We start from the raw sequence: 922,746 nt of genomic DNA, 5'->3' as shown, positions 1-922,746 counted from the left end.
GCAGCGCGCGGATGAACGTTTCCGCACCGCCTACAACATAGCCGAGGCTTTTCAAAGAAGTATGGACGATTAAGGTCTGTCCTGCTGACACCCCGCACCGTCCAAGCTGTTCGATAAGGTCTTGCTTCGTTAAAATCATTCTCGGCTGTTTTGCCTGCTCCTCCATGTGATCCCCTCCCGAAATGACAACATAAAAAAACAACCCCGCTGCATGAGCGGGGTTGTTGCTGGCTGCTCGCCAGAAAAGCATAGCCCTTATGTTGTAGAATAAAGTTCCTCCCCGAATTATACATAGAAGGTCTGAAAAGTACAAATAAGTCCTATGGAAACGTATTTGAACCAATATTGGGAAGAGTACAGGAACTGAATTAACAAAAATGGGCCGTCCCGTAAGGAGTGGCCCTTTTTTATATGAGGGGACAGAATGGGCAAGCTCTTCACACAGCCGGTTGAGAGGAGTATTCAACCGATCATTAAGCTGATGGATAATCCTCCATCCCAGCCCCTCATCGCCTGGGACCGAACCAAGCCCGTTGATCTCGATCTCCCGACGCTTAGCAAGAAGGACGCACTAAAATTATATCAGTTGACCAAGCATATTCTTTAACATTTAGCCGAAATTGATGTTGGATAGGCCGCTATTGATATCTATTTGAAATACAAAGAATGAATGATGAATTGACAGGTGAATAATTGCAACAGTCAGACCTTACATATTAGGTCTGACTGTTTTTTTCTGTGTAAAGCGAATAGCCGAAAAAGTTAATAATGAGCTTCTCGGAGATTGTCGTTGTTGATTATGAGGATGAGACGATATTGCTTAGCCATGACGGGCCGTTTCATGGGACGGCAGACTTAAGCTGATCATCAGTGAAGTAATATCGACCGAAGGCCCCATTATGCGGATCGGCAATACTCAGACCCCCGTTAAGTTCAGGCAGCATCCGGATGGCTATATGGCCAGCTGGTTAGCTGAGGCCCCGATGTCGAGACGCTCCCGTATACGGGCTGCATTAATAGAACGAGCTATAGTGATGGAAGCGGAGCAACTCTGCGTTACCCTACTATGAGACCATTGTGGCGTAATATGCCAAGGATGTGGAGAGAAGACAGGGCAAATAAGAAGTCTGATGGATGGAATCGGCCTGTGTTACTCGCCTATGACTCTTATCGATGGGGTAGTATTGACCGGGCTCAAGGTGTGACGACCATTCGCTTTGGAGTCTTGAAAACCCTTGTTGTACTTGAATCTTAAGTATATTCTTGAATAAGGGAGGTGGCCAGATGGAGAAGAAACGTTCCACCAAATATAACACACCAAAGGATTCACGTTTGCTTGAATCAGACAAAGAAATTCGTTTCGAGCTTCCTTACGAGACCGAATTTGAAAATTTATCTTATATCGGAGTCGTTTTATACGAAACATGGCATGTGCCCGGTCACCATCATGAACATTTTGAACTGTGTTATGTAGAAAGTGGGCAAGGGTGGTTTACGATAGACGGATCTTACTACACGGTTAGTCAGGGAGATCTTTTTATAACGAAACCAGGCGAAAGTCATCAGGGAGCTGCCGCTGGAGACTTGCCGTTTAGGTTGTATTACCTTGGCTTTAATCTCGAGCAGATGAGAAGCTTGGAAGTGGAATATTACAAAATCGGTTTTAATCGGGTGGAGAAGGACGAAAATGGTCTCATAAAAAGCATATTCGATAACATTTTTGATGAACTGCGCATGAAAATCTTTTTAAGTAAAACGATGGTACAAGGATTGTTTATCCAATTGCTTGTCTCCATAGTACGAATCTATAAGGCCTCATCGCAAGAAAGAAATCATGGAGCGAAAAAACTGCCTTCGGACATTATCGAAGTATTAAACTACTTGCATGCTGAAATTCGTGCCGATCTTACAATCAATGACCTTGCGCATCAGTTCCATATCAGTCGTTCACATCTGGCCCGGGAATTTAAAGAGCATTTGGGGGTAACCATCGGGGAGTATATTCGTTCACTCTGTTTGGACAAGGCGAAGCACTTGCTGCTTGAAACCGGCGAATCGGTAAGTTCCATCGCCGTGAAGCTGCATTTCACATCGATCCATACGTTCAGCATATTCTTTAAGCGGCACAGTGGAAAATCCCCCCTCGAGTTCCGAAATCACAATACCTCTCGTTGACCGGTCCATCCTGCGCAGTGCAAGACGCAGAAGAGAGTTTAATTGGTGAAAATGTTTAAATTTAAAGCAATTATTTAAAAATACATTCCGCAGTATCACAAGTATAATTACAGCAGATTCAAAAAAAGTTAGGATGAGGTGTTGACAGATGGTAAATCATCATGATGTACGTGTGAATTGTCTTCCATCGGAGCGGGATGTTGCTTTTTTTGACGAGAATGGTTATTGGATGTCTCCGGTCATCTTCTCGCAGGAAGAGCTTGCTCAGATTAAGGAACATCAAGACAAGATGTACAAAGGTGAATACGAGACGGGGAGAGAACCGGTATGCAATTGGTTGGAAGGTCAGAATAACCCGAAAGCGTTGCGGAAAACGGATAACTCTCATTGGTCCGACAGGACGCTTCGTCAGGTTGCGACCGACCCTACCATCGGAGCCATTGCCGCCAAACTGATGCATGCCGATGCGATTCGGCTGTTTCACGACCAACTGCTTTATAAACCGGGCAGAGGTAATGGTACAGAAACGGCTAATGTGGGCTGGCACCAAGATTATTCGTATTGGCAATGCTGTAAGGAGCCGTCGCTCATTACTGCGTGGGTGGCATTTACCGATGTGGACTTGTCCAATGGGTGTATGCAAATGGTGCCGCGAAGTCATAAATGGGGGCTTCTGAACGTGAGTGATTTCTTCGAGCAAAACATGGAGAAGCAGCAGGAAACGATGGATATTCCGGAAAATGAAAGCTTCACTACAGTTCCGATGGTGATGAAAGCCGGTCAGGTAAGCTTCCACCACGCGCTGACCATTCACGGCAGCGGACCTAACATAACCGAAGGCGCTCGCCGCTCGATGGCTGTACATTTGATGACGGGGAAGACGAGATACACCTACACTCCAAGAGGAGATGGCCATTTTAATGCGCAAATGATGGCAGGTAAAGATGGAGAGCTATTCGAAGGTGAAGCCTGGCCTGTGCTTTATGAGGCCAAGTTCTAATGAAGGTCGCGATATATAAGGCTTTGTGGGGCATGACCGGCAGTTGGGAAGAAAGCTTCAAGCAAATCGCTGAAGCGGGATAAGATGGGGTTGAAGCTGGCCTTCCCGGCCCGCAGGATCAACAGCGATTTATGGATTTGCTGGAACAGTACCAGTTAAAGTTTATTGCTCAAATTTATACCCATGGTAATCATAGTGTTTCATTTGAAGAGCAGTTACTGCGAGCGAAACATTTTTCCCCAGTAAAAATTGTTTCGCACAGTGCGCAAGACTGCATGCCGTTCCGAGATCAGCTGCGGTTCTTTGGCAGAGCCGTAATGCTGGAAGCCGAGCTGGGTGTCCAGGTCGCTCACGAAACCCATCGAGGGCGGGCCATGTTCACACCCTGGAATACGGCTAGATTGCTGCAGCATTTTCCGCAATTAAAGCTTACAGCAGATTTCAGTCACTGGTGTGCTGTGTGTGAATCGCTTCTCGAAAACCAGGTGTACAATGTAAAGCTCGCGATCTCAAGGTCCGTCCATATTCATGCCCGTGTCGGCTATGCGCAAGGACCGCAAGTTCCGCATCCGGCCGCTCCCGAATACCAGCAGGAACTCTTAACTCATACCCGTTGGTGGCACGAGATTTATCAACATCGTAGTAAAGAGGGAGCAGAGTGCTTGTCGGTTACGACCGAATTCGGCCCGCCAAATTATTTGCACACATTGCCTTTCAGCAATGAACCTGTGGCGAATTTACGGGAGGTGTGCGACTGGATGAGACAATTTATCGCTGCTGAGATTGCACGCGAATCCTTCAATGAGTAACGATCAGCCGACATCATGTTCAAGCGTATTCTCTATTACAACGAGAATGCGCTTTATTTGTGCTTCCGTACCATAAGTAACTTTTGTTCAACTAATAGGCAGGATAGTCAAATATCCAGATGTGTTGATGGTATCCTTATCGACGATCCGACGATCCGACGATCCGACGATCATTACCTTACTGGCGGTCCAAACGATACTATTGATCCGCGTTAATTATGAGCTGACATTTTGTTCTAGCAAAATGGTAGTTGTTGGGAAGAAGATATGAATGATACACCAATGCATAAGCAGTATATTATCATTTCATTAATCTTACTTACACCAGTCTTACTCGCAATTTGGCTTTTAGATCGAAGCCAACCACAACTCTTAATTGCACTTCTGTTGGCAATACCCTTTTTTTATCGTGGTTACATGGAGTGGAAGTATGTTAAAGAAACGAAACGACATAGAGTATCATTTATATTGGCATTCACACTACTCTTTGAGGTAATAGTAGTGAATAATAAAAGTTATTCTCGGTCCCAGTTGTAGTCCTTAGTATTTCGTTGGTAATGGGGCGGGCTTACGCTTTTGGGTCTGGGAAAATTGATATTATCAATTACGATAAGCTAGATTTATGTATAAGCCATCCTTTTTTTCAAATTCTAAAATTCGATCGAGCCTGTTGATCTTGTTACCAATTATTACATACCTTATAATTTCATTATGTGACAATGCGTGCACAGTAAGAAAAAGAACAAATTCAAAAAGATAGGAAATCACCCATGAGAAAATTGCTAGTATGCACGTTAGCTATCATGCTAAGTTTAGCTGCGTTTAGCCCCGCTATTTACGCTTCTGAAGTCCAAGTATCCGTGGATGGGCGTGATGTACATTTCCCGGATGAGCACCCATATGTCGATCAGAGATCCAACCTTACGATGGTTCCACTTGCTTTTTTATCCGACAAGCTTGGAGCTGCTACGAAATGGGACTCAAAATTAAAACAAATCACGATCACGCTTAACCGTGACACTGTTATTTTGGTGATTGGCGATCACCATGCACTGGTGAACGGTAAAAGAGTAGACTTTGAAGGGTCGGCAGTGCTCAAAAACGGCCGCACGATGGTTCCGTTGCGTTTTATAAGTGAAGCCCTGCATGCTAATGTGGAGTGGCAGCCCACGCGCAATCTGGTGAGCATTATGACCTCCGTGGCCAATGTTCCGAAAGGAACATGGATATGGGACAGTCACATCATCAAACAAGATCAAGAGAAAATTATAAGCTTCGCAAAAATGAAGGGTGTGACATCTATTTACCTTCAGGTGAATAGAGATATCGATCCAGCGATATATGAAGGTTTTATACGAAAAGCCAAAAGCGAAGGAATTCAAGTGGAAGCACTTGAGGGGCGTCCCGAATGGGTCTATAAGTCTAAGCAGGAGGATATTCGAAAATTCATCACGTGGGTTAAAACCTATAATTCCTTTGTTGGCCCGGAAGCAAGCTTTACAGGACTGCATTTCGATATTGAACCTTATGCGCTAAGCGAATGGACAAAGGACAACAAGGCGATTATTGAAAGCTGGATGGACAATTTGAGACTGATCGAGAAAGAAACCAGAGGGAGCGGCTTGAAAATTGCTATCGATGTTCCGTATTGGCTGAATACGATTAATGTTCCGGGGAAGGATTACAGTATGAGCGCATGGTTGCTCGAGAAGTTCGATTGCCTCGTCATAATGAATTATCGGAATCATGCATTAGGCAGCAATGGAATTGTGGAAAATGCGCAGGCCATGCTGAGAGAAGCATCCACTCTGAAGAAGAAAGTGGTTGTTGCTGTAGAAACGGTCAAAAGCACAGAGGGTCCGCGGGTCTCATTCTTTTCCATGAGCAATGAAGTGATGGAAAAGGAGCTTCAATCTGCCCATAATCAATTGGCTCGCTACGCAAGCTATGCCGGCTTTGCCGTTCACGATTTTAAAAGCTGGCAGGACATGAAATAAGCAGCTGGTGTTTATCTAATTGTCTGACGTTTAAGTCGAAGGGCATTAAAACGGCTTGCAGCTCGGGGAGAATCGAAGCGAATGTATTTCCGCATCGCTTTTAACATACTTATGCTTGCCAGCTACTAGATAACGGTGCCCCCTGGATTTCATCCAAGGTATGTTGGGTCATGAAAAAGCATTAGCCACACATATATATGCTTAGCTCCGTGGCGAAAGCCGGAGGGAACTTTACCGCATTTGCCATAGCTCATAGCACCCCCAAATAATGAAGCTAACGGAAACAATTTATTCAATACAAGATAAGATGGCAGCCGTAAGCGAGATCGGCTGCCTTTCTTAAACTAACAGTCAGGATAGCGTAGCCCCTCACAAACGCTATAAAATGGACGTTTCGTTTTAACATTAGAAGCCGCTAATTATGCGGCTTTTTATATTTATGTTATCAAGTTCTTGTCAATACACAATGACAAGAACTTGATAACATTCCAGACTGATGACAAGAACATGGTTACATTCCGGATTTGATTTCACCCCGCACACGTTCTCAAAGAGGTCCAATGCCGCAACAGGGAACATGGTCCGATTACCGATTAGATAAATATATAACTATGTTTCCATGCAATTTTATTAAGTTACGAGAAGTTTAACAAAACAAATTTATTCCAGGTTCGTCTAAAAAGTAGGTTGGATTTTGCGAAGAGGAGTTGAAATGTTGAGAACGTTAGTTTTAGGAGCAGCTTTAGTACTTGCCGTAATGAAATCCGATCCCCCGCAAATTATAGCTGGTCAGATAGAAAGACTTAAAGATTGATGAGATTATTGTAACGACTAAACAATATTTTATTACTGATCTGTCGATAAATCGTCAGTCCAGGCCTTGAGCCGTTTATTTATGACGGTATCAAGATGGATATGGTACGAGGCATGCGTGCATGAAGGGAATCTAATGGGCAATGGAGCGACCAGCGCTGAGGTTGATTACCGGTATACGCCGGCCAACTATGTGGATGTAATGACGTTCCATATCAAAGATGCAAAGATTGACCGTATTCGCATAAACACGCTTTTGGACTGAGTAATTCAATTCACATAAGAGCGTCATTTAAGAAAGGTATCTTAAGGTTCAACCTAGCTGGAAGAGGGTTGGACTAGTAGATGGATTTTTCCCACCTCCAACGTCACTTTAACCTTGAGATCAGATGGAGGACCGAGGCTCACAGATATACAGAAACAGGACGCTAAAAGGGAAACGGGGGCATTACAGTTGGCGAGGTATAACATTCAGGGTCCTCAACAAGGATGAACTTTTCAAGGAATGTCCATGATCAAAGAACGATGATTAGGTGGATGTTTGATCGACACCAAGCTAATCGTTGTTGAGTATATATTCGATTGACCAAGACATGAGTGTATGGAGCGAATTGGATGTTAAAGCATATTCACCGTTTCCAACTAGAAAGCGCCATGCAAGATAAACTTTCAAATAGGGGACCGCAAAATTTTGAACGGATGGGCCCGTTTACACTCAGACGCATCCTTGGATTTGCTACGTTGATTTTGTCAAATGTTGTATCGAAGCCGCAGATCGCGCTAAAATGGCTTTAAATGTAACGCTCAAAAAAACGGGGGCTTCGCCGTGACGATGAAATGGATCGACTTGTCCAGGAATGCGATAGACTTATACGAGCAGAAACATAGGGGCGGGCATCACGTGTCCGAGCACTATCATCAGACGCACCAGCTGCTATTTGTGCTGGAAGGGGAAGGCACGATCCGGCTAGGGGGTGAGGTTCGGAAGCTGACGGTCGACGATACGGCGCTGATCGTTCCGTATTCCGTCCACTCCGTCATGTCCGACTTCAGGCTGACCTTGTTAGTGTTGGCGTTTGACGAGGCAGTGCTCGATCCGGATATGAGGGAGCAGCTGCTCCACGCCTACTTTCCGGCCTCCTGCCTGATGAAGCCGGGATTGTTTGCTGCGAGCGAACTGCGTCAGCTGCTGAGGAAAATGCTGTTCGAGCAGTCCAGGGAGCTGTCGCCGCTCGTCCGGCTTTCGCTCAAAGTCCAGCTGTCCCAGTTGCTGCTCTTGCTGGTTCGATCGTCCGGAACGGAGGCCGCCGGAGCGGGCTCCGGCTCCAACAAGCTGCGCGCCGAGAAAATTCGCAGCTATATCGATTCGAAGTATTTTGATCCTCTGACCGCGGGGGACATCGCCTCCAAGCTGGACATCAGCACGCGGCACGTGAACAACATCTTCAAGGAACGGTACAACATGACACCGATGCAATATTTGACCGAGGTACGCATCCGCGTCGCCCAGAAGTTGCTGGTGGAAACGGGTAAGGACATTATTTCGATCTGCTTCGAGGTCGGCTACGATTCCGTGTCTACGTTTTACCGGTCGTTCAAAGCTGTCGCCAAGCTGTCGCCAAAAACGTACCGGGAGCTGAACGCGCCCGAGCATGCTGAGTAGGCAGGGATCCTTCCGTCAAATGGACAGCGAGTGCACAATGTGCGATCAAAGGAACAAGATAACGATCAAAGGACGTCCGGCCGATTGATTGAAACATATTTTTCCCTTCATCCCCCATCGGCTAAACGTCGGCGGGGATTTTGTTTTTCGCTCGAATAATTCGCTTCCAAAATTGAGAATCGTGTTCCCGTAATCGTAAGAAAAGCGGTTTCGCATCGACTACAATACGGTTATACGAAGCGAAGGGAGCGATGAATGTGGCAGTTCGCAACATCGGCATTATTATGAACGGCGTTACCGGACGGATGGGAACCAACCAGCATTTGGTCCGTTCGATTCTTGCGATTCGAAAGCAAGGGGGCGTCGCGCTACCGGACGGAGACGTCATCATGCCCGACCCGATTCTGATCGGACGGCAGGAGAGCAAGCTGCAGGCGCTGGCCGCCGCCCACGGCGTCGAACGTTGGAGTACCGATCTTGAAGCATGCCTCGCCGATCCGTACTACGAAATTTATTTCGACAGCCAGACGACGGTGCGCCGCGCCGAAAGCATCAAGCAGGCGATCGCCGCGGGAAAGCATATTTATTGCGAGAAGCCGACGGCCGTCGATTTGGAAGGGGCGCTTGAACTGGCCCGCATCGCCGCTGAGGCCGGGGTGAGAAACGGCGTCGTGCAAGACAAGCTGTTTTTGCCAGGATTGCTCAAGCTGAAACGCTTAAACGACTCTGGCTTCTTCGGGCGTATCCTGTCCGTGCGGATGGAATTCGGCTATTGGGTGTTCGAGGGCGACTGGCAGCAGGGTCAGAGGCCATCGTGGAACTACCGCAAGGAAGACGGCGGCGGCATTATCGTCGACATGTTTGCACACTGGCGCTATGTTCTCGAGAATTTGTTCGGGGAAGTGAAGGCTGTTTCCTGTCTTGCCGCTACGCATATTCCGAAACGTCTGGATGAACAGGGCGTTCCGTACGATTGCACGGCGGACGATGCGGCGTACGCCATATTTGAACTGGAAGGCGGCATTATCGTGCAGGCCAACTCGTCCTGGGCGGTGCGCGTAGACCGCGACGATCTGCTCACGGTTACGGTCGACGGCACCGAAGGCAGCGCCGTGGCGGGTTTGCGGGACTGCAAGACGCAGCATCGGGTCAATACGCCGAAGCCGGTATGGAATCCGGACATTCCGAACCCGTTCCAGTTCCGTGACCAATGGGTGGAGGTGCCGGACAACGCATCATACGACAACGCGTTCAAGGTGCAATGGGAACTTTTCTTGAAGCATGTCGTCATCGGCACGCCGTTTCCGTGGGATTTGCTCGAAGGCGCGAAGGGCACCCAGCTTGCCGATCTCAGCTTGCAGTCGTGGCAGGAACGCCGCTGGATCGACGTGCCGAAGCTGAGCCTGTAAAAATAAATACTAAAAAAATCGGCTTTTCAGCACCGAGAAGGTTGGATGAAGCTAGGGACTGAGCAACGCAGCGTAGGTGGGCCTACGTGAGTAGCGGAAGGCCCGGCTGAATTCAAGATTCGACGTCGAGTAAGCTTCATAGCTATACTTCGTGATCAAAAGCCGATTTTTTAATTACCTCTTAAGGAGGGGAATACAGATGGCCAAATCGTTGCTCCTCCCCCGCGCAGGGGGAGCGTTGTATGAATATACTCCGGGCAAAGCAGGCTCGTTCTCCGTGCCGGCCAAGCCGTTTACGGGCCGCATCGCCTTCTCGGCCGCCCATGTCGTCTGCGATCCGTTTGCGGACGCAGATCCGCTGCATCAATCGCAGATTGATTGGAACTTGACGCTCTCCTACCGGCACCATCTGTGGTCGCTCGGTCTGGCCGTGGCGGAAGCGATGGATACCGCCCAACGCGGCATGGGCCTCGACTGGAACCGCTCGAAGGAGCTTATCCGCGCTTCGATCGCGGAAGCGCGCTCGGTCGGTGGCAAAATCGCCTGCGGCGCGGGAACCGATCATCTGTTTCCGGGACCGTCGATTACGATCGCCGACGTGGAAGCCGCCTATGAAGAGCAAGTCGGCTTCATCGAAGGCGAGGGCGGTCAAGTCATTCTGATGGCGAGCCGCGCGCTTGCCGCCTGCGCGAAAGGGCCCGAGGATTACCAGCGGGTGTATGGGCGCATTTTGGGACAGGTGAAACAGCCGGTCATTCTGCATTGGCTCGGCGACATGTTCGATCCCGCTCTGGCCGGCTATTGGGGATGCAAGGACGATCTGGACGAGGCGATGGACGTTTGTTTGCGCGTCATTCGGGCAAACACAGAGAAGGTCGACGGGATTAAAATCTCGCTGCTCGATGCCGGCAAAGAAATCAAGATGCGCCGGCTGCTGCCGGAAGGCGTCAAGATGTACACCGGCGACGACTTCAACTACCCGGAACTGATCAAGGGTGATGAGCAGGGCTACAGCCATGCGCTGCTCGGCATATTCGACGCGATCGCGCCGGCCGCCGCCCAGGCGCTTCATGCGCTAGACGCAGGGGATCTGGTCAGTTATGAGGCGATTATGGAGCCTACCGTTGCCTTGTCGCGTCATATTTTCCAGAAGCCGACGTACGCCTACAAGACGGGAATTGTGTTCATGGCCTACTTGAACGGCCGCCAACCGCATTTCCGCATGATCGGGGGAGCGGAGGGATCGCGCTCGATCGTCCATTTGGCCGAGCTGTTCGTGCTTGCCGACAGGGCCGGGCTATTGGCCGATCCGGAGCTTGCCGCCGAACGGATGAAGCCTGTCTTGGCGCTGGCGGGTATTCGGCCGTAATCATGTATAGAGATGTTTGAAATCCGGGAGGGATCAGTATGGAACCGCTTCGTTCCATAGACAGACTCAGCTTGAACCAGATTACGACCGATCGGCTGAATATGCGTGAGGCCGTGGAAGCATGCGTTCGCGCCGAAGTGCCTTGGATCGCGCTGTGGCGGCATAAAGTGGCCGAGACCGGCCTGGCCGAGAGCAAGCGGCTTGTGCGGGACGCGGGCCTGCGCGTCTCCAGCCTGTGCCGTGGGGGTTATTTTCCGGCGGCCACCGCGCCTGCGCGCAAAGAGCGGATGGACGACAATCGCCGCGCTGTCGAGGAAGCGGCCGAGCTCGGCACCGATGTGCTCGTGCTCGTTTGCGGACCGGCGCCAGACCGGGATATCGATTTCGCCCGCAAGACGGTCGAAGAAGCGATCGCGGAACTTGTGCCGTTCGCCCGCTCGCACGGAGTCAAGCTCGGCATCGAGCCTTTGCACCCGATGTACGCCGCTGAACGCTCCGTCATCAATACGCTGGCGCAAGCCAACACGCTCGCGGAGCAGCACGACCCGCAAGACGTCGGCGTCGTCGTCGATGCGTTCCACGTCTGGTGGGACCCCGAGCTGTACGCGCAAATTGAGCGGGCCAGGGGGCGTATACTCGGCTTCCACGTCTCCGATTGGATCTTGCCGGTACCCGACCTGCTGATGGGCAGAGGGATGATGGGGGACGGCGTTATCGAGTTGCGCCGGATGCGTCATGCCGTTGAAGCGGCCGGTTACGTGGGGGCGATCGAGGTGGAAATCTTCAACCGGCAGGTATGGGATATGCCGGGAGACGAGGCGCTCACGCTCATCAAGGAACGTTATTTGCAGCATGTATGAATTATAAATTTGCAGCTTTGGCGGGCCGGGAGAATCGTTTCCGGCTCGTCAAGGCATAGCTTTGGAGGGAAGGAATGTGAAGATTTGTCGCACCGCGCTGATCGGGATCGGGGGATTCGGCGCTGAACATGTGAAAGTCATGCAGAAGCTGGTCGAAGAGGGTAGCCTGCAGGTTGCTGCTTTTGCGGAGCCGAATGTCGGCGCTCATCAGGAGTCTTACGGCAAGCTGACCGCGCTTGGGGCCGTCCATTATATAGACTACGTGCAGATGCTCACGCTGCATCCGGATATCGATTTCGTCGTCCTCGTCACGCCGATCTCCTCCCACAAGCCGATGTGCATCCAGGTGATGCGGATGGGCTTTCACGTGCTGGTGGAGAAGCCCCCGGCGGTAACGATTCAGGACTTGGACGAGATGATCGCGGTGCAGAGGGAGACCGGGCGCTTGTGCCAGGTGAACTTCCAGAATACGTCGGGCCAGGCATTCCGAACGCTGCTGGAAAGGATCGGCTCCGGTGTGCTCGGGCAGGTGGAGCATGTGGTCGGCATTGGCATGTGGAAACGGCTTCGCTCTTACTACGATCGAACCCGCTGGGCCGGCAAACTGGTCAGCGACGGCCAGTATGTGCTGGACGGGACGTTCAACAATCCGTTCGCTCACTTGCTGCACCATAGTTTGCTGGCGGCCGGAGGAGGCGCCGCAGACTTGTACCCGGAATCGGTGCAGGCCGAGCTTTACCACGTCAATGGCATCGATGGGGACGATGTCTCCTGTATTCGCGCCGTTATGGCTAACGGTGTGAGCGTTCATTTTTACGCCATGCTTTGTCACGAAGTCAGCGAAGTGCCTTCGATTGCCGTGTACGGAACGCGAGGGGAAGCGCATTGGAATTACCAGAACAAGTTGACCATTCGCGCACAGGACGCCGAAGAGGATTTGGCGTTTGGTCCGACTGATTTGATGTGCAGCATGTATCTGAACCTAATGGAAGCGATCGAAACCCCAGGGAAACCACTCTTCTCGCCGCTCAAGGCAAGCCGAGGCTTCGTGCTGGTATCCAACGGCGCCTTTGAGTCGGCTCGCGCCGTTCGTGCCATTCCCGGCCGATTCGTGACCGAGCGGGAGGATGGAGATTCCACGGTGCGCCTGCTGCCCAGCTTGTCCGAGAAGATGAGAGACGCGGCAGCGAAGCGGCAACTGTACAGTGAATATCCGCTTCCTTGGGCGACGCCGACCCGGCTGTTCCGGATGGAGGGCTACAACCGATTCGAGCTGCCTGCCACTATGCGCACAAATAACGGTAGACCGACCAATTAGAGGTGTTCCTTCAGGGCTCTTCTTTTTACAATGTCGAGGTTTAACCTAATGTATTTTTGGAGGCATGTTACCTATTTAAATGAATCAGGACCAAGTGGTCTCTGGTTCTTTATTTTTTTCCTAACTAATTCCTCACTCTTCAGTTTACATACAACTACCTTTTTAAGTTATTACCAAATTGATTTAAGGGAGTACATTTTTTTATTTCATCCTGAAGGTAGAATGATAAACATGAGAGCTCTTTATTACAGTCGGAGGGATGGGGAAAATGAAAGCGGTTTTAGACAGCTCCCGAAAGTACGGCGCAACAAAAAGGAAAAAAAACTTTCTGTACTACATCAAAAGAGACGGTCTGTTATATTTTCTTTTGTTGCTGCCTATGGCCTATATCCTGATTTTCAAGTATGCTCCCATCTATGGCCTTGTGATGGCATTCCAAGATTACAACATTTTTGAAGGAATTGGAGGGAGCGAATGGGTAGGACTGGATGTGTTCCGTTTTATTTTTGAGCAGGACAGCTTCTACCGTGCATTGAAGAATACGCTGGTCCTGAATGTTCTGGACTTGATCGCGGGTTTTCCAGCGCCCATTCTTCTGGCGATTTTGCTCAATGAAGTAAGACAAGCAAATTTCAAGAAAATGACCCAGACCGTGTTGTATCTGCCCCATTTTTTGTCCTGGGTTATTATTGGCGGTATGGTCTATCTGATGTTTTCTAACGGCGGCATGATCAACAATTTCCTGTCGAGCTTTGGTTTGGAGAAGATCGAGTTTCTGTCGCAGAAAACACCTTGGTTGATTACTTATATTGCCGTTGGCGTATGGCAAAATATCGGATGGGGCACCATCATTTATTTGGCGGCCATAACCGGAATCAATAGGGAGTTGTATGAGGCCTCCGATATTGATGGCTGCAGCAGGCTTCGCAAAATGTGGCATATTACACTGCCTGGCATTAAGTCAACCATCAATATTTTGTTGATTCTCCAAATAGGAAGAATGGTTTCTATCGGATTTGACCGTCCCTTTGTGATGGGGAATTCACTGGTTAGCGATTACTCTGATGTTATCAGTACTTTCGTGTATAGAGTTGGTATTAGTTCGGGTGATTTCTCCCAGGCAACGGCGGTAGGATTGTTCCAATCCGTGGTCGGCCTGATCCTGCTGTTATCTGCAAACTTTGTTGCGAAAAAATTAGGCGAGGATGGGATATGGTGAGGGTGGCGAGCAATAAGCGCAAGATGAAAAAAATGACTGTAGCGGATATGGCCATCATTGTATTTATCGTGGCATTGTCCTTCACATGTATCGTACCGTTCCTGTACATGATTGCGCTTTCTTTCAGTTCCAACGAAGCGATTATTTCTCAAAAGGTAGGACTGTGGCCAGTAGACTTCACAGCAGAAACGTACAAAACCATATTGAGCGATATGGATATGCTATATACGCTTGGATACAGTATTGTGCTTACGATATTCTACACTTTGGTATGCATGTTCCTGACCATATGTGCAGCGTATCCGTTAACGAAGAAGCGGCTGAAGGGAAGAAACTTTATTTTGACGGCGTTGGTCTTCACCATGTATTTCAGCGGCGGTTTAATTCCCTCCTATATTCTGGTTAAAAACCTGGGCATGATGAATTCGGTCTGGAGCCTGGTTTTGCCGGGTGCCATGAGCGTGTTTAATATGATCATCCTGAAAACCTTCTTCAGCAATCTTCCGGAGAGCCTGGAGGAATCGGCAGCCATTGATGGGTGTTCGGATCTGGGCATTCTCATCAAGATTGTGCTCCCCCTTTCGTTGCCATCGATCGCCACATTAAGCCTTTTCTATGCGGTGGACAGATGGAATGGATTCCAGGATGCGCTGTTCTACATAACGAAAAAAGAGCTGTACCCTATGCAGATGAAGCTATACCAGATCATTTCGGCCAATCAGCAGTTGGATAGCCAACAAGGAGGGGAAGGAAGTGTCGGCTCCTATATTGTCCCTGAGTCTTTGAAAGCGGCCAGTGTCATGTTTACAACGATTCCGATTTTGCTGATCTATCCTAAACTGCAGAAGTATTTCGTGGATGGTGTGATGACTGGGGCTATCAAGGGGTGATGGGGAAACAGATTATGATGAAGGGGGGATCCCGGCTCGCGGATGATTTAAGAGAATCAATCACAAGAACGAAAGGGTGGTTAACGTGTATAAGGGCTTAAAGAAGAAAGCAGCAATTCTATTTAGCACAGTGCTTCTAGCCGTAGGAGTGGCAGGCTGTGGTGGCGCAGGCAATAACAATGGGGAGACGGTATCAAAAGGGTCCAACGCATCGGAAACGGGCTCCGGTTCCCCAGTAACCTTGACAGTGGAAGTGTTTGACAGAGGTATTCAGGGACAACCGGACTTGAACAACAACACGTGGACCAAATATGTCAATGAAAAATTCGGAAAGTCTAATAACGCCATTGTAAAATTTGTTCCTGTCCCCCGTTCCCAAGAAGTCGACAAGCTGAATGTGTTGATGGCTGCCAACGAAGCTCCTGATATTTCCTTCACCTATGACGGGAATACCGTAACCCGTTTCGCAAAAAGCGGTGGCCTCTATACACTGGATGAATTGTTGGAGAAGCACGGCCAGCAATTAAAGTCTTATCTGGGCGAGAACGTTCTTTCCTACGGGAAATATGAGGGCAAACAAATCTCGATCCCAGGCAAGCGGACTCTGATCGCTTGGAACGGCATGTTTATCCGCAAGGATTGGCTGGATAAGCTGGGAATGCCTGTTCCAACGAATCGGGATGAATTATATAATACCCTCGTTGCTTTCCGTGACAAGAACCCGGGTAATGTGGATGGCGTCATTCCGTGGGCAACTGCTGCTTCCGGCATGAACTACACCTTTGGCAACCTGATTCCTTCGTTCTGGGGTCCGATGTCGGAGGAGGAATTCGTTACCACCACCAATTGGCTGAAGCCCGGCACCAAGGATGCGTATAAATGGCTGAACAAACTGTACAATGAAAAGCTGATCAGCCCCGACTTTGCGCTGGATAAAACAACCAAACAAGCGGATGCCGATGTGACCAACGGCAAGGTAGGCTTCTACGCCGCCAACTGGGATTATCCACTATCACAAAAAATTCGTGAACCCCTAAAACAAAATGCACCTGATGCCAACTATGTTGCTGTAGATACCTTCAAAAACGATGAGGGGAAATACCTGAAAGAGATGTACAACGAAAACGGGATTTTCTCCTTCATCCCGAAAAGCAGCAAGAATGCGGAGCTGGCCATAAAGTATCTGAACTGGATGGCTGATCCGGAGGTGATGTTCTTCCTTCAGTTTGGCGAAGAAGGCGTCAACCATAACCTTGTAAACGGCATCCCGCAAGGGATTGCGCAAACCGGCGAAAATATGCAAACGAGCAATCTGAATATGGATTATACTCTAATTGTAAACGGTGCAGAGCTGGGCGATACCGAAAAGAATGTCCGAACGTACGCAGCAGCCTTAGCAGCCGGAGATCAGAGCTATGAAAAACTGGCTGTCGATTCATACAAGATCAATACGACGGATGGTTATACAGGCTTCTATTACGGCGTCTCGAACGAAGCTAGTATCAAGTACGGCAAAACGTTGGGTGACATGAACAAGCAAATGAGTGATAGGCTGGTCGTTGCCAAGCCGGCAGAGTTCGACGCCTTGTATGACAAGCTGGTGAAGGAATATATGGACGCCGGCGGTCAGGCTGTTCAGGATGAGAATATTAAGAACTACAGAGAAATCAAAGCACAGAGCAAGTAATCCATGGCATAAGGATAAACCAGTCCGTGGTTTATCCTTATTTCGTTGCTGTCCCCGAATAATTTTGCTATTTATTCGGGGAAATCCATATGTTCAGGAGGATACCCATGTACAAGGTCATGATTGTAGATGATGAGCCGTGGGCAATTAAAGGAATCCGCAACGCCTTCGATTGGGATAAATATGGATTTGAAATTATCGGGCAATTTAAAAGCGCTTACAAAGCATGGGATGCCATAAAAGCGGATAAACCAGATTTGGTATTTACGGACATCCGTATGCCTGAGATATCCGGACTGGAACTGATGAAGAGGGCCAAAGTAGAAGGGCTGGACATTGAGTTTGTCATCGTAAGCGGATATGCGGAATTTGAATACGCCCAGAAAGCGTTGCGCTACGGCGCGCTGGATTATTTCCTGAAGCCTCTGGATATCGATAAGGCTGACCCCTTCATTGCGAAGCTGGCCATGCATTTCTCCCGAAGAAGCACCGCACGGAACCAACTCCTTCTGGATGCGCTGACCTCGGCGAATGAGGACGCGATAAAGAGCTTACTACCGCTTCCCGATGATGCAGCTGTGTATTATTATCAGGTGTTGACCATCTATTTCGAGGGAGAACATAAAAATATAAGGAACATGCTTTCTTTGGAGGGAAAGCCTGTTCATGTTGTGGAAGTTGAAGCTGGAGCCCGAAAAATGCTGGTTGTCCTGATGACGGAGCATAGGGACTATCTGGAAGGACATTCGGATAAGTGGGCTCTGAATAAGACGGGCATCCATGTTATGGGCGTCAGCAGCATCTCTAATCAACTAAAGCACATGAGCAAGCTGATTAAAGAAGCAGACCTGTCCGCTTCCCAGGTTTTTCTTGAAGAAGCTGGGGGCGTCGTTCACTACGAGCCGAAGCTTCATCTGGTGAAGCCATGTATCGATGAAATCCACCACATCCTACAGGGAAATCAATTTGACGATGTGGATGCGTACATTAAAGGGCTGCAGGCATATTTCAGGGATCATCATCTGGGCATGTCTGAGGTTGTTTACCTGTGGAATCAAGCCGTCGGGATCCTTATAAAAGCATATTCTGAGGAATTGAAGGATATGGAACTGGAATTCCTGAATTATTCCGAGATCAAGGAACGATTTGAACACTTTGAGTCGCTATGCAGCTTTTTACATGAGGTTCTCGACTCCATCAGGATAGGAAACAGCCGCTCTTTGCAGGAAGGGGACATCCAGTCCTGCTTCAACAGGATGATAAATTATATCAACCATCATTTTGAGCAGAAATTGTATTTGAAGGATTTATCTGCCCAGTTCTTCATTAACCAGGTGTATTGCTGTCAATTATTCAGAAAAAATCTGGGCAAAACCTTCTCTGAATATGTGTCGGAGCTGAGAATCAAGAAAGCCCGTGAGCTCCTGAAGCGTACGGATCTATCCATTGAAGAAGTGGCCATAAAGGCCGGGTATGTCGATTATTATTATTTCAATAAAGTGTTCAAGAAGCATTGCGGGATGACCCCCGCCAAATTCAGAAAAAGTTGATATGAACGGAGCGGCGGGCCATGAAGATCAGTAGACTGAAATTGAAGCATCAGATATGGCTTATCTTTTTTTTCTCCATCATCATTTTTACTGTCATGGAATTTTATTATTATTATAGTTTCTCTAATTTGACCCAGAAGAGAGCCGCCCATTACAGTAACCAGATGATAGAACAAACACGCCGCAAAATTGATTCTGCATTTAGTGATATCAGGGTCAGCACCAGCATTGCGGTCAATAGCAGACGGGTTCAGGAATTTTCTGTAGTGGATGATGATTACCAAAGGGCGTTTAATAGCGGTCCAAATGCATTGGATCTCATGGAATATATGAGATCCTTTAATTCGTATGTGGACGGAATTGTAATTAATGATATTCGGGGAAGACGGCTTTACAGTTTGGCATCAGCAAGCGGAGATATTTTTTTTCTCAATCGTTACGATACCTTTATCCAGAAGTATAAGGAAGATCCCTCACTGCGGGACAAGGGGATGTTCACCTCGATTCTAAAAGACGACAGAACAGGAACGGAACAGTTCTTTTATATAGCGCCGATTGTGGAGGCCATCGGGGGAATCTATTTCTCCCAAATTACGGGTTACTGTACCGTTTTGGTCAATATGGACAAAATGCAAGGGCTTGTAGAAAATACGGAATTAACGCCCAACTCTACCTTATACATTCTGAATAGCCGGGATGAGGTGATTGCTTCCACCAATTCCAATGCCCGAGGTGCGTTATTCAGAGATGTTCTGTCTATGGATAAGGGCCTCCTGCTTAAAGGGGTCAAAACAACGATCGATGGGGAGGATATTCTTGTCCAGGTTAAGGGTTTGGAGCAGGCAGACGGGTGGCGGGTAGTGAGTATGATTCCAGTGCAAGAGCTTACCGCAGACATGAACCCTATACGGAAAATCAGCATTATCGTGGGGATTGGGATGATTCTAAGCATGCTTATCATGGGCAGTTTCTTTATGAACAATCTGATGCGTCCGGTGATGGGACTTGTTCTGGATATGAAGAGAGTGGGGAGCCGGGACATGGGCTTCCGCATTAAAGTCCGGTCTACCAATGAAGTAGGCATGCTGGCCTGCGACATTAACCGGGTAATCAATGAAAGGGAAGAGATGGCAAGAGATATGATCAATACCCAAGCCAGATTATATGAATCTGAGCTGAGTCAAAAACAGGCGGAGTTTGCTGCCCTGCAAAGCCAGATCAACCCCCATTTTCTCTATAATACGCTCAATTGCATCAGCAGCATCGGATTGGAATACGGAAGCAGGGAGATCGCGCAAATTGCATCTTGCATGTCCAAAATATTCCGGTACAGTATAAGAAAAGATGATCTTGTACGGATAAAGGAAGAGCTGGACTGTATTCAGGCTTATATGAACATTATCGCCATCCGGTACGAGAATAAATTTATCATCGACATCGATGTGGACGAGGGACTCCTGGAGATGCAAACCCCCAAGATGATTCTCCAACCCATTGTGGAGAATGCGGTCTATCATGGGCTGGAGCGGATGGATCAAGGGGGCCGGCTTCAAGTTACCGGGAGCATTGATGCGCATGGGGACGTGTGCTTCCAAATCACGGATACCGGGAAGGGAATGGACCCGGAGCAATTGGCTTCCCTTCAGGCTAAGCTGGGCATGGCATCCCCGGAACCTGCACCAGATGGCCAACCTGCTACAAGCATCGGACTTTCCAATATCCATAACAGGCTTCGGCTATTGTTCGGAGAGGGTTACGGGATCGCTATAGAAAGCCAGCTCGGCCATGGGACGACCGTGACCGTGAGGATTCCAAAGCTGTTAAACAACCGCAAACATTCGGAAGAGTAAGGTTATGTCGATACGTCGGACACACTACCTACAATGTAATGTTTTTCTTCAGGACACATCCCTTAATTGGGGATTGTGTCCTTTTTTTTTTCGGATTCCCGGCGATAACAATCAGACGTTGAGAGGGTTAAGTACAATCCGAAGGTAAAGACACCTTTTCTAAAACGGTTACCAAAACAATTTAAGATAGTACATTTTTTAAATTTTCTCTGCAAGTAGAATGAGGACATGGCTGAAAAAATCAATGACAGGGGGATGGATGAGGTTGAAAGCGGTTTTATGGGATAGGAAAAGATTCAGGTATTTGCTGTTTTGTCTCGCAGTGCTGCTGATGCTGCCGCAATGGAACGGAGCGGCTATGGCGGCAGGGGAACCGCCAGATAGGGCGGTTTTGGCATCCCGACAGGAGGGAAAGGATATGTCTGATTTCTACAATGTTATCATGCAGACAGGGGCCGACCCTTGGGTTTACAAGCATACGGACGGCTACTACTACAATGTGTTTGTCAATGCCAGCGGCATCATGATCCGCAGAGCGAAGACGATTACCGGCATTGATGCGGGCGAGAGAAGCTTAGCCTGGACACCGGTTAAAGGTACCATGTACAGTTCCAATGTTTGGGCGCCTGAGATGCACTATCTCAAAGATAGCGATGGCCTATTCAAATGGTATATCTACTTTGCAGCCGACGACGGAACCAATGCAAACCACCGCATGTACGTGCTGGAGAACGCCAGTGATAATCCGATGACGGGAACCTGGGAGTTCAAAGGGAAAATTACCGATTCCACCGACCGTTGGGCAATTGACGGCACTGTGCTGACTTTAAATGAGGATCACTATTTTATTTGGTCCGGCTGGGAGGAAACCGACGGAAGCTTTCAAAATTTATATATCGCAAAGCTGAGCGATCCACGGACCATCAGTTCGGAACGGGTCCTGATTTCAACGCCTGAATATGACTGGGAAACTTCCCCGGGGAGGATCAATGAAGGGCCCGAGGTCACTGTAAAGGGTGACACGATCAATCTGATCTATTCGGCCAATGGAAGCTGGACAGACAGTTACTCCCTCGGGTTGATCACGGCCAAGATTAGCGACGATTTAATGAACCCTGGCTCCTGGGTAAAGCGGGATAAGCCGATCTTTTCTAGCGCCAATGGTGTTTACGGCCCTGGCCACCATAGTATCGTCTCGTCTCCTGATGGTGTGGAGGACTGGATCATTTACCATGCTGCCCGCTGGCCGGGGTCAGGCTGGACCCGCAAAGTCTACGCACAGAAATTCACTTGGAATGACGACAATACGCCGAACCTGGGAGAGCCGGTAGATCCGAACATACCGATTGCCATACCTTCCGGCGAGCCGATGCGGAAGCGCTATGAAGCGGAACATGCGTTGCTGGTGAAGGATCCGATTGGAGAAACTTCTCCGGCTGTCCGGCGGGAAAGCACGGCATCAGGCGGGATGAAAGTCGCGAGAATTAAGAACGCTAATGATTATGCCCAGTTTACAGTAAATGTGCCGGAGGCGGGATTCTATAACCTGTCCGTGCGCAATGCCAACGGCTCCCCCAATGCGGCGGATGCCTCCCATATATTGTCGGTGAACGGCAGCTCCGGTGCCAAATTGAACATCGTCTATTCTGGTCCGAATCGTTGGGGAGCCTCCACGGCGAAAGTCTTCCTTAAGGAAGGCGACAACATCATCCGCTTCTCGAAAGGGAGCAATCTGGCCGAGATCGACAGTATGGATCTATTTAAGCTGGATACATCGGATATTTTATTTGAATCCCCGGGATTCACCCTGGGGTTGAACGAAACCCGCCGTTTGCCCCTGTATACGGTAACGGGCGCTACCTATACCGCTATCGATACAGGTGCTGCCTTCAGTTCTTCCGACACGAAGGTAGCCATTATTGATGAAGGGGATCAGATTAAAGCTGTCGGGGCGGGCAGTACGACAATTACCGCGACTTATAATGGGAAAACAACAACGGCCGCGGTAACCGTAGTCGCAGAGCCCAGATCAGTGCAGTCTTTTGACATGAGCGGATTGGACAGCGTCCTGACCAGCGGACAGCGAAGCCTCCCATTACAGGTAACTGCTCGCTATAACAATTATGAAATGAAGAATGTGACAGCTGATGCTCAGTATACCAGCAGCGATCCCGGGGTGGCCCGGATTGATACTGTCTCGGTCACCCCTTCGGTATACGCAGATAAACCGGGTACAGCTCTTATTACAGCCGAATACAACGGCAGCAAAACGGCAATCCATTTGACGGTAATCAAGGCTTCTGACGCGGTTCAGGTGGTTTCCGAATTGAGGACTCCTTCCGGAGTGACTCCTGATTCGCCCAGCGTTGTGGATGTTGTATACAATAGCGAGTTGATGACGGCGGAAGTTGTCAGCTGGAAGCCGGAGGGAATGGACTTCAGCTCTCTTGGTACGGTTCAGGTGCCAGTCATTCTGAAGGTGGATGGCCGAGATATTCCTTCCACTGTATCCGTAGTAGTTGTTGCAGGATGGGGCCTTGATGACATTGTGGACCAGCTCCGCAATAGACTGGCGAATTTCTCTTATCCGTTGGGCACTGGGTTAGGCAACTATAGCCAATCCAAGTATGACGCTTTTGTGTCCGAGGTGGATAAAGCGGAGGAGATGGCCTCCAACCCGGATCTGAGCAAAGAGCAGTTTGACGGGCAGCTGGATAATCTCGCTCAAGCGGAAGAGGCTCTGTTAGCTTCACTTAACCTCGTACAGGATGGCGTTGCCTATAACGCTTACCGGGATTTCTCCGGCGATACGGTAGGCAAATACCCTTACGGTATCACCACCGAAGATCTGACCAATGGAGCTACCGCAACGGTAAAGGAAGAGGATGGGAATAAATTTCTTCGACTGACCACGACCGCTACCTCGGGCAAGGCAAACCTGTTCCTGCCATATACAGGGGAGGTAAAAGCGGAGGGGGATCAGCGCATCGTCATCGAATATCGCGCCAGATTAAACAGCAGCTTCCAATACGCGAATGGCGCCATGATGAGAAACGACAGCGGTACCGGCAATTATTCGATGGTCACTGCTTTTGATACCGGTAAGTTTATTGTACAGAACGGCGGATCCAAGAAAGCAGTCCAAAACGTGTCCTACAATACATGGTACAAAATCAAAATGGTGGCCAACTGGGATAACAAAACCTACAACGTCTACCTCGACGATGTTCCGGTAGCTACGGATTACAATTTCCGCCATACAGGCGGTGACAAGCTGATCGGACAACGGTTCGGGATCGACGGATACGCCAATGCCTCCATCGATTTTGATGATTTCAAAGCTATGGTCATCTTCCCATTCGATGGGCCCATGCCTATTCAGGAAGAAAGGTAAATGTTTTAGTTGTCATGTATACACAAAAATAAATTTAATGCAAAGGAGAAGCTTTGGTTTGTAATCTCAATGTCTGTTAGAATTCAGCCAATTACTAACATCTTCAAGTGTGTTTTTCAACGCTGAAAACACCGCTTACCATCTCAAGTAGAAAACAATCCCTGAAATATGAGAGAGCCGATAACCGCGTAATAGGGTTATCGGCTCTCAGTCTGTACGACTAGCTCTTTGACATGCGTTTATCAGCGACCTCTTGATTATGTCACTTGTTGCTGGTCTTCTTGATCAAGTCCACGCCATCGTATGCCAGACTTTCCACGCTTGCAGCATTCTGCAGTATGTAATGATCAAAAAAGTTCTTCGTGTAGTCTGTAACAAGATTTCGCATCTCCATAGCATCCCGTTCGCCTCTGAGTTCCTCATTAACACTGGTAAACACGATGTCGCAGTAATCTAAATGCGCAACACGATCAACAGAGAAATAATAGGTTTCCATGCTATTGTTAGCGCCAATTATCGCATTCATGTTATAGTTAGGTTCGCAAAACAGTAGCAAGAAGGGTTTCTTAAGGTCGCTGCCCTGAAGGCCGAACGCACCGCTATCCAAGCCAATCCCGCAGGCGAACCGGTCGTCGTCCCGGCAAACCATCGCCGTCGTAGGCCCTCCATAAGAATGTCCGACTATGCCCATGCCGATGTCAAGCAACAATCTGCCCTTAAAGATGGAATTCAGCTCTCCAGAGTCCAGTTTATAAAGATAATCGGCTATATACCTTACATCTTCTGCCTGTAATTCGCTATACTCTGTTAACTTGGCAAGTATCGGCAGTGTAAGCACGTTTTGGCACATCTCAATGGCTGTTTCATCGTCAGGCCGCATCTTCATCTTACCAGCCAACGCCATCATCTCTGGATCTTCAGAAAACGCCATAATGACATCCGAAAAATCCTTTGATACATTAAACAGGCGCCCATCTTTACGCTTATACATCGTGCTATTCGGATGCCCGATGCTTACCACAACATATCCCATGCTTGCCAAGTCAGTACAGATCACGGTACCCCATTCTGGAGAACCGCCCCCGCCGCAAACATAGAATAATACCGGATAGCGCTTTTCCTTCCCGGAGAGAGCAAGATCGTCGTAACACTGGGTCTTGATATCTATAGAGTAAGCATCCTTCAACGGAGCGAGAAGTGGCTGCTCATCAAGCATTTCGTAGACTTCAGGAAACATGTACGTTGATGTAGTCTTACCTTCGCTACTGTCGGACGGATAGTACACAAACGCCGTCAGTTCTCTTTTTGAATGATCTGATGCCGTATACTCAAAATCCATCTGGGTTCGACCGACAGCATAGCTGCCGATTGGTTCCGGAAATGCGTCAAAAGTTTTCATTTTCTTGTTCCCCCCTAATACTAAAAGTGGCGAATGTGAAATACATACATTGCGCTATGAGCGCTTTTCAAAACTGTGAAACGATTACATCCAATCCTCAGTGAATCTTATCTACTCCTTGGCTTTCTTGAGATCGCTAACCATTTCAGTATATTTATGATCTTCAAGCAGCCCATGACTCATAAAGTCAGCAAAATACTTGCTAATCTTATGTTGCAGCTTAGAGTCCTTAATATCGAATTCCCTAAAAAACATGACTAAATTAAACTGCATCGACTCAAACATAAAAGAAATCAGGTCGTCGTCAATATCAGGTCGGAGATATCCATCAACCCTCATTCGGCGTAAAATATCCTTGATTAAGGGGAATGACTCCCCCTTTAGCACATTCAGATATATTTTAAGCAAAATGTTCTCAGGAATGTATAAAAGTGTTTCAGTGAGTTTGATTTCCAACTCATTCAGTGGCTCGGTCACAATGCCATTAACGTTACCAAATAAGCCAGTAAGGAAAAACTGGAGGAGGGAATCTTCATTACTGTTATTAAAAAACGCAGCTCTTTTCTGGGTCACATTACGTATTAAGAGACAATATAGGTCATCTTTGTCTTCAAAATACCGATAAAATGTTCCGGGATGCATGGACATACGATCCAAAACCATCTTCATAGTTATATCCTCGTAAAGATGATCAACAAAAAGATGCATAGCGCTATTAGATATTTCCTCGCGCCTTGCTTCATCTAAACGAAAGAAAGTACTTTTTGGCATAGATAACTCCTTTATGTGGGGTGTGAATTGATTCACACTATAACGGTAATTCATTCACGTGTCAAGCAGTGTTGCGAAATATTAATATCATAATAAAAGATTTATATGGTGTGAAAAGGACGGGACGAACGGTTACAGAGTAAAGTGTTCATCTTATGACCTGGCAGCATCTTTATAAAAAATATCTAATGAACGACGGTATCGGTTTCCGCCTCTTTTTTGTTAACGTCTTCGGAAATGGTACGCCGCGTGCTAGAGCGAAGAAGATGAGCAGGGCAATAATCGAGCCAACGATGGCTGGAATAATATGAAATCCGCCAATCACCAGCCCCTTGATCCCAGCAATTCTGTTCCTAACCAGGAACCGATAAAACCCGCAATCATGTTCCCAAGTACACCGCTCGGTACGTCCCGCCCAAACAAGTTGCCGCTTAACCAGCCAATAAGTCACCAACAATGAGTACCCAGAGCAGATCCATGGATTGTTCTCCATTCTTCGGGTTTACTTACTAGTTATGTTGAGCTCAGTGGAAAATACCTCATCTTCCAGTTGGTGGAGGAATCTAAAGTGTCTGTGCTAAGATGAGGGTAAATGATGATTCAAGCTGGGGAACAAGGCTAGAAGGGGTGCACATTGAAGAAAATACTTGTCATTGACGATGAAGCCGCAATCAGGGATTTAATTGAGCTCGTACTGAGAAGAGAAAACTACGTCGTTCAAACGGCTGAAAACGGAAAAATAGCCCTGCAGCTGCTGGATGCTTTTGGACCGGACCTGGTGGTGCTTGACTTGATGCTGCCTGACTGCTCCGGATATGACCTGTGCAAGGAAATCACCGGGAAACGTGCCGTTCCTGTGATCATGCTCTCTGCCAAAAATGAGGTGATCGATAAGGTGCTGGGACTAGAGCTAGGGGCGGAAGATTACATGACCAAACCCTTTGACAATCGTGAATTGCTCGCTCGGATCAAGGTGATTCTGAGAAGAAACGAGAGCAAGGAGGAATCAAGTGAAGGAACAGAAGTGAAATCTACACGCATCATTCATGAAGAGCTGACATTTGATCTGGAAAGCCGAAGGGTGCTGAAAAACGGTGTACCCGTGTCTTTAACGGCCAAAGAGTTTAAAATTCTGGAAACGTTACTCAAAAGGCCGGACAAAATCTTTACCCGGGATGAGCTGCTGCAGATCGGATGGGGATATGACTTTATGGGAGACAGTCGCAGTGTGGATATGACCATCATGCGATTACGGAAGAAGCTGGAGGATAACGCGGACGAACCGAAGTATGTCAGGACGATCTATGGATTTGGCTATCAACTTGGAGGTGGCGAGGCCTGAAGTATGCAACCCGGTTACTGCTGAATTATTTATTTTTCTCCGTGCTGTCCTTTGGCATCATCATTTTTGCGGTGAATAAAGCCATCGATCACTACAGCTTCATTACCATTGAAAAACAGATGATGGAGAAGGCGGATCTGTCCGAGTTGTCGTTCCGTGAGGTGTTGGCACAGCATAGATCATCGACAGGAGAACCGCAGACAGAAGAAATCGTCAGACTTGCTCTGGAGAAGCTGAAAGCTTCAGGCAAGGAAGTACGCATCTATGATAGCTCCAAGCAGCTGCTGGGCTTGGCTGTGGATGGCATCATCATTAATGATGGCAAACCTCTTATTTTTGAAAAGAATATCGAGAAAGCCCTGAGCGGCAGTTACGCCTACACCGTAACGGAAGATCATCTGCTTTATTTTGCCACTCCCATTCAGGATCAATACTACCAAAACGCTTATGTGTATGAGTTCGTGGAGGACATTTCCTACTTTTATGCGATTATGGATCAAATCCGTTATGTCCTATTTGCGGGTGCAGGCGGATTTATTGTACTGATTACGTTATCCAGTCTGTGGATTGCCCGCAACACAACCAAGCCGATTAAGCTGTTGCTTGGCGCTGCGCAAAGTTTCTCTAGACAGGAGTTTCGGAGAGTTCATCTAAACCGGAAGGATGAGCTGGGCATGCTGGCGGATGGGCTGGATTCCATGGGGCGGCAGCTTCATGATTACATTCAGTACCAGAAACAATTTGTCTCGAACGTATCTCACGAGCTAAAAACACCATTGGCTGCCATTCGTGGTTTCTCTCAATACTTGGTTGAAGGGGAGAACGAGAACAAGGAGCTGCAAAAAGTCTATGCTCATCTGCTGCAGGAATCGGATCGGCTGACGCGCTTGATTAATGAACTGTTGTTGCTATCCCGATTCGACAAGGCTGGTTCTAACGAACTGGAAGTAGAGAAGACGGAAATGAACGAACTGATTCAGCAAGTCGCAACGAGTCTGGGTGCCAAGGCCAAAGAGAAAGGAATCGAGATTATGTTCAGGGAGGCGGAGGCGGAAGCGGAACCGGAGGATAAGCTTCTGACGAGAGTCCACGCCAACGTGAATCCAATGCTGATGTCCCATGCGATCGCCAACCTTGTGGACAATGCCATCAAATATTCAGGCAGTCCATCGCTAATCGAATTGAAGCTTACACATACGCCAAGCGAGGTCGTTATACGAATACGTGATCAAGGTATCGGTATCGCGGGCGATGAGCTGGAGAGAGTGCAGGAACGCTTTTACCGGGCGAAAAATGCAAGCACAGCGAACGGTTCAGGTCTTGGACTTTCGATTTGCAAAGAGATTGTAGAGCGGTTTAATGGATATATCGACATGGAAAGCCAAATCGGGGAAGGAACGACCGTTACGATCGTGTTACCCCGTGCGTAAACACGCGCGAAAATAGTTAACGTTACAAGATTGATACAATTCTGTTATGAGACTAAAAAATGCTTTTTTTATAATCACTTCATAAGAAGAAATCACACATTTATGGAGGGATCATGATGAAATTGATAAACAAAGCTACAGCTGTTATCCTGCTGAGTATTTTGCTAACGATGGCGATGACGGGCTGTTTGTCCAATGGGGCCAAGTCGCCAGAAGCGGTGCAGAACTCGGCTGAAAAAAACACGCCCGACGAACAGGCCAAAGGCGAAGGAGCATCCAATTCTACTGCGCCTGCTTCAGAAAATTCGGAAGGACAAAGTGCTGAAGCTATTAAGGAAGGTTCCATGGAGAAGGAAGGCAATGTGGTGCTGAAGGAGCTTGCTTTTGTCTATAATGAGCACACCATTGCGATTTCGGATACAGCCAATGAAGATCAGATGGAACAGATGCTGGGCAAACCGGAAAACCTGAAATCTCATACGTACCGTGCCGGCGATGGAACAAACATGGATACGTTAATCGGTTTTACAGAAAAGGTTTATACGTATCCTGGTCTGGAGATTAAAACAATCAGTATACCGGAGGGGAAACAAGACTCCATCTTTCATATCGAAATTACAGATCCTAAGTACGCGACAGTGCGAAACATTAAAACAGGAGATAGCCTGGATACACTCAAAAACGCCTACCCTGAGGGGAAACTGCTTGGTGATGGAGCCCCTAATGAGGAGGATGACTTCCGTTACGAGCCATCCAATTATGTGGATGTGATGTCGTTTCATATCAAAGATGGCAAGGTGGAGAGCATTCAGATCTACAGCCTCCTGGACTAATATTTAGTGATCGATGTTGGTAAGCCATTCATACGATTCACCTTTAATACCTGCCCGGGAGAGGGGCAGGTATTTTCACGTTTATTGTCGGTAGACAAGAATATAGACCCATTGAAAGTCGCTTTATTAGCGGCTTTTTTGTATTATCGGTACAAGTTCTTGTCCCGAGCCAAGGACAAGAACTTGTACCGATTGCCGAAAAGGACAAGAACATGAGCCAATTACCGATTAGACTATGTTTCCATGCAAACTCATTAAGCTAACGGGCAGGATAATTGAAGTTCAAACACATTGAGCCTTACCACAAGTGACGGTGAAATTTTTGGCTTCACCGTGTATAAAAAGGCAGGAGGTGCCCTTATCCTGCCTTCTTGCGTGTTTTAGATTTTGGTTTCTACTGTACTAAATTATCAAAATCCGGCTGCAATTTGTTCCGCAAAACATACAGCATGATGGCACCGACAAGGAATGCGACGACATCCGCAATGACGAGCGACCAGATCACCCCGTGAAAGCCGTTCATCCAATTGGCGATATAGAGCACAGGAATCAGAGTAACTCCTTGAATAATGGACATAATAAACGCGGCCGTTCCTTGCGCTGTTGCTTGGAAAATCCCCGTAAATAACGTGGTCATTCCTGTAATGAACAAGGATAAGAATGTCACATGCAAAATGTAGCTGCCCATTTCAATTAATTGCGGGTCATTCGTAAATAAACCGATTAAGTGGTCGGAAATCAGATAGACGATGACACCGAATACGACGGCTAACGCCACAATCGTTTTGATCGTAAATCCAATGGTTTGCTTCATCCGTAATTTATTCGCTGTAAAAGAAAAGGCAATGAGCGGTACGACTCCCTCGCATAAGCCCATCAGAATAAACTCAGGAAATTGCAATAAACGTGATGAAATTCCGTAAGCCGCTACGGCTGGATCTCCATATTCAATAAGAAAACGATTTAAGATGAGCGACATTGCACCCAAAAAGATACTCATAATAAAGACGGGAACTCCGATTTTGAATACATTGCTCAGAATCTCCTTGGAAGCCTTGAACCATTTTACGGAGACGGTTAAGAATTGGCTCTTGTATCCAATATGGAAGGCGTAGAATACACTAGCAACCAAGTTGGAAATGACCGTAGCAGACGCTACACCAATCACATCCCAATGAAAAACGAAGATGACGAACGAATCGAGAATAATATTGACGACCACACTGAGAATCATACCGATCATCGATGTGATGGCTGCACCCTCCGAGCGCACGATATTCTCCAGCGTGAAGAATAATACGATGATTGGTGAACCGATAAGCATAATCGTGACATAGTCCTTCGTGAATCCGAAGGAGTCAGGCGTTGCCCCCAGACCATAAACGATGGGATCGATCAACGGAAGACCGATGGCCATCACAATCAGACCGAGAACCAAACTGCTGTAAAAAGCGAATGAAGATACATGCTTTACATCATCATATTTTTTCTCACCCAGCAAACGGGAGATGAATGTACCGCTACCCATGCCAATCAAGTTGCCTAGCGCCATAATAATTGCGAATAACGGCAAGGTTAATGCGAGTGCGGTTAACATGGCGGTATTGTCAAGTGTACCAAGGAAATAGGCATTCAAGATGGAATAGATGACACTCATTGACGTGCCTAGCATCATAGGTACAGCGAAGTGAGCTACGGCTTTTGCGACCGGGGCTTTTTCAAAGTAATGGAGGTTTTCTGCATCCATGCGGGTCACTACTTTCTTTATTTATTCTAGGTCCACTCTTACAGTGTTAGATTGAACCTTACAGTGTTAGATGATATCATGAACCTATGAACCTGTAAAGAATAAACTTACACTGTTAGATAAAAGGACGGAGAACGATGAAAAAACAGCAACCTCAGATTTCGGAGGATAGGATTTTGGAAGCCTCGTGGGAGTTACTTGGTGAGGAGGGGATCGAGAAATTCAGCATGAGACGATTGGCCGTTAGGCTAGGGATTCAGGCTCCCTCTATATACTGGTATTTTAAGAGCAAGCAGAATCTCTACCAGCGTCTGGCCAACCAGGTATCGAAAATCATTCTGGAGGAGTACCACTCCGAGGGGGACTGGAAGGAGCAGCTGAAGGGACTTGCGGTAACGGTCCGAAGCGTGCTCAGCCGGTATCCTTGCTCCACGCAGCTCATGATGTCGACGCTGCCCCACGAACCGGACATCATCCGGTTCACCAACCGTATGCTGCTCTGCGTGGAATCGACGCCGCTTGAGCAAGAGCAAAAAATACAAACGGTTCTTACGATTATGAATTATGTCTTCAACTTCGTTCTGGATGATTATGAGCACCAGCGCAATGTCTCCGCGATTCTTAAGGACCATGGAGCGGGAGCGCTTCCGGGTGAGGAAATGACTCGCCTTCTGGATTCCATGAGCGAGACGGATGCGGGACTGTTCCGGAGAATGTTCACGAACGGGCTGTTCGAACTAATGGGTACCGACAAGGCGTTCGAATTCGGCTTGAAGCTGATTCTGCTCGGGATTGAGCAGGTGATAAAGGAGCAAGAGAAGTAGGAAGTAAGAAACGCCCATCCGGTGATCGGATGGGCGGTTTTGAATAGGCTTACCATTTAGTCGCACCAAAATTCGCGCTCTAGATGATACGTTGAACCGTATCATAAGTAAGGGCAAGTTTTTTGCGGAATTTCTAGGAAGCTATGGATTTGTATATATGTGTGCAGGTTCCGGAATATGGTAACGTTTGAAAAGGTACATAGGGTTATCGTATTTTGGAGCATCCTCGTTACATCGCATTAGGGCCTTTTGTGATTAGAGCCATCACAGTGATGTTCATCTGAATTTTAGAAATTAAAAGATAGGTGGATTAATGAATCTTTGGAGGTTCAGACTTCATCGTATCGTTAAGGTGGGTCACAAAAACACCTTCGTTCGGGCCAGGGTTATTTCGAAACATTTTCGCTTCTTCGACCAGAACTTCGTCTGTATCCATACCAAGTACTTTTATCGTCGCATCAATGAATGACGAAAGTGGCATCGCACGCGGTTCATCGTTGTTGCTCTGAACCCACGGTGGCACAACTTCTATCACTTTTACCGAAGTGTCTTTGAGCATGTATCTTTGAGACAGCGTATAGTTATGAAGCGCTGCCTTTGTTGCGGAATATACAGCAGTTGCGGCTAATGGTACAAAACCAAGGATCGAAGTCGTGTTGATGACAAAGGCTTCTTTTTTGGACTTCAAATGGTCGATTAATACAGAAGTTAACCGAATCGGACCTAAGATCCCCGAGGCTCACAAATACGCAGAAACAGGACGCAAAAAGGGAAATGTGGCCATTACAGTAGGCGAGTGTCGGGTGACAAAAACATAGTAACATTTGAAGCCGCATAATCAGCGGCTTTTTATACACCATTTAAACTAACGGGCAGGATTACGTAACACCAGTATGAAATATAAATGGACTTGATAACGGATTAAGGACTTTAAATTTGATGAGACAAGGAGGATGAATATGGGGAGCTACGATAGTTATGCTGAGCAATATAACGGTATGGTGAGCTCGGGGGGGCCAGAGGGTTCCTACAGATATATTTGACAACAACTAAAGAATCTATCTGTTCTGGCCGACCTAAGAATTTGTGACATCGGTTGTGGTCAGGGTGAATTAGCCTACCGTTTATCCGAGCTTGGAACAAAAGTAACTGGAGTCGATTTGAGTGAAAATCTTTTAGTGTACGCCCGAAACCATCGGAAGGCTTCTTTATATTTCTTTTGCATATTCAGTATTTTCAAATGCCATCGTAAGATGCGGCAAAGGTATGCCTAACTTTTTTGCTTCTCTCACAACTTCAAGTACCGCAAAACCTGCTTTACTGTTGTTGTATTCGACGAAAAGTCGCGGTAAGCTGCCCTTTGCAAAAATAACCTTGTTAAAAAGCGGGCCGAGAAGTGCCGGTGGAATCTTGGTCAGCAGTAGAGTAATCGCGTCCATCTTTGCGCCTCTTGCTTTAAGTATGGGCATCATTTCCCTCATATGCTTACCAACATTTGCGAAGGAGTCACTATGATTCATAAGTGCTGGAAAGCTTCCGCGTTTTAACACCTCGGCCTCCATCGCCGCATTCATGGCAAAGTGATTCCATAGCCAGCTTTGCATATCCTTGATCCAACTGATTTTAAAATGGGCACTTTCAAATAGTTCTTTGATCTGGTTGTTCATCTGTTCCGTGCCTGCCCGTGGTTTCTCCAGAAATATCATTTTCAAAAAGCCGCCTCTAAGCTTATTGTCCGTGATGCCGCCCCCTGCTCCTGGAAATCCAAAGACCACCTTGTTCATAGACAATGGCGAGATCGCTGATTTTAAGTCTTGCCAAAGATTATTGAAGATGAGGATCGGGGTGTTCCCGGCGGCAGTCGATAGGAGCTGTGCTGCTGATGGAAGTTGCTCCGTGTTGACACTCGCAATAATGAGATCGTAATTTGGCCATATCTCCTCATGTAGTGTGACGTTCCAGTTTTCATTTATGAGCTGTTTCCCTTTTCGTGCGTCCCACATTTCAAGCGCGATATGGCTTCCGAAGGTTTCTTTTCTCCCTTTTCTAACGTAAAACTCAACGGTATGCCCTGCCTTTTCGAATGCCCAAGCATATTGGGTAGATATGACGCCTCGACCGAAGAATAAAATTCTCATGTTAGCCTCCCTAAAATAGTTGATAATCCTTGTTGATCATCCAACAACGTGTTGTATAATGTTATTGTATAGATTCACTATAGGGTCATCAACCATCAGATTTTTAAGATCTGTCGCATAATCGATGAAACAGAACATGGAGGCCAATCATGAATAAGCAACCTGAAATGACGGACAAAACGAGGCAAACCTTTATTAATGTATTCTGCGATTTGTATTGCCACAAACCAATTGAAAAAATATCCGTTCAAGAGATTGCCAAGCAATCAGGATATAATCGCAGCACCTTTTATCAATACTTTACGGATATTTATGCGTTGTTGGATTTCGTTGAAGAGCGTGTCTTAAAATCCATTCACGAGGAAATGGCAAGCAGGGAGCTTTCTACGCATACTTTACAAGATGCGCTTCAATGCTTGGAAAGTACAGAAGATATTTCTGTCCTAAAAGCTCTCCTCGGTGACTATGGTTCTGTTCATTTTGTTGAACGCCTGAAAAGAGAAATTCCCTTTGAAAAATTGATTGCAGACTTCCCAACAAATGATGTCTTAGCGCCATACCTGGTTGAGTTTTACATATCAACATTACTATCTTTGTTTCGCCTTTGGATACGCAACGGAAAAGATTTATCGTCGGAAGAATTGGTCAAGCTAATCGATAGCCTATTTGCAAATGGGATAAAACCGTATTACATCTTTGGCACGGTCAATGAAGGGTAAACGCGGATCAAAATGGTATTCTATACTCTATAACATGTGGCAATCAAAGGTGAGGTTTATGTTATGCCAAGTTTTTTCATAGACTGCGAAGCACGATTTTTATCGGGTGGACCTTCTCCTTCAGCACAAGAAAACAGAAGAAGTTATGACCTACTTCCGCAAGAGTACAATGTAGATAATAAGAAAGAATTTATTGAGGTTGTCAATCAACACAGTCTTTCAAAATAGCTAATTTAAGATAGCAGATGATACTTTGAAAGTCGCATAATATGCGGCTATTTTGTTTAGGCTTTAGCCAGTTGAGTGCGTGATGATCAGGGCATAGAGAAAGTAAGCACAAGGTTTACACTTCCACAAAGAGCCTATAGAAAAGGGTACACTCCAGATCATTTTTCCGTTCAAAAAGCATGGAAAGATATGTTCTTCAATGAAATCGTTCTGAATCATAGTATGGCAATTGCGTTTCTCCTTGAAGAAGGGGGATCATGAATTATTTGCAACAATCCAAAACAAAAGAATCTGTAAATTTTTTGATAATTATGATGAAGCATTTATTGGGTTGAATGAATATCCGATTAAGACCCTTATGGAACTCAGTTGTACTCAATCAACCAACTGGTGTCTGGTGGGTGCTGCCAATGGAAATCCTGCCTATCAAAAAATGGTTGAGGAAGGGCAATTGGCCCACTATGAGCGTGAGATTAAATTTCTAAATGATAATTTTGAAGACTGGATGTAGAACTAATCAATAGATGAGTTTCTTGGATAGCAAACAAGAATTCAAAAGGACTTGGAGATTGCAGTATTTTGGGAAGATAGAGTTTCTAACATTGTTTTAATGTTAGCTGCGGGCTGAAGGATATTTGAAGTGTATATATTCATGTCAAGGTTAGCAATCTCATCGATTTCCTGCCATTAGTTAGTCAAAGGGGGTATTAAAACTAAAATAATGAGCAATGTGACAATAATGTAATACTAAATTGAATATTGTTATGTTATTCGATGGGAATACATAGATGTCTCCCTTATACTGGAAATTATTAAACGAGGTGTAGTTTATTGCCACCAACCAAATTTCCAAAAGGGGTATCCACAGATGACTGAGGTAATTAAAGCAATAATACTTGGCATAATAGAGGGGTTAACAGAATTTTTACCAGTATCGTCTACTGGACATCTTATTTTAGCAGGCAATTTACTTAACTTTGAGGGAGACGCCGCAATAACTTTTAAAATCGTTATACAATTGGGTGCGGTGATGGCAGTTCTAATTCTTTATTGGAAAAGATATTTGGAGATTGGTACTAATCTGATTAGATTGGATTTTTCCCCAAGTAAAGGCTTAAATGTAGTTCATATGATTTTGGCTATGTTACCAGCATTAATTATATATCTTCTCTTCAAGGACACGATAAAAAGCCAATTATTCGGCCCAACCCCCGTCTTGATAGGTCTAGTTGCAGGTGGCTTGTTGATGATCATCGCTGCACGCAGTAGTAGAACTGAAAGCGCTGATACGATGGATGGGATAAATTATAGACAAGCTTTCGGGATTGGACTGTTCCAATGTTTGGCTTTGTGGCCGGGATTCTCGAGATCGGGTTCAACGATTTCAGGTGGTCTTTTGCTTGGTACTAGCCAAAAAGCCGCCGCAGATTTTACGTTCCTTATTTCCGTGCCTGTTATGTTTGGTGCAAGCTTGTTGGATTTGTACGATAGTAGCGATTTGCTGAATTCTGAGGATTTCTATCTAATGATAATTGGCTTTACGACATCCTTTCTTGTGGCAATGATTGCAGTAGTGACGTTCATCAAACTGATTAAGCGACTTCGATTGGAATGGTTTGCTCTATACCGTTTTGTCTTAGCAGCGCTCTTCTATTTAATCGTCATACAGTAACCATATTTTTGTATTTGATTATTCAAGCAATCTACCACAAGGAAACGTTAGTTTAATTGTGGGCATGGGGAAGAAGGATAAGATGAAACTTAGAAAAGTCCATTAAATGGGCTTCTTCTCACAGGTAACAAAAAACTTGGTGTTATGGGTGAGATGGGTAGCTATTAAGCTAACAGGAAATGATTCGTTGTCATAAGATGGTTAAAAGAGAGAAATGAGAGGATTAAACGATGTTCGTAGATAAGACGTTATATGTAACTTCTGATGAGCATATTTAAGAGCGATTAGGACTTGAAGATCGAATGAGATCTTCTGAAATGCGAACTTTACAAACCGATGGTCGGTTTTTATAATATGTATATTGATTTTATCGTGTCAAAGGAGGGACGGATTTTAAAGCAAGTGGAACGCAGGTACCTAGGTCAGTTGCTGGTAACGACCAAAGCGTTCATAGTGGAAAGGAATTTCGGTCTATCACAAAACAGTTGATTATGGAGGTAATGCGATGGAACCCCTAATTGTGCTCATCGTTGTCACCCTTGCCGTTTTCGTTGCGGGAGCGGCGGGAATACGACGTTTACGTTCTTGGCCGGTTGCACTTCGGGCGGGAGTTTCCGCCATGTTTGTGCTGACCGGTACGGTTCATTTTGTTTGGATGCGGGAGGAACTTATAAGTATGGTGCCGTCCAGCTTGCCCTATCCCGGCCTAATCGTTACGATCACGGGGATATTGGAGTTGACAGGAGCTATCGGATTGTTGTGGCGCGCAACTGCGCCATGGGCAGCTGGAGGGCTCTCGCTACTATTGATCTGCATGTTCCCCGCAAATGTTCATTATGCCCTATCAGGACTCGCGACTAAACCGGAAGATGCTTTAATTCCCCGCACCCTGATGCAAATCGTCTTTCTGTCCGCGCCCCTTGCCATCATGATATCTTACTTCCGTCGTCGTCCTGTGCGGCGAAACCTAACATAGAAGGAAAGAGTCATATCAAAATTATTGATCATGATTTAATATTAAAGAAGGGGCCGTCTTGCAAAGGACGGCCTATCGCTTACCGTTGCAGCCGCGCGGTGAGCCGTATCCCATGTAAGGTCAAGTACACAGATCATCGCCCAGGAGGGGAAACACGGTTATTCAACGGTGTTTTTCTTGGCCTTATACATATTATCTGTGTATTCGTCGATTTCATCTCGTGACATGCGCAAGCGGGCTACAGAAGAACCATATCCAATTTCCTGTTTGCCATTTGCTAATTCGTTGAAGATAGCATCCGTAAAGGCATCCAATGGTTCGCCATGCGTATGCAATCCCGCACCGCCTAAATCTGTATTAACTGCCGGAGGAGCAACTTCTATGACTTCAACGGACGTATCCGAAAGCTGATGTCTTAGACTCATCGTAAACGAATGAAGTGCCGCTTTCGTTGCTGAATAGATCGGAGCCATCGCAAATGGTGTAAAAGCTAACCCAGATGTTACGTTAAGGATCGTCGCCGATTCTTTTGTTGCAAAAAACGGAGCGAACAACATAGAGAGATGGAGAGGTGCTTCAAGGTTCGTTATGATTTCTTTATTGAAATAGCTCCAATTGTTCTTCGCATCTGCTTTCAACACGTTAAAACGTTGTTGGATCCCTGCATTATTAACTAACACACTCACTTCTGGATAGTTCGCTGTTACCCAATCAAACAATGCTGTACGCTCGGATTCCTTATTTAAATCACTTACATGAGTTACAAGACTTGGAAGTTTTTCTTTCGCATGTTGAAGTACATTTTCTCGCCGTCCAGTAACGATGACTTTATTACTTGCATTTATAAACCTTTCTGCAAAAGCTAATCCGATTCCAGCACTTCCACCTGTAATAAGTATTGTATTCCCTGAAAGATTCATGATCGTTCCTCCCCAACCCGATTAGTGTAGCGCTTTATTTTTTCATCGATACCTTGCAAAGAATCTGTCATTAATGAAATCTCATCCAGCACGGCCTGTTTGTGTTTCTTCATCATTTCAAGTCGGCGTTCAATTGTGGTGTCTCCTTCTTGGATCCAATCCATATACTGCCTAATGTCCCTTATTGGCATTCGAGTATTTTTTAAGCAAATTACGGTTTGAAGAAGCGCCATTTGAACTTCTGAAAATAACCGCCTGCCTGCTTCATCACGCTCAACTAGCGGCAGCAGTCCTTTTTTTTCGTAATAACGCAACGTTGATTCTGGAATATTGTACATGTCTGAAACTTCGCTAATAGAAAAATACTTCATTTGGAGGCCTCCAAATCTTACATTTCAATGTCGACATGAATAGGATAAGACTTAAACCATGGTTTAAGTCAACTTTTATTTTCTCCGTTACAGACAGGCGGTGAACCGTATCATAAGTAGCGGCAATTTTTCCCCTATATGCCGATTCTAAGTCATGGCAAATACTTCTATAACTATTCTTACACACACTAACAACAAGTGGGCATGCCAATTATATAACTATACCAAACACCTTTAGCTATTGTGACTAAGCTAACGGGAAACGATAGTTGAATAAACGACCATGATGAAGCTGCCGGTACTGATCGGCAGCTTCGTTAATCTAACGGGCAGTATAGTGAGAGAAAATTGACCTGGTTATTGTTGCAATCTTATACAATCAACCTATGTGAAGAACGGCTTTGCCGGAGAATTTCCGTTCCATCATATTACGGGCAACGATATCAATTTCGGTCCAAAGCGCCTCCACTTCGATCCGGGGGATTAACCGCTTATCTGTGACCAGCCGGGCTAGCAAACTCAGATCGTCCGCGGCTGATTGACGAGTGAGTTCCTCGCCTAGAAAGAAGCCGTACAAGGTTCTTCCTCCGCTGGTCACCAGATTCATCATATCGATCGTTGCGGTATTTGAAGAAGAAAATCCTACCGCAACGCAAATCCCTTGGGGCGCTAGCTGCGGCAGCAACACCGACAGTGTATTGCCGCCTACTGAATCGATAATCAGGTCGTACGGCCCGAATTTCCGGGCTGATGAAATTGCGGAATATCCAATGATTACTTCGTCGGATCCTGCCTCCCTAACAAGATCGGCCTTCTCTTCCGTGCTTGCCGTACCTACAACGAATGCGCCGGATTGGGCCGCAAGCTGATGAGCGAATAGCCCAACCCCGCCGGTAGAGCCTGTAATGAAAATGCGTTTGCCAAGCAGCATGCCTCCTTTGCGGAGTGCATAAAGCGCTGTGAGTCCTGCTACGGGGAGGGTCGCCGCCTCCGTAAAAGTTAGCTTTTCCGGGATTTCGGCAAGCATCGATACGGGGGCGGCAACTTGCTCGCTCCAAGCTCCCATCGGGAGTAAACCAACAACCCTGGCCCCTTTTTGGGGACCTTCGCCGCTCTTGGCCGGCTCGATGACATTTCCCGCGAAATCCCAGCCGGGGCGGCTGGAAGCTTCCTGATCCTTAGCGTCTTTCACTTCACCACGATTGAGAGAGACGGTCTTCACTTGCACGAGCGCTTCCCAAGGCTTAGCCTGCGGGGCATCAACTTCCTTGAACGCTAAATATGACGGAGCAAGCGGATCAACTACAATGGTACGAATCATATGGTTTCTCCTCCATGTATGGTTGTATGTCATTAGATGACTTTCAATTTCAATGAGGAGTATACTTTAAATAAATGTTCGGCCCAAGTGTAGAACTACACTTCATAATAGGAGGGAAGAGAAGATGGATATAGATACGGAGAAGTCCAGACATAGAATCGTAATGGGAGAAATTGAAGCACTGCGGATGAAACGACAGCAACAGCTAGCAGACCGACCTCACCCGTCCTTGAAAAGATTTACTCAACAAGAGCTGAACGACGAGGCTTTTACTTCTTATAAAAATCTGCTGGTTGGACGTACCCGCCGCATACCGGATCGTCAGACGATTATAAATATTGCAGAATATCTTGAGTGTACATCCGACGAGCGTAACGATTTGCTTTTGGCTGCTGGTTATCTTCCGATCCAGACCGAATTGGAGGGGAGGGCGTTGGAGCGTGCATTGGAGTGGGCTCAGCAAACGATGAGGAGCATTCCTTTTCCCGCCATGATCGTAACACACACACAGGACATCAAGGGGGTTAACGAGCCGTTTCGTCATTTGTTCGATATCCCTCTCGACCGTTCATATGACGGTTTAATGAATAGGATCGATTTTCATTTTAATTCCGATTTGCCTATCCGGCCTCGCTCCACTTTCGACAACGTGTCGTTTGAGCAGTGGAAGGTGCACGCGATAAACGGGATACACGCCTTCAAGAGGGAGCACATGCTCTCGCGTTATGATGCGTGGTATCAAAAATTGTTTGATAGAGTTCAGAAAGAGGACGAATATCTTAATGAACCTGCTTCAAGTGCAAATGCTGATCAGACACAAACCATATTAGCCAGAATGGAAAGCGACGGCGAGCTTGTTCCCATTCGGTACAGACAGGTTTCGATTTCCGCGGGCAGCCGGGTATATCCGCAAGTTGAGGTTTTCCTGCCGGTAGATTCTGCCGCTCGTACAGTTTTCGAGAACCTGGGATGTCCAGCTGATTGTGCATTCTTCTAATCCGCTCATGACAGATTGGATGCGGGGAAATGCCACTGGGGATGCATTGATCCGTGCAGGTGCACCAACAGGCTGGGAAGTCGATGATAAGAGCGGGGCAGGAAGCTATGGAACGCCAAATGACATTGCGATTTCAAACTTAGGTTTTTAAGCCCCAAAAAACAAAATGGACAAGAAATTGGTACTATTGCCGATACTGACCAACGGGATTAAAAGCGATGATGGGGGGGCGAAAAGAGCAAGTCTCAAGGCTGCTGGGCAGCAGTTACAATATTTTAATGATCCCAACTGTTGTCGGGGGACAAGATTATGGTCCCATTGAAAGTCGCTAACTTAACGGCTTTATTGTTTTATCGGTACAAGTTCTTGTCCCGAGTCGAGGACAAGAACTTGTACCGATTGCCGTAATGGACAAGAACATGAGCCGATTACCGATTAGATAAGTATCTAACTATGTTTCCATGCAATTCATTAAGCTAACGGGCAGGTTGTGGAACAAGTTGTATAAAACTCTTTTTCACACTAAAGCTTAGAACTGCGGTATAATGCGGTAAAGTATTAAATGAATGGGTGAGTAACTTGATCCTAAAGCAAAGGGGAAAGTGGTTGGGGTGATCGGTAGCCCGTAAAGCTAACGGGAAACGTTAGTTCATTACAAACACAGCGATTGAAATTTGCTATTAAATGAGCTGAAAGTGAAATTTTGAAAAGCAAACCTGCGGAAGATCGCTCTAAATAAAGATAAAGATTATTTTATTGAAATATTTTCTAGGGTATGTCGATTTTTTTATATACCGTTCGTCAATCAAATAGAAGCAAGAAAGAATGCTTCAAACTCACACGTTAAAGGAGAAATGAAATGAAATTTCTGTGCTTGGGTTACTTGGAGTCAGATAAAATGGATGCCCGCCCAAAGGATGAGATTGATGCTATAATGAACGAATGTCCGCCCCACCTAGAAAATTTCTACAAGAGCGGCCAAGTGATTATCGATGCTGGTCTCGCATCCGAAACGAAATGCTTACGGCGGGCGAATGGGAAAGTGAAGGTTATGGACGGTCCTTTTATCGAAACGAAGGAGATGATCGGTAGTGCTTTTCTCATAGAAGCACGGGACATGGAGGAAGCTATCCGGATTGCTTCCTTACATCCAACTGTACAAGTGGCATCAGGCGAGCAGTTTGGATGGGGGATTGAGATCCGGCCGATCAATTACTTTGAATCGAGAGACTAGAATCAACTGTTTCTACGGAAACGATCGTTCAAGTAAGGGCCATTCCGCAAGGAGTGGCCTTAAAAAGTTGCCGTTACAGTCAGTGCGGAGATCCCATCCATAAATGAGCTTGTAACTTATTGGTGTCTAATGACACAAAAGTGAATACATTTATGATCTGAGAAAAGCTTGATTTATCAGGCTTTTTTTGTTTTATATAGAATAATTTGTGTCATCAAAAAATGCACAAAAGTGGCCACATTGTAGGATTTTGACTCAAATGTGACTACATTATCGGGCAGCCTCAATCAAACATTTGCTCAATTTCTCTATTAGACTCTATCTCACTGGTTTGAGCAAGTGTATCATCCAATTTCTGTACTCTTGAAACAAAACCAGTTCGAATTAACCTCAACTTCTTTTTTACTGATTAAGTTTTCATTTAAAATAAAAGTTGAAGCATTAATCAATAAAACGACAATGACTAGAATATTTTATCTTCGTCATTAATTCAACGTGTGGTTCAGTTTAATTAACCTTATGTGGAACTTACAATATTCTGTCATGTTGCTTTAATGGACACATGTGTGATGCACGATATATAAGCTATCGGGAAACGAAAGTGCAATAACTAGGGAGCAGAACGCCGCTCGGCAGGCTGCTCCCTGTTTTCATAGATTCTCTGGGCACCCTATTCCCAAATGTCAATATATCTCTATCTTAGTAGCGAGCTAATCCGTTACGCTTTGCTTATCAAGGAACGCACACCATTAACGATTAAGGCGATGGAGAACACAATCACAGATATGATGCCTGCTGTGTCAAGTACAGGTTCCAGGCTTGGCAGTAATTCCGAAACTGGGACGTAAATCAGGCCGAAACCACCAATGACTCCGCCGAGATAGCTGAGAAACTTAGACATAGCGTCTTCACCTCCTCTATTAATAATACTTAGCTTATGCATGCAAGATCGGTAATGCGATAGACATATGAATGTTTAATATTCTAGAACGCGATAGGAGCCCTACAATCTAAAACGAATAAATGGTTCACGAGCGTTATTGCTAACCAGCAGGGAAGCCAATACAATGAGGTTGTGAACAACCGACAAGTGGGTGGAACCATGAGATCCTTTTCGCTAAGCAAAAAGATTATCGTTATGTTTGTCATTCTATGCATACTGCTGACAGGGGTGGGATTTTACTGGTATCGCATGACCACGCTGACGATTCAGGACAACACAATAAAATTGAGCCGACAAATTACGAATCAAATGAGCAGCCGCGTGGATACATATTTTATGGAAATGGTTAAACTGACGCTGCCCATGACAGCCCAAAGCGCATCTGCCCAATTTTTGGACAAGTCTGGCGAAGGGCCGTATGAGCGACTGCTCTATTCAAGACCGGTCAACAAAATGATCTACAATGTCATGGTTGGTCGGCCGGATATTTACGGAATATCGATCGTATCACAGGAAGGGGTTGCTACTTCAAGCTACAGCAATTTATTCGCGCAGAAACGGTTTCCGCAAATTGTTCAGAGATTGGAACAACCGGGGAATTTCGAGATCGTGGGCATGGAACAATATAACGATGTCAGGCTGCTAACGATGGCCGTGAAATTTTTCAGCCCGGGTACACAGCATTGGGGTGTTCTCATTGTGGATCTCAGCCTGAACAATATAAGCAGCATTGCAGAAGACGTGACTTTAGGCGACACAGGTTTTGTATGGATTGCAGATCGCGAGGGGCGGTACTTGTATTATCCCGACCATCGCAAATGGAGAGAAAACATCCCTGAGTCATATTGGAAGCGTATTCAAAACAGCAGTGAAGGCGGTGATATTGAGCATGCCACAGGTGAAGAAATGCTTGTTACCTACGGCAGGTCCGAATTAACCGGCTTCATATTCTTCTCGGAAACGCCTCTGGCCGAGGTGAACCGTGATTTGGTCAAGCTTAGGAATACGACCATTATCATTGGGTCTGTCGCCCTCACAGTGGGGATTGTGGTTGCGTTATCGGTTTCCTTTTCATTATCGAGGTCTATTATTGTACTGCAGAGGCTCATGAAGCAGGTGGAGATTGGGAATATTGACGTCCACGCTCCTGAGAATAAAAGAGGGGAGATCGGATATTTATACCGCCGATTTAATGCGATGGTGAACGAAATCAACAATTTGATTCTCACGGTAACTGCTTTACAGGTGAAGGAGAAGGAAATGGAGCTCAAACAGCTGGATTCCAAAATGCAAGCACTCCAGTACCAGATCAATCCTCACTTTTTATACAACACACTCGAAATTGTGAATTCTTACGCGATCGTTGAAAATATTCCGGTGATTAGCCGGGTCGTGCATTCTTTGGCGCGAATCTTCCGTTATAGTGTAGAAAACCATGCCAAAACCGTCCCACTGTCCGTAGAGCTGTCTCATATTAATGACTATCTAGATATTCAAATGGAGCGTTTTGAAAACCTGCGGGTCCATATTGAAATGGATGAAAGCTTAGTAAGCCGGATCATGGCTGTACCAATGATGCTTCAGCCCTTGTTGGAAAATGCATTCAGGCACGGCTATCAGAAACATAAGTTGGAACCCGGATCCTTGCATATTCGTGCTGAACGGCACCTTGAGCTCTTTATTATTGATGTGGCGGATAACGGCCATGGGATGGAAACAGAGGTCAGGGATTATTATAATCGTCTGTTTCAAGGTGGGATTGAACATGAAACATTGGATGGAGCACGCTTAGGCCTATGGAATGTCCACAGCAGAATCCAACTGTTTTATGGACACGCCTGCGGACTGCATATTGTCCGTTCGGATATGAATGGTACAGTGATCCGTATTACGCTACCCCTTTAAGTAAGTGTTCAAAAAGGTCGGTTTTCAGCACCGAGAAGGTTGATTGAAGCTAGGGACTGAGGAGCGGAGCGTACGCCTTAGTACGTGAGCACCAGAAGGCCCGGCTGAATTCAAGATTCGATGTCGAACCCGCTTCCTGATTCACTTCGTGATCAAAAGCGGACTTTTTGAACAACCTCTTGAGTTCAATCTAGGATCGGAGTGAGGCATATGTTCAATATCATCACAGTTGACGATGAAAAAATGATCAAACGGAGCCTGCGGGCTTTGATCGAGCGTGCGGGTACAACTTACAGCGTCATCGGTGAAGCCACCAATGGGAGAGAAGCGCTGGAGCTGATACATTATCATCCCCCTCATCTTCTTATCACGGACATATGCATGCCGGAAATGGACGGGCTGGAGCTCATTGCTGAAGTCAAACAGCGTTATCAGCAGATGGAGATTATCGTCATATCAGGCTACGGGGAATTCAGCTATGCACAGCAGGCGCTCCGTCACAATGTCACTGATTATTTACTGAAGCCGATCCATCCGGACGAGTTTCTGTCAACGCTGCAGCGAATCTATGAAAGGCATGAGAGAGACGCTCAGCGATTAGCAGGCCGCAGCCAACAGATGTGGAGTTTCTTGGCTCATACAGAACAAATCATCCAATCAATATGGACTGTGCAAGAGAAGGGACTCCATGAAGAACTCGAACAATTCCGTCTTAAGGTAGAAGCATCCGGTATGGATGCTGTTTTGGCTAAACAGATTTATGTCGATCAGCTGGTTTATATATCGCAGAAGGTATCGGAAATGAGCGGCCTGTCTTTGAAGCCGGCTTCAGCCATGGAGCCCGAGCAGCACCATTCATTGGAGAAGCTATACGAGAAATTCCAAACCGCATGTTTGGGTATGCTCACGGAGGTTATTCAACTCCGGAACCTGGGGCAGTCTCTACAAATCCGGAAGGCGATCCGATATATTAATGCGAACTTTCAGAACAGTGACTTGTCCCTCGTAAGTGCAGCAGACAGCGTCTCGATGTCGGTTACGTATTTCTGCCGTTTTTTTAAAGAGGAAACAGGAATGAGCTTCATGAAGTACGTGACGGGTCTTCGCATGGAAAAAGCCAAGCAGCTGCTAACAAATCCGGAGAATAGGGTTCACATTGTGGCGGAACGGATTGGCTATTCGGATTATCATCATTTTGCCAAGGCATTTAAAAAAAATACCGGCATGACACCGAGCGAGTTCAGAAACACACACGTATTCATGGATATATAAAAGGGAGCGAGTTTTCGACTTTTTTGACTCCTTTTATAGAAACCATGAAAAAAGCCCCACGATTGTGGGGTTATTTTGTGCAAGAAATGATACATGACGTTAAGAATTGCCATATACGCTGAAAAAGCCCTCATGTACCATGAACGTATCATTGATAATTCTAGGAGGTGCGGTATGAAGAAGGGTATGATCTTGGTGCTGGTATGTGCTCTGGTATGGACGATGCTGTCCGGATGCTCCAAAAGCAATAACGAGGGGGAATCGGCTGTAGATCCAGGCCAACCTGCAGCTGAAACCGGCGGTGAAGAAAAGACAAACGAATATGGCTGGAAAGTTCCGAACAAGGCCTTGGAGATCAATTTTTATGCGGGGCAGGATAATCCGGAAACGGTAAAAGAGAACAGTGTAATGATGCAAAAGTTCCTTCTGGAGAAGTTTAACGTGAAGCTGAATAAAATTGTTTACGACGTAGATATGAACGAGAAGCTGAATCTAATGCTTGCCTCAGGTGATTATCCCGAAGTCATTACAGGCCTAAGTGACGAGCAGGCTGCCAAGTGGATCGCACAGGGCAAGGCGGTTGAACTCAGCCAGTATGTTGATAAAGCTGCGCCTAATATAAAAAGTCAGCTGGGCGATCTATATAAGACTTTTCTTAATTCGAAAGGTGAATTGTATGCGCTTCCAAGTTATTGGGGCATCCTGCCGATACCAGGCGCGTCAGCCCATATCCGCTATGATTGGTGGAAGGAAATGGGGTCGCCTGATTTTAGTACACCGGAGGAGTATTATCAGGTTCTGAAAAAGATGCAGGAGGCGCATCCGAAGAACAGTAAGGGTGAAAAAACGTATGCTTTATCCGGATACTCTCCGATGTATACGACAGTGGTTCCGACCCTGGCTGGAATGTGGGGGTTGAAAGCCGGCTATAAAATTGCGGAAGACGGTACCAATACGCACTGGGTCAACACGTCAGAGGGGCTTGAATTCACCAAGTTCATGAATCAGATTTATCGTGACGGGATGCTTGACCCGGATAGCTTTATCAATACTTTCGATGATTGGAAGGCGAAGTTTTCGGCTGAACGGATCATGGGTCATATCGGTTCTTGGTGGGTGTCATGGAATGCCGGTCATGAGGTATGGCAGAAGGCGAATAAAGATTGGACCGATGAGCAGCGTTTCATTCAAGTGAAAGCAAAAGCAGCGTCCGCAGCATCAGCGAACCTGACTGCCCTGAATGGCAGAGGTTCTTATCGTACAATCATTACGGACAAAGCGAAAAACCCGGAAGACATCATGAAGTGGTTCAACTTCTCGATCACGGATCTTGGAACCCGAATTATAGGGTGGGGAGTTCCGAATATAGAACAGTCGGTATGGACCTACAAGGACGGAAAAATCGAATGGGTAGATGCCATGAAGAAGCGCATAATTGATGGCACTTATGATTTTAAAAATAGCGACCTGGTTGGACAAGGGGTCTTCACGCTGGTTGAAGGCATTGGGACGATGAAGGATGACGGAAAAAGCACCTATTGGTTTGACCAGAACTTTAACAACGAGGCGAAGTGGAAGAAGCTGATGAACGATAATTTAAAAGATACGATTTATGATAATACGATGGGCGTGATCCAGATTCCAGGTAACGATCCCCTTGCTGTGACCAACACGCAGATCGATGAGCTGCTGGAGACGCTTTGGGCAAAGTCGGTTATGGCGACTAGCGAGGCTGATGCCGAAGCCAAGTTCACCGAGATGCGCGATAAGCTGAATAATGCGGGTCTGCATGATATCGAGGGGTACCGTACCAAGGAATATCAGAGACGAATGAAGGAATGGAAGTAGTACGGAGGCAAATTTGAGGGAGGAGGCTCTAGGAATGAATGATCCAATGCTTAGACACACCCCCGAGACTGGAGTTCGCTCAGCGAAATGGGCATCTTGGAAGAGAACATTGTACCGGGAGCGAAATCTGTGGCTCATTTGCCTTCCGTTGATCGCATGGGTCATCCTGTTTAATTATGCACCGATGTACGGGATACTCATGGCTTTTGTTGACTATATACCGGGCAAATCTATTTTATCGAGCGATTGGGTGGGACTTAAGCATTTTAAAGCATTTTTTGATTCTCCCGATTTTGGTTATGTTCTGCGCAATACGCTGGCCATTAGCGGATTAAATATCCTGTTCGGATTTCCTGCACCCATTATATTGGCTCTTCTGCTCAATGAGCTGCGCAAAAAAAGGTTCAAGCAAGTGGTTCAAACCATATCCTACCTGCCGCACTTTATATCCTGGGTCGTCGTAGCCAGTGTTTTATTTACACTTCTCGGCAACGAAGGCATTCTAAATGATATTCTGCTCCGTTTGGGATGGATCGACAAGCCGGTCTCTTTTCTGGGGGAAGGAAAATACTTCTGGGCGATTATCACGTCTGCAAACATATGGAAGGACGTCGGATGGTCAACGATCATTTATCTGTCTGCCATGGCTGGTGTGGACTCAGAGGTTTATGAAGCCGGCAGGGTGGACGGATTAGGGCGCCTGGGGGCGATGTGGCATATTACGCTGCCTGGCATTCGAACGACGATTGTATTGCTGTGGATTTTGGGAATCGGCGGCATTTTGAATGCGGGATTTGAACAACAGCTGTTGATCGGTAACGCACAAACCCGCGAATACTATGAAGTCATTGATACGTATGTCTACAAATACGGTATCCAGCTGGGCAACTATTCCTACGGGGCCGCCGTAGGACTGATGAAAGCCGTTATTGGCGTAAGCCTGGTGTTCGGTGCGAACCGAATTTCTAAGAAGGTGCTCGATACTTCAATATTTTGAGGAGGGAGAGGAATTGGAGCAATCGTTCTTGAAGCCCAGCCTCAGGAGCAGGGTATTCGACCTATGCAATGTGGTTTTTATGCTTGCTTTGTCTTTTTTGATGGTATACCCGTTTATCAACCTGCTGGCCCTATCTTTAAACGACGGGGCTGATGCGGCGCGAGGGGGCATTTATTTCATTCCCCGCCAGTTTTCGCTGGACTCCTATATGCTGCTGTTTCAAAATACACAACTGCTCTCGGGATTAGGCATTTCCATTCTCAGGGTTGTTGTCGGAACAACGACCTGTGTATTTACGACCGGCTTGCTGGCTTATATCGTAACGATCCGTGGTTTTTCAGGGCGAAGAATGATGCGACTGTTGTTTTTATTCACGATGTATTTTGGCGGGGGGCTCATTCCGACTTACATGCTGATGATGAAGCTGGGCTTGATTAACACATTTCAAGTCTACTGGATTCCAAGCCTGTTAAACGCTTATTACATGCTTATTATGGCGTCCTATATGCAGAATTTGCCGGAGTCGCTTTCTGAATCAGCACGAATCGATGGGGCAGGGGAACTTCTCATTTATTTTCGCATTATCTTTCCGGTCTCTCTTCCGGTATTCGCCTCCATTGCCGTGTTCAGCTCGGTGGGACATTGGAATGCCTGGTTTGACGTGATTTTGTACAATTCGAACGGAAACTGGGATACGCTGCAGGTTTACCTTCGCAGGCTACTGCTTGAGGTCGAGGCTTTGCAGCAGGTTGCCGACCAGCAGCTTGCGTACAGCAAGTACCGTAATATTTCTCCACTGACGCTGCGTGCGGCAACCTCTATGGTGGTGACGCTGCCCATTGTGTTCGTCTATCCATTTTTTCAAAAGTACTTTGTTGGGGGCATTACGCTTGGTGCGGTAAAGGGATGACTTGATTGAAGCCAAGGTGGGTGCTACTTAAATGTGCGAGTTTAAAAAGGTCGGTTTTGATCATGAAGTGAATCAGGAAGCGGGCTTTTTAGACAACCTCTTAAAAAATGAAGGAGGCTGTAAATAAATTATGAAATTGCAGTATAAGCTTGATTCTGTCGAGCCGCCATGCGGTCAGGCCAACCATTTCCTGGACGAGGGAACGAACCAGTTGAAGTATGAATACAATGGGCTAACGATCATTTCAATTCAGCTTCCCGGCGAGGGCAACCAATATTACCGCCGTGTTTCGGATGGGAATCTACAGACCCATCCTTTCATTCAACAGTTGTATCTGGCCTTTGATGAGCCACAGACTGTACGCGTGCGATTCGAACTTAGCCGTGATGCATTAAACATGCGGCCCCGGCGTGCGGGAGATGGAGAAGCGATACTTGGGCAGAGTGGGAGGCCGACCCTATACGGCGCCAATGGATTGTACGATGTGCTGCAGGATTTGTTGATCGACTGGCACGGCGGCGAATGGCAATGGGTTCATGACCGGATTCAAAGTACGGAGGACGGGAATTCCTTTGCTGAAATCGATGTTAAAGTCGGCACCACGCCGTGGGTCATCAATCTGCGCATGCAATATTACCGTAAGCATCTGAATTTCACTTACCATAAGCCATGGGAATGGCGGCCAGACTTAAAACCTGTGGCAGGATGGTGCTCATGGGAAGCATATCGCTTTGACATTCGGGAGGAACATGTTATAGATGCAGCCCGCTTTGTCAGTGAGCACTTCAAGGCTTATGGGCTTGAATACGTGCAGTTGGATGACGGCTACCAGCTTCCTCTGGTTCCGCCTGAAGCCACTGGTATTGTTGCTGATTCGTGGCTGACAACCAATGAAAAGTTCCCCTCGGGACACGCAGGCTTGGTATCTGGGATTAAAGCCTATGGACTGCAGGCGGGGATTTGGACGAATGCGGTTGTGACCAATCCGGACTTTGCATCTTTAGGGAATGCTTGCATCAAGGATGCAGATGGAAGACCGATTAAGGGCAAGTGGATTCAGTATGTGCTGGATTGCTCTCCCGAAACACTGGCCAAGCATGTGGCTCCTTATTATAGAGGTTTGAGGGATGCCGGGTACACTTACTTTAAAACCGATGCTATTCGTCACTTGATATTTGACGGACTGCATGAAGCGGTTCGGGCTGGACTGATTACAAACGATGAGGCGCAGGCGAAATTCAGAGCTTTTCTGGAATGCGCGAAGGAGCATATTGGCGAGGATGCATATCTGCTCTCCTGCTGGGGTGTGCTTAGCGAGGCCGTGGGTCTTGCCGACGCCTGCCGTGTAGCTACGGACTCAAGTCCGAGCTGGCCGGCAATCCGGATGCAGCTGGTGGAAACGGCGCGCTGGTTCCATACGCATCGGATCCTCTATCTGAATGATCCGGACCATGTCTGCGTCCGGGCACCGCTGGAATGGGCCAAGTCGGTTATATCCCTCGTTTCGCTGACGGGAGGCCTGCTGATGATCAGCGACAAGCCGGAACATTATAATGATGAGAGAATCAACATGATCCAGCGCAATCTTCCTCCGCTTCAAACGGTTACCGCGGAGACGGGAGCGCTCGATCTGAGCATTCCCGCTTTTGCCTGGACACGTGATAAGGGCGATGGAGATAATCTGAATAAAGCGGAAATTCATCCATTTAATACCTTGTGGGCTATTCATATGCAAACGAATGACAGAAGCTGGTGTGTAGCCGGTCGATTTGCTACAGAGGCTCTACAGGCCTCATCTGTGGAAATGGAGAAGCTGGGACTCGAACCGGACCGGGAGTATGCGGTATTCGATTTTTGGCAGAAGCAGTACCTGGGCAGGTATACCGCTTCAATTCCGTGTCGAGAACTTGAGATAGGCAGCTGCCAGTTGCTGGCTGTCCGCCCGGTGATCAGGCATCCGATGTTGATTGCATCTTCGCGTCATGTAAGTATGGATGCGGTCAGTGTAGAAGCGGAGCAATGGCAGCACGGAGAGTTGACACTAAAACTGAAGGGCGTGACCGGTACAGCAGAGCAATATTGGATCTATGTCCCTGATCATTTTGCAGTTGCCGATCAAAGCGTCACAGGAGCCCGTTGCCAGATAACGCCAGAGGGGGAAACCTTAAGGATCACCGTTCATTTTGACCAGGAAAAGGTTGATGTGACGCTTGCATTCACAGAGCCCACTGCCTAATTGACTTCGGGATCAAAAGCGGAATTCTTCTAACGTTTCTTACATTTACATGAGGGATTTAGGTAAAGCCTTGGATTCATCTGATACGAAAAACCGTATACAAAGAATAGTTGCCGATGTAAAGAGGTACGCACATCGAAAGCTGATCAAGATCATCATCGGTGTCGTGATGCATATGTGCAGTAGACTCTCAAGAGAAGTCGCAATGGGAACTCCCTGTTGGGGTGTACCGCGCCAAAGAAATCGTCCGCGAAACATGTGTTTTACTCGAGGCGGTTTGCTTACAGCTTGGAGACTCTGCAGCCGCTGATTCGCTGCTAAGGAATCTCCAATCCAGCTTAGGAGTTTCCGGAAGGTAAGCCGTGCTGCCGTTGGCCTTAATCGCCTCGGGAAATGAAACGAAACGACGGTTCCTCGATCAGGCCCAAAAAATCGGAAACACGTTGTCAATCTGGGCTCGAGAATATTATTCAAGATAGCTCAATAAAAACAAGAAGGCAGCCGATCAACGTGAGCGGTTGCTTTTGTACGTATTTCTCCGCCGATACGGGAAAAACATCGAGAAACCAATTTGTTCTCCATGCTACAATGAACGTCATGGAGGGGTAATACCAGCGTAGCTGACACCACCTGCAAACACATGGATAAAAATGTAGGAACCCTTCACGTTAGCTGAATGACCTGTCTGTAAACTATGGTACGGTTCACCGTACCGCTAAAGCCGCGATATCCCTGAAACCTCAAAGAACGCAGTAGGAGATTTGTTTTCTTTGTTCCAATTTGTGCTGCTAATATTTCGTTCAAACTGTATTTGAGAAATCTTTTATTATTCACCCTTTGGATTTCCTGTAAGATGATGATATGAGAAAAATATTATCTTTCATGGATTGGGGTATATTCGCTCTTCGTTTATACCATTATATTTTGCTGCTGTCCCGGGTTTTGGCAGTAAATGAGTTTTCGAACCGAACGGTATTAAACGTAATCTGGCTGAGCATAGCTCTTGTCGTCCCGTTGCTGTTTTGGTTTCCTGGGCGCCGGATGAACAAAGTCTGGTTTTGCATATTGGAGCTATTGCTTGGCGGTTCTTATTATGTGAATTCTGTCATTCATCCGGATCTGACTTCAAAAGCGGACTATTTACTGCCGAGTCTTACAATGGGGTACTTATTGACTAAGCAAACCCTTTGGATCATTCCCGTAGTTGTTTTCATTCCTTTTTCCTTTCAGTCTTACCTAAGGTTATCTTGGGAGCAAACCCTAAGCATCGGAGCAGACAATCTGCTGTTCTGCTTCATCGGCATGTGGGCAAGCTTCGTCGCCAATGCATATGATCAGAAGAATAAACTGGTAGCCGAAGTGGAGCAGCAAAATAAGTTGTTAACTCACTACACGGCCGAGATCGAGAAAATGACTTTGCTTGAAGAGCGCAACCGCATGTCCAAGGAGCTTCATGATACACTGGGGCATTCCTTTATCTCACTTATTCTGAGCCTTGATGCTTCTATTGCCCTTATGGATAGCAAGCCTGCCGAGGCCAAAGATCGGTTATTTCGCTTAAGAACATTGGCTGAGAAAAATCTCGACGAAATGAGAAACATCGTACACGAGATGGGGGAAGAAGAGGAATCAAGTCTGATCCGACAGGTTGAATCCCTTGCGGTCCGTTTCCGGGAGCACACGGGTACGGCCCTGACTTTGAGTCTGCCGGAGACAGAGCGGTCCATACGTTTTGAGGTACGGCAAGCGGTCCTTCGGGTCATCCAGGAATCCTTTACAAACGCACTGAAACATGGAAAAGCATCTCAACTGCATCTGGAGCTTAGATTATCTGAGAGCAATCTGCAATTGTCCGTTCGAAATGACGGCAAACCGATCGACAAGCTAAATTATGGCTTCGGCTTGACCACGATGCATCACCGGGTCGAGCGGTTGGGAGGCAGCCTACACCTAACATCTGGAGAGGGAACTCCAGCGATAACCGAAGTCAGATGCGAAATCCCGCTGAAGGGAGTGATTCCACATGGTAAAAATTAAAGTGCTACTTGCAGATGATCAAGAGTTAATTCTCGAGAGCTTACATATCGTCCTGTCCATGGAAGAGGATTTGGAAATTGTCGGTTTAGCCAAGAATGGGGAAGAAGCATTGAAGGGCTGCGAGCAGTTTATGCCGGATATTGTGTTGATGGATATCAATATGCCAGTCATGGACGGCGTTGCCGCAACGGCCTTGATTAAAGAACGAATACCTGCAACCAAAATCATCATGCTGACTTCCTATAAGGAAGTAGAATATGTGTTAGCCGCGTTAAGCTATGGAGCAGAAGGATATCTGCTCAAAGCCCTTCATCCCAAAGACCTGGCTGCAGGCATACGGGTGGTTCAGGCGGGAGGGACTTTAATCTCGCAGGAAATGGCGAGTAAAATGATCAAGAGCATCAACAATACCACCTCTACGAAAAATAATGAATTCGGGCTTACTGCCCGTGAAATAGAAGTGCTGCATAAGCTGGCTTCTGGCCTGCGTAATCAAGACATTGCCGAGGCGCTGTATCTTAGTGAAGGGACGGTTAAAAATTATATCTCAACGATTTATTCGAAGCTGAATGTGAAAGGAAGGCGGGAGGCCGCCCGTAAAGCCCGAGATTCGGGAATTATGGATCATTAAAAAGCCGATCCCCAAGAAGCTGGTAACTTATTAGGGTTGCCGGCTTTTTTTGAATATAGCCATAGAATAAATTATGACAAAAGCGCACTGTCTCTTTATGACTTTTTCAGCCTATACTCATAGCATCAAACAACAGAGGAGGCGATACAAGACATGAAGAAAAAAATGTCTGAAAATAAAGGGATGCTGCAGAATGGCAGGAATTTAAGGGCTCGGAGTTCATTTTGGCGCTTTCCAATCGTCTGGATGATTGCGGGGGCTATCGGCATTATTCTCATCGATACGTTATTCAGGCAGCTGTCAGCGCGAGTAGAGGGGACAGTTTCCCTTGTTTGCACACTAGTGATGGGATCTCTAGCCATCTTAGTTTATAAGCTCACGCTGACATACCTGGCGCGGCGGTCCACTCCAGAGATATCCAGACAGCGCGCAGGGATGGAAACGGTTTTGGGCGTACTAACCGGGGCGATTTTTATCACAGGGTCCGTTTTTATTATTATGGCTCTGGGAGGGTACTCCTTTCAGTGGGCAAGTTCTGCGGATACGAGTTCTGTTCTAATCTCCTCCCTTGAAGCAGCCTTAGGGGCAGCCATTGTCGAGGAACTTATCTTTCGTGGACTTATGTTTCAAGCCATTGTTCAATTGGGGGGAAGACCGCTCGCGCTTGCTGTGACCTCTCTATTCTTTGGAGTTGCCCATCTTGGAAATCCAGGGGCAACATTATGGAGCGCGTTCGCCATAGTCTTGGAAGCGGGTGTTCTGCTCGGGGCCGCCTTCTTGTGGCGGCGGAACTTGTGGTTTACCATGGGACTGCATTTTGCATGGAACGCTATTGAAGGCTTGCTTGGCATTCCTGTTTCCGGACACCCTGCTGCCGGTCTCTTTACTGTAAAGGTGAATGGTGCCGCACTTCTCACAGGGGGCCACTTTGGACTCGAGGGCTCTATTGTTCCGGTTGTAGTCAGTCTTCTGATTTCCATCCCTATGCTAATTGGGACTGCACGGAAACGAGGGGATGTGGCCCGGAACCTTCCTGTATCAAAGTAAACGACAGATGAATGAATGCAAACATCATTGCGGTTGATTGATTGGTGATTTTCGGGTAGATGCCTGAACCTGTCTATACGAAAGTGATGTTGGACTTTGTCTGTAAGCCCGTTGGTGGGCATTTATGTACATCCGAAGAGACAGCGGATTGCCATTGGGTTGGGCAACAACGCGCTTATCATGCCGATCACTGTCGGGGGGACAAGATTATGGTCCCGTTGAAAGTCGCTAAAGGTAGACAGCTTCCATATTGAAAAGATGTTATACGAGCGGTGGAAACCCCAATGGCAAGCTGCTAAGGGGAACGAACAGTTTAGAGCCACCTTCGGAGAATACATACCCAATGGGTTCGTTACTTAGCTGAAAACGGTGTTCGCACCTCATTGCCAATTCAAACAATAGAAGGCAACATGACGAAAGTATGCATAGATCGTGAAGAATGTTTTATTGCCGTCGTTTTTGAGGGGATTCCTGGAAAGTTCTTTGATAGTGAACCAGAATTATGGGGTTCACGTTTGTTTAGTAAATGGGGCGCGACTATGGGGGCCATCCATAGTTTATCAAGATCATATGATGTCGGAGTACAAAAACATAGTCCCATTGAAAGTCGCTATTATAGCGGCTTTTTTGTTTTATCGGTACAAGTTCTTGTCCTGAGTCCAGGACAAGAACTTGTACCGATTGCAAATTAGATAAGCATCTAACTATGTTTCCATGCAATTTCATTAAGTTAACGGACCAGGTTAGTGTAACGGTTAACAATTTATCAAGATCTACTGTACTTAGGAAAGCGGAGATTAGGAGGTGATGGTATCGCAGTTTCGAAGAAACCAATTGGAGCAGCTAGTCAGCTATAAAACATGCTACTCAAATAACAACAATTCGAAAGTTATTATTATTTGAAATACAGAAAAAGAGCCGCAACCGCGGCTCAAATAGATTAGAAATTAAGATGTAGTAATGGCTTAATATGATCAGCAGCAGCACTAAACTGATCAGAAAATGCCTTAGAATGCTCGTATTCTTTTGGCAAGTTATTCAGGAATAATTTGATCTGTTTAACCACTTTTATGTGTACATCGGAATCTACACGATTACCTTCTAATTGATCTTTTACAAGATAACCATATTCATCTCTAAATATTAAAAAGTCATTGATGAGAACATTTATATCAGGGAAACTTTTAGTGTTTTCTTTAAGAAGAGTTAGTCGGTCATTCACTAAAATAATGGAAGTATACACATCAAACATTTGCTCAATTTCTCTATTAGACTCTATCTCACTGGTTTGAGCAAGTGTATCATCCAATTTCTGTACTCTTGAAACAAAACCAGTGTAGTAACTCGAATTAACCTCAGCTTCTTTCTTACTGATTGAGTTTTCAATTAAAATAATAGTTGACGCAATAATCAATAAAACGACAATGACTATGATGATTTTAGAATATTTTTTCTTCGTCATTAGTTCAACGTGTGGTTCACATACGCATAATTTGACCACAATTTAATAGGAACTATGGTGTTGGCTGTATATAATCCGTACTGTACTCGAGCTTGAGGTGCAACGTTAATTTGATTTCCATCAGCCACAGTGAAGTGAAATTCAGCAGCTGCCCCAGAATTATTTTTGGAGCCTATAACTTTATTAGCATCCTTCCAACTAATATTGTTTGATAAACTAGCGTTAGTAGGGTTTAAAAAAGTTAAGGTACCATTTTTGGGATTTGATAAATTTTGTTCTGTACCAGAAGTAAAACCATTCGCATAGTTTTCAGCTAGTTTGCCAACCAAACTCACCCCAGGAATTTTATAATCAATTAAATCAAAAATAAATGTATCCACCGAATGTTTCTTAACGTTATGACCTGGATTAGTTTGGATTAAATAAAAGTCTCTATCGCTATTTGTTGTAGTTGTTTTCATCTTGGTCTCTATGGCTGCAACTGCTGGCGCATAATAAGGACTATATTGAGCTTTAAGTGTATCAAGTCTTGCCCAGGCTTGAATCGATGTGTACCCTAGACTGCCCTGACTAGCCATTCTTGATGAAGTAGCCATAACGACGGTACTCCAGCCATTTATAGCTTGATTTCCACTGTCGTAATAACTGCTATAAGCATTCCCTTTGTGATAATATTGCCCCATATTTTGGGCATGGGCAGGTGTTGAAGAGACAATAAAAATCATTATTGCTAAAACAAATACGATATTAAACTTGTTCTTACCATTCATTAGAGAACGTCCTCCTCAATGTTGGCTTGCTCTCTGATTATGTCACGAATTTCTTGCGTCGCGAAATTATCATCGCCAAAGATTAGTACTACTGGTCCCTCCTCAATGGTACCCATAGTTACGCTGTAAATTCCTTCACCGGTTTCGACTATACTTGTGAAACTAACAGTAGAAGGAACTAAAGTACCACTATCTTGTTGGATTTCAGTTTCGAAACTACCAGTCAATAGATGATTACCATTTTTTAATTAAAATGAGAGACCAAAGAACTCAGGATTGGTAAGTTATGCTTCTTTCCCTCAATGCTAAGTTCTATACTACCGCCGTTGCCAATTAGATAGTCTCCATCATTTCTAAGTTCTTGATTTACAGTTATTGAATCTTTATTAAGTGGAGATCTCAATTTTTCATTAAAGGTAGAATCTTCACTTTGTGCTGTCATAACATTGATGCCTAATTTTTTGCCGGTTTCAACATTTTTTTTCTTATCAAAGCCAGGCGGAATTTTTTTGGCATTGTAGTTTTTCTTCATATTAAATGTAATCGGAGTTGAAGCATCAAATGTAACAGTTTGTTTAGAAGCAGCTTCCGCCCCTGCAAATAAACTAAAGCTTGCAACGAGAACTAATAGCCCTCCCAATAAAATTAAAATTTTCGTTTTCTGCAATTAAGTATCCCCAAAATGTTTTTGTTTGCTATGTACACAACATTAGGTATATTATCAGAATAAACGGGAATAGATCTATCTGTACAATTTACCAATTATGTGGAACTTAATTACATACTCTATCATTTTGCTGTAATGACATAGTTGTGAAGCTCGATATATATCTATAAAGACCAACAGGCCATCTTAAAAACTAACGCGAGAAATTATAAAAGGTTTACTCTTCAAGAAGCGAATGGAGCATACGGAAGCAGCTTCGGGTTACTGTTGATGTAACCAATACCGGAACTTGTACAGCTCAGGAAATCGTGCAGGAGTATGTTCGGGACAAGGAGAGCCTCATGATCCGGTCAGATAAGGAATTAAAGAGAGTAATATGATGACTATGTTATTAATAGAGGAACCGGGAGCACACTTACATCCCCATCATCAGTATAGAAGTTATAAATAGAAGAGGGCGGCGAAATTGTGTCAATCTGTCGGGGGACAAAAGCATGGGAACAAATCACGCCTGAGGCGATTCAATCGAAGCTAGAATATTTATTAGCTTGGTCATCTCATTCTTCATTTGTCGGGTGACAAAAACATAGTAACATTAGAAGCCGCATAATTGGTATTATCCCCTTTTAGTAGACAAGAGAAAAAAGACATCTGTTAAGATGGACTTAATCTTGCCTAACGAAGGGGATTTTTTCATGGCTAAAAAAGGACAAACTTACCAACGGTACTCCTTGGAATTAAAATTGGAGGCGGCCCGACTGGTCAATGAAGAACATATGAGTATTCGTGAAGTAGCAAAACGTTTAGGTATTCAAAATAAATCTCAAGTACAAGTATGGGCGGCGAAAACGAAACGTGGAATGAGCCTAGAACCTGCCACATCCAAACGGGGACGCCCCAGAACGAAGTTTTCCAGTATGGAAGAAGAGATGGCATACTTGCGAGCGGAGATTGAATATTTAAAAAAGCAGTATCCAAATCTGCACAAGGAGTGACGAGTAAAGCTGCTAGATTTCAGATCATAGAGGACTTGCGAGTACGCCATCGTCTTGTTTGGCTCTTGAAGTTAGCCGCGGTTTCCCGTTCAGGCTATTACAAGTGGAGAAAGAGCTTGCAAGCGGCAAAAGAACGTAGACAAAAGCAGCATGAATTGGAATCCCATCTGCTTGCCATCCATCGCATTCATCCCTACTTTGGTTATCTTCGAATGACGGTAGCTTTACGGAGGGAAGGCATTAGGGTCAACCACAAAAAGGTGTATCGATTAATGAAACAATTAGAAATCTGTTCTGTCATTCGGAAGAAGCGTCGATTCTTTGGAAAACAAGCTTCCGTGGTGAATCCGAATCGGCTTCAACGCCAGTTTAAGGCGGATACGCCACGAACTAAACTGGTCACAGATATTACCTATATTCGTGCTGGAGAACAATTTGTGTACCTGTCTGTGATTCAGGATTTATACAATAACGAGATTGTAGCTTGGCATTTATCGGAACGAAATGACCTCGCTTTGGTTCATGAAACGCTGGATAGACTCCGTCAGCACGTGGATGTGAGTGGGGTAATCCTACACTCAGATCAAGGATTTCAATACACGTCAAAACCATTTAACCGTAAACTGAAACAACTCGGCATGCTAGGCAGTCACTCTAGGCGAGGAAATTGCCTGGACAATGCCTGTATCGAGTCTTTCTTCTCTCATTTGAAGAGCGAGAAAATATACTTGAATGAGGCAGCAAACAAAGCTGAGGTTGAACAGCAAGTGAGTGAATACATTCTGTTCTATAACCAGAACCGATTCCAGAAAAAATTAAACGACCGTTCCCCGGTAGAATACCGGGAAACGGCCGCAGCTTAAATCTTGTCTTTTTTGTACTGTCTACTTGACAGGGTTATGACCAAATCAGCGGCTTTTTATATTTATGTTATCAAGTTCTTGTCAAAACACAATGACAAGAACTTGATAGCATTCCAGACTAATGACAAGAACATGGTTACATTCCCGATAAGATTTCATCGATGGCAGCAGACACCCTTTTATTAAACTAACGGGCAGGATTACGTAACACCAGAATGGAATATAAATGGACTTGATAATGGATTAAGGAATTTAAATTTGATGAGAAAAGGAGGATGAATATGGGGAGCTACGATAGTTATATTGGGTAAGATGCTGCACTTTTTATATAGTAGATTCCCAACTCCTTGAATTAAATTTATGAAAATTTCCAAATATTATCCAACTTTTTTAGACTCTGTGGTGAATATATAAATGAGAAACAAAATACTTAACTAAAGGAGGAATCTTTCAATCAAGACAATTATCTCTGAGTGTTAGGGAAAGAGTAGTCGCATCGACTCAATTCTTTGTCGAATAATAGGACAATTTATCACAAAATTTGATTAGTGTTATGAATTACATTAACATATATATTATGGTAAATAACCCATAATCAAGGAGGTTGGTTGAGCTTTTCAAAGTAGAGAGGGTTTGACTTCTGATGGGGTGGTAGGATCAGGAAGTTTGAACGCAATGAATAAATATGTTACCACTGTTGTGACTGATTACGAGTTTTATTTTTGGGGACCTCATAGTACAACCTATTATGTAAGCTATGTTCATCCTGGTGGTAATACTTCAACTTTAAATTACTACCTGCAGTATAAAAGCAATTCTAGTACCGTAAACTCTGGAAGAGTTTATTAAAGGAGGATTTCTTATGAAAAAACAATTAGCTATTACGGCCTTAGCGAGCGCACTGGTTCTTGGCGGTGGCGGTTTTGCTTACTATTCATATGCTTCTGGAGCGGAGCAAGAAGTACAAAAAGATGCTGTTGAAGCGTCCTCACCGTTGGAGCAAACCACTAACAGCTCAGTTGGGGATGATTCTGTATCTACAGGCCAAGAAACAATTGAAACTAAACCTGAAACAACAGTTGGTCCTGGGATACCGCATGAAGGGTTGGTTGATATTACAGAAATACCAGCAGAGGATATACACATTCCGCTTTCAGGCGATATAGCATCACTCCAATCTACAGGATTGACTCAAGAGAATGTCCAAGCATTTCAGAATGAGTACGGACTTCATATTATGTCCTTATTCAGATCTGCAGATGGAGACGAAATACTTGTAAACCAAACTGATACGACAAAAGATATCCCATATGTCATTGAGAGCTTAAAAGATGATTACTCCCTTGAAACAGTTGAAACAACCGAAGTTAATGGCATATCAACGCTGTATGTCGACGGGGAAGCTAGAAAAGTTGTGCATCTGATTACGAATGACCACCTGTTCAGTATAATTTCCAACACTGCCACAATTGATGAACTGATGGATATCGCAAAACAAATACATGAATAAGCACTCTTAATCGGGCTGCTTTTTAATGACTTCGCTGTTAATAAGGGGAAGTTTATGTCAATTAACAATTCAAGTTTGCATACATAGTTGTCGAGCGATAAGAACATGATCCCATATAAAGTCGCGCTAATTCAGCGGCTTTTTTGTTTTATCGGTACAAGTTCTTGTCCCGAGTCGAGGACAAGAACATGAGCCGATTACCGATTAGATAAGTATCTAACTATGTTCCCATGCATTTTCATTAAGCTAACGGGCAGTTTAGCGTAACTATTGCAACTTCTAGACCGCAAAGGTTTAGTAGCGTGCTAAATTGATATTCAAAAAGAGAAAAATGTTTAAGTATCGTATCCAAATATTCGGGAATAGCAATCCATGAGAAATCTGTTCACATGTCTCAAGCTAAAATATATTTCGTGAACAACGAAAAATGCAAGTGCGGAAGGATTAACCAAGTCGTGGAAATAAAAAAAATGGGACTTATCTTCGCGGGACTGATGCTGGGCTTGTTTATTGCGACAATACCTGGTACAAATCAGCATTACTCGTGCTATCGTACAATCAGACAGACGGATAGTATTGATAAAAAAGGAGAATGAAAATGAGAAAAGTAGTTGTATCTGAGTTTGTATCGCTGGATGGCGTCATGGAGAATCCGCAGTGGACGATCCAATTCCGTAGTGAGGAAACAAAGCAATTCAAGTTCGATGAACTGAAAGCAAGCGACGCTCTTCTGCTTGGACGCGAAACGTATGTTAATTTTGCAGCGGCTTGGCCTAATTTGATCGAGCAGGAAGGGGAATATGGCCGGATGATGAACGGTTACCCCAAGCACGTGATTTCAACAACTCTGGAAAAAGTGGAATGGAACAATTCTTCGCTGATCAAGGGCAATATCACGGAGGAAATATCCAAGCTGAAACAGCAGCCTGGTAAGGATATCTTGGTATTTGGCAGCTGCGCGCTCGTTCAAACGCTGATGCAGCTTGACCTCATCGACGAATATCGGCTCATGGTTTTCCCAGTTGTGCTTGGAAACGGAAAACGTCTCTTTGGAGAAGGGATCGATAAGAAAGTGCTGAAACTGGCGGAAACAAAGACATTCGGTTCAGGTGTCGTTGTTCTGACTTATCTTCCGGCAAGATAAGATTGATCAGGAAAACAACTACGAGCTTGCGGAAAAACCATCTTTCGGCAACATGGCGTGATGCTGACGGACTGAAAACTAATTACCAGTTACTGACTTGAACTGCGTAGGTCATGATAAGAATACCCTCAGGGAATTTTGCTCTGACTTTCCTTTTGAGGATATCCGAAACACTGTATTCGTACCCATGCACTCCTTTCTAAACCTCCGGGTACATTTCTCCTCCACACTGTTCACATGAGAATTTAGGTGGGACACCTGGGTCTCCTCCATCCATACGGTCAAAATCCTGCTTATTTCTCCACCGATACCTTCACCTACAGCGATCTGAACGCAAAGGTTTAGTAGCGGTGCTAACTTGATATTTTTATATCAATACTTATCGTTATTGTCGCGGGCTTGGTGGCGGCTATCTTGTTTAGAAAAAACTTAACAGATAGAAAAATCATGGTTCATTGGTTTTGAATTTATTTTGCTTGGATTTATCTTTTCAATGATTGTAGATTTTCAATGTCATTATCCAAGCTTATCTAACATTACAATTCTCCTTGGAATGGTTATAAGCTTAATTAGATTAATAAAGAAAGGGTTAGCACAAGATAATTATCATGGAGGAGTGGCTTCGTATGGCGACTTCTCTTTAGTTTATTGAACTAACGGGACACGATAGTTGAATAAAGAAGAGGAGGCAGCTGGTCAGAGCGATCAGGTGCCTTTTTAAGCTAACGGGCAGGATAGTTGTAAACAAAAACAGCATTGATTGGTGTTTTAAGCTTTAACTAGACTAGCAAGCAAGGAATCATTGTTTTAACGAAGACGGCAGCGGTTGAGTGCTGCATCAAAGGGATACGCGTTAATGCCGTTTGTACAGGTACAATACATACGGATTGGTTGGAAGAGTCACTGATAAATTAAATAAAGCCCATCCAATCGGGAGGTCGAAGCAAATAAAGCTTACTATGTAGAAGGACTGCGAAGAGCAGCTAACAATAGGTGATTAAACTAACGGGAAACAATAAATCATCTTTCCAACCACTGGTGTCGGGGGACAAGAACATGGTCCCATTGAAAGTCGCTAATTTAGCGGCTTTTTTGTTTTATCGGTACAGTTCTTGTCCGAGTCGAGGACAAGAACTTGTACCGATTGCCGTAAAGGACAAAAACATGTTCCGATTACCGATTAGGTATAAATCCAATCGGTTTCCACCCGCTATTCATTAAGCTACGGGCAGAATAGTCATTCAGTATCTCGAACACCTCAACTCGAATCCAGAATTGTTGATGTCTCAACCATTTCTCAATCGTCCACCCCCTACTGCAGTACTTTTAATCGATATGCAAAATTTGCACTTCTCCTTCAGTGAATGTTTTATCGGCATAACCGTCACCCCATTGACAAAGCGCTCTTAGAATCGGTTCAAGCGATTGCCCAAGCTCTGTGGTCGAATATTCGACCTTCGGAGGGACCTGATTAAACATTTTTCTGCTTACAAGTCCATCAGCTTCCAATTCTCTAAGGGTTTGGATAAGCATTTTTTGAGAAATATTATGCACAAGCCGCTTTAACTCACTCGTTCGTTTTGGACCATGTATCAAATAATATAAAACTAGTCCTTTCCATTTCCCTCCAATTACCTCCAACGTAACTTCAAGGTTACAGTAATAAACTTTCATTTAGTAATCTCCTCCAGCGTCAATTATTACTTTTTAGTTACTATATCACAAAAAAGTGGGTACTTCTATTATTGTTACTTTTGATACATAATTTAATTTGTGGGATCCGCTTATCTTGTCATCAGCACAACAGAGGTGTTAGCCACAAATCGACGCAAGAAGGGAGAAGTTTACTATGCAAAACAAATCTGTTGCCTTAGTCACCGGGGCTAATCAAGGAATTGGTCTTCAGATCGCAAAGGATCTCGTGGCACACGGCTTCACTGTACTGGTCGGGTCGCGCAATATAGAACGCGGCGAGGCTGCGGCCAAGGAGGTTGGGCCGGATGCACACGCGCTCCAGCTCGACGTGACGGATCAGGCTTCGATCGCCGCAGCGGCGGAGCGCATCCGGAGCGAAATCGGACGTCTCGACGTGCTCATCAACAACGCGGCCATCTCGCACGCGGGCAAGCCGGGCAGATCGCCCGAGGAGATCACGAAGTCGAGCCTCCCGAGCAACGTGTCTCTCGATGAAGTGCGTGCGGTGTGGGAGACCAACGTATTCGGCGTCCTCGCCGTTACCCAGGCGATGCTACCGCTCCTACGCGAGGCGCCAGCAGCCCGCATTGTCAACGTGTCGAGCGGCGTTGGCTCGCTGACGTTGAATTCGGACCCGTCGTTCCCCTTTCGTTCGCACTTCAGCCCTGTCTACCCTGCGTCCAAGACAGCTCTCAACGCTATGACGCTCGCCATGGCTATCGAGCTGGAGCCGACTGGAATCAAGGTCAACGCCGTCTCCCCGGGCTACACCAAGACGAAATTCAACAACTATACGGGCACGGAGACTGTCGAGGAGGGCGCCAGCGAGGCGGTTCGCGTTGCGCTCCTTGGCTCGGAAGGCCCGACAGGTACGTTCACGCACGCAAACGGAACGTACCCGTGGTAATGTAGTCTCAAGGCGCTACACAACTGCTCTACAGGCGGACACTCATAATGTGTTCGCTTTTTTATTGAACAAAGCGATATCAAAGTAAAGGCCACACCTCAGGGGTGGCCTTAAAACTGTACGCTCATGTCCTGGCGCAAAGGACACTTAGAGCTAATGCAGAAGACACGTGCAGAATTGTCGAGGGACAAGAACATGGTCCCATTGAAAGTCGCTATTTGAGCGGCTTTTTTATGTTATCGGTACAAGTTCTTGTCCCGAGCCAAGGACAAGAACTTGTACCGATTGCCGTAATGGACAAGAACATGAGCCGATTCCCGATTAGATAATCATCTAACTATGTTTTAGATGCGGTTTCTTTAGTATTACCGGGGACTCGAGACCTGCTTAAAATCGCAGAACATCCTTAATTCATAAGATTGCGGTACTGAATAGGCGTCAGACCTTCATTTCGTTTGAATTTACGAATAAAGTTAGTGGAATCAATATAACCAACCTCGTAGAGAATATCTTTCAGCGTAAGGTCAGTTGTTTTTAACAACTGCTTAGCCTCCTGCATTCGCAAGCAATCAATATAACGCATTAGGGGTTCACCGGTCTGGTTTTTGAAGAATCGAGTAGCATAAGAAGCCGATATGCCGAACTGGTCAGCAATGCATTTTAGAGAGAGTGAGTGGTCTTTGTAGTTTTCCTCAATATATGCTTTAATCTCATCAAGCAGTTCTGTATTCCCGCTTTCTTTCTTACTGCTGGTGGTAATGCAGACTCGAAGGCAGATGTCAGTGATTAATCGCTCCAACTCCTCAATCGTTTCCAGATGGGGAACGAATAGTTTACCTAATGTCTCGTTGGTTGCTTCATCAAGTTCGATCTCCAACTCCATGAGCGTTTTGGCCACATTATTAACGATATCAAAGCAGATAAACAAAGCGACTTCCACACTCATGTTCTGATCACGGATGTATGTCATGGCTTTTTGAACCGCATCTATCACCGCCAGTTGATCGCCCTGTCGAATGGATTTTACCAACTGATCCAAAATCTCAACAGGATAAGACCGCTTGGTTACATGGTTTTGGTCAATGTCAGGGTAATAAATGATCCGACAGCCGCCATGCATCAGCCGATAGCGCGCAGCATGGTTTGCTTCGATAAAGGACTGTGAAATCTGATTAACCTCCGGATAAGTGCATCCAACACCAATTGTGACGGTAAATCGGAAATAATGCCGGATGAGAGACATAACTTGTTCGGCGTATTCACGCAGAATAGCTTCTGTATCCTGGCCGTCTTTCAAATTCAATACGAAGACCATGCTGCGTCCGTCTAAGAGCTCTGCGCCGCAGCCTTGACCGATACCGTCGTCCCCTTCCTCCAGGACCTTTATGAGGCTGTCTTTAAGATGGCTTTGCATAGTGTCTGAATATTCTGCACGGAATGATTCATAATCATCGATATATAACAAAAAGACGGCAAAGAATGGATCATACATCGGCAGGTTTGCGGAATGCAGGTAGCTATTAATTTCTTCTCTAGTCTTGTATTTTCCCCGGATCAAAGAGAGTACGAATTGTTCCCGGAGTGAAATAGCTTGATGATGCAGCTGGTGGATCATCCCTTCATTTTCGCGGATCATATTTGCGACAGCGGTTGAGATAACATCCAGTTCGTCCTTTTTGCCTGACGGTGTAGGCAGCTGTGAAGCCGGATTTTGGGCAGCAATCACACCCATAAGCTTCTGAAGTGGTTTATAATTCCGAACCGATAGGGCAGTGGCTAAAGCCACACCGAAAATAAAGATGCCAAATACCGTCAGGTTATAAATGTCTTTTACTTGATCCACTTTATACATAATCTGATCCGATGGAAGGGCTGCGAGGTAGCGGTAGTTCCTTGCTGTGGAATCCTTTTTGGTAACCGTGTACTCCTGATTCTGGTAATGTATATGATTAATGCTCCAGGGGTTTTGGGTTCCGGGCATCATACCTGTTAAAGTATTCATCAGGCCGGCATCAGCTGTGCCGCGGTTATAGGTATAGAGATTCTGGCCCTGGTCACCCAAAATATACACGGAACCGTTATAATCGCCAAGGACATTAGCGGCAAGCTGGTTAAAAGATTTTTCAGGAATAAGAAACATGACTGTACCGTAAGGAGTATCGGCACTGGCTACCAATGGGACCGAATAAACGACATAGTTCTGTTCTGCAACCTGATTTACGAGCAATGCATCCATTGGACGCATGACTGGCGATAATATGGAAGCGCTATCAATTAGAAATTGATTTTGGTCCCAATTTTTAAAACGAAAGATATCGTTGAAAAAATGGTTAATATCATAGGTCCCGCTGGCGGCATAGAGGGTGTCTACTTTGCGGCTGTTATAATGGATGACAATATCCGAAATAAAACGGTTGGTGGTGAGGAACTGTTTCAATTCATCGATCGCTAGGTAGGCGCCGTAGCCTGTTGACGTTGTTTTAAACGGAGTGAGATCTGTATGCTTCGAAATCTGATGCGCCATCCGGTCCATTTCTTGGATCCTCTGATCCAGGGCATTCCGGAACTGATCGAGTGAATTTATCATGGCGTGGCGGACTTCATCACGCATAGAACTTAATACCAGGTTGTATACTACACCGCTCATGATCGACAGAGAAATTACCGTTATTAATATGTATGACAAAAAATATCGGTAGAATCGCTGGCTTTTGATCATGCGCATCACAGCCTCCCGTCATAATAGATGAGGATACGGCAACGATCGGGAAGAGAGAGGCATCCCGATCGTCAGCTGTACCGTATAATTAATCCTGTTTATAACGATTATACGCATTCTTGTAAATTTCCATATAGCGCTCTAGGCCCATTTGGTTTATAGTGCTTACGTAGTTATCCCACTCATCGAAGGAGGCGCTGCCGGAAACAAATTTGGCTCTCATCTCTGTTACGTAGCTGTTGATGTCTGCTCCCAGCGTGCCCATATCCTCATTTTCCTCGGCTGTAAAAGAGAAGGCGGGCCATACTTCTTCAGGAACATATGGATCGTATTTTTCAGCGGTTTCAACTGCTTCCGGCCGGCTCTCCGCACCCTTGAAAAATTTCTCTTGGACAACATTCGGATAACCGCCGCCCGGCCATACAACATACTTAATCAATGCTTGCTCGAATGTAAGTCCGCTCGGGTTCTTGGTGATTTCATCCGTATATTCAAACTGTCCGTCTGCCGTGACATTATAAGATTTTCCTTCAAAGCCCATGAAGAACATTTTGCTGCCATCTTCACCGTACAGGTAGTCAATCCAGCGAACCGTTTCAATCGGGTTTGGATTTTTGTCGGTAATGACAAAAGCACCAGGAGTAGCAAGGGGTGAACCGATTGCAGCCCAGATTTGGTCGCCGTGCGGCCCTTTTAATGCGGTGGCTCCAATATAATCATCCTGGTTCATCAAAGTATAAGGACTCGTCGTTATGGTTGCTCCATAAACACCTTCCGCACCCTTAGCATAATATTGATTAGCTTGGACAGTAAAAACGTCCTCTCCGATCAATTTTTCCTTATACAGCTTGTTCATGTACTCCAACATTTCTTTATATTTCGGGTCGGTTGGAATAAAGCGGAGTTCTTCGGTTCCCGGCTGGAGATCTACATTGGCATTACGGATTCCGTGATTGCTGAGGCCCCAAGAGCCCTTTAAATAGTTCATCAGGCTATCGACGCCGACACCCATGTAAGGAATTTCGTCCTGTTGTCCGTTTTTGTTCGGATCCTTTTCTTTAAAAGCTTTCAGCATGTTGTAAAAATCATCCGTCGTTTGAGGCTCCTTCAGGCCAAGTTCATCCAGCCAGCTTTGTTTGACCCACATTTTTGCAGAAGAGAGCACAGATTTAAATTCGGGGTCGTAAACGCCAGGGAAGGAGTAGATGTTGCCGTCCGGCATCGTAAGTCCTTTTTTTACGTCAGGGTATTTTTCTAAAAGCGCTTTCAAATTTGGTGCATGTTGATCGATTAAATCATTGAGTTTGATGAAAATGCCCTGTTGACCATATTTCTGAAGATCAGCCAGCGGAATGCCTGCCGTGAAAAAGGCGTGCGGATAATCGCCGCCAGCAAGCAAAATGTTACGCTTTTCCGTCATCGTGTCATTCGGAACCATTTCCCATTCGACTTTGATGTTGGTCATTTTATCATATTCCTGCCATAGCATTGTCGTGTTCCAGTCGGGTGCCGTGGTCGGCGCCTTGCCGGCAATCATCTTCAACGTGACGGGTTCCTTAACAATCGGCAGACCCGTTGGGTTAAAGTTGTTTGAAGCTTCTGGAGCTTCTCCCTCCGCAGGTCCATCAGAACCTCCGCCGCTGCAGCCCGCCAGGATGGAAAAAGACATGATGGCAGCCAGCGTTACTTTGAGACCGGATTGAAACAGATTCATGGACTTTCTCATAATATGCCCCCTTAATATATGAATAAAGATTGAATAAAGGTTTAACCTTTGATAGCTCCGATGACCATGCCTTTAACAAAATAGCGCTGAAGAAATGGATACAGTAGTAAAATGGGCAGATTGGCCACAATGACAAGTGCGTATTTGATCGACTCCGCCTCCATAATCGTTTTGGCTAGCGACTCCTCACTAGTCTGAATCATATCTTGCATATTGCTCTGAATTAGAATTTCTCTAAGAAAAAGCTGAAGCGGGTATTTGTCCCTCTCTGTCAGATAGATTAATGCACTGAAGAAGGAGTTCCAGTGAGCAACACTGTAAAAAAGGGTCATGACAGCCAAAATCGGCATCGAGAGAGGTAGGATGATTCTCAGCAAAATTTTGAAGTTACCGCAGCCGTCAATTTGGGCCGATTCCTGAATTTCAAATGGAATGCTCTGCTGGAAGAAGGTGCGCATAATAATTATATTCCAGACAGCCACCGCATTAGGGATAATCAGTGCCCACATCGTGTTGGTCATCCCGAGGTCCTTAACGATCAGATAAGTTGGAATTAAACCGCCGCTAAAGAACATGGTGAAAACAAAAAGCGCAGTGAAGATATTCCGCCCGCGAAAATCTTTTCGCGACAGGGGATAGGCAGCCAATATGGTCATCCCAACATTCACGATCGTGCCTGCAACGGTATAGAGAATTGTGTTCATATAACCGTTCAGAATTTCCTTGTTCGCAAATACTTTTTCATAACCCGTGAAATTTATTTCCTTGGGCAGAAGCCATACCTCTCCTTTCACAACGGCAGCCGGGTTGCTGATAGACGCAACGGCCACAAAGATGAGAGGGTACAGAACAATGATCAGTACGATGGCCAGAAGAATATAGTTGATGATGTCAAAGAGGCGGTCGCCCGCAGATTCCTTTACCATAGGCTTGTTTGTCCCACCTTTTTGGATATGAAGTTGACCGTAACGAGCAAAATGAAGTTTATAATCGAATTAAACAGTCCGATGGCAGCAGAGAAGCTGTACTGGGCGCCTAAAATCCCGCTTCGGTACACATATGTCGCGATAACATCTGAGCTGTCCCGGTTAAGATCATTTTGCATAAGGAAGACTTTCTCAAACCCTATAGCCATAATGGAGCCGACATTCATAATAAGCAAAATGATAATAGTTGGCATAATGCCAGGCAGATTGATGTGCCATATTCGTTTTAAACGAGAGGCGCCGTCCACCTTGGCTGCTTCATGAAGCTGCGGATCGATGCCGGTTAGGGCGGCTAAATAAATGATGGAACTCCAGCCCATGGATTGCCAGACACCTGAAAAGACATAAATGGTCTTGAACCATCCGGGTTGAGTCATGAAGGCAACCGGGTCACCGCCAAACAATCGGATGATCGTATTGATCATACCGGAATTCGGATCCAGGAAGATGAATAGCATACCGACAAGCACGACAGTAGACAAAAAGTGGGGGGCATAGGTTACCGTTTGAATGGTCTTTTTAAAGCGCTTACTTCTTACCTCGTTGATCATGAGTGCCAGCAGAATAGGGACAGGGAAGCCCACCGCTAGCTCATAAAGTCCAATCTCCAGGGTGTTCATAATCAATCTCTCAAAATAGTAGCTGTCAAAAAAGCGTTCAAAATGTTTAAAGCCTACCCAAGGACTGTCGGTAATCCCTTTTGATGCGATGAAGTCTTTAAAGGCGATCTGCACTCCATACATGGGTACATAATGAAAAATAATGTAATATACCACAACAGGAAGGATGAGCAGATACAGCTCCCAGTTCTTCCAGAGCGTTCTGGCACGGGAGAGGGAACGGGCGGCAGCCGGCTTTTCTTGGTGTGGTTGTTGCACTTCAGTTTTAATCAAAAACCTCATCACCTCCTACTCCTGGTTTCAAAATGTGTCGAGTTATTGAAAATTAATGTACAGGAGAATGTTTTTTTTGTACATCTGCAGTAATTTCGGTATCGGCTTTTCTTTACAACTGACATGAATTTATGGTGAAAAACAAAAAAATAAGGTCATGTTGAATGAAAGTGATCATATTCAAAAAAAGTTGTTGACCTTAGTTTGACCAGTGTGATTATCGACTGATTCGCCGCTGAGATATGGTGAACAAAATAAAGTATCCAACAAATTGTTTGTGAAGTGCCGATTACCAGATAAGTGTAGATGAGCAAGAGAATATTCTCTTAGTTAAACTCGTGATGGCGGGTACCGTAAAGGAGAAGACTTGTCCATGAAAAACTCAAAGATTTAAAATACGTACCGGAGTATAACCCTGACGGCGAAAAAGAGAATAATAATTGAAAGGAGTCGTAGCGAAGATGGGCGAGAAGTAAGTATGATGAGGAAGCCAAACTCATCGGGGAAGCAGAAGTCTCCGGAAGCAATATTACCCTTACCTATGCCTATGTCTATGACCTGTACGGTCAGTTAACGGCAAGGCAGGACCGTGCCACCGGGAAACTGCAGTACTACCAATTCAACGGTCACGGCGATGTTGTCGGTCTGGTGGATGAGCAGGGTAAGCAGCTAAACAGTTATTCTTACGATATTTGGGGTGGGTCCGGTTGAAACCGAAGAAACCGTCCCGAACGTAATGCGCTTTGCCGGCGAGTATTGGGATGAAACGACGGGCCTAGGGTAATGCAGGATACAAAGATAAAAGGTTATAAGGTGAGCATGGATGTAGAAAGGGGAGGTTCAGGTTTAGTAAACATTCATGTGAAAGTAGATAATACAAAATATTTTTATAACGCTGGTAAGGGTATGTTCCTTGATGAGTATGGAAAAAAGTTACCTAACTCTTTGCGTGGGAATCAAATGATTGTCTATGCTCTCAAAAAAGAAAAAAAAATATGAGAAATTGATTGTGTTAAATTTTTTAAGTATAGTCAAGATGATATTTTAGAAATTTTGACGGAGTACATCGCAAAAGAGCATGGCTATGGAACATTTTATTCTAAAGCTGAAATAAAAGGTTCAGTGGGAAAGGATCTACGGCTGTTAATGGTAGTTGGCACACTAGATGAGGATGAAAGAGTTGAGAATGTAATGACTTGCTCTTTCTTGTTAAGCTAACGGGAAACGTTAGTTCAATACAAGACAAGAAGGCAGCCGTTAACGAGATCGACTGCCTTTGTTCAACTAACGGGCAGTTTAGTGTGAATTGGTGTTGATGCATACAGCGAGGAAGAGTATGGTAGTCACTTTCTCATCGATAGACAGCATATCTTACCTTTGAGGAAATCGAACTCTTATCCTCAAGATGAGTTCATACGAAAGGGGACGAGTTACGATAAATTCTTAATCGGATATAGTTCATTTTACTTTTAAAGCAAATTTTGACGGATACTTTCATACTGTTAGTCATTCATTGAACTAACGGGAAACACTTACCTACATATGTACAAAATACGAGTTTTGTGAAACAGATGACAAGAAAAGAATCGCTACAGCTGATTTTCATTTAGATTCGTATGAGTCTGCTTATAGTTTTTGCTTTCTGTTAAGCCGTTATAATCCTTTTTTCTTGCGCATCTTCTTTTTATCAAACAACAACTTTAACTGTTTTCAATTGGATTCTTTCTTCATTTAGATTCTTGATTCATTCGTTTGAATTACAATTCATCTAATCTAAGGCTTTAATTAAACTTCAATTAATGTCGTCCAATATCGTCATTAAACGATTATTTGTACAAAATCATCGAATTTTGGTTATTTCATTATTATTACGATTTCGCTTAACACATTTTAGCTGAATTTCCCTACTGAGATATTTTAACCTTTCGTTGTGGTTCTTAATCGTTTTGATTTTTGCTTGCTTGTTATCATCCTTCTTCCTAATTTTTTTAACCCTCCCCTCTCTACACCTTTATGATTTACCATTATATGTTATTTTATGTACCTTGGAATATAAAAAAAAACCGGCCATATTCGGTCGGTTTTTCTCCCGCATCATCGGGACAATGCACGATTTACTTAATATTGGAATATATTGTGCTGTTCGGCTCATATACTCATCATGATTAGCCCGTCTCTTCAAAGTCAGGGACAACGTGTAAGTCAACCACGCTTATCAAACCCATGCACCTGTGCAGTCCCCTCCTGTTTTTACTTCAGATTCGCAGACCACTTCTCGGCACGAGCCTGCAGATCATCCAGAAACTTCTGAATATCCGGAGCATTACCGGACGCCGCCTGGCTGATAAATCCGTTTATGGCTGGAGCGATGTCGCTCATATAGAACGGATTGGCTTCATCCATGAGCTCCGAGTGGCCAACATCTGCGATTTCGAGAGCTTTTTTCACAAACTTATCCTCCGGAGTTACGAAATCAGCGTTTTTAAGTGTCGGGGTACTGGAGAAGTTCTCATACATGTATTTTTGCGTCATGTAGCTGGTCAAGAACTTTAATACTTCCCATGATGCATCCACATCTTTGGCGTTCTTTGCCATGATGAACGGGTCAACCGCCACCCAGCCTTCGCCTTTAGGACCCATGTTCAGCACAGGTTCAAAACGGTCCAGCAGCTCCTTGTTCTGCTTCGACCGGTATTCACTCATCGTGGAGCCGCCGGTGGAATCCAGCGCGATGGCAATATTGTTTTTCTCGAGCCCGAAATTCTCGGCACCCTGGGCATTCACGAACCCGGCCGGTGGCAGCTGTGCGGCCTCCTTCAGCCATTCCAGCACTTTGACCATTTCCGGAGAATTCAGGTGCCACTTGATGTTCTTGATATCCTTCAGTGACCCTTCCGCTCCTTTGGCGCCATATGCAAGGGTTAATGCAACAAAGGTAGATCCGTTTAATGAGTTGCCGCTCCAATACAAACCGAAATTGTCTTCACCGGTTTTCGGGTTTTTGCCGGTCATCTGCTTGGCTTTCTCCAGAATTTCATCCGGTCCCGGCTGTGCCGAGAGTGTTTCAACGCCCCAGTCTTCAAACAGCTTCTTATCATAAATCGTCATCCGGCGGCCAAGAACGGCAGGAATTCCAAATTGTTTGCTTCCGTCCGGCGACTTGGTGCTGTAGGAATTATTCATAATGCCTTCCAAATAGATGCTTGGGTCAAACGAAGTATCTTTTGCAATCAAGTCGTCCAGGTCACGCAGCAGCCCTTCTTGGTACCATTGCGATGCAAAGGCTCCCCCGGTATACAAGACATCCGCATCGCCGGAGAGCAGCATGGCCGTTTGTTTGGCTTTTACGTTCTCCCAAGGGATTTGATAAACCTCCAGTTTGATGTTCGGATACATTTTTTTGAACGTTTTATCCAAATATTCGTTGAGTCCGATGGTCGGGTTGCCTGTCAGCGCATCGATCCCGTTATCCAGCTGCCAGCCTGCCAGCGCAACGCGAACCGTTCCTTCCATATCCGATACTTTTTCAATTGTAACGCCGCCTGTCACATCTTTACCTGAACTGCCTGAACAAGCCGCCAATGTAAACACCAGCACGAATGACAGGATCAGCAGCACAGCTTTTTTCATCACATCAACACCCCCGCATAATTTTAGCTTTACTTTCTGAATTACTGCTTGATACCGGACAGCGCAATGCTTTCGATAATATAGCGCTGCAGGAACATATAGACGACGATAACCGGAATGAGACTCGTGGTTGTGGCCGCCATAATAATGGATGGCTGTTGGTTAATACCGTTGTTGTACGTAAACATGGCTAAACCGATCTGGATCGTGTACTTGGCAGCCGATTTCAAGATCAGCAGCGGCCACAGCATATCGTTCCATACGCCCAAGAACAGCAGAATGATCATGGTGGCGATAATCGGCGTACACAGCGGCAGATAAACCCGGCTGAATACCGTAATTTCCTTAGCTCCATCCAGTACGGCCGCTTCCCTTAAACTGCTGGGCAATTGATCAAAGAACGCTTTGGCTAAAAAAGTACCGAACGCATAGTTCATGGCCGGCAAATAAAATGCCAGATAATTGTCGACCAACCCAAGTTTACTGAACAAAAGATACTGCGGAATCATGGTCATTTCGAACGGAATCATCATCGTACTTAACGCCAGCAGCAGTACGAAATTAGCTCCTTTGAAGCGAAGCTTGGATAAGGCATAACCGGATAATAGTGCGGACAACGAGCTGATGATAATGACCCCTGCGCTGACAAGCGTGGAATTGCCGATATATCGAAACATATTGATGTTGGTGAAAGCGGCTTCATAGGTTCGGATCGAAGGCTCCTCCGGCCATATTTTCGGTGGAAACGAAATGTTTAATCGTGCAGCCCAATCGAAGCTCGTTACCAGCATCCATAAGAATGGCACTATCATGATGAATGAACCTACCAACAGAACCAGTGTCAGGATCAGCTGTTGAGGTGTGATACGTTTACGGCGCACATGCTCCTTGGGCAAGGCTGAACTGCTCATAGTTACCCTCCTGTCTTCTGGAATAAGGTTCCCCCTACGGATCCGAGAATAGATAATGGGATTAATCCAAGCTGTCTTTACGTCGGTTGAGCAGCATGAGGAACACGGTTAAGATGAGTATGATGACGAATAACAGATAGGATACGGCCGTAGCCAGCCCCATCTGCGAAGAGAGAAATGCATTTCGGTAAATATACAGCACCACGGTCATCAAGCTTCCCCCAGGATTACCTGCGGTTCCGCCGATTAACCATACATCCGTAAACCGCTTCATTCCGCCGATGGTTCCCATGATGAGCATGAACACAAAGATCGGACGCAAGTATGGAATCGTTATATACCACCATTTCCGGTACGTGCCTGCACCGTCGACCTCGGCTGCCTCATAGAGATCCCGCGGGACGCTTTGCAAACCGGCCAGAAAAATAATGGTGTTATACCCTAGTGCACCCCACAAGCTCATCAGCACGATACTGTAACGCGCAACTTCCGGGTTCGTGAACCAGCCGACCGGATCGATGCCGAACAATCCAATCACGAAGTTGATCAGCCCTTCCTTGGAGGGGAAAAACAAGAAGGAGAACAACAAGCTTGTAGCAACGCCGGACACGACGTTGGGCAGAAAATAGACCGCTTTGAAAAAATTGCGTCCCAGATGCCATTTCAGATTATTAATCAGGCTTGCCAGAACAAACGAAAGCGCGATCCCTAGCAATACGGACCATATCCCCATGACGAACGTATTTGTAAGCGCTTGCCAAAATAAGGAATCCTCTAATGCGTAACGATAGTTGCTCAGGCCCACCCAGTTCCCGGATAAATTGAGCCCGGATGTCTGATGAAAACTCATAAACAGTGCGGCAAACATGGGATAAATGGCAAATACGATGACGCCGATAATCAGAGGGGCGCTGAATAGATAGCCCATCCAGTCATTGCGCGTAAATCTGAACTTTCGTTTTGCCCATTTTCCATGTTCCGCAGTCCATTTCCCTTCTGGGGTGGATGACAAACCGATCCTCCTCCTTTCGTTAGTAACCGGATCCATTCCGGCAATCGGACAAGACGTTCATGTCCATTCTGTACATGGTTATGTGGATGAATCCGGATTATGTGTTATTCTTTTTTTCACAGACGTGAATGAAAGATCAACACCTTAAAGCGATTCTTTATCGGCAGTGTATGCAGCTGCCCGCTTCCGGGTGTATGCCTAGGTTGAACCCCATATCGATACGCATAAAACAAGCACAGCCTCCAATAGGCTGTGCTTTATATATTCAAAGGGCTTAAACTTCGATAATGATGGGCAGAATCATCGGCCGTCTCTTGGTCTCACTGTATATGAATTTGCCGACATGATCCTTCAAGGTTTGCTTGATCAGATTCCATTGGGTGGATCCGGTTTCAGTCAAATCCTTCATTGAAGACGAGACGATATCGTGGATCTGACCCATGAATTCCTCCGAATCTTTCACGAAGATAAAACCCCGGGATATAAGCTCGGGCTTGGCCACCATCTGCTTTTCCGTTTTGCTGAGCGTGGTGACGATAATGAGCATCCCGTCGGAGGACAGCTGCCTGCGGTCCCGCAAAACGATATTGCCTACGTTGCCGATCATCAATCCGTCCACTAGGCTGTTGCCTGAAGGGATTTTAGGACCTAACGATGCCATTCCCTGCTGGATTTGTATCGTATCGCCATTCTGAACGATAAACACGTTCTCATTCGGGATCCCCACGGACTCTGCCAGCTGACGATGCTGATAGAGCATTCGGAATTCACCGTGAACGGGGAGCAAATAGTCCGGTTTCATTAAGGTGAGCATCAACTTCAATTCTTCTTGGCTGCCATGTCCGGATACATGCATCCCAGAAGTTACACCCGATCCATAAATGACCTGGGCTCCCAGCACATATAAATTATCGATGACATGAGCCAGATTCCGCTCATTACCCGGTATCGCCCCTGCCGCAATAATGACGGTATCGCCCGGCAGAATTTCGATATGGGGATGCTTGGAGTTGGCTAGCCGCGATAAGGCTGCCATAGGCTCCCCTTGGCTTCCCGTGCATAACACTGCGATTTGGTCCGGCGGATAACGCTCGCTGTCTCCAGCATCGATCAGCAAATCATCGGGCATGTTGAGATACCCGTGCTCCTTGGCCACCGCAACGACATTAACCATGCTCCGGCCGAGCAGAATCAATTTCCGTTCCGTTTCTACCGCGGCATCGATGATCTGCTGGACACGGTTGACGTTCGAAGCAAATGTGGAGATGAATACCTGCTGTTTGGCCTGGGCGAAAGCCTCCAGGATATGACCGCCAACCAAGCGTTCCGAAGGGGTAAACCCGGGTCTTTCGGCGTTTGTGCTTTCCGATAGCAGCACCTTCACGCCCTGCTTGCCGATTTCTGCCATTCGGTGCAGGTCAGGATAAGGTCCCTTCACAGGAGACATGTCGAATTTAAAATCTCCCGTGTGGACGACATTGCCTTCCGGAGTTTGAAAAACGATGCCCACGCAATCCGGAATGCTGTGACTGGTCGAAAAAAAAGAGGCATGGATGGCACCCGCTTGAATAGTGGAATTCGCATCGATCGTGTGGAGCTCGGAATTACGCAGAATACGATGCTCTTTAAGCTTGATTTTAATCAGCTCAATCGTAAGCTTCGTCCCATACACCGGGATCGGCAGCTGCTTCAGTAAATAGGGAATTCCACCAATATGGTCTTCATGTCCATGAGTGACGACAAGGGCTCTGACTTTATCCGCGTTGTCCAGCAAATAGGTGAAGTCGGGTACAATCAAGTCGATGCCGGGCAGGTTTTCGTCAGGGAATTTCGAGCCGCAATCAATCACCACAATATCTTGATCGTACTGTATGAAGTACATGTTTTTGCCAATTTCATTCACACCGCCAAGCGCGGCGACCAGCAGTTTCTTTTCAGCTATATTCATGGCTAGGTTGCCTCCTTGTCTCTACTCGCCTAGGTCCATATCTTTCGATGCATGTTGTTCCTCCTATATTATTGAAGTTCTCGCAAAACTTATACACCGTGGGTAACAATGGCTTCGCCAGTCGTGATGCGAAGTAACGACAGAAAACCCGCCAATCTGAAACGGTATGCCATTTGTCTTTAGCGATTTCAGTTGCAGCCAGTTAGGAAATCAGACCTCATGCTTCTTTATAAGTAGAAAAAAATGAAAAAAAGACTGCCGGACAATCGGCAGTCTTCTGAATATAGCGCAAGTCGCGTCTTACGAATGCTTCGCCAGTTGTTTAGGAGCTTTAACCGGCTTATCGTCAACGCTGACAAAGATCGGATTAGAATAAAACCACAGGTCGCTGTAATTCCGTTTATTTATTTCCGCAAATCGCTGCTCGTTGTCTTCAATGTCCGTTTTCGGATCCATGAGCGGATCGCCATGGCTGGTTTCACCGGCAACATTCACGCCAAGGTTCGTTCCTCTTAACCGGAAATATTGGTCCTTTGTAGCTTTCGTCCGATATGTGATCACGTTGTATCCATCCCGATCGGTTGTCCAATCCTTGCTCGTAAACCGTTTCACCACTTTGGTCGAATCGTTGGTGCTCTTGCTGTATGCCGCCGTACCTGGTTGTGCTTTACCGGTGACATCACCCGAGATCAAATCGACATGATCCACGGCTACGGGGTCGCCGTTGTTATTTTGTTTCGGGCTTTTGAATCGGATCGTAATTTCGATAGGATTCCCTTGTTTCACTTGAAGTTTACTCCCCATCTCGGCCTGCTTATTTCCATGGCGAACGCGGAAATCCAAGGCGTTGATTAAATCGCCGTGCACGGAGAACGATTTGCCTGAACGCATGCCGTTCAGCACGCTTTGCATATCCTTTCCGTTCACCCATGTGTAATTCTTGGCGTATTGTCCGGGCCAATAACCGCTGGAGTATAAACGGTTATCACTTATCTCAAAATGAGAATCCGAGTTCGCAAAGTTCCAAAATTCGCGTCCTTCGCCGAGCAGCGCATCCCATACGCCGCCAACTTTGGCAATCATGTAATCAGCGCCACCATAGGTTCTGTTTTCCGGCGTAGTTAAATTTAGCCCCCCACGATCAGGTTCCATCTGATTCCCGGGCATTCCCTCCATCCCGAATACGACATTCGGCGCGATGTTGTTGAAATCCCGTATGTCAGCGATCGTATAAACGGTTTTTCTGGAAGGATGGTTGAGCAATGCATAACTGCTGTTGGCGTAGTTTTTTTGGAGCCAGGCCAGTGCCGTTCGGGCATCTTCGGACGTCGTAGAAGCCCGGCTGCCTGTTTTTTTCCAATCGGCGACGTCTTTGGGATCAAACATCGCTTCATCCCGATCCGTAAATAGATACTCGAACTGACGGGCTGCCTTAAGGCTCGACTCTGAACCCAATGCGCCTGCTATAATGCCGACTCCCACATGTTCGTATGTAGGCATGTCCCATTCAAAACCCGAAAAGATAATGTTGTTCTTGTATTTCCCTGCTATCTGAAGCTGCTGGATCTTGGGAATCTGGTACAGTGCCATTCCTTGGGAGAACGGAACAGGTCCGGCGGCAAGAGGATTTCCTTCATCATCCCGTTTAGAAACTCTAAGATGGTCCGAAACGGCGATCCAATCCAGGCCGTACTTATCGAACCCGTTGTCCAGCAATTCCTGCAAGGATTGACTGGCATCATCGGATTGATACGTATGCGCGTGATACTCCCCTGTCATCCATTTGCCGTTGCTTTCCGGCTTAAACTTAGACCCATCCGCCTTCGCATGAACAACCATGCCTTGCGAAAGGATGGACAAGCTGAGCGCCAAAACCATGATGGTTTTCTTCTTTAGCTGCATTTCATGGCACCTCCGAGTTGATATCAATCGTAAAACTACTTAAGTGTAAGCCTTCTTGATTAAGAGAATGTTATGATAAATCGATACATTTGTAAGAATGGTCCTCGTTATTCTCTATGTCCAATAGAATAAATAAGCTGGCGTCTTTGTAACTCGAAATAAGCAGCTCTTTACCCATTAGGTTACATATATTATATTATGTAAACCATTAATAAACAGAATGACTACAACCTGCATTCGTTGTAGTCATTTCGATGAACTTCCTCTAAGATTACATTTCTTTGGATAAAGTTCGACGTACCAGCTTCACCTGTCCATTCACCCCTGAAGGCAAAGCATTCTTGCCATACAGGTTCTCCAGCGTATTGGCTGCACGTATGGTAAGCTGATGGAGCCCCTGTTCCACATACGGCGTGATGTTCCAATGATACGGAGGCCACAGCCGGATGCCAGCGTTTGTATCATTCACATATAGGCAAGCCGTCTCCCTAATATCTTCGGCTTCCAGCCACAACTCCTCGTCCGGAGCTAAGCTGACCTCCGTCAGGTCTACCTGCTGAGAGTAATCACCCGCCCCCGCAAAATAAGGATAGCCGGCAGAAGCCCAAGAACCAAACATATGTTCCGAACATGCGTTTAACCTCACCCCATCTTCTATTTCAAACGGCCCAATCAAATAGGCTGGGAATGAAATTGCCGGCATCGGCTCCAATAAGGAAACCGTCAATATCTCGAGCTCGTTCTCGCCCGCCACCAAATGAGCCGTGATATCCAGGCAAGCATAGTTTGAATCCTGCCAATCGGATGGCTTCAGTGCATTCTGCCTGACCCCATTCACGAAGATTTCAACATTGCGCCTGCGCTGCAGGAAGCCGATATGGGCCGGTATTTTCTGATCCACATCGTCCAGAATCAACTCAAGCCTCGGCAATGGACGGACATCTGGTGAATTAGAACGATCTCGTCCACTCGGTGATAGCAATTGTTCGATCAATGCCTGCGTCACGGTAAACGTGGTACGGTATGTGTTCACTTGCCCAGGCATCGTGGCATTCATCCTGGAGTTTCGGTCATTCAGCGTGACCTGCCACTGGTCCAGTAATAAAACGTTAGGTTCAAGTGATTGGAAACGCCACTTATCTTCGAGAACGATAATATCCTCGGTTTTTTGCACCTCTGCGAACATTTGTTCCGTATCACTAACCGGTCTCACCTCAGGATCGACCGATAGAACTCGCAGTTCTCCAGGTGCAAAGGTAAGAACGGAATCTCTGGCTAACTGGTGTATGTTCCCGCTTTCCAGGTCCCACTCTTCAATAAGGTGCCCGGTTTCTCCTGCGTCAAGCTTCATGGCAACGCCATGCTCCGTCCAGTTCATAAACCATACAAATACACGGTTACCGAACACGCGTTCTACATAGATCAAATCCTCATATTGTCCTTCAAGCAGCTTCCATCGTAAGGCAGAAGCTTTCATTAATAACCTGCTTACCGTTTCACACAAGGGCTCGAGCAGATCTGGAGCTTGCTCCTTTATACGGCCTCCGGACATCTCTGGATCGGCAAGTATCCGCTTTTCTCCGGGATCGAGATGATCCTCGATCCATGTGTCTTCGTGGTCCGTTTCCTCCAACGAATAAAATAAAGCATACCCTTTGCCAACGGGGCGTAAAACCCCATGCTGAGGATTCGGGCTAAAAAGCTCATGCATTTGCTTTGCCAGCTCCGGGTCCTGACGCACGGTCTCGCTATGCCGCGGAATTGCTCCTACGGCAACCAGCGTACCGCCTTGCTTAGCATAGGCAACCAGTAGAACGGCAATGTCCCTCGACATGACTTCCACCTCGGGCATAACCAAAACCGAATATACGTTCCCATCGTTGCTAAATCGAATCCCTTCCCCATCAACAAGGTCCGCATCGCGAAGCTGACACTCATCAACATAGTCATAATCAATGGAATGGCGCAGCATGCGATCCGACAAAAGCGAGAACAAGGTATCGGATGAAGGAAACCGGTTAGATTGTCCAGATGCGAACATATTTTCGCACACCGTATGAATAGGCGATAATAGAAGAACCTCCGGTGTACGTTTACCGCTCGTGCCCAGCAGACTCAATCGACCGATATAATCGGCAAAAGCGCGATAATGCGGCCAATGCGGCGCATGTTTGAACTCTGTTGGAGGAAAATCGGTTTTCCGATACCCCGCAAACGAATAATAGAACGCATGCGGGATAAACAGATTAACGCCCAGGAAAGCCATGAAATTGGCATCGAGCCGCCTTTGACGCATGGAATAGCCGTGACCGCTGGCGCCAAAGGCCTCGCAGATCACGCGTTCTTTATTATCCAGCCCGGCTACGGAAGCCGCCGTCTTCACGGACACGATCCGATGAGGATTCTCTTTGGTGCCGATGCCGGGTGTTAAATAATCCACGCCTGCATAGTGAAACTGCTGCAGGACGCGCGTCTGGTTGCCCTGCGACCTGGCTTGCCCCCAGACCGGCTCCTCCAGCGTATGGCCGATGTACAGCAGTCCATGCCCTTCGCACCATGAGGAAATCGCTTGATGATAGCCCTCCACATACCAGCGCGTAATCGTATCATAATATTGCTGTTTCGTTGCCCGGCTGCCGTCTGCCATGTTATATAGCAAAGCGCCTAATCGTGGGATAAGATCATACCCGTTCTCTTGCCGGTACCGCTCACCCATTCCTTCAGACCAAGCAAAAACCATGCCAGGCAGGGTAGCGCCTACATCGTGAACAGCCGTCCGGATCGCTTCCACACCGAAGAAACCATCGTGGATCATGAGCCCCGGCTCGTCGGTAAAAACGCCTTGTATCGTCGTTCCGAAATATTTCTGCAAAGACAGAAACGGTTCATAGGACATCTGGATGAACGCCTGGACCGCCTCCGGATTCAACGTATCCAAGTAGTACCCATTGGCAAACGTAATGCCTTCCGCAATTTCACAGGACCAGCAGGCCAGCACGACATAAGAGTCTTCCGCATTCGGCGGCGTCCAATCCCGTCCCCATTCATGCGTGAGATCCTCGGATGCTTCATGGAGCAGCCATTCCCCGTCAGACTCGACGGCACGATAGGCCAAAATGGCAATCAGCTCATTGTTCTCATAGCGTGCAAAATCCAGCTTCAAGCTTTCTTGCCCGGAACCGCCGATATATCTCTTTTCCTCGACTCGTAAGTAACGCATGCGAAATTCCGGATGCTGGCGAGTCAGCTTGCCGCCCACCGTCCCGCTTGGCCAATTATCCTCATCGTACAGCCAGACGACCATATTGCGTTTTTGGCATTCCACGGTGCAGAATTCCAAAGCTTCCATAAAGGCCTGCGACAGGTATGAGGCTTGCATTCCATGGCGCGCATGCAGAACAACGCCTCCGACGCCCGCTTCAAACATCGATTGAATCTGACTTTCCAGCTCCGCTTCCTTGAGCTCATGATTCAGAAACCAGAAAGGCTGCGGGCGGTACGTTGCGTCCGGATTCTGGAATTGCTGCTTCAACCGCATGAGATCCATTTCGATTTCTTCCTTAACATGAAGGCTGTTCACACACATCACCTGTCTTTGTTCTAATTTGATCTGGATCCTGACATGAGTAATCGAATGAAGAATCCCCCGACGACGGAGCGATTCTGGAAGTTCATTTGCTTGCCGCTGATGGTGTCATACCAATCGGTCACCGGAACACGCGCGGAGGTTTCATTCATGAAATCCCATAGGGGCGCGATCATGGACTCAAACCCGGCCTGCGTGGTGCACATGGCTGCACACCATACCAGCCAATCGGATTTCGTATACGTATCGCGGCTGTCCAGGGGAAGGCCGTAACGATTCTGATGATGCTGGTAATACTCCAGCTCCCGTGCAGCCACTTCTGTTGGAAACAGGTTGAACGCCAGCAGCCGATCCCACACCAGATTGTATTTCATGCTCCAGGAATCGTCGGCGCTGTCGAACGTAAGCTTATAATGGTCGCCAGCATCAGCCATGGACATCCATTCATTGGCCATGTTCCGTGCAGCTTCGAGATAAGCTGCGCCTTCCTCTAGACCGAGTCGATCGCACATGTAGGAGTAAGCGGCAATGCCCAAGATCGCCTTGATGGACAGATTGGCATTATGCGCCAAATGTCCGGCGAAGTCATCCGTGCACAGCTGATTGTCCGGATCGAGTCCATTCTTCAGCAAATACCCTGCCCATGCGGTAAGTGGCTCCCAGTGCTCCCTGGCAAAATCCGCATTGCCTTCATACTTGCATACCGCAGCCGCCATCAGGAGCATATTACCGCATTCCTCAATCGGCATCTGATACTCGAGCTTGTTCTCGCCATACACCTGACCGTTGGCTTTCGGGTACGTGCCCACGTCATGAGGCGCAAAATCGAACGTCCAATCCTCGCTCATCGCATACTTAAAAATGGGACGCATCATGCCCTTGATCAGTTCAGGGTTATATCTCAGGAACAATGGAATCGACGGGTAGCTGACATCGACCGTCGCGATGCATCCGTTGCTGAAATTCTCCTTGGAAAAGAACAACACACGTCCCGCTTCGTCGGCAACCAGTTTATGCGCGGCAATCGCCTGCCGATAGGTCAGCGCCAAAATATCCCGGTACCGATTGCCTCCTGCGGCTTGGCTCTCCGTCATGAGCTCCCGGTTAAATCTCTCGCATCGCTGCATGATCGTTTCATACTGATCGGCTGCCGCTATCAGCATGTCATGAAAAGTCCATCCGTTTCGCTTCCAATAAGCATCCAAAGGCTTGCGGAAATATTCGATCGCATGGATATCGTCATACGCTAGCATCAGATATTCGGATACCCATTCATCCCCGACGGTCCCGCATTCGAATTCGGCTGCCAAGACGGGAACGTTATCGGAGACGGGGCGCGGCTTCTGCGAATCATCTTGGGCAGGTAATTGACCTGTCCTAACATACTGCTCCCGGGTCGTTGCCGAATGAATCACCGTCTGTATCCGCGATGAACGCGGCACCGCCAGCACCATATACCCCCAATCGATTCGTGTGTCATCGCCGGCAAGCTGCAGGATCGGCTGTTCGACTGTACCCATCGACATCGTATTCAATCGTCCGTCGATCACGCGGTGCTCCCAGCTCACCTGCTGATCCAGCGTATTGACGCACCATTCGCCCGTTACATCGATGTAAATCTTTACGTTATGCCCTTGCCCATCCAATGAACGAACGTGAAAGGTCAGATAGGTGACGGGCCGGGATAACAGATCGAGATCATCCAGCAAGAGCGGGGTGGTAAACTGAACTTGAAGTTCAATGCCTCCCCCTTGAAACGTATACCGGGTCGTTACGGGCTCAACCGTCAGATCGGTTTGCTCAAGCGCTTCAGGCTCAAGTCCTTCGGACGGCTCCTCCGTGTGTGTGATAACTTTTCCCATAAATCGCCGCGGCGCGCCATCAATGATGGCCACTCCCGTCATGCCCTGAATATTGTTCGTCCAATGCCGGGTATGGTCATCATATAGACGGTCTGCAGCGGACCATACACTGAAATAAGGATCTACGGTAACCAGCGGCACGGATGGAGGTCTGAAATTCGTTGTCATCTAACGTCAACTCCTTCATGTTTTCTTTATTCTTCAAGCTGCCTGAATCTCCTTGCGGTTTGGAAATATAGATTCGAAAAATAGCGAAGGCTTCGCCCCCTTGGATGACAAGGTCATGCGAAGCCTTCCTAATTAACGGGCTCCCTTTAACATGGATATGATTAGTTCGGCATTTGAACGGTCACGACGTCTTTCCCTTTCAGATTTTCGTTCGTGAACTGCATCGCCTTATCGTATCCGGTCTTTCGGAGCTGTTCCCGCAGTTCGTTGATAATGCTCATGGCGGCTTCATCCGATTTGCCAAAAACCGCTTCCTTCCACGCATCGCCCATCCGATCCATCGAAGGCTTCAGCATTTCCCATTCCGGCGCTTTGGTGATGACATCGCCGGGGTTGTACGCCGTAATGACCTGAATGCCGTTCGGACGAAGGATTTTGCGAGCATTCTCCATCGCGTCCAGCCTTTCTTGTTCCGCCCAGATGTCTCCTCCCGCAGCGGAATTGATGCGGTCAAGCCCTGTCAGCGATTCCAGGCCGATACTGATGCCTTCATTCTTGCGCAGCTTCATGTTGGTATCCGTGCTGAATTTGTCAAACCATTCCTGATTCGCAACAGGCTTGCCGTCCTTCATGTCCCAGTGAACCCCCTGCACCCCGTACCTAGCCAGCATGAAGCCTTCATCGGAAGCCATGAAATCCAGGAATTTCAGCGCAGCATCGACGCAAGCCCCTTTACAGTTCTTGGTGATCGCCGTCACGTTGTTGCCCTGAATTCCGAGATCCACGGGCCTGTCCGGTTCAACGTCAGCGCGCTCCAGAGGGCCGAGCGGAATGTAGTCGCTGCCCGGATGCGAAGAGACATACTCCTTGGAAGCATCCAGGATCGCCGGATAGTGCGCGGCCAGGATGGCGATGCGGCCTTGATTGATTTTTTCCTTGGCGATCGGGTCCGTCTGGGTGAAGGCTTCAGGATCCATCAGCCCCTCTTCAACCAATTTCCGGTAGAACAGCGTATATTCTTCGTAGCCCTTCGTGAAGAAGTTATGCTCAAGCGTGCCGTCGCCTTTGTCGACGTAACTCGCTCCGGAATAAAACATGGTGTTGCCGATGCCGACGGCCCAGCCGTTGCTGAAACCGCCCAGCGGAAAGACCGGCTGGCCGTTCTCCTGCAGATTGGCATCCTTGATTTTTTTGAGGAAATTATAGAAATCGTCCTTCGTCACGACGGATTGCGGATCTACGCCAACCTTCTCGGCGATGTCTTTGCGCACATAGAAGCCGTAGAGCCAGTCCATCCCGTCTTCGTTGGTCGCCGGCTGATTTTGCAGCAGCAGATACTTTTTGCCGTCGTAAGCGTTAATCGCTTTTTCATACAATGCCGGCGGCACATTTTCTTCCGCGATGGATTTGGACAAGTTCGGATAATCCTTCAATTTGTCGGAGATATCGACCAATTGTCCTTCTTTGGCCGCCTTGATGATCCCGTCCAGCTCCCCGCCCCAGGCAGGTCCGGTATAGATATCGGGCAGATCCTGGGTCGCGAAGATCTGATTGACCTTCTCCGTCTCGCTGCCCTTGGTATATTCCCACTCCAGCGTAACGCCCGTCTTCTCTTTGATGACTTCCTCCACCGGCGTGATGGCATCGGAACCGTTTGAGCCGTTCCAATTGTGCAATATTTTGAGTTTGTATGAATTCTCTCCTTCTGCGCCTTCCCCGTTATCTCCGTTCCCTGATGAATTCGTGCAGCTGATCAGCAAACCTCCAACCATGATGGACACGAGCAATGCGGATACGCCTTTCGACCAAATCCTCTTCAAACCAATCGCCTCCTGGAATATGGATATCAATGATCTTGGTAAACCTTTTGACAAATTCCGGGTCAGGATGACCTAACCTTTAACCGAACCGATCATAACCCCCTTTACGAAATATCGCTGCAGGAACGGATAAATGCACAGGATCGGGAAGACCGTGATGACAAGCAAGGCCATGCGAAGCGATTCGGGCGTCGCGCCTGCCCCGCTGGTTCCGCCCACCGTCTGACCACCTTGCTGCGCTGCGCGCTGCATCGAATTGGATAATGCTTCTGCTTCGGTCAGCATTTCTTGCAATAAGGTCTGCACCGGGATCAAGTCTTTGTTGGATACGTAGTATGCGCCCGAGAACCAATCATTCCAATGGGCCACCCCGATGAAGAGGGAGATGGTTGCCAGCACCGGTCCCGAGAGCGGCAGAATGATCCGAGCGAAGATTTGAAAATCGCCGTAACCGTCAATGCGGGCGGATTCCTCCAGCTCCTCGGGTATGCCTTGCAGGAACGTGCGGATGATCACGATGTGCATGAAATTGAACAGCATCGGCAGCACGTACACCCAGAAGGTGTTGATCAGATGCAGCTTCTGCAGCGTAATGAAGAACGGGATGAACCCGGCGCTGAAAATCGTCGGCAAAAAGATGTAGAAAGTGAAAAAGGAACGGCCGGGCAGCGTCTTCTTGGAAAGCGCATAGGCCATGAGCGTACACAGCACCACATGCAGGAAGGTTCCGAGCACGGTGCGCATAAGCGTAATTTGGTATGCCTTCCATATGCGGGCGTTATCGAACACCTGAGCATAATTCTCCAGCGTGAATTTACGGGGAAGGAAATAGATGGCCCCCATCATCGAATCTTTCCCGTCATTCAAGGAATATGCCAAAATGTAAATGAACGGGTAGATCATGGAGAAGCCGATCAAAGCGAGAAACGTGTAGTTAAACACCGAGAAGAAAGACCACTTTCGATTCATTACGTCACCTCCTTAGAACAGGGATACATCGCTGACTTTGCGGGCGATCCGATTGACCGTCAGAACCAGGATGAGCCCGATGATGCTTTGGAATAGCCCGACGGCCGCGGCATAGCTGAGGCGTCCTTCCCGGATACCGGAATTGATGGCGTGCACGTCCAGAACGCTGCCCATGCTGGCAGTCGCCGGTCCGTTCAGGAGCAGGAGCTGTTCATACCCCGCGCTCATCAGATTGCCCACCGCGAGAATGAACAAGATGATGGCCACATTGCGGATACCTGGAAGCGTCACGTGCCACATCTGCTTGAAGCGCCCCGCGCCATCCATCTTGGCAGCTTCGTAAAGCTGCTGGTCGATGCCCGCAATGGCGGCCATAAAGATAATCGAATTCCAGCCGATGTTCTTCCAGATATCGGAACCTACAATCATCTGGTAGAACCAGGTTGGATTGTTTAGGAACTGGATCGATTCGGCCCCGAATGACCCCAAGAGGTCATTGACCGGACCGCCGTATGGGGTCAGCAGCCGCTGCATCAAGGTGACGACCACGATCCAGGAAACGAAATAAGGCAAGTAAGACAGGGTCTGAATCGTCTTCTTGAATTTCATCTTCCGCACTTCATTCAGCAGGAGCGCAAGAATGATCGGCATCGGAAATCCGATCAGCAGCTTCATGAGGCTGATGATGACCGTGTTGCGGATGATGTCCCCGGACTGATAATAATTGAAGAATTGTTCGAAGTACTTGAACCCGGCCCAAGGGCTGCCTGTAAATCCGCCTATGAAGGTGTAGTCCCTGAAGGCAACTTGAATTCCGTATAAGGGCACATAGGAAAATAGAAAAAACCAGACGATGCCGGGCAGCATGAACAAGTAAAAGAGCTTGTGCTGCCAAATTCGTTTGAATATTCGGTTGCTTGTCCAACGTGACTTGTTCACATTCCCACCTCTCCTTTCTAACATGGGGCGGCGATGCCGCCCCGTCCTCTATAGTTCTGGTACATTCAGGCGCAGCGTGATGATTTCAAACGGCGTGAACGATAGCGTGACCTCGGACGGATCGTTCATCGGCAGCTGCGTAAGGCAGTTTTCCATCAGATCAGCGATCCAGGCCTCGGCGGCTTCAAACCCAAGCCGAAGCGACGTGTTCGCGTGCGTTCCTGAAGCTTCATACAGACGAACGATGACATCGTCGCCATCCTCGGCTTTTTTGACGGACTCTACCATGATGTGCGGATGATCAGGCCAGATAAACGATTGTGATGGAGGCAGCTTTGTTGTCACCTGATCCGATACCTCAGGCAAGGACATCGTGCGAAGCGGGACGTTCAGTTCATGGCCTCTTCGGTAGATTTCGGCTTGCACATGATTCCCTTGGTGCGGATACAACGAATACGTGAAACGATGCTCCGCGCGATCTGCCTCCGGATCGGGATAAGAGCTGCTGCGGAGCAGATGGAGATCCAGCACGTTATCGATGGCGCGATGGCCATACTTGCAATCATTGAGCAGCGCGACGCCGTAATCCGGCTCCGATAAGTCCACCCATTGATGTGCGCAGATCTCATCCTTCGCAAAATCCCACAACGTATTGCGGTGGGTCGGTCTGCTCAGGCTGCCGAACTGGATTTCGCAGTGAACCTGGTCCGTGCGTACATTCACGGGGAACGACGTTCTTAACATCTTGCCGTTCTCCCTCCAATCGACGTCCGTCTCGAAATCGATTCGCCGGCTGCCCGCCGTTAGCACGACGGTCTGGGTCAGCGAGGACTCCCCGTAACCGTACTCGAAGACAAGCCCGATTCTCGGACCGTCCCGAAGCTCCCGCATGCTCAGCAGGTGTAACGGTGTACCCGGATTCGCCGCATAGTCATGGCGGAAATCCCATGCGTCCCCGACGTCATGATATACGCGAAGATCGTTGCCTAATCGTCCCTGCTGGATGACTTCGCGGTTATCCGCTATATCCAGAACCGATAGAATTGCTCCGTTCGGGTCGAATGTCACGATGACCTTGTCGTTCTCCAGGCTTCGTCCTTCAGCCGCAGCGTCTGCGTCCGCCCCTGGCGTTTTAGTCAAGATTTCTGAGGAGGATGCGGCTTCTTCTTCCGTTTCCAGGCCGGCGTCATTCGATAAAACGGCGTATCCCATCGATGGAACCTGCACGTGATGCCAGCGTCCGTTCATGCGCAGCCACTCTCGTCGCTCCCAAGGCAGCGAATTGAAGATGACGGTTTGCGCGGAAGCCGTTTCATTGTGTGCTATATGATTAGCTAAATAGCTGTAGGTATCGGCAATCATGGTCTCCGTATGCCCAAGCAGCTCTTCATACCGCACCAGCGATTCATCGTATACCCGCTTGATCGAAGATCCCGGAAGAATATCGTGGAACTGATACAGGAGGACTTCCTTCCAGATCGTCTCCAGCGTCTCGGATGGATAAGCCCGCCCCAGCCGGGCTGCCAGCACGGAAGCAAACTCCAGCTCGCGCAGCGCTTTCTCCATCTTCCGGTTGTAACGCTTGCTCCGCGCCTGACTGGTCAAGGTTCCTTGATGCTTCTCCAGGTAGAGCTCCCCGCGCCATGTCTGGAACGACTCCCGCTCTTCATTCAACCGTTCGAAGAACTTCCACGAAGGCTCTTGCTGGACGGGAGACAAACCGAGCAGGTTTTTCTCGCGAGCCAGCCGTTCCAAATGCTCTTCGCCCGGACCTCCGCCGCCGTCTCCAATGCCGAAGAGCATCAAGGCATGGCCGGATACGTTCTTATCCAAATACTCCCGCTCTGCCTTGGCGATGGAACGTGGGGCTGCCGGACTGTTGTACGTATCTTCAGGAGGCATATGGGTCAGAACGGCGGAGCCGTCGATGCCTTCCCAGAGGAAGGAATGGTGAGGGTGCCGATTGTACTCGCTCCAAGAGAGCTTCTGGGTCATCATGTAATCCACGCCGGACTTCTTGAGCAGCTGCGGCAGGCTGGCGGAGTAACCGAACACGTCCGGCATCCAGAGCGATTTCATCTCCAACCCGAATTCTTGTTGAAAATATCGCTTGCCGTACAAGATCTGACGAACCAGTGATTCCCCGCCCGGCACATTGGTATCCGATTCTACCCACATGGCTCCCTGCGGTTCCCATCTTCCTTCACGCACCCGTTCCTTGATCTGTTCATACAGTGCCGGATAATGCTGCTTCATCCAATCATATAGCTGGGGCTGGCTTGCGCCGAACACGTAGTCCGGGTAGCGTTCCATCATGCGAAGCACGGTCGAGAACGTTCTGGCGCCTTTCCGGATCGTTTCGCGGATCGGCCACAGCCAGGCCAAATCGATATGCGCGTGACCCACGGCGCTGATTGTTAAGACAGGATCGCCGCCCTTCAGGCTCAATGGTTCAGCCAGCTTCTTCTTCGCCTTCGCGATGCGCTCCGGCGAGAAATCCGTGAGCCGCAGCGAAACGTCATACAGCGCCTGATAGATTCTCTCTTTGCGCGCGGATCCCGTCGGGAGGTGCTCGGCAGCTTCCAAGAGTACCTCGACATCGTAATATAGGCTCCGGATATCTTCCCGGCAGATGGCGATGACAGCTTCTTTCAAAGTTCCTCCCTGGTATTTGCCAAAGAGATCGTTATTGCCCGCATCGGCCCATACTTCAATATCGGATCCGGTCAAGAACATGTCATGAAGCCGGACGACACGCTTGCCGGGGAGCCCTAAGGAAAAATCGAATTCCGAATTCACGGTGGTCAATCCCTGTACTGGCGATCCGTTCGGATCCGCCAAACACAACTCGCCGTTGATGTCCAGCAGGAGGACGAGGTCCTCCTTCCGGCTATGCTCCGGAACGCTGCCGGCAAAACGGAACCAGGCACAGTCCCACAAGCTGCCCCATCGCTGGCCATGGACAAGCGTCATTTTCGTTCCTGTCTTGCGATCCATGTACGATACAGGCTCAGGCGTAACCCATGCCGTCACGTCCAACTCGGCAACCGGCTCATATATGGCTTCCCGGAGTTTGTTTAGCATTTGTTTTAACGGCTCAGGCCTTATAGGTTCGTATGGCATGATGATTCGCTCCTCTCTATTGCCTCAGTCGGCTGCAGGTTCCGGCACGGATTGGGTATTCCAATCAACCTGAATCACGGCCTGGTTCGCGGCGCCATGTTCGTACTGCAGCAGGACGGTTAACGACTCCGTATCCCATACCCAGACGGCAGGCATCGTTTGATTCCCGATGACGTACTGAACGGATGCCGGCTCGGTCGGACAATACAGCCTCGCGCTGGCCTGCATATTGGCCGGTCCCTTGGCCGTGAATCGGAACCCGGCGTCCGATTGTTCAAGCTCCTCGATTCTGGAAGAGGCTGCGATGACGGAAACCTTGCCTCCGGAAGGACGTCCGGCTTCAACATCATAGAGAAGCGCTTGTTTCCCGGGGCTTATCGTAATCTGATCATGGACGGAGAGTTTCGAATCGAACAAGTCCACGACAGGACCTGAGATCGTCAGTTCTTCATCGGTGACCGACTCCTCCAGAACCGAAGCGATGATATAAGGACCGCGCAACAGCTTGAAATAATGCTTGGAATGCCACCGCGATTCCGTGCCGAGAAGTGCCTCCATCGTGGCCTGAACGGAGCGGCGCAGCCGGTCTGCCCCTTCCTTCGACAAGGTCAGGTCGGCCGGATGCTGATTCAGCCAGCATACGACGCCTTTTCCTGCCTGATGGATACCTTCCGCTGCTTCCTTCAGGTCAAGCTGCTCAAACAGATGCTCCCGCGGGGAATTATACTTCGAGCTGAATGATCCGCCCCCGAGCTCCTTGTTCCACCAAGCGCGTACTTTATGGTACGGGTCGCTGTCATCGCCGACATAGATTAGGGCGCCGCCGTCCCGCACCCACTGCGCGAGAGCATTATGAAGGTCTGGATATTCCGGCTTGAAGAATTCATAGCTCAATACGAGGACGCGGTAAGGAGCCAAATAACCCGGATATCGCCTTACGTTATCAAGCTGAAGCGGGCGCACCGGGATGCCATGCTTCAACAGCGGCAGCGACAGACCGTAAAAAGGAGAGAAATCGAGAAGCTCCGTGTCCCCCGATTCCTGAAATCCTTCGGGGTCCGTGCCGTCATATTTCCCGGCATCTGGCGCCTCCGGCTCAGGCTTCATTCGTTGAAACATGGCCGAGTCTGCGATGAGAACGCCGACTTGCAAGGCGTCTTCCTCCGGTTCGTTCACTTTCTGGTCCATATTGCCGAGCGTATGCATGACCTGGATCAGCGTCGTTGCATAGTCGGACGGGATGGACTCTTTGCCAGAGCCGTCCTCGGAAGGGTAAGTCCCTTTAAAGATTCGCCGCGGCCATGGCGAGACTTCATAATGGGAGACCCCGGGATGCAGCAATGAAGCGACCACGGTTTTTAGATAGTTCTGCTTGTAATCCGCCCACGTGTGGTTCGGATTGTCTTCGATCGGATCATGCAGGAACCACATGCGTCTGTCCGTTCCCCGAACCAGCTCCTGCATCACGCCGTATTCGAGGTAAGCGGTTTCAAACGTACGTTCCTTGCGCAGCCCTTCATATACATTCGGCGTCCGGGAGGTCCCCGTCCAGATCTGAGCAATGTACCCGTCTATGGACGGTAGCTCCACGAGCGCCGATTGCGGACTGACGATCCGCCATTGGGTATAGTTGATCAGACTATGGGTCGGAACATAAAAGCGAAGAATCCGATCATAGCGCTTTAACGCGTAATCCTTCATCTCTGCGCATAACCGGTCGAGCACGCGAGCATATAAATACGCTTTCAATTTGGAAGCCCGGTATTGTGCGTCCGGTGAAGCATGTGGCGGAATCCATGGCTCCTTGTAATACAGCTGCCATTCCCGCTTGAACGCTTCCGAATAACCTCCGTTCACCCAAAATTCTGGCTCTTCCAGATGAATGGCCTCCACGCCCGCATCCACCGCGATGCGTATTCGGTCCGCGATAAAGCGGCCAAAGGAAATCGTAGGCACCATGTAAGGAATGACCGGTTGCTTGCCATGCAGGATCATTTCCCCATGGCGATCCATCTGGGCTTCATCCCAATGGGCTGCGCCGTCTACCTCCCCATCCAGGTAGCTGTTGTATTGCCCCCATGCGACTCCGGTCATGAGATGGACGACGTAACCTTTCTCTTTCCATTTCCGAATCCGCTCAGGCATGGTTTCGTCAATCCCGTAAACCATCACGAAGTCTGTCTGAAGATCATAGTCGGGGTGATACGGCGCAGACTCTTGAAACCCGGTTCGTTCTTCCCTGCGATCTCTCGGCACGTTTTTTATACCTCCCTGCTCAAGTTACATGTACTTGCACATCAAGAAGCTCCATCATTTTCTAGAATATAATATATAATATAAATATATTCAATATGTTTTTTGGACAAACCAAAAAAGCCTTCTCCGTTGAATGACGGAAAAGGCTTATTCTTGGCGTGTATTTTAAGTTCGTGGAACTTGGCCGGAAGTTTGGCGGATCACAAGCTCGGGCTCAATCAGCAATTTGCTGTAACTCTTGGCTTCACCTGAGCCGCGCAGCACTTCCAGAAGCTTTCCGGCGGCTTGATATCCCATATCCCGCTCAAACTGCTTGACATGGGTAAAAATGCTGAATTCCTCCACGATGGAAGTCGGATCGTCAAAGCTGACGATCGATACGTCCTCAGGCACCTTGAGCCCCGCTTGCTTTGCCATCTGATAGATCTGCACGCCCAGTCTCCCGTTAAGCGAAATATAGGCGGTTACCATGCGATTTCGGATGTAACGGTATAACGGGTGGGCTTCCGCATCCTTAAGCACGTTCAGCGGTTTGAAATCCGTAATCATATGCGCCGGATTGATGAGCGCGCCTTTGTCCTTCAATGCATCGATATACCCTTCGATCCGCTCCTGAACCGTAACGGTCTGAAGTGGAGAATCCGAGCAGATGGCGATATCCCGGTGCCCAAGCTCCCATAAATGCTCAACGGCGAGCCTGGTGCCCCGCCTTCCATCGGCGGCAATATAATGGGTCTCGACACCAGGCAAATAGCGGTCGATCAACACAAAAGGAAAACCGGACAGCTTCATGCCCAGTATCTCCTCGTTGTAGTTCTCCTCGTCGATCGGGAAAATCAGCAGGCCTTCGGCTCCGAGAGCCTTCAGATCCTTGATGGCGTCTTTTTCCTTGTCGAGTTTGCCGTCGGTCAGCATGATCATGCTGCGGTAACCTTCGTCACTCAGAGCCTGCTCGATCCCCTCAATGAGTCTCATGGCAAAGTAATCATGAATGGTGGGCATAATCACGCCAATCATGCCCGTTGCCAGCGTCCTCTCTCTTCCCTTGTGTGACGAAGCCGACGGCTGCGCTCCGGGTAAGAAGTCCGCCTCTTCTGCAACAAAACTTCCTTTGCCCGGCACGCGGGCAATCAATTTCTCATTCGCTAATCCCGTCAGTGCATTGGCAACCGTGATCTTGCTGACATGAAACTGGTCCATCAGCTCCTTCTCTGTCGGAATGCGATCACCGGGCTTCATATTTTCTGATGCTATGACGTGTCGGATATAGTCCTGGATTTGCTGATACAACGGAATTCGATCATTTGTACTCATTCTAATCACATCACCAATTCATTCATGATATTTGAAATATATAATATATCCTTACACATACAAGCGCAATAAACAAGCATGAGCTGACAACGACTGTGACGACAACACCCTTGATGCGATAGCGTTTAACATGCCTGATTTGCAAGAATTATAGGAAGTTTTGTCGAACCTCTTGTAAAGGGATATTTGAATATATTAAATATGTGTTGGTAAGCAGTGTGCTGCACGGTATGGTACCGAAAAAAGGAGGTTGGATGTTTACGGATTAGCACGCGCTTCCAGTTGACAACAGAACATAACAAGGAGTGAATTCGCCATGGCCCGTAGATTCACGATTCTCTGTTTAGCCATCCTTTGTGCTTTTTCATTAAGCGGCGGCGCAGCTTATGCTTCGGGAACGGATGCACGGCCAGCCAAACCCGACGGCTCCAATAACCGCGAGCTGCCAAGTTTCAAGAAACCGAAGCATTTGGATGCCGCAGATATTTATGATGCTCCAGGTGACATTAAATTGCTGTTAGGGACCTTGCAGGGAATCGTTAACAGGGAACAGCCCCGAATCTATTTGATTGAGTCCCAGGAAGAAGGGAAAATGACCTGGCTTGAAGATATAAACGTGCCTTATACGCTTCATGAAGATTATTGGGACGTATTCGCTGCTTATCAAGGCGAAGCCAAAGGCATGATTGTTTATGATCCGGAAGTTCCCGACACGATTAATGTCGCCACCACCCTCGCAGGACTGAAAAAGGCTGTCGTTGCCAGCCCGGAGCTGGCCGCCAAATTGTCCAAAGCCCCTTATAACTTGAAGACGCTGGACGATCTGCGCGGCAAATTCGATAACCGGCTCGAAGCTTACACCTGGCAGTACGAGAATCTGTGGAAACAGACGAATCATCAGATGTTAGTCGGACTGGATCCGGATACGGCGATCCGAATTCCTTCGGGTCTGCCGGAATCGTTCGTGACGATTGCAGAGGAGAAGGAGCAGATTCGCGATGCAAGCAATCGTGATGCTTACCAGCTTGATTTATCCTCCCTCTTGGGAAAATCAGAGGTATATCTTCGGTTCGACGATGCTTTCACCCAAGATGGCTGGGGCCCTGCCGTACACGAAGTAACGGTTAAGGCCGACGGCAACGTGATTGCGAGTTTCATCGCAGGTACACCGGAAGAAGAGACCTATCTATATGATCGGCAAAATTCCAAGTTCAGTGAAGGACAGGGCGGTCACCGCTTCGCCGATAACGGCAGTTATTTTGTGTACGAATTCACCCCTCCTGCCGGAACCAAGAACCTGACCGCCGAAGTGGATATGTGGAACCAGTATAAGGTTTCAGCTGGAAATATCCGTCCGCTATCCGCTGAGCAGCAGGAACCTTATGGTTACTTAAGAGATTACGCCGTAGCCAACAAAGCGATGGTCTTCTGGCTGGATTCCAATGTGCCTGAGCAAAAAGCGCTGTTCGAAAAAATCCTGTCTGATGTGAAGCCGGGAACCCCGTATCTCGGCTGGTTCAGCAACGATGTGGAAGGCGAGTTCAGTTCCGTCGAGATCGCTTCCCGTTATGGCGTTTATGTTCTGGCGGCCGACTGGTTCAGCAATCTGACCGTCTTTTCGGGAACCAAGCCGAATTTCAAACTGGCGAAAACACCTCCACAGCCGGACCTGGAGAACAAGATTTACGTAACGTATACTTTTACGGAAGGCGACAACTTCCAATACAATCAGCATCGCATGCGCGTCATGTGGGATGACCCGGCTCGCGGCAAAGTTCCGATCAACTGGACCTCCAGCCCGCTGCTCTATGAAGGTGCTCCAGCGATATTGAATTATTATCTCAACTCGGCAACAGAGAACGATTTGCTGATTGCCGGGCCGTCCGGTGCAGGATATTTTTACCCAAGCCCTTGGCCGGATGCAAGCTTTCAGCAGTTCTTGCGGTCTACCGAGAAATACCTGAAAAAGACGGGAATGACGATTCCTTATGTTCTGAATCGAGTCGACAGTCAGAATGTGCCGTTATCTCCGTTTAAAGCAAAAGCATATGAGGAGGAATATAACGTACCCGGTTTATTTATTAGCTATGAAGACAGATACGGGGTTGAAATCGTTGGCGACAGCCTGCCCGTGTCAACGATCCGCGGGATCAGCACCGTGCAGGACGGATTGCAGGTCCTGAATGAGGCCAAAGCGAATTGGGACGGCAAGTCACCGCTCTTCGTTTCCCTCGGCATGCTTGCCTGGAGTATGACTCCATCGGATGCGCTGGCTCTAACCGAACAGCTTGGAGCAGACTTCAAAGTTGTACGCGCCGATCACTATTTCTCTTTGATCCGTGAAAGCTACGGCTTGCCGGCAAGCAAGAAATAATGATTTCTGGTTAAACAACCGCCTATTTCTTAAGGCAGCTCAGGCCCCATCCAATGGGGTCTGAGCTGCCTGTTTTATTATCGCTTCTCCCCGGGTCTGTCGATATATTTCACAGCATTCACTATATATAGTTAATATCATTAATTAAATATAATTAATTCCATGAATTAATTGATTAATTAATGTTGTTAATTAATGAGTCCATTTGTCTTTCATGCAATCTGAGCTGTGCCTCCTATAATATCCTACTGCCTTCAGAAAGTACTCTGTCTCTCCCCGCACCATTTCATCTCTTCACCTCTTAAAAGGAAAAAATGATGCCTTTCCTGCTCGGAGCCTGGAAATAGGATAAATTATTTCTTGGGTAATCGCAAAAACCACATCGTTTCGACAGCCGATCTGATGTCCGATTCGCTTCCCTACTCTATTGCAGTCGACAATCACATGGTGATAAGATCCTCTCCCCCATACGATTCGCATGCATATTACGGCTGTGCTTCCTCGCTCCATACATAAAATACGGCAAATGGTGAATACTCACTGTATCGAATTAGCATGTATTCCCTCATATGGAGATTAGTATTATGGCCGCTACTAAAAAGATTTCCCTGCTCGACGTTTACTTCATCATGCTGCTGTCCCTGGGCATCACCAATCACGTTGTCCTGATCCCGCTTCTTCTGCAGAAAGCGGGCCGGGACGCATGGATGGGCACACTGCTAACTATAATCCTGCATATTGGCTGGGTGTACATCTTGTTTTTCATTATGAAGCGGACCCGTCAACAATCCATTTTCGCATGGTTCAAAGACAGCTTCGGGCCCGTGATTGGCTGGATCTTCGTTAGCATAACAACGCTCTATTTTTTCTGGATGACCATGGTCATCATAAGAGAAACGACGACATGGATTCGGGTCACCTATCTGCCGTCAACGCCCAAAACCGTCATTTCGCTCACCATTATGCTGCTGTGCGTTTATGTAGCGAACAACGGTATTCGCTCGATCGCCATCATCTCCGGAATCCTGCTTCCGATTGTATGGGTATTGGGGCATTTTGTGGCCTTGTCGAATCTGGAATATAAGGACTATTCATTGTTGACCCCCCTATTCCTGGAAGGTTATACGCCCATGCTCAAGAGCATGCTCGTGGCCGGCGGCGGATTCATGGAGATGATTGTGCTGATCTATCTTCAGCATCACATGAAACGAAGAATGAAATATCTCTCGATCGTCATATTGTCTATTTTGCTGGGAGGGCTCACCCTCGGACCGTTGATGGGAGCTATCGCCGCATTCGGGCCAATTCCCGCGATGGAATCCCGCTATCCTGCCTACGAGCAGTGGATGCTGGTCACCATTACGAAATATATAACCCATGTCGATTTTCTGGCTTTGTACCAATGGATATCGGGGACATTAATCCGTATTTCGCTGTTCCTGTTTATCATGGCGGACGGTATTCCCTTTAAAAAACCCAAACGGCGCTTGTGGTATGTGTTAGGGATGGGTGTTGCCATATCTATCATCTCGTTGATCCCGGTTATCGATCGGCAAATCGAATTATTCGTGTTGGGCAAATATTCGCCGTCCTATCTGGTCTTCCTCTCCGCACTGACGCTGTTGATTGCCATTGCTGTCACATTTCGAGCAAATACCAAAGGTGGGTAGAAGATGTCAAACTACAGAACTCGAAATAGCATGTTCCGCCGAAAAAAGAAACAACCCCCGTTCGACGTGGACCGTGAGCCCGCATCCGACGCTTTGGATGAGGAAGCCCTGCGATCCATGTTTGCCAATTCCGCGGATGTCATCATCAAATCTTTCCCGGGAAAGCATGAAGATGCTATCCCCGTAGTGCTGCTGTATAGCGAAGGAATGGTTGATGCCATGGTGATGACCCAATATGTGCTGCCGGATCTGGAAGAAAAACTGGAACACTTCAGGGATTGGGAGCCTTTAGCCAGAGAACTGGATAAATCGATGGAATGGAGCAAATTGAAGCAGCCTGCCGATGTCGTTAAGCTCCTGTTCGCGGGACGTATGATCCTATTTTTTTCACGAGAGAAATGCTTTTATTCCATCGATATCGCCTCGCTTCCCAATAGACAACCAGAAGAGTCCAATACGGAGGTCTCCATTAAAGGGGCTCGAGATGCATTTACGGAAGATATATACATGAATGTGGCACTCGTACGAAAAAGATTGCGAACGGCTACGCTCCACAATGAGCAAATGATGATCGGCGATCGCAGCCAGACCCGGGTAGCCCTTCTGTATATTTCCGATATCATACGACCCGAAGTCATCAACGAGGCAAAAATGCGCTTAAAAGGCATCCAAGTCGATGCGCTAGTAACCAGCGGTCAGCTGGAGGAGGCACTTTCCGATTCGACCCTCTCCCTGTTTCCGCTCATGGATTACATTGGAAGGCCGGATTTTGTCGTGGAATGCTTGCTTAGAGGTCGTTTTGTCATCCTTGTGGACGGGTCGCCGATGGCATTGATTGCGCCTTGCAACTTGCTGGAGTTGTTAAAATCGCCGGAAGACTCCTATTTTCCTTACCACTTTGTGGTATTTGAACGGCTTCTAAGGTTATTAGGCTTATCTCTCGCCATTATGCTGCCGGGATTTTGGGTTGCGCTGACAAGCTACAACATGGATCAGCTCCCATTTCTGCTGCTGGCAACCGTTACCGTTTCCCGTTTCGGGCTCCCATTGTCCGGTCCGATGGAAATCTTATTGATGCTGGGCATGTTCGAATTATTTAGGGAAGCCGGGGTCAGGCTGCCTAAAGCCGTTGGTCAAACCATTGCAGTATTAGGAGGTCTCATTATCGGGGATGCTGCCATACGTGCGGGTCTGACATCGCCGACCATGCTCGTAGTCTCCGCGACGACGGCAGTTGCAACCTTTACTTTGGTCAATCAGACGCTGAGCGGAACGGTCAGCATTATTCGGCTGTATGTGCTGATATGGTCTTCCTTGCTCGGCATGCTCGGATTCTTTATTGGACTGTTCAGTCTCCTTGCATACCTCTCCGTATTGGAATCCTTCGGACTTCCGTATCTTGCACCTCTATCGCCGCTGACCTTCAAGGATTTGATGAATTCCCTCTTGAAAAAACCGTGGGCTTTCAACAAAAAACGACCGGAAATGCTGAACAATATTGATAACACTTCTGAAGAAAGGGAACCTACGTGAGATGAAAAACTGGATCAATATCCTAAAATTAATATGGTTAACGGTTATGCTCAATATGTTAACGGGCTGCTGGGACATCAAGGAGATACAAGACATGAATTACATCACCGCCATCGGCATCGATCAAGAAGACGGTGATTTTGTTGTTTACACCCAGATGATGGATTTTACGTCCGTAGCCAAAAGCGAAACGGGAAAGTCGGAAAAGCCACCGCAAGTATGGACTTCCAAAACTAGGGGCAAAACCTTTGACATGGCGGTCAATGCCATCTATGATTCAGCGCAGATGCGTACAAGCTGGAGCCATATCTCTTGTATTATCATCAGTGACACCGTCTTGAAATCGAAAGTTCTAACCAAATTGGATACGATCGGCCGATATCAGGAAATTCGTATGACGCCCTGGGTATTTGGAACAAAAGACTCCATCGAACAATTATTTAATGTTCCTGCTTTCTTCAATCTCTCCCCGTTAAATACGTTAGCTCATGAACCTTCGGAAGAGTATAGACAGAAATCCTATATCGTACCGATTCGATATTTTGATTTCATGGCGCTGATCACCGAACCGGCCAGCACGGTACTCCTTCCTAATCTATCGATCGATAAAGGGACCTGGAGCCTGAAACAAAAAGAAAATCCGAAACTTGTGATTAACGGAGTATACGCTATATCCGAGGTCGTATCGAAAGGTTTTTTTACCAGCGACAAGCTCACCGGTCTACGCTGGATGGAAACCGATACGAAACGCTCCCACGTCATGATTACAAATAAGAGCGGTGAGTACGCAGGGATCGTCGTTTTGTCGAATCCTAAAATTCGCAAGAAAATGAACATTGTCAACGGAATGCCTCAATTCCGCATCAACGTGAAGTTAAATGGTAACGTGGTAGAAGCGCTCGACGACATGAATAAGACCGAAATGGAAAAAAGGGCGGCCGCGGAAGTACGGGAGGAGATTATATCTACGTTTAAGAATGGAATTGCTTCAAAAACAGATCTGTACAGCTTGGAGCACGTGTTGTTTAAGAAAGACACCCGACTTTGGAAAAAAATTCATCAGTCGTCTCTCCCATCGATGGATGCAGGTTCTTTGGAAACGGTACATGTCGAAGTCCATCTGGATCATACCGGCATGAAACTGCTCCCCCATCAAGATGGCCCCACTGCGCCTACGACCAAAATAGAGGCTGACTCCTGACGATCTGCCGGTTAAATGAACCCATAATTAAGGCAGCCGGTTCTTGGAAACAAGAACGGCTGCCTTTGGTTTGAAGCAGATAGTATTTCTATGTCATATATGATAAAGATGAAATTAACGTTGTTTAAAAAATTGTTCCTACGCGATTGGCTACACGATAATTTCCACACCTTCATCCTCAAACAAGTCATCATAAGCAACGTAGAGGCCTATGGCTGAGGCGATTAATACCAATATGGCTGCGATAAACGCCAATTGTTTAACCGTAGCTTTGTTGGATTTTCCTTGCTGTCTTCGTTTGCGTTGCACTCCTCGGCCCATACTGCATACCTCCCGCTTTCATGCCGTTACCATAAAATATGATTCGGACATGAAAATGTTGTTAGGCAAAGCACGCTTATTAAAGCGTATGGATGATAGAGGATGCTTGTAAACCGTTATGATTGGCGGTGAAGCATGCTGAAAAACGCTCTTATATCCTTAACGAGTGACTCCGGATCGGACATGGCAACCATATGGCTGCCGCTTTCCAGATTCGACCAATGCACGATATTGTTTTTGGCTTCGGCAATGCGCCGGAAGATTGAACCTCCTCCGTGGGAAACCCCTGTCGGTACCTTTGTTTGATCTGTCGGCATCCCGGCTGCCCCATCATAATACGTCCAAGACGAGGAGGCTGCAGTCTCCGTCAACCAATATATGGTGGCGTTTGTAAGGAGCAAATCTGCAGGGATAGGTTCCCGGGGGATAACATCCTTGTTTTTGGGCCATCCGTCAAATTCCTTATAGCGCTCGGCAAGATATGCAAGCGCAGCGACCGGGGAATCGTGAAATCCGTAACTGAGCGTCTGCGGCCGATTGGACAGATAAGGGGCATAACCACTACCTCCTGCAAACAGCTCAGCCAAATGAGTCACTTCCGCTAGCTCTTCTTCACTAGCTCCTTCCAGTTCGCTCGGATCTCCCATGGGGATGCCCAGACCTCCTGTAATATGTACACCGATCATGTGTTCAGCATCCAGGATAGCCAGCTCCGGAGAGACTAAGGCACCGGCATCGTTACCGTGCGCACCATAAACATCATACCCTAGTCTGTGCATCAACTCGGCCCATATGCCGGCAACACGTTTGATGCTCCACGGTGATTGATCGGCCCCTTGCGGAAAAGGTGAAAAGGCAAACCCGGGGATTGAAGGTGCCACGATATGAAATGCCATCTTCGGATCTTCTCCATACGCACTTGGATTGCTCAGAGGACCGATGATATTCATGAATTCAGCAACGGTGTTCGGCCAGCTGTGCGTCATGATCAATGGCAAGGCATCTGGCTCAGGGGAACGTACGTGTAGAAAATGGATCGGCTGTCCATCAATGTCCGTCATAAATTGCGGGAACGCATTTAATTTCTGCTCATATTCGCGCCAGTCATATTCCTTAAGCCAATAATCCGCGAGCTCCTTAAGATACGCAACCGGAATCCCTCGCTTCCAGTCGCCTCCAGGTAACTGGGATGGCCAACGCGTATTCGCAATACGTGCCCGCAAATCGTCGATATCCTTTTGAGGGAAGTGTACGTGGAAGGGACGAACGGAAGCTTCAGAACGCGGATACCCGCTTACATCTTGATGGTTAGGCATTTCATATTACCTCGCTCTTCTGTTTTTACTTTATAATAAAAACGAAACACTGACGACTTTATGTCAGTGTTTCGGGGTTTCTTTTAATATAAATGCAAGAGCATGCTTTATGGACCAACTATAGGTCGTTAAAATGAAGCACCATGCCCGTCTTGTCATCGGATTTCTTGAATCTTGCATGGGTTAAGCACTCCGGGTCAGCCTCTTCGATATCCTGTAATTCATGCGTATACTGTTCAAGGCCGTTTAAGAGTATACGCTGCGCGATGTAGTCCCAATAGGGTCGATCGCTCGGCACATCGTTCACAGGCCAGAATAAACCATCCGTTAATAGAATTAGATGGGCTAATCGGGATCTATTGATTTTTCCGTATTCGAGAAAATCAACGGCACGGGGTTCCCCGTTCAAGACGCCGTAGCCTCCATTCACGTTGCTCTTAAAGCGGTTCTCCCTAATGATATCTATTACCGTGCCATGGAGTTCTTGTTGACGGGTCAGTCCCTGATTCACGCCTTCCTCCCATTTCGCGATGGCTGGAGTTTCCAAATGAGCCACTTGTCTCCAGGTTAACGGCCGAACCTCCCCGTCCTGGTAAACGGCAAGGATCATGCAGTCACCGGTCTGCAGAAATTCTACGCGTTCCTCCTGAATTCGTACGAGAGCAAGAGCCGTTCCCCAGAGCCCGTCTTTTTTCTCCATATCGACATGGGCTTGCTGCATGAGTTCTCTTAACTTATCGTTTGCTGCCGCAGTATGCTCCGCAAGCTGTTCCACTTGATCCAATGATTCAAAATAGTTCTTCACTGCTTGAGCAGCAAGGTACCCTCCCGTTTCCTTCTTGTCGCTGAGGTAAGGAACTATGGAGGATACCCCGTCTAACACGCCATACAATCCCGCCTGCTCATGAATCATAAGTGCATCTTCATTTAAGAAATGGATCCCCTTAAGGGTGTACTGCTCAATGGTTACCATAATGGCCCCCTCCTACACAATGAATTCTGGTTAATTTGCTGGATTCGTTATTTTCGCCTGGCCGTATTCCAAAATAGGAGACAAGTTACAAGCAGTGCGATCAGAAAGCTGCTAATGGCCGGGACGACAAGCTGCAATACAAAAGACAGCCCCTCCCCTCCGGCAACCGTCATCATGGCTGTGAACATCACGAGGATATAGACCGCAACGAATACGCACCAAAAGGTTTTAACCGGATTCGCATGGGCTCTTTTCGTGGGCGATACGTACAAATGACGGTGAACCCACCATGCGGTCAGGACCAAGCCTAATAGGGTGCTGCCGTGCTGGCCTAATTTATACACCGGAATTTGTACGGTACCGATATGCAGCATTTCCGTGAGGAGCGGAATCTGATTGACGATCCATGCTCCCTTGTGCGTGAACTGATCCCAGAGCAGATGAGTGCCAACGCCTGCCAGTCCTAAGAGGATTACGGCCATCCACCCAGTTGGAGAGGCTGGAAGCTTGCCATCCCGCTGCCAGCGGTACGGGAACCATGAAGGTAAATAGACGTGCAGAACCGGACGTATGACCTTCTCAAACACAACGTACAGCAGCAATATCAAGGGGAGATTGAATAAAAGAATACCCGGACCCTCATGTCCCCACACGCCGGCCGCCCGAAAGCGGATGAAATATTCAAAATCCGGCGCCATGCACCCGATAATGAGTGCGGACACCGGTAACGACTTCTTCTTCCACCACGGCATCGTGATGACGGAATGCGCGAATGTAAAAGGCATAATTACTCCTAACTGCTGATTTTATGTATAAACGATTTTTTACTATTCTAGCATCAACACGCATCTAAGGGATACGATATTTTCGTCAATCGAAAAAGGACAGGCTTCCGCCTGCCCTCTCAAAACCATGATTTACAGCAGTTCACGTGCGAGCAGGCGATACACCTCCAGCCGCTTTTCCTGCGAATGCGGAATGCTGCATATCATCGCTTCCTGGAATCCGTAGTGCGCTTGCTCTTCCTGTAAGCGGGCCGCGATGTCTTTTACCGCTCCCACCAGATGAATTTTGCGCCCTTCCTGGATCGCCATCCGGTCAATTTCCGTTAAAGATACATTCTGAGCCTCTTCGGGTGTCATCAGCTGCGTAATCCGGCCCTTGCTCATCATCAGCCGGAAAATATCCTGCGGCAGCGCTTCATACTCCGCTTCTTCCTTTGTTTCCGCTGTTGTCACCATATAGGATACGTTAATTTCAGGCTCCTCCATGAACGGGGATGGTTGGAAGTTATCTCGGTAATGGTCCAATATGTCTATGCTCATCGCTCCGTTGAAGAATTGTGCGAAGGAGTAACCGATCCCCATCTGTGCCGCTTGCAGCGCACTGTTGCCGCTGGAGCCGAGCAGCCACACTTCGGGCAGGGCGACTCCCGTAGGCGCGGCGGCATTCGTGGCATACAGTTCATCTTCCGGCACCTGGTCGCGAAGAAGCTGCATGGTGACGGAGAGCTTGTCATACATGTTATGAAGCATCAGCTGCCGCCCTTCGGACAGAGCGTACATGGCACTCGTATCGCCGCCTGGCGCTCGCCCTACGCCGAAATCAATCCTTCCGGGCGTAAATGCGCTTAACGTCTTAAATACTTCCGCGAGCTTCAGCGGCGAATAATGCATCATCATGACGCCGCCGGTGCCGATGCGTATCCGCTCGGTTTTTGCCGCAAGCCGGGCGGCCGTCACTTCTGGTGCGGAGCTGGCAAACGTATGTCCTCCATGATGCTCGGCCATCCACATTCTGCTGTATCCCAATCCATCGGCCAGAACAGCCAGCTCTTCGGCTTTCATCAATGCGCTTTCCGCCGTGTTGCCGCTGGTGACGGGAGCTTGATCCAGTACGCTTAATCTCATATGATATCTTCCCTTCTTCGATTCGATTAGATGACCATTTTGCTGCCGATCCATTCCTCCAAGGCGCTAACCTTGTCCTTAAAGCGTTCTCCGCGCATTTCCTCCGACAACGAAGCAATAGTCTCTCGCTTTAATACAGCTTTCCAGGAAGACTCGGCTTCTTCCATCAAATCGGATAGCAGGCAGCAGCTCTCTTCTTTTTGCAAGTCGAGCATGTCCACGAGAATTCCGTGGGACGAGTATAGGGACTGCTGTCCTTCCACCGCGAGGTAAACGTCGTATACTCGGATATCCTCAGGTTTCTTCTTTAATCTGAAACCGCCCTTGATGCCGGGAACGGACGTGATCAGATCAGCGGTTACCAGCTTTCTCAACAATTTCTGAAAATAGGTCACGGAAGTTCCCAGCTGCTGGCTTATCGCTTCCCCGGGCAACACCGCTCTGTCTGGCAGCATGTTGAGCAGAACCAGGGCATATACGGACTGTTCCACGCCGGTTTTCATATGCATAAACAGCACCTCGTTTTACGATATGGATTTGGTTTAAAATGTTATTCATTTTTAAAGCGGATAATCAATATCCACGTTATATCATATATCAGCCGGGTTCAAATGTAAAACCTAACGTTTGCGTTCATCTCATATAAAATGCTGAACGGGAGCGTGCTGATGGCATGACCTAGTTCAGCCGCGTTTGGATATGACCGAATCATGACTAAAGCATGACAGGTGTATGGCTTTTATATGACAGAAGTAACTGTTTCGAAAGACCGCCAAACCCTATACTCATAGAAACACATGACAAAAAAACACCGCTTTCATTGAAAGCGGTGTTCTTGCCTTAATCAATCCGGATCCCTAAGTGCCTGCTTGAGCAGCGGAATAGCCTTGGTCCGGTCATTCATGCCGATTTTCTCATAGATGACGCTGATGTAGTTACGAACCGTACCTTCCGTGATATATAACATATCGGCGATTTCGCGGTTGTTCTTATATTCCGTCATCAGCTTTGCAATTTGCAATTCCCTGGGGGTCAGATTATAGTTCTGCACTGGAATCTGTGGAACTCCGGTCGTTCTTAACCGGGCCGCCAACTTTGCAGCCACCTTCGAAGGGAGCATCAGCTCGCCACGAATCGCCTCGCGGATCGAGGCGATGATTTTATGGGACGTAAAGTCCTTAAGCAAATATCCGGATGCTCCTTTAGCGAGTGCCTCTATAATGAAATCCTCTTCGGTGAACGTCGTGAGGATCAGCACGATCGTGTCCGGATTGGACTGCTTAATCTGGTGCGTTGCCGCAATTCCGTTCATAACCGGCATTTCGATGTCCATTAACACAAGCTGAGGACGCAACTGCTCCACCAGCTCGCAAGCGGTCTGCCCATTGTCCGTCGTAGCAACGACCTCCATTTCGGGCTCCATATTGATAATGGTCTCTAGGCCTTCACGGACAATGGTCTGATCCTCTGCAATGAGTATGCTTATGCTTGACATTTCTGATCACTCCTTAAGCGCGGAGCGGGGCATGGTGAGTAATAACACACAGCCTGCTCCATCCTTCGTGCTGACCTGGAAGGTGCCGCCCCTTCGCCGGGTCGTTTGCCGCATCATGGTCAATCCGAATCCAAGCCGTTCGGACGTAAAGGGCAGCCCGTTATTTTCGAGCGTAAACTGGATAGCGTCTTCTGTCTCGATCAACTCAAACCGGAAGAACGTGCATTGACCGTGACGAATACCGTTCGTGATCCCCTCCTGCAAGGCATGGCGGATCAACTTCTCGGCCTCCGGCTCAAGACTGCCGTCGGAGACTTCAATTCTATGCTCTATGTTGACTTCAGCATATTGCCGGGAGTCGTTAATGATTTGCAGCAAGGAGTCCCGGAACGTTGCAGAACCAGCCGCTTCCTCGGCAAGCATATGCACGGATTTCCGCATTTCATGAAGCCCTTTGCGGAGCAGATCGGACGCGTGCTTCAATTTCTCCGTCGATTCCGGTGCGTTTTGGGAAGACATTTTCAGACCGAGCTCTAACTGAACGACGCTGGCTGTTAGAATATGTCCTACGTGATCGTGAATATCGCCGGCAATTCGGTTCCGCTCGGCGAGCACGGATATCTCCGACAATGCTCTGGCCCGTTCTTCCAAAGAATGCTCAAGTTCAATGGTCCTCGCCTCCACTTCGCGTTCCAGCGTTGCATTCCAGCGTGCCAGCTGGAGATGCAGTTCAAGGCGTGCCAACAGCTCCTGCTTGTCGACAGGTTTCGCAAGATAGTCATTACCGCCGTGTTCGAAACCGGCAATCAGATCCGTCATTTGACTTTTTGCGCTGAGGAAGATGACTGGCAATTCCCCTGAATTGTAATGCCTGCGTATTTCTTCTCCTAACTGAAGTCCGGATACGTACGGCATCATGACATCCAGAAGCGCGATGTCCGGTTTGTATCCATTCTGGATCCATTCCAGGGCTTCTTGCCCGCTGCATGTCGACCTGAGTGAATACTTTCCTGCCAGGAACTGCAAGAGTACCTGGACGTTAATCGGATCGTCATCCACGATGAGCACAGAAGGCAGTTGTTTATTGGAGTGGGCTGCCTCCCGCTCAGGCTCAACAATCTCCCAATGTGAGAATGACTCTGTCGGAATGTAATCTGCGACAGGCAGAGGAGGGCTCTTCGGCTTTCCTTCGCCAGCCATAGGAAGCGTAAAGCTGAACGTCGAGCCTTCGCCAAGACCGGAGGTTACTCCAATCCTTCCGTCATGCAGTTCGACTAGCTTCTTAGTAATCGAGAGCCCAATCCCCGTACCGCCTTGTTGAGATCGATCCAGAGGATTAATCTGCTCGAATGATTCAAAAATACGGTCCAGATCAGCTTCTGCGATGCCGATTCCGCTATCGGTTATCTGAATCGAAACTTGTCCTTGCAGCCTCTTTGCCGTGACGGTAACCGCCCCGGTTTCCGTGTAAGCGATCGCATTGCCAATTAAATTATGCAATATTTGCTGCAATCGATTCTCGTCTGCCATCACGTACATATCGTCCGGCAATTGATGGGATAGCTGGAGCCCTTTCTTCTCGGCCAATGGGTTGAGCACTTGAAGGGTCAGCTCGACGGCCAGACGCAAGTTAACCGTCACGAGGACCAAACCGATCTCCTGGTGCTTGAGCTTTGAGAAATCCAATATATCGTTTACCAAATGGGCAAGCCGCTGGCCGCTGACCTTCATGAGCCGCAAAAGATCGATGACAGGCGATGGCAGTTTGCCGGAGCTTCCGTCGATCAAGGCATCGGCCAGACCGATAATGCCATGCAGCGGAGTACGCAGCTCATGCGAGGTTTTCGCCAAAAATTCATCCTTCAGTTTGTCTAATGTCAACAAACGCTCCGATAATCGCTCCACTTGGAAAAATGCCCGGGAGGATTTCATGGACAGCAATAATGCCTGCAAAAATACAAATCCGAGCACACCGAACTGCAGCAACGCTGGCGTAGTAAAGACTCCTTTACGGTTTAAGGTATCATTGACCGCTGTCAGGAAAATCAGGCTGAATCCGAGGATGAGGAGGACAGCCCCTTCTTGTCTTTGCCTTGCTAACCGAATGGATGCATAGACGGCATAGAGAACAAGCCCGATGGAATAGATCTGAAATGGGATCAGTGAATAATCATACACCCGGATATCTGTTGTAAGCACCAGTAAGGTCAAAGATATCGTGAAAAACTGCGTCAAACGCCATACCTTGCGGGATAGAAATTGGGGAAACAAGTGATATATATATGAGATCAAAAATAATTCGCCGACGTAAATCGTTAAATACGATACTTTTGCAAACCAAACCCATGAGAACGCTGGGAATATTTCCAGTATAAATCTTGAACCCACCAGCATCGTTCGAACGGCAATGCACATACAGAACAATCCGAAATACAGCGGAGTTACGTCGTTGCGCCTGAGCACGTACAAGATAATATGATACACACCGATCACCAGCAGTGAACCGATCACAAGACTGTCTCTTACAAGCTCTACCGACTTCTCCTGCTGCAGCTGCTTGGCATCTCCAAGCTCAATAGCGTTATTAATCCCGCCTTTGGGATACGTATAATTGGCGACCTGAACCAGAAGCGTCAATCGTCCGTCCGAGTCCGGCTTAACGGGTACGACTACAGACGGACCATATTTCGGAATGGATGCCTCGTGCGTAGTTTCAGGTTTACCGGCCGATGCCGCCAGGGTATCGTTGACCCATAGGGCGTATGACGAATAGATGTTTCTCAGTTTGAGTGCAATCGGCTCTTCAGAATCAAGCCCGCTAATCGTCAAACGATACGTTGCATATCCGTCGGCTGGAAGCTTTCTGCCGTTCAATGTATAATTCGTCCAATACTCGGGCATATCGACGTATGCGCTTACGGCAGGAGAAGCCCCCTGTTTCAGATCGTCCGGATCCAGCAGTTGGTTCCAATAAAATGCCCACTTTCCGTTCAGCGAAATGGATCCGTCTGTGCCGAAATCCCACCCTTCAAGCTGAAGCTCACCGTTCTGCACGCTCACGGACGACTTCGCAATAGCAATCTCCGAATGGCCTGCTAAAGATAGGATTAGGTAAAAAAAAACAGGGCAACCGCGTGTTTACGCCATCTCATGCGAGAATGGACGCAACATCGATATAAATTTCATCGCCTAACCGGGCATTCCCCAGCAAGCGAAGATGTCGCTTGGATGTAAAATCTTTGGGTTCGTAACTGTTGGGTGCTTTAGCGGGGGACAACAGCTTTAGTTGGATATAGGTTTCCGCTACAAGCTTGCTGCAGAAGAAGTCGCGGAACGAAGTAGTGATGCCGAACTTGCCTTCGATGATCTCCCAATACATCTGTTTTTTATCCGGAAACACGGCATCATGCACCTGCTCGATAAAATGATCCAGCAGCTCGTACATTTCGGGTGTTCGATCTGCATGCAGATGACGGATCGCAAACATCGTATCGTAATGGTTGCTGACATCGGTTGACAATCGATCGCGTAACTTCACGAGCTGAGGACCTGATTTCTTGATATGTAACCACGTATCCTCCAGATTATCGAGCGACGTGGATTCCCATAACAGCACTTCATCGTTCGGAGCGCGTACGACCATTGCAACATGTGACCACGGACAATGTTCCAGTGCTTCAATTCGAAGACTTCCCTTGGCTACCCCATGAGCGAGCAGAATATCTCCGGTCTGCAGCTTAGGTTCAATCTCGTTATAAGGAACGGTAGTTTGGTTCATATTATCCCCCTTGGCTGGTGAAATTCACCATGAATTTAGTCCTTCAGTTTAATACTAAACGCAACCCATAAATTGTCAATCACTGAAATTGGGCTCTGACACCAGCTTTGTCCCTTCCCGAATCCATTTTTAGTAGATATAGGTGATTATCGGTTCGTACAGAGCTGCTTTCGGTTGTCGGTTTGCGCAAACAGGCCTGCCCGGATTTGCTCCACGGCAGGCCTGTATATTTTATTTGTTTTCGTTTATATATTCTAGCGGTTCTCCTGTCACGCTTCCTCCCATAACCGCTTCAGATTGTCCAAACCCAATCGGGTTCCTTCCCTGCACTCCTCCATGCCCTCGAATTCCAGCGTAATATCCCCGTCATAACCGGATTCTTTAATGAGTCGAAGGATTCGCCGCACATCCAGATCCCCCTGCCCGAAGATGGAGCCTCGTAGGTAATTGCCATGGGAGGTTCTGAACCAATTCCCCCCGCCCGGATCCTGATCAAACGGACGATAATAGAAGTCTTTCACGTGGACGAGCGAGGCCAGCGGCAAGTTGCGTTTCACGCCGACGAGCGGCTCCTCGTCAACGCATAGAAAATTGCCGATATCCAAGGTCGTCTTGAAGTTCGGACGATCGACTGCCTGCAGCACGCGCTGTACCCGGTCGCTTGCCTGCACGCTCACGCCATGGTTCTCGATTGTGGTCGTGATGCCGAACCGGGCAGCGTAATCCGCGATTTGACGGCAGCCTTCCACGATCATGTCCAAATGGGTTTCCACGTAATCGATGCCCATCTTCTCCGGCGGCAGCGTGAACGCTGTTACGTCATGCCGCATATGCTTCATTCCCAGCCGGCTGACCGTATCCACGTGGCGCTTGATCCGTTCGACTTCCGCATTGAAGTCGTCCCTGTTCTCCTGGACGAAATTAGCGGGCATGGAATAATTGGATAATGCGATGCCGGCTTCGGCCGCCCGTTCACGCACGGCATCGGCAAGTCCGGGATTGTCCTCCAGCGTAAAACCATAGGGCACGATCTCCATGTGCTGTCCGCCGTTCTCCGCGATCCAATCCACCACATCCAGCACCGTCATCTCGCCTGCACGGATAGCCGGCAGCAAGCTGTAGGTGCTCACACCAACCCTCATTGAATGATACCTCCTTTATTTGCTTCTTCCATCGTAAGCTTCCTGGTAGATTTCCAGATAGCGGGCCACATTCATGGCCTCCAGCTGCTTCACGTAGCTGTCCCAGTCTTTATCCAGATCGGCATCGCCAATCACGAAGCGTGCCATCATTTCATCCACGTAATCGTTGATCGTTTTGGACAGATCCGCTACCTCGGACGCCTGCTCGTTTGTCAAAAACAACGGCGGAACGGTGCTGACATCGGTTGGTTTGTAAGGTTCGTATTTATTTTTCGTCTCGTTGTACAATACGACTTCCAGATCGTCGTCTCCTTTGGCAACGGCGCTCAGGCGGAAATCATTTGTCCGCAAACTCGGGCCGGTTTGAATCCAGGCAATATTTTGCACCGTACCGTATGATTTTAGCTCAGACCAGACCGCAGGCTCCCCGTTGATGCCGACCTCTCCGTCCTTTGCTTCCCTCCATTCCTGGTCCGGACGGCCATAGACGCTGCGCAGCGTATGTTCCCGTTCGTACAGGCCATCTGCCCAGCGCAGGGCAAGCTCAGGATGCTTGGCCTTTTTCGTGATGACGAACGCACCCGGGTTTAATCCGGTGGAATCGAGAGCCGCATAGCGAACGCCGTTCGGTCCTTTGAGCGGCGGCACCGTCTTATATTCCAACCATCTGCCGCTTTCGCCGAGGAGTTGGGTAAATATACCCTGGTGGCCGCCGGTTGAAGCACCCAGAATGACCGTATCGGGATTCTCTCCGATCTGGATCAGCTGATTGTCATCCTGCGTGAATGACTCCGGAGCGAGCAGTCCCTCGGCATACAGCTTGTTCATATACCGCAACCCTTCCCTCCACTCCGGTTTGTTGAAGGCGACGTCGAGCTTGTCGTCTTTTATGAATATATGCTTGTAACTTGAACCGTAAACCGGATTATAAATGAAAGAATTCAACAGGAACGCATCGATGGAGGAGCTCCAGGATTTCGGTGAGATCGACAGCGGAATCTCATCCTGGATTCCGTTTCCGTTCGGGTCCTGTTCTTTGAAGGCCTTCAGCACCTCGTACAGCTCATCGGTGGTTTCCGGCATCTTCAGATTGAGTTTCTTCAGCCAAGGCTCATAAATCCACATTTTCTGGCTCATGGAGCAGTGGTAGCATTCATTCACTTCCGGAAGCGCATAGATATTGCCGTCCAGCGCGGTAATCGTGGATTGGATCTCCGGATTATCCTGGAACAATTTCTTGGTGTTCGGACCTTGCTTCTCGATCAAATCATTCAACGGAAGAAAGGCGCCCTGCGAGCCGTAAATCATCTGCTGCGCCGGCGATATGTTCAATCCCAGGATGACATCGGGATAGTCCTCGCTGGCAAGAACGAGATTCAGCTTTTCCTGCATGCTCTGCTCCGGAACGACCTCCCACTCGATGTGCACATTCGTTTTTTCTTCGTACCATTTAGTGAAATCGTTCGTTTCGAAATTCTCGACCAGCGGATTTCCCCGCACCATCACCTTCAAAGTGGTTTTCTCTTGAACCAGCGGATAGGTTCCCGGTTCGGACAATGCGATTGTATCGGTACCCGTATTTTGTGCTTCATCCGCGCCTTTCGGGCCCTGTGTCCCGGTACAGCCTGCAAGAAGGATACTGAATGCGGTGATAGCACCCATAATAACCCGCGTTCTTTTTCTCATAACGTCCCGCCCTCCTGAAATAATGGATGTATTATCCTTTTAACGAACCGATCATGACCCCTTTGACAAAAAACTTCTGCAGGAACGGATAAACGATCAGCAGCGGAACCGATGTCACCACGATCAGCGAATATTTCAGCAGCTCCCGCAGCCCTTGCCGGGCCGCCGCGGTTTTGGCGTCTCCGAGCATTTCGATATTGACCTCGTTCTGCACCAGAATGTCGCGGAGCACCAGCTGCAGCGGGTACAAATCCGCGCTTTTTAAATAGATCATGGCGTTGAAATATTGGTTCCAGTGGCCGACGGCATAGAATAAAGCGATAACGGCCAGGATGGGACCCGAAAGCGGCAGCACGATGCGCCACAGGAACCGGAAATCCGTACAGCCGTCCAGCTGCGAAGCCTCCAGCAATTCCGTAGGGATTGTCGTCTGGAAGTAGGTCCGCATGATGATGACGTTCCACACCGACAGCGCGCCGGGAATGAGCATCGACCATACCGTGTCAATCATGCCGAGATCCTTCACCAGCAGGTAGGTCGGTATCAGTCCCCCATTAAACAGCATCGTGAACACAAACAGCAGCATGAACAGGCCGCGCCCCCGAAAATCTTTGCGTGATAGCGGGTAAGCCGCCATGACGGACAGAATGAGATTAATCGAGGTGCCTGCCAGCGTATAGAACAGCGTGTTCATGAAGCCTTTGGCGACCATCGTGTTTTTGAACACCGCACGGTACCCCTCGAGCGTCGGTTCGACGGGCCACAGCCATACCTTTCCCGACAAAACCGCGCTGCTGGAACTGAACGAAGCACTGACGACATAAATCAACGGATATAACACAACGATTAAGAAAACGGATAAAATGACGTAGTTCACCACCGTAAAAACGCGGTCCGAGCCGGATTCCTTCATGGCAGGTGATTGCATACATGTTCCCCCTTCCTTACCAAAGACTTTCCTGCTTCAGCTTTTTGGCCGTCTGATTCACGATCAGCAGCAGCACGAAGCCGATGATCGCTTTAAACAAGCCAATCGCCGTGGCATAAGAGAAATTCATCGCTTGGGATACCAGCCCAACCTTGTACACATACGTGTCGATGACCTCGGATGATCGCAAATTCAGCGCATTCTGCATTAACAGGATTTTCTCGAAGCCGGTTTCCAGCATTTGACCCGTATTCAAAATGAGCAGAATGATGGCGATGGGCATAATGCCCGGCAGGTCAATATGGCGCATCCGCTGCATCTTCGAAGCGCCGTCTATGACGGCTGCTTCATGGAGTGCCGGATCAATGCCTGAAAGCGTTGCCAAAAAGATGATGCAGGAAAACCCGACGTTCTGCCAAATATGGGACCACACGTAGATCGACTGAAACCAGGAGGCCTCCGCCATGAAATGATACGGACCTGCGCCGATCCAACCGAGCATCGTATTGATGAGTCCCGTTCTCGGGTCCATAAACTGCAGCATCAAACCCACCAATACGACCAGAGAGATGAAATAAGGCGCGTATGTAACCATCTGGACGGTGTTCTTGAAACGCCGGTTTCTTACATAATTCAAACCAAGCGCGAGCAGAATGGGAAACGGAAAACTGGCTATCAGCGTGTATAAGCTGATCGAGAACGTATTCTTAAGCAAACGCCAAAATTCATGCGATTGGAAGAAACGTTCGAACTGGGCAAATCCGACCCATGGGCTGCCGTTGATTCCTTTCGTGACGTTGAACTCTTTAAACGCAATCTGCGCGCCGTACATCGGCACATACTTGAATATGATGATGTACAATAACGGGAGCAAAAAAAGCGCGTACAATTGCCAGCTGCGGACGATACTCTTCCAGCCACTCAGCAGTTACCACTCCAATCTTCAATGGGATTCGTCCCGATCCGGTCCGTGATTGGAGTATATACAGCCGGCTTGATCGCGTAAATCTTCATGTTTCCGGTCGACTATTCAGAATTTTAGAATGGGCTGTTATTCATCAATCCGGTAGTACGCATTTCTTTAGATTAAGCATAATCTCCGGCCCGGTGAAGGCGTCTGTACTCGGTGGCGCTTATCCCGTTTACGCGTTTAAACGCCCGGCTGAAGGTGTTGAGCGACAAATAGCCGCAAGCTGCAGCGATGTCGCTGACCGGCTTGTCGCTTGTCGCCAACTCCCGTTTTGCCTCATCCATTCGGAGCTTCTCAAGATACTCCGAGAAATTCAAACCCGTCTGCTCCTTGAAGAAGTACGATACATAAGCTTCGGAAGTGTGGGTTTCCCGGGCGAGCGCGGATAAACTCAGATCGCTCTCCCCATAGTGCTTCTCGATATAGCTCAGCAGCCGGTTCGTTAAATGAGCATTATGGCTCTTCTTCCTCTCCTCGTTCTTCTGACAGAGGCGAACGAAAGCGGCATAGAGAATATTCATGGCTTCAGCAGGGGATAACTCGGGATTTAACGCTCGGATGACGGCATCCGTTTCCTCCGTTCTGTGGCTTCCAGCATTCCCTGTCTGTTCGTTGCACTTCATCAGGGTACCGCTAAGCTCCTGGACAAGGAGCTTCTCGACGGCCATAGGCATTTGCCGATCCGACTTGTTCTTCTCTTTGATCTGCCGAAAAAGCTGCCTTGTCTCATCCAGATTGCCGGCCTTCACAAGCTGGATTAACCGCATCTCTTCGTCTGCCGGGTAATAATAGGAAAAGGCCGGCATTTCCATCTCGGCATGAAAAAAGATAGGAGACTTCTCGCTCCATCCCGCATGATGCAGAACAAACTTGGCCTCTCCGTAGGAACGATACAGCTCGGCAATATTGGACCGGAACTCGCCTACGGCCATGTACAGGCCCGTGCCGGAAATTCCAATCAAATGTTCATAAATCGACTGTAGATGTGCACGCATTTTTATCGTGAATTCCGCTTTGTCCGCTGCCGTTCCCGACAGGACCAGAACCAATTGATTTTCTCCAAAGTCATGCAGCAGCGCCCCTTCTCCGCATAATGATTGAATCCGGTCGCGGATGTTGATTTTGACAATATCGAGCTCCATCAGCATCTCTTCCATGAATGGCTCATGGTAACCTCGAATATGAAGCAGCGCCACCGCATGGTGTGATCCCCGGAGCTGGACCTGCGCGTGATCCATGGCAGCCTCCAGCTCCTGCATCGACGTGAAGCCCCCTTTCAGAAGACGGTCTACCAGAACGTTTCGCAGCATCGGAATCTGCTCTTCCAACCGCTCCTTCAGCGAATCATGGCTTTCAACCAGCTCGGAAACGGAATGGCCGATATAATCAACGGCGTTACGCGAAGCAGCGTGAGCTGTTTCGGATCGGGTTGAAGGCAGCAGCTGAAGGATTTTGAGGAACGGCCTGCTGCTTCGATATGCCAAATAACCGGCCACGCCTAACCCCAGCAGCAGAGCTGTAACGAAGATGGTTAACGTCAGCTGCTTGATATAATATACCTTTTGGAGCACCACGGATTTAGGCTGGGCGGATACATAGCTCCATCCGTTGTACTCGGATGTGGATTGCGTCACAAGCATCTCCTGTTCATCCCATCGGATATGGGTATCGCCACTTTTTATGGGAAGCGCTTTCATAAAATCCTGTTCTTTCAAACCGATGGAGCTGATCAGGTTTCCATTAGGATCGGCTATATAGGCAAAGCCCTCTTGTTCCGGATCGACTTTGCGGAGCATGTCCTGGATCTGCCTATTGTTAATCAGGACCGTAACGACCCCGCTGCTGCTTTTGTTCCCGAAGGATTGCATATAACTCACGACGGAGTATGGTTTGCCTTCATAAACAACCGAATGTCCCGGCATATACGTTTTATAATGATACTGCCCGAACAATGCTTGCCTCCATTCGCTTAACGATTGGCCTTCATAACGCAGCAGCAAACGATAATACTGGTCTGACGTATACACCTTGCGGGGAGAGATGACCATGCTGCTGTTCTTGTACGCGATGTAATAATCCACGATGAAATGATTAAACAGTTTGTAATTAAACAAGCTCTTCTCCAAATCCCACAGACGGTATGGGCCTGTGCCGGCAAATGGTTCTTTCTCGAATTGAAAGGATTGGATCTTGGATTCGCTCGACATCTGCCGTGCGATGTTCTCGATTTCGGCAAATCGCTGATCCAGCGCTTCCTGAATTTGCTGCAGTGCCGCAGAAGTGCTCTTTACCGTCTCGTTTTCAATCAGCTCCGAGGTTTTCCCATAAGCAAACCATCCAACCAATAGGGAGCCTACCAGAATGACGGCATACGGTATAAAAAATCGAAACAACAGCCCTGCCTTCTCTCCCGAAACGGATTTCACCGGCATTTTCCCCCTTTCTTCCCTTCAGATATGATCCAATATATCAAAGATTGATGCGCGTAGTCAGTAGACCAAAAGGCACTGATTTCCCCCCTTATTAAGCGTCCGTAAACGCAAAAAGACCCGCGCGTGCAGATCCGATTTCTCCATTCGGGTTTACCCCGTACTTCCTAGCTTCGGCATATCCTATACCCGGCATATACGCAAGGGAAAGGGCATCCCGCTGCTGCATAAGCACAGCGGGATGCCCCTCTTCAGACTATTCTCCATGAACCCAAATTTCGACGATGCTGTTCCAGGTGTTGATCTCATTCCCTTGACCGACATAACGAATGTATTTCGCCTGAACCGGCGCAAAGGCAAAGGTTTCGTATGTTGCCTGTTTCTTGCTGGAAACGCTGCTGAGCACCTTCTGGTAGTTGACTCCGTCGGTTGATACTTCGAGATCAAAAGCATTCGATCGCGTATGCCCATTGTAGAACAGAATGCTGACCTGATCCACCAGCGTTGGCTGCTCCAGCTCCAACTGCAGATATTGCCCTTTGCCATCCGCGGACCACCTGGAATCCGGGTCGCGGTCCAGCGTGTGAATCGGCAGGTTGCCGTCGTCAGCGCTAGCGGTTACCTTTGCTACGGCGGCCAATGGTCCCTCCGGTTCCACCATCGGTTCTTTGACTTCGAATCGTTCACGTGCTTCAACCGTCACGCCTTGAAAAACGCATCTCGCAATGATGTCGACCATGCCTGCTTTCGTTGCGTGGAATGTATTCCCTTCCATATGTCCGATCGTTTCATCACTTGATGTGTACGTTACGGGAATGTTCAAATCCGAGATTTGGACCACTTCCCCGTTATCAAGCGTGAGATAGGATGCCAGTTCACCGCTCCGCCCGGCACTAATTGCATTTCCGGCGACTCTCCACCCCGGAACGGCTTTGTTCGGTGTAATCGAGATATTCTCCGGCAAGACCGGCGTCGCCGCTACATTAAAATTCACCTTTACTTTCCGGGTATGCCCGCGATACGTTATGATAATCTCGCCTGTGCCGTCAGCTCCGCGCGGCTGCCTAATGCTGATTTTAGCATCCTTGGAAAAAGGCGTTGCTGCAATGACGGGAGGCTCCGTTGTTCCATATGGCAGCGTATGCGCATACTCCGTTCTTAAGAACTGCATGCCTGGTATGGCCTCTCCATCAATCAGCAGGGACTGCAAGCCCAGGTTGATCTGATCCATTCGATTCTTCGATTGGTCTTGATATAAGCTCTGTGGCGACAGACGTGTTCCTTCGCCGATTCCCTCAGCCATATCAAACGGCTGCGTGTTAGCATCCGGAATGGAACCGACAATATGGACGTTCACGCCTGTGACGCTGCCTTTGGTTCCGATCACGTATCCGTTACCGAATTGCTCTGATTCTACGATGACGCCGGGTTTGCTCCGGTGCGCCGCCTGGCCGGTCGTATTCCAGAATACGCTCTCTGTGGTAACGACACCATGTCGGTTGGTCTCCGATGAGCCGTAGTCTCGTGTTATCGCCGATATCGCATCACCGTTTACGACCAGATTATCAATGAGATTCGCCATGCTGAGATACATGTGGAAATCGGTCAGCAGCGAAGGATTTTCGGAGTACGCACCCTGCAGCACATTCCCGTTCGCGGAGAAGTTGGCATACGTGAAGCTGTGCCTGGCTCCAACCGCTTTGCTGTTTTTGATGAGATTATCATTGCCGATGAACTGATATAAGTAACCGTTCCCGTTTGCCCCCCGGTACTGCGGGTACTGCATCGTCACATTATCGACGGTGACATTTTTGGTTCGGTCCAGTATGATCCCTTTGGACAGTATATGATAGTCTGTATTGCCGGAGGGCTTATAGGTGCTGATATTCCGAATCCAGCTGTTGGCCGCAGCCACGACATTAATTGCTTTGGCATTGTCGCTTTCATATCCGGCCGTTCCGATGACCTTGAAATCATCCTCGCCAAGCCCCGGCTTGGGATTCTGAACGTTGGCTATCGAGAAATCCTCCAAGCCGATTTCGGCGATCGGATCTTCCGTCCGGCTAATGGTAATATGGTCTCGGAGTTTCAACGGATACCGGGTAGGAATATCCAGGGTTAGGGTTTTATTCGAGGAATCCACGGCAACGATTTGCCTGTAGAATAACGGCTCTACCTTGCCGAGACGGGAAGACCATTTGTTCTGCATGCCGAGTTCAGACAAGAAACCCGGGGTCGTTTCGAACGTGATCACCACGTAATCGTTCACCGCGAACCCGCTGGTATCCTCAACGGGCAAGAGCGCGGTGGGATCGGTAAGGGATTTTCGAAGCTTCGTGGCAGCCCCTGTTTTCTTCCAATCTCCGCTGCTGACACGGATGATATCCTTGTTCTTCATGTTTTCCTGCGCATTATAGATATGGGTCTTGTTCATGCCGTCGCCTTTCAAGACAACATGGCTTGCCGATATGTTCAATGCATAATCTTTACCGGGCTGCGGCGCCACCCGATAAGTGCCTTTTGGAAGATACACGACACCTCCACCAAGCGCTGAAGCGTCATCGATCGCTTTTTGAATAGCCGCCGTCGCATCGCTGCCGCCGGACGAATCCGCATGATACGGCGCTTTTGTCACATCGATCCGCTTGTTCTTTTTCGTTCTTGGAATCTCTTCTTCCCCGCGCCGATAACCGGCATAGGAAAAGTCATGCAAAAATCTTCCCTGCTCATCTCGATATCCCGGATACCAGTTCTTAGGATAGAGTCGGCTTCTGCCATCCTTGTCCAATGACATCCCCTCACTTGCGCTCCCTTGCGATGGTTGTTGAGCCTTCATCGATGCCTGAACCTCATTCGTTGCCGGTACGGACATTCCAACAGCTAACGTCAGCGCCAACACTAGGAAGGGCCATTTTCTTCTCATTGCCTCATTCTCCTCCTTGATTACGATTTATTCGGATGTGAACGGTTACAACAACCTGTGTTTTGCACCTCCCATCGCTGCTCAGCAGATTCACGGCAAAGCCATGTCGGTATTTCACCATTGATTGTAGGGCATGGACGAATCGGGTCCTATGATCAAAAACTACATTCCGATGCCCATTTCCTCCACTGACGGGCTTTACCTGGCAGAAACGGCCTGATTATAGCGATCTAAAGCCTGCTGCTGGATCTGTATGGCGCGATCGATTTGGAGCGACTTCATCTGTTCCACGAACATATCAAAGGATTCGACCGGTTCCGTGCCAAAAATAATCTTCAGCGACATCTCATCCACAACCTTGTTCACTTCCTGCATGATGACCGACATCTCCGTGTTTTCCTTCTCGGTTTTGGGCAGTGTTGGCAAGCTATGCAGCGCCGCATCTGTGCTGGACCATAATCGAACCGCCTCCTTCTGCTCCGGCAAATTATAGTACTGTTCCATGTAACGCGTATCTTGCACAAACGGGCCGAAGTAGCTGGCTCTGGTATACATCGCGAGAGCTTGGGCAGGCGCCAGCTTATCGGGATTCTTCAAGATGGTGTCGGTATACGCGGGATAGCCGTCCTTCATCACATAACTGACTCCCTCGATGCCGAAATTAAACAGCAAATGACCCTCCGGCCCATAACCGTAATCCAGCATGCGAGCCGCCTCCTCGACGTGCTGGCTGTTGCTGGAGATTGCGACTCCCCCGCTGGAGCCTATAGCTGGGGCGAGCTGGCCGAATTTCGGTCGGTCACCTTTATTCAGGACAGGATAAGGCGCCGCAACGAGCTCCGCCGATGGGTCGTTTCCTTGCAGAATAGGCAGCCAGGTGCCGATGCCTGCGCCTGCATTCCATATGCTTGCACCGCTGCGGCCGATGATCATGCTCATATCCTGCGTTTCGGAATCGACCGCAGCCAGATTTTTATCGATGAGGCCTTCCGCATACCAATCGCGGAACAACGTCAGAAATTCCTTATATTCCGGTTCTTGGGCTCCGAATTTAATCTTGCCGTCCTCGTGGTAAAACCCTTTCTTGATACCGTAAGCTCCGATAAAGCCGCCGCCTTCGATGCCGAACAGCGGATTCGGTACGCCCAGGAAAGTCAGCGGTGCTTCAGCACCCTTCCGTTCCTTGAAAGCGGTCAAGACCGTATGCCATTCGTCGATCGTCGTTGGCACTTTAAGTCCAAGCTCGTCCAGCCAATCCTTACGGATGATCGGGCCTTGGTAGGTACGCAGCTCGTCGTCTCCTTGAATGAACGGAAAAGCGTAATAACTCCCGTTAGCCGTCCGGATCTGCATGTCGATATCCGGATGCTCGTTCAGGTACTGCTTCAGATGGGGTGCGTATTGATCGATAATGTCGTTGAGCCGCAAAATATAGCCGTCATTGATCGCTTTCTCCGGCCCGCCCGGGTAGTTGATCCATTCGTATTCAATCATGTCCGGCAGCTCTCCGGAAGTAAGCAGGACGTTGATCGCTTCTTTCGCTTGGTTGGTCGGCGGCTGGATGAAATGAAGCTTGATTCCGGTTCGGTGCTGCCACTCCTGAAAGAAAGGCACTTCGTTGAAGCTGGACTTGATGCTTGCGGCATTCCCGTTCAGCTCTGCCCAGTACGTTAATGTCAACTGTTCATTCATAGCAGGAATGTGGGGCGCTTGCTGTTTAGAAGGAGCCGATCGGTTACTGGTCTTATCGACCGAATCCGTTCCTGACTGTTCGCATGCCGTCAACAGGCTGGTGAGCGCAATGAATACAACCATCAATGCTATCCGTGAGCATTCTCTCTGCAGCTTCATACGCATGCCTTCTCCCTTCATTAATGGATCTCTTTGTATTTGCCGGGCGTAATGCCCTCGTATTTCTTGAATACCCGGATAAAAGTCGCCGCATCGTTATAACCGACCAAGCGGGATATTTCGTTGATCGATTCCTGCTTGTGCCGGATCATTTCTTTGGCTTGTTGGATCCGACATTTATGAATGCAGTCGAGCAGGCCTTCGCCTGTTTGATTCTTAAAGAGCTTGGACAAATAACTGCCCTTCAGTTCAAAATGCTCGCCGATCGCGTTGACGTTCAAATTCGCATCATCATAATTGCACGCAATGTATGACGTAACCTGCTCGACGAGATGGCGGATGGCGTCCTCCCGCTCTTGGGATACGTTGTTTACGCGCTTCTTTGCGGCGTAAGCGCAAACTTCCTCAAGCAGAGCCTGCAAGGCTGTCTGCATTTCCTGAATGGTGTCACAAGCTAGGATGTCGTCAATCCGCTGCGAATAGTTGGCCAATGTACTGTTCTCGCTGTCGCCCAGCTCATTCATGGTCTTGATCATCGTGCCGACGAGATTAAATATAAGACATCTCGCCAACGTCAGCGACATCACCGGCTTATCGAAATTTCGCTGCGTGATCTCTTGCATGTAGGCGCTAGCCTGGCCGATGTCTCCGGCCTTAATGAAGTTAATCAACTGCTGCTCCACCTGAAGGGGATAATCGTACCCGAACGAATCTTCTTCTAATGCATCGCTTCGAATGTCTTTATAGGTAATGATACCTTTCTTGCCGAGCACCATTTTATATTCCATCGCATCGACGGCTTCTTGATAGGCCTCCGCAATGCCGATCCATGACGAATGTAGTCCGCTGATGGAGACCGTCAATTCCATGTCATACCGGTCCAAGAAACGCTGGGCTTCCGCCGCAATGGTATGCAAATCGTGATGCCTGTCGGGAGAATCCGCTTTCAAATTCACCAGGCAGACCATCATATCGTCTACTTCGGCTACGTACCCGGCATGGCCCTGCTGAAGGGATAACTCCTCCACAACGTTGGAGATGATGAGGTAGATCAATTTATTTCTTTCATTGATATCAATGCCCGGCAGCTTTGCATACAGATTCTCCTCATTCTCGATCACGAACAGAATGACGGCGAATTCGCTGGAATGGAGCGGCATTTGAAAGGATCGGAAGGCTTCTTCGTAAGGAACCAGCGTGTCCTGCTTTCCTTTTAACAGCCGGTTGATCATATTGGACCGGAGCACATGCTGATGTTTTTGCAGCTGCTGGGCAATTTCGTTATTCTCCGATCTCGTGTTCATGATGACCTTCTGAATAAACCGAAGCTCGTTGCGTTCAGCGGGCACGTTCTGCGTGCCCTTGTCCTTCAACGATTCCACGAGCTGCTGGATCGGCGAATAATTCCGACGCATGAAGAACCAGGTCAGCACGCCGGCGCCGATCAGGCTTACCAATATGCTGATATAGGTGAAATTTCGGACATAGACGGCTTTTTCCCAGTACAATCCGCTGGGGATGATTAAGGCATACTTCAAATCCGACACCGAGGAGTCCATGTAAAACAGCTCTGATTCGCCGGCCCTCGATTGATCCAGCAGAACCCGGCTTCCGTCCATAAAGGGCATCATCTCCTCCGATCCCGGTCGATTGCTCATCAGTATCTCGTTGTGCTGATTCAGGATCATCAGCGTCCCGCCGCTAAAACCCGATATGCTCTCAATCGCTTCCTGAAACCGGCCGGTATCCGCCATTACCACGACCGTTCCGGTCTCCTGTCCATTCAGATCGTGCGGCAGCTGAGTAACGTAAGCGATGGAAGATTCGGCCGGAGCCGCATTCAGATGCGGCAGGAGCATAAATTGATTCGTTCCCGCGCCGAGGATCCGTTCCCTCCATGCGTCATAAGCTAGCGCTCCCGTATTATGTATCGTATGGAATGCCGTTTTCATATCCCGGATATTGCCTGAACGTAGAACGGAGTTGTCTTTTTTCCACACCACATAGAATTCGTCGATGGATGCGTAAGACGTTTTATATAAGCGAAACTCCTTGACCAATTGGTAAGCGGTATAGGGGGCTTCCTTAGCCGGTTGATTGGAATACATCAGCGTTTGAAGTGTCGGGCTCCACGTCATCTCCATGTTGAGCCGCTTCATGAGATCGATCTGCGTATCGATGGTGTATCGCATCTGCTTCAGCAAGGAATCGTTAGCCCGATGAATTTCGCTCTTCAGCGTATCGTTTGCCTGCGCGTAAATGACCAGGCTGATCAGAATCGGGACAAACAAAACGGCACTGTACGATACGAGCCAGGTCACGATAATGCTTTCCCGTTTCTGCCATAAATATTGAATGCTCAGCAACAGCTCATCACCCATATCCTCGTATATTGTCTGTGTGTAGATCAGGTGTTTATTATACGGCAAGAGCTTGCTTTGGCATATAGATAAAAAGTTCAATTCGATTGACAAAAAGACGATCCGTCAATCGGATGTGCCACAGCCACAGCACAAATAGCCCGGATAGACGGCGAACGCCTAACGGGCTTCCTATGCTCACCGGCAGGGATTCATTCAGGTGCCATGCGTGATTAGAATATTCGATGCTGCCAGCCGTTTAATTTCGCAACAGCTTCCACGTAAAAATAGTCGCCGTAAATGAGGGACACGTTCACGTTCTGCCCTGCCGGTTTATGGCCGGTGCCTTCGCGCAGAATGCCTTCATGCTTAGGGTCGTTCCAAGTTCCGTAACATTCGTGCAGCATTGATAAGATGCGTCTTGCTGCAGCCCCGTACAGCCCTCCTTCCGGTTCATGCAGTGCGTGCGCAAGTTCCAGCAGTCCCGATGCGGCGATTGCGCCGGCCGAACTGTCCCGTGGAATCTCCTCTTCTCCTTCTTGCCCCGCCCGAAAATCCCAAGGAGGCACGACATGGTCGGACAGGCTGGAAATGAAGAAGTCAGCGACGCGCTGCGCGGCTCCCAGATAGGCCGGGTCTCCCGTATATCTATACGTATTCGTTAAACCGTATAGGGCCCATGCCGCACCCCGACTCCAAGCGGAATCCGGCGCTGCCCCCTGTCCTCCGATGGCTTCTGCTCGTTCACCGGTCACCGGGTCAAACCGGATGATATGATGGACGGAACCGTCTTCCCTTATGAATTGTTTCATCACCATATCCGCATGGGCTCTTGCGATATGAGCGAACCGGGGATCGCCGCTTTCCTCCGATGCCCAGAACAGCAAGGACAGGTTCATCATGGTATCGATGATCGACCAGCCGTGCTTATCGCCGTTCCACGCCCGAATGAAACTGCCTTGGGCATTGAACCGGCCCGCCAGAAAATTGGCTGCGAACAAAGCGCGCCGGGCGGCATCCGCATCTCCCGTCAGCTTGTATTTGATCGCTGCGGTCGGCAGGAATTGAAAGCCTACATCATGGTCGAAATAGTGATTCTCAAGGAAGCGCTCCGACAGTCGTGCATCCCAATCCCAAGCTGCATTCTTGTATCTCTCATCGCCGGTCATATCGTATACGATCCATAGAATTCCCGGCCAGAAACCCGATGTCCACCAATCTAGCCTCATGTCGTCGTAGATGCCGTTCGCGCCGGTTGCGTGCGGAGATTTGTTCCCGATCGCTTCCATCATTCGATCCGTTTTGCTCTTGATCTGGTTCCAAACTTCCTGCCTATTCACCATTACCTTATTCATTTATGCTAAACCTCCTCACCCTTCATGCGATTTAAACGATTCACGGGATTAACCTTTCAATGATCCGACCATGACGCCTTTGACGAAATATCGCTGCAAGAACGGGTAAATGCACAGAATCGGTATTGTAGCTACCATAATGGTTGCATACTTAATGGTTTCCCCGATCTGGAACCGATCCCCCGCCGATGCGCCGGCCGACATGCTCTCCGTGGAATTGGCGATCAGGATTTCGCGCAGCACCAATTGAAGCGGAAACAACTCGCGGCTCTTGATAAACACCGATGCGTAGAACCAGCCGTTCCACTTATCCACCGCATAATACAGAATCATCACGGCAATGACAGGCATGGATAACGGAATAATGATTCGGAACAGAATCGTGAAGTGATTGGCTCCGTCAATCTTGGCCGATTCCTCCAAGCTGTCCGGGATGCCCATGAAGGACGTTCGCATGATGATCAGATTGAACGTGCTGATGGCGAACGGCAGAATCGTTGACCACAAGGAATCCAGCAGGCCGACTCCTTTTACGATTAAATACAACGGAATCAGCCCGCCGCCGAAAAACATCGTGAATACGATAAAGAACATGAACACTTTGTTCCACATCACGTTTTTGCGGGACAGCACATAAGCTCCAAGAGCCGTCATGAAGAGGTTGACGATGACGCCGAACACCACGATGAACAACGTGTTCCGAAAGCCGATGCCGATACCGGGATTCGCAAGGACGCTCTTGTAGGCATCCAGGCTGAAGCCGACCGGTTTCCATAATAACCCTTTGTTGGCCAACAGCTGTGACGAGTCGCTGAATGACGCAAACAATACATAGAGCAGCGGATACAACGTGGCAATGACAAGCAAAATCAGAAATGTATAATTAACGACATTAAATATCCGATCGAACCAACCGCTTTCCTTCTTCAAAATTACCACCTCACCATAAGCTGTTTTGACTCACCCTGCGGCTGATGTAATTCGCCGAAATGAGGAGCACCAGATTGATAACCGAGTTGAACAAACCGACCGCGGAGCTGTAGCTCCATCCGAATTCCAGCAATCCCTTGCGGTACACGAAGGAAGAGATGACATCAGCCGTTTCATACGTGACCGGATTATAGAGGAGAATGATTTTCTCGAATCCGACGTTCAGCATATTGCCCATCCGAAGTATGAACATGATGGTAATGACGGGCAAGAGACCTGGAAGCGTGATGTAAAACATCTGCTTGATGCGGCTCGCTCCATCCATGCGAGCGGCCTCATACTGCTCCAAGTCGATGCTCATCAAGGCGGCGATATAGATGATGGATTCCCAACCGATTCGCTGCCATATTTCGGACAGGACGTAGATGGGCCTGAACAGCTCCGGCTTTTGCAGCATGGCTTGACCGTCGTATCCCAGCAACATGAACAGCCGGTTGATTAATCCGTCGGCGTTCGTGAAGTCCGTAATAATGCCGCAGATTACGACCAGTGATATGAAATAAGGCATATAGGTTATCGTCTGGACGACCCGTTTGAACTTCTTCTTGCGCACTTCATTGATCAACAGCGCCAGAATGATCGGTGCCGGGAATTCGAAGACCAGCGTATACAGGCTGATGAGAATGGTGTTCTTTAAGACGCGCAGAAAATAATAGCTGTTGAAGAATTCCTCGAAGTGCTTGAGTCCGACCCAATCGCTTTCCAGAATCCCCTTCATCGGAGAATAGTCTTTGAAGGCAATGATCGCGCCGTACATCGGACCGTAATGGAAAATAAGGTAATAGCCGATGACGGGAATCATCATGATGTACAAATACTTGTTCATCACGAAGTCCCGGATGAACCGGCTCTTGAAGGACTGACGATCGTTCATGATGTAGGGTTTCACCTCGTTTCAAATGGGGAGGGTAGGAGCGCCCTCCCCTTGTATTGTTTACCGGTTGTTGTAACGCTCCAGCGCTGCGGCCTGAATCTCGATGGCACGATCGAGATTCAGCGACTTCATTTTGGCCACATAGCCTTCGAATTCATCCACCGATTCGTTCCCCAGAATGATCTTGATGGTCATCTCGTCCACGAGCGTGTTGATGTCGTTCATAATCGTTGCGTACTCGGAACTCTCTTCCGGCGTCGGCGTAATCGGCGGCAGGCTGTATTTGGCTGCATCCGTATTCTTCCACACTTCAATCGCGTCCCGCTGGGTTTGCAAGGCAAAGAACTGCTCCGCGTAACGCTTGTCCTGAACGAACGGTCCGTTATAGCTGCTGCGGGCATACAGCGATATCGCTTGCGCCGGAGCCAGTTTATCCGGGTTCTTCATTAACAGATCCGTGAATTTCGGATCGTCGCCTTCCAGATTGTAGCTGACGCCCTCTTCTCCGAAGTTGAAGAACATATGTCCTTCCTCACTGTAGCCGTAATCCAGCATGCGAACGGCAAGCTCCGGATCCTCCGCCGCGGTCGTGATAGCGACCGTCCCCTCCGAGGCATAGCCTTGGTTGCGTTGGCCGAATTTCGGCACGTCGCCCTTATTCAGCACCGGGTACGGGGCTGCTACTAGGACCGCATCCGGATCGTTTGCCTCTACCAGCGGCTGCCACTTCCCGATGCCTCCCCCGGCGTTCCCGACGGTAGCCCCGGTAGCGCCGGACGCCATGTTTCCATCAACGGCTTTGGTATCGGCTGTTGCGATGTTTTTGTCAATGAGTCCTTCCTTGTACCAATCCTGGAACAGTTTCAAATACTCTTTGAACCCGGCCTCCGAAGGGCCGAATTTGATCTGCCCGTCTTCCTGGTAGAAACCGCGATTCACGCCGAACGCTCCAATAAAAGCGCCATTCCCGGAATCGTTGAAAAATCTTGGCTTGCTCACCACCGAGAACGGAGCGGCTGCCCCTTTCTTCTCTTTGAACGCCCGTAAGGTTGTCGTCCACTCATCTATCGTTTCCGGAACCGGAAGTCCCAGCTCGTCAAGCCAATCCTTGCGGATGATCGGTCCCTGGAAGACGCGAAGGTACTCATCCCCGCGGATGAACGGGAATACATAATAGCTGCCGCTGTCGGTTTTGACCATTTTGTCGATATCCGGGTTCTCCTCCAGGTACTTTTTCAAGTTGGGCGCATATTTGTCGATCAGATCGTTCAGCTTGAGGATGTACCCGTCATTAATGGCTTTTTCCGGCCCCCCCGGAAAGTCTCCAATGAAGTTGTACTCAATCATGTCCGGCAAATCCCCGGAAGCGAGCATGACGTTCAGGGATTCCCGGACCTGACCCGTAGGCGGAGCTGTGAATTCCAGCGGAACCCCGGTTTTCTCCTGCCATTTTTGAAAAAACGGAATTTCGCTGTGCGAATTTTTGACCCCGATCAGATTGCCGTTAATCTCGCCCCAATACGTAAGCTTCTTATCCGTTTGGATCGGATAAGTTGCTGCCTCCGCTTCGGTTGTACCGCTAGGGTTCGTTCCCGCAGCTCCCTCTCCCTTATTGGTTTCGCCCGCATTGCCGCCTCCGGACGAACAAGCCATGAGCATCGTGCCTAATAACAAAATGATCAAACTCGTGGATAGCGTTCTTCTTCTCATTGACCTTACCCTCCAACCTTTCGAATGTTTGTGTCTATCTCAGATTAATGGAGGACCCGCTGGGGTGATATTCGCAAAACATACAACGGCATGTTGATTTCTTCTTAAGCAAATGATGATTTATACAATGCGATTGGCAATTTGCAAAAAGGCTTGGACAAGAGAGCTCCCTGATTCCACGACAGGTGGCATGTAAACCAGCAAATTAAACAGACCATGCGGGAATCACATGATCTGTTTATGGGCAACATGCACGGCTACACCGGAACGACGAATGGATTGAAGGAACTGGGGACTGTCGTCAATTCAACCGTAAATTGGTTATCCTTATCGCTATCCCTTATACTGGATAAGAAACTATCATTTTCGAGAGGAGACCATACCGATGAATGTGAACGAATCTCTGAAAAATGCGTTGTTTACCAAGGAATTTACCCATAATCCTTATCCGGTGTACGAGAAATTGAGGCAAAGCGATCCCATTATGAATCTGCAATTTCCGGATGGTCGTCATGGGTGGCTGATCAGCAGTTACGCTGAAGCCGTCGAAGCGCTCAAGGATGGCCGGTTCAGCAAGGACGTCACGAAGGCAATGGGCGCGGAACAGACCAGCGTATTCAGCACGAACATGCTGTTCTCCGATCCGCCGGATCACAAACGGCTTCGCGGATTGGTCCAGAAGGGTTTCACGCCGCAGAGAATCGCGGATATGCGTAGCCATATTCAAGAGATCGCGGACGGCCTGTTGGATGCCGTCTCCTCCAAAGACACCATGAATCTTATTGACGAATATGCCTTTAAGCTTCCCATTATAGTAATCAGCGAGATTCTCGGCGTACCTGCCGAGGATCAGGACAAGTTCCGGGTATGGTCCAATTCCATCATCGGCGCTTCCAATCAGGAAATGAACGAGCAGGTCGTCCAGCATATGAACGAATTCATCGCTTATTTGAGGGACTGGTTCGCCAAGGTTCGCGAACAGCCCGGCGACGATATGATCAGTCAGCTGGTCATTGCCGAGAACCAAGGCGACCGCTTATCCGAACAGGAGTTATACGGCGTCGTTACCCTGATGATCATAGCCGGTCATGAAACGACGGTGAACCTGATCGGCAATGGCGTGCTTGCATTATTGGAGCATCCCGAGCAGCGGAAGCTACTGCAGGAACAACCGGAACGGATTCATGGCGCCATTGAGGAAATGCTTCGCTACAACGGTCCCGTTGAATTCAGCACTTCCCGATGGGCCGCGGAGGACTTGGAATTTCACGGCGTCCATATGAAAAAAGGCGACTTGGTTGTCATCGCCCTAAATTCCGCTAATCGCGATTCCGCACAATTCGAGGATCCCGATCTGTTCGATATCACCCGGGAGAAGAGCCAGCACTTAGCCTTCGGCAAGGGAATACACCTCTGCCTCGGAGCACCGCTCGCCAGGCTGGAAGGTGAAATCGCGATTAACACGCTCCTTCGCCGCTTTCCCGATTTCGAGCTTCAGGGCAATTTCGACGAGCTGGAATGGAGGCCGGGTATGATCGTGCGCGGCGTGAAGGAAATCCCCATTTCACTTCGTCCTTAAAAACCAGCAGAATATATTTACACCTAGTAAAAAGGCGAACCCTAAAAGTGGTTCGCCTTTTGTTTGTGGATATTTTAAATAAGGTTAACATATAAAACATTATGTAAACTATTAAACTGATGAACAACCAGCTTTAGTCATTTACCGAAGCGAATAACATATATATCACTCGTTTTATCCACCCGGTGTTCAAGTTATTGATATGGTAATAATGGGTAAACTTAGAAAGTATCACTCTGTAAAACGATGGACTGCGGAATTTTATAACGGAAGAGGATGAGACGAATGAAGTCTTCTAAAACCCATAAAAATCAAACACAGCGCTCAAACTACGCCGAACGCAACCTGTGGGCCGGCATCTTGTTCGGGTTAGGGCTGGTCGGATTCATCGATGAGGTGGTATTTCACCAATTGCTGCATTGGCATCATTTCTACGATAAGTCTACGAGCGATATCGGCCTTGTCTCTGATGGTCTGTTTCACGCGTTCAGCTGGTTTGCTACCATCGGCTCCTCGTTCCTGATTGCCGATCTGCACCGAAGGAATGCGTTTTGGGCTAAACGATGGATTGGAGGCATTCTGTTAGGCGGTGGCGCTTTCCAGCTGTACGACGGCATCATCCAGCACAAGTGGATGCGACTGCATCAGATTCGTTATTACGTCGATATAAGACCCTACGACTGGGTCTGGAACCTGATTGCTGCCGGCATGATCATCGCTGGCATCATACTCATTGTACGAACTCGAAACCGCGTTCCTTCCCGGAAGGCCGCATCCTAAGATGAGTAACCATTCGATTCATCATCATGGTGCCGGAATATTCGAAGGCGCTGCTGTGTGGCACCCTTGGGAATGGATTTTGAGTTTCTTCCTCGCTGGCCTAATTCTGCTCTATTGGACAGCTGCTGCGGTTTCCAATCGACGCCACCGCATATGGCCTGCCCATCGTTATGTTTGCTGGATTGCGGGATTGACCTGCATAGGTTTGTCGCTGGCAGGCCCGTTGGCCCGGCTTGCCCCTGCGAATTTCCCGGTGCATATGCTTGGGCATTTGCTGCTCGGCATGCTCGGGCCCCTGCTGATTGCGTTTTCTGCTCCAATGACGCTTCTGCTTCGGTCAATCAGCGTGCTGTTCGCTAGAAGGATAAGCCGATTGCTTAAGAGCAAGCCCGTCCATTTTATCGCACATCCGTTGGTGGCAACCTTGTTGAATATCGGCGGATTATGGACCCTCTATACCACCGGGTTGTTCACGGCCATGCATCAAAATTTAATTCTTCATATAGCCGTTCATTTTCATGTGTTTGCAGCCGGATATCTATTTACGGTTTCTTTGATGTACGTGGATGTGGTTCCCCACCGTCGAAGCTTTCGGATTCGTGCGTTCATCCTGATCATTGCCATGGCGGGACACGGGATACTCTCCAAATACTTATATGCCCATCCGCCCGACGGCGTCCCTTCAGAGCAGGCAAAGCTTGGTGGAATGCTGATGTATTACGGCGGCGATGCCGTTGATCTCGTTCTCGTGTCGTGGTTGTGCATGCAATGGTATAGGTCGTCCCGTCCGCGGCCGGCATCGTTTCATCCAATCTCGGATTAATCGCCGCCGCTTACCGGATTATGCTTGGTGTCACTGGTCTCCTCCGGCAGGCTGTTGGATATGCTCGGTACATTGCGCGGCTTATATTCAATGAGTTCCGAAGAGTATATGGCTACGGTCATTCTTCCCCCGTTCCCGAATGCCCGAATGAGGATGGGTTGATTATAGGCGTTCTCAAAGACAAAATCCGGGCCTCCCCAGCTTACCGTAGCGTCTCGGCCAGGCAGCACGTAAGGGACGTTCCGGCTGTGAGAGTAGCGCTTCACAATCTGCAAACCTGCACGGTCAATCGCATTATACAGAGTCGAAGAAACCTGACAGATTCCGCCCCCCACTCCTTCGGACAATTCGCCTCTTACGATAACGCCGGCACGTTTGTACCCCCTATCCACCGTTCTCATGCCGACGACCTGATTGAACGAGAACGTTTCTCCGGGGAATACGACTGCGCTGTCAATCGCTTGAGCAGCCAACGCGATGTTATGGGAACGATTTTTGTTATTGGAATTAAAATAGGTTACATAGTAGCCGATCGGCTTGACGCGAATGGAAGCCAGAAGCTCGGTATCCACCTTCGGGTATATTGGATACCTCGGCGCTTCGAAGGAAACAGCCCCTGTGCCGTACCAATACGAGTAGTATTGTTCCAATAGCTTGCGTCGGTCCAGTCGATGGCCGTTCTGACCAGGAATTATCTGTCCGCTGCTGCCAATCTTGGCATTTCGGGCTTCCATATAGGTCTTGCGATCAAGTTTATCCACCCATTGATCGTATTTGTCCATATCCAGCAGCGGGAACACATCAAGCGCATGTTCGCTTCGATTCACGCTTTCCATGACTTTGCCTTCCTGGGTAATCGTTAAATTGTCGTTCTCCGGTTCAGTCCCTTGCAGGAGCATGAACAGTAGGCTTATGACCGACATCCATTTCAAGTGGGTTCACCTGCTTTATCTTTGTGTTTTCCTCGTCTTCGTGCGTTTTTCCTGCTTTGCCCGTTTACACATCTCTTTGGTATTATGATTGCATTCTAGGTAATTCATTCAGAATTGTTTTCTTAACCCAAAAGAAAGAAGCCCGCACATTCATCGTGCGGGCTTCTTTGCAAAAGTACCATTTTATAAAGAGACTTGTGTCTCTTTCCTGCGGCTAATAGGCATGACGAGAAACAGAAACGAACTGACGGCCAGCAATTCCGCAATCCCGATGACGGTGCCCATAGGAGCTGCCGTCGTTCCGTCTCCAAGCCCGACAAGAGGGCTGGCAGCGGCGCCTAATAGCAAAGGCAGCAAGCCGAGTAATGCGGATGCACTGCCTGAGGTATGGGCTTCCTGCTTCTGCATCGCCAGTGATGTTGTCGTTGCGCTAACCATCCCTACGGCTGAGACGATCAGGAACAGCATCGGTGCTATGAGAAACAGTCCGCCGCCAAGCCATGTAATGGCAAACAGCGATGTGCCGCCAAAGGCTGCAATAAGAAGTCCCGTCGTCAGAAGTTTGGTTTCTCCTGTGCGGGAAGCCAATCTGCCGGTAATTTGGGAGAATAGTACGATACCAACCCCGTTAACGGCAAAGAATAGGCTGTACGTTTGAGGAGACACCCCGAAGATATCCTGCAGCACGAAGGGCGATCCCGAGATATACGCGAACATCGCGGCCGATACGAACGCTTGGGAGAGCGCATATCCGATAAACACGCGATCCCGAACCAGCGTTCCGAAGGTTTGAAAGGTTTGCCTGATCCCGCCGCTGGCTCTATTCTCCTTGTTCAACGTTTCCGGAAGACCAAACCATACGGCAAGCAGCATCAGCAATCCAATCAGAAACAGGACGACGAATACGCCGCGCCAAGATACAAAATTCAGGATAAAGGCTCCGAATACAGGAGCGATAATTGGAGCCAATCCGTTGATCAGCATCAGCAATGTGAAAAATTTGGTCAGCTCCGAGCCGGTGTACAAATCCCGCACAACCGCCCTGGATATGACGATGCCGGCTGCTCCGCTTGCTCCCTGCACGAATCGAAGCGCAACCAGAACCCAAATCGTCGGTGCAAATGCGCACAGTAAGGAGGTTACCGAATAAATAATCAGGGATATGATCAGCGGTGCTTTTCGCCCCCGTATATCGCTGAGCGGTCCGGCTACGAGTTGTCCAAGCGCCAGGCCGAGCAAAAATGCCGTTAAGCTTAATTGGGCTAACGATGCCGGCGACCCTAAACTTTCCGAAAGTTTAGGCAGTGCAGGCAAATACATGTCAACAGAGAGCGGTCCAAATGCCGAGAGGGATCCGAGAATCAAGGCAAACTGGAGCCTCTTTCCGCGAGTCAGGACCATGGCTGAACCGGTTTCTTTGGTGGAAATCGACATACTGACAGATACTTCCTTTCTCTTGCAACACATTGATGCATGGTTGATATGCTGCTGGCAATCCTACTTGACCGCCAAGCAACTATCCTATCATAGGTTATTTTTTTGTATATTACCATCCATTTTTACGAGGCTAGCGGGATGCGCAAAGTAAACGTTGTGCCAATGCCCAGTTCGCTATGCACCGTAATTCTTCCGCCATGATCTTCTACAATTTTCTGACACAGGGACAACCCGAGCCCCGTCCCTTCTTCCTTGGTCGTATAGAACGGATCGAAAATTTTGGCTAGATTTTCGTCGGCAATTCCTTTGCCAGTATCCTCGATCTGAACAACGGCCATCCCCTCATCTGCTTTAAGCGAGATTCGAACGGAACCGGTATTTTCCATCGCCTGGAAGGAATTACGAATCAGATTGATCAGTACCTGGATGATCTTGTCCCGGTCCATCACGATATGGATCGGCTCATCGCTTAAATCGAGCAGAAACACATGTCCGTGCGAGGCCGCTTCGGATTCACATAAGGAGTAAACGCGCGTCATGCAATCCGTTAGGGACTCAACTCTCATATTGCTGGCATGCGGCTTTGAAAAATGTAAAAATTCAGCCGTCAGCTCCCCTACCCGCGTGATTTCCCCCATGATAACCTCATACCAGGGCTGTATATTATAACTTTGGTTTTTGGAAAGCTGTATAAAGCCTTTAATCGAAGTCAGCGGATTGCGTATCTCGTGGGCCATTCCGGCAGCGAGCTCCCCCACCATCTTCATTTTTTCCGTTCGGATCATCTCCTCCTGGCTTCTCATCCAGGAATTGCGGCGCATTTGAAAAATCCGGTCCTCCGCCGTGCTGATGATCTCCTGATACGTTAATGCTTCATGCGGGTAGCAAGTAATGCTATACGTCACCTGTACGCCGATATGCTCAAAATTGAACATGGTGCTGTCGATGTTGACATGCTCCGGAAGCAGTACGGCGAAGCGGTCTCCTGCATAGCGCGAGGCGGCCAGCATATCGTTCAGGAACAATCTCCGCAGAGCACGCGAGAATCTGATCAGTATCTCATTTGCGGTGGAAATGTCCTTCGCATTTAACGATTTAAAGTTGTTGATATCGAGAAGCACCAGCTGAAACGGCTTGTTCACCTCAATGAGCTGCTGGACTTTATTCAAATACCCGTCATAATTCAAAAGACCGGTTAATGCATCATGGTACGTTAAGTAATCGTTCTGCTTATATAATTTCTTCTTCTCCGATTCCAGAAAGTTTACAAAGTGGAATGAAATCACAATCACAAAGGAAGCCAAACAATCAAACACAGAGACCAGAACATTGTATTTCGTAAACGGCACGTAAGTCAGACGGATTAAGGAATACTGAAGAATGATCAGGAAGCACAGCGGCATCGTTTCCTTAAATCGTTCCTTTTTATGAATGGTATTAATGATCAGTATGTAATACAGGAGGATACACCAGTTTAATTGACTTACATAGTGAAACGCCCCAAGAAACAGAAAATGAACATAACGAAGCCATTCGTACTTACGATCAAAAACAACGGAAACGTACAACAAAGTTGCCGTGAGCAGCATCATAGGAATGGACGTGTGATAACCGAGATAAACCGACGATACCATAATAAAAATCGATATCAAGGGAACAAATAGGAGCTTAAGGACTAAAAACGACAAAGCGAATCACTCCTAAATCGCTATTACTGGCGCATAATGTAGAAATCAACGAGGCAAGTTCCACCAAATATGGTACACCATATACATGCGTCTGAACAGCAGGAAAACATCACTTTCAACAAAGCCGCCCTCTATTTTTTCCTGAAAATGGCGTTATTCCTGCCGTCAATTGCTATTTTCAGCTAAATTTCCTCATAACGTATCGATAGAATCTGATCGGTTCCCGGATGATATGAAATCGTGACATACACGCCGAATTCAACATTCCCTTTCTTAAGCCACAGCTTGAACTTCTCCTCCGCCAAAACGCTGGATATCTTGGTTCTGCCCATATACAGGTAGTCCACGACGTCCATATTATATTTACGCTTCGTTTCGGTCACGGCTAAGGTTCCCCACTTGGCGTAGGCAGGCTCTCTTCTGTTCACGGCATGAATCAAAGACTGCGCAATTTCGGTCAGTTCACGCTGTCCGATTTCCGTGGAAGCTCGATTGGCTGTAGTTAAGAGATATTGCCAATCCGCCTTTTCAAAAACCAACAGCTGCAGCGTATTGAACGGACCCTTGTAGAATTTAGCGGCTGTCTGCTCCGTCAATTCTAATGCTTGAAACGATAGGTGCTCCAGCTGCTGTCTATTCTCAAGGGGATATAACTCGATCCTGTAGTCGTTCTCGGGTTTGAATTCGTTTCGATAATGGATCTCCAAATGCTCGTCAAGTCCGGCATGCGTGCCATAACAACGACCATATTGATGCGTAAAAGCTACGGCGGGCACTTGCGGCGGGAGCTGGATTTCTCTGCCGAAACGCTTCTCGCAAGCCCTTATCGCCTCCTCTACAAGCTCGGCACCGCTTTCAAAAATGGCCTGCTGAAACGAAAACTCCGAAGATTCCATAGTCGCCTGATCATTAATGGGTGTAACCCCGAGCGACAGTATGCTAGCGAATAAAAGGGTGCCCAGCATGTTATTCCTCCTCCAAGAAATTGGCAGACTTGCCTGAGCCTAAGATTCCCGCGGACGCTCTTCTTATTCCTGACTTGGGATTCGTTGGATAATTCCTTTGAAAAATACACACACTGTGACGGACTATGCATGAATCCGAGGTGAGTACGCGTGGGGATGAAACAGATATTAAAATCTATTTTTGTGGTCACTCATGAGCATTCTGAAACCGGCCCATCGCTATATAATCAACAGGATCCCAACCCCCAGGAAGAAGTTTCGCTGACGCTGAAGCATGTCGCGGATCAGTTTGACGATTCGGCCGACTTTGTCCATAAGATCTATCTTCATGGGCGCCTTCATGTTATGTATTTCAGCCATTTGGTCAATGAGGATCGGCTGGAACGGGATCTGCTTCCTCCCATTTTGAATTCCGAAAACCCGCTCGATTTGTTGACGGAGCAATCCCAGTATGAGCTTGTAACGGATTCGAAAACCTATGTGGAAGGTATTCTTAGCGGTATGGCCGCTTTTTATTATGAAGATCAAGCTTTCATGATCGATGTTATTTTCCCGACATCCCGGACGGTGGCTGAATCCGAAACGGAATCCATCATTATCGGACCGCACGAGGCGTTTACCGAACAAGCCTATACGAATCTGTCCTTGATCCGGAAGAGAGTGCAAAGTTCTCATCTCAAGGTCATCAAACTATCCGTCGGCGAGGTTACGAAGTCGGATATCTATGTTCTGTATATCCAAGACATCGCGAACGAGAGATATGTCAAAGAAGTCATTAAACGGATCGAGGATATTGAGATTGACGCCATACACGATACAAACATGCTGATTCAATGCATTGACGATAATCCGTATTCGATTTTCGCGCAATTTTTAACCTCTGAGCGGCCGGATACCATCGCCTCCAAGCTGGTTTCCGGTCGAACCGTAGGTATTATGGACGGGAGTCCCACCGCTTTCAGCGCGCCCGCCAACTTTTTTGAATTTTTCTCGTCATCCGACGATTATTACCAGAGGTGGAGCATTGGTACGGCGACCTTGTTCTTGAGGTTTGCAGCCCTCATCATCACGGTGACACTGACGGCCCTTTACGTTTCGGTTACCTCTTTCCACTATGAGATGATTCCGGAGAATCTAATTCTGACGCTGACGGAGTCCAGAAGCAAAGTGCCGTTTCCCCCCATTTTTGAAGCGCTGCTTATGGAGACTACGATTGAGCTGCTGCGGGAGGCTGGAGCCAGGCTGCCTACCAAGATTGGACAAACGATCGGTATCGTAGGCGGTATCGTCATCGGGCAGGCGGCGGTTCAAGCGGGATTAACCAGTAATATTCTGATCATCTCCGTCGCCTCCTCGGCTATTGCTTCCTTCGTCATTCCAAACTATGTCATGAGCGCGTCCTTTCGCCTGTTCCGATTTGGACTCATCGTTATGGCCGGTTTATGGGGGAATCTGGGATTGGCCCTTGGCTTGGCCTATATGGTCATTCACTTAAGCGGCTTGACAAGTGTCGGCTCCTCTTATTTATCACCTATCGCTCCATACGAGCCCTATGATTGGAAAGACGCATTTCTAAGACTTCCCTTTTCCACGTTGGCCAAGCGGCCAACCCAAGTCAAAGCCAGAAACAAGGTCAAATTAAAAATGAAAAGGTGAGGCAACTTGAAGGAAAAACTATCCCAATTTCATACCGCGATCCTCATCTACATGATTCAAACGGGTGTCTATGTATTCAGTATTACGCAGGTGGAGGCCCAATATTTTGGCACAAACGGATGGCTCATTACGATCCCGGCTTCGATTCTGGTCTGCCTTAACATTTATCAGATATATTGGGTGTACCGGTTGGGCGAAGGGCAGTCGATATTCGACATATTGGAGAAAAGCATCCCCAAATTCATACTGGCCCCCTTCTATCTGGCGATCAGTACGGTATGGGCTTTAATCGGCTGTCTCGTTGCCAAGCAGTACGTGCTGATCTTTCAGATGTTTGCGTTCCCGACAACAAACCCAATGGTATTTAAGATAGCGATTGATATCCTTGCTTTCATGCTGCTGACCAAGGGATTGTACAATATCTCCAAAGCTTCCACGGTCTTTTTTTGGTGTACCATTTGGATGAGTTTGCTTCTGCTGTATTATGCAGGGGAGTTTCGAATCGAGAGATTAACGCCCTATATATTTAAAGACAGTTCCAACATGTTGGAAGGATTCTTTCAAATCTATTTGGCTTACTTGGGTTATGAGTTATGCTTACTCTTGTTTCCCTATACCGATAAGAAAACCAAATTGTTCAGGGCTGTAATCTATGGGAATTTGATACGTACGGTATCCTATACCATTCTGGGTTTTGTTTCGTTCGGCGTCGTTGGCAGCGATATGTTGAAAGTCATGCTATTCCCGTTACTGGATTTGCTGGCGTATATCAAACTTCCGTTTATCGAGCGAATCGAGAATCTATTCTACGGTTTCTTCCTGTTTACGACCCTCATTACGCTGGTGCTTTATTTCTGGGCAGCGGGCGAAAGCACCCAAAGAGTCTTTCCGAAAATCAAGATCAATGTCCACTATTTCTTCATCATACTGGTAGCCCTGCTGATATCCTACATTCCCACCGTATTGAACCGCATCCGGGAGTGGCTTCTGTTTCTGGGGTACATCCAAATCGGGTTTGCTTATATCATGCCGTTTATACTCATTGCGCTGCTGCTTTGGCAGCGCAGAAAAAGGCAGCGTGATGCACAATGTTAAAAAAATATGCATGCTTGCTCCTGCTCTTGTGCCTCCTTCCTCTGGCGGGTTGCGGTGATCAACGCATTTTGGAAGATCTGGGGTTCATTCAGACGACCAGCTATGACATGCTGCCGGATGGCAACTTAGCCATTTCGGTCTCCATTCCGCAAGCGGATCCGGAAACTTCCGCTAAACGGGAAGTGCTGACGGCAACGGCCAAGAGCAGCAAAGAAGCAAAGATGGTTATGTCCAGACAAACCGGCATGCTGCTGGTCAGCGGGCAATTGCGCAACGTGCTGTTCGGGCGTTCGATGGCGGAACACGGGCTGCACGGACATCTGGATACCTTGTACAGGGATCCTGCCATATCGTCTCAGGTAAAAATAAGCGTGGTTGAAGGCAATGCCGGCGAACTGTTAATAGACGATTACAAGCAGCATCCGCGAACAGGACGGTATATCGATATGCTGCTTGAAAAGGAAGCGCTCGGCCAGACCATTCCCAAGGTCACGCTGTTCAACTTTGCCAGGGATTATTTCGATCAGGGCGTTGATCCGGTTGCCCCGATGATTAAGAAGCATGACAAGAACTACATTACGACGAATGGAATTGCGTTATTTAAAGATGATCGCTATGTAGCTAAGATCGAGCCGCAGGATGCATTGATTTTCTCCTTTCTGAAGGGCAAGTTCAGAGAAGGTCAACTTAACATTGATCTGTCGGATGGGGATAAGAATGAAGTCGTCATGTTCAGTTCATTGATCAGCTCTAGAAAAGTCAAGGTTGTACGTGGAGACCGAGGCATTGACAAAGTGATATTTAATGTTAAGGTTTCCGGGTCCGTTCTGGAATACATCGGCGATGCCAGGTTAAGCAATGACCGCGAACGGCATGAGCTGGAGCAGCGAATCAGCCAGTATATATCGAAAAAAGCCGATGCCATGGTCTCGCTCATGAAACAGCATCAGATTGACAACCTCGGAATCGGCAGGTACGTCCGTAACCGGATTGGCTATGAGCAATGGAAGAGGATGGACTGGCGGCAAGAATTGCAAAAGCTGCAGGTCGAATGCTTAATTGACGTTCACATCAAAGAATACGGAAAATTTAGATAAAACTTGGATAGACCCCAATCGGGGTCTTTTTTTGTTGCCATTTAAAATATCGATTTCGTTATGAGGCTCAGAGAACTGCGAGTTTTGTGTTATGTTATGTTATGTTTAATGACATTGATATTGACTATTTCTTTGTCTAATGCTACATTTATCCAAAATAAACACCATCACGCAGCATGTCAGTCGATACCTAGCCTCGTTTATGTTATGAATATTAACACATCTGAATGCAAAAGGAGTGGCTAAAATGCATTTAACCTACCAGGAGAGAGACAAATTAATGCTTTTTCTGGCAATGGAATTAGCACAAAAACGATTAGACCGAGGGTTGAAGTTAAACTACCCGGAAGCGGCCGCACTCATTTCGGGTTTTGTTGTCGAAGGTGCTCGTGATGGTAAGTCCGTAGCCGAATTAATGAAGGAAGCCCGTCATGTGCTGTCGGCGGATCAAGTGATGGACGGCGTCGCCCATCTCCTCAGGGAAGTTCAAGTCGAAGCTACCTTTGTGGATGGCACCAAGCTGGTCAGCGTTCATGACCCGATTCAAGGCGCTCCGTCCTCTTCCGGCATTGTTGCAGGTGAATACGACCTGCGAGACGAGCCGATTCAGCTTGTGCCGGACCGGCCCCGCATTACGCGTGAGGTTACAAATAGCGGCGACCGTCCGATTCAAGTAGGATCGCACTTCCATTTTTACGAATGCAATTCCGCTTTATTATTCGAACGAAACGGAACGCAAGGATACAGGCTCGATATCGCCTCCGGTTTGTCGGCAAGATTCGAGCCGGGAGACACCTCGAAGGTGACGCTTGTTCAAATTGGCGGGAGCCAGGAAATTCATGGTTTTGCAGGTCTGACGAACGGAAAAACCAATGGGATGGTGAGCTTATGACAACAATCGACCGCGCGACCTATGCCAGCATGTATGGACCTACGACAGGGGATCGGGTCAGGCTTGCCGACACCTCCCTCTGGCTTGAGATTGAGAAGGATTATACCGTTTATGGGGATGAATGCGTCTTCGGCGGCGGTAAAGTGATACGTGACGGCATGGGACAGCATCCGCTCGCGACCCGCGCGGAAGGGGCGCTGGATCTGGTCATAACGAATGCCATCATTGTGGATACCTGGGGAATTGTGAAAGCGGACATCGGGATTAAGGACGGGTGCATCAGCGGCATCGGAAAAGCAGGAAATCCGCTGATGATGGATGGTGTCACCGATGGCATGATCATCGGTGTGGGCACGGAAGTCATCTCCGGAGAGAACTTGATCGTAACGGCCGGCGGCGTGGATTCGCATGTGCATTTCATCAGTCCGCAGCAAGTCGAAATCGCGCTCCAAAGCGGGATCACTACATTCGTTGGCGGAGGCACCGGTCCCGCAACGGGCACCTTGGCAACCAATTGTACGTCGGGGGTATGGAATTTGCAGCGAATGCTGCAAGCGACCGATGCACTGCCGATCAATATGGTTCTTCTGGGACGAGGAAACAGCAGTCGTCCTGAAGCGCTGGCCGAACAAGTCCATGCCGGGGCGGCTGGACTCAAAATCCACGAAGACTGGGGCAGCACGCCCTACGTCATCGACAAATGCCTGAGCGTTGCCGAAGAACTGGATGTGCAGGTCAACATCCATACCGACACATTGAACGAAGCCGGTTATGTTGAAGACAGTCTGCGCTCCTTTAATGACCGGGCGATTCATACCTACCATACCGAAGGTGCGGGAGGCGGTCATGCGCCGGATCTGCTGCGGGTTGCCTCCATGCCGAATGTCCTCCCCTCCTCGACCAGTCCGACCATGCCATATACGGTGAATACGGTTGACGAGCATCTGGATATGCTGATGATCTGCCATCATCTGGATCCGCGTATACCCGAGGATGTTGCCTTCGCCGCGTCACGGATTCGTGCGGAGACGATCGGAGCGGAAGATATTTTGCATGACATCGGGGCGATCAGCATGACCAGTTCCGATTCGCAGGCAATGGGGCGGGTTGGTGAGGTCGCTATCCGTACATGGCAAACGGCCGACAAAATGAAACAGCAGCGCGGCCCGCTCGGGCCGGATTCCAAGTCGGACAATTTCCGCATCAAACGATATATTGCCAAATATACCATTAACCCGGCCATGACCCATGGGATATCCGATTATGTCGGTTCCGTCGAGGTAGGAAAAATGGCTGATCTCGTACTTTGGAAACCCGCCTTCTTCGGAGCTAAACCGGAGATCGTGCTGAAGAGCGGCATGATTGTCCACGCCGTCATGGGAGATCCCAACGCTTCCATCGCTACACCGCAGCCGTATATGTATCGGCCGATGTTCGGCAGCTATGGCGGCGCTCAGGCAGCGCTAAGCGCCACCTTCGTATCCCAAGCTTCCCTGCAATTAGGGACGCTGGATCCACTGGGATTGCGTAAACAGCTCCTGCCTGTAAGGAACTGCCGAACCGTGAGAAAGGCGGATCTTGTTCACAATGGGGAGACGCCGGAAATCATGGTTGATCCGGCGACCTATGCCGTAACCGTTAACGGCGAGAAGCTGACAAGCGCCCCATCGTCTCATTTGCCGTTATCCCAACGCTATTTCCTGGTATAATGGTCAAAGGTCCATGCAATCGTAATTAATAATCCCTGCTATAATCCACATATAAACAACAACCATGAGCAGCTCGTTTGCCGCTCATGGTTGTTTGTTTATTCATAGGTTCTCAGCAGCGCATGCGAGCAGGCCGTCTGTAGGTCCCTCCAGCAGCGATTGATTTCGGCATCTTCCATCGCAGCAGATAAACCGAACAGCGGAAACAGCTGCTGGCCGCAGAATAACGCAGCTTGGGCTGTTTCGATGCTTTGGGCCGTAACCTGTGCCTCCGTGGCATCCGATAAGGCACCGTTCGCCATCAGCTCTGCCCACGACGCTTCTACCCTCTTATAAAAATCAGCAATCGATAGATGCAATGCCGCTTGATATTCATTCAGCTTCCCGAACACATAGGAAGAACTTCCCCGCTTAACCGCGAGCGATTCCGCAGCTTCAAGGAAATGCTCCGCGATCCCGACTGCAACACCGGCAAAGGATACTTGAGCAAACGGAAGGAATGGATAGCGATAAATCGGCTCGTTCTCATACCCTTTCGTTTCCGTAAGCGAGAATGTCATCTCATCCGGAACGAATGCCTCAACAGCGGATATGGTGTGGCTCCCTGTTGCCCGAAGGCCAAAGGCATTCCAATCCTGCTGGATTTCGATCTGGTCAGGATTCATGATAAATGACCGGATCTCGGGTTCGCCCTGATCCGCAGTCGGCTCGCCAGGGGCATCTTGTAGCGTTGAACCCTGTTCAACAACTGCGTTGGCCGTAAAGGTCGTAGCATAGGTAGACCCGCTGCAATACTTCCAGCTGCCAGTCACGATATAACCGCCGTCCACCTGTCTGGCGGTACCTGTCGGCATGCCGCTGCCCGCAATCACCGCTTCGCGGCGCGCAAACACCCTTCGGCTGATATCTGGACTCATCAGTGCGGCAAAGAATCCTCCGCCTGCTCCTATCGTAACCAGCCATCCCAGGTTGCCGTCGATGCGGGCACTTTCTTGGAAGAAACGCGTTGCATCCGGCAGAGGGGTCATCCTTCCTTCCAGCTCGTCGGGAACAAACAGGTGAAACAAACGATGATCATATATGGTTTTCAGCACGTCGGGAGTTACTTGTCTATGCTTGTCCATCCCAAGCGCTTGTTCTCTTATGGTTTGAATCTCTTGCTCCGTAAATAACATGTCTCCACCGCTTTCCGTGATCAATTCTCTTTCAAAATGATAGTCCGCTCTTTATGAAATCATAATCTATGAATTTATTAATCTATTCTTTAGGAGCCGTTTCATCGATTTGGATTAACGCCTTTTCCAGGGAGCGCATCAAAGACACTCGTTGTATTCTATGATCCTCATAAGTGCTCAACAGGTAATCGATTTCAGTTTGCATGCTGCCCGTTAAGGCTTCCGAGCCGGAGAATTCAGATAATCCTAGGCTTTCTGCATCTAGCTGCCGCAATTCCTCCATAATGCCTGTCTCCGCAAGATTCATTTCCATCATCTCACTTAGCAGCGACTTCAGCTTCGCAGCCTTAGCCAGGCGTTGTTCATGACTCCACTGCTCCTTTGGACTCGATGCATCCACAAGCGAGACGCTGTAGTACCGCATGGCATCCAGCTCGCCGGAGTAAGTTAAAGCACCTGTCTGAATCAGATGACGAATGCGGTACTCGATGAAAAAGTCGGAAACGGTTAATTCCCCCTGTCCGATGACCTCGCCAATAACCCGAGCGGATTTCTTGAAGAATCCATGCCTGGCTTCAAGGCGGTATACGGTTTTCAGAATTTCTTCATCGTAGTAAGATTCTGGAACGGTGCACAGCATATCACCTTGAAGCACCCGAAGGAACCCGTCTTCGCTCAAAAGGCGCTCCCAGTCTGCGCGATAGCCCGCCTGCGCTTGCGGCGACAATGGAACCGGCTCAGCTGCATCCAGAACGTGCTGCAGCTGGTTCGCGTTCATTTCAAATGTTCCTTTGAACCGCTGATTTGGATTTTGCTGATGAAGCACGCTTGTCGCATTCACCAATCTTACCTCGGAATGATCCGTCATTAAGGACAGCAATCTTCGCAGGCCCAGCTGTTCCGCCGCGGAATCGCCGGCCCATATCAGGCATGGCATTTCTTTTATCTGCTGAGGGCAGGTCAGCCACGCGAACGCTGCCTGCAGCATCGTTAATTTTCTGTCTTCCGTATACGCGGTGCTATATCGTTCCTCAAACCACTGCTTTCGGGTGGAGAACGAACGGGCGAAATCATGATCGTTCGGAAGCGGTCCGGCCATAAGATTATCGCCTAATGTCACTACGATTTCACCGGGTTTCGACAGCAGCATGATCTTGAGCGATCCTGCCGTCGACTCATCAAAGGCAATATGGATTCGCGATACGTTCCCGCGATGAATCGGCGATTCCCGCAGGTAGGCTTCATTCCCCATCGCCCATTCTTTATCGTACGCCTCGAGGAAGAGCTCAAGGCTTTGATGCTTACCATCTGCAAGCAGCTTGGCCGATTCGGTATTCATCCGGTCCTTCAGCTTCAGGAGCTTTTCAGAGAAATGATTAATGGCCGTGCTCTTTCCTTTTCGATATTCCTCCAGGGTCATATGCTCGCGGAGTGGAACAGACGGATCGTACATACTCTGTCCTTTCCATCCGGAATATGCGAAAGTACGAGCGATTCCGATAACCCCCATCGCATCAAGCCGATCCGCATCCTGGACAATTTGGCCTTCCAGCGTTTGCATAGTACTCCCTGTTCCGCCTGAGAAAGACATCGTACCGATGATCCCCAGCACATGCTCCTGATCAGATGCTTCTACGCCGGCTTGTTTCAACCAATGGCGAACCCGCTCGTAACCTGCTTCTTTTGATTCGTTTAATTTCTCGTCGGCTACGTCATGGAGGACTGCCGATAACTCACATATGTATACGTTGGCGCCTTCAAGATGAGCCAGTATTCGGGCGATGCGGGTGACACGCTGAACGTGCCACCAGTCGTGGCCGCTTGCATCCCCTTCGTGTACGGCGCGAGCAAAGTCTTGGGCTTGCCGAATGATATGACTCTGAGTCGATTTCATTTGATCCTACCTCTCCTGTCCAGGGTTCCGGTCTATATGCTCTATTATTCCCGATTTACCTATACGCCGCAACATGGAGTAAGTTATCGGCATTTGTATCCCCCATGAGAATGGGGGCATATGATAAACAGAATCGTGCTGATGATCCATTACATCCGTTTAGAATCACCTTCGGTTAGGATACAGAAAGGAACATGACGGCCATGCTGGTGTTTATTCTACCTGGATTAAATCCTCATTTAAGCGAAAACACCGTATCCACGGTTTTGCGCGTTTTTTCAAATGCCTGTCCTATCGTGATTCAAAACGAACAGGAGTCTGCAGCAACAATGAACGATGCGCTGTCCGATAACCTGTATTCGCCATGGTTCATGACGCTCTATGCCGGAGATACTGTACAGCCTAAGGCGGAGAAAGAAATCGAACGATGGCTGCAAACTTACGCTGACAGCTCCGCTGGCTTTATACTGACTTCCGTAACCAAAACAGACCCGCCAGCTGTATTTCCCAAAAGACCTGTTCCAACCTTTACTACTCCCCGCGGCCCCCTGTTATGGCGTACGAACATCGTGATGAATGGACAGAAACCGGGTTTTACCAGTAATGATCAGCTGCCGTTTCAGAAATATGTGTTGATCGATAAACAGATCCAGCTATCAAGCCACTATGAATGGACGGAAGTAGATTCTGACGGGATCTCATACCATCATCGCGCTGCTCCTCCCTGGATGAAGGAAGCAGAGGAATGGAACGCAATCTCTCCGCTTCTTCACGCTCCATCCCGCGTTCAGACTATCAATGAAAAACAAAGCTCTCCTATAGTTACCATTGCGCTGTGCACATTTAACGATGGTGAATACTTGCCGTGGGCTATTCGCTCCGTATTGTCACAGACGATCACAGATTGGGAGCTGATCATAGTTGATGATCATTCAAGTGATGATACTCCAAGCATCCTGGCGGGATTACCGATAGATAAGCGTATAAATAAAGTGAGCCTACATCAAAATCTGGGTAAGGCTCATGCCCTGAACATAGCGCTTCAAATGGCCAGGGGGGCCTGGTTTCTTGAGCTGGATGCCGATGATTGGCTGTCACCAGATATTCTGGAAGTTCTTCTACAAGAAGCTAAGAGGGAGCCGAATGTTGGTGTACTGTATGCGAATCATTTTGAATGGGTCGAGCGTTTGAATAAACAGCTCCTTTACCAGGGGGTCCGAACCGGGCCTTCCCATTTGTCCGCGGAGCGACTCCTGGCAGAAGCTATGGCAGTAGCCCCAAGAATGTTCAATGTCTCTGTAATTGAGCAGCTAGGAGGATGGAACACCTCGGTTCCATTCGAAGGACGTCTATACGAAGATATCGAGATGTTATCCAAGGTTTCAAGCTTCCATCCAGTTTACATTCCTCAACCGCTATATCATAGAAGAATTAGGAGCTCAAGCATGACGCATCGGCATCTTAATCACTATGAGAAATGGAAGAACTCGATGAGCGATATTTTGAAATAGTTATGGCAAAGTTCCTCATCTCAAATAAAGACTAAGGAAGTATGCGAACTAATGAAATATTATCATTGATGATGGTGACCTGCCTTGAGGATGGCAAATAGTTTGAGCTTACAACCTGAACTGTGATCAACCCGCCTGCTGCCGATAATAGCTGTCCTTGAAGGAACTGATTGGCCTGGATAACCTCTACTGTCCGTCCGAGGAAAGTTGCCAGTATCTCCGAAAAATCCATCCATTCTTACCTCCCTGATCCACATTATTCAATAGATAAAACACTGCTCAACGGTATTATGGCAATACTTCCGTTAGGCTCCGAGATTTGAATATAATTTTCCCCAATGGACACCAATGAACCGAAAATCGAACCTGCCGGAGTTTCGATGGTTATTCGAGTATTCAGACGCGAACTTAAATAAGCAATGACATTATTCCAATCCGCATAGCCATAATCCTCCACTTGCTTCTGAAGAGCGTTTACCCGTATGGTAAGTCGTCTGATCTGTAATTTGATTTGAGATATGCTATGAATCAATCTCCGGCGCAACCGATTTAGCTTGCTCAGAACCGTTATCGGCTTTTTAGCACGCTTATGTTTTCTCTTGCCAACAATGAATTTGCAATCTTTTGGTTGGCTTCGGTTCCAGTATCTCCTCACACTAGCTGCCTCCCTCCGTATAGTCACTGGTACAATATGTATAAATCCGTCCAATGGAAACCGGAATAGCTAAAGATAAGAAAAGGGCCTACAACTAGAAGTCCGTTTGAATTGTTGCAAGATCATTCAACGCGTAAACCATACATACCCAATTTGATAATTCGAATGCCGGATGGTGTTCTACCCATACAGATACATGGGGTGATACATACTTTGTTAAAGAGACAATCACACACGAGAGAGGAGGCTACTCTTGAATAAAATCACGAACAACCGGCGCAGATCTTCTACGAATCGCACGAGTCCCCGTCAGATAAAGCTTCGGAAATCGAACTATAAATGGATCAAAAAGAAACGGTCAGTTCAGCCGGTACCTCCGATTTCCCTATCACATACAACTCACCAACAATCCGTCACCCCTTTTGAATACGAAGCTGCCCCTGCCCCTGCTGCGCCCCAGGTAACGGGGATTATCGCACCCGGGATAGCGCCGTTATACGACATTATTCGTTTTCCCGTCATTGATTGGCAATTCAGATGGCAGCGGCCGCAGCAATTATCCGAACAGTTCGCTCAACAGGGGCATCGTGTCTTCTATGTAACGACGGAGATCACCGGTTTGCGCAAGGAAGAGGCTTCCAAAGAAGAGGTAGGACGTTTTGTCTCCATCAAGAACATCGATCGAAACGTTTGGCTCGTTACTTTGTGCGCGCATAAACCTCTAAATCTATATAAAGATGAGATGAGCAGCTGGGATATCCAGTACCTAAAATGGTCCATAGAGCACGTACGAGACAAATTCGGGATATCCCAAGCGGTATCGATTGTCGATTTACCGTTCTGGACTCCTCTTGTCACGGCCATGGAGCAACATCATATCGTGTATGATTGCATGGATCATCATGCGGGTTTCTCGACAAATGATCCTGCCATGCTCCATCAGGAGGAACGCCTGCTTCGGGAGGCCGGGCTTGTCGTAACGTCCTCACAGCATTTGTACGATTGGGCTATTGAGTATAATCCATCTACGGTCCTTATCCGCAATGCCGCTGATATCTCTCATTTCTTAAAGCCGCCTGAACAATCGTTGACGGAGCTGAACTCCATAAAGCAGCCGATTATCGGTTATTACGGGGCGATATCCGACTGGTTCGATATACGCCTGATCGAAACAGTGGCCCGAAACAGACCCGAATGGGCATTCGTTCTGATCGGACACACCTTTGGTTGTGATACCACTGACGTCGAGAAGCTGGACAACGTCATACTTTTGGGCGAGAAGCCCTATCACGAGCTGCCTATCTATTTACATCGATTCCAGGTTGCGTTAATTCCTTTCATGAAGAATATGCTCACCAAGGCTACAAATCCTGTCAAACTATACGAATATCTTGCAGCTGGAAAACCAGTCGTATCTACCGACCTGCCAGAGGTTGAAGCCGTCGCTTCCGATATGGTCTCCATTGCAGATACGCCGGATAAATTCGAACAGGCGATTCTTGAAGCACTTCAGGAATCCGGTACCGAGCAGATCAAACGAAGGCAAGAATTCGCCCGTCATAATAACTGGGTCCAAAGATACCAGGTTCTGAACGACTACATCACCCAGCATCTGTTCCCTAAGGTTAGCGTCATTATCGTCGTTCACAATAAATGGTCTTACACCGAGCAATGTCTCCGCAGTTTGCTGCAAAAGGGACATTATCCAAACCTGGAAGTTGTTATCGTCGATAATGCCTCGACGGATCAAACTTCTTTCCACCTTAAAGCTCTTAACAACCCGCTAGTTAAAGTTATTTCGTCTCCGGAAAATCTTGGTTTCTCCGCAGGGAACACACTCGGATGCCTGGAGTCAACAGGTGAGTATATGATCCTGCTTAACAACGATACGCTTGTACCTGATGGCAGCTGGATTACCCGATTGCTCCGGCCATTTCACGAAGACCCGCAAATCGGAATGACGGGCCCGATGTCCAATTATGTGGGTAATGATCAAGCACTGGATCATTTCATCGGCGACGCGGTATACGGTGCCGATGTTCGTTGGTTGCATGATTTCTATGAGCTGTACCATCAGAATATCAGATATACCGATTTGCTTGGATTTTTCTGTGTAGCCATGAAGCGCAGTGTATGGGATAAGGTTGGCTCCCTTGATCCGGCCTACGGAATTGGCATGTTCGAGGATGATGATTACTGTGAACGGGTACGCAATGCAGGTTACCGTCTGGCTATCGTCGAGGATGCTTTTGTATATCATTACGGCAGCGCCACCATTAAAGAGCTGAAGCCCCAGGCATACGATTCGTTGTGGGAAAAGAACAAGGCATACTACGAGCAGAAATGGAACAAATCCTGGAGATTACCGAAAGGTCCTCACAGCCTGTTTCATTTGGCGGATCATCCGCAGGAAATCGCCAATCGGATTCATGTGACAGGGAAGAAGTTCGCTTTGGTTCTGGGTGATAAAGTATGGGATACCCATTCCAGACGCTGGCAGAAAATCGTCATGGGATTGACGGAGGATGAGAACTTGTATGTCATCGTATATGCGCATGAATACCATGGCAATCCGATCATCGGAACTCGCAAGGTGGGTCCAAGACTGTATTTCACAAACCGGATCGATTTATTCTCACAAGTCACATTTGATCATGTAATATACTGCGGTTCAACCGATGTTTACCCCTACCTGCGTTCCGACCATTTTGTAGCGGATTCGCTTTGTTATCATGATCATCGGCTCAAAGCTCTTCTATCCAACTTACCCAATATCAAGGTGTTGGGAGATGCTCTCGTGACTCACACCGTACGTAATGTCATGTCTCTTACAAAGGATATATCGACCGTATAGTTAAAAAGGAGCTAGCTATAAAACTTGGGATATAAAAGCCCATCCATGCTTCTGAATTTCGTTCAGAAGCATGGTCAGGGCGTTTAATTTGAATGAGGCTCTTTTTCCATTTTCTTTAAGTAACGCCGAATGACTTCTGGATGACGACCTTGAAAGGGAGTTGTGGCTATCTCGTATTCCGAATGCTTAAAACTCCAATCGGGCACGCCTTCATTTTCAAGTAAATTAACGTCTTTTCTCCGGTTGTCATTAAATTTGATCTTACGTCCCAAAGCATAATGATAATGGTATATATTCACATCGCTTCGCCCTCTTGGAATACTCCATATGCTCTGCCCCTCTGCCGCTTCAAGCGTGCAATGATGCTTCTCATCACGATAACGAATCCCTTTATTCGCCCTCCACATTCTCGTTATATCATTGGACCATCGCTCATCCCCTGGGCTATTCACTCGAATTGTCCACGGATCTCCCCAAAAATTGACGAACGGGAACTGATATATATCCACGTCAGCGTTGGCCATAAGCTCCGGCAGCGCTTCTTGAAAACGATCATCCATCAATTCATCGATATCCAGATTCATAATCCAGTCTCCTTGAGCTTGATCGATCAGGAAATTGCGTACTTGGGATTCATTCCAATCATCGGTGTAAGGCATTCCATTCTGCTGCAAACGAAACAACCGGATTGAATAACGATCCTGCAGGCGCTCAATATGCCTCAAAGTGTCATCTGTGCTTCCTCCATCTACAATAATGATTTCATGAGCAAAACGACTCGCGCTTTCGATATATAAGGGAACGAACGTTTCTTCATTCAAAACCGGTACAATGACCGACAGCTTCATAGAATATCCTCTCCTTCCTGTTCTGGCCCTTACGCTTAACCTCTACCGATCAGTTTGCGCATAGACTGAACATCCCCCCTTGCCTCCTTGTATTGTTTGTATAAGGCATAGTTGGTTTCATAATGGGGATTGCCTTCTGGTCCAACAAATGGGTGCCAGAAATGCACCATTTCTCCGTCCAATCGAACGTGGGTACCGATAAGGGTGTCCATTGCGTATGCGAAGGCCTCATCCTCCCCGCCCCAGCCGATAAACCGTTCATCATATCCCCCCACCGCATCAAACGCATTTCGTTTTAATGCATTCAACCCTCCCAGATAATAAGCGCTGTTCTCATCTCTATTTCCCAGTATCGTAGGGATCGGCCAATCCGCTGTTTGAGACAGGATCATATGCGAGATGTCCTCCGGCAGTCGTAAAATACGACTGAACGGGATAACCCATTGACGGTCATTCACGTAAGATATCGTTTCCAGCACGAGGTTGGGATCATATACGATATCACAGTCAGCAATCATGAATACATCCCTGGTTGCTTGGCGGGCTGCGCGGTTAATGGCTTTCGACCTGCTGAATGGATAACCGGAGACTTCACCGATACATACTTCTATGCCCGGCATCGTCCGTGAGTAGAAATCCAGCGCCCACTTGAGCGCAGCATCCCTCGGCCCGCCATGATCCGACTGGTAGGGAATCAGAACGGAAACTTGGTCAAACATCTTCTCTTCCTCCTCACCTGCAGAGCTTGACTAAATTTGGAACAAAACGCGGAGCCATCGGCTCATCGCATGTTCAATCCTCCAACCTGACTCTATATGGCTCCTGCACCTTAACCCGATTTCTCGAAGCTCATCCGTCCGATTTCTCCAATAGTTAATCTTGTGTATAAAATCTTCGGGAGAGTCGCTATCCAGAATCAGTCCATGGGCAGCCGGGTGAGCTGCATCTTTTGCATTCCCGACATTCGTGGAAAGAACGGGGACCCCGCAAGCATACGCTTCCAGCACAGTAGCCCCGCTTCCTTCATTGGCTCCCGTGTTCAACAACAAGTTCAACTTATGATAAAAACCCGGCATGCTTTCATAAGCGTAAGCTCCAGAAGTTTCGATAAAAGCGATTCCTTCGTCACTCTTGAAATGCTCTTTAATTCGCATATACAAAGTATTGTAGTTTTTAGAGGTTTTCGAGGGATCTCCGGCCCATCCGATCACGAATGGAGCATTGTCTATTCGAGCTAGAGGCAATGGCTGAAACAATTGGTCATCCACGAAATGACCGATATACTCCACAGATGCGCTTGGTGCTAAGGCCTGCAAGATTGAAGCCAGTCTCCGATTGATAGCGCCTAGCTTTCCGATTCTAGGAATAACCAGCCTGAGAAAGTCAGGATCGGGAACGAGTTCATCCTTCCATTCCCTATAGGTTTCATAGTGCTTACTGAAGTAATAATAGGAGACGGCTGCCGCTGAATCGATGCGGATATTCTTGAAAACGCAATAAGCCGCAATGCCAAGACACATGGCGGATATGTGATCATATTGGCGATTCAACTCTCCACTGCTTTTGTGTCCAAGATAGAGATCCAATTCGCTCATAGACATGAGGTCCAACGATGGATGATATTGCTGAATAATTTTGGCATTCTTGCCCAGGATCCACCAGGGCACGTCATAGATCAGCAAGTGCCTTCCCATAATGTCGACCTCCTTATCCGCTCGTAATAGAGTATATTCGACTCCTCCTCGACAAGTTTGCAAGACCATGCAAAATGATGAATACGTCCATCATGAACAATAAAAAGCTGCCCATGGCGTAGAATGATACCTACACTAAAGGCAGCCGTACATTTCAAATGATTTTGACTGATAACTAAACCTTTTTATCGAATATGTGTGTTGGCTTGGATCTCTTGGATTTCTTTTCTCAACGCTCTCATCTCTTGAAGCATGGCATCCATTCTAACGATGAAAATCTCAACAAAATCCATTTAGTCAAAAACCTCCGTATTATGATGGCTGAATAAATCCCTTAAGCAAGCCCTGCATCATGGCAAAAATCAGTTCGGAATCCTGCAGCTTATTCTCCTTTATCCCGCGCCAGCAGTCCGTGACGCTCATTCGTACCACGTCAATGCGCTCGTATCCCTCGAGCTGTTGGCCCGATTGGCTTATTACCTCATCGGTATAATAGACATGCGCGATCTCGTTGCACCTCCAGGACGCCGGGTACAGCTTGCCTAGGTAGTGAAGCTTACCGCAGATGAAGCCTGTTTCCTCCAGCATTTCACGTCGAGCTGCCGATTCCAGTTCCTCTTCCTCGCCTATTCCGCCGCCAGGTAGCTGAATAACATAATCATCCACGGCCGCTCGGTATTGACGGATCAGCAGCAGTTGATCGCCATCCTTTGCCAGAACAACAACGGACACATAATTTTCCTTGGTATAATACACTTTGCCTGACGTTTCCTCGTAAATCGATATTCCGTTATGGCGGATCAATAACTCGCTATTTACCATACGGGCACATACTCCTTTCCAAGACGGTCGGTCATTTTCTGTCGTCGAATTCTTCTTTCAGGATGGAGAATAAATAGGAATCATGATAACGGCCTTTAAACCATAAGTGCTGCCGTAGATGCCCCTCCTGCTTCATCCCGATGTGACGCATGACGCTAGCAGACCCGACGTTTCCCGGCCGACAGGTGGCATAGATCCGGTTGACTCCCAGTTCCTCGAAGCCGAAGCGACACATGACCCTAGCGGCCTCGGTAGCATAACCCTGCCGCCAATAAGCGGGATTCAGACAGTATCCAAGCTCGGCATTCGTATCGGATCGATGAAGCCCTACGCCACCGATCAACGAACCGCCATCCTTTAATACGATCGCCAGCTCGTAGCTATCACGGGGGCTCTGCTCTATCATTTGGCGGATTTCCCCTATATATTTCCATGTATCTTCTTCCGTATTGGGTCCCCACATCGTATACTCGGTCACTCTTGGATCTGAAGCATAGGCATGAATACTCGCAAAATCCTCTTCCCGGAAATCGCGGATCGTCAGTCTAGGGGACTCTAACTGCATATGTACCTCACTCCTTCATGAAGCCTCCAGCACAGGGGGAGGCGATTTTTTCCAATTATACCACGCTGTATGTCGCAAAATAAAAAAAGAAGCCGGGCTGCCTATCACCCAAGCTTCTTTCAATATCTCACATTAAGAAATTCCATCCAGTTTCTCTTCCCTGTCATGCGTTTTGAACTTATGAATATAACGGGAAAGCACGCCATGTCGCGGAGATGACAGAAAGCTGATGATAAATACGATTCCGGTTGCGAATGCCATGGATCCCGAAATGGAGGTGTCCAGCCATACCGCGATATAATAGCCCATGAATGCCGATATGACGCCAAAGGCCCCGCTTAGCACCAGCATGATGGAGAGTTTATCGGTCCACAGATAAGCAGCTGCGGCAGGTGTTATTAGCATAGCCACCACCATGATCGCCCCTACGGCATCAAAAGATGCCACAGTTGTGATGGAGACGAGCGACATGAACACATAATGCATGAGCACGACGGGAATGCCGATGCTGGCCGCAAGTGCCGGATCAAAGGAGGTGATCTTCCATTCCTTATAGAATACCAGAATCACGATAAGCACGACCAAGAGAACGGCTGCCAGCATGAAGGTCGCTTTCGGTACCTCGCCTAGAAGCGGAACGTGCATCACGTCCCATGGCACAAACGTGATTTCGCCCATGAGCGCATGCTTTGTATCTAGATGGGCGTTGCCAACCTGTGTCGCAATTAGAATGACGCCAATGGCAAACAAGGTTGTAAAAACAACGCCGATGGATGCGTCCTGCTGCACGCCCCTGGAATGAAACCATTGAACAAGTACCGCCGTCAGCAGGCCGGCTATGATCGCACCGATCAGCATATGCGGACCGCTGAGTTCTCGGGTAACGATAAACGCCGTTACGATGCCGAGCAGCACGGTGTGGCTGATGGCATCGGCCATCATTGCCATTCTGCGCAGAATCAGGAACGCGCCGACGATGCCGCAGGACAATCCGACGAGTGAGGCTGTGAGTAAGATCCATGCGGTATACGTCATTGATTGCTCCCCCTCTCGGATATCCGGGAACTTATAACGGCTTGACTACCCGCTTCGACATGCTGTTTTTTCTGGGAGCGGAGCTGTAGAGCCTGAAGCAGCAGACCCTTCTCTGCCCCGAAGACCAGAGAGATCGTGAACAACACGGAGGATGCTACAACGATGAACGGCCCTGTAGGCCATCCCTTTCCCAGAGTGCTTGCGAGCGTACCGACAAACCCGGCGCCGCCTCCAAATACAGCCGACAGAATGACCATCATTTTGAAGGATTGAGTCCAATATCTTGCGCTGACAGCCGGAATGATCAGCATGGCCGCCATCAATATAACACCGACGGCCTGAATGCCGATGACGATGACAAGTACGAGCACCCCCATATAGAAGGAATTCATCAGGCGGCTGTTCATCCCTAACCCCCGGGCAAAATCGGGATCAAACAGAAATAGCTTCCATTCTTTAAAACCAATCGAGACAACGAGAATGACCAGAACAGCCAGGATTAACATCGTGAATACATCCTTGCGAACCATGGATGCTGCCTGACCGAATATAAAGTTATCCAGTCCGCTTTGATTCCCGCCGGCCGTACGGTTCACGATCGTCAGCAGCATAATGCCCAAACCGAAAAACACGGATAGAATCATGCCCATCGCCGTATCCTCTTTAATGCGGCTGGAGGTCCGAATCCACTGGATCATCCAGGCCCCGATTAATGCGCTGGCGGCTGCCCCGATAATCATGACCAGCAGGTTCTTGCTTCCCGTCAAAGCAAATGCGATTACCACACCCGGCAGCGCCGCGTGAGACAATGCATCGCTCATCAAGCTCTGCCGCTTCCAATAGGCAAGACAGCCGATCATGCCGGCTGCCATGCCGAGAATTAACGTGCTTAACAATACCCACTGCGTATTCGGCGATAATAATGATTGGAGCATGCTCTACGCCTCCTTCATCCAGCGAAGTGAACCGCCGTATGCGCGGTAAACTTGATCCTTCGTGAAGACGTCTTCCGTCTTCCCGTGCGCAATGACCGTACGGTTCAACAACAGCACATGGTCGAAATAATCTTCAACCGTCTGCAGATCATGATGGACCACCATCACGGTTTTGCCCGCCGTTTTCAGATCCTTCAGGGTTGTCATAATTGCCCGCTCGGTTGCGGCATCGACTCCAGCTAACGGCTCATCCATGAAATAGAGATCGGCATCCTGAACGAGCGCCCTTGCGAGAAATACGCGCTGCTGCTGTCCGCCGGAGAGCTGACTGATCTGCCGGTCGGCAAAGTCTGCCATGCCCATCTGATCAAGCGATGCCATCGCTTTTTCCTTATGACTCTTGTTTGGCCGTTTCAGCCACCCCACCCGTCCGTATAACCCCATCATGACGACATCCAGCGCATCGGTCGGGAAATCCCAGTCCACGGATCCCCGCTGCGGCACATAGCCGACGCGAGTTTTCGTTTTGCTTAAGCTGGACCCGAAGAAGGAAACATTCCCCGACAGCTTCGGATGAAGCTCCAGCATGACCTTCAGCAAGGTGGATTTGCCGGCGCCGTTCGGCCCGACGATACTGGTTAACGAGCCCTGCTCCACGTTGAAGGACACGTCGTGAAGCACTTTATTTTTTCGATACGATGCATGGAGATCTTGAACTTCAAGTACAGACATCTTATTCACCACTTCCTGTTAGCGCATGATAGATTGTTTCGACATTATGACGGTACATTCCGATATAAGTGCCTTCCGTCGTTCCCGTCTCGCCCATGGCATCGGAGAAGAGCTCGCCTCCAAGCTTAATGTCTAGCCCTTTCTTGGCAGCTCCTTCAATGACGGCATTGATCGATGCCGGGTTGACGCTGGATTCGACGAACACGGCGGGCACCTTGTGCTCCAGCAGTAGGTCGATCGTGCCGTTAATATCCGAGAGGCCGATTTCATCCTCGGTGCTCAGGCCTTGAAGACCAACGACTTCCAGACCATGCATACGGCCAAAATACCCAAAGGCATCATGAGCGGTAACCATGACCCGCTGCTCTTCCGGTATTTGCCCCAGCTTATCCTTCGCCTCCGCCTTCAGCTCATCCAATTGCGCAAAATACTTCTGCTTGTTCTCTTCAAAATAGTCGGCATCGGCGGGAGACAGCGACTTTAGCTCTTCCACTGCAGAGTCCAAGGAGGTCTTCCATAGATCGATATCAAACCATACGTGAGGATCGGTCGCCTGCGTGTCATCCTGAAGCAACTGATCCTTCGGAATGGCGTCCGCTATCGCGAGCACGGGTTTGTTTTTTCCGATCTGTTCGAAGATTTCCGTCATATTGCCTTCCAGATGAAGACCGCTATAGAAAATAACGTCCCCGCTATCCAGCTTCTTGATATCGCCTTGAGTGGCATTATATAAATGCGGATCGACGCCAGGTCCCATCAAGCTCAGCACCTCCACCCGATCTCCTCCGATAACGGAGATGGGTTCCGCAATTTGTCCAATGGTTGTCACCACGCGTATTTTCTTATCTTGCTGCTCGCTTGCCGCGCCGTCCTGCTTCGCTTCTCCCGATGCGCATGCGGATAATACCAGCAATATACCCAGAATGGCTGCCCCCATGAATATCCTGCCTCTACTAGTCCTCTTGTTCTTCATCTTTTTTTCTCCTCCACTCCAAATAAATAATGAGTCGACCATTCTAATGTAAATGATAACCTCGTCCTGCCGTCATCCAATTATTTTGCTTTAGTGCAACTTTAATTCCTATGTACAAAAAATAATCCATCTTTAGGTTTTTGTCAATGTTATTTTATAAATTCGTACACGCCGTATTTCAATCCACTTCTTCAAAAGCTTGATTTAATCCATAATATCCATATCATCAGCATATGTTTTTCGCATAGGCAAACTATTTAGCTATAATCAAATATTTTAATAGGTCAGGTTCCACTCATATTCCATGCACAAAAAAAGACGACCTCTCATGAAGAGAAATCGCCTTCTTTTCTTATTGTTTGATCAATCACAACCCTTTGCTTACCCGAAAAACCGAATGTGCGCAAACTTGGTTTTTAAACGGTCGAATTTCTTCCGGCTATTGCTGCGGTTATCGGGCAATAACTTCACATCGGCCAAAGCACCGATGGTTTCTACCACCTCGTCGATTGACAGATGATCGGTATCGATATGACGCTGGAACACTTCATTCGAGAATCCGCTCATGCACCGATCGATTTGCTGCGCTGCCCACGAATTCGCACCTTCCCCTCGGCTCCGCAATCGTCTTAGCAGGACTTCCTTGGAAGCACACAACGTGAAATGCTGGACAACCACGCCGTCCCGTCTCAGGTTCCCAACGATTTCATCGAAATATGCCGCGTTTGATATGGTCATCGGAGCAATGATCAATTGTTCGGATTCCTGGTCCATATGCTTAAACATGGAGTAATTAAACTCCCTCCACATCGGATAATGCTGAAAATCATCGCGTGTGGCATCCTTCGGAAGATTATCGCGAATGAAATAACCTGCATTTTCCGGATCGTACACGTACGAGTTCGGTATTCTTCGCTGCAGCTCATGCGCAGCCTGGGTTTTACCCGAGCCGAATGCGCCGTTCACCCAAATAATCATAGATGAAAGAACCCCTTCCTTAACAGGGCTTTGCTTGTATCAAATGTCGTCCCTTATGTAAAATTAAGCTTTTCTCAGAAAGTCCGGCAATCGAGTCAATGTTTTTCCATGATCGCGGACAAATCCATATTGTTCGTATAGGCCATGAGCATCCCGGGTCGACAAGATGCCGAATAAATTTCGGTAGTCATCGCTGGTGGTAATCGTTTCGATTAACTTCTTTCCTATGCCATGCCCACGGTAAGACTCATCCACAAACACATCGCATAACCAATACACGGTTGCGTCGTCGGTCACGACCCTTGCAAATCCGATCTGCCGGTTGTCGAGATAGGCTCCAAAGCATGTTGAGCCTTCTAGCGATTTCTTGATTTTCTCATCGGAGCGTTCGTTAGCCCAATAGCTTTGACGCAAAAATTGTACAATGACGTCCATATTCAGGAGGGAAGGGTCGCTGCTAATCAAAACCTGCTTTGTATCGATGTCCATCTTCACACCTTCAATTCCTTTTACCGGAGCCAAAAGCAATCACGTAATTATCCGGATCTTTGATCGCAAAATCCTTCCACACGCCCCAATCTGCTTCCATGAGCACAGGCTCCTGTACCACTTCGGCCCCGCTGGAGGTCAATTCTTCATATAATTCATCTAATTCTTGGTGCGTATCCACATAAGCGTATGTATCCCATGGCGTCTGTTGGTCCTTGCCTGCCGGATTCGGGTTAACGTCCGTAATCGCTGCCGCCTGAATCAGTTTGAAACCGAGCGCAAAATTATCCCTGACCGCCCAAACATCGTTCACTTCACAACCGAGCACCTCTTCATAAAACTGCTTGGATCGGGAAATATCGGATACCAATCGAACTTGTGCTGAGAATTGAATCTTGCTCATAAGATCATCTCCGGCTACTTTTCCTTCCATAATACAATCGTCCGATACGCTTAACAAGAACTTTTCGTAAGAGCTGGCACTAGGAATAAAATTCGATGGCAGGGTTGCCTGCATACGTGGTTTCCGAATATTCGCCCGCCTTATATTCCGAGATGATCGTTGTCCAGAAGTTTTGCGCCGGCAGATTTTTTTCCAACCAAGCGATGCTCCACTTCCCCCTGAACCACTCGAATACTTGGAAAGCCGCCTGTTTGCCGATAGCCTGCTTGCGGTATTTCTTAAGAATAAAAAATTCTGCCATGGAGTAACCGGGATCTGAAAGATCTGAGGCTTCGATTTCCCTCACCAACACAAATCCGGCAAGCTTCCCGGATACTTTGACAAAGTAAGGGTGGCGTCCCTCTTCGGTCCAGTAATGGTCTAAATACTTATAATCGTAAAGACCGTGCTCGTTAACGTCATTATCGCTGTCATCCTCATACGGACTCATATCGTATTGATATAACTCCATGAGGCTGCGCAATACGCTCTTCTGTTCATATGAAATCCTTGCAAGTTTCACATTCTCACCTCTCATGACAACTCAGCCATTTTTAATTTTAACGAAACACCCTATTCCACATTCTATGTAACCAACCTGCTAGTTATATGTGAAGAAGGCAATGGTCATACCATCTTCTGGTCATAAACTAGCAATTTCCATCTATTGCTGAGCCATTCAATAGCTTGTAAAATATAACAGTTAATATATCACACATATTTAAGGAGAGAAACCCATGACGACAGTCCAACAGCAAGCAGCCAAGCGAGCCATGATCGAATGGCTGGCTAATGAACGAGAGCTTGGACATAAGCCCAGCAAAATCGAATTAGCAGGAGAATTCAATCTCCATGGCATGCATTACTACATATTCAAATATAAGAAGACCATGCTTGGTAAATGGCTGGTTGGCGTGTGCGGCGGTTATGAACATGCCTCGGACACCGAGCATTGCGGTCATGTATTCAGTGAGATGCAGCCTTATTATCCTGCTACCGCGGAGGAGCAAGCGATATCCATGGTCAATATGATCCGGGAGTATTGGATGCAGCAGGCGGCGCAGTATGAATCGGCGGAGAATCCAGAGGATAACGCGACAGATAACCAAACGTCATCCGGCATATTCAACGGCTTCGTGCTGTTGAACTCGCCCGAATGCGATCTGGAGCAGATCAGAGCTAATCTACTGCGCGATTGGAGCATCTCCTGCTCCCCCGAAAACAGCAGCGCCGAAGAGGAGAAGGAAGGAATGCTGGTCTTTGAGGCGGAGGGCTGCATGATTGCAGTCAGCTTCGTCGATGCCCCGGTGCCGGATGGCGAGGCCGAGCATTACGCTCAAGGGAACTACCTGTGGCCCGAGGCTGCCGAGGTCACCCAAACCCATGTCGCCCAGCTTATTCTGGCCGTGCTTAAGCGCTCCGCGTCTCCGCTGGATAGCGGCAAAGTGTTCGCCAAACTGGCGGCCAGCTGTCTGAAGCTGCCGAATGCCGTCGGGCTCTATTCGTCCGGCACCGTATTTCAGCCTGAGTTCTATATCGAGATGGCCGAGACGATGAAGACCGAGGATCTGTTTCCCCTGTTAAATCTCGTATATTTTGGTCTAGTTGGCACCGAAACCGGAATTAACGGATATACCTATGGGCTCAGAGCCTTCGGCAAGGACGAGATCGAGGTGCTGGACAGCCAGGCTACCCCTGCCGAGCTCCGTGAATTCCTGATGGACATTGCTTTATACATCGTGGAGCAGGACGTCACGCTAAGGGACGGGGAAACCATCGGCTTCTCCGCGGAACAGAAGCTTCCGATTACCCGCTCCGAGGGCGTGTATATTCCTGATGATACTCTTAAAATCAAGTATTGAATTTAACGAATCAACTCTCCAACAAAGCATGCCAAGTCATCGATATGGACTTGGCGTGCTTTTTATATATATCCCACGAAATGCGCCTTTCTTAACGGCTTCCATTCCATGACGGAGCTTGCAACAGGCATACGCTGGCAGCCGCTATCATTTTGCCAAATTGCTCGATTTTGCTATAATATAAATTGCATTAAATCTATATTTAATGCAATTTCTGTTCTAAACGATTGGACGGGTGTGAAGCGATGTACTATACCGAAGTTTTTGAGCACTATGAGCGGGAAATGAAGCTGTTTCTCTCCTATATGAAGGATCGCGAATACGCCAAGGATACACAACAAGCCTATCTTCATGATATCAAGCACTTCCTGAACAGCCTTGAGGGGAAACCCATCACGGAAGTCACGGACATTGATGTGATGTATTATCTGACGCAGGTGCGGGAAAGCGGTGCCGGCGCGCGATATCGAAATCGCTGCCAGTCCGCCATCCGTCTCTTCTATAAAGTCATGATCCGTTTCAAATTGGCGAGCATCAATCCTGCCATGGATATCGAAAAAGCCAAGGTGGAGAAGAACCGTCAGCCTACCTATCTTCAAAAGCCGATTCTGGATGCTTGCCTGAATGGAATTGAAGGAAGATATAAAATCCGCGACGTGACCATCATCGCGCTTATGGCTTATGCGGGTCTTCGGGTTAGCGAGATCGTGAAGCTGAACCTATCGGACTTTGATATGGAGAACTCCAGCATCGCAGTGCTGGGTAAGGGCAATAAATGGAGATACATCCCCCTCCCCGCCGAATTGAACAAGCTGCTGCATATGTACCTCGAAGAACGGATGGTTCCCAGAAGCACAAAGGATAACGCCTTCTTCGTATCGCAGTTTCGGCGCAGAATCAGTAAACGCATGGTGCAGACGATAGCCGAGAAGACGTTTGAGGCGATGACCGAGCAGTTTCCGCAGTTATCCGGTCAATCTCTATCCGCTCATAAGTTAAGACACTCCTTTGCCACCGAGCTGCTGCGCAACGGGGCTGATCTGCGTGCTGTGCAGGAGCTCCTCGGACACGAGGATATATCCACCACGCAGATTTATACCCATGTGCTGGATGAGACAAAAGAACGCGCCATGAACAAAATCCGCCCGGCGATCCCCCTTCTCTTCTCGACTAAGCCGTAAAGGAGTTGCACAAATTCTTGTTTAACCGTGGTTACCGCTCCACATTCTACCTGCACATGAATATAGCAGCCACCATGGTGACTCTACAATTTCCGATTCCCAGTACCGTATGCAAACAAGCAAGCAAAAAGTCTCCTATCCTAGGGGGCTTTTTTGCGGGAGGGAAAGATTCAACAAAAAAAGCCGCGAAATTCGCGACTTCATTTGCTTGAACAATGGCGAGTTTTACAAGCTCGTACACGTTCACAGCGGCGGGTGTTCCACTCCCATTTGTATCCACCCTTCCTTAGAAGGGCCATATACCGCCGGGATATTCAAACCCGCTTGTCGCATCAGAACGGTAACCTGTCCCCGATGGTGGACAATATGCTTGATCAATCCCATGAAGATGGTAGCATTGGATTCCTGACGACCGAAAGCATTCTGTACCTGCGTTAACGTCTCATCCGTCCATTGTTCTTCAACTGCTTTTGCTGCGTCGGAACTTAGAAGCTTAAACGTCTCCGAGATTTGCTTCGCTGCAGGTACTTCTGCTGAATTTGGTACCTGATCGATGACAAGGCCAAATTCAGACAAGTATTCAGGAATATTCGTTACGAAGTGCCATGCAATCCTTCCGAGCGTCCTCCCTTCAGGATATACTTGCTGCTGTAAGGATTCATCCGTCAAACTGTCTAAAATCCTTTGCGTTAGAGCGGCTTCGTTCTTCCATTCCGTGATGAAATCGGCAACGGTTCTATACATGATAACCCCTTCCCTCCTTGAGAAACTCGTTCTCTGCTTGGTAAAATCAGTTACACGTTCCTTCCCCCCGAGAGAGGAAGTCGGATGACGTGCTCAATCCAATCATAATCGCTAATAGTGACAAGTATTGTCATCAATACAAGATTTTATTTGCGATCTTTGGAAGCGGGGCATTGGCTTCAACGACCACTTTCCAATTGTGATTGCATGAAGCCGTTATGAACCCACGTCCCGATATATACTCCTCCACTAACTCTGCGGTATCGATGAGAATTTCGCGAATCACTCTCTTGCCCCGGAACATCACGTAGTCTCCTCCTCCGCTAGCCCGGTAGCTGTTCATGACCACATCCAGCTCCTTCTCGTCCGGGAGATCCACTCCGTTGTATTTCAGATTGATCACCCTGGATCCCGGGGGCTCCGCAATGTTTAGCGTATATTCAATGCCTTCCCACATGTCATAGTTATAATGCTGGGGTTTCGGCTCCAAATATGCCGGATTTACGGCAGGGCTCCCGTTCGGGCCGACCACGAAATAGCAGGCCGCCTGCTCCAGCGCGGCCCGGATGTCTTTGCCGGTCAGGCGCAGCACGACCAGGGTATTCGGAAACATGAAGTTCGTAAGAATATCCCGCCTCGTAATGATCTCTCCGAAGCCCTTGGAAGTTTCGCTTAGTAAAGCCGCGCAGGAAACGTTAACCCCTGCAAATTCAAGCTGCACGCGATGAATGAACTCGATAAAAGGATGCTCCGCAAGCCGGCAGGCTGCCGGATCGCTCAGGCTCATGCTGCCGTGAACGCGTCCAATCGTTTCGTTGAGCCATGCCTGCGTCCGGTCTTCGAGGTCCCCGCTGGAAGAAAGCACGGTCTTATCGGCCGCCGTCCCGTGCTCCGGTCGCAGCAGCTCGGCTCGTTTCTCCACGATGGCCCAGCGTTCTTGTTCCCGAACGAGATCAACGCTGATCTTGCCGATAGCCTGGCCGTTGCAGCCTGGCTGAACGACCGCCACCCCATGCAAATGCGTACCCAGCAGGCGATGTTGGTGCCCGGTGATCAGCACATCGATGCCCTCCACCTCAGCACACATCGCATAGGCCTGATTTTCTCCCGTCAGATTTTCCGTCGGCTCCCCCGTCTTCATATCACGCTCGAATCCGCCGTGGTATGCCACAACCATCACATCGGGCCGTTCTTCCCTTCGGATGCGCGGCACCCATTCCTTGACGGTTTCCAATGCATCATGGAATTCCAGACCCTGGATGTGAAACGGGTTTTCCCATTTCGGAATATAGTGCGTCGTCACGCCTAGAACCGCCACCTTGATGCCGTTCAGATCCTTGATCAGGTAAGGCCGTCCGAAAGCCGGCTTCTTGCTGCCCTGCAGTCGGATGCCTGCTGACAGCCAAGGGAACACGGAACTTCGCACGACGTTGTCCACGGTTCCCATACCATAATTGAATTCGTGGTTTCCCAGCACCGCCGCATCATAACCCAGTCCATTCATAGCCGCAATCATGGGGTGTATCTCGGCATTGTTTTTTAATGCATAGGCAGCCAGCGGGGATCCCTGAATCACATCTCCGTTATCAATCAGCAGCAAGTCCGGATGTCTGCGCCGTTCATCACGGATCAGGGACGCCAGCTTGCCGAGTCCGATATCCCGTTCGTCCCGGGTTCGGTAATCGGTTGGATACAGATGCCCATGCAGGTCGCTGGTAGCCAGCACGGCGATCGTTCTTGTGATCGTCGATTTCATGCCATCCCTCCTGTTCGTACCTTCTCCTTGCTATTCTATCAACCGAAATGCAGCTTTATATTAAAATTCCAAAACTTTACAAAGAGTTATCAATTCATTGACAGACCATTAACACTCCGTCCTTATAGTGAAGCAGGTAAGACAAAATATGATATCTAGAAAACGGAGGTCATTGCTTTGAAAAAATGGATGAAATTCACGATGCCCCTGCTCTTATCCGTCGCTGTCTTCAGCGGATGCGGAGGGAATGCCGACACCGGCGGCAAAGCCGCTGCCAACGCGAGCCAGGAGAAATCGCAAGGTACGAATGCGGACAGCAGCCCAGCATCGGAACCGACCGGATACGTCCCTGAAAAATTGACGGTGCAATTCGTCCCTTCCCAGAATGCGGACACGCTTGAGGCCAAAGCTAAACCGCTCGAGAAGCTATTGTCCGATAAAGTCGGCATCCCGGTAGAGGTTAGCGTATCGACCGACTATAACACCATCGTAGAAGCAATGGCTTCCAAGAAAGTGGACGTCGGCTTTCTGCCGCCCACCGCCTATGTATTAGCCAAAGAGAAAGGCGCTGCCGAAGTCATTCTTCAGGCCCAGCGTTTCGGCGTTAAGGATGAAACCGGCGAACCGACGGAAGAGCTTGTTGATTTTTATAAGGCGATGCTGATCGTGAAAAAAGACGCTGCCATTCAATCCGTGGCTGATCTGAAGGGAAAGAAAATCGCCTACCAGAACGTCTCGTCTTCTGCCGGCTATGTATGGCCGGCTGCGGTCTTGATGGATAACGGAATGGATCCGCTGAAGGATGTTCAGCCGGTTACGGTCAAAGGTCATGACCAGGCAGTGCTTGCCGTGCTGAACGGCGATGTCGACGCGGCAGCCATCTTCCAGGATGCCCGCAATGTCGTCAAGGGGGATTACCCGACCGTGTTTGAAGATACGCGTGTGCTGACCTATACCGAGAAGATTCCGAACGATACGATCAGCGTGCGTTCCGATATGAACCCCGAATGGGTGGAGAAGCTGCAAAACGCGTTTATCGAGATCGGACAAGACGAGGAAGGCCACAAAATCATTTCCGAAATTTACACGCATGAAGGTTATGTCAAATCGGACGACACTCAATTTGAGATTGTCCGGGAATATGGCGAAAAGGTAAAGACCGAGTAAAAGATAAGGGACTGAAAGCCATGATTGAAATTCGCAATGTTTCAAAAACATACGCTAATGGAACCAAGGGATTACATCATATAAATCTGACGATCGGCCGCGGCGAGTTCGTGGCGATCGTCGGGTTGTCCGGTGCCGGTAAGTCGACCCTGCTGCGGTCGATGAATCGGCTTCATGACATTAACGAGGGTGAAATCGTGATCGGCGGCCAATCGATAACATCGGCCAAGGGCAAGGAGCTGCGCCGCATCCGTCGGGATATCGGGATGATCTTTCAGAGCTTCAACCTGGTGAAGCGCTCTTCCGTGCTTCGCAATGTGCTGGCCGGACGCGTCGGCTACCATTCCACCCTGCGCACCCTATTGGGCCGTTTTCCCAAGCCCGATATGGACTTGGCCTTTCAAGCGCTGGATCGGGTAGGCATTGTCCAAAAGGCGTATGCCCGCGCGGACGAGCTGTCCGGCGGACAGCAGCAGCGGGTTGCAATCGCCCGCGTGCTGGCGCAGGAGGCCAAGATCATTCTGGCGGACGAGCCGGTGGCTTCCCTGGATCCTTTAACCACAAAGCAGGTCATGGATGATCTGAAACGGATTAACGCGGAATCCGATATTACGACCATCGTGAATCTGCATTCGATCGATCTGGCTAGGCAGTACGCTACGCGGATTATCGGTATGCGCGCCGGAGAAATTGTTTTTGACGGCCCCGTGTCGGACGCGACGGACGAGCGATTTACGGAAATATACGGACGGCCATTCGGCAAGGATGGAATATTGGAGGAAACGGCGGTATGAAGATGGAACTCGATACGGCGCCATTCGAGCAACCGGGGCAGCCTCCCCTGCTCCGTCCGAAACCACCGGGCAAACTAAAGCATTACTTAACGGCGGCTTTCCTGCTGCTTCTGGTATGGGGCAGTTCGCTTCAGACGGATGCTACCTTCAAGGAGCTTGTGGAAGGTCTGCCGAACATGCTCGACCTGCTGCGGGAAATGTTCCCGCCGAGGTGGAGCTATCTCGACAACATCTGGCAGGCGATGCTGGAGACGATACGCATGGCGCTGATCGGGACCACGCTTGGCGCCTTTTTGGCGGTTCCGGTGGCGCTGCTATGTGCAGGCAATCTGATCAAGAGCCGCTGGATCACTTATCCGATCCGCTTTTTGCTGAACTTGGTCCGTACGATTCCGGACCTGCTGCTCGCCGCTTTTTTTGTCGCGATACTGGGACTCGGTCCACTGCCGGGAATCTTTGCCCTATCCGTTTTTTCGCTGGGCTTGATCGCGAAGCTCACCTATGAAGCGCTGGAAGCAATAGATCCCGGTCCTCTGGAGGCCATGACTGCAGTCGGTGCAAATCTGGCACAGTTGATCGTGTATGGCGTCTTCCCGCAAATTCGGGCGCATTTCGCTTCCTTCACCTTGTACACGTTCGAAATCAACATCCGTGCCGCTGCCGTACTCGGTCTGGTAGGGGCCGGCGGTATCGGTCATTATTATGAAGTGACGCTCGGCTTCTTCGAATATGACAAAACATGCATGATCATCATCTTCACCCTGGTTATGGTCTTACTGATCGATTACCTTAGTACGAAATTGCGGGAGAAATGGATATGAGCAAATCATGGAACGACGTCGTTCCCCAACCGAAAAAAAGCCGCCTCCGCTTACTGATCTACGCCCTGCTTGCCGTTGTTTATATCTGGGCCTTTGCGGGCATTCCGTTCTCCGGGATCAAGGAGACCGCCGGTCAGGTGACGAAGGCCATATTCTCCGGTTTGTTTTCGCCGGATTGGGATTTTGTCTACTTGCCAGGCGGAGAAGATCTGCTTCGGGGCTTGCTTGATACGCTGGCCATTTCCATATTGGGGACGGTCATGTCGGCATTGATCTGCATCCCGTTCGCTTTCTGGGCCGCAGCTAACATGAGCCGGACGGTATTCGCTTCCGGCTCCGGCAAAACGCTGCTCAGCTTGATCCGCGTTTTTCCCGAAATCGTGATGGCGCTGCTGTTTATCAAGGCGGTCGGGCCCGGATCTTTTGCCGGCGTACTCGCATTAGGTCTGCATTCCGTCGGCATGCTAGGCAAGCTGTTCTCCGAAGAGGTGGAGCAGATTGATACGGGTCCGACCGAGGCACTGATCGCCGCGGGGGCGACGCGGCTGCAAATGGTGCGATTCGCCGTGCTGCCGCAGGTGCTGCCGGGTTTTCTCTCGTATATCCTTTACCGTTTCGAGATTAACCTCCGCTCCGCCACCATCCTCGGGGTCATCGGCGCAGGCGGCATCGGCACACCGCTCATTTTTGCGCTGAGCTCACGGAACTGGGACCGCGTCGGCATCATTTTGCTCGGCATCATCGTGATGATCACCGTGGTCGATTTCATTTCGGGATCGCTCCGGAAAAAGCTGGTTTAACCAAACCGTGAATAACTTTGGAAGCATCCTCCATACTAGGGAAGAACAACATATTTGAACCTAGGAGGAACCCTAATGCTCGACAACTTGGAAAGCGACTACGACTGCTCCAAAGCCGGCGACGATCTCCATCAACTTAAGCAAGAGCTTGCTGCGTTGCGGGGACAAGGCACTGGAGACTCGGAAACGCAGGAACGATTGAACCGATTGGAGAATCAAATCTCCTTCATCATGAACAAGTGCGACATTCATCATTAACGTGCAACCTCCCTCTTATATTCGAGATCTGTTATGATCTTGCCAATAACAATGTCACACCATTGATTGGCATGGATCTTCAAATCCCCTCCATGATTAAAAAAACCTCGTATCCGTGAAGGATACGAGGTTTTTAAGTTATTCCTTGTTGACCAGCAGATAGAGTATCGTCTACTTTTCCACGTATTCCGTAGTAAATGCACATCCCGCGCTTCTATAATAGAGACTGCCGAGTCATCATTTTATCAACCAATGTTATTTCCTTTCCTCCAGCTTACATCGGCTATAATCCAAAGTAACATAGCGATCGTTTAAGAAAAAAAATATACAAGAACCCGAACCTTTTTTCGATACAGAGACAATATAGGGTGTAAGCTGCTTACCCAGGAGGGCCCTCTGAATGCAAAGTGAATATATGTTCCAATTACTCAAACAAATGAAAGACGGTGATCAACTGGCATTTCATACGATGTATGATGCCACCTATCAGGACGTCTACCGGACCGTTTCCTTTCTGGTGGATCATCCGCAGGACCGGGAAGATGTCATGAATGAGATTTATATGCAAATGTGGACGTCGCTGGCCAATTACGATACGAACCGACCTTTCCATTTCTGGCTGCATGGCCTCGTCATCCGTCAAGTACAAAGATTTCGAGTCAAGCGCTGGCGGAGATTCCGAATCTTCGAGCGCATTCGTGCCTTCTCCCGGGAAGAGTCGCATTGGGATCAACCTTCGGTGTTGATGGACGGGACGAACCAAATGATATCGCAGGCCATTCACAAACTGACGGATAAACAGCGAACGGTCATTATCCTCCGCTTTTTTCACGACTATACGCTGGAGGAGATTGCGACCCTACTCGATATTCCGCTGGGTACCGTCAAGTCCAGATATCATGCGGGCATCCAGGCGCTTCGAAAAAACATATGGAATCTCCCCCCGGAAAGGATGGAAAAGATCAATGACTATTGAACGCAAAATCCGAGAGCATCTGCGCAAAGAAGCAGAAACGTTGGATTGCCCTCAAGCCATTACCCACCGAATCGAACAATCCTATACACAATATTTGCAAAGACAAAGGAGTGGAAAAACCATGAAAAAACGTTTTATAGCTGGAATAGTAGCAACGGCGATTTTGATTCCAACCGCAGCATTTGCTGCACCTACCCTGATTGAAATGCTGACCAGAACGCCGATGACCATTGAACAAGTCAAGACGGATGAGATTGGCAAAGCTACCCTTGAGAAGCTGTACCGCGCATTTCCCGAAACCAAAAAGTTTGAGATCATCGATGCAAGCACCGTTCAAGGTGTCCAAACCAGCATCATCCTCCAGGAAAAAGGAGGAACCGGCAAAAAGATAGCCCTTCATACCAACAGTATGACGGGTGAGATCGAACACGTGATTCAAGAGAATTGGGAGCCTAAGGAGAAGCCGCTCACGGCTTTAACCGAACAGGAAATCAAGTCGAAGGTCGATCATCTGATCCATGCGTTATACGGCAGCATCAAAGCGTATGAGTTTGCTATGGAGCCAATGGAGAACCCGGATCAGAAAACGTTGATGCTGAATTACACCCAAAAGGGATCAACAGTCCCCTTCTACCAGGTACTGGTTCAGGACCAATCCATCAGTCTTTCGCTGATTGGAGGTGAAACGTCGTCATCAGACGATAAAGTAGAAGGTTTCTTCACTACGAATGGCAAGCCTGATTATTTTGCAGATGCCTTTTTGAATGACGACAAACTTTTTTCCTTACTAAACATGAGCCCAATTGAATTAAAACAAGAATTAGCTAAAGGTAAATCCGTAGTGGAGATTGCAGCATCCAAAAATGTCTCGAAGCAGCAGGTTGTGGATGTCATTGCACAATCACAGGTTGATTTGCAAATCCAAAGCGAAGCGAATGGCGAACCTCCTGCCAACAACCTTTCAAATGATCAAATGTTAAAAGCTATTGAACCGAAAGTATTGCAAGTTATTGAATACAAAACGGTAACGCCATCGAAGAAATAACTCATTGATTCAACAAAAAGCCGGATTCCTTCATGAAGGAAAACCCGGCTTTTTCATTTGAATCCATTCTATACATACATTTTCGTTAAAGGGCTGGCCCCCCTTTTACTTCTTTGATAAATTCGCTAAAGGTTTCTGCAATGTCCTTGTACTTGGTATGATGCAGATAATGTTCTCCTTCAAGGGGTATTACTTTTCCGTGGTCAGAATCCTTTACCTGCTCTTCATGTAATGGAATCCAGGTTGGAAAGTCCGGATTATCCGCTTGTACAAAGAGAAGAAGCGGAAGATCTTTAGGGAAGGTTAAATCTTGTGCCCCTTTAAAATTAGAGGGAATATGCTCCATCTCGTTAAATATCGTGGCGGTTAACGCGTTTTTATTCGTAATCAATCTCATTTGTTCTTTGGTATGATCATCAAATGCTAGAGCAGCATAGGGATCGGGACCGAGTTTCATCATCAATCGCATAAGACCTGATTGTTTAAGAAACGCAAACTTTTTCATTGGGAATGTAACGTCCATGCCTGGTTGTGTCGGAACACTGCTATCAATGCCGACAAAAGCTATTACCTCGTTTGGATATTTGCTCACATAATCAATTCCGTAAATGCCTGCAATGGAATGGCCCATGAGCGTATAACGGTTAATATTAAGCTGCTGCAGAGCTTCATGGACTTCACTTACGATGTTATCCGCGGTTCGTTCTTTATCGGTTCCATCACTTAAGCCATAACCAAAAGGCTCAATGGCAACAACTCTATAAAATGGAGATAATTCATCGATCAGCAGCTTAAAATCAAGAGCGGGTGCTGCTGTTCCGGCACCTGGAAGGAGTACAATCGTTTCTTCGCCTGCTCCTTGAACATATACATTCATATTTTTGCCATCGACAGATACCTGTTGGCCATAGGGCTCTATTCGCTTCGCTTCGGAATGGCTGCTGATCACATTGCTGATATAAACAATGCCCAGAAAAAGAATGATGGCAATAACGATTGCTGCAATGATTTTAAGCACTATACTTCGTGCTTTCTTGGATTTCGTCCCGTTCCTCGTATTCATTTTCTCAGTTTGTGCCACGCTCATCTTCTCCTGTCCTGATCGGTTGGTTAGGCTTCCTCCATGTGCCGCTAATGAAATCTTAACCAATGAAGATGTACTCCCCGTAACGACAATATGAACGGAGTATGAACTGGCATAAAAAACTACGGTCTCACATGCAAGGAAGTTTGCGCATGAGCCGTAGCTTTGAGAATAATGGAATTTTAGGCTATGAATCTAATGAGTCCGTCAGCATGATATTGGTATTTATGACGGCGAATAAATAATCTGCTATGGATTATGGAGCGTTGCTGCATCACATATCAAATATTCCGCAATCTCGGTGGAGATAAACTTCCCTTTTTGTGCATGTACTTCTGAAATGAAACTGCTCAGGTTTTGTTTTTGCAATTTTTTCAGCAGACTGTTAGCAATCCCTTTGTTGTTGATTGTTCCCTCGTCTGCGAAACGTTGAACCAGTTCCTCAAGAGAGGCATAACTTGTTTTCACTTGGAAGTCTACGGATTGTGTAGATGCATTCCCTGCTAAGTCCATAGCCTTTATCGTAAATGTATGTGTACCCAGCTCAAATTTATATAAAGCTATATCCATTAGATCCGTTATGACCTTCCCATCCAGCATGACTTCGGTTTTTGCTTGGTCGATACCCGACAGCGTGTCGGCCATTTCAAATTCGGGTTGAAACGCACCCGTGTTGAATTCGGAGGATGCGACTTGGTTTATCGTAATCTCCGGAGCCGTCCAATCCACCGTAATATGGCTGGAAGCTTGAAAATCACCGTCGTCCGTCGTGGCCGTGATGATAGCCCTTCCTTCCCCTTCTGCAGTCACGATGCCATGATCGTCTACCGTTGCCACCCGCTCTTGATTCGTGCTCCATGTCATATTCTTATTGGTTGCATGATCCGGCAAAACCGTTGCTTGGAGCTCTACGCTTCGTCCGGAAGAGGAATTAAACACGAGCTCCGGTTTGTCCAACGTAATGCCTATAACGGGGACGTTATTAGAGGTATGCTCAACAATGAGTTCATTTAATGCAATGTTCCCCCATATCCGATTCCCGTCATTCACCTTTAGTCGAAGTTTATAGGCGTTTACCGTTGGAAAAGAAACGCTCTGGTGCTCTTTGGTGCTGTCATTAAACTCCCATTCGATCGATGCGTCAGATAAAGCCGTTACCCAGCGGCTACCGTCGAAATACTCCACGTCAAAATTAGTTATGCCTTGGCCGATTCCAAAAAACGTAACTAACGTAACCTTGTTGACCGGTACGCTATGATTGCCGTAGTCAAGGGTAATATAACCTGGGAAGGTAATATCACCGGTACTTCCCCATGCAGAGTTCAAATTGTTGTCGATGATGCTGGTAATGGTGCCTGCCCCCGTAGCAAAGGTTGTGGTGACCATATCTTTGGAAAGTTCAGGATTGTTATACAATTCAAGCTCGTTCAGTGCGATTCGCCCCGATTGGTTAGCACCGTCATGAACCTTCAACCTGATTTTAGAGAATCGAGTAAGTGGAAATTCCACGGATTTGATCTCGTTTGCCCCCGTGTTCAGATCCCAATTCAGATTAATATTTGTACGCAGGGGAATCCATCCCGAACCATTGTTGTATTCAAGATCAAAGTTCGTGATTCCCCATTCTTGCCCGTATCTAGTATTTAACTTCAATTGGTTGGCCATCAGCGTTTGCACGCCGAAATCGAGCGTGATATGGTTCGGAAATGAAGGCGTAATGCCGGTTTCCCATGCCGTGTCGTATTCATTATCGATGATATGTTCGATCGGACCTGAAGAGGACGATTCAAATGTCGTACTAGCAGCTGCCTGCGTAGCCAGATTGTCAACAGGTGTGCTGGCTGGACGTTTCGGAACGATGACGATCGGATCAGGCATGTTCCCGGCTGGTGGCACACTGCCCTCGTATTCGTGGGCACCGATATCGGGAGCGCCATTATATATCGGGTTGCCGAAATAATCCCGCCCTCCGTTATCGCTTACGCGAATGCCTGCTCCAATGAGTGGCGAATTCGCTTGCAATTGGTACCCATGTACTGTATCCATGCCATTCCCGCCGCTACCGGGATCAACGAATCTTGGATCGTCCGTTATCTTATGGGCATCGGCCTGCACCAGTGTGTTCCCTCCGTAATATGCGTTGTAGTCAAACGTCTGGCCCGTCAAGTCCCATCCCTTATCGCCGACGCTGTAGTACACATTATTATAGTTATGAATGTTGCGCGGAGCACCCGATGCCTTGGTGAAGTAATCGCTCATGACCGGGTTGCCGGATGATTTCCCTACGTATATCGTATTATTGTAGTTATAGACGTTATCAATGGAACCGCTGTATCGGAATATGCTTTTTCTGTCGTTTTGGCTAATGTTGTATCTAACGATGGTATTGATTGTGTAGTACGTGTCGTTTACGAACAGCATAAAGCCGCCAGCGTTATCATGACTGTAATTGTACTGAACCAACGAATTGATGTTTCCTGCATCCACGTCGAAGCCATGCCCGTCTTCCGCACCGTTCACGCTGGCAAACGATTCGTTGAATTGAACGAGATTATTGTCCGCATACGCCCACCAAATGGAAGCGTTGGTTGCCAAATACGTAGCTTGTTGGACGGTGTTGCGCTCGACTACCGCTCCATCGGTGACATTCCACGCGATGCCGCCCGTTGCTGCTCTGATGACCGTATTATTGGATATTTTCACTTGAGTAGACGGCGTCCAAGGCCCGTATGGTTTAGGTACCCAAGGCCATAAATCGCCCATTCCGTAGCGCAAGATACAATTGGAGCCAATGTATATGCCATAGGCATCCACGTCCGTCAGTATATTTCCGTCAATGAGAACATCGTTAAAAGCACTGGGTGTCATCGACCCAACCGAATCGAAAATAATCCCCCCGGAGCGTGTGGTATACGATCCATCGACATCATGGATGTTCATGTTTTTGATATAGATGTGATTTAATAAACCAGCTTCCTCATTCAAGATATAAACACCGCGCCTTTGGCCCCGCGGATTCTCCCAATCTCGATCAAAAGGCAGCGGCGAGCTGTTTGTTACCTCTAGGTTGTTGATTTCCCAGTACTCCTGGTTTTTCAAAAATACGGCTTCCAGTTCGGACGTAATTCCTGCGATTAATGGTTTGCTTCCGGAACCGTACATATCGATAATGATCGGATTTCCGCTTGAACCTGAACCTTTAGGCCACAGTCTGCCGTTCCAACTCTCCCCGGCTTTGAACAAGATTTTGTCGCCTGGGGCAAAGGTAGTCGCGTTCACTTTATCCAACGATCTCCATGCAGAGTCTTGACTTGTGCCATTATTCCCATCATCTCCCCCTGTGTTGTCCACATAATAAGTGGTTCCCGCAGCTAAAGCGGTCGACGGTGAAACGGTAACCCAATTGCAAACGAAAGAAAAAATCGAAACCATACAGATAAGCTTTTTGAAAAACGATTGGCTCAATCCTCTTCATTCCTTTCATTGTTATATATGTAATGCCAAATCGGCGATTACATCAGGAATTTTCTGTACAACTCCTCATTCAATACAACCTTCGCATCGGTTAACCGCTGACGTACGTACTCCTCATATTGGTTATCGATATAGTCCTTTAACACTTGTTCTCTTATACCGTCAAATCCCAGATACTTGGAACCTAACTGATCTTTCTCCATGCACAGCATGAGATAGAAGCTGCCGTTCTCTTCAATAATTTCGCTTACCTCTCCTGGAAGAAGGTCAGCCGAAGCTTGGGCTACCGGACTTCTGACATTGTGTCTGTAACTATCCAAGTTATAGACCTGCTCCGTAACCCGGTCATCTTGTTTAATGTCCTTTACGGCTTGCTCAAAAGAAACCCCGGATGAGATTTTCTCCCTAGCCGTCTCGATCTTCCGTTTCTCCTGCGTTTTGAGAAGTGTATCGACATTCCGATTGGCATCCAGAAAAGATAACGATAATTGTCGTACCTTCACCGTTGCGGGTGCATGGTACAACCTTCTCTTGTTCGCCTCGTAAAACGTGATCAGCTGTTGTTCACTCGGCTTCCAGTCATGTTCCATCAGATGGTTCTTGACCGATAAGACCGTGTTCGCCATCACGTATTCATAATAGGCTTCCTCCGTATATTGAGCAGGACCGAAAATTACCTGATGATTCTTGATGGCTTGTTGCCTTCTCTGATTTTCAAGGTTGAAATTTTGCATAAAACCGGCGTAACTGATATCGGGGAGCACTCCCTGCTCTTTGGCAAGGATCTGTCGAATTTTTTGATTGATGCTATCTTCGAGCGCCTTCTTTTTGATCAACTCGAGCGGAATCTCGTTACCTCCGTATGGCGTAGTCCAAAAAGCTGCCGACGGTGCAGCATCATATTTTTCATGGAAATACTTGATGATACCGGCTCGATTGGCATCGATGGCTCTTTGAAATTCGCTTACATGAATCTCTACTCCGTCAACTGTCGCGATATAATCGTCTTCATGATGTGTTTGTGTAAATGCAGGCTTTGCGATTAAAAGGATCGTCACCACGATCAAGACGAAGAATCCGGCTATGAACAGCCATTTCAGACTGCAAAATTTATGTACGATCAAACCCATCAGCACCCTCGTCATTAGATTTTTAATGAAGACGATCTACCAAGGCATCTCCAAAATATGTATAATTCATTATAATTTCCATAAGTAAGCGCTATCAATTTCTCCTTTATTACATTCCTTTCACTTTCTTTACTTGTTCCCACGCATAAAAAAGCGGCAGAGGATTCTTTCCTCTGCCGCCTTCTCTTCTAAATTAGGTTTTCTTGTTTGCAGCCATGCGGCTCGCAACCGGATAATGACACCATATCCAGCTTGTCCGATTACCGTGAAGTTGAAGCCCTTCATCCTTCCGTTATCCGACTCTGCTCTCTTTTTTGAATTTCATGATGGACCAAACAACCAGTAGCAGCAGTACGGCCAGACATACGCTGATGCTGACCCGGTTCTGACCGTCAATCAGAAACAGGACCGCGATCACTGACAAGCAGAGGGCAGTTACCCCGGTAATGTAGGGGAACCCCCATACCTTAAAGCTGGGCTGCTTCGGATAAGCTTTGCGGAGTTTCAGCTGCGAGAAACAAATGCAGATCCATACCAGCACAACGACGAAGCCTGGGACCGCCATCAAAACCCGGAACAGCTGGTCTTGCGCGATCAATCCAAGCAAGGAACCTGCTAATAGTATGATCGCGCAGAGTTTCAGCGTATTAAGCGGTATGCCTTTGTTCGTGGTTTTAGCCAGGCTCTTGGGCGCCTCTCCGGCGGCTGCCATGGAATAAATCATGCGCGTCGCGCCATAGATGCCGGAATTGGCTGCCGACAGCACGGCCGTCACGAGAATAAAATTCATGATGTGGGCCGTACCCTGAAGCCCGGTAGCCGACAGCACTTGAACAAAAGGACTCGTCTCTCCGCCGAGCTGGTTCCACGGAATCAATCCGCATATAATCAGAATCGGCAGCGTGAAGAACAAAATCACCCGTAAAATAAAATTGCGCACGACTTTCGGCAGGATTTTGTCCGCATGCTCGGTTTCGGTCAATGTGAGTCCGATCAGCTCGGAGCCGCCGTACGAAAAGGTAACGACCAGCAAGGCGGAAAAGATGGCGAACCATCCGTTTGGCAGGAACCCGCCGTGCGCTGTGAAATTGTGAAGGTACGGGGGAGCGGAGCTCGGAATCACTCCGAACATTAGTAAGCTCCCGAGCACGATAAAGATAATAATCATGGCGATTTTGATGCCAGCAAGCCAGAACTCTACTTCGCCAAAGCTTCCGACGCTCATCATATTGATGAGAATAATGAGCGCTGCGCTTGCCAGGCTCAGCATCCACAGCGGTACGTCGGGAAACCAGTACTGCAGAAAGCTGCCTGCCGCAATCACTTCGATCACGCAAACCGACAGCCACATAAAACAATACATCCAGCCCATGACAAAGGATACCCGCTCTCCGAACGCTTGCCGAACAAAGTCCTTCATGTTTCGACCCGGATATACCGTAGCCATCTCCGTCATGGCACCCATCACGACCAACAGCAGCAGTCCCGCAAAGATATAAGAGAAAATCACCCCAGGTCCGGCGAGACCGATCGTCTCGGCGCTTCCCTTAAATATGCCGGTGCCGATGACGCCGCCCATAGCCATAAAGCTGATATGCCTTGGCCTCAATTTCTTCTGTAGTGAATCTCCATCTTGTATTGCCATATGCATATCCTCCTGATGACGATCGTATAAACCCAATGATTAGTATAACCTTTTCGGTAAAGGAAGCAAAAGAAATTATTAGTTTACATAATATTTATTACGGTAACTATTCATTCTCTGAGTCCAATTCATGGATTTTGGAGACCAGGTCTTCCGAATTGGTACGGAACGTTTGGTTCGAATCGGTCCAGGCCGATTTCAGAAAATAGGACGCATGAAACCGCCATCCTTGATGATTCGGATTAAAATCCAATTGAATCTCGCGCCCCGGCCTTCCCCGGTACACTCTCGAACCGGGTTTGCGCCAGCTGCCGATTTGGGTGATCCTGTCCGTTTTCTGGCCCGTGATATATGTAAACCGGTTATTGTAGGGGATATCCTTCAAATAGAATTTGGGACACCCCACGGCAAACACCTGAACTTCCTGCAATCCAAACTTCTCTTTCATATATAATCCTGTCCGGTAGGCAACTACGCCTCCAGCACTGTGCCCAATCAGGATCAGGCGGTCGCAGCCTGCGGCATGGTCGCGGAGGATCTCCGCAGCGTTGATTACTCGAAGGGAGCACTCACGCGCCAGATCATAGCCGACTTGAGTAAGCTGCCGGGCCAACAGACGGAATAAAGCGGCCCCCTCCCTGCCGTTGGCCATCCCGTAAGGAAAGATCATCACAATTTTGGCATTTGGGTATCTTCGGGCTATCTCGCTGGCTGCGTCTTCAAAGTTATTCCGATAGGTCAGAACACCGGCAAAAAAACAAACGACCGAACTGCAATCCAGGGAACAGGTACTATAGGGGGATACAAATGCTTCTGTCATATTTCTCAAAGCCCCTCCTAGATCGTTTCAAAATTCCTTGTACAATATAATAAACCCTCATGATTACAATGCATCCGTATCTGCATTGTATCATGAGGGTCCTGCTTTCTTTCAATCGGTTCGTCTTATTTTTTGGCAGCCAACCATTGGGACAGTACATTAATTTCGTCTTCCGTCAGCTTGCCTTGGAATGCCGGCATTCCATTGCGCCCATTCGTGATGATGCCGGCAATTTGGCTGGCATCATATTTGGATCCTACGTTTTGCAGGCTGGGAAAGCTTCCGCCTCCGCCTAAATCGGTAGCATGGCAAGCCATGCAGTTGGCATTGTACAGTGACATGGCTTCATCGTTGGTGGCATCCCCGCCGGTTGCTCCTTCCGGAGCTTGCCCGCCGTTTTCTGCAGGAGCTGGAGCAGGCTCGGATGTATTATTGCCGCCGCATGCTACCGCTGCAAAAGCAAAAGTTGTCAATAGCAGTACAAACAGTAACCCTTTTTTGAACATTTCTGAAACTGCCTCCTTTTGTATAATGCAAGCTATACTAACAGCCCGCCTTTTTTGCTGTATTCCACAATTCCCTCCGCTGTGCGATAAGCAAGAGCCCCGACCGTCCCGGTCGGATTATAGCCGCTATTATGCGGGAAAGCGGATGCGCCTACCACAAATAAATTTTCCATATCCCACATTTGCATGTAGTTGTTGACGGCCGAATTGCCAGGGTTCTCTCCCATAATGACCCCGCCGGTATTATGAGTCGATTGGTATGTCGTAATTTCGTAAGGTCCCAGTTCCTTCAATTTCATAATGTTCTGGCCTCCCATCTCCTGCACAATCTCCGCGCAGCGATCGGAAAGGTACCTGGCCAACTGGCGGTCCTGCTCTTCGAAATCAAACGTGATTCGAATCAACGGGTCTCCGAATGCGTCCTTATAGGTTGGATCCAAATCCAGATAGTGATGCCGGAAAGGCATTGATGAGCCCTGAGAGCCTACGGACAGCACGCTGTTTGCATACTTCAAGGAATTCGCCTTAAACTCTTTTCCCCAGCGCGGTGATTCTTCCGGAACCGGATTGTTTTGAATGGGTCTTTGTCCGGTTATGGTGTGGGCAATGTTCCCCCCATGAATGAACTTCAAGTCCGAGTGATCGAAATTGTCGCCGTTAAAATCGTCCAGACCCATACCTAGGCTTCCCGCACCGGCAAACAGATTGAATTTATCCTCAAAAAATCCGGCGGCATTCCCCTTGATCACCTGATAGGCATAGTTTTTGCCAATCACGCCCGTCCCGCTGGACGAGTCGTATGGTTTGCCGATTTTAGAGAGGAGCATCAAACGGGTATTGTTAAATACGTATCCCGTGGATACTACGATATCCGCCGGTTGTTCGATTTCCTCTCCGGTCGTGAGGTCCGTGTACATGACGCCCGTTGCCTTTCCGCCCTTATGCAGAATTCTTCTAACATAAGAATGGGTTCGGATTTCGAACTTTCCGGTTTTTTTCGCAACAGGAATTACGGTAACGACAGGATCCGCTTTCGCTCCGTATTCGCAGCCAAACCGCTCGCAGTATCCGCAATACTGGCATGCGGCTCTTGATATGCCATCCGGATTCGTGTAGCTTTCTGACAGATTGGCAGAAGGAACCGTATACGGATTGAGCTTCAGGTTTTTCGCAGCATCCGCAAACATCTTCATGGATGGCGTGTGGAGCATGGGCGGCGTAGGGTACGGATTCGAACGTTTCCCTGCCAAGGGGTTTTCCTCGCCCGAGATGCCGGTCGTCTTCTCGAACTTATCAAAATACGGCTCGAGCTGATCGTAGGTGATGCCCCAGTCCTGGATCGTCATTTCCGGCGGTATTTTATCTTTCCCATAACGCTCTTCCGTCATGCTCCGGATTTTAAAATCGTAGGGCAGGAAACGGAACGTTTGCCCGTTCCAGTGCACGCCGGCTCCTCCCAGTCCCTCCCCTAACAGAAACGACCCGTACTGCCTCATCGGCAGTGCACGTATTTTTTCGGTGCTGCGAAAGGTAATCGTTTCTTTGGAAAGGTCCTGCATTAAATCGTACCGAAGCGCGTAACGGAGCTCATCGTGAGCCATGTAGTAGTCTTCCGTTACCCTTTCTTTGCCTCTTTCCAAACCGACGACGGATAAACCCTTCTTGGTCAATTCCGAGGCGATAATCCCGCCAGCCCAGCCGACGCCGATAATGACAACATCCGTTTTCGGTAATTTTTTGGCCATTTGCGTACTCCTTTCGCTATAGATGAGCTGTTATAGGTGGTCCTTTAAACTCTTCGGCGGGATGACGGTGAAATTCTTCTCAATAATATTCGTGTAAGCCATTTGGTTACCCGGATATTGGCGCATCGTCCAGCCCTGCATATTTTTATTGCCACCGTATAGGGGATCGCTGTAGACTCCTTCCAATGTGCTGCTGCGAAGCAGGTTGAAGAACCCGCTGGCCGAGATTGTTGTCAATTTGACCTCGTCGTTCTGAAAGGCAGTTAACACGGCATCCTGTTCCTCCGGCGCCAGGCTCGGGAAGTCTTTTTGATACTTTTTCTGACTGTAGTTTTGAATCTCGCGGAGACCGATGTAGAATATCTCTCGCCGTCTTAATCGGCCCTGATAGCCTTGCGTTTTCTCTCCAACATAGAAAGGGGGCTGCATATAATCTCTTGCATTGAAACCCCAATCACCGGCCAGCTGGTGGTCGATGAAAAATGCAGCGCCCAGCTCTTTGGCTCCAGGACCATTGTCATCCGCCGGAAAAATGCGCTCTACGGCTACCTCCGTGATCCTATATTGTTCTTGGTTAAAGAACATTAACGCTTGGTTGTAGTTGTTTTCATTCTGCGCAGGCGCCGGTGCTGCAGGCGGAGTTTTCTGCTTTGGCAGAAGATATCCGAGTACACCGCCCAGCACGACACCTCCCACGGCATAACCGGAGTTTCTCAGGAACTTCCGCCGTGACATCGTCTGCGAGCCGTCAGGCTTCGCTGGTTTGGTTTGTTGTTGGTCTTGTTCGCTCAAACTTTCAGCACCCCTACTCTTCATCATTTTGAATAATGGGTATTGTCCCCATCAAAATTTCATTCATACATTATTCTCCAACCGGGCATGATAAAATTACTACCGATATGGAGGCGAATGCTCATGAAACCATTTTGGAGCAGGTGGAAAGGTCCCCTCTTGGGATCCGTACTGCTTCTTTCATTAACAGCCTGCTTGAATCAAACAGATAATCAACAAAATGCGCAGTCCACCCAGCCAGGTAATGCCGACTCCGTTCACCTGCACAGTGCCGATGTGATTCCGAGCTATCATGGGCCGAAAACCGAAACAACCAACGTCCAAGGCAAAACCACAAGCGGTATGGGCATGTCCGTGTACAGCATGATCGGTTCATCCAGCCTGCATGAAGGCGGCGTCTCTTCCCATGTACAGTCACGACTTGCAGGTCAAGGCATTGACGGAGTGAAAGCTTTTGTCCTGAATGACACGATTGTCCTGGCACGCGCAGAATCAAAGGTTTCTTCCAACCACTATGACAGCATGCAGAAGAAGGTGTTAAGTCAGACGGAAGGAATGTCGGGCAAAGGTGAGCCGAACGAAGGTGTAATGGGAGTCAAGGCCGTGGACAACGATAATATGTCGCAAGCCAAAGAGCAAGTGAAGAAGATGTTTAATGAAGAAGTGCAAATTCTAACGGTGACCAATCCGCAAGCACCTGCGCTGATTGACCGCATTGCCACGAAGCTGCATGATTCACCGCGCGACGAGTCGATAGCCAGGGATATTTCGGAGCTGCTTCGGATGGCTTCGGATAAAAAATAGCTAAAGGAGTTGATCATATGCCTCTAGGAAACATCGGCGTGACAGGATTGATTCTCATCTTGTTGATCGCCTTGATTATCTTCGGCCCTTCGAAGCTGCCTGAACTAGGACGGGCCTTCGGCCGAACGCTCAGCGAATTCAAGAACTCCACGCGGGAACTGGTTTCAGCGGAAGATATCCAAGACGGAGACAAATTGAAATGACCGAGCAGGGACAGGAGCAGGAGCTGCATCTATTAGAGCACTTAACGGAGCTCCGTAAGCGGATCCTCATCACATTGGGCACCTTCTTGGTGGCCCTTTGTGCCGCTTTTCTATATGTGGAACCGCTGTACGAAATGCTGACTCGCGACGTTGAAGGGCAGCTCCAAGTGCTGGGACCGACGGATGTGATATGGGTATACTTCATGATTGCCGGCGTGATCGCCCTTGCGGTGACGATGCCGGTAGCCGGTTTTCAAGTATGGCGATTTGTCGTCCCCGGTCTGAGCACCGTGGAACGCCGGGCTTCCTTGGCGTATATCCCCGCAATCGGGGGACTCTTTCTCGCAGGCCTGGCCTTTGGCTACTTTATCGTATACCCTATGGTCCTGTCCTTCCTGGATTCGCTCTCGAATCATTTCATTACGGCCTATACCGCCGAAAAATACTTCCGCTTCATGATCAATATGACCGTACCGTTCGGCGTTCTGTTCGAAATGCCGGTTGTCATCATGTTCTTAACGTCGATCGGCATTCTGAATCCGCTGCGATTATCGAAAATGCGGAAAATTGCCTATTTGCTGCTGACGATTGCAGCCGTCACCATAACGCCGCCGGATTTTGTGTCGGATATTCTCGTCATCGTGCCGCTGTTCCTCTTATATGAGATCAGCATCGGACTGTCTCGCATGGTGTACCACAAAAGGCTGAACAAGCTGGAGCTGATAAGCGAGTAACACCCATCATTACAGCAAAACAACAAAAAAGCTTGGAGATCTCAAATTGGGATCCCAAGCTTTTGTTGTTTGAAGCCAACATTGTTATTTCATGAACGTTAGAAAATGGTCGGAACCATTCCCCCATCCATACGAATAGGAGAACCTTTAAACGCAGAAGCATAGGGACTGCATAGAAATGTTGCCAGTCTACCAATCTCAACAGGCCTAATGAATCGTTGAATTTCAGATTGAGGCAGGTTCGCAGCCATGAATGCCTTCTCTTTTTCCGAAAAGGTCATATCTTCATTCGCGTATATACCTTCGATAATATGCTGCACGTTCTCGGAGAGAGTCGGTCCCGGCATGATCGTATTGACGGTAACTTCAGTTCCTCTCGTTAATTTGGACAAGCTTTTGGCCAAGGATAACAGCATGGATTTTGTCATGCAGTACTGCGGCATTTGTCCGGAAGGCATCACGGCTTCTTCACTCGCCATAAAGATAATGCGGCCAAAATCATTCTTCAGCATGCCAGGCAAATAAAATTTGGTTAATCCGTTTGCAGCAAGCACGTTGGTGCGGAAGTATGTCTCCCATACTTCATCGTCAACGTCCTCGTACGACATGATTTCGTATATCCCCATATTGTTAACCAGAATATCAACATGAGGGTATTTTTCGAATAGAGCCTCTCGTTGACCGATATCCACCAAATCGGCGGTTGCCTTTTGCGGAGAGGTATTCGGAAATTTCGATTTTATTTCATGTACGGTTCGTTCAACCTCTTCATCATTTCGTCCGTTAATGAGAACATGGACTCCCTCTCTGGCAAGTTCAATGGCAATCGCCTTGCCTATTCCTTTTGTAGAGCCTGTAACCAACGCTGTTTTATTGTTTAATTCCATATCCATAATATAAACATTTCTCCTTTGTAATTTGGATCATGATTATATTACCTTGTATGGATAGACGGGTAACTAGCCCATGGCGCCAAAGTTCTTGCTTCTCGCGCCACACTTGGAATCTTTGGAATCTGGTTGGAAATCTTCATTCCTGAAGATTCGGAAATTCAGGCCGAATAGCTGCCATCGAGCGGGTATCCATGTTGGCAGCGCGCCAATTCGAAGGGGTATCGCCTTCCCACATGCGGAACGCGCGGTAGAATGAGTTCTGGTCTGCATAACCAATCATAAACGCCACTTCTTTAATATCGATAGAAGGGTCTGCCAAATACTCGATCGCCTGCTCATGTCTGGCTTGTGTCAACAGCTGCTTGTAGCTCGTGTTTTCATCTGTCAGCTTGCGCTGCAGGGTACGGTCGCTCATTCCCATTTCTTTCGCGACAACGTGAATGTCGGGACGCCCTCCGATGAGGCAGCGTTTCAAGAACCATTTGACCACATCGGAAACGGAACGACTGTTCCGCCGTTCATCAAGCGATCGGTCCAGGGCGGGAGTCAGAATCTCCAGCAGTTCTTCATTGTAAGAGATAAAGGGACGATCCAGATCTTGTCGAAGCAGCGAGAGCCGATTGCGTGCTGCGCCGAACCGGATTCGGCAGCCAAAAAAAGCTTCAAGAGTCTCTACATCGCCCATAGGCTCGGAAAATTCCACGAGTCGTGCCCTCAACGGTTGACCTGTCCCCCGGCGTCCGAGCTCAAGCAGATATGCCAGCGTGATTCCGACCAGCATCGGCGGACCGGTCTGCAGGCTGTTCCCCCACTCCAGATCAATCGTGCAGAGCTCGCCCTCCTCGGTGATACGCAAACCTTCAGGGGGGCAAAGCTGTTTGTACCGGGACATTCGATATAAAGCCTCGCGATAGTCACGAGCGTGGTAAGTCGCTAAGACGGTTGGCGGGTACTTCGCCGTTTCAAAAACGGTTGCAAGCTCGACGATGCCTTTGGCCAGATCACCCACGAGATCGGAATACGCCTGCCAAATCGCGAAGTATTGGGCGGTGGTGACTTCCGCTCCAGTGATGATCGTAAGCGGCAAGCGCGCTTTGCGGGCCACGTCCTCAGCGGCAATCCCCATTTGTCTTAATCCTGTCCAAAATCCCGGAGGGAGTTTAATCCGGTCGGATACATGAGACTTCATATCTATAGAACTCCTATTCATCATCGGATAGCCAAGTCACTTTGCTGGACGGTCTTTAGCCACTCCCTGGCCAACAACTGGTGTCCCGCTGCCGTAGGATGAACACCGTCCCATAACCAGTATTCCGCCGCAACGTTTTGGGCTGCTTGGTTGAATACTTCCTGCAATGGAACAAAAAGCGTGTGATATTCCTCTGCCAGCTGCCGTACGATTGAACCGTATTCATCGATCTTGCTGCGCCATTGATCCCATCCATTCGCGGTAGCCGCCGTTTGCAAAACAAAAGGCTCGCACAGCACCAGGCCGGTTTCCGGGAGAACTTCCCTTGTTTCGCTCAACAGCTGGCGATAGATTCGTTCGAAACGGTCTGTTGCTCCTTGGGGCTGACCTTGAAGGATACAGCCTGCATCGTTCACACCTGCCAGAATACTGATGAGATCAGGCTTCAAGCTAAAGGCATCTTCGTTCCATCTAGCATATAAATCCGATACGCGGTTGCCGCTGACCCCGCGATTTATAAATAGCGGCTGTCTCTGGGCGAATTCCAATCCGAGCTGCGCTGCTATGAGATAGACGTAGCCGTGTCCCAAAATATGATTAGGGTCCTGATTTCTTCCCCAATTGCCGTCGGTTATCGAATCACCCTGAAATAATATGATTTTTCTCTGATTCTCCATAGTCGCTGTCTCCGATCTTAAATAGTGAGAATGTATAGCTATTGTACCTAAATTCCCTCTACCTTGACCAGTGTATCGAAAGCTGGTTCCTGGATTTTACAACTGAGTTTGGATTTTTATACATTATCGTTAGTAATTTGAATAACTCACTTAAGAGAGCTCCAAGAGGTTTCGCTTCTCGACATCTCATTAAGAAGAACCTCCAATTATAAAAGCAAATAAAGAAGTCGCCGATTCTGGTATTATCCCCTTTTAGTAGACAAGAGAAAAAAGACATCTGTTAAGATGGACTTAATCTTGCCTAACGAAGGGGATTTTTTCATGGCTAAAAAAGGACAAACTTACCAACGGTACTCCTTGGAATTAAAATTGGAGGCGGCCCGACTGGTCAATGAAGAACATATGAGTATTCGTGAAGTAGCAAAACGTTTAGGTATTCAAAATAAATCTCAAGTACAAGTATGGGCGGCGAAAACGAAACGTGGAATGAGCCTAGAACCTGCCACATCCAAACGGGGACGCCCCAGAACGAAGTTTTCCAGTATGGAAGAAGAGATGGCATACTTGCGAGCGGAGATTGAATATTTAAAAAAGCAGTATCCAAATCTGCACAAGGAGTGACGAGTAAAGCTGCTAGATTTCAGATCATAGAGGACTTGCGAGTACGCCATCGTCTTGTTTGGCTCTTGAAGTTAGCCGCGGTTTCCCGTTCAGGCTATTACAAGTGGAGAAAGAGCTTGCAAGCGGCAAAAGAACGTAGACAAAAGCAGCATGAATTGGAATCCCATCTGCTTGCCATCCATCGCATTCATCCCTACTTTGGTTATCTTCGAATGACGGTAGCTTTACGGAGGGAAGGCATTAGGGTCAACCACAAAAAGGTGTATCGATTAATGAAACAATTAGAAATCTGTTCTGTCATTCGGAAGAAGCGTCGATTCTTTGGAAAACAAGCTTCCGTGGTGAATCCGAATCGGCTTCAACGCCAGTTTAAGGCGGATACGCCACGAACTAAACTGGTCACAGATATTACCTATATTCGTGCTGGAGAACAATTTGTGTACCTGTCTGTGATTCAGGATTTATACAATAACGAGATTGTAGCTTGGCATTTATCGGAACGAAATGACCTCGCTTTGGTTCATGAAACGCTGGATAGACTCCGTCAGCACGTGGATGTGAGTGGGGTAATCCTACACTCAGATCAAGGATTTCAATACACGTCAAAACCATTTAACCGTAAACTGAAACAACTCGGCATGCTAGGCAGTCACTCTAGGCGAGGAAATTGCCTGGACAATGCCTGTATCGAGTCTTTCTTCTCTCATTTGAAGAGCGAGAAAATATACTTGAATGAGGCAGCAAACAAAGCTGAGGTTGAACAGCAAGTGAGTGAATACATTCTGTTCTATAACCAGAACCGATTCCAGAAAAAATTAAACGACCGTTCCCCGGTAGAATACCGGGAAACGGCCGCAGCTTAAATCTTGTCTTTTTTGTACTGTCTACTTGACAGGGTTATGACCAATTCTGGCGACTTCTTTCGTAATATGATATAGGGATACAGGAATGACTATGGCAGCTGCCGATATTCTTCCTCCAGAATCGACATTACAATCATATCATGGAATGTTCCGTCCCAATATAGCGAGTCTCGCAGGGTACCTTCCCGTACGAAGCCAAGCTTCTCGTAGACATGGATGGCCCGCGGATTAAACGCATATACGCCTAACTCGATACGGTGCAGACGTAAACTTTCGAAACCATAACGCAGCATAAGCTTCAAGGCCTCCGTGCCGTATCCTTTATTGCTGTGCCGACCGGAGATCGATATGCGGATATTGCCGCTGCGATTGTTGAGGTTGATTTCGTTCAGGACCACTTCTCCGATTAATTCGTCCGTTTCCTTCTCCGCAATCATCATATCCAGGCGATCCTCATGGGCGTAGCCGATGTTATGAATCCAAGCCGCAATCGAATCCTTGGTGAACGTCTGCTGCGTTCCCGTTAATCGGTTAGACTCCGCATCCTGCAATAATTCGAAGTATACATCGAATTCATCTTCCCTTACGGGACGGAGCACAATGCAGTCCCCTTCTATCCGTGTTTCAAGCCTTTTTTTCATTACCCTAAGCCTCCAAGTTTTTTTCCACTTATTCGAGAGATCCAAGCTAACTCTAAAATACCATTGATTCGCCGATCTGTGCAGACGAAAAAACACTTATAGTTAAACTAACCTGCCTCGCAAATTCACAAAAGCGATGAGATCAGACGGGTTAACGGTTTCCGAGAAGTGAGACGATAACCGGTTCGATCTCGAGCGGTTCGCCCAAAGAATATTAAACCAGAATTAGGGAACTTTAGATCGTATGAATCTTGTCAAAGCGAGCTGATCCCGTGGCCTTTTTTAAACGAACAAAGCAACCCCCATCGAATACGGCCCTGCTTCATCCTAACGAGCAAACGAAGCAATCCGCCGAAGCCTCTCGTCTATCCGACCGCTTGGATCAGAATTTACATAGAATCCGGGAACAAACCGGCCATAGCCGGGATATCATCATTCGCACCCTAAGTCATATGCTTGGAAGCGAACATACCCTGGCCGTTATTTATATCGATGGATTGGTTGATACGCTCACCATCAATCACTCGATCATGCAATCCTTAACCTCAAAGGATTACGACGAAGAACTGCATACCTCTGACCCTGCAGAAATCTTGTCCATTATCAAAAACCGTTTCTTATCCATTGGCAGCATCAGCGATTTGGAGCATATGGAGCCATTGATCTCTGCCCTCCTTGAAGGCAATACTGTCATTCTCATCGACGGATCCTCTCATGGCGTTATCGCCAGCTCTATCGGAGGAGAAGAACGCGGAGTAGAAGAGCCTCAATCCCAGACCGTCGTTCGCGGCCCGAAGGAAGGCTTCACCGAAAATATCCGCACGAATACCGCCTTGATCCGTCGGAAGATTAAAAGCCCAAACCTCTGGATCGTGGATCGCAAGATTGGCCGCGTCACCCAAACGGATGTTGCCGTTATGTATTTGAATGGCATCGCCAATGATAAGATCGTACAAGAAATATTGAATCGTTTAGACCGGATCGATACCGACAGCATTCTGGAGAGCGGGTATATCGAAGAGTTTATACAAGATACAACATTCACCCCCTTTCCGACCATCACCAATACGGAGCGACCCGATGCTATCGCCGGTGCGATCCTGGAAGGGAAAATCGCCATTTTGGTTGATGGGACACCGTTTGCGCTGATTGCTCCCATCACCATATTCAAATTGTTTCAATCGAGCGAAGACTACTACCAAAAGTTCGATATCGCCACTTTTTTGCGCCTGTTGCGCATCATTTCCTTTGTGGTGTCGATGCTTCTTCCTTCGCTTTATATTGCCATCTCCACGTTCCATCAAGAAATGCTGCCAACGACCCTGCTAATCAGCCTTGCAGCACAGCGGGAAGGCATCCCTTTTCCCGCCGTTGTCGAGGCCTTGGCCATGGAAATTACGTTCGAAGTATTAAGGGAAGCCGGTGTGCGCATGCCCAGGGCGATGGGTTCTGCGATATCCATCGTAGGCGCATTAGTACTGGGTCAAGCCGCTGTACAGGCAGGTTTAGTGTCTGCTGCCATGGTGATCATCGTTGCATTTACCGCCATCGCGAGCTTTGTTGCGCCTTCCGTGAGCATAGCCAACTCCGCCAGACTGCTTCGATTCGGTTTTATGATATTGGCGGCAACTTTAGGGCTCTTTGGGATTATGGCAGGATTACTTGCCATGCTGATCCACCTAGCCGGCTTGCGATCATTCGGTTTGCCGTATCTTACGCCGTTCGCTCCATTTATCCCGTTAGACCAAAAAGACGTGCTGGTGCGAGTTCCATGGTGGGCGATGGTGACAAGACCCACCTTAATCAATCGTAAAAACGTGAAACGGCAAAAAATGAACCAGCGTCCATCGCCTTCCGATGGTAACAAGTAGTATACAAATGGTATAAATCGGAGGTGAAGAACAGATGAACCGGAAGCTAAAACTCCTGATTCTCATGATGACCGCCTCGTTGCTTCTCAACGGTTGCTGGGACAGTAAAGAGTTAAACTCGCTTAGCATTGTCTCGGCGACGTCCATAGACCGCAGCGAAGACGAATGGATCATCTCCTTCCAAGTCGTCATTCCGCAGTCCATCGCCACTCAGACCGGGGGTGGATCCGGGGGAAGTCAATCTCCGATCACCATCTTCTCCACCAGGGGCAAGACCATTCGCGAAGCCATGCAGAATGCGAATTTAGAAGCGCCGCGCGCGTTGTTTTTCGCCCATAACTCCATATTGATTATCAATGAACAAGTCGTTCGGAACGCAGGCGTACAACAAATCCTTGATTTTTTCCTCCGCCCCATGGAAAGCCGGGAAACCATGTCGGTTCTGCTGACCAAGGACAAAGCCTCCAATCTGTTGGAAGTGCTTATTCCTTTGGAGAAAATATCGGGCAATGCGATTCAACGGGTCATTACGCAAGGGCAAGAAAATCTGTCCCAGGTGAAAAATATTAAATTGATCGATTTTGCATCCATGGTCGCCAATCCGTACCAAAGCGCCATGGCACCCGAGTTGAGAGTGTCCGGCAATCAAGAGGAGCAATCCACCTTGGATGCATTAAAGTCGACCCGCAATCAAGCGGTACTCAAACTTGGGGATTTGGGCGTATTTCGGGGAGACAGACTGGTCGGATGGATGAAGCGAAGAGAAAGCAGAGGCGTCGCTTGGCTTTCGAACAGCGTCAAAAACCTGATCATTGTTACCCCATGCAGCGATCAAGACGCTACCCGGTTATCGAGTTACCGCGTCACCCATTCCTCGACCCGGGTAGACCCCAAAATGGTCAACGGTTCTGTCAACATGTTGGTCCATATTCAAACCAAGGGGGCTCTTGATGAAACCAGCTGTACGATGGATTTGACGAAACCGGAAGTCATTTCGAAACTCGAGGAAGCGATAGCCGAGCAGATCAAGGAAGAAGTCTTGACTACATGGAAAAGGATGAAGGATTTGAATGTGGATGTGGTTGGTTTTTTGGACATGATTCACAGAAGATATCCGGCAGCCAGCAAACGCCTTTCAAAGTTGGAACAGCCGCTTCAGGAGCTGGAACTCGACCTGAATATTGAAGTCAACGTGGAGCACACGAATATGATCAATAAACCCTTCTCGAATCTGATTGAACCCAATGAATAGACCGCAATCGATACCTACAACAAGGAGGTCCCCAATGGAGAAGATCGGTAAATACCAAATCATAGCCATGACCATCTTGTTTATGATCGGCAGCACCCCATTGTATGAGCTGGGGATTGAAGCTAAACAAGATGCTTGGTTGGTCGTGCTGGTTGCCATGCTCGCGGGATTGCTGCTGTTGTGCGTCTACCTCTATATCCAGAACAAAAATTCGGAGCATGGACTTCCCCAAATTCTAAATCGGCATTTCGGGAAATATTTGGGCTCCCTTATTACTGCAGCCTATATTGTTTATTTTGCATATGAATCCATGCGAAATACCCGCGAGTTCGCGGACATCATCAATATCTCCTTTCTCCCCAGCACGCCGCTGTTCATCCTGATTCTCTTGATGGTCTTGCTGTCCGGTTATGCCGTTTGGAAAGGCATTGAGGTATTCTTTCGCGTCACCGAGTTTCTGCTTCCTTTTACGATAATCGGATATATCTTGATCGTTCTCATGTTCATCGGTTCGAAGATCATTCACCTTGAGCGCCTTATGCCCATGCTTGAAAACGGAATCCGGCCGGTGCTGCAAGCAGCTTTGCCGGAGGTGGTTAGTTTTCCGTTCGGTCAAATCGTGGTCTTTCTCATGTTTTGGAATCATCTCGATGACAAGAAAACGCTGTCCAAGACATCCTTGTCTTCCTACATATTCGTAGGCATCTTTTTAATGATATTCAACATATTAAATCTTGCGATACTGGACCCCTCCATAACGAGCATATCGACTTTTCCGCTGCTCCGGTCGGTTCGTCTCATCGAAATCGCCGATTTTCTGGAGCGTTTGGACCCGTTGATCATCTTACTGATCTATATCGGCATTTTCGTAAAAATGACCGCATTCTACCTTGGTGCCGTACTCGGTCTCTCCAGCCTGATCAAAATCAGCCATAAAAAAACCACCGTGATCGTGGGTGCTTTCATTTTTACCATATCGTTCGCTTCGCCGAACTTTATTTATCATATCTGGATCGGGTTCGCTCAAAATTTGAAATACCACTTTCCCATCTTTCAGATCGGACTGCCATTGCTTCTTGCTTTGATTATATTAATCAAAGGAGGTCGTTCATCCAAATCCGGCTGATCGGTGGATTGAGTCCATATGGATGTTCATCATAAAACAGCCGCGATTATTCGCGGCTGTTTAAGCGTGTAAGTGAGAGGAATAAGTCTAACAACCATCCATATCCTATTGTTCGGAGGTTGCGGCAGGTAACCATCCTTCCAGCAGCGCTCCTCCCTCCGGATGGTTGCTGACGGTTATTTCACCTCCGTGCCGCCTTATGATTCTTTGTGAAATGGTCAACCCTAAACCGCTGCCTCCAGTTGATCGGCTTCGAGACGCTTCCCCACGGTACAAGGGTTCAAAAACGCGCTCCAGCTCTTCCCCGGAGAAGCCCGGTCCGGTATCGCGTATCGTAAACCTGATCCGGTTGCCGTCCTTGCAGCATCGCACAGCAATTTCACCATCCAAGGGTGTATGTCTGACGGCATTGTCCATGAGATTATTCATGGCGCGCTCCAATAAATGCGCATCGCCGCTTAGGAGACAATCGCCCATGGATTGTTCAGCAATGGTAATTTGTTTGTCAGCCGCCAGCGGCCGCAGGCTGTCCATCGAATTCTGGATAACATCTTTCAAATCAACGATGCTGCCGCTAAGTTCCGCCTCCAAATATTCCATCCTCGTAAATGTGAAAAGATCCTCCACGAGACGATCCAACTGCACCGATTTTTCCTTGCATACCGCTACGTATTTGGCGACCATCTGCGGGGATTGAGCGATTCCTTGTTCCAAGCCGTCCAAATAACCCCGCAACGCAAACAACGGCGTCCGCAAATCATGCGCAACGGCAGCAATCACGAATCGGCGTTCCTGTTCCAATTCGGCTTGTTTTTGATAGGATTTCTCAAGCCCCTTCACCATCACTTCGAATCCATCGCGTACTTCGGCGATTTCGGCGACCCTGGATGAGGGCAACCGCGCGTTCCAATCGCCTGTCGCGATTTGCCTGGCTGCATTCCCCATCTTCTCAAGCGGTTTGAGCACGAACCGTCTCATTCCCATTCCGACAATCAAGATAGCAAGCAGCAGTCCCGCAAATGCCGACATGACCTGTTTTTCATTGGTTCTTGGCAAATACAGAGTTACCCTACCCAGCAATTGACCATCCTTGATGACGGAGAATCGTTCCGTTGACAAAGACGTACCGCTGCGTTCCGGATTAGAACGATACAGCTCCCGCTCTTCCGCGGATTGAATAAGAGCATCCATTTTCGCTTCATGCAGCGCCGTTTTCAATTGATTTTGCCAAGTCGGTTCCGTCCATTGGCCGGAGCCTGCTTCAATGAAGTGTATTATTTCCGATAAATTACTTTGCAGCGTCTCATTTTGCAGACGCCCTTTTTCGAAGCTGAGTGTCTTGGTCTCCATGAAATGGACAGTGACAAAAAAGATCCACGGTAACAGAAGGATAAAGAAAAAGCAAAGCATGGTAAAGGTACGAATGCGCAGCGTCTTCATGTCAACCACCCTCAAAGCGATAGCCTACTCCCCACACGTTCACGAGGAATTGCGGCTGGTTCGGATCGGCTTCGATTTTTTCGCGTAGCCGGCTGAGATGGACGCGGATCGTATGCCTGTCGCCCACCCCGTCCCAAAATTTCGCAAGCAGCTGGTCATAGGTGAAAACATGTCTAGGATGCTCGGCGAATAATCGCAGCAGTTCGAACTCCTTCGGCGTGAGCACGACGTTATTGCCTTCCACGACCACTTCTCTTGTGGACAAATTCAACCGGAGGCGGCCGTAATCCAACACCCTGCCCTCCACTGGCTGCCGGGTCGCGGAGCGCCGCAGTACGGCTTTCACGCGGGCAACGATCTCCCCGGGCGAAGCCGTTTTGACGATATAATCGTCGCCGCCGAGCGTCAGCCCCCGGATCTTGTCCACGTCGTCGCTGCGGGCACTCAAAAAGAGAATCGGAACATGGCTCTCCGCCCTTATCCGGCGGCACAGCTCAAATCCATTTTGTCCCGGCATCATGATGTCCAGAACCATGCAATGAATGGGATACTGTTGGAATATGGCCCACGCCTCCTCCGCATCACAAGCAGTCTTCACTTGAAAGCTGTCATTCTCAAGAAAGTCCCTTAATAGTTCGACGATGCTTTGGTCATCGTCTACAACGAGTATCGTATTGTCTCCGCTCATGCAAATCCCACCTTTGCCATCTAGTTTATCATTTTTTTTTGCGGGAACCGACGAGAGCCCCTGAATTGTGATGGTTTGTTTATACTTTTGTGACCTTTTTACGACTTCGTTTGAGATATTCGTTTGTTAAACTTCTATTTGCGAACACGGACGGGGCTTCATTCGGGAGGTCGTCCGGGCAATTCATGTTATAGGGAGGTTATCTTATGGGATTGGAAAACGACGGGTTTTCGTTTTTTCCTTTCGGCGTTTTGTTTTGTCTTACGCTTTTTTGTATAGCAGCTGTTCGAATCTACGCGATTCGTCATCGCTACAAAAACGGAAATCTGCAGGACAGGGACATTGCTTTGATGTTGAAGAACCGATTGGCAAAGGGTGAGCTGGACGAGAAGGAATATCGCATGCTGAAAGAGCTTCTGACCAAATAATGACTGGAGGATTTATATGCTAACTGTACAAATCGTGTTATTTGATGGTTTCGACCTGCTGGATGCCATTGCGCCTTACGAGGTTTTTAGCGCGGCTGCGTCGTATGCAGAGCATGAGTTAAACGTGAAATTGGTCACCGCAGAAGGGTCAAGGACTGTGGCTAGCGGCGTTAACGGATTAAAAATTGAAGCCAGCAGCCGACTGAATCCGGAATGCGCGGGCATCATTCTCGTACCAGGAGCGTCGGGCGAGGTCGACGGTGATGGCCCCTATTCGATCCCAGCTATTTTGGGCCGGGCCATGAATACCGAATTGACCGGTATGATCGGGCAGGCGCTCGACCGGCAGGACATCATAGTCGCTACCGTATGCGGCGGCTCGCTGCTGCTGGCCATGGGAGGGCTATTGGAAGGGAGAACTGCGGTAACGCATCACCTCGGCATGGGTTTGCTTGATGCAACCGGGGCAGTCCCGATCAAGGCACGCGTCGTGGACGACGGCAACCTGGTTACCGGCGGCGGTGTCACATCCGGGCTTGATGTTGCGCTGTACCTGGTGGAACGAGAACTTGGACCTCGTATCGCACACGCGGTAGAGCAATTATTCGAGTACGAACGAAGAGGAACGGTTTGGAAGGGGATCGGCCTCGCACCAAGCACGCAAAAAGCTTTGCCGGCCGACAACGAACTGATCACAGCAACAAACCATGGGGTGTTGAGTAACGCAGCCTCGGATCATCAACTCACGCAGGCTTCTATATTCGAAGGGGATTGGGATACGGTCATTGCTACGCCCGTCGGGAAAATGGAAGTCAGGTTATCCATATCGGCAAGGAACGACATCATTGAAGGTACGGCAAAGCAAGGAGATGAAACCATCCAATTCAGGAGCCCTGTGTTCCAGAACGACAAGCTGGCCTGGTCGCTTCCCATCACGAAACCCATGCGCCTGAACCTGAAATTCGAAGTTACCGCGGACGGTGATGTTATGACCGGAAGCGCCAAGGCCGGCATGCTGCCGGCATCCAAATTAACAGGAACACGGGTTTCCTAAGAGTCGGAGGTTGTGGAACTGCATGAAAAAAAGGAAATCATTATACCGGCTGCTGGCCTGTGTCAGCCTGGTATTTATTCTATACGCCCTGGTCAAAAACTATTGGATCGATCCCGGTGCTGCTGGTTTTTTAAGCCGTAAAACCGGGCTGAAGCGGGAGCTGAATCTTCCGGTCTGGTTGAATGTCATGTACGTTCATGTTGGATTTGCATGTCTGGCCATGGCGACGGGCTTGATCAACTTTTCCAATCGTATGTTTGAAAAAAGCCTACGGTTCCATCGTTTCAACGGCTACGTCTACCTCGTGTCCGTACTGCTGGTTGTCCTGACCTCCGGATATATGGCGCCTTACGCCACCGGCGGAAAAATCAGCAGCATGGGATTCAACGCGCTCAATCTGATCTGGCTGTTTGTCACCATTATGGCGCTCATCCAAATCAAGAGGAAACGAATCGACCGGCACCGGAACTGGATGATCCGGAGTTACGCCTTCTGCTTCACGAACCTGTTGATTCATCTTATCACTTCTCTTGTTCATCAGGGTTTCGGCATGGTTTACGCCACAAGCTACACCATTGGCCTATACGGCTCTATTGCGCTGCTGATCGTGATTCCTGAAATCATCATCAGAACGAAACGAACCGAAAAAAACGAACTCATTCCTTGATTGGAATGGTTCGTTTTATTTTCGAATTTGATCGTGGCGTTCATCATTCTGTTATCGTGGCTCGCTCATCATTTTTGGGTTTTTATTGGGATAGATACGGTTTGATCATAGGTTTTAATGTAACGGTATCCATCCAGCAACAGGAATTCCGGCCTATTCGTTGTGTCAAATGAATACGTCTGCTCCCATAGGATATTGCCGTTTTTCAAATCCCAAGGACGTGATCTGGATATGGACGATACAGGAACCTTCTTCCCGCCCGTTTGTACGGATAATTGATCCGTTTCCAAGATGGTAAATTGTTTTCTGGCTATCACGATATCATAACCGGCATCGGTTTTCGTGACGCTTCGTAGCCATAACTTCTCATTGCCAACCTGGATCGATTGATCAGACGGTGACGCAAGGGAGATGGGTTCTGCTACTTTCTGATATCCATCGAAAGTTTTAAGAACGATTTCAATCGTCTCTATTTGATCTGTAGGAAGGACGTCGTATTCCAGTTCAAATCCTGGGATACCCTTTTCGGCGTATCGATCCGACCGCATTCCCCAAAATTTCACTTCCGTGCCATTGACATAAAGCTTGGTTTTGCCAGGAAATCTGGGAAATCCCTCGTCCCCAAATTCGTAATGACCCTTCACGATGGTAGAAGTTGGTGAAGCCGTAATCGAGTCATAGTGGACAGTTCCCTGATCAACCGAAACGGATTTTGAAATATCCTCCTTAATCATACTTTTCATCGCTTGGTTCGCTTCAAACTTGAAGGAGACCGGATAAGCTGCCCTCTCCCCGTTATCCAGCCACTCACTGAAGGTAACGGTTAATGTTCTGGAAAATGGGCTGACCGGCTCGAATTTATACACGCCTTCGTACCGAGTCTCGTCTTTGCTATAATTGCCGCTTCCTTCTCTCGGACGGGAATCCGTCATGAAGCCTTGTATTCCACCAACGTTGTAACGAAAAGAACCGTTGTCGGAAAGCACGCTGCCGGCGGGTCGATCGATACTGTAATACATGAGAAAGGCGTTATCGTCCGCGATGACTCCATTAATGGTTATGACCGTACCGTCATCCAGCGTTTTGCTTTTGCCGACCGTTTGTCCATACCCTTGCTCCGTAACTTCAGAAAAGCTAAGTGAGTTCAGTTCGATTTTATCCAGCAGCTTGACGCCATAGTAAGCAAACGCAGGATATTGATAGGTACCGACAATCAGGAGTAGTGCCGCAGCTATGGATGCAACCCATGCAAAAGCTCGATTCCGGTCCTTTTTCTTGGCGGGAACTAGCTCAAGCGCATGCCGCAGTCGCCCTTCAAGTTCTGGCGGGGCCTGTACGGAAATCAGGGTCTGCTGATGCTCCTGCAGCTTCTCCTCGATCGTTCTCATGGCGATCACCTCCGATCATGACTTTCAGTTTCAGTATGCCTTGCGAAATTCTTGATTTGATCGTGCCGATCGGTGCTCCGGTCATATCGGCTATGGTCTGATACGGCAAATCATGCACGTAGCGGAGCTCAATCGCTTCTCGCTGCCTTGGATTCAGATGAGATAGCAGCACTTGCATATCCATCTCAGACTCCGCATAGCGATAGGGATTATCATCGGTTAAAGTAATAAGAGCAGTTTCCTGATCGTCTCCCAGCGGAAGAAATCGTTTATTTTTTCGGAGTAGTGTTTTGCAGCGGTTGACTAGAATCGTTTTGCTCCAGCTATAAAAGGCTTCGCTCTTTTGCAACTGATCCAGCTTTTCATACAGCGTAACGATCATGTCTTCCATGGCATCCATCGCGTCATGCTCATTTCCCATGTAGCTGTAGGCTAGACGATAATAAGCGTCCTGGTCGGCTATGATCAGCTGTAATAGAGCTTCCTTATTTCCTCGTTTGGCTTGTTTCACAAGACGGCTTACTCGCATATTCTCCCCCTCTCTCATGTATAAGAGCAAGAAGCAATGATAAAAGTTCATTCCGCACAAAAAAACTCCACACCATACACAGGGTAAACGTTTGCCTACCCCTGTGCGGGTGCGGAGACCAATGAATCCAAAACAGAAACTAACCAAGCTCGAAGCTTAATGGAGCTTTGACGTATTCTGTTTTTGCGTTATTTTCAGTTTCTCCGGGGTAACGTCCTCGCCATTCGGGTCCACAACTTTCAGCGTAGACATGGTCGAGAGAACCTGCCCTCGGATGGCTTGCAAATATTCCTGACGAAGCTGCTGCTGTTCAGTGTATTCTTCTTGGCTCAGACCTTCGGTCTTCTGCTTGCGGCTCAGTTCATTAATTCTATGCAATGAAGGTATGGTCATGGTTATCTTTCATCCTTCCGTATAACAAGTTGTAACAGTCAGTTTACTGTAAATAACCTGCGGTTGCAACAAATCCAAGGAAAACCATGCCAAGATGCGAATGGATTTTCCATTCAAATCAAAAAAGCCGCCCATTTGGCGGCTCCTTAAGCTTTAGGCAAACCTATCGAAAATTGATGGGGAAAGCCAGGTAACCCCTTGAACGTCAGAATACCTTCACTGACTAAAAACCAGATCCTATACATGATATAAGAATAACTTACGTATTGGCGTGAAATTTCGAATATACTATCTAAGACATCTCCTGCTTTAACCAGATCACCAGAATGGTGCTGCTCTTGCAGTTCAGCGACCGATTGTAAGATAAGTGCATCCATTCGATCCTCTTCGCAGCCGATGACCCTGTCCTCTTCCCAGAATCGAAGGACATGATCCTGTCCTGCCAGCTCCAGCCATTCGGATTCGTACCTTTTCCTTAGATCCGAATCCAGCGGGATCCCATCACCGCAGTTCTTGACGATTTCGATGTAGGTCCCTCGCTCGATCCTTGATTGATAGACTGGAGTCTCGCCCTTATTCTGCTGCAAACTCGATTCTTTGAGAATTTGCGTCACGTTCACCACATGAATCGGGCGTTTCCGCTCCCTCAGCAAGTACGATGCAAAGCGAAGCCCGGTTTGATCATGAGCGTTATCCGCGCACCATATGACCACGGTCTTGCTCTCCGATATGGTTTTTAACATCTTAATCATGCGTTCGATTTGGTGGTCTTTGTTTATGATGTTGTAGAAGTAGGAATCTCTGTCATGTTCCATCAACCAGATTTCCCTTCGCTGCTGCCCTTCCGCTGTGCTTAAATCCCTGATAGGGCCAGTGGAAAAGCAGTCATTAAATGCTAATACGCGGGATTTCTCTCGTTTCCCCACTTGACTGAGCGCCACTTTTAATGAACCGGCATTCGAGAGACTGAAAATGATATGGACATGCGTTTGGAGATTCTCCTCCTGCAGCCGCTCATGGTGAACGATCTCTGCATGGTGTTCGATCAGCTTGTACAATCGCTCAGCATCCCTTTTCTCTTCATGTCCGACGTTCGTGGCATCCTGGACCGCTGTGTTCAGCAACCGACGGAGTAAAAGCCAATTCTCTCTTTCCCCAAACCCTTGCAATTTCTCGTATAGCTTATCGATAAGGATCCCTCCGAAGCGAAGTTCAACTGTTTCGTCACTCCTTGTTAGTCGAGCAGCTGCCGCGTTTGGAAGCAGCATCCAATACCGATTGGATCGTTTGCTCCTCCAAGTATTGATTCAACTGCCGTTCCGCACCGTCCATCACCTGTTTGACCAGACATACGCAAGCACCCGGCTTATCTTCGTTCCTGTCGCTAGGCTTCTCTTCGGTCAGCAATCGATGCTGCTGCGAATTGAGATTAGAGCATTCAAACAGCTGCTGCCTTCCTTCGATCACCTGGATCACTTCTAAAAATGTAATCTGCCGGGCCGGCTTTGCCAGCTCATAACCTCCGTTTACCCCCGGCACGGCACGCACGATGCCGTCCTGTCTCAGCTTGGACATGATTTTGGACAAATAGCTTTCCGAAACGCCTAGTGTCGCAGACAGCTCCTTGATTCCGATGTTGTGGTCACGCTCCGATTGAGCCAGATGAATTAAGGCGTGCAGAGCATAATCAACGCTTTTGGAAAACTGTATGGCGGTTTCCTCCTTTGGATTAATTTATTTACCATAGACCCATGATATCCATTATATTGATTCAGTTTCTTATTTGCAATGAATCCGCGAGGGTCAGAATAAACCATGGTGACAAGAATCAAACATGAAAAAGCCGCCAAAACGGCGGCTTCGGAAGCGCAATCTCATACGCTTCTATGAATCTCGGGTATTGTATATCAAGGTTGCGCCTCATATCCATCTAATAGGCATGTCTTGTTATTCGGACAAGCCATTATTTTCGAGGATCGTATAATCCCGATGTGTTCTTGAACCATTCGAATATATGGGTTACGCAAACCTTGAGAACAGCGTAGCCGGGAACGGCCAACAGAATGCCAACCACGCCGAACAGATTACCGGCAGTCAGTATGACAAAGATAATCGTAATCGGATGAATCTTGAGCGTTTTGCCCATAATTTGCGGAGAGATGAATTTGCCCTCGATCAACTGCACGATCGTCCATACCGCCACCATCTTCAGCAGCATCACCGGAGAAGTGACCAGAGCCACAATCAACGCGGGCGTGATCGCAATGGCAGGCCCCAAATAAGGGACAACGCTGGTGAACGAGGCGATAATGGCAAGAATAAGCGCGTAATCCAGGCCGATGATCATGTACCCGATGTACAGCAGAATACCGATGCAGACACTGACAATAATCTGACCGCGGATGAACGAACTGATCTGGTGATTGATATCTTGAAGCACATGCAGGATCCCCGAACGACTCTGGTTCGGCAGGAACGACAAGATTTTCTGAGGAAGCTTTTTGCCGTCTTTCAGCATATAGAACAGGACAAAAGGAACCGTAATGATCGACAACACAATCTCCGTAAACGCGCCAAGGAAACCGCCTACCTTGCTCCATGTCGAGTTCAGGATTTCGGTTGCTTTCTGCGTTATCGTGCCCCACCATTCCTGGGAGTTGATGTTCACGGCCTCCTGCAGCTGACTGTACAACTGGCTGCCGGTCAGCTCTTCAAACTGCTGCCTGACCTTCTCGCTGTACGTCGGGAAATTGTCAATCAGACTCATAATCTGGGTGCGGAGCACCGGAATGACCGCCAGCACCACAACCGTCAAAATTCCGGCAATCAACAGATATAATATCAGGATGGACCATCCGCGCTTGATTTTCCTTTTTTCCATCATATCCACCAAGGGATTCAGCAAATAATACAGGATTCCGGATAAAATGATCGGCAGCACGATCGTCTTGATCAGAACCGCGATCGGATGCAGCACAAACGAGATTTTGCTTAATACCATGACGTTTAAACCGACCAGCAACAGAACAAGCAAAAGCAGAACAAACTTATTGTTTAGAAAAAAGCGCTTGAACCGATCCGGCCAAATGCGAGGTTGCTCCATATATGTCCTCCCTTATTTAGGTTTATCGATTCCAGACACAAAACTTGCATCGATGCAAGCCACCCATGGCGTCGAGATCATCGAGCACAGCTTCGCTAACTCCATTCTTTTAACTATAATGTTTCTTCAGGGCACATGTCCAGTCAACCAAGGGCCAGCGTGAGGGTTCGCATCTATGGACGGTCATCTCATGATGGAACAAGCCTGCGTGTCATGAAGACACGCAGGCTTAAGCTGTACGAACACGCTACACCCACGGTTTTATAAATACCGAGAAATGATGCGCACTAATTTTGCGGGCAGCTCATTCAGGTTGGTAATATCCAGAAACCTCTCGGCTCCATAAATCCGGCTAATGACATCCTTGTCTTGCCCGATGGCGGCCGCCAGAAATTTGACTCCTTTTCTTTCATAGTCGGATAAGGTCTGCTGCATGTCTTGAATGGCAAGGCTTCCGGTATAGTCCTCCATCGCCTTAGGCTGCCCGTCGCTGATGGTGATTAACAGCTTGGTCTGCTTCGGTGAAGCTGCCAGCCGTTCCGCCATGATCCTTAATGCCATACCATCCCGATTGTTGCTTCTCGCGCGGATTCCCATCAGCCTGAAGCGATCGCGAACATCCGGATGATCATAGTCGGCATAAGCGAAGATCGACATCTGCTCCAAGCGGGACACATCGGCCGTATCGCCGTAGATCAGAACAGGAATATGGCAAATCTGACAAAATTCATAGACCGCGATGACCGCACGCTTGGCTGCCTCCAATCTGCCGAACGCAGCCATCGATGCGGATTCATCGACCCTCAGTCCGACCACAAGACCAGGGGATTCCGTCGGAGGACGTTTCTTGGCAAATAACCTGAAGTCCCGGTAGGCTACGCTGTCTGCCTGAAATTTTGATCCATAGTATTGGTTTTTGGCATACTCCGCGGTGATTTCGTGCTCCAAGAGCGGCAGCGTTTTTCTGGCGATTTCTCGTATAACCGGCATAAGTCCCTGACTTAACCGCCCATACTCCTCCTGTAGGTTCGGATCATAATCAGGACGATGAACGATCAGCTTTACCGACCGATGAAGGGAATCGGATACGATTTCTCTGGAAATCCGATTCAGCTTTTTGCGGAAATCCCGTTCCTCCTGCTTCTCCTCTTCCGACATGGGCTCAGGATTAGCCTGGTGATAATTCGGCGTGCCCTCCTCGCCCGAATCCGTGCTCTCCATCTCCGCTGATTCATCCGATGAAACGGATGTGCTGCCTTCGCTCTCAGCGGATTTTTTTAATCGGATCCCTTCTTCCCCGGCTTGCTGATCCATCTTGGAGTCAACATCCATATCGATGTCCCAGGTTGTGAACTCCACGGCATCCTCTCTTCGTTTGCTTGGGGGTTCAACCGGAATTTCGTCCAATAACCCCAACAGGCCTTGGCCTACCAGCGTATCTTCCAGCAGTTTGATTTCTTCCGGATCGGTCGTCATCTTGTAGATCACTTTGTGATAAAGGGATTCTCTTGCAGAAGCCCCCTGTGCCACGGCATCCGCCCAATAGAAATAGGAACGCATGCCGGCAACCCCCTTAATGGCATTGGCCCGGGCTGTTTTGTCCAACAGAATGATGACCCTTGCGAGGATGTCCAGCATTTCATCGTCCCCGCAGCCGATTTTGGCCTTTGCGCGCTCCATCATCATCTCCTTGGTAGGCAGATCCATTTTCTCCGAATGCTGTATCCTGTCTCGCAATGCTTCATTTAGCGGCCTGGATCCCGCATAACTGCGGTTGGCCGTGATCACCGCAATGAAATCCGGGTGCCTGTGCACGATACCCATCGGCAGATTCAGCGTGCCGCCAGGCTCCAGCGCGGAATTCAGCGCCATTAATACGGCAGCATCACGTATCACGTTCGGTTCCTGTATTTCCAGCAGATAGCCTTTCTGAAAGGCTCTGACGATCTCGGAAGCGTAAAATCGATATTCTACCGCCTTATTCTCTGCGGCATTCGCGGCCAGCTTCAATACATGCTTCATCTTGGCTGAAGCATGCTCCCGCGAAATTCCTAAAGCCTCCATTAGAATCTCCGTCGAGCATTGGAAGCCGTCATTTTCGTATAAGGCTTTCAAGGCGGCCTGATCGGCAGGTTCCAAGTGCTCCATTTGATCGGAAGTAATGACCGGTAAAATGGCTCCGATAATATCCGATTTATCCATATCGGCAAAACATGTGACTTTGGTGTAAGGGAGCCTGAAGTTCGCGGACAAAGCTTTGGCGAGCTGCGTCTTTCCGGATCCGGCATCGCCTTCTAACAAAACATTGGCGATTTTCATCTCGCCCCGATCCCAATTCCGCTTAATTTCATTCGAGATTCGCCGTTCTTCCTCACTTACTTTATGCGTTAACGATTTTGTCCAGATAAGGCTCTTTTCTTCTTCGGTCAATGCTCTCCCGGGAGACAGCACGTAATATTCATTGTCATTCTGTTCTTGCATAACCTTTCGCCTCCAAGCTTTTCCCAGCGTGGAAGAACACTCCCGCTCCATTCCCCCGCTATCTGGGATGCCTCCTCTTTATTCGTACCCCAATTCTTTCAACGCTCTGGTTAATGTCCGCAGCCTTTCACCAATCATCTCGCCGTTATCGCTCAAAGCCCCGTTGAACAGCCTGATATCCTCATGGATCTGTTCATTGTCCGTGCATACGGCTACCGTCATGGCGCTTCCCTGCAGTCCGATCCGGTCGATCACGGGATTCTGCGGATCATAGAGCTGCTCGTATCGATAGGCTTCGCTAAAATGCGCCAGTGCGCTGCAAACGAGAATAGACAAATCCAGAATGCGATGAATCGGAAGCTCTAACGATTGTTCGGTTGCATGCCCGTCCGCATCTCTCCATACTCTCGCGGCAACATTTGCCTGGCCTTCCTCATTACCTTGAGACAGTCCGAGGGATAACGCCCTAACATCTGTGGCGCCGGCAAACCGCCCGTCGACCTCCCCGTAATTAGCCGATACAATGACAGGCTTATGATTCATAGAAGCGTGTATGTTCATCATTTCTCCTCTTTTCTCAAAAATGGATCTTACGCAAATAATTCAAGTGCATCGTTTGCCATAAGAACATATAAGCAATGACCAATGATCAATAGAACGATAAACATTTTGATTATTCATCTATATATATAATAGACATATTTCATTTTGTTGTAAACAACTGACTAGTAACGCCCAGCAAAGCGTAAAATTGTGAATTGCAACAAAAAAGAAAAGAAGCATCCCCTTGTTCAGGAGATACTTCTTCTGAATTAATGATGATCTGTTTCACCGACAGCTCTCAATTTCAGCTGCTTCGTTGCTGGAATGCGGAGATACCCCTATTATTTGCCTGCCAAGAATTCATCCAGCTGACGCTGTATCTCGGCGACATACTCGTCAATCCCAGCCGCCTTCAGCTTCTGGATGGCTTTGGGATACTCTGTCTCAAAATCGACAAATCCGGAACGGATCGCAGCTAGATCTTTGCCTGCGACTTCTTTCAAGGATGTCTCGATCAACTTAACCTTTTCGTTATTGAATCGGAATCCCAAGGATTCGGATCGAACAGCCTGATCATCCCAGCTCTTATATTGATCGATGGATTCCTGGGCCACGTTCGGCCCGAACAATTGGTAATTCTGGTTTCTAAACATCCATTCATAGAAGAATTCGCTCGGGGTGAGCTTATTGATTCTTCCGTCCACGATCTCGTAGTCCTTGCCTTCGACGCCATAGAGAGCAAACTGGTAATTTTCCTTGGATTTATAAATCCAGTTCACAAACCTCATGGCTCCTTCCGGATTCGGAGCATTGACTGGAATGCCCAGAACTTCCCCGCCTGTGGCGGTTACATAACGCGGCTTATCCTCGGCTAGCAGGTAGGTCTTAACCTCGGCATCCGGGGCATTGGCTTTGATGGCATCGACGATTTCCATTTCCTTGCCCAGAGATCCTTCCACCCATAAATATAGGCCGGTCTGCATGCGGGAGTCTCTCTCGTTGTACTTGATGGTCAAATCCTCTGTGTATAATCCTGCTTCATACATTCCCCGGTTAAATTTCGCCACTTCCTGGAATGCTTCCGTTTCATAATAGCTGTATGCTTTCTTGCTGTCTTCCCCGAATACAACCAAATCTTCGACGGCGATCCAGTTATATTGTTCATCGGTAAAGTATCGAGTCAACGGTTTAAAGATAATGTCGGCGGGACCTTTCATTTCAGGAAACTTCTCTTTCGCCTTGGTTGCGAATTCTTTTAAATCGTCGGGTGTCTTCACGTCGGTCATCCCCACGGCTTCCAGAATATCCTGGCGGACGGCAACCAGCTGGTACATGGCCGAGGACGGTGCATAGGCCGACGGAATGCCGTGAATTTTCCCATCGATGGTTGCGCCTTGAAGCTGTTCCATCGGCAAAACTTTCAACATATCCTGACCATATTCCTGGATTAAATCATCCAGAACCATGGCTTGTTTCTTGTTGACGATCGTAGAAAGATCCGGAAGACCATCCCAATATAAATCGATCGGTTCGTTTGCGGCCAGCATGATATCTTTCTGTTCCCAATACTGGGCCCACGGCACATATATGACTTCGACCTTTAGACCGAGATCGGCAGCCATTTTCTCTGCGAATTCATTGTTTAAAAATTCGTTCATGCGATCGCTTCGTTCCCCCGGATACAAAATCGTGACGGTTTCGAGCGCGGCTGCCCCCTCTTTTTTGCCGCTGCATCCTGCCATTACCGAAACGGATGCGATCAATAAAACCAACAAGATCAGCATTTTTTTTGCTTTCATGAAAGACCCTCCCTATGAAATGGTTAATCTATGTTAAAAGCCTGAATCGGCCAATAACCACGCAGGTGTCTATTCTTTTACCGCTCCGGCCATAATCCCGTGCACGAAGTATTTTTGAATGTAAGGATACAGGAAAATGATCGGACCGATCGTGATGACCGTAATGGCCATCTTCACGGTTTCGGCAGGCAATGTGATGTTGCCTGATGCCCCTGACGGAATTCGTCCGGAACTTATCGCATTGACGTTCGACAGAATGTTGTAGAGGAAATACTGCAGCGGAAACAAATCGCGTTCGTTAATGAAGATCAGCGCATGCCACCAATCATTCCAATATTGAAGCGCATACATTAAACCTACCGTCAGCAGTGCGGTTTTGCTTAACGGAAGGGCTATTTTGACATAGATCGTAAAATAATTGGCGCCGTCCATCTCGGCCGCTTCATATAAAGATGGAGAAATGCTTGCAAAGTACGTTCGCATCAGAAACATGTTCCATACGCTGAATATGGACGGCAGGATCAAAGCCAGAATGCTGTTCTTCAACCCGTAATAATTGACGCTGACCATGTACCACGGTATCAAGCCGGCCGAAAAGATGATCGTAAAGTTGCTAATGAAAGCGAGCACGTTGCGGTATTTCAGCTTTTTGATAGATAGGGAAAATGCAATCATGCTGGTAATCAACAGAGCCCCGAACGTCCCCACAGTGGTTACAAATAGGGTAACGCCGTAGGATTTGAGCAGTTTCATTCCACTATTAACAAAGATATATTTATATGTATCCAAGCTGGGGCTCAGAGGGATGATCGAATATCCGTTTCTCGCAACGGCCTGTTCCGAAGAAAAGGACACGCTTAACGTTAATACAAGAGGATACAGACAAACGAGTGCGAATAAGCCAATGAATGCATAGGCAAAGCCTATCACCAATTTATCGCCAAGCAATCTATTCTTTTCCATCATCAAAATAGACCCTCTCCGTCGTTTATTTTCTTAGCGGATTTGTTAGCAGCCGTAATCAGGATCAAGCCCATCAATGACTGGAATAGCCCGATGGCCGTCGAGTAAGAAAAGCCCAGCGTACGCATCGACTGATAAACGTAGGTATCGATGACCGTTACTTCTTCAGCCAGGACCGGGTTGTTGCCAACGATACCGTAAATCATCCCAAAGTCCCCGTAGAAGATTCGTCCGACACTCAGCAAGCTCAAAACGATGATCGTTGGCTTCAGCATGGGCACGGTCAAGTAAAGAATTTGCTGCAATTTGTTAGCGCCATCCACCTTGGCCGCTTCGTATAAGCTCCCGTCAAAATTGGACATCGCCGCCATGTAGACAATGGAACTGTAACCGCTCCATTTCCAGACGCTCGACAGAATGATGATCCACTTCCAATACTTTGGCTCCGAGTACCAGGAGATCGGCTCTGCACCGAAGAACTTCAAAATATGATTCGCCACGCCCACATCCGTGGAGAAGATTCCGTACAGAATCGCACCGACGACAACCCAGGATATGAAATAGGGAAAAAACATCATGCTTTGCGCGATCTTTTTGTAGGCTTTATGCCGGATTTCATTGATCAGAATGGCAATGCTAACAGGAATGATAATGCCTAAGATGAGACCGAAAAAGTTGATGTACAGCGTGTTATAGGTAACCTTCCATCCCATGCTGTTTTCCGAAAAAAAGTATTTGAAGTTGTCCAGACCCACAAATTTGCTGCCGAAGATGCCGTCGACCACATTGAAGTCGGTAAACGCCATCCATATCCCGGCAAACGGGATATAGGAGAACATGATCAGCACGATCAGCGCGGGTACGCACATGAGATACAGGATCCTGTGTTTTTTTATTTCATAGAGAAATCCCTTGACAGCCGAACTCATTCCATCACCCCTTTACATGTGATTACACGACTATGCTGTAATGCCTTGCTGCAGCTTCATCTTTAGTTCATCCAGATCGATCACGGTACCGGTAATTCTCGCCTCTTCCGCGGCATAGGCCATCATATGGCTTTCAACGGACATGTCGATGGAGGATCTGCTGCTGAAGTCGGCATTCCCCAGATTCTCCAAGAAATCATTCATCAGACCGGTATCGCCGCCGTTATGTCCGCCGCTCACCGTTGCCGGCCGAATGACGGTTTGGTGTACGGGTTCTGCCATATTGGAGTTAAAGCGGGTGACTTCGATAATGTTCAAGTTATCGTCGCCTCGGATTTCCCCATGCTCGCACATGATTTTGAGCGTACGGTACATTTTGTTGGTGAATCCGCTTAAATTAAACGTTGCCGTTACCCCGTTTTTGAACTCGATCAGGGTGACTTGATGGTCGCATACATCATTGTCAAGCCGATATACGCAGCGTCCGTAAGGACTCGTTGCTAGCGCTTGGAGCAGTCCCTCTTCGCTCTGATCCGCCGAAATGACGGTAGCGGGCCATTGGCCCCTGATCGGCAAATAGGCTTTTCTTGCGTCGAATCGGCAGTTCGCGGCTGCCTTACAATCGAGGCATCGTTCCGCACTGCCTGCCGGTGCATTCTCCTCTTTGAAATACGTAAGGCTCCCATACGATGAGATACGTTTCGCCCCGCTGTCCACAAGCCAGGATAGAATATCCATGTCATGACAGGATTTCTGCATGATGATCGGGCTCGCCAGATCGCTTCTTCTCCAATTGCCTCTTACGAAGGAATGTGCCATATGGAAATTGCCGATGTTCTCGTTGTGCTGTATGGTCACGATTTTCCCGAGTTCATTGCTATCGATGATTTTCTTAATTTCCGCAAAGAAGTTCGTATATCTGAGCACATGGCATACAATCACCTTACGGCCTTTTTCATTAGCTTTCTCCTGAATTCTCATGCATTCTACCGGACTTGGTGAAATGGGCTTCTCAAGCAAAATATCATAGCCAAGATCAAGCGCCATCATCGTTTGCTCGTAATGGTCCTTGTCCATGGAAGAGATGATGACGGCATCGCAAATTTTCCCCATTGCATAAAACGCATCCACGGATGCAAATTGTTTCTCCAACGGAATCTGAAACTCATCCGCCGCTGCCTTTCTTCTGCCGGCATCCGGCTCGATGACCGCCACAATTTCCTCGCTTTGGCAAGCGTGCCTTGAATAGATCATGCCTCTTTGTCCTGCACCAATTAATGCTAGTTTCAACTCCATAACCTCCAGCGAGCTCGTATTTGTCTAGATCGATTATTCTTGTCCCGGCATCTGGGGATCTTCCAGGGGATAATATCCTTCCGGATAATAGGTGTCCCATATATTCTTGAGCGAATCCTCGCGGGCGGCTTCGACTTGTATCGTACCCATCTCATAAAAACCATCCAGTTGCCGGTTCTGTATATTCAGCGTCAGTGAAGAACGGTCTTCGAAGCAGAGCGCTATGCCAAGCGAATAGGTTCCCGCCGCGATGTCCTGCAAGTGTACGATCTCGTTATGGACAAGGTCGCCGGTTAACCAGGAATGCGTGGCCGCGTGCAGCGGAAATTCATAGGACACGTCTTCCTGCTTTAGCTGCAGCCGCAGCTGAAATTCCCGATAGATTCTTGAGCTTCCCGAGTTTACGAACCAGAATCGCAGCGGCAGGCTCCCGCTGCCGGACACCGTTTCCGGGTAGGTTAGCCGACGTAAAGCAAGGTTGTAACCAAGCCCTAGGCTTACGTTGGACATCCCGGCATGCCAGCGAAAGGCCTCCCGTCTGATATGGGAACCGCCAGCTTCATCGGTCACATGGAGGAACACCGGGTAACTCTTCCATACCCGCTGCAAATGATGTTTGGCAAAGGCTTCGCAGCATTCGATCCAATTCTCCTCGCTGCACTTCACCAGCAAACCAAAGCCGCGGCCGCGCTCCTTTAAATATTGAATCAGCGGTTCATTCTGCAAATCTGCAAGCAGCACCTGGGATCCAAAGGAATCGATATAGGCGTTCCATTCTTCCTTGCTGTTTGCCAAGGTCGAGATCAAAACGGCCGCAAGGCGTTGATCCGAATCCATCATACTGCCGACTTTTCGAATCAATGCCGCATAACATGCTTCGTGGTTATCCTTCGCCCATTCTGGCAGGTCCGGCGTCAGGAGAAGAACAGGATTCGTAATCGCTTTCAATACCTTGTCGATCCCTCCGAGCTTATACTCTCCTCGCGCTGGTTCTAGTTCCTTCCATGAAAAAGCCGCGTATTCGAATCGACCGTGGCTTGTATCGTACTCCTTGACCGACAAGGGCTTCGGCCTGATTTTGACGGTTTTGTATTTCTCGTAGCTCTCAAGCGAATATTTCCCCATCCTCTTCGCTCCTTTGTAAATGGCTGTCAACGGTTCCGCGGAACAACTCTATATCTGCGTCGGTTATATAAGGCATGCTGCCAATCCGGCTGATATCTTCCGTCAGCACGATCATGCTTAACGTATTGAATCTGGCCCCGGTCCGCATATACTCAGCTGCCGCTCTTTGCAGCGAGGTCGGATATTCGCCGGTGTTCAACGCCGGATCAGCATTCCGGTCTCCAAAGACTTCATAGCGCAGCATGCCGTCCCCTTCATCGGTGGGATAATTATAAAACTGCCGTTGAACGTGGACGATATTGCTTTTTTCATTGTCCAAAACGAGCGAGAGCCTGGTATCATAAAGCCAGCTTGAACTCCAGAAGCCTCTGATGGGCAATTCCGGAAAATATCGATCATAGAACTCGATGGCCATCGCCATGGAATTCCTCAGCCTGTCCGGCGTGTACCCGGGCCCGGAAGGAATGTGAAGCGCCAACAGGGTATCCCCTTTTTGAAGCACGGTATCCCAGTCCTTCTTTAAGATCGGTGTCGTTTCTCTTTCGACGAATCCCATGGGATTGATCCGATTCGCTATAATGAATTCGGCATTCTCCTGCCATTCCGATGTGAAGCGGCCTTGCGAATCATAAACATCGTTGATTCCGTTCTGCTGTCCATCGCTGCGGAAATCCTCTCCGGGATGGCGAAGGGCAAGCACTTCCTGCGTATTCCTATGGCGGAACATGGTGAAGGAATCCTCGAATCGGTACGGAATAAAATAGAAGCGGTCCAACAGAAAGATGGAGCAGGTATAGAAATTCATCACCCACGGGAAATCATGAACCTTGGCATCGCCCTGCAGTGCCAATTTTTCCATTTGCAGCTTCAGCGGTTGATGCGGAATGTCCTCATAATAGGTTAGGGGTACGGAACGCTTCTCCAGCATCTTCATGGAGGGCACCACGCAGGCGAGCAGCAACAAAAACGAATATAATTCGCCGTACTTCTTCATGCATGCGGGCGTCATATTGGTATAATGGGCTTCATCACAGCGATTGCGCGCCGAGCACAGATCCTCCACCAAAAATTTGGTAAAATGAAACAATACGGCGTCTTCCTCTATCGCTAAAATCCCCTGTTCAATCCATTGCCGAGTCTCCTCGGGAGTCTGATATCGCTCAAAGATTCCATTCAAGAAGCCCCTTGGTATGAGATAGGGCTCGCCATCCGGTAGATAGCGATCATATTTAGCTTCCAATCCATCAGGCAGATAATCAAAATCACAGATCGCTGTTACTTCTTTATAATTCATCGGCCTTTCCATTAGCCTGCCTCCCCCTTTCGACGAATAGCTTACCCATCGGGTAAAAGCCGTCTTGATATCCCGTGATTGCCAGCTGGATATTCCCGATTTCCTTCACGCCGGTTTCGATGCCAATTTCCAGCATATACTCGCCCGCCGGCATATCGTTAGGAAGCGAAAACCTTTCTATCCAAGCAATATCCTCATCCGGGAGCCATTCCCTGATGTCTTCACTGCTATGAAGCGTATACGATCGACATTGGCCGGTTAACCTCACCGCCAGCGGATAACGATGATAAATCGGAGCGACGCCGACATTAGCCCACAACGCTTCGATGTTTAGCTCTCCGCCAACGTCCGCTATCGAATCGTACGCGAATTTCCTTAATTCGAAGCGGTAGCCCATCTTGTTAATCCAAGCCTTGACCTTCTCTCTCCAGGGTTCCGGCACTACCGTCCCTTTGTTGTTAAAGGATGAAATATGCCACTTGAGCGTTTCCTGTATGATATAGTCGATATCCCAGCCCTGCAGATACCAGTCATTCATATGCCAGCATGCTTCGAACAGGATCGGCGCTTTCTCCCAGGCATCGCCCATCTCAAAATTTTGAATATTTTGCGGATAGAAATCGGTCATATGCGACCATTGATCGCCATGAAAGCCGCCCATATCCCCCAAACAATCCACGCGAAATCCGACTTTGGCTTTGCGTTCATTTATGATCCGGATCGACAGCGGATCATGCAGCAGTGCCTGGAGAGGCGTTATTTTAAAACCGTCCAAGTAAGCATCCGTTATCTGCTTAATCGCGTCAGTCGTCAGAAATTCGGTTCCGCCGCCTTCCCCCCAGGCTCCGACTATGGTCAAATCGATCGAGCTGATAAGCGGATGGCCGTCAAAGCGGACGGCAAACGCCTTGATGAAATCAGACCAATGCTCGGCATAGGGTGTAGTCAGAGGGTCTACTCTCCAGAACGGAAACTCGGGCTCTTCCGGATATTCGGCCCGGAACCAAGACGGGATATCATCCTCTTCGCTTAATGCGTACGGCGAACAGCGCACCACGGCAGTACAGCCTAATGATTTGGCGTAATCCAGCTTTTCCTCCAGTACGCTCCAGTCGTAACTCCCTTTATCCGTTTCGATGTCACGCCAACGAACGCTGCAGAAAAATACTTTGCTGTCCGGATGATTGTACGTCCTGCTGTCTTCCGCAAACTTATACTTGCGCTGCGCTTCCCCCCGGTTATCAACAATCCGTTCCGGATCTCCCATCAAGCCCGGCGCCGTGGTAAAGCCGATGCCCGGATTGGTCAACATTTCATCCGATATCATTGGGTAAACCGTTACTCTCTTGTTCATATCCCAACTCCCCCATGCACTAAACAGAACCCTCTGTTTGTTACGTTATTTGTTACGTTATTTCTGTTTTATTACACAATTTGTTTAGTGATTTCATGTTATATCATTCGCATGTTATCTGGCAATATCAATTTTGAAATACTACGAAATTTCTAGTGACAACGCATGGAATATACATGTCACTCTTGATTTTGATTAAGGAGGAATGTAAAATGAAATAACGTAACGATATTGCGCAACAAACAACGTAACATAATCTATAATAAAAGCAAATCATTGTTTACAATGTAACATTCCTATAAACTCTAAAATGGCGATTATTAGTAACTTAAAAGGAGAATGTGTTTATACATGAGTACGATTCGGGATGTTGCTAAACTTGCAAATGTATCCACAGCCACCGTGTCCAGAGTGTTAAACAATGATACGAAGTATAAAATCACGGACGAAACCCGGGAAAGGGTTTGGCAAGCCGTTACGCAGCTCAACTATAAAATCGCATCAGGGCCCAAGCGCAAGGTTTCTGCTCAGGATCCGGCCGAAAGCAAATCGCATATCAAAATCGGATGCGTCTTAAGCGTCACCAAGGATAAATACAACGATCCCTACTTCATGTCGATCTTATCCGGCGTGGAAGAACGCTTGCTTGGTGCCGGTTACAACATGTCCTTTATCCGGACGGGAATTGAATTGAACGACAGCAAGATCCTGTTTAATACATTTAGCGAACCGATTACCGGCCTCATTCTCATGGAATCGCTCGATCATGAGACCTACGAATATATTCGCAAGCAGGTCCCGTACATCGTAGGTATCGATACGGAACGCGGGGATATCGACAATGTCGGCTACGATCATTACAATGTCGCTTCGATGGCCGTCAGCCATCTCATTGAAAAAGGCCATACCCGAATCGGATATATCGGGGGAAGCGGATTATCGAGCAATCTCAAAGACAGCCGCCGTTATCGGGGCTACTACGCAACCATGCATGCTGCCGGATTGTCGGTCAATCCCGATTGGGTGATTGATTGCATGTGGGATGAGGCGGTCTGCATCGAAAAAATCAATCATCTATGTACAACCCGAAATTTCCCGACTGCCTTCTTTGCCGGCAGCGATTTAATGGCTATGGCCGCCCTCAACGGCCTGTATAACAACGGTATTTCCGTTCCTGACGAAGTAGCGGTTATTGGGCTATCCAACATTGAGGTATCCAAGTATTCCAATCCGCCGCTGTCTACGATCGATGTGCCGATGAAAGAAATCGGCATGGTAGCTGTCGATAACTTAATCGACCGAATCAACGGAAACAAGCTGCTGCCCAAAAAGGTGATTTTGCCTACCCGCTTGGTGGCACGCAGCTCAACTTAAACGGCTTAATCACGAATTGTTAATTGCCTGCTCGGAAAGGAGGTGAAGGATTCGATTTTTTGAGAGTAAAAGAACAATTCTGTGAGGAGGTTTGACATGAAAGCACGGGGTATCCATTGGAAGCAGCCGTTTGCCCTAATTACCATGACGGCCATTCTACTTGCCTTATTCCCTTTTCCCCGCCTTACTTGGTCTGCAGAAGCTGCCTCTGCCTCTATCGTTGTTGACGGCGATCCGAGCGACTGGGAGGGCATTCCGGCCCTATCCACGAATACGGGAACGGCTCAAATCTTAAAGGCTTCCCATGACGACAAGAATCTTTATCTGCTTGTTCAGGGCTCCGGCCTTAGCACTACGATGGGAAGCTTCTGGTTGAATACGGACGGGAATGCTTCTACCGGATATCAAGCTTTTGGCTGGGGCACGACAGGCGTTGAGTGGCTTCTCGAGAACCAATCCTTATACCGCTACTCAGGCAATGGAAGCAGTTGGAGCTGGAATTTCTCATCGTCTCTGACTTCTTCTCAATACGTACGTTCCTCATCTGTGATTGAAGCAGCGATCCCTCTTTCTACGCTTGGACTTGGCGCAGGCAGCAGCGTGAGCATCGGCTATCTGGATAACAATTCGGATATGCACCGCCTGCCGGCACAGAACCAGCCGCTTCCGGTCTATACCTTACAAGCACATAATCCGGGAGGCCAAATGATCGAATTCTATCCAACCGAGCTGAATGATCCGCTGAATAACCCGTTTAAAGGCTGGGCTCCATCCGCAAAATCTACCAATTACCCTCAACCTCACCGACTGGTATATGCCGGCGTGACTTGGAAGGAGTTTGAGCCGACGAAGGGCAATTATGATTTCAGCGCGATTGAAGCCTCCAATCATTTCGACTATTGGAAAAGCCGCGGCGTCAAGGTAATCCTTCGCTTTATTCTGGACAGTCCTTCCGGCGTGGCTCACCGGGATATCCCGGATTGGCTGTACAACGACATGGCAAGCCTGGGACAATCGCCGGGCAAGGCCTATCGCGACGATACTGGAGGCATGGGAGCCGGCAACAACACGGGCTTCTCTCCTAATTACAGTTCCGACTATCTGATCGCCAGGCACAAACTTGCAATCGAGGCGATTGCGGACCATTACGACTCCCCGGATAGCCCGATCGCTTTTGTGCAAATCGGTTCGCTCGGACATTGGGCGGAATTCCATACCTGGCCTTATGTCGGACCGAACGGGGAAAGCAACTATACGGGGGCATTCCCTCCGAACAGCATATCCAACCAATATATCCAGCATTATATCGATGCCTTTGCCGATCAGGAGGATTACACGCAGCTATTGATTAGACGCAGCGTAGAGCTTGCCAAGAATAACAACAAGGGTTTGATTCTGGGAATGTACAATGACGTCTTCGGCGATCAGCCGAGCTTCGATTCCGATTGGGGCTGGTATACAGGCACCCAGAACGGATATTGGGATGACATCGGCCAGCAGCAACCCGCACATGCAAACTTTTGGGATACGCGCGTCTCCGGCGGCGAATTCTATGGCGGTGCTTATGGCATGAATGCTGCGCTTACGTCAGGCAGCGGCTTCAATGAGACCCTTCGGCAAACCGAGCTCAGCAAGCCAAGCTGGCTGGGACCGAATTCTCCGGCTTCCCTGGCGGTGGGGAATCCATTGCAAGGCAACATCGATACGCTCAAGAAACGAATGGGTTATCACTTTGTCGTGAACAAGGCTGGATACCCGCAAGAAAATAGCGGAAGCACGCTCGAGGTATCCGTCACGGTGGAGAATAAGGGGGTTCAACACTTCCCGTTCAATTGGCCTCTTGAAATCCAGCTGCGCAGCGGCGGCCAGATCGTGGCACGCCAAACCACATCGGCGGACTTAACGACCTGGAGAACAGGGCAGCACACGGTCACAGGCTCTCTTCCTACGAATACACTGCCGAGCGGTACTTATGAATTAGCCATAGCGATTCTCGATCCATCGACGAACCAGCCGGCCGTTGATTTCGCTAACACAAACCGGCTTTCAGACGGAGCATATAAGATCGGTTCATGGACCAAATAGCATGATAACCGGATTTCAACTATCATAATAAAAAGAGCAGCAGATGGCCGCGTATCATTCACGGCAACTCTGCTGCTCTTACTTCATTTAAAGGCTATAGATCATGAACGCCAGGTTCTTACTCATGATTCCAGATGAAATGCTGCTTCAAGCTCGCGGATCCGTTCATCATCGATGTGGATAACATCGCCTAGCGTTCTTGCCGACAAAATGGACTTCGCGCTGTACTCCGCAACTTCCAATCGATCAAAAGCGTTGAGCAGGCTTTGACCGGCAACGATTACGCAGTTATTGTTCACAATGGCAATCAGCGTATTGGCTTTAAACAGCGAAGCGGTACGCTCAGGCTCATTATACACCGCATGAAAGGGGAGCTTCGGCGTTCCGCGAAGCAATATATAGCTTTCCGGAATCGTCCTCGAATCGAAGGCCGTGTCGGTGACCGCAAATGCCATAATGTTGGGAGGATGCGCGATGATGACCGAATGGACATGCGGCTGCGTGTTATAGATCGCTTCATGGAGGAAAACGGATTTGCTCGGCTGTTTGCCCGCTTCCGACTTGCCGTTCTCGATGCGGACGAGGTCCTCCGGTTCCAGATGATTGCGGTCTTTGCCATATGGCGTGATGACAAAATCGTTTCCTTGCAATCGATGGGAGAAGGTGCCCTGCGTGCTCGTGAACAATCCCTGTTTATACGCGCGTTTCATCAATCCGCACAAATCGCGGCGCAGCTCTTTTTCTTCCGACGTGCAGGAATCGCGGATGAACGTATCCATCTGCAGCGTGCTTTTGTTGCGCACGGTTTCGTAATCCTCATCGGTAAGCAGGACCGGTTTACCGATTCGACGCGCCTCAATCTCTAGGCGTGCACAGAAGTCGAGGGTTTCGAACCGACGAAACGCTTGAAATAGGTCCTCTCCCCCGACCACGACCCCGTGATTCTCCAGCATGACGGTGTCGATCCCTTGCTTGAAGACGGCTGCAATGTTCTCCCCGAGCTGCTCGCTTCCAGGAAGCGCATAAGGCGCGATTCCGATCTCGCCGCAGATTTGCCTTTCGTTCGGAAGCAGCCTTGTATCCGGAATGCGCCTTACAATGCTGAACGATACCAGTGCAGGCGGATGGGCATGAATGATCGACTTCAAATCCGGGCGGGCTTGATAGATGAGCCGGTGAAAGGGAAATTCGCTGGAAGGCTTGTGAATTCCCTCTACCCTGCCGTCCTCCTTCACGCATACCATATCCGACCGGTTAAGCGACCCTTTGTCCACTCCCGCTGGCGTAATCCATATATCCCCGTTATGGTCCCTGATCGACAAATTGCCTCCCGACGTGGTTGTCATCCCATGGTTGTAAATGCGATTGATAAAGAGAAGAAGCTGATCTGCCGGATGCACAAATTCCTGATTCATTCCTGCCACCGCCCTATCCGAATGTTTTTGTTTAGTTTTGTTTGTTTTTATTATACTGTTTTTTCTGTCGATTTTCGAGGAGAAATGTGGCAAAAACAATAACAATAGCCTTAAATAATATTGATGATGATCCTGAACCGGAACGTAAAAAAACAGGGATGATATCATCCCTGTTTTTCCGTTTTGGCATAGTGGATCTTCACTTTAAGACCTAGGTATTACGGCCTTCCAGATCCCCTTCAATCTCCAAATAGCGATCACGCAACATTCCCAATTCATCCTCCGACGCGTTCCAATAATTCCGTTGATGACTCTCCAGCAGAGTTTCCAGCATACTGTGATATGCAGAACGGTTATTGTCCCGCATTTGCTTGCTGCGCTGTTCGTCCGCAACATATTCCTTGTGAACCGAAGAGAAGATCCAGGAATCCACCTGGTTCGTTGTCGCTGCCAGACCAAGCAAATTTTCCGTTCGGTCGGCTATGTTCTGTGCACCGTGATAGTCATGCTTCAGCAATCCGTCCATCCACTTGGGATTAAGCAAGCGGGTTCGAACGCCTCGCTGAATCGATTTGCGTACTTCTTCCGTTAATGCCTGCTCGCGCGTGGTATCGGTGATATACATTTCCGCTCGACTGCCCTTAACGATTTCTACCGATTTCGCCAACCCTCCGAAAAATTCGTAATAATGGTCCAAATCCGTAATTTCGTGCTCATGATTACTCCGAATTTGCGAAACGATATCCACGGCCTCCAAGTTGGCCTTATACAGCTCAAGCATTTCCTTGCCCCTGTAGTTGGAGCTATATACATGCTTCAGGCTGCTCATAAATGATGCGCCTATTTGGCTTTCCTCTTCCCACTGTTTGGTCTCGATCAGCTTGGTTATGGACGTTCCATATTCTCCTTCGGCAGGACCGTAAATGCGGGCGCACGCCAAATCCCAAGCCTCGTCGTGCCCGGCGCCGGCATTGCGCAGCTGTCGGTACAGCAGCTCCGAGTGCTGTTTGAACCCATTTTGATCCATCGGCTCATCCAGCTCGGATACTTCTTTAAAAATGCGATGAAGCATGAATAGCTGGTCCGGAAACATATCGCGGAAAAATCCGCAGATATGCACGACTACATTGATTCGCGGTCGGTTCAGTTCGGAAAGTGGAATGATTTCATATCCCATATGCATGGAATGTCCCCGTTCTTTGATCCTGACGCCCAGATAAGCCAGAATCTGGCCTAACGTCTCTCCCTGGGTTCGCGAAGTTTCCAGCCCCCACATCACGAGTGCCGTCGTTTCAGGATATTTTTGATGGGCCTCGTAGTACAGCTTCAAGGTATTCTCGGCAATTTTCAAACCGGTCGCAGCTGCCGTCCGGCTTGGAATGGATCGCGGATCGAACTGAACCAGGTTATTTCCGGACGGCAAAACCTCCGGATTACGAACGCTGTCCCCGGCTAGGCTAACCGGCAAATACGCCCCATCCAGCGCCCGCAGCAGGTTCTTAAGCTCCATATCCGCTTTGGTGGAGTGATATGCCGTTAACCCGTGATTCCAGATGTCGTTCCAGCGTGCCTTCATTTCATCCGGCAACTGTGGAGGCTCAGGGATGGTTTCATTATGAATGAAGGATAACACGGCATTTCCTACACACTCATCCAGCAGTTGCAGTCTTTCAATGTCCCGGTTTTCCAGCAGGCTGTCATAATCCCAAGCCATGGATGTTGCAAATACTCTTTGCAGCGATCCAAGCATTCCCTGCTCATGGCTCAAAATCATTTTCATATGCCCTGCCGCTTCTTCATGGTTGTAGCCCTCGCCGACGACATGCAAACCGTTCGGGATCACGGATCTTCGAATCCGATACAGCTCGATTTCGAGCTCTTCCAAATCGTCCGTTTCCATAGAAAGCGATGCCGCCTGGTCCCATATCCTCTTCTTTATGTCGGGAACACGCGTTGGATTCAGCCGTTCCGTTTCCCGGTACTCGTGCAGCATCGCTTCAAGCCCGGCATATTCACCATATAATCCGCTTGTCGCGAAGGGCGGGGATTGGTAACCGATCAAGGCAGCATGCGACCTTCGCTTCGCGATCATTGCCTCGGACGGATTTCCAACGTAATACATATAGAAATGCGGAAGATCTTGGATCAGGGCATCCGGCAAACAATCACCGGACATTCCGCTCTCTTTCCCCTCCAGAAACTCAAGGGTTCCGTGGGTTCCTACATGCAGGATGGCATCCGCCTTAAATTCGTCCCGAATGTATTGATAGAATGCCAGATATTGATGGTGCGGAAGAAGGCTCTTGTCATGGTAAGCAGCCTCGGGATGCTCGTGAACGCCCCGGCTGGGCTGGACCCCGATAAACAGGTTTCCATTGAGCAAGCCGGGGATTTTGAATGCTCCCTCCTCCGTCGTCATGATATTGCCAGGCGCCTCTCCCCACTGCTGAATAAGCTCATCCTTGCGATTGGCAAACACTTTATTATTCTGCTCATAAGCCTTATTGTCGTACGTTGGAAGCTCAACGGACCAACGCTCGTCCGTCCAGACTCCGGAATTGACCGCTCCTTCCCGAAGGAAGCGTTCCCTTAATTCAGCTCCGGTAAAAACCTCTGTCGTGTAGCCGTGATCTTTCATCGCTGTCGCGATTCGGGATATGGATTCGAACGTATCCAGAAACGATGCCTGAAATAAATGCCCCTCTCCGGGAGGATAGTTATAGCCGATGATGGCGATACGCTTTTCCGACGGCTGCTTGGTTCGAAGGTCCAAATATCGCTTTATTCGGCTAATCAATCGCTGTGCCCGCTCCTCTATGATCCGCAGTTCCTTCGTATGAAGCTGCATTCCCTCATCGTATTCACGTCCGGATAATGCGGCAATCGGAAGCATGTCGATGCTCCCGTCGAGTTCGGGCAGCATCATTTGGACCAAAAATTCGGACGGCGATAAACCTTGCAACGATCCTTCCCATTCTTCCCGTTCCCTTCGCGTTAAGAAGAACGGATGGAACATCGGCGCTTCAACTTCCTTTATTAAGGATAGGATCTCATCGCTTTTCCCTCCGGTTGGCCCCGCGCCGAGCCGGAACGGAACAAAATTTACGATCAGATCGATCTTCCCGCCCTGGGAGCCTCCTTGCATCAGCAAACTTCGCAGCCTTTGTGGATCGACGCGTACCAAGGAAGTGAGTGCGATGGGTAGGACATTCGCAAATTTCCGAAGGTCCTGAATGATACCGCCTACGATTTCACCGGTATGGAGCGGATAGCTGTACCCCATAAATAGCACGGCTACCGTCGGCAAATGGGTCCGAACGGGCGTCAAGCTCTGATACGCCTTTAAAGATTCATACGGTCGCTTCAATAACGGGTCGTATATACCCAACGTCTCTAGAACAGAAGGCGGTTCCACCGGCGGCCAATCCGTTATATAGCCACATGTTGTAGCGATATAGCCCAGCATATGCTCCAAATTGTCGATACTTGAATGTTTCCAGTAATCAAGTAAGGTTCGATAATGCTCAAGATCTTGATTTATATCAATCCGAGCGGAAGAAGCCGACGGATCCCCCCGTTGACCGCTGCCGGCAATATCTTCATAACGCAGCGAGCCCAATCGGAACAAATCTTGAATCCCATCCGCATTCCCTCCTAAAATCACCTGCTGCGCCTCAAGACCTTCACAAAGATCATGAATGCGGGAAAGGGTTTGAGCCGGCGTACCGTGCGGATCATGAATAATAAACTCCGCTTCCTTTACCTTTGCTTTCAGCCGCTTCCATTCTTCATCCGACAAAGTTCCTTCTAGATTAAACACGGATAACGCTAGACGACTGCGAAAAGATGCGTCCCATTTCTTATATAGCTGCGACAAATCCCTCATCGCTGCATGCGATGTCGTCAGAACGGCGATTTTCACTCTTGTCGCCTCCCCTCTATAATCATGTGATTGGTCATTTCATGGTGGTGCGGACAGCCCGCGCAATACCTTCGTCATCTACGCGGTCAAGTAATCTGTATTCAGCGCCTAAAGCGTCAGCCAGTTCCCTCGAACGTCCCAATTTGACAAATCCCTGCTCCGTATCTAACACCAGGGAACGAATCCCGGCAGCGCGGATCAGCTTAGCCGCTTCCAGACATTCGTTCCAAATGTCAGCATACACGGTTAATCCGATGGAGCTTTCATTGGCACGGCCATCCGTTACGATGATCATGACCGGGAGCGTATCGTTATTTCTGCGTTTCTCCGAATGAAGCACCTTGTACGCTTTGGCAAGCCCGTCTGCCAGAGGCGTCTTTCCCCCTGTGGGAATGCTCCGAAGCTGCTTGGACGCGGCTTCGATGCTGCGCGTCACCGGAAGGATCAGCTCGGCTTCGTTGTTTCTGAAGGCGATCATACCGATTCGGTCTCTTTTCTCATAAGCATCCTGCAGCAGTGACAGAATAGCGCCTTTGACGGCGGTCATTCGCTTACGAGCCGCCATAGACCCGCTGGCGTCAACGACGAACAGCAAGGTTGCCCCTACCCGGTTCTCTCTTTTCTTTTGACGCAAATCATCCAACTCAATGGCAACTGCCACCTCGTCTTTTTTTGTTCTGATTGCTTGATAGGGAGCCGCTGCGCGGATCGTGGCATCCAAAGCCACGTCGGTTCGCAGGTTCCTGCCCGGGTACATATACCCCATAGCTCTCCCTTTCTTCTGGTTGGCCCGGGATTTATTTCGTTTTCCCGATCCCTCGTGTTCAATCTTGCGCTTCCCCTCGAGCTGCAACGGCTTCATTGTAAACGTTTCGTCTGGCAGCAGCACCCGTTCCTCCAAACCTTCTGGTACGTGCTGTCGATCATCCGCATGCTGCTCTACCGTACGGCTGGCCACATCTTGTTTATCAGAAGAAGCGTTGCCCGGATGATGGGGATTCCGTTTCGGTTCGTGACTTTTCTGTGGAGGCATTGGAGAGGAGCGGGCATGATCCTCAAGCGAATGTTCCGGCTGTTTACTGTTATTCTGTTCAGGTGAGCCGCTGCTAGAAGCACGGGGCTTCTCCATTACATGTGTCATTCTGTGGGGAAGCACAAATTCAGCTATCTCCCGGATGTCGGCGGCGGTTACCGCGGAACGCCCATCCCAAGCCGCGGCAGCTTTGGCCCCTTCAATCAGACTGAGATCGCCCCTGGAGCTGCTGATTCCCGCTTCTCTGGCGATGGAGGCTGACAATTGAATCATGTCCGCGCTCACCTGAACTTGGGGAAGTGCTTGTGCGGAGGCTTCGACGCGAAGACGCAGCGTTTCGTCCTGTGGCCGATATCGGTTCCGGAATGCGAACGGATCATGCTCAAACTGCAGATTGCGCTGAATAATTTCTGCTCTTGCTATGGAATCGTGAATATCGTCCAACGTAACGCAGTAACCAAAATGGTCCAGAAGGGGAGGCGATACCCGGCCTTCATTGGGATCCATTGCTGCAAGCAGCATAAAACGGCTACTCCGAACCATGGATATTCCCTCTCTTTGCACAGAGATCGAGCCCGTAGACAGCGTGCTGACGATCTCCTTCAAGATCGCTTCAGACAGTAGATTCATATGGTCTACAAGCAGGAGCTGTCCATCGGCTTCTTCCAGCAATCCCGGAGCAAGCGCTAGCTTTCCGCTTTTCATGGCGGCTGCCAAATCCAAAGCGCCGAGCAGCCGGTCAGCCGTAACGTTGACGGGAACGGATAGGATTCGGCGCGGCTTGACCAAAGAAGAGGCCGCATGCAGCAGGACGCTTTTACCTGACCCGGGATGGCCGTTAACAAGTATGCCTCCGATCGCTGGATTGACAAGATAGAGCAGCACCGCTCGTTTGGCCTTCTCTTGGCCCAGAATGGCACTGAATGGATACACCGGGGCAGCGCTCTTCCTTTCTTCCGTTATCATGACGGTACCCATTCTACTGAAGTCAGTATCGTCTGTAATCGCTGCTCAATGCCGCCGGTATCTTCAAACGGCTGCCGTCTCATGCGATGAGGCAAAACCAAGTGCGCCGCTTCTTGCATATGATCTAGGCTTACAGTTTCCTTCCCTTGCCAGGCAGCCAGGGCAACCGCCGTTTTGATGAGGGTGATATCGGAACGGTGTCCCTCCACCTCCAGTGCAATGCCGATTTTCGCTGCCAGCTCAAGCATATCGTCCGAGATGGGGATATGGCCCAGACGGTCTCGCGCCTGCAGAATCTGGTTCAATACTCTCTTCTGCTCCGTCTCATATCGCGCAGCAAATGAAGCAGGGTCCCGTTCATATTCCAATCGTCTGCGGATGACAAGCGTGCGCTCTTGAACGTCCCTTTCCCCGCCGATCTCCACCGACAGCGCAAACCGGTCCAATAGCTGCGGTCGCAGGTCCCCTTCTTCGGGGTTCATCGTCCCTACCAAAAGGAACCGTGACGGATGGGAATAGGAAATGCCTTCTCTCTCAACGGTATTAACCCCCATCGCAGCCGCATCCAGAAGCACATCCACGATATGATCATCTAACAGATTAATCTCATCGACGTATAAGATATGGCCGTGAGCCGCAGCCAGCAATCCGGGTTCGAATTTCTTTTCTCCTTTCTTGATTGCATGCTCGATGTCTAAAGCACCGACAACCCGGTCTTCCGTCGCACTAACCGGCAAATTAACAACGTTCAGATCAGGCACAAGCCCCGATAAGGCACGTACTGTCGTTGATTTCGCCGTTCCTTTTTCCCCTCGTATCAGAACACCCCCGAGCTTCGGATTCACGACATTCAGAATGAGGGCCAACTTCATTCGGGATTGACCAACAATGGCTGTAAAAGGATATTGATGATCTATATGTTCCAATGCGTTCGACTCCTTATTTCTTGATTAATCCGGTAATACGGCAAATCGGCTTGTCGCGAACCGGATCGGTTTCCACGGAAGCTTCAACACCAAACACCCTGCCCAGCAGATCCGGCGTCAAAACCTCGGATGGTGAGCCATAGCCTTCCACCTTCCCTGATTTCATCGCCAGGATATAGTCGGAATAGATTGAAGCGTGGTTAATATCATGCAGAACCATGATAACGGTCATATTTAATTGTTGATTCAATCCCCGAACCAGCTCCAAAACCTCCAGCTGATGGGCAATGTCCAGGTATGTGGTCGGTTCGTCCAGGAGCAGCACGCCGGGCTGCTGAGCCAGAGCCATAGCAATCCACGCTCTCTGTCTTTCCCCGCCAGACAGCGTATGCAGAAGTCTATCCTCATAAGGCGTAAGAGCGGTTGCCTCTAATGCCCATTCCGTGATCTCGCGGTCCTTGACGCTGACATGATTCCAGTAAGGCTGATGAGGCGTTCTTCCATATCCGACCAATTCCTTCACCGTGATTTCTATGGGCTCTTGCGATTGGGCCATATAGGACAGCTGCCGGGCCACGTCCTTCCCGTTTAAATCGGATAACGGCTTGCTGTCAAGCAGAACCTGCCCTCCTGCGGGCTTCAGCTGGCGCGCAAGCGCTTTAAGCAACGTGCTCTTCCCGCAGCCGTTCGGACCGATAATGCTGTACACGAATCCTTTCTCGAAGGAGATACCCAGATGTTGAATCACAAACTTATCCTGGTATTTCAGCGAAAGATCGCGAGTCTCCAAACGTGTCATGCTTTCCTCCTCCTTAACAGATAAAGGAAAAAGGGTGCTCCCAATACCCCCATGATGATTCCGACCGGAAGCTCAATCGGTGTAAACATCATTCTAGCCAGCGTGTCGCAGAACGTCAGAACGGCAGCGCCCAGCAATGCAGAGGACGGAATGAGAATCCGGTAATCTCCGCCAACAAGCAGCTTGGCGATGTGGGGAACGATCAGACCGACGAACCCCAGCAAACCCGCGATGCTGACGGCGCTGGCTGCGAGCAGCGTGGCGATTGCGGTTATCATTAAACGGGACAGCTCAACCCGCGTCCCCAAATTCCGTGCATTAACCTCACCCAGCATCATAATATTCATCTGCTTGGAGTAGATCATCGCCAGAAGAAGACCGATAAGCGAGTAAGGAAGTATGGTCGAGAGATCCGGCCAGCTTTTCGCTGCAAGCCCGCCGACCATGAAGATTAAAGCGCCATGCACGCGGTCGCTGTAAAAGGTAAGCATCGCCGATATCCCGGACCCCAAGAATGCGGAGACAGCGACGCCGGACAGAACGATCCGCAGAGGGCTAACGCCATCCTTCCAAGACAAAAGATAGATAATGAACGCGGCGAGAGTCGCTCCGAGAAATGCTGCGGGCGTCAGTAAGTAATCATATTGCGGTACAACCACCAGCAGGAAAATCCCGAATAGTCCGGCGCCGCTGGAGACTCCGATAATGTGGGGGTCAGCGAGCGGATTGCGCATGACGCCTTGCAAAAGCGCACCGGAAACCGCGAGGTTCGCGCCTACAAGCATCGCGACAAGCGTCCGCGGAAGCCGGATATTCCAGATAATATCCCGGTTCATCCCAGGCAGCTCATGATGCAGGATACCCGTGACAATGTCCCGAAGCGGAATCATGACGGCACCGGTAGCTATACTGATCAAGCACGCCGAAGCTGCGGCGATCGTGAAAATAATGATCAGGGATGCATGACGGACCGACCTATTCAACATCACCATAGATCTCCGGATACACCAGCTTGGCTAAATACGCCAGGGATTCATCATAGTGAAGCCCCGGGTTGGTAAGAAACAGATCGGATGGTACGACAATGACGTGGTGTTCCTTGACGGCCCCGATGGAGGCCCATGCCGGATTGTTCTCAAGCTCCTCTTTAATCTTCTTCTCGCCAACGGTCTTTTGTCCGTGGATAATCAAAAAGATGTAATCCGGATCCTGTTTCACAAGCGTCTCCATGCTGTACGGCGTCGTGGTTGGACTGTTAGGCGACGATTCCAGATTCTCGGCAGCGTTGGTCAGACCCAACATCTTCGCTATTTCTAGACCCGATGTGCCGTTCTTTTGTATCGAGATTCCGCCCGGCGTAACGTTCATGTTGATAAAGGTACGTTCCTCATCCGGTAATTTTTCCACGATTTCGTTTACTCGAACCTCCAGAGCTTCAAGCTTTTCCGGGAGCTGCGCTTCCGTACCCGCTATCTTCGCCATCCATCCGGCTTTGGTTTTCATATCCTCATAGCTTGACAGACTCATCAGGGCAACAGGAATCCCGCTGCTCTCCAGCGATTGCACAAGCTCTTTATGAAACCGAGCCTGCCCGATAACCAGATCGGGTCTGAGCGCTACAACCTGTTCCAGGTTGATCTGGCTGACGCTGCCGACAGACGATATCGCTTCAGCCTGTTCGGGAATGGAAACGCCGGCCGCTTCCATCCGTCCTACTGCCTCTCCGCCGACTTCGTATAATAGATCAAGGAATTCAGGAGATAGCACGACGATGCGCTCGGGCTGCTGCTGAAGCGTAATAGTGCGATCCGTCGCATCCTGGAATGTTATGTAATCTTCCTGACCTGCGGAAGTATCAGTATCGGACTGTACCGGTAGCGATGCATTGTCACTCGGCTTGGTTTCCGGACTGCTGGAAGTCTCATTCCCCCCACAAGCTGACATGATGAATGTGAAGAATAAGAGAAATGAACTGACAGCTACGACATAAGCTGTTTTCTTGCGTTGGTTGAATCTGAAGTACATGGATTTACTTCCCCTCCCGATGATAAGTTTGTCTCTAAGCTACCAATCTTGCGTTTGGTCTTCAGAGGTAATATTATTCGTAATTATTACGATTAACAAAATATACTCTATCCCGATTATACGTTGATGTCAATCATTTTCAGAAAATCGTAATCATTCTTATTAGTTTAGGTCATGAACTGATATCGAGAAGAAAAACGTCTATCGACGTACATTCTAAGTAGACAGACCGCGTTTAGCTGAAGCTTTTCTTGCGAGTTAAGGATGGTTACGCCCCCGAAGTTATACTTTCTTATCTCATAAAAAAAGCCGCCAAAATGGCGACTTCGCAAGTGTGTTTAATTTGTGCGGCCAGCAGCGCCACGGCGCTTCAGGCTCGACATTATTTAATAAAATCAACCATAGGATAGTCTGCAGATGGGGAGTTCAGCAGCGGCTGTGATGCACCCTTTAGATGATAATCGAAAAAGGCAGCGACATACGCTCGATGGGCGGCGATCGCCCGTTCGGGTTCAGCTGTCCCGATAAATTGCTGGACAACTCGCGGCGAAAGGCTCAGCTTCTCTTGAAGCTGTGGAAGGAGCGACTGATAATCTGTAAACGTATAATGTGCTCCCTCAGGTATGCTTAAATCGAGCTTCCAGCCGGTCGAATGCTGCCAGAACGATTGACGGTCCATCGCGGTTAGATGGGAATCAACCTCGCCCTCCTTATTGTAGCCTGAATTCATGAGCATGAAAGGACGATCCAAACCGTGCTGCGCCACCGGGAGCGGGTTATCGGGCATATGCCCCATCGTTCCATCCATATCGATGCCGGCGTCGACCCGGTCATCCTCATACATCACCTGAGCAGCGGTAGCCCCGCCTGCGGAATGTCCGAATATTCCGATCTTTGACAGGTCCCATGTTTCTTGAAGTCCCGCGGGTAAAGTCTGATCGCCTGGATGACGGCCTTCCTTTATGAGTTCGAGTTGATCCAATACATATTGGATATCATCCACTCTTACCTCCAGCATTTTCAGAACCGTTTCTGCACTGAAAGGCGGTAATGACTCCGTGGCCACACGTCCATCGGGAAACTGGACCGCAGAGGCTTCATACGTATGATCGACTGCAACCACCACATAACCTCTGCTGGCCAAGTCTTCGACTACAGCCGTCCCGAAGTTTCTTGGAACAGACCCGCCGGGTGTGTAGATGAGGATCGGCCACCTATCGGCGTTGCTCACTGGAGGTGCATTCACCCAAGAGTGTGTGCCGATACCGGATAGATCGACTCTGCCGGAATCCAACCCGATTGTGGAGATCGTGTTTTCATCGTAATACTTTGCTGCTTCGGGCTGCATGTACAAAGCCTTCTGCTCGCTTTTCCCCGAAGCAGGGTACCATATGCTGACCATCAGCTCCCTGTCTCTGTCCTGTTTCCATGGGTCCACCCGGTTGTCATCCTTGAAGTGCATTTCCATCGTACCCACAGCGTATTTTCCAGTAGGCTTTGGAAGCTGTAACTGGATTTTCTCTGCCGGGCCCCTTTCATCCTGCGTTGCTGGGGTTTCCGTGCCGAAGAATATGCCAATCAGTACAAGAAGACAGAAAGTAATGGCTATAGCTGCAATTCTTGCCACGGGGGCCGCTTTTCCATGGACGATCCTGCTGATGGAGTTGACCGTGAGCACATAATAAACCGAATAGATCAGGACAAACACAGCGACGCAGATCAGGATGGGCAGCAAGAGACTGGCGCCTGCCATATTGCTGAATAACCTTTTCAACAATTGCAGGATGACCATGTAGTGGGCAAGCCCAATCGCGAGCGGCAAAGCAAAAATGAAGGCGTTCTGCTTGATGATGGCCATACTGATTTCTTTTCCGCTTACGCCGATTTTTTTAAGAATATCGAACCGAGGTTTGTCTGTTGCCGCTTCTGTCAATTGTTTGAAATAGATCATGCTTCCTGTCGCCATGACGAAAACAAGTCCAAGAAATCCTAATATAAACACATTAAAGGCCGCTTCTTCGATTCCAAGCCGGTATTCAGAATAAAACGAAGACAAGTTCGATTCCGGCGTCTTCAGCGCCGCCAGCGCATCGGCCGTGTGCTTCGTCGTCTTCTGTTCCTGCACGGCATACCCGACATAGCGGGTCGGCGAAACTTGCGCCTCGATATTGTCATAGGTGCCGTTACTTACAACAATCATTACATCCGGATAACTCCAATTGATGATTCGTTCTACGGTCATCCCTGCAAAAGCAAGGGTTAGCCGTTGATCAGGCAATTCGATGCCGACCGTTTCGCCTTCGTAATCGGACCATTCATAGTCCGTATACATAGGCCGGATCGCAACGGCTTCATCCTGTTCGATCGGATCAAGAGCAGGGAATCGCAACGCCTTTGCCACCTGGTTGTATTGATCGATCGAAACCACTTTAAGCGGGGTTTTGTCTGCTTCGATCATTCTCTCCGGAAGGATCTCCGGATCGGAAGCCTCCCCTTTAGTTTCCAGCACCGGAATCGTCATTTGCGCTATAATCGGATGCGCTTCATCCCCGCGTATGATATCGTCTACCTTCTGATTAAACGCATGGTCCTGGGCAATATACATGTAGCTAAACGGAGCCGTGAGCTTCGATGTTTTGTCAAAAGTGAAATACGCACCTAATCCGACACTGAAAGCGCACAGAGCTGCTGCGGATAACAGGGAAATGACGCTTAACAAACGAGCGTTTCCTTTAATCCGGTACACCAAATTAGAGATGATGACCAGATTCATGCCTTTATAGTAACTTCGCTTTCTCTCCTTGGCCGTTCTCAACAAGACAATGACCAAGGAGGAAAAGAGCAGAAGCGTTCCGGCGATAATACCAACGGTCATCACGCTCAGATTGACAAGAATTTCTTCGTTGACGGAAAAATCGCGGAAGGCGAATCCATATCCAGCAGCCAGGCAGAGAACTGCACCCACCGCCGATAGAAACGACGCTTTCGGTTCCTGCTCCCCTTTCTGCTCCGCGCGAAACAATTCAATGAGTTTAAAGCTGTAGATCAATCGATAGCCTTGGATCGACGTCGCCAAAATAATCACCATGAACACGATAAGCGTATGAACCAGCGCGCGAAGGGAGAAAGCCATGCCTACCTGTACCGTCGTCCCCAGCAGCTTGATTAATATCATGGCGAACAGCTTGGACAACAATGTGCCGATCATGATTCCTATGATTAAAACCGTCACCCCAATGATCAGGTTTTCATAAAACAGCATTTTCCCGATCTTTTTTTTGGGCAAACCAAGCAGCGCGTATAAGCCTGCTTCCTTTTTACGCTGTCTCGAAAAAAAACGGTTGGAGTATAGGATAAAGACGGCAACAAACACAATCAATAAGATGGACGCCATCATAAAAACGGATTGCATGCTCTGTGACGATTCGATTGAACTCGTAATTTCTTGGCTGTACTGCAAAGAAAGAAACGTATAATAGATGATGACGCTGAACAGGATGGAAATGAAATAGATGGCGTAGTTTTTGAAGTTCCCTTTCATGTTCTTTTTCACGATGTCAAACAAGGTCACTTGCATTTCCCCCCAGTACGGTCAATACATCCAGTATTTTTTTGAAAAAGTGTTTGCGGGATGCCTCGCCTTTCGTCAGTTCCGTGAAAATGCGACCGTCCTTAATAAACAGCACCCGCTTGCAGTAACTTGCCGCAAACGTGTCATGGGTGACCATCAGAATCGTTGCCTGATCATATTCATTCAAGTCCTTCAGGCTCTCCAGCAGGTCGGTCGCCGATTTCGAATCCAGAGCGCCGGTCGGCTCATCGGCCAGCAGCAGGCTGGGGCCGGAAATCATGGCGCGTGAAGCCGCAGTCCGCTGTTTTTGCCCTCCGGAAATCTGATACGGGTATTTGTCCAGAATCGGGGTGATGCCGAATTTGTCCGCGATCTCCCCCACTCTAAACTCCAGTTCTTTGACATTCATCTTGGCCAGCGCCAAGGGCAGCAGGATGTTCTCCTTCACGGTTAACGTGTCCAGCAAATTGTAATCTTGAAAAATGAATCCCAGTTTATCCCGGCGAAAAGCGGATAGCTGTTCCTCATCCATCTTCAGCACGTCCATCCCGTCAATCACAACGTCTCCGGAGGTAGGCTGATCGATCGTCGCCAGCACATGGAGCAACGTCGATTTGCCTGCGCCCGACGGCCCCATGATTCCTACGAACTCTCCCTCCTGCACGGACAAATCGATATCATCCAAGGCGGTATAGACATTTCCTTTTACGCCATAAACCTTTCGAACCTGAGCCGCGTTCACTACCATTTTCATGTTGATCTTTCCTTCCTGGTTATCAATATAGAAACAATGTCAGCACGATTTCGAAATCATGTATTTCTTATCCTGATCTTAATACAGGTCACCTTTACTTTGGCTTACAACTTCCCCCTCAACCTTACATTCCTGTCACATTTGACAAAGGTAGCAGCCCCGGAAACTTGCTTGTCTGCCGCGGGAAGATCGTATACAATGTGTTTAATTTGCCGCCAGTAACGCCCGGGAGGATCGTTTATGAAAATCATGATCGTAGAGGATGACCCGACCATTCGCGGGATGATCCAGTTAGCTTTAACCAAATGGAGCCTGGAATCGGTCAGCGTCGATAACTTTGACCAGGTCGCGCAATGCTTTATTCATGAACAGCCTCATCTTGTGATCATGGATATCAACTTGCCGTCGTATGATGGATTTTACTGGTGTCAAAAGATTAGGGAAATCTCCAATGTGCCGGTGCTCTTTCTTTCTTCCCGCGATTCGCCCATGGATGTTGTCATGTCGGTGAATATGGGCGGGGACGATTATATTCAGAAGCCGTTCCATATGGATGTGTTGACCGCTAAAGTCAATGCGCTGCTGCGCCGAACGTATTCCTATTCGGACATGCAATCCAACGTGTTCGAGCATGAGGGGGTCGTGTTCCTTCCGGACAAAGGGACGATCACTTATGAAACCGAACAAGCGGAGCTTACCAAAACCGAAGTCAGTATATTGAAGATCCTGATGCAGCAGAAGGGAACCGTTGTAGACCGCAAGAAAATCATGCGTCATCTTTGGCAGGATGAAAGCTTCGTGGACGAAAACACGTTAACCGTCAACATCGTCCGCTTGCGCAAAAAACTGGCCGGCATCGGCAAGGAAAACTGGATTGTAACCAAGAAAGGGCAAGGTTATAGGATCCCATGAGTTTTTTAGAATACATCAAGGACAAACGTTATTTTTTGTTGCTGTACGCGGGGATGATGGGCTTCATTTCGATGATCATTGCCCTATCCGTCAGCCGAGGTCACGCCTTAGACAGCATTCTTTATATTCAAATCGTTTGTTTTGCCTTCACCGCAGCCTACTTACTGATTGGCTATGTTTATCGCAGATCCTATTACCGCAAGCTGCAGGAGCTGATCGATCTTGACCGGGAAGATTGGCCTGTCGCTGCCCCTGAACCACAAAATTCGCAGCAGCGGCTGTATCTCGAGCTTTTTGCCAAATTGCATCGGCATCATGAAGGAGAACTCCGGAAACTTAATGAAGAAAAAATAGATCACCAGGAATTTATCATGTCCTGGATTCATGAGGTAAAGCTTCCGATTGCAGCAAGTCGTCTGCTCATGGACAACAGCATGGGGGAAACGGCAGATTCCCTGGCCGATAAACTTGAGGATGAACTGGATAAAATAGAAAATTACGTGGAGCAGGCACTGTACTACTCTCGAATCGATTCTTTTTCCAAGGATTATTTCATCACGGAAGAACCGTTGGAAGCGATCATTAAAACCTGTGCGAAAAAATTCGCCAAGACGTTTATCAATAAACAGATTCGGTTACATATGGAGGACATTCGGCAAACCATCCATACCGACCGCAAATGGCTTGGATTTATCCTTGATCAAATCGTTTCAAATGCGTTGAAATATACGGACGAAGGCGGGAACATTGCATTTACGGTGGAAGAAGACCGTAAAGAAAAGCGGTTGAATATTGTAGATTCGGGGATCGGGATCCAGCCGGAGGACCTTCATCGAGTATTTGAGAAAGGATTTACCGGATCTATCGGAAGAAGCCATCCCAAATCGACCGGCATGGGACTTTATCTTGCAAAACAATTGGCGCATAAGCTGGGACATCATTTGTCTATCCGATCGGAGGCTGGAAGGCATACAATAGTCACGATTCATTTTCCGAAAACGGATACGTACTACCGCTTATAATCGATAACGGGCTGGAGCCCGCTGCTCAATCTACAGCTGAAGAAGCCGCCAAAATGGCGGCCTCTTTAGCGTATAGAGTTCTTGGCTGCTGGCAGTCATCATAGCCATCCTATCAGACCATATCAAACATGTTAGGATCGGACCCCTATGTCACTCAGCAGCACGGTTCCCCGCTTGGTCAGGTTGAATTGAATACGGACCTTGCTTAGCTGCTGCGGGTTGAAGTCCGGATTCAATTGTTCAAAATCGCTTAACGGGAAGTCATAGCTTTGAAATACGGGCTCCGAAATGTTCCCGGAATTCGAAAACGGCCATTTGAGAAGTTTACCTTCTATAACAGGCGGCAGTTTGGATATGTGGCTGAGGGGAAGACTTGCCTGATTGCCTTTCTTGTCTTCAACGGAAACCGTTGCATTGATCAGTTCGTTCGGGTCGCCGCTCGCGTCTTTTCCACGGGCGTCCGCCATCGAAAATACGATAGAGCTTTCCGTTCCCGTTTCCATGCCGCGTTCCGGCAGCGTGACCGTGAAGGATGCAGGTTCGGATTCTCCTCTCGTGTCCCAGCCTAAGCGAACCGCGCTGTAATCGGCCAAGCCATGCTTGGTCCTTACCTTCTCCTCCTTCCATACCCGGAGATGTTCGCCCATCAGGCTGCCTCCAGGCAGCGTCGTGCTCTGCAGATCGATGTCTTCTTGAAAATCGGCAATCATGGTCGTCCCCGAATCGTAAACATTGCCGACGTACAGGTTGTCGGGAATCCATTCCTTGGCGTAACCCAAATCCGTGAACATCTCCCGATATTGACGTTGGTCCTTAAGCGTTGCATCGAGAAAACCGGAAATAAACACCTTGGCAATCGTTTCCTGCTCTTCCCGCGGCATGATTTGACGAAGATTAAAGAGACGATTCGCAAGACCTGCCCCATCCCCTCTGTTCCAGCCTCCGTTGAACTGGCCATGGTTGGCCCCATAGACATAAATCATCGACTTCATATAATCTTTGCCTTCGGTATAACGAATCCGATGATATTGTTTGGCAGCATCCAGGCTGTTGACGTCCATATCATGAGCTCCATGCAAAGAGAGATAATTCACGTCCTGCAGCGGCAGCGGTTTGCCTTGCGGCTGATATTGCCCGTCCGTTCCCGCAATGGAAATGAGAGAGCGGATCGAGAAGTTATAGTCAAACTTGATATGGCCGTGATCCGGGTGATTGCCGAGTTTGTTGAAGGCAGCCGCAATCGCGACGGCTTCGCCTCCCCTGGAATGACCGATGAGGGCGATTCGTTCCATATCGACCTTTTGATAAAACGGGTTGTCCGGAGCGCTGTTCCAGCCCTTCCAAGTCTTCAAATGCTCCAGCAGCAGCAGACCTCTTGCCGGATTTTCACGTTGGAGGGCGCTAACCAGAAAAAGGTCCTCGTATGGAGCGGCATTCAGGAAATTTTCATCCACGGAGACGAAAATATACCCTTTGCTCGCGAGCAATTTGCCGAGGTATTCGTAACCGGGATCGGAATAATCGTTCATTAAGTGGTTTCCATGCACAATCAGGACCAGCGGAAATATGCCCTCCCCTTCGGGATACCATACTTTTCCGTTTAACGGCAGGGCATCCGGTCCGAATCCAAGCGACTTCGTTCGCCCTGAGGACCATTTGTCGACAAACTCGGTCGCATCCACCGTTTTGGTCGTCAGCGAACCGCTTTGATTAAACTCTTTCCGGTAGTTGTCAGGACTGCCGTATAATAGGCTTTGGACGGGATAGTTGCCTTGTTCTGCCGGATTGTTCATCGTCGAGTCTTCATACCGGCTTGAGGTTTTCAGCTGTTGTAACGTGACGGTCGGAGCGGCTTCATCTCCCTCCCGAATCAGCCAGAAGCTGCCCGCTCCGATCACGATGGCGATCAAGGACAAGCAGGCCAAGGCGCCGATTCTCCTTCCTTTTGAGACTTGCCTGTAGCTTCCGGCTGCAATTTTATAAAGCAATGCCCCAAATAAAGAAAAAACAAAGGCCAAACATGCAATGAACACGGCCGATACTTTCGGCGGCACGATGAAGCAGAATACAAGCAAGGTCAGTGAGCCTGTCAACGTCCAAATATAGCGGCTTGGCAGTTTCTTGACCCCGTGCAGCAGCAACGCCGTCAAGCCGCTTATCATTGCAATCGCTAAGACAAACAAAAACGTGCCCGCGATATATTTTATGAAACCGTGCCCCGTCAATAAATAATCGGCCTGGATCAGGATTAGAATGAAGGCGATGCCTCCTAGTCCAAGCGACGCTCCCTTCCATCCAGGAGTTAAAGGCTGCATACGTTTCCGGTTTGCAACGATTCTTTGTATAATGGCAATGCCCTTCTCGTTCTCTTTCTCTTTTTGTATTTCCACTCTTCCCAGTCCTCCTGCACTCTATTTAGTAGATCGTTCTACATCTGAGGATACCGGATCACTCTTTCTGTGCACTTTCCCAATTCTTTCAGAAATCTTACATATTGCTCGGCAGAAACAGAACGAATGTCGTCTGCCCGTTTGTTGTGGTAAGCCTGATCTTTCCTCCATGTTTCTCTGCCACTTGTTTGGCAATCGCCAGACCGAGTCCCGTGCCGCCATCGCTTGTCCGTGCCTTGTCTCCGCGAACGAAAGCTTCGAACACCCTATCCTTTAGGGCTTCCGGGATACCGGCGCCATCATCCGCAACGTGAATCTCAACCCCGTTCTCTGCGATTACCAATTTCAATTCCACGGTTGTGCCGGGAGGGTTGTATTTCCATGCATTGGACAGCATATTGGAAACCGCCCGGTATAACCAGATCGCGTTGAACGGGACCTTCATTTCCCGATCGGGAATATCGTAACGGAAAACAAGCTGTTTATCTTCGAAAACCTCATAATATTCGGCCGCGATTTTCCTCGTAAATTCCGTAATGTCGGAGAATTCAACGGAGAAAGGAACATCGGCACTGTCCAGCTTGGACAGGTCAAAGATGCCGTCAATCAGCTCCGACATCAGACTGGCTTTGTCGGATATCAAACGCAACACCTGGCGTCTTCTCTCTTCCGTATCCACGAGTCCCGCCTCCAGCGCTTCGATATAGCCCCGTATGGTAGTCAACGGTGTCTTCAAGTCATGGGAGATGTCGATCAGCATGCGCTGCTTGCTTTCTTCCAGCTCCTGCTTTTCCCGCTCCATCCGCTCGAGACGCTCTGCCATATCATTGAAATCGTCCTGGATCTGCGCGAGCTCATAGCTTGCTTTGAAGTTTAGCCTTTTGCGGTATTGACCTTGGGCAATGTTTCGAATGCCGTCGGCTATGGAGCTGAGCGGAGTCGTGAGCCTCGAAGCGGTCCTTCTTCCGAACGCATACACGGTGATCGCAAACAAAACGAGAAACAGAAGCAGGGTCTGAAGAGCCATTTTATAAAATACGCGCTCTTGTTGATCGCTGTAGCTCTCCTCTGGCGTAGCGGGCGAATGGCCCTTCTGAGTCTCCTCCACCTTTATCTGCCCGGTTGAATCGAGAAAATAATTCATGATTTGCGCATTCAATAGAAACAACGATAACGCCGCAATGATGGCAATCATAACAAAGAAATACAAGTATTGTCCGATCAGCGAACGCTGTAAACGATTAGGCGTTTTCATGTGTCTAACTCATCTTTCTTGGCAAACCGGTAGCCGAGGCCGCGGATAGTTTTGATATAAACAGGGTTTCTCGGATTGGTCTCGATTTTGTCCCGCAGCCTGCTAATCTGCACCATAACGGCGTTATCGTCGGCCAGGTACAACTCGTCCCAGGCATGCTCAAACATTTGACGTTTCGTAAATACGCGCCCCGGTTCTCCCATAAACAGGTTTAACAATTTATATTCGATCGCGCTGAGCGAAATGGGCTTTCCTTTGATATACAGCATGTATTCGCGATGATCCAGCACCAAATCACCGATGCGGGTGACGGAAACCGGGTCAGGTTCCGACGGCTCATTGAATTCATAGGACCGTCTTAACTGGGCCTGAATTCTTGCCATTACTTCCATCGGGCTAAACGGTTTGGAAACATAATCGTCTGCTCCGAGCTTGAGGCCCGTGATTTTATCGAGCTCCTGATTTTTGGCCGATACGAGAATGACCGGGATTTTATAATCCTGTCTAATCGTGCGGAGCAGCTGGTATCCGTCGATGACCGGCATCATGATATCGAACAGAGCGAGATCGACGCGTTGGCTTCGGAGATGCTCAAGCGCTGCAAGCCCGTCGAAGGCTGCCAAAGTCGCATATCCTTCTGCGTCTAAATAGAGTTTCAGCATGTCTACGATATCCGGATCATCATCGACCACAAGTATGTTTCTGGGCATATAAAGCATCCTCCTTCAAGTAGTATATGGTTCTCCTTGGAAGGCTAATTTCCTTTTTTGCGTTGTCTTTGTCAGCATTATTAAACAGAAATAACCTCTCACCGGATTCGGCGGAGGTCATTCTATTATTGATTCATTAGCGTCCGATAAAACCAAGGATTTCGAGGCCGTATTGCCTGCACTGGCTGCGAATCACAGCCGCCATGTCGTGATCATGGGCAACAATGCAAGCCCTCAGGATATGCAAACCTACTTGCAAGCCCATAGCCCCGTAACGAAACATGTGGCCTTCGCTTTTCAATCGATCGCTGGCTGGAGAGAGAATGGCCTTGTCATTAGCGTGCGCGGCCCAAGAATCAAAATCAATATCGGAGGATTAGGCGAGGATCTGTCTTGGCGGCCGTTCATCGATCAGGCTTTGGCAAACACCAAATATGCATGGACCTACCAAAACAATATGAATGAGTGGCTGAAGAGTCATTATGTCATGATCTTGGCTTTGAATTCCATTGCTTCTACATATAACGGGAATTTGCGCAGAGCCGCCAAAGACAGGAAGCTTCTTCACCTTGTCATCCATGCTATGGATGAGGGGCATCAAGTATTGGAGAAAAACGGGTTCACGGTTACGCCAGCCGCTCAAAAGCAGTTCGCCCGCAAAAACAGAAAGCTCTTATACATTCTATTGAAGATGATGCTGTCTATCCCGATCAGCAGAATTCTGTTAAGTGATAAGGCGGTGTCGGCCAACGAGGTAACAGCGCTGCAGCAAGCTTTTGCCGATTTAAAGAAAAGCGCGAATATGGCGACGCCGCATTGGGATGAGCTTCAACAATATTTCCCGCCTGAGCGGCAGAGCTCATAGTTGATGGCTATGGATCGATCACGTAGCCAATATAAGCGAAGCTTTTGAGTAAATCAAAAAAGAATCTCTGCTCAACCAGCGAGCAGAGATTCATGAACCTTCAGGCGGAATGTGATTAAAGGGGAGTCGGGAGAAAAGTACAGCACATTGCTAAACATCCCCTTCTCTCTCCCTGATATGGCTGGAGTTTGAAGCAGCCAAGCCTCCTTTTCGCTCGTAAGCGAAAATAACCATCATCATGCTTAAAATTGCACAGATCATGTACATGGTGGAGTAGGACAAATAATCGGCGATCGGTCCCATCGCGACCCCGCCCAAGGATACGCCTAAATCGGCCATCGCAATAAACAAACCGATTAACACATTGCGATTGGACGAGGGCAATACAAATGACAAATAAGTCGTTAACGTAGGGTACAGCAGCGCCTGGGCCATGCCCATAAGAATGGCGCCTGCGTACAGCAGCATGCTTCCCAACTCTGAAGACAGGCTGATGCATGCCGAAGCCAGGGTTACAAGAAGCATGGTACCCATGATAAACCATGAATGCCATCTGCCATCGGACGGAATTCGTTTTCTCAGGACAAACCGCGAAGCGACAACGACCGCAGCCTGAAGCATCAAGTAAATGCCGGCGCTGCCGCTGTTCAGCTGCTCACCGTATAAAGGCATAAACGTGGTGACCGCTCCGAATACGATGGATGCCGACAGCATCAAGACACTGCATCGGAACAGGAACCGATTCTTAACGATTTGCCCGAAGGAATGGAACACGCCCGAACGGCTTGTCGCTTGTTCCGATGGAGCCTTTTCTTCGTCCATCTTGACGCTGTACCCGAACAAACCTGTACAAATGGCGATCGCAACAAGAATAAGCGTGAATGAATCCATGCCGCCCGTCTGCCAGAGGCCTAATGCGAGAACCGGACCGATCACGCCCGGGATATAAGTGAACAATGAATAAAATGAAATGCCTTGCGAACGCTCCTTCTCAGGCAGCGCATCCATGATGCCGATCTGTAATGCCATCGAAAAAAAAGCCGTGCAAATGCCTTGCAAAATTCGAGCCATGAGGTATCCCCCTAATCCGGTACAAGTGTACAGAATCAGGGCAGTGCCGTTTACCAACAGAACCAGGCGCAGCACCTTAACGGGCCCATGCTTTTGGATCAAATGCCCGGCCCAGGGCCGAAAGAACATCGTTGTCAGCATGTAAGCTCCCATGACGAGACCGATGGTTGTGCTGCTGGCTCCCCAGGCGGCTCCTTGAAGCGGAATGATGACGTTAAGTAAGGCATTGGCGCTGAAATAAAGCAGGGCCAGCATATATAAACGCAAAAACGGCCAAGACATCGCTCCACTCACTATATTTCTCCTCCTGCTTGCGTGTAAACGTTAGAACGTAATCAAATGCTCCATTAATTTTTTGGCATAATCCGACTGAACATGCTTTAATTGCTTGACGTCGATCGTCTCCTCCACCTTGCCGCTTCTGAAAATAAGAACCCTATCGCAAATATAAGCGGCAGCTTGAATGTCGTGCGTGATGAAGACGTAACTCATCTGATAGATGTCTTTAAGCTCCTTCAATAAGCGGAGGACCTGTATCTGTACGGATACGTCCAAAGAACTGATCGCCTCGTCGAGCACGATGCACTTGGGCTCCGTGGCAATCGCTCTGGCAATGCAGACTCTCTGCGCCTCTCCGCCGGATAACTCATGCGCATATTTCGTTTTGTAGGAAGCGTCCAACCCGACCTGATGCAGCAAACGATCGACTCGGGCGTCTTGGTCGGAGCGTACCGGACCCTGCGCCGTTAAGGGCTCCATGACGGCTTCCTTCACGGTATAGAACGGGTTTATCGAAGACGTATAATCCTGAAAAACCGCACTCATATTGCCGGAACGCACATGACGATTCCTCACATCGTTTCCTTCGAATAAGACGGCCCCTTGGTCCGGTTGTTCAATACCCAAAATCAATCGTCCAAGGGTAGATTTTCCGCTTCCGCTCTCGCCGATGATGCCAAGGCACTCGCCGCTTCCGCATTCGAAGCTTACCTCGTGCAGAATTTGCTGCTTTTTCCTCGAGAACAGGCCGCCTACCCGGTAAGATTTATGTACGTTCTCTACCTTCAGCACGCTACTCCCCCCTCATAATCTCGTTGAAATGGTTGCTCAACTCAAGACGGGTAGAAACCAGGTACTGCGTATAGGGATGCCGCGGTGCCGATAATACCTCTTCAACGCTCCCGCTTTCTACAATAACGCCGTTTCTCATGACCATTACTTCATCGGCAATCTTCTTCACGACCCCCAAGTCGTGGGACACAAAAATCATGGAGCCTCCCATTCGCTCGCGGAGCTGGATGAATTGTTCAACGACCTCGTACTGCGAGATGGTATCGAGTGCCGTCGTCGGCTCATCGGCGATCACGATGTCGGGCGAAAGAACCAGCGTGAGCGCAATCATCAAGCGCTGCAGCATGCCGCCCGATAGTTGGTAAGGGTACTTGTTCATGGTTTCGATCGGATGATTGAGCATGACGCTCTCCATCGCTTTTTTCATCGTGGTTTCGACTTGGCTCTTGCTCCAGCCGAAATGCGCCTTCAACGTCTCTTGGAAATGAACGCCGACTACGGAAGATGGATCAAACGCTCCCATACCGTTCTGCATGATCATCCCAATCTGTTTACCCCTTCTTCTTCTCATTTCTTTATCCGAAAGTTGATTCAAATTCTCGCCTTTGAACAGAATCTCCCCGGATTGACGAATCCAGGGCTTATGCAATCGGATGATCGATCTGCACGTAAGGGATTTTCCGCTCCCGCTTTCCCCTACGATGGCCAGGCAGGTTTGGGGCTTTAACTGAAAAGAGCTGTCACGGATGATCTCTTTGCCCTCATTCGCGTCCCATACCCTCAAATGGTTAACCTCTAGCATATTCAACATTCGGTTTCTCCACCTCTGCAACTCGCGACTGCTTGCCGGAGTTCATTCGTTTGGGATCCAGCGCGACCTGAAGCCCATCCGCCAGAAAATTAAATGCCGATACGGCAATGACGATCGCCAAGCCGGGCGCCAACATCAGCTCGGGATGTGAAAACATAACCTCTCTCGCTTCATTCAGCATCATCCCCCATTCGGCGTGAGGGGCCTTGATGCCCAGCCCCAAGAAGGATAATCCGGAGATTTGCAATATCATGGAACACATCGAACCACTGGCAATGACGGCAATATCCGAGAATGTTACGGGAACGATATGCTTCATAATGATTCTACGATTGCTGATGCCGGCTGCTTTTGAAAACTTCACATAATCCATTTCGGCATACTGCTGGACCGACGTTCGGATGACGCGGGCAAACCACGCCCATTTCATAGCAACAAAGGCAATCAGGATGTTCTCAAGGCCTGCACCCAGAATGCCGACAACCGCGAGCGTCATGACATACCCGGGAAAAGAAAGCATAATATCGCAAATTCTCATCAGAACCGCGTCCGTTTTGCCTCTGAAGTAGCCTGCCAGGAATCCAACGGCCGCACCTACGCCTACCGATGCCAACAATGCGGCCAGAACCCATAAAATACTGGGACGTATGCCATAAATCAGCCGGGACAGGACACATCTCCCCAAATGGTCGTTGCCGAACCAATACGCCCAGGACGAGCCGGCATAGCGCAGCTTCATATCGACATGGTTCGGATCGTGCGGCGCGAATACAGGGGCGAACAGCCCCAAGATTACGATTGCGGCAATAAGGAGCAGTGACAGGCTGGCCAGCTTGTCTCTGCTCAGATTTTTCAGTGCTCTCATCAGATTTCCTTCCTTAATTTCGGATTGAACGCAGCATTGATCATGTCCGACAAGGTGTTGAATAAGACAAAGGCTACAGCCAGGATCAGGACATAGGCCTGAATGACCGGAAAGTCCCTGCTCAAGATGGATTTCACGCTCAGTCGCCCAAGTCCCGGCCATGCAAATACATTTTCAATGACTACGGTACTGCCCAGTATAATAGGGATCGCCATGCAAAAGATGGATACGGCGACTTGCAGCGAATTTCTGAGAATATGTTTCGTAATCTTCCTCTCGGGCAAACCGCAAGCTCTCCCATAAACCACATAGTCTTCATGCAAGTGGCCCAGCATGGAGCTTCTTACGTTTCTGAAGTAAATGCCGACATAACTCACCGATATGACCGTTACGGGAAGAATATAGCTTTGATAGGAGTCCATGCCGCTGGTCGGCAGCAGGTCCAGCCGGACGGAGAAATACCAGATCATGATCGAAGCCAGCCAATAAGAAGGCATCGCCGTCAGAAAGAAAGAGGCGCCTCTTACCGTTCGATCCAGCATTTTGCCTTCGTTTAATGCGCAGATAACCCCCAAGATGACGGACATGACGATAATGATGATCGACGAAACCAGCGTTAGCTTTAACGTGTTGAGAAACGCCGGACTTATCAAGGACCACACGGATTGTCCCGTGACGTAGGACTCCCCGAAGTCCAATTGAAGACAGGCCATCACCCAGTCGGCATATTGTTTCAGGAAGGGTTGATTCAGTCCCAGCTCTTCACGCGTCTTAGCGATCAGTTCCTCCGTGATTTCGGGAACTTCCTGGGCGCGGAGCACCACTTCGGCAGGATCCATGGGCGACAGGTTGATCAATAGAAAGGTCAAGAATGAAATCATAAGCAGAATCGGAACGGACAGCAATAATCGTTTAGCTATATAACTTCCCATAATGGCTCCTTATCGATTGATGAGCACGAAAGCCTATTCGAAATACATTTGTTCAAAAGGCAGCTCAAATTGGGTTTGCTTGAACGTAATGCCTTTCAAGTCCTTCGGTGCGAGAACCGTGACGCTCCCGCTCGAAATCGGGATAAATACGGCTTCATCGTGAACCGTCCGCATGATCTCGGCATACAACGCCTTTCTGGCCTCCTCGTCAGTCGACACCATAACCTGCTGTATCCGGTCATAGAGATGATCCGCTTCGGCGATCCCTTTGGTTGTATGCAGATATGAAGCTTCGGAAGTGAACGCAGCGATGGTGCTTTGGGGGTCATACGCCAATCCCCAGGTCTGATTAAACAATAACTCGTAATCGCCCGTAGACCTTCGATTCGCGATCGAACTCGATTCTTCGCCGATGATATCCAGCTTGATCCCGTTCTGCATTAGCGCATGCTGAATGAATTCCGCCTGTGTTTTTTGCGAAGATGAATTGCTGTCATAATATAAGTTCATGGCCAGCTGCCGTCCGGACTTCGTCCTGGCCTCAGCGCCGCTGCCTTTTTTCCATCCGGCTTGTTCCAAGATTAACTCGGCCGCTCCCGGATCATAGCCGCGTTCCTTCAATTCGACATCCGCATAGTTCACGTTGGACGAGAACAGCCTGTTCGCCTCGGCTTCGGTTCCTTCGAATATGTCCTTGCTGATCGTTTCACGATCGATTGCATACCAGATTGCCTCACGCACCGCGGTTTCGCTTACCGGGCTGTCCGATTTGCTGCTGTTGGCGACAATCATTTTCGTATTCATGGCTTCGCTGCGTACAAGCTGATAGGTTCCGGCGTCAACCAGTTGATTCATCGCTTGCACGTCGATGCTGTCTGCCCCCCGATCATCGGTGAATACGAAGTTCACCTCTCCTTTCTGCATGGCCAGAAACGTCGTCTCGCCGGCAGGCAGCACCTTGGCCGTAATTTTCTTGATTATCGGCGCACCGTTCCAGTATTCTTCATTGGCGGTAAAGACGGCGTACTCATCGATTTTATGCTCCGTGAACTTGTAAGGACCTGTACCGTTATGGCCGTTAACGCCATCCTTCGTTTCCCCTTGAATGAAGTCCTTCGGCGATAGGAATACATACGGCCGCGTCATGGACAATTCGACCAGCGTTGGGTAATAAGCTTCGCTTAAGATCAATTGGACAGTGTATTCATCCACGACCTTCACGTTTTTGATTTTGCTCGACAGCTTAATCCAGGCATGTTTTTCGGCATTTTGCTGTACGGCGTCGATGTTCAATTTGACGGCTTCGGCATTAAACGGTTCTCCGTCATGAAACTTCACGTCTTTTCTTAAATGAAAGGTATAGGTCCGCCCGTCTTCGGAAAGGTCCCAAGATTCCGCAAGCAGCGGCTTGATGCCATCCTTCGTGTTCTCCACCAGCGACTCGTATACCATGCCCTGAGCCGGCATAGACCCCGTGTACAAATGCGGGTTCATATCATGAATATCTTTTGCTGTCGCATAGATTAATTCATCCCGGACAGCCGATGCGGCTTTGTTTTCCTGTTTCGTCTCTCCGCAGGCTGCCAATAGCGCCATCGTGCACAAAATCATCCATATGATTACGGTTTTTCTTTTCACGGTTTTCCTCCTGCTACCCACTTGATTAGGTTAACGTTCATGTATTTGTTATGTCCTTGCATATCAAGGCCAGATCTTCTCCGAAGCTCTGAACCGCGAAGGCACCGGACAACGGCTGGTCCTTATGAGCAAGTGCCACGCTGACGATTTTGGCTTCATATGCTGAAATGAACCGATCGATGGTTGGACAATCCACCTTTAAGAAGCTGGCGATGCCTTGTATGATCTTGATCCGATAATAGTCCTCCTTGGGCATTCTCGGGATATCCAGGCAGCCTTCCAGATTGATGAACAAACGCCGGATCGGCACCGCCGAGAAATCGAAGTACTTACCATCGGGATCCGGCTGAGAGAAGGGATCGATTAACAATGAGGCGTAACGGATATACAATAAATACTCTTGATGAATGCTTTCCAAGTGTTCGAAGCTGTCGATATCCCGGCGTGATAAACTCTCATTTCTCACCGGATAGTTATCATCCGTCATAAACTTCAGCAAATTGATGCGTCTCATCCCTAATCGATCCAAGATGTTCATTATTTCTTTCCACTGGGCTAACATATTGCGGATCAGATCCTGCGTAATGGGACCTTCAGGGAAAAGCTTATAGACATACTTGCGAGAACCCGATTCGTCAAAAATGGCGTGTAATGAGAAGTCATTCATGAACAAAGCGGGATGGACATATAACGAAATATTTCGCGCTTCTGCCTCCAGGGGCGTCCTCATGAATTCCACTTCAATGTCCGATAGCTTGTACAGACCGCACAGCCTGTCGACAAAATCTGAGCGGCCCCGCGTCGAGCCGATATAGACTTTTTTCTTGACCCCCGTCGTCATGACATGATTGGAAACCCGGTCATCCACCCACCTGGTGTCCCCGATATATGTAGAAAAGCTTATGACTTCCGCAGCCGGATTGAACTGCCTGATAAAACCGGCTATCAAGCTGTTGGAACCGAATGTAGGCGAGATCAGCACCAAGCTGTTGATTTTTCGTAGAACGTCTTGGTCGATCTGTCGCATGACTTCCATATAAGCGTCGGTGGTCACTGCCAAAATCAGGGTATCCCACTGGCCTTCGATGGCTTCAAAGCCTCGGTATACTTCGTCCAAGCGGCATTCGCCTTCCATGGCAAGATGCTTTACGTTTTGGATGCTTACGCGAATCCTTTGATCGCTGGCCGCAAGCGATTCAAAAAAATCCGCGGAACGGACCGATGCCCGACCGGCAATGCCCAAATGACAATGGAACCCTTTCTTAAGGATCACTGCCAGCTGCAAGGCGGCAGGACCCGTTCCCAATAACAGGACTCGCTTCATATCCCTCACAAGGACACCTCACTTCAATTTGCCATGTGCAATGATGCTTTTTTGTACAACGCGATGTCGAATATATCGTTTCGGCGCAATACCGTATCAACGAGTTTCCATTTGTCCTCATCCGTTTCTTTCATGGGGTAATTGAATAAAGACTTCAATCGGTTTCCGTGCCTCATGGCCACAACGACCTCTTCATTCGTTAGTGGATGTAACCGCTGCAACATGTCGTACTTTTCGGCAACCGTTGAGCTAAAAATGATGTGGGTGACCTCTTTTATGTAATCAAGGTATTCTACCGGCGTGTTTTCCAGCCGGATCTTCAGCTCCGGGCCCAATGTCTCGATAACCTTTACCCCGAGCCTAATGGCCTCATCGTCAATGTCGATGCCGATCACCTCGGCTCCCGTTCGCTTGGCAATCAATAGAGCCGTCATCGGAAATGCGCCGGATCCAACCAGCAGTACGATCGACTTCGAAGTCACTTGGAAGCTTCCGAACTCTTTCTCGATGCATTCTTCGATATTCCTGAAATAATCGGTGATCCCCGTGTCTCCCTTGATCAATTTCAATGCGCGATATTTCTCCAGAGTCGCTACGCTGCGTGCCGAATACGCTCTCAATTCCTCCGCAAGCCCGTTTAAACCTCCAGCTCCTTGCCGCTCCAGCTCTTCCCATATGTTGGAGTTGGACTGGTCGGTAATAAATGCTGAATAATCATCGACCAGACGTTCCAGCTCCGTTCGGTGACGGGAAATATCATCGCAGCGGTCTGCATAGTACTTAAACCTTGTTAAATATTCAGCCAAGGATTGATCAAACATGGTTAGTTTCACGATTTCCCACCCCCGCAATATGGTCTTCATCCAGATCAATGAATGCGATGCCTTGAGCTGCAATGCCAACGGCCCCTTCGATTTCCAGATGCGTCAACCGGTTTTGATCAAATAGGGCCTTTACATGAATCGTTCCTCCGGGCTGTTTGATGGAAGCCTCGACACCCCTCTTATGCTTCCAAGCTAAGTAGGCGCCTACGGAAGCGGTGCCGGATCCGCAACCTCTTTCCCACACCGCGCTATTAAGCTCCGGTACATAAATGAGCGGAGTCAGTTCCCTAATGCGGGAGTTGTATAACAGGATTCCGACCATTCTTGCATCGAGAAAGGGTCCGATGTGCTTGGCCATGGCCAACATGCTGCTGTTCATTTGCGCATCGAAGCGCTCCACTTCAATCACAAAATGAACAAAGTCTTTGTATCGAACGACAACCGCATCAACAAGGGAGCATCCGTCTTGAAGGACCGTTTGATCAATTCTTACCGGAAGCGGCATGTTGACCCTGCAGCGATAATCCTCCTTGTTTTTTGTTATATGGCATGACACTAACCGCTCCGCCCCTGAAACCTCTAGCCGAAACTCGGTTGTTAGATGTCGTTTTATCCCCTGAACCTCAGCCAGGTATGCCGCTAGGGCCATGCAAGCATTCCCGCAAAATTCACCTCCTGCCATCCGCAGAAACGCATCCGCATCATCTTTCATGGATTGTTCGATAAAACCAACCTGCTCAGCATAAACATTGTCGTATGACATGATTTTAGCAGCGACGCGTTTATGTTCATCGGGCGGAAGCTTGGTGTTAATGAGAATCGTCATGTTCTGCGTGGGATTGCATTTCACAAAATCGATCTTCTGCTTCATCACGGGCTCCCTCTGTTCCAATGGATTGCCAGTTGGATTGATGTTCCCTAATCGTAATTATTACGATTAAGAATGATGAGAATATAGCATGGCTTTTCGAAATAGTCAACATTTTAGCAAGAAAAAAACTCTTTCGACGTCATCATCGGAAGAGTTATTTATGCGTATACTGGCTATCTTGCTTGGAATAGAAGCGCACGTCTTCTTTATCGTTAATGGTCGCTAATGCCACATCTTGAATATTCTTATGAGCAGGCGTTACTTTTAATTTGAGCCAATCAAGATCCTTTCCGATTTCCTGAAGGAGCAGCATATCGATTTTTCCATCCACGATAATCGGCCTCGAGATCGTAAATGGTTGGGTCACTATGTTCATATCAGACGGAGTAACCGGTTGGTATGGAGTGTCCACGAATACGGAAATGGTTCCCCCCGGTTCCCACAAAGCCAGCGATACTTTCTGTATATCCTCTACTTTCTCTTTTCTAAGCTCGGAGAATAAATAATCGACGGAGATCCTTGCTTTAGACAGGTTATGGAATTGGATGAGACCATTTTTAACGAGCGTGATGGGTGGCGGATCTAGATAACGTTTGATGAACGGCCACTTCAGGCTCAGCCATGTCGCCGCGACATACAGCACAATGATCACGATGGTGGTGATCATTGATCCTTCCAAGCCCAGTTCCTCGTCTGAGAGCGGGTGAGCTATTATATTGCCGAGAATGAGAGCGATAATGAAATCTAGAAATCTTAATTGAGAAATGGAACGCTGTCCCATTACTTTCGCTACTAAAAGTAAAAAAACAAAGCTAACGATGCCTCTTAAGATCCATTGGATGGACGTCAGCGTTTCTTGGCTTTCAAAAAATTCCAATCCATTCAGCCCTTTCCACAAAATCTGACATATTCAGTAAGTTCCCCTTATGCTCCAATCCCTATACAAAATCGAGTATATAAAGGAGCTCATCAATCAAATAAAAAAAGAAGAAATACATCCGCGTATTTCTTCTTCCTGCAAATAAAATTAAAGAATTAGGAGAGTTTCGGTTATCCTATTGCTTATTTTCTTTGGAATACAAGGTTTCTTCAGCAACCTGTGCCAGTTCCTCTGCCTTGATGCTAATCTCATGAATCGTTGCCGAGAACTCCTGAATCGTCCTTGACTGGGTATCGGTCAGCGTGTGGATATCGTCAAAAGCATGATTTAGCCGCTGTAGAAAATCCTGTATATGCTTGGTGATGCCATTAATCTGGTCCACGTTTTCTTTGGAGCTTGTCGCCAGCTTCCGAATCTCATCGGCAACGACCGAGAATCCCCTACCGACTTCCCCTGCCCTTGCCGCTTCGATCGAAGCATTAAGGCCTAACATGCTGCTCTGATCCGAAATTTCCTTCACGACGGTGGATATCTTGCCGATCTGCTGCGCACTGGAGCTAACCTCCGACATTTGGCCGGTTACGTCCGATACCCGATCGGTAAGGCGGGCGATGGATTGGCTAATATCTTCAATGGATGCGGTGGTCTGCTCGACAATCGCGGAAAAGCTCTCGGCCATCTCAAACAGCATATTCGCTTTTTCGAGGCTTGTACCCATGCCTACGCCGCCGATTACCCTGCCAAACTCGTCATGCAGCGGGATCGCCCGTGCAGCAAGCGGAAATCCAAACAGCTCTTTCGGAACGACTGCCGATATAGCTTTATTATTGCGGATGGCATCGGTTACGATGTCCCCCTCCACGAGCGGGTCCCCAGGTTTGACATTCAGCGAAAAGGTTCTTCCCGGAATGTTGATGATGAGCTTCTCCGTGTCGTAAATGCCAATCGTGATGTCATCATTCGTAAGACTTTTCAAAAGTGGAGCTACCTTGACAAAGGCCCCAATCATCTCGTGCTGCGTTTGTTCCTCAGTTACATTGCTCATGCTATCTCCCCCAACCCTTCATACGGGCGCTATTGTCCGCCATTCAATGTCGTCAAGCTTATAGGCGTATCATTGGGAACCGCATCTTCCCTTCTGATCACTATATTTATCGTCCGAATGCAGCGAATCGTTGAGTAGGATGATGGTCTGGAACAATAAAAATCCCTTCCTCATTCGGTGAGGAAGGGACGTTGTCGAAAGGTTATACCGCTTGGCGCAGCCGCTCAAACAATATGTTGTTTTCCAGATGGATATGCTCGAAGGTGTCCTTTTCAAGCATGGCTAACCGTTGAAAGACAAGCCGATACGTACCGCAGGCATCAGCCGGAAGCTCGAAATCGGATGTTACGTCCCGGAGCTCCTGCAGCAAGCTGCCGGCATGAGCATGTTCATCTTCCAGTTCGGATACGTGCGGCTTAAGCTCTGCTGCCGCTTGGTGGCTAGGGTCCGCCACAAATTTCAAGATGAGCGGAAATACATGCTCGTCCTCGTCCTTCGTATGCTCTAACAGCTCCTTTTTCAATTCCGAGAAGAGCTCCTGCACGCGAAGCAGCTCGGGATGATGCTCTCCATGCACACGGGCCAATTTCGTTACATAGGGCGTTAATGCCGGTAATTCATCACGGAGGAAGGCATGATGTTTTTGTTGGATGTGATCAATCAGTTCGGATTCCTTCAATGAAGCGGGACGGCTTTCCTGGTAATCGGCAAACTTGCTCTCTACGGACCGAACCTGCTCCAGAACGTCGGCTGGATCCAAAAGACGCTGCTTGGCTGCCTCTTCCAAAGGCACCTGGCCGCCACAACAAAAATCGATGCGGAGGGATCGAAATAAATCCGCGGTTTGCGGGATGGATGTCACAATATCGGATACTTGGCTCTGAAGCGTGAATGAACTCATATTCAAACCTCCCTAGACTAAATACGTGTTTGTGAACTTTTTCACTCTTACAACTCAAGTATATGAAACTCCCATCCCCGCATATGTGATTGCAGTCATACTGAAATGTAACACTATGTGAACGATAGTATCGAAAGGACCACGGGAGCCAGGACAACAACAAACAGGGATGAAATCATCCCTGTTTTGTTCTCAAAGCTGCCCAGTTTCTTCGTCATCGTTCACATTACTCGGCCTTCGGACCGATGCCTGTTTTCGCCGAGATATTTACATTGGAAAATGTGGAAGTATTGTATTTCCACGTCTCATTGTTAACTTTAGCCGCATCCGCCACAAGCCCGACATAGACTTGCTTCGGCAAATCGACTTGGACGTTTCCAACCGTGGTCCAGCTGGTTCCATCTTGAGAAACGAACGATGTGAATTGATTATCCTTGCGGACAAGCTTGATCCAGTATGGCAGCTGAAATTCCTGATCCGGCTGAATCCTCGCGACCTCGCCGCCCTCCTCGGCTCGACTAAGGGTTACGCCTCTTTTCCCCGTGCGAATATAAGGGACGACAAGGGAAACGAACGAGGCATCCTCTTTCAGGCTCTCGCGGAACATGATGCCGGCTTCCGCTTCCTCATTCGTGGGAGTGATGCTTTCAATCCGGGCAACGATTTCAGCATCTCCCTTTACCTTCTGATATGCAAAATGAAAGACGTCCTTCGTGCCGCCGATATCACCCGCGGACTTGACGGTCACCTCGCCAGGCGCGCCGCCGAGCTGCGTGTGTCCCGGAATTCCCGGACTGCCGACATCGGCCGATTTCCAAGGCCTGATGCTCCCTTTAGTGTTCGCATGAACGACCACGCTCGTTGAGAATGCCATCGTGCCTGTATCGTCGATCGCTTTTGCGGCCCAGTAATGGGTGCCATCCGCAACATCCGTCCACTGATAGCGGAACGGCATGCTTTCGTCCTCCCCAACCTTTTCTCCGTTCCGGTAAAACTCCACCTTGGTAACGCTGCCGTCTTCATCGGAAACGGACGCTTCAATCGTGACGTTCGAGCCGGCTTTTACCACCGTGTTGTTTGCCGGGGCGGTAATGACCGCTGAGGGATTGGCCGATCCGTTTCCTGGTATGGAATTCAGATACAGCTCCAGATTCGTAAATCCTTCGTTATTGGTCATATTGCGGTCGCTCGGATCTTTCGGATCCAGCCCGTGGGCGATCTCCCAATCATTCGGCATTCCATCTTGATCGTCATCTTCTATTCTGGAAACAACCGGCTCCACGAGCGGATATCCGCCCACCTCATTCTGGGAGTTAATATGCATGCCGGTTCGGTGGATCACATCCTGGATGATCCGGGCATCGACGGCATCCCGCTTAGGCAGGGTGGCTCCGGCGCTTTGCATGACCGCTTCATAAGCCTCTTCGGCGGATTCGATCGGCAATGGATTGGCAAAGGAAGCGGGAGTTTCCAGCATCACGTAATTTGGGTATTTATGAACGCCGGACCAGTTATCCTGCGTATATTCCGGATACCCGTCCATGACGTTGCCGTCGATAAAGTAACTTCCGGTGCTCTCCGCATTCATAAACCGAACGACTTCCGTTTCCGGACCCGGCTTGTAATAATTGTTGATGATATTGGTAACTGCGCCTTTGCCTCCGTACGAGGCAAAGAAACCCCAATTGTATACCACGTTATTGCGGAAATCATGGGAGTTGCCGGCCGTGCTGTCAAACGCAGGGTTGCGGCTGGAATTGTGAGCGATCAAGTTATGATGGAAGCTGGTGTTCTTTCCGCCCCATATCCCGCCGTACCCGTGTCTGCCTTTGACGTGTCTGCTAATATGCATGGCGTCGGCGATGATCGACCACTGCACGGTGACATTTTCGTTGCCGTAAGGGCTGAGCACTTCGTCAACGGACCAGCTGAACGAGGAGTGGTCAATGATAATGTCTTTCTTGTACCGTCCGCCAAAAGAGTCTGCTTCCGTTTCATTCATATCGCCCAGCCGGAAGCGCATGTAACGGATGATCAGGTTGTTTCCATCGAAGGTCGTTGGATGCCCGATAACCGTAATCCCATCGCCCGGCGCCGTTTGACCGGCAATCGTCAGGTTGTCTCCGAGAATCTTCAGTGGGGATTTCAGCTGAATCACGCCGCCGACTTTAAATACGACGGTCCGGTTACCGGCGCTGACAGCGTCACGAAGCGACCCCGGTCCCGAGTCGGCAAGCGTCGTTACCTCGTACACTTCGCCGCCCCGGCCGCCGGTCGTATATTTCCCACCGCCTTCGGCCCCCGGAAATGCAGGCGTTTGCGGGGGATTTGCCGGGGCTGGGGATTCAGGATTTTCCTCAGCATAAGCACCTCCGCCGGATAAACCGGTAAACAGCATCGTGAAGACAAGCATTTGCTTCAACCATTTTGCTGCTTTCATTTGCATACCTCCTTATCATTTTGAGATTCTGACAACGGTTATAATCCGATCACCCCCTTTCTAAGCCATATTTAATCCGAAAGCTACTTGATCACGACCTCCCCCGGTTCCACTTCAGAAGAGATCTCGATCCCCCTAGCCTTATCGGCCTTCAGCCCCGAGCATTCGATTTGGCTGGACCGTTCCCCAGTCACCACCAACTGGCGGTCGTCCAGCGCACCGCCTTCTCCGCTGACATTCGCCACTTGAACATTTCGGCTTTGGTGAAAAAGAAGCAGCGGATTATCCTGAGTGCGAAGGACCATGTCCTGAATGCTCAGGTTTTGTCCATTTCGGCATACAATGCCTTCCCGACTTGTGATGGCGGACCGCTTCACCGTCAAGTTCTCCACCGGCATCTCCGGCAGGCCGTTGATGAGGAGCGCAGTATGCGCGCCGCTGCACACGATATCCTGAATGACAATGTTCCGGAACACGGGGGTTTCCTCGGTAACGGGCAGCATTACTTCCTCTTGGTATTCGCCGGAGCCGGCTTTCCCCTCGTAATATAAATTGAAGGAGATGGCATCCCCGTCGATATCCCGCATCCGAATTCGTTCAATCAAGATGTTCTCGACAACGCCGCCGCGCCCGCGGCAGCTTTTAAAGCGAATGCCGATATCGGTGCCGATAAAAGTGCAATCGGATACGTATACATCCTTAATGCCTCCGGACATTTCACTGCCGACCACGATGCCGCCGTGGCCGTGATAAACGGTGCAGTTCCGGATGCGGATTCGCTCGCTCGGCTTTCCCAACAAGCGCCCGGCCTCATTTTTGCCGGACTTCAGGCAGATCGCGTCGTCTCCTACATCAAACGAGCTGTTTTCAACGGTTACGTATTTGCACGAATCGATGTCCAGACCGTCCCCGTTCTGGGCATACCACGGATTGCGGACGGTAATGTTTTGAATGGTGATCTGCTCCGATGCCCAAGGATGCAGGCACCAGGCTGCGGAGTTTTGAAAGGTGGGACCGCTGAGCAGGATCCGCTTACAGTTTCTCAAGCTGAGCAGATTGGGTCTCAAGTAGTCTCTGACGGGCTCATAATCCTGTGATTCCTCGCTGCCTGTCTGTTCGATACGGTCCAGGGTCTCCTGACCGTCCCGAGCAGCGGGCGTTGGCCACCATAATCCCTGGTCATCCACGACGCCGCCGGATTGTATTAAGCGCTCCCACTGGCTTTCCGTCAGCTTCCCTTGCTTAACGGGCCTCCAGGCTTCGCCGCTTCCGTCAAAAATCCCGCTCCCGGTGATCGCGACATCCTCCAGCCCTTCGCCATCGAGCGGAGACTGGCAGCGAAACATCTGCCTGCCCTCATACGTGGACATCAGGAGCGGATAATCTTCGAAAAACTTGCTGAACACAACGAGGGCACCGGCTGAGGCGTGAAGCTCAATCCGGCTCTGCAGCTTGATCGGACCGGTGCGCCATATCCCCGGAGGGATGACCACCGTGCCGCCTCCTGCCTTTGCGCAGGCTTCGATCGCTTGATGAAATGCTCGGGTATTGTCATATACACCGTTTCCTACCGCGCCATAGTCTGAAATTGTTACCGTATGTTCCGGGATCAAGGGCAAATCAGGGCTTATCGCTATTTCTGTTAGCTTGATCATGCGTACCTCCGTTATTGTAAGATTGCATTGTCCATTTATATCGGTTGGACAAAATACCTTCCGCCTGTTTCGGTAGCCATTTCGATGACATGGCCATGACGTTCCATCGGCACCTCCCTTCCATCCGAGGTCGTGACCCGTACGGATGGCTTCGCATGGACACGAAGCTTCTGACCGCTTACCGAAGTGATCATCGCTTCCGCAAGGCTCCCGTCTCTCCAATCGATATCTACCTCGAAGCCTCCCCTGGCGCGAAGTCCCTTTACGCGCCCTTGAGGCCAGGCATCCGGCAGCGCCGGCAGCAGACGGATGTGATCCAGGTGACTCTGGATCAGCATTTCGGCGACTCCCGCGGCAGCCCCGAAGTTGCCGTCGATTTGGAACGGCGGATGATTGTCGAACAGATTGGGGAGCGTCGATTGCCTCAGCAATTCCTTAAGATGAACATAGGCCTGTTCGCCGTCCAACAACCGCGCCCAGAAGTTGATGATCCAGGCCCGGCTCCAGCCGGTATGTCCCCCGCCGTGAGCGAGACGCCGCCGAAGCGTAACCCGGGCAGCTTCCGCCAAGTCCGGCGTCGAGTCCGGACTGATCGTCGTTCCGGGATGAAGACCGAACAGATGGGAGATGTGCCGGTGCCCGGGGTCGGCCTCTTCGTAATCCTCCAGCCATTCCTGCAGCTGCCCGTGCCCTCCTACCTTCATCTCCGGCAAACGATCCTTGATGGCCGCCCATTCTTGGCGAGCACTTTCGTCGATGTCCAGCTCCAGGCTTGCCTGGATGCAGGCACTGAACAGCTCCGATATGATTTGCGTGTCCATGGACGGTCCGTAACAGAGCGTTCCGGATTCGCCATTCCGCAGCAAATAACGGTTCTCCGGCGAAACGGACGGATTCGTCACGAGGTATCCTTCAGGACTTTCCACCAGAAAGTCGGTGAAGAAGAGAGCCGCTTCCTTCATGGTCTCATAGGCTCTTCTCAAGAAATCCGGATTCGGATTGAATTTGTAATGCTCCCAGAGATGAAGGGTCAGCCATGCGGCGCCCATCACCCATTGGGTAGCCGGTGGATAAATGTCCTGGGGCGCGGTGTCAGCCCAAATATCGGTGTTATGATGGGCGACGAATCCGCGGCAGCCGTACATTTTTCGTGCCGTTACTCGCCCGTTGTCCTTCATGCGTTCAATTAATTCAAACAGCGGTTCATGACATTCGGGCAGATTGCAGCTTTCCGCCGGCCAGTAATTCATCTGGGTGTTGATGTTGATCGTAAATTTGCTGTCCCAGGGCGGAGTCATGGAATCGTTCCAGATCCCCTGGAGATTGGCCGGGAGCGATCCGGGGCGGCTGCAGGCAATAAGCAGATATCTTCCGAAGTGAAAATACAGCGTGTACAGGCCTGCGTCGTCATCTCCCGCCCGGACACGCTCAAGCCGCTTTGGCGTCGGCACCAAATGGTGCTCCCGATCCGCAGTAGCTCCCAAGTCCAGCCTTACCCGCCCAAACAACGGCTGATAATCCGCGATATGATGCTTCTTCAAAGCGGCATAGCCCTGGTTCGCTGCATGTTCCAGCAGCTCATTACAGCGCAATTTCGAATCGTCCGCGCGAAAGGTGCTGGCTGCGGCAAGAATAATGACGACTTCGTCGGCCTGATCCACCAGCAGGTGCTCGCCGACAACGCGTACGGTTCCGCCGACAGCTATGGCTTTTGCAGCAGCGCTGTAGGTAAGCCCATCCTTCCCTCCGCAATCATTCGTCATGACCACCGTGTCCGTGCCAGCCCGATGGACTGCATCCATGTGCTTCCCTTTCTGCCGCTCAAATCGCGATGTCAAGGTCAGAGCACCCGGTCGATCGGCTTCAAGCCGGATGACCATCACCTGGTCCGGATAGCTGCAAAACACTTCCCGGGTGAAGGTAACGCCTCCGTATTGGTATGACGTCACGGCGATCGCCTTTTCAAGATCCAGCTCCCTGCGATAGTGGGACAACTCGCCTTGCGGATGATCGACCTGAATGCAGAAATCGCCTGCCGTCATATATGGCCTCTGGCTGCGCGGCGTCCCGGAAAAAGCCGTCTCCGACAGCCGGTGGGCTTCCTTCAGCCGCCCTTCGAACAGCAGCTTGCGGATAAGGGGAAGATGCAAAAGCGCATCCGGATTGTTGCGGTCTCTCGGCCCTCCGTACCATACCGAATCCTCGTTAAACTGGATTTTTTCCTGCATGACGGACCCAAACACCATGCCGCCAAGTCTTCCGTTCCCAATCGGTAAAGCCTCGTTCCAGTTCTGGGCAGGCTGGTCGAACCATATCAAGGTTTCTGAAGTTAATGGCATTCTGTCCTCCTGATCTTACAAAAATTTGTAAGCGCTTATTAAAAATGTTGGGCGATTGCGGCCAAAACCCTTGAAGATCGGCTGCAGGCATGATATATAATTTTCTACGATCACTATCGATGGTCGTAATCCCACCATGCGAACAAAGGAGTTAGAGAGGAATGATTGACCGGCTGCAGCCTAAATACCACATCGGAGATCATGATTTCTCCATCCAATACATGTCGCGAAACGGTTCCAGCAGCATGCCGCGCCCCCATGAGCATCCCTACTTCGAGCTGTACTACTTGCTCAACGGGGAGCGAGTTTACTTCATGGACGATAACGTGTTCACCGTCAAAAAAGGGGATCTGATGATCGTGAACCCGCATGATCTGCACTCGACGGCAAGCTCCGATAAGCTGACCTTCGAGCGGGTGCTGATCGGCTTCTCCAGAGCCTTCATCGAACAGGGGGACGCCGGCGTCGCCAATCTGCTCGATCATGGGACGTCCAGGCTCGTTCGTATTCCGCTGAAGCATCAGCCGGAAATCGAACGGCTGCTGCACTCCATGCTGGCTGAATGCCAATCGGAGCAGACTCACTACAGCTCATTGGTTCGCTCGCTGATGAACGAGCTGCTTATCCGCCTCCACCGGATCGAGACCACGCTGCAATCCCAAACCCATGAATACGAGCATCCGATGCATCAAAAAATTTCGGAAATTGCCCAATATATCAAATCGAATTTCCATGAAAAGCTTACGCTGGAGCAGGTCGCCAAGCAGTTTTACATCAGTCCCTCTTACCTCAGCAGGGTATTCACCAGGCTGACAGGCTTTCACTTTCGTGAATACGTGCAGGTGGTACGAATTCGCGAAGCCCAAAAAATGCTCGTGAGCAGCCGGGAATCCGTGCAAATCATCTCCGAGCAGGCCGGATTTGAGCATATTGCCCACTTCAATAAAACCTTCAAAAAAATAGCGGGTACGACTCCTCTCCAGTATCGCAAGCGTCACGGATAGAATCGGGGCTGCTCCAAAGTAGTCATTCGTCTTGGGACAGCCCCGCCGTTTCTATATCTCTGCTCTTCCAACCCTAAACCAGTCGACATCCACATACCCTCTGTCTGGATGATCCGCCTCACTTACCGCGAACAAGCCAACCTTGGCTCCGACCCAGTGACCTTTTTCCGCTACGAAATCCTCTTCCCCGCACGGCATGTAACGATCGTCAGCTGCGGCATAATCGAAGCGGCATTTCGCACCAGGATGTACCGTGACCCGAATCGTAATCTTTCCATCATTCCATCCGCCGGACCAAACGACATTCTCCTCCATCTCATTCCCTTCGGACCGAATAATCTCCATCCCGGATCCGTCCGTCTTCATCCGAACGCCGGCATAGGCGAAGGTTCGTCCGAATATGATCAGACCCGCCCGTTCACCGGGCCTCAGTGACGTTCCATCCAGTTTGGCTTCTGCTTGAAATTCTTCGGCCGGAAATTTCTGCAGCAGCAAGTGAGGGGCATCGTAGATCGTTTGCGAAGGCCGGTGCTCCGGCACGGGAAAAGAGAATAATCGCAAATGGCTTTCCTTCTCGAATGCGTACCAGTCCGGATTCGGATTGGCCTGCCATTGCCACTGAAGGCCAAGCGTTGCGCCTTCGAATTCGTCCGAATCGTCCGGAGCCTGAATCGTATGCTCCCCAAGGACATTTGGCTTCGGATAACGCAGAACCGGTTCGCCGATCCCGTCTCCATTCGTGTCGATCCCGATCTGCGGCCAATCATCCACCCAGCGCATGGGCTGCAGATGTGTTATTCGTCCGTAAGCTCCCTTGTCTTGAAAATGCATAAACCACGATTCGCCCGATGCCAGCTCCACCCAGCCGCCTTGATGCGGACCGTTAATCGGGCTATCGCCTTGATGCAGCACGATTTTGTCCTCATAGGGGCCAAAGACCGAGTTAGACCGAAGCACGGTCTGCCAACCCGTAGATACTCCTCCGGCAGGAGCAAAGATATAATAGTAGCCATTCCGTTTATACAGCTTCGGGCCCTCCATCGTCGGATGGCGCTCGGTCCCGTCGAAGACGATCTGACCTTCATCCAGCAGCTGTTTTCCATCCGGGGACATCCGGCACATTCGTAATAGATGCTTGATGCCGCATCTGCTTTTGGCAAACGCGTGAACCAGGTAAGCCTGGCCGTCATCGTCCCAGAACGGACACGGGTCGATTAAGCCTTTTCCCTCTTGAACCAGATGCAATGGCGTCCAGCTGCCTGCCGGGTCCCTAGCTGTGCTCATCAAGATGCCGACATCCGGATCCCCATAGAACACCCAGTACTTCCCGTCATGGAATCGAAGGGCCGGAGCCCAGACGCCGTTCCCATGCTGCGGGACGTCATAGCCCGGCAGCTCCATCCGGGGCAGCACATGATTCATGATCCTCCAGTTAATTAAATCCTTCGAATGCAGAATCGGCAGTCCCGGCAGATGGCCGAAGCTGGAGGCTGTCATATAGAAATCTTCCCCTACCCGGATCACATCCGGATCCGAATAATCCGCATGAAGCACCGGGTTCACGAACGTTCCGTCTTCCTGATCCGACGGCCACGGTTTGTTCTGTAATGCTTGCATTGTTGATGATGAGTGCATCATAAAGAACCTCCTACCCTTGAATCTTCTAACCGCTCCATTTCCAGACTTGCAAGGATGAAAGGCGCGACGCCGATCTGGGCGTCCGACACCACTTTCTCGCTGATGTAATATTCGTAAGAGCCGTTGCGGTCATCGCTGAGCCCCGCTCCATGGCATATGGAATGTAGATGCACGCCGGTATCGTTAACCTCGACAAACCGCTGTACCAAACCTTCGTAAGCCCTTTCCGCAATGGATCTTGAAGGCTGTTCCAGGTATTGGAGCCGCACTCCCTTGGCCAATGCATAAATAAACATCGAGGAGCCGGAGGTTTCGAGATAATTGCCTTCCCGGAAGCCTTGATCGAGCACCTGGAACCACAGCCCGCTCTCTTTCTCCTGATACCGTCCCAGCGCCCGGCTTAACCGTTCGAATATGCCCATGATCGTACCGCGCTTCGGATGATCCACCGGGAAATACTCGAGACTGTCCACCAGCGCCATTGCATACCAGCCTAAGGCCCTGCTCCAATAATGCGGGGAACGGCCGCTTTCCGGATCGGCCCATACCTGTTCCTTCGCTTCATCCCATCCGTGATACAAGAGCCCCGTTTTGCGATCCCGGGTTCTTCGCTCCACCAGCAGAAGCTGATGGGCTACCTCGTCGAACCATTCAGGTCGGTTGTAGGTTATAGCATATTGCGCCAGAAATGGCGAAGACATATAGAGCCCATCCAGCCACATCTGAAACGGGTAAACTTTCTTGTGCCAGAACCCGCCGTCCGTCGTCCTGGGCTGGCCGATCAGCTGGGCGGCAAGCGTGTGTGAAGCCTTTTCATATCGAGAGTCATGAAATCTGGCGCTCAGAGCAAATAAATTTTTCCCCTGGTTGATCTGGTCCAGATTATATTCTTCGATGCGATATCCCCGAATGTCCCCATCCGCTTGAACAAAAAGATCCATATGCCTTTTCATGAAATCAATATAAGCATCCTTGCTATAACAATCCCCTGTGCGGGCGATCGCCATGAGCATCATCCCAGGTACATACGCCCACCGTCGGGCAATTTCAGAGTGAAGTCCCTCGCTGTCCGCTTGACTGAGAATGGTATCCGCCGTAAGGACGGACCATCTGCTCTCTTGTTTCAAAACCGCCTCACCTCAATATCCTTGGAAGTTTCAATCACAAACTAATTATAAAGAAACGTAAATCATTAAAATTCCGGATTCGATGCCGAATTTCCCGCATATTTTGCTTTTTATGCTCTATTTCCCAATCAGCTTTCGTTCAAGAAGACAAGCAGAATAAGCTGCCATTTTTATAAATTCGGCATAAAAGGCAAAGAATGAACCCATTTAAACATCGGAGGTGTTATTATTGGAGCCTGCAATTCGATAACATGGATGAAAAATCCATAGAAGGAGCGTGTTCATCGATGAAAATCACGGTAGATCCCAGCGGACAAGGCGACTTCGTGACGGTACAGTCCGCTGTTGACTCGATTCCCGAGCAGGCCGATTCCCTTGTCATCCTCGAAATCAAAAAGGGTGTGTATCGCGAGAAAATCACGATCCCTTCATCGAAGCCAGCTATTCGCATGATCGGCGAAGGAGCCGAAGAGACGATTCTTACCTATTCGGATAACGCCCACACCCTGTGGGAAGATGGGCAGCCCCTTGGCACCTTTCGCAGTGGAAGCTTGTATGTCTACGCCGACGATTTCAGCGCCGAACAATTGACCGTCCGCAACGATTCCGGACCTGGAACGGGCCAGGCTGTCGCCGCCTTTATCGATGCCGACCGGGTATCCTTTCAGCATGTAAGGCTCGAAGGCGATCAAGATACGCTCTATGTATCCGGCGGACGTCATTACTTTGCCGAATGCTTTATCGAAGGAGATGTCGATTTTATATTTGGGCCGGCAGCGGCCGTATTCGACCGGTGCATGATCCGCTGCAAGCGGTCCGGCGGTTACCTGACCGCAGCCAATACGCCGAAGGAAGCGGAGTTCGGCTATGTCTTTCTGGACTGTACTATATCGGGGGCACCCGGCGTTGAGAACGTATACCTCGGCCGGCCGTGGCGCGATTACGCCAATGTGGTGTTCATCCGATGCGAGATGGACGGCTCGGTTCATCCGCAAGGCTGGCATAACTGGAACCAGCCGGATCGCGAGCAGACATCCCGTTATGCCGAATACAACAGCCGCGGCCCCGGAGCAGCTCCTTCCCTGAGGGTTTCGTGGTCTAGGGACCTTACCGAAGCCGAGGCTAAACGATTTACGATTGAACAAGTGCTCAGTGGGCAAGACGGTTGGTGTCCGCCTTACGCACCAGGTTCATCTAAGCTGACGAAAGGTTGATGATGATGACTGCACTGGCACGAGTCCGTCCCGAGGAGGTGGGTATTCCTCCATCAGCCATCCTCCGCTTTATGGAGGATATGACGGAAAGGAATATGAACCTGCACAGCTTTATGCTGCTCCGGCATGGCAAAGTGGCTGCTGAAGGCCACTACTACCCTTTTCGGAAGGATGCAAGGCATCCGATATTCTCCGTCAGCAAAAGCCTGACTTCTGCAGCCATCGGTATCGCCATTGGAGAAGGGCTAATCTCCCTGGAGGACAAGGTCATTGCATTTTTTCCGGATAAGCAGCCGGAGGCCGTACACCCGTATACGGCCAGCATGACCATCCGGCATCTGCTGAGCATGCAAACCGTTCACCGGAAATCCACCAATAAGGAGGCCCGGGATATCGTATTCGAATATCTTCATACGCCTCCAAGCCATCCCCCGGGTACCGTCTTTGCTTACGATACGACGGGTACGCATACGCTGTGTGCCATCCTTCAACGAGTCACGGGAACCACCGTGCACGAATATCTCGAAACACGCTTGTTCCAGCCCCTCGGGATGCAGGATATCGAATGGGAGACCTGTCCGCTCGGCATTAACCAGGGCGGCAGCGGAGCTTATTGCACGCCCGAGGATATGGCCAGGTTCGGCCAGCTGTATCTGCAGGACGGATTCTGGAACGGAATCCGGATTCTGCCGGAGGGCTGGGTAGAACAGAGCACATCCAAAGCGGTCGATAACTCCAGTGCCGGAATTCTGCTGGAAGGTCGAAGCGGGTACGGATACCAGTTCTGGCGGGCCAGGCGTCAAGCCTACTGCGCCTTCGGCGCGGGCGGACAATTCATCCTCGTCATGCCTGACCAAGATGCCGTTTTCGTCTCAACGGCCAACACCATGTTGAACCGGGACGAGCACCAAGGGATACTGGATAGCGTTTGGACGCATCTGGTTCCTTCCATGGAGGCGTTCTGCCCCCATGATGATGCCGGTTATCAACGGATGCAGCAGCGGCTGAGCGCTTTGAAGCTCCATCTGCCGAAGGGAAGCTCCACTTCCACAGCAGCCGCGGAGGTCTCTGGGCGGCATTATCGCCTCTCACCTAACGAGCCGGGATGGTTGGCTTGTCGCTTTACGTTCAGTGAGCAACAATGTGAGCTCATCTTCGTACATGAAACCGGTCGTCCCGGGGTTTTATGCTCCATGAATGATTGGGATATCGGTCCTGATCCCTTTTATGGCCTTCCCTCCGCCTGTGGTGCCGTATGGGCAGACTCGTCGACTTGCTTGATCCAGATTCAACTGCTGGAGGTGCAGCAGATGTTTATCCTGACCTGCCGTTTCGACCGCGATGGTCTTGTGCTGCAAATCAAGCCGGCAGGGGCGCTCAGAACGAATCATTTGGACCTCGTGCTCATCGGAACGATAATCGATGCTCCATGAACCATGCTCCACATTTGCCGTTTCTTATAAGTTGAATGACTGATTTGAATATAGGACAGCCGTGCGAAATGTTCATCGATCGCTGTTGCTCTCAGATTCATATTTCATTCTTTCATTCGCCTAATAAAGCACCGAGAGACAAAGCAGACAAGTACGCCAATGGTACTTCCTTTTCCTTGCCCGCCTTGTCTCTCATTATCATAAATAATGATCGCTATTCTTGATACTTGTAGGACTCTTTATATTCCGCAGCCATTTGATCGCCGCCGCTCTTTCTCCATCTCTCCACTTCGGCCTTCCAGCCGGCCTCGTCAATCTGTCCCATAATAAACTTGGTTTGCGCATCGGTGATGATCTGCTCCAGCTCGCCGCCGCGTTCATTATACGTATTGGATTTCAAGGTAAGCGCCGGATTCGGCACAATATAGTTCTCGTTCTCGTACACGATTTGTTTATTTTTGTTGAACAGCTCCGTTCCTTTCGGTTTCTTCTCCATGTTGTACAAATCTCCCCGTTGCGGAAACGTATCGCGATAAGGCTTGACCTCCTGAGCGTCCTTATCCGCATCGATCGTTACGGTATAATCGCCTTCGACTTCGTAATGGACGCCTTCGATACCTTTATTAATGACATTAACCATCTCCGGATCCAGCAGCTTGTCAACGAAGGTCAGCACTTTAGCCAGCTCTTCTTCAGACTTGACCGTCGATTTCGGGATCGCCAGAAAGCCGGTATTACCGCTTTCCCCCGGAACCCGAACGCCTTCAGGTCCTTTCAGCGCCGATACGTCGACAACCGCTTCCGGAACGACCTTCTCCAGCTTGGTTTGCAGCGATTGGCCGTTACCGCCGGAGATCCGGATATTCGCGCGGCCCGATTCATACACCTTATTGAGCTCGGAGGAATCCACCACGGCGAAATCCTGATTGATGAGCTTCTCTTCATACAATCTTCTGAACAGCTTCATAACCTCGAAGAACTGCTCGGATTCGAACTCCGGATAGAAATTGCCCTGCTCGTCAATGCCCCATTTATTAGGTGCGCCTTGGGAAACGGCAAGCCGGGTCAATGTTGATGCCGTACCCTGGTTATAACCTTTGTCCAGCATCATTCCGTAAGTGTCCCTTTTTCCGTTGCCATCGGGATCCTCTTCCGTACTGTACCGGATAATTTCATACCAATCGTCCAGGGTCACCGGCTCCTTCAAGCCGGCTGCATCGAGCCAGTCCTTGCGGTAGCTGACGATCGCCCGGCCCATGTCCCGGAACAGAGGGATCCCGTATACTTTGCCGTTCACGCTGATATTATCGTAATAGGGTTGCGGCTGTGCGGCCAAATTCGGGTAATTTTTCAAATGGGTTGTGATATCCCAGAACAGATCGGCTTCGAGCGAGCTGATGGTTGTTGGCGTATAGTTCAGCTTGATCAGCTTCGGAAGCTCATTGGAAGCGACCATGACGTTAACCTTCTCGTCATATGCGGAGTAAGGTATCCACTGAATCCGCAGGTCCGTGTTCGTGTATTCGCGTATTTTTTCCTCCATCGGATTGTTCGGGTCAGGTATTTCTCCCACCTGGTTCACCACCAGGGTGAGCGGATAAGGTCCGTCGCCATTAACCCCGCTCCCGTCGCTCTTGTCTCCGCAAGCCGTTACAACCATCATCCCCGCCAGCATCGCCATCACGGTTGTCATCCATCTTTTCTTCATCATTACCCCTCCATCATATTTATTCTATAAGAAACCCCTCTTTGGGAAGAAGGCGCCTCGAACCGATTAACCTTTCACAGAGCCCAGCATAACGCCCTTAGCAAAATGCTTCTGCAGAAAAGGATACACGAGCAGAATCGGCACGGTGGCAAAGACGATGACCGCCATACGGATCGTTAAAGGCTGCACGTCCATTTCGTCAAAGCTGGAATCCCCCACCCGGCTCTGTGCCAAAATCACGATTTCCCTTAGCAGGACCTGAATCGGCCACTTCTCGTTATCATTGATGTACAGAATCGCATTGAAAAACGTGTTCCAGTGAGCAACCGCATAAAACAAACCAAATGTCGCCATGGCCGGAAGGGACAAGGGAAGCACGATCCGTATCAGGACTCCCAGGTCGTTACAGCCGTCGATTTTGGCGGAATCCTCCAGTCCGTCGGGAATCTGCTGGAAGAAGTTCTTCAGCACGATCAGGTTAAACGCACTGATGGCACTGGGGATCATCAAAGACCATAACGTGTTGGTCAGATTCAATCCGTTCACGACAAAGTACGTTGGAATCATGCCACCGCTAAAGAGCATCGTGATCAATACACCGAGAAGGATGGGATTTCTCCCCCGGAGATGAGGCTTGGACAACGGATAAGCCATCAGCGACGTAAACGCCAGGTTGATCAGCGTTCCTACAACCGTTATATAGATCGACACGAGCAAGCTTCGCGGCAGTGTATCCGACGAGAAAATATATTGATACGATACGAGCGACCATTCTTTGGGCCATAGAATCAACCCGCCTTTGGCGACTTCCGCCGGACTGGCAAAGGATACCGCCAGCACATACACGAATGGCAGGACACACACGATCGCAACGATGAATAATACCGAATGGTTAATGATATCAAACAGGCGATTGCCCCAGGTTTGATCTTGACGCACTTGTATTCCCTCCTGTCATCTTCGAAAAAATGCATCCGCAGCATGGTCCTAGTACACGCCTTCTTCCCCGAATCGCTTGGCCATCCAGTTTGATCCGAGAACCAGAATCAATCCGACAAAGGATTTAAACAGGCCGACTGCGGCACTGTAACTGTACTGGGCCTGCGTCATCCCTTTGGTGTACACGTACGTGTCGAATACTTCACTCACTTCCCGATTCGTCGGCGTGATCATGAGGAAGATTTGCTCGAAGCCCGAGTCCAGGAAGTTGCCTAAACGAAGAATAAGCAAAATGATGATCGTGCTTCGGATGGCCGGCAGCGTGATATGCCACAGCTGGCGCCAGCGTCCGGCTCCGTCGATCCGCGCGGCCTCATACTGCTGCAGATCAACGCCTGCAAGGGCGGCAAGAAAGATCACGGTGCCCCAGCCCACTTCCTTCCAGATCGACTGGGAAACAATCATCGTCCGAAACCAATCCTTCTCCAGCAAGAATGCGATTTTCTCGCCCGTTATCTGGTAAATGATCTCATTGAGAAGGCCGTTCTCGGTCGTAAACAGAATATAGAAAATACCTACAACGACAACCCAGGATACAAAATGCGGAATATAGATCAACGTTTGTACAAATCGTTTGAAGCGTTCCCGCCTTAACTCATTCAGCATGAGCGCCAATATAATCGGCAGCGGAAAGAAAAAGATCAGATTATATAACGCTAAAATAATGGTGTTTCGAAAGAGCATCCAAAACTGCGGCTCACTGAAAAAGCGCTCGAAATGCTTGAACCCGACCCACGGGCTGCCAAAGAATCCGGTATGCGGCTTGTAATCCTGAAAAGCCATCGTCACCCCGTACATCGGAACATATTTAAATACGATAAAATACAGCACACCGGGCAGCAGCATCAGATACATCCACCTGTCCCTGACCAGGTCCCTCAGTAATAGTCTTCTTTTCTCCAGACTCAGTTCCCTTTTTACTTGCGGGCCTGCCGCAGCCGGAGTTTGATTAGATTTCATAGCACCTCTCCTCAAAGTTTTGTGAGCGTTACTTCCTGAATCAGCTGCGATCAAAACTCGCTTTGGAAGCATCGGCATTGCCTGTTTGAACATCGTTCTTGTTGCCTGATTGTATGCGTTTTCATGTTTATATTATCCGTCACGAAATTCGTGTAAGGCTATACTCCGTTCATGACTTCAAGCACCAACCTTCGATAAATGCCTGTCCTGCAAGGAAGGTAAGATATCACGGTTTTCCGTCGCATATGCCGTATTCTACCTATAGCGTGCCGCTGATGACATACAGTCTTAGTTGGTTCTTCGCGCCGTACGTTAGCAGCACACTGATTGATTCGTGCAGCGATTTCCGTAACCCCGCTCGAGCGTTTATTGGAGCAAAAAAGCTGCTCCATCACCGTAAAACATGCTACGGCTGGAACAGCTTTCTTGGATTGATATGATGATTTCATCATAAGATGAGCCCGATCCATCATGCCGGTTGTGTCTACATCTTTGAATGGAGGTGCTAATCATCCCTTCCCTTCTTCACTGTTGAGCTGCTCCCGATACTGGCCGGGAGTTAACCCAAACGTACGACGGAACGTACGGATAAAGGCGCTAATATTCGTGTAGCTCACTTTCCTGCCGATTTCCGAGACCTTCATCTCGGTCGTGGCCAGTAGATTTTTGGCGATATTCATTCGGTACTCGCTTATGTATTCACTGAAGGAGACGCCCATTTCTTTCTTAAATACACGGCTGATATAAGCCGGATTAAAATTCATGACCGCCGCGCAATAGTCGAGCGAAATATCTTGACCGAACTGCTCCTGCACGATATCGACGATTCGGCGGGTGATGTTCACGAACTGTTTATCGGCCATATCTTCCAAAATTCCGATTACAGGCTTAAACAACCTGGAGTGGAACCAGCTCGCAATTTCGGTTCGTGTCTGCAGCCTGAACAGATGCTTCAGCTCCTCTTCGCCATTCCATACTTGCTGCATCGACAGTCCTTGCTCCTGGGCTATGCCAACGGTCCTGGACGCCAGCTGCAGCAGCAATAAATGATGCTCTTGATGAAACCCGTCCTTGCACAGCAATTTATCCAAATAACGCTGAAACAGCTGCTCCACCTGTTCAAGCTGTCGTTCTTCCATGGCAAGCATCATCTGATCCTCGATCAGCCTTAATTTCGTGTATACCGTCTTCTCAGTATTGCCTTGATCCTCAATATCGGCATAACGCACGATGATATTCGACCCGAGAATAAATCGCAGTTTGAGTGCCGCACTGCTTTCTTTGTAGGCACGCTTCGCATCGGACAACCGCTTAAACGGGTGGCTGATGCCGATGCTGCATTCGAGCCCGAGGTATTCATGAACCTTGGCTTTGATATGCTGAGCGGTCTCATAGAACATAGCTAGACCAGCTTCGGCACTCTCCTCTTTACTGGTTAACAGCGTTACCTGGGAATGATTCAGCACGATCGGACTGAAACGCGCCTCTACGGGCAAGGCTTCCGACACGATATTGCTGACCGCAAACAGAAGAAGCTCCCGGTCCTGTTCCTGAAACCGCGATTGTTGAAGGTTATCCAACTCAAGCTGCAGCACGCCGAGACTTCCCCAGCCCGTTGGAAACCCGTAGCGTTCGGAAGCGTATTGGTCATCGGCTCCGGACATCTGCTCGGTAAACAGCTTCAGGACATAGAATTCCCGTAGATGCACCGTCTGGGATTTCATCTGTTTGTCCAGCTCGTTTCTTGAAACGGCAAGGGAGGTCAAGCTCTCCCGGATGGACTCAAACTCATCTTTCCGGTAGTCATCGGTCTGCTGCGGCTGAACGTTCGTCGCGAACTCGTGGAGTTTGCGGATTGGCGAATACATCCTGCGGCTGCCAAACCAGGAAGCGATCAGCACGGTCACAATAATCCCGAAACAGGCTGCGGCTGTAATCAGCGCAATCTTTCCCGTCTGATCGGTCACTTTATCCAGCGATACGACGGATACATAGGTCCAGCCGTTATAATCCGATTTGGCGTACAGCACGCTCACCTTATTGCCTTCGCTCTCTGCGTGAAATGCGCCTTGGGGTTCACCGGACTGCCCAATCCTTGCGAAGACCTCTCCGTTGATCGAGCGGTAAGCCTCCCGATCCTGAATTGGCGACAGGAACGCTTCTCCCTGCTCGTTCAGGATATATTGGCTGGCCCGCAAATTGACGGGTTCCAGCATGCTCCGGATATCTTTGGCGGTGATTTGCAGAATCAGAATGCCGGACGGAGCGGCGCTCTTCGACAGAAGCGGTAATTTGTGTACCAGCCGAAGGGTTGTCGCCGTTTGTTCGGCACTGTTCCAGTGATCCGTCTCCACAGGATTCGCGGTCTGCGAGATTTCCCCAGATCCCGCTGCCCAGAATATGCTTTCATGGGTATCCAGATACCGGTCGAATTCGGCTCTGTTCACGCCCTCCAGCGGTTTGAGTGAGTTTAAATCCACGACCCATTCATGTTTTAGATTGACGACGTACACCTGGTTTAAAATGGTCTGCGTCTGCAGGTTGAACATTTCCTTCGTCAGTTCCCGGACCTTGATAAAATCCTGTCCGCTTAACTTGCTGTCCATCACGGACTTCAGCAGCGAGGAGTTCTCAAACTGCAAGGCGGTTCTTTGCATGGAATCGAGCACCTGCTCCACCCTCATCCGAGTCTGGTTCAGCAGATGCATATTGCCCTCGTTCACCTTCTCCTCCACATCTTTGGCGGCGATGAAATAAGAGAAGAATCCGATAAGAATCGTCGGAAAGGATCCCAGCAGCAAGCTGTATATGAGTATTTTGGATTTGAATGTTCCCAATATCGTCTGCTCCTTCTTGGCATGGAATGTAAAGAACAGGATCAACTGGACCGTATAAATGGATATGTACAACCGATTGATAACGCTTGCATTATAATAGTTTAAAAATCATAACATACCCGAGCATTCATTTTTAGTCTTCGCATGCTTTTTTGTTAGCATTATGATGTCTTTTTGTCCAAACACAACAGCGTGTTGATATCAGGTAAGGAAAACTCATAAATCAATAGCAGCCATTTGCGATAATGGGCCACTGGTCCACTCATATCAAAACAAGCTCTTGCGAACCGCAAGAGCTTGTTTTACCATAAGCCAGATTTCGGGCTGGACATTCCACTTATTCTGCAGAGTCGGTAACCGCGCCTCTCGATGCTGAGGACACTAATTTTGCATATTTGTACAATACGCCCGTGGAAACTTTGAGTGGAGGCTGCTGCCATGCTTGTGCCCTTGCAGCCAATTCGGAATCCGATACGTCGAACGTCATTTCTTGCGTTTCGCTGTCGATCGTGATCATGTCTCCATTCCTCAGCAGCGCGATCGGCCCACCTACCTGTGCTTCAGGCGCAACGTGACCGACAACGAACCCATGCGAGCCGCCAGAGAACCTGCCGTCGGTAATCAGCGGAACCTCTCCGCCGAGACCCTTGCCTACAATGAGTGCCGTGACCGACAGCATCTCCGGCATACCCGGGCCGCCCTTAGGACCGCAATAACGAATGACTAACACGTCGCCCTTGCATATTTCATCTCTCACGATCGCTTTGGTTGCATCCTCCTCGCTGTCATACACCTTGGCAGGTCCGACAAAACGCAGCTTCTTCATACCCGACATTTTGGCAACCGCACCTTCTGGCGCGAGATTGCCTCTTAATACAACCAATGGCCCGTTCGGCTTCAGCGGCTTATCGATGGGGCGAATGATTTCCTGGCTGCCCTCTAACGGCGCAGCTTCCGCCAGATTCTCTGCCAATGATTTGCCTGTGACCGTCAGACAATCGCCATGCAGAAGCCCCTCGGCGAGCAATAATTTCATGACGCCCGGTACACCGCCGACTTCGTTTAAGTCCTGCATAGCATGTCGTCCGCTTGGCTTCAGGTCTGCAAGGTGGGGAACTCGCAAACGGATTCGCTCGAAGTCGTCTAACGTCAAATCTACGCCAACCGAATGAGCGATGGCAAGCAAATGCAGGAACGCGTTGGTTGAACCGCCCAAAGCCATGACGACGGTTATCGCATTCTCAAATGCTTTTTTGGTCATGATGTCCCTAGGATAGATTTCTTGCTCCAACAAGGAGATGACCTGCCTTCCAGCCGCAGCGCATTCCGCTGCTTTGTCTGGTGAAATAGCCGGAGTGGAAGAGGAACCGGGCAGGCTCATCCCCATGGCTTCTGCCGCAGCGGCCATCGTATTGGCTGTATACATGCCCCCGCAAGAGCCCGGTCCCGGGCAGACGCTGCATTCCACCTTATGTAACTGCTCCTCCGTCATTTTTCCGTCATGATATTGCCCGACCGCTTCAAAAGCCGTGACGATATCCACGTTCTTGCCATCGAGCTTCCCGGGCTGTATCGTACCGCCGTAAACATAAACCGCAGGAAGATTCATCCGTCCGATTGCCATCAGGCAGGCGGGCGTATTCTTGTCGCAACCGCCGATCGCCACCAGACCATCGAAACGTTCGGCCCCCGTCACGATCTCAATCGAATCTGCGATGGCTTCTCGGCTGGGCAGGGAGAACAGCATGCCGCCGTGTCCCATTGAAATGCCATCCGAAACCGTGATCGTGTTGAAAATAAGCGGAGCGCCGCCATGATTGCGTACCCCTTGCTTGGCCTCTATGGCTAGCTTGTCGATATGCATATTACAAGGGGTCACTTCGCTCCAAGTGCTGGCTACGCCAATCATCGGTTTCTTAAAATCCGCATCCGTGAAACCAACAGCCCGCAGCATCGCCCTGTTCGGTACCCGGTTGACGCCCTCACTGATTACCTTACTGCGAATGCGTAAATCTTTTTTGTCTGTCATCCTTCCTCTTCCCCCTCTATTTAGAGTAACCCGTGTAGTTCCTGCATGGGACGCATGAAGTTTTGTTTCATCATAGCTTGCGCCCGATCACGGTCCTTCTGCTCGAAAGCGCTGATGATCGAGGCATGCTCATCGACTGAAGCCTGTGTGGCAGCAATCGGCTGTTTTAAGAACACGTACTTAAACCGTCGGATATGCATCTGAAGCGAGGCACTGTATGCAGCGACATAAGGATTATCTGACAACTCCACGATGAAATTATGAAACTGTTCATCCAACTCCATGGCTTGATAAGCTTGCCCGCTCTTCATGGCACTTTCAAAATCCAGATTCATCGCCCGCAATTGCTGGATCTGCTCCGGAACAATGATGGTAGCGGTCACTTCGGCGGCCAAGGCTTGAAGAGCGGCCATGGTCGAATACATCTTAAAGATATCTTCCCTCTCAATGGCCGTAACTTTTGTTTCTTTCCCGGGGTGCGTGGACACGAGTCCTTGTACTTCAAGCAGTTGAAAAGCTTCCCGGATGGGCGTTCGGCTTACGCCAAGCGATTCCGCCAATTCGGCGTCGAGCAATTTCTCGCCGGGTTGAAGGGTGCCATCGATAATCCACCGTTGAATTTGGGAGAAGGCTCTTTCCTTTGCGGTCATCCGTACGGGAGAGACATAATTCTTAGGAACAGGCATGGTTTATCATCCTTACTCTTCAGGTTTGTTATATGCAATATATCGCATTCATATATTAAATACAATACATTAGATGGATTCCTTTGATAAAAATAACAAACAGAGGAAATACTTAATCAAACTATCCAACTGCTACGGACCACCGTTGAAACAAGAGAGGTGTAAGCAACAATGCCATTTTCTACATGGTCGGGTTCGAACGAATCCCAAATCGAAGTCTCTTCCCATTCAAATGATGCGAGTTCAGAGGGCCGGAACGTATCGGAGAGCTTAGAAGAGACCACTTCCGAAATCAAGAAAATTCTGGGCGATAACGACGATTTTATGATACATCCCTTCCATGTGTTCGGGCAGCATCCGGCCGTGTTGTTTTATTTCTCCGATATGACGGATCACGCCGTCATTAATAATACTTTATTAAGACCACTTAAATATGGCCCTCGCCATCTCGATGTTTCGGACCTCCCTCGCCATGCGTTGATGGACACTTTGATGAAGGATACGCTTTATCACAGCGAAGGATACTCGGAACGAAAAATCTCCGTGCTCACCGACAATCTTCTTAGGGGACAGTCTGTCGTAGCGATCGAAGGGCTGGACGAGGCCATTATCATTGATACACGAAAAATAACGCAGCGTTCGATAGAACAGCCGGCGACGGAACAGGTGATCCGCGGGGCCCGGGAAGGATTCATCGAGACGCTCGGCACCAACATTTCCCTGCTCCGTTACCGGCTGCAAACACCGGATTTCCGCGTGAAATCCATGGAGATCGGAACGAAAACGAAATCCAAGGTTGCGGTCTGTTACATGGATGGCATCACCAATCCCGGAATCGTTAAAGAAGTGAATAAGCGCCTGGACGCCATTGAAATCGATGCCGTGCTGGATTCGGGGTATCTGGAACAGTTTATCGAAGACAATCATTGGTCTCCGTTTCCGCAAATCCAGTATACGGAGCGGCCCGACAAAGTCGTGGCAAATCTGCTGGAAGGCCGAGTGGCCATTCTGGTCGACGGTTCCCCGCTGGCCTTGATCGCTCCAACCGTATTCAGCCAGTTCTATCAAACAGTGGAAGATTATACCGAACGATTTCTATTGATGAGTGCGATCCGGCTGTCCCGTCTGGTGGCTTTGGTATTTTCCTTGGTTTTTCCCTCGTTGTATGTGGCGATCATCTCCTTTAATCCTGAGCTGATTCCCACGGAGTTTGCGGTCGCCGTCGCAGGCGGACGTGCAGGCGTCCCTTTTCCGGCGATGGTCGAAGTGCTCGTTATTGAAATTTCGATGGAGGTTTTGCGGGAAGCCACGATCCGGTTGCCGCAGCAGGTGGGCGGCGCTTTATCCATTGTCGGCGTGCTCGTCATCGGGCAAGCCGCGGTATCTGCCGGGTTCGCTAGTCCGATTACCATCGTCATCATTGCATTAACGACCATCGGATCTTTCGCAACGCCGGCCTACAACGCGGCGCTTGCGCTCCGTCTGCTGCGTTTTCCGTTGATCATATTAGCCGGGATCTTCGGCTTGTACGGCGTCATGGTCGGCATCATTCTGATTGCCAATCATCTTTTGTCGCTTAAATCGTTCGGGGTTCCGTATCTAAGCCCATTCGTTCCCGGCAACTTTCAAGGCATGCGGGATCTTCTGACTCGCGGACCGCTGTGGAAGATGAAGGACAGGCCTTCCTTTCTCCATCCGCTGAACACGTCAAGGCTCGGTGATCAAATGAAGGAGCAGGTGGATCATTCCTCAACCAATATCATGAATCCCGTCCAACCTAATGACGAGAAAGGTCGATAACCATGAATGAACAGCGCCAAATCACGGTTCTGCAGGCCTCTGCCATTACGATCAGCACCATCGTGGGAGTAGGCGTTCTTGCACTCCCTTTGTCTGCGGTCAAGGCTGCGGATGCCGGGGCTCCGCTCGTTACTTTTTTGGGAATGCTGCTGGCGTTTGTCGGACTTTTCTTCATGACCCGGCTCGGCATGCGGTTTCCGAACGACTCGTACGTGGAGTACAGCGAAGTTATCATCGGTAAGTGGTTCGGTCGAATCGCAAGCTTGGTCTCGATTGCGTTTTTTGCGGTTTTGACCTCTCTGGTCGCCAGAGAATTCGGCGAGGTTGTCGTTACGGCCGTCCTGAAGAATACACCGCTGGAGATTACCGTACTGGTCATGCTTCTGCTGGCTGCATTTTCTTCTCGCCGGAATATTATGACCTTTGCGTATATCCACTTATTTTACAGCCCCTTTATTCTGATACCTGCGCTTTTGATCGTCGCCCTTTCGTTAAAAAATGCGGACTTGGTCAATGTTCTCCCTGTATGGGGGAATGAACCCGGAGGCATACCGGCAGGCATTATTACGCTCTCCACCGTGTTCCAAGGCTATTTTATTATGATGATGGTCATTCCGGCCATGTGCAAACCTGAAAGAGCGATGCGGTCCAGCCTATGGGCCATGGTGGTAACCGGCGCTTTGTATATTTTGATCGTGGCTGCAACGGTGGGCGTGTTTGGAGCCGAGGAAACCAAAAAGCTGTTATGGCCGACACTGGAGCTTGCCAAGGCAACTTCATTGCCTGCCAATGTACTGGAACGTTTGGATGCAGTCTTTTTAGCCGTTTGGGTAACGGCTGTATTTACATCCTTGTTCTCTTGTTACTACTTTACGGTCTACTCGATAAGCAAGCTATTCCGGTTAGCGGACCATGGGATGTTGTCCTTCTTCATCCTCCCCTTTCTGTTCGTATTGGCCATGCTGCCCCAAAGCTTGATTCAATTGAATGAAGTGAACAGCATGATATCCAAATATGGACTGCTGATTACTATCGCGTATCCCGGAATCCTGCTGATCATCGCCATCCTGCGCAAAGTAAGAGGTGCAGCCAAATGATCGGGGAAATTTACAGCGGTTATTTGGATGTTGCCATTCTGATCTGGCTCTTCTGCGGCTTGTTCAATCTGATCATCGACATGAATAAGTACAGACAATCGAACATGACCAAGGAAAAAAAAGTATCCCTTGTGCTGGGTTGGATCAATATCAGTATCGTAACGGTTTGGTTTCTGGTTATCGTCCTTGTTAAAGTCTTCGTGTGAGTTTAGATGTCTGAGTTCAGGAGGATCTCAATGAGTAAGAGAGTAAACGCCGGCTTTAACCTAAAATTCATGATCCTTCTTCTCCTCTGCTCACTTCTGACAGGCTGCTGGGATCGGATGGAGATTGAGGAACGAGCGGTCGTTCTAGGTATATCAATCGACACGGCCGGCAAGGATGCCGAGATTCGTGAAGATGAGATTTCTCATCTTCGAGGGAAATATCCCGCACCGCAACAAGAAATGATCCAGTTATCCGTTCAAATCGCTCTTCCCGGCAGAATACCGCTCGGACCCGGCGAAGGCGGTGCTTCAGGAGAAGGCGCCCAAGAAACCGTGTGGGTACTGGATGTTGTAGGACATACCGTCGATGATGCGATGATGAATCTCCAGCAGCAAATATCAGGCAAATTGTTTTTTGGACATCTCCGCGTCATCGTCGTTTCTGAAGAGTTTGCCAGAAAGGGGATGGAGAATTTAAACGACTATCTCCACCGAAACGCGGAAGTTCGCCGTATGGCCTGGCTGATGGTATCCAAAGGGAAAGCGAGAGAACTGATGGAAGCTGCCCCGAAGCTGGAGCGCGTCCCGGCATTGTATTTGTCCTCCACGCTGGACGATGCCGTTAAACATGGCAAGTTCCCGAGCGACTATATCGGAACTTTCTGGAACAATTCGTCGAAGAAGGGCCAGGAAGGATTTCTGCCTTACATCCAAATCATGAAGGGCGATAACGTGGAAATCAGCGGCATGGCTTTTTTCAAAGGCGCCACACTGGTCGGCGTGACAAAACCCTTTGAAATTGCCGGATACTTGGTCATCAAGGGAATCAGTCCGGCAGGATATCGGGGAATCATCCATGTTGGAGACGACTCTCAGGTCGTCACCATTCATGCAACGAACCGGGAATCGGAAATCAAGGTGGACATCAAGAACGGCCTTCCTCATTTTACGATCACGGCAGTGACGGAAGTGAATGTCGAAGAGAAAAATACGGAAGTCCTCCCGCTCAATAACTCGCATATTCTTGAGGAAATCGCGCGGGAGAATGAACGATCCGTTAAAGAACTCATGCTCGGACTAATCCAAAAAACGCAAAAAAAAGAATCCGATATTTTCGGATTCGGCGAATTGGTACGAGCCAGAAAACCATCGTATTGGAATACCCATGTCAAAACCGCGGACCAATGGAGTGAAATTTATAAACATACAACCTTTGATTTTCGTGTGACATCGAAAGTCCGTAGAGTCGGCATGAAGGCGGAATGATAGTGCTGGATGCGCACAAAAGGCGTCGTAGAGTAGCAGACATGATGGGGCCCCACGGTGCCTTATTTTTTTATCCAGGCGTCCGGGCCGACATCACGGGCAGTGAGCGGAGGATTGGACCGCTGTTTACCTGAGGCATACTCATCCGCACCCACGTCCGGGATATACCGAAGCTGTCCATCCATGTCCTCCGCTGCAGCATAAGGAGCCAGGGCAGCGTCAACGGCTGGGCTATAGATGGATAACCGGATAAGTCCGTCCTTGCTGCGCACCAAACGAAGGTCTTGTTTGTTCATCTCTCTGTCCACGATCGGATTGTTCGAGATCGGTGCATTCCCCTCGAGTTTATTCCCCTTGTACTCCACCCGCTCCTGATCGGGTGCTTGAATAACCGCATCGGTTTCATGGAATATCGTACTTGCATGGCTGAATATCAAATTGTTGTAAATCTTAGTCCCTACGGGCTGATAGGTTCTGCCGCCGAGATTGAAGGTCGTCGTTTGGTTGCCGACATTCACGATGGTATTGTTGTAAATCTGTACGTTGTACTGCCTCCAGTGGCCGCGCAGAAGTTCAGTCCTTTGCTCGGCCGGCAGGTCCCCCAGCCTCGCGGTTTGTTCCTGGCTTCCACCCCAGCGCACCACCGGATTCGTACTGCCTTCCGGCCCGCCGTCATGCGTTCCGCCATCAAGGCGAATCACTTTATCCGTAAGACCTTCCATGTAATTGTTATAGATTTTGTGATCGTTGCCGTATATCCGGAACCCGCTGCTGCCCGGTGTCACCCCATCGCCGATGAGATGGTTGCCGTAGAAGCTGTTGCGGTTTCCGTGTCGTGACACGATCCCGCCGTATGAATTGCGAATCGTGTTATACCGTATGATATTGTCACTGCTCTTCACCGATATTACTTCGTCTTCGCCATGAAACCCGTCGAACAAATTATGCTGAATCGTAATATATCCGGAGGAGAGGGAAGTACTGGAAAGACCGAGCCTGATGGCCTCCAGCCCGTTGGTTACCCGCGGACCGATTCCGTGAAAATAATTGTATTCAATAACATCGTATTGCGATATATGCTGCCCGCTATGCCCTTCGCCATCATATATCACGACTGCGCCAAAACCCTTCTTAGGTCCAATATCATTATAAGCGATCCGGTTATGGCTGCTCGTTCCTTCGACCCGGATATAATGTCGGTGCGTGCCATTGTCCGTTATCAGCTTCGGATCTTCAAATGGCGTTAACCCCTCATATACTTCGCCATTCGGATCATACTGATCACCGCTGTACCGACAGCTGTCCTCGACATCGAGCAGGCACCATACATTCCTGTTTTGAGCCTTGAATCGATAAGGCTGGCCTGTTTCATTCAAGGCAAAGCTGTTGCCTAATATGGATATCCGGCTTGAGCTTTCCAATTGAATGCCCGGGTGTACACCCGTAAGCGCCCGATGTGCCAACCCACGGTCAGTCAAGGTCTGTATTCCATTCTCATCGCCGATCCCGTTCCGGAACGTGAGCCCGCTAACTTCAACATAACTCGAATTTTCAATGTGCATGTAACTATTGCCGCTGATGACGGCTTTGCCGGACTTCCCGGTTATCCGAATCGGATAGGCAGCAGAGCCGTGTTTATCCTTCACAATAAATGGACCGTTCTGCTCATAGGTCCCATCCTTCAATTCAATCAGCGTGCCGGCCACGGCCTGATCCAGCGCCTGCTGGAGTTGTTCCGCCGTACGAACCGATACTCGCTTCAGCTCCGGAGGCTTCACGTCCTCCTCCTTCTCTTCGCCAGCGTTAGGAGGAAGTGGCGGTTGTGGCTCTTCCGGTGATTCACCCGGCACTTTCCCTGCGTAAAGCTCTACTTCCATGATGCTGTTCCAGTTTCCCGAGCTGCCGCCGGCGTTATTGCCATATCCGATCAACCGCAAATACCTGGCTTTCACCGGACTCTGTAATACATAAGTTTGCAATAGGCTGTCTTCCGGTTGCAGCTGCCGGCTGAACTGTCGTTCAAACACAACGGTGCTGGATTGGAAATCTTCGGTATTCGAAGCTAATATTTCAAAACTGGACAGACGCTCTCTGGCATTCAGAAAAGCAATATTCACATACGTGACCGTCTGTTCCATGCCCAGATCGAACTGCAGCCATTGTCCTTGACCGGAAGCGGACCAGCGGCTTTGCTGGCTCTCCGCGTCCTCACCCCATACCCCGTCCAACACATTCCCCGGTACGTAATTCGTGCCCGGTTGGTAGCTGCTAGCCGTTACCGTGCTCTCGATCCGATTCATGCTGCTCCCTCCTGCATCACTCGAAGCCCCTTGGGCCTCTGAAGGTGTTATCATCAGTGTTCCGATCAACAGGATTATAACCAGTCCCATACTTATCGATCGTAGAGACCGTAGGTTTAATGCGTTACATAACGTTCTCATATCCGTTCACCTCGCTTCGAATATTAACGTACCGATAACCGATCAGAATACGCGATGGGCCCAGCCCCGAAGCTTCGCGAGTGCCTCAATGTAATAATAATCCCCATATATAAGCGATACATTGATATGGGTATCCGCCGGCTTATGGCCGGTTCCGCCAAACAGGATCCCCTCATGCTCAGGCGCCTGGAAAGCTGCATACTCTGTTGACAAAACCGCGATTATTCGTTCTGCGGCTTTCCGGTACACAGCGCCTATCTCCGGGGTTGTCAGGGCAGTCAGCTCCAGTAATCCTGAAGCGGCAATGGCCGCGGCCGAAGTGTCGCACGGCTCGGTTTCGGGATCCGGTACGCGGAAATCCCATGGCGGAACCCCATGTTCTTGTAATGAGGCTATAAAATGATGAGCTACCTGCTTCGCGGCTTGCAAGTAATTTAAATTGTTTGTGTATCGGTAAGCGTTGGCCATCCCATACAACGCCCACGCATTTCCTCTGGACCAGCAGGAATCCGGGGCATAGCCCTGCCAGCCTTTATACTCCAGCAGCTCTCCGCTTTCCGGATCAAATACGGCAACATGGCAGGTGGAGCCATCGGCACGGATCATATGCCGCAATGCCATGTTCGCGTGGGCATTTGCGATGTGCCGGAATCGCGGGTCCTCTCCTTCTTCGGCAGCCCAGTACAATAGGGATAAGTTCATGAGACAATCGATGATGGCCCAGCCGGGAAGATCCTTGTTCCATGCCCTGATGTATTGGCCGGCCAGGTTAAACCGCCCTGCCAGAAAGTTGGCAGCCGCAAGCCCCCGCCTTTTTCCGTCTGCATCGCCGGTTAACTTGTATTTCATGACGGAGGTAGGCAAATACTGAAATCCCACATCATGATGAAAGCGGCTTTCTTCCAGCGTCAAGCGCTCCATCCGAATATCCCAATCCCATGCCGCTTCCCGATATTTCGTCTCTCCGGTCATATCGTAAATAATCCAAAGCATTCCCGGCCAAAATCCCGAAATCCAGTTATCCAACGTCAATCCGTCATATTCTCCGTCCTTGGCCGCATGCGGTGCAAGATCAGGTCTTCTGGCCAATATCCGGTCCACCTTCATGCGAGCACCATTCCACCACAGATCCAAGTCGAGATGTGGGCGGGTCTCTAGTTTACTCATCATAAATCCTCCAATCGTTATCCTTTAATGGCACCGATTAGTGCGCCCTTCACAAAATACTTCTGCAGAAACGGATAAACCAGCAGAATCGGGACCGTCGCCACGATAATGGTCGCATGCTTCAGCGTCTCGCCGATGACGGCGACTTCCCCGCCGCTCGCACCGCTTGCCATAGAGCTTGCATCGTTCAGAAGCAGCAGCTCCCGCAGGACGAGCTGCAGCGGATACAAGGAGCGATCCTGCAGATAGATCATGGCCTGAAACCATGAATTCCAGTGACTGACGCCGTAATACAGCAGCATGACGGCGATAACCGGCATGCAGAGCGGCATCATGATTCGGAATAAGATAACAAATTCATTGGCTCCGTCGATCTTGGCCGATTCCTCCAGACTATCCGGCACCGCCTCAAAAGCCGTTCTCATGATAATCAGATTAAAAGCAGATATGGCCTGTGGAATAATTAAGGACCACAGCGTATTGGTTAGCTCCAAGCCTTTTACTGTAAAATACAGGGGAATCAAGCCGCCGCTGAAGAACATCGTAAATACGATAAACAGCATCAGCTGCTTACGATATCGCAATCCCTTACGGGACAGCGCATACGCTCCGAACGCGGTCAATGTAATATTAAGCACCAGGCCGCCAGAAACGATAAGGAACGTATTCATGTATCCTTGAATAATCATTGGATTATCAAACACGAGCCGATAAGCGTTTAACGTCATATCCAGCGGCTTCCACAGAATCCCCGAATGCTGCATGTATCGGGTTGGATCACTCAAGGAAGCAAACAGTACGTAGATCAATGGATACAACGTACATAATGTGATGATGGTCAACAAGGCGTAATTAAACATATCAAACAGCTTTTCGCCGACCGATCGATGCCCAGCTCTCCATTCCATTCCCTTCACCTCCTACCACAAGCTGGTTTTGTTCATCCTGCGGCTCAGCCAGTTTGAGCCGATAACAAGCGTGAAATTGATGGCCGAATTGAACAGCCCTACTGCCGAGCTGAAGCTGTAATTGAATTCCTGCAGCCCGACCCGGTACACATAGGAGCTAATGACGTCTGCGGTATCGTAGATTGACGGGTTATAGAGCAGAATGATTTTCTCGCTGCCGACGTTCATCAGCCTGCCGATCTCAAGAATGAACAGAATGACTATGGTTGGCATTATCCCCGGCAGCGTCACGTTCAGCATTTGCCTCCACCGGTTGGCTCCATCGATCTTCGCGGCCTCATATTGTTCTTGGTCGATACCGGCCAAGGCGGCAAGGTAGATGATGGTCCCCCAGCCGATGTTCTGCCAAATTCCGGAGGTTACGAAAAGAGTCCGGAAATATTCGGATTCCAGCAGAAGGGAGACCCGTTCCCATCCGAAAAAGGCCATGATATCGTTCATTAATCCGTCACTCATCGTGAATTCCTTAATGATGCCGCAAACAACGACCAGCGAAATAAAATGCGGCATGTAGGTTATGGTTTGAACCGTGCGTTTGAATGCGGTTTTTCTGATCTCGTTCAGCAGGAGCGCCAATATAATGGGGGCCGGAAAGCCAAAGAGCAGTTCATAAAAGCTGATTAACAGCGTATTCTTGACAACACGCCAGAAGTAAATGCCGTTGAAAAACGATTCGAAATGCTCCCAGCCGGCCCATGGGCTTCCCATGATACCAAGACGTGGGGAGAACTCTTTAAAAGCAATGGACGCCCCATACATCGGAAAATAATGAAAAACCGCGAAATATAAAAGTACCGGAATCAACATGATGTACAGGAAACGATTTTTTCTAATGTCCTTCAGCAAGCCCCAGTTTCGAGGATTCAGTCCTGCCGTGTTTGAAGGAATTGACGTGCGTGTCGGAGGCGGAAGTTTCGCCATGCCGTTCTCACTCCTCATGTACGGTCTATTGAAGTAACAAGTTATCGGGGGAATGAACCGCTCCATTCCCCGCGCGTTATGACTTCGTTATCGGCTGTTGTATCGATCCAGTGCGCTTTGATAGATTTCAACCGCCCGCTCAATACCCAGCTTCTTGAGCTGCTCCACATACTTGTCATAACTCTCCATCGGCTCCTTGCCGACAATGAACTTGACAAACATTTCCTCTTTATAGTTGCTTACTTCGGTAAGAATCTTGCCAAGCTCCTTGCTTTCTTCGGCGGTTGGCGTCAGGAAGCCAGGCAGTATATGCTTCTCGGCATCCGTCTTCGCCCATACTTTCACGGCCTCATCCTGCTCAGGGAACGTATTCCAGTTCCGACGTTCATCCGCTTCGTATGGACCATTCGGCTTGGAATACTGCGATACCATCTGCTGCAGACTGTACTTCTCATTGTTTTTAATCAAATCGGTATACACCGGAGCACCGTTCTCCATCACATAGCTCTCCCCTTCAATGCCAAAGTTATAGAGCAACGAGCCTTCTTCGCTGTAAGCATAATCAAGCCAGCGTACGATCAGCTCCGGATTTTTCGCAGCCGTTGTGATGGCTTTGCTCGGTCCCGGATTGTACTTGAAGTCCCGTTGTCCGATAAAGGGAATTTCGCCCGGATTGAGCGTTGGATATGGAGCGCCGACCAGCTTGAATTTCGGATCCTGCTCCTTCATGGCGTCCATCCATTTGCCCATGCCGCCGCTGAGGAGATGTACCGTTGCACCGGTCTGCCCGGTCAAGATCTTGTTATCCAATGCTTTTGTATCGGTGAGCGCAAAATCCTTGTCAAACAACCCTTCCGCGAACCATTTGCGGAACAAGGCCAGGAAATCCTTGTACTGCGGGTCCATAGGCCCATACTTTACCTTTCCTTCATCATCTACATAGAAGGAGTTCGATGTTTTGTAAGCCCCGATGAAGGCATCGCGAATCTCAAAATTTCCGCCGGTATACGTCACGCTAAGCGGCGCAGTGGCTCCTTTTTCGTCGCGAAAGGCGATCAACGTCTTCTCCCATTCCTCTATGGTCGTCGGCACGGGCAGCCCAAGCTCTTCCAGCCAATCTTGGCGGATCATGGGCCCGCGGAAGACGAGCCCGGACGGATTGCGGATCATGGGAAATACATAATACTTGCCGCTGTCTGTTTTGACCATGCGATCAAGCGTCGGGTCCGCTTCGAGTTTCTTCTTCAAGTTGGGCGCATATTGATCAATCAGATCATTGAGTTCCAGAATCACGCCGTCCTGGATGGCTTTCTCCGGTCCGCCCGGATAAGAGCCAGCACTTCTTCCGGTCCAATCATATTCAATGACGTCCGGAAGCTCATCGGAGGCAATCATCAGATTGAATTGCTCGACGGTCTGCTGATCATTCGGATGAATGTACTCGACCTGTACTCCCGTTTGGTCGACAAGCGCCTTCCCGAACGGGGTATCCGCAAGATTGGAATAGAAGGTTACGGCATTCATGTTCAAGATTTCCCAAGACGTGATCGTTTCGGTTGTGTTCAGCGGATACGATGAACCGATTGCGGTTGACGCATCCTTCCCGCCGTCGTTCGGCTTTGCCTCCGGCGTATTCTCCTTACTCCCTGACGAACAACCCGCAAGCAGCAAACTAGTTAACAATACGGCGGTCAATCCTGACTTCAAATTTCTCAGCAAGCTGTCTTTGGCCAGCATACGATGTACCATCATCATTCCCCCGATTTTAGGATAAGGAACAGATCGGCGGGTCTTGCCGACCTATCCGATGTCATTGTTCAATAAAACCGATTCCGTTAACATAGACAAAATCTAAAATCGCAGGCAATTTCTTAAAAATCGATGTATTTGCGCCTCAAAATTAAGTTTACAGCGCGGTTTTCTGGTATTTTCCGGGGGTGACGCCTTCGAATTTTTTGAAGATTCGCAGAAAAGTGCTGACATCCGCGTAACCGACTCGGCCCGCGATTTCATTTACGGTAAGTTTCCCATGGGCCAGCAGTTCCTTCGCCTCAGCCACACGAAGACGGTTGATGGAATCCAGCAAGGTTTCTCCGGTGTAATCCTTATAGAGTCTTGAGACGTAAGACGGGGTCCGCTGAAAAGCATCGCCGATCATCGATATATTCAAACTCGGGTCATGAAGGTTCTCTTCGATATACCGCCGGACATCTTCGATGAAATAACGATGATGATCCCGTTTCTCGGCCAGAATCCATTCGCAGACATCCCCGAGCATTTGTTTCATCCGATCCTTCATCTCCGGAACATGATCGCATTCGAGCAATGGATTCACTTCAATGTAATGGTCTTCCCATGTTCGCTTGCTTCCCGCCTTCACTTCCTCAAGGGTATTCAGCATCGTGCTTGCCAAGTTGAACATCAGGCATTTGGCAAGTGGAACCGAAACCGGATGCTTGGTAATATTGGCTTGAAAAATATCGTCAAGAATCGCTTCCGCTTTGTCGTAGTTCCCGCTTTTCACCACATACACGAACTGCTGCTCAACACTTAGAGGATAATAAAAACGGTGGGATTGCGTACCTTTACTCATCAGAGTATCGCTGTATTGGATAAACTGGCCGCTACCTATCACAATGCGGTACTCAAGCGCGGTAAGAGCTTCTTGATAAGATTGAGCGATGCCGTGCAAGCCCGTATGAACCTGTCCTACGGCCAGCGTAAGCTCCGTTTCGATATGTTTGCCCATGAAATCCTGGACCTCGGCCAGCATTCGGTTCAGAACGGATGGCTCCTGCTCCTCAGGGATTTCCGCTCTAAAGTTAACAATACAAGCAAGCACATCGTTCATTTCCGTTGTAAACGCGACCGCTTCATTGGATGCTGTATCCTCAAGGACATTCGTCAGCACGAAATAGAGCATTTGCTGCTTCTGATCCGGGAGCCCACGGATGCCAAACTGCTCAAACTTGCCAAAATGATCGATCGATATCAACATGACAACAGATCGCTCCGATCGAAACCGGATATCGTGGGCTGGGAGGGCGCTCTGGAGCGATTGATCATGATCGGCGTACCCCTTCAGGAGGCGCCGCAGCAAATGAGCTCGAATCGTATTGCCATGCTTGCGAAGCTGCGTTTGTATATCTGCTTTTTCATGGAATTGATGTTGAATCGCCCCCTCCAGGAATGCGTATTCATTGGCCCCGCGGTCAAATCTGATGCCGAATTGCTTGGATAAACTATGCAGCATCAGTTGAACCGGCATATAGTTTCGGCGTAATAACAATACCGTGACCAAGCCTCCAATGATCAGGCATAGGGCTATGCTGAGCCATGTCAAAAGGCGTAAATTTTTCATTTTCTCATTAAACAAAGCCGCCGGGAGTACCGATACATATTTCCAACCGGTGACTTGGGACGTAATATAGGAAAGCGCGGTCTGCCCCGCATCCGATTTCATATAGATCATTCCGCTGTCTCCTTGCAAATGTTCATAACGCAGATTTGCAGGTACGGCCAAATCCTTGTCGGATGCAGCGATGTACCGGCTTTCCGCATCTATAATGAACATATTGGCACCCTTTTGCTGGGGAACGCTCTCGATTAGTTTCGAATCCTTGATCAAGAACAGGACAACGGCCGAAGGCTGGGCCGGAGAGTTGAATACGAGGGAATGGGCGAACACGACGAGCGGGAAGCTCTCCATGCCGTCATTAAACACCATGGGTTTGTAATCGTTTACATATCTTTGCTCGAAAAAATCCGTCCACTGATCATAGGAGGTGTCGTCCAGCTGCCTCAGCTTTTGATAGAGGCCCCTGCCGTTCGTGTGATCAAACGTCGAAATAACCGTATCGCTGTTCAGGTACATGACGTAGATATCTTCGATGGAATCGTTCGCATTTTTATACGTTCGCAGGCTTTCGGATATCTTAAACACGTCATAATATTGAGGATCGCGAAGCGGGAGCTCCGCGCTGGAAAATGCAGAAATCTCCTTGTTTAACGCAATTTCCAGGCTTAATCGCTCAAGGCTCTTCAGCTTGCTGTCAATGGACATTTCCATCTGCTGAAGAAGTAAACCGTTTGCCCGGTTGGTTTCGCTCCTTACTTGATGGTACGAGATCGAATAGAGCACAAAGCTGATCAGGACAGGCACCATGAGTACGGTAATATAAGAGAACAGCCATGCCGCAATGACGCTGCGGTTATATTTGCGAAGGGTGCTGAACATGCGATTATTCCTCCTTATCACCTGCTGTTTATGATAAAAGCAGCCTTGATGGGTTAAGGCTGCTCTTCGGACGGGATCTGTAGTTGGCTTTCGGCATTTATACGGTTAACGGGGAATTCCATAGAGCCTCCATGGCTTGCGGCTGCCGAACATATTGCATTTCCCCTTCTCTGCAGGGATGGGCGAGATCTTGAAAGGCGAAGATCCGCTCCAATGATCGCTGTATATATAAGCTTCTTCTCCCGCCTGCATAACCAGATGGATCGATCCGTCCGCCTGGATCGGACATACTGTGGACATGCCCCCGATCTCCAATACCAAGCCGGCATCCGGTGATGAAACCATATCCGATACGATTCGGCACGATCCACCCGCAAGACTGCAAATATGTATCCAAGCGGTACGCCCCTCCTCCCGAACAGCACTCACAAGAAAGCCGCCTTCCGATCGCAGCTGATGAAATACCGCCTCCGGCCACTCCTTTGGAACAGCAGGGAAAACGCAGATTCGCTCCCCTCTGCTCTGGAGCAGCATATCATGGATCGACTCCGCCCCCGCGAGCGGCGTTTCGATGACCGGTCCCGCCTCTTTATACATGGTGTTCGGCTTGATGAGATGCATTAAGCTTCTTAAATACGCCAGTGCTTCATCGCCTAGTCCGAGTATGGCCGCAATCGAGGCTGCTCCGGTGAAGCTGAATCCGCGCAAATCTCCTTCGAGTCCGATCCAATGGCGGAGCGATCGAAGAATAAGCTCCCTCTCCTCTTCGGTATCGCCTACGAGACGCAGCGGAAATGCTGCCAGCAGATGGCTGAAATGCCGGTGTCCAAAATCCAAGCGCTGATTCTCGCCGATCATATAACCGGAACTATCGACCGGAAAGGGTACCAATCGGTCCTGGACCTCCCGCCAGCGATCATGCAGCGAATCGTGAATGCCGAGCTTATCCGTGATGCGGATTAAGGTTTCACATCCCCAGCGCAGCAGGGCTAAATCATAATGGGCATCGGCACTCTTCAACTGCTTGAAGGAGCCGTATTCAGGCGAAACCGTCGGTGGTAAATGAAGTCGGCCGTCCCGCCCTTCCTCAAGAAGATGCAAATATAAACACACACTGCGCCGCAGGAGTGGATAGACCACGTCTTGCAGCATATTGTCGTCCATGGCATAACGGCAGTGCCGCCAGCAGTTATGCATGACCCACGTTAAATTCCCCACCTCATCCGTGACCGGACTGTGCAGGTCATAGCTGGAGCTCCGGCCGAGTCCTGCCGAATCCTTACGGTAGACTTCGGGAACGTTTCGGATCAGCTGCTCCTGATGCTCCTGCAATGAGCGAATCAGCGACATGCCGAGATGGAGACGATTCGCCGTATAGATCGGGGAATAACTCATCTGAACATTCATATTGAACCATAACCCCGGCCATGGCGTGGAAGTGAGCCACGGACCTTGATTATCGATAGGGAGTGAGTCCGCACGGGTCGCAGAAGCCAGCTTATACATCTGTATCCAGTAAAAGCTCTCCAGCTGCGTATCCGGTATGGATATAAAACTCTCCGGGTAATAATGATGCCACCATTGGCGATGGGCATGCAGCCAGGCTTCCCAACCGATGGTTGAGAGGGGGACAGCCCGAAGCACTTGAACCGCTTGATCGGAAGCGGTATTATCCACCCCTTTCATGACGGTTAAGATACAGGCTTGCCTGTTCCAGTTCCCCAACTTTCGTTCGGTCGGATCAGGGCGGCAAGTAAGCCAAGCTGTAGTGCAGCCTTCCCCGCTGCCATATTCCTGGACGCCGATCGATATCTCGGCGGATTTCAAATGCTGAACAGTGGTTTCGGGAATATACTGGTTGAGATTAATCCCGTCCGCATTCTTCAATACGGGGTCAACCTCCGGGTAAGCGTACCACTTCAGCTTCGCATCGTGCTCCCCTTCATCTGCGTCCAGCTCCACAAGAAGCACCGGAGCCGTTGCATGAATCAGCGCGCGAATCCTGACCTCCCCTTTGGTTGTCGGTATAACCGCTCTAAGCTCAGCATTCCATAAATCCAATCGGATTTCGCAGGGCTGATAAATCCAGCCCTCCAGCTCCAAAGCGAGCTCGCCAATGGGCACGCGCACCGGAAAATCCCGATTACCCGGGCGTGATGCGGTGATATCCGACCGTCCAAGCACAAAGCGCAGCACGTTCCGTTTATCCCGGTGTTCCTCGCTATATATCATCGCGCCCAGCATGCCGTTTCCAAGAAACGCCCCTTCATCCCAGCTGATCGGACGCGTCGACCATAACATGTCGTGCCTGGACATAAACGCCGGCCAATCAATGGCTTCCTCCATGCGGCTATTCACGAACTCCCTCCTTTTGCAATGGAAAGTTGTTGTCTAGGTGCGCCTGCTTAAACTCCGATGGCGTCATCTGCGTATACTTTTTGAAAACGTCGCTAAAATATCGGCGCTCCGCATAACCAAGAGACTCTGCAATTTCCTGAATCGGCCGATCCTCCAAGAGCAGCCGCTTAGCCTCCTCGATCCGTATTTGGGTAACATAATGACTAAATGCCATCCCCGTCACTTTCTTGAACAAGCCGGCAAAATAGCTGGGGCTCAGGTGAACCGCCTTCGCGCAAGCACTAAGGCTGATGTCCCGATCCAAATTGGATTTTACATATTGAATGGCTTCCTGAATGATTTTCACGGCCGCGGAACGGCTCTGATTCTCGATGTGTTCACAGCCCAGCGTTACGATGTGATGCAGCACCCTTCTCATGTCCGCCAAGGATCTCTCGGAGCTCACCCTTCCTTCTCGAACGATCGAGCTCAAATCGGCCAATTCATTCAACGGTACCTTCTCTTGTATCGCCCTAAGCATCATATATGCCAGCTCATAATATAGGCTGATGAAATATTCCGGTTTGGGAAGCGGTGGCCTGTCCTTAAACTCGTCGAGGATGTGATCGAGCGTCGTTATGGCATGACTGACGTTACCGGATTGTATTGCGTACACCATCTCCTGTTCTGCACTTCGAATGCTGCGCGGCAAGGACATTTCCGTGTTAGCCACCTCTTCATAAGAGATCACCCCATTGCCGCCGGTATAAAAATGATACGACAGTGCATGCAAAGCTTGATCATACGATGCATACAAGTCGTGGATATACGAGACGATTCTGCCAATTCCTATGGATACCGTTAAAGATGTATATACGCTCACATGGTGACAGCACGCCTCCGCTATTGCTGCCGCTGAATCTGATAACGGCGCATTCAACACCGCAACCAGACGGTTTACCGAGTCCCGGAATACCAGCCCCCTAGTATATAAAGCGATGGTCTCTTCCGTAATATTTTTCAACGCGAACCTGGCAAGCTCGAGTTCGTTCATCGGCGAATTCCGATACTTTTCGTCCAAACCGTCGATTTCAAGAATCATAACGAGCAGATGCCTGGGCTCCAAATCAGGCTTAACATATTCCCACCGTTGCTTCGCTTCCTGCTCATTCACCTTATGATGCAGCAGCCATGCAAACAATTCCTGACGCAGAAACGGCATACTTTCTTGAACCCGCTGCTCCAAATCGGCGATATGATGCTCTTGGTTTCGCAGCGCCTCGATCTCTTCTTTGGCCTTTACAACAATCTCCTCAATATGGGCCAGCGAAAAGGGCTTGGTAATAAAGTTGAACGCTCCAAGCTGAACGGCTTGCTTCGCATATTCGAAATCGCTGAAACCCGTCATCAAGATGACCTTACTGCGAGGCAACAATTCTTTGACGTGCCGGGTCAATTCCAAACCGTCGAGCTTCGGCATTCGAATGTCGGTCACGATGATATCCGGTTTGCTTGATGTGATCAGGTTCAATCCGTCTTCTCCATTTATGGCCGTTCCGCTTACCGTGATTCCATGACGTTCCCAGCTGATTTGCTTGGATATGCCGTCGACCACGCTCTGAATATCGTCAATGAAGCATATCGTTGTCGATATAACGCTCATCGTCCTTAAGTCAACTCCCTTCGGGAAGTGGTAAACGGGGGATGATGATCGAGACCCGAGTACATAGGTTAGGTTCGCTTTCCATATGCAAGCCAGCCGTGCTTCCATACTGAAGTTGTAATCGCAATCGAACATTATGCAGCGCATAACCCGATGAAGCAATGGCTGCCGGGTGTCGAAGCTCTGGATCGGCTGCGCTATTTTCGCTAAATCCCAATCCGTTATCCTCCACGATGAAGGATAGCTGGGTATCATCCTGTTTTACTTGGATCCGAATAATTCCGCCTTCATTGCGATCATTAAAGCCATGCAGGATGGAGTTTTCAACCAGCGGCTGCAGCATGATTTTTAGGATCGGCTGCTGCATATCGACCAGGGGATCGACCTCGATGGAATAGGTAAACAGCGTTTCATAACATTTCTGCTGAATTTTTAAATACTCCTCAACGTGGAGTAACTCGTGCTCAATTGACGTCATCTCCTTGCCTCGATTGAGGCCGAGCTGGAACAGCTGTGACAGGGACAGCACCATTTCCTGAACATCCTCCAATTGATTCAGCTGGCTTTTCCAATAAACCGTGTTTAGCGTGTTATATAGAAAGTGGGGATCAATTTGAGCCTGCAGGGCTTTCATCTCGGACTGACGTTTATCCGTCTCTGCCTGCTTCACGACGTCAAACATGTGATTAAGCTCTTCCAGCATCCGGTTAAAGCGATAACCGACCTGCGTGATCTCGTCATTGTATTCGCTTTCATAACGGACGTTAAGATCGTTCATCTCCACCCGTTTCATTAATGTTTGCAGATGGCTTAAAGGTCTTACGAGCAACCGTGTCAGCATATTCGCAAAAGCAAAAGATACAAGCAAACAGCCCGTGATCACCCCGAGAATCGTCAATTTAATGCTATCCATCTGCTTCATCAATTCAGCTTTAGGCAGAAAGCTGAATAGCGTCCACTCCTTCACTCCACCCAGCCTAGTAAAGTTAACCAGGTATTCATCGCCTTGATCCGAATATTCGAAGCTTCCCTGCTCATCTGTTAAAGCATCCATATACTTAGGATCCTGCTTCAACTTATCCGTTATGACGGAATCTTCGATTAAGACATCGCTCCCATCGGATGAGGCCAGGAGAAGGAAAGGCTTACGATTGGTGTCCTCCGAAACGATGAATGATCGAATCGAGTCGATTTTGACATTCGCTACAACATAACTATCATCGATGTAATGGGATGGGATGCCCTCCATTACAAAGGAAATGACCTCCTCCCTGCTGGCAAAGAAAAGATCCTCATGACCGGCCACCCATAACTTGCGCCGCTCGATTTTGATATACGTATAGAGCGCCGAATCATAAAACGAATGGGAGAAGTTACGCTGCTGACTCGTCTGGTAATAGTCTCCCTCACGCGTTGCGATAAGAATGGAATCGATAAGAGGTTCAGTGAGCTTGGTCTGTACAAAAGTCGATTGCAGCCCGGACAGATGCGTATAGTAATTCTCCGAGTCCGAATAGCTGCTGTCCAACCCTAGCGCTCTTCGGTAAGCCGTGTTGACCATCATCGAGTAAACCGCTTGCGTGATATGATTCAGCTTCTCATCCAATACCTTGGAAGTTTTATCGATCGTATCCTGACTAAGCTGATAAGCGTTGTCCTTCACGACTTCTTCGGCGATGACGTAGCTAAGCGCGCCTACGGTGGTGACTGCAAAAATAACGATTAGCATGAACGCGATCCAAATTCGGCGTCTGAACGATAGTCGGTAGAGCATAAATCAACATCCTCCGTCTCAATATTTCGGTTGTGGCAGCAGTTGTTCTTTTTGAATAAGATCAATCATTTGCCATAAGACGATCCTGAGGATGCAGCGGATCAAACTCCGGGATGGCTTGCATATTCACTCTGCCGGCAGCCCGTTCCTGATCCAATGCGGCATTGTAACGCGCGTTCAAATCTTCAACCAATCGATCAAGATCTCCGCCGATCATGATGTACTTTACGAATTCGTCCTCCCATTCCATTCCTTTGGGTTTGAATCCTTGAGGCGACGCAGGCCATATCCCGTCATAATCGCCTGGAATAAAGCCGTCGATGCCCTCGATGTCAGGCCTCTTGGCTTTCTTGGCTATCGATTCGACGGATAGAATGCCAAGTCCGGCTTCCTGGTACCCGATCAGGACTTCATCGCTGTACATATAGCTGAGAAACTTCCATGCTTCCCCCTTATGCTGCGATTGACTGCTGATCGATAGCCATCTCGTCGCTCCGACTCCCTGATTGATCACTCCTTTATAGGTTCCGTCAATCGACGGGGGAAGCGCCGCTTCCCATTTGATCTTTGCCGGGAATTGAAATTTATAAATGCCGGGTTCCGAAGAATAGGACAGATACATCCCGATCTTACCGTCGGCAAACTGCGCCCGGAGCGGATCGATATCCAGGGATTCAGCTCCCGGCAGCGTGCTGCCATTCTCCATCATGGCCCGGAATGCGCCAATAATCGGTTTTAATCCTGAAAAGTCATAGGCACCTGTTGAAAAGTCATAACCATCGCCGCTGATACCGCTTATTTCAGCTATCGGAACGGCGGAGCGACCAAGGGCGCTGGCCGGAATTTTATAGGGCAGCGCAAACCCGTAAATGCCGTCTGCTTTTCCAATCTCGGTGATTCTCCTTGCAGCCTCCACTAACTCGTCAAGAGATTTCGGAGGAGAGTTGATGCCGGCCCGCGCAAACAGCTCAACATTATAAATAAGCCGTAAGGTGGATCCGCTGTTAGGAAGGCTGTATATCCACTGATCGAATACGTTATATCCTTCGATAAAGGCCTGCTTCCCGAACCTGCTTCTGATTACGGGCGTTATATACTCGTTCAATGGTTCCACATAGCCTTTACGGGTCATTTCAGCGAGATCGATCGGGGTGAAGATGTCGGGTGATTGTTCGCTGGCAAAAGACAAATCCAATGATTGGGCAAAATCATCCGCCATCACGGTCATCTCAACCTCAATGTTATCGGGATTCTCTTGGTTATAGCGATGAATCACCTCTTTGATATAGTTCGCATCATGCCGCCCCGTCGACCAGAATTTAAGCTTTGTCTTTGCACCTGTAACGGCCATTTTCGATGCTGCCGAGTGCGAAAATATGCCGTCCGTGCCCTGCCCGCTGCTGCTCTGCATGCAGCCTGTTACAGCCATGCTTAAGCAAGTCAATACAACCAGCGGTAATCTCCAAGTAATCATGCACACTCCCTCCCTGTGCTTGTATCGTAGCATAACCTATTTTATCGATATAGACAGGACGGTAAAAAAACTGTAAAGGGATGAAAATCGATTTATCTCCTAAATGCAAAGAGGCTTCCACCAAGCAATTGCTTGGTGGAAGCCCCCGGTCATGCTGAGATCCAATTAGAACTTATTCTCCCCGATGCTAGTTCCTATCGCTTGAATACCACATCGGCTGCAATCGGCAGGTGATCCGATGCTTCGGTTTGGATCACGCGTTGATTGGCATGCCGGACGTTAGGGGAAGTCAAAATATAATCGATAGTTGCCGACGGATTGATTACAGGGAACGTATAAGCATCGTCTATCCCCTCAAAGCTGTTTACGAACAAACCGCTGTCTAACAGTAATCGAAACTCTGAACTGTCCGGTTCCGCATTTAAATCCCCCAGGAGAAGCGCAGGTCCCTGAGAGCCAGAAGCAAGGTCAATGATTTCCTGAGCCTGTGCCGTTCTGCTGGTGACATCCAGCCCGAGATGCGTGTTGTATACATCCACATGGATCCCCTTCAGATTAACGACGGCATGAAGAACGCCGCGCTGCTCCTTCCCGAAGCTGCTTAACCATGTATTCTCGGATCGGAGTATCGGATACTTGCTCACGATGGCGGTCCCGTATTGACGGTTGTTCGTCTGTCCTTCCCCCGGTTCCAAATCAAGATTCGCGCCGTAGGCGTAATGATAGCCGAGCAAACCGGCCAATTCCTTCGCTTGGTCTCTAAAATCGCTTCGTTCCCCGTAATTCCGGTCCACTTCTTGAAGGCCGACAATTTCAGCGCCGGAATCGCGGATCACATCCGCAATTCTTTGCAGGCTCAGCTGACCATCGATTCCTGCCCCATGATGGATATTGTAAGACATCACGGTGGTGCCTACTTCCTTGCCTTGACCTTTTCCCTCTGCCATGACGCCCGTTGCAAACAGAGGAATGATGAACAAGCAAGCGATCAGCGATTTGAAGCTTTTTTTCATGAACGAATCTCCTTCCATTAGTCAGAATAATGTTGTAAGAACCAAATTGATTATATACGGGTTTTATTTTCGCCAGATCAAGCCACGAGCTGCTCCTTTAAAATGGTTAAAAAGAAACAGACTAGACACCCTTAATATGGTCCAGCCTGTGACCTGCGACTTACATTCGCATGGTTGATCGCATCTATTCAATGAGTCAAAACCGCCTGGGCGTCAATTAAAAATGCTATCCGGAACGTAATATACCTTCTGCGTATTCTGCTTATTGACCGGATCCGTAACGATCGTAAAATAAACGTTGCCGTTCTTGGTCTGGACTCCCTCGATTTCATGGTTACCTACATTCGTGATTTTCACGAGGGTTTTGAAAGTCCCGGTATTCGACATCATGGCAATCTGCGGAGTTTCGCCTTCGGCTCCGCCTGACGTATAGATTTTCGTTTGGCCGAGCATATCCGCCCCCTGGAAAGATCCATTCGGTCTGACGATGCCGCTGCCCGATTGCGTGAAGCTGCCAACCGCTGCGTTCACCGCGGCTGCGCTGTCCATCCGCACCTGTTCATTGCTGTCGAGCAGCTTATTGAGCGCAACCGTGTCATAAATGGACCAAGTCACGGTCCCTTCCTTCGTCTGAACGCGGAACACCGTATGCGTGCTGTTGCCGCCGCCATCAACCCGGTAGGTCTCGCCCAGCCTTGCCCCCGTTTTATTGGCGTAATTCATATAGGTAAAGCGATGCAGATCCGTATAATCGACCGTCTTGCCCGCCGAATATTGCAGTCTCGCTACCTGGAGCGACCAGTAATAATCGGTTGAAGGGTCTGCTTTGGAACTGAAATAGAAATAATTGACGCCATTGTACGTATACATATCCAGCGTTTGACAGTGCCCCGTATTGGTGACGGTCATTTTATCTACAAAAGTAGCGTCCTTGCCGTTAATGAGCAATCTTGAAAGATAGCAGGTTCCCTTGGAACGCTGCGTGACATACAGATATTTATCCGCGATGTAGGCTTTCTGAACAGCCACGTTGTGTTGAAGTCCCTTCAAATTGTAGGCAAGCGTTGCCGAAGCGTTGACGGTTTTCTCTGGGGTTGCCGCGAACGCGGGCAAACCGGACATACAAAAGATAAGCATTGCAAGGATGAAGGACGTAAGTAATTTGATTTGCCTTTTCTTAAGGCTCAGCCCTTGAACGTCAAACATCAATCCACCTCCATGAAATGATAGAATTCCGCGAGTCCTCGGCGCCCCCTTTCCTTGGTAGTGAATGCACACTTTGAGTTTACCATTTCCCCCAGGGATTTCCTGTGCTTATCATACTTAAAGTTACAGGAAATCATGGTCCTTTAGCCCTTTTTTTTTCAAATGGAACGACCAAGAGATCAACAAGAAAAGGAGCATCCGCTTTAAGATTCAGCGAATGCTTCCCTTGTCTCAAGCAGTTTAGGAATGAAAAACAACGGATACAGCAAAAGGTACAGGTTAGGCACCCACCACATGAGATCGAAATCCGACTTGATGATCCAAAAAACGATCGCCTGCAGCCCGGAACAAAACGTCAGGGTAAGCGAAATTAAGGCGAGATTTTTCCATTTCGCATTTCTTCGTTTATGTAAGTACAGACTATACATCCCGGTAACGGATATGAATATGTCCAGCGGAAAGAACGACCAATTCCAAACAACCAACAGCTCATTGGTATAATCCTGATATAAATACTCATTAGGAATTAAGGCCAATGCGGTAATGACCCAATACATAATAAATCCGATATCCGTCACTAAGAACAAACCTTTTAATGTTTTGCTCAAGGCTTACCCTCTCTTCTTCTTCGTGGTCTATCGTTGGCTCAAGCTTCCCTCTTGATGATACCGGCCAAAAGAATCTCTCCCATATCGCGCAGGCCCTCCTGAAGAGTCATGCTGCTCCTGTTTGCCGCCGAGTCCTCCATTAACCGATAAAAGCCCCCTACATACAGATCAATGAATATTTTGGCGTTAAACGGCCGGAGCAAGCCTTGACGAATGCCTTCCTGAAATAATTCGGCGATGCTGCCCCATTGCTCATTTAGAAATTGGTCCAGACGGTTCCATTGGTCAGGATAATAACGCTGCAGCTCCGTGATGAGGTTTAGCTCGATAAACTTAAAATCGGCCGGGATTAGAATTAGACATCGTCTTAGTTTCTCCAATGTGCTGAGGCTCGCGTTATTCATGATTTCCTTCTCTTTATGCTGAAGCTCATCGATCGCCCCCGCGAGAATTTCGGCAATTAGCTCATCTTTGGACGGGAAAACGCCATACAGGGTTTTCGTGCTCATCCCCAGCTGTTTGGCCAGTTCACCCATCGTAAATCGCAATCCGCTTCTCCGGATTTCCTTGCTTGCCGCCTCGACGATTCGTTCTCTCAATGAAATTCACCTCCCCACCATGGAAAATATAAAAACAATTTGATTTTCCTTGTTTTCCATACATAATATCCCGATTCCTTCTTTGTGTCAAACGAAAGGCTGATCACAACGAAAAGAGACAGCATGGAATGCTGTCTCCAAAATATCGATAGCTTAGACATGTAGGCAAACCCTTTGAAATACCTTGCGTTCAGGCTTTTACCTTCAACTCAACAACGCCGCTCTCCCAATCCGAGTGGCCGCCTACTACGATGCTGACTCGGCAAGGGACGACATCGTAATCCATGTTGCGGTTCCAGATAGCCAGTTCCTCGAAGCCGAGCTGGAACGTAACGGTGGTGCTGTCCCCGGGCTCCAGCATGACCTTCTTGAATCCCTTCAATTCTCGAAGTCGGCGGGTAATCCCTGATTGATCGGCTTGTATGTAAAGCTGTACGACTTCGTCCCCCTTCAGCTTACCGCTGTTCTTCACCTCCACGCACACCTCGACGCGACTTCCGGAGCGAAGCTGGTCAAGCGTCACGTCATTCTGGGAGATGGCCGGCGATCGATATTCAAACGAGCTGTAACTCAAGCCGAATCCGAACGGATATAACGGTTTGGACGGCATATCGACATAGGGACGAGGGCGCCCTGCGTTTTTCTGATTATAATAAACCGGCAATTGACCTACGGAGCGCGGAATCGAGACGGGCAGCTTTCCGCTCGGGTTCACTTGGCCAAACAGGATTTCTCCGATGGCACGGCCTCCTTCGCTGCCGGGATACCAAGCGCACAGCAAGGCATCGCTAAGCTCGGCCACCTCGCCGACGGCGAGCGGACGTCCCTGAATGAGCACGGTGATCACCGGTTTGCCGATCGCGTGAATTTCCCGAACCAGTTGCTCCTGTATCCCGCCTAAGCGAAGTTCGGCTAGATCGACTCCTTCCCCGCAGTCCATTTCCGTCGGATCCCCCTCCGCTACGATCGCTGCGCCGTTATTATCAAACATGCCCCCGAATTGACGAGCACTGCTGCCGCCAAGCACGAGCACGACCGCGTCCGCGGAACGGGCCGCTTCGATTGCTTCAGGCAAGCCCTGGGTGGACATGCCTCGAACGCTGCACCCAGGGGCGAAGACAATGTCCGTGCCTTCGGGAGCGGCCATCCTAATGCCTTGAAGCGCCGTGACTCCACTGCCCTCGCGCTGAACGCTGGTGTAGTCCCCGAGCTGGTTGTAGAGACGGTCCGCATTAGGACCGATGACCGCCAGCCGTTTGATACTTCCTTGATTCAATGGCAGTACGCTTTTGTCGTTTTTAAGAAGCACAACTGCTTCTCTTGCGACGGAAACATTCAACTCTCTGGCGGCTGCATTATTCACGGTCGAAGCAGCCAAGCTCTCCTCAACGTACGGCTGCTCGAACAGACCCAATCGGAATTTCAGGCCAAGTACTCGTGCAACCGCGCGGTCGATGCTCTCCATATCGGCCTTCCCTTGTTTCACCGCTTGTTCAAGCGTCGTGAACGACTTGTCCCATAGGCTTAGATCGACCCCGGATGAGAGTGCAAGCGCCGCTGCCGACTCATAGTCTCCCGTAATGGACACCAAACGGTCGATGGCCGTTCCATCCGCCATGACAATCCCATCAAATCCCCATTCATCTCTCAGAATGCCGGTTAACAGCTTATCATTGGCATGGCATGGAATGCCGTCGAGTTCATTATAGGCCGCCATAACGCCAGCCGCTCCTGCCTTGATCCCCGCCTCTGCGGCAGGCAGGTGAATTTCCCGCAGCTCCCGCTCGCCTGCGGGAACCGGGCCTGCGTTCCGTCCGCCCTGCCCTGCTCCTTGTGCGCATAGATGCTTGAGCACGGCAGCTGCCTTATCGTGACTCTTCCATTCTTCCGGGTTTCTTCCCTGCATGCCAAACACAACCGCCTCCGTCATTCGCGCAGCCAGGTAAGGATCTTCTCCGTAACATTCCTCGGAGCGTCCCCACCGCGGATCCTGCAGGATGTCCAGTACCGAGACCAAACCTAAATGCGCGCCTCGGCTGCGGATCTCGGAGGCCACATGGGAATAGGCGCCTTCAATTAATTCGGGATTCCAGGTGGAACCGATGGCCGTATTGACGGGCAGAAGCGTTCCGTCAAGCGCTTGATGGCCGTGGGGACATTCCTCCGAGAGCAGGACGGGAATGCCGAGCCGGCTGTGTTCGATCACGTAACGCTGGATGGCATTCGCTACCTTCGCGTTGTCCTGCGTAGGAATCCCGTTCTCATAGGTCACCCCGGACCAAGGGTCCGCCCGGAACAGACCGTACAGCGCCCCCATGCCGGCCCCCCACTCCACATGCTCCTTGAATAAGTCGGTCAGTTCAAACTCCGTTTTGCTCCCTTCGCTTCGCCGATATGCCATCCAGCCGTACAAGTGCTGGTTCAGCTGCCCGACCTTCTCCCGCAGCGTCATTCTGGACAACAAATCCTCTACGCGCTCGTCTACGGGGAGCGCAGCATTCCGATATTTCTCCATATTCCCCATACTCCTTCCATCCTGGTCGTCATGCTTCTGATCATTCTTTGATATTCAAGACCCGATATTTCTTGGGCGTCATGCCCGTGTACAGTTTGAAGACGGATACAAAATACTTGTATTCTTTGTAGCCGACGCGGTCGGCAATCTCAAACACCTTGTCCTGCGTCGTCAGCAGCAGCTTTCTCGCCTCGTTGATGCGCAATTCGTTCATGTATTCGCTGAAGCTTTTTCCCGTGCTTTGTTTAAAAATATTGCTGAAGTAGCTGGGCGTAATCTTTAAATACGCTGCCACTTCCGACGCTTTCAGGTCGCTCAGATAATGATCCGCCATATACTTCTTGGCCTTCTCAATGATCCAGAACGATCTGTCGATGCCGATCCTGTCGATCAGCTGCAGCAGATCAAACACTTCCGTGGATATCGCCAGACGAATCGCGTCGGGATGATTGAACACCTCCAGGTCGATCGTTCTCTCCAGGCCATGCTCCAGCTGGGTCAGGCCGCTTTGACGAAGTCGCTGCCGCAGCATGATGGACAGTTCATCACATACGTTCACCATATCCGTCAACAGGTACCGCTGATCCCGGAAAAATCGGAACATGCCGTCGATTAGCTCTTCCAGCATATCGGCATCCTGCTTGAATAATGCCACGGACAGTTTCGAGACCATATCGGCACTGTCGAAATCGTGCTTGGCCCGGCCGTTATCCACCTCGGTCTTATATTCGCGATCCAGCAATGGGCGCTGTTCCAAGGCATAATAAGGCAGTAACGCTCGCACCTCCGAGCATACGGCTGCCGTTTGGTCCAGGGAAGCGTAAGCATCCGATACCGCGCCATACAAACGATGCTCTCCCGGCCAGGCATCCAGCATCGCCTGCAGAATTTCATCCCACTGCCGCTTCGGGCGCGGCTGATCCGTCATCAGCAGGGTCAACAGCAGATTTTTATGCACAAACACGGATACTTGACGAATTCCGCTGGTTTCGAGGCTTTCACGAACCGTTCGGATCCATACATGCTGCAGCATCGTTAAATCCTGTTCCGATACGGAAGCTGCAAGGTTCGAAAACTTCTCCAGCTGCGTAGCCATGAGTTTATATTCGGCACCGTTTACTAAATCGCCGGGCAACGCCTTGGCCAATGAAGTTTCATAATGCGCTGCCATTTCGGAAAGCCACAGCTCGGCATTCTTCGATGATCCGTCGACACGGGTATCTTGGTTGCGTATGTCTTCTACGATTCCGGTCACGGCGGCCACCAATTCGTCAATATCGACGGGCTTCAGCAAGTAATCGGTTACATCAAGCTTGATGGCTTGGCGAGCATACTCGAATTCCTCATAACCGCTGATCATGATGACTCGAACCTGAGGGTGACGGAGCTTCAGCTCCTTAGCAAGCTGAAGCCCGTCCATTCCCTCCATTCGGATGTCCGTCAGAACCAGATCAATCTCGTGTTCCTGCACCACCTGCAATGCTTCATTGCCGTCATAAGCCTCGGCGACGACCTCGACTCCATAATCCGCCCAGTCAATGGTATAGTGCAAGCCCTGACAGATTACCGGTTCATCGTCAACGATCAGCATTTTTACTGTCTTCACGTGTTGCATCGTACGATTCACCACCGTAGGTTTCAGAATATGGAAGCTTGAGGCGAATCAAGGTTCCTTGCGATGAAGCCTCAATCACTTCCAGTCCGTAGCGTTCTCCGAAAAATAGGTATAAACGTTCATGAATATTGCTGAGCGCACCTCGTGTGCGGCCGGCTTGGACTCCGTTTCGCAGGGATTCCCTGACTTCCTCCAAAGTAGAATCATCCATTCCCCGGCCGTTATCCTGCACGTCGATCCAAATCTCATCCACCCGCTTATACGCGATGACCGTTATCCTGGCAACCGGCTCGCGCCGATCAAGGCCATGCTTGAGAAAATTCTCGACCAAAGGCTGAATGGTAGCCTTCAAGGTAAGCGAATTCGCCAGATCATATTCCATGTATAGCGCATATTTCAGTTTACTCCCCAGCCGTCTCTGCTGCAAATACAAATAGGAGCGTACGAATTCCATTTCCTTAGCAAGGCTGGTCTCGTAATGGCCATTGTTCAGACTGGAACGCAGGAATCGGGACAAAATTTCGATGAGCTGGCTGGACTCGACGGCCTTCTCCAGCCTGGCGGTCCAGCGGATCATATCCAGCGTATTATAGAGAAAATGAGGGTCCATCTGTTCCTGCAGCAGGCGCAGCTCGGATTCGCGCTCCCGCAGTTCCAGCTTGTATTTATGCTCGATCAGCTCCTGAATCGTTGAGACCATATCGTTAAACCTGCGGTTCAGCTCGGAGATCTCATCCTTGGAACGAATGGGTACCCGAGCATTGAAATCGCCGAGCTTTACGCGATTGGTCTCAATCTTCAGGCGCAGGATCGGCCTGATAATCGTATAGTGGAATCCGATCAAGGCCGATAAACCCAACAGGAGAATCCCGATGAGAATGACCTGCATCAAGATGGATACGCCGCGTACATCCTGATCCAGCGCAGCCTTGGGTACCATGGAAACGATCGTCCAATCGGTATTCTCCATCCGTTGATGAAAGGTCAAATACGCTTCCCCGTCGTGTCGGTATGTGGAAGAGCCCATCGTCCCGGCGGTTATGATATCCGTAATCGCTTTCCCATCGCCGATATCTAAGGATAGCAATTCTTTGGAGGGCAGTACGATTTGTCCTTCGGCATCCACAACGAACACTATGCCTTCGTCCCGCGTCAACCCCCGCTGCAGCTGTTTAAGAATACTGGCTTCGTCCATGCGGATGACGAGCCTAGCCAGGGGCAGCGTGATCTCGTCATAGGAGTTCAGAACCCGGAACAATGAGACGAGGTTTACTTCACCATACCAGCCGCTGGTGGAAGGATAACCGTTGCTCCACACGATTCCGCCTTTATGCTCGTCCGCCAGCCGGTACCAAGACTCTTCGTTACCGTGAATCGGCTCGCCCATCTCAATGGAATTGCCGTTAAACCCGGTGATCGAAATCGATTTGATATAGTTTTTGGACATGAGCTGAAACGTCAGGAATCCTTCGAGATTCTGCTTCAACTGCTCCGCCCTCCCGCGCTCTGGCGGTGGGTCAAGGCGCAGGTATTGGCGCATGTCATTGCTCAATATCAAATAATCGGCTATATCCTCGATCATGGCCGTTTGTTCTTCCAGCTGGTTCGTTACGATCTCCAGGCTGCGCTGGCTTGATTGGATAAATTGGCCGCGCAGCACTTCGTTCAGCTTGTCTTGGGCGAGGACGCCGACCCCCAGCGTAGGCAGAATGACAAAAAAGAGGAAAATGACCAGAGCCTTCTGTTTCAGACCATAATTCCCGATCCAGCCCAAACTGCTGCGCATGTCCATTCCCTCTTTCGATGTCTTCATGATGTTGAGCTGAAACCGGATTAACCTTTAACTGCGCCTGCCGTCATGCCGTTAACGAGTTGCTTTTGCAGGAGCAGGTAAAATATAATGATCGGTATAAGCGCGATCGTCAACGCAGCCATTTGCAGCGTAAGGCTGGCCGTCTCAATGCCGACAAAGTTGGCAAGGCCAAGCGGTAATGTTTTCAGCGACGATGAACTGATCAAGACGAGTGCGAACAAATACTCGTTCCAATTATAGATAAAGTTCAAGATCACGACGGTTGAAATCGCCGGACGCGTGATCGGTAATATGATCGACCAGAAAATCTTGAATACGCCCGCGCCGTCCATGACGCCCGACTCCTCCAAATCCTTCGGAAACCCTCTCATGAAACCCTCCAGGATAAAGATCGTCAAGGACAAATGGAACGCCGTGTAAGGAAGAATCAGCGATAAGTGGGTATCCAGCAAATGCAGATTCCGCATGATCAAGAAAATCGGAATCAAGGTCGCATGAATCGGAACGACCATGCCCAGCAGAAATATCGCGTAAGTTGCACCGCGCAGCTTAAAATTGAACCTTGCCAAGAAGTACGCCGCAAGCGATCCGAGAAGGACCGTCACGACCAACGATACGACCGTTACGATGATGCTGTTAAGGAAGTAGGTATCCATATTCGCCACTTCCCATGCCTTCGCGTAATTGGAGAACTGCAGCTCGGTCGGTATGGAGAACGGGTTCGCCGCATATTCCTGCTCGGTTTTGAACGAATCTACGATCATCCAAAAGAAAGGGATTATATTAATAATAGCGAATATCCCCAAAAAAGTGTATGCCGATAAATGGAACCATTTCGTTTGTCTGTACATCTCCTCCCTCTCCCTTCTATTCCTTTTCTCTCGCCAATCGATTTACGATCGTGATGACGATAAGGCTAAACAGCAGAATCAATACGGATACCGCGCTGCCGTAGCCGAATCTCATATTCATAAACGAGTTGTTGTACATATAGACGGTCATAACCTCCGTCGCATGTGCCGGTCCGCCGCCCGTCATGATCTGGATCAGATCGAACACGCGGAACGAATTGCTGATGCTGTAGACTACGGAGACGAGCAATGTTCCTCGGATCATCGGGATCGTAATCCGCATGATTCGGCTTAGTCCGGTCGCCCCGTCCAGGGCAGCCGCCTCATTGACTTCATCGGGGATATTCTGCAATGCGGCCAATAGAATGATCATAAATAAACCGCAGTTTTGCCATATATAAGCGATGCTGATGGAAATCATGGACCAGAACGGATCGCCCAGCCAATTTTGCTGCCAGCTCTCAAGACCCACAGCGCTAAGCAGGTTATTCAGCATTCCGTATTCCGTGTTGTACACCATGCCCCAGATAAGGGATACCATAACCGATGAAATGACGACCGGCAGGAATCCGATGGTCCGGAAGAAACTGGAGCCCTTAAGCCCGCGATTCAGCAGCAGGGCCAGCAGCAGGCCAAGCGGGATCTGACCCGCTATTCCGGTAAACATGATAATGATGTTGTTCTTAACGGACAGCCAAAAAATATCGTCCTTGAAAATATCCACGAAATTGTCCAGCCCGATAAAACGCATGGGCGTGATTCCGTCCCAGTTCATTAATGAATAATATACCGATAAGCCGATGGGAAATATGGCAATACATATATAGATAATGAGTGCTGGCGCCAAGCCCAAGAATATAGCCCATTTCGTATGCTTAAGCGTATGCATTGGCGTAACTCCTTTCTTTCTGCCTTTAATAAGAAAAACCCGCTGCCGGGTTTTTCTTTGTGCCATCATGATCTTGACTTAAGGAAGGAAATTCGCAACTTACTTCATGCTGTCGAAAGCTTCCTGAACCTCTTGGGCGAGCTCCTCCGGCGTCCCTCTGCCGATGGTCAGAGCCTGCAATCCGTTCTGCATGACGTCGGTAACTTGCGTCGGAATGACGCTGTCGAACACCGGTGCCGTTCCCTTGTTGGTCAACTCCAGCATCTCCTTGAGATACGGGCTCGCATCTTCAGGAATTTCAACGTTGGCCGGTACAACAACGCCTTTACTGATCAGATCTTTGTACAGGTCCTCATTGACAAAAAACTTAATGAATTCCTCGGCAGCCGCTTTCTTTTCATCGCTCAATCCTTTTTTAATGGAGATGCCGTACTGAACGACGCCCGCGCTTTTCACCGGATCGCCGGATCCGCCAGGGACGCTCGGGAAAAGCGCAATGCCGAATTTGTCCCCTTCCTCGTTGTTGATGCGGATTCTTCCGTCAACGGTAGAAGAAGAGATATGCATCGCTGCCTTGCCTTGAATGAAGTAGTCCTGCCCTTGGACGGAATCCATGTTGTTCGCATCCGTATTGAATGCTCCCAGCTTGGACAGTTCGTCGATGACGGCAATCGCTTTCACGTATTCGGGATCGGTAAATTTGGCTTCCTTGTTCAGAATTTTCTGCAAGAAGTCACTGCCTACGTAACGGTCCCCGATAATCGACAAGAAGGACGATTGAAGCGGCCATTTCTCTTTGTTGCCCAAGGAGATCGGCGTAATGCCGGCTTCCTTCAGCTTTTTCACCGCATCGATGAATTCGTCGTAGGTAGCCGGAAATTGGTCATAACCGACCCCGGCGAACATCTCTTTATTGTAATAAATAATGTCCACGAAGGTTTGTTTGGTCGGCACGGCGAATTGATTGCCGTTCTGGTTAAATCCGGCCAATGCGTCCTCCGGCAAAATATTCTTCCAGTTATCCATCAGGTCATCCAGCGGCATCAGCAGATCCCCGGCTACCAGAGGAGCCAGGTCGGCACCAGGCCATACGACATTGATATCCGACAGGTTGTTGGCGGCAGCCAACGTGCGCAGCTTCGTTTTATACTCCGTAGCCGCTACCCCGTCCTGCTTGATGATAATGTCGGGATGCTGTTTTTCGAACTCCGCGATCCGCTCTTTGTACACCTCGTTATCCACGTTCGGCGATGTCCATGGATGCATGATGTTCAAGGTAACCTTTTCCGGTTCTGCAGCGTCTTTCTCTCCGGAGCCGCAAGCGACGGTTGACATGAGCAGCAGCGCAGCTGTTCCGGTGAGCAGCATCGTTCTAAGCTTCTTAGACGTTTTCATTTGTTATACCCCTCTCTTTATATGTTACATATCATGTTCTTATATTTAACAATATAAGATATATTAATTATACAATCGGGTTTGTGATCCCAATATCCGCTAAAAAAACGATTTCATCTAATTTTTTTAAGTCATTTAGGACAAAACGGAATTTTTATTCATCATATTTCTTTAGATAGCGTTAATTTTCATTACATAAAATTCACGTTTTTCCATTTTAATGGTATCGCTTACATCTTAGGTTCTACAGAAAGCGTGGCAGTGAAACCAAGTCATTTGCCACGCCCTGAAGCGTCTTTATTGCGGTTCGTTCAAAATATAATCCACCAAATCATCTAATGGTACCGTCGCAAGGGCAATTGCCGTATCGGTTACGCCGTAATAGATATAGAGGAGACCGTCCTTGACCACATTGCCTGTCGGGAAAATGACGTTCGGGATCTGATAGCCGAATTTTTCATAATACGTCTCCGGCTCCATAATGAACCGGCGGGTTCTGGCAATGATTTTCTCGGGATTCTCCAGATCCAGCAGCAAAGCCCCCACGCGATACACCGTATCTTGGTCTACGCCGTGGTAGAGCACCAGCCAGCCTTTGTCCGTCCGCACCGGAGGCGTCGAGCCGCCGATTTTTTTAAACTCCCAATCGTTGTTCTCGGCTTTTGCCAACAGCTTCGGCTCGTCCCAATGCACCAAGTCTTCGGAGTAGCTGATCCACATGGCCGCTTTTTCGGTTCCGTATTCCTCCCCTACGTATTCTTCCGGTCTGCGAAGCAGCACATACTTGCCGTTGATTTTCTCCGGGAACAGAATGTTGTCGCGATCATTGATATCAAGCGGCGTTGTATCGCACAGGTACTCCCAATGAATGAGATCCTTCGACGTCAGGATCCCGGAACGCGTCAGCCAATGGCCTTCCTCTTCGCCCCAGCCGTCCGGATATTCGGGAATCGAGCGTTCGGGGATGCCCGCTCCCGTCGGATAATAGTTCATGGCGCACGGGCGCAAAGCATAGTTCAAATAAAAGGTGTCGTCGATCTTGACGATTCGCGGGTCCTGGATGCTGCCATAGGGGAATCCAAGCTGGTCCGGCGTTACCACCGGTTCGTCCAGCACATGGGTGAAATGCACGCCGTCCGTGCTTTCCAGCAAACCCAGGTAGTTCTTGCAGGGAGTCAGGGATCCTGCCGTCCGTTCAATCATATAGAATTTTCCGTTATCGATAATGACGGCCGGATTGAATACCGTCACCTTTCTCCAATCGTAGAGTCCAGGCACTACTATCGGATTTTCCGCATGCCGGGTGATTTTCATGGATAAGCCTCCTCGTGATTGCTATGTAAGTGTTATCAAGCTGCTTTCTTTAACTCATTATAAGAGGCTTGGTCCCTTCATAATATCCTGTAAACTTTCAATATTATCCGAAATATTGTTATCTGTGATGCTTGGCAGCATAAAAAAACCAACCCGGTATACCGGGTTGGTCTTCGTCATGGAAGGGATTAACTATGCACCAGTGCTTTTAAGCTTAAACCTAGCGTTTCTGAAGTCGTATCTTGAATTTCTTCGAAGAGGGCCGGATTCTTCGAAAGCGACATCCCGTAAGAAGGAATCATTTCCTTGATTTTCGGTTCCCATTCCTTCATCTGCTCCGGGAAGCATTTCTGCAATACCTCAAGCATCACGTGAACGGCCGTCGAAGCGCCGGGCGAAGCACCGAGCAGGGCTGCGACCGAACCATCCGCGGCACTAACCACTTCGGTCCCGAACTGCAGCGTGCCCTTTCCGTTAGCCGTATCCTTAATGACTTGAACGCGTTGGCCCGCCACGACGATTTCCCAATCCTCGCTCTTCGCGTTCGGGATGAATTCGCGCAGCTCTTCCATACGCTTCTCATTCGATAGCACCACCTGCTGGATCAGGTATCGGGTCAACGCCATTTCTTTAACCCCTGCCGCCAGCATCGTAAAGACGTTATTCGGTTTGACGGAACCGATCAAATCGAAATTCGAACCCGTTTTTAGGAACTTCGGCGAGAAGCCGGCAAACGGACCGAAGAGCAGTGCTTTTTGGTTATCGATGTATCTTGTGTCCAGATGGGGCACCGACATCGGAGGTGCGCCGACCTTGGCTTTTCCGTATACCTTGGCATGATGCTGTGCAACGACTTCTTGATTCTTGCAGACCATGAACAGTCCGCTTACCGGGAACCCTCCGATATGCTTGGATTCGGGGATGCCGGTTTTTTGCAATAAATGCAGGCTGCCGCCTCCGCCGCCGATAAAAACGAACTTGGCCGTATGGAACTCGGTTCTGCCGTTATCGATATCCGACACTTTTACTTTCCATGAGCCATCGGGAGTACGCTTGATATCCTTCACGCTGTGCTTGTAGTTGACCTCCACGTCTTTGTTCTTCAGATGCTCAAACAGCATGCGCGTTAAAGCGCCAAAGTTAATGTCCGTCCCGGAATCGATTTTGGTTGCCGCTAACGGTTCGTTTGATGTGCGCCCTTCCATAATAAGCGGAATCCATTCCTTCAGCTGCTCGGGATCCTCGGAGTATTCCATCCCTTGAAAGAGAGGATGATTTGACAGCGCTTCAAAACGTTTTTTCAAAAAAGCCACGTCTTTTTCGCCTTGAACCAAGCTCATATGAGGTATAGGCATGATAAAGTCCTGCGGATTGCGAATCAGATTGCTGCTTACCAGATAAGACCAGAACTGCCTTGAAACCTGAAACTGCTCGTTGATGTTGATCGCTTTGCTGATGTCTATAGATCCGTCAGGTTTTTCGGACGTATAGTTAAGCTCGCATAGTGCGGAATGTCCGGTCCCCGCATTATTCCATTCATTGGAGCTTTCTTCCCCCGCGCTTGCGAGTTTCTCGAACACTTTGATCTCCCATTCGGGCACTAGCTCCTTCAATAAGGCTCCCAATGTCGCGCTCATGACGCCGGCACCAATCAAAATTACGTCTGTTTTTTTGTCCATGTTGCTCATTATACCCTTCCTTATCCCATATATTTGAAAAAAGAGTAGGCGTCCCTGCTAGAAATGTCGATAAAAAGCAAGGCGTCTTCTGAAAACACACCTTTTTATGTGTCAATAATCACCATATTATAGTCTATTATAAATATTGATAGATTAAAATATCTACTATTATCTAATCATTATAAACGATTTCAAGTAGTTAACAAAGTGAGAAGATCCTCCACCATATCCGACACCTGATAATCCGGCTAACGTCATACCAAAAAAAGCCGCGAGGATCGCGACTTTATGCGGGTTTCGACATGGTTTTCCCGTGTTGCGGCTACTTCACGCTGCCGAGCAGCAGATTCGTCTGAATCTCCAATTGCTTTTCAAGCGAGATCAGGTCGCCTGCGGAGAACTGGTTGATATCCAGCGTGTAAATGCGGTTGTTTTTGTAAGCCGGAAGGGATTTCCACAGCGCACTCTCCAATATCTCGTTGGCTCGATCCCCACCCCCGTCCGCATCGTAGACGGTCACAAACATGTAATCTGCGGCCATGTCCGGCAGCGATTCCAGCGAAATGTCCAAGCCTGCGCCTCCGTTTACGACCTGCCCTTTCACGGCTTCAGGCGGCTGATAGCCAAGACCGGAATAGAGATTACGGGTTCCGCGGCCAAAGCTTTCTCCCACAACCCAGAAGTTTTTCGCCCAAATCTCATAAACGCCAACGGTCTCTCCTTCCTTGACCACGCCGTTCAGCTTGGTTTTGGCCTCCGCCAGCTTCTCCTCGTAATGCCGGATTGCCTCCTCGGCTTCCTCCGATTTCCCGAGAAAATCGCCGAATTCCCGCAGCTCTGCATACAAATCCTTAGCTCCCCATGGAATGACAATCGTCGGTGCGATTTTGGCGAATTGTTCATAATTCTTGTCTGAAGGCCGAATGATAAGGTCGGGATCAAGGGACACGATTTTCTCAAGCGCCGCTTGATCATCGCCGATATCCTCGATTCCGTCCGTCAGGTCCTGCAAAAAATATTGATTCAAGCTGGCCGTACCTGCCCCGACCGGCTTAACGCCCAAGGTCAACAGATGGCCCAGATATTGCGTCGCAACGATTCGCTTCGGTTCCTTCGGAATCTCGATCTCTCCCATGACCGTTTCGAATTTGCGCGTTGCTGCTGGTTGTTGGCCCGCTTGGTCCACCACCTTCTCGCTTTGCTGCCCCGAGTCCCCACATGCTACCAAAACGATGACCAGACTTCCGATCAGAGCCAGTTTCAATTCTTTAAGCCACTGCATCCATTAAACCCTCCACCTATTGATAATGATTATCATTATTATAATAATAGGGGGAAGGCTCGTCTATTGCGCTCCGTTTGCGGTTGTATGGACATTTGTAAGAAGTTCGGTTTGGATGCTCAATTGCTGCTCCAACGCTAACGGGTCATTATGCTTAAACAGCTCCAGATCAAGTAAGAACACGTTGCCGTTGCGAACGGCGGGAAGGCTCCTCCATTCCTTGCTGTTCATAACCCGTTTCGCATATGCTGCACCTCCACCCGCTTCCCACACGGTTACGAATATATAATCCGCCGCATGCGCGGCAAGCATATCCGGCGTTAATTCCAAGCCGATTCCTTCTCCCAGGACGTAATCAGTCAGCGGCTCCGGCGGCCGAAAGGAAAAGGTCCGGTACAAATTGCGAAGGCCTCTGCCATAGGCGATATTGACCGCCCATAACCGGTCCTGCCAAAACTCCAGTACAACTGCCGTCGCGTTATTAGTACGGATTCTGTCAGCGACTAACGAGGCTGCAGCTTCCTCTTTCGCACGAAACGCAGAAATCCAGTTATTCGCCTCTCTCTCGCGATTCAGCCCTCTGCCTAACCGAAGCAACTCGTCCAAAGGGTCTTCCTGCCCCCAAGGAAGCGAGATGGTTGCAGCAAGCTGGGACAAAGGCTCGCTGTTGGGTCCGGACGTAACGATCAGATCAGGCTGCACGGACGCAATCGCATGGTGCGATTTGGCATCTCCGATATCCACTACATGCTTAAGCATTCCCCTGTAGGGGCGGGCGCGCAGCAGATTCGATGACGTTCCCACGGGCATAAGTCCGAGCGCCAGCAGGTGGCCCAGGTATTGCAGCGCTACAATGCGCTTTGGCCGCAGCATATAATCGCGTGGAGAGTGACCGAAATGCTGCTTGAATTTCCGACTTAAATACATACCGTCTTGGTAACCGACCTCCCGTGCGATGCGGTCGAGATTGCGATCGTCGCCGTCAAGCAATGCCTCTCTGGCTTTCTCTAGTCGCAGCCGCGTCAAATACTCCGTGAAACCGGAGCCCGTTGCTTTTTTGAACGATACGGAAAAGTGCTCCGGCGTAAATCCCGCTCTCTTTGCCATGTCGTTGCGCGTCAAGGCTATGTGATAGTGCTTCTCCATATAATCCACCGTAAGTCTCATACGCTCAAGCCAATCCTCTTCCCGATTCTTATCGTCCGTTGATCGTAGCAGCACACTCAATAACTGTTTGAATACCGCGTCGATGCATAGACGAGCTGCAAGACCCCCGACTTCTCCTTGATCTTGCATTCGTTGGCTTAGTTCTTGAATCAGTACAAGAGCTTCGTGCGTTGCGGCGAAGGGAAGTTTGCCGGTGTCCATCAGCGCAGACAAATTCTTGATGTAGACTTTGTTGCACCCAGTGCTCTCCTCGAGATCCCATACTTCATACCGCAATTCGTAAACCTCCAGCGGGGCCGGCGAGGACGTCGTCCGGCGAACATCGGCAATCGAACCCGGCGGACAATAACAGACAGCCTTCGCCTTCAGTCGGTGCTTTCCTCCGTTCAAATATAAGTCGCCGGAGCCTTTATGGATCAGGTATAGGGTATGCGTCTCCATGAAACCCCCGACTGGCTCTTCGGCGTGACCTTGCTTTATGTACCGTACTCCCAACAGCGAATATTGCGTTTCCTCCATGCTAGCGGCGCTCCTTCTGACTTTCTCCTGTTTTAACCTATTATAATCTTGTTGATAATCATTCTCAATAAGATAGGGTAAATGACGCTTGTTGAATTCTTTCCAAACTTAATGAATCTGATGATAACACAAAAATAAAGCGCCATATCCATAAGGACTTGGCGCTTTAATTGTTTAGTGAGGAGCCATTTTACCTGGCATTTGCGACTGGATCGGAGCCGTGGCGTAGCTATTCTGCATGTACTGCATATCTTGCTGAGGCAGCTGCGGCACTTGATAGTAGCCGTGCTTGTTTTGATACAGCGAAATTTCATACGCCATTTCGATGCAATTGGGAAGGGAATCCGCTAGAACGCGGCGCACAACCGGATTCGTGGATTCCATCGCTGCATTCGTTTTCATGGTAGCGCCGGATTTCACGGCGTTCAGCATGCTGAGCGCGACGGTTTCATCATTGATCTCGGCAGTGGACTGCATCGGTTTTTTCGGTTGTCCCGGTTTCATGCCGTAGATGAAGTCGTTCCCCTGCTTCATTTTATAGCTTTGCGTCGACTTGGATGGATCTTGTCCTGTTTTGAAGCATTCTAAGGTGATATTATATTCATCCGCCATAAATTGCTTTTGACGCTGCAAGATATCCCGAAGCTCCGGATCCTGCACATGTCCGCTCAGCATGGTATACGTGTTCATCGTGTTGATGGCTCCTGCCAGTACCTCGTGGACATCGAACATTTCATGACCGCCATGGTTCAATTGCGGTGGAATCATGCCGGTTTCCATGTTCTGATGATTTTGCTGTTGTTCGAATTGCATTCATGTACCTCCTATGGTTTTTCGATTTTTAAATGCAGCTATGAATCCACGATGGGGCGCTGCGGACGGATTGCATTTGCAGTCCAGGTTTATTGTTCATTACATGAATCAAAAGTATTCAGGCAGTCGACTTATTTCTGATCCATATCGTCAACAGCAGCATGAACGGCAGGGCAACCTGGAAAACCGGGGTTACATAAGTCACGACAATCTTCACGCCTAGCCATATGACGCCGGACCCAAAGCATATTCTCAGATTCGATTACAGTTCTGTGGGGACTACTTTGTCCTATCCAAATATATCGAACCGATCGATGCCTACCTCGTTACATATAGGCGAATGAGTGATTTTCTGGAGCCTCTGAACCGGAATCGGCGGGTTTTCTTCGCCAGCATCGTGATCATCCTAATCATCGAATTGGTCGTGATCAGCACCTTTTACCGTAATTTCTATAGCAGGCAGCGAATAGAGCAATCCTTCAGAACGGACGGTTAGGGATCCGTTTACATGTATATGATGGAGTGTCCTTAGGCGCTTGTCTTATTTAGCCATTATCCATGCTGCCTTCATCGGGAAGCAGTTTCTTTAACACAAAATTCCTTACCTCAAATAATAAATCGACCGTTTCTCCCTAGCGGGAAACGGTCGACTCCCCAGATGCTTTTCGGTGTTGCCGATATTATGACTTATGCCGAAGGATCGGTCTTCCCTTCGTCTTCAATCGCTACGATTTCACACAAGGTTCGCAGCCCCGTCGTATAACCCAATCGCCCTTGCGAATGATCCCAATAGTAGTAATCCCCGTGCATCCATATCAAATCATACGCTTCGCCCAGAGCTGCATGGCGGACAACGAAAGGTCGAACGTTGTTATGAGTCGAGTTTTCGGTGACTTGGTTTATTTCGGCGATCGTCCCGTCATGCGCAATGACGCATTGATGAATTTCGAAAACCTCACCGTATGTACCCTTTACAGGGATTGACATGTACACGGTGGAAGGGTTGTTATGATCCAGCGTCATGCCCCCGGAATAGCATAATTCTCTTTGATCATTTTGGTGGAACCATCGTCCGCCATCCGCCAACGGTGTAATCCGCCAATCGGAGCCGGACCACTTAGCGTAACAATAATGGTGGCGATCCTTATCCCCATTGATCCTAACAAACAAGATCACCGGGTATCCCTCTTTATCGACGGCTATATCCCAGTTCCAGTTGCGTATGCCCGGCTGGCGATCGACCAAGTGGGCCGGATCGGTTTCTTTGTTATCCAGCTTCAGCGGCCCGCGGTTCAGATCTGCGAGCTGATGTCCATCAGCGCCATGCAGCGTCAGGGTATTCACGTCCAAATACGAATAGTACAATGAATTCGGAATCATATTGTCCGGATGTGTATAGGTATACGACATCATAATTTTGTCTTTGCCGTTCGTTTCGTACTTGGCATACGGCCTTTTTCCGGTTTCTTGTTCAGAACCCCTGGAATCCACGATCTGTTTCGGTTCCATGTCGCAAGTGACGTCGCCATCCGGATCCGGCAGCGTGTACCTAGCGACGGTCGGGTGCCAATTCATGCCCCGCCACAGCAGATAGAAATAACCGGGCTGATCCGTCATCACGAAGGGAGAAGGATAGGTGGTGTTCCCATATCCCGTGGTAGCGATGATTTTTTCAGGCCCTAAGGTTTCTAGATCGTCAGGACGGGCTGTGACGCGATAATAAAAATATGGGGTTGTCGAGTGCTCGGAATAAAAAATCATCACCCGGCCGTCGGGCAGTGCCAAAAACGTCGGATTATTATGGTCATCCTGCTGGAAACCTGCTCGCACTCGCACTTGCTTTCGTTCTTGGGACACATGATCATATTGAACCGCCTGGATGCTGCCCGCAACATCGATGTACCCGATGTATGTCTTGTCGCTGCCCGTTGAGGCATTGACATGTCGCAGCGCCCTCGGATCGGCAAACCAGCACCAGGCACCATCACCGGTAAGGGTTGTAGGGATGCGTTCGATGCGTTCTGGTTCAGCATTAAGGTTTCTATTGGAATTCGTCATTTGAGACCTCCTCGCTTCCTTGTCGGATCACTTGATTGCTTCATGATTATCCCCTATCGTTTCATGGCAGCGAATGCATCCAGCTGATTCTGCAGCTCCTCCATGAAGCTCGGGAATCCAGCTTCGCTCATCTGCTGCCTCGCAAGCGCAAGATCAGCATCGCTACCTTCGGACATGCCGACGGACAGCGGTACGATGTAATGCGATCTGACTGCCTCCATGGCTGCGAGCTCCGCCGTTATCGGTACCGTATCGAAGCTGAATCCCGCCAGCGGGCTCTCTCCGTTTTCTACGGCCCGTTTCGCGCCTTCCGAATGCTAATGCTCAACGATGGCCTGCCATTCTCCCGGTTATTTTTCCGATTGGCTCATGCTGCCGTCATACAATCCCGTCCAGCCCGGCTTATTGTTCTCCGACTTGATGCCCGCGTAGCTGATGTAATCCCCCTCCAGATTGTAGTTCTCCCCTTCCACGCCATACAGCAGGAGATTGTAGTATGTACGATCCGTGTGGGCCTTCTCGATCAGCTTAAGCGCAATTTCCTTATGCTTGGAGTGTGCGCCGACCGAAATCATCGTAATGTTGTCCGGCGTCATATAAGGCATGTAGTTCGGCACATGGTCGAGATAATAATCAAACCATCCGTACTCGAACTCGGGAAACAACTCCTTGAGCACTCCGATGTATCTTCTGCTGACTGCGTCGAAATGGTTGTTGAATTCCAGCGGCTTCTTATCCGTTTTCATCCATTCCAGCGTTTCGCCGGTGGCGTTTCCCTGGGCGGCCAGAATTCGCGGCTTGATAGAAACGATCCATTCCGCTCGCTGGCTCGCGCCCATCGTGATGCCCTTCAATTGTACGACGGGCTGCCCGTTTGGACCGCGAATGATGCCTGAGGATCATTTGCAATTATGGTGCAATAACAGAGCATGTGTCCGCAAGGTCACCATAATAAGCTCATTTCGGTTAAATAGCGTATCCTCTGTCCTCGTGATCTCAATATTCGTCCGATATTACCAAAATAACACCAGGGATTTGCGTCGTATGACCATTTCCTCATTAGGACCACGGCAATCCATCCAGCTTCGTTTAACTTCATGGATTTGCGATAATAGAGGACCCTGGTTCCGCTATTTCTTTGATTTACCTGTTTTCACAGCCATATTCGGACAAGAGATCCGCTATTGCAGGATTTAGCGTGGAATCATTTGCGATTATGGTGCAATAACGGATCCTGGGTCCGCAAGGTCACCATAATGAGCCCATTTCGGCAAAATAGCGAATCCTCTGTCCTCATGGTCTCAATATAAGGCAACTCCAGCTCGAAGCGGAGCCTCTTCTATTCGCAATGCCCATAACGTGCCGATTCCAAGGCCCCCTCCCCTGCATTCATAAGTTCCACAGAATCTTAAAGACAACGCTTTCAATTTAACGAGCGGCTCCATACTTCCTGTCTTCTTGTCCGTATTTTATATCAATGCATCTACCTTTTGCTACTATATTAACGGCTTCGAATCCATCATTTTCGCATCATTTTTTCCTAGAACAGTTAGATAAGGATAAAAAAAGCTGCCTTTCAGCAGCTGATCATTGACTCATTTAAGGTTAGCCTTTTGATTTATGAAAATGAATTCTCAGAAATGTTATGGATGACCGACGCTTTAGAGCTGCCTGCAAAACTAATGTCTATGTTTATACAGCGCTTAACTGCACCAGTAAACACGATTACTTCCGACCGGCGGCCTCCGCCAGCTCGGTGAGCCACTGCGCCCTCTCCCCTTCGGCTTTGGCGGCTATCTTCTTCAGCTTGTCCGTACCGCCCCAGATCAAATATACGATATGCTCCACCTGGTAATACGGGAGGCTGCGAACTTGATCGAGCAGCAGCCTGACGTTGAGATCGTGTTCCATGTCCGATTGGATCTTCAGTTTCATCGAATCGGTGCAGTGCAGCATGCACTTTATCAAGGTTGGAATGGTTTCTGTACGAACACCATGCCGCTCTTTAAAAGCAACCGTGAAATGGTTTTGAACGGATTGGTGTTCGTCATCGACTTTGCCCATGTATTCTTCCACCAGCGGGAAAAACTTTTCATCCATCAATCCGAGGCCAAAGACGGCATAGCTTCCCGGCATGCAGTTTTTCTCCCCTTCCGTATCCGCATACCATTCAAACGGCTCCATCGCTGCTTTGGCATACACCACCATGAAGGGATAGAATTCCGGGTATTCCAAAGCGTTGGCGAAGAACCGATGCGTTCCCGACTTAGCCAATCCTTTGATCGGCAGCCACTGCTTGACCGAGGATTTCAATTTGATTTGATAGCTTTTCGGGAATCCCAAGCTGAGGAGGCGTGTCAGAAACCGGAGCGCGCGAGCATAACTCTCCCCCGTTTCCTGCTTAATGGCTATGGAGACCTCGGCAAACACATCGTTGGCCGTGCAGTCCACCATTTCGTCACGCAAACAGACGTCTTCCTTGGCGAAGGTCCCGCTTCCTTCCTTAATCAATCGTCTGGCCCGTTCGCTCCCGAGTTCTTTGGCGCAATTCAACATAGCCAATCCTGTGCTTCTGCTATAAGAGGGCTCGTATTTCAGAATCAGGATGGCCGCGTAAATCAGCAGTTCGATTGGACCCTGCTCGGTATTTTCCAAATGAATGTCGATTTTTTTCTTGTATTCTGGCTGCCATTGCGTTCCGATATTATCGAAATAACGCGGAAGCCAATGCTGCTCAGCCCAATTCCGCAAAGCCTTAACTAGATAAGCACGATGCTCTGCGAGATGTTGGTTCCCTTTGTTCAATTGCTGAACCCGCTCAAAAACGGCAATGATCCATGCAGGATCTGCGTCAGGAAACAGTTCCTCGTCCAGGATGTGCCTGGACAGGAAAAACGTCTCCAACGGTTTCGTCGGATAGGTTCCCGCTTCTAGCTTATTGGCAATATAGGTTGCGATTCGTTCCCGTAATTGCTTCTTCTTTGTCTCATCTGCATATGTAAGAATGCAAAGGTTCAGGTCGCCTTCACGCACTCGAAACTTGCCGTTAAACGTAAACTGATAATCGATTAAAGAGCTCGGCATCTCGTCCAATTTATGCTGCATATAAGTGGACAGCTCAGGAACGATGTGCTCTCGCACATGTTCTTCGGTCAGCGGCTCACCAGGTGTCCCCCTGTCTATCGGCATCGATAAGTCCAGGTCATGATCCGTCATGCTCACCCTGCCCTTGTCATATTCGAGCAGCGCATAGTCGTGAATCCCGATCTGCAGCGAAGTACGCTTTACGATGTCCTCCGCGTTTTTATCGCTGATATAGGCCATCCATTTGTCGATCTCCTGTTTCATTTCGCCCAAAAGTGTTTCCAGTGTCTGATCCATGTTCCACTATGCTCCTTTATATCATTTCGTATTGTTCCTCATCTACCCTAACACTCTCCATGATCATGACTTAAACCTCCATTAGCGGCCCCTTCATGGATTTGACCCCATACAAATCTTGGAATCTATTGCTTCATCTATGATACTATAAAACCGACTCATTTAAAGATCATTTCTAAGAGCATACATTCGATTCTGGAAATAGGAGGTTGTTCATTGAGCGCAAAACAATGGATCGCAAGATGGGATACGGAGCAAACCACCGAAGTCAATCAGGCTGTGGCTGCGGTTACAGGCAAACATAATATGCATAAAAAAGAACGGAGATTCCCTTCCTCTCCCTTTGGATTGACAGATGCAGGGCAAGAGGATTTCCGAGGTGTCACTTTGAGCGAGATTATCCAGTACCTGGATGTTCAGCATGTTGATTTATCTTTTGCCAAGTTTATGGACGGAACGGGTCTGAACTCATCCAGGTTCACGCATTGCCGCTTTGATGGAATGAAACTTGGCGGTTCGTTTGTGACGCGTCATTTCAATCATTGTTCGTTTCGAAAAACAAATTTAAAAAAAGCCCGGATTGGAGAAAGGTTTGAGGATTGCGATTTTACCGGAGCCAATTTAAGTCACGCCATCGCACGCGACGCGGCCTTCGTTCGATGTAACTTCTCCAATGTTAATTTTCGCGGAGCACATCTGATGTACTGCCTCTTTGAAGAATGCAGCTTCAATGAAGCAATCTTTCATAACGGCTCCTTATCCGGAAGCCGGTTTGTAAGTGAAACAGAAGCTCTACCGGTTTGGGATAATACGATTATGGAGCATGTCAAGATCAACGGAAAACCCTTTGCTTAATTTTCGAACCTGCGAGCCCAACACCGCATCCACTGCCATGGCCCTCAAGATCCTCGGGTAAAAAGCCGCGATGTCGCGGCTCCTTTACTTGCGCTAAAACATCGTCGTGCTGAATGCTGCGATGATTAGAGATCTGGTCGAAGCCGTATTTACCCATCAGGTTAATCTGCTGACCAGCCTATCGATCCACGCCAATTCGCCTTGCACCTGTGAGACCGAATATAGTAGAACCTCGTCTCGGAACAACTCGTCCCCGCCTTTATCCAGTCTCCTCTCGATATCTGACAGCAGCTCCTCCAAGTCCTTCTTTCTCCTATGTAAAATCCGATTCCGGTCCTCCTTCGAAATGCGATCGAACAGGGACACTCTAACCATGAATTCGATTTGATGTTTTGCATCTTTTTCGGTGAATTCGTTAATGAGGTTTGCGATTTGTTCCCTCCCTGCTTCTGTAATTTCATATACATACTGATTCGGTCTGCCTACCTGCTCATTTCGTTGTTTACGAACAAATCCCTCATCCGTAAATTTTCGTAATGTCGGGTATAACATGTTGTGATTCACGTCCATCAAATAACCGAGATCTTTCTGTATTTCTTTTTTTATTTCATACCCGTGTTTCGGGGATTTATCGATTTGGATCAGAATGAGAAGTTCAAGATACATGATCGTTCAGGCCTTTCGTCGACGGATTTGACAAAACTGCTGCATATTGAACAGCACATCTCTAGCGTATATGTTCAACCAAAATCCGACAAGGAAGAATATAAACAGAACTTTGGACATGGGTCATTGGAAACTATGACCAATTATAACAATATGTTAAATTAACATATGTTATATTACACTCGCATTGGAGGGAATGTAATGAATCATGAAATCATCTCCTTAGAGGAAATCACGCAATTCCGTTCACCGATCGAAGAATTCAATCCTTATGAATGGTACAAACACAAATTGCAGCATGAGCCCATCGTTTATAATCAGGCGACCCAAACCTGGAACGTCTTCCGGTACGATGACGTCAAGAGGGTTCTCAAGGATCATGAATATTTCTCTAGTGTAAGAACACGGACGATGATCAGCGTTGGCGCCGATAATGACGAAGGCCAGAAAATGAGCAAAATCAACCTGCAATCCGACCCCCCGGAACACCAAAAAAGCCGTGCCCTGATATCCGCCGCTTTCACCCCTCGCAGCTTGAAGCTCTGGGAGCCGCGCATTCAAGAGATTGCAGACCAGCTTCTGCAGGAAATGGGTGAAGCCCATGTCATTGATATCGTCCAACATTATGCCAGTGCGCTGCCGACAATCGTCATAGCGGATCTGCTCGGAGTCCCTTCCGAAGACCGGTTATTATTCAAGGAGTGGGTAAACCATCTGTTCCTTCCCCTGCCCAAAAACCATTCGGAAGATGTACAAGAACTGAAACGTCATGCTGCCAAGGAATATTACAACTATCTCTATCCTCATATCGTCCAAAAAAGAGCCAATCTCGCGGACGATATCATCTCCGACCTCATTCAAGCCGAGGTGGACGGGGATCGGTTATCGGACGATGAGATCGTCAGAACGACGATGTTTATCCTGGGCGCAGGCATTGAAACAACGACTCATCTGCTAGCCAATACGTTTTATTCCTTCTTATATGACAACAACCAAATTTACGGGGAAATCCAGGCTAACCGCGAGCTTCTTCCCAATGCCATCGAGGAAATGCTCCGCTATCGGTTTAACATTGCAAAAATGGATCGAACCGTCAAACAGGACAATCATGTACTCGGCGTGGATATGAAACAAGGGGATCTCGTCGTCGCTTGGATGAGTGCTGCCAATATGGATGAAGAGGTATTTGAGGATCCCTTCACCTTGAACATCCACCGTGCCAATAACAAAAAGCATCTAACCTTTGGGAATGGCGCTCACTTCTGCCTGGGTGCTCCGCTAGCACGGCTGGAAGCAAATATTGCGATAAGCAGGTTCATGGATTTCTTCCCGCGCATTGAACCCGTTCCTGAATTTAAACTGGAAGATAACCTGAGTCCTTCTGCGGCAGGACAAATGTTGACTCAGCTTCCTATCCGTGTTCATCGGTAAGGCTGACCTGTCTCAGTTCACTAGGTACAATCAAAAAAAGCCCTGCACAGCGAGGGCTTATAATATCGGGAGACCCTGCTTGTTTCTGAAATGACAGGGTCTCTCACTTATTAGGAAATCATTCTATTGTTTTTCCCTCTTGGGTTCGTACCAGTAGCCGGGCCGCCCGTTGTTTAAACGCATGAGCGCTTCCAGGAAGAAATAATCGCCCCAGATGACAAAATCGTCCGGCGCAATTCCCCCTCTGACAAAATACGAACCATGCCGCAAAAAGCCTTCTTCGTCCGGATTACCCTTCGTAAAATATCCCTGTACCATGGAATCCATGGAACGCCGAACGGCATCAAGGAGAAATTCCCTGCGGGGATCATCGCTTGACAGCTGGTCGGCGATTTCCAGCATCCCGCAAGAGGCAATCGCAGAAGCAGAGCTGTCTTTAGGCGTGAGTGCCGTTGGCGGAACGTCGAAATCCCAGTAGGCGACATGATCATCCGGAAGGCGGTCGATGAAATAACGCGCCATTCGAATCGCCGTGTCCAAGTATTGCGGTTCTTCGAAATAACGGTAGGCCAGCGCGAATCCATAAATGCCCCAAGCCTGCCCCCGCGACCACGTCGAACCATCCTGAAATCCTTGGTGGGTACCTCCGCGCACGGCATCCCCCGATTCGGGATCAAAATAAAAGGTATGATAGGATGAGGCATCACCGCGAACCAGGAACTTCAGGCTTTTGTCAGCATGAATACGGGCGACTTCGGCATATGCCGATCTCCCTGTCTGTTCGGTTGCCCAGCACAACAAAGGCAAATTCATCAAGCAGTCGATGATGATCCGGCCGGCGTTTTGAAGGTCATGTTCAGGGCCCCATGCCTGGATAAGCTGAAGCGTGGGCCTCCATCGTCTCATGAGCGCATCAGCCGCCTGAAGAGCCGTGATCTTGGCCGCTTCGTCCCGTTCAACCATCCATTGCGCCAGGGCGGATAAAGAATACAAGAAACCGATATCGTGATGATCCAGATTTTTATGCTCCGCTAATCTTGCTTGAAATGAATGCGTGCATCGGACTGCAGCTTCACGGATATTGGAATCCTCACCGTACTCGCAGCTCAGCCACAGGATTCCCGGCCAAAATCCTTCCGTCCAATCCGTATGATCCACCAGTTGGTATTTGCCGTTTCCGTTTCCGACATGCGGAAACCGATCTTCAAACCGGGCGATATTCGCTTTGGTCGTGTGCAAGGTTTGTTCTATGATAGCGTTCCAGTCCATCTTGCCCTCCCGTAACTTATTCATTTGGTAGGGCTCCATCCAAACAGAGCCCGCAATTCCATTCTCACCGCTATTTCGGCTCGACTTCGTCCAGGGTCATGCGGTATTCCAAATCCTTCATGTATGATCCATCCGCGTGCAGAAAGACCATACCGAAGTCCATATTCCCGCCGTTTCCATGGAGAATCGCGATCAGCCGGTTAAGGCCGCTCTTCAGGACAAGCTCAAGCTCTGGCTCCGGTATAAACTCGCCGTTCAAAAAAATGGCGTACGGTACATCCGATTGGATTCTCATGCATCCCTTGCGGAACGTCTCGGTTCCATCAGGCACCTGTACGAAGCAGCTCAAGAACCATGGCTCATTCGCGGCATGGGCGATCCGCATCTTTCCGTCCTCGGACCTCCGCTCTTTTTTCTGCATCCAGCCGTACAGGCCTTCTCCCAAATTATTCAGCGAATATTCGGGATCGGTATAATACGTCTTCATGGCTTCGTAATCGACGTAGGGCGGGCAAGACAGCGCCATAACCGCTTCCACGGCCCATGCGCCGTCATCCTTCTCGCTCACCAGTAAGCGGTCATCGAAGGCAGCGCCCAGATTGGCCAGCAGACGAGCGTACAATCGCAGCGCTTTGTCACTGTCAAGATCAGTGTGAAGCTGCGAACAGAGAATGGAACCCGCCCCTATCCTCTCTTCAACGAGAAAAGCACCGGGTCGGCGAGCGTTCCTGCGGTTGATTTCAACCAGCGCAAGACGGCTGTATTCGGATGTGTAACCATTCACGAAATAGTCCTTCCAGGCAGTTCCCTCGATGCTTACGCAAGCATCGGCCGTGCCCGGCACTTCCAGCCGATCACTGGCCAGCGGCCGGTTCACGACATCACGCGGCGAAAGGAATACTTTATCGAAGCCGAACAAGTCAACCGGACTAAAGCCGCGCACGGCGTCGTGGGAGTAATCTGCCGCTAAATGGTAGGCCTCGTGCGGCTCCACGCGTACCGGCCGGCCCAACAAGAGGGCAAGCGTGTCCTGCTGACTGCTGTCCGCCGGCAGGACAAGCACATGCCCGCCGGCTTCGGCATAGCGCTTGACGGCCTCGGCTGCGCCAGGCGACCCAAGCAGGCAGGCTTCGGCCACGAGCAGGCCGAAGGATTGCTCGGGGAATTCGCGCTCCGCAGCTTCACCTATCACCGCTGAGGCATCCAGCACCTTATGGCGCAGCCGAAGTCGGTCGAGGAACGCTGCCGCTGTCCCGCCAGGGCTTACCAGCGCTCCTGCCGTCCGCATCGCCGGGACGGCAGCTTCCTCGGCTCGCCCTGCATAAGCCAGCAGATTGCGCAGCAGCAGACACGCTTGCGGAACTCGGTCTAGATTGGCCATGATCTCAAGCTGATTGGCCAGAAACATGCCGCTCCCGCTCCGATATTCCAGCAGCGGCGACCAAAGATCCCCCCCGTCGCCGAAATCGCCGGCGCTGCACTCCAGCAGCAGGGTGAAATCGCCATGGACCGGCTTTTCGAACGCTGCGCGTATGATCGGCAATGGCCCTTCTTCACGCAGGTCTTCGTGCCAGAACATCAGGTCCTTGTCGCTCAAGCCCTTCAGCACCGGATGACGGTAATCCCCCGCATGGGCGCGCAGAAACGGCCTGCGCGTCAGCGTAAGCCGACCGAGCGACAGGCCGGTCTGCTCCAGCAGAAGCAGACGTCCGCCCCTCGCAACGAAGGCTTTAAGCTCCGCTTCCAGCCTGCCGTCCGGATCCTCCGCTTTGCTGCCAACAATCAGCAAATCATCGGACGACAGCAAGGCGATCGCGTCGCGGTTCGCCCGTCCGCAGCCGGGTACAAGCCGGCGGATCCGGATATAATCCTCTTCAGATCCCCAGTAAGCCGCCGGGCGGCCGACTTCGACAGGATCATGAAGCAAGCTTCCCTGGACAAGCCGGTATTGCTTGCGCAGCTCAAACATCCGACGTTCGCCATGAAACAGAGTGGCCTTCAGCAATGCAGTCCCTTCCGTTTCCACGGGGATCGGAGTCCACGTGATTTCAAAGGCCTTTAGCTCGGCCGGCTCTTGACGGAACGTGAAGATACGCTCAAGCACGATCGTCTCCCCTTGCATGACCTCGCATTCAATCCGCACGTCTTGTGCAGACAACGTGTCGTTGAAGACGTCAAAGCTGCGCGTGATGGGCGCGTCGTCGTAGAAGCAGCCGTTGTATTCGGCCGCGAACATCGTAACCGGCTTCAACGCCTCCGCCATGATGGCGAAAGCCGGATTAGGAAGGTGCATCGGATGATCCGGGAGCATACCGTTGTTGATCGTCAGCGAATAGGCCGGGATCGTCTTGGGGCTAACGCCGGGCAGGCCTGGTTCCAACGGCGGAGCTGCGACGTCGTTCTCCGGCATCGAGCGCATGAAATAATGAGCGAAATTAAACGTGGCTATGCCCGAGACGCCTTGCCGCCGCGCATACTCCACAAACAGGCGTTCCTTTAGCGCCAGCCCGGCCGTGCTTTCGTCCGTACCGCGATAGGCCTGCAGCCCTGCGTACATGCTGGCATTCTGCGGGCATATGTACCACCATCCACCGTGTTCGCCAAAGGTCAAAGGGACGGAACGGTCCCATTGAGCAATGGTGCCGTCGATGTTGTAATGACGGCTTTCCACCTCCGTATGCGCTTTGGACAGCAGCCGATTGTCTCCTTCTGCGATGATCGGCCGCGTGGGATCCAGTTTGCGCATAGCCTCCATGAAGCCGGGAATATGCGACTTGTAGCCGTCCCGGCCGTCTACCCAGCGCATTTCGTTCTGCAAGCTCCACATGATGACCGAAGGATGATTCTTGTCGCGCCGAACGAGCCGCTGAACATGCATTCGACAATGGTCCAAGTATTCGGGATGGTCGGCGAGCATGGATTTGCCCGATCCGTATATGGCCGTTTCGTCGATGATCAGCATACCCTCCTCATCGGCAATCCGCACATAATCTTCCGGATATGGTTCGGCATGCAGACGGATGCTGTTGATCCCGACAGACCGGCACATCCGGTACCAATTACGGATATACGTCTCCGTCTGCTGAAGTGCGCCTTGAAAATGCCACGAATCGCCGCGTAGTTGGATCGGGATCCCGTTCAGCATGAATTGCGGACCGTCGCACCAAAATTCTCGGAAACCGAACACCTGTTCGCTCCGGTCGAGTACCTGCTCACCTGCTACAAGTTCAAGCACCGCGACATAAAGGAATGGCGTGTCTGGATTCCACAGCTTGGCATCCTGCCAATCCAGGGTGAAGGAGGCGCGATAAACCGCTCCGCCGCGTTCGTTCTCGCACAACCGAAGCATCCCGGCAGCCGAGAGATCGACCTGTTCAGCGGGCTGCTCCGCCTGGAGGACCGGAACGGCCGGCTTGTCTTCGGCTTCCGGTCTGCCTCCTGTCCTTCTCTCCACGAGGAGCCTTTCCGTTTCAATTCCACGCCCCTGAGCTTGCTGTGGCTTCGCATCTTGAGCCCCGTATCGATGGGTGCCGCTGCCTGACGAATCGGCATCCCTTGCCTCCGAATGTTCTCCATCTTGTCGCAATATGCCAAGCTCCCGCACGCTCAGCCTCACGTGGATCGGCCCAAGATCTGCAACCGTTTCTGCCGTCCCGACGATAACCGTAAGCTCCAAGCGCTTCTTACGCACGGACGTACAAATGGTTACATCCTCCAGTGAAAGAACCGGGTAGCTTTCCAGATAGACATCCTGCCATATCCCTCTGGCGACATTGCCAAACCATGAACCTGTCAATCCCGTCACTTTCTCCATGCCGGACGGGAGCTTCACTCTGTCGAAGCTCCCGCATAGGACATGGAGATGATGCTCACGGCCCGGCGCTACGCTTGACGTAATATCGAGCCGCAGCGGCAGGTAGCCGTCCTCCCATACCGCGACTTCCGCCCCGTCGAGAAATAGGACGGCTTTTTGCATAATGCCGTCCAGCCGCAGCACGATCCGCTGACCGGCCATGTGTTCGGGGATCCGGAAGCTGCGGTGCAGAACGCCCGCTTCCGCGGCGTCCCACGCCTTGGGATAGCTGTAGAGACTCATCGGAGCATATCCGTGTTCGCGAATTTCGCCGAACGTTCTGCCGTTTGGCTGCTCGTACGACCGTCTCCAGCTGGAAGGGACCAGGACGGGCTCCGGCTCGTAGACGATCTCATCCGGAAGCTGCCGGCACTGCGGCTGACCGTACAGCGCCATGAAGTCCCACTCTCCGTTCAGGCACCATCGGTTACGCATGCTTTGTACCCTGCCTTTCGTCGGAGATGCGCACTTCCCGTACAAGCTCCAGCTCCCGCCAGATCTCCTGTCCGCTCGGCGACTCCTCCCACTTGATAAAGTGCGGATCCATCGCCGCCGCCCAATCATCCGGCCGAAGCGAAGTATTCAGCTTCCCTTTGTAAGGCGCTGGCTCAAGCGTAGCGGGAAGCTCGGAATAGAAAAAGAGCATATTCTCATGCAGGCCGATGATCCCGTACTTGTCCCCATCGCCCGGCCGTTCTTCCTGGTACTGATAATGATAGTATACGTAGCTGGCTGTCTCTTCAGGCTTCAGCCGGGCGATCCTTCCATACGGCACGCTGTCATTATTCCTACGCTTCCAATGCTGCTCCGAAGCGGGGGCTTGGTAATGAAAAATATCGGACATGGCCGCCCATCGACGTTCCGCTCCTCCTCCCGGCCAAACGGCCAGCCACGGATTGGCTTCCGGCAGCAGTATTTCCGGAAGGACCTGCTCGCCTCGGCATTCATAATAAAGAAACAACCGGCGTCCATCCGCAAACAAGCTTAATCGGGATACGCCCTCCCGCTTCATCGTATCTTCGACCGTTTGAATAAACCGTTCCCCGCGAAGCCGGGAACGGATATTTCCCTCGATTCCCTCGGCCCTATATAAACATCGTTGCATGAATGGCATGCAGCACCTCCTGCTGTCAATTTTGATGTTACAGGATGTCTCAATCTCATGAAGCTGAAGCTTTCTTTTGCGATAGTAAAAGGCGGCCCCCCCTGATACCGGGAGGACACGCCGCATATCTTATGGCACCACCGAGAAGCGGATATCGTCAAACAGCATATAATCGAATCCGCTGACATAGAAGCCCACTTTGCCTGAAGGCTGATGATTCGGGTCCGAAGCGGCAAGTCTTGGCTCGTTGTTCACGTAAACCGCGACATCCCCGTTCTTCACGACGACCTTGACCGCATATTCCGTGTCCGACAGGAAGTCGCGATTCGGCAAAGAGGTCTCGGCGATCTTCTGCCATGCCGAATCGTACAGGATCCAGGACGAGGTTCCGTCCGCACGGGATCGATAGCCGATCCGGGTCGAACCGCTGCCCGCCTGACGGTCGAAAATATAAAAGGTTCCTTCCTCCGGCATCGACGACGGGGTCTTTAGCTTGAATTCGAGTACATACGCTTCAAAGACGCGGTCCAGCAGACCCGTGGCACCGTTCAAAATTTTGTATCGGCGATTGCCGTCCGGATCCGCCGCGATGCTGCGGTTCGGGTCTACCGGCCAGCCGTTGCCGCCCGATTCGAAGTCGGTTTCGTGCATGATCCCCGAAACGGTCACCGCGATATCCGCCTTGATAAGCGGATTGACGACGGACACTGCGGTAATGATGGTCTGTCCTTCATATACGGCATGGACGACGCCCGTATCGCTTACCTCCGCCACGGATGGATCGGCGGATTGCCAAGTAATGCCGCTATCCGGGGTATCCACGGGATCGAGCGTTACCTGCACCTGATGCTGCTCGCCGGCGGCAAGCCGTATTTCGCGCTCGGACGGTATGATGCCGGCCAGCTCCGTGCTCAGCGCCTTGAACCGGATGTCGTCAAACAGCATGTGGCTGACGTTGTTGACATAGAATCCGACCTTGCCTGCCGCATTATGGCCCGGATCGGCTGCCTTGAGACGGATTTGGCCGTCCACGTATACGCTGACATCGCCGCCTTTGACCAGCACCTTGATCTCGTATTCCGTGTTTGGCTGCAGGTCGTGGCCGCGTAGCTTCTCTTCGCGCAGCACGGTCCAGTCTCCGTTATACAGCAGCCAGGAGGAGGATCCGTCCGGACGTGTTTTGTAACCGACGCGGGTCGAGCCGCTGCTCGCCTGGCGATCGAACACGTACAGCGTAGCGTTTTCACCGATCGATTCGGGCGTCTTCAGCTTGAAGCTCAGCTCATATTCGGCGAAGGTTTTCTCGCTGAGTGCGGTAGCCCCGTTCAGTATTTTATACCAGCGGTTGTCGCCTTCTTTGACGATGCTGCGGTTCGCGTCCTGCGGCCAGCCGTTCGCCCCCGACTCGAAATTCGTGAAATCCATGACGCCGTCTCCGGCTTCGACCGTGACGTCCACCGCTGCTGTGAGCTGCGGATTCTCCGCCGACGCCACGGTGATGACCGTTTGGCCCACCGCCTGACCCGTGACGATGCCGTTATTATCGACCGTGGCGACACCGGGATCAACCGACGTGAAGACCAGCTTCGGATTATCCGCGTTCCATGGGAGGACCGCCGTGCGCAGCTTCACTGTTTTCCAACGGTCTACCGTGATTTGGTTGTCATAAACCACCACGTTTTGCACCGGGTAGCTGTCCGGGCTGCTCGTGGTACCTGCTTTCCCGTTAATGCCGATCTCGTGAAACGGAATATCCGGGAAGCCGGGGATGGCCTGGAATACCTGCGCATCCGGACGCAGCGACAGATCGCCTCCCGCCAGATTGACGAAACCAGGATCCTCGTTAGTAACCCAGTTATCCTCATATTGGACCAGATTGAATTTGTCGTACGCACCTTCCGCATTGGTTGTCGAGCTTCGCGGAACTGTCGGATTGTATACGACGTTGCCGTGGAACGTGTTCGTGTCCGGATAATAGCGGTTTTCCGTGAAAAAATTCGCCAGCTCCGGATATTTGGACAGATACGGCGTCCCGATGAAGTCGTTGTTAGCCTCGAACAGCGCCTCCCACTTCGGCATGTAATTCAGCGGAACCTGATCGTCCGGCTCGTCGCCGAGAAACAAATCCGCGTAGTCGTACGGAATCTTGCTGTCCACGAATATATTGTTGCGGGTCAAAATATGCGCGCCGCCGTTGTTTTTGATCGCCGAGTTGCCCATTTTATAAAAGATGTTCTCGTCGATCTTCAGTCCCATCGTGAAGTTATCGGGATATACCCCTTCCACGCCGGGCTTGGCTTCGCCGATGTTATGGAAGTAATTGCGGCCGATGACGGTGCCCCGCTGCTGCGGCGTTTCGCCCGCGTTCATGTATATGGCGCCGAGATCCGAGAAGGTTTTGCAAACGTCATAAATGTCGTTGTACTCTACAAGATGATCATTGCCGAAGATCAGCACCCCGGGATGAGGAGCATCATGCAGCTCGTTGTGCGACATGCGGTTGCCCACTCCGGACAAGAGGACGCCCGGATTGTAAGCCTTATGGTAATAGGCAAAATCATGAATGTGCGAGTTCTCCACGGCGTTGTTGCCCGGCTCGAGCGTTGTCTTGTCGCCTCCGGTGAGCGTGACGGCGGTTCCCCCGATATGGTGGATGTGGGTGTACTCGATCTTGTGGTCAGTTCCGGGAACCCCCGTAAAGTCGTTATAATGGAACCGGCTCTGGGTGTTGACCAGCACGCCGCTGTTGGTGAAGTTGCGTATTTCGCTATGGAGGACGCGCATATGGCTTCCGCCCATGAAGACGACCGCCGAATCGCGCCCGTTCTCCAGGATCAGCTCCGAGAAATCGATATATGATGCGTCCAATGCATTGATCATCGGCGTCTTCAGCATCGTCACTTCAATGGAAGGATTCGCGGTCATAAATTCGGCATTCGGTAGAAAATAGAGCTTTCCGGCCTGTCGGTCGATGTAATACTCGCCGGGCATATCGATCTCCTCCAGCAGGTTTTGCGCGAAATGGAAATCCGGGTACCAATTTTTGAAAATGCCGCTCATTTCCCCGTACCTGAGCGTTATGCTTTTGGCTTCGGTGTCGATGGAAGCGATTTTGTTGTAGGACCATTCCCAGCTGTAGCCGAAAATGCCATCCAGCCAGATGTCGTCCGCCTGTGTCCAGTATTGCGGTCTGTCATACGTATACGTAAAGGTCCCGCCTCTTGAATGGACCTCCCCGTTCGGATCTTTCCGCGTCGGTCCGGGATCGAGGATTTCGTCCATTTGGACGGTTCCTTCGTTCGGCCAGCGTGCCAGCGTCATCCCTTGCCCGCCCACGTACAACTCCATCGGCGGCACCTTGCTCAAATCGTTGGCCAAGTAATAACCGTGCCGGCTCATCTCGCCGTAATCGGTTATGCCGAGGCCGGCCAGATCGGCGACCAGCACTTCGTTTCTTGCTTCTTCGCTAATCATCCGGTTCAGTACGGCAGGATCGGCTACCGGAACGAATGCGGATTTCTCCAGCTGCTTGGAACCGGACAAGACGACCGTTTCGCCCGGATAGGCCGTATAGGTTACCGGCTTCCCCGCCTCCCCCGAATCCTGCAAACCCAGCTCAAAGCTGGATGCGCGCTCGTACCGGCCTTCCCGAAGATAGACCGTGACGCCGCCTCGAGGCAGCCCTTTCTTCGCTTTCAACGCCCGAATGGCGTCACGTGCTTTTTCCAACGTTCGGAACGGTTTGTTGATCGTCCCTTTGTTCGAGTCATTTCCGTCCAAGGCTACGTAAAAAGCCGTCCCGTGCGGATTTCCATAAGCCGACGCCGTCTCGGCGGCCGGCAGAAATGGATACAGCGCGAACAACAAGCTTGCCGCCAGTGCCGCAAGCACAAGCTTCTTCATAAATCGCTCCCCTTCCTCCAGCGTGGAATCCGGTCAGCTTTGCCTACGCCGTGCGCAGTGTCGTCAAAGCCCACCCAGGCAGCAGGTTTCTCCCGTTTCGTCTCCATCCGTCCATAAACTTACTGGCCGTTTACTTCAAGCCCTTATCTTTCAGGAATTGCTCGAACTGACGCGTCACCTCCTCCACGTATTTATCTTCGCCCGCCTCCTTCAGCTTGCCGTAAAGAACGGGCCAGGTCTCCTCGAAATCGAGCGTTCCGGTCACGAGTCCGCGTTTGTACTCGCCCCATACGGCATTCAGGTTCGCGATTTCCGTGCTGACCGGCTCGGAATTGAACTTGAAGGCGCCGACCGGATTGATTTCAGAGCTTTCGTTGATTTTTTTCGTTTCCTCCCATATGTTCTCCGGTTGGCCTTCCTTCAGGTAGGAATTGAAGACGCTGCCGAAGACCCAATCCATGTTCGGACGGTACCTGGAATCCGGCATAGCTTTGATATACTCCCCGCTCAGCTTCTCATAATGCACGCCCTCTAAGCCGTTGATCATCAAGTTGTAGAGCTCCTTGTCGGTATTGATCAGATTGAGCAGCATCATGGCCCGTTCCGGATTCGGCGAAGTGCGGCTGATCGACTGGTTGGTCGTCGCCGAATAACCGTTGGAGAACCAATCGCTGAGCGGGATGATGATGACATCGTTGCCGCCGTTCTTCGGCTTGACCTCTGCTTCGACTCCAGGCTTCAGCGTGACGTCGAACTCGACGGCGATCTGGCCCTTGGATTGGTAGTCGGTCATTTTTTCCGTGGCCGCGTCCTTGTGGATGTACCCGGCTTTATACCATTTGCTGGCCAGGCGGAAATTGTCCAGCTCCTCCTCCGGATAGCGATGGAGCGTATAGGACGGGTCATCGGTCTTGATGTAGAAATGATCATCAAGCCCCGGAACGACCCAATATTGATCGTCATGCGCCTGCGGGTTGACAAACGAGCCGCCGAACAGGCCGATCGGAATGATGCCCGGCTCGTTCTGCTTGATTTGCTCAAGGAACGGCTCAATATCCGCTATTGTTTTGATCGTGGTAGGATCCAAGCCGTATTTGTCGGCAAACCGCTTCTGCACGATAAAGCCGTATCTTGACCCGTTGATTTGCTGATTCGGGATGCCGTAAATTTCCCCGTCCACCGAGAGGCCATCCCACATCACCTGAGGGACGTCCGTCTTCAGCTGCGGCGCATACTCATCCAAGAGCCCGTTCAGCGGTTGAATAGCCCCTTTCCGTACAAGCTCTTCCGGTTTCAGCATGTAACCGGTCCAGAGAATGTCGAATTTCTCGCCTGCCGCCAGTACGGTATTCATCTTCTGCACGTAATCCCCGATTGCGACGGGCATCAGCTTGACGGTGGCGTTCAGCTTCTCCTTCACGATTTTGTTGATCTCCTCTTCGACCTTCTTCTGGTCCGGCTGCAGCTGCAGCAGCGGATAATACCAAGTCAGCTCTGCGGGCTCAAGCCCGCTAGCGCCGCTCGCCTCCGGCGTCGATCCTTGCGTGCCGGTCGTTCCGCTGCCCGTATCGCTCTTCCCGCCGCTGCCTCCGCAGCCGGCAAGCGCGGACAGGGCGATCAGGATGACCGCGAGCAATCCGAATAATCTTTTTTTCATGACATGACCTCCTGAATGTTTATTGGTTGTTGTATGTTAACCCTTAAGGGAGCCAACCGTAAGCCCTTTCACGAAGAACCGCTGGAAGAACGGAAAGATGATCAGCATCGGCCCGCCGGCCAGCACCGCGATCGCCATTCTTGCCGAGTTGTTCGGAAAGCTGGATAAATCGATGCCCAGCTGCTGCGAAAATTCCGAATTGGAGGTTATGAACTCGATGCTGCCCAGCGTTCGCACAAGCAGCAGCTGCAGCGGCACCTTGTCGGGATCGTCGATATACAGCATGGCGTTGAACCATTCGTTCCAGTACGTGAACGAGATAAGCAAACCCAGCGTGGCCAAGGCAGGCGTGGATAGCGGCAATATGATCCGGAAAAAGATACGCAGTTCCCTTGCCCCGTCGATTTTGGCGGATTCCACGATTTCAAGCGGAATTTTGGACATGAATCCCTTCATGACCATGATGTTGAAGGGCGAGAGCAGAACCGGCAGGATTAGTGCAAGCAAGCTGTCCTTTAAATGCAGGTATTGGGTGATGAGAATATAGGAAGGGACGAGCCCGCCGCTGAACAGCATCGTGAAGAACACGTAAAACGTCGTTATCCTGTTGTAGCGGTAATCCGGTCTCGAGATGACGTATGCGGTCATCGCGGTGAGCAAAAGCCCTGCCAGTGCTCCAATGACGGTCACCGTGATCGTGACCCCGTATGCCCGCAGCAAAATGTCGGGTGCGTCCAGAAGATAGCGATAAGCCTCCAGGCTGAACGATTCGGGAAAAAACTGATAGCCCTTGTCGGTAAGCGACGCTTCGTCCGTCAGCGAAACCGCGACAACGAGCAGAAAAGGCAGGACGATGGCCAGCGATAGCAGGATGAACAGCAGATGGATCAACATTTTGGATAGTTCGAATTTCTTCGGCATCGGATATCCTCCTTCTTACCACAGGGAATGCTCTGGATTGATTTTGCGCACGATCCCGTTCGCCGCCAGCACGAGCACGAAACCGACAACCGACTGATAGAAGCCTGTGGCCGCCGACATGCTGACATTACCGATCTCGCGAAGTGCGCGGTACACGTACGTATCGATAATATCCGTGGATCCGTACAGGAAGCCGGAGTTGTTCGGAATGAAATAATGCAGTCCGAAGTCGCCGCGGAACATGTTGCCGATGGACAAAATCAGCAGAATGATGACCAGCGGAGCCAGCAGCGGGACCGTAATTCTCATGGCCATCTGCCATTTCGTCGCACCGTCGATCCGGGCGGCCTCGTAATACTCGCTGTTAATGCCGATAATGCCCGCAAAATAAATAAGCGTGTTGAAACCGACTGCCTTCCATAAATGAACAAGAATGAGAATGGCCGGCCATGCCTCGGCCGTCTGGTACCAACTGATCGGATCCATGCCGAACATTTGCAAGGTGCGGTTAATGAAACCGTCAGAATGGTTCAGGAAGGCATATGCCACGTATCCGACCAGCACCCAGGATAGAAAGTGGGGCAGAAACAGCGCGGTCTGATAAAATTTGCTCCATTTCGCCCTGAGCTCATTCATCAGAATGGCCAATAGCAGCGCAGCGGCCGTGGTAGCTGCAATGTAAGCGGCATTATACAGCACCGTATTGCGCGTGATCCGCCAAGCCGTATCGGTCGAGAACAAATAACGGAAGTTTTCCAGACCTACCCATTCACTGCCGAATATGCCGAGATCGTAGCGGTAATGCTTGAAGGCGATGATCAATCCCACCAATGGAATATAGGCAAAGATCAGCTTGTACAGAATCCCCGGCAGGGATAAGAGAAACAGCTCGCGGTTGTTTCGAAAATGGCGAAGCTCCCTGCGAAGCGCCGATTTTTTTGGGCGAGTGCCCGCTGGTTCTGAATCCGGGTCGGGCCCGGTTCCCGATCGGTTCGCCGGTTCCGCGCCCATAGAGCCCGATAGTGTTATCTTCTTCAACATAGCGAAAGCCCCTTCCTTTCCTTGTGCACTTCTTGCCTGCGTTCCAGGCTTTGCACGTTTAACGATAGCTCAAACGCGGTACTTTCCGTTACTGTACAATTTCAGGATTGCTGTACAGGCGGACTGTAGGGATTTCGGAATGCTGTACAGACGGCTGTATAGATCCAAGATTGCTGCACTTGAAAAATTTCAGGGCCTCTGCCGACACTAAGGGGCTACCATTCTCGCATCATCGATGCAAAGCCAAGGTGCAGGAGACAGTGCTTTTCAGTTACGCGTTGATCCAACTGGTCGATGGGGCTCGCAGCTTGCTTCGAACCTGCTGGTTCGCTCGCATTCGAATGGATATCATTGTCGGAGCACGGCATGGCAAAAACCCGCAATCGGCAAAACTTGCCTGCGGGTCTGATGGGACCTGTGCGATTTAAGTACTGCGCTCGATGGCGCATTTCAGGCGGTACTCTTTCGGGGTCGTTCCATACCGGCGCTTGAACAGCCGATAGAAATAGCTTTCATTGCCGAAGCCTACCTTCTCCATGATTTCCGCCACGGTCAATTGCTGCTGCTCCAGATACTGCTGGGCACGGGCAAGCCTAGTCGCGTTGATCTGGTCGACTACCGTCGCACCTTCCTGAGCCTTGAACACTTGCCCCAAATAGACGGAACTCATCTTCAGCATATCGGCGATCTTCTGTACGTTGAGGTCCGGATCGGCATAATGCTTATCGATCATTTCCTTGACGGTATCCGCAAGCAGCCGGTTTTTATCCTCGCGTCCGCTCCTGCGCTGCTCGAACACCTCCCGCACGACGTCCAGTAGCACGCACTCGATCTCGTCCAGCGTCTCTTTTTCGAGAATGCGGCGGTTGATCGCCTGCAGATTGACCGACACCGGGTTCAAGTTGTTATTATTCATTTCACCAAGCGTATGGCTGAGCGTCATGGTCAAATGCAGCAGCGCCGAAAACATGCCGTCAAAGCTAAACTCGGAAAGATGCTCCCTCCAGCTACGAATCGCTTGCTCCGTCTCTTCCGGATTGCCGCCCTTTAAGCCCTCCGTCAGCCGGCGTTCCAGTTCCTTCGGAATGGTAAGCGATTCGTTCCGCTCGTTCCTGCGGATCATATCCGGCCGGATCACCGCGCCCTTACCGAATATCATGCGATAGTTGGAATGCCGCAGCGCCAGATTGTAATGTTTCGTAAGCTGGCGATAATCCTCGAAGGTATCGCTTAGCGTTACGGTGAACGTAATCCGATAGAAGCGGAGAATGGTTTGCTGAAGTTCACGGAAATGTTCGTGCAAGGACTCGAGGTGACCGGAATCGCCCCCGACAACAAAAACGAGATGGCCGCTCTTCATATCCGCCGCCTCGCAGGAGCCGCCATGGCGCAGCAACTCCTGGCCGATATTCGCGATGGCGAAGGAATAGAGCTCTTCCGCCCGGGGAACCGGCTGCAGAACCTGGCTTTGCAGGTCGTCGAGCTGCACAAGCGCAAGTCGAAGCGGTGACGGATGCGCGATATCGATCCCGTACTGCTCCTTCATCCGCATAAACGCTGCTTCGTCCATGCTGTCGCTTGTGCCGATCAGGCTCCGCAGATGATATAACTTGGCGATATTCCATTGCGTGGCCCGCTCCTGTTCCAATCCTCTGAGCTTGCCGATCATTTCCGTTACGTTCTCCGTGATCAGGGACAGCTCATCCTTGGCTTTGGCGTCTCCACGTCCATCGTAGGGCACCAGCGTAAGCAGGCGTCCTACCGGTTTGTATAGCCGGAGCGAAATCAGTACGGACAGCAGCAAAGCCAGCATGGCCACGGACAATGTCACGGCCATTTCCGTCCACCGCATCTGGCGGACGCTGCCCAGCACGTCGTCATAGTCTTGAAGGCTGATGATCTGCCAGTCGTTTAAGCCTTTGCTTAAATAGGTGACCTTATATTTCTTATCGCCTTGTTGATGGATGAAGGAGTCCGGTGTATGGTTTGCCGAGCCCATCCGTCCGAGTAAATCTCTCTTGATGTCCAGCCCGGGCGGTAGCTTGCGGTCGCCCGCCATCAGCACTTGACCATCGCCGTCCGTAACGAACAGGACGTCGTTTTCCCGTTCGGCGACCCGATTAAGCGCTTTCACATTATCCAGCATCCACCCCGGCTTCACGGTCAAGATGAGCGCGTTCCGATTGACGGAACCGAGGCTCGGCCCATCATATATGAAAAATGCGAACACGTCGATGCCTTCGTTCTCCCCGTCGAGATCGAGCGGAATGAGCTGCAGCTTCGGCAGGTCCGCACGAGCGTCCATGTAATCTTCCAGTGCGCCGTAAAGAACGCGCGTATCCATATCATGGCTCAGCGACGAGAAAAAACGGCCTTGTTTGCCGTTATAAAAAACGGCGGAGTGCAAGTACGGGGAAGCAGCAACCGTGCGGTTCAAACGTTCAATCTTCAGGATGCTCTGCTTATAATCCGCCCCGGATTTCAGTGCGATGAGCTCTTCGTCGTTATACAGCGATACCGCCAAATCCTTCACGATCCCGTTCATGTTCTCGATGTTGTAGTTGATTTGGGTGAGCAGCTTGACGTCGGCTTCATGCTGGAGGCTCAACACTTTGTCACGGGCGGCGGCGTTCAGAAAGAGGGAGGCTATGGCGAGCATGGCGACGACGAGCATAAAGCTCAGGATAATCCGCTGCAAATATTTGCGAGAGCGGAGGGTTTGCAGCAAGTTCATGGGACCACTCTCCTGCAAGTTTAGGTGGCTTTACTATAAGCCGCCGGGATTTTCATTGTCAATCTGCATTTTCGAAATATTACCCTGTACGGGATACGCACTGACCGTATCTCTGGGTATTGCCGTATGATCAGGGCTGCTCAGGTGACCCGCCCATCGCCATCCCTCTTCTGCCGAAGCATCTGCCGATAAGCACCTGGCGTCATGCCAACCTTGGCGGTAAATAGGCGCGTCATGTAGTTCGAATCGCGTATTCCCACGCGTTCCGCGATCTCGGAAATGCCAAGCACCGTGCCGCCAAGCAGTTTCTTGGCCTCCTCCAGGCGCAGGTGCAGCACGTACTGCAGTGGCGTTTTGCCGATATGCCTCTTCATGCATCTTGCGATATAACTCGCTTGGAAGTGGAGCTTTTCCTCCAGCGCGGCCCGTTCAAACGGCTCCTTCCAATGTTCGTTTAAATAGGATGCGGCGGCCTGGGCCAGCCGGACGGAAGGCTCCGGCTCGGACGTCCGGGCGCAGCCAGCCTGCAGCGCTGCAAACAGCTCGGTCAGCAAAAGGTGGAGCTGGAGCGCATTTTCCCCGTTCAGTCTGTTGTGGGTATCGTTCAATCCGCGCAGCATCGGCTCCACGGTTTGCACCTCGAAGGGTGCAAACTTCGGCAAGTACATGCGCTGCTGCGGAGAAGGCTCAATGTCTTCGACCGTGCCCTTGGATAGCAGGTTCGACCAGGGGATATCTTCCCGACGGATGTGAACGGCCGGATGCCCATGGATGAAATGCACCCAATAAATCTCCGTATGCTCCGAGCAGGCTCGGTGCCCGACATGCGGCAGTCCCGCTTCCAGCACCAGCAGCTTTCCCGCGCCGACCTCATACTCCGTCTGTTCTTCGGTCATATAGAACGTTCCTTTCGTAACCAGAAGCAGGTCATAAACGCCGAAGGTGCGGGCGAAATGCCTGTCTCCCGGCTTCCATACGGCATGTCCGGCCGTAACGAATTGCGGCAGCGGCGGTATGGCGAATTCTAAGCACAGCACGGCCGTCCCCTCCTTTTCGCAAGTTCATTTTGTGCTAATCAAAGTCTATATTATCACTGGTTGCCCGCATGAAAAAGAGGTACATTTGATCACGAGAAACCGCTCTCATATAGCGACTAAGGAGGTTGTTTACGCATGCGTTTTCGTCAGGTTCATCTCGATTTCCATACATCCGAGGCCATTCCCGGCATCGGAAGCCGGTTTTCAAAACTCCAGTTTCAGAACATGCTGCGCGCGGGGCATGTCGATTCCATCACCGTGTTTTCAAAATGCCATCACGGCTGGGCTTACCATCCGAGCGAAGCCAATGAAACGCACCCGCATCTCTCATTCGATCTGCTGGGCGAGATGATCTCGGCTGCCCATGAAATCGGCGTCAAGACGCCGGTGTACTTATCCGCGGGGCTGGACGAAAAGCTGGCGCGGCGCCATCCCGAATGGCTGATCCGCGACGCGGAAGACCGTACGCGCTGGGCGAGAGATTTCATGACGCCCGGTTACCATGAATTTTGCTTCAACACGCCATACCTGGACATCTTGCTGGCGCAAATCCGCGAAGTAGTTTCCAGGTATGATGCGGACGGCATTTTCCTTGACATCGTCGGAATCCGTCAATGCCGGTGCCAGCATTGCGTAGCCGCGCTGCGATCAGCCGGTCATGACCCTCGCGATGAAGCTGCCGTTGCCGCGTTAGGCGAATCCACCTACCTTAACTATGCCCGCCGCGTACGAGAAACGATCGATGAGATCAAACCCGGTCTGCCGGTATTCCATAACAGCGGCCATCAACGTCGCGGCCGCCGCGACCTTGCTCAAGTCAACAGCCATTTGGAACTCGAATCGCTTCCTACCGGAGGTTGGGGTTACGATCACTTTCCGCTGTCCGCACGCTATGCACAGACGCTAGGCATGGACTATCTCGGCATGACGGGCAAATTCCATACCTCCTGGGGCGAATTCGGCGGATACAAGCATCCGAACGCGCTGCGCTTCGAAACGGCGCTCAGTCTCGCCCATGGCGCCAAGTGCTCGATCGGCGACCAGCTTCATCCATCGGGTCTCATGGATGAAGCAACCTACGCCTTGATCGGCACAGCCTATGCGGAAGTGGAAGCGAAGGAGCCTTGGTGCAGCGCGACCTCTTCCGTGGCCGACATCGCCGTCCTGTCGCTGGAGGCTGCTTGGGAGGCTTGTCCGGAAGCACGGAAGTCGGATGACAGGAACAACCTGGCGGATGCCGGTGCGGTACGCATCCTGACCGAAGGGCACTACCTTTACGACATCGTGGATGCAAGTGCTGATTTTGGCCTCTACAAAGTGCTGATTCTGCCGGACGAGGTACCGATATGGCCCGAATTGGAAGAGGACATCCGTGCATTCACCGCGGGTGGAGGAAAAGTTCTTGCCTCGGGTCGTTCGGGTTTGAATGAGGCAGGCGACGCGTTTACGCTGGATCTCGGATTGAACTGGCAAGGCCAGAGCCCCTACCGTCCATCTTATTTCCGCCCGGACTTTGTTCCCGGTCCTCTCATGCCTGCATCGTACGTGATGTACGCTGAAGGACAGCTGGTTGAATTGAACGGCGGCCAAACGCTGGGCAGCCGGGAGAATCCGTACTTCAACCGCGATGTGTTCACGTTCTGCTCGCATCAGCACACGCCAAGCGCCGGAGAAGACGGCGGCCCGGGCATGATCGAGAGCACAAACGGCATCTACATCGCTTGGAATGTGTTCGGCGACTATGCGGACAACGGCCATCTCATTCTGAAGGAGATGGTATTGCATGCGATCGACCGGCTCCTGCCACAGCCTACTATTCGCTGCGATTTGCCGGCACGGGGCATCGCGACGCTGCAGTATCAGCAGGATGAGAATCGTTATATTAATCACCTTCTCTTTGCCTCTCCTGTCCTGAAGGGGCGCGTTGAAGTCATTGAAGACATCGTGCCGCTGCGGGACGTTTCCGTCCGCTTGCGCCTGCCTTCAGCGCCTTCGATCCAGCGGGTCTATCTGGCCCCCTCGATGGATGAGCTTCCATACACGATTGGGAGTCAGGGGGAGATCAACTACTCGGTTCCTAGTCTGGATAATCATCAAATGGTTGTGCTGGAACTGGCGTAAACAGCATCCTTGTCTTCATGATAAGGAACAACTCTTCCATATGATACAAGCAGCCGCAGTCTGGAGACTGCGGCTGTTCACATCGTATCGGTTCATTTTGCAGGTTTTCATGTTACGTGCTCAATATACCGCACTGCGTTTGTCAATCAATTGTTCCAAAAATCCTGCAAATGACGGAGCATACTCCTCGATCAAATCATTCATAAGATCATAACGCATGACAGGGAACTCCCCCTGCTCATCTTTGGCGGACGTATCGAAAAAATACAGCTCGTCCTCGTTCGGCACGAACAGATCCAGCCTGTGCGGATATTGCTCTCGCCACTCCTCATCTTCCTGATTCAGGCGATGTATGTATAGAATATCCGTATCGACATATTCCCTCACATCCGGAGGAGCTAACATGAGAATGCCCGTCCCGCTCAGCGTGGCACTGCCGTAGTTCTTGAGCCACCAGCGATAGGAAGGCGGCAGGCTGAATCCCAGCTCCGTTTCTGCCTCGGCGATCCATTCCTCTTTCGCGCCGCGTCCGGGAAACCATTTCACGGCTGTCGTGCTTTCCAGTTTCTCAGCCAATCGTTCATACATTACACGAGAACTCCCTCCATCTTCATTTTCAACCAACTTCAGTGACTGTTCTCATCTCCACTTGATAGATTTCGGTTATGAACCACCTACCGTTCATAGAAATTCTCCTCGATCAGCGCCTCAAAGGAATCTGCCAATCGTATGACCTCTCCCGAATCGTGATGGCAGATGAACACCTTTCCTGATTGGTCGATGATTATCGGATCGCCGGATCCGTCGATCGAGATGACATAACTGGTTTGTATTACGTCTCCAATAGGAAGCTCCTTAAACTGCTCGCGGAAATCCAGCGTCAAATCTGCGACGGTTTCTTTTCCAATGCTGGAGCCGTTAGAGAATGCATGTACCGCAAGGCCCGCATAAGCTCCTCCGAACCTTCTTATAAAACGTACATAGTCCTCATGAAACCTTACATTCAGCTGCTGCTCCGCATGTGCGATTTCCTCTTGGGTTGCCGGACTTCCTACAAGTGAGGCCCGATCCTCCCGGAAGAGGAATGGGATCCTTCCCTCCTAGCCATGAATCTAAAACCTCTCGCGTTGAAGATCATACTGACAATTGAATGTTATATCCCATGATGTAAGCTCCGTACCACATCGGTTGTGTGCCCATATAAGACAACATACGTTCCGTTCGCCCCTTCTTTCATCGAGGGCAAACGGTTGTCTGCTATTTAGGAGCTAGGAGCTGGGTGTATTCGCTGCGTAATCGGATTACACATATTCTAGCAGAATGGAATTGCAATGAGAACCAGGTACATAACAAGGAAAGAAGATAGTGCGAATGGCGTTTACGTTCTTCGATTCATTCTATGACAGCGGATAGCGCGCCTTCCTTTATCAAGGTCCATCGATCCCGCGGATTGGCGATAAAGGACGATGCAATCGCTACAACCATATCTTTTTCCGGAATGCAGCAGATGATATTGCCTCCATCGCCTACGGCCGAATATGTATAAATTCCGTCCTCATCCCTCAGCCACCACAAATAACCGTATTGGTTAGCGTTCATCGCCGTTGATTGGTCTATCCAATCTCCCGGTATAATCGGTTGTCCGTCCCATAGGCCGCGGTTCAGGTACAGAAAACCGAAACGCGCCATATCGCGCGGGCTTAACGTAAGGCCCCATCCACCCGTGGTGTTGCCGCCAGGGTCTTTGACCCATCCCCTGACGTCTTTACCGAATAAATGATCAAATCCGAATGATCCCATGTCATGATCCGGGATTTCGGTCATGCCAATCGGTTTAAACAAGTGTTCGTTCGCAAAGGCGCGTGCGCTTTTTCCGGTGGTGCGGGTGATAATGGCTGACAGCAGATGCACTCCTGCGGTGGAATATTTGAACGCTCCCAGGGTTCCTCCTTCCCCCAGCATATCAAGCGTATATGCTACCCAATCAGGCTGCATGCACATTTTGTCCAATGGCTCGCGCCAGTCCTCAAATGGATAAGGGGCCGTCATCGTAAGAAGATGGCGAAGCGTAATGTCTTGAATTTGCCGATCAGCGGACTTGTGTTCATATTCGGGGAAGAAATCCAGCACCTTTTGATCCGAATTGTCAATATAGCCGGCACCGATGGCAATGCCTATGAGGGCGGATAGAATGCTCTTGGTGACCGATGCCACGTGGTGGGTATCCTCCGGGCCGTAACCATGATCGTATTTCTCATATCCGATATATCCGTTTCTCACCACGGCTATACCGTTGATGTTGCCGTATTCGGATGGGATCAAAGCATCAAGGGCCGAAAGCTTGCCGGCATCCAATCTCAAGGCTTCAGGGGCAGCGGCTTGCCATGCCATCGTTGGCCAATACTCTCTCTTCATTAGAGATACCTCGCATTTTTCATTTGTTTTTTCGACACGGGAAAATAGACCTCGGTAACCAAATGCTCGGCCGCCGTGGCTTGATTCGGATCGGTTACATAGATTTCATACGGGGATTGGCTCAATGCGTATCCCTCTTCTTCTATCCATTCCCTGAGCCTGGCATATACCGATGTCAAATCCGAATAGGAACCCTTCCAAACAGACTTGGCACATAGTCCTCCCCCCAGTTCCCTCGTTCCAATAGCTCTCTCCTTGACCGGGAGGGCAAACTCGGTGTCATTGCCTGCGGGATTGTATTCCGAACTGTGATAAATCGTCATGGGCGTACCAACCAATGTAAGCTTCTCCTTGGCAATCTGTTCATATAATCCGCTAAAATACCTGCCATAACCCAGAGCATAATCATCCCTGCTCATCATCTGGCACATGAAAAGAAGATTCATTGGCGCCCGATCCACAAGCTGCACTTCAATTCGGTTCAGGTACGACATCACGTCGATGCCCTTTTCCAGGCTCAGGATATCCTGGTCCATCTGGTTCAGGGCATGATGATACATGTCTAATTTGTGCTGGACTTCCCGACGCTTGCGGTGAAGGGCCGTGTAAAGCTTCTCATCCGAGTGACCCGGTTCCCCCGCTAAGATTTCTTTGATTTCGTCCAGTGAAAAATGGTAAGACTTCAACCGATTAATATAGAGCATTCTCTTTAGCTGACCGATGGAATAATACCTATACCCGTTTTCCGGATTGATCTGATCCGGATGAATTAATCCGATTTCATCGTAATACCGAAGCGTCTTCGTCGATACTTCGCATAGTTTGGAGAATTCCCCGATCGGCAGCAAGGATCCACCTCTTTCCGTATATAGACTCTTGATTCAAGATCACTTTACACCTTGCCCTTAGGGCAAAGTCCACTGCTAATTTGTAAAATGGAATCCCTGATCTTCCTCGCCTCCGTACTACACCTGAGAAAGATCTTCCGGCAGTTCCCCGGTGTTCAGCCACTTCCCCGTTACGCGGTTGAATAATGCCGGATCGGCAAGCGGTATGCCGTGCCCGATACCGGGAAACACGATCCCCTCCGCACGGTTGGATAGCTGCACGAGGTCCCTGGCTGATTTTTTAACACTGGCTCTTTCCTTCTCCCCGACCGTAACCAATACCTTCGTCGAAGATTCTTTGATGCTTGGAGAGATTGAATAGGACATGTTTTCCTTGAGGACCGAAACCAGCAGCTCCGAAGGCATATGCAGGGATTCCGTATAATACTGTTCAAAATCATCCCGATTCACGTACAGCGTGCTTGCCTGCCATCTGGAGAACCATCGGTATTTGGTCAGCGGAAAGGTCATTCGTATAGAAGGTTCGATCAGCTTCAGGGCAGCCGGCATCGGTCTAAGCAAAGCGCTGTTTACGATTGCGTAATCGATGAGTTGAGGTCGTTGGCACATCATTTCCACGAGAATCTGCGCCCCCAAGGAAAAACCGAATACAACAATTTCCCTTCCGTCCGCCATACTCGAGATGACCTCATTGATCTGCGCTGCAGTGCGTTTTATGGAAAAGGGCCCGTTGGCGGAGCTGCCACCGTGTCCGGGTAAATCGGGAACCAGGCAGTAATCATCCTTAAAAGAGGGAAGCTGCTTATTCCACATCCAGCCGCTTACCCCGCCCCCATGCAAAAATACGATCATCCTTGACGCATGAATGTTTCCGCTCTCCTTCATGAATAAGTTCATCGTGATCATCCCCAATATATGACATTTACTATTAATACAATTATAGTATATTAATTTGAAGATTTAACGGATTATTCAGAAAATTTATTATACTTTTTAATGGTTTATGGTATAAATCATGCGTTGCTCGGATGCCAACACATTTCCCTGGACCAAAGTCGAGTCTGGTTTCCTGCCGCGGATCCAGTTCAAACTCCTTCTTGGGACTGTTCTTCCTCCTCCTTGCATGGTCTACCATTAAGTGGAAATCCAAAGCAAATGAGATAAGGAGAGGAACCCATGAAGCCGAAGAAACAAAGCAAGTCAAGAACCATTCGTGTATTGGCAGCCTCCATGCTGTCCGCCAGTCTGCTGGCTTTCCCCGTCGATATTCATTCGGCAGCGGCCAAATCCGCAGAAGTCCCAGTCGAATCCCGGCATGCGGGGGCACCGGTACTAAGCTCTAACGAAGTCAAGGCATTCGCTGACGCTTATTTTGCCGATCCCCAGGTTTCGGACATGCTGGCAGGCGCACTAGTAGTGGTCGTGCAAGACGACAAGGTGCTGTTGAATACGGGCTACGGTTACGCCGATCTTGAATCCAAGAAGAAGATTGATCCCGATCGCACCTTGTTCCGCATGGCGTCGATATCAAAATCGGTTACCGCAATGGCGGTGATGCAGCTGGTCGAGAACGGACAAATCGACCTGAAGCAAAACATAACCGAATACATGCCGGATGTGAAGATCCCTAACCATACCGGCGCCCCCGTCACCGTTGAGCATTTGCTGACGCATACGTCAGGCTTCGATTTTACGGACAGCTACTCGGTTCCGCCTCACATCATTCAGAAGGGCGAGATTCCGCTCGCCGACTTCATCCGGGTGAATGCTCCGGCTGTGGTTCGTACGCCTGGTGAAGTTTACCGGTATGACAATCTGGCATCCTCCATGCAGGGATATATTGTCCAAAGCGTATCCGGAGAGCCATTTGAGGACTATGTCAAAAAGGAAATATTCGCCCCGCTGAACATGAAGCATGCCGCATTTCGAATGAACGACGATATCATCGCGAATCTTGCCACAGGATACAATGTCGATCAACATCCGATAAAGCCTTACGAGAACGTGCCCACCATCGCACCTGAAGGCGGCATGTTCGCCAGCGGTACCGATATGGCCAATTTCATTACTGCCCATCTGAAAGAGGGCCAGTTCGGATCCGCCCGCATCCTGAAGGAGGAGACGACGCGATTAATGCACAAGACGCATTATGATGCCGCTGGCATTCCGTTGACGTCTTACGGCTTCGAGTCGTTCATGCACAACAGCCATAACGGCCAAACGGTGATTGGCAAAGGCGGCGATTTGGAGGGCTACCATTCCTGGCTTTGGCTGCTTCCCGACCAGAATGTCGGTGGTCTGATCGTTGTTAACAGCGACAAGAGCGCTTCGATCCGCAGCGAATTTTTCGTCGCGTTCATGGATCATTTTTATCCGAAAAAGCAAGGCTCAGAGAGCCCGTTCCCACTCCATCAGGAGCAGCTGCAGAAATTTGAGGGCCTATACAGAAGCCTGAGGACTCCGATTATCGCTACGGATGTGACTGCCGGACAAGGCGAGCTGCTGGTTAAAGATGCCATGGGCGAGCATAAACTCAAACCGGTCGGACCGCTGCGGTTTGTGGATGAGAACGGTGTACCCGCTGCGTTTAAGGAAGATGCTAACGGTGATGTTGCGTATATGTATTACACGGCCATGGACAGCATGTCCGAGAAACTCCCGAAGCCTGCTCCTTACCACGACGTCCCTGAAGAAAATCCTTATTCCAAGGACATCTACTTCGCTCAGTCTCTCCAGGCTTTTGGGGATACAGGACAATCCAGCTTCCGGCCGGATGAACCGATCACCCGCGCGGAGTTTGTCAGCGTCATCAGCAGGCTGGCCGGCATGAAGCCTAGCGAAAGTGTAAGCATATTCAAAGATATGCAAGGGCACCCGCTCGCTGGTTATGTGCAGAATGCTGCGGATATGGGCGCCGTGAACGGCAAGACGAACCAGAATTTCGAACCCGATCAGCCGATCACGCGCCAAGAGGCTGCAGCTATCATATGGCGGACTGCACATCACGCGCTTGGCGCGAAGGCCGTCCCGGCCAAACTCCGTACGAAACCGGCCGCGTGGGCGGATGAAGCGGTGCAGTTTATGGTCGGAACCGGCATGCATGGTCCCGAAGTGACCAAGGATGCAAACGGTGCGGCCGATTACCGGCCAACGGACAATCTTCTGCGGAAGGAAGCGGCGGCCATCTACTCGAAACTGATTCAGCAGGCTTTTGGTTTTTAATTTGGTCCGCTGCTCACTAGTGGAAGCTTGGCACTTATAGCTTAATATGAATAAAGAACAGCTGACGGTTTCGTATCGTCAGCTGTTCTAGTACGAATCATAATCAGGTGATTAGTCCGACCGATCCTATCTAGAAAAATGCATATAATCCTTCTTCAAAGTACTTGAACTCCGACTCGCTAATCCTTCCTCTTCCATATCCTTCAAAGAAAACGTCGATTTCCGATTCGGTTTCAATCGCGTTCGGTTTAGGACGTATCGCCAAAGACACATCATACCTCGGATCACCAAGAGCTCCGCCGCTCCAATCAATGATGCCCGTAATGTTTCCGTTGCGAACCAAAACATTATCAATCGTGAAATCACCATGAATTAAGGTGTTGGTTATAGTCTGGGGTTTGTTCCTATTCAACGAATCCCATAATTCAGCGGTTCCATCAACGTTGTAATGTCTTAGGTTATATTCCGCACGGAGAAGCATATCATCCAGCCAAGGGGATTCTCCCCTCATTTCTTCAGGGCAGGGCGTAGCGTGAATCGCGGACAAAATCGCACCGAAATTGAATATCATCTCATGCTTTTTTTCCGAATTCTTCTCGCGGACCAGTGCCTGCCTTAATGTTTCACCCTCGAAAAACTTCAACAGCGCCCACGATTGATTGTTTTCTTTATCTTCCACAAACCTGTAAACCGAAGGGACAAGCAACGATGTCTTTTGCAGGGAATGCAGAACGCGGATTTCTTGTGCCAGCCACGAGCTGTAATGCTCTCCCATCGTTCGCTTTAGGATAAAGCGCCCCTGTTCGTTATCCAGGATTCCTACATCCGAAGTATGGCCCTGTCTTGGAAAATCCAGCTTGGATACCGTACCTACTTCATCTATGATCGATTGGGGTATTTCATGCAATTGAATCGGAAGCATTTCATGTCTCCTCACCCTAGAAATTTGGAAGCAAATATTCTTCCTCATTATACACATTGCATTCGCCTTCAATCGATAGATCTTCACCTTGGCTTTTGCACCTTAATACCTTCGTACGCAACAAAGAAGACATCCCCGTTAGGATGTCTTCCCGTCCCATTAGTGACTATCAGGATTTATTCCAGCCTGAAGTTCCCGGAGCCCGTGCGAACCTTCAGCAGCACCTCGCCGCTGCCGAGCGTTCCCTTCAGTCTTCCCTTGTCCTCGTCCTTAACCTCATAACGCATTCCATCCCACTCTATTTTCCCCTCGCCGGAGCTTCCCTGGAAATCCACTTCCAGCGATGAAGGCTCTTCATCCAGGTCAATGCTGACGTTCCCGCTGCCGGCTCGCAGATCCGCATTATGGATCAACCGATCCGCATCCACACGGATATTGCCGGATCCCGTCTTGCCTTGCAAAGCCGCTTCTCCATCACTCAGCTCAACGTTGCCGCTGCCGTTTTGAAAGCTCAGCTGTTCGGCATGATAGCCGTCTGCCGAGATTTCGCCGGACCCCGATTGCAGCGCCACCGATTTGGCTTCAACCTCCTCAACTTCGATATTGCCGCTGCCGGTATGCACCGTTAGCTCGCCGGCGTTCACCTGCTGGACATTGACATTGCCGCTGCCTGCCTTGACTGTGACCGTATCGCCCAGCATGTTTTCCACCTCGATTTCGCCGCTCCCGCTTTCAATCTGAGCCGCTGCCCATTGCTTTTCCGGTAACTCCACCGTTAACTGAAGATCCATAATGCTTATGCCCAGATTGATGCCATGATCTTCTTCGACGCCAAGCGTCAGCGAATCGCCGTTCGGCTCAACCTGCAGTTTCACCTGGTCGGCATATTTCGAACTTACCTTTCCATTCAGACGGGCTGTGATCTGATCCGTTGCTCCTGGGACGACATGTATGTTGATGCTTCCGGTCTTTACCGTCAAATCTCGGTAATCATTCGCATCAAGCGTTTGCTCTTCATTTATCTTCTTGGTGTCAAAGGAAAAGCCGAATTGAATATCCGAAAAAATGTTCCTTGGGTTCATCGTAAAGATCAACAGCAGCACACCGACTGCCACGATCAAATATCCTGTTCTCTTCTTCATAACGTGTTCCTCATTCCTTCCGTATCATCCCTTTATGAGTTCTCTGGTTTGTTTTTCCAATATCTGAAGTCCTGTTCAGTATACCATCCCTTCGGGAAATGAGCATTGGCCCCGCGAATGAGATTGGAACCCCGACTTAAGTCTAGTAATGCTGAGATACCTCACAACCTATGGAAGAACAAATCGTTACAACTTCAATCCTGGAAAGGGAAGCCAGCTCGCCGGAAATAAACCTCAGACTATGCTTGAAAACAAAAAAACCAGCTAATACTTGTCAAGCATTACAACTTGGTTAAATAATAGAATACTGATATACTTTTCTAAACAGCACAAATAACCTTCATTGGCGTGAAGGTTATGGGAAAATATGGTTTTTAGGCTTTGTAGGGTTCGCTTTTACTTAGGATGGCATAAATGTGATGGAGAAGCTTGTTGGCGCAAGCGATCACGACCACCTTGTAGGGCTTGCCCTCTTTTCTTTTTTTGTCGTAGTAATCACTTATCCTGCGGTTTGCACGTCTGCGAATTCCGCACTGTACGGCAAGATAGAGTGCTCGCCGTAGTCTTTTTGAGCCTCGTTTCGTGATCCGGTTGCTTGTAGCCGTGAATTTTCCTGAGCTGTAGATCCCCGGATCTAATCCTGCGTAGGCTACAAGTTGCTTCGCATCCTTGAACTGACTTGCATCGCCAAGCTCTGCCACGATGGCTGCCGCAAGTTTGTTCCCTACACCCGGGATACTTTGGATCAATTCCACTTCAGGCAACTCCTTAGCCAGTTCTTCCATCTGCTTTTCCAAATAATTTAACTGCTTATCGAATTCCAACAGCAGGGAGACCATGCTAGTCAACGCTATGCTCTGGGATTGACTCCTCTCTTGTGTTTTCCAGCCCAACAAGAGTTCTTTCAACCGTTTTGTTTTCTCCGTAATCCATCCTTTGGAGTGGGATTTACCTACACATTCAAGGATGAGATCACCCACATCTTCGACCTTATTCTCCAAACATCGCTCTAGCACTTTTAATGATGTGGTCGCATACAAATTATGAAATAATCCGATGAAGTCCGGAAACACCTGCTCAAGCAAAGCTCTGCTGTTTAACTTGGCCTGTACGTACATCGCGGTTACAAACTCATGTTGCCTCGTTAAGTGTTGAAGTTCGGTGTAGGTTTCCTCCCACTCTCGATGCGCTTTAACGTCCCCTCGGTAGTACATCTCAGCCAAATACCATGCATCTGCTGCATCTGTTTTCACCTTGCGAAGTTGCGTGCCTTTCGATCGTTTGGCTTGCAGAGGGTTGACGATGTAATGAGTCCATCCACTGCGTTTAAGATACCCTACCAGACTTCGATGGTAATGTCCGGTCGCCTCAAGGACAACAACGGGCTCGACGCCACTTTTATGTTTGAGTGTTCCTAACAGTTCCCCTAGCTGTTCAAAACCTTCCGGCCCATGATGAAGCTTCTCCATCCTCCCGAAGGGTTTTTCGCGACCGATAAAGGCCTGGATAACGCTAACCCCTTTGGCCACGTCTATTCCTACTACTGGCTGCATAATAACCTCCTTGATTCGATTTACCGGCCTTCCCACATGGTCTCCAACCCCATAGCTTCGCTTGTGATGCGAGGTCTAAAGCCTCTACCAGCTCAAACATAGTCGTTGGACGGTAGTGAGAGAACCGTTTTTTTGACGGGATCTGCGTCCCTAAGCCACCTTCGTTCTCCCGGCTACCACCATCGTATAATGCCTACAAAAATAGGCCAACCAGAAATCTCTGGCTGACCTAATAATACGAAAGCCGCCAATTCCGCGACTTTTTCTTTAATAAGGTACTATCCCAGTGCTACATCCAAAATCATCATTAACACGAAACCAAACATCAAACTCATCGAAGCCAAATCCTTGTTGCCTTTTTCCTGCGAGCTTGGAATCACCTCTTCGGCTACGACAAAGATCATGGCTCCGGCCGCAAAACTCAAGGCATACGGCAGCATGGGTTCAATGAAAGCTACGGCGACCGCGCCTATTACCGCGGCAATAGGTTCGACCATTCCCGAGAACTGTCCATAGAAAAAGCTTTTTCTCCGCGACATTCCGTCACCGCGCAGCGGCATCGAGACAGCTACACCCTCCGGGAAATTCTGAATGCCGATGCCCAGTGCCAGTGTCAAGGCTCCCACCAGGGATGCCTCCGTTCCCCCGTTCGCAAGAGCCCCAAATGCGATCCCCACCGCTAATCCTTCCGGAATGTTGTGCAGCGTGATGGCCAGAACCAGCAAGGTGCTTCTTTTCCTGACTCTCGGATTATACCCCTCCGCTCCTCCCATAGGAGAATTGGGGTGAAGATGGGGTAGAATCTTATCGATTCCCCATATGAATACTCCGCCTAATAAAAATCCGAACGCAGCCGGAAACCAGTTCCCGATCGGATTGCCTTCCGACAGTTCGATGGCCGGTGCCAATAATGACCAGTAGCTGGCCGCAATCATGACGCCACCGGCAAACCCCAACATACTATCCAGCAAGCGCTGGTTCAATGTCCTTGTAACAAAAACAAGAGCCGCACCTAACGCCGTCATCCCCCAGGTAAACAAGGTGGCCAGCAATGCTTGGATAATGGGATTGAAATTCATAAAAAAGTCTACCATGCAACAAAGAACCCCTTCGATGAAATTAATATGATACTGATACTATTTCCTAATGCGAGCCCTACATGCATTTTGTCGGTGATCCGATACATCGATCTAGAGAATATGTACCCGTACGCGCCCATTCCGATGCATTTCAATGCAAATAATTATATATCATAAATTTCATAAAGTTGATAGATTGTTTTTCCGTGGCACCGGATCGGACCCGCCGTTTCCCCCAGAACGCTCACCTTTTGGTAAGTACCTGTAAGAAAAGTGCATACTTACATCAATCCGGCGAGCCCTTTATACTCTAGAACATACATCAACCCCAAGGAGGAATCATCTTTTGAAAACACTCGTTATCGTAACGCATCCGAACATAGAAGCATCGCTCATCAATAAGCGCTGGGTAGAAGAACTCCGGCAATACCCGGATAAGTATACCGTTCACGAATTACACAAGGCGTATCCGAACGGAATCATTGACGTGGAAAAAGAGCAGCAGCTCATAGAATCGCATCAAAATTTAGTTTTGCAATTCCCCGTCTATTGGTTTAGCTGCCCGCCGCTCCTTAAACAATGGCTGGATGATGTTTTGACTTATGGTTGGGCTTATGGTTCGAAAGGAGGCGATAAACTAAAGAAACGCAAAGTCGCATTAGCCGTATCCGCCGGCATTAAAGAGGAAGATTATCGGGAAGTCGGAAGGTATCGCCACACCTTGGAGCAGCTGCTGGCTCCGTTTGAGACGACGTTCTTATATTGCGATGCCGACTATCGCTCGTTCTATGCTTTCTACGGGCAGGAGAAGGAACCTGGCGGAAACGCGCCGGACATGGAGCCGTGGCCGCCCCAAAGCACATTGGATATAAGCGCCCGGCAGTATTTAAAGTTCTTAGACAACCTATGATGAGTTGATGAACAAATAAGTAAAAAAGAAGTATTTCCTTCTGAAGGAAATACTTCTTTAGTTACATCGGCCGTCGTCAAGCTTCACGCTGTACACCTTCCGGAGCGCTCAAACTGTTCTTCTCTCCCCATTCGCACATCATGTGTAACACAGGTATGAGAGAAAGTCCGCGTTCGGATAAAGTGTATTCCACTTTCGGGGGAACCTGGGGATATTCCGTCCGAACGATAAGATCATCCGTTTCCAGCTCCTTTAACATGATGCTAAGCGTTTTAAAGGATATGGAGCCGATGCTTCGCTTCAGCTCATTATGCCGCATGACCTTTTTTTCCGACAGCCAGTACAGGATGATCATTTTATACTTGCCGCCGATTAAGGACAATGTATATCCAAAGCCGGTGTCTTGGGGTTTCACGCCAGTCGGTACACAGGTTTCGCTTTCCCGCACAAGCCACACTCTCCTTCCGATCTGTTTCCAAAGCTCGGTATTAGGATCATTTTATCACAAATAAGATCCTGGAAACTCAGGAGATTTCCCTTCCGGCATGACAATCAACCAGCCCAGACGTCTTTTACATATTGTCCTGACGACTCCAAACCCGACAGCCAGGCAGCAGCATCTTCAGCATTCACGCCATGACGCTCCTGATAGGAACGAATCAGCGTTTGTTCCACCTCCGGAGCCATCCGGGAGCCGTCGCCGCAAATGTACATTTGCGCTCCGCCCTCAAGCAGCGACAGCAATAACATTCCGTCTTGTTTCATCAAATGCTGAACATAGCATTTCTCCGCTCCGCTTACCCTCGAGAAAGCCGTATGCAAAGTGACCAGCCCCTCCTGCTCTGCCCGCTCAAACTCCTCGCGGTACAGGAAGTCCTGCTCCGGATTCCGGCAGCCGAAGTACAGATGCGCGGCACCCAGCTCTTGACCTGCCTCCCGAAGCGCTTGTCTCGCTTGGATAAATCCCCTGAACGGTGCAACGCCCGTGCCTGGTCCGATCATGATCATGGGCGTGGCCGGATCCTTCGGCAGCGCAAAACCCGACTCGGGAGAGCGTATAAACATCAAGACCTCCGCGCCCGTTTCCAATTCGGCCAAATAGTTCGAAGCAATGCCCCGATATTCTCCCTTGCCGCTCCATGCCCGGTCCCGAACGACGCTAACCGTGATGCTTGCCGTATTCCGGCTAACCTTCGGTGAGCAGGATATCGAATAATATCTCGGCTTCAATGGCGGCAGAAGCTCAAGAAACCGTTCAAACGGCAGCTCGCAGGCTTCATACCGCTCCAGCAGGTCGAGCATGGTGATCCGTTTGGCCCGAACTTCGGCCTGATAGCTCGCTTCCTCTATCAGTTCTTGGAGCTCTTTGGCATGCGGCGGACATACCGTGCTAGCGGCCATTTCCCGTATCTGCGCCCTTGTAGCCGGCTCCTGCAGTTCCACGCTGCGGGACAGCAGATCGTCAAGGCGGACGGGTATGCCGGTCGGCAAATGCGCGCCGCTTCTTCCTTCTGCAGACAAAATAAGGTGGGAGCCCGCGTTCAGTTTGTATCTTCGAAGTACTCGCTGAACCAGTGTCTCCGGATTGACCGGAAGCACCCCCAGATGATCGCCTTCGCAGTATTCCGTTTCCGGCGGGAGCGAGATTTCGATATGCTGCGTGATCCTTCCGCTGCCCTCATACTGCAGATTGCGGCTAAGCACGATACGCCCCGTCACGGCGCGGTAGGTTTCCGCCAGCGGAACGGCGGCCGCCCCCTGGACGAACTCAACGGACAAGGCACTTCGTTTCTGCGCATGGACCGCCGTAACCGGCAATCCGAGTGCTTGCATCAAATCCGGCCATAAATGCTCCGTCCACTCATCGACTTCCCGCTCAAAATCGCCGCTTGCATCACTTTCGCCGCGCTGGAGCAGACGCTGTCCCCCTTTGAGTGCAAGCTGCTCGTCGATGTAGCGGGGAATTCGCTGATACGTGCTTGCCCAGTTATGGTCTCCGCACCCGAATACCGCGTAACGAACGCCCTCAATTTCGGATTCATTCGCGGTCTCCAGCCATTCCATGAATGCCTTGGCATTGGAAGGCGGTTGGCCGTTGTACGATGCAGTGACGATGACTACAACGCCTTCCTTCGGAAGTTTTCCTGCATATTCGTCCAGTGTGCCCACCTGGCTGTCGAACCCTTGGTGCTTCGCAGCATCCGCCACCTCTCTGGCAATTCCCTCAGCCGTGCCCAGATTTGAGCCATACAATGCGAGAAGCGGCGTATGATGGGCAAATGCCGCCGAAGGATCGGACTTGGCATCATCCCGCTTCTTCGATTCGAGCGAAGCAACTTGACCGCCACCCGGTACCAGGAGAGCCGTCCCGCCTTGACGGCTTCGAACCTGAATGCGGAACCCTTCCGGCTTCAGAGTGAGTGTTTCCTTCACTTTCAGCTCATAAGGCTGGTTATCGATCAGTTCGAAATATTTGAGAACCAAACCAAGCACCAGGGTTGCTTCCTGCAGCGCAAACTGCTGCCCGATGCAGGCTCGTTGGCCGTTACCAAACGGTTTGTAGGCGTCATGCGGCACCTGGCTCGGATCCTCGAAGCGTTCGGGTCTGAACGTTTCCGCGTCGTCCCCCCACACCCGCGAGTCCCGATGGAGCCCTGGGATTAGGACGGTCACGCTGTCCCCTTTCTTCATGGGATAGGTTCCCCCGATCGCCGTATCTTCCTTTGCATACAAGGAGAAAGCAGGCGCCGTTGGCCATAAGCGCAGCGACTCGTTGAGTACCATGCGGACATATTTGAGTTCCCTCACCTGGTTATAGGTCGGAACGGGATCTTTCAGTACGCGGTCCACTTCGCTGACCGCCTTAAACAAGGCTTCCGGATTTTTCATCAAATAATAAATGGCAAAGGACAGCAACCCGCTTGTCGTCTCATGTCCGGCGATCAGAAAGGTGATGATCTGGTAACGGATGTTCTCATGATCAAGAGACTCGCCTGTATCGGGATCGACGCCTTCCAGCATATGCGCCAGCAAATCCCCTTCTTCTCCGCCGTGCTTTCTGCGATCTTGGATGAGCTCATCCACAAGGGAGAACATGAACTGGATATCCTCTTGAAACTGCCGTTTCTTTTTAATCATAAACATGTCCTGGATGCCCAGACGATGAAGCTGGTTCATGCCCTCATCCAGCGCCCGCACCATGCTGTCGATAAATGGATGGTTGTCTTCGCGGTAAAAGCTGTTAAACCGGTAATTAAATCCGCAGAGGCCGATCGTATCCAGCGTCAAGCGCGTCATGTCGGCAGGAACGTCCACGGTTTCGTCCGGATTGAGCCTAGCCCATTTCTGGATCAGCTGCATGGCGATATCGACCATTTTGGTGTGGTAGCCTTGCATCGCGCGCTGGCTGAAGCTGGAGAGCAAAATGTTATGGGCTTTTTTCCAGTTGGGCTCCTGCGTGGCGCTCGTAAACAATCCATCCCCTGCGAATGGGCGGACATTCTGCAGCGGTGCCCAGATTCGTTTATCAAACCGCTTCTCGTCACAAGCATCCTTGACATATTCATGTCCCGAAACGTACAGTTCCTTGCGTCCGCCCGGATATTGAAATTGAAAGATCGGTCCGAGCTCGGAGGCAACCTTCACAAGCGATTGGACCGGAGCGGCGGAATCCAGCAGCGGCAGATTGCCGAGCGGACCGTAGGTTTTAGGCTGAGGCACTTCCTTGGTTTGTGTCATGCGATCTCCCTCCATCATCCCTGTTCATCTCTTTGTATTTGCCCATATTCGGGCAGAATAATTCCCGTTTTAGAACCGATTGACCAATTTCGTAATGCGGTCATTTTCATGTAAAAAAGGAGGATTCGACGCGGCATCGTTTGTTTTCACTTACAATGGCTGCCTGATCCTGCCTTTACCCTATCATGATATGGATATCCGCACATCTGCCGGAGGTCCGTAATATCGTATAGGTCCGCTGTTATTCGTTTATTACTTTTCAACCAGGAAGTGACCCGTTATTACAACTTTTGGACTATGAATCCACAATATCGTTTGAACCGATATGGCCATCCCCTTACATGTAAGCTGACATTCACGGATCTATGCTAGTGGATTCAGCCGTGATTCTCATTTTACTTGCTTTAGAGATACGATATGATTAATGCCTATTTTTCCTGCTCTCTTTGGGGGAATCGTGGTCCGTTTGTATTCCTTAAAACCCATCTTTTCGTAGAGTTTCATCGCTGGTATATTCGTATCGGCTACCTCTTCTATTAAAAACTCACGGTATGGGGCAGCTTCAAGAATATGGCCTATGATCAGCGACCCTACCCCCTGTCCACGATATTCCGCGGCCGTCCCCACAAACTCAATCGAACACTTCATCGGAGACGGATTCGCAAGTGGCGTTTCAAATTCCTTTTTCAAAAACATGTGCGCAAGGCTGCCTTTATATAATCCCAAATGCTCTCGCAGCTCTTTTTTGTTGAGTTTCACGGATAAAGAGGTGCCGTCCGAACATGCAGCCATTCCAGCCACTTTGTCGCCGGCAACGGCAACATAAAATTGGTCCAGGTTAAACATGTGGGCAAAGGCTCTGGCGATTTGCTCCTTATCTTTAGAGAAATATCCAAGCCATTGCGAGAACCCATCTGCAAAAATACGGGACATTTGAATTCTTACATCCATTTCTAATTGATCGGCTTTCCTAACTGTAAACATAATCACTCTCCCTCCTTGAACAGGAATAATGTGAGTACGCTCGGTGATGGCATAACGAAGTTGTTTTTCAATATCACTTTCATATCAGCCAGGCCCTGCAATGCCGAATAAAACAACACGGCCATTTCCTGGGGATCTCCGGAACGGAAATCGCCTGACTCCTGTCCCTTCTTAATAAGTGCGGCCGTAGAACGCAACAGCCGACCATTTACCTCTAAAACCTCAGCTTGTTTCCGATTGGCTCCATCACCGGAGAAGAACAGCTGATTCATGAGAATCAGCAAATTGGCAAGCTCTTCCCCATCCTGCATATCGTGATAAATTTCGTCAACAAACTGCGTCATGAGTTTTTTCGGTGAATCAGCGTCTTCGAAGGTTTGGATGATTTGGGTCAAGCCGTTAAGCGCAAATTCAACAAGTTCATTAAACAAGCTGTCTTTTGTTTTGTAATGCCGGTATAAAAGCCCGATGCTGATACCGGCTGCATCCGCTATGTCCTGCACATTCGTGGAGCCGAACCCTTTTTGAACAAAAAGCCGCATTCCGGCGGATTGTATTTTTTGTCTGGTTGCGTTACGCATTTCTTCGTATTGTTCCTTTGTACGTGGCAAGCTGCCCCTCCTTTTTATTGAGTGAGTTTTTACTCATTATAAAATGCTGATCTTGGATAATCAAGCCATAAACGATGGAATTAGCAAATTGGCCCCCAAGAGCAGTAAATCTAACCGCATGATTTCAAGATGATAACCCAAACAAACGGTTGCAGATTCGCAATATATTAAGTCACAGATTTTCGTTGCATTAGAAACTTTTCTGTAAATGTTCACAGAATTTTCACTTACGAGGAGCTTTTCCCCATCCCTATAATTACAAAGGTAACTAGAAAGGATGATGAAAGTGCCAACTACAAAGAAAGAAAATTTCTATTTTGGTATGATGATGTGTGTGGGAATGGTCATCATGATGACCACCTACAATCTGATCACGAACGGATTGATCGGAAACATATCGCTTGCAGCCGTACTCCTGCAGTTTGTTCTGGGCTTTATGATTGCCTTCCTGCTGGAGCTGTTTGTTGTCGGCCCTGCAGCCAAAAAAATCGTATTTTCCATTACTCGCAACAAATCCAGCAAAATGATCATGATCGTGGCAATGGCCTTTTTTATGGTGATTGGGATGGTGACTTTTATGTCCATGTACGGTCTGGCGTCCTCTTACTATGCCGACGGCCTGCCTGGTGAATCGCTGCTTGGAAGCTACTTCTCCATTTTTATTAAAAATTTTGTGTTTGCGCTGCCGCTTCAACTCCTCATTGTAGGCCCGATCGTGCGGTTCCTGTTTGGCAAGCTGAAAGCCAACCGCATGAACGAATCCCTAACGACCGTCTAGAATGTCGGAGTCTTCGCCATACTCATCAATAAAAGCCGCGATATGATCGCGGCTTTTTAGATATCTCTGCATGGAGGATATATCTGTGATCCATTCCTTGCTCTGATTAGCCGAAGCTTCAAATTTGGGCTTCTTCCATGGCTTTACGAACATCATAATCGCGGATATCGATATCCAGCGGCATGCGGAGCGCCAGCTTTGCCAGCTGATACCCTAGAAATGGCCCCATCGTTAGTCCGGACGCTCCCAGCCCGTTTGCCGTCATCAGCCCTTCCCACTCGGGAACTGGGCCGATGACGGGAAGAAAGCCGGGCGTAAACGGACGAAAACCGACTCGCACCTCCTGAAACGTGCTGTCCGCTAAATCAGGCGCCAATGCTAATCCTTTATTCAGGATTTCCTGCATGCCGCCAGGGGTCACCCTCGTATCGTAGTCCTTGATATCATTTTCGTGAGTCGCCCCGATCACGATCCTTCGGTTATCGAAAGCGAGCAAATATTGATCCGAAGGCGGCATGATCACCGGCCAGTCTCCTGTATCAGGATGATCGGACACCTCTACATGCATGATTTGCGCTTTCTGATAGTGAACCTGAAAATGAATGCCTAAAGGCTGCAGCAGTTGTTTTGCCCAGGCGCCGGCACAGACGATGACTTCATCAGCCGAGTAGCGCTTGGATCCGACTACGGCTCCAGTTACGCGGCTCGCCTGATACTGCAGCTCGGCATTCCCGTTTATTAGCTCGGCTCCGTGCCTTTGCGCTGATCGGATCAACGCATCTCGCAGCGCCCGACCATCGACACGGGCAGCGCCGCTGATATGAACGGAATGATAGCCTTCCTGGAGCAAAGGAAACCGTTCACGGGTCTCTTCCTCATTCAGCGGTGTGATCTCTCCGATTTCCGGAGCGTCCGCTTTTCGAGCATGGGCCCGCTCCTCCATCTTACTCATTTTGTTCACATCTTCATGAATGCTCAGGGCGCCGACTTGAGCGTAGCCCGTGTCTGTCTCGCCCTCGCTGATAAGCTCGTTTATGAACTCAGGATAAAAGCGTGCGCCGGCTTTGGCCAATCGGTACCATGCCTGATTCCGCCTCTGCGACAGCCAGGGACATATAATTCCTGCTGCGGCATCCGTAGCCTGCCCTTGATCTTTGCGGTCTATAACGAGGACTTCCGCTCCCATTTTGGCTAACTGATAGGCGGCCGATGCCCCCAAAATTCCAGACCCTATGACTATGACTTTCTTCATGTGTGACATTCCCTTCCTCAAAGCACTGTATCCATTATAGCGAATACAGAAAGAAAGTATAACGCCCGCCATCCAGCTGTTAGGGACGGCCGGCTAATGCATATTTCAGCAGGGATATTTCTTTCATACAAAAAAGCCGCCAAATAGGCGACTTTACATCCATATGATCTAGGGTTGATCTGATGAAATGGTTAATCTTATTTTTCCATGACAGCAAAATAGTTCTCTTCGTCATCCGCAAAATTGAAGACTCTGCCGGAAGGCAAATGTACCACTTCGCCGACCGTGATATTGTGGCTGGTTAAATGACGATGCAGCGCATCGAAATTTTCCGTGAACAACATTAAGGACGGTGTGCCCAAATGTAATTCTGGCGACATTTTGGCTACGAGTTCCTTATCATGCAGAATGATGCTTGTTTCTGCTTCCTTCGTTGGAGCGATTTCAATCCATCTCATTTCACCGTTGTTCTCTTCAGCGATAACTTCAAATCCTAGCATCTCAGTCCAAAACTTCACGGCTTGATCCTGATTGTATACATACACCATAATTTGACCAACTTTGCTAATCATCGATTCTACACTCCCTCGTATAAATAAATGAAATGTTAAACCAGCCTGCTTTTATGACTTCCTTTTCTGTTTATATCCTAACATGCCAAAAACATTCAAATTTCTTTTCAATTGCGAATTAATGTAAAAAAAGCTGCCGCTAATATGCGGACAGCTTTTTTTGAAATTTACCATTTAAAGAACCATGGGCTAGCTAATCCGAACTCCCTCTTCTTCCCGGGATAACCGCCTTGTTTCTTTCTTATGCTTCTTGATTGCCTTCAAGCTCAACGATTTTCGTTGCGACATTTTCGCAAAATGCACGATCATGCTCCACAAACAGAATGGTTGGTGCATACTCCAGCAATAGCTCTTCAATTTGCATACGGGAAATAACGTCAATAAAATTAAGCGGTTCATCCCAAATATGCAAATGAGCCTGCTCACTAAGACTTTTGGCGATCAGGACCTTCTTCTTCTGTCCCCCGCTATATGTCGAAATATCCTTTTCGAACTGGAGCCTCGAGAAATCGAGCTTCCGCAAAATGGATTTAAACAGACTCTCGTCAATTCCGCTGCTCGTGGCATAATCCGACAAGCTGCCCCGAAGATGGGACGTGTCCTGGGATACATAGGATATTTTCAGCTGACGATCCCTGCTGAGATGTCCCGTGTACTGCAGATCTTCTCCGCATATTAATTTCAGGATGCTGGATTTTCCTGATCCGTTTTTACCTGAAAGGGCAATTCGCTCCCCTTGTTCGATCGTGAAACTTACGTTCTCACACACCGTCTTGGAGCCATACGAAATGGATACATTCTCCAGCTCGACCAGCTGCTTTTTGTGATACTCGAGCTGGGAAATCGCAAGACTCTCGGAGCTCTCGATGTTTTTAAGGAGCTTCGATTTTTCCTCAATAGCGGATTGTTGCCGCTGCTCCAGGTTTTTGGAGCGTTTCATCATTTTGGCTGCCTTGTGGCCAATATACCCTTTATCGACTTTGGAGCCGGAATTTCTGGTGCCGTTTTTCGTTTTTTCTACTTCATGCGACCAATTTCCCGTTCTTTTGGCAGAATCGGTTAATCGTTTAATGTCTTTCCTGAGTTTCTCGTCACTGGCAAGCTCAAATTGATCCTGTCGCTTTTTATTTTCCCACCACGCGGAGAAATTGCCCTTTTGAATCTCGATATTGGTTTTATTGATGGACAGGATGTGATCGACACAGTCATCCAGGAATGCTCGATCGTGAGATACCAAAATGTACCCGCTTTTTTTGTTGAGATAGTCGCTGACCGATTTTCTCGCATGCATGTCAAGATGATTGGTCGGCTCGTCGATCAACAGGAAGCGGTTCTCTTTGGTAAAGAGCGCCGCCAACATCACTTTGGTTTGTTCTCCGTTCGACAATGATGCATAAGGCCGATACAGAACATCTTCCGATACCTTCAGCAAGTTAAGCTCGCGCACGATTTGCCAATGAACATACTCCGGATAAATCTCTTCGATTACATCCTGGGTAAGATATTCCTTGTGCTCGACATGGTAAGGGAAATAGTCGAAGCTCACGGCGGACGAAATATTCCCGCTGTATTCATACTTGCCCTGCAGCAGGTTCAAGAACGTGGTTTTCCCTCTGCCGTTTCTTCCGGTAAATCCTAACTTCCAATCGGTATCGATTTGAAAGCTCACATTCTCGAATATAGGATCATAACTGCTTTCATAAGCAAAGGTTAGGTTCGTTACATTAATTAATGACATTTTACTCATTCCTCTATGGTGATATTTCAGAACGAAAAAAGCGCAAATAACACCAGATCCCGGTGCTATCCACGCTAACGTTAACCTAACTATACCATAAAGAAACCAAGCGATTGATCAAGTCATCGCTAAGCATGCCTGTATATGAATATAGAAGGATAAAGTTCCGGTATCTGATTGGTTATGATGTGAACCTTGTCTAGTGTTCCCCGTTTCGACAGGTTCACATAAACATCTACAACCTCTAATTCAGTCATCGCTTTATCCCTCCTCTGCATGATCACTCATTATAGTTCGAATATAAAAAAACTTAACATGAAAACCTCCCATTGGTCAACCGGCTCGGGAGCTAAACCATATCTAAATTCCGAACGAAGGCAAAGGATCATATCCGACTTTCCGATCTTGCGCAAATAGCAGGTTGCTGTTAGGATAATTCGAGTGGCAGCTAGCTGCCTAATCATATGGATCGAAAAGCAGGTGAGCGATTATGAATTTGTTAAAAGAATTTAAAACCTTCGCACTCAAGGGTAATGTGCTGGATTTGGCCATCGGGGTGATCATAGGGGCGGCCTTCGGCAAGATTGTATCCTCGCTCGTGAGCGATATCATTATGCCGGTGATTGGCTTGCTTCTTGGCGGAGTGGATTTATCAGGGCTGAAGGCTACCATCGGGGACGCAACGCTGACTTACGGGGTCTTCCTTCAAACCGTCGTGGACTTCCTGATTGTCTCCTTCTCGATATTCATGTTCATCCGAACGCTCAACCGCTTCAAACGCAAAGAAGAGACCAAAGCCGAAGAACCGCCGGCTCCGTCGAAGGAAGAAGTTTTGTTGGCTGAGATTCGCGATTTGCTGAAACAGCAAAACCAGGCCTCCGAAAAATAATAGTTCCATTAGAACGTGTTTTCAATATGAAAACACGTTCTTTTTTTGACCCAGTACGGCTCGCATGGCGATCCCTGCCCACCTTATATAATATTGACAGATCCGAATCATTAGAATTATAATTCATACTATCCCCACTAAAATAGTATGTATTAAAAATCGGCAAATAACCGTCCAACCTTGGGCTGCCCGGAAAAGGAGAGATTCCACATGCCAAATGTTCAAACGTTTAAAGCTACCGCCCAATTGAAAGAAGGGGTAAAAGTCATAACGAAAGCAAGACAATTCGAGTTTGTCATTGATGAGCCTCAAAGTCTCGGCGGTACCGATACCGGAATGAATCCCGTCGAAGCCTTGCTTGCTTCCTTGGGTGCATGCCAATCGATCGTAGCCCGCGTTTATGCGCCGAAATTCGATGTGGTGCTCGAGGATTTCAGGGTAGACGTCGAAGGCGACTTGGATCTGGACGGATTTTTTAACCGCTCCGAGGTACGCCCCGGATACTCCGACATTCGATATACGTTTTACATCAAGACACCATCGCCCGCCGATAAGGTGGAGTCGTTCGTGGCATTCCTGGAGAGTAAATGCCCTGTGGGCGATACGATTGCTGCGCCGGTGAATCTTAAGCTGAATCGCATCGTCATCGAAAACTGAACTCATGTACATAGAGGGAGGCAAGACATGCACACAGCAGTCCTGCATCCCTCTTTTATCTTATGCTTAAAAACTTGAGTCTACGCTGGGCTCCACCTTCCAAATCTACAATCGCGCCATCTGACCACCTTTGATCTCTAAAGGCTCGCCATCTGCGCTAATCCATACGTTTAAGGCACTGGGGTTATGGATCATCCGGCTATCTGCCGAGAAACGAAGTTGGTCCAACGCACTGCAGTATGCATAGATCTCGGCATTCGTGGCATACCAGATATCATTCCGGCCGCCGATCATGTCCCCGAACCGATCGACGAGATCCCAGTTGCGGTCGTTCTCGAACTCATAACTGTGGCCCCACACGTACAGGATGGTCATTCTAGAGAAAATCTGCTGCATATCCACGAACTTCTCCGCGTATTCCACCATTTCTTTATGATGACAAGTCGGATGCCAACGAAGCCAATCATCGGGCTTATGAAACGAGCCATGACTGTTTACCGTGCGAGCGTATTCCATGCCGACATATCTTAAAAGGCCGATTACTTGTTCACTGTAAGTGCCGAACGGATAACTCATTCCCTTAATGGGGTAATGAACCAGAGCTTCTAACGCTTTCCGGTCCTCTACAACCTGCTCCACCACTTGTTCGGTAGGTATTTGCTCGAGGAAGGGATGATCCACGGTATGCGCGGATACCTCATGCCCCCGGTACAAGGATGCGACCTCCGAAGGTTCGATGTATCCGTCTTTGCCAAGCGTTCCGCTGTTCAAATGAAACGTGCCCCGTATTCCGTACTCATTCAGCTTCTTGACCAATTTCCGATCATATTCGCGGCCATCATCAAAGCTAAGCGTCAGTGCCTTCTTGGCGCCATTCGGAAAACGGTCATATTGTATGCGCATTCAATTCCCTCCCATTTAAGATATTGACTCGCATCATAGCCTATTAAGTTTCATTATACGATGATTGACACCGGGGATTCATCTATTATTTCCTGTTTACAGCATATAGGAATCGACCATAGCCGATCTCAGCCGCATTTTTCATCAGCTCGACATTAAGCCAGGCCGCCAGCTTATGAAAGGGTTGATCCGTGAAAGGCCACATGGTTCGTTCCGTCGAAAGAAACGCATCGTCCGTCAACGCCGCCGCTTCACGTTCCCATCGCAGTCTCAAATCGTTAATCCGCTCTCTGGCCTCTTGAATGCTCCCAGCAGAATGGATATCGTTGCGGGTCATCGACCCGTTTCCGAACGAATGGTTCAGCACCATCGTCCACCAGTAGGTGATATGCCATGTCAACCAGGATATGCTGGGCGGGCCGATATCGTATTCCTCGGATTCCGGCCATTCCGCGCGCCAGATTCCGTATTCTCGATAAACATGAAGCCCCTTCGAGGCAGGCCGCCAAAAAAACTCCTCGTCCTGAAGGCCCGTGAGATGCAAATCTAGCATCTGCCAAGCGATTTGGAACTGGAAATCAAGGGTGTTTCGAAGGATACAAGGCGGTTTAGCCGTATTTTTGTCCTGCATAGTACAACCCTCCGTATTTCGTTTATAATATAGACGTTATTAACTTTCGTCTATTAATATAAGGATATAATAAGCGATTGTTTATCACCGGTCAATCCATGGATCTGAACATCAGCAAACAAAAAAGCCGCAAGGATGCGGCCTATCTGGTGCCCATGCCCGATTCGGATAAACGGGTGGCTTTGACGATATAGGAAGCCAGTCCGGGGATCATCCGTACGATACCGGGATAGAAGCGATTGCTTTTGGCAAAAGCCAGATTCTGAATTCTTCTCGCCCTTCGAAGCAGCTGCGCAAAGGTGCGATTGGCTTCGTGCGTGTACTGATTTTGCCATTGAGCGAAGTTGATTTCTCCGTTTAAATATTTGTCGGTCCAGCCGGAGCACAGCAGAGATGAACGCAGGGCAACCGACATTCCGTCTCCGCAAAGCGGCGGAAGCATCAGCATGGCATCGCCGATGTGCGGATATTGCGACCACGGTTCCGGTCTGTCGGATAAACGAAGCGGGGCGATCGATACCTGGGTGCCCTCAACCGGCTCTCCTTCAGCCAACCGTTCAGTTAACCTGTTGTTCGAGCGTGATGCGGCTTTGAGAATTTCGGGTACCGATTTGCCGCTTCCTTGTACCGAATTCAAGGTCAGCAATGCAGCCACGTTGACCTTCCCATTCTCGACCGGCGATATCCCGACATAACCGCCCTCGCAAAAATACAACTCTACCCTGGAAGGCACTGTGATGCCGGCAAAATGCGACTTTACGCCGACATACACGGTATCATCGCGATATGTTTCGGCTGAAGCAACACCGCGCGGTTTCTTAGTTCCGTAGGCTCCAATGACGGCTCTTGCCTCATACCGAACCTGCTCGTTCCCTTGCCTCGTTTCGACTTCATATCGTTGATCGCCCCGCTTCCGGATCTCGGTCACGGTAGACCCCGTTACAATCTCCGCACCCGCGCTCAAGGCATTCTCATGCAATAGGCGATCCAGCTCGTAACGGCTGATGCCGGTGGCATTACCCGGTAACGGTGCGGTGATGACGCCGCCATGAGGCATCACGATTGAGGCATGATCCATCGCAGCGGGGTTCACCTCCTGGACTTGAAGATGGACACCCAGATATTCCAGCATCTCTCGGGTCTCTGGGGACATGAATTCGCCGCAGGTTTTGTGGCGCGGAAAGGATTGGCGATCCAGCAGGATCGTACGATGCCCCTGCTTGGCAAGCTGCAGGGCACAGCTCGTACCGGCAACTCCCGCGCCGATGACCAACACATCGGCTTGCTTTGACATATGTGAACACCCGCCTTTTAGCTTGCATGAAGAATTTAATCATCGGTTTTGGCAGCCGATTATGGCTTCCTATCGTTTTGGGATAACAACGGAATAGCGGAACAATGGCTTCCATCGATAGGTCAAAGTGGCGTGATTAAGCTGCTCTTTCAGTTCTCTCCAATCTCTCCCTTTAAACCCCTTGGCAACCGATAACGGCCCATCGTGACGAATATAACGATTGCGTGAGATGAGACGCGTTGTGATCCAGACGGCCGCGTAAGGCACAGGATGCCGATGGATATCGTTAATGACGACGCCATGAACGGAGGTTCGCAGCATATGCGACACGATCTCCATGAGCTGCTGTCCCTGAAAATGGTGGATGAACTGGGATCCGGTCACGATATCAGCCGACGCATCAGGCAGTTCCTTAACGTCCGCGCGACGTACATGAACCCTCGGTTCATGACGAAACAGCCGTCTCGCCTCTTCGCAGGCTTCTTCCGTCACATCGACTAAGGTAATGCTCAGCTCCACGCCCATTTGATCCGACCATTGGAGCAGCTTCCGGTTCACATCGCCGGAACCCGCGCCAACATCCATGATGCTAAGGGTATACGGACAGCCGATCGTTTTCCAGAGCTTCACCACGCCGTCCAAGGTCGGGCCCGGTGCCGCGAATATGCGATTCAACCGCCTTAAATGCCGGAGCGCTTCGCTCAGCTCTTCTCCGCCCATGGAGAAGTCATCCATAAGCTCATCTTCTTGTGCCCGGATGGACAGCGTTCTAAAGAAGGACATGGTCCTGCTCCTTAACCGTTGGCGCATAAGCCTTTACATAGGTAAAACGCATAAGCTCCGCCGTTAAGCCAGGTCCGAAAGCCATGGCTACTCCTTCCGTCGAAGCTTCATTCCGTTCTTTCATCTTCTGGCGCATCGCGTTCAGCACGAACATAATCGTCACGGAGGAAAGATTGCCTGCCGTTCTTAGAATCTCCCGGCTGTATTTGGTTTGCTCGTCGGTCAAGCGCATTACTTCCTGCACTGAATCTACGATGCCCCGGCCGCCCGGATGGATCGCCCATAATTCCGGAAGCTTGTCGCCTCCCAGCAGAACACGAAGCTCATCCTCCAGATGAGTACCAAGCAATTTGGGAATACGCGGCGACAGGAAAAGATCAAAGCCCGTATTGCCTACCTCCCACGTCATATCCTCCGTTGAATCCGGGAGCAGGATGGAATATCCCGTGCCGAGCTCCACATAATGCTGATGCTCTGCTTCCGGCTGACCGATGACACAGGACGAGGCACCATCGCCGAAGAATGAGGCCGCAAACAATGCTTCCCTCTCCCGAACCGGCTGGAAGTGAAGCGTGCAAAGCTCGACGCACACGACCAGCGCGTGCGAACCCGGCGCTCCACTCACAACATCCCGCGCCATTTGGATTGCTTTAAGACCAGCGGCACAGCCTTGGAAGATTAATGGCAAGCGATTGACCCGCGGTGAAAGCCCCAGCTTCCGAATCAACAGAACATCCATCCCCGGCTGGTATTGACCCGTGCAGCTGACCGTAATGAGATGCGTAATTCGATCTGGAGACATGCCGGCATCTTTCAATGCCTTCTCGGCAGCCTCCACGCCAAGCGGGAGGGCCTCTCTCTTATATGTATCCATACGCTCTTCGGTTGTCGGAATGACGGACGCGTCATGGGAATGCAAATATCGGCACTTCTCCAAGGGATCCAGATAGTTGGATTCGCAAGTATAACGAGTTTCGACTCCGCAGGATCGAAATACTCTTCGGGCAAAGCGGGCCAGATCGGGTCTGTCCTGCAGCGTGGATGCGATTAATTCTGCGATATCCGACTGAGCTACGGAATGCACCGGCAATGCCGTGCCCATCCCGAGAATCGCGACATCGGATCTACCGTTTGTTTGCTTCATGCTCAAACCTCCTGCAGTCTTGGAATTATACATGATTACCCACCCCGGGGCTTTTTGAACTTGTTTAACTTCTATTTGAGGTTAGGATAACCCGAACATAGCAAATCATATCCAATTCAAACCAAATCACTTGTAAAATCGCATCCGCAAACAAAAAAAACCACGATTCACGTGGTTTTTCAGACTTACCGGTCCTTGTCATCAAAGGAACAAGCAATGGCTGTTGATTCTGAACGGATGAACGTAATTGAGCTTCGGTTATATTACTTGACCGGATTCAGCTTCGTCATCCTGACTTCCCAGAACTTCTGCATGGGCAAGAAGAACCCATTGATTGGATTGGTCGTAACCGGATACCTCGGCAACCACACGATATCGAGGGTACATCCATTCGGGAGGGGTACCGGCTTCCAGAGCGGAGGTGTCCGTCAAACCGACCGCATGCGGCTCTAGCAAATGAATCAAAGTGCCTTGCGGAAAAAAGGCCTCGATCCTGCCTTCTACTCGTGCGCCGATAGGAAACATGCGCTGGATCCGCTGCCAGTCCTCCATCCCGGCAAGAAGCTGCTTCTGCCAGAGCTCTTCGAATGCAGCTTGACTGATTTCTTCATAATAGGGTTCTTTCGGATCAAGTGGATGCTCCGCCAGCAAGAAATGACGGGACTCATGCTTTCGGTTCGACGTGATCCAGCTGCCGTCCTCTTCATGAACCATCTGCCTGTAAGCCGTTCCGTCGAGATCCACTTCAAAATACCAGGTCCCCATTCCCGGTTCCTGGACATCTTTCAGATATTTCAAAAGTCGTCCTCCTATCAGCTGAGCAACCGTTCAAGAAATTCGGCCAAGTTCCGGTAGCGGCTCTCGCTATAACTTAAATAAACCCACACTCGGGCTCCGGCTCTATGGTTTGGTCCGATTCGGGCCAAACCAAATATGCAGATTTACGAACCGTATGATTGTTTTTTGCTATCGCGCCCGGTTTATTTTACCATATCCAGGTGCTTGGGCGCGGCGTCTTTTCTTTACTATATCAAATAAGCCTGACTGCGACTGCAATCAGGCTTAAAGATCTACACATTAATTTCCGGACATCGTTCTGATCGGCTCGCTGAACTGCTGCGCAAACTCATTTAGATTGATGATCCTTCCATCCACTCTCGACTGTTCAGCCGCGAATGCCATAAGGTGGCTTTGAACGGAACGGCTTGCCGATGTAAGTCCTTGATTGTTTCCTCCCGTTTGCACCAATCTCAGAAAATCCTTGATCAGACCCATATCTCCTCCGCCGTGGCCGACATGGCCGCCCCGGTCCGCAAAAGAAATTCGCTCGACCTTCCCGCTGCCAAAGTGAATGATCTCTATTTCGTTCTTCTCCATGGCTCCGCGGATTTCCCCGCGGGTTCCCATCAGCTTAATCGTGCGGCTGACATCTCGCGTAAACGCGCTCATCGTGAAGGCGACCGTCACGCTGTTGGCAAACTCCATATTGACGACCTGATGATCCACCACGTCATTGTCGCAATGGTATACGCATCTGCCGTACGGCCCCTCCAGCAGCGCTTGATATCGGGCATCATAACTCATATCGTCGCTGATCGCCGAGGTCGGCCAATTCGTGTCCTCGGTCAAATAATGATCAGGTGCATAATAGAGGCACTCATCCGAGACCGGACATCCGTCCAAACAGCGCTTCGGTGCGCCTTCCGGTGCCTGTGCAGCCGTAAAATGGCTCAAGGAGCCGAAGGAGGACACCCGGACGCAATCCGAATCGGCAAGCCAGAGCAGCATATCAAGATCATGGCAGGACTTGGCCAGTATCATTGGGCTGGAATCTTCCGTCCGCCGCCAATTCCCCCGCACAAAGCTGTGCGCCTGATGCCAATAACCCACGTTCTCGTTATGCTGAATCGACATCAATCGGCCGATAGCCTCTCGCTCCAGCAGCTCCTTGATGGTGGAAAAAAACGGCGCGTACCGAAGCACATGACAGATCGAAAATACCAAACCGGCCTGCGAAGCCATCTCACCCATCCGGATGCATTCTTCGGGATCCGGAGACATCGGTTTTTCCAAAAGCACATGGTAGCCGGCCTCAAGCGCCCGCATTGTCGGCTCGAAATGCTGCTTATCCTGGGTACATATGAACACGGCGTCCGCGACCTTGGGTGCTGTAAAAAAATCATTCCAGTTCTCGAAGCATGCCGCGTCTTCAAGCCCATGCCTCGCTTGAAACTGTTCCCTCCGCTGCCGATTCGGTTCTGCGACCGCAACCACCTCCAGCTCATGGGGATGCTGCAGGGCATATTCCAAATAATTGATGCCCCGCAGCCCGGCACCGATCAGGGCGACCTTTACTTTATTCATCCGTTTTCTCTCCCTCCGTAGGTCTTATTCTTTCACGCTTCCGACCGTCATCCCTTTGACAAAATACTTCTGCAGGAACGGATACACGACCATGATCGGCAGTGCGCCCATGAAGATTTGGGCCGTTCGAAGCGTTTTTTCGCTCAAATTCTCCATCGCCTTGATCTGTTCGATCGAAATCGAGGTCATTTGGGAATTGATTGACATAATGAGGGTGGACAAATAGGTTTGCAGCGGGTATTTTTCCGGCGAATTCAAGTACAGAATACCATCAAACCAAGCATTCCAGTGCCCCACGATGGTGAACAGACCGATTGTCGCAATGGACGGCAGCGAAACCGGCAGGTAAATTCGCCATAATATTCTCCAGTGTCCCGCACCGTCAATCGTTGCCGCCTCTTCCAGCTCCTTCGGGATGGTCCTGAAGAAGTTCAGCATCAGAACCATGTTCCATACGTTAAGCGCTCCGGGCAGAATCAAAGCCCACACGGAGTCGATGAGTCCGGTGTTCTTCACGACCATGTACGTGGGAATCAATCCCCCGCCGAAAAACATCGTTATGGCAAAAAACCACACGTACGGCGTACGGAACTTAAATTGATGATTCGATTTCGATAATGGGTACGCTGTAATGAATACCAGAAGCATATTCACTGCCGTCCCCAACACGACCCGGGTTAGCGAGACGCGGAACGAACGGAAAAACTCTACCTTTTCGCCCAAGTACCGGTAAGCGTCCAGGTTAAAGCCCACGGGCCAGAGTCTCACTTCTCCCGCCATTGCGGCCGTATTCGAGCTTAACGAAATCGAGAGCAAATGAATGAACGGAATGATACCGAGCAAGGTGATGAGGGACAGCACCAGCGTATTCGTGATTACAAACAGCCTTCTGCTGATCGTTGGTTTATGCATCTTCCTACCTCCACTCCGGCCTAAAAGATCCGATAATTGTTATATTTGTAAGCCGCATAGTACGTCACGGCCACGAGCGCCAGAGAGATGACGGATTTAAAGAAACCGACGGCGGCGGCAGGACCGAACTGCTGGCTGAACATGCCCAGTCGATAAACGAAGGTATCAATGATATCCGCCCCTTCATAAACCGTCGGGTTGTACATGATCAAGATCTGCTCGAAACCTGCGTTAAGAATGCCGCCAAGGCTCAACACGCCAAGCAAAATGAGAATTGGCGCCATGCCCGGCAGCGTGATGTGAATCATCTGCTTCCATCTTCCGGCTCCGTCTACTTCTGCTGCCTCATACAGCGTCGCATGGATTCCGGTGATGGCTGCAAGCATGACGATCATGTTGTAACCCATCCCTTTCCATACATCCGATCCGATGACGATCCCGCGGAACCAGTTATTATCCAGCATGAACATGATCGGTTCCATATGGAGCGCGCCCAGAAGGCCGTTCACCGGACCATTCAAGGAGAACAATTCGATGATGACGCCGCCGAGCACGGTCCAGGACAGAAAGAACGGCAGGAAGATGGCGGATTGGATAAAGCGCGAAAACCATCTTCGCGTGACTTCGTTGAGGAGCAGTGCCAATATCAGGGGCACCAGTAGAAACAAAACCATTTTGAATACGGAAATCACGATGGTATTCCACAGAACCTGCTTGAAATCGGGCAGTTCGAAGACATAGCGGAAATTATCGAAACCGACGAAATCCGAGCGGAAGAACCAAGCCAGCGGCTCGAATTGCTGAAAAGCCATCACAAGGCCGGCCATGGGCCCGTATGCGTAAATCAACGTGACAATGACTCCCGGCAGCAGCATCAAATGCAGTAAATATTCTTTTTTCAGCGTTCTCACAGATGAAACCTCCCCGTCCATTTCAAACGGGAGGAGTCTGCCGGCTTCCTCAAGGGCTTCTCCTCCCGCTTTTTCAATCCAAGATTACTTGGCGCCCTGCTGGCCGTACCAATCATTGACTTCCTGGGTGATCTGATCCCCGCCCAGCGATTTCCAGCTCTGAACGAATTTATCGAATTCGTCCAGCGAGGCCCCCATGACGATCTTGGTGAAGGTTTCCTGCATCAGCTTATCAAGCTGGGAGCCCTTCTCGACTTGAGTTGCCGTTGGCAGTCCGTAGAACTCGTTATTTACGTAAGCTTGATTCTCTTTGATTTGCCGCGTCATGCCCCAGCCGCCGTCTTTCGCCGCCCGGCTGAAATATTGGCCCCAGTTTACGCCTTTCGAGGCATTCGCGGTATTGCCTGCAAGATAATCCTTTGCCGCCTTGAAGACGTCCGCCACATTTTTGTAGTTTTCGTCATCCAGCGTGATTTCCGTTTGGTTTGCGTCGAGAGCCTTGTTTACTTCCGTGTAGATCGTTTCGATTTGAGCCGGATTATAGATCCGTGGGTTGAACCAATTATAGACGTATCCTTTTTCCGCTTTATTCTGGTCCATGTATTTCTTGTTGCCCATCTCTATGTAGAAGTTGATCATTTTTATTGCGGCTTCCGGATTCTTCATTTTTTTGTTCACGACCACGAGTTTGTTGCTGCGGATTTTGGGAACCATGGACTTGCCCGGCCCGTCGAGTCCGGGAATCTGAAGGGCAATCCAGTCTGCCTTGGGATCCTTGTCAACATTCAGATTCAACGGCCAGTTCGGATACCACCATTCCCCGTAAGAAATACCCACCTTGCCTGCCGTAATATCTTCAACGGACTTGTTCTCGTCCTTCAAGGCGAATTCTTTGTCCAGAATTCCCTCCTTGTACCAGGACTGCAGCTTGCCCAGCGCGGTCTTGACTTCCGGTTGTATGAGCCCGGGGATCAGCTTGCCGCTGTCGTCCTTGATCCAGGCCGATTGATTGTCCCCGATGGAAGGATACGCGCCAAATCCATTGAAGAAGCCCCTCAGGTCAAAGCCCCAAAAGAACAGATTCTTTTGCATGGCGATACCGTAGGTGTCGTTTTTGCCGTTTTGATCGGGATCCTGCTGCACAAAGGCTCTAGCAACCTGCTCCAGCTCATCCATCGTTTTCGGCTGCTGCAGCTTCAGGTTATCGAGCCAGTCCTTGCGGATCCAGAGCAGCTGAGTGGACAGGAACGGATCCTCGAAACCGGGAATCGCGAGCAGCTTACCGTCTGAGGTAAACGTCTTCATCGCAAAGCCGCCGTCGGATTCCATGTATTTTTTCAGTGCCGGCGAAGCGAAGTCGTTATAAGCTTGGGTGAGATCGGCAAGCATGTCCTGCTTCTTCAGCTTCTCGAAGTTCTTCTGATCCAGCTCCATAATGTCCGGCAGGTCGGCCGAAGCCATGGCTAATGAAAACTTTTGCTCAAACTGGCTGGAAGGCACCGTCCATTTGTACTGGACTTCAATATTCAGCATGTCTTTGAGGTCTTTGAAGTAAGCATTCTGTTCGGGCGTAATCCCTTGCGGCGTCCGCGGGTCCTCGGGCGGATTGTAGCCAAGCACTTGCGTGACCGTTACCGTTTCAGGATATTTGCCGAGAGGATCCGGCGGCGTATTGGAGTTCGCCTCCTCGGCAGAGGTTTTGTTCGGTGTCCCCTCCGATTCGTTCCCCTGATTCGAGCATGCCGCCATTACCGAGAGCGTCATCGTGCTAATCAACATCATTTTCGCTAGTTTGGTCCATTTCATGATGGCTATATCCCCCTTTGATCTGGCATATTCTTGATATCCGTACTGCTTAGATATCATTATAGATTCCGCACGAAAGCGCTATCAATTTTAAGTTTTTTACATCCCTTTCACTTTTTTTACTTATTGGGTATTTCGGTATTCCTGCGGGGTTACGCCCATCTTTTTCTTGAAAAACGTCGTAAAATACGACGGGGATTCAAACCCGAGCCGCACGGCAATCTCTTGTAATTTCATGTTCGTATGCTGCATCAGATGAAGCGCCCCTTCCAGCTTTTTCGCCTGAATATACTCCAGCAGATTTTGACCCGTCAGCTGCTTGTAGTAGCGCGAAAGATAGGATGGGTTAAAATGCACTTCCTCCGCTATGGCGGTCAACGAGACGTCCCCGGATAAATGCTCCAATATGTACCTGTGAATCCGGTCGATCACATCGAATTTCATGTCATCCTGCCTCAGCTGGCTGTTTCCATGTATCATCGCTTCGTGTTCCTTTGCCTTTTCGATATCGGCAACGACCATCTCTTGTCCCAGCGCCGCCCTGCTGAGCAGCATGGTCCGCAAAGCATGCAGCTGCTCTCCCGCCGTGTTCCATTGGTGCAGAAGATTGCCCGATATCCCGAAAGAAACCTGAACGCCAAGCAGCTCTTCGCACTCATTTTGCACCTGCTCCAGGATACCCCTCATATACGACATCATGCCCTGCCAATGAAGCACATCTTCCGGCTCAAACCTCCGATAACGGTCCAGAAGCTCCTCGCCCGGCTGCAGCAGCCATACCAGCAAGTCTTCATCCAGTACGACATGCTCGCAGGCAAACGAGCTGGGCAGGTCGTTGATAAACATCATCTGAACGGCTTGCACCGCATTCTTCGCCTTGGCCTCCGGGGCCATTCCGATCCTTCCAACGAGAAGGAATGCCGGCCGATCTGCGTCGATACCGAACCCCACCTCTTCATAACGGGGCTGAGACAACAGGGAACTCAGGGCTTCCCCTTTCAATGCCTTTTGTATGAGTTCGCGCTTGAGCAGAGGCTCGGCCATTTGAAAATGCATCTTTGCCTTTTCTGCCTGGATTCTGCGTCGGTTCTCTTCATCCAGCCTGGAGGAAGCCTCTTGGACAGCATGAAAGATCGGATCGATCCCTTCGGTTTTCAGGATGTAGTTATCCACGTTCTTGCGCAGGGCTTCATGCACATATTCAAACTCGCTGTAACCGGTCAGAAAAATGATCCGGCAGTGCGGCCAATAGTACGTAATTTCGTCAATCAGCTGAAGCCCGTTCTTATGGGGCATTCGTATATCGCTGACCAGGATGTCCAGCTTCACTCTCATGGCGATCTCCACCGCTTCCTTGGCGGAATAGGCTTTCCATACATCCAGGTCGAATTGCGTTTGTTCCTGAAAAAGCTGAACCAAGCCGTTCACGATGACGGGCTCGTCGTCCACGATCAACAGTCTGTACATCACGATGCCTCCTCTGATTCATGAATCATAATGATCAAATCCACCTTCAAACCGCCATGGACGCTTCGCGAGACGGATAATCCGCTGCCGGGCCCATACTTGAGCTGAAGCCGGTTGTTCACGTTGACCAATCCGGTTTGCTCCACATGCTTCGAATCCATGGCAAGCTTGCCGCGCAGACGCTGCAGCATCTCATTCGTAAGCAAATTCCCGTTGTCCTCCACCGTGATACGCAGTCTGCCCTCCCGATAATCAGCGCTGATGTACAGCATGCCTTCCTCCATGCCATCCTCGAATGCATGCTCGAACGCATTCTCCACGATAGGCTGAACAATAAGTCTCGGTACGGTGATACCTTGGGGAATGTCCGCAAATTCCCTATGCTCATACGAAATCCGGTTCGAGAAGCGAATGCCCTGTATGTCGCAGTAATCCAGAGCATGCTTGTATTCCGTATAAAAAGGCACCTCGTCGGAGCCGCTTCTCGTGATGTATTGATAATAGCTGCCGAGCTTTTGCGAGAGCTCCGCCGCACTATCCGAATCTCCGACCTTGCACATCATATACACATTGAAAAAGCTGTTATATAAAAAATGCGGATTAATCTGGGATTGCAGCTGCTTCAGCTGCGAGTGCTGCAGTGCTATTTTTTGCTCATAGTTTTCTTCGATCGACTGTTTAAGCTTCAAGGCCATCCTGTTGAAACCGTTAAACACGTAATGAAACTCATCCTTGGTTCTGGACTCGATCAGGATATTCAAATTATCGGTTTCGATCATATGAAAGGCTTTAACAAGCTTGGACAAAGGCCTGTGGATCATCAGATTGACCGAGAACGAATAGAGCACCATCACAATCACGGCGAGGATAAACAGCGTATAGAACCAGGTAATGAATTGGCTTATGGGGCGGGTAATTTCATTCTGATTCACGTACATGACCAAGGACAGGTCCAGCGAGCCGACTTCATTCTGAATGATAAAATAGTCTACGCCTCCCAATTCCCCCGTCTCCGGCGCATTTCGATCCGTATCCGGCTTGTCCAGGACATGATTCAAGATCTCTGTTGACTCATCGGCCGCAGGCGCCGTCGTCAAGATGGTGCTGCCTTCCCTGCTCCCCAGAAGGACTTCGGATTCCGGATACAGCTTGGCGATTTCGCTTAAAGCCCCGAGCAGCTTAGGCCGGGAAATCTCGATGTATGACCAGACAGCCCCGTTGTTTTCGGTTTCGATCAGAAAGATCCGGTCGCCGCTCCTATAGAATGAAGGCTTGGGCATGACCGCCATCATGGACGATATCCGTTCCATTTCCTTGTTCGGGGTATTGGTCACTCCCGTCGTGGTCGAGATCGTTTTCCCGACATCCTTCACGTACACGCCGGCACTCACGACATATTCGCTGGAAACCATCAAGGTTGCCAGCCGATCCCTGACCTGGTCGATGAGCTCCACCTCTTCGTAATCCTCAAGCATGCTGCCTCGGAAACTAAGCTTCTGCAGATCCTTGTCATTTAACAGCTGCAGCTGCAGATTCCGGATAAAATACATTTCTTTATCGAGCTGCTTGGAATAGAAGGAGGCCCCCGCGGCCGCGGAGTTCAAGATAGACTCCTTGGTGACGGACATCCCCTTATAATTCAACCAAATATTCATCGAGATGAGAGGAAGTAACAATACGATAAATACGATGACGATTTTTTGATAAACAAACCATTTCGATGCTTTGCCCGCAGCCTGAAGTTTCATGCTTTTCCCCCAATTCGTTATCACTCGATCCATTATCATCTAGTATAGGGGGGCCGGCTGACATTACAACGAATTATTTTTACATATTAGGTGCAAACATGACCGTCATGAGTTCCAGGCAAAAAAAAAGCCCCGTAAGGGGCTTTTAAGCTGGTTTATCATTCAGCACAGGGATCGGTGCTGTTATGTGGTCATTTCGCACTGATGATTTCATACTTCGGCTTCACATTGTTAAAATCCGGGTTGGTTCCGCTGACCATTAAGCCCATGCCCCAATCGAAGTGAACATCCGCGGTCGGCACATCCGAAGCATCGCGATATTGGAACAGGATGTTTCGGCGCGTACGCTCGCTCCGGTTCACGTCCGACCCATGGATGGTCAGGTAATTGAAGAACAATACATCGCCTGCCTTGGCCGGACATGGAGTCCCCGAAGATAAAGGATGCTCTTTATGGTTCAAATAGTAAGCGCCGACATGCGGCAATACGCCCTGCTTATGAGAGCCGGGAACGACGCAGAGGCAGCCGTTCTCCATATCGGCGTCGTCGAGATGAACGCTGGCAGCAAGCATCGTGTGATCCCGATGAGGGAAATACGGATAATCCTGATGCATGGGGAATGCGGCCCCGTTAGATGGGGGCTTAACCAGCATTTTAGAGTGATGCAGCTGCACGTTCGGTCCGATGATCCCGTTCAGCACTTCGGTCATTCGAGGATGGATCGCGGCACGCATGAAAGCGGCATCATGATATTGCACGTCGTGAAATCCTTTCAGAACCAGCTTCTTAAGCTGTTCAGGCGGCAGGAAATCGCCCTGCCATGCATGGTTTTGATCCGATTTGGCGCGTGCCGCCCTTTGGATGATCCCTTCAACGGCCGTTCGCATATCTTCGACTTCCTGTTGATTATAAACGCCCCGGACCAGCAAATACCCATTCTCTTTGTAAAATTGCACATCCTTCTCGTCAATCATCGCCATGCACCCTCTCGATATTTTATGGAATATCTAGTTTAATTATAGTGAGGGTAAGCGGGATCGTATTTGCACCGGAAAGACGACGTTTTGCAAAATTACGCCAGAAGGGAGCTGTACTGCCTTGTACCATTGGAGCAAAAGCGAGGAACGGCTTAATCGTTATGCAGGTCGGTTAGAAGGCGAGAGCCTCTCGTTCCTTGTCCATTACTGGGGAACCGTTCGTCATTTGACGGCCAATTCCTTGCATCGGCATTCTTTCGTTGAAATTTGTTATGTACACGGCGGATCCGGCGTGTATCTCGAAGGCGACAGGACATACCCCTTATATCCTGGGGTCGCTTTCTGTACCCATCCAGGTCAGCTGCATCAGATCAAGGACGTTCACGATCTCAATCTGTTGTTCGTGGCATATGACGCGATGGAGAAACCATCAGCCACCGATGTTACGGCGGCATATTTGGAAGCGCTTCGTCGATGCGCCGTTTGGACCGAGTTTGCCAGTGAATCGCCGGCCATCCAATTATGGAAATCCATGCTGGTGCGTTCGGAAGCCGAAGACTCGCTGCCTGCTTCGCTTCTGCCCAAACTCGCGCATGCGCTGCTCGAATCCTTCCCTGCCCTGTTCGGGGCTGCCCGCAACCTCGATGCGGCTCCGAGCTACTCAACCACGGTGCAGCTTGTCCAAAGAGCAAAACTGTACATTCGAGACAATCTAAGCGGACCATTATCCTTGCCGGAAGTGGCGACATACCTCAACGTGTCGGAGCGGCAGTTGTCCCGCTTGCTTGCGGGCAGCATCCATGAATCCTTTTCTTCCATGGTTCGCACCGAGCGGATCCGGGCAGCCGAGCTTCTGCTGCAGCAAACCCATGATCCCATCAAGCTGATTGCGGAACGAACCGGATTCTCTTCCGTTCATTACTTCACAAGGCTGTTCACCCAATTCAAAGGCATCTCTCCGGCGGCTTATCGTGCCAAATGGTTCTTAGGGGCGGATCATTGATCCTAACCTGGATATTCGTCATTGTCGCATCTCAAGTATATTCCAAGCAAACGACGGCCTTGCCCAGCTCCCTCGAGTAGAACAAGTACAGCGCGTCTGCTCCGTACGCCTGAAAGTAATAACCCGTCAATCGGCCGACATAGGTAAAAATCTCTCCTTCCGGCGTACGCGGCACATGCAGCAGATTGGTCTGCTCGAAACGCAGCCAGTCCTCAAGAGTTTCCCCCTCTTCCTGCAAATCCTGTTGTGCCTCTTCCGACATAAAGCCAATATCATCCAGCAGTCCATGGATCTTCGGGAAGCTTAATCCCCACCCCTTCTCCTGCTTTTCCTTGTATTCATGAATCAGCGCGTCCGCCGATTCGGCAGCACGACCAAAAGACGAGTAAGGGAAGATATGCCCCTTCTCTTCATAGAACCGCTTGCGGGCCATAAAGTCCCGCTCATTGTCGGCGTACGCTTCTGCCAGCGTCTCATGCTCCGGTTCCTGCTCGAGCAAAAAGTAGTTCCAATCCGCTTCGAAGCGGTATTTTCCGTTCACTACATCAAAACCAAGCATATCCTCCTTGGTATACGGCCGGTGTTCGGACACGGTTTCTTCGCCGACGCTGCCGTCGTATATTTCTTTGACGGACACAAAGTGCAGCCACTGATCCTCGCCCGGAAACAGGCACTTCAGATTCAAGGAAAGAATCGGAAGAAAATGCTTCCGGTACCGCTCCACGTCGCCTTCGAATACATCCTCGTAAGCCGGAAAAGGACGAATATGAGATTCCGATATATTCATAGCTTGCTCACTCCTTCAAATTAGGGGAATCCGCGTAATTGACGTATCGCTTCATTCTCTGTTGGAATACCGTATGATACCGAAAGGTCCGTGGATATCGATCTTCGCGAAGCTTCTCGGACAATACCGATTGACCTTCCTGATAACGGACCGCGAATTCACATTCATCATAGAATTTGCGGGATAGCCGGCGAAGCTCGTGATCTTCGCCTTGGCTTCGCCATCCCATCTGGATCATATCCAGCTGGTCCAACGGATCGCGATACGTATCCAGGACGATGCAGGAAGCCGGGCCCTCCGTCTCCTGGAATACCAGAACATGGCCGGAGTTCACCGGGCTATCGAAATACCGCTCATAGATCTCCTCTACGGGAACCGCTATGCCAAGCCGATCCATCACGGCTTTAAAGTTAGGGTGTACCTTAAACTCGTCAGACAGCTCATCCGGATACCATACGAGCTCGGAGATCGAAGCCGTTATACTGAATTCATATTTCATCCCTTGCCGCCTCCTTCCCTGCTGCAGAATCAACGTCCTATTCGTATTCGTGATACCATCTTCAGTTCGTTTAATAGATTCTCTACATACGGGATATTCTACCATATATCAAATCAGAGATAGAATTTCCCGCGCTTAACCGCGATGACTCGGCGTGTTATAATTCGGTTAACATGCTGGAAGGGATGAAATGAATGCTGAAACTGGAAGCGGCTTTAACTAGATTCATAGAACAACAGGACTTGTATAATCGGGGTTTCGGGCTCTTCACCGATCATGAAATACGGCAGCGGTCCGAGGTCCGGCTGCCCCCCGTGGATGACCGTATCACGCTGTCCCCTGAGCTGACCTATCTATATAGCCATTATGAGATGATTGACGCTATGGCCGAAGGAACCCATAAAATGAAAAACGCGGCGGTTGAGATCGGCGAATCGGCTGTCATTTACTTTGTTTCTCCCGAGCATCTGGTCCGGCAGCAAATGGGCTATCGCTGGATTAGCGATAGGGGGGAAACCATAGAATCGAGCAATTGGCCACCTCATCACGTTGTCATTGCCAATGTGAACGATGATCCGCTGATTGTAGATGTCCAAGCCAGTGGTTCACCCGTATATGCCGCTTTCGAAGGTGGCGAGCCTAAACTGATCGCGAATTCGCTTGCGGATTGCTTTCACGCGCTGTCCATCCTCATTGAAGGCGCTCTGCTTTTTCAAGGTGAAACCAGCGACGAAGAAACTTATGAGACGAAGCCTGATTTTCTCGCCCATGTGATGCCGCCACTGGCGGATCTTTTGGGAAGCGAGCAAATGGATGCCCTGCTGGAATATTTATCGCTTCGATAAACGAAGAGGGCTGCCTGCCAACATAAGCAAAGGACACACCTCATTAAGAGAATGTGTCCTTTGCTTATTAATCAACTGCCCACCGTCCCCGTAGTCTTCACTCTTCAGGCCCATACACCTCAAATTCCCAAATGGAGTATCCGTATATTGTAGCCCGGACTGTTCCGTACATCCGTACATACCGCGCGTCCGCTTCGTCAAAAGTTATCGTCTCAAGACCGCCCTTGCCTGTCGTGGTGCTGTATACATCTCTCCAATTCGCCTCATCGCTTGGATCGTCGGCTACCTGAATCCGGTAGCTCTTCCCATAAGCGGCCTCCCAATAGAGCCTGACTTCGTTTATCGTTCGCGTCTCTCCGAGATCCACATAGATCCAGCCGGGGTCCACTCCCCGCTTCGAACCGAAGCGCGTTGTTAAACTTCCGTCGTTAACGTACGGCGCGGTGTCCTCCAATCCGTCATTAGATGAAGCCATGGCTGGACGGTGCAGCGCCAAATTGGTTTTTGGCAGAGGTTCCTCATTCTGAACGGGCCTGATCGTGACATCGCCGTAATGCTCTTTGCTCAAGAAGTTCATCTCGTGCAGTGTAGTTGCCGGCAAGCTTGCTCCGGGCATATAAACATTCTCGAACATTAGATCCGTAATCTCGGCACCTTCCATACCCTTGATCTTGGCAAAACTTTCACCTGCGTCGCGCACCGTAATATCCTTCACTTTAACGTCTCTGACGGGTCCCACGCCGTTATTGCTTCCATTTACCGTGAACATGGTCATCCATGCGCTATTGTCCTCGTTCTTGCCGCTGATATCTTCGACGTCCATCGATTCGAATGTTACGTCACTCACCGCACCGGTGCCGTATTTATGATGAATGGCGAATCCCACAGCCGCTTTATAAACGACTCCGTTTCGGAATACGATATTGGATTGATCCTGCATGACGCCTTGTCCGATCTTATAACCGTAGCATAAGGTCCAAGCGATCGTATCCTCGAATAACACATTGCGAACGGGCTCCGGATTGCCCGGCCATGGCACTTTGCCCGAGGCGATATCGGTATCCTCTTTCCAGGCTTTCGTGGAGAACGGGTCATCCAGCGAAATGCCGATCGCATTTTGTACGACGACGTCTTGGGATTCGCAAATATCGATCCCGTCATTTTCCCCCATCCCCAAACTGTTGAACAGCTTCAGATTTCTGAAGGCAAGATCGTTAGAACGTACCGTAACCACCGCCCAGCCCGATGATTCTCTAATCACGATCCCTTCCATGACAAAATGGGAGGTAGCTATCGGAACAACGAGGTTATTGATCATTCCCTTGCCATTGGTTCCTTTGTCGTCGTGCAGCGCTTGCCCGTTGCCATCGATCGTGCCCCGTCCATAGATCCGGATATTCTCGGATTGAAATGCGGTTGAGATCCACCAGGTAGCCGGTCGTCCCATGGAATCCTTAAACCAGTGCTCGGTGTAATCGCTGGTTCGTCCTGTACCGACCAAGGTGGCTCCCGGCTCCATGTAGAGGGCCGTATTACTTTTTAATACCAAATTCCCGATTTCATAGGTTCCCGCCGGAATGTAGACAATACCCTGCGCACCGTCTCCTCGAGCGGTACCGTAATGACTGGCATCGTCAATCGCCTGCTGAATGGCCCCCGTTCTTACCGAAACTTCGGCCGCTGAAGAACCTGAGGATACAAGATGATAAGGAGCGGATGTAATATTGAAAATGCCCTCGCCGGTTGAGGCGGGTGCATCCGTTTCGAGCGGATCCGCCGCGATGACCATACGCGTCTTGCGGTTATTCATCATCACAATCAAATACTCGTCCGATTGGGTCGTGAAAGTGATGGTTCGTCCTTCAATCTTATCGGCTTGGATGCCCAGCTTCTTGGGACTTATGGAGTATTCGTGTACCTTGTCCGTATTCAGGATCGTTAACTCGTAAGTGACAGGACCGTCGGACATGGAAAAATGCGCATAGTCATAATCGCTGAACCCCTTCACCACCGGGATGGGTACTCCGTTCGCTTTGAGCGTATAATTGACGGAGCTTTCATACCTTTCCGATGGCTCGTAGGCTACGATTGTAGCTGGAGTAAATGCAGCCCCTCCCTCCGATGCTTCCGCTTGTAGATTCACGGCTGGTGCCAGCAAGGCAGCAGCAAGCGTAAATCCAAGTGCCGCACGAAACCATGTTTTGACCAATGACATTACATAATTCCTCCTTTTCGTTCGTTTTTTGAAAACCCTTTCATACCTGTCTGCTTCCATATGGTGCCTCTTCATTATAGACTTCATGGATAGGACGATTAATGAGGGTAATTCCACAAAAAGGGCAGATCCTATATGCTAATTCATTCGGGACGTACCCTCTCCGGTTTCATATTCTGGGAAACCAAGCTTGGAACATGTGACAAACCGTAACGAACGAAAGCATAGCGGTTTTGATAGATCGGGCTGTCCGGATCAAGGTCCTTATCCGTCCATCCGGGTTTATTCTTAAAGCTGTCCGGGCCGACCTTAAGGGGTTCCCCTTTCACATGATGGTGCGGACCTAGCAAGTTTCTGCAGCTTCCGATTAACTCTAGTTCAATCAGGTTCTCTCCTGAAATGAGATATTCAGAGATATCAACTTCGTACGGCTCCCATAAGAAAGTGTGGATTTCTTGTCCGTTAATGGTTAATCGCGTGACGATTGCATTCGGCCTAGCGTCAAACCGCCACAGCCATTTAGCACGGTTATCCAGACAGATGGAAACCGTCTGCGCCAGGCGGAGGCTTCCTGTGAAGAACGGCAAGCCCTGACTGACCAAATCTTCTGCCAGCGAACATTCGTGCGTACGTTCGGAAAGAATGAACGGGCCGTCCGAAAAAAGGACACCATCCCCTCCATCAACAAACGGCGATTCCGAGGTTACCGCAAAATCTCCTATGATATACACGCTCTCGAGCTCCGAATCAAACGTAAGCTTATTCGCCTCAGATTCAAATTGATTGGCACGCTTTAAAGCCGCATACGTTTCGGGCGAGTTCCAAAAATTGAGCGCAAGCCTGATGGTATTTCGTCCGTGCTGAAGGCCGCCTGTAATATCTACTTTTTTGAAAGCAACGTCTCTCCACCAGCCACAACTATGGGATGCTACTTCGTTTCCGTTCACCTGGATTTTCGTTTTCTCCGGATTCTCTAAGACAAGATACAATTCCCGTTTCATCAAGGGATCAAATGCAACGGCAACCTCGAATTCCAATTCGATTTGCACCGGTGCTCCGATCTTCAGCAGCTCTTCCTGGATAAAAATAAGGGGCCGTGGTTTTGACCACTCGCCTTGTTCCACCCGATACCTGCACGTATCCAGCGTTAAACTGTTCTTATCGATATAATCGATTCTCCACCGCTCATCCAATTGTTGAATCTGCCTTCCGGCATGCTGAAGCTCGAGTTCTGTTGCCGTAACGGAATCGTTTAGCTCCTCATGATTCGGGACAACCCGAATCATATAGGATTGCGCTGGATGCAGCGTCAAGTTCAACCGAATGCCGTCGGGCATTGCTTTATGGTTCAGCGGCTCGATCGCGCCGCTCTCCAAATGAATAAGAAAAGGCGAACCCTTTCGATGAATAGTCACCACCGTATCCGGATAGCGCTCTTCTCCGGAATTCACCAGGTAATAAAGATAAGAGCCGTCCAGCTCAAGCGTCTGAACGTTAACCATGTCCGAGATAATGGGATTCCCCATTCCGTCAGTTACAGAAATGGGAGGTGAAACCGTATCCGTAAGCATCTTCACCAAAGATAATCGACTCATATCAGGTTTCATTGCAGCGTCTACGACACGCATGATGTCTTCGCAACGTTCCCCATTGATCAAGTAAGGGTAAGGTTCGAAAGCGATCAATGTTCCTCCTTGAAGGATAAATTGATGCAGCAATTTCACGGTTACCTTATTTAAGGTAACACAAGGAGGGATGACAACGACCCGATAACCGGCCTCTCCTACAATGAATCGTCCGCCTGCTACCTTACCATGACGTTCCATGATTCCCTCGCTGCCGTAATCATGCTCGATGAACGATTGACACATCCAACGGGACAACTGGGCAAACGCTTGATGGTAAGGCTCTATCCTGCATGAGTCCGAGCCCGCTTGCTCCATCCAAGCAGTCCGAATAGGATGCAGCAGGAGTACCTCGGCCTGCCGCTTTCCCTCCATAAGCAGCATGGACAAACGGGCAAAATAATCGTTAAACCGGTGATAGTGCTCCCACCAAGGCTGCTGATAGAACAAGGATGGCGGATAGTCCCTTTTGCGCAGCCCTCTTAAGGAATAGGCCTGCAAGTGCTGACACATGAGATTCATGCCGTGAACGAATTGCCACTCCCCAATCCGCTTTAGATCCTGAAAGCTAATATTCCATCCGGTGCAGCCATAGCTCTCGGTGATGGCTTGTTTTTTGCCGAGTTGACGCACAACGGAGCTGACTTGTTTGGGAACAAGCGGCTCTTCGCTAACGGATCGGCCGAGCCAGTCGCAACCGGGAATTTGAAGATACTCATAGAAGAGCAGCGGATCGCCTACCGAAGTCGCTTGGCTCATAAGCGTCTGCTCGTCCACGACATGTCCGGCGGAAGACCACCCCCGCTCCCCGCACCACGCTCCGATCTGCTTGGCGTAGGCTTCCGTGAACATCGTGGTAACACACGCCCAATAATCGTATCTTGTCTTGCGACAATTCTTCGTCTCCAGAAACAGTGACGGAAGTGCTTCCAACAAGGAATATCCAAACCGGGTTTCAAAGGCTTCTTCCAGCTCCAGCGACCACGGAAAATCCCCCCGTCCAAACTGCGGTTCATCCGTGAATATTCCTTTAAGCACAGTGCCGTATTCATTGCCGAAATGTGCCCAGTAAGCTTCATAGATGGTCGTAATGAACGCCTTCACGGCCTGTTTGCTTAGCGTGTCGATATAGTACGGATTGACCTCGTAATATACACGAAAGTCAGGACTGCGAGGATCATCCGGAGTGAGTAACAGCAGCTCTTCACCGCTCTGAACATAATAGGCTAACGTCACGTTTTCTCCGTCCGTAAACGGAGCCCATTCATAAGCCAGCCGCTTCTGCTGATAAGCAGGGCCAAGCGCAGGCACCTTACCGTCGGCGAAACCGCTGGGCCAGCCGTTTTCGTCATACAGCCATACCTCAAGCCCGAGCTCCTGGCTTTTTTCGATGCAGGCCTGGATGGCCTCCATCCATTCCTCACCCATGTACGGTACCGTAAGTCCCCCGCGGGCATGTATGAAAAAACCGCCGATGCCAGCCCCGTGCATTTCTTCGATCTGCCGTAAGAGTTCGTTCTTATTCAGATCGTCGTTCCAGGACCAAAACGGCACCGTTCGATAACGGGTTGGAGGATGCTGCAGAAGGTTCCATATCGTCATTTTCTTATCCCACCTTGCTCTAATCGTTGAGACATAATTGGATCAATTCATCAATATGTGCCGTAGCCAAACATTCCACCGCGTCCGCTGCACCGTAATAAATTTTAACCTCGCCGTCCTCTTCAAGTATCATGCCGCCAGGGAAGATCACGTTGTTCCGAAAGCCTCCTTCGGTCTCGTAACTAACCTCTGGCGCCAGCAAGGGCTCCTTATACATACCGATGATTTTTTTGGGGTTATCCAAATCCAGCATCATCAAGCCGGCGGTATAACGTTTTTTCCAGGAGGGTTCCCACCCGTTCTTGCCTCTTGCAGGATCAAGATCCACCGCATGAAAAGACGTAAGCCAGCCAAACTTCGTCTTGATTGGAGGAGCCGCGGGACCAATCTTGTCATTGGCAAACGCGACGTCTTCGACAGCGAGCAGCAAACCGGAATTTCCCCAGTACTTCAGGTCCGGCGATTCCGATATCCACATATCAAACCGATCGACTCCCCCTCGGCTGTACACCGTGAATGGCCGCTCCAGCCGTACATAGTTGCCGCCAATCTTCTCGGGAAACAGCACCATGTTGCGCAAATCCGGCGTTGATAGACTCAATATTTCAAAGCTCACAAAATCGTCAGTTACCGCTACGCCTCCGCGAATGCCATGCTGCGTGTCCACGGCAAAACACATGTAACATCGACCGTCGATAACGGTGAGCCGAGGGTCATACGCCCGAATGATCTCTTGGTCATGCAGCTTAAAGCACGGCTTTGGCTGCACCTCCCACTGAACTCCGTCATCGCTAAAGGCGACGCCAAGGTCGGTGGTATGATGGGGCTCAAGCGTCTGGCGTTCTACACTTCCGTAGTCGTTACGAAACACCATCACGTATTTCCCGTTGAATTTGGTCACACCGGCATTAAATACAAGCGCGGTCGGATATGGAACGCGGGACGCATCCAGAATCGGGTTATCCGGATGACGCCGAATCACGGAACTTGAGATGAGATTTCCAATAGGAATCGATTTCATGGCAATACCTCCTAGATATGGATAAGTTGCCGCTAACCCTTTAATGAGCCGGCGGTCATTTGCATAAAAGATTTGTTGGCAAAAATATAAGCGATAAGGATCGGAAGTATGGAAAGGCAAGCCCCGGCCATCATGAAGTGAGTCTGGGAAGCGGCAGCAACACCGTACTTTAGATTGGCAAGGCCCACGGTCAATGTCTGCAGCTCCGGTTTGCTGAGCGTAAACACAAACGGGAGCAGATACTCATTCCATGCCCCGCGAAAAGCAAACAGAGCACACACGCCAAGCCCGGGCGTCAGCAAGGGAATGATGATTCGCCAGAACGTCCTGCCCGGCGAGCACCCGTCGATGCGCGCGGCTTCATCCAACTCTCTGGGGATCCCGCTCATAAAGCTGAGCAGGATAAAGAATGCGGAAGCATGGGCGCTGATTAATATCAGGATTACGCCCCATAGCGAGTTATGCAGATGAAGGCGAATCATGAGGTCGAATTGAGGACGCAGCACCACGGCGCCGATGGCGACAAACATCGTAAAGGCCTGGAGACCGACGTATAGCTTTTTACCGATAAAGTTCATTCGATTCACGACGTACGCCGCCATGGAAGCCACCAATAACGTTCCGATGGTCGCGGCTCCGGCAACGAACAGGCTGTTCAGCGTGTACGTTGAGAAATTCGCCTGTTCCCAAGCCTCGATATAGTTGGAAAACTGCCAATCGGCCGGCAGAAACGTGGCCCCAGCCGTAAGCTCGGCATTGGTTTTAAAAGAACCGAGCAAGGTGATCACGACGGGAAACAGCGTCAGAAATGCGACGATTAACAGAAACGCCCACAGTATAGTATTCCATGCGATTCTCATGAACGTTTCCCCCTTATTCGTTATGACTCATGCGTTTCGAGCCATAGAAGTACAGTATCGTAATGACGCCGACAATCACGGCCGTAACAAAAGCTACCGCGCTGCCATATCCGAATTCCTGGATTTGCGTGGATGCCGTGGAGCCTGCCGGAGGAAAGAACAATTTATAAACGTATAGGAACATGACATTGGTTTTTCCGATCGGACCGCCGTCGGTCATCACCATGATGCTCTCATACCCTTTTAGTGCATTGATAATGGCCAACATAATGATCATTTGCATGACAGGCCCCAGCATGGGAACGGTAATGTACCGGAATTGCTGGAATTTGTTTGCCCCATCCAGAGCAGAGCTCTCGTAGACATCTTCGGGAATATTTTGGAGTCCCGCCAGAAAGAGAAGCATGTAATTGCCAATCGCCCCCCATACTGCTACGAGAATGACGGTCAGCATGGCATAATCCACGCCCAGCCAATCGATGGCATTTCCGATGACCTGGTACTTGATCAGAAACTGATTGAGAATGCCATTATAGGAATTAAAGATCGTAAAAAATACGACCGCCATTACGGCGGTGCTTATGATCGTCGGCATAAAGAAAATCGCTCTGAGCAAATTTCTGCCTTTGATCCTCCAATTCAGAATAACAGCCAAGATCAGGGCCAGCGGTATCGAGAGCAGAAGTTTGCCTCCGGCGTAGATGAACGTGTTGGCTACGGATTCCCAAAACTGATGATCCTTCATGACACGTTCGAAATTGGCCAATCCTACGAATCGTTCGGCACCAAACCCTTTATAATCGTAAAACATATACCTCATGGCCCACATGATCGGGTAAATGCCAAGAACCATGGTCAGAATAAAGCTCGGCAACAGAAAGCTGTATGAAAAAGCAACACTCTTCGCTTTATTCATATCCTCTCAACTCCTTGCGGTCTCTTTAGTATTTAAAAAAGGATGAGGCATCCCCCATCCCCCGTGACCCTATCTATTTAGCGTATTGTCCGGCAAGATCCAGCGGATTAAAATCCGCCATCGGCTCCGCTTTCACTTCCCCGCTCGCAATGGCAGCATCCAAAGCGGCATTATAGCGGGTATTCAAATCGTCGATGATGGAATCCAGATCGCCTCCGCTGAGGATGTATTTGAAAAAGGCGTCGTCCGACTTCATGCCTTGTACCGGCACGGTCGGATAGACCGGCCAAACACCGTCGTATTGATTAGGCAGGAACCCGTCGATCCCTTTCACTTCAGGCTTCGCGGCAACCGCGCTAACCGAAGGAACCATCGATATGCCGAATCCCTTCTCTTGGTACTGTTGGAGAATCGACTCATCGTACATGTACGTTAGGAACTTCCATGCGGCTTCCTTGTGCTCCGACTCCGAGCTAATGGCCAGCCACTGACCGCCAAGGAAGCCGGAAGCGCCATTGAATTGACCGTCAATGGAAGGAACGGGTGCCGCGGCCCAGTCGATTTTGGCCGGAAATTGGGATTGGTAGACGCCCGCCTCAGCGGAAAAGGATAAGTACATGCCGATTTTTCCTTCAGCGAATTGAGCACGAAGCGGATCGATATCTAGCGATTCAACGCCTGGCAGCATGCTTCCGTCGTCCTTAATTTGCTTGAAGGCTTCCATGATCGGCTTAAAGCCGCTGAAATCATAACGAGCCGTCTTAAAATCATATCCAAAGCCTCCATAACCGCTCACCTCTGCGATAACGCGTGCAGAACGCCCAAGTGCACTGGAAGGATTTTTGAAATTTTGAGCGAACCCATAAGCTCCGCTGGCTTTTCCCACTTCCGTAATTTTCTTGGCAGTCTCGACCAGCTCATCCAAAGTGGTTGGCGGCTGCTCAATGCCCGCTTTGGCAAAAAGCTCTTTATTGTAAATCAGTCGCATGGTCGTGCCGTAGTTCGGCAGGCTGTAACGTTTTCCCTCAAAGCTGTTCAGATCCTCCATCGCCGGGAACTTTGCCTTCATTTCGTCCGTCAGAAACTCGTCGATCGGAGCAAGGAAACCTTTTTTATAAAACGTCTGGATGGTGTTCTCTTTCACGCGAATGACATCCGGCGGCTCTGAAGTCTGAAAGGACATGTCCAGTGCTTGATCGAAGTCGTCTCCCTTGATGACCAGTTCCACCTCGATGTTATCCTTGTTCGTTTTGTTGAATGTATCGATGGTCTCTTTGACAAACTCGGAATCATGGCGATCTCCGGTCCAATAGGTGATTTTGGTCTTGTCATTGGATCCGGCTTCCGCCCCTTGATCTGTGGATGTCGGACTGCCGCAAGCTGCCAGACTTCCAGAAAGCATCAGGCATATCGCGGACATGAAGAATTTCTTGCTTATTTTCATCCGTGTTACCTCCCTTTTTATCTACGGAACCTCTTTCTTTCTCCCTCATTATAAGGGGCCCCTCTCACTCGCATAATGCGGGTAACCACACATCGAGGGCAGGTTTCCCCATGAATCCGTTCTTCACAAAACAAGCCTTGCATCCAGAATTACGGGAAACAAGGCTGTATTCTATAGGATGATCCTCAATCCAAATCCACAGGAGTGCTGAGCTTCCCCGTACTATATAGCTTGAACTCGGACGGAGTCATGTTAGTATGCTTCTTGAAGATTTCGCTAAAATAGCGGCGATGCTCGTAACCAAGCTTCTGTGCGATCTCCTGTACCTGATAGTCGTCGATCAGCATTTCTTTGGCTTTCTCCATTCGCTGATGGATCAGGAATTGCTGAAAAGAGATATTCAGCACTTTTTTGAACAGATTCGAAAAATAACCGGGGCTGATATTAAACTGCTTCGCGCAGAGATCCAGCGATAAATTCGTATGTAAATTCGCGCATATATAATCTTTTGCCTGATAGATCAATTTCGTGGATTCATCCATACGCTCCTGCTCGACCCATGAACAAGCTTCAAGGCAGATTCCTTTTACCGTATCCCGCATAATCTGGAACGAAACGACACCTGAACTCCTCACCGCATGCCATTGTTCTTCAAGCCTCTTCACCCGATCCTGAGCGAACTGCTCCGACATGACCCGACATATCTTGGATGACAGCTCATAACATAGGTTTTCAACTTGCTGCGGCTTGGGCAGCGGGTCACGCTGCAGCATATCATTAAATATTTGCTCCAGAATCAGCCGGCATTTTTCCCTGTGCCCGGATCGCAAGGCAAACAGAAATTCTTGTTCCGTCGAAGCCGAATAATTCAAGAGGGTCTTTTCTTCGGCAGAAGTGCCGGAATAACTGCTTACACCATTGCCGTCTGTATAAAAATGATAATCCAGCGCATTCAAAGCCTGCTGATAGGAATCGGGCAGCTCATCGATTGAATGAACGCACATGCCGATCCCGATGGAAATAGTCGAATGCGTAAATTGAAAAATGTTCAGCCGGCAAGCCTCCGATATTTGCTCTGCCGTCCCCATATCCTCGCAATTGATCAGGCAGATCAAGCGGTTCAATGCCTCGCTGAAGACGACGCCATGGGTAAACCCTCCAATCGTTTCCTCCAAAATATTGCGCAAACTGAACCTGATCAGCTCCACTTCACGTGCTGGCTGCTCCTTATATTTGTCCATGAAACGGTCCACTTCCACGATAAAGAGATTGAATCGCCGTGGCTCAAGCTTGATGCCAAGTGCTTGCCATTGCTGATATGCCGCTTCCGGATTCGTACGGTGATGGATCAGCAATGACAAGTATTCCTGCTGCAGGACCGGCAAGCTTTTGATCATGTTCTGCTTCAGTTCCAAGACCTTGCTTTGCTCCTGCCGTTCTTCCAGGTACGCAGCCTTTGCCTTCAAAACGACCTGGATGATTTCGTCAATCGAGAACGGTTTCTTCACAAAATCAAAGGCTCCCAAGCGGATGGCCTGTCTCGTGAACGAGAAATCGGTATATGCGCTGAGAATGACAATCTTCGTGTAAGGAGAACTTTCGAGAATTTCCTGCGTCATGGCCAACCCATCCTTTTTCGGCATCCGGATGTCCGTTAGGACAATATCGGGTTTCGTCTCTTTCACGAGGCGGATGCCTTCCTCGCCATCCAGTGCCGTGCCAACGACTTCGATATGATGATCCTTCCAAGGCGGCTTCCGTGCGATCATGTCGACCACGCTTCGAATATCATCAATGATGCATAACTTAATCACAGGTGATCCATTCGTCATGATTCAACGTCCCCTTCTCTAATCGGCATCCATATTTCCGTTCTTGATCCTTTGCCGGGAAGACTGGTCAGCTTGATTCCGGCATCTTCACCATAAAAGAGACTAAGCCGGTTCACGATATTATTCAAGGCATAACCCTTCTTGGAGACCGGCGGCTCCAGCATCCCCTTCATGACGTTATCCGCATCCATGCCGATTCCGTTATCCTCAATGATCAGATATAACAGCTGGCCCTGCCTGCAAACACGCAAGTGGATTTGACCTCCTGAGCCGATGTCCCTAAACCCGTGCTGAATACTGTTTTCCACGATCGGCTGCAATAGAATTTTGGGCATCAGGCAAGTTAACAACGAAGCGTCGGTCACGGTAACTTCAAACTCAAACAGCCCCTCATAACATTTTTGCTGCAGGAGACAATACTGCTCCACATGCAGAAGCTCATCCTCCAGCGTGTTCCAGTCCTTGCCTCCGCTCAGCCCTAACTGGAACATCTGGGACAAGGACAAAATCATCTCATTGACCTCATCGTTCTCGCCAAGCACCGATTTGCAGTAGATCGTATTCAGGGTGTTGTATAAAAAATGCGGCTCCATCTGCGCGGTTAAAGCCCGCATCTCCGCCTTACGTTTCCCGGATTCACTCAGCCTTACATCATCGATGAGCCGATTGATTTCGTCCAGCATGCGGTTAAATTGATAACCCACCTGCGCAACTTCGTCGGTAGACCGGCTGGCAAAACGGACGTTCAATCGGTTGTCCTCAACCTCCCGCATGAGCCGCTGCAGTTTATATAACGGGTTAAGCAGGATTGCCGTCAAATTGGTGGACAGCAGCCAGGTAAGAAGCAGAAAGAACAGCATGATATAAAAGGTGGTTCGCTTGACTCCGTTCATTTGCTCCAGCAGCTTATCCTTCTGCTGAATGCCGAACAGGCTCCAGTCTTTGACCACGGCGGATCGGGTGTAATTCACCAGGTAATCGGTTTCGTCAAAATGATGAAAAAAAGAACCTTGGTTACCTTCCGATACTTTGTACAGGAATGGTTTATCTTTCATGAGATTATGGCTGGACGACCAGGCGGTCCGAATGACTTCCTCGCCTTTCGAATCAATGACAAAATAATCGCTGTCATCATTCGAAGAATGCTGGTTGACCATGCCGATCAACCCGCTCTCGTTCACGTTCACCACGATGAATACGTTGGTGTTGGAAACGTTCTCCTGCGTTCCCTTGGTAACAAAGGAAAGCGTTCGGCTGTTCCCGGTAAAAAATTTGTCGGTGTGCCCCTTAACCCAGATCCCCCCATAATTCTCCTTCACGTCGTAATACATGCTGGATTCATAAAAGGACTGGGTCTGGGAACGACGCTGCGATACTGGATAAAAATCCCCGATCGGGGTAGCAATGAGTATGCTTTCGATCAGTGGCTCGTTAAAGGTAACCTGTGAAAACACATACTGAAGCTCGGACAAATGCACGTAATAATTCGAGATGTCGTTGCTCTGCACATCCAGCATCATTTCCTTAAAGGCATAGCTGAACATCAGGGAACGAACCGAATTGGAGATCCCGGCCAATTTGTCGTCCAGAATCTGAGTCGTTTTGTTCACGGTCTCTTGTCTGGATTCGAAAGCGTTCTTCTGAAGCTCTTTGGAGGCGATCCAATAGGTTGTCATGCCTACCGCTCCAATTGCAAGCGTTATCATAATAATGAAGGATAAGCGAACTCTTTGTTTAAACGTGATCCCGTAAACCCACTTGCTGAACTTTCCGGTAAAATGCTCGTGTCTTTGTCGTTTAATCAAACTCGATCAACCTCTCCTGAAATGACAAGAAGTCCTGCCATGTCGAAACTAATCTGTTGCGGTCATTTTACAATAAAATATCAATTTCGCAATAGGAGATTCCATATCCCGCCCCTGCACATTCTACTTTTATCGTTCCATTCGCCAGATAAGGTAAGGGAAAGTTATGCTAACTTATTGGTGCGATGATTGGTTTATGCTACCATTTAGTAAGGCCAATCTGACATTCTATAATAATCGAATACATTAGACAAGGAGAATCACATGCCGGGGACGATCACCTTAATCCGTTATAACGGAACCGAAAAACACGCTTTAACAGAATCCAACGCTTTCGCCACGCGAACCGAAGTCAACGGAAAGCCGCAAATCATGCTGTGGTTTGAAACGGAAACGGAGACCGAACCGCTTCAGGTTTACCCGGATCCGGATGAGCTGCTGAGCAATCCGGACGCGGAACTTACGATTTATCTGGATACGCTAAAACTGAATGAGTTTGCACCGCTGGAATTTACGCTTGCCCAGGGCTATAACGAGAACTCCAGAAGCCTGGATGCAAGACTCTATTATTTTGAGCACCAGGAGGTAAATGATAACCGGGGACGCATTGAGTATAGAGGAAATGGCGTATTTTACGTATATTGGACTGGAACGACGATGGACGTCAATTATTATGATGGGAGTAAGCCGGATACCCGGCTGGAATTGGAAGGCGAGTTTACGATGGAGAAATACGTGGAATGGTTATAAAGAAGAATACATAATCTGCAGCAAGACCCTTCAACCTCGTAGAGCCAACCTTCGTAGTCATGGCTCTACGGGGTTGCATCCGTATCCACATTACATAGGTTTCTTGAGCCTTAAACGCCAAACTGTTTCAAGTGATGGTCCAGATGCTTGTATAATCCCCTCCCCCATTGCTCTGAGGTCAGTTTACCGAAGAAAGGATGAGGATGTGTGGTACATTTCTCGGGTCCGTGCTTTTGGAATGCTATTATTTTTCCTTTTAATTGTTCTCTTTCCGTTTCAAATTCTCTTGGATCCGCAATCAAAATATCCGGAATAGTCGACATGTTGCGAGGTAACGGTTTTTCATTATAAAACACGGGCTTCGCGAAATTCCCTACCAACCTACCTAGCCAGCCTCTTGGCGGGTTTGTGATGCCCATGGCGATGTCTTGGAACGCGGAGCAGTGGGACAGCATTTGGGCAGCATCCATTTTTCCCCATAACGGTTGTGATTGAGGGCTTAATGCGTCGATTCGGTTTAATATTTGGGTCATATCAAAATGATTGAACATATTATTCATGTTTGTCTCTCCCTATAGTGAAATCCATGTCTAAACACCTGATTAAATGATAGCTGACCCATCTACGGGACATTTCTTTTGGATTGCTTTCTTGTGAACTCAGACTCCCCTACAACCATCTCATAAAAAAACCTTTGGTTATCTTCACATGACTTGCTTGTGCCCATAGCTCAAGCTGCCTGATTCCCTCCGTCTGATCCTCCAAGAACTGAAAACATAGCTTCAATGGTACGATCTTACGCCCTTTCGGCTTGATCCCGATCACCGGTTTCCTGTCATGGTTGATCAATAAACATGCCACGGAATCTGCGTTCACTTCTTCTCCGTTTATCATGATTCCGTCTTGATGCATTTTCATCACGGCGGGTTTCATCAGGCAGGTTCTGTAGAAGGAGATGATGAATACGGTGGAACAAAAAACCAACCACACAATGCAGGCATAATAAAAGAAATCCCTTTCTCCCTGTTCCAACATGATATTTCCAAGAAGAATAACGATTAAGAGCAGCATGGAAACCATTAATCTAATGCCAGACGGTGCCGAAACGCTAAACATCCTGTTATTGTTCATATGATCTCCTATCATCGAATAAGGTTGATTCTGTATTCACTTAAAGTATATGCTCATTATAACTGCACTCACAAAATATGGTAACCTGATTTGCAATATTGCAATAATTCCAATAAAAAAAGCCCCCATTTTAGCGGCAGCTCATATCAGTGCTATGTATCCACATCATTTTATTAAAAAGCATTTAGAAATTACATGATCAACACCTCATATTCTAAAATTCAATTATATAAAAAAACTTTCTAACCGTTCTAGTCTCCTGCAGCCAAATGATTCGCTTCCACCGGTTTGCTCAGCCAATGCTCGTCGGTTTGAACATGATTCTTGCGGACATACTTGGCAGCGCTATGCTTAAAATCGTCATATGCAAATGCGGAAGCCAGCCTAACCACGTAACCTTCCTGTTCACCGCCGCAGCAAGATCGCTTCGTATAACAAGCCTTGGCAGCATCCTCGTCCCAGATGCCCCGGTACAAGACAGGAACCGTAACCAGCCCCAAACGATCCGCCCATTCCTCCGTCTCATCCCATGACAGGCACACATTCAACTGATTCCACACGGAGAACAGCATGAAGTAAGACGGCAGCGCCGAATACGAAAGCGAATGTTTGGCATAGACGTTTTCCCCGCAGAGACGGTATCCCTCCGGAATCAAATACTTGATGCCCCCATGCAGCGTCTTGACATAATGACGGGAAGGATGATCCTTGCTGTCCAGGGATCTGGCGTGGATGAGATCGGGGTACATGGTGGTGTTCTCCCCATCCATTTTCTCGGTAATGACAACCTCCTGCCCCGCAAAATGGTCGGTAGCCCGCAAAATCTTATCGTCGTCGGTATAACCTCTAGACCAGGGCAGATGCATCGTTCTTGGATATTTCATTTTCATCGTTGTTCACCTCTCTTACTTGCCGAACGTATCGGCCTCTGCGAAGAAATACAGCTGAGCCAGCAAATCCTCGCCTAACAAATGGTATATCCTGGATGCGCCGGCATCTCCTCCATGCAATATTTCCATATGGAAGCTGACAAGTTGGACGACATGAAGCACAAATTCATCCTCATACCCAAGGTCTTTCAAGGTATGGCATGCCATGATGGCCGATACATGCTCGTGCCCATAATAGGAATAGTATCCTCGAGCCTGCTTCCATACTTTGCAAAACGGCTTGCCCGCGTCATGGAACAGAGCCGCTAATTGCATAGCCAGCAGATGATCGCCTTCACCGTCATAGCAATTTTGGATGTATACCAGCACGGCAAACGTATGCTCCGACAACGTTCTCGAATGGAACGGATTCTCTTGATCAAATCCCAGCATCGTTTGAAAATAGGGGGATTGCGATAAGTAACCGAACAACTCATCGTGATCCGGTCTGCGCATTAACAGCTGTTCCAAATCCTCTCTTGCCAGCTGAGTTTCACCCGGCTCATGAACGAGATGCAGATCAACAAACCCTTCACCCATGACCGGAAATTCAAGATTTTTGGCATACTTAGTCATGATCTTCTCATCAAGCCGGCGTTTTCGTCTCTTGACTCTATCCAGGGCCACTTCATAAGGAGTCGTGCAAATATGGCACTCCACCCGTCGATCGCCAAACCGTTTCAGAAATTTCTGTCTTCGTTCCCGGCTGACATTCGTTGCGTCGAATACGACGTTTCGATCCGACTTCAGCGCCTGTTCGATTTCGGCGAAAGCCTCGTCAAATACCAAATACGTATTTTTCTGTTTCGATTCGCTGCCAAACAATCTTTCGCGTATCGCGTCCGTCGCAACCAGCACGGCCCGCTCGCTTTTGCACAATTGTTTGGCATAATAGCTTTTTCCGCTGCCGGGTATCCCGACCAGCATATGAATCGTACTCATGATATTCACCTCCTTTCGCGATTGCTTATCATGGTGTCATGGTTTAAACGAAATCCTTCCTTCCGAATAATGTACCATGCTTGCGCCTTGTATGAGTAAGCAAAGAATATGTATATTCAACTTTTACATACCTACAAAAAAGCCGATTGCCTGCAGAAAGTGTATCCGCAGACAATCAGCCTTTATGTCGTATCTACTTGCCCGATCTCGCTTTCGGGGCAGGAGCGGTCGTATCCCGCTCCACCAGCTTAACAGGGATCAGCGCCGTGCCCGGTGTCGGTTTCCCTCTCTCCAGCCAGTTTACGACATGCTCGGCCGCTTGGCGGCCGATCTCGTAAAAGTTCTGCTCGACGGTAGTCAGAGGGATCATCACATGCTCCGTGACCGGATTATTATCAAAGCCTATGATGGAGATATCGTCCGGAATACGGATCCCCCTCTCCAAACAGAGGTTTAGCAGGTTGGCAGCAATCAGATCATTTTCCGTCTGAACGGCTGTCACCCCCTCCGTCTTGTAAGAGTCCAGCAGCTCGTTATAAAATTGCTCCACGCCGACCTTCTCCCGATAACCCTTCATGTTCAGTCTGATATAACGGCTGTCGAGGGGAAGCCCGTGGTCCTTCAGCGCTTGGCAGTATCCGAAATACCGATCGCGCACCGACGAAGTGGATTCAATGCTGACCGCGGTCAAAAACGCAATCTTTCGGTGTCCGAGCTCAATCAATCGGGATACGGCTTGATAAGAGCCGCTCCAATTATCCGAAACGACCGCCCCGAGCGGGAGGCTGTCAAAGTATTTATCGATGGTCACGATCGGATAATCTTCAAGGCACAGCCGATGCAGGATATCGTAGTTCGTATGATCGTTCCGCGGATACAATATAATGGCCGCAATGCCCTTTCGGGTCAGCATCTCCAGGAGATCGCGCTCCTTCTGGGAGTCATAATCGCTCTGATGAATGCTTAAATAGTAGCCGTTCGCGTTCAGCCAGTCCGAAGCGCCGCGAATATACCCCATCGTGCCGCGGTCGTCTTCGGAAGGCAGGATCAGCGATATCATTCTTTCCGTTCCAACCGACCGCTGCTCCTGACCCCGCTGCCGGGGTTTGACAAAGCTGCCGCTTCCTTTAATGCGGTAGATGAACCCGTCCCGCTCCAGCTCCTCGAGCGCTCTTCTTGTTGTAATGCGGCTCACGCCGAAGGCCGTACTCAGCTCGGCCTCGGTAGGAAGCTGGGCCTCGGAAGGGTAAAGGCCGGATGAAATTTTCGATTTTAGCTCGTCCATCATCACGCGGTACAGCGGTTTATTGTCTTTGGTCAACTTGGTTCTCATCCCATCTTTATCTATTTTCCGGTTTGATCTTGTCCAACTAGAATTATAGCGTTTGCTTCATTGGCATGTAAACCGCCCCGATCGATCATGCCTGCCTCCCGTCATGGTTACTTTACATTCGTATAGCGTTCATACTGCGCTTTTTTGATTTCCAGGTAACGCTGGGCTCCCATTTTGTCCAAGGTCTTCACGTAGTTATCCCAATCCGTGTCCAGACTCGCTTTACCCGTAACAAATTTGACCCGCATCTCCTCCATGTATTTATTGATGTCGGTCAGAATCGCGCTGGTTTGGTTGGCTTCGTCATCCGTGGGAACAAAATCCGGCCAAAGCTCTTTCGGCGCCAGCTCGTCCAGCTCGGCAGGATCCGCTTTGATCTCGTCAGCGACCGTCGTCCCGCGAGCCGCCATCCGCAGATCGTCATCAGGCTCAACATAAGGATAATAAGCGCCATACACATTATCAACATATTGGAAAGCACCCAACTGCACGCCGCCCTTGTAGTTCAATATTTCGTCCTTGTATTTCGGTTTGCCGTCCACCAGCTCGTAAGTTTCTCCTTCCAACCCAAAGGTAGCGAAGTTAATCCCTTCTTCACCGTAGAAATAATCGATCCACTTGATGGTTTCGACCGGATACTTGTTTTTGTTGGTGATCACGAAACCGAAGATCCCTTTGGTCGGCGGTCCCAGCACCCCCGCGACTTTATCGCCGTTCGGACCTTCCAGGGCATGAATGCCCACATAGTTCTCGGCCGCGTCCTTGCCGATATATCCCGGCCCTTCCCATACAAACGAGCCGATCAAATTGTTGGAGCCGTCCGTAGACCATTTGGCATAATCGTAGCCGGTCGTGAAATTCTGCTGAGCCAGCGAGCCGTCCTTGTACAGATCGCTCATATAACGCAAGAGCTCCCTGTATTTCGGATCGTTGAACGTCGTCTTCACTTGTCCGTCAGCGTCCTTATAGAGATACTGCCCGAAAGCCTTGGCGCCCCCTTCACCCATGCCGAAGCTGCCGGCCAGAAAGCTCTCCAGGAAGGTCCAGTACTGCGATTCAAGCACCCAACCGAGGCGTGAGCTGTCCTTCTCCCGAACCTTCATGAGCGCTTGGCGGAACTCCTCGGTCGTCTTGGGCACTTCAAGCCCCGCTTCATCCAGCCAATCCTTATGGATATACAAGCGAACGGAATTGAACGCTTTCGAGAAATCGACGTATGGGAGAGCGTAAATATGTCCGTCCGACATCGTAATCGCTCCTCTGATATCCGGGTTGTCCTTGAGCAGCTTGTTTAAATTCGGCGCATGCTGTTCAATCAAGTCCTCGAGCGGAACAAACAAGCCCTGCTTGCCGTATTTCATCAGCTCATCGGTGCCGAAGGCAATGCGGTAGAACGCATCCGGCAGGTCGTTGGAGCCGAGCATGACATTTTTCCTTTCGGTTACGGCGGAACCGGCCAGCTCCTCAAACTCAACCTCGATTCCGGACATCTCCTCGTATTTTTGCCACATCCATAATTGATCGGCTGGTGGATGCACATCGGTATATCCGCGTTTGACGATCCTTAGCTTGATGTTTCCGGGGTCTCCGTCCGTTCCGGCTGGTTCCGGCTCCGCCTTTCCCCCTGATCCGCCGCAGGCGGCAAGCGTCAACGAGCATGTCAACATGAAAGCAAGCAGAAGATTCATTCTTTTTCTCATAAATCCATATCCCCTCTATTCATGATTATGAGTTCCAAGCGGTAATTGACCGCTCCTATATCGGCTTATCCTTTGATAGCTCCCACCATGATGCCTTTCTCAAAGAATCGCGACAGCAGCGGATACAATAGCAGCAGCGGCAGCGCGGATAATACGACGATTGCATATTTCAGGCCTTCCTTAACCATCATCTGATCCGCGTATTCGGCGCCGACCGATATTCCGGCCATTTCCTTAAAGTCGTTCTGCACCAGGATTTCTCTTAATATCAGCTGCAGCGGGAATTTCTCCCGGTCCGTCAAATAAATCATAGCGTCAAAATACGAGTTCCAGTGACCCACTCCATAGAACAGGATCATCACGGCGATGATCGGCAAGGACAATGGCAGCACGATTCGAAACAGCATATGGAAGTCGTTGCAGCCGTCGACGTAGGCGCTCTCTTCCAGCTCCACCGGAATCCGGGTCTGAAAATAGGTTCTCATAATAATCATGTTGTAGGCGCTGATCGCACCGGGCAGCACCAATGCCCACATCGTATTCAGTAATCCAAGCTCCTTGTTCACCAAGTACAGCGGGATCAGCCCGCCGCTGAAAAACATCGTAAAAGCAAACAGCAGCGTGAATAGTCCCTTGCCATAAAAGCGCTTTCTGGATAGCGGGTACGCACCGAATACCGTCATCATGATATTGATCGCGGTACCCACGAGAGCGTAAAGCAGCGTATTGGCATACCCGCTCCATATTTCGCTGTTCTCGAATACTTTGGCATAGCTGTCCAGGTTGAAGCCTGCCGGAAAGAGCAGCAGCGGCTTGTCCCATATTTGGCGCGGATCGGAGAATGACGCAAACAAAACAAAAATGAGCGGGTACAAAATGACGATGGTCACGAGAATCGACAGCACTAGTATTATGATATCGGCCAGTTTTTCTCCCGGCGTTCGTTTAATGTTCAGCAGCACTTCTTAGGTTCCCTCCCTATTCCTGCATCGACGGCCTTTACCACAAGCTGGTCTCCCCCGCCTTGCGCGCAACCGCGTTAACGATGATCAGGATGATAAAATTGATCACATTGTTGAACAGGCCGACTGCCGCCGAAAAGCTGTACTGGGTGTTAAGCAGTCCGCTCTTGTACATGTAAGTGGAGATCACCTCGGAGGTTTCCAGGTTCATCGCGTTTTGCATCAACAGGATTTTCTCGAAGCCGACACTCATGATGCCGCCGGCACTCAAGATAGACAGGATTACGATCGTCGGGACAATACCGGGAATCGTAATATGCCATATTCGGCGAAATTTGCTGGCCCCGTCCATATATGCAGCCTCGTACAGGTCCGGCGAGATGCCCGAGATGGCTGCGCTGTAGATGAGCGAAGACCAGCCGACTCCCTGCCAGACGCCCGACCAGACATAGAGATGCCAGAATTTAGACGGCTCTGCCAAATAATCGACCGGTTCCTTCCCCAAGGAAACAAGGATGGAGTTAAAGACGCCATTCGTAGGCGAGATGAAAAAAAACAGGATACCGACTGCAACGACAACCGAAATAAAGTGAGGTGCATAGGATATGCTTTGAGCGAATGAGCGGAATTTGCGATTCCGAATCTCGTTGAACAAAAGCGCCAGCAGGATCGGTGCGGGAATGCCGACCAGCAGTCCGTATAAACTGATCCCGATCGTATTTTTCAGAATCGTCCAAAAATAATAGGCGTCAAACAGCCGCTCGAAATGTTCGAACCCGACCCAAGGACTGTTCCAGATGCCGAGTCCGGGCATGAAATCCTTGAAAGCGATTTGTACGCCGTACATCGGCCAATAATGCCAGATCAAAAAGTAAAGCACTGCCGGGGAAATGATGATATACAGCCCGATATTTCGCTTTAGCTGCCTCTTAACATGCGTCCACCGGGTGGGTTTGGGAGCGGGCTGTGGGGATGCCGAGTTTAATCGGGCGTCCATGCTTAATCATGACCTCCTTTATCTAATCGAATAGCGTGTAGCAGAAGTCTGAGCTGTGCGAGATCATCAGCAAGATCTGCTTGGTACAGTAATATGACACCTCCCTTCTATACACTTGTACTAACATTTGTTATGTAATTCATAATTTGTTATAACACATTTTAGTAAGGTTTTATTTTCCAGTCAATATGACATCGAATAATTGCTACTTTAGTTGTATAAACGCGGATTTGTTATGACAAATTTCGACGGTTATAGACTTATTAACATCGTCCTGCGTGCCGTAGGTTGTCGAACGATCCTCACAAGGGAGCGCCGGTATCATTCCGAGCAAAAGAAACAGCCGCGTGGTTTACGCGGCTGTTTCTTTTAAATATACGAGCGTTTAGAAACGCATGGTCGATGTTCATTACCTTGCTCTAAGACTGCTTATAGATATGCTGCCAGCTTTGCCAGCACATTCGCCTGTTCAGCCGTCAATTTATTGCCGGATTGCGCCCTGACCTGATTGTTAAAAGCGTTCAGCTTGCCTTGCTTAGCGGAGTCGTTGCCTCGATCCTCCGCCTCTTTGGCGCCTTGCAGCTTGCTTGTCAACGATTGAGCCAGGCCCGGATCGGCAGCGGCAAACCGCGCTGCAAGCTCGGACAAACTGTCATAGGTCACGGCTACCTCAAAACGAAAGACGGATTCCGTTTTATTTCCGGCCAGATCGACTGCCGTTACGGATATTTCATGGGAGCCCGGTTCGAAGGAATAGGCAGGACGCTCGAGCAGCGGAAGAGAACACGGATTGTCAGCTAACCCTGACAGACTGTCGACGGCACTGCACGAAACGTATACGGAGTCGGTTACCGTGTACGTACGCTCACCGGTGAATTCAACGACGGGAGCCGTCTTGTCGATCTGCACGTTCAGCGTTCCAGGTGCCTCAGATACGCCTGAGTAGTTGGTGGCGGAATAGGTAACCGTCGTGACGCCTTCATCAGTGATTTGAAGCTGAGCCGCACTCCCTTTTACCGTGGTCTTCTCTATCGGCTGCGCGCCTTCCGCAGCGTATGCAATAGAGTACGCGCGGTCGGAAGAGATGGACAAGGACACATCGGCATTCACCCAGCCGTTCTCGTTGGGAGAAGGCGATAGGCTAACCGTCGAGACGGGAGGAACGCTGTCTTTTACGGTTACGAAGAAATCGTCATAATAGGCCGTTGCCACATTGTATCTGGAAGTTACCGCAATCAGTTTCGCATAAGCTGCATTAGCCGGAGCCTTCCCTCTGAGCGTCACTTTCTGCCATTGGGCCAATCGCGATTCATCCAAATGGGTTTCCAGTGTGGAAATCGTGGCGTTATTGCTGTCAAAGAATCGGAACATAAAGCCCGGCTGGCCCGATTCAATATAGAGATTCATGCCTGCCGTATATTCCTCTCCCGGGATGACGGGAATCGCATCACTTTGTACGGCAACGGATGCCGTTCTCAGCGTGTCCGTAATCTTCAGACTGTGCGTTCCCGTGAAACTGCGTTCCGTGCTGAGATCATAACGATAACCGTTGCCTGGAGCGAATAATTGACTCCATCCCTTCATTTCCTCTTCAAAACCAGGATTGGTGACGGGAACAGCCGTATGCGGCGGTTCTTCCACGACCTCTCCGTCAACTTCCATCCGATACAGAATCGTATTGGTCTGCATGTCTGTGAAATAGAGATTTCCGTCCACATGTAAATCGAATCTGGAGGTGTCGGCCAATGTCCGATGCTCCAGCGTTTCAGGGTCAATGACCGTCAGTTTGTTGTTGAACAGCACGTAAAGCAGACCATCCTCCGACCAGCGGAGCGGGTGATGCGCCCATTGGCTGAAATTCAAGCTTGGATACACTTTTTTGCTCTTCACGACTTCATACGTATCGGGGTCGATCGCAAAAATATACTCATAAGATGCTCCCCAGATCAAACCGTCCGGGCCGGCCGAAAGATCTCCGATGAATATCGGTTTATCCAGTCCCGGAACGCGGAGCGGAAACTCGGTGATTTTTTGCTGCGTCTCTTCATCCCAAACAAAAATCTTCGCTTCCGCTTCCGTCGGCTCGGAGCCCAGTCCGCCCCGAATCGTGGTGGAACCGAACACCTTGCCGTCATGAACCGTCGTGCTGAGCACGCTCTGATTCTGGACGACGTTGCGATGAACGTTGATTTCTCCGGTGGCGGTATCATAAACTGTCAACGAGCCGCCCAAAGTGCCGTAACCGGAAATCGTCGAAATGTAGAGCTTGCCTTTGGAACTGGAGATATCAACCAGCCTCTCCTGATCGTTGCCTAAGACGGCCAGTCTCTTCGGATTGTTCATTCCAGGCTCCGTCGATAAATCGAACTCGTACAGTCCGCCTTCAGGGTACACGCCCATATAGACTTTATTGCCTACGGCATGAACGCTATCCGCTTGGCCGATGCTGAACGGCGTTGCGGTGTTATTGGTCAGATCGACGAGCGAGGAACGGGCCTGCGAGCCGGTGGTGATCAAATGAGTGTCCGATACGCTTTTCAACCGGTTGACAACGCCGGGCAGACCCGGGATGACCGGCGGCATCAGGTGCACCTGCTTGGTTTCGATGTTCATGATCGTAACCCCGCCGTCATATCGGACGGTCACCAGATTTTTGCCCGGGTATTCCGGATTATTGGGAAATTCCACCCAATCTACTCCCCGAAATCCGCTGTTGTACTCCATGCCGGTCAACTCGACCTCATGCGTGTCAAGATTAAACGTTTTCAACTTCTTGTCGGACATATAATACAGTTTTCCGTTAAGCGAGTCCGTCGCGTGCAGCCCCGTTACGTTCTCCAGCACAACATCCAGCCAGCTTTCCGTCTGTGTATCGTAGATAAACGCCTCTCCAGGAATGCCGCTTCCGTCCGTATATCGGGCAAACAAATAACGGTTATCTATCGTGCTCAGGTCATACACGGTGTCTTCTTTAACCGGCAGGGAAGCCGCGATATTTGTTTTCTCACCGGTCGCTAAATTCACGCGCACGATCTGCTTATGCGCGGTGCCGGCATAAATATTGCCGCCCTGGTAAGCAATGGAGCGCACATATTCCTGGTCAAGCACGCCGATGACGCGGCCGTAATCTTTGGTTTGCTTCGTAGCCGGGTCGTATTGATACACTTTGCCGCCTGGATAGGTTCCGACATAAACGCGGCCTTGTTCATCCGTGGTAATGCTGTTCGGCACCGACTGCCCGTCGAATTGGGCAACCTGCTCTGGCACGTGAGTTACGGGAGAGTAGCTCCACAGCCTGGCTCCGCCGCCGTCGGCCGCAAGGAACAAGGTCCCGTCCGGTGCCGTGGTATGTGCCCAGGAGCTTTCAGAGGGGCCGATCGGAATGCTGCGAAGCAGTTTATAATCCTCCAGATCGATCACGTTCAGATGCCCCGGCTTTCCTTTACTGGTCGCATAAAGAACGTTGCGGCCTTCTTCCTTCCCTGCCGTACCGTTGAATACGGCAACCGTATAGTTGTTGGGAACGAGAATTTCCTCCGGTGTTCCGTATGTTTTCTGAGCAAGCCTGCTCTCCCCGGAAGCAGCGGCGAGACCGCCGCCCGAACAAACCAATAACAGACACAATGCCAGCATAAAGACCTGGTACTTGCCGCTTTTTGCGAATCTCATAAATGACCTCCTTAGAATTCGGTGTTGACTATCCCGATAGACTGCTCCAATAGCTGTGAACGAATCCGGCAGGCATTCAGCCTCTTTTTTTAGTAATCTGAACCTCCTTTGGTCATGATTAGACGCAACCGCTCTGGTGGAATATGGAAGACTAGCGGAACCGTCTGGCCGTATATTAGGCAAATACCGGGATGGTGTCAATCCATAACGATCATGCTATATTCCTCTTGTCCCTTTATTCGACAATGTGGATATTTCAAAAGAAGCAGAAGCATCACAGCATTAAAGTTGTTATTTCTAGCGGTTAACCAAGCTCGATTCTGTCACAAAGTTAAGGTTAAACGACAAAAAAGCCGCATTATAAGCGGCCCCGCATAAACAGCAAGGTACCGTCAAACGGATGGTATCTTGCTCAATTTTATCAAGCTCTTTATGAAATTCTACAATTGGGATCATAGCGAAATGGCTGAGAAACCGATGATATCTCAGATGTGGGAATAGAAAAATAAAAGACTGCCCTTCAGCAGTCCTTCCTGTTCTTTCGTATGTTACTCTGATATGTCTGCACCGTCTTCATTCAGGCATCGAATGTAAACCCGGCACATTCATGGATGCCTGCATGCCTGGCGGTACTGCCTCGGCGAAACCCCGAACTGCTTGCGAAACTGATCGGCAAAATGATTGTAACTGTTAAACCCTACGTCATGGGCAGCTTCATTCGCCGTACGGCCCGAATGGCTCATCAATAAAGCGGCATGGCGAACCCTCATCTGGTTCAGATGCTCCAAAATGGTGGATCCCGTTTGCTGTTTGAACAAGTGCGCCAGCCTGGATCCCGAAATTCCGATCTCGCGGGATAAGGCATCAATTTTGACGTCTTCTTTTAACGAACGGGATAACAACCCAAGCGTTTGCTCGACTCTGGGATCTAGCCTCTTGTTCGTCCGCTGTGCAAGCAGAAGCAAAATCTCACGCAGGGCGTTCTCGCACAGAGCTTCCCACAGTTCTAACCGGTCCAGCGAATCTTGCAGCACATTACGAAAGGCCAGCTCGACACGGCCTCGGACACGTTCATCGGGCAAGGTTTCGACCAGAAACTCCTCGTTCGGCAGCATCCCGTTTTCCGGAAGCCCGGGATAATGGATCCAAAGAAAGTTCCAATGCGTCCCCTGCACGGTCCCGTATTCATGGGCGATGTTGGCGCGCAGCAGGCCGAGCTGCCCGGATCCGCAGCGTTTCTCCCCGGCAGGCGTGCGGAAATAGCCCTCACCCTGCAGCGTGTAAACAAGCAGCCAGTCTTGCATTCCGTTAGGACGACGCAGGCAATAAGAATCGTCTTGCTCGAAATGATCGCCGAATATGGTTCCGGTGCTTTCTAACGATATGGCATGCCTATCAGCCGGCGTTCTCAAGCGACCTCTCCTCCTCTGTACCCCGAATAGCAGAATTCCGGTAATATTAAGCAGAAATCATACTTCCTCTCAAGTTAAGCAGACCTTATTCTATTGTCAACAGGAAAACCATTAATTTGCGGGAGGAATTGCTATGAGAGAGAAGTTACACGTATTGACGGAAGAACAGCTGCACAAATTCGAAACGGAGGGATTTTTAATTGTAAAAGGTCTCTTCCGCGAGGAGGAGCTGTCGGAGATCGGAGCAACGTTTGAGGAGATCAGCCACACGACCGTGCCCGGCCACTTTGAACCTGTGCTGGACGATGAATCCGTTGAACCGCTCAAACGTTATCCCCGCGTTATGCATCCGCACCGCTTCCATGCAACCGCGAAGAAATACATGCTGCATAAACCGGTCATGCAGGTATTGGCCGATTTGTACGGGGAACCGGCGCTCGCCGCCCAAAGCATGTTCTATTACAAACCTCCAGGCTCCCGCGGCCAAGCGCTGCATCAGGACAACTTCTACCTGCAGGTGGAGCCGGGCAATTGCATTGCCGCATGGACCGCAATCGACGCGGCCGATGAAGAGAACGGCGGTTTGCTCGTCGTTCCGAAAACAAGTGATTATGACCTGGTATGCCCGGAGGAAGCCGATTCGAACGAGTCGTTTACCACTCATTTCGTGAAGCCGCCCAAGGATAGAAAGGTCCTCCCCGCGATCATGGACAAAGGGGACGTCCTGTTCTTTAACGGCAACCTGATCCACGGCTCCTACCGCAACAAATCCAACCGGTTCCGCCGCGCCTTCATCTGCCATTACGCCAACGCGTCGGCTACCAAAATCGGTGCATTTTATCGGCCATTGTTCCGGGAAGACGGCACGGAGATCAACCTTGACGTCAATCCGAATGGCGGTCCGTGCGGCATCGAATTCGATACGGCTTATCCCCATTGAATGAGTGCCGGCCTGCCCGGCACAATCGAAAAAATAAATAAAAGTGACTTTATCTGTTGGCAATCAACAGAAGACAGCCAACCCTAACGGGCTGGCTGTCTTCTGTTTCAGTATTTTTTTGGAACCCGATGCATGGATCTCCTCCCCTCACGGTAGGTCTATTTGTTTCCTTTCGGAACCCTGAATTTCAATTGATCCACAATCATCCAATTTCCGGACCGTTTCACTCCTTTGATCGTATGTTCGCTATTTTGAAGACCGTTCAGGCGGTAGACGCTCTGGAGGGTCTGCCGGCTGTCATGATAAGCATTGATCGTTTTCATGAATTTGCCGTCCACATACAGATCGATTTTTCCTTGGCCGGGTCCTTTCGGCGTCAGCAGCTCAACGCCAGTACCCTGGAAGGTATATTCAAAATAATCGCCGTTCGACGGCGTAGCATGCACGTCATTCAGGTAGTCTCCGCGGAACTGGAACTCGAACACATTCGTTCCGACCGGTGCTTTGGCCAGATACGATTTCTTGATTTTCACCTTATCCCTGGATACGCTATAATCCTTGCCTTCCTTTAGAAGGCCGGCGCCGTGCTTGATTGCCGTCAGCGTAGTTTCGTCAACTCGAAGTTCGACCTCGACATCCTTCGGATTCCGGCCGTTTTTGTTAAACGCAGCAGCATCCGGCTCGATCAGATCGGTTACCCGATATTTCAAATGATCTAGCAGCATGTAATAGCCCGACTTTTTCACGACTTTCACCGTATGCTCTTCATCTGTCAATCCATCCACATGATATACGCTTTGCTGAACCTGTTTCTCTGGTGCATAGGTGCTTATCGTCTGCAGGAAATCACCGTCTACATAGATATCCATATCGCCTTGGGCATTATCCTTCTCCGTAATCAACTCAATGCCCGTTCCCTTAAAACGGAATTCATAATAATCACCGTTCTTTTCCGTAAAATGCACGTCGTCCTTGTAATCGCCCAGTCCCCGGTTCCTGCTGTGCTGCCATGCTCCTATATACCTCAGGGACGCATCATCGTCGTTGACGGTCACATAACGCCCTCTGGACGTGTCGATGATCACCACGGCAAGGTCCTGCGGCCTGCCCGAGCTGAACGCAAGTTCAAGCTTCGCCGTACCCAGCGGCAATTGCTTGAGGAAGGTCGACAGAATGGTAATCTGATTACCGGAAACGATGTAATCCGTGCCTTCCTGGAGAACCGAATCCCCATAGCGAATACCGGTCAATTGATTGCCATTGAGCTCCATCGTGGCCGTAACGGCTTTCTGTACCTCGGCATTTTTATCAAAGCCTGCCACACTCGGTACAATGGTGCTATTCGGCGGTGTTGTATCCCCTACATCGACAGCCAGGATTTGCGGAGCACCTCCGCTGAAAGAAAAATGCAGAAGTGCCCGGCCAACCGGCAGGGTTGCCAGATAGCTTTTGCTCAGCACGATTCGATTGCCGTTCACCGAATAATCCGTGCCCGGTTTCAGATCGCTGCCGCGATGAGATATTCCCGCTAGCGAGTTTCCATTCCAGGCCACACCTACCGTAATATCCTGCTGCACAGCCTCGTTCTTATCAAACGACTCTTTAGTCGTCTCGAGCAGACTATGTTCGGCTGCGCTATCCTCCACGGTCAACGCAAGCGTCTGCGATGCTCCTCCGCTGAATGAGAACAAAAGCCGTGTCAAGCCGTTCGGTTGAGCAGCCAGATAAGACTTCTTCAGCATCACTTGCTGATCCGCCAGCGCATAGTCCTGCTCTTTTACAAGCTCGATTTCGCCATTCTTAATGCTGTCCAGCGTATATCCGTACGTTGCACCCGTGACGGTTACCTCGGTCTCGGCCGAATCCGCTTTATCGTAACGAACGGCAGACGGCGTAATCAGATCGGGCATAAGAACCCGGATTTGGTCCAGCAGCATGAAAATGCCGGATTTTTTCACGGCTTTCACCGTATGCGAGCCATACTCCAAGCCGGACAGATGGAATACCGTTTGCTGGGCTAACCTGCCCGCATTCGAAGTATCCACCGTTTGGACGTAAACGTCGTCCACATAGATATCCATTTCTCCTTGCGAAGGATCGAGTTCTGTTACAAGCTCAATACCTGTCCCTGTGAATGTGTACTCGAAATACTCCCCATCCTTCTCGGCAAAGTGGACGTCGTCGCCGAAATCACCCAACCCCCGGTTATAGCTTCGGTTCCAGGCTCCGGTATAATGAATGTCGGGGTGGTCATCGTTCAGCGAAATAACGCCGCCGGCGGCTGTATCTCTGACAACGACGACTGCACGTTGCGGCTGTCCGTTGGTAAAGGTAAATATAAGCTCGGTCATGCCCACCGGCAGTGAACTCAGAAATTCCCTCTTCAGCTGCATCTGAGCAGCTGAAACCTTATAGTCGATTCCGGCTGCGAGAGTTGTGCTGCCGGTTGCGACGGCAGTGAGCGCGTTCCCGTTCAATGCAAGCGTCAGATTAACATCGGACGGATCCGAAGCCAGCCGTTCATTGCGATCATAACTGATCACCGGCGGATATACCCTGCTATCCTGCACGGTCGTATCCTGTATCGTCAGCACAAGCTGTTGGTGCGGACCTGCCGGGAACGTAAACGTTAACTGTGCCGTGCCGTTTGGTAGATCAGCCAGATATGATTTGTGGATGCGGATGATATTCCCGTTCACGGTATAATCCGTAAGCGGCACCAAATCATGCCCTCCGTTGGATATGCGGCTGACCTCCTTGTTATCGTTCCACTGAACGGTTAACTCGATATCCTGCTGCTTGGAAGCCTCCTTATCGAAATTCGCCGCTGACGGACTAACCGTACTTCCGTTTACCGTCTCGTCGCTGACGTCAATCACGAGATTCTGGGTATCGGACGGCAGCTCCATTCCGCCGTTACGCTTCCAGCTTCCTTCATACCTCATGCCGGTATCATCATCATTTACGGCAACCCAGCCGTCTTGCGCCGTTATTCGCAACAAGCGGGAGCCATGCGCAGGCAATTCGGCGCGATAACCATCCTTGTATATCCCAAGATCGCTCCGGCTCCATAAATCGCGGACGGCTGCGGGAGCCTCCAAGCCTATGCTCGGCCAGTCAACGACCATTTCGGCACTCTTCTCCCCAAGATTGAAGAGTCCCACCGTATAACTGCCGTCGCCGTTATTCGCATACCATACCTGCTGTTCGGTATCCGTGGATACCGGATGCGCCGGACGGCCCGCTTGATTAACCGCGATCACTTCTTCGTTGGTCAACAGCTCGATGCCATAATCGTCCAGCTTGGTCATGTCATCTCCAATGTAGAGCGGAACGGCGGATATCGCCCAAAAGGTCATCGCCGATTGGCGCTCATCCTTCGTCAGCCCATCCATTTCGCCATTGCCTACATTCAAGGAATCGAAATCGTTCCAACCCTCCGGCCCGGCATGCCGCCACCATTGCTCCGCTTTGGGGAACAATCGGGCGATGCTCGGCCAAGTCGTAAGCGCCTCCGAACCGCAATAGCATTCGATATCCCAATCGATGCGCCAGCCGTCGGCATGCTCTTTCCAGTAATCCACGTAACGGATATCCAGCGCCCAGGATAATTCGAGCCAAATATCGTGCCGCTTGAGGGCTTGGGACCAGGCCTTCACGTCATCTCGGGCATCCATCGACAGGTCGGATATGCCCGAGCCCGGCGTGACACTATCGAACTTAATGAAGTCGACTCCCCATTCGCCAAGTTGATCCGCGATCGAATCGATGTATTTTTGCGCGCAGGGATTCGAGAAATCGATCTTGTATCCGAGCCCCCAATAATCCGATTTTTGCAGCGGCTGTGCCGCAATCTCCTGCATCCTGCAGCTGGTGCCGTAAATCTGCAGATTGTCTTCATAGGCTTGCGGGGATAATCCCGGAATCAGGTAAAGCCCGAATTTTTGGCCGTTGGCGTGCACGTGATCAATCACGTCCTGAAGCCCGTCCGGGTACAGCGTCGTACTGGGAACGGGTCTACCGTACTCGTCCATGCTGCCGTTCCAGCCCGCGTCTACATTGATGTATTCATATCCGTATGGCTGCAGCTTCTCATGCATCGCGTCCGATTGCGCTTTAATATGATCCGCCGTGATCCAGCTGCCGGTATGGTACACCTGGAGGCTGTAGCTGCTCCAGCCCATATACGGCTTGCTTGCAAAATCCTCCTCGGCCGCTGCTTGCGCTTCGGTCGGAACCGCAGGGAACATGAAAGCGATCTGTGCCGCGGCTAACAACATGGCCAGCAATAACCGAGCCGAGCTCTTTTTCTTCTTCATGACATCTTCTCCTCTTCGATATTAGGCTTATATTTGCCGAATGCAGTAACGGCTTCCACCAAGCGTTCGGACGAGTGGTTGCGCATGAATGCGGGACTTCACCTCCTGATTTCTTTTGCAGTCAATACATGATAGCGCTTTCTATTTTTGATCATAGAAGATGGAAGGATTTTCAGATAGGGTCAATTCATGCGATACCATCCCGTTTTCCTTCCTGTGGACGGTACATTATTCCGCTGTACCGTCCTTTTTTCCGTTCGAATCCGTTACCGGCACGCTTACGAGCCTGCGCCCAAAGGAATGCAACATCCGTAACTTATATAAAATGTTGTCCGAACAAACAAAAGGGTGACATCCACGAAGTCTATTGAGACCTCCGGAGTCACCCTTTGCTACACCGGCCGAACGATTATTTCATCATGCGTTTCAGCTCTTTATACAGCTTACGGTCCAAGTATCGAATCAGTTTGGTCAGCCCATACAATATGGCGATAATCAAGATGGTGATGACGCTCATGAAAATAATCCAACGAATGGATAACGTTCCTCTGGACCATCCAATCATCAGGAGTAAGAGATACGTCACAATGACAATCCAAATGCTGATTGTGAACAAACGTTTCAATACCATCACTCCCCTTCATGTTATCGTATGGACCGCGGGACGATGGGACTGAGTTATCAATGCGAGACGGTTCCCCCATCCGATCATGTGTCCCTAAATTATACCAGATCAAGCAGATCATAAGAGGCTCGGCGAATGATAAAAAAAGAAGATAACCCTGCAAATTCAGGATTATCTTCTCAGCTTCATAATGCCTTGCTATGGTTATGGTGAGAAATTCTTGTTCTCCATCACGATAACGGACTCCGAGCCGGACCTCGATGCCGCCGTTTGTTTTGTATATAAGACCAGCTCGCGGATCGTGCTGCAGCACTGCTTGGCCCCTGCCACCAATAACGGACCGCCGATGAAACTCAGTTTTAGCCTCTTGGACAAAAATCCCCCGATCGTCATGATGATGGGCACGGTAGGCGATGTGTTGGAGAATACGATCGGTTCGTCATTCTGGTATTTGTCTTGAAGAATCAAGCACACATTTTCCAACGCGGGGACAACGACTTTGGATGAACCCCGTCCAATCGTGTACACGGGGTTCCCGTTCTCGTCCAGACCGTGAAAGATAAGTTTACCCATATCGGACGTATTCAGTTTATCGAAATAGTCTACCGCCAGAATCTCCTCTTTCGTAAGCTGGCGATTGGTCGGCAATTTATTCAAATGATAAGCTGCAGCCAGAGATGTTGTATGCGTTCCGCCATAATCATTATAAATAAATATCATGTCCATGACCCTGCCTTCCGATTTAATGAGCTTATTATTACCCATTATGCAAATCTCATTCGCCCGCGATTCATGGATTGCTAGACTTGATACTTTCGCAACTAAAAGAAGCCCTGATGATCAGGGCTTCCTCGGGATGAATCCGATTTAAGATGGGCTTAGTCCAGATAAACGGCCTTGCCGATTTTTGCGGATTCGTATAGAGCTTCCAAGATTCGAGATACAACATAAGCTTGTTCTGGGGTTACCACAGGATCTTTATCCTGGTCGATAGCCTCGATCCATCTTCTCATCTCAACATCCGGAGCTTGCTCCTTCTTGCCGTCATAGAACGCAACCCCGCCGGAGTTCAATTCGATTTCGTTTGTATACAGGCGGCTGAATTTCTCGCCGTTGATGCGAAGACCGTTCTTCATATCGGCTCCGCCTTCCGAACCGCTCAGCGAGCATTTGGCTTCATCGACTTCAAGCGTATTGAGCGCCCAGCTGGATTCCAGCATAATGGTTGCGCCGTTCTCCATCACAATCATGCCGAAGGCGGAATCTTCCACCGTGAATTTTTCGGGATCCCAAGGTCCCCAAGCATTGGCCGCATTCTCCTTGCGGGACAGTTCATGGTATGTGGTACCGAGTACAATCTTCGGCTTGTAATTATCCATCATCCAGAGCGTCAGATCGAGCGCGTGCGTGCCGATGTCGATAAGCGGCCCGCCGCCTTGTTTTTCCTCATCCAAAAAGACGCCCCAAGTCGGAACCGCTCTTCTTCGTACGGCATGCGCTTTGGCAAAATAAATATTTCCGAGTTCACCGGCTTCGCATACCTGTTTCAGATAAAGGCTATCTTCGCGGAAACGGTTATTGTATCCGATCGTCAATTTCTTGCCTGTACGTTTCGCTGTTTCCATCATAAGCTTGGCATCGGCGGCCGTTTTGGCCATCGGCTTCTCGCACATAACATGTTTTCCCGCTTCGAGCGAAGCAATGGAAATCTCGGCATGAGAATCATTAGGGGTCAAGACATGTATAATATCGATGCTTTGATCCTGCAGCAGCTCTTTATAATCGCTGTACACTTTAGCTTCCTGGATGCCGTATTTGCCGGCTGCTTCTTCTGCCCGCTCAAGGACAATATCACAGAATGCCACGAGCTCCACGTTTTTTAAACGGCTTAAGCTGGGAAGATGCTTCCCGTTTGCGATTCCGCCGCAGCCGATAATTCCAATACGATAAACTTTAGACATGGATCATCACCATCACTTTTCGTCATTTTTTAAAATTTCATAATTTCTGCTTATTCGAAACGCCTTATAAAACAAGCAGATCGTTGTATGTAATTCTGTCACAACACCTCAACGAATCTCTGAAAGGCACATCACGCTCAACAAAGAGCGGCCGCCAGTCGGCATGTGGAAAACCTTCATCCATCCGAAGGGTTGGTGTACACGCCACGTTTAGGGAAGTGGTCCTATGACTGCTCTATCCCTATGGCGTCTTAGAAAAAAAGTAACAATGAGGGAAATCACTCCTTCCGGCAGCCCGTCATTTATTTTCCGAACATCCACATATAAGGTATCACATCTTACACATTTTTTTAGTCCAACTATGCGACAAAACATATATAAAATTACGACATCATCGCCATGTCTTCAAACAAGGGGCTGCCCGTTCCGAAGCACCATGGTTTACATAATATCCGTTATGAAAATATTATAAATTTTACCAGGAAGCAAGAACCTCCATGCTCCAATGCATGTCCTCATCATTTAAATGCTGACCCCTCACAAAGACGGAGCCGAACCGCCGTCGATATTGATGGCAGTACCCGTTATGTAGGAGGCGGCATCGGACGCCAAAAATACGATGACTTTTGCCGCTTCCTCCGTATCGCCGATACGCCCGAGCGGGATGTTATGGCGCGGATCCCTGGCGTACTGGTCCCAGGTGAGTTCAGGTGATTCACGTTTCCAACGCGCCTCAAGCTGTGCACTCCGTATCGTTCCGATACATACGGTGTTTACCCGGATATGGTCTTTCGCCAAATCGTGACTCATCGCTTTGGTCATGGCTTGTCCTGCCGCTCGGCTGACGCTGCTTGGCATGGATGAAGCCGGCGGCGTTTTGGCCCAGGATGTCGTGATATTAATAATCGCACCGCCGCCGGAATTCCGCAGATGAGGGACGGCCGCACGCGAAAAACGAATCGCGCCGAACAGCTTGAGATCCAGATCGGATGCCCATGACTCGTCGTCGATCTGCTCAAACGGCTTAGCTGCGGCGGTTCCGGCATTGTTCACCAGGATATCGAGCCGTCCGTAGCTTCTTAGCGTTTCGGTTACGGCTCGCATGCAATCCTCAGGTTTCGTAACATCCGCTGCGATGGTTAACGCTTCGGATTTCGATAGATGCCTGATATGATCCGCGGCAGCCCTTAACTGCTCCTCATCTCTTGCACATATGGCAACTTTAGCCCCCTCCATTGCAAACGTAACGGCGGTTTCAAGGCCAATCCCCCTGCTCCCCCCGGTAATCAACGCAACCTTTCCATGGAGTCCCAAATCCATGATCCATCAGCTCCTTTATCTGGATTGCTTGAATCTTTGCCACTAAATACAGCTTCAACATCAACCAGGCGTTTTCCTCTTTGTTCCATCTATTACGCTGCTGATCTGCATGGCCTTTGCGAATGAGCGACATGGGGGTCCAATAAAAAAAACCGCGATAAAATCGCGGTTAACTTCACTTCTATTTGTCTCCAAAATCATGATTGGATTCCCTTCTTGCAAAATCCACAAATTGAAATTTATCCAATCGATGTCTGGATTCCGTGTACTGGAAAAGCGTGGTATCTTCCAAGTGGACGTAACCTCGGACCACGACGACATGGGTATCGCTTCCAAGATCCATATAGGACTGGTCCATCGTCGTAGCTCGTTCCACGGAAATGATTTTTTTCGAGTAACTGATCTTTAGATGGAGCTCCTGCTCCAAGTATTGATAGATGGAATCGCCCGTAATTTCTCTCGTTAAACCCGTCACGATGTCGGCAAGCAAATAATCCACATCGAGGATGATGCGCTCCCCTTCGATTTCCCTGGATCGGATCACCTTCCACACGAGCCGGTCCGGGCGGGTTTGCAGCTCTTTCGCGATGGCGTCCCCGGCCGGAACGCATTCCGTTTCATACACAATCGTACGGCTCTTCCGGCCAATCCGCTCCGCCATTTCCTTATAACTGACAAGCCCCGTAACCGGGAAATTCATTCGCCCGGTGTCGAGCACAAACGAACCTTTGCCCTTAACCTTATGAATATAACCGTTGTGGGCGAGTAAATTCAGTCCCTTGCGGACCGTTTCCCTTGTAATTTGATAGGTTGCCGCAAGCTCGTTCTCCGAGGGCAGCTTGCTGCCGGGCTGCAAAGCGCCGGTTTCGATTTGGTCGGCATAGTCTTTATACAGCGTCCAATAAATGTTGTTCGTCATCCTTTATCACCATCAGCTATTGTACCATTTTCGGAGCAGTGATTACATGTTGCAAAGGAACCCGTCAGTGTCCATTACCGAGAGTCACCTGAAGCACTCGCGTTTCGCCAGGAAGAGCCTCGCCTTCAAACTCCGTCACGTTCTGAATGTGATCTTGCCCATCCGGAATAATGACGGGCGTAATGACCGGCAATCCGGCTTGCTGAATGCGATCGATATCGAATTCAAGCAGCAGCTGCCCTTTCCTTATCTCCGCACCCGTTTCCACATGTGCCGTGAATCCTTCGCCTTTTAACGAAACGGTGTTGATACCGACGTGAATCAGGATCTGGATTCCGTTCGCATCCGTCAAAATAATCGCATGTTTGCTCTTCTTGATCAAATGGGCGACTTGGCCGTCAAACGGAGCATACACTTTGCCTTCGGACGGGACGATCGCGATGCCTTGGCCCATTTGTTTATCGGCGAAGGCAGGATCCGGTACCTCTGATAGGGGAACCACTTTCCCTTTGATCGGTGCCATGATATCTAATGCGGCTTGTTTCGACGCTTCCATCGTTGGACCATTCGTCATTTCCGTCGACGCGAACGATCCGGATGGAAGACTGTCGTTCGTTTCCGTATTAACAGCTTGTGCTTTTCCATCTATTCCAGCAGCATTCCCTTCCGTTGCCTGTCGAGACTGCCTGGACAACTGGTAACGCCCGAACAACAAAGTCCCCGTGAACGGAATGATCATTACAATCGCCATGCCAATGAAGAAGACGCCCCACTGGTTAGGGAAGATGGACAGGAAGCCCGGAATCCCGCCCACGCCAATCGATGATGCCAGGACGTTGTTCACGGCCAGCAGCACGCCCGCAATCCCCGATCCGATCATACCGAAAATAAACGGATATTTATGACGAACGTTGACCCCGAAGATGGCGGGCTCCGTTACCCCCAAGAAAGCCGAGATGGAAGATGTAACGGCGAGTCCTTTCGCCTTCTGTTCCTTCATAATAAACATCATGGCAAGCGCCGCGGCACCTTGAGCAATATTGGACAGCGCCAGCATCGGCCACAAGAACGTTCCGCCTTCGCTGCCGATGAGCTGTATGTCCACCGCAAGGAAGGTATGATGCATCCCCGTAATAACAAGAAGTGCATACAGTCCGCCATAAATCAGGCCGCCCAGAGCGGCAAAGGAGTCAAAAATGCTGACGAGGCCTGAAGTAAGGACGTTGCCGATGGCAAACGTGATCGGCCCTACCAGAACGAACGCGAGGAACCCGGTCACCAACAGGGCAACGGGAGCCACGACAAGCAGCTTGATGGAATCGTGGACGCGTTTGTTCAGGAACTTCTCGATTTTGGCCAAAATATAAGCCGAGACAAGGACCGGCAGCACCTGGCCTTGATAACCGATTTTCTCCACTTCAAAGCCAAACAGGTTCCAAACCGGAACCGTGCCTTCAAGTTTGGCATCCGCATACTGGTAGGCACTGAGCAGATCCGGGTTTACCAGGATCAGGCCCAGCACGATTCCAAGCAGCGGATTGCCTCCGAACTGACGTACCGCCGACCAGCCGATCAGGACAGGCAGGAAGGTAAAGGCGGTGCTTGCAATTAGATTGATGATCGAGGCTACATCCGCCCATTCGGGATGGACCTGAATCAACGACTGTCCTTCATAGAATATGCCCGGTCCCGTAAGCAGATTGTTAATCCCTAACAATAAACCTGCCATGACGATTGCCGGCAGAATCGGTATGAAAATATCCGCAAGCGTTTTAATGGCACGCTGAAGCGGATTTTGCTTCTTGCTCGCAATGTTCTTCACTTCATCCTTCGATACTCTCGCACCGCCGGTGATATCCATCATTTCGTTGTAAACCTGGTCTACAAGACCCGGTCCGATCACGACCTGAAATTGTCCCTGGGAAGAGAACTGCCCCTTCACCAAATCGTTCGCTTCAAGGGCTTGGGAATCCACCTTGCTGTCGTCCACAAGGGCGAATCTTAATCGGGTTACGCAATGCGTAGCGGCTTCGATATTGTCTTTTCCGCCGACTGCTTCGACAATGCGTTCCACGTTTTTGCGATCAATGGCCATAGCTCTACGCTCCTGACATTATGAATTTAGTTGTTGTGAATAAGCCACATATAGGAAGCATACGGTCGTAGTGCAACTGTTGGCGTAAGCTTGGGTTCTTCCGTTGTGTTGCCGATTAACAGTTGAACCGATCGACTTTCGGTTAGATGATCATGCATCTCCTCGGGAAGCTCGAACGATACGCCGCGGTCGCTGAAATTGGAAATGACAACAAGCGTCTGCTCCTTGTTCGTTCTCGCATATGCATAAATTTCGGGATGGCCTTCATCCAGACGAACATATACACCGTCCGTCATCACCGGAAGGTTCTTTCGCATTTCAATCAGTTTCCGGTAATGATGATAGATCGATTGCGGATCTTCCACTTCGGCTTGCGCATTGATCAGCGGATACCGCTCATCGATCTTGATCCAAGGCGTCCCTGTCGTAAATCCCGCCTGATCGCCGTCATTCCAGAGCATGGGTAATCTGGAGTTGTCTCGCGAGCGCACCCTGACGATATGGGCAGCCTCCTCCGGCGTTTTTCCTTGCTCTTGGAGGATGGTATACATGTTTAGAGATTCAACATCCCTAAACTCGGATATGTCATTCCATTTCGGATCGGGCATGCCGATCTCTTCGCCCTGATACACATATGGCGTGCCCTGCAATCCGTGAAGCGTCGTAGCCAGCATTTTCGCGCTTTCCGAGCGGTATTCGCAATCATTGGTGAATCGGGTCAGCGCACGCGGCTGATCATGGTTATTCCAGAAGAGGGCATTCCAGCCCCCGCCCTTCTGCATGCCGATTTGCCAATCGGAAAGCACCCGCTTCAATTCTTCGAAATCGTAAGGCTTGAGCTCCCACTTTTGCCCGTTCGGGTAGTCCACCTTCAAGTGGTGGAAGTTGAACGTCATGGAGAATTCGTTCTCCTTCGGGTTCGAGTAACGAATGCAATGCTCCAAGGTTGTGGAGGACATTTCTCCTACCGTGACGAGATCGTAAGGCTTGAACACTTTTCCGTTCAATTCCTTAATGTATTCATGCACGCGGGGGCCGTCCGTATAAAACCTGCGTCCGTCGCCCGGCGCCACGGAACCGTCATCGTCTGGATAAGCGGGATCCTTCGATATGAGATTGATGACATCCATCCGGAATCCGCTGACGCCCTTGTCCGCCCAGAACGTGAGAATGTCCACGACCTCCGCCCGGACCTTCTCGTTCTCCCAATTCAGATCGGCCTGCGTCTTGTCAAACAATGTCAAGTAATATTGCCTTGTCCCCTCGTCATACTGCCACGCAGGACCTCCAAACTTGGATTGCCAGTTATTCGGCGGGCCGCCGTCTTCCGCGGGATCCCGCCAGATGTAATAGTCGCGATACGGGTTATCGCGTGAGGAAATGGCTTCTTTAAACCATCGATGCTCGGTCGAAGAATGATTCACGACGATGTCGATCATCAAATGCATGTCTCTCTTTTTCAATTCGGCAACAAGTTCATCGAAATCGTCCATCGTCCCGTATGCAGGATCGATGCTGCAATAATCGGCGACGTCGTAACCGTTATCATTTTGCGGAGACACATACACCGGCTGGAGCCACACAATGTCGATGCCAAGTCCCTTTATATAATCAAGCTTTTCCATAAGCCCGCGTATATCGCCGGTACCCCGGCCGGTTGTATCGTTGAAGCTCTTCGGGTATACCTGATAAACCGTCGAAGTTCTCCACCAATCTTGAGATTGGGTTCCTGGGTTCTGCATGTAACTGGGTCCTCCTCGTCATCTTGTATATACAGGTTGCATATAGGAAAATCATATACATGTATATACAGGTTGTCAACCGTTTAACAATTAATACCCACTTCCAGGACGTTTCGACTACAAAAATAACAATTTAATTGGAATTTTCTTCTGAGTTCACGTAAAAAAGACTCCTTGAAGGAGTCTTTTTTTAACATAGTATTGTAGGATACCATCGTAAAGGTACTCTTTATGTCGTTCAAGCCCGGGGGGCCCCTGCCGGATCCGTGACCAGTCGATAGGTTAAGCCCTGTTCTGTTCCAAATGAAAATACGCCTTTGGCGGAGACCTGTACGGGAATGCTGGCATCGCCTTGGTAAACCGCAATCCCATTTCCATGTCCATTGCCTATGCTTACGCTGCATACATTCCCCAAACGAGACATGATCTGTGCCTCCGTCAGTCTTCCATTCTTCCAGCGAATACCGACTTCAAAGCCGCCTCGTGCCCGCAATCCACGTACCTCGCCTTCCGGCCATGCATCCGGCAGAGCCGGCAGCAGCATGAGTAAGGGGCGATGCGACTGCAGCAGCATTTCCGCAATTCCCGCTGCAGCTGCGAAGTTGCCGTCGATCTGAAAAGGAGGATGCGCTCCTAATAAACTCGCATACACACCTCCGTGGTCGTAACGCTCCGAGTCCCCGTCCCGCACCAATCTCAGCATATTGGTTAACAGCCGGAGCGCACGGTTGCCGTCACCGAACCGGCCCCAAAGCGCCACCCTCCAGCCCAGGCTCCAGCCCGTGCTTTCCTCCCCGCGACGCTCCAAAGAGGTTTGGGCAGCTGCAAACAGATCCGGGCTATCTTCCGCAGATAGCTGCCGTCCAGGATAAACCCCGACCAGGTGGGACGTGTGCCGATGAAATACGTCCTCATCCTCGGAGTCATGGGACCATTCCTGCAGCTGGCCGTATCGGCCGACCTGCAGAGGCAGCAAACGTTCCCGTTTGCTGCTCCATTCCTCCCGGAATTCCTCATCCACGCCGAGAATGTCCGCCGCTTCCATGCAATTGGTGAACAGCTCCCATATGAGTGAAATATCCATGGTCGCCCCTTCGCTGACGGCCGCCAGCCCTTCAGACGTGCGGAATTTATGCTCAGGCGAGGTCGACGGCGAGGTCAAGAGATGGCCTGCGTCGTTTTCTATAAGCCAGTCCAAAGCAAATAAAGAAGCTTCCTTCATTAGGGGATAAGCGAACGATCGTAAATAAGCTTCATCGCCGCTATACGCGTAATGCTCCCACAAGTGCTGCGTTAACCAGATTCCACCCATTTGCCAAAGCGCCCAGGAAGGATCGCCGTCCCCGTAATTGCCGACCGGTGCGGTATGGGCCCAGATATCCGTATTATGATGAACGGTCCAGCCCCGGGTACCGTAATGGACGGCGGCGGTTTCCGCACCGTTTACCGACAGGCTTCTGATCAGCTCCAGCAGAGGCTGATGGCATTCCGCCAAATTGCATACCTCCGCGGGCCAATAGTTCATTTGCGCATTGATGTTCAAGGTCCAATTGCTGCTCCACGGCGGCCGGGTTGAGGCATTCCATATCCCCTGAAGATTGGCGGCTTGCGTTCCGGGCCTGGAGCTTGAAATCAGAAGATAGCGGCCATAGTGGAACAGCAGCTCGACCATGCCTGGATCCCGGGCACCGAATCGCTCGATTCTCTCCTCCGTGTCCATATCTCCGGCTGCCAGCGTCTCGCCTAATCGAAGGCTGACGCGGTCAAACAGGCTGCGATAATCGTTGACGTGCCGATCGCGCAGCTCTGTCCAAGACTGGCTGCATGCGGCTTTCATGGTACCCGCAGCTATAGCCGCGGCAGCAGCCGGATGATCTCCGCCATCGCGGTGACCGGGAATTTGGTCAAATCCGTTGAAGCTGGTGGCCGCAGTGAAGTAAATGACCGCTTCGCTCGCATCCAGTACATGAATGCCAGCTGCGTCCATGGTCACGCGGCCATCCGTTTCGGCCACCGCCAACCGACCGTCGAAAGCCATGGCAGCGGTATGTTCAGGATCGCCGTAACGGATAGGACGATCAGAGGAAACATAGCTGGGCTCGACGCGTTCCGGTGCAAATCCCGACATGGCGTACATATCTTCTTCGGTCTTTACGGTAAAACGCAGCGGGCTTTCCAGATAGGCATGAAAGTCCAGCGAGCACGCAGCACTCGAGGTTAACCGCAAGGCAATCATCTGGTCCGGGCTGGATGCGAAGCATTCCCTCGTGTAGGTCACCTCGCCGATGCGGTATTCCGTTCGTTGAACGGCATTGGCGATATCCAGCGTTCTTCGGTAAGAATGAAACACGCCTCCATGATCAAACCTGAGGCATAAGTCTCCTAACGGCAGGTAAGATTCCGTATAGGGCCCCATCATCTTGCGCCCTAGCTGATCGGCCTCCATATAACGTCCCTGGCTTGCCAGCTCCCGGATCTCCGGCAGCGCTTCCCGTGCAGACGGGTTGTTCCAATCCCTGGGATAACCGGACCAGAGCGTATCCTCGTTCAAGCTGATCGTTTCACGCTCCACGCCGCCGTAGACCATGCCTCCAAGACGTCCGTTGCCGATCGGCAGCGCCTCCGTCCAGACCGTGGCTGGTTTCACGTACTGCAATTTCATGTTTGCTCCCACTCGCCTTGCCTCCTTTATTTCAATTCGTCATACTCCACGTCATTGCACGAAATATCCGTTCCCATGCAGGCTTCCAAATGGACGCGTTCGTCCGTACGGATATTCCCTGCAAGACCGTGCTTTTCCTGCATCCGAATCACGTTATTTTGGAATATCAGTCCCTCCGTGCTTCTTGCCGTTAACCAATCTTCTCCGGTTGTTTCAAAGCAGTTGCGTGCAATCCGAATGTTGCGGTGAACCGCTGCAAGATGATGTTTATTCTCAGGTGCAATCCGTATCACGGCATATCCGGGACCGCCGCAATTCACAAACCGGTTATCCGCAATGCTCATATCCGTTACGGCGCCGGATTCGTACCAGGATGATGCATCCGCTGCGACCAGTATCGCGCTCATCTGCATGTTCACAAAGGTGTTATTCCGAATCACGATCCGCCGCGGCGTCGTGGCCAGAATTCCGCGCGTGGGAATACGGGCGAATGTATTGCCGACAATTTCGACCTCCGGCGTCCACGTCATATTTTCAAGCACGTCCCGTTCTCCGATGTCCGCGGGAAGCGCGTTTTCCAACGTGATCAGCATTTCGCGGGGCGATTTCATGCCGACAGCGGCGACTCTTCCGAAAGCGTAGGGGTTCAGCGTATCCGCATTCACGAACGCGATCTCATCTTCCGGCAGAAAAGCCAAAAATCCGTAAGTCTGCGGATGCATAAACCTGACAAGCAATTGATCGGAGGCTGGTCTACCAACGATCCGGAGATAAGCGCCGTGGACATTGATCGCATCATCATGGGCCCCTGCAAACCGACTATTCCGAATCGAGACCTTCCCTCTGCAGCCCGACAGGTGAATGAAATCCGCAAACCCCGCCACCGTGCGGCCGGTCTCCGGACGCGGCGTCAGATCCAAGCGTTCAAAGGTCAGATTGGCACTGAACTGTCCAACCACGCCCAGTCCATGCATGAAATGCAGGCCCACGTCGCTGAACGTCACCCCGGAGCTTCGGGTGATCAACATGCCAACCTGGTCCCGAATGCCGTCGCGCATTTGCACGATTGTACCGGGTGCCATGTGCGGAGGGCCTTGGTTTCCAAAATGAAACCGAAGCCGTCGCGGCGACAGCTCCTCGGTAAACACCACCCGCTCCAGCCAATTATCTACGCGCCATACAGCACCGAAATCCGCACTGCATAACTGCATCGGTCCTTCGCGAAAACGCCAGCCTTCGCCCACCCATTCGAATTTGCCGTCAGCGCAATCATAGCGTGAATCCGGATGAACGGTTGCCTCAAGATAAGCTTCGACGCACCGATCCACCGTCATTTCGGTCACGGTCGGGGCGGCGTAATCCCAGTGCAGATTGCGAATTTCAATATCCGTGCAGCCATCGAGCACAAGCATCGTCTGCTTTCCGTGGAAAACAAACAAAGCGCCGTTCCCCTCAAGCGTCACATGGTGCAGATCCTTAAGCCAAATCCCGATCGTTTTGGTCACATCCGGATTCTCTTCCTCGCTGGTTGTATTCGAGATATAATAGGCTTCCCGATCGGCCGATTGAGGATAAAAATGATAGCAGCCCGGCGGTATGTCCAGAATGACCGAGCCTTCCATTGACCTGGCGGCTTCTATCGCGCGTTTCATGGCAGGTTGCGCATCCGGGTTATTCGGTTCCTCGTAATCCCGCAAGGAAAGGGTGATCGGAGCTGTAGTATTTTGATTTCCAGGCATATGCAGTGACAACACCTCCCATTACTAGTAACAGCCCTTTGCAGGCTTGGTGTAACCCATCGCGGAAATCCGCGATTTTCGCCTAATTCGCTAGCAGCTTCAGCACGCGCATGCCCGTACCCTGGCTTCGCTTATCCTTGAGTCCTGTATTGCGAACCATGATCGAAATCGGCCCGCGCGCTTGAAGTCTAGGAAAGTGTACGCTGACTGGCCGATAAGCGTTCAAGCACCACTCGTCGAAGGGATTGACCCGTACGATGGACCCGCCGTTGATCGAGTATTCAAAGATTCCGGTGTCGGGTCCGCATAACAGCAGCAGTCCGCCGCTTTGTCCTTCCACGGTGAACGTAAACGAAGCGTTCGGATGATCAGAGTACCTGTGATCTGTTGCATAATGCCAATTCATGAGTTTTGAACCTGACGGCAGCTCCCGGATTTGAAAATCCCCGGTATAATCGGCTAGCTCATATGGGAGCATTTCGGCATATTCGTAGTTCCCCGCCAGCAGCGGTTCTGTGGGCAAATGTCCGCAATGATTGAGCATCAATGAGTCACCCTCTGTCGACAGCAGCTCCTTCAAATATCCCTGCAAAAAACCGGCGTATATCTCATGCCCCTCATCATTCGGATGGTATCCATCAGGTGCAAGCGATGACCAAGCTACCTCACCGTTAGTCAGCATGCCATAAATGCCGGCGGCAAAATCGACGGAAGGAATGCCGTAATGCTCGGCCACTTCTTCGTGAACGGCAATGGGATACGGCCGGATACGGGCCAGGTTTCGCTCCGACCCGGTATAAATGAAACATAGATCCGTTCCGGGTGACAGACGACGGCATTGGCGTACAATTCCCTCCATTCCTCTGATGGATTCTTCTCGGTCGCTCCCGTCATTCACGCTGAATTCCACGAATAGCAAATCGATGTTCCCGACTCTCAGCACGTGTTCGCGTAGACGATGAGCTCCCAGCGAAGAATCCGTCCCCCCGACACCTGCGTTAATGGAGCGAATCCGCGAACTTCCAAAATGTTCTCTTAAATAATAAGTCGTTAAAGCACGCCAGCTTGTCTTCTCGGCCGCTGAGGCACCGGCTCCCTCCGTGATGGATCCGCCCAGAAAGGCAACCGTCACCTGTTCTTCCCCTGCAAGTTTGGCTTTAACATGAGGCAGCCCTCCGCGATTTACGATGAATGCGGTACGGTCCATGCCTTTGTTATAATCCGACACATGATCACCTTCCCTCGTTCTCCATAGATCCCCTTGAAACAGAGAAAATGCGGAGTGGCCGATCGGTTTAGACCGGCATCCGCATATGGATGTTGGAATGATTTCCTGACAGCCGCAGCTGCTTAGCTGTCCTTCGATTATTTGGCGGATTGATCGTAAGCCGTCTGCAAAATTTCGAGATAACGATCCAGTTTCAGATCCTTCAATCCTTTGACGTAAGCGTCCCAATCCTTGTTCAGATCCTTGTTGCCCGTAATGAACTGCAGCTGGTTCTGCTCAATATAGTTTTTAAGGTTGGTTTGAAGCATGCTGGCTTCATCGATGACGCTCGGATCGATCCAGATCGACCAGATCGGAAAGATCTCCTTCGGCTCATGTCCTTGGTACAGCAGCGAAGCATTATACAATCTGCGCTCATAGCCGTCGGATGCATAAATATCGGTTCCCTGCACCCACGTATCGCGATACTCCTTCGGCATATAGAAATGGCCCATTCCGCTCCAACCCGCATTATGCGGCGCTTCGCCTTCCTTCGTCGGAATGGACTTGACCATCGGCGTCACGCCCTCGCCGAGCGCTTGATCGCCGGGCTCGGGGTCTGTCCAATCGATCCCTTTCATGCCGGTTGCCGCATTGGTTTGGCCTTCCGGCGTAAACATGTAGTCCACCATCTTGATCAATGCTACCCGGGCTTCTTCACTGGCTTTGTTCGTGATCACGAATTTTGCGCCTGGTGATACGCCGCCCGCATCATGGGTTGCGTATGAAATTCCGTTCGGTCCGCTTAGCGGCGGAAGCGGATTGTAATGCGCCGAACGGGTGTTGCCCGGATCGATGTTCACGAAGATGGCCGGGTGCATGCCGGCACCGGCGCCGAGAATTTCAGCGTCCGCATTCTCGCCGATTTTCTTGAACGCCTCCGCATTTTGGGTGAATGCGCCCGGATCGATCAATCCCTCGTCATACAACGATTTGATATAGGTGAGCCCTTCCTTCCATTCCGGCGTGATCGCCGCGGACTCAACCTTGCCGCCATTCATCGTCAAGTAGTTCCGGTCGTCGTCGTAAACGAAGCTGTTCATCAAATAAGGGATAATCCGGACGCCGAAATCCTCCGTTGAACCGCTAAGGGGCACTTCATCCGCTTTCCCGTTGCCGTTCGGATCCTGCGTTTTGAATGCCTGCAGCATGCTTCTGAATTCCTCGGTCGTTGTCGGTTCCTCGAGATTCAGCTTCTTCAGCCATTCGGTATTGATCCACATTTTATTGGGATAGGAGCAGTGGAAGCATTCCGTGTATGCGCCTAGTCCGTAGATATTCCCATCCGGGGCCGTAACAAGCGCCTTCATTTCCGGCGTGGCCTCCATGGCCGCTTTAATGTTCGGCCCGTGCTGTTCAATCAGATCGTTCAGGGGAACGAGCACTCCCTGTTGACCGTATTTGAGCACATCCGCTTGAGAGAATTCATCGATATAGTGCGTCAGCAGATAGGCATCCGGATAATCGCCGCTGGCCAGGGAAATTTGGCGTTTCTCCTTGGCGCCGTCGGAGGGATTGATCTGCCAATTAAATTTAATGTTAAACTGTTCCTCGATATGCTTGGTAAATTTGTTCACCGGAATATCGATGCCTGATTCCTGTACGGCAAAAACGCTGATTTCCACGGGTTTTGAGCTGTCCGAACTGCCGGACGCGCTTCCGCCCTGAGGGCTGCTCGAGCTTTCTGTATTTTTGCCTGAGCACCCTGCCATCACGATGCTGCTCACCAATAACAGCATGAGCAAACTGAATAGGCCTTTTTTCAAATGGAATCGCTCCCTTTTTCATTAGAGTCAACACGCAAACGACTAGCTTTACACTTAACGGAGCATCACCTCCCTTCCAACATGAGCAAGCTCGGGTTCCCTTGGCCTGGTCTGATTCGGCCCTCCCAGCTTAAATAGCGATCAGCCTTTCACGGAACCTACGAGCATCCCCTGCACAAAATAGCGCTGCACAAACGGATAAATGACTAGCACAGGCAGCGTGGCAACCACAATCAGCGCATATTTCAGGAGCTCGGCAAGCTGCTGCCTCTCAACCATGGCTAAAGCATCCATCGTTCCCGAACTGTTATTCTGAATGATAATGCTTCGAAGAATCAGCTGCAGCGGAAACAGGTCAGCGCTTTTCAAGTAAATCAACGCATCGAAATACGCATTCCACTGGCCGACCGCATACATGAGCACGAGCACGGCCATAATCGGCTTCGACAACGGGAGGACGATGCTCCAGATAAAACGGATGTCGCTGCAGCCGTCCATCTCGCTGGCCTCCTGCAATTCGTCCGGAATGGAAGACTGAAAAAAAGATCGGGCGATAATCACCTGCCACACCCAAATGGCATTGGGAATGAGCAGCGCCCAGCGGGTATCGATCAGATGAAGCTCCCGTACGACCATATAAGTCGGAATCAGCCCTCCGCTGAATATCATCGTAAACGTAATGATCATCATCAACGCGTTGCGTCCAAAAAACGATCTGCGCGAAAGCGGGTAGGCAATCATGATGGTCAACACGACACTGATGATCGTACCGGCCGTCGTGTAGAAAATGGAATTTGCGTATCCGGTCATAATCTCGGGCGTTTTAAAGAGGACCCGAAAGCCCTCGAACGAAATATCGACCGGCCACAACCATACCCTGCCCGAAGTAACGGCAGCCGGGCTGCTGATGGAGCTGCTGATGATATAAATCAGCGGATACAAAACCGCAATAACGACCAGAAAGAGAACGATGTATACCGTTGTCAGGAAGATGCGGTCACCAGCGGACTCCTTGATTTTTCTTGTACCTGCTTGTTGAACTGCCATGCCATAGCTCCTTCCTTACCAAATGCTGTTATGGGTCATTCGTTTAGCCAATCCGTTCACGGTCAGCAGCAGAATGAGGTTGATCACGGAATTGAAGAGGCCGACTGCGGTTGCAAAGCTGTAGTTGGCATTCAGCAGCCCAATCCGATAGACATACGTTGCAATGATTTCGGAGTTCACCTGATTCAGCGGATTTTGCAGCAGATAGACCTTCTCGAATCCAAGCGCCATCACATTGCCGACATTCAGTATCAAAATAATGACGATGGTCGGCACAATGCCCGGCAGATCCACATGACGGATCTTTTGGAAGCGCGAGGCGCCGTCCACCTTCGCCGCTTCATACAGGGTCGGGTCAATGCCGGCCAATGCCGCCAAATAGATCACTGCGCTATAACCTGCCGTCTGCCAAATATCGGACCATACGTAGATGGAACGAAACATCCCGGGATCGCCGAGAAAGTTCACGGACTCCAGACCGAAAAAATTCAAAGCCACGTTGGCAAAGCCCAGCCGCGGGGCCAGAAACAGCATGATGATCGACACCATGACCACCGTGGAAATAAAATACGGCGCAAAGGAAACCAGCTGGACGAACTTTTTGAATCGACCGCCCCGGATCTCGTTAATCATTAACGCCAGCACGATCGGAATCGGAAACCCGGCTAAGATGAGATAACCGCTGAGAATGATCGTGTTTTTGACGAGCGTCCAGAATAACGGATTCTCGAAGAACAGCTCGAAGTGCTTGAAACCTACCCAGGGACTGCCCCATATTCCCTTGATGACGTTGTAGTCCTTGAAGGCAAGAACGGCATTCAGCATCGGATAGTACTTAAATATCAGGAAAAACAGCAGCGGCGGAATCACGAGCAGGTACATCTGCCAATGCTTCCTCAAACTCTTTCGTGCAACATGCCAATAGCCGGTGCTGGTGTTGGTATGGATACTAGGCTCCGACTCGATTGCCAATGGCTTCTCCAGAATAATCCCCCCTAGTGTAATGACAGATGATGTGTCGGCATTGATATGATAGCGTTTTCTTTATGTGTCGATCATAGGCGAGAAATCCGGTCCTTGAACAGGTACACTTCGGTCGTTTGGCGTACAAATAACCGCTTTTCCGCAGGGCATCCTGTCTCGTCAGGGGCCAAATCCCGCGTATTGGCGTTTCTTTAGCCCAAACAGCCGCATCGTCCTAAGCGACAATGCGGCTTGCGAGGATCAACCCTTTACCCGACCTCATGAGACTGACGGTAAGCGCTCGGGGAAATGCCGATGAGGCGCTTGAATGCCCTGCGAAACGAATGGGAGCTGTTGTAGCCCACCTGAGCCGCTATTTCATCGACCGTGAGGTTCGTCTCGGCAAGCAGAATGGCCGCCCGATCCATCCGCAACTTGATCAGATGATCGGAATAATTGACCCCGGTTACTTCCTTGAACAATTGGGAGATGTATTTCTCCGGCCGCTCCACATGCTCGGCCACGCGGTATAAGGTGAGATCCGGATGTGCGTACATCGCTTCGGTATATTCATAAATCTGCCTGATCAGCTTGGCATGGGAGTCCTTCTTTTTATTGGCAATATATCTGCACAGCTCTCCCATGATCGCGCGGATTTCGTTATGAATCGACTCCAGCGGCTCGGTAAAGCCGATATCGATGATGCGCCTTTTTATGTTTTCAAACCATTCCGATTCCGCAAAAATTTTCTGATCCATTAACTTAAGGAACGTTCCTTTGATTTCGCCTACCAGCTGATGCTTCATCTCGACCGATAACTCCCGCTGATGGAGATTTTGATCCATGATCAGATTGACGATCTTCTCGGCTTCTTCCAGCTCCCCTGCCCGTATCGTGCTGATCAAGCGCTGCTCGGTGTCCAGCGGGTAGTAATACGTTGTGTTGACGATTCGGGCTTCGCGGTACCACACCGTCTCTTTTTGATTCATGTAAACGGCGTATTCAAGAGCCTGCTTGGCCTGGTCAAATGACTGCCCCGCCTCTGAGACCGAATCGAACGGATCGCCGAAACCGGCTTGGAGGAACATTTTATATTCATGCAGCACCTGCTTCGTCAGCGTATCGATCAACCCCGTAATTCGAAGCTCTTCATCCGGCCCGGGCTCTATATCTTCGTCGGTAAAGAACAAAACCACCATTTTGTCCGAGCCCAGATCCGTCATGGGCAGCGTCCCGGCGATTTCGGAAAAGGCCTGCTTCATGAGAAGCCGGGCGGCGTTAAGCTCGTTAAGGATCTCCACGCTGTCCATGCCGGCATATCCTTTGATCTGCAGGATACCGACATAGCCCTTTCCGTTATGCAAGGCAATATCAGCCTGCTGGGCAGCGGAAGCAATTTCGTCCCTCGATTCAAACTCGCCGGCAATCAGACGTCTCAGGAAAGCATCCCGGACAAACGGCAGCTGACGCGTCAGCTCGTTTTCCAGTTGTTTGTTTTTGCTGATCATATTGGCAATATTCCCGCTCAAAAAGTCGAATTCATTGCGCTCCGTCAGCTCATCCCTGCCGAACTGCTCTTTCATGATGCTAATCATTCGATGGATCGGCACGCTGTTCCGATGAGCCAAATACAACCCGAACAGCAGCCCGACGATCATGGCGCCCCCGGTAATGAACCAGGACGCTTGTTTAATTTGATCGGCATTCTCCATCAAGGCGCTGCGGGGGATGCCGGCCTGATAGACCCAACCGCTCTTATCGGAGCGGGTGGTGATCACAAGGTCATTCTTGTAGAACTGGCTGGTTTTGTTCTGATCGAATGCCGGATCGTTCATGATTTGGCTTACATCGGATTCTATGTTTCCTTGAAGAGCAAGCGTATTCCCTATCCCGTCGTGGATGTGGACCCAGCCGCCGTAGTTGTCGGTTAACCCCGAGAATAATCCGGCAATCGTCCGTGCATCAATCACGACCACGACTTTGGCCGGGGACGAATCGTTGAAGCTGTCCAGCGGGAGCGACTGCATGTACGTGATGACGGAAGTTTCGTTGTCCCTTTCCGAAAAGGAAGAGAGCGGTTTGATTTCACTGCGATGGGCTTTCTCCAGGATCTGTTGTTTCCACTCCTCAAAACTGAGATCGTCATAATGAAAAAACTCGTAGTAATGCTCCGGCCGATAAGAGGAGCCCGACGTTACAATCAAGTCGTAATTCGCCAAATAGATGTAGTAATGCTGAAGAAAATCGTTGGTTTGACCGAAAGTCAACACATTGCGCATCGTTCTCCATATGCCGTAAACATCCCTTTGGGCAAGATGATCGTTGAGCAGCACGTTAAGGTCTTGATTGATCGCCAGCTGCCGCGTCATCCCTTCCACTTCCGCCATCCTGTGCTCCAGCAGCTCCTGGCTTTTCTCGAGCTGAACGATGCTGTTCTCAATCGAAATGGATTGCGTTACGGAGATGGAGGTTAAGTAGGATATGTATCCTCCGATGGTGGGAATGAGCAGAATGGCAATATAGGAGATGAGAAAGCTGCGAAATACCTTCGAATGCTTAAGAATAAATATCCCCCCTTATTTGACAGCGTTTTCAAAAAATAACGACTCAAGTTCTCCCGCCAACTAATAAATTTGATCATAATGGATGTTTGCGGCGCATGGGTAGGTACTTCTGCGTATGGAAGGGTACATTTTTCCATATCGGGCCTGCACGCGGCTAAATGACGGAAAGTAACTCCATATTAGGGGAATCGGCAAGCTTGGTAAATATCCGATTGTTAAGGTTCATGATGCTTTATGACAATAACGGAAAATCACCATGCCTTTGGATATTTTGACCATTGTCCACATAAAAAAAGCCGCGTTTTCACGCGGCAGCTGACGTTTAATCCCACCAAAAATACCAGATGTCGTGCTTCATTAGATAGTCCGCATAATGTCCAAGCGTCGGAAACCCGTCCATGACATATTGGCAGAAAATAAAATGCTCCTTGGCGAGCCGTAATGCTTCATCAAACGTTTGGGGTCGTTTTCCGGCCTGAAGAATCCAAGTATCTTCCGAGACGGCCACAATTTTAATCTGATGCTTCTGCTGAAAATGCTTAAAAAACACCGACTGATGCTCGGGCAACGGACATTCGTTATAACCTCCCATCGGAACCCACAGCGGCGCTTCATATCCGGCTTCGGCCGGCAGCGTCAGCAGGATCACCTGCTCGTCCTCTTCCACCTTTCCCTGTACCCATGACGTATTCCAGTCAAAGGGCTCGGCATCCGATTCGCCAAACTCTTCGTTAAGCATTTCGCTGCCTTCCCATAATAATGAATAAGAACGATATAATTCCTCAAAGCTCTTGCCTTCTAATTCTTCCGGTTCCAGCGCAATATCCGTATAGGATAATCGCGAAGCCACGATTTTTCCCAATACATCTTTCATGCTTAACCGCTGAACCTGCTCCAGCTCCTTGTTCACGTATTCAGAAAGGGTTTCTTCTTCGCAGATTTCCTCCATCATTTCCACCAGATTGCAGCCGGGAGCGATGAGAATCTTGTGCTCCCCTTCCTTTGGGACAGGGAGCGTTAAGCCATCCAAATCCAAAACTTCAATATCACATTCGCTTAAATAATGAGCAAGCTCTTCGACCATATGTACACCTCGAATATAGCACATTTTGAAACCAGCATAAGTGCTTACCCTTAATTTTACAAATGATAGAACCATTTGGATAGTCACTTATAAACAAGTTCAAGAGGACGAGCTTTACGCTCGTCCTCTTAGGTATGGACAGACAGCCATGTCCATGCTGTAATGGATTAATTGACGGTCAGGGACGCATCGGTTTCTCCTGCCCACTCGCCTACCGGTTTGATGGTATACGTCGATCCCGGCTTCAATTTACTTTCTTGCGTCAGATCGAATATGCCTACGGCTCCTGTTCGGCTTGAATATTTATAGGTCGCAATGCGTTGATCGCCGTCAGCGTCGGTCAATTCCACGCTCCGGCCGGAGAACAGCTCATCCCGCGGATCCTTGGACAAGGTGATGGCAATGGAACTGTCGCCGACTGCCTCGGCTCCGATGATTTCCAGCGGAGCAACCGATCCTGCAACGAATGACGGGTTGGCGATCTGTGCCCAGTCCGAAGTAACGGTGTAGGTAACGCCCGGCGTCAACGTCTGGCCTTCCGGCAATCGGAATTTCGGCTCTTGCTTGCCGTCGGTGGATTGGGTGAAGGGTACGTATTTGGCCACGATAGGTTGTCCGCCTGCAGGCGTAATCGTAACATCCCTGGCTTGACCAGAAGATATGATCTGATAGACCTTGCCATCGGCGCTGTTGTTCTCATCCAATACGAAGGCATTGGTTCCGCGGCCTCCGCTATAAGCGGAAATAACATAACCGTAGTCAACGACGCCATTCTCCTTGAGCGCCTCCAATTCAAATGTATCCTGGGTGACCTGTCTAGCCTCGGTCATGTCCAGCTTCGTACTGTTTCCTGTAAATGTACCTGCTGTTTTCCCTTTATAGGTCAGCGTATACGATGTATCCGGTTTTTGAACGGAAGTTGGGACGATATAGGTGGAAATAGAACCCGTCTTCAGACGCGGCATATTCGTTAGCGCAAGACCGTCGTTAAATTGAAAATCTTCTTTGGCTTTGGCAAACGCCTCATCGTCCGATGTCAATGGAGCATCAAAGGTGACAATCAAGGTGATGGCATTCAGTGCGCGTACGCTCGTGATTTTTGCTTTTTCCGACGGAATTGCGTCATGTGCAATGCTTATCAAATAGGCAGCTTGACCTCGAGTGGTATGGCCCTCCTCGGAATAAAAACGCTCCGCCCAGTAATCCACGGACTTCGCATCTCGTTTCAGAGCCTTAGACACCATCTGTACCAGTTCGGCATGGGTAACGCTTCCCCTTGGATCAAAACGTCCGTCCGGTGCCTGCATAATATCTAGTGCTACCAGCTCAGTTGCGTACCGCTCATACCACGCGTTTGATTTCACATCCGTGAAGCTTGACTCTGTCTCCCCTTTGCCTTCAAGTCCAAACGCAAGCACCAGCATTTTCGCCAGCTCTGCCCGTGTGATCGGGCTTGTTATCCCCATCGTGCCGTCTTGGTAACCCTGCATCACGCGCAGCTGGGACAGCCCCTGAACGGCTTGCTCTATATCTTGGGCAGCGAGCGGCGCTTGTGCAGCGTCGGCCTGCAGAACATGAAACGGAAGCGTCGCCGTTCCCAGTGCGGCGGCCAGCATCATGGCCGCCAGTTTATTCGAATACTTCTTCATTCGTAAGTCCTCCCTATCTTCGATGAATATGAACGATAATCGTCATATCTCCATGATAGATGAGAGTCCTAAACTCCCAAGAAATCCGGGATTAAACGTTTCGAAAATATTTATTAACAATTTCTAAACTCATTCAGACCGAAAAACGATAGCCCGCTCCCCATACCGTTTCAATGTACTGCGGATTGGATGGATCCAGCTCCATCTTTTCGCGCAGCTTTCGGACGTGAACGGTGACGGTAGCGATATCCCCGCTGGAATCCATGCCCCAAATCCGTTCGAACAATTCATGTTTGTTGAACACCCGGTTCGGATGGCTCGCAAGAAATTCAAGCAAATTAAATTCCCGGGTCGTAAACGCGACTTCCTGATTGCGTACGAACACCCTTCGCGCCGTTTTGTCGATGACCAGACCCCGGATATGAATTTCCGAGCTTGGACTCGGACTTTGCTTGCCCAGAAGCCTGACATATCTCATCAAATGGGCTTTGGCTCTTGCGACTAATTCGCTCGGGCTAAAAGGCTTGGTAATGTAATCGTCGGCACCGAGATTAAATGCACGGATTTTATCGATCTCCTCATTCTTGGCGGATACGATCAGAATCGGGACCTCCTTGTTCTTCCTGATATGGCTGCACAACTCGTAGCCATTCATGCCGGGAAGCTGAAGGTCCACAATGATGAGACTGTAGTCCTCGTTAAGGGCAAGCTTCAAGCCCTCGTCACCCGTATGGCATAAATCGACGGCAAAACCGTTCAGCTCAAAATAATCCCGCTCCAACTGGGCGATGGTCGTTTCGTCTTCAATGATGAGAATGCGTGTGGCCATGGGTTACCGCGCCTCCTTCCTGTTCGCTCGTTTCAGGGTATAGTACAGGCTTGTTCCGACGCCAAGCTCGCTTTCAGCCCAGATTTGACCCCCGTGTCCTTCAATGATCTGGCTCGCAATCGCAAGACCCAGACCGCTGCCGCCCGTTGAAGAGTTGCGGGATGGCTCGGCCCGATAAAACCTTTCGAATATATAAGGGATCGCTTCCGGTGCGATGCCTGTGCCGTTATCCCGGATTTCAACCGTTACCCATTCCGGAGACAGCCGGATCGAGACGCCGATGTTTTTTTGCCCCTTGTCCATGAAATTCTGGGCATTTCCAATGATGTTGAGCACGGTTCGCTTTAATTTCTCAAGGTCGGCAATGACTTCGACAGGATCACCGGGGCGTTCCTTCCACTCCAGCAGAATGTCCTTCTCCTCCAGAACATAGCGCTGCTCATCGATGCAGTCGTCGATGAAACCGATGATATCAACATGCTCGAACATAAACGGCACCTGCTTCAAATCCAGCTTGGAATACAGAAACAGCTCATCCACGAGTTTATCCAGATCGATGGTTTTGGTGTAAATGATATTCACGTATTTATCCATCTTCTCAGGCGTATCCGCGACGCCGTCTCGAATGCCCTCGACATAACCCTTTATATTCGTTATCGGTGTGCGCAGATCATGTGAGATATTGGAGATCAGCTCTTTTCGGTTCTCTTCGTCCCGGAGCCGGAGCTGAATCGATTCGTGCAGCCGCTTTCGCATATTCTCAAACGTTTCGTTTAGCAGGCCGATTTCGTCCTTCGAATGCATATCCAGGGAAAACTGAAGATTCCCCTCCTTGATGTGTTCGGCCGAATTTCGGAGCAAGTCAAGCGGTTTGACCACGCTGCGCGTAATCCAGCGGTATAACATCACGTTTGCAACCACAATGATGCCAACGAGACTCAATACAAGGATGGGCAACAGCTTGCGTGTTACCTCGCCGAAAGGACTTCGCTCTCGGATCACGTATACGCTTCCCTTCGTCTCGTCCGAGAACCGGAAGTCGAATTTGGCATAAGCATAAAAGCGTTCCCCGATGCTCAGCGTATTGCGGATTTGATTGTTGTTCAGGTCGAATGGAGGGAGATTCGCTTCCAGCTCAGGCTGGTTTATCGTATTGGACTCGTAAACCTGAAGGCTTTCCTTACGGACGTACAGTCCTGCCCGCACGGTTCTCAGCTTAAAATCATATTCCTTCAGCAGCTCTTGATCCAGCAGACCGTCCGGTTCGTTCTTGGCAAGATATTTTAATTCAAGGAATATAGACTCCTCTTGCTCGGTCAGCGGGTTAACCTGGTAGTGAACTTTATAAAAATCCCGAACCCCGCGAATGTCGCCGGTAGCCGCGACGGTAAACAAACTGGCAGTCAAGACGAAAACCAACAAGCTGATGACCAGCATGCCGGTAAAGGACAGCAGCAACTTGATCCTGATCGACATGCGTCGCCTAAAGCGAACCGGAAACGATGCTGCCCTTAAACATCGTCGCCACGCGCTTCGATCTTCTGGCAACGGCTTCGGCGGAACAAGAAGCTTCGACAAACACGATGCTGGCGGCGTCCCCGGCCTGCGGCCATATCTGCTCGCCATCCGGACCAAGCGGCGTCATGCCGCCGGTGATATATTGAAGCGTCCGTGCCAAAGAGCGTTCATCCACCCATCGGGACACCTCAGCCAGCCGGCCCGCTCGTTCCAACACGTCCCCGTTTCCGAAAGGCGACCACACGTCAAAAATGTTATCGCAACCGACGGCTACCTCTACGCCGCACTCGTGCAGCAAACCGACCGGCGGCATGCTGCGACCGATCGGCACGCTCGAAATAATGGCAACCCCTGCATCAGCCAGCATTTCCCCCATTACGATGGCTTGCGACGTCGGGATATCGCCGAGTCCGAATGCATGGCTGATCGCCACCTTGCCCTGCAGGCCCGCCTCGATGGTCAGCTGTGCCAACCGCTTCATGGTGAAGGCTCCCAGATGATGGGCATCGTGCAAATGCAGGTCAATTCCCGCATTCGTCTCCACGGCGAGTTCCACCATTTCCTGCAGGGAGGCTTCGATATCACCATCCACCGTCGCCGGGTCAACCCCGCCTACCAAGCCTGCTCCGCTGCGAAGTGCTTGTCTCACCCATTCCTTTGACTTCGAGCGCAGCAAACCATGCTGTGGAAAAGCTACGATCTCGTAGGATAACTTTCCTTCAAATGCGTGCAATGCTTGTTGGACCGCTTCGAAGTTAGCCAAACCCACTTCCGGATAAATATCGACATGCGTTCGTACGTGCGTCACCCCGGACTCCAGGTACATGTGAAGCAGTCGTTCCGCACGGTCCTGCGTCCGGGTATCCAGGGCCGGAAGCGTTGCTTTCTCGATATCGAAACGCTCGAAAATGCTGGAGACCGGCGTTACGGATCGCCATCGGTCACCGAGCAGCGTTTTATCCAGATGGCAGTGCTTTTCGGTAAAGGACGGCAAAAGCAGCAATCCCTTCACGTCGTGTCGCGGCCATGAATCCGTGATGGTCTTGTCGGATGACACGATCTTCGCGATGTTCCCGTCCTCTATGAATACGTGGCAAATCTCCGTTTTTGTTCCCGTAATAACGCCTTCTTGAACTTCATAGCCGCTCTCTATACGAGCATTCGTTAACCAAAATGCGGTACTCATATCCATCGTTCCTTCCCTTGCCAGATATACGATTATGCTATCATAGGAACATCTATATGGATAATATTTAAAATATAGGATTCACTTAAGTTTTACATATACATAAAAAAGAAAAGCCACCCGTTAGGATGACTCTTTTGGTGAAGAATTGGAAGTAGGTATGAGGTTAAAGCTTTATGGCTCTTGTCGCAATAAAACTGTTTGCATAACGGTCCAACAATTTCTCGCCTCCGAAGGAATCCTCGTATAACCCGGCAATCATAAATCCGGATTGAATCTGACCTCCCATTTGCTGTTCCAGCGTATGTCCGAATTCCAATGCTACCCCGCTTCGCACGATTTCTTCTTCCGTCGCATAATCCAGTTCCGAATAGGGAAGGGTGTGCTTCACCCGAAGCGTGCCCTGTTCTTCCAGTTCCCAGTCGAATAAATAAAAGACCGGGTTCATAAAGCCGCTAATCAACATGCCGCCAGGCTTTAACACGCGATATGCCTCCTGCCAGACCGGCTGAATATCAGGCACATAAAGGTTAGATACCGGATGAACCAACAAATCAAAGCTCTCCGATTCAAACATGCTTAAATCCGTCATCGAACCGAGAACCGTCCGAATAGACAATCCGTCCCGTTCAGCAACAAAGCGATCCTGGTCCAATTGAGATTCGGAGAAATCCAGCACGGTTACATTCGCTCCCGCAGCGGCCAGAACGGGTCCCTGCTGCCCTCCTCCAGAAGCTAGGCAGAGCACATTCTTTCCGTTTAGTTCCGGAAACCATTCTTTGGGCACAGGCTTGGTTGAAGTGACGATAATAGACCAATCGCCCGTTCTGGCTTTCTGGATTTCTTCGCTGCTTACAGGAACCGTCCACTGATTATTCTGTTTGACTTTAAGCTCCCAATGGTCTTGGTTATGCTTGATAATCTCCATATGCAGATCTCCTATTCTTGAATCATGGGCTTTCATCTTTATTCACGGACCTTTGGCCCAGCCAGGCTTGAAACTGTTCCGGCGTGTTTATGTTTTCTTCGAGAACCGCTGTATAAATATCGAAGCTTCGCACACTTTTGCCATATTCAGCTCGGCTTGCCCAACGATTTTTGATTCTCAAAATAGCTTCCCGGCGTTCCTGAGTCAGCCGTTCAGGCATCGTTATGATATGTTTCAAGTCAGGTTGTTTCTCCGGTTCATCCACGAACCAAATGTCCAGGGCCCACTCCTTCCCACGCTCAGATATATACTTAAGGCCGATGTACAATCCATCGGGATAAAGGGGATCCGTATTATAAACTCCGGTATCGTTGATGAACTTCAGCTCCCGTACACCTGCGTGCAGCATGAGCTCCGATGCGATTTGTGCAGTTAATGGTTGATTCAGCCGAGAACATTTTACCGTCATGTCCAGGTCTCTCCATACCATCAATCCGAGGGCTGAACTGCCGACACGCACCGGTTCGCCTGCTTGACTTAATAACTCGTAAAGTCGAAGTTCATCTGCTACCTCAGAAGCTTCCTCCTGGAGAGCCTCTTGTTGCAGCAGAAGTTCGCTTTCCTCCATACGGTGTTCACCTCTAATCATATCGTTGATATCTCATATGGTATCACCCGATCAGCCTGCTGACCAAGGGATTGAATGCTTATAATTAACTTTCACGGACATCGTGTGATTCGACATCGAACTATACGGAATAAAATATGCGTGCACCCGACAAATAAGGCGTGCAGAAATCGGCGCACAGCTTCGGCATTCGTTCACGCATCCATGGATGCACGGATTCATTCTCCATCTGAAAGACATAGTAGCCGATAATGGCCAGCAGCATGAAGCCTTCTAATAAAACAAGCTTATGTTGTCCCGTATGATCATTGCCATAATACCCTTTCAGGAATGTATCCCGAAGCTGTGAAGGAACCATCATGGCACCCATGGCAACATCCGTATAATGGTACCCTGGTCCGAAAAAACCAAAATCGATAAAACTAAGATCTCCATCTGAGGTCATGATGATATTCCCCAAGCTTAAATCACCATGGATAAGCCCCCAAGCCTCAACGTTACCACTGTCCACAAGGCGCGCGTTAACCAGCGATATCGTTTCTTCAATAATGGAAACATCGGAGGAAGTAAACAAATCTTTCGCCAATCCTTGCTTTATAACTTCAATCATATATAGATTGTAGGCTATCCCCTGACTCGGACGCTTGTCCAAGCCCTCCTGCTTGTATGAGCCATAAAATTTGTGTAACTCTGCAATGCGAGTCCCCAGCTTCTCGACCAATACCGGGTCGCTTACGTCATCCTTCTGCAAGTCTCTTCCTTCCAGCCAGGTAAGCACGGAGCTGTTCCAACGCTTCCCCTCGTGTTCGAAAATCGTGATCAATTCACCTTTCCGATTACGCATAGGCCTTTGGACAAGCAGATGATCCCATCCTGACAAGTGCTCCAGCATTTGCAGTTCGCCCAGCAAACCGTCGTAGGTATGCTGCTGACCAGCCATGCCATCTTTTAGCGGTTGATGAATGCGCATCAGATATGCGCTTCCGTCATGGCCTACTACCTTATACGTTCGATTTTCATTATGCCGAATAAAGGTAATTTCCGGTTCCCGGATGTCGTATTCATTCAAAATGTCCTGCAGCTGTTCATTTCGCATTTGAAACTTCTCCTTATACTTCTGAAATGGATCCCGTCAGCCCTCCAGGAACGTATCGTCAAAATACGCTTTGAAATCCGGGTACAAAAATACTAGCGACTCTTTAAGCTCGTCCCGATCCGTTCGATCTTCATCCAGGTCAAACAAAATTTCATGTTCGATCTCATAGATGGCCTCGATCCCCTCACCGGCGTCTCCACATACATCGATACACCAGATCTTCCCGTATTCGGAATCCCAAGTGAAAGGGAGATATCCCAGCCGGCACAACAAGGGATTGTACATATTCCTGACGTTCTCCAGCGGCTCGTCTACTGCCTGTTCAGGTATGACGTCAAAGTAATGATGGTACGTGGAGATGAATGCTTTATACCACTCGGGAAAATTCAATCCATACTCTGCTTCCATGGCCCTAATCTGCTCTTCGCTCACAATGGAAGGGACCAATTTCCATATGGACCATTCCTCGTCTGTATCAACGGTCTTCATCTCTGCGGGAACGTCAGGCCGCATCCACCTGCAGAACCCATCCTCCGAAATTTCGCTGTATTTTGCGTAATAGGCCTCAAACCCTCGTTTGATATAATCGCGTATTTCCATGTATAAAGTCTCCTTATGTAGAAAATCGTCCCTTTTTCATATATTACTATAATCTATTTTCGGGTTATGATTAGATTCAATCTATTCTATTTTGTTTACAATTCAGAAACAATCCGGAGATTCTATCGATATAACTCTCTTATATACTCAATAGACAGCTAACGAGGAGGGACTACACATGCGCAATACATTTATCAAAACAATCCTGCCATCCGTCATCATCGGTTCAGTCGTAACAAGTTTGGCTTTATCCGGGTTCCCGAACGGTTCCGGCTTGGATAAGGCGGAAGCTGCCGCAGCATCTTCAGCCAGCCTATCATTTTCGAAGTTTTTGGATAACAACGCCCCTAAACGGACGCTGAGGTCGGTAAACGGGATAAATACGGTCACCAATCTGTCCAGCACGGTTGTGCTCGTCAACAAACAAAGAAATCTACCATCGAATTATGTACCGCAAGATTTGGTCGTACCCCAAATTCCGTTCAGCTTCTCGGGACCAAGCCCCAAAAAGCAGATGAAAAAAATAGCGGCGTCTGCGCTCGAAAAGCTGTTCGCTGCTGCCAAACGGGACGGAATCGACCTCAAAGCCGTATCGGGTTATCGTTCCTATGCAACCCAAAAAGCCATATTCGAGCGTAACGCCAGTATCAAGGGCGAGGCTGTCGCTAACAAAACAAGCGCACGCCCGGGGCAAAGCGAGCATCAGACCGGGCTTAGCATGGATATATCCAGTGCTTCCGTAGGCTATGCCCTGGAGCAGAGCTTCGGGAATACGAAGGAAGGCAAATGGCTGAAGGCCAATGCACCGAAGTACGGATTTATCATTCGTTATGGAAAAGGTCAGGAGAAATTAACCGGATACTCTTACGAGCCTTGGCATGTACGCTATGTGGGCGTCTACATTGCCGGAGAAATTACGAGACAACAGCTGACGCTGGAGCAGTATCTGGGTCAAGCCCGGTAATCGCAAATCTTATAAAAGCGGGCCCATACGGGCCCGTTTTTTTCGTATGAAGTCTTCCGGTCGCACCTTCTGAGGTACATCCGCATATTTTGCAGCGTTTCCTGCGGACAATGTACTCCGCTTGGACTAAGCACGTACATTAACAGCAGTAGACAGGTTGGTTAGAGCTTACGATTTTCGCAAACGGGGTGAACAATGTGCCTATCAAATCAGGGAAGCAGTACATCGAACGGATCGATCGGCAAAACATCAACCTTCGGTATAAAGGGGAGCTTATCCAGGGACCTTTATCCAAGCACCCTGCATTCCAGGGTATCATTCAGACCCAAGCGGAGCTTTACGATATGCAAGGCAAAGCGTGTCATATCGAGCAGATGACGTACCCATCGCCCGATACAGGAGAACGAGTGGGCCTGTCTTTTCTCCCGCCGAGGAATGCCGAGGATTTGCAGAAACGCAGATTGATGATGGAACTTTGGGCCAAGAGGCACAACGGTTTTTTAGGCCGCTCTCCCGATTATATGAACACGGCGATCATGTCGCTGTACACGGCTGCCGATATACTGGAGGAACACAATCCGAAGTATGCTGAAAACCTCAGGGCCTATTACCGGTACTGTCGAGATCATGATATTACGTTATCCCATGCCTTCATTCAGCCCTATGCTTGTAAAATGTCCGGACAGCAAGATGCTGCAGATGACACGATTGCCGCCAAGGTGGTTGAGATCAACGATCAAGGCATGATCATTACCGGAGCTTTCATGATGGCAACGCAGGGAGCCACGTGCGAGGAAATGCTGGTATTCCCGTCGCCTTCGCCCACGTTGTTCCATGATGTCAATCCAACCGCATTCGCCTTTGCGGTACCGAACGATTTGCCTGGAATGACGTTTATATGCCGTGAGAGCTATGGTGCCGCTTCTTCCTATGATTATCCCTTGAGCGCCAGATACGAAGAGATGGACGTTCTCGTCATCTTTGACCACGTATTGGTCCCGCATGACCGGATCTTTTACTATGGGGACGAGGCCTATGCCGGACGTTTATTCGGCGAGAGTCGCTTTCACACCCATATTGCCCATCAAATGGCCACCCGTTATATCGCCAAAACCGAATTTATGCTTGGTTTGCTGGAGAGCTTGGCAGACGAGCAGAACGTTGGGCTCGAGCGCCATATGATCGCGAACGTTTCAAAAATCATTGCATATCTGGAGACCTTCAAAGCCCTGAGGCTGGCTTCCGAACTGGGCGCCAGCCGGGATAAATTCGGTTATTTCGTTCCTTCGGCGGGCCCGCTTACCGCATCCAGCATGTTATTCCCCCAATTTTATCCCGAGATGGTGGAGATGATACAGCTGCTGGGTTCCAGCGGCCTGATTATGATCCCTTCCGAAATGGACTTCCAGTCGGATTCAGGTCCTTACCTGAACCAATATTTAAAAGGCTCCACCACGGAGGCGTGGGATCGAATCGCCTTGTTCCGCCTTGCCTGGGAGCTTGGCGCAGGCTCTTTCGGGGGCCGTCAAACCCAGTTTGAACGCTTCTTCTTCGGAAATGCGCAGACGGTAGCCTATCGCATGTATAACCATTTTGAACAGCATGATCAGCTGCGGAACAGGATTCAGGATTTTATCGCCAAGAACAATACTTCATCATAATTTGACGGTTTGGATGATTAGGCATGAAAAAAAGATGCGAGCCCATAACTCACATCTTTCCGTTTCATTACAAACACAATGAGCTTACGAATGGGAATGCAGGCTCAAGCGGAACCGATACCTCATGTCGTCTTCGAACCACATCATAAAATTTGTCCCCCATACGTTGTTGTGCAGATTGAAATGAAATCCGCCGGTCAACGGAGCATAGGAGTTGTCGAATTGCAGCAGCCTTGGTTCCCCCGGGCACACAAGCGGCGCGTCCAAGGATTCAATGACCGCCGTTCCGTCCGCCCCCTCATAATATAAGCCCGAATTGACGCCATGCATGTTCCGGTTGCCGTCCTTGACGACGGATAACGGAGATATCCGCATTCCCAGCTTATCCATCGACCAGGCGTTAGGATTATCCACAAGCGGCACAAACGATAACCAGCTTGCTTCCGGAAGACGGCATGCCGGTTTGCCCATCCAGCTTATGCATACCTCAATGACGGGCTCATTCGCATGGAACGAATAGAGTACGTTGATTTGTCGTGGAGCCCCGTACTGATTACTGAGAACCTCCGGCAGCTTCATTTCTGCGGTCACGATATCATAATCGGCATGCCTCTCCAGGTGCAGTGTTCGCAAGGACGCGGTATACCGCCGATGCTCCGGCCTCGGTTTGACATACTCGATTCCCGGCTTGCCGAAATCGTTATCCGCCCAGCCATGATGTATATCCAGATTCGTCATGTATTCTTTGAAAAAACGGTTGTAGTTTTCTTGGCCGAAGGTTTCATACATATAAGTGCCAAGTCTCTGATGCTCTCCCGCCCATGCCTTTCCGGATCGATCCATCAATCGGTTAATCGAACCGTCGGCAGCGAAGCTCACCTGAAACTGGCCTAATTCGTAAAGCTCGTTCGTTTCGATCGGCTGTTTATGCTGCACCGGCTCCGAGTTAAGGACGGTATGCTGCGGATTCATCCGATCCAGCTCGGTTCTCGCTTCAGCCGCTAGCGTCGTGGGCAGCGATTGAAGGGCTTCTTCAAGATAATCCCGCTGCTCCTGCCAGGAACTCTCGTAATGGCTGTACGATCTGGTGCCGTTTGCCTGCTGGCATAGGTAATCGAATTTCTTCCGTGTATTGTTTTCAACAATATCCCGTGCTCTTGCTGCGGCTAGGTCAGCCGAGGAATAATTCACGAAATCGACGAGATACACGGAATTGTTCAGCCCCCAAGTATGCTCGGGAATCAACATCAGACGGTTGCAAAATCGAGCGTACGCCTCACTGTCCCTATCCAATCGACCAGCCTCGATCCAGCGATCCCGAAGCCTTAACAATTCGCGGTAGCGGGCGATTTTCCAAGGATCCGAGGCAATCCCGTGTATCCACGAGTCCCCGATCTCTTCGCTGACGACAGGCAATCGGTCTTTCACGGCTTGAAGCCGCGCGGCAAAAGCATCCAATGTCGAGGCCATGATGTCCGCCCCTGGATATTCCCGTCGCAGCTGTTCGAATAATGCCCGGATCTCTTCCATCGTGGATGGACCATGATTATCGTGGGTATGGGCAAAATACAAGGCATCCTCCAGCCCTTCCATCCGATAGGGCTTACCATAACTATCCGCATAATGTACGATAATCTCCGAACCGTCGGAAGCACGCCATACAAACATCTCCGGCACCTTGGGATTTTTGGAGACCATGTTAACGCCCAAATGTAAATATTGTATGCCGTGTTTTGCCAGCAGGGGCACCATGGCAAGGGTATGGCCCGGAACGTCCGTCATTTTTGCGGCAATCGTGTTTTTTCCGTACTTTCGGTCCAAATCGTCCGAAATGGACAACCCGAATTCGAATAAACTGGCATCCATGATCTCGGTATGCGTTGTAAACGGCAGCCCGTGCCAAACCATGCGTCCATCCCCAATGGCTTTTTCCATGCGCGCCCGCATGTCAGGAGAAGCCGTTTGCAGAAATTCATGGATTAACCATGAGCCGGTCGTCCATACGAATTTTACGTCCCCCTCTTCATTCGCCAGCTGTTCGGACAGCTCCAAGGCCTGGGGTATGAAATGTTCCATATATCGCTCGATTACGTTCTTTCCCAAATCGGTAAACCCGATGTCCAGATGGGTCTTGAATACGACATGAACTCTTTTGATTGATGCTGACATACATGACCGCCTCCTTCAACAATAATTGGCTAATGCCGAACTTTGAGCCCCATTTTACTAGAGCGCTTCGAGCAAGTCTTTGCATGAAAGGGTCATGCTTTTGCAAAAAAAGGACACCTGCCGCGAATCATGCCAGAACTCGGGCATGCCGAAAAAGCCCTCTCATTTCGGCTTGGAATGAGAAGGGCTTGAAACGAAAATACGGATATCAGAACGTGCTTGCCTTCGTTGTGTCCGGACACCATCTGGCCGGTCGGTAATATCGGATCAGGACATCCATCGCCTCGGGTGTCCGCAGATGGGTAAGCGTTTCGAAGGCATACGCCCTGACGTAACGATCCTTGCTGAGAAGCGCTTGCTCAAGCGAATGGATGACGATGGGAACATCCTCTGGCGAGGCCGTTCGAAGCAATGACAAGGCTGCGGTATATCCGAGCTTGTTCAGGATATAACTTTGCTGCGTGATGTCGTTATACCGGGTTTCCGCTGTTCCGCCCCCCTCTTGCAATATCGACTCTTCCAATATGCTGGCCAAGGCCTGGCACACTTCGCCCGCCTCACTCCCCATCATGCCCAGCGCTTCGATTGCGTTTCGACGAACCCAATCGCTCGGGTCCTGTAAGCATGCGATCAATGCAGACGCAACCTCACGCGTCGAAGGCACAATCGCCCCTAACGCGAAAGCAGCAAGCGCTCTGCGCTTCTCGTCCGTATGTTCGAGAAGTGTCAGCAGTCCTGGAACGGCTCCAGCGCCGGCACTCTGAAGTCCGTAAGCCGCTCTTTCCGCGATTTGCCTTGTACCTTCGGACATAAGGCGCAACAATTCATCGGTTCCTGCGGATCCCAGCCGACCAAGCGCATAACCGGCATTCAAAGCTACCGGCTCCTTGTCATTCAACATTCGGCCCAGTTCTGGAGCTAAGGAAGCGGCCTTCTCTCCTAACATTCCAACTTGATCCGCCGCCCTGGCGCGAATGACCTCGTCCTCGGATTTTAATTCTTCGGCCAATGGCTCGATTGGGACTTCGTCTTCCGTTGCCGAGAGGTTCTCCTGACCCGGTTCGCCGCGCATCCAGTTCCATACATCCCTCCAAAGATTCCAGTGCACGTAAGGGGTTCCCCCCGTTAGGTTCATTTCGGTCCCTAGATGATTCCAGCTCGGCGATTCCGGCGCACGCAATCGAACGAATTGAAACTTTAGCATGTATCGATCCATGCCTGACACATTAAGCGAAGCTTTGTGCCACAAATCAAAATGCACCAAAACCATCGTTCCCGCTTTGCCGGTCGGGAGTATCGTCTCGCCTTGATCGCCTACGAACTTATCGTAGTATGCGGTACCGGGCATGATGGCGGTAGGTCCCATTTCCTCGGTGATATCCTGCATGTAATAAAAAATCATCGCCCACCAAGGTCGGTGGCTGCGCATGCTGGACCAGTAACCGTCTTTATGCCACTGTCCGCCCCCGGGCAGCGGATCGCCCGGCTGATTGTAATGGCAATGCCGATGCGGATGCATGTAGTAGTCCGGTCCGAGCACGCTCGTCAAAGCCCCTTGCACGACCGGCGTTTCGAAGAACTGCTGAATCTCGGGTACACGGGGCAGGATGTTATTGCCGGGATTTCCTTCCTCGTGCAGTACGGCGTTGATTTTGTCCCTGACTTCAGCATGCAGCTGATCCGGCAATTCGTTATGAAGCACCACATACCCCTTCATAATAAACTGGCAGATTTGTTCATCCGTCAACAGCCATTGACTGTCCAGCATCTCAATTCCCTCCTCAAGCATGAAATGAATTAGTGTTAGTATAGCAATGGCCGCCATCCCTGTATTTACATAAACGTCAGGCTTTTGTACAATCGTCATGCGAATATTGATAGAATCTTTTCTTGAAGGATGTGGAAATGAATACGTGGATTTTGCCGTCTTCCATCCCTATGTGCTGTATGCCACCAGATACCCCTTTTCCAAAGGTCAAAGCAATAACAACCGCCACTGTTATTCGTCATCCCTTTATCTCATTACCGAGGGACGGGGCATCGTTCGTACCTGTGGGCGAACGCACATCACCGACCCAGGTTCCCTTGTGTACATACCGGCAGGTCAGCCGCATGATTGGATAGCGGACAGACGGGATCCCATGGTCCATGTGTGCTGTTATTTCGACTGGGCCCATGTGGACCGCAGGCATTTGGCCGATCACCCCAGCGTAATCTGTTATGACATGGCCCAACTGAATCCTTCCTATGTAGGTCCTGCTTTTCCTTACGCCATACCCGAGTTCATGAAAGTAGAGAAAGTCAGCCTATGGAGCGATTGGTTTGAAAAATTCTACACCGGAAACCAGTATGAGAATGAGCATACCTATATGCGCAGCATGAAGACGCAGAGCCAATTCCTGCAATTCATCGAATACTTCCTTGCCTTCGCCCTGCAGGACGAGACGATACCCGATCACAGAATGAACAAGCTGCTGCAGCGATTGGATCAGGATATCCTTCACGGCAATCTGCGGCCGCTGGAAGCATATTATGAGGAGCTCCGGATCAGCAGAGGTTATTTCTTCGAATTGTTCAAGCGATCGACGGGGCTGCCGCCGACGCAATATATTAACCAGTTTCGCATCCATCGGGCCAAGGAGGATCTGCGCAATACGGACATCAGCATCACCGAGATCGCCGAGAAGTTCGGCTTCTCATCCATCCATTATTTTTCGAAGCTGTTCCGTCAGCTTAACGGACTGTCGCCGCTGGAGTATCGGAAACATCAGATGGAAGCCGACTGACTAAGGGAACTTCGCTCCAATCCGATATGTACCTCGATGCGTATCATCGCTTATAATGTACGATAATCAGGAATAGCACACGCTCAGAATTAGGCGAAGGACCCAAAAAGGAGAGGCTGGAATCGAATGCGCTTTTTATCAAACCTTGGCTCCTTTATCAACGCATGGCGGGATTACCCGGCTGAAGAGAATACAGTGCTGGGGAGTCGCTACACCGTCCAAGAAATGATTGGCGAAGGAAGTTACGGCATCATCTATCAATGTCGGGATCAACAGAGCGGACATGTAGTCGCCGTCAAACAGTCACGGCCGAGCAAAGGCGATTACGCCAAAGAATTGCTGAATCGGGAAGCCGCGATATTAAGCTCCCTTCAGCATCCGCAAATTCCGGCATATCGGGATTTTTTCACGGACAGCCGCCATTCGTATCTGGTCATGTCTTATATGGATGGGGATACGCTGGAGGATTTAATATTCGAACATGGCATGAAATACGGGGAAGCCGAATGTCTCCATATCGCCCTGCAGCTTCTAGAGCTGGTCCGTTACCTGCACGAACAAGGCTATGTTCATCTCGACCTGCGGATTCCCAATGTGCTGTTTAAGGATGGCCGTATCCATCTCATCGATTTTGGGCTGGCACGAAGGATTGGTGAACCCCCTCCTCTCCGGCAGCCTGCCCGAAAGAAGTTCCGGCGCGGCGGCACGAGCTCCTCTGTTCAATATAAAGAGTCGAAAGAAATCGAGGATCTCCGCGACATCGGTCACTTTATGTTGTTCATGCTCTATTCTGCCTATGATCCGGACGACGACCCGAGCGCAATCGGGGAACGAAGCTGGCAGGAAGAACTGCAGCTCTCGGATGAACTCCAGGATATGATCAAACGCTTGCTGCAGTTGAGCAGACCTTACTCCGGTTCCTTGCAATTCATGAACGAGCTCCAGACGCTCGCGAATGCAAAAAAACCGCCCCTCTGATAAGATGGGCAGCGTTTTATTTGATTCCGGGGTTTCATTTATGTTACGATCCGATTAAATGATATGGAATGATTCCGAACAAGAAAGGAGGAAATTCCACATGTTAAGAAAAATCATGAACAAATTTCTCCACTCGACGTCCCACAGTCACGGCCGCAAGCGTTACAGCAGTTCTGCGAAGAATTACGGAAGAAAATACAGCAGCAGCCACGGTTATTCTCGCCGCAAAGGATCGTCATCCGATTACAAACGCAGGCACGGCAACCAAGGTCATGGCTATTATAAAAACAGAAGAGGCAGCTCAAGCTAATCATTCAACATCATATAGCACACTAACTCCTTCAACGTGGTTGCCTGTTGAGGGATTTTTTTTATCCTTTCACCGAATCGTGAAGTTGACGCCGTAATAGGACAATGCCAATTTACCGGCCACTCTCTGGGAAGAAGCATTATCCCATGAGGTACTGTACAGGGGCAATGCTCCTATCTTCCGCACCTCGATTGCCCAACCGGCAGCAACGGCGGCCGCATAACCTCTCCCTCGAAATTCGGCTAACGTCTCCAGTCCGGCTTCGTGCGCTTCCGCAGAAACGCGAACACTCCGGCAGACCGACACCACCCTCTGATCTTGAATGATCGCGACACAAGGCTGGTCGTAGTCGATTTCCGCGATCAGCCATTCCAAACCGGCGAGCGAATACTCGGTTATATTGTCTCCGGTGATCGATACCGCCTGCATGGTCGGCGATGACGTTGTGATGTCAGGAATCCGATAACAAGGTCCGCTCGTATATTGATCAGCAGCCAGCAGATTCATGTAGTCATCGAAGTGCTTGGGTCTCGTTTGAAAATCTTCGTTAAGAGACGGTTCATTTTCAACCAGCGCCGTCAGTTGTTCGGCAAGTTTGTCCGGAATATCATAACGAAGCCTGCAAACGGCTGAATCGTCGATCGTTCGACCCAAGAAAAATCGGGGAGCCGGCTCCTCTCCCGGCCAAGGCTCGTTAATGGTTCGTATCCGACTATCCAGGTCATGCGTAAACATAACCCGTGCGTGCATCTCCATCAAATCCTTAGCGGTTGGCTCATTTCCTATCCACTGGTTCATGCTTTCACCCCCATAACAATTTCAACCATAGTTACGCCTCATCATTCTCCATCGTAGCAGATTTTTCGAGCAACGGGTTGGGCACAAATGAATATAAACGATAAATAAAATGACCCTGTCTCCCTTTGAAACAGGGAAACAAGGCCAACATGGGATCGTGCCTATCTAGGGTCATATTTTCCTGCCAAGCGAATTCCGCTGCAATCGCGGTATCCAAGCGTATGCAAACGTAAAGAGCGGGCTTAGCCACAAGAAAGTTGCATAAGGTGCGTATTCGATGACCGGTACTCCAAGGGTTGATGCAAAGAAAGCACCGCTAACGCCCCATGGGATTAAAGGGTTAACCAGCGTTCCACAATCCTCCAATGTGCGTGACAGCGTCTTGGCCGGTATGTTTCGGCGAGTATATTCCTCCTTGAACATTTGACCGGGCAAAAGGATCGATAAATACTGCTCGCCCGTCATGCCGTTAACCGCGATGGAAGATGCACCCGTCATCACGACCACGCTGCTGCTGCGCTTCAGCGGCTGCATGACTTTACGGAAGAAGGCTTCGATGACGCCGCAATGCTGAAGCAGCCCTCCCAAGGATAATGCAATCAAGATCAGCGATATGGACCACATCATGGATTGCAATCCGCCGCGGTTGACAATGGAAGCAACGGTTTCGTTGGCAACCGTGCTCTTGTAGCCGCTCTGCATTACGCTGAACCAAACATCGACGGCTGTCTGCTGCTGAACGAAGGCCGTCACGATCAGTCCGGTTACAATGCCTGCGATGAGTGTCGGCAGGATCGGCATACGCTTGACGGAACAGGCGATAACGGCAAGCGGCGACATCAACGTCAGCCAATGAATATGGAATCCGTCATGAAGCGCCGCCTTGATTAGATTTATCGAGGACAAATCCAGCGCGTTGCTTGTGGGCGCAAGCAGGAAAAAGACCGTTGTCACCACAAGGGCCGGCACTGTCGTGTAGATCATATTGCCGATATGGGTGAATAAGGATATGCCGGCGACTGCGGGAGCAAAGTTCGTGGTGTCGGAGAGCGGCGACATTTTGTCACCGAAGCAAGCGCCGCAAATCACCGCTCCGGCTGCCAGCGTCGGAGAAATTCCTGTCGTTACCGCAATTCCCATAAAGGCAACGCCAACCGTACTGACTGTCGTGAAGGAGCTTCCGGTGAACATCGAGACCACGATGGTCACATATAATGCGCTCACGGCGAAATAATGCGGTTCGATATAATCCATGCCATAGTATAAAATGGTCGGTACCGTGCCGCTCATCATCCATACCGCAATCAAAATGCCGATGAGCGAAAGAATGAGAATCGGCATAATCGCCGTTTGAATTCCTTGAATGATGGCGGATTCGAGCTGCTTCCAGGAAAACCCGAACAAACGCAGCAAGGCCGCCGTACCGACGGTGGTTGCCAAGAGCGGAAGATGCGGCTCTGCTTTCAGCAAAAAGATGGAGACAAACAGCAGCGCCAGAATAAACGCGATAAGAATGATGCTTTTTGAGAAACTGAGATGTCGTTCCATGATGCTAAGACTCCTTATCCATTGTCGTGGCGGGAGTTACCTCCCGTCCATTGATGATGAATGTTTAACTTTTTCACTTTTATGCTTTTCGGCTTTTTCGCTTCTTTGCATTGAAGCACAGAGTAACACTATAAACGATAAGGACGGACGCCGTCAATGTAGGAATCATGAACAATCACCAAAAAAAGACGACTGCTTGCTGCAGTCGTCTTTATCATATATAGGATGTATCGTTATTTAGCTTGAATGTAACCTTCCGCTTTCAACAATTCCGCAATCAGAACGGCTCCGCCGGCTGCACCGCGCAGCGTATTATGCGAGAGGCCCACGAATTTATAATCGTAGAGGGAATCCTCGCGCAATCTGCCAACCGAAACGCCCATTCCGCGCTCAATGTCGCGATCCAGCTTGGTCTGCGGCCGGTTCTCTTCTTCGAAATACGTAATGAATTGCTTAGGCGCACTAGGGAGTTCCAGCTCTTGCGGTCTGCCTTTAAACTGCTGCCAGCGTTCCAGGATTTCCTCCTTCGACGGCTTGTTCTCGAACGACGCAAATACGGTAGCTAAATGGCCATCGGTTACGGGAACGCGAATGCATTGCGTCGTAATCAATGGGGATTCAGCTTTCACGATCTCCCCGTTCACAACGCTTCCCCAGATGCGAAGCGGCTCCTGCTCGCTCTTCTCTTCCTCGCCGCCGATATACGGAATCACGTTGTCCAGCATATCCGGCCAATCGGTGAAGTTCTTGCCGGCCCCGGAAATCGCCTGATAAGTGGAAGCAACGACATTCGTAGGTTTGAAATCAAGCAAAGCGTGCAGCGCCGGCACGTAACTTTGAATGGAGCAATTCGGCTTCACCGCAATGAACCCGGTTGCTGTTCCCAGACGTTTGCGCTGTGCGGCAATCACGTCGATATGACCCGGATTGATTTCCGGAATGACCATCGGAACGTCAGGCGTCCAGCGATGGGCGGAGTTGTTGGAGATGACGGGCGTGCCCGTTTTGGCATAGGCCTCTTCCAATGCCTGAATCTCGTTCTTCTTCATGTCGACCGCGCAGAATACGAAGTCAACCTCTGCGGCAACCTGTTCCACCTGCGATGCATCCTGCACGACAATGCCTTTCACCTGCTCAGGGATCGGCGTAGCGAGCTTCCAGCGGCCCTGCACGGATTCTTCATACGTTTTGCCGGCCGAATTGCGGCTGGCTGCAATGGTGGTCACTTCGAACCATGGATGCCCATCCAGCAATTGCATAAAACGTTGACCCACCATTCCTGTTCCACCGACAATACCCACTCTAAGTTTTTGTGACATTCGCTACTCATATCCTTTCAATAATGTCGTCATGTTTCCCATACATCGATGTACCGTACGGACAAAAGCATGCAATAAATAAGCTTCTACTAGATAATTATTCAAACCGGCAAGATCCGTGTAGGTTTCCCGCCTTAACCTTCGTATTTCTTTAGATATAAGAAAAAGTTTGCTTTCTCAGAAGACGGACTGCTTATATCAGAACGTTACTTGCGATATACGAACGGCAAGCCACTGATGTCTAACCTTTTGGATCATTTAACAAAAAAATCCCACCCCCAAGACCGTAAGTCTCAGGGACGAGATTGTTATACTCGCGGTACCACCCCAAATTTGCCAATATGTCACCATATTCGCCTCATCGAGTACGGCATTACACGGGAATGCAGATACTCTAGCTCTGTAACAGGAGCTCCTGGCACACCATCCCCCTACGTTGAGAGTTCCTTGTGCTGCTCAGAGTCTTTTTTCAATAAAGAACGCTTCGCCCCTTTTCAGCTGCCGGAGCTCTCTGTACAAGAATTCGTTTATTTACTCGTCTCGTCATTGCATTTGTTATGATTATTATATATAAAACCATTTCGTCGGTAAACCATATTTATAAAATTTTCACGAGAATGATCAAGCTGGTCATGATCATTACTATCGTGACACCTACTCGGCATAACCGATTTCCCCGTTAATCACCGTCATTCTGACCTTCGTCTCCAGCAGCTCGTCCGGATCTATCCCATTATGCAAGCAGCGATCCACCACCGTAAAATCGGCATATTTGCCCAATTCCAGTGTTCCCCGTTGATCCGCTTCTCCCGCTGCCCCCGCACTGCCGAGCGTAAACAGCCCGATCGCTTCAGTCAGGCTGAGCTTCTCCTCCGGCAAATACCCTGCGTGATCCTCCCCCGGCTTGCGTCTGGTGATGGCAGCATGAATCCCGAGCAGCGGATTCAGCGGCTCTATGGGAGCGTCGCTGCCGCCTGCACAAGGCAGCCCCGTGCGCAGCCACTTCTTCCATGCATACAAGCAGCTTGTCCGATCAGGACCTACGCGCTCCAGCACCCATGGAAAATCGCTGGCCACAAACCGAGGCTGCAGGTCCACGGCCAGCTTCAGCTTGCTCATTCGCTTAACTGTATCGGGATGTACAATTTGGGCATGGATGAAGCGGTCGGGAAGCTTGGCGGCTCTGCTTAGCGGATGGATTTCAAGCACATCCGTCATCATCTCTGCCGCGCCGTCACCGATCGCATGAAAAGCTACGGGATAACCCAGCCTGCGCGCCCTGCCAACAATCTCCCATAGCTCCTCCGGCGAATGCATGGCCAATCCGCGGGTATGCGGCGCATCATGGTAAGGCTCCTTGAGCAGCGCCGTTCTTCCTCCAACCGCTCCGTCAGCGAACAATTTAACCGCTCCGATGCGATTCCAGTCGTTCCCGCTGCCTGCCTTGATGCCGAGCTCCTCCATTTCATCAAGAAAGCCATGGAACATCAGCTGATGGGTACGGAAGCGCAGTCCCTCCTCGTGCAGTTCCCGGTGGATCCGCTGCATCGCTTCCACACTCCCCAGCAGGCGGAGGTCCTCCGTATGCGCTGCCGTCAGGCCGAGCCGAAGGGCATCACGGCATGCCTGAAGCATCGCAGCTTTCAGCCTGGACGGGTCAGGCTCCGGCTGGACCATGGTAAAAGGCATCGAAGCATTCTCGTAGATGCAGCCGTTCAACCGGCCAGCGGCATCCCGGCCGAAAGCGCCGGACTCCGGATCGGGCGTGTCCTCAGTGATTCCCGCTCTTCGAAACGCTTCCGAATTACCGAGGAAAGCATGGAAACAGGTTCTCGTCAGATATACAGGATGCTCCGTTGTGATGTCGTCAAGCTCCATCATATTCGGGATCACCGGGTCCGGAAAATGGTTCTCGTTCCAGTTCAGCCCCATAATCCACTCCCCAGGCGGCGTTACCGCAGCCCGAGCTCGCAGCATAGCCAGCATCTCGTCTTTCGAAGCCGCCTCGGTGAAATCCAGCATGCCCAGCTTGAGTCCGTGCATGCCGAGATGCATATGGGCATCCACCAGGCCTGGCAGCACGAAAGCACCCTCCCAATCCACCGTTTGATAATCCCGTCCCGATAACTGCAAGCGCAGCTCGGCCGCACTTCCCATGGCACGAATGATGCCGTCTTCTACATATATCGAATCCGCAGTCGTTGCAGCGTGCGGTGAATAAAGAGCGCCGTTTGTAAAAAGGACAGGTTGCATGTGTCTGATTCCTCCGGATTTTTCCCATCATTATACCAAACATGCCTTCAGTTCGTCAGCCGGCGCCGCCCCAAGGCAACCCTCCCCAAAATTAAACAGGCGGCCCCACTCGGGACTGCCTGTCCAAGATTAATTGATTTTGGTGAAAGCCCACTTCTGCGCATCCGTGCCATTGTCCGTCCATTGCTGGACAGCAGCACCGTCCGCGGTGGAGGCGCTGGCTACATCGACTACAAGCCCGCTCGCTTTGGACACAAGTTTATAATAACCGCCGCCAACATCAATGATCCTCCATCGCTGTGCATCCGTACCATTATCATTCCATTGCTGCAGCTGAACGCCAGTCGAAGTGGATGAATTCGGCACGTCGAGTACTTTGCCGCTGTGCACGGCCGTGAGTTTGTAGAATCCGTCTCCCGTGCTTTCCACCCGGAACCTTTGGTTATTGGCGACGTAGTTGGTCCACTGCTGGATTTTGGCGCCGCTGGCCGTGGACACATCCACGACATCCATCACTTTGCTGCTCGCCTTGGAAGCGATGGTGTAAATCCCGTCGCTGATGACATTCGATGCACCCGTGTCCTGATACACGCGCACGTAATCCACCAGCATCTGCGAAGGGAACGGCGTGGAATTGTTTGGACTGCCCGGCCAATTTCCGCCAACCGCCAAGTTCAGCAATAAGAAGAACGGACGCTGGAATTCCTCGGTATTGCCCGTTCCGTTCTCAATATAAAATTCATTGAACTGCTGACCGTCCACAAACCAGCGGATGTATTTAGAATCCCACTCAATGCTGTAGACATGGAACTGGGAAAAATCCAGATTGCCGGATACACGACCGAATTCGGCGTGACCTCCTGCATCCCAGTGAACGGTACCATTTACGTATGGATTCAGGTTTACCCGTTCCATAATGTCGATCTCTCCGCTCTTCGGCCAGCCGACCGTGCTGATGTTGCTTCCGAGCATCCAAAACGCCGGCCACAAGCCTTGGCCCGACGGCAGCTTGATTCGTGCCTCCACTTTTCCGTAAGTAAAGCTCTTCAAATCCTGGGTTTTGATCCGGGCAGAGGTGTAATTCATCCCGCCATAGGATTCCTTCTGAGCCGTAATGACAAGATTACCGCCGGTGACCTGCACGTTCTGCGCGCGATCGGTATAATACTGCAGCTCATTGTTTCCCCATCCCCCGCTGCCGGTACCGATTTCCGGCGTCCAATTGGATCTGTTGAGCGAGGTCCCGTTAAACTCGTCACTCCATACCAAATTCCAGCTCGGCGCCGCATTGGTTTTGTTCACAGGCAATAGAACGACCAGAAGACTAAACAGCAGAACTACACATATTCCTTTTCTTAGCATCATGTTCCCTCCTATTTTTCATCGGATTCAGGTTTCATGGATACCTAGTGTGCCAGCATCGTGCGGACCGTCTACTGAAGCTTCGTATCACCTCTCTTTCTCGTTCTCTCGTCTTGCCTTAAACCAATCTATGATGGAAGATTCACTTGTTGTTCTCCTCTAAAACACCTTTAATAATACGCTTTCATTTCCATTATATTCCTGTTTCATTCCACTATCAACCTAAATTTATATTATTTTACATTCATAATTTGGTTTCTTTCATTAAAGTCCTTACGCTTCTCTCCAAATCAAAAAGCCGGCTGCTAGAGCCGGCTTCTGTTACGTTCTCTATCTTCTCATATTCTGACTTATTCACGACAAATCATGAGTTTGTTCCCATCGGGATCCTTCACGACGAACCAATGATTGTGCTCGATTTCCGTCACGAGTTCCACGCCGAGCTTTTTCATATATTCCAAAGAACCTTCCAGGTCCTCTGTCATTAGCATAAAGGCGGGAGTATCGATAGACGGCGCTCCCTCGGGCTGGTCTCCTCCCCACTTCGGCATCGTATCCAGAATCACGCCCGTACCTTCCATGGGCAATGGGCATAAATGGCCATTCATAATCTGGCAATCGGCCTCTGGTATGCCCAGAACGCGGCAGTACCAGCTGCGCGACGCTTCGATATTCCGGACCGGAATGAAGATGCTGCCCACCTTGTTCTTAATCGGGCTTGCCTGTGTATGGTTGTCCGTATTCTGTATGGATTCGTTCATGGTTTTGCCTCCTTGGATCATCTTAAGTACGCGTGGTGCCTTAAACGGTCGATACCCTTCCGGCAGCTCTTTTCCGACAGGCCATCTGCTCATGAGCTCCCTCCATTCTTATGTCTGCTGCTTGATTTTTACCGGAACATAACACTTCGCTTGGATCATTCCATCATCTGACGCTCCCTCCAGGTCGTAACTGGCATACCACCGGCGTTCTGGATCCGGCGTAAACTCGCTTGAAGCATCGAGCCATCGGTAAATTCGATGAAGTACGCCTGTCATCGTGCCATAGGCACCTGATTCCAGGCAGGCATAGGGACCGCCTTCCAACTCAACCTGCACGTCCTTATCTTCAAGGGATGGGAGGAACTCCTCCGGCGGAACTATATAAATCTCGTAGGCGGAGCTTTGCTTCAGCAGAGCGTCGTCACAGCGCATGAATACGCGAATACGCGAGTCACCCCTAAACCCCTTACGAGATAACCAGGCAATCGAAGCTTCATCCGCTTGTTCCACGCAGTCCGGCCCCTTTCTGCGAAAGGCTATCGCCTTAAGCGTGGACAACTCCACAATTTCGATCTTTCCCATCATTTTGCTTCGTTCCACGGGAAGGAAAAGCTTCATCCGAACGATTTGATTCTTGTTCAGTACATATTCTTCCATGAAACCATGCTTTCCTTGCTCAAACACACTGCGGGGCAGCCATTCGGAGAACAAACGATCCCATGTGTTCTGAATGCAGTCTTCCGCCACCGATGGCGTTCGGACCACGGCATACAGCCCGCCATCAAGAACGATGGCTTTCAATTCTGGATGCTTCATCATCCAGGCCCGCTCCTTCACGTCAACAGCGAGCAATTGATATCCGAACGGCTTGCTTTCATCCTCCAGATCCACGTTCCAACCGAAGAGCCTTAGCTCATTGATATCGATATGGTGAGAAGACATAAGCGTCCGGAAATGATCGATCGCAGCGGCTTCTATCCCTTTCTCATGCTCGGCAGCAAACAGACAACCAATCCCTTTCCCGGGAAGCAAACGGGTAACCCTTACTTCAGGAAAGCGTTCAGAGGCATCCTGCTCTCCCATGAATGTTGTCCGTTCATTCAGGTTCATCCGTTCAAAACTGTAGATCAGCCGAGATTTCCGGTATGCTCCTGGAGTTAGTCCTGTGCACCTTTTAAACGATTTCATGAATGCCGGGTAGGACTCAAATCCACAGCGGTACCCGATATCGAGGGTCGGCAGATCGGTATTGCGCAAACAGCTGGCGGCCTCGCTGATCCTGCGTTTTCGTATGTACTCCTTGACGGGGTGTCCCGTTATACTGTGAAACAATCGGTAGAGATTCGGCAATGACATGGCTGCCACGCCGGCAATTTCCTCGAGTGCCAGCGGTTCCGTGAGATGATCTTCGACAAAATCAATGGCGCGTTGAACGATTTCACCGGTCTGCATTTCTTGTCCTTTCTCTCACTTATGATTGTAGCTTCCTTCGATGACATCATACCAAATTTCAGCGAAGGCGAACTGTACTTTTTTATCAAAAAATCAATCTCGTTACGGCAAAATCAAAAAAGCAGCCTCTTCATCTGACAACAAGAGAACTGCTTTCCATTCAATTAGTAAACTTGGCAGGCTTGCATGGAAATGCTGCATCCCTAGATCGCCATAAGTGCGCCTGCGCCTTCCAATGAATGCTTAGCCCCAGAGAAGAAAGTAAAGATTGCTTTTTTAAACTCGAGCACTAGCCCATCCTTCATCCATCAACCAGTGACTCTCGGCTTCGTCGGATCGCAGTTCGGGCTCTGTATTTCGCCCAGAGCAGCCAGCTTGGACAGATAATAACATTCTTCCCGATACATATGATCCGGCATCAGCGGATTGATCCGGTCCAGCACTTCCCCGCGCAGCTCAAGCTCCTCGAGTTCCGACAGAAAGTGCATGAACACTCTCATTTCCAGGTTTATATCGGCATGAAATTTGCGGAGGGCGGGAAAATCCTTCAAGCGGGTCCGCAGATACCCTGTCATTTCAACAGCCTTTAGATAAAACCCTTCAAAATCCTTTTGGAACGCCATGCTTTTGGCAATCAACGGCTTTTCGGCAAAATCCAGATCGGCGGCCAGACTTGCCGCATGACCAAATGCATCCTGCAGCCAGACCATATCATAATGCAAAGGATGGAACAGCGGCACTCCCTTCCCCTCTTGCAAGGCCTGCAAAATTCGCAGGTATTCCTCCAATTCATTTACCATGTGGTTGATAAAGGACGGGGTCAGGAGAAAATCTATGGTGCCTGCAAGCTGCCGTTCTAATAAACTCAGCTTGAATTCGCGCAATTCTTGCGAAGCACGAAGGGCTTCTTCGTTCAGTTTAGCGATGAATGCGGATGCATCCGGTCGCCGAGATTCACTGAGAAGCCTATCAAATCTAGTCATTAAGGATTCAGCGGTAGCGATGTCCGCTTTTTCCTTAGGCGACAGCGCAGTAAAAATAAACCGGCAGTGGTCCCCAAGAATCTGCAGCCAAAACCGGTGCTCATACAATGGATCACTCATTGGCCTTGCCTCCTCTGGCAGCTTTATTCTCAGAAAATATATGCAGCTGCCGTGGGAGTAGAACGATTGACAACTCCAGCCGGAGCAATCGCTTGCCTTCGATTAGACTACCGACAATCTACGCGATACGGGACCATCTTAACGTTCACGATTTACCATATAGTTCAATAGATGCTTGAGAAACGCCGTATTGCGCGGCATTTCCTGCAGCGCCTCCATCGCCTGGCAATAATGATCCCACATTTCCCGGCTGGCCCCTTCCTGCCCCAGAATGCTCACGAAGGTCGATGTGTTGTTCTCCGCATCCTGTCCCCCGGGTTTGCCAAGCTGCTCCACGTTCCCCTGCACATCCAGCAAATCATCCTGAATCTGAAAAGCAATGCCTGCGTGGTAAGCAAATTTCTTCAGGATTGCGATTTCCGTCTCCTTCACCTGAGCCAGAATGGCGGGCATAACCAGCGATGCCTCGAACGCGATCCCCGTCTTGTAGTAACAAACCGTATTCAACTGCTCCAATGACAAGGCCTTTCCTTTTGAATTCAAATCCATCGCCTGGCCGGAACACATATCTCCCGCTCGCTGGGACGAATACCGTATCAGCTTCAACACCGTTTTCGGGTCAAACCCTTCCAGGGAGGATTGCTCTTCGATCGCCTTCTGTATTAGGAACAAACCGGTAATTTCCGCCGTGGCGCTATCGTGAACCTGATGCAAGGTCGGCCGCCCTCTACGAGTAGAGGCGTTATCCTGGGAAGGCAAATCATCGAATATCAAGGAAGCGGTGTGCATGTATTCAAGCGATCTCAGCAGCGGCACGATGGCTGATGCCTGCAGTCCATATTCCTTCACGGCCATTACCCAAGTCAGTATGGGTCTCAGGCGCTTGCCGTCCCCTTCGAGCGAATAATTGGCCGCATCGATCAGCGACTCTTTCATCGGCGGTATGCCGGGAGTCTTGTCGATTTGCAAATGTTGGTTAATCTCATCTCGAACGGATTTAAACGTATCGATAAAATAATCCTTCTCTTTCCGCTCGTTTCTAAGTACGGTTACCATCTGATCACGCAGCAATTTATCAAGGAAATCCACCTGATCGGCTTTGGAGACCATGTGCTGGATAAGACGATTGAATTCCGGGTTCCCGGAAGCGAAAATATCCATGATTTCATTGTATTTCTCGGTGCCGACGCGTTCTTTGCAGCGCTTCAGGCCATTGATGGCCCGGTCGAGCATCACTTCTCGCGTCTTGGCGTCCGAATGGTACACGTTATGAATCAGGTGGGAAATCACTGCCCAGTATAATTCAAAAGGATTGATGAGGTCCTGGCGTTGTCCGCGATATTTTAAATAGTAAGTGTAAGGTGTTACCGCCCCGTCCTTCAAGTCTTGGAACATATCGGCAAAATCATCGGCCAACTGGTTGTAGATCCCATAATAGAACGTTCGGTCCTCGAAGCCTCCATCCGCCGCAGCGCTTATAACAGAACGGACAATCAATCGCGAGGAAGAGGATTTCAGGATGATCGGCAGATATAATTCTTCATTGGTGTAATCGGGATTCGCAAGGTCCTTGATACGGTCAATATGCTGCGAATGAAAAAACACGTTGGACTGCTCGAAAAAAGTTTGCTGCGTTTCCGGGCGCTGCCGTCCTTGAATATACTCGAATGCATCCCGGAGCTCCTGATGCACGAAATGAACGAGCTCCATGTTTTTACCGCTCCACTGGCCAAGTTCTGGTACTTTCCCGGTAAGCAGGGCCTGCCGTATCATGTGGGAGTACTGTTCCTTCTCCTGGGCGTTCAAAACCCCTGAATCGAGCAGGTCGTCTATGAAAGGATAGGTTAACCCGTAGGAATACCCCAGTCGGATCGCATCGTCAAGACGCGATGAGCGTTCCGCTGGCGATGTTTCTCCATTCAAATCTTCCATAACATGCATGACAACCCCAACGATAATTTTGATTAATTTGCGCTGGGCTTGCTCTGCATCCATCTTGTCCGGGATATGGGAGGCTACATGCTTCAGTTTGTTGATGACCCAAATCACGGCTGTTTCAATGCCTTCCTTCTGCGCCCAACGGTACAATCCCGCCAGACTCATAAAATCCGGCGTGTCTCCCTCTTTTGCTCCGTTTGAGCGAACCAGAAGTTTTCGGGTATTCGCAACAACGCGTCGTATTCTCTCTTTCGTATCAGTGGAATCCAGCGCCATGCCCAGATCCCTCATATAAATATAGGAGATGCTTCGATCCAAATAATCATCCAATTCGCCTGTATAGTTGAGCCATCCGATGTATCTATGATAATCCCGGTTATCCGGCTTTTTCTTCGACGGCAATATAGAGGACAGCCATGATTGACGTTGAACATGCTTTCTTTTCCATATGAGAATGTCTTCAGTCAGCATAGGCACATAACTCTTATCCTTAACCTGTACATGGAGCGATGCAAAATACTGAGCAGCCTTCTGCTCAGCCTGCCGATATCCCGTATCGGCGTAATCTGTATATGCCACATTCATTTGATGGAATCCCTCAACTTCTTTAAATGTTAAACATGCACCCATGTTTATAACCTTTATACGCAGAAGTTTCAATCGGGTTACATTTCAGTTACAGTTACAGGGATTCATCCATAGACTGAAGCCAATGTCCCATGGCCTCCGACACTTCGTCCAGCTGCTCGGCATCGGTGATGGCGGGTTCATGGTCTCCTTTTTGCATACCGTAAGCTCCGAATTGCCCGTGATTTCCGCCCTCAATTTCTACATAGGTGGTAGCGTCCGGCAGATTCTTTTTTGCAGCCTCCCATTTCGTTCGATCAAGAACGCCGTCCTGCGTACCGGTAATCTGAAGCGCGGACAGGTTTAATCCGTTCAGATTGCCCCCATCGTCAGCGTATGAGGCCATGAAATAGACCCCTTCAATGACATCCGCATGTTCCTTGGCATATCTCGCGGCAAAAACGCCGCCTAAGGAATGTCCGCCGATGACATATCGGTTGTCTGGATGCTCCGCTATGAAGGAATCCGCCTTGTTCTGTCCGAATATGGCGAGATTCAGTGGCATGGAGGCAACATAAACGCGATGCCCTTTCTCTGCCATTCTCTTGGCAAAAGGCGCGTAACTTTCGGGCTCCACCAATCCGCCCGGATAAAAAATAATGTCGGGCTGAATCATCTGCCCTTCTACAGGCTCGAAGCGATAGCCGTCTTGAATGCGTTCAACCGCCACCCTCGTGTCGCTTTGAAATACCGCTTTCGCTTCATCCAGCGGCTCGTAAGTAAGTGAGTCCAGTATGGCAAGTCCTGCGATGATTATGATGGCCAAGATGGACAATATCCAAATGAATGGCCTGATCCATCTTTTGTTCCTCGGTTTATGGGTTTGCTTCATGTCTATCACGGTCCCTTCAATCCAAATATGATGTCATTTCAAATTATACCGCAGGGTTAATTAAATTCCTACGCGCCTGTTCGGAGATCCCTTACATCCTACATAACGAAACCAAGCTGCCGAGTCGGTCGGCAGCTTGGTTTATCTCGCAAATTAGGAATCTGTTCGCACAAATCGGAACCAGCCAAAATCAAACTGGCTTCCCGGCAGGAAGATGAACGTCACCTTCTGTTTGCCGGCCACTGGCTCCAGATCGAATACTTGCTCTTCATATTCGTCGGCTTGCCTAAATTCGACCAGCCGGTTGCTTTCGCCATCCAGATGCGCAAACCGAATATGAATCGTATTTTTATCCAAGGCGGATCTGCCGTACACCACCAGTTTCGATGCACCGTCGGCTGAAAAATCCATCTCGTCAAACTCGAGGGAGACGTTATTTCCTATCCCTTGAACAAACCTGTTGTCCACTATCGTAAAGGTATCCCCGTAAATCCGGTCGCAATCCGCGGCAAAGTTGGGCTCAAAGGCTCGATTCCCCGGTTGAAAATAAAACCCTTTAATGTGCACCTTCTGGCGAAGGACAAAGCAAATCGACGTAATGCCGCGCAGCTTCTTGGACAATCGGTAGGTTTCTTCCTGATACACGTTCCATTTGGACTCCTTCTGATAAATGCAATCGGCCAGCAGGGAGCTGCCCTCTTCGCCAGGCATGCCCTCCCAGATTTGCAAAGCGTACGCTTCGCTTGAAAGAGCAAATATCGGAATCGTGATCGTATCGGAGCCACGGGGGCCAAAATCGATGTCCCGGAACCCGACCTGCGTCTCGCCGTCTCTGCTCGTGGCTACGCCTCTTTCGTTTCCGTTCCCAACTTCACCTTGACTGTAATCATATAATCCTGCAGATATGAAGGAGTATGGATCCTTGTATGCTGCACCCAAACCGTCGACCTTAAATTCAAGCTGGGAGATGAGCCGGGTTTTACCTGTCCCGTTCCGGCTCGTGCATCTTAATCGAAATTCTCCATCGCCAAGGGCTGTTACGATGGCAGCATGGCCATTGGCCTCGACGCTCGCAATATTGGATTCGATGCCGGCATCGTTTACGACGGCCCATTCGACTTCCTGATAAGAAGCTGTCAGTGGATGCAACATGGCCCGAACTGTCATTTGTCGATTCGCCGGATCAAAGACCTGACCCTTTTCGCTGATCAGCTCAATCTTGCGAAGCGGAATCTCGTCCCTGCTTCCTGTCAGGCATGGGCCCTCCTCATTCCTCATGCTTGCGGATATTCCTTGCGTCACATCATCCTGTACGGGTATGGAAGTCAAATGAAGGGATTGACGCTCCATACCTGTGGAGGACACCTCGATCCCGATTCCGCCGGGCTCCAATGTCGCTCCGATGATCGCCATCAGCTTGCCGCTGAACAGTCTTCTGCTTAGGCCTTTGTACGGATCGTAATCCGTGCTGTCCCCATTATCGAGACCCAGCAGCCGCCCCGCACCCGTGACATGGACCTCCACCCGGTTATTGGCATTCTCGACGGAATGCCCATCCTCATCTTCCATCGTGATCTCAACGAAGATGAGATCTGTTCCATCGGCCCTTAGCTCTTCTTTATCCGGGCGCAAAACGATCCGCCTGGCATCGCCAAACGATTGTCTTGCATCCGTGGCTACGATACGGCCTGTTTCGTCATAAGCGATCGCTTTCAATTCGCCTTTGACGTAAGGAATCTTCCACCACCCAACCAGTTCTCTTCCTCGTGCATGGTCAATGTCATGCGTACCCACGGTTTCCCCATTGAGCCGTAATTCTACTTTTGGCGCATTGGAGCAGATGCGAACATCTATCATCTGACCGTCATTGAAATCCCAATAGGGCAGCAGATGCACCATGGGCTTCGTTTTGTAATCCGTCCAAGCAGCTTGATAGATATAATAGGAGTCCTTCTTAAAGGTTGCCGTATCAATCTGTCCGAAATAGGAGTTTTTAGTATGGTACGGCGTAGGCTCTCCAATATAATCGAACCCGGTCCATATGAATTGACCTAGCGAGAAGGGCATATCCCGTTCAGCCAGAATGCATGCCTCCGCCGATTTCGCTCCCCAGCTCGTCGAGCTGTTGCCGAGGGAGGAGCACTGCTCGTCATCATCGGCCAGGATGGATTTATCGAACGGGAAATGGTAGATGCCTCTGCTTTGTACAATTGACGCGGTCTCACTACCATATATGATCCAATCCGGATGTTCCCGGTGATGGTTCTCGTAATATTTCTCGGCATAGTTATATCCTGCTACCTTGACGATATCGGCGCATTGCTGTGCGTTCTCCCAAGGCATATAATTCGATCCGATGGTAACCCTTGCATTTTGCTTAGGATCGTATGCATAAACCTCATCCATCAGCATTCTTGTGATGTCCTGCCCCTTCTCATCGGCATGGGTATCATATATCTCATTCCCGATGCTCCACATGATAAGGCTCGGATGGTTGCGGTCCCGTTTAACCCAGCTCTTCACGTCACGCTGAACCCATTCCCGAAAGAACCTGGCATAATCATAAGGCGTCTTCGGCCGCTCCCACATATCGAAGGCTTCCGATACAATCAGCAGCCCCATTTCATCCGCAAGCTCCATCAGCTCCTTAGCCGGCATATTATGGGCGGTGCGAATCGCGTTAACCCCCATTTCCTTCAGAATCTTAAACCTTCTCGCCAAGGCGGTTTTGTTAAAGGCTGCTCCCAAAGCGCCGAGATCATGATGCTCGCATACGCCGTTCAATTTGAATTTGCTGCCGTTCAGCAGGAGCCCTTGATGAGGATCCAGCCGAATGTGTCGGAATCCCACATTATGAGTGACGGCTTCCAAGATAGTATGCTGCGAAACTGTGGAACGCTTGGTTCCGCTCAGCTTCATTTCGGTCACCAATTGATACAAGTTAGGTTCTTCCGGACTCCAGAGCAGCGGATCCTTGACAGCTAATGTTTGCGTATTGATGATGCTGCCTGCACTGCTGCCCGTGTGATTGGCGTCGACCCGCTCTGAAGTCTCGGAGATGATCTGCCCATCCTTCAAAATCACATGCTTGATCAGCACATCATCCACGATCTTCATTTCCGTCTCGACTTCAACCAGCCATCCATCTTCCTGATGCTTAGTCGCTATATAAACGCCGTCCGTGATGATGTGGTTGGATTCCCTTGTCTTTAACCATACATTCCGATAAATGCCTGCCCCGGAGTACCATCGGCTGTTCGGGCTTTGATGCACAACCTTTACGACGATGACATTCTCACCGTCCCGGAGCGCATCCGTGATCTCGTGTTCAAAGGAAGAATAGCCATACTTCCATTCGCCCATAGGACGACCATTGACATAGACGGAAGAATCCATGTACACACCGTCAAAACAGAGGAAGACCTGACCGCCGTCATTATTCCACAACCATTTCTTCCGGTACCAGCCAATGCTGTTCTCGTATAAATCCTCCGTGTTATGAATGAGCCAATCATGAGGAAGATCAACGGGCTGAAATTGTAAATTCTCCGAATCTTCAACGTCCAAACTGCTTTTTGCAAACGTCCATCCATCATTAAATAAAGCTCTTTTATTCATGGGTGAAATCACCTTCTTCGTTTATTTATTCATCAATGCGGGGCCGCATATTCAGTCAATCCTACTATATCAGGATGCTTTATCATTTGAGCCTTCTTCAAAAAAGTTCTAAGGTTTTCAAAGGATGATCTTTAATTCCTGTATATCCTTGCACTGGACAAAAAAAAGAGCCCTTCGCATGCAGCATGCATCAGAGCCCCTTGCTTCATTATATTGCAGATGTTCCAAAAGAGACCCAGCGTCCGAATCTCTTTGGATATCTTAATGTTAATGCAAATACCCCGTCTCCACCTCGTCCAAGACTTTTCTGGCTTGTTCAACCCACATATCGTCCACCGAGGCGTCAGGGTCGATCGGCGACTGGAATTGATCGAAGAGAGCTCCCAATAAACGTGGTCTCGCATGCTTATCGGTCCCCTTATTATATATATGCCTGAAGACAAATGGTCGGCCAAGCTTGATCGTTGCATGGCATCCGCCGCATTCGCCATCCAAGCTGCCCTTGGTTACGTGAAAGGGAATGCGAAGCCACACCATCCGCTCCTGATCCAATCGCCTATCCAAATAGCCATGCTTGTAATCCCAATTGCTGGCTAACGTAAAATCGTGTTTGCATAGATAAGTATCGATGTTTACGAAACGGTCCTCCATATTCTCCAGTCGCGATTCCAAATTAATCATGTTAACGCCCACCTTCACATTTTAGTTCTAGGATGGACGTGATTTCCTGCCTTTATACGGTTCGCAGCTGCTTGCTGCATCCTGATGTCCGATTAAGTTCGTAATGCTTATATCGCTCACGCGTACCCACTGCCTTAAATTACTAGTCGTGAAGACACAGCACTCCCATTCTGGATCGCAGCTATTATATATAATGCTGATCTTTCCCAAAACAGTGACACTGGACCAACCAAGCGCCAAAAACGCAACTATCTTCCTAAGCTTTTAGCCTTATTCTTGTTCATATTCATATTATTTATGTCATTTAGTTATTTTATTCCATTTATCATATAGTTCCTTTTATACCGATCACCCGTTCGATTCATTCGGGTCTATAATGTCCTGTAAGAACTTGGGCTCATCTTTTTTTGAACTATCAATGCTATAATAACCCCGTTTACTAAACAGAGAATACGTGGAGTTCTCGCAGAGAAACGGAGGGAAAACATGAAAGTGAAAGGTTACCAGAAGCTTGCTAGCCTCTTGGTTGTCATGCTTCTGGTGGGGCTGCATACCCCGGCTTACGGCGAAAATAATTCAAAAAAAGCGACTTGGATATGGCAGACGGACCTGATACGGGATGGCGGCGCAGAGCTGCTTGATTTTTCCCGCGAAGAGGGCATTAATCTGATCTACTTGCAGATCGATCGCCAGCTGTCGTCGGACATTTACGAGGCGTTTATAGAGCGAGCGCATGAGGACCAAATCGCAGTCCATGCCTTGGGCGGAGACCCCAGATGGGCGCTCACCGAGCATCTCGATGATATGCTCGGTCTCGCTGATTGGGTAATCGACTATAACGGGAAGGTTGCTGCAGGTGCCCGATTCGACGGGATTCATCTGGATGTAGAACCATATGTGCTTGCCAATTGGGAAACTGAACAGGGCCAAATCATCACCACCTGGGTACAAAATCTTAAAGCGTTCCTGAGCCTAGCTTCCGGAAAGGGGCTGGAGCTCGGAATCGATATTCCTTTCTGGTTTGACCAATACGCCTTGGCGGATGGAACCGGTCTTAATGAATGGCTGATCGGTGCGTTTGACCATGTTACCGTCATGGCATACCGGAATGAAGTGGAATCCGAGCACGGGATTCTGGACTTGACGCGGTCTGAGCTTGAGCTTGCTGACAGGCTTGGGAAACAAATTCTGATCGGAGTTAATACCAAGGAGATGCCAGGCGAGTCTTACACCACCTTTTATGGACACGGGAAGGACAAGTTGAATCAGAAATTGGATCATCTCTCCAGTGCGCTCGGTTCTTATCCATCCTTTGCCGGTGTCGCAATCCACGATATTCGCAACTGGCAAAGCATGTCTTCTGATGAGATCGTTCCCCCTGGAAGCACGGATCCCATTTCCCCATCACCGGTCCCGGAGCCAAATCCAGTTCCAGAACCCGGTGAAGGCGACCGCGTGCCGGATGCGGATCCAGTGACGCGGGATCCTATGGTAAGAGGCACTTATATATGGGAAGCCCATGAAGTCGTTCAAAACAGTCAGGAAATTCTTGATTTTGCCAAAGAGAAGAAATTGAACTGGCTGTATGTACGCCTTGATCTGGAGCAGCCGTACAGCTCGTACTCGTCGTTTGTTAAACAAGCGGCTGCGGCAGGAATCGAGGTTCATGCCATGGGCGGACATCCGATATGGGCCCTTGAGGAGAACCGGCCGAGAATGATGCGGCTCGTCAATTATGTGAAGAACTACAATCGCGCCGTTGAAGGCGATGAGCGTTTCCATGGCATTCACCTGGACATTGAGCCCTACGTGCTGCCGGCATGGAAAGAGGATTCGCAGCAGGTTATTTCAGAATGGACCGCGAATCTGGATGCATTCGTTACGGAATTGAAAAAGGATTCTTCATTGGAAGCCAGCATGGATATGGCCGTGTGGCTGGATAAATACAAGGTCACTGGAGAAGACATGTCGCTCAGCAAGTGGATGATCAATCGTATGGACCATGTTTCCCTCATGGCCTTCCGGGATGTAGCGGAGGGATCCAACGGCATCGTCGGGGTTTCCAAGGAAGAGATTGCATTTGCCGATGAGCTGGGCAAGCCCATCAAGATATCGGTAGAAATCAAAGCCAGTCATGAAGGCGATCATATCACCTTCCACGAAGAAGGTGCCGCCTACATGGAAGAAGAGCTTGCCAAGCTGCCTGCTTTATTAAAGGATTCACCTTCCTTTACCGGCAGCGTCGTGCATGCTTATGCGTATTGGAAAAGCGCGAAGCCGTAAAATGTATGAGAAAGAACATAACCCCATTGCTCATAATGGAGCGATGGGGTTATTTCATTGACGTTTCAGCCGATGTGAATTACTCTCTTCACTGCAACGTATATTTTGCTTGTACGGATGGTAGTATCGTGGCCATCTGGATCATCAAACCAAGCATGGCATAAACCAGGTGTATGAAGGAAACGGAATCCAGGATATACACCTGAACCATAATCCAGATGATTAACTCAAAGCCCGAATATAAAGAAAAGGTCCAGGACCAATGCTTATCTTTGAATATATTGAATCTTTGGGCTGCGTTCCACTCCCACCTTAGAATCAGTCCGGAAGCCGTGATCACAGGCAGGATGCCAAACACGCAGAATAAAAGAATGCCTGGAATTAAATAATCAGGAAAGAAAGAGTCCTGCAATAATGAGCTGGGCATCCCAATGAGTTCACCACTAGGAGCCGTTATAAGCATGGTTCCCCCTGCCAACGCGCCGATCGCCAAGAATGCTTGAAGGCCAATCAATGTATTGGATCGCTTCCCTTTGATATTGACCATCTCCTAACATACCTCAATTCTCTTAATATTCGAAGGTCACCTACATCGAATCTATTCCCTCTTCTCTAATTAAGAAATAATATTTGTCACAATGCCATGGCAGCTGGACCAAGACTCAGAGAATAAAAAAAGCCTGATTACTCAGGCTAAAGTGATATTGCTTATAGGATCGCAAGGCCGTATTCATTATGCGATGTGCAGTTACGAGGCTCGCTGTTTTTTGTTTAGAAGATGCTCGCCCCTGATCCAGCTATGAAAGAAATACTCAAAGGCCCCCGCAAGTACCGCCAGCAGCAGAATCTCCGAGAAATCGATGGTCCAGTTGGCAGCGGCGCCGATGATCCACAGCATGACAAATACCAAGCCGGCATCCGCTATCGTGGCGATCATATTGCGGGTGCGAGGCAGAATATATAAATCCCCTACCAAGTAAGCAACGATGGCGATCCCCACTGCCGTCAATAGGGCCCCGATGAACGAAGCATCGGTTAGGGAAACCAACAGAGCCGTTATCATAACCCCATGCACCAATAACTTAACAAGCAGTTTCATAAGTGATACACTCCTTTTTACGGTAGTGTATCCAGCTTGCGCTATGATTACTCCGTGATCATGGCAGAAATAACCTCTTGTCTCTATGCTGGGCGGAGCTTGATTTCCGCTATCGTGCCTTGGCCAACCTCGCTGCGAATCTCGATCTCTCCGCCATGGGCGATGACGATATCATGCGTAATAGCCATGCCAAGCCCCGATCCCTTATGGAGTTCTCCCGTATTCGTCCCTCGGAAATAACGGTCGAATATTCTCCCAAGTTCTTCCTGTTTAATGCCTTTTCCATTGTCCTCCACCCGAATAAGAATATGATCTTCGTTCTTCTCGACCTGAACCTTGATTGCAACATCCTCGCGGTTATGAACGATTGCATTGTAAATCAGGTTGCTGATCGCCCTGCGGATCAGGATATCGTCAACCTCGACTTTAATGACTTCATGACTGCTGCCAAAGTCAATGTCCCGATTGGAATAACTTGGATTGTTCAAGGTGTCGATCACGGCATTGCGGACCAGGCTAACGATGTTTATATGTTTCTTATTCAGCATCAGCTCTTTGTTCCTCAAGCGAGTCGACAGATTCAAATCCTCAATCACGTCTCGTAAATAGATGGATTTACGTTCAATGATCCCGGCATAATCCCTTATTTCGTCTTGAGAGAACTGGTACTCCGGATCCTTTATCATTTCGGCATAGCCTTGAATCGAAGCAAGGGGCGTTTTGATGTCATGCGAGATATTGCCGATCCACTCTTCCCTCATCGCGTCCAATTTTTTTCTTTCTTTCTCGCTTGCTTTCAGCTCTTGGGATAAAAGATTGATGTTGGCAAACACCTCCTTGTACACCCCTTTAGGCTGGTGATAGACGTGATAATTACGATTCGCCAGCCGCTTTATGCTGTCGATCAGCATAAACATGGGTTGGGTCAGCCGCTTGCTGAAGATATAAGCGATACATAAGGCGATGAAGCCGTCAACGATGATGATGGTCAAGCTAAAGACCTTGAACGCTTGTACAAAATTTCGAGTGTCGGTCGTGAGCACATGCCGCTCCAAGTACGGAGAAGTGAAGCCAACCAAGTAACTGAAACGATGATCGGAGTATGTTTTCTCGCCGACAAAGACGGTTGATAGCACGTCCTTCTCAAAGTACTTATAAATTTGCACGATATCCATGGGAGTGTATTTCGTTTTCGCTCCTTCGGGAGCCCGATAACGGTATATTTCCCTGCCATCCTCATCCAAAACCTGAAGCCAGGCCTCATTCTTCTTCAGAATGTCCTTACCCTTCTCGCTCACGGAAGCACCGGATTCGGAAATCACGATAAACTCCTCGAAGGATCTGGAAATCGTCTCTGCGGAGGTTTGACTGCCGTTGGTCAAGAAATCCTCATTCATCGATTGCACAACAAACAAACCGATGACAACGATGATATTCATGATAATCACGATGACAACAATCAGCACAACGGAGAATAGGTACCTGCCGGTAAGCTTCCACCTCATGCCCTATTCTTCCTCTACCGCAAGCTTATACCCAAGGCCTTTTACCGTCAGCAGATAACGCGGATTGGAGGGATCCTCCTCGATTTTCTCCCGCAGTCTTCGGATATGCACCATCACGGTATTATCGAAGCCGAAAAATTCCTCGCCCCACACCTGATCATATAAACTTTCCTTGCTCATGATCTGGCCCGGGTGCTTGAGCATCAGTGTCAGCAGTCCAAGCTCCTTCGGTTTCAGCGGAATAACCTTGCCGTTCTTCTTCAGTTCGATCTTTTCTTCATCTAATTCAAATGGTCCTACCTGAATTAGACGATTCGGCTTGTCCTCTTGCTGAGGCATTTCCGGTCTGCGAAATCGGGCTTTAATCCGGTAAGCCACTTCTTTTGGGCTGAATGGCTTCGTAATGTAATCGTCCCCGCCCATGGCAAAACCCAGGATTTTATCGATCTCCTCCGTCTTGGCGGACAGGAAAAATATCGGAACATTAGAGACGCTGCGGATTTTCTTGCACACCTCGTAGCCTTCTCCGTCGGGAAGCATGATATCCAGGATAACGATATCGGGCTGGCGCTGCTGAAATTCAATCCATGCTTCCTCTGCCGTAGCTGCGGTGTACACCTGATCGATGCCCTCCTTGACCAGCACGGTTTGAAGCAGCCTGACAATATCAGCTTCATCATCAACCACTAGTACCCTTTGATCAAACGCCATTTGGTTTCCCCCCTTGCTATAACAACCATCTTTCCCACTTGGCAAGCTGCTATTCACCTACGCCTGGCTGCTTGCACTCGTTATGATCTCGGTACTTACTCCACCGCAAAAAACTTCGACAGCGGATTCTCCACATGTTTATCTAACAACACCTTCCCCGTCTTGTCCAACACATAGTACTGATAATAGGCGCTGGTGAATCCGATGGATTCCTGCATTTTTGCCATATACGTCTCCATGGCCTCATCTGTTACCTGTTCACCGTTCCAGAAATAATGGAGCATCAAACGATTCTGATTGAATGGATGCTTGATCACATAAGCCCCGGCTGTAGTCGGTTGATTCATGGAATTCTTCCAGGCAAAGCCCATTTTGTTCGCCCGCTCGATAATGCCGGATTTGAGCGCCTGTATCACCCCGTTCGATTTACCGTTTCCAATCAGGATCAAATTGCTTGTCCCCAGTTCATTCTTTAACTTCTCTTTCAAAATCTTACGATCCCGAATAATGTCATACTTCACGCCGCTTAAATCAAGAAACGCCGCAAGCTGGCTCACCATGGTTTCTTGCTGTTTGCGTGTTCGTCTGCTTACTTGATCGCTCAGAACGATCGATAGCGGCTCTCCCTGAAGGGCCTTATCCATGATACGGCTCATCGTTTCGTAGGGCAAATCTGGAATTTGGGTTAAGGCCGATTGATACAGCAATTGAAACTGGTCATGCATATAGGCGGTTTTCTCTTCCTCTGTCAGCTGATATTCTGGCTTTAGCACAAAACCCGGTTGATATAGTGCGGCTGACATTTCGTTTCGCGCCTCTTTTCCGAGCACGTCGTCTATCGTTTGGAGCAGTCCCTCAATCGTAGCATTTTTGTAGACATAACGTTTGAAATATTCCCTCATCAAGTGGTCAAACTTCTCTTCGCCAACGGAACGGTACAATTGGTAAATCGCTTGCCGGCCTTTATCGTAATAAACCGGACTGGCCATATCCCCCACCTCGTCGTTGGTCGACGCAATGGGAAGCTTCAGCGAAGTATCGTCAAATCGAATGGATGTAAAACCATTCAGTTTATCCCCCTGCTTCTCGGCAAAATACACTCTGGAAAAATCGGCAAATCCTTCGTCGAGGAACGATGCCGCCTCCGAATCGTTCCCGATTAACGAGTGGAACCACTGATGGGCGATTTCATGGACGAATACCGTATCCTGAGCAGGATCAGCCTGGCCTTGAACCTGTCCCATTTGAATGACCCTCGAATATTCGATAGCTACGCCCTCCACGTACGTCTCAACGATTCGGAAATCGGGATAAGGATAAGCGCCATATTTATCACCGAAAAATTGAATGGCCTTAAATGCTTGATCAATATACCGGTCAATGATCTGCTTTTTATCCGGCTCGTTGTCCAAATAAAAATATTCGATTGTCAGGCTGTCACGGGTAACGCTGTCCACTTTGAAATTCGGGCTGGCAAAGAAAACGAACTCCCTCGTATTTTCCGCCGCGGCGGATACGACTTTGCGTCCGTTCCCCACCTCCCTTGACGTTATCGTGCCTGGCATGGCTACCTCATAGGAGTCGGGAACATTGAACTGGACGTCATAGTCGGCGGAAGTATAATAATCCGTTTCGAACGTTGTGCTGTAAGGAGCCGCGTTCCATTGATGCTTGTGCTCGTCATAGACCGACATCACGGGATACCAGTGCGCCCCGTTAATCATATCTTGATAATACGATAAGCGCTGCGAGCCATACGGAATCTTCAGAGAAAAATCCAATTGTACCGTGATCGATCCGCCAGGTCGCAAGGGCTGCTTCAATTGGACAGTCAAAGCCTGTTCTTTATTGCTGAAATCAAGAGCTTGACCGCTGGCGGTCACACTCTCGATATCAATGCCGCCAAGAAAATCCTCCGGTTTCTTATCCGGATGGTTCTTGCTGATTTCTTCGTTCGATCGTTTAAACATGGACGTCTGGGTTGAAGCCGAACGGTTAGCATCGGCATATGTATGGAACACCAGCTCACTCAGCGTATCTTGGCTGGTGTTTCGATAGGTGATCCTGCTGCTCCCCTGCATGGTCATGTCCTTCTCGTTCAGCCTGGCCTGAATATCGTAATGAATCGGTGCTTGCGCTTCCATATCCACGACGATTGGTGAAATCGTTGAAGCTGGCGCAGCTGTGGCCGCCGTACTTCTCGGTCCGATGACCGGGCCCGCCGCCAAAGTCAATGCGAGCGAGCCGATAATCGTTTTTTTGGTCAAATTCGCTGTTCTACTTTTCCATGAATTCATCATGTTATCCCCCTTAGATATGATCCTTATTTCCCTAATGTTTCAAGCTTCAGCTTGGCTGGTCCCGGCAGCTCACTGGCCTGTACCTCTTGATAGGAGCTGACGCCTGTTTTTTTGACATAGACACGCAAGTAAGCTTCCTTACGCAGCTCTTTCTGCGCTGTAAAGGTCAATGTTTTTGCCGCTCCCTCTTTATCAAAGCCCTCCAGGTTGTATTCATAGTAAACGTATTTTTCTCCGTTATCCGATTTATCCTCTACCCGTGTACCTTCTTGAACCTGCACAAAATATTGATCCGTACCGAGGCGGTTTAAGTTCACGTTCTGAATGAAGATGATAAATCCGATTAGGAGGACGGCTAAAACGCCGCCGAAGATCATTGTTTTTTTCATGGTTACTCTCCCCTTGTTAATAAATCTATTTGTTATTCGTTACGATTCTGTAGTAGGCATTCACGGTTACCACATAGTAGATGAGATAGATGCAAGTATACACGCCCATACAGATCACGACCGGTATCACCAGATTCATGTTTAGAAGCCTGGACAAGGCTATCAATGCTACCGAGCAGTGAGCGATGCCGGCGATGAGCGGCAGCGCGAAGATAAACAAAACCTGCTGGGCGATGGTCTTTCTGACCTCGCGTTTGTTTACGCCGATTTTACTTAATATCCGGTACCTTGCCTTGTCCGAGTTGGCTTCGGTTAATTGCTTGAAATATATGATGCTGCCCGTCGCCGTAAGGAACACGAGCCCCAGGAATCCTCCCATAAATATCAACAGGCCCGACGATTCCATTCCTCTTGCATAATCCTGATAATAGCTGGCGAATGCCGCGCTTTCCGGCAGGACGCCCTCAATTTGCTCCGTTAACTGCTTCGCTTGGTCCTGATTCGATATGCCGTATGCTTCCAGGCTGTATGACTTTGTCTCCTTCTCCAACTTCTCAAATAACTCATCGCTTAAGACGATGGTGGAGTACACCGTCCCCATGTTCAGCACACTGAATTTCTTCAATTCCTTAAACGTTATATCATGCTCCTGTTCGTTCTGCGTAAGCTTCACCTTCGAGCCCACATATGCCGGCGATATGCCTTCGTAATAAGCCGGGTCCAGCACAGCAGCCTCATCACCCTTCAATTCCATGGCTTCCTTGCGGCCCTGCAACTTCGCCAGCTCGTTAAAATCCTGATTGGATATGGCGCTGTAGGTCTGCATGTCATGCGAGAATGCCGCATCAAGTCCGCTGACATCGGCATCCAATTCAAGGACAGGCACTTTTGCATGGTACAACAGCTCGTGGTCCGATGAGGAAGCGATCAGCTCGTCGATTCGCTTGGTTGTCCCGCCATCGCCGTTAATAAACGTCATGCTGTTCGGGTTTGCTAGCGAGGCATTGCTTGCATTGCTGTAATAAAAGCTGTAAGCCGTTCCGACGGCGGTTAGCGTCGTTGCGCTGAGCACCGCGATGATGGTTAGCGTACGCGCATTGCCTTTGATGCGATATAGGAGCTGGGAGATGCTGATGATGTTCATCCCGTTCCAAAATCTGTTCTTGTTATTTCTGGATAATTTCAACAAGGTTACGGTCAGGGTACTGAATAGCAGATACGTACCGATAATCACCGTCATGAGAATGACGAGCGGCGTTAGCATGAATCCCATCGCTGCCCAGACCTTGGATTGCAGCAAATTCTGCAGGGCCAGCCAGTAACCGGTGCCAACGAATACCAGCGACAATAAGGCGGTAATCCATGAAGCCTTCGGTTCCTGCTCTCCCTCCTGATCCGCATGAAACAATTCGATCAATTTGAACCGGTAGATCAATCGGTACCCCTGCAACGATGTAATTAGCGTTATGATCATGAACACGATGGTTGTGTTGATGATGGCCTCGGGGGATATCGAAAAGCTTGCTATCGCGTCGTAACCCATCACCTTCATTAACAGGGAAACGAAAAATCTGGCGAGCACGGAACCGAGGGCAATCCCGGCCAACAAAGCCAGCACGCCCATCAGAAAGTTTTCATAAAATAACATCAGCCCGATCTGTTTCTTCCTCACGCCGAGCAGCGAATATAGTCCGACTTCTTTCTTGCGTTTGCGGGTAAAGAACGAGTTGGAATACCAGATGAAAACAGCCACGAATATGATCAGCACGACGGCGGCGGCGCTAAAGGCCGAACTGATTTTGGTCGACCCCTCCGCAGCGGACTGTATCGCCGTATCATATTTCAATGAAACAAAAGTGAAGTAAATGACGATACTAAATATCATCGAGGCGAAATACAAAAAGTAATTCGCGAGATTTTTGCGGATGTTTTTTCTGGCAATGCTAAACAGTGTCATCATGCTCACCCCCAAGCGCGGCCAGCACTTCGAGTATTTGATCAAAAAACACCTTGCGCAATTGGTCTTCTCGATGAAGCTCCTGATACAGCCGACCGTCTTTTATGAAAATGACGCGTTTGCAGAAGCTTGCCGCATAGGCATCGTGAGTGACCATCAGGATGGTGGAATAATGATACTCATTGAGTTTCTTTAAGCTTTGCAGCAGGCTGGCCGCCGACTTGGAATCCAGCGCCCCTGTCGGCTCGTCCGCCAGGATCAGGCTAGGATGGGCAACGATGGCGCGCGAGGCAGCGGTACGCTGCTTCTGGCCGCCCGAGATGTGATAAGGATATTTGCCTAAGATGTCGCGAATGCCGAACGTGTCGGCGATTTCGTTAACCCGCTTCTCAATCTCCGCGGCAGGCACCTTGGACAATGCCAGCGGCAGCACTATATTTTCTTTGACGGTCAGGGTATCCAGCAGGTTGTAGTCCTGAAATATGAATCCAAGCTGATTCCGGCGAAAATCGGATAACTGTTCCTCATTCATCGACAGGATATGTTGCCCGGCAATGGTAATATCGCCTGCCGTCGGTGTATCGATCGTCGAGAAGATATTCAGCAGCGTCGATTTGCCCGCCCCGGAGGGTCCCATAATGCCGACAAACTCGCCTTCCTGAATCTCAAGATTGATATCTTGCAATGCCGTATATGAATTTCCTTGGATGCCGAATGTTTTTTCTACATGTTTTGCCTGTAATATGGTTGTCATATGGCTTCTCCTTCAAGTCGTCGTTTGTTAAACACAGATGTAATTATAGAAGGCGAACCTTACACGATTTTTATACGAACCTTACATAAAGCTTAACAAAACAGCACTAACGACTCGGACTCATCAACGAGCATCCATGGAGGGGTATAAACGATGACATCTCCCGACCTCGAAACCATCCGGCAGCGACTGCCGGGCTGGCTGAAAGCAAGCTCGCCATGCTCAGACAGAGGCAAAGTCGCCTCTTACATTCCCGAACTGTCCAAAGCTCCACATGATGCCTTGGGCATTACCCTTCTAAGCGCTCAGGGAGAATCCGTCACAGCCGGGGATTGCGGGCTTCGCTTTACGATGCAAAGCATCTCCAAGGTATTCACGCTGCTCCTGGCACTGATGGACAACGGAGAGGAAACCGTTTTTGGCAAGGTTGGCATGGAGCCGACCGGAGACAACTTCAATTCCATGCTGAAGCTGGAGCTGGTTCGGCCCGGCATTCCCTTCAATCCGATGATTAATGCAGGCGCGATTACCGTTTCTTCCTTGATTAACGGAAACAGCCCGTACGAGAAGTCAGGCAGAATTCTTCAGTTTCTTAAAGAGCTATCCGGGAACGCCGACTTGGATTATGATATGGGCGTTTACCGCTCGGAATCGGATACCGGGAATTTAAATCGTTCCATAGCGTTCTTTTTGAAAGAAAACGGGGTTCTCAGCGGAGATGTTGAAGAGGTGTTGGAGGTATACTTCAGGCACTGCTCCATTGTTGTGGATTGTGCCGATTTAGCCCGAATGGGGTTAGTCCTGGCCTGCAGCGGTTTGGATCCGCTAACCGGCAAAACGCTCATTCCTCGCAGGTATGTTCAAATCGCCAAGACGTTTATGACGACATGCGGGATGTACAACGCGTCGGGCGAATTTGCCATTCAGGTAGGATTGCCGGCCAAAAGCGGCGTTTCAGGGGGCATATTAACATTAGTACCGGGACGCTACGGGATCGGCGTGGTAGGCCCGGCACTGAATGATAAAGGGAACAGTTATGCCGGCGTGCATCTCCTGCAAACCTTGTCCCGGGAGATGGACTGGAGTATGTTCTAAGTAAAAATCCCCCTAAAGCAGGAGCATATGCTTAAGGGGGATTATAAGGAAGATTCCGACTCTCTTCGGTCAAGCCCTCCTGCCATCTTCGTATGGATTCAACTGCTATTTTCTGAAAAATAATCTGCCAATCCGATCCGCGAACTCCTGCATATTCACGCTGGACGGATCAAGACGGTAATATCCGTTCTTCACGGCTTCCAATACCCAGAGCGGCAGCTTCTTGCCCTCAAGCAGCGGATATACATTGTCATAAGCCCACACGAGATGCTCCCATCGCTTGTCGTTGCCATCCTGAACATACTCGGATACATCGAGCACTTTCCCTCTGCCGTCCTGCAGCAGTACATTCTTCAAATGAATGTCCCGCGGGTTCAAGCCCTTGCTACGCACGAAGGAGCGTGCGGCTTCGACATCCTCTATGACCTGCCTAGGAACGGGCACACCATAGAGCAAGCAATCGTACAAGGTTAATCCGGATTCATGGCTGATCGCCACATAACGCTCGCCTGTCCCATAAAATACGGGAAAATAAGGACTGCCCATCAACTCTTGATAGACCTTGATCTCCGCTTCCTTCTTGGGCAGCGCCTCCACAGCATACAATTTATAAGCATATGCCGGCAAAGGTTCATAGACGAACACCGCAGCATCCGTGCCGATTCCGACACAGCGCAGATCATCCGATTCGCCTTCAATCGTTACCGGGTCGTTGGTGCCGTTCTTGATCACTTCCATACAAGCCAGCGCGGTTTCTGCCTGCTTCCATTGTTCGTTATTCATGGGCCACCTCATTTGGTGATTATGGACTTAAATCAGTATGATCGTACCATAATCGAGCCCTAAAAACATCTTTGCCGCCTTGCCGTACCATACGCACAAAAGATTGCAAAAAAACCGCGAAAGCGATTCGCGGTTTCTTGCCTGCTAACCTGAATATCGTTACTCAGGCTTCACGAAATATCCAATGCCAGCGGCATAATCCAGCATCTTTTCAAAAAACGGCTTGTCCGGCAAAGCGCACTTCACACCCGTGAAGCGGAGGAATTCTGAAGTTTGCGGACAAGTGTACCGGTAAACGGAATTCTTCGCCCCGTCGCCTTCAAACTGTGCCATGGCCAGCTCCAGGCCTTCCTTGTTCTTCGGCTGCTGCGGATCCAATAACCATGCCTCGTATTCCTTCCAGTCCATCAAGGAAATGTCATATCCATAATCTTTAAAGTGCTCCACCATATCCTCGTAAGGAATGGCAACCGGATTGCAGATATGGAATACTCGGCCGACGGTCTCTTGCTGAAGCAGCAGCGCAGCAATCGCTTCCCCCGCATAGTTAATCGGCGTAATATCCACTTGCCACTTCACGCTTGGCGCTTTCTTCAACAGCACCATCGCTTTCAGCATGCGATAAAACGCGTTGTTGTCTATGTTCTTCTGAAATCTTCCGTTCTCGGAGTGACAGGACAAATTGCCGACCCGGTATACCGCTGCCGGAATGCCTCGTTCTTTACCGGCTTTGATGACCACCTTCTCGGCCTCCAGCTTGCTGTTCGTATAGACATTCTCGATGGAAGACTCCTCGTAGCCCGCTCCGGCAACGATCGCCTCCCATTGGCCGCCCAGCGCCAGGTCCTCCGGAATGCCAAGCGTAGATATAAAATGGAAGCGGGTATTAGGTTTCTTTTGGGCCAAAGCTAGTAATCTGTCCGTGCTCTCAACATTAACTCGGGCAAAATAGCCGGCATCCCCGAAATGCTTCACCTCGGCTCCGCAATGGATGATGGAATCGATGCGCTCTTCAATCAGGGCAAGGTCTTCGGACCCAAGCCCCAGAGACTCCTGCTCCAAGTCGCCCTGAATCGCGATCACCCGCTTGTCCATTCGAGACTTGATGTCTTCGCCAAAATATCCCGTCATGACCTGCTCCAGGCGGACATACGGCTCCATCAGCTTTGACGGCCGAACCAGGCAATATACGGTTGCGGTGGATTGATACAGCAGTTCGTGCAGCAAATGAGATCCCAAATACCCCGTTGCGCCGGTTAGCAAAATATGCTGCTGGGTATACACCGCTTGTTCCGAAGCATGATTGATAGGGAAAGAAATCGGATACTCCGCCAAATCCTGAATCGGTAGATCCCGTTCAACCAATGGATCGACGAGGATATCCTGGCTGCCTAATTCCGCAACTCTCTCCGCTAGTTTCGCTATGGTTGGAAATACAAAGAAATCATTGATCTTCAACTGCGGATATCGAGGCTTAAGGAGGACCAGAATCTCCAGGATTTTCAGCGAATAGCCGCCGATATCGAAGAAATCGTCGTGAATGCCGATTTGGGTTTGTCCCAACGCTTTTTCCCAGGCTGCGGCGATATCCCGTTGGGTATCGTTAACCGGGGCTTCGTATGGGGAGTTATCCTCTTCCGCCTCCATCGACAGGTCGTATATAGCCAGCTTCTTGCGGTCTATTTTACCCGTCGGGGACAACGGCATTTCTTCCACGAAACAGATGTATTTAGGAACCATGTAACTCGGCACTTTCCGGCTTAAGAAATGTACCAATTCCTTGGCGGGGGCGGCCTGTCCGTCATGGGACGTGTAGAATGCCGCCAGCATTTTGCTTCCGTCCTCATCCGTTCTCGGAATGACTGCGATATCCTTCACGCATTCATGCTTTGCCAGATTGTCCTCGATCTCCCCGATCTCAATCCGGAAGCCTCTGATTTTCACCTGTGAATCTTTTCTTCCCCGGTATTCCACCTGCCCGTTCGGCAGCAACCGCACCAAGTCGCCCGAACGGTAGTACTGTTTGCCTGATTCGGGCGTTATCGGATCCAGAATGAAGGCTTCCTTGGTCTTCTCGGGCTGATTCAAATATCCCTTGGCTACGCCTACCGAGCAGATGAGCAATTCCCCCGTTACGCAAGTCGGACATAATTCATCATGTTCGTTTACAATATACAATTCATAGTTGGCAAAAGGCGTACCGATATACACGGTGGCCAGATCCTCCGAAATCGGATAATCCACGACATGTCCTGTTGCCACGACGGTCGTTTCGGTAGGGCCGTAAAGGTTCACGATTGGAATCGGAAGCTTCTTCCGGAACATGCGAACGGTTTCTCCCGCCAAAGCTTCCCCTCCGACCACGATCGTTTTAATGTTACGGTATTTGTGTGTGTCCTCCATCGGCAAATACGCTGCCAATTGATTGAAGAACACCGTAGGCAATATTGCGACGCGCGTCGCGTTGGTGTCTGCCACCGCTTCCGTAAAGGCGTCTATGGAGAAGCGCTGCTCATCCGATAGGAGATGGAGTCGAGAGCCGCAAGCCAGTGAGCCGAAAATATCGTAAACGGAAGCATCAAAGCTGAAGGTGGAATATTGAAGAATAATATCCTGTTCACTCATCTGCAAATTCTTCCGATTGGCCAGTGCCAGATTCACGACGCCTTGATGGGCGATCAATGCGCCCTTCGGTTTGCCTGTAGAACCGGACGTATAAATAATGTAGGCCAGATCATCGCCTGTCACGCCCACGCCGCAAGCTTCTGCCGGATAGGAATAGACATGGTCATCGAGACAGAAATATTCCGGCTTGGTTTGAACTTGGTCCAATAGTCCATTCAGTTTCGCCGTGAAATCCGGATGCGTCAGAATGATGTTTGATGCCGTGTCCTCGATAATATAAGCATTTCGTTCCTCCGGATGGGAAGGATCCAGCGGGATATAGGCTCCCCCGGCTTTGAGGACGCCGAGCATGCTGATAATCGTATCGAGGCTTCTCTTCATAAATATCGAGACGAACTGGCCTTTGCGCAGCCCCTTGTCTATGAGCATATGGGAAATTTGGTTCGACTGCCTGTCAAGCTGTTCGTACGTGATCTGCTCCTGGCCGGAAGATAATGCGATTCGCTTCGGATATTTCTCCACAACCGCAGCGAACATCGCCACAAGCGTCGGATCTTCCGGAAGCTCCATCTTCGTGTCGTTAAGGATTGCATAGGCATTCCGGTCCTCTTCCGTCAGCATAGGCAGACGGCTAACCGGCATCTCCTGATGCTCAAGAGCGGCTGCCGCAAGCAGCTCGAAGTGCCTGCTGAATTTTTCAATCGTTTCTTCTTTGAACAATGGCTGGGCATAGGAAACATAAAGTGTCCATTGATCCCTTTCCTCCTCCTGAACCACCCAGTTCAGCCCGCTTTCACCGTAGGCATAGCCGTTGCCGTTCCGGCCGTAAATCGTCCGCAGATGGAGCGGCTGACCGATAAAACCTTCGATGTCAGAAAGGGAAAGGCTGCTTGCTTCAATCTGTTCCATCTTGTCGGAAATTTGCTCATACAAACGTGCGAATGAATCATTTTCGCTTATGCTCACTCTTAGCGGAAGCAGATTGCCCTTCTCATTGTTCACGCCGATCAGCAAATCCGAATCGTGCGTCATGCGGTACAGAAACACCGCATAGCTTGTCAGCATCCATGGCTTGATGTTATACGCTTCGCGGAACCGCTGGATTTTACCGGTTTCGATACGAAGGGGAATCGCCATGCGATCGAAATCTTGATGCTGAAGATGCGCTGGACCATCGGTGTACAGATAGAATCCCGGTAAAGGTAGCTGCAGTTCATTCAACCAATATTCTTTGCCTTGTTCGATCATCAACGTAGTATTCAAAGGTTTCAGCTCCATCTTTTTCTATGCTTTTTCTATTCCGGCGTCTTTACACTCGCAGTCTGTTTACGAGGGCCTCCAGTTCGGCGGACACCTGATTGATCTGCTCGGCAGATTCGAAGATTTTGGCGAAGGAAGCCTGCTGCTCCTGGGCACTGATCCGGATCTCGCCCGACACGGTAGAGTTCTTCTCTGCGAGCTCAGCCAGTTGTTTAATCGCAGCGGTGATCTGTTCGGTCTCGGCCACCATCTGCTGGGTTGCTGCAGACACCTCTTGAATTTGGCTGGTTACCGTATCCGTGGCCACCAGCATGCCTTTGAACAGCTCACCGGTTTCTTTGACAACCTCCATCCCCTTGACGACGTTGTGTTCGCCTTCGCTGATGGCTTCTACCGCGGATGCCGTCTCATCCTGGATGTAACGAACCAATTCAATGATTTGGTCTGCCGATTTTCTCGATTCCTCCGAGAGCTTCTTCACTTCGCTGGCAACGACGGCAAAACCTCGGCCCTCTTCGCCCGCTCTGGCCGCCTCGATTCCTGCATTGAGCGATAACAAATTCGTCTGAGAAGCGATTTCGGTAATAACCTGTACGATCTGTCCGATCTCATGGGAGCGGTTCTGCAGCTTTTCGATGATATGCACCGAATTTTTGACCGAATGATCAATCGAATTCATCTGCTCAATCACCTGTTCCACATTGTGGTTCCCCCGTTCCGACTGCGCCTTCATCTGGATGGATATTTCGGATAAATCCGATGTATTGCCGGCAATCGTCGATACGCCGGATGAGATTTCCTCAAGCGAAACCACGCTTTCCGTAATGGAAGTGCTCTGCACAGCGACCCGTTCGGACATTTCCTCCATGTTCTTGGTAATCGCCGAAGAATTGTTATTGTTGACTTCCACGGCCGAGAAGAGGAACTTGGACTGCTCAGCAGATTGCTCCGATACCGATTTGATTGTGGTAACAAGCTCATTGATATGATTCACCGTCGTATTGAACTTGGCATTGACCTGCCCGAGTTCATCATCGCCTGCTTTTAACTGGACCGTGAAATCGCCTTTGCTCAGCTTGTCCAGCGCTCCCATTAAAGCCTGAATCGGGGCGAATGTGCGTCTAATCGTGAAGTACTGCAGGGCCAATACGATCAGCAGGGTGATCAACAGCGCAAAAAGCGTGTTGGTGAGCAATTCCTGCTTCCCGGAGGCGATCAAGCTGGCATCCACGTCGATGCCCATGTAAGCGAAAATTTCTCCGTTCGAATTCTGGAAGGGATGCAGCACGGTGATCCACGTCCCGTAATTGTCTGTATACGCTTTGGTATAGACGATTTTTTTCGTTTTCATCATTTCACGGACCGCGTCGGCATGAATCTTCGGCTGTTCGTATAAGTCGCCCAGATTCAAATTCTCTTCGGCAAACATGTCGAGCACCGCCGTAGGCATAGCGATAATCGAGGTCTTGTTGCCGTCCTCCAGCTCAGGTCCAAAAATATATCCTTGCGCGATGTTAGGATACGTAACGGACAGCTCATCAAACGTGCCGGTTAGCTTCTTCTGGATGTCCGAATTCCGGTCGGTGGAACCTTTAACCGCTTCAGCATCTTGAACGGATACGGACTTGACCAAAGTATCCATGATTTTCCCCGAATCGGATTGCAGCTGCTTGGTCAGCACATTGTCCTGGATATAAAAGCTTGCACCAATGACGATGGCGCCCGTGATCATGATATAGAGACTCGTCCATATCATGTTTCTTGTAACAATGCTAAGGTTTTTGAAACGCATTCCTTTAGAGAACGTTTTTGGCTTACTCACTCGGTGTCTCTCCTTTTGATAACTCATATGTATTTTCAAATATAACAGGGATCCCTTTTAACTCACTTTTCGCATCACCTGCTTTCCTGGATACAATGAAAATTTCAGGGATTTTTCGTAATACTTGACCGTTTTCAAAATTGTTCAGATGTAAAGAAGCGCATTTCTTCCTCCGTTATGATTTTGGTAAAGGGTTATTTCTCGAAAACCTCTTGTTATGCGAAACGGGGGAACAACGATGCATTGGCTCTACATGGTTCCATAACCTTACATCTTTTGTACTATTAATAGATCGGCTATTTCATGTCGATTTTTAATACTTTAGTAATATTCGAATGCAAATAAGTCCCGGTTTTCGACAATTATTCGAACTTTCATCCGAAGGGATCTCATGAAGCAGCATCACAAAATAAACGCAAAAAGGCGATATTCCGATAAGTCAGAAGACTTTGGAATATCGCCTAATGCATTCATTGCATGAATAAGAGACCTAGTTAACGAAATTCATGATTTGGTTTAATTTTCGCTCTAACTCCCCGAACTGTACGAATCGATCTTCCCTTACAAGCTCTTTGCCCTCTACGAATAGGAGGAGCGCTGGTGCGGTGAATATCAAAAATTTCGAGGCGATTTCCCCTACCGCTTCGGCCTGGATACGGCCCAGCGAGATACGCGGGAACTGGGTTAACAGTTCTCTAAGTTTGGGTAGTATCGCATGGCATACGCTGCAATCTTCCCGGGATACATATACAAAACTGAAGGTGTGATCTTCAATAAATCGTTCGATCGCCTCGATGGATGTCAGTTCTTCCAGATCTTTCATTATGAACACCTTGCTTTCCGTCGACTTGCAGGCTGTTGTTCAGTCCAGAACGGCTGTGATGTGCTCCGTTGTTACCGCCCAATGGGAAGCCGTCCAGTACTTCGCTTGGTCCTTCACGTAGATGATTTGCGGCGATTCATGCTTCACGTTCAAATCCTCGGCGATTTTATTGGAAACCGGACGGGATTCGATGACTTTGACCAAGGTGTAATCCACATCGCCGTTTGGCGTCTTTTTCAAATAAGATTCAAACTCTGCCAAAGCGTTGGCGCTAACCGGGCATGTCGTGCTGTGCTTCAAAATGACTTGACCGCGTTCGGAGGATTTTTTCAGAATGTGGTCCCATTCTTCCAGTGTCGTGATTTCATTCCATAACATATGATTTCTCCCCTTAGATGTGATATTTCGCATTGCATTCATTATACAACCATTAGCTATTATACACATAGATTCCGCTATTTTTCATATGAAGGTTCAATTGATCCTAAGTCTATGCTGGTATTACTCCTCATCCGACACCCGAATCGTGTTACGACCGGAGCGTTTGGCTTCGTATAGCGAGCGATCCGCCTGCTTTAATACCTTCTTTAATTCAGTATCCCACCAAGCTTCTTCTGCTTCCGCATCGACTGTGCCGTTATGTGAGCTTGTCTTCACCGCGGCAACGCCGAAGCTGGCTGTAATCATCAGCGGTCCTTGCGGCGTAGTCATCGGCTGCGCGAGCAGCTTGGCACGGATCCGCTCCGCAGCTGCTGTTGCCTCCGAAGTCGAGTGACCGGGCATGGCAACGGCGAACTCTTCGCCGCCATAACGGGCGAACAGGTCCTCAGCCCGCAGTGTCTTCCGCGTTAATTCGACGATGTGCTGCAGGGCTTGGTCGCCAATATCGTGGCCGTAAACATCGTTGATCCGTTTGAAATGGTCGATATCGAACAGCAGGAAAGCGAGTGGCTCACGATTCCGAACCGCCTGATTCAGAAGGGCGTAACTGAGTTTCATAAAGTGCGAGCGGTTATAGATTCGAGTCAAACCATCGTAGTAGGCCATCTGCCGCAGCTCTTCTTGAAGACGCGCCTTATCGGTTACGTCGATCAGGACGATTAATCGTCCAGCCTCTCGCCCTCTCTGGTTGCGAACGGTAGAAGACCTGATCTGATAATGAAGCGAATGATTTCCTAATTGCCAGCGAATCTCTTCAATGTCCGCTTCTCCCTTATCCGGACCTTCCCGTTCCCCCATACCGAAAATGGGCTCTGCGGTGTGAAGCTGCCACATCTCATGTAACGGTTCTCCAATGGCCGAAGGGCTCAGCTCCGGCATCATGGTTGCCGCAGCCGGATTGAAGTCAACCAAACGGTTGTCCAGATCCAATACGAGGACGCCCTCCCGCATGCTCGAAAAGAGATTATCCCTCGCTATCGGCGCCACATGAAACAAACCCTTGGATGTCAATGCCCAGAGATAAAGGGCCGAGGTCAACGTCATGATGACGGGGATCGGGTCCATACCATCGGGCGTGAGTCCGCCAAGATAGAGAAAATCGCCGATAAGGGGCAGGACAAGACCAACCAGCATCGTGCCCAGCTGAAAGCGGTAGGATGGCATCTTGCGCCAGCTGCGAAGCAGCAGTACGACCCCGCCTATCAAGCAGGCGAAAGTGTAGGCGCCCTGAATGATATACCAGGGTCCGGCTACGATATCCACCTTCAAAGCGGAAACGTCCGGCCGTAATAGAATATCCCGATAATATAGATGATGTAGTTCGTTGGTCATAACAAGCAGCAGGGTTACGACCGGTATGACAAACATTGAAATCAGCAGGCCGGGTCTCAAATATCGTTCCATGCCCAAATAAGTCAGAATGATCAATAAATTAAGGGGCGGCAAGAACGGCATCCCTAGATATTCAAACTTGATCCAGAACTGAATCTCTTGAAGCGAACGGCTGGACAATTCGAGTGCAGCACCGAATGTATAAATCGCGGCCAGCATGCTGAAGATGAAGAAGGTTTTTACCGTTGCAAGCTTCGAGCGTCCTGACAGCACGTAAAGACCCATGATAATGTTCAATACGCCTGCCGTGACGATCAGCGTAATAACAGCGGAGTAAGGTGTTCCCATTATGTAGGCTCCAAATCTGCGTGTGATGAGTCGGCCATGATAACCGATCGAATCTTATTCCGATCGTACCATAGTACACCTATCGGAACAATGTTCCATCTGTTGGAAGCTTGATACCCGCTGTTGCAAACGATGCGCTCTCGTGAAAGGTACCGCTGACTTCGGTCCTCTTGCCCGACGCTCCTCCATGCGGGATGAATTGCAAAAAGGAACCGCAAGTTCGCGGTTCCTTTTGCTATTTTGAATTTCGGGCTTTCACGATCAAGAAATGAGGATTCGTCATTAATCGATCATACCATTTTGCCATCCAGGCCTCCGCCTCCGGCTTGTCTTTAAACTCTAAGCTCGGCTGCGGCTCGACAATCTCTTCGATGCTAAAACAGGAGGAAGTCACGTTGATGATTTCTTGCATCGGTCTTCTATAGAAAGCGACCTCGACGGGTCCGGACTCCGGTTTGTTCCAAATCTCCGTCAGCAGCTCTCGTGCAAAGTAGTCTTGCCGGTCAAAATGCTTAAAATCCATAAAGGGATGATGCACGGAGAAAATCAAGCTGCCTCCTGGTTTCAGCACCCGCTGAAATTCGCGAAAGGTTGGCAGCCACTCCTCAATGTAATGAAGCGTCAATGAACTTACGATGTAATCGAAAGCTTCATCTGCAAATGGCAGGGCCTCAGTCAGATCGAATGCAGCGATGGTCGCTTCACTGCCCACTCGCCTTTTGCAGGCTTCAATCATCGACGGGCTCAGATCGATCGCCGTTACCCTAGCCCCCCGTTGAATCAATTGCTCCGTATACCACCCGGCGGCACATCCGGCATCCAATACGGTCATCCGCTCCATGTTCTTCGGCAGCATCCGGAGCATGGCCGGCCTCTCGTAAAAGGCATTGTGCCCGCTCTGCGAATCCACATGCCGTTCGTAGTCCCCAGCCAGCTTGTCGTATGCCTTCAAAACCTTCTCCTTCATGGTTCCATAACCTCCATATGTACCTGCTGAATTCCTGGTCCTCTACCATTGCTGCGCCTTATAATCGCACTAACACGTTTGATTGACGATCAGCTTGAGTACAGGGAACAATACGTACGCTCGAAATTGTTGGCCAGCAGATCTTCCTTTCGAATGAAAAATTGCAGTTCCCCCGCATCCCACCAGCAAAAACCGACATCGTCGTCCGAATCGACAGCCAGCAGCAGCACCGTATCCTGAATTTCCTGCTGCGCGCGTTCCGCGCTGCCGCCGCAATGCTTGGTGATCTGCTGCATGGCTGCATCCATAGAGTAATTGTACTCCGAACCGGTTAACAGCATGAGCGCAGCCTCAAACTCGCAATCGCCGTGCTGGGTAGAAGGGTAGCCAAAGATGGTCCCGACGTCGCCGGAATCGAGGCCCGTCAATTGGAAGCACAGCTCCTCGTATGATTCATAATCATGCTCGTCATCCTCGATGAGCTCATCATCCACATAGCCGTAATTAGGCGGCTCCAGCGTGGCTCGGGCTTCCACACGGTAGCCGGTGAACACCTCATCTAACGCGGTTTCCTCGGGAGCGCGTCGGCGAACCGCTCCCGAACTCTGACCCTCGGGTAGATAGAGCACACGGTGCTCAATGTTATAGGCGGGTTCATCCACGCCAACGAAGAAATACAGCATTCCGCTTGTCGGCAGCGAGCTAGTGGCGTCCTGGACTGCCACATCCTTCAACTGCAGCTGTGCCAGAAACGTCATCGGTGTTCCCTCCGAATTGAGGGGCCACTCCACCTCTTCGGGAAGATCCGGGTCACCTCCAAAGCGCGAGTTGTTTGACTTGGCATAGTCCTCCAGCTTCTTTTTGGATAATCGTACGCCTTGCCGCGTATGCTCGATTAAATACTCTGCGGCATGTTCGAATTGATGCTCCTTGATGATATTCTGCATTTTGCTCAAATTTTGTTCGGTTAGCTTCATCGTTCGGTTCCTCATCTTTGCATAGAATTTAATCTGACATGATTACGAATTAACCCTAATCCGAAGTCACTTGTTACTCTTCCTTAAAGAGATCTTGAATGATCGACTTATCATAGCCATTGGTGATCCTGTAGGTCCATGAATATTTCTTATGTATGCCTCTATACGGAGAAATCCGGACGATATCCGGTTCCGTATAATGGATTAGATAGTGCTTGTATTCGACATCAATCCAGATCCAGTAATCCGTCCCCCCTGGATATTGGTCGATCCTTTGTAACTTCGCATCGGAGAAGCTGCTCAGGATCCGTTCAATGGTTGCCGGATCGGAAATGCTTAGTCGCTCCTCATCGTAAGAACTGCCCCTTCTCTCAATGATAATTTTATCTATCTTCTGCGTGTCATGGATCTGATTGCCCATCAACTCCTTGTAGGTCGTTCTGGATTGAACCAATGAAAAGACCGCTCCCGACAATATGATCAACGCCACGATTGAAAAAAAAACACGCCATGACCTGTCACTCATCGCGATACCGCCTTGATTCCCTCTAGGTTACGGGCGATCTTACTCACTTTTATCGTATCCTCCTCCACTTATGCACGTTAATGGCACGGCACTCTCATAATATAAACCCCATCAGCCAAGGTTTAGTTGCCGGATAATTTAACATCTTTTGGTTTGATCTGTCAATCCTCCCTACAAAAGAATGCCGAATCTCTAAATGGACATGAATGTCCTCCGGAATTCATGAAACAAGCGGCAGACCGAACGCCTATCGTTCAATCTGCCGCATCGTGGAAAATCGCTATGGGTGGTCGAAGAACACTCAGCCCTTTACTTGAACTCGATTATAAATGGCTGTTGATCCGTGGGTTCGATCGCAACCGGCCCCTTCTCTTTGGAATAATTTTTGCGGCCGTTCACGAGCAGCCGGCGATGGTCCGGACTCCAATACATCTTAGAAGGTATGACCCCATGATAGATGGGCTCTGCGCTCAGCACATTCTTCCCTTGAAGCTTACCTGCATAAATCGTATCCTCCCCGTTCTGGGAATAGGCGACATATTTGCGATCCTGCGAGAACTCAAAGCTGTCCACCTTCTCCAGCAGAATGGACAGCTCGTGATTTCTGCGGTCATATACGTACAAGGTTCCCTCCGTTCCTAAAAAAACGAATTGGTCATCGTTCAACCATGCGGCTTGGTCTGCCCCGATTTCATGCTCATACTGAACATCAATCGTATTGCCGTTGACGGCTCCCATAGCAATTCGACGACCGTGACCGTATTCATCCAGAACGATGAGCACCATCTTCCCGTCATCCGAGACAATCACTTTCAAGGGAAGGGCTTCCGTTTCAAGACCCTTCAACCGATAAACGCGTGCCGATTCCGCTTGCGTATCATAAATCCCGATACTGGACTGCCTTTTGTTTGATTCCATCACCATATAGCTTACGAACCGGCTGTTGCCGGACCAAGCCGGTTCCTCAAACCATAGCTCCTGATTGGCTTCTGTCGTAGCTTCGAGGCTTTCCACCTCCCCGCCCGGATATGCTGTCAATTGCAGAAAAACGCCCTCCTCCGTTTTGGCAATTCCTGAAACATATTTTCCATTGGGGGACAATTGATACGAGAACTTTTTCATTTCAATCTCTAACAAATGGTCGGCTCGCTCGTACGGGGGGGAAAAACGCTGCAAGCTCAATTTCGCCGCATTTACTGCTTCGGTTACATAAAAAAGACCGATCACCGACTCGGATGATGACCAGCCGAGCAATTCACCTTGTTCCTTGGATTCTGGCATTCGATAAATCGTCCTCACTTGGAAAGGCCGGCTTCCCTCGTCCACGGCTTGTTCCGGTTCCGCGCCGGGGATAATGATGGTCTCTGATTGCAGTCCGCTTGAACAGCCTGTCAGTATAATTAAGGCAATAGCAATGCATAAAACAAGCCCTTTATATCGATATCTCATTGGACAGCCTCCGCCTTTACATAAGGAATTTCAACGTAGACGACAGTATGAAAATTCTCGCTGATGATACGGATGGTTCCGCCGTGATCATCGACGATGGATTTAACGATACTGAGGCCCAGACCCACACTGCCCTCTTCCTTCTGCTTCTGGCTCACCGAGTAGAACGGCTGAAAGACGTTTGCAAGCTCGTCCGCCGGTATGGGTTCTCCGGGATTATCGAAGGTATAACGAACGCTTCCGTCCGCACGCTCAGCCTTGACGGTAATTTCCGATTGGGCAGCACTGTATTTGATGGCATTATCCAGAAGATTGATAAAGAGCTGGCGCAACCGGTCTGGCTGGCCAAGCACGAAGGACCCTTCCTCTGCCTCGCAAATGATGCTCTTTTTATAGCGCTTCGCCCGGAACGACATGGAATCAACTACATCGCGCAAAATTTTACCCGAATCCACAAGCTCTACATCCTCTTCACCAGGGTTGTGCTGCGATACTTCCAGCAGCCTTAGCACCATGCCATGCAGACGTCGGCTCTCTTCAACGATGTGATTCATGCCCTTATCGAAGAACTCCCGATCGTCATCCCCTTTCTCCCGAATGATCTCGGCATAACCCAGAATGGAGGTGAGCGGCGTTTTGAGTTCATGGGTCACATTGTCAAAAAAACGTTTCTCTTGCGCATTAAGCTCCTTCAAGCGATCCCGATCACGCTCAATCGTGGATATCTGGCTACCGATCCGATCGATCATGTCATTGAAATTCAGAGCCAGTTCGCCGATTTCATCTCTTCGCCGGAATCGGATTCGAACATCCAGGTTCCCGTTCTTTACTTCAGTGGAAGCGCGGGTAAGCTTCACTAACGGTATGGTAATATTCCTGGACAGCAAGTACGAGAACAGGAACGCTGCTCCGAATATGGCAAGCGCAATGTAAAAAATAATGTCCATGATTCGGCCGCTTTGTTCGTAGAGAAGGGTAAAATCCTTAGTAAACCTCAATATGCCGACCTTGACTCCGTCGATGATAACCGGATATGAATAGAGAACGGTTCCGCTGTTTCGGCCATAGGTGATGGTATAGGCCGTCTTTCCCTCGATCGCTTGGCGAAGATCCGCATCCGAGGGTCCCGAGAATCTTTTCTCGTCCGATGAGAACAATAACTTGCCGTCGACGGTGTACGCGCTGACATGGCTAGAGGTAGCATGTTTCAAATCATTTACCATTTCCTCGGCCATCTGCCCGAAATATAGCTTATTGTTCGTAAAATGATTGATAAGGAAAGCTTGCCTTACATATACATTGCTGTTGTTTTTAAGTCCGACCAGATCGGAAGTTACGATCTTCTGATTGCTTGTCCGAATGATCTCCTTGACGGTTTGATTAAGTACGAGGAACGACAGACTGAAGATCACAAAAAAACCAACAATAAACTTGGCTCTGATGGTCCGGATCATCTCTTATTCCACCTGCTTCTCGAACTTATACCCGATGCCGAATACGGTTGTGATCAGATCGCCGGCATCCAATTTTTTGCGGAGCCTCTGAATATGCGTATCCACCGTCCGCGTATCCCCCATGAAATCATAACCCCAGACTAAATCCAGCAGTTCCGAGCGGGTATAAATCTTCCCCCGGTGACCGTACATGGTCATGAGCAGGTCGAATTCCTTCGGCGTAAGATCAACCGGGCTTCCGTCTTTCCTGACCAGTCGCTCTTCCGTTACGATCTCGATGCCCTTAAAGCGGATCACGGCTTCCGGCGCCCCTTCCCTATCCCCCTGGTTCGCCTGATCCAGCCGCCGGAGGATCGTGCGAATTCGGGCGACCACCTCCCTCAGATCGAAGGGCTTCGTAATATAGTCATCGGCACCAAATTCAAGCCCGAGCACTTTATCCGTAATGTCGGATTTTGCCGTAATCATGAATATGGGGATGTTATAGTCCGTTGTTACTTTTTTGCATATATCGAGCCCGCTTTGGTCGGGCAGCATCCAATCCAGAAGCAGCAGATCGGGATGAAATGCCGCAAGCTCCCTAAAGCCTGCGGCACCGCTGGACGCGGTACGGGTTTCAAAACCCTCCATCGCGAGGCCATAAGCCAGCAGATCGGCGATCGGCTCCTCGTCTTCGATAATGAGAATTTTCGTTTTTGTCATGAAGTCTCCATTCTTTCCGTATGAGCTAGTTAATGAATCGATTTTAGCATATACGGGCTGCTTATGATAAATCCATACTATTAGTATTCATTCAGGCTGAGATTCAGGCAAATGCAGCAGATCCGGTACGGTGACGAATGAATAGCCTTGGTCTTTCAAATCCGGTATGAACAACTCCAGGGCTTCAAGCGTGTTGGCAAGTTGATTCTTTCCGTTTGCGGTATGCTGCAGAATGATGCCTCCGGGCTTCAACTGCTTGTCGATGATCCTCATGATCTCCTGCGCGGACACCCCTGACCAATCCATCGTATCCACGGACCAGTTCACGACCGCTAAATCCATATTCTGTATAGCCTTCTCCTTGTCCGCATCCAAAGCGCCGTAAGGAGGCCTGAACAAGGATGGCCGATAACCGATAATGTCGTTCAGTTCCTCCTGCGTATCCGTTATCTGCTTCGTCGCTTCCTCCAAGGTCAACTCCTTGAAGTTGGGATGCGACCAGGAATGGTTCCCTATCGTGTGTCCCTCCTCCGCGATCCGCTGCACGGTCTCAGGATGTCTCTTTGCCCGGTCTCCTAATATGAAAAAGGTAGCTTTAATATCATGCTCCTTTAGAATATCAAGGATTTGGGGCGTAACAACGGCATCCGGGCCATCATCGAACGTTAGGGCGACCTGTTTTCCGTCTCTGGAAGATCCGTTAAAGTACACCTTCTTCTCCATGGATGGGTTCCCGGTTCCGCTTAGAGGGGATTCGGACGGTTGATCTAAATCCCCCTTTGCTTGCAGCTCAAACGAAAGTCGTTCGGTGCCCGTAAAGTAGTCTTTGAGCCCTTCCACTATGGCTTGTGCCGCAAGCTCTTGTCCGTCATCACTCAGCAGCAAACGCTCATCCTCGGCATTGGTCAGATACCCCGCTTCGATCAGCACGGCTGGCATCGTCGGCGTAGACAGTACTTTTAACTGCTCTTCCTTTACGCCGCGATCACGCAGCTCGATCGCCTTCACTACATGCTCCTGCAGGGTTTGGGCCAAAGGAATGCTGTCCTCATGCCGGTATAAGGTTTCGGTTCCCGATGTCATGGGGTCCGTATACGTGTTGCCATGGATGGAGATCATGGCGTCCGCATTCCAATCATTCGCGATGGCTGCCCGTTCTTCCAGCTCAATGAAACGGTCATCCGTGCGCGTCAAGAGAGGCTCGAACATAGGATCCTCCTCAAGGAGGGCTGCAATCCGTACAGCAAGGGACAGGTTGAACTCCTTCTCATAAGCGCCGCTGACGCCGGTAGCTCCGGGATCTTTTCCGCCATGACCTGGGTCGATGACGATACGAAATGTCCCTTGATGATCTGTCGTGGCAGGAAGTGACTGATAAGACTCCGCACGTTTGGCGGAAGATGCCGGTATCATTTCCACCGTGGATGCACCTGTGTTGACTACCAATCTGAATCCGACAATAAACATGATGGCAATGAGCAGAACATAGAATAGCATGGGAAATTTTTTGCGTTTCTTGTGATCAATCATGGCTCCTCCTTCTGGGTGATCGTGCTAGATACGATTCCATAAGAAGAATATAAAGGCCGGATGTGACAACGATTTTGCCAAGATGTCAACAACTTGTGTCCGAAACGATACTATGAAATCTATTTTCATAGGTTTTGAAGCACTGCATCACCTCAGCACAAAAAAAAGCCGCACAAAGTGCGGCTTCCCGAGATTCGTACCCTATTAAATTCATTAAGCCGCTGCGACGAGTAATCACCTGAAACGTCCAAAGACATATCGACCTCAACCGAAAGCAGCAGAAGGGTTAATATTATGGCTGCTACACGTTCAGCGAGTAGGACGAACGGGCGATCTCCGTGGCTTGAACCATGTTACGCAGGGAGGCAACCGTTTCTTCCATCCCGCGCGTCTTGAGACCGCAGTCCGGATTGATCCAGAACAGCTTCGGATCCAATACGCGCAGCGCCCGTTCGATCATGCTGGTCATCTCTTCCACGCGAGGCACCCGCGGACTGTGGATATCGTATACCCCGAGCCCAATCCCAAGCTTATACGTATTCACCTCGAAGCTATGGATCAGCTCGCCATGGCTGCGGGAGGTTTCGATCGAGATGACGTCGGCATCCATCGCCTCGATCGAATCGATCATGTCATGGAACTCGCAATAACACATATGCGTGTGAATTTGCGTGGTCGGCTGGACCGTGCAGGTCGTCATGCGGAAGGCTTTGACAGCCCATGCAAGATACTCCGCTTGGTCTTCTTCCTTCAGCGGCAGCCCTTCGCGAACTGCGGGCTCGTCAACCTGAATCATCCCGATGCCGGCTTGCTCGAGCGCTTCGACTTCCTGTCTGAGGGCATAAGCCAATTGGTACGCAATCTGTTCCCTCGAGATGTCCTCGCGTACGAACGACCAGTTCATGATCGTGATCGGCCCGGTCAGCATGCCTTTCACGGGACGGCTGGTCTTCGACTGTGCATATTTCGTTTCTTCTACCGTCATCGGCTGCTCGAATGCCACATCGCCGAAAATAACAGGAGGCTTCACGCAGCGGGATCCGTAAGATTGCACCCATCCAAACTGGGTGAAGGCAAATCCTCCAAGCTTCTCACCGAAAAACTCCACCATATCCGTTCTTTCAAACTCGCCGTGCACAAGCACATCCAGGCCGATCTCTTCCTGAAGCTTGATCCAAATATCGATCTGCTCCTGAATGAATTGCTCGTACTGCTCGTTATTCCACTCCCCCTTGCGCCACGCCTGGCGAGCCTTGCGCACCTCGGCTGACTGCGGGAAGCTGCCGATGGTCGTCGTCGGGAATATGGGCAGCTGCCACTTGTTCTGTTGGGCAACATGACGATCCGCGAATGGAAGACTGCGAGCCGGATTCTGAGCGCTAACCTCGGCTACAGCTCGCTGAACGTCGATTCGATTACGCTCTTCCGACTGCTTAAGCGCCTGAAGCGCAAGATCGTTATGTTCCAATTCCTTCTCGATACGGGCAGCTCCCGTGGAGATGGCTTTTGTCAGCAGATCCAATTCAATCAGCTTCTCGTCTGCAAAAGCGAGAGCGCCCTTTAGTTCAGGCTGCAATTTGGTTTCCTTGCTTACCGTCACCGGTACATGGAGCAAGCTGCACGAAGATTGCACGATCAAGCGCTCGCCTGCCACGTATTTCGTCAGCTCCTCCAATTGCGACAGCTTTTCGCGAAGCGACGCCTTCCAGATTCCGCGTCCGTCGATGATTCCAGCCCCCAAAACTTTGTTCGCCGGAAATCCGGATTGTTGGATGGCTTGCAGATTGCCTTTGTATCCGTGGACCAGGTCAAGACCGATGCCGCTAACCGGCAGCTGGATGATGTCCTGGTAGTTTTCCACCGATTCGAAGTAGGTTTGCAGCATGATGTTGAGGCCGGGTGCCGAAGCCGCAAACGTTTCATAGATGGTGGCTAATCGCTTCAGATCGGCTTCGCTTAATTTCGTAACCAGGATCGGCTCGTCGATCTGTACCCATTGAACGCCTTCGTGTGCAAGCTCCTGAAGGATCTGAACGTACAGCGGCAGCAATTTATCAAGCCAGGCATCCGTTTCCGAGGCTTGGTAGCCTTTGGACAGCTTCAGGAAGGTGAGCGGACCGACAATGACCGGCTTGCCTTCAATGCCGAGCTTTTCTTTGGCCTCCCGATAGGCTGCAAGCGGCCTATTCTCGGTAAGAACAGGAACAGCTCCGTCCAATTCCGGCACGATGTAGTGATAATTGGTGTTAAACCACTTGGTCATTTCACTTGCTGTAGCATCCTTCGTGCCGCGTGCAATCCCATAGTATACAGACAATGGAACAATGCCGCCCTCATATGGGAACCGCTTGGGTACGATGCCGAACATGGTGGCCGTGTCCAGGATATGATCGTAATAACTAAAATCATTGACGGCGATCAGATCAATTCCGCTCTCTTGCTGCTTGCGCAAATGATTCAACCGAATCTCCTGCAGTTGCTTGTGAAACTCTGATTCTTCGAGCTTGCCCGCCCAGAACGCTTCTAAAGCTTTCTTCCATTCCCGATCAGCGCCAATACGCGGATATCCCAGTACACTGCTTTTTGCCATCTATGTAACACTCCTATACAAATTGTTACAAGAAAGATATCACGTATCGCCCGGTATAGTGTAACTCAAATAAGCTATATCTAGTTATAGCCTGCGGCTATAGCGAGGCAGCTGAGATGATGAATGAAGACTCTCCTTCCTTCTTGCCGATCAAGCGCTTGTCATATGAATGATCTGAAAAGAAGCAACGCAAAAAACCGCGTTATTACGCGGTTTCTCATCACGGTCTTCATGCGATTCTATTATTTGAAATGAGATGATTGTGATGTCTATGCCGAATCTCGGATCCAAGCATCCAGCAAACGGAACGTTTCCTTCGCCGAATCGATGATTTCATCGGAATCATTCAAGCCGTTCGACAGCAGCGCTTCCCGGAATTCGGTCCATCTTGGCTTGGTCTCTTGACCGTATGCATGGAAATAACGAATGCCCGACTCGGGACTTACGGGCAAGAACTTCATCAGTTGTTTCGTGATGACTTGGCCACCGAGTGTGGACCCCTCCATCACATAGAGATACCCCCATATTTGCGCAGGCGTGCCCAGCTCGGGCAGCCGGCTGCACAGCGGAAGCTGATTTATTTCATCCTGAGTCATATCCAGATGCATCAGATCTTCTTCCAAATGTTCCGACTTCATCCGCATCGACATATCCAATCCCATATCGTTGACGGCATCCTCTGCCATAAACTTCGTTTCGGCCGGTTTAATGAATCCGTAAAACTTCGCTAAATATGATCGATATTGATCGATCGTCAGGGTCTGGTCGAATGCAGCCTTCGCGTATGGATTCTGTTCGATTTGTTCATGCTGCGGTGCCGTCTCTTCTCTTAACCGTTCTAAAATCCGTGTGCTCAATGGATAACCCCCTATCATGTTTCGAGCTGTGTTGCTGGATCAAAGCACATCTTCAGCAAACCATAATCCGAGGTGTCTGACGGTCGATGAACCCTGCGATAAATATATCATAACGAGATTCATATGAATACATAGCAGGCTCCTCGGTTTCGGTAGCCGGGAACGAAAAGAACGAGAGGCGGTCATTATAGGTTGTCTATGCTGTTCAGCACCAAAATCAGTCCCGCAATACACAAAACCCACGAAAGCACCGATCCGGAGCTCTGGGCGATTTTCAGCCGCAGCTTCTCCAGCGGAGGCTGCACCATGCGGCCAAATGCAAGGTGTGCACCGAGCAATAGGAGCGGAGGAAGCACCATGATCACATTATACGCAGCCAGGACGGGTACCCATTGAACCGGTGTCAGTTGGGCCGATGTCATCAGCCCGATCGCCGCAAAATAGGGCAGTGCCGTCGCCACCTCCAGCAGGGACGTGGTGAAACCCAGCCCGATCATCGCCCCGAGGCTTTTGGATCTTGGACGTCTCGGTTCCGTCGTCTTTTTCGTCGGGACAAAAAAACTGGCAGCAAACAAAACGCCGCCGGTAACAGCCATAACCCAGCTTACCGTTCGATTCTGAAAGATGCCTGTTACGCTCTGAAGAACAGCATCCAAACCGAGCATCAGTGCGGCACCAACCAAGAAATAAAAGCCTGCCACCGTGAACAAATAGACCAATAATCGGGTGATCAACCGATCCCGCTCCGTCAACAGCAAATAAACCGTTACGCCGAGCGTGGCGGGGCTCAAGGTATCCAGGAGCGACAACGCACCTACGGAGAGCAGCAGTTCCGTTGTCATGATGTCTCCCCCTCTTCGTCTAGTTTTTCTTCCACTCCTGTAGCATAGATATTAAATGCCAGCTCCATAAACTGAAGAAGCTCTTCCTCAATGGGGTACAAGCCCATCTGCTCGGACTGCGAAGGAGATTTGCGGATCTCCCACAATTTATCCACGAAGGGGTCTTCGCCTTCAAAATGCTCCCGGCGTTTTTCATCCATGCGTCTGATGATCCTCTGTACTTCAGGAGAACCGGGTCCGTTCTCCATACGCTTTTTAAGCTGTCCCAGCAGAGCGATCCATTCTAGCGAATCCGGATCTGTACTGTTCATATTCGGGAGGAGGTCCAGCAGCTCTTCTTCGCGCCTCTCAAACATTTGTTGTCGGAACGCATGCTTTAATGAGGGGTCTCTTCCTGAGAGATGGATCAGCTTCTGAATCACATCCCAGCTTGTCTCCCCTTCCACGGCAATGCTATGCAGGACGGCCCGGAGCGCGGATTCCATTTGGTTCAGCTTGTTTTGTTCATTCTTCACGAAGTCCAACTGATTCATCAAACTGGATGACCAGTTCCATTCCGGGTTCGAAATCATATCCGAAATTTCCTGCAAGCTGAAGCCCAGCTTTTTCAGAAACTGAATTTGCTGCAGCTTCTTTAGCTCCTCCTCGCTGTATATCCGGTGTTTACCAGGAGTCTTGGCTGCCGGAATCAGCAGGCCGATCTGATCATAATAGCGAAGCGTTCTTACCGTAATGCCCGTCTGTTTGGACAATTCTTGAATGGGAATCGATTTCATCACCTGCTTTCTTAAGTTCTCCGGTAACTCCACTATACAAGATGACGCAACGTCACTTTCAAGTCATTTTCGAAGAAAATCATGTCCATGCACATATAAAACAAAAAAAAGCCCCGGCTTTCGGGCTTTTTCCATACCATGCTGGTATCATTTCAAGCTGAGGATTTTCGTTCGCGTTATCCCGACCAGATAGAGGACGATGGGAATCACGATCAAGTGGAGGAGCGCATAGCTTGACCACACGTTCTGAATGATATCGGCGACATAAACGGTGTTGATGTATGTATTCCAGGCCACGACGACAAACAGCACGGACAACGGATAAATTAACGAATTCTGGTCCTTCAGACCGAACACGGTTTTCATGCCTTGAAGAATCGAAAGATACAGCAGAGAAATCTTGATAAAAAAAGTCAGGATCCACAGCGTAATCAATATGCCTTCGACACGTTGAAAGAAATTCCCTAAATTAATCGTCTTCGCAAGTGCATATGCCGGAAACGTGCTGTTCTCCGTCTGTTCAATCCCCAAAATTAGCACGCTGAGCAGGACGGCAATGCTAAGGACGAGCCCGCCTGAAGCGGCTCCCCGCATCAATGCCCTCTCCCCTTCCTTCTCTCCTTTGACCAAGGGCAGGAATACCATTAACACAATCAGCTCCTGGAACATGGAAGAATGGAATCCGGCCTTAGCCACGGGCATCCAGCCTTCCTCCAGCATCGGCTTGATATGGTTCCAATCGATCTGGGGGATAAGCGAGAGGACAAGGACCATAAACAGAAATACGATCCACGGAAACATCAATTCACCGACGCGGGCCAACAGAATGATGCCCATTCTGGCGCACATGACGGCCGCTATTAAGAACAAGATTTGAATGGCCTCGATCGGGGTCTCCGGCATCATTTCACTGCTCAGAAAAAAGCCCAGGTTGCCAAGTAAAGTACCTGTAAGAATCAAAAAATAAAACAAATAGATCAGCGAGAAGAGTTTGCCCAGCAGCTTCCCTAGCACCTTTTCGTGTATCTCGAAGATCGATTGGCCGGGATAGAGACGCGCAATGGCTATATACAGCACGACCATGAGGAGGTTAATGAGCAAACTGAAGAGAGAGGCCATCCACGCATCTTCCCGGGCGGTATGCGCTAATCCGGAAGGCGTAACCAGAATCGAGGTACCGATGGTCAAACCGAAGGCCAGTATATAAAATTGCCGTGGTGCGATATCCTTGTATTTGATCACGTATTACCAAACCCTTCCTCATTATGAGATCAATCCGCTCAGGGGCTGGACCAAGGCGCCGATCCAGTCCAGCGGCCTTAAATAAGGCACCTCCATCATATCTCCGATCAAAGCCAGCAAGGTTACTCCCCATACCGCATAGAATACGATGATATCCCTGATGGAGCGCAGCTTCAGAAGATGACGGGTTTCCGTAACGAGAACGACGGCTAGAAAGAATATGAATAACCAATGCCAATTCACGGCTCATCCACCTTTTGGTTTAAGGGTTGTATGATGGATCCGATCCGGCGGATCGCTACATCGGTGTCCACCCGGATACTCATCGTTTTAAAGCTTTCCCCCCAATGATCCCGGTATTTTTTCCAAACGTCCGGATATTTACGGTGCAGAACCTCGCCGAATCCAAAAACGTCGGCTCCATAACGCTGCTGGACCAGCCCGATGTGCTTCCGAATGTTAGCGTTATATTTATCCTCGATGTCCTTCTCCAATTCGTCGATGACGGCAGGTTGACTGATATCAATCGCGCATTGAACGGCATTCACGTCGGCCTCGATCTCCAATTCGGCTGAAAAAGCGGGGGTTCCATCCGCATTGAGCTTAACGTCCAGCGTTGTGTCCGCCCGGTTCACGGCGAATCCGACAATACCATCGTCCGGACATACAATGAATCCCGTCGTGGTGTCGACTCTATTCAGGACATAATTGACGGCCTTGCTGGGAGGTTCCCCCAGCCATCCGACCAACCGGTCCCCCTTGAATACGCCGAGCCCCGTATGCTGAAGAAGCGTGGAAGGATTGATTTGCTTCACGTTCTCCATGGTCTGGCCTTCGGCTAAACTGCCGCTTAATTGGACTCCGGATAACACCGGGTCTGACCCGCTGCGCTTTAGCTCCGTCACGAACTGCTGCAAAGTGACTTTCCCCGTCGCCGCCCATTTTTTTTCCGAGATCAGAATGGAGGTATAGAGCGAATTCGCCGGAACATATTCGAATGGCGTAACGACCTCTAGAATCTCCGCAGCTTTTCCATTCTTGGCGACGAGCATAAAGAAATCCGTTCGAAGCTGATGATTCCGGGAGATATAATCGAGGACATCGCTGAGCCCTGACCTGGCCAGATCCTCACCGAATACCAACACGCGAACGTGGGACAGATACGGCATCCGGGGGGCCATGCTCAACATGCGCTGCAGGGCGTCGGGTATGGTTTTGCCGACGGACTTATAGGTCACGGCAGGAAGACTGCCCATCGATCCGCCTTTTTTGGAGCCGGCCTCGGCGGAATTAAGCACCTGAGCAGTAATGGCATACCCATTCTCATGGGTGTCGATGCCAAGCGCCATGACGACGGCCAGCTCATTCAGTTCTTTTCTGCTCCAGCATCCAGGGGTGAAGGTCAAGCATAATATGAGCAGGACTGAAAGTATTTTTCTTTCCAACACGATAACCAGTCCTCTCTGCATGAAATAGAGACTTCGAATTCAAGTCCTCGTTATTTGTTGGCTTATGTCTTGGATTTGGTCAAGTATTTTTTCATGCTGTGGCGGGACAATCGCAACAAGGCATCCTTTTGACTCCGCCATCTTATGGGGGCGAATGAGGTCATATACGGAACCCCCATGGACTGGAGGCTGCATAGGTGGAGGCCGATGATGATCATGCCGATTATCATCCCGTACAATCCGAATGACGCAGCGATTCCCATGAGCCCGAATCGCAAGATCCGAACCGAGATTCCGATATTGAAAGCCGGCAGGGCAAAATTCGCAATCGCCGTCATGGACACAACGATCACCATCGCGGCCGATACGAGACCCGCTTCCACGGCGGCTTGACCGATGACCAGCGTGCCTACGATGGAGACGGATTGGCCGATCGATTTAGGCAGCCGAATGCCCGCCTCGCGCAGAATCTCGAACGTAATCTCCATGATCAGCGCTTCGATGAATGCAGGGAAGGGAACCCCTTCCCGCTGTCCGATTAAGCTGGTCAACAGGTTGGTTGGCAGCATTTCCTGATGGAACGTGGTAATCGCAATATAGAGGGAGGGAGTAAGGAGCGCTATTCCGAAGCACAAGTATCGAAGCAGTCGAACCAAGCTGGCAAAATCCCACCGCTGGTAATAGTCCTCGCTCGATTGAAACAGCTGGACGAACAGGGCGGGAACCACCAGAACAAAGGGCGTTCCTTCTAAGAAAATAGCAATGCGCCCTTCCAATACAGCAGATGCAATGACGTCGGGCCGTTCTGAATTATATACCGTAGGAAAAGGACTATAGCGATGATCCTGAATCATCTCCTCGATGTAATTGCTCTCCAGGACGCTGTCCAGCTTGATTCCATCCAGTCTTCTGCGTAGCTCGTTCAGTACATCGACATCGCATAATCCTTCCATGTACATCACGGCCAGCTGCGTATTTGTGTGCTCGCCGACGGTTCTCTCTTCCAAGCGCAGTTTAGGGCTTTGAATTCTTCGCCGGACCAAAGCCGTATTCTCTCGAAGCGACTCGGTAAAGCCTTCCCTTGGACCTCTTACCACGGATTGCGAGCTGGCTTCCTCCACTCCCCGCTGTTTCAGCGTTTCCGTCCCCACATACAGGGAGGTGGCGGTTCCATCCATGAAGATGATCGTATTGCCGGAGAGCAATTTCTTTTCAACCTCTTGAAAGGTCCGGGCTTCTCCTACTTTTCCCATCGTGATCGTCAGTTCCTGCAGCATTTTCATCCGTTCTTCCGGACGCTGGTCGGGGAGATTCATGAACAGCGGCATATCGGCATGAATCGCTTCGATTAGATAACGGGGATCTCCCATCCCCTCAATATAGACCATTACCGAGGGTATGGCGCCTAGTTGAAGCTCGCGGTAAATAATATCTCCGCTTTGTCCGAAGCGGCTCTTCATATCGTCAATAAATTGCGTCAGGGATGCCGGCAAATTTTCTTGCGGGGCTTCGCCCGGCGTTAAGTTCTTCATCATCATGGAAACGACTCCTCGTGCCTACACGGCCAGCTTTGCCCTACAAGGAATTTAAGTTACCTTCAGTTATCTTTTCCTCTACTGTTCCCGTAGTTGGATATATTATGCTTTTTAAGCATTTTGACATAAAAGCGGAATACATTTCTGACATTGGATTCCTGTTCCAGGGCACCTCTAACAAAGAAAGCCCGGCCAGAGATTCTCTCTGGTCGAGCTTTTTTTAACACGATGAATTGAAAAATATCCTATCGCTAAGAGTTACTTGTCTTCTACGTCCTGAACGAAATTGAGCACAGCTTCGTCCACTGCCGCGGTCTGTCCAAGGTCCGGTTGATCTGACAGTTCTGCTTCGCAGCATTCGGGACGGCCGTGCAGTTCAAAAAGAACCAGCTCGTTTTCCCCTTTGCGCAGTAAAGGGCCGGGAATATATAGCGCCTTCTGCGGTCCCGCATTCCAGTACCGGCCGAGATTGAAGCCATTGATCCAGGCGACGCCCTTCGTCCAGCCATCAAAGCGAAGAAACGTATCCCCGATCTCCTCCACCTCGAAGCATCCACGGTAAAACCCTGGCAGACCCGCGTTGTCCCTCTCCGGCTTGGACGGTTCTTCTTGCAACGCCTGCTCTTCCTGCGTAACCGGCGTATAAGAGAGCCATGACAGTTTCTCGGGCTCGAGCGGCAGGGTCCGGATCGTCCAGTCGTACAGGAACTGGTTATCGATTCTCACGCCTTCCGTGATTCCCTTGGGATCGCGAATCAGCGGCCCATAATTGATCCGGCCCATATTCTCCACGAGAATATCCAGCCTTGCACCGTCTGCGGGTACGGTAATATCGAGCGGCTTTGAATTCCAGCGTTCGACGACCCCAAGCGGACGACCGTCCAGGAATACCTGGGCGCGATCACGAACCTCCTGAATATGCAGCTGCTGACCGTGCCGCGGTCCCTGGATAAATGTGCTGTACATGATAAAACCATAGGACTGTCCGTATTTTTCCATCGGCTGAATGCATACGCTTTTTATCGGCTCTGATAATTGCTGGAGATTGGTTTCCGTAAACAGGCCGGCCATTTCAGACATGGCAACCTTTCCGTAGGCTGCTTTTGGAACGGGCTCAGGGAAGGTACAACCCGGCGCAAACCCATGCTTGCTGAGCACCCTCCGGACCGCCTCGTATTTCTCCGTTTTATCCCCCCATTCCGTTAAAGGGGCATCATAATCGTAGCTTGTCGTCGTAGGCTCATAGGCCTGGATGTGATTCGCTCCACTGTAAAAGCCGAAATTGGTTCCCCCGTGGAACATGTACATATTCATCGAGGAGCCCTTCTCCAGCATTTCATCCAGTACGCCGGCGACATCCGCGGCATCCCGCACGTGATGGTCCTCCATCCAGTGATCAAACCAGCCGTTCCAAAACTCCATCACCATCAGCGGCTCTTCCGTACGATATTCCCGGTATTTCCGGAAGGATTCTTCAACCCGGGAACCAAAATTCACAGTTGCGTGCACATTGTTCAGCGTCCCGCCGAGCAGCATTTCGTCGGTTGGCCCGTCGGAGGTAAAGAGTAGCACATCGATGCCTCGCCGTACCAGTCCTGCACGCAAATAATCCAGATAAGCGTGATCGTTGCCGTAACTGCCGTATTCATTCTCGACCTGAACGGCCAGAATCGGCCCTCCGTTAGAAGACAGCAGCGGAACCAGTCTTGGGATCAGCTCATAGTAGTAATGATCCACCTTGCTCAAATAGAGCGGGTCGCTGCAGCGAAGACGTATTTCTCCATAACCAAGCAGCCAGCCCGGCAACCCTCCAAATTCCCATTCCGCACAGATGAACGGGCTGGGTCTGACGATGACGTGCAGGCCCAGTTTCCCGGCCAATTCGATAAACGATGCGACGTCTGCCATACCGCTAAAGCTAAATTCCCCCTCCTGGGGTTCGTGCACATTCCATGCGATATAAGTTTCAACGGTATTAAAGCCGCAGGCCTTTAATTTTAATAGCCGGTCCTCCCAATATTCAGGGACGACACGAAAATAGTGAATCGCTCCCGATATGATCCGGTACGGCTGTCCGCCCAACAAGTATTGTCCGTTTCCCCATGTCAGCATTCCCATTCAGCTTCCCTCCACCTCATGTAAAAATTAAGGATTATTGCCCGCAATGATAAACCGCCATGTTTTTGATTCTCGGGCTTGCCGCCGATTTCAGCACCCGTAAACGCACCTTGTCGGCAGCTACCGGAGCGAAGGCATCGATTTTCTTGTGTCCGATCGCGCTGCCGCGTGTAAGCTCAAGCCACTCTCCATCAACGAAGGCTTCCAGCACATATTGGCTCACCCGTTCCCCGTAAGCAATATCCTCCATGATCACGGCATGATCGATCACGCATGACCGGGGAAGGGTCAACTGGGCGATCTCCCCCGATCCCGAGCCTTCGGCAAGGGAATGACCAAATCGAGACTGGATCTCTCTGCCGAATTCCAGAAGACGTCGTACATCGGCTTCCGGAAGCAGGCCATGATGGTCAGGCGCGACGTTGAGCAGCAAGGTCGCCCCATGTCCGACCGATCGATAGTAGATGTCCATTAGCTGATCCACGGACAACAGCTTGTGTTCTTCGTCCGGATGCCAGAACCAGCGGTCTTTTCGAATCGGAACATCGCATTCCGCGGGCACCCAGCCCGGCGTCTCGGGCAGCCATTTCAACGATTCCTCACTGAACATGCTGCCCCGCGAAGAATCCGCCGTGTTCCAGCAAGGATACGGCGCCACGCCATCCTCATTTCCGACCCAACGTATCGTAGGAGCCCCCATGTTAAAGATCATGGCACGGGGCTGATATCGTTTGACCAGTTCCATGATTCGAGGCCAGTCATATTCGCGGCCTTCCGACCCCGCGCCGTCAAACCAAATTTCCACTAGCGGGCCATAGCCCGATAAGAGTTCCTCCAATTGCCTGCAGTAAAAGTCATCATACTGTTGCGGGTCGGCATAACTCGGCTCGTGCCTGTCCCAAGGGGATACATAAATACCGAAGCCGATGCCCTCTTCCCGGCATGCATCCGCGCATTCTTTAACGACATCGCCCCGGCCTTCCCTCCACGGACTCGAGGCTACGGAGTAGTCTGTCGTTGCCGTTGGCCATAGGCAAAAGCCGTCATGGTGCTTGGCCGTCAATATGAAATAACGGAATCCGGCTTCCTTCGCGGATCGGACCCACTGTTTGGCATCCAGGCGGTCGGGATTAAACAAAGACGGAGCATCCTTGCCTTCCCCCCATTCCTGGTCGCAGAACGTATTGATACCGAAATGACAGAACATCCCGAGCTCCAGGTCCTGCCAGGCTAGCTGCTCCGGCGAAGGAACAACAAGCTGGTCCTTAATATTTCTTGATATGGACATAACTTCCCCTCCAACTCTCACCAGTCGTAAAAAAAGGGCTTTGGGGAAGCCCGTTAAATGGCCCCCCGAAACCCGCTTCCTACCAGGATTCTTATACCTCGTGCATTGCCCCGTTACTTGACAACGCCTTTTTCGTTAATGATTTTGGTGGCTTCATCGACCATCCATTGTTGAACCTCATCAATCGGCTCGTTGCTGAGCATGAACTTCGCAAAGCCGTCATTAATGATCTTGGTCAATTCCGAAGTATCCGTCATCATGATCTTAGCTGCATCCAGATACTGGATTTCATCGCTGAACAGCGTATATTTCAACGACTCCATATCGTACTTATCCTCTTTACCGGCAACCAGCTTTGTCAACAGTTCTTCGTTATTCGCTTTCTTGTAGCCAGAGAACTCGAGTCTGTTGTCGGAATCGGCCGTTGTCATGAATCTCATAAGCTTGAAGGATGCTTCCTTGTTCGTGGAATTGGCACCCAGCGCCAGCATATTGCCGCTGGTGAAATATTTTCCTTCATACTCTTTCGGTTCCGATCCTGCAGGAGGCACAGGTACAGGAGCGAAAGCTGTTTTGAAATCATGCGGATATTGCTCGGTATTGCCTGGATCCGCTACCGTAAAGTTGCCTGTAAGAATCATAGCAGCTTCTTCATTAAAAAATTCAGTACGGTAGTTCAGCTTCGCGGCAAGCACGTCACTGTAAGGTTTGGCCGACTTATCCGACTCCTCCATATCTTTGCGGAGCTGGAAGAAGTATTTGTAGGTCGGATCTGCCAGAATGGTCGTTCCGTCCTCATATACGAACGGGTCCTTCATCATGGTTTGCGCCGGAGCGTTCATATAAAGCTCCCATGTATGGAAGTAAGAACCGTAACGCTTGTCAACGCCTTCGCCCTTGGTCAGCTTTTTGGAATAGTCGCGGTAATCATCCCAAGTCCAGCCGAATTTCGGAACCTCAAGTCCCGCTTCATCCAGGGCATCCTTGTTGAGCATCACATAGTTTGTGCTCTTGGTGTACTGCATGCCATAATACTTGTCCTCTAGCTTGGCATTGACAAAGTATTCGTCTTCCGGAACGAGACTCTCCTGCTCATAGAACTCGTTCAGGGGAGCAAGGGCTCCGCGTGAGGCCCGTTCGAGAACTCCGCCCAAGCTTGGGAATTGAATAACATCGATCGCTTCACCGGATGAGATCAGGAAATCCAGCTTTTTCAACATTTCCACGGAATCGCCGGGAACCAGAACCACATGCTCGACCTTGATATTCGGATTCTGATCCATAAATTCCTGGAGCATGGCGTCCGTACCCGCTTGTTGAGCTTCGTTATCCCAGTTGTAATACTTAACGGTAACCTGCTTGTCCGTCTGACCGCTCCCACCGTTCGTGCTGGCACCGCTTTCTGACCCGGATTTCCCGCAGCCGCTTAATACCAGGGTGCTCGCCAGGATCGTGCTAAGAATGACGGATAATCTGTGTTTGCTTTTTTTCTTCATCTTACTTCCCCCTGCACAGATAAATTAGTTGTGGTGCTGTTTTCATGTTCATTATAGGCACCAGCATGGCCGATCAAGTGCACAATTTTGAGGTTCTAGGATTACATTTTTGACTTTCCGAACTTCTGAATTTTGACTTTAGACTTCGTATCAACCTTTTACCCCGCCCAAAGCAATGCCGTTTATAACCTGCTTTTGCAATGCGATGAACACAATGACCAGCGGAATGATTGCCGAGACTGACGCCATCATCATAATGGCATAGTTGTTGGTGTAGTCATCACGGAACAGCGTCATCCCCAGCGGAATCGTGTATAAGTCCTTGTCCAGCAAGAAGATGAGTGGATTCTGGTAATCGTTCCACGTCCATATGAATTTAATAATCGCCACCGTAGCCAGCACAGGCTTGCACAGCGGAACCATAATGGAAGCAAATGTCCGCAGATGACCCGCTCCGTCAATTCTGGCCGCCTCCAAGTATTCATCGCTGATCCCGTTCATAAATTGACGCAGCAGGAACGTAAAGTAAATCGAAAACATGCTCATGAAGATGATGGCCTCATGCGTATTGTAGAGTCCAAACCAGCGAATGAGCAGAAACCGCGGAATGAGCGTTGCCTGATCCGGAATGATCATGAACGAGAGCAAGGCCATAAAAACAATATTCCGTCCCTTGAATCGAATCTTCGTTAACGCATAACCTGCCATGGATGAGATAATCAGGGTGATTAGGGTCGTAATAATCGCTATTTTAAAAGAATTAAAATAGAAATCATAGAAGGGAACTCTTCCCATCCAGACCATCTTGAAATTGTACGCCAGATTCACCTTTTCCGGTATCCATTGAATCGGGAATCGCATAACATCCTTCTCATATTTAAAAGCCGCGGAAATCATCCAGATGAGCGGAACGAGAAACACAATGGACAATGCCCCCATGATAAAGGTGACTACCACTTTGGACGCGTTTTTTCGAAGCAGCTGCATGTACATTCCTCTCCCTCCTTATTCTTCATTTCTCATTTTCCAGGTGAGCGCGGTAATCAGACCGATAATCGCGAACAGCAGCCAGGAAATGGCCGAAGCGTATCCCATGTTGTAATATTGAAAGCCTTCCTCATAGATGCGGAATACAAGCACGGTAGAAGAATTGTTCGGGCCGCCTTCCGTTAAAAAGGCAATGATGTCAAACACTTTAAACGAGCCAATCAACATCGTAATCAACAGGAAGAAGGTTGTCGGACGGAGCATCGGAACCGTGATGGCAAAAAACTTTTTAATTGCACTGGCACCGTCAATATCCGCCGCTTCGTAAATTTCATTCGAAATGTTCGTAAGCCCGGCCATATAGATAATGATCGTGTAGCCCAAGCCCGCCCAGGAACTGATAATCGAAATCGCCAGGAGCGACGTTTTCGGATCGACCAGCCATTTCGGCGGATTGCTGATCCCGAGATCCATCAGAAACTGGTTGATTGGACCCAGAGATGGGTGGAATAATGCGCTCCACACGGCAGCAACCGCGATAATCGAAGAGATATAAGGAATGAAAAACGCGACTTTAAAGTAACTCTTGAAGAACACGCTGTTATGAATCAAAACCGAAAGCACAAGAGCGATGGCAATCGGGACCGGCACCGTAAGAACCATATAGATCAAATTGTTCTTTATCGCTTGAATAATGGTCGGATCATGGAACATCTTGATGTAGTTATCAAATCCGGTAAACTCGATCCCCTGCACACCCGACAGCATATCCCAATCGGATAAACTCAAATACAAAGAAAATCCAAGAGCAAACACGTTTAATAGCAGCATCCCGACGATTTCCGGGGCCAGAAACAGCCACCCGATCAAAGCCTCTTTCCGCTTGGGAGTCCAAAACTTCCGCCGGCTCTTGGGCACTGGTTGTTGTACAGCCTCCATGCAGCATCACCTCGACAATTTGTAAGTTGTCATTATAGTAATACATCCGCCATCGGCAAGAAGGAGGGATTATGACCAGCCATGTGCAAGATTTTGACCTAAAAGAAGCCCCACAAAGTGGAGCCTATGCTTCGATGCTTATTCCAAATACATTTATGGCTTGTGCTTTGCTGAAAACTTTAAAAAGCCGCCCTTGACGGGCGGCATGCTGCTGTATAAGTGAATGAAGTGCTATCGGTCCGCTTATTTACGCGCGGTGTATTTGGCTTTGTATTCGCTCGGCGTGGTTCCCACGTATTTTTTAAACACTTTTGAAAAATACGTCCGGTCCGAATAACCTAAGCCCATGGCCAACGACTCCAGATTTTGCCCGGACATTCTGAGCATTTTGGTGGCCATCTTCATTTTGTATTGATGCACGTAATCCGTGAAGGTCAGCCCCGTCATCCGTTTGAAATATCGCGAAAAATAGCTCGGATTCAAAAACAGATAGCGTGCCATGTCGATCGACGTGATGTTATCGTCAAGATGCTGATCGATATACTGCTGGATCACCTGCAGCTTCGGCTCATGAGCGTGGTTTCCCGCCCCCGTTTGCCGGGTTCCCGTCATCTGGGTCAGCTTTCTCTCCACCAGTTCCATCATATCCTCCAAGGTGCGGGCTAAAGCAAGATAGGCGAATAGATCTTCATCGAATTTGAGACTGGACATCATCAATTCGATGCCGCGAAGCATGGAGGACAAATCCCTGGCAAAGTCGCCCGGATCAATAGACAGTTCTTTTGCAGTACCGGCGATCTTTTGAAGCGTGCATCGTATACCGTCTAGATCCTGCTTGATGAGTTTCCGTTCCAGCTCGGATACGTAGCCGTCAAGAAACCCTTGAGGCGCGGATTGGAACCACCTTGTCCGGATTTGAGAAACCTCGGTTATCGTATAATCGGTATTTTCGTAAAATTCGCACCTGCCGTGCAGAATTTCCTGATAGACGGAGCCGATCGAGCTTAATTCCATTTTGTCCGTAACCGCGATGACGTTCGGTTGAATTTTGAGAAAGTGGACGCATTGATATCGCAGCTGCTGCAAATAATTGTGCAGATGCAAGCTGGCATTCTGTGCGAGATTCACCCTGAAGTTATGCAGAATCACAATGTTCCCCTGTTCCATGAACGGCGTAATGCCTTCAAACGATTCCGACAATTCCATCGCGATATTATAGACTGCGTATAAAATCAGCGGCAGCTCCGTTTTTCTGAAACGCTGGTCAAAGCTGGAGAGCCGAATGCTGACCAGTCCCAGCATAAACCATGGATACGTCCAGGAGATGCCGATCTGCCCCGCATAAGCCAAAGTGGACTCGGAAGGCGAGCCGTTGATTACCCTTTGCAGCAAATCCTGCCGAAAGAGCTGACTGTTGTAACTCGCCGCCTCGCGATGAATCAGACCGGCCCGCGTCTTTAATAAGTGCACGGATTTGCCAAGGCTCTGTTCCAGCTGCTCGGCCGTAAGCTGATCTTTGATCAAATAGTCGTCTGCTTGCAGTTTTACGGCTTGCTGGGCATAATGAAAATCTTCATGGCAGGTCAGGAAGATAATCCGAACCTCCGGCTTCATGCGAATAAAATGTTCTGCCAGCTCCATGCCGTTTTTTTGCGGCAGCCCGATATCCGTAATGACGATGTCCGGCCTCACTTCATCAAACATATGCAGCGCTTTCGCGCTGGAATACGTACTGCCGGCAATCTGCAGATTGTTTGCCTCCCAGTCAATCATCTGCTGCAATACCTTGAGCATGGGAACGTCATCGTCGATAAGCATTACTCTATACATCATTCTTCCTCTCCCTCCGGCAAAAAACCATGATGATGACTTAAGGGCAAGTACAGGGTAACTGACATTCCGCCATGCGGAAGGTTGGCGAGCGTCAAACTCGCTTCCGGTCCGAAGGTCAATCGGAGTCTTTGGACCACGTTCATCAGACCGACTCTCTCGTAGGCTCCGTCCTGCTCTTCGGTTGGTTGCCCCAGCCTGCGGTTCAGGCATTCGAGCAGTTCTTCATCGGCCCCTGTACCGTTGTTTGTAATCTCAATCCTGATCCCGTCCAGGCTGCTTCGGGAACGGATCTCAATGCGTGGAGTCTGATGGTCGACAAGCCCGTGGACGATGGCATTCTCAACGATAGGCTGCAAAATGAGTTTCGGCAAAATAAGCCCCTCGGTTTCCGGGTCCAGGTCAACCTTTAAATGAAGCGGGATTTCGTTGCGGATTTTCATAATGTCGACATAATGGCCCAGCAGCTTGCATTCCTCGCGTAAAGTGGCTGGCTCATTAACCTTGAGATAAGCCCGGAGCAAACTCATCAGGGAATCTATGATGCCGCTGTGAAGCGTATCCTTCGTCAAGATCAGGCTGCATTTGATCGAATTCAGCGTGTTGATCAAAAAATGGGGGCGGATTTGCATAAACAAGGCTTCGAGCTCCATCACCCGCTTCTGTTCCTGCTCCTGTTCGATATCGTGAATCAACCGCTGCAATTGATCGAGCATCGTATTCAGCGTCTGCCCCAATTCGGCGATATCATCCTTGCCCTTGACCTCCAGTCTGACATCCAGGTTTCCCATCCCGAACTGGCGGACCACCCGCTGCAGCTTGTGAATCGGACTGTGGAGCCTCTTGGCCATCAGGATGGACATCCCGAAGAACACCAGAAACAGCAGAAGAACACCGGCAAGACCGGTATAAAAAGTCCTGGAAATCTGCCCCGACCACTCTTTCTCCGAGGCCTCGTAAGCCAGCTTCCAGTTCGATTTCAATATGGTTCTGTCCGTTCGGACGCTGCCCTTGGTTTCCGTATGATGCGGAATCAGCCCGGTATGGCCTGCGATGAATTCCCCGTTAGCGTCAAAGAGCGCCACCTTGCCAAAGTCGATCGTACCCAGCAGCTTGTTGAAGTACGTATCGGAAATGGCGCTGAGCAATACGGACACTTGCCTCTTCTCGCGGCTGTCATAGATGACCCTGGCTATATAATAGCTTTTTCCGTTTCCTGCCGAGTCGCCGCCGGCCATCCCAAGCCATTGCAGGGTTTCAGGTTTACTGAGATCGACGCGCTCCATCAGCTTGTCGAGGCTTCCGTTGATTGCGGTCAAATCCTCCGTGCCGGAAGAGATGACGAACTGCTGACGGTTGACCAGGTACATGCGGACGTTATTATTCAGCGGCTTCGAATTTATCAGGGAGAACACGTCCTGTATTTGTCTGAAATGCACATAATCCTGATAAGTAGCCAGCCGTTTGGTGTCTGCAAATGACTTCAGGATATTGCGAACATTCGTATCGTTCACGATAAAATGGGAAGCAAACGTGACATCGTCAATCGTCTTGCTCAGCTCGTCGGTCATGACGTTCAGGACATTCTCGTTGCTGAGCTGCAGCTTCTCTACCATCGTATTTCGGATCAGAACAAATGAAATGATAGAAACCGCGATCAGCGGAATAAAGATCAGCAAAAGGAAAGACAGCTGAATGCGTTTGTAGAAGGTGAATTTGAACATTTTTCTCTGCGCCTCTCTTGTGCTCTAGTCCTCTTTATTCTATCAGTCCTTTGTTCTGGCGGCATTCATTAAATGATGACAGTTGCTTGCTTTTTGCTGCCGTGAAGGGTCATCAGCACAACCTCCCCGAAGATCTGCATGCCCTCCACCACATAAGAGTCATAATGACCGGACGGCGCACGGTGACTAACAACGAGAATAAACTCTTCTTCCATACCCGGCAGCTGAATCCCGCATGCTTCCGCTAGCCCGTCATGAACCCGTTCGCCCGTATGGCGATAAACAGGCACTTTACGGACTCGCGGCAAGGCCGTATCGCCTGGACGATGAGGATACAGCACTTGCATCATGCTGATGCATCCTTTCCCGATTCGGGAGTAAGCCGCATTCGCATTCGGTTCCAGCAGGTTGTACTCGCGGGAAATCATGCCTTCGCCGACTTCCCCGCGCAGGCCGTCTGCAGTTAAGGGGATAATGGATAGATTCGCCTCCCCAAGGGTGGTTGTGCGGCAAATCAAAGACTCCCCTTCCATCCGGACTTCTCCTGGCGGGTGCGGAAAATGAAAATGCTGAGTAAAGGTATGCTGCTCAAGGCACGCCAAGCTGTCGATCAGCAGCCAAAAATAAGGCTTGATAAAGATGATTCTTCTGCGCGGATACAACGGATCACTCTCATAGAGATAGCCGTCATGCGCCCCCTCGACATAATCGAACTCCGGCTTGCTGATCCATCTGCAGCCCAGTGGCCCGGCAATCCGGTCGAAAGACCAGGTATCCTTGACCCCGGTAAACCCGATCCCGTCGACAACCGTTGTATTATGAGCTGAACTCTCCTTTAAAGCTTTTCTCAGCGGTGTAAGGTCGCTATAGTTATACCTTCCGAGATCGGTGAGCAGATCCCGGCCGTATGCATGGAGATCCATGTGCAGCATATCGGCGTGACCATGGCCTCCCCCGAGCGGACCGCAGTGAAAATAAAGGTACAGCGCATCTTCGCCCCAGCCCGTTCGCATCGTATAATGGCCGGAATGGGGAAAAGCTCGGCTCAGGGATGGCGGCTCCGCGGGCACCATCGCTTCGTAATCCCGGATGCCCGCCATGCCGAACAGCCAGGCATGATCGAAATCCGGCCGAGCATATCCGCCAAAGCGCAGAACGGGATCCTCAAATAACCACGCTGCGTAAGTCAGAATGGAACGGATATCGCTGTCGTCGCTGTCTCCCAGCATCGGCTGCCTGTGGTTCGGCTTTGCCCAGTACAGGGAGGCTTCGGCCATCTCGCGTACCGTATGCCGGAATAGGCCGTCAAGCTCCAAGCCGTTGAGATTGGCGAGGTGAACGCAGTCCAGATAACAAGCCAGCACCTCATGATGGTACGTTGGCGATTGCTCCCAGTGAATGCCGTCTACCATGATCTGAAGCCGGGCCGTCTCCTTCAGTCTCTCTTCCGCTAGTTCCCGCCATCGTTCCGAGCTCTTAAATTCGGGGAAGTACAGTGCGATATGGTATAATCCGCACGTTTCCAGAACACCCCAGTTGCTGATATGCTTCCAGCTGGTGAAGGAAGCAGCCAGATACTCCCCGTGCTCGTGAAGCGAAATCAGGGCTTTACCGAGCAGCAACGGAGTCAGGGATGGACTGCCGATCATGTATCGAAGCGCCTTGATCCAGTTCGCGCTGCGCAGACCGGCTTCGATTGGCCGCCATGTCAGCGTATCCGTCGTCGGCTCTTCAGGGACAGGGTTCCGATCGATCCAGTCTTCGAGCTGGCGGCAAAACGCTTCCGCATGCTTCTCGTCGCCTGTCATTGCATACGCTTGTCCCAGCGCCACCCAATAGCGGTGGCGATTCAGCATGTAAGCCCACTCCGCGTCTTGATCGGGAATATGGCACCAATTCACGCTTCCTTCAAATATAACGGGAATTTGGCTCCGTTCCATATCCCACGGAAAACGGAACAGGAACGTCTGCTGTACCACTTCTTCCGCTGTCTTCATCACGGTTTCCAGTTCATCTGCGCAATATTGCTTCACGTAATCGGTGGTATACTGCTTATCCTCGCCGCTCATCCACCATCCGGGTGTTCTCCGGCAGGTGAAGTATTGATGCAGTTTACACAGTAAATCGTGCCGATGACCTTGATCGTCTGCATCCTGCATCGAACCCATAGCGGGGTCCTTCAGGTTCAAAATCTTTAAAACAGCATTCGCCGAAGCTTCCATGGCATCAGCGTTCATACCAGTACCCCTGGCTGCCGGTCTCCAGCCGAATTAAAGCTTCCAGGTAAAAATAATCTCCCCAGATCATGAAATCATCCGGGGACAATCCGCCGCGCACATGATAAGAGCCATGCTGCAGCAGGCCTTCCGCTTCTTGGCCGATCGTGGAATAGTGGCGGACCAGCGAGGTCATGGAATCCTTCAATCCTTGTTCAAATTCCGCTCTATCGGGATCCCCCTCCTCCAAATGTCCTACCAGTTCCAGCAAGCCTGCTGCCACGATGGCGGAAGCCGAGCTGTCGCGGTAAGTCTCGGCGGTTACGGGAGCGTCAAAGTCCCAAAGGGCGACATGATCCTCCGGTAAATGCTTTAGGAAATATTTAGCCATTCGTTTGGAAGTATCCAGGTATGCGTGATCTCCGGTGTATCGATAAGCCAGCGCGAAGCCATATACCCCCCATGCTTGTCCCCGCGTCCAGGTCGAACCGTTCGTATAGCCTTGATGCGTGGCACCGCCGATCGGCTCCCCCGTATGGGGATCGAAGAAAAAGGTATGGTATGAGCTGTCGTCTCCCCGTACCAGATAGCGCCTTGTCTTCTCCGCCTGCATGATTGCAATTTCCCGATATTGGGACTTTCCGGTTTGTTGTCCCGCCCAGAACAGCAGCGGCAGATTCATCAAGCAATCGATAATGATGCGGCCGCCTTCCTGTTCGTCTCCTTCCGGACCCCAGGCTTGAATATATCCTCCGCTTGGACGCCAGCGTTTCAGCAGCAGATCCGCAGCCTGAAGCGTCAACTGGCGGGCACTCTCGTCCTTCTCGACGATCCATTCCGCTTTGGAGGACAAGGAATACAGGAACCCGATATCGTGATGATCAAGCACCTTCTTTTCTGCAAAGCGGCGGCGAAAATCTTCCACCGTTCGTTTTGCTCCCAATCTAAAGGCCTCGTCGCCTGTGTATTCATAACACAGCCAGAGCAGGCCGCTCCAGAAGCCGTTCGTCCAGTCGTCATTGTCATTCAGCAAATAAGCTCCGTCCCTGCTGACGTGGGGAAATCTTGCCCCGAAGGCATCCATGTTCTTCCGGATTTTCTCAACGGCATCTTGAATCGCATTGCTCCACATAACACCTTGCTCCCTTCAAATCGATCCTGATTACGATTCATGATAAGGAGAGTCGCCCGGTTCTAGTAGAGCCGATTTTTGCCTTGATGTGCATTATTTTGACTTTTGCACACATTAGGCGGTAAAAAAGGAACAAGCCTTCCCATTCTGCTTTAATCCAACCAAAAAAACGATCCGAGGTTTACCTCGGATCGTCCATTTTGCCCTTGAAGCGGTAAAGCGTTACGCGACGAACTTTTTCCACTTTCTGATCTTGGTTCTGAAGCTTTTGAAAGGGGCGACGGAATTGATGTGCAGCCATTTCCACATCGGCCAGTTGGCGCTGGTTACCGTCCATTTTCGAACGCCCGGACGAAACAGCTCTTCCTCGGTCAACCGGTTGATCCATTCACACCATTCATCCGTCCTCTGCTTCAGCATAAAACGCAATTCTTCCAAAGAATAGCCGTCATACGCTTGGTAGAAACGCTGATACAGCGCCCCCAATTGATTCCATTTATAGTCAGGGGCTGGCGTCGTAACTTCGGTGCCGGCTCGTTCATCCCGCTCCCAGCTCATGACGAGAGACAGCCAACCAAGCTGATAGGCGATCATTTCTTGCGGCGTTCTGTCGACTTCGCCAATGCGATGATTCTTTTTATCCTCCGGAACAGCATCAAATTCTTGGTCAAACAGCATATACGTTCGTCGAATTTCAGCGATGAAAGCCTCTTTGCTCGGGTATGTTTGCAACGATACTCTCTCCTTCATCATTAACATGTACCGCTTAACAGGCACATTCAAATCATACCATGCCCTGGGGCCGCACACGGTGACGAAGATCATCCCGCTCCCTATGCGGAAAGCCGCAGCCATAACGAAGAATTAATATTCTTTTGACTCTATCTCGTTCCGAAGCCGTTCAATGACTTGATCTATCGCGATTTCTCCAAGCTCGCCCTCGCCCCGTTTACGAACCGATACGTGATCGGAGTCCATTTCCTTCTCGCCAAGGACAAGCGTGAAAGGCGTTTTCAACAGTCCCGCTTCACGGATTTTATAACCCAGCTTTTCATTTCGGACATCGACGTTCACCCGTATGCCGGCATTCTCCAGACGTTTCTTCACCTTCAAGGAATAATCGATATAGTGATCTGACACCGGAATAATCATCACTTGTACGGGAGCAAGCCACATCGGGAAGGCTCCGCCGTAATGTTCCGTAAGGATCCCGATAAAACGTTCGATGGATCCAAACACCGCCCGGTGAATGACAACCGGCCGATGCTTCTGATTATCTTCCCCAATATAGGACAGATCGAACTTTTCAGGGAACTGGAAATCCAGTTGGATGGTGCCGCACTGCCAGCTCCGCTTTAAGGAATCGAGGATATGAAAGTCGATTTTGGGTCCGTAAAACGCTCCATCCCCTTCATTAATCCGGTACGGCAGTCCCATTTGATCCAGTACCTGCTGCAGCGAAGACTCCGCTTGCTCCCATAGTTCCTCGGAGCCCATGGAATCCTCCGGTCTTGTCGATAATTCGATTGTATATTCAAAGCCAAAGACTTGATACACTTGGCTGATAAAATCGATAACCTGTTTGATTTCTTCCTGGATCTGATCGGGCCTTACAAAAATATGCGCATCATCTTGACAGAACGTGCGCACCCGCATCATGCCGTTAAGAGCGCCTGAGAACTCATGGCGGTGAACCTGACCGAATTCGGATATGCGAATGGGCAGCTCTCTGTAGGAATGCAGAGAGTTTTTGTAGACTAACATATGCCCTGGACAGTTCATCGGCTTCAGCGCATACTCCGTCTCGTCTACTTGCGTAAAATACATATTGTCTTTGTAGTGATCCCAGTGACCGGACATTTCCCACAGGCGCTTGTTCATCATCAGCGGCGTCCGCACTTCATCGTAATCGCGATGGAATTGAAGCCCTCTTGCGAATTGCTCCAGCTCATTGCGAATGATCATCCCGTTCGGCAAAAAGAATGGCATGCCGGGCGCTTCTTCCGAAAACATAAAGAGGCCAAGCTCTTTTCCCAGCTTCCGATGATCCCGTTTCTTGGCTTCCTCAAGCAGCAATAAATGCTCATCCAGCTGCGACTTCTTGGGAAACGCCGTTCCGTAGATTCGCTGCAGCATTTTATTGTCGGAGTTCCCCCGCCAATAAGCACCCGCCACACTCATTAATTTGAACGCTTTGATTCTGCCGGTGGATGGAAGATGCAGCCCTCTGCATAAGTCAATGAACTCGCCCTGCTCATATACCGAAATAACCTCGTCCTCCGGTAGTTCACGTATGAGCTCCATTTTATACGGATCATCTTGGAATATGCGTTCAGCCTCCTTACGCCCCACTTCCTTGCGAAGGATCGGCAGGTCTTCCTGAACGATCTTCAGCATTTCTCGTTCGATGGCAATCAGGTCATCGGCCGTAATGGAATGCCCCAGATCCATATCGTAATAAAAACCATCCTCAATGACCGGCCCCACCCCAAGATGAACAGATTCACTGCCGTATAGCCGTTTCACGGCCTGAGCCATCAGATGGGCCGTACTGTGCCGGTATACGTACAATCCGTCCTCGGAATCCAGTGTAATGATGCTTACTTCCGCATCTTCACGAAGCTCATGATTCAAATCCACAAGTTTGCCATCCACTTTGGCCGAAACCGCATTTTTCTTCAGTCCTGAATGGATGGATTCCGCGATTTGGATCATCGTCGTTTGTGCGGGATACTCCTTCTTGCTTCCGTCCTGCAGCGTTACTACAATTGACATTGTGATCCCTCCATCAAATTTAGATTGAACGCAAAAAAGCACTCGATCCCTAAGGGACGAGTGCGTTCAGCTCGTGGTTCCACCCTAATTTGATCCGAAAATGGCAAACGCTCGTACTGCCGCGCGCTTTGTCGGATCCTCATTCAGACATCCGGTAACGGGGATGATTCGGTGTTTTCTAGTTTCCATTTCGATTGTCGAACGACCGATCTGGGTTCAAAAACACAGCTACAAAGGGGTAATTCAAGAAACAAGCGCGGAAGAAGCTTTCACCAATCGCCTCTCTCTCTGGACAGGTCGTTTCACGAATCATGTCTTTGATCGTTGCTGATAGTAAAGTACTATAAGTCAGTTTTTTCTAATTGTCAAACCTAATTTCAAAGATAGTTGGATGTTAATTTGGATAACATTTCTCTCCCTTAAGTATCCTATGTCAGCATCTTTTCCATGTTTACGATTCCTCGTCCTTCAGTGTCATTTTGATCAAATATCCAATACCCAAACCGACCAGAACACCTGGAAAAGCATGGTCTAACGTTAAACCGATCCCGGCTCCGATGATGACGCAAGCGTAAATAATGATATCTCCCTTTTTCAATTCTCCCATCTCCCTCTTGTCGATATGTATGACATTCTCCGTGATTTTCGTTGACGAATTATATCTTACAAGATGACGCCGCGTCACTTTCAAGCGTCTATTGAGAAGTTGTCAAATTCACGAATGAATCCATAACTGAAAACAAAAAAGCCGCTGTTAACCAGCAGCTTTTCATTCATAAAGATCGATTATTGAATATTGTTCATTGCGTCAATGAATACCCTAGCCGGATAAATCTCCCTTGTTTCTGCGTGAAGCGAAAACGTTTAATAACTTACCATATTACACTGCTTCCCAAGGAGGGTTGTCCATGGATATGTTTATCGATTTAGGAGTCAAACTGATCATCAGCTTTTTCGGGCTATGGATCATCACTTTTGTTACTGGGCGCAAAACCATCAGTCAGCTTACACCGCTTGACTTCTTATCTTCCTTAATCCTGAGTGAAATCGTTGGGGCAAGCCTCTATGATGATAAAGTAAAATTGTCCCATTTGTTATTCGCTCTAGCTTTATGGACAACCATGTCTTTCCTCTTCGAGAAGGCAACCACGCACTTTGTCAAGTTCGGCTATTTAACGGAAGGGCGGGCGGTTCTTCTGATCGATAACGGAAAGCTGAACCAAAAGCTGCTCGATAAATACGACATGGAATATAAACAGCTGCTGTCCATGCTCAGAAGGCAAAATATTTTTTCATTAACCGAAGTCAAATACGCCATTCTGGAAACGGACGGATCGCTATCCGTCATGCGCAAACCAGAATACGAGCCGCCGACGGCCCAGGATCTTGGCATCGAAGCCAAGCCGGATCCCTTTACGGTAACGGTTGTCGATAAGGGAAGACTGCTCGAGGAATCCATGCTGGGCAAGCACATCGAACACAACGAGATTCAATCGAAAGCGCGGGAGCAAGGTTTTGAATCCTTGGAAGATATCGCATACGCGGAATATGGGGATGACGGTAAGTTCTATGTTTTCTCCAAAAAAGAGGTTCAGGATTGAACTTATACCCTTAGATGATCGCAATGCAAAAAAGCCTGATTCCCAGGCTTTTTTGCGTGTTTCGTATATTCTAACGACAAAGCGAATTCGGCCATATTCTTCCGGAGCACCAAGTTTCATCCCTATCTCAAAAGAAATCCATGAGGTGGGTTTGGCCTGCAGGAATCATCGTTTCCAGCTGTGCTGCAGCCTTAGCATCCCCGGTCAGGCGATGGATGGAATACAGTGCCTGCGGTCTTTTATATCCGGTAAACAAGGCCGACAGTGTCTGAATGTCGGTAGACAAATCCGCCTGCTCCCCTCGATCGGATGGGAGCTCCGATAGCTCCGCTTTCCCCTCTCCATTCACCGACAGCCTCCACAGGCCTGCATTCCAAGGCGCTGCGGAATCCTCCACCTCGATGGTCAGGACAGCTTCCCGACCCGCTTCAAATGCATACTGCTCCACGAAGGATTGTAAATCCACGATACGGGCCATGAAGTAAGGAACCGTTTCCCGGGTAACGCGTGGATCCGGCAGCATATAGGGCAGCTGGTCATCCGTCGGCACCATCGTCATGGTCACCTGCTCGATCCTGGAATCATGGTTCGCAAAAAAAGTCCAGAGTCCGCTTCGGGCTTCTTCATTCAGGAAAACAAATTCATCGCACACCAGTTCTTTGTCTTTTAGCTCATATAACGCATAGCCCGTCGGTTTGCCCTCGGCAGAATAATAAACAACGCTGTGATTGTCTCCCTGTAGGACGAATCTTGTCCACCATGCCTCTTCGCGCACAAGGGTACCGTTATACCGGCTGACAAAGGCCTGATACATGCCATCCAGTACAGCAATGTCGTTTACATCTCTTACAACGCGGCCCGGCACCTCCACTTTACGCGGAAATTTGGACACCGGAATGACGTACTTATAATATTCCGCGAACAATTCCCAGCCAAACTTGCGATAAAACGGGATCGAGAACGGATGCAGGAAGGAAAGGGTCTGTCCCTTGCCCTTCATCTCTTGCAATGCATGCTTAAGCAGCGTCGAGACATGTCCCTGTCTGCGGTTCTCCGGCCATGTTGCCACGCCCGCAATGCCGCCCATAGCGAAAGTGTTCCCCTGCAAATAGACCTGCAGCGGAATGATGGTCAGTTTCGCCTGCAGCTCTTCCCCGTCAAAAATCCCCCAGAATCGCTCTGGTTTAAAATGCTTCTGATTGGACTCTCGCTGCTCCGGCGTCAGCGTATATTGAAAGGCATATTCGGATAATTTCGTGCTGATGTCAAATTCATCCGTTCTTAATTGTCTAAGTTCCATTCTTGCTTCACCTCTCCAATCTTCATATGTACGTTAATTGCTGAACTGACGCGTGTTATCCCGGTACGAAAAAGTGGGTTCCGAGGCACATGACCAGTATAACATCGCAGCTGTCTATGCGGTACAAAACACCGTCCGATTTCAGGTGAATATTCACCCGTGCATGAATACAAAAAAACTTAGAATATTTTACACAAACTTTTAGTAAGCTACTTGACAAAGATAACCCACTAAGATTATGATTAGCTCATGCAAAATAACAAGCACACCATGATCACAATATATTCAGAATAATCGGGAGGTAAGAACAGTGTCCAAATTGAATATCGGTATTATTTTAGGCAGTACCCGTCAAGGTCGTTTAAGTCCGCAAGTAGGTGAATGGGTTAAACGTATCGCTGACGAGCGCGGAGATGCAAACTACGAAATCGTAGATATCGCGGATTACAAGCTTCCGCTTTTGGGCGAAGCCGACGCGACTGAACAAGCAACGGCTTGGAATACCAAACTTGCAAGTTTGGACGGCTTTGTATTCATCGTTCAGGAGTACAACCACAGTATTTCCGGCTCATTGAAGAACGCACTCGATTATGCCCGTGAGGCATGGAACAATAAAGCTGCAGGCATCGTGAGTTACGGTTCTGTTGGCGGCGCACGCGCTGCCGAGCATTTGCGCGGAATCCTGGGCGAGCTGTCCGTAGCGGACGTTCGCGTACATCCTGCCCTCTCGTTATTCACTGATTTCGAGAACGGCTCCGTGTTCAAACCGGCTGATCTGCATCTTGTCAACCTGAATGGAATGCTTGACCAAGTGCTTGCTTGGAGCGGTGCTTTGAAGACACTGCGTTAATCTCTAATATATAGGACTGCCGCCGCTTCATCTTCCGATGAGGCGGCGGCAGTCCTTTTTTTCTGGCATCCACGCTTCATACCGAAAACCTGCGCCTATTCGATATCAATATGAAACGTTTCGTTTAGCCCTTTCTTGCCCTCGGACGTGATTTTAATGGCCCGGGTTTTTGGCATGCGTTGTACCCAACCTAATTCCAATAGTCTTTCCAACAACGCATGGCCCAGCGCCCCGGCAAGGTGATGACGTCTTTCACTCCAGTCCAAGCATCGGTGCGTGAAGGAGCGGCGTTTTCTCTTCACGCGCTCCAGATCGATTTGAAACGCCTTGAAGAAGCCTTCTCCTTTTTCGGTAACCGTAAATTGATGATCCACTTCGGATAAAATCCCTGCACTGAGAAGCGAATCCGTCAATTGTATTCCCAAACTCCCCGCAAGATGATCGTAGCAAGTCCTTGCATGGCGAATGGCTTCGTGCTCCAAAGCTTGGTTGAATGATCTTATTTCAACGGGAGGCGTTATCGATAGTAAGGTCTCCATGATCCGGGCAACCTCCTGGTTCTCTATTCCGTAATAACGATGCCTTCCCTGTTTTTCGACGGCCACCAGATTCGCCGCAACCATTTTGGATAAATGAAAGCTAGCCGTTTGCGGTTTGATATTTGCCATGTACGCCAGCTCTCCTGCCGGGTGGTAACGACCATCCAATAAGACGGTCATGATGGCCGCTCTCGATGCATCGCTAACGAGTGAGGCTACCTGTGCTATGTTCGGACTCGCATTCATCTCCATCCCTCCTGATGTAATCCATATTTCGATGAGCATCGAACCTTTTCTATTCTACAATGATTTGGGATAGAAAGTTAATAGGAGGAACGTTTTATGAAAAAAACTGCTCAAATGATTGACACCGAACTAATTAAACCAAAAATCCTATACTATGGAACCCCGGTTATTTTGCTCAACACCCTGAATGAAGATGGCACCGTCAATATCAGCCCCATCTCCTCATCATGGGCGCTGGGAGAACATATTATTCTTGGCATCGGGCTCGGGGGCAAGGCGATTGAGAACCTGGAACGGCATCCTGAATGCGTCATCAATATTCCGGACCCTTCCTTGTGGGAGAATGTCGAACGATTAGCCCCGTTGACAGGGAAACACCCCGTTCCGGACTATAAGCTGAAGAGCGGATTCACATATGAAAAAGATAAATATGCGCATAGCGGATTAACGCCTGCGGATTCCGTCACCGTCAGGCCGTCTCGTATCATGGAATGCCCGATCCAGATTGAAGCCAAGGTGAACCACATTCGGCTGCCTGACGACTCGCCCTTTTTTGCCATTGTCGAAACACAGGCTGTTCAGGTGCATGCCCATCGCAGCATCATTATGAATGAACAACACATTGACCCCGGCAAATGGAGTCCGCTCATCTACAATTTCCGGCACTATTATGGGCTCGGCCCGTCAGTAGGCAAAAGCTTTCGAGCCGAAACCTAATATTCGAGGAGCATAAGGAAGAGGCCCGCCATGTATGGCGGGCCAATCCTGTTCGTGCTTGTGGTTTACGGCTTGACCGGAATGGTCATTTCCAGATCCTGCAGGTATGTTTTATCTCCGAAGCTGTCCTTCCCTTGACCGACAACGCTCCAATCCTTGTTGTTTACGGTCAGGGTAAACGGTTTAATCGTGATGGATTTCGGAGTTCCGTTTACAGGACTGTACAGTTGATCGATATGATATTCGGTCTCCGGCTTGCTGTTAAAGTAATCAAACTTCCGCGGAGTCAGCACATTTCCTTGATCATCCACCAGCTCATAATAGACCATGCTCGCGCTGTAATCGCCTGTTTGCTCTGCAGAAGACGGCACCTCGCCTTTACTGTCCAGAACCAAGCGGGTCGATACTGGTGAAATATCCAATTGCTTGACGGTATAACTGAATGGTCCATCCGATTTCGTAGCCTGGTCAGGCTTCACGACAACCGATTTATTAGTGACATTCACAGGGACCTTGAATTCAAAGGTTTCATTCACTTGAGTTACGTTGGCCTGAATGGTCAGCTCGAATTGATCGGGTAATTTCAGACCCTTGGTAAGCTCAACGATATAGGCATTGTCCTGTTGCGGATAATCTCCAAAGTTCCCCTCGCCCATCGCCACTTCTTGTCCGTCTACCAGAATTCGCGGCATTTCGATATAGCCTTTTTCCTGATCTTCCTTAGCTACTTTTCTCGACTTAACATACTCACTATCCTGATTACCAATTAACGTAGCATCTTCGCTAATATACGGAGAAGCTGTACCCGGTAAATCCACCCCCTCGCGCTCCAGGATAATGGACAACCGGGTTCCATCATATAGAACGTCAGCTACCTTCAACGTCACGCCATCGTGAGTTACACTCAAGTTTGGTTCGGATAGAATCCCTTGCTCTATAGCAGCTTTAACTGCATCTTCGCTGGTTCCTTCGAATATCACGCCGAGCATCGGAATTTGCTTCAGGGTTGCTGCCATCACCGGCGATACAAACCCCGAACCGATCACGGTTCCTCCCAGCACAGCTGCTGCGGACGCAACGAGTATCGTTCTTTTAATAACATTCGGTTTAGGTTTGGTTGATAATCTTGTCATTTCACGCTCTCCAATTCGGTTCATGATTTGATCACTCATACTTCTCTTCGATAAAGACGATTCACGAATCATTTCTTCTAGTGCATTCATTTCAGCGAATTCCGTTTGTTTCGGCGATTGTCCCACGTGCCACCTCTCCTTTTTGGCTTATTCGGTCCATCAGTTTATGTCGTAACCGTTCATACTTCTTTCGTATCGTTGCTGATTTGATTCCCATAATGTCGCTGATTTCCTCAAAGGTATACTGTTCAACCGCCTTCAGCAGCAGTATGTGTCGTTCTTCTGCTGTCAGGTAGCTTAACAGCTCGTACACAACCGGCTCGTGCTGAGATATTTGCATAACCGGCTGCTGTTCCTTGCAATGCTCGATCAGGTTAAAAAAGCGGCTCTGCTTCTTTTTGATATTGATCAAATGATGATAGGCCATTTTATACAACCAGGCGGAGAAAGACACTTGTCTCTTGTACTGATGAAGATGTTCATAGGCACGAATAAAAATCTCTTGTACCGCATCTTCGGTCTCCGCATGATTTTTGAGAATATAGTAGCAGTACGTGTACATCTGCCGCTCAAACTGGATTATGATCGCTTGGTATGCTTGCTTGTCTCCTGCTTTGACTTGTTCTACAACCGCTTCAATGGCTTCTCTTTTTCCTTCCGCTTCCCCGGGGATGGTTGGCTGCAAGCGAGCTCACCTCCTTCTTTGTTTACCTATATAACAATCCTAACAAGCGTCTTTGTGACACGAATTGTTTTATGTGGTGATATAACATGAACGAAGCTCTTGCCTTGTAATAGAGCCTGGATGCTGGGTATGAGCTTCATTTAGCGTCCGTTTAGCAGCTACAGCTTGGGATAACTCTTAACGTAATTCAAGAATCGTTTCGTTGCCGGAGATACTTCCCGCAAGGAGCTTACCGCAATGCCAAGCAATCTGAAGCTCTTCTCCTTCAATTCGATCAGCCGTATATTCCGCCGCTGCCCTCGCAGCACAAGTTCGGGAAGAATGCTGATGCCCAGGCCCTTCTCCACCATGGCCATAATGGCATAATCGTCCCCAAGCGTATATTTGATATCCGGCTGGGTCGGGGCTTTCTCCAGCACCCGGTTCACATCGTAATCGGAGCCTTTGCTGGGCATAATAAACGGTTCATTCTCAATTTGGGTTAACGTAATGGAGTACTCGGAGCTAAGCGGATGTTCCATTGGCAGCAGTACGAGCATCGGGTCTTGATGCAGCGGAATCGCATCGAATATATCCCACGTCGGAAGTGACAGAAAGCCGCAATCAATCTTGCCCTCCGCGATCCAATCCTCAATTTCCCGATAATCTCCTTCAACCAAACGAATCTCGATATGGGGATAATCCCGTTGGAAATCCTGGATAATCCCAGGCAGCCAGTGAACGCCGACGCTGGTAAAGGTACCGATGTGAATGGTTCCCAGCTCGATTCCATGAATGGAAGCCACCTGCTGCTCCAAATGCTCGTTCCATTTCAATATTTCCCGCATCGTCTTTACGATCTCCTCGCCATTGGTCGTCAGCTTCGCGCCTGAACGGTTTCGAATCAGCAGCGAGAAGCCGAACTCATCTTCCAGGCTGTTGATCATATGGCTGACGCCGGACTGGGTAAATCCCATCACTTCGGCGGCTTTGGTCAAGCTTCCGAGCTCGACGACCTTTAATAGAACTTTGAATTTATTGATACTCACAGAGAATCCTCCAGCCTATTTTATACATGAATTTTACTCATGTTTATTATGAAAAACATTCGTTTTACTTGTCTATTGTACGTGAGTATACTGATTCTGTTCAATCACTTGAAGGAGGAAGAAGAACTTGAAACCGCTGAAGGCCGATCTTATGATTTTGTTTATCACCATGTGTTGGGGCTCGTCCTATCTATTTATGAAAATGGGACTGGATTCGCTGGGAGCGTTCAATTTGATAGCCCTACGATTTGGATTGGCCTTTATGCTTGCAGGAGCGATTTTTTTCCCGCGCTTGCGCCGGGTTAACCTGAAGACGATCCGTTACGCCATGCTCCTGGGCTTTATTTTGTTTATCATGTTCACTGCCTTGACCTTTGGCTTGAAAACAACGACAGCATCCAATGCCGGATTTTTGATCAGCTTAACGGTGGTGTTTGTCCCATTGATACATACGTTCCTCTTTAGGAAAAAAATAGAGAAGAAACGGATCGTCAGTATTTTGCTGGCCTTAACGGGCATCGCACTGCTGACCATCCAGCTCCCTTTTGCATTTAAGATCGGGGACCTGTTCTGCATAGCGGCGGCATTATGTTATGCGCTTCATATCAATATCGTCAGCACGGCTGCACAGAAGGTCGACGCGTTAAGCCTCGGCATCCTGCAGCTGGGATTTACCGGATTGTATGCGTTCCTCTCGTCTCTTCTCTTGGAAACACCGGTATGGCCAAGCTCCACCGACTCATGGACGGCTGTCCTGGTCCTCAGCGTCGTATGCAGCGGATTGGGGTTCATCTTTCAGACGATCGCCCAGAAGTATACAACCGCCACCCGTACGGGTCTCGTGTTCTCTCTGGAACCTGTATTCGCCGCGCTGTTCGGATACTGGTTTGCCAACGAGGTCATGGATTCCAACCAGTATGCAGGAGCTGCGCTTGTCCTTCTTAGCGTTGTTCTATCCAGCATTGATGTGAACTTCAGGAAACGGTCGGCCATGAATAACAGCCCCGTAGCGTTGGAGTCCTATTCCGCTGAATTCAAGTAAAAAAGCTTGACTTATCCCTAAAAAATTTATATCTTTATATCACGGCTTAACTGAGGGCGATATCAGTTATGCAGGAACGTGATTAAAGGGGAGTAGCTGTCACAGCAAAGTCGTCATTACGGGAAATGTCCCCGGCTTTGTTGGCAACGATACGTTGTTTGCGAGACCTTTACCACACACTCTGTGGTGAAGGTCTCTTTTTGATTTCAAAAGGCCTTCACCTGCCGGTGGAGGTCTTTTTTGTGCCTTCAATAATACAACAAGGAGGAATTGGCATGGAGCTTTTATTGGAGTATGGATGGGTACTGTTAGTGCTCATCGCACTGGAAGGATTGCTGGCGGCGGATAATGCGCTGGTCCTTGCCATCATGGTCAAACATTTACCGGAGAACCAGCGCAAAAAGGCTTTATTCTACGGGCTGCTCGGAGCCTTTGTGTTCCGGATCGGATCGCTGTTCTTAATCTCGTTCCTGGTGGATGTATGGCAGGTACAAGCCATCGGCGCACTCTATCTTCTCTACATTTCGATCAATCACACGTTGAAACACTTTATTAAAGGCAAGAAACCGACGGAAGACGCAAAACCGAAACCGGACAAGCCCAAGAAGCAATCCGGCTTTTGGATGACCGTCTTCAAGGTCGAAGTGGCGGACATCGCGTTTGCCGTAGACTCGATCCTCGCAGCCGTTGCGTTGGCGGTTGCATTGCCGCCAAGCGGATTGGCAAACATCGGCGGCCTGGATGGAGGTCAATTCATCGTCATCTTCCTGGGCGGATTCATTGGTTTGATCATCATGCGCTTTGCGGCATCCTACTTCGTAAAATTGCTGCAGCAGCGTCCCGGACTGGAAGTGGCGGCATTTCTGATCGTTGGTTGGGTAGGCGTCAAGCTTGCTGTAATTACCCTTGCACACCCTGATGTAGCCCTAATCGACCATCACTTCCCTGAGAGCTCGATTTGGAAGGCTTCCTTCTACATCGTTCTCGTGCTGATTGCCGTGATCGGATGGTTTGGCTCTTCGAAAGAGAAAGTACAGGATGAAGACAATGCCATTAAGGAAGTGGAAGAACAACAGCCGGGTAAAACGCTGCAAGGCTAAATCCCCTTCCGCGTGCAATGTATACCAGGCACGAGGCAACTTCATAACATGATTCCAAACAAGACAAGGCGATTTGCTGACGGTGCTTCAACCGTTCACAAATCGCCTTTCTTCATGCTTAGATTGTCAATTGCATCTGATATAAATTCGCATAAGCGCCTTGACGGGCAAGCAATTCTTCATGCGTGCCCTGTTCTTGGATCCCGTCTTCGGACAATACGACGATTCGCTGCGCATTCCGAACCGTTGTCAACCGATGAGCGATGACAAGCGTTGTTCGATTATCGCTTAACCGTTCCAGCGAATCTTGGACCGCTCTCTCGCTTTCATTGTCCAGGGAGCTGGTCGCTTCGTCAAATATGAGGATCGGCGGGTCCTTCAGGAACACACGCGCAATGCTGAGCCGCTGCTTCTGTCCTCCGGAGAGCTTGACGCCTCGCTGGCCGATATCCGTTTCATAACCGTCCGGCAATGCCATGATGAAATCATGGGCATTCGCTCTTTTGGCTGCTGCGATGATCTCATCCTCGCTGGCCTCCATGTTTCCATACCGGATGTTATCGAAGACGGAGCCGGCAAACAAATATACATCCTGCTGCACGATCCCGATATTTTTTCTTAAGGAGTGCTGCGTAACCTCCCGGATATCGCGCCCATCCAGCAGTATGCGTCCTTCACTTACTTCATAAAAACGCGGAATCAGCGAACACAGCGTGGTCTTGCCTACGCCTGAGGGACCAACAAGAGCAACATACTCGCCAGGCTTGATGTTTAGCGAGACCTGGTTCAGCACGAATCCATAGCGGTCCTTGTATCTGAAGCTGACATTCTGAAACTCGATGTTCCCCTGAACCTGCGTGATCGTCTCGGCAAAATCGGCATCCTCGATATCGGGTTCTACCTCAAGGATCTCCATGAACCTGTCAAATCCCGTAATGCCTTCCTGGTACAGTCTGGCGAAATTAACCATGCGCTGGATCGGTTCGATCAGAATGCCGATGCATAAGAAAAAGGTCAGCAAATCCGCCAGTTCCAGCGAGGCATCCACGATTGCGGCTCCGCCGAACACAATAACGGTAATCGTAATAAGTTGGGTAAAACCGACCAGCCCTTCGTGAAAGTACGTTTCGCTCTTATACCCTTCCCTTCTGCTGTCAACGAACCGCTTGTTGGCATAGGCGAATTTCCCCTTCTCTATATGCTCGTTCGTAAACGACTTCACCACGCGGATACCCGAAAGAGATTCCTCTACTTGTGCGTTGATATCCTCGATCCGGTCCTTGCTTACCCGCAACGCCACGTTCATCTTCTTATTATAATAAAAAGCAAACGCGGCCATGACCGGGAGAAAGAGAAATACGATCAGGGTAAGCTTCACGTCGATATACATTAAAATGATGAATGCACCCAGGAACTTCAGAACGGAAATGACGATATCTTCGGGACCATGGTGATACAATTCGGTCAGCGACAGAATGTCATTGGTGGTGCGTGTCATGAGCTGCCCGGTTTTGTGCTCATCGTAGAATCCAAAGGACAGCTTCTGAAAATGGTCAAACAGCTCTCGTCTCATGTCACTTTCCATATAAGCCCCCATCATATGTCCTTTGTATGAAATGAACATATCGCACAGAGTATGGATGATGACCATAGCCAGCATGACGGCACCCACCGCATAGATTTGAATCAGCGGGCTTTGAGAATTCCCTTCCAGCACGTTGATGGTGATGTATCGTATACAGAGCGGAAGCGTCAGCGTAATGGCCGAGACAACAAAAGCACATGCCAAATCTGCAAATAATAACCCCAGGTACGGTTTATAATAGGATAAAAATTTCTTGGTCCGAGAATTCAAATCGCTCTCCTCCATTATGCCGGAGGGTTATTTAATCATATCCCTCCAAACTTGATTCATGATAAACTCCATGGTTGTTCTCATCGTAAACACCCTTCCTTGTACTTGATAATTTCATCATAGCCGATAAATGACCCCAATCCGGAGTGCAAGAATGATTTAGAATTAAAAAATCCCCTAGGAACGAAAAAGCAGGCTTGGATGCTAACCAAGCCTGCCTCTCGTATACTCACAGATTAACGATTCCATCGTTCGTTAAGCAGCTCGCCGTTGATGGCGGCCGCTGCCATGGCTCCCATCGAAGCGGCCGCAATGGCCTGATACATCTCGGTGGCTGCATCACCGGCGCTGTAGACGCCCGGCACACTCGTTTTACCGAAGGCATCAATGACCACACTTCCACCTTCATTGATATCACAGCCTATAGCCGCCGGCAATTCAGAACCAGGGACCAGCTTCGGCGCGAAAAAGATGCCCGTGCACGGAATGACCGCTCCATCCTCCAATACGACTTGCTGCACCATCCCCTCGTTCGATTCAATACGATGAATCGGGGAGTTGAATAGAGGGACGTCATGATCCTTTAATTCCTGCCGTTGTTCATCCGTCAGTTCATCCGGTCCGTTCGTACAGAGGGTATACCGGTCGCTCCACCCTGCGATCACTTTGGCAAAATGCAGCGCCCCCGCACCCTTGGCAATGACGACGAGCGGTTGATCCCTCAATTCCCATCCATCGCAGTATGGGCAGACGAAGGCACTCTTTCCGTATACGTCGGCTAATCCGTTAACATCCAGCGGGCTGTCCTTCTTCCCAACGGCGAACAGCAGCTTTTTACTCCGGTATATCGTTCCCTCTCCCGTGGTAATCCGGAAATCACCATCGACTCCCGCCACGGCGGCAGCTGTATTCTCTACGAAGCGGACGGAGGGATAGGCGGTAATTTGTTCTCTTGCTATGCGGCGAAACTCCGATGGGCTTGTGCCGTCTCTCGTAAGAAAACCGTGGGTTTCCCGCGTAACCCTGTTTCGCGGCTTTCCTTCGTCAATCAACACCACGTCCTTCCTCGCTCTTCCCAATACCAGCGCAGCATTCAACCCTGCCGGACCTCCGCCGATAATAACGACATCATGCAATTGCTCGGTCATGCATACCATCACCTTTCTGGATCTTTAATGTCCATAATAAGAACGCAAGAAGACATGGGTTCTTGTAAGTTGCTCTTTGCCCAAGGAAGAATGGCCAGGGACAAATTATATTATAGACTCCTGACATCCATTATAGACAAACAAAATCTGTAATGCAAGGCTCTCCTGCTATAAAAATTTTAAAAGTTGATCGAGTCGTAATGCCGTTACCTCTATTTATAGTTTACATATTCTATTGTGATATAGGAATTATCCTCATAGATAAGGAGAGTGATGTAATGGCAGCAAGCTTCAACAATTCATCCCAAACGCAAGGCGTATCCATTATTACCTGTACGAATCGCCCTAATTATATTAAAAACTTGTTCCATAATTTCGCTAGACAATCCCATACCAAGAAAGAGCTCATTATCGTTGTCAACGATAGTACTGTCGCCCTCTCTCCTTACCAGCAAATAGCCAGCAAGCATCGAAACATACAAATCTACCGCATGCCGGAGCAAGTCACTTTGGGTGCGTGCCTAAATTACGCCGTAAGCAAAACGAAATACGGCATCGTTGCCAAATTCGATGACGACGACTATTACGCCCCCCATTATTTGTCGGACAGCCTGAAGTCATTAAGAAGATCCAACGCCGATATTATAGGGAAACGTGCACATTATATGTATTTACAAGGCTCCAAAACTCTGATTCTACGGTTTCCTAACGATGAAAATCGAACCGTAACCATGCTGCCGGGGGCTACACTCATTTTTAAGAAGAACGTCTTTAACAAAGTACGCTTTCCGAATCAAAACGTCGGTGAAGACGATCTTTTTTGTACAAGAAGTAAAAGCAAGGGCTTTAAAGTCTATTCCGGTAACAAGTATCATTTTATGGCAGTGCGGCGGAAAAATTCATCTGGTCATACATGGATCATTAGCGATCAGGAACTCATGGCCAAGCACCCTAAAGTTCCGAATGTGCGAGATTTCAAAAAATTCGTACAGCGGACGACCGGAGGCGGTCGAGCATGACGCACCGGTCATCATCCCCATCACAGCCTGCCGTATCGATCATCACCTGTACCAAAAGACCGGAATGCCTGCACAATCTGTTGGAGAATTACGTCAGACAGAATTACAGGAACAAAGAGTTAATCGTCATCTTAAATCATAGCAGTCTCAAGCTATCGGAATATCAAATGGCAGCCAAGTCATATCGCAACGTCAGAATATATAGCAAACCGGAACGATTCTCTCTTGGCAGCTGCCTTAATTATGGAGTAAAGGTCTCCAAACACGGCCTCATTGCTAAATTTGACGATGATGACTATTACGCACCCGATTATTTGCACGAAAGCGTCCGTCTCATGATCAAGACTCGCGCTGATATTGTAGGAAAGAGAGCGCACTTCATGCAGCTTGCCGGGCAAAAAGCTCTTCTGCACCGTTACCCTAACAAGGCCAATCAATGGGTTCCCCTTGTTCAAGGGGCGACCATGCTGGTTAAACGGCATGTATTCGATCAAATATCGTTCCCGAATCAAAATCGCAGCGAGTGCGTCAAATTTTGTGCTGATTGTATAGCTCGTAACTATAGAATATACTCGGGCAGTCCGTATTATTTCTTAGCGAATCGAAGACGCAACTCCAACAATCACACCTGGATCGTCAGTGACAAGAATCTATTAACTCAACATGTTAAAAAGCTGAACGTAGACAATGCAAAGAAATTCGTGAGCAGAGGCTAAGCACTGCATGAATCTAAATATTCCGTATATCGCAATGAAGGAACCGGCGACTCGAGCATTTCCACAGAAAACAGCGAGCTTGAGTCTGGCGTGTAGTTTGTTTAACTGAATCAGAAGAACGGTTAAGAGCCGCTCCATTGGAGCGGCTCTCATTCATGCCTAGCGAATCGAACGTCTCATTTCAAATAAACGCCATAATCCAAGATGACATTCCCCTGCTCATCCGGCGTCATGAAACGGACTGGATGATAACGTTCAAAGAACCACGGGTTCTCGCCCAAGCCCCAGCCTTGTTCGGCGATTTTCGCCATGCATCGTTTATGAGGCTCCATACCGAATAGCTCCCCGTTATCCTTGCCATATAACCAACATGTCCCCGCAGCGCCTTCTTCCAGATCCGCATGGTCAAATCCTTCCGGCACTTCGATATGCTTCGGGAAAAGCATACCAATCCAATATTCAAACTGAATCCCGTTCATTCGCATAAGACCGTATGAAGCACCCTCCGATTCGGGCAAACAACCAAGCTGCCTGATCTTTTCGAACCAGCCATTGGCGAACCATTCTTCCCATTGGTCCGTGAAGCTTCCTGCCGCATTTCGATGCTCGTCCGTATACCGTTTGCCGATCAAGCGCGCGGACGGGATCTGTTCTTTGTACACCCTGGTTACTTCTGCAGCCATTTTCTTAACCTCCTGGGTTCATCTTTTTGAATTATTACCTAATGAATTCTCGTCAACGCATGGGAATCCTGCAAGGGAGCAGCAGCCCGGTTTCAACTTTTGACATGGATAATGATAGTTGAGAACAGCGGTGTGAAATTGTTCAAATCGGAAGAGAACATTTATACGGAACGAACCATCATCCCGGCCTATGGGATCAGCCGGAGCTGTTCAAGCCGGATCGCTTCGAACATTGGAACGGAAGTCCCTTTAACTTCGTCCCTCAAGGCGGCGGAGATCATCATACGGGACACCGCTGTGCCGGGGAGTGGATTACGCTTGAAATCATGAAGGAGAGACTGGACTTTCTGGCTAACCGGATGAGTTATGAAGTGCCCGTGCACGACGTAAGCTTCAGCTTTCATGAGATGCCTTCTCTTCCTCACAGCCGGATCGTCATTCGAAAAGAAAAGGCCCAACATTAGGATGCGGTGAATCCAATGACGCTTCCGAAATCGCATCTGGGATCCAGAACCCACATTGCTGCATGGGAGAGAAAATTAAAGCTTGTACATTGCGCCGTCTGCATGTCACAATACATTAGAGACTGTCAGCATGAACCTATTCATCTAGTCGTTCGCTTACACGTTCTCGGCTGCCCCTGCATTATAGCGCGGCGGCCGTACAATCAACCTATTTTGAATGGGAGGACCGCAATCATGAAAACGATGAAACTAGGAAGCAGTTCACTGGAAGTACCTGTTGTAGCCGTTGGTTGCATGCGCATAAATTCGCTGGATAAAGCCGAAGCCGAACGTTTCGTGCAATCCGCACTGGAGGAAGGAGCCAACTTCTTCGACCATGCCGACATCTATGGCGGCGGAGCTTGCGAGGAGATTTTTGCAGATGCGATACATATGAATGCGGAAGTCCGCGAGAAAATCATTCTTCAATCCAAATGCGGTATCCGTCAGGGCATGTTCGATTTCTCCAAAGAGCATATCTTGAATTCCGTCGACGGCATCCTCAAAAGACTTCGTACCGAATATCTCGACGTTCTCCTGCTCCACCGTCCGGATGCTTTGGTTGAGCCTGAAGAGGTGGCTGAAGCATTCGATCAGCTCGAAAGCTCCGGGAAAGTGCGTCATTTCGGCGTATCCAACCAGAATCCGATGCAGATCCAGCTCTTGAAAAAAGCAGTGAAGCAGCCGCTCGTAGCCAACCAGCTGCAGCTTAGCATCACGAATACCACCATGATTCAAAGCGGAATCAACGTGAATATGGAGAATGACGCCGCGGTTAACCGCGATGGCAGCGTTCTGGATTTCTGCAGACTGAACGACATTACGATTCAGCCTTGGTCGCCTTTCCAATACGGGTTCTTCGAAGGCGTATTCCTTGGAAGCGACAAGTTCCCTGAGCTTAACCAGAAGATCGATGAAATCGCTGAAAAATATAACGTTACCAATACGACGATTGCCATTGCTTGGCTTCTTCGCCACCCTGCACAAATGCAGCCCATCATCGGAACGATGAATATCAACCGTTTGAAGGACTGCATCAAAGCAGGCGATGTTACGCTGACTCGCGAGGAATGGTACGCCATTTACCGCGCGGCCGGCAACATCCTTCCTTAAGCCATAACTGAAAACGGCCTCCTATCGACTTCGATGGGAGGCTCTTTCATTATTATGGCTGGGGAGAGGATGATAACAATAAGGTGCCTTTTGCACAATTTTCCAATGAAGGACGACCGACTGAAACTTACAGCTTTGCAATGCTCCGTCCCGCCTGTCTTCCCGTAAACAGGCAGCCGCCCAAAAACGTTCCCTCCAATGCACGGTAACCATGAACGCCCCCACCACCAAAGCCGGCCGCTTCTCCGACCGCGTAGAGCCCGGGAACCGGATCGCCGGATGCACTCAGCACCCTCCCCGATAGATCCGTTTGAAGCCCGCCCAGTGTTTTCCGGCTAAGAATATGCAGGCGCACCGCAATCAATGGCCCATGGGCCGGATCAAGAAATTTATGCGGCTTGGCTACGCGCACCAAGCGATCGCCTATATAATTCCTTGCTCCCCGGAGCGCCGTAATCTGCAGGTCCTTGGTAAAAGCCTGGTCCATCTCGCGGTCTCTTGCGGCAAGCTGACGCTTCAAATCGTCCAGCTTGACCAGATCGCTGCCTGCAAGCTTATTCATGCCGTCCACAAGCTCGGGCAGCGAATCGGCGACAACAAAATCCTCGCCGTGATCCAGAAATGCCTGCACAGGGCCAGGAATGCCCGAGCCTGCTCTTCCAAGCACTTTTCGGATGCTCTTTCCGGTCAAATCCGGGTTTTGTTCAGAGCCGGATAGGGCAAATTCCTTCTCAATGACCTTTCTGGTCAGAAGGAACCAGGAATAGTCAAAACCCGTATCCTGAATGGCTTTCAGGGTTCCCAGCGTATCGAAGCCCGGGAAATTCGGAGCAGGAAGCCGTTGCCCCTTGGCATCAAGCCATATTGACGATGGACCCGGCAGTATCCGGATGCCGTGCTTGGACCATACCGGGTCCCAGTTCTTAATCCCTTCCGTGTAGTGCCACATCCGGTCTCGATTGACGACCCGCCCGCCGGCTTGCTCCGTTATGCCCAGCATCCGTCCGTCCACATGCGCGGGAACGCCGGAGAGCATCGCTCGTGGAGGCTTGCCTAGCCGGGACGGCCAATGCTGCCTGATCAGCTCGTGGTTGGCGCCGATACCTCCGCTGGAGACAACCACAGCCTCCGCATAATATTCATAGTCGCCGACGACCTCGCGGGAGCTTTCTTCGCCCCGGCCGGCCGAACTCGGTGCAAGTACCGAGCCCCTTACTCCGATGACGGCATTCTCGCGCGTAATCAGCTCATCGGCTTGGTGACGCGGACGATAATCAACGACGCCGGAACGAATGGCGTCTCTGACCCTGGACTCAAATGGCTGTACGACACCTGGGCCTGTTCCCCACACAATATGAAAACGCGGAACGGAATTGCCGTGGCCCTCGGCGAGATATCCGCCGCGTTCCGCCCAGCCAACGACAGGGAAGAAGCGAATTCCTAACGAATGCAGCCATGCCCGCTTCTCGCCGGCGGCAAAGTCGACATAGGCCTCAGCCCATTTCCGCCCCCACAGATCCTCGTCCTCCTCCCGATCGAAACCAGCGGCTCCAAGCCAATCCTGCCATGCCAGTTCACGGGAGTCCCGGATTCCCAGTCTTCTCTGTTCGGGCGAATCGACAAGGAATAAACCGCCAAAAGACCACCATGCCTGCCCGCCAATAGAGCTTTCCGGTTCCTGGTCAAGCAGCAGCACCCGTTTGCCGGCCCCGGCCATTTCGGCGGTAGCCACGAGACCCGATAAGCCGGCTCCTACCACGATGACGTCATATTTCATGCATTTCCCCCGTTCTTTCCCTTTACTAAAACAAATAATTTCAACTTCACTCCAGCTTGATCGTTACAGATGGCGTTAACATGATATTCTTTACGATGTAAGCGTTTTCCTCCTTGCAACGGCATAGAATCGGCTACTCTCGAATGCCTGGTCCGTATTATTGTATGCCTTCCCATCCCCGCTAACATGTTCCACAGCAAAATAAAGTGAACCCCAAATCAAGAAGGGTTCACTCCATGGTTAAAAGTATCTTCGTATCGTTCTAGCGTAATTGTAGGCTGCGCATCCATCTCCTCATGTCTGCGCAAGGGTTAACCGGTCTTCTCCTGCGCCTCCGCCGCCAGTTTCAGGAGCTGCTCTCTGACCCGCACCACTTCTCCGATGATCAGCAGGGCCGGATTTTTCACGTTCATCCGATGAGAAATCCTGTAGATGGTTCCGAGCGTACCCGTGAAGATTCTCTCTTCCGCCCAGGTTCCTTGCTCGACGATGGCGGCGGGAGTCCACGGCGGCTTGCCGTGAGCGATCATCTCTTTACAGATGCCTTCCATTCTGCTGACACCCATGTACACCACAAGCGTATCCACGCTGTGCGCCAGCAAGTCCCACCTCACGCTCTGCTCATTACCATGGCAGCTCGTTCCGCTGACAAAAGCAACCGAGGTACTGGCTCCGCGGTGAGTCAGAGGAATTCCTGAGGACGAGGAAGCGCCCACAGCCGAGGTAACGCCTGGCACGAATTCGAAGGGAATGCCGCGTGCAGCCAATTCGCAAGCTTCTTCTCCTCCTCGACCGAAGATCAGCGGATCGCCTCCCTTGAGTCTGACGACATGATGACCGTCTAGGGCAAAGGCCACCATGTTCTCGTTGATCCTTTCCTGCGGAAGAGAATGGCGTCCGGGTGCCTTGCCGCAGTATACAAGCAAAGCATCCTTCTTCGCGTAATTCAACAGCTCATCGTTCACCAGCCGATCGTACATGATGACGTCCGCTTCCTGGATACGCCGGAGGGCTTTCAACGTAATCAGCTCCGGGTCTCCCGGGCCTGCGCCGACGATATACACCATGCCCGGCCTCATCGTCTTTTCTCGACGGAAACTGCCGTCGCCTCCATTATCCCGCGGCCTGAATAGCCGGTCGCCATCCGCGTAACCCCGCGTCTCTTACCGAATCCGTATTGGGCAAAGTACAGCATCGCCCCGGTAAATACCGATCCGCCGATAAAGTTACCTATAAGCACGGGGATTTGATTCCAGAACCACCAATCAGTCATACTGACATTCGCACCCAGCATCATGCCTGCGGGGATCACGAACATATTGACGACGGCATGCTCGAATCCTTGGCCGAAGAAGAGCAGGATCGGCAGCCACATGGCGACGATTTTTCCTATCGTTGAGCTTGAGGTAAACGCCATGACAACGCCAAGCGTCACCATCCAGTTGCAGAGCATAGCCTTGATCAATACCAATAGCAAGCCGCTCGTGCCTAGCTCCTTGTAGCCGATTGTCTTCGTCTCGCTTGCTTCAATGATCATCCGAACCAGCGGATGACTCATATCCGTCCCCATCTTGGTCGCAGTAAGCGCATAGAGCCCCCCATAGATCAGACAGCCTATCACATGTCCGAGAATGACCCATCCATAATTCGCTAGCATAGAAGCCGTTGAAGCCTTCTTCTGCAGGACGGCTAACGGTAAGAGTGCAAAGCTTCCGGTGACCAGCTCTAAACCCAGCATTACAATGATGACGAAGCCAACCGGAAATAGGAGCGCGCCCGCCATCGGGATATTCGTTTGGGTCGAAGCTGTAAATGCTAGCGTGGTGGCGCATGCCAGGATAGCGCCGGACAGTATGCCGCGAATAAGCATCTGCGAAATCTTCAGCCGCGCCTTCGCGGCCCCAGCCTCGATCATGTCATGCATCACCTGATCCGGTTTCACGTAATCCATGTCGGTCTACTCCTTCTAATGAAATCAATCCTTAACATTTATGACAGCCTCAGACATGACAGCGGAATATGACTGACAACGCGTTAAGCTGTACGATCCAGCAAGTAAATCGCGCCGTTTGCCGGATCCACTTCAATCTGATATGTGTTTACATGACCCGTGTCCGGCTCTTGAACCTGTCCGCTGCACAGATCGATTTTCCAATCATGAAGTGGACAGTGCACTTGCTTCCCGCACACCATACCTTCCGAAAGCTTGCCTCCTTTATGCGGGCACTTGTTTTCGACGGCCAGAATATTCCCGTCCGACAAGCGGAACAGCGCAATTTCCGTTCCCCCGATTTCAATGGTTCTTGATCCCTTAGGATCGATTTCGTTCACGTATCCTACATGCAGTTTCGCCATATTGGTTCTCCCCCTATTTCGTCACAGCTTCGGCGTCAGGCAAAGGCACGAAATTTTTACGAAGCCCGCTGTCTGACGTAATCTCCTTCCACGGATCCTTTTGCTTGCTTAAAGACAGCTTTATTCTGGAAACAAGAGCGTCGCGATCCTCTTTCTTCTCCAATGCTTGTTTCACATGCTCCAGACCCACTCGCTCGATCCAAACCGACGTCCGTTCATTCCATTGTGCGTTCTCGCGGTAATATTGGATAAAGGCTCCCGCCCATTCGACCACCTCGTCTTCGGTCTTTACGATGCATAACAATTCCGTGGCCCGGACATGAACGCCTCCATTGCCGCCGACGTGCAGTTCCCAGCCGCCATCAATTGCCACAACGCCAAAATCCTTAATGGTGGCTTCCGCGCAGTTCCGAGGACATCCGGAAACCGCCAGTTTCACTTTGGCCGGGGTGCTCAGCCGCTCAAATTCTTTCTCCAAACGCACGCCCATACCTATGGAGTCCTGCGTGCCGAATCGGCAAAACGTGGACCCTACGCAAGTTTTAACCGTACGGAGGGCTTTACCGTAAGCATAACCGGAAGGCATATCCAGCTCCTCCCACATCCTCGGCAGATCCTCCTTCTTGACGCCGAGCAGATCGATCCGCTGTCCGCCCGTAATCTTGACCATCGGCACATCGAATTTTTCCGCAATCTCGGCGATTTTCTTTAGCTCAGAAGGTGACGTCACCCCACCGTATATCCGAGGCACCACGGAATACGTGCCATCCTTCTGAATATTGGCATGGTACCGCTCGTTCGTGAAACGCGATTCCTTCTCGTCCACGTAGGATTCCGGAAACAGCATGCCGAGATAGTAGTTCAGCGATGGACGGCACTTGGAGCACCCCTCCGGATTATCCCATCCCAGCACGTTCATCACTTCTTTCACGGTACCCAGTCCAAGACGGGTGATCTCGGCGATGATTTCATCCCGCCCCAGCGAAGTACACCCGCATATCCCTTCTTTTACCGGCTCCCCGGCAGCATCCCCGGCGTATAATTGAACGAGTCCCTCGACAAGAGGTTTGCAGCCGCCGCAGGATCCCGAAGCTTTGGTACAAGCTTTAACGGATGCGACGGTATTGCAATTCTTCGTAAGAATGGCATCTTTGATCGCTTCTTTCGATACGCCGTTACAGCCGCAAATGATCTCATCATCCGCCAGCTGAGCCAGCCGCTGCTCCGTTGATACAACGCCTGCATTAGGCGCGAAGCCTAACAGAAGCTCTTTCTCTCTGCCCTTGATGGATTCCCCGCTCTTCATGAGCGAAAACAGCTTCGGTCCATCCCCCGTATCGCCGAACATAACAGCCCCGATGAGCCGGTCTTCGCGGACGACGATTTTTTTGTATACCCCTTCGACCTCATCTTGATATCGCATGGATCTGGTTCCTTCCGGGTCTGCAAAATGACCTGCGGAGAATACATCCACACCGGATACCTTTAATTTCGTTGACGTGACGGAACCGGCATATCCACTCGTCTCCACACCTGCCAGATGCTTGGCGAGTACCGCTCCTTGTTCGTACAGCGGGGCTACAAGACCATAAGCGATACCCCGATGCTCCGCGCATTCGCCCACCGCATAGACGCCGGGGACGTTCGTCTCCATATAGTCGTTAACGACGATTCCGCGGTTAACCTCAATTCCGGAGGACTGTGCCAAAGAGACGTTTGGCTTGATCCCGACGGCCATCACGATCAGGTCGGTCTCGACGCTGCTCCCGTCCGTAAAATGGAGCGCCCTCACCCGCTTCCGACCCGAGATCGATTCCGAATTTTTATTCAGCAAAAACGTCATTCCTTGTGTTTCGAGCTCACGCTGCAGCATTTTGGCTGCCGTCTCGTCCAATTGCCGTTCCATTAAATAGGGATTCAGATGAACCACGGATACATCCATGCCCAGATGCAGAAGACCTCGAGCGGCCTCCAGGCCCAAGAGGCCTCCGCCGATGACCACCGCTTTCTTATATTGCTGCGACGTCTTCACCATCGTTTCGCAATCCTGGATGTCCCTAAATGCGATCACGCCTTCCTTGTCGGCACCCGGCAAAGGCAGCATAAACGGATTGGATCCGGTCGCAATAATCAAAGCATCATATGGAGCGACAGCTCCTTGCTCGGAGAATACTTTGCGATGCAGCGTGTCGATCCGGTTCACCGTATGGCCTGCATGCAATTGGATCCGGTTCTCCTTGTACCAATCCCAATCATTAATAATGATTTCCTTCAGATCGGTTCCGCCTGCGAGCACGGATGACAGCATGATCCGATTGTAGTTCGGATGAGGTTCCGCTCCGAATATCGTAATCTCATACGCTTCGGGCGCAAGCTTGATTAAATGCTCGATAGCCCTTACTCCTGCCATGCCATTCCCGATCATCACTAACTTCTTTTTTGTCATGGTTCGCTCTCCCTCCGTCTAACACCTTCGATCTACTCATCCATCAACAAATCTTTAAAAACCAAAATAGCCTGCATTCGATCCAGTAGAGTTGGCACACTCTTACCGGGAACGAAAACAGGCTTCTTTGCCGCTAATGGGATACACCGTTGTATCCGGGAAGTATAAAGTTCTTGAGGGAAATATACACTACGCATTTGAGTTCTGTCAACATATTTGACACGAAAATAAGAAAATTAATTAATTATCGACATTCACTTGTGATTTATGTTATATAAATTAACATAGTTTCTGTTTTGTGCTAAAGCTTAACCACTGACAGGATTTCATTTATGAAGGGAGCGTCAATCCATGCGTTCATTGCTGGTTATCCACCATCCGGTCCCTGCTTCAGAGCGAAGTGACACAGCTGCCAAGGCGCTTCTTCCGGAATTTATCCTTCGTTCATACGGATATAAGATCCACCTTGCTCGCAATGAGAAGCAAGCGTTGGCCGGAATCATGGAGGCTGACGGAACGGTTCTCCATCTTCCGGTCGCATCGATCAAGCCATGGTGCAGCACCCTTGAACAACAAAAGCGCGTGCCGGTTCTGTGGTGGTGCAGCGATCATGCCGCTTCGCAATCTCTCGAAGCATGTGAAGATGATGTTACAATTGATGGGCTTTTATTCCCCACCATGAAGGAGCATGAGCTGCATTGGACGCTTCATTTTAGTTCAAAGCATTTTTACGAACGTCAACAGTGGCATGACGAAAAAACGCAGCTCCTAGCCCGCATTGAAGAACGAAAATGGATTGATATGGCCAAAGGCATTTTATGCGAAATGAAACAAATTTCGGAATCCGAAGCCTACGATGTCCTGCGCAAACAGGCGATGAATGAAAGAAAAAGAATGGTGGACGTCGCCACCTCGATCGTTAAGCTGTATCAATTGCTGCAAGAGACCGGTTCAGGAGGTGCCAAAAAATCATGATCCACTTATTGAAAGAAGTCGGCCGCGGCAAACGCGGCGCTCGGGACCTGACTTACGAGGAAGCCCTTCAGGCTGCAGCATCGATTCTGGGTGCAGAGGCTACTCCTGCGCAGATCGGGGCCTTTTTCATCGCTGAACGCATCAAGATGGAAAGCGTGGAAGAATTGGAAGCATTCGTGAAGGTCAGTCGTGAATATGCGGACCGTTCGTTTCTACATGCGGGTATCGACTGCGCAGGTCCTTATGACGGCAGAAAGTCTTCTTTTTTCTCGACGTTAGCCACTGCGTTTGTCCTCGCGGCTGCCGATCTGCCCGTTACGCTGCACGGGACTGCATCCCTCCCTCCAAAGTGGGGGATCACCTTGTCGGATATACTCGCAGCGAAAGGAATAACCGGACCGGCATTGGCAAAAGACTCATGCATCAGGGCGGCCAAACAGACGGGCGTATTATATGTAGATGCGGAAGAATGGTGCCCTCCGCTGAAGCACCTTCGCCCGATTCGCGAGGAACTGGGGATGCGGACCGTGCTCAACACGGCGGAAAAGTTCGTCGATTATTCCCATTCCCCGTATTTAACCTTCGGCGTTTACCATAATACGGTCTTTGACCGGTTAAGCCGACTGATCATGAAACTCGATTATCGTAAAGCGATCATTATTCAAGGCAGTGAAGGCTCCGATGAACTATTCATTCACCGGCCCACGCGGACATACCGGATCGAGAACGGTAAGGCCTGCCTGCAGATCATCGATCCCGAGGCGTACGGGCTAGATGTACCGGTTCCGGACATCGGCTGGACTCCTTCCGAACAAGCTGACGCTACGGCGGAGGTTCTGCTAGGCAAAGGGAATCTCGCTTTTATCTACCAGGTGCTGCTGAATGGCGCGGTACGTTTACAGTTGGCGGACAAGGTCAGGTCCGTCGAAGAAGGGATATATACCTGCAAAGCATTGCTGGATTCAGGGAAACCATGGGAGTTATATAACAAATGGTTGTCCTTGCTTACAGAATCCGATGCGGTCTCGTCAATGGGAAGGCATGCCTCGCAATGAACGGAAGAAACCCGCACCGGGTAAACGGTGCGGGTTTTTTTCATAACCTATTAAACTCCAAATCCGAATCCGAAAGCAGACAAGATGATGACCAAGAGAATAAAGAGAACCAGCACCGCTCCAACCGATCCGTATCCTCCGCCATTGTATCCAGCAACTTCACCCATGGTTCTAACCTCCTTTATTTTCGGAACACAATATCCTATGCTTGTTATATGAAAGAGCTTAGACTTTAGAGCAAAAATAAAAACATGGGTTATTGCATCGACGGATCATAAGGAAGAGCTTCTATTTTGGAGCCAGCATAATTCGGGCATAGCGAAGAATATCAGACTTGACGTCTTCCGCCCAAATGCTATAACGAATCTGATGCTCCTCATCCACCCAATCCAGGTGATTCCTTCCCTTCGAGTCGGCGGTGTAAACACATTCAACACCGTTAATGACGATGGTTTCCTTGGATTCGTTCGGTTTCTCCTGCGGTACGGGCGTTCCGCCTATCGGCTGTTCGGGAACGATATCACTCGCTACGACTTGAAGCTTTACTTTGCCTTTTTCATAGTTCAGAATCGCGGCGGATGCTTCATTCACCTTCATGATATCGGAATACACGAACTTCTCGCCGTTCGCAGCCTTCCCCTTCAATTCCTTGTCCAGCTTCTTGTATAGGCTCGACGTTCTTTCAGGACTCTTTAAGTAAACAACCGCGTTCTTGAAAGTGTACCCTTTCGGCAAGATTGAAGGCTTGGTCAGGGACGGTGCACTCATTGCCTTCGACTTCGCCAAATAATCCGTATACTTAGTGAAAGCAAAGCCTTTGGATGCGAAGTAGATTTGATCTGTCCGGTTAAATTCCTGATCGGCAGCATAGTAGGCAATCATCTGACCTGGCTTAAGTCTGTTGACCAAGTCCTTGATTTGATCGTCATATGAAACGATTCCCTTCTCCGGTTTGGCAGACATCGTCTTCGAAATCGATACGCTTTCGGTACTGGCTGCGTATGCGTTGACAGATCCAACCATCATCGTGGCTGCGAGAAGTAATGCGACTTTTACCTTGTTTTTTATCATGTTACCATTCGTGCTCCTTTCGGCGGCAAAGCCTTTTGAGTTGGTTTTATTAACATCTCGTATAACACCTTGCCGTCATCAAAAGGGACATTTTGTAAAGAAATCGGATACCTTTACGGAATAAGCCCTGCCGCAATCTTCGCAAACTCATCCTTGGACAACGGATCCTTTGGGTCATCCGTAATTATATACAGCACCTCTTCGCTGTCGCTGAGCCAAGTCAAGCTGCGCGAAGGGCTGGATGGACTGGCTGACAGAATCATTTCTTTCCCTTTCACCTTTATTTTTACGGCTTGGTTTGTGGGCACCCCGGCCTTGGAGCCCTTCTCTCGGGCAAAAGCTACCATCTTGATCCGGTTTTCATCTTTACGATATTCCATTCCTGTAGATGCAATCTTGTACCAAGGAACAATCTTAAAGAACAGTCCCTGTTCTTCATCCGACTGCTCAGCCTGCTCTTTGAGTTCATTCAGAAGAGTTTCATACTCCGGTGTACCCCATACGGGCTCGTTCCTAATTTGAATCTGTCCATAATCAAATCGATACCCTTCCGGTACATAATCTGGCTCTAGAAGCACGGGAGCGTTTTTTTCCTCGATTTCTTTTGCGAGTTCCTGATAATTCGAATGCTTAGTCAACATATAAAAATATTTCAGAGGTTGTTCTTTGACGAGTGGAGTCATATGCAGGTCCTTGATATAAAACACCGCCTGTTCTCCCGGCTTTAACCTCTTTCTCAGCTCTTCTTCCGTCTCTTTTACACGTTTGGCGTTATATTCCGATTCGGAATATTCCCATGGCTTTATGGTCGACAGAATGACTTCGCCTTCCTTGTTCTTGATCTGTATCAAGTATTGACTTGCGTAAACACTAAGCGACGAAAGAATCAAAATTGCAGTAAGCATTGCAATAATTAAGGTTTTCTTCCGATTGCCATTTCTACCGTGTTTCTTCCGGTGAATTAGACGTACCTTATGCATGATGGCGGGGGTCACGTCAACTTCTTCATCCACAGAGTGCAATTCCATGCTTCTCAGAATTCGATCTTGCTCCGACTGTCCCGAATCTCGCATAACCCCGTCACCTCCTTCTCCTGGATCAGCTTGATGACTTTCTGTTTCATCCGAGCATATTTTTTCTTCACCGCGCTTAGATTCTTATCCAGAATCTGCGCAATCTCCGTAAATGGTTTATCTTCAAAAACCCGCAACACGAGCAGATTACGCTCCTCTACCGAGAGCTTGGTCATGGCATATTCCAGCGGTTCGCTAAACCATTTGCGCTCCAGCGTCTCTTCCACGCTATCAGCATAACCCGCCGGTTTGATCAGTCGGCTTACTCGCATGCGAACCCGTCGCTTACGTAGAATATTGAGACAATGATGGTATGCAATCTTGTACAACCATGATGAGAATGAAACCTTGGCTTCATAGGTATTAAGCTTGGTAAACGCTTTGATGAAGATATCCTGGACGGCATCCTGCGCATCCTGCTTGCAGCCGAGCATTCGGCAGCAGTATATGTAAATCTGTTTTTTGTACGTTTCGACGATAGGCTCGAAACAATCCACCTCACCGGCCTTAACACGTCCCACGTACTCCTCGATCGAATCCAATTCGAAGACGCACCTCCGTGTAAATCTTATTTACGTCTGTATAACCCCTCATCTTCCAAAAAAGGGACACCCGAAACATAAATAAAAAACAACTCATACCTCAAGTATGAATTGTTTTTTCGCCATGTCGATCACTTCTTTTGTTTAGAAGACATATATATGTGTCAGACTTTACTCCCGCGAGGATACAAACTGAAAGATCAGCATCTCTTTGTCGTTCCTCGTTGCAACAAATTCCTGCATGCGAGAGGGCGAAACATAGTTGTGCATCGTCTTTCTCCAGAATGCCTGCGCCCGCTTATTGCGATCGGTGGCATTCGTCTGGACTTCCCAGCTGCCATCATGCTTGCCGAACACTTGCGATGCAGCATTCTCAGCAACATGTTTGCCCCGGAAGGGCTTCATAACAAAAAACTCATTCATATAAAATTCACTGCCAAAAGTGTACGGCGGGGTTGCTACGAGGGCGAACCCTGCCGGGATACCTTCCACTCGAATCAGATAGGGAAACAAAACCAAGGGCTTCTCCCACCATATATCAAAAACTTGATTCTGGTCATATAAGGTTCTAGTATCGTCATCCTCAAAGACGCCGTATCGATTCGGCTTCCACCCCCATATCTCCGATAAATCGTGCAAATATAGCGGATATAGATTGTTAATCATAAATTTGGCGGAAGCATCGCTTAACTCCACGGTAACTTTCATATATTTCCCTCCATCCTAGACATATTCCAAACTCTTGAAATACTGCATTTTGCTATCTATAAAACCTTCATCAATGTCGGCAATGCCCACAAATTCCGAATTGCGAAAACATAGACCAAAGAGCCAAAGCTGCCGAACGGCAACAAATACAGGGACAGCAGCAAGATCATTTTCGCTGAGAGATCTGACGCTGCAATACCCACTCAGAAAGGCGTCCCATAATCTTTCGACTTCCTCCGGGTCATGTCTGCTATGTATTTCTCTGGCCAGCCTAAACTCCGCAATATCGTAAGCTCTCCAGCCGTAACCGCATAAATCAAAATCATAATGGGTCAGCTTTCCGTCCTCTGTCCATGCAGCATTCGTATTGCCGTGCAAATCTCCGTGGCACACGCCCCAATCTAAACCTTGAACCTTAAGCTCCGAGATTCGTTTCTTAAGTTCCGTTGCCATTTCACTAAGGTAGTTAACATCCGTCAACCGATGCTCCATATAGGATCTGATGATGGATAAAGGCCGCTCTATAAGAAACTCCATATCTAGCCGTTCCCTTGCAAACCGACTTTCAAATTGATCCGCCACCTTATGCATATGGCCGATGGATTTACCGAACCGGTAACTGTCCGCTGCGGCGTGAATCGGCATCTCTTGTCCTTCCGCATATTGAAATAGAACCCCGTACCGGGTTCCCTCCATGACGTTAAATCCGCTAAGGTACGCGCCGTCTTTTCCCGGAACGGGCTCTGACACGCTGATCCCGTTCGCACGGAGAAACCGCAGCAATTCCAATTCAAACTCGATGTCAGGCCGGCTTCTTCGATCAGCCCTATAGATGCGGAAGATATACTTATCAACATCTGTTTCAACTGCGTACGTATCGTTCATACCCCGCAAGAAATACTGAATTTTCATAACGGAACCGATCTCATAATGGTGTTGGATATGTAACCCTACCGCTTGTTTAGACAGAAGCGAGTAAGTGACAGGAAATAAACTCAATCCAAATCCCTCCTTGCACTCAAGGGTATCATCCTCGACAAACTCTTATATATAGGCCGTATGATTATAATTATTTTTTATACAAGCCGCGGTACGTCGTAATCACAAAAAAAACAATAAGCTCTCATGACTTCACGCGCAACAGAAGCATGCAAAAAAAAGAAGCATGCAAAAAAAGAAGCAGCCCGATGACTGCCTCTTGTTGTTCGATAACCTGTAAATCCGTATCCGTGCAGACTTACTGATTCAAATCGTATAAACCGGGTGCGTGCTCGTTGGCAAGCTCCGGCATCACAGGTAACGGGAAACCCTCCGGCGGTTGAACCACTTGTAATTCTCCGCCGTTTCTGCTAGGTGTTTGACCGCTAAAAATTTCGCCGATGCGTGTATCATCCAGCCTGAAATTGAACTGAGCGTTATGGAAGCCCATATCAACGTACTTCTGACATTCCGGGTATTTATGAATGTCATAATTCGGAACAGGAAATATTTTGCCCCATTCCACGCCTAGCGTCTCCAAAGCTTTTGCAAAAGCATTTTGATGTGCATTATCCCGCACGATGAGGAAAGCCAACGTTTCGCGGAAGGCCTTGTTCGTACTCATCTCATAAATTCGTGTTTTTTGAAGCACTCCCGTAGATTCAAGTACAACATTATCGAGCAAATTACCTACCAGATTGCCGTGATCGTACACGTAATTTCCCATCCACGGATTTCCGGCGGCGTCCACAGGCAAAGAACTTTGGGCTCCCATAATAAAATGATGCGGATTCGCATGTTTAATCGCTTCATTCAGCGGGGCCGCATCCGTGCCGGAATTACCCGCGCCTTCTGCGCCAGCACCGGTAAGCAGCTGGTTGATTGTATGTTGAACCAATTCGACATGGCTGATTTCTTCCAAAAAAACGCCGCGGATCAAGTCGCGGTACTGCGTTGCCTTTCCTCGAAAATTGCTGCTCTGAAAGAAAAACTGCATCATCGTCCGCATCTCCCCGAATCGGCCGCCTAACGTTTCTTGCAGCACTTTCGCAGCTGCGGGATCCGGTTTATCCGGAACGATCAGGTTGATCAGATCCTCTTTATAAAAATACATGTGCATATCCTCCGCTTTTTCAAATGGTCACCAATCCAGTTTGCGTTGAGCCCTCTTTTTCCATGCGTCTGCACCCGATACAATGATTTCCTGCAAATTTCCGAGAACTTCGTTCTGATTAGAATGAAACAATAACCTCCTGTACATAATGACTCTGTTTGGATAAATATTAAAGGAGCGAATATTGATGGGTATTTTAAGCGGAAACCCTAAAGATGAGCCCATGCATTACGGGGAGATTTTTAGCGTATGGGAAACCTCCATGCTGGCAAAGGGAATGGTGTCCTGCTATGAGGCTTATTTGAATCACGCGGGAGATAAAGACCTTAAAAAAATTCTTCATGATCTGCTGGATCAGGCTAAACTCGAGATTAAAGAATGCGATGAGCTGCTTACCGACAACGGAATCCCGCCTGCACCGGGGCTTCCCGAAAGACCCCCTGTCAAGCTTGAGGATATTCCGGCTGGCGCAAGATTCACGGATCCGGAAATCGCGGCCAAAATCGCAGCGGATACATCACTCGGACTAGTATCTTGCAGCCAAATCATGGGACAATCGATCCGGGAGGATATCGGTGCATTATTTGCTAAATATCATCTCGTCAAGACCGCGCAGGGTGTGCGAATCCTTCAGATGAATAAGGAAAAAGGCTGGCTCATTCCGCCGCCGCTGCAAATCAAGAGACCCGAGTAAAAATAGCATTTCCCAATCTCTTGAAACACTGAGCCTTGACGATCCACAAGCCAAAGAAGCAGCGATCAACGCTGCTTCTTTTAGTTAACCTATTCCCTCACTCCCAGCGAGGCTTCCATGTTCCGACTGAAGCTGTTTGGCCGATGGAGGGCTTTTGGCCTGCTGCCTGCCAATAAGGAACATACCGAGAACGACCAGGATGCCTCCTCCCCACTGCTCCCATCCTGCGGGTTCTTTTAGTACGATGACAGATAACAATAGAGCCGTGAAAGGCATCATGCCGGAAAAAGCGGCAGCTGTTGAAACATGGCAGCGCTTGATGCCGGCATACCACATGATGAACGCTACGGCCGTCACGATCGGCCCATACCATATCAGTGCGAACCATTCCCGTAATCCGATGGCAGCCAGCGAAGTGAAAGGATCCTCGAAACCAGCGGGAATCAAGCATAATAGGAAAGCGATCGCAGAGACAAGCGTCGTTTGGACTCCAGGATGCATGGCATGATTTGGAGAAGACGTTTGCTTCACCGAACCGATACGGGATAGCAGGTTGAAGCCGGATTCGGATAGAGCCGCGCAGAGCACCAGCAAGTTCCCGTATACGTGCTGCACCTTGAAAGAAATGCCGGGCGTGAGCATTCCTTGTAATACGAGGATGCCTCCTACCGTGCTGAGAATGCCTGCCAGCTTGCTGCCGCTAACCGACTCTTTCAGAAACACGAATGCCAACATCACGGTAAAAGCAGGCGTAGTCCCCGTGAGTATTCCGGCTTCTGCCGTGCTAGTATGAAGAAGGCCATGCAATAGAAGCATCCGAAACAGAAACATACCCAAGAGGGCCTGAAAAAACAGATCCCCCCACTCACCCCATGATAGCCTTCCAACCGTTCTCTTCAAATCCTTCATGCAAAGAGGAATCATGCATAACAAAGCCAGCAATAAACTGGCCGCCGTTATCGTAAACGCACCTAACTTTCCGTTCAACAGCCACGCCGTGATGACAGAGGTTCCTGCCAGCGTGAAAGCCCCCATTAAATAAAGCATTCCTTTCCATCGTTCCAACACGATCACATCCCCTTGAAATCTCCAATCGATAGCCGCTAATCTATGCTACAATCATAGGAAATTAACTGGTATGATGAAAGAGCCAGTTGAACTCAAATATAAGCATACCAGTTGGAGGTCGGGCCAACATGTGGGGAATCAAATTACATCGGAACAGCGAAGTTTCGCTCAAACGCCAAATTTATTTGGCCATAAGGGATAAGATCGTTCACGGGAACCTGCCGTCAGGAGAAGCCGTCCCCTCTTCCCGTCAATTGGCCAGAGATCTGAACGTGTCTCGTGCCACGGTCAACGAAGCTCTGGACATGCTGAACGTCGAGGGCTATGTCGTCAGCAGACAAGGAGCGCCGACGCGCGTCGCCCAAGGCATCGTGCTGGATCCTCCGACTGACGCCGAACCGCGGACGCAGAAAGAAGGCCCTCCTGACTTTGCAGCGGATTTTCGTACGGGCCAGCCAGAACTGAGGTTATTCCCGCGGTACGCATGGCAGCAGATTTCATCGAAAACCCTTGGCGGCATGAGCTCCGCCCTGCTGGGTTATTCGGGTCCCCAGGGCCTGCCGGCGCTGCGCAATGAAATTTCTTTATGGCTGTGTCGCAGCAAAGGACTCAGCGTGGATGCCCAGGATATATACATAACGGCAGGCGCGACGCATGCGCTCAGCATCCTTGCCGATTTGCTCTATCGGGACCGTCAGGAGATATGGTTTGAAGATCCATGCAATATCGAGATGCTGCAGACGTTTATCAATAAAGGGTATCGCATACATCCAGTTCCCGTGGACGAATGCGGCATGCAAACAGATCTCCTGGGCGGCAAATCAAGTGGTCCCGTGTATGTCACCCCCTCCCACCAATTTCCACTTGGCGGTATCCTGCCGGCCGATCGGCGCGCTGCCCTTATTCGTTACGCCAGAAAGAACGACAGCTATATCATTGAGGACGATTATGACAGCGAGTTCAGATATTACGGGGATTCCGTCTCGCCTTTATATGCCCTGGATCCCGATAGGGTGGTCTATGTCGGCACATTCAGCAAGGTTCTATTCCCAGCGCTTCGCATCGGTTACGCGGTGGTTCCCCGTCAGCTTCAACAAAGCTGGAGCCGGTTACGTACCCATACCGATGTGCAGAATCCCCCTTTTGAACAGGCTGCTTTGGCCGAATTTTTACATACCCGGAAATTTGACAGGCATATCGGGAAGATGCGTAAGATCTACGGCGAACGCAGACAGGTCCTTTTGTCTTCATTACATAAACACTTCGGAAATGATTGGCGTTCTTGGGGAGATGCAGCCGGTTTGCATCTTGCTGTAGAGTTTCCCGGGGCTGTCTTTGACGAGGCTTTCAGGCAGAGGATCAGGCAAGATCGAATACGCATCACGCCGCTGGATTATCACAGCATTCAAAAAGGTCTCCACGCCAACAAGCTGCTGTTTGGCTACGGCCATCTTGAGCCTGGAGAGATCCGTGACGGAATTATGCTCCTGCATGCTTATTTAAAGGATCACGGCTACTTATAAAAAAGGCTGCCATCAGGCAGCCTTGTTCATGATACATTCCTATTCCGCTAATCCACTTCGTATAGGCTCTTTATTCGAAGTCTCCGCAATAGCCAAGGCCTTCGCAGCTGTTTCGGCTTCCTGAAAGGCCTTCTCCAGAATTTGACTTCGATCCAGAATGGCATTCCCTTGCGCCCGGATGATCTGATAATCCATGATCCCCATAAAGTTAAACATGGATTTCAGGTACTTATGAGAGTATTCCACCTCGGTATACCAGTCATTATTCGTGTAAATGGCGTCACTTGCCTGAATAACCAGCAAACTGCGGCCATCGGTTAGCAAACCTTCCGAACCGTTCTCCGTGTATCGAAATGTCTCCCGCGCTATGAGGATGTTGTCGATATAATCCTTAAGCTTGGACGGAACGTTGAAATTGTGCAATGGCATGGCAATGACATACTTCCGCGCATTCTTAAACTGCTTCAGGATGACGGACATCCGATCCGTGATCTGCTGCTCCTCTTCGTTAAGCGGCTCCCCTCTTCCCTGTTTGCTCCATGCCTCAAGAACCCTGTAGTCAATGGCAGGTATATGATCGCGGTATAAATCCAACTGTTCGATTAGGCCTGCTGGATTCCATTTCGTGTACGTCTCTACAAAATGCTGAAGCACCTGTAAGCTGACAGAGGCGGCTGCTTCCACCTTCGGATGCGCATTAATAATAAGCATTTTTCCCATCCAATTTCTCTCCTTTTTAATCTATTCATCATATAGACAAATAAGGCAGTGCGGTTGTGACATCACCGGCAATACTTTTTATGCATAAAGCAGAGGCCGTAATGGAAATGATATCTAGTATCAAGAATTGCGGGGGAGCGGATGCAGGAATGGACCTCAAAGAAAGCCTGGCTGAATATTTCAAAGCGAATGCCGATTATTTCAATGTTGAAATACGATTGCTGCAATATCATGTCCAGGTGATCGGTTTTGATTCATTGGTGGATCTTCCCCAGAGCATCGCATCGCTTCAAACCCAAACCTCGAATCTAACCGAAACCACCATGGCACCAGCAGATATTCTTAAAACTGTGGGCGAGCTTGTTGAACCCAAATTGGAAGTGGTTGTATCCAACATCATGAAGGGCCACCTGATCATTCTGGAGCCCCTGTCCGGGGCCTGCAGCGCCGTTCTGCCGATATCGAAAAATGTCACCCGCTCCGTCACATCTCCCGAAACCGAGAACACATTGTACGGCTCCAGCAGCGCCTTTCTGGAAGATATCAATACGAATATCGGCATTCTTCGTAAACATTGCACCGGATCCTCCTTGCAAGTGGAAACGTACACCGTTGGAAAAAGTCATCCCAAATCCTTATTGTTAATCTATCAGAAAGACCGGATCAAACCCAGGTTATTACAATCCATTCAAACCAAAATCAAAGCGGGTCTGGATCAGGATGTTCATCATATCCAGCAGCTCGAGAAGATGCTTGGCGTCAACACGTGGTCGCTCGTAACCAACTTCAACATGACGGAACTTCCGCAGAATGCAGCCCACTCCCTGGAGCAGGGCAAGGCCGTGTTAATGCTTGACCGTTATCCGTTCGCGATCATTATCCCTAGCCTTGTCATGGATATGTTCTGCATGAAGGACGATCATAATTATCCCCTCCCCTTCATGTACCTGATCCGAATCTTGAGAGTCGTCGGCGTCTTGATCGCGACGATTATTCCCGGACTCTATGTTGCCCTGGTGTCCGTCAACCCTGAAGCTCTTAGGCTTCAACTCGCCCTCTCAATTGCCAACAGCCGGCTGGAAGTCCCTTATCCCGCCTTTGTTGAGACACTGCTGCTGCTTATCGTGCTGGAGCTCATCCTGGAAGCAAGTGTCCGTCTGCCAAAAAGCGTAGGTCCTACCATTACGATGGTTGGCGGCATTATACTTGGCCAGGCTGCCGTATCCGCCAAACTCGTCAGCAACCTGTTGATTATTGTGCTGGCAGGTACAACTATTGCTTCTTCTACGGTGGTGGGATTCCAAAACTCCGTATCCGTGCGAGTGTTCAAGTATCTGCTGATCATACTGTCCGCCATCTTCGGCATGCTGGGATTGCTTGCTGGAATTGTTGTTATCTGTGCTTATATGGGCCATCAGAAAAGTATGGGAATTCCTTACCTATCCTTACCTACATTGAATCAGAAGGATGAGCAAAATGGATAAGAGCGGTTATCAAGCAACCATCCTGTACGTGGTTTGTCATATGGGGCTTATCTTTTTTCTCTATCCCTCCGATTTGTTTTCAGGCATGGACATGGGACACTGGATCGGAATATCCATAAGCTATGCGCTGCATGCAGCTGCCCTCTATATGTACATTAAAGGCCTGAAGTGGACGGCCCGGAGGAATGTTGTGGATATGTTCCGCAGCACCGGCAAATATCTCGCGTGGATCTTTTTGCTTCCTGCTTTCTTTTACTTTGGCATTGCTATCATCGTAACAATTAGGGCCTATTCCGAGATGTTAACCTTGGTCTTTTTATCGACCACGCCACTGTGGGCGGTCGAGTTCTTATTGATTGCCATTGCTTTACTCATGGCGTGGCAAGGGATGTCCAGCATGGCGCGAACCAGCGTCCTCTTGGTTGTCTTGTTCACGTTTCCCATTTTGTTTGTTCTCTGTCTAGGCTTTCAAAATGTGGATTGGTATTATTTGCTGCCGATCATTGACCCGGAGCAATCCTTGCATTTCATAGCAAAGCCCGATTTTCTGGTCAGTTTATTCGTTTACGCAGGCGGTTCCTTTTTCCTGGGGCTGCTGCCTCCTTCCATACATATCAGCATCAAGAAAATGATGCTGGGCTGCCTTCTTCTGTTGCCCATGTTTCTCTTATCGGTTTATTTGCCGCTTCTAACCTTTGGGCAAGCCACTGCCGAGCTATACCAATTTCCGATGCTGATGACCATAGATACCGTGAATATCACTTGGCTGTTGTTTGATCGGGTAACGATTTTCTTCTTATTGAGTCTGATGGCGTTTGCGCTGCTGTACTTGGGTGTGACATTATGGGTTCTCGTCACGCTTACCAAGGAGGCCATCCCCATCATCCCGAAAATCTACCTGTTGATTGCTCTGACCGCCGGTTTGTTTGCGATATCCTTGGCCATCCCGAACTGGGATTCCCTTAAGAAGCTGCAAGAGTGGATTATTCCTCTGCGATTGTATATATTCCTGGTGCTTCCCCTAATGACGTTTATCATCGGCTGGCGGCACAAGCACAAAGCAAACCGTGCAACGGAGGTAACCTGATATGAACAATCTGGCCAATATCCGCCTTGCCTTGAAGTGCCTCATGCTCGCTGCCTTGGTCCCCTTGCTTGCAGGCTGCTGGGATAACAAAGACATTAATCATCGCTCGCTTCCGGTAATCATGGGCATTTCGTTAACCGAAGATAATCAATACAAGGTGTTTCTGGACATTCCGGCCACGAATGATACCAGCACCGTCAATATCGTTTCGGATACGGGCAATACGATCAATGAAATCATCGATCATATGAGCATGAACATGGAGACTCAAGTGGATCTGCTGCATTTGAAAATCGTCATCGTGGATAAAAACTTTGCCCGTAACGGCATGGAAGACATCATATCTGCGTTTAACCGGTCCAGGGACATCTCATCCAAAACGCTGTTTGCGATCAGTGATCAAACACTGGATCAATTCTTTATGGAAATGCAAAAAAAATCGGAGCACAGCAGCAGCATCGTCTATGATTTTTTCGAAAAAAATGCCGGCTGGAATCCCCAATTGGCGGATACTCGCGTATGGCAATTGTTTCGAAGCATTCATTCCTATACGCACGATGTCATCGTCCCGATCATACGTTCAGGCAGATCCACCAGCATCGAATGCTTAGGCTCAGCCATCATAAAGAATGGCAGGATGACAGGCCAAATCGGGCCCGATGAAACGCTTGTCGCCAATGCCTTTTATGGAAAAAGCGCGTTCGGCAAGGTTGAGGTTATGGAGAGCGCCACCGTTCAAATCATTAGCAATCGCCTGACCCATCATAGCTGGATGAAGGACGGAAAGCCTTATCTTCGAAGCCATCTCAAGCTGAAAGTCACCATCTTGGACTCCAGGGGACATCCGACGGAAGAGCAAATCAACGAGAAGGTGGAAGAACTGCTCACCTTAAGGCTGAATCAGATGTTTAAGAAAACGCAAAAAGAACAAGCGGATATTTTGGCACTGGGACAATATTTTAGAAACTACCTGACCCGGGAACAACTGGAGGATTGGAGAACAACGTACTATCCCGATCTGGATTTTAAGCTGAACGTAACGACCGTCGTAGAGAATCGAGGCAATCTTAAGAGACTGTGAGTACGTTTTAACAGATACAACGCACTTGAATTCAAAACAAAAAGGCCGCGCTTGCGGCCCTTTTCTTATTTTTTTTGCATGAGCTGGCTGGTGTTAGTTCGTCGCGTGATTCTTACTCCCGCTTAATGCTCCATGTATTTCTGGGTTTACCATGAATGGACCAGGATCTCGCGTAAAGCGTCCAGCAACCCTTGATTTTCTTCATCTGTTCCTACCGAAATCCGAATATGACGCGGAAGCCCCCACCCTTTGGCTGACCGGACGATGATCCCTCGTTCCAGCAGCTGATGGTATATGTCGTCTGCATGTTCGCCAAGCTCTGCCAGAATGAAGTTGCTCATGCTCTCGACATAAGGAATCGATAATCGGCTCAGGCCCTCATAGATTTGGTTCCTCCCTTGTTCATTCATCCGGCGGGATGCATCGACATGTTCTTCATCCCCGAGCGCAGCCGCTGCTGCTGCCTGTGCCAACGCATTCACGTTAAAGGGCTCCTTAACCTGAAGCAGCGTGCGGATGATCCCTTCGGAGGCAGCGCCATACCCGACTCGAATGCCCGCAAGCCCGTAAATTTTAGAGAAGGTGTTAAGTGTGATGACCGGATATCCCGACTTGATGAAATCGATGCCGTCCGAGTAATCGGGAGCCGTGGCATAATGGCGGTATGCGGTATCAATGACAACCAGCACGCGAGAGGGAAGGCTGTCGAGCAACTGTCTCATTTCAGACTCTGGCATGTAAGTGCCTGTAGGATTATTCGGCGTGCACAGGTAAACGATTTTGGTACGTTCCGTGATGACGGCCAGCATATCTTCAGCTGAGAAAGCATATGGTTCGCGCAGCGGCACCTTAATGACCGTGCCCGACATGAGAAATGCGCCAAACTCGTATTCGCTGAACGTCGGATCGGGCACCACGATCTCGTCGCCAGGCTCCAGATACGCCCGTGAAATCAGCATGATCAGCTCATCTCCGCCGTTCGTCACGATGAATTGATTCGCCGCCAATCCCAGGTGCCGGCCAAGCGCTTGCGCAAGAACCGACGAGCGTTCGTCGGGATAACGGTGCAGGTCAGGCAGCTGATTCTGAATGGCTTGCAATGCTTTTGGCGAAGGACCGAGCGAATTTTCATTGGAAGCCAGCTTAATGACGCGATCCAGTCCGTATTCTTGCTGCACTTCCCAGATGGGTTTACCCGCCGTGTAAGGCTTCAGACGTCCTAGCGCCGGCCGCGGCGTTATTTGAGGCTCCCCTTCCCCTGCTCTAGTCAATGTTCTCTCCCCCTAACCATGATTTATGGTCTCATTATTTATGGGCCCCACTTCTATATCTCGCTGTAATCGATCTCCAGAAACTGCTCGACTTCCTTCTCCCAGCGATTCTCGACAAAATCAACATGCTGGGGATGCACATTGTAGGCTTCATAATCGGCTTCGCTCGCAAACTTCATGGAGAAGCCGAAATCGTATGTATTTTTGGGACTGATTTGCTTGAATACCTTAAACTCCTGAACCGTTGGAATCGTGCTGAGGGCAGTTCGTCCGTCCTCCAGGAAACGATGCTCCTCCTCCGAGCCTTTCTCGTGTTTAAGCGAAAAAATAACGGAATGAATCAAGCGGTTTGATGACATATTAGTCCAACTCCTTCTCTTTTTCTAGGCTAGAATTACATCATATTATAACGGCAAAGGCCAAAAAAATCGCTACTAAAAAGGCACCTTGTTCCAAAAAAATTGGAACAGGGTGCCTAGCACAGGCAGATTCAAAAGTATACCTATTTCGCTTTGTGATTGTGATTCGCCAGCAAATCAAGCAAATAGGCTTTCAAGTCAACCATACGTAAATACTGAGGCTTCTCATTCGTTCCGACAATGATAAGCGGAACAAGCGATTCCGTGTGGCGAATCGAACCGTGGCCCCCGCCCCCTTCATGGGTCGGAGAGCTTCGGTCCGCCAATTCGTATCCCGGTTTAGCCGTGACCACCAAGAATTGCCCTTTATGGGAGTTCAGCGCCCCTGACAATCTCGCCAGCACATCCGGATACTGCCCGTAGTCCAAAGTGCGAGTCTGGGCGTTCAATTGAAGGTCCAGCACTTCGGCATCCTGCTTCACGGTCCACGCTTGTTTATAACGGTCGATCAGGCTGCCCTTCTCTTTATATTGGAGCTGCATATACGTGGATCCCTGCATGGCGTGAATCCATTCGTCTTCTTTCCATGCAACGAAATCAATGCGGTCATCCTTGCTTATGATTTCGGCCAAGCTTCGGAGCGTACGGTCCGGCTTGAACTTATATACGTAAGCCATCGTTTCATTCACCGCTAGCGCAATCTCGGTTTCATCCTTGAGATCCTCACCCGGCTTTAATATGCGGATGCCTTTCAGCATAGCAGGCAAATCAATCTCCGAACGCTGCTCACGTGGAAGAAGCTGCGTCATGCCGCTGTCCCCGGCGATGATGAATATAGCCTCTTCGAACGCTTTTTCCGGCGATCCAAACGACTGCAATAAGGATTGAAGCTGCTGATCCACCTTTTTGACGCCTTCGAGCTCCGACGGACCCTTTTTATGAAGCTTCTGGTCCAAGTCCGGCAGATATACATACAAAAAATCCGGCAGCTTATCAGCTTGGATCAGATGGTTTACGGCCCCTATCGCGAATTTATTGTTCATCCCCATTCGTTCGGTGAGATCGTCAGGCAATTTCTCGTTACCGTCGAAGGGATTGGACAGAGCTCCCAAGGTTAAAAAATCCGGGCCTTTAACTTTTATATTTTTCTGCAGCGACGTCGGCCCCTGTATCCAATCCGGGATCGTCAGCGTATGCTCGGTCGTTCCGCGATATACCAAGCCGTTGATCGACCCCGATTTCAAGCCCCTGCGGGCTAAATCTTCGTAGATCGTACGCGAATCCGCATGTAAATGTTCCCCGTTCAGATGGATTAACGCATCGGTCAGGACCGGATTGATCCCCTGCCTCAGGATTTCCATGGGCCCTGTGCCGTAATTGATCAATTTTTTATCGTCGGTCGAATACCATAACAGACCCGGAACGCCATGGACGTTCGGATAGGCCCCCGTTAACATCGAGCTGTCGATCGTAACGGACATCGTAGGAAAAGAGCTGACAAGATCCTTGTAGTATTGCCCATGTTCAATTAGGGTCTGAAAGGTAGGCAGCTGTTTTTGGGATATGCCCTTATCGATGGCCTGAGCCATTAGGGAGTCGATCATCAAGAATATGACTTTCTTATGCGTCGCTCCTTGTTCGGATTTTACCCGCAGCAAATCCTGCTCGGCAGGTTGCTGGTGCTGGCATCCCATTCCCGTGATCAATACAAGAGACAGCATGCCGAATAAGATTTTTTGTATTCGCATTTCCATTCACCACCTTCGTACATTTTGTCACAGAGATGGGAATGTCATGCAAGGGATATTTTGCATATTCGCAGCATGTTCAAACTTAAAAGAGAGAGGACCCTTATCGCCCTCTCTCCCATGGTCTGTATCAATCATCCGCTGCCGTCCCCTTCGGTTTCGTCAGTTTGAAGAACGATCCCGCACCCAGCACGGAGGTGACGAACAGGATGGCACCCATCGGCACGGCGGTGGATTCGTTAATCCCGACCAGCGGCGACACCATCGAACCCAGCATTAAGGGAAGCAAACCGATGACTGCGCTCGCGCTACCGGCCCGATGACCCTGGTTCTCCATGGCTAGCGTCAAAAACGAACTTTCCTGATGTGAAGAAGACAGGACAAACACTTAACGTATTGGTCTTGACATATATGAGAATAACAATCGATTGTACGCAACCACCCCGACAGTCTGGGGGTTCGCTGTCACGGATCTCCAGCTCCGGTCCCCCCTCGGTGCTATATTGATAGTCCGTCGCTTTCTCATATCCCGGCGGAATAAGTTCTCTCATAACCCGTTAGAATAGAATCCCCGCCTTTCGGTCAGATAAACCAGCCCACAACCGTTAGCGCTGAAACAACCAAATGGTGAAGACTTACCATGCCCAAAAAAAAACAGCGGCAAGTCCGGAATCCTCCGGCTTGCCGCTGCATTTATTTTAGAACGTCCGGTAGAACATCCTTGCACTTTCCTTCTCCGGAATCGGCAAGCGCTGCGAGACGGGCAGCATCTGCGGAAAAGCCTTATGCGGCTCGCGCTGATACCAGTATGCGACCGACGAGTAGTCGTTCGATTGGCTATTTCCGTGCCCGTGCTCGATGCTGAAGCGGATCGACTTTCTGAAGATGATGGGATCGACGATATGAAACCGGTATTGCGTCATTTTCCCGGAATAATCGTTAAACGAAATGGTATTGCTCTCTTTCCAGGCATCGCCGTTTTCACGGATCGGGGCGTACAGTGACAAGCCGTGGTAGGGCGCATCATATTTCCCCGCCGGATACCCCCAGGCGGCGCAGAAATAATCCTCCGTCCCCGTCCCGTGCAGTCGGGGCGGCCAAGGTTCACCGTCGATGAAGAACATGTCGTCCCCCTCGCCGGGCCAACTAAAACCCGGCATCGGATTCAGATGGTCAATGCTCAGGTTGCAACCTACATAATGGCCTTCGCCTACCGCATCTAGCAGGACGTAATTATCGTCGCCGGTCAGGTTTTTCAGCTCATACACCTTCTGGTCGGAATAATTCGCCTTATCCTGCTGATCGTGCTCCGTTTTCAGCGCGGACAAGTCCACCAATCCCTTCGTCGGATTCTCCCTGCGCCACGAGGCGTGGAAGTAAAAGCTGTCGTCCGGGACCGCTTTTTCCACATAGTCCACGTAATAGTACAACACGATTTCGTCTTCGCACTCATTGACGATTTCGATGCGTGCCCCCTGGCGGAACGGCATTTCGAAAAAACAGTTCATGGCGGCCTTATCTTCGATCACGCCCTGGGTCGTAATCATGTTGAGTGGCATGGAGACATAGTGGCTGGCCACGCCATGCCCAACTCCGAAGAAGTCGCCGACCGGCGAGTCCACGCTGGGTTCCCGTTCGTCATCCCAAAACATGCGGATCAATACTTTGCGGAACGCGTATTTGTTCCTGGCCGCGATGGTCATCCAGATATGCTGGATCACGCCCGAGCCGGCGATTTCCGCAATCGCCGCCGTTTGCCCGGCCCCAATCGCGATGAAATCCCGATTGCCTCCAGTCGTATCCCAGCTCGATCGCCGCCGGGACGTTCCTTCCTTACGCAAATATAACTGGTTCATGCTAACTCTGCTCCTCCCTCGAATTCCAAATCAAGCCTTAATCCCTGTTAACGTAATGCCTTCGATAAAATAACGCTGTCCGATAAAAAATACGATAATTGCCGGAAGCAGCACCACGGTTGCCGCCGCCATCATCAAATGCCACTCGGCCGAATACATGCCTTTGAACTGCTGCAGTCCAAGGGCCAGCGTATATTTGGTTTCGTCGTTCAAGTAAACGAGCGGACCGAGGAAATCGTTCCACGCGGCCAAGAACGAAAACAAACCGACGACGATCAGCGCGGGTTTGGTGAGCGGCAGGATGATCGAGCGGAATATCTTGAAATGGCCGGCGCCGTCCACATAAGCCGCTTCATCCAGATCCCGAGGGATGCTGAGATAGAATTGACGCAGCAGAAAAATGTTGAACGCGCCGCCGCCAAACCAAGCCGGCGCGATCAGCGGGATGAAGGAATTGGTTAACCCCACTTTGCTCCAGCCGATAAACGTCGGGATCAGGGTCACCGCGTACGGCAGCATCATACTAGACAGAAGAAGGCTGAACACCAGATTCCTGCCTCTCCAGTTCATCCGCGCGAAGCTGTAGGCGCTGATCGAGCTGGTTACGATGACGCCCAGCACCGAAAAGACAACGATGATCGCGGTGTTCACGAAATACCGGCCAAAAGGCAGGATGGTCAGCGCTTCACTATAATTGGAAAATTGAACGGGGTTAGGAATCCACACCGGCGGCAGCTCGAAAATTTGCCCCATATTCATCAGCGAACTGCGGACGAGCCACACCAGCGGCAGCAGGCTAAAAATCCCCCCGGCGGCAAGCACCAGATAGATCAGGCCTTTTTCAAACCAAGCCTTGGCTCTCATCGCGCACCATCCCCCTCATAATAAACCCATTTATTCGATGTCCTGAACACGACGTACGTCAACACCATAATGATCAGGAACAGCACCCAGGCAATCGCGCTGGCGCTCCCCATCCGCGAAAACTGGAAGGCTTCCCGGTACAAATAAAACACGTAAAATAAGCTGGCGTTATTGGGTCCGCCATTCGTCATAACATAAGCTTGCGAGAACACCTGAAAGCCGTTGATGATGCCCATGATCAGGTTGAAGAAGATTGTCGGCGTCATCATCGGAATCGTAATATGCCGCAGTTTCGCGAGCCTTGATCCGCCGTCCATCTCAATCGCTTCGTACAGCGACCGGGGAATATCCTGCAGACCCGCCAGAAAAATAATCATCGTCCCGCCCGTGGTCCACAGATTCATTAATGCCAGGGAAGGCACAACCGACTTCTCACCGAAAATCCATTGGCTTCCCGGAAGGCCCAGGGAGCGAAGCAGCTCGTTGGCAAGACCGAGATCGGGATTGAGCAGCCACAGCCAAATAAACGAGATCGCGATGATCGGTACGATCGACGGCAGATAGAAGATGGTGCGGAAGAGCGACTTCCCTTTCACATTCTGATTCAAGAGAATCGCCAGCAAGAAGGAATAAACGATGCCGGTTGGCACACTAAGGATCACGAAATAGAAAGTAACGGCCAGCGACTTGTAAAAATATTGGTCCTCGCCGCTGAACAATCGTCTATAATTGTCGAGACCCGTAAAGGTCGGTGAATTCGATCCGGTATAGTCGGTAAAACTCATGTACAGGCTGTACATCATCGGGCCGAGCGTGAAGATCAGCAAGCCCAAAATTGCCGGCAGAGCAAACAACCAACCGTAAAGCTCTCTTTGTGTGCGGCGTTTCTTTCGCATACGGTTCCCGGTATGGGAAGAGATGGCTCCCATAAGCAAGTCCTCCTCCATCGAAACGCTGCCGAGGGACGGCGCCGCTTCATGGGTGACGCGGCACCGCCTCCGGACATACGCTCGTTATTTCAAATAGGTGCCCTGTACTAGCGACTTCACTTTGGTTTCCACTTCTTTCATGGCTGCTTCCGCCGTTTTCTCGCCGAGCCATACCTGATCCAAAGCCGCGGCTACCGCAGCGTCGATTTCGACGAAGTTTTTGACGTTGTTTTCCGGCGACGGCTCCGCATGTTCATAGGTGGAGCGCATCACGGCATCCTGGAAGCCGGCCGGTCTTCCGGGGAGCTCCTCATTAGCCCACTTGTTGATCAATTCCGGATCCTCGTACCATTTATTGAGCTGCGGCATCCATAAACCTTGGTGCAAATCGAGCACGTTCTGAGGATCGGTGAGGAATTTGGAGAACTCCCACGCTTCCTTCGGGTGCTGCGAGCTTTTGAAAATGATCAGGGAACCGCCGAGGAAAAACGTTTTGTAGTCCTTGATGACCGGAAGTACGCCAACGCCCCAGTCCATGTTGGTTTTGCTCAAATCAAGGTGGTTCCAGCTGCCGTCGATGATCATCGCCACTTTTTTGGACTGCAGCGCGGTCGCCGGAGCGGGAATGCTGCTGGCCTGGACCGGCGATGGCGAGACGTGGTGCACGTTAATCAAATCGGCTATTCTTTGCAGCGCTTCGGTCGCTTCCGGTTTGGACAGCCCGAATTCCTTGCCGTCTGCCGTCAGATAATCCCCACCGTTTGAGAGAACCATCGGCATATAAGACGACCAACCGAGGCTCAGTTTAACGCCGTATTGCTTGATGTTCTTCGGATCGAAGCCTGGATCGTCCGGATGCTTCCCATTCCGGTCTAGCGTCAGCTTCTTGGCAGCGTCCACAAACTCATCCCACGTCCACGCTTCTTCCGCTTTGGTAGGCGGCAGTTCCACTCCCGCTTCCTTGAACATATCCGCGTTGTACATCAGAGAAGGGACGACGGAGGCCTGATACGGACCCGCGCTTTTATCCTTGTCCCAGTTCCACCAGGCATACTCCAGGTAATCCTCTTTCTTGATGCTCGGATCATCTTTCATTAAATCGAAGAAGTTGTGGATCAGCCCTTCCTCGCCCATTTTCAATTTCCAAGCGGCCGAATAGCTGATGTCCGGCGCTTCGTTGCCGGCGATCATGGCATTCAGCTTCTGCAGAAAATCCGTGCCCGGTATATGTACCGGGTTGATGGTGATGTTCGGATTCTTCTGCTCGAAGGCTTTGATGGCCGATTCGACCGCTTTCTTTTCCTCCGGGCTGCCCCAGAACGTGAATTTTAGCGTTACTTTTTCTTCGCCGTTCGCCCCGACGTTTTCTCCTCCATTTTGGCTCGCTTTTGTTTGCGAGCCTCCGCCCCCCGTTCCGCAAGCGGTTACAAACAGCGCCATGATCGTTAGGAAAATAAACATCGCTTTTAATTTGCCGGATTGTGCTCTCATATGCTGATCCCCCCGCCTAGAAATGTAAGCGCTGCAGTCGCTTGTATTTATTGTAGAATCGCTGCTCCCGGAAGCCTATAGGACGTTTTTTCGTTTCCTGTACGATTTTTCGATCAATCCGTTTTCTTTAAGTGCAAGTTCAGCTAGGGACTGAGGAGCGCAGCGTACGTATTGGGTACGTGAGCACCGGAAGGCCCGGCTGAATTCAAGATTCGACGTCGATTCCGCTCCCTGAAACTACTTCGTCATGGGAAGACGACTTTTTGAGCATCCTCTTTAAGGCTTTCGGTACGGGATAACCAACTTTACCCGCGTCCCCAGATCCGGAACGGATTCGATGCTGATGCCGTAACGGCTGCCGTAAAGCAGCTTGACCCGCTTCTCGACGTTCCTGATCCCGATGTTGGAGGAGTTTTCAACCAGCACCTCCTCGAGGCGCTCCGGCGTGATCCCGCGGCCGTTGTCCTCCACGCAGAACTCGATATCTTCCTCCTGCCGACGCCCGTAGATCGTAATCAGTCCGCCGCTCTCCATGTCTCCAAATCCGTGAATGATCGCATTTTCCACCAGTGGTTGCAGGAACAGCTTCGGTACGCTGGCTTCCATCAGCTCCGGCTCGATGTCGAAGTCAACCCGGAAACGGTGTTCGTAACGGTTGGACATGATGACGATATAATCCCTCAGCCAGCCGATGTCCGCAGAAAGCGGCATCGAATCCTTACGGTTGTCCGTCGTGTAATGCAGCATGCGCGACAAACTGACCAGCATTTTGCCGACCTGTTCCTTCTCCCCGTAAATGACCGTCCAGTTGATAATATTCAGCGTATTGTACAGAAAATGGGGGTTAAGTTGAATGTTAAGCACCATGATTTCCGTTTCGCGCTCCCTTAGTTTGACTACATAATTTTCTTCGATCAGTTGTTTAACTTTCTCGTTCATACTGTTGAACTTCATCAGCACATGCCCAAGCTCATCTTTCCCATCCACTTTTATTTTGGCGTTGAAGTCGCCGCCCCCTACCCGTTTGATCGCAAGCAGCAGCTTGCTTAACGGCGAGGAAATCCGCATGGAAATCAAATAGGCAAACAACAGCGATAACAGCAGCAGCGATGCGCCCAGCGTTATAATGAAAAAGGTGATCGTTTGTCCAATGTCCTTCGTTAGCGCACTGGGTGGAATCAGCACGGCTGAGGTCCATCCCGTGATCCCGGAAACCGCGTAACAGGCGATCATCCGTTTTCCGTCCACCGTAACGTAGGAAGCCCCGGCGCCGCGGCTTTGCTGGTCGGCCAGCCAGGGAATGGACAGCTTGCCTCCGACGAGTTCCGTTTTCGTATGAGAAATGATCGTGCCGTCGTCGCTGGCCACCACAAATACCGCGCCTTGGATCGGAACGCTGCCCCTGAAAATGTCGGCATAGACATCGTCCCGAAAATTCATCACGAGAATCGGCTTCTCCGTCCCTTCCCCGGCCCGCACGATCGCATCATTACGAACGCAGGATGGATTCATCTGCCGGACGGCGGAAAATAAATAGCGGTATTCGATGTCGGCGCCGGCCAGATCCGGCAATTGGTGCATTCGACTGTATTCGTAGGTCGGCACCCAGACGATCCTCCCTTTTTGCTCGGCCGCCCGCCTGTACAACTCGGAATCGTAAAAATGATCGGGCGGATACGTATTTCGCGCCTTGCTGCCGTAAACAAAAGGCCGGGTCACAAGCTCTATCGAATACAGATCCCTGGATTGCGAAAAATAGCGGCTCAAAATTTCCGTAACCCGTTTATTTGTCGCTAGCAGTTCACTTTCGACCGGGGCGGGGCGGTTGAAAATTTGAAACAATTCGCATTCCACCATCAGGGAAAGACTGTCGTCCTCGATGATTTTCAGCCGTTCGTCGATGATCTGGTTGTTTTTTTGCACGATTTCCGTCACGTTATCCCGGGCAAGCTTGAGCATCATATTTTTGCTTGCATAATAGGATCCTGTTCCCAACGTGGCGAGGGGCAGCGTGATCAGCACGATGTAGGATACAATCAGTTTGTTTTTAAGTCTCATGGCGTCACCTATAGCAGGTCTTTCTTGCGGAATTCCTCCGGTGATAGGCCGGTTTCACGCTTGAAGATCCGGGTAAAGTATCCTGCATCCTTGAAGCCCACGCTGAGGGCGATCTCCGAAATCTTCCAGGTCCCGTCCTTCAGCATTTCCTTGGCTTTGTCCATTCTGATCTGAAGCAAATACTCGGTAAACGTCATGGACGTGTGCGATTTAAAGAGACTGCTGAAATAGGCCGGACTGAAAAAGAACCGCCTTGCTACCGTTTCAAGCGAGAGATCCTCCATGTAATGTTCCGCCAGATAAGTCCGGCACAGCTCGATAATCCGCTCGTTTTTATGATTTTTCCGGTTCGCGATCCCGTCGATGATCCGGCCCATATACTCGGCCGCTTTCGACTGGAGTTCATCCAGCGTGGAACAAGCCGGAATCCGAAATTCCATCTCGGAAACGATATTGCCCGCTTCCTCCCTCCGCAATGAAGCTTCATTGGCCTTAACCAGGTTGACCAGCACATACAACATGCTGCGCTTGAACTGGGCCGGAGAAGGATAGCCGCCTTCCAGAAGGCGGCGCACCAACAATTCCAACGCCTCCAGCGCCTTGCCCCGATCCCCGCCAGCCACCGCGGCCGCGATGCCGAAATCGTCCGGCCCCCAGGGCAAAGAGGTTTTTAGTGGATTGTAAGCGATTTCACTTCTAACGACAAATTTTCCGTTCCCGCAATAAAACGTAAAGTCCAGCGCATTCAAAGCTTGCTTGAAGGAACGGGGAGCTTCGCGGTAGAGATCAACTACGCCGTCGCCCACGCCTATCGACAAGGTAAGCCCGAATTCCAGGCGAACCTGCTCGATAAATTCGGTTAACCGCTCAGCCTCCCTCTTCATCAGCCACTCCAAGGAATGCGCGGGTGTAATGACGGAGACAAGCATAGGCTCGTCTCCGTCCAGGTAAAAGGATAGGGTCGGACCGATCGGTTCGGCGACCTGGCCCATCCAGCCCTTGAGGCTGGCTTTGACTTCCTCGAATTCCTCGCCATGATATTTCTCATCGATCTCGGACTTGGAAAGCTTGGCGACAATGACATAACCGACCTGGCCCAGCGGGACCAACCGTTCGATTTCCAGAAGCTCGTCTTCATTCGCCGCCGAACGTACCCAGCGACTGAGCAAGTGCTGCTCGTAAACAGGGATAGCTGAATTCAGTTTTTCCTGGAGATTCGCTCCGTCTTGAAGGCTCATCCGCTCCTTCTCAATGGCGGTGTCCAGTTTGTTCAGCATCTCCGACATATCTCTCAATTCTAACGGTTTAAGCAAGTAATCGAACGCGCCTAGCTTAAGCGCCTGTCTGGCATAATCGAAGTGCCCGTACACGCTCAGGATGACGATTTTCATCGATTCGCTGCGTTCCCTTAAATTCTCGATCAACGTAAGGCCATCCATATTGGGCATACGAATATCCGTAAATATAATATCGATCCGGGTGTCCGTAGCGATGCGCAGGGCTTCTGCCCCGTCCTTGGCCATAAACAAACGATAATCCGGCCTGAGCGTCTTGATCATCTCCGCGATGCCGCGGCGATGGCGCGGCTCATCATCTACTATAAGCACGTGATACATCATTTTCTCCCCTTCCATGGCCAGAGTCCATTAAGGAACCACCAGCTTTATCTCATAGTGAATAAAAGAGAGGTCCCCAAAAAATCTATTAGGGAAAGCCCCCTGTTCATATTATTGTTGCAATGTCAGACGTCAAACTCTTACCTGCCATAATGAATTCATGCTTGCCTGCTACTAGCTTCAATACCTAGCGCAAGAGCGCCGTTTAATCCGGCATTATCACCCAAGCCTGGTGAGACAATATAATTCTCCAGATCGTCAAGAATGGCTGGGGATGCAACATATCCGTTTAAAAATTTGGCCACTTTCTTACGAATGAGCGGAAAAAGCTGTTTCTGATGCATGACCCCCCCGCCGAGAATCACTTTTTTCGGCGATAACAGCACAATCACCCCCGAAAGGGCCTGCGCCAGATAGTAAGCTTCCATATCCCATGCTTCATGATCGTCTGGCAATTCGTTTCCTTTCACTCCCCAGCGTTTTTCGATCGCAGGTCCGCTGGACATGCCCTCCAGGCAGTCGCCATGAAATGGACACGTCCCTTTAAAATCGTCCTTCGGATGCCGCCGGGTCAATACATGTCCACCTTCTGGATGGACCAGACCATGAACCAGATTGCCTTCCGCGTATACACCTACACCAACACCTGTCCCAATCGTATAGTAAACACAGCTATCCAATCCATTGGCAGCTCCCCACTTTACCTCACCGAACACCGCAGCATTCACGTCGGTATCGAAACCGATCGGAACAGGGAGATTTTGTTTCAAATACCCTACGAAGTCAAACCCCGTCCATCCCGGCTTGGGCGTCGTGGTAACTTGCCCATATGTGACGCTGGAACGATCCAGATCAAGCGGTCCGAAGGAGCCGACTCCAATTGCCTCAATGTCTTTGTCTCTAAAGTAAGCCACAGCCTGCTCAAGTGTCGGTTCGGGTAAATCCGTTGGAAAACTGATCCGGTCCAGAACTTCACCTTTCTCATTGCCAATCCCGCATATGAATTTTGTGCCTCCCGCTTCAATCGCACCAACCCTCATGTTTGTTCCTCCTGAATTGTAAATATTATCGAATATCATTCTACAACTTTGGCAAACGTTTTACTATTCCATTTTTAATAATTGGTAATATTTTTATATGATCATAATTAAACAAAGGTTTTGTAAACGTTGACAACAATAAAATCCGTGTTAATATATGTTTGTAAAACGTTTTACTAAATGGAGATGACGAGATGAAAAAAGTATTTTACAAACCGAAAGACGGATGGGTTGGAGATGTGATCCCTTTCTATGATCATGGAGAGTACAAGCTCTACTATCTCCATGATCAAAGAGTTGGTGGAGATTATGGGAATCATACGACATGGAACCTGATCACCACCAAAAACGGCTTGGATTTTGAAAATTATGGCGTAGTTTTGCCAAACGGTAGAGAAACCGAGCCGGACCGTAACGCATATACCGGTTCAGTGATCAAGGATCGAAACGGTAACTACCACCTTTTCTACACCGGTCATAATCCCAACCCTGAATTTTGCGTTGACGGAAAGCCCTTACAGGTTGTGTTGAAGGCTACCGGTACCGATGGAATCCATTGGACGAAAGATGAAGATTTTAAGCTTTATGGCGATGGAATCATCTATGAGCAATTCGATTGGCGTGATCCGTTTGTTTTTTTCAATGAAGAACGGCAAGAGTACTGGATGCTCGTCACCTCAAGACAAATGAATTCCTCTGAAAGAAGAGGCGGCTGCGTAGCCCTTCTTACATCCGATGATCTTGAAAACTGGCGTTATCGGGAGCCATTTTACAGTCCGGACAAATACATCACCATGGAATGCCCGGATTATTTCAAAATGGGAGACTGGCACTACTTGGTCTACTCGACGTTTAGCGAAAAGTTTGTGACACATTACAAAAAAAGCAAAACTATCGAGGGCGTATACTCTTCACCGATTCTTGACACCTTTGACGGCAGAGGCTTTTACGCCGCGAAGACGGCCACGGATGGCCAGCAAAGATATGCTTTCGGATGGGTTCCTTCCAAGCAGGGAGCAAGTGATTTTGGGGATTGGGAATGGGCTGGAACACTTGTCGTGCATGAGATTTATCAAAATAATGACGGCGATCTACTTGTTCGGATGCCTCAATCGGTTTATGAGCATTTTAATACTGAAGCAGACGTCATTCCAGAATCAGAGAAAAATTGCCGCCACAACGATGAAAGCGGATTCGAACTGGAGTCTCCCGATGGATTGGCTTACCGTGTATTTAATGAAGTGCCTTCCCAGGTTCTAGTCGAAGCAGCGTTTACGGATTGGAAAGATACAAAAGACTTCGGGATTGCGCTGCGAACCGACAAAGATCTTGATAAGGGTTATTTCATTAAATTCGATCCATTTCACAACCGTATCGCTTTTGATATGTGGCCAAGAACCGAACCCGGATTCTTTCAATGGCAAATCGCTGGTGACAAACCTCAGATGATCGAACTGGAAAGACCGTTCTCTTTCTCTGAACAGAACATGATCACGGTAAAAGTGATTTTGGAAGATGATATCTTATGTCTGTATGTAAACGACAAGATCGCGATGACCACGCGTGTCTATAACTTCAAAACTGGCCACCTCGGTTTTTTTGCTAACGAGGGCTCCGTTAAAGTTAGTAAGGTCAAGCTCAAGACAGCATCACTGCGTTAACCTGTTTCATTCAATTAAAGTCTCCTTAATAGAGACTTTAATTGAAAAAATAAAAAATGAAGGGGTATTCACATGACGACAAAAAAGAGAAAAATAACAACGGTTCTCTCGCTTATCGCAATCTTTTCATTAGTTGCAACCGCTCTCGCAGGTTGCGGCGGCTCGGAAAACAATAGTGCTGGAACTAACGGGGATAAAACGATTACATGGTTAACGGCCCGGCCGGAAAACGGAGCAATCATACAAACGGTTCGAGAACTGGCGGATCGCTATTCGGAGGATCATCCCGGATTCAAACTGGATATTCAAGTGACCGCTGACAGACCTTCCTACCTAACCAAATTAAGAACGCTAGTTGCTTCTGGAGAACTTCCTGATTTTATCGACACGGACGCCGATCCGTACGCCCAGGAACTGGCGGATGCCGGAATGCTCGTTGACATGAAGCAATTCCTGGAAGAGCAAGGTTTGTATGATCAGTTCTACGAACCAGCACTGAAATACCAGGAGCTGCCCGATGGTAGCCTGTACCTTCTCCCTTTGGAGTACCATCTGGAAATGACTTGGTACAACAAGAAAATATTTGAGGAAAATAATCTAACGGTTCCGAAAACGATCGATGACATGCTAACCATCAGCAAGGCGCTGAAGGACAAGGGCATTACTCCGATTGCGGTAGATGGTGTTGACGTCTGGCCTGTACTGCGTTACGCAGCTATGATCCCTTTCCGTACCACAGGAAATGAATTTGCACGAAATCTGAGTCAAGGTAAAGCCAAAATGGCCGACGACGTCGGCATGCAAACCGCGAATTTCGTATCCGAGATCGGGCAATACTTCCAGAAAGGGTTCGCCTCGACAGATTATACGACAGCCAAGAATATGTTCCTTAACGGCGAAGCCGCCATGTATCGTATGGGCACTTGGGAAATACCAGCCTTCGTAGACGAAAATTTACCGGAGCAACTCAAGGGCCAAGTGGATTATTTCTATCTACCGACCATCAACAATGCCAAAACACTGAATAACGAATTTTTCGGAAACAGCGGGATCGGACTGGCCGCCACGACCAGCAATTTCGACGAAACAACCAAGGACTTCCTTAGTTACGTCTTAAACAACTATAGCGATGTCTACGTAGCCAAGCAGCAGATGTCTCCGCTTAAATTCACGATTGAAGATGAGTCCAAGTACTCCGAACTATTCCTACGAATCAAAAAGGATATGGATAATTACGGTTCAGAGTTCGCCAAACCATGGGATACCTTGTTGGATGCCGATACCAACTCTGTCATGAGTGACTTGATCATCAAGCTGGCAATGGGGACAATTACGCCGGAAGACTTTTCCAAACAGATTGACGACGCCATTGCCCAAAACGCTGGCAACTAATCGTTGCTCGAAACATACTGTCATCCACCCGGGCCAACGTTGTCTCGGGTGGACCTCTCAATAAAAACTAATGGGGAGATTCACATGAATGTGCTCAAGGACAAGAAGGCATGGTTAATTTTCATCACGCCTGCTTTACTGTTTTATTTAGTAACTGTATTTGTTCCGATCATTCAATCACTGAATTATGGTTTTCAGGATTGGAACGGAATCAAGGACGCGAGTTATATCGGATTAGGCAACTATATTAAAATGTTCCAAGACCCCTATTTCTGGAATGCCGTTAAAAATAACTTGGTGTATGTTGTGATCGTCGTACTCATGCAGGTATTTATCGGGCTGTTTTTTGCTCTATTACTCTCGTACGTCAAAAAAGGAGCCAGCCTATTTAGAACTTTGTATTACTTGCCAGCAGTTGTGGTCACGGTTGCCATCGCTCAGATGTTTCGTAACTTTTATTCACTACAGCCACTAGGCCTACTCAACATGTTTCTAGAAGGGATCGGATTAGGACATTTGCAAAGCGCGTGGTTATCGGATCCGCACACCGCATTGATCGCAGTCTCCATTCCCGAAGGATGGCGTTTTACCGGGATGTACATGGTCATTTTCTACGCGGCCCTGATCGCGATCCCTAAAGAAGTAGAGGAAGCCGCAAAAATCGACGGCGTAAACGGATGGCAGTTGATCCGTCATATCAAATTACCGAGTATAAAGCATGTGCTCAGTTTGGCCCTCATCATGTGCACCACCGGGGCGCTAAGAGGTTTCGATATCCCTTATATCATTGGCGTACAAGGGTCAACAACTGAGTTGGTTACAACTTATATGTACAAAAAAGCGTTCACTAGTATTCAATATGGCTACGGAAGTGCAATCGCCGTATTTATCGTCATCGAAAGCCTACTGGCGGTACTCATTATCCGAGCTATATTCAATTCCAGGAAAGGAGAAGCTTAACATGCTATCCAGAAAAAAAGCTTTATCCTTCCTATTGTACTTTATCGTAATCGCAATCCTGGTTGTCCAAATCTACCCGGTTATCTGGCTGATGTTGTCCAGCTTCAAATCGAGCATCGAGCTAACGACAAAACCATTTTCGCTTCCGACGTTATGGTCATTCGACAACTATGCCGCTGTATTTCGAGATAGCAGCCTGCTGCTCTACATCAAAAACACGGCCATCGTTACGTTCAGTTGCCTGCTACTTATCGTCTTCTTAAGTTCTACAGCTGGCTTTGCTCTCGTCAAAATGCAGTCAAGGCTGAATTCAAAGTTGCTGCTATTCTTTACGATCGGAATCATGATTCCGATTCAGGTTACCTTAATCCCGCTTTTTATTATGTACAAAGAATCTGGGCTGCTGAACTCATATCTGGCGCTGATCCTTCCCCAAGTCGGATTTGCCCTGCCTCTATCGATATTGATCTTCACCAGCTTTTACCGATATGTACCCAATGAATTGATCGAAGCTGCCGTCATCGACGGATGTAATATTTATCAGGTCTTTTTCAAAATCATTTCTCCACTGACCATCAACACCACAATCACTGTTGCTTCCATCAATTTCATTTTCATTTGGAACGATTTTATTTTTTCAAACACGTTTACGAACGACAAACAATATAAAACCATCGCGGTCGGTCTTCAAGAGTTCATCGGTGCTTTCGGAGCAACCGATTGGGGACAGACGTTTGCGGCCATCTGCATCAGTATCATCCCGATCATCGTCACCTACTTGTTACTGAATAAATATGTGATGGCTGGCGTTTCCGACGGTGCTGTTAAAGGATAAGGAATAAAGGAGAGATAAACCATGCAATCGATGAATCAACTTTTTGGTAGAATGAAAGGAAAAAGCAGAGCGATTACGGCGGAGAATCCGCATGGCTTAAAAGGTGAAGGAGGCAAAGCAGCCGGCCCGCTTGGGGTTGCTCGCAAAGGTAAAGCTTTTATCTCGTTAGCCCAAGGCGAAACCGCCACACTCGTCGATATTGAAGGCACTGGCATCATTCAGCACATCTGGATGACCGTGACAGACCAAACCGAGACCGGTTGGTTCGTATTGCGTGACTTGGTATTGCGGATGTATTGGGACGATGAAAAATCCCCCTCTGTGGAAGCTCCGCTGGGCGATTTCTTTTGCAACGGCTTCGGCGCCAGAGCAATCGTCAATTCTTTGCCGATTGTCGTGAATCCGGTTGGTGGCATGAACAGTTACTTTGCGATGCCTTTCAAAAAAGCAGCCAGAGTAACTATAACGAATGAACATCCCCAAGAGATCGAGGCGTTTTTCTACCAGTTTGATTATATGCTTGTCGACGAACTCCCGGAGGATACGGAATATTTCCATGCCCAATTTCGCAGAGAAAATCCAACCCAGCTTGGGCAGGATTATACAATTATTGATGGAATAAAAGGAAGAGGGAAATATATCGGCACTTACATGGCCTGGACTTCCTTATCGCGTTACTGGTATGGTGAAGGGGAAGTGAAATTTTATCTCGACGGCGACCAAGAATGGCCTACCATCTGCGGGACTGGTGCGGAGGATTACTTCGGTGGTGCATGGGGCTTCGTGAAATACGATAACGGTAACCCGGTGCATGAACAAACCTACTCCACTCCCTTTATGGGTTTCCCGCACTTCCAAGTAACAGATAATACGAGATCGCATATTTACGATGGAGCTGCTTGCCCGATGCGCGGCTTCTATCGCTGGCATATTCTTGACCCCATTTTGTTTGAAGAGGATTTACGTGTCACCGTCCAACAGATCGGACATGACGGAAAGGCCTTATTTGAAAGAAGTGACGATGTGAGCTCCGTTTGCTATTGGTATCAGACCGAACCGCATCAAGCGTTTCCTACACTACCAGGTGTTCTGGAAAGACGCCCGCGCTAACCACAATAAAATCGCAATCATATAAGTAGAGGTATAGAAATGGCTAATAAAAGGGTTACTTTAGTTCAAGTCGCAAAAGATGCAGGAGTTTCTCCCGCAACGGTTTCCCATTTCCTGAACGGAAACTTTCAGAAAATGGGCTCGGAGACAAAAGAAAAAATCAGTCTTTCGATAACCAAGCTAGGTTACCAAGTGAACCCTGTTGCCAAAAGTCTCATCACGGGCAGAATGCACACAATTGGACTCGTTTTATCAGACAGTACGGACGACGGTTATTTTGAAGACTTATATTTCCTGCATTTTGCCCAAGTCATCAAACATCAATTAAAAGCGTTGGGATATAAGATTATTTTGCTGGACTTTGAAGAAATCTTCATGAATATCCAGATGGTCGATGGAATCATCGTCAAAGCGACCATGGATACGGAAAAATTCATGCCCAGGTTAATGAACCTTAACGTACCGGTCATTACAATCGGACGCCACAATTTATCTTACGGTGCGCACATGCTCCGCGTCGACGACTACCTAAGCGGTCAAACCGGCGTGAACCATTTATTATCCCGCGGCTATCAGAAATTGGTCATATTGACTTATCCGCATGGTCAAGTTCCCGGATTCGATGATCGGCTGAACGGAGCCAGCGAGGCTTTGCGGCAGAACGGCAAACTAACGACGGTGATTACAGGGGATATGACGGAAGCTTTCGGATACGATACCGTAGTTAACTTGGTCCAAAACAGCCAGCTGCCGCAAGCGTTGTTTTGCTTAAATGACATATCCGCCATCGGAGCCTTAAAAGCGTGCAAAGATTTGAACATTTCCATTCCGGATAAGCTCGCCGTATTGGGCGTCGACGATATGCCAACCGTCTCCGAACTGCTAAGCTTATCGACCATACGGCATCCTATCAACGAATTGGCTGAAGCCGCTGCCAAACTGATGATCAAATCGATCGAGTCTGACGGTCAGCGCATCGAACCTGTCGAAGAAGTATTTCCGACAGAACTAATGGTTCGGCGAACCAGCTAGTTGTTTTCTAGGAATGCAATCCGACAATTTTAATTCAAAAAGTCGAGCAGGGAAAGATAAGGTCACCTGCTCGACTTTTTCTATATTATCCTCGGGTCTCGATTTTAACATCGCTGAATTGAGCACTGCCCTGACTGACAAACAAGCCAAGCTTTCCTCGCGCGATATCATACATTCTGGAACTCATCGCTATGTTCTCATCCACGTAAATTTCACAAATCGATCCGTCCATGAAGACTTTGATTTCGTAAGGACGATCGGGAATAAGCTCTATCGGACGCTCCAGCTCTACCTCATACGGGAACGTCTTCCCTCCCTCTTCCGACTGCATAATCGCCCCCCGGAAGGTAAGGCGGTTTCGCTGCGGTTCCAGCGCGACATAATAGGCCGCATCCAAGGTGTCCTCGGTTCGGAGCATGAACCCAACGCCTTGCGTTTGTTCGGAGAATGAAACACTCGCGGATATTTTGCATTGATCTGGGAGATCCGCCCGGGTCGTGCAGCCAGCAAACCCATACGGCGTCTCGCAGGAGAGCGAGCGATCTGAATCGATCCACGCTCCCTCAACGCGGTTAAAACGCACGGGCACCGGTTCCTTAAATGCAGCATCGACTGTTCCAGGCACTTTGACACTAAGGGTACCATCCGGACGCTGAATGATTTCATGCACAACCAAATTCCCGCCCCAGTCCCAAGTGTCGTAATCCTTGCCAAGGGACTTCGGTGGATTCCAGCCAAATAAGTCGTCATTTTTCGTTGGATTCCAACCAAACAAGTAGCGTTTCTGTCCGTCAGTTACGGATTTAGCCGCATAGAAAGCCCGCCCGTCGAACGTATCTTCCTTCGGGGTAATCCAAGGGCCATTCAGACTACGACTCATTCGGTAAAAAGTCGCAAATCGTCCGGTATAAGAGGAGTAGACCAAATACCACCAATCCCCGATCCGAAACAAATCGGGGCATTCATGTGCTCCCACGTGCAGATTTGGCGCGTACATAGGCTCGCGATATTCCCAAGTTTTAAGATCCTTGGAAGACAGCAGCGCCGTGCATCCTTTTCGATTGGTTGGTCCTTTTGCCATCGCTGCGAGTAACATCCAGTATTGATCTTCCTCCTCATTCCAAAATACGAAGGGGTCGCGCCAATCAGAAAGTTCATAGATGCGGTCATCAGCGGCAAAGGTATCCTCGGGGATCGCCTCCCAAGTCTTGAAATCGCTGCTGATTGCATGGCAAACCAACTGCTTGCCTTCAGGGAATATACAATAGAACATATGGTAGATGCCGTCCACTTTCAGAATGTGACCAGTACCGCCTTCAATCTTGCAAGCTCCTTCTTCCCGATAGTTGACGAAATCCTTCGTTCCAACAAGATACCAGCCGTGATCAAGGCCCTCCCGATAATTATCCCGCCAACCGTGCAGGTAGAACAGCTTAAACTCTCCGTCTTCATAATAGGGAATAACATCCCCTACCCAGGCGTTCTCCGGTCGATAGAAAAATTCTTTCATCTTCATCCCTCCTAAAGGTTTAAGTGGCTTAATCGTTCATCCAAGGAAACGGGCATGTACGCATCGCTTGTGCCCGCTCCTGGTACCAGTAGACGGTGGCGGCATACAAACATTGGTTATTTAGCCCCCAATGATCCACTTTGTATTTCTCAATAAACCCCTCAAAAGAGCAGCAAGCGATTCAAGATCATATAATCGCTTCACGAGGTCTTGATAGGAATAAAATTGCTGTTCCGTTGGATTCATATCAAATTCTACTCTCTTCCCAGATGGGCTTCATATCCCATACTTCCATCGATTTGACTGTCAGACTGCCGTCTCCCCAAATTTCAAGTCCCAAAGCATCCTTACGGCTCGGATACACCCGGGTCGTCAGGCTTTTCAATCCGTTGGCATAGGCTTCGACCATGGAACGGTCCAAATAAATGTGAAGCTTTAAATTCTCCCCTAAGAGCTCCAGATTACCGCCTTGAATCCCTCCGCACTTTTCTCCCGGGTGAAGTGTGGTTTTTGTTCGGTCGACAGAGAACGTGGATTGGTTCATATTATAAAACAGCAGGGTCTCTTCTTCTCCATCCGGTGTACGACGGATCTTGATACCGAATCGTTTGGCGCTGCCAGGTTCCATTTCCAATTGAATTTCAAGCATGTCGCCTTGAACATCCTGAAGCCGTTCATTAGCCTCAGCCAATGATTTGTCCTGGAGAGATAGCCTTCTGGAGCCCCGAAGCGATTGAAGCTCCTGAATCGGCTCAATCCCTAACCGTCCATCCTCCCTCAAACACACGCTGAGTGGCAAACCGGCGTTGTGAGCCCAACCCGATTGATATTCCAGTTCGAGCGTCCGGTCGCCTTGGGCTATCGTAAATATGATCCTTCTGCCGGTCTTCGGATCAACCATTCCGCTCGGGCCGGTAAAATGAAAATCACCAACGTCAATCAATTGCGGTTCCTCTTGATCCGGAATAAATGATAGATTTTGCTTGTCAAGCTGCCCGATCCAATAGAATACCTCGACATCCGCTCCCTGTCCCACAGGGCTGACCAGTAAAAGATGCTTGTCCACACCCTGCTTATCGCTGCCAAGGGGAAGAAGCACGGGAAGCTCCCATATGGGTCCAAGATAAGGAAACTTCTGAATATCCGCTTTAAACAATGCTCCTTTGTAAGTCCAACTCAGCATATCCTGAGATTCAAAAGCCAGCGCTGCCCCACCTTCGCCTTCGATCCCGGACCCGACCAAAGCAAACCACCCGTCATCGTCCTTCCACACGAACGGATCCCGGAAATCCCCGAATGCGCCCATGCCCTTCTTCTGTACAATCAACGGTACCGGATGCTTGACCCAATGAACCAGATCCGGGTCTCCATCCCGGGTATAGGTACTTCGTGCAAGCGCCACGCTCTGATTAGGCGAAGCACCGTCATTGCCTGCTGTAAAGAACAAGACAGGCAGGCCGTCTGCATCGTAGGTCGCGCTTCCCGACCAGATCCCATCCGGTGCGAGCGAATCCTTTTCAGGGGCTAATGCCACAGGAAGATCACGCCAATGCACCAGGTCCTCGCTTACCCAATGTCCCCAATGAATGTGATAAAAAAATGGCCCAAGAGGGTTATGCTGATAGAATAGGTGGTATTGACCATCAAAATAGATCGGCGCGTGGGGCTCGTTCATCCAATGCGCCGGCGGGCTGGCATGATACTGCGGTCTGTGTCGATCCAAAAGCAAAGGTGTCCGATCCAATTTGATCTCATCATACGCTAATTGCGGATGGACTCCTCCGCAGGCAACATTCAACACTTGCCGATAAGATGAGGCAATCTCCTCCGCGCTCAAAGCGCGATTATAAATTTTGAGTTCATCCATGATACCGCTAAACATGTGAAGGCTAAATTCGCCAGCCCATTGGCTGCTGTGATTATTTTTGCCAATGAGTAGTTCCGTGTCGACCGCTTCGGCCAAACGGGAATTTCTAGGCAGCTCAGCCGAAGCGATTTCGCTGCCGTTTAAGTACAATTTCATTTCCCCTTGATGCCCATCGAACACAGCATTGATATAAGACCAATTGTTTTTTGGCAGTTCAAGACCGTCCGGCGACCAAAGTTCCTTCCAGTCTCCTCCTTCCAGCCCGACTTGGAAGGACCAGGAGCCATGACGAAACATGCCCAGTAGATAACCCTGCTGGCGATCCATGTAGTAGCGGTTCACGATGGCTGACAGCTTACCTTCAAATCCCCATTCATAGGAACGGGGAGCCACCCATACTCCGATACTCAGTGCTGATCGATATTCTGTCTTTCGGTTCACATTTCCCTCTTTAAACCGATGGGAAATGTATGTCGAGTACCCGTCGAACAGCAGCCCGTTTCCCATGACTCCCGGTTTCCACTGCGGATCGCAGGATTGCGTAAACTCGGCTTGATTAAATACGTACTGAATATCATCACGTACTTGAGATATGCTCTCCACAGCATTGGCTCCGGTTCCTTCATCGAATGGCCAATACATCATCAGCCCCTGATTGTCGGATGTTTGGCTCACGCTTCATCCCTCCCTGATGTCTGTCCTATGTTGTTATTGGAAGCATGAATAGACTGAAGTGCATGGACATGGAGCGAGTTCAGCACAACCTGCCCTGATTCCGTACTTATGGAAAGCTCATTAATCGGGGAATCCGGGAAAATTTGATCCGTGAGAGCAACCAGCCCTTCATTCGCATACACTTCAACCGCATTGCGATCCAGCCAGATACGCAGCCTGATTTTCCCGTTATCCGGAACCAATCTGGCGCCATGCTTACACGCAAACGACGCGTGAAAATCCGTCATGCCTGATTTGGAACGGTCGATGAATAGCCATTGGCGTACAGGATCATATCCGATTGAAGTCTCACTTTGCCCGGACGATTGCATTTTGATATAAACCTCGCCGGCGGATCGAATATCGATGTCCGCTTCAATCTCCAGCAAGTCATCCTTCATCTTCAGCACATACGGGAACTCAGGGGCTACCGTGAGCATATTCCAGTCCCACGATTCTTTTCGAAGCTGCTCGATTTCCCCGACAGGCATTTGGGTTAGTACGATGCCCTCATCCCGATGGGTCAATGACAAAACGCGTGGCAGCGTCATTGCGCCTCTCCAGGCGCCGGTAGGCGTCTCGTTCGCATATTTCCAATTGCTCATCCATCCGATGATCACGCGTCGTCCGTCTTGCTCAGGTAGATCCGACCAGGTAACACCTGCATAGTTGTCCCGACCATGATCCAGCCACATGATATGATCAGGCGAATTATCGTTGATGAAGGTATTTCCGTCAAACTCTCCGATAAAATATTGCGTGCGTGATCCTTCCGGACAGGAGGGGTTATCTCCAATGCTGATGATAAGCACCCATTTGGAACGCCCGCTGTCATCGATCGGCAATTCAAAGAGATCCGGGCATTCCCACACACCGTCATGCGAGCCTTCCTCACGGCCGAATTCCCCGGTAAACGACCAATCACGCAAGTTTTTTGACCCATAAAACCGGACATGGTCTCCCGCGACAATGGTCATAATCCACCGCTCACTTTGTGCATGCCAGAACACTTTCGGGTCCCTGAAGTCTACCAGACCAGGCTCAGCAAGAACCGGATTCCCCTCATATTTGTGCCACGTTCTGCCTTTATCGCTGCTGTAAGCTAAGCTTTGCCGCTGGCGTGGCTGCCCGGTCTCTGGACTTGTGTCCGCATGGGTAAAAATCGCAACCAATCCATGGGCGCCCGCAAAAAATCCGCTGCTGTTATTAAAGTCAACTACACAGCAGCCGGAAAAAATGGCTCCATGCTCGTCCGGGAACAGAGCGATCGGCTCATGCAGCCAATGAATCAGATCCTGGCTTACCGCATGGCCCCAGTGCATCGGCCCCCATTTATTGCTAAAGGGATGGTGTTGATAAAACAGATGATATTCTCCCTCGTAATAGAATAATCCGTTCGGATCGTTCATCCAATGGGATGGAGGCGAAAAATGAATTCCCGGTCTAAATCTCTCGCCCATCTGTTTATGTGACTCCATGATCTTATTGATTTCATCTATCGTCGGCATTGACTGAAGAGCCCCTTTCCGTGTTGTCACTAATGCACCGCCAGCATTGGCAAAAGTCAGCATGCTAATGATTTGCTGTTTTTCTAATTTATTCAAAGAAATGTTGCATTCCAGTATTTGATATAATAAGCAGCCTAGAAAAGCGTCGCCGGCCCCGGTCGTATCGATGGTATTCACTTTGAAACCTGGGACATAACCTTCATGGGCAGCCACCCGGTAATAGCAGCCTTGTTCACCTATCGTAACGACAATAAAGGCGATGCCGAATTGTTGCTGTAACATGAGTGAGCCTTTCTCAACATCGGTTATACCCGTGATAAAGCAAAGCTCTTCTTCTGATATTTTCAAGATATCTGCATGCTTCATGCCCCACAGGATATTTTGCTTCGCTTCCTCCTTGCTCCCCCATAACGAAAATCGGATGTTCGGATCGAATGAAAGCAAAACTCTGGCCTCCTGGGCCTTAACGACTGCCGCTCTTGTTGCTGAACGTGCCGGCTCGTGGGTCATTGACAATGAACCAAAGTGGAGCACCTGGCAGTTCCCAATCCTGTCGAGCGGGACATCCTCCGAGCGCAACAAGGTATCCGCTCCCGGTTGCCGGTAGAAGCTGAACGATCGGTCTCCGCTGTCATCCAAATGGACAAATGCCAGCGTTGTTTTGGCTTCATCCGTAAACGAAAGCGCACTCACGTCGACCTCGCAGCTAAGCAACGTATTGTGCAGAAACGAACCGAAGTGATCCTTACCAACCTTGCTGATTAATGCAGCTTTGGCACCTAAACGGGACAGCGCAGCTGCTACGTTAGCCGGAGCCCCTCCGGGGTTGCATTCTAATTGCTCGTTGCCCCCAACTGAACGGCCTACCGGAGTAAAGTCTATCAATAATTCCCCAATGGCTATTACATCAAGCACAGTTTCTCCCCACCTATCGTTTGATTATCTATCTATTTTAGATTTGCGTTATAACGATCTAGCCCATTTTGATAAATCTCCATCAATTCGTTCAAGCCCATTTTCTCCAGGGTCTTCACATAGCTGTCCCACTGCTCATCGACGCCGCCATCAACAATGAATTTTCCTCGCTGGGTATTGACATATTTAATCAATTCGGGCTCAATTCGATTGATTTTGTCCAGTTCCTCCGGCTCGAAGAAGATACTCGGATAGTTTTCCTTTTCCATATAGGGATCGTAATATTTTTCCAAGTCTTTAACGCGCTGCTGGGCTCTAGGCTCCAGATCAACGACTTTTCCCAAATCTTCGATGGTAATAACACCTGGTCCTCCAGCGCCTGGAGCGACTTTTTGACGGAATTCGCCTGCAGAAGTCCCTTCGGGAAGCGGCAGGTTTACCAATTTCCCATTCTCGTCCTTCTCGAATACGATATCCAGTGGACCCCAGTGGATTTGAGCAGCCATGTAGGGCTCATACTGCTGATCGATCCAACGCATCGTAATTTCCGGATTCTTGTTCTCTTTTGTAATCACGAAAGCGCCGCGTCCTGGACCGCCACCGTTGCCGCGACCGATCAATTGATCCCCGTTCGGTCCTTTGAGCGGAGACAGCAACGCATAATCCTCGCTTCGCTCCGGTCCAACCACCTCATCGACTTCCCACCAGATATAGGAACCGAGTGTTTCGGCTGATGTTTTCCCTTTGGCCAGATACTGAGCGGCGTCCTGGGTGAACGATTCAGGATCAATCAAGCCCTGCTTATACCATTTTTCATGGAAATATTTCAATGCTTCCTTATATTCAGGCTGCGTAGCAGTAAAGATCACTTTTCCGTCGCGGACGATCCGATGTTCCATGTTATCCGGAAGTCCGAAAGCTCCGAATATGCCAGCAATATCCATACACCACTGCATGTGCATAAAGCTTAACGGAATTTCGTCGGCCTTGCCGTTGCCGTTTGGATCCTGTGTTTTAAAGGCAACTAAAGCTTCTGTATATTCATCCAATGTTTGCGGCATTTTCAGGCCCAGTTTGTCGAGCCAATTTTTATTGATGACGTGAAAGAAGGGGTTTGTTCCAAGATTGTTCTCTTCCCACGAAGGCAGCCCGTATATATGCCCATCCGGTGCCGTGATTGAGGACTTAATGTCAGGACGGCGATCTAAGAGCGCTTTCAGATTAGGCGCATATTGATCAATTAAATCTTCCAGCGGGAGGATGGTACCATCTTCTCCGTAAGTAACCAGCTCGTAATCGGAGAATCCGGCTCCGTAAAAAGCATCCGGTAAGTTGCCGCTGGCCAGCAGCAAATTTTTCTTCTCTGTAAAGTCCGTGTCCGGAATGTTCTCCCACTCAATCTTAACGTTGGTTTCCGCTTCCAATCGTTTGAAAATTTCCATTTGCGAATACTCTGGCGCCAATGCTGCCTTCGGGGATACCATCTTTAACGATACCGGTTCATTCACAATCGGAAGACCCGTTTTGTTAAAATTCGCAGCCTGATCAGGATTATCCGACTGATTCTTGGCGTCTCCTGAACATCCACTCAGCGCAAAAGCTCCGGCTAACATAAGAATCCCCGCTCTTTTGAATACAGATTTCATCGTACATAACCTCCCTTAGATCATTACGCAAGATTGATACATTACTTTGTCTTTCTCTATAGTGGTCTGGATGCTGATATATCGATTCTGCTGCGCATCCCCCCTTTCAAGTATCTGTCTTCATCATCCTTTGATCGATCCGATCATAACGCCTTTGACAAAGTACTTCTGCAGGAAAGGATAGAGAATCAGCAGCGGCAGACTGGATACAATGATGACGCCGTATTTGATCAGCTCCGTTACGCGCATCTTCGCCGCGTAGGATTCCACGTCCACCATCATGCCGGAGTTCACCTGATTCTGGACGAGAATGTTGCGAAGCACCAGTTGCAGCGGATATTTACTTTCGTCGTTCAAATAGATCAGAGCATCAAAGAAACCGTTCCAGAAGCCGACGACATGATACAGTACCATGACGGCTATTATGGACTTGGATAAAGGCAATACAATGCTCCAGAAAAATCGGGTGTTGGAACAACCGTCGATCGAAGCGGCTTCCCACATCTCATCCGGGATGGAGGACTGAAAAAAAGTCCTTACGATAATGACATTCATGATGCCGCCGGCACCGGGGATCACAAGTGCCCAGATCGTGTTAAGCATGTGAAGATCCTTGATTAGCAAATACGTAGGAATCAACCCGCCGCTAAAAAACATGGTGATCAATAAGAACCACATGATAACAGGTCTTCCAACCAGATCCTTACGGGCTAACGGGTAAGCGGCAAATACGGTAACCGCTACTCCGATCAAAGTTCCAATACCCGCGTATAGCAGGGAGTTGGCATACCCGATCCAAATGGAGGAGTCATTGAATATTCGTTCATAGCCATCGAGCGTAAAGCCCTTCGGAAATAACCATACTTCCCCCGAATAGATGAGATTGGGATCACTGAATGAAGCAATCAGCACAAAATACAGCGGAAATAATACGATCAGCATGACTACGGTCAAGAAGAAATAGTTGATGGCGTCGAACCATGCGTCTCCTCTGCTTTTTCTCTTCAATAACTGGTTCAAAGTGAATCCCCCCTACCAAAGACTGGTTTCCGTTAATTTTTTGGCGACCCGGTTGACGGTGACAATCAGGATGATATTGATGATGGAATTAAACAGTCCGACTGCCGTAGAAAAGCTGTACTGCGCCTTCTGAATCCCCAATTCATATACATAGGTCGGTATAATATTCGAAGTCGCATAGTTAAGATCGCTTTGCATTAGAAATGCTTTCTCGAAACCGATGCTCATGACGTTCCCGAGTGCGAGAATCAGAAGAATGACAATGGTTGGCAAGATCGAGGGAATGTCCACGTACCATACTCGCTTCCATTTACTTGCTCCATCCATAATCGCGGCTTCATGCAGTTCCGGATTGACCCCGGCAAGCGCAGCCAGGTAAATAATCGTAGCGAAACCAGTCTCTTGCCATATGCCTGACAAAATGTACAATGGACGGAACCATCCTTCGTCAGCCATGAATAGAATGGGTTCCCCGCCGAACCAGGTAATGATGAGGTTCACGAGACCACTGTTTGGAGATAAAAAAACATGCAGCATACCGACGAGCACAACGGTAGATATAAAGTGCGGTGCATAAATGACGGTCTGAATAAATTTCTTGTAACGCTTGCCCAGCATCTGATTCAGCATGATCGCAATAATAATCGGAGCCGGGAAGCTAAACACAAGCGATAGGAAACTGAGTGTTAGCGTATTTTTCATGATGGTCCAGAAATTATAAGAATTAAAAAAATCAATAAAATGCTGGAAACCCACCCATTCGCTGCCCCAAATGCCCTGGCTCGGTGAAAAATCCTTAAATGCAATTTGTACTCCGTACATCGGATAGTACTTGAACAGGAGATAAACCAGAATAATCGGCAGCAGGAACAGATACAGCTCGTAGTTGCGTTTGACTCGACTCCAAGTTTTACGATTTTCTTTAATGAGGGGTTGTTGTCCCCCGGAATCTCGTGAAATCACCGTCATACTCCCTTTCTTCACAGCATGTAATTTGTATTTGAAACGTTTCCAATTTAATTGAAACGTTTCCAACTTAGTATAAGAAAAACGTCAACCAGTAATTATACCAAGAAAGCTTCTTCCGTAGCAGTTGATGTTTTTCTAATGAATAACCTAGGGTAAAGCATTTGCTTCCATGTAACAATCAAGTCGTTTCACCTTGTCTAAATATGACCGGAAGACGATAAACTTCCCGGTCCAATGTTTCGCCATCGATCTTTTTGAAGAGCAGCCTGATCGTCGTACGCGCCATCTCCTCTACAGGTTGTCTGATCGTTGACAATATCGGATGGAAATACGGATGATCCTGAATCCCGTCATATCCGATGACCTTTACATCCTCCGGAACGCGAATGCCCAGTCTACCTGCTCTTTCGATATACTTGGCAGCGAACATATCCGTAATAGCAAAAATGCCGTCCACATCCCGATACTTATCTAGAAACTCGCAAAAATAGGCTTCATCGTCTACAACGGGGTCTGGCTTTTCGTAAATAACATAGTCGACTCCCATTGCTTTAGCTTCATGAATAAAGCCTTCTCTCCGATTCATAGTTTCACTGAAAACGGATGTGACGCTTCCCATAAAAGCCGGCTTACGGGCACCCGCTTTGACAAGCTCCCTTAACGCCAGACGCCCTCCTTCATAATTATCCGAAGTTACGCATGTGATTTTCTTGTTGAAGTGCCTGTCTATACTGACAATCGGGATGTCGTTGCTTACGTCGTTTTCGATATCGTTGTACGTAATGCCGACAATACCTGCCACTTTGTTTTGTTGAAGCATATCAAGATAATACAATTCCTTCTCAGGTTTGCCGCCGCTATTACACAGCATGAGCTTAAAACCTTCTTGATCCAACTCATCTTCTATGTAATAAGCTAATTCCGAGAAAAAAGGATGCCAGATACTGGGTAGCAGCAGGGCTACCATCTTGGACTTTCGCATTTTGAAATTTCGGGCAATCTCATTAGGGATATAATTTAACTCTTGTATGGCCATCTCCACTTTTCTGCGTGTAGCAGGCTTAACGGCACCCGAATTGTTAATGACACGGGACACGGTGCCCACAGCTACACCAGCTAAGTTGGCTACATCTTTAATACTTGACATTTAACCCCCCACTTAAATCTCTTTTATGGAAATCATCATAACACCGAATTGGAAACGTTTCAATAACTTTTTTGGAAACGCTTTTTTTACAAAAGAAAAGCCCGGTTCGAATCAAACCGTGCTCTTCCCGCTTTTATAGAGGATCCCGTTGACCTTTTCGGAGCTCAGCATCATGATCAGAGCAAACAACAGGATGACGATGGGAAACAACCCGATGGATATCTGGGCTGCAACGATCCCAAAGAGCGGGGGCAGTATCGTTGTGCCTGTGTAGGCAACAGCCATTTGATACCCCATGATTCTGGACGATTGGGCTCTGCCGAAGCGCGCCGGCGTTTCATGCAGCATGCAAGGAAATATGGGCGCAAGGCCGAGTCCGATGACAATCAAACCGATGAGGGACAGATAGGGATGCAGCGGCAGCAATAACAGGACGGCCCCTGCAATAGCCGTCACCTGCCCGGCCCGTATGAGGGTGAGATTGTTGATCTTCAGCGTCACGAATCCGGTTATGAAGCGGCCGACCGTAATGCCCCCGTAATACATGGACACCCAGACTGCCGCTGTTTCCAATGGCAGCCCCCTGGCCCCTACCAAAAAGCTTGCTCCCCATAAACCGACCGTCATTTCCACACCGCAATAGAACAAAAATACCAGCAAGGTAACCTTTACCCCTTTGATCTGCAGCGGATTCCCGCGTTTCTGGACCATGGCTTCCCCTCTGCTCGCGGAGTCGGTTCCCGTATGTACGTCCTGCATGTCTTGAGGCTGATGTCGGCTCGCCACGATCTTCCATAGCGGTAACGTGAGCAGCAGGATGAAGACCAGTACGAATTGCAGGATCGATACGGTATAATATCCGTCTCTCCATGCATTGTCGGTCCCCATGGAATAGGACATGATGATCGGTCCTAACGTTGCGCCGACGCCCCAGAAGCAGTGCAGCCAGCTCATATGATGGGCCTTATAATGGTTTGCCACGTAATTGTTCAACCCTGCATCAACTGCCCCTGCGCCTAAACCAAGGGGAATCGCCAGCAGAATGAGCCAGAACAACGATGGCGCAAACGAAAACCCGAGCAGCGCACTGGCCGTCAGCAAACAGCTGATCAGCGTAACGATCCCCGTCCCGAAGCGTTCGATCACGCTTCCGCTGAACAGGCTGGACACGATCGTGCCTCCGGTTACCATCATCGACAGTAAACCCGCGGATTCAAAGGCCGCTCCAATATCCGGCTGCATGGCCGGCCAGGCGACACCAAGCAGCGAATCCGGAAGCCCTAAACTAATGAAGGCAAGATAAATAATAAGAAGAAAAAATGTTACCACGATGAAGGTCCTTTCAACGTTGTTATCAATATGGCAATACTCATCTATTCTAAACCTTGTTCGGTCTTATGGAAAGGCCAGGCACGGCTTTTGTCCTCGAAAACGTCGTGCAGAATGAAATGTCAGGAATGGAACGCCTTCCAGAATTCACCTTCGGTATTGATGATATCCTGGATCTGTGCAAACGGAATGGTGAATGTCGGAAAACCCGCGGCGTAAGGAGCAATCTCGTAAGGCGCAAACACCAGATGAATCGCATGATCCGTCACATAGAAGGACTGGTCTTGAGCGATTCCCGTATAACTGTCCGGGAACACGTACGAATACTGAGGATCTTCCTTGATCTGCTTGCCGACGATCCGGCTGAGCTCCTGCACATAATCGCTGCCTGGCTTAAACAAATCCTTTAGCGAATACATGCTGCCGTTCCCCAGGTTAATCAAGGCAAAGGTTCGGGTCGGCATGCCATGCGCGGCACCGAAGGGATAATGATAACCGTTCAGCTCGAGTACAAGCAGCTGCTCCTTGTAGAAAATGACGTCAAAATCGCCTGTATAAGCATATTCCAGCTGCTGGTCCGCCGGAATAAACTTTACTTGAGACATGTCTTTAAGCTTGTTATTAACCGCTTGCTCGGCAGCCCGATCCCGCATTCCCTCGATCTGAGGATAATAAACTAAGTAATCCGGATTGGGTTTATACTTCTCCTCTACGACCTGATAAGGAGGGTGTAACGGAATTACCGTATTCTGCTTCCATATGACGCGGCCCGATCGATCCAGATACGACAGCCTCTGATCGACCATGGCCTTTATCAAGCTGCCTGGTTCCAGCGTAAATGAACCGCTGCCGTTCACGCGGGGATATCCCGGCGCCGGTTGGCCTGTTCGATCGATGAAATACGTCTGTATTGCATCATATACCGAGGCCAAACCATGCTTGAATTCAAGAACGTCACGATATACATAATCGGACAGCTTCCTTCCGTCCCAATCTGCGATGGCATAGATGGAGCCAATATACGGCTGGGCAGGATCAATCGCGCGCCCGAGCGCAAACCGGTCCTCATTCAAATCCCGGATGTCGTTATACTCCGGCTGGATGACCCATTTCCCCCGTACATTAATGACGCCATACATTGATCGGTAATCTTCAGATGTATTAACGATAGCTCTGCCGCGATGGAAAGGAAATGCCGAAGTGTAAGCCGGCGGGATGACAACGTTCCCCTGTTCATCGATATATCCGTACTTCCCGGCGCTTTCCTTCTGGAAGGCTATCATGCCATCACCTTGCGGTCCAACGTAAGCGAACGGATAGGTGGCCAATTGGCGCCCCTGAAGATCGATGAGGGCATAAAGATTTTCTTTAATTTTCACTACCGCTTTACCGCCTGCAAAATCATTCGCTTCCTCATACTGCGCAGGGATCGCCTCCAGACCCTCGGCATCGAGGTAGCCGTATCGGCTGTTTGCGCCATCACCGCTGCCGGAATCGGTAACATAGTATACGGCTCTTCCTTCGCTAAGCCCCGCGATATATGGATAACTCCGCCTTGTCAGCACTTCCCCTTGTTCGTTGATCATTTGAAAGCCTTGACGATCGATCACGGTCGCCCGATGTTCCAAGAATGGACTGATGGACTGATACTTGGGCTCCACGACGAAACGGGCGAACCTGTCGATGAGCCCATAACGGCCGTCATCGCCAACGACTGCAAGACCATTGTCCTGGAAATCCTGAGCATCCTCATACTTGGGTTGAATGACCATGCTGCCGCTACGGTCGATGTATCCCCACTTTGTTCCGCTCGTTGTTTTCACGGATGCCGGAAATAATCGGCCAAGGGTCTGCGATTGCCCCCTGCTTGCCAGCATTTCCTTGATCCGGCTCTCAAGCTCAAGCAGAATCTCGCGTGAAGGGTAAGGCTCTGCGAACTCAAGTGCTTTACGGACCGACACAAGCGCGGCCTCCTGCATCCCTGCCCGGTATTGCGCGTCTGCCAAGTAGTACCAATAATAAGCGTAATCCGGATGTTCGTGCGTCAATCTCTCGTAATACTGAACGACGGCAGGAAAATAATAAGGGTAAGCATCCGTTGCAGGCACTAACATTCCTCGGTCCCACCTGACCACTTCGACTCGATACGCTTCTCCCGTATCGTGGATCCATAACGCGATTTCAGCAAGACCATCCGAGCCCGCCGGACCGGGCAGATCCACGATATCGATATAACTGAAATTTACGTCAGCAGGCGCTATATCCATGTATCCCTCCGGAGTCCATGCGTAGATCGACAATTTGGACCAGATAGAGCCAAGCTGCCAGCCTACGATCACATGGTCCAGGCTAGGGTTTAACACGGGAGCTGCCGTCAGTAAAGTAACCCCATACCCCTGTCCCATGACATTGGCAACAACATCGTAACCACCATTTCGATAAAGCAGCACAAATAGATACAATGCTTCATTCAATCGATAGACTCCAACGATTTCAGGCACCTGATCTCCCGTGACATCTGCGGTTATAACGGCAGCATGTTTGGCAGTATGACCCATGTGTACCATTTCCGCGCCGTTCGGCAGATAAGCCTTAACCATCTGAACCAGCTGCGGATCATAAACGGACATGAAGTTTTCCTCCCTATTCGCAAGCTTTCTCGCCTAATCGTATGCAGACGATTGTCAAATATGCGCTTGCGCGAGAGGGAGACGGCGCTTCACGCGACATGTTTCGTCGCGGACCGTTACCTAAAAAACGACCCGATCGCCGTGTAGCGATCAGATCGTCGTTTTCGTTCAGTACGGTTTGCTAACCATGAGGTATAAAATAACGAACGGCAGCAGTGTTGCTATCGTCCCGCCTACCGCCCAATACGTTGAAGCTCGCTTATAACTTGCTGAAATTCCTCCATCCTTTACGGACTGCAGACTATGCCGAATCATTCCTTTTTGCAGTGGAATCAATATGCCAGCCCACAGAATTCCCGTAATGCCGAACAAAACCAAGGAAGCCGTAAGCCAGCTCATACCGCTCATTCCATATCCGGCTTGCATGCCCATCACTATGCCTGAAACGATGATCAGCAGCAGGCCTGGAAGCGTGAACACCGCATCGGCTAACATGACATTTTTTACCGTGTGATGGATCTCTGCAGGATCTCCTTTCAGGTCCGCCCGCACCTTCCAGAATGCCGCCGTGACGATATTGCCCAGAAATAATACGCATCCGGCAATGTGAAGAAATAACCATAACGTCATCGGTCATCCCCCTCCTTCCGATGCCCGGGCCGCAATATATCGATGATGAAATCCGAATATTCCTTCGTGCTGAATACATCGCTTGTTACGCCGATAAGCCCCCGCATCCGCAATCCGAAAGACAACAGCTCGAACAGCTCCGCCGTGCGTTCCGCATCGATGGATTTCGTTATGACGCCGGCTTCTTGGCCCGTAACAATCCATTCCTTGGAAGTGGCCGTCGCTTCCCTGTAGAAGCCAGCCACTATGTCGGCAATTTCCGGCTGATCGCTTTTGCCGATCAGGTACATCAAGATCAGGTTGCTGACATCGTCCCTGCTTTCCAGTCTCGACATGCCGGTTGCAATGGCATTCATCGGCCCGTCAAACTGTTTAATGTCCCCTTGCTTGTTCACCTCGTTCATGAACTGCTCGTTCTGTTCGGCAAGCCTTGCTCTTAACACGAGGACAAACAGCTCATCCTTGCTTGAAACATAATGAAAAATAGCTCCCTTGGACAAGCCGGAACGCTTCATGATGTCAGTGAGCGTGGTTCGGCTTGCGCCCTGCTCACGTATCAGTGCTTCCGTGGCTTCTAGCAGTATTCGCTTGGTCTGCTCTCGTCGTTCTTCCTGCTTCATCTGTTATCCTCCTTGAAGATGGTTGGTTGATTGGTTGGTTGGTTACCCCTGAGGCGGAAGCCATCCCGCCATGATGACCGCCGCCAGGAACACGAATTGCATCAGCGTTCTCGTTCCGATCGGAGTGGCCGGCTTGCCGTCGAGCGGCAATCGGTGTTTTGCAGCGTACACATTGGCCGGAAACATGGTCAGCAGCATAAGAGCCAGGCCTGCAGAGGCGAAGGCGGTCGTGGCCGGAATAAGGATCAGAATAGCTCCCGCAATCTCCAGCACCCCGGTGACGCTAACAACAAACGCGGCATAAGGGATCCCCGGCGGGACCATCGCGATCAGATCGGCTCGACGTTTTCCCCAATGGGCAGAAGCCGTAATCAGGAACATGACCGCAACCGCAAACCTGAGCGAAATAACCCAATCATTCGTATACTCCCAACCTGCAAAGCCCAGTGCCCGAAACAAAAGAAGCGACACGAACATGGCTATAAACGGTATCATGGCCTTCACCAACCTTCCGTGAATTTGTAACTTCATTATATATACCGACCGGCGGTTTGTAAATACGAAAATACAACATTTTTCCAAACCTCCACGGCCAGCCTCGTATGAAAATGTAAAGAACCAAGCCGGTTGCATCCAAACCCGGCTTGGCCCTTTCTTTTTACGATTCATTAAAGCTTACGCTGGCTATGGCTTTTTTCTACATACATTCGAAATAGCAGAATATACAACACCGTGCTGATCAAGGCCGATAACAGGATGATGCCGAATACGCCCATCGGCGATACCCAAGCTGACAGAAATACCGTCACCGGCGCCAGTAATCTTCCTACCGTAAACTGCAGACTGTCAGCTCCCATATACTGTCCTCTTGCATGCTCCGGCGCATAATGGCTGATAAAGCTTTGGGTCACCGGCGAGCGGACAATTTCCCCGAAAGTAAAAATAATGGTTACGAAGAATAAAAACCAGATGTTGGTGTTCAGCCCGAGCGCAAACGTGCCTACACCGGATAGCAAGGATGAAAGAACGAATACGTCCCGCTCCTTCCAGTTCCGAAACCACTTGGTTACCGGAAGAATAAATAGAACGAACAGGAGCCCGTTAAGGCCCAGCACCCACCCAAGAATTTCCGTGCTCGTTAACATTAGCGAATGACCGTTCCAGGAGAACAGCGTCTGGGATGGCACATAATCGATGACATATACCGCCAAATACAGGTCCAGCTGCATGATGGTCACAAGGGCAAATATCCCTGCCAGTATGTATACCAGAAACACTTTATCCCGAAAAATGATGCCATATCCCTTCCACTGCGCCTTAAATACCTGAAGGATCGAATCAGTTCGCTCCGGAATGCTCGCTGAAGCCGGTAAGGTTTCCCGAACAATGAAGTAAATCGCGTTGAAATAGACCAGCAATACGACTGAACATGACCACAGGAGCTCTTGACGATACTGAAAAAAGAAAATGGCTCCAAGTGCCGGACCAAGCACGGCCCCTAAGTTGTTTGCCGTCGTAAACGTTGCGAATACCTGCCGTCGTTCTTGAACGGGAACCAAATCCGCTACCATCGCCGAACTGGCTGGCCTGTAGATGGCTCCCCCGAATCCGATGCCGATAAATGCGGCATAATCGGTCCAGTGCGAAGGCGACAGAGCGAACAGCGCAAACATGACCGTTTGCAGCGAGGCGCCAAGCAGCATGACGGGGCGTCGTCCCAGCCGATCGGCTAAAGCGCCGCCGAGCAGGCTGCCGACGATGCTGAATATCGGAGGAACCGTCATTAGGATTCCCGCGATATGATTGCCTAGAGCAGCGCCGAAATAAACCGTTATGAAAGGGAAATACATCCAAAACAGCATATTGAACAGCGCTTCGCCGAATAATCGAACCTTTAAATTGGTATTCCATAATCGTATTGGCATAAAACTCCCTCTCTTCAGTCCAAACAGCACAAGTTAAACATTGGTTTCCCGGCCGGGTATTACAAACTATAGGGCATTTTCCTGGCAAAATATAGACTTATATTTATCGCTGAGCTATACTAATAATATCAAAGCCGAATATAGTGATTTTCATTTTAGATGACCCATAAAACGAACATTTGTTCCAAATACAAAAGACGCTCCCCCTCGGAGCGTCTTTTTTTGTTGCATGGCTGTATTCACTTGGACCTGCTGTCAGGGCGGGCATGGATAACGAAAACGCCCGTCAGATGGAGCCGGAATCAAGTAATAGGATAATCCCCAAGGCTTAATCCGCCAGCTTTTTCAGTTCATGCAAATGGTCAAAGATCATCTGGCTGACCTCGGAGACCCGTGCCCGATCCTTATACGTGAGCCATGCCAGCTCTTCAATCTCCGAAGCCGGTCTTAACTCCCCTTCATATTCAGCCGTGTAACAGGACATCGTTACTCGTACGCCCTCCGATTTGCCGTGGGCGGAAGCGCGGAAGCTCCCTGCATTCGCCGCGGTCTCCGGTTTGATGCGAACGGACAGCTCCTCCTCGATTTCCCGAACCAGGGTTTCGATATCGGATTCTCCCGGTTCCCGTTTTCCTCCGGGCAGGTAATACGTGTCCTTGCCCTTGGAACGTGCGCCCAGTATGCGTCCATCCAGGATGTGGATCCAAGCGATTTTATCAATTTCCGTTATCATATGGATTCCTCCCTCATTCTTCAATTGCCGATAGCTATGCCGTCTCTTGCTGCTCCTGTTTACCGCCTAACTTAAATACTAGTATACCCCCGATAATCACAAGAACACCGATCAACTGATTTCTCGTAAACGGGACCTTCTCCAGGCCCAACCAGCCCAAAGAGTCCCACAGCAGCGCGAAGCCGAGCTGCGAGGTCATAACGATCGAAATCGCGAATGTAGCACCAAGCAGCCTTGTCGCTTGTACCAAACAGATCACGACCCCGACTCCGATCATTCCGCTGATCCAGTACCAGGGCTCCATGTTTTGAATGTCGAATGTCCCTTTTCCCTCTACGACAAGACTCATGACGAACGAAGCCACAAAGCCCATGCCTAGCACCAACGTCGTTGTAGACCAGGAGCCTGTTTTTTCATTCACCCTGTTATTGAAAATGTTCTGCAAGCTAACCAACGAACCCGCGATTAGCGCTAATACCAATCCTGCTACCATGCTCTATCTCCCTTACGGTTTCTTCATCATCGTTATTCTTCGTAGATATTGCCGCCGGCGACACTCATCAACGCTTCCCGATCTTTGATCAGAATGGAACCCTTGCGGCGCACGATCAGTCCTTCACGGCTGAATTTCTGGATCACCCGGTTCAAATGCCGATAACTGGTTCCAAGCAGATTCGCGACATCCGTCAGATGGTATGCGGCCGGGTCGCTCATGACAAACGTGCCCGACTCTTCCTCCGACACGGACAGTAAATAACTGGCCAGTCGCACCTCCACCGGGTGCAGTAAATTAAAACTCAAGAAATTGGATTTGATATAAAACTTCCGCGTGATGATCCGCAGCAAAAATTGAAGCAGCGGCGGAAACTCCTGCCCGTATTTGCGAAGCCAGCGATAATGCACGCCGATCATGTAGACGGGCGACACGGCCTGTACCGTATTGATCATCGGATTTCCCTGAACGTATTCGATGTCTCCGATCACCTCAAGCGGCGTTTTGAATGAAAGAACCAGCGCCTTGCCTTCCGCGGATGTCGTGAAGATTTTAATTTTCCCTTCAACCAGGACGTACAGCATCTCGGCAGGATCGCCTTGCGTACAGATGATGTCGCCGTGGTCAAAATGATATAACACCAAATAAGGTTTTAGCCCATCGGGAAATACGGAATTGATTTGGTTGCTTAACAAAAAATCCTGCATGAGCTCGGCATCATGAATTTCCCTCACATCCCTGTCTCCTTTCCCCATCACCCGTCTAAAGGCCTCTTGTTATCCGCATCATAATTTGATAATCACGACTCCGGCAATCATCATCCCGATCCCGATGAATTGAGGCAAACTCATTCTCTTCTTCGTCACGCCGAACCATCCGTTGCTGTCAATCAGGAACGTCAAGAATAGCTGGGCGATTAATAACGCGGATATCGTTAATGTAACACCGATATTCTGAATCGCCGTCACCTCGCTGAATATGATGGGTGCGCCCAACGCTCCGCCGATCAGATACAGCGGCTTCACTTGCCCGAAGCCTTGCCTGCTGCCGTCCCGGACGAACAGCAGAATGACCAAAGCCATCAAAAACCCGGTCAGCTGCGTGACCGCGGCGGCTTGCCAGGTGCCCATATCCTGGCTGATTCGTGCATTGGCTACACCTTGCAGCGTAATGCAGGCACCCCCAATGAATGCAAATAATATTCCTCTCACGATACAAACTCCTTCATCTATAGATCTGTATACTATTAAAAGTGATCTCACCGGACGCAGGAAAGGACATATGTCCTGAAATGAACGGGATTCCACATCTAGCCTGTCCGAAGACACGAATTTCATTATATACTATCTGTTGGCTTTTCATCGATCATGCAAAATAAAGCTGCCTAAATTTCCTTGGCAGCCTAAATGAGGGTTACGCAGATCCGGCTATCGCGCATTCTTAAGGTATAAAACAGTTATAACCAACATTGCATCTATGACTCTATCCTTCTTTTGTTTTAAAATATAACTATGATTAGTCATTTCTTGACGTTCAATGACCGGAAGGAGCTCCTCTACGCATGCTAGACAGACAAGAACACAACCCTGATGAACAGGGCCGAATTCAATTGCAATCGGATTGCGAACGCTGCTTTGGATTATGCTGCGTCGCTTTGCCTTTCGCTTCCTCTACCGATTTTGCCATCGACAAAGACGGCGGGACCCCTTGCCGCCATCTGCAATCCGACTTCCGATGCGGCGTGCACAACAGTCTGCGGCAGCGCGGCATGCGGGGATGCACCGTTTATGAATGCTTCGGCGCGGGACAAATGGTTTCACAGGTTACCTATAACGGACGCGACTGGCGGCAGGCCCCGGAGACGGCAAAAGAAATGTTCGACGTTTTTCCGATTATGCGACAGCTTCACGAGCTGTTATGGTATCTGAACGAAGCGCTGAGTTTGCAGCCGGCGCATGGCATACATTCTGATCTTAGGTCGTCGCTGGAAGCGACGAGGAGGTTGACCCAGCTTCCAGCCGCATCCCTGTTACGTCTGGATGTGGCAGCTCATCGCGCTGAAGTGAACCAGCTGCTTCTTCGAACCAGTGAGCTTGTGCGGGACGATGCGCGACGGAAGCATAAAGGGCCGCCCGTGCGTCAGAAGATCGGGGGCCGCGGTGCCGATCTCATGGGAGCAAAGCTTAAAGGAGCTGACCTTCGATACGCCAATCTGAGAGGAGCTTACCTCATTGCGGCGGACCTCAGAGGAGCCGATCTGCGGGCCGCGGATTTGATCGGGGCCGATTTCCGGGATGCGGACCTAAGGGGAGCTAATTTAACGAACAGCCTCTTCCTGACTCAATTCCAGGTTAACGCAGCGAAGGGAGACGCAAGCACCCGGCTACCTTCTTCCTTAGCCCGGCCGGCCCATTGGACGTCTTAACGTCCCATGAATAGCAGCATACACAGGATCATTGACCAAGACCTTCGCAAAGGAATCTCCGGCAGCCACTCGCTGCCGGCTTCTTAGTGCTGTCTGAATGTCCGTACCCGACGATCGCGGCCCCTTGATCGTATCCATTAATTCTTGCCGGTCTTCTTCCATGAATCCTTCAACGATACGATCCGGTTAAACACCAGCCTTTGCTCCGTTGCATGCTTGGAATCCAGGCAGAAATAGCCGTGTCTGATAAATTGGTACGTTTGGTTCATGGCCGCTTCCTGCATGGAAGGCTCCAGTATGGCGTCTTTGACCCGAATCAACGAATCCGGGTTCAGCAGATCCGCCCAGATATTATCCGATTCCAGCAACTCGGCTGATTCCTTCAACAATGGATCGTACAAGTGAAGCTCCGCCGGAATCCCATGCTTCGCAGAGACCCAGTGCAGCGTGGATTTCACCTTGCGCCCTTTGAATCCGCTGCCGCTCTTCGTCAGTGGATCATACGTGCAGTGAATTTCCGTGATGTCCCCCGATGCCGGGTCTTTCACGACATGGTCGCATTTGATGAAGTAGGCTCCCTTCAAGCGCACTTCCTTGCCGGGCGATAACCGATGAAATCCGGGATCCGGCTCCTCCATGAAGTCCTCCCGTTCGATATACAGCTCCCGTGAAAAAGGAACCTCCCGCATCCCTAACGCCTCAACATGTTCATGGTTCGGTATGCTCAGCAACTCAGTGCAATCTTCCCGAACATTCGTAATGATCACCTTTAGCGGGTTCATGACGGCCATCGCATTGCGGCACCGATCCTTCAAGTCCTGACGGATGAAATGGTCAAGCATCGCCGAGTCCACCATGCTGTTGCCGCGAATCACACCGAGTTCGTCCAGAAATTGCCGGATTCCCTCGGGAGTCACCCCCCGTCGCCGAAGTCCTTTCAGCGTAGGCAGTCTGGGGTCATCCCATCCGTCCACAAAACCTCCCTCGACGAGTTCCCTCAGGTATCGCTTGCTAGTAACGTATCCGGAGATATTCAATCTGCCAAACTCCCGCTGCTTCGGGGGCTCCGTCACTTCCAGCTCGGCCAGCACCCATTCGTACAGCGGTCGATGGTCTTTAAATTCGGCAGAACACAGCGAATGGGTGATTCCTTCGATCCAATCCTGGATCGGATGGGCAAAATCATACATCGGGTACACGCACCACATGGTTCCCGTACGATAATGCTCGGCATGAATAATCCGGTATAAGACAGGATCTCTCAGGTTCATGTTGGGCGAAGACATATCGATTTTGGCCCGGAGCACTTTCGCGGACGTCGGGAATGCCCCTGCCAGCATTTGTTCGAATAACGATACATTTTCCTCGATGCTGCGCTCTCGAAACGGGCTGTTCATGCCGGCTTCGGTCAGCGTCCCCCGGTATTCCGTCATTTGTTCCGGCGTGAGATCACAGACATAAGCCTTCCCTTTGATGATGAGCTTCCTGGCTGCCTCAGCGATTTGAAACGCATAATCCGATCCGAAATAAACGCCCGGCTTCAGTCCGAGCCACTCGATATCCTCCCGGATCGCATCCACGTATTTCATGTCTTCCTTCAGCGGATTCGTATCGTCGAACCGAAGATTGAATGTCCCGTTAAACCGGCTCGCGATGGCATGGTTAATGTGGATTGCATAAGCGCTGCCGATGTGCAGATAACCGTTGGGCTCTGGCGGGAACCGCGTAGCCACCGGCCTGTGATATACGTTGTTCTCCACATCCTCCTTGATCATCCTGGTCAAAAAATCCGCCGTTTCCGCTCCCCTGTTGTAATCGTTGCTCATACCTGAATCCTCCTTATGTTTTAAATTACTGCCGCCATGCCGTATAAAACAAAAAAATCCCGTCTCCAAGACATAAGTCTTGGGGACGAGATTGGTTTCGCGTTGCCACCCCTGTTCGCCGATATCTCACGATACCAGCCTTATCAGGTACGGCCATCACGCGATCGCTTATACCCTAGCTCTGTAACAGGAGCTCCTGTCGCACCATCCCTTGTTCATAAGTTCCGATGCGCCGCTCGGAGGCTTGGTTCAATGAAGGGCTTCCCGCTCCTTTTCAGCATACCGGAGCTCTCTGCAGGGATTCCTGTTCATCTACTCTTCTCTTCATGGCGTTTATAATTTGATCCATAATATCACCAGAAACTCAAAAAGTAAACCGCTGTACGTCACCTAAAATGAAACGCTCTTGTAAGACGTTCCACAAGATTATATCGGCAGCAGCTTCACCGCAGCCTGTTTGCCGCTGACCTGAATGCCCGTTTCCTTCTTGCCCACCTCGGCAAGATCCTGAACGAGTCGTTCAAGCAGCTTTCGGGCCGCTTCGCCTTCCTTGCCTTGAATGCGTATGACCGGCTGGACGGCTTTGCCCGCTGCCAGCAGCTTATGCATCTGTGAAAGCTTGGTGTCGTAATCATGCTCTTCGATATGTACGGACAGGCGGAATTCCTTGACTTTAATCGTACCACCCGAAACCTGCTGCTTCGCCTTAACCGCCTCCTGCTTCGCCTGGCCGCGGCTTACGAGCTTGCATGGCGGCGGGCTGCTGAACAACGAGGTGCACACCAAATCGGCTTTGTGACGCTTTGCCAGGGCAAGCGCCTCATCCTTGGAGACGACACCCAACTCCTCGCCGTTCAGGCCGGTAAGCTCGACTTCGCGTGCTTTTATCTTTTCGTTCATCATCAACATGGACTGATCCTCCTATTATGTCTGTTAAACCATGGCTTTAATGATAGAATAACATACTCTTCCTATCACTCCGCAGGCACGGACCGGACAAAATACGTTCGGTATTCCAGCTGTTCCGTGATTTCCAGGCAGTTCAACTGCTTGCCGTATACGCATGCTCCATCGATGCCGATTTTGTCCCCATTGCCGCAGAACCAAATATGCTCCGAGTCATGCAAGTTGACGGCCGGGGTATGCCCGAACACTACGGTTTTGTTAATGCCGGTAGGATAATTGTAGAAGGGTTCCCGTATCCAGATGAAATCATGTGGAGGCTGCTGCTTCCAGTCTTCCACGCCCGGATTGATTCCGGCATGCACGAATAGGTGGGTGTCTGTTTCATAATACAGGGGCAGCGTATCGAGAAAGGATAGATGATGCTCATATTCCCGTTTTATGTAGGCCTTGCCTTCATTGTATCTGGAGCGATCCATATCGCCATCCAAAAAATCGGCGCCGCAATAACTTTCAATCGTGTTTCGCGCACCATTGCGAATCCAGCGTGAATTGACTTCGTCCGTATCCAGCAGAATGGCATCCAGCATCATCTGATCATGATTCCCGCGAAGGGTGATGACGCCGGAATCCCGCATTCCCATCACCTGCTCAATCACTTCTTTGCTTTTTGATCCGCGATCCACATAATCCCCAAGCAGGACCAGCTTATCCTGTGCGGGATTATACTGCACTTCAGACAATAATTGATTGAATTCATCGTAGCAGCCATGAATGTCGCTTATCGCTAAGGTTCGAATCGTAATCTCCTCCCTTCCTCTTTGATAGTGCCGCCATAAGTTATGGCAGAACGCACGGTTTTATATTATGAACGTCTATATTATACAAAACTATATTTAGCCATCACATCTCCCCAGGGAGCAAATCCGGCTTCCGTAAACCCGATTTGAGTATATAGTCTTTTTGCACGCTCGTTCCCGGGTTTGTAACACAGCATAACATCATCCGTACGATTCGGCGAATGGCGAATCTCATCAAGAACCAGGCGAATCGCAGGCTTGGCATAATGCATTCCCTGAAATTTGCCGTCGATCATAAATCGGTATATCCAATAGTTGTTATCGTGCGGGTGCAGCCCGTACATAACAAATCCGATCATTTCATCATCATGGAAAATGGCTCTCGTCTCGAAACCCTCCATAAATTGAGCTTCCGCTATGGAATATAGATTAGGGGCAATCCATTTCTCCTGTTCAGGTTTGGGTTTAAGGCGGATGCAATCCTCCCAATTATCTTTATCTATGACATGAAGTGATATCAAATGCAAGACTCCTTCAACATGGTTTATGCCTCTATCCTAATTCAACTCGGGCGATATTTCACGGTAATAAATATGTAAATCCAAACAGGACGCAGCACGTTGTCAGGTACCGTGCAAGATAATGAATGATTATAAGCATTTATTCCATATTCCGTTCACTTCTCAATGGATAAACTAGAAGTAACTTTATTCTACATGGAGGCGATATCTATGCGGCAATGTCACAACGACATCCAACCGAAAGGACTACAAATGATGAAACGAATGAGGGTTACGATATATGAAGAACATATTGAACATTGGAGTTTTGGCCCATGTTGACGCCGGTAAAACTACGTTAACAGAGCAAATTCTTTATAAGACCGGTATTATTGAACAAGCCGGCTCGGTGGACCATGGCAGTACGACCACGGATTCGCTGGACATTGAGCGGAGACGGGGCATTACGATCAAATCCGCCGCGGTATCGTTCATGCTGGGCGATCTGAAGGTCAATCTCATCGATACGCCCGGTCATGCCGACTTCATCTCGGAGGTCGAGCATTCGCTTAGTGTACTGGACGGCGTCATTCTAGTCATTTCCGCCGTTGAAGGCGTACAATCCCAAACCCGCGTGCTCATGCAGACATTGAAGGAACAAAAGATCCCCACCCTATTGTTCATGAACAAAATCGATCGAATGGGCGCCGACTACCGGAAGGTTTATGCGATGATACGCCATCAGCTTGACGAACATATTTGCGAGATGAGCTCGGTCATGAAGGAAGGCGGCGCAGCCGTTCAGGCGGACGCGGCCGATCCCCACCACGCAGGCTGGGTGGAAACTCTGGCATTGTCCAATGACGATCTGCTGAACGATTATGCCCTGGATATTCCGATATCACAAGAGCGGCTGCAGGAGGAATTGCGGAGGCAAACGCGCCAAGGCAAAGCTTATCCCCTATTTGCAGGTTCAGCAGCCAAAGGACTCGGCATTGAACCGCTGCTTCAAGCGCTCGGTGATTTTTTCCCGGTTAACCATTCGTCGATGCTTCAGCATGAACCGTTATCCGGTTTGGTATTCAAAGTGATCAGACGACCGAATGGAGAGCGGAATGTATACCTCCGCCTGTACGCAGGCATCATCCAGTATCGTGATGAAATTCCGGTGATCTATCAGAACGGACAAACCTCGACGCTCAAGGTGAAGCAGCTGCATGCCCTGCGCCAGGGCAAATCCATTCCGGTCCATGGAATCGGCGCAGGCGACATTGCCATTCTCATCGATGGCGAACTCAAGGTGGGCGACGTCATCGGCAGCGTTTCCGGGAGGATGAAGACGGTTCATTTTCAGAAGCCGCCGATTCAAGTCCGGGTTTCGGCCGTTCATTCCGCGGAGAAACATCAGCTGCATGCCGCCTTAAGCGATCTCACCGAAGAGGATCCGTTTCTGCAATATAGCCAGGATACGAAAACAAGCGAGAATGTCATCCATGTATTCGGCAAAGTCCAGCAAGAAATTCTGCTGGAAACGATTCTGCAGCAGTACGGCATCGAAGCCGAATTTTCCGCGCCGCAGGTGATATGTATCGAGAAGCCTTATGGCACGGGCGAAGCCGTTGAATATATAGGCGAGTGTCCTTTTTATGCAACGGTGGGCATCAGGGTCGAACCTGGCGAGTTCGGTACCGGAATTCAGTACAGGCTGGAAGTGGAGCTGGGCTCCCTTCCCTTAGCTTTTCAGAAAGCAATCAAAGACACGGTATTCGAGGTGCTTCAGGAAGGTTTGTACGGATGGGCCGTGACCGATACGATCGTAACGCTGACGCATACCGGTTACGCAAGCCCGGTTTCGACGGCAAAGGACTTTCGAAGCTTGACTCCTCTAGTCCTCATGGCTGCACTCGACCAAGCAGGGACGGAAGTATACGAGCCCATGAACGTGATTCAATTCATTCTGCCGGAAAACAGCTTAAGCAAAGTACTTTCCAAATTAGCCGCGCTGGACGGCACTTATCAGGAACCTGCGTTCCATAACGGTAGCGTCCACGTTCACGGCACCATTCCGGTACGGACTACCGACTTGCTGAAAGCCGAGGTTCATTCCCTTACGAGCGGTGAAGGCATGCTCACCGTTAAACCAGGCGGTTATACGAAGGTGCAAGCTCCCTTCCCAGTGAATACACGTCGGCAAGTCAACCCGCTGAACCGTGGTGAATATATGCTTCACTTAAACAAGATCATGTAAGAACACTGGCGGACATGCGGCTTCATCGAATTGCAAGTTGGTAGGTTATTCAGCTTGTTTCGCGCTAGGCGACTCATGCACACAGGATGTAAAGACAGGTAGCGGTGTCGAGAGAGAATCTCGCCCGCTATTTTTCTTCTTCCCGCACAAAAAAAGCCTCCGCATGTCCGCTATAAGCGATTAAAGCGAGGGAAACGAACCGAACGCCGTAGCATATGGATTATGTTCGCCATAGCGGAACGCGTAACGTTTTCTATTGATTCTGCGGCCTGCCGTGCATAACAACCCAAGCACGAGCCTTTCATCGTGAATAAGATGGATGCATAACCGATGTTCCATTATGAACCTTCAGGAGGCAAGAGGCCTATGCATGCCATAATCGGGATTATTTCCATCATGCTCACGATAAGCATCCTCCGCCGCAAATCTCGGAGAAACAATCGATAGCCTACGATAGGCTGATATTCGATTGGGGCTGCCTATCTACGGTTGATATATACAACAAATTACGGCCGGCGCATCGCCGGCATTTTTTTGCGTTTTACCGGAATCTATCTTTCTTAGTTCGGCGCAACATTTTTTGCCCCTTGTCACATATTAAGCGACAGGAAAAAACGTTGCTCTAGACCCACCCATGCGTGGATTGGTATTATAGTCAGGTACTATTTTTAGGGGTGTGCGGAAGGAGTCGGCCAGACGTGGAAGAACAACGTTACAAGGATCTAAAATTAGGTGAAAAAGGTGCGATTATCAGCATCATTGCTTATATCTGTCTATCTGCAATCAAGCTATTGATAGGTTACTCGGCGAACTCCGAAGCTCTGCGTGCCGACGGATTAAATAATGCTACCGACATCGTGGCATCCATTGCCGTATTGATCGGACTACGATTATCGCAAAAACCTGCGGACCGGGATCATCCTTACGGACACTGGAAAGCGGAAACGGTAGCATCCTTGATCGCCTCTTTCATCATGATGGCCGTCGGGATCCAGGTGTTGTTCGGGGCCGCATCTTCCATGTTTGAAGGTACCCACGAATCGCCTGATCTCATATCCGCCTGGACCGGTATCGGCTGCGCGTTGGTCATGTACTGCGTTTACCGCTATAACAAGCGTCTTGCCAGCCAAATTAACAGCCAAGCCGTAATGGCGGCCGCGAAGGATAATCTCTCGGACGCTTGGGTCAGCATCGGCACGGTTGTCGGCATCATCGGGGCCCAATTTCAGCTTCCCTGGCTCGACCCGCTGACGGCCATAGTGGTAGGTTTTCTGATATGCAAAACCGCTTGGGATATATTCCGTGATGCCTCTCATCATTTAACCGACGGATTCGATGAGAACATTATCAAAGGCTACAAAGAAACCGTGAAACAAGTGGTTGGCGTCAAAGGGGTCAAAGACATTCGGGCAAGAAATTACGGCAGCAACACGGTGGTCGACATCGTCATTCTGGTCAGATCCAATCTGGACATTCGGGTTGCCCATGATATTTCGGACCAGGTGGAGCATGAATTAAAAGAAACGCACGGCGTTTACGACGTCCATGTTCATATTGAACCGAGTTAAACTCCTGATTCCAAAGTGTCAAAACAACGACGAAGGTCCGGCCGCTTTCTCATTGGCCGGACCTTTCATCAATTCTGTGCTTCGATCGATTTTAAAAGTGCGCTTCAATTCCTCCATTGTTTCATAGCGGTTCAGGTCAACGCCTATGATGTTAGATGGGCTTCCTGGATCACCTTCAAGATTTATTTACCTTGTCTTCTCCAAAATAAAACCCTTTAAGTTGTTGATCAAAGAAATCCCTTAAGTTTTCTTGATCGATTGTATAAATCATTTGCCTAGTCCATATATCTGTTCTTGTTATATAAATCTTTTCAAGATCATATTGGATTCTTATTTCTCTTCCGGGCTTTAATTTAAAAACAATCCCTGCACTAATGCTGGTGTTTGCTGGTATTTGTTTCAACGCTACACGATCTGATTCAGGTACAGAATTAATCCAATTTACAATATTATTAATTTCATCCTGATTTAATTCAACGTCTATCCAATCGATATATGCACCTGATCCTTTTCTGGTGTATAGTGCTTTGGACATCTCCGTGCTGGAGATTTGTTTTACCTGAATTTCTTTATTTAAGTTTGACTTACTCATGAAACCATTCATATCACCCAGAACAAAATATAATGTCCCTATAACGAGTATGAGGATCATAAGTGTTCTTCTATTTTTTAGATTGGTTATAATTGCACTCTCCCCCCATGGATAATAAAGTTGGTGTGTTCACGTCCCACCGCTTTAAGCAAACGATAGCCTTCTTCAAATTAGTATTCAACTTACTATGTCTCTTCTAATGTTTCTTATATTGGGTTCAATTTGATCAAATCGATTCAAACAGTGGTTTCGAATCATGTCTAAGTCATTAATACTTTGAGACTCATCTTTATTTCTAATTAGAATATTCATAATCCAGTTAGATAGATTACGAAGATGTGCACGATAAGAGTAAAAGCGAATCAAGTCCAGATTAATCTGAAATTTTCGATCCAACTGTTTAATATAGGAAGATATAAAGATGTCGAAACTCGAACCAATATAGCCAAATAAATTATACTCGGGTGGTGCTAAGATCACCGATTCCCAGTCTAAAAAGAACAACTGAGTATTGTGATATATGATATTCCCACCCCACATATCACCGTGACACAAAACAAGTTGGCTAGAATTGATGTAAACTGAATTCCGGATTTCTCTAACTACGTTCATGGAAGAAAGAATTTGTTCTTTCTTTAATAAAACAAGCTCTCGCAGTGATTGATTTAAGCAATTGTTTCGATTTGATTTCTCAAGGATCGAAATACATCTCAAAAGATCAGATTCGAAAGTGATATCAAATGATTCCTTTGGTAATAAAGTCTGATTCACTTGCGAAGTAATCTGTTCTAATGTAGCCACGGACTTTGCAATTCCTACAAGAATCTCATCTGAGAAAGGATATGCCTCAGCCAAGGTCTCTCCAACTATAAAATTAAATAAAACTATAGTGATGTCTTGTAATTTAGTAAATAAACTCCCAAAGCAATTCTTTATTGGATGAGTAATGTTTATAAACAACCCTTGATGATAAAGGTCCCAAGTCAAAGGCAGGTAATAATTTAGTCGTCGTATTCCCTCTCTTTGTCTATCATTATGATGATCAAATAACTTCAAGTAATATTGTTGTTCGTCAATACAATTTACTTTATAGGAATACGCCGAATCCCCGACCGGAATAAATTCAATATCCTTAATAAGAATTCCGTAGTTATTTTGTATGAATAAAATAAGCTGTTTATCTTCGATTTTGAACTTACTTATCAAAAGTCTCACCACCATATGATGAGGAATTGTGGTTCAGGCCAGCCCGTGTCTCGTCAGAGTATAGCAATAACGCAAATGCCAGCTGCAAAGCTTCTCCACCATGTTTCACGCCTCCCGAAAGCCTCCCGTCTTGTCCTCTCTTCCGATCAACTATGAACGGGGCGGGAAGGGCATACCATAAAGAAAGGCCGGAAGCCGTTTTGTCAACACAGCTTCCGTCCCGATCTTCCGGACGACTAACTCAAATACCGATTTCGGATGACCCCCATGTGATGAAGTTCGTGTCCCGCGATGACGTACGCGAGGGCGCGCGCCGTAATGCTTACGTTGTTGGCTGTGCCCTTGCGGGACCACGCCTCCGCTGGCAACCCGCGTAAGAGTGTGATCGTCGATTGCCGTACCGCCCGGTAGTCTTCAGCCAACTGCGCGGTTGTCCAGCTTCCGAAAGGAGGCATGAACACTTCCTGGTCGAATCCGGGCAGAGGCGTCTGGTCCCCTCTTGCGAACCGGAGAAGACGGTAGGTCATGACGCGTTCCCCGTCCGCGATGTGCCCCACGACTTCTTTCAGCGTCCATTTTCCTTCTGCATACCGATATGCGCCCTGGCTTTCGCTCAACGATGCCAGCAATTCGGTCATTTGCTTTTCCTGGGCGAGCAGAATGTCGATGATGTTGCCTTCCGGCACCAACCGGATATACTCGCCGAAGCCCCCGGTGTATTCTACTTCTGACGGTCTTTGGTTCATGCGTGGTCCCCTCTCTATGGAGATATGGAAAATTATAGCGCTCCTCTTAAGATAATTCCGTCCATTTCACACTCGAGTTGCATCCATTAGATGAACTTAATTTTTACTCTAGAAATGTATATTTCCGTAACTGACGTTTATTAAAACGTCAGTTACTTAATTGTTACCGAGTTGTTCCGCCAAACCGACTAGAATTCCTTCGGTTCCACGAATGTAGCAGAGCCTATAAGAGTCCTCATACTGAACGACTTCGCCAACGAGCTGAGCACCATGCTTAGTGAGTCTGGATACCATTTCGTCAATGTCTTGCACGGTGAACATAACGCGTAGATAACCGAGGGCGTTTACAGGAGCAGTCCGGTGATCTGATATAGTAGGTGGGGTTAGAAATCGGGAAAGCTCAAGTCGGCTGTGACCATCGGGGGTAACCATCATAGCAATTTCGACGCACTGAGAACCCAGTCCGGTTACGCGACCTGCCCATTCACCTTCGACCGTGGCTCGCCCTTCGAGCTTCAAGCCGATCTCCTCGAAAAAAGAGATTGCGTCATCAAGGGATTCTACGACGATGCCCACATTGTCCATTCTTAGTAATTTGTTGTTTGCCATTGCCTTATCTCCTTATGTGTACAAATTTATTTACAGGAATAAGTGAATTGGGTTTTCGGGTATGTCATATAACGTTAATGTATATACGAACCCGAGAGGCTTATGGGGAACAACGACCGGTTCAACGAACATAGCCTCGCAGGGTTGTGAGCTGGTATGGCTTCTCTGCCTACAACTTCTCGCGAATTAAGGTCCGAACGGCCCGGATCGTAGATACGATGTTATCTGACGGCGTTGCCATCATGGAATAACTTACAATATCAGTCTATATGTCTGTTCAACAATGGTTTTCTAACTCAATTAGTTCTTTGATACATCTTTTCAAGTATGGTATTATATATCTAATAAAGACCAAGTGCGCTAACACTTGGTCCATGCAATTGGCTTGAATGGGTAATCCCTTCTTAGTCATTTACGATCGGAAACCCACCTTCGGCGGTCAACCTTAGGGTGGGTTTTTACTTTCTCTTGTTGTTATTAATGTAAGTTAAAAGTGCAAGAAAGAATGATCCAAATAGGAACATAATCGTTAGTGCATCTTTCACTTCCATGGCTTCACCTCCTTTCGAAGGGAAACCATGACCACCCAAGATTTAATTGTAGTTATATTTTACCTTTATTTACATGTGCGTACAAGCGTTCTTATGATGACTTTTGATTTTTCGATTCTAAATATGGTTTTAATACAATTGTCGGCCCTTTCAGATACCGTTGTTGTATTCACGAGCCCGAGAGGTAAAAGGTCGAGCTAGCGACCGGGTGGCTCCGCAACTTAGCCTCGCAGGGTTATCTGCCTGACTTAACTTCTCCGATTACGGAGCCGCAAGTGTGTGCCAGCGTGAAGATGGTGTTATGTGATGCCAAAGTTCTCTTCGATCCATCCACAAATTAATCTATTCTTTCCAAAGTCTTGTTACTTCTTCTAATACTAGGTCTTTAAATTTTAATTTATAGATGTCTGGTTTCTTTGTTTGATTCATGAAATCCAATCCGTAATTCGAATTAAAATAATTCATCATCAATGTCATTACATTCCCGTGTGTTCCAATAGCAACTTTCTTTCCCTTGTGTTCTTCTAAGATATTTTTCAACACTACAACTGATCTATTTTGGCAAACAGTGTTAGACTCTCCTCCTGGCAATGCATAGGCAGGGTCATCAAACATCTTCTTCATAGCGGGCATAAATTCTTCATTAGTAATAATATAGTCTGAAAAGTGCCTTTCCCTAAGATCCTCAAATATCTGAATATCTATTTCTAACTCTTTGGCCAACCCCTCCAATGTTAGAATTGCTCGAGCATAAGGACTTGATATAATCATGTTTATTCCTTCATCCTTTAATATTTCAGTTATTTTTTCTGCGTTCATCTTTCCCTCTAGGGTAAGCCCCCTAGTTCTTTCATTTCCTTCTGTATATGGTGACTCGGCATGCCTAACCATATAAATAATGGTCTTCATAAAACCCTCCCTGAACGTTCCCGTATCCACGTTGTCCAACCGACCAACGGGAGCGGCCGCGATGCGGTTAGTTGGTGCGGATGTGTCCGCTGAATTTGCTTCCCTGCCAATCGCTTCTCGCGGACCGAGGAGCTGTCAGGCTCGATGCGTGGATATGATGTTAGGTGATGTCCCCCGCTTCATGGATTAACTTTCAACAGTTCTTTATCTGTTCCGTTATATACGATCCTTCTTGAAAAATTAAACAATTCAACTGCAATCCATATGCACATCCGCCATCAATTCCTATCTTGTCTTTACTAAACCAAATATCTGATGTGCCATGGATATCAATAGTTCTTGTATGTCCAAAAATAACTCTTTTGTTTAAATCCTCAAAACTGTGTTGAATGAATTCATCCTTAATATACATAAAATCATATTCTGGCTGGTTCTTCCAATCTATAAAATTGGGATTCAATCCCGCATGAACATAAATGTGATCATGATCTTCGTGATATAAAGGTAATTCACTTAAAAAGTCTATGTGGTGACCAAAAAAAGTCTTAATTGTATCCTTCGCCTGGTTCAATATCTCATCAGAGATTTCGTTATTCATGTTATTAATATCACAATAACTTTGGAGGGTTTGTATTCCCCCATGTTCAATAAATTTAGATCGAATCAATGCACTATCATTATTTATTAAATCAACCAATCGTTGGTCATGATTGCCTCGTAAAGCAATGGCATTATGCATACTTACTAATTCGATTACTTTTTCAACTACTGCTTTACTATTAGGCCCTCTATCTACATAATCACCAAGCAAAATCAACTGATCATCTTTCGAATTATATTTAATAAGATGCAACATCTGATTTAATTGATCGATACATCCATGTATATCGCTAATCATAATTGTTCGCTTCATAGAATCTCCTAACTATAAATGTTTTTAAGCTCTTGGCGGATTTCTATCGTTCCTGTATTCACGACGTCCATCTCCCTTAGATAGCTCTTATCTTAGGGAGATGGATGTGTCCGCCTGACTCCCCTCCCTTGCTCATCGCTCCCGGTGGATCAAGGTTAGGCAACTGCCAACCCGTAGCGTGAATATTATGTTATGGGATTCGAGAAGGGCAGCTGGAACCCAGTTTTCATACAGACCCGTTCAATCTCCTCAACGGGAAACGATGTATTTCTGTTATTCGTAACGAGATTGGTGTAAAAATCATTGATCACTACAGCTATAGGAGCGTACCGCATTATAATCTCCGCTGCAGAATCCATCACTTCTAGGAATTCGTTATCCTCGGCACAACGACGTATAAATTCGATTCGTTCAGAACGGTTCATCCTACCAGTCATTGCTGCTACAAGCCAGTTCACTATTTGTGTTGCCACATAACATCCATCATGAGTCTTGTTCAATTCAAAAAACTCCAATTCGGAATCTGACAGTTCAAATCGAGAAGACGTTGCAAGTCCGAAGTCCGAAATATACACACGGTGACCGTCGGTTAAAACATTGTTAAAGTGAACGTCGAAATGTAGTAATCCGTTCGCATTCATAAAGGAGACCGTTGACAGCAAGTTTGAGTCCAACAAGGCAAACGCTGAATTGGCTGCATTCTCACCAATAGCGACCTGTTCGGTAAGCCAGTTATGCAGGTTGTAAGGTACGTACTCACAGAACAGTACAACATTGTAGTTGGATTGCTCAAGGGCCTCAATACGATCCCGTATATTTGAAGTCCCCCAAAACTCAACCATTTTGGAAACATCGCTAAGTTCCTCAGAGATTGGATTACGCCGTTCTGGGCTTTTTAACACCCGCCAGTGATACATTAGGGGAAAGTTCTCACACTGTCTCGCCAGAACCCAGTTGGTGGTCATTGTATGGGCAGCGACCTCACGCCACACTCCAGCACCTGGTGAACCTACCCCATAGTGGCAATACGGAGGAAGATTGAACACGTTTCGAGTAGACATATAATTTTCGGAGTGGCTTTCTAGTTCCGTAAGCGGAACCATTTTCACGAACACGGGTGTATCATCAATTTGTAAGAAAGCCGTTGTACCGCCAATACCCGTATTTAGAACCGTAGCTTTCTCCACTCGCTTGCTAAGCTGCTCATCACTTACCAGACTTAAGGCAGTAGACACGGCGGCATAGCGGGCAAGTCGAATGTCGTGTGTCGAATGCTCGTTCGTTGATAATTTCATAGGGGATAGCATCCTTTCGCTCTGTTGTTCTGGTTAATGCATTTTTTACTATTAATCTAACAATTATCATCTCTCTGTTCTGTCGTATAACGTTCTTGTATTCACGACGTCGAGAGGCTTAAAGTGCGTATCTGGAGAGGCGTAGCCTCCAACCAAATCGGCTGCGCGTAGCGCAGTTAACCTCGCATATGTGTCCGCCGAATTCTCTCCCCTGCCAATCTCATCCCGCAGGCCGAGGAGCCGTCTGGCTCCGAAGCGTGGATATGATTATCCCCTTTAGTAAATCCGCAACTCTCATAAAAGCTATGGGTTCCTTACATTCTAGAACTTGTCATTAACATCACTTTGTAACACTCATTCTCCCTAGCAATTTCGACTGCTTTTTGAAGTACTAATTTCCCGTAACCGTTTTTTCTATAATCAGAATGTGTAACAACATTCTCAATCAAGCCATATGGTCTTGCGCCCCTAGTTAGATTCCTAATAAGAACTAAAACGCATGAAGAGACAAGCTTCCCCTCATGCTCTACAACAATAATCTTCATCAGCTTGTCATTCATTATCTCTCGCCAATGATCTTGTATTTCGTATATATTCAGTTCTGGATCATCTGTATTTAAATGCTTATATAGCAAAAGTAGTTGTTCTAATTCATTCCAATGAATGTATCTGACAGACACATTGGGCATGATGATTCCCTCGCTCTTAGGTTTTTATCAGGTTTCTGCGGTTGATATAACGTTATTGCATTCACAACAACCAGAACCTTATGGCCCTTAGGGCTGGGTAGCATGCCACTTAGGTTCGCTGATGTGTCCGCCTGATTCCGCTTCCCTGCTCCCCACTTCGGGGTGAGCTTTAGCCGTGTTGCGGTAATACCGTGTTATCTATTATCCAAACCTTTTTCGAGTTCACTTGCATAATCGTCTTTAATTATTGAAAACAATTTTACATCCTGAAATGCACCCTTTGCCCAGATATGCCTTCTCAATACCCCCTCAAATCGCATTCCAGTCTTCTCCATTACTCTGGCGGATCCGATATTATCCAGATGGCATCTTGCTTCAATTCGAACTAACCCTAATTCATTGAATCCAAACTCTAAAATTCTTCTAATTACCTCGGACATGTATCCTTGATTCCAATATTCATTTGACAATACATAACCAAGCTCTGCTCTTTTATTTCGATTATCCCAACTCACAAAACTACAACTACCAATTAGTTTCTTGGCTTGTTTGTGCTCAATCCCCCAAGGTCCTACTTTCTGTGTGTCATAACGGTTTAACACAAATTCAATAAATGCTTTTGTATCATCAAGTGACTGATGAGTGTCCCAAACGGTATATCTCGATACCATAGGAAATCTACAATAACCATACATATCATCCTGATCCGAGTAACTTATCTTTCTTAATCTTGTTCGCTCAGTTTCAAGAACAGGGAACTCCTGAAAATGATCTTCAATTTGCGTCATTGCAGCCACCCTCAGATAAAATATTAGTGCTTAGCTTTCAGATAACGTTTATGTATTCCCGAACCCGAGAACCTTAAGGCTGAAGGACCGGCCGTGGCGCGGTTAGGTTCGCAGGGTTGTCCGCCAACGCTTCCCTGTACCTCTGAATTCGCTCCGCAGTGAAATCCCTTCGCTCTTGGCGGACCAAGGGGCGAACGCCCGCTGCGGGAATATGGTGTTATGTGATGTCTGCCTCATCTTCGAATAACTTTCAAAAATTATAAGTACTTCTTAAAGGCTTTACTCGAATCACCGTCATAACCTAACTTTGTATAGAACTCGTGTGCTTGCTTCCTCGAAGCTCCGCTGGTTAAAAAGACCTTAACACAACCCCTTGAAATACACAGCTCTTCAATATGCTTCATAATGAGCGATCCATAACCTTGACCTTGTCTGTTTCCAGATACAATTACACGTTCTACAACCCCGAAAGGTCGTGACTCTATCAACGCATCTAAACATAGATGCAGATGTGCAGTTGCAACGATCTCTTGGTCTACTTCGCAAATGAACAAGAAACTATTAGGATCTTGTTTAATTACTTCTATTCTATCTTCCAACACTTTTATTTTTGTGTTGTTTGGAAGCAACTCTTTATATAGTCGTTCAATAGCTTCGGCGTCATTGGTTTCAGCTTCACGAATTATCATTCACATTCTCCTCTGTATTTAGTCTGATTTCTCATAACGTTCCCACATCTATGACGCGACCCAGCCTTAGATAGCTCTATCCTGGGTCGTGTGTTGTCTGAATTTACGCCTATGAGCGTGCTTGCTTATGAAAAAACCAAGGGGCGAAGCTTGGTTAAGTGATGTTACTGCCTTATCTTAAATTACATTCTTATAAATGTTTAACAGATATATATTGTTTCTTATGTATTCTAGTTATTTATAGTATTTTAATGGTATTTCATCATGTCTTATATGTTCTAATTTTCTAGTACAATATACGGCTTTAAGGGCGGTCGGCTAATCTCCCAGAAGGGAGGTGATGCCCATGGAGGTCAAAGATGCACTTACCTTAATGTTCATGTTCGGCATGTTCATTCTGACATTGCTCACCTACATGAAAAAGAAATAGACCGCCCTCGCTAAGGTAACGGTCTATTTCTCGACCTAACTCCTGTGGCCGACTGCTCTTTATGCAGTTATTGTGCTTTGGAGTCGTGTTCCAGCACGGCTCCTTACTTATTCTTACCTCAGTATAACTCATTTTATAACGCTTTTATATGTTTTGTTGATTATTTTTTATTTATATAAGGTCTGTAATGCTAAAAACCTTCGATCAAGATTCCAACTCTATTTTTTGCTTTGGTATAAAAACTCAACTTCACCATCTAGCAAATATTGATATTCAAATAATTGCATTGTTCTTTCCCTAATTCTCTCCTTTATAACCCTGCCTAGGCTTACCGATCCTTGTGATCCAAGGTAACCATTATTAATAAATGACTTCTCTACAAATTTTGTTTCCCTTAAGTGATACTGTAACCATTCTTTCTGCGATTCGATTAGTGCTTCTCTTGGTTCTCTATCCAACTTAGAAAGAAGCTTTTTATATATATGATTTAACTCATTATCCCAAATCTCTGTATATTGGCTTTCAAACGCCCCCCATTCTAATGTTGTAATAATCTCTTTGGAATTTTGAAATTCATTAAATTCCACCTCATAATCATGATCTATAGGATTTCGAAGCATTTCATCATAAAATTCTCCTTTCAAATCAAGGTTCCCAATGCTCATGGTTAACATTTCATTGTTAGAAGGATCTGCCCGACCTTCAGTTATTTCTTTCGTTTCTGTTCCATTACCTGTACTCGCTACATCAGGTGGCAGTTCAGATTTCACTATTGATGTTGTTTCGCTGTTCAAGGTAGTCGATTGACTAATATTTTGACAAGATGAAAACACTATCGTAATAAAAAATAATAAGAGTATCTTACCTTTCATAAATGATCTCCTTAACTATTATCTTTAATATTTACGGTAAATGCGCATAACGTTTCTGTATTCACGAAACGACCCCGCCTTAGATAGCTCTTATCTTAGGCTGGGTCGTTTGTTGACTGAGCTTTTTCCATGATTATTCATCTGACAACCCAGGGACGATAGCCCCACAGCTTGAATATGGTGTTATCTGATGGGTATGCCTTTTATGAACTACTAACATTTCTTTTACTTAATTTCTTAAATGCCGAGTAATTCTGATCGGACTTAATAAAATTTAATATCTTTTCCGCACATTCTGTTGGATTCAACTCTTCAGTATTTACTTCAAGGTCATATTCATTAAAGCAATATACTTTGTCGAACTGGGAATTTGCTAGTCCAATCATTCGATCTCCTCTGATTTGCTCTCTTCTTGTGAGTTCTTCTTTCGAGCATATTACACCTACGAATAATGTAGGATAATCAAAAAGTACATCAAGATAATCATTAAACCACTTGTCATTTTCGATTACGGTATCGACGATTACATTCAGACCATATTCTAAAAACAGTTTAATTGTGGCGTAGTACATGGAGATTATAGGATCAAACATTATTTGTCCGATAACTGCATCATCCAATTCTTTTACTGGTTTTAAATCTGGAAATTTGTTATTAATAAGATCATTGAAATTATGAAAAAAATCATCTATGGATAAATGATGAAAAAGAATCTCTTTCTGATTGATCAGTTCCATAGAAATACTAGTCTTTCCTGCACTTGAAGTTCCGTTCAAGAACACAATCTGTCCTTGCTTCAAACGAATCACCCTCACTTATAAGCGTATCTTTCAGATAACGTTCTCGTGCCCACGACTTAGTCGTATGCGTCCAGTTGAAATCGTTTCTCTTGCTAATGTCAATTGCCTCCCCGAATCCTCTTCTTACTCCGGCTGGACCGAGGGGCGAATGCCCCGAAGCGTGAATATTATGTTAGGCGAAGTCATTTTCTTCCATGATTAATCTTGCATACTTATCCCATTCTTTATTATCAGTGTTTATTTCAATTGTTGGTACCATTGATTTGGACGATTGAATTCTGAGTCTATTTTGGGTTTCGATTAATTCTTTGCACGCCGCATCAATATCTTCTCTTGATTTGTTAATCCAGTTATATGGATTTCTGCTCATTATTCTTTCTTCAACAATATCATTAGATATAGTTAACAAGATACATTTAGCTCCTATTTTATTTAAATCGTTCTCAATACTAGTTATTTCTGTATCTTCTGAATCCGAGAATGCGACTCGATGATTTAAATGGAACCTCTCTAATGCAAAAAAGAGTCCTCTAGATTTTCTTTTAAATGGTCCTAAATTAATCGCCCAATCATTTAAATTCTTTAGCATATCAACTCTATCTCTTAATAGTTCAAGATGTTGATCTCTTGATAATCGAACAAACTCCCCATGAACATTATTCAGAATCTGAGAATAATGTTCACCAAGTATAACGATGCTCAACTCGGCTGATTCGTCAATCGCTTGATATTGTTTTATCGCTTTAAGAAGCGATGTTTTACCCGCGTTTGAAAACCCTTCAAGGATAATTCCCCTAATGTTCATATAATGGTTTCCTTCTTTATTATGATTTCGCCTAACGTTATTGTATCCACGAACACGAGAGGCTTAAAGGAGCGTCAGCGCGGGTCTGACGGACTTAGCCTCACAGGGTTGTGGGCTGAATAAACCTCTCTGTTACCCTCATCTTGCGAACCGAGGGCCCGATGGCCCGAAGCGTAGATGCTATGTCAGGCGCTGCTCTCCTAATACATGGTCGTTATAAAGTTTCGATTTAAATTCTCGTTTCATTTTCTTCTCGTTCAATCATTATTATACTAATCTATTTTATAAATCTTTCTGATCTCTAGCCATGTTTCATACCAAAATGAACCGAACTTTAATGGTTTCAATATTTCAATATTCATTTCACTCATCATTAAAAATACTCGGTCATCCTCTACATTCAATTTATGACCAAATTCATACACTATATTAAAACATTCTTTTTTATAGTCTTCTTCACGTTTATCAGACCATTCTGACTTCTGAACAGAGAACCTTTTCATGTTTTTATATTCCTTTTGTTTTATTCAATATTTAGAGGTATTATCATAATTGTTGCTAATGATTTGAGAGTTTCGCCTAACGTTCTTGTATTCACGACGTCCTGGCCCCTTAGAGTCGCTGCTTATAGTTGTGAGGCTTGCCGAACACCTATTGCAGTGACGTCCCGACGGGCTTAGGGGGCTGGATGGGGTCACTCGCTTCTACAGAGTGGCCCCGAGCGTTAATACGGTGTTAGCCGAGGGAAGTTCTGGAAGCAGCCATTGTATTTAAGGCGTTCTCAAAATAGCTATATACTTCATCTGCAATTCCCAGAAACTCTTCAACAAGTACATCACTATCCAAGTAACAAGCATACAGATTCTCAACTAAAGCGGAGTCAATCTCGCAATAGTTTATTATGGCATTCTTCATCTCAATAATGTCATCTTGCCATACACCTGTATCTGTTAAAACCAAAGAGTATAATGCACGAATTAATCTCTTCGAATACCCTTTAATATATCTAGTTTTCATCGAGTGATCGCTAGCAGTAGAGAGTGAACGACGTACACGATCTACTTCTTCCTTGGTCTCTGTATTTAAGTCTAGAATGAACTCTGGAGAAATAATGATCGGTGGTACTTTTTCACCAATGTCATGACCATACATGCAAACACAAATGATCTTAACCCAAAAACCCCACTCATTCGGTTTACTTAATACATCGTCAATCGAGCAAATTATCGTATCAATCTTAGTTACTATTGGATATTCTTCCAAAAGCCTGTCTTTAATATTTGACAATCTTTCGTAATCAATATCTTTGGGATTTACACATACAATAGTAAAGTCTGCATCTGACTTAAAAGGTTTAGCAGTTCCTTTTGGAATCGAGCCACACATATAAATGCTATGAATCTTACCTTTAAATTCGGTAAGTATATGATTTATATACTTATCAATAAAATCCTTATATTCACTTTGTATTGCAATTCTATTTATAACTTTTTCTAATATCATATAGACTCCTCCTAAACTAAGAACTTCTTTCGGCTAACGTTGCTGTGTTCACGACATCCCACCACCTTAAGCGAAAGAAGTGAGTGCCGCACTGCGGTTAGGTGGTGCGGATCCTGACATGTACTTCTATGACTTTTCTTCCGGGACCGAGGCGGCTTGTCCGTCGATGCGTGAACACTATATTTGTTAACTGAGGTTGCTGACTTCTTTGAATCACTTACATGATTCTCTAACCTATCTCTTAAAACTTGATTTCGTGTTCTTCAAATTTATATCCCGTTTTATAGTATTCAATTAGTATGACTCTTTCTTTGTAATTGACTTCATAATAGACTCCTAAAACATATCTACAAACATGTTCTGGTAGAGTTTTACCATCAAAAGACCAAATATCATCATAGCTATCTTTCGTCAAAGCAATTAATCGTGATCTATCATTATCTTTCTCTTCTTGTTTCCTATTTGATTTTTTCATTTCAATTGCAATTAGATTATCTTGATTTATGTTATTCCCTCTACTATGAACAATTAAGTCACAGTTTATCTTTACAACAATATCATTAGGTCCATGAATTGTTTTTACATGAGTTTTAACCTTTCCGTTTCTATTACGATTATATTCTACGTCAACTTTGTACTCTGCAAACTCTGATTTCTTAATCATCTCATGTAAATGAATCATTAGAGCGCCACAAAGTGTCCGCTCAGATACTTTTGAATCTAATAATTCAATATCGCTTTGAAGAAAATTTCTATTTGCCTTCTCAAATATTTTTATTAATCTTCCTGTCATTATTGCCTCCGATGATTTCAGGTTTTTTGTGTTGTTTTCAGCAATTTCAGTTAACGTTTGTGTGTTCCCACCGCCTCACCGACTTAAGCCTGAAGGGCAGCCGCGACGCGGTTAGTGGTGCAGGTGTGTCTGACAGAATCCTCTTCTTCGAAATTCCTCGGGCAGACCAAGGTTCCGTAGGAACCGCAGTGGGAACATGGTGTTATGTGAATTTCCTGACTTCCTGAATATACTTTCAAAATCAATCCTTATTCAATGTGCATTTAAAACGTTCTACTCCAGGATACTTCTCTCCTAAACTTGTAATGTTAAAACCGATCTTTCTGTAAAAGTTCACTGCATTCTTATCGGTTTCGGCTTCCATTCTTCTTATAAGATTCTCTTCAATAAATTCCATTATTAATTTCTTTCCTAATCCTTTTCTTCTATTGTTAGATTTTATTGCTATATGTTTTAGTTCAATTTCATAATCTGTTTGATAAATAATTCCGATAAGTCCGACTAATTCATGATTTTCAATTCTTCCCAGTAATATTCTTGATTTATCATTCTTATATCGTTCATATTCTTGAATTACTCGTTTATTATCTGGATACATACATTCAGCTAGCAAATTTAATATTTCCTTTCGATCTTTATAGTCCATTAGGTTAATCATGGATTTCACCTGATTTCTATGAGTTTAGTTCTTTCAGGAATTTCACATAACGTTGTTGTATTCACGAACCCTTACTTGCTTAAGGGGTGCCAGCCCTGGGTCCGATGGACTTAGCCAGTGCAGGGTTGTCTGCTGATTCCGTTTCTTCGAATAGCCTCTGCAGACCAAAGGCCGTCAGGACCCTAGCGTGAATACGTTGTTATAAGGAGTCGGCACCTCTCTGAAATACCCTCAAATTGCATCATCATTATTAATATCTTCAAACTCTTCCTCGAATTCATCCTCATAAGCAACTGTAGGAAATGGATAATCCGGGTCATCTAATCTAGCAAAATTGGTCCCTATTGCAAGCGCCGTACATGAGATAATAAGATTTTCCTCAATAGTACTTATAGATCTAACAATACAATAAACTGTCTTTACACTCCTCCCAGATAAGTGGCTTCTCGAGCTATCACTATTGCAGTAGAAAGCGTCAATTTCAAATTCGATTTTAATCCCCCTTGCCTTACGGTAAACACTCTTTATCTGTCGATTACCTGTGCTATTTCTAGTTTGCCTTTTAAAACTAAATAATCCTTGTACTAAAACAAAACTTCCAGGGGCAATAATTGAGGAGATATCAGATTTATTCCAAATCTCATTTATATAAATAAAGTGCTGTTTATTAATTATGTTTGTGAATAGTTCCTTCAAGTAATGATATAGATAAGTACCTTCAAAGAAATCTATCCAGTATGTTTTATCATCTATTTTTTTCTCCGACCAACTATTAAGCGGTCTTATTAAACCTAAATTATTAATAAAACCGTATTCTAATGCACTATGGAAATATTTACATGAATCTGGATCGATATTAAGACTATCTACCAGCTCAAATATTCTATTAACGTTAAAAAAGTCATAAAAGGAGTATTCAGTTTTATTTATCTTTTGTACATTCACTATATTTTTTTCTTTTACAGCCTCTAGCCATCTTCGTTTTGCATCAATTATTCGTTCTGCCGTTAAGTTAATGCTAAGATCATGTTTGGTGTGTGCTTCACCGTGGTGAAGTAAACATAAAACAACTAAATTATCGATATTATGAGACCTTGATTGCTCCCACGGAATAATATGGTGGATAATTATAGGTGCATTTCTATCTTTACAAATACAACATACATAGTTTGATTCATATAACAGTTTCCTAAGGGTGCCCTCAGGAATTGGTGGCCTACTCTCGTTATGTATCATTGATATTGACTCGGACGTCATCCCTAGAGATAATAATTCATCTTCACTTAATTGTTTTAGTTTTCCTAATGTATAACCCCGACCAACCAACTGTTTAGCAAGTTGTGAGCTTATTTTTCTCTGCATTAATGCAGTTTCTATTCTTTTCATGTTTTCTCCTCATTTTGCCGATTTCTGATAACGTTTCCGTGTTCACGACGCCTCACTACCTTAAGGTTTCGAAGGAACCGGCCGCGACGCGGTTAGGCAGTGCAGGTGTGTCCGCTGAATCTGCTTCCTTGCGCAGAAATTCCTCTTCGTTATCACTTCTTACTTCTTGCGGACCTAGGGGGCTTGCCCCCCGATGCATGAACATAATGTTAGACGAAGGAATCTTGAGTTGCCCCAGAAAATATCTTTATACAGCTTTTATATAGTTTTTATATAGTCTTTAATTAAGTCTTTATTAGTTTTTATACTGGTTTTATACACTCTACTCGGTTGCCAAATGGATCCCTGAATTCAAATCTTTCATATCCTGGTATAGGTACAGATTTCAGAATTTCAATCCCATTCTCTGTTAGTAGTTTTTCAATAAAGATTATCTTGAATATTAATCATTTAAGAGACTCCTTTTTTATAAACTGCAACAATTTCTGATAACGTTCCTGTATCCACGACGTCCCACCGACTTAAGGCTCCGCCAGGAGCCGGCCGCGATACGGTTAGTCGGTGCGGATGTGTCCGCCTGATTCCACCACCTTGTCAATCTCTTCGGGTGGACCGAGGAGACGTTAGGCTCCGAAGCGTGGATATAATGTTAGGTGAAGTCAACTCTTCAACGATTTACTTACAAACTACTTTTCTGCTTTTGTCACATTCGCTAACTGAGAATAAGTACTTATATCCCTCAAATTCTTTTTCCTCAATGAATTTAATTTTTCGATTTTTAGAGATAGGTGTATAAAAATGATCATAAATGCAATAATCTTTTTTCTCTTTGTTTTAATAGCTGTTCTATTAATAATTTGGTCATAAATAATAAGCCTCTTGAGACATACTAAAAGTGGTAGATGTAGAAGAATACCTACAATATTGAGAAATAACTTTTCCCAAAATGTATACTTTGAAATGTCATCAATGTTTAATATAAACCCTCTTAAAGCCATGAAGAAAATTACTCCTCCGATTATACTTAATATTATATTTAATGGCTTTTTAAGTATCTTTACACTCGGGTCGTTTTCTATGAATACAATAAGTAAAGTTATCAAAACAGTTGCTGGCAGTATAATCAACTCTGCCCACAAAGCTAGAGTGTACTCATTGATAAGAAAAATCGGAATGATACTAAATTTAAAGGATTCTCGTATTAAATTTAATATATCGAAATTATTGATAGTTGTAACTTTCCATATCAATGGACAAAGTGCGAAGCATATCCAGATAATATAGTCTTTAATTAGATCTGTCTCAAGAAGGCCAAATATATAAATAAAAATAAAGATGATCACAACATATGAGAGTGTAAACAAAATTATTAGATGACTAAATAGTTTGAAAAAAGCGATAACTACAGCGCCAATTGAATCTCTAATATCTTTCTTTGGAAGTAACCATAATAAAATAATTCCTCCCCAAATTAATGTTGCTATCTCTCGAGTGCTAAACAAACTATACCTTCTTCCTTGTTTTAGTTGAATTCACCTCACGTTCTCAGTATTCGCGACGTACATTTCCCTTAGATAGCTCTTATCTTAGGGGAATGTATGTATCTGCCTGAATCATTCCTTGAAGATACTTCAGGCAGATCAAGGGCCGAATGGGCCGCAGCGCAAATATGTTGTTAGGTGCTGTCATCGACTTCTTAGAGTTACTTGTGGTTCTCTTGAGATTAATGATGGGTTTTCTGAAATATAATCAAAGATCTTTAAAATATCCGTTCTAATGCTCGAAAAATAATCTTCTAATACATCTTTAGTAATAACGTTTATTACTGTATGAGGCATCCCGATAACAGGATTTCGCCATAGCAGAATACCTTGAGAAACTTCATTTACACTCATTTCATTACTGTCATTTAAATAGGTTTCAAACAACCTGCCGTCAATTACTAATATCGGAAAACTAATGTTCACATATCTCTCATTCCTTATTTGATCAGCCTGTTTGACTATTGCTCTAGTTGCTTTCGAAACTGATATATAAATGAGTTATATGCAACATCGTTACCACTTGTAAAGGCTTGTGTCAGCCCGTAACCAGGACGTTCCGGCAAACTGAATAGATTTAGATCTTGAATTTCTTTCTTATGTGCTAAGTTTCTCAAAATAATATTACCAAACTTTGATCCTGCTCTTTGAGCAACTCTACCAGGCGTAGCTATTCTAGTATTCTTCGAGGTGAATATTATCCATGGTTTATCTTTCGAGACCTTGCACTCAAGTATTAAACTTATTCTAATAAGCTTGTCTCCTACTTCTTTTTGAAGACTTGCAACTATATCAATTTCCCTGTGTTGAGCTGACTCTTCATCAATATAGTATTCAGACTGGCGTACATTAAAATTCAAGTTCTGTAAAACTTCTGCTACACTCATCTCCAATGGATATCCTTGAGAATTTAACCAATCCGTAATCCGATCATTAATATTATTTTCTGACAATACATACACCTCTTTTTCGATGATTTCACCTAACGTTTATTGTATTTACGAAATGACCCAGCCTTAGATAGCTCTTATCTTAGGCTGGGTCGTTTGTTGACTGAGCTTCGTCAATGATTATACATCTGCCAACCAAGGGGCGATAGGCCTGCGGCGTGAATACTTTGTTATGTGATGTTTGGGACATCTTAGAAATGCTAAATATTTGCTAATAATCTATCTATCAGATTAAAATAGGAACACAAGTTCCTTAATTGAAGGGTGAGTGATAAACATGTCTAGAAAAAGAACTGATAGAGAGAACTTTCATGTCATGAGTTCCATCAGGGGAAAAAACACAAAATTAGAGCAAACTATTTCAAAAGCTCTCTGGAGAAAGGGCTTTCGGTATCGTAAAAATGTTAATAACTTATATGGGAAACCTGATATAGCTATAAAAAAGCATAAATTGGTTATCTTCATTGATTCATGCTTTTGGCACGGATGTAGTCTCCACTACAAACAACCAACTAAAAACCCTGAGTACTGGCGTAATAAAATAAATCGAAACATTCAACGAGATCATGAAGTAAGTCAATACTACCTTGAGAAGAACTGGCAATTGATAAGAATTTGGGAACACGACATAAATCACGACTTTGAAAATAAAATCAATTATGTATGTAATTTAATTAGGGCAAGTAAAGAACAATATAATAGCGAATGATTTTTTCTAATCTCCCGAATTTCACATAACGTTACCACATCTATGACAGGACTCGGCCTTAGATAGCTCTTATCTTAGGCCGGGTCCTGTGTTGTCTGAATTTACGCCTTTGAGATTGTTTCTGACAACCAAGGGGCGAATGCCCCGCAGCATAGATGCATTGTTAAGTGATGTTACTGCCTTCTCTGTATTTACATTCTCATATACAATTTAGATGTAAATATTGTTTTCTATGTATTCTAGTTATTTATAGTATTTTAATGATATTTCATCATGTTTTATATGTTATAATTTTCTAGTACAATATACGGCTTTAAGGGCGGTCGGCTAATCTCCCAGAAGGGAGGTGATGCCCATGGAGGTCAAAGATGCACTTTCCTTAATGTTCATGTTCGGTATGTTCATTTTGGCATTGCTCACCTACATGAAAAAGAAATAGACCGCCCTGGCTAGGATAACGGTCTATTTCCGACCCATCTTACGTGGCCGACTGCTCTTTATGCAGTTGTTGTACTTTGGAGTCGTGTTCGCGCACGGCTCCTTACTTATTCTTACCTCAGTATAACTCATTTTATAACGCTTTTATAGGTTTTTTTATTTATATAAGGTCTGTAATGTTGTATGCAGTAATTTCACTTAACGTTCTTGTATTCACGACCTCCCTCCACCTTAAGCCCCGACGGCGGCCGCGACGCGGTTAGGTGGGGGGATGTGTCCGGCTGCTTCCGCTTCCTCGCTACTGAGAATACATCCCGAATTTTCTTCTAACTTCTGCCGGACCGAGGGCCGAATGGCCCAAAGCGTGAATATGGTGTTATAGGATGTCAGCACCTTCTTCGAGTTACTCCAAAAAATCAATTATTCTGTTTCTATATTCTTCCCAATTGTAATCTACATTTTTTATTATTAACTTTGGAATGTCCCATTCCTGAACAATATTAAAGACAAAATCTTGATTTCTTGTCCAAAACTTCCCTGCCTCAATAAAATCATTCTCTGAGTAAAGTCCACATCGATCTTGAGTAAATTCTGGTCCTCGTATATTACAAATCCATCTCCAATTTTGTTCTACATTAACTTGATAATAAAAGATGAGGACAGGATCTAGTCGGCTTAAAATAGCTTGTATTTTCTTTGTCAGATCCAGTATTCTTTGTTTATCCATTTGCATATTGAAGGCAAAACCAATAGTATCCTGAAATACATAACTCTCAATAATCGTGATTTCATCTCTATCTAATCTTTCATTAACAAAATCATTAAAAAGCTGCTCAACTTTTGCTGTAAACCATTCTGCTTCTTCGAAAATATTAAAAGAAGTAAATTGCTTGTCGTATATTCGTAATGGATGGTTATCATCTAGCTCGTGATAAAACCTATTCGAGATATTTAACTCATTTAGTCTTTCACTTATAAAGCTTCCGGTCGTTGACTTGCCTGACCCAGGCATTCCGTCAATTACTATCAGTCTTGTCTTCATTGATATTCCTCATCTCTGTGTTTATATTATGATTTAGCGCCGATTCCCTATAATGTCTCCGTATTCACGAAACGACCCAGCCTTAGATAGCTCTTATCTTAAGCTGGGTCGTTTGTTGTCTGAGCTTCTTCCATGATTATACATCTGACAACCAAGGGGCGATAGCCTCGCAGCGTGAATATGATGTTATGTGATGTTCAGGACAGCTTCGAGTAATCTAGAAAAATATAATTTCAACTATAAATAAACAAAACCAAGATTTCTCTTGGTTTTGTTATGAAAAGAATTTTTTCGCATCATTATACGTCATATTAGAATATTTAATTATTTCTGAATTATTGGCATCAAAAACAATACCATTTTGTTTAAAAATATTTATTAGTGTTCTTTCTCTAGAGCCTTGATCTTTAGACCAGATATTATCTAGCTTTTGATAGAAATTATCACTGAGATATGCAGATAGAACATCTTTATAAAATGTTTCTTTATCTAACTTTCTTAATAATTGTTGATCTATCTTCTCAACAAGCTTAATTGCAGCTCTAATGAAAGCAGTGATCTCTTTAAATTTCGGTACTTCATTAATATTAAAATTCTCTAAAGTTCGAGTAATATCTAATCCTTGATAATTATCAATAAAATACTGACTATTTTGTATCAAATTATTTTTTAAGTCATCGCTTATAGGTGTTCTTGCCAAAAAATGTACAAGTCTATTTCTCCAGGTAATGACTAAATCTAATAGATAAACCTCTGGGTCGGTTAAGTGTAAAGTATTCACGAAAACATAAAGCTTTTTATAGACACTCTTATCTGCACTGGAATATTGCGAAATAAATGTTTCATCTTGCAATAAATTAGGCTTCCGATTGCATAAAGCAAAATACGTATCTATACAATCTACAATCCACGTCATTGTGGCTTTAATAGCAAAATGTCTACTTCTAATGACTGTGGAGTCTAAATCCTTGGGATCCCAAGTTGTATGAAAATCTTCATTTTTAGTAACTGACTTGTTTTTTACACCATCAAGTCCAATCAATATAGTTATTAAATAATGATTATTTTGTCCAATCAACTCTTTGAATTTTGAGAATGCCTTACTTTTTTTTTGACTCAAATTAAGATCGCTCCATAAAAATAGTATGCATCCGACACGAATCGAACGTGTATCTCCCACTTTGAGGGTACTAAAACAGCACAATAAAGGTGGGTGTCTTACCAGTATAGACCACAGATGCAGGTTAACTATTATTAGAATAATATAATATTATTTTAATGTCTATCATTATGTCTTTTTCCGAATTTCTCATAACGTTTTGGATCCATAAATCCGAGATGCTTAAGGCGCGAATGCGCCGGGTGGCTTCGCCACTTAGCCTTGCAGGGTTGTCCGGCTGATTCCACCTCCCCGATTTATCTTCTACCGGACCAAGGGCTAACGCCCGCGCATGAATCTTATGTTATAAAAAGTTAATGCCTTCATCGAAAATGCCAACAATTTGAATTATTTAAATCTTTGTTTCCATTCATAGTCTTTATTCATACTCAATACTTCAAGTGAATCTCTTAACCAATCTTTCTGATCTTGGTTTAAAAATGGTAAACAGGCTTTAAAATCGCGATCGTGTTTACTTCCATCAGCATTTTCTAAATAAGTCGATTTATATAAAAGAACCAATTCAGGGGACAGTGTCTGTACCCCATTGTAGTCTTATATTGATTTGTTTAATTCTCTCTTAATCTTATCATTTTGTGAGTAATATAAATATTTATCATCTCTTTGATTAAATAGAAACTCGACATATGTAAATAATTATTGTTCAGATTCTTCAAGATAAAATTTATACTTGTTACAATCAAAAGGTATCAAAGTTACGCGGTTCTCATCACTATTAAAACAGAAGAGATTTCTAGTATTCGGTGAGTAATCATTAAACACTTCTAGAACTTGTCCGCCACCACAGACTTCAAATACCCTTTATGAAGCATAAAATCAATTATCTCCTTCTTATCTTCCCAGAATACAGAAATATCTAAATCATAATGTGCTCTTGTATCTCTTTAAAGAAATAAGTCAATTGCATTACCACCACAAATTGACCAATTAAAATCTGATTTGTGGAAAAAAGAAACAGCTTGTTTAACAATCTGATTCATAAATTGAACTCCTATATTTGCATTGATTTCCTATAACGTTACCGTATCCACGACGTCCCACCGACTTAAGGCTCTGCTAGAAGCCGGCCGCGATGCGGTTAGTAGGTGCGGATGTGTCCGCCTGAAATCTGCTCACCTGCCAATTCCCGTCAGGCGGACCGAAGGAGCCGTACGGCTCCGAAGCGTGGAAATGATGTTATAGGATGTTCGGGCCTTCCTCGAGTCACTTAAAATGTTCACTTTCGTTCCTTTTTAATATTTCATACGCAATATTTAGGATAGTCTTATCACGCAGAATCATGAACTTTGTTTAATAATCATTACAGTTTATCAATGACTCATTCATCAATTCCATTGCCCTATCTAAAGTCATCCAATTAACCACCATTCCAAGTTGCTTTTCGCTTTCGCTAAGTTTTACAGCGCTGACTCTTCTCCTTGCATATGCTATCCAACAATAGGATAATTGCATAAAATCATTTTTCTTCTTATGTTCTTCAATATATCCCAGTTCATGGAATACTTTAGCTTCATATCCAGTCTCTTCTCTAATCTCTCTTAAAATGATTGATCTATTGTTTCTTTTTCTTCGATTCCTCCACCTGGCAATCTGTATAGATTAATTTCTGACATATACATCATAGCTGCATTCATCTCTTCATCAATTAGGACAGCTCTTGAAGCATATCGTGATACCGACTCAATCAATTCATGAGTTCCACCGAAAATATCACTATCAGTAATTCTTCTAATTAATTTCATCAGATCAATCCTTTTATTCGATGTCTCTATTCTAGCATTACAAAGATCACCAGTTGCCTGGCTCAGTTTGTTTATATATGTTTTGCCCGAATTTCCTATAACGTTTCCGTGTTCACGACGTCCGACGTAGTCGGATGTGTCCGGCTGCTACTGCCTCCCCGAAATTCCTCTGCCGGACCGAGGGCATATGCCCGATGCGTGAATATTATGTTATACGACGGAACGTGCTACCTGAATAATCATCCATAATGAATCAATTCATTTATGTCGTGTCCAAGTCTTGAAGGGTGTCTAGGATGGCCAGACTTAGCCTTCTTTAAGCAAAATAGATCAATTCCTTCACACCTCAATAATTACATTACTTGTTTGTCTCTTTTGTTAAAAAAGTGTTTTTCGCCCCATGCTATGACCACTCTATCGGCTCTTAGTGCTGCTTCTATAATATATTTGTCAGTTTCAAGCCCTACAGGCTCTATTAATGATTCTTTTAGCCTTTTTGGATCAGTTGAAATCAAACTATAGAGATTGACTACTTCAAGTGATCCATATTGAAATTTGTTTGCAAAATATAGACATTGTCTTGAAGTCTGATCTTCTGAGATTTCACTTGCTGGGTTTAACATTATGTATAATAGCTTGGGTAGTGTGATATTGTGATATCCCATTCTCTAGTCAATAAGTATCTATAATTTCTTTCTGGATCAAACACAGCGCCTTGCTTCATTGAATTCACCTTCCTTTGAGTTTTTGAAAATATGATTTAAGTTCTGTCGTATAACGTTTCTGTATCTACGAACCCGAAAGGCTTAAATGAGCGCAGCGACTGGGTGGCTCCGCCACTTAGCCTTGCAGGGTTGTCTGCCTGAATCCGCTTCTCCGAAATCCCTCGGGCTGACCAAGGAGCGAAAGCAACGAAGCGTAGATACAATGTTATACGAAGGACTTTCATCATTGAATTTACTTAAAAAAAATGTCTTTTATATATCCTCCAATAAATCCAGCAACGATAGCTGTAAGTGCTATTTTCGAAAGATCCCACCAAAAACTAATTGTTTTTTGCTTTTTCTCTCTTAGTAAACGTTCAATCTGGAGATTCATAATCCTCTTTGATTCTTTTTTAAAATGTTCTAATTTCAAGGAAGTTGGTTCATAGCTTGTAAGTTTCGTCGCTTCATCGAATAACAATATACTTTGATTTTCAATTATTATATTTATTTGATTTTTTAGTACTATGATTTCTGCCTTTTTAAGCAGTTTTAACTTACTAAATTCCTCAATATTACTAATAATCTGATTGTTTAGTTCTATGAATCCAGAAGTAATAATATCATCGCTTGCAAATGCTGCTGTCAGCATATTCCTTCTTTTTAATTCACTAATTGTTTTCCCTATAGCATCTCTGATTTTATATTCAATAATTATTTCTAAATCTTCGATTAATTTAGTAAACTTCATCGACTTCTCCCATACTTATATTTATTCAAAAGTCTTTCGGATAACGATAACGTTCTTGTATTCACGAATTCTCACTGGTTAAGGCGCGTTAGCGCCGGGTCCGACGTACTTAGCCAGTGCAGGGTTGTCTGCCTGATTCCACTTCCTCGAAATGCCTCGGGCAGACCAAGGGCCGTAAGGCCCGCAGCGTGAATATGGTGTTATGTGATGTACGGAACTTCTTCGAATTTACTTACAATTGGTCTATTATAGGTCTTGTATATGTATCAAATTTTTCTTCATCTTCTATCTTAATCCAAGCTATCTCTATAATATCGTCATTATCTTTATTTGATTTATCTAATCCTAGTGCTCCTCCAATAATCTCGGCTTTAAATGTGTATTTGTCATTATTGTAGTTTAGTAGTTTTATGATCTCTACTTCAAATCCGGTTTCTTCTTTTACTTCTCTTATACAAGCCTCTTCAGGTGTTTCCCCTTCCTCTATTCCACCACCTGGATAGTTCCAAACAATATCCCCACGTTGAACATATTGTCTTACCATAAGCACTTCATTATTTCTAGTTATTAAAGCTTGGGATATCATTCGAAAAACAGCTCCAATCCAGTTATGTGAATTTTCTTTCTTAATGATTTGAATTTAGCTTAATTTTATATGGTTTTATAGTATTTTTATCGTTGTTTCCGAATTTCCCATAACGTTCCTGTATTCATGACGTCCGACGAAGTCGGATGTGTCTGCTGAAATGCCTCTGAGTAATTCATCCAGCAGACCAAGGCCCCAACGGAGTCGCAGCTTGAATATTATGTTATAGGAAGTGATCCTCTCCCTGAAATTACTAGTTGTTATTTACTCTCTTCAACAGAGCACGATATTTTTCTACAAATTCATTAATGGTCCTTATTAATGGGATCAAATCGTCATTAACAGTCAATAATAAATATTGTCCTGGATTCCTTTCACCATTTTTATGAACTATTAGATTCCTGATTCTTTGAAAGCGTTTAATGTTTCTGTACCAATTGTTCGCGTTTATATTGTTAGACTTGAAAGTATCATTTACAATTGCCAGTAAATCATTGAGGGTTTCCTCTTTATTTAAAACCTTTTTTAGGTAATCTTCAAAAATCACAATGATATAAGTGAACAACGAGTATATATGTATTCTTGTCTCAGCATAAGCATTTTCGCTGGATAACTTAATTAATTCATTAGCTTTACTCAGCTCATTTTGTAGATCTGTAACAAATAAAGGGTTGGAGTTCATTTCTATAGTTATCTCAATTTCTTTCTGATCTGAATAACCGTAATTACTTTGCTCTTGAGGATTAATCTTGTTTAACGCTTTTGAAATCAAATCCTTAAAAGGTAATACATTATTAATGCTTTCAAAAGTGGAATCAAAGGCTTCATCTAAGTCTCCCTTAATGCTTTCTTTGAATCTTCCCATATATCTCTCAACTGATTCTAAATTTCTGTTTAAATTTTCGGTATGAATTTCAAACGAGTTGTTCATATACTCTCCTCAAGAACTTTTAATTTTCTGATCATTTCCTATAACGTTGCTGTATTCACGACGTCCAACCGACTTAAGGCGACGAAGTCGCCAGCTGCGCTTGCGCAGTTAGTCGATGCGGATGTGTCCGGCTGAATAAGCTACCCTGTAGCTGCCAATTGCATCTCTGAATCAACATCGGACTTCTGCCGGACCGAGGGCCGAATGGCCCGAAGCGTGAATATGGTGTTACGCGATGCCGCCCTGTTGATACTATCTACTCTTCTAATTCTTTGTACTGAACTCTTGAATATATTTCTTTCGTTCTGCCCAAAATCTCTCTGTATAATTATTATTTGTAAATTCACTTATTACTTTTCTCCAAAAAGATATTGCTGGTGTATTGTTTTCCATTTGTGCAATTTTCCAATTGGCATTGAATAATTCAAATGCCTTTCTAGCAGCCGAATAGCCAATTCCATTCCTTCTGTACTTTTGTAAAATCATGAAATCGTAGATTACGTGTGTCGGATCTGGATCGATATCTAAATTCTCAAACAATACAACTAAGAATCCTACTATTGTTCCTGACATCTCAATGAAATAGGGATTCCATCGGTTGTCGCCTTCCCAAAAATAATCAATGTTTACTTCAAATCTTCCATTTTTATTAATTTCTCGATTAGTATATAGACTAAAATCATACTCATAAAATTGATACAAATTAGATAATGTATTCTTCTCTTTATAAGTAACTGGGTTGAGTTTGATTCCCATAAGGTCTCCCCTAATAATCCTTTTTGTTTTGCTTCTGGCGGTTTCGTCTAACGTTCCCGTATTCACGACGTCCCACCGACTTAAGGCCCCCCAGGGTCTGCGGCCGCGATGCGGTTAGTCGGTGCGGATGTGTCCGCTGAATCTACTCCTCTGCCGATCACATCTAACTGACCGAGGAGCCACCAGGCTCCGATGCGTGAATATTATGTTACATGATGTCAGTGCCCTCTCGAATTAGCCCACAAAATTATCTTTAATTAATTTCATTTCGATATTATTCCATGTGCGTCCTGCTTTATCTTGATATACATTCTCCTTACGATTCATCTTCTCAAAACCAATATTCTCGTAACATCTAATTGCCGATATATTAAAATCAAATACGTTTAAATTTATTGCCTTTAATCTGAATTGTTCAAATCCAATCTTTACAATTTCCTTTAATGCCTTGCTTCCAATTCCTCTTCCTCGATTTTGCGTTTCACCAATTAAAAATCTTCCAATTACAGCTTCTTCAAGATCTTTATTAAACCTGCAAAGTTGTATTGTGCCAACAAATTGCTCTGCCTCTTTGATCCTATATATAAAAACATCCGATTCAATCGTATTTATTCCTTTACTGTAATGTGCTTTCAATTGTTCTATGGTTAATGGATAGGAATAAGTTAAACCTGCCCATTGTACGATGAAATCTTCATCTTTTTGATTTATCCATTCTATGATCGTTGTAAAATCTTGTTCTGATAATTGAATGATCCTCCAAAATAAACAGCATTGATTTCATGTAACGTTCCCATATTCACGACGTCTCACCGACTTAAGGCTGCGCCAGCAGCCTTAACGGTGCGGATGTGTCCGCTGATTCCTCTCCCATGCCAATCTCTTCTTGCGGACCAAGGAGCCGCCAGGCTCCAATGCGTGAATATAATGTTATTGGATGTCCGCGCCTTCATTGAAACTCCTACACCATTAGTTCACTTTAATTATTCTTTAGCTACTATGATAATTTCCCCTTCTCCAGAAGGCACTTCAAAACCCTTGAGGAATGAAGATAATATTTCTTCTGTTATTGTAAACGCAGCATTAGCGTCGAATCGCTGGCTCCGAATGCGAAGTCGTTCCCGTAAATCATTAGGATGAACTTTCAAATAAATCAGTTTCCACTCTCCTCCTCCATCTTCAATTAGCTTTTTATATTCATTCCGTCTCTTCCGCTGCCAAAAACTGAAATCAATAACCACATTGCGCTTTTCATTCAAAAGATTTACTAATTCATTACGCAGCTTTAATTCGGCTTCAACTTTTAGTTGCTCATAGATTTCAACTGGATAATCAATTCCGTAACGACCATTTGTAGCCCAAATTTCTTCATCAATGGAGAGACGTACAAAGCCCCTCTGCTCTAATCGTTGAGCAAATGTTGTTTTTCCCGATCCAGCCACTCCACACATCATTACTGCTAATGGAGCGGAAACATCTGCTTGATAAAGAAAATCATATATTTCAAGATTGTTAATCACCAAAATTCTCCTTTCATCCTCAAATCAGGTTAATATTCTCTGGAGTCCTCATTATATCTCTTAATAGAATTTTGTATTTTTCTTTTTTGCGTTGATTTCCTATAACGTCTTTTCACGAACTTCGGAAAAATATCATCTCTTGAGGTGTTTACAAAGTTCATGAACACTTCTTCACCAACCATGTTTATGATTTCTCTCCCGGAATCTCCTCTTCCAATTGATCTAACGGACTTTTGATTCTTCGAACACTCTTTGAACCGTTCGTTCCGTTATATGGCGATCTGGGTGTTGACCTGGGAACATCCATTTCTCGGGCTTTTCTTGTTGTAAATACGGTTGAACCATATCCATAGCTGTGTCGGATAATAGCGTAAGACGATCCTTTCGACCTTTTTCCTTGAGAAACTCGAAGTGTTTTTCGCTCGAAGTCAATGTCTTGAGTTTTCAACCGGACCACTTCACCTACCCGTAATCCTGAGGAATAGGTAAGGTATAGGATCGCACGATGTTTTACATTATGGAGTGCTTTTAAGATCAACATCACTTCGTTCATCGATAACACATTCGGCAACTTCTTTTCTTTCTTAGGGCGAACATAAGAGACTGTTTCCTCATGCAATAGTACTTTTTGAGCATAGAATTTGATCGCGCTGAGCGCTTGCTTAACATAGGAATGAGAACATTTCCTATGAAGTAAGTACAAGGAATAACTCTGAATCATGTTCTCGTGACCCATCCCATAATTTTGCTGTTGTACAAAAGTGTGAAATCGATGGACTTGACTACAATAAGCTTTTATCTCACATTTCCACCCTCTCATTATAGCAGCAACCTAATTATTGGAAAGCAAAAAGAACCCCAGTAGCCGCAATCGACGTTGTAAGCTCCCGATCCTTAGTCTCCCCGTCGAGAATAGGATGCGTTACTCTTTTTATTAACTTCTAAATTGAAGGAATATTTGTCCATTCCATCGAAATACAATGAACTAACGGAATTTGATAGAAAGCGATGTGTATGAGATGAATGGAATTCTGGGTGTATCCGGACTATCGTTCTTGCTGGTGACGCTGTTTACGCCGTTGCTCATCTGGGGTTTGCGCACCTTAAAGCTAACGCAGCCGATCCGGACCGAGCTGCCTCCTGATCATCAGGCCAAACGCGGGACGCCGTTGATGGCGGGCCTTATTTTGTTGATTGGCATTGGAATGTCGCTGCAGTTTCAACCTACGCCGCTGACCGTTTTTTTATGCTCCACCTTTCTTCTGTTCAGCTCAATCGGATTTATGGATGACTTCAAAAAAGCGGCGTGGCAGGACCCGTCCGGAATTTCCGGCCGAACGAAGCTTGTGCTTCAGTTCTTGTTCACTGGGGCATTATTGTATGTCCTGTTCCAGTCCTTCTCACTGACAAGTGATATCGCGCTTTTTAACGGGTTCCAGCTTCACCTGCCGATCAGCGTCTACATTATCATCATGCTGCTGTTCATCGTAGGCTCGGCGAATGCCATCAACTTTACCGATGGTTTGGACGGACTGTTGATCAATGTGGCCATTCCGACTTACTTTTTCTTCTTCCTGATCTCCGATAAACCGGAGGTTCAGATGTTCTCGCTGGTCATGATCGGCTGTCTGCTGGGCTTACTGCTCTACAACATTCATCCGGCCCGGGCTTTTATGGGCGATACGGGATCCCTCGCTATCGGCGGTTCCCTTTCATTCCTTGCGGTGATCGAGAAGGTCGAAATTCTGATTCCCCTGCTGTTCCTGATCTATTTGGCGGAGCAGCTTTCGGTTATCCTGCAGGTATGGTATTACAAACGGACCAAGCTGCGCCTGTTCCGGATGGCGCCGATCCATTTCCACTTCAGTCTCAAGTACGGCTGGAGCGAGAACAAAATCGTGATGATATTCGGTTTTGTCTCCTGGTTTATGGCTCTGCTCTGTTCGGTGCTGGCAAAATACGTCATGTGAACCATTCCAATGGACAAGCAATGCGAAAGCCCCCTGGTAGATGCCCCGAACTCTGCCAGGAGGCTTTTTTACATTTTGAAACCCAACGCTGATTAGGATTTAGACATCGTGATCTCTTTAAGCTCTTTCTTTAGGCTGTGAAGCGTGGACGCACGTTCTTCGTCATTCTGGACATCATATAGCAGCTGCTCGATGAACTCCCAGATATCCTCCAATTTACGTCTGCCTTGATAAAACGTCAACGCCTCGCTGTTCATCACGTAATCGCTATGCGTTTCTTTATAAATCCTCATAAATGATTCGAAATAGGGTTCAGCGACAAAAAACATCATATCCGCTTCGACCGGCGCCAGCTTCAGCCCCTCCCAGTCAATCAATATCAATTGCTGACCATCCGACATCAGATTCCAGGCATGCACGTCGGTGTGGCACAGCGCCAGGCGAAGATCGCGTTTCTTCAGCTCTTCGGACAGCGCTTCCACTTCAAGCATCAAACCCTTCAAGCTGTCGATATGGGGATTCACGACTTCCCCGATGTCAACCGGCTTCTTCGTATCCAGCGCCTCCCTTAGCTGACCAAGAAAAGGCACCGAAAAGCTTTCCGTCATGGCACTTGTCACCAGCGGAAAATCCGCCCCGTAACGATGGAGCTCAGCGATGATCTCTGCCAGTTGTCTCACTTGATTCTCCGTCAGCTTGCGGTCTGCGATCGTGTCCCCGTCGATATATTCATACACCAAATAAATGCCTTCGTTATCCTCGCATCGATAACGTTGGTCTGTCGTCAGCATCGGCACCGGAATGCTGCCCTTTAAACGGCTATGCTCCTCAAGCCACAGCAGGATCGGAACATAATCGTCAATCAGCGCAGTCCATTTGGGCGTGGAGGCCCGGCTTTTCTCATAAACTTTCAGGAAATAGTCCTGTGCGCCGTTACTCACTTTGTAAGCAAGCGCAGCCCAACCGCCCTGCTGGGTTACAATAACTGGATGACCCAAACCGTAATATTCCTTCAAAATGCCCTGTAGTCGGTCCATGTTTCCTCCTATCTATGCACTTACCATGCCTCATAATCTCTTGGATTTATCATAACGGTAAGCAGATATGACATAAAGTCCATCATTCATTTTAAGTAAAAAAACAAGGATGCTTTTTCTAGCATCCTTGTTTTCACTCATCATATCTTAATTTATTCTAAAGGCCTGCCTTCTTTATAATAGAGATTCCGATTGAGGATCACGAAGAATATATGTACATTCCGGTACCCGTGTTCCGACAGGATCTCGTGAATGCTGGCCGCAACCGCATCATGGGTCTCCTGAGCACGCTGGAACATTAGGATTTCGACGGATAACGGCGTATTTGTAATGATCCGATATGGAAGCTGTTCGATTTTCACGATTTCTTTCGGAATTTGAACAATACCGGCGAATGTTTCAACCACGGTTGGCGTTATTTCTTCGAGGAAAACTTCTGAAAATCCTTTAAAACGTAAATATGGCACACTTATCCCTTCATTTCATCGATTTATTGGTCTTCTGGATGTCCGCAAGTGACTTTTATCTCTCTTCTACTATACAATAATGTTATTGTGAAAGGAATCACTATGATGCAGATATCTAAATTGGCCGGTAAAGTTCAATTACAGCTGTCCTTTCAGTTGCCCCGTACGATGCATTTCCGATACACTGGGTTAGTGTTCCGTTTTGTGGAAATTATTCATTCATGGAGGTGAAGATTAGTATGGGACAAAATCCATGGGATGCCGAATGGGAAGTGACGGAGCCGTTAGTCCGGCTCTTGCTTAAACGTCAATTTCCCCAGTTGTCCTCCCTCCCGATCCATGAGATCGGCAGCGGCTGGGACAATACCGTCTATCGCATCGGCGAAGAGTATGTATTTCGTTTTCCCAGAAGAGCATTTGCCATCCCTTTACTTCAAACCGAAGCCAAAATCCTGCCCAAGCTGGCGAATTACATAACGTTACCCTATGCGAAGCCCCTCTTCTTCGGAAAAGAGAACGTAGACTATCCCGCGCCTTTTCTGGGGTATACCTACCTTTCCGGAACGTTTCCAGTGGGTCTTTCAGATGAAGCGCGGATGCAGTCGGCGGCAGCGCTCGCGCGCTTTCTGAAGAACCTGCATGCCTTTCCCGTGGAAATGGCGCAGCAAGAAGGTGTCGCCGTGGACCATCGTAATCTGACCGATCTCGCCGGACGCAGGGATAAAATGCTGGACTTCCTATCCCAGCTAACCCCCCATTTCACGCAAGCAGAAATGAAGGAGATCGCCGACTATTTGCACGGCATTTCCTTGGATCGGGTCAAGCAGCGACATATTCTTATTCACGGAGATCTCCATTTCAAAAACATGCTGGTGGACGAAACAGGCAAGCTTTCCGGCATCATCGATTGGGGCGACGTGAGCATCGGACATCCCGCCTGCGACCTGAGCATTGCTTACAGCTTCTTGCCTCCGGCTTCAAGGGAGGGATTTTTTGAAGCCTATGGCAGCGTGGACGAAGAAACGAAAGTGCTGGCTCGTTTAATCGCCGTTTATATCCCCATGCTCATCTTCATGCAGGCTATCGACGATAAGGATGAAGCCGTTGCACGGGAGGCCAAATCAATTATGAAGCGTGCCATCTCGATTTGATGCTTCCATGAGATTTTTGTATCTAATGGCAATAACAAAAAGAAGCTTGAGGGTTCAAGCTTCTTTTTGTTCGATTAGACCTTTGCCCTTGGTTAGATTTTCAACACTCCCATTAATGGCATGATGGCTTTTATCACGTTCATGCCCAGTTTAATATGAGGCACGATCTGTCCCAGGAAGCCGAGAGGGCCTGCAGGTGCAGCCGCCACTCCCTCCTCGGCTCCTTCGGCTGACGCAGCGCTTGGAGGACCGCCAAAGAGGTCGCTTAAAAATCCGGATATTTGCGCTTTGTCTCCGCTTCGGGCAATCGCAGCCGGCATCTTATTGTTGGCCCGGAGCCCTGATAGCGTCACTTCCCCGCCTTGGATCTGATTCAGTTCGCCGACGTAATAGCTGCCGTCCTTCAGAACGACCACGACCGGCTGACCTACCCAATGCTGCGGCGGTCTCGGTATGGAAGCGGATCTGGACTTCCTTACGCGTTTCGAAGGCATATAAGGATCACCTCGCTTCCCATATCCATGATGATGACATCATATGCACAAAACGCCATTCTTTCTTGTGCCTTTATAGGATGATGGATATAAATGCATAAAAACCTAGATTGCAAGAATATTTCGATTCACTGTGGCTTTTTGCACACCTCCGGTGTCTAATAAACTGCAAGGTCAAGAGGAGGTTCTTATCCATGTCTAGAGCTCATGACAAACTCCCTGATTATCCGGATAATCAGGGAACAAAGCGAACATTTGAAGATACGTATGATGAATATCGCCCGAGGATCCGGCATTATCTCGCACTGAAATTGAATCCGACGGCGGCAGATGACTTAACCCAGCAAGTGTTTTTAAAGGCAATGGAGAACCTTGATAAGTTTAACGGAACATCCAGTCTGTTCACTTGGATCTTCAAAATTGCTCAAAACACAGTCAAAAACGAATATCGAAGTTTAGCGCGAAAAAATGAAAAACCTTATGACTTTACACGTTTTGAATCGCAGTCCATCTCCCTTGATTTTGCAGGTTATGTTGATATTCGAATCGATATCGGAGCAGCGCTTAAGAAGTTAAGTGAACGGGATCAGCAGATCATATCTTTACGATTTTTTGTGGATTGTACGCTGCAGGAAATTTCCAAGATCGTCGGCATGCGCGAGAGTGCGGTGAAAAACCGATTGTATCGGTCCTTGGCGAAGCTGAAGAAAGAATTAAGAGAATGGGGTGACATCACGATTATGTCGATACTCGACTTGATATCCATTGAAAGTAAAAGTGAGGCGAATCATCATCAGAGCAAGGTGCATCAGGACCTGTTTCAAGAACTCAAGAATAATGTAGAACAGATGGCAGCGAAATATAATCATCAGCCTTCCCGCAAAATCGTTATTGAAATTTATCCCGACCTGCCCACATTCCATCAAGCCGTAGGCGAAAGCGATGCACCTAATTGGTTCATGGGCACGTTCGATAACAACACGTTAAAAATCGTCTCGCCCTTGAACCCGGGACCCGAGCATACCTATCACTCGATCCTCCGGTCCACCCTGCACTTGTATGCGATGTGGTTGATTAGTGATATTAATCCGCTGGCGCCTAGATGGATCCGTCAGGGCATCGGGGGGTACGAAGCTCAGCAGATGTCGGAAGACTTCATTCGAAGCACGACCACCGAAGCTATTCTTAATGGGGTAATTCCAAGCTTCGAGGATCTGAATGATGATTCCTGGGATTTCGGCAAAACAGGATTTCAGTTTTCATATTTGATCGTTGCGTTCATGATTGAAAAATACGGGTTTGATTCATTAAACCGATTCATTCGCAATCCGGATGATTATTACGGCATCTTCCATCTTTCCAAGGAAGATCTTCATGAACAGTGGGCGAAAAATCTCCAGCACCAGCTTCATTAAATCAATGGAAACCCGGTCATTGACCGGGTTTCCATTCCTTATTCAGTTGAGTTCAATTTGCCTTGCATGCAATTCCTGTGTTGAACCAACGGATGGATAGCTGGGATGATGCCCAAGCTCCACTTGCCATGCAATCATGGTGACGCTGTCCTTGATCCCGTGTTCATGCGACATTTGCATGAAATCCTTCACCCCATCTTCCAGATCAGCGTCAAACAGCAGTTTGATATGTTCCAGAAATACTGGTCCCATTTCTAAAGCGCCATCAGTGCTTAATACAATCACGTTTTTCCCGGAGCGCAGCTCTCTTACGCCCGTGGAATAACAAGGGACCTGCTTATCGAAGGTGTTTACCTTCCCTATCCATTCGTAGAAATTCCGTTGATTAAGCAAGGTTTGCCCGAGCGCTGTCAATTCGGGATGAAGCAGATAGAGCAGGCAATCCCCGACGTTAAACCACCACAAGTATTCTTCGCGTCTGCAGCATAGCAGACAGGAAGTTTCACCCGCAATCCCCCTGCAATCCTCACGAAAGCGTTCGGAAGTCAACATGCCCAGCAAATAGTCATGCAGGTTTCGAAAGCACTGCTCGATTGGCCCGCGAAGAATGCCGGCGATCTCGGATGCGGCCTCATCGATATAGGATAAGAGGAGCTGGGCACTCTCATCGGTTTCATGGGCATCCAGCAGCAGGGCGAACTCCATGTCAGATTCCGCATCGATCCAGATATAAACGCCATCTTCGTTTTTATCGGCCCCGGTTGCGGAGCTGCCGCCATACCGGCCCAGTACCCCATGGGAAACCGCAATCGTCTGCGGATCGTCGAGGAACATGCTGGAGCTGCCGTGCCACTTCACGATATGGGGCCTCATGGAGCAACCTCATCCTGCGCCATACAACGCTTGATTCGCGAACACACTTCTTCGATCTGGGCGGCATCACCTCGGGGAGCTTCCGGCCAACCGCTGATTCCAAACCCCCAATAGGACGTGGGCGTATTCGGATAACGCGGAATCAGATGGATATGCAGATGGGGGACGTGATCTCCCAGCACGATGGAGTAGATATGTTCCGCGCCTATGCATGCTTTCAATGCGCGACTCACCCGGGTCAGCATCCGTCCGACGGCGGCCGACTCATCGTCTTGCAGCTCCGCTAATCCCGATACATGCCGCTTGATATCGATCATGATATATCCCAGATAAGCTTCGTTGGAATCGGAAGAAATATGGCCTACGTAGAGCAGCTCATCCTCATAAATCGCTCCCCCCGGAAGCTGGATCTCTCCCCGATGCTTTCGACAGATAAAACAATCCCGCTCTTTCGCGTTAACCATATCAACCCTTCCCTTCGATAAAATATAAAAAGCCCGCCATCCCCTAAGAGACGACAGGCTAACTACCCGCGCGGTACCACTCTACTTGATCCGATCTTCATCGAATCCGCTTGAAGCCCGATCACGAAGGCTAAACGTCAAGGCATACTCCAATTTCTGCCTCACCACTCATGGGCGAGCTTCGGAATCCTCATGGACTGCATTTCACCATTGCTGCAGCTCTCTAAACCATGAACGATTTCTACTACTCCCAATCATTGTGTTTGTATATAAAATTGTTCCTATTATAATTTTCCATATTCATCCTGTCAATAAAGAACGGACTTCATTGTTGCATCACCATTACCTCAATGACCGTATCCGGACAGCGGCAGTCTTAAAACCGGGCATCTTGCAGACCGGATCCAGCTCCGGCCGGGTCGCATGATTGACATTCTGCACGCCGCCCCAATGCATCGGGACGAACAGCATGTCTTCTCTTATATGTTCTTTAATCCTGCTGCGTACGGAAAAACGTCCGTGTTCCGACACGATTTCTACCCACTCCCCGTCACGGATTCGGTAACGCTGTGCGGTAATCGGGTGGATCTCCACGAAATTTTCAAGCTCGCGCGCAAGCAGGGAAGGACTTCTCCGAGTCTGCACGCCCGTCAAGTAGTGTGACAGAACGCGGCCATTGGTCAGAATGAGCGGGTACTCCTCGGACACCCCCACCCACGGATTCCCCGGCGTCACGGAAAACACGGCCTTTCCGTCTGGATGGGCGAACGATTGCCGGAACAGAAGCCCCGTCCCCGATTCTTCTTCGGAGGGACACGGCCAGTATACTCCCTCTTCCCGGCGCAATCGATCATAGGTGATGCCAAAGTAGTCAGCAATGCCGCCTTTGCTTGCAAGCCTCAGCTCATTAAATATCTCTTCAGGCTCGTGAAAGTCAAAATATTCACCCTTGCCCAATTTGTCTGCGATCGAACACAGAATCATCCAGTCATGACGCGCCTCCCCCGGCGCCTCACGCCCCGCCTTCCGGAGAAGAACCCGTCCCTCCAAATTCGTCAGCGTACCTTCATTTTCCATATAGGAGGTTACTGGCAGGACAAGATCGGCGAATCGGGCCGTTTCGGACATAAACATATCCGCAACCACCAGAAATTCGAGATGGTTCAAGCCTTCCTCCACAAGCCCGGCATTCGGATTCGAAACAACGGGATTGGACCCCATCACGAAGAGCGACTTAATTTCACCCTCATGAATCAGCTCCATCATCTCGTAGGCAGACACGCCCTTTCCAGGCAGGCTGGAAGCCTTAACGCCCCACACGGACGCAACATATGCCCGGTCCTCCTCATTCTCGATCGATCGATAGCCTGGCAGCTGATCGGCCTTCTGCCCATGCTCTCTTCCTCCCTGACCGTTTCCCTGACCGGTGATCGCCCCGTATCCGCAGCCCTCCCTCCCGATTTTGCCTGTTGCCAAGACCAGATTCAGATAACGGCGTACTGCAAGATGGCCATCCGTCTGCTGCTCCACCCCTCGGGCCGTCAGCAACATCCCGGTATCCGCCATAGCATAGGATACGGCGGCCTCCCGGATCAGCTCCACATCTAATCCGCATAAATCGGCGGCCCGTGATAAATCGAAGCTGTCCAGATAGGTTTTCAGCTCGGCGTAACCCGTAGTTCTTGCTTGAACGAAGCCTTCGTCTAAGAGACCTTCATCCACGATCATCTTCAGCATCGCATCCGCCAGCATGGCGTCCGTCCCAGGTCTGATCGCCAAATGCATATCGGCTATTGCGGCCGTTGCGGTTCTGCGGGGATCGATGACGACGATCTTCGCCCCGTTCGCCTTGGCCTGGTTGAAGTAAGGGAGCAGCGTTGGCTGGCATTCCGCTATATTGGTGCCGGCCAGCACGATGCAGCGGGCAAGAGGAATATCGGACAGCCTGAACGTCAGTCCCCTGTCGATTCCAAAGGTTTTGCTCCCGGCAGAGGCTGCGGCCGACATGCAGAAACGGCCGTTATAATCGATATACCGGGTACCGAGTGCCACCCTGGCAAATTTCCCAAGCAAATAGGCCGTTTCGTTGGTCAGGGACCCGCCGCCGTATACGGCATTGGCATCGGGACCATATTTCTCGGATATCGCCTGAAATCGTTCGCTAATCACCGCCATCGCTTCATCCCAAGAGCAAGGAACGAGTTCGCCGTTTGAACGGATCAACGGATGTTGCAGCCGCTGCGAGTGGGCTGCGTGCTGATGCGCATTCATGCCTTTGACGCACACCCTGCCTTCGGAAGCAAGGTTCGGTATCCCCTCCACCTTATACTTGGCCCTGAACTGTCCCGGGATACTCTTCTCTTCCTCTGCAACCGTCATCTTGCACTGTACGCTGCAAAACGGACATTGTGTCTCTACCACGGCAGCAGCTCCTCCCACAGCGGGCGATTCCGAATAAACCATAACTGACCACCTCTCCCTATATTTCGCTTGTTTAACCAGCTTGTGTCTTCCATTCCCTCCGAGACAGCATCTCTGCAAGCTCTCTTTGCAGATCGTGGTCCAGAACATGCTCCCGGATCGAAGTTACACCCGCACGTTCCACCCATTTCCACAACGGTTCCTCGTACAAGCCGTTCTGCCGGTACCACTGCAAACAAGCGGATACGAGCTGCACTACATCTTCCTCACGTTCAGCAACGCCGATCAATTGTCCTTCTCGGACAGGGTGGTCCGCATGTCCGCCGAGATAAACCTCCCAGCCTGCGGGCGAAGCGGATATTCCGATCCCCTGAACCAGTATGCTGACGGACGATGCTAAACGATCGGACACCCCTGCATGTACAGGATAAGGCAGCGATACCTCTTGCCAGCGAAGGCGAAGCCATTCTCCAATGCGCCGTATGCCTGCCGCCTCCATCCTCGAGCCTTCCGTGTCTCCGATCCATACCTGAACGCCTTGGTAGAGTCCATGATCCGCATCGGAGACATGATGCCAAGTCTTCTGAAACGGTTCGTCACCGTTTCCTGTCTCCGTCATTTCAAGGTAATAACGTACGGCTGGCCGACAGACTATGCATCCGCCCGGCTTCTTCCAGCCCTGATGGAGCATGAAATCCGATATCGTATGACAGCCTTGACTCACCGCATGGGCAATCGCTTGCTTCAATGAGGAGTGCCCCAGCTTCGTGCATTCACATACGGGAATCTCGTCTTGCGTTATGGCCCCCCTCTGTGAACCCCTCTTTTTGCCGCTTCGCGCATGTTTGACAAGAGCATCCACCATAGGCCGGCAGCCGCCGCACGAACCGGATGCCCTGGTCAGCTGCTTAACCTCATCCGTGCTTTGGAGATTGCGATCGGTAACGGCCTGCATGATCTCCGCTTTGCTCACGCCGTTGCAAGCACACACCGTTTCATGATCCGGGAGCGTCTGTGCAGCTGCTTCCGCCGTGCTTACAATGCCTTCTTGCGGGATAAGCTCCGAGACAGCCGCGCCCTTCTTCACCATGGACAGCAGCGCGGATCCCTCAGTCGTGTCTCCGAACAGAATGGCACCCGTAACCCTGCCTTTGTGCATGATCACTTTTTTGTACGTGCGGCTTACGGCATCGTATTGCTGAATGGCGGTTTCCGCATCGATCCCCGATATCGCGCCGGCCGAAAATACATCCACACCCGAGACTTTAAGCTGGGAGTAAGGAATCGAACCGCCATAAGGCTCGGCCTGCCGGCCGCAGATAACCCGGGCAAGCACCTTTCCTTGCTCATACAGGGGAGCGATTAGACCGTAACTAATCCCCCGGTGCTCCGCGCATTCTCCCACCGCATAAATATTCGGCTCACTCGTCCTCATGTAGTCATCCACCAGGATAGCCCGCTCCGTCAGCAGACCGCTTCTCTGGGCCAGCTCCACGTTAGGCCTGATCCCTACGGCTAGCACCACTACATCCGCATCCAGCCGAGTTCCGTCGATAAACCGAAGCCCCTGCGCCCTTGTTCGGCCAACGATTCGCGTGGTATCCATCGCCAAGTGGAATCGCATCCCTTGGCTTTCGAGCTCTCGCTGCAGCATATTGGCTGCCGTCCGGTCCAGCTGCCGGTTCATGATATAAGGAGCATTATGAACCACATGGGTTTCCATGCCGAGATGGAGAAGTCCCCGGGCAGCCTCCAATCCCAGCAATCCCCCGCCAATGACGGCCGCTTTCGTGTAAACCTTGGACATTTCGGTCATTTTCGTGCAATCATCCACCGTCCGAAATGAAATGACACCTTCCTTATCCGTCCCGGGGATAGGCGGAACGAAAGGGGATGAGCCTGTTGCCAGAATTAATGCATCATACCCTTCCCGCTTACCGGAGACCGTCTCGATGCAGCGGGCTTTGACATCGATATGATGAACGGCTTCACCGGTCAATAACCGGATGCCATGCTGCTCATACCAAGACCAGTCGTTCAGGATAATATCCTGCAGGGAATGTTCGCCTTGAAGGACTTTGGACAATAGAATCCGATTATAGTTGGGGCGAGGTTCGGCGCCGAATATCGTAATATCGAAAAGCTCCGGCCCAAGCTTGAGTATTTCCTCTACGCATCGTATCCCTGCCATTCCATTACCGACAACCACGAGCTTCTTTCTATTCATGAATTACCTCCGCTCCACCCATGTCACTTTCATGTGAGAAAATACGAAACGCCCTTTCCCTGCGAACAGGAAAGGGCGTCATTGCCTTCAAAACCGGCACATCCTTGTGCCGTATTGGTATTCACAACATACATACAGCTTAGTTGACGAAATTTAATATGTCAATATACATGACATATATTCATCGAAATTTTAATGATCAATAATTATTCGGTTTTTTTGTGTGATGAATATTGACATTCATTTGACCTGTTATCTATAATGTGAATCAGCAAAATCATATATTTCTTTCAGACGGAAGACACAATGACGTGTCTGCGTCTTGGGCAACGGGGCCGCAAGTCGTTCTGCAATGGGCGAATTGCGGCCTTTTTATGCCTGCATCTGCAGATCCGCACCAAGAATAGAGAACGTACACATTTGGATAAGGAGCGATAACTATGGAGAAGAAAGGATTTTGGCAAAGCGGGCACAAGCCCTCCCTGTTCGGTGCTTTTTTGTATTTCGATATCAGCTTCATGATATGGGGCATGCTCGGACCGCTTGCGGTAGTCATTGCCGGAGATTATCCAATGGATCCGGTGCAAAAGGCAAATCTAGTGGCACTTCCCGTTCTTGGCGGCTCGATACTTCGACTCGTATTAGGTTTCCTTGCCGATCGCATCGGCCCGAAGCTAACGGCTCAGATCGGGATGGTCGTCACGCTGGTCCCTCTTTTGCTTGGCTGGTTATGGGTAGATTCCCTTGATCAATTGTACGTCGTTGCGATTCTTCTCGGCGTCGCGGGGGCTTCGTTCGCCGCAGCACTTCCTCTTGCGGGACAGTGGTATCCCAAAGAACATCAAGGTCTGGCAATGGGTATCGCCGGAGCCGGGAACAGCGGCACCGTCCTGGCGACCCTGTTCGCCAACCGGCTGGCGCAGCATTTCGGAAGCTGGGAGATTGTCTTCGGACTTGCCATCATCCCCATTGTATTTGTCTTTATCTACTTCTCGCTGTTTGCCCGCAACAGTCCGAATCGGCCTGCCCCCAAACGGCTGTCCGAATATGGCAATGTGCTTAAACAGCGCGATGCTTGGGTATTCTGTGCCCTGTACTGCGTGACGTTTGGCGGCTTTGTCGGGCTCGCCAACTATTTAACGATCTTCTTCAACGCCCAGTATGGACTTACCGCGGTTCAGGCTGCGGACATTACAACGATCTGCGTCATAGCAGGGAGCTTCTTCCGTCCTGTAGGCGGCTTTCTGGCCGATCGCATCGGCGGCTCGCGAATGCTGATGTTTCTCTATGCCGGAGCTGCCATTATGCTGATCGGCGTCTCCTTCTTGCCGCCGCTTTGGCTTGTCGTCACGCTGCTGTTTATCGGCATGATGTGCCTGGGCGCGGGGAATGGTTCCGTATTTCAGCTTGTCCCTCAGCGGTTTGCCGGCGAGATCGGCCTGGTTACCGGGATTGTCGGGGCTGCCGGAGGCTTGGGCGGCTACGCGCTGCCGCTGATATTGGGACGATTGTACCAAGCGACAGGCTCATACACCGCCGGGTTCATCATTCTGAGCTTCATTGCCGCCGCATCGCTGGCCCTTACGATTGTGATGCAGCTGAAATGGCGGCGCAGCTGGCTCCGCGGCGTGCCATCCGGCGCGCAGACAGGATCGGCCGAGGCGTGAGAGGAAGTGAGATCCATGTTAATGCTGCGACCGGTTCACGGCATATTGCCAAAGAAGCGGTCGATTAGCAGGCACCCACGCAACAAAAAAAGCATCGTATCGATGCTTTTTTTATTTGGGATAACGGCCATGCCATCAGTCGGCTAAATTCACGACGTCATGCTGAACCGAAATTCTGACAAAATAACGATTCGGCCATATTTTGGTTGTCACCACGACATCCTGGTCATCCTTTTCAAAAAAATATCCGGCGCCCTCTTGCATAACAAATTGCCAATCCTCGCGCTGCATCCGCTCCTTAATCCATTCAGCGGGTTGCCTCATCTTCGTAAGATACAGTCCATGGCCGTTCGAAGGATCATCGATCTTAACGACGGATTTGTCGGTGGTATGAAGCGAATACATCAGTTTGATATGATTCCAACCGATCGAATGGATATATAATGCGATATTTATGACGAACATGACAAAGACCATACCGATGGAACCGAATAAGATCCTTTTCCAGCGTTTATTCACGATTATTGGTCACCGCCTTTATAGATATGTCTTCAACGTCAAATCGGTACTCATCTTCAGATTCAAGGTGAGGCCACTTGCTACTTCACCCCGGATAACGGCTTGCCCTTCTTGCCCCTACCCTCATCAATATGGGATTGTTTTCCCGAAAAGGCTACTTTCAAGACAAGGACCATGAAACAGCCTATCACCCCGCCGGCCGTATTCAGGATTAAATCGTCCACATCAAAGCTTCCCATCGAAAAGAGAATCTGCGAGCACTCCAGCCCTAGGCTTAGCCCGAAGGAAGTCACGAAAGCGCCAAGCAAACCCATCCACTTGTTTTTCAGCAATACACTGACGAATATGCCGTTGGGTATGAAAATCGCGATATTTCCGAACAGATTGATCACGTCATGTGGGCTTGAGAGCCGTTTCATATTTTGATGGATGGACTTAAAAGGCGTAAAATTGGCAAATTGCAATCGATTCTGCATATATTCGGGATTATCGATCGAACGCTGCAGCTGCTGCCACAGAAACGAAATGTTCACGTCGCCGAATTTGAACAGAATGATTTTGACCAGTACATATACATACAACACATACAGAAATAATACCATCCATTTAGGCGTTTGCTTCATTCATTCTCATCCTTGCCGAGCTGCACCGTCACAATCATGCCATCGATGTTGTTGCCGGATATCTCATACTCGCTGCCGGCCGGAACTTCAATTTCCGTTTCTTTCGACTGGACGGGTACGTACGCAATTTCGTAGGCCTTCCCATTTACGGTTGCCATATAGGTTTTTTTCTCCTTTAGATAATCCAGGTACTCTTCGAGCGTAAAATCCAGCTCATGCATGATCATGCTGTGCGGAAGCCCAACATAACGAAAATGCCACGGCTCATACTGGATCCCTGTGATGTCCGTCTTGTCCTGGGGGTATCTCAAAATGAATCCATGCGCCCAAGCATGCTTCTTCAGCCACTTGCCCTCCGGAGATTGATCGATCGCCTTCTGCGTGGATCCGATATCCATGGATAATCCGAGGTTATGTTCGCTGTAGCCTGGGGGCAAAGCATAATCGGCGCCTTTTTCGCGATATAACGCCTCCTGTTCGCTCTCATCCCGGTACCCGCTGCTGATCATGAAGTGATTGACCCCGTCTTCTCCCGCTGCTTCAATCATATCGCCGAAATGCTCCGCCACGCTTCGCGATAAACGGATCGTGTTGTCAAGAACCACGTAGCCGTTCATTAAGTCTTGTTCCTCAAACAAATTCACGATATCCGTCGGTACGGCTGCCGGATCCAGCGGGTGATCCTTGTTGACCAAAACCAGATTCCCCTGGGTTACTTGTTCATCTGTCACGGAGACCGTTTGAGCCGCTTTATTTCCATCGTTATCATATTCTGATTGAGGATTCGCCTGCGCGTCGGAGCCAGCGTTCATCTCCTGTTCCTTATGTGTTCCTTCGTTATCATTCGCGTTTGGCGTCTCCGTTAGTGCGGGCTCGCATCCAACCAACAGGAAGATCACGAGCAATATCAAACACTTCTTCAATTTCAACAACTCCCTCTATCTTTGTCCCACCATCTTAAAGAATATAGTTTAAGGAAAAGTAGGGAAAAGTTAAAGTTTTTCTTAAGAGATGCGAATCCCTCCCGGGCTTTCGCTCTTTCCCCTTTGACAAGGCTGAAGCCCATGGCTTACCTTGGTATTTAGACTAATAAGAATAAAGAAGGTGCCATTATTCTTGCTTAAACTATTTCGTTATTTACGTCCTCACTGGACAGCGGCCCTGCTTGCACCGCTGTTGATGCTGCTGGAGGTCGCCATGGATCTGCTTCAGCCCATGCTGATGGCCAGCATAATCGACCGCGGCGTCATGCAGAACGATACGGCACACATCCTCAGTACAGGGCTGCTCATGCTGGGAGCTGCAGCCATCGGGCTGCTTGGAGGTCTCGGGTGCACGATTTATTCTTCCATTGCTTCACAGCGTTTTGGCGCCGATCTTCGCCGGGATTTGTTCCGCAAGGTGCAGACCCTGTCATTCCGCAATCTGGACGACATCTCGACCGGATCGCTCATCACCCGGCTTACGAGCGATATCGTTCAGCTTCAGACGATGGTACAGATGCTGCTGCGCATCTTCGTACGCTCACCGTTTCTTGCCATAGGAAGCATGATAATGGCAGTGATCATCAGCCCCAAGCTGGCCATCATTCTGGCTATTGCCGTTCCGTTGCTGTTCGTCGTGATGTTTTTCCTGATCCGGGCTACCCTGCCCTTGTTCGCCACCGTTCAGAAGAAACTCGATAAGGTGAATACGGTACTGAAGGAAAATTTCGCCGGAATCCGGGTCTCCAAGGCATTCGTGCGTGCCGGTTACGAGAAGGACCGATTTCATGATGCGAACCAGGACTTCATGCAAGTTTCGGTAAAAACCCAGCGGATCGTTGCGCTCAACATGCCCATCCTGACCATGATTCTGAATGTCAGCATCGTGGCCGTCCTGTGGTTTGGCGGGAAGGATGCTATCGGCGGATCCTTTGAGGTCGGTAGCCTGGTAGCCTTTATTAACTATGTCACGCAGGTATTGTTCTCGGTTTCTTCCGTGGCCATGATGCTGGTACGGATTTCTACGGCCAAGGTCTCCGCTGACCGTATTCAGGAGGTCATGCGTACAGAATCCGAAATTGTGAACGATGTTCATCCGGCAACCGATGCGTACAAGCAAGGAGAGATCATGTTTGACCGCGTTACTTTTTCCTATAACTCGGAGATGCAGAAGCCCGTACTGCGCGACATCAGTTTCAAGGTCCGACCAGGACAGCATGTAGCCATTATGGGTGCAACAGGTTCGGGTAAAACCTCTTTGGTATCCCTGCTCCCCCGTCTGTACGATGTGACCTCCGGGCAGATCCGAATCGACGGAACCGATGTACGGAGAATGGAGCTGTCCGCTTTGCGCGAACGAATCGGCATCGTCCTGCAAGAATCCATCCTTTTTACAGGCACTATAAGGGACAACATCCGCTACGGGAAACCGGACGCTTCCGATGAAGAAGTAATCGCCTCGGCTAAGGCTGCCCAAGCGCATGATTTCATTACTACCATGCCGGATGGCTACGATACCGTGCTTGGACAACGCGGCGTGAACCTGTCCGGCGGACAGAAACAGCGTATATCCATTGCGCGGGCATTATTGCTTCGACCCGCCATTCTGATTCTTGATGACAGCACCAGCGCCATCGATACGGGAACGGAGTCACGGCTTCGGAAAGCGCTGGCCCGTCTGATGAAAGACCGGACCTGCCTTATGATCGCCCAGCGGATCTCATCCGTGATCGACGCCGACCTGATATTGGTGCTGGATGACGGGGAATTGATCGCGAAAGGCACGCACAGCGAGCTGCTTGCTTCCTGTGAAGTATATCAGGACATTTATCGATCGCAATTCGGCAAGGAGGTGTCTTCTCATGGCTAAACCGAATCAGGATTCCAAGCATGCCCATCAAACGGACGGACCGGACCTTAGCATGCGAGGCGGCAACGCCATCCGCGGAATGACGATAGCCAAAGCCAAGCCGAAACATACGATGGATACGATACGCCGGATATGGAGCTACATCCGTCCGTTCAAAGGCGGCATGATGGCTGTTTTCGTATTCACGCTTGTAACGACGCTGCTCTCACTGATCGCCCCTTATCTGCTGGGGAATGCCGTGGATCATTACATCATCCCGGGAGACATCAGAGGACTTATGGGGGTATGTGCGATACTTCTTGCCGTTTATGCAGGCACCGCGCTCACGGCATGGCTTCAGCAGCATGTTATGGTGAAAGTCTCCCAGCTGTCCATTCTGGCCATGCGGCGAGATATCTTTGCAAGGCTTCAGGTCCTGCCGCTCCGCTTCTTCGACAGCAAGACGCACGGCGAATTGATGAGCCGCACGACCAATGATATCGAGAATGTCTCCGGTACGTTGAACCAGAGCGTAACCCAGCTCATCTCAAGCGTTCTGTCCCTGATCGGATCGCTTGCCATCATGCTGTACTTGAACGTGTGGCTAACACTGCTCAGCATGGTGACCATTCCGCTCGTCATGCTGTTCACGAAGACGGTGGCAAGCCGGACAAGGAAGCATTTTTCCAAGCAGCAAAGCTTGCTGGGTGAGCTTAACGGATTCATTGATGAGACCGTTTCGGGCCAAAAGGTCGTGCAGGTATATCGCCGGGAACGGCATGCCGCTGCCCAGTTTGATGACATGAACAAAAAGCTGACCGACGCCAGCATCCATGCCCAGATCTATTCGGGCACGGTCGGTCCGGTTATGAACGTGCTGAATAACGTCAGTTTTGCCTTGATTGCAGCGGTTGGCGGCTACATGGCTTTCAAGGATTTCACAACCGTCGGGGTCGTCGTTGCGTTTCTGAATTATTCGAAGCAGTTTCAACGGCCTTTGAACGATCTGGCGAACCAGTTCAACCTGGTGCAGTCCGCGGTTGCCGGGGCAGAACGGGTCTTTGAGATAATCGATACGGAGTCCGAATACCAAGGCAATGAACAGACGAAAAAAGCGGACGATATGTATGGCGAGGTACGATTTGACCATGTGTCCTTCAGTTATAAGAAAGACGTCCCGATTCTGAGGGATGTTTCGCTTACCGCCCGGCCGGGTGAGACCGTTGCGCTCGTCGGCCCGACAGGCGCCGGCAAAACCACCATTATCAATCTCCTCACCCGTTTCTATGAGATTGATGATGGCGTAATCACCATAGATGGCAGCGATATCCGCCAACTGGACAAGGACAGTCTGCGGAGTCAGCTGGGGATCGTGCTTCAGGATGCTTATGTATTCTCGGCATCGATCCGGGAGAACATTCGTTATGGCCGGCTGGATGCCTCGGACCAAGAGATCGAAACCGCCGCCAAGCTAGCCAATGCGCATGACTTCATCATGAAGCTGCCCGATGGCTATGATACGCAGCTCCTCTCGGGCGGAGGCAACCTGAGCCAGGGCCAGCGGCAGCTCTTGACGATTGCTCGGGCCGTGCTTGCCGATCCCGTTATTCTGATTCTCGACGAGGCAACCAGCAGCATCGATACCCGAACCGAGATGCATATTCAGACCGCCATGCGCGCCCTGATGCAAGGCCGGACCAGCTTTGTCATCGCCCATCGTCTGAGCACGATCCGCGAGGCCGACCAGATTCTTGTCATGAATCATGGCGGAATCGCGGAGCGCGGCACACATGAAGAGCTGCTGGCCAAGCGCGGCTTCTACTACGAGTTGTACAACAGCCAATTTAAGCTGACCAGCTAACGGACGTTGAACGTTTTCTTATGCTGCAACCGGCAAAATCAGACGAGGACCGATTCTGGAGAATCGGCCCTCGTCTTTTTATCCATAAGAATATCATGTCATTTCTGCTTGGCTCGACTGGCATTACTCAAAATTCGCTTTACGTTCCCAATGATCCATTCCATCTCCACGTATTGGTTGCCCGGCGCGTTGTATTCGACGCCCCAATATCCCCGATAGCCCCCGGCGAGCAGGCTGCGCACCTTCTCCTCCGCATCGGGATGAACCGCGGTCTTCGCATCGAAATGCGTATGCACCGTCCACGGGACAACCATCTCGTCGCCTTCGGCCTCATCCGCCCTCCATCTTCCTAGGTGAAGCAGGAAACCAAAAGCAGGATGCCGGACTTCCTCCGCAATCCGCTTCATTTCCCGAGGGAGGAGGGAGGCGCCCATATGGTTTTCCGGACCTACGGTATAGCCGTTATCCCCAGCACGCTCCGCCAATTCCCGATAGCGCTTGACAAGGTATTCGAATTGTTCGTCCGGCATCGGCTCCGCTTCTTTATAACCGCCGCCGGTGTCGATCCGCACCGTTTTGGCCCCCAAAATTTCTGCGGCATCCAGATGGGCAAGCGCATTGTCATACAACTTCGCCCGCATATCCGGGTCGGGATCCCATAGATGAGCCCCGTCAACGGCAAAGTTAACCACGCTCATCTCCTTCTCATCCAGCGCTTCCCTGATTTTACGTATGTAGCTTTCGTCGGCAAGCTTGTATATGGGGCCGCTTCGATCGATGAAAAAACCGTTCCACAAATCAACCGCATCCATTCGGTAGCGATACTTTACCGTCTCCAAATAACCGAACACATCCATTTTGCCGTCGAGAAACGTGTTATAAAAAGAATAGCCGCCAATCGAAATGTTCATCGCATTGCCTCCTCCTATTCCCGGATTACATACAAACTTACCACATTTTCCATCCATTAATTAACATAAATTCTCAGTCCCTTCAACATTTCTCCTCACTAGGTCTGAACCAATCGAAGCACGAGATAAGCGGCCGTACCCCACATAATCACCGCCGATATTCGGTTGAGCGCGGACAGCAGCCTGCCTGACGGATCCATCCTTCCCGCGGCCCTGCCGGCAATTCCGAGTCCCAGAAACCACAACCAGGAGACGGCGATGCATACAACGGTAAAGATCACTTTGTCCGCCCCTTCATATTGAAGCGAGCTCGTGCCGATGACGCCCATCGTGTCCAGAACGGCATGCGGATTTAGCAGCGACACGGACATGGCAAATACGATTTGCTTCTTGGGAGAGAACGAACGAGCGCTTTCCGGGTCCTGACCTGAAGGCTTACTCCTCCACGTCGCCGCTCCCATATAGACCAGGAAGCAGATTCCCAATGTAAATAACGTCAGTTTGATCCATTCATATTCCAGAACGATCACGGATACGCCCAATACCGCCAATGAAATCAGCAGCGTATCGCATAACGATGCGGTAATCATGACAGGCAGCGCCCTAATAAACCGGGGTTGAACAACACCTTGATTAAATACGAACACATTTTGCACGCCTAAGGGAAGAATAAGCCCGAGAGCCAGAATGAACCCATGAAGTATAACGGCTATCATATGAAGCAAACCTCCAGTCAATATTTTCACCATTGTAATGGAGGAGCTTGGCTGCGTCTCCAACCAATTGGTTGGCATTCGACCCAACCAATGATGTATACTGGGCATGATTTTCTTAGAAACATCAGAAAGCAGGTTGGCCATGTCAGAAGAATGGAAATTGAATAAAGCTTCCGATATTCCGCTGCATCAGCAAATTTATGATTACATGAAGAGCAGAATCATGAACGGGGAATGGCCGGTCGGGACCCGAATTCTCCCGCAGAGGGAGCTTGCCGCCAAATTTCAAGTCAACCGCAGCACCATCGTTTATGCCTTGGGTGAGCTTGCGGCTGACGGTTTCATAGAATCCCGGGTGGGACAAGGCACGGTTATTGTTAACAATACTTGGAGCGTATTGGCCGCCGCGCCCCCGCCTGATTGGAATCAATACGTGAAATCCGGCTCCTATCAGCCAAACATCCATATGATCCAGCAGATCAACCGTGCGGAAACCGATCCGGATGTGATCCGACTCGGTACTGGCGAGCTTTCGCCTGAGCTCCTTCCGACCGCCCAAATGCGGGAGACGTTTAACGGCAGTATGTCCAGCCGTTTCACTTTGGGATATTCGGAACCGAAAGGCAGCCTATACTTAAGGGAAATCATCAGCGATTATTTGAATAAGAAGGGGATATCCGCATCTCCTTCTTCCATTCTTATCGTTTCCGGCGGACTGCAGGGCTTGCAGCTTATTTCCCTGGGGCTGCTGCATCACGGTTCCGCCATCCTGGTGGAGAATCCCACGTACCTGAACTCGATTCATGTATTCCAGTCGGCTGGCATGCAATTGCACGGCATCCCGATGGATGCCAAAGGGATCCGAACGGAATCTATCGGAAGGCTCAAGCGTCAGCACAGAGCCGCCCTGCTCTACACGATCCCTGCCTTTCATAACCCTACAGGCACAATGATGTCTTCCGACAGAAGGACGGAGCTGCTGCAAATCTGTGCCCAAGAAAGATTGCCCGTCATCGAGGATGATGTGTATGGCGATTTATGGCTGGATACTCCATCTCCGCCCCCTTTGAAAGCTTCGGATAAACAAGGACTTGTGCTCTATATGGGCAGCATGTCCAAAACCCTCGGGCCCGGTCTGCGCATCGGATGGGTGGTCGGGCCGGAGCCTGTTATCGATCGGTTGTCTGACATTAAAATGCAGACCGATTACGGCTCCAGCTCGCTGTCCCAGCATGCTGTCGCGGAGTGGCTCTCGAGCGGATCCTATGAGAAGCATCTCGTTCAGATCCGGGCAGAGCTGATGAAGCGCAGAGACTTTACGCTGTCGTTGCTGGAACGATATTTTCAAGATATTGCCCACTGGAATAAACCCCAAGGCGGATTTTATGTTTGGCTCCGCATCGCAAAGCCGATCTCCATTCTTCCGTTATTCGAGCAGGCGTTGAAGGAAGGCCTGCTGCTCAATCCCGGAACTATTTATGACCGTAACGACCAGCAGCATCTGCGGCTATCGTATGCATACGCCGCATACGATCAACTGGAGAAGGGACTTATCCGGCTTGCGGAGCTTATTCGCCTCCATGTGTTGTAAACAGCAAAAGCAAAGGGCTATTCCGAGGAATGCCGTCCCCCCTCTGGATTAGCCTTTCTTTATTCAGCGCGATTTAGCGCGCCATCACGTTATCGTTTATAACTCTCTTTCATAAATCGTACGGAGATGCTGATCATCTAGCTGGACGTATGGGTTATCCATTGTCGGCTACGATGCGATAATCTTCAGGGACCAGCTTCACGGCGAGATCAGCGCAGCGAGATGTGTGACAAATAGCATTGCAGGCCTCACGCGGAATAACGGCGCCAAAAAGAAGCCCGTGATAAAAATAGCGCTGCTTCCCAATCGCCAAGGCAATTGATCCGGATCAACATGCTGCAGCACAGGGACGAAGGCGCACAGCCAGCTCAAAACAAGAAATAAAAACCATATCCAGAACGACCGCACCGGCTCCCCTCTCTTTCCTGTCAAGCGTTTCACATTTCCCAGCAAAATATCCCGTTCCAATTTTTAGTTATATCATATCACAGGCCTCTTCGAGCCTTTAGGTTAAATAAGTGAACTGGAAATAAAAAACGGCTTCGATTTTATTGTGAAAAATTATACTTGCAAGTCTAAACCCTTATCAGTACTGGGATTTATTCGGCAGGTTAAGGAGCCGAAAGCAGTAAAAAACAGGCCCGGAATTGTGACGAAACTGGTAACTCTCGTGAATGTTTGAACAAAGTATGAACTGCCTCTAAACCGCGCCACTACAATGATCTCGCTCACAACCCTCCCCTTTTGTAACAAATTGAACACATAAAATTACATACATTGACACGAATATGGATTTATCTGTTATTTATACAAGTTTATGTGTTTTGCAAAGCCGACCGGAACTTTCTACTATAGATGTGTCAGTAACATTGAATCGAACGAACGTTTCAAAGAAAGGGGTACATCATGAACAAAAGAGGGCCGTTATTTGCATTGTTTTTATGCTTTACCTTGCTCTTATCGGGCTGCAGCTCGCTCACGGTATTAGATCCGAAAGGACCGGCTGCCAGAACCCTATCCGATACAATCATATTCTCCATTCTCATGATGGTCGGAATCCTAGCGGTAGTTTACGCGCTCTATATCTACATGCTCACGAAATATCGAGCCAAGAAATCCAACGAAGGTTATGAACCGCCTCATGAAGAGGGCAACAAATGGCTGGAAATTCTGTGGACTGCCATTCCGATCCTGATCGTTGCCGTGCTCTCGGTCGTAACCGTCAAAACGACGGTGGCCGTCGAAAACGTGCCTGAAGGCTACGAGAACCAAGAGCCTCTGGTCATTTATGCTTCCTCTTCGAACTGGAAATGGCATTTCAGCTATCCGGAAGAAGGAATCGAAACCGTCAATTACGTTAACATTCCGACCCATCGTCCGATCGAGTTCCGACTGTATTCGTTCGGTCCGATCACAAGCTTCTGGATCCCTCAGCTTCACGGACAGAAGTACGCGATGAGCGACATGATCACCAAGCTGAACATGGTTGCCGACGTACCGGGTTCGATGATGGGCCGTAACGCGAACTTCAACGGCGAAGGCTTTGCCCATATGGAGTTTGAAGCCCTTGCCATGACCTCTGCCGAGTATGATGAGTGGGTTAAGGATGTAAAGGATACCGCGCCTGAACTGAAGGAAGATGAGTTCAAGAAGCTTCTGGACACCGCACACGTCGGACGAATGACCTTCTCCAACACGCATCTGGAATTCAGTCCGCCGCCATCCGAAGACCATCACCATGGCGGTGACGTCAACGGCAATGAGGAGCATCAGGACCATAAAGACGTCCACCCGGATCCTGCAACAACGGAAGAAACGGAATTTGACAGCGAAACGAACGTGGATCCAAACGAACCGCTGCCGAACTTCCCGGCTGAAGAAAGCCCAAATCATCAACATGATGGACATTAAATCGGTGAGTGAAACGTTGTTCACCCGATCTACTTCATACATCCAGAAAGGAGCTAGGCCTTTATGAAATGGGACGAATTTTTCGTTACCGGTGATCCGTTAATTTACGGCGCCATGGTGAGTATCGTGCTCGTCTCGCTCGCAATCCTCTTCGGCTTGACCTATTACAAGAAGTGGGGATATATGTGGCGGGAATGGCTGACGACCGTGGATCACAAAAGAATTGGTGTCATGTACATCATCTGTGCATTGATCATGCTGTTCCGCGGGGGCGTCGACGCGATCATGATGCGCGCGCAGACCGCCGCACCGGAGATGAAGTTTCTGACCGGTCAGCATTATAATGAAGTATTCACGACTCACGGGGTCATCATGATCCTCTTTATGGCCATGCCGTTTATCTTCGGTCTGATGAACGTCATCGTTCCGCTCCAGATCGGTGCCCGTGACGTTGCATTCCCTAAACTGAACGCCATCAGCTTCTGGCTGTTCTTCGCCGGAGCGATGCTGTTCAACATTTCCTTCGTTATCGGAGGTTCGCCTGATGCCGGCTGGTCCGCTTACTTCCCGCTGGCCAGTATCGAATTCAGTCCGACGGTCGGCAACAACTACTACTCTCTATCGCTTCAGATTTCAGGGATTGGTACGTTGCTGACGGGCCTTAACTTTATCGTAACGATCCTGAAAATGCGTGCTCCGGGTATGACCCTGATGCGCATGCCAATGTTTACCTGGTCGGTATTGATCACTTGCGTCATCATTATCTTTGCTTTCCCTGTGCTTACGATTGCGCTTCTGCTTATGATGTTCGACCGCATCTTCGGCTCGCAATTCTTCACGATGGCCAACGGGGGCATGGATATGCTCTGGGCCAACCTGTTCTGGGTATGGGGTCACCCTGAGGTATATATCGTTATTCTGCCGGCATTCGGTATTTTCAGCGAAATCATCTCAGCCTTCTCCAAAAAGAACCTGTACGGTTACAGCTCCATGGTATTGAGTATGGCGATTATTTCCGGATTGTCCTTCCTGGTATGGGCTCACCATTTCTACACGATGGGTCAAGGGGCCATGGTCAACGGTTTCTTCTCCATCACGACGATGGCAATTGCCGTACCGACCGGGATCAAAATATTCAACTGGCTCTTTACGCTTCGCAAGGGCCGAATCAGCTTTACGACGCCGATGCTCTACTCGCTTGCCTTTATTCCGATCTTTACGATCGGCGGCGTAACCGGCGTCATGCTGGCGATGGCCAGTGCCGACTATCAGTATCACAATACGATGTTCCTGGTTGCCCACTTCCACTATGTGCTCATTCCAGGCGCCGTATTCGCCGTCATTGCGGGTTTCCATTACTGGTTCCCTAAAGTGTTCGGCTTCCGTCTGAACGAAAAGCTTGGCAAAATCGCATTCTGGTTCATTGCCATCTCATTTAACGTTACGTTCTTCCCAATGTTCTTCCTGGGACTTATGGGGATGACCCGCCGTACGTACACGTATTCGGCCGAAACCGGCTTTGGTCCGCTGAATATGCTGTCGATGGTCGGCGCGGTCGGCCTGGCGATCGGATTCATCCTTCTGGTGTACAACATTTACTGGAGTACACGTTACGAGCCGCGCGACAAAACAGGAGATCCATGGGATGCACGCTCGCTGGAATGGTCGACGCCAAGTCCGGTTCCTGTTTACAACTTTGCGGTAACGCCGAAAGTCAAAGGCCGTGACGCCTTCTGGTTCTCCAAGAAAAACAACGAGCCGCTTTCGGACGAGAAAATCACGAAGATTCACATGCCAAGCAACACCGGAAAACCGTTTATACTGGGCATCGCCTTCTTCTTCCTGGGCTTCTTCCTGGTATTCAGCTGGTGGATTCCATCCATCGTTGCCGGTATCGCGGTATTGATTATTATGGCTACCATGTCCTTCGACCGTGATCACGGGTATTACATTCCGGTTGAAGAGATTGTTCAAACCGAACAGAAACTGCGGGGTGATACGGTATGAAAATAGATGCCACTCAGCCGCTGGAATATGGAACAGAGGAAAACCGCAATCGTATATTCGGCTTCTGGCTGTTCCTCGGAGCTGAAATTGCGCTCTTTGCTACCTTGTTTACCGTCTACTTCGTTCTCGTGAACCGCTTTGCCAGCGGTCCGAGCGGAGCGGAAATCTTTGAAATTACGCCGGTCCTGCTTGAGACGTTCCTGCTCTTAACGAGCAGCTTCACCATCGGTTTGGCTGTTCATGCGATGCGTCTGGGCCTGAAAAAGCAGATGATGATCTTCATGGTCATCACCCTGCTGCTGGGTGCGGGATTCCTCGGGATCGAGATCTTTGAATTCTTCACCTATGTTCATGAAGGAGTAACGCTCTCAACCAGCGCCTTCTCCTCCAGCTTGTTCACATTGCTTGGCACGCACGGAGCTCACGTTACCTTCGGTCTCCTGTGGGGAACAGCCATTCTGATTCAACTTAAAAAGCATGGACTGGATCATTCCACAGCCAACAAGTCCTTCATCTTCTCGCTCTACTGGCACTTCCTGGACGTTGTGTGGATCTTCATTTTCAGCTTCGTGTATCTGAAAGGACTGATGTGACATGTTAAAACAGCTGTTTCCAATTAAGCATGTAGCGGGTTATATATCGTCCCTCGTCCTTTCAGCTGTCGCGCTCGTCGTTCTGCTGGATATGCCGGCAGCTTCGAAAGTGGCCGTTCTGCTGGTCACCGCGATCCTGCAGGCTGCCGTTCAGCTCATGCTGTTCATGCACGTCGGGGAAAGCGAAGACAAAAAGTCCGTCTATATCAACATTGCGTTCGCCCTGTTCGTAGGGCTGGTTACCATCTTCGGAACGCTGTTCATCTTCATATGGGGCTGGTACGCTTAAGTCTCGCGAAAATCTGGGGTGAACGTGTACCGACGATCATTGTTCGCTATCACGAACATATCACCAATATCAAAGAGGGCGTCCCAAGAGATCTTAGATCTCGAGGGATGCCCTCTTTTTTCTATTGAAGGTGCTGCATGCGAATCATTCCCCCATCATACTCCAAACATGCAAAAAGATCCGTTTCTCGGATCTACGGACGTGCGGCCCGCCAATTACGAGGAACGGTTTCTTTTTGCATTCCATATGCAGTTCCATATGCAATTCCATATGCAGCTTCATCTGCCAATGCCATTCGCGGCTCCCTTAATCATGTCCTGCAGGCGTATCCAGAATTTCATCAATCTCACTCTGGAGCTTGGTGGTCAGGGTCTGTTCATCTCCGATGATCCAGGCATGATTATAGGGAGTTTCCACCTTGGAGGCGTCACTCTGTTGCCTGATCGAGTCAACATACTTCGTAATCGAGCGTGGCACTCCGTCGCGCTCCGTAAACAATAAAGGGGCGTGTTTACCCATATGGGACAATGGAGCGGCCGCAATGGACAATGTCGGCGAGTCCGGCCTCGAGAAGGAGAAACTGTAGCCTGGCGATTGTACTCCCCAGCCAAAACCCGTCCCGGGATCATGATACTGGGCAAAATGAATGGCATTCTCATATGGATCGTCCCCGGCTATACGCGTTACCTTCCCATATTGCCGCAGCTCGTCTTCAACGGCCTGGGACACCACCTTTTCAGGTCCGATGACGTAGATATTCGCCTTCCCGTTACGCTGCCTTAGGGCCTGCGCCGTCTCTTCGGGCACGTCCTTCTCGCTGACGTACAGCATCGTTTCCGGCATATGGGCAATCCAGCTTACCGCGGGCAGCGTATAGTCGGGCCGTTCCATCGATCCGACTATAACCGAGGTCGGTACTGAACCGTTTACCCTGGAAGCATAGGCATCAATTGCTGCTGCCGCTTCCGCGGCTTCCCCGGCAGGAATGTGATCGGCCTTGTATTCAAGTCCGTTCAGCTCCTTCATCACCTGATCCGAGATCGGGCCGACGGTAATAATCTCAATCCCCTTGTTGTGCTCCGCTCCCCTCGGCTTCAGCCGTCTCAGCTCTTCCAAGGTTTCCTTCGGGATTCCCCCTTCTTCAACGAAGAGTAAAGGCCCCTTGCTAAGCTGCGTCAGATCGACGCTGACAGCCGCGATCGGCCATTGAGCCGAGTCCACGAGGATCACGGTCTGTGGACGGCTGTGCACGTTCGTGGACTGCCACAGCGTCTTGGAAGTCAGTACGGCTGCACTTACTGGATCGGATGTATTCAACCGAATCGTGTTTTTTGTGGCGGACCAAGGTACGGGAACATCCTTCAGCAGTTCTTTGCTGTGAACCGCCGAGGGAATGGAGGGCTCGGAATGGCTCTGCGTTTGACTCCAAGCGAGGATACCTGCCGTCAGCAGGGCAAGGGCCCAACCGGCGATCATTTTTTTCACCGAATATTCCTCCTGTCTTCACAATACAGCGCATCGTGCGAGATCATTCTTCCTGCTGATCCGTCTACAGATCTTCCATTAATTTCTCCTCATCCATATCCGGCGGCAAGCCAGGACGCTCATGGGTACGGTTTCGGATCCATTGTTCCTTCAGCATCTTCACAAATACGTCATCCCGGGACAACCAGACCCCGTACTGACGCTTCATATGCCGCTCTGCTTCCTCGAACGACCTGAACCGGAATGGGAGAGGTTCTCCATTCCACTCGATCACCCATTCCCCGGCATAGGCGTAAACAAACAGCAAATCCTCGCCCCAGCTTTCGTACAGCACGCCGGACTCGCTTCCTTTGATATTAAACTGATTACGCGATGCATCGAAGCGGATCGGTTCCAGCTCAAACGAGTCCGCCGCAAACAATTGATACACATCCTCTGTTATGGTGCACCCGGCAGCTTTGGCATGGCCGCCACCGCCATACCGCATCGCCACTTCGGACACGTCCACATGATCATGAATGGTTCGAAGGCTCATTTTTCTTCCACCCATGTTCAGGATGGCGATGTAGTCAAGATGGGGATAGCTCGTTCCCAGCTCGCTGGCAAGCTCGGAATGATAGGATTCGGCGTAAACGATGCCGACGCAATGCTCCTCGACGAAGGTTTGAATGAGTTCTCGCTGCTTGCGACGAATGTAACGCTCGATTTTATTCTCTTCCAAGTCCAGGATTTTCTGTTCAAATTCATCAAAGAAGAAGCCCTCGTGCGATTCCCGGAGGCGCTCAGACATCTTGCTCTCGAATTCGTCCAGGGACAACATGTAGAATAAGTCATTCAAGCGCTTAGCCTCGATCTTGCCGCTCTCTTCCCATTCCCATGTATCATAGAGGCGCACCAGCTCAACGAATTCGTCCAGCGCTTCGCTTCTGCCGAGATGTCCATGCTCGATTAAATATTCATAGAACAGCGAGGTTGCCGATGCCAAGCGGCCGTCCCGATGCGTCACATCCACTTGTCCCCAGCTGTGTTCATTGAGGTGAAGGGCTGTTTTATGGTGATCGATAAGCTGCACCTGTCCCCCCTCTTCGACAAACACGTTCAAATCCTTCTCGATGTCAGGAGAGACCGACAAATCCGTAATGAACAGCATATCGTATGGATTCTCCTGTACGGAGGTCCGGTTCAAATACCTTGCAACTTGTTGATTCAATCCGTGAATGGAGTTGTAACGGACATCGATTCCTTCACCGAAGGCGCATTTGGCGATGATGCCGCAGCCGACGCCATCTAAATCGTTATGGCTGTACAGATGATACATGGTTAACTTCCTCCCAGCAGAAGGTGGAATGATTAGTTGTTCTTGCCTTTCATCCCTTTACGGTTCCCTTAATTCCGTCGTTTTAACCCCTGTCAGCCCCTCAGAATCAACAAGGAAACTAAAAAAGAAGAAGCGGCTGCAGCAGCCGCTTCTTCTGGAATATAGAAAATGATTATGCCTGTTGAACCGGTCTCGGCCCTTTGGATGCCATGACCTCGTACATGCCGTGGCTGGAACTAATAACATGCTCAGGCTGCGGCTTTCCGCGGTTGTCGCGATGTCCTTGGATGTGCGCAGGACTGGTTTCCCAGCGTTTCCACGCTTCTTTCGACTCCCAGCGGATCATCACGATAACTTCTTCCGTTTCGTCGGTACGTTTCGCATTCTTCACAAGAACGTTCAGATCGATAAATCCTTCAATTTCTTCGATGGGTCCGGGCTTGCTGAAACGTTCCACGACCAGGTTGGAGGTGCCTGCTTTAACAATAATCGTTTTAGTCTCGATCAACATATCCATAAACACTCCCTTAGCGAAAATCCGCCTGATTAAACGAACTATATATCATTCTAAATGATAACGATTATCAATGTCAAACCGTTAAAGCGTTCAACTTTAGCAAAAAAAAATCCGACCAGCATGAACCTGCTGATCAGATTGGGATCAATTCATCGATGCACGCTGCACGGAATTGCAGGCAGCGCAATCCTCCTGCAAATAAAAAAGCGAAGTAAAGCCGGCCTTCTTCAGCTTGCGCGCAGCCAGGATTCCATCCGAGCGCTTGGGCGTTACGATGACTACGGAATCATCGGGCTTGAGCTCCTTCTCCCACACATACGGCAACCTTCCAAGCGAGATGTTTATGGTCTCTTTCCTCGGACATTCCATAAATTCGGACACATCGCGTACATCAAGCACTTTCAGATTCGGGCATTCCTTCTGTGCCAGACGAAGATCACTGCACTTCATGAAGCGCAAACCTGTTATAGGTACATACCTCCGGTAGTAGAGACCGGATATAAAGATTATCAGTGCGGCAGATGCAATCAGCACGAAGCATTCCCCCATCAATATCATGTGTTTCAGCATGAGGCATGGCGGTAAGATCACGGGCTTAACAAATCGCCAATCCTACCCCTACGGGTATATAGTATGTGCTCCGCACCTAATTGTCAATACATCATGACAGCGCGTTTTCTTCAATTTCAAACCCTAGGTCTTCAATCAATCCCCAGTCGGCCGTATGAGCCTGGCCTTCTGTCGTTAAATAATCGCCGATGAATATGGAGTTCGCCGCGTACAGTCCAAGGGGTTGAAGGGATCGCAGGTTCACTTCCCGCCCCCCTGCAATCCGTATCTCTTTCGTCGGGTTAACAAACCGCATCATGGCAAGAATCTTCAAACACATGATCGGTGTCAATTCCTTGCGACCTTCCAGAGGGGTTCCCTCGATCGCATTCAAAAAATTGCATGGAATCGAATCCGCTCCAAGCGATTTCAGGGCAAACGCAATCTCCACACGTTCTTCCAAACTCTCCCCCATTCCGAAAATGGCTCCAGAGCAAGGGGACATTCCGGAAGAGCTTGCCTGCTTCACCGTGTCCAGCCGGTCATCGTATGTATGCGTAGTCGTAATATGCCCGTAATTATCTTTGGAAGTATTCAGATTATGGTTGTATCGATGGACCCCGGCATCGGCAAGCTTGCGCGCATGTTCCTCATTCAAGAAGCCCAGGCAACAGCACACCTTCAGATCGGTCGTCCGGGTAATCTCCTTCACCGCTTCGGCTACATGATCAATTTCCCGATTGGAAGGGCGGCGTCCGGATGCAACGATGCAATAGGTGCCCGCTTTACGGCGAATCGACTCTCGCGCGCCTTCCAGAATTTTGTCCTTGGTCAGCCATGCGTATTTTTCGATGGGCGCTTCCGACACGATGGACTGGGAGCAATATCCGCAATCCTCAGGACACAGACCGGATTTCGCGTTCACGATCATGTTCAGCTTGACCTTGTTTCCATAATACTCGCGACGGATGTGGTAGGCGGCCTGCATAATGTTCAGAAGCTCCCCGTCCTCGCTGTTCAGAACCGCCAAGGCTTCGGCCGGGGTCACTTCATGTCCTTTCACGACCCGATCCGCCAGCTTCAACCAATCGTAATGGGTTTGTGTTGTCATATTCAAAATCTCCCTCTCCATTCTGATTGTCAACCTTTTTTAACGATATACAGGTTAACAATATGGATAATAATAGCACAGGCCACGAAAGTGAGGCAATCCTCCATTGAAGCCTCCGCGAAAAAAATAGGGACTGCTTCATCAAAGCCGGATCCGGCTTAATGAAACAATCCCTTTCCTATTTAACGAATTGTTGGCTTTACGGTGCCCGCTTGGGCAGCATTTTCACGTACTCATCGGACATTTTCATCAGCTGCAATATATAGTCGTAATCGCTGCGGTATTTTTCGAAATCCGTTACGGGCTCAAGCGTCTTCAGGGACACTGCGGTACCGTCCTCAAACCCGTCTCCAGGCACGAACAGAATGTCGTTATTAAAGAAAGATCCCGTCGGCAAATAATACCTCATTCCTATAACGTTGCGGTCTACGTTAAGCAGGTCATGCCCGAACGCGTTAAACCCCTCCTCATCGAGCGAGACTCCCAGAAGGTTTGCGACGGTAGGCAGAATATCCACCTGTCCCCCCACCTGCTCAACGACCTTCCCTTCCTTCATGCCGGGAACATGAATGATGAGCGGAATGTTAAATCGACTGACGCGCTCATGGTAAGGAATGCCCAGCGTTGACGAGATCATCTCCGCGTTCGCTTCTGCCGGATTGATGCCGAAGTGATCTCCATATACGACCAGGACGGTTTCATCCCACAGCCCGTTCTGCTTCAGGCGGTCTACCAGCGTTCCCAGCGCATAATCGGAATAGTTCACCGACTTCAGATAGTTTCCCAAATGGGTCCCTTCCAGCTCGGCCGGCAAGGTGATCTTCGCGAATTCATCCTTTACATGGTACGGAGAATGATTGGAGACCGTGATGTAGTGGGCATAGGTAGGTTTATTCTGCTGTTGGTTCTCCAGCAGCTTGTCTACGCCGACTCGGAACAGCTCTTCATCGGAAGGACCGAATTCATTGAAGTTATCATTCGTAAAATACGGCTTGTCGTAATAATGCTGAAAATCAAGGGCCGGGTACATCTTGCTGCGATCCCAGAACTTCACGTCATTCACGTGGAATGTGCCGGTTGCATAGCCATGCTTGTTCAAGAGCCGCGGAAGGCCCGGCAGCTCCTTATTTCCGAAACCGGTGGACATGGCAACCGTTCCTGTCGGATAGATCGAGGTATTCACCGCAAATTCGGCATCCGATGTATTGCCTTGGCCGATCTGTTGGAAGACGTGGGGGAAATACAGGCCGCCTTCCGCAAGCTCGTTCATCACCGGAGTCAGTTCCTGGCCGTTCAGGGATTGGCCCACCGGGAAGTTCTGCAAGGACTCCATCTGGACGATGATCAGATTTTTGCCTTTTGCATCGCCGAAATAGTCCGGCTTATCCTGTGCTTCCTTGACGTAAGGATACGTCGCCAGCAGCTGCTGGGACCGCAGGATGGTGTCCTGCAGACTTCCCTCGGCCAGCGCACGTTTCTCCTGCGAGTTACGCACGACAGCAGACACCTGGTAGTTCATGAACCCCATTTGCTCCGCCCGCACGATTTCATTCTCGATTCCCCACTCTTTGCGAATGATCAGTCCGGACAGAACAACCGCTACGATAAGAACAACGGTCATGGAAGTACGCCACATCAGACCAGGCCTGCGTGAGTAGGTTACGGAATATCCGGAACGAGCTCCACCGAAATGCAAGCCCCTTTGGGAGCGAGAACGTATTTTCCGGACCGCCCATATGACCAGCAGGAGCAGCAGGTCCAGGAAGAATAGAAAATGCTCCGGCTCTAGCAAAGCCGTAATGCTGGCCCGTACCTGATTTACTTGACCGATACCCGCAAGCGCGGTATACGTCGGTATGGACCCAAAATGAACGTTATAAACAGCCGATGCAAACATGATGAAAGATAAGACGACATTTAGGATCACATAGACCGTCTTTTTCCCTCTGACCGGCAGGAGCAGCTCCAGAAAGCTAATCAGGGCGAGGAGCGACAGTGCATCGGTAAGCACCTTCCCCCATGCAATCCCATTAAACAGAAACACTCTTAGAAGGATCAGCTTGACTAAGAGCGTCAAAAAAACGAGTACACATAATTTCAACCTTTGTTCAAGGTAGCGTTCCATTTCCCATTCCCTCTTTTGTAAAAGTAATGTTAATTTGCAGCTTCCATTATAACAGGAATGTAAACTCCGATCTAATCCGCCCATTCCTTCGCTCCCCCGTCAAGTGTCCAATGCATGATCCATCCGTACCACGTAGGATAATGCATCCCAATCAAAGGCTGGAGGGTTTATGCATGAAGATGGTTGTAACCGGCGGAGCAGGCTTCATCGGCTCCCACCTGGTGAACGGACTCGTTAATCAAGGCTATGAAGTCCATGTAATTGATAACCTGACAACCGGAGATCCAGGTCGCCTTCACAGTGAGGCGATTTTACATGTAGCTGACGTTAACAGTCAGCAGACAACGGCATACATCTCGGTGCTGAAGCCCGATGTCGTCTTTCATTTGGCCGCACAGGCCGATGTGCAGCGATCGATCCAGGAACCTCGGCTTGATGCGGATGCCAATGTCATGGGCACGATAAACATACTGGACGCTTGCCGTAAGGCTGGCGTTCGAAAGATCGTGTTTGCTTCGACAGCCGGTGTGTATGGAGACCTCGAGAGATCTCAGCTAACGGAAGACGATCCGGTTAACCCGGTCTCCTTCTATGCGCTATCGAAAGTAGCAGGCGAACAATATATCCGTCTCTATCACCGCTTCTTCGGCCTGCAATACACCATTCTTCGTTATGGTAACGTCTACGGGCCGGGTCAGACCGCGAAGGGAGAAGGCGGTGTCGTGGCGGTCTTCGGCGAACGCCTGTATCAAGGCGGGCCGCTCCCAATATACGGCGATGGTCTGCAGACCCGGGATTTCATTTATGTCAAAGATGTGGTTGATGCCAACCTTGCCTCCATCCTTCATGGTGATCAAAGTGTGCTTCATGTTAGTACCGGCACCGACCATTCCGTCAATACACTCGTCGATCTCATCAGCCGGCTGCACCCAGACCGCATCGATGTCGATTATCTGCCCGCGAAGATCGGCGATATTCGGCACAGCTGCCTGAATAATGAAAGGACTCGGGAGCGGCTGCGGTGGAGTCCGTTGTTCAGCCTGGAAGAAGGCATGGAAGAAACCTACCGTCACTGGCTTGGCACACTAGTTTCCCAAAGTGCCCCTAGCAAATGAACATAAAACAGCCGTATTCCTTGTCATGACAAGAAATACGGCTGTTTGTAAGCGTTCCGGTCAGGGCTACGATAACCATCTCATGCATAACGCTTCGTTTGGTCAGATCAACAAGCGGAGCCCCACCAAGGTTAGGATCCCGACAATGACGGTGGCAAACAGGCTTTTCGTAAGAAATGCGGTTAGGAAAGCAGGGACAGCCGCTATCAGTTCCAGTGTATGGCCCCCCGGATCCACGCGTCCGTCACTAACGAGCAGCTCCTGTGCTAATAGCGCCGCCATGACCGCGATCGGCACATGATCCAGCCAACGGATCATCAATTCCGGAATGCGGAGCTTGCTCAGAATCATTAGCGGCAGAACCCTTGGAATCAGGGTGACGACAGCGCATCCGATAATCAGTATGGCAATATGCCATCTTATTTCCATCGTTCGATCACCATCCCTGCTGTAGCCGCAACCATAATCGCAGCGATGACCGCTGCGCTTCCCGGCATGATCGTACTGATCGCAATTACCGAAACGGCGGCAACCATAATCACCATGAAGTCCAGTTTATACTTCTTTCGGCTGATCCATTGCAGGGCCAGCAATCCGATAAACATGCCAGGCAATGCAAAGTCAAGGCCAAACTTCTCCGGCTCCGGTATCCACGCTCCGACAAGACCTCCCGCAACGTTCGCTGCACACCAGAACAGATACGCTGTGATATTCAGTCCCACCATCCACCGGTAACCCAGCCTCTTCTGCTCGGCCGCCTTGGCTGCCGCCACACCAAATGTTTCGTCGGTTAGCAGGGAACCGATGAAGAAGCTTTTTCCCGAGGACAACCCTTTAAAATACGGTGCAATCGCCGCGCTTAACAGCAGGTGCCTGGCATTTACGAAAAATATCGTGACAATAATGGATAAGACCGGGCTTGCGGCGGCTACCATCCCCGCGGCTATGAATTGTCCGGAGCCCGCATAGAGCAGCAGCGAAAGGAGCGCAATCTCGAGCAGGCTGAAACCTGCGGTACGCTCGACGACGCCTGCCGCAAAACCGATGCTCAGGTATCCCAGCAGTGTTGGTATGCAATCCTTGAATCCTTGAAGATAGGAATTGGCCTGGTTTCCCTCGATATCGGCGGGAAGCCGTTCTGACTTGGTGCTCATCTGTGTTCGATTCCTCTCTCCCTCTACAATTCTATTTTTCATTACTATGAATACTTCTTGCTGGCTTGTCAACGCCAGGGATCGTTTTTTTCCATACAAATAAAAAAGCGTTCCGGACGTGCTGCTCATCTTCCGAAACGCTCCTCGTTTTAATTGGATCGCCGTGGGCCTAAGGCTTCAGGATGACTTTGATACAGCCATCCTTCCTCTCATTGAAAATATCATAGCCAAGGGCAGCCTTCTCCATCGGAAACCGGTGGGTAATGATATCCGAAGGATCCACCGTCCCCTCTTTCAACATTTGATACAGGCGGGGCATGTAATGAATGACCGGGGCAAGACCCATTTTTAACGTAATATTGCGTTCAAACAGTTCGCCTAGCGGAAATGCATTGTAGATAAGCCCATATACGCCCGTGAGCTGGATGGTCCCGTATTTGCGCACCATTCTCGCAGCCATGCGAAAAGCCCCCAAGGAGCCCCCCTGAAGCTTCAGCATGCTGCCCAGCATCTCGATGCCGGTCCGTTTGGCATCCAGGCCCACGCAATCGATGACCACGTCGGCGCCGCCCTTGGTTATCTCAAGGATATAGTTCTCGATCTCGGGTATCTTCTCGAAGTTGTAGGTTTCCACATAATTGGTGCGGCTGGCATGCGCCAGCCTGTAGTCCACATGGTCGATGGCGATGACCCGCTTCGCTCCTTTCAGCCATGCAAACTTCTGCGTTAACAAGCCTATCGGGCCGCACCCGAGGACAATGACGACATCGCCGGGCTTAACTCCTCCGTTCTCCACGCTCCAGATCGCGGTTGGCAGCGCATCGGACAGCATGAGCAGCTTTTCATCCTCCATCTCGGCATCCTCCGGAATGATAAAAGGCATGACATTACCATAAGGTACCCGGAGCAGCTCCGCCTGCGCGCCTTGAAAGCCGCCGTACGCGTCGCTGTATCCAAAAAAACCGCCGGTATCCTTTGCTTCGTTCGCATAATCGCATTGGCTCTCCATTTGATTCTGGCAGAAGACACACTTGCCGCAGGACACGATAAAAGGAATGATTACGCGATCGCCCACTTTGACCCTGCTTACTTCCGGCCCTGCATCCACAACGACCCCCATGGGCTCATGTCCGATAATGTAATTATCGTTAAGCTGCCTCAGCTCGCCGTTATATATATGCAAATCAGATCCGCAGATCGCCGTGGTGGTGACTCGAATCAAGATATCGTCGCTGTGCCGAAGAACGGCGTCTTTCATTTCCTTCACTTTGATCCGATGTCTGCCTTGATAAGTGACTGCTTTCACTCACGCGCCTCCCCCGCTCTAAGCCTTCATTCCATAATTGTAATAATTTGGCTTTTCAATGCTCAGTGTACGCTAATTTTGCGGGAACTAGTCCATCAGGCAAAATAATGCGGGATCAGCCCAGCGCTTCAGGCTGGACGTCCACCGGCTGCTTTTTGCTTCTGCCGACTTTCAAGAACAATACCAGCCCTAACAGCACCAGCGCTCCGCCTGCGGCTTGCAGCGAATTCATCGACTCATTCAGCAGGAGAAAAGCCAGCAGACTCGCTCCAACCGGCTCTCCGAGAACGCTCATCGACACGGTGGAGGCAGTCGCATACTTCATCAGCCAATTGAATAACAGATGACCGAATACCGTGGGGACTACGGCCAACAATGTGAATATCCCCCACTCGCGAGCGGAATAACCGGCCAGCGGAATCTGCATGCCCACGTTATATACCGCCAATACGGCAGCAGCTACCGCAAAAACCAGCCAGCTGTACAGGAATGACGGCAGCCGTCTGAGCAGCAGTTGTCCGAGCAGCATATGGACGGCCACCGCGGCCGTCCCCAGCAAAGACATGATATCGCCGGTCAGATGTCCCTTGCTCCCGCTGAAGCCGCTGCTGCCAATGAGAAGGAACACGCCGAGAAAGGCGATGGCCATACCTCCTATGGCCGCCAGCGACGTTTTCTCCTTAAACCAGATGTAGGCGCCGATCATGACGAATACCGGCTGAAGGGCCAGGATGATCGTAGAACTGGCTACGCTCGTCCACTTCAGGGAACCCATCCATAACAAAAAATGCAGGGCCAGCATCGCACCGGACAGAATCAGCAGAAGCACTTCGGAGCGCTTCAGCGATCGGATAACCGGCACGTATTTTCCCGCGAACGGGAGCATGATCAGAAACGTGATCACCAATCGGTACATGGCCTGAATGGAAACGGGACTGCCGGACCATTTTACGAAAATCGATGAAAAGGATATGGCTATAATCCCTATAAATAACGGGATAAAAACGGGAATCGGTGCTCGGTTCGAATTCATGATGGTTAAATGATTCACCTTTCGTGTTATATTAGAGATTGATTTCAAAATTAAACTTTCGGTAAAGGATAATCGGCATGAAAAAGAAAGACCTACGCAATCAAATGACGCCTCCTAAATTCTTGGCGATCGGTTTCGCATCGATCACACTGATCGGAACTTTTCTGCTTAAGCTCCCTATCGCTACCGCCGACGGGACTTCGACTCCGCTGGTTGATGCTCTCTTCACGGCGGTGTCAGCCATTAGCGTGACGGGATTAACCGTCGTGGATACGGGCACCCACTGGTCGATATTTGGACAAATTGTCATGCTTATGCTGGTTCAGCTTGGCGGCTTGGGGTTTATGACCTCGGCCACCTGGATTGCATTGATGTTCAACCGCAGAATCTCGCTCCGGGAGCGCATGATCCTTCAGGAAGCGATGGGACAATACCAAATACAAGGCATCGTGGATCTCATCCGAAGAGTGCTGGTCTACACGCTGATCATAGAAGGCGCGGGCGCCTTGCTGTTGACGCTCAGGTTCTCTGCCATCATGCCGCTTTCCGATGCGGCGTACTTCGGCATATTCCAGAGCATCTCCATCTTTAACAATGCAGGCTTTGATCTCTTTGGCCAAATTCACGGACCCTTCTCAGGGTTTGCCACCTATGTAGCGGATCCTATCGTGAATATTATCCTGATGTTCCTGATTTTCCTTGGAGGCATCGGCTTCATCGTTATTTTTGATCTCATCGAGTATCCGAAATGCAAAAAGCTTTCGCTTCATTCCAAGGTTGTCTTGACGGTGACGTCCCTGTTAATCGTGATCGGGGCCGTCATGATCTTTATCCTGGAGCACAGCAATCCCAAAACCTTGGGGCCTCTTTCGTATCCGGTAAAGATCATGGCTTCCATATTCCAATCGATCACTCCTCGTTCGGGTGGCGTCAGCACCTTGGACATTGCGAGTCTTGAGCAATCGTCCCAGTTCTTCATGATTCTCCTGATGTTCATCGGGGCAGCGCCCGGATCGACCGGAGGCGGCATCAAGGTGACTACCTTCGCCGTGCTGATCGGTGCCGTCGTCACGATGATTCAGGGAAAACGCGATGTGGTGCTCTATCGCAACCGCATCTCCCAAGCCCTGGTTTACCGCTCCATTACGCTGACGATTCTATCGCTGCTGCTATTGGTAGGCGCCTCGATGTTCCTGTCCGTTACGGAGTCAGGCGAATTCTTAAGGATTCTGTTTGAAGCCGTATCCGCCTTCGGCACGGCCGGGTTATCCATGGGTCTTACCACCGAGCTCTCCGGGGTTGGCAAGGTAACCATTGCCATGCTCATGTTCCTCGGCCGGCTGGGACCGCTAACGCTTGCCTACGCGCTTAGCCGCAAGAATAACAAGGAGCTGTACCGCCATCCCGAAGGACGAATCACAATCGGATAAGCTTTCCGGCCCGCTCATTGCCGCATGTAAACAAACCGTACGCCTCGATCCAAGAGAGGTGTACGGTTTGTTTCTTAAATACGTTTCTTTAGTCCGCCTCTGATTCCCCGAATTCGCTGGCATCAATGGCTGCATCCAGCAAATCGTCAAACAGCTCGTCATCGTTTTCGATCCGCTCGTCTATCTGGAGAAACTGCTCCTCGATTCCCGGCTCGCCGGCAAAGTTCAAACTGTAATCCCAATCCCGGCCGTTCTTGCTCAGGAAGGTGATCTCGTAGGATGAGGCATGTCCATCTATAGAAAATACGGTATATCCCACGAATTGATCGGCATCATCCCGCTTCATATCCGCACGCTCGATTCGGACTTGTGACACGTTTTCACGCTCCTTCGTTACGTTGTAAAGCACTCACAAGACTCAGTATATCACTTTTCTTGATCGCTGATTATGGTTTTTCTTATACAGCTCGATCTAGTATAATATGGGGTGTTACATTAATAATTGCATTGGAGGGTTCCAAATGTCCGATTTCAATACATACCTGGACAAATATGCCGAGTTGGCCGTAAAGGTTGGAGTCAACATACAGGAAGGGCAAACGCTGGTGGTCCATGCTCCTGTCGATTCCGCCGAGTTTACCCGCTTGATCGCGAAGAAGGCATACGAAGCGGGGGCCCGCCTCGTTAAGATCCTGTGGACCGACGAAACGATAACAAGGCTTCAATTCGAAAAAGCTGCGGATGACGTGTTTACCGAAGCGCCAAAATGGTATGCCGGAGAAATGACGGAGCTGGTCGAGAACGGTGCAGCCGTTCTGCACGTGCTGGCCGAGAACCCCGATCTGCTCAGCGGCATCGATTCCGAGCGCATCGGAAACTTCTACAAGGCGCGCGGCGAAGCATTGAAGCAATACCGTGCCTATCAGCAGTCCGACAAGTTCAGCTGGTGCCTGGTCGCAGTTCCTTCGGCTGCGTGGGCCGCGAAGGTATTCCCGGATGTTCCGGAATCCGAGCAGGTCGGCAAATTGTGGGAAGCGATTTTCCACACCGTACGTGTGGACCAGGAGAACCCGGTAGAGGCCTGGAACCAACATCTCGAAGTGCTTGAAGCCAAATCCTCCGTGCTGAACGCCAAGAAATACAAGAAGCTCCACTATGTTGCGCCGGGAACCGATCTTACCATCGAGCTGCCGGAAGGGCACATTTGGGCACAAGGCGATAGCATCAACGAAAGAGGACACTCCTTCGTGGCTAACATGCCGACAGAGGAAGTCTTTACCGCCCCTCTCAAAACAGGCGTCAACGGGACCGTACATAGTACGAAGCCATTAAGTTATGCCGGTAACATCATAAACAACTTCTCCCTTACTTTTGCAGAAGGCAAGGTGGTCAGCTTCAAGGCGGAGCAAGGGTATGAGACTTTGGAGCGTCTTTTGAACATGGATGAAGGTGCCCGTTACCTTGGTGAAGTGGCGCTTGTGCCACATCAATCTCCGATCTCGGAGTCGAACATCCTGTATTACAACACGTTGTTTGACGAGAATGCCTCCAACCATCTGGCGCTCGGCAGCGCTTATGCTTTCTGTCTCGAGGGCGGCAAGGACATGAATCAGGAACAGCTGATTCAGAGCGGCCTCAATACGAGCGTAACCCATGTCGACTTCATGATCGGATCCGGCGACATGGATATTTACGGCGTGACGGCAGATGGCAAGGAAGAACCCGTATTCCTGAAAGGAAACTGGGCATTTTAAGAATAAGATGCAGCGTAAGCAGCTATTTCTCGCGAAGTAGCTGCTTTCTTGAACTTTTTCGGACTTTAATTGACCCGAGGTTGATTTACAAACTTAAAAATTGTGCGATAATCTAAACAACGCTTGAAGTTGCTATGAGGCAGCATATAAGAAATGGAGGGTCTGTCATGTCCAGCTTTGAACAAAAATTGGAACGCTATGCGGAGCTAGCCGTCAAGGTCGGCGCCAACGTGCAGCCGGGACAAACGCTGGTGGTTAACGCCATGATCGATGCGGCGCCGCTGGTGCGCCTGATCGTGAAGAAAGCCTACGAAACGGGTGCCAAGCAAGTGAAAGTCAATTACAGTGACGAGATCGTGAATCGGATTCGGTACGATCTGGCGCCTGACGAAGTTTTTTTGGAACCGCCGACTTATTACGCAGAGGAAGTAACCGAACTTGCCGAACAAGGAGCCGCTTTCTTGACGATCCTCTCCTCGAACCCCGACCTGTTAAAAGGAGTCGATCCCGAGCGTATATCCAATTATCAACGTACATATGGCGCAGCCATGTCGAAATACCGGCAATACCAGCAGGCCGACAAAATGAGCTGGACCGGCATTGCGTACGCTTCCCCCGATTGGGCTTCCAAGGTGTTTCCTGACGTTCCTGCCGACCAGCAGGTGGACAAAATGTGGGACGCGATTTTCCACGCGGTTCGCGCGGACCTGGAAGATCCTATTGGGGCGTGGGAGGAGCATATCCATACCCTTCAGCGCAAATCGGATGAACTCAATGCCAAGAAATATCACAAGCTCCGGTTCACTTCACCTGGAACGGATCTGACAATCGAGCTGCCGGAGGGTCATATATGGGCCCAGGCGGGCAGCCACAACGAAAAAGGCGAGCGCTTCGTTGCCAACATCCCGACGGAGGAAGTATTCACCGCCCCTCTCAAAACCGGCGTCAACGGCACCGTACGCAGCACGAAGCCTTTGAGCTACGGCGGCAACATCATCGACAATTTCTCGATTACGTTCGAGAACGGGCGCATCGTCGATTTTTCCGCCGAACAAGGCCAGGATACTTTAACCCGACTGATCTCCATGGACGAAGGGTCGCATTATCTGGGCGAGGTGGCTCTTGTCCCCCATCGCTCCCCGATCTCGGAAAGCGGCATCCTGTATTACAATACGCTGTTTGATGAAAATGCATCCTGTCACCTGGCCATCGGGAGCGCATATGCCTTCAACCTAGAAGGCGGCAAGACCATGACGTCCGAACAGCTCCAGGCAAGCGGCCTGAACACCAGCATTACGCACGTCGACTTCATGATGGGCTCCAAGGAGCTTCAGATTACGGGAATCACGCATGATGGCAAGGAAGAGCCGGTCTTCATCGATGGTAACTGGGCATAATCGCCATATTTCCCGTTACCATGACTAGCAACTCAGCATTCGATTAAGAACGATCAACAGGGCAGCCTGATTCTCAGAGGCTGCCCTGTTTTTATCTGGTCCATCCCCGCCCTTTCTCTTGCCGAGTCAATCCCAGATTCGATTAATACCCATTGATGGCCGAGCATATGATGAAGAGATGGGCGCAGCTCATTGGCTTGCCGATAACAGAGGCGAAAAGCGGGCCCAATACCATGAATTCAATAGGATAAGCCGGGATGCCTAGGATCTCCAGAGTCGGCTGTTACTAGAATTTGTAGGGCTTTTTTACCCGATATGTTGTAAAATGATGAGAGAAATAGGATGGTTACACCAGAGAGGGGATTATCGCGTGTCCAACCGATTACAGCTCCTCCTTGCAGCAGATTTCGCTGATCTGAGCGAACCTATTCAGGAAGAAATCTATTATGAATTTTATGACCTCGTTTATGGGCAAATACTGTATGTCGTACGGGATCATGCTGCTGTTGAGGATATCATTCAGGAGTCCTTTATCAAAGTGATCACAAGCAAGCCGAAGTTCGAAACGGAAAGCAAGATGCGGGGCTGGCTCCGTGTCGTCGCGAAAAACTCAACCATGAATTATTTAAGAAAAAATAAAAAATACCGTAACCAAGTGGATGTCGATAGTGTTTTTATTAATGAAGAGGACGTGGTAGTTTCTTCCACGAACGTCGAACACCAGGTGGAATCGAATTTGCTGGAGGAATCGATCGGGCAGTACCTCGACCAATTGAAGCCTGAATACAAGCTATTGATTGAGTATCGTTGGAAGCACAGCCTGACCTACAGGGAAATCGCGGAGCTGCTGAATACTCGCGAAGAGATCGTGAAGCAGCGTTTGTTCCGGGCCAGGGAATCCGTTAAGAAAATGCTGTATAGAGAGTGGGGTGAATTGGATGAGCAACGAAAAATACGATGATTGGTTTGATGAGGCCTTTGATGAAGCCTTTGATCGTGCAGCTTCACGTTCCTCACTCCCTACTGACGACGAATCCAAGCGACAATCCTGGCAGCAAGTCAAGCTGCAGGTCGAGAAACTTAACAATCGGAAACAGCGACGCCGCAGATTTCAGTTGGCCGGTATTATCGCAGCTTCCATGGCATTCGGGGCATTCGTGTTCTCCCAGCCTACCGTCACGCAAGCCGTATCGCCAATCTATCAGCAAATCGTGGATTGGGGCAATGGCATTACGGGCCAGATATTCGGCAAGAAAGAGCCCGTCGATCCCAGCAAGGCCCTTACTGCCCCTCCGCCGGATATAAGCCCTACGCCAGATAACGCCGATCAAGTACCGCCCGCTGAATTGGTGGAAACCGAAGACGTTCCCTTTACGGATTCCGACGAATCCTTAATCGAATCGCAAAAGCGCGTATTATTCAAGATACCTGAAGTCGGCTATATTCCGCCAGGCTTTGAGTTCTATGAGGCGACGGGAATCGCGGAAAGCGAGAACGCGCCGATCCTGGATCTTCATCTTCACTACAAGAATGCGGATGAAAAGGTATTCTACATCGATTTAATCGACATGACGGCAGAACGGTCCATCGGCCTTGGAGGAAAGGTTACCGAGACGCTGAAGCTGAAATCTGGAGCCGTAGCCTACCTGACTGAAACCAACCTCCGCTTTTTGCATGACAATGACAAAATATTGGTGAATATTAGCGGATTGTTTTCTCGAGAAGAATTCATTAAAATCGCCAACAGCATACACTAAAACCATACCTGCACACACAAAGAAGGACACTTGCATAAAGTGTCCTTCTTTGTTATAACCTATCGAAATTACTGCTCTACTAATATCGAGTTCGTATAATAAGTCCCTTCCTCATATGTACCGTTCTCATTAATCCAATGAATGGTTTTGCCACGGTAATAGTAGCCTGCCTGAACGTTGAAATTTTTGGTGCCGCTAAGCGAAAGCTTGTTGGTTCCGTTTTCATATGCACTGCCAGCATCCACCCAAGCCGACCCTGTCCAGCGCTGTAGAACATAATTAATGCCGATGCTATCTACGGCTTGTCCAGCGCCGGTAAATCCGTTGATGCTCACTTGGGTACCGCTTGCCTTACTAATCGTAGAATAGTAGTTGATCAGATATTTATTCGCTAAGAGGCTGATGGAAGAATTCAAATTCATTTCAACCGGAGGCGGAGTCGTCAAAGCACCGGGTGCAATGTCTGCAGCGGAGTCCGCGTAAGCCCCTCCTGCCAGGGATAAACTTAATAAAACACTGACTGCAAGTGCTGAAGCTATACGTTTTGGACTGCGTACTTTCGACATAATATCACCTTTCTTTCAATATGATAGGAACATCCATATTTTAACACGTTGTAGTAGCGTAAAAGTTTCTAATTTTTCACGGTTTGATATAATTTTTGAAACTTTTCTGCAAATAAAAAGAAGCAGCGACATAAAATGTCGCCGCTTCTTCTAATATCCAGTTTACGCGCCCGCTTCTTCCTGTATCAACTGCTGCTCTTGCCTGATCAGGCGTATCCGGGAGATGCGTTTATTCTCGGTCTCCTCGATCACAAAGCGACAGTCTTCGTATATAACAGACTGGCCTTTGTGCGGAAGCAGCACCTCAAGGCGCGCAGACAGCCATCCACCGATGGTATCGTAATCTTCTGTATCCACATTCAGACCAAATTGGTCATTGATTTCATCGATCAGCATCAATCCATCAATGGAGTATTCATCCTCCCCCACCTTTTCAATGCCAGGACGCTCTTCGTCAAACTCGTCTTGAATTTCACCGACGATTTCTTCCATTATGTCCTCCAGGGTCACGAGTCCCGAAGTCCCGCCGTATTCATCGATAAGAATGGCGATTTGCGTCTTGCTACGCTGCATTCTTCGCAGCAGTTCACTGATCTTGATCGACTCAGGAACAGCAATGATCGGGCGAATCAGGGAAAGCTGGTCGCCAGCAAAGCCGCGCATCAGATCTTTAATGTGAATAAAGCCAATGATATGATCCTTGTCTTCGTCGCAGATCGGATAACGGGTTCGCATGCCCTCGCTTGCAATCTTCAGATTTTCTTCCAATGAAAGATTGTTGTATAAGCAGATCATTTCTGTACGGGGGATCATGATCTCCCTTGCCGTCGTATCGGCAAATTCAAAAATGTTGTCTACCAGTGTCATCTCCGTGCTATCCATCAAACCGCTCTCGCTGCTCTCTTTCATCATATCCCGCAGTTCTTCCTCGGTATGAACATTGCGTTCAACCACCGGCTTCATCCGGAATATGCGGAGAACGTTATTGGAAAGCCCATTGGCAAACCAGATAAACGGGAACATGATGGTGTAAAATACCCGCAGCGGGCCTGCGGACAGCAGCGTGATTTGTTCCGCCTTGCGTACGGCCACCGTCTTAGGCGCTAATGCACCGAATACGATATGCATGAGTGCGATCAAGATGAAGGCTAATACCAAGGACACCGCATGAACGGCTGTGTTGCTCCACCCTATTCCGTTGAACCAAGGCGTAATCATGGCGGAAATCGTTCTCTCGCCGATCCAGCCAAGGCCGATGGACACGATGGTAATGCCAAACTGGCACGCGGATATATATCCGTCCAGGTTCTTCAGTATGTTCTGCGCAAATTGTGCACGTCTATGTCCTTCTTCAACCAGAGCGTCAATCCGGCTGCTCTTCACTTTAACAAAAGCCAATTCAGCCGATACAAAAAATCCGTTTAATAGGACGAGAATCAATACCAAGGTTAAACTTATCAAACTCGGTAAGGGGTCACTCAATCGATCTCCTACCCGCCATACAGCATGCTATGACGAATAGGAACACCTCCTTCGGTTATTAAAAATGTGTGGTGCCATCAAGCATAACAGCGTGTTCGGACTACGCATCAACTTCCCAATGGTCTCATCTCCTTGTCTTATTCCGACTTATTCAAGCTATATAAGTAATTATATAGTACTACGATACACAGTCAAACGTTGTCTTATGACATTAATCATCGTTGTTATGAGCTTTAATTTGATTCTCAGCCTTTAACACTCGTTTTCCGATGAATTGAACGATTCTATGAATAAACATTCAAAATGTTAAAATAATACGATGCGGCCGCGCGCAGTGGCGTTAGAAAAACGCATGCTATTGAATATTCTGCCAAGGCCAAATGAAATAACCTCCGTTTCACATCGGTGTAAACGAAGGTTATTGGGGCATTCGCAAATATAGGTTTATCTTGCCGTTGGAGGCGGATTTCCGATTACGCCCGGATATTGATAATTGAGCGGCTCGTCAAACACGACATAGTCCAGGTTCACCATCAGCAGGATGATCCGGCGCCCTGTCGTCCGTTCGCTGATGACGATATGATCGCGACCGGCGGCTTCGATAATGCCCGTAAACACCTTGGCATTCCATTGCGAATTGTTTTCATACGTCATGTAAAACGTTGCCTGCTTCCCAAGGTTCAATCGAAGGATATTCTCCACGTAAGATTGTTCAAATTGCGGCGGTGCCGGAACAACGGTGCCTCCCGGCGTCATTGGGCTTCCGCTGGGCACCTGCGGTGGAACGTTTGCCGTATAGCCAGCGGTCCCGCGGTTCGGCACTCCCGGATAACGGACTCCATTCATGAAGTTCACAGGCGGCACACCTTGATTGTACATAAGTAATTTCCTCCTTTAATTTATAACTCCCGCCGAAGCGGTTGTATAACATGAATCAAAAAACGGACGGGCAATCGGCATATGTCGGGGTGAAGAAGCAGTGTGCCTTGAATCGGCCTGTGTTCTGCTGATTGTACCAGGTTGCCGGGCAGTCCCCTGCCGGGCGGAAGAACCATAGCGCGTTGCTAGCCGGCCATATGCGTTCCCCATTAATGACCCTTTGGGCTAGCTGACGATCCCGATCCCTGGCCCGTTGATAAAAATAGCCTTTCTGTGTTGCTTCAAAACCACCCGGGCTCTGAAAAACCATATCGTTCATGTTGCGGATGTTTCGAAAATCCAGGCAGTTACCCAGTATCCGGTTCACCCCGACATTCCCTACCATGAGCATGCCCTGCTCACCTTCGCCTTCTGCCTCTGCGCGGATCAATCTTGCCAGAAGATCCACATCATTCGAGTTCGCTTTGATGACTGCCACAGAGTTCCCCTCGCTTCCTTAAGATCACTTTGTATCGTATGTGCATTCGCCCAGAAATGTGCCTGGATACGAAAAAAAAGTTCCTTACCGCGTCCATCGCGATAAAGAACTTTGGTCTCCTGCTATCATGCCTTACTTCGCTTTAGGATTGTTGTATACATAACGGAACGTATACTCCCCCGAGCCCGCTTGAATCACAACACCCGCTTCGCCATCAACTGCGGAATGGATCCCCTTTGCTTCGTTTAGAGGGATCGTGCTGCCTTCCATAACGTTTGAAACGTCAAAAACACCCGGCAGGCAAATTTCAGCAGTCGTATTAGGCGGAATGCACACTTCCAACTGAAACTCGCCATCATCTTCCATCCGCCAGCATGACCGGACGGTTCCATACATCGTATCGATTTTGCCTTCCGCCCATGTCAGGCCTTCGCCCGGTACAGGCGCAAACCGGATATGTTTATATCCCGGCGCATCCTCCACGGTCTGTATGCCTGCAACCGAACGATACAGCCATTCGCCGATGGCTCCGTATGCATAATGATTGAATGAATTCATGTCGCGGCTCCAGAAGCTGCCGTCTTCCTTGATGCCGTCCCAATGCTCCCATATCGTCGTGGCGCCTTTCGTCACCGGATACAGCCATGAAGGATAGTCCTGCTGCAGCAGCAGCTTATACGCCGCATCGTGCATGCCGTGCCGGCTTAACACATGATTGATATAAGGTGTGCCCACAAAACCGGTCGTTAAATGAAACCGGCTCTCCTCCAGCAATGCATAAAGACGGTCCGCCGCGCGTTTTTCCGCCGCCTCATCCAGCAGTCCGAACATAAGCGCAAGTACGTGCGCGGTCTGCGTCGACGCCGCTAGCCTTCCGGACGGGGTCACGAATTCGTTACGGAATGCAGCGACAACCTTTTCTTTAAGCTCGGCATACAGGGCAGCATCTTGTTCTCGTCCCAATACGACCGCCGTTTTTCTAAGCAGTTCCACCGAATAACCATAAAACGCCGAAGCGATAAAGTCCCGTTCAGTAGCCCCCACATAGTCCCCGGATTTCGCATCCAGTCCCAGCCAATCGCCGAAATGGAAGCCGGTATTCCACAGATATTCATGCTCCCCTTGAGCTTGAATGTAGGAGACCCAGCGCTTCATGCTCTCGTATTGACGCTCCAATATCCGTCGATCGCCAAAATTGACGTACACCGTCCACGGGCAAATGACCGCTGCATCTCCCCAGGCGGCCGAAGCATAGGCTTCATCGCCGAGCACATGCGGAACAACGAATGGAACCGCTCCGTCATCGCGCTGTTCCGCGGCCAGGTCCGACAGCCATTTCGTGAAGAAAGGCGCAATGTTGGCAAGATAGGCCGCCGTCCCGATGAACATCTGCGCATCGCCGGTCCAGCCAAGCCGCTCGTCGCGCTGCGGGCAGTCCGTGGGCACGTCGAGGAAATTCCCCTTCAGTCCCCATCGAATATTGCTCTGCAATTGATTCACCATGGGATCCGAGCATTGAAAGGTTCCGGTTTCTTCGAAATCCGAATGGAGCACGACCGCTTCGAAATGCCGGAGGTCCAGCTGCTCTTCCGTGAAACCGTCTAAACGCACGTATCGGAACCCTTGGAACGTAAAATGAGGCTCGTGGATTTCGTTTCCGCCGCCTTTTAACGTGTATTGAATCGTTTGTTTAGCGGTTCGGAGATTCTCCGTATAAAAGTTGCCCTCGGCATCCAGTATTTCCGCATGCTGCAGCGTCACCGTTATGCCCTCCGCACCGGTCACGCTAAATCGGACCCAGCCTACCAAATTCTGCCCGAAGTCGATGACGGTTTCACCTTTGGGCGTGGTCAGACATTCCACGGGCCGCACCGTTTGAACGGCTCTCACGGGCTCGTTGATCTGGGGCTTCAGCTTGTCGTAACCGTGGTCGATCGTTTCCACGCCATGCCAATCATCGGAATTATAACCTGCCGTACTGAAGCCTTCCAGTTCGAGGCGCGCATCATAGGTTTCACCATGATATAGCTCCGACATGGTGATCGGGCCTTTGGCCGACTGCCAGCTTGAATCGGTTGCCATCACTTCTTCGCTGCCGTCAGCATACGTGATATGCAGCTCCAGCAGAAGCGCTAATCGATCTCCATAAATCGCGTGCCGATCCTCCCACCCCAGCTGTCCCTTGTACCAACCGTTACCGAGCCAAGCGCCGATCGCGTTTTGGCCAGATTTCAGCATCTCGGTTACGTCGTAGGTCTGCGTCTGAATCGTATGATCGTAACTCGTCCAGCCTGGGGTGAAATAACAATCTCCCACTCTCTGTCCGTTAAGCTCAAGTTCGTAAAGGCCCAGCGCCGTGACATATATTCTTGCTTTCGTAATGGGCGACTTTAAGCTGAAGCTCTTGCGGAGCAGCGGGAGGTGACCGGCGTCAGCAGGCAGCAAGGATCGTGGTGCAGATATCCATTGTCCTACCCATGGCTCTCCTTCCAGCTTTCCTGTCTCCCAGTAGGCCGTCTCTGACCATTCCGTCATTTCTCCGGCCTGGTTCCAAGCACGCACACGATAGAAATAGCGCTTACATGATGTTGCGCTCAGCCCCGTTAATTCCACATGAACCGACTGCGACGAGGCTGTTTTCCCTGATGTCCAGCAGGGCTGGGCAAATTCATTCTCGATGGAAACCTCTATCTCATAAGTGGTTTGACTGACGGCTCTTTCGTCCGAGGCCAACCTCCAACTGATGCGCGGCTTTCGCTCTCCGATACCTATCGGTTGATGAAGATATTCGCATCGTACATCCGTTACGCTGAACATGCTTATTCCTCCGTTCACTTCAAGAAGGCTGCTTCAACAATCCGTTTGAATTAGCCGCTTGGCTTGATATTCGCTTTCATTTCTGTGCCTGTTTCAACTATTATTATAAGTGAACCTCCAAGCAGGATGATGGGGATAACGGACAATTTAATGCGGTAAAACGGACATCCATCCTCGATCAATGAAAAGGAGCAAACAGGATGAAACGACCGATGGAAACCTATTACGGAGATTATTTTTTTCGGGATGACACCCTGATGTATGTAAATCGTAACGCGGAGAATTTTACTGGTTCTTACCATAACCATGATTTTCTGGAAATTACGTATATTGCTGAAGGAGAAGGCTTCCATCACATGGAGAACTCGGTGCAGCGTGTTCGTAAAGGTCATATGTTCTATATACCGCTCGGAATGCCTCACGTATTTCGGCCTACCTCTTCGAACGGGAAGCCGCTCATCGTGAACAATTGCATATTCTCCGTTAAACTCCTTCCGAAACTGATTGCCTTTGCTTCCGATTCGAGGACAGCCTCCTTATTGAAACAGATGGAAGACGGCTCGCTTGGGTACCGCGCCATTACGGATCGGCATGACCGTTTCGAGAAGCTGTTCGTCTCCCTCTATGAACAATATGCCATGCAAATCAGCGGCTCAGCCGTCTATTTGCATACGCTGCTGTTACAGCTGATCATTGAGTTCAGCCGGGCCATCGAGCATTCGCAGCCTATGACCTCGGAGCCTTCGCATCCCTCTTTTCATGATGTCCTTCAATACGTGGAGGGACAATACATGCATGAGCTCACGCTGACGCGTCTTGCGCAGATCAGCGGCTTCAGCGAACGCCATCTTCAGCGATTGTTCCGCAGATATACAGGCCAGAGCTGGCATCATTATCTGCAGACCGTACGCATTCGAATGAGCCGCGAGCTGCTGAGAACCACGGCAGATAAAATCAGTATGATCGCCGAAAAGGTCGGTTACAAGGACATGCATTCCTTCAACTCGGTATTCAAGCGAAGCACGGGACTCACGCCGGGTCAATATCGCTCAGAAACGCAGCATCATGGATAAATGACCGGATTCTCCAGCAAAAAATAAAAGCATGATGTCCGAGCTACATAAGGATCATCATGCTTTTGAATATGCTTCATTATTAGCTGACCCTTATCTGATATCTTGGATGCTTTCACGTCATGTTACTCCAGCTCTTTCTCCAGAAGCACTTCATCCTCCCGCTTATAACCTGATTTCTCATATGCTCCGATGGCTTGGTGATTATTATGACCCGTAAGCACCTTGACCGTTCTCACTCCGCGAGCGATCAATTGTTCCTCCAGAAAAACGAGCAGCATTCCTGCCAGCCCCTGCCTTCTGGCCCGCTCCTGAATGTACATTTCCGTTATCTCGCCGACAAGCTCCCGGTAACAAAAGGACTTAAAAAATTGCGCGCAGGCAAATCCTACAGGATCATCACCAAAATAAGCTATGGCCACGATCTCATCCGCTTGTTGCAAACTATGTTCAACTTCCCCTAGCGGCATCTCATCCCCATTAAACTCCTCGTTTAATCGAGCCAGTACGGATGCATCCGGAAGAGATGCTAAGCGTATAAATTTCACTTTTTCCATATCATAACTTCACCCCAGTTCAAGAGTCGGTGCATGTTCGATCTTCAACCCAAGTATACCATCTTTATCCAGCCATCAATCATTGCTCCCATACCAAAAAAAGGCCCTGCTGACTAAACAGCAAGGACCTTTCACTTAAAAACAAATTAAACGGCGGTAACCGAGAACATCAGACCGCAATAAATCAGCACAACGGCGCCTATCCCGCTTAACAGCCCGACGGCTGCTGCCCGGTTCCTGCGAAATACGTTCACGACATTCCAGAGGAGACCAAGCCCAAGGCACAGGCAGAGTATCCCGATCCAGCTCCAAGTAAAGGCCAATTCACCGATCGTAAACCCGGGATGGAACCAAACAAACGTTGCTGCAGGACCATATGACGCCAATGTATCCACGACCTCGTGCGGCGCCGGCTGCTGGTTCATGTAGCCGGTGACGATATAAATCAGCCAAATCAGGATTCCCTCGCTTCGTGCCCATGCCGCAGGTCGATAGCTTGTATCCCTGCGCAGCTTGCGCTTGACGAGATAACCGTTAACGAACGCGAACACCAGCAGCGGCAGAATGAGAATATGCTTGACCAGCAGGGCTTGACCGTAGGACAGCGTCCAGCTGTTTACGGGTTCCGGCGTCACGGCCGTCATCAGGAACAGACCCGATCCGATGACAAGGATGACGCAGGCGATGGCTACTGGATGGAACCATCGGAGAAACGTACTCCAGCGATCATGTTCCGTGCTGAACCATCCTGTAAGCAGCAGCGTTCCCGTCCATATGGCCATCACCGTGAAATGGCCGAAGAAAGCAAGCTGTCCAGCGCCATCGAACAGGGATGCAGCGTGGTTGAACGAAGACATGGCGACGGCAATGCCCAACAGAACAGCGGGCATAAGCCAGCGTAAGGGAGAGCCGGGTTTCCGGCGGACGATCAGGGTCAGTACCCCCAATAGGATCGAAAGAACCAGTATCCAGGCATAACGCTCGCCCTCGCTGAATTTGAACATGATGCTGTTAAAGGACTGCCAGAATCCGATATCATCCTTGAAGAACATGATGATTTGCAGCAGCGGCACAAATCCGAATAGGATGATGGCTGCCCCCGCCGCTGGCCCGAGCCAGGCTGGTACCGAAATATCCGGCTTATAAGCCTTCGGTACCAGGGACAGCACCGTGATCCCGGCCAGAATGGCGTATGCTAAATATAAAAACGGCTCGCTTAACCAATAATAAGACATTACTTTCTCTTCCGGGATGCTTTAATGCCAAAGTATCCTGCGACAACGGCCACGATGACGATAATGACGATCCACACGGTCGACCCGTTTCCTTCGGATGTGTCATTAGCCGGCGTGTTCTCCGCCTGCTGATTCGTATCCGCCGTCTGATCTGCGTTGCCTGCGGCTGTATCATCCGCCGGTGCTGTTTCATCCGGTGTATTTCCTGTATCCGCAGGCGTTTCTTCGGTGTCGGCAGGAGTCTCAGGAGCAGCTTCCGCTTCCGGTGCATCGACTTCGAAAGCATACGTTCCGTCAACGGGATGTCCATCTCCGCCAACGATCTTCCATTCCACCGTGTAAGAACCGGATGGAAGCGGTGCTGCCAGCGTTCCAGCCATGGTGTTCTGGTTAACCTTGACTTCCGATACTTCTACCGCTTCGCCTTGCGCATTCTTCACCTTGAGGGTGCTTAAATTTTCATCGATATTTTCATTGAATGACAGATTGACTTCCTTCACGCTTTCCGTGATCTTGGCGTCCGCGGCGGGCGTACTGGATTCCAGCTTGGAATGCGCCCACGTTGCTGTTGGGAACACCAGTACAAGCAGCAGACCCAAGGTCAGCAGAACCGAAGTTTTCACATGTTTCAACATGCCTATCTCCTCCAAACCATTTATCTTAAATTTGAATCTTCCCCATCATAACAAAGACGTTCCATCAATGCTAATGAGTATATTGTGAACAATGTCCTATCCTATTTTACACAAAAAAGGGAACGCCGCACAGATTGCGGCATCCCCGTTATAGTTCACGGATCCGGTTCTACTATACTCTCTCATACCAATAGCCAGGTATCCCTTTGGTCAGTCGCAGCAAGGCCTCGAGATAATAATAATCCCCCCAGATCATGTAATCGTCCGGCCCCATCCCGCCTCTGACGTAATAGGAACCATGCTTGATCAAGCCTTCCTCGGCAGCTTCACCGATGGTGGAATAACGGTTTACAAGGGAGATCATGGACTTCTCTACGGCGTCTGTCAATAGCCCTTTATTGCCATCTTCCTCTTCCAGGTGCTCCAAGATCTCCAGCATCCCGCATGCGGCGATGGCGGAAGCGGAGCTGTCGCGAGGTGTACCCGCTTCGATCGGAACGTCAAAATCCCAATAGGCGACATGGTCTTCCGGCAAATGCTCGATAAAATAGCGGGCGGCTCGCACGGCGGTATCCAAATATTTCGGATCACGGGTATAACGGTAGGAAAGCGCAAATCCGTAAACGGCCCATGCTTGCCCGCGCGTCCAGGTGGAGCCGTCGTGATATCCTTGGTGCGTCCCACCGCCGATGGGCTTCCCGTCCGACGGCTGGAAGTAGAAGGTATGGTATGAAGAATCATCCCCTCGCATTAAATAACGGCGGCTCTTCTCCGCGTGCGCGACGGCCACGCGTTTGTAGCGTTCGTCGCCTGTTTGGTCATACGCCCAACACAGCAGCGGTATGTTCATCATGCAGTCGATGATAATACGGCCGCCGTTCTTCTCGTCGCCCTTCCGGCCCCAGGCCTGAATATACTGACCCTCTTCCCGCCAGCGCAGCATCAGATGGTCGGCTGCTTTTAGCGCCAGCTGTTTGCCCTCTTCATGTTCTTCCACGATCCACGCGGCCAATGCGGAGGGCAGGTACAGAAATCCGATATCATGATGATCCAGATGCCGCTTCTCTTCCAGCCGCGCCTTGTAATCCTCCAATTGAGCGATTGCCGTATCCTTAAACAACGGGTCCTTCGTATATTCATAACACAGCCAGATCATCCCGGTGTAGAATCCTTCAATCCAGTCATTGCTTTCTCCCCACTCGTATCGCTTCTCCGCCGTGATGTGAGGGAATTTCATCGGATATAAACCGATGTTCCTCTTGGTCTTTTCTACCGCATCCATGATGGCCTGTTCCCACATGGTTCACATACCTCCTATTCTTTGATGGCGCCGATCATGACGCCCTTCACGAAATATTTCTGCAAGAACGGATACAGAAACAAGATCGGCAGCGTCGCCACCATAATCGTTGCATACTTAATCGTTTCGCCAACCGGCATCCGATCTCCCCCTCCTACCGAGGTCATCATGCTGCTGGTATCGTTCTGGATCAGAATCTCGCGCAGGATCAGCTGCAGCGGAAACAAGTCCCGGTCCCTTAAATAGATGAGGGCATCAAACCATTTATTCCAATGCCACACCCCGTAAAAGAGCACCATGACCGCAATGACCGGCAGCGATAACGGGATGATGATCCGGAACAGAATGGTCCAGTCGGTGGCTCCGTCGATCCGCGCGGATTCCTCGAGCGCATCGGGTACCCCTTGAAATGCCGTTCGCATAATAATCAAGTTCCATGTCGTCATGGCGCTTGGAATAATCAATGCCCAGTACGTATCAAGCAAACCCATATTTTTCACGAGCAGGTATTTCGGGATGAGCCCGCCGTCAAAAAACATCGTCATCACGATCAGCATCATGATGGCGCCTTTCCACATCACGTTTTTCCTGGATAAGCCATAGGCTCCGAGAGCCGTCATGAGAATGTTCAGCGTCGTGCCGACGACCACATAAAATATCGTGTTCAGGTAACTTCGGATGATATTCGGGTTCTCGAATACCATCCGATAGGAATCCAGCGAGAAACCCTTGGGCCACAGCAGGATGCCCCGGTGCTGAACGAATTCGGCCGGCGTGCTGATCGAAGCAAACAATACGTAGAGAAACGGGTATAACGTTATGATCGATAACAAACACAATAGAATGACATTCGCAGAATCAAACAGGACTTCACTGACCGATCTAGTAGTTCGCATGAGATCCCCCTCTCTACCACAGCTTCGTGTCGGTAAACCGCTTGCTGAGATAATTGGCTCCAATGAGCAGCGCAAAGTTAATCAAGGAATTGAACATGCCGACAGCGGCGCTGAAGCTGTAGCTTGCTTCCAGTATCCCCTTGCGGTAGACATAAGTCCCGATCACGTCTGCCGTCTCGTAGATGACCGGGTTGTACATGATCAGGATCTTCTCATCCTGCAGCGCCATAAAGGAACCGATCCGCAAGATAAGCAGAATGATCACGGTCGGCAGGATGCCCGGAAGCGTAATTTGAAGCATCTGCTTCCAGCGGCCGGCACCGTCCACCTTCGCCGCCTCATACAGGGACGGATCGATATTCGAGATGGCTGCCAGATAAATGATGGAGCCCCAGCCAATCCCTTGCCAGATGGCGGACGAGGTATAGATGGTGCGGAACCATTCCGGCAGCCGCATGAACGAAATCGGCTTGCCGCCGAAGTACGTGATGATATGGTTGATCAGGCCGTCCACCGCCAAAAAATCCACCAGCATCCCGACAACAACGACAACGGAAATGAAATGGGGAATATACGTAATGGATTGTACGGTCCGCTTAAAGATCCGATGTCGCACCTCGTTCAGCATCAAGGCCAGCACGATGGAGGCGGGAAATACGAAGATAAGATCGTACGCGCCAAGGATAATCGTATTGGAAACGACCCGTTCAAAGAAAAATCCGTTAAAAAAATCGCTGAAATGTTGAAAGCCGACCCATGGGCTATTCCAGATGCCGAGCCCTGCGGAGAAGTTCTTGAACGCAATCTGCAGGCCGTATAACGGTCCGTAATGAAACACGGCATAAAACGCCACAACCGGCAGCAGCATCAGGTAGATCGTGGAATTCCGGCGAAAGTCCTTCGCTGCTCTTGCGCTGAAGCTCTCGGATTTACTCTGTATCGTCATGCGTTTTGTTTCTTCCTTTAGCTGCACCGTATGCCCTCCTCTGTGAAAAATAACCCGCATGAAGAAGGCAAAGGATCGCCCCTGTTCTCCCTCTTCATGCGCTTTTACAAAACTTACCGGCTGTTGAATCGGTCCAGCGCAGACTGCTGGATCTGAAGCGCTTCTTCGATCCCCATTCCCTGTACCGTTTGGACAAATTGATCGAAGCCGCTGATCGGCTCCACGCCCATAATGAATTTGTTGATCATCTCTTCGTAATACGTATTAATATCGTTCATGATCGAGGCATAACGCGTGCTCTCTTCTGCCGTTGGCGAAATAATCGGCATCAATCGGTCGTTCTCCGCCTTCATCCATGTCTCAATGGCCGCTTTTTGCTGAGGAAGCGCAGAATACTGCTCGACGTAACGGCGATCCTGAACGAAAGGCCCCGAATAACTGGCCAGGTTGTATTTCGACAACGCTTGGGTGATTGACAGCCCATCCGGATTTTTCATCACCTCTTCGGTATAGGTCGGGTATCCGTCCTTCATCTCGTAGCTGACTCCCTCAACCCCGAAATTAAACAGCATATGCCCTTCTTCCCCATATTTGTAATCCAGCCATTTCACCGTTTCCGCCGGGAACTTGTTCGCTTTCGTCACAGCGGCCCCAAATCCGTTGAACGGCGAATCCTTCTGTCCAAGAAGGGGCGTGTCCCCTTTCTTCAGCACAACGTTCGGTGCGCCCGCCAGTTCGACGTCCGGATTGCTTTTTAGCATGAGCTCGGAATAGCGGCCGAGGCTGCTGCCCATATATCCGGAGAAGGCACCCACTTGATTGTTGGTCACTTTGGCATCTTTGAGCGTCCCGTCCGTTGCCGCATAATCCTGATCGATCAGGCCTTCGGCATACCATTTGCTCATCGTCTCCAAATAAGATTTGAATTCCGGTTGGATAGGGCCATACTGGACCTTCCCGTCCACCTGATAAAATCCTGTCGTAATTCCCCACGCGCCGACAAACGCATGGTTGATACCCGTCATATCCATATCAAGCAGGAGTGGGATTTCATCCGCCTGGCCGTTCCCGTTGGGATCCTGGGTCTTGATTGCCTTCAATACTTCATACCACTCGTCAATTGTTTCCGGCACTTGCAGTTTGAGCTGATCCAGCCAGTCCTTGCGGATGATAAGGCCGTTAAAGGTCAGCAGATATTCGTCGCCGCGAATGAACGGGAAAACGTAAATGTTTCCATCATCCGTCGTAATCAGCTTTTTGTATTCCGGGTGTTCGTTCAGCAGTTTCGATAAGTTCGGAGCATGCTCTTCAATCAGCTCATTCAGGCGAATGATCGAACCGTCCGATATCGCTTTATCCGGCCCTCCGGATACGTTGGCCCAGCCATACTCCACGACATCCGGCAAGTTGCCCGACGAGACCATAATGTTGAATGCGTCGGCCTCCTGCCCTGCCGGCGGATGCTGGAACTTAACCTTGGTCCCTGTTAATTTCTCCATTTCCTGATAGGCGGCAATGCCGTTCATATCCTGCATCGTTGCCGATGCGTTGGCATTCAGCGATACCCAATAGGTCAGCTGGCCGGGATACCCCGTTTCTCCGCCTGAGGCAACGCCCGTTCCCTCCTTGCCTTTGTCGCCGGCAGGCTCCTCGGCTCCCGAGCCTTTTCCGCTGCACCCTGCAATCATAGCCACAATCAGCATGAATATGGCCAGCCTCGTCATACGTTTCCGGTTTGTTTTCAAATCACGACGCCTCCCTTTTTTCCTAAATGAATGATCATCCGAAATGTTCAGGCCGAGTTGATGCCGGCCCTGACTCAAATATTAACGCTGAAGCGCTTTCAACGTATATCGTACAGTTTCTGGATCCATATACAGCGATTAAGAATTGAGATGATCATTTCTTAAGGTGGATGATAGGGAATGCAGGGTTTCCTTGTATTTTCCCGGGGTGATCCCTTCGTATTTCTTGAATACCCGGATAAAACCGACATCGCTGGTATAACCGACGGAACGGGCGATGTGCGAAATCGTATTTTTGGCATCCCGCATCATTTCCTTGGAGCGCTCGATCCGAATTTTGGCCAGGTAATCGGTCAGATTGGTCCCGCTGTTCTTCTTGAAGAAGGCCGACAGATAGGGCGGCGTGATATCGAATTGCTCGGCAATGGAAGCCAGGCTGATCATGGCATCGTCGTGATGCTCTGCAATGTAGCTTTTTATCTTATCCAGGAGCTGCGAGGAGGAATCGCCTCTCTGGTCTCTGACGTACAGGCAGACCTGGCCGAACATCCATTTCACTTCCCGGTACAGCTCCTCTACCGTGCTGCCTTCGGTAATGTCTTCGATCGATTTGCCTGCCTGACCGAATACGTCCTCGTATTTCAAATTTAAGGCATTGAGCAGCTTGAACATCGTGCTGAGCAGGTTCGCGAACATGAGTCGGCCGAGCTCGGGCGAGATGGATTGACCGCTGAAGTTGTTGTGGTACAGACTTTGAATGATATCCTGAGCCTTATCCGTATCCCCGCTTTTCATGGCGTTAATGAGCTGAATTTCCGTCTCAATGGGAAAATCATAATACACCCCCGTTTTCTGCTTCATTTCATCGTAGAATAAAATCGGTTTATAGGCCGTAAAAATGGAATATTCCAGCGCCTTCAAGCTTTCGGTATATCCGCTGGCCAAAGATCCAAGATCCGAACGGATATCGCTGATCGCGATCGTGATCTCGGATTTGAAGCGCTGTTCAATCACCAGCTTCACTTGTTCCGCCCAATCGTACAGCTCGCCCGCCTTGTCCTGCAGAGGTTCCGGCATATTCAGAATTATGGCAACCTGGTTCTTCTCCAGATCCACGGAATACGCGGTAAAGGGATGAATTTCTTCGGCCACCTTCCCGGTGACAAAGCGGATCAGGGCCCATTCGCTTTCCCGTTCGTTATGAATGAACCCGCTGGCATCCCTCAGCTCGATCAGGGCAACGGCAAAGCCGGGAAACGGAAACGATATCCCCATGAATTCCAGGGCATGCTCCGACATATCGGCCGCATCCACGTTTCCCTTCAATAAACGCTGCAAAAAGTTGGACCGGATCACCGGCGTTTGCCTCGACAATTGCTCCTTCATCTCCGTCTGCTTGCCAAAGGAATCGGCCATCGTGGATTTGATGAAATCATATTCGTTGCGTACCTTTCCTTCCTTGACCGGATGGGATTGGCGGATAAAGCGGATAATGTCGCGCAAGGGATAATACGCCCGGTACGTCATGTACGCGCAAGCGGCAACTCCGGCGGCCAGGCAGATAACCAGAACGCCGGCGGCCATTCGTTTGACCATATTCACCTTTTCCATAAACACTTTTTCCGGCACGACCGACACGTACTCCCACCCGCTGCGCGCGGATCTGGACGATACCGTCATGACGGCCTGCTTATCCTCAGCTTTACTCATATTGGATACTCCGGTTTCACCGGCACGAAGGATCACTTGACCGCTGGCATCCTTAATGGATATCGTTCCGTTGTTGGTTTTCACGATCTCCTCGAGCAAGCCTGTAATCTGCCTTTCGTCGATCAGCATGACAAGGGCGCCTTTGGGGTTGTTTTTCTCGCCAAATGGAAGCGTTTGCATATATGTGAGCATTCGTTTCTGGTTTAGGCCTTTGCCGACCTCCGTTACGGGCAGATACCGGTTGAAATGAACGCCGCGCAGTATATCCGCTTGGTATTGTTGAAAGGTTAAGCTTTCATATCCGTAGATATCGGAGAACAAGACGCTGGACGTCGTTTTTAAGGTTGGGCTGAGAACCGTATCGCTCTCATCAAGATATACATAAAAATCGGTGATAAAACTGCTGCTGTTTCGGTACCGCTGCATTTCCTGCATGAAGGTGTAGTAATTGTAGTGCTCCGCTCCGTTTTGAGGGGATCCTGCCTTTAACAGCGCATCCAGTCTCGGATGTGAAGTAATGTTTCGGGAAATCAAATGCATTTCATCCAATCGGCTGTCCACGACCTGCTTGGCCTGTTCGATGAGTGCCATGTTGGAGTTGTTGGCATTCTCGATCATAATTCGCTCGATTTGGGTATACAGACCCCAGAACACGATGACTGGGATCAGCAGTACCACAAGATAGGACATGAGCAACGTAACGAACACGGATACGCGATTGGAACGCTCATTTCTTGCAGTGGTTGTCGTCAATTTCCCCATACCCTCATTCCTTCCATTCTTTAGATGTGTTCTTTCCGCACTTACATTAATTACATCATACTGTTTTTATTTAACATGAACAGGTTTTCTTCAAAAATGTTAATGCATCACGAAATTGTATCATACTCGAACGCTGCGGCTTCCTCTACGATGGAAGTGATCCGGTTTCATGACCGGAAATCGATATCAGTCGGGAGGGAATGGATGTGAAACGAATGGCTCTGATTGTACTCATGCTGATTACGGGGCTTCATGGCTTTTTGCCGCCCCCATTGGCATGGGCAGAGGGCGAACGAGATCAGGTACAGGAGGGTTTGCTTGTGAACAGCGGTTTTGAGGCAACGGAGGCGGGGTCCAGCTGGTCAGGCGGAATCAAGCCGGCAAATTGGGGACAGTGGCTTCCAACAGGCTCGCCCATATTGGGAGTAGATTCGGGAATATTCAAGTCCGGGAAACAATCGGTCAGCATCGAAGGTCCCGCAGGAACGGCCAGCCGGGCAGCCATAACCCAGTCCATCCCGGTAGAGGTCGGGAAAACGTATCGGATCAGCGGCTGGGTCAAAACGGAGTCCGTCAGCAATGCCGCGCTCATTCGATATCAAATGAAGCGAACCGGCACCAGCAATGTGCTGGTTCATGTCGGAACGCTCAAGGGCACCCAAGACTGGACCTATATGGAGAAGCTGTTCACCGTTCCGGATAATGCAGCCTCACCGCCCCTATTGACCGTTGAGCTGTTTCTGGAAACCGGAACGGGCAAAGCTTGGTTTGACGATGTGTTGGTTGAGGAGCCGCTTCAATCCATCGCGATCGAACCGGATGTGGCCTATCTGAATACGGGCGAGACCATAACACCTTCCGTCCGTTATGAGCCAGGCTCGTCACCTCCCCCTCAGCTGCAGTGGTCTGCGTCCAATCCGGAAGTCGTGGAAGTGACGGATCAAGGTGACGTAACCGGCCTTTCCACAGGATTTGCAACCGTAACGGCAGTGATTTATGACGGTGCTCATACCTCCTCAATGGCGGTTAGCGTCAATGCGCCGGACACCTTGCTGGTGGACGATTACGAAGGCGAAACGGCTCAAGGCCAAGCTTTGCTCGGGCAACTGTCCGCGCTCGACAGCAGCGGTGCCGACCTTACGTATCTCCTCATCTCCAAGCCTGCGCACGGCATGATTACCGTAAAGGAGAACGGCAGCTTTACCTACTATCCCGACAGCGGCTTTAGCGGAGCGGACCGCTTCCAGTTTGCTGCCCTGCAGGCTGATACGGGCGGCGCCAAATTCGGCCAGGGCACGATCCACGTTACCCCTGTGAATGCTGCTCCCCTGCTGGATTTGGAATGGGGTTATACGACGATGAACACCTCCCTTTCCGGCCAATTCAAGAAAGCGGAGGATCCGGATGGAGATCCGATCGCATGGAAGCTTGAAGCACCGCCCGCACAGGGTACGGTTCAAGTGGATGCCGAGGGTACTTATCGATATGCTCCCAATGAAGACTATCTGGGGTACGACCGTTTTCGCGTATCGGCTGAAGATGGACGTGGCGGACGTACGGAAAGCGATATGCTGGTCTTTGTCGGGCCGACGGCAGATCGAATTTCGGAATCGCTACATGCATCCGCCCGTTCCCATCCCCGTCTTCTCGCATCCATGGACGATTTGAACCGCTCCAAGCAATTGCTGGCAAGCGGAGATCGTTATATGACGGAGTGGATAGAACTCTTGAGAAATCAAGCAGACCCCGTCCTTGCGACTACGCCGCTAACCTACCAACCTAATGGGGGCAATGCCTACATGCTGCGCGACCGCTTGATTCCGACCGCGCTCATGTATCGCTTGACCGGCGAATCCCGTTATGCCGAACGTGCGTGGCAGGAACTGGAGGCGATGACGCACTACCCCGATTGGGGCGGCAGAACCAACAATATCCTTGCCTTGTCCGAATTGTCTTTTGCCGTTGCGTTGGCCTACGATTGGATATACGACGATTTGAATGAAGCTCAGCGAGCCCAATTGAATGCGGCGATTCGGGATCATGCGCTTGCTGTCGCGCTCGATTGGTACCGGGGTGAATTCCGCCATAACGGGGAGCACAATAACATTAACCTGGTAGACAACGGAGGCCTTGGCCTGCTTGCGTTAACCGTTGCGGATGAGCCTGAGACCGAGGATCAGGCTCTGGAAGTCATCCAGAGCACGTTTCAGAAGCTGCAATATGCGCTCCGTCACTATACGGAGGACGGTTCTTGGCCGGAAGGTCCTGCTTATTGGCATTATGGAGGCCAATACTTGGCCATGTATATTCAAGGCTTGAATAAAAGCCTGGGCACCGATTTTGGGCTATCCCTGCTGCCGGGATACGAGGCATCGGGCGCATATCCGTATCATTTGCTAGGCGAAGGCGGCGTGTTCAATTTTTATGATGGCGGCGTCAGCTACAACATGTATGAATCCTTATGGTTCGCCTCGTTCTTCGATAAACCTGAATACGCCTGGTTTATTGGCGATCTGTATGAGCGCAAGGGCTACTTCCACCCTCTGTATCTGGTGTTTTACGAGCCTGGCATGTTTGAAACGGCTCCGACGGAGCTGGATCGTTTCTTCACCGGCATTGAATCGGCCTCCATGCGGAGCGCATGGGATGATCCCTATGCCTTGTTTGCTTCCATGAAAGGCGTTAACGAAACGATGCGAAGCCATAACGATCTGGATGGCGGTACCTTCGTTTTTGACGCGTTGGGCGTAAGGTGGGCATCCGATCTGGGGAACGAATCCTACAGCTTGCCCGGCTTCTGGGATTACAATTATAATCGCTGGACGTATTACCGCAAAAAAACCGAGGGACATAATACCATCGTCATCAATCCCGTCCAGAATCCGATTGTTCAGCAAGAGCCTTACGGCACAGCCGTTACGATAAAAAAGGAATCGAAGCTAAGAGGAGCCTATACGATTCTGGATATGACCGACCTGTACCGGAAAGACGCAGGCGAGATGTTAAGAGGAATGAAACTCTCCGCCGATAGACGCGAACTGGTCGTCCAGGATGAGATGAAACTGAAGCTTCCTTCAGAGCTGTATTGGTTCATGCACACCGGAGCGGACGTGGAGATTGTTGCGAATGGACGCGCCGCCATTCTTTCACAACTGGATAAGCGGCTGTATGTTGAGCTGGTCGAAGGACCGGCCGGTGCCCGGTTCTCCGTCATGGATGCAGCGCCGCTGGCGACCTCCCCGAATCCGGATGGCCAATCCAGCAACGAAGGCATGCGCAAGCTGACCATACACCTGGAGCACGTCCAGAATGTCCGGTTGTCCGTTCGCATGGTTCCTTTATACGCAAACGATCCGATACCTCCAGCGGAGACGGGGTATACTCCTCTGCTGGAATGGACCATACCTGACGGCGATCTGCCCGAACCGGCAGCCCGACCTATGGTTAACCGTTTATTAATGGACGGAATGCCGCTCCATGGGTTTCGTCCAGAATTCACGTATTATGAAGTCGGACTTCCGTTTGATGCTCCCTCTCCGCCTGTGATGACGGCCGAAGCGGAGCATGCCGTGTCCATTGATCAGGCAGAAACGATCCCGGGTACGGCAACCATCGTCATTCAGAACGACGCTCAACCGAATCTGAGCAATAGATATACCATCAAATTCACCCGGAATCCCGCCATAGGCGAACCGCCGGACCATCTAAAATATCAGGTGGAGCAGGTTACCGCGAGCGCCGTTCCCGAATCGGCGAACATTCCGGAACATACCGTCGACGGCAACCTCAGCACTCGCTGGTCCGCGCCGGGCACGGAATACGTACAGCTTGACCTGGGTGAGCTGAAGCCAGTGGGCGCTGTTTCGCTGGCCATATATTTAGGGGATACCCGTAAAAACCGGTTTGATGTTCTTGCCTCCGTCGATGGCGAGGAATGGTCGACCATCTACGAGAATGGGCTGACTTCCGGTACGACTGTACAGCCTGAAACTTTTCTTGTGGAGCAAACGACAGCCCGGTACATTCGGATACTGGGCAAAGGAAATAATGCCAACCCGTGGAATAGCTTCACCGAAGTCGGCGTGTACCCGCTAGCCCCGATCGTAATGCGCGTGGAAGCTTCGGATGAGCTCAAACTGGGCGAATCGGGGCAAATCGAAGCCTGGTACGGCTTTCCGGGCGGGATGCGTGAACAGGCGGAAGAGCTGACGTACACATCCGATGCTCCGGATATCATTCAAGTGAGTTCAACCGGACGGATGAAGGCGATATCTCCGGGAAGCGCTGCGATCTCGGTTAAGGACCAACGTTACGGATTCGTTGAAACGCTCCATGTCACGGCCGTATTCGATGGAAATCAGCCTTTTCTCCGGCTGCTGGGCAAGGATCTAATGACTTCCAAGACAACGCAGCAGCTTCGGGCTGAACTTCTTCACCCCGATGGCCGCAAGGAATCCCTCGCCAAACTCAGCTATCGCAGCAGCAACCCCCATATCATCTCCGTTAACGCACAGGGAGTTGCCCGCGCGAATCAAAGAGGAAATGCCGTTGTCAGCGTAACCGACCGGACGAGCGGCAACACGGATTCCATTGCTATAACCGTCCGTTAAGTCCAAGCGGCTATATTGAGATATTCGCCACTGTTTTGCGAATACGGGTTATAACCAGGAAAGGATCGTCCCCGGGGGGACGATCCTTTTTTATTTTATCTATGCAACAAGTTAATGTTCATATATCATTTTGCGGGTCATGCCGCCGTCCACCACCAGATGGGACCCTGTTACAAAGTCATTCTCCGGATCGGTAAAATAAAAGCAGGCTTTGGCGATATCGGCCGGAATCCCGACCCGACCCGCAGGGTGCTGCTTATGGTCCTCGGATCGAAGCACTTCATAATCCCCGGTTTCAATCCAGCCCGGACTTATGCAATTTACCCGAATTCCATCGGGCCCCAGACTAACGGCCATGGCATGGCTCAACGCAACGATGGCTCCCTTGGAAGCCGCATAAGCTTCCGAATTCGGCTCGGACATGATGGAACGCGTGGAGGATATATTGACGACAGCCCCGCCATTCCCACTCTTTTTCATATATGCGGCAGCCTCGCGGGTAGCCAAAAAACAGCTTCTGGCGTTCGTGTTGATTACGTCGTCCCATTCTTCAACCGTAAGCTCATATGGTGATTTCCATCGGGAGACCCCTGCGTTGTTTATTAAGATATCGATGGTGCCCCCATATTGGTCCGCTTGGTCCATCAGGCGTTTAATCTCTTCTTCCTTCCTCACATCGCAGGGGATGAAGACGGCATGAAATCCTTGATCCTTCAAGGTGTTTGCCGTCAGATTGCCCTGCTCTTCATGAACATCGCTTACTATCACTCGAGCTCCGCTAGCCGCATAAGCCTCAGCCAATCCCCGGCCTATCCCGTTCGCAGCGCCCGTTATCACGACCGTTTTATCCTGAAATTTCATAGGCAGCTCCTCCTTCTCCTACATTATATACCACAGGAGAAGGCGTCATAAAATGAACCAGCCTCTTATTTAGGCTGTTCATAACCCCGGACCACGTGAAGATGCGCTCTGGGGTGCCTGACGAATCCGTAGTACCGGGTTCCCTGAAAACGAAGCAGTCCCTCGTCCCCTTCGGCGCACATGCCGAATTCCTCGCCGTTTACGGCAAATTCCATGCGATCTCCGCTCTCCACTTCGAATGTCAAGTAATAGGTGGTACGAGTACGGCTCGACATCGTATCATCCGTCTGCTGTGTATGTTTCACTTCCGTTCGCTTGCTCACAATTTTGGAATCGACCGCTAGCAAAGGCTGTCGGTTATTCTGACTCCATTGCAGGATTCCCTTACCGGCCGACAGCAAAATGATCCCGATGACGACGATGAAAAACACGGGCATAACGCTGCCGAAAAAATCGAACATCCAATCTGACCCCGATCCCATACGGCTCCCCCCTCCACCTTGTCTTGAAATATGTATATGCTTTATGTCGGACAATTTAACTCCTACATCATGGAAAGTTTGATTGAAATTTTAAAGAACTTGTCCCTTTCTGGGAGCGTCAAAAAAAGCTGATGCCGGCACTTTGCCAGTCATCAGCTTCTTCATGGAACCTTATAACGCCCTGATCCATTCATTGTCTTCATGTTGTTCATACCCGCTTAATCGTAAGCCAATCTCATCCATTTCATCGTTTCTTCTTGTCCCGTCATTTCATGGTCCTGCGGTGTCATGTCCTGCTCATTCCAGCAAGCCAGGCATTGCTCCTCCGTCTGACATAAACATGCATCATCGCAATGGTAGCACAAGCGAAGGAAATTTATCGTCATTTGATCGGTATGCATGAGGATCGTCCCCTTCCAAACATTTTGACGTACCTGATTACATCTTTATAGTAGCATACAGGTTGAATATTGTTTGTGATTTATTTCACAATTCTTTGTGTTTATAAAGGCTTTATCGGAACCGTTGGTTTTAGCCGATAAAGCCTTCGTCATCGAGAGCGTTTTCGATTGGCGAATCAGATCCTGCTTGTATGCTATTAGCCGGTATTACAACCCCTGCCAGGTTACGCCGCCGTCACTGCTTTTCATCAGGCGCGATCGGTTTTTGTCCGTCGTTTCAATCAGCATCCAGCCGACATCCGACGATGTGAATTGCAATTTGACCACATTTGGATATTTTGCAAGATTATCGGACAGCAGCTTGCTTCTAGGGAATGGCGTCCAGGTCTTGCCCATGTCGCTCGTATGATAGACGATGCCGTTCACCATTCTCCATCCGTCATGCAGACGACGGAAGACAGGCTGGATGGTTCCCTTCCCGCTATTTCCCGTCATGGGAAACGACACTAAATTCCATGACTTCCCCGTATCGGCCGTAAAGTAACCCAAATAGTTCGCCTGATCTTCCTTCACGCAGGTAACCGGTATATACATCTCGCTTCCGCTACCGCCTTTGCCCAGATACTTGGGCGTCCCGGCAAAAACGGAACCGCACGCATCCAGCAGTTTGCTTTTGAATACTTGGCCGGAAGACTTCCACTTCTGTCCTCCGTCACGTGTTATATACAACTTGGAAGATTGCATTTCACGGATGGTCGCAAATCCGACAAGCGAATCCGTGAACGTTAATCCGATGACGGATCCGGTTCGCGGAATGACGCTTCCCGGAATTCGGGATGTTGGATACTCCGTATTCTGCATAATCTCATCCCATAATCCGCCATTATTGCTGGTGTGAAACAGCGACTTCTCTTCCGATCCCCGGGAGAGATCGCCTTTTGCCATAATCCATCCCTGCTGGGATGAAACGAAGGACATTGCCGTGACGACTCCCGTCTCCGGAAGCGAAGAGAGCTTCCAGCTGGCGCCACCGTCGGTCGTATTGAGCAGGATCGTTTCGGCCGATCTCTGTTTGTTTCGTATAATCCAACCATGATTTTTATCCGTGAACACGATGTCTTTCCCATACTCCAGCTTGTCAACGAATTGGACATTGGATGATGGAGAGATATCAACCCAAGTCTCACCGTAATCTTGGGTTTGATAGAGACGCAGTTCTGTGTTCGTGATCCCCCAAGCAATCCCTGTTGACTCACTGAGCAGATGGAAATCCGTCAACCGTGTATGTATCTGATATTTGCTTTTTTCCTCAGGTGCTTTCATGGCCGTATCCGGCGTTACTAGTGTGATGGTCTGACCTTCTTCTTCATCTTCAATCGATTCAGGAGGGTCTTCTACAGTAGAAGTTTGCTGTTGTTGTTTTATCGGTTCTGAGGTACAGGCTGCTAACGTGAATACAATCATCATCAGCATACCGAGCCAGAATATAAAACGTCTAGATATCAAGAATTCTTCCTCCTCTTATTCGATGTCATGCCGGCAAGTCTGCTTTTTCGACATTATAACATATTACATCCTACGGAAATGTAAAGAACCGGCTTGCAAAATTTACAATACTGTAGCTTTTTTGATAGCGTCATTCTCAGATGCATAAGGATGTTTCTATTATGGAAGACTTTTGAGGTGTGCGAATGAGCAAGTCATTACATACAAGGAGGTGAACTTTCATGGCTAAACCTGATAATCGCGAAGACAATGTCGAACATTTGCAGCAGGCCGTCCAAAACACGATCGAGAACTTCCGTGAGGCGGAAGATTATCTTCAGGAGTTCGGGGATGAGATTCCCGCAAGCGAGAAAGAACAGATTCAAGACCGCAATGCTCGTCGCGAAAAGAGTATTTCCGGCTTCCGGGAAGAGATTAAAGACGAGGCTGCCCACCAGCAAGGAGAATAATCTGCAGACCGCAAAGAAACAGGAGGAGCTTATGAAGCTCCTCCTGTTTCTTTGCCACGCTATAGTGGGCTCTTTCTGACAATGACGCCTTTATAATCCTTTAATTCTTGGGGCGCATCCGTAATAAAGTGCCTGATCGCCTTCACCCTTGATTCCAATTCCATCGTATCGTTCGAACCTACCTGCACAACCGATGCAGACGCTGTCGCTATCACGTCCAGGCAACCCACATGAATCGTTTTATGGTCATGTATAACGTCTAAGTCTACTTCTGACGGAAGCTGCCATGCAGGTATGGATCTCGAAAAAATCGGATAGTCCTCATAATTGCCTTCGTCCTCAAAAAAAACCGGAACTTGACGTTGAATCGCCAATGCTCGGGTATAGGCATCGATATGTCCCGATTCGCCGCAAATGCATGCCGAACTATTAGAGATATTGATGATATATACGTTATCAACGAGTACATGGCGCTTCATGGTGCGGTACCCGGCGATAACGGAACGAGCGGGGTGATCTGCAGGGATTCGGAAGGAGTGTCGTAGATGGAACTGCTATTAATAACCCGGGTATCTCCGATCAACAGCACGGATGAGCTGGAGATCGCCGTAATACGGATCGAACCAACCCGGAGCTCTTTATTGATGACCGTCATTTTCATTCGTATTCCTCTTTCCTTGTTGCAAATGATGAAGATGATGCTCGACTGCCGTATCGATTTCTTTTTTCATTTGATTTGCGATCGTTTGTTCAACATCACCCGGATTCATTGCGGTGCTGTTCGTTTGGTATTGCTGTAAGTAAACGTTGATACGATCTCCGAGTTGTTTTCGGATATCTTCTATCATCACCGAAGCATATTGATCTCCAAGTTCGTGATTGGACTGAGGAATCATTTGCTCGAGCCGCGCCGGCACCGCATGCTCCAAGTGGCTTGATACCTGCTGATGTATGTTTGAGTATAGATCTCTTCCGGCAGCTCCCGCCTGGAATTGTTCTGCCGGCTGGCCATTGACGGTGATATCCCCCAGAGACTTCCCATCTGAGGGTGTCAGTCCAATGTTTAAGGTTCCTTCCAATTTTTCGATTTTCAATAAATCAAAATTATATTCGACGTGATCCGTCGACTTTTGGTTGCCCTGCTGTAATTGATTTATTTCATTACGCATTTCCTTTAGCATTTGTTCCATTCTGTTAAGCTGCTCCGCCTGGGATTGAAGGCAATGGAACAATTGCTGGATATGGTATTGATACATAGCATCTCCCCCCCGCTCCATAATGATTGTATGCGTATGATATGAGCCTCATTCTGGCCGATATAGATCTTCAATCGGCGCAGGTAACGGAACCAGGGGGGCCATATTATTCGAAGGCTCGAACTCCGGAGCAGGGCCCGTAAAACCGCCCGTGTTATATATATTGGATAATGCGCGGATCTCACCTGCGGTTCCTATCTGAAGCACCGAGGAATTAGTCACCGCGTCAACCCGAAGCTGCTGTATATTAATGCATTGATGTACCGTTAGATTCACTGGGGCTCACAACCTTAATTAAGCATTAGGCGAATCAATAAGGTCCGGATCGAATGTATTCGTACTGTTGGCTTGGTTATTTGTTATATTCGTACCAATACTGTCCCCGGTGGTGAACGAGTTGGCGCCGGAATAAGCTTTTGTCGTGCTGTTTAAATCGATGACTCCTGTATTTCCAACCAATACCGTAGAACTGGGGCCCACGTTTACGATTTTCATATTGCCGATAATTGAAACCACAATTCCACCTCTTTGTTCATAATCGTCCGCTTGGATTTATTCTATGTGGTCGGATGCCCAGATGTCACTATAACATTCTTTCGCCCATACACTGGAAGCAAAGAACGTAGGAGGGATTATCGTGAGCTCAAGATCCAAAAAGCCGGACTGGTTGACACAGGACTCTTTCTTTAACAACAATTCCTTTCCATTTAAGGATCTGAATCATCTCAATGAGGATTATCAGCTGGATCCGACGATCATTGAGGATTATGTAAAGGATACGATACGAAAAGCGACTGCCGGAAATGAAATTCTTCCCGACCCGCACTCGCTTCGCTATGAAACGTTAGATACTCATAACTTTCTGATCGTGAAATGTTATGTGCCTAAACGCATTCATCCGGAAAATTTATGGATTCAGCTAAACCGGACGCAGATCAAAATCAACGGCTTGCCAAAAGAACAACACCAAACCATATCTTTACCCGTCCCCATTCTACCTGCGCAATCCGTTGCGACTTATAGACAGCCTACGCTTCAAATTAAGATGCCGAAAATGTCTCCCGGCCGCCTGCGTGATATCAATATTCGTTTCTTGTGAGATCAAACGGGTAACGACAAGGACAGCCAACAGAAGCACCGTTCAACACAACCTGCATGCCAATAGCTGTTGTTTGCAGGTTGTTTTGACCCATCTTATCTAGTACTTATAGATGCCTAAATTTGCGATATCGTAATGGCTTTTTTCCTTGTTTAAACCTTTATCATAGCTGCTTTGTAAGTGGTCGGGTGGTGTTTAAGGGGATGTAGCTAGATATAGCTTGAGGTGTTTACTATTGTGAATTTTTCATATGTTGAAATAACATAATCAAAAAAGGAATAAGCTGATTTCAGTTACGAAATCAGCTTATTCAAGGATCTATATGAAGGCCGCATGCCCGGGCCTGTTAAGCCTCGGATACGACCGTATAGCGCTCGTTGAGATGTTTAGGCTGCTCAAGCTCATCGAGCACCGCAATGACGTAATCGGCATAGCTGACATAGCTTTTACCGCTAGCATTGCCAATGACGTGATCTTTGCCCTCCTGATAACTGCCTGTTCGCCGACCTTCCGGATTAAAGAATGCTGCCGGACTAAGATACGTCCATTTTACATCCGAAGTTTGTTCCAGGTCCTTCAAATTCTCGCCGGCATGGAATGCCGTCGGATAATATTCTTTCGGAAAATCGGGCGTTTCTAAAAGTCGAAGCGTCTTGGCTTCGTCCACAAACAAGCTGCCCGCTCCTCCGACAACAAACAGTCTGGTATCCGTGCCTTTTAGTGCTTGTATCAGCACCCGGCCTACTTCCACATATTGAGTCTCCTGCCCAGGAGCCGCGCCAAATGCATTCACGACAACGTCGAACCGCTGAAGGTCGGCACCTGTCAGATCCAGCACGTTCTTCTCCAAAATGTTTATGCTGGAATCGGAGATTCTGGATGCATCACGCACGATCGCCGTTACTTCATGGCCGCGTGCTTGTGCCTCCTTGAGAATCAGACTTCCCGCTTTCCCTGTCGCACCGATAATACCAATCTGCATTTCGAATCTCTCCTTTATCAATTGTGTGTACAAATGAGTGGTAAAAAAGACAGAGGCTACATTCCCCTTTTCAGCAATTCGCTGGATTCATGGAGAAGTTTCGCTAACTGTTCGCTATGCTCCTTCCCCAAGAGGGTGACATACTCTCCGTATAACTTTTCAAAATATTGGTTCAGTTCCTGGTATAACGCCATCCCCTCGTCCGTCAAGAAAATATGCGTTTCTTTCCATTCGGATTTGCGCTTTACCAGAAGTTTCTCCTCCAGCTTATCAATGAATCGGGTGCTTGTGGATGGAGCAATCGACAATTTATCGCTAAGCTCTTTCTGCGTAATTCCGGGATATTGATGGATCACCACCAGCACATAGGAGTACGTTGGGGATAAGCCGGCTTTTGCAAATGCATCCTCCGCCATCTTGGTCATGGAACGTGCAAACCGATTTGACGTAAAAAACAGGCACGAGCTTAAAATGGAATCATCGATGTTCATATCCAGCCACCTCTCATTTGTATATACAAATTAACATTGAACTATGTTATTGTCAACAACTTTATTTTAGTTAGTTTAAATACTTTTTCCTCTTTCGTTTGTATATAAGTTCGGTTTCAGCCGTAAGCATGCTCCACTGATGGTAGAACGAGTTACTACTGCTTTTGTGAATTTTTCATATGTTGAAATATTATTCTTTCCTCTATGGTTATAAACAAACCGTTGACCTTGACATTAATGTCAAGGTCTACACTGTATTCGAAGCTAATCCTTAAGGAGGTATACAATGAAACCGTCGAAACAACTTCAAGATCAAATGCTCGAAACTGAAACTCGTCAAACGCCGGCAAACGGCAGCCAAACCGCCGTAACGGTGCTGGGGCTCGGACCCATGGGGCAGGCACTGGCCGGTGCATTTATCAGGAGCGGCCATTCCACAACGGTGTGGAACCGGACAGCGGCTAAGGCTGACTCGCTGGTAAAGCAAGGTGCCGTGCTGGCTCCGTCCGTTAAGGATGCGGTGCTTGCCAGTCAGCTTATTATCATCTGCGTACTCAACTATGATGCAGTGAACGCCGTTCTGTCTTCTGAGACAAGTGCTTTGAAAGGAAAAACGCTTATAAACCTGACAGCCGACGTACCTGAACGTGCGCGGGAAATGGCGGAATGGGCTTTCCACAACGGAATTGACTACATCGATGGTGCCATTATGACGCCGATACCTACGATTGGGGAGCCTTCGGCCGTCATTTTGTACAGCGGGCCCGAAGACGTCTATCGCAGCCGTCAGAGTATACTCGACAGCCTGGGCGGAACCGCTTCGTTCCTGGGCGAGGATCCGGGTCGTGCAGCGGCATATGATGTGGCGCTGTTAGATGTGTTCTGGACAGCCATGAGCGGTTACGTACACGCGCTGGCCATTGCACGGGCGGAGAACATCGCTGCGGAAGACATCGCCCCTTATGCACACAATATCATTCGCATTATGCCGGATATCATGACCTATATGGCGCATGATGCGGATCGGGGCGTTTACCCTGGGGACAGTTCCAACCTGATCTCGAATGTAACGAGTATGGAGCACATTATCCACGCTGCCGAACATCATGGAATTGATAGCAGCGTCTTAATCGCAGCAAAAGCAATTGCCCAAAAAGCAATCCATGCCGGCCATGGAGAAGACGGCTTCTCCCGCTTGATCGAGTATAATCTCACCTCGCCATAATTTATCGATCACGCTCGCTGAAGTTTAATACTCGTATGAAACCTAACAACGAATAGGCAAGTCAAACAGGCGACTTCATGTCCCCTCTTGACTTGCCTATTCGTTGAGTTCGCCGTTTCCTTAACCTTTGACGGCTCCCTCGGTCAGACCTTTCTGGATATATTTCGAGATAAACAGATATACAATCAGAACCGGAATAACCGTCAATGATACTGCCGTCGCCATCAGACCAAAGTCCGTTCCGTATTGCGAGCTGATCTCATTGAGCAAGGCAACGATTGGACGGACATTCTCTTTGTTCACAAAAATCAATGCCGAGAACAAATCGTTATACGACCACATAAACACGAAGATGCTTGCCGACGCGAATACGGGCTGAGAGATCGGAACGAAGATCTTCACAAACATCTGCCACCGGTTGCAGCCGTCCATGAATGCCGCTTCTTCAAGCTCTTTCGGAATGGTTGCCATGTAACCGGCAATAACCAAGGTCGCAAACGTCAGATTGCCTGCCGTTTGCGGAAAAATCAAACCCCAGTATGTATTGACCAGACTGGTTTTGATAAGCAGCTCATAGACCGGAACCACGGTTGCAAACGCAGGAATCAGCAGCGTCGCATACAAAATGGAATAAATGGTTCGCTTTCCTCGAAAGTTGAACCTGGACAACACGTAAGCAGCTAATCCTCCAAGCAATAATACCAAGAATACGGTGCTGAAGGACATCACCAAACTATTGATATAACTTCTTCCGATATTAATGCGGTCAAATGCGTTCTGATAGTTAACAAACACCGGTTCCCAGGCGATGCCAAAGGAATTATTCATCACATCGCGGGATACTTTGAACGAGTTGTTCACGATCCAGAATAACGGATAGATGGTTGTTAAGGACCACGCTGTCAAAATCACGTACATCAACGTGGTGCCTAGACTAAACCGACGCTTCCTAACGCGCTGAGTTTTGTGTTCAACGACGATGGTTGGCTCCATAACAGTACACCCCTATAATGCTTAGTATGTAATCTCGTCTCTTTTCAACAAACGGTTGGCTATCAACGCAAGCAGCACGCCAAAGACCACCATGTATATCGCAACCGCCGATCCGTAACCAAAGTTCTGGTCCACCATGGCCTTTTTGTACATGTACGTCCCCAGCACCTCGGTTCCGTTCTGGCCGCTTGTGATGACCCAGATGAACTCGAACACCTTCAACGTACCCGTAATGGCAAGGGTAATGACGACCTTGATGTCACTCATGATAAGCGGAATTGTAAGCATCGTTGTTTTTTTGAGGCCCGTGATTCCTTCCAATTTTGCAGCTTCATAATAATCCGAAGGTATTTTGGACATGGCGGTCAAGAACAGAACGAAATAAAAGCCCACATAATGCCATACCGTTGGGATCGATACCGCTTTAAGCGCATTTTTCGCATCCAGCCACAATACCTTCTCGATGTTGAAATTCGCCAGCAAGTTGTTCAGCAATCCGAAGTTGTAGTTGTAGAAGAGCACAAACAACAAAGAAATAGCCGTACCGGATATAACCACCGGGAAGAAGAATACGGTTCGATAGAACCCTTTCAGCTTGGATATGTTATCTACCAGGACGGCCAGCACTAGCGCAATTCCCACCTGGAACACGATAACATAGAGCATAATTTCCAGCGTGTGCAGCGTTGCAGCGCCAAGCAGCTTATCCGTAACGAGTCTCTCATAATTAGCCCAGCCCACAAACTTTTTGTCGAAAAAGCCGCTTGTGCGATAAAAGCTGAGATACAAACTCTTAAAGAACGGATAATATAGAAAGATTGTCATGATGGCTGCTGCGGGTAATAAAAACAGCACAATGTACTTGCGATCACCCTTCATATTAATCACCCTTGATGTTTATTTTTCTTCATCGTCCATGCCGAAATGACTACGCCGCCCGAATGAAAGCAGAGGGGCGGCGTACGTCACTTTTATTTCTACCGTTTCTGATAACAACTATTTTTTGTTGGCATCCTCGGTTTTCTTCGCTTCTTCGATCGCTTGAGTAGGCGTTTTCTTGCCTTCTACTACAGGCTGAACGCTGGCACGAAGGTTGCCGAACGTTTCTTGCGAAACTTTACTGTCAACAGGTGCGCTGATGGAGGCTGCTTTTGCTGCCATAGCGAAGCCGTCGAGTGCGACTTGCGGCAATCCGGTCACTTCAACGTCAGCAGCAGGTGTACCGCCGTTAGCTGAAGCGATTTTTTGAATGGACGCCGGGGAAGTCAGGTGTTTCAGCAAAGCGATGGCTGTTTCTTTTTTGGCTGCATCGTCATAAGTGGCTTTGGAGAGGTAGAAGCCGGAACCGAATCCGCCTACGATATCATTGCCGCTGCCCACGCCGCCAGGAACCGTCGGGAATGGCACAACCGTGGAATTGTCGCGAGTATCGTCGCTCCAGCCGCCGATGGCCCAGGATCCTTCGATGGTCATGGCTGCCAGGCCTTCGCTGTAATAGTTGCCGGACATACTCAGGTCGATTGTTGCGGCATCTTTAGGGAATGCGCCGAGATCATACAATTCTTTCATAGCGGCATAAGCTTTTTCCCAGTTTGGATCGATGCCATCGAGCAGGCCTTTATTTTGTCCTTCAGGGCCAGCCGCAGACAAAATGGTATGCTCAATCAGGTAGTGCGATTGGTCAAACGGTACGGACAAAGGAATAATGCCTTTTGCTGCCAATGCCTTAACGGCGGTGGTCAGCTTCGCCCAATCGGTTGGGAGCTCCAGACCGTTTTCTTCGAAGATTTTTTTGTTAACGAACAAACCTTCGTAGAACCCGGTCAAAGGTGCAGCGTAAATGTTGCCGTCTTTCTGCTTCGCAAGCTCAAGCGCATCAGGAATGAATCCGTTCTTCCAGTCAGCGTCAGCGTCGAGAATTTCGTTCAGCGGCACGACTTTGCCGGCATTGACGAACCCTTCTGCGTCAGCCCCGATGAAGTAGAACAACAGGTCTGGCTCGTTGCCGCTGTTCATATCGGTGTTGACTTTCGTTCTGAAACCGTCATCATTTGCTGACATGGTGTCGTTATCAATTTTTACGTTTGGATGCTCTTTCGTGAATTCATCCAACGCGGCCTGGAAGGCTTCGCGAGCTGCGTCAGTTCCTCCGAAGGTCGAGAACACGCGAAGCGAAACCGGAGCGGCTTCATCCTTCTTCTCTTCCGCCGGCGGAGTTGTTTCCGTCTTCGGCGTTTCTCCTTCAGCGGCAGGAGTGTTGGTGCCACCGCTGTTTCCGCAGGCTGCGAGGAACATGGAGAGCAGCAGCATGACACTCATGAGTAACATGGAAGTCCTTTTCATTTCTAATCCCCCTAAGTATGTTTTCGGAACCTGATGTAAACACTTGCTGTCTACCAGAATTTTATTCCAAGCCCTATTGCTTTCAAAGGGGGACATTCATCTTTAGCAGGGGGAAATATTTCCATGTCAACTTTTCTTCGCACCCTAGCTCTTCTTTTTAAGCCATGTCATTGTCCTAGGTTAAAGCATAGTTAAGCGGGAACATCGGAGCGGCAAGAGTAACGTAAGTGGTTGGTTGGTATTCCTCTATTATGAATTTTTCATATGTTGAATTAATATAATTATTTACCATAGAAACGCTCATGCTCTTTTATTCAACAAAAAAAGACCCGCCACTCGCAATGGCCGGCCTTTTCCGGAAACATCATTCCACTTTGTCTTAATCGATCTGCCGAGGCGCGGCATCCGCGCTCTCATCACAGCAAAAGAGCTTGTCCAGAAATCTTGACAAGCTCTTCCGGGATACCAAAACGGTATTTAAGGCGCAAACCTCTTACTCTATTCGGTCTGAATCTCAGGTTCTAAGCAAGCCGCGATTCTACACCTTACCCACCCAGTCGGATCCGGCAACCTCTCTCCAGCGGCCGCGGATGGATTCGTAAACCTCCTCCGGCAATTTCCCTTTCTCGAGCAGTGCGGCATTTTGCCCCCAACGGTCTGGATTTGCCGTACCCACGATGGCCGTCGCTACGCCCGGCGTGCTCAGGGTGAACCGTAATGCCGTCTCAACGCCTTGCTGAACGTCAGAGAGGAAATCGTAGTTCAGCTCGCCGAGCCGAACCCAGTAAGGATAGGCATAGTCCCGTTCGCTTAATGTTTCATGCTTCCAGGCTACGTTGGCTACGGGACGTTTGGCAATAACCCCTATTCCCTGCTTCATGGCAAGCGGAATCGTGAGGTCGATTGCCTCCTGGTCCGCAATGTTCAGCGAAGTTTCAAAGCTGTCGAATGCGCCGGTTTGAAGGGCGTACAGTGCATCCGTCGAATCGCCGCTATAGCCGATATACCGCGTTTTCCCCTGCTCTTTTGCTTTTTTCAGCACCTCGATCACGGCGCCCTGCCGCAGCATTTCCTCAGAGCAGCTGTGAAGGTGAATGACATCAACGTGGTCCACCTGCAGCCGCTTCAAGCTCCGGTCAATGCTCTGCTCAAGCATTACCGGATCCCAATCCGGGTAGTCCAGTCCGGAGGCGTGCCCGCATTTCGTAAACAGATAATAATCATCCCTGCGGCCCGACAGCGCTTTGCCGATCAATTCCTCGCTGTGGCCGTAACATTCCGCGGTATCAATCATGTTAAGGCCTGCGTCAATCGCGTTGTGCAGCAGCCGGTCAACCGTCTTCTGATCCGACTTGCCGATCTCGGCTCCGCCGAATCCCAATACGCTGACCTGCATATCCGTCCGTCCAAATGTTCTACGTTCCATCGTCCTTCACTCTCCTCCCTATGATTACCATTCTTCATTACCCGATATGGATAATCTTGAAAGCTTTGTTCCGATACAATTGCCAAAGGATTCAAGCACCTGCATGCATGAAAAAAAACCTATCAAAATCCATAAATGCTAAGCCCGCCGTCAACCAGCAGCGTTTGCCCGGTCATGTAATTGGCGGCTTCGGAAGCCAGGAAAACGACGGGCCCCACCACTTCTTCCAGGTTTCCTACGCGTTTTAGCGGCGTCCGGTCCAGGATAGCCTGCATGTAAGTGTCGTCATTCAGCAGCTTCTCGGTCAGCGGCGTCCGGAAATACCAAGGCCCTACGGCGTTAACCTGGATTCCATACTGCGCCCACTCCATCGCCAGCACCTTGGTCATATGGATTAGAGCGGCCTTGGTCGATCCATAGACAACGCCCGTGCGTAGGGCGGTATGGCCGCCGACGGAAGAAATGTTGATGATTCTTCCATTCCTCTGCTCCTTCATATAACGGGCAGCGGTTTGAGATGCGACAAACGCCGATTTCAAATTGGTCTGCACGATTAAGTCCCATTCGTCATCGGTCACTTCCAGCGCCGGCGTACGAATGTTCATGCCGGCATTGTTCACTAATATATCGATTTGCCCCGCCTGGTCCACAAATTCGCGGATCGCCGCCTCCATCTCTTCCCGAATCGTAAGATCGCCCGGCAGCACATAGGCTTGACCTTTCTTCAAGCCGGCGATCAGACCCGCGGTCTCCTCCAGATCGCTTCGGGTACGGGACATCAGACCAACGTCGCATCCGGCCTCCGCCAAGCCTACGGCTATCGCGCGCCCGATTCCCCGCCCTGCCCCTGTTACAAAGGCTTTTTTTCCTTCCAGATTAAAGCTGGGCAAATACATTCGAATCCCTCCAAGTTATAGATATGCAAACAGCTCAGGTATTCAGTTGAAACACGTCATGGTTGATTTCATGTTGAATTACTAGGAATTGAAGTACTGCGAAGGATTATGACGAACCGGGTCCACGAATTCCTCATAACGCCCGCCCGTATAGGACTCGATGACTTTTCGCCAGAAAGCCTGGGCCGGTATATTGCTGCTGACCTGCGTCACCTTCCAGCGTCCCTGGAATTGATCGAACAGCCAGGTCGCGGCCCAAGTCCCCAATCCCGTACGTCTGTATTTTTGCATTACGAAAAATTCCGTCATGTAATAGTCGGCTTCCGCGGCGTTGTCCATACGCTCGATCAAGGCAAAACCGGCCGGCCGTTGATCAAACGTAATCAGAAACGGATATTTCCGTTCCCGCTTTTTCCAGAACTCATCGAGATCGGGATAGGGTAAAAACAATCCTTGATCGTTCACCGAGATATCCAGATATTTAGTAAAATCGTACAAGTACAATTGCATCAAGTTTACGATAACGGCTTGCTTCCGTTTGGGAACCAGCTCAATTCCCATGCGCTCCGCTCGTTCTGAAATCATGCTGCCGCCTCCCTAGGCATTTCACTATCATATTAAATGCTTCCCATCTTCATCATAATATCCGTCTACGTTGAAACACAAGCGGCCATCGGATCGAGGAGAACGATCGTTTGAAGCATTAAGCACGACGGACTTTCCATATGTTACACTAGTAGATAATGACAGCGATTTTCGCTATAAAGACAATCATTCGAGGTGGAACATGAATATACAAAAAGATATCGACCGCGCTAGACTCGATGAGAAAGCGCCGGCCATGCCTTGGTTTGTGCAGCAATTTATCGACTACAAACTTCCGGATCTCTCCCCCTCCACCCTGCTCGAATATGTAAGGGACTATGAAACGTTTTTCAATTGGCTCCGGTCGGAAGGGCTGTCACAAGCCGCCTCTAACCGGGACGTGACGCTGCTTGAGCTGGAGACGCTGCGCATGGACAGCATCACAGGTTACCGATTATATTTGACCACGCGCCGGGAAGGCACCAATTCCCGAATCACGGTTTCCCGCAAGCTGTCATCGCTTCGCTCCCTGTTCCATTATTTAAGCCAGATTGCGGAGGATGAGGATTTTTACCCGCTCCTTAAACGCAACATCATGGCCAAAGTGGAGATCAAACGAATTCACAAGCCCAAAGATACGGCTGCCAAGTTGAAAGGAAAAATACTGGAAGAAGAAGAGCTTCAGGATTTCATTACTTACATTCACGAAGGATACGGGCATGATGTGGAGAAGAACAAACAGGCTCTCTATGCGCATGAACAGAACAAAGTCCGAGATGCCTGCATTGCCAGCCTTATTCTAAACTCCGGTCTTCGCGTATCCGAAGTGGTCAACTTGAATCTTGCCGACATCGACCTGAACAATAAAATGCTGCATGTGTATCGTAAGGGCAATAACGATGAAACCTTTAAAACCCCGGTCTACTTCCGGGCGCAGGCCAAAGACGACCTCGAGCATTATCTGCAGCTGCGGCAGACCCGCTACAAGGTGCCGAAAAAAGAAAAAGCTCTCTTTGTCGCGCTGCGCAACGGCCAGAATGAAGGACAGCGCATGACGAAACGGGCGATTCAGGCAATGATCATCAAATACGCCAAGCGTTTTGGCAAGCCGTCCCTGACCGTGCACAAGCTGCGGCACTCGTTTGCAACGGATTACTATCTTCAAAATGACATATATAAAACGAAAGAACAATTGGGGCACGCTTCGACCGAAACGACCGAAGTGTATGCCCATTTGACGGACAAAACGATGTCCGAGGCGATTGAGCGGCGTACGGACGAGTAATTATAGTTTTTTACAGTGATAGTATAAGCGACGCAATCCGCTCCGTCTCATTCCAAGTAAACAAGGGAACCGCCAGCCGATGCTGAATCTCCTGCAGGCCGGGCGGTTCCTTTAGCATGTCGGGATTCACGACGATGCCCCGGATCTCCTCGACCTGATCCAGCAGCCCCCTGTCCTCCATTCCCCGCAGCAGTACCAGTTTCGGGTAAGGCATCGTCTTATACCCTTCGACCAGCACCATGTCATAATCAGTGTACATATGTATCAACGTATCGAGGTCCAGCTCCGTTTCCCTCAGCATGGCCGTCCGGCCCGGCGAGGCAATGGCAATCCCCTCGGCTCCGGCCTCGCGGAATTTGTACGTATCCGTCCCTTCGCGGTCCATATCAAAGCCATGCCCATCATGCTTGATGACGGCTATCCTGATGCCCTGTCGTTTCAATTGTGGAATCAGAGCCGCAATGAGCGTGGTTTTGCCGCTGTTCTTATACCCGCAGAACTGGAAGACCTTCATGACCAGACCCCTGGAAGAACGAGCACCTGCACGGCTTGGCCTTTAACCGCTCCTCTAAGCTCTGGCGGTATAACAATCAAACAGTCGCTGTCCTTGATCGTGATCATGACACTTGATTCATCCAGGGTGGCGGGCGTGGCTACAAGTTTGCCGTTTACCACTTGGAGGCTGCCCCTGACAAAACGGGTAAAATTATTCACCTTTGCATAATCCGAACCCAGCTCGGCTGTCCATTCGGTTAAATACAACTGCTCCATGCCCAGCATTTTTCGAATCGAAGGTCTGACAAACAACAGAAATCCGACAAAGCATGCCCCCGGATTACCGGAGAGCGCGAAGAGCAGCTTCCCCTCCTTCACCGCCGCGGTTGTCACGCTGCCCGGACGCATCGTAACTTTATTAAACAGCATGTCCAATCCGCCTGATGTCACCAGCTCCCCCATAATATCGTAATCGCCTACGGAGACGCCTCCTGTCGTAACCACGATGTCATAATCCCGGAGCGCTTCCTCCACCTTCTGACGGGCAAGCTCGATATGATCGGGAATGGCCTCCATGATCACCGGAACGCCGCCCGCTTCCCGAATTTGCGATGCAAGCATATAGGTGTTGCTGTTACGGATTTTACCGGGCTCAAGCGGCTCGGTTATGTCGAGCAGCTCGGTGCCCGTCGAGAAGATTCCCACGATCGGCTGACGATACACTCCAACCTTATGTATGCCAAACGTAGCCAGGACCGAAATCTCTCCCGGCCCGATGCGTGTCCCTCGGCGGAGAATCATATCGCCTTCCTGGAGTTCAAACCCGAGAGGGGTAATATTCTTTCCCTTCTCGATGGAACGCTTAAAGCCTACATAGGTTACGGCATCCTCCACGCGAAGCTCCGTCGCTTCAAGCATCACGACAGCGTCTGCGCCTTCGGGCACCTGGGCGCCCGTCATGATACGGGAAGCCTTGCCTTGTACGATCGGCACGGAGGAGACATATCCGCACGGGATATGGTCGACGACCTCAAGCCAAACCTTTTCCCCCTGATCGCATGGCGCCAAATCGGCTGACGACACCGCATAACCGTCCATGCCCGAACGGGCAAAAGCCGGGAACGGGTGAGGAGCGACGACATCGGATGCAAGCACCCGGCCATCGCTGTCCTGCAGCCGAATAAGCTCCTCCTGGCCGCAATCCGCATAAGAAGTTGCTAACGCTTGCGCGTCTGATACCTGTAGTGCACGCCGATCGAATTTATGGTTTGGTTTCTTGGGCGATATCGGTTCATGATCTTTCACAACGCATTCCTCGCTTTCTGACTATATCCCAGACTGATAATCTTACTGTACTACATTCTGAGCAATCTTCAAACCGAGCGGCTGATCTCCAAGAAATCGCTTGTACGTATCTGAAGGTTGTATATTTTCGTTTCGAAACATTAAAAAACGCATGGCCCTTAGACCATGCGCATAAAGCGAATTGTTTTACCTTCGGCCCCTTCGGGAAATCTTACCGGATCCGATCCGGGTCTTGGGCTTCTTGTACGATTTCTTCGGCGAATCGAACAAACTTCCGCCGCTTTCGCCGCGTTTGATCGAGCCGCGGTCACCGCTTGAATCCGGATTCCGTCTGAACAGGCTTCCGCCCGTGCCGACCGTATCCTGACCGCGCCGCGTAATTTTCCCGCTCCGGTCAACCGTCAACGGCGGAGCGATCTTCTTATCTTGGCTTGTCGGCTTTTTATAGTTCCCTTGAGCCGGTTTATACACATCTTTGCTGGTATAGCCGCGATAGCCCCCGCCGCCCATCGAATCAAACAAATTCCCGATAAGGACGGCGGTCAAGTATCCCTGCAGGAAACTGGAATCGTAATTGCGCTGAACATATTCCTTGGAATCGATTTCGATCAGCGTATCGGCCGGCTTCTGGGGATCCTGCTGCAAATGGTAATACTCATCGCCATACACCAAGAACATCCGCTCCGTATCCTCAGGAGACGATTGATCCGGCGTATTCGCCGCCATGAGCTCGCCCGCCACTTCGGGAACGCTTTTATCAGCTGCCCGATACACATAGGATGTTGCATTTCCGTCCCGATTGACGGACTCCAGCGGATACGTGTCCTTGATATTCGGCGCTCCGCATCCGCTTAATAAAGATACGAACAGACTCAGTACCAGTATGATTTTTACAGATAAAAAAGAGCGTTCCTTCATGCCACCACTCCTAAGTCGCCCGGATAACCCTTACGTCCCCCGGTATCACTTTCTCGCCTTCATAGAGCATAAACCGTCCATTCTGCCATTCGATTCGCAGCAGCTTGTAATCATCCGATTGGTACTGCCATACATGCTGCTCCCCGCTTTGCATAAATGCAGTACGGCCGGATATCGATACATGTCCACCGTATTCCTCTTCCAAATGAAACACATGATCGTCCAGATCGATGATGGACGGCACCTCATCCGGCGAATCCAGGCGTCCATCGATGGGCGCATAGAGTGCATATTGAACCGTCTCGCGTTCTTCGATGTGAAGATAAGCAATGGTGCTGCCATCCTGAAGCGTCAGGACGACCGCGTTGCGGCCTCGATTGTGCACGCGGCCCGTGACTTCGTAAGTAACCAGAGACACTTCGCAAATATCGCCCGGAGCCAGCTGCAGCATGCTCTTCTCTACCTTGGGCGGCTCGGGCTTGCTAAATAAATTGCTGATTCTTTTCCACATACTCATCTTTCCTAATCCCCTATCTCCATTATGCGTTCTATAAGCAAGCGGTAATAATTAACGCTCCGACCACATGCAGCGATCCTGCAAACAAACCGTAACCGGTTTTGCCCTCGCGGGTTCCCTTATCCAGGTTCAGCTTGCCGAAATTGCGCAGCATGAGCTCTGTCAACGCTTCGAGAACAAACAATATGATAAACGAAACGACCGATACCACAATCGCCTCCAGCAGGTGATAGGACGTTCCGATCGACACGGATAAAATATACCCTTGGGCGACCAGCTTGAGGATCAGCCTTGTGGTTACCGCCATGTTACCCGCTTTCACTTCTTCAAGATCGTTATATTTCGTGAACAGGGAATCCACGAACATCAATACAAACAACAGCAGCCCACCGACAGCCGTCCAAAGCAATACACGCAAGATCATATCAAAATCCATCTCTAAGCCTCCACACATTCAACATACATATCAATGCCCCGATCAGACTGCTTCAAATGAAGATAGACAACCTTAAAGGGGTAATCCCGTATATATCCGGTATCAAACAAAAGCGAAGGAGAAGCACAGTAGTATTCAGCCCTGCTGCGTCTCCCTCGCCATCGATACTATTTACCTGTCAGACCACCAGACCCGGATTACTTGTTCTCGTATTGCTTCATCAAGGCTGCAAGCTCATCCTCAACGGCTTTGTCCTTGCCGAGGTTCTCGAACTCTTCATCGAGGGATTTCTCGCGCGTCGACATTTCGTTGCTTGCTTCGGCACGCGCTTCCATGGCCAGCATCTTTTCTTCCATCCGCTTCAACCCGGCCGAAGCCGTGTCAGACCCGAAACCGTTCATTGCTTTGTTGATCTCGGTTTGCGCTTTAGCCGCATTATAACGGGCAACCAGCGTCTCGCGCTTGTTCTTCATCGCTGTAAGCTGCTTGCGCATTTCCTCCAGCTTGCCGCGCAGGTTGTCGGCTGCCAGCTTGTTCTGATCGTAGCTTGCTTTGTACTCGTCGCGCTTGGCTTCAGCTGCCTTCTTCTCTTCCAGCGCACGGCGGGCAAGCTCAACGTTTTGCGCCTGCGCTGCCGTATGAGCCTGCTGCGTGCGTTTTTCCACGAGAGCAGCTTGCTCCTCATAAAGGGCTTTGAAGCGTTTCTCGATGGCGATTTGGGCAGCTACCGCTTTCTCGGCATCCTCAAGGTCTTCGGTCATGTCGCGGATGTACTGGTCCGTCATCTTGATCGGGTCTTCAGCCTTGTCGATAATGGCGTTAATATTGGACATGGTCAAGTCACGCAATCTTTTAAATATGGACATCGTTCTCTTCCTCTCGCTTTCGCTTTAAAATACTGGTATATGTTAAATGTTTACGTTGCATGATCCCAAACGGTTTCAAAATTTTTTTAGAGGTTGTTCAAAAAGTCATCTTTGGATCACCTTATCGGTGGTGAAATCCGAATTTTGAACACGCACCGATTTTTAATATCCACGTTCATACTGCTTCGGAACTTTCTGTTCTTCATCAAGCGCTTTGGCAGCATGAACCGCCCAGTACGGATCCCGCAGCATGCCCCTTCCAATCGCCACCATATCCGCCTTGCCCGACAAAACCACCTCTTGGGCGACATTGTAATCATCAAGCAGCCCTACCGCAATCACGGGGACCTTCAGCAGTTGTTTGAACTCCGCAGCCAGATCGACCTGATAACCCGGCTTCGCTTCCGGACCGCCATTGGAACCGACGACCCCTTCTCCTCCGGAGGAGATATGAAAAATATCGACCCCGGCATCCCGGTATCGTTTGCAGATTTCCGCGCAGTACTGCACATCATAACCGCCGTCCACATATTCTTTAGCAGACACCCGCATGATGATCGGCATGCCTTCGGGCAGCACTTCCTTAACGGCCTGGACAACCCGTTCACCGAACAGAGGGAGATCTTGGCCATATTCGTCACTGCGTTGATTCGTCAGCGGCGAATGAAACTGATGGATCAGGTAACCATGCGCGCCATGAATCTCAACCGTGTCGAATCCAGCTTCAACGGCCCGGCGAGCTCCTTCCCTGAAGGCCTGAATGAGATCTTCCACTTCGGCAGTGGAGAGTGCCTTCGGCATTTTGTAATGGGAACTGAACGGGATTGCCGACGGGGCAACCGACGGCTCGGCATCCTGCGCCTTTCGGCCGGCATGGCCGAGCTGGATACCAATCTTGGTTCCATAAGAATGCACGGCTTCGACAATACGGCGATAGGCAGGAATTTGATTGTCGTCCCAGATCCCGGTATCCTGATTCGTTATGCGTCCGTCCGGGTGAACGCCTGTCATTTCCACAATAATTAAGCCAGTGCCTCCCACGGCACGGCTGACGTAATGCACAAAATGCCAATCATTCGGAATCCCGTCCCCGGCCTTTACGGAATATTGACACATCGGTGGCATAACAATGCGGTTCTTGAGGGTCAAATTCTTGAAATTGTAGGGTGTAAACAAGTCAGCCAAGCGATTATCTCCTTCCACATCCAAATGATTAAGATGTAATAAAATCTGTTAGGGGTTATTATACACCTTTCCGAGGGAAAACTAAAAACCGTCGAATTCCCATATTGAGGATAATTGTTTATCCAACTGGGCATACCATACTAAAAAGCTAAAGGGGCCGATCGTGATGTTCAAAAGATGCCGCGCAGGAATCTGCCTGCTGTGGATCCTTTCATTCTTTATCGTTGTGCCGGGCATCCCGGCAAACGCGTCCGCTTTACATAATCTGTCACAACAACCTCAGGATGCTTCCGTCATGTCGGAGTCCAGCCAAGTCATGGATCATTCGAAGCGAAATAAGAGCAAACCATCAGACGGCGCGCCGTCTTTAAGCCAATTGCTGAGAAAATACCCGGACACGTTTCGCGCAAGCGGACCACGGGTCAAACAGGTGGCGCTTACCTTTGATGATGTACCGGACCCCCGATTTACCGGAAAAGTTCTCGATGTGCTGAAAGAACAGCAGGTGAAGGCCACCTTTTTTGCAGTAGGAGACCGTGCCAAGAAACACCCTGAGCTCATGAAACGCATCCATGAAGAAGGACATGCCATTGGGAATCACTCTTACAATCACGCCCAACTGAACAAGCTGAGCCTGGAGAAATTCAAAAGCCAAATTGAGCGTACCAACACGATTTTGAAGTCGCTGACCGGCGTCCACCCGCGGCTGATCCGTCCTCCTTATGGCGATATTAATGAAGAACAGCTTCAATGGGCTCGTAAAAACGGGTACAAAGTAGTGAATTGGAATGTCGATTCCCTCGATTGGAAGGGACTGCAAAAGGAAGATGTCAAAAGCAATATTTTATCTGCGGTCGGTCCCGGCTCGATCATTCTCCAGCATGCCGGAGGCGGCGTGGGATCCAATCTATCCGGTACTATTGAAGCGCTCCCCGACATCATAGCGGAGCTGCGAAACAAGGGGTACAGCTTCGTGACGCTTCCGGATATGTTAAACGTGCCGGAATCGCGATAGTGCCTGTTTGAACGCCAAAAAGACGGCTGACTGGAAGTTGACCAGTGAAGCCGTCTTTACGATTCCTAATAATATATGAATTAATCGATAATGAACAATTTGATATCCTGGATGCCGAATTGATTTACGGATGATTGGGAGCCTGGGATGAAGATATCAATCTTATTCCCTTTTATGGCTCCGCCGATATCACGTGCTTCTGCTACAAATGCCTTTTTAGGCAGTCCTGGATGCTCATGTCCTGTTACAAGCACCTTGGTACCGAGCGGAATTACCTTGGGATCAACGGCGATGGTGCCAAGCTTAAGGGAATTCCCGAAATAATCAACCGCGCCCCAACCGCCGTTCTCGCTTGCAGCAGAGGAATACGCTGTAGCTTTAACGGACAAAGTTTTGCTGTAATTAAACGTCTTGCCCCATGCTTCGACTACGTTATTCTGCGGTATAACATTCAAGCTTGGCGTGAAACCGGAGTTTCCTGGAGCGATGGGCGCCGCGGATGCCGCCGAGTTCATCGATACCGTCCCTGGTATGTTGATTTTGAGCCCCTGGTAAATATTCGTTGCCTTAATTGTTGGGTTAGCTTTCATCAGCTTGTCCATGTTAACGCCGTACTGTTTGGACAAGAAGTAGAACGTATCGCCGTTCTTGGCAACATGCACGGAGCTTGCATGTGCTTGCAGTCCGCCTCCGGCAAAAGTCAGTCCGAGTGCCACGGCTGTAATGGTAAACCATTTGGCTGTTCTTCCAGCGATTTTATTATTTTTGTTAAGTCCACGATTTCTTGTCCAAGATTTCATTTGTTGTAACATCTAAAGATGCCTCCCTTAATATGTAGCTTGGTAAATCGGATGTAGTATGTCAACGAACATGAATATATCACAATTTTGTAACCTATACCGCAAGCAATTGTTACCAACACACAAAGAAAAACAGCGCCGCTGCCTGAAACACCAGGCTAGGCGCTGTTTTTAATTTGTTACATTCCAGATGAAAAAGTTACAACACCTTGCTTAAAAACTCTTGCGTACGGGGATGGGTCGGATTGCCGAACAGTTGGTCCGGCGTGCCTTCCTCCACGATATTGCCGCCGTCCATGAACAGGATCCGATCTCCCACTTCGCGAGCGAAGCCCATCTCATGGGTCACGATGACCATCGTCATTCCGCCTTCGGCAAGCTTCTTCATCACTTCCAAAACCTCGCCCACCATCTCGGGATCGAGCGCGGAGGTCGGCTCGTCAAACAGCATGACATGGGGTTGCATCGCGAGTGCTCGCGCAATGGCAATTCTCTGCTTCTGTCCGCCGGACAGCTGGGAAGGATAAGACTCCTTCTTGTCCTGCAGTCCAACCGATTTCAGCAGCTCGTCTGCAGTAGCCTCGGCTTCCTTCGCCGAGACCCCCTTCACCTGAATAGGAGCAAGCGTAATATTCTCGATGACCTTCTTGTGCGGAAACAGGTTAAACTGCTGAAACACCATACCCATTTTCTCGCGGGTAGCATTGATATTGTGATTCTTGGCGGTGATCAGCTCACCCTCGAACGAAATTTCGCCGCTGGTCGGCACTTCCAGCAAATTGAGACAGCGTAAAAAGGTACTTTTACCGGAGCCGCTAGGTCCGATGACAACCACCACTTCTCCTTTTGCAATCTCGATGTCAATGCCCTTCAGTATTTCCAGCTTGCCAAACGATTTATGAAGATCCTTAACGGTTATCACTTGCACTCAACTTCCTTTCCCAGACACCCAGAAGCTTCGAGAGAACGAATGTCAGAATAAAGTAGATCATGGCCGCCACAAGCAGCGGATTCAGCGGGGCAAAGGTTGAACCGCGCAAAATCTGAGCTTGGTACATAATATCGAATACACCGATGAACGATACGATGGACGATTCCTTGATAATGACAACGAATTCGTTACCGATCGCAGGGAGTACCCCTTTCAGCGCCTGCGGCAAAATGATATGACGCATCGCCTTGCCCTTCGTCATCCCGAGTGAACGGGCCGCTTCCAGCTGTCCGCGGTCTACGCCTTGAATGCCTGCCCGGAATATTTCGGCCAAATAGGCAGCGCTGTTGATGGAGAGCGTCAAAATACCCGACTGGATCGGTGAGAATTTAATATCAAACGCCGCCAAGCTGTAATGGATAATAAACAGCTGGACCAGCATCGGCGTGCCGCGGATGATTTCAATATATGCGGTAGCCAAAAACTTAAGGATTTTTACGCCGGACATCCGCATTAATGCGATAATCAATCCGAGAATGAATCCGAATAACACGCCGAGGGCCGAAATAAGCAACGTAAATTGAATCCCTTTGGCATAATAGTCGCGATATTTCCAGAAAAATTCAAAGGTATTCAGATTCTCTGCCGTTCGTCCTGCAGCCAGATCGCTGGCATCGTCGACAAATTTCTGGATCTGGTTATTTTCTTTTAAACGCTCGAGCGTAGCATTAATGCTGCCAAGCAGCTCTTCGTTTCCTTTGCGAACCCCGATGGCATATGCGTCGTTCTCCGCCGTCGGCTTGGCATCCGTGATGACCATGGTCGCTTCATTCATGTTGGTCTTTGCGATCGGATACTCCGCAAGGACGACGTCCACGCGCTCGGATTCCAGCTGCAGCAGCAAATCCGGGATTTTATCAAGCGATACTACATTGGCATTCGGTATCGTTTTTGCGATGGACTCCTGAATGGAGCTTTTCTGAACCCCGATCCGGGCTCCTTCCAGGCTTTCAAGCGTATTGAATTTCTGGGCGTCTTCCTTGCGGACGACGACCGATTGTTCCGCAGCGTAATAAGGCTCCGAGAAATCAATGCTTTTTCGGCGGTCTTCCGTTGGATTCATGCCCGATATGACGAAATCCACGCGGCCGCTCGTCAGCTCTGGCAAGAGCGCATCAAAGGACGTATCCTTGATGATGAGCTCTGCGCCAAGATCCTTGGCGATTTCCTTCGCGATATCGATATCAAATCCGACGATGGTATCCACGCCATCTATCGTTTTATGGAACTCATATGGTGCATAGTCGGCACTGGTGCCAAGAATCACCGTTTTCTTCTCGCCCTCCGCATGGACGAGGCTGCCGAAAGACAGCACGACCACCATGAACAGGGTCATCCACGCTGTAAATTTACGTTTCATACGTCTCGTTTCTCCCCTAACTATTACAAATAGATTAAATCTTTAGAAAAAAAAGCAACTGAGTCATTATAAAACAGGATGCATGAATATGCAATGAAAATTGATGGTTTTCAATTTGTAACTTACAGGCAAGATCAGCTTGTAGTATGTCATTCCACTATTTTAATACAACGGTCAAATCATCATACCCTTAGAATGATCATGTAACATATGATTCAGTCTGTGGATTATAACTAATTATTAAAATAATCAAGCGGGTTTGAATCCATTCAATCCCAATAATAATGGAAATTAATGTTTAGCTTACATCCTATCCGCAAGCTTCTCATCTCCCTACATTAAAATGTAAACACAGGACTTTAGAATTATCCAAAATAGGAATTTAAAGATATGGAATATAAGAATGGAACACTTTACGGACGATGCATAATCTATCGGCTGCCTTCCCATCTTATAGAAGCGCATGATTTCGGTCCATCTACATTGCAAGCCGCCTGTCTCATTCACCGCATGATTCAGGCAAGCCAGCAGCTGGTTATTAATTAGCTATAGCTTTACTCATATAGGAGGTGTAACCATGCTGTTAGAAGCGCTGTATCATGTTCCTAGAGATAAATGGGCTTATGCTTACGATACACATACCATTCATCTTCGGATTCGAACCAAGAAGAACGACATTGATTCAGTTGTTGCCATGACGGGCGACAAATATGATTGGGACCGTACGTACTTCGAGATCACTATGGAAAAGGCCGCCTCTGACGACATGTTTGATTACTGGGAATGCGGAGTCAGGCCCAAATACAAGAGGTTGTCATACGGATTCCGGATCCATGCGGGAGATGAAACGGTGTATATGGTGGACAGCGGAATCGGATGGGATTACCCCTATCCGCCGGCAGGCTACTTTGAATTTCCGTACATACATGAAGTCGATGTATTCAAAGTACCGGAATGGGCCAAAGAAGCCGTATTCTATCAAATCATGACGGAACGCTTTGCCAACGGGAACCCGGCCATCAGTCCTGACGGAACCGATGCCTGGGGCGGCAAGCCGGAGGTGGACAATTTCTTCGGCGGTGACCTGCAGGGCGTGCTGGATCATCTGGATGATCTGGTTGACCTGGGCATTAACGCCATTTATTTTACCCCCCTCTTCCTCTCTCCCTCCAATCATAAATACGACACGGTAGATTATAAGCAGGTGGATCCGCACTTTGGCGATAATGATCTGTTGAAAAAGGTAGTCGATACCTGCCACGCGAAAGGCATTCGGGTGATTCTGGATGCGGTATTTAATCACTGCAGCGAGGAGTTCCCGCCCTTTCAGGACGTCCTGAAGCATGGCGAGAAGTCCAAATATGCCGGGTGGTTTCATGTGAACCGGTTTCCTTGCGAGATCAAGGACGGCATACCGACATACGACACCTTCGGCTTCTTCGGAAACATGCCGAAATTCAATACCGCCAATCCCGAAGTCAAGGCGTATTTACTGGGCGTCGCCGAGTATTGGATTAAGGAGATCAAGCTTGACGGCTGGCGCCTGGATGTTGCGAATGAAATCGACCATCATTTCTGGCGGGATTTCAGACAGGTTGTCAAGAAGGCGAACCCCGAGGCTTACATCGTGGGCGAGGTTTGGTCCGACTCGTTGATCTGGCTGCAAGGCGACCAGTTCGATTCCGTGATGAATTACCCTTTTGCCGATAAGGTGCTGGAGTTTTTCAACGGCAATATGGACGGGCTCACCTTCGCTAACCGTATCGGCTCGATCCTGATGCGTTATCCGCAGCAGACCAACGAAGTGGTCTTCAACCTGCTTTGCAGCCACGATACGCCCAGGCTGCTTACGCGCGTGGGAGAAGATATCCGGCGCATGAAACTCACCGTCGTATTCCTGTTCACCTTCATGGGCACGCCGTGCATCTTTTACGGGGATGAAATCGGCTTGACCGGGGATGGAGACCCGGATTGCCGCAAATGCATGGAATGGGATCCCAAGAAGCGAAACCAGGAGCTGTATGCATTTTATCAAGGCATGATCGCGCTGCGGAAAGAGCATAAGGCCTTGCGGCAAGGTCGCTTCCGCTTCTTGCAGGCGAATCTTCATGATCCTTGCATCGTGTACGAACGTGCCGACGAAACCATGCATTTTATCGTCTGGATCAACAACAGCGACTCGAAGCGTACCCTATCTCATCCCATCGTCACGACCGATTGGATCGATGCCGAAACCGAAGAGCCTGTAAAACCGGTAAACGGTACGATGCATATCGATTTGGAACCGTACGCGTATCGCATTTTATGCCGGGAATTGAAACATTAGCTTCGATCATATTCAGACAGCACAGGGGTGCCCGGATAGCTTGTTATTCCTAAGCTATCCGGGCACCCCTGCGTCTTGAAAGCCATGGTTATTATCGGCTGGTGATCTGATGATAGATTTCCTGATATTCCTTCGCCGAAACGTTCCAGCTGTAATCCCCGCCCAGAGCGTTCTTGCTCACTTTACGCCAGTGCTCGGGCATGCGATATATGGAGGTCGCGCGGCGGATGGTGTTCATCATGTCATGTGCATTGTAATCCTTGAAAGAGAAGCCGTTCCCTTCGCCCGTAGACTCGTTGTATGCCTGAACCGTATCGTTCAGTCCGCCCGTTTCTCGGACAATGGGTACGCTGCCGTACCGCATGGCGATCAGCTGGCTGATGCCGCACGGTTCGAATTTGGAAGGCATCAGGAACAGGTCGCTGCCGGCATAAAAACGCCGCGATAACGGCTCATTGAACCGGATCTGGGCCGACATTTTGGTGGGATAGCGATTTGCCGCTTCCCTGAACCAATGCTCATAGGAAGGATCTCCCGTTCCCAGGACAACGAATTGAATCTCGTCATAGTAGAGCAGCTCATCCAGAATGCGGATAACCAAATCGAGTCCTTTCGAATCGACCAATCGCGTTACCATCGACATCAACGGAATATGCGGCGCCACGGGAAGATTCAGCTCTTCTTGTAAGGCGATTTTGTTCTGCGTTTTTTTGTTCAGTCCGCTCCGGAACTTCATGGCAAGATGCGGATCTGTCGCCGGATTGTAGCTTTTGGTATCAATGCCGTTCACAATCCCGCTCAATCTCGAGCCTTGGGCCGACAGAAGTCCGTCAAGTCCGTACCCGTAATAACCCGTCTGGATTTCCGTGGCATAGGTTGGGCTGACCGTCGTTACGTGATCTGCGTAAACGATGCCCGCTTTCATGAAATTCACGTTTCCGTAATACTCCACGCCTTCGGCCGTGAAATGCCGGCTGTGAATGCCAAGCAGATCAACCAGCACCTCGTACGGATATACGCCCTGATACAACAGATTATGGATCGTGAACACGGTTCGAATCCCCGCATAGAAGGGATCATGTCGATAGACGTCATCAAGAAGCAGCGGAATCATGGCGGTATGCCAGTCGTGACAGTGAAGCACATCCGGCTGGAATCCGATTACCGGCAGAACCTCAAGCACGGCACGGTTGAAGAAAGAGAAGCGTTCGCCATCGTCCATGTAACCATAAATGCCGTCTCTGCCAAAATAGTACTCATTATCCACGAAATAGATCGTTACGCCGTCTTCCACCACGGACTCGATGCCGCAATATTGCTCGCGCCAGCCTACCCGCACCCGGGTTTCTCCCACATGCTCCATTCGCTCTCTGTATTCTTCCGGAATGCCGCGATATTTCGGCAGCACGACTCGAATATCCTCACCCATGCCGCGCAGGGATTTAGGCAAAGCAGCGATCACATCCGCCAGTCCGCCTGTCTTAATGTATGGTCCGCATTCCGAAGCTGCAAATAACAATTTCAATCCTGCTTCCCCCTTTTGCTCCGTTTCGTTTTTTGTTCAGTTTTCTCTCTTGCCGCTGCCGCCTTCAGCGACGCGTCCGATCGATCTTGCGATTTCCTCGATCGAGGCGGCTTTTTCTTTAAAACAACCATGCCTAATGGAGGCAGCTTGATCTCCAGGCTGTGGGTTTGGCCATGCCAGGTCTTCTTCTCCGCTTTCATCTCACAATCGTTCAGCAGTCCTGAGCCTCCGTAATCGGCATGATCGGAATTCAGAATTTCCACATATTGCCCCGCTCTCGGCAAACCGATCCGATATTGGTCATATGCCTTTGGCTGAAAATTAATGACGATGATCAGCGTATCGCCGGGCTTGGTGCCCATTCTCATATACGATACGACACTCTGCTCATGATCATCGGCGCTGAGCCATTCAAAGCCTTCCCATCGGTGATCCTGCTCCCATAGCGCCTTTTCATCCACGTACATGCGGTTTAGAGCTGCCGTATATGCCAACTGCTTGCGGTGGCTTTCATAGTCCAGCAGCAGCCAGTCGAGCTGCTCCTGATCCTTCCATTCGATAAACTGGCCGAACTCTCCCCCCATGAACAGCAGATTCTTCCCGGGCTGGGTGATCTGGTATCCAAGCAAAATCCGCAGTCCCGCAAATTTTTGTTCATAGCTTCCCGGCATTTTATTAAGCAGCGATTTCTTTCCATGGACGACTTCATCGTGTGAAAGCGGCAATGTAAAATTCTCCGAATAGGCATAACAAATGGGAAATGTCAGTAAATTATGATGGGTAGGCCGCTGATCAAACTCTTGTTCAATATAAGACAGCGTGTCGTTCATCCAGCCCATATTCCATTTGTAATTGAAGCCAAGACCCCCTTCATGCACAGGTGCCGTAACCCCCGCCCATGCGCTCGACTCCTCGGCCATCATCAAAGCATTCGGGTAATATCGAAACACGGCTTTATTCAATTCCTGCAGAAAGGATATCGCCTCAAGGTTTTCCAAGCCTCCGTGCTCGTTAAGGCTGTACTGACCCTCACGCTTCTCAAAATCAAGACGAATCATGCTCGTCACGGCATCAACGCGAAGACCATCAATATGATACATATCCATCCAAAATAAGGCATTGGAGATGAGGAATGAAATTACCTCCGGCTTGGCATAATCGAAAGACAATGTTCCCCAGCCCGGTTTCTCGGCTTTTTGGGGGTCTTCATATTCATAAAGAGGCGCCCCGTCAAACTGCCGAAGCCCGTGGGCATCCTTGGCAAAATGTGCGGGCACCCAGTCGAGCAGCACGCCGATGCCGGCTTGGTGCAGCTGGTCGACGAGATACATGAAATCATGGGGGGTTCCGTATCTGCTCGTCAGCGCATAAAATCCGGTGCCCTGATAGCCCCACGAAAGATCGTAGGGATGCTCCGCCAAAGGCATAAATTCTACGTGGGTATAACTCATTTCCTGCAAATAAGGAATCAGCTGATCGGCCAATTCCCGATATGTAAAGAACGAACCGTCCTCTTTTTGCCGCCAGGTTCCGAAGTGCATTTCATAAATGTTCACCGGCTTGGCATATGGGGATTTGTTCTTCCTTCTCCATGCGGCATCATTCCAGCTATATCCTGAGAGGTCGGTCACCACCGATGCCGTCGCAGGTCGTACTTCGGCATGAAATGCATAAGGATCGGCCTTTAGGAACGTTTCTCCGAAGGGCCCCGTGATCTGATATTTGTAAAAAGTTCCAGTCTCCATCCCAGGGAAAAACCGACTCCAAATTCCCGAATCGGGCATCCTATATAACGGGTCTTGGGAACCATCCCAGCCGTTCCAGTCTCCGGCAAGTCCTACCTGCCTGGCATTCGGAGCCCACACCGTAAAACGCACGCCCTCTTCTCCTTCTTCTGCGGCAAGGTGTGCACCCATACATTGGTAACTGTGAAACCAGGTTCCTTCATGAAATAAATACACTTGTTCCGGAGTCATGTTTCCTTCCCTAACTGCTTGGTTCAATCGTCGTCACCTGCTTTTTCTTAAAAATCCAATATTATTAATGCTATTACCCCATTCTAACCAGGTTGAAAATAAAAAATGTCCCTGAAAAATAATTTTGTAATTTTCAAATTACTTTTTCAATATAATCGTTTCAAACCCCGGGAATGTCGTTTATGTAATGAACAACGTGAAAATACATTGGGAGGGAAACGTGATGAAGAAAAAAGACTGTATTGCTATGCTTCTGGCGGGTGGAGAAGGTAAACGATTGGCTCCCCTTACGTCCAGGCTGGCAAAACCCGCCGTTCCGTTTGGCGGACATTATCGTATAATCGATTTTCCTCTCAGCAATTGTGTAAACTCCGGAATCGATACGGTTGGAGTGCTTACGCAATATGAGGCAGAATCATTACACGAACATATCGGCGAAGGCGAACCCTGGGGATTAACACATACAGGACGTGAAGGCATTGCCCTTCTTCCATCCAACAGCACACATCAAGACGGGTACTTGGGAACGGCAGATGCCATTTATAAAAACATTCAATACATCGATGATCAAAATCCAGAGCATGTGCTCATCTTATCCGGGGACCACATTTACCAGATGGATTATCGGGAGATGCTTGAAGCCCATATGAAGCAAGGGGCTCCTGCCACGATCTCCGTGATGGAAGTGCCTTGGGAAGATGCCAGCCGATTTGGCGTCATGAGCGTTGACGATAATCTCAATATCATTGAATTTGCCGAAAAACCGGCAGAACCGCAAAGCAATCTTGCCTCCATGGGCATTTATTTGTTCCGTTGGGACTATCTGAAGCAGCACCTGATCGAAGATGCGTCTGACCCGAACTCCAGCCATGATTTCGGAAAGGACGTCATCCCTAAGATGCTGTCCGGAGAAGAGTCGCTGCTAGCATTCCGCTTTCAGGGCTACTGGCGCGATGTCGGCACCGTAGAAAGCCTCTGGGAAGCCCATATGGATGTGCTTAGCCAAAATGAGCTCGTCCTGGAGAGAGCCGATTGGCCTATGTATACGCGTGCTTGGAAAACCAAGCTGTCGGCAGCACGGACCCGAAATGTGGAGCATACGGACTGCCTGATTCATGATCAATGCACCTTCGAAGGAAAAGCCAAAAGCTCCGTCATCTTCTGCGGATCAGAAATCGGCAAATACTCCATCGTGAAGGATAGCGTAGTCATGCCGAACGCCAGAATCGGCAAAGGCGTCCATATCGAGCACGCCATCATCGGGGAAGGTGCAGTGATCAAGGACGGAGCCGTTGTGAAAGGGGCCCCCGGCAGTGTCGTGGTTGTAGGACCGTACGAGACGGTGCTTCCGAAACCAACGGTTCGTACCCAGCCGGCCCGGCTCCTTCAGGATGTATACGAAAAAGGACGCTTGCGTGCAAATGTCTCTTCATCCTGAACGAATGTCATGAACAGAATAGAGCTCTGAGAACTTCTTTCAGGCCTTTAACACAAAAAAGCGATCCGCTACGGATCGCTTTTTCTCATGTATCGTGCCCTGCTGACTTTGCGCATGCGACGGAGGTTCAAACTATAAGATCAAGAAACAAAATTCTTTTCATATAAATTCACCTTGCGACCGCCCATATCCTGCTCGGCCACGAATTGAAATCCCTGACGCTGGTAAAATCGATTCAGCGTTGGCAAATGGGATACGCAATCCAATCGGAAGCCCCGTTTCCCTTTGGAAACCAAATACGATTCCGCAAAGGAAATCATTTTGTTCCCAAGCTCCAGCCCCCGATAAGCGAAGCGTACGGTCAGACGATGCAAGTAACCGTAGGACGGATCGTCCCGCTTCCCCCAGTAGTCAGGATCCCCGTACTGCAGCGTAAACATGCCGGCCGCCTTGTCTTCATGCCACAGGATGAAGACTTCACGCTCTTCCAGGTACTGTTTCATTAGGTCCAGGGAAAAAAGCGAGGGACTCCACTGCTTGCGCCCTTGCTGCTCCATCACCTCGGCCGCCTCCGTTAGAAGCGCCAGCATCTCTCCTGCGTGCACGGCTTCTGCCCGTCGTAGTTCAAACCGCCCCTGCTCCGTTGAAAACATTGCTGCGGATTCCACTCCTGTACTCCCCCCTCAATAAAAACACCCCACAAAGTGGAGCCTATGCTCCGATCTTTATTCCAATTACTTTGCGGGGACCCCCAAAAGCAATACCCCACAAAGTGGAGCCTATGCATCGATCCTTATTCCAATTACTTTGCAGGGACCCCCAAATCAATACCCCACAAAGTGGAGCCGATGCTCCGATCTTTATTCCAAATACTTTGCGGGGACCCCAAATCAATACCCCACAAAGTGGAGCCCATGCTTCGATGCTTATTCCAAAACTTTGCGGGTGTAAAGTTGAGAAAAGCTTTGCCGGTAATCCGGCAAAGCTTAGGCCATCGGCCCGGCTGCGTCTTCCTCACCGTTCTCCAACCCGCCGGCCATCGGTATTTTCCCCTCAGGCAGCGGCAGCTTGACGATCACGGCTGTTCCGTGCCCGAGCTCGCTTTCCATTTCCATCGTGCCCCCGTGAAGCTCAACGAGCTGCTGCGTGATCGCTAATCCCAGTCCCGTTCCCCCGTTAAGAGGATTCACCTGGAAGAACCGATCCTTTACCCGCCGAAGATGCTCGTCCGAGATGCCGATCCCGTGATCTTGTACGGTAACGATAACAAACTTCTCTTCCATCGCGAAGGACAGGTTGATTACCCCGTTCTCATGCGAGAATTTAACCGCGTTGTCCACGATATTCAGGAATACCTGCTTCAAGCGGTTGACATCCCCATAGATAATCGGCTTCTCGTCGGACTCCAGTTTGATCTGAACGCCCTTCTTCTCGGCTTTCGTCCACAGATTGAGCATGATCTCTTGCAGCAGCTCCCGTAAATTCACGATGCCCTTCACCAGCTTCATCTCATTCTGCTGGAGCTTGGAGAAATCCAGCAGCTCTTCGACAAGGCCGATCAACCGATCGGTTTCCTTGGAGATGATCTGCATTCCGATTTTCGTTTCTTCCGGATCGTAGCCGCCGGAGTCAAGCGTTTCGCTCCAGCCCTTGATGCTTGTGAGCGGCGTTCGCAGCTCATGCGAGATCGAGGAGATAAAGTCATCCTTCACCTGATTGCTTCGCACAATCTCCTGCGCCATGTAGTTCAAGGTCGACGAAAGCTCGCCAAGCTCGTATTTGTAATCGCCCTTGATCCGTACGTTGAACTTGCCTTTGGCCATCTGAGCGGACACCGTGGTAATGTTGTTGAGCGGCTTTACGATGGAATTGGCCAGCCCAATGCTGAAAGCAAGCACGATCGCCAGAACGGCCGCCCCAATGCTGACGGCAAACAGCGTCATTTTCATCAGCTTGTCGTTTACGTATTCCAGCGAAGTCACGTAACGGAGAATATACGTATTTTCAAAACCGTTCGAAACGGACTGGGACACCGCCATCACGATCTGGCCCGTCCCTTGCTGTTTGCCGATCCATCGGCTCGTATTGCCTGCAAGCGCTTGGGTGACATCGCTGGTCTTGATGGTCTGCTCTATTTCGAAGCCGGTCGAAGTTGAGAGTACTTGACCAGCCGGGTTCAAAATTTGAAGCTCCGTATTATACAGTTCAAAATGGCGAACCATCTCGCTCAGCTGATTGACGTTGTCCGACGAAGTCAGTCGAAAGGGCTGATAGAAATCGTTGGCGGTACGGATATGGTTCACCACATGGTTGTACACCGTATCGTAATAATACGATCGTAAAGCGATTAGAAAAATAACCTCAATCAGCAGCAAGGCGATGAACACTACCAGGAAGTAGTGCAGCACGATTTGCCGCCGAATGCCTTTTTTGATGATCATTGTCCCTGACCCTTCCATTTATAGCCGTGTCCCCATACCGTCTGGAGGTATTCCGGCTCGGAAGGATTGCCTTCGATTTTTTGGCGCAGTCTCCGAATGTTCACGTCCACGATTTTGGGATCGCCCATATATTCTTTGCCCCATACGTGATCAAGCAGCACATCACGGCTAAGCGGCGTGTTTTCTTTTTCCAGGAAGAACTGGACCAGCGAGAACTCCGTAGGCGTCAGCTCCACCGGCTGCCCGTTCTTTTTGAATTGCTTGGAAATCAGATCCAGCGTGAACGGACCCGATTGAAAGGATACCTTGGCGGCACCTGCACGCTGAACGTTCACCCTGCGCAGAAGGGATTGCAGCCGGGCGATCAGTTCCGTCGGGCTGAACGGTTTGCTTACGTGGTCATCCGCTCCGACGGATAGGGCATACACTTTGTCCTGCTCCTGGACTTTTGCCGTCAGGAAAATAATGCCGATCCGCTCGTTCGTTTCCCGGATTCTGCGGCATACTTCAAAGCCGTCGATTCCCGGAACCATGACGTCGAGCAAGGCGATATCGATGTCTGGCGTCGTTTGCAGCAAGCGAAGGGCCTCATTGCCGTTCTCGGTCTCCAGCACCTCAAAGCCGTTCCGTTTCAGATTAATTACGATAAAACTGCGAATGGATTCTTCATCTTCTAATATGAGCACTTTACTCAAGGTCTAGTTCCCCTTTCTTTCGATAGGAGCCACATTGTTGCTGCTTGGCTTTTTATCTTTTTTACTCAATTTCAGATCGCCATGGCTTCGATAAGCGATGACGCGGTTTTTCTCCTTCACCAAGATCTCCCAATCGGATTCGGCTTTTCCCCACTGGGCCGTGGAGAAAAACTTGATTTCTGCGACGGACTCTCCCGTGTCGGTCATGACAAAATTCAGATAAGCATTTTTGTTGGATTCCGGCGTAATGGTAATTTTATTGTACATATCCGGCGGAAAATCCAGATAGAAGCGATTATTCATATCGTAGTATCTTTGGAGCACGAATTGAAGCCCTTCTACTTCGTTGCTCTCCCGGACCTCTCCGTCCCACTGGAAGTACGTGGTGAAGAACGGGATTTCGTCCAGGATCAGCCGATCTTCCCAGCCGCTTGGCCTTGTAAGCACACCAAACTCTAAAATGCCGTCATCGTTCACGTCCTCGCTCTCGACCGGCAGTTCCTTGTACGTAAGCAGTTCATCCTGGAGCACGTCAATAAACTTGTTGTCCTCCATGATAATGAGCTTGGAATAGGAAGAGTTGGACACGACCGAAGCATCCAAGATGATACCTTCTTTGTTTTTGGCCACTTTACCTGCGACAACATTGTAATAACTTTCGATATTTGGTCCCAAATCCAGTTTGTTCAGCTCAACGAAAGCATCCTCGAATTTGTCGTATTGATAGGTGCTGATATACGATAGCTCCTTCTGCTGAAGGTATACCACCGTAATATCCTTGACCTTGTCGCCATTCATGTCTCCGATATTGAAGTGCGTATACGGCAAAGCCGGGATTTTTTCGAGCGAATCCCCGGAGAATGAATACACGGCCAGCAGGTTCTGAAGATTCTCTTCACCGCGGGAGAAACCGGCTACGATGTCAACCTTGCCGTCGTTCGTAAAATCAACGAAATCAAATGACTCCAAAACCGTCCCTTCTCCGTCGAAATCGAGGCTCTTCACCCAGGTATCACCCTGCTGCTGCATGATCATGCCGTGGATTTTCACCTCTTCATCCGGCGTCTGATAGAAGACGACGGCTTCCATAACGCCGTCGTTGTCGAGGTCATGAATTCGGATCGAACTGCTGTCGACGTCGCTTCGCGGCCGAATGATAGCGCCGTTGTCCAGTTTGATCTTCTGGAGCGCGGACTGGATAGCGCCGTTCAGCGTCGCTTTGTCCGTCGGCAGATCCGGTCGCTTCATTAAAGACACCGGATCCTGAATAAAGGTACAGCCGCTTATGATAAATAGTAACAAGCCGGCCAAGAGGGCTTGCATCACTCTATATTTCAATAAGTATCAACTCATTTCTATGCTTTCGCCTTGCGTCAAGTGATCGATAATTACAGTCTTGACTTCTCGCCATGGGTTAAACGTCTTCCGGTCACATCCACTACCAGCTGGCCGCCCGACAGCCCCATGATTCGGGTGCAGTATTTCTCCGCAAGCTCCAACGGGATGACGGTAAATACCGTCAGCCGCTCTTCCTCGCACAAGGTTTTTAGCGTCTTCAAAACATGCTCGGCAGAGGCCGGATCGAGTCCCGTGACAGGCTCGTCCGCCAAAATCACCTTAGCGCCGTGAACGAGCGCTCGGGCAATGGCAATCCGCTGCTTCTCGCCGCCGCTCAGCTCGCCGGCCTTGCGTTTTGCCTTGTCCAGCAAACCCAGGTGCTCGATCGTATCCATGGCTCCCATATAATCATCAGACCGGACCATCCCGGTAACCATCCGCCACAGCGGCGTTTGGCTGGATTGCCCGATCAATACATTTTTAAGCGCCGTTCGATTTACGTTTAGGGAAGGATTCTGCTCGAGATAAGCCCATTCCCGTCGAATTCTTCGTTTTCCGGCGGGATTCATCATATCTTCGCCGTCAATCGTCAGTTTGCCGCCGTCCCATTTTTGCTGCATCGACAGACAGCTCATCAGCAAACTTTTACCGCTTCCGCTTGCACCGATCAGACCGATCATTTCCCCGTGTTCCATCTGAAATGTGATATCCTTTAACACCGGTGTACGTTCAGGACCCATCGTTTTCTTCAGCCGATCCACTTTAATCATGTTATCGTCTCTCCCGTCAAGTGCATATTCCTACTCTCTAGTTTAGAAGAAAGCGAAAGCAATTGCCATGAGAACGCATGTTTCTATTTCTCGGGTGAAACGCTGTTGCCTTTGAACCATAAACCCGTGCACGCAAACAGAATATACAAGCCGCCGAGCAAAACGAAGATTCCCCCGTTCCACCCGGTTTCCATGATAGCGCCGCCCGCATTCGGCCCTGCGATACTGCCGGCATTGAAATGAAAGGAAGCCACGACGTTGGCCGCCGGCAGCAGAACCCTGGGAAGGATGTCCGCGGCATAGGCCAGACCGAGGGAGAAGAAAGAACCGACCAAACCGCCGGCCATCGTCAGTAATAGTAAGGTTGCCCAGAAATTCGTTCCAGCTACCGGAATCAGCAGGAAACAGCAGCCCCCCACGATCCCCGCGATCGTCAGCACCCGCTTGCGTCCGAATTTATCGCTCCAAATGCCGAGGGGAAGCTGCAGCAGGAGTCCGCCGATGCCGACAAAGGGCAGCAATGTCGAAATTTCGCCTAAAGTGAACCCGCTTCTTAACCCATAGACCGGGAAATTGCTGTTAATCCCCGCTTCCATGTATCCGTACAAAAACGCGGGAATCAAAGCAAACCAGGCCAGCCGGTAGCTTTTGAGATAGCGGCCGGCCGGCTGCTGCTCTCCTTGCTCGCTTTTTTCCGGCTTCAAATTCGGAAGTTTGAATAGAACGACCAGCAGAATGAACAAGAACAGCACAGCCAGAATCAAAAACGGTACCGCTTCGCCGTATTTCAGAAGAGGAATGCCGAGCGGCCCTATACTAAATCCCAGACCGTAGGACATGCCGTAAAAGGAAATGCTCCGCCCCCGGTTCTTCACGGTTGACATCATCAGCACCCACAGCTGGGCGGCATAATGCAGCGCGCTATCGCCGATGCCCACAAGCACCCGCAGTACAAACCAGACGGCTACGCTCGGAATCAACGGGAAAGCGACCAGCGACAGCATCACCAGCACGAGACCCGATACGATCAGTTTTTTGAAACCGACCCAGCCGAGAAGCCGTTCCGCAACCAGCGTCATGGCAAATGAGCCTACATATAAAGCAGCCGCGTTCAATCCGTTCATGGAGGATGAAATGCCCATCCGTTCCAAAAAAATAGCCAGCACCGGCAATAGCAGTCCCTGGCTTAAACCAGCCGCAACCACGACGGCAATTAAAATAAAATAATGAGTTCTCCCTTGACGGGGGGTAACAGCTTCTGTCACTGAAATATAGTCCTCCTCTAAAATGAAAAAACGATGAATTTAAACAGCCAAATGAACATTATAGTGGACAAGCCCAATCGATACAAGCCATAATAATAACAATGCCATCAATTGGGAGGGTATCCGTTCATGAAATATAAAGTTAGTATCGATGTATCCATGGTTTATGAGCTGCTGGGCAGCTTCATGATATATGCAACAAGGAAATGGACCGATAACCTGGATATTGGAAAACAGCTGATAACGGAGATGGATGAGCGTTTGCCGCAGCATGTACGTGTCCAGTTCAGTGGAGCCCGCTCATGGCCGCTCGCGGATTACGATGTCTTATACGCCCTGATCATGCTTCGAGGAGAGCACCTTGAAATCCCTGATTTTCTGGGCTGGATCGAATCTTCCCCGGTGGAGGAGCTTCATGGCCTGCTTCAGCCTCACTTGTCGTCCCTCACGCGGGATGAAACGTCCAGAATTCGAGAAAACTACACACCGTTGATGAAGCTCTGGTATGAGCACTACTTTTCCGAAGTGGAGCCTGACCTGTACCATCTTCTGGAGGAAGATGCCGAGGAGAAACGAATGCTGCTTCCGAAAATGGACGACGAAAATCTGATCGAATATGCTTCCAGCGGAGTCATTCTGGATAACGTGCCGCAAGAAAACGTGGTCTTGTTCCCGGGTACGCATTTTCGTCCGATCAATACCTATTGCTTCTATGATAATGTACTCCTGCTGCAGTACCCTATTGATATACCGGAAGAAGACGAGGATGAGCCGCCCGTCGTTCTCCTGCGCATGACCGAGGCTCTCGCGGATCCGGAACGTCTGCGTCTGCTGAGATATATTGCGGATGAGCCGAAGGCCGTGTCCGAAATGGCGTCCGAATTGGGACAGCCCTATGAGCAATTGATGCACCACCTGATGATCTTGAGGGCGGCAGGCCTGCTGCGCTCCCATCTGAAATCCGAAAATAACGAAAGATTCAGCCTGCGGCCGGATGGTGCGGCCGAGCTGCAAATGTTCCTGGAGACTTACATTCGACTTTCCTAGTATGAAGGAGCGTACCATGAGTAAAACATCACAGCATATTATCTTCGACATGGATGATACATTAATACATTGCAACAAGTATTTCGACCTGATTCTCGGCGATTATTTCGAATGGATGACCGAATGGTTTCAGCCGTATGGAGTAACCACCCAAGAAGTCCGAGCCAAGCAAATGGAAATCGACGTAGCCGGCATCGACAAGCTGGGATTCGCGAGCGCGAACTTCCCCCAGTCCCTGATCGATACATACCATTTTTTCGGCCGAATTCACGGGAGAGATAGCTCGCCTAAGGAAGAGGAGCTTCTCTACCAGTTGGGTCTCAGCGTATACGAGCAGGAGATTGAAGCCTACCCCGGCATGGTCGAAACGCTGGAGAAGCTTCAAGAGGACGGCCACTGCCTCTATCTCTATACCGGGGGCGAAACCAGAATACAGAAGCGAAAAATCGAACAGATGAAGCTGGCGGACTATTTTAAAGACCGGATTTATATCCGCCAGCATAAAAACATCACGGCGCTTGAGGAGATTCTCGGCATGGGGTCGTTCGTCCGCTCTCATACGTGGATGATCGGCAACTCGCTCCGCACGGATGTCGTTCCGGCATTGACGGCAGGCATCAACAGCATCTACGTCAAGCAGCAGCGCGAGTGGCAGTATAATCTGGTCGATCTGAAGCAAGAGCCGCATAATGTGCTCTATACCGTCTCGGCGTTGACCGAAGTGCCGGAAGTCATTGAAGAGCATTTAACTTAATCGAACGGACAACGAGCCGATCCTGGAGTAAATATCCCGGATCGGCTCGTTATTTTGGCGTAACCCTCGACGTCTTACGATTTTACGGCCGCACTGGAGTCCACGGCTTGAACGGCCAGCTGCCCGTTACCGCCCGCCGCAAGGACAAGCCTGCCCTTATACGTGCTGCCGTCTTCGTTCTTAAAGGATAACACTTGGGTCTTTCCCTGAAGCAGCAAGGATTTCAGCATCGCATGAGAAATTTGTTTACCGGCAAATTCCTTCCAGATGACATAACTGCAGCCGGTTTTGAAATTCGCGCAGCCGTAACCTTTGCGTCCTTCAATAATTTGCCCGTCACATCCGGGTCTTGGGCAGCGCCCCAAGGGAGATCGTACGGACGGCGCTTCATTTGAAGCGGCAGGTGCTGATTTCGGAGTGGGCTTGCTCGTGCGCTCATCCTTCGCTTTCGAGGCTGGGGCCGCTTTAGACGCGCTTCGCTTCCCTCTTCCTTTGGACTTGTCCTCATCTCCGCCGAAAAGCGACGAAGGCGCCGGACGCTGCGAGGATACCTTGTTTATGATCGAAACGGTGAACTTCTGCACGTTTTGCATGAATACGTCAGCAGAAGCTTCGCCTTTGGAGATCTGGTGGAGGCGCCGCTCCCATTGGCCTGTCATCTCGGGCGAAGCCAGCAATTCGACGCCGGCATGCCGGATCAGCTCCACCGCCGTTCTTCCTTTTTGCGTTACGGTGATTTTTTTGCCTTGCATCGTAATATATCCGACCTTTTTCAAACGCTCGATGGTGGCTGCCCGGGTTGCCGGCGTTCCAAGACCGCTATCCTTCATCGCATCCCGAAGCGCTTCATCCTCAATGGACTTACCGGCGCTTTCCATGGCCTTCAGCAGCGTGCCTTCCGTATAACTTTTTGGCGGCTGGGTAGCCTTTTCCTTCACTTCGGATTTTTTGCATTGCACCGGCTTGTCGGGAGTAAGGTCAAAGGAACGGTCGTTCCATTCCTGGTTCTCCTCTTCCTCGTCCTCTTTCCCCTTCTTGGAAGATTTGGATTTCTTCTTCTCCGTATCCTGGGCAATCAACACCTTCCATCCAAGCGACAAAAGCTCCTTGATTCCCGTCTTGAATGTTTCCCCCTCGACCTCGGTGAGCACCGTATGCTGCTTGTACATGGCCGGAGGATAAAAATGCGACAGAAACCGGGTGATGACCAGATCGTAAATATGCTGCTCTTCCTTACTGAGCGTGCCCGGCCGCTTTAATGTCGGCAGAATGGCATGGTGATCCTCAACCCGCTGCGGATTGCATACCGCTTTGTTGTTGACGTGCACCCGGCTCGAATCCGCTCCTGCGGCCATTGATGCATACGAGGTCGATTTGAGCATATGAAGGGCCTTGTGCATGCCTTCGATATTCTGTTCATTCACATAGTTGGAGTTCGTACGCGGATAGGAAATCACCTTGTGGCGTTCATATAACGCCTGCGCAAGATCCAGCGTTTTTTTGGCAGAGTAACCGTACTTGGCATTGGCTTCACGCTGAAGCAGGGTCAAATCATACAATTTGAACGGATATTCCTTCGTTTCCTTCACTTCATATTTAGTAATGGTGCCGTTCTTTCCATGGACCTTGGCTGCAATCGTCTCTGCTTTCTCCTGCGAGGTCAGCCGCTCTCCCTGCCAGGTTCCCGTATACTCCAGCTGATCCTGCTTGAACAAAGCTTTCACGTCGTAGAACGTTTGCGATTCGAAGGCTTCGATCTCCTTCTGCCGGTCATAGATCAGTGCCAGCACCGGCGTCTGCACCCGGCCAACAGACAGCAACGTCTGGTGGCGGGTCGTAAAGGCACGCGACGCATTCATGCCGATCAACCAATCGGCTTCGCTGCGTGCGCGCGCAGCTTGCGTTAAATTCTCGAATTCAACGCCGTCCTTGAGCTCCGCAAAGCCGCGGCCAATGCTTTCCGGCGTTAAATCCGAGATCCATAATCTTTTTACAGGCTGTTTCAGTTTTAATTGTTGTTGGATTAGTGCGAAAATATATTGTCCTTCTCGTCCCGCATCGCAGGCATTCACGATATGGCTGCAGCGCTTGGCTACCTCTCCAATGACCTTCAGCTGATCCTTGGTTTTCGGATTCGGGATGATTTTGAATTGCTCCGGAATGATAGGCAGGTCCCGTAAATTCCAGCGTTTGTACTTCGGATCATATGCATCCGGCTCCGCCAGCCCAACCAGATGTCCGATAGCCCAAGTTATGATGTATTGCTCACCTTCAAGATATGTACGGTTGTTCTTGGCCCGCGGCTCGATGACCGCAGCGATATTCCGTCCCATATCCGGCTTTTCGGCAATGACCAACGTTTTCAAATGACATTCTCCTCCCCGATGAGCAGCCTGGCGCGGAGGCTAACTCCAAAAAGGACTTCGCTCTCGCGAAGTCCCTTTAACTACTATATTCATGATAGCATATTTAGGAGAAGGATTAAACCAGTACGGTCGCGCCCATCAGATATTTGTCTACCTCGCGTGCCACCTCGCGGCCTTCATTGATCGCCCACACAACAAGGCTTTGTCCGCGGCGCATGTCGCCGGCTGCAAATACTTTATCCACATTCGTCGTATATTTGCCATACGGCGCTTTAACATTGGAACGACGGTCCGTTTCAAGTTCAAGCTGTTCTACCAGCGTCTGCTCCGGTCCGTCAAAACCGATCGCGATAAACGCCATTTGCGCCGGAAACGCTTTTTCCGTGCCTGGAATCGGCTGATACACTTTACGGCCGGTTTCATCTACAATGCGCTCGATTTGAACGGTATGAAGCTCTTTCAGATTCCCTTCATCATCCCCGACGAATTTCGTAGTCATGATGGAGAATTCCCGCGGATCGTTGCCAAACAGCGCTTTGGCTTCCTCATGGGCGTAATCCAGTGTATACACGTTCGGGAATTGCGGCCAAGGGTTCGCAATCGGATCGCGCTGCAGCGGAGCCTGTTTATGCGTACCGAACTGGGTAACGCTGCTGCAGCCGTGACGCAGCGCTGTCGCCACGCAGTCGGAGCCGGTGTCGCCGCCGCCGATGACGATAACGTCCTTGTCTTTTGCCGACAAGTAGTTGCCGTCTTCAAGACCGGAATCCAGCAGGCTCTTGATCGTTCCGTTCAGGTAATCCATCGCGTAATGAATGCCCTTGAGATCACTGCCCTCAATGTTGAATTCGCGCGGCTTTGTTGCACCGCCGCAGAGTACGACGGCATCATAATCTTCCATCAGCTGCTTGGCGGGAATATCCTTGCCGATCTCGGTGTTCACAACAAATTCGACGCCTTCCGCCGCGAGCAGATCGACACGGCGCTGCACGATGCCCTTGTCCAGCTTCATGGATGGTATCCCGTAGGTCAACAAGCCGCCAATGCGGTCCGCACGCTCGTAGACGGTGACGGAATGGCCCGCTTTGTTCAGCTGTGCTGCTGCCGCCAGTCCTGCCGGACCGGAACCGACAACGGCTACGCGTCTTCCCGTGCGCTTCTCGGGCGGCTCCGGAACGACCCAGCCTTCCTCAAAGCCTTTGTCGATAATCGCCTGCTCGATGGATTTGATCGTAACCGGCTCCCCGATCAAGCCGACGGTACAAGAACCCTCGCAAGGAGCTGGACATACGCGTCCGGTAAACTCAGGGAAATTGTTCGTTTTGTGGAGACGCTCCAGAGCTTCTCTCCACAAGCCCCGATATACAAGATTGTTCCACTCCGGGATCAGGTTGTGGATCGGGCAGCCCGATGTGCCGCCGATCATATCGATTCCTGTATGGCAGTATGGCGTACCGCAGTCCATGCAGCGTGCTCCCTGGGTCTGGAGCTCATCTTCTTCTAAATGTTTATGAAACTCTTCCCAGTCTTTAACTCGTTCAGCCGGGCTCCGGTCAACCGGAAGCTGGCGCTGATATTCCATAAATCCTGTTGGTGTAGACATACTGCTTTACCCCCATCCGTTCTATCCATGCTGATTACCATGTACAATTTATCATATCATAAATCATCCGACATCTATCGTCAGATGAGCCAAGAAACAGGTTTCAGCCTGATTTATTTTTTCTATTTATGCTAAAAAAATTTTTATCAAAGCATGAACCCCCACTACTCGCGGCTATTTAAGCAGGCATTTGCATAAACATTAGAAATATAGTAGCATTTCGCTTTTCGCCTGTTAAATGGACTATATGCATGATCATTTGTATTATCCTACTATGAAAGCATTGTCAACATGGACGGAAGGCAGTAAGTCTATCCCTACGAATCGTGCCATCAAGCTGTTATTTCCGTTCAAACGTAACGAAACGGTAGGCATACGGATTTTTTTCGTCCGTGATGCCGGGAACCTCTTCGACGATCTTCCATTCATCCCAGTTCACTTCGGGAAAGTACGTATCCCCTTCAAAGCTCTCGTCAATGAACGTGCAGTACAGACGATCCGCCTTCGGCAGCATCAATTCATAAATCTGCGATCCGCCAATCACCATCAGTTCCTCGTTCTTCGAATAGGGTAGCGCGTTCTCGATGTCATGGATCACGATGCCCTGATCCTCTGTCAACGTAAAGCTCTCATCCCTCGTCAGCACGATGTTCTTTCGGTGAGGCAGCGGCTTGCCGCCAAAGGAATCCCAAGTCTTGCGCCCCATCAGGATCGTTTTATGGAGGGTTTTCTCCTTGAAGAAGGCCATATCCCGCGGTAAGCGCCACGGCATCGTGCCGTTCAGCCCGATCACCTGATCCTTGCCCATTGCCCATATCATCGATATCATACACCGTCTCTCCTTCCATTGATCTTATGGATGTCACCGCATGGAGCCTCCATAACCCAATTTATACTTATACGGCTACCGTCGCCTTAATGGTCGGATGGTATTGATAACCCTCAAATTCAAAATCCTCGAACGTATAATCAAAAATGCTGTCCGGCTTGCGCTTGATCACCAGCTTCGGCAGCGCATACGGTTCACGTTCAAGCTGCGTTCTAACCTGCTCCATATGGTTGGAATAGATATGGACATCGCCGCCCGACCAGATGAATTCACCCGGCTCCAGGTCGCACTGCTGGGCAACCATATGGGTTAGCAGCGCATAACTGGCAATGTTGAACGGCAGCCCGAGGAAGCTGTCCACCGAGCGCATGGTAAGCATGCAGGAAAGTTTCCCGCCCGCCACGTAGAATTGGAATACAAAATGGCACGGAGGCAGCTTCATGTTATCAATCTCCGCCACGTTCCAGGCACTGACGATATGGCGTCTGGAGTCGGGATTATTCTTAATCGAATCGATGACACCCGCAATCTGATCGATATGGCGTCCATCCGGCGTTTCCCATGCCCGCCATTGGGAGCCGTAGACAGGTCCCAAATCCCCGTTTTCATCCGCCCATTCGTCCCATATCCGCACGCCGTTCTCTTTTAGGTACCGGATATTCGTTTCACCGCTCAAGAACCACAGAAGCTCATGTACGACCGATTTCAGGTGAATCCGCTTGGTTGTCATTAGCGGAAACCCTTGGGATAGGTCAAAACGCAGCTGTCTTCCGAATACGGACAACGTTCCCGTTCCGGTCCGGTCTCCCTTCTCTACGCCATGATCCAGTATGTCCTGCAGCAGCTCCAAATATTGTTTCATCTCATAGTCACCTCACTAAAATCTCATATCCTCAGTCTACCATGTTCACGGAATGATTGGGATGCTTAAAATAACCCTGCCCGAAAGAGGGCGGATATCCGTTGGCATATCTACATAAAAAAAACAGGAGGCAGAAACCGCCTGCGCGTTCTCTGCCTCCTGGCTGAATATATAATGACTCGAAAATTCGTCTACGGATTAACGGGCAATGATGTGGATCGGATGACCCATTACCAATTCCGCCGCTTCCATAACGATCTCTCCCAGCGTCGGATGCGCATGGATGGTCAAAGCTACATCTTCAAGCGTAGCGCCCATTTCAATAGCTAGGCCGAGCTCGGCAATTAGGTTGGAAGCTTCCAGACCCACGATTTGCGCTCCGAGAATAAGCCCTGTTCCCTCTTCGGCCACGATTTTCACGAAGCCTTCCGGATGGTTCAAGGATACGGAACGTCCGTTGCCTGCGTAAGGGAATTTGCCAGCTTTTACTTTATGGCCTTTTTCCTTCGCTTGAGCTTCGGTGTAACCTACGCTGGAGCATTCAGGATCCGTGAACACAACGGCCGGGATACATTTGTAATCCACGACGGACGGCATTCCGGAGATCGCTTCAGCAGCCACTTTACCTTCGTAGGAAGCTTTGTGTGCAAGCGCAAGACCGGACACGATATCCCCGATCGCGAAGATATGAGGAATGCTGGTGCGTCCTTGATGGTCGACTTTCACGAATCCGCGCTCATCCATATCGAGGCCGATCAGGTCCAGACCAAGCTCTCCGTCCGTGTTCGGACGACGGCCAACCGTAACCAGCAGGTAATCTGCTGTTACTTCTTTGGTTTCGCCATTCACGGAGTATTTCACGGTAACTTCTTTATCGTTTTGCTCAGCACTTTCAGCTTTAGCGCCTGTGATAATTTCGATACCGGTTTTCTTCATGTTCTTGGTAACCAGGCTTGTCATGTCTTTGTCAAAGCCAGCCAGAACGCTGTCCAGACCTTCGATGATCGTTACTTTGGAACCGAATTTGGAGTACATTTGACCCAGCTCGGCACCGATGTAGCCGCCACCGATGACAATCATGCTCTTCGGTACTTCAGGCAGGTTCAATGCTTCGGTGGAAGACAAGATGCGTCCGCCAAACGGGAATGGCTTCAGTTCGATTGGACGGGAACCTGTAGCAATGATGCAGTTCTTGAAGCGGTAACGCGGAGATTCATGATCATTGAACACACGCGCTTCGTTTTCGTTGATGAACATGCACTCGCCGTTGAAAACTTCCACTTTGTTGCCTTTCAGCAAACCGGCTACGCCGCCGGTCATTTTTTTGACAACGCCGTTTTTGAATTCCTGTGTTTTCGCGAAATCAACCGTTACGTTCTCCACGGAAATACCGAAAGCATCGGCATGCTTAGCGGATTCGAACTGATGAGCTGCAGCGATCAAAGCCTTGGAAGGAATACAACCACGGTTCAAGCAAACGCCGCCGAGTTCCGATTTATCAACGATCAGAACCTTTTGACCCAGTTGGGCGGCACGAATCGCCGCCACATAACCACCAGGACCAGCACCAATGACTAGAGTATCAATATCTAAAGAAGCATCTCCAACTACCATTAGTTACACCTCCATAACAAGCAGCTCAGGGTTAGCGAGCAGTTGTTTAATATAGTTCATAAAGTTTTGAGCCGTTGCGCCGTCGATGATACGGTGGTCAAAGCTCAAGGACAATGCCATAACAGGTGCTGCTACAATCTCGCCGTTCTTCACAACCGCTTTTTCGCTGATGCGGCCGGTACCGAGGATAGCAACCTCTGGGAAGTTAATGATTGGTGTAAAGAACATGCCCCCTGCGGAACCGATGTTCGTGATGGAAATCGTGCTGCCCTTCATTTCGTTAGGAGCCAGTTTGCCCTCACGGCCGCGTGCAGCCAGATCACGGATGCTGTCAGCGATCATCCAGATGCTCTTACGATCCGCATCTTTGATAACCGGTACGATCAGACCGTTATCTGTATCCGTGGCGATACCGATGTTGTAGTACTTCTTGTACACGATTTCGTTCGCTTCTTCGTCGATCATTGCGTTCAAAGCAGGGAATTGACGGCTTGCCGCAACAAGTGCTTTAACGATGAATGGCAGATACGTAACTTTCGTGCCCTTCTTCTCAGCGATCGGTTTCATGCGGGTACGGAACGCTACCAGCTCAGTTACGTCTACTTCGTCCATGATCGTAACGTGAGGAGCCGTGTAAGCCGATTTAACCATAGCATTCGAGATCGCTTTGCGGATACCTTTGAATGGTACGCGCTCTTCTTCTGCACGAGTGTCCACCGCTGCGGAAGCTGCAGCAGGAGCCGCTTTCGCTTCGGAAGCAGCTTCTTGCGCCGGAGCTGCTGCCGTTTGGCCGCCACCGTTCTTGAAGGCTTCTACATCTTCGCGAGTCACTTTTCCGTTGTTGCCGGAGCCTTGAATTTGTGCGATGTCAACGCCCTGCTCGCGAGCGAATTTGCGCACGCTTGGCGTAGCCAGAACTTCACGGTTAGGTGCTGCAGGCGTCGCTGCTTCGCCGTTTCCGCCTTGTTTAGCGTCAGCCGGAGCATCTTGAGCCGGGGAAGAAGTCGTATCTGCGCTGCCTTTCGCTGCGTCAGCTTCTTGAGCGGACTGCTCTTCGGCAGGGGCTTCTTGCTCAGGAATGTCGCCTTCAGCATCGATGATTGCAACCACTTCACCGACACGGCATACTTGACCGTCCTTGGCAAAAACTTCTTGAACCGTACCGTTCACGGGACAAGGAACTTCCACGACCGCCTTGTCGTTCTGTACTTCCATGATGATGTCGTCGTCTGTTACTTTGTCGCCCGGCTTGATATGCATTTTGATGATTTCACCTTCATGCAAACCTTCGCCCAGCTCTGGAAAACGATATTCAAATTTTGCCAACTGAAAAACCTCCCTAGAAATTGCTGCTATTAGAAATTCAATACTTTATTTACGGCATCAACGATACGCGCCGGAGTAGGCAACCAAGTGTCCTCGATTTGAGCGAATGGATACACGGTGTCTGGCGGCGTAACGCGAAGCACCGGTGCTTCCAGGTGCAGAATCGCTTTCTCGTTGATTTGAGCGATCACTTCTGCGGCTACGCCGGCAGATTTCTGCGCTTCTTGAACGACGATGGCACGGTTGGTTTTCTTAACCGAAGCCAGCACGGTATCGATGTCGATTGGAGAAATGGTGCGCAGGTCGATGATTTCAGCTTTGATTCCGTTCTTCTCAAGCTCGTCTGCCGCTTTCGTAGCAGTATGAACCATCAGGCCGTAAGCGATGATCGTAACGTCCGTTCCTTCGCGAACCACGTTAGCCTTGCCAAGCTCAACGGTGTAATCACCTTCAGGAACTTCAGCGCGGAACGCATGGTACAGGTTCAAGTGCTCCATGAAGAATACAGGGTCATTGTCGCGAATCGCTGCGATCATGAGTCCTTTTGCATCATAAGGATTGGAAGGTACTACAACTTTAATACCCGGGGTTTGCGTGATCAAACCTTCGAGTGCGTCGGTATGCAGCTCAGCCGCTTTAACCCCGCCGCCGAATGGTGTACGGAATACGATCGGGGAGTTGTAGCGTCCGCCGGAACGGTAACGCATGCGCGCTGCTTGAACGACGATTTGGTCGAGCGCCTCAAAGATAAATCCAACGAATTGAATTTCAGCGATCGGACGGAAGCCTTGAATACCGAGACCTACTGCCAAACCGCCGATAGCGGACTCTGCCAGCGGCGTATCGAATACGCGCTCTTCCCCGAATTCTTTTTGAAGGCCTTCCGTTACACGGAAAACACCGCCGACATTACCTACGTCTTCACCGAAGATGACAACGTTAGGGTCACGGCTCAATTCAACGCGCATGGCGTCGCGAATCGCTTCTTTCATGTTCATTTGTGCCATTGCTTCATTTCCTCCTTAAGAAATACAGTTCACTGTTCTTCCAGTGTGATGCCTTATAAGGCTATATATCGATGTTAAACGTTATTTAAAAACAAGACCTGATGCGCCCATGACAAACCGGATGATCATCCAGGATCAACCTTTGACAATCATCGGCCCGTCACTCTTATTGGAAATCGGCTTTCTGTTCTTCCAAATGCTTCGGCGTTTGCTCGAACATGCTGTCGATCAAACCAGGTACCGTCATTTTTTCCGTTTGTTCTGCTTTTTTGATTTGCTCGTTGACTTTCGCTTTCGCTTCTTCTTTCACGCGAGCTGTATCTTCTTCTGTCCAGAGGCCTTTGGCTTCCAGGTACTTCGCAAGACGCGCGATCGGATCCTTCTCGTTCCACTCGCCCTCTTCTTCCTTCGTACGATATTTCGTAGCGTCGTCAGACAAGGAATGCGGACGGAAACGGTATGTCACGGCTTCGATCAGCGTTGCGCCTTCACCGTTGCGGCCGCGCTCTGCAGCATCCTGAACCGCTTTGATCACGGCGAGAACGTCCATGCCGTCAACTTTAACGCCTTTGATGCCGGCTGCAACAGCTTTGTGCGCGATAGACAACGCTGCTGTCTGCTTGGAGAACGGAGTCGTAATTGCGTAGCCGTTGTTTTGCACGAAGAAGATGACCGGCAGTTTGTACACGCCTGCATAGTTCAGGCCTTCGTAGAAGTCGCCCTCGGAAGAGCCGCCGTCACCGGTATACGTAATAACCACTTGTTTTTGCTTCTTCAATTTGTAGCCCATAGCGATACCCATGGCATGCAGGATTTGCGCGCCGATGATGATCTGAGGCATCAATACATTAACGCCTTCGGGAATTTGTCCGCCATGCTGATGTCCGCGGGAATAAAGGAATGCTTGGTAAAGCGGAAGTCCATGCCATACGATTTGCGGCATATCGCGGTAGCCCGGGCAGATAAAGTCGTCTTTCTCAAGCGCAAACTCACTGCCTACCATCGTAGCTTCTTGACCGGATACAGGAGCGTAGAAACCGAGACGTCCTTGACGGCCGAGGTTTACGGCGCGGTCGTCCCAAGTACGGGTAAATACCATACGGTACATAATTTCTTTCAGTTGATCGTCCGACAATTCAGGCAGAAGATCTTTGTTTACGATTTTGCCATCCGGGGAAAGTACAGATAGAGTACCTACTTCCTCGGTATATACTTCATAAGGAACCTTGGTCATTTTTTTCACCTCAATAAATATTTGAATATCAAGTTCCGCTGTTATAGAATTATTATACACCTGTTTCACTCCATTCGTCAAAGAAATACGGGATAAAATTTCATATTCCTTCACGTTTGTATGTATAACAGTTGACGAATAATGCTATAACAGTATGACAAACATCATAGAACAGCAGACAACTTCAACATGTCAGGGTAATTTTAACTTATTGTTTACCGCATTTCAAAAACTAACCCGAAAAAGGTGACGAATGATGACGAATGAACGTTTATTGAAGCGAACCATCGTAAAAGAAGTGATTGACAGCAAGTTTTTGCAGGAGACTCGAACGCTGCGCATTTATCTTCCTCCCGGATACAATGAAATCCTCAGCTATCCCGTCGTTTACTGTCAGGACGGAGAGGAATTTTTCAACTTCGGCCGCATCGCGACCTGGGCCAACCAGCTCATTCTCGAAGAAGGCGTGGAGCCGTTCATCATTGTGGGCGTGGAAGTGAACACCAAGGTACGAACCGAGGAGTACGCGCCGTTCGGCAACCGCTTCGATGCTTACCTGTCCTGCTTCGCCGAAGAGATTATTCCCTTCGTGGAGCAAAAATATCCCGTGCGCAAAGAGCCTGCGGAAAGAGTGCTTGCCGGCGACTCCCTCGGGGGAAGCGTCTCCGTGCATTTGGCCTTGCGTTATCCGCATCTTTTCACAAGAATCATCAGCTTGTCCGGGGCCTACTATGAGAAGACCCAGAACATGATTCAGGAAGAGCGTGATTTGTCCTGGCTCAACATTTACATGATTGTAGGCTTGCAAGAAGACAACTACACAACCGATACAGGTGTCTATAACTTCGTCGAATTAAATCGCTCAACAAAGGCTTTGCTGGAAGAACGGGGTGCTACCGTATCATATCTTGAAAAAGAAGGTCGTCACCTTTGGGGATTTTGGCAAAAAGAGCTCCCTGCTGCCCTTATGTACTTCCTTGGTTAAATGTTTGAATCGGCAAAATCCATGGGCTATATAAATGACCTGTTACTGCAAAATGGTTTAGCTGTCCCACTCGGGACTCCACGCGTTACGATTGAAATCCGTTGGCAAAAAGAATACCTGTGAGGCAAAGCTCGGACATGATCGTCTGCAGCTTCTGCCTCACTCCAAAAAAAGATGAACAACCGCGCATTTTTTATGGAATGTGCATTGTTCATCTTTTATGTTCAGCAGCCCGTTCTTCTTGGTATCGCTTTCAATGATGTTCGTCAAAAAAGCGGCTGATTCACCGCTTGTTCGAATCGATTATAGCTTTTCTTCCATGATTTTGTCCAGTAAGATGTCACACCCCGCATCAATCAGCCGGTACACCTCGTCAAAGTTTCCGGTGAAATACGGATCGGGCACCTCGCGCAATTTTTCGTTCGGCAGCAAATCCATGAACTTCAGAATCCCAGCCTGATCGCCTCCCGCTAACTTGCGGATATTCGCTACATTCGAATCATCCATGCCGATAACGTAATCGAATCGTTCAAGGTCCTCGCTGACTACTTTGCGCGCGACCATTCCTTCATAACTGATTCGCCAGCTGTCTAGCAGCTTTCTCGTGCCTTCATGGGGAACGCTGCCGATATGCCAATCTCCGGTGCCGGCCGAATCCACGCTTATTTGATCCTGCAGCCCGCGTTGTACAATTTTATGCCGCAGCACCGCTTCCGCCATGGGCGAGCGGCAGATATTGCCCAAACATACAAACAAAACGGATACCATGGTCCTTCCACCTCCACGCTATGATGAATCGCAATCGAGAAATTTTTTAATTAATCTGTTCCATACCTTATTTTTAACCGGATCTGACTTCTTTTCCGCTGGCTGCCGAAGACTGGGCTGCGTGCAGCGACCTTCTGGGCAATCTCCATTTATATAGAACGGACAGCATCCTGAAAACGATGACTATAACAAATAAGGTCAACAGCTGCCAGGTCTTGGTGGCGACCCCTAAGCCGATAGCGACACCTGCTGCCATGGCCCAGACCGCGTAAATCTCGTCGCGAAGCACGAGCGGCTTCCGCCCGGCCAGCAAATCGCGGACCATTCCCCCGCCGCTGCCTGTCAGCACAGCCGCCACGATGACCGCGCTCAATGGGTGATTCATTTGCGTAGCATATAATGCTCCTTGAATCGCGAAGGCGGATAGTCCGATCGCATCAAACAAGGCCTCCGTTTTCTTCCAATGCTGAATCAAGCCGAGCGGCAGCACAAACGCCACGAAAACCGAAATCATCGCCAGCATGATTAAATCTCCCTGACCCCACAGGGTGGTAACCGGCACGCCGATCAGGACGTTTCTTATAATACCCCCGCCGAAGGCCGTGACCAATCCAAGCACCACAACCCCCAAAATATCGTATTCCTCTTCCATTGCCACAAAAGCTCCGGACATGGCAAACGCAATGGTGCCAATGATGCTGAATACGTCAAACACATGCATGTCCAAAATTCAGTTCCCCCGCTCCCCCGTCAATTTACATACTACATTGTAGCCGCGCCTATTAAAATTGTGCAAGCATGAAAACTGCACTATACTAGAATTCAATGACAATTCTCTCGAAAAAGGAGGAATATATAATGAAACACACTCGCGTCCTGATCTTCACAGGTGGGGAGTTGTCAACGGGATTCCTGAATGAGGTCCAAGAAGGGGATTTCATTATAGGAGCCGATCGCGGCGCTCTCTTCTTGATTGAACATGGAATCAAACCCGATCTGTCCGTCGGAGATTTCGATTCCATTCCGCCCGAGCAGATGGATCGTGTCCACTCTATGAGCGGAAAGGTCATCGATTGTGACCCGATCGATAAAAATTTGACCGATACCGAGCTTGCCTTCGAGCTGGCAATGGAACGCTCGCCCGAATCCATCATGATTCTGGGGGCTACGGGCACGCGCCTGGATCATACGCTGGCGAATATCCACATGCTCATTCGCGGCCTTCAGCATCATATCCCGTGTTCCATATTAGATGAAAACAATTTTATTACCCTGACGGGCTCCAGCTGTCTTGTCGAGAACAAAGGGTTTACATATGTCTCTCTTCTGCCGCTCACCACGGAAGTTACCGGCATTTATCTCGAAGGTTTTCAGTATCCGCTCCAAGATGCCACATTGCGATTGGGGCAGTCGCTCGGGGTCAGCAACAGGCTGGCCGAGGAGAAAGGAACGGTTCGGATCGAAGGCGGTCTGCTGCTCATTATCCAAAGCAAGGATCGCTAATCATTACTATTTTGTCATCTTTAATCGCAAAATAATAACCCTCTTTATTCTTTTGATAAACCCTTGTATATCAAGGGTTTTTTCATGCTTTCAACTCGTGGATCAGCCGCAATTCTTAATTTTTTGTTACTTTTAATGATATTTTAATAATTCGCTTTCATTTCATGCGGCCCAAGGGCTTCCGCCGATTATCCAGATTATGGCCGGTTTCAAATCTGATATACTCGGTTCATCGCAAAAAACAATAACTGCTTGGAGGTCATACAACATGAATCGACAGAATTGGATTAAGAAGGCCGTAGTCATCAGCTTGAGCGCAACTTTGGGCGTAGGCGCAGTACTAACTGTTGCACCGCCGGCACCTGTTGAAGCAGCATCCGTAAGCACAGGAACTCGAGTTGTTAACTTTGGTAAACAATATATGGGAACACCTTATAAATTCGGAGCATCCACATCCACGACAAGAGTGTTTGATTGCTCTTCCTTCATGAAACATATCTTTAAAAAATACGGCGTGAACCTGCCGCGTACGTCCGCTGCCCAATCCAAGGTCGGCAAGGCCGTTTCGAAATCGAACCTGAGAGCCGGCGATCTGGTATTCTTCTCGAGCGGAAGCCGTGCGAATGGCAGAAACGTAACACACGTTGCCGTTTATATGGGCAACAACAAAATCTTGCACACTTACGGCAAGCCTGGCGTAACGATCTCCAGCCTGTCCGGCAACTGGAGCAAGACTTACCTGAAAGCTCGTCGCGTACTGTAGTCTTATTTTCCGCTTATCATATCGAAGACCGTCTTTCCGCTCAGGGAAGGCGGTCTTTTTTGCTTGCATCGATTTCTTCCTGGGACAAAAGCTTATAACCGGCCCCCCGTATCGTACGAAGCAGTTTTTGCTTGCGCCCTCTATCGATCTTCTCTCTCAAATGGAGAATGTAGACATCGACCACGTTGGTACCCGTATGAAAATCATAATCCCATACCTGTTTTAAAATATCCTCACGCGTGCATACCTGCCCCTGCCTTCGGGCCAAAAACAACAGCAAATCGTATTCGCGATGAGTCAGTTCCACGGGCTCCTCTTCCCGAATTACATTGCGGCTCAAAGGATCGATCACCAGATCTCCGATTCGGATGATCTCCTCCTGTTCCGCGCGTCCCGTCTGAAAAAGCCTCAGCAAATTGGCAATTCGCGCCAACAGCTCCCTCTCATCCCTGTCATTTGGGATGTAGTCATGGGCTCCAGCCTCCAAAGCATGAATCGCTTCATTAGAACCGTCGCTTCCGATGACAATGATCGGGAGCTGTTCCCCTCTGCCCGTCAGTCGCTCCACGAGATTGAATTGGTTCATACCCGGCAGTCTGCTGTCGATGAGCAGCAGGTCTGCGCCTGCGCGCTGCAAAGCGGCAACCACTTCCGAATAATTCGCAGCGTCTGTAACCTTATAACCCGCTTGTTCTAGTATCTCCGTTATCGTCTGGATCCGAGCTTGATTGTCTGCCGCGATCAAAATGACTTTGTCCACGGGTTCCCCCCCGCTTTCATCGCTTAATAATGTAAGTATGTCTGTTTCATCCTGCTTTCACTCCTGCAATCGATGATGAACAACCAGAACGCATTTCCTTACAAAAATTCAAGCCTGATCCAAAAGATGCTGGGATCGCATACGATTTCCGTAGAATTGCATCTTATTTCGGTCGAGACGTTATTTTTATAATGGATATAAGATCAGGAAAGGGGGATATCTTTACCCGGTATAACTCATCAAACCATGATGGAGGAGGAAAAAATAATATGCGCAACAAACTCGTGGCATGGCCTTTAGTCGTAGCCATGCTGGTATCCATTGTATTCACGGCCGGCGGGCCTCCAGCTAAGGCTTCTGCAGCAGGCGGAACAAACCTATCCATCGGTAAAAACGTGACGGCTAGCGGCCAATCCCAAACCTACGGGCCGTCCCACGTAAACGATGGCAATCCAAATTCGTACTGGGAAAGCACCAACCATGCGTTTCCGCAGTGGATACAAGTGGATCTCGGTGCCGCCACCAGCATCAACGAAATCGTTCTAAAACTTCCTGCCAGTTGGGAGCCGCGGACTCAAACGCTGAGCGTACAAGGCAGCTTGAACGGCACGACATTCACAAATATCACAGGTCCGTCCGGCTATGCATTAGACCCTGCCGAAGGAAACTCGGTGACCGTCAGCTTTGACGAAACGAGCACGAGATATGTTCGTTTAAGCGTAACCAACAATACGACATGGCCGGCTGCGCAGCTGTCTGAATTTGAAATATATGGACCATCGGTCTCCCCGCCGACGCCTCCGACGGGAAACAATATCGCGAGCGGCAAACCGATCACCGCCTCCTCAAGCACATTCACGTATGTAGCGGCCCATGCTAACGACAACAACGTCCAAACTTACTGGGAAGGCGGCAGCAACCCCAGCACGCTGACCCTGGATCTTGAATCAAACCATGATATTACCTCCATCGTACTGAAACTGAATCCGTCCCCGGAATGGAGCGTCCGCACGCAAACCATACAAGTCCTTGGGCATGACCAAACTACAACAACCTTTAGTAATCTGGTGTCGGCGCAGTCCTATACGTTCACTCCCGCTTCCGGCAATTTCGTAACGATTCCGATAAATGCAACGGTTAAACGTCTGCAATTGAACATAACATCGAATTCCGGCGCCCCTGCAGGACAGATTGCGGAAATTGAAGTGTATGGCACCGCCGGCGAGAATCCGGACCTTACCATTACGGGTATGTCCTGGACGCCGACTTCTCCGAGCGAAAACGATGATATCACACTGCATGCCACGGTTAAAAACATTGGAAGCTCGGAAGCCGGCGCTACGACGGTCAATTTTTACCTGAATGACGCTAAAGCAGGCTCATCACCGGTAGGGCCGCTTGCAGCAGGAGCTTCCGCCACGGTATCCCTGCAAGCCGGAGCCCAAGCGGCAGCATCGTATGCACTCAGCGCTAAGGTCGACGAGGAAAACAACATCATCGAGCTAAACGATGGGAACAACAGCTATTCCCATTCGTCCCCTTTGGTCATTGGCAGCGTGGAAAGCTCCGATTTGGTAGGAACGATACAGTGGACGCCAACCACGCCTATGGCCGGCAATGCCGTAGCCTTCACCGTCAATCTTAGGAACCAAGGCAACAAAGCCACGGCTAGCGGCTCACATGCAATTTCCGTTGCGCTGAAAAATCCGGCAGGCTCAACGATCCAGAACTTTGACGGTAGCTACCATGGCGCCCTTGCCGCAGGCGCCTCCGCCACCGTCCAAATTCCCGGCACATGGACCGCTGCAAATGGCAGCTATACATTAACAACGTCCGTGGCACCCGATGCTAACGAAGTACCGGCTAAAAGGGAAAACAATGTTAGTCATGCCAACCTAACCGTGTACTCATCACGCGGTGCCAGCAAGCCATATACCCGCTATGATACCGATGATGCCATACGCGGCGGCGGCGCATTGCTAAAGTCAGCGCCAACGTTCGATCAAGCGCTCACGGCATCGGAAGCATCCGGACAGCGTTATGTTGCTCTCCCTTCAAGCGGATCCAACCTCGAATGGACGGTTCGAGAAGGCGAAGGGGGCGCAGGCATCACCATGCGATATACGATGCCGGACTCATCGGACGGCATGGGATTAAACGGCTCGCTTGACGTCTATGTAAACGGTTCGAAGAAGAAGACAGTTCCATTAACTTCCTACTATAGCTGGCAATATTTTTCCAGCGATCATCCGGCAGATGCGCCTGGAGGAGGACGTCCTCTATTCCGGTTCGATGAAGTACATTGGAAACTGGAGACACCGCTTCAGCCTGGAGACAAAATCCGTATTCAGAAGTCTAATGCGGATAACCTGGAATACGGCGTCGATTTCATCGAAATCGAGCCGGTACCTGCCGCTATCTCCCGTCCGGCCAACTCGGTCTCCGTCACGGATTTCGGTGCGATCCCGAACGACAGCCAAGATGACCTAACGGCATTTGAGGCTGCCGTGCAGGCAGCGGCCTCATCAGGCAAAACCCTATACATTCCTGAGGGGACGTTCCATTTGGGCAATATGTGGAAAATCGGCTCGGTCGGCAATCTGATTGATGACATGAAGATTATGGGGGCAGGCATCTGGCACACCAACATCCAATTTACCAACCCGAATGCGGCTTCCGGCGGGATCTCGCTACGAATCGCGGGCCAGCTGGATTTCAGCCATATCTACCTCAACTCGAATCTGCGGTCCCGATATAATCAGAATGCCGTTTACAAAGGATTCATGGACAATTTCGGCACCAACTCCAAGATTCACAATGTGTGGGTGGAGCATTTCGAATGCGGATTCTGGGTTGGCGATTATGCCCATACGCCGGCCAAGATCGCGGAAGGGCTGGTCATTGAAAACAGTCGGATCCGCAATAACTTAGCGGATGGGGTTAATTTTGCGCAGGGGACCAGCCATTCGACGGTGCGCAACAGCAGCATTCGAAATAACGGCGACGATGGACTCGCTGTCTGGACGAGTAACGTGAACGGTGCACCAGCGGGTGTTAACAACACCTTCTCCTATAACACCATCGAAAACAACTGGCGCGCGGCAGCCATCGCTTTCTTTGGGGGAAGCGGTCACAAGGCCACTCACAATTTGATTGTAGACACCGTTGGCGGTTCCGGCATCCGAATGAACACGGTATTCCCGGGATACCATTTCCAGAACAATACCGGCATTCTGTTCTCCGATACCACCATCATAGGCAGTGGTACCAGTAAAGACTTGTACAGCGGGGAGCGCGGCGCCATCGATCTTGAAGCATCGAATGATCCGATCCGCAATGTTACGTTTACCGACATCGATATTCTGAACACCCAGCGCAGTGCGGTACAGTTCGGTTATGGCGGCGGGTTTGAGAACATCGTGTTTAACCATATCCGTATAGACGGTACGGGACTTGACGGAGTAACGACCTCGAGATTCTCGAGCCCTCATCCGGGTGCGGCGATCTACACGTACACGGGCAACGGGTCCGCAACATTCAACAATCTGACCATGCAGAATATCGCTCACCCTGATCTGTATTTCATCCAGAACGGTTTCCATTTAATTTTGAATGAAGCGATTGGGGATTAAACGATAAAAGGAGTGGGCCTGTGAGGCTCACTCCTTTGTCGTTTACGATGTTGGATGAAGCACGTTAGCTTTACTCCTTCTTATTTAACCGCCAACGTATTGATTATATAGCGATCTAGCCTTGGCGATATCCGATGTGCCATGCACCAGGGTTCTGCCGTCTTGAAATATAACCAAACGGTGCGGACTCGCCTGATAAATGATCATATAGGGGGTAACGGTGGCTTTTCCTTGACGCAGGCTGTTCAATCGATCCGCCATCTCCTCCAGTTGAAGCTGCATGGGTCTGCCCGGCCTGATCTGCACGGTGTCCCTGCCGCACAATACTTCGCTTTTGTCGGCATGTTCAGCCGACAGATAAGGGTATGTCGGTTCCTCGCCGCATGTGGAGCAGTCCGATTTTTTTGCGCGGTCTACACCGAATTCCATCCGTTCGTTACGCCATAAATCAAAAGACAGCATCTTTTTCCTTAGGGCTTGGCGGTTTCCGGATAACACCTTCAGCGCCTCCATCGTTTGATGGGCAGCAACCATCTGTACCGCTTGGGGGAGAATGCCATTAATGTCGCAAGTGTCGCCGCCTAAAGGAATCATTCCAAGCAAACAGTTCAAACATGGGGTTTCTCCCGGTAAAAACGTATAACTCATCCCGGAGCTCCCGACACATCCCCCGTAAATCCACGGAATTCCATGCTTGAAACCGATGTCGTTCAAGATCAGCCGGGTTCCAAAATTATCGGTAGCGTCCATCATCAAGTCAACGCCTTGGCACAGCACCGACAATTCATGGGCTCGTACATCCATAACGATACCCTCCACGATGACGTCCGAGTTGATCTCGGATAATCGCGTGGCTGCAGCTACGGCCTTAGGCAGCCGGTTGATGGCATCCTGCTCGGTAAACAGCTGCTGACGCTGCAGATTGCTCCATTCCACGTAATCCCGGTCCACGATGGTCACGTGTCCGACGCCTGCGCGAACCAAGGTCTCCAACACGGCGCTTCCCAGCGCCCCTGCGCCGAGAACGAGCACGCGGCTGTTCCGGAGGCGAAGCTGTCCTTCCTTTCCCAATGGCGTGAACCGCTCTTGCCTGGAATACCGATCCTCTCTTTCCGCTATAGCATCCTCCTTGCCGTCCGAGGACTCCAAGGCAGTGTTCATTTGGTGCCCCTCGAGGTTTGCCTTCCCCCTGTTATCGTGTAATCCAGACATGTATGTTTCCTCCCGATCCATTTCTGCGAACGTGCTAATGAAGTTTGAGTTTCATAAAATCTGACTTAGAGCTATTCATGATCAAAAATACCCATCCCGCTAAAGAGGATGGGCTGTTTAACGAATTTCACCTTAATACAATCGGGTATTCAGCGCCTTCTCAAGGATACTACGATGACGCAGTATCCAGGCAGCGCTTCGAGCCCTCCAGGCGATTCCCCACAACAGACCTTCCGTTTCCGGCGATACCTGCTGCTCAATGGCTTCTTCAGCCGTTTCCCGCACGACCACCTCTACGATCATGTCCAACAAGTCCGTTCGAAGAGAAGGTTCGACGCCATAAGCGTCAACCAATAAACGGAGCTGCCTTGCACGGGCATTAGCATCCGGCAAGCCGACTCTTTCGGCAACATCATCATCGTGCAGCTGCGGGAAGAGCCAGCATACCCGGGCTAACTCAACAAGCGGATGTACAGGTCCCGCGAATTCCCAGTCAATTAAAGCGTAAGGCATCCCATCGCGGGTAACCATATTCCAAGGAGCAATATCACCATGGCTGTATACAACCCCGGAATCGCCCAGTTCACGCAGAAACCACGGTTTCCATACTCCCTTGGGACCCGGCGAGAATGTAGCGGAAGCGTCATGAAGCTGACGTAATAATCGTCCTACTGCGACGATGGCTTCATCGCTCCAAGGTCCGGGATGAACAAATTCGCCCTCTACATAACTTAACGTCTCTTGACCTTCCTCATTCCAACCCGGGCCAATAATATCGGGCAGGGACGTAAACCCTGCTTGCTTCAAATGCCTTATTAAGGAGTGTACGGACGGGGTCCATTCCCCGCATGGTCGATACACAACCTGACCTCGTCGTACAACCGACTTCTCGGCGGAGAGAATAAGGTCCTCTCCCTGTCCTGGTGGATTATCCGAATTCATAACTCGTCTCCCCTTCGGAAGGGAATAACACGGTTAATGGGGCTATGGATGTGTATTCCCTTCATATAATGATGCCCCGATGGTCAAATCCATGTCTTCCATCAACATCTCCTCCGTTCATGCCAAGTTGCTTCTAGCATATCATAAAAAAGGATTCATCCATAGCAGGACTGAGAGCCGCATACGATCAAGTACGCCAAAAAGGATGCCCAGCAGCGTGCTGCCGGTCATCCTTAAGGAAAAACGATTAAACTCGTTTAGATTCAGGTTCATCATCCAACTTGTGAGCAGGATCGTGATCGTCAATTGGGTCAAGCGTTCTGGTTGGACCAATCTTCGACGTTCCAGATCTTCGTTACCCAATCTTCATAAAATTCAGGTTCGTGGGAAACCAACAGGATGGTGCCTTTGTATTCCTTCAAGGCACGTTTCAGTTCCTCCTTGGCCACAACGTCAAGATGGTTTGTCGGTTCGTCAAACAGAATCCAGTTGCTCTCGCGCATCAGAAGTTTACACAGACGCACTTTTGCCTGTTCGCCACCGCTAAGCGCCTTCATCGGACGGGTAATATGCTCGTTTTTGAGTCCGCAGCGAGCAAGGGCCGCACGAACCTCGTGTTGGTTCAAATGTGAGAATTCGTTCCACACGTCATCTATCGGCGTGATATTCCCCGGACGTACTTCCTGCTCGAAATAAGCGGGCACCAGAAAGTCTCCTTGATATGTCTTGCCCGAGAAGGCCGGGATTTTCCCTAAGATGGTCTTGAGCAGCGTTGATTTACCCACGCCATTGCATCCCACAATGGCAATCTTCTCTCCGCGTTCGATCATGATGCTCATTTTGGGAAGCAATGGCCGATCGTAGCCGATCTCAAAATCAATGCCCTCAAATACCGTTTTACCGCTGGCGCGGGCTTCCTTGAAGTTAAACACGGGTTTAGCCGCTTCCTCAGGACGGTCAATCCGATCCAAGCGATCCAGCTGCTTCTCCCGGCTCTTTGCTCGGCCGGACGTGGAGTAGCGGGCCTTGTTCCGCTGAATGAAGTCTTCCTGCTTCTTAATGAACTCCTGCTGCTTCTCGTAGGCATCGATATGCTGATTCTTGTTGATATCGGCCATTTCCAGAAACTTCTCGTAGTTCGCTGTATAACGCGTTAATTTTGCAAATTCCAAATGATAGATGACGTCGACCACCTGGTTCATAAATTCCGTATCATGGGAAATCAAAATGAACGCATAGGGGTACTGCTTCAAATATTGAGTCAGCCATTCAATGTGCTCGACATCCAGATAGTTGGTAGGCTCGTCCAATAGAAGAACGTTAGGCTTCTCCAGCAGAAGCTTTGCCAGCAGCACCTTGGTTCGCTGCCCTCCGCTTAATGTCGCTACATCGCGATCCAGGCCAATCACGGACAACCCAAGACCGTTCGCCATTTCCTCAACCTTGACGTCCAGCATGTAGAAATCCCCGATGTCCAGCTGCTCCTGAATCTCACCCATCTGTTCGAGCAGAAGCTCCAGCTCTTCAGGGGTTGCATCACTCATCTTATTGGTGATTTCCATCATTTCTTTTTCAAGCTCCAGCAGGGGCAGAAAGGCATCCTTCAGTACATCGCGCACCGTCTTGCCCGGTGTCAGCTTGGTATGCTGATCCAAGTATCCGTAACGGATTTTCGGCGTCCACTCTACCTTGCCGCTGTCTTTAAGCAGCTGACCCGTCAAAATATTCATTAGCGTAGATTTTCCTACGCCGTTTGCTCCGACAAGACCGACATGTTCGCTGGCCAGCAAACGAAAAGATACATTCTTGAATAGAGTACGATCCCCGAAATTATGCGATACGTTCTCTACGGTCAATAAACTCATGGCTATAGTAACTCCTGTCTGTATAAAATGAACTTATTTCATGTTAATTTAGCGAATTGTACACAGTCAAGAGTTTATTGTAACACATCATCGAGTCCGGCCGAAACTATGATTTTCGGGGATCACGGGATACCGGGATTATAACAGCTTTTCTCATGATAACCGGCTGCCGCTGCTTCCTTGGCACTAGGAAACACCTCCTCCACCCGATCGTTGAAAGAGCAGGCGTCCCGATAATAATAGGGGAGCCCCCAGTCATCCACCGCGCCGAAATAGGTCGGAGCTTTAACGAGTCGGCCGCCTCCAAGCGCGTAGTTATTGTAATATTGTTCGCCCATGGGAATGCCTTGAATGAAAGCCATCATACCGATATCGTCAATCGTATTTACCCACTCTTCCTGGGAAATCAAAGGCAGCGTAAACGTATAAGAGATTCCGTTCCGCAGCGCAACTTGATTGTGGCGCTGTATGTAATAGGCAAGACGCTCTTGAACCGTATTCACGATGGTGATCCGCCGGACTTGTTCAAACACATCCTCATGATCCAACAAAGCACGCCGGTTCTGCCAATGAGATCCTTCCGAAATCCAGAATGCCAGATAGAGGAATTGGATTCATATACCTGAACGTAAGAATCCAGCGTAAACTGAATGCTGTTGCCGCTGCCATCATTCCAGGCATAAGGAATTTTGGGAGTCCATCGATGCTCTATAAGCCCCTCGCCGTCATCGTCAACATAGGGCTGTGATACATACAAATAATACCCGTCATAGTCCAGCACAACGATGGCAGGAATATACCACCATAAGGCAGCTTGTGCAGCCTTGTCATCTCCGATCCCCATGTTGATATACAATGTCCGGGAAAATGACTCCAGCGCTTGTTCTTTATCCGCACGCATATACTTCACGGAATCATAAGCTGACTCCTTGGACTGCGTCTCGTTATCGTTAAGTTTCATCCCGCCGTCTTGAACGGCCGTGCGCAGAGCACCCGTATATTTCATCTCGGCAAACCGTACATCCTCCAGGCTCTCGGCTCGCATGCCTAGGATGAGAAACATGGGGAAGAACACGGCAGTAAACACAATGGCAAGATCAGTAATCTTCATTCAGAACCAACCCTCCGTAAGGGAATGCGATAGCTGCTGTTCCTCCTGAGTTGGATCCTGTCAACGCATCGAATATCACCAATCCGGGTGTCCGATTCAAGCTAGTGACGCTAACCTGGAAGTGATCGCCGGCAGTTAGACGGTAGCGGCGGCCTTCATCGCTTTTATCCAGATTCGAGTCCGGGAACAGATAACCCATCAGATCATCCTGATAATAAGCATCATATACAACGGAATAACGGTTCAGGAATGATCCGGGATCCGAAGGATCGGCATATTCCGGGTGGTATTTCTTGTTATGATGCTCCATCTCCACATTGTAAATGTTCCCTGTGGCCGCCAACTCTTGCAGGAAGTCATTGTACATGTTGGGGGTAATATATCCCTTAGTGCGAACACTGTCTACGAATTTGGTAACGGATTGATAAACGATGAGTCGTGACAGATCATCCTGTCTTCTTGCCATCTCGCCAGTGGGAACCAAATATAACAGAAGGAGCGCAAGAAATGCTGCAAACCATTTCGAAACCGAATTTGACATGGCTGTTACCTCACTTTTACAAACTGGATCCGTTCTATTTCCCCATCCGCTCCCCGAATGTACTCCGCATAATACCGAGCATTCAAGTCGATGATCGAAACATCCAGCTCCTCCGGATGACTGCCTGAATGGAACACCGTTCCATCCACATCAACGGTAAAGACGCCTGCCTCTAATTCTCGCAGCGTAAACAAGACTTCGCTTCCTTCATAGGTCAGCTTCTCGTTCTCGTTAGTCATCTTTACGGTTGTCACTCCGGCATGCTGCTCTTGAGTCATTCGGTCCGCGGCTGTTATCCCGCTACCAACCATTGCCTGAATATTGAAAGCATACAAGGTTGCGCCGAGAAACAACGCCACCCCCGCAGCCAATTCTAGCATGCTTATTGTTGCATCTCGCAAGATTAGTCACCTTTCTATTCATAACTATTGATCGAATTTAATGCCCCGGATCACGTTGGAATTGTCTTTCACGATGGTCGCCCTAAACTTCCCGCTTGGGTTGACATACTCTGGGCTTTTCTCATCCATGACGAGGTTGATATTCCCTTGCCTGGAATCCGGATTCAGGATCGATCCGTCAGACTCCAGTACGTTGCCGTACCATTGCCCTGCTTTATTTTTACCTGTTGCAATGAAAACGCCGAACTGATCCTTGTCCTTATATTTGCGCAGTGCATTCGTAACTTGAGAACCGCTGATCGTCGTTCCGTCATACACGGTAAAGGCTGCCTGGGACAGCTCCGTCTGTATATCCGAAAAATTGTTCTGGGCGGTTTTGGTTGCCTCCTGGGCCGAAATAAACAAAATGACGACGATCGTAATCAGGGCAATAGTCAAAAATATGCCTGCTGCAACCTTTAATGCGGATGATGCATTATTCATTGAAATCCTCCTCATTTCCCTTATTGATTTTTATATGAACCTAGTGATTGTCGTTTCAGTAGTGCTTAAGGCCTTGTATTACTTCATAGTCGTTGAATTTGCTCATAGTACGTTTCCATTTGGGAGAAACTCATGCCGATCAGCGGAATGACAAGATACATAAAGATCAGCGCATACATCGGAGTAAAACCGATCATCCGCGCCCATGCGGCCTTCGTGTCGATCATCGCTTCATATTCCTGCTTGCGCTGCTCGAAGCTGAATATCATTTCCCCGTCGAGATCGTCGAATACGTCCTTGATCGGTACTTTATCCACCGCAAGGATCAGCTTGTCCACCAACCGTTGAAATTCGGGTAACCAGACGTCTTCCTTCAACTCCAGTAAAGCCAACTGCGCGCCATGTTCATAGTGAAGCAGGCTTTTTTGAATAGGAACCTTGAAAATAACGGCGAACCGGTTAAGCCATTCCAATATAACTTCAACCGTGATTCGCTCCATACCGCGCAGGATCGATATGACCGTCTGAAATTGATATACTTCATGCCGCATTTCCATGTTTCGCACTTTCCGGTGAAAATACAGCAGCCACAGTGGCGCCCCATAACCTGCAATACCTGTCATCAAGGAGAGCAGCAGCTCCCACCACTTCAAATACTCGCTATCATACCGCTTCAGCTTGGTCATGATTCGATCGGCTGCAATCTCAATTTGTTCCTTGGTCAAACCAACAGTATCTGTATCTCTTACGGCCTGTTGAATCTGGTCATGCGTTGCTTTCGTTGACATTTGCAGCTGCTCCATGATCACCCGATCCCGCTGGGCAGTCTCCTCTGCCTGCAAGCGCTCAACATCATTCATCTGTCCGAACAGAGAATGATTTAATGGAACGGGGATATGCAACAAATGATGTCTAGACTGTACATGTAAGCCAACGGCCAGCGACAGCGCTAAAAAGAAACCGAGGAAAAAAAACGTTACCCTTCTGATATACAGCCACTCGAATTTGATTTTCGCATTGCTCTCCTTCAGGAGCCGAACCCGGCTGTCATATTTCATCGTGCCTGGGGTCGGGGTCATGATCCCTGCAAGCCAGCAAATAATAGGAATTCCGTACATTCTTTCTTCCCACGTCACTTTGCGTGCTACTGCCCGGTAATCGGTTTCCCGATTTTGCTGGAGCTTCTGGAGCAGGATGTAAGAAATCAGGATAATGACGTAAATGGATATCTTGGTCACAAATCCGAGCTTGCTCATATAAAACTCATCCATCGACGGAAAACTGCTTCTCGCCCACCGTTCGATCGGTTTCGTAAAAAAAACCGGGGCCAGCGCAATAACATTCAAGCCCTTCATCAAGTAATCAAGCTTGTCTCTTCGCAATATTTCCAATTGGATTTCCTTGGTCAATCCGCTAAGCCCAAGGAGATAAATTGAGCCTTGTTTTCTCGCATGATCGCCAAACTCCATTACCAGATGGGAAATGCCCGCAAACGCCTTTAAATACCGGTTAGGAGCTACCTCATAATATCGCTCCAGCTCATCATTAGGATCTTGGGATACGAGGGCATTATAGATTCGATGGGCATGTATGGAGATTTCGTGTTCCGAAGTCTCTGCCCCTTCATACAAAGCCTCCTCGACCATTCCATGCTGCTGATAGTGATGACGGACGAGGGAGAACAATTCAACCGATTGAACAAGCAGCTTGCGCTCCAGCCGGTTAATGAACATCTCAACAAGCATATTGTTAATAACCACGGCGGCAAGGATGACGATCACGATAAACCCCAGGTCCGGATGACTCCATATCAGCAGCAGGGCCGTTAACCCGATAATCCCTGAAATCGCGCAGGCAAGCTTCACCGTCTCATACCGAAGCGAAATTTCATCGTAAGGATGGATGATCGCGATTCTCTGTCTGATCCGTTTGATATACGATTGGACGAGCGGGAGTTTCACTCCATACATATAAGCCAATTGGAACCATTGGCGGTATATACCGCGAAACGGTTTTGCTTCACCCGCATCGAACCTTCCGGCAAAATTCCCACGGTTTCCTCGTCTTCTTGACATCCACGACACCAAACCGAACGTAATCGAGAACAGCGTCAGGGATGTAATGAATATAAGGATTAACACGTCTTTAGAGGCCACGTTGTTCCCCCCAGCCCGAGTCCAGAAATATTCTGAATTCCTCCGCATCCTCCGGATGCATCTGCTCCGTCATTTCGCGAATGCTGATTTCGGATAGCTTGGCGCAAGCAATATACGCACCGTCCCGGTATTCAATCACATTGCGGGACACATAACAGCGGTCCTCGTTCAGTCTCCGCATATGCTCTGCACTTAAATGAAAATACTCCTCCATGCTGCTCTTCCAATTGTTTTCCGTAGAAGCTTCGAATTGCGGCAGAGCCCCCTTATCCACCGGAATGCACTCTGTAATTCGCTCTATGTAACGGTTTCCGAAAGCGTCTCTTCTCAAATGAATATCAAAGTTGATCACGCTGACCACCTGCTGCTCGGCAATGTGCTCTTGCCTGAACGCGCCGCTCTTGAGCAGGGAGTTGCGCAGGGATTGAACCAAATCCCTGAATGTCTTGGCATGATGGGTAAACACGGTAAACAGACTTGCCACTTGAGACATCTGTATCATCCATGACGCAACCTCGTCGCTGGCAACCTCACCAAGGATATTGACCGTACCGTCCGTTTTCTTCTGCAGATCCAGCCCTGCCTGTCCGCTGATATGCTCCGTTTCCCTGAAGCTGAGAATGTTCCTGCGGCTGTAGATTTTCCTTAAGTGAAGCTCGAAGGCCATCTCCTGAACCCGGAGGGTATAGGAGGCATAGATATGGCCAACCATTGCCATCAGCAGCGTGGTTTTTCCTGATCCTTGAGCACCGGTAATCGCCGTAATCCGGCTGCCTCTCATCAAATATTTCAATAAACCGATCACCAGCTCGGAGCCGCTCCCCGTAATCAATTGATCAAGCGTAGCCTTGGGCAAATCGAACTTGCGTACAAAGAATGCCCAGGATTCGGCAAACGGTGGCCTTACCACAACAACCCTGGAGCCATCCTTCATCTCATTCACTTTGTAACCGCTGGCTTCCGACAGCTGTCCCGGATGATTATATTTGTATATGTTTTGACATACCCGCTTAAGCTCCAGCATCGAACCAAAGGATAAAAAAGCAAGATGAAGCGAAACGCCCCGGTAAAAAATCCAAACGCTCTCACAGCCTGATGCAGGCAATTCGGCATTCGAAAGACCTAGCCCCAAAAAATCATCCAGTCCGTAAAAGGCATCCTGTCCGCTGTCGCGGTCGACGGGAACGCCGCTGACTCCCCCACTGATCCCGTCAATCCGCTGATCCCTGATTTCATCCACGACGGAAAATCCTTTGTACTGCTGATAAATGCGCTGAACGACGATATCCAGCTTCTCCTGAAACAGAAGCGGACGCTGCTCTGATTCATAAATATAAGCAATGTCTTCCGCGGTAACCGCATAAACGCTGCCCTCCCCGTAACCGGGAATGACGCGAGGCTGCGCAAGATCATATGTCTCCAGAAGTACGGATAAAGCATCCTCCCCGTGCCGCTGCCGGTACAGGTACAAGAGAATCTCGAATTGATCCTGGGCCGTTAATTCGGTTAGGCTTTCAAACGGAATGGCTGCATCAATGTTGGACTCGTTCAATCCCAAATCCTTGACAAGCAGCTGCTTTAAAAAATCCTTAACGTACGCCTTGTCCATCGCATCACCGGATACGCAGCCCTTGAGCGCGCTTCGCAACTCGCTCCGCTTGTTCAGCCTGCGGCGATACGCTTCTTCGTGCAGCCCTAAATCAGACAACTGGCTGTGCGTCAGCTGATGCAGGCTTTCCTTAACAAATGCCGTCATGGCTTCGATCGAATAGGGATCCGAGCCCCGCGTAATAGCAGCCGCCGGTTTACGGGTATCCATATAACGCAGATAGATAAACAACATGACTAACAAAACCATGATGATGATCCACATCGTGTTCAAGGCGTTACCCAAAAGCATGCAGGCCCCCCGCTTTCGAACGGCCGGACGGAAGTCCGAGCTGTTCAGCCGACGCATCAGCCAGTTGACGGACGGCATTATAGAGTGAATTCAAACCCTTCAGGTCCGCGCCCCCTCGGTTGCGCTGCATGTAGGGAATAATCGAACTCATATTCCATGCATCCGTCATGCGGGAGCAATACGGAACGCCAACCGCCATCGTTTTGATTCCAAAGCGGCGCTTCATATTTAGCAATGTGCAGCTGCTCTCCCGATCATATTTGCCGATCATGTACAAGCAGTCTTTTTCCTTCAGCTCCGGAGGAAGCCTTTCCTTCTCAAGCTCTCTCTTCAGGACATGCAAATTCTGATTCAATCCAACGATGATCAAGTCTGCCGCTTGAAGTATTGCACGATCCGCAGCTCGGGGAACACCATTGCCGGCATCCGCTACGGTAACGTCATAACTACGTTTGGAGGACGCCAAGACCTTGACCATCAGTTCAGTTCGATTCACGCCTTCCGCATGTCTAGCAGCACTGAAATCATTGACCGACGTCGGCTTCGGTCCGCACAAAAGATCCAGCCGATCAGACAGCAGCGGCAGAGCATAATTGCGGACATTATCCGGATTCAGCCTCCCGCTTGCATTGAGCCGTTCGAGGGCATCCAATCCGGTATCCTGAAACGCCACCATATAATCGAACGCTTCCTCCTTCAGCGCAAAGGCCTGTTCCACTCGTTCTCCTGCTTGTCCACCATGGGCAAGCAGCACTTTGACCTGGTATTCAAACGCCAATACGATCGGTAAACACGAGGCCAACAGCGTGCTGCCGCTCCCGCTTTTTAATGGGCTCCATACAGCAATCAGACTCATGCATGCCTCCTTCCTGCTTGCCTAAACGCCCGGCGGATATGCCGCTGCTCCATCTCCGTTAGCATCCGAATCAGTTCGGTAAGCGACCGCTTATACTGTCGTGACAAAGGCTTGATGCCCAGTCTACCTGCATGTTCGTTTTTTATTTTCAGCGCAAAAAACAATTCATCCCAAGGCATCTTCACAGGGGGACCCAGCCATTGAATCCGGCTATCCTCCATAAAGCCTTCAATATAGGACCCGTCCGCCAGGTCTTCGATAACCTGTACGTATACGCGATGGAAAGGCGGCAGCGGGTCATCTGTTCTAGCGGCTCTTAGTTCATCCAGCAAGGCCGCGCTCTTTCGCAATCCCGTTACTTCGAATCCGCTGACCCAAACATGGGCATCCGCCGTATCCCACTGATCCTTGTCCATAAATTGCGGCTTCTCCACGTCCATCACAATATAGTCGTATTTCTTCTCGTTCGTTTCTTCCAGATAATCCATCAGTGACGTATAACTCCCGAACCCTGTTGCCACGTCGAAACCGGCAAACTCCATGACCGGCAGCTGGGGATGCATTACGCTAATGCAATGTCTGTACTTCGCATCTATCGCGCCATCGACGAGCAGCACCCTGCTGTCTCCATTGGCTAGTATTTTGCACATGTACAGGAGCATATCGCTCTTGTCGCAGATGCCCGAAAATATCCACCTCTTCACTTTGGTTACACTCCTTCGCTTACCAACTGTTCTTCGGGGCTCACTTTGTCATTCCTACGGGCTCGTGAATATGAAATCAGCCTCTGGCGGTGTCTGATCACTGCCGTTCCGGGCATCTATCCTCCCGGTTGACCCTAAAATCTGCTCGGCCTCCGAAACCTTCTCCTCCCGAAGCGGAACCTCCGTATTCACGTCCTCGTCCGGGAGAATGCCATCGGAACTCGTTCCGGTAGCGGATTTCGCAGGGGGATTTATATTGGATGCCGGGCTCCAAGAATCCGGACTCCTGGCTCCGCCAGCATAGGCGGAATTAGGAGGCAAGTCGGACACTTGCGCCTGCTGACTCGGCTGGAGTTTGCTTAAATCGTCTTCCAGCGTGTTTCGGAGCGTAAGCTCCAATTGCTTCTCGGCTTTCTTCACGATATTCGGGTTGCTTGCAATCAGCTTCGTCACCTCCGCGTTCGGCGGATAGTTCGGAATCGCTCTCTCTTGCAGCTCGGGTTCTACATAGGTAAGCGCATATAGCGTAGCATCATGCAGATAAGCATCGACCAATGCGCTGGAGAGCAATAAGATTTCCTGTTCGCTTAACGTTGTCCAAAATGCCGGATTTTGGAGCCTGTCGATCTTCTTTTTGGATAAAACGATGTAATCCTGTCCGGTTGGAAACTGGACTCTAACATCAATGACATCCCCCTTGCGCAGGTCGCTTGGCAGATATACGGATTTCATCTCCCGGTGACGGAGATCGGGCCGCGTCGGCTCCTCTTCAAAGAGCATCGCGCCGGTAATCGGCATTCCCCGAAGCAGCTCGATCTTGGCGCCCTTCCCGGCAATCTCTTCCCTGCCCGAGAAGAGATTGCCGGACGTGCCGTCGTACGGCAAACGCACTTCCTTGATGTCCTTGGCCTCTATGAAATGACCAGGCGGAATATCTCTTACCGGGACCCATGCCGCCTGCATCGAATTGAGCTGCTGCAGCTGGGTCTCTTCAAGCTCCGCGATTCGCTGCTCGTATTGGGTGCGCTCCACGTGCCGCTGCTCTTTAGAGCCGTGCACATAATACAACATGGCGCCGGCACATACAGCCCCAGTTACGGCTGCGCCGGCAAGTCCGGCAAATATCAGTTTGCGGCTTCGCCTCCTGATAATCGGCATGGCTTCATCTCCTTCAGTTCAAATGCGGTCAATTCTTAAGAAACCTGAATCTTCGCTTCCGTTCAGCCTGCGGCAAGTAGTCCTGGAAGAGCCGGGCGAATGCCTGCCTACTGCTGTCAGGTATTTCGAAAGGGTCCAATTGCAGGGGCAAGGCATAAACCTTATTCGTGCCTAGCGTTTTCCTCATCTCCTGAATCGTTTCTTCTCCGGCAAGGGGCAGGGCATAGATCCGGCCCGGCTGCGGGTGCCTGGACAGCATTCGGGCCAGCGTCGCCACATCATGCCGCCTCCACTCCGCTCCCGACCCGATAACAATCGGCAGATCGGCCCGCAGGAATTCCTCAAGCCTTTCGCTGTCCCTGTACGCCCCCAAATCCAATACAACCGCATCGTAACTGCCCCCGAGCAGCGAAATCACTTCACTCCTCGCTGTTTGGCGCCAAAAGTGGATCCCGTTAATCTCGAATTTGCGGATAGAGCCGAGCCTTCCGCCCTCCGCTATTTCCTGTATGCGGCTGAACGAGGTGGATTTGGCGCTCATTTCAACGACGGCTACCTTTCCGTACCTTGAAGCAAGGAAATGTCCGAAGGCGATGCAGCTATGCGTGGTTCCTACGCCGGACGATGCACCCAATACGGCCGCAACAAGCGTCCCGGGCACCGTGCTGGTTTGAACCGCAGATAGATTCGCGGAAATCGAATGCTGCCGCTTCAGCGCGGACCGAACTTCAACTGTCGATTGATATCGATGCTCCGGAGCATATTGAAGCAGCTTTCGGATTACGGGTACTAACTCTCTTGGCAAATCGCCGCGAATATGGCGCTCCACTCCCGTGATCCATTCGCTGAATTTGCCGCCGGTCGAGAGATAAAGCAGGAGCGCCCCCAATCCATACAAATCCGATCTGGCATCGCTTTGCCTGCCACCGTATTGCTCCGGTGCCGCAAATCCGACCGTGCCGAGCTTGACCGTATCCTCGCCGCTCTCATGCTTGTAGCTTCTCGCGATTCCGAAATCGATGAGTCGGACTTCCAGCTGATCGGTCAGCATGATGTTCGAAGGCTTTAAATCCCTGAATATGACTTGGGGCTCGTGATGGTGAAGATACTCCAGGACGTCCAGCAGCTGCTCCGTCAGCTCCATGATGAAGTCCGGATTCACGTTTCCACGGTAACCCCGGAAATATTTATCCAATGTCATGCCTTGAATGTAATCCATAACCAAATAGGTATAGCCGTTGTCCTCATCACGAAAAAAATCGACGATGCGCGGCAGACGCGGATGGCTCAGTTTGATCAGAAGCTGTGCCTCATCCTGAACCGTGCGCTGCATACCCGGTTCAGACAAAGTCTCCTTCACCGCCCATTGCTTCCCGGGCAGCTTCAGATCTTCGGCCAGATATACACAGCTCATGCCCCCTTCGCCGATGACGCGGTCAATGACGTAACGCTCACCCAATACATCCCCATGCACCAATTTGCAAGGCTGATTCATCTCAATGCCCTCTCCTCTGACTTACAAGCACAACAAAAAAAGGAAAGCACTCCGCCGTATCACTGAAACGTGATCATAGCGGGATGCTTTCCCTTTAAGTTGCCGTTGGTTAATTTTGGAATCATTATAGAACAAAATACTTGAACTTGTAAAGGCTTTTTTAATACTTAATCATATATAGCGTAATCTCGTCCCGATTATGGAACAACTGCTTCGCTCCCTGAATCTGCATTCTGGACGCTTCAAATACCGACATGATCTCCTTCACCAATGCCATTGGCTTCTTGGTCAGCAGCTTGACCGTAACGACGGCCGTGCCGCCCGTTTCAAGGCTGTGCAGCAGCCCGGTCACCATTCGGGCCATCAGTTTGGGGCTCCAGCTCATATCGCATACCAGCAGATCGAATTCATGCTCTCTAAACGTTACGTCCGCAGCATTCTTGTGGATGACACGCAGGTTTTTATGCCCATCCAGGGAGGGGTGCATCTTCGCCGGATCTACCGCCGTAACCTGCAAGCCGCGCTCCAATAAAAAGGATGTCCAGCCTCCCGGCGCTGCTCCGATATCGACAGCCTTGCGGAACGTATCGAAGGGTATCCCAAATTGCTTCTCGGCTTCAAGCAGCTTAAATTTGGCTCTTGAGATTTGACCCTCTTCCCGCTGAAAACGGACTGCGCCTCCGTTCCAATCCGACAGGTTGTCCTCCGGACGCGACACACCGGCATACCAGACATTGTCAGCGGCGAATAGTGAAATGATCCATTCGGGTGCCTGGACCGTGTATTCCAGCTCGAGCGGTGCCAAGCGAAGCTGCAAATCGTCCCGAAGGGCTGCAGGGCTCTCCGTCCATGAGCTGTTCTCCGTCTTGCGGATTTGGATGGATGCGCGGCTTTGGCTAATCTCCTCCCGCTTCAGCACATGATCTGCTGTCAATTTCAGCGCATCATCTACGGATTCGGCCGCGATTTCCCATTGTACCGGAAAGAGATGCCGCAGGAAAATAGGCGGCTTTGACGTAATCAGCCGCTTAGCCTCAGCTTCGGAGCTGCCGAGTGTCATCAAAAACACCTCGCCTGGCATCATCATGGTGCTTTTTAGGCTGCCAAACATCCGGCGCAGCTCTTCCTGGGCATACGGAGCGAAACCATGATTTGCCGTGCATACCCATTTACTGTGAAAATCCTGATGGTTCTGATTCTGTTCCTCATGTTCCTGCATTACATTTAATTCGTCCAAACGGATTAACCTCCAGAAATAACTTTGATCCAGGGACGTCCGCCATCCCATTCCAGCTGAGCGTCGATATCATAAGTTTGTTTGATAAGTTCATGGTTTAATACTTCATCTTTGCGTCCCGCGGCTGTCAACCGCCCGTCTTTAATAAGCGCCACATGAGTAAATAAAGGGACAATCTCCTCGACATGATGCGTGACGTACACGACCGTAATATTACGCTGCCTCAGCCGGTCAATCTCATGCAGCATCTTCTCCCGTTCATACAAATCCAAACCGGCACACGGTTCATCCATAATCAGAATCTTCGGATTGGACATGAGGGAGCGTGCCAGCATCACTTTTTTCCGTTCCCCTTGGGACAAGGTCCCGAGAGGCAGCTCCGCCAAAGGGCCGAAATCCATTTCGTTCAGCAGGCTGTAGGCTAAACTTCTGGCCTCTTCCGGAATGTCCTGATAAAAGCGTAAAAAGGCATACGCCCCTGTTGCGACAACCTCCCACACCGGGTCGCTCAGCGTTAATTTCTCCAGCAGCGATTGGCTGATATAACCGATGGATTTACGAACCTCACGAACGTCACATTGGCCGTATACTTGGCCCAGCACTTCTACGCGTCCACTGGAAGGGAACATATATCCCGTCATCATTTCCAGCAGCGTCGTTTTGCCGGATCCGTTCCTGCCCAGGATCACCCAATTCTCCCCCGGCTTCATTTCAATGCTGACATCATTCAAAATGTGGCGGTTCCCACGAATGAGCGACAGGTGCTGCAACGAAATCATGGCTTCACGCTCCTTACAAAACTGACGATATCCTGCACGGAGCCCATCCGATAAAGCACTTCAGGGTTTGCGCCAGGGCTTGATGGGATCACGAGCAGTGCCGGAACGCTTCGAATTTGATACCGTTCCACGATGCCCGGAAGGAAATTCACGTCCGCTGCCAGCAGCTGTACATCGGGCACCACAAACTCCACGACATCCAGCATCTTACGCACAGCCGCGCAAGTACCGCATAATGGCGTATGCAAAAAAACGATGACAGGATCCGCCTTCGCGTCACGCTTCATCAGACGCTCCTGCCATTCTAGCCTCTCCAACAGTTCGCGCTGCGTAACCTCAATCATCTTGAACCTTGGGCGACTTCCCGCAGCACGGATTCGGGCATCGGTCCATTGTGGACCTTGACGCTTTTTGGCATGTGCTCATACAGCAGCTCATACATTTTTCTTCTGCCCGACGGGCTTGAGGTGTGCAAATATATTTCTTTAGCCTGTAGATTCTCGGCAATCATGGCCGCAACGACGTCGCCGCCGTTCATTTGGCCATGCCCGAGTTCAAAATCAAGCGACAGAACGTCCACTTCGCATTCACGGAGCATCAGCAAACATTCTTCCCCGTTTCGAGCCAGCGCGAATCCTTTCGGATTGGGGCGCCAGTCGTCTAAATAAAGATGAATCATCCTACCCTCTCCCTATCAGGACCATGACAGCACCTTGGCGATGTCTTCCCGATGCGTGCCGTCAGCTCCTTTTTCACTTTCCAGGACAAATGCCTTACCCGCAAGTTCCGGTGACAGAACCAGGCGCTTCAACGCTTCTGTGCCTATCATGCCTTGCCCGATGCGGGCATGGCGATCTTTTCTTGAGCCGGCTCCATATTTCGAATCGTTTAAATGAACGGCTACCGTCGATTCCCAATAAGCTAGCGACTTGCCTCTGGCAAGGAGCTCATCCGTATTCGATATGTCCCAACCTCCTGCGGCAAACAAGTGGCAGGTATCCAGGCAAAAGCCTATTTTTTCCGGGTGATCGGCAAGCTGTCTAACCTTTACGCACTCTTCAAGCGTCATTCCCATAGCTCCATGGTCTCCCGCCTGATTCTCGATCAGCAGCTTGGCCCTGCCCGCCCAGGAGGCCAGCACATCATTCATGCAGCGAATTATGTTCTGGTACCCTTCAAGCACGTCCTGGCTCTTGAGATGCCCAAAATGTACAACGATGCCCAGCGATCCGCAAGCCTCGGCAATCATAAGATCATTCTTCAGGGAATCCACGGTCAATCGATAAAACTCTTCTCCCCGGGTCAAACCAACCGCCATATTCGTTGGATAAGGCGTGTGCGCGATCGAAACGAGACCCTGCTCCTGACAAAACTGCGCACAGGCCGCAGCATTGCGGACATCCGGCGTCTTCAAGTGAAGACTGCGCGGATTTTTCGGAAAATACTGATACGCCAGTGAACCGATCCCGGCTGCATGCTGGGCTGCCGCAAGAAATCCGCCCCGTGTGCTGACATGGCTTCCAATCCGGACTTTAGACTTCATGCTGGCAATTCGGGCAAAAGAAAATTTTGCGCGAGGCGTGCTCCGCCTTCACGATCGGCGTACCGCAGCGAACGCAGGGCTCTCCTTCACGGTCGTACACTTTGCATTCGTCATTATAAGCACCTGTCAGCTCATCCCCTTCCTGAAAGGGCATTTCCATGTATCCTCCGCCGTCCGTCGCCTCGTGCATCAATTTGACGGCGCTGTCGTACAGCTGCTCTAGCGACTCCTCCGGCAAATCCTGAATTTTGGATAGCGGGTGGATTCGGGCATCAAAAGCGATCTCGTCCGCATAACAGTTGCCGATGCCGGCGACGACTTGTTGATTGACCAGCGTTGTTTTTAAGGCGCCCCGCCGTTTTCCAATCAGTTCGACGAAGCGCGCTTTGGTCATTCGCCGATCCAGGAGCTCAGGGCCAAGGTCTTTTAGGGCATTCTCGGTCTCCCTCGCTGTTAGAAAATGCAGATAGCCTAGGCGAAGGCCGATAAAATACAGCACCTGGTCACCGAACGTGATCTCGACCTGGGTCGAACGGGAAGGGCGTTCCTCATCCCTGCGTCCGAGATACAAAATGCCCCCCAGCATCAGGTGCAGCAGCAGTCTGCCTCCGTTGTGCAAATGGAAAATGAGGTGTTTTCCTCTCCGCTCCACAAAAATGACCTTGCTTCCCTTCAGGGCCGAAGTAAACTCGTCAATCGTCACATTCAAGGATTTTTCACGGTTCACGACCACATCGGTGATCGGCACATTCAGAATGCTCTGAGATAACAATCTTCGGTAATTCTCCATTTCCGGCAGTTCCGGCATGATTCATCTTCCCTTTCGTCAACACACAAGTTTATGTATAATACTTTTGCTTATCATGAACACAGCAGGCTGATCACTTCGTTCAAATCCCGGCATATATAGTCTGGCGTGACGCCGGCGGCTTCCATATGCGCTTCCATATTGCGATCGGTCGTGATTCCGGTCATGACGAGAACCGTCTTGCAGCCGGCATGCACGCCAGCAGCAATATCCGTACGGATATTATCTCCGATTACATAAGTTTCTTCCGGAGCTAAACCCAAGCGATCCGAGGCATACTTCATCAAGATCGAGGACGGCTTACCGATAACCGTCGGCTTAACTCCCGAAGCGGCCTCGACCGCAGCCCCAAGCGAGCCAGCACCAGGCATCAGGCCGGTATCGGATGGCAGCTGCAGATCCGGATTGGTCAAGATCGACACAGCTCCCTCCTGAATCCAGCGAACGGCGCGGGTTAACTTCTCGTAATCAAACGAGCGGTCGATTCCTTGAATGACGTATTCAGGGGACTGCTCCACGATGGTAAGGCCAACAGACAACAGCGCTTCGCGAAGTCCCTCTTCGCCGAGCATCGCCACCTTGGCACCGGGCGACTCCTCAGCGATATATTTAGCTGCGGCGAGGGAGGATGTGCATACTTCCTCCGGCAAGGCAGGAATCCCCATCTCCATCAGGTGAGCCGCCACCTGCTCCGGCGTGCGTGAAGAATTGTTCGTTACATACAGGAACGGAACCTGCAGTTCTTTCAACCGTTCGATCAGCAGGTCGGCCCCCTCGATCCGATTCCGGCCATGGTACAGCGTTCCGTCCAAGTCAATCAGCAATCCTTTTGGTTTTTCCATGAATAAATGCACCTTCTTTATTTCTTTCCTTCACGGCATAAATGATTCATCTGATGAAAAGGTGAGCATTCAAGGCCGTGTCGTAAGGGTTAATCATCATAAATATATGTATGGCTACGGGCATTCAGCTGTCCTTTACTATAATGAACTTAGACATACCGATAGTATTATTGTAAAGAAGCCCATTACCGGTTGCAAGGTTCATGCCGATCGCTACATTCTGACGGTCGACGCGTCGAAAGAAATCGAAGACTGTCCAAGCCTTAGCGTTTATGAACCGCTTTGTCGCATCCTGCGCTTTCCCGGAAAATAATGCCCCCGACCACCCGATATTTCCCCGCAATTCACCGCTGTGCGTGCCTAGGAACGCTGGATTGGATATAACCCGAAATCCTCCGCCAATCGCGTATTCGCAAATATCTCCCGCGCTTCGTTGAGCAGCGGCTGCAAATGATCGATATCCTTATACCGGGAGCTGAAGTGGGTCAAGAACAGCGCTTTTACCCCAGCCCGTTTAGCCGCTTCCGCCGCCTGTTTGGCGGTACTGTGATAGTATTCGTGCGCCAGTTCCGCCAGATCCTCCATGAACGTGGCCTCATGGACCAGGAGATCCGCGTCCTTGGCCAAAGCCTCCACGCCTGCGCATGGCCGCGTATCCCCGAGAATCGTGACCACCCTCCCTTTTTTCGGTGTCAGGAGCACATCCGAGGCATGAATCCATCGGCCGTCGCCGAGTTCCACGCTTTCCCCTCTTTTCAGCTTGCCATAGAGCGGCCCTGGCTTGAGTCCATAGTCCGCCAACCGTTTCAGGTCCAAACTGCCGGGGAGATCCTTCTCCACGACACGGTAGCCGTAACTCTCGGCCCTGTGATCCAGCTTGGCCGATTCCACGAGGAAGTTTTCGTCCTCAAACAACACGCCACCGGTGTGCTCAATGACCTCCATCGTATAAGGAACGCGCGATTGGCTGATGCTGAGCGTAGTTTCAATGAAGACTTTAATGCCTGGGGGACCATATATCGTCAGGGGTGATGTTACCCCTTGGGCACCTCGGCTGGATAGCAAACCTGGCAAGCCGAATACATGATCACCATGCATATGGGTAATGAATACCTTTTCAAGCTTGGACAGCTTGAGCGGAGACTTTAATATTTGATGCTGCGTGCCTTCTCCACAATCAAACAGCCACAGACTTCTTCGTTCTTCCAGCATTCGCAGTGCAATCGAGGTCACGTTACGCTGCAGCGTCGGAACCCCCGCATTTGTTCCTAGAAAATAGAGTTCCATCCCTCTTCTCCCCTTTCGGTTGTAAACCGGAGAAATCCCCCGAAACATTCGGAGGATTTCAAACCGGCTGTACCGGTATTCAAATGTTAAGCTTTATCCACGTTAAAATAATGAGCCTCCGGATGGCTGAACACCATCGCGGATACCGACGCCTCAGGTTCCATCATGAAACCTTCGGTAAGATGAACGCCGATATCTTCTGGCTGCATCAATTTGAATAAAGGCTCCTGATCCTCCAGATCCGGACATGCCGGATATCCGAAGGATACGCGAATGCCTTGGTATCTCGCTCCCAGGCGCTGTTTCATCGTCATGTCTGCCGGATCGGGGTATCCCCACGTATCCCGCATCATATGGTGAATTCGCTCTGCCAGCCCTTCAGCCGTTTCCAGGGCAACCGATTGAAGTGCATGGGAACGGAGATAGTCGCCTTTATCCTTCCATTCCCCGGACAATTTCCCGACGCCGTGCCCTGCCGTAACGACCAGGAACCCGACGTAATCCATCACCCCGCTGTCTACGGATTTCAGGAAGTCCGCCAAACACAGATACGGTTCCACCTGCTGTCTTGGAAACGTAAAGGTATGCAATATTTTCGATGCATCCTTTGGATCGTATATGATAATATCATTTCCTCGCGACTGCGCCGGGAAGAAACGGTACATAGCATGTGCCTGTATGATTCCCGATTGAACTGCCTCTTCCAGAATACCGTCAACGGTTTCCTTAAGCGAAACCGCCTTCGGATCATTGGCTTTGAGCAGCTGTTCCACGGATCCTTTCAGGCCTAAATGATGTCCCAACAGCATTTGCATGTTGATATAAGGCAGGATGTGCGAAATCGGATAATTCCGGAGCACATGCCGCTCCATATCCGGCGGTATATACACCGGGGCTTCGGTCGATATTTTGGATCGGAGTCCTTCTGACAGCTTCGGCATTACTTTTACAACCTGTGGTGCCGCTGCATCCGCTTCCTGCTCCGCCTTAATCTCTTCCGCCATTTGGGTCCGCAGCACCGGATCGCTCAGCTGGTTGGCCAATGCAAGCCCGTCCATCGCGTCCTTCGCGTAGAGCACCATTCCGTCATATTCGGGGCGGATGCGCGTCTTCGTGAACTTCCGCGTCAGCGCGGCCCCGCCAACCATGATCGGAACGCTAATGCCCGCGTTTTTCAAGTCCTGGGCGGTGGATACCATCTGCTGCGCCGATTTCACCAACAAACCGGACAACCCGATGGCATCAGGCTGCTCCCGACGGTAAGCCTCGATAATTTGCTCCGGTGGTACTTTTATACCCAAATTAATGATTTGGTAACCATTGTTGGACAGGATGATCTCCACCAGGTTTTTACCGATATCATGGACGTCGCCCTTCACGGTGGCGAGCATGATTTTCCCTTTGACCGACGACTCGTTTTTCTCCATAAAGGATTCCAAATACGCCACGGAGGCTTTCATCACTTCGGCGCTTTGCAGTACCTCCGCCACAATGAGCTCGTTGTTGTTAAACAAGCGACCAACCTCGGTCATCCCTGCCATTAGCGGGCCGTTAATGATCTCCAGCGCGCCGTATTTGGTCAAAGCTACATCCAAATCCGGAATAAGACCTTCCTTGGAGCCTTCCACCACATAAGAGGCAAGTCTATCTTCCAGCGTCAGATTGGATACCTTTACCTTCTTCTCTACCTTTTTATCCCGGAACGCGGCGACGAATGCCGCCAGCGTCTCATCATTGGTTCGATAAATCAGTTCCTCCGCCAGACGCCGCTCTTCCTCCGGAATGGAGGCATAGCGCTCGAGCTTTTCCGTGTTTACGATTGCGTAGTCCAATCCGGCCTTCGTGCATTCGTACAGATACACGGAGTTCAGCACTTCACGGCCCGCTTCCGGCAATCCGAAGGAAACGTTGCTGATGCCGAGGATCGTATGCACTTTGGGCATGGCTTCTTTTATCATGCGAATGCCCTCAATCGTTTCCTTGGCTGATCCGATGTACTGCTCGTCGCCCGTACCTACAGGGAATACAAGCGTGTCGAAAATAATATCCTCAGGCGAAATGCCGTATTTGTTCACCAAGAGATCATAAGACCGCTGCGCCACCTTGAGCTTGTCGTCGCGGTGGATCGCTTGACCGCTCTCATCGATGGTCCCTACGACGACCGCAGCGCCGTATTTGTGCACCAACGGAGTCACATGCTCAAATTTCTCCTCGCCGTCTTCAAGGTTAATGGAGTTAATGATCGCTTTCCCTTGCGAATATTGCAGGGCCAAGTCAATGACCGCCGGATCGGTTGTATCGATCATCAGCGGCACCTTCACCTTTTTGACCACCAGCTCCAGGAATTGGATCATATCCTCGGCTTCTTCGCGATCCGGATCCTGTACGCATACATCAATGACATGGGCGCCATTCTTGACTTGAGCACGAGCGATCTCGGAGGCTTCCTCATATTTTCCTTCCACGATCAAACGCTTAAATTTGCGCGAACCTAGAACGTTTGTTCTCTCGCCCACCATATACGGGCGGTTTTCCTGCTCGATATATACCGGCTCGATGCCGGACAATGCCGGCAAGTGCCCGCCCTCAAGCGGACGTGGGGTGAAGCCATCCATCGTTTGTTTTAAAGCCCGGATGTGGTCAGGTGTCGTACCGCAGCATCCCCCTGCGATATTAAGCCAACCTTTTTCAGCAAAAGCCCCCATTTTTTGGGCAAGCGATTCAGGAGATTCATGGTATTGACCATTCTCGTCAGGCAGACCGGCATTCGGATAACAGCTGATCGCGCTTCTCGACATTTCGGACAAGGAACGGATATGGTCGCGCATGAACTCCGGACCCGTTGCACAGTTCAGGCCGATGGATACCGGATTCAAGTGTTCCAAAGAAATGTAAAACGCCTCGATGTTCTGTCCCGCAAGCGTTGTTCCCATCGGTTCGATTGTGCCGGATATCATGATGGGAAGGGTGACGCCTGTCTTATCAAACGCTTGTCGAATCCCAATGCTCCCCGCTTTCACGTTTAGCGTATCCTGCGATGTTTCGAGCAACAGGGCATCCACGCCGCCTTCAATCAAGGCTACGGCTTGCTCCTCGTAACTCTTGATCAATTCGGCGAAGGTCACGCCGCCGGTAACCGACAGCGTCTTGGTTGTCGGACCCATCGCACCCACGACATATCGCGGGCTGTCCGGCGTGGAATATTTCTCAACTGCAGCGCGGGCCAGATGAGCCGCTTTCAGGTTGATTTCCCGGGCAAGTTCAGGTATATCGTATTCAGCAAGCACAACGGAGGTTGCGCCAAATGTATTGGTTTCAATCAGGTCGGCACCTGCTTCAAGATATTGTTCATGTATTTTTTGAATGACGTCGGGCCGATGAATGACCAGCATTTCATTGCAGCCATCCAGCTCCGGACCGCCAAAATCTTCAGCCGAGAGGTCCTCTTGCTGGATCATCGTGCCCATGGCACCGTCAAGAATTAATATTCGTTCTTTAAGCACTTCTTGTAAGCTAGGCTTGTTCAACTCATAAACCTCCCCCGAAAACGTTAAATCTTAGTGTATCAGAATACTTTTCAATAGAAAAGCCGAAATATTGCGCAGCTATCGGTACAAATCAACATTTGCAGATGACAAATGCGGTGAGGGGGGCTATAATACATATTAATCCAACGGGAGAAAGAGGGTTAAAGCTATGGCAGAAATCGTGATTCGCAACACGAACGAACGCATTACTGGGGAAGAAAATGTTCGGGAATTCCTGAATAACCAAGAGGTTGTTTATGAGCATTGGAATATGGATAAACTCCCGGCAGATCTTCAAGAAAATTTCAAGCTGAGTGATGACGATAAGCAGCGTATTTTGGACACTTTTGACGAAGAAATTCGCGACCTGGCTGCAAGACGCGGCTACAAAATTTGGGATGTCATCACGCTTTCCGAGTCCACGCCCAATATAGAGGACCTGCTTAAAAAATTCGAAGAAGTTCACACCCACTCGGAAGACGAAATCCGTGCGATCGTTGGCGGTAAAGGGATCTTCATTATTAAAGGCTCCGACGATGTCGGTTACTTTAACGTAGAGCTTGAGCCGGGCGATGTTATCTCCGTACCGGAAAACACGCCTCATTTCTTCACACTGATGGAGAACAAGCAGATCATCGCGGTTCGTCTCTTTATTGAAGAGAACGGCTGGGTAGCTACTCCGGTAGAAGATCCCCAATTCCAATAAGCCTTAAGCGGTTGACTGAATAGGAAAATGGAATAAGGCAGCGCATGATCCGCCCAACGGATGGATGCGCTGCCTTATTTATTGGCTGTGTATTGTTGTGTATTACTCGGTTACCGTCAGTTCCTTCAGCGGCATGGAGTGCTGCCCTCTTGCCGTGACATGGGAAACGATGCGATAGGTTCCTGCTTCCTCGAAGGTTTTCTCCATTTTGTAGATCCCGCCTTGATCATGCTTGACCGGAACCTTTGCCTGAACGCCTCCGCCTTCCAGCGTCACTTCGAATTCAACGTCATTTGCATCTTCGACCGGGCTGCCTGCTTGTGTTACCTTCGCTTCGATCAACACTTTCTCGCCTGCCTTAATGCTCTCTGGGGTCAGAGAGAGCTCTACGATAATCGGCTCCGCCATCACATCATCACTGGGTTCCGCCTTACTGTCATTGCATGCGGCAAGCGCAACCGCCATCAACACCATGGCTGCAATAAAGGCCATCTTTTTTCTGGTCATCCAACCACCTCTTTTACGAATTCATGCTATGTATGATTTATTCACGTAATGGTCCATTCCAAACAGCGTCATTTTCCTAATTTATTATATCGCATTATTCTTTAACTTCTATCTCATGCAGCTTACAATTGTGTGACGTTTGTCACTGCCAACAGCCTCTTTTCTTTCAAATATGGCAACCAACAAAAAAACAGCCCCGAATTGCAGCAGCTGCTGCAAGGACTGTTCCTATGTACGCTATTATATCTCGCTAATGTATCTTGTAGAGTAGTCGTGAACTCTTAATCACGTCATTTATAAGGACGCCACAATAGCATGCAGCTCGGATAAATGTTTGATCTCATACTTCGGCTGAATCGCCGGATCATGAGGCCGGTCTACTCGATTGATCCAAACCGTATGCAGTCCTGCGGCATTCCCGCCTTTAATATCTGTGGTCAGCTTATCTCCCACCATTACGGCCTGATCCGCCTCGACGCCTAACAGATCAAGTGCATGCTTGAATATGGAAACATCCGGCTTGCCTTTGCCGAAATCACCCGAGATAATAATGTGGTCAAAATAAGGGACCAGTTCGGGAACGCCATCAAGCTTCTCCTGCTGCAAATCCGGACTTCCGTTCGTAAGAAGCAGCAGCTTCACGTTACCCTGCAATTCCTTCAGCACTTCAAAGGTTTCTTCATATACATAAGGTCTTGTTCTGCGTTCCGCCGCAAATTGCGCTGCCAACGTCTCCGCCAACGCTTCATTATCAACGCCAAGGCGATGAAGTCCGCGCCGCCAGGATTCCTTACGATATACGGGAGCCAATTCTTGCAGCTTTCGGAATTCGGGCTGGGATCCTGCCGTAAAATTAGCCCACAAGCCCTCAAACGGATTGATTCCGATCATCTTGGTAAAAGCAAAAGTATCATAGGATTCATACAATGCTCTTGCTTCCTCCCGCACCGCGGCCAAAAGCGCGCCGGCATCAACGCCGGTTTCCGCCGCTCCGGCTTGGCATGTCACTTCAAACGCTTCTTCTACACTGCGTTCATCCCATAACAACGTATCGTCCAAATCAAACAAAACCGCAGCAATCGGCATTTCTCTCCCACTCCTCATATACATTGTGATCTACTCTATCGGGTTAGTTGTGCTCCACTGGAATTTGATGAGTTTTTGCGAACTCTTCCAATCTTTCGCCCATGGCTTTGGTATCGTAAAGATTCATCATACGGGAGAACACCCAGTTGCCTGCTTTTCCCTTGCCTTGGATCACGACGGAACCCGAAGCCAATTTGATCTTCTCGATATCGGATACGGCCAGACGGCGTTCCCGGTTGAACTTCATGGTCGACACGGAAGCGCGCTCAATCTTCAAATAAGGCTTGCGGAGAAATATCATGAGCGCCAACAGGATATACAAGCTGACGCCAACCCAATTCAATACATCATTGCTTCCGCCGGCTGCCTGTGAAGTTGCCGTTCCGAGAAGCGCATACAAACCGGCCAATGCAACAAGCACTAACGGAAGTACATACTTACGTCCCTTAAACACGTCATGCTTATCATTAATCGCAGAACCTTGATACGAGGTCAGCCCCTGCTTTTTGCGCTGTTTGTTAAGTTGCGACATATTTTTGCTGACTTTTCTTTCCCATGAACGTGACATTTGGTTCCCCCTGAACTCATATTCAAAATGTTTATAAACCATATAAACTTGGGGTAACCGTAATCGATTCTCCGAATGACCGTTACCCCAAGTATTATTATGCTATCCTTCTATCTGTTCACGGATCCGCTGAATATAATCGTTGAACGGTTAATCGACTAGTGCTTTAATCGCGGGCCGCCTTTTTGTTCGTTTTCATCAACCCATTCAATCGATTCCAGCTGTTGTCTAAAGTTACTGCGAATATTGTTAAGGTATATTTCCCGAAGGTCGGCCCGTTCTTTGAGCTCCTCCTCGGTCAACCCTTCATTCTTCTTCTTTCTTGCTAATACATTGATGCGTTCTACCAAAGTATCGATGTCCATGACTTCTCCTCCAATTTCGATATCATGTATAACTTAAACATGTGAAAAAGAGCTTGTCAAGGCAACTACGCCCTTGCAAACTCTTCTAAGAACAAATAGGAACATATGATGCGCATAAACGAATACCGTCTATGGGGAGGTAATCTATAGTTATCTATTGTAAACGCGCGATTACGCGTAAATGATTCAATCTGACAAGCAGAATATGATGTGTCATTAAACAGGAAGTAACCAGCAGTATGTGGTGATTATATGGAGCATGAATGCCTATTGGTTAGAAGCAACGCCAAATCACCAAACCGGCAATGACAGCACTTCTCCAGCCTGTATGTCCGGACCCTTCAATCCGTTCATTCTTCGTATGCTATCCAGATATACGCGTGTATCCATATCCGCAGGTTTGTGAAGGGAAGCAATTCGCCACAAGCTATCGCCATATTGAACGATCACCTGCTTCTCTCCAGTCGGCTTCTCTGTCCCCCCGGCAAAAACGGAATATGCACCTGTCCAAAAGATGGCTACAATAAGCAGGGTGAACAGCAATTTATTCAAAGGGATCGAAGCTATCTTCGATTTCAAGTAAATGCCCCAAGTCTTCGATGATTGTTCTGTTACCACCGGAACGTTCTCATAAATGCTGCGGTATGTACTGTATTTCAACATGGAATCATCACCTCCCAAACAAGTGTTCTCTTATGGATTCATCTTAACACGAACACTTGTTTGATTCAATACCCAAAAGAACATTTGTTCTATTTTTATTTTAGAACTTATGTTTGTACGAACGGTAGTTCTATGTTATAATTTTCCCAAACGTTACTAAATGGGGTTGATACGGCATGTCGAAAATATCCAGCCGCCAGCTGGCGATCTTAGAGTTTATCCGCAACGAAGTTCGTAGCAAGGGTTACCCGCCTTCTGTCCGGGAAATCGGCGAGGCTGTCGGACTAGCTTCCAGTTCTACGGTCCATGGTCATCTGGACCGTTTGGAGAAGAAAGGCCTGATCCGCCGTGACCCTACGAAACCAAGAGCGATCGAGCTGCTTGGCCAAGAAGAATCCGAGAGCGCGAATCTGTTTACGCACACCATTGCCAGAGTGCCTGTCGTTGGTAAAGTCACAGCAGGCGTTCCGATTACGGCCATGGAGAACATTGAAGATTATTTCCCGCTCCCGCAGCATTATGTAGGCGACGATAAGGTGTTCATGTTGTCTGTAGTCGGCGACAGTATGATTGAAGCCGGTATTCACAGCGGTGACTACGTCATCGTTCGCCAGCAGCAAACCGCGGACAATGGTGACATTGTCGTAGCAATGACAGAAGAAGATGAAGCAACCGTGAAGACCTTCTACAAGGAGAAGGATCATGTACGATTGCAGCCGGAGAATCCTACCTATGAGCCGCTGCGCTTGAACCATGTAACGATTCTCGGGAAAGTGATCGGTCTCTTCAGGGACGTACACTAATTTCATAGATTTATGAATAAGAGGTTACCTTCCTTATTTGGATGGTAACCTCTTTTTTAGGACATGCACTAGAACGTTCCGATCTTACGCAACACTAGAACTAACGCATTTTGCCTAAGATCTAATTGATACATTCTTTCAGAAACATAATCCGTCGAACCTTCGCCTCCCGGTCCCTCGGTGGACTGCAGAACAAGCTTATTCTCCTTTACCTCGGGAGCCGTACCTGGTCTATAATATGAAAAGTAGGATACCAAGGACTCATCCTGAAATCGGAGCTGGACGGCTTTACCCGTTTCATGCTCTACGGCGAACGCATAGATTTGTATGCCATGACAGTCCCTATATTGCGGTGCGAGTATAAATACGTCGGCAGCTTGAAACGGCAGGCGAATCATATCAACCGGAGCAGATGTCGGTTGAATAAATGTAAGACCCTCCAGCGTAGTGACTTCATTTGTAACTTGGTTAGTACTATACTGCACGCTGTAGTTTCCGGTAAACGACCGATCCGTTTCGATACCGAAGCAGCTCGGCGCACCCAATGTCGTTATTTTTTCCTGTCCAACTGCAATAACGTTTAACCTTCCTTCATCCGTTACGCCTTGTGCCCGGATTGTCTCCTCCCTACCAGGAGGCATAGTCCCTCCTCTCTCTTGTTCCTCACTGCCAAAAGGCAATTGAAAGGCAATTAAAATAATCAGAAGCATAAACCCGCCAGCTAATCCAACTTGTAAGTATTTTCGACGTTTAGGTTTGCTGTATGTGAAAATCACGGACCTATGCACGTTTTCTTTCATTACGGACGTGAACTTTTCATTTGAAAAAGGAGCTTTTTTAGCACGGTTGTACCAGTCTGGTTTATCCTCACTCATCGTTCTTCTCCTTCATTAAGTTTTGTACTTGTTTCCTGGCCCGATGCAATCTGGATTTTACGGTGCCTGTCGCAATATGAAGCAGCTCCGCAATTTCATGCATCGGCATTTCATAGTATAGGTCCAGCACCAACACTTCCCTAAGCTTGCTCGGCAAAGTCATAATCATTGCCCATATTTCATCCGTATACTGCTCGTCCAAATATTCCGCTTCCGCTGACCGGCTTGACGAACTGGCGGTAAGCTTGTCTTTAAGGATGACTTTCCGAAAGAAAAAAGCCTGTTTGTACCGGAACGCCGTATGTCGCGTGATCGTAAGCAGCCACGTTTTCAGCGTCGCCTGACCGCGAAAGGTATGTATGCCGTAATAGGCCTTAATAAAGGCTTCTTGTGCAATATCGTCTGCCAAGGCATGCTGTTTGGTCAAAAAATACGCATAATTCCACACATCATTTCCATATTCATTCATGATTTTATCCAGCGTCTGGCTGTCCATGGCCGTCATCTGCTTCAAGTATTCGAGCTCCAACCGATTCACCTCATCTAATTAGAGTCATGGAAGCGGGTAAAGGTTCCTTTTTTCGTAAAACAAAAAAGAATCTTCCCGTAGGTAAGGGAAGATTCTTTATGGACTAATATTAGTGCGTGACTGAACTGATTCTGTAGAATAATTATTTATATGTACCTGTCAGGAATATAGTGTCATCCCCTGTTATATCTTTCTGAAATTTCACATTTACTTCAATTTGGTTTGCATCTTTAATATCAATAACGATATGCTGTCCAATATCTTTAGGCGACAGCATAAGTTCTTTTATCTTTGTCTTGCCATTATATATCGTTACTGAGATATCATTACGGATATTAATCGGTAACAACGAAAGATCTAGTACTTTATATTTTCCTTTTGGTTCAAGAATGATCGTTTTTTCAGAATTATTAATTTCTCTCATTACGATACCAGAACCGTAATCTTTTCCATTATGTTCGGTGTACTGCTTATCTCTTGTGGTAAAGGAAGTACTATTAATCTTGATTCCTTCTTTAGTTATAATTGTTGTATCTGGTTTTTCTCCGATAATAATTTTTTGATTCTTGCTATCATATTCAACGACAGAGCCAAGTGCCTCGGAGATAGCTTTTACAGGGATATAATTTGAGTTGTTGTATGTAATTGTTGCAAGTTTTTTTCCTGATTGATCTTTTGGAACCCAATCTTCACCATTAACCTCATATTTAATTCCCCAATTTAAATTTGCACTTATTTTTTCTAGTGCAGGAGCAGCTCCTACCCCTATTGTCATTCCTCCTAACATTGTTGCCGCTGAGAGTAATAGAATATATTTCTTTTTCATCACCTGAACCTCCTATATATTGGAATTCAAGTTATATTGTAAGTGACTTCATAGATGAATTCAATCACATAAAAACAATAGAGTGTCGTCTTAAAGACCTTAGCGGCTAAAAATTATATTACCTGAATTGTTGTTCAAACACGTAAGCTAAAAGCGTACTTACGGTTTAGACAAATAAAAACCCCTCACGCCTTACGGCGCAAGGGATTCCTCTATTAATACATCGTAATGTACTGATCGCGTTCCCATTGGTGAACTTGCGTTCTATACATATCCCATTCGATCTCTTTCAGCTCGTAGAAGTGAGCCAGCGCATGGTCACCGAGTGCATCGGAAATGACTTCGCTGCGGATCAATTCGTTAAGCGCTTCTTTCAGGTTTGCCGGCAAGCTTGGGATGCCTTCCTCAATGCGCTCTTCTTCCGTCATCACGTAGATGTTGCGGTCGATCGGTGCCGGAAGCGACAGCTCACGCTTAACGCCGTCCAAGCCAGCTTTCAGCATGACAGCCAGAGCCAGATACGGATTCGCAGCCGGATCCGGGTTACGCACTTCGATGCGCGTGCTCAGTCCGCGGGATGCTGGAATACGAATCATCGGGCTGCGGTTACTTGCAGACCATGCTACGTAGCAAGGTGCTTCGTAACCAGGCACGAGACGCTTGTACGAGTTCACCGTCGGGTTCGTGATCGCAGCAAACGCGCGTGCGTGCTTAAGAATACCCGCCATATAGTTCCGAGCCGTTACGCTCAGGCCAAGCTCGTCGCTCTCATCAACGAACGCGTTCTCGCTGCCTTTGAAGAGCGATTGGTTGCAGTGCATGCCGGAGCCGTTTACGCCGAATAGCGGTTTTGGCATAAACGTTGCGATCAGACCATGCTGACGAGCGATCGTCTTAACAACCAATTTAAAGGTTTGAATCTGGTCAGCCGCTTTGATCGCATCTGCGTACTTGAAGTCGATTTCGTGCTGGCCAGGCGCAACCTCGTGGTGAGAAGCTTCGATTTCGAAGCCCATCTCTTCCAGCGTCAGCACGATGTCACGGCGGCAGTTCTCGCCGAGATCCGTAGGCGCCAGGTCAAAGTATCCGCCCTGGTCATTCAGCTCCATGGTCGGATTGCCTTTTTCGTCGGTTTTGAACAGGAAGAATTCCGGCTCCGGACCGACATTCATGGAAGTGAAGCCCATCTCTTCGGCTTCCTTCAGTGCTCTCTTCAGAATGCCGCGCGGATCTCCCGCAAATGGGGTGCCGTCCGGCATGTAAACATCACAGATCAGACGTGCGACGCGATCCTCGGATACCCAAGGGAAGATCATGAAGGTATCCAGATCCGGGTACAGGTACATATCGGATTCCTCGATACGCACATACCCTTCGATGGAAGAACCGTCAAACATCATTTTATTATCAAGCGCTTTAGGCAGCTGGCTTACCGGAATTTCAACGTTTTTGATCGTTCCCAGCAAATCTGTAAATTGCAAGCGGATAAATCGAACATTTTCTTCTTTGGCGATGCGTAGAATGTCCTCTCTGGTATAACTCACTTTATCCTCTCCTTTTTAAATAAAAAACTAGACTCCATGAAGAATGACAGCATGGCAATCCTTATTTATTAAAAAACCGGGATAATTCCCCTTGAATCAATGAAACCTGACCCGGTCTTTTAGCGGTAATCAATTCCTGCTTCAGCAAACGGCGCAGCTGCGACTCCGACATCTCACGGCGTCTGTTCTCCGTATCCGGCGTAATGACGGTAGCCTCTTCAGATTCTTTCGTGACCGGGTTCATGACTTGTTTAATGCCGGCAATGTTCACGCCTTTTTCAATCAAAGCCTTAATCTCTAGCAGTCGCTCCACATCATTGAAGGAAAACAGGCGTTGGTTGCCCGACGTACGGGCTGGGACAATTAAATTATGCTGCTCATAATAGCGAATTTGTCTGGCAGATAGATCCGTAAGCTTCATAACAATGCCTATCGGAAATAACGCCATATTCCTCCGAATCTCATCACCCATATCTCATCAACCTTCCAAGTGGTTATTCTGATCCTATTGTACATTTCCTGATCAGCCACGTCAACCGTATGTAAGGATAACTTACAATAGTTTACGATCTTTCATGCTTTGGAGTGCCATAAGTACCCCATATTTAACATGAGAATACGTCAAACCACCCTGCATGTAGCCGATATATGGTGAACGGATAGGCGCATCCGCGGACAATTCCAGGCTTCCTCCCTGAATGAACGTGCCTGCCGCCATGATCACCGGATGCTCATATCCCGGCATATCCCAAGGTTCGGGAACCACATGGCTGTCCACGGCAGCGGCCCGTTGAATCCCTTGAACAAAAGCGATCAGATGTTCCGCTCCGCTAAAAGATACCGCCTGGATCAAATCGGTACGCTCATCCTGCCAGCCCGGCTTGGTCGTAAATCCCACGGCTTCAAACATCGCGGCGGCATAGACGCTTCCCTTGATGGCTTGCCCGACGGTGGAAGGTGCCAGGAATAAGCCCTGATAGATTCCTCGGGTTGTTCCCAGCATAGCCCCGACTTCACGTCCGATTCCGGGTGCAGTCAGCCGATACGCCGCCTGCTCGACATAGGCTGCTTTGCCGCATATGTAGCCGCCGGTTTCGGCAATGCCTCCGCCAGGATTTTTGATTAGAGAACCAGCCAGCAGATCAACGCCGACCTCCGTCGGTTCCAGACGCTCCGTAAACTCACCGTAGCAGTTATCCACAAACACGATTACATCCTCGCGAATGGACCGTATACGGCTAACCATCTCGCCAATCTGGGCAACGGTAAACGAAGACCGCCAATCATATCCCCGGGAACGCTGGATACCGATAACTTTCGTTGAAGGCGCGATGGCACTCTCGACCCGCTCCCAATCAATGTCCCCTTTTTCTGTCAGCGCCACCTCACGATAGCCGATACCGAAATCGCGCAGCGATCCGGTGCCGTCCCCGGGCTCGCCAATGACTTTATGCAGCGTGTCGTAGGGACGTCCTGTAATGTAAAGCAGCTCATCTCCCGGTCTTAATACACCGAACAATGCCGTCGAGATCGTATGGGTTCCCGAAGCAAAATGGGGCCGGACCAGGGCCGATTCGGCTCTGAATACGTCAGCGTAAACTTCATCCAGCACTTCACGGCCACGATCATTATAGGCATAGCCGGTGGAACCCGCAAAATGGAAATCACTCACCTGAAACTTCTGGAAAGCATCGATGACCTTCCACTGATTAAAATCAACAATGGTGTCAATCTCCCGTATACGCCGACTGATTTTGGACTCAATCTCACTGCTCAATTCAAGTATATCTTGCGAAAATCTTGCCATGACGAACTGCTCTCTCCTCTTATACACATGATGTCTCACATCTTATCACATATTTTTGTTACATAGAACTCATCAACGTTTCAAAACCGCCCTGAACACGCAATATAAGCCCCTGAACAGGGGCTTATGCGCATTTACTACTTATGCTTAAGATCCATTCTGAACGTAATCATGAAGCAAATAACCCATCTTTTCATAATCCGCTTTATTGATCCGAACCACATAGAGGATATCATTCTCGTCAAAAGACTGCTCCAGCACGTCTCCGACCCGGTATACGACCGAGTTCAAATCGCCGCGGTCGGCCGGAATCCGGAACGTGACGTTGCCTCCGGAGAGCCGGTCCTGAATCGCTTCGCGGACCGATTCCAAATCCTCATCAACGTACGCGCTGATCTTCAATTGCCCCTCTCCCGTCGGCAGCATTTCCAGCTGGCCCGGCTCACATGCATCCTTTTTGTTAAACAGGACGATTTGAGGTTTATCGGCGGCTCCCAAATCCTGAAGAATGGACTGAACCACTGCCATCTGTTCGTCCCGCATAGGTGAAGAAGCATCCACGACATGAAGGATCAGATCGGCTTCGTTGGCTTCTTCCAGCGTCGCACGGAACGCAGCCACCAGATCATGGGGAAGATTCTGTATGAATCCTACGGTATCCGTAAGCACGACTTCTTTGCCGCTTGGCAGCTCCAGCACGCGCGAAGTGGGATCCAGCGTCGCAAACAATTGATTTTCGATGTAAACGTCCGCGGCCGTTAACCGATTCAACAAAGTCGATTTGCCGGCATTGGTGTAACCGACAAGCGCAACCTGCACGGCCCCGCTCTTCTTTCGGCGTTCCCGATGGAGCGTCCGGTGCCGGGTGACTTCATCCAGCTGCCGCTTCAGGTCGCTGATTCTGTCGCGAATATGCCTGCGGTCGGTTTCGAGCTTGCTCTCCCCCGGTCCGCGCGTCCCGATTCCCGCTCCGAGCCTGGACAGATTTTTGCCATGTCCCGATAACCTCGGGAGCAGGTACGTAAGCTGGGCCAGCTCCACCTGGATGATTCCCTCACGCGTTTTCGCCCGCTGCGCGAAAATGTCCAGAATCAATTGAGTCCGGTCGATAATCTTGACATCAAGCGATTCTTCCAGATTTCGAACCTGCGCCCCGGATAATTCCTGGTCGAATATGGCCGTGGTTGCGCCTAATCCATCAATCGCCATGCGCAGCTCTTCGACTTTCCCTTTGCCGATGAACCACTTGGAATCCGGCACTTCCCGATTTTGCGTAATGACATCCAGCACCTCTACTCCAGCGGTTTCGGCCAACTGAACCAGCTCCTGCAGCGAGTGTTCCGGATTAATCCCGGTGCGTTTAACCGCGTCCGTTACCAAACTGACCAGAACGGCTTTATCTTCGATCTCTGTCCGGGTATCATGCGTTATATTTGTCATATAGCCAACTCCTTCTAACGATACGTCTCCTAATTTAACTAACCGCTGCTGCCTGCAATAAACATTATGATCCAAAGAAAGCAGCGTTACCCCTTCATTATGTTCGAAGACAAGCTTAAAATCATTGTAATTTTCCGTTTAACTTAAAGTCCTCCGGCCGCAGGGTCATAAGCTCCAGCTTGCCCGGGTTGCCCGTTACGTATTGATTCAACAGCCGAACCGATTGATTCCTTATCGATTTCTCGATCACATTCCGTACATAACGCGCGTTGCTGAAGGCGTGCAGCCCGTGTTCCTTCTCAAGCTGCAGGTGATCCTTCAGCTTGCTCAGCGACTGCGGCATCAAGATGTAGTCTCTCTCCTTCGCCATCAGCTCCGAAATCTGGATCAATTGATCCAGATTGTAGTCCGGGAAGTCCATCTGGATCGGAAAACGGGAATGCAAACCGGGATTCGTATCCATAAAAAAATCAATCTCGTCGCTGTAACCCGCCAGAATTAGAATGAACTGGTTTTTATGATCCTCCATGGCTTTGACAAGCGTATCGATCGCTTCCTTGCCAAAATCCTTCTCTCCCCCGCGCGCGAGGCTGTAGGCCTCGTCGATGAACAAAATGCCACCCAACGCCTTCTTGACCAGTTCCCTGGTCTTTTGTGCCGTGTGGCCGATATATTCGCCTACGAGGTCCGCCCGCTCCACTTCGACCAGGTGGCCCTTATTCAGCACGCCCATCTTCTGAAACAGCTTCGCTACGATGCGGGCGACCGTCGTTTTGCCCGTACCGGGATTTCCCTTGAAAATCATATGGTATACATGACCGCCGCTTAATAAGCCTGCTTCCGAACGCATATGGGCTACTTGAAGCAGAGCATAGATTTCAAACACCAGGTCCTTGATCTGTTCGAGACCTACCAGCTGATCCAGCTCTTTTTGTATTTCTTGGAATAGACTGTGCTGGGAAACAGGGTTCGGCGAAGGGGCCGGTTCGCGTTCCGGAACCGCACTGCTGATGAGTGGGGGTTCCGCGCTGCGGAGCACGACATTTATCTGCCGGGATGGCCGTCCTTCAGATCGGCCGTTAGCGGCCGTTACACGCCCGTTCATTGCTCCTCACCTCTTTATCCAAAGGGCTGACTATCTATTCCAATGTATTCTATTTACAGCCTGCTTATTAGAAGTTTCGTCCTCATAGGACACCCATGGCGATCAACAGCCGATCGGCCGTCCATTTCGTATAAGCCAGCACTTCCCGGGACTTGTGCTTGGCCATGGGCAGAACGGTAGATTCCGTCAGCGACATCGAGGGTTGATCGTAGCCAAGGGCCGTTGCGACCTCCATGGCCCTCGTCCCGTGATAATCATGGGTTACAATGATAGCGGTGCTCCACCCGTGCTCCTCCATGATCGCTTGGCTGTATAGCAAATTCTCGTAAGTGCTCGTAGCTTCGTTCTCAAGGAAGATTCGTTCTTCGGGCACCCCTGCCTCGACCAGGAAGTTTCTCATCCCCTCAGCTTCGGTATAGTTATACTCCGGTTTATCCAGACCGCCTGTAACAATGAAGGTATCGAATCGACCGGCATTATATTCAACCAGCGCATGCTCAAGGCGTTCGCGAAGGCCGGGACTTGGTTGATCTCCCCACATGGAGGCGCCCAAAATGATGCCGACGTCCGCATTCTCCGCCGGTCTGCTGACGGCGCTTTCGATTTTCCAATACGCATAACCTGACCAAAAAACTCCGAGAACGACGAGCGAGAGCAGGGTATAGATCCCTCGCCGATACCACGCTCTCTTTCTTGTGCCTGCGGTCGGCAGGCCTTTATGTATTTCCTGACGCATTATTTCTTCCTCCTGAACTCTCCGTTATGAAATAACTGGTCGCGATGCTTCAGCGACATCATAAAGTAAGGAAATTCATGTGCGTCGATGGCCCGAAGCAAGTTTCGTGCAGTCACCTTGGCAAGCCTGTAATCATCCCGGGTAATATCATTCCGGCGCAGGGCATCCTCAAGCTCATCTTCATCCAGCAAGAACACTTCGCCATTCTTGACGACCACAACGTCCAGGTATAGATCGTCAAACCATGGGACGCCCTGATCGGTTACACCTTGCTTCTTGCAAATATCGATATACCATTGAACAATATTCCGCTTGTCGTCAAACATGGCCGTAACGATGAAATGGCTGTCCTTCGGATAATACTGCAGCCATGAATAGCCTTTGTCCGCGATTCGGTAAGTATGACGGCCATATGTCTTCCACAACGGTTCTTTCAGGCCATAGATGGTATATAACGTGAGATACCCTGTAAATTGCTCACATTCCACATACCGGGAAGTGAAGTGTCGGCGGGTGATACGGCGCCAATTCGCCCGATCTCCGAATTTACGTTTCATGGAACTTTTCCTCCCCATTCGTATTCCCAGCTTACCACATTTGGGTAACACACTCAAAACAAAGAAGCCTCCGCAATCATGCGGAGGCTTCTGAATTTATTATGGGCTGTCTTGGGACTGGTCAGGCGCGTTCGCCGGATCCGACGGATCCACGATCGTTCCCGGAACCGTAGGGATATTGCCGCTATCCGTGTCAGTTCCTCCCGTGCCACCGTCACCGATGCTCGTTCCATCTCCTGAGCCATCCGTTCCGTCGCCGGGATTCTGGCCATCCTGACCGTTCCCAGCTCCGTTTCCATTGTCAGGCGGAGTCGATCCGTTTCCGTTTCCATTCCCATGGCCTTCGCCATTGCCCGGTTCGCCCGAACCGTTGCCATTCCCGTTACCATTCCCGTTGCCGTTCCCATTCTCATTACCCGGCATCTCGTTCCCTTCCCCGTTCTCACCTTCATCCACCGGAGGCGGTTCTTGAGTGTCTCCCGGATCCGGTTCCAGATCCTCAGGCGGCAATTCCTCGGAAACAGCCACGATCTGCAGAATGTTCGAAGGTTCCGATTCATCGCCGGTTGATGGATCGAATGCCGTTACGTAATAATCGTATGTCAATCCTTCCATCGCACTCATATCCTCAATGGAGGTTCCGCCCAGAGAATCGAGAATGCGCGAGTACTCGGACTCGGACGTTTCCTTACGGTATATGCGGTACTGAACATTGCCTTGAACCGGATTCCAGCTCAGTGATACGGTCTGGGTCTCCCCGTTATAAGAGCCCGTCAAACCGCTGACTGCGCTTAATGCCGGTTCTTCTACAGGGGGCTGTACCGGCTCGACATTCGGGAAATTCTTCGCCTCATAGCCTTGAACCGCCTTCTCCATCACTTTGCCCCATAAGGAAGCAGAGATCGAGCTGCTTCGTTTCAGCAGATGCTGCCGGTCAGGATTATCGTAACCCATCCATACAGCTGCCGTTAATTCCGGCGTATAACCGACAAACCATACGTCGCGGTTCGAGCTGACGCCCTTGTAGCCGCTCTGCGTGGTTCCCGTCTTACCGGCTACCGGACGGCTGATCCGGGCATTCTTACCCGTTCCGTCCTCTACGACGCGGCGCATCATATCCGTCATTTGCGAAGCCGTCGTCTCGCTCATCACGCGCTTCCCTTTGCTGCCTTTGTTCTCATGCACAACCTTGCCTTTGTTGTCTTTAATTTGTTTGATCGCAAAAGCCTCTTTGAATTCTCCGCCATTGGCAAAAGCGCTGAAAGCTTGAGCCATCTCAAAGGTGTTCGTACCGGTATCCATGCCGCCCAGGGCCAAGGATAGGTTCGCATCCCCTTCGGACATCTTGATGCCGAGGCTTTGCGCGAAATCAAATCCGGTTTTCACGCCGATTTCGTTCAACAGCCATACGGCCGGGATGTTCTCGGAACGCTGAATCGCTTCCGGCATGCCGATTGTCTCCGAGTAACCGTGCAGGTTATTCGGACAGTAATTGCTGCCGAAACACTGCTTCTTGTTGCTGAGTCTCGAATCCTTCGTAAATTTGCCGGATTCGAGAGCCGGCGCGTAGGATACAATCGGCTTCAAAGCGGAGCCCGGCTGACGACGGCTGTCGGTAGCCCGGCTGAACCCGCCGCGCGTATACTCCCGACCGCCGACCATGGCGACGATCCCGCCGGTCTCTTGGTTAATGATGACCATGGATCCTTCAACCTGCACGTCATCCGGACTTTCTTCGAAGTTTGCCGGATTATTGAATTCCTCTTCCATGGCCGTTTGGGCATTCACGTCCATCGTGGTATAAATCTGATAACCGCCAATGTTAACGTCATCCTCGGTAAGGCCCCACTTCTCTTCGGCCTCTTCCATGACATAATCGATAAACGCCGTATACTTCTGCTGTCTTTCAGGCGGCGTATAGGCATAGTCCACCTTCTTGGCTTCCGCTGCCTCTTCGGCCGTGATATATCCCTGTTGTTCCATCAGGGTAAGGACGACCGCGCGCCGCTCTTTGGAAAGGTCGGGATTCTTGAGCGGATTATAGCGGGACGGCCCTTTCGGCATTGCCGCAAGCGTCGCCATTTCCCATAAATCCAGCTCTTTCAGATCCGACTTGCCGAAATAACGCTCGGATGCGGCTTTGATGCCGTAATAAGGTCCACCGAAGTTAATCCGGTTCAAATACATCTCGATAATTTCCTGTTTGCTATGCTGACGCTCAAGCGCCAGCGCGATCGACATTTCAGTCGCCTTTCGGAAGAATGTTTTGTCCCGGGTCAGGAATATATTCTTCGCCAGCTGCTGCGTGATCGTGCTTCCGCCTTCCACCATGGACCGGGCCATGATATCCTTTACTGCTGCACGGCCGATCGACCACATGTCCACGCCGTTATGCTCCATGAACCGTTTATCTTCAGTTGCAATGAATGCTTGTATCAATTTCTCCGGGATATCCTCGTACTTCACGGGATCGCTCTTCTGCAGGGACAACTCGCCCATCAGCGTGCCGTTGCGGTCATATACTTTGGAAGTACCGTAAGCGGTCAGTTTATCCTGATTCTGTTCCAGCAGCTTTTCTCCGCTGATCAGGATGAACAAATAACCTGCAAGCGCGCAGAAGATCGCAATGACGGCCGTGAAAAACAACGCCCATGCAATTCGCTTGCCCTTGCCCTTTTTCTTCTTTGCATTCGGTTTCGTGGTTTTGGATGTCTTCGAGTTGTCTTTGTTTTTATTCAACCGAGACATCTGATTATCTTTTCCAGCCATTTGTCCCCCTCCTTACTCCCTTGCGGGATCAAACCTTCTAACTCTCGAGTGGTGCCTCGGAAAGAAAAGAACAACCTTCTCAGGTTGCTCTCTGCACTCCTTATAAGCTAAACGAATTATAAACCAAAAAGTTTCAAATTAATCAAAGGCGGTATGATTTTGCTCTCTATGAATCCATTCTAAAATCTATTGTTCGCTGTTGTTATCCTGCATCAGGGACACATTACGCTGCGGCATGAACGTGGAGATAGCATGCTTGTACACCATTTGCTGACGGCCGTCGCTGTCAATCACGATGGTAAAATTGTCAAAAGCTTTGATCGTTCCACGGATCTGAAAGCCGTTTGTAAGGTATACCGTGGCCGGAATGTTCTCTTTGCGCAGTTGGTTCAAGAACGTGTCTTGGATGTTAATGGACTTGTTCATTAGCCGTACCCCCAATGGTTCAATTAGATTGTTTTGAAAATATATTCAAGATTTCAGTGAAACTTTCCTGCTATTATAGCACGGATTTTTTGATAGTTAGCAGAAAAATTTCCCGAGTCGGTGACGTCTACCCACTCGATGTCCTTCATGTGGCGAAACCAAGATAGCTGCCGCTTAGCGAAACGGCGCGTATCGCGCTTAAGCAGCACGACGGCCTCCTCGTAGCTGAACTCCCCTTTAAGGTACGACACGATTTCCTTGTAACCCAGCCCTTGCATGGATACTAGCCCCGGAGCGAACCCTTTGTCCATGAGCGCCGCCACCTCATCAACAAGTCCTTGGCTCAGCATAAGGTCAATTCGCTCTTCAATACGGTTATATAGCATTTGCCTGTCCATTGTCAAACCGACCAAGCATAAGTCATAGGGAGACTGCTTGGTTTGAGGCGCCAGCTGGGCCGAAAGTGGGACGCCGGTCACATGAAATACTTCCAAAGCACGAACGACCCGGCGTAGGTCGTTAGGGTGAAGCCGTTCGGCAGTTTCAGGATCGGCTTCTGCCAATTTCTGATGGAGAGCCTCTGCTCCATGTTCATTGGCGTAGCGGAACTGCTCCTCCCGAAAAACTTCATCCGCTCCGGTCTCGCTGAACTGATAACCGTAGCATACCGACTCTACGTAAAGCCCGGTTCCGCCAACGATGAACGGAAGCTTCCCCCGTTCCGTGATCTCGGCGATCAGCCGCTGGCATTGCTCTTGAAATTCGGCCACCGAGTACGGGTGATCAGGCTCGTGAATGTCAATGAGATGGTGGGGCACGCCATCCATTTCCTCCGCGGAAATTTTGGCCGTGCCAATATCCATGCCCCGGTACACCTGCATCGAATCGCCGGATATAATCTCACATCCGAATTCTTTCGCAATTTCAATGCTCATTTTGGTTTTGCCTACCGCTGTCGGTCCGATGAGAACCAGCAGCTTCGGTTTGGTTTCATCTGTCAATGGAAATCACTCCGTACGTTATTTTGGATTTTCCCCGTTCAGGCAGTGCAAATCCGAGCCGTTCGAATTCTCCGCTGAACCGCGCTTCCTTCATGACGACGGTTTTGCGCGCGACCCTGATCGCTTCCCTCACGCTTTCCGCATCCAGAGGCTCACCGTTTGCATAGTGCCTTAACGGGTTGATGGAAGCCGAGTCGGTGATCGGTTCACGGAACATCGGGTCAAAATAGACAATGTCGACGCTTTGGTCCGGCAGCGATTTCAAATAATCCAGGTGATGGCTGTGCCTGACCTCGATTCGCCGCATCGCCTGATCGCTGGCTTCCAGATGGCTTTCATAGGTCCGTAGCCCCTCTTTCAGCAGCGCAAACAAAGGCAGCGAGCTTTCCAGGGCTGTGATCCGGCTGTTCGCCCCTCCCTTGCCCGAGAATACCAGGGCGTCGGCTCCAAGGCCCGCCGTGCAATCCAGAACGGAGTCCCCTTCCTCCATCCCCGATGCCTCCAGCATGGGATCGGGTTTTCCGTTCAGCACCCGTTTCAATCGGACAAAGCCCATGCTTGGGTGAAATTCCATGACAGAGCCGCCAGGTCCGCTCAAACGCACATGTCCGTTCAGTACGACCAGTACGTCGTCGTCCCCGAACCTGCGGGCTAATTTTCGCAATGAATGGCCGCCGCGCTGGACGTAACGGCAGCCGGTTTCCTGGGCTAAACGTTTGGCGCGCTCGACGATGTCCGGCGCTTCCGCTTCTCCAGTTGTAATGATCATGAAGGTCCTCCTTGCTGTTACATGACGCGCTTAAACATTTTCTCCAAGTCGTATGCCGAGAACGAAACCACGATCGGTCGTCCATGCGGACAGGTGTAAGGCTGCCGGCAGGCGGCCAAACGCTGGATCAACGTCATCGCCTCCTGTTCCGTCAGCTTCTGATTGGCTTTGATGGAAGCCTTGCACGAACACATGATCGATGAGGTTTCTCTCAGCTTGGCTATATCGATAGTACGCTCATTCAGCACCCATTCGGCCATCTCTTCGATGATGGCCTTCTCTTCGCCCTTAGGGAACCAGAAGGGGTGCGAACGGACCAGGAAGGTATGGCCGCCAAAAAACTCCATATAAACGCCGACCTTCTCGAACCAATGCAGCCGTTCCTTTACCTTCTCCGACTCCGAGGACGTGAATTCAAGCGTGATCGGCAGGAGCAGCTCCTGCGATGCGTCCGCCGGGTTGCCGAACTGCTCGTAGTAATACTCGTAGTTAATCCGCTCATGCGCGGCATGCTGATCGATCAGATACAGACCGGTATCATTCTGCGCAATGAGATAGGTTCCGTGATGCTGGCCGATAAGCGTTAGCTCCGGAAAAGGCGGGATTTCGGGAGCCGGCCCTGAAACGGCCTGCAGCCACTCCTTGGTCACGGCTGGATTTCCACCGTTCTTGGCATCATTGCGGTAATCGCTTCGATACGAAGACGAAGCGGCCGTCTCACGCATCTGCGAAGCTGCGGCTGTTTCTGCTGTTCCGTCCCCGTAAGAACGCATGGTACCGGATGGGGGCGGCGCAAGGGACTGCTTGTCAGGCCACGCTGCAGGCGGCGTTGGAGGCGGCGTGATTCCTCCCGCGGATCGATCACCGCTGCCTGGGATCTCGAGATCCCGATCTTGCCCGCCGCGGGCCGCTCCGACATGGCCCTGCGCCTGTGGAAATGACAGCTGTTCCTGGATATAAGCATTGTCGCTTTTACCGATATTCTGTTTGGCCGGACGCGGAATGAGGATTTCCTGCTGCAGCACCTTGCGAACCTCTTCCTCCACGAAAGCGAACAGCTCCTGCTCTTTGCTGAACCGCACCTCCAGCTTGGAAGGATGCACATTCACATCGATCAACGAAGGATGCATGGACAGCTGAATGACGACAAGCGGAAACCGGTTGATCGGCAGGAGCGTATGATAACCTCTCAATATCGCCTGCATTAAGCCGTAGTTCCGGATATACCGCCCGTTTATGATGAGCGACATACCGTTCCGGTTTGCCCGGGTATAGTCCGGACGGCTGATATACCCGCTTAACGTATAGTCCATATTCTCGGCTTCGAACGGCAGCATGGCTTTGGCCGATTGGGTGCCGTATACGGCCGCTATGACCTGAAGGGCATCGCCGTTGCCCAGCGTCTGCAGCAGCGAGTTCCCGTTATGCCGGAGCGTAAAAGCGATGTCCGGCCGGGATAGCGCCAAGCGGTACATATAATCGGATATATGCCCTAATTCGGTCTGGATCGTTTTCATATATTTCAGCCTTGCCGGCGTATTGTAAAACAATTCCTTCACGAGGAAATCCGTTCCTCTGGGTGCGGCCGTCTCTTCGTTCACGCGCAGATGGCCGCCTTCGATTTCGATCTTCCGTCCGCGGCCATCCTGGGCATTGGACGTAACCAGGCGCACCTTCGATACGGCTGCTATGGACGGCAGGGCTTCCCCCCGGAAACCAAGGCTGGTGATCTGGAACAGATCGCGGCCCTCGGCAATTTTGCTTGTCGCATGGCGATAAAAAGCCGTCTCGCAATCCTCCGGATCAATGCCCGCCCCGTTATCCGTTACGCGAATGCTGTCCAGTCCGCCCTCTTCGACCGAAACGTCGATCTTGGTGCTCCCGGCATCAATGGCGTTCTCGACCAGCTCCTTGACAACGGAGGCAGGCCGCTCCACCACCTCGCCGGCAGCAATCTGGTTTGCAATATGCTCGTCCAAAATCCGAATAATCCCCATTGTTCCTACCTCCGTTCCTTTTCATTCCCATGCCAAAATCACATATCCTTCGCTTGAAGCTTCAGGTCATTCAGGAATTGCATCGCCTGAAGCGGCGTCATGTTCATGACGTCGGCACCTTTGACGGCGTCTATGATGCTCTTAACAGCAGGATCGTGAGCAGCTTCTTGCGGAGAAGAGTGCTGATCCTTGCCCATCTTGGCATTCCGGGATTCAGGCACTTCCTCCTCGCCGAAAATGGAGAGCTGCACCACGCCGCCTTTCGGGTCTGCTCCGTTCAGGCTGCCGGCATACGGCATCGTCTCTTCACGGATTTCATGCAAAGCTTCCGGTCCGCTGCGTCTCACATCCGAAGAGGCATCGGACGCAGGCTCCTTCCGATGGACCGCGGTCCCTTGCTCCGATGCCACTGCGGCCAGGGAAGCCATCTCCAGGCCCTGCAGCAGCCCATAAGCGCGATCAATGATACTGCCGGGCAAACCTGCCAGTCTGGCACAATAAATGCCGTAGCTGCTGTCCGCCGCGCCAGGAATCAGCTTGCGGAGAAAATGCACCTTGTCGCCGCTTTCCTGAACCGCCATGGAATAATTCTTGAGCCCGCCAAGGCTCTCCTGAAGGTGAGCCAGCTCATGGAAATGCGTCGATACCAATGCCTTGCAGCCGATATGATCATGCACGTATTCAATCACGGCTTGCGCAATGGCCATGCCTTCACTCGTGGACGTACCGCGCCCAAGCTCATCAATGATGATCAGGCTGCGCGGCGTCGCTTTTTCCGTCATGACCTGGATATCCGCCATTTCCACCATGAAGGTGCTCTGACCGCCGATCAGGTCGTCGGCGGCGCCGATGCGAGTAAAGATCCGGTCGACCAGCGGGATAACCGCGCGCTCCGCCGGGACAAAACAGCCCATCTGCGCCAAAATGGATAACAGAGCCACCTGGCGCATGTACGTGCTTTTGCCGGCCATATTCGGACCCGTTATAAGCAGGATCGAAGAGCCGTCCTTGCGCAAATCCGTTGCGTTCGCGATAAACGACGAATCCTTCATGACGGCTTCCACCACCGGATGACGGCCGCCTTCAACGATATAATCATAGCCCTCGCTCAGCTCCGGCTTGACGAACCGGTACTCCGCGCTGACGGCAGCCAGCGACTGATAGACGTCAATCTCGGCGATGCGCTCGGCGAGTTTCTGCAGCCGGCTCACTTGGGTATTCAGCTTATCCCTCAGCTCGGTAAAGAGCGCATACTCCAGATCCACCATTTTCTCCTGGGCTTCCAGGATCAGTCCTTCCTTCTCCTTCAGTTCGGGCGTGACGTAACGCTCCGCGTTGGCCAGCGTCTGTTTGCGCTCATATCGGCCTTCCGGCAGGGATGACAGATTGGATTTGGTGACCTCGATATAATAGCCGAACACCTTGTTATAACCGATCTTCAAAGACTTGATCCCGGTAGCGGCACGTTCCTTGGCCTCCAGCTCGGCGATCCAGCGTTTGCCGCTGGTGCTCGCTTCCCGAAACTCATCCAGCCGTTCGTGGTACCCCGGCTTGATGATTCCTCCGTCGCGCACTGACACCGGCGGCTCATCCACAATCGCATTCTCGATCAGTTCGCACAGATCGTCGCAAACATCGGTATCCGCTGCCACGCGCCGCAGCGTCTCGGAAGGCGACTGGGCACACAGCTCCTTCAGGGAAGGAATTTGCCTCAATGACAGCTTGAGCGCATTCAAATCGCGTCCGTTCGCGCTGCCGAACGCGATCCGGCCGACCAGCCGCTCCAAATCGTAAATCTCTTTCAGCGCCATCCGCAAATCTTCGCGCAGTATGTACTGGTTATACAAATGCTCGACGGCCTCCAGCCGCTCCTCGATCCGGCTTCGGGACAGCAGCGGTTTATCGATTCTCCGCCGCAGGAGTCTGGCTCCCATGGAGGTTTCCGTACGATCCAGAAGCCATAGGAGAGAGCCTTTCTTCGAGCGTTCACGAACCGTCTCGACCAGCTCCAGATTCCGCCTGGTGAACGGATCCAGCACCATGTATTGTCCCGGCTCGTAGGAAGCGATTTGAGTCAGCTGCCCCAGCGACCGTTTCTGCGTCTCGCTTAAATACGAGATAAGCAGGGATATGCAGGCTCTTCTCTCCTCTTCAAGGCGGACCCATGCCGCTTCTCCGAATTGGGTCCGAACCAATGCGTCTTCTCTTCGATCCCAGGCCGTGTATACGATATTTCGGCTGCCCGGCAGCGCCTGCGATGAGATGATCCCAAGCAGCGATGCATCCCCGATAATTTCGGAAGGCTCATAAATGCCAATCTCGTCCCTCAACCATTCCTCCGATGAAGGCACCGACGTCACGTAGAGCTCGCCGGTGGACAAATCGCATGCGGATAAGGACATCAAGCCGCCCGCTTCCGTGACGCACACCATGTAATTGTTCGATTTGTCGTGAACGACCTTGCCGTCCATGATGGTCCCCGGCGTGACGACCCTGACGATTTCCCGCCGCACCATGCCTTTGGTGACCGAAGCATCCTCCATCTGTTCGCAGATGGCGACTTTGTACCCCTTTTCAATCAACCGTTGGATATAACCTTCGGCGGAATGATAAGGAACGCCGCACATCGGTATTTTCTCTGCACCGCCGCCTTCGCGGCCGGTCAGCGTAATCTCCAATTCCTTCGACGCAAGGATCGCGTCATCGAAAAACATTTCGTAAAAATCGCCCAAGCGGAAAAAAAGAAACGCATCGCGCGCTTGTTCTTTGACTTTCAAATATTGTTCAATCATCGGCGTATATTTAGCCATGACGTACCTCCATTACCTTTCTAGCTTGACCTCCATTATAACAGAAATTGACCGTAAGGCATCACGGTTTAACGTGCGCGTTCAAAAAGGTCGGTTTTCAGTACCGAGGCTTATGCTTCCGATGTGCGTTTTTTCAAAACGCTTCAGTTGGATGAAGCTAGGGATGAAGGAGCGGAGCGTACGTAGTTTGTACGTGAGCACCTAAAATGTTTCCGGAGGAAACATACTTCGTAAGCATTTGCCTAGGCCCGGCTGAATTCAAGATTCGATGCCGAATTGCTTCTTGATTCACTTCGTGTTAGATATAGGATTTATAAGTTATTAACGGAGTTGATGAAATTCTATATCGCAAGAAAACCTACTTCTGAATCGCGTTCGCTCAGCCTTGAATTTGCCTCGATTGGTTTTCTTATCAAAATCGGTTTTTTTGAACAACCTCTTAAACGGGAATATTCCACAGCGGCCGGATATCCCTGCTTTCATCCCAGGTTCGCCCCGTCTCCATGTGCGCTAGAGCCCGTTCGATTTCACGGGCAAAATCCGGGTACTCCGGCAGTGCCGACAGATCCCTGTGCCAGCCTGCAATACACTCTTTGAGCACGGATTTATCGCCTTCGTAATAGGCACGGTGATACCGTTCGGTGTTTAACGGCCTCCCCGGCAGGCGATCGCTGTAGCGGGCGACCAGGTAAGCCACGCCCAGCGACACCTTCGCGACGAGCGGCGAGACGAGAAAGCTGGGCAGCGTACGGTATTCAAACCCACCGTAAGGCTGCCTCCGGAAATCCCCAAGGAAACCGTAACGCGGCCTCCGTGAACGCCCCTTCGGGTCTTCGAGCAGCGCCAGCGGCAGAGCCACATAATTATCCAGGGTCTGAAGAAGAGACAGGGACAGCGGTACGCCGCTGAAATGAATATGGCCTCCCAGCGGAAAATCGCCATGAGGCAGGGCGCCTGCCTTCCATGCCAAAGAACGATCCTGAATCAGGAGATGAGCTTCACGCAGAGCTCTTTGCATTTCAAGCAGCAATTCCTTCGGATTCGCCTTGGGCGACGGCCTGAGCTCGGCAATAGGGTAAATCACCTCGCCCCGTAAACGAACGGCATCGCTTCCGACCGACCCGCCGCGTTCCATAAATTCGGAAGCAAACACGATGTCTCCGTTATCCTTCATCAGCACAAACTCCGGATCCATGCCCATGAGTAACGATGAAACAAGAGGAGAATCGCCTTCTTCGTTGTATGCAGGGTACCCTTCCGTCCGCCGTGCCCCCTGACCCTTGGCACTCATTACGGCTTTGCTGCGGTCAGCTGGCACGCGGATATCCTCCACTACGTATCTTCGACCGGGGCGGGCCGTAATGATGACTTCCCCTTCATCGACGCCCAGTGTATACAGCGACCGCAGGGCCGCTTTCTCCAATCTTCGATGCAGGCCATCTTCATATCTTCCGCTCTCGGGATCGGGCATGAACACCGCTTCGCTGCCGCCCATCTGATGTTGGCGGATCTTGGCTGCAGCCAGCCAGTCGACATGCACCGCGTACCTGGCGGCGTAACGCTTCTCCTCGGCCGAACCCGAATTCAAGCGACACGGAATCCCGGATCGGATCAACCGTGCTTGCGCCAAGAGCGAAGCAGATCCCTGCAGCGACACATGCTTTTTTTCAGCCGCCGGTTGTACGATCATTCTAGCCATCCCCATTCCCCCTGCAAATAAAAATAAAAAAGAGGGCATCCGCCCTCCGCAAAGCTGCCCTCGCTGCATATGCTAAGATTATAATCATTCCTACAGGAGGGTTAACTTACAGTTCATCCTCCAGACCTTCGTAATCTTCGTAATCTTCGACGTCGTCTCCCAGGACGTAGTCGAATTCTTTGTCTTCGTAGTCGCCGTGAGGGTAGCTGCATACTTTGACAACGACCTTGGTTTCGGCTACCAGTTCCACCGCATACTCTCTCTCTACCCGCAGAATGACGCTCGTGCCATTCGAGGATACGCTGGCCTCGACGCAGCTCGGCTCCTGCGTCGCTTCAGCCGAAACCTCCACCGTGGATGCACGATGCTTCGGATCCAGATAGGAAAGAGGCACGCGTTCTACATACGATACCGTTTCTTTCGCCACATCGGTCTGCGAATTTTTGTCATAGGAATACCAGATGTTTACATCGTAAGTACCAATAACTTCAATTCCGTCTCCGGCGGCAACCGCCTCGTACTGATGGTTTATAATCCAAGCCCCCAAAATACTGGTCGGATTATTAGGCGGAGTCACGGTATGTGTTACGGTAGAGAACTTACGACCCTTGCCGCAGATCGCCTTCGTGATGATTTCTCTACATTGGTGTTTATGACTCAATGACATCTTCGAACCTCCTCCATACAATCATTCCATACATGTGTATGCAAGACATGGGCGAATGTTGAATGAAGTGGTCCAAATAAATTCATATGATGCTAAAAATATCAGATTTATTTTTGAAAATTGCTAAGCTATACGGCCGAATCCGCGCGCTTCTGCGGTTTTTTCGCCGTGGGCGCTTTATACTTTTTCGAAATATTCAAATAGTATTCCAGCTCGTGGCAGAGCTGCAAAATCGCGGAGCGGACCTCGAATTCCTCGCGGGTCGTAGGGAGCTCCATCTCCTTGAACCTGTCCTCCAGCTCAATCAGCAGACCTTCGGACTTCCCCGTATAACCTTCGGCAACGACATCCTGGCTTAACTGATCGAAAATTTCAGCCGTCAGCACGCCGTGCGGAAGCCGCTCGTACACCTGGGAGATCTGATGCATCATGCTCTGGATATTCTCCATCTGTTCCTTACGCATATAAAAATAGATGTTCCAGGAGCCGTCCGGATGAATCATCTGGTTCTCCGAAGCCCGCTTCGCTTCCTCTATCCCTTTTTCGATCTGCCGATTGGCCTCGATCAGCTCTTTTCCGTCCCATATATGTTCGGGGTTTCGAAGCGTCAGCGAGAAATGATGGAAAATGACGGAGAAAAGCCCGTCCACCTTGCGGCGGATCTCCATCATCGCCCCCTCGCTGTTCGGCATATAAACCAGGTTCACGAGCATGGCCGACCCGAGGCCGATAATCAGGAGTTCGATTTGCGTGAGCAATATGCCGAGTCCGATCTCTTCCCCCTGAAATACCCGAAACACCACAACCGAGCTGGTCACGATGCCTTCCTTGAAATTAGCCCTCGATATCGCGGGAAATGCAAGCAATATGTACAAGGCCAGCACCCAGTAATGAAAACCAAGAAAATAAAATAAAATGCACGCCAGCATAAGTCCCAGCAATGACGCAAAAAATCGGGACGATATGGAGCGCACGCTCCGTTTGCGCGTAACGTCAACGCCGAGTATAGCAAGAAGACCGGCGGACGTAGCCCCCGGTATGTTCAAAGCATCTGTAATTAAAATGGCAAGCAGGCTGGCCGCTGCTGTTTTGATGACACGAAATCCCATGTGATGAAGAGCCTCCAGGCAAGTTGTTGATGGCTATATCTGCTTCTTTATCATGTTAGCCGCATATCCGCATATATAAGGTATCTTCATCCTAGCTTATTTTTATGCCGTTAACAACCATGCCTGACGCCGCAGGCGATGGCCTGCTTAGCGGTGGGTCAACAATTTCCTTTCTATATATACCACGATCTGATACATGGCCGTTGCTACAACGGCAATGATGAGCAGGCTCGATAACACGAGCGTGAAGTTGAACACCTGAAAACCGTACATAATCAAGTAACCGAGACCCGATTTGGCAACCAAAAATTCGCCGACGATGACGCCGACCCATGCCATGCCCACGTTAACCTTGAGGGTTGATACGATCGCGGGATAGGAAGCCGGCAAGATGACCCGTTGAAATACCTGGCGCTTGGTTCCGCCGAACGTGCGGACGACCTTGATCAGATTGGAATCCACCTCGTTAAAGCTATTGTATACGACGAGCGTGGTCACAATGACCGTAATGGATAGCGTAGTGACGACAATGGCGGTAAAGCCGGCGCCGAACATCACGATGAATATGGGACCCAGCGCCACTTTCGGCATGCTGTTGAACACGACCATATAAGGATCCAGCACTTTATTGAGAAACGGTGACCACCAGATCAATACGGCCATTAGCGTGCCAACGAGCGTGCCGAGCAGGAATCCTACAACCGTCTCTCCTACCGTGACCCCCAGGTGTCCCCATAACTCGCCGCTGATCATGTTATCCCATATGTTCGCGAAGATTTTGGTGGGGTAACTGAACAGCAGCACGTCGATCCATTTGAATCTGCCCGCCGCTTCCCACCAGATAAAGAACAGCAGCAGCAGGCTGAGCTGAACGGTCAGTACCCGGTTTTGCATGCTTTTCTTTCGCTTCATGTGATTTGCATGGATATTCTGGAGCCAGCCCTTCGAAGAAGAAGCTGATGGCTCATCCCTTGATGTCATAGGCTTCACTCCTTCCCGATCGTTTGCATTTCGCCCCAGATTTCATGAAACAATTCATTGAACCCCGGCTCCTTGCGAGCAAAAAACGGCTGCGCCCGGCGGATGTTGTCGGGAATATCAAACAAACGATGAACCCGCCCGGGATTACGGTTCAAGAGAATGACCCGGTCGCTCATCGCAATCGCTTCGGATAAATCATGAGTGACCAGGATGGCCGTCTTCCCCCGCTCCTTCAGGGTTTCCACGATCAAATCCTCAAGCTGCAGCTTCGTCTGGTAGTCCAGCGCGGAGAAAGGTTCATCCAGCAGCAGCAGTCCCGGATCCGTAGCTAAGGTCCTGACGAGCGCTACCCGCTGCCTCATCCCGCCCGACAGCTGCGTCGGATACAGATTACCGCTCTCCCCAAGCCCCATCTCCTTGAGCAGATTCCCTACGACGCTTCGGCTTTGCGGATTCAGTCTCTCCGTCAATTCCAATCCGATCAAGGCATTATCCATGATGGTGCGCCAAGGAAATAAATAGTCCTGCTGCAGCATGTATCCGACTTCCGGCGACGGTCCGTTAACCGGCTTGCCGTTTACGTAAGCAGCCCCTTTGGAGGGGGCAAGCAGGCCCGCTATGACGGACAGGATGGTCGTTTTCCCGCAGCCGCTGGGCCCTACCAGACTGATGAACTCCCCCGGCTCCACCTTCAAATGAATTCCTTCCACAGCCAGAGAGGCTTCCCGATCGGTGACATATACATGAGCGATATCATTCAATTCAACTACCGGTACCATGGTGCTCTCTCCTTTCGTTCTATGGATCAGGAGTACGTGATTATTTAGCTTGCTTGGCTTTTTCGGCAAAGCTGTTGTCGACGATGGCATCCGGCGCTACCCGTTCCTTCAGTTCCCCGGCCTGCTCCATCACGTCCAGAAGATTGTTCCACTCCGCCTCATCCACGATCGGATCGCTGGCATAACTGCCCTGCTCTTTGTAGCGCTTGACCGAGGACACCACGATGTCGCGGTCGCTGTCTTTAAAATAAGGCATGATCGCATCCGCGATATCTTCGGGGCTGCTCGCATCCACCCATTGCTGTGCCTTGTACAGGGCGTTCGTAAACTTCTGCACCGTGGCATCGTTTTTGTCGATATAGCTTTGCTTTGTCATAAACACGGTGTACGGCAGATGCCCGCTTTCTACGCCAAAGGAAGCCACCACCTTGCCACGGCCTTCTTTTTCAAATATGGAGGCCTGCGGCTCAAAGAGCTGGACAAACTCACCCGTACCGGAAGCATACGCCGATGCGATGTTCGCAAAATCGATGTTCTGAATCAGCTCCAGGTCCGCATGCGGATCGATTCCTTTTTTACGGAGCGTAAACTCGCCTGCCATCTGCGGCATTCCGCCCTTACGCTGACCGAGGAATACTTTGCCCTTCAGGCTGTTCCAGTCAAAATCACCCGATCCATCCCTGGCCATCAGAAACGTGCCGTCCGTCTGCGTCACCTGCCCGAAATTGATGACCGGGTCTTCAGAGCCCTGTTGGTACACGTAAATCGAAGTTTCCGAGCCGACAAGCGCCACGTCGATAGCTCCGGACAGCAGAGCCGTCATCGTTTTGTCTCCGCCCGGGGTCGTCTGCAGCTCGACATCCAGCCCCTCTTCCTTGAAAAATCCCTTCTCCAATGCGACATACTGCGGCGCATAGAAGATCGAACGCGTCACTTCGCCGATCTTGACCTTCGTGGCCGATCCGCCGCCCCCGCACCCGGCAAGCGCAACTCCGCAGACAAGGAGCAAGGATAAAGCCAGCCCCCACCATTTTTGACGCTTCATTCGATAACCCTCCATTCCCATAGACCCAATGTTTCTTTTCAGCATATGCAAGCGCCTGCCCAAAGGTTAAACGCCTAGTTAGAGCATGCCGGCAAATTTGGATTGGCTCTACTTATGCAGGGAACGAATAAAAAAGGGACCGGATTCAAAACTCTTCCAAATAAAAGAAGCGCAGCCTCTCGGGCTGCGCTTCTCGTGATCATTACAGTTTGTAGATCTCTTTATATTTCTCTTCGAGATAATCGGCCAGGTAATCCGGATTCAGTTCTTCGCCGGTGACGCGTTCGATGATCTCGGACGGCTTCTCGCTCTTTCCGTATTTGTATACCTTGTCCGTCAGCCACTCCTTGATCGGAGCCAGGTTCCCGGCTTCGATGAGCTGGTCCAGATTCGGCAGCTCTTTGCGCATGGTGTGCAGCATCTGGGCCGCATACATGTTCCCAAGGGAGTAGGAGGCGAAATACCCGAAGTCCCCGCCGGACCAGTGAACGTCCTGAAGCACGCCCATCCCATCGTTCGGCGGCATAATGCCGAGGTATTCTTTATACTTCGCGTTCCAGGTCTCCGGAAGATCCTTCACCGCCAAACCTTCGTTAAAGAGTTTCTTCTCGATCTCATAACGAATGATGATGTGCAGGTTATAAGTAAGCTCATCCGCTTCGATGCGAATCAGGGAGTTCTCCACCTTGTTCGCGGCCAGGTAGAAGTCCTCTACGTCCACGTCCTTCAACTGTTCCGGGAAGTGCTGCTGCAAATCCGCGAAATAGCGGCGCCAGAACGGACGGCTGCGGCCGATCATGTTTTCCCACAGACGGGATTGGGATTCATGGATGCCCATGGAGGTACCGCCGGAGAGCGGTGTCCCCGCGAGCTCCTTATCGATATTCTGCTCGTAAAGGGCATGGCCTCCCTCGTGCAGGGAGCTGAATACCGCACTAAGCACATCGTCCGGAAGGTACATGGTCGTAATGCGCACGTCTCCCGGGTTCAAGCCCGTGGCAAAAGGATGCACGCTCTCGTCCAAGCGTCCCGCTTCAAAGTCGTAGCCCATCTGCTCCAGCAGGAACAAGCTGAATTTCTCCTGCTGTTCTTTCGGAAACAGCTGCTTCAAGAAGTCTGCTTTCGGCTTGAAGGGCGATTCCTGGATCGCATGTACCAGTGGAACCAGGCGCGCCTTCAGACGGTCAAAGATGGCATCCACCTTATCCACCGTTAAATCCGGCTCATACATATCAAGGAGCGTATCGTATCTGGTGTTTTTCACGCCCCAATAATCAATAAACTCTTGCTTGAACGCAACGATCTTCGTTAAGTAAGGTTCGAAGCCTTCAAAATCGCTGTTCTTTTTCGCTTCCTCCCACTTCGTCTCCGATTGGGCGGCGAGAATGGAATATTCCTGGAAGCGCTCAGGCGGGATGGACTTGCTCTGGTCGTATACCTTGCGCACCTCTTCAATCATGCGGCGTTTGCGATCATCCAGCTGTTCAGCCTGTTCCGGCTTGGCAAAGAAAGACAACAGCTCTCCCATCTCTTCCGATATTTGCAGTTTAAATGCTTCTGTGGAGAGAACCCCGATCGTTTCCGAGCGGATCTCGGTTCCTTTGCGCGGAGCGCCTGTCCGTAAATCCCAATGAAGTAGGCCAATAGCTTCGTAGTAACTCATGATTTTGCGAACCAATTGTTCAAATTGTTCCCATTGCTGGAAATGTTGTACTGCCATACCGGCACACCTTCTTTTTTTTATGATAGGATTCTTGTTTACTCTATTGATGATACTTTTTACAAGGTATATAATCAACTTCCAGAAAGAATAAATAACAATCTACATATAAAGGAGTGTCAGGATGCCGTGAATATTCAACTCACCCCGCAAGCCGAGCTGAAGCTGAAGGACAAACTCGGGGACAAGCCGGGCGCAATCAGGCTGATCTATGACACGGAGGGATGCGGATGTGCCGTCAACGGCGTCCCAGGCCTGCGTATTGTAGATGAGCCGGCGCCGGATGATCTTGCTGTCGAAACGGACAGCCCGGTAACGTTTATCGTGAACCGCAAGCAAGCTGTTTTTTTTGAAGAGAAGATGAAACTCGATGCCGATCCGGCCGCCTACGCCTTCCGTCTGGACAGCAGCGGACAGCATTATGGCACCAATATCCAGGTAGTGGATACCAGAGCCTAAGCAGCAGCATTCTAAATGAATAATAGATACAAAAGGAGAGAAAAAATCGATGGAAAAACACCTTAACAGCATACTGGAACACAATCGCAGCTTTGTAGAGAATAAAGAATACGAATCCTATCTGACAGGGCGTTTTCCTGAGAAGAAACTCGTAATCATCACCTGTATGGACACGCGCTTGGTCGAACTTCTGCCGAAAGCGATGAATTTCAAGAATGGCGATGTCAAAATCATCAAAAACGCCGGCGCAATCATTTCCCAGCCTTTCGGGAGCGTGATGCGGAGCGTCATGGTTGCGCTGTACGAGCTTCACGCGGAAGAAGTCATCGTTGTGGGCCACTACGAATGCGGCATGGCATCCCTGAACGCAGAGGATATGATCCAGCATATGAGAGACCGCGGCATTTCCGATGAAGTGCTGTCCACGCTGGAAAACTCCGGCATCCGGTTATCCAAATGGCTTCGCGGTTTCGATAACATTACGGACGGCGTAAAAAATACGGTCAGCCTGATTAAAAACCACCCGCTCCTTCCTCCAAACGTACCCGTCCATGGCATGGTCATCGACCCCAACACCGGTGCGCTTGATCTCGTCGTGGAAGGATACGAGAACGAATAAATCAACCAAAGTCAAATGGAAGCACAAACGCGCACGCGTTTGTGCTTTTTTAGTCACAATTTTGCCAAAAGCAGAGAGAAAGCCCCCTCCCCCAGTTGTCAAACCATACAGTTTCAGTGTACACTTTTTATCAACCGGACCGATAGGCGGATTATCATTCCTGTCTTGGCGTCCACGATATGCGTTTCAAAGGGAGTTATGTCCATGAATACGTTGTCATACGGCTTGTTAGGATTACTAGCAAGAAGAGAATCATCAGGATACGATTTGATGCTTCGCATACAGCCTTTTTGGCAAGCCAAACACAGTCAAATCTATCCGCTGCTGTCCAGCATGGAGGAGAAGCAGCTGTTGTCTTCCCACTGGGTTCAGCAAAGCGATAAACCGGACAAAAAAATTTATGCGATTACAGAAAAAGGCATGCAGAAGCTGCGTGAATGGATGTACCAACCGATTGCGCCTGCAGTCACCAAGGATGAGCTTTCTCTTCGAACCTTTTGCCTGTGGTTGACGGAGATCGGCATCGCCGTCGATATTTTCGAGGACCGCAGAATCGGGTATCTGGAGAAAAAGCGCTACTATGAGCAGATTCTAGCGGGAATTCCGGAGGACTCCCGCGAGATCGGAAGCAAGGCATTCAGCAATTATGTGCTCGCTACCAAAGGACTGATGATGGCTGAAACCGAGCTGAAATGGTGCGATTGGGTACTGGAATTACTGAGACAGCAGCAGCGCGCTACAGCCTCAAACCATGGTCGCACAAATTTTGAAACCTTATCGTGACTCGTCCGTATTACTCTTTATACTCTAATTTAACTGGGAGGTTCGACAGAACACGATGAAAAAAGTATTGACGATTCTAGTAGCGATTACACTGTTCTTTGTAGCGCTGACACCTGATTCCGTAGACGCAAGACGAGGCGGCGGCGGTTTTAAATCCGGAACCAAGTCATACAACAGCACTCCGAAAAAGAATGATACCAATAATGTTCAACAAACAAACAACCGTTCCAATACAGGGGCAGCCGCTAACACGAAAAAACCAGGATTTTTTAGCGGCGGCAGCTTGATGAAAGGACTTATGATCGGTGGTCTCGCCGGATTGCTCTTCGGCAGCATGTTCGCCGGCATGGGCTTCATGGGCGAAATCATGGGACTGCTCATTAACCTGATCGCCATCTGGGCTTTGATTATGATCGTTATGGCTGTTGTACGTGCCGTGAAGAATCGTCGTAAACAAAACGAGCCTCGCGACAACAACAATCACAATAACCGGTACTAATCCATGGTTCTAAGCATGGACGAAATCGTCAATGCGGTCTGCCTTCACCAAGCGGAACGCAGAGGCGTCAAACCAACGGACGTATCGCTTGAGCTTAGCTGGGACGAAGATACGGGATATACGGCCGAAGTTTGGGTCAACGGAAGAACTCAGTATTTGATTGAGGCCAACCTCATCGAGGCCATTCTCCGCTACCTTCACTCCGAGTATAATATCCGCGCATACAGCGAGCAGGTAAGACTTGAGCTGGAAGATGAAATTATCGCCATTGTTCAGCAATAAGGCTATGAATCTAATAAAGCAGCCCTTCGCCATTGTGCGAGGGGCTGCTTTTTGGATTACCAACATGAAGATCCGTTCGTACACCGCATGAAGTATCCGTCCAAGAAAACCACTTCAACCAAATTGGCACCCCTCTCCTATTCATTATTCGAGTTATACGAACGCCATGATGATTAGCTTCGCTTAGTCTTTACCTGCGTTTCTGCCCGGATCAGGCGACTCAAGCTCGTTCCGCTTGCCCGCCTTATGCCACTGCTCATATTGTCCGCCGAACTGAAGAAAGGATTCATTGATCATGTCCTTCATTTCTTGGATCTCATCCTTGGTATACTTCAAATGGGTGGTTACATTATCCACCTTGTATTTTTCCAGAAGCTTGAGATGGGCAATGGTATGAATGGTATCCTCCAGGATCCAGAAGACCACTTCATCGGGATCCTTGGTCCTCTTGCTGAGCATTTGCACGCCTCTTTCATACATAGCGAGCTCGCAATCCTGCTCTCCGACCCGAACAACCGGACTCAAATCACCGATATATCCCTCTTCAAACGGTAGCGTGGCCACTCTCTCGTATTCAGGATCATATATGGAGGTCTTATGAAGCAGATGAAGGATTCGATCGATTAGTTCTAGTTTTGTAAGCATAATGGACATCTATTCCCCCTCAGGGTCCGCACAAACAAAGCTGGATGGTTTATGGTTTTACCAATGCAAGGGATCTCGGTTCTTCCAGAATATCCAGCGTCCTGTTTCGCAAATTGGGGCTGTGCCTATACTGTATTCATCCCGGATGCCGCTTGCCAGGTTCATCCGGTGCAGCATTCCGCCATAGGTGCCGACCAGCAGGAAATTCTCAATCGCGTCGCGATCACCCCGTAAATTGTGCTTCCTACAATTTAACGCCATATTTCTTTACCTTCATGTTGGATATAACGGAGGTATATCAAATACTTTGGTGGTGGTCTGTCTTTATCTCCAGTTTCTATATCGCTCACAGTACTATTGGCTTATAATTCAATGCCTTTTCAACGATTTCCTCAGGTGTAAGATCTTCTTCCGGCCAAAAAATCAGATTGCTGATGTCAGGGTGAGGCACATTCCTTTGCAGCAGATTTATCCATTCCCCTGCCTCTTCCTCGCTGCCTTCCCCATTATACAGTCTTGTCACCAGATCAACGATTTGCGCTTTCGTTAATAATTCGTTCATGTACAGTCCTTTCTAGTAATCGATCCAGCGCCGAATAAATTCCTTCTCAGAGTTATTCAACCGCTTAAGCGAATTTTCATTCCTCTACCATTACACCATTCAAGACATCCCCCGTTTAGAGCACTCCCGTAACAGCTGATTATGGTTAAAACCGTATCAACTGCCTTCATGTTTTTGCCCGGCTAAACCGTAAAAGAAAAGCTCCATTAAGGTCTCCATGCTCCCGTTGACATATTCCCGGTTCCCCGAATCCCAGCGTCGCCCTAGCTCATTCATGAACATCGAGAAGTACTGCATCGTAACCTCTTCGGTTTGGTCCTTATGAATATAACCTTCTTGTTTCCCCAGCGCGACAAACTTCATGAAAAAATCTTTCACCTTCTCTTCACTGTACCGTTGGATGGTCTGACTAATGCCACGTTCCTCGGAGGTTTGGAAATTCCGGAACTCTTCCGACAAAAAGGTCAGATTCTTAGCCTCCAACAGCATGATTTCTCGGGCCTTCTCGGCAAAAGAGCGCGCGGAATCCAGAATGCGCTCATACACCTCCAACTGCTTGTCCGTCCAATACATGATCATTTCCAGATAGAGCTGATCTTTGGTTCCAAAATAGTTATATATCGTCGCAGGTGACACGCCTGCCTGTTGGGCGATTTCGTTAACGCTAACCTTTTGGTAACCGTGCCTTGAAAACAGCTGGAAAGCAGCATCGAAGACCTGTTCCATTTTTTTATGCTTTCTGCGCTCATACCCGTTCATGCGTTCTTCACCTCAAGTGAAGTATATATCAAGTTTTAGAGTATTTCAATGTTTTCACTATAAATCAATTGACAACCACCTATTCGAAGTTATAATCTTTTTGTAGTAAAATGATTTATTCACTACATAATTTTAAACTAAATTACGACGAAATGAGGGCGGTATGTGATGAAAGTAATGAGGATTCCTTCGATTCTGCATGAGGTATTCGGTGAGCAGCAATCCGTTGGCACGATTCTCGTCATCTTGGCGTTCGGCGGATGTCTGACCACAGCAGCAAGCCTTGTTTTTCCGGATATCCTGCATTCTTTGCCTTTATGGCGCGGTATCCTTGCTTTATTGTTTATTTTCGATATTTTCTGCGGCTGTATCGCCAACTTCACTCGCTCGACCAGTAATTTCTATGCAGCCCGTAAAAAACAGCGGATCGTGTTCATCGCCATTCACGTTCATATTCTCCTGGTAGCCGTATTGCTGGATACCGACATGGCGTATGCGGTGGGAATATGGGCTTATACCATCGCTGGAGCTGTGACCGTGAATGCGCTGATCGGGAAGTCATCACAGCCTTTTATAGGAGGCTTGCTTCTGTCGATTGGCATAGGGGTTACATTCTTGCTGTCCAACATCCAGCCCTACATGTTAATGGCCGGCACCCTGTTTATGCTGAAAGTATTGTACAGCTTTGCTATCGACCATTATGGGGGAGCTGTAGAGAAAGCATGAATACTTCATGCAGAGTATCCAAGCTGGCCCAATCGGATAAACTCTTATTTTCATCCATAATGAGCCGGGCATTTGCCCGGGATCCATTGTTCCTGCATGCATTTGGCGATCCAGAGCTTGATCGTAAATCAAGAAGCAGAGCGGCTGCATTTATCTCCTTCATGTTTGATAAAAGCTTTCTGCTGCATGAAGAAATATGGGGCTATTTTGAAAACGAAATCTTGCTCGGCACCTTCATTGTAGAGAAACCCGGCATAAGCAAGCTTAAGCGTTTGAAGGGCGCTTTTTTGCTCATTGGAAGACTCTTGCCGTTGTTATTCCAACTCCCAGTCAAAACATTGAGATTCCTGAATGCCTATATGGGCATTACAAGATCGGCTGCTCCTTCTTCTCCGCACCATTATCTCGTTATGATCGGAGTGAATCCGGAAGTCCAAGGCAGGGGAATTGGAACAGCAATGCTGCGGCACCTGCTTCAAGTGGTTAATTCGGATCACAATTCAGATGGAATCGCGCTCGATACTGAAAATAAGGAGAATGTAAATCTGTATCAAAGGCGGGGATTTGCTTTAAGGCATGAAGCATATATCAACGCCCTGACCGTGTATTGCATGTTCTATCAGAAAGACGATTTTTAATGATGAAGCCATTCTCCCATTCTATATCGGGCGTCATTGACCTGCGCTTCGAGATTGTCGATAATAGTAGAATAAGTTCACTATCTACAAGGGATTGGAGCTATGTAATGAAATATCATAATCTGGAAGAATGCATCATTGATTTGGAGAGGCATGGGCATTTGGTTCGTATACATGAAGAGGTCGATCCTCATTTGGAAATGGCGGCCATACATATGAAGGTTTATGAGGCAGGCGGCCCGGCACTCCTGTTTGAGAATGTAAAAGGTTCAAGGTTCCGTGCGGTATCCAATCTGTTCGGCACGATCGAGCGCAGCAAATTCATTTTTCGGGAAACCTTCGAATCTACGCAAGACGTTATCGCGCTGCGCAACGATCCGATGAAGGCGCTCAAAAATCCTTTTAAATATATCGGGACGGGACTGGCAGCTAAATCTGCACTGCCGATCAAAAAAACAGGTGCCCTGCCACCCGGATTTCAGGAAATCCAAATTTCCGATCTGCCACTCATTAAGCACTGGAAGGACGACGGCGGCGCTTTCGTCACGCTACCCCAAGTGTATTCCGAAGACCCGGAGAAGCCGGGCGTCATGAATTCCAATCTAGGCATGTACCGGGTTCAGCTCACAGGCAATGAATATGAACTGAACAAGGAAGTCGGCATCCATTACCAAATCCACCGGGGCATCGGCATCCATCAAGCGAAGGCAAATAAGCTGGGTCAGCCGCTGAAAGTAAGCTGTTTTATCGGGGGGCCCCCTGCCCATACGATTTCAGCGGTTATGCCTCTACCGGAAGGCATGAGCGAGCTTACCTTTGCGGGACTGCTGTCGGGACGACATTTCCGGTACAGCTATGTGGATGGTTACTGCATCAGCCACGATGCGGATTTTGTTATTACGGGGGAGATCCATCCCGGCGACACCAAGCCCGAGGGACCTTTTGGCGATCATCTGGGTTATTACAGCCTGGTCCATCCGTTTCCCGTCATGCGAGTTCACAAAGTCTATGCCAAGCAGCAGGCCATCTATCCGTTTACGGTCGTCGGGAGACCGCCGCAGGAAGATACGTCCTTCGGGGAGCTGATTCATGAGCTGACCGGCGGGGCGATCCGGCAAGAAATTCCAGGGGTCAAGGAAGTCCATGCGGTTGATGCTGCCGGGGTACACCCCCTGCTCTTTGCCATCGGCAGCGAACGGTATACCCCATATCAACAAGTAAAGCAGCCGGCTGAGCTTCTCACCATCTCCAACCGGATACTGGGCACGGGCCAATTAAGCTTGGCCAAGTATTTATTCATTGCAGCTGAAGAGAAACAGCCTTTAAGCACGCATCACATCGAGGACTTCTTGACCTATATATTGGAACGCATCGATCTGCAACGGGACATCCATTTTCAGACCAATACCACGATCGATACGCTCGATTATTCCGGAACCGGACTCAACACCGGCAGCAAGGTCGTATTTGCGGCGGTCGGGGATAAAAAAAGGGATTTGTGCCAAGCGGTGCCTGAGGCGTTAACGGATCTTCCCGGGTATGCGCCCGCAAAATGGATCATGCCCGGCATTGTCGCCATCCAGGGAGCCCCCTTTACGAGTTATTCGGAAGTGGCACAGGAAATGTCGAGGCTTAGCAATGCCATCCGGGAACGAGGTTCGCTTCCTTCCTGCCCAATGATCATTCTGTGCGATGACAGTGAATTCATGAGCGCAACGCTCAACAATTTTCTCTGGGCAACCTTTACGCGCAGCAATCCTTCCCACGACATTCACGGCGTGAACAGCCGCTATGAGCACAAGCATTGGGGCTGCGACACGGTCATTATCGATGCGCGCACGAAACCGCACCAAGCTCCTCCGTTAATACCGGACGCGGAAGTTGAACGCAGCATCCAGCGTTTGTTTGCGGACAGCGGCAGCTTAAGCCGCATTTCGCTGCGTTAAGAGCTAAGAACCGCGGGTGAGCCTGTACCAGAAGTGAAGGGATGAAATTGTAAAGGCTGGTCCAACGTCCATTTGACTTTGCGACCAGCCCTTTATTTTTTTATGAAAACAATGCGAATTCCGTGCAATCCTCTTCCTTTAATCAATACAACTTATATAATGAAATCTAATCCATATTAGCCAATGCTGTTTATCCAGGGAGGGAGATCATGTTTCCAGAACTAGAGACTCAACGATTAAGGCTGCGTGAAATCCGGCTTCAGGATGCCGAAGCGATCTACAGCTGCTTCTCGCATGAGCAGGTGACCCGCTATTACGGTCAAGACACGTTGACCAGCCCCGAGCAAGCTCGTCGATTCATTGAGCTGTTCGCTAACAACTACGCAGAGCAGCGTGGGATTCGATGGGGCATCGAAAGGAAAGAAGCCCAAGGCCTGATCGGGACGATCGGATATAACGCATGGTCCCCACGGCATAGAAGAGCAGAAATCGGATATGAGCTTCATCCAGACTACTGGAGGCAAGGATATGCCAGCGAAGCGGCCTCCGCCATCCTGGCATATGGATTTCAGGAGCTTGGCCTAACCCGCATCGGTGCCGTCGTTTTTATCGAGAACCAGGCTTCCCATGCACTGCTGGCCAAGCTCGGATTCGAAGCGGAAGGAACCCTGCGTCAGTATATCTATCAGAACGGCACGGCACACGATACGCGGGTGTATTCATTGTTACAAGGCTAGCGGAGCTAGGCTAGCGCACTTCCATTCCTTATTCACCAGAGGATTCCTTCGCATCCAGAAAAGGCTTGTTCACAAAATAATACATAAAACCCATTAATAGAACGCCGCCGATCAAATTGCCGAACGTTACCGGAATCAGATTATGCAATACGCCATCAAACGAAATCGTGCCCGGATGATTCAGCACGAGCGCAATGGCAAAGGTGCACATGTTCGCAACGCTGTGCTCGTACCCGGAGATGAAAAAGCAGAAAACAAACAGCATCATGGCAAACATTTTGGCTCCGTCGCCCTTCAGGGACATGGGGATGAAAAAGGCAAGGCATACGAGCCAGTTGCACAGAATCGCTCGAAAAAACAGCTGCACCGTCGGGGTGGTCATTTTGTGTTCCACCACATTGAGCAGAAATCCGTTCACGGAGGAATCGGTGAATAATCCCGTTAAGAAAATCAACAGCGCAAACGTGCAGGCCCCCAGGATGTTTCCCGCATAACTGAAAATCCATAACTTGACTACTTCCAGCCACTTTAATTTCTTGCGGAGAGCGGCATACGTGTAATAAAACGTATTCCCTGTAAACAAATCCCCTCCCCCGTACGCGATCAGGATAATCGCCGCGCCAAACGTAAGGGCAGCCATCGGATAAGTCAGAGGGGAATGCTCCAGATAAAAAAAGTTGCCCGTCTTAAAAGCGACAATGACGCCAAAGCCGATAAACATGCTGGCGAGCATGGAGCGGGCGATGTAGCGCAGCTGGCTTTGTTTAAAAATTTTGTGTTTTTTGAGAGCAAGCTGCTCCACCTTGAGTAAGGATTCGGTTTCCATAATTCCTCCTGAAAAAGTCGGTTCTATATAGATTACACGATTTTTCCAAAAATTCATATCACCTCTGTACTATTACCCCATTTTCCGAATAACGCTCAGGTCATGGACGGATTCATCAATGTTCGGCGAATTGGCGTACCCGATTCATCGTTCAAACCATTAGAATCAAGCAAGGCGTCTTATTCCAGGTATCAAATCTGCAATGTCATCTTCATAGAATCGTAACCCATTGCCCTTAAGCATCAACTATCATGGGAAGATAAGTTAGAATCACTTGTTTGATGCGCAGCGCATGTGGTAAGTAGTTGTTACAAAGGAGAGGATGCAACATGAACTTGAAACAACCAGCTAAAAAAGCAATCGTCACCTTGACTATGGCGGGCGTCGTCGGCCTTAGCGCATTCGGAGCAAATCATGCTGTTTTGCCACTGCAGCAGGCTGAAGCCGCCACGGCGGCAAGCGCCGAGGATTATGCTGCCGAGCACGCGCTCAAGACGCTCAACAGCTTTTATAAACCTGCATTGAAGGGACAATTCCCCGGTGCGGTCAGCGGCTTAACGATCGGTAAAAGCACGAAGCAGGACGTGTACAAGGCCATTGGCGAGCCTCCCGTGCCCGGCAAGGATGCCGATGCCTTCGACGTATACGGGGCCAACATGGGGAATCCGGGCTACGCCTTCTCCTACAAGCTGAATAAAATTCGCGAAATGCGTTATTTTGGCACCAATGTGGAACGACAGACGAACATCGGCGGCATTACCATGAAAATGCTGAAGAAGAATTGGTTTGCTCCGGATGCCACCACCACATTCAAGAACGGAAAAACCAAGCAAACCAAGCTGACCTACCATCGTGGAGCATATAAGTTGGAGTTTATCTTCAACAGCAGCACGGACCTGGATCATATTAATCTGCTGAAAAAGTAACAGTTGAATAAATTCATTTAAATTTTCTTGAATAACGGTTCGCCACATTAAGAAAAACCCCGGTCTCTTGAAGAGATCGGGGTTTTTGGTTTACATCAAATACTGTATAACACGTCTTCCATCCACGCCTCACTTTGCTCCAGCCGCTTCAATCCGGCTGCCAGCATATCGATCTGCTCCTGCAGCACATGGGAATCATCGGTCCCTTCCCGATAGCGGCTCAAAAAATGCAAGAAAACGTCAACCAAACGCAAGCGCAGCAGTACCGGTATGGCAGCAATCTCCTCTTCGGTCAGCCGTACGCGGCTGGCAAAGCCTTCGCAGAACTGCCGGATGGCGTCCTTCTCCTCCGCCATTCCCAAAAATCCCGAAATGACGACCGCAGGCTCCATCGCCCTGACATCCTTTGTGCAAAATTCGAAGTCAAGCAAAGCGATGACCTTGCCCGATTGTTTCGAATCTAGAAGCAGGTTCGAAAAGTTCAGGTCCCCGTGGACCAGCTGCTGCGGCAGATTTTTCAGGGATTCCAGCCTGCCGGATATCTCGGTGTACGCTTCTTGAAGGGTTTGGAGCGCGTTTCCTTGTTCCTGGAACTCGACGGGCGGTCGCTTGCAGAAATCCTGAATGAACGTCCTGCTGCATAAAGGATACGATTGAAGCAGTTCGTAATAGGGCGGATACACCGGCTCCATTCCAATCGAACAAGCCGCAAGTGCACTTACAAGTTCTCCCGTTTTTTCCCCGAAGGAATAAGTCGCTCGAATGCCCTCTTCATCCGGTCGCGCTCCTTCAATGTATGCGAATAGGCAAGCGTATCGATCACTTCCGTCCTGCACCCGAACCATCTTATCGCCAGACGTTGATGGAACAGGCGTTGGGACCTTAAAGCTAAGGGGTACCCGCTGAAGCGAGTCCAAAACCGCAAACTCGAATTCGATCCTTGCCTTGTCACGATGCGTATTGTAAATGCGCATGACCGAACGCCGATGTGGGTTATGAATAAAAAGAGTCGTATTGTTCCAGCCCGTAGGGCCGTTCACCGTATCTCCGTACCACTCGGGCCAATAGGATTGCAGAAGCTGCTGAATCATGATCCATCATCCCTCACCACCCGGAAACCGCAGTTGCCCGTCGAGCTGTCGGGTGTATTCCCGCTCCGCGCCGCGACTCGATACCGGTTGCAGTAGGATCTGTGGCACAGGTACGAACCCCCGCGCATCGACCTTCTGCCGGTAGGCTCCCCATAGAACGGATTGTTCGCCGAGGTCTGCTGATGATACGCCGGGCTGAACCAATCGCCGCACCATTCCCATACGTTGCCGGACATGTTGTACAGTCCGTAACCGTTCGGTTTGTAGGCATCCACCGGCGCGGTTCCGATGTACCCGTCGCTGGCGTTATTTTTGACCGGAAATTTGCCCTGCCATATGTTGCATTGATGCTCTCCGTCCTGTTTCAGCAGATCTCCCCACGGATAGGTCCTGCTCTCCAAACCGCCGCGAGCCGCATATTCCCATTCCGCTTCCGTCGGAAGCCGCACGCCGGCCCATTGGCAGTAAGCCGCGGCATCGTTCCAGGATATATGTACGACCGGATGGTCCATCCGGCCTTCGATGCTGGAATCCGCCCCCTCGGGCGCTGCCCAGTAAGCCCCTTCGACCACCAGCCACCAAGGCACCTCTTGCGGCACCTGGGCTACTGCTGCCTTCGTTTCCTCCGAAGCCAGCAGTTCAAATACAAACGACCAGCCGAACCGTTCCGCTTCCGTCACATAACCGGTGGCTTCTACAAACCGCTGATATTCTCCATTCGTTACGGCATGGGGCGAGATCTCGAACCCGGAGACGGTTACGCTGCGAGCCGGACCTTCGCCGTCGCGAGGGAAGCCTTCATTCGAATTCGTGCCCATCGTAAACGTCCCTCCAGGCAGCATGATCATATCGGTATGAAGATCAGGATGAGACTGTTCATCATACTTTTCGTCTCCCATGGTGCCAATAAGAGCCTTCTGGCCGGATCCCGCCAACTGCAGGTGCGCTCTGGAGCCTGCGCAGCAGGAATGTGGTTCTCCCATGTTATTTGTTCCTCCTATCCTTGAATACGGAGAACAGGACAACCGCTGTCAGAGCGGTTATCCTGCTTCACCTTGCTATTTGCGATTACACGAACTCCCGAGGATGGCGGCGCATCAGCTCCGGAACCGCTTCTCCCCGGCCCGTGTTCTTCAAACGCTCGATATACCGGGGCAAATGACCTTTGGCGTGGTAAGGTCCCCCCTCTTTCATGACCGTCCACAATGGATCCACGTCGAACGGCATTGTCGACATCATATGATCATGCCACTCATTCAGCAGGTAGACGGCCTCCCGGCAAAGATCCGGTCTTTGAGACGCCTGGTTGTGCTGTTCATAAACGTCCTCGGTGATATGGAACAGCATTTCTTTGTCGAACAGATGAAAGCCGTCATGATAGGTACGAATGTACAGCCAATCTCCAAACCGCACGCTTCGCTGGCAGACGTGTGCACATTGGGATACCACCAGATACTCCCTGCCGCTCTCGCGTCCGCTTTGCAGGGTCTCGGCATAACTGATCCCATCCCAGCTTCTTGCCGGTGCCACGTTCATATATTCCGCCATCGTAGGCAGTAGATCCAGATGATAGTGCAGATTGCGATCCGATATCCCTTGCATGATGCCGGGCCCTCGGATAATCATCGGAATGCGGCAGGTTCCCTGATCCGCCGTGCCATGTTCGCCATATATCCCAAGCTCCCCCATGTTCTCGCCATGATCCGCCGTTATGATTACGATCAAGTCATCCATAACGCCCTTGGATTCCAACAGCTCGAAGATGACCCCGATATGCTCGTCCATATGCCGAATGCCGCAATCATAGCCGTCCACCATCGTCCGCAAATCCTCCATCGTCCGAATCTCTCCGGGATGGCGCGGGTAATCAGGGGATACATCACTATTATACATGTTAATTTCGTTTACACCATGCGGGCCGACCTTCTTCTGATGCTCCTGAAGCACGTCTTCGGATAACCACTCCGGAAGAGGATCATGCTCGAACGGATTGCCCAGCGACTGAGGTGCACGATAAGGCGTATGCGGATCCCAGAAGTTCACATAGAGCATCCAGTTATCTTCATCGGCGTTGCGATCCAGCCAGTCCAGCACGACCGGAGACACTTCTTCAGCCGACTCCAAGCCGCCTTTGCCTGTATTATACATTTCATTGAAGCCCGCATAGAAGGTCCAGGCGGAATGGCGCTCTCCGAACGGACTGATCAGAGCGGTTTTCATGCCGGCACGGCGGAAAATGGCGGGAAAGCTCTCCGAAGCCAGCTTGTCGCGGAAATCCCGCGTAATGCCTTCATGCCGCACGTCCGCTGCCGAGCCTCCATGGCCCACGACCCCATTATGAATGCCGAACTTGCCGGTCATCAGCGCGGTTCTTGATGGAAAACATGGAGCGTCGGAGGTATAGTAATTGTCGAAGCGTACGCCTTCCGCCGCTATCCGGTCAATGTTGGGCGACGTATTCCGATGGTATCCGTAGCACCCTAAATGATCCGGTCTGGTCGAGTCCAAATCCAGCAATAATACTCTCATATACGTATCGCTTCCTTCCTCATCCCTTTTCTCTTATCCTTACATGTCAGCGTTTACAAAATGACTGCTATTGACAGAAATTATAGGCCAATGCTTCCTGTTGAGTCGATGTACATTTCGTAAATTTGTTGTACGATTCTACTTCGATTTTGGTTATCAGACCTGTAAATACCAACAAAGACCTACTCATTGGAAGCATGAATATGCTAGGCTATAGGTATAAAATCACTGCGAGGTGCTTGTCTGTGATCCAATTAATGAGCGTGAATTTTGATGATCATATCCCGAACTGGCGGACTCAGCTAGAGACGATCCGTTATAACGTGCTTGTAGTGGTAAGAGAAGGAAAAGTGAGGTATGAAATAAATGGGGAGGAGATCATTGCGGAAGAAGAAGACGTGCTCTTCATCCCGCAATCGACGAGACGAAGCGGCGGGAACTGGAATGATATCCTCCATCGGAAATACACCATTCTCTTTACGATGGATCCTCAGGTAACCACAGGCATTCCGTTTCTGGATGGAGGCCAATTCCTCAAATTCAATCTTGCGCATATTCAGTATGCCTACCGCCGCTGCGATCGATTGTTCGAGGAGATGCGCGGCGGCAAAAGCTACCGCTCCATGATCTGTCAGGGCATCATGCAGGAGCTGCTCGGCATGCTGGCCCGGGAACTCGAGAAGACCGAGCTGCCGCCAAGCAAAAGAAATTATGCGGATACCATCAAAACGTATCTGTTGGACCATTACCGCGAACCGATCGAAATCGATAAACTCGCAAAGTTAATCCATCGTTCCCCCAATTATGCCACCGCCCTCTTCAAGGAGGTGTACGGTCATTCCCCGATTCGGTACATGCACCAGCTGCGCGTGCTGGAAGCGTGCGGCCTGCTGCTTCATTCCGACATGACAATCGCTCATATCGCCCACTATCTGGGTTATTATGACACGTCCTATTTTTATCGCATGTTTAAAAAATACACCGGTCTGTCACCCTCCGACTATGTGCAACAGGGCGATCGGTCCGATGTATCCAAGCTGTTCACCTAATGCTTACTCGCAAATATTTCATTTGATGGACGGCTTTTGCCCCGCAAACTGAATGACATGGGACAAGCCCTGGTGCCCCTGTCCTTCCTGCCGAACGACCTCACCCATGAAAAAATGGACAATTCGCCAATCCGCAAAAGCTTCGAGGAAATCCCCGGGCGCGTATAAATACTGAGGATCTTGCGGTCCCCCGCTTCGATAAGGAATCTGGTACGGGGAATACACTTCGGTGAGAAAATATCCTCCCGGCTTCACCGCGGTTTTCACGCCTTCCAGCGTCCTTGTTCTCAATTCCTTGGGAAAATGTCCGAATGCGCAAATGATCTCATCCCATTGCTCCTTCGTCCACTGCGCTTCCCCAAGGTCCACAAGCTCGGTGCGAATCTCAACGCCGCTGGCTTCGGCCAGCTTATTGGCTTTGTTCAGGCCGGACTCCGCATAATCCCACACGGTTACGTTCATGCCTTCGCGAGCCAGAAACACCGCATTTCGTCCTTCGCCCTCCGCGATCGCAAGCGCATTACCCGTTAATGCCAACCTCTTATGCATGTCGGCTATAAATACATTGGGCTCGGTTCCGAAGACATAGTCTTCGCCCTGAAACCGTTCATTCCATGGATTCATATTATTGGATCCCCCCTATTGATCATCAGTTACTTGGATAACATTGGGCATATCACCATATTACCATGCCTGTTTCATCCTCTGCAGCATCACGTCTTCCTTAAACGATAGAACCATCATAGAATGTCCAGCCAAATTTTGATAGCCGTTGCCAGGATCAAAACGGCCAAAATGATCTGCAGAATCTTTGTGTTCATTTTCTTGCCCGCGGCCGCACCGAGTGGAGAGGCGATCAAGCTGGCAACAACCATAATAAGGGCCGGAATATAATCCACTTGCCCCGTCGTCAGCTTGCCAACCGTCGAACCGATGGATGAGATGAAGGTAATCGCAAGCGAGGTGGCAATGGTCATCCGCGTTGGTATTTTCAATACAACCAGCATGATCGGAACGAGCAGGAATGCTCCGGCCGCTCCGACGATGCCGGCACCGATTCCGACCACAAGAGCCAGCGCAGCAGCCAGCCATTTATTGAACTTGACCTGATCCAGGGGAATATCGTCCACCCCTTTGTTTGGGATGAACATCATCACGGCCGCAATCAGCGCCAATATGCCATAGATGAGATTGATGCCGCCTTCGCTCATCATTTTGGAGCCGAAACCGCCGATGAAGCTGCCGAGCAATATGGCCGAACCCATATAGATAATGAGTGTTTTGTTCAGATATCCGCCCTTGCGGTATGCCCACACGCCCCCGATCGTGGCAAAGAATACCTGTACGGCGCTTATGCCCGATACTTCATGCGCGGTGAAAGCCGCAAGGCCGAATAACGGCGGGATATACAGCAGCATCGGGTATTTGATGATCGAGCCGCCAATGCCAACCATTCCTGATATATATGAGCCAATGAATCCGATTAAAAATATCGTTATGATGAAGGATATACTTAGTTCCATCGTGCTGCCCCCTTATTTCTCTTTAGAAAAGGGAACCTGTCCGGTTCCCTTGGATCTCTTTATATCTTGTTTCATCCGTTTATATCGATGGCCGATCTTGTTATCGACCCTTGCCATGACTCTTAATCATGAATTATCCTGGCTCTTCATCCGATTGTCATGGTCCAAATTAACGTACGGCACAGCGGTTCGGCCCAATCTCCATCTCACGCTGCCGCTCGGTGTCAGGGTTCATTATCCCCATGTTGGTTTGACGGATTTCCTGATAGCTGTTAGGCTGCGGCGGCAAATTCTGCGTTACCAATGTTCGGAATTCCGTCTCGTCTATGATGTTGAGGCCATGGTTTTCCCGGTACAGCTCTCCCAATTTCTTCGCGACCGTCCCGTCCTCGTTCAATTCGTCCATGATCATGAAATGCGCCGGCAGTACGGTGAGATCATCCGATAGACGGGTGTAGCGGGCATAGAGCGTCTCCCGCAAATCGCCGACCCAATCGTCTGCCAGTCCCGCCAGATCCGGACGGCCGATGGAATCGATAAACAGAATATCGCCTGTCAGCAGGTATTGATCATCAATGACAAACGAAGTGGACCCGATGGTATGGCCCGGAGAATGGAGCGCATCGATGCGGATGGTGCTCCCGCCAATCGCCACTTGATCGCCGTTCTTCAATGGCTCGTATTTAAACACGACCTCGCCGGCATCCTCTGGCGGAAGCCAGTATACGGCTCCTGTCTGCTCAGCAATCATTCGACCGCCGGAAATATGGTCTGCATGGAGATGGGTATCAAACACGTGCTTGATTTGGGCATTCACGCTTTCGGCAAATTCAAGATATACCTCCGTCATGCGGGTAGCGTCAAACAATGCCGCTTCGCCGTTCGATACCGCCATATAAGACAAACAGCCTTTGCCGATACGAACAAACTGATAAAGCGCGCCGCCATCCGCCAAGCTGCCGATCTTCAGCGGGACAAGATGTTCGCTCCAGGCTTTCATTCCGCCTTTCAAATACGCCACATGCCGGCCATGCCCGGCCAGCATCTCGGCCACCATGACCGACGAGCCTTCCTTGGCGCATACAACCAGCACTTCTTGATCCATCGGGATTTGATCCAATATTTCTTCCACGCCGTCAATCAAATCAAAATAAGGGATATTCAAATGCCGAACTCCTTCGCCCTCAATCTTCCAATCTTCAAAATCCGAAGGGTTCCGCACGTCCAATAGAAACAGGCTCTCTTTGCGAATCACCTTCATGGCCACTTCTTGCGCTTGCATTTCTCTTACTGTCATGTTGCTCTTCCTCCTCATAAATTCAGTCATCGGATCTGAAAAGTTGCATTCCTTCCGGCTGCCCATTGTAAATACGAAGTGCTAAGCATGCTTATTGGACAGCCATCCTAAGCATCTGCGCCATCCTTCAAGCCAAAAGTTTCTCCACGCCAGCCGCTCATGCCCGGCACCACGTTTATAATGCCTGCATAGCCGTTAGCTGAAAGCTTTTGCGCAGCGAGGTCACTCCTTGTCCCGGTACGGCAGATGACATAGATTTCATCCTCTTTATTCAGCTCCACCATGCGTTCATCCAGTTCGCCAAGCGGAATCGATACGGCATTGCGAATATGACTGAAAGCAAACTCCGCCGCCTCTCTCACATCCAAGACGATGATTGGCGCTCCAGACGCAAGTTTCTCCTCCAGCTGATCATTAGACGCTACATGTGGATAGCTTCGTTCTGCCGTTTCTTCCCCTGACGATTTGCGAAGGTAGTGCTTCAGCACATTCGCCTCTTCAATCGTTCCGAGATATTGATGGCCCGTGCTTTCCGCCCATGCCTGTATGTCGGCCTTGGAACCTTTGTCGGTTGCCTCTACCTCCAGAACATGACCGGCTTCCAGATCCTTCATCGCTTTTTTCGTGCGGACGATGGGCATCGGGCATGCCAGCCCCTTAGCGTCCAGCTTCATGTTCGATTCAATTGCTGCCATATCACATACAACCTCCATTACTATTTTAGTTAGATTTCTCATACCCTTAGGGGTATATTTCATTTCAAAAAAAAGGGTGACTAACACACCCATTCTTTTCACATCGACACGATTACTCTGTTTCGCCCTCCCATGCGAGCATGCCGCCCGTCATATTGATGACTTGATAGCCTTGGCCTTCCAAATATTCAGCTGCACGGCCGCTGCGTCCGCCGGAACGGCATACCATGACATATTCTTTCGACCGATCAAGATCCTGCTTGCGGAATTCAATCAAACCTAGGGGAATGTTGACGGCGCCCGGAATTTTCCCTTCCTCGACTTCTTCCGCTTCTCGCACATCAATGATATTCACGGCTGTCCCGTCACTCAACATCCGCTCTAGATCTTTTGGAGAAATTTCTCTCATAATTGATCAGCACTCCTTTACTTTTACTTTTAAGTTTACGACCAGGCGTTCATGCCGCCCTTCACATTCGTCACCTTCACAAAGCCTGATTTCTTTAATGTTTTGCTCGCTTTGTTGCTTCGCATACCGCTTTGGCAGATCAATACCACTTCCCTCTCTTTGGAGAGCGACTCGCTGCTCGACAATAGCTGATCCAGCGGAATATTGCGGAAACCCCGAATGTGATTTCCCTTGAATTCTCCCGGCGTCCGGACATCGATGAACTGCTTGTTCGCATTGGCATCCTTAATCTCATGTTTTAGCTGTGCCGCGGTAATCTGCCTGACTCCTTTGGCCGGGAAAATTCTCCAAACGACAAACAGAATGATAAGTGCAATGAACAATACATTGAGAATATCCATTTTTATTCCCTCTCTTTATAACTGCAACCTTCGCCGCATTTTTCCTTAAATGAACAAGTTAACATTGCCATCCTGAGCGTCGCCCAAATACGCCGCAACGCCCGCATACTCAATACCGTCAAGCAGTTCTTCTTGCTGCAGCCCAAGCAGATCCATCGTCATCGTGCATGCAACCAGCTTCACGTCCTGCTCCTGCGCCATCTCAATCAATTGCGGAAGCGGAACGGCGTTGTGTTTCTTGATTACGTCCTTGATCATTTTGGGACCCATCCCGGCAAAATTCATTTTTGAAAGTCCCATGTGGTTGGATCCGCGCGGCATCATTTTTCCGAACATCTTCTCGATGAAGCTTTTTTTCTTGGGAAGCAGGACATCCTCATCCTTCCGCAATGCGTTAAGCCCCCAGAAGGTGTGGAATATCGTCACCTCATGGTCGTATGCGGCCGCACCGTTGGCGATAATATAGGCAGCCATCGCTTTGTCATAATCGCCGCTGAATAATACGATCGTTGTCTTTTTTGTTTCTGTCACGTCATGATCTCCCCCTGTAATGCGTTTATGAATAAATCCAACACAATGCCGCTCAAATACCCTGATGGGTATTATAATTTTCAAAAAAATTATCCCTTCCTAATCCAAAACTTCAGCACGCCACCATCCTCTTGATGTTCCAGCATCTCGTTGCCCGTCGATTTGGCCCAAGCCGTTAAATCGCTCTTCGCGCCTTGATCCGTTGCATGAATCTCAAGCACTTGACCTTGTTCCATTTCTTTCATCTGTTTCTTTGTTTTCACGATCGGCATGGGACAGGCCAAGCCTTTAACGTCCAATAGTTTATCCGCGTTCATCATGATTCCTCCTTAAAATGAATGAGTATATGGTTTGAACATATACCCATAGGGGTATATTAAACGATGTCGAAGGTCCTGTCAATCTTATTGGTGGATCCTAATATTGAAATGAGGGACACTTCCTATTATCTGCTCTTAACAAGCAGATTCACCGCTTCAACCACAAGCTTCTCCGTATCCTGCCCGGTCTCTGCGGCCTGCTGCACGCATTCCACAAGATTTGAGCTGACGACAACGCCGATCGTCCGATCGATCGCCGTCCGCGTCGCAGACAGCTGGGTAATCACTTCCTTGCAATCCTGGTTCTCCTCCATCATTTTCAGAATGCCGCGCAATTGACCTTCGATGCGTTTCACTCGATTCTTCATTTGATCATTGTAATCCATCCCGATTCCCTCCTGTACGTGCACTATTTTTAGGAAGCATGATTTAAATCATATAGGCATGTCCTTAATATATACCCCCGTGGGTATATTGTCAAGTTTCGGCTGCCGCAGCTTCATCGAGATGAGTCTAACTTGCCGCTTAACAGACATGTCTGATATTTGTCACACCTTTTTATGCTGCTCTATGCTATGATACCCCATAGGGTATATATTAATCCATACGTAATTTACACCAACTCAGGGAGGAATATTCGATGGGCCAAAAAATCGTCATTGTCGGCGGTGTAGCAGGCGGTGCCTCGGCAGCTGCCAGACTGCGGAGATTGGATGAGAGCTCTACCATTGTTTTAGTGGAACGCGGGGAATATATTTCGTTTGCCAACTGCGGTCTGCCCTATTATATAGGAGAAACTATAACTGACCGCAATAAGCTTATGGTGCAGACCGTACCCGGTCTTAGCCGCCGCTACGATCTGGATATTCGGAATCTCAGCGAAGTTACGTCCATTCTGCGTGATAAAAAAATGGTTGCGATTAAAAACCTTGCTACCGGCGAAACCTACACCGAGAGCTATGATTATCTGATCCTGTCACCCGGCGCGAAGCCCGTGGTGCCGGATATTCCCGGCTTGTCCGATGCTCGTAACGTATTCACGTTGCGGAATATCCCGGACACGGACCGAATCAAGCAGTACGTGGATGATGTCCAGCCGAAGGAAGCCATAATTGTCGGGGGAGGATTCATCGGGCTGGAAATGGCCGAAAATTTGGCGGATCGCGGCGTTCAGGTGACCGTCATCGAAATGGCCAACCAGGTGATGGCTCCGCTGGATTACGAAATGGCCGCGATCATTCAGTCGCACCTTAAAGACAAAGGAGTCCGTCTGATTCTTGAGGATGGCGTAGAAGCGTTTCATGACGGCGGCCAACAAATCGAGCTTTCCAGCGGCAAACGAATATCAACCGAGATGACGTTGCTTTCGATAGGCGTTCGGCCAGAGAGCACGCTGGCGTCAGCTGCCGGACTTCCCGTCAATGATCGCGGCGGGATTCAAGTTAACGAATATATGCAGACCGCGGACCCGAGCATTTATGCCATCGGCGATGCGATTGAGGTAAAGGATTATGTCCTTCAAAGCCAGGCCTTTATCCCGCTCGCCGGTCCTGCCAATCGGCAGGGGCGCTTGGTAGCGGATCACATCTATGGTAAAAGTAATTATTACAAAGGCACGCTCGGTTCGTCAATTGCAAAGGTCTTTGATCTAACGGTTGCTGCGACAGGTGTTTACGAAAAGCGCCTGAAGCAGATGAACCTACCTTATCAAGCCATCCATATTCACCCTTCGTCGCATGCCGGGTACTACCCCGGGGCGTATCCAATCTCCTTGAAGCTGTTATTCCATCCGGAAACAGGTCAAATCTATGGGGCGCAAGCGGTTGGAGCAGATGGCGTGGACAAGCGAATCGATGTCATTGCTACGGCAATCAAGGGAAACCTCAATGTATGGGACTTGACGGAGCTGGAGCTTTCCTATGCGCCCCCTTATTCCTCCGCCAAAGACCCGGTTAACTATGCCGGATATGTTGCCGCCAACATCTTGGATGGCTTGGTTGACACGGTCCAATGGCATGAAATCGACGATCTGGTTGGAAAAGGTGCAACCCTGATCGACGTCCGCGAACCTAAGGAGAGGGAGTCAGGATATATCCAGGGTTCCATCAACATTCCGCTTAACGATCTGCGCAGCCGACTGAAGGAACTGCCGGAGAATGAAACGCTGTACGTGACTTGCCAGGTTGGACTGCGCGGATACTTGGCGGCGCGTATTTTGACAGAGCACGGTTTCCGGGTAAAGAATCTGGACGGCGGCTGGAAAACGTACTCGTCCGCGTATAAACCGTCCTAATCGGTCCCAACTGAAAATGCCTTGAATCGATGGACACAACGATTGCCATTCAGAACAGCATGCAAAAAAGCCCCGCCAAAACGGGGCTTTTCTTCTTAAAATTAAATAATGGCTAAATCAGTTTATGCGCATACCATTTCTTTCCTCGGAAGCGCCATAGGAAGACGGCTCCCCTTACGCCCCATTCGCAGTTCATGGCCAGCCATACGCCGAGAATGCCCCAGCCCAGAACGATTCCCATAATATAACCGAGAATCACCCGGAACAGCCACATGGTCAGCATCGAGGTGATCGACGTAAACCGCGAGTCGCCTGCCGCACGCAAGGCCGATGGCAGGATAAAGCTAATCGACCACAGCGGCACCTGCACAAGCGTGTTGATCAACAGCACCACGAACAGATCGTTCACGATTTCCGGCGGCGGATTGAACAGTCCCACCAACGGCCGGTAGAGCGGCATCAATATCAGTCCCATCAGGGCCAGCGAGAACGCGCCCAGCCAGAGAAAAGATTTGATGAACTTGCGGGCATCGGCAATATCTCCGCGGCCGATGCATTGACCAACAACGGTCACGATCGTTAAGGACAACGCGCTAGCCGGAATTTGGAAGACGGCCGCAAGCGATGACCCGATTGCGTTTGTTGCAATGGCATACGTGCCCAGGCTGACGATAAACACTTGGGTTAACAGCTTTCCTCCGTTAAAGAACATCTGCTCGGCCGCGAACGGAAGCCCGATAAACATAATTTTGCGCAGCATCGATATCGGAAAATGAAACAGGTCCCGCAGGCGGATATGCAGCGTCGCGTCTACTTTAAACAGATAATATAGCGCGCAGGCCGCCCCGGCAAAACGGGCGATGTTGATGGCCAGCGTCATGCCGATAACGCCCATATTCAGCAGCGTGATGAACACGATGTTCAGCAGAACGTAGAGCAGGTTCATGATCAGCGACAACGCCAGTGAGGCGCGGGTCTTGCCAATACCCCTCAGCGCGCCGCAGACCGCCTGCACAATCGCAATCCCGAGAAAGGAAGTGCTGCTTCCGATCAGATAAATCCGCGCACTCTCCAGCACTTCTGGCGACGCTGAGCCGAACAGGAGAGTCAGCACCGGCTGGTGAAGCCCGATGATCAGGAGCGCGATCGCTAAAGCCATCATCGCCACCGAAGTTACCGTGGCGGCGGATGCCCGGGATACCATCATCGCGTTGCCGCTTCCTTTATACTGCGCCACTACGACGGTACCCCCGGTTGCAACCGCCACAAACACATTAATCAAGAAGATGTTCAAGGAGTCCACCATGTTCACGGCGCTGACCGCCGATACGCCGGACGAGCTGATCATGGCGGTATTGACCAGGTTCAAACCGATAATAAACGCCTGGTCGATCAAAATCGGGAAAAATAAAGCGAAGATCTGCCGGTAGTCCATCGACTCTCCGGATAAATGATTGCTGAGCAAACCGTTCATTCGGGTTCGTAATCGAACCAACATCTGTCATCACATTCTTTTCGTTGTAATATAAAAGAAAAAACTCTTCATGCGAAGAGCTTCAGGCTTACGGTATTTAAAAATGGCTGCCGTAACCGTCGCTTGGGAGAGCTCACTCCCTCACCAAGGGGACCGATACGGATGAATTCATTTGATCCCGGATAAACCCCGTCTTTGATTGGAGGATATCACCAGACCCGGGTTCTGTCAACGAATGCTAGGCACAGGAAATGACCGTAAACCGCTGATAAACGGAGCTTCATGCGAGCTTGCAGGTGATAACCCTTTATGTTCCGCTCCTCGGCTAACATCAATGCTGATTCGGCGGTCCCCGAGCCTTTCCTTGGTCACAACTCCATACCAACACTATCAAGCTGCATATGATATCCAATGATAGATAGGAGGAGGTCTGGTAGCATGACAACCCCAATGGAGTTCGATGCCGTGTTCAGCCTGGGGCACAACTGCCAGGTTGCCGCTCAGCTTAGAAGAAACAACCTGCGACGTTCGGCAGGTCCATGGGACTGGTTCAACTTCGCTTCAACCCGTGAATTTTGCAAAATCATCCATCAACAATTCAGCGAATTCATGCTCCGGGAAAACCTGGACATCTACGGCAAATCCGTCAACTGTTATTATGTACGCGACAAACGATCCTCTTGTTTATCCTTCCACGACTTCCGGAACGACCCGATGGAGCAGCCGCTATATGACTACCCTGCTTTCCGCAAACGGCTGGATCGAAGAATCGAGCGTTTTAACCGCTGCTTGAATTCGGATCGGAAGACGCTTCTCGTGCGCATCATCCCGCATAAAAAGGATGCCGAAACGATAGAGCAGGTTATTCGCGAAACATACGCCAACCCAAACGTAACGCTGTTATTTGTCCTGATTGGCGACCATGAACAAATCGTAAATCTTCCCTCGTTCTCGGATCGGGTGCTCATCAAGCAAATCCCGAAGGGGGCGACCTGGGAAGGAAATTCGGATGCGTGGAAGACCCTCCTTGGTGGGTTTTCGCTCACGACAGGGGAATAAACGTTTGACAAAATCAGATTTTTCCCGTATATTTACAAAAAGAAAGTCAAAAACCCTTACGAAGGAAGCACCCGTAAGTCTGGCGTTTATTACGCCTTTCTAACGGGTGCTTTTTGTCGTTGGGGGAGGTTCCCCAGCATGATCTTTTGGGCTGGAATGATAATGAGAGAAGGAGCGATTATGATGTTTAGAAGATTATGGTTCTCAGTCCTTGCCATGGTACTGCTGCTCACCCTTACCCCCATTCCTTTCGCGAATGCTGCAGCCATTGAGTTCACCGATTCGGTTCAAGCTCAATTGAATGCCACGGCAGACCGGGCAGGCGGAACCGTTCGTTCGAAACTGAAGAAGCAGTACGATGATTTTAAGTCGGAACGGAAACAGGCCATGGATTGGGACGATCGAATTTCTACCCTTCGTTATGCGAATGAAGCCAAAGCTTCGGAAACTCGCAAACGAATCAGCGAAATCGACAAGGACAAAATCCGCAGGCTGGAGGATCAGCTCCAAGCAGCCAAATCCAAATACCAGCCGCTGTTTGATACCTATTCCGCGCTCAATAAACAAATCGCCGCAGCCAAAAAACTGAAGGACAAATCGCTATCCAAAATGCTGCAGTCGCAGGCCGGCGGCATGAAGCTCCTGGTTGCCTTGGGACGTGAGGATATTCGAAACAAGCAGGCGGCGCTTACGGCGGCCAAGAAAGAGAGAACCTCCAAAGCAGCTAAAATCCGTTCCATCCTGTCCGAGATCGATCCGTACAAAAGCAAGATCAAAGGCGATAAAAGCGCTATTACTACGCCCAATAAACTAATGACAACCGAATGGAAAAATTTCAAAGCCGCCGTAAAGGCCAATGAATCCGCCAGAACCAGCGATACCCTGTCCAGGCTTCTGACGCTCTCAGGGCAGATCCTGACCAAAAAGAAAAGCATCTTTTCTTACGAACAAAAAATCGAGTCCGTCATCGCGCGCGCTAATGCACAATTAAGGTAACGTTTTACCGAGTCCATCCTAGATATAGAGACATTTCGGCAATGCGATGATATAAGAACCCCCTTCCACAATGGGTAGAAGGGGGTGATGTTTTAAATAAAGATTCGCATTTTATAACTCATCGAGCAACCGTTTGGAGAGGGTATTGGCATCCGGCTAATCTGGATTGATCGAGCAGTGGATAATCATATAACATCCCTTCATAGATAACCTCAAACGCCGGATGCTGAAAGAAATCATTCGGCGTTACTGCCGAGGAAGGCCGATCCCATAAATGGATTCTGCTTTGCTTCATCGCTTCCGCGACGAATTGCGAACAGAAATAGGATCGTTCCCTCGTAATATCGAGTCTCATCAGCACGCCGAACATACCGATGAGATTATAGCCATAGGCTTCCTCTTCATCCTGGTAATGCCGGATCACGCGTCTTGCCGCGTCATATTGCTGAGGGGTGACTTCGAGACGAAGCAGAGCGCAGCGCGTGCCGGGGAAGTGGCGAAAAGTTCCTTCATACACATCCTCCTCCACGAATCCTCCGACCCAAGGATTGTTGGCGCACTTTCGTCCGAAACTGAACACTTCATTCAAGTTCTCGTCGAGCGCCAGCGAGGCATGATTATAAGGCGCGGCAGTGATTCGTTTGATCAATTTCGTAAACATCGTTCCCGTATCAGTCAGTAGAACATATATATTTTTGTTATCGGACATTTGGCTTTCCCCCACATACATTGATGAACTATTCATAGAATCCGGATTTCGTCAAATCCTTCGTTAACTTCATTGTAGTTGAGGCAAGCCGTTTCCATAACCGACTATAGGTGTGATTAGGACCTGGACCTAAGTCGAGTTCTTACCTGACCTGATGACGTAATCCATATAACTATACCCCATACAAGCGACGATAGGAAGATGGCGTCATGCCTTCGTGCTCCATAAATCGCTTGTTAAAGTAACTGACGCTCGGGTAACCCGCTTCCACTGCAATTTGTCCGATCGTTTTATCTTTATGATCGAGCAGCCATTGCTTAGCCATCTGAAGACGGCAGCGCGTCACAAAATCCATCGGCGTCATCTCCATGACGTTGCGGAATAATTTACAAAAATAGTACGTGGAAACGCCTAACCTAGCCGCCCACTCTTCCAAAATAAACGGCTGTGCAGCTTCCTGCTGCATGATGGGCAGCAGCTCGTGAATCCGGTTCGCCGAATTGTTGGATTTATTATCCGATAAAGAGGAAGCCTGTTCAACGAATACGGCTAACAAGGAATACGTCAAGGTGGACAATTGCGCAGGCTTCAGCATGCGATGGGTTTCCGCCTCAATCAAGAGCGCTTCATGCGCTTCCTCAAAGACCGCCGGCTGCCGAATGCTCCAAAGCTGGCTTTTATGAAATCCGCGCTCGATGAAATAATTCTGCAGGCCGCTTCCATAAAAATGGAACCAGCGGACATCCCAAGGATCGTCCTCGCTGCTGTAATAATGCTGAGCTTGCATGGGAAAATACAGCACGGCTTCCCCTGGGCCGAGCGTATGAACGACATTGTCGATTTCAACATGCCCTTTTCCGGAAGCAACATAGTGAATATTGAAATTGTTTAAAGAACCGGCTGCCCGTGTCACCGTGTGATCCGGCTCATCCCGGTAGATCCCTACCGATTCCGGCAGACAGAAGAACGGCATTTGCGGAAGGGTCAGCAGATGGCTTTGTCGTTTCATCTCCATCCTCCTATAATGACAATATTGTTGTATTACACTACAAAATAATATTATATCAATTTTATTTCCTGTCTTTTATAATCGCAATATAATCTTAATAAGTTGTATAGGAGCTGATGAACATGACTCAAAAACTTCGTTGGGGGATACTTGGATGCGCCAGCATTGCCAAACGTTCGGTCATACCCGGTCTGCAGCAATCCCGTTTCAATGAAGTCGTTGCCATCGCCAGCCGCGACCAGGCAAAAGCAGAGCAAACCGCCGAGGAACTGAAGATTCCGACGGCATACGGCAGTTATGAGTCCTTGCTTGAGGATTCTTCCATAGATGCGGTCTATATCCCGCTTCCTAACCATCTACATAAAGAGTGGAGCATCCGTGCAGCGGAAGCCGGCAAACATATACTGTGCGAAAAACCGCTGGCGCTGACGGAAGCAGAAGCGGCCGAGATGGCTGACGCGGCTGCGACAGCAGGCGTGATTCTCGCCGAAGCCTTTATGTACCGCTATCATCCGCGATACGAAGTACTGAAGGAAATGATCGACTCCGGAGCCATTGGGGAAATTCGGGGCATTCGCAGCGCGTTTACTTTTAACAGCTCGGCCAATCATGGAAACGTCCGGTTTCGCAAAGATTGGGGCGGCGGTTCGATTTATGATGTCGGCTGTTATCCGATCAATGCCGCGCGCATTCTGCTGGATAAAGAACCGGAAGCGGTTACCGTTCAAGCCTTCTTCTCGCCTGAGCATGATCATGTCGACATGATGGCCTCCGGCTTGATCGAATTTGATGGCAACGTTGCCCTGACCTTTGATTGCGGCATGTGGGCGGCTTATCGGAACCCACTTGAAATTGTTGGCACGGATGGCCTGATTGAAGTCCCATACGCCTACAGCCTGCCTGAGAACGGAGCAAACTTCTTCTTAACGACCGGCGATGGACGCAAAGAAATCGAGGTTCCTCATGCAAACGCATACAGCGAACAAGGTGACCGGATAGCGGAAGCCATTATGTACGACAAGCCTCTCCGCTACTCGACGGAGGATGCGGTTCGCAACATGAGAGTCATCGATGCCTGCCTGCAATCTGCCCACGAACGTACGAGAATCGTGCTGTAAATTCACTTAAGGAGGAGATGAACATGAAATATATATCAATCAAGGGATTAAACAAACCCGTCTCTGCGCTCATGAAAGGAACGGACTATTTCTATCATGATTCGTACGAGAAAGCTGCCGCCAATATGGATGCTTACCTTGCGATCGGCGGCAATTCCGTTGATACCGCTCATATATACTGTGGCGGTCAGAGCGAAGAAGTCATCGGCAGGTACATGCAGGAAAGGGGGAACCGGGATCAGCTCGTTATTCTGACAAAGGGGGCTCATCATGACCAAAACGGCCCTCGAGTCAGCAAAAAAGACATCAAAAACGACATCACGACAAGCTTCGAAAGACTCCAGACGGATTTCATCGATCTGTACGCATTGCATCGTGACGACCCTGAGGTTCCGGCGGGGGAAGTCATCGAGGCTCTGAACGAATATATTGCGGACGGCAGTGTAGGCGCCATCGGGGTATCCAATTGGACCTGGGAACGCATTCGGGATGCCAATGCCTATGCCGACGCAAACGGCTTGGTCGGCTTTTCCTTCAGCAGCCCGAACCTCAGCCTGGCCAAGCCGAACGAACCTTTCTGGAAAGGCTGCGTCTCAGCCGATGCGGAGACGATGGCTTGGCATGAAGCCGAGCAGTTTCCGCTGCTCTCCTGGTCTTCCCAAGCGCGAGGATTCTTCACCGGGCGATTCACGCCGGAAATTCGGGACAACGCGGATCTTGTGCGGGTATTTTACAGCGATGCGAATTGGGAGCGGTTAGAGCGCGCCAAACAGCTGGCCGCTTCGAAGAATGTGACAGCCATACAGATCGCGCTCGCTTACGTACTGAACCAGCCCTTCCCTACCTGCGCGCTGATCGGCGCGCAATCGGCCGAGGAATTGAAATCCTGCGACGAGGGTTCGAACATCCAGCTGACTAAGGAAGAATTAGACTGGTTAGACCTGACGATTGATCAACGATCTTGATTCCTAATGATAAAGACGCCTTGAGCCAGGATAACGTCATCCGGCTCAAGGCGTCTTCTATTTTCAATTAACGTCATCAACTCAGGCATGGAGGCCCACTCTGTAATCAGGTGTATGAATCCGCGGTGCCGGGTTCCGCCTACTCCTTCAAACTCCGCAGATAGTGTTCATATTCTGCCGTAAATTCGAGCGCCTCCCTAAAGTCCGGCGACTTCAGGGAAAGGACCGCAACGACGTCTTCCTTGCCTGTCTCATGCAAGGCTAGAATACGCGGCTGCCTTGGGACGCGAAACTGGGTATGGTCGTGATATACGATCGTGACGATGGTACCTAGCGGCTTTTCCTCCGGCGACAAAACGGTGCTCCACATCCAGCGCTGCTGGTCGGTTCCTTCCTCGCTTCCCCATTCCCTTGAAATGTCGAAGTCGCCCGGGAATTTCGGTGCGGGACGTATTCCCATTTCCTTGAGCTGCCTGTGTACCGGCAAGAATAACAGGTTTAAATACGTCCCGTACGCCATATCCCCACCCTCGTTGTATGCTCTTAGCAGTTTTTCACGGTTATCGGTAAGCACCTTTTCCCAGTTCTGTTCAATATGTTCGGAAATATAGCCTCCGATGGCTTCGATCGGGTTGTCCTGCTGTGCTTCCAAAAATGCTTGCAGCGGTTTCAATGGATTCATATTAACCCCTTTCCATTTCATGGATTTTTGGATGTACCTCTCCAGCTTACAACATTCATGCAAATTGTAAGATTTGCTGGATATCCGGCCCATATTAGGGGCGAACCTTCTCATATGCTTTAAACCCTTAAACCCTGAATCCCTGCAGCATGCCGGCAATCACATGCATGGTTTCCTCGATGCCTTTATCCGTTTCCGGCATTTGTGCCACCCACAGCGAGCATTCGTTTAAGGCTCCGGACAGGGCATGCGTCAAGGCATCCACCGGAGCGGCCTTCATCATTCCCTGATGCTGCATCGAGGCCAACTGTTCCCTCAGGTGACTCATCGAATTCTGCTCGTCCATCTCGCGCCATGACTCCCAGCCTGCGACACTCGGGCCGTCAACAAGCATAATGCGCTTATTCTGCGGTTCGACCACGGTCGCAATAAAGGCCCGACATCCAAACAGCAGCTGATCCCAAGGATCCACGTAACGGTCGGCTTCTGCCTCCACGCGCTCCCCAATTTCCGTCTGCACTAATTCGAGCACGGCGAGAAACAGCCCTTGTTTATTCTTAAAATGATGATACAGCGCTCCGCGGGTAACATTAGCTTCGTCGGCAATCTCTTCTAAAGCCGCATGGGCATAGCCTTTTTCCGTAAATTGTGCCCTGGCCACCTTTAGCAGCAGCTGTATGGTTTCGTTCGCTTCGCTTTTGGTTCTTCTCATAATTGCGTTATTCTCTCCTATGCATCATTCGGATGCCCTTCTCAAGGACGACGGCCAGCACTTACTGGTCTTACACCCTTCACCGTGGGACTTAGCGAATGCTGACGGATCCATGGTCCGTATAATCAAATGATCCCGGATGTAAAAGTCAGCGGCTTGCGGCTTTTAATAAATGCCCCCAAGGAAGCTCCGGTACATGCGGCTTACCTCGATCTGACAGAATATTCGCAAGCACTCTTACCGAAGTAATCCTTCTGCGCGGAGGATGTACTCATTCGCCAGTGCCGTCATCCTTCGTGGACCACACCTCTTCATTATACTGCTCCATAAAGGCTTGGGAAGGTGGAATGATTTTAATCATATCGATCAGCACCCCATTCGGGTCACTGATAATAAAATGCCGCTGGCCGAATTCTTCATCACGAATGTCCAGATGAAGCGGCAGCTTTTCATGGTTGACCAGCCTTTCGTACTCGGCATCCACATCCTCCACCTCAAAATTGAGAATCAACCCCTGTACACGCTGCTGATAGGCAGGGGGAACCGTCGGGTGATCCTTGGACAGGATCGCCAGCTCGTAAGCGATGGGTCCCTCGATTTCTTTCTTCAAGCTTACATACCAATCCGCTTCAAAAACAACCTCAAAACCAAACAATCGTTTGTAAAAGTCTGCGCTTTCGGCAATCTGTTCTGTCATGATGACGGGATAAAACCCTTGAAGTTTCATATGGAAAACATCTCCTTGTATATGGAATGATCCCAATTTAACATACATACAGTATGTATGTAAACATCATTTTTAAAATTTTCCATAAAAAAAAGAACCTGCGGACCGCAGGTTCTTCGTTTGCTACCACAACAAGCTGACAGCCAATAAATTGAACAATGCTAAAGGCAATATGACGTTAGGATTGGGCCCGTATGGCACAAATGGAGGGTATCCCGGGAAGAAACCTCTGTTGCCTTGTTCTACAAGAATGTACACATTCTTTGCATCGACATTGATGACGATACCTTCAATGGCTTCATCATCCATCGTATGCACTCTTACCTTGCGATTCACCACGTTTTTCATGGCCGAATGGGCGCTTTCTCTATGTTTCTTCATGGAATGCACCAACTGGTGATCGCATTGAAACAGCATTTGCGGTTGAGTTGAATATTGGTTCATGTTGCTCCTCCTTCATTCTCTTCTACCCGCATTGTATGCAATTGCCCTCTCAAGGGTGTTCGCCTATCCGGAATCCGTTTAATGCACCGCCGATACGGGTATAGTACAACCAGATGAAGGAGGTTAAACATCATGGACAAACGAAATATACAAGCGGGCCCAAGCAGCTTTTATATGGAGGACAACGGTAAAAAGGTAGCCGAAATTTCCTACTCCCCGCAAGGAAACGGAGTGATCAGCATCGATCATACCTATATTTCTCCAGGGCTTCGGGGTCAAGGCATTGCCGATGAGCTCGTTCGAAAAGTGATCGGATACGCCAGGGAAGAAAACTTGAAAATCATCCCCGCTTGCTCCTATGCCGGGCATTATTTTGATAAAAACCTCGATGATCGCGTACTGCTGCACAAGTAAATATGCTGCGAAAACAACAATGGCAAACATGCATTCAAAAATGAAGCATCTGTTAGCTTGAACTTGGCCAGCCATAAGAATGCTTCCCTTATCGGTTGGCTTTCGCGCGCCCGAATTTCCAGTCAATATTTTACTTTGGTATTTTCTATTGCGATAGAGGGATCCAATCCTCTATGATCAAATGGTATAGCTTAGCTTAGGGAGGCAATTATTAACATGATGCAAACAGCGGAGAATTGGGTCTGGGAACAGATGTTTGACAAATTGCCTTTTGGGGCGATCCTGATTTCTGCGGTTGACGAGCCTGTTGCGATGGTGAACGACCGATTCTGCGAAATAACAGAAACCAAGCGTTCTGACCTGCTTCGACTCAAACCTTCCGAAATTCAAGTTCTATCCAACCTATCTATTCAACAGACTTTAGAATCATTCATATATGACCCAACGTCCACTCTCTCAAGAGATTCTTATTTTATCCGCCAAGACGGGCGCCAAATGCATGTCACCGTGAGGATCTCCCTGCTGGAGCCCCCCGCCCAAGACAGGACACCGTGGATCATGTGCTGCCTGGAACCCGGAACCGTGCAGGAGGGGTCGACTTTGCCGGCGATCATCAAGAATGAAGAGCTGCTGGCACTGATTTCGAAAAGCGGACAAGACCTTATATCCATCAGCAGCGCGGACGGCATTATCGAATACATCTCACCTTCTGCCACCGACATACTGGGGTACACCCAAGAGGAGATGATTGGCCAACACCGCGGTAAATACTACCATCAAGTCGATTCCGAGCAAATGAAGGAACCAGGCAAACTATTTTCGGAGAAAGATAGTTTCGTTCGACGCATTCGCCATAAGGAAGGACATTATTTATGGTTTGAAACGTCGTTTCAGCTCATTCGGGGAGCTCAAGGTGAAATTGACAAGGTACTGGCCATAGGACGAAACATAACCAAACGAAAAACGGATGAGGATACGCTGGCCCACGCGCAGCGGATTGCCAAGATCGGTTCCTGGCGCTGGGACTTGATCACGCATACGCTTACCTACAGCGATGAAATGAGGCGAATTTACGGGTATCAGATCAATGCCATCGAACCGAATCATGACACGCTGATGTCCCTGGTCATTCCGGAGGATCGCGAACGGCTGGAACAGGTTGTGCGCACAGCCATACAGGGTAAAGCAGACGAAATCATATACCGGATCCAGCTTAAAGACGGACAAACCCGGACCATCAGGGCCCAGTGGGAGGTCTCCGTTACGAACGAAGGAAGACCCATGGAGATGGTCGGCATGGCACAGGATATTACCGAACAGGTGATGATCGAGCAGCAGTCGCTGGAGAATGAGAATAAGTACAAGCTCATCACCGAAAATTCGCTCGATTTCATTTCGCGAAGCACCATCGACTGCTTTACGTTTCTTTACTGCTCGCCTTCCTGCTACGCCCTGCTCGGGTATCGCCCCGAAGAGATGGTCGGCACCAGTTCTTTTGACTACGTATACGCTGAGGATATTGCGCCGCTACAGGACTATTTAGAGAATTGCCTGGAAGGCAAAATGCTCACGCCGATCACCTTCCGCTATATACATAAGGATGGCAGGCACATCTGGTTTGAGGTCAATTGCAAGTACATCAGCACGCAGGACGGACAGAAAAATGAAATTATTTCGATTGCCCGCGACATCTCCGAACGAAAATTAATGGAATTTAAGCTGAAGGAAAGCGAGCAGCGCTACCGCTCCCTGTTCGAGTACAATCCATCCGCCGTATACTCCATGAATTTGGACGGTGATTATATAACGGCCAACCAGAATCTGCAGGATCTGACGGGATATACGTTAGGCGAGCTCATCGGGATGTATTTCGGTCCGATTGTGGCGGAAAAAGACATGGCTCGCACGCTGTTTCATTTTAATCAGGCAAAGGAAGGCATACCTCAAAGCTATGATCTGACCATCATTCATAAGGATGGACGTCCCATCGAAATCAATACCATCAACATTCCGATTTTCGTGGAAGACGAAGTCGTCGGCGTTTATGGCATTACCCGGGACATCACCGAACGCATTCGGACGATGGAAGAGATCAAGAAGCTCAGCCGGGAGCTCACCCTGTTGCTGAATACGGTATCGGAGGGCATCATCGGTCTGGACATTCACGGGCAAGTCGCTTTCATCAATCCAGCCGGGGCAGCCATGCTGGATTACGAACCGACAACGACCATTGGACGGCCGTGCGACCAGATCATCAAAGAAATTCGCCATGACGGCACTTTCTATCGGGGGGAAGATTCTCCTCTCGTTCGGGCAGTCAAACAAGGCGTACCGCTGTCCAGAGCCGAAATCGTACTCTGGCGAGGAGACGGTTCGAGCTTTTTGGCCGATTATCAGGTCAATCCGATTTGGGATCAAGGAGAGCGCAAAGGCGCCGTCATGGTATTCCGCGATATTACGGACGAGAAAGAGATCATCCGCGCCAAGGAGAACGCCGAACGGGCGGATCAAGCAAAGACGGAGTTTCTCACCATGATGAGCCACGAGCTCCGGACGCCGATGAACGGCATTATCGGGATGATCGAGCTGTTAAGCACGACAGAGCTCGACGAGGACCAACAGAATTATATCCATATTCTCATGGAGAGCAGCGGCTCGCTGCTGCACATCCTGAACGAGATTCTCGATTTCAGTAAAATCGAGACCGGCAATATGACCCTTAATCATGAACCGATTGATTTGCGCTCCTTGCTCGAAGTCGTCGTTGATTTATTCTCGGCCAAGGCCAAGGAAAAAGGATTGTCCTTATCGTTCAACATCAACAGCGCCAATGTCCCCGACGTGATTATCGGCGATGCCCTGCGGCTGCGGCAGGTGCTTGTGAATCTCATCAGCAATGCCATCAAGTTCACGCATGAGGGCAGCATAACGATGAGCGTGGAAGGACTTCGCAGGACGGGCACCCAGGAGTTCACGCTTGCTTTTCAAGTAGAGGATACGGGAATCGGCATAGCGCCTGAGCTCCAGCATCAGCTGTTCACCTCCTTCTCGCAGCTGCATCCATCCTTGAACCGTAAATATGGCGGTACCGGACTAGGGCTTGCGATCAGTAAAAAGCTGGTTGAGCTGATGGGCGGCGTCATTGGCGTCGAGAGCCGTGAAAATGCCGGTTCTTCCTTCTATTTTACGATTCCGACCCATACGCTGCAGGATGATCACACGGACCAGTGACATTCGGTCACTTTTCGTTCTCAATCTATCAACGTCAAAAAAGGTGATCCACAGCTTCTTATGCTGTGGACCACCTTTTTTCTCGTTTTCGCACCGAGTGATCGGTTTCGTTCTATTGGTACAGGGACTCCAGTTCGTCTACCAGCCTGCCTACATAAGCCACCGCTTTGGAGATCGGCTCCGACGTGGACATATCGACGCCCGCCATGGCCATCAATTCCAGCGGGCTCTTGCTGCCGCCGGCCTTAAGCACCTCAAGCCAGCGGTCCACGGCCGGTTGTCCCTCCTCGCGGATCAGCTGCGCCGCAGCCGTTGAAGCGGTCAAGCCTGCCGCATAGGTGTAAGGGTAAAGTCCCATATAATAATGCGGCTGCCGCATCCAGGTAAGCTTCGCGCCTTCGTCCAGTTCAACGGCGTCTCCCCAGAAATCGGAAAGCACTGCGCCTTTCAGCTCGGACAGCTTGTCTGCCGTAATCGGTTCATCGGCCATCGCATGGCGGTACACCCTTCTCTGCATTTCCGCTTCCAGAAGGTGCGTCACGTAATTGTGGTAATAGGTGCTCAGCAGCTGGAGAATGATCCAGCGCCGCATCCGCTTATCCTCGGATTGACTCAGCAAGTGATCCGCCAAGAGAAGCTCGTTCATCGTTGACGGCGCTTCGATAAAATACATGGACGGACGGGCATTGGTGATGCGCTGATAGCGTGCTGCGAGCATCAAATGGCCCGCATGCCCTACCTCGTGTGCTAACGTGAAGGCATTGCGCATATTGTCCGCCCATGCCATCAGGATATAGGAATGCACTCCGTAAACCGAGGAACAGAACGCTCCGGTAGATTTGCCGATATTATCGGCATAGTCCACCCAGCGCTTGGAGAACGCGGATTCAACGATCTCGCCGTATTCGGGACCAAGAACCGACAAGGCGCTGGAAATGGTGGCACAAGCCTCTTCATAGGTTACGCTAGGATTGAAATCTGGATCCATCGGCGCTTTCAAATCGCAAAATAGCATCTGATCCAGACCAAGCTCGCGTTTCTTCAGCTTCATCAGCCTGCGCATATGCGGAGCAAGCTCCTTCAGAATCGTATCGTGGATATGATTGTACATATCCATTGTCACTTGCTGGGGCTTGAGCAGCATGTCCGTAACGGAGTCATACCCGCGAAGCCGGGACAGCACCACCTGTTTCTTCACTTCCGTGGCATACGCCTCGGCAAAAGTGTGACGCGACCCCTGCAGCGACTTCGTAAAAGACGCATAGGCTTCGCGCCGCAGCTCCGTATCCTCGGACATTTCGTAGGAATTCTCGTACAGACGGAACGAGACCGGCTTGGTTTCATCATTCACTTGAATGTCATCAAAGGTCATATCCGACAGCTTGCTGCGCAAATAGATGCGGTAAGGGGAACCGAGCACCTCGCCCAGCGATGCAAGCACGCTCTCCGTCTCAGGACTCAAGCGGTGAGGCTTGGACTCCAGCAGCAGCGTCAAGCTTCGGGCATAAGGCGCCAGCCCTTCTTCCTTCGTTATGTAATGCTCGATGGTTCCGTCCTGGAGATCCAGCAGCTCCGATTCAATAAAAGTTAAGGAGGACTGGATGCGGGACAACACATCGCCCGTTTTGGCCGAATTCGCCAGGTTGGACGGATTGGTTCCGTCTTCCGACTGACGCAGTCTGGCATATGCCCCGACTCGGCCGATGCTCTCCATCAACGCTTCCTGTTCATTCAAGCATTCGAGAAGTACAGATGCACCATCGCCTAGCCTGCCCTTAAAACGCGTCAATCGAGCAGCTTGCGATTCAAGCGCTTTGAGACCCATTTCAAATTCTTCTTGCGAGACAAACAAATCATCCAGATTCCAGGTAGCCTCGATTGGAACCTCACTTCGTGTCAGCAATTTCCCCATGGATACAGCTCCTCTCATGTCATAAGCGATCACTGGCTGCTGCACGGCTTAAGGATTAGCAGCAGCGTCACCCTTCCATCTTATCACAGTTTTTTACGGGAAACGCATCCTCATTTAAGCCTTGACTTCCGACCGTGTTTATGGATATAGTTAACCCATACTCTTATCTAAAGGAGAGATTTTGATGTCGGTGGTCGTTCTTAACTAACCCAATTTCATATGGATCGAAATGTAAAATTCTGGGCATTCCCTGTTTAGGGATATGTTTATTTTTGATGGATTCTCATTTCGTCCGTTGAATTAGTTAAGAACTGCGGATATCAATTGAAGCCCCTTTAGGGTTTATTCCGATATGATATGGTCATCCGTGCTGAGTTCAGCACGGATTTTTTGGGTCCCCCCTCTTTACTCAGCGGGGTATTTGGAACTGTCCCACGCCATATCCATCGGAATAACGGTCTTTGGGCGGAAAGCGAACCTGAGTAGTTCGCTTTCCGCCCTTTTTTGCGTTGTAGTACCTTCCACCATTTTAGTCTAAAGGAGAATGTAACCCATGAAGACATTGGCATTAAACAAATTAGAATATGAGAAAATACGCACCGAACTCGAACGCTTTGCCGTATCCTATCTGGGCATTGCGCACATTCAGAAGATGGCCCCCCTCACCCAGATGAAGGCCATCCGTAATAAGCTCAATGAAACGGAGGAAGCCAAAACCCTGCTGCAAAGCGGGGCTAGCGTGCCTATTCCCTCACTGGAAGGCGTTGAGTTGATCCTGGATTTGCTTGGCACCGGATATGTCCTGTCCGAGCGTGATTTCGGCCATTTGGTCCAGTATCTCAGAAGCTGCCGTCAGCTCATTCAATATATGGCCGCCAAGAGCAGCATTGCTCCGACGATCAGTTCCTACGCCTCTTCCATGCATGAACTGCGCCCGCTCCTGTCCGAAATCGAACGCAGCATTCATGCCGGCCGCGTTGTGGATGGCGCCAGCAAAGATCTGGCGAAAATCCGCAAAAAAATTATCGTAACCGAGGAACGGATCAAGCGTAAGCTCGACAGCCTGATGAGCCGTTACAAAGGGATCATGCAAGAGCACGTCGTCAGCAAACGCGGGGGACGTTACGTGCTGCCTATCAAGAAGGAGCACCGAAAAGCCGTAAGTGGCTCGATTCTGGATGAATCGGCCAGCGGGCAGACGGTATTCATCGAACCAGCCGATATGCAGGGGCTTCAGATGGAACTGAACCACCTGCAAGCCGATGAGGTCCGGGAAGAAACCAAAGTGCTGAGCGATTTGACGGCACTCGTCGAGCAGTATCAATACGAACTGAGAACCAACGCCGATACCGTCGGAATCTACGACTACATCATAGCCAGGGGCAAATACGCGATTTCCATCGGAGGGCGGAATGTGGATCTGAACCAGGAGGGATTCATCCATCTGAAATCCGCGGTTCACCCTTTAATCGGCTCCTCCATGGTACCGCTGGACTTCACCATCGGGAAACGATATAAAACCTTAATCATAACGGGTCCAAATACAGGAGGCAAAACTTCAGCACTGAAGACGGTTGGGCTGATCACCATTATGGTTCAGTCCGGTTTGCTGGTTCCCGTAGCGGAGGGCAGCCATTGCGCCGTCTTCGACGAGGTGTCCGTCGATATCGGAGACGGGCAGAGTTTGGAGCATGCCCTGAGCACATTCTCGGCGCATATCCGCAACATCCGCGACATTTTGCAGACGGCTGGCCGGTCCACGCTGGTATTGCTCGATGAAATGGCTTCCGGAACGGACCCGGGTGAAGGCGTCGGGTTGTCCATCGCCATTCTGGAAGAGCTGTTTCAACGTCAAGCAACGGTCGTGGTCACTACCCACTTTACCGAAATCAAAAATTTTGCCGATCGCACGGCAGGCTTTGAGAATGCCCGCATGGAATTTGATGCCGACACCCTCGAGCCGCTCTATCGCCTGCGGATTGGTGAAGCCGGTCACAGTTATGCTTTTGTCATTGCTGCAAAGCTGGGGATTCCGGAAGCGATCATAGCCAGATCTCGGGAAATCACGGAGGAGGGGACGACAAGAAGTATTGCGGCCTACAGTCATGAGGATAGCTCGGACACCGAAGAACGGGCCGCTGAACCAACCCCGGGTGAATACGATTCCTACCCTATCGAGGGTCCGGATCAACCCTTAAACGACAAGAACAAAGAAGACGAAGCCCCCGCCTCTTCCCTTTATCAGCTTGGAGATCGGGTCTATGTGCCATATTTGAAACGAAGCGGCACCGTTTATGAAACCATGGACGCTAGAGGGCATATCGGTGTCATGATTCAACAGGAGCGATTGAAAATCAACCATAAACGGTTAAAGCCCTACATTGCGGCTAAGGATCTCTACCCGGAGGATTATGATCTGGATATCGTCTTTGAAAGCAAAGAGAACCGGAAGAAGCGCAATTTGATGAAGCGCAAGCATGTTGAGGGATTGCAAATAGAAACGAAGCCCGAGTAGCGATGCCTGACTAGATAGTTTGGAACAATTGTACGTACACGGATAATGAAATGAAGAACCATGAACCATATATTGAAGGAGAGTTAACGATGAACATACGTACCGAAACCGAGAATGATTATGAAGGGGTCAACGAGCTGCTCACCCAGGCTTTTTCCGGTCAGGAAGAAGCGATCCTTGTACAACGATTGCGGGAAGACGGAGCTTTCGAAAGGGAATTGTCCATGGTGGCTGAAGAGGACGGGATCATCAAGGGGCATATTATGTTCAGCCGGGCCAGCCTTCTTGACGGCGGTCATACCCATCGGGTAGCTGCGCTAGGACCGCTGGCTGTGCTTCCGAAGTATCAACGCCAGGGGATCGGCGGGAAACTGATTGAAGAGGGGAAACGGCGGTGTCTCTCGCATGGCTATCCGCTTGTGTTTCTGTTCGGGCATCCGTCGTATTATCCACGCTACGGTTTTGTCCAGGCCAGAAACCATGGAATCGATATATCCCAATTCGCCGTTTCCGATGAGGTGTTCATGGTCGCCGAGCTTCAGCAAAGCGCACTTCATAACCTTCATGGCGAATTCCGTTTTCATTCCGCATTCGAAAATTTGGGGTAAACCGAAATTCATAGACCCGTATCATCCGAGTGGTTGGGCCCAGGCGGGGATTCCTTGGTGGCATTCAGCTTTCAATATGTTGTACAATAAAGTCTAAATGACTATTTGAAGGATGGTTTTCAACATGTATGTAGCTCAAGGTTGGCAAGATTACGAGGTCATCGACACCGGTGGCGGTGAGAAGCTGGAGCGCTGGGGCGATGTCATTCTAAGGCGTCCGGATCCGCAGATCATCTGGCCGATTGAACGTGAAGACGGACAATGGCGAAATGTACACGGGCACTATCACCGCAGCTCGTCCGGCGGCGGGCAATGGGACATGAAAAAGCAGCTGCCGGATCGATGGACCATCTCGTACGACCAATTGAAATTTCATATCCGACCGACCAATTTTAAACATACCGGCTTGTTCCCGGAGCAGGCTGCGAACTGGCGCTGGATGATGGACAAAATCGCTTCCGCCGGTCGTCCGATCAGCGTGCTGAACCTGTTCGCCTATACGGGTGGAGCTACCGTCGCTGCGGCCTCTGCCGGTGCTCAGGTCGTCCACGTGGATGCTGCGAAGGGGATGGTTCAATGGGCCAAGGAAAACGCGGCATTGTCCGGCCTGGCTGACCGCCCTATCCGTTATATTACGGATGACGTGTTTAAATTCGTTCAGCGGGAACAGCGTCGGGGAAACAAATACGATGCGATTATTATGGATCCTCCCTCTTATGGGCGCGGGCCAAGCGGAGAAACGTGGAAGCTGGAACAAAGCCTGTATCCATTTCTCGAAAGCTGCATGAGCATCGTATCGGATAACCCGCTGTTCATGCTGATTAACTCCTACACGACCGGCATCTCCCCGACCGTTCTGAACAACATGCTCACCATGACCATGAAGCCGAAGTACGGCGGATTGATCAGCGCAGGCGAAATCGGATTGCCGATCACCCGCTCCGGCATGAACCTGCCATGCGGCATCCTGGGCCGATGGGAGTCCTGATTCGATGAGCAGACGGGGACCAGCATCGTATCCGGCCGTGCCGATTCTATTCGAGGATAATCATGTGTTGGGCGTAACCAAGCCGGTCAACATCCCCTCGCAGGAGGATGCTACCGGCGATCCCGACATGCTGACCATTCTGAAACAGGACATCAAGGAGCGTTATAACAAGCCGGGGAACGTTTTTTTGGGATTGGTGCACCGCCTTGACCGTCCCGTGGGCGGAGCGATGGTATTCGCCAAGACGTCCAAAGCCGCATCCCGATTATCGGAGGCCGTCCGCAGCCGCAGCTTCCGTAAGCAGTATGTAGCGGTCGTTCACGGTGTTCCAGCGAAAACTTCAGGCCGGCTCGTGAACATGCTGTACAAGGATGCGAAAACCAACACCGTCCACGTTACCTCCAAAGGGACGGACGGAGCCAAGGAAGCCATTCTGGATTATACGGTGCTCCAAGCAGCGGAAGGCGTAAGTCTTGTCCGGATCGAACTGCACACCGGTAGACCGCACCAAATACGCGTACAGCTCAGCCATGCGGGTCATCCGCTGTTCGGCGATCAGAAATATGGAAGCAAGGTGAACAAGGCCGGCCAACAGATTGCCTTATGGTCCGTGTTGGTCGGATTCCCTCACCCTGTTACCAAAGAGGACATCTCCATTCGTTCCATTCCGCCTTCCGTTTATCCCTGGAGTATCTTCAATATGGACCAGCTGGGATCGACATGACGAACCTATCAATGAATGTAAAAAACGAAATCCATCATTGGATTTCGTTTTTTTGTATGTTTACGCCTAATGCTATGACTATGTAACGAATGACAAATATTGAAATATTTTATCCCTCTATCATAATATATTATCCCTTTACTTTTAACAAAGAATGGCAAAGAATAGTAACTGGAATAGTTTAACATTTTTTAGTTTATTTGTACAATCATGGTATACTCCTCATCTTGGGGTTTATATAGATCACGGCTGCCGAGGAGGATGATGATCAAGGATAATTCATGAATGGAGTCGCTAGCCGGTTCGGTCCTTCATGTTTTGTGCAGAGCAAGTAAACCCGCAGCATAAGGAGGTTTGATCAGCAACAGGAGTCCGCTGAATTTCAAATTAAATATTCAAGGAGGTATTTGTTATGGATCAGGTTCAGTGTCAAACAAATCACCGCTTGCATTTGAAACCGCTGTGGATTTTTTTAGGAAGCACACTGTTGTTTTTCACCATTATGATCATTACGGCAAGCAGCGTTTCCGCTCATGGTTATATCGAATCACCGGCCAGTCGTGGTTATAAGTGCAAGCTCGGCGAGAACGTCAACTGCGGCAGAATCATTTATGAACCGCATTCCCTGGAAGGGAAAGGAAACTTTCCGATCGGCGGACCGGCGGATATCCAGATCACCGGTGCCGGTATCTTTACCGAACTGTATGAACAGACGCCAACCCGCTGGAGCAAAGTGAACATGAACGGCGGGCCGAACACGTTTAAGTGGGTGCTGACCGCAGCCCATGCTACATCCGATTGGAAATATTATATTACGAAAAAAGGCTGGGATTCCAGCAAACCCCTCGCACGCGCAGATCTCGAATTGTTCTGCTCCTTCAATGACGGCGGCAAACAACCGCCGAACACCGTAACCCATACTTGTAACGTACCTACCGACCGCACCGGGTACTATCTCATCCTCGCCGTATGGGAAATCGCCGATACGGGCAATGCCTTCTATAACGTGATCGACGTGAACCTGAATAACGGCAGCGGCAATCAGGACACGCAGGCACCGACGGTGCCGGCGAATCTGAGAATCACAGGTGTTACAAGCAGCAGCATTTCGCTTGCCTGGAACGCCTCTACGGATAACGTAGGAGTCACAGGCTATGAAATCTATCGAGGCTCCAATCTAGTGGCAACGGTATCCGGATCCACCCTGAGCCACACCGTTACCGGCCTGCAAGCAGGCACCTCCTATACCTTTACTGTAAAAGCCCGTGACGGAGCAGGCAACGTATCACAGGCGAGCAGCCCGCTAACCGCCAGCACATCAAATCCCGTTCCGGACACCCAAGCTCCGACGGCTCCTGCCAATTTACGATCTGCGGGATCGACGTCCACAAGCGTATCTTTAGCCTGGAACGGTTCCACGGATAACGTCGGAGTAAGCGGCTATGAGGTATATCGGGGCACCACACTGGTTACGACGGTGTCCGGCAGCACGCTATCCTATACAGTTAGCGGATTATCGCCAAACACGACCTATAGCTTTACCGTAAAAGCACGCGATGCGGCAGGCAACGTATCCCCAGCCAGCAATGAGCTGCAAGTCACCACGGCGGACGGCTCTGTACCGGAAACTCCGGCCTGGGCTCCGAATACTTCATACCAGCAGGGAGCTTTGGTGACGTATGGAGGCAAAACCTATGAGTGCCGCCAAGCCCATACGTCCCTGCCTGGATGGGAACCCGCTAACGTGCCGGCTTTATGGCTGCTTAAGTCTTAACTTCATCAAAATATGCCAAGATTCATTTTTGATCACGTGACTAGAAAGCAATATTAGCAAAACAATGAAACCGCCCCCAAAGTCGGAGCTGCCACAGGCAGCCAGACATGGGGGCTTCTGTTCATTCCATGCAGGATGCTGGATCAAAAATGCCTACGCCTCGACCAGAACCTCCTGCGGAGCCGTGCTGATCTTACCTAACAAATAGACAAGCAGCTGTTGATTATGCGAGGATATGCGGTTCAGAATCCGGGAAAGGTACTCCTCCCTAACCTGTAATCCGCGCGTATATTCCTCGCGTCCTTTATAGGATATCGTCACCCAGACGATCCGTCTGTCATTTGCGTCCCGTTCCCGTTTGATCAATTCGTTCTTCTCCATCCGGTCCAATAGCATCGTTACGGCAGCCGGACTTGTAGCCAGGTAAGGAATGAAATCGGAAGGTTTCATCCGCTTCTGCTCAGCGAGCACTTCCAGCACCATGAGTTGCGACTCCGTCAATGTCGGGGCCAATCCGGCTTCCATATGGAGTTTATAATCCTTGGCCAGCTTGGACCACACCTTGGCGAATTCGGCAGTATGCATGTTTATCCCGTCCCTTCCGTTATGTCTGTCATGATCAAACATCGAAATACCATCTGAGTTTGCCGCACTGTACTCCGATGAATGAACTTCGGTTTGAGCCAGCGTCATGATTTTCATAATAGTTTATAGGATTAACTTTTCGCTGGACGCCAGCCAATATCCTTCTTTTTTCGTTAAAAAATATAATTTCCAATCAAGCGACAAAACCCGTCATGCCTTGTGTGACGGCGTTTCTCAACATTCACCTTACTTCGACAGCGCCAGACATATGTCAAATAGTATAAATTTAAACTTGCGTCATCCAACGCTAAATACAACAAAAGCACCCCGACAACCGTTCATCGAAGGTGCTTTCGTCCATTCATCTCAATTTAATCTGTATCCGAACTAAGGGAAAGGCTCGCTCTTGCCTAACCTTCTTTGCCTGACTCTGCATGAGGGAGACTGACCAAATCGACAATCTGCCCGTTCTTGCCGACATCGGCCAGTAGTTTACCAATCGATTTACGCTCCGCAATCGGAACTTTCTCCGTGTGAATCGGGAAAGCTTGCCCGTCTTCGCTATAAGCGTTAATCTGCAGCGGCTCGCGACAATAGAAAGCGCCGACAATGGCGCTGCCGTTAGGCTTCACCCGCTTGCCTTCCTTGAACTCAAACGTGGCCATGCCTTTTCCGCCGCGGCTTTGGGCCGGATAATCCAACAGCAAGCTTCGTTTGCCGTATCCAAGATCCGTGATGGTCAAAATCTCGCCTTCATCGTTCTCTACCCATAATGCCGCAACGACCTCGTCCCCGTCTCGAAGCTGGATTCCCCGAACCCCGCCGGAAACGCGTCCCATGGCATTGACTTCCTGTTCATTGAAGCGGATGCTCATCCCTTCTTTCGAGATCAGCACGATATCTTTATTGCTGTCACTCATAACGACCTGGATGATGCTGTCTTCCGCAGCTACCTTCGCAGCCGCAACCGCGCCAGACCGTTTGGTTACGTACTCCTTGAGATCTGTCCGCTTCACTTGCCCTTTGCGGCTCACGAAGACAAGCGATTTGCCCGCTTCGTCAAAGTTCGAAACCGGGATGACCGATACGATATGGTCCTCTTTCGGTACCTGGATCACGTTCACGATGGCCGTACCGGCATCTTTCCACTTGTACTCCGGAACTTGATGCACCGGCAATAAGAAGTATTGCCCGCGGCTCGTGAAGATCAGCAGATTCTCCAGGGTATTGACTTCAAACAACCGCGTGATGTAATCCCCTTCCTTGACGCCCGAGCTTTCCAGCTCACCGCCGCTGCGAGTGAAGGATAACATGCTGGTACGCTTGATATAGCCTTCATTCGACAAGGTTACGAGCACATCCTCGGCGTTAACAAGCACTTCAAGATTCACCTTGATCTCTTCCACTTCTTCCTGGATAACCGAACGCCGGTCGATGCCGTACTTCTCCCGAATTTCGATCAGCTCTTTGCGAATGACGCCAATCAGCTTCTTATCGCTGTCGAGAATCGCACGCAAGCCCTCGATTTTCTTTGTCAGCTCGTCCAGCTCTTTTTGCAGGGAATGAATTTCAAGGTTGGTAAGACGGTATAATTGCAGCGTCAGAATCGAGTCGGCTTGTCTCTCCGTGAAACCGAACATCCATTGCAGATTGTTCTGGGCATCCTGGCGATTCTTGGAGGCCTTAATAGCCGCAATCACTTCGTCCAGTATGTTGAGCGCCTTGACGAGGCCTTCCAATACATGAGCCCGATCCTCGGCTTTCTCCAGCTCGAACTGCGTCCGGTGTGTAACGACTTCACGCTGATGGTGGATATAGGCCGACAGCATCGCTTTAAGCCCCAGCTGCTGAGGGGTTTTGTTCACGATGGCAACCATATTGAAATTGTACGTAATCTGCAGGTCGGTTTTCTTGAACAAATAAGCCAGAATCCCGTTCGCGTCGGCATCCTTCTTCAGCTCCACGACGATGCGCAGCCCTTCCCGTCCGCTCTCGTCCCGAACCTCGGCGATGCCTTCGACTTTTTTCTCAAGACGAATATTTTCCATCGCCGTAACGAGTCTGGACTTAACAACCTGATAAGGAATTTCCGTGATGACGATCTGCTGTTTACCACCACGAAGCGATTCAATGTCCGTCTTGGATCGCAGATAGACCCGGCCTTTGCCTGTCCGATAGGCATCCAAAATGCCTTCGCCGCCCATGATGATACCGCCGGTCGGGAAGTCCGGGCCTTTTATGAACGTCATGATCTCGTCCAGCTCGATCTCCGGCTTCTGCATGACGGCGATGCACGCATCGATTACTTCCCGCAGATTGTGAGGCGGGATTTCGGTCGCGAAGCCCGCGGAAATCCCGCTAGCTCCGTTCACAAGCAGATTCGGGTACCGCGAAGGCAGCACAACCGGCTCCTTCGCCGTGTTATCAAAATTGTCCTTGAACAGCACGGTACGCTTCTCGATATCGCGCAGCAGCTCCATAGCAATCGGTGACAGCCTGGCCTCGGTATAACGCATAGCTGCTGCCGGATCATCGTCCTGGGAACCCCAGTTTCCGTGACCGTCCACAAGCACATGTCCCATTTTCCATGGCTGGGCCATCCGAACCATGCCTTCATAAATCGAGGAGTCCCCGTGCGGATGGTAATTACCCATGACATCCCCGACGGTTTTCGCCGATTTGCGGTATGGTTTATCCGGTGTGTTACCCGAATCGTACATGGCGTACAGAATCCGACGCTGAACGGGCTTCAGGCCGTCACGAACGTCCGGGATCGCCCGGTCCTGAATTATATACTTGGAATACCGGCCAAATCGGTCACCTACAACCTCTTCCAGAAATGCCGGCAAAAATTGCTCCGATAAACTCATTCATTCACCTTCTATTCCTCAAACTCCGCGAAGTTGACATTTTCAACGATCCACCGCTTGCGGGGATCTACCTTATCTCCCATCAGCGTAGACACGCGCCGCTCCGCTTTGGCGGCATCTTCGATTTGAACCTGCAGCAAGGTCCGTGTTTCCGGGTTCATCGTCGTTTCCCATAACTGCTCCGGGTTCATCTCGCCCAGTCCCTTGTAGCGCTGCAGCTCAAAATTTTTGAATTCCTTCAAATAATTAGCCAGCTGTTCATCCGTCCAGGCATACCGCACGGTTTCCAGCTTGCCGGATTTACTGGCGATTTTATACAGCGGAGGCTGCGCAAGATAGACGCGGCCTTCATCAATCAATGGCTTCATGTATCTGTAGAAGAACGTGAGCAGCAGCACCTGAATGTGGGCTCCATCCGTATCCGCATCGGTCATGATGATGATTTTCGAATAATTGCTGTCCCCGGCGGTAAACTCCGTGCCGATCCCCGCGCCGATCGCGGATACGATCGCACGGTATTCATCATTCTTCAGGATGTCGGCCAGCTTGGATTTTTCCGGGTTCATCGGCTTCCCTTTAAGCGGCAGGATCGCCTGGATCTTAGAATCCCGCCCCTGCTTTGCCGAGCCGCCAGCGGAGTCCCCTTCGACAATGAACAATTCGGTTCGGGAGAAATCCTTGGACTGAGCCGGCGTCAGCTTGCCGCCGAGATTGGAACTCTCGCTGCGCTTCTTGCCGCTGCGCATCTCATCCCTTGCCTTCCGGGCCGCTTCGCGCGCTTTGGAGGCCTGAATGGCCTTCTTCAGCAGCGTTTGGGCAACCTGCGGATTTTCCTCTAGGAAAATTTGCATCTTCTCGGTAACGATGCTGTCCACCGCGCTCCGCGCAGAGGCGCTTCCCAGCTGGTCCTTCGTCTGGCCCACGAACTCGACCTCAGCCATCTTGACGCTGATCACGGTCATCATGCCTTCCCGGAGGTCATTCCCCTCCAGATTCTTGTCCTTTTCCTTCAGAAGATTGTTCTTCCTTGCATAATCGTTCATGACGCGCGTATACGCCGTCTTGAAGCCCGTCTCATGCGTACCGCCCCCGCGCGTCGGGATGGAGTTAACGAACGAGGCCAGCGTTTCGGTATATCCTGCATTATATTGAAGGGCGATTTCGACTTCGATGTCATCCTTCTCGGCATAAAAATGGATCACATCGTGCAGCACGTCCTTGCCTTCATTCAAGAACTGCACGAACTGGCTTGCGCCGCCTTCATAAAAAAATTCTTCCCCATTCCCGCTCCGCTCATCTTTCAAAACGATCCGGAGTCCTGAATTCAGGAAGGCAATCTCCTGTAAGCGCTCTGCAAGCGTGTCGTAGTTCAGATGCGTTCCCGAGGTAAACACGCGCGCGTCCGGTTTAAACGTGATTTTCGTCCCTGTTTTGTTCGTATTGCCCAGAACCTCAAGGCCGGTTACCGGTTCTCCGACATGCTCTTTTCCTTTTTTGTCCTGCCAGTATTCGAAGCGTTGGCGGTGAATTTTACCTTCGCGGTAAATCTCCACTTCCAGCCACTCGGACAACGCATTGGTTACGGATGCGCCAACGCCGTGAAGGCCGCCGGACTTCTTGTATCCGGAACCGCCGAATTTGCCGCCGGCATGCAAAATCGTGAAGACCACCTGCGGCGTGGGAATGCCGGTCTTGTGCATCCCCGTCGGAATGCCGCGTCCGTTATCGTATACCGTCGCGGATCCGTCTTTATGCAAAGTAATTTCAATTCTCGAGCAGTACTTGGCCAAATGCTCGTCTACGGCGTTGTCCACAATTTCCCATACCAGATGATGCAGACCCGACGAGCTTGTGCTCCCTATGTACATGCCTGGCCGTTTGCGTACCGCAACAAGGCCTTCGAGCACTTGAATGTCGTCAGCATCGTATCCTGAACGGTTAGTACCGCCGTTCTTTGATGACTCTGCAAACATATCGATCTGTTCGACCATTCATGCTCCTCCTTCAATTTCACGTATCTCGTGTTTTCTATTTCTACATTCCAATATTTTAGAAGAACGCGGTTCTCTAAAAAATGCAAACAAATGTTTCATGCTTTGTCCATTTTAATTCAAGATATCCCTTCTCGTAAAGACACTGAATGCAACAATAACCGCACAAATCGCCCAAATGGCTAATACGGCAAGGGAAAAATTCAAGGTCATGCCCTCGATCGGCGGCAAATTGCCCGCTAAATAACTGGTCAAATTCAGGTTTACCATGAACAAATATTTGGCGCTGCTCCATGCTGACGCCATATTCGTCAGAATATTTCCGGCGATCAATGCCGCCATCATAATGACGATGCTGGCCGCCGTGCTTCGAACCAGGACGGATACCATAAAAGCCAGCATACCGACGCATACGCCGACAAACCAGACCAAACCGCCCTGCATCAGCAAATACTTCCACTGGGGCACCGCATGAACGCCGGACATATCCACGTCGGATCCGACAATTTGGAAACCCGTGAATACCGGGATGTCAAACCCCTTGTAGCCGAAAGCGAGACCCGAGATCAGGTAAGCGATGACAAAGGTGGAAACGACAATGAGCGACGTGAACATGATCAAGGCAACCAGTTTGCTCAGCAGCACTTTCCAACGCTTTACCGGCCTTGTCAGGAGCATCTTAATGGTGCCGGTCGTCCGCTCTCCGGAAACGATATCCGAAGCAATGGCCATGATGAGCAGCGGGATAAACAAGGATATTGCATTGTTCAGAAATTCCCGCGTGAACGTTACCCCGTTTGGTTGATTAGGATTCACATCATGCTGCAAATAATACTGCATCTGCTGAATAAAGATTTGCCGATATCGTTTCCATTCATCCGGCACCCTGTCGCTGCTAAGCGAATTCTCATTATCCGTGATCCGCTGCTGAAGCTCAAGCCGCCAGTCGCTGTTAAACTTCTCCCGGCTACGTTCTGCGGACTTCATTTGGGCGTATGTAAACATGGGCACTAGGACGAGGAGAACCAGAAGAACCACATAAAACCGCTTACGCTTGATAATTTTGATGCATTCGTTCTTGATCAGGGGCAACAGATTACTCAATGCTCTCACCCTCCGTCATCTGCAGGAACAGCTGCTCCAGCGTAGGATTGATCCGATGAACCTCCCGGACCTGCACGCCAGCGCCAACCAGCCTTTCCACAGCCCTTGATGTATGTGCTGCATGCATACGGGTCACAACGGCATCCGGTGACATGCCTGCCAGTACATTATCGTCAAGCACATCCTCCGGGCGGTCCACGATCTCGCAATAATCCAGCTTCTGCAGAATTCGTTTGCCCTGCACGGCGGGATTCAGATCCCAGATGACATGATCGCTGCTGCCGGCAATCAATTCATCGACCTCGCCGACCGCAAGCACCCTTCCGCTGCTGATGATGGCTACCCGATCACATAACAGCTGGATTTCGCTCAGCAGATGGCTGGAAACAAATACGGCCAAGCCCTCCTCGGCCAACTGATGGATGAACTGCCGCATTTCTTTGATTCCCTTCGGGTCAAGACCGTTCGTCGGCTCGTCCAGAATGAGCAGCCTCGGCCTGCCGAGCAAGGCCTGGGCGATCCCCAAACGCTGCCGCATGCCAAGTGAATAAGTGCTTACCTTGTCATGGATTCTTCGATCAAGCCTGACCGTATCCACAACTTCCTGTATCCGCTGATCGTCAATGCCGGGCTGCATTCTCGCAAAATGCTCTAGATTTTCCCATCCGGTCAAATACGAATACATCTCCGGATTCTCCACGATGGATCCAATATAGCGCAGCGCCTGCTCCTGCTGGCGGTTCACATCGTAACCGCAGACCTCGATCCTGCCGGATGACGGCTTGATCAAATCCACAAGCATTCGGATCGTGGTTGTTTTTCCTGCCCCGTTCGGCCCCAGGAACCCGAATATTTCGCCCGCGCGCACATCGAACGACACATCTTGTATAATCCATTTTCGACCGATTTTCTTTTTTACATGCTGGACGGATAGTACGATTTCCTGCGCTTGTTCATTCATCGATTTCCATCTCCCCACCTGACATCCTCTTCATGCTACAGCATACCTTCTACAATTCGATCCGCGATGGCCTGATATCCTGCCCCGTTCGGATGAAAATGGTCCGTGGACAGATACTCGCCGAGCTTATGCTGAAACAGATCGAATGTCGGGACAAGCGTCATATTGGGATCGCGGTTTACAAGCTCCATGACCGCATGATTCCATGCTGAGACCACGACATTGCCGGGTATCAGCAATTCTTCCAAATCGGAAAAGGGATGATACAAGCCGATATAAACAATTCGGGCATCCGGATTAATGTCCCGAATCTTCTCAAGAATCGTCTGCAAGCGTTCGGAGGCCTGCGGCAATGCGCCCATCAGCATGGCTGGATCGAGCTCCAGCTCGCCGGCATCCGCCGCCCCCTCCATCAGCCCGCTTCCTTGAAAGATATCATTGCCTCCGATAGACAGCATAATGACGTTGGCTTCCTTCAAGGCATACTGTATTCCCTTGTCGTCCAGCTTAGGGAGAAGTCCCTCGGTGGTCATTCCGTTTATCGCCAGATTGGCCAGCAGGCTGGCCGTTCGTCCATCGCCGTTCAATTGTTCGACGCTTCGGCGGACAAAACCGCCCCCGCTACTGTCCCCCGTTCCCTTGGCAAGCGAGTCTCCGATCGCCGTCACTTTCAGATCATTGGGCAGAACCGCTTCCGGAGCCCGTTCCGGCTTCGGCGGCGCAGTCTCTTGGCCTGGCGCGGCGAATTCGCCGCCGGTGAGCAAAGGCTGCCCTTGAGGATCATTAATATCCTTAAACGCATACACGAAACCGAATATAAGCACAATCGTTACGATAATCGACACGGAGGCCGTGATACGCCATATCCATGCAGATGACTTCATGACATTCCCCCTACAAAAAATCCTCATGTACATTACCTTAAGACTTCTATAAAAAATTTGCAAATCAAAACACGCAAAGAAGACTGCCCCGGACGCAGTTTTCTGCGCGCCCGGGGCAGCCCTATCATGTGAAACAAGATCCGTGCTTATTGGCTGATGAATTCTTGAACCCAGTATCCGTTGTAATATCCCACACCGATCATGGTGAAATTAGGAGACAGGATATTTTCGCGGTGACCTTGGCTGTTCATCCAGGAGTTCATGACTTCCTGCGGCGTGCGCTGTCCTTTAGCGATATTCTCGCCGGCATAGCCGTAAGAAATGCCGTAAGCCTTCATCATGTCGAATGGAGAGCCGTGCGTTGGCGAAGTGTGGCTGAAATAATTGTTATTGCTCATGTCCTTCGCTTTGTCCAGTGCTACCGTTGTCAGCTTGGCATGCACCGTGAGCGGCTTCAGGCCAGCTTTCGAACGCTCTTGGTTCACCAAGTTGACAACTTCGGAAGCAAAATTCGATTGCTCCGTTGTGCCCGCAGATTCGGAAGGCTGGGACGGAGTCGTAGATGGCTTGCTTGCTTCTGGCTTGCTTGCTTCTGGTTTGCTTGCTTCCGGTTTGCTGGTCTCAGGCTTGCTTGTTTGAGGTGTCTCAGCCGGCTTATCCGCCTGAGGCTTTTCCGTTTGCGGTTGTTGGACGACCACCCATTTAAACTGCGACTCCAAGCCTTGGCTCTCCAGGAATTTCTGGATCTTTTGTTGCCAGTTTACATAATTATTGCTATCAGCAGGTGCAGCCGAAGCCGTTGTCGGCAGCATGATGCCGACCGCCAATACAGCCGCGATGCTGCCGCCTGCGATCTTCTTTATCCAATGGTTGTTCATGAATACTCATCTCCTATGCTCATAGTTGTAGAGTTTGCTTGACCGCCGTTCTAAGATGTTGAACTTGAAGGGTGTGGGACGGTCAGGCATTGGTTACATTTTTGTAATCAGGTACGAACACATTGTAACACATTTGATACCTTCGGCAATCCTACAATTGTTGGAAAGGAGTCCTTTGAATTCCTACTTTATGCTCAGGGCCCCAGAAACCAATACCGGTCCTGAACGAATGACTTCCTTGTATCTTTGATAAGCGGGTAAAATCTTCTAAACTTCCATAGAATCTAGGTCAAAACAAGAAAAAACCCACCCCGAAAACGGGGTGGGTTAATGAAAAGGCCCAGGCTACAGCTTTTTGCTGAACTGGTAACCAGCCTTTTCAAATCCAATATGTTCATAAAATGCATGTGCGGGAGCAAGTTCTTCCCGGTTGCCGCTTGTGAGAAACAAGAGGTGGCTACCATGCTGTCTTCCCCATGTCTCTGCACCGCGAATCAGTCGTTTGCCAATTCCTTGGCCGCGGTAGCTTGAGGTTACAATAACCGAAGTAATTTGAGTGACCGGTTCGGTCATAGTGAAGGATTTGACTTGACGAAGCATGATCATGCCGACGACGTCTCCATCAACCTCGGCAACCAGGTTGCCGTATAACGGGTTGTCGTTCATGGACTCCATCCGTTCACGCATGACGTTGAGCGTGGTCGGATAATTCAGTTCTCGCATCAAGGATGTGACAGCTTCCAAATCATTCTTCTCAAAGTTTCGAATCAGCAGTGCAGGCGCAGAAATTACGCTTTCGATGCTCATTATACCCTCATGCTTCCCTTCTTCTATGAATTCTGAGTAAACTCTACTTCTATTTTGTAAGTTTATGAAGAAGATTGCAAGTATCAAGCGACATTTTTTTTACATTTGTGTCCGTTTTGTTAAACCTTTGTTAAGCCGTTTTTACAAAAATCGGTATTGTGCTTCGATCAGCCCATGATATGTCCCCTGCTTCTGCATAAGCTGGTCGTGATTTCCTTCTTCGATGATCTTCCCGTGATCCAGCACGACGATATGATCGGCATGACGGATCGTTGACAAACGGTGCGCCACGATGAAGGAGGTACGTCCCTGAAGCAGCACTTTAAGGGCACTCTGGATTTTTAATTCCGTCTCGGTATCGATACTTGCCGTTGCTTCATCCAGAATCAAAATGCGCGGATCCGCAAGGAGCGCCCTCGCAAAGGATAGCAGCTGCCGCTGCCCCATGGACAGCATGTTACCGCGTTCCTCGACCTCGGTATCGTAGCCGCCCGGCATCTGGACTATAAACTCATGGGCGCCCACAGCCTTGGCCACGTCTTCAATCTCCTCATTGGTCGCATCCAGGCGGCCAAAGCGGATATTATCCCGAATCGTACCCGAGAATATGAAGGTATCCTGCAGCACGATGCCGATCTGATTTCGCAGGCTTTCCACCGTGACCGATTGGATATCGTACCCGTCGATGGTTAATTTGCCGTCCGTAATATCATAAAAACGGCTGAGCAGATTAATGATGGTACTCTTGCCTGATCCGGTATGCCCCACCAGCGCAATCGACTGGCCTGCCTTCACGTCCAGATTGATGCCTTTGAGAGCCTGGCGTCCTTTTTCGTATTCAAACACCACATTCTCCAGCTTGATGTCCCCTTTAATGGTCGGCAATTTCTTCGCGCCAGGCTGATCATCAATGCTCGGCTTCTCGTCAATGAACTCAAATATGCGTTCGGATGAAGCCATTGCGACTAGCAATTGGTTATACATTTGGCCAAGCCGGTTGATCGGCTCCCAGAAGTTCCCGACATATTGGGTAAAGGCAATCAACAGACCGATCGTGAGCTCGCCTTGCTGAATCAATACGGCACCAAGCCAGAACAAGATCAGGGAACCGAAACCCCCGGTAATCTCGATAAGAGGCCCAAACCCTTGGTTCATGGCCGACGCCCTATCCCAGGACTTTTTGCTGTCCAGGTTCATGTTATCGAAGAATTTCATGTTCTCTTCTTCCTGCGTGTAGGCCTGCGTAACCCGGATCCCCTGAATGGATTCGTTCAAGTGGGAGTTAATCCGCGAATTCCGGATCCGCACTTCCTGCCATGCGCGCCGGATGCGCACACGGAGTTTCGTAGAGATAAAGAACATGATCGGTACCGTCACGATCACGGCCAGGCCAAGCTTCCAGTTAATCAACAGCAGGATGACAACGATACCGACCAGCTGCACGCAGTCGATGATCAGATTGACAACCCCGTTCGTAAACAAATCCTGCAGGGAGTTGACATCGTTCGTAACGCGAACCAGCACGGATCCCGCCGGACGCTTGTCAAAGAAATTAAAGGATAGGCGCTGTATATGCTGGAACAAATCGGCGCGCAGGTCATAGATAACCCGCTGACCGATGATATTCGTAAACTTGATCCGGAATATCCCGGCTACCCATTGAATGATATACATCGCCAGAACGGCGATCGTAATCTGATACAGCAGGGTCAGGCTCGGATTTCCTTCCTTCGGGTCAATGGCCTGGTCAATAGCCAAGCTCGTCAGGAACGGAATGGCAAGCTTCGTAATCGTGCCGATAATCATCATGAGGCCGATCAACGGGAGGATCTGTTTGGCATATGGTTTCATATACGAGATCAGACGCGTCAGCTGCGTCCAGTTAAACGGCTTCTCGATGACATCGTCGTCCTTGTATACAAAACGTTCATTGGTTTCTTCCGAAGGCTTCCGCGGCCTCGGAATCTTTTGCTTCTGATGCGGTTCAGTATTTACATTGGCGTTCATGCTTGCACCTGCCCTGGCGTACCTCCTGCTTGAGCTTGCTTCGCAATCAGGTCCGCATATTGTATTTTGTACACATCCTGGTAAGGTCCCGGCACCGCAATCAAATCGTTATGCTTGCCGCGCTGCACGACTCTACCTTCATCCAGAACGAGAATTTCATCCGCATGACGCAAGGAGGAAATACGGTGAGCGATAATAAAGGTCGTTCTGCCGTTCATGACTTCTTGGAAACCGGATTGGATTTCATGCTCTGTTTCCATGTCCACTGCGCTGGTGGCATCATCCAGGATCAGGATTTTCGGGTCCTTCAGAAGGGCACGGGCAATCGCGATCCGCTGCTTCTGTCCGCCGGAAAGACCCATCCCCCGTTCACCGACAATGGTATCGTAGCCATCCTTCATTTCCATAATGAAGTCATGAGCCTTGGCCAGCTTGGCTACCCGAATGATTTCATCCATGCTAACGTCCTTCATCCCGTAAGAAATATTGTTGCGGATGCTGGACGAGAACAGGAAGGTCTCTTGGAAGACCGTTGCAATCTGGCTGCGCAGACTCCGTACCTTAATATCGTTGATGTTCACGCCGTCTAATTTGATGCTGCCCTGATTCACGTTATAGGCATGCATCAAGAGCTGGATAATGGTTGACTTCCCCGAACCTGTTCCCCCCAGCAAACCGATCACGGAGCCGGGACGAGCATCCAGATTGATATCTTTGACAGCAGCCATCTTGTTGCCGTAAGCAAAGGTGACATTGTCGAACACGACATGACCCTTCACCTGGCTTGGCACCAAATCTACCGCACGCTCACGGTCTTCGACATCAATGGGCTGATTCAACAGCTCCAGCACCCGTTCACCCGAAGCCTTCGACTGCGTATAGTTGTTAATGTGGAACCCGATCCCCCAAAGAGGTCCGATTATGTACCAAATTAAAGTGAAGAATGCTGCCAGTTCCCCTACCGTCATCGAACCTTGGATAACCATGGCGCCCCCGACGGCAAGCAAAATGACGACGCTGACATTCGCAAAGAGCTCCATCATCGGGAAATAACGGGCCCACAGGGAAGAGGCGAATATCTGATTGGTTTTGTAACGCTCATTCCGTTCGGAGAATTTCTCCACTTCGTGAGGCTCGCGAGCAAAGGATTTAACGGTACGAACACCCGTAATATTCTCCTGCACCGCGGTAGTCAGCGAACTGAGCGCCAGGCGCATCTCCTGGAACGCCGGATGGATCTTGGACTCGAATTTCAGAGCTGCGAACACCAGAAATGGCATCGCTACCAAAGTAACCAGCGTCAATTTCCAGCTGATGGTGAACATCATGATGGAACCGAAAGTCACCATCAGTACGAGGTTGAGGAGTTGGGCAAAACCGAAGCCGATAAACATCCGGATTGCTTCCAAATCCCCCGTCAGCCGCGACATCAAATCCCCTGTCCGAGCCGTGTCGTAATAGCGGAACGATAGAAATTGCAACTTTTCATAGCAGGCGTTTCGCAACGAGTAAGCCAGGTAATTCCCCAGCCTCCCTCCAAAGAATCCATGCAAAAACTGCATGAAAGCTTTAAGGATGACCACGCCCAGCACGGTGAGTGCCAGCTGTGGTACGATGCCGTAATTCTCCAGCTTGATTGCATCGTCAATCAGCACTTTTAACAGCTGCGGATAGACAAGACCTAAAGCGGTTGCAATCGCCAGACACAGAATGGAAAGAAAAAGATAACTTCGTTTCTCCCAAAAGAAGCCCTGCAGTTGCCTAAGAACATTCATGTTTATCCTCCTTTGGATTTTTTACGTTCAGGTTATGTAGCATTTATGAAGTTTATCATCGACCCGAACCCGCGGCAAAGAGAGAAAACCGTCATAAATGAGCCAAAAGGACCTAAAGGGGGCAAATAGTATAACTTATCATTGTTTCATGATGAAATCATCGGGAATTCTCATCATTACTAGGGGATATAATCACATTGTCAGTCCCTTCAACCGTTAGGCTTTATCCGCTATTTTCGACTTTTTTGAACATGCTTGAAAAAGGGTAATATCCTAAGCTGGTTTCATCCTATTCACGTTCGCTGCAGCGGATAAAAATATGCCATATCGTCCTGTGCCGCTTTCATCAGAAGAGCGGTCCATCGATAATAATAGGACGAAAGACGCCCCGCCACGGATGGCATATGGGACGTCTTTCGATGGTTCAACATGTGATTGGCGTTCATTCATCCGGTAAAAAGGGAACGGGCCTTACCGGAAGTCTGCACTCATGCTGCTATTCTATTGCAACTCTTGCTTCATGCTGACGGGAATGTTCCGTCTTTACTGCGCTGACTTCATCATGGTTTCCAAATCATCCGCCAGTTGACGCCACATCAACGGAGACTGGCCGTCCTGCAGCGAACCCAGTATGGCAGCCATGGATTCCTTCAGCTGTTCCTCCAAAGCGGATACATGATGCTGCAGTGAACGTTCGCTCATTCGAACATAGTGGTCCGTCAGCTGCTCTTCCCGCAGGCCGACCACACCCGCCACGGCTTCCTTCACTTTCGGCTCAGCCGCTTCGCGCAGCTTGGAACTTCCGCCGCCCTCAAAGAAATGTTTGGGATTCTTAAAGGTCGACCAGAAGGTTAACCATTCCCCTTGGATTTGCAGCTCCGTTTCTTCCAGCTCCGGCGGTGCCCAGTCCGGATCCCGGCGTATGGCCAGTGACAGACCCTCGGCCATGCCGTTGATATCGGCTGCGGCCTTAAATGCCGCAGCTTCGGTTAATTTGCGACCGGCCGTCTCCAAACGAAGCGTGGTGGCCCATAATTCCTGATCCAGCTCTACGGACATCGTCCGCATCAAATCACGCCCGCAAGCCGCAAATGCCGATTTCAAATGGCCTGCATCCTCCCGAAGCACGGAAGGATTAAACGACTCCTGGAAAAAGCGGTTCATGGCATAATCCAGCCGCTGCCGCACGTGAAACAGCAGCTCGCTGCTTTCTTGACCGATGTCGCGGGCCATTTCCTGCTCCGCCAAAGCGTTAAGGCGGGCCATGGCTTGGTTTTGCACCTCTTCCAGCTCCCCGATTTTCCGCTTGCGCGTGGTCTCATCCTGAGCGGCCATTTCAGCCCACCCCCGGATACGGTCCCTTACAGAAGCGATCTCATCATAACCGGCACGCTGGGACAGCCTTGGCAGCTCTTCCACCGCAAATCGGCCCAGCGCTTCTTCGAAAACAGGGAATCCCGATGACTGCAATTTCTCCTCGTCCCCTTGCCGTTTACTGTCCAGCGCAGCCAGACTGGAGACGGGGAAGATATGCGGGCTGCCTACGCCGCTGGCTGTAAGATTGGTGCGCACATGCTTCACCACCTCATTCAGCTCGTCTTCGGACTGAGCTAGATCAGCCGCATTGACGATAAAGAACATTTTATCCAGGGCAAAGCTGTCTTTGACCCGGCCCAGCTGGGACAGGAATTGCCGGTCCGCTTTGGAGAAGGCATGGTTGTAATACGTTACGTAAACAATGGCATCCGCATTCTTAATATAGTTGAAGGTGACGCCGGTGTGCCGGGCATGCAGGGAATCCGCTCCCGGCGTATCCACCAGCACGATCCCTTGCTCCGTCATCGGACAGCTGTAATACAGATCGATCCCGTCGACAAAACAGGATTTGGTTTCGTCCGCCACGTATCCCCGATATTCGGCCAGTTCTACCGTTTCCGTGGTGCCGAGCCTGGACTCCATCTCATCCCAGCCGGAGGCGGCGGCCTTCAGGAATCCGTAATGCGGCAGTCCCGCCGGGTGAATTCCGGCCGGATTCAAACCGTCGGCCACGCTCCGCCAATTGGCCGGATTCGGTTCTTGGAGACCCAGCACGCCGAAGGAATACTTCAAATCGTCCCACCACATATCGCGGCTCTTCATACGCACGTCTGCGGTACCATGAGATCTTCCTTCGGCCGGTGCCAATATGCGGTTCACCGCCGCCGTTGTCGGATGCGGCGATACCGGCAGGACCGACTCGCCCAGCAGCGCATTGGCGAAGGAGGACTTTCCGGCGCTGAACGCTCCGAACAGCGCCAGAGTGAACGAGCCGCCCGCAAGCGCATCCGCGCGGGCGGTCAGATCCCGCGCGGCCGACGCCAGCGCGGGGTGCGGCGCCAGCAGGGCCGCCGCTGCGCGCAGCTCGGCTGCCGCGGCCTCAAGCCGCTGGCGCCGCTGCGGTGCCGCCGCCTGCGCAGCGGCGGCCCGGGGCGCCGTGCGCCCTTGCCCCGGCTGCGCCGCCGGGGCGCTGCCCTGGGCAGCCGCATGCGCAGGCTGCCCCTCCGGCTCCCTCACCTCCGGCAGAAGGCCGGGGGTGAGGGAGGTGCGCGGCGGGAGCAGCTCTGCCAGCTCGGCCGCGCGGGCGGCTTCCGCCTGCTGCAGGGCTGCGTAGCTGGCGGAAGCCGCGGATTGCGCCCGGAGCTCGGCGCCCTGGCGCTCCAGCTCCTGCAGACGGACGGCCGCAGCGTCCGTCAATGCCGCCTTCAGCCGATCGGCAAGCACCAACACGGCCATGCGGTAGCTCCCCTTGATTTCCTCGGCCAGCTCCCGGTTATAGTTCAATACATATTCGCCCGACACCGTTGCTTCCGGATTCACGGTTCGCGTAATCATATCTTCCCGCACGCCCGGAAGTTCGTCGTCCATCAAACGTTCCCATTCGGCATTCCATTCCGCATGCTGCTCGACGCTATTGCGGAACAGCGAACGCAGATGCCAGTCAACCTGCGAAGAGGTCTGTTCCTCCAAACGATGATGGAAGGCCTCTAGACGGCGACGGCGCTCTTCCTCCGTCTTGCCGCCCGAGAAGAGGAACCCGACCTTAAAGCCGGATTTTCGGCTCTCCAGGAAGGACAGGCTTAAATCCCGAACATCCGCCGGCGTTAGATTGGCATTGGCCAGCAGCTTATCGGCTTCCTTTCGGAGTTCTGCGCGAATCGATTCCGGCAGCCCCGCTACGGTTCTTTTTTGTTCTTCCAGCTCATGCAAGCGTGCTTGCAGCGCCGCTGCAGCCTCCTCGCCGCCCATTTCCTCCAGCAGCCGTTCCTTCTCCTCCTGATGACTGCGGGTATAGGCTTCCACATGCTGATCCGCAGCATGACGAATGGAGCAGGAAACGCTATGGCGCAGCAGCGGCTCCTTCCGGGATATCAGTTCGGCGATCAAAGACTTCAGCGTCTCCCATTGATTATAGGGATGGTCCTGTACTTTAAGCGAGGTGCATAACAACCCTTTGTACGTGATCTTCCACTGGGCGAACGCCTTCTTGACGTCGTTCAGGTAAGAAGACAGCGTCAGCTCGTCATCACGATGCTTGTCGATCTGATTCACGATCAAATACAGCGGCTTCCCCCAATCCGACAGGCTCTTGGCAAACATCAGATTGCTCTCCGACTGCACATGATTGTAATCCATGACGTAAAACACGATGTCCGCCATATGCAGTGCGGAATGGGTGGCAAGCCGATGCCCGTCGTCGGTCGAATCGACGCCGGGGGTATCCATCAACACTCCGTCCGCGCCAAGCAGCGGCACGTCATCCCACACTTCAATCGCGGAATACTCCCGGCCCTCCTTGCAGTATTCCGCGAGTTCGTCGATCGTTACCTTGATCGGCTCCCCATGGTCCGCGACAGTCCGGTGAATTAATGCCCGGGGCTCCCCGCTTCGAATCGTGACCACATTGGCACTCGTCGGTACCGGACCCGAGGGCAGCACCTTTTTGCCGCAAAGCGCATTGATCATGCTTGACTTCCCAGCTGAAAAATGACCGCAGAAGGCAAGCGTCAGCTCGCCGCCAGTACCCTTGCGTATCAAATCCTCGGTCAATGCGGAGGAAGACTCGTCATTCCAGTCCAAAAAACGGTCCCGGACTCTATTTAATTCCGTCATGCTGTATCCGATTTCATCTGTCATCAACTTCAATGTCATTTCTCGCTCCTGTCCATTGATCTCTCATCTCTGACACCATCTGTTCACATCATTTTATTTTATCACCGCTTGCGCCGTAAAGGAATCATTTCATGTTCGCCGTTTGCCCCGCTCTATGCAAAATGGCAGGTCAAGGAAGAATCGCTTCCTTGCCTGCCATGGGTTCAACATCTCATTTTTTAAAACATCAAATTTGAAGAACTTAAGATACGACGGTGTTCTCTTCGGCCGGAATCAAAATTTCGAACACGTTTCCGTGCTGCAAAATGGTTAAACCGCGAGACTTATCGCGCATCACAACCACTTCCGGCTTCTGAGACATGCGCTCCAAATAATGCTCGGGAGCATCCCCGGAGTGGCTGAACGTCACGCCTTCCACTTCCTGCTCTTCATTCTCGCTCAGTTGGCTCTGGCTCTCCACCACATGTTCAAAAATATCCGAGAACAATTCAAAATTGTCGGTGTAAACAGAGATGCATTTCATGTGTAATCCCATCCTCTTTTAAATTTAGCTCCTGCTGATCCGGGGTGCATTCCTTTTTCACCTTGCGAATATCCGGCATTTCAATTCGGTCACAATTGTTTCCAGATTTCCATTCGCCCGTGCGGCCGAAATAGAAATCCGGAGACAAAGGCAAGCGCGCTGGCTTGCTTGCAATGATGCCCATTCGCCGGCTGTCAAAGTCCGGTGTTCTCCCGAATCAGATGAACCGTTTCTTTTTTTGTCTGTTTCTTGCTGGTGTTACGGTTGTTCCTTATTCTTCCTGACTGCTAAGGTTTTCATACGTTTCTTTCCTTCGCGGCAAACATCCAGCAGCGGGCATACCGGGCATTGCGGATTTTGAGCTTTACAGTGGTACCTTCCGAAAAAAATGATCCGATGATGCGTCATCGTCCATTCTTCACGCGGCACCCGCTTCATCAGCTTTTTCTCCACTTCCAGCACGGAATCTTTCCAAGCAGCCAGTCCGAGCCGTTTGGATACCCGCTCCACATGCGTATCCACCGCAATGGCAGGCACGCCAAAGGCGTTGGAAACGACGACATTGGCCGTCTTGCGTCCAACCCCGGGTAATTTGACGAGCTCGTCATGAGCTTCCGGTACTTCCCCGCCATACTGTTCGATCAGAATCCTGCACAAGTTCTGAATATGCTTGGCCTTGTTCCGGTATAACCCGATCCGTCTGATATCCTGCTCAAGCTCCTCGATCGGTACCGATACGTAATCCAAAGGCGTTTTGTATTTCTGAAACAGATCCTTTGTTACTTTATTAACCGTTTCATCCGTGCACTGGGCAGACAGCAGCACGGCGATGGTCAGCTCAAACGCATTGCTGTGATTCAGTTCGCAATGTGCATCCGGAAACATGCTCTCCATCGTGTCCAAAATATGCCGTACCGTTGCCGCATTCATATGATTTCCCTCCTGCAAAAAAAAATCTTGATGCGGAAATCCCCGCATCAAGACGGTGTTTCTCGAGCAATCCCAGGTCGATAATTTACTGTTTTACGATCTCAACAACGACACCGTTGTTTAAGTACAGTACAATATTATCATTTTCCTTAAGGGATTGCACGGACAAAGTAGTGTCACCTTGATGAACAAATACTTTATCGGATAACGTAAATCGGTAATTATCGTTAATCGATTTGCGTTTCACTTGAATTTCGGTGTTGTTCGCCTGCCAGAACGCACGCTCGATCTTCTCCAGCACTTGGATGATCGTTACGCCTTGAATGTCTTTTCGAATCTCAACGCGATCTCCCTGCGTCAACGTGCTTAAGTTCGAAGCCGTCGAACCATTCTTGACGACCTTGACGCCGCCGCTTACGCCTAGGGTCTGGCTGTTGCCCGAATGATCTTTCACGGTCAATACATTGCCCGAAGCATCCAAGCTGGTGACTTCGCCAAGCGTCAATTTGACTTCGGCAACCGAAACAGCCGTTAAGCCTTGAAGCGTAATATTAACGAGAGTTCCGGGACGCAGGTCTGCAAGCAGGATCGCTTGTCCGCTATCGCCGGTCAATGTTGCTTTGTCCGTATAAATATCGCTTGTAGCGCCATTCGCTTTCACTCGAATGCGGTTTTTCGTCGGTTCGGTGAATACGACCTCGAACTGCGCGGATGTCTTAAGCTTCAGGCTCTGCAAGTAGTCCTGGTTGGTCGACAGCTGCGCCGAAACCTCGTCGCCGACACGCACATCCGCCAGGGAAGCGTTCGATTTGCCGAAGATTTCTACAAGCAGCGTGCTGTTGTATGGAATTTCCTCTACTTTTCCGTTGGCGGCCACAATCGATATCACTTTCTTGGCTGTGTTAATGCTGTTGATTTTACCTTCAACTTTATAAACCACTTCCAGTGAAAGTGCTCGGGTACCAATGAGCGATACGCTGACCTTGCGTCCTGCTCCAAGCAGCGGCTCCACTTTATCCAGCGTTGTTCCGTTGCTCGATTCCAGCTTCGTCTTATCATCCAGGATGATGACGCGAGGCTGATTGTTAACATCCTTGACGGTCAGCCAGTGCGTCTTCGCATCGTAATTGACAATAGTGACGGCATCCAGCTGTTCCATTTGACGGCCCGTTACTTCGATCTTCGTGATTTTTTCCTCGCCATTGATGGTCAGCGTCACTTGATCGCCGGATACGGCGTCCGCGAGCAAATCGGACAAGACGGGCTTCGCCACGCCACTCATAATAATTTCCGGCTTCTCCGCCAGAAACTTCGTTTCGAGCTGCGTGCTTCCGCTGCGCTTATACGTGATGGTTTTTCCGTTTTCTTCAACTGAATACAGCATCGCCTGTACCGTACGGTCGACGCTTTGCGTGACTTCCACCGATTGAAGAATGCTGTTTTTTACCGTGAAATTCACGGTATAACCATTCTTCAGCTCCGCCGGAGACAGAATTTGATTCTGATAGCGAATGACGGTAGCATCATCCCACGTGTACGTGTCCTCATAACCGGTGCTGTCCTTAAGGGTTACTCTTTTGTTCGCCGTATCCACGTTTTGGACGACGCCCGCTCCGGTCTTGTTCACCAAGCCGCTCTTCACGCGGATCGACACGATTTTCTTCTGCGGGCTGTAGGTTTCGCGCTCAATGGTAAGCAAGCTGCCCGCAGCAAGCGTCTTCGGATCGATTTGGATGCCGTTCTGGTCGAGGAAAACCGTGCTTGGCTCGTAACTCAGCTCTTCAAATGTACTGCCTGTATCAAGCCAAATCACGTTGTTCGGAGACAAACGGGCATACGTGCGGTCAAACCGCTCCACCTGCTGGGTTGGATCCGTAATTTCCACGTAAGCAGCCGTTCCGTTATTCGCGACGACCACCGCTTGCGTGTATGGATTGATGTCCGAAAACTGCAATCTTTTCTCCGAATCGGACGCAAAATAAGCTGTGGAAGAATCCAGCTTGAATGAATTCAGCTTGCCGTCGGCATACAGCTCCAGTTTGCCGTTCTCAATCGAAGCGATGGAGCCTTTGTATTGGTTCTCGTAATTCGTGGTAATGTACGCTTGAGCCCGGCTGAAGAACGTTGCAAGCTGGGCACGGGTAACCGCCCCTTGCGGATCGAATTTGTTTCCGTTCACGCCTTTGGCAAGGCCCAGCTCAACCGCCACATTAACGTATCCCAAACGTTCCGGGGATATCTTGGCGTTGTCCGCAAAGCCTGTCGCTTTATTTTTGGCGGCATTGGCCTCCGCGGTACGTCCAATGGAACGGACAAGCACTTCGGTTATCCATTCCCGGGATGCTTTCTGCGCGCCCCAAATGACTTTCTCGTCCGTGTATCCGGATTCTTTTTGCTTGTCGAGCAGGTTTTGCTGAAAAGCCAGTTCAACATACTTCGTAAAATAATCGTTCACTTTAACATTTGTCGGTAATGTCGCAGCGCCGCTGCTTAATTGATCCTGCATGCTTAAGAACCGGATCGCCATCGTTACAGCTTCCTGCTGCGTTACAGGATCGTTCGGACGAAACTTTCCGTTATTCCCGGTCACGATCCCCTGTGCTGCTAATTGATAAATGTACTTTTCTCCCCAATAACCGGCATTCACGTCGCTGAATACGTTAATGGCCGTTTGGGGTGCATTTGCCGTTGTCGCATTTGCTGCTTCTTCATCTGCCGAGACGATCGAAGCTCCGCCTCCGAATGCTATAAGTCCGGCCATGACGGCGGAGACCACTTTTTTGGAATGAACATGTTTGCTGTGTCTAAGTACCATTTTCTTTCCCCTCTCAATTACTACTGCTTCATCATATACTAATATTCGACAGCAGATCGTGATCTCCTTCAACCATCATTACCGAGTCATTGGATTTTCCAAATCGACATGCCCCATCAACGATTCGGTCTGCTGACCATCGACCAGAATTTGAAGTGATTTTACTTCGTCAAACTGGAAGAACGTTTTCTTGATGGCATCGACGGCAAACGACTCGCCGCCTGCACCCAAGTTGGCTTCGTCAGGGACCGTCACGTCGAGCGTCAGAGCGCCGTTTTCGAACTTTAACGAATTCAGCCCGATTTTCTCCCACAGGGGAACCATATCGGCCTTATCGCTCTTTTGCAATGCTTGATATGCAGCTTCGTATTTTTCCTGATCATCCTTATACGAAATCTCTGCTGAGCCTTCAACCAGCTCCATCAAATCCGGGTCCGTATAATAGGCTTTGATGCTCTCCGTTTTGGCTTCCGGCGCTGTCGCTTCATTGCCGCCGTTCCCTGTTGACGTGCCACCGGATCCGTTCGATGTTCCCCCATTGCTCTGTCCTGTCTGATCATCAGGTGCAGGTGTCTCTTGCCCCGGCGTATCGTCCGGTGCTGCTCCGGGTTTCTGCCCGCAACCGGCACCAATCAGCATAACGGCTGCCAATAGTCCGACTGCCCAAATTTTTTTATTCAAAATAGCCACCTCCTGCAATCACGATCACTGTCGTATCGTTAATCAACCTTCAAATAATTTTTGATGCCTCTGACAATTGCCTCGGCTACCCGATCCTGCGTTGCCGGATCAAACAGCTTGCTCTCATCGGTCTTGTTGCTCAGGAACCCGACTTCCAGCAGGGCGCCAGGCATCTTGGTCTCGCGAATGACATGGAAATTGCCGTATCTCACGCCGCGGTCTTTTAAGCCCATAGCCTTCACAATCTCTTTATGAAGGGCATTCGCCAGCGCCTTGTCAGATTCATTGTAATAATACGTTTCGGTTCCGCTTGCAGTGGAAGGGCCGCTATTAGCATGTATCGATATGAAAACATCAGCCTTCAGATCATTCGCAATCTTCGCGCGATCCTTCAGCTCGAGGAAAGTATCGTTACTGCGAGTCAAAACGACTTCGATATTTTTTTCTTTGGCCAACAACTTCTCAACTTTCAGCGCCATCGCGAGGTTGAAATCCTTCTCCCTCTTCTTCGTTACCCCGATTGCTCCCGGATCATGATCTCCATGACCCGCATCAATGACCACGAGTTTCTTTCCGCCCGTACCGGGTTCCGGCGCAGGGTTAGAGGTCGTGTTCAGATCCACAATGAACAGGCCCGATCCGTTCTCAAGGCCTGATACGGTGTAGTTCTTGGCATAGTTCAGATCAATGACGATCCGCACGGTCATCGGGTTGCTGTTATACAGGGAGTAACGGACGGCTTTGACGTCCGGGTAACCCGACACCGTCATCTGGCCGCTCTTCGTCACGTCATCGAAATCGGCGTTGCTGCTGAACGTCTCGGAGAAATTCGTGTTCGCCATATCAATGACGATACGGTCCGGACTGCTGAGCTTCGACACCTTCGGCTTCGCATTGCCCGTAACGGCGACCATCAGCCTGTTTTCGCTGAAGCTGAGACCGTCCACGGTCGACGTAGCGACGCCGGGTTCTTCGCCAGGGTTACTGCCATCGTAAGACGAGGTAAGATAGACTGCCTTCTGCGTGTTATCCCATCTTACTTGAAGGCCCATCTGCTCACTTACAAAGCGAATCGGAACGAGGGTCGTTCCGCCTCGAAGAACAGGCGCCTTCGTCATTAGAACACGCTGGCCGTTTATGTCGGCATACTGACTTCCGATCACCATCGTCACTTTCTGCCAGGCGTCTTCAACCGTTACCGTCTTTGCTGCCTTGTTCCAATTCACGTTAAAACCGAGATTTTCGGAAATGACACGGATCGGGACCATGACGGTACCGTTGTTGTTCTCCACCTTCACGCCAGATGACAGATTGATTTGTTGACCATCCAGGTAAATCCTTGCGCTGTACGAACTCGCATCCGCCATTTTAGGAAACGCAATCATGATGACAACCAGAAACATTAAAAAACCGAACTTCTTCATCCTTCACCCCTACCATCCTATTATTTTGCCATAGATTGGCGTTTCTGCACTCGGCCTGTCCGACATTACCTGACAACCTATAGACGCTTAGACTCACTGAAAGTTGCGAAATTGTTCCCTATTTACCAAAAAAACACCTATTTCGACAAACGAAATAGGTGTTTAGTCCTTCATATGAAATTTAAAAGTAGTTCTTTTGCTCTATTTCCGAGTCATAGGATGCTCCAGCTCAACATGCCCCATTAAACTCTCAATCTGATTACCGTCTACAAGCAATTCTAAGGACTGCACTTCCTCGAACTGGAAGAATGTTTTTTGCAATGCGTCAATCGCAAACATTTCCCCTCCAGCTCCAAGATTCGCCTCTGCCGGCTTGGTGATATCCAGCGTTAATGCTCCGTTATCGAACTTAAGTGACTTGAGCGTGATTTTATCCGACCATAATGGATTCAACTCGGCATCTCCGCTCTTTTGAAGACCTTCAAAAGCCTTCTTATATTTATCCTCTTCGCCCGAGTACGTGATCTCTTTGCTGGCTTCTTTCAAATCCATGATCTCCGGGTCCGTATAATAGAGTTTAATATTCGCTTTCTTCGCTTGATCCTCCGCAGCGTTCACGTCCTTCGTATCCTCTGGCGTACCTGTACTTCCAGCGGCTGTTTTCTCCGGCGGCGTGCTTGTTCCTTCGCTCGCGTTCACGGTAGTCGCTTCGGCTTCGCCTTGCTTCTGATCATCCGCCGCCTTGTCATCGCCCGGTTCGTCCTGCGGCGTCTGTACTTGTCCTGCTTCTGTATCCGGACCCGTCTCGGCGGGGGCTGCAGTCGGCTTCTGTCCACAGCCGGCACTAAATGCAAGCAGAAGCGCCAGCAATCCGGTCATCCAATATTTTTTGTTCATGGCTTGTGTCCCCCTCTAAGTTACATCAAATCTTGTACACATTATTGTACTTTAAGATATTCTTTAATACCCTCTACAATACCTTGTGCAACACGATTTTGGAAATCGTCTTTAAACAACTGGGCTTCGTCACCCTTGTTGCTCAAAAAGCCAATCTCGAGCAGGACAGCCGGCATCGTCGTTTCCCTCGTAACATGAAGGCTACCGTATTTAACTCCACGATCTTTGAGACCTGTCGCTTTTGCAAGATGTTTATGGATCACATCCGCCAATGACTTGCTGGAATCTCTCGTATAATACGTTTCCGTACCGCTGGGACTGCTGGACGCGTTGCTGTTTCCATGAATGGACACGAAAATATCTGCTTTTAAATTATTTGCGATTTTCACGCGATCGCTGAGCTCAAGATGTGAATCATCGCTGCGAGTCATCACTACATTGATATTCTTTTCATTTTTGAGCAGTGCTTCAACCTTAAGGGAAATATCCAAATTAAAAGATTTCTCCGTTTTTCCCGTAAGGCTGATCGACCCCGGCTTGATACCACCGTGACCGGGATCAATAACAACCGTTTTCTTGCCATTCCCGGTAACCGGCGGCACCGGCGGTACGAGAATTTCGCCCTCTGCGTTCAGATCAACGATGATGATGCCCGATTCCTGGGTCACCGCATAATTCTTAGGTCCAGTCAAATCCAATACGATCCGCACGGTTGGCGGGTTGTCGCTGAACACGGCATATCTAATATTCGTAACGTCGGAATAATCCGCAGCTTCCATATTGCCGCCATTCTGCGCGTTCACGGCATGTCCGCTCAGGAAGGAAGCAGAGTAGACGGTGTCCGGAAGGTCGATAACAATCCGGTCAGGCCCCGTCATGCTGAACACTTTCGGCGTCACGGCGCCTTCCGTTGCAATCATGAGACGGTTATCGCTAAAGCTGAGCCCCGTCAATGAACCCTTATTTCCAGATTCCGCAGGCGGGGGCGTCTGACTGCCCGGATTGCTTCCTTCACCTGGATCAATCTCGGCTCCGGTGGTAGGCAGCGCGCCGCTTGTAAGGTACACAGCCTTCGATTGGTTATCCCATTTCACGTCAAGCCCCATCTGCTCGCTCACAAACCGGAGCGGCACAAGCGTGGTAGGCCCGTTCAAGACAGGCGCCAAATTCAAATCTACCTGTGCCCCGTTCAGCTCTGCCTGCTGGCTGCCGACCACCATGCGGACCGTCTTCTCGCTATTTTCAACCGTTACGGTTTGGCTGGCCTTCTCCCAGCCTACCTTGAAACCGAGATTCTCGGATACCACGCGTATCGGAATCATTACATTGCCCTTCATGTTGGCTACCTGGACGCCCGAAGACAAATTCAATGGTTCCCCGTCAAGAAATATGGCCGCACTTGAAGAACTGGCCTCGCCGCTCTTCGGAAACGCCAGCAAGAAGACTATCAACACCATTACAAACCCTAACTTCTTCATGAATCCACCTCGATCATCCCATGATTGAATTTGAAAAGCAAATCTAGCAAAAAAACTTAAACTATGTAAATCAGTATTCCCGTATGCATGCTTCCGGACAAATACTGACATCAAACGTTGATCCATCGTGGCTGCCGCTGCATATTAATTCCATAATACCAAAAAAAACTTCCATTTCCTACACAGGAAATGGAAGTTTAATAATCTTGTAACCTTTTGAAGCCTGATTGCGAAATTAGGCGAACAAGCGCTCCCCATGTTTTTTCTCGTAAGCATCGATTGCACTTTCATGCTGCAGCGTCAACCCGATATCGTCCAATCCTTGAAGCAGGAATTGACGACGGTGCTCGTCGAGGTCGAAGTCGATGTGCAATCCCTGATCATCGGTAATCGTTTTGTTCTCCAGATCCACGTTCAGTTTATAGCCTTCGTTCGCTTCCGTCCGCTGGAACAGCTCTTCGACCTGCTCCTCCGACAATTTGATCGGCAGAATTCCGTTCTTGAAGCAGTTATTGTAGAAAATATCAGCAAACGATGGAGCGATGACCACGCGGAATCCGTAGTCGAGAATCGCCCAAGGCGCATGCTCGCGGGAAGATCCGCAGCCAAAGTTGGCACGGGAGATCAGGATGGTCGAACCCTGGTAGCGGGGCTGGTTCAACGAGAAGCTGTCGATATTGCCTCCCTCTTCATCAAACCGCCACTCGTAAAACAGAAACTGTCCAAATCCCGTGCGTTCAATCCGTTTCAAAAACTGTTTAGGAATAATTGCGTCCGTATCTACATTCACCCGGTCGACAGGTGCGACAATACCGTTTAATTTCGTAAATGCTTGCATAAACTTCTCCTCCGTCCTTCTTAGCTCACAACTTCTTCGGCTGCAAAGTTCCAATCACGTACATCCACGAAGCGTCCTTTAACCGCAGCTGCCGCTGCCATTGCCGGCGATACGAGGTGCGTTCTGCCCCCGCGGCCCTGGCGACCTTCGAAGTTCCGGTTGGATGTGGAAGCGCAGCGCTGTCCAGGCTTCAGTACATCCGGATTCATCGCAAGGCACATACTGCAGCCTGCTTCGCGCCATTCGAAACCCGCCTCAACGAAAATTTTGTCGAGCCCTTCTTTTTCGGCCTGAATCTTCACTCGGCCCGATCCCGGAACGACGATGGCGGTCACATTGCTGGACACTTTATGTCCCTTCGCTACAGCGGCTGCTGCCCGCAAATCCTCGATCCGTCCATTCGTGCAAGAACCGATGAAGACATAATCGATCGGAATCTCGGATATTGGAGTCCCTGGCACAAGCGCCATATATTCCAGCGCCTTCTCCGCTGCCTTGCGCTCGTTCTCGGTCTTGAAGTCTGCAGGGTTAGGAACCGTCGAGGAAATGTCGGTGCCCATTCCCGGGCTCGTTCCCCAGGTTACTTGAGGGATCAGCGTTTCCACGTCGAATTCAACGACCACGTCGAACTCGGCGCCTTCGTCTGTCACAAGCTCTTTCCAAGCTGCTACAGCGGCATCAAAAGCTTCGCCCTGCGGAACATATTGACGTCCGCGCAAATATTCAAACGTCGTTTCATCCGGAGCGATCATGCCCGCTCTGGCTCCGCCTTCAATGGACATGTTGCACACCGTCATGCGCTCTTCCATCGACAACTCGCGGATGGCTTCGCCCGTATATTCGATAACATAGCCTGTTGCAAAATCGGTTCCGTACTTCGCAATGACGCCAAGGATCATGTCCTTCGCCGTTACGCCGGGATTGCGGCGGCCGACAAAACGAACTTCCATGGTTTTCGCTTTAGCCTGCTGCAAACATTGGGTTGCCAGGACGTGCTCAACCTCGCTCGTACCGATACCGAACGCCAGCGCACCGAATGCGCCGTGAGTGGATGTGTGGCTGTCGCCGCACACAATCGTTTTGCCGGGATGCGTCAAGCCAAGCTCAGGACCCATAACGTGCACTACGCCTTGGTCAATCGTGTCCAGATCATACAGGGTAACGCCAAAATCCTGACAGTTCTTGGTCAGGGTGTCGATTTGCTGCTTCGAAATCGGATCCGTGATGTTATAACGGTCTTTCGTTGGTACGTTGTGATCCATCGTGGCGAAGGTAAGTTCCGGGCGGCGCACTTTGCGGCCGCTGAGACGCAGACCTTCGAAGGCTTGAGGGGAAGTCACCTCGTGGACCAAATGCAGGTCGATATACAGAATACCCGGCTTGCCTTCTTCCTGATGAATCACGTGGTTATCCCAAATTTTTTCGAACATTGTCTTCTTACTCATCATAATCACCCCATTGTTCTTTACGTCCATGAGAAGATAATTGCTTGTGTGTCCCTTATCCCTATAGGGAAGGCCTACAACGCATCATCTTTACGTTGATAGTAATATATCATTTCCTTCTTCATTGTTCCAAGATATAATATCTATAGATGTAATAGGATTCAGCTATAACGGAGTGATGCTTACATGGAACTGAGACAACTGCAATATACGCTGCAAATCGCGGCGGACAAAAACTTTTCGCGCGCCGCGGAGAAGCTTCATATCGCCCAGCCTTCCCTGAGCCAGCAGCTCTCCAAACTCGAGAAAGAACTCGGGGTGCTGCTGTTCCAGCGCAATACGAGCAACGTCGAGCTTACCCATGCCGGTGCCAGCTTTGTCGAGCATGCGCAGAAGATCATGGACGCCGTCGAGCAGCTGAAACAGGAGATGTCGGACATCTCCCAGCTACGGAAGGGGAAAGTCGTCGTGGGCAGCATGCCGATAACCGGCTCTCATCTGCTGCCCCGAGTTTTGCCTGCTTTCAAAAAAGGATATCCGGATATCGAAATCACCCTTTTGGAGGACTCCTCCATGAATCTGGAGAAGCTGACGGCCAGCGGCAAGGCGGATCTTAGCCTGCTTGCGCTGCCCTTGGCGGAGCCGTCCTTGTCCTGGATTCCGATCGGCGAGGAAATGATCGATTTGGCAGTTCCTCCCCAGCACCCGCTTGCGCTGCGGGCGGCCTCCGATCCCGTACGCCCCATTACGATCGACGAAATCCGAAACGAAGCGTTTGTCGTGCTCAAGAAGGGTCAGGGCTTCCGGAAGCTTACCTTCGATATATGCCGGGAGGCCGGCTTCGAGCCGAACGTTGTATTCGAGAGCAGCAACATCGAGACCCTCCAGTCTTTGGTCGCTACCGGGATGGGGATCACGCTGGTTCCCCGGTTCATTGCCCGTGCGAAACGCAGCGAGTTTATTCCGGTGTATCTGCCGCTCGCGGATCCGGTGCCGAGCCGCACGCTGGTCGTCGCTTACCGAAACGGCCGGTATTTGTCCAAAGCGGCGGATGCGTTCATCGACACGTTCAAGCAGGTCATGGACAAGCTTGTGGTAGAAGGCGTTCAGGATAAATAAACGCAAATGAATGCCGTTTAATACGAATAAAGAGCAAAGAGGCACAGCCATCGTCGAATGACAACGGCTGTGCCTCTTTTTCACCTGGAAGCCAAAAGATTACCCATGTTCATCATAAACCGAACCCTATTTGCGCAAATTATGCTGGTCGATCATTCGGTTCTGTTCGTCCGCGGTACGGGACTGATCCTGAATCGATTCGTTTTTCCCGTTCCCGCCTCCGGCTACGCTCTCAACAAAATTGCGGAACTGCTCTTTCTGTTCTTGTTCCTGTTCATTGTTTCGGCTGTCGAATTGGTTGTTCTCTGCCATGATTCAAAGCCTCCTCTCAGACGGATTACCCATAGTATACCCGCCGCTGCCCAGATGAAACTTCATATTTGGAGGTTTGGATCCTACGCGTTCTATTGGAAATACAAATGTGGCCGACGGTCCTCAAAAACCGGTATGCGACCTCTCACTTCATCCGTGAGCTTGCAATCCAGCGTGCCTGTCACGATCGTTTCCCGCTCATCCCCTTCGGCGATGATCTCGCCCCATGGGTCAATGATCATGGAATGGCCGAAAAAGTCCGTTTCGCCGCTGGTTCCTACGCGATTGCAGGCTACGACATACATTTGGTTCTCGATCGCCCTGGCGAGGAGCAGCGTTCTCCAATGATGCAGCCTCGGATGGGGCCATTCCGCAGGCACGAACAGCACTTGAGCGCCGCCAAGCGCGAGGGTGCGGGACAATTCCGGGAACCGGATATCGTAACAGATCGACGCGCCCGCCTTCATTTCTTCCAGATCAAAGGTTACGGTCTGCTGTCCGGCTTCCAGGAACTTCTCTTCGTCCATCAGGCGGAACAAATGGATTTTGGAATATTTGGCGATCTGCTCCCCGTTCCGGTTAAAGACGTACATGCTGTTATAAATCCGGTCTTCGATCCGTTCGGCTACGGAACCGCCAACGACTTGGATGCGGTGCTTTCGAGCAAACTCGCTCAGCATCGAAGAGGTTTCTTGTCCCATAGGGTCGGCGAGCTCATGGATCCGGTCCAGCGCATATCCGGTGTTCCACATCTCCGGCAGCACGATCACGTCCGGCTTATGGTTCGCCGCTGCCGCCTTCTCCATCATGCCGAGCATGTTATCCACGTTGGCCTGGACGTTGCCTATTTCAATATCAGCTTGAATAAGTGCGATATGAAGCTGAGCCTTTGCTTCTCCAGTCATCTTGCAGCCTCCCGTTGTTTGAGTTGAATCCAGGGGCGGTCTCCATGCGATCATGAAATGCATGTGCCTGCTTCTTCTTCCGGGGTTCAACCTTCTCTTATATGTCATCATCATAGCCTCTCCAGCGCCGCTGCTGCAACACCCTAGCCCCATTTCCCTCTATACACCCCTGATAAATCGTGTTAAATTAATCCTAATTGTTTTCCATTATAGACGTATTTAGAGTGTAATCAGATAACGGAGTGATGAACCTGCAATGAACAAAAAGCCAGACGTTTTCCACATAGAGCCGGCCGAGATCATGGCCCAGCTGCCTACGCAATTTTTCGCGACCCTGGTCTCCAAGGTAAACCGCCAAGTGTCTCAAGGGCATGATGTAATCAATCTCGGGCAGGGAAATCCCGATCAGCCCACGCCGCCTCATATCGTATCGAGCCTGAAGGAGGCGGCCGACAATCCGCAGTTTCACAAATATTCGCCTTTTACCGGCTTTTCCTTCCTGAAGGAAGCCATCGCGCATCGATACAAGGAGGACTATAACGTCGATCTGGATCCGGAAACGGAAGTCGCCATTCTGTTCGGGGGAAAAACCGGGCTGGTGCAGCTGCCGCAAATCCTCCTGAACCCAGGGGATGTCTGTCTTGTCCCGGACCCGGGTTACCCGGATTACTGGTCAGGCGTTGCTCTCGCCCGCGCGCAAATGAAGTTCATGCCGTTAACCGCAGATAACCGCTTCCTCCCCGACTATACTGCTATATCGCCTGCAGACCGGGAAAAAGCGAAGCTGATGTTCCTGAATTACCCGAACAACCCGACATCCGCCGTCGCTCCTTTATCCTTCTACGAGGATACGGTGGCATTCGCCGCCGAACACGGGATCGTGGTAGCCAGTGACTTTGCATACGGGGCGATCGGTTTTGACGGAGACCGTCCGGTCAGCTTCCTGCAAGCGGAAGGCGCCAAGGAGGTGGGCGTGGAATTCTACACCCTCTCCAAAACCTACAATATGGCAGGATGGCGCGTCGGCTTCGCCTTGGGGAACCCAAACATCATCTCGCTGATCAATATGCTGCAGGACCATATCTATGTCAGCCTGTTCGGCGGCATCCAAGCGGCTGCGGCAGCGGCTCTCACCTCGTCGCAGGACTGCGTCGACCAACTGGTGTCGCGCTACCAGTCGAGAAGGGATGCCTTCTACGGTGCCCTGTCCGAAATCGGGTGGCAGGCCCCTAAACCGGCCGGCTCCTTCTTTAGCTGGCTGCCCGTGCCGAAGGGATACACCTCGGTAACCTTTGCCGACCTGCTGCTGGAGGAGGCCAAGGTGGCCGTCGCACCTGGCGTAGGCTTTGGGGATCACGGCGAGGGGTATGTCCGCGTCGGCCTGTTAAGCAGCGAGGAACGAATGCGGGAAGCCGCCTACCGGATTGGCAAGCTGAACCTGTTCGGCTAACCGAATTCCTTTTGAAAAATCAAAAACGATGTGCTATTCTTGCAATAACAATCGAATGCAGTTTCCAAAAACAAACGCAAAGACGGGACCAGTACGAAAGCATGCGGCACGATGATCAGAGAGCAAATTCCATGGGCTGAAAGAATTTGCCGTGACCCCTTTCCGAATCCTACCCCCGAGCGGCCTGGCTTGCCAGGACAGCGCCTTCTGTTACAGGGCCAAAGCCGGATGAGCTGCGCTCATCAATAAAGGTGGTACCGCGGAAGTCCAACTTTCGTCCTTTCTCATACAGGACGAAAGTTTTTTTATTTTCAGGGAAATGGATTCGTAACAGCCATTCCTACCATCATAAATACAAGGAAGTGATCACGATGCTCTCGCGCATCGTCGTAAAGATTGGAAGCAGCTCCCTAACGACAGACGAAGGCGGACTTAATCTGGATTCGGTCGCGTTTTTTGCCGGGGAACTTGCCGGGCTCCGCGAGGCCGGCCATGAAGTTCTCCTCGTGACCTCCGGAGCCGTCGCTGCAGGGTTTAGGGAGATCGGGTACGAGACGAGACCCAAGCTGCTCCATGAGAAGCAAGCATCCGCTGCATTGGGCCAAGCGCTGCTCATGCGGGCCTACCAGAATGCGCTGGCCTCCCATCAATTGAAAGCGGCCCAGATTCTGTTGACGAGAATGGACTTTGCGAACCGCAAACGCATGAACAACGCCAACATGACGATTACGGAGCTTCTGAAGCAAGGCGTCATCCCCATCATTAACGAGAACGACACGGTTTCGATTGACGAGCTGAAATTCGGCGATAACGATACGTTATCCGCACTAGTCGCCAACCTTGTCCGCGCTCAGCAATTAATCATCCTGACCGATACGGACGGCTTATACACGGCCGATCCGCGCAAGTCGCCGGATGCCAAAAAATACGAGGAAATTCATGACATTACCGATGAAATTTACAGCATGGCGGGAGGGGCCGGCTCCAGCGTCGGAACCGGCGGCATGCGCTCGAAAATCGATGCCGCCAAAATCGCCACCCGCGGCGGCGTTCCCGTTTTCATCGGCAAAGCCAACGAACCCGGCGATCTGGTGAAAGCATTGGAGCGCAGCGGCAAAGGTACGTATTTTGCCACTCACCTGTCAGCCCTGCCTGTGAAGAAGCAATGGCTCGGCTTTATGTCCTCGCCTCTGGGTCGGATCGTAGTCGATCCCGGTGCCGAGAAGGCGCTGATCCACGGAGGTCACAGCCTCCTTCCCGTTGGCGTTAAACGGATCGAAGGCAGTTTCCATGCAGGCGATGTGGTGGAAGTCGTCAATATGGACAACGAAAGGCTCGGCAGAGGCATCGTCAATTACGACGAGGACCAGCTGCAGGCCGTGCTCGGATTGCCGAGCAGCCAAGTCATCGGGATTATCGGCGAGATCCATCGGCTCGAGGTTATTCACCGCGATGAATGGATTACGTTAAAATAGTCCGTATCGCATCCCGAAGTTATATCTTTTAATCACCTATACGAAGGAGGAATCATCATGAGTGAGGTACGCAATAAAGCTCAGCTCGCCAAGCAGGCTGCATTTCGTCTTGGCAGATTGAGCACGGAGGAGAAAAATCAGGCGCTGCTGATCATGGCCGACGCACTAATCCAGCGGACGGCAGATATCATGGAAGCCAACGCAGAGGATCTTCGGCGCGGGAAAGAGCTTGGCACCTCTGCTTCCCTGCTGGATCGGCTGGCACTGAACGAAGCCAGAATCGAGGGCATTGCCGAAGGGTTGCGCCAAATCGTGGAGCTACCCGACCCGATCGGCGACACCTTGGAAACGATCGATCGTCCGAACGGACTGAACATCGTGAAGAAACGCGTTCCCCTGGGCGTGATCGGCATCATATATGAAGCACGTCCCAATGTGACGGTCGATGCCGCAGGACTATGCTTGAAGACGGGTAATGCGGTCGTCCTGCGGGGCGGATCATCCGCCCTCTCCTCCAACCGCAAAATCATCGAAGTGCTTCACGAAGCTATGGAACGCACTGCGCTGTCTAAAGAAGCGCTTCAGCTTATCGAGGACCCGAACCGCTCCTCCGTGGATGAAATGCTGAAACTGAACGGACTGCTGGATGTCATCATCCCGCGCGGCGGCAGCTCCCTAATCCAGAACGTCGTGATGAACGCCACCGTGCCGGTCATCGAAACCGGGGCGGGCATATGCCATACGTACCTGGACGCATCGGCACGGCCGGACATGGCCGCCGCTATCAGCATCAATGCCAAGGTGCAGCGCCCTTCGGTCTGCAATTCCATGGAAACCCTGCTCGTCCATGCGGATTATGCCAAATCGCACCTGACTTCGCTGGCCGAAGCATTCCGTGAGCGTAATGTCGAGCTGCGCGGATGCCAGCGAACCCTGGAATATATTCCTTGGGCTGCCGTCGCAACGTCCGAGGATTACGCGACAGAGTATAACGACTACATTTTGAACATTAAAATCGTGGACCGCCTGGATGAGGCCATCGAGCACATTTCGGTATATGGCACGAAGCATTCCGAATGCATCGTAACGGAGAACGAGGATCATGCGGAGCGTTTCCTGCAGGAAGTAGACGCAGCGGCTGTCTATCATAACGCTTCGACCCGCTTCACCGACGGCTTTGAATTCGGCTTCGGCGCCGAGATCGGGATCAGCACCCAGAAGCTGCATGCCCGGGGACCTATGGGGTTACCCGCGCTTACTTCCTCCAAATATGTTATTATCGGTAGTGGTCAAATACGCGAATAAATCATTCATCCAAAAGCCATGAAGGAGGAACAAAACGATGTGCCAATCTCCGCAGAACCGACCTTTAATAGATAAAGCAATCACCTTCTACGGCGCAGGCTCGATGGCCGAAGCGATCGTACGAGGATTAGTGAGCCGTTCTGTCGTGCTTCCCGAGAATATTACGATGCTGAACCGTAGTAACGCCCAGCGCCTTCTGGAACTGAGCGAACGGTACGGCGTCCAGATCAACAACGACGAGGCCGCCAAAATCGAAATTTTGAAAACCTCGCCGGTGATCGTGCTGGCCATGAAACCGAAGGATGCCGCCAAAGCGCTGAAAGAACTGGGACCCAAGCTTTCCAGCGACCAATTGATCATCTCCGTGATCGCCGGACTTTCGATTTATACGACGCAGACGCTGCTAGGAAACCAGCAGCCCATTGCTAGAACGATGCCGAATACATCCGCTTCGATCGGGCTTGGTTCCACGGGCATTGCGTTCTCGAAGAATATCAGCGAAGAACAGCGTCAGCTCGTGCTGACTTTGTTCGAAGCAGTTGGCCACGTGACGGTCATCGAAGAAGAGAAGATGGACATCCTGACCGGGATATCCGGCAGCGGCCCGGCTTACTTCTATTACATGATGGAGGCCATGACCGCAGCGGGAATCCGCGGTGGCCTGACGCCGGAGCAAAGCCGCGAGCTGACGCTTCAAACCATTCTGGGTGCCGCCCGCATGGTCCAGCAGACCGGGGAACAGCCGTCGTCGCTGCGCGCGAAGATTACATCGCCGAACGGTTCGACGCAAGCTGCCCTGGAAACGCTCGACAAAGGCGATTTTTTCGAAACGGTCATTGCCGCCGTAAACCGCTGCGCTGAGCGCTCCAAAGAAATGGGCGCGATGCTGAAGGAGCAGATCTCATGAGCCGCTGTATTGCAACGTACCGAATTTATGACGACCAGGCGGATTTCCGTAAGAAAGCGACCTCCATCGCCGTTGGCATGACGGTTGGCAGCTGGACCGAGCTGCCGCAGGCCAAACGCGAAGCCATGCAGAAACATCTTGGCGAGGTCGTTGACATTCAGGTTCACGAGGGCTGGGAGCCCGGCAGCCGTTATGCGGATGTCTGCATCGCTTATCCGGACATCAATTTTAGCCGGGATATTCCTGCCCTGCTGGTGACCGTGTTCGGCAAAATTTCCATGGACGGGCGCATCAAGCTGACGTCCCTGGATCTGTCTCCCGACTTCCTGAGTGCATTTCCCGGACCGAAGCATGGCATCGACGGAATCAGAGGCCTTCTCGGCGTCCATGACCGTCCGCTGCTCATGAGCATCTTCAAATCGGTGATCGGACTGAATGCGGACGAGCTTAGAGCCCAATTTATCCGCCAGGCGCTCGGTGGCGTGGATCTGATCAAGGATGATGAAATCCTGTTCGAGAACGACCTCACCCCGATTGAAAAACGGGTCAGCATGTGCATTCAAGCCGCTGCGGACGTTGAACAGCAGACGGGCAAAAAACTGCTGTACGCGGCCAATTTGACCGGACGTACATCGCAGCTGCGCGAGCAGGCATTGCGCGCGATCGATGCAGGCGCCAATGCCCTGCTCTTCAATGTGCTGTCCTACGGGTATGACGTCCTGCACGAGCTGAGCAGCGATCCGGAGATTACGGTGCCCATCGCGGCTCACCCAGCGCTTGCCGGCGCCATCTATCCTTCTCCGCACTATGGGATTGCGGCACCTGTGCTGCTCGGCCAGCTGATGCGGATCGCCGGAGCCGATCTGGTGCTCTTCCCTTCTCCTTACGGCTCCGTCACGATGCCGAGGGAAGAGAATCTCGCCATTCGCGACGAGCTGCATAGCGCTAAGCTTGGCGTGAAGCGAAGCATGCCGGTACCGTCCGCGGGAATTCATCCTGGACTCGTTCCGCGCATCATCCGGGATTTCGGCACCGATGTGGTCGTTAACGCAGGCGGCGGAATCCACGGTCATCCGATGGGAACCGAAGCTGGCGGCAAAGCCTTTGTACAGGCGATTGAGGCAACGATGAAATCCGTGCCGCTTGCCCACTATGCCGAAGAGCACGAAGAACTGAAAGCCGCACTGGACATCTGGGGAGGAGAAGCATGACATCTGGAGCAAAACAGCCAATTATTTTTTGCGATTTTGACGGAACTATCACGAACAACGATAACATCGTC

The 922,746-nt window shown here is 49.5% G+C and carries 776 protein-coding genes, 1 tRNA gene, 7 pseudogenes and 2 other annotated features (2 of these 786 only partly in view); of the genes and pseudogenes, 206 read left to right on the top strand and 578 right to left on the bottom strand.

Features of this window, described 5'->3' with window-relative positions:
* A protein-coding gene (locus M1D70_RS15530; RefSeq protein ID WP_456287215.1) for an aminoglycoside N(3)-acetyltransferase crosses the window boundary here: on the bottom strand, positions 1 to 166 show its 5' portion. It extends 641 nt beyond the left edge of the window; only the first 166 of its 807 coding nucleotides appear in the window; its start codon is at positions 164 to 166; its stop codon lies off the left edge, out of view.
* Between the two features lie 258 nt (positions 167 to 424).
* Between M1D70_RS15530 and M1D70_RS15525 the strand changes: the two genes are divergently transcribed.
* The 18 genes from M1D70_RS15525 to M1D70_RS15440 all read left to right on the top strand — a co-directional run bounded on the left by M1D70_RS15525 (position 425) and on the right by M1D70_RS15440 (position 24,003).
* Positions 425 to 607: a hypothetical protein gene (locus M1D70_RS15525; RefSeq protein WP_009590620.1), complete on the top strand. Its 183-nt coding sequence runs from the start codon at positions 425 to 427 to the stop codon at positions 605 to 607.
* A 677-nt stretch (positions 608 to 1,284) separates the two neighbouring features.
* Positions 1,285 to 2,175 carry a helix-turn-helix domain-containing protein gene (locus tag M1D70_RS15520; protein WP_009590617.1) on the top strand — a complete coding sequence of 297 codons (891 nt, stop codon included), beginning with the start codon at positions 1,285 to 1,287 and terminating at the stop codon, positions 2,173 to 2,175.
* Between the two features lie 148 nt (positions 2,176 to 2,323).
* Complete coding sequence (locus M1D70_RS15515) at positions 2,324 to 3,175, top strand: phytanoyl-CoA dioxygenase family protein (protein ID WP_009590613.1); 852 nt, start codon at positions 2,324 to 2,326, stop codon at positions 3,173 to 3,175.
* Between the two features lie 131 nt (positions 3,176 to 3,306).
* Positions 3,307 to 3,984: a sugar phosphate isomerase/epimerase family protein gene (locus M1D70_RS15510; protein ID WP_456287214.1), complete on the top strand. Its 678-nt coding sequence runs from the start codon at positions 3,307 to 3,309 to the stop codon at positions 3,982 to 3,984.
* A gap of 267 nt (positions 3,985 to 4,251) precedes the next feature.
* The gene (locus M1D70_RS15505) at positions 4,252 to 4,521 is read left to right on the top strand and encodes a DUF4181 domain-containing protein (protein ID WP_456287213.1); all 270 of its coding nucleotides are present in this window, start codon (positions 4,252 to 4,254) and stop codon (positions 4,519 to 4,521) included.
* A gap of 233 nt (positions 4,522 to 4,754) precedes the next feature.
* Positions 4,755 to 5,981: a copper amine oxidase N-terminal domain-containing protein gene (locus tag M1D70_RS15500; protein WP_456287212.1), complete on the top strand. Its 1,227-nt coding sequence runs from the start codon at positions 4,755 to 4,757 to the stop codon at positions 5,979 to 5,981.
* An 880-nt stretch (positions 5,982 to 6,861) separates the two neighbouring features.
* Positions 6,862 to 7,059, top strand: coding sequence for a hypothetical protein (locus M1D70_RS15495; RefSeq protein ID WP_456287211.1), 198 nt, complete (start codon positions 6,862 to 6,864; stop codon positions 7,057 to 7,059).
* A gap of 567 nt (positions 7,060 to 7,626) precedes the next feature.
* A complete protein-coding gene (locus tag M1D70_RS15490; RefSeq protein ID WP_456290447.1) occupies positions 7,627 to 8,457 on the top strand; it encodes an AraC family transcriptional regulator in 831 nt (276 codons plus the stop codon).
* A 257-nt stretch (positions 8,458 to 8,714) separates the two neighbouring features.
* Positions 8,715 to 9,866, top strand: a complete 1,152-nt coding sequence (locus tag M1D70_RS15485; protein ID WP_456290446.1) for a Gfo/Idh/MocA family protein — start codon at positions 8,715 to 8,717, stop codon at positions 9,864 to 9,866.
* Between the two features lie 199 nt (positions 9,867 to 10,065).
* The gene (locus tag M1D70_RS15480; RefSeq protein WP_456290445.1) at positions 10,066 to 11,235 is read left to right on the top strand and encodes a dihydrodipicolinate synthase family protein; all 1,170 of its coding nucleotides are present in this window, start codon (positions 10,066 to 10,068) and stop codon (positions 11,233 to 11,235) included.
* A gap of 38 nt (positions 11,236 to 11,273) precedes the next feature.
* Positions 11,274 to 12,095 carry a sugar phosphate isomerase/epimerase family protein gene (locus M1D70_RS15475; protein WP_456287210.1) on the top strand — a complete coding sequence of 274 codons (822 nt, stop codon included), beginning with the start codon at positions 11,274 to 11,276 and terminating at the stop codon, positions 12,093 to 12,095.
* 76 nt (positions 12,096 to 12,171) lie between these two features.
* Positions 12,172 to 13,413, top strand: coding sequence for a Gfo/Idh/MocA family protein (locus tag M1D70_RS15470; protein WP_456287209.1), 1,242 nt, complete (start codon positions 12,172 to 12,174; stop codon positions 13,411 to 13,413).
* A 268-nt stretch (positions 13,414 to 13,681) separates the two neighbouring features.
* A complete protein-coding gene (locus M1D70_RS15465; protein ID WP_456287208.1) occupies positions 13,682 to 14,632 on the top strand; it encodes an ABC transporter permease in 951 nt (316 codons plus the stop codon).
* Between the two features lie 23 nt (positions 14,633 to 14,655).
* A complete protein-coding gene (locus M1D70_RS15460) occupies positions 14,656 to 15,522 on the top strand; it encodes a carbohydrate ABC transporter permease (RefSeq protein ID WP_456287207.1) in 867 nt (288 codons plus the stop codon).
* Positions 15,523 to 15,607: 85 nt separating this feature from the next.
* Positions 15,608 to 17,209, top strand: coding sequence for an extracellular solute-binding protein (locus tag M1D70_RS15455; RefSeq protein ID WP_456287206.1), 1,602 nt, complete (start codon positions 15,608 to 15,610; stop codon positions 17,207 to 17,209).
* Between the two features lie 107 nt (positions 17,210 to 17,316).
* Complete coding sequence (locus M1D70_RS15450; protein WP_456287205.1) at positions 17,317 to 18,759, top strand: response regulator transcription factor; 1,443 nt, start codon at positions 17,317 to 17,319, stop codon at positions 18,757 to 18,759.
* 350 nt (positions 18,760 to 19,109) lie between these two features.
* Positions 19,110 to 20,609 (top strand): sensor histidine kinase, encoded by a 1,500-nt coding sequence (locus M1D70_RS15445; protein ID WP_456287204.1) that lies wholly within the window; start codon positions 19,110 to 19,112, stop codon positions 20,607 to 20,609.
* Between the two features lie 418 nt (positions 20,610 to 21,027).
* The gene (locus M1D70_RS15440) at positions 21,028 to 24,003 is read left to right on the top strand and encodes a family 43 glycosylhydrolase (RefSeq protein ID WP_456287202.1); all 2,976 of its coding nucleotides are present in this window, start codon (positions 21,028 to 21,030) and stop codon (positions 24,001 to 24,003) included.
* Positions 24,004 to 24,265: 262 nt separating this feature from the next.
* Here M1D70_RS15440 and M1D70_RS15435 read toward each other — a convergent pair whose 3' ends face one another.
* The 3 genes and pseudogenes from M1D70_RS15435 to M1D70_RS15425 form a co-directional block, all read right to left on the bottom strand.
* Complete coding sequence (locus M1D70_RS15435; RefSeq protein ID WP_456287201.1) at positions 24,266 to 25,402, bottom strand: alpha/beta hydrolase; 1,137 nt, start codon at positions 25,400 to 25,402, stop codon at positions 24,266 to 24,268.
* Positions 25,403 to 25,513: 111 nt separating this feature from the next.
* Entirely contained in the window at positions 25,514 to 26,173 is a 660-nt protein-coding gene (locus M1D70_RS15430) for a TetR/AcrR family transcriptional regulator (RefSeq protein ID WP_456287200.1), read from the bottom strand.
* A gap of 172 nt (positions 26,174 to 26,345) precedes the next feature.
* Positions 26,346 to 26,652, bottom strand: a pseudogene (locus M1D70_RS15425) (GlsB/YeaQ/YmgE family stress response membrane protein).
* 155 nt (positions 26,653 to 26,807) lie between these two features.
* Between M1D70_RS15425 and M1D70_RS15420 the strand changes: the two are divergent.
* The 3 genes from M1D70_RS15420 to M1D70_RS15410 all read left to right on the top strand — a co-directional run bounded on the left by M1D70_RS15420 (position 26,808) and on the right by M1D70_RS15410 (position 29,778).
* Entirely contained in the window at positions 26,808 to 27,515 is a 708-nt protein-coding gene (locus M1D70_RS15420) for a response regulator transcription factor (protein ID WP_009589506.1), read from the top strand.
* Between the two features lie 41 nt (positions 27,516 to 27,556).
* Positions 27,557 to 28,945, top strand: a complete 1,389-nt coding sequence (locus M1D70_RS15415; protein WP_456287199.1) for a sensor histidine kinase — start codon at positions 27,557 to 27,559, stop codon at positions 28,943 to 28,945.
* Positions 28,946 to 29,058: 113 nt separating this feature from the next.
* Entirely contained in the window at positions 29,059 to 29,778 is a 720-nt protein-coding gene (locus M1D70_RS15410) for a hypothetical protein (RefSeq protein ID WP_456287198.1), read from the top strand.
* 394 nt (positions 29,779 to 30,172) lie between these two features.
* Here M1D70_RS15410 and M1D70_RS15405 read toward each other — a convergent pair whose 3' ends face one another.
* On the bottom strand, positions 30,173 to 31,525 hold the full coding sequence (locus M1D70_RS15405) for an MATE family efflux transporter (protein WP_456287197.1): 1,353 nt from the start codon (positions 31,523 to 31,525) through the stop codon (positions 30,173 to 30,175).
* A 137-nt stretch (positions 31,526 to 31,662) separates the two neighbouring features.
* On the opposite strand from M1D70_RS15405, the gene M1D70_RS15400 reads away from it, so the two are divergent.
* Complete coding sequence (locus M1D70_RS15400) at positions 31,663 to 32,349, top strand: TetR/AcrR family transcriptional regulator (RefSeq protein WP_009589507.1); 687 nt, start codon at positions 31,663 to 31,665, stop codon at positions 32,347 to 32,349.
* A 310-nt stretch (positions 32,350 to 32,659) separates the two neighbouring features.
* On the opposite strand, the gene M1D70_RS15395 is transcribed toward M1D70_RS15400, so the two are convergent.
* A complete protein-coding gene (locus M1D70_RS15395; RefSeq protein WP_456287196.1) occupies positions 32,660 to 33,037 on the bottom strand; it encodes an SDR family NAD(P)-dependent oxidoreductase in 378 nt (125 codons plus the stop codon).
* Positions 33,038 to 33,416: 379 nt separating this feature from the next.
* Here M1D70_RS15395 and M1D70_RS15390 point away from each other — a divergent pair, with 379 nt between their 5' ends.
* Positions 33,417 to 33,623 carry a class I SAM-dependent methyltransferase gene (locus M1D70_RS15390; protein WP_456290444.1) on the top strand — a complete coding sequence of 69 codons (207 nt, stop codon included), beginning with the start codon at positions 33,417 to 33,419 and terminating at the stop codon, positions 33,621 to 33,623.
* Here the strand turns inward: M1D70_RS15390 and M1D70_RS15385 are convergent.
* The gene (locus M1D70_RS15385; protein ID WP_456287195.1) at positions 33,558 to 34,487 is read right to left on the bottom strand and encodes a ketopantoate reductase family protein; all 930 of its coding nucleotides are present in this window, start codon (positions 34,485 to 34,487) and stop codon (positions 33,558 to 33,560) included. The genes M1D70_RS15390 and M1D70_RS15385 overlap by 66 nt on opposite strands.
* Positions 34,488 to 34,636: 149 nt before the next feature.
* On the opposite strand from M1D70_RS15385, the gene M1D70_RS15380 reads away from it, so the two are divergent.
* The 5 genes and pseudogenes from M1D70_RS15380 (at position 34,637) to M1D70_RS15360 (ending at position 38,082) form a co-directional block, all read left to right on the top strand.
* Complete coding sequence (locus M1D70_RS15380) at positions 34,637 to 35,206, top strand: TetR/AcrR family transcriptional regulator (RefSeq protein ID WP_009592231.1); 570 nt, start codon at positions 34,637 to 34,639, stop codon at positions 35,204 to 35,206.
* 36 nt (positions 35,207 to 35,242) lie between these two features.
* On the top strand, positions 35,243 to 35,434 hold the full coding sequence (locus M1D70_RS15375; RefSeq protein WP_456287194.1) for a hypothetical protein: 192 nt from the start codon (positions 35,243 to 35,245) through the stop codon (positions 35,432 to 35,434).
* Positions 35,435 to 35,572: 138 nt separating this feature from the next.
* Positions 35,573 to 35,783: pseudogene (locus tag M1D70_RS15370) on the top strand (STAS/SEC14 domain-containing protein); the annotation flags it as partial.
* Between the two features lie 519 nt (positions 35,784 to 36,302).
* Positions 36,303 to 37,106: an undecaprenyl-diphosphate phosphatase gene (locus M1D70_RS15365; RefSeq protein WP_456287193.1), complete on the top strand. Its 804-nt coding sequence runs from the start codon at positions 36,303 to 36,305 to the stop codon at positions 37,104 to 37,106.
* A gap of 505 nt (positions 37,107 to 37,611) precedes the next feature.
* A complete protein-coding gene (locus M1D70_RS15360) occupies positions 37,612 to 38,082 on the top strand; it encodes a DoxX family protein (protein ID WP_456287192.1) in 471 nt (156 codons plus the stop codon).
* 158 nt (positions 38,083 to 38,240) lie between these two features.
* Here the strand turns inward: M1D70_RS15360 and M1D70_RS15355 are convergent, their stop codons facing one another.
* The 3 genes from M1D70_RS15355 to M1D70_RS15345 all read right to left on the bottom strand — a co-directional run bounded on the left by M1D70_RS15355 (position 38,241) and on the right by M1D70_RS15345 (position 40,694).
* Positions 38,241 to 39,002 carry an SDR family oxidoreductase gene (locus tag M1D70_RS15355; RefSeq protein ID WP_456287191.1) on the bottom strand — a complete coding sequence of 254 codons (762 nt, stop codon included), beginning with the start codon at positions 39,000 to 39,002 and terminating at the stop codon, positions 38,241 to 38,243.
* Entirely contained in the window at positions 38,999 to 39,373 is a 375-nt protein-coding gene (locus M1D70_RS15350) for a MerR family transcriptional regulator (protein ID WP_456287190.1), read from the bottom strand. Before M1D70_RS15350 ends, M1D70_RS15355 begins: the two co-directional genes overlap by 4 nt.
* A gap of 379 nt (positions 39,374 to 39,752) precedes the next feature.
* Entirely contained in the window at positions 39,753 to 40,694 is a 942-nt protein-coding gene (locus M1D70_RS15345) for a zinc-binding dehydrogenase (RefSeq protein WP_456287189.1), read from the bottom strand.
* 124 nt (positions 40,695 to 40,818) lie between these two features.
* Here M1D70_RS15345 and M1D70_RS15340 point away from each other — a divergent pair, with 124 nt between their 5' ends.
* From M1D70_RS15340 to M1D70_RS15330, 3 genes and pseudogenes are all read left to right on the top strand, one after another.
* A complete protein-coding gene (locus M1D70_RS15340) occupies positions 40,819 to 41,691 on the top strand; it encodes an MmyB family transcriptional regulator (RefSeq protein ID WP_456287188.1) in 873 nt (290 codons plus the stop codon).
* A 16-nt stretch (positions 41,692 to 41,707) separates the two neighbouring features.
* Positions 41,708 to 41,824, top strand: a pseudogene (locus tag M1D70_RS15335) (class A beta-lactamase); the annotation flags it as partial.
* 726 nt (positions 41,825 to 42,550) lie between these two features.
* Positions 42,551 to 42,925, top strand: coding sequence for a YciI family protein (locus M1D70_RS15330; RefSeq protein ID WP_100537127.1), 375 nt, complete (start codon positions 42,551 to 42,553; stop codon positions 42,923 to 42,925).
* Positions 42,926 to 43,643: 718 nt separating this feature from the next.
* Here M1D70_RS15330 and M1D70_RS15325 read toward each other — a convergent pair.
* Positions 43,644 to 43,826 (bottom strand): hypothetical protein, encoded by a 183-nt coding sequence (locus M1D70_RS15325; protein WP_036672247.1) that lies wholly within the window; start codon positions 43,824 to 43,826, stop codon positions 43,644 to 43,646.
* A 291-nt stretch (positions 43,827 to 44,117) separates the two neighbouring features.
* Here M1D70_RS15325 and M1D70_RS15320 point away from each other — a divergent pair, with 291 nt between their 5' ends.
* From M1D70_RS15320 to M1D70_RS15275, 10 genes are all read left to right on the top strand, one after another.
* Positions 44,118 to 45,773: a cache domain-containing sensor histidine kinase gene (locus M1D70_RS15320; RefSeq protein WP_456287187.1), complete on the top strand. Its 1,656-nt coding sequence runs from the start codon at positions 44,118 to 44,120 to the stop codon at positions 45,771 to 45,773.
* A gap of 210 nt (positions 45,774 to 45,983) precedes the next feature.
* Complete coding sequence (locus M1D70_RS15315; protein ID WP_009592229.1) at positions 45,984 to 47,045, top strand: response regulator transcription factor; 1,062 nt, start codon at positions 45,984 to 45,986, stop codon at positions 47,043 to 47,045.
* Between the two features lie 174 nt (positions 47,046 to 47,219).
* Complete coding sequence (locus M1D70_RS15310; RefSeq protein ID WP_456287186.1) at positions 47,220 to 48,893, top strand: sugar ABC transporter substrate-binding protein; 1,674 nt, start codon at positions 47,220 to 47,222, stop codon at positions 48,891 to 48,893.
* Positions 48,894 to 48,927: 34 nt separating this feature from the next.
* Positions 48,928 to 49,890, top strand: coding sequence for an ABC transporter permease (locus M1D70_RS15305; RefSeq protein ID WP_036672245.1), 963 nt, complete (start codon positions 48,928 to 48,930; stop codon positions 49,888 to 49,890).
* A 13-nt stretch (positions 49,891 to 49,903) separates the two neighbouring features.
* Positions 49,904 to 50,800: a carbohydrate ABC transporter permease gene (locus M1D70_RS15300; protein ID WP_036672243.1), complete on the top strand. Its 897-nt coding sequence runs from the start codon at positions 49,904 to 49,906 to the stop codon at positions 50,798 to 50,800.
* Positions 50,801 to 50,930: 130 nt separating this feature from the next.
* Positions 50,931 to 53,036, top strand: coding sequence for an alpha-galactosidase (locus M1D70_RS15295; RefSeq protein ID WP_456290368.1), 2,106 nt, complete (start codon positions 50,931 to 50,933; stop codon positions 53,034 to 53,036).
* A 1,095-nt stretch (positions 53,037 to 54,131) separates the two neighbouring features.
* A complete protein-coding gene (locus M1D70_RS15290; RefSeq protein WP_456290367.1) occupies positions 54,132 to 55,073 on the top strand; it encodes a sensor histidine kinase in 942 nt (313 codons plus the stop codon).
* Positions 55,060 to 55,704, top strand: coding sequence for a response regulator (locus tag M1D70_RS15285; protein WP_433939825.1), 645 nt, complete (start codon positions 55,060 to 55,062; stop codon positions 55,702 to 55,704). The genes M1D70_RS15290 and M1D70_RS15285 overlap by 14 nt, the downstream gene beginning before the upstream one ends.
* Before the next feature lie 153 nt (positions 55,705 to 55,857).
* Positions 55,858 to 56,751 (top strand): CPBP family intramembrane glutamic endopeptidase, encoded by an 894-nt coding sequence (locus tag M1D70_RS15280; RefSeq protein WP_456290366.1) that lies wholly within the window; start codon positions 55,858 to 55,860, stop codon positions 56,749 to 56,751.
* Positions 56,752 to 57,161: 410 nt separating this feature from the next.
* Positions 57,162 to 57,443 (top strand): hypothetical protein, encoded by a 282-nt coding sequence (locus M1D70_RS15275; RefSeq protein WP_456290365.1) that lies wholly within the window; start codon positions 57,162 to 57,164, stop codon positions 57,441 to 57,443.
* Positions 57,444 to 57,691: 248 nt separating this feature from the next.
* Here the strand turns inward: M1D70_RS15275 and M1D70_RS15270 are convergent, their stop codons facing one another.
* The 3 genes from M1D70_RS15270 to M1D70_RS15260 all read right to left on the bottom strand — a co-directional run bounded on the left by M1D70_RS15270 (position 57,692) and on the right by M1D70_RS15260 (position 59,650).
* Complete coding sequence (locus tag M1D70_RS15270; protein ID WP_456290364.1) at positions 57,692 to 58,213, bottom strand: hypothetical protein; 522 nt, start codon at positions 58,211 to 58,213, stop codon at positions 57,692 to 57,694.
* Complete coding sequence (locus M1D70_RS15265) at positions 58,213 to 58,983, bottom strand: hypothetical protein (RefSeq protein ID WP_456290363.1); 771 nt, start codon at positions 58,981 to 58,983, stop codon at positions 58,213 to 58,215. Before M1D70_RS15265 ends, M1D70_RS15270 begins: the two co-directional genes overlap by 1 nt.
* Positions 58,984 to 59,227: 244 nt before the next feature.
* Positions 59,228 to 59,650, bottom strand: a complete 423-nt coding sequence (locus M1D70_RS15260) for a hypothetical protein (protein WP_456290362.1) — start codon at positions 59,648 to 59,650, stop codon at positions 59,228 to 59,230.
* A 695-nt stretch (positions 59,651 to 60,345) separates the two neighbouring features.
* Here M1D70_RS15260 and M1D70_RS15255 point away from each other — a divergent pair.
* The 4 genes from M1D70_RS15255 to M1D70_RS15240 all read left to right on the top strand — a co-directional run bounded on the left by M1D70_RS15255 (position 60,346) and on the right by M1D70_RS15240 (position 65,077).
* Positions 60,346 to 61,508, top strand: a protein-coding gene (locus M1D70_RS15255; RefSeq protein WP_456287407.1) for an IS3 family transposase whose coding sequence is annotated in 2 segments (ribosomal slippage) — positions 60,346 to 60,610 and positions 60,610 to 61,508 — 1,164 coding nt in all. Because the reading frame shifts where the segments join, the coding sequence is not laid out codon by codon here.
* Between the two features lie 862 nt (positions 61,509 to 62,370).
* Complete coding sequence (locus tag M1D70_RS15250; protein ID WP_456290361.1) at positions 62,371 to 63,018, top strand: DUF4367 domain-containing protein; 648 nt, start codon at positions 62,371 to 62,373, stop codon at positions 63,016 to 63,018.
* A 598-nt stretch (positions 63,019 to 63,616) separates the two neighbouring features.
* Positions 63,617 to 64,162 carry a dihydrofolate reductase family protein gene (locus M1D70_RS15245; protein ID WP_127589995.1) on the top strand — a complete coding sequence of 182 codons (546 nt, stop codon included), beginning with the start codon at positions 63,617 to 63,619 and terminating at the stop codon, positions 64,160 to 64,162.
* Positions 64,163 to 64,960: 798 nt separating this feature from the next.
* Entirely contained in the window at positions 64,961 to 65,077 is a 117-nt protein-coding gene (locus tag M1D70_RS15240; RefSeq protein ID WP_456290443.1) for a hypothetical protein, read from the top strand.
* Between the two features lie 411 nt (positions 65,078 to 65,488).
* Here M1D70_RS15240 and M1D70_RS15235 read toward each other — a convergent pair whose 3' ends face one another.
* A complete protein-coding gene (locus M1D70_RS15235) occupies positions 65,489 to 65,836 on the bottom strand; it encodes a winged helix-turn-helix transcriptional regulator (RefSeq protein ID WP_326116333.1) in 348 nt (115 codons plus the stop codon).
* A gap of 175 nt (positions 65,837 to 66,011) precedes the next feature.
* Here M1D70_RS15235 and M1D70_RS15230 point away from each other — a divergent pair, with 175 nt between their 5' ends.
* Complete coding sequence (locus tag M1D70_RS15230; RefSeq protein WP_183582834.1) at positions 66,012 to 66,764, top strand: SDR family oxidoreductase; 753 nt, start codon at positions 66,012 to 66,014, stop codon at positions 66,762 to 66,764.
* A gap of 406 nt (positions 66,765 to 67,170) precedes the next feature.
* Here the strand turns inward: M1D70_RS15230 and M1D70_RS15225 are convergent, their stop codons facing one another.
* The 4 genes from M1D70_RS15225 to M1D70_RS15210 all read right to left on the bottom strand — a co-directional run bounded on the left by M1D70_RS15225 (position 67,171) and on the right by M1D70_RS15210 (position 73,097).
* Complete coding sequence (locus M1D70_RS15225) at positions 67,171 to 69,483, bottom strand: helix-turn-helix domain-containing protein (protein ID WP_456290360.1); 2,313 nt, start codon at positions 69,481 to 69,483, stop codon at positions 67,171 to 67,173.
* 88 nt (positions 69,484 to 69,571) lie between these two features.
* The gene (locus tag M1D70_RS15220; RefSeq protein WP_456290359.1) at positions 69,572 to 71,209 is read right to left on the bottom strand and encodes an extracellular solute-binding protein; all 1,638 of its coding nucleotides are present in this window, start codon (positions 71,207 to 71,209) and stop codon (positions 69,572 to 69,574) included.
* Positions 71,210 to 71,250: 41 nt separating this feature from the next.
* Positions 71,251 to 72,135: a carbohydrate ABC transporter permease gene (locus tag M1D70_RS15215; protein ID WP_100537121.1), complete on the bottom strand. Its 885-nt coding sequence runs from the start codon at positions 72,133 to 72,135 to the stop codon at positions 71,251 to 71,253.
* Complete coding sequence (locus tag M1D70_RS15210) at positions 72,129 to 73,097, bottom strand: ABC transporter permease (RefSeq protein ID WP_326118410.1); 969 nt, start codon at positions 73,095 to 73,097, stop codon at positions 72,129 to 72,131. Before M1D70_RS15210 ends, M1D70_RS15215 begins: the two co-directional genes overlap by 7 nt.
* A gap of 804 nt (positions 73,098 to 73,901) precedes the next feature.
* Here M1D70_RS15210 and M1D70_RS15205 point away from each other — a divergent pair.
* Positions 73,902 to 74,087, top strand: coding sequence for a hypothetical protein (locus M1D70_RS15205; protein ID WP_456290358.1), 186 nt, complete (start codon positions 73,902 to 73,904; stop codon positions 74,085 to 74,087).
* A 1,251-nt stretch (positions 74,088 to 75,338) separates the two neighbouring features.
* Here M1D70_RS15205 and M1D70_RS15200 read toward each other — a convergent pair.
* The 13 genes from M1D70_RS15200 to M1D70_RS15140 all read right to left on the bottom strand — a co-directional run bounded on the left by M1D70_RS15200 (position 75,339) and on the right by M1D70_RS15140 (position 98,528).
* Positions 75,339 to 76,718, bottom strand: a complete 1,380-nt coding sequence (locus M1D70_RS15200) for an extracellular solute-binding protein (protein ID WP_009592677.1) — start codon at positions 76,716 to 76,718, stop codon at positions 75,339 to 75,341.
* Between the two features lie 41 nt (positions 76,719 to 76,759).
* Positions 76,760 to 77,629 (bottom strand): carbohydrate ABC transporter permease, encoded by an 870-nt coding sequence (locus tag M1D70_RS15195; protein ID WP_456290357.1) that lies wholly within the window; start codon positions 77,627 to 77,629, stop codon positions 76,760 to 76,762.
* Between the two features lie 61 nt (positions 77,630 to 77,690).
* A complete protein-coding gene (locus M1D70_RS15190; protein WP_009592680.1) occupies positions 77,691 to 78,641 on the bottom strand; it encodes a carbohydrate ABC transporter permease in 951 nt (316 codons plus the stop codon).
* A gap of 274 nt (positions 78,642 to 78,915) precedes the next feature.
* Positions 78,916 to 80,589, bottom strand: a complete 1,674-nt coding sequence (locus M1D70_RS15185; RefSeq protein ID WP_009592658.1) for a ribonuclease J — start codon at positions 80,587 to 80,589, stop codon at positions 78,916 to 78,918.
* A 300-nt stretch (positions 80,590 to 80,889) separates the two neighbouring features.
* Positions 80,890 to 82,491, bottom strand: coding sequence for an S-layer protein (locus M1D70_RS15180; RefSeq protein ID WP_456290356.1), 1,602 nt, complete (start codon positions 82,489 to 82,491; stop codon positions 80,890 to 80,892).
* A 271-nt stretch (positions 82,492 to 82,762) separates the two neighbouring features.
* Positions 82,763 to 86,077, bottom strand: a complete 3,315-nt coding sequence (locus M1D70_RS15175) for a glycosyl hydrolase (protein ID WP_456290442.1) — start codon at positions 86,075 to 86,077, stop codon at positions 82,763 to 82,765.
* A 14-nt stretch (positions 86,078 to 86,091) separates the two neighbouring features.
* Positions 86,092 to 88,107 (bottom strand): glutaminase domain-containing protein, encoded by a 2,016-nt coding sequence (locus M1D70_RS15170; protein WP_456290355.1) that lies wholly within the window; start codon positions 88,105 to 88,107, stop codon positions 86,092 to 86,094.
* 161 nt (positions 88,108 to 88,268) lie between these two features.
* A complete protein-coding gene (locus M1D70_RS15165; RefSeq protein WP_456290354.1) occupies positions 88,269 to 89,927 on the bottom strand; it encodes an extracellular solute-binding protein in 1,659 nt (552 codons plus the stop codon).
* Between the two features lie 72 nt (positions 89,928 to 89,999).
* Entirely contained in the window at positions 90,000 to 90,896 is an 897-nt protein-coding gene (locus tag M1D70_RS15160; RefSeq protein ID WP_009592681.1) for a carbohydrate ABC transporter permease, read from the bottom strand.
* Between the two features lie 12 nt (positions 90,897 to 90,908).
* Positions 90,909 to 91,835 carry an ABC transporter permease gene (locus M1D70_RS15155; RefSeq protein WP_009592660.1) on the bottom strand — a complete coding sequence of 309 codons (927 nt, stop codon included), beginning with the start codon at positions 91,833 to 91,835 and terminating at the stop codon, positions 90,909 to 90,911.
* A gap of 48 nt (positions 91,836 to 91,883) precedes the next feature.
* A complete protein-coding gene (locus tag M1D70_RS15150; protein ID WP_456290353.1) occupies positions 91,884 to 94,958 on the bottom strand; it encodes an alpha-mannosidase in 3,075 nt (1,024 codons plus the stop codon).
* Positions 94,959 to 94,982: 24 nt separating this feature from the next.
* Positions 94,983 to 97,214: a hypothetical protein gene (locus M1D70_RS15145; RefSeq protein WP_456290352.1), complete on the bottom strand. Its 2,232-nt coding sequence runs from the start codon at positions 97,212 to 97,214 to the stop codon at positions 94,983 to 94,985.
* A gap of 165 nt (positions 97,215 to 97,379) precedes the next feature.
* Positions 97,380 to 98,528 (bottom strand): GntR family transcriptional regulator, encoded by a 1,149-nt coding sequence (locus M1D70_RS15140; RefSeq protein ID WP_456290351.1) that lies wholly within the window; start codon positions 98,526 to 98,528, stop codon positions 97,380 to 97,382.
* A 316-nt stretch (positions 98,529 to 98,844) separates the two neighbouring features.
* Between M1D70_RS15140 and M1D70_RS15135 the strand changes: the two genes are divergently transcribed.
* The 4 genes from M1D70_RS15135 to M1D70_RS15120 all read left to right on the top strand — a co-directional run bounded on the left by M1D70_RS15135 (position 98,845) and on the right by M1D70_RS15120 (position 105,306).
* On the top strand, positions 98,845 to 100,902 hold the full coding sequence (locus tag M1D70_RS15135) for a GxGYxYP domain-containing protein (protein WP_456290350.1): 2,058 nt from the start codon (positions 98,845 to 98,847) through the stop codon (positions 100,900 to 100,902).
* Positions 100,903 to 101,486: 584 nt separating this feature from the next.
* Positions 101,487 to 102,572 (top strand): GerAB/ArcD/ProY family transporter, encoded by a 1,086-nt coding sequence (locus tag M1D70_RS15130; protein WP_456290349.1) that lies wholly within the window; start codon positions 101,487 to 101,489, stop codon positions 102,570 to 102,572.
* Between the two features lie 3 nt (positions 102,573 to 102,575).
* Positions 102,576 to 104,105, top strand: coding sequence for a spore germination protein (locus M1D70_RS15125; RefSeq protein WP_456290348.1), 1,530 nt, complete (start codon positions 102,576 to 102,578; stop codon positions 104,103 to 104,105).
* Between the two features lies 1 nt (position 104,106).
* Complete coding sequence (locus M1D70_RS15120; protein WP_456290347.1) at positions 104,107 to 105,306, top strand: Ger(x)C family spore germination protein; 1,200 nt, start codon at positions 104,107 to 104,109, stop codon at positions 105,304 to 105,306.
* A gap of 150 nt (positions 105,307 to 105,456) precedes the next feature.
* On the opposite strand, the gene M1D70_RS15115 is transcribed toward M1D70_RS15120, so the two are convergent.
* From M1D70_RS15115 to M1D70_RS15015, 21 genes are all read right to left on the bottom strand, one after another.
* Positions 105,457 to 105,627 carry a hypothetical protein gene (locus M1D70_RS15115; RefSeq protein WP_009592652.1) on the bottom strand — a complete coding sequence of 57 codons (171 nt, stop codon included), beginning with the start codon at positions 105,625 to 105,627 and terminating at the stop codon, positions 105,457 to 105,459.
* Positions 105,628 to 105,743: 116 nt separating this feature from the next.
* Positions 105,744 to 106,943, bottom strand: a complete 1,200-nt coding sequence (locus M1D70_RS15110; protein WP_009592679.1) for an epoxide hydrolase N-terminal domain-containing protein — start codon at positions 106,941 to 106,943, stop codon at positions 105,744 to 105,746.
* Between the two features lie 118 nt (positions 106,944 to 107,061).
* Positions 107,062 to 107,916 carry a protein phosphatase 2C domain-containing protein gene (locus M1D70_RS15105; RefSeq protein ID WP_456290346.1) on the bottom strand — a complete coding sequence of 285 codons (855 nt, stop codon included), beginning with the start codon at positions 107,914 to 107,916 and terminating at the stop codon, positions 107,062 to 107,064.
* Positions 107,917 to 107,963: 47 nt separating this feature from the next.
* The gene (locus M1D70_RS15100; protein WP_456290345.1) at positions 107,964 to 108,701 is read right to left on the bottom strand and encodes a DUF4184 family protein; all 738 of its coding nucleotides are present in this window, start codon (positions 108,699 to 108,701) and stop codon (positions 107,964 to 107,966) included.
* 132 nt (positions 108,702 to 108,833) lie between these two features.
* On the bottom strand, positions 108,834 to 109,826 hold the full coding sequence (locus M1D70_RS15095; RefSeq protein ID WP_456290344.1) for an LLM class flavin-dependent oxidoreductase: 993 nt from the start codon (positions 109,824 to 109,826) through the stop codon (positions 108,834 to 108,836).
* Positions 109,827 to 109,852: 26 nt separating this feature from the next.
* A complete protein-coding gene (locus M1D70_RS15090) occupies positions 109,853 to 110,335 on the bottom strand; it encodes an RrF2 family transcriptional regulator (RefSeq protein ID WP_009592659.1) in 483 nt (160 codons plus the stop codon).
* 335 nt (positions 110,336 to 110,670) lie between these two features.
* Positions 110,671 to 111,321, bottom strand: coding sequence for a response regulator transcription factor (locus tag M1D70_RS15085; protein ID WP_456290343.1), 651 nt, complete (start codon positions 111,319 to 111,321; stop codon positions 110,671 to 110,673).
* Between the two features lie 6 nt (positions 111,322 to 111,327).
* Positions 111,328 to 114,381 (bottom strand): ATP-binding protein, encoded by a 3,054-nt coding sequence (locus M1D70_RS15080; protein ID WP_456290342.1) that lies wholly within the window; start codon positions 114,379 to 114,381, stop codon positions 111,328 to 111,330.
* 88 nt (positions 114,382 to 114,469) lie between these two features.
* Positions 114,470 to 115,099 (bottom strand): hypothetical protein, encoded by a 630-nt coding sequence (locus M1D70_RS15075; RefSeq protein ID WP_009592662.1) that lies wholly within the window; start codon positions 115,097 to 115,099, stop codon positions 114,470 to 114,472.
* A gap of 269 nt (positions 115,100 to 115,368) precedes the next feature.
* Entirely contained in the window at positions 115,369 to 116,241 is an 873-nt protein-coding gene (locus tag M1D70_RS15070) for a sugar phosphate isomerase/epimerase family protein (RefSeq protein WP_456290341.1), read from the bottom strand.
* A gap of 15 nt (positions 116,242 to 116,256) precedes the next feature.
* The gene (locus tag M1D70_RS15065) at positions 116,257 to 117,927 is read right to left on the bottom strand and encodes an ABC transporter substrate-binding protein (protein ID WP_456290340.1); all 1,671 of its coding nucleotides are present in this window, start codon (positions 117,925 to 117,927) and stop codon (positions 116,257 to 116,259) included.
* A 31-nt stretch (positions 117,928 to 117,958) separates the two neighbouring features.
* The gene (locus tag M1D70_RS15060; protein ID WP_009590217.1) at positions 117,959 to 118,855 is read right to left on the bottom strand and encodes a carbohydrate ABC transporter permease; all 897 of its coding nucleotides are present in this window, start codon (positions 118,853 to 118,855) and stop codon (positions 117,959 to 117,961) included.
* Between the two features lie 16 nt (positions 118,856 to 118,871).
* Entirely contained in the window at positions 118,872 to 119,729 is an 858-nt protein-coding gene (locus M1D70_RS15055; protein ID WP_456290339.1) for an ABC transporter permease, read from the bottom strand.
* A 212-nt stretch (positions 119,730 to 119,941) separates the two neighbouring features.
* Positions 119,942 to 122,257, bottom strand: a complete 2,316-nt coding sequence (locus M1D70_RS15050; RefSeq protein WP_456290338.1) for a helix-turn-helix domain-containing protein — start codon at positions 122,255 to 122,257, stop codon at positions 119,942 to 119,944.
* A 253-nt stretch (positions 122,258 to 122,510) separates the two neighbouring features.
* Positions 122,511 to 125,177 (bottom strand): discoidin domain-containing protein, encoded by a 2,667-nt coding sequence (locus tag M1D70_RS15045; RefSeq protein WP_456290337.1) that lies wholly within the window; start codon positions 125,175 to 125,177, stop codon positions 122,511 to 122,513.
* A 198-nt stretch (positions 125,178 to 125,375) separates the two neighbouring features.
* Positions 125,376 to 127,028 carry an extracellular solute-binding protein gene (locus M1D70_RS15040; protein WP_456290336.1) on the bottom strand — a complete coding sequence of 551 codons (1,653 nt, stop codon included), beginning with the start codon at positions 127,026 to 127,028 and terminating at the stop codon, positions 125,376 to 125,378.
* 20 nt (positions 127,029 to 127,048) lie between these two features.
* Positions 127,049 to 129,409 carry a helix-turn-helix domain-containing protein gene (locus M1D70_RS15035; RefSeq protein WP_456290335.1) on the bottom strand — a complete coding sequence of 787 codons (2,361 nt, stop codon included), beginning with the start codon at positions 129,407 to 129,409 and terminating at the stop codon, positions 127,049 to 127,051.
* A 212-nt stretch (positions 129,410 to 129,621) separates the two neighbouring features.
* Positions 129,622 to 130,743 carry a glycoside hydrolase family 88 protein gene (locus M1D70_RS15030; protein WP_456290334.1) on the bottom strand — a complete coding sequence of 374 codons (1,122 nt, stop codon included), beginning with the start codon at positions 130,741 to 130,743 and terminating at the stop codon, positions 129,622 to 129,624.
* Between the two features lie 48 nt (positions 130,744 to 130,791).
* On the bottom strand, positions 130,792 to 131,673 hold the full coding sequence (locus tag M1D70_RS15025; RefSeq protein WP_456290333.1) for a carbohydrate ABC transporter permease: 882 nt from the start codon (positions 131,671 to 131,673) through the stop codon (positions 130,792 to 130,794).
* A 10-nt stretch (positions 131,674 to 131,683) separates the two neighbouring features.
* Positions 131,684 to 132,607, bottom strand: a complete 924-nt coding sequence (locus tag M1D70_RS15020) for an ABC transporter permease (RefSeq protein WP_456290332.1) — start codon at positions 132,605 to 132,607, stop codon at positions 131,684 to 131,686.
* A gap of 60 nt (positions 132,608 to 132,667) precedes the next feature.
* On the bottom strand, positions 132,668 to 134,317 hold the full coding sequence (locus tag M1D70_RS15015; protein ID WP_456290331.1) for an extracellular solute-binding protein: 1,650 nt from the start codon (positions 134,315 to 134,317) through the stop codon (positions 132,668 to 132,670).
* Positions 134,318 to 134,702: 385 nt separating this feature from the next.
* Between M1D70_RS15015 and M1D70_RS15010 the strand changes: the two genes are divergently transcribed.
* From M1D70_RS15010 to M1D70_RS15000, 3 genes are all read left to right on the top strand, one after another.
* The gene (locus M1D70_RS15010) at positions 134,703 to 135,896 is read left to right on the top strand and encodes a cytochrome P450 family protein (RefSeq protein ID WP_456290329.1); all 1,194 of its coding nucleotides are present in this window, start codon (positions 134,703 to 134,705) and stop codon (positions 135,894 to 135,896) included.
* 285 nt (positions 135,897 to 136,181) lie between these two features.
* On the top strand, positions 136,182 to 136,676 hold the full coding sequence (locus M1D70_RS15005; protein WP_456290328.1) for a DUF2243 domain-containing protein: 495 nt from the start codon (positions 136,182 to 136,184) through the stop codon (positions 136,674 to 136,676).
* A gap of 1 nt (position 136,677) precedes the next feature.
* A complete protein-coding gene (locus M1D70_RS15000; RefSeq protein WP_456290327.1) occupies positions 136,678 to 137,499 on the top strand; it encodes a cytochrome c oxidase assembly protein in 822 nt (273 codons plus the stop codon).
* Here M1D70_RS15000 and M1D70_RS14995 read toward each other — a convergent pair.
* The 4 genes from M1D70_RS14995 to M1D70_RS14980 form a co-directional block, all read right to left on the bottom strand.
* A complete protein-coding gene (locus M1D70_RS14995) occupies positions 137,496 to 138,422 on the bottom strand; it encodes a VanW family protein (RefSeq protein WP_456290441.1) in 927 nt (308 codons plus the stop codon). The genes M1D70_RS15000 and M1D70_RS14995 overlap by 4 nt on opposite strands.
* A gap of 192 nt (positions 138,423 to 138,614) precedes the next feature.
* Positions 138,615 to 139,865, bottom strand: a complete 1,251-nt coding sequence (locus M1D70_RS14990) for a multidrug effflux MFS transporter (RefSeq protein WP_009590232.1) — start codon at positions 139,863 to 139,865, stop codon at positions 138,615 to 138,617.
* Between the two features lie 125 nt (positions 139,866 to 139,990).
* Positions 139,991 to 141,556, bottom strand: a complete 1,566-nt coding sequence (locus M1D70_RS14985; protein WP_009590274.1) for an ATP-binding protein — start codon at positions 141,554 to 141,556, stop codon at positions 139,991 to 139,993.
* A gap of 182 nt (positions 141,557 to 141,738) precedes the next feature.
* Positions 141,739 to 142,521, bottom strand: coding sequence for a DUF3889 domain-containing protein (locus M1D70_RS14980; RefSeq protein ID WP_456290326.1), 783 nt, complete (start codon positions 142,519 to 142,521; stop codon positions 141,739 to 141,741).
* 156 nt (positions 142,522 to 142,677) lie between these two features.
* Between M1D70_RS14980 and M1D70_RS14975 the strand changes: the two genes are divergently transcribed.
* The 5 genes from M1D70_RS14975 to ureC all read left to right on the top strand — a co-directional run bounded on the left by M1D70_RS14975 (position 142,678) and on the right by ureC (position 148,970).
* Positions 142,678 to 144,177: a spore germination protein gene (locus tag M1D70_RS14975; RefSeq protein ID WP_254664002.1), complete on the top strand. Its 1,500-nt coding sequence runs from the start codon at positions 142,678 to 142,680 to the stop codon at positions 144,175 to 144,177.
* Between the two features lie 6 nt (positions 144,178 to 144,183).
* A complete protein-coding gene (locus M1D70_RS14970) occupies positions 144,184 to 145,272 on the top strand; it encodes a GerAB/ArcD/ProY family transporter (protein ID WP_456290325.1) in 1,089 nt (362 codons plus the stop codon).
* Entirely contained in the window at positions 145,266 to 146,369 is a 1,104-nt protein-coding gene (locus M1D70_RS14965) for a Ger(x)C family spore germination protein (protein ID WP_456290324.1), read from the top strand. The genes M1D70_RS14970 and M1D70_RS14965 overlap by 7 nt, the downstream gene beginning before the upstream one ends.
* Before the next feature lie 247 nt (positions 146,370 to 146,616).
* A complete protein-coding gene (gene ureA / locus M1D70_RS14960; RefSeq protein WP_456290323.1) occupies positions 146,617 to 147,261 on the top strand; it encodes an urease subunit gamma in 645 nt (214 codons plus the stop codon).
* Entirely contained in the window at positions 147,258 to 148,970 is a 1,713-nt protein-coding gene (gene ureC, locus M1D70_RS14955) for an urease subunit alpha (RefSeq protein WP_456290322.1), read from the top strand. The genes ureA and ureC overlap by 4 nt, the downstream gene beginning before the upstream one ends.
* A gap of 98 nt (positions 148,971 to 149,068) precedes the next feature.
* On the opposite strand, the gene M1D70_RS14950 is transcribed toward ureC, so the two are convergent.
* Complete coding sequence (locus tag M1D70_RS14950; RefSeq protein ID WP_036671317.1) at positions 149,069 to 150,145, bottom strand: acyl-CoA dehydrogenase family protein; 1,077 nt, start codon at positions 150,143 to 150,145, stop codon at positions 149,069 to 149,071.
* Positions 150,146 to 150,227: 82 nt separating this feature from the next.
* A complete protein-coding gene (locus M1D70_RS14945) occupies positions 150,228 to 152,039 on the bottom strand; it encodes a DUF3658 domain-containing protein (RefSeq protein WP_456290321.1) in 1,812 nt (603 codons plus the stop codon).
* A 194-nt stretch (positions 152,040 to 152,233) separates the two neighbouring features.
* Between M1D70_RS14945 and M1D70_RS14940 the strand changes: the two genes are divergently transcribed.
* The gene (locus M1D70_RS14940; RefSeq protein WP_456290320.1) at positions 152,234 to 153,550 is read left to right on the top strand and encodes a glycosyltransferase family 2 protein; all 1,317 of its coding nucleotides are present in this window, start codon (positions 152,234 to 152,236) and stop codon (positions 153,548 to 153,550) included.
* Positions 153,551 to 153,581: 31 nt separating this feature from the next.
* Here the strand turns inward: M1D70_RS14940 and M1D70_RS14935 are convergent, their stop codons facing one another.
* Positions 153,582 to 153,782, bottom strand: a complete 201-nt coding sequence (locus M1D70_RS14935) for a hypothetical protein (RefSeq protein WP_009590225.1) — start codon at positions 153,780 to 153,782, stop codon at positions 153,582 to 153,584.
* A gap of 676 nt (positions 153,783 to 154,458) precedes the next feature.
* Here M1D70_RS14935 and M1D70_RS14930 point away from each other — a divergent pair.
* Complete coding sequence (locus tag M1D70_RS14930; RefSeq protein WP_456290319.1) at positions 154,459 to 157,059, top strand: glycosyltransferase; 2,601 nt, start codon at positions 154,459 to 154,461, stop codon at positions 157,057 to 157,059.
* Between the two features lie 83 nt (positions 157,060 to 157,142).
* On the opposite strand, the gene M1D70_RS14925 is transcribed toward M1D70_RS14930, so the two are convergent.
* The 13 genes from M1D70_RS14925 to M1D70_RS14865 all read right to left on the bottom strand — a co-directional run bounded on the left by M1D70_RS14925 (position 157,143) and on the right by M1D70_RS14865 (position 167,095).
* The gene (locus M1D70_RS14925; protein WP_009590275.1) at positions 157,143 to 157,907 is read right to left on the bottom strand and encodes a glycosyltransferase; all 765 of its coding nucleotides are present in this window, start codon (positions 157,905 to 157,907) and stop codon (positions 157,143 to 157,145) included.
* Between the two features lie 35 nt (positions 157,908 to 157,942).
* Positions 157,943 to 158,626, bottom strand: a complete 684-nt coding sequence (locus M1D70_RS14920; protein ID WP_456290318.1) for a galactosyltransferase-related protein — start codon at positions 158,624 to 158,626, stop codon at positions 157,943 to 157,945.
* A gap of 30 nt (positions 158,627 to 158,656) precedes the next feature.
* Entirely contained in the window at positions 158,657 to 159,601 is a 945-nt protein-coding gene (locus M1D70_RS14915) for a glycosyltransferase (protein ID WP_456290317.1), read from the bottom strand.
* Positions 159,602 to 159,913: 312 nt separating this feature from the next.
* The gene (locus M1D70_RS14910; protein ID WP_009590247.1) at positions 159,914 to 160,423 is read right to left on the bottom strand and encodes an NUDIX hydrolase; all 510 of its coding nucleotides are present in this window, start codon (positions 160,421 to 160,423) and stop codon (positions 159,914 to 159,916) included.
* 31 nt (positions 160,424 to 160,454) lie between these two features.
* Positions 160,455 to 160,988: a GNAT family N-acetyltransferase gene (locus M1D70_RS14905; RefSeq protein WP_456290316.1), complete on the bottom strand. Its 534-nt coding sequence runs from the start codon at positions 160,986 to 160,988 to the stop codon at positions 160,455 to 160,457.
* Between the two features lie 132 nt (positions 160,989 to 161,120).
* Positions 161,121 to 162,023, bottom strand: a complete 903-nt coding sequence (locus M1D70_RS14900) for a metal ABC transporter permease (protein ID WP_456290315.1) — start codon at positions 162,021 to 162,023, stop codon at positions 161,121 to 161,123.
* A complete protein-coding gene (locus tag M1D70_RS14895) occupies positions 162,020 to 162,958 on the bottom strand; it encodes a metal ABC transporter permease (RefSeq protein WP_456290314.1) in 939 nt (312 codons plus the stop codon). Before M1D70_RS14895 ends, M1D70_RS14900 begins: the two co-directional genes overlap by 4 nt.
* Before the next feature lie 3 nt (positions 162,959 to 162,961).
* Positions 162,962 to 163,690, bottom strand: a complete 729-nt coding sequence (locus M1D70_RS14890) for a metal ABC transporter ATP-binding protein (RefSeq protein WP_456290313.1) — start codon at positions 163,688 to 163,690, stop codon at positions 162,962 to 162,964.
* 1 nt (position 163,691) lies between these two features.
* Complete coding sequence (locus M1D70_RS14885; RefSeq protein WP_456290312.1) at positions 163,692 to 164,663, bottom strand: metal ABC transporter solute-binding protein, Zn/Mn family; 972 nt, start codon at positions 164,661 to 164,663, stop codon at positions 163,692 to 163,694.
* 381 nt (positions 164,664 to 165,044) lie between these two features.
* On the bottom strand, positions 165,045 to 165,641 hold the full coding sequence (locus M1D70_RS14880) for an AAA family ATPase (RefSeq protein ID WP_456290311.1): 597 nt from the start codon (positions 165,639 to 165,641) through the stop codon (positions 165,045 to 165,047).
* A gap of 63 nt (positions 165,642 to 165,704) precedes the next feature.
* Entirely contained in the window at positions 165,705 to 166,130 is a 426-nt protein-coding gene (locus M1D70_RS14875) for a GNAT family N-acetyltransferase (protein WP_456290310.1), read from the bottom strand.
* A 10-nt stretch (positions 166,131 to 166,140) separates the two neighbouring features.
* Entirely contained in the window at positions 166,141 to 166,533 is a 393-nt protein-coding gene (locus M1D70_RS14870; RefSeq protein WP_009590218.1) for a VOC family protein, read from the bottom strand.
* Between the two features lie 79 nt (positions 166,534 to 166,612).
* Positions 166,613 to 167,095 carry a GNAT family N-acetyltransferase gene (locus M1D70_RS14865; protein ID WP_456290309.1) on the bottom strand — a complete coding sequence of 161 codons (483 nt, stop codon included), beginning with the start codon at positions 167,093 to 167,095 and terminating at the stop codon, positions 166,613 to 166,615.
* Between the two features lie 214 nt (positions 167,096 to 167,309).
* Between M1D70_RS14865 and M1D70_RS14860 the strand changes: the two genes are divergently transcribed.
* Positions 167,310 to 168,434, top strand: a complete 1,125-nt coding sequence (locus M1D70_RS14860) for a DUF4261 domain-containing protein (protein WP_456290308.1) — start codon at positions 167,310 to 167,312, stop codon at positions 168,432 to 168,434.
* Between the two features lie 245 nt (positions 168,435 to 168,679).
* Positions 168,680 to 169,615 carry a tyrosine-type recombinase/integrase gene (locus tag M1D70_RS14855; protein ID WP_456290307.1) on the top strand — a complete coding sequence of 312 codons (936 nt, stop codon included), beginning with the start codon at positions 168,680 to 168,682 and terminating at the stop codon, positions 169,613 to 169,615.
* Positions 169,616 to 169,858: 243 nt separating this feature from the next.
* Here M1D70_RS14855 and M1D70_RS14850 read toward each other — a convergent pair whose 3' ends face one another.
* On the bottom strand, positions 169,859 to 170,359 hold the full coding sequence (locus M1D70_RS14850) for a DinB family protein (RefSeq protein ID WP_456290306.1): 501 nt from the start codon (positions 170,357 to 170,359) through the stop codon (positions 169,859 to 169,861).
* Between the two features lie 133 nt (positions 170,360 to 170,492).
* A complete protein-coding gene (locus tag M1D70_RS14845; protein ID WP_456290305.1) occupies positions 170,493 to 172,115 on the bottom strand; it encodes a bifunctional metallophosphatase/5'-nucleotidase in 1,623 nt (540 codons plus the stop codon).
* 189 nt (positions 172,116 to 172,304) lie between these two features.
* Between M1D70_RS14845 and M1D70_RS14840 the strand changes: the two genes are divergently transcribed.
* The 7 genes from M1D70_RS14840 to M1D70_RS14810 all read left to right on the top strand — a co-directional run bounded on the left by M1D70_RS14840 (position 172,305) and on the right by M1D70_RS14810 (position 177,976).
* Positions 172,305 to 173,282, top strand: a complete 978-nt coding sequence (locus tag M1D70_RS14840; protein ID WP_456290440.1) for a phosphate/phosphite/phosphonate ABC transporter substrate-binding protein — start codon at positions 172,305 to 172,307, stop codon at positions 173,280 to 173,282.
* A 20-nt stretch (positions 173,283 to 173,302) separates the two neighbouring features.
* The gene (gene phnC / locus M1D70_RS14835; RefSeq protein WP_456290304.1) at positions 173,303 to 174,076 is read left to right on the top strand and encodes a phosphonate ABC transporter ATP-binding protein; all 774 of its coding nucleotides are present in this window, start codon (positions 173,303 to 173,305) and stop codon (positions 174,074 to 174,076) included.
* On the top strand, positions 174,073 to 174,897 hold the full coding sequence (phnE, locus tag M1D70_RS14830) for a phosphonate ABC transporter, permease protein PhnE (RefSeq protein ID WP_456290303.1): 825 nt from the start codon (positions 174,073 to 174,075) through the stop codon (positions 174,895 to 174,897). Before phnC ends, phnE (M1D70_RS14830) begins: the two co-directional genes overlap by 4 nt.
* Entirely contained in the window at positions 174,894 to 175,697 is an 804-nt protein-coding gene (gene phnE / locus M1D70_RS14825; RefSeq protein WP_456290302.1) for a phosphonate ABC transporter, permease protein PhnE, read from the top strand. Before phnE (M1D70_RS14830) ends, phnE (M1D70_RS14825) begins: the two co-directional genes overlap by 4 nt.
* Positions 175,698 to 175,772: 75 nt before the next feature.
* A complete protein-coding gene (locus tag M1D70_RS14820; RefSeq protein ID WP_009590220.1) occupies positions 175,773 to 175,955 on the top strand; it encodes a hypothetical protein in 183 nt (60 codons plus the stop codon).
* A 400-nt stretch (positions 175,956 to 176,355) separates the two neighbouring features.
* Positions 176,356 to 176,931: a sigma-70 family RNA polymerase sigma factor gene (locus tag M1D70_RS14815; RefSeq protein ID WP_009590222.1), complete on the top strand. Its 576-nt coding sequence runs from the start codon at positions 176,356 to 176,358 to the stop codon at positions 176,929 to 176,931.
* Positions 176,921 to 177,976, top strand: coding sequence for a hypothetical protein (locus tag M1D70_RS14810; protein ID WP_009590219.1), 1,056 nt, complete (start codon positions 176,921 to 176,923; stop codon positions 177,974 to 177,976). Before M1D70_RS14815 ends, M1D70_RS14810 begins: the two co-directional genes overlap by 11 nt.
* A gap of 85 nt (positions 177,977 to 178,061) precedes the next feature.
* On the opposite strand, the gene M1D70_RS14805 is transcribed toward M1D70_RS14810, so the two are convergent.
* From M1D70_RS14805 to M1D70_RS14770, 8 genes are all read right to left on the bottom strand, one after another.
* Positions 178,062 to 179,057 carry an alpha/beta fold hydrolase gene (locus M1D70_RS14805; protein ID WP_456290301.1) on the bottom strand — a complete coding sequence of 332 codons (996 nt, stop codon included), beginning with the start codon at positions 179,055 to 179,057 and terminating at the stop codon, positions 178,062 to 178,064.
* A gap of 252 nt (positions 179,058 to 179,309) precedes the next feature.
* Positions 179,310 to 182,339 carry an Ig-like domain-containing protein gene (locus M1D70_RS14800; RefSeq protein WP_456290439.1) on the bottom strand — a complete coding sequence of 1,010 codons (3,030 nt, stop codon included), beginning with the start codon at positions 182,337 to 182,339 and terminating at the stop codon, positions 179,310 to 179,312.
* A 233-nt stretch (positions 182,340 to 182,572) separates the two neighbouring features.
* Entirely contained in the window at positions 182,573 to 183,664 is a 1,092-nt protein-coding gene (locus tag M1D70_RS14795) for a peptidylprolyl isomerase (RefSeq protein WP_456290300.1), read from the bottom strand.
* A 292-nt stretch (positions 183,665 to 183,956) separates the two neighbouring features.
* Entirely contained in the window at positions 183,957 to 185,309 is a 1,353-nt protein-coding gene (locus tag M1D70_RS14790) for an amino acid permease (RefSeq protein WP_456290299.1), read from the bottom strand.
* A gap of 106 nt (positions 185,310 to 185,415) precedes the next feature.
* Positions 185,416 to 186,129, bottom strand: coding sequence for an alpha/beta hydrolase (locus M1D70_RS14785; RefSeq protein ID WP_456290298.1), 714 nt, complete (start codon positions 186,127 to 186,129; stop codon positions 185,416 to 185,418).
* 125 nt (positions 186,130 to 186,254) lie between these two features.
* Positions 186,255 to 186,635, bottom strand: a complete 381-nt coding sequence (locus M1D70_RS14780) for a c-type cytochrome (RefSeq protein WP_009590251.1) — start codon at positions 186,633 to 186,635, stop codon at positions 186,255 to 186,257.
* Positions 186,636 to 186,667: 32 nt separating this feature from the next.
* On the bottom strand, positions 186,668 to 188,380 hold the full coding sequence (locus M1D70_RS14775) for a GMC family oxidoreductase (protein WP_009590224.1): 1,713 nt from the start codon (positions 188,378 to 188,380) through the stop codon (positions 186,668 to 186,670).
* 30 nt (positions 188,381 to 188,410) lie between these two features.
* Positions 188,411 to 189,172, bottom strand: coding sequence for a gluconate 2-dehydrogenase subunit 3 family protein (locus M1D70_RS14770; RefSeq protein ID WP_456290297.1), 762 nt, complete (start codon positions 189,170 to 189,172; stop codon positions 188,411 to 188,413).
* 123 nt (positions 189,173 to 189,295) lie between these two features.
* Here M1D70_RS14770 and M1D70_RS14765 point away from each other — a divergent pair, with 123 nt between their 5' ends.
* Genes M1D70_RS14765 through tatC form a run of 3 tightly spaced genes read left to right on the top strand, consistent with a single transcriptional unit; the run spans position 189,296 to position 190,913 of the window.
* Positions 189,296 to 189,976: a hypothetical protein gene (locus tag M1D70_RS14765; protein ID WP_456290296.1), complete on the top strand. Its 681-nt coding sequence runs from the start codon at positions 189,296 to 189,298 to the stop codon at positions 189,974 to 189,976.
* A gap of 17 nt (positions 189,977 to 189,993) precedes the next feature.
* Positions 189,994 to 190,179 (top strand): twin-arginine translocase TatA/TatE family subunit, encoded by a 186-nt coding sequence (gene tatA, locus M1D70_RS14760; protein WP_015735144.1) that lies wholly within the window; start codon positions 189,994 to 189,996, stop codon positions 190,177 to 190,179.
* Positions 190,176 to 190,913, top strand: a complete 738-nt coding sequence (gene tatC / locus M1D70_RS14755) for a twin-arginine translocase subunit TatC (protein ID WP_009590273.1) — start codon at positions 190,176 to 190,178, stop codon at positions 190,911 to 190,913. The genes tatA and tatC overlap by 4 nt, the downstream gene beginning before the upstream one ends.
* Before the next feature lie 98 nt (positions 190,914 to 191,011).
* Here tatC and M1D70_RS14750 read toward each other — a convergent pair whose 3' ends face one another.
* From M1D70_RS14750 to M1D70_RS14740, 3 genes are all read right to left on the bottom strand, one after another.
* Entirely contained in the window at positions 191,012 to 191,806 is a 795-nt protein-coding gene (locus M1D70_RS14750) for an SDR family NAD(P)-dependent oxidoreductase (protein WP_456290295.1), read from the bottom strand.
* A gap of 136 nt (positions 191,807 to 191,942) precedes the next feature.
* Positions 191,943 to 192,995 (bottom strand): AraC family transcriptional regulator, encoded by a 1,053-nt coding sequence (locus tag M1D70_RS14745; protein ID WP_009590290.1) that lies wholly within the window; start codon positions 192,993 to 192,995, stop codon positions 191,943 to 191,945.
* Between the two features lie 20 nt (positions 192,996 to 193,015).
* A complete protein-coding gene (locus M1D70_RS14740) occupies positions 193,016 to 193,672 on the bottom strand; it encodes an SGNH/GDSL hydrolase family protein (RefSeq protein ID WP_456290294.1) in 657 nt (218 codons plus the stop codon).
* 321 nt (positions 193,673 to 193,993) lie between these two features.
* On the opposite strand from M1D70_RS14740, the gene M1D70_RS14735 reads away from it, so the two are divergent.
* Positions 193,994 to 195,156 (top strand): IS3 family transposase gene (locus tag M1D70_RS14735; RefSeq protein WP_456287407.1). Its coding sequence is split into 2 segments (ribosomal slippage): positions 193,994 to 194,258 and positions 194,258 to 195,156, totalling 1,164 coding nucleotides; the frame shifts between segments, so codons are not numbered across the junction.
* Positions 195,157 to 195,245: 89 nt separating this feature from the next.
* On the opposite strand, the gene M1D70_RS14730 is transcribed toward M1D70_RS14735, so the two are convergent.
* A complete protein-coding gene (locus M1D70_RS14730; protein ID WP_456290293.1) occupies positions 195,246 to 195,797 on the bottom strand; it encodes a GNAT family N-acetyltransferase in 552 nt (183 codons plus the stop codon).
* Between the two features lie 272 nt (positions 195,798 to 196,069).
* On the opposite strand from M1D70_RS14730, the gene M1D70_RS14725 reads away from it, so the two are divergent.
* Genes M1D70_RS14725 through M1D70_RS14715 form a run of 3 tightly spaced genes read left to right on the top strand, consistent with a single transcriptional unit; the run spans position 196,070 to position 200,046 of the window.
* Positions 196,070 to 197,668, top strand: coding sequence for a spore germination protein (locus M1D70_RS14725; protein ID WP_456290438.1), 1,599 nt, complete (start codon positions 196,070 to 196,072; stop codon positions 197,666 to 197,668).
* Between the two features lie 34 nt (positions 197,669 to 197,702).
* Positions 197,703 to 198,920, top strand: coding sequence for a Ger(x)C family spore germination protein (locus M1D70_RS14720; RefSeq protein ID WP_456290292.1), 1,218 nt, complete (start codon positions 197,703 to 197,705; stop codon positions 198,918 to 198,920).
* A gap of 34 nt (positions 198,921 to 198,954) precedes the next feature.
* Positions 198,955 to 200,046: a GerAB/ArcD/ProY family transporter gene (locus M1D70_RS14715; RefSeq protein WP_456290291.1), complete on the top strand. Its 1,092-nt coding sequence runs from the start codon at positions 198,955 to 198,957 to the stop codon at positions 200,044 to 200,046.
* 105 nt (positions 200,047 to 200,151) lie between these two features.
* On the opposite strand, the gene M1D70_RS14710 is transcribed toward M1D70_RS14715, so the two are convergent.
* Positions 200,152 to 201,486 (bottom strand): sensor histidine kinase, encoded by a 1,335-nt coding sequence (locus M1D70_RS14710; RefSeq protein WP_456290290.1) that lies wholly within the window; start codon positions 201,484 to 201,486, stop codon positions 200,152 to 200,154.
* A 1-nt stretch (position 201,487) separates the two neighbouring features.
* The gene (locus M1D70_RS14705; protein ID WP_456290289.1) at positions 201,488 to 202,174 is read right to left on the bottom strand and encodes a response regulator transcription factor; all 687 of its coding nucleotides are present in this window, start codon (positions 202,172 to 202,174) and stop codon (positions 201,488 to 201,490) included.
* Between the two features lie 206 nt (positions 202,175 to 202,380).
* On the opposite strand from M1D70_RS14705, the gene M1D70_RS14700 reads away from it, so the two are divergent.
* From M1D70_RS14700 to M1D70_RS14690, 3 genes are read left to right on the top strand one after another with little or no spacing between them, the layout of a single operon-like run.
* Positions 202,381 to 202,602, top strand: coding sequence for a hypothetical protein (locus M1D70_RS14700; protein ID WP_456290288.1), 222 nt, complete (start codon positions 202,381 to 202,383; stop codon positions 202,600 to 202,602).
* A gap of 16 nt (positions 202,603 to 202,618) precedes the next feature.
* The gene (locus M1D70_RS14695) at positions 202,619 to 203,656 is read left to right on the top strand and encodes a DJ-1/PfpI family protein (RefSeq protein WP_456290287.1); all 1,038 of its coding nucleotides are present in this window, start codon (positions 202,619 to 202,621) and stop codon (positions 203,654 to 203,656) included.
* Between the two features lie 22 nt (positions 203,657 to 203,678).
* The gene (locus M1D70_RS14690) at positions 203,679 to 204,323 is read left to right on the top strand and encodes a DUF2306 domain-containing protein (protein ID WP_456290286.1); all 645 of its coding nucleotides are present in this window, start codon (positions 203,679 to 203,681) and stop codon (positions 204,321 to 204,323) included.
* 68 nt (positions 204,324 to 204,391) lie between these two features.
* Here the strand turns inward: M1D70_RS14690 and M1D70_RS14685 are convergent, their stop codons facing one another.
* The 15 genes from M1D70_RS14685 to M1D70_RS14615 form a co-directional block, all read right to left on the bottom strand.
* Positions 204,392 to 205,711 carry a DUF4179 domain-containing protein gene (locus M1D70_RS14685; RefSeq protein WP_456290285.1) on the bottom strand — a complete coding sequence of 440 codons (1,320 nt, stop codon included), beginning with the start codon at positions 205,709 to 205,711 and terminating at the stop codon, positions 204,392 to 204,394.
* Positions 205,638 to 206,240, bottom strand: coding sequence for a sigma-70 family RNA polymerase sigma factor (locus M1D70_RS14680; RefSeq protein ID WP_036671485.1), 603 nt, complete (start codon positions 206,238 to 206,240; stop codon positions 205,638 to 205,640). The genes M1D70_RS14685 and M1D70_RS14680 overlap by 74 nt, the downstream gene beginning before the upstream one ends.
* 156 nt (positions 206,241 to 206,396) lie before the next feature.
* Positions 206,397 to 206,633 carry a DUF896 domain-containing protein gene (locus M1D70_RS14675; RefSeq protein WP_009590590.1) on the bottom strand — a complete coding sequence of 79 codons (237 nt, stop codon included), beginning with the start codon at positions 206,631 to 206,633 and terminating at the stop codon, positions 206,397 to 206,399.
* Between the two features lie 146 nt (positions 206,634 to 206,779).
* The gene (locus M1D70_RS14670) at positions 206,780 to 207,757 is read right to left on the bottom strand and encodes a DUF1835 domain-containing protein (protein WP_456290284.1); all 978 of its coding nucleotides are present in this window, start codon (positions 207,755 to 207,757) and stop codon (positions 206,780 to 206,782) included.
* Between the two features lie 100 nt (positions 207,758 to 207,857).
* On the bottom strand, positions 207,858 to 208,343 hold the full coding sequence (locus M1D70_RS14665; RefSeq protein WP_433942113.1) for an Rrf2 family transcriptional regulator: 486 nt from the start codon (positions 208,341 to 208,343) through the stop codon (positions 207,858 to 207,860).
* A 253-nt stretch (positions 208,344 to 208,596) separates the two neighbouring features.
* The gene (locus tag M1D70_RS14660; RefSeq protein WP_456290283.1) at positions 208,597 to 209,736 is read right to left on the bottom strand and encodes an AI-2E family transporter; all 1,140 of its coding nucleotides are present in this window, start codon (positions 209,734 to 209,736) and stop codon (positions 208,597 to 208,599) included.
* A 261-nt stretch (positions 209,737 to 209,997) separates the two neighbouring features.
* Positions 209,998 to 212,217, bottom strand: coding sequence for an AAA family ATPase (locus tag M1D70_RS14655; RefSeq protein ID WP_456290282.1), 2,220 nt, complete (start codon positions 212,215 to 212,217; stop codon positions 209,998 to 210,000).
* Positions 212,218 to 212,295: 78 nt separating this feature from the next.
* Positions 212,296 to 212,778 carry a DUF6530 family protein gene (locus tag M1D70_RS14650; protein ID WP_009590597.1) on the bottom strand — a complete coding sequence of 161 codons (483 nt, stop codon included), beginning with the start codon at positions 212,776 to 212,778 and terminating at the stop codon, positions 212,296 to 212,298.
* Between the two features lie 323 nt (positions 212,779 to 213,101).
* Positions 213,102 to 214,559: an ABC transporter substrate-binding protein gene (locus M1D70_RS14645; protein ID WP_456290281.1), complete on the bottom strand. Its 1,458-nt coding sequence runs from the start codon at positions 214,557 to 214,559 to the stop codon at positions 213,102 to 213,104.
* A 69-nt stretch (positions 214,560 to 214,628) separates the two neighbouring features.
* Positions 214,629 to 215,525 (bottom strand): carbohydrate ABC transporter permease, encoded by an 897-nt coding sequence (locus M1D70_RS14640; RefSeq protein ID WP_009590583.1) that lies wholly within the window; start codon positions 215,523 to 215,525, stop codon positions 214,629 to 214,631.
* Positions 215,525 to 216,451 carry an ABC transporter permease gene (locus M1D70_RS14635; RefSeq protein WP_009590570.1) on the bottom strand — a complete coding sequence of 309 codons (927 nt, stop codon included), beginning with the start codon at positions 216,449 to 216,451 and terminating at the stop codon, positions 215,525 to 215,527. The genes M1D70_RS14640 and M1D70_RS14635 overlap by 1 nt, the downstream gene beginning before the upstream one ends.
* Positions 216,452 to 216,481: 30 nt before the next feature.
* On the bottom strand, positions 216,482 to 217,747 hold the full coding sequence (locus M1D70_RS14630) for a Gfo/Idh/MocA family protein (RefSeq protein WP_456290279.1): 1,266 nt from the start codon (positions 217,745 to 217,747) through the stop codon (positions 216,482 to 216,484).
* A 33-nt stretch (positions 217,748 to 217,780) separates the two neighbouring features.
* The gene (locus tag M1D70_RS14625; protein WP_009590581.1) at positions 217,781 to 218,872 is read right to left on the bottom strand and encodes a DUF4832 domain-containing protein; all 1,092 of its coding nucleotides are present in this window, start codon (positions 218,870 to 218,872) and stop codon (positions 217,781 to 217,783) included.
* Positions 218,853 to 220,178, bottom strand: a complete 1,326-nt coding sequence (locus tag M1D70_RS14620; protein ID WP_456290278.1) for an acyltransferase domain-containing protein — start codon at positions 220,176 to 220,178, stop codon at positions 218,853 to 218,855. Before M1D70_RS14620 ends, M1D70_RS14625 begins: the two co-directional genes overlap by 20 nt.
* On the bottom strand, positions 220,156 to 221,520 hold the full coding sequence (locus M1D70_RS14615; protein WP_456290277.1) for a DUF4832 domain-containing protein: 1,365 nt from the start codon (positions 221,518 to 221,520) through the stop codon (positions 220,156 to 220,158). Before M1D70_RS14615 ends, M1D70_RS14620 begins: the two co-directional genes overlap by 23 nt.
* Before the next feature lie 351 nt (positions 221,521 to 221,871).
* Between M1D70_RS14615 and M1D70_RS14610 the strand changes: the two genes are divergently transcribed.
* A complete protein-coding gene (locus tag M1D70_RS14610; protein WP_009590609.1) occupies positions 221,872 to 222,894 on the top strand; it encodes a LacI family DNA-binding transcriptional regulator in 1,023 nt (340 codons plus the stop codon).
* A 96-nt stretch (positions 222,895 to 222,990) separates the two neighbouring features.
* Positions 222,991 to 224,979, top strand: coding sequence for a DUF4832 domain-containing protein (locus tag M1D70_RS14605; RefSeq protein WP_456290276.1), 1,989 nt, complete (start codon positions 222,991 to 222,993; stop codon positions 224,977 to 224,979).
* Between the two features lie 122 nt (positions 224,980 to 225,101).
* On the opposite strand, the gene M1D70_RS14600 is transcribed toward M1D70_RS14605, so the two are convergent.
* The 9 genes from M1D70_RS14600 to M1D70_RS14560 form a co-directional block, all read right to left on the bottom strand.
* On the bottom strand, positions 225,102 to 226,394 hold the full coding sequence (locus M1D70_RS14600; RefSeq protein WP_456290275.1) for a class II aldolase/adducin family protein: 1,293 nt from the start codon (positions 226,392 to 226,394) through the stop codon (positions 225,102 to 225,104).
* A 211-nt stretch (positions 226,395 to 226,605) separates the two neighbouring features.
* Entirely contained in the window at positions 226,606 to 230,316 is a 3,711-nt protein-coding gene (locus M1D70_RS14595; protein ID WP_456290274.1) for a cobaltochelatase subunit CobN, read from the bottom strand.
* A 34-nt stretch (positions 230,317 to 230,350) separates the two neighbouring features.
* A complete protein-coding gene (locus tag M1D70_RS14590) occupies positions 230,351 to 232,282 on the bottom strand; it encodes a VWA domain-containing protein (protein WP_456290273.1) in 1,932 nt (643 codons plus the stop codon).
* Positions 232,283 to 232,311: 29 nt separating this feature from the next.
* Positions 232,312 to 233,241, bottom strand: a complete 930-nt coding sequence (locus M1D70_RS14585) for an ATP-binding protein (RefSeq protein ID WP_456290272.1) — start codon at positions 233,239 to 233,241, stop codon at positions 232,312 to 232,314.
* A 13-nt stretch (positions 233,242 to 233,254) separates the two neighbouring features.
* On the bottom strand, positions 233,255 to 234,040 hold the full coding sequence (locus tag M1D70_RS14580) for an ABC transporter ATP-binding protein (RefSeq protein WP_456290271.1): 786 nt from the start codon (positions 234,038 to 234,040) through the stop codon (positions 233,255 to 233,257).
* On the bottom strand, positions 234,037 to 235,026 hold the full coding sequence (locus tag M1D70_RS14575; protein WP_456290270.1) for a FecCD family ABC transporter permease: 990 nt from the start codon (positions 235,024 to 235,026) through the stop codon (positions 234,037 to 234,039). The genes M1D70_RS14580 and M1D70_RS14575 overlap by 4 nt, the downstream gene beginning before the upstream one ends.
* The gene (locus M1D70_RS14570) at positions 235,016 to 236,065 is read right to left on the bottom strand and encodes an ABC transporter substrate-binding protein (protein ID WP_456290269.1); all 1,050 of its coding nucleotides are present in this window, start codon (positions 236,063 to 236,065) and stop codon (positions 235,016 to 235,018) included. The genes M1D70_RS14575 and M1D70_RS14570 overlap by 11 nt, the downstream gene beginning before the upstream one ends.
* Positions 236,066 to 236,447: 382 nt before the next feature.
* A complete protein-coding gene (locus tag M1D70_RS14565) occupies positions 236,448 to 239,642 on the bottom strand; it encodes an alpha/beta hydrolase (RefSeq protein WP_456290268.1) in 3,195 nt (1,064 codons plus the stop codon).
* A complete protein-coding gene (locus tag M1D70_RS14560; RefSeq protein WP_009590569.1) occupies positions 239,623 to 240,390 on the bottom strand; it encodes an ABC transporter ATP-binding protein in 768 nt (255 codons plus the stop codon). Before M1D70_RS14560 ends, M1D70_RS14565 begins: the two co-directional genes overlap by 20 nt.
* Before the next feature lie 240 nt (positions 240,391 to 240,630).
* Between M1D70_RS14560 and M1D70_RS14555 the strand changes: the two genes are divergently transcribed.
* On the top strand, positions 240,631 to 241,302 hold the full coding sequence (locus tag M1D70_RS14555; RefSeq protein ID WP_456290267.1) for a response regulator transcription factor: 672 nt from the start codon (positions 240,631 to 240,633) through the stop codon (positions 241,300 to 241,302).
* On the top strand, positions 241,299 to 242,324 hold the full coding sequence (locus M1D70_RS14550) for a sensor histidine kinase (RefSeq protein WP_456290266.1): 1,026 nt from the start codon (positions 241,299 to 241,301) through the stop codon (positions 242,322 to 242,324). The genes M1D70_RS14555 and M1D70_RS14550 overlap by 4 nt, the downstream gene beginning before the upstream one ends.
* 131 nt (positions 242,325 to 242,455) lie before the next feature.
* On the opposite strand, the gene bahA is transcribed toward M1D70_RS14550, so the two are convergent.
* From bahA to M1D70_RS14535, 3 genes are all read right to left on the bottom strand, one after another.
* A complete protein-coding gene (gene bahA, locus M1D70_RS14545) occupies positions 242,456 to 244,714 on the bottom strand; it encodes a bacitracin amidohydrolase BahA (protein WP_456290265.1) in 2,259 nt (752 codons plus the stop codon).
* A gap of 97 nt (positions 244,715 to 244,811) precedes the next feature.
* Positions 244,812 to 245,969, bottom strand: a complete 1,158-nt coding sequence (locus M1D70_RS14540) for a sensor histidine kinase (RefSeq protein ID WP_456290264.1) — start codon at positions 245,967 to 245,969, stop codon at positions 244,812 to 244,814.
* Complete coding sequence (locus M1D70_RS14535; protein ID WP_456290263.1) at positions 245,966 to 246,679, bottom strand: response regulator transcription factor; 714 nt, start codon at positions 246,677 to 246,679, stop codon at positions 245,966 to 245,968. The genes M1D70_RS14540 and M1D70_RS14535 overlap by 4 nt, the downstream gene beginning before the upstream one ends.
* 172 nt (positions 246,680 to 246,851) lie before the next feature.
* On the opposite strand from M1D70_RS14535, the gene M1D70_RS14530 reads away from it, so the two are divergent.
* The gene (locus M1D70_RS14530) at positions 246,852 to 247,544 is read left to right on the top strand and encodes a ketopantoate reductase family protein (RefSeq protein ID WP_456290262.1); all 693 of its coding nucleotides are present in this window, start codon (positions 246,852 to 246,854) and stop codon (positions 247,542 to 247,544) included.
* Positions 247,545 to 247,694: 150 nt separating this feature from the next.
* On the opposite strand, the gene cntE is transcribed toward M1D70_RS14530, so the two are convergent.
* From cntE to M1D70_RS14455, 15 genes are all read right to left on the bottom strand, one after another.
* Entirely contained in the window at positions 247,695 to 248,909 is a 1,215-nt protein-coding gene (gene cntE, locus M1D70_RS14525) for a staphylopine family metallophore export MFS transporter CntE (protein WP_456290261.1), read from the bottom strand.
* Positions 248,910 to 248,939: 30 nt separating this feature from the next.
* Complete coding sequence (locus tag M1D70_RS14520; protein ID WP_456290260.1) at positions 248,940 to 249,686, bottom strand: ABC transporter ATP-binding protein; 747 nt, start codon at positions 249,684 to 249,686, stop codon at positions 248,940 to 248,942.
* A gap of 1 nt (position 249,687) precedes the next feature.
* On the bottom strand, positions 249,688 to 250,497 hold the full coding sequence (gene cntD, locus M1D70_RS14515) for a staphylopine uptake ABC transporter ATP-binding protein CntD (RefSeq protein ID WP_009590607.1): 810 nt from the start codon (positions 250,495 to 250,497) through the stop codon (positions 249,688 to 249,690).
* Positions 250,475 to 251,362: a staphylopine uptake ABC transporter permease subunit CntC gene (gene cntC / locus M1D70_RS14510; RefSeq protein WP_456290259.1), complete on the bottom strand. Its 888-nt coding sequence runs from the start codon at positions 251,360 to 251,362 to the stop codon at positions 250,475 to 250,477. Before cntC ends, cntD begins: the two co-directional genes overlap by 23 nt.
* Positions 251,362 to 252,294 (bottom strand): nickel/cobalt ABC transporter permease, encoded by a 933-nt coding sequence (gene opp1B, locus M1D70_RS14505; protein WP_456290258.1) that lies wholly within the window; start codon positions 252,292 to 252,294, stop codon positions 251,362 to 251,364. The genes cntC and opp1B overlap by 1 nt, the downstream gene beginning before the upstream one ends.
* Positions 252,295 to 252,327: 33 nt before the next feature.
* Positions 252,328 to 253,932, bottom strand: a complete 1,605-nt coding sequence (cntA, locus tag M1D70_RS14500) for a staphylopine-dependent metal ABC transporter substrate-binding lipoprotein (protein WP_456290257.1) — start codon at positions 253,930 to 253,932, stop codon at positions 252,328 to 252,330.
* A 37-nt stretch (positions 253,933 to 253,969) separates the two neighbouring features.
* Positions 253,970 to 255,265 (bottom strand): opine metallophore biosynthesis dehydrogenase, encoded by a 1,296-nt coding sequence (locus M1D70_RS14495; protein WP_456290256.1) that lies wholly within the window; start codon positions 255,263 to 255,265, stop codon positions 253,970 to 253,972.
* Between the two features lie 14 nt (positions 255,266 to 255,279).
* Entirely contained in the window at positions 255,280 to 256,089 is an 810-nt protein-coding gene (locus tag M1D70_RS14490; RefSeq protein ID WP_456290255.1) for a class I SAM-dependent methyltransferase, read from the bottom strand.
* Entirely contained in the window at positions 256,070 to 256,951 is an 882-nt protein-coding gene (locus M1D70_RS14485) for a diaminopimelate epimerase (RefSeq protein WP_456290254.1), read from the bottom strand. The genes M1D70_RS14490 and M1D70_RS14485 overlap by 20 nt, the downstream gene beginning before the upstream one ends.
* 154 nt (positions 256,952 to 257,105) lie before the next feature.
* A complete protein-coding gene (locus tag M1D70_RS14480) occupies positions 257,106 to 257,828 on the bottom strand; it encodes a DUF421 domain-containing protein (RefSeq protein ID WP_456290253.1) in 723 nt (240 codons plus the stop codon).
* A gap of 178 nt (positions 257,829 to 258,006) precedes the next feature.
* Positions 258,007 to 258,876: a methyl-accepting chemotaxis protein gene (locus M1D70_RS14475; RefSeq protein ID WP_009593834.1), complete on the bottom strand. Its 870-nt coding sequence runs from the start codon at positions 258,874 to 258,876 to the stop codon at positions 258,007 to 258,009.
* A gap of 202 nt (positions 258,877 to 259,078) precedes the next feature.
* Positions 259,079 to 259,777: an iron-sulfur cluster repair di-iron protein gene (gene ric / locus M1D70_RS14470; protein WP_456290252.1), complete on the bottom strand. Its 699-nt coding sequence runs from the start codon at positions 259,775 to 259,777 to the stop codon at positions 259,079 to 259,081.
* A gap of 226 nt (positions 259,778 to 260,003) precedes the next feature.
* Positions 260,004 to 262,217, bottom strand: coding sequence for an Ig-like domain-containing protein (locus tag M1D70_RS14465; protein WP_456290251.1), 2,214 nt, complete (start codon positions 262,215 to 262,217; stop codon positions 260,004 to 260,006).
* An 83-nt stretch (positions 262,218 to 262,300) separates the two neighbouring features.
* On the bottom strand, positions 262,301 to 263,872 hold the full coding sequence (locus M1D70_RS14460; protein ID WP_456290250.1) for a glycoside hydrolase family 28 protein: 1,572 nt from the start codon (positions 263,870 to 263,872) through the stop codon (positions 262,301 to 262,303).
* A 35-nt stretch (positions 263,873 to 263,907) separates the two neighbouring features.
* Positions 263,908 to 266,211, bottom strand: a complete 2,304-nt coding sequence (locus M1D70_RS14455) for a glycoside hydrolase family 95 protein (protein ID WP_456290249.1) — start codon at positions 266,209 to 266,211, stop codon at positions 263,908 to 263,910.
* 161 nt (positions 266,212 to 266,372) lie between these two features.
* On the opposite strand from M1D70_RS14455, the gene M1D70_RS14450 reads away from it, so the two are divergent.
* Positions 266,373 to 267,215 carry an AraC family transcriptional regulator gene (locus M1D70_RS14450; protein WP_456290248.1) on the top strand — a complete coding sequence of 281 codons (843 nt, stop codon included), beginning with the start codon at positions 266,373 to 266,375 and terminating at the stop codon, positions 267,213 to 267,215.
* A gap of 51 nt (positions 267,216 to 267,266) precedes the next feature.
* Here M1D70_RS14450 and M1D70_RS14445 read toward each other — a convergent pair whose 3' ends face one another.
* Together M1D70_RS14445 and M1D70_RS14440 are read right to left on the bottom strand one after the other, a co-directional pair.
* Complete coding sequence (locus M1D70_RS14445) at positions 267,267 to 268,853, bottom strand: glycoside hydrolase family 43 protein (protein ID WP_456290247.1); 1,587 nt, start codon at positions 268,851 to 268,853, stop codon at positions 267,267 to 267,269.
* Complete coding sequence (locus M1D70_RS14440; protein WP_456290246.1) at positions 268,850 to 269,980, bottom strand: glycoside hydrolase family 88/105 protein; 1,131 nt, start codon at positions 269,978 to 269,980, stop codon at positions 268,850 to 268,852. Before M1D70_RS14440 ends, M1D70_RS14445 begins: the two co-directional genes overlap by 4 nt.
* Before the next feature lie 287 nt (positions 269,981 to 270,267).
* Between M1D70_RS14440 and M1D70_RS14435 the strand changes: the two genes are divergently transcribed.
* On the top strand, positions 270,268 to 271,194 hold the full coding sequence (locus M1D70_RS14435) for a pectinesterase family protein (protein ID WP_456290244.1): 927 nt from the start codon (positions 270,268 to 270,270) through the stop codon (positions 271,192 to 271,194).
* The gene (locus M1D70_RS14430) at positions 271,194 to 272,627 is read left to right on the top strand and encodes a serine hydrolase domain-containing protein (protein ID WP_456290243.1); all 1,434 of its coding nucleotides are present in this window, start codon (positions 271,194 to 271,196) and stop codon (positions 272,625 to 272,627) included. Before M1D70_RS14435 ends, M1D70_RS14430 begins: the two co-directional genes overlap by 1 nt.
* A gap of 214 nt (positions 272,628 to 272,841) precedes the next feature.
* Here the strand turns inward: M1D70_RS14430 and M1D70_RS14425 are convergent, their stop codons facing one another.
* The 6 genes from M1D70_RS14425 to M1D70_RS14400 all read right to left on the bottom strand — a co-directional run bounded on the left by M1D70_RS14425 (position 272,842) and on the right by M1D70_RS14400 (position 281,846).
* Positions 272,842 to 274,335 (bottom strand): extracellular solute-binding protein, encoded by a 1,494-nt coding sequence (locus M1D70_RS14425; RefSeq protein WP_456290242.1) that lies wholly within the window; start codon positions 274,333 to 274,335, stop codon positions 272,842 to 272,844.
* Between the two features lie 66 nt (positions 274,336 to 274,401).
* Positions 274,402 to 275,274: a carbohydrate ABC transporter permease gene (locus tag M1D70_RS14420; RefSeq protein WP_009592041.1), complete on the bottom strand. Its 873-nt coding sequence runs from the start codon at positions 275,272 to 275,274 to the stop codon at positions 274,402 to 274,404.
* A 48-nt stretch (positions 275,275 to 275,322) separates the two neighbouring features.
* On the bottom strand, positions 275,323 to 276,294 hold the full coding sequence (locus M1D70_RS14415) for an ABC transporter permease (RefSeq protein WP_009592008.1): 972 nt from the start codon (positions 276,292 to 276,294) through the stop codon (positions 275,323 to 275,325).
* A gap of 509 nt (positions 276,295 to 276,803) precedes the next feature.
* The gene (locus tag M1D70_RS14410) at positions 276,804 to 279,203 is read right to left on the bottom strand and encodes a helix-turn-helix domain-containing protein (protein ID WP_456290241.1); all 2,400 of its coding nucleotides are present in this window, start codon (positions 279,201 to 279,203) and stop codon (positions 276,804 to 276,806) included.
* Positions 279,204 to 279,468: 265 nt separating this feature from the next.
* The gene (ilvD, locus tag M1D70_RS14405; RefSeq protein WP_456290240.1) at positions 279,469 to 281,160 is read right to left on the bottom strand and encodes a dihydroxy-acid dehydratase; all 1,692 of its coding nucleotides are present in this window, start codon (positions 281,158 to 281,160) and stop codon (positions 279,469 to 279,471) included.
* A 20-nt stretch (positions 281,161 to 281,180) separates the two neighbouring features.
* A complete protein-coding gene (locus tag M1D70_RS14400; protein ID WP_456290239.1) occupies positions 281,181 to 281,846 on the bottom strand; it encodes a GntR family transcriptional regulator in 666 nt (221 codons plus the stop codon).
* A 171-nt stretch (positions 281,847 to 282,017) separates the two neighbouring features.
* Here M1D70_RS14400 and M1D70_RS14395 point away from each other — a divergent pair, with 171 nt between their 5' ends.
* From M1D70_RS14395 to M1D70_RS14380, 4 genes are read left to right on the top strand one after another with little or no spacing between them, the layout of a single operon-like run.
* The gene (locus tag M1D70_RS14395; protein WP_456290238.1) at positions 282,018 to 283,646 is read left to right on the top strand and encodes a spore germination protein; all 1,629 of its coding nucleotides are present in this window, start codon (positions 282,018 to 282,020) and stop codon (positions 283,644 to 283,646) included.
* A 2-nt stretch (positions 283,647 to 283,648) separates the two neighbouring features.
* Positions 283,649 to 284,743, top strand: a complete 1,095-nt coding sequence (locus M1D70_RS14390) for a GerAB/ArcD/ProY family transporter (protein WP_456290237.1) — start codon at positions 283,649 to 283,651, stop codon at positions 284,741 to 284,743.
* The gene (locus M1D70_RS14385; protein WP_456290236.1) at positions 284,740 to 284,949 is read left to right on the top strand and encodes a CLC_0170 family protein; all 210 of its coding nucleotides are present in this window, start codon (positions 284,740 to 284,742) and stop codon (positions 284,947 to 284,949) included. The genes M1D70_RS14390 and M1D70_RS14385 overlap by 4 nt, the downstream gene beginning before the upstream one ends.
* Positions 284,950 to 284,979: 30 nt before the next feature.
* The gene (locus M1D70_RS14380; RefSeq protein WP_456290234.1) at positions 284,980 to 286,215 is read left to right on the top strand and encodes a Ger(x)C family spore germination protein; all 1,236 of its coding nucleotides are present in this window, start codon (positions 284,980 to 284,982) and stop codon (positions 286,213 to 286,215) included.
* Positions 286,216 to 286,277: 62 nt separating this feature from the next.
* On the opposite strand, the gene M1D70_RS14375 is transcribed toward M1D70_RS14380, so the two are convergent.
* The 25 genes from M1D70_RS14375 to M1D70_RS14255 all read right to left on the bottom strand — a co-directional run bounded on the left by M1D70_RS14375 (position 286,278) and on the right by M1D70_RS14255 (position 322,475).
* Positions 286,278 to 288,515, bottom strand: coding sequence for a chondroitinase-B domain-containing protein (locus tag M1D70_RS14375; RefSeq protein WP_456290233.1), 2,238 nt, complete (start codon positions 288,513 to 288,515; stop codon positions 286,278 to 286,280).
* A 183-nt stretch (positions 288,516 to 288,698) separates the two neighbouring features.
* Positions 288,699 to 289,823, bottom strand: coding sequence for a glycoside hydrolase family 88 protein (locus M1D70_RS14370; RefSeq protein WP_456290232.1), 1,125 nt, complete (start codon positions 289,821 to 289,823; stop codon positions 288,699 to 288,701).
* A 17-nt stretch (positions 289,824 to 289,840) separates the two neighbouring features.
* The gene (locus M1D70_RS14365) at positions 289,841 to 290,731 is read right to left on the bottom strand and encodes a carbohydrate ABC transporter permease (RefSeq protein ID WP_009592045.1); all 891 of its coding nucleotides are present in this window, start codon (positions 290,729 to 290,731) and stop codon (positions 289,841 to 289,843) included.
* A 12-nt stretch (positions 290,732 to 290,743) separates the two neighbouring features.
* Positions 290,744 to 291,712: an ABC transporter permease gene (locus M1D70_RS14360; RefSeq protein WP_456290231.1), complete on the bottom strand. Its 969-nt coding sequence runs from the start codon at positions 291,710 to 291,712 to the stop codon at positions 290,744 to 290,746.
* Positions 291,713 to 291,799: 87 nt separating this feature from the next.
* A complete protein-coding gene (locus tag M1D70_RS14355) occupies positions 291,800 to 293,467 on the bottom strand; it encodes an extracellular solute-binding protein (RefSeq protein WP_456290230.1) in 1,668 nt (555 codons plus the stop codon).
* Positions 293,468 to 293,618: 151 nt separating this feature from the next.
* Positions 293,619 to 295,949, bottom strand: coding sequence for a helix-turn-helix domain-containing protein (locus tag M1D70_RS14350; RefSeq protein ID WP_456290229.1), 2,331 nt, complete (start codon positions 295,947 to 295,949; stop codon positions 293,619 to 293,621).
* 105 nt (positions 295,950 to 296,054) lie between these two features.
* A complete protein-coding gene (locus M1D70_RS14345) occupies positions 296,055 to 298,307 on the bottom strand; it encodes a glycosyl hydrolase family 95 catalytic domain-containing protein (RefSeq protein WP_456290228.1) in 2,253 nt (750 codons plus the stop codon).
* On the bottom strand, positions 298,300 to 299,949 hold the full coding sequence (locus M1D70_RS14340; protein WP_456290227.1) for a helix-turn-helix domain-containing protein: 1,650 nt from the start codon (positions 299,947 to 299,949) through the stop codon (positions 298,300 to 298,302). The genes M1D70_RS14345 and M1D70_RS14340 overlap by 8 nt, the downstream gene beginning before the upstream one ends.
* A 10-nt stretch (positions 299,950 to 299,959) precedes the next feature.
* A complete protein-coding gene (locus tag M1D70_RS14335; RefSeq protein ID WP_456290226.1) occupies positions 299,960 to 301,723 on the bottom strand; it encodes a sensor histidine kinase in 1,764 nt (587 codons plus the stop codon).
* A gap of 61 nt (positions 301,724 to 301,784) precedes the next feature.
* Positions 301,785 to 303,197, bottom strand: coding sequence for an ABC transporter substrate-binding protein (locus tag M1D70_RS14330; protein WP_456290225.1), 1,413 nt, complete (start codon positions 303,195 to 303,197; stop codon positions 301,785 to 301,787).
* A gap of 194 nt (positions 303,198 to 303,391) precedes the next feature.
* Positions 303,392 to 304,210, bottom strand: coding sequence for an endonuclease/exonuclease/phosphatase family protein (locus tag M1D70_RS14325; RefSeq protein ID WP_456290224.1), 819 nt, complete (start codon positions 304,208 to 304,210; stop codon positions 303,392 to 303,394).
* Between the two features lie 213 nt (positions 304,211 to 304,423).
* Positions 304,424 to 305,416, bottom strand: a complete 993-nt coding sequence (locus M1D70_RS14320) for a hypothetical protein (RefSeq protein ID WP_456290223.1) — start codon at positions 305,414 to 305,416, stop codon at positions 304,424 to 304,426.
* Between the two features lie 203 nt (positions 305,417 to 305,619).
* Positions 305,620 to 306,024: a YvaD family protein gene (locus M1D70_RS14315; RefSeq protein WP_009592048.1), complete on the bottom strand. Its 405-nt coding sequence runs from the start codon at positions 306,022 to 306,024 to the stop codon at positions 305,620 to 305,622.
* 38 nt (positions 306,025 to 306,062) lie between these two features.
* Positions 306,063 to 306,623 (bottom strand): TetR/AcrR family transcriptional regulator, encoded by a 561-nt coding sequence (locus M1D70_RS14310; protein WP_009592034.1) that lies wholly within the window; start codon positions 306,621 to 306,623, stop codon positions 306,063 to 306,065.
* Positions 306,624 to 306,813: 190 nt separating this feature from the next.
* On the bottom strand, positions 306,814 to 309,138 hold the full coding sequence (locus tag M1D70_RS14305; protein WP_456290222.1) for a glycoside hydrolase family 3 N-terminal domain-containing protein: 2,325 nt from the start codon (positions 309,136 to 309,138) through the stop codon (positions 306,814 to 306,816).
* A gap of 40 nt (positions 309,139 to 309,178) precedes the next feature.
* Positions 309,179 to 310,753, bottom strand: coding sequence for a response regulator (locus M1D70_RS14300; RefSeq protein ID WP_456290221.1), 1,575 nt, complete (start codon positions 310,751 to 310,753; stop codon positions 309,179 to 309,181).
* Complete coding sequence (locus tag M1D70_RS14295; protein ID WP_456290220.1) at positions 310,716 to 312,566, bottom strand: sensor histidine kinase; 1,851 nt, start codon at positions 312,564 to 312,566, stop codon at positions 310,716 to 310,718. Before M1D70_RS14295 ends, M1D70_RS14300 begins: the two co-directional genes overlap by 38 nt.
* A 20-nt stretch (positions 312,567 to 312,586) precedes the next feature.
* Complete coding sequence (locus tag M1D70_RS14290; RefSeq protein WP_009592052.1) at positions 312,587 to 313,417, bottom strand: carbohydrate ABC transporter permease; 831 nt, start codon at positions 313,415 to 313,417, stop codon at positions 312,587 to 312,589.
* A 16-nt stretch (positions 313,418 to 313,433) separates the two neighbouring features.
* A complete protein-coding gene (locus tag M1D70_RS14285; protein WP_456290219.1) occupies positions 313,434 to 314,306 on the bottom strand; it encodes a carbohydrate ABC transporter permease in 873 nt (290 codons plus the stop codon).
* 99 nt (positions 314,307 to 314,405) lie between these two features.
* Positions 314,406 to 315,701 carry an extracellular solute-binding protein gene (locus M1D70_RS14280; protein ID WP_009592060.1) on the bottom strand — a complete coding sequence of 432 codons (1,296 nt, stop codon included), beginning with the start codon at positions 315,699 to 315,701 and terminating at the stop codon, positions 314,406 to 314,408.
* A gap of 297 nt (positions 315,702 to 315,998) precedes the next feature.
* Positions 315,999 to 317,015, bottom strand: a complete 1,017-nt coding sequence (locus M1D70_RS14275; RefSeq protein WP_009592050.1) for a glycoside hydrolase family 130 protein — start codon at positions 317,013 to 317,015, stop codon at positions 315,999 to 316,001.
* Positions 317,016 to 317,203: 188 nt separating this feature from the next.
* On the bottom strand, positions 317,204 to 318,703 hold the full coding sequence (locus M1D70_RS14270) for a malate:quinone oxidoreductase (RefSeq protein ID WP_009592053.1): 1,500 nt from the start codon (positions 318,701 to 318,703) through the stop codon (positions 317,204 to 317,206).
* Between the two features lie 313 nt (positions 318,704 to 319,016).
* Entirely contained in the window at positions 319,017 to 319,976 is a 960-nt protein-coding gene (locus tag M1D70_RS14265) for an ABC transporter substrate-binding protein (protein WP_456290218.1), read from the bottom strand.
* Between the two features lie 63 nt (positions 319,977 to 320,039).
* Positions 320,040 to 321,662, bottom strand: a complete 1,623-nt coding sequence (locus tag M1D70_RS14260; RefSeq protein WP_456290217.1) for a helix-turn-helix domain-containing protein — start codon at positions 321,660 to 321,662, stop codon at positions 320,040 to 320,042.
* A gap of 174 nt (positions 321,663 to 321,836) precedes the next feature.
* The gene (locus tag M1D70_RS14255) at positions 321,837 to 322,475 is read right to left on the bottom strand and encodes a spore coat protein (RefSeq protein ID WP_009592027.1); all 639 of its coding nucleotides are present in this window, start codon (positions 322,473 to 322,475) and stop codon (positions 321,837 to 321,839) included.
* Positions 322,476 to 322,815: 340 nt separating this feature from the next.
* Here M1D70_RS14255 and M1D70_RS14250 point away from each other — a divergent pair, with 340 nt between their 5' ends.
* On the top strand, positions 322,816 to 322,971 hold the full coding sequence (locus M1D70_RS14250; protein WP_456290216.1) for a hypothetical protein: 156 nt from the start codon (positions 322,816 to 322,818) through the stop codon (positions 322,969 to 322,971).
* Positions 322,972 to 323,162: 191 nt separating this feature from the next.
* On the opposite strand, the gene M1D70_RS14245 is transcribed toward M1D70_RS14250, so the two are convergent.
* The 4 genes from M1D70_RS14245 to M1D70_RS14230 all read right to left on the bottom strand — a co-directional run bounded on the left by M1D70_RS14245 (position 323,163) and on the right by M1D70_RS14230 (position 327,914).
* The gene (locus M1D70_RS14245; RefSeq protein WP_456290215.1) at positions 323,163 to 324,533 is read right to left on the bottom strand and encodes a BNR repeat-containing protein; all 1,371 of its coding nucleotides are present in this window, start codon (positions 324,531 to 324,533) and stop codon (positions 323,163 to 323,165) included.
* A 53-nt stretch (positions 324,534 to 324,586) separates the two neighbouring features.
* Positions 324,587 to 324,754, bottom strand: coding sequence for a DUF3502 domain-containing protein (locus M1D70_RS14240; RefSeq protein ID WP_009592059.1), 168 nt, complete (start codon positions 324,752 to 324,754; stop codon positions 324,587 to 324,589).
* Between the two features lie 129 nt (positions 324,755 to 324,883).
* Entirely contained in the window at positions 324,884 to 325,372 is a 489-nt protein-coding gene (locus M1D70_RS14235) for a hypothetical protein (protein ID WP_009592051.1), read from the bottom strand.
* Positions 325,373 to 326,258: 886 nt separating this feature from the next.
* A complete protein-coding gene (locus M1D70_RS14230) occupies positions 326,259 to 327,914 on the bottom strand; it encodes a DUF6138 family protein (RefSeq protein ID WP_456290214.1) in 1,656 nt (551 codons plus the stop codon).
* 216 nt (positions 327,915 to 328,130) lie between these two features.
* On the opposite strand from M1D70_RS14230, the gene M1D70_RS14225 reads away from it, so the two are divergent.
* Positions 328,131 to 328,769 (top strand): pentapeptide repeat-containing protein, encoded by a 639-nt coding sequence (locus tag M1D70_RS14225; RefSeq protein ID WP_456290213.1) that lies wholly within the window; start codon positions 328,131 to 328,133, stop codon positions 328,767 to 328,769.
* Positions 328,770 to 328,925: 156 nt separating this feature from the next.
* On the opposite strand, the gene M1D70_RS14220 is transcribed toward M1D70_RS14225, so the two are convergent.
* Positions 328,926 to 329,435, bottom strand: a complete 510-nt coding sequence (locus tag M1D70_RS14220) for a helix-turn-helix transcriptional regulator (protein ID WP_456290212.1) — start codon at positions 329,433 to 329,435, stop codon at positions 328,926 to 328,928.
* 201 nt (positions 329,436 to 329,636) lie between these two features.
* On the opposite strand from M1D70_RS14220, the gene M1D70_RS14215 reads away from it, so the two are divergent.
* Positions 329,637 to 330,866, top strand: a complete 1,230-nt coding sequence (locus tag M1D70_RS14215) for a cytochrome P450 (protein ID WP_009594659.1) — start codon at positions 329,637 to 329,639, stop codon at positions 330,864 to 330,866.
* Between the two features lie 123 nt (positions 330,867 to 330,989).
* Here the strand turns inward: M1D70_RS14215 and M1D70_RS14210 are convergent, their stop codons facing one another.
* The 9 genes from M1D70_RS14210 to M1D70_RS14170 form a co-directional block, all read right to left on the bottom strand.
* Positions 330,990 to 332,159, bottom strand: a complete 1,170-nt coding sequence (locus tag M1D70_RS14210; protein ID WP_254664114.1) for a glycoside hydrolase family 88 protein — start codon at positions 332,157 to 332,159, stop codon at positions 330,990 to 330,992.
* A 46-nt stretch (positions 332,160 to 332,205) separates the two neighbouring features.
* Complete coding sequence (locus M1D70_RS14205; protein WP_456290211.1) at positions 332,206 to 336,423, bottom strand: glycoside hydrolase family 2 protein; 4,218 nt, start codon at positions 336,421 to 336,423, stop codon at positions 332,206 to 332,208.
* Complete coding sequence (locus M1D70_RS14200) at positions 336,416 to 337,102, bottom strand: hypothetical protein (protein ID WP_456290210.1); 687 nt, start codon at positions 337,100 to 337,102, stop codon at positions 336,416 to 336,418. Before M1D70_RS14200 ends, M1D70_RS14205 begins: the two co-directional genes overlap by 8 nt.
* Before the next feature lie 120 nt (positions 337,103 to 337,222).
* A complete protein-coding gene (locus tag M1D70_RS14195) occupies positions 337,223 to 340,996 on the bottom strand; it encodes an Ig-like domain-containing protein (RefSeq protein WP_456290209.1) in 3,774 nt (1,257 codons plus the stop codon).
* Between the two features lie 130 nt (positions 340,997 to 341,126).
* On the bottom strand, positions 341,127 to 342,653 hold the full coding sequence (locus M1D70_RS14190) for an ABC transporter substrate-binding protein (RefSeq protein WP_456290208.1): 1,527 nt from the start codon (positions 342,651 to 342,653) through the stop codon (positions 341,127 to 341,129).
* 36 nt (positions 342,654 to 342,689) lie between these two features.
* Positions 342,690 to 343,574, bottom strand: coding sequence for a carbohydrate ABC transporter permease (locus M1D70_RS14185; protein ID WP_456290207.1), 885 nt, complete (start codon positions 343,572 to 343,574; stop codon positions 342,690 to 342,692).
* Between the two features lie 15 nt (positions 343,575 to 343,589).
* On the bottom strand, positions 343,590 to 344,615 hold the full coding sequence (locus tag M1D70_RS14180) for an ABC transporter permease (RefSeq protein ID WP_009594651.1): 1,026 nt from the start codon (positions 344,613 to 344,615) through the stop codon (positions 343,590 to 343,592).
* A gap of 424 nt (positions 344,616 to 345,039) precedes the next feature.
* Positions 345,040 to 347,349, bottom strand: a complete 2,310-nt coding sequence (locus tag M1D70_RS14175; protein WP_456290206.1) for a helix-turn-helix domain-containing protein — start codon at positions 347,347 to 347,349, stop codon at positions 345,040 to 345,042.
* A gap of 140 nt (positions 347,350 to 347,489) precedes the next feature.
* Complete coding sequence (locus M1D70_RS14170) at positions 347,490 to 348,386, bottom strand: helix-turn-helix transcriptional regulator (RefSeq protein WP_456290204.1); 897 nt, start codon at positions 348,384 to 348,386, stop codon at positions 347,490 to 347,492.
* Positions 348,387 to 348,521: 135 nt separating this feature from the next.
* On the opposite strand from M1D70_RS14170, the gene M1D70_RS14165 reads away from it, so the two are divergent.
* Positions 348,522 to 350,507, top strand: a complete 1,986-nt coding sequence (locus M1D70_RS14165) for a beta-galactosidase (protein ID WP_456290203.1) — start codon at positions 348,522 to 348,524, stop codon at positions 350,505 to 350,507.
* Positions 350,508 to 350,627: 120 nt separating this feature from the next.
* On the opposite strand, the gene M1D70_RS14160 is transcribed toward M1D70_RS14165, so the two are convergent.
* The 5 genes from M1D70_RS14160 to M1D70_RS14140 form a co-directional block, all read right to left on the bottom strand.
* A complete protein-coding gene (locus M1D70_RS14160; protein ID WP_456290202.1) occupies positions 350,628 to 351,095 on the bottom strand; it encodes an SMI1/KNR4 family protein in 468 nt (155 codons plus the stop codon).
* Positions 351,096 to 351,181: 86 nt separating this feature from the next.
* A complete protein-coding gene (locus M1D70_RS14155) occupies positions 351,182 to 351,598 on the bottom strand; it encodes an SMI1/KNR4 family protein (RefSeq protein WP_456290437.1) in 417 nt (138 codons plus the stop codon).
* 301 nt (positions 351,599 to 351,899) lie between these two features.
* Positions 351,900 to 352,922: a serine hydrolase domain-containing protein gene (locus M1D70_RS14150; RefSeq protein ID WP_456290201.1), complete on the bottom strand. Its 1,023-nt coding sequence runs from the start codon at positions 352,920 to 352,922 to the stop codon at positions 351,900 to 351,902.
* Positions 352,922 to 353,770 carry a MerR family transcriptional regulator gene (locus M1D70_RS14145; protein ID WP_456290200.1) on the bottom strand — a complete coding sequence of 283 codons (849 nt, stop codon included), beginning with the start codon at positions 353,768 to 353,770 and terminating at the stop codon, positions 352,922 to 352,924. The genes M1D70_RS14150 and M1D70_RS14145 overlap by 1 nt, the downstream gene beginning before the upstream one ends.
* Before the next feature lie 117 nt (positions 353,771 to 353,887).
* Positions 353,888 to 354,655, bottom strand: a complete 768-nt coding sequence (locus M1D70_RS14140) for an alpha/beta fold hydrolase (RefSeq protein ID WP_456290199.1) — start codon at positions 354,653 to 354,655, stop codon at positions 353,888 to 353,890.
* 291 nt (positions 354,656 to 354,946) lie between these two features.
* Between M1D70_RS14140 and M1D70_RS14135 the strand changes: the two genes are divergently transcribed.
* Positions 354,947 to 356,992, top strand: a complete 2,046-nt coding sequence (locus M1D70_RS14135; RefSeq protein ID WP_456290198.1) for a serine hydrolase — start codon at positions 354,947 to 354,949, stop codon at positions 356,990 to 356,992.
* Between the two features lie 130 nt (positions 356,993 to 357,122).
* Here the strand turns inward: M1D70_RS14135 and M1D70_RS14130 are convergent, their stop codons facing one another.
* The 4 genes from M1D70_RS14130 to M1D70_RS14115 all read right to left on the bottom strand — a co-directional run bounded on the left by M1D70_RS14130 (position 357,123) and on the right by M1D70_RS14115 (position 361,703).
* On the bottom strand, positions 357,123 to 357,914 hold the full coding sequence (locus M1D70_RS14130) for a phosphotransferase family protein (protein WP_456290197.1): 792 nt from the start codon (positions 357,912 to 357,914) through the stop codon (positions 357,123 to 357,125).
* A 176-nt stretch (positions 357,915 to 358,090) separates the two neighbouring features.
* Complete coding sequence (locus tag M1D70_RS14125) at positions 358,091 to 359,056, bottom strand: DUF4097 family beta strand repeat-containing protein (protein WP_009595271.1); 966 nt, start codon at positions 359,054 to 359,056, stop codon at positions 358,091 to 358,093.
* 374 nt (positions 359,057 to 359,430) lie between these two features.
* Positions 359,431 to 360,609 carry an IS110 family RNA-guided transposase gene (locus tag M1D70_RS14120; RefSeq protein ID WP_456290196.1) on the bottom strand — a complete coding sequence of 393 codons (1,179 nt, stop codon included), beginning with the start codon at positions 360,607 to 360,609 and terminating at the stop codon, positions 359,431 to 359,433.
* 278 nt (positions 360,610 to 360,887) lie between these two features.
* Entirely contained in the window at positions 360,888 to 361,703 is an 816-nt protein-coding gene (locus M1D70_RS14115) for a ZIP family metal transporter (RefSeq protein ID WP_009595288.1), read from the bottom strand.
* A 331-nt stretch (positions 361,704 to 362,034) separates the two neighbouring features.
* On the opposite strand from M1D70_RS14115, the gene M1D70_RS14110 reads away from it, so the two are divergent.
* Positions 362,035 to 362,598, top strand: coding sequence for an NAD(P)H-dependent oxidoreductase (locus M1D70_RS14110; RefSeq protein WP_456290195.1), 564 nt, complete (start codon positions 362,035 to 362,037; stop codon positions 362,596 to 362,598).
* Positions 362,599 to 362,674: 76 nt separating this feature from the next.
* Here M1D70_RS14110 and M1D70_RS14105 read toward each other — a convergent pair whose 3' ends face one another.
* The 4 genes from M1D70_RS14105 to M1D70_RS14090 form a co-directional block, all read right to left on the bottom strand.
* On the bottom strand, positions 362,675 to 363,046 hold the full coding sequence (locus M1D70_RS14105; RefSeq protein ID WP_433939608.1) for a winged helix-turn-helix transcriptional regulator: 372 nt from the start codon (positions 363,044 to 363,046) through the stop codon (positions 362,675 to 362,677).
* A gap of 104 nt (positions 363,047 to 363,150) precedes the next feature.
* The gene (locus M1D70_RS14100; RefSeq protein WP_456290194.1) at positions 363,151 to 366,336 is read right to left on the bottom strand and encodes a bifunctional cytochrome P450/NADPH--P450 reductase; all 3,186 of its coding nucleotides are present in this window, start codon (positions 366,334 to 366,336) and stop codon (positions 363,151 to 363,153) included.
* A gap of 390 nt (positions 366,337 to 366,726) precedes the next feature.
* On the bottom strand, positions 366,727 to 367,320 hold the full coding sequence (locus M1D70_RS14095; protein WP_456290193.1) for a GNAT family N-acetyltransferase: 594 nt from the start codon (positions 367,318 to 367,320) through the stop codon (positions 366,727 to 366,729).
* A gap of 2 nt (positions 367,321 to 367,322) precedes the next feature.
* Complete coding sequence (locus tag M1D70_RS14090; protein ID WP_456290192.1) at positions 367,323 to 367,931, bottom strand: TetR/AcrR family transcriptional regulator; 609 nt, start codon at positions 367,929 to 367,931, stop codon at positions 367,323 to 367,325.
* Between the two features lie 286 nt (positions 367,932 to 368,217).
* Here M1D70_RS14090 and M1D70_RS14085 point away from each other — a divergent pair, with 286 nt between their 5' ends.
* The gene (locus M1D70_RS14085; RefSeq protein WP_036673873.1) at positions 368,218 to 368,709 is read left to right on the top strand and encodes a hypothetical protein; all 492 of its coding nucleotides are present in this window, start codon (positions 368,218 to 368,220) and stop codon (positions 368,707 to 368,709) included.
* A gap of 118 nt (positions 368,710 to 368,827) precedes the next feature.
* Here M1D70_RS14085 and M1D70_RS14080 read toward each other — a convergent pair whose 3' ends face one another.
* The 3 genes from M1D70_RS14080 to M1D70_RS14070 form a co-directional block, all read right to left on the bottom strand.
* Complete coding sequence (locus tag M1D70_RS14080) at positions 368,828 to 369,961, bottom strand: NAD(P)/FAD-dependent oxidoreductase (protein ID WP_456290191.1); 1,134 nt, start codon at positions 369,959 to 369,961, stop codon at positions 368,828 to 368,830.
* Positions 369,962 to 370,158: 197 nt separating this feature from the next.
* Positions 370,159 to 370,533: a VOC family protein gene (locus tag M1D70_RS14075; protein ID WP_456290190.1), complete on the bottom strand. Its 375-nt coding sequence runs from the start codon at positions 370,531 to 370,533 to the stop codon at positions 370,159 to 370,161.
* Between the two features lie 241 nt (positions 370,534 to 370,774).
* Positions 370,775 to 372,271 (bottom strand): Lsa family ABC-F type ribosomal protection protein, encoded by a 1,497-nt coding sequence (locus M1D70_RS14070; RefSeq protein ID WP_009595267.1) that lies wholly within the window; start codon positions 372,269 to 372,271, stop codon positions 370,775 to 370,777.
* A gap of 490 nt (positions 372,272 to 372,761) precedes the next feature.
* Here M1D70_RS14070 and mscL point away from each other — a divergent pair, with 490 nt between their 5' ends.
* Both mscL and M1D70_RS14060 read left to right on the top strand, forming a co-directional pair.
* A complete protein-coding gene (gene mscL, locus M1D70_RS14065) occupies positions 372,762 to 373,160 on the top strand; it encodes a large conductance mechanosensitive channel protein MscL (RefSeq protein WP_015735016.1) in 399 nt (132 codons plus the stop codon).
* A gap of 210 nt (positions 373,161 to 373,370) precedes the next feature.
* The gene (locus M1D70_RS14060; RefSeq protein ID WP_456290189.1) at positions 373,371 to 373,817 is read left to right on the top strand and encodes an OsmC family protein; all 447 of its coding nucleotides are present in this window, start codon (positions 373,371 to 373,373) and stop codon (positions 373,815 to 373,817) included.
* A 105-nt stretch (positions 373,818 to 373,922) separates the two neighbouring features.
* Here the strand turns inward: M1D70_RS14060 and M1D70_RS14055 are convergent, their stop codons facing one another.
* The 13 genes from M1D70_RS14055 to M1D70_RS13995 form a co-directional block, all read right to left on the bottom strand.
* Entirely contained in the window at positions 373,923 to 374,720 is a 798-nt protein-coding gene (locus M1D70_RS14055) for a polysaccharide deacetylase family protein (protein ID WP_456290188.1), read from the bottom strand.
* An 85-nt stretch (positions 374,721 to 374,805) separates the two neighbouring features.
* Positions 374,806 to 375,351: a DinB family protein gene (locus M1D70_RS14050; RefSeq protein WP_456290187.1), complete on the bottom strand. Its 546-nt coding sequence runs from the start codon at positions 375,349 to 375,351 to the stop codon at positions 374,806 to 374,808.
* A gap of 142 nt (positions 375,352 to 375,493) precedes the next feature.
* Positions 375,494 to 376,645 carry an NAD(P)/FAD-dependent oxidoreductase gene (locus M1D70_RS14045; RefSeq protein ID WP_009595299.1) on the bottom strand — a complete coding sequence of 384 codons (1,152 nt, stop codon included), beginning with the start codon at positions 376,643 to 376,645 and terminating at the stop codon, positions 375,494 to 375,496.
* 69 nt (positions 376,646 to 376,714) lie between these two features.
* Entirely contained in the window at positions 376,715 to 377,428 is a 714-nt protein-coding gene (locus tag M1D70_RS14040; RefSeq protein WP_456290186.1) for a methyltransferase domain-containing protein, read from the bottom strand.
* Positions 377,415 to 378,572, bottom strand: coding sequence for a type III polyketide synthase (locus tag M1D70_RS14035; RefSeq protein WP_456290185.1), 1,158 nt, complete (start codon positions 378,570 to 378,572; stop codon positions 377,415 to 377,417). The genes M1D70_RS14040 and M1D70_RS14035 overlap by 14 nt, the downstream gene beginning before the upstream one ends.
* Positions 378,573 to 378,830: 258 nt before the next feature.
* Positions 378,831 to 379,370 carry a hypothetical protein gene (locus M1D70_RS14030; RefSeq protein WP_456290184.1) on the bottom strand — a complete coding sequence of 180 codons (540 nt, stop codon included), beginning with the start codon at positions 379,368 to 379,370 and terminating at the stop codon, positions 378,831 to 378,833.
* Positions 379,371 to 379,649: 279 nt separating this feature from the next.
* Entirely contained in the window at positions 379,650 to 380,936 is a 1,287-nt protein-coding gene (locus tag M1D70_RS14025) for a Gfo/Idh/MocA family protein (protein ID WP_456290183.1), read from the bottom strand.
* Positions 380,937 to 380,960: 24 nt separating this feature from the next.
* Positions 380,961 to 381,848, bottom strand: coding sequence for a carbohydrate ABC transporter permease (locus M1D70_RS14020; RefSeq protein ID WP_009595272.1), 888 nt, complete (start codon positions 381,846 to 381,848; stop codon positions 380,961 to 380,963).
* A gap of 20 nt (positions 381,849 to 381,868) precedes the next feature.
* Entirely contained in the window at positions 381,869 to 382,759 is an 891-nt protein-coding gene (locus M1D70_RS14015) for an ABC transporter permease (protein WP_456290182.1), read from the bottom strand.
* A gap of 84 nt (positions 382,760 to 382,843) precedes the next feature.
* Positions 382,844 to 384,565: an extracellular solute-binding protein gene (locus M1D70_RS14010; protein WP_456290181.1), complete on the bottom strand. Its 1,722-nt coding sequence runs from the start codon at positions 384,563 to 384,565 to the stop codon at positions 382,844 to 382,846.
* Between the two features lie 123 nt (positions 384,566 to 384,688).
* Complete coding sequence (locus M1D70_RS14005) at positions 384,689 to 386,032, bottom strand: response regulator transcription factor (protein ID WP_456290180.1); 1,344 nt, start codon at positions 386,030 to 386,032, stop codon at positions 384,689 to 384,691.
* Positions 386,032 to 387,780: a histidine kinase gene (locus M1D70_RS14000; protein WP_009595287.1), complete on the bottom strand. Its 1,749-nt coding sequence runs from the start codon at positions 387,778 to 387,780 to the stop codon at positions 386,032 to 386,034. Before M1D70_RS14000 ends, M1D70_RS14005 begins: the two co-directional genes overlap by 1 nt.
* A 191-nt stretch (positions 387,781 to 387,971) precedes the next feature.
* Positions 387,972 to 388,754 (bottom strand): phytanoyl-CoA dioxygenase family protein, encoded by a 783-nt coding sequence (locus M1D70_RS13995; protein WP_015735002.1) that lies wholly within the window; start codon positions 388,752 to 388,754, stop codon positions 387,972 to 387,974.
* 124 nt (positions 388,755 to 388,878) lie between these two features.
* Here M1D70_RS13995 and M1D70_RS13990 point away from each other — a divergent pair, with 124 nt between their 5' ends.
* Positions 388,879 to 389,760 (top strand): helix-turn-helix domain-containing protein, encoded by an 882-nt coding sequence (locus M1D70_RS13990; protein ID WP_456290179.1) that lies wholly within the window; start codon positions 388,879 to 388,881, stop codon positions 389,758 to 389,760.
* 31 nt (positions 389,761 to 389,791) lie between these two features.
* Here M1D70_RS13990 and M1D70_RS13985 read toward each other — a convergent pair whose 3' ends face one another.
* Complete coding sequence (locus M1D70_RS13985) at positions 389,792 to 390,547, bottom strand: siderophore biosynthesis protein (protein ID WP_456290178.1); 756 nt, start codon at positions 390,545 to 390,547, stop codon at positions 389,792 to 389,794.
* 7 nt (positions 390,548 to 390,554) lie between these two features.
* The gene (locus tag M1D70_RS13980) at positions 390,555 to 391,046 is read right to left on the bottom strand and encodes a hypothetical protein (protein WP_456290177.1); all 492 of its coding nucleotides are present in this window, start codon (positions 391,044 to 391,046) and stop codon (positions 390,555 to 390,557) included.
* 194 nt (positions 391,047 to 391,240) lie between these two features.
* On the opposite strand from M1D70_RS13980, the gene M1D70_RS13975 reads away from it, so the two are divergent.
* The gene (locus M1D70_RS13975; protein WP_456290176.1) at positions 391,241 to 391,891 is read left to right on the top strand and encodes a hypothetical protein; all 651 of its coding nucleotides are present in this window, start codon (positions 391,241 to 391,243) and stop codon (positions 391,889 to 391,891) included.
* Positions 391,892 to 391,988: 97 nt separating this feature from the next.
* Here M1D70_RS13975 and M1D70_RS13970 read toward each other — a convergent pair whose 3' ends face one another.
* From M1D70_RS13970 to M1D70_RS13935, 8 genes are all read right to left on the bottom strand, one after another.
* Entirely contained in the window at positions 391,989 to 394,106 is a 2,118-nt protein-coding gene (locus M1D70_RS13970; RefSeq protein ID WP_456290175.1) for a galactose-binding domain-containing protein, read from the bottom strand.
* Positions 394,107 to 394,249: 143 nt separating this feature from the next.
* Complete coding sequence (locus tag M1D70_RS13965; protein ID WP_456290173.1) at positions 394,250 to 397,333, bottom strand: glycosyl hydrolase; 3,084 nt, start codon at positions 397,331 to 397,333, stop codon at positions 394,250 to 394,252.
* 19 nt (positions 397,334 to 397,352) lie between these two features.
* Entirely contained in the window at positions 397,353 to 398,354 is a 1,002-nt protein-coding gene (locus tag M1D70_RS13960; RefSeq protein ID WP_456290172.1) for a glycoside hydrolase family 130 protein, read from the bottom strand.
* A 32-nt stretch (positions 398,355 to 398,386) separates the two neighbouring features.
* Positions 398,387 to 399,214, bottom strand: coding sequence for a carbohydrate ABC transporter permease (locus tag M1D70_RS13955; protein WP_009589301.1), 828 nt, complete (start codon positions 399,212 to 399,214; stop codon positions 398,387 to 398,389).
* Positions 399,215 to 399,227: 13 nt separating this feature from the next.
* Positions 399,228 to 400,130, bottom strand: a complete 903-nt coding sequence (locus M1D70_RS13950) for a carbohydrate ABC transporter permease (protein WP_456290171.1) — start codon at positions 400,128 to 400,130, stop codon at positions 399,228 to 399,230.
* 73 nt (positions 400,131 to 400,203) lie between these two features.
* Positions 400,204 to 401,574, bottom strand: coding sequence for an ABC transporter substrate-binding protein (locus M1D70_RS13945; RefSeq protein WP_456290170.1), 1,371 nt, complete (start codon positions 401,572 to 401,574; stop codon positions 400,204 to 400,206).
* 185 nt (positions 401,575 to 401,759) lie between these two features.
* Positions 401,760 to 403,406 carry a response regulator gene (locus tag M1D70_RS13940; RefSeq protein ID WP_456290169.1) on the bottom strand — a complete coding sequence of 549 codons (1,647 nt, stop codon included), beginning with the start codon at positions 403,404 to 403,406 and terminating at the stop codon, positions 401,760 to 401,762.
* Positions 403,403 to 405,211 (bottom strand): sensor histidine kinase, encoded by a 1,809-nt coding sequence (locus M1D70_RS13935; protein WP_456290168.1) that lies wholly within the window; start codon positions 405,209 to 405,211, stop codon positions 403,403 to 403,405. Before M1D70_RS13935 ends, M1D70_RS13940 begins: the two co-directional genes overlap by 4 nt.
* A gap of 264 nt (positions 405,212 to 405,475) precedes the next feature.
* On the opposite strand from M1D70_RS13935, the gene M1D70_RS13930 reads away from it, so the two are divergent.
* Positions 405,476 to 405,961 carry a hypothetical protein gene (locus M1D70_RS13930; protein WP_456290167.1) on the top strand — a complete coding sequence of 162 codons (486 nt, stop codon included), beginning with the start codon at positions 405,476 to 405,478 and terminating at the stop codon, positions 405,959 to 405,961.
* A gap of 110 nt (positions 405,962 to 406,071) precedes the next feature.
* Here M1D70_RS13930 and M1D70_RS13925 read toward each other — a convergent pair whose 3' ends face one another.
* The 10 genes from M1D70_RS13925 to M1D70_RS13880 all read right to left on the bottom strand — a co-directional run bounded on the left by M1D70_RS13925 (position 406,072) and on the right by M1D70_RS13880 (position 419,036).
* Positions 406,072 to 406,521 carry a DUF1569 domain-containing protein gene (locus M1D70_RS13925; RefSeq protein WP_456290166.1) on the bottom strand — a complete coding sequence of 150 codons (450 nt, stop codon included), beginning with the start codon at positions 406,519 to 406,521 and terminating at the stop codon, positions 406,072 to 406,074.
* Between the two features lie 109 nt (positions 406,522 to 406,630).
* Complete coding sequence (locus M1D70_RS13920; protein ID WP_456290165.1) at positions 406,631 to 406,855, bottom strand: hypothetical protein; 225 nt, start codon at positions 406,853 to 406,855, stop codon at positions 406,631 to 406,633.
* A 488-nt stretch (positions 406,856 to 407,343) separates the two neighbouring features.
* On the bottom strand, positions 407,344 to 407,982 hold the full coding sequence (locus tag M1D70_RS13915) for an RNA ligase family protein (protein ID WP_456290164.1): 639 nt from the start codon (positions 407,980 to 407,982) through the stop codon (positions 407,344 to 407,346).
* Positions 407,983 to 407,997: 15 nt separating this feature from the next.
* Entirely contained in the window at positions 407,998 to 408,963 is a 966-nt protein-coding gene (locus M1D70_RS13910) for an AAA family ATPase (protein ID WP_456290163.1), read from the bottom strand.
* A 193-nt stretch (positions 408,964 to 409,156) separates the two neighbouring features.
* A complete protein-coding gene (locus M1D70_RS13905; RefSeq protein ID WP_456290162.1) occupies positions 409,157 to 410,296 on the bottom strand; it encodes a GntR family transcriptional regulator in 1,140 nt (379 codons plus the stop codon).
* 107 nt (positions 410,297 to 410,403) lie between these two features.
* Complete coding sequence (locus tag M1D70_RS13900) at positions 410,404 to 411,996, bottom strand: ABC transporter substrate-binding protein (RefSeq protein WP_456290161.1); 1,593 nt, start codon at positions 411,994 to 411,996, stop codon at positions 410,404 to 410,406.
* 65 nt (positions 411,997 to 412,061) lie between these two features.
* Positions 412,062 to 412,958: a carbohydrate ABC transporter permease gene (locus tag M1D70_RS13895; RefSeq protein WP_456290160.1), complete on the bottom strand. Its 897-nt coding sequence runs from the start codon at positions 412,956 to 412,958 to the stop codon at positions 412,062 to 412,064.
* A gap of 37 nt (positions 412,959 to 412,995) precedes the next feature.
* Positions 412,996 to 413,955, bottom strand: a complete 960-nt coding sequence (locus tag M1D70_RS13890; protein ID WP_015734981.1) for an ABC transporter permease — start codon at positions 413,953 to 413,955, stop codon at positions 412,996 to 412,998.
* A gap of 429 nt (positions 413,956 to 414,384) precedes the next feature.
* Positions 414,385 to 417,624: a hypothetical protein gene (locus M1D70_RS13885; protein WP_456290159.1), complete on the bottom strand. Its 3,240-nt coding sequence runs from the start codon at positions 417,622 to 417,624 to the stop codon at positions 414,385 to 414,387.
* 605 nt (positions 417,625 to 418,229) lie between these two features.
* The gene (locus M1D70_RS13880) at positions 418,230 to 419,036 is read right to left on the bottom strand and encodes a helix-turn-helix domain-containing protein (protein WP_456290158.1); all 807 of its coding nucleotides are present in this window, start codon (positions 419,034 to 419,036) and stop codon (positions 418,230 to 418,232) included.
* Positions 419,037 to 419,169: 133 nt separating this feature from the next.
* Here M1D70_RS13880 and M1D70_RS13875 point away from each other — a divergent pair, with 133 nt between their 5' ends.
* Positions 419,170 to 419,976, top strand: coding sequence for a phytanoyl-CoA dioxygenase family protein (locus M1D70_RS13875; RefSeq protein ID WP_456290157.1), 807 nt, complete (start codon positions 419,170 to 419,172; stop codon positions 419,974 to 419,976).
* Between the two features lie 158 nt (positions 419,977 to 420,134).
* Here M1D70_RS13875 and M1D70_RS13870 read toward each other — a convergent pair whose 3' ends face one another.
* The 24 genes from M1D70_RS13870 to M1D70_RS13755 form a co-directional block, all read right to left on the bottom strand.
* On the bottom strand, positions 420,135 to 424,295 hold the full coding sequence (locus M1D70_RS13870) for a X2-like carbohydrate binding domain-containing protein (protein ID WP_456290156.1): 4,161 nt from the start codon (positions 424,293 to 424,295) through the stop codon (positions 420,135 to 420,137).
* A 409-nt stretch (positions 424,296 to 424,704) separates the two neighbouring features.
* Positions 424,705 to 424,926 carry a hypothetical protein gene (locus M1D70_RS13865; protein WP_456290436.1) on the bottom strand — a complete coding sequence of 74 codons (222 nt, stop codon included), beginning with the start codon at positions 424,924 to 424,926 and terminating at the stop codon, positions 424,705 to 424,707.
* Positions 424,927 to 425,124: 198 nt separating this feature from the next.
* Complete coding sequence (locus M1D70_RS13860; protein ID WP_456290435.1) at positions 425,125 to 425,640, bottom strand: DUF3189 family protein; 516 nt, start codon at positions 425,638 to 425,640, stop codon at positions 425,125 to 425,127.
* 158 nt (positions 425,641 to 425,798) lie between these two features.
* The gene (locus tag M1D70_RS13855) at positions 425,799 to 426,881 is read right to left on the bottom strand and encodes a Gfo/Idh/MocA family protein (RefSeq protein WP_404565770.1); all 1,083 of its coding nucleotides are present in this window, start codon (positions 426,879 to 426,881) and stop codon (positions 425,799 to 425,801) included.
* A 537-nt stretch (positions 426,882 to 427,418) separates the two neighbouring features.
* Positions 427,419 to 428,201, bottom strand: coding sequence for an SDR family NAD(P)-dependent oxidoreductase (locus tag M1D70_RS13850; protein WP_009592945.1), 783 nt, complete (start codon positions 428,199 to 428,201; stop codon positions 427,419 to 427,421).
* Between the two features lie 181 nt (positions 428,202 to 428,382).
* A complete protein-coding gene (treR, locus tag M1D70_RS13845; protein WP_456290154.1) occupies positions 428,383 to 429,120 on the bottom strand; it encodes a trehalose operon repressor in 738 nt (245 codons plus the stop codon).
* A gap of 64 nt (positions 429,121 to 429,184) precedes the next feature.
* Positions 429,185 to 431,215, bottom strand: coding sequence for a PTS system trehalose-specific EIIBC component (gene treP / locus M1D70_RS13840; RefSeq protein WP_456290153.1), 2,031 nt, complete (start codon positions 431,213 to 431,215; stop codon positions 429,185 to 429,187).
* Positions 431,216 to 431,241: 26 nt separating this feature from the next.
* Positions 431,242 to 432,957: an alpha,alpha-phosphotrehalase gene (gene treC, locus M1D70_RS13835; RefSeq protein ID WP_456290152.1), complete on the bottom strand. Its 1,716-nt coding sequence runs from the start codon at positions 432,955 to 432,957 to the stop codon at positions 431,242 to 431,244.
* A 238-nt stretch (positions 432,958 to 433,195) separates the two neighbouring features.
* Positions 433,196 to 435,619 (bottom strand): glycoside hydrolase family 95 protein, encoded by a 2,424-nt coding sequence (locus tag M1D70_RS13830; protein WP_456290434.1) that lies wholly within the window; start codon positions 435,617 to 435,619, stop codon positions 433,196 to 433,198.
* Between the two features lie 26 nt (positions 435,620 to 435,645).
* On the bottom strand, positions 435,646 to 437,358 hold the full coding sequence (locus M1D70_RS13825; RefSeq protein WP_456290151.1) for a right-handed parallel beta-helix repeat-containing protein: 1,713 nt from the start codon (positions 437,356 to 437,358) through the stop codon (positions 435,646 to 435,648).
* An 82-nt stretch (positions 437,359 to 437,440) separates the two neighbouring features.
* Complete coding sequence (locus M1D70_RS13820) at positions 437,441 to 438,565, bottom strand: SGNH/GDSL hydrolase family protein (protein WP_456290150.1); 1,125 nt, start codon at positions 438,563 to 438,565, stop codon at positions 437,441 to 437,443.
* Positions 438,566 to 438,723: 158 nt separating this feature from the next.
* Positions 438,724 to 440,391, bottom strand: coding sequence for an extracellular solute-binding protein (locus M1D70_RS13815; RefSeq protein ID WP_456290149.1), 1,668 nt, complete (start codon positions 440,389 to 440,391; stop codon positions 438,724 to 438,726).
* 141 nt (positions 440,392 to 440,532) lie between these two features.
* The gene (locus M1D70_RS13810) at positions 440,533 to 441,438 is read right to left on the bottom strand and encodes a carbohydrate ABC transporter permease (RefSeq protein ID WP_009592960.1); all 906 of its coding nucleotides are present in this window, start codon (positions 441,436 to 441,438) and stop codon (positions 440,533 to 440,535) included.
* 15 nt (positions 441,439 to 441,453) lie between these two features.
* Complete coding sequence (locus M1D70_RS13805) at positions 441,454 to 442,410, bottom strand: ABC transporter permease (protein ID WP_456290148.1); 957 nt, start codon at positions 442,408 to 442,410, stop codon at positions 441,454 to 441,456.
* A 260-nt stretch (positions 442,411 to 442,670) separates the two neighbouring features.
* Positions 442,671 to 444,788 (bottom strand): helix-turn-helix domain-containing protein, encoded by a 2,118-nt coding sequence (locus M1D70_RS13800; protein ID WP_456290147.1) that lies wholly within the window; start codon positions 444,786 to 444,788, stop codon positions 442,671 to 442,673.
* A 499-nt stretch (positions 444,789 to 445,287) separates the two neighbouring features.
* Entirely contained in the window at positions 445,288 to 446,049 is a 762-nt protein-coding gene (locus M1D70_RS13795) for a DUF4253 domain-containing protein (protein WP_009592939.1), read from the bottom strand.
* Between the two features lie 167 nt (positions 446,050 to 446,216).
* Positions 446,217 to 447,698 carry an S-layer homology domain-containing protein gene (locus tag M1D70_RS13790; RefSeq protein WP_456290146.1) on the bottom strand — a complete coding sequence of 494 codons (1,482 nt, stop codon included), beginning with the start codon at positions 447,696 to 447,698 and terminating at the stop codon, positions 446,217 to 446,219.
* Positions 447,699 to 447,831: 133 nt separating this feature from the next.
* A complete protein-coding gene (locus M1D70_RS13785) occupies positions 447,832 to 448,527 on the bottom strand; it encodes a response regulator transcription factor (RefSeq protein ID WP_009592947.1) in 696 nt (231 codons plus the stop codon).
* Between the two features lie 3 nt (positions 448,528 to 448,530).
* The gene (locus M1D70_RS13780) at positions 448,531 to 450,003 is read right to left on the bottom strand and encodes an ATP-binding protein (RefSeq protein ID WP_456290145.1); all 1,473 of its coding nucleotides are present in this window, start codon (positions 450,001 to 450,003) and stop codon (positions 448,531 to 448,533) included.
* A 7-nt stretch (positions 450,004 to 450,010) separates the two neighbouring features.
* Complete coding sequence (locus M1D70_RS13775) at positions 450,011 to 451,231, bottom strand: amidohydrolase (protein WP_456290144.1); 1,221 nt, start codon at positions 451,229 to 451,231, stop codon at positions 450,011 to 450,013.
* Positions 451,232 to 451,397: 166 nt separating this feature from the next.
* Entirely contained in the window at positions 451,398 to 452,159 is a 762-nt protein-coding gene (locus M1D70_RS13770; protein WP_456290143.1) for a class I SAM-dependent methyltransferase, read from the bottom strand.
* A gap of 22 nt (positions 452,160 to 452,181) precedes the next feature.
* Positions 452,182 to 452,787, bottom strand: coding sequence for a hypothetical protein (locus tag M1D70_RS13765; protein ID WP_456290142.1), 606 nt, complete (start codon positions 452,785 to 452,787; stop codon positions 452,182 to 452,184).
* 121 nt (positions 452,788 to 452,908) lie between these two features.
* The gene (locus M1D70_RS13760; protein WP_456290141.1) at positions 452,909 to 453,883 is read right to left on the bottom strand and encodes a phosphotransferase enzyme family protein; all 975 of its coding nucleotides are present in this window, start codon (positions 453,881 to 453,883) and stop codon (positions 452,909 to 452,911) included.
* Positions 453,884 to 453,919: 36 nt separating this feature from the next.
* Positions 453,920 to 454,483, bottom strand: coding sequence for an SMI1/KNR4 family protein (locus M1D70_RS13755; protein WP_009592974.1), 564 nt, complete (start codon positions 454,481 to 454,483; stop codon positions 453,920 to 453,922).
* Positions 454,484 to 454,661: 178 nt separating this feature from the next.
* On the opposite strand from M1D70_RS13755, the gene M1D70_RS13750 reads away from it, so the two are divergent.
* Positions 454,662 to 455,447 carry a M15 family metallopeptidase gene (locus tag M1D70_RS13750; RefSeq protein WP_009592946.1) on the top strand — a complete coding sequence of 262 codons (786 nt, stop codon included), beginning with the start codon at positions 454,662 to 454,664 and terminating at the stop codon, positions 455,445 to 455,447.
* A 188-nt stretch (positions 455,448 to 455,635) separates the two neighbouring features.
* Entirely contained in the window at positions 455,636 to 457,108 is a 1,473-nt protein-coding gene (locus tag M1D70_RS13745) for a 4-hydroxyphenylacetate 3-hydroxylase family protein (RefSeq protein ID WP_456290140.1), read from the top strand.
* Between the two features lie 84 nt (positions 457,109 to 457,192).
* Here the strand turns inward: M1D70_RS13745 and M1D70_RS13740 are convergent, their stop codons facing one another.
* Complete coding sequence (locus tag M1D70_RS13740; RefSeq protein WP_456290139.1) at positions 457,193 to 459,277, bottom strand: DUF5054 domain-containing protein; 2,085 nt, start codon at positions 459,275 to 459,277, stop codon at positions 457,193 to 457,195.
* A 208-nt stretch (positions 459,278 to 459,485) separates the two neighbouring features.
* Complete coding sequence (locus M1D70_RS13735) at positions 459,486 to 461,045, bottom strand: HEAT repeat domain-containing protein (RefSeq protein WP_456290138.1); 1,560 nt, start codon at positions 461,043 to 461,045, stop codon at positions 459,486 to 459,488.
* Positions 461,046 to 461,190: 145 nt separating this feature from the next.
* Between M1D70_RS13735 and M1D70_RS13730 the strand changes: the two genes are divergently transcribed.
* From M1D70_RS13730 to M1D70_RS13720, 3 genes are all read left to right on the top strand, one after another.
* The gene (locus M1D70_RS13730; protein ID WP_456290137.1) at positions 461,191 to 462,063 is read left to right on the top strand and encodes an AraC family transcriptional regulator; all 873 of its coding nucleotides are present in this window, start codon (positions 461,191 to 461,193) and stop codon (positions 462,061 to 462,063) included.
* Positions 462,064 to 462,189: 126 nt separating this feature from the next.
* Positions 462,190 to 463,041, top strand: a complete 852-nt coding sequence (locus M1D70_RS13725) for a serine/threonine protein kinase (protein WP_456290136.1) — start codon at positions 462,190 to 462,192, stop codon at positions 463,039 to 463,041.
* 100 nt (positions 463,042 to 463,141) lie between these two features.
* On the top strand, positions 463,142 to 463,351 hold the full coding sequence (locus M1D70_RS13720) for a hypothetical protein (protein WP_009592958.1): 210 nt from the start codon (positions 463,142 to 463,144) through the stop codon (positions 463,349 to 463,351).
* A 69-nt stretch (positions 463,352 to 463,420) separates the two neighbouring features.
* On the opposite strand, the gene aac(2')-IIb is transcribed toward M1D70_RS13720, so the two are convergent.
* The 12 genes from aac(2')-IIb to M1D70_RS13660 form a co-directional block, all read right to left on the bottom strand.
* Positions 463,421 to 464,149, bottom strand: coding sequence for a kasugamycin N-acetyltransferase AAC(2')-IIb (gene aac(2')-IIb, locus M1D70_RS13715; RefSeq protein ID WP_456290135.1), 729 nt, complete (start codon positions 464,147 to 464,149; stop codon positions 463,421 to 463,423).
* A gap of 171 nt (positions 464,150 to 464,320) precedes the next feature.
* Positions 464,321 to 465,697, bottom strand: a complete 1,377-nt coding sequence (gene nhaC, locus M1D70_RS13710; RefSeq protein ID WP_456290134.1) for a Na+/H+ antiporter NhaC — start codon at positions 465,695 to 465,697, stop codon at positions 464,321 to 464,323.
* Between the two features lie 233 nt (positions 465,698 to 465,930).
* Entirely contained in the window at positions 465,931 to 467,016 is a 1,086-nt protein-coding gene (gene asd, locus M1D70_RS13705; RefSeq protein WP_009592932.1) for an aspartate-semialdehyde dehydrogenase, read from the bottom strand.
* A 654-nt stretch (positions 467,017 to 467,670) separates the two neighbouring features.
* Positions 467,671 to 469,269 carry an amidohydrolase gene (locus tag M1D70_RS13700; RefSeq protein ID WP_456290133.1) on the bottom strand — a complete coding sequence of 533 codons (1,599 nt, stop codon included), beginning with the start codon at positions 469,267 to 469,269 and terminating at the stop codon, positions 467,671 to 467,673.
* A gap of 129 nt (positions 469,270 to 469,398) precedes the next feature.
* Positions 469,399 to 470,631, bottom strand: a complete 1,233-nt coding sequence (locus M1D70_RS13695; RefSeq protein WP_456290132.1) for an RICIN domain-containing protein — start codon at positions 470,629 to 470,631, stop codon at positions 469,399 to 469,401.
* Between the two features lie 350 nt (positions 470,632 to 470,981).
* Complete coding sequence (locus M1D70_RS13690) at positions 470,982 to 471,485, bottom strand: VOC family protein (protein WP_228468942.1); 504 nt, start codon at positions 471,483 to 471,485, stop codon at positions 470,982 to 470,984.
* Positions 471,486 to 471,500: 15 nt separating this feature from the next.
* Entirely contained in the window at positions 471,501 to 472,844 is a 1,344-nt protein-coding gene (locus M1D70_RS13685) for a helix-turn-helix domain-containing protein (RefSeq protein ID WP_456290131.1), read from the bottom strand.
* Between the two features lie 308 nt (positions 472,845 to 473,152).
* Positions 473,153 to 473,947, bottom strand: coding sequence for a DUF2935 domain-containing protein (locus M1D70_RS13680; RefSeq protein ID WP_009592962.1), 795 nt, complete (start codon positions 473,945 to 473,947; stop codon positions 473,153 to 473,155).
* Between the two features lie 138 nt (positions 473,948 to 474,085).
* Positions 474,086 to 476,470: a polyprenyl synthetase family protein gene (locus M1D70_RS13675; protein ID WP_036672594.1), complete on the bottom strand. Its 2,385-nt coding sequence runs from the start codon at positions 476,468 to 476,470 to the stop codon at positions 474,086 to 474,088.
* Between the two features lie 97 nt (positions 476,471 to 476,567).
* A complete protein-coding gene (locus M1D70_RS13670; RefSeq protein WP_456290130.1) occupies positions 476,568 to 477,344 on the bottom strand; it encodes an alpha/beta hydrolase in 777 nt (258 codons plus the stop codon).
* A 153-nt stretch (positions 477,345 to 477,497) separates the two neighbouring features.
* The gene (locus M1D70_RS13665) at positions 477,498 to 480,962 is read right to left on the bottom strand and encodes a glycoside hydrolase family 2 TIM barrel-domain containing protein (RefSeq protein ID WP_456290129.1); all 3,465 of its coding nucleotides are present in this window, start codon (positions 480,960 to 480,962) and stop codon (positions 477,498 to 477,500) included.
* Positions 480,963 to 481,229: 267 nt separating this feature from the next.
* The gene (locus tag M1D70_RS13660) at positions 481,230 to 481,643 is read right to left on the bottom strand and encodes a YugN-like family protein (RefSeq protein ID WP_009592953.1); all 414 of its coding nucleotides are present in this window, start codon (positions 481,641 to 481,643) and stop codon (positions 481,230 to 481,232) included.
* Between the two features lie 486 nt (positions 481,644 to 482,129).
* Between M1D70_RS13660 and M1D70_RS13655 the strand changes: the two genes are divergently transcribed.
* Positions 482,130 to 483,926, top strand: coding sequence for a hypothetical protein (locus M1D70_RS13655; protein ID WP_009592929.1), 1,797 nt, complete (start codon positions 482,130 to 482,132; stop codon positions 483,924 to 483,926).
* Positions 483,927 to 484,014: 88 nt separating this feature from the next.
* On the opposite strand, the gene M1D70_RS13650 is transcribed toward M1D70_RS13655, so the two are convergent.
* From M1D70_RS13650 to M1D70_RS13615, 8 genes are all read right to left on the bottom strand, one after another.
* Positions 484,015 to 484,473 (bottom strand): hypothetical protein, encoded by a 459-nt coding sequence (locus M1D70_RS13650; protein ID WP_456290128.1) that lies wholly within the window; start codon positions 484,471 to 484,473, stop codon positions 484,015 to 484,017.
* Between the two features lie 201 nt (positions 484,474 to 484,674).
* On the bottom strand, positions 484,675 to 485,025 hold the full coding sequence (locus M1D70_RS13645; protein WP_009592926.1) for a DUF2512 family protein: 351 nt from the start codon (positions 485,023 to 485,025) through the stop codon (positions 484,675 to 484,677).
* An 83-nt stretch (positions 485,026 to 485,108) separates the two neighbouring features.
* The gene (locus tag M1D70_RS13640) at positions 485,109 to 486,530 is read right to left on the bottom strand and encodes a sensor histidine kinase (RefSeq protein ID WP_456290127.1); all 1,422 of its coding nucleotides are present in this window, start codon (positions 486,528 to 486,530) and stop codon (positions 485,109 to 485,111) included.
* 3 nt (positions 486,531 to 486,533) lie between these two features.
* Complete coding sequence (locus tag M1D70_RS13635; protein WP_456290126.1) at positions 486,534 to 487,241, bottom strand: response regulator transcription factor; 708 nt, start codon at positions 487,239 to 487,241, stop codon at positions 486,534 to 486,536.
* Between the two features lie 95 nt (positions 487,242 to 487,336).
* Positions 487,337 to 489,508, bottom strand: a complete 2,172-nt coding sequence (locus tag M1D70_RS13630) for a M1 family metallopeptidase (protein ID WP_456290125.1) — start codon at positions 489,506 to 489,508, stop codon at positions 487,337 to 487,339.
* A gap of 56 nt (positions 489,509 to 489,564) precedes the next feature.
* Positions 489,565 to 489,930, bottom strand: coding sequence for a YxeA family protein (locus M1D70_RS13625; protein ID WP_009592970.1), 366 nt, complete (start codon positions 489,928 to 489,930; stop codon positions 489,565 to 489,567).
* Between the two features lie 25 nt (positions 489,931 to 489,955).
* Positions 489,956 to 491,887 (bottom strand): ABC transporter permease, encoded by a 1,932-nt coding sequence (locus M1D70_RS13620; RefSeq protein WP_456290433.1) that lies wholly within the window; start codon positions 491,885 to 491,887, stop codon positions 489,956 to 489,958.
* On the bottom strand, positions 491,874 to 492,641 hold the full coding sequence (locus M1D70_RS13615; protein WP_456290124.1) for an ABC transporter ATP-binding protein: 768 nt from the start codon (positions 492,639 to 492,641) through the stop codon (positions 491,874 to 491,876). Before M1D70_RS13615 ends, M1D70_RS13620 begins: the two co-directional genes overlap by 14 nt.
* 153 nt (positions 492,642 to 492,794) lie before the next feature.
* Here M1D70_RS13615 and glsA point away from each other — a divergent pair, with 153 nt between their 5' ends.
* On the top strand, positions 492,795 to 493,736 hold the full coding sequence (gene glsA, locus M1D70_RS13610) for a glutaminase A (RefSeq protein WP_456290123.1): 942 nt from the start codon (positions 492,795 to 492,797) through the stop codon (positions 493,734 to 493,736).
* A 105-nt stretch (positions 493,737 to 493,841) separates the two neighbouring features.
* Here glsA and M1D70_RS13605 read toward each other — a convergent pair whose 3' ends face one another.
* From M1D70_RS13605 to M1D70_RS13480, 26 genes are all read right to left on the bottom strand, one after another.
* Entirely contained in the window at positions 493,842 to 494,519 is a 678-nt protein-coding gene (locus M1D70_RS13605; protein ID WP_145035977.1) for a serine/threonine protein kinase, read from the bottom strand.
* 159 nt (positions 494,520 to 494,678) lie between these two features.
* Positions 494,679 to 498,392, bottom strand: coding sequence for a non-ribosomal peptide synthetase family protein (locus M1D70_RS13600; RefSeq protein WP_456290432.1), 3,714 nt, complete (start codon positions 498,390 to 498,392; stop codon positions 494,679 to 494,681).
* A gap of 61 nt (positions 498,393 to 498,453) precedes the next feature.
* Complete coding sequence (locus tag M1D70_RS13595; RefSeq protein WP_456290122.1) at positions 498,454 to 500,160, bottom strand: methyl-accepting chemotaxis protein; 1,707 nt, start codon at positions 500,158 to 500,160, stop codon at positions 498,454 to 498,456.
* Between the two features lie 556 nt (positions 500,161 to 500,716).
* On the bottom strand, positions 500,717 to 501,049 hold the full coding sequence (locus M1D70_RS13590; protein WP_009591782.1) for a thioredoxin family protein: 333 nt from the start codon (positions 501,047 to 501,049) through the stop codon (positions 500,717 to 500,719).
* Between the two features lie 39 nt (positions 501,050 to 501,088).
* Positions 501,089 to 501,427 (bottom strand): bacillithiol system redox-active protein YtxJ, encoded by a 339-nt coding sequence (ytxJ, locus tag M1D70_RS13585; protein ID WP_009591778.1) that lies wholly within the window; start codon positions 501,425 to 501,427, stop codon positions 501,089 to 501,091.
* Positions 501,428 to 501,550: 123 nt separating this feature from the next.
* Entirely contained in the window at positions 501,551 to 503,170 is a 1,620-nt protein-coding gene (locus M1D70_RS13580; RefSeq protein ID WP_456290121.1) for a histidine kinase N-terminal 7TM domain-containing diguanylate cyclase, read from the bottom strand.
* Between the two features lie 235 nt (positions 503,171 to 503,405).
* Positions 503,406 to 504,137 carry a class I SAM-dependent methyltransferase gene (locus M1D70_RS13575; RefSeq protein WP_456290120.1) on the bottom strand — a complete coding sequence of 244 codons (732 nt, stop codon included), beginning with the start codon at positions 504,135 to 504,137 and terminating at the stop codon, positions 503,406 to 503,408.
* Between the two features lie 89 nt (positions 504,138 to 504,226).
* Positions 504,227 to 505,114 carry a YwqG family protein gene (locus tag M1D70_RS13570; RefSeq protein ID WP_009591777.1) on the bottom strand — a complete coding sequence of 296 codons (888 nt, stop codon included), beginning with the start codon at positions 505,112 to 505,114 and terminating at the stop codon, positions 504,227 to 504,229.
* 73 nt (positions 505,115 to 505,187) lie between these two features.
* Positions 505,188 to 505,640 carry a hypothetical protein gene (locus tag M1D70_RS13565; protein WP_456290119.1) on the bottom strand — a complete coding sequence of 151 codons (453 nt, stop codon included), beginning with the start codon at positions 505,638 to 505,640 and terminating at the stop codon, positions 505,188 to 505,190.
* Between the two features lie 309 nt (positions 505,641 to 505,949).
* Entirely contained in the window at positions 505,950 to 507,089 is a 1,140-nt protein-coding gene (locus tag M1D70_RS13560) for a hypothetical protein (RefSeq protein WP_456290118.1), read from the bottom strand.
* A complete protein-coding gene (locus M1D70_RS13555) occupies positions 507,086 to 508,543 on the bottom strand; it encodes an ATP-binding protein (RefSeq protein WP_456290117.1) in 1,458 nt (485 codons plus the stop codon). The genes M1D70_RS13560 and M1D70_RS13555 overlap by 4 nt, the downstream gene beginning before the upstream one ends.
* Before the next feature lie 3 nt (positions 508,544 to 508,546).
* Complete coding sequence (locus M1D70_RS13550) at positions 508,547 to 509,245, bottom strand: response regulator transcription factor (protein ID WP_456290116.1); 699 nt, start codon at positions 509,243 to 509,245, stop codon at positions 508,547 to 508,549.
* A gap of 87 nt (positions 509,246 to 509,332) precedes the next feature.
* Positions 509,333 to 510,775, bottom strand: a complete 1,443-nt coding sequence (locus M1D70_RS13545) for an N-acetylmuramoyl-L-alanine amidase (RefSeq protein WP_456290115.1) — start codon at positions 510,773 to 510,775, stop codon at positions 509,333 to 509,335.
* A gap of 301 nt (positions 510,776 to 511,076) precedes the next feature.
* Entirely contained in the window at positions 511,077 to 513,365 is a 2,289-nt protein-coding gene (gene metE / locus M1D70_RS13540) for a 5-methyltetrahydropteroyltriglutamate--homocysteine S-methyltransferase (RefSeq protein ID WP_456290114.1), read from the bottom strand.
* Positions 513,366 to 513,634: 269 nt separating this feature from the next.
* Positions 513,635 to 514,222 carry a biliverdin-producing heme oxygenase gene (locus tag M1D70_RS13535; RefSeq protein ID WP_456290113.1) on the bottom strand — a complete coding sequence of 196 codons (588 nt, stop codon included), beginning with the start codon at positions 514,220 to 514,222 and terminating at the stop codon, positions 513,635 to 513,637.
* Between the two features lie 185 nt (positions 514,223 to 514,407).
* Positions 514,408 to 515,064, bottom strand: coding sequence for a GAP family protein (locus tag M1D70_RS13530; protein ID WP_456290112.1), 657 nt, complete (start codon positions 515,062 to 515,064; stop codon positions 514,408 to 514,410).
* Complete coding sequence (locus M1D70_RS13525) at positions 515,061 to 515,840, bottom strand: MerR family transcriptional regulator (protein ID WP_456290431.1); 780 nt, start codon at positions 515,838 to 515,840, stop codon at positions 515,061 to 515,063. The genes M1D70_RS13530 and M1D70_RS13525 overlap by 4 nt, the downstream gene beginning before the upstream one ends.
* Positions 515,841 to 515,987: 147 nt before the next feature.
* A complete protein-coding gene (locus M1D70_RS13520) occupies positions 515,988 to 517,082 on the bottom strand; it encodes a GerAB/ArcD/ProY family transporter (RefSeq protein ID WP_009593527.1) in 1,095 nt (364 codons plus the stop codon).
* A gap of 21 nt (positions 517,083 to 517,103) precedes the next feature.
* Positions 517,104 to 517,325, bottom strand: coding sequence for a hypothetical protein (locus tag M1D70_RS13515; RefSeq protein ID WP_015734916.1), 222 nt, complete (start codon positions 517,323 to 517,325; stop codon positions 517,104 to 517,106).
* Positions 517,322 to 518,551 (bottom strand): Ger(x)C family spore germination protein, encoded by a 1,230-nt coding sequence (locus M1D70_RS13510; protein ID WP_050802837.1) that lies wholly within the window; start codon positions 518,549 to 518,551, stop codon positions 517,322 to 517,324. Before M1D70_RS13510 ends, M1D70_RS13515 begins: the two co-directional genes overlap by 4 nt.
* Positions 518,552 to 518,592: 41 nt before the next feature.
* Entirely contained in the window at positions 518,593 to 520,068 is a 1,476-nt protein-coding gene (locus M1D70_RS13505) for a spore germination protein (protein WP_456290111.1), read from the bottom strand.
* A 255-nt stretch (positions 520,069 to 520,323) separates the two neighbouring features.
* Positions 520,324 to 522,183, bottom strand: coding sequence for a glycoside hydrolase family 35 protein (locus M1D70_RS13500; protein WP_456290110.1), 1,860 nt, complete (start codon positions 522,181 to 522,183; stop codon positions 520,324 to 520,326).
* Between the two features lie 34 nt (positions 522,184 to 522,217).
* Positions 522,218 to 523,471, bottom strand: coding sequence for an alpha-L-fucosidase (locus tag M1D70_RS13495; RefSeq protein ID WP_456290109.1), 1,254 nt, complete (start codon positions 523,469 to 523,471; stop codon positions 522,218 to 522,220).
* Between the two features lie 113 nt (positions 523,472 to 523,584).
* Positions 523,585 to 524,967 carry an ABC transporter substrate-binding protein gene (locus tag M1D70_RS13490; protein WP_456290108.1) on the bottom strand — a complete coding sequence of 461 codons (1,383 nt, stop codon included), beginning with the start codon at positions 524,965 to 524,967 and terminating at the stop codon, positions 523,585 to 523,587.
* 150 nt (positions 524,968 to 525,117) lie between these two features.
* A complete protein-coding gene (locus tag M1D70_RS13485) occupies positions 525,118 to 525,954 on the bottom strand; it encodes a carbohydrate ABC transporter permease (protein WP_456290430.1) in 837 nt (278 codons plus the stop codon).
* Positions 525,955 to 525,972: 18 nt separating this feature from the next.
* Positions 525,973 to 526,893: a carbohydrate ABC transporter permease gene (locus M1D70_RS13480; protein WP_456290107.1), complete on the bottom strand. Its 921-nt coding sequence runs from the start codon at positions 526,891 to 526,893 to the stop codon at positions 525,973 to 525,975.
* 71 nt (positions 526,894 to 526,964) lie between these two features.
* Here M1D70_RS13480 and M1D70_RS13475 point away from each other — a divergent pair, with 71 nt between their 5' ends.
* Positions 526,965 to 527,090 carry a hypothetical protein gene (locus M1D70_RS13475; RefSeq protein WP_456290106.1) on the top strand — a complete coding sequence of 42 codons (126 nt, stop codon included), beginning with the start codon at positions 526,965 to 526,967 and terminating at the stop codon, positions 527,088 to 527,090.
* A gap of 46 nt (positions 527,091 to 527,136) precedes the next feature.
* Here the strand turns inward: M1D70_RS13475 and M1D70_RS13470 are convergent, their stop codons facing one another.
* From M1D70_RS13470 to M1D70_RS13440, 7 genes are all read right to left on the bottom strand, one after another.
* Complete coding sequence (locus tag M1D70_RS13470; protein ID WP_456290105.1) at positions 527,137 to 528,726, bottom strand: response regulator transcription factor; 1,590 nt, start codon at positions 528,724 to 528,726, stop codon at positions 527,137 to 527,139.
* A complete protein-coding gene (locus M1D70_RS13465; RefSeq protein WP_456290104.1) occupies positions 528,723 to 530,447 on the bottom strand; it encodes a cache domain-containing sensor histidine kinase in 1,725 nt (574 codons plus the stop codon). The genes M1D70_RS13470 and M1D70_RS13465 overlap by 4 nt, the downstream gene beginning before the upstream one ends.
* Positions 530,448 to 530,515: 68 nt before the next feature.
* The gene (locus M1D70_RS13460; protein WP_456290103.1) at positions 530,516 to 532,684 is read right to left on the bottom strand and encodes an alginate lyase family protein; all 2,169 of its coding nucleotides are present in this window, start codon (positions 532,682 to 532,684) and stop codon (positions 530,516 to 530,518) included.
* Entirely contained in the window at positions 532,674 to 533,795 is a 1,122-nt protein-coding gene (locus M1D70_RS13455; RefSeq protein ID WP_456290102.1) for a glycoside hydrolase family 88 protein, read from the bottom strand. The genes M1D70_RS13460 and M1D70_RS13455 overlap by 11 nt, the downstream gene beginning before the upstream one ends.
* Before the next feature lie 222 nt (positions 533,796 to 534,017).
* Complete coding sequence (locus M1D70_RS13450; RefSeq protein WP_456290101.1) at positions 534,018 to 534,527, bottom strand: ClbS/DfsB family four-helix bundle protein; 510 nt, start codon at positions 534,525 to 534,527, stop codon at positions 534,018 to 534,020.
* Positions 534,528 to 534,659: 132 nt separating this feature from the next.
* Positions 534,660 to 536,570 carry a threonine--tRNA ligase gene (gene thrS / locus M1D70_RS13445; protein ID WP_456290100.1) on the bottom strand — a complete coding sequence of 637 codons (1,911 nt, stop codon included), beginning with the start codon at positions 536,568 to 536,570 and terminating at the stop codon, positions 534,660 to 534,662.
* 451 nt (positions 536,571 to 537,021) lie between these two features.
* A complete protein-coding gene (locus M1D70_RS13440; protein WP_009593483.1) occupies positions 537,022 to 537,177 on the bottom strand; it encodes a hypothetical protein in 156 nt (51 codons plus the stop codon).
* Positions 537,178 to 537,478: 301 nt separating this feature from the next.
* Here M1D70_RS13440 and M1D70_RS13435 point away from each other — a divergent pair, with 301 nt between their 5' ends.
* Positions 537,479 to 538,171, top strand: coding sequence for a DUF421 domain-containing protein (locus M1D70_RS13435; RefSeq protein WP_456290099.1), 693 nt, complete (start codon positions 537,479 to 537,481; stop codon positions 538,169 to 538,171).
* Positions 538,172 to 538,298: 127 nt separating this feature from the next.
* On the opposite strand, the gene M1D70_RS13430 is transcribed toward M1D70_RS13435, so the two are convergent.
* Positions 538,299 to 539,471, bottom strand: a complete 1,173-nt coding sequence (locus M1D70_RS13430; RefSeq protein ID WP_456290098.1) for a GNAT family N-acetyltransferase — start codon at positions 539,469 to 539,471, stop codon at positions 538,299 to 538,301.
* 310 nt (positions 539,472 to 539,781) lie between these two features.
* Between M1D70_RS13430 and M1D70_RS13425 the strand changes: the two genes are divergently transcribed.
* Positions 539,782 to 540,321 carry an NADPH-dependent FMN reductase gene (locus tag M1D70_RS13425; protein ID WP_009593544.1) on the top strand — a complete coding sequence of 180 codons (540 nt, stop codon included), beginning with the start codon at positions 539,782 to 539,784 and terminating at the stop codon, positions 540,319 to 540,321.
* 95 nt (positions 540,322 to 540,416) lie between these two features.
* Here M1D70_RS13425 and M1D70_RS13420 read toward each other — a convergent pair whose 3' ends face one another.
* Positions 540,417 to 541,106 (bottom strand): ArsR/SmtB family transcription factor, encoded by a 690-nt coding sequence (locus tag M1D70_RS13420; protein ID WP_456290097.1) that lies wholly within the window; start codon positions 541,104 to 541,106, stop codon positions 540,417 to 540,419.
* A gap of 96 nt (positions 541,107 to 541,202) precedes the next feature.
* On the opposite strand from M1D70_RS13420, the gene M1D70_RS13415 reads away from it, so the two are divergent.
* Entirely contained in the window at positions 541,203 to 541,823 is a 621-nt protein-coding gene (locus M1D70_RS13415) for a flavin reductase family protein (RefSeq protein WP_456290096.1), read from the top strand.
* Between the two features lie 65 nt (positions 541,824 to 541,888).
* On the opposite strand, the gene M1D70_RS13410 is transcribed toward M1D70_RS13415, so the two are convergent.
* The 3 genes from M1D70_RS13410 to M1D70_RS13400 form a co-directional block, all read right to left on the bottom strand.
* On the bottom strand, positions 541,889 to 543,082 hold the full coding sequence (locus tag M1D70_RS13410) for a DUF4179 domain-containing protein (RefSeq protein WP_456290095.1): 1,194 nt from the start codon (positions 543,080 to 543,082) through the stop codon (positions 541,889 to 541,891).
* Complete coding sequence (locus M1D70_RS13405; protein WP_009593543.1) at positions 543,048 to 543,641, bottom strand: RNA polymerase sigma factor; 594 nt, start codon at positions 543,639 to 543,641, stop codon at positions 543,048 to 543,050. Before M1D70_RS13405 ends, M1D70_RS13410 begins: the two co-directional genes overlap by 35 nt.
* A gap of 158 nt (positions 543,642 to 543,799) precedes the next feature.
* Positions 543,800 to 544,669, bottom strand: a complete 870-nt coding sequence (locus M1D70_RS13400; RefSeq protein WP_456290094.1) for a LysR family transcriptional regulator — start codon at positions 544,667 to 544,669, stop codon at positions 543,800 to 543,802.
* A gap of 127 nt (positions 544,670 to 544,796) precedes the next feature.
* Here M1D70_RS13400 and M1D70_RS13395 point away from each other — a divergent pair, with 127 nt between their 5' ends.
* On the top strand, positions 544,797 to 545,711 hold the full coding sequence (locus M1D70_RS13395; protein ID WP_456290093.1) for a DMT family transporter: 915 nt from the start codon (positions 544,797 to 544,799) through the stop codon (positions 545,709 to 545,711).
* A gap of 275 nt (positions 545,712 to 545,986) precedes the next feature.
* The gene (locus M1D70_RS13390) at positions 545,987 to 546,811 is read left to right on the top strand and encodes a TerC family protein (protein ID WP_096775504.1); all 825 of its coding nucleotides are present in this window, start codon (positions 545,987 to 545,989) and stop codon (positions 546,809 to 546,811) included.
* A 118-nt stretch (positions 546,812 to 546,929) separates the two neighbouring features.
* On the opposite strand, the gene M1D70_RS13385 is transcribed toward M1D70_RS13390, so the two are convergent.
* Positions 546,930 to 548,666: an ABC transporter ATP-binding protein gene (locus M1D70_RS13385; RefSeq protein ID WP_456290092.1), complete on the bottom strand. Its 1,737-nt coding sequence runs from the start codon at positions 548,664 to 548,666 to the stop codon at positions 546,930 to 546,932.
* Between the two features lie 236 nt (positions 548,667 to 548,902).
* Positions 548,903 to 549,814 carry an NAD(P)/FAD-dependent oxidoreductase gene (locus tag M1D70_RS13380; protein WP_009593570.1) on the bottom strand — a complete coding sequence of 304 codons (912 nt, stop codon included), beginning with the start codon at positions 549,812 to 549,814 and terminating at the stop codon, positions 548,903 to 548,905.
* Positions 549,815 to 550,092: 278 nt separating this feature from the next.
* Between M1D70_RS13380 and M1D70_RS13375 the strand changes: the two genes are divergently transcribed.
* The gene (locus M1D70_RS13375) at positions 550,093 to 550,833 is read left to right on the top strand and encodes a glycosyltransferase (protein WP_456290091.1); all 741 of its coding nucleotides are present in this window, start codon (positions 550,093 to 550,095) and stop codon (positions 550,831 to 550,833) included.
* Positions 550,830 to 551,549, top strand: coding sequence for a glycosyltransferase (locus M1D70_RS13370; protein WP_456290090.1), 720 nt, complete (start codon positions 550,830 to 550,832; stop codon positions 551,547 to 551,549). The genes M1D70_RS13375 and M1D70_RS13370 overlap by 4 nt, the downstream gene beginning before the upstream one ends.
* Before the next feature lie 176 nt (positions 551,550 to 551,725).
* On the opposite strand, the gene M1D70_RS13365 is transcribed toward M1D70_RS13370, so the two are convergent.
* Entirely contained in the window at positions 551,726 to 552,232 is a 507-nt protein-coding gene (locus M1D70_RS13365; RefSeq protein ID WP_456290089.1) for an AraC family transcriptional regulator, read from the bottom strand.
* A gap of 137 nt (positions 552,233 to 552,369) precedes the next feature.
* On the opposite strand from M1D70_RS13365, the pseudogene M1D70_RS13360 reads away from it, so the two are divergent.
* The 3 genes and pseudogenes from M1D70_RS13360 to M1D70_RS13350 all read left to right on the top strand — a co-directional run.
* A pseudogene (locus tag M1D70_RS13360) lies at positions 552,370 to 552,486 on the top strand (hypothetical protein); the annotation flags it as partial.
* A 72-nt stretch (positions 552,487 to 552,558) separates the two neighbouring features.
* On the top strand, positions 552,559 to 552,696 hold the full coding sequence (locus M1D70_RS13355) for a hypothetical protein (protein ID WP_456290088.1): 138 nt from the start codon (positions 552,559 to 552,561) through the stop codon (positions 552,694 to 552,696).
* Between the two features lie 234 nt (positions 552,697 to 552,930).
* Positions 552,931 to 553,848, top strand: coding sequence for an aldo/keto reductase (locus tag M1D70_RS13350; protein WP_009593504.1), 918 nt, complete (start codon positions 552,931 to 552,933; stop codon positions 553,846 to 553,848).
* A 127-nt stretch (positions 553,849 to 553,975) separates the two neighbouring features.
* On the opposite strand, the gene M1D70_RS13345 is transcribed toward M1D70_RS13350, so the two are convergent.
* From M1D70_RS13345 to nirB (M1D70_RS13325), 5 genes are all read right to left on the bottom strand, one after another.
* Positions 553,976 to 555,625, bottom strand: a complete 1,650-nt coding sequence (locus tag M1D70_RS13345; RefSeq protein WP_456290087.1) for an FAD-binding dehydrogenase — start codon at positions 555,623 to 555,625, stop codon at positions 553,976 to 553,978.
* A 311-nt stretch (positions 555,626 to 555,936) separates the two neighbouring features.
* A complete protein-coding gene (gene cobA, locus M1D70_RS13340; protein WP_139084020.1) occupies positions 555,937 to 556,692 on the bottom strand; it encodes a uroporphyrinogen-III C-methyltransferase in 756 nt (251 codons plus the stop codon).
* 8 nt (positions 556,693 to 556,700) lie between these two features.
* Positions 556,701 to 557,576, bottom strand: a complete 876-nt coding sequence (locus tag M1D70_RS13335; protein ID WP_009593541.1) for a formate/nitrite transporter family protein — start codon at positions 557,574 to 557,576, stop codon at positions 556,701 to 556,703.
* An 83-nt stretch (positions 557,577 to 557,659) separates the two neighbouring features.
* Positions 557,660 to 557,980, bottom strand: a complete 321-nt coding sequence (gene nirD, locus M1D70_RS13330) for a nitrite reductase small subunit NirD (RefSeq protein ID WP_009593537.1) — start codon at positions 557,978 to 557,980, stop codon at positions 557,660 to 557,662.
* A 13-nt stretch (positions 557,981 to 557,993) separates the two neighbouring features.
* A complete protein-coding gene (nirB, locus tag M1D70_RS13325) occupies positions 557,994 to 560,426 on the bottom strand; it encodes a nitrite reductase large subunit NirB (RefSeq protein WP_456290086.1) in 2,433 nt (810 codons plus the stop codon).
* 351 nt (positions 560,427 to 560,777) lie between these two features.
* On the opposite strand from nirB (M1D70_RS13325), the gene M1D70_RS13320 reads away from it, so the two are divergent.
* Positions 560,778 to 561,401 (top strand): ANTAR domain-containing response regulator, encoded by a 624-nt coding sequence (locus tag M1D70_RS13320; RefSeq protein WP_009593568.1) that lies wholly within the window; start codon positions 560,778 to 560,780, stop codon positions 561,399 to 561,401.
* Complete coding sequence (locus tag M1D70_RS13315; RefSeq protein ID WP_009593481.1) at positions 561,398 to 562,456, top strand: anthranilate phosphoribosyltransferase; 1,059 nt, start codon at positions 561,398 to 561,400, stop codon at positions 562,454 to 562,456. Before M1D70_RS13320 ends, M1D70_RS13315 begins: the two co-directional genes overlap by 4 nt.
* A gap of 50 nt (positions 562,457 to 562,506) precedes the next feature.
* On the opposite strand, the gene M1D70_RS13310 is transcribed toward M1D70_RS13315, so the two are convergent.
* From M1D70_RS13310 to M1D70_RS13280, 7 genes are all read right to left on the bottom strand, one after another.
* The gene (locus M1D70_RS13310) at positions 562,507 to 562,623 is read right to left on the bottom strand and encodes a hypothetical protein (protein WP_009593567.1); all 117 of its coding nucleotides are present in this window, start codon (positions 562,621 to 562,623) and stop codon (positions 562,507 to 562,509) included.
* A 121-nt stretch (positions 562,624 to 562,744) separates the two neighbouring features.
* On the bottom strand, positions 562,745 to 563,527 hold the full coding sequence (locus M1D70_RS13305) for a hypothetical protein (RefSeq protein WP_456290085.1): 783 nt from the start codon (positions 563,525 to 563,527) through the stop codon (positions 562,745 to 562,747).
* A 113-nt stretch (positions 563,528 to 563,640) separates the two neighbouring features.
* Complete coding sequence (locus M1D70_RS13300) at positions 563,641 to 564,432, bottom strand: hypothetical protein (RefSeq protein ID WP_456290084.1); 792 nt, start codon at positions 564,430 to 564,432, stop codon at positions 563,641 to 563,643.
* Between the two features lie 128 nt (positions 564,433 to 564,560).
* A complete protein-coding gene (locus M1D70_RS13295) occupies positions 564,561 to 565,142 on the bottom strand; it encodes an RNA polymerase sigma factor (protein WP_456290083.1) in 582 nt (193 codons plus the stop codon).
* Between the two features lie 171 nt (positions 565,143 to 565,313).
* Positions 565,314 to 565,850, bottom strand: coding sequence for a GNAT family N-acetyltransferase (locus M1D70_RS13290; RefSeq protein ID WP_456290082.1), 537 nt, complete (start codon positions 565,848 to 565,850; stop codon positions 565,314 to 565,316).
* Between the two features lie 15 nt (positions 565,851 to 565,865).
* Positions 565,866 to 566,849 (bottom strand): phosphotransferase, encoded by a 984-nt coding sequence (locus M1D70_RS13285; protein ID WP_456290081.1) that lies wholly within the window; start codon positions 566,847 to 566,849, stop codon positions 565,866 to 565,868.
* Positions 566,850 to 567,087: 238 nt separating this feature from the next.
* Entirely contained in the window at positions 567,088 to 567,942 is an 855-nt protein-coding gene (locus M1D70_RS13280) for a manganese catalase family protein (protein ID WP_009593571.1), read from the bottom strand.
* Positions 567,943 to 568,129: 187 nt separating this feature from the next.
* Here M1D70_RS13280 and M1D70_RS13275 point away from each other — a divergent pair, with 187 nt between their 5' ends.
* Positions 568,130 to 568,636 carry a DUF3231 family protein gene (locus tag M1D70_RS13275; RefSeq protein ID WP_009593555.1) on the top strand — a complete coding sequence of 169 codons (507 nt, stop codon included), beginning with the start codon at positions 568,130 to 568,132 and terminating at the stop codon, positions 568,634 to 568,636.
* Positions 568,637 to 568,720: 84 nt separating this feature from the next.
* Here M1D70_RS13275 and M1D70_RS13270 read toward each other — a convergent pair whose 3' ends face one another.
* Positions 568,721 to 569,704, bottom strand: coding sequence for a DMT family transporter (locus tag M1D70_RS13270; protein ID WP_456290080.1), 984 nt, complete (start codon positions 569,702 to 569,704; stop codon positions 568,721 to 568,723).
* A 128-nt stretch (positions 569,705 to 569,832) separates the two neighbouring features.
* On the opposite strand from M1D70_RS13270, the gene pdxR (M1D70_RS13265) reads away from it, so the two are divergent.
* Positions 569,833 to 571,227, top strand: a complete 1,395-nt coding sequence (pdxR, locus tag M1D70_RS13265; RefSeq protein WP_456290079.1) for a MocR-like pyridoxine biosynthesis transcription factor PdxR — start codon at positions 569,833 to 569,835, stop codon at positions 571,225 to 571,227.
* Positions 571,228 to 571,266: 39 nt separating this feature from the next.
* Here the strand turns inward: pdxR (M1D70_RS13265) and M1D70_RS13260 are convergent, their stop codons facing one another.
* The gene (locus M1D70_RS13260) at positions 571,267 to 571,947 is read right to left on the bottom strand and encodes an FMN-dependent NADH-azoreductase (RefSeq protein ID WP_009593550.1); all 681 of its coding nucleotides are present in this window, start codon (positions 571,945 to 571,947) and stop codon (positions 571,267 to 571,269) included.
* A 149-nt stretch (positions 571,948 to 572,096) separates the two neighbouring features.
* Between M1D70_RS13260 and M1D70_RS13255 the strand changes: the two genes are divergently transcribed.
* From M1D70_RS13255 to M1D70_RS13245, 3 genes are read left to right on the top strand one after another with little or no spacing between them, the layout of a single operon-like run.
* Positions 572,097 to 573,431 (top strand): spore germination protein, encoded by a 1,335-nt coding sequence (locus tag M1D70_RS13255; RefSeq protein ID WP_456290078.1) that lies wholly within the window; start codon positions 572,097 to 572,099, stop codon positions 573,429 to 573,431.
* Positions 573,424 to 574,518 (top strand): GerAB/ArcD/ProY family transporter, encoded by a 1,095-nt coding sequence (locus tag M1D70_RS13250; RefSeq protein WP_009593508.1) that lies wholly within the window; start codon positions 573,424 to 573,426, stop codon positions 574,516 to 574,518. The genes M1D70_RS13255 and M1D70_RS13250 overlap by 8 nt, the downstream gene beginning before the upstream one ends.
* A 1-nt stretch (position 574,519) precedes the next feature.
* Positions 574,520 to 575,599 (top strand): Ger(x)C family spore germination protein, encoded by a 1,080-nt coding sequence (locus tag M1D70_RS13245; RefSeq protein WP_009593546.1) that lies wholly within the window; start codon positions 574,520 to 574,522, stop codon positions 575,597 to 575,599.
* Between the two features lie 146 nt (positions 575,600 to 575,745).
* Here M1D70_RS13245 and hisC read toward each other — a convergent pair whose 3' ends face one another.
* The 11 genes and pseudogenes from hisC to M1D70_RS13190 form a co-directional block, all read right to left on the bottom strand.
* Positions 575,746 to 576,870: a histidinol-phosphate transaminase gene (hisC, locus tag M1D70_RS13240; RefSeq protein WP_009593526.1), complete on the bottom strand. Its 1,125-nt coding sequence runs from the start codon at positions 576,868 to 576,870 to the stop codon at positions 575,746 to 575,748.
* Between the two features lie 53 nt (positions 576,871 to 576,923).
* Positions 576,924 to 577,229 carry a Dabb family protein gene (locus M1D70_RS13235; protein WP_456290077.1) on the bottom strand — a complete coding sequence of 102 codons (306 nt, stop codon included), beginning with the start codon at positions 577,227 to 577,229 and terminating at the stop codon, positions 576,924 to 576,926.
* A gap of 143 nt (positions 577,230 to 577,372) precedes the next feature.
* Positions 577,373 to 578,977, bottom strand: a complete 1,605-nt coding sequence (locus tag M1D70_RS13230) for an alkaline phosphatase family protein (RefSeq protein WP_456290076.1) — start codon at positions 578,975 to 578,977, stop codon at positions 577,373 to 577,375.
* Positions 578,978 to 579,107: 130 nt separating this feature from the next.
* A pseudogene (locus M1D70_RS13225) lies at positions 579,108 to 579,332 on the bottom strand (MFS transporter); the annotation flags it as partial.
* Between the two features lie 343 nt (positions 579,333 to 579,675).
* Positions 579,676 to 580,833: a glycoside hydrolase family 172 protein gene (locus M1D70_RS13220; RefSeq protein WP_456290075.1), complete on the bottom strand. Its 1,158-nt coding sequence runs from the start codon at positions 580,831 to 580,833 to the stop codon at positions 579,676 to 579,678.
* A gap of 30 nt (positions 580,834 to 580,863) precedes the next feature.
* Positions 580,864 to 581,697 carry a carbohydrate ABC transporter permease gene (locus M1D70_RS13215; protein ID WP_394056470.1) on the bottom strand — a complete coding sequence of 278 codons (834 nt, stop codon included), beginning with the start codon at positions 581,695 to 581,697 and terminating at the stop codon, positions 580,864 to 580,866.
* A complete protein-coding gene (locus M1D70_RS13210; RefSeq protein ID WP_456290429.1) occupies positions 581,694 to 582,593 on the bottom strand; it encodes a carbohydrate ABC transporter permease in 900 nt (299 codons plus the stop codon). The genes M1D70_RS13215 and M1D70_RS13210 overlap by 4 nt, the downstream gene beginning before the upstream one ends.
* 117 nt (positions 582,594 to 582,710) lie before the next feature.
* The gene (locus tag M1D70_RS13205; protein ID WP_456290074.1) at positions 582,711 to 584,117 is read right to left on the bottom strand and encodes an ABC transporter substrate-binding protein; all 1,407 of its coding nucleotides are present in this window, start codon (positions 584,115 to 584,117) and stop codon (positions 582,711 to 582,713) included.
* 276 nt (positions 584,118 to 584,393) lie between these two features.
* The gene (locus M1D70_RS13200) at positions 584,394 to 586,175 is read right to left on the bottom strand and encodes a cache domain-containing sensor histidine kinase (RefSeq protein ID WP_456290073.1); all 1,782 of its coding nucleotides are present in this window, start codon (positions 586,173 to 586,175) and stop codon (positions 584,394 to 584,396) included.
* A gap of 8 nt (positions 586,176 to 586,183) precedes the next feature.
* On the bottom strand, positions 586,184 to 587,791 hold the full coding sequence (locus tag M1D70_RS13195; protein ID WP_456290428.1) for a response regulator: 1,608 nt from the start codon (positions 587,789 to 587,791) through the stop codon (positions 586,184 to 586,186).
* Positions 587,792 to 587,949: 158 nt separating this feature from the next.
* Entirely contained in the window at positions 587,950 to 588,831 is an 882-nt protein-coding gene (locus M1D70_RS13190; RefSeq protein ID WP_456290072.1) for an ROK family protein, read from the bottom strand.
* A 194-nt stretch (positions 588,832 to 589,025) separates the two neighbouring features.
* On the opposite strand from M1D70_RS13190, the gene M1D70_RS13185 reads away from it, so the two are divergent.
* From M1D70_RS13185 to M1D70_RS13160, 6 genes are all read left to right on the top strand, one after another.
* Positions 589,026 to 590,492, top strand: coding sequence for a GH32 C-terminal domain-containing protein (locus M1D70_RS13185; RefSeq protein WP_456290071.1), 1,467 nt, complete (start codon positions 589,026 to 589,028; stop codon positions 590,490 to 590,492).
* A 72-nt stretch (positions 590,493 to 590,564) separates the two neighbouring features.
* A complete protein-coding gene (locus tag M1D70_RS13180; RefSeq protein ID WP_456290070.1) occupies positions 590,565 to 591,884 on the top strand; it encodes an ABC transporter substrate-binding protein in 1,320 nt (439 codons plus the stop codon).
* A gap of 84 nt (positions 591,885 to 591,968) precedes the next feature.
* Positions 591,969 to 592,844, top strand: coding sequence for a carbohydrate ABC transporter permease (locus M1D70_RS13175; protein WP_456290069.1), 876 nt, complete (start codon positions 591,969 to 591,971; stop codon positions 592,842 to 592,844).
* Between the two features lies 1 nt (position 592,845).
* Positions 592,846 to 593,679 (top strand): carbohydrate ABC transporter permease, encoded by an 834-nt coding sequence (locus M1D70_RS13170; RefSeq protein WP_456290068.1) that lies wholly within the window; start codon positions 592,846 to 592,848, stop codon positions 593,677 to 593,679.
* A 21-nt stretch (positions 593,680 to 593,700) separates the two neighbouring features.
* The gene (locus M1D70_RS13165) at positions 593,701 to 594,789 is read left to right on the top strand and encodes a glycoside hydrolase family 172 protein (RefSeq protein ID WP_456290067.1); all 1,089 of its coding nucleotides are present in this window, start codon (positions 593,701 to 593,703) and stop codon (positions 594,787 to 594,789) included.
* Between the two features lie 39 nt (positions 594,790 to 594,828).
* Positions 594,829 to 595,821 carry a LacI family DNA-binding transcriptional regulator gene (locus M1D70_RS13160; protein WP_456290066.1) on the top strand — a complete coding sequence of 331 codons (993 nt, stop codon included), beginning with the start codon at positions 594,829 to 594,831 and terminating at the stop codon, positions 595,819 to 595,821.
* A gap of 85 nt (positions 595,822 to 595,906) precedes the next feature.
* Here M1D70_RS13160 and M1D70_RS13155 read toward each other — a convergent pair whose 3' ends face one another.
* From M1D70_RS13155 to M1D70_RS13075, 17 genes are all read right to left on the bottom strand, one after another.
* Entirely contained in the window at positions 595,907 to 597,331 is a 1,425-nt protein-coding gene (locus tag M1D70_RS13155; RefSeq protein WP_456290065.1) for a GH32 C-terminal domain-containing protein, read from the bottom strand.
* Between the two features lie 247 nt (positions 597,332 to 597,578).
* Entirely contained in the window at positions 597,579 to 599,873 is a 2,295-nt protein-coding gene (locus M1D70_RS13150; RefSeq protein WP_456290064.1) for a GH32 C-terminal domain-containing protein, read from the bottom strand.
* Positions 599,870 to 602,335 (bottom strand): PfkB family carbohydrate kinase, encoded by a 2,466-nt coding sequence (locus tag M1D70_RS13145; protein WP_456290063.1) that lies wholly within the window; start codon positions 602,333 to 602,335, stop codon positions 599,870 to 599,872. Before M1D70_RS13145 ends, M1D70_RS13150 begins: the two co-directional genes overlap by 4 nt.
* A gap of 32 nt (positions 602,336 to 602,367) precedes the next feature.
* Positions 602,368 to 603,981 carry an ABC transporter substrate-binding protein gene (locus M1D70_RS13140; protein ID WP_456290062.1) on the bottom strand — a complete coding sequence of 538 codons (1,614 nt, stop codon included), beginning with the start codon at positions 603,979 to 603,981 and terminating at the stop codon, positions 602,368 to 602,370.
* A 123-nt stretch (positions 603,982 to 604,104) separates the two neighbouring features.
* Positions 604,105 to 605,001 carry a carbohydrate ABC transporter permease gene (locus M1D70_RS13135; protein ID WP_036663520.1) on the bottom strand — a complete coding sequence of 299 codons (897 nt, stop codon included), beginning with the start codon at positions 604,999 to 605,001 and terminating at the stop codon, positions 604,105 to 604,107.
* 12 nt (positions 605,002 to 605,013) lie between these two features.
* The gene (locus tag M1D70_RS13130; protein WP_456290427.1) at positions 605,014 to 605,970 is read right to left on the bottom strand and encodes an ABC transporter permease; all 957 of its coding nucleotides are present in this window, start codon (positions 605,968 to 605,970) and stop codon (positions 605,014 to 605,016) included.
* Between the two features lie 178 nt (positions 605,971 to 606,148).
* On the bottom strand, positions 606,149 to 607,117 hold the full coding sequence (locus tag M1D70_RS13125) for a LacI family DNA-binding transcriptional regulator (protein ID WP_456290061.1): 969 nt from the start codon (positions 607,115 to 607,117) through the stop codon (positions 606,149 to 606,151).
* A 111-nt stretch (positions 607,118 to 607,228) separates the two neighbouring features.
* Complete coding sequence (locus tag M1D70_RS13120; RefSeq protein ID WP_456290426.1) at positions 607,229 to 608,449, bottom strand: MFS transporter; 1,221 nt, start codon at positions 608,447 to 608,449, stop codon at positions 607,229 to 607,231.
* Positions 608,450 to 608,568: 119 nt separating this feature from the next.
* Positions 608,569 to 611,076 (bottom strand): WG repeat-containing protein, encoded by a 2,508-nt coding sequence (locus M1D70_RS13115; RefSeq protein WP_456290060.1) that lies wholly within the window; start codon positions 611,074 to 611,076, stop codon positions 608,569 to 608,571.
* Positions 611,077 to 611,244: 168 nt separating this feature from the next.
* Entirely contained in the window at positions 611,245 to 611,706 is a 462-nt protein-coding gene (locus M1D70_RS13110; protein ID WP_009593507.1) for a DUF2269 family protein, read from the bottom strand.
* Complete coding sequence (locus tag M1D70_RS13105) at positions 611,703 to 612,326, bottom strand: TetR/AcrR family transcriptional regulator (protein WP_456290059.1); 624 nt, start codon at positions 612,324 to 612,326, stop codon at positions 611,703 to 611,705. Before M1D70_RS13105 ends, M1D70_RS13110 begins: the two co-directional genes overlap by 4 nt.
* 42 nt (positions 612,327 to 612,368) lie before the next feature.
* Positions 612,369 to 612,821, bottom strand: coding sequence for a DoxX family protein (locus M1D70_RS13100; protein WP_456290058.1), 453 nt, complete (start codon positions 612,819 to 612,821; stop codon positions 612,369 to 612,371).
* Positions 612,822 to 612,994: 173 nt separating this feature from the next.
* A complete protein-coding gene (locus M1D70_RS13095) occupies positions 612,995 to 614,251 on the bottom strand; it encodes an MDR family MFS transporter (RefSeq protein WP_456290057.1) in 1,257 nt (418 codons plus the stop codon).
* 328 nt (positions 614,252 to 614,579) lie between these two features.
* Complete coding sequence (locus M1D70_RS13090) at positions 614,580 to 614,984, bottom strand: NUDIX hydrolase (protein ID WP_009593522.1); 405 nt, start codon at positions 614,982 to 614,984, stop codon at positions 614,580 to 614,582.
* A gap of 34 nt (positions 614,985 to 615,018) precedes the next feature.
* Positions 615,019 to 615,477: a DMT family transporter gene (locus M1D70_RS13085; RefSeq protein WP_456290056.1), complete on the bottom strand. Its 459-nt coding sequence runs from the start codon at positions 615,475 to 615,477 to the stop codon at positions 615,019 to 615,021.
* 32 nt (positions 615,478 to 615,509) lie between these two features.
* A complete protein-coding gene (locus tag M1D70_RS13080; RefSeq protein ID WP_009593540.1) occupies positions 615,510 to 616,211 on the bottom strand; it encodes a Crp/Fnr family transcriptional regulator in 702 nt (233 codons plus the stop codon).
* Between the two features lie 51 nt (positions 616,212 to 616,262).
* The gene (locus M1D70_RS13075) at positions 616,263 to 616,688 is read right to left on the bottom strand and encodes a DMT family transporter (RefSeq protein WP_456290055.1); all 426 of its coding nucleotides are present in this window, start codon (positions 616,686 to 616,688) and stop codon (positions 616,263 to 616,265) included.
* Between the two features lie 350 nt (positions 616,689 to 617,038).
* On the opposite strand from M1D70_RS13075, the gene M1D70_RS13070 reads away from it, so the two are divergent.
* Complete coding sequence (locus tag M1D70_RS13070) at positions 617,039 to 617,902, top strand: pentapeptide repeat-containing protein (RefSeq protein WP_009593496.1); 864 nt, start codon at positions 617,039 to 617,041, stop codon at positions 617,900 to 617,902.
* Positions 617,903 to 618,039: 137 nt separating this feature from the next.
* Here M1D70_RS13070 and M1D70_RS13065 read toward each other — a convergent pair whose 3' ends face one another.
* The 4 genes from M1D70_RS13065 to M1D70_RS13050 all read right to left on the bottom strand — a co-directional run bounded on the left by M1D70_RS13065 (position 618,040) and on the right by M1D70_RS13050 (position 621,952).
* The gene (locus tag M1D70_RS13065) at positions 618,040 to 619,728 is read right to left on the bottom strand and encodes a glutamine--tRNA ligase/YqeY domain fusion protein (protein ID WP_456290054.1); all 1,689 of its coding nucleotides are present in this window, start codon (positions 619,726 to 619,728) and stop codon (positions 618,040 to 618,042) included.
* A gap of 78 nt (positions 619,729 to 619,806) precedes the next feature.
* Positions 619,807 to 620,065, bottom strand: a binding site (T-box leader).
* 89 nt (positions 620,066 to 620,154) lie between these two features.
* Entirely contained in the window at positions 620,155 to 620,637 is a 483-nt protein-coding gene (gene infC / locus M1D70_RS13060) for a translation initiation factor IF-3 (RefSeq protein ID WP_456290053.1), read from the bottom strand.
* Positions 620,638 to 620,702: 65 nt separating this feature from the next.
* Entirely contained in the window at positions 620,703 to 621,374 is a 672-nt protein-coding gene (locus M1D70_RS13055; RefSeq protein WP_456290052.1) for a metallophosphoesterase family protein, read from the bottom strand.
* A 137-nt stretch (positions 621,375 to 621,511) separates the two neighbouring features.
* Entirely contained in the window at positions 621,512 to 621,952 is a 441-nt protein-coding gene (locus M1D70_RS13050) for a GNAT family N-acetyltransferase (RefSeq protein ID WP_456290051.1), read from the bottom strand.
* Between the two features lie 280 nt (positions 621,953 to 622,232).
* Between M1D70_RS13050 and M1D70_RS13045 the strand changes: the two genes are divergently transcribed.
* Entirely contained in the window at positions 622,233 to 624,179 is a 1,947-nt protein-coding gene (locus M1D70_RS13045; RefSeq protein WP_456290050.1) for a GTP-binding protein, read from the top strand.
* A gap of 698 nt (positions 624,180 to 624,877) precedes the next feature.
* On the top strand, positions 624,878 to 625,747 hold the full coding sequence (locus tag M1D70_RS13040) for a cation diffusion facilitator family transporter (RefSeq protein WP_277748692.1): 870 nt from the start codon (positions 624,878 to 624,880) through the stop codon (positions 625,745 to 625,747).
* A 175-nt stretch (positions 625,748 to 625,922) separates the two neighbouring features.
* Here the strand turns inward: M1D70_RS13040 and M1D70_RS13035 are convergent, their stop codons facing one another.
* From M1D70_RS13035 to M1D70_RS12985, 11 genes are all read right to left on the bottom strand, one after another.
* The gene (locus M1D70_RS13035; RefSeq protein ID WP_456290049.1) at positions 625,923 to 626,339 is read right to left on the bottom strand and encodes a hypothetical protein; all 417 of its coding nucleotides are present in this window, start codon (positions 626,337 to 626,339) and stop codon (positions 625,923 to 625,925) included.
* Between the two features lie 177 nt (positions 626,340 to 626,516).
* On the bottom strand, positions 626,517 to 627,560 hold the full coding sequence (locus M1D70_RS13030; RefSeq protein ID WP_456290048.1) for a phosphotransferase: 1,044 nt from the start codon (positions 627,558 to 627,560) through the stop codon (positions 626,517 to 626,519).
* Between the two features lie 221 nt (positions 627,561 to 627,781).
* Positions 627,782 to 628,291, bottom strand: a complete 510-nt coding sequence (locus tag M1D70_RS13025) for a DinB family protein (RefSeq protein ID WP_009593511.1) — start codon at positions 628,289 to 628,291, stop codon at positions 627,782 to 627,784.
* A 156-nt stretch (positions 628,292 to 628,447) separates the two neighbouring features.
* Complete coding sequence (locus tag M1D70_RS13020) at positions 628,448 to 628,900, bottom strand: VOC family protein (protein WP_036672857.1); 453 nt, start codon at positions 628,898 to 628,900, stop codon at positions 628,448 to 628,450.
* Between the two features lie 458 nt (positions 628,901 to 629,358).
* A complete protein-coding gene (comI, locus tag M1D70_RS13015; RefSeq protein WP_254664083.1) occupies positions 629,359 to 629,451 on the bottom strand; it encodes a competence inhibitor ComI in 93 nt (30 codons plus the stop codon).
* 342 nt (positions 629,452 to 629,793) lie between these two features.
* Positions 629,794 to 630,360 carry a histidine phosphatase family protein gene (locus tag M1D70_RS13010; RefSeq protein WP_456290047.1) on the bottom strand — a complete coding sequence of 189 codons (567 nt, stop codon included), beginning with the start codon at positions 630,358 to 630,360 and terminating at the stop codon, positions 629,794 to 629,796.
* A 193-nt stretch (positions 630,361 to 630,553) separates the two neighbouring features.
* The gene (locus M1D70_RS13005; RefSeq protein ID WP_456290046.1) at positions 630,554 to 631,273 is read right to left on the bottom strand and encodes a metallophosphoesterase family protein; all 720 of its coding nucleotides are present in this window, start codon (positions 631,271 to 631,273) and stop codon (positions 630,554 to 630,556) included.
* Between the two features lie 185 nt (positions 631,274 to 631,458).
* Positions 631,459 to 632,568 (bottom strand): protein kinase domain-containing protein, encoded by a 1,110-nt coding sequence (locus M1D70_RS13000; RefSeq protein WP_456290045.1) that lies wholly within the window; start codon positions 632,566 to 632,568, stop codon positions 631,459 to 631,461.
* Between the two features lie 314 nt (positions 632,569 to 632,882).
* The gene (locus M1D70_RS12995) at positions 632,883 to 633,257 is read right to left on the bottom strand and encodes a GNAT family N-acetyltransferase (protein ID WP_456290044.1); all 375 of its coding nucleotides are present in this window, start codon (positions 633,255 to 633,257) and stop codon (positions 632,883 to 632,885) included.
* Between the two features lie 194 nt (positions 633,258 to 633,451).
* Positions 633,452 to 634,045: a GNAT family N-acetyltransferase gene (locus M1D70_RS12990; RefSeq protein WP_433939448.1), complete on the bottom strand. Its 594-nt coding sequence runs from the start codon at positions 634,043 to 634,045 to the stop codon at positions 633,452 to 633,454.
* Positions 634,046 to 634,302: 257 nt separating this feature from the next.
* Entirely contained in the window at positions 634,303 to 634,734 is a 432-nt protein-coding gene (locus tag M1D70_RS12985; protein ID WP_456290043.1) for a GNAT family N-acetyltransferase, read from the bottom strand.
* A gap of 346 nt (positions 634,735 to 635,080) precedes the next feature.
* Between M1D70_RS12985 and M1D70_RS12980 the strand changes: the two genes are divergently transcribed.
* Positions 635,081 to 635,164: a putative holin-like toxin gene (locus M1D70_RS12980; RefSeq protein WP_456290425.1), complete on the top strand. Its 84-nt coding sequence runs from the start codon at positions 635,081 to 635,083 to the stop codon at positions 635,162 to 635,164.
* A 218-nt stretch (positions 635,165 to 635,382) separates the two neighbouring features.
* Here M1D70_RS12980 and M1D70_RS12975 read toward each other — a convergent pair whose 3' ends face one another.
* The 12 genes and pseudogenes from M1D70_RS12975 to M1D70_RS12920 form a co-directional block, all read right to left on the bottom strand.
* Positions 635,383 to 636,036, bottom strand: a complete 654-nt coding sequence (locus tag M1D70_RS12975) for a lysozyme inhibitor LprI family protein (protein WP_456290042.1) — start codon at positions 636,034 to 636,036, stop codon at positions 635,383 to 635,385.
* Between the two features lie 203 nt (positions 636,037 to 636,239).
* Complete coding sequence (locus M1D70_RS12970) at positions 636,240 to 636,836, bottom strand: chloramphenicol phosphotransferase CPT family protein (RefSeq protein WP_456290424.1); 597 nt, start codon at positions 636,834 to 636,836, stop codon at positions 636,240 to 636,242.
* A 172-nt stretch (positions 636,837 to 637,008) separates the two neighbouring features.
* Complete coding sequence (locus tag M1D70_RS12965; protein ID WP_456290041.1) at positions 637,009 to 637,641, bottom strand: hypothetical protein; 633 nt, start codon at positions 637,639 to 637,641, stop codon at positions 637,009 to 637,011.
* Between the two features lie 272 nt (positions 637,642 to 637,913).
* Positions 637,914 to 638,144: a hypothetical protein gene (locus M1D70_RS12960; RefSeq protein WP_015734815.1), complete on the bottom strand. Its 231-nt coding sequence runs from the start codon at positions 638,142 to 638,144 to the stop codon at positions 637,914 to 637,916.
* Between the two features lie 232 nt (positions 638,145 to 638,376).
* Complete coding sequence (locus M1D70_RS12955; protein ID WP_456290040.1) at positions 638,377 to 639,144, bottom strand: nucleotidyltransferase domain-containing protein; 768 nt, start codon at positions 639,142 to 639,144, stop codon at positions 638,377 to 638,379.
* 241 nt (positions 639,145 to 639,385) lie between these two features.
* Positions 639,386 to 639,937 (bottom strand): hypothetical protein, encoded by a 552-nt coding sequence (locus M1D70_RS12950; protein ID WP_456290039.1) that lies wholly within the window; start codon positions 639,935 to 639,937, stop codon positions 639,386 to 639,388.
* A 241-nt stretch (positions 639,938 to 640,178) separates the two neighbouring features.
* Positions 640,179 to 640,583 (bottom strand): GNAT family N-acetyltransferase, encoded by a 405-nt coding sequence (locus tag M1D70_RS12945; RefSeq protein ID WP_456290038.1) that lies wholly within the window; start codon positions 640,581 to 640,583, stop codon positions 640,179 to 640,181.
* 243 nt (positions 640,584 to 640,826) lie between these two features.
* A complete protein-coding gene (locus M1D70_RS12940; RefSeq protein ID WP_456290037.1) occupies positions 640,827 to 641,981 on the bottom strand; it encodes an HNH endonuclease in 1,155 nt (384 codons plus the stop codon).
* A gap of 302 nt (positions 641,982 to 642,283) precedes the next feature.
* Positions 642,284 to 642,397 (bottom strand): annotated as a pseudogene (locus M1D70_RS12935) (glyoxalase); the annotation flags it as partial.
* Between the two features lie 270 nt (positions 642,398 to 642,667).
* Complete coding sequence (locus M1D70_RS12930) at positions 642,668 to 643,483, bottom strand: hypothetical protein (RefSeq protein ID WP_456290036.1); 816 nt, start codon at positions 643,481 to 643,483, stop codon at positions 642,668 to 642,670.
* A gap of 183 nt (positions 643,484 to 643,666) precedes the next feature.
* Positions 643,667 to 643,948, bottom strand: a complete 282-nt coding sequence (locus M1D70_RS12925) for a hypothetical protein (protein WP_456290035.1) — start codon at positions 643,946 to 643,948, stop codon at positions 643,667 to 643,669.
* Positions 643,949 to 643,983: 35 nt separating this feature from the next.
* Positions 643,984 to 644,475 (bottom strand): hypothetical protein, encoded by a 492-nt coding sequence (locus M1D70_RS12920; protein WP_456290034.1) that lies wholly within the window; start codon positions 644,473 to 644,475, stop codon positions 643,984 to 643,986.
* Between the two features lie 274 nt (positions 644,476 to 644,749).
* Between M1D70_RS12920 and M1D70_RS12915 the strand changes: the two genes are divergently transcribed.
* Positions 644,750 to 645,181, top strand: coding sequence for a very short patch repair endonuclease (locus M1D70_RS12915; RefSeq protein WP_456290033.1), 432 nt, complete (start codon positions 644,750 to 644,752; stop codon positions 645,179 to 645,181).
* A gap of 355 nt (positions 645,182 to 645,536) precedes the next feature.
* Positions 645,537 to 645,620 (top strand): putative holin-like toxin, encoded by an 84-nt coding sequence (locus M1D70_RS12910; RefSeq protein WP_220687457.1) that lies wholly within the window; start codon positions 645,537 to 645,539, stop codon positions 645,618 to 645,620.
* A gap of 402 nt (positions 645,621 to 646,022) precedes the next feature.
* Here the strand turns inward: M1D70_RS12910 and M1D70_RS12905 are convergent, their stop codons facing one another.
* From M1D70_RS12905 to M1D70_RS12845, 13 genes are all read right to left on the bottom strand, one after another.
* Positions 646,023 to 646,661 (bottom strand): hypothetical protein, encoded by a 639-nt coding sequence (locus M1D70_RS12905; RefSeq protein WP_456290032.1) that lies wholly within the window; start codon positions 646,659 to 646,661, stop codon positions 646,023 to 646,025.
* Between the two features lie 274 nt (positions 646,662 to 646,935).
* Positions 646,936 to 647,781 (bottom strand): hypothetical protein, encoded by an 846-nt coding sequence (locus tag M1D70_RS12900; protein ID WP_456290031.1) that lies wholly within the window; start codon positions 647,779 to 647,781, stop codon positions 646,936 to 646,938.
* Positions 647,782 to 647,807: 26 nt separating this feature from the next.
* Positions 647,808 to 647,902: transfer RNA gene (locus M1D70_RS12895), tRNA-OTHER, on the bottom strand.
* A 1,229-nt stretch (positions 647,903 to 649,131) separates the two neighbouring features.
* Positions 649,132 to 649,323 carry a hypothetical protein gene (locus tag M1D70_RS12890; RefSeq protein ID WP_456290423.1) on the bottom strand — a complete coding sequence of 64 codons (192 nt, stop codon included), beginning with the start codon at positions 649,321 to 649,323 and terminating at the stop codon, positions 649,132 to 649,134.
* A 56-nt stretch (positions 649,324 to 649,379) separates the two neighbouring features.
* Positions 649,380 to 649,583, bottom strand: coding sequence for a hypothetical protein (locus M1D70_RS12885; protein WP_456290030.1), 204 nt, complete (start codon positions 649,581 to 649,583; stop codon positions 649,380 to 649,382).
* 353 nt (positions 649,584 to 649,936) lie between these two features.
* On the bottom strand, positions 649,937 to 650,248 hold the full coding sequence (locus M1D70_RS12880; RefSeq protein ID WP_456290029.1) for a DUF1643 domain-containing protein: 312 nt from the start codon (positions 650,246 to 650,248) through the stop codon (positions 649,937 to 649,939).
* Between the two features lie 292 nt (positions 650,249 to 650,540).
* On the bottom strand, positions 650,541 to 651,038 hold the full coding sequence (locus M1D70_RS12875; protein WP_456290028.1) for a hypothetical protein: 498 nt from the start codon (positions 651,036 to 651,038) through the stop codon (positions 650,541 to 650,543).
* Between the two features lie 232 nt (positions 651,039 to 651,270).
* Positions 651,271 to 651,624: an NUDIX hydrolase gene (locus tag M1D70_RS12870; protein ID WP_456290027.1), complete on the bottom strand. Its 354-nt coding sequence runs from the start codon at positions 651,622 to 651,624 to the stop codon at positions 651,271 to 651,273.
* Between the two features lie 253 nt (positions 651,625 to 651,877).
* Positions 651,878 to 652,555, bottom strand: a complete 678-nt coding sequence (locus tag M1D70_RS12865) for a hypothetical protein (RefSeq protein ID WP_456290026.1) — start codon at positions 652,553 to 652,555, stop codon at positions 651,878 to 651,880.
* A gap of 264 nt (positions 652,556 to 652,819) precedes the next feature.
* The gene (locus tag M1D70_RS12860; protein WP_456290025.1) at positions 652,820 to 653,377 is read right to left on the bottom strand and encodes a GNAT family N-acetyltransferase; all 558 of its coding nucleotides are present in this window, start codon (positions 653,375 to 653,377) and stop codon (positions 652,820 to 652,822) included.
* Positions 653,378 to 653,545: 168 nt separating this feature from the next.
* Positions 653,546 to 654,022 carry a GNAT family N-acetyltransferase gene (locus tag M1D70_RS12855; protein WP_456290422.1) on the bottom strand — a complete coding sequence of 159 codons (477 nt, stop codon included), beginning with the start codon at positions 654,020 to 654,022 and terminating at the stop codon, positions 653,546 to 653,548.
* Positions 654,023 to 654,294: 272 nt separating this feature from the next.
* Complete coding sequence (locus M1D70_RS12850) at positions 654,295 to 654,831, bottom strand: AAA family ATPase (protein WP_433939435.1); 537 nt, start codon at positions 654,829 to 654,831, stop codon at positions 654,295 to 654,297.
* Positions 654,832 to 655,015: 184 nt separating this feature from the next.
* Positions 655,016 to 655,651, bottom strand: coding sequence for a tyrosine-type recombinase/integrase (locus M1D70_RS12845; RefSeq protein WP_456290024.1), 636 nt, complete (start codon positions 655,649 to 655,651; stop codon positions 655,016 to 655,018).
* Between the two features lie 199 nt (positions 655,652 to 655,850).
* Here M1D70_RS12845 and mraY point away from each other — a divergent pair, with 199 nt between their 5' ends.
* Complete coding sequence (mraY, locus tag M1D70_RS12840) at positions 655,851 to 656,801, top strand: phospho-N-acetylmuramoyl-pentapeptide-transferase (RefSeq protein ID WP_456290421.1); 951 nt, start codon at positions 655,851 to 655,853, stop codon at positions 656,799 to 656,801.
* A 92-nt stretch (positions 656,802 to 656,893) separates the two neighbouring features.
* Here mraY and M1D70_RS12835 read toward each other — a convergent pair whose 3' ends face one another.
* Together M1D70_RS12835 and M1D70_RS12830 are read right to left on the bottom strand one after the other, a co-directional pair.
* On the bottom strand, positions 656,894 to 657,838 hold the full coding sequence (locus M1D70_RS12835; protein WP_456290023.1) for an aminoglycoside phosphotransferase family protein: 945 nt from the start codon (positions 657,836 to 657,838) through the stop codon (positions 656,894 to 656,896).
* Between the two features lie 152 nt (positions 657,839 to 657,990).
* Positions 657,991 to 658,305 carry a DUF1904 family protein gene (locus tag M1D70_RS12830; RefSeq protein ID WP_009589457.1) on the bottom strand — a complete coding sequence of 105 codons (315 nt, stop codon included), beginning with the start codon at positions 658,303 to 658,305 and terminating at the stop codon, positions 657,991 to 657,993.
* A gap of 239 nt (positions 658,306 to 658,544) precedes the next feature.
* Here M1D70_RS12830 and M1D70_RS12825 point away from each other — a divergent pair, with 239 nt between their 5' ends.
* Positions 658,545 to 659,456: an aminoglycoside phosphotransferase family protein gene (locus M1D70_RS12825; protein ID WP_456290022.1), complete on the top strand. Its 912-nt coding sequence runs from the start codon at positions 658,545 to 658,547 to the stop codon at positions 659,454 to 659,456.
* Positions 659,457 to 659,548: 92 nt separating this feature from the next.
* Here the strand turns inward: M1D70_RS12825 and M1D70_RS12820 are convergent, their stop codons facing one another.
* Positions 659,549 to 659,950 (bottom strand): hypothetical protein, encoded by a 402-nt coding sequence (locus M1D70_RS12820; protein ID WP_456290021.1) that lies wholly within the window; start codon positions 659,948 to 659,950, stop codon positions 659,549 to 659,551.
* Between the two features lie 194 nt (positions 659,951 to 660,144).
* Here M1D70_RS12820 and M1D70_RS12815 point away from each other — a divergent pair, with 194 nt between their 5' ends.
* On the top strand, positions 660,145 to 661,365 hold the full coding sequence (locus M1D70_RS12815) for an RNA polymerase sigma factor (RefSeq protein ID WP_456290020.1): 1,221 nt from the start codon (positions 660,145 to 660,147) through the stop codon (positions 661,363 to 661,365).
* Positions 661,366 to 661,407: 42 nt separating this feature from the next.
* Here M1D70_RS12815 and M1D70_RS12810 read toward each other — a convergent pair whose 3' ends face one another.
* The 4 genes from M1D70_RS12810 to nirB (M1D70_RS12795) form a co-directional block, all read right to left on the bottom strand.
* Positions 661,408 to 662,238 carry a protein phosphatase 2C domain-containing protein gene (locus M1D70_RS12810; protein ID WP_456290019.1) on the bottom strand — a complete coding sequence of 277 codons (831 nt, stop codon included), beginning with the start codon at positions 662,236 to 662,238 and terminating at the stop codon, positions 661,408 to 661,410.
* Positions 662,235 to 662,702 carry an HIT family protein gene (locus M1D70_RS12805; RefSeq protein WP_456290018.1) on the bottom strand — a complete coding sequence of 156 codons (468 nt, stop codon included), beginning with the start codon at positions 662,700 to 662,702 and terminating at the stop codon, positions 662,235 to 662,237. The genes M1D70_RS12810 and M1D70_RS12805 overlap by 4 nt, the downstream gene beginning before the upstream one ends.
* Positions 662,703 to 662,745: 43 nt before the next feature.
* Positions 662,746 to 662,969, bottom strand: a binding site (T-box leader).
* 75 nt (positions 662,970 to 663,044) lie between these two features.
* The gene (gene nasC / locus M1D70_RS12800) at positions 663,045 to 665,165 is read right to left on the bottom strand and encodes an assimilatory nitrate reductase catalytic subunit NasC (protein WP_456290017.1); all 2,121 of its coding nucleotides are present in this window, start codon (positions 665,163 to 665,165) and stop codon (positions 663,045 to 663,047) included.
* 31 nt (positions 665,166 to 665,196) lie between these two features.
* Positions 665,197 to 667,350: a nitrite reductase large subunit NirB gene (gene nirB / locus M1D70_RS12795; protein ID WP_456290016.1), complete on the bottom strand. Its 2,154-nt coding sequence runs from the start codon at positions 667,348 to 667,350 to the stop codon at positions 665,197 to 665,199.
* Positions 667,351 to 667,790: 440 nt separating this feature from the next.
* On the opposite strand from nirB (M1D70_RS12795), the gene M1D70_RS12790 reads away from it, so the two are divergent.
* Positions 667,791 to 669,017, top strand: a complete 1,227-nt coding sequence (locus tag M1D70_RS12790; protein ID WP_456290015.1) for a nitrate/nitrite transporter — start codon at positions 667,791 to 667,793, stop codon at positions 669,015 to 669,017.
* Between the two features lie 135 nt (positions 669,018 to 669,152).
* Here the strand turns inward: M1D70_RS12790 and M1D70_RS12785 are convergent, their stop codons facing one another.
* From M1D70_RS12785 to M1D70_RS12775, 3 genes are all read right to left on the bottom strand, one after another.
* On the bottom strand, positions 669,153 to 669,536 hold the full coding sequence (locus M1D70_RS12785) for a hypothetical protein (RefSeq protein WP_456290014.1): 384 nt from the start codon (positions 669,534 to 669,536) through the stop codon (positions 669,153 to 669,155).
* Positions 669,537 to 669,616: 80 nt separating this feature from the next.
* Complete coding sequence (locus M1D70_RS12780) at positions 669,617 to 670,159, bottom strand: VanZ family protein (protein WP_456290013.1); 543 nt, start codon at positions 670,157 to 670,159, stop codon at positions 669,617 to 669,619.
* Positions 670,156 to 671,082, bottom strand: a complete 927-nt coding sequence (locus M1D70_RS12775; protein WP_456290012.1) for a M15 family metallopeptidase — start codon at positions 671,080 to 671,082, stop codon at positions 670,156 to 670,158. The genes M1D70_RS12780 and M1D70_RS12775 overlap by 4 nt, the downstream gene beginning before the upstream one ends.
* Positions 671,083 to 671,275: 193 nt before the next feature.
* On the opposite strand from M1D70_RS12775, the gene M1D70_RS12770 reads away from it, so the two are divergent.
* Together M1D70_RS12770 and M1D70_RS12765 are read left to right on the top strand one after the other, a co-directional pair.
* Complete coding sequence (locus tag M1D70_RS12770; RefSeq protein WP_456290011.1) at positions 671,276 to 673,012, top strand: ABC transporter ATP-binding protein; 1,737 nt, start codon at positions 671,276 to 671,278, stop codon at positions 673,010 to 673,012.
* On the top strand, positions 673,005 to 674,852 hold the full coding sequence (locus M1D70_RS12765) for an ABC transporter ATP-binding protein (protein WP_456290010.1): 1,848 nt from the start codon (positions 673,005 to 673,007) through the stop codon (positions 674,850 to 674,852). The genes M1D70_RS12770 and M1D70_RS12765 overlap by 8 nt, the downstream gene beginning before the upstream one ends.
* A 98-nt stretch (positions 674,853 to 674,950) precedes the next feature.
* Here the strand turns inward: M1D70_RS12765 and M1D70_RS12760 are convergent, their stop codons facing one another.
* Both M1D70_RS12760 and M1D70_RS12755 read right to left on the bottom strand, forming a co-directional pair.
* The gene (locus tag M1D70_RS12760; protein WP_456290009.1) at positions 674,951 to 675,763 is read right to left on the bottom strand and encodes a sugar phosphate isomerase/epimerase family protein; all 813 of its coding nucleotides are present in this window, start codon (positions 675,761 to 675,763) and stop codon (positions 674,951 to 674,953) included.
* A 98-nt stretch (positions 675,764 to 675,861) separates the two neighbouring features.
* Entirely contained in the window at positions 675,862 to 676,479 is a 618-nt protein-coding gene (locus tag M1D70_RS12755; protein WP_456290420.1) for a LysE/ArgO family amino acid transporter, read from the bottom strand.
* A gap of 142 nt (positions 676,480 to 676,621) precedes the next feature.
* Here M1D70_RS12755 and pdxR (M1D70_RS12750) point away from each other — a divergent pair, with 142 nt between their 5' ends.
* Positions 676,622 to 678,070, top strand: a complete 1,449-nt coding sequence (pdxR, locus tag M1D70_RS12750) for a MocR-like pyridoxine biosynthesis transcription factor PdxR (RefSeq protein WP_456290008.1) — start codon at positions 676,622 to 676,624, stop codon at positions 678,068 to 678,070.
* Positions 678,071 to 678,268: 198 nt separating this feature from the next.
* Here the strand turns inward: pdxR (M1D70_RS12750) and M1D70_RS12745 are convergent, their stop codons facing one another.
* On the bottom strand, positions 678,269 to 678,538 hold the full coding sequence (locus tag M1D70_RS12745) for a hypothetical protein (protein ID WP_456290007.1): 270 nt from the start codon (positions 678,536 to 678,538) through the stop codon (positions 678,269 to 678,271).
* A 438-nt stretch (positions 678,539 to 678,976) separates the two neighbouring features.
* Here M1D70_RS12745 and qoxA point away from each other — a divergent pair, with 438 nt between their 5' ends.
* From qoxA to qoxD, 4 genes are all read left to right on the top strand, one after another.
* A complete protein-coding gene (qoxA, locus tag M1D70_RS12740) occupies positions 678,977 to 679,981 on the top strand; it encodes a cytochrome aa3 quinol oxidase subunit II (RefSeq protein WP_009589422.1) in 1,005 nt (334 codons plus the stop codon).
* 63 nt (positions 679,982 to 680,044) lie between these two features.
* Positions 680,045 to 681,988: a cytochrome aa3 quinol oxidase subunit I gene (gene qoxB / locus M1D70_RS12735; RefSeq protein WP_009589459.1), complete on the top strand. Its 1,944-nt coding sequence runs from the start codon at positions 680,045 to 680,047 to the stop codon at positions 681,986 to 681,988.
* Positions 681,985 to 682,581, top strand: coding sequence for a cytochrome aa3 quinol oxidase subunit III (gene qoxC, locus M1D70_RS12730; protein ID WP_009589471.1), 597 nt, complete (start codon positions 681,985 to 681,987; stop codon positions 682,579 to 682,581). Before qoxB ends, qoxC begins: the two co-directional genes overlap by 4 nt.
* A 1-nt stretch (position 682,582) precedes the next feature.
* Entirely contained in the window at positions 682,583 to 682,870 is a 288-nt protein-coding gene (gene qoxD / locus M1D70_RS12725; protein WP_009589381.1) for a cytochrome aa3 quinol oxidase subunit IV, read from the top strand.
* Positions 682,871 to 683,176: 306 nt separating this feature from the next.
* On the opposite strand, the gene M1D70_RS12720 is transcribed toward qoxD, so the two are convergent.
* The 6 genes from M1D70_RS12720 to M1D70_RS12695 form a co-directional block, all read right to left on the bottom strand.
* Entirely contained in the window at positions 683,177 to 684,346 is a 1,170-nt protein-coding gene (locus tag M1D70_RS12720) for a cell wall-binding repeat-containing protein (protein ID WP_456290419.1), read from the bottom strand.
* A 73-nt stretch (positions 684,347 to 684,419) separates the two neighbouring features.
* A complete protein-coding gene (locus M1D70_RS12715; RefSeq protein ID WP_456290006.1) occupies positions 684,420 to 685,673 on the bottom strand; it encodes a DHH family phosphoesterase in 1,254 nt (417 codons plus the stop codon).
* Positions 685,674 to 685,845: 172 nt separating this feature from the next.
* Positions 685,846 to 686,184: an antibiotic biosynthesis monooxygenase gene (locus M1D70_RS12710; RefSeq protein WP_036665294.1), complete on the bottom strand. Its 339-nt coding sequence runs from the start codon at positions 686,182 to 686,184 to the stop codon at positions 685,846 to 685,848.
* Positions 686,185 to 686,334: 150 nt separating this feature from the next.
* Positions 686,335 to 686,760: a rhodanese-like domain-containing protein gene (locus M1D70_RS12705; RefSeq protein ID WP_009589472.1), complete on the bottom strand. Its 426-nt coding sequence runs from the start codon at positions 686,758 to 686,760 to the stop codon at positions 686,335 to 686,337.
* A 91-nt stretch (positions 686,761 to 686,851) separates the two neighbouring features.
* On the bottom strand, positions 686,852 to 687,850 hold the full coding sequence (bioB, locus tag M1D70_RS12700; protein WP_456290005.1) for a biotin synthase BioB: 999 nt from the start codon (positions 687,848 to 687,850) through the stop codon (positions 686,852 to 686,854).
* 199 nt (positions 687,851 to 688,049) lie between these two features.
* The gene (locus M1D70_RS12695) at positions 688,050 to 689,975 is read right to left on the bottom strand and encodes an LTA synthase family protein (protein WP_456290004.1); all 1,926 of its coding nucleotides are present in this window, start codon (positions 689,973 to 689,975) and stop codon (positions 688,050 to 688,052) included.
* 173 nt (positions 689,976 to 690,148) lie between these two features.
* On the opposite strand from M1D70_RS12695, the gene M1D70_RS12690 reads away from it, so the two are divergent.
* Positions 690,149 to 691,090 carry an NAD-dependent epimerase/dehydratase family protein gene (locus M1D70_RS12690; protein ID WP_456290003.1) on the top strand — a complete coding sequence of 314 codons (942 nt, stop codon included), beginning with the start codon at positions 690,149 to 690,151 and terminating at the stop codon, positions 691,088 to 691,090.
* A gap of 102 nt (positions 691,091 to 691,192) precedes the next feature.
* On the opposite strand, the gene M1D70_RS12685 is transcribed toward M1D70_RS12690, so the two are convergent.
* The 4 genes from M1D70_RS12685 to M1D70_RS12670 form a co-directional block, all read right to left on the bottom strand.
* Complete coding sequence (locus M1D70_RS12685; RefSeq protein WP_009589408.1) at positions 691,193 to 691,519, bottom strand: AzlD domain-containing protein; 327 nt, start codon at positions 691,517 to 691,519, stop codon at positions 691,193 to 691,195.
* The gene (locus M1D70_RS12680) at positions 691,510 to 692,244 is read right to left on the bottom strand and encodes an AzlC family ABC transporter permease (RefSeq protein ID WP_036670975.1); all 735 of its coding nucleotides are present in this window, start codon (positions 692,242 to 692,244) and stop codon (positions 691,510 to 691,512) included. Before M1D70_RS12680 ends, M1D70_RS12685 begins: the two co-directional genes overlap by 10 nt.
* A 169-nt stretch (positions 692,245 to 692,413) precedes the next feature.
* Complete coding sequence (locus M1D70_RS12675) at positions 692,414 to 693,550, bottom strand: alcohol dehydrogenase catalytic domain-containing protein (protein WP_009589435.1); 1,137 nt, start codon at positions 693,548 to 693,550, stop codon at positions 692,414 to 692,416.
* A 115-nt stretch (positions 693,551 to 693,665) separates the two neighbouring features.
* On the bottom strand, positions 693,666 to 694,583 hold the full coding sequence (locus M1D70_RS12670; protein WP_456290002.1) for a DMT family transporter: 918 nt from the start codon (positions 694,581 to 694,583) through the stop codon (positions 693,666 to 693,668).
* A 77-nt stretch (positions 694,584 to 694,660) separates the two neighbouring features.
* Here M1D70_RS12670 and M1D70_RS12665 point away from each other — a divergent pair, with 77 nt between their 5' ends.
* Positions 694,661 to 696,013 carry a TrkH family potassium uptake protein gene (locus M1D70_RS12665; RefSeq protein ID WP_009589411.1) on the top strand — a complete coding sequence of 451 codons (1,353 nt, stop codon included), beginning with the start codon at positions 694,661 to 694,663 and terminating at the stop codon, positions 696,011 to 696,013.
* A gap of 88 nt (positions 696,014 to 696,101) precedes the next feature.
* Here the strand turns inward: M1D70_RS12665 and M1D70_RS12660 are convergent, their stop codons facing one another.
* Positions 696,102 to 696,389 (bottom strand): hypothetical protein, encoded by a 288-nt coding sequence (locus M1D70_RS12660; RefSeq protein ID WP_009589418.1) that lies wholly within the window; start codon positions 696,387 to 696,389, stop codon positions 696,102 to 696,104.
* A gap of 145 nt (positions 696,390 to 696,534) precedes the next feature.
* Between M1D70_RS12660 and M1D70_RS12655 the strand changes: the two genes are divergently transcribed.
* The 4 genes from M1D70_RS12655 to M1D70_RS12640 all read left to right on the top strand — a co-directional run bounded on the left by M1D70_RS12655 (position 696,535) and on the right by M1D70_RS12640 (position 700,921).
* Entirely contained in the window at positions 696,535 to 697,767 is a 1,233-nt protein-coding gene (locus tag M1D70_RS12655; protein WP_456290001.1) for an aminopeptidase, read from the top strand.
* 167 nt (positions 697,768 to 697,934) lie between these two features.
* Positions 697,935 to 699,164 carry an aminopeptidase gene (locus M1D70_RS12650; protein WP_456290000.1) on the top strand — a complete coding sequence of 410 codons (1,230 nt, stop codon included), beginning with the start codon at positions 697,935 to 697,937 and terminating at the stop codon, positions 699,162 to 699,164.
* A 370-nt stretch (positions 699,165 to 699,534) separates the two neighbouring features.
* Positions 699,535 to 700,125 carry an RNA polymerase sigma factor gene (locus M1D70_RS12645; RefSeq protein WP_036665307.1) on the top strand — a complete coding sequence of 197 codons (591 nt, stop codon included), beginning with the start codon at positions 699,535 to 699,537 and terminating at the stop codon, positions 700,123 to 700,125.
* Entirely contained in the window at positions 700,103 to 700,921 is an 819-nt protein-coding gene (locus M1D70_RS12640) for a DUF4367 domain-containing protein (protein WP_456289999.1), read from the top strand. Before M1D70_RS12645 ends, M1D70_RS12640 begins: the two co-directional genes overlap by 23 nt.
* A gap of 68 nt (positions 700,922 to 700,989) precedes the next feature.
* On the opposite strand, the gene M1D70_RS12635 is transcribed toward M1D70_RS12640, so the two are convergent.
* The 5 genes from M1D70_RS12635 to M1D70_RS12615 form a co-directional block, all read right to left on the bottom strand.
* Positions 700,990 to 701,367 carry a hypothetical protein gene (locus tag M1D70_RS12635; protein ID WP_456289998.1) on the bottom strand — a complete coding sequence of 126 codons (378 nt, stop codon included), beginning with the start codon at positions 701,365 to 701,367 and terminating at the stop codon, positions 700,990 to 700,992.
* Positions 701,368 to 701,649: 282 nt separating this feature from the next.
* A complete protein-coding gene (locus M1D70_RS12630) occupies positions 701,650 to 702,969 on the bottom strand; it encodes a CNNM domain-containing protein (protein ID WP_433939399.1) in 1,320 nt (439 codons plus the stop codon).
* A gap of 444 nt (positions 702,970 to 703,413) precedes the next feature.
* The gene (gene gerQ / locus M1D70_RS12625) at positions 703,414 to 703,815 is read right to left on the bottom strand and encodes a spore coat protein GerQ (RefSeq protein WP_374705876.1); all 402 of its coding nucleotides are present in this window, start codon (positions 703,813 to 703,815) and stop codon (positions 703,414 to 703,416) included.
* A gap of 88 nt (positions 703,816 to 703,903) precedes the next feature.
* The gene (locus M1D70_RS12620; RefSeq protein ID WP_009589484.1) at positions 703,904 to 704,326 is read right to left on the bottom strand and encodes a cell wall hydrolase; all 423 of its coding nucleotides are present in this window, start codon (positions 704,324 to 704,326) and stop codon (positions 703,904 to 703,906) included.
* A 132-nt stretch (positions 704,327 to 704,458) separates the two neighbouring features.
* On the bottom strand, positions 704,459 to 707,143 hold the full coding sequence (locus M1D70_RS12615) for a family 78 glycoside hydrolase catalytic domain (RefSeq protein WP_009589437.1): 2,685 nt from the start codon (positions 707,141 to 707,143) through the stop codon (positions 704,459 to 704,461).
* Between the two features lie 200 nt (positions 707,144 to 707,343).
* Between M1D70_RS12615 and M1D70_RS12610 the strand changes: the two genes are divergently transcribed.
* Positions 707,344 to 708,216 (top strand): AraC family transcriptional regulator, encoded by an 873-nt coding sequence (locus tag M1D70_RS12610; RefSeq protein ID WP_009589387.1) that lies wholly within the window; start codon positions 707,344 to 707,346, stop codon positions 708,214 to 708,216.
* 125 nt (positions 708,217 to 708,341) lie between these two features.
* Here the strand turns inward: M1D70_RS12610 and M1D70_RS12605 are convergent, their stop codons facing one another.
* The 8 genes from M1D70_RS12605 to M1D70_RS12570 all read right to left on the bottom strand — a co-directional run bounded on the left by M1D70_RS12605 (position 708,342) and on the right by M1D70_RS12570 (position 718,002).
* The gene (locus M1D70_RS12605; protein ID WP_456289997.1) at positions 708,342 to 708,773 is read right to left on the bottom strand and encodes an N-acetyltransferase family protein; all 432 of its coding nucleotides are present in this window, start codon (positions 708,771 to 708,773) and stop codon (positions 708,342 to 708,344) included.
* A gap of 146 nt (positions 708,774 to 708,919) precedes the next feature.
* On the bottom strand, positions 708,920 to 710,008 hold the full coding sequence (locus M1D70_RS12600) for a copper resistance D family protein (RefSeq protein WP_456289996.1): 1,089 nt from the start codon (positions 710,006 to 710,008) through the stop codon (positions 708,920 to 708,922).
* Positions 710,008 to 710,643, bottom strand: a complete 636-nt coding sequence (gene copC / locus M1D70_RS12595; RefSeq protein WP_456289995.1) for a copper homeostasis periplasmic binding protein CopC — start codon at positions 710,641 to 710,643, stop codon at positions 710,008 to 710,010. Before copC ends, M1D70_RS12600 begins: the two co-directional genes overlap by 1 nt.
* A 172-nt stretch (positions 710,644 to 710,815) precedes the next feature.
* Positions 710,816 to 711,943 (bottom strand): glycoside hydrolase family 88 protein, encoded by a 1,128-nt coding sequence (locus M1D70_RS12590; protein WP_456289994.1) that lies wholly within the window; start codon positions 711,941 to 711,943, stop codon positions 710,816 to 710,818.
* A gap of 14 nt (positions 711,944 to 711,957) precedes the next feature.
* A complete protein-coding gene (locus tag M1D70_RS12585; RefSeq protein ID WP_036665327.1) occupies positions 711,958 to 712,839 on the bottom strand; it encodes a carbohydrate ABC transporter permease in 882 nt (293 codons plus the stop codon).
* A 13-nt stretch (positions 712,840 to 712,852) separates the two neighbouring features.
* Positions 712,853 to 713,812, bottom strand: coding sequence for an ABC transporter permease (locus M1D70_RS12580; RefSeq protein WP_009589453.1), 960 nt, complete (start codon positions 713,810 to 713,812; stop codon positions 712,853 to 712,855).
* 86 nt (positions 713,813 to 713,898) lie between these two features.
* Positions 713,899 to 715,530, bottom strand: coding sequence for an extracellular solute-binding protein (locus tag M1D70_RS12575; RefSeq protein ID WP_456289993.1), 1,632 nt, complete (start codon positions 715,528 to 715,530; stop codon positions 713,899 to 713,901).
* Between the two features lie 138 nt (positions 715,531 to 715,668).
* On the bottom strand, positions 715,669 to 718,002 hold the full coding sequence (locus M1D70_RS12570) for an AraC family transcriptional regulator (protein ID WP_009589370.1): 2,334 nt from the start codon (positions 718,000 to 718,002) through the stop codon (positions 715,669 to 715,671).
* Positions 718,003 to 718,217: 215 nt separating this feature from the next.
* Between M1D70_RS12570 and M1D70_RS12565 the strand changes: the two genes are divergently transcribed.
* Positions 718,218 to 722,612 (top strand): Ig-like domain-containing protein, encoded by a 4,395-nt coding sequence (locus M1D70_RS12565; RefSeq protein ID WP_456290418.1) that lies wholly within the window; start codon positions 718,218 to 718,220, stop codon positions 722,610 to 722,612.
* 111 nt (positions 722,613 to 722,723) lie between these two features.
* On the opposite strand, the gene M1D70_RS12560 is transcribed toward M1D70_RS12565, so the two are convergent.
* From M1D70_RS12560 to M1D70_RS12545, 4 genes are all read right to left on the bottom strand, one after another.
* The gene (locus M1D70_RS12560; RefSeq protein WP_456289992.1) at positions 722,724 to 723,473 is read right to left on the bottom strand and encodes an SDR family NAD(P)-dependent oxidoreductase; all 750 of its coding nucleotides are present in this window, start codon (positions 723,471 to 723,473) and stop codon (positions 722,724 to 722,726) included.
* Between the two features lie 65 nt (positions 723,474 to 723,538).
* Positions 723,539 to 723,955 (bottom strand): DUF2500 domain-containing protein, encoded by a 417-nt coding sequence (locus M1D70_RS12555; protein ID WP_009589448.1) that lies wholly within the window; start codon positions 723,953 to 723,955, stop codon positions 723,539 to 723,541.
* Between the two features lie 218 nt (positions 723,956 to 724,173).
* Complete coding sequence (locus M1D70_RS12550; protein WP_456289991.1) at positions 724,174 to 724,341, bottom strand: hypothetical protein; 168 nt, start codon at positions 724,339 to 724,341, stop codon at positions 724,174 to 724,176.
* Positions 724,342 to 724,563: 222 nt separating this feature from the next.
* Complete coding sequence (locus M1D70_RS12545) at positions 724,564 to 725,862, bottom strand: YCF48-related protein (RefSeq protein ID WP_009589407.1); 1,299 nt, start codon at positions 725,860 to 725,862, stop codon at positions 724,564 to 724,566.
* 221 nt (positions 725,863 to 726,083) lie between these two features.
* Here M1D70_RS12545 and tlp point away from each other — a divergent pair, with 221 nt between their 5' ends.
* Positions 726,084 to 726,311: a small acid-soluble spore protein Tlp gene (gene tlp, locus M1D70_RS12540; RefSeq protein WP_009589405.1), complete on the top strand. Its 228-nt coding sequence runs from the start codon at positions 726,084 to 726,086 to the stop codon at positions 726,309 to 726,311.
* Positions 726,312 to 726,370: 59 nt separating this feature from the next.
* On the opposite strand, the gene M1D70_RS12535 is transcribed toward tlp, so the two are convergent.
* From M1D70_RS12535 to M1D70_RS12515, 5 genes are read right to left on the bottom strand one after another with little or no spacing between them, the layout of a single operon-like run.
* The gene (locus M1D70_RS12535; protein WP_036670960.1) at positions 726,371 to 726,790 is read right to left on the bottom strand and encodes a spore germination protein GerPE; all 420 of its coding nucleotides are present in this window, start codon (positions 726,788 to 726,790) and stop codon (positions 726,371 to 726,373) included.
* On the bottom strand, positions 726,787 to 726,972 hold the full coding sequence (locus M1D70_RS12530) for a hypothetical protein (protein ID WP_036670963.1): 186 nt from the start codon (positions 726,970 to 726,972) through the stop codon (positions 726,787 to 726,789). The genes M1D70_RS12535 and M1D70_RS12530 overlap by 4 nt, the downstream gene beginning before the upstream one ends.
* Entirely contained in the window at positions 726,950 to 727,567 is a 618-nt protein-coding gene (gene gerPC / locus M1D70_RS12525; protein WP_456289990.1) for a spore germination protein GerPC, read from the bottom strand. The genes M1D70_RS12530 and gerPC overlap by 23 nt, the downstream gene beginning before the upstream one ends.
* 48 nt (positions 727,568 to 727,615) lie before the next feature.
* On the bottom strand, positions 727,616 to 727,843 hold the full coding sequence (locus M1D70_RS12520) for a spore germination protein GerPB (RefSeq protein WP_009589402.1): 228 nt from the start codon (positions 727,841 to 727,843) through the stop codon (positions 727,616 to 727,618).
* 18 nt (positions 727,844 to 727,861) lie between these two features.
* A complete protein-coding gene (locus M1D70_RS12515; RefSeq protein WP_235201895.1) occupies positions 727,862 to 728,062 on the bottom strand; it encodes a spore germination protein in 201 nt (66 codons plus the stop codon).
* A 142-nt stretch (positions 728,063 to 728,204) separates the two neighbouring features.
* Between M1D70_RS12515 and M1D70_RS12510 the strand changes: the two genes are divergently transcribed.
* On the top strand, positions 728,205 to 728,666 hold the full coding sequence (locus M1D70_RS12510; RefSeq protein WP_009589458.1) for an Hsp20/alpha crystallin family protein: 462 nt from the start codon (positions 728,205 to 728,207) through the stop codon (positions 728,664 to 728,666).
* A gap of 346 nt (positions 728,667 to 729,012) precedes the next feature.
* On the opposite strand, the gene M1D70_RS12505 is transcribed toward M1D70_RS12510, so the two are convergent.
* Positions 729,013 to 729,648, bottom strand: a complete 636-nt coding sequence (locus M1D70_RS12505; RefSeq protein ID WP_009589468.1) for an NAD(P)-dependent oxidoreductase — start codon at positions 729,646 to 729,648, stop codon at positions 729,013 to 729,015.
* A gap of 56 nt (positions 729,649 to 729,704) precedes the next feature.
* Positions 729,705 to 730,139 (bottom strand): MarR family winged helix-turn-helix transcriptional regulator, encoded by a 435-nt coding sequence (locus tag M1D70_RS12500; protein WP_009589444.1) that lies wholly within the window; start codon positions 730,137 to 730,139, stop codon positions 729,705 to 729,707.
* A gap of 286 nt (positions 730,140 to 730,425) precedes the next feature.
* Here M1D70_RS12500 and M1D70_RS12495 point away from each other — a divergent pair, with 286 nt between their 5' ends.
* Positions 730,426 to 731,364 carry an NAD(P)-dependent oxidoreductase gene (locus M1D70_RS12495; protein ID WP_456289989.1) on the top strand — a complete coding sequence of 313 codons (939 nt, stop codon included), beginning with the start codon at positions 730,426 to 730,428 and terminating at the stop codon, positions 731,362 to 731,364.
* A 120-nt stretch (positions 731,365 to 731,484) separates the two neighbouring features.
* Here the strand turns inward: M1D70_RS12495 and M1D70_RS12490 are convergent, their stop codons facing one another.
* From M1D70_RS12490 to M1D70_RS12465, 6 genes are all read right to left on the bottom strand, one after another.
* Positions 731,485 to 732,357, bottom strand: coding sequence for a carbohydrate ABC transporter permease (locus tag M1D70_RS12490; RefSeq protein ID WP_009589480.1), 873 nt, complete (start codon positions 732,355 to 732,357; stop codon positions 731,485 to 731,487).
* A 21-nt stretch (positions 732,358 to 732,378) separates the two neighbouring features.
* On the bottom strand, positions 732,379 to 733,236 hold the full coding sequence (locus M1D70_RS12485) for a carbohydrate ABC transporter permease (RefSeq protein WP_009589479.1): 858 nt from the start codon (positions 733,234 to 733,236) through the stop codon (positions 732,379 to 732,381).
* A gap of 117 nt (positions 733,237 to 733,353) precedes the next feature.
* Positions 733,354 to 734,700 (bottom strand): ABC transporter substrate-binding protein, encoded by a 1,347-nt coding sequence (locus M1D70_RS12480; RefSeq protein ID WP_456289988.1) that lies wholly within the window; start codon positions 734,698 to 734,700, stop codon positions 733,354 to 733,356.
* 538 nt (positions 734,701 to 735,238) lie between these two features.
* Positions 735,239 to 736,126: an aldo/keto reductase gene (locus M1D70_RS12475; RefSeq protein WP_456289987.1), complete on the bottom strand. Its 888-nt coding sequence runs from the start codon at positions 736,124 to 736,126 to the stop codon at positions 735,239 to 735,241.
* Positions 736,127 to 736,248: 122 nt separating this feature from the next.
* Positions 736,249 to 737,022 carry an SDR family NAD(P)-dependent oxidoreductase gene (locus M1D70_RS12470; RefSeq protein ID WP_456289986.1) on the bottom strand — a complete coding sequence of 258 codons (774 nt, stop codon included), beginning with the start codon at positions 737,020 to 737,022 and terminating at the stop codon, positions 736,249 to 736,251.
* 81 nt (positions 737,023 to 737,103) lie between these two features.
* Positions 737,104 to 737,607, bottom strand: coding sequence for a GNAT family N-acetyltransferase (locus tag M1D70_RS12465; RefSeq protein WP_456289985.1), 504 nt, complete (start codon positions 737,605 to 737,607; stop codon positions 737,104 to 737,106).
* Between the two features lie 202 nt (positions 737,608 to 737,809).
* Here M1D70_RS12465 and xerS point away from each other — a divergent pair, with 202 nt between their 5' ends.
* Positions 737,810 to 738,892, top strand: coding sequence for a tyrosine recombinase XerS (xerS, locus tag M1D70_RS12460; RefSeq protein WP_009589376.1), 1,083 nt, complete (start codon positions 737,810 to 737,812; stop codon positions 738,890 to 738,892).
* A gap of 10 nt (positions 738,893 to 738,902) precedes the next feature.
* Here xerS and mobB read toward each other — a convergent pair whose 3' ends face one another.
* The 7 genes from mobB to M1D70_RS12425 form a co-directional block, all read right to left on the bottom strand.
* Complete coding sequence (mobB, locus tag M1D70_RS12455) at positions 738,903 to 739,406, bottom strand: molybdopterin-guanine dinucleotide biosynthesis protein B (protein ID WP_009589367.1); 504 nt, start codon at positions 739,404 to 739,406, stop codon at positions 738,903 to 738,905.
* Positions 739,403 to 740,692: a molybdopterin molybdotransferase MoeA gene (locus M1D70_RS12450; RefSeq protein WP_456289984.1), complete on the bottom strand. Its 1,290-nt coding sequence runs from the start codon at positions 740,690 to 740,692 to the stop codon at positions 739,403 to 739,405. Before M1D70_RS12450 ends, mobB begins: the two co-directional genes overlap by 4 nt.
* Before the next feature lie 186 nt (positions 740,693 to 740,878).
* Positions 740,879 to 741,610: a DUF4247 domain-containing protein gene (locus M1D70_RS12445; RefSeq protein ID WP_009589478.1), complete on the bottom strand. Its 732-nt coding sequence runs from the start codon at positions 741,608 to 741,610 to the stop codon at positions 740,879 to 740,881.
* 10 nt (positions 741,611 to 741,620) lie between these two features.
* Positions 741,621 to 742,127: a DUF4178 domain-containing protein gene (locus M1D70_RS12440; RefSeq protein ID WP_009589430.1), complete on the bottom strand. Its 507-nt coding sequence runs from the start codon at positions 742,125 to 742,127 to the stop codon at positions 741,621 to 741,623.
* 31 nt (positions 742,128 to 742,158) lie between these two features.
* On the bottom strand, positions 742,159 to 742,563 hold the full coding sequence (locus M1D70_RS12435; protein ID WP_009589371.1) for a DUF350 domain-containing protein: 405 nt from the start codon (positions 742,561 to 742,563) through the stop codon (positions 742,159 to 742,161).
* A gap of 197 nt (positions 742,564 to 742,760) precedes the next feature.
* Positions 742,761 to 743,429, bottom strand: coding sequence for a PspA/IM30 family protein (locus tag M1D70_RS12430; protein ID WP_009589445.1), 669 nt, complete (start codon positions 743,427 to 743,429; stop codon positions 742,761 to 742,763).
* Between the two features lie 162 nt (positions 743,430 to 743,591).
* Positions 743,592 to 744,614 carry an NADH:flavin oxidoreductase/NADH oxidase gene (locus M1D70_RS12425; RefSeq protein WP_009589410.1) on the bottom strand — a complete coding sequence of 341 codons (1,023 nt, stop codon included), beginning with the start codon at positions 744,612 to 744,614 and terminating at the stop codon, positions 743,592 to 743,594.
* Between the two features lie 166 nt (positions 744,615 to 744,780).
* Here M1D70_RS12425 and M1D70_RS12420 point away from each other — a divergent pair, with 166 nt between their 5' ends.
* Positions 744,781 to 745,629 carry a polysaccharide deacetylase family protein gene (locus M1D70_RS12420; protein WP_456289983.1) on the top strand — a complete coding sequence of 283 codons (849 nt, stop codon included), beginning with the start codon at positions 744,781 to 744,783 and terminating at the stop codon, positions 745,627 to 745,629.
* Positions 745,630 to 745,709: 80 nt separating this feature from the next.
* On the opposite strand, the gene M1D70_RS12415 is transcribed toward M1D70_RS12420, so the two are convergent.
* From M1D70_RS12415 to M1D70_RS12405, 3 genes are all read right to left on the bottom strand, one after another.
* On the bottom strand, positions 745,710 to 746,441 hold the full coding sequence (locus M1D70_RS12415) for a 3D domain-containing protein (protein WP_009589366.1): 732 nt from the start codon (positions 746,439 to 746,441) through the stop codon (positions 745,710 to 745,712).
* 187 nt (positions 746,442 to 746,628) lie between these two features.
* Positions 746,629 to 747,351, bottom strand: coding sequence for an amino acid ABC transporter ATP-binding protein (locus tag M1D70_RS12410; protein WP_009589439.1), 723 nt, complete (start codon positions 747,349 to 747,351; stop codon positions 746,629 to 746,631).
* Positions 747,338 to 748,780, bottom strand: a complete 1,443-nt coding sequence (locus tag M1D70_RS12405; protein ID WP_456289982.1) for an ABC transporter substrate-binding protein/permease — start codon at positions 748,778 to 748,780, stop codon at positions 747,338 to 747,340. Before M1D70_RS12405 ends, M1D70_RS12410 begins: the two co-directional genes overlap by 14 nt.
* Positions 748,781 to 749,357: 577 nt before the next feature.
* Here M1D70_RS12405 and M1D70_RS12400 point away from each other — a divergent pair.
* Positions 749,358 to 751,106 carry an alpha-glycosidase gene (locus M1D70_RS12400; RefSeq protein WP_456289981.1) on the top strand — a complete coding sequence of 583 codons (1,749 nt, stop codon included), beginning with the start codon at positions 749,358 to 749,360 and terminating at the stop codon, positions 751,104 to 751,106.
* Positions 751,107 to 751,197: 91 nt separating this feature from the next.
* On the opposite strand, the gene glgA is transcribed toward M1D70_RS12400, so the two are convergent.
* Together glgA and glgB are read right to left on the bottom strand one after the other, a co-directional pair.
* Positions 751,198 to 752,631, bottom strand: a complete 1,434-nt coding sequence (gene glgA / locus M1D70_RS12395) for a glycogen synthase GlgA (protein WP_456289980.1) — start codon at positions 752,629 to 752,631, stop codon at positions 751,198 to 751,200.
* Complete coding sequence (gene glgB, locus M1D70_RS12390) at positions 752,628 to 754,607, bottom strand: 1,4-alpha-glucan branching protein GlgB (RefSeq protein WP_456289979.1); 1,980 nt, start codon at positions 754,605 to 754,607, stop codon at positions 752,628 to 752,630. Before glgB ends, glgA begins: the two co-directional genes overlap by 4 nt.
* A gap of 223 nt (positions 754,608 to 754,830) precedes the next feature.
* Between glgB and M1D70_RS12385 the strand changes: the two genes are divergently transcribed.
* Positions 754,831 to 756,045, top strand: coding sequence for a glucose-1-phosphate adenylyltransferase (locus M1D70_RS12385; RefSeq protein WP_456289978.1), 1,215 nt, complete (start codon positions 754,831 to 754,833; stop codon positions 756,043 to 756,045).
* A gap of 140 nt (positions 756,046 to 756,185) precedes the next feature.
* Here M1D70_RS12385 and M1D70_RS12380 read toward each other — a convergent pair whose 3' ends face one another.
* The 6 genes from M1D70_RS12380 to M1D70_RS12355 all read right to left on the bottom strand — a co-directional run bounded on the left by M1D70_RS12380 (position 756,186) and on the right by M1D70_RS12355 (position 762,554).
* Positions 756,186 to 756,713, bottom strand: a complete 528-nt coding sequence (locus M1D70_RS12380) for a GNAT family N-acetyltransferase (RefSeq protein WP_456289977.1) — start codon at positions 756,711 to 756,713, stop codon at positions 756,186 to 756,188.
* Positions 756,714 to 757,031: 318 nt separating this feature from the next.
* Positions 757,032 to 758,486 (bottom strand): sensor histidine kinase, encoded by a 1,455-nt coding sequence (locus tag M1D70_RS12375; protein ID WP_009589187.1) that lies wholly within the window; start codon positions 758,484 to 758,486, stop codon positions 757,032 to 757,034.
* Positions 758,483 to 759,181 (bottom strand): response regulator transcription factor, encoded by a 699-nt coding sequence (locus tag M1D70_RS12370; RefSeq protein ID WP_009589197.1) that lies wholly within the window; start codon positions 759,179 to 759,181, stop codon positions 758,483 to 758,485. Before M1D70_RS12370 ends, M1D70_RS12375 begins: the two co-directional genes overlap by 4 nt.
* A gap of 3 nt (positions 759,182 to 759,184) precedes the next feature.
* Entirely contained in the window at positions 759,185 to 760,504 is a 1,320-nt protein-coding gene (locus tag M1D70_RS12365; protein WP_009589192.1) for a hypothetical protein, read from the bottom strand.
* A gap of 65 nt (positions 760,505 to 760,569) precedes the next feature.
* Positions 760,570 to 761,289 carry a phosphonate ABC transporter ATP-binding protein gene (locus M1D70_RS12360; RefSeq protein ID WP_009589188.1) on the bottom strand — a complete coding sequence of 240 codons (720 nt, stop codon included), beginning with the start codon at positions 761,287 to 761,289 and terminating at the stop codon, positions 760,570 to 760,572.
* Between the two features lie 83 nt (positions 761,290 to 761,372).
* A complete protein-coding gene (locus tag M1D70_RS12355) occupies positions 761,373 to 762,554 on the bottom strand; it encodes an MFS transporter (protein WP_009589182.1) in 1,182 nt (393 codons plus the stop codon).
* A 129-nt stretch (positions 762,555 to 762,683) separates the two neighbouring features.
* On the opposite strand from M1D70_RS12355, the gene M1D70_RS12350 reads away from it, so the two are divergent.
* Positions 762,684 to 763,601, top strand: coding sequence for an ArsR/SmtB family transcription factor (locus M1D70_RS12350; protein WP_456289976.1), 918 nt, complete (start codon positions 762,684 to 762,686; stop codon positions 763,599 to 763,601).
* A 16-nt stretch (positions 763,602 to 763,617) separates the two neighbouring features.
* On the top strand, positions 763,618 to 764,355 hold the full coding sequence (locus M1D70_RS12345) for an HAD family hydrolase (protein ID WP_456289975.1): 738 nt from the start codon (positions 763,618 to 763,620) through the stop codon (positions 764,353 to 764,355).
* Positions 764,356 to 764,429: 74 nt separating this feature from the next.
* On the opposite strand, the gene M1D70_RS12340 is transcribed toward M1D70_RS12345, so the two are convergent.
* The 8 genes from M1D70_RS12340 to pdhA form a co-directional block, all read right to left on the bottom strand.
* Positions 764,430 to 766,721: a DNA topoisomerase 3 gene (locus tag M1D70_RS12340; protein WP_456289974.1), complete on the bottom strand. Its 2,292-nt coding sequence runs from the start codon at positions 766,719 to 766,721 to the stop codon at positions 764,430 to 764,432.
* A 115-nt stretch (positions 766,722 to 766,836) separates the two neighbouring features.
* Positions 766,837 to 768,324, bottom strand: coding sequence for a glutamate synthase subunit beta (locus M1D70_RS12335; protein WP_456289973.1), 1,488 nt, complete (start codon positions 768,322 to 768,324; stop codon positions 766,837 to 766,839).
* A gap of 340 nt (positions 768,325 to 768,664) precedes the next feature.
* Positions 768,665 to 769,153 (bottom strand): dihydrofolate reductase, encoded by a 489-nt coding sequence (locus tag M1D70_RS12330; protein ID WP_009589199.1) that lies wholly within the window; start codon positions 769,151 to 769,153, stop codon positions 768,665 to 768,667.
* Between the two features lie 67 nt (positions 769,154 to 769,220).
* Positions 769,221 to 770,015: a thymidylate synthase gene (thyA, locus tag M1D70_RS12325; protein WP_015734701.1), complete on the bottom strand. Its 795-nt coding sequence runs from the start codon at positions 770,013 to 770,015 to the stop codon at positions 769,221 to 769,223.
* 198 nt (positions 770,016 to 770,213) lie between these two features.
* Positions 770,214 to 771,629 carry a dihydrolipoyl dehydrogenase gene (lpdA, locus tag M1D70_RS12320; RefSeq protein WP_009589200.1) on the bottom strand — a complete coding sequence of 472 codons (1,416 nt, stop codon included), beginning with the start codon at positions 771,627 to 771,629 and terminating at the stop codon, positions 770,214 to 770,216.
* 3 nt (positions 771,630 to 771,632) lie between these two features.
* Complete coding sequence (locus M1D70_RS12315) at positions 771,633 to 772,955, bottom strand: dihydrolipoamide acetyltransferase family protein (RefSeq protein ID WP_009589180.1); 1,323 nt, start codon at positions 772,953 to 772,955, stop codon at positions 771,633 to 771,635.
* 29 nt (positions 772,956 to 772,984) lie between these two features.
* Positions 772,985 to 773,962 (bottom strand): alpha-ketoacid dehydrogenase subunit beta, encoded by a 978-nt coding sequence (locus M1D70_RS12310; RefSeq protein WP_009589183.1) that lies wholly within the window; start codon positions 773,960 to 773,962, stop codon positions 772,985 to 772,987.
* A 166-nt stretch (positions 773,963 to 774,128) separates the two neighbouring features.
* The gene (gene pdhA / locus M1D70_RS12305; protein ID WP_036665657.1) at positions 774,129 to 775,196 is read right to left on the bottom strand and encodes a pyruvate dehydrogenase (acetyl-transferring) E1 component subunit alpha; all 1,068 of its coding nucleotides are present in this window, start codon (positions 775,194 to 775,196) and stop codon (positions 774,129 to 774,131) included.
* 256 nt (positions 775,197 to 775,452) lie between these two features.
* Between pdhA and M1D70_RS12300 the strand changes: the two genes are divergently transcribed.
* Complete coding sequence (locus M1D70_RS12300; RefSeq protein WP_456289972.1) at positions 775,453 to 776,181, top strand: alpha/beta hydrolase; 729 nt, start codon at positions 775,453 to 775,455, stop codon at positions 776,179 to 776,181.
* 303 nt (positions 776,182 to 776,484) lie between these two features.
* Here M1D70_RS12300 and M1D70_RS12295 read toward each other — a convergent pair whose 3' ends face one another.
* Together M1D70_RS12295 and M1D70_RS12290 are read right to left on the bottom strand one after the other, a co-directional pair.
* Positions 776,485 to 776,949 (bottom strand): low molecular weight protein-tyrosine-phosphatase, encoded by a 465-nt coding sequence (locus tag M1D70_RS12295; protein ID WP_456289971.1) that lies wholly within the window; start codon positions 776,947 to 776,949, stop codon positions 776,485 to 776,487.
* A gap of 73 nt (positions 776,950 to 777,022) precedes the next feature.
* Positions 777,023 to 777,670: a trimeric intracellular cation channel family protein gene (locus M1D70_RS12290; protein ID WP_009595985.1), complete on the bottom strand. Its 648-nt coding sequence runs from the start codon at positions 777,668 to 777,670 to the stop codon at positions 777,023 to 777,025.
* Positions 777,671 to 777,807: 137 nt separating this feature from the next.
* Between M1D70_RS12290 and M1D70_RS12285 the strand changes: the two genes are divergently transcribed.
* Positions 777,808 to 778,452, top strand: coding sequence for a thiamine diphosphokinase (locus tag M1D70_RS12285; RefSeq protein WP_009595987.1), 645 nt, complete (start codon positions 777,808 to 777,810; stop codon positions 778,450 to 778,452).
* Positions 778,453 to 778,720: 268 nt separating this feature from the next.
* Positions 778,721 to 779,215 (top strand): C40 family peptidase, encoded by a 495-nt coding sequence (locus M1D70_RS12280; protein WP_009596005.1) that lies wholly within the window; start codon positions 778,721 to 778,723, stop codon positions 779,213 to 779,215.
* Between the two features lie 40 nt (positions 779,216 to 779,255).
* On the opposite strand, the gene M1D70_RS12275 is transcribed toward M1D70_RS12280, so the two are convergent.
* Entirely contained in the window at positions 779,256 to 779,975 is a 720-nt protein-coding gene (locus tag M1D70_RS12275; RefSeq protein ID WP_009595993.1) for a response regulator transcription factor, read from the bottom strand.
* Positions 779,976 to 780,244: 269 nt separating this feature from the next.
* Here M1D70_RS12275 and M1D70_RS12270 point away from each other — a divergent pair, with 269 nt between their 5' ends.
* Entirely contained in the window at positions 780,245 to 783,607 is a 3,363-nt protein-coding gene (locus M1D70_RS12270; RefSeq protein WP_456289970.1) for a discoidin domain-containing protein, read from the top strand.
* Between the two features lie 84 nt (positions 783,608 to 783,691).
* Here the strand turns inward: M1D70_RS12270 and M1D70_RS12265 are convergent, their stop codons facing one another.
* The 22 genes and pseudogenes from M1D70_RS12265 to metH form a co-directional block, all read right to left on the bottom strand.
* Positions 783,692 to 784,768, bottom strand: a complete 1,077-nt coding sequence (locus tag M1D70_RS12265) for a ThiF family adenylyltransferase (RefSeq protein WP_456290417.1) — start codon at positions 784,766 to 784,768, stop codon at positions 783,692 to 783,694.
* Between the two features lie 183 nt (positions 784,769 to 784,951).
* Positions 784,952 to 785,761, bottom strand: a complete 810-nt coding sequence (locus M1D70_RS12260; protein WP_456289969.1) for an aminoglycoside phosphotransferase family protein — start codon at positions 785,759 to 785,761, stop codon at positions 784,952 to 784,954.
* 311 nt (positions 785,762 to 786,072) lie between these two features.
* Positions 786,073 to 787,626, bottom strand: coding sequence for an ABC-F family ATP-binding cassette domain-containing protein (locus M1D70_RS12255; RefSeq protein WP_456289968.1), 1,554 nt, complete (start codon positions 787,624 to 787,626; stop codon positions 786,073 to 786,075).
* Positions 787,627 to 787,748: 122 nt separating this feature from the next.
* Positions 787,749 to 788,737 (bottom strand): annotated as a pseudogene (locus M1D70_RS12250) (hypothetical protein).
* Positions 788,724 to 789,278, bottom strand: coding sequence for a hypothetical protein (locus tag M1D70_RS12245; protein WP_456289967.1), 555 nt, complete (start codon positions 789,276 to 789,278; stop codon positions 788,724 to 788,726). The pseudogene M1D70_RS12250 and the gene M1D70_RS12245 overlap by 14 nt, the downstream one beginning before the upstream one ends.
* A gap of 5 nt (positions 789,279 to 789,283) precedes the next feature.
* Positions 789,284 to 789,679, bottom strand: coding sequence for a hypothetical protein (locus M1D70_RS12240; RefSeq protein ID WP_456289966.1), 396 nt, complete (start codon positions 789,677 to 789,679; stop codon positions 789,284 to 789,286).
* 24 nt (positions 789,680 to 789,703) lie between these two features.
* Positions 789,704 to 790,162 (bottom strand): hypothetical protein, encoded by a 459-nt coding sequence (locus M1D70_RS12235; protein ID WP_009596009.1) that lies wholly within the window; start codon positions 790,160 to 790,162, stop codon positions 789,704 to 789,706.
* Positions 790,163 to 790,245: 83 nt separating this feature from the next.
* On the bottom strand, positions 790,246 to 792,318 hold the full coding sequence (locus M1D70_RS12230; RefSeq protein WP_456289965.1) for a hypothetical protein: 2,073 nt from the start codon (positions 792,316 to 792,318) through the stop codon (positions 790,246 to 790,248).
* Entirely contained in the window at positions 792,308 to 794,218 is a 1,911-nt protein-coding gene (locus tag M1D70_RS12225; RefSeq protein ID WP_456290416.1) for a pilus assembly protein CpaF, read from the bottom strand. Before M1D70_RS12225 ends, M1D70_RS12230 begins: the two co-directional genes overlap by 11 nt.
* Positions 794,205 to 795,074, bottom strand: a complete 870-nt coding sequence (locus M1D70_RS12220; protein ID WP_456289964.1) for a hypothetical protein — start codon at positions 795,072 to 795,074, stop codon at positions 794,205 to 794,207. The genes M1D70_RS12225 and M1D70_RS12220 overlap by 14 nt, the downstream gene beginning before the upstream one ends.
* Entirely contained in the window at positions 795,071 to 795,778 is a 708-nt protein-coding gene (locus M1D70_RS12215; RefSeq protein ID WP_009595975.1) for a hypothetical protein, read from the bottom strand. Before M1D70_RS12215 ends, M1D70_RS12220 begins: the two co-directional genes overlap by 4 nt.
* Positions 795,779 to 795,832: 54 nt before the next feature.
* A complete protein-coding gene (locus M1D70_RS12210) occupies positions 795,833 to 796,936 on the bottom strand; it encodes an SAF domain-containing protein (protein WP_456289963.1) in 1,104 nt (367 codons plus the stop codon).
* 28 nt (positions 796,937 to 796,964) lie between these two features.
* A complete protein-coding gene (locus M1D70_RS12205; protein ID WP_456289962.1) occupies positions 796,965 to 798,431 on the bottom strand; it encodes a serine/threonine protein kinase in 1,467 nt (488 codons plus the stop codon).
* A 160-nt stretch (positions 798,432 to 798,591) separates the two neighbouring features.
* A complete protein-coding gene (locus M1D70_RS12200; protein WP_456289961.1) occupies positions 798,592 to 799,668 on the bottom strand; it encodes an SAM-dependent methyltransferase in 1,077 nt (358 codons plus the stop codon).
* A gap of 5 nt (positions 799,669 to 799,673) precedes the next feature.
* Positions 799,674 to 800,447 carry an ABC transporter ATP-binding protein gene (locus tag M1D70_RS12195; protein ID WP_456289960.1) on the bottom strand — a complete coding sequence of 258 codons (774 nt, stop codon included), beginning with the start codon at positions 800,445 to 800,447 and terminating at the stop codon, positions 799,674 to 799,676.
* Positions 800,444 to 800,791 (bottom strand): thioredoxin family protein, encoded by a 348-nt coding sequence (locus tag M1D70_RS12190; protein ID WP_456289959.1) that lies wholly within the window; start codon positions 800,789 to 800,791, stop codon positions 800,444 to 800,446. The genes M1D70_RS12195 and M1D70_RS12190 overlap by 4 nt, the downstream gene beginning before the upstream one ends.
* Positions 800,788 to 801,126, bottom strand: a complete 339-nt coding sequence (locus M1D70_RS12185; RefSeq protein ID WP_009595984.1) for a cyclic-phosphate processing receiver domain-containing protein — start codon at positions 801,124 to 801,126, stop codon at positions 800,788 to 800,790. Before M1D70_RS12185 ends, M1D70_RS12190 begins: the two co-directional genes overlap by 4 nt.
* 15 nt (positions 801,127 to 801,141) lie before the next feature.
* Complete coding sequence (locus M1D70_RS12180; RefSeq protein WP_456289958.1) at positions 801,142 to 801,990, bottom strand: deoxyribonuclease IV; 849 nt, start codon at positions 801,988 to 801,990, stop codon at positions 801,142 to 801,144.
* On the bottom strand, positions 801,980 to 802,798 hold the full coding sequence (locus M1D70_RS12175) for an Fpg/Nei family DNA glycosylase (RefSeq protein ID WP_456289957.1): 819 nt from the start codon (positions 802,796 to 802,798) through the stop codon (positions 801,980 to 801,982). The genes M1D70_RS12180 and M1D70_RS12175 overlap by 11 nt, the downstream gene beginning before the upstream one ends.
* A 53-nt stretch (positions 802,799 to 802,851) precedes the next feature.
* Positions 802,852 to 803,640, bottom strand: a complete 789-nt coding sequence (locus M1D70_RS12170; protein ID WP_456289956.1) for a TIGR01457 family HAD-type hydrolase — start codon at positions 803,638 to 803,640, stop codon at positions 802,852 to 802,854.
* Positions 803,641 to 804,000: 360 nt separating this feature from the next.
* A complete protein-coding gene (gene rnz, locus M1D70_RS12165; protein ID WP_456289955.1) occupies positions 804,001 to 804,927 on the bottom strand; it encodes a ribonuclease Z in 927 nt (308 codons plus the stop codon).
* Between the two features lie 86 nt (positions 804,928 to 805,013).
* Positions 805,014 to 808,454, bottom strand: coding sequence for a methionine synthase (metH, locus tag M1D70_RS12160; protein ID WP_456289954.1), 3,441 nt, complete (start codon positions 808,452 to 808,454; stop codon positions 805,014 to 805,016).
* A gap of 169 nt (positions 808,455 to 808,623) precedes the next feature.
* Between metH and M1D70_RS12155 the strand changes: the two genes are divergently transcribed.
* Positions 808,624 to 809,160: a cupin domain-containing protein gene (locus M1D70_RS12155; protein WP_009595976.1), complete on the top strand. Its 537-nt coding sequence runs from the start codon at positions 808,624 to 808,626 to the stop codon at positions 809,158 to 809,160.
* A 102-nt stretch (positions 809,161 to 809,262) separates the two neighbouring features.
* Here the strand turns inward: M1D70_RS12155 and M1D70_RS12150 are convergent, their stop codons facing one another.
* From M1D70_RS12150 to M1D70_RS12130, 5 genes are all read right to left on the bottom strand, one after another.
* On the bottom strand, positions 809,263 to 809,667 hold the full coding sequence (locus M1D70_RS12150) for a FixH family protein (RefSeq protein ID WP_456289953.1): 405 nt from the start codon (positions 809,665 to 809,667) through the stop codon (positions 809,263 to 809,265).
* A gap of 294 nt (positions 809,668 to 809,961) precedes the next feature.
* A complete protein-coding gene (locus M1D70_RS12145) occupies positions 809,962 to 810,753 on the bottom strand; it encodes an HAD-IA family hydrolase (protein WP_433939340.1) in 792 nt (263 codons plus the stop codon).
* A 43-nt stretch (positions 810,754 to 810,796) separates the two neighbouring features.
* The gene (locus tag M1D70_RS12140; protein WP_009596012.1) at positions 810,797 to 811,321 is read right to left on the bottom strand and encodes a hypothetical protein; all 525 of its coding nucleotides are present in this window, start codon (positions 811,319 to 811,321) and stop codon (positions 810,797 to 810,799) included.
* A 158-nt stretch (positions 811,322 to 811,479) separates the two neighbouring features.
* Entirely contained in the window at positions 811,480 to 811,686 is a 207-nt protein-coding gene (locus M1D70_RS12135) for a DUF896 domain-containing protein (RefSeq protein WP_456289952.1), read from the bottom strand.
* Positions 811,687 to 811,977: 291 nt separating this feature from the next.
* Entirely contained in the window at positions 811,978 to 812,349 is a 372-nt protein-coding gene (locus tag M1D70_RS12130; RefSeq protein ID WP_009596006.1) for a LysM peptidoglycan-binding domain-containing protein, read from the bottom strand.
* A 176-nt stretch (positions 812,350 to 812,525) separates the two neighbouring features.
* Here M1D70_RS12130 and lexA point away from each other — a divergent pair, with 176 nt between their 5' ends.
* Positions 812,526 to 813,152: a transcriptional repressor LexA gene (lexA, locus tag M1D70_RS12125; protein ID WP_009596010.1), complete on the top strand. Its 627-nt coding sequence runs from the start codon at positions 812,526 to 812,528 to the stop codon at positions 813,150 to 813,152.
* A gap of 68 nt (positions 813,153 to 813,220) precedes the next feature.
* On the opposite strand, the gene M1D70_RS12120 is transcribed toward lexA, so the two are convergent.
* From M1D70_RS12120 to M1D70_RS12010, 23 genes are all read right to left on the bottom strand, one after another.
* Complete coding sequence (locus tag M1D70_RS12120; RefSeq protein WP_009596020.1) at positions 813,221 to 814,027, bottom strand: hypothetical protein; 807 nt, start codon at positions 814,025 to 814,027, stop codon at positions 813,221 to 813,223.
* On the bottom strand, positions 814,020 to 814,532 hold the full coding sequence (locus tag M1D70_RS12115) for a sigma-70 family RNA polymerase sigma factor (RefSeq protein ID WP_441295391.1): 513 nt from the start codon (positions 814,530 to 814,532) through the stop codon (positions 814,020 to 814,022). The genes M1D70_RS12120 and M1D70_RS12115 overlap by 8 nt, the downstream gene beginning before the upstream one ends.
* A gap of 166 nt (positions 814,533 to 814,698) precedes the next feature.
* Complete coding sequence (locus tag M1D70_RS12110) at positions 814,699 to 815,382, bottom strand: stalk domain-containing protein (RefSeq protein WP_036674245.1); 684 nt, start codon at positions 815,380 to 815,382, stop codon at positions 814,699 to 814,701.
* Positions 815,383 to 815,597: 215 nt separating this feature from the next.
* Positions 815,598 to 816,926 (bottom strand): type I glutamate--ammonia ligase, encoded by a 1,329-nt coding sequence (glnA, locus tag M1D70_RS12105; RefSeq protein ID WP_009596000.1) that lies wholly within the window; start codon positions 816,924 to 816,926, stop codon positions 815,598 to 815,600.
* Between the two features lie 61 nt (positions 816,927 to 816,987).
* Positions 816,988 to 817,398 carry a MerR family transcriptional regulator gene (locus M1D70_RS12100; RefSeq protein WP_006209652.1) on the bottom strand — a complete coding sequence of 137 codons (411 nt, stop codon included), beginning with the start codon at positions 817,396 to 817,398 and terminating at the stop codon, positions 816,988 to 816,990.
* A gap of 81 nt (positions 817,399 to 817,479) precedes the next feature.
* On the bottom strand, positions 817,480 to 818,733 hold the full coding sequence (locus M1D70_RS12095) for a methionine gamma-lyase family protein (protein ID WP_456289951.1): 1,254 nt from the start codon (positions 818,731 to 818,733) through the stop codon (positions 817,480 to 817,482).
* A 147-nt stretch (positions 818,734 to 818,880) separates the two neighbouring features.
* Complete coding sequence (gene hflX / locus M1D70_RS12090; RefSeq protein ID WP_456289950.1) at positions 818,881 to 820,173, bottom strand: GTPase HflX; 1,293 nt, start codon at positions 820,171 to 820,173, stop codon at positions 818,881 to 818,883.
* Positions 820,174 to 820,294: 121 nt separating this feature from the next.
* Complete coding sequence (locus M1D70_RS12085; protein WP_456289949.1) at positions 820,295 to 821,278, bottom strand: AAA family ATPase; 984 nt, start codon at positions 821,276 to 821,278, stop codon at positions 820,295 to 820,297.
* Between the two features lie 82 nt (positions 821,279 to 821,360).
* The gene (locus M1D70_RS12080; RefSeq protein ID WP_456289948.1) at positions 821,361 to 822,014 is read right to left on the bottom strand and encodes a YdcF family protein; all 654 of its coding nucleotides are present in this window, start codon (positions 822,012 to 822,014) and stop codon (positions 821,361 to 821,363) included.
* The gene (locus tag M1D70_RS12075) at positions 822,014 to 822,571 is read right to left on the bottom strand and encodes a DUF402 domain-containing protein (protein ID WP_009596011.1); all 558 of its coding nucleotides are present in this window, start codon (positions 822,569 to 822,571) and stop codon (positions 822,014 to 822,016) included. Before M1D70_RS12075 ends, M1D70_RS12080 begins: the two co-directional genes overlap by 1 nt.
* A gap of 99 nt (positions 822,572 to 822,670) precedes the next feature.
* Entirely contained in the window at positions 822,671 to 825,340 is a 2,670-nt protein-coding gene (locus tag M1D70_RS12070) for a PBP1A family penicillin-binding protein (protein WP_456289947.1), read from the bottom strand.
* A 186-nt stretch (positions 825,341 to 825,526) separates the two neighbouring features.
* Positions 825,527 to 825,766, bottom strand: coding sequence for an RNA chaperone Hfq (gene hfq, locus M1D70_RS12065; protein ID WP_009590863.1), 240 nt, complete (start codon positions 825,764 to 825,766; stop codon positions 825,527 to 825,529).
* 53 nt (positions 825,767 to 825,819) lie between these two features.
* A complete protein-coding gene (gene miaA / locus M1D70_RS12060; RefSeq protein ID WP_456289946.1) occupies positions 825,820 to 826,767 on the bottom strand; it encodes a tRNA (adenosine(37)-N6)-dimethylallyltransferase MiaA in 948 nt (315 codons plus the stop codon).
* On the bottom strand, positions 826,757 to 827,536 hold the full coding sequence (locus M1D70_RS12055; RefSeq protein ID WP_009590855.1) for a class I SAM-dependent methyltransferase: 780 nt from the start codon (positions 827,534 to 827,536) through the stop codon (positions 826,757 to 826,759). Before M1D70_RS12055 ends, miaA begins: the two co-directional genes overlap by 11 nt.
* A 17-nt stretch (positions 827,537 to 827,553) precedes the next feature.
* Positions 827,554 to 829,533, bottom strand: a complete 1,980-nt coding sequence (gene mutL, locus M1D70_RS12050) for a DNA mismatch repair endonuclease MutL (protein ID WP_456289945.1) — start codon at positions 829,531 to 829,533, stop codon at positions 827,554 to 827,556.
* A gap of 38 nt (positions 829,534 to 829,571) precedes the next feature.
* Positions 829,572 to 832,343, bottom strand: a complete 2,772-nt coding sequence (mutS, locus tag M1D70_RS12045) for a DNA mismatch repair protein MutS (RefSeq protein ID WP_456289944.1) — start codon at positions 832,341 to 832,343, stop codon at positions 829,572 to 829,574.
* 439 nt (positions 832,344 to 832,782) lie between these two features.
* The gene (locus tag M1D70_RS12040) at positions 832,783 to 834,042 is read right to left on the bottom strand and encodes a putative amidoligase domain-containing protein (protein ID WP_456289943.1); all 1,260 of its coding nucleotides are present in this window, start codon (positions 834,040 to 834,042) and stop codon (positions 832,783 to 832,785) included.
* Positions 834,043 to 834,148: 106 nt separating this feature from the next.
* Positions 834,149 to 834,709, bottom strand: coding sequence for an outer spore coat protein CotE (locus M1D70_RS12035; protein ID WP_009590862.1), 561 nt, complete (start codon positions 834,707 to 834,709; stop codon positions 834,149 to 834,151).
* A gap of 128 nt (positions 834,710 to 834,837) precedes the next feature.
* A complete protein-coding gene (locus M1D70_RS12030) occupies positions 834,838 to 835,818 on the bottom strand; it encodes an aromatic acid exporter family protein (RefSeq protein ID WP_009590866.1) in 981 nt (326 codons plus the stop codon).
* A gap of 147 nt (positions 835,819 to 835,965) precedes the next feature.
* Positions 835,966 to 836,730: an ABC transporter permease subunit gene (locus tag M1D70_RS12025; protein ID WP_433939328.1), complete on the bottom strand. Its 765-nt coding sequence runs from the start codon at positions 836,728 to 836,730 to the stop codon at positions 835,966 to 835,968.
* A 74-nt stretch (positions 836,731 to 836,804) separates the two neighbouring features.
* Positions 836,805 to 837,578 (bottom strand): ATP-binding cassette domain-containing protein, encoded by a 774-nt coding sequence (locus tag M1D70_RS12020; protein ID WP_433939327.1) that lies wholly within the window; start codon positions 837,576 to 837,578, stop codon positions 836,805 to 836,807.
* A 40-nt stretch (positions 837,579 to 837,618) separates the two neighbouring features.
* Positions 837,619 to 838,623, bottom strand: coding sequence for an ABC transporter substrate-binding protein (locus M1D70_RS12015; protein ID WP_433939326.1), 1,005 nt, complete (start codon positions 838,621 to 838,623; stop codon positions 837,619 to 837,621).
* A 202-nt stretch (positions 838,624 to 838,825) separates the two neighbouring features.
* Positions 838,826 to 840,343 carry a carboxypeptidase M32 gene (locus tag M1D70_RS12010; RefSeq protein WP_433939325.1) on the bottom strand — a complete coding sequence of 506 codons (1,518 nt, stop codon included), beginning with the start codon at positions 840,341 to 840,343 and terminating at the stop codon, positions 838,826 to 838,828.
* A gap of 129 nt (positions 840,344 to 840,472) precedes the next feature.
* On the opposite strand from M1D70_RS12010, the gene M1D70_RS12005 reads away from it, so the two are divergent.
* The 5 genes from M1D70_RS12005 (at position 840,473) to M1D70_RS11985 (ending at position 842,985) form a co-directional block, all read left to right on the top strand.
* Positions 840,473 to 840,802, top strand: coding sequence for an iron-sulfur cluster biosynthesis family protein (locus M1D70_RS12005; RefSeq protein ID WP_009591367.1), 330 nt, complete (start codon positions 840,473 to 840,475; stop codon positions 840,800 to 840,802).
* Positions 840,803 to 840,851: 49 nt separating this feature from the next.
* Positions 840,852 to 841,421 (top strand): beta-class carbonic anhydrase, encoded by a 570-nt coding sequence (locus tag M1D70_RS12000; protein ID WP_009591389.1) that lies wholly within the window; start codon positions 840,852 to 840,854, stop codon positions 841,419 to 841,421.
* Positions 841,422 to 841,625: 204 nt separating this feature from the next.
* Positions 841,626 to 842,204: a PadR family transcriptional regulator gene (locus tag M1D70_RS11995; protein WP_009591345.1), complete on the top strand. Its 579-nt coding sequence runs from the start codon at positions 841,626 to 841,628 to the stop codon at positions 842,202 to 842,204.
* 55 nt (positions 842,205 to 842,259) lie between these two features.
* Positions 842,260 to 842,703 carry a membrane protein gene (locus tag M1D70_RS11990; protein WP_009591349.1) on the top strand — a complete coding sequence of 148 codons (444 nt, stop codon included), beginning with the start codon at positions 842,260 to 842,262 and terminating at the stop codon, positions 842,701 to 842,703.
* A 3-nt stretch (positions 842,704 to 842,706) separates the two neighbouring features.
* On the top strand, positions 842,707 to 842,985 hold the full coding sequence (locus tag M1D70_RS11985; RefSeq protein ID WP_009591356.1) for a YxcD family protein: 279 nt from the start codon (positions 842,707 to 842,709) through the stop codon (positions 842,983 to 842,985).
* 183 nt (positions 842,986 to 843,168) lie between these two features.
* Here M1D70_RS11985 and M1D70_RS11980 read toward each other — a convergent pair whose 3' ends face one another.
* From M1D70_RS11980 to M1D70_RS11965, 4 genes are all read right to left on the bottom strand, one after another.
* Complete coding sequence (locus M1D70_RS11980; RefSeq protein WP_456289942.1) at positions 843,169 to 843,639, bottom strand: immunity 63 family protein; 471 nt, start codon at positions 843,637 to 843,639, stop codon at positions 843,169 to 843,171.
* Positions 843,640 to 843,687: 48 nt separating this feature from the next.
* Positions 843,688 to 843,891: a hypothetical protein gene (locus M1D70_RS11975; protein WP_456289941.1), complete on the bottom strand. Its 204-nt coding sequence runs from the start codon at positions 843,889 to 843,891 to the stop codon at positions 843,688 to 843,690.
* 85 nt (positions 843,892 to 843,976) lie between these two features.
* Complete coding sequence (locus M1D70_RS11970; RefSeq protein WP_009591395.1) at positions 843,977 to 844,192, bottom strand: bacteriocin immunity protein; 216 nt, start codon at positions 844,190 to 844,192, stop codon at positions 843,977 to 843,979.
* Positions 844,193 to 844,348: 156 nt separating this feature from the next.
* Positions 844,349 to 844,951, bottom strand: coding sequence for a TetR/AcrR family transcriptional regulator (locus M1D70_RS11965; protein WP_456289940.1), 603 nt, complete (start codon positions 844,949 to 844,951; stop codon positions 844,349 to 844,351).
* 168 nt (positions 844,952 to 845,119) lie between these two features.
* On the opposite strand from M1D70_RS11965, the gene M1D70_RS11960 reads away from it, so the two are divergent.
* The 4 genes from M1D70_RS11960 (at position 845,120) to M1D70_RS11945 (ending at position 848,998) form a co-directional block, all read left to right on the top strand.
* Positions 845,120 to 845,677: a hypothetical protein gene (locus tag M1D70_RS11960; RefSeq protein ID WP_009591354.1), complete on the top strand. Its 558-nt coding sequence runs from the start codon at positions 845,120 to 845,122 to the stop codon at positions 845,675 to 845,677.
* Entirely contained in the window at positions 845,674 to 846,315 is a 642-nt protein-coding gene (locus M1D70_RS11955) for a GNAT family N-acetyltransferase (protein ID WP_009591374.1), read from the top strand. Before M1D70_RS11960 ends, M1D70_RS11955 begins: the two co-directional genes overlap by 4 nt.
* 107 nt (positions 846,316 to 846,422) lie before the next feature.
* On the top strand, positions 846,423 to 848,261 hold the full coding sequence (locus tag M1D70_RS11950; protein ID WP_456289939.1) for a UbiD family decarboxylase: 1,839 nt from the start codon (positions 846,423 to 846,425) through the stop codon (positions 848,259 to 848,261).
* 209 nt (positions 848,262 to 848,470) lie between these two features.
* A complete protein-coding gene (locus M1D70_RS11945; RefSeq protein ID WP_456289938.1) occupies positions 848,471 to 848,998 on the top strand; it encodes a GNAT family N-acetyltransferase in 528 nt (175 codons plus the stop codon).
* Positions 848,999 to 849,026: 28 nt separating this feature from the next.
* On the opposite strand, the gene M1D70_RS11940 is transcribed toward M1D70_RS11945, so the two are convergent.
* Positions 849,027 to 849,824 (bottom strand): formate/nitrite transporter family protein, encoded by a 798-nt coding sequence (locus tag M1D70_RS11940; protein WP_009591400.1) that lies wholly within the window; start codon positions 849,822 to 849,824, stop codon positions 849,027 to 849,029.
* Positions 849,825 to 850,153: 329 nt separating this feature from the next.
* On the opposite strand from M1D70_RS11940, the gene M1D70_RS11935 reads away from it, so the two are divergent.
* The gene (locus tag M1D70_RS11935; protein WP_009591384.1) at positions 850,154 to 850,750 is read left to right on the top strand and encodes a YjgB family protein; all 597 of its coding nucleotides are present in this window, start codon (positions 850,154 to 850,156) and stop codon (positions 850,748 to 850,750) included.
* A gap of 95 nt (positions 850,751 to 850,845) precedes the next feature.
* Here the strand turns inward: M1D70_RS11935 and M1D70_RS11930 are convergent, their stop codons facing one another.
* From M1D70_RS11930 to M1D70_RS11920, 3 genes are all read right to left on the bottom strand, one after another.
* Positions 850,846 to 851,841, bottom strand: coding sequence for a phosphotransferase enzyme family protein (locus M1D70_RS11930; RefSeq protein ID WP_456289937.1), 996 nt, complete (start codon positions 851,839 to 851,841; stop codon positions 850,846 to 850,848).
* Positions 851,838 to 852,824: a formylglycine-generating enzyme family protein gene (locus M1D70_RS11925; protein WP_456289936.1), complete on the bottom strand. Its 987-nt coding sequence runs from the start codon at positions 852,822 to 852,824 to the stop codon at positions 851,838 to 851,840. Before M1D70_RS11925 ends, M1D70_RS11930 begins: the two co-directional genes overlap by 4 nt.
* Positions 852,825 to 852,909: 85 nt before the next feature.
* On the bottom strand, positions 852,910 to 854,370 hold the full coding sequence (locus M1D70_RS11920; protein WP_456289935.1) for a sulfatase family protein: 1,461 nt from the start codon (positions 854,368 to 854,370) through the stop codon (positions 852,910 to 852,912).
* Between the two features lie 245 nt (positions 854,371 to 854,615).
* Here M1D70_RS11920 and M1D70_RS11915 point away from each other — a divergent pair, with 245 nt between their 5' ends.
* Positions 854,616 to 855,419: a helix-turn-helix domain-containing protein gene (locus tag M1D70_RS11915; protein ID WP_456289934.1), complete on the top strand. Its 804-nt coding sequence runs from the start codon at positions 854,616 to 854,618 to the stop codon at positions 855,417 to 855,419.
* Positions 855,420 to 855,437: 18 nt separating this feature from the next.
* Here M1D70_RS11915 and M1D70_RS11910 read toward each other — a convergent pair whose 3' ends face one another.
* The 9 genes from M1D70_RS11910 to M1D70_RS11870 form a co-directional block, all read right to left on the bottom strand.
* A complete protein-coding gene (locus tag M1D70_RS11910; protein WP_009591363.1) occupies positions 855,438 to 856,043 on the bottom strand; it encodes a class I SAM-dependent methyltransferase in 606 nt (201 codons plus the stop codon).
* Between the two features lie 116 nt (positions 856,044 to 856,159).
* Complete coding sequence (locus M1D70_RS11905) at positions 856,160 to 856,942, bottom strand: sulfite exporter TauE/SafE family protein (RefSeq protein WP_456289933.1); 783 nt, start codon at positions 856,940 to 856,942, stop codon at positions 856,160 to 856,162.
* Between the two features lie 169 nt (positions 856,943 to 857,111).
* Positions 857,112 to 858,239, bottom strand: a complete 1,128-nt coding sequence (locus tag M1D70_RS11900) for an MBL fold metallo-hydrolase (protein ID WP_456289932.1) — start codon at positions 858,237 to 858,239, stop codon at positions 857,112 to 857,114.
* Between the two features lie 107 nt (positions 858,240 to 858,346).
* Positions 858,347 to 858,934, bottom strand: coding sequence for a sulfurtransferase TusA family protein (locus M1D70_RS11895; protein ID WP_009591359.1), 588 nt, complete (start codon positions 858,932 to 858,934; stop codon positions 858,347 to 858,349).
* A gap of 112 nt (positions 858,935 to 859,046) precedes the next feature.
* The gene (locus M1D70_RS11890) at positions 859,047 to 859,343 is read right to left on the bottom strand and encodes a rhodanese-like domain-containing protein (protein WP_009591378.1); all 297 of its coding nucleotides are present in this window, start codon (positions 859,341 to 859,343) and stop codon (positions 859,047 to 859,049) included.
* 35 nt (positions 859,344 to 859,378) lie between these two features.
* A complete protein-coding gene (locus M1D70_RS11885; protein WP_456289931.1) occupies positions 859,379 to 859,744 on the bottom strand; it encodes a rhodanese-like domain-containing protein in 366 nt (121 codons plus the stop codon).
* 45 nt (positions 859,745 to 859,789) lie between these two features.
* Entirely contained in the window at positions 859,790 to 860,275 is a 486-nt protein-coding gene (locus M1D70_RS11880) for a DsrE/DsrF/DrsH-like family protein (RefSeq protein WP_015734628.1), read from the bottom strand.
* Between the two features lie 89 nt (positions 860,276 to 860,364).
* Positions 860,365 to 860,592 (bottom strand): sulfurtransferase TusA family protein, encoded by a 228-nt coding sequence (locus tag M1D70_RS11875; protein ID WP_036665542.1) that lies wholly within the window; start codon positions 860,590 to 860,592, stop codon positions 860,365 to 860,367.
* Positions 860,593 to 860,720: 128 nt separating this feature from the next.
* A complete protein-coding gene (locus M1D70_RS11870; RefSeq protein WP_009591350.1) occupies positions 860,721 to 860,981 on the bottom strand; it encodes a metal-sensitive transcriptional regulator in 261 nt (86 codons plus the stop codon).
* Between the two features lie 254 nt (positions 860,982 to 861,235).
* Here M1D70_RS11870 and M1D70_RS11865 point away from each other — a divergent pair, with 254 nt between their 5' ends.
* Entirely contained in the window at positions 861,236 to 862,888 is a 1,653-nt protein-coding gene (locus M1D70_RS11865; RefSeq protein ID WP_456289930.1) for a CoA-disulfide reductase, read from the top strand.
* A 112-nt stretch (positions 862,889 to 863,000) separates the two neighbouring features.
* Here the strand turns inward: M1D70_RS11865 and M1D70_RS11860 are convergent, their stop codons facing one another.
* On the bottom strand, positions 863,001 to 864,386 hold the full coding sequence (locus tag M1D70_RS11860; protein ID WP_456289929.1) for an MATE family efflux transporter: 1,386 nt from the start codon (positions 864,384 to 864,386) through the stop codon (positions 863,001 to 863,003).
* 414 nt (positions 864,387 to 864,800) lie between these two features.
* On the opposite strand from M1D70_RS11860, the gene M1D70_RS11855 reads away from it, so the two are divergent.
* Positions 864,801 to 865,421 carry a DUF1796 family putative cysteine peptidase gene (locus tag M1D70_RS11855; protein WP_456289928.1) on the top strand — a complete coding sequence of 207 codons (621 nt, stop codon included), beginning with the start codon at positions 864,801 to 864,803 and terminating at the stop codon, positions 865,419 to 865,421.
* 183 nt (positions 865,422 to 865,604) lie between these two features.
* Positions 865,605 to 866,417, top strand: a complete 813-nt coding sequence (locus M1D70_RS11850) for a hypothetical protein (RefSeq protein ID WP_456289926.1) — start codon at positions 865,605 to 865,607, stop codon at positions 866,415 to 866,417.
* Between the two features lie 118 nt (positions 866,418 to 866,535).
* Here the strand turns inward: M1D70_RS11850 and M1D70_RS11845 are convergent, their stop codons facing one another.
* Both M1D70_RS11845 and M1D70_RS11840 read right to left on the bottom strand, forming a co-directional pair.
* Positions 866,536 to 867,126, bottom strand: coding sequence for a hypothetical protein (locus M1D70_RS11845; RefSeq protein ID WP_456290415.1), 591 nt, complete (start codon positions 867,124 to 867,126; stop codon positions 866,536 to 866,538).
* Between the two features lie 172 nt (positions 867,127 to 867,298).
* Positions 867,299 to 868,135 carry a helix-turn-helix transcriptional regulator gene (locus M1D70_RS11840; RefSeq protein ID WP_009591404.1) on the bottom strand — a complete coding sequence of 279 codons (837 nt, stop codon included), beginning with the start codon at positions 868,133 to 868,135 and terminating at the stop codon, positions 867,299 to 867,301.
* Positions 868,136 to 868,257: 122 nt separating this feature from the next.
* Between M1D70_RS11840 and M1D70_RS11835 the strand changes: the two genes are divergently transcribed.
* Positions 868,258 to 869,253, top strand: coding sequence for a Gfo/Idh/MocA family protein (locus M1D70_RS11835; RefSeq protein WP_456289925.1), 996 nt, complete (start codon positions 868,258 to 868,260; stop codon positions 869,251 to 869,253).
* Positions 869,254 to 869,276: 23 nt separating this feature from the next.
* Entirely contained in the window at positions 869,277 to 870,218 is a 942-nt protein-coding gene (locus M1D70_RS11830) for an aldo/keto reductase (RefSeq protein WP_456289924.1), read from the top strand.
* A 139-nt stretch (positions 870,219 to 870,357) separates the two neighbouring features.
* Here M1D70_RS11830 and M1D70_RS11825 read toward each other — a convergent pair whose 3' ends face one another.
* The 4 genes from M1D70_RS11825 to M1D70_RS11810 all read right to left on the bottom strand — a co-directional run bounded on the left by M1D70_RS11825 (position 870,358) and on the right by M1D70_RS11810 (position 872,783).
* Positions 870,358 to 870,900 carry a DUF6022 family protein gene (locus M1D70_RS11825; protein WP_456289923.1) on the bottom strand — a complete coding sequence of 181 codons (543 nt, stop codon included), beginning with the start codon at positions 870,898 to 870,900 and terminating at the stop codon, positions 870,358 to 870,360.
* Positions 870,901 to 871,027: 127 nt separating this feature from the next.
* A complete protein-coding gene (locus M1D70_RS11820; RefSeq protein WP_009591353.1) occupies positions 871,028 to 871,612 on the bottom strand; it encodes a TetR/AcrR family transcriptional regulator in 585 nt (194 codons plus the stop codon).
* Positions 871,613 to 871,883: 271 nt separating this feature from the next.
* Positions 871,884 to 872,339, bottom strand: coding sequence for a VOC family protein (locus M1D70_RS11815; protein WP_456289922.1), 456 nt, complete (start codon positions 872,337 to 872,339; stop codon positions 871,884 to 871,886).
* A 123-nt stretch (positions 872,340 to 872,462) separates the two neighbouring features.
* Positions 872,463 to 872,783: a hypothetical protein gene (locus M1D70_RS11810; RefSeq protein ID WP_009591369.1), complete on the bottom strand. Its 321-nt coding sequence runs from the start codon at positions 872,781 to 872,783 to the stop codon at positions 872,463 to 872,465.
* A gap of 132 nt (positions 872,784 to 872,915) precedes the next feature.
* Between M1D70_RS11810 and M1D70_RS11805 the strand changes: the two genes are divergently transcribed.
* Together M1D70_RS11805 and M1D70_RS11800 are read left to right on the top strand one after the other, a co-directional pair.
* Complete coding sequence (locus tag M1D70_RS11805; protein WP_009591380.1) at positions 872,916 to 873,197, top strand: GNAT family N-acetyltransferase; 282 nt, start codon at positions 872,916 to 872,918, stop codon at positions 873,195 to 873,197.
* A 216-nt stretch (positions 873,198 to 873,413) separates the two neighbouring features.
* The gene (locus M1D70_RS11800) at positions 873,414 to 876,428 is read left to right on the top strand and encodes a PAS domain S-box protein (RefSeq protein WP_456289921.1); all 3,015 of its coding nucleotides are present in this window, start codon (positions 873,414 to 873,416) and stop codon (positions 876,426 to 876,428) included.
* Between the two features lie 112 nt (positions 876,429 to 876,540).
* Here M1D70_RS11800 and pepF read toward each other — a convergent pair whose 3' ends face one another.
* Positions 876,541 to 878,340 carry an oligoendopeptidase F gene (gene pepF, locus M1D70_RS11795; RefSeq protein ID WP_456289920.1) on the bottom strand — a complete coding sequence of 600 codons (1,800 nt, stop codon included), beginning with the start codon at positions 878,338 to 878,340 and terminating at the stop codon, positions 876,541 to 876,543.
* A gap of 553 nt (positions 878,341 to 878,893) precedes the next feature.
* On the opposite strand from pepF, the gene M1D70_RS11790 reads away from it, so the two are divergent.
* The 5 genes from M1D70_RS11790 to M1D70_RS11770 all read left to right on the top strand — a co-directional run bounded on the left by M1D70_RS11790 (position 878,894) and on the right by M1D70_RS11770 (position 884,949).
* On the top strand, positions 878,894 to 880,855 hold the full coding sequence (locus tag M1D70_RS11790) for an endonuclease MutS2 (RefSeq protein WP_456289919.1): 1,962 nt from the start codon (positions 878,894 to 878,896) through the stop codon (positions 880,853 to 880,855).
* An 89-nt stretch (positions 880,856 to 880,944) separates the two neighbouring features.
* Positions 880,945 to 881,463, top strand: coding sequence for a GNAT family N-acetyltransferase (locus M1D70_RS11785; protein ID WP_456289918.1), 519 nt, complete (start codon positions 880,945 to 880,947; stop codon positions 881,461 to 881,463).
* A 124-nt stretch (positions 881,464 to 881,587) separates the two neighbouring features.
* On the top strand, positions 881,588 to 882,451 hold the full coding sequence (locus M1D70_RS11780) for a class I SAM-dependent methyltransferase (protein WP_015734608.1): 864 nt from the start codon (positions 881,588 to 881,590) through the stop codon (positions 882,449 to 882,451).
* Positions 882,452 to 882,455: 4 nt separating this feature from the next.
* On the top strand, positions 882,456 to 883,175 hold the full coding sequence (locus M1D70_RS11775; protein ID WP_456289917.1) for an RluA family pseudouridine synthase: 720 nt from the start codon (positions 882,456 to 882,458) through the stop codon (positions 883,173 to 883,175).
* A gap of 412 nt (positions 883,176 to 883,587) precedes the next feature.
* Positions 883,588 to 884,949: a lytic polysaccharide monooxygenase gene (locus M1D70_RS11770; RefSeq protein WP_456289916.1), complete on the top strand. Its 1,362-nt coding sequence runs from the start codon at positions 883,588 to 883,590 to the stop codon at positions 884,947 to 884,949.
* 153 nt (positions 884,950 to 885,102) lie between these two features.
* Here M1D70_RS11770 and M1D70_RS11765 read toward each other — a convergent pair whose 3' ends face one another.
* The 22 genes from M1D70_RS11765 to leuC all read right to left on the bottom strand — a co-directional run bounded on the left by M1D70_RS11765 (position 885,103) and on the right by leuC (position 913,991).
* Positions 885,103 to 885,534: a MarR family transcriptional regulator gene (locus tag M1D70_RS11765; RefSeq protein ID WP_036671860.1), complete on the bottom strand. Its 432-nt coding sequence runs from the start codon at positions 885,532 to 885,534 to the stop codon at positions 885,103 to 885,105.
* 410 nt (positions 885,535 to 885,944) lie between these two features.
* On the bottom strand, positions 885,945 to 888,404 hold the full coding sequence (gene gyrA, locus M1D70_RS11760; RefSeq protein WP_009591403.1) for a DNA gyrase subunit A: 2,460 nt from the start codon (positions 888,402 to 888,404) through the stop codon (positions 885,945 to 885,947).
* An 11-nt stretch (positions 888,405 to 888,415) separates the two neighbouring features.
* Positions 888,416 to 890,395 carry a DNA topoisomerase IV subunit B gene (gene parE / locus M1D70_RS11755; protein ID WP_009591364.1) on the bottom strand — a complete coding sequence of 660 codons (1,980 nt, stop codon included), beginning with the start codon at positions 890,393 to 890,395 and terminating at the stop codon, positions 888,416 to 888,418.
* A 114-nt stretch (positions 890,396 to 890,509) separates the two neighbouring features.
* Positions 890,510 to 891,499: an ABC transporter permease gene (locus M1D70_RS11750; RefSeq protein WP_015734603.1), complete on the bottom strand. Its 990-nt coding sequence runs from the start codon at positions 891,497 to 891,499 to the stop codon at positions 890,510 to 890,512.
* On the bottom strand, positions 891,492 to 892,460 hold the full coding sequence (locus tag M1D70_RS11745; protein WP_036671850.1) for an ABC transporter ATP-binding protein: 969 nt from the start codon (positions 892,458 to 892,460) through the stop codon (positions 891,492 to 891,494). The genes M1D70_RS11750 and M1D70_RS11745 overlap by 8 nt, the downstream gene beginning before the upstream one ends.
* Before the next feature lie 35 nt (positions 892,461 to 892,495).
* Positions 892,496 to 893,344 (bottom strand): GDSL-type esterase/lipase family protein, encoded by an 849-nt coding sequence (locus M1D70_RS11740; RefSeq protein WP_456289915.1) that lies wholly within the window; start codon positions 893,342 to 893,344, stop codon positions 892,496 to 892,498.
* Positions 893,345 to 893,490: 146 nt separating this feature from the next.
* Positions 893,491 to 894,222, bottom strand: coding sequence for a CAP domain-containing protein (locus M1D70_RS11735; protein WP_456289914.1), 732 nt, complete (start codon positions 894,220 to 894,222; stop codon positions 893,491 to 893,493).
* 345 nt (positions 894,223 to 894,567) lie between these two features.
* Positions 894,568 to 895,029: a GNAT family N-acetyltransferase gene (locus M1D70_RS11730; protein ID WP_009591358.1), complete on the bottom strand. Its 462-nt coding sequence runs from the start codon at positions 895,027 to 895,029 to the stop codon at positions 894,568 to 894,570.
* Positions 895,030 to 895,170: 141 nt separating this feature from the next.
* A complete protein-coding gene (locus M1D70_RS11725) occupies positions 895,171 to 897,036 on the bottom strand; it encodes an ABC transporter ATP-binding protein (RefSeq protein WP_456289912.1) in 1,866 nt (621 codons plus the stop codon).
* On the bottom strand, positions 897,033 to 898,811 hold the full coding sequence (locus M1D70_RS11720; RefSeq protein WP_015734598.1) for an ABC transporter ATP-binding protein: 1,779 nt from the start codon (positions 898,809 to 898,811) through the stop codon (positions 897,033 to 897,035). The genes M1D70_RS11725 and M1D70_RS11720 overlap by 4 nt, the downstream gene beginning before the upstream one ends.
* Positions 898,812 to 899,104: 293 nt before the next feature.
* Entirely contained in the window at positions 899,105 to 899,242 is a 138-nt protein-coding gene (locus M1D70_RS11715) for a hypothetical protein (RefSeq protein ID WP_456289911.1), read from the bottom strand.
* A 112-nt stretch (positions 899,243 to 899,354) separates the two neighbouring features.
* Positions 899,355 to 902,999, bottom strand: coding sequence for a dynamin family protein (locus tag M1D70_RS11710; RefSeq protein ID WP_456289910.1), 3,645 nt, complete (start codon positions 902,997 to 902,999; stop codon positions 899,355 to 899,357).
* Between the two features lie 202 nt (positions 903,000 to 903,201).
* Positions 903,202 to 903,483 carry a hypothetical protein gene (locus M1D70_RS11705; RefSeq protein WP_006209564.1) on the bottom strand — a complete coding sequence of 94 codons (282 nt, stop codon included), beginning with the start codon at positions 903,481 to 903,483 and terminating at the stop codon, positions 903,202 to 903,204.
* Positions 903,449 to 903,667, bottom strand: coding sequence for a hypothetical protein (locus tag M1D70_RS11700; protein ID WP_456289909.1), 219 nt, complete (start codon positions 903,665 to 903,667; stop codon positions 903,449 to 903,451). The genes M1D70_RS11705 and M1D70_RS11700 overlap by 35 nt, the downstream gene beginning before the upstream one ends.
* Positions 903,668 to 903,741: 74 nt before the next feature.
* A complete protein-coding gene (gene nth, locus M1D70_RS11695; RefSeq protein WP_009595169.1) occupies positions 903,742 to 904,413 on the bottom strand; it encodes an endonuclease III in 672 nt (223 codons plus the stop codon).
* An 85-nt stretch (positions 904,414 to 904,498) separates the two neighbouring features.
* Positions 904,499 to 907,228: an S-layer homology domain-containing protein gene (locus M1D70_RS11690; RefSeq protein ID WP_456289908.1), complete on the bottom strand. Its 2,730-nt coding sequence runs from the start codon at positions 907,226 to 907,228 to the stop codon at positions 904,499 to 904,501.
* Between the two features lie 78 nt (positions 907,229 to 907,306).
* Entirely contained in the window at positions 907,307 to 907,909 is a 603-nt protein-coding gene (locus M1D70_RS11685) for a GerMN domain-containing protein (protein WP_009595167.1), read from the bottom strand.
* A 38-nt stretch (positions 907,910 to 907,947) separates the two neighbouring features.
* A complete protein-coding gene (locus tag M1D70_RS11680; RefSeq protein WP_096773317.1) occupies positions 907,948 to 909,333 on the bottom strand; it encodes an N-acetylmuramoyl-L-alanine amidase family protein in 1,386 nt (461 codons plus the stop codon).
* Positions 909,334 to 909,534: 201 nt separating this feature from the next.
* Positions 909,535 to 910,230, bottom strand: coding sequence for a GerMN domain-containing protein (locus M1D70_RS11675; protein WP_456289907.1), 696 nt, complete (start codon positions 910,228 to 910,230; stop codon positions 909,535 to 909,537).
* Positions 910,231 to 910,271: 41 nt separating this feature from the next.
* Positions 910,272 to 911,708 carry an N-acetylmuramoyl-L-alanine amidase gene (locus M1D70_RS11670; protein WP_456289906.1) on the bottom strand — a complete coding sequence of 479 codons (1,437 nt, stop codon included), beginning with the start codon at positions 911,706 to 911,708 and terminating at the stop codon, positions 910,272 to 910,274.
* Between the two features lie 235 nt (positions 911,709 to 911,943).
* A complete protein-coding gene (gene leuD / locus M1D70_RS11665) occupies positions 911,944 to 912,546 on the bottom strand; it encodes a 3-isopropylmalate dehydratase small subunit (RefSeq protein ID WP_009595248.1) in 603 nt (200 codons plus the stop codon).
* Positions 912,547 to 912,566: 20 nt separating this feature from the next.
* Entirely contained in the window at positions 912,567 to 913,991 is a 1,425-nt protein-coding gene (leuC, locus tag M1D70_RS11660) for a 3-isopropylmalate dehydratase large subunit (RefSeq protein WP_036673780.1), read from the bottom strand.
* Positions 913,992 to 914,177: 186 nt separating this feature from the next.
* Here leuC and M1D70_RS11655 point away from each other — a divergent pair, with 186 nt between their 5' ends.
* The gene (locus M1D70_RS11655; RefSeq protein ID WP_015734588.1) at positions 914,178 to 915,110 is read left to right on the top strand and encodes a LysR family transcriptional regulator; all 933 of its coding nucleotides are present in this window, start codon (positions 914,178 to 914,180) and stop codon (positions 915,108 to 915,110) included.
* A 126-nt stretch (positions 915,111 to 915,236) separates the two neighbouring features.
* Here M1D70_RS11655 and M1D70_RS11650 read toward each other — a convergent pair whose 3' ends face one another.
* Both M1D70_RS11650 and M1D70_RS11645 read right to left on the bottom strand, forming a co-directional pair.
* Positions 915,237 to 915,422 carry a hypothetical protein gene (locus M1D70_RS11650; protein ID WP_009595149.1) on the bottom strand — a complete coding sequence of 62 codons (186 nt, stop codon included), beginning with the start codon at positions 915,420 to 915,422 and terminating at the stop codon, positions 915,237 to 915,239.
* Between the two features lie 92 nt (positions 915,423 to 915,514).
* Entirely contained in the window at positions 915,515 to 916,327 is an 813-nt protein-coding gene (locus M1D70_RS11645; RefSeq protein WP_009595107.1) for a carbon-nitrogen family hydrolase, read from the bottom strand.
* A gap of 256 nt (positions 916,328 to 916,583) precedes the next feature.
* On the opposite strand from M1D70_RS11645, the gene M1D70_RS11640 reads away from it, so the two are divergent.
* The 6 genes from M1D70_RS11640 to M1D70_RS11615 form a co-directional block, all read left to right on the top strand.
* On the top strand, positions 916,584 to 917,777 hold the full coding sequence (locus M1D70_RS11640) for a pyridoxal phosphate-dependent aminotransferase (protein WP_009595145.1): 1,194 nt from the start codon (positions 916,584 to 916,586) through the stop codon (positions 917,775 to 917,777).
* A gap of 371 nt (positions 917,778 to 918,148) precedes the next feature.
* The gene (gene proB / locus M1D70_RS11635) at positions 918,149 to 919,252 is read left to right on the top strand and encodes a glutamate 5-kinase (RefSeq protein ID WP_456289905.1); all 1,104 of its coding nucleotides are present in this window, start codon (positions 918,149 to 918,151) and stop codon (positions 919,250 to 919,252) included.
* Between the two features lie 57 nt (positions 919,253 to 919,309).
* Positions 919,310 to 920,557 carry a glutamate-5-semialdehyde dehydrogenase gene (locus tag M1D70_RS11630; RefSeq protein ID WP_456289904.1) on the top strand — a complete coding sequence of 416 codons (1,248 nt, stop codon included), beginning with the start codon at positions 919,310 to 919,312 and terminating at the stop codon, positions 920,555 to 920,557.
* Between the two features lie 37 nt (positions 920,558 to 920,594).
* Entirely contained in the window at positions 920,595 to 921,464 is an 870-nt protein-coding gene (gene proC / locus M1D70_RS11625; protein ID WP_009595094.1) for a pyrroline-5-carboxylate reductase, read from the top strand.
* On the top strand, positions 921,461 to 922,675 hold the full coding sequence (locus M1D70_RS11620; RefSeq protein ID WP_456289903.1) for a 2,3-diketo-5-methylthiopentyl-1-phosphate enolase: 1,215 nt from the start codon (positions 921,461 to 921,463) through the stop codon (positions 922,673 to 922,675). Before proC ends, M1D70_RS11620 begins: the two co-directional genes overlap by 4 nt.
* Positions 922,672 to 922,746: the 5' portion of a 2-hydroxy-3-keto-5-methylthiopentenyl-1-phosphate phosphatase gene (locus M1D70_RS11615; protein ID WP_456289902.1), read on the top strand. Its footprint extends 606 nt past the window's final position; the window shows 75 of its 681 coding nt (coding positions 1–75); it begins with the start codon at positions 922,672 to 922,674; its stop codon lies beyond the right edge, outside the window. The genes M1D70_RS11620 and M1D70_RS11615 overlap by 4 nt, the downstream gene beginning before the upstream one ends.

It is taken from the genome of Paenibacillus sp. AK002, from assembly GCF_053903045.1.
Note: the sequence above shows the minus strand (reverse complement) of the source record. Positions and strands in the feature narration are given on the sequence as shown.

Coding starts and splice junctions, on each gene's coding strand:
- M1D70_RS15525 (WP_009590620.1), top strand. CDS start 425: ATGGGCAAGCTCTTCACACAGCCGGTTGAGAGGAGTATTCAACCGATC.
- M1D70_RS15520 (WP_009590617.1), top strand. CDS start 1,285: ATGGAGAAGAAACGTTCCACCAAATATAACACACCAAAGGATTCACGT.
- M1D70_RS15515 (WP_009590613.1), top strand. CDS start 2,324: ATGGTAAATCATCATGATGTACGTGTGAATTGTCTTCCATCGGAGCGG.
- M1D70_RS15510 (WP_456287214.1), top strand. CDS start 3,307: ATGGATTTGCTGGAACAGTACCAGTTAAAGTTTATTGCTCAAATTTAT.
- M1D70_RS15505 (WP_456287213.1), top strand. CDS start 4,252: ATGAATGATACACCAATGCATAAGCAGTATATTATCATTTCATTAATC.
- M1D70_RS15500 (WP_456287212.1), top strand. CDS start 4,755: ATGAGAAAATTGCTAGTATGCACGTTAGCTATCATGCTAAGTTTAGCT.
- M1D70_RS15490 (WP_456290447.1), top strand. CDS start 7,627: ATGAAATGGATCGACTTGTCCAGGAATGCGATAGACTTATACGAGCAG.
- M1D70_RS15480 (WP_456290445.1), top strand. CDS start 10,066: ATGGCCAAATCGTTGCTCCTCCCCCGCGCAGGGGGAGCGTTGTATGAA.
- M1D70_RS15475 (WP_456287210.1), top strand. CDS start 11,274: ATGGAACCGCTTCGTTCCATAGACAGACTCAGCTTGAACCAGATTACG.
- M1D70_RS15465 (WP_456287208.1), top strand. CDS start 13,682: ATGAAAGCGGTTTTAGACAGCTCCCGAAAGTACGGCGCAACAAAAAGG.
- M1D70_RS15460 (WP_456287207.1), top strand. CDS start 14,656: ATGAAAAAAATGACTGTAGCGGATATGGCCATCATTGTATTTATCGTG.
- M1D70_RS15450 (WP_456287205.1), top strand. CDS start 17,317: ATGTACAAGGTCATGATTGTAGATGATGAGCCGTGGGCAATTAAAGGA.
- M1D70_RS15440 (WP_456287202.1), top strand. CDS start 21,028: ATGTCTGATTTCTACAATGTTATCATGCAGACAGGGGCCGACCCTTGG.
- M1D70_RS15435 (WP_456287201.1), bottom strand. CDS start 25,402: ATGAAAACTTTTGACGCATTTCCGGAACCAATCGGCAGCTATGCTGTC.
- M1D70_RS15430 (WP_456287200.1), bottom strand. CDS start 26,173: ATGCCAAAAAGTACTTTCTTTCGTTTAGATGAAGCAAGGCGCGAGGAA.
- M1D70_RS15410 (WP_456287198.1), top strand. CDS start 29,059: ATGATGAAATTGATAAACAAAGCTACAGCTGTTATCCTGCTGAGTATT.
- M1D70_RS15405 (WP_456287197.1), bottom strand. CDS start 31,525: ATGGATGCAGAAAACCTCCATTACTTTGAAAAAGCCCCGGTCGCAAAA.
- M1D70_RS15400 (WP_009589507.1), top strand. CDS start 31,663: ATGAAAAAACAGCAACCTCAGATTTCGGAGGATAGGATTTTGGAAGCC.
- M1D70_RS15385 (WP_456287195.1), bottom strand. CDS start 34,487: ATGAGAATTTTATTCTTCGGTCGAGGCGTCATATCTACCCAATATGCT.
- M1D70_RS15380 (WP_009592231.1), top strand. CDS start 34,637: ATGAATAAGCAACCTGAAATGACGGACAAAACGAGGCAAACCTTTATT.
- M1D70_RS15365 (WP_456287193.1), top strand. CDS start 36,303: ATGACTGAGGTAATTAAAGCAATAATACTTGGCATAATAGAGGGGTTA.
- M1D70_RS15360 (WP_456287192.1), top strand. CDS start 37,612: ATGGAACCCCTAATTGTGCTCATCGTTGTCACCCTTGCCGTTTTCGTT.
- M1D70_RS15355 (WP_456287191.1), bottom strand. CDS start 39,002: ATGAATCTTTCAGGGAATACAATACTTATTACAGGTGGAAGTGCTGGA.
- M1D70_RS15350 (WP_456287190.1), bottom strand. CDS start 39,373: ATGAAGTATTTTTCTATTAGCGAAGTTTCAGACATGTACAATATTCCA.
- M1D70_RS15345 (WP_456287189.1), bottom strand. CDS start 40,694: ATGATTCGTACCATTGTAGTTGATCCGCTTGCTCCGTCATATTTAGCG.
- M1D70_RS15340 (WP_456287188.1), top strand. CDS start 40,819: ATGGATATAGATACGGAGAAGTCCAGACATAGAATCGTAATGGGAGAA.
- M1D70_RS15330 (WP_100537127.1), top strand. CDS start 42,551: ATGAAATTTCTGTGCTTGGGTTACTTGGAGTCAGATAAAATGGATGCC.
- M1D70_RS15325 (WP_036672247.1), bottom strand. CDS start 43,826: ATGTCTAAGTTTCTCAGCTATCTCGGCGGAGTCATTGGTGGTTTCGGC.
- M1D70_RS15320 (WP_456287187.1), top strand. CDS start 44,118: ATGACCACGCTGACGATTCAGGACAACACAATAAAATTGAGCCGACAA.
- M1D70_RS15315 (WP_009592229.1), top strand. CDS start 45,984: ATGTTCAATATCATCACAGTTGACGATGAAAAAATGATCAAACGGAGC.
- M1D70_RS15310 (WP_456287186.1), top strand. CDS start 47,220: ATGAAGAAGGGTATGATCTTGGTGCTGGTATGTGCTCTGGTATGGACG.
- M1D70_RS15305 (WP_036672245.1), top strand. CDS start 48,928: ATGAATGATCCAATGCTTAGACACACCCCCGAGACTGGAGTTCGCTCA.
- M1D70_RS15295 (WP_456290368.1), top strand. CDS start 50,931: ATGAAATTGCAGTATAAGCTTGATTCTGTCGAGCCGCCATGCGGTCAG.
- M1D70_RS15285 (WP_433939825.1), top strand. CDS start 55,060: ATGGTAAAAATTAAAGTGCTACTTGCAGATGATCAAGAGTTAATTCTC.
- M1D70_RS15280 (WP_456290366.1), top strand. CDS start 55,858: ATGAAGAAAAAAATGTCTGAAAATAAAGGGATGCTGCAGAATGGCAGG.
- M1D70_RS15275 (WP_456290365.1), top strand. CDS start 57,162: ATGACGAAAGTATGCATAGATCGTGAAGAATGTTTTATTGCCGTCGTT.
- M1D70_RS15270 (WP_456290364.1), bottom strand. CDS start 58,213: ATGACGAAGAAAAAATATTCTAAAATCATCATAGTCATTGTCGTTTTA.
- M1D70_RS15265 (WP_456290363.1), bottom strand. CDS start 58,983: ATGAATGGTAAGAACAAGTTTAATATCGTATTTGTTTTAGCAATAATG.
- M1D70_RS15250 (WP_456290361.1), top strand. CDS start 62,371: ATGAAAAAACAATTAGCTATTACGGCCTTAGCGAGCGCACTGGTTCTT.
- M1D70_RS15245 (WP_127589995.1), top strand. CDS start 63,617: ATGAGAAAAGTAGTTGTATCTGAGTTTGTATCGCTGGATGGCGTCATG.
- M1D70_RS15235 (WP_326116333.1), bottom strand. CDS start 65,836: ATGAAAGTTTATTACTGTAACCTTGAAGTTACGTTGGAGGTAATTGGA.
- M1D70_RS15230 (WP_183582834.1), top strand. CDS start 66,012: ATGCAAAACAAATCTGTTGCCTTAGTCACCGGGGCTAATCAAGGAATT.
- M1D70_RS15225 (WP_456290360.1), bottom strand. CDS start 69,483: ATGATCAAAAGCCAGCGATTCTACCGATATTTTTTGTCATACATATTA.
- M1D70_RS15220 (WP_456290359.1), bottom strand. CDS start 71,209: ATGAGAAAGTCCATGAATCTGTTTCAATCCGGTCTCAAAGTAACGCTG.
- M1D70_RS15215 (WP_100537121.1), bottom strand. CDS start 72,135: ATGGTAAAGGAATCTGCGGGCGACCGCCTCTTTGACATCATCAACTAT.
- M1D70_RS15210 (WP_326118410.1), bottom strand. CDS start 73,097: ATGAGGTTTTTGATTAAAACTGAAGTGCAACAACCACACCAAGAAAAG.
- M1D70_RS15200 (WP_009592677.1), bottom strand. CDS start 76,718: ATGAAAAAAGCTGTGCTGCTGATCCTGTCATTCGTGCTGGTGTTTACA.
- M1D70_RS15195 (WP_456290357.1), bottom strand. CDS start 77,629: ATGAGCAGTTCAGCCTTGCCCAAGGAGCATGTGCGCCGTAAACGTATC.
- M1D70_RS15185 (WP_009592658.1), bottom strand. CDS start 80,589: ATGAATATAGCTGAAAAGAAACTGCTGGTCGCCGCGCTTGGCGGTGTG.
- M1D70_RS15180 (WP_456290356.1), bottom strand. CDS start 82,491: ATGCAGCTAAAGAAGAAAACCATCATGGTTTTGGCGCTCAGCTTGTCC.
- M1D70_RS15175 (WP_456290442.1), bottom strand. CDS start 86,077: ATGTGTGTGAACAGCCTTCATGTTAAGGAAGAAATCGAAATGGATCTC.
- M1D70_RS15170 (WP_456290355.1), bottom strand. CDS start 88,107: ATGACAACGAATTTCAGACCTCCATCCGTGCCGCTGGTTACCGTAGAT.
- M1D70_RS15160 (WP_009592681.1), bottom strand. CDS start 90,896: ATGAATCGAAAGTGGTCTTTCTTCTCGGTGTTTAACTACACGTTTCTC.
- M1D70_RS15150 (WP_456290353.1), bottom strand. CDS start 94,958: ATGCCATACGAACCTATAAGGCCTGAGCCGTTAAAACAAATGCTAAAC.
- M1D70_RS15140 (WP_456290351.1), bottom strand. CDS start 98,528: ATGAGTACAAATGATCGAATTCCGTTGTATCAGCAAATCCAGGACTAT.
- M1D70_RS15135 (WP_456290350.1), top strand. CDS start 98,845: ATGGCCCGTAGATTCACGATTCTCTGTTTAGCCATCCTTTGTGCTTTT.
- M1D70_RS15130 (WP_456290349.1), top strand. CDS start 101,487: ATGGCCGCTACTAAAAAGATTTCCCTGCTCGACGTTTACTTCATCATG.
- M1D70_RS15125 (WP_456290348.1), top strand. CDS start 102,576: ATGTCAAACTACAGAACTCGAAATAGCATGTTCCGCCGAAAAAAGAAA.
- M1D70_RS15120 (WP_456290347.1), top strand. CDS start 104,107: ATGAAAAACTGGATCAATATCCTAAAATTAATATGGTTAACGGTTATG.
- M1D70_RS15115 (WP_009592652.1), bottom strand. CDS start 105,627: ATGGGCCGAGGAGTGCAACGCAAACGAAGACAGCAAGGAAAATCCAAC.
- M1D70_RS15110 (WP_009592679.1), bottom strand. CDS start 106,943: ATGCCTAACCATCAAGATGTAAGCGGGTATCCGCGTTCTGAAGCTTCC.
- M1D70_RS15105 (WP_456290346.1), bottom strand. CDS start 107,916: ATGGTAACCATTGAGCAGTACACCCTTAAGGGGATCCATTTCTTAAAT.
- M1D70_RS15100 (WP_456290345.1), bottom strand. CDS start 108,701: ATGCCTTTTACATTCGCGCATTCCGTCATCACGATGCCGTGGTGGAAG.
- M1D70_RS15095 (WP_456290344.1), bottom strand. CDS start 109,826: ATGAGATTAAGCGTACTGGATCAAGCTCCCGTCACCAGCGGCAACACG.
- M1D70_RS15090 (WP_009592659.1), bottom strand. CDS start 110,335: ATGCATATGAAAACCGGCGTGGAACAGTCCGTATATGCCCTGGTTCTG.
- M1D70_RS15085 (WP_456290343.1), bottom strand. CDS start 111,321: ATGTCAAGCATAAGCATACTCATTGCAGAGGATCAGACCATTGTCCGT.
- M1D70_RS15075 (WP_009592662.1), bottom strand. CDS start 115,099: ATGAACCAAACTACCGTTCCTTATAACGAGATTGAACCTAAGCTGCAG.
- M1D70_RS15070 (WP_456290341.1), bottom strand. CDS start 116,241: ATGAGGGTTGGTGTGAGCACCTACAGCTTGCTGCCGGCTATCCGTGCA.
- M1D70_RS15065 (WP_456290340.1), bottom strand. CDS start 117,927: ATGAGAAAAAGAACGCGGGTTATTATGGGTGCTATCACCGCATTCAGT.
- M1D70_RS15060 (WP_009590217.1), bottom strand. CDS start 118,855: ATGCAATCACCTGCCATGAAGGAATCCGGCTCGGACCGCGTTTTTACG.
- M1D70_RS15050 (WP_456290338.1), bottom strand. CDS start 122,257: ATGCCGGTGAAATCCGTTTCGGGAGAGAAGGCAGGGCTGTTGTTTCGA.
- M1D70_RS15045 (WP_456290337.1), bottom strand. CDS start 125,177: ATGAGAAGAAAATGGCCCTTCCTAGTGTTGGCGCTGACGTTAGCTGTT.
- M1D70_RS15040 (WP_456290336.1), bottom strand. CDS start 127,028: ATGAAGCTGCAGAGAGAATGCTCACGGATAGCATTGATGGTTGTATTC.
- M1D70_RS15035 (WP_456290335.1), bottom strand. CDS start 129,409: ATGGGTGATGAGCTGTTGCTGAGCATTCAATATTTATGGCAGAAACGG.
- M1D70_RS15030 (WP_456290334.1), bottom strand. CDS start 130,743: ATGAATAAGGTAATGGTGAATAGGCAGGAAGTTTGGAACCAGATCAAG.
- M1D70_RS15020 (WP_456290332.1), bottom strand. CDS start 132,607: ATGAACGATCGTCAGTCCTTCAAGAGCCGGTTCATCCGGGACTTCGTG.
- M1D70_RS15015 (WP_456290331.1), bottom strand. CDS start 134,317: ATGAGAAGAAGAACGCTATCCACGAGTTTGATCATTTTGTTATTAGGC.
- M1D70_RS15010 (WP_456290329.1), top strand. CDS start 134,703: ATGAATGTGAACGAATCTCTGAAAAATGCGTTGTTTACCAAGGAATTT.
- M1D70_RS15005 (WP_456290328.1), top strand. CDS start 136,182: ATGAAGTCTTCTAAAACCCATAAAAATCAAACACAGCGCTCAAACTAC.
- M1D70_RS15000 (WP_456290327.1), top strand. CDS start 136,678: ATGAGTAACCATTCGATTCATCATCATGGTGCCGGAATATTCGAAGGC.
- M1D70_RS14995 (WP_456290441.1), bottom strand. CDS start 138,422: ATGTCGGTCATAAGCCTACTGTTCATGCTCCTGCAAGGGACTGAACCG.
- M1D70_RS14990 (WP_009590232.1), bottom strand. CDS start 139,865: ATGTCGATTTCCACCAAAGAAACCGGTTCAGCCATGGTCCTGACTCGC.
- M1D70_RS14980 (WP_456290326.1), bottom strand. CDS start 142,521: ATGCTGGGCACCCTTTTATTCGCTAGCATACTGTCGCTCGGGGTTACA.
- M1D70_RS14975 (WP_254664002.1), top strand. CDS start 142,678: ATGAAACAGATATTAAAATCTATTTTTGTGGTCACTCATGAGCATTCT.
- M1D70_RS14965 (WP_456290324.1), top strand. CDS start 145,266: ATGTTAAAAAAATATGCATGCTTGCTCCTGCTCTTGTGCCTCCTTCCT.
- ureA (WP_456290323.1), top strand. CDS start 146,617: ATGCATTTAACCTACCAGGAGAGAGACAAATTAATGCTTTTTCTGGCA.
- ureC (WP_456290322.1), top strand. CDS start 147,258: ATGACAACAATCGACCGCGCGACCTATGCCAGCATGTATGGACCTACG.
- M1D70_RS14950 (WP_036671317.1), bottom strand. CDS start 150,145: ATGTTATTTACGGAGCAAGAGATTCAAACCATAAGAGAACAAGCGCTT.
- M1D70_RS14945 (WP_456290321.1), bottom strand. CDS start 152,039: ATGAAATCGACTCAGAGTCATATCATTCGGCAAGCCCAAGACTTTGCT.
- M1D70_RS14940 (WP_456290320.1), top strand. CDS start 152,234: ATGACGGCCATGCTGGTGTTTATTCTACCTGGATTAAATCCTCATTTA.
- M1D70_RS14935 (WP_009590225.1), bottom strand. CDS start 153,782: ATGGATTTTTCGGAGATACTGGCAACTTTCCTCGGACGGACAGTAGAG.
- M1D70_RS14925 (WP_009590275.1), bottom strand. CDS start 157,907: ATGAAGCTGTCGGTCATTGTACCGGTTTTGAATGAAGAAACGTTCGTT.
- M1D70_RS14920 (WP_456290318.1), bottom strand. CDS start 158,626: ATGTTTGACCAAGTTTCCGTTCTGATTCCCTACCAGTCGGATCATGGC.
- M1D70_RS14915 (WP_456290317.1), bottom strand. CDS start 159,601: ATGGGAAGGCACTTGCTGATCTATGACGTGCCCTGGTGGATCCTGGGC.
- M1D70_RS14910 (WP_009590247.1), bottom strand. CDS start 160,423: ATGGTAAATAGCGAGTTATTGATCCGCCATAACGGAATATCGATTTAC.
- M1D70_RS14905 (WP_456290316.1), bottom strand. CDS start 160,988: ATGCAGTTAGAGTCCCCTAGACTGACGATCCGCGATTTCCGGGAAGAG.
- M1D70_RS14900 (WP_456290315.1), bottom strand. CDS start 162,023: ATGACGTATACCGCATGGATCTTACTCACAGCCTCACTCGTCGGATTG.
- M1D70_RS14895 (WP_456290314.1), bottom strand. CDS start 162,958: ATGCTCCAATCATTATTATCGCCGAATACGCAGTGGGTATTGTTAAGC.
- M1D70_RS14890 (WP_456290313.1), bottom strand. CDS start 163,690: ATGTCTGTACTTGAAGTTCAAGATCTCCATGCATCGTATCGAAAAAAT.
- M1D70_RS14885 (WP_456290312.1), bottom strand. CDS start 164,663: ATGAAGAACAAGAGGACTAGTAGAGGCAGGATATTCATGGGGGCAGCC.
- M1D70_RS14880 (WP_456290311.1), bottom strand. CDS start 165,641: ATGATTATTTGGGTGAACGGCGCATTCGGCTCGGGTAAAACCCAGGCT.
- M1D70_RS14875 (WP_456290310.1), bottom strand. CDS start 166,130: ATGGACATCGATACAAAGCAGGTTTTGATTAGCAGCGACCCTTCCCTC.
- M1D70_RS14870 (WP_009590218.1), bottom strand. CDS start 166,533: ATGAGCAAGATTCAATTCTCAGCACAAGTTCGATTGGTATCCGATATT.
- M1D70_RS14860 (WP_456290308.1), top strand. CDS start 167,310: ATGACGACAGTCCAACAGCAAGCAGCCAAGCGAGCCATGATCGAATGG.
- M1D70_RS14855 (WP_456290307.1), top strand. CDS start 168,680: ATGTACTATACCGAAGTTTTTGAGCACTATGAGCGGGAAATGAAGCTG.
- M1D70_RS14850 (WP_456290306.1), bottom strand. CDS start 170,359: ATGTATAGAACCGTTGCCGATTTCATCACGGAATGGAAGAACGAAGCC.
- M1D70_RS14845 (WP_456290305.1), bottom strand. CDS start 172,115: ATGAAATCGACGATCACAAGAACGATCGCCGTGCTGGCTACCAGCGAC.
- M1D70_RS14840 (WP_456290440.1), top strand. CDS start 172,305: ATGAAATTCACGATGCCCCTGCTCTTATCCGTCGCTGTCTTCAGCGGA.
- phnC (WP_456290304.1), top strand. CDS start 173,303: ATGATTGAAATTCGCAATGTTTCAAAAACATACGCTAATGGAACCAAG.
- phnE (WP_456290303.1), top strand. CDS start 174,073: ATGAAGATGGAACTCGATACGGCGCCATTCGAGCAACCGGGGCAGCCT.
- phnE (WP_456290302.1), top strand. CDS start 174,894: ATGAGCAAATCATGGAACGACGTCGTTCCCCAACCGAAAAAAAGCCGC.
- M1D70_RS14820 (WP_009590220.1), top strand. CDS start 175,773: ATGCTCGACAACTTGGAAAGCGACTACGACTGCTCCAAAGCCGGCGAC.
- M1D70_RS14815 (WP_009590222.1), top strand. CDS start 176,356: ATGCAAAGTGAATATATGTTCCAATTACTCAAACAAATGAAAGACGGT.
- M1D70_RS14810 (WP_009590219.1), top strand. CDS start 176,921: ATGACTATTGAACGCAAAATCCGAGAGCATCTGCGCAAAGAAGCAGAA.
- M1D70_RS14795 (WP_456290300.1), bottom strand. CDS start 183,664: ATGGGTTTGATCGTACATAAATTTTGCAGTCTGAAATGGCTGTTCATA.
- M1D70_RS14790 (WP_456290299.1), bottom strand. CDS start 185,309: ATGGCAATACAAGATGGAGATTCACTACAGAAGAAATTGAGGCCAAGG.
- M1D70_RS14785 (WP_456290298.1), bottom strand. CDS start 186,129: ATGACAGAAGCATTTGTATCCCCCTATAGTACCTGTTCCCTGGATTGC.
- M1D70_RS14780 (WP_009590251.1), bottom strand. CDS start 186,635: ATGTTCAAAAAAGGGTTACTGTTTGTACTGCTATTGACAACTTTTGCT.
- M1D70_RS14775 (WP_009590224.1), bottom strand. CDS start 188,380: ATGGCCAAAAAATTACCGAAAACGGATGTTGTCATTATCGGCGTCGGC.
- M1D70_RS14765 (WP_456290296.1), top strand. CDS start 189,296: ATGAAACCATTTTGGAGCAGGTGGAAAGGTCCCCTCTTGGGATCCGTA.
- tatA (WP_015735144.1), top strand. CDS start 189,994: ATGCCTCTAGGAAACATCGGCGTGACAGGATTGATTCTCATCTTGTTG.
- tatC (WP_009590273.1), top strand. CDS start 190,176: ATGACCGAGCAGGGACAGGAGCAGGAGCTGCATCTATTAGAGCACTTA.
- M1D70_RS14750 (WP_456290295.1), bottom strand. CDS start 191,806: ATGGATATGGAATTAAACAATAAAACAGCGTTGGTTACAGGCTCTACA.
- M1D70_RS14745 (WP_009590290.1), bottom strand. CDS start 192,995: ATGAAGTCTCATGTATCCGACCGGATTAAACTCCCTCCGGGATTTTGG.
- M1D70_RS14740 (WP_456290294.1), bottom strand. CDS start 193,672: ATGGAGAATCAGAGAAAAATCATATTATTTCAGGGTGATTCGATAACC.
- M1D70_RS14730 (WP_456290293.1), bottom strand. CDS start 195,797: ATGAAAAAAAGGCTTGAAACACGGATAGAAGGGGACTGCATTGTGCTC.
- M1D70_RS14720 (WP_456290292.1), top strand. CDS start 197,703: ATGAACCGGAAGCTAAAACTCCTGATTCTCATGATGACCGCCTCGTTG.
- M1D70_RS14715 (WP_456290291.1), top strand. CDS start 198,955: ATGGAGAAGATCGGTAAATACCAAATCATAGCCATGACCATCTTGTTT.
- M1D70_RS14710 (WP_456290290.1), bottom strand. CDS start 201,486: ATGAAGACGCTGCGCATTCGTACCTTTACCATGCTTTGCTTTTTCTTT.
- M1D70_RS14705 (WP_456290289.1), bottom strand. CDS start 202,174: ATGAGCGGAGACAATACGATACTCGTTGTAGACGATGACCAAAGCATC.
- M1D70_RS14700 (WP_456290288.1), top strand. CDS start 202,381: ATGGGATTGGAAAACGACGGGTTTTCGTTTTTTCCTTTCGGCGTTTTG.
- M1D70_RS14695 (WP_456290287.1), top strand. CDS start 202,619: ATGCTAACTGTACAAATCGTGTTATTTGATGGTTTCGACCTGCTGGAT.
- M1D70_RS14690 (WP_456290286.1), top strand. CDS start 203,679: ATGAAAAAAAGGAAATCATTATACCGGCTGCTGGCCTGTGTCAGCCTG.
- M1D70_RS14685 (WP_456290285.1), bottom strand. CDS start 205,711: ATGAGAACGATCGAGGAGAAGCTGCAGGAGCATCAGCAGACCCTGATT.
- M1D70_RS14680 (WP_036671485.1), bottom strand. CDS start 206,240: ATGCGAGTAAGCCGTCTTGTGAAACAAGCCAAACGAGGAAATAAGGAA.
- M1D70_RS14675 (WP_009590590.1), bottom strand. CDS start 206,633: ATGACCATACCTTCATTGCATAGAATTAATGAACTGAGCCGCAAGCAG.
- M1D70_RS14660 (WP_456290283.1), bottom strand. CDS start 209,736: ATGGAGCAACCTCGCATTTGGCCGGATCGGTTCAAGCGCTTTTTTCTA.
- M1D70_RS14655 (WP_456290282.1), bottom strand. CDS start 212,217: ATGCAAGAACAGAATGACAATGAATATTACGTGCTGTCTCCCGGGAGA.
- M1D70_RS14650 (WP_009590597.1), bottom strand. CDS start 212,778: ATGAACATACACGCTTCTATGAATCATAAGCCTGTCATTGTATCGGCT.
- M1D70_RS14645 (WP_456290281.1), bottom strand. CDS start 214,559: ATGAAAGCAAAAAAAATGCTGATCTTGTTGGTTTTATTGATCGCATCC.
- M1D70_RS14640 (WP_009590583.1), bottom strand. CDS start 215,525: ATGATGGAAAAGAATAGATTGCTTGGCGATAAATTGGTGATAGGCTTT.
- M1D70_RS14635 (WP_009590570.1), bottom strand. CDS start 216,451: ATGAGTTCGGCTGTCAAGGGATTTCTCTATGAAATAAAAAAACACAGG.
- M1D70_RS14630 (WP_456290279.1), bottom strand. CDS start 217,747: ATGGAGTTGAAACTAGCATTAATTGGTGCAGGACAAAGAGGCATGATC.
- M1D70_RS14625 (WP_009590581.1), bottom strand. CDS start 218,872: ATGGGGAAATATTCGCTTGAGAGCTACGAGAAATACAAAACCGTCAAA.
- M1D70_RS14620 (WP_456290278.1), bottom strand. CDS start 220,178: ATGGAAAGGCCGATGAATTATAAAGAAGTAACAGCGATCTGTGATTTT.
- M1D70_RS14615 (WP_456290277.1), bottom strand. CDS start 221,520: ATGAACAAGAGAGTAACGGTTTACCCAATGATATCGGATGAAATGTTG.
- M1D70_RS14610 (WP_009590609.1), top strand. CDS start 221,872: ATGAGTACGATTCGGGATGTTGCTAAACTTGCAAATGTATCCACAGCC.
- M1D70_RS14605 (WP_456290276.1), top strand. CDS start 222,991: ATGAAAGCACGGGGTATCCATTGGAAGCAGCCGTTTGCCCTAATTACC.
- M1D70_RS14600 (WP_456290275.1), bottom strand. CDS start 226,394: ATGAATCAGGAATTTGTGCATCCGGCAGATCAGCTTCTTCTCTTTATC.
- M1D70_RS14580 (WP_456290271.1), bottom strand. CDS start 234,040: ATGACACGTTTGGAGACTCGCGATCTTTCGCTGAAATACCAGGATAAG.
- M1D70_RS14575 (WP_456290270.1), bottom strand. CDS start 235,026: ATGTTGAATAGGTCGGTCCGTCATGCATCCCTGATCATTATTTTCACG.
- M1D70_RS14570 (WP_456290269.1), bottom strand. CDS start 236,065: ATGTACTTCAGATTCAACCAACGCAAGAAAACAGCTTATGTCGTAGCT.
- M1D70_RS14565 (WP_456290268.1), bottom strand. CDS start 239,642: ATGCAAGTGACCTTGTTTGACATCGTGAAAAAGAACATGAAAGGGAAC.
- M1D70_RS14560 (WP_009590569.1), bottom strand. CDS start 240,390: ATGAAAATGGTAGTGAACGCGGCTCAGGTTCGAAAGGTTTATGGCGTA.
- M1D70_RS14555 (WP_456290267.1), top strand. CDS start 240,631: ATGAAAATCATGATCGTAGAGGATGACCCGACCATTCGCGGGATGATC.
- M1D70_RS14550 (WP_456290266.1), top strand. CDS start 241,299: ATGAGTTTTTTAGAATACATCAAGGACAAACGTTATTTTTTGTTGCTG.
- M1D70_RS14540 (WP_456290264.1), bottom strand. CDS start 245,969: ATGAAAACGCCTAATCGTTTACAGCGTTCGCTGATCGGACAATACTTG.
- M1D70_RS14535 (WP_456290263.1), bottom strand. CDS start 246,679: ATGCCCAGAAACATACTTGTGGTCGATGATGATCCGGATATCGTAGAC.
- cntD (WP_009590607.1), bottom strand. CDS start 250,497: ATGTTGAATATGCTAGAGGTTAACCATTTGAGGGTATGGGACGCGAAT.
- cntC (WP_456290259.1), bottom strand. CDS start 251,362: ATGAGAGCACTGAAAAATCTGAGCAGAGACAAGCTGGCCAGCCTGTCA.
- opp1B (WP_456290258.1), bottom strand. CDS start 252,294: ATGGGAAGTTATATAGCTAAACGATTATTGCTGTCCGTTCCGATTCTG.
- M1D70_RS14485 (WP_456290254.1), bottom strand. CDS start 256,951: ATGAAGCAGAAGATCGATTTTGTGAAATGCAATCCCACGCAGAACATG.
- M1D70_RS14475 (WP_009593834.1), bottom strand. CDS start 258,876: ATGAGCAATGTAACTGAGGAACAAACGCAGCACGAGATGATTGGGGCC.
- ric (WP_456290252.1), bottom strand. CDS start 259,777: ATGAGTTCATTCACGCTTCAGAGCCAAGTATCCGATATTGTGACATCC.
- M1D70_RS14465 (WP_456290251.1), bottom strand. CDS start 262,217: ATGAAAGCAGCAAAATGGTTGAAGCAAATGCTTGTCTTCACGATGCTG.
- M1D70_RS14460 (WP_456290250.1), bottom strand. CDS start 263,872: ATGATCAAGCTAACAGAAATAGCGATAAGCCCTGATTTGCCCTTGATC.
- M1D70_RS14455 (WP_456290249.1), bottom strand. CDS start 266,211: ATGCCATTAACTTCAGAAACCTTGATATGGTTCGACCAGCCTGCCCAG.
- M1D70_RS14450 (WP_456290248.1), top strand. CDS start 266,373: ATGATTGACCGGCTGCAGCCTAAATACCACATCGGAGATCATGATTTC.
- M1D70_RS14445 (WP_456290247.1), bottom strand. CDS start 268,853: ATGATGCACTCATCATCAACAATGCAAGCATTACAGAACAAACCGTGG.
- M1D70_RS14435 (WP_456290244.1), top strand. CDS start 270,268: ATGAAAATCACGGTAGATCCCAGCGGACAAGGCGACTTCGTGACGGTA.
- M1D70_RS14430 (WP_456290243.1), top strand. CDS start 271,194: ATGATGATGACTGCACTGGCACGAGTCCGTCCCGAGGAGGTGGGTATT.
- M1D70_RS14425 (WP_456290242.1), bottom strand. CDS start 274,335: ATGAAGAAAAGATGGATGACAACCGTGATGGCGATGCTGGCGGGGATG.
- M1D70_RS14415 (WP_009592008.1), bottom strand. CDS start 276,294: ATGAAATCTAATCAAACTCCGGCTGCGGCAGGCCCGCAAGTAAAAAGG.
- ilvD (WP_456290240.1), bottom strand. CDS start 281,160: ATGACAGACAAAAAAGATTTACGCATTCGCAGTAAGGTAATCAGTGAG.
- M1D70_RS14400 (WP_456290239.1), bottom strand. CDS start 281,846: ATGCCTGTTCCTAAGAATTATGTCTCTCCCGTACGGATGACCGCAAAG.
- M1D70_RS14395 (WP_456290238.1), top strand. CDS start 282,018: ATGCCATTTTCTACATGGTCGGGTTCGAACGAATCCCAAATCGAAGTC.
- M1D70_RS14390 (WP_456290237.1), top strand. CDS start 283,649: ATGAATGAACAGCGCCAAATCACGGTTCTGCAGGCCTCTGCCATTACG.
- M1D70_RS14385 (WP_456290236.1), top strand. CDS start 284,740: ATGATCGGGGAAATTTACAGCGGTTATTTGGATGTTGCCATTCTGATC.
- M1D70_RS14380 (WP_456290234.1), top strand. CDS start 284,980: ATGAGTAAGAGAGTAAACGCCGGCTTTAACCTAAAATTCATGATCCTT.
- M1D70_RS14375 (WP_456290233.1), bottom strand. CDS start 288,515: ATGAATCGGATCGAGAGCACGGTAACGGCTAGCAGCTACCAACCGGGC.
- M1D70_RS14370 (WP_456290232.1), bottom strand. CDS start 289,823: ATGAGTAAACTAGAGACCCGCCCACATCTCGACTTGGATCTGTGGTGG.
- M1D70_RS14365 (WP_009592045.1), bottom strand. CDS start 290,731: ATGGAATGGAGAGCTGGGCATCGATCGGTCGGCGAAAAGCTGTTTGAT.
- M1D70_RS14360 (WP_456290231.1), bottom strand. CDS start 291,712: ATGGCGAAACTTCCGCCTCCGACACGCACGTCAATTCCTTCAAACACG.
- M1D70_RS14355 (WP_456290230.1), bottom strand. CDS start 293,467: ATGATGATGGTACATCGTATGCTGGCCAAAGACAGCTTGCTGAGAAAT.
- M1D70_RS14350 (WP_456290229.1), bottom strand. CDS start 295,949: ATGTTCAGCACCCTTCGCAAATATAACCGCAGCGTCATTGCGGCATGG.
- M1D70_RS14340 (WP_456290227.1), bottom strand. CDS start 299,949: ATGAGCGTTATATCGACAACGATATGCTTCATTGACGATATTCAGAGC.
- M1D70_RS14335 (WP_456290226.1), bottom strand. CDS start 301,723: ATGCTCTACCGACTATCGTTCAGACGCCGAATTTGGATCGCGTTCATG.
- M1D70_RS14330 (WP_456290225.1), bottom strand. CDS start 303,197: ATGATTACTTGGAGATTACCGCTGGTTGTATTGACTTGCTTAAGCATG.
- M1D70_RS14325 (WP_456290224.1), bottom strand. CDS start 304,210: ATGAAAAAAAGCTTCAAATCGCTGATCGCTTGCTTGTTCATCATTCCT.
- M1D70_RS14320 (WP_456290223.1), bottom strand. CDS start 305,416: ATGTTTGACGTTCAAGGGCTGAGCCTTAAGAAAAGGCAAATCAAATTA.
- M1D70_RS14305 (WP_456290222.1), bottom strand. CDS start 309,138: ATGGAGAAATATCGGAATGCTGCGCTCCCCGTAGACGAGCGCGTAGAG.
- M1D70_RS14300 (WP_456290221.1), bottom strand. CDS start 310,753: ATGCAACACGTGAAGACAGTAAAAATGCTGATCGTTGACGATGAACCG.
- M1D70_RS14295 (WP_456290220.1), bottom strand. CDS start 312,566: ATGAAGACATCGAAAGAGGGAATGGACATGCGCAGCAGTTTGGGCTGG.
- M1D70_RS14290 (WP_009592052.1), bottom strand. CDS start 313,417: ATGTACAGACAAACGAAATGGTTCCATTTATCGGCATACACTTTTTTG.
- M1D70_RS14285 (WP_456290219.1), bottom strand. CDS start 314,306: ATGCATACGCTTAAGCATACGAAATGGGCTATATTCTTGGGCTTGGCG.
- M1D70_RS14280 (WP_009592060.1), bottom strand. CDS start 315,701: ATGAAAACGTCTAAGAAGCTTAGAACGATGCTGCTCACCGGAACAGCT.
- M1D70_RS14275 (WP_009592050.1), bottom strand. CDS start 317,015: ATGAAAATCACCCGGCATGCGGAAAATCCGATAGTAGTGCCTGGACTC.
- M1D70_RS14270 (WP_009592053.1), bottom strand. CDS start 318,703: ATGAGCAACATGGACAAAAAAACAGACGTAATTTTGATTGGTGCCGGC.
- M1D70_RS14265 (WP_456290218.1), bottom strand. CDS start 319,976: ATGCAGTGGCTTAAAGAATTGAAACTGGCTCTGATCGGAAGTCTGGTC.
- M1D70_RS14260 (WP_456290217.1), bottom strand. CDS start 321,662: ATGGAGGAAACGCAATATTCGCTGTTGGGAGTACGGTACATAAAGCAA.
- M1D70_RS14255 (WP_009592027.1), bottom strand. CDS start 322,475: ATGCAATTCGAACAACAGCAAAATCATCAGAACATGGAAACCGGCATG.
- M1D70_RS14250 (WP_456290216.1), top strand. CDS start 322,816: ATGAGTGATTTTCTGGAGCCTCTGAACCGGAATCGGCGGGTTTTCTTC.
- M1D70_RS14245 (WP_456290215.1), bottom strand. CDS start 324,533: ATGACGAATTCCAATAGAAACCTTAATGCTGAACCAGAACGCATCGAA.
- M1D70_RS14240 (WP_009592059.1), bottom strand. CDS start 324,754: ATGGAGGCAGTCAGATCGCATTACATCGTACCGCTGTCCGTCGGCATG.
- M1D70_RS14235 (WP_009592051.1), bottom strand. CDS start 325,372: ATGGGCGCGAGCCAGCGAGCGGAATGGATCGTTTCTATCAAGCCGCGA.
- M1D70_RS14230 (WP_456290214.1), bottom strand. CDS start 327,914: ATGGATCAGACACTGGAAACACTTTTGGGCGAAATGAAACAGGAGATC.
- M1D70_RS14220 (WP_456290212.1), bottom strand. CDS start 329,435: ATGTATCTTGAACTTCTCATTCTGATCCAAATCGATAAATCCCCGAAA.
- M1D70_RS14215 (WP_009594659.1), top strand. CDS start 329,637: ATGAATCATGAAATCATCTCCTTAGAGGAAATCACGCAATTCCGTTCA.
- M1D70_RS14210 (WP_254664114.1), bottom strand. CDS start 332,159: ATGAATAAGTTACGGGAGGGCAAGATGGACTGGAACGCTATCATAGAA.
- M1D70_RS14205 (WP_456290211.1), bottom strand. CDS start 336,423: ATGCGTAACCGATGGTGCCTGAACGGAGAGTGGGACTTCATGGCGCTG.
- M1D70_RS14200 (WP_456290210.1), bottom strand. CDS start 337,102: ATGCCATTCATGCAACGATGTTTATATAGGGCCGAGGGAATCGAGGGA.
- M1D70_RS14195 (WP_456290209.1), bottom strand. CDS start 340,996: ATGAAGAAGCTTGTGCTTGCGGCACTGGCGGCAAGCTTGTTGTTCGCG.
- M1D70_RS14190 (WP_456290208.1), bottom strand. CDS start 342,653: ATGAAAAAAAGATTATTCGGATTGCTCGCGGTCATCCTGATCGCCCTG.
- M1D70_RS14185 (WP_456290207.1), bottom strand. CDS start 343,574: ATGCCGAAGAAATTCGAACTATCCAAAATGTTGATCCATCTGCTGTTC.
- M1D70_RS14180 (WP_009594651.1), bottom strand. CDS start 344,615: ATGTTGAAGAAGATAACACTATCGGGCTCTATGGGCGCGGAACCGGCG.
- M1D70_RS14175 (WP_456290206.1), bottom strand. CDS start 347,349: ATGAACTTGCTGCAAACCCTCCGCTCTCGCAAATATTTGCAGCGGATT.
- M1D70_RS14165 (WP_456290203.1), top strand. CDS start 348,522: ATGCGTTTTCGTCAGGTTCATCTCGATTTCCATACATCCGAGGCCATT.
- M1D70_RS14160 (WP_456290202.1), bottom strand. CDS start 351,095: ATGTATGAACGATTGGCTGAGAAACTGGAAAGCACGACAGCCGTGAAA.
- M1D70_RS14150 (WP_456290201.1), bottom strand. CDS start 352,922: ATGAAGAGAGAGTATTGGCCAACGATGGCATGGCAAGCCGCTGCCCCT.
- M1D70_RS14140 (WP_456290199.1), bottom strand. CDS start 354,655: ATGAAGGAGAGCGGAAACATTCATGCGTCAAGGATGATCGTATTTTTG.
- M1D70_RS14135 (WP_456290198.1), top strand. CDS start 354,947: ATGAAGCCGAAGAAACAAAGCAAGTCAAGAACCATTCGTGTATTGGCA.
- M1D70_RS14130 (WP_456290197.1), bottom strand. CDS start 357,914: ATGCTTCCGATTCAATTGCATGAAATACCCCAATCGATCATAGATGAA.
- M1D70_RS14125 (WP_009595271.1), bottom strand. CDS start 359,056: ATGAAGAAGAGAACAGGATATTTGATCGTGGCAGTCGGTGTGCTGCTG.
- M1D70_RS14120 (WP_456290196.1), bottom strand. CDS start 360,609: ATGCAGCCAGTAGTAGGAATAGACGTGGCCAAAGGGGTTAGCGTTATC.
- M1D70_RS14115 (WP_009595288.1), bottom strand. CDS start 361,703: ATGGTAGACTTTTTTATGAATTTCAATCCCATTATCCAAGCATTGCTG.
- M1D70_RS14100 (WP_456290194.1), bottom strand. CDS start 366,336: ATGACACAAACCAAGGAAGTGCCTCAGCCTAAAACCTACGGTCCGCTC.
- M1D70_RS14095 (WP_456290193.1), bottom strand. CDS start 367,320: ATGTTTACAGTTAGGAAAGCCGATCAATTAGAAATGGATGTAAGAATT.
- M1D70_RS14080 (WP_456290191.1), bottom strand. CDS start 369,961: ATGAAGAAAGTCATAGTCATAGGGTCTGGAATTTTGGGGGCATCGGCC.
- M1D70_RS14075 (WP_456290190.1), bottom strand. CDS start 370,533: ATGATTAGCAAAGTTGGTCAAATTATGGTGTATGTATACAATCAGGAT.
- M1D70_RS14070 (WP_009595267.1), bottom strand. CDS start 372,271: ATGTCATTAATTAATGTAACGAACCTAACCTTTGCTTATGAAAGCAGT.
- mscL (WP_015735016.1), top strand. CDS start 372,762: ATGAATTTGTTAAAAGAATTTAAAACCTTCGCACTCAAGGGTAATGTG.
- M1D70_RS14060 (WP_456290189.1), top strand. CDS start 373,371: ATGCCAAATGTTCAAACGTTTAAAGCTACCGCCCAATTGAAAGAAGGG.
- M1D70_RS14055 (WP_456290188.1), bottom strand. CDS start 374,720: ATGCGCATACAATATGACCGTTTTCCGAATGGCGCCAAGAAGGCACTG.
- M1D70_RS14050 (WP_456290187.1), bottom strand. CDS start 375,351: ATGCAGGACAAAAATACGGCTAAACCGCCTTGTATCCTTCGAAACACC.
- M1D70_RS14045 (WP_009595299.1), bottom strand. CDS start 376,645: ATGTCAAAGCAAGCCGATGTGTTGGTCATCGGCGCGGGAGTTGCCGGT.
- M1D70_RS14040 (WP_456290186.1), bottom strand. CDS start 377,428: ATGTCCTTCTTTAGAACGCTGTCCATCCGGGCACAAGAAGATGAGCTT.
- M1D70_RS14035 (WP_456290185.1), bottom strand. CDS start 378,572: ATGAAGCAAACAAACGGTAGATCCGATGTCGCGATTCTCGGGATGGGC.
- M1D70_RS14025 (WP_456290183.1), bottom strand. CDS start 380,936: ATGAATAAAGTAAAGGTCGCCCTGATCGGTGCCGGGCTGCGGGGCATC.
- M1D70_RS14020 (WP_009595272.1), bottom strand. CDS start 381,848: ATGCATAAACCAACGATCAGCAGAAGGCTGTTTGTAATCACGAATACG.
- M1D70_RS14010 (WP_456290181.1), bottom strand. CDS start 384,565: ATGAAATGGACCAAACTAGCGAAAATGATGTTGATTAGCACGATGACG.
- M1D70_RS14005 (WP_456290180.1), bottom strand. CDS start 386,032: ATGTACAGACTGTTGATCGTGGACGACGAGCCCGTCATCGTGAACGGC.
- M1D70_RS14000 (WP_009595287.1), bottom strand. CDS start 387,780: ATGAAACTTCAGGCTGCGGGCAAAGCATCGAAATGGTTTGTTTATCAA.
- M1D70_RS13995 (WP_015735002.1), bottom strand. CDS start 388,754: ATGATTGACGAGAAGGATGTGCAATTTTACAAAGAGAATGGGTATTTG.
- M1D70_RS13985 (WP_456290178.1), bottom strand. CDS start 390,547: ATGAATATATCGGAATCTCATATTCGTCCTTTTCCGGCTTACGAGGAT.
- M1D70_RS13980 (WP_456290177.1), bottom strand. CDS start 391,046: ATGAAATATGAATTCAGTATAACGGCTTCGATCTCCGAGCTCGTATGG.
- M1D70_RS13975 (WP_456290176.1), top strand. CDS start 391,241: ATGCTGAAACTGGAAGCGGCTTTAACTAGATTCATAGAACAACAGGAC.
- M1D70_RS13970 (WP_456290175.1), bottom strand. CDS start 394,106: ATGTCATTGGTCAAAACATGGTTTCGTGCGGCACTTGGATTTACGCTT.
- M1D70_RS13965 (WP_456290173.1), bottom strand. CDS start 397,333: ATGACGATATGGAACCTTCTGCAGCATCCTCCAACCCGTTATCGAACG.
- M1D70_RS13960 (WP_456290172.1), bottom strand. CDS start 398,354: ATGAAATCGATTCCTATTGGAAATCTCATCTCAAGTTCCGTGATTCGG.
- M1D70_RS13955 (WP_009589301.1), bottom strand. CDS start 399,214: ATGAGAATCGCATGGAATACTATACTGTGGGCGTTTCTGTTAATCGTC.
- M1D70_RS13950 (WP_456290171.1), bottom strand. CDS start 400,130: ATGAATAAAGCGAAGAGTGTTGCTTTTTCATACAGCTTTCTGTTGCCG.
- M1D70_RS13945 (WP_456290170.1), bottom strand. CDS start 401,574: ATGAAAATAAGCAAGAAATTCTTCATGTCCGCGATATGCCTGATGCTT.
- M1D70_RS13940 (WP_456290169.1), bottom strand. CDS start 403,406: ATGACGAATGGATCACCTGTGATTAAGTTATGCATCATTGATGATATT.
- M1D70_RS13930 (WP_456290167.1), top strand. CDS start 405,476: ATGCCGGGGACGATCACCTTAATCCGTTATAACGGAACCGAAAAACAC.
- M1D70_RS13925 (WP_456290166.1), bottom strand. CDS start 406,521: ATGAATAATATGTTCAATCATTTTGATATGACCCAAATATTAAACCGA.
- M1D70_RS13920 (WP_456290165.1), bottom strand. CDS start 406,855: ATGATAAACGGAGAAGAAGTGAACGCAGATTCCGTGGCATGTTTATTG.
- M1D70_RS13915 (WP_456290164.1), bottom strand. CDS start 407,982: ATGAAAATGAAATATCCAAGAACGATGCATCTGCCCTGGTCTAGAGGT.
- M1D70_RS13910 (WP_456290163.1), bottom strand. CDS start 408,963: ATGAGTACGATTCATATGCTGGTCGGGATACCCGGCAGCGGAAAAAGC.
- M1D70_RS13905 (WP_456290162.1), bottom strand. CDS start 410,296: ATGAGAACCAAGTTGACCAAAGACAATAAACCGCTGTACCGCGTGATG.
- M1D70_RS13900 (WP_456290161.1), bottom strand. CDS start 411,996: ATGAGAAAAAGAATGAATCTTCTGCTTGCTTTCATGTTGACATGCTCG.
- M1D70_RS13890 (WP_015734981.1), bottom strand. CDS start 413,955: ATGGACGCCCGATTAAACTCGGCATCCCCACAGCCCGCTCCCAAACCC.
- M1D70_RS13885 (WP_456290159.1), bottom strand. CDS start 417,624: ATGAGATTCGCAAAAAGCGGCAAGTACCAGGTCTTTATGCTGGCATTG.
- M1D70_RS13875 (WP_456290157.1), top strand. CDS start 419,170: ATGAGAGAGAAGTTACACGTATTGACGGAAGAACAGCTGCACAAATTC.
- M1D70_RS13870 (WP_456290156.1), bottom strand. CDS start 424,295: ATGAAGAAGAAAAAGAGCTCGGCTCGGTTATTGCTGGCCATGTTGTTA.
- M1D70_RS13865 (WP_456290436.1), bottom strand. CDS start 424,926: ATGGTATTGAAACGTTTGTTCACAATCAGCATTTGGATTGTCATTGTG.
- M1D70_RS13860 (WP_456290435.1), bottom strand. CDS start 425,640: ATGATATTTATTTATAATGATTATGGCGGAACGCATACAACATCTCTG.
- M1D70_RS13855 (WP_404565770.1), bottom strand. CDS start 426,881: ATGTCTAAAGTTTATCGTATTGGAATTATCGGCTGCGGCGGAATCGCA.
- M1D70_RS13850 (WP_009592945.1), bottom strand. CDS start 428,201: ATGGATTTGGGACTCCATGGAAAGGTTGCGTTGATTACCGGGGGGAGC.
- treR (WP_456290154.1), bottom strand. CDS start 429,120: ATGACGAACAACATTTATTGGACGCTGTATAAAGACTATGCCGACCAA.
- treP (WP_456290153.1), bottom strand. CDS start 431,215: ATGGCCATTGATCGCAAAAACGTGGAACGCATTGTCGAAGCAGTCGGC.
- treC (WP_456290152.1), bottom strand. CDS start 432,957: ATGCAGAACCCAGGAACCCAATCTCAAGATTGGTGGAGAACTTCGACG.
- M1D70_RS13830 (WP_456290434.1), bottom strand. CDS start 435,619: ATGAAATTGCAGTACGTGAAACCAGCCACGGTCTGGACGGAGGCGCTG.
- M1D70_RS13825 (WP_456290151.1), bottom strand. CDS start 437,358: ATGCCTGGAAATCAAAATACTACAGCTCCGATCACCCTTTCCTTGCGG.
- M1D70_RS13820 (WP_456290150.1), bottom strand. CDS start 438,565: ATGGACCGTACCGCATTCATCGTAAATCGCGGAGGGCTGCCTCATGTT.
- M1D70_RS13810 (WP_009592960.1), bottom strand. CDS start 441,438: ATGGCAGTTCAACAAGCAGGTACAAGAAAAATCAAGGAGTCCGCTGGT.
- M1D70_RS13800 (WP_456290147.1), bottom strand. CDS start 444,788: ATGGCGGAAGTGGAAGGGATGACGCGGCAGCTGGCGATCAATCAAGAC.
- M1D70_RS13795 (WP_009592939.1), bottom strand. CDS start 446,049: ATGGTCGAAGAGCTTGCTCATTATTTAAGCGAATGTGATATTGAAGTT.
- M1D70_RS13790 (WP_456290146.1), bottom strand. CDS start 447,698: ATGAAGAAGTATTCGAATAAACTGGCGGCCATGATGCTGGCCGCCGCA.
- M1D70_RS13785 (WP_009592947.1), bottom strand. CDS start 448,527: ATGGCCACACGCATTCTCATCATTGAAGACGAAACGACCATCGCCCAG.
- M1D70_RS13780 (WP_456290145.1), bottom strand. CDS start 450,003: ATGTCGATCAGGATCAAGTTGCTGCTGTCCTTTACCGGCATGCTGGTC.
- M1D70_RS13775 (WP_456290144.1), bottom strand. CDS start 451,231: ATGAGTACCGCATTTTGGTTAACGAATGCTCGTATAGAGAGCGGCTAT.
- M1D70_RS13770 (WP_456290143.1), bottom strand. CDS start 452,159: ATGGAGATTATCAAGCATAACCAAGACCATTGGGAGCTTAAAGTCAAA.
- M1D70_RS13765 (WP_456290142.1), bottom strand. CDS start 452,787: ATGGAGGAAAGCGAACTTCTGCTGCAACAAGAGGCTCTCCAGGAGGAA.
- M1D70_RS13760 (WP_456290141.1), bottom strand. CDS start 453,883: ATGCGAAATGAACAGCTGCAGGACATTTTGAATGAATACGACATCCGG.
- M1D70_RS13755 (WP_009592974.1), bottom strand. CDS start 454,483: ATGGAAATACGCGATTATATCAAACGAGGGTTTGAGGCCTATTACGCA.
- M1D70_RS13750 (WP_009592946.1), top strand. CDS start 454,662: ATGCGCAATACATTTATCAAAACAATCCTGCCATCCGTCATCATCGGT.
- M1D70_RS13740 (WP_456290139.1), bottom strand. CDS start 459,277: ATGTCAGCATCAATCAAAAGAGTTCATGTCGTATTCAAGACCCATCTG.
- M1D70_RS13735 (WP_456290138.1), bottom strand. CDS start 461,045: ATGCTGGACAGTCAATGGCTGTTGACGGATGAACAAATCTGCCAGTTT.
- M1D70_RS13725 (WP_456290136.1), top strand. CDS start 462,190: ATGCGCTTTTTATCAAACCTTGGCTCCTTTATCAACGCATGGCGGGAT.
- M1D70_RS13720 (WP_009592958.1), top strand. CDS start 463,142: ATGTTAAGAAAAATCATGAACAAATTTCTCCACTCGACGTCCCACAGT.
- nhaC (WP_456290134.1), bottom strand. CDS start 465,697: ATGGAACGACATCTCAGTTTCTCAAAAAGCATCATTCTTATCGCGTTT.
- asd (WP_009592932.1), bottom strand. CDS start 467,016: ATGTCACAAAAACTTAGAGTGGGTATTGTCGGTGGAACAGGAATGGTG.
- M1D70_RS13700 (WP_456290133.1), bottom strand. CDS start 469,269: ATGCAACCTGTCCTTTTTACAAACGGCGCTCTTTATTCACCGCACGCT.
- M1D70_RS13695 (WP_456290132.1), bottom strand. CDS start 470,631: ATGCTAAGAAAAGGAATATGTGTAGTTCTGCTGTTTAGTCTTCTGGTC.
- M1D70_RS13690 (WP_228468942.1), bottom strand. CDS start 471,485: ATGAGCAGATGGCCTGTCGGAAAAGAGCTGCCGGAAGGGTATCGACCG.
- M1D70_RS13685 (WP_456290131.1), bottom strand. CDS start 472,844: ATGCAGACCGGTGAAATCGTTCAACGCGCCATTGATTTTGTCGAAGAT.
- M1D70_RS13680 (WP_009592962.1), bottom strand. CDS start 473,947: ATGAGTGATCCATTGTATGAGCACCGGTTTTGGCTGCAGATTCTTGGG.
- M1D70_RS13675 (WP_036672594.1), bottom strand. CDS start 476,470: ATGAATGTGGCATATACAGATTACGCCGATACGGGATATCGGCAGGCT.
- M1D70_RS13670 (WP_456290130.1), bottom strand. CDS start 477,344: ATGAAGCAAACCCATAAACCGAGGAACAAAAGATGGATCAGGCCATTC.
- M1D70_RS13665 (WP_456290129.1), bottom strand. CDS start 480,962: ATGAATAAAAGAGCTTTATTTAATGATGGATGGACGTTTGCAAAAAGC.
- M1D70_RS13660 (WP_009592953.1), bottom strand. CDS start 481,643: ATGATTAATTTGGAATCGCGACTGGAGAATATGGAGGACCGTTTCGTA.
- M1D70_RS13655 (WP_009592929.1), top strand. CDS start 482,130: ATGAAAGTGAAAGGTTACCAGAAGCTTGCTAGCCTCTTGGTTGTCATG.
- M1D70_RS13650 (WP_456290128.1), bottom strand. CDS start 484,473: ATGGTCAATATCAAAGGGAAGCGATCCAATACATTGATTGGCCTTCAA.
- M1D70_RS13645 (WP_009592926.1), bottom strand. CDS start 485,025: ATGAAACTGCTTGTTAAGTTATTGGTGCATGGGGTTATGATAACGGCT.
- M1D70_RS13640 (WP_456290127.1), bottom strand. CDS start 486,530: ATGAGGTGGAAGCTTACCGGCAGGTACCTATTCTCCGTTGTGCTGATT.
- M1D70_RS13635 (WP_456290126.1), bottom strand. CDS start 487,241: ATGGCGTTTGATCAAAGGGTACTAGTGGTTGATGATGAAGCTGATATT.
- M1D70_RS13625 (WP_009592970.1), bottom strand. CDS start 489,930: ATGAAAAAAACAATGATCTTCGGCGGCGTTTTAGCCGTCCTCCTAATC.
- M1D70_RS13620 (WP_456290433.1), bottom strand. CDS start 491,887: ATGACACTGTTTAGCATTGCCAGAAAAAACATCCGCAAAAATCTCGCG.
- M1D70_RS13615 (WP_456290124.1), bottom strand. CDS start 492,641: ATGACAACCATATTACAGGCAAAACATGTAGAAAAAACATTCGGCATC.
- glsA (WP_456290123.1), top strand. CDS start 492,795: ATGACATCTCCCGACCTCGAAACCATCCGGCAGCGACTGCCGGGCTGG.
- M1D70_RS13605 (WP_145035977.1), bottom strand. CDS start 494,519: ATGAATAACGAACAATGGAAGCAGGCAGAAACCGCGCTGGCTTGTATG.
- M1D70_RS13600 (WP_456290432.1), bottom strand. CDS start 498,392: ATGATCGAACAAGGCAAAGAATATTGGTTGAATGAACTGCAGCTACCT.
- M1D70_RS13595 (WP_456290122.1), bottom strand. CDS start 500,160: ATGATATGGACGAGTCTCTATATCATGATCACGGGCGCCATCGTCATT.
- M1D70_RS13590 (WP_009591782.1), bottom strand. CDS start 501,049: ATGAAAGATCTGGAAGAACTGACATCCATCGAGGCGATCGAACGATTT.
- ytxJ (WP_009591778.1), bottom strand. CDS start 501,427: ATGTTATGGAATGAAATCACGACACTGGAAGAATGGGACCACATTCTG.
- M1D70_RS13580 (WP_456290121.1), bottom strand. CDS start 503,170: ATGGGAACACCTTACTCCGCTGTTATTACGCTGATCGTCACGGCAGGC.
- M1D70_RS13575 (WP_456290120.1), bottom strand. CDS start 504,137: ATGAAGGAGAAGGTTTTGAAGGCATACGACAAGCTGGCTGGGGACTAC.
- M1D70_RS13570 (WP_009591777.1), bottom strand. CDS start 505,114: ATGAAGCTAACCGAACAAAATTTGAGCAAAATGCAGAATATCATCAAG.
- M1D70_RS13565 (WP_456290119.1), bottom strand. CDS start 505,640: ATGAGTGACAGGTCATGGCGTGTTTTTTTTTCAATCGTGGCGTTGATC.
- M1D70_RS13560 (WP_456290118.1), bottom strand. CDS start 507,089: ATGAGATATCGATATAAAGGGCTTGTTTTATGCATTGCTATTGCCTTA.
- M1D70_RS13555 (WP_456290117.1), bottom strand. CDS start 508,543: ATGATCCGGACCATCAGAGCCAAGTTTATTGTTGGTTTTTTTGTGATC.
- M1D70_RS13550 (WP_456290116.1), bottom strand. CDS start 509,245: ATGACAAAAACGAAAATTCTCATTATCGAAGACGAGGAGCCGATCGCC.
- M1D70_RS13545 (WP_456290115.1), bottom strand. CDS start 510,775: ATGATTGATCACAAGAAACGCAAAAAATTTCCCATGCTATTCTATGTT.
- metE (WP_456290114.1), bottom strand. CDS start 513,365: ATGGCAAAAAGCAGTGTACTGGGATATCCGCGTATTGGCGCTGATCGG.
- M1D70_RS13530 (WP_456290112.1), bottom strand. CDS start 515,064: ATGACAACGGAACTGCTGCTCTCCGTAGGTGCGTTGTCGCTCCTGGAT.
- M1D70_RS13525 (WP_456290431.1), bottom strand. CDS start 515,840: ATGAAATCGATTCCCATTCAAGAATTGTCCAAACAGACGGGCATTACG.
- M1D70_RS13510 (WP_050802837.1), bottom strand. CDS start 518,551: ATGCAGAGAGGACTGGTTATCGTGTTGGAAAGAAAAATACTTTCAGTC.
- M1D70_RS13505 (WP_456290111.1), bottom strand. CDS start 520,068: ATGATGATGAAGAACTTAACGCCGGGCGAAGCCCCGCAAGAAAATTTG.
- M1D70_RS13500 (WP_456290110.1), bottom strand. CDS start 522,183: ATGGGAATGCTGACATGGGGAAACGGACAATACTTGTTGGGCGGACAG.
- M1D70_RS13495 (WP_456290109.1), bottom strand. CDS start 523,471: ATGTCCATATCAAGAAATATTAAGGACCAGCTTGTTGTTCCTTCGCCG.
- M1D70_RS13490 (WP_456290108.1), bottom strand. CDS start 524,967: ATGAAGAAAAAAAGCAAACACAGATTATCCGTCATTCTTAGCACGATC.
- M1D70_RS13485 (WP_456290430.1), bottom strand. CDS start 525,954: ATGCAGCTGCTTCGAAAAAACGCGTCCAAAGTGGTAGTCACCTTTATC.
- M1D70_RS13480 (WP_456290107.1), bottom strand. CDS start 526,893: ATGGAGGCTGTACAACAACCAGTGCCCAAGAGCCGGCGGAAGTTTTGG.
- M1D70_RS13475 (WP_456290106.1), top strand. CDS start 526,965: ATGACCAGCCATGTGCAAGATTTTGACCTAAAAGAAGCCCCACAAAGT.
- M1D70_RS13470 (WP_456290105.1), bottom strand. CDS start 528,726: ATGATGTATAGAGTAATGCTTATCGACGATGACGTTCCCATGCTCAAG.
- M1D70_RS13465 (WP_456290104.1), bottom strand. CDS start 530,447: ATGTTCAAATTCACCTTCTACAAACGCATTCAGCTGTCTTTCCTTTTG.
- M1D70_RS13460 (WP_456290103.1), bottom strand. CDS start 532,684: ATGAACGCTGATGCCATGGAAGCTTCGGCGAATGCTGTTTTAAAGATT.
- M1D70_RS13455 (WP_456290102.1), bottom strand. CDS start 533,795: ATGTGGAGCAATGCGATTCAAGATGCCGTTGAGAAAATCCGGAAGAAC.
- thrS (WP_456290100.1), bottom strand. CDS start 536,570: ATGTCAATTGTAGTAACGCTGCAGGACGGAAGCAAGAAGGAGTATCCC.
- M1D70_RS13440 (WP_009593483.1), bottom strand. CDS start 537,177: ATGGGAGAATTGAAAAAGGGAGATATCATTATTTACGCTTGCGTCATC.
- M1D70_RS13435 (WP_456290099.1), top strand. CDS start 537,479: ATGGATATGTTTATCGATTTAGGAGTCAAACTGATCATCAGCTTTTTC.
- M1D70_RS13430 (WP_456290098.1), bottom strand. CDS start 539,471: ATGGAACTTAGACAATTAAGAACGGATGAATTTGACATCAGCACGAAA.
- M1D70_RS13420 (WP_456290097.1), bottom strand. CDS start 541,106: ATGAATGCGAGTCCGAACATAGCACAGGTAGCCTCACTCGTTAGCGAT.
- M1D70_RS13415 (WP_456290096.1), top strand. CDS start 541,203: ATGAAAAAAACTGCTCAAATGATTGACACCGAACTAATTAAACCAAAA.
- M1D70_RS13390 (WP_096775504.1), top strand. CDS start 545,987: ATGGAGCTTTTATTGGAGTATGGATGGGTACTGTTAGTGCTCATCGCA.
- M1D70_RS13380 (WP_009593570.1), bottom strand. CDS start 549,814: ATGACCGAGCAATTGCATGATGTCGTTATTATCGGCGGAGGTCCGGCA.
- M1D70_RS13375 (WP_456290091.1), top strand. CDS start 550,093: ATGGCAGCAAGCTTCAACAATTCATCCCAAACGCAAGGCGTATCCATT.
- M1D70_RS13370 (WP_456290090.1), top strand. CDS start 550,830: ATGACGCACCGGTCATCATCCCCATCACAGCCTGCCGTATCGATCATC.
- M1D70_RS13365 (WP_456290089.1), bottom strand. CDS start 552,232: ATGGCTGCAGAAGTAACCAGGGTGTACAAAGAACAGATCCCGTCCGCG.
- M1D70_RS13355 (WP_456290088.1), top strand. CDS start 552,559: ATGAAGGAGAGACTGGACTTTCTGGCTAACCGGATGAGTTATGAAGTG.
- M1D70_RS13350 (WP_009593504.1), top strand. CDS start 552,931: ATGAAAACGATGAAACTAGGAAGCAGTTCACTGGAAGTACCTGTTGTA.
- M1D70_RS13345 (WP_456290087.1), bottom strand. CDS start 555,625: ATGAAATATGACGTCATCGTGGTAGGAGCCGGCTTATCGGGTCTCGTG.
- cobA (WP_139084020.1), bottom strand. CDS start 556,692: ATGGTGTATATCGTCGGCGCAGGCCCGGGAGACCCGGAGCTGATTACG.
- M1D70_RS13335 (WP_009593541.1), bottom strand. CDS start 557,576: ATGGATTACGTGAAACCGGATCAGGTGATGCATGACATGATCGAGGCT.
- nirD (WP_009593537.1), bottom strand. CDS start 557,980: ATGGCGAAACTGCATGTAGGATACGTGAACGAAATCGATCCTAAGGGA.
- nirB (WP_456290086.1), bottom strand. CDS start 560,426: ATGACAAAAAAGAAGTTAGTGATGATCGGGAATGGCATGGCAGGAGTA.
- M1D70_RS13320 (WP_009593568.1), top strand. CDS start 560,778: ATGCGTTCATTGCTGGTTATCCACCATCCGGTCCCTGCTTCAGAGCGA.
- M1D70_RS13315 (WP_009593481.1), top strand. CDS start 561,398: ATGATCCACTTATTGAAAGAAGTCGGCCGCGGCAAACGCGGCGCTCGG.
- M1D70_RS13310 (WP_009593567.1), bottom strand. CDS start 562,623: ATGGGTGAAGTTGCTGGATACAATGGCGGAGGATACGGATCGGTTGGA.
- M1D70_RS13305 (WP_456290085.1), bottom strand. CDS start 563,527: ATGATAAAAAACAAGGTAAAAGTCGCATTACTTCTCGCAGCCACGATG.
- M1D70_RS13300 (WP_456290084.1), bottom strand. CDS start 564,432: ATGCTTACTGCAATTTTGATTCTTTCGTCGCTTAGTGTTTACGCAAGT.
- M1D70_RS13290 (WP_456290082.1), bottom strand. CDS start 565,850: ATGAAAGTTACCGTGGAGTTAAGCGATGCTTCCGCCAAATTTATGATT.
- M1D70_RS13280 (WP_009593571.1), bottom strand. CDS start 567,942: ATGTATTTTTATAAAGAGGATCTGATCAACCTGATCGTTCCGGATAAA.
- M1D70_RS13275 (WP_009593555.1), top strand. CDS start 568,130: ATGGGTATTTTAAGCGGAAACCCTAAAGATGAGCCCATGCATTACGGG.
- pdxR (WP_456290079.1), top strand. CDS start 569,833: ATGTGGGGAATCAAATTACATCGGAACAGCGAAGTTTCGCTCAAACGC.
- M1D70_RS13260 (WP_009593550.1), bottom strand. CDS start 571,947: ATGGGAAAAATGCTTATTATTAATGCGCATCCGAAGGTGGAAGCAGCC.
- M1D70_RS13255 (WP_456290078.1), top strand. CDS start 572,097: ATGGACCTCAAAGAAAGCCTGGCTGAATATTTCAAAGCGAATGCCGAT.
- M1D70_RS13250 (WP_009593508.1), top strand. CDS start 573,424: ATGGATAAGAGCGGTTATCAAGCAACCATCCTGTACGTGGTTTGTCAT.
- M1D70_RS13245 (WP_009593546.1), top strand. CDS start 574,520: ATGAACAATCTGGCCAATATCCGCCTTGCCTTGAAGTGCCTCATGCTC.
- M1D70_RS13235 (WP_456290077.1), bottom strand. CDS start 577,229: ATGTCATCAAACCGCTTGATTCATTCCGTTATTTTTTCGCTTAAACAC.
- M1D70_RS13230 (WP_456290076.1), bottom strand. CDS start 578,977: ATGCGAATACAAAAAATCTTATTCGGCATGCTGTCTCTTGTATTGATC.
- M1D70_RS13220 (WP_456290075.1), bottom strand. CDS start 580,833: ATGAACCAGTTATATTTGCGTAAGGAAGGAACGTCCCGGCGGCGATCG.
- M1D70_RS13215 (WP_394056470.1), bottom strand. CDS start 581,697: ATGAGAGCCAAGGCTTGGTTTGAAAAAGGCCTGATCTATCTGGTGCTT.
- M1D70_RS13210 (WP_456290429.1), bottom strand. CDS start 582,593: ATGCGAAAGAAACGCCGCACACAAAGAGAGCTTTACGGTTGGTTGTTT.
- M1D70_RS13205 (WP_456290074.1), bottom strand. CDS start 584,117: ATGAGAGCACAATCCGGCAAATTAAAAGCGATGTTTATTTTCCTAACG.
- M1D70_RS13200 (WP_456290073.1), bottom strand. CDS start 586,175: ATGAGACTTAAAAACAAACTGATTGTATCCTACATCGTGCTGATCACG.
- M1D70_RS13195 (WP_456290428.1), bottom strand. CDS start 587,791: ATGTATCACGTGCTTATAGTAGATGATGAGCCGCGCCATCGCCGCGGC.
- M1D70_RS13190 (WP_456290072.1), bottom strand. CDS start 588,831: ATGAGGGTTGGTGCGATTGAAGCGGGAGGCACAAAATTCATATGCGGG.
- M1D70_RS13185 (WP_456290071.1), top strand. CDS start 589,026: ATGAAAAAAGTATTTTACAAACCGAAAGACGGATGGGTTGGAGATGTG.
- M1D70_RS13180 (WP_456290070.1), top strand. CDS start 590,565: ATGACGACAAAAAAGAGAAAAATAACAACGGTTCTCTCGCTTATCGCA.
- M1D70_RS13175 (WP_456290069.1), top strand. CDS start 591,969: ATGAATGTGCTCAAGGACAAGAAGGCATGGTTAATTTTCATCACGCCT.
- M1D70_RS13170 (WP_456290068.1), top strand. CDS start 592,846: ATGCTATCCAGAAAAAAAGCTTTATCCTTCCTATTGTACTTTATCGTA.
- M1D70_RS13165 (WP_456290067.1), top strand. CDS start 593,701: ATGCAATCGATGAATCAACTTTTTGGTAGAATGAAAGGAAAAAGCAGA.
- M1D70_RS13160 (WP_456290066.1), top strand. CDS start 594,829: ATGGCTAATAAAAGGGTTACTTTAGTTCAAGTCGCAAAAGATGCAGGA.
- M1D70_RS13155 (WP_456290065.1), bottom strand. CDS start 597,331: ATGAAAGAATTTTTCTATCGACCGGAGAACGCCTGGGTAGGGGATGTT.
- M1D70_RS13140 (WP_456290062.1), bottom strand. CDS start 603,981: ATGAAATCTGTATTCAAAAGAGCGGGGATTCTTATGTTAGCCGGAGCT.
- M1D70_RS13130 (WP_456290427.1), bottom strand. CDS start 605,970: ATGACGGTGATTTCACGAGATTCCGGGGGACAACAACCCCTCATTAAA.
- M1D70_RS13125 (WP_456290061.1), bottom strand. CDS start 607,117: ATGTCAAGTATTAAAGATGTAGCCAACTTAGCTGGTGTAGCTGTGGGC.
- M1D70_RS13115 (WP_456290060.1), bottom strand. CDS start 611,076: ATGTCCGTTTATGATCCGCAGCTGGTTCAGATGGTTAAGGCTTATCTG.
- M1D70_RS13110 (WP_009593507.1), bottom strand. CDS start 611,706: ATGACGTTATGGTTATTTCTTCACATTGCCGGATGCGTATTATTTCTG.
- M1D70_RS13105 (WP_456290059.1), bottom strand. CDS start 612,326: ATGAAGCAGGAAGAACGACGAGAGCAGACCAAGCGAATACTGCTAGAA.
- M1D70_RS13100 (WP_456290058.1), bottom strand. CDS start 612,821: ATGATACCGTTTATAGCCATGTTCGTGTCGCTTCTTTTGTTTCGGGCA.
- M1D70_RS13095 (WP_456290057.1), bottom strand. CDS start 614,251: ATGCCAATACGATTATGGAATACCAATTTAAAGGTTCGATTATTCGGC.
- M1D70_RS13090 (WP_009593522.1), bottom strand. CDS start 614,984: ATGATAACGGAAATTGATAAAATCGCTTGGATCCACATCCTGGATGGA.
- M1D70_RS13085 (WP_456290056.1), bottom strand. CDS start 615,477: ATGGTAGCAGGATTGGTATTAGCGCTAATCGCGGGTTCGTTGGTTAGC.
- M1D70_RS13070 (WP_009593496.1), top strand. CDS start 617,039: ATGCTAGACAGACAAGAACACAACCCTGATGAACAGGGCCGAATTCAA.
- M1D70_RS13065 (WP_456290054.1), bottom strand. CDS start 619,728: ATGAGCAACGATTACAACAGGGGAGCGGAAACGGCGGATTTTTTGACC.
- infC (WP_456290053.1), bottom strand. CDS start 620,637: ATGTTGATGATGAACGAAAAGATAAAAGCACGCGAAGTCGAGCTTACC.
- M1D70_RS13045 (WP_456290050.1), top strand. CDS start 622,233: ATGAAGAACATATTGAACATTGGAGTTTTGGCCCATGTTGACGCCGGT.
- M1D70_RS13035 (WP_456290049.1), bottom strand. CDS start 626,339: ATGAGTAAGTCAAACTTAAATAAAGAAATTCAGGTAAAACAAATCTCC.
- M1D70_RS13030 (WP_456290048.1), bottom strand. CDS start 627,560: ATGGTGGTGAGACTTTTGATAAGTAAGTTCAAAATCGAAGATAAACAG.
- M1D70_RS13025 (WP_009593511.1), bottom strand. CDS start 628,291: ATGAACCAAAGACCGTCAGAAGTAGAATACACCGGGGGCTTCGGCGAG.
- M1D70_RS13020 (WP_036672857.1), bottom strand. CDS start 628,900: ATGGCAAACAACAAATTACTAAGAATGGACAATGTGGGCATCGTCGTA.
- comI (WP_254664083.1), bottom strand. CDS start 629,451: ATGGAAGTGAAAGATGCACTAACGATTATGTTCCTATTTGGATCATTC.
- M1D70_RS13010 (WP_456290047.1), bottom strand. CDS start 630,360: ATGAAGACCATTATTTATATGGTTAGGCATGCCGAGTCACCATATACA.
- M1D70_RS13005 (WP_456290046.1), bottom strand. CDS start 631,273: ATGAAGCGAACAATTATGATTAGCGATATACATGGATGTATCGATCAA.
- M1D70_RS13000 (WP_456290045.1), bottom strand. CDS start 632,568: ATGAAATTATCAACGAACGAGCATTCGACACACGACATTCGACTTGCC.
- M1D70_RS12995 (WP_456290044.1), bottom strand. CDS start 633,257: ATGCCCAATGTGTCTGTCAGATACATTCATTGGAATGAATTAGAACAA.
- M1D70_RS12990 (WP_433939448.1), bottom strand. CDS start 634,045: ATGACGCAAATTGAAGATCATTTTCAGGAGTTCCCTGTTCTTGAAACT.
- M1D70_RS12985 (WP_456290043.1), bottom strand. CDS start 634,734: ATGATAATTCGTGAAGCTGAAACCAATGACGCCGAAGCTATTGAACGA.
- M1D70_RS12980 (WP_456290425.1), top strand. CDS start 635,081: ATGGAGGTCAAAGATGCACTTACCTTAATGTTCATGTTCGGCATGTTC.
- M1D70_RS12975 (WP_456290042.1), bottom strand. CDS start 636,036: ATGAAAGGTAAGATACTCTTATTATTTTTTATTACGATAGTGTTTTCA.
- M1D70_RS12965 (WP_456290041.1), bottom strand. CDS start 637,641: ATGAACATTAGGGGAATTATCCTTGAAGGGTTTTCAAACGCGGGTAAA.
- M1D70_RS12960 (WP_015734815.1), bottom strand. CDS start 638,144: ATGAAAAGGTTCTCTGTTCAGAAGTCAGAATGGTCTGATAAACGTGAA.
- M1D70_RS12955 (WP_456290040.1), bottom strand. CDS start 639,144: ATGATATTAGAAAAAGTTATAAATAGAATTGCAATACAAAGTGAATAT.
- M1D70_RS12950 (WP_456290039.1), bottom strand. CDS start 639,937: ATGACAGGAAGATTAATAAAAATATTTGAGAAGGCAAATAGAAATTTT.
- M1D70_RS12945 (WP_456290038.1), bottom strand. CDS start 640,583: ATGGACTATAAAGATCGAAAGGAAATATTAAATTTGCTAGCTGAATGT.
- M1D70_RS12940 (WP_456290037.1), bottom strand. CDS start 641,981: ATGAAAAGAATAGAAACTGCATTAATGCAGAGAAAAATAAGCTCACAA.
- M1D70_RS12915 (WP_456290033.1), top strand. CDS start 644,750: ATGTCTAGAAAAAGAACTGATAGAGAGAACTTTCATGTCATGAGTTCC.
- M1D70_RS12910 (WP_220687457.1), top strand. CDS start 645,537: ATGGAGGTCAAAGATGCACTTTCCTTAATGTTCATGTTCGGTATGTTC.
- M1D70_RS12905 (WP_456290032.1), bottom strand. CDS start 646,661: ATGAAGACAAGACTGATAGTAATTGACGGAATGCCTGGGTCAGGCAAG.
- M1D70_RS12885 (WP_456290030.1), bottom strand. CDS start 649,583: ATGAAATTAATTAGAAGAATTACTGATAGTGATATTTTCGGTGGAACT.
- M1D70_RS12880 (WP_456290029.1), bottom strand. CDS start 650,248: ATGGGATATCACAATATCACACTACCCAAGCTATTATACATAATGTTA.
- M1D70_RS12875 (WP_456290028.1), bottom strand. CDS start 651,038: ATGAAGTTTACTAAATTAATCGAAGATTTAGAAATAATTATTGAATAT.
- M1D70_RS12870 (WP_456290027.1), bottom strand. CDS start 651,624: ATGATATCCCAAGCTTTAATAACTAGAAATAATGAAGTGCTTATGGTA.
- M1D70_RS12865 (WP_456290026.1), bottom strand. CDS start 652,555: ATGAACAACTCGTTTGAAATTCATACCGAAAATTTAAACAGAAATTTA.
- M1D70_RS12845 (WP_456290024.1), bottom strand. CDS start 655,651: ATGAGAGGGTGGAAATGTGAGATAAAAGCTTATTGTAGTCAAGTCCAT.
- mraY (WP_456290421.1), top strand. CDS start 655,851: ATGAATGGAATTCTGGGTGTATCCGGACTATCGTTCTTGCTGGTGACG.
- M1D70_RS12835 (WP_456290023.1), bottom strand. CDS start 657,838: ATGGACCGACTACAGGGCATTTTGAAGGAATATTACGGTTTGGGTCAT.
- M1D70_RS12825 (WP_456290022.1), top strand. CDS start 658,545: ATGGGACAAAATCCATGGGATGCCGAATGGGAAGTGACGGAGCCGTTA.
- M1D70_RS12820 (WP_456290021.1), bottom strand. CDS start 659,950: ATGCCTTCGAAACGCGTAAGGAAGTCCAGATCCGCTTCCATACCGAGA.
- M1D70_RS12815 (WP_456290020.1), top strand. CDS start 660,145: ATGTCTAGAGCTCATGACAAACTCCCTGATTATCCGGATAATCAGGGA.
- M1D70_RS12810 (WP_456290019.1), bottom strand. CDS start 662,238: ATGAGGCCCCATATCGTGAAGTGGCACGGCAGCTCCAGCATGTTCCTC.
- M1D70_RS12805 (WP_456290018.1), bottom strand. CDS start 662,702: ATGGTTAACGCGAAAGAGCGGGATTGTTTTATCTGTCGAAAGCATCGG.
- nasC (WP_456290017.1), bottom strand. CDS start 665,165: ATGGTTTATTCGGAATCGCCCGCTGTGGGAGGAGCTGCTGCCGTGGTA.
- nirB (WP_456290016.1), bottom strand. CDS start 667,350: ATGAATAGAAAGAAGCTCGTGGTTGTCGGTAATGGAATGGCAGGGATA.
- M1D70_RS12790 (WP_456290015.1), top strand. CDS start 667,791: ATGGAGAAGAAAGGATTTTGGCAAAGCGGGCACAAGCCCTCCCTGTTC.
- M1D70_RS12780 (WP_456290013.1), bottom strand. CDS start 670,159: ATGAAGCAAACGCCTAAATGGATGGTATTATTTCTGTATGTGTTGTAT.
- M1D70_RS12765 (WP_456290010.1), top strand. CDS start 673,005: ATGGCTAAACCGAATCAGGATTCCAAGCATGCCCATCAAACGGACGGA.
- M1D70_RS12760 (WP_456290009.1), bottom strand. CDS start 675,763: ATGAACATTTCGATTGGCGGCTATTCTTTTTATAACACGTTTCTCGAC.
- M1D70_RS12755 (WP_456290420.1), bottom strand. CDS start 676,479: ATGATAGCCGTTATACTTCATGGGTTCATTCTGGCTCTCGGGCTTATT.
- pdxR (WP_456290008.1), top strand. CDS start 676,622: ATGTCAGAAGAATGGAAATTGAATAAAGCTTCCGATATTCCGCTGCAT.
- qoxA (WP_009589422.1), top strand. CDS start 678,977: ATGAACAAAAGAGGGCCGTTATTTGCATTGTTTTTATGCTTTACCTTG.
- qoxB (WP_009589459.1), top strand. CDS start 680,045: ATGAAATGGGACGAATTTTTCGTTACCGGTGATCCGTTAATTTACGGC.
- qoxC (WP_009589471.1), top strand. CDS start 681,985: ATGAAAATAGATGCCACTCAGCCGCTGGAATATGGAACAGAGGAAAAC.
- qoxD (WP_009589381.1), top strand. CDS start 682,583: ATGTTAAAACAGCTGTTTCCAATTAAGCATGTAGCGGGTTATATATCG.
- M1D70_RS12720 (WP_456290419.1), bottom strand. CDS start 684,346: ATGATCGCCGGTTGGGCCCTTGCCCTGCTGACGGCAGGTATCCTCGCT.
- M1D70_RS12715 (WP_456290006.1), bottom strand. CDS start 685,673: ATGTATCATCTGTACAGCCATAACGATTTAGATGGCGTCGGCTGCGGC.
- M1D70_RS12710 (WP_036665294.1), bottom strand. CDS start 686,184: ATGTTGATCGAGACTAAAACGATTATTGTTAAAGCAGGCACCTCCAAC.
- M1D70_RS12705 (WP_009589472.1), bottom strand. CDS start 686,760: ATGCTGAAACACATGATATTGATGGGGGAATGCTTCGTGCTGATTGCA.
- bioB (WP_456290005.1), bottom strand. CDS start 687,850: ATGACAACACAAACCCATTACGATTGGTTGAAGCTGGCGGATCGGGTC.
- M1D70_RS12695 (WP_456290004.1), bottom strand. CDS start 689,975: ATGGAACGCTACCTTGAACAAAGGTTGAAATTATGTGTACTCGTTTTT.
- M1D70_RS12690 (WP_456290003.1), top strand. CDS start 690,149: ATGAAGATGGTTGTAACCGGCGGAGCAGGCTTCATCGGCTCCCACCTG.
- M1D70_RS12685 (WP_009589408.1), bottom strand. CDS start 691,519: ATGGAAATAAGATGGCATATTGCCATACTGATTATCGGATGCGCTGTC.
- M1D70_RS12680 (WP_036670975.1), bottom strand. CDS start 692,244: ATGAGCACCAAGTCAGAACGGCTTCCCGCCGATATCGAGGGAAACCAG.
- M1D70_RS12670 (WP_456290002.1), bottom strand. CDS start 694,583: ATGAATTCGAACCGAGCACCGATTCCCGTTTTTATCCCGTTATTTATA.
- M1D70_RS12665 (WP_009589411.1), top strand. CDS start 694,661: ATGAAAAAGAAAGACCTACGCAATCAAATGACGCCTCCTAAATTCTTG.
- M1D70_RS12655 (WP_456290001.1), top strand. CDS start 696,535: ATGTCCGATTTCAATACATACCTGGACAAATATGCCGAGTTGGCCGTA.
- M1D70_RS12650 (WP_456290000.1), top strand. CDS start 697,935: ATGTCCAGCTTTGAACAAAAATTGGAACGCTATGCGGAGCTAGCCGTC.
- M1D70_RS12640 (WP_456289999.1), top strand. CDS start 700,103: ATGAGCAACGAAAAATACGATGATTGGTTTGATGAGGCCTTTGATGAA.
- gerQ (WP_374705876.1), bottom strand. CDS start 703,815: ATGAATGGAGTCCGTTATCCGGGAGTGCCGAACCGCGGGACCGCTGGC.
- M1D70_RS12615 (WP_009589437.1), bottom strand. CDS start 707,143: ATGTTCAGCGTAACGGATGTACGATGCGAATATCTTCATCAACCGATA.
- M1D70_RS12610 (WP_009589387.1), top strand. CDS start 707,344: ATGAAACGACCGATGGAAACCTATTACGGAGATTATTTTTTTCGGGAT.
- M1D70_RS12605 (WP_456289997.1), bottom strand. CDS start 708,773: ATGGAAAAAGTGAAATTTATACGCTTAGCATCTCTTCCGGATGCATCC.
- M1D70_RS12600 (WP_456289996.1), bottom strand. CDS start 710,008: ATGTCTTATTATTGGTTAAGCGAGCCGTTTTTATATTTAGCATACGCC.
- copC (WP_456289995.1), bottom strand. CDS start 710,643: ATGTTGAAACATGTGAAAACTTCGGTTCTGCTGACCTTGGGTCTGCTG.
- M1D70_RS12590 (WP_456289994.1), bottom strand. CDS start 711,943: ATGTGGGAACAGGCCATCATGGATGCGGTAGAAAAGACCAAGAGGAAC.
- M1D70_RS12585 (WP_036665327.1), bottom strand. CDS start 712,839: ATGCGAACTACTAGATCGGTCAGTGAAGTCCTGTTTGATTCTGCGAAT.
- M1D70_RS12570 (WP_009589370.1), bottom strand. CDS start 718,002: ATGGGGAAATTGACGACAACCACTGCAAGAAATGAGCGTTCCAATCGC.
- M1D70_RS12565 (WP_456290418.1), top strand. CDS start 718,218: ATGGCTCTGATTGTACTCATGCTGATTACGGGGCTTCATGGCTTTTTG.
- M1D70_RS12560 (WP_456289992.1), bottom strand. CDS start 723,473: ATGAAATTTCAGGATAAAACGGTCGTGATAACGGGCGCTGCGAACGGG.
- M1D70_RS12555 (WP_009589448.1), bottom strand. CDS start 723,955: ATGGGATCGGGGTCAGATTGGATGTTCGATTTTTTCGGCAGCGTTATG.
- M1D70_RS12550 (WP_456289991.1), bottom strand. CDS start 724,341: ATGACGATAAATTTCCTTCGCTTGTGCTACCATTGCGATGATGCATGT.
- tlp (WP_009589405.1), top strand. CDS start 726,084: ATGGCTAAACCTGATAATCGCGAAGACAATGTCGAACATTTGCAGCAG.
- M1D70_RS12535 (WP_036670960.1), bottom strand. CDS start 726,790: ATGAAGCGCCATGTACTCGTTGATAACGTATATATCATCAATATCTCT.
- M1D70_RS12530 (WP_036670963.1), bottom strand. CDS start 726,972: ATGAAAATGACGGTCATCAATAAAGAGCTCCGGGTTGGTTCGATCCGT.
- gerPC (WP_456289990.1), bottom strand. CDS start 727,567: ATGTATCAATACCATATCCAGCAATTGTTCCATTGCCTTCAATCCCAG.
- M1D70_RS12515 (WP_235201895.1), bottom strand. CDS start 728,062: ATGAAAATCGTAAACGTGGGCCCCAGTTCTACGGTATTGGTTGGAAAT.
- M1D70_RS12505 (WP_009589468.1), bottom strand. CDS start 729,648: ATGCAGATTGGTATTATCGGTGCGACAGGGAAAGCGGGAAGTCTGATT.
- M1D70_RS12500 (WP_009589444.1), bottom strand. CDS start 730,139: ATGAACATCGATGATTCCATTTTAAGCTCGTGCCTGTTTTTTACGTCA.
- M1D70_RS12495 (WP_456289989.1), top strand. CDS start 730,426: ATGAAACCGTCGAAACAACTTCAAGATCAAATGCTCGAAACTGAAACT.
- M1D70_RS12490 (WP_009589480.1), bottom strand. CDS start 732,357: ATGGAGCCAACCATCGTCGTTGAACACAAAACTCAGCGCGTTAGGAAG.
- M1D70_RS12485 (WP_009589479.1), bottom strand. CDS start 733,236: ATGAAGGGTGATCGCAAGTACATTGTGCTGTTTTTATTACCCGCAGCA.
- M1D70_RS12480 (WP_456289988.1), bottom strand. CDS start 734,700: ATGAAAAGGACTTCCATGTTACTCATGAGTGTCATGCTGCTGCTCTCC.
- M1D70_RS12475 (WP_456289987.1), bottom strand. CDS start 736,126: ATGGAACGTAGAACATTTGGACGGACGGATATGCAGGTCAGCGTATTG.
- M1D70_RS12470 (WP_456289986.1), bottom strand. CDS start 737,022: ATGTATTTGCCCAGCTTTAATCTGGAAGGAAAAAAAGCCTTTGTAACA.
- M1D70_RS12465 (WP_456289985.1), bottom strand. CDS start 737,607: ATGATTTCAGAACGAGCGGAGCGCATGGGAATTGAGCTGGTTCCCAAA.
- xerS (WP_009589376.1), top strand. CDS start 737,810: ATGAATATACAAAAAGATATCGACCGCGCTAGACTCGATGAGAAAGCG.
- mobB (WP_009589367.1), bottom strand. CDS start 739,406: ATGAAGGTCTTCCAGTTCTGCGGGTATAAGAACAGCGGCAAAACCACG.
- M1D70_RS12445 (WP_009589478.1), bottom strand. CDS start 741,610: ATGAAGGAACGCTCTTTTTTATCTGTAAAAATCATACTGGTACTGAGT.
- M1D70_RS12440 (WP_009589430.1), bottom strand. CDS start 742,127: ATGAGTATGTGGAAAAGAATCAGCAATTTATTTAGCAAGCCCGAGCCG.
- M1D70_RS12435 (WP_009589371.1), bottom strand. CDS start 742,563: ATGGATTTTGATATGATCTTGCGTGTATTGCTTTGGACGGCTGTCGGT.
- M1D70_RS12430 (WP_009589445.1), bottom strand. CDS start 743,429: ATGTCCATATTTAAAAGATTGCGTGACTTGACCATGTCCAATATTAAC.
- M1D70_RS12420 (WP_456289983.1), top strand. CDS start 744,781: ATGTTCAAAAGATGCCGCGCAGGAATCTGCCTGCTGTGGATCCTTTCA.
- M1D70_RS12415 (WP_009589366.1), bottom strand. CDS start 746,441: ATGTTACAACAAATGAAATCTTGGACAAGAAATCGTGGACTTAACAAA.
- M1D70_RS12405 (WP_456289982.1), bottom strand. CDS start 748,780: ATGAAACGTAAATTTACAGCGTGGATGACCCTGTTCATGGTGGTCGTG.
- M1D70_RS12400 (WP_456289981.1), top strand. CDS start 749,358: ATGCTGTTAGAAGCGCTGTATCATGTTCCTAGAGATAAATGGGCTTAT.
- glgB (WP_456289979.1), bottom strand. CDS start 754,607: ATGACTCCGGAACAAGTGTATTTATTTCATGAAGGAACCTGGTTTCAC.
- M1D70_RS12385 (WP_456289978.1), top strand. CDS start 754,831: ATGAAGAAAAAAGACTGTATTGCTATGCTTCTGGCGGGTGGAGAAGGT.
- M1D70_RS12375 (WP_009589187.1), bottom strand. CDS start 758,486: ATGATCATCAAAAAAGGCATTCGGCGGCAAATCGTGCTGCACTACTTC.
- M1D70_RS12365 (WP_009589192.1), bottom strand. CDS start 760,504: ATGCAAGCCCTCTTGGCCGGCTTGTTACTATTTATCATAAGCGGCTGT.
- M1D70_RS12360 (WP_009589188.1), bottom strand. CDS start 761,289: ATGATTAAAGTGGATCGGCTGAAGAAAACGATGGGTCCTGAACGTACA.
- M1D70_RS12350 (WP_456289976.1), top strand. CDS start 762,684: ATGAAATATAAAGTTAGTATCGATGTATCCATGGTTTATGAGCTGCTG.
- M1D70_RS12345 (WP_456289975.1), top strand. CDS start 763,618: ATGAGTAAAACATCACAGCATATTATCTTCGACATGGATGATACATTA.
- M1D70_RS12335 (WP_456289973.1), bottom strand. CDS start 768,324: ATGTCTACACCAACAGGATTTATGGAATATCAGCGCCAGCTTCCGGTT.
- M1D70_RS12330 (WP_009589199.1), bottom strand. CDS start 769,153: ATGATATCGATGATATGGGCAATGGGCAAGGATCAGGTGATCGGGCTG.
- thyA (WP_015734701.1), bottom strand. CDS start 770,015: ATGAAACAATATTTGGAGCTGCTGCAGGACATACTGGATCATGGCGTA.
- lpdA (WP_009589200.1), bottom strand. CDS start 771,629: ATGGTAGTTGGAGATGCTTCTTTAGATATTGATACTCTAGTCATTGGT.
- M1D70_RS12310 (WP_009589183.1), bottom strand. CDS start 773,962: ATGGCACAAATGAACATGAAAGAAGCGATTCGCGACGCCATGCGCGTT.
- pdhA (WP_036665657.1), bottom strand. CDS start 775,196: ATGACCAAGGTTCCTTATGAAGTATATACCGAGGAAGTAGGTACTCTA.
- M1D70_RS12300 (WP_456289972.1), top strand. CDS start 775,453: ATGACGAATGAACGTTTATTGAAGCGAACCATCGTAAAAGAAGTGATT.
- M1D70_RS12295 (WP_456289971.1), bottom strand. CDS start 776,949: ATGGTATCCGTTTTGTTTGTATGTTTGGGCAATATCTGCCGCTCGCCC.
- M1D70_RS12290 (WP_009595985.1), bottom strand. CDS start 777,670: ATGCATGTGTTTGACGTATTCAGCATCATTGGCACCATTGCGTTTGCC.
- M1D70_RS12285 (WP_009595987.1), top strand. CDS start 777,808: ATGAAACACACTCGCGTCCTGATCTTCACAGGTGGGGAGTTGTCAACG.
- M1D70_RS12280 (WP_009596005.1), top strand. CDS start 778,721: ATGAATCGACAGAATTGGATTAAGAAGGCCGTAGTCATCAGCTTGAGC.
- M1D70_RS12270 (WP_456289970.1), top strand. CDS start 780,245: ATGCGCAACAAACTCGTGGCATGGCCTTTAGTCGTAGCCATGCTGGTA.
- M1D70_RS12265 (WP_456290417.1), bottom strand. CDS start 784,768: ATGAACACTGCCTTGGAGTCCTCGGACGGCAAGGAGGATGCTATAGCG.
- M1D70_RS12260 (WP_456289969.1), bottom strand. CDS start 785,761: ATGAATTCGGATAATCCACCAGGACAGGGAGAGGACCTTATTCTCTCC.
- M1D70_RS12255 (WP_456289968.1), bottom strand. CDS start 787,626: ATGAGTTTATTGACCGTAGAGAACGTATCGCATAATTTCGGGGATCGT.
- M1D70_RS12245 (WP_456289967.1), bottom strand. CDS start 789,278: ATGTCAAATTCGGTTTCGAAATGGTTTGCAGCATTTCTTGCGCTCCTT.
- M1D70_RS12235 (WP_009596009.1), bottom strand. CDS start 790,162: ATGAATAATGCATCATCCGCATTAAAGGTTGCAGCAGGCATATTTTTG.
- M1D70_RS12225 (WP_456290416.1), bottom strand. CDS start 794,218: ATGCTTTTGGGTAACGCCTTGAACACGATGTGGATCATCATCATGGTT.
- M1D70_RS12220 (WP_456289964.1), bottom strand. CDS start 795,074: ATGAGTCTGATTGCTGTATGGAGCCCATTAAAAAGCGGGAGCGGCAGC.
- M1D70_RS12210 (WP_456289963.1), bottom strand. CDS start 796,936: ATGCCGATTATCAGGAGGCGAAGCCGCAAACTGATATTTGCCGGACTT.
- M1D70_RS12205 (WP_456289962.1), bottom strand. CDS start 798,431: ATGAATCAGCCTTGCAAATTGGTGCATGGGGATGTATTGGGTGAGCGT.
- M1D70_RS12195 (WP_456289960.1), bottom strand. CDS start 800,447: ATGATTTCGTTGCAGCACCTGTCGCTCATTCGTGGGAACCGCCACATT.
- M1D70_RS12190 (WP_456289959.1), bottom strand. CDS start 800,791: ATGATTGAGGTTACGCAGCGCGAACTGTTGGAGAGGCTAGAATGGCAG.
- M1D70_RS12185 (WP_009595984.1), bottom strand. CDS start 801,126: ATGATTCATCTTTATTTAGACGACTGGCGCCCCAATCCGAAAGGATTC.
- M1D70_RS12180 (WP_456289958.1), bottom strand. CDS start 801,990: ATGAAGTCTAAAGTCCGGATTGGAAGCCATGTCAGCACACGGGGCGGA.
- M1D70_RS12175 (WP_456289957.1), bottom strand. CDS start 802,798: ATGCCGGAACTGCCGGAAATGGAGAATTACCGAAGATTGTTATCTCAG.
- M1D70_RS12170 (WP_456289956.1), bottom strand. CDS start 803,640: ATGGAAAAACCAAAAGGATTGCTGATTGACTTGGACGGAACGCTGTAC.
- rnz (WP_456289955.1), bottom strand. CDS start 804,927: ATGGAACTCTATTTTCTAGGAACAAATGCGGGGGTTCCGACGCTGCAG.
- M1D70_RS12155 (WP_009595976.1), top strand. CDS start 808,624: ATGGCAGAAATCGTGATTCGCAACACGAACGAACGCATTACTGGGGAA.
- M1D70_RS12150 (WP_456289953.1), bottom strand. CDS start 809,667: ATGACCAGAAAAAAGATGGCCTTTATTGCAGCCATGGTGTTGATGGCG.
- M1D70_RS12145 (WP_433939340.1), bottom strand. CDS start 810,753: ATGCCGATTGCTGCGGTTTTGTTTGATTTGGACGATACGTTGTTATGG.
- M1D70_RS12140 (WP_009596012.1), bottom strand. CDS start 811,321: ATGTCACGTTCATGGGAAAGAAAAGTCAGCAAAAATATGTCGCAACTT.
- M1D70_RS12135 (WP_456289952.1), bottom strand. CDS start 811,686: ATGGACATCGATACTTTGGTAGAACGCATCAATGTATTAGCAAGAAAG.
- M1D70_RS12130 (WP_009596006.1), bottom strand. CDS start 812,349: ATGTTGAAATACAGTACATACCGCAGCATTTATGAGAACGTTCCGGTG.
- lexA (WP_009596010.1), top strand. CDS start 812,526: ATGTCGAAAATATCCAGCCGCCAGCTGGCGATCTTAGAGTTTATCCGC.
- M1D70_RS12120 (WP_009596020.1), bottom strand. CDS start 814,027: ATGAGTGAGGATAAACCAGACTGGTACAACCGTGCTAAAAAAGCTCCT.
- M1D70_RS12115 (WP_441295391.1), bottom strand. CDS start 814,532: ATGACGGCCATGGACAGCCAGACGCTGGATAAAATCATGAATGAATAT.
- M1D70_RS12110 (WP_036674245.1), bottom strand. CDS start 815,382: ATGAAAAAGAAATATATTCTATTACTCTCAGCGGCAACAATGTTAGGA.
- M1D70_RS12100 (WP_006209652.1), bottom strand. CDS start 817,398: ATGGGTGATGAGATTCGGAGGAATATGGCGTTATTTCCGATAGGCATT.
- M1D70_RS12095 (WP_456289951.1), bottom strand. CDS start 818,733: ATGGCAAGATTTTCGCAAGATATACTTGAATTGAGCAGTGAGATTGAG.
- hflX (WP_456289950.1), bottom strand. CDS start 820,173: ATGACAAATATAACGCATGATACCCGGACAGAGATCGAAGATAAAGCC.
- M1D70_RS12085 (WP_456289949.1), bottom strand. CDS start 821,278: ATGAACGGGCGTGTAACGGCCGCTAACGGCCGATCTGAAGGACGGCCA.
- M1D70_RS12080 (WP_456289948.1), bottom strand. CDS start 822,014: ATGCGTCAGGAAATACATAAAGGCCTGCCGACCGCAGGCACAAGAAAG.
- M1D70_RS12075 (WP_009596011.1), bottom strand. CDS start 822,571: ATGAAACGTAAATTCGGAGATCGGGCGAATTGGCGCCGTATCACCCGC.
- M1D70_RS12070 (WP_456289947.1), bottom strand. CDS start 825,340: ATGGCTGGAAAAGATAATCAGATGTCTCGGTTGAATAAAAACAAAGAC.
- hfq (WP_009590863.1), bottom strand. CDS start 825,766: ATGAACAAGTCCATTAACATCCAAGACACGTTCTTGAACCAACTGCGC.
- M1D70_RS12055 (WP_009590855.1), bottom strand. CDS start 827,536: ATGATCATTACAACTGGAGAAGCGGAAGCGCCGGACATCGTCGAGCGC.
- mutL (WP_456289945.1), bottom strand. CDS start 829,533: ATGGGGATTATTCGGATTTTGGACGAGCATATTGCAAACCAGATTGCT.
- mutS (WP_456289944.1), bottom strand. CDS start 832,343: ATGGCTAAATATACGCCGATGATTGAACAATATTTGAAAGTCAAAGAA.
- M1D70_RS12040 (WP_456289943.1), bottom strand. CDS start 834,042: ATGGCTAGAATGATCGTACAACCGGCGGCTGAAAAAAAGCATGTGTCG.
- M1D70_RS12035 (WP_009590862.1), bottom strand. CDS start 834,709: ATGTCATTGAGTCATAAACACCAATGTAGAGAAATCATCACGAAGGCG.
- M1D70_RS12030 (WP_009590866.1), bottom strand. CDS start 835,818: ATGGGATTTCGTGTCATCAAAACAGCAGCGGCCAGCCTGCTTGCCATT.
- M1D70_RS12025 (WP_433939328.1), bottom strand. CDS start 836,730: ATGAAGCGAAAGAAAAGCATGCAAAACCGGGTACTGACCGTTCAGCTC.
- M1D70_RS12020 (WP_433939327.1), bottom strand. CDS start 837,578: ATGGTACCGGTAGTTGAATTGAATGATATCGCTCATGTATATGTCACC.
- M1D70_RS12015 (WP_433939326.1), bottom strand. CDS start 838,623: ATGAAGCGTCAAAAATGGTGGGGGCTGGCTTTATCCTTGCTCCTTGTC.
- M1D70_RS12010 (WP_433939325.1), bottom strand. CDS start 840,343: ATGGCAGTACAACATTTCCAGCAATGGGAACAATTTGAACAATTGGTT.
- M1D70_RS12000 (WP_009591389.1), top strand. CDS start 840,852: ATGGAAAAACACCTTAACAGCATACTGGAACACAATCGCAGCTTTGTA.
- M1D70_RS11995 (WP_009591345.1), top strand. CDS start 841,626: ATGAATACGTTGTCATACGGCTTGTTAGGATTACTAGCAAGAAGAGAA.
- M1D70_RS11990 (WP_009591349.1), top strand. CDS start 842,260: ATGAAAAAAGTATTGACGATTCTAGTAGCGATTACACTGTTCTTTGTA.
- M1D70_RS11985 (WP_009591356.1), top strand. CDS start 842,707: ATGGTTCTAAGCATGGACGAAATCGTCAATGCGGTCTGCCTTCACCAA.
- M1D70_RS11980 (WP_456289942.1), bottom strand. CDS start 843,639: ATGTCCATTATGCTTACAAAACTAGAACTAATCGATCGAATCCTTCAT.
- M1D70_RS11975 (WP_456289941.1), bottom strand. CDS start 843,891: ATGGCGTTAAATTGTAGGAAGCACAATTTACGGGGTGATCGCGACGCG.
- M1D70_RS11970 (WP_009591395.1), bottom strand. CDS start 844,192: ATGAACGAATTATTAACGAAAGCGCAAATCGTTGATCTGGTGACAAGA.
- M1D70_RS11965 (WP_456289940.1), bottom strand. CDS start 844,951: ATGAACGGGTATGAGCGCAGAAAGCATAAAAAAATGGAACAGGTCTTC.
- M1D70_RS11960 (WP_009591354.1), top strand. CDS start 845,120: ATGAAAGTAATGAGGATTCCTTCGATTCTGCATGAGGTATTCGGTGAG.
- M1D70_RS11955 (WP_009591374.1), top strand. CDS start 845,674: ATGAATACTTCATGCAGAGTATCCAAGCTGGCCCAATCGGATAAACTC.
- M1D70_RS11950 (WP_456289939.1), top strand. CDS start 846,423: ATGAAATATCATAATCTGGAAGAATGCATCATTGATTTGGAGAGGCAT.
- M1D70_RS11945 (WP_456289938.1), top strand. CDS start 848,471: ATGTTTCCAGAACTAGAGACTCAACGATTAAGGCTGCGTGAAATCCGG.
- M1D70_RS11940 (WP_009591400.1), bottom strand. CDS start 849,824: ATGGAAACCGAATCCTTACTCAAGGTGGAGCAGCTTGCTCTCAAAAAA.
- M1D70_RS11935 (WP_009591384.1), top strand. CDS start 850,154: ATGAACTTGAAACAACCAGCTAAAAAAGCAATCGTCACCTTGACTATG.
- M1D70_RS11930 (WP_456289937.1), bottom strand. CDS start 851,841: ATGATTCAGCAGCTTCTGCAATCCTATTGGCCCGAGTGGTACGGAGAT.
- M1D70_RS11925 (WP_456289936.1), bottom strand. CDS start 852,824: ATGGGAGAACCACATTCCTGCTGCGCAGGCTCCAGAGCGCACCTGCAG.
- M1D70_RS11920 (WP_456289935.1), bottom strand. CDS start 854,370: ATGAGAGTATTATTGCTGGATTTGGACTCGACCAGACCGGATCATTTA.
- M1D70_RS11910 (WP_009591363.1), bottom strand. CDS start 856,043: ATGAATCCATGGAATGAACGGTTTCAGGGCGAAGACTATGTCTTCGGA.
- M1D70_RS11905 (WP_456289933.1), bottom strand. CDS start 856,942: ATGGAACTAAGTATATCCTTCATCATAACGATATTTTTAATCGGATTC.
- M1D70_RS11900 (WP_456289932.1), bottom strand. CDS start 858,239: ATGACAGTAAGAGAAATGCAAGCGCAAGAAGTGGCCATGAAGGTGATT.
- M1D70_RS11895 (WP_009591359.1), bottom strand. CDS start 858,934: ATGGCAGCAATTGAATCGAACATGAAGCTGGACGCTAAGGGGCTGGCA.
- M1D70_RS11890 (WP_009591378.1), bottom strand. CDS start 859,343: ATGAGAGAAATTTCTCCAAAAGATCTAGAGCGGATGTTGAGTGACGGG.
- M1D70_RS11885 (WP_456289931.1), bottom strand. CDS start 859,744: ATGGATATTCTCAATGTATTGTTCATTGCACTTATCATTCTGTTTGTC.
- M1D70_RS11875 (WP_036665542.1), bottom strand. CDS start 860,592: ATGAACGCGGATAAACTATTGGACGTTAAAGGCTTGGCCTGTCCCATG.
- M1D70_RS11870 (WP_009591350.1), bottom strand. CDS start 860,981: ATGGATTACAATGATCAAATGAAGAATCGAGTGAAACGCATCGAAGGT.
- M1D70_RS11865 (WP_456289930.1), top strand. CDS start 861,236: ATGGGCCAAAAAATCGTCATTGTCGGCGGTGTAGCAGGCGGTGCCTCG.
- M1D70_RS11860 (WP_456289929.1), bottom strand. CDS start 864,386: ATGTTGGTTCGATTACGAACCCGAATGAACGGTTTGCTCAGCAATCAT.
- M1D70_RS11855 (WP_456289928.1), top strand. CDS start 864,801: ATGACAACCCCAATGGAGTTCGATGCCGTGTTCAGCCTGGGGCACAAC.
- M1D70_RS11850 (WP_456289926.1), top strand. CDS start 865,605: ATGTTTAGAAGATTATGGTTCTCAGTCCTTGCCATGGTACTGCTGCTC.
- M1D70_RS11845 (WP_456290415.1), bottom strand. CDS start 867,126: ATGTCCGATAACAAAAATATATATGTTCTACTGACTGATACGGGAACG.
- M1D70_RS11840 (WP_009591404.1), bottom strand. CDS start 868,135: ATGAAACGACAAAGCCATCTGCTGACCCTTCCGCAAATGCCGTTCTTC.
- M1D70_RS11835 (WP_456289925.1), top strand. CDS start 868,258: ATGACTCAAAAACTTCGTTGGGGGATACTTGGATGCGCCAGCATTGCC.
- M1D70_RS11830 (WP_456289924.1), top strand. CDS start 869,277: ATGAAATATATATCAATCAAGGGATTAAACAAACCCGTCTCTGCGCTC.
- M1D70_RS11825 (WP_456289923.1), bottom strand. CDS start 870,900: ATGAATCCATTGAAACCGCTGCAAGCATTTTTGGAAGCACAGCAGGAC.
- M1D70_RS11820 (WP_009591353.1), bottom strand. CDS start 871,612: ATGAGAAGAACCAAAAGCGAAGCGAACGAAACCATACAGCTGCTGCTA.
- M1D70_RS11815 (WP_456289922.1), bottom strand. CDS start 872,339: ATGAAACTTCAAGGGTTTTATCCCGTCATCATGACAGAACAGATTGCC.
- M1D70_RS11810 (WP_009591369.1), bottom strand. CDS start 872,783: ATGAACCAATATTCAACTCAACCGCAAATGCTGTTTCAATGCGATCAC.
- M1D70_RS11805 (WP_009591380.1), top strand. CDS start 872,916: ATGGACAAACGAAATATACAAGCGGGCCCAAGCAGCTTTTATATGGAG.
- M1D70_RS11800 (WP_456289921.1), top strand. CDS start 873,414: ATGATGCAAACAGCGGAGAATTGGGTCTGGGAACAGATGTTTGACAAA.
- pepF (WP_456289920.1), bottom strand. CDS start 878,340: ATGGGGAAATTGCTGACACGAAGTGAGGTTCCAATCGAGGCTACCTGG.
- M1D70_RS11790 (WP_456289919.1), top strand. CDS start 878,894: ATGAAGACATTGGCATTAAACAAATTAGAATATGAGAAAATACGCACC.
- M1D70_RS11785 (WP_456289918.1), top strand. CDS start 880,945: ATGAACATACGTACCGAAACCGAGAATGATTATGAAGGGGTCAACGAG.
- M1D70_RS11780 (WP_015734608.1), top strand. CDS start 881,588: ATGTATGTAGCTCAAGGTTGGCAAGATTACGAGGTCATCGACACCGGT.
- M1D70_RS11775 (WP_456289917.1), top strand. CDS start 882,456: ATGAGCAGACGGGGACCAGCATCGTATCCGGCCGTGCCGATTCTATTC.
- M1D70_RS11770 (WP_456289916.1), top strand. CDS start 883,588: ATGGATCAGGTTCAGTGTCAAACAAATCACCGCTTGCATTTGAAACCG.
- M1D70_RS11765 (WP_036671860.1), bottom strand. CDS start 885,534: ATGCATACTGCCGAATTCGCCAAGGTGTGGTCCAAGCTGGCCAAGGAT.
- gyrA (WP_009591403.1), bottom strand. CDS start 888,404: ATGAGTTTATCGGAGCAATTTTTGCCGGCATTTCTGGAAGAGGTTGTA.
- parE (WP_009591364.1), bottom strand. CDS start 890,395: ATGGTCGAACAGATCGATATGTTTGCAGAGTCATCAAAGAACGGCGGT.
- M1D70_RS11745 (WP_036671850.1), bottom strand. CDS start 892,460: ATGAATGAACAAGCGCAGGAAATCGTACTATCCGTCCAGCATGTAAAA.
- M1D70_RS11740 (WP_456289915.1), bottom strand. CDS start 893,344: ATGAAGTCATCTGCATGGATATGGCGTATCACGGCCTCCGTGTCGATT.
- M1D70_RS11735 (WP_456289914.1), bottom strand. CDS start 894,222: ATGAACAACCATTGGATAAAGAAGATCGCAGGCGGCAGCATCGCGGCT.
- M1D70_RS11730 (WP_009591358.1), bottom strand. CDS start 895,029: ATGAGCATCGAAAGCGTAATTTCTGCGCCTGCACTGCTGATTCGAAAC.
- M1D70_RS11725 (WP_456289912.1), bottom strand. CDS start 897,036: ATGAACGCCAATGTAAATACTGAACCGCATCAGAAGCAAAAGATTCCG.
- M1D70_RS11720 (WP_015734598.1), bottom strand. CDS start 898,811: ATGAATGTTCTTAGGCAACTGCAGGGCTTCTTTTGGGAGAAACGAAGT.
- M1D70_RS11715 (WP_456289911.1), bottom strand. CDS start 899,242: ATGTTGAACCATCGAAAGACGTCCCATATGCCATCCGTGGCGGGGCGT.
- M1D70_RS11710 (WP_456289910.1), bottom strand. CDS start 902,999: ATGACATTGAAGTTGATGACAGATGAAATCGGATACAGCATGACGGAA.
- M1D70_RS11705 (WP_006209564.1), bottom strand. CDS start 903,483: ATGAAATGCATCTCTGTTTACACCGACAATTTTGAATTGTTCTCGGAT.
- M1D70_RS11700 (WP_456289909.1), bottom strand. CDS start 903,667: ATGGGCATCATTGCAAGCAAGCCAGCGCGCTTGCCTTTGTCTCCGGAT.
- nth (WP_009595169.1), bottom strand. CDS start 904,413: ATGAATGCGGCAACGGTACGGCATATTTTGGACACGATGGAGAGCATG.
- M1D70_RS11690 (WP_456289908.1), bottom strand. CDS start 907,228: ATGGTACTTAGACACAGCAAACATGTTCATTCCAAAAAAGTGGTCTCC.
- M1D70_RS11680 (WP_096773317.1), bottom strand. CDS start 909,333: ATGAAGAAGTTCGGTTTTTTAATGTTTCTGGTTGTCATCATGATTGCG.
- M1D70_RS11675 (WP_456289907.1), bottom strand. CDS start 910,230: ATGAACAAAAAATATTGGATGACCGGATTGCTGGCGCTTCTGCTTGCA.
- M1D70_RS11670 (WP_456289906.1), bottom strand. CDS start 911,708: ATGAAGAAGTTAGGGTTTGTAATGGTGTTGATAGTCTTCTTGCTGGCG.
- leuD (WP_009595248.1), bottom strand. CDS start 912,546: ATGCAAGCATTTACGAAATTAAACGGTATTGTCGCACCTGTCGACCGG.
- leuC (WP_036673780.1), bottom strand. CDS start 913,991: ATGAGTAAGAAGACAATGTTCGAAAAAATTTGGGATAACCACGTGATT.
- M1D70_RS11655 (WP_015734588.1), top strand. CDS start 914,178: ATGGAACTGAGACAACTGCAATATACGCTGCAAATCGCGGCGGACAAA.
- M1D70_RS11650 (WP_009595149.1), bottom strand. CDS start 915,422: ATGGCAGAGAACAACCAATTCGACAGCCGAAACAATGAACAGGAACAA.
- M1D70_RS11645 (WP_009595107.1), bottom strand. CDS start 916,327: ATGACTGGAGAAGCAAAGGCTCAGCTTCATATCGCACTTATTCAAGCT.
- M1D70_RS11640 (WP_009595145.1), top strand. CDS start 916,584: ATGAACAAAAAGCCAGACGTTTTCCACATAGAGCCGGCCGAGATCATG.
- proB (WP_456289905.1), top strand. CDS start 918,149: ATGCTCTCGCGCATCGTCGTAAAGATTGGAAGCAGCTCCCTAACGACA.
- M1D70_RS11630 (WP_456289904.1), top strand. CDS start 919,310: ATGAGTGAGGTACGCAATAAAGCTCAGCTCGCCAAGCAGGCTGCATTT.
- proC (WP_009595094.1), top strand. CDS start 920,595: ATGTGCCAATCTCCGCAGAACCGACCTTTAATAGATAAAGCAATCACC.
- M1D70_RS11620 (WP_456289903.1), top strand. CDS start 921,461: ATGAGCCGCTGTATTGCAACGTACCGAATTTATGACGACCAGGCGGAT.